We start from the raw sequence: 922746 nt of genomic DNA, 5'->3' as shown, positions 1-922746 counted from the left end.
ATTTATTTGTTTCGTAAGCTCTTTAAATTTCTTATCGAGTTCTGCGTACGCTTTATCCTTTGGAGTCATAAAGCTAAGCTTTCCTAAAACTTCTTGTCTTTCTGTTTCAAGCTTTAAACGCAATTCATCGAGGTTATCTCTTTTTGGAGACACTTCATTCAATTGCTTTTGTATGCTGTTATTCGAAATAACGAGTTTGCTGCTTGTCGTTGTTTCGAGAAAATATCGATCATGCGAAACGACGATTAGTGTTCCGTTATACTGCGCTAACGTATCTTCAAGTTGTTCACGTGAAGGTAAGTCAAGATGATTCGTCGGCTCATCTAAGATAAGCACATCTTTTTCTTCTAGTATATATGCCATCAACTTACACTTTACACGCTCACCCATACTCATATTCCTAATCGGTTCTGTCCAATGAGATGTCATAAATCCTAAATGCTTCATTAAAGTTTGGACTTTCCCTCTTGCCTCGAATGTTTCTTGAAAAAAAAGCTGCTCAGGTGTTTGTTCAAGCGGTAAGTCAAACACTTCTTGCGTTAAATAACCAACTTTTGCAGATGGTGAAATCCATACATCGCCCGCAAAAGCTTCCTGTCCAGTAATTACTTTCAATAATGTCGTCTTGCCACTACCATTTGGACCTATTACTGCAACCTTCTCACCATGCTGAATCGTAAAATTGACGTTTTTAAATAATGTTCGTCCGTCAAAGGACTTTGTTAACTTCTTAACTTCTAAAAATCGTTTTCCTACTTTGTTGTTTGCTTTCATTGAAAAACGTACCGTATATTCTGACTCAACAGGTTCAGCTTTTGCTTTTTCAAGCTCTTTTTCAAGACGCTTTTGTTTGGATTTGACTTGTGCATCCATACGCTTTGCTTTTACGCGATAGTATTCTTTAACTCCTTCCTTTTTCGTCGATTGTGCATGAGCTTTTTTCGACCAAGAAGTCAGTTCATTCATTTGTCCTTCAATCCGTTCAACCATCTTTTGCTGTTTTTCATATTCACGCTGCTGGGTAAGTCTTTTCTGTTTACGAACCTCCATATAACTAGAATAATTCCCCTTATGTTCAATCAGCTTTTTTCCTTCAATCGACCATATTTTTGTTGCAACGGCATCTAAAAAATAACGATCATGCGAAACAAAAATAATCGTACCTTTATAATTCTTCATTTGTCTATTAAGCATTTCTACACCTTGCTCATCGAGGTGATTCGTCGGTTCATCTAATAGTAAAACATCTGCATCTTTTGAAAAACCTTTTGCAAGGCGTGCTTTTAGTTTTTCTCCACCGCTCAATTGTGAAAAATCATGGGTTGGTACATGCCACTTCTCTAGTAATTTAACTTCAAAAGGAGTCTTGTCTTCAGAAGAATACGACTCGGTTTCTTGTTCAACCATAACCATTTTTAAGTCTTGTTGCAGCCATTGTATATGTCCTTGTTCCGGCACTAAGTCATCGTTAATTAATTGCAATAATGTAGATTTACCTGCACCATTCTTGCCAATAACACCGATGATATCTCCTTGCTGAACACTAGCATTTAGATCTTCAAAAACGTTAAGATCCATAACTGTATAGCTAATATTAGATAATTTCAATAGTTCTTTCATATAATCTATCCCTCTCTTTAAAGGGAGAATAAAAAAAATCCTCCCCATTCATTTGGAAGGATTAGCCGTACCTTTGCATAATCAAATAAGCTATTTTCATTAATAGCTCTACAATTTATAGAAAATGGGCAGACTAATCCTATTTGTTATGATTTGAAATATGCGATTTCAAATTTTAAAAATAAGATTAGTTAATCATCGTCCACCCATCATCCCTTCGAATATTATTAAAATTAGTATAGCACAAACTCATCTTTAAAAACAAAAGTAAATCCAGTTATATAGAATCTTTAAATCCTAACAACTCAATATGAAATCCATAATTTTTTCTCTAGACTAACGTTAATTATTTCTTCTCTTTTACTTCGTATTTCGCCTCTGTATAACCTGTGACAGAACCATTATTGGGATCATCGTTATTAAATTGAACGACTGATACTGTGTGTATTCCTGGCTTTAACATACTTTCCTGCAAATTCACTGATGTTTGTGTTAGTTCTCCAAACTGTTCTGTATTAGAAAACAGCTTATCCACATACACAAACGATTGTTTGCTTCCATCAAAGTTTTCAGCATCCATGCCAATTTGAATAAGGATATCCTCTTCAGAAACAAATAAAACTGGAGTATTTCCATTTTCAGATGTACCAGCAGCAGTACTTAACATAATTTTCCCATTCCCTTTAGCGGTTGTGTCATTTGGAAATGGATATTTACTCTTAGTAGTTTCTTCATCCTTCTTTGTCTCCTCTGTAGTTTGATTTTCATTAGTGTTATTATTTTCTTCATTATTACTGCAACCAAAGACAGACATAAGAAAAAATGATAAAGAAATAGTCATTAAAACTTTAGAAAAATACTTCAATTATTTCCCTCCTCTAAAATTCCCTTTTTATACACGTTAGCAATTTAAAACTAGAGTTCCCGATTAATGGATAAAATATGTTGTCAAGTCGAGACATTAAGAAAGACATAAAAAACAAGACTTCAAGAAATACCTGCATCGAAAATGGATGAAAAAAGAATCAGCCATTGACTGATTCTTTTAATCACCACTATTTGTTTTTTTACATTAACTGAGTTGGAACGTTATCTCCTCAGTGAACCGATGGATTTTCTTGAACCGTATTACAGTGCTGCGAGATTACTTTATCATCCATCTAAATCGACACACAGGATTATGAATAGAAATCTATTCACGTACAAAAGAAGGCTTAATCGGCAAAATAACATCTACCGTAGTTCCTTGATTAACGGTACTGTCTATACCCATTGTCCCTCCATGTTCTTGGACAATTTTTTGGCTAACCATTAGCCCCAGTCCTGTCCCTTTTTCTTTTGTACTGAAAAAAGGTTCGCCAATATTTTTAATCCGTTCTTTAGATATCCCCTGGCCCTGATCAATAAATCTAAACAAAATAGAGTCAGCACTGTGCCAAAGAACCTGAATTTTAATGACTCCTCCGTTCGGCATAGCTTCTACTGCATTTTGAAGAATGTTCATATACACCTGTTTCATTTGGTTTCCGTCACAATAGATAAGCGGTAAATTTTCACTATACTCTTGCACAATTTGAACATTTTTCAATAAAGCTTGTGTCTCAAATAAAAGTACCACTTGTTGTAAAAGAAGCCTTCCATCTATTTCTTTCATTTGCGGTGCTTGAGGCTTGGCAAGTGATAAAAAACCCTGAACGATATCTTCTAATCTATCAATTTCAGACAAGATAACATCCGTATACAAGGGGTTATTTGTTTCCTTTTGTAATAGCTGAATAAATCCCTTTATCGAAGTCAGTGGATTCCTTATTTCATGTGCTACTCCCGCAGCCAATTGTCCTGCAACGGAAAGTTTTTCTGATTTGCGTATTAGTTGATCTGCCTTTTTTCGTTCGGAAATATCACGAGCTACTATGACAAGATGTTCAACTTCATTATTTCCATCCAGTACAGGAGTTCCCCAAGCCTCTACATAGACCCAACCTCCACTAACATGTTTACATCGGAATTCAATATAGCAAGGTGTCTTCGATGAAATTGAGTTTTCATACTGAGTTTGCACATAAGAAATATCATCAGGATGGACTAAATCAAAAGCTCTATTCCCTTCATATACATCAGTTGGAAATCCTAATATAGTCTCATGAGAGGGCGATGCGTAGCGAACTATACACTTTGTATCCAACACGCCAATTAAATCTTGCATATTTTCTGCAATGAGGCGATATTTTTCTTCGCTTTGACGGAGAGCTTCCTCTACTTCTTTTCTTGCTGTAATGTCCCGGAACATTCCTTGAATAGCCGGCTCTCCATCATACATAATTCCAGTTGCTATACCTTCCACATAAAAGATTGTTCCATCAGGACGAATCATTCTATATTCCCAAAGTTCGACTTCACTCTCGTTTTCTTGTGCTAAACATTGTATCCGTTCAAACCCCATCTTTCGATCATCCGGATGAACAAAATCTAAAATAGGCTTCCCAAGTAATTCTTTAGGATGGGTAAACCCTAAAATTTTCACTCCTGCTTTGTTCATATATTTAATAATCCCCTGACTGTGTACGACAATCGGTTCTGGAGATAGATTTACTAACCTTCTATACCGTTCTTTACTTTCTTCAAGGTCTCGTGCCGCCTTTTTTCTATCGGTGATGTCACTATACATAGTTAGAATGGCCGAACTTCCACCATAAGGGATAGACACACTGCCGATTTCGACATCAATCACTTCTCCATCTTGTGCTATCAGCTTCATTTCTGTTATCGGCAGTTCTTCTCCCACTTCAGTTTGAGCTAGCCTCTTTTTAGAAAGTTCATAAGAATCTGGGTGAAGACAGATGGAGATTTCTTTCCCTACTACGTCCTCTTCCTTTATCGTTTTCAAAGCGCAGGGATTCGCATAAAGAAATTTTCCATCCCGATGAATGACAATCCCTTTAGGAGAATATTCAACTACTTTTTGATATCGCTCTTCACTTTCTTTTCTTTCGGTAATATCAATACAGGAACCAATAACTTCAACTACTTCTCCACCTCTTTGGACAGGACGCAAAGAGGCAAGATACCAAACGCCATTGACTTCCTCTTCGTAGGTAACATTCTCCTTGTTTTCCCAAGCTCTTCGATAATAATGAGCTTTTCTTTCTGCTAAATCATCAGGTAGAAAATCTCGTAGTCCCTTTCCTAAGATTTGTTCAGGTGTGAAATTCATTCGGTACAGCAATTCCCCATCACATAAGGTATGAATAAATTTTTTATTATATTCAATAAATTTAAACATCATCCCTTGTTGCTGCCTTAAGGTATCCCGCAATTCTTGACGTGCTTGTTCTAACTCTTCCTCTAACCATTTTTGTCTACTGAATTCTTGTGAAATCCCTTCTCGATGAACAATCTGTTCTATTTGATAAAACTGCTGTATCAATTGATCAGGAGGTAAAGGTTCACTAAATAGATAGCCTTGCCCCATATTACAAAGATTCTGTTGAAGGAAAATTAAATGTTCTTTCGTTTCAATCTCTTCAGCAATCACTTCCAGCTTTAATTGGTGAGCCATTGCAATAATAGCTTTTACAATTGTGGCATCCTTCTGATCTACTCTACAATTACAAATAAAAGATTGGTCTATTTTGATACTATCAATAGGAAATTCTTTTAAATAATGTAGAGGACTATAGCCTGTTCCAAAATCATCCAAACTAAGCCGGATACCGAGACGTTTTAATTCCTTTACGACAGGAAGAACATCCTGAACATTCATCATTATATTTTCTGTAATTTCAAGTTCCAAATATTCAGGAGCAAGTCCCGTTTCTTCTAAAATAAGCCGTACTCTCTCAACTAAATTCGGTTGATAAAGCTGACGAACGGACAAGTTAACAGCCATCACCATAGGGGATATACCGGCTTCCTGCCACGCTTTGTTTTGCTCACAAGCTGTGCGCAATACCCATTCACCTATTGGTATAATCAATCCTGTTTCTTCAGCAAGAGGAATAAAGTCTACTGGTAAGATTACCCCTTTTTCTGGATGTTCCCAGCGAATCAAGGCTTCTACTCCATTAATTTTCCCTGAATCCAAATGGAGTCTTGGTTGATAACAGAGACTAAACTCTTTCTTTTCAAGTGCAGTCCTAAGATCAGTTTCTAACATACATATTTGATTGGTATTTTTTGATTCCAGCATTGTAGCACCTCAAATTACAGATTTTGCGAAAAGAAAGCCCATTACGGTGCGCTGGCACCCCCTTTTTTAAGGATGGGATGAATGCTCGCTCAAATGCGGTGTGCAGATAAAATATCGAAAATACGTTCTGTACACCATACGTTAAAAATGGTATAATTTGGTATATAGGATATTCTTTGAAAACTGAACATAGGTGGTTGTGACAGGAAAAACGTCTGTCATGTAAAATGTTCAACGTTCTGCCGACCAACACTCTTCATAGAAAGAGTGCGGTATCGTAATCCTAGACAAGTATCGCCGATTGAACGGCGTAGTTGGCACCGACCTTGCCCTCTTGAAGGACTGTTTTTCTCTCAAGTGTTGCTCACCCAAGTCTCGCCTCTGTCTCTTCTTATGGAAGATGGTAAGTGGGATATTTGTGAGAAAGAACCCCAGCGGCTTTAGCCATGGGAGTGGTCAGCGAACCTCTATCCTTATAACGATTTAACTTAGACGTACGGCATTGCTTCTCTGTTTTTTTTATAAAATTACCTTTTTCGGTAAGTAGTTTTCACTTACATTGTAATCCATGAGTCAAGTTGTAACATTTCTCCTAAGACGCAATATCTAAATGATTACCAGTTCAATATAATTATATAATTTTTTCAGTGCTGTTTGATACTATTCACTATAAAAATAAATCAATTTTTCTTTTGCTTGATTTGTCAAACTTATATTGAATAAACATTAGTTCGTCTTCTTCAAATACAGTATCACAAATCAATGAAAAAAGGCTTGATTCTATTTTACTTCGTTAAACTCATATTGAGTATAATTTAAAATCTTGATAGCTTATTCTTTGTTCCTTTTCCAAAAAGCTCGGTTATAGGACGTTGTTGATTTTTGGTCCTACTCGTGTGAAACCTTGGTCTCACACACCTTTCAGCAAGACCCTCCTCAAAAATAACTATGAAATTTTAGTAAGTTAAGTTCAAAAAAAGAGACTGACTTTTTATAGTCAGTCTAAGGTGACGCAAGGTGCTTCCTTACGTCTTATATATATTATTCAAATAGTAAGACAAGTGTTCCCCATTTTAAATTCAGATAAAATAATAATAAAAATGATTAACTTGTCCAACTTAAAAGTCAACCACGTTAGTTCATTGAATATGCTTTAATGCCTCTATTGCTGTATATTGAGATTTTCGTTCAGTTACATTCCAAAGCGTAAGGATAATGTTCTCCACTTAGCCTATTCAACATTAGAATTTTTCGTATACAAATCCATCAACTTTTCAAATATAAGCATTCATCTAGCCCCTTCATTAACTAACAATAGGCCCTTCGATAATTACTAGCACTAAAATACCGCTTCGTATAATGTTCTCGAGAAGACAATTATGATAACATTATAGTCTAAATCACACGAGGAGTGAGCACAAATAAAACAGGTACAATTAATTAGAGACTTACCAGGAACAAACTTTATCAAAGGAACAACATTTTTCATAATCGCGGAATCAGAATTTTTAGGTATCAAAAATTTTGTTCTTCAAGCTGAAGGATTGCAAGGGAAAATGACCATTACCGAGGAAGAGCTGAAAAATAAATTTGTTTCTTCCAAACCATTTATCTAGCTTCTAAAAGAACATAATCCTTTTAGAAGCATATTTTATTTACAGACAAAATATCGATAACTTATCATGTGCTGTGACAGAGGATATATTTTCCTTTATAATACAAATTAGTAAATCATTAACTTGGAGGTTTTTATGAAAAACATCAAATGGAGTAGGCTTATTATTTGTTGGCTGATGATGTTTGCGTTGTTCGTTTCTTTTTCCCTGCCCTCTAATGACGCTTATGCTGCGTCCTCTACAAAGGCTAAGGTGATAACGAAAACATATAAGAGTAAACAGTTTTTAAAATACCCTCAAGTCTCTGGATTAAAGAGCACCTCCGCTCAAAAGAAAATTAACAGTGTTCTTTTAAAGCATATTCAAGGGTCCTATAAAAGCTATAATCAACTAAAAAAGGATATGGAAGAACTTCAAGGAGATCCGCTATGTAAAGAGTACCCGTATGCTTGTCAATATGATTACACAACAAGCTATAAAGTGAAATATAATAAAAACGGAAAAGTCAGTATTCTTATCTTTGACTGGATGTACGCAGGCGGTGCACACGGTTCCGGTTTAGTCACAAGCTATAATTTCAATTTAAAAACAGGAAAGCACTATACACTGAGTGATACTCTTACATCCAAGGCAAAGTATACAAAAGTCACAAAATATGTAAAGAGTTATATGTCGAAACATCCAGACATCTTTTTTGAGAGCTATATATTAGATGATTTTAAAGTCGATAAAAACACCCAATTTTATTATACAGATAAAGGGATTGCTTTAATTTTCCAAGAATATGAAGTAGCCCCTTACGCAGTAGGCAATCCAGTTATTCACGTACCAAGTACAGTTTATAAATAAGGCATATAAAAAAGGTGCAAATCCTAGGTTTGCACCTTTTTTATCGATTTATTCACTTAAAAACTATTACAGTGATTCATCGATGTAATTCTTGTAATTTATGCTCGATATTTTTAGCCCCATCTGATAAATAAGAAATTTCTTCATCTTGGTTTGAAACTAGTTCTAGTACATCGTGAAGGCTTTGCTTGTTTGTTTCTGTCATACTTACACTTTCTTTAGCTTTAGCTTCTACCTCCTGCATCATTCCTTGTACAGTCAAAATAAAGTCTTGAAGATTTTCTGTTTTTTCTATCAAATTATTCATGTATACATCCACATTATTAAAAATAGATCTAACTTCTTCCATACCTTCTCTATTTTTATCAATAGATTTTTGAGATTCAGCAATCGTATTGGATGCTAAAGAGACTCTTTCCTTGATGGACAAAAGAAGTTGTGAAATGGATTCAGAAGATTCTTTTGAAGATTCAGCAAGTTTTCTAACTTCATTAGCCACTACAGCAAAACCTTTTCCTGCATCACCAGCTCTCGCCGCTTCAATGGATGCATTTAAAGCTAATAGATTCGTTTGAGCGGAAATATCAAAAATGGTTTGAATAATTTTTTCGATATTTTCCGTTTCTAAGTGTAACTCCTGCATAAAGTGAATCGTTTTTTGAATGCTTCCATTAAAATTTTCCAGGTCACTTCCAAGATTATCGATTCTTTTTTCACTCTCTTTTGTTGCTTCTTGTGTGGAATCAAGATAATCATTCATTTCACTAATAGATTTCGTCATATCTTCTACTTGCAAGTTTGTTGAATTAGTTCCAGCTACTAATTCATTCGATTGTGCTGTTTGAACATCAAATGACTGAACAATTGTTTTAATAGATTCTATAATCTCCGTTGATTGTAAACTTGCTTGTTCTGTTGTTTTGTTTAAATCGTCTTGATAAGATTTCACGGAATCTAATGAACTACTAATTTTATTTAAAATATTTTCCGTAAATTCTTTGGCTTGAACCGCTTCTTCTCTTTGGAATTCTATCTCTTCCTGCATTTTATTATTAAACATAGAATGCATAAAAGAAGCGATAGATATAAAACAGAAAGTAAGAATATAATACAGTAAGTCTTGATAATTAGTTGAGTGAAATATGACCTCACCCTGTGTAACAAAATAATAGATTAAAATGCCTAATGTAAAAACAAGAGTAAGAATATTTATCAGTTTATCTTGATAAATCCCCATAACTGCTATAAAGAAAAACATAAACATAATATTAATCATGTGAGGGTCTAATGAAAGAATCGTAAACCAAAATACCCCGATAATAATAAGGTTAAAATATTTCATTGGGACAGCCAATTGCTCTTTAAATTTTGTCTTATTCGCTATAAAAGTAACAGGGGCCAGTATCCCTCCTAAAATTCCAATTACAGACATGACAAAACTTAAAGGTATTCCTAAGCTAAAATTCAATAACTGAAGAACAGCTATTGTCCCTCCAAAGACCAAAACTACCCAATTATTTCTTTTTTGTAATAACTCAGATTTGCTCATATAAATACACCTTTTCTCATTTCATTTGGTCTTGTAAACCATGAAAATTTTTCATCTTCTATATTGTCATAAGCCTCTTTAAGATGTAATAGTGCTGGAATAACCTCTGCACCTTTGTACCATATTTTCTCTTTTACTTGAATCGTTCTAATTTGATATGTATTGTTAAAAGAACGAAAAACAGCCGGATCACTAATACCAATAGCATGTGTATATCCATTTTTTTGAGCGTAATCAATCACTAAACACATAATTTGACGCCCAAGTTTCCCGCGATATTGGGGTAACACGGCAAAACTATCTATTTCCATAACTCTCATATCTTTTTGAATAACATCATTAAATAATTCCTTCATAATAGGTGCGGTGAATCTTGAATATGAAGTAAACTCGAATGTTCCACCCGGTACACCATCTTCTGCATAAATAAGATAAAGGTCTGAGCTTTCTTTCCCATATTCCATATCAAACCCTTTTTCATCCCAAACAGATTTCTTGATTTGATGAAATAGGTCTCGCTCCTTTTGACTCTTTACAAGTTTGTACATAAAAAACCTTCCCCCCCTTTTTAAGTTTTAACTTGTTGAATTTGCTATAAATCACCTAAAACCCCTCTTCATTTAACTATTTATGTATAATATATAGAAAAAAATAAAAGGCAATTTATACTCTATATAAAATCTATGCTAACTAAGTGTATATTCTTATTTCTTTACTCTTTTCAGAGTATAAACCTTATTTATTACTTTATAAACCTTATCAGAAGCTAATTTTTCATGACTTTTTACCCATTTTATTTATTTTCTTAAATAATTAAATTCTAATTCTATATTATTTAAGTACTAACAGGGTTCATTTGATGAAGCGAAATATTTCTATTTTTCCACTGACGATTTAAAGGCTTTCATAATAGGAATCCATTTTATTAATAAATAAAGCTATTGCCTAAAAATATGAAGAAGCTCTTATGCAACAGATAATTCAAGTACTAAGTAAAGTTTATCCATGCATAAAAAAGGTGCAAACCCGAGATTTGCACCTTCTTACATCTATACAATTAGGACATGTCACAGCAATTCAAGAAATTCATAAATATCCTCATATAATTGTTCACGTTCTGGGCCTAGCGTTATAATATGGCCAGATTCTTCGTACCACTTCAGCTCTTTTTCATATGAATTAACACCGTTATATATATTGTTTACACTCTCTAAATTAATAGTATGATCTAGACGTCCTTGAGCTACAAATAAAGGAGCAAACACTTGATCTAAGTTTTCTTGCACATCCAAAATAAAATCTCTAATTGTTAAAATATTATTCATAGGAACCTTTTGAAACTCCGCCATTTCAGCCTCAATAGTTTCCTCACTTTTCCCTTCAAACTTTTTATAATTAGAGGCGTAATCAATCACACGCTTTTGCATCGCTTCGTCTTTTTTCTGATACATAGGAGAGCACATCGTAACAACTCCACTTACTGAGAAATTATAAGCTAACTTTAATGAAAACACGCCACCTAAAGATAAACCAACTGCAGCTATTTGCTCATATCCTTGACTTTTTAAAAACTGATACCCTTCTACTACACTTTGCCACCAATCTTCAACATTTGTCTCAATGAGCTCTTCTGGAGTAAGACCGTGTCCCTTATAAAGTGGAGCATAGCATGTATATCCTCGATCATTTAAATATTTCCCTAGCCTCTTCACATCCACTGTATTTCCAGTAAAACCATGCAATAAAAGAACGGCTCTTTCTCCGCCCTTATACATAAATGACTTAGGTGTAACAACTTTCATATATAAACGTCCTTTCTTCTTACCCATTTTGCATATTCGATAAAAGCAGACGACTGCTAAATTACTTCTTTTTTATCATTTCCCAAGATATTATTTCGATATATTTTTTGATAACCCAATGTAAAATACTACATCCCATCATTACCTGTCAATATCTTTTTCCTTTAGTCTCGACAATTTAAACAATATTAAAAACAAGAAATGTAGAAACTAAAAATATTTGTTTTTATTTGTAGTATTACTTATAGCGTACACCTATAAACACGATTTGCACGCGGCTCCTTTATATTGGACACCAAATGTTTAAATAAAAATAGCCTCTAGGCATGACCTAGAAGCTATTTTTATTCACTTCTTATTTCCTAAAAAAGCACGTATCATTGTTCCTACAAACATAATACCTGCCCCACCTAATAAAAGAACTAAAAATGTGTTTTTTTCAATAACGTCTAGCGGGTAAAGCAAACTACTAAAAATCAGTAAAGCACCAAGCCCCGATATAATCCAGCCAAGTTTATTCAAGTTGTCTTCATCCTTTATCAAAAGTATTCATATCTATATATCTTACACCAAGTTTATAGAGTTTCAATCATTTCGTCCTCTTTTCGGTTTTAAAAGAAAGGCTATGTTTTAAAATATTGTTGAAAATTAAGCGATTTTAAGGAAAGCCCTTTGACTTCCCTTAATTCGCCCTTTAATAATAATGCATAAGCACTTAAAGGCCTTAATGAATGGTTACACATAAGCCGTATCAATTAACCATTCACTATTTCTGATTTTTATGCAATTGTAATTATAGTTCTTTTTGACATTTTACCATTATAAATTTAAATGGAGGTTTATTTTCCATATTCTTATGTGGCTCAACAACTTCCGAAAATTCTATCAGTCCATATTTTCCAAATTCTTGTTTTATCGAGTCAGAATCATAAAAAAACATTTTTACCCCTTCCATTATCTCGAAATAGTCTTTATCCAGTTGTTTTCCCTTTCCAAACATTGGGGCTTCTTTAGAAATAGTAGTAAAAACCATATATCCGTTTGGCTTTAATTGATCATAGCAATCTTTAATAAACTTATCTCTCTCACGATTATTCAATAAGTGAAGAAGTGCATAACAAAATATACCATCATAAAGTTTGTTATCAAAAGGCATATCGGTTACTGAACCATGAAAAATACTAATATTAAGTCCATTTTGCCTTGCCAATTCAATTGCTGTTTTTGAAATCTCAATACCTGTTACATGTATTCCGTTGTCAATAAAAACCTTTGCATTTCTACCGTATCCAATACCAGGAATCAATATATCCTTAACTTTCTTTTCAAGGAAAAAGTCCTTTGTCAAGATTGCGGAGTCTGAAGGCTCAAATCCCCACATCATTTGATTTTCTATAAAGCTTGATTCCCAAAATTCTGTCATACCTCAATCTCCTTTACAAATATTAGCTCTCTTTCTTTAAAATCTGCTGTTTTTGTATAAGCATAGGCTACATTACATTGAACCATAAAGTTCTTTACCTTTATTGCTTCTTTATCATTTTCAAACAGTTCAAGTCATTTGAATCAGTACATATAGTTACAGTTATAACACCATTAAACCTATTCATTATACCTCTCTTTTTAACCTGCTTACCTCTTTTACGAGATTTTCTTAGCCTTTTAGAAGGTTTTGTACCTTTAAAACTTTCAACAGAGCCTGTACCAAAAAATACTCTTATGCAGTCAAAAATTTTATGCCTCTATCTAAAAGAAACTTGTTGCTATGTTAATTTCACGAAATTATATCAAATTTCAACATTGATTTAAAACATAGATAAAAGAAAAAGAACAGGATGCTTAAAACCGCATAAGTAAGAAGTGAAATGGTCTGCTAATTCAAAAAACTGACCTGCTTATATAAGCCAGGTCAGTTTGATAATTTCTTCTTATCTCCACCACGTATCATATACATGAATCGGTTCATTTCGTTTATGTTCCGTCTTTGTGTACCAGTTTTCAATAATTTCCGCTGCTTCTATGCGAATGTCTTTGCCTTCTAAATAATCATCGATTTCCTCATAGGAAACACCTAATGCCGCTTCATCTGGTACTAACGGTTTGTCATCCTCAAGATCCGCTGTTGGTACTTTTAAATATAAACGTTCAGGAGCTTGTAAATATTTCAAAATTTCTCTACCTTGTCGTTTATTTAAACGGTAAAGTGGAACTAAATCAGCTGCTCCGTCACCAAACTTCGTAAAAAATCCAGTTACTGCTTCTGCGGCATGATCGGTCCCCAGTACAACGCCTTTATAAATACCTGCTAAATCGAATTGTACTTTCATTCGCTCACGTGCTTTTGTATTACCTTTTAAAAAGTTTGATAATTTCTGGCCAGAAGCTGTTTCAACCGCTTGTATTGAAGCGTCAACAGCCGCTTTAATATTTACCGTCACATTCACACTTGGCTTAATAAATTGTAAAGCCACCTGACGATCATCTTCATCTGCTTGTACACCATAAGGCAGACTCACTGCAATAAATTGATATTCATTTGTATTCTTTTCTTCATTTAATTCATTCACTGCTGTTTGAGCGATATAACCACATAAAGTGGAATCCTGTCCTCCAGAAATACCAAGTACAAAACTTTTGATAAATGAATATTTCTTTGCATAATCTTTCAGCAAATCCACACTTTTTCTGAATTCTACTTTAGGATCGATTGTAGGCTGAACTAACAGTTTTTTAATAATTTCTGACTGTAAAGGACGCATCTACTTACCCTCTTTCTGCATTATTTAGATACCATTTTGGCTTGTACTTCTGCGATGTTTCTCATTTTATTATCCCAACATTTCTGACTTAAATCGACTGGATACTCTTCCGGATTTAACGCGCGTAAGTATTCTGGCCAAAGTACTTGTAAATTCTGCTTACAAAAAGCTTTAATGTCCTCAATGGCTGGCAATTCATAAACTAATATACCATCCTCATAAATATCTTCATGCAAATCGACCGCATCAAAATCAGTCACAAATTTACTAAGGAATGTATGCACTGGATGAAACATCTTTAATTTCTCTTCTTCTTGCGGCTTTTCATCCTCCATCGTCAAGTAATCACCTTCAGCATGGTGGTTAATTTTATTAATAATTCGATAGATGCGCTTCAGCCCTGGTGTAGAGACCTTTTCTGGATTAGATGAAATTTTCATCGTATCCACCAGTTCACCATGTTCTTCTTCCATCGCCACCATTTTATAAACCGCTCCTAGCGCTGGTTGGTCATAAGCTGTAATAAGCTTCGTTCCGATTCCCCAAACATCAATACATGCACCCTGCTGTTTTAAATTGATAATAGTATATTCATCCAAATCATTAGAAGCGACAATCTTTGCTTCAGGAAAACCAGCTTCGTCTAACATTTTACGTGCTTCTTTTGATAAATAAGCAAGGTCGCCGCTATCTAAACGAATGCCAATAAAGTTAATTTGATCGCCTAATTCCTTAGCGACTCGAATCGCATTTGGAATACCCGAACGAAGGGTGTCGTATGTATCGACTAAGAACACACAATCTCTATGTGTTTTCGCGTATTTATGAAAGGCTATATATTCATCTTTATACGCTTGAATCATTGAATGAGCATGTGTCCCTGAAACAGGAATTCCAAATAACTTACCTGCACGAACATTGCTTGTTGAATCAAATCCAGCAATATATGCCGCTCGTGCTCCCCAAATAGCCGCATCCATTTCTTGAGCGCGACGTGAACCAAATTCAAGCGCTGGCTCATCCCCAAGCACTTGCTTAATACGTGATGCCTTCGTTGCAATAAGTGTGTGATAATTCACAATATTAAGCAGAGCAGTCTCAATAAGCTGAGCTTCTCCAAGCGGTGCCTCCACTCGTAACATCGGCTCATTCGCAAAAACAAGTTCTCCTTCTTTCATACAACGTAAGTTTCCTGAAAAACGCAGCCCGCTTAAGTACGTAAGAAATGCTTCATCGTACTCCAATGTTCGTAAATAATCGATATCACTTTCTGTAAAACTGAAATGTTCTAAAAAATGAACGATTTTCTCCAGCCCTGCAAAAATAGCATAGCCACTCTTAAAAGGTAATTTTCGAAAATAAACTTCAAATACGGCCTTTCGATTATGAATGTTATCTTCCCAGTAAGATTGAACCATATTAATCTGATAAAGATCAGTGTGTAATGTATAGCTGTCATCGGTATATTTCGTTGCCATTTGATAGTTCCTCCCAAAAGAAATGCAAGCCGCTCCTCTTTTTTCATGTTGCTATGTTTATAAACTGAAACTTCCATCAGTAAGGAGGCATTTAGCCTCCACTGATGGTTATTGAACCAATCAGACCTTTACCAGCAATTGTCTCCCACTTTCCTTCTTTATTCTCTCAAAATCTTGAAGTGGGAACTACTGCCCATTAAGTGTGAAATAAAATCGTTGCTCCAAACGTGCCTTTAAAATGTTCTAATGTCCTATAATGAACATTCGTATTATTTTTATCAGTTTCATATACCTTCTATAAAATGCGAATTGTGAACTTTCTTCAAGTAATGTTTATAAACATGAATGATTTCAAGCTTATTTCTTTTCATTAGTAACACTTTATTAGAAACGATTGAGCAATCGTAGTTACCATCCGTGATTGCATTCAAAAATAAACTATAAGTATAAATATGTAATTACACACTATCTTACTATATTTGCTTCTTATAATACAAGAAACCAAAAAAGTTTAATTGAATTCTTATCCTTTTCCATATAAAAAACCTACCAAAACTGGTAGGTTTTTTATAGATTCATAATTTAAACTGGATATACTCCATGTTTTCGATCAGTAAATGTTAACTGTTTGCTATTATAAGCTGCAAATCGACTTGTTAATTCTGCACGTAAATCATTTGGCGCAACAATTGCATCGACAATCATTTCAGATGCTAAACGGTAGATATCGATATCTTGATTATATTCTTCTCGTTTTTGCGCAATAAAAGCACCGCGTTCATTCGGTTCTAAAGCGTTTATTTTATTCGCATATACTGCATTCACTGCAGCTTCAGCTCCCATTACTGCAATAAAAGCAGATGGTAACGCAAGACAGCAATCTGGTTCAAAAGCAGGGCCGGCCATCGCATATAATCCAGCACCATATGCTTTTCGTACGACGACGGAAATTTTCGGTACAGTCGCTTCGCTCATCGCTGAAATCATTTTTGCACCATGACGAATAATACCTGCTTGTTCAACCTTTGTTCCAATCATAAATCCTGGAATATCAGCTAAGAATAGAAGCGGAATATGGAAAGCATCGCATAGCGTAATAAATTTAGCGGCTTTATCCGCTGAATCATGGAATAACACGCCACCCTTTACACGAGGTTGGTTAGCAATAATCCCGACCGGCTGCCCATCAATACGGGCTAACGTCGTAATCAATTCAGGCGCAAACAATTTCTTAATTTCGCAGACTGAATCTTCATCGACAATGCGATTGATTAGATCGTGCATATTAAATGGAGCATTCTGATTAGCTGGAATAATGTCTGCTAATGTTTTTTCAAAAGAAGCAGGTGCTTTGGCTTCTACTGGTGTCGGTTTTTGTTGATAATTCGTTGGGAAATAGCTTAAATAGCGGCGAGCAAATGCAATTGCTTCTTCTTCTGATTTAGCAAGCACATCTCCACATCCAGAAACTGAGCAATGCATTTTCGCTCCGCCCATTTCTTCTTCCGTTACCTTTTCACCAATAACCATTTCAGCCATTCGCGGAGAACCTAAATACATGGATGCATTGCCATCGACCATGACAACGATATCACAAAAAGCAGGGATATACGCACCACCAGCAGCGGAAGGACCGAACAATAAGCAAATTTGCGGTACTTTTCCAGATAGCTTCACTTGGTTATAAAAAATTCTTCCAGCACCACGGCGACCTGGGAACATTTCGATTTGATCCGTAATACGTGCTCCAGCAGAATCAACTAAATATAAAAGAGGAACTTGTAATTTTTCCGCTGTTTCCTGAATACGAATGATTTTTTCAACCGTTTTAGCTCCCCATGATCCTGCTTTTACAGTAGAATCATTAGCCATTACACAAACCGTTTGGCCGTTAATTTTCCCGATGCCTGTTACAACACCATCAGCTGGCAGCCCTTCACTTGTACAATTAGCAAAAAAGGCATCCTCTATTTCAATTCCTTCGTCAAATAATAACTCCAAGCGTTCACGAACAAATAGTTTACCTTTTTCTGCATTTTTTTCATGATATTTAGTAGAACCACCTTTTTTAATTGTTTCCACAATATCATTCAGTGTAGTTTTCGTTGATTGTGACATGCTAATCCCTCCGCTTTTTTAAAAGATAGGAAAATATAAAACTTTCAATTTGGTGTCTAGATTCAAGCGTTACCGACTCAAAGTCATAAGCTAACTTCTTCGAAAGACAACTTATGTATCTGTCAACGATTGCAGACGCCTTACGCTTTTCTTAATTCCCTGTAAAGACTGGCTTTCGCTTTTCTTTAAACGCGGCCAGACCCTCTAATCGGTCGTTAGAACGAATCGTCGTATTGTATTGAATTTTTTCAATAGCTAATCCTGCTTCTAATGAAACATCTAGTCCTTCATTAATAGCCGCTTTAGCTGCGCGTAAAGAAAGCGGAGCATTTTCAGCAATTTCCTGAGCGAGTCTTTTCGCTTCTTCTATTAGCTTACCTTGCGCCACCACTCGACTAACGATTCCAAGCGAATTGGCCGTATGTGCATCAATTCTACGCGCTGTATAGATTAATTCTTTTGCCGCAGCAACCCCGATAACACGTGGCAAGCGCTGTGTTCCACCTGCGCCAGGGATAATGCCCAGCGCCGTTTCCGTTAAGCCCATTTTCGCTGTTTCTGAAGCTAAGCGCAGATCACAAGCTAAAGCGAGCTCCAGCCCTCCTCCAAATGCAGCACCATTAATAGCGGCAATCACAGGAACCGGAAAGTTTGCTAGTTTTGTAATTGTGCTTCCAATCAGTTTGACTGTCTCTTTTACCTCGGCTTCTTCCATACCAGCACGTTCCTTCAAATCAGCACCCGCACAAAATGCCTTCTCTCCTGCTCCCGTTACAATGACAGCTCGTAACTGAGAGTCAGTTTGTAGTTCAGCGATTGCTTCATTTAACTCAAGAAGCAATGCTTTTGATAAAGCATTAGCTGCTTCAGAACGATTTAACGTAATAATCGCAACACCTTTTGTTTCACGGTTCATTTCTATCAGCTTCATAGCTTCACTCCTCACTTACTAGCATTAAATACGGCCATCTGATGACTTGGCAGCGGCGTTTGCAAACTATTTTGAATAAGCAAACTCGCCTGCATAAGTTTCTCAGCATCAATTCCCGTCTCAATTCCCATCTTATCTAGCATATGAACAAGATCATCTGTCGCAACATTTCCACTTGCACCTGGAGCGTACGGACAGCCTCCTAACCCACCTAATGAAGCATCGAAAGTAACAATCCCGTACTCTAGCGATTTCACAATATTCGCAAGCGCCATTCCTCTCGTATCATGGAAATGAAGTGCGACCTTGCTTTTGTCATATCGCTTAAGAGCTACTTCAAGAAACTGCTCCACTTGCATAGGAGAAGCTACACCAATCGTATCACCGAGAGAAAGTTCGTGAATGCCGTAATCAAATAACTGATCACAAACACGCAACGCTTGCTCGACTGGCACATCTCCTTCATATGGACAGCCAAAAACGGTTGATACATATCCTCTTACCGTCTTTCCGTTTCGAATCGCCTCCTCAATAACTTCACGCAAAACAGGATACGTATCCGCTATTGATTTATTAATATTATTCTGATTATGCGATTCACTGGCCGACATAAAAACAGAAACCTCGTCAATATTAGCTTCTAATGCAGCTTCTAAGCCTCTCTTATTTGGAACAAGCGCCGCATACGTTACATCCGGATTTCTCTTAATGCCCTTCACTACCTCCATTGCATCACCGAGCTGCGGGATCCATTTAGGATTAACGAAAGAGGTCGCTTCAATGTAAGAAAGCCCTGTGTTAGATAAAGCATTAATCCAGTCTATTTTAACGTCTGTTGGAACAATCCGCTTTTCATTTTGAAGACCGTCTCGTGGGCCTACTTCCTTAATAATGATTTTCTCCGGCCATTTCAATTACATCGCCTCCATTTTATCGCAAATGAGCAGATAGTAAGCCCCCACTTCACCATTAAGAGAAGCGGGAGACTTCAACCAACACTCAGTATCTCTTCCCTAAAAGAAAATCTACTAAATGAACTTTATTCAATGATTGCTAACACGTCACCTTCATTTACAAAATCCCCTTCATTCACTTTTAGTTCCTTCACAGAACCCGATTGCTCTGCCGCAATAGGAATCTCCATTTTCATCGATTCTAAAATCACGATATCTTGTCCGTCTGTTACCGTTTCCCCTTCTCCTACAACCACCTTCCATACGTTACCAGCCATACTCGCTTTTAATTCTGCCATTTAAAATCCCTCCCTTAAACTGTAATTTTTTTAATATATTTATCAATAAAGTCTGTTGTTGTATCTCCATTTTTAAATGCTTCGTGAGCAGCGATTTCTTCCAGCAATGGAATATTTGATTTAATTCCTTGTACTTTATAGTGAGCCAGCGCCTCTTTTAACCTCTCAATCGCTTCGTTTCTCGTTTCTCCCTTAACGACTAATTTTGCAATCATTGGATCATAAAAATGAGAAACAACGGATTGATTATGAACAGCTAGCTCATGACGAATCCCTTCTCCATTTGGCAACTGTAAATCCGTAATTTTTCCTGGAGCTGGATAAAACGTTTTTGGATCTTCAGCATACACTCGTACTTCAATGGCATGCCCTTCTAGCTTTACATCGTTTTGCGTAAAGGAAAGCTTCTCGCCACATGCAATACGAATTTGCTGTTCTACTAAATCTAAGCCTGTAATTTCTTCGGTAACAGGGTGCTCCACTTGCAAGCGTGTATTCATTTCTAAGAAGTAGAAGTTTTGCTCATGATCTACTAAAAACTCAAGTGTACCAGCATTATAATAGCCAATTGCCTGCACAGCTTTTACGGCTGCCTCACCCATCTTACGTCTCGTTTCTTCACTTAAGAATGAAGACGGTGCTTCTTCGACGACCTTTTGATGACGACGTTGCACAGAGCATTCTCGTTCCCATAAATACACCGCGTTGCCAAATGTATCTGCTAATATTTGAATCTCGATATGTCGCGGCTGTAAAATGCGTTTTTCGATGAACATATCGCCGTTCCCAAAAAACATTTGTGCTCGCTTTTGATTTCCTTCAAATGCTTTAATTAGCTCCGCTTCATTATCCACCGATTGCATCCCAATGCCACCGCCGCCGGCAGAAGCTTTCAGCATAATTGGATAGCCTATTTGCTTCGCCACTTGAACAGCTTCATCCGCATCAATAAGCGGGCGGGATAATCCAGGAACAAGTGGTAAACCAGCTTGCTCCATCGTTTTTCGGGCTTCAACTTTGCTACCCATTTGTTGCATCACATCAGGACTTGGTCCAATAAAAATCAGACCAGCGCTTTGACATGAACGAGCAAAATCTGCATTTTCACTTAAGAAGCCGTAGCCAGGATGAACAGCATCTACCTTTGCAAGACTTGCAATCTCTAAAATCTTTTGGACATTAAGATAGCTTTGCTGTACTTGTGGAGCACCTAATAGATAGGCTTCATCCGCTTCAGAAACAAACGGTGCATCCGCATCTGCTTCAGAATAAATAGCTACCGTTTGAATGTTTAACTTTTTACAAGTACGAATAATTCTTCGCGCAATTTCCCCTCGATTAGCAATCAATATTTTTTGGATCATCATATGCCCTCCTTATTTCGTAGATTCTGAGATTACATCTATTGATTGTTCTTTCAGTTTGAATTTCTGAATTTTTCCAGACGCCGTCATCGGGTACTCCTTCGTAAACTGGACATAGCGAGGAATTTTAAAGTGAGAAATTTGACCTTTACAATATTCCTTTACTTCTTCCTCTGTCAAAGTTTCGCCTTCTTTAAGAATAATCCATGCCATGACCACTTCTCCGTATTTTTTATCCGGAACGCCAATGACTTGTACATCAAGAATTGCTGGATGCTGATAAAGGAATTCTTCGACTTCACGAGGATATACATTTTCTCCTCCGCGAATAATCATATCTTTTAAACGTCCTGTAATTTTACAATATCCATTTCCATCCATAACCGCGAGGTCTCCCGTATGAAGCCAACCCTCATGGTCAATCGCTTCTTGTGTTGCTTCTGGATTTTTGTAATAGCCTTTCATCACGTGGTAGCCACGCGTACATAACTCGCCTTGTGTACCCGACGGCACTTCTTCACCCGTAGTTGGATCGACGATTTTCACTTCAACATTAGGCAGTGCTCTTCCTACTGATGAGACTCGTAACTCAATTGGATCGTCTGTTCGAGTCATCGTAATGCCAGGTGACGATTCCGTTTGTCCATATGTAATCGTAATTTCCGACATTCCAAGCTTTTCTACAACATTCTTCATCACTTCAATTGGACAATTCGATCCTGCCATAATTCCTGTTCGAAGCGTGCTTACATCATAGCTATCGAAATCATCTAAATTCAGTTCAGCAATAAACATCGTTGGTACACCATGAAGACCTGTACATTTTTCTGCAGCGACTGTTCTCAATACATCGCTTGGATTAAATTCTTCAATCGGAACCATTGTCGCTCCGACAGAAACACAAGCCATTGTCCCTAGTACACAACCGAAGCAATGGAAGAACGGCACAGGAATACATAAGCGATCCTCGTTTGTCAGCTTCATACAACCTGCAATATTTAGACCATTATTAACAAGATTAGAATGAGTCAACATCACACCTTTAGGGAAGCCAGTTGTTCCTGATGTATATTGCATGTTAATCACATCAGATGGACTTTGATTACTCATACGTTCATCTAACATTTCCTCAGTTACATCAGCTTTTCCTTTCAACACATCATCCCAAGAATACGTGCCCGGATATCGATTTTCACCAAGAACAATGACATTTTTTAATTTTGGCAACCTTTTTGATTGTAACTGCCCTGGTTTAGATTCTCGTAATTCAGGAACAACTTCATATAACGTCTCGATGAAGGAATGACCGCGATACTCTTCCATTAAAATAATCGTTGTCGCATCCGACTGTTGTAGCAAATATTCTAACTCACTTCTGCGATAATTCGTATTTACTGTTACAAGTACGCCTCCCATTTTCGCTGTTGAGAATTGGGAGATAAGCCATTCTGGTTTATTTGTAGCCCAAATAGCCATGTGATCCCCTTGTTCAATTCCAAGCGACATAAACCCGCGAGCTACTTCTCGACATAATTTCTCAAACTCCCGATACGTATAGCGAAGACCTAAATCATGGTATACAACTGCCTCTTTATCACCTGAAACACGAGCTGTTTGCTCTAGCAACTGACCAATCGTGACATGCAACAATTCAGTCATTAAAGTCCTCCTCATCAAGTTATATTTAAATTATCTTATTGGAAAGATTAACAACCTAGCTGTTTAGCAATAACCATTCGTTGTACTTCAGAGGTTCCTTCCCCAATCTCTAAAAGCTTCGCGTCACGGAAGAATCGCTCAACTTGATACTCCTTCATATAACCATAACCTCCATGGATTTGTACCGCTTGATCACATACTTTCATGCATATTTCCGAAGCATACAATTTAGCCATGGCTGCTTCCTTCTTAAATGCTCTTCCTTGATCTTTCAACCATGCTGCTTTATAAACCATGTTACGAGCTAATTCAATATTCATAGCCATGTCAGCCAGCTTGAATTGAATGGCTTGAAATGAAGATAAGCTGTTACCGAATTGTTTTCTTTCTTTTGCATACTGAAGCGATTTTTCATAAGCTCCTTGTGCAATTCCAACGGCCATCGCCCCGATTCCAATTCTTCCTCCATCAAGAGTAGCTAAAAACTGCTTAAACCCATTGCCTTCTTCACCAAGGAGATTCTCTCTAGCAACGCTTACATTTTCAAAAACTAACTCAGTTGTATTTGAAGAATGAAGTCCCATCTTTTCATAATTACTAATTACAGTAAATCCCGGCGCATCAGTAGGTACAATAAACGCACTAATTCCATTAATTCCTTTTGATCGATCTGTTACTGCAGTAATTGCAAGGTTTTTGGCGTAGCTTGCATTCGTAATAAAACATTTAGAACCAGAAAGCACCCACTGACCATCATTAAGAATCGCTGTTGATTGAGTTCCACCTGCATCAGAACCAGCATTAGGTTCAGTCAAACCAAAAGCACCCAAGTACTCCCCTGTACAAAGTGGTGTTAAATATTTCTCCTTTTGCTCATGGGTGCCAAATAAATGGATAGGAGCTCCCCCTAGTGAAATATGTGCAGAATAGGTAATACCTGTAGAGCCACATACTCGACTTAACTCTTCTACAGCAATGGCAAAGCTGATTGTATCACCACCACCACCACCATATTCCTCAGGAAAAGGAAGACCCATCATCCCTAGCTTCGCTAATTGATTGAATATTTCCTTTGGAAATTCACCAGTACGATCCCTTTGATCTGCACCTGGAGCAACCTCGGCTTCCGCAAAATCACGAATTAACTTACGTATCATGGCTTGTTCTTGTGTTAAATCAAAATCCATAGTCAAAAACCTCCCGTAATTTATATAAGACCGACTAGTTGGTCTTGTCACCCCGCATAAAAGCACATTCAATTAGAATACGAATCTAGCGGATCATTTAAAAAATAAGATTGAAAAGCTGCATCTTGTTTTGCTTGATCGGTTAATAACGAATGAAGAATCAAATCGACATAAATATCGGCAATTTCATCAATTGTTTTTTCTCCGTCCCGTTTATACCACTTGTAAGACCAGTTCACCATACCTAAAATCGACATACTGGTGATTTGAACAGGCAGTTCTGAGCGAAATTCTCCTTTATCAATTCCTTCTTGAATGATAAAAAACATCGCTTCTTTATATTGATTTCTTTTTTCCTTAATTGCTTGATCATAGGGTGGTTTTAAATAAATACTTTCTTGATAAAAAACAGAAATATGTGGCTTATAAAGGTCAAATGCTTTCACAAAGGATCGGATAATTCTTTGCATTTTGTCTGTGGGGCGTATACTTGATGACATCGCTTCCTGCGCTTTCGTCAACACATAGGAAACAAAATAATCGTGAATCACAAAAAGAAGTTCCTCTTTTGATTGAAAATGATGATAGAAACCGCCTTTGCTCGAACCGCTTTTCTTCACAATCTCTTGAACTGAGACACCATGAAAGCCATATCGTTCAAAGAGTCTTAACGACGTTTCGATAATTCGGTCCTTTAACTCCGTAAAGCAACCACTCCTTTTGAATTTTCTAGCATTCAATTATTTATAGTAATAACTGAACTTAAATATGATTTTAACATATTATGTAAAAATGTTGCAATATTTTTCTATATAAAAATTTGGAAATTTATTTATTTTATATAACATTGTTGATTTTTGGCTTATTTTAGCTAAGAAATCGCTTAACCACTAATAAGGTTAACTTAGCACAAACAAAAAACTCATCAAATAGACGAGCTTTCATCGATTCTTTATTTTCTTTAACGGTTTAACATTTGCTTTAATGAGTTTCCAAGCCCCATCCTGAAATGACCACACTGAAGAAATTGTCGCAATAGCCTCTTCTCCCTCAATTCCTTTTACTAATTGTTTTCCAGTCAAGCCCTTTCCACGTCCAAATTGAGAGCGTACTGTTAATTCGAAATAAGGATGAATAATTAACTCCGTAGCTTCATTTAATTTTCCATTTTGATAAATCCCTAACTCTTCATACACCTGTCTATGACTACTAATATCCACCCGAACTGGCTTTTGCCCCTCGACGGTAATGTCTGCCATATAATAGTCTTGAAATTGAGCTGTAACAGGAACAGAAGGCGGTACCTCTATATTTGCTACTTGTCCTTTGTCAAAGGAATAAATTTGATGAAATAATTCAGATTTATTCTGTTTTTGAAAGGAAACAAAGACGTCCTGTACACCATCTTTATTAAAATCAGCAAGAGCGAGCTTCGGTTTATATCCTGCTTCAAGGGGAATGGACGTCCTCTTGCAGTTGCTTTCCACTACGAGTTCCATTTTCGTTAAAAGGTGACGATTTTTCTCGCTTGGTGTACCTCTTAACTCAATAGTATCAATTTTTTTATCACCGGTAACATCGCGCTTCATTGCCTCATAAAACTCATTTGACTTAAACCCTTTATCATGTGCTTCAACAGCTTGATAGCTTAAACAAACAGAAATGACCAATACAGCATATTTTAATACATGTAAAAAATGACCTTTCATTCTCAACCGCTCCTTACGATTGTGAGATGTGTTTCTTTTTTATTTTTTTCATTGATCCTTCATAAAGATAGACCAGAAATAATAGAAACCCGGCACTAAAATCGCAAAGCCGACATACATACTGCTCGAAAAGAAGTAATGGATTTTTCAACATTTTAAAAGCTGCAATAACAAAAGTACCTGTCGCATATGCTGTTAATGCCGTATGTCCCGCTGTTACTAAAAAGATTGGATAAAAAAAGCCGCCCATGGGGCATTTTCAAAATGAAAAACAACTGGTGTACCTTCAAAAGCATAAACATTCGAAATTAATGCAAATGAGGTAAAGGCCCAAACCCAATGGTCGCGAAAATAATCTGAACAGCCATATTCGTTCTGAACATTGCCCCAGCAATTTATACATAATCCATTCTATTTATCTCGCCCTTTCCGTTTTAAATCCTTCATAGTATTTCCCGAGAAAAGGAAAATATTTAATGAGCTGCCAAGAGAATTTACACCAATAATTGGATAATTTATATTACTAACTATTTTTAATTAAGGTTTAATTAAAAATATTCTGACGAGGTTGATTTTTAAATACATAAATGCCGTTCTGCATCTAAGATTTTTAAATTTATATGCTAGCGAGTTCGTTCTTAAAATACTAAATGTACGGAAAGGAAAGGAAAACAAAGGAAATGGCAGGAATTTGGCGTCTGTGAGCAATGAGTGTTATACAGACGTATAGAAGCGCTAATCTCCTCTAATAGAGAACGAGAACCACTTTGTGACCTTTCTTAATCAATGATACGATTAATAGGGAAATTATTTCAGAAAGGATTGATTCTTTATCAAAACTCTCGCTTTACTGTACACGGCAGAAATGGAAAAGGCTATGTTTCAAGCTCATGGAATTGGCTATGCTGAATATAGCCGAAAGCTTGATGAGCGCTTGAAAGTTGAGGAAGCACGCGAACAGGATTATGCACAAAGCAGACGTATATTAAAGAAAATCCAATCGAATCTGTTTATAAAATAACATCAAACTTGACTCCAATGACCTATACTCATACCAATAACGCCCTCCTAGAATTCCTTTACATGTAGAGATTACTATACTACCGTTTTTATAAACGAGAAAAATCCGTTCACTTATGATGAACGGATTTTTCTCGTTTAATGTATACTTTTATCTACTTCCTCGGTTAAGTTTTTCCACATTTCCTTCGCTTGTCCACTTTCACTTTCGTCTAAAATAAATGAACCATTTGTATAACGATCGGAATATTTTAATGAAGCTACTTGGACCGTTTCAAGCTTTCCTTTCTCAGAAAGAATCGAAAGGCAATCTGATTTTGTCACCATTTCAAAGCCGATAACCCGATGCGGATGAGCCTTTAACTCTCTTAATACAACAACGCCTCGCTTTGCTCGCGATGTTTTTTCAAACTCAGACAGCTTCATCTGCTTCACTGATCCACGTTGTGTGACGATAGCAACGGCTTCTTCCGTATCCTTTCCTAACACTTTCATACCGACAACAAAATCCTCTTCTTTCAAGTTAATCCCTTTTACTCCTGCAGCTCGCGGACCAACAATGCTCACTTCTTCTTCATCATACCATAGCGCTAATCCATGATGAGTCATGAAGAATACATCCAAACTTCCATCCGTTAGATGGACATCGACAAGCTCGTCTTCTCCTTTTACATTCATCGCTACTAACGGTTTAGAGTAACGCTGCGCTTTAAAGGAAGCGAGCTCTGTTCTCTTCACCATACCGTTTCGAGTCGCAAGTAATAAAAAACGTGGCTCTTCAAAATCTTTAACTGGTATCGCTTTAATTACATGTTCATCACGATCAATCGGGATAATATTCGCTACATGCTGTCCTGTTTCCTTCCACCTTATATCAGGTAGTTGATGAACCGGGCAATACAGATAATTTCCTTTATTCGTAAACAACAGAACAACGTCTGTCGTATTCATTTCCAGCTTTTGCAGCAAGCGATCTGAATCTTTCATGCCAAAGTCTTGTCCACCTGATGCCGCATATGACCGTAGAGAAGTTCGCTTTACATACCCTTCTTTTGTAATAGTCACAACGACATCTTCACTAGCTATTAACACTTCAAGATTAATTTTAATTTCTTCAATCTCTTCTTCAATTTTCGATAGGCGTGTATCGTTATAATCTTTTTTAATTGCTTTCAGTTCTTTTTTCATCACTTGCATAAGCGCTTTTTCGCTCTCAAGAATTTTTGTAAGCTCAGCAATTTTTGCGTTAAGCTCGGCCGCCTCTTTTTCAAGTGCTGTAATATCAGTATTCGTTAATCGGTATAGTTGCAGGGAAACAATAGCTTCCGCTTGCGCTTCAGTAAAAGCAAATTTCGCAATGAGATTATCTTTTGCATCACGTTTATCTTTAGATGCACGGATGGTTGCGATTACTTCATCTAAAATAGATAAAGCTTTCATAAGGCCTTCGACAATATGAGCTCGATCATATGCTTTTTGCAATTCATAGCGAGAACGATTAATAATTACTTCCCGTCGATGCTCAATATAAGCATCAAGCAGCTTAGGCAGACTCATTAAAGTTGGTCTTTTTTTATAAATCGCTACCATATTAAAGTTATAAGCAATTTGTAAGTCAGAGTTCTTATATAAATAATTAAGCACACCGTGTGCATCGGCTTCTTTTTTTAACTCGATTACGATACGAAGTCCTGTACGGTCGGTTTCATCACGAACTTCCGCAATTCCTTCCACTTTTCGATCTAAACGAAATTCATCGATTTTCTTCACAAGATTGGCTTTATTCACATCATAAGGTATTTCCGTTATGACAATTTGCTCTTTGCCTCCTCGAATGCTTTCGATTTCGGCTTTACAGCGAATTATGATTTTTCCTTTACCAGTTTCATATGCTTTTTTAATGCCATCAATCCCTTGAATAATACCACCGGTTGGAAAATCTGGTCCTTTCAGCACCGTCATTAATTCAGAAACCGTTGCTTCTGGATGATCAATTCTCATAATCGTTGCATCAATAACCTCACCTAGTTGATGCGGTGGAATTTCCGTTGCATATCCAGCAGAGATTCCAGTCGAACCATTTACAAGCAAATTTGGAAACATCGCCGGTAGAACGACAGGCTCTTCTGATGTATCATCGAAATTTGGAACAAAATCAACGGTCCGCTTTTCAATATCACGGAGCAGCTCAGAAGCTATCGCAGATAATCTTGCTTCCGTATAACGCATCGCAGCTGGCGGGTCCCCGTCAATACTTCCGTTATTTCCATGCATTTGTACCATTACATTACGCAGCTTCCAGTCTTGACTCATTCTTACCATCGCTTCATAAACCGAGCTATCACCGTGCGGATGATAATTCCCGATTACATTTCCGACTGTTTTAGCTGCTTTACGATACGCCTTATCATGTACATTTCCTTCTACATGCATTGCATATAAAATCCGGCGCTGTACTGGCTTTAAACCATCGCGTGCATCTGGAAGCGCTCGATCTTGAATAATATATTTGCTGTACCGTCCGAAGCGGTCACCAATCACTTCTTCTAACGGTAAATCACGAAATCTCTCTTCTGATGCCATCTTTATTCAGCCTCCTCTGCAATCGACATATTTTCGTTATCTAATATATTCGATTCTTCTTCGAGACCAAAAGCAACATTCGACTCGATCCATTTTCGGCGCGGTTCTACTTTATCACCCATTAACGTCGTCACACGTCTTTCCGCCCGTGCACCATCATCAATTTTCACTCGGATTAACGTTCTCGTTTCTGGATTCATCGTCGTATCCCATAGTTGGTCGGCATTCATTTCACCGAGACCTTTGTAGCGTTGAATCGTATAGCCTTTTCCTACTTTTTGGATAGCGGCTTGCAATTCTTCGTCGCTCCACGCATATTCGAGGATTTCCTTTTTCCCGCTCCCTTTGCTCACCTTATAAAGGGGCGGCAAGGCAATAAATACTTTTCCCGCTTCAATAAGCGGTTTCATATACCGGTAGAAAAAAGTTAATAGCAACACTTGAATATGTGCTCCATCTGTATCGGCATCCGTCATGATAACTACTTTATCGTAATTCGTATCGCTCACATTAAATTCTGGCCCGACTCCTGCGCCAATCGCATGAATAATCGTATTAATTTCTTCATTTTTAAACACATCCGCAAGTTTCGCCTTTTCGGTATTAATCACTTTTCCTCTAAGCGGTAATACAGCTTGAAAACGACGATCCCGACCTTGCTTCGCTGAACCTCCAGCTGAATCCCCCTCGACAAGATATAATTCATTTTTATCTGGGTTTTTCGATTGAGCTGGCGTTAATTTACCAGATAAAATCGCATCTGATTTCTTTCGTTTCTTTCCGCTTCGAGCATCTTCCCGTGCCTTTCGCGCTGCTTCACGAGCTTGAAACGCTTTAATCGCTTTTTTAATGAGCAAGGTGCTTGTAGTCGGATCCTCTTCAAAAAAGTACGCTAAATGTTCAGACACAATCGCATCTACAGCTGAACGAGCCTCACTTGTACCAAGCTTACTCTTCGTTTGTCCTTCAAATTGCAGCAGCTCCTCGGGAATCCGAACGGAAATAATCGCTGATAAACCTTCTCGAATATCTGTACCTTCTAGATTTTTATCTTTTTCTTTTAATAGGCCTGCCTTACGCGCATAGTCATTAAAAGCACGAGTTATCGCAGTTTTGACACCGATTTCATGTGTACCGCCATCTTTTGTTCGAACATTGTTTACAAAGCTTAAAATATTTTCAGAATACCCATCATTAAACTGAAAAGCAAAATCTAATTCTATATCATGTTGCTTACCATCAAAACTAACAACCGTATGCAGCGAATCTTTTTCTTCATTTAGATAAGTTACAAACGCTTCGATGCCATTTTCGTAATGAAACAGCTCTTGCTGACCATGTCGTTCATCAATAAGCTCAATCTTCATTCCTTTTAATAGAAAAGCAGATTCTCGAAGTCGTTCGCTTAATGTTTGATAGTTAAAAGTTGTAACTGAAAAAATCGAAGCATCAGGTTTGAAATGTATTTTTGTCCCTGTTTGATTCGTTTTCCCAATTTTCTCTAACGTCGTCTCTGGTTTCCCGCCATCTACGAAACGCTGCTCATAAACATAGCCATCTCGCTTGATTGTAACGACAAGCCATTCTGACAAAGCATTGACAACTGAAGCACCTACACCATGCAGGCCACCGCTCGTTTTATACCCACCTTGACCAAATTTTCCACCAGCATGGAGAATCGTTAAAATAACTTCTGGGGTAGGTTTACCAAGCTTGTGCATTCCTGTAGGCATACCGCGTCCTTTATCTGTCACACTGATGCTGTTATCTTTATGTATTTTGACTATTATGTGATCTCCGAAACCTGCTAACGCCTCATCTACGGAGTTATCCACAATCTCGTATACTAAATGATGAAGTCCTCTTACATCTGTACTGCCGATATACATACCAGGACGTTTTCTAACCGCCTCTAATCCTTCCAGTACTTGAATTGCATCATCGTTATACTCAATTGTTTTGCTGTTCTTTGCCACAGAAATTCCCCTTTCTAAACAAAACCAATTTCCGGGCCAAATCATACTACCATGAAATGACTCTAAGCTTTAACAATCTAGTCTAGTTAAAGCTCCTGTGAATAAATTAAGTATAATACATTCTCCAAAAAGGAACAAGTGTTCTATTTTTGTCGTCCCTTGATTTAGCACCTTAACTATTCATTTTGATGCATACCAACTATTAATTGTAGATGGTATTTGTTTATTTAGCAAATCCGTTTTAAATAAGCAATATATTTAACTAACCATCAATGAGCATTCTCACTGATGGCAGCTTCATTTTATCTATTATTTTGTCATGGCATGTTCAACTTTAATACAACGATCCATAATAACGGTATAGCCTTTCTCTGTTAAATAATCATATGCCTCTTGATTCGCTACTCCTAATTGAGCCCAGAAAACATCCGCATCTATTTCAACAAATTCTTTGGCGATTTCCGGTAAAAATTCGGAACGTCGGAATACATTGACAATATCAACATGCCCCTCTATATCTTTTAATGAAGCAACAGCTTTCACCCCAAGTACCTCTTTTACCGTTGGGTTAACCGGAATAATTTCATAGCCACAGTTTTGCATCGCTTCTGTCACCATATACGAAGTTCGATCTGGATTATTAGACAAACCAATAACAGCAATTCGTTTTGCTTTTTTTAATATTTTTCCGATTTCTTCTCTGCTTGGATTTATAATTGTCATGTTTATCATTCCTTTTCAAAAGATAGTATACTTTTAAATCTTACCAACCATTTTACAAAGAATCTTCCTCGATTTCCATTAGCAAGGGAATCTTTTCTATACTTCACTCCGGTACAATATTCTAATACTTTATATACGATAAAATATATTCAGATCTTTTTCGTTTATCAGCTTTTCCGTTTCGTTTTAGAAATATGATGTTCTAATCATAATATAGAGAAGATTTTTTCTCAGGAAATTTATCACTTGGCCGTCCTTTTTAACGAGAAAGTGGTACAATAAAGTAGCCATTCGTTTATTTAACTTGCCATTTATTAAATTTTGTTATATGATGCTGTTGTTTTTGGCTTCTTTTGTGCGGGACCTCTTGCAGAAAACACGCTTTTCCTTTGTTTCATGGAGTGAGGCTAAAACAAACCAAACTTAATTGTAGCAAGAATATTGTTTAACATAGCCATTTATTAAAGAAAAAAACAAGAATTTTTTATTAGAAAGGGCCATTCGATGTTAATTATTATACTTTCTTTATTACTTGCCTACTTAATTGGATCCATTCCATCTGGATTAATTATTGGTAAAACCTTTTATAAAGTAGATATTCGTGAACATGGTAGTAAAAACCTTGGAGCAACGAATGCATTTCGAACACTTGGAATTAAACCTGGCATTGCTGTTACATTGATGGATATTTTAAAAGGTACGGCAGCGACCCTTATTCCTGGATTACTTGGAGCCGATATTCACCTGCTATTAGCCGGTGTGTTAGCAGCCATTGGACATATGTTTCCGATATTTGCTAGTTTTAAAGGCGGTAAAGCGGTTGCTACATCTGCAGGTGTCGTACTCGGATATGAGCCATTCTTATTTTTATTTTTACTCGTAGTCTTTTTCATTGCTTTATACATATCAAAATATGTTTCGTTATCATCCATGATTGCAGCTGTGGCTTCCTTAACGTATTGCTTTATCTTCCATTTGGACGATTGGCCACTAATTTTGGTCATCGCAGTCCTTACAATTTTTATTTTTTATCGCCATCGAGCCAATATTAAACGAATTATGAATAAAACTGAACCAAAAATTAAATGGTTATAATGAGCAAGTATATAGCTAGATGGGGATAGGCACGTTTCCCCTAAAATTAACGGCTATGCCGAAATAATATGTGCACTTATCATGAATTATTATTTGATATAGAATAAAAAAGCCCTTTGAATGGGGCTTTTTTTTTATAACTCTGCGGCTGTCTGATTCAATGTTTCCGCCTGAGATGCCACCTTTTCTGTTACACCTTTAATTTCATCAATAACCATCACAAATGAATGAATATTTTGCTTAATTTTATTCATTCCAACAACATCTTTCTCCACCGATTCAAGAATCTTATCGAAAGATTCGACCGTTACAGTAGATTCTCTTTCTCCCAATTCCATCACTTCTTTCACTTCTACAACAGATTGAAGCACACTTTGCATATAACCGTTTGATGTCTGAACAATAGCATCTATTTGCGCAATAGATTCTTTCGTTTGATCCGCTAATTTTCTTACCTCATTTGCTACAACGGCAAACCCTTTTCCATGTTCACCTGCACGAGCTGCTTCAATAGCTGAATTCAATGATAGTAAATTCGTTTGATTCGCAATAGATTGAACAATTTGAACAAACTCCGTAATTTGCTGCAAGGACGAATTCAACGAGTGAATATTTTGATCTACATGATTCATAAATACAACCAGTTCATATAATTTGGTTTTTAGTTGAAGCATGCACCTCTGCCCTTCTTCGGCACTCATTCTAGAATAAGTCGACTGTTCCGTTTGAATCCTAACAATGTCCTCTAACTCCTGACCGTTAAACCCTAGCGTCTTAATTGAAGTATGTGTTTCTTCACTTAATATGAGTAATTCCTCACTTATCCCTAAAATATGACGTTGTACATCTTTTTTGACTTTTTCATATTCTATTTCACGTGCTTTCAGATTTTCCATTTCATAAGCCTGAATAACTAATTGCCGTTCAAAGCTTAGTATTTTCGTAATAGCAAAGATTACAGCGCGTTGCTCTTCTTCATTATGTACGTATGTATAGATTAATGATAACATTGAATTTTGTAAGCTTTGGAACGCGGACAAATACCAACGCGATGCCAAACCAATCCGATAGTGGCTCTTAGCTACTTGCAGACGGGCTTCGACAAAAGAATCATCAATAACACCTTCAAATAATGTAACAATATGTGTATATAATGTAGAACGCAGGCGTTCTATTGTGCTATGCTTCGTAATAATTGACTTTAACCCTGGAACTTCCAATAACGCTTGATAAAAGCCATCCAAAAGTTCATCAATTTGGGCATAAATGACTTCTCCGAACGCAAAAATGATACGGAGGTCATTCTCTGTTAAATCAATCATTTTTAGCTGTTTTTTTATTTCTGAATCGCTTACCTTTATCTCCCCTGCTGCCGGATTTACTGTCAAAACTTTGTTCATTCGTTTCTTCAATTTGGATAGTACCTTCATCTACTTCCCTCCCGTGAAAGAATCACTGTTACATGCCTAGCGAAAAAATATAAAGCATTCAAAAAACGGCTGTACCTGTCGCCTATATATGTTAGTCTGTCTGCGCCGTTCACTACATACCCGAAAAATGAATTCAAAGACCTTTTCTTTCTCTAAAAAAACAAGTATTATGTATAAATTCATATGTTTCACCTACTTCTCAAGCATGCTTTTTGTCCACATTCATGCTACAATACAAGGAGTTTTATAGCCAAGCGGTTAGCTTATCCTTATTACCAAAACTACTGGCGCAGATTCAGTAATAATCGTTATAAGAATGGCTTGCTTCAATCTTTTTCTTTTATCTTAAGCTTTACTGATTCTATTTAGATTTAGTTGGAATGATTAAAGCGAACTTTTATTTTTTCTTGATATAGCTTTCAATAAATCTTACATAAATAGGTGTTAATACCTAGTACAAGATGGAGAAAAAGCGAGGAACGATATGAGGAAAGGGGCAATAACCTGCTGGGTAAAGTTTCACTTGTTTTCGTAATACATGTATTCTTCATCTATAAAATCTTGAAAAATAAGGAGCTTCTACTATGAAACCATTACAAATTTCACCTGAAACAGCCATCAAACTAGCAAAAGCGTTGAATGTTCCACTAGAACAAGTAATGCATATGCCCATGCCTATTCTTCTAAAAAAACTAGCAGAATTAGACGAAAACAAAAAATAGGTATTAAAACCTATTTATAGTCCTATAATACCACAAATAAACATGTTATATTTTATAAATATCACCTATATTTGTGAACTTTTTAGACACTTTTAGAAAATGATTTATATATGCAGAAATAATATTCTGCTTTTTTACAACTTATGTAACTTTTGCTCTATACAAAATCGAGGGTTCGACAGAAGGAGGAGACATAGTGAATATTAAAATTTCTAATGAAGCAGTAGATTGGTATAAAGAGGAACTAGCTTTATCTTCAGGTGCATATATTCGTTTTTTTGTAAGGTATGGCGGCCACAGCAGTATTCAAGCTGGCTTTTCTTTAGGTATTTCTCAGGAACGTCCGGTTCACCCGATTGTATTAACAGAGCAAGATGGAGTAACCTTCTTTATCGAAGAAAATGACCTTTGGTTTTTCGATGGTCATGACCTAATTATTCGCTTTAATAAAAAACTAGGTGAACCAGAATTTTCGTATGCAAAATAACAACAGCGGCTAAGTGCCGCTGTTGTTATTTTATCAGCTTTTCGTGAATTCCTTCTGCTGCTAAAATTTGTTTTTGCTTTTCCCCCAGTAAATCAAAATGAGAGTAGCCATCTTTTCTAAGATCAATCCATTCTCTCTTTAAACCATACTGTTGTCCCCATTTGGCTAAACGATCTAAATCTTTGCAGCCGACTTTGGTCACCGTTTTACAGCCTGGAAATCGATCATCCAACCAATAATGTGTTAAAAAAGCAATTTCCCCTGCATCAATTCGGTACTTCCATTCTTCTAGATCTTTACGCTTAATCCCGAAGGCCAAGGCTTTTTTCACCTCAACTTATGTAAATTATCGTTTTAAACTAGCTTCTTATTCTTCTCATAGGCCTCGTGCCACTCAGGAAAAAGCCGTTTAATAGAAATAGGACGAAAACTTTCTTTTTTTACACATACATGTGAGGACTGACCCGTTACAGCTAAGTCTTGATTTCCGTTGAAAATCTCATACCCATAAACGACTCGAATTCCATCATAGCTTTCAATCCATGTCTTAATTATTGCCACTTGTCCATAACGGACTGGCGTTTTATAAGAAACCTGAATATCAATCACAGGTGATAGGATACCATCAGCCTCCATTTGAGCATACTCAAAGCCTAATTCACGTATTAGCTGCGTGCGTCCCAGTTCCATCCATACTAAATAATTAGCATGATAGACTACGCCCATTTGATCGGTTTCTGCGTAACGCACTTCTATTTGATGTTCAGCAATATGCATAAGTCTCTCTCTCCTTTTACTAACGTGTCTCATCATCATCTTACCATAATTTCGATTGGAAAACTGAATATTCGAGTTGCCTTCACGTCAAAATAATTACTGTACCCATTGCTAATAGTTAAAAAAGACTATCCAAATAAAAAACTTTGGATAGCCTTTTTGCATTATTTATTGAAACTGATTACTGCTCTTATATCCGTTTTTTCGAGCTGCTTGCTCATCTTCAATTTCAGCTTCCATCGAGTTTATACTTTCCATTCTTCGCTCATTTTTAGCCTGAATTGCTTCCGTGTCAGCTGATGATGAACATTCGATTGCTTCATTTGCAGCCTGTATATTCTCTCGTGTATTTTCAATAGCTGTTTGCAGCTTTTCTACGTTATCGGCACGATTATCTGGATTTGGTTTAGTCATCATTTTTCCCCCTACCAACTTTTTTGTTTACATAACATAATTATAAGATACTTATTATGAATATAGATGTAACAGCTATTCCCCTTTTGTTTGAATCACTTGAGGAGTTGGACTTGTTTGATCTTGCATTTGCTTTCCTTTGTTTCCACCAAATGCTCTCTGTTTTGTCCCAACGTGATTAGGATTAAAGTGTTTGGAATCTTTTTTTGGGTTACTCATCAATATCGCCTCCTACTATTAATTTGCATCAAATAGCAGGAAATATAGCTACCAGTTTTTACTCGGCTTTTTGCATATGTCGTTTCTCAATTCTTTCTTCAATGATTTCAAGCATTTTATAATCTTCCAGCAGCTCTCTTTTATTATCCTGTATTAATTGTTCAAATGTTTTTTTGTGTCTTTTCATTTTATCACCTACTTCCATTTTTTATAGCAAATCCAGATTTCCAGTTCAAAAACAAGAAGAATCAGTTAAGCTTCAAGGAACGGATAACTATGTGCACAGGTCCCTTGATTTACTAATCGTAAAAGTTTGTATTTTTTATTATTTCCAAATTTACAAAAAATATAAAAAAGGAGCCTCTTTTAGCTCCTTATTCCATACTATTCATATTTCGTTCCATATCTTTCAACTGCATCTCACCAAAGAACTTATGTTGAATAATGCCATCACGATCAATAAAAAAAGTCGTAGGAATACTCATGATTTTATACTGTTCACTGATAAGACTTCCTGACTCTGGCTGATCTAGAACAATTGGAAAGGTTAATTCATAATTTAACGCAAATCCTTCTACATCATTTTCTGGATCCATATTCACAGCCAAAACAACTATATCCTCTCCTGCTTCTTCAGAAAATTGCTGCATAGCTGGCATTTCTTTTTTACATGGCGGACACCAGGTCGCCCAAAAGTTTAACATCACTTTTTTCCCCTTATAATCCGATAAAGAAACTTCTTTCCCTTCTAGCGTTTTTAACGTAAAATCTGGGGCCTCCCCACCAATCGTTAATCCGCCTAATTGATCTAACTCTTCTGTTTTCTTTTCTTTTTGCTGATCCATTGCTTGTACAATAGAGAAAGTGATCAGAGAAAGTAAAAAAATTGAAGCGATAACTTTTTTAATCATAAAACAGCCTCCCTATGTTGGCATTCTCGTTTACCCTATTAATCACACTCATTAATTAGTACAATTTTACATTTCTTCTTTAAATAGTATCAATAATGACGACACATGGAAAGTATTTCTCCAATAAAAAAACGGCAAACCTAAAATGTAGGTTTGCCGTTTTCCCAACTATAATTACGCTTGTAATTTTCCGCGTAATACCATTGGAAGAATACCACCGTGACGGTAGTAGTCGATTTCAACTTCAGAGTCGAAACGTACTAGTACTTCGAATTCTTTTACAGAACCATCTTTAGCAGTAGCTGTAACTTTTACTAGATCACGTGGTTTAACTGTTTCATCAACTTGAACAGCGATTGCTTCTTCACCAGTTAAGCCAAGTGTTTCAGCATTTTCTCCAGCTTTGAATTGAAGCGGAAGAACACCCATTAACACAAGGTTAGAACGGTGGATACGCTCGAAGCTTTCTGCGATAACTGTTTTAATGCCAAGAAGGTTTGTACCTTTAGCAGCCCAGTCACGAGAAGATCCCATACCGTAGTCTTTACCAGCTAAGATAGCAAGGCCAGTTCCGTCAGCTTTGTATTTCATACAAGCATCATAGATAGCCATTACATCGCCTGTTGGCCAGTAAGTAGTGAATCCACCTTCTGTACCTGGAGCGATTTGGTTACGGATACGGATGTTAGCGAATGTTCCGCGCATCATTACTTCGTGGTTACCACGACGAGATCCGTAAGAGTTGAAGTCGCGAATTGCAACACCATTTTCACGTAGGTAGATACCAGCTGGTGTATCTTTACCGATTGAACCTGCAGGAGAAATGTGGTCAGTTGTTACTGAGTCACCGAATTTACCAACTACGCGAAGACCGCTAAGTGGGTTAACTGTTCCTGGTTCAGCTGACATTCCTTCGAAGAATGGTGGGTTTTGAATGTACGTTGATTTTGTATCGAAAGTATAGATTTCGTCGTTGCTAGTTTCGATTTCGTTCCAACGTTGGTTATCCGTGAATACTGTTTCATATTCTTTACGGAATAATTCAGGAGTAACTGTTGCTTTAACAACTTCGTTAACTTCCTCGATTGATGGCCAGATGTCATTTAAGTATACATCGTTACCATCTTTGTCTTTACCTAAAGAATCTTTTTGTAGGTCGATATCTACAGTACCAGCAAGAGCGTAAGCTACAACTAGAGTTGGAGAAGCTAGGTAGTTACCTTTTACTAGTGGGTGAATACGTCCTTCAAAGTTACGGTTACCAGAAAGTACAGATGTGATTAATAGATCTGCTTCTGCAACAGCTGATTCGATTTCGTCCGCTAATGGACCTGAGTTACCGATACATGTTGTACATCCGTAACCAACTACGTTGAATCCTAATTGATCAAGGTATGGTTGTAGACCTGCATCACGAAGGTAACCTGTAACAACTTTAGAACCTGGTGCTAAAGAAGTTTTTACATAATCAGGAACAGTTAGGCCTTTTTCAACTGCTTTTTTCGCAATAAGACCTGCTCCAAGCATTACGTATGGGTTAGATGTATTTGTACAGCTAGTGATCGCAGCGATTGCAATAGCACCAGTTTTCATGTTTGTTTCTGTACCATCAGCAAATTTAACAGTGATTTCTTTATCCAATTCTTTCTCGCTTAAACCGAAACCTTGGTTACCCATTGGTGCATTGATTGCATCATGGAAAGATTGTTTCATTTGAGAAAGTGGAATCAAATCTTGTGGACGTTTTGGACCAGAAAGGTTTGGTTCAATGTCAGCAAGGTTGATTTCAACAACTTTAGTGTATGTTGGATCTTCTTTATCAGCTGTGTAGAATAATTCGTTGTTTTTGCAATATGCTTCAACAACTTTAATTTGTGTTTCATCACGGCCAGTTAAACGTAGGTAATCAAGTGCTTCATCGTCGATTGGGAAGAATCCGCAAGTTGCACCGTATTCAGGAGCCATGTTTGCAATTGTTGCACGGTCAGCAAGTGGTAGTAAACCTACACCAGGACCGAAGAACTCAACGAATTTACCTACAACGCCTTCTGCACGAAGAACTTGAGTTACTTTTAGTGCAAGGTCAGTTGCAGTTGTTCCTTGTGGAAGACGACCAGTTAATTTAACACCGATTACTTCTGGAACTGGGAAATATGAAGGTTGTCCAAGCATACCTGCTTCCGCTTCGATACCACCTACACCCCATCCAAGAACACCGATACCATTGATCATTGTTGTATGAGAGTCTGTACCGAATACTGAATCTGGGAATGCTTCAAATGTACCATCAACATTTTCGTTCGCGTGAACAACATTAGCAAGGTACTCAAGGTTAACTTGGTGAACGATACCAGTTGCTGGTGGAACCGCACGGTAGTTATTGAATGATTTTTGAGCCCAGCTTAAGAATTGGTAACGCTCAGTGTTACGTTCGAATTCAAGATCCATGTTAGCTGCAAGAGAGTCCGCTGTACCAGCTTTATCAACTTGTACAGAGTGGTCAATTACAAGATCAACTGGAATTTCTGGGTTGATTTTTTGTGGGTCTCCACCTACAGCAGCCATTGCTCCACGAAGAGATGCAAGGTCAACTACTGCTGGTACACCAGTGAAATCTTGTAGGATTACACGTGATGGTTTGAAAGGAACGTCGATTTCTTTTTGTTCGCTAGTTCCCCATTTTGCAAGGTTTTCAACGTGCTCTTTAGTAATTACTCGGCCATCTACTTGGCGAAGAACTGCTTCAAGAAGTACCTTGATTGAATAAGGTAATTTTGAAACTTGTCCTGCACCTGCTTGCTCAACAGCAGCAAGGCTGTAGTAGTTGTACTGTTTTCCTTCTACTTCAAAGGACTTACGTGCTTGATAAACATCATTTTTTGTCATCAGAATATTACCCCCTATTAAAACTCGCAGAAATTCTGCACAAAGAAGCAAAACGTGGTTTTTATTAAAACCATGTCTACACTACATATAAGTAAAAAAGCTAGTTTTATCGAAAACTCTGGTTTTTTCTCCCATCCTAACTTTTCCTTCGTTTCAATTTTAATATAAAAAATAGTATAAGTAAATAACAAGAAAGTTATTGTTTTTGATAAGTTTTTCTTATAAAAAAATGTATTTACTCTTAGATTTTCAGAAAGAATAGCTCTGTGTTGAGAATCATTTTCAACAACTCCCCTTACTTACATCCCATAATATTATACTAGGAAATCACCGCATACTTTAAACACTTTTTTTACATAAAAAATACTTAATATGGAAATCTATTATTGGAGGTGATTTTTATGTCGAAACAAAAAGCTGGTCATCCTGGGATGAACGGAACAGATGCTCAAAAAGGAGCTGCTTTTAATGCAGAACTTCCTGTCAACGAGCCTCTTACAGAAGCTCAAAAGCAAAATAATAAGAAACGGAAGAAGAATCAATAATCTATTTTAGATAAAGATCTTTCTTATGCATGAACAGCATAAGAAAGATCTTTATTATTGTTCTTCATTAACGGCTTGGATAATGCCTTGTAAATCTTTTTCAAATTGTTCTAATTGCACACGTTGGTGTTCAGAAGCTGTTGTCAAAGCGGTTTGAATTTGTTGATAGGCTTCATTCACCTCTTGCTTAACATGCTTTAGCTCACTTCCATACCCTGGACTGTTAGGCTCCATGCCTTGAAACGTATCTATTGCTTGTTTGTACTGATTTTGTGCTTCTTGAAAAGCACGTCGCTTATCATATTTATCTTGCACTTCACTTTCAACTCCTCACTTTAGTCTGCCTCCATAGCTTGTTACGCTTTTGGACAGAATATGTACAGAATAATTTTGTAAACACTGCTTATCTTAAAAAAAGGCACTGTTAAGCCACAGTTTCATACGAAAAATCGTATGAATCCATACTATTCATTCACTTAGCCTAAAAACAGGAGGGATTACGAATGACTAAAAAAGATGAGCAAAATAATAGTAATAAACAATCAGCGCGAAGAAATAATTCTGGACAACCCGCACCACTAAGCGGCTCCCATAAAGTAAAAAATCGAAACCATAGCCGTCAAAAACATAATAGTCATCATGATATGTAGTACAATGAAAAATTGCGGTGGCTACAACAGCCACTGCAATTTCATTCATTTTTCAAAAGGTGCTTCTAAATAACGTTTGTTCATTTGTGACTCAAAAATATTCCTTCACTTAACTTTTCAAAAATAAGTTTTTATCCCGTAACCTTTCTACAAACTCATGACATACAATAAAGTTAAAGGGTTTAAAAGGTGTTACGGGGGAATGAATATGCAAGAACCAGACAGCAAGAAACAACAGACAGAGGCCCAATTATTTGACGAATGGGTGAAGAAATTTTTTCTTGATCCTCATACTCAAATTTTAGATGCCGAAACATTTTTTATTGATATTTATGAAAGTGATGACGAATATTTTATTGAAGCAGCTTTAGAAAACTATAAAACAGAAGATCTTAGTGTGAGACTTCAACATGATGCACTTACCATTTCCGTGCACGATAAGTCTAGCTCAGCCAAACAAGGACACCCAAACATAATAGAACGGGTGATTCATTTCCCCTTTTCACTTTATCATCATCAAATACGTGCTGAGTATGCTTATTCACTATTAACTATTCGCATTCATAAATTTCATACTTGCCCTATACAAACAACTATTAAAATTGAATAGCTTCTAACTTGAGAAGCAAAATGCCGTTCGACTGCCTTTTTGAGTAGCCATTACTTCAAGCTGCGCATCAATTCTCTCCTTTAATTCTGGCACATGCGAAATAATTCCGACTAAGCGGCCGCTGCTTTGAATATCCATTAGTGCCTCAATGGCCTGATCTAAAGATTCCGGATCTAATGTCCCAAATCCTTCATCAATAAACATCGTTTCTAATGAGATTCCGCCTGCATGATTTTGAACAACATCTGCAAGCCCTAATGCAAGAGCAAGTGCTGCTTTAAAGCTTTCGCCACCTGACAATGTTTTCACATGACGTTCTTGACTTGTATATTGATCATATACGGATAGTTCTAACCCACTTTGAATATTTCTACGTGCCGGATCTAATTTACGTAACAATTGATAACGTCCGCTCGTCATTTTCAATAAACGTGTATTGGCCTCTTTTAAAATATCATCTAAAAAAGCTGCGAGTACATAGCGCTCAAACGTGATTCTAAATGGGTTTTGTCCTCTTGCCATTTCATATAAATGCCCGACGATACTATACCTTTCTTCCATTTCTTGTTGTTGCTCTTTCATTTCCATTAATGTTGCTTGAATCTGTTCGTTTTTTTGCTGCGCTATGGTTACTTCGTTTTGTTGATGGCGAAGCAATTCAAGTTCCTCATTAAGTCGTTTAAAAGTGGCTTGAAGACTAATTAAATCAGGGCGAGTAACTCCCATAAGTTTCAATTCAACATCATGATACAAACTCGTAATCGTTTGCCATTGCTGTTCGTACTGTTGAATTTCTTTTTCCATCCACTCTATTTCACTTTCAGTTCGTTTCGCAGCACCATACTCTTTGTAGGTGGCAAATCCTTGCTTTGTCATATCTGCACTAAATTTTGTTCGTTCCTCATCTAATTCTCGCTGTAAGGAGGTCACCTTTTTCTCTACTATTTCTTTTTTCGTACGAATAGCAGACTCCTGTTCCTTCGCTTTTTGTAAAGCCATTTGCGCATGCTCAAATGCTTCTTGCAATTTCTTTTGTGTGGCTATCGCTTCATTCAAGGTAAGTAAATAAGCTTGTTTTGTACGAATTTGTTCTGGAAGCGATTCTGTTAATCCTGTAAGCTTCGTTTTCTGTTCGATATAAGCCGTTTTAGCCTGATCCTCTATTTCTTTCCATTGTGTAAGACTTGCTTTTAGCTCCTGTACCTCTTCTTTTACTTGTAAGAGTTGTGCTTCTAAATGTTTTAGCGCTTGCTTCTTTTGAAGCAATTGAGTTAACTCTAAACGAAGTCTAGCAGCTTGTTCATGATAATCATGTTGATAAGAGGACAATTTATTACGCTCAAAAGTTGAAACAATTTCGATTAGTTCTTCTTCTTGTTCCTGAACCCGCTTTTGCAACGAATTAAATTGGGACTCTGCTTGAAAAAATTCACTCTCTTTTTTGCGTTTTTGCTCTTCCCTTTCTGTTAAACGTTGCTTTTGCTGCTTCATATCTGCTTCTGACGGCATTTCTTCAAGCAAATGGGCTGGGTTCGGATGATCCTCTGCACCACAAACTGGACAAGCATGCCCTGTTTGCAATGTTCTTGCTAATAAACCAGCCTGACTTGCTCTCCATTTTTCTTCAAGCTCCGCAAAACGCTGCTGCTCTTGAGCATGCAGCTCCATTTTATTCCTTAATTGCTGTAGTTGTTCATTTTTTTGTTGTTCTGCATTTTCCAGTGCAATTAGGCTGTCCGAGAGCTTATTTAACTTTGTTAACAATGCTTCATTCTTTTCCGCTTCCCGTTCTTTCTCAGCATAAAGCAATGTAGCTTGTTCAGCATCAGCTTTCGTTTGTAAAATTTGTTCAACTAATCGTTCTTTTTCCGCTAAAGTTTGCTCTGCTGCTTCTCGTTTTACAATACTTTGCTTCCACTTCTCTTCACTTTGTTGAACGTCTGTCTGAAGTTGAACAAATGAAAAAACAGACTCTTTTAGTTGCTGCAGCTGATGAACGGCACGCATCGCTTCTTCCCGTTCCCCTGCTTTTGAAAGCTCTGATTCATATACTTGTGCTAGTTGTTGATGTTGAACAGCTAGATGATCTGCTTGCACAGCTAACTTCTTTAGTTCTTCTTCATTATTTTGTTTTTCTCTACCGACACGCAAATAATACTGTTCCTGCTTCTCAAGCAGCGAAGCTTTCTGAGCTCTTTTCAAACTTTCTTTCCATTCTTCTATTTGAGTTCGCTTAGCTGCTAACTCTTCTTTCTCATGATGTCGCTTTTCCTTTTCAGCAAATAGTTGCAGTACTTGTTCAGCCTTTGTAATCTCTTGATGTAATAAATCCCGAGATTCTTGTTTCTCTTTTAGTTGACGGTTATATGCATCCCGCTGTTGGATGGAGGCTGTAATCTCGTCTGCTAATAAAGGAAGGATGAGCTGTTCATTCGGTTCAGCCGCCGCTATCGCTGTTTGCAATTCTTCATTATCAGAAACGATAATACTTTTTAACAAATCCATACGCGCTTGCAAATTTTTTTCACATTCTCTTTTTAAAGATAAGGCTTCTTCTTTCAGTTTCTCTTCAATTCGTTTATATTGTTCTGTATGAAATAACTTCTGAAGAATTTGTTCTTTCTCTTTACTCTCAGACGTTAATAGCTTTCGAAATTCCCCTTGTGGAATCATTAAGATTTGACGAAATTGATTAGCATCAATTCCGATAATGTGTTTAATGTTTTCATCTACTTCACGCACATTCGCTCCAAGTAATTTCTTATCACCATCTACAGATAATTCATAGAGCTCTGCTTTCGCCCCAATAGTCGTTGTGCCCTCTCCTGATTTCTTCTTTCGTTCTTGTTGCGGCGAGCGTTGGATAAAATAAGTTTTTCCACGTAGCCTAAATTCCAGTGACACACTTGTTATCATATGCTCTTCTGCAAATTGACTTCTTAAATCTGCACTATTTCGATCTTCACCACTCGCCTTTCCGTAAATCGCAAAACTAATCCCATCAAAAATGGTCGTTTTTCCAGCACCGGTTTTTCCAGAAATAACAAACATCGTGCGATTAGCAAGTTCAGTAAAATCAATCGTTTCACAATTGGCATATGGACCAAATGCCTGCATCGTTAATTTCAGCGGTTTCATTTTTCTCCCTCCTCTTGCTTCACCGAATCAATCACAGCAATCATGACATCTCGTTTCTTTTGATCGAATTCACGATTGGTCATTTCATTATAAAATGTTTCAAATAAATCTAGTTCCGATTTCCGTTCATCTTTAATAGAAGAAAAGGATTGCTTTCTTCGCAAATCCATAACATCCCATTTCCGCTCCAGGTGAAGCACATTAGGATACACTTGACGCAGTCTATTAATCGGATCTATCAAGGACCCTTCGTCTAATAGCGTAATTTTCAAGTAATCTTCTATTTGTTGATGTTGATAGAAGCTAGGGTCTAATAATTCTTCCATATACCCTGCGATTTCACGTACATCCCGCTTCGGTGTTAACGAACGATAGCGTAAATCAAAATCACCATTCTCCTTCATTTCAATAATTGACAACGACTTCTTCTGAGTCGCTTCTGAAAAAGAATATTTTAATAGTGAGCCTGAATAGTAAACCTTCGGATGGCGGATTGCATCAGGACTATGTAAATGTCCTAACGCTGTATAATCAAAGGCATCAAAAACATCAACGTGCACACACCCCGTCCCGCCAACTGATAGTACACGCTCTGAATCACTTTCCTTACCTCCTAATACGAAAGCATGACCGACTAACACATTCGCTTCATTTGGATTCAACGTTTCAGAAATCCGATCTGTAATTGCTTTCATTGCCTCTTGATGCGATTGAATATGAGGATCTCCGATAATTTGACGCACAACACCAGGTTCAGCATAAGGAACACTATAAAAATTCACACCATTAATCCGAGCAGGCTCAAAACTATTGACGATTCTCCCCTCTAAATAAAGCTGGCTTTGACGATACCAAGTCGAACCAAAAGATAGTCGTTCCGCCGAATCATGATTACCTGAGATGGCCACAATCGGTGTTTTCATTTCTACATTGATTTTATATAATGTTTGATCTAAAAGCTCCACTGCTTCGGTTGGTGGAACGGAGCGGTCATATAAATCACCGGCAATGACAACAGCATCCGGCTTTTCCTCTTCTACTACTTCTATAAACTGCTGCAGCGCAAATCGTTGGTCTTCCGTCATATGAACACCATGTACAACCTTTCCTAAATGCCAATCAGCGGTATGAATAAACTTCATCCCTCTCACGTCCTTTCTTTTTCTATTATTATAGCAAAATATCCATATTAAATTTAAAAGCGTACACACGTTCTTTTTTATTGTGTAATAAAAGACAAGCTCTTAAAGAACCTGTCCATTTTGTTGTTATGATTCAAACAAATGCTCATATAGGCTCATATTCACTTCCCGTTCAAGAAGTTTTTTCTTTAAAAACTTATGATCACGCTTCGGTGTTGCAATAATATATCCACGAATGATTAAATCCTCAGTAATTTCGTTCGCTTTCTCTTTCAATGCTAATTCACCAATTTTACCGGCAATTTTCTGACGAGCAACATCTCGAAATAATTCTGGAACAGGGTCAACTAAATCGTCTAATAACACTTTTTGATCGTGTGACCACAATTCCTTTGTTTGTTTCACGTAATATTCTTCCCAATCCATATCGGATTTTCCATCCTGCTTTGGTAACCGTTTTAAAAACTTTCGAAACATAAAGAAACCACCAATTCCCATTAGCAGCACTAACGTAAGGACCCAAAACAGAATAAACCATAGAAACCAACCTTCAAGCATGAATCTTCACCTCATATGTACAAGATTCTCTTAATTTATATTATAGATAACGTTCCTTTTTTTTACAACTTTATTTCAAAGATGTCATATTTCTGTTTAAAAAACAAAAAACACAATTCAACTTCTTAGTCGATTGTGTTTTTTGTTTATTTTAACACTAATGTAGCACTGTACTCTTTATCAAAAAAATTCTGATAATGCTCTGTACATAAATTACTTTCATTTTCTATTATTGCATGAGCTTCCTCATAAAAATAATACATATTACATTGCGTACAATAAGCGGCATCGTTTCGACATACACAGCATATTCCCTGCTCTATAATGGAATCAATATGTTGAAGATCTTGATAATTCTCATAGCTCTTTTGACATGATTCACAACAGTACACTTGCATCATATTTGTTCCCTCATTCTCCATAATAATATATTTAAGTTAATCACATTATAAAACAAAAGAACTATAAACCTTGATCATAAATCTTACATTTTTGTTAACAAAACCTTAACCAACTATTAATGAATTATTAATATTACTCTATATATAAATAATTGCTACATGCAACCTGAAAACGAAATTGCTCCTTTCCGATTCATAAGCAACAAAAAAAGCGAGCTACTATTGTGTAGTCTCACCTCTTTATTAACTATACTAAGCAATATGATTAATCAAGCCATTTTTCCGTTACCTAACTGCGACTCTTTTACTTTTTGATATTGGAAATACATTGCAATTCGCCAAGGAACAATCATTCCTAACGCGAGAATATAAAACATGCCAGCTAATACACCAAATTCTAGTGTATTTCCTAATATAATTTTAGCAACTAAGCGGATTAATAAAAGAGCAACCAAAATAAATACAAACGCTTTCGATCTCTGCATATAAATTTGATTGTCTCTCACTTCAAACTTGGATGTTTTAATTAATAAAATCGAAAATAACAGCCCTACTGTAAATGCTTCTATAAATTCATAACTGGTTATGCGAAACATCGGAAAAATAAACATTAAAGCCCCCGTACTCATAAATAGAGGCGGCAAAATAATCTTCTTCACATTCACGGGTCTTTCGGTTTCAGTCATCCTGAACTTATATACAGTAATCCCCATAATAATAGCAATTACCGCGGATATATAAATCACCATCGATCATTCCTTTAACTAAATTAGGTAACATTATATTACGAATAAAAGTATATATTACCTAATTCAGATAAGCAAGAAGACACACCTTAACTGAGAGTACGGTTTATAGCCTCAATCACTCGCCCCTCATCAAAAGGTTTCACAATAAAATCCTTGGCACCTGCTTCAATCGCTTCGACGACCATTTTCTGTTGCCCCATTGCAGAACACATGATCACTTTAGCTGTAGGAAATTCCTGTTTAATTCCTTTTACCGCATCTAACCCGCTCATAACCGGCATGGTAATATCCATTGTTACAAGGTCTGGATTTAAGTCTCGATATAGCTCAATCGCTTCCTGTCCATTTTCAGCTTCACCAACTACTTGATGATTAGCTTTTTTCAATATGTTAGAAAGGGTCATCCTCATAAACTTTGCATCATCTACTACTAATATTTTTGCCATGATTATTCCTCCTCATTTCATACAACGAAGCACTATCTTATTCTATATCTATACAAAAACTAGAAAGTATCTTTAGAATATAAGACTTAAGTCCTTTAATCAAGATATATTATGTTACAATTTGTTTAAAATTCCCATTAAAACCCTGTAAATCCTCCAAATAGACTAGATAAAACACTAATAATCTTGGTCATCCAATCAAAAAATAACACCACTCCCATTACAATCATTAAGTATCCACCGGCTTTTATCATGCTAGAACTATACTTTTTAATCCAGGACAATTTTCCAATAAAGAAGGATAGCATGAAAAACGGAATCGCAAAGCCTAAAATATAAGCAATCATATAATACATCGCAGAAGTCGGTTGAGATATCCCCATAGATATAACGGCACCAAGAATAGGTCCTGTGCAAGGTGTCCATCCTGCTGCAAACGCGAGACCAATAATCATAGAACCAAAATAACCAGTAGGTCGATTTTTAAATTCAATCCTCTTATCTTTCATTAAAAATTGTGGCTGAAACACTCCTAAAATAATTAAACCAAAAAGGATAATAAGAATGGCCCCAATTTGACGAATCAAATCAGAATAATCATAAAAAAAGGTCCCTAAAAAAGAGGTACTAAAACCAAGGGCAATAAATACAAGAGAAAAGCCTAATAAAAAGAAAAGCGTATGTAAGAAACTTCTTCTTTGGAGCATAACCGGTTCTGCTTTAATATCTCCTACACTCATCCCTGTTATATAAGAAAGAAAAGCTGGATATAATGGTAAACAACATGGTGAAATAAAACTCAGTACCCCTGCTCCAAAAGCTAAAAAGATATTCAAATCATCCAATACTTTCACCCCTAGATAAAAAGTATATGTCCATTGTAACAAAGCATTTCATAAAAATACATTTATTGGTTTCCAATTATACTCTTACGAAATATGATGAGGCATCTATAATAAGGAAGAAACTCGGCTTATCTTTGATTTGTTGTACGAATACTCCAACCTTCGTGAAATTAAAGGGAATCATGTAGTAAAGAAATAAAAAATTGTATGAGTAAAAACGCTGATTAAGTACATAATAAGAAACATCGAGCAATGATTACATTATTGCTTTATTATCTGCAAGCGTGTAGCTCAACTGGCTAGAGCGACTTGTTCACTTTATGCGATAGTGAATAATGTATTTTGCAGGTTCGAATCCTGCCACGCTTGACCTATTTTTAACTTTTAAGAATAATGAAAATTCTAATGAAAATTCCCTGTTTATCTCCCCTTCTTAACACCGCCTTTCTCTGTGAAAAGCTCCCGCTTCCCTGACAACCCATCAAAATTGATTTACTTTTTCTCTCTTTCATACTTTGACGCAGTCCTGTTATCTTCTTTTAATAAAAATAAGTTGTTATGTAACTATATAGAAAGGAAAATGCAAAGATAAATTGATAGACTTATAAGAAAAGCTTGTTGCTTAGTATACATAATGAAGTTGACTAAAGGGAGATGAACCATGGAGGCGCATGTAAAGAAGTCTTTAGAAGAGTGGAAAACAGAAATTTGTGAGTTATTACATGGAATAGATAAAGAGTATGAAGAAGTAAAACGTGAGCTTCAGGTTTATTCCTATAAATTCAGCATTACTAAACAGGTTGTACAATCTACAGTCAATGATGAGATTATCCGCAATATCCGTGAACTTTATCATAAACCGTTTGAACAAAGATTTAACCAGTTGAAAGAAGAAATAAGAGACCTGGAAGAAAAGAAAAAAGTGTTTCAAATGTTTGTAGATAAAATTGATAAAGTAAAAGATAAAGAGGAAGTAAAACCATATACATCTGCTCAATAATCCGAAGGTAAGCAGTGCAATAAAAAGTGAAGTTTATAGAACGGATAATAGATTAGCCTCCCTTTAGAACATGTTTCCTAAAGGGAGGCTTTTACATATAAAACCCATTTGAATTTAATGTTTTACAACTGTAGTAGTTGCCTTTGAACTAGTATTCCCCGCCTTATCCTTTGCAGTAATAGAAAGTATAGTTCCCTTTTTCTGTGCTTTTATCTTAACAGAGTAATTTCCGTTTGAACTAGCCTTGGCAGACCCAAGTTTCTTACTTCCTACTTTTACAGTCACAGTTGATGATGCTTCTGCTTTACCTTTTACAACTTTATCATTATCATCAACTTTTTTAACAGTTGGCTTAGATGGCTTAACATTGTCTATAAATATAGTTCCGATCGCATATAAGTCCTCTTCTGTATTATCGTCAATATAATACTCGTTATCTAGATCGAAAACACCCACATAGTATGTACCTGCTTTAGCTTGATAAGCTCGTACTTCAACACCATCCTCATACTCATTTCCTAAATATTCCAGCTTACTATTCTCAACAAAATCTTTTTGCGTTGCAAGAAATCCTAGATTAATAGCATATGAGTCAGTTACTCCTCCTACTAGTAAAAGTCCACTCCTAGGCATGACAACTTTATAAACATCTATATCACCAAAAGGAAGTAATTGACCGAACGTTGTTTTTTCAAATGATATTCTATTTGCTGAATCAAAATCGTCATTATACTCTTCTTCAATAGTATAATTATCATCACTGGAAGCACGACTCACAGTACCTATTTTATTGGAACTTTTTGCAGAGCCTTTTATTTCTACTTGGAGTTGATTCAATGTAGCCGAATCCACTAAACCTTTTGGAAGTGGCTTTTCTACTTGGCGTTCAATAGCTTTCCTTGCCAACTCGAACTCATTTCCTTCTGCCTTAACAGTGCCTACCGATAATGATAAAGCTAATACACCTATAGCTACTAATGACAAAATACCTCTATTGCGCATATTCTTCCCCCTACATTTGTTATGACGAACTATACACTATATTTATACTAATACATAAGAACTATCTTTACCATATTTTCACATAAAACAATTTAAAAATCCATCATCTAAGCCGAATCATCTTCCTTCTCAACTCTCCTATAAAATCTAGCAGTCTCTTACTAAAGCAGCTATAAACCTAGGAAGTATCGCTGCATTTATTCACAAATCAACCTTAATATAATTCAAGGAAGGCTAATTCAAAAAATCTGTTACCACACTATTAGAAGCTAACTAGAACATGTTGAAAGCCTTTTAAGACAACAAAAAGCGGGATACAAGTGTTGTTCCCCGCCTCGTACTTACCATATTACTTCTTTTTAAATTGATCAATGGACTTGAAGCAACCGCTTGATCAAGTAATACCTTTTCTTTTCTTTTCTTTGTAAAAATTTTTAATTGCTTCAACTTTTAACGTCTATTTATCATCATCTTGTCTATAAAGTTTTTCGCTTGGTAATGGTATAAATATTCATCTACAACACCCTCTAGCAACATGAAAAAACCACTCTTCTTTGGTTTAGTTTCCAATAGAAAAAGTGGTTTCGAATTAATAAATGAAAGATAAAGCAAAAATAAACAAGATTCATGATGATGGATTCAGTCTTTGTCCTTTTTCACGAACTGTTCATCCTATTTTATCAATTAAAGAATGCTAAAAACCTTATGTAGCAAGGTTTTATTTACCTTGTTGTTTATTCATTGCTTGCATCATTTGATTAATTTTCTTTTGCGATGGTTTTTGTCCCATTTGCATCATCATCATTTTTAACATTTGTTCATTAATTGGCGGATTTTTCTTCAAATAGTCCATCATGTACTTACGAGCGATGAAAAATCCTAGAGCAATACCAGCAAGCAATGCTAGAAAGCCAACTAGAATGTATAACCACATACTATTTCCTCCTTCTTGTTGTCTAACATCAGTGTACTAGACCAAAGGTTATTATACAATATTCCCTGCCGAAAAGTCCTCTATTTAGACAAATTTTCTTTCCTTAATCGGCTTGAGCCAGCCAAAACGCTCATGATCGAAATCAATAGCCAAGAAGCTAGGCCCACATTTACGAATGCATTCAAAAAAGGCCGTTTCTGCTACATAATCTCCGCTCGATTGAATCTCCACAAAATCTCGATGAATCCATAATGTTGCACAACTCCTGCCATTATTCTTTTCTAAGTAATATCCCCCATTTTGATAGCAAAAATTCTGCTTCTTTTGCTGTTCAATCACTTTCTTCACTTGCTCATTTGGAATTATTTTCGTTACATATTCAATTTGCTTGTGTAAAATATCTCGTAAAGATCCCGTTGTCTGAACATATTCCAAAAATAAATTGAAAAGTGACCTTTCTCTTCCAAAATAAAGCTGAGCAACTTCCTCTTCTATTAAATAGACTCGATAGGTTCTCATTCAGCCAACGCCTCCTCACACTTAATTTTTAATAACACATCATAGAAAAATCATATTTTTATATCCATCTAAAAATAGATTTATTTACCATATTAAAATTCACTTCCATTATATAGGATACACCTAAAAAGATATGTTGTTTATTGAAAAAAAAAATCAGAACTTTTGTCGAAAGAAATCTAGTTAATCCAAAAAGCATTCTAAAACTTCACTTACTTTCATACTTTTTGACTATAAAAAAAAACTGACATCACAAAATGCGATGTCAGTTTGACTTCTATTATTGTTGAATTAACGTTTTAACTCGAGAAACGATATTTTCAACTGTAAAACCAAATTCCTTCATAATTCTTCCGCCTGGTGCAGATGCTCCGAAGTGATTAATTGCTAAAATATCACCTTCATCGCCTGTATAGCGGTCCCAACCAAACGGTGAAGCTACTTCTAACGCTAGACGCTTTTTAATAGAAGGATTTAAAACACTTTGTTTGTATTCTTTCGTTTGAGCTTCAAAACGATCCCAAGATGGCATGCTGACAACGGCAACATCAATACCTTCTGATGCTAAAGCTTGTTGTGCTTCCACAGCTAAGCTCACTTCTGAACCAGTTGCAAGTAATAATGCATCAGCTTCTTGTTTTGTCGCTGGAGACACGATGTAAGCCCCTTTAGATACACCTTCTAAAGCTAGTTCAGCTGTATTTTTCAACGTTGGCAGACCTTGACGAGTTAATACAAGAGCTGTCGGTTTATCTTCTGATTCAAGAGCTAGCTTCCATGCTGCCGCTGTTTCATTTCCATCAGCTGGACGAATCACACCTAGGTTTGGCATCGCACGTAAAGAAGCTAATTGTTCGATTGGTTCATGAGTAGGACCATCTTCTCCTACTGCAATACTATCGTGAGTAAACACGTATGTGACTGGAAGCTTCATTAAAGCAGCTAGACGAATTGCTGGACGTAAGTAATCCGAGAATACGAAGAATGTTCCTCCAAATACTTTCACACCGCCATGTAACGCCATTCCATTTAAAGCAGCACCCATTGCGAATTCACGGACACCGAACCAGATATTACGACCGCTATATTCACCAGGGACAAGATCTGCTTCTCCTTTAATCGTCGTGTTGTTAGAACCAGCCAAGTCAGCTGAACCGCCGATAAAGCTTGGCACGTTTTTCGCAATTGCATTCAACACTTCACCACTTGATGCACGTGTTGCTAATGATTTACCTTCCTCATATACAGGAATGTTTTGATCCCAACCTGTAGGCAGCTCACCTTTAATAGCAACTTCTAATTGACTAGCAAGTTCTGGGTATGCTTCTTTATAATTTGCAAATAAGTCTGTCCACGCTTGCTCTTTTTGACTTCCTGCTTGTACACATGCTTCTGTAAAGTGGCTGTACACCTCATCAGGAACGTGGAAATCTTTTTCAAACGTCCATTTGTAAGCATCTTTTGTTAATTTTAATTCATCTGCACCTAGTGGAGCACCATGAACAGATGATTTACCAGAACGGTTTGGTGAACCATATCCAATGACTGTTTTCACTTCAATTAATGTCGGACGATTCTCATCCGCTTTCGCTTCTTCAATCGCTTTCGCAATTTCACCTAAATCATTGCCATCTTCGACACGTAAATACTGCCAACCATATGCATCGAAACGCTTCGCTACACTTTCACTAAATGATTTATCTAAATCACCATCTAATGAAATATCGTTTGAATCATATAACACGACTAAGCGACCTAATTTTAAGTGACCAGCTAGTGAAGCCGCTTCTGCTGAAACACCTTCCATTAAATCACCATCGCCGCAAATACTATATGTAAAATGGTCAACTACATTATAGCCATCTTGGTTATACGTTTCAGCTAAATGACGTTCTGCCATTGCCATCCCAACTGCCATCGCAATCCCTTGTCCAAGTGGACCTGTTGTCGCATCTACTCCAGCTGTATGACCGTATTCTGGATGTCCTGGTGTTTTACTTCCCCATTGACGGAAATTCTTTAAATCATCTAATGATAAATCATATCCAGATAAATGAAGTAAGCTATATAAAAGCATAGAACCATGACCTGCTGAAAGTACAAAGCGGTCTCTGTTAAACCAGTTTGGATTTTTTGGGTTATGGTTCATAAATTGAGTCCATAATGTATACGCCATTGGCGCTGCTCCCATTGGCATACCAGGATGACCTGAATTAGCTTTTTCAATTGCATCAATCGACAATGTTCGAATCGTATTGATGGCTAATGCATCGATTTTTTCTGACATTTTTAAAACTTCCTTTCCTTATATGTACTTCTTTATATTATAGTGACATTCCCAATATAACAACTAAAATCATGAGAACTTTACATAAAAAAAGAATACAACTAGTATGTATTCTTTTTTCTCTTTCACTTAATGTAACCTTCTTTTTGCTTTAATATCTTTAATTTTTTGTGGAGTTACGTCTTTTCCTTCTGGATCAATAACAGTCATATGCTCCAACGTATTAGACATAGATTGTCGAAACGTCTCTAAATATTCGCTCCGGAGCTTCGTTTGCTCCTTTGCCTCTTCCATTGTTAAGCCGACTTCTTTAGATTTTTTAGATAACTCATTAATACGAGCTAATTTTTCTTTTGATAGCATGCTCTCGCTCCTTCTATATATAACAGATACTCACATCGTATTAAAAAAGAAGCAAAATTACAAGTTCTCTGATTCATTGTCCTCACTTGTTTGCGCGTATTCAAGAAAACGCCGATGAACGGTTGCTTTTGACACGTTATAGCCAAATCCTCTTAATGTTGCAGCAATATCAGCAAAAGTAAGTCCATTGACCCGCAATCGAACAATCTCTTCAATCGGCACTTCTTTACGATCTCTTCCACCAGCCTGCCCTCGATTTGAAAGGTTTTTTTGCGGACGATACCCATTCTCCACCGCTCGAATCATACCACGCTTAATTTTTAAATTATGTAGTTTTCTTTGATACTCTTCTACAATGCTTACGATTTGAATGACCATAGCATCTGCATCTGACAATTCCATTTCACCATCATGTGTTAACGTATAAATCTTAATACCTTCCTTTAAAATCAGATGAAAAAGAGCGATTTTTGCATTTCCTCTGCCTAATCTTGTCTCATCTTGAATAAGTAAAGTATCTGCTTCTTGGTTTTTAAACCATTCTAGCATTTGAAAAATGCCATCACGATTCAGCTCATATCCACTAGCTTGCTCTTTCACAATATGAACAACTTCTATATTTAGTTTGTTGGCTAACTTGATAAGCTCTTCTTCTTGTCTAGTTAAAGAGGTTGTTTGAGATTCTTTTTCCGTACTGACTCGACAATAAATGACTGCTTTCATAACTTACCTACCTTTATTCAGCACTTGCCATACTTTGAATATGCTCATCCTGAGTAACAGGGATGATGATTGTTTCACCTGGCTGCAAAGCATCTGCACGTACTTCATTATATTCTTCTATCCAATCAATGAATTCCGCTTTTGTCAAATGACTTTCTTCATACCGATTAGCAATGCTCCATAATGTATCGCCTTCCTCTATGAGAATGGACTGGAAATGTGCTGAAGAGTCTTCCTGAATTGTAAGTGAGAATAAGATTGATAAAAGAAACACAGCACCTGCTACCACGATAGTATAAAAATACTTTTTATAAAAAGCCTTCAATGAAAACCCCTCCGCCACGAATGTTTGTTCTGTTAATTCGAATTATAAAGCGAACAAACATTCCTGTCAATATTTAATCTAGAACTTATGTTTGTACCCTATAACACATCATGGTATACTATAGAAAAAAGATGAGGAGAAGAGGTGTTTCAAATGACAAAGCTATCCAAACGTCAACAAGATATTCTTAATTTTATAAAAGAAGAAGTCCAAAAAAAGGGATATCCACCATCTGTAAGAGAAATCGGCGAAGCAGTTGGTCTTGCTTCTAGTTCAACCGTGCACGGACATTTATCACGCTTAGAAAGTAAAGGATTAATTAGACGTGATGCTACAAAACCACGAGCTATTGAAATCCTTGATCTAGATAAAGACAGTCAAATCCCACAAAGCAACGTTATTAATGTTCCACTTCTTGGAAAGGTTACAGCTGGCCTGCCTATTACCGCAATCGAAAATATTGAAGAATATTTTCCTCTGCCAGCGAATATGGCTCCTCATGATGAACAAGTATTTATGTTAGAAATTATGGGTGAAAGCATGATTGAAGCAGGTATTCTTGACGGAGATTATGTGATTGTTAAACAGCAAAAAACAGCTAATAATGGGGATATTGTCGTAGCCATGACAGAGGAAAATGAAGCTACGGTAAAGCGATTTTTTAAAGAGGAAAGCTACATCCGATTGCAACCTGAGAATTCCACTATGGAACCAATTCTTTTACATGATGTAACTATTCTCGGAAAAGTCATTGGATTATATCGTCATATTCAATAAAAGCGCAACTCGCGCTTTTTTTTATTTTAACCCTTTTTTCTCTAATTCTTCCTTTTGAATTCTTGCTTTTTTCGTCAACACATATGTGTTTTTATATACCGCATACATATTAACAACCAATGTGATAAATGCTGATAGCAGCCAAATAAATGCACTAATACTGTCCTCAGTAAACCAGTCCAATTTAATTCCAATCGTACTTAGGAAAAATAATAAAGCTGATAAAAAACCGGCCAGTAACGTTAAGAGGTCTTTAACCATTACATTCTCCCCTTAAATAAGCGATGTCAGATTAGCAATGATATCATACTTGTCCATTTTTAAAGTACGTCATCAACTCACCTCTTCTGCATCATTATTTTATGCACATTATGGAAGAAAGGTGATACAATCCCTAGCACTATTTTCCATCATCTCTCTATAATTATATAAACCCGAATGGATTTTCTGACATGATCCCATCTATTCGAAGCCAAAAATCAACAGAGAAACATTCTTATATCTACTTAGCAAGTTGAAGATATATTAGGATACTCACGCAAACACACCTTCTCAGCACTAGGTTCTCCAGAAATGCACTATAGAAAAACAGACCACAAAGTTCTAATCGTATGGATTTATAAAAGTAAAGCTTATTTATTCGTTACTTTAGGTGTTTGTCTGTCTTCTTTTATCATTGGAGGATTCTTTATTAATCACGCGTTTACCCTTGTACCTTTAGCAATCTCCTTAGTATATGCAATAAGCGTATTACAAGCTTTGAGGGAAATTAACAACAATTAATTACTTATAGTTTACTAACACGGCTTTAGCTAAGGTTATTATTAAATAGGCTTTGTTAAAATCGTATAAATCAACAATATTCATTAACAAAGCCCTTAAATAAAAGAATTAACGAGACGCTCCATATAATATAGCCTTTCTAAAGCAGACCCCTTTCTTATTAACTACATCTGTATTGCCCAACTTATCTATCGCTCGATGATGTTGAGCTGTTACGCATTGTTATTCTGCTTTAATTAAATTCCCCTACATGATATTTGTTCAATAAGCGCTCTTTAACATATTGCCTGCATTCAGGAGATAATAAAGACCTTTCAGGATGAATGATGTCTCCAAAAGGCTTATCATCCAAAAATTTAACTTCTCCTTCAAATTCTCTCTCTAAAATGGCATCATAACCCTTTATTTTCACAAAAGTAGTGTTAAATCCCGTTGTGACAAAATCTACTATATGTAAAACATGCTGACGTTTTTCAGACATTGTGTATACACTCCTCCATTTAATACATAATTACATCAAAATCTATTGAAGAGCATATGTCAATATATTTGATAAAAGATAAAGAAACGCTAACGCTTAAAGCTTCAACAGTTCGAATAATACAGGCCTCTATGTAGAAATACATCGATAACCCCCATTAACATAACACGAATCATTTACAAACATATAATTGGTAATGAAGATTATCATCATTCCATACAAATTTAAAAAAGTATAAAAAAAGACACCTCATTTAGGTGTTTTTCGTCATTGAATCTAATTATTGACAGACTTCTAAGCCTCTTACAAATCTGTTGTTTGCTCAAGCAGTTGATCAATATCTACTCTTTCTTGATTTACAAAACAAGTCTCACCGACTGCATTACCTGTATCCTCCAATAATTTATCAATGTCTATTTGTTCCATATAAAAAACTCCTTGAGGATATTTCCTAAAAAAAGACGGCCAGTACTAAAAAGAAACTGACCGTTTATGAAAAAAAAGAAAGCAATTAAAGTAATAACATTATTACTCTACTTATTATAAATTTTTTATCGATTTTTGCGACAAGTAAATTACGTCATAATATCAATAATTTCACAATACTTAAAAGACACGTGTGAGCCTTAGTACAAAAAGTTAACCTCTTTTCTTAGCTAGTCCTAATATTCCCTCTGTGCTTTCTCTCTCATTTTATAGAGCCAAGCAAATAAGTCCAAAATTGGCCTGCTGTCAGCAATATCATTTAACAAATCTGCCTTTATTCGCCATCCTTCTTCCTTATCACGACAATCCTATGTTTGATTTTCTGTACATACTCTTTTACTTAATAGGCAAAACAAAAGAGCGAGCACTTAATAAATTAAATGTTCACTCTTTTCATCCCTCAAAACATTCATTTTACGGTTGATGGCTATTTTGATATGCCGTTGCAATAGCTTGCGCCTGTTGAAATTCTTGTTGTGCCTGTTGAACATCTTGTTGTTCTTTTTTAAGTTGTTGCTGTGCTTGCTGTAAGTGCTGATTTTCAGTTTGTACCAATTGCTGCGCTTGAAGTAATTGCTGACTTTCTAGTTGTAACTTTTGATAAGCCTTTTGAACATCTTGCTGCAATTGTTCCAATTGTTGTTGTTCCTGAAGAGTAGAAGGTTGAATACTTTGTAATTGTTGATGCGCTTGTTGGACAGCTTGTTGTGCTTGTTGCATTTGCTGTTCGCTTGTGCTAGATTGCGCTTGTTTCACAGCTTGTTGAACAGATTGAGCCACTTCTGGCAATAACAACTGTTGATTTAGTTGTGTCATAAAACAAAAGCCTCCAATAATTATTATTTATTACTTAAAATGCTCTTTCATTATCGTACTCATAATAGCTGTTTCTATGCTATAACTCAGTTCAAGCGCATCAATATAATCTCATACCTTTAGTGCACAACTAATAAAAGATTCTTGCTTATCCTATACATCACTCGTATAAAAATGAGCATAAAAGGCAGCAACTTTGTCTACCTTTTTCTTCTGTTTTTGTCGATGTTTTTTATCAAACTAAAATAAGACTTTAAAAATAAAAAGACCGCCCAAAAGGGCAGCTTTTCATGTTTAACAGTATGCACCATATCCATGGGCTGGGGCAGCATATCCGCCACCAAATCCACCGCAGAAACTAGCTCCTACGATAATTAAGAGAATAAACAATACAACTAAAAAGGCAAATCCACCACCAAATCCACAGCCTCTGTCAAATCCATCACAACAATCGTCTCTACGAACACCAGACATACGATCACTCCTTATTTGTTTTAAGGAGGTACTTAAATGGGTTAATTTATTCTATGTTCCATATAGGTTAATGACACAATTTATTTTACTTCCGCTCCCACAAACATAATTCCGAAGGTGAATGGGTTCATTTCGTTAATTCTCTAATTTTCTGCCTTTACAATAAAACTGGTTAATAGCTCTTCATCAACAGAAACATCAATCTTCCAAAGTCCTGGTTTATCTAAGGAGAATTTCGCACCACTTTTGTTATTGTCAATCTCCCATTCATAAAGTTGAACAGTCTCTTTGGTTTTCTTATGAGTGGCTAACATTTTGTACTTCTTCACATTTAAATTAGTGGGATTATCAAAAAAGTAAACATCATAGTGTCTACCCTGCCTAACTGAAAATGCTGGTTCATCAGCTTCACCATTAACCTTAATATTTTAAAAGCAACAATTTTTACGAAAAAGACAAATAAAAAATTATTATGGTACCTCTTATAAAAAACTAAAAATCCCCTCTCCTATTATGGAGAAGGGGTCGCATCCGTCGCTAGAAAGAAGCTTCACTATTATAACAACTTGAACAGTTTTTATACAATTATTTAGAACAGCATGTCCCAAGTCTTGATACCGACAATGCCATCCACAACAAGTCCCTTACTCTCCTGATAAGCTTTCACGGCTTTTCTGTGCCGAACCATATTCTTCTCTGTCTACTTTCACACACAAGACACACTGGATACGTTCAACTTCTTCTCTTTTTTTGTTAAATATTGTTAATAACAGTCACTCCCATAGGCTAAACACTCTAAAAATTTTTCATCGTATCATTACATTTTTGTAATAATTAGTTTATAATGTTAAATATTTATTTAATTTTGGTTTTTAGTCACAAATCAGCAGGAGGTAAGTCATGAATACAAAAACTTTATCTCTTAAACATCTGGAAACCTCCATTTGTTATTTGAGAACTCATATGATTACTATTGGAATATCAAAAGGACTTACGCATTCTGATACGATTAAGTACAGTCAAAAGTTAGATATTTTATTGAATGAATACCAGAAAATTAAATCAAACTGATAGCACTTTTAAAAGTGCTTTACGACCTCTTAAATTCCCCTGTATCAAGTGAATCCAAAATACATACAGTAATACAGAGCAAGGCGTTTAGTCATCAAGATCAACACCAGTGAGCCTTGCTCTTTTGTTGTGCATTCTCTTCATACTGTTCATTAAGTTGCTTTCTTTATTTTCTCATTAACTGCTTACTCAATCCCTGTTCATTAACAAATGCCTTAGTTACTTCATACATTATTTAAAAAACGGGGTTGAACTTCATGGCGAGATGGATTGACGTATCAACATCACGACATCAATTAAAACTTTTTGATGGAAACAGACTTATAAAAACTTACCCAATTGCAGTTGGAAAAATATTATCACCAACACCTTCCGGGACATACACGATTATCAATAAACAGCCTAACCCTGGCGGACCATTTGGAGTGCTTTGGATGGGATTATCAAGGCCCCACTACGGTATACACGGAACAAATAATCCAGCTTCAATCGGTAAGAATGTCTCACATGGATGTATTAGAATGTTTAATCATGATGTTCTAGACTTATCATCTAGAGTTCCAATTGGTACTGGGGTTTCCATTCATAAATAAATCGGTTAACCTTGCTCCTTTGCTGCGTAGTTTTGGTCTACTCTCCGCTTTCAAACTTCAAGCAAGCATTCATAAACACTAGCACTTTTTATCCAGCAATCAATATATGAACGAATGACATATACTGAAACTAACCTACTTGATAAGGAGGGCATCCTTTTGGATACTGCACTTGCTGTTTTTAGAAATAAAGGAATTATGCGGGTGATTTGCTCGGTTGTTGTTTGTGTTTCCATATACGGATTCATATCATTCGACTCTTTTTTAAAGTAATCACTACATAACTGGTCTTCTTGTCCTTATAGATAAGGAGACTGGTTACTGATTAAAGAAGCAAACTATTAAATAAGTCACTAGATTTTCAAGAAGCCAGCCAAAATACAAGTAAAATATTTGGAGATATGAAACCTACAAAGGTAATAAAAAAAGCCCCGATACTAGTAGTATCAAGGCTTTCAGTTGATCAATACATTGTCATGTATTGATCGCGTTCCCATGGGTGTACTTGCGTACGGAACATATCCCACTCGATTTCTTTCGCTTCAACGAAGTGTTCTAAAAGATGTGCACCTAACGCGTCTTTAATAACTTCGTCAGATTGTAATACTTGTAATGCAGCTGCTAATGTAGCTGGCAGGTCAACAATACCTACTTCTTCACGCTCTTCTTTTGTCATAACATAGATGTTACGATCAACTGGAGCCGGAGGAGTTAGGTTATTTTTAATACCATCAAGACCTGCTTTAAGGATAACAGCTAGTGCCAAGTATGGGTTAGCCGCTGGGTCAACGCTACGTACTTCAACACGAGTTCCTAGACCACGTGAAGCTGGAATACGGATTAGCGGGCTGCGGTTTTGAGCAGACCATGCTACGTAACAAGGTGCTTCATAACCAGGTACTAGACGTTTGTAAGAGTTAACTGTTGGATTTGTCACAGCTGTGAAACCTGGAGCATGCTTGATTACACCAGCAATGAATTGTTCAGCTGTTTCACTAAGTTCTAACTTACCTTTTGTATCATAGAATGCATTTTCATTTCCTTTGAATAAAGAAACGTTACAGTGCATACCTGAACCATTTACACCGAATAATGGCTTTGGCATGAATGTTGCATGAAGACCATGCTTACGAGCAATTGTTTTAACTACTAATTTAAATGTTTGAATGTGATCACATGCTGTAATAGCATCTGCATATTTAAAATCGATTTCGTGTTGACCAGGAGCTACTTCATGGTGAGATGCTTCGATTTCAAAGCCCATTTCCTCTAGCTCAAGTACGATATCACGACGGCAGTTTTCCCCTAAATCTGTTGGTGCAAGGTCAAAGTACCCGCCTTTATCATTCAATTCTAGAGTTGGCTCACCTTTCTCATCTAATTTGAATAAGAAGAATTCTGGCTCTGGTCCAAGATTGAAGTTTGTGAAGCCCATTTCTCTTGCTTCAGCTAAAACGCGTTTTAAATTATTACGTGGGTCACCTTCGAATGGTGTTCCGTCTGTCTTGTAAATATCACAGATTAAACGAGCTACTTTTCCTTTTTCAGCTGTCCAAGGGAACACTACCCAAGTATCTAAATCTGGATATAAATACATATCAGATTCCTCGATACGTACAAACCCTTCGATAGAAGAACCGTCAAACATCATTTTATTATCTAATGCTTTCCCTAATTGACTTACTGGAATTTCTACGTTTTTAATAGTTCCTAAAATATCTGTAAATTGAAGACGAATGTATTTAACATTTTCTTCTTTTGCTAAACGAGTAATATCTTCACGTGTATACTTTGCCATGATCTATTCCTCCCCAAATATATAAAACTAATTATTTTTAATGGAAAAAGCGAGACATATCACCTTGTCGTAAAGATGTACGGTACTTACCGCCTTGCAATAATTCCGTTCGAAGAATTTTTCGCAACTCCACTTCACTTAGGTCTTGTCTAATCTTTTCCGCTTGCTCGCTGTCTTGTTCTTGAAGAGCCCCCTCATTTTTCACGGTAAAAATTTTTTTAATACCGGCTAGGTTCACTCCTTGCTCGATTAAATCCTTAATTTCGAGCAATCGATCGATATCATTTAATGAGAATAGACGACGATTGCCTTCCGTTCTCATCGGAGTAATTAATTGATGCTCTTCATAATAACGAATCTGGCGCGCAGACAACTCTGTCAATTGCATCACGATTCCTATAGAAAAAAGAGGCATCGAACGCCGAATGTTGTTGCCGCTCATTAAGCATCCTCCTTTTGTTTATCATAGTTTTATTTTATGCTATGTAATTTTATTTGTCAATGCAATGTTATATTTTATAACATAAAAATTTTTTACTTTGCTGAATTGCAAGTTAATTCAAAATAGAGAGCCAATAGGAAGTTGGCCACTCTAGTTATTCTATCATACTATTTATAATGTAATAAGCTTCTTAGATAATAAATTATCTACGGCTGTTAAAACTGCCATCTTCACATGAGCATACGTTAAGCCCCCTTGAACATAGGCAATAAAAGGAGCGCGAGTTGGACCATCTGCTGTCAATTCAATGCTCGCTCCTTGAATAAATGTTCCTGCTGCCATAATAACATCATCCTCATAGCCCGGCATATAAGCAGGATACGGAGTCACATGTGAATTGATTGGAGATGCAAACTGAATTGCTTGACAAAAAGCAACCATCTTATCTTTATCATCAAATTGAACAGATTGAATAAGATCGGTGCGTTTAGCATTCCATTTAGGCGATGTATTCATTCCAAGTCTCTCTAAAAAGGCTGCGGTAAACACCGCTCCCTTTAATGCTTGTCCTACAACATGCGGAGCAAGGAAAAACCCTTGGTACATTTCTTGTAAGCTATAAAGGGACGCCCCTGCTTCTGCTCCAATACCAGGTGATGTTAATCGATATGCACAAGCTTCTACCAGCTCTTTTTTACCGACGATATAGCCGCCTGTTTTCACTATACCACCGCCCGGGTTTTTAATGAGTGACCCCGCCATTAAGTCGGCTCCTACGTGGCATGGCTCCTTCGTTTCTACAAATTCACCGTAACAATTGTCAACGAACACAACAATATTCGGATTAATCTCTTTCACAAAAGCAATAGCTGCTTCGATTTCCTCAATCGTAAAAGATGGACGCGTTGCATATCCTTTTGAACGCTGAATTCCAATCATTTTTGTATTCGGTTTAATGGACTGTTTAACCGCCTCGAAATCAATAGCTCCTTCAGCGGTTAACGAAACCATATTATAGTCAATATGGAAATCTCGTAAAGAACCTACCCCTGTACCGCGAATTCCAACAATTTCTTCAAGTGTATCATACGGTTTTCCCGTAATATAAAGCAGTTCATCACCTGGACGAAGAATGCCAAACAATGCCGTTGAAATAGCATGTGTACCAGAAATAATTTGCGGGCGAACAAGACCCGCTTCTCCTCCAAATACATCTGCATAGATTAATTCCAGCGTATCTCTTCCGACATCATCATACCCATACCCTGTTGACGGGATAAAATGAGAATCACTGACCCGATGTGCTTGAAAGCTGCGAAGCAAACGAAATTGATTTTCTTCAATTCGCTCTTCTATTTTCTTATGTAATGGAGCAATCATTGCCTCTATTTCTCTTACAATCGGTTGCAAAATTTCCCCATTTGTTAAATATTGATACATGTTGTTTCCCCTTTATATTGTAAATTTCTCTAGTAAGCCTCTAATTGGGTGATTGGTTAAACAAAAACCCCTGCATTCATAACACTCACTTTCTTCATTAAAAGCGAGCGTCCGCAATATTGTTTCATTCTTCAACTGCGCAAGTAATCTTCCTTCCGTAGAAGGCAGTGAAACGTGGTAGCTTGCCATCTCACTTATCATACTTTGCTCAATTGTCTCTAAAATTGTTTCCACATCTCCTTGATCATAGGCACTAATCAGTAAAGATTGGTCTTTTGATGTCGGCAAAAATTCGGCATGCTTGCAATCCCTCTTATTATACAACGTAAGCATCGGAATGGAAGTAGCTTCTAAGTCTTGCAATAAATTTTCTACCGTCGTTTGATGATTAAAGTAATCAGGATTCGATGAATCGACGACGTGTAACAGTAAGTCAGCTTCCTTCACTTCCTCTAAGGTTGAGCGGAAAGCCGCAATAAGAGAAGTAGGTAAATCTTGAATAAATCCAACCGTATCTGTCATTAACACCGTAAAGCCGCTTGGCAATACAGCTTTACGAGTAAGAGGATCCAGCGTAGCAAATAGCAAATTCTCTTCAAATGCAGCTGCTTCCGTTAATCGGTTAAACAATGTTGACTTTCCTGCATTTGTATACCCTACAAGCGCTATTTGAAACGCCTTATTTCGCTTACGCCGCTCTCGGTACCGGTCACGATGATCAGCGATTACTCGCAACTGACTCTTAATTTCATCAATTTTACCTCGAATATGACGACGATCGCTTTCAAGCTTCGTTTCCCCAGGTCCTCTCGTTCCGATTCCACCACCAAGCCTAGATAAAGCCGTTCCTTGGCCAACTAGACGAGGAAGCATATATTGCAGCTGAGCAAGCTCAACCTGCAGCTGACCTTCTCTTGAACGAGCACGCTGAGCGAAAATATCTAAAATCAATTGCGTTCGATCAATGATTCGCGCTTCCAACTGGTTCGAAAGATTACGAATCTGACTTGGAGATAATTCATCATTAAAAATAATTAAATCCGGCTCTAATTCTGCTTCTAAATTTTGAAGTTCTTCAATCTTTCCTTTTCCTATGTATGTGGCCGGATGGACACGCTCCCGTTTTTGAGTAACCGTCAGCAACACTTCACCATTTGCTGTATGAGTTAATGATGCAAGTTCCTCTAATGAATAATGAAAGCGGGCATCATCTTCCACTGTTTGACATCCAATTAAAATCGCCGTTTCTTTTTCAGCATTTTGCAAATAGGGCACCATCCTTATCCAAAATCATTCAACTCATCATACCAAAAAAATAAATAAGATTAAAACTTTCACAAACTAAAATAGAGCATTTCCAAAAAGAAAAGAACATGATAGAATCAATTTTAGTTTGCGACAAGATTAATGAAAAATCCTCACTGTTTATACATTTCAAATAAAATTTAACTGATAGAGGGAATCCATATGACCTGGGAATTTTTAAGCATAATTGGAACAATTGCTTTTGCGATTAGTGGGGCAATCATTGCTATGGAAGAAGAATATGATTTATTGGGTGTATATATTTTAGGCATCGTAACCGCATTTGGCGGTGGAGCAATCAGAAATTTATTAATTGGTGTCCCTCCTTCAACACTATGGGACCAAGGTACGTTCTTTACAATTGCTTTAATATCGATTACTATCGTGTTCTTCTTTCCAAACAATTCATTAAAGCATTGGGACAAATGGGGAAATTTCACCGATGCAATCGGATTAGCTGCTTTTGCTATTCAAGGAGCACTATATGCAATTGAGCTCAATCTTCCAGTAAGCGCGGTTATTGTAGCAGCTGTTTTAACTGGCTGCGGAGGCGGAATTGTCCGCGATGTTCTCGCAGGACGTAAACCGCTCTTATTCCGTAAAGAAATCTATGCAGTTTGGGCAATTGTAGCAGGGATAATCTTAGGCTTAGAACTTGCCTCAGATACATGGGAATTATATGCTCTCTTCATTATTATTACAGCATTGCGTGTCCTTTCCTACACACGCAACTGGGAGCTGCCAAATAAAAAATTGCCTCAAAACATGTAAAAACGGCCTAAAGCCGTTTTTTTTGTTCCCTTATTCATTCTGTTCATTAAAAATAAAATCTTGACTTCGTAATGTCATTAAATCTGCCTTGTCATAACTATCTTCATGCAATAAGCGCATCGCTTGTGTTCGAATCGCTTTTTCAATGACATTACGAATATAGCGACCGTTCGAAAAGGAAACAGGACTTTGCAATGAGCGAAGTACAACTAGATGTTCGCGCAGCTTTCGCTCTGCATCACGACTAATGATATACTCCCGCTCTTCTAGCATCAGATCCGCTATCTCCATTAATTGATCGGTTGTATAATCAGGAAATTCAATAACAAGCGGAAATCGTGACAATAAACCAGGATTTAAGCTAAGAAAATAATCCATTTCACGTGAATAACCCGCTAGAATCAAAATAAACTCATGCTGCTTATCCTCCATATGCTTCACAAGCGTATCAATCGCTTCTTTCCCAAAGTCTTTTTCTCCTCCGCGTCCTAACGAATACGCTTCATCAATAAACAAAATTCCCCCGATTGCTTTCTTCACTAAATCTCGTGTTTTTTGAGCTGTATGACCAATATATTCACCAACTAAATCCGCACGCTCCGCTTCTATTAAATGTCCTTTTGTTAACACATTCATCTTATGAAATAATTTACCGATTAAGCGTGCAACCGTCGTTTTCCCAGTGCCAGGATTCCCTTTAAACATCATATGCAACGCTTGTCGCCCAGCCTTCAAACCACGTTCCTCACGCTTCTTATTGACATAGATCCATGCATAAATTTCTTTAATTAACTTTTTCATCTCTTCCATGCCAACTAATGTTTCAAGCTCCGCCTCGATTTCTTTCAAAGCAATATGCTGTTCAGAAAGGTCTCGATCATATAATTCCCTAATAGGCACATCCTTTTGTATCACGTTTCTTTTTTCTCCATTAAAGACAATATTAATTTGCCCATTATTTTTCATTCGGATTGGTTGCTCCACATCATCACCTCGCCATTCCCGACCCCTTATTCCTATAATTTATTAGGAAATTAACTCTTCTCAGCTAGCCTTCCGTCGAAAAATACGACGGAATCAGACAATTATTTTACTAAAAAAAGACACTTCAACATATTAACTATGTTTTTCGTCATTTCTTTTAAGAAAATGTCAGTTTCTGCGCTTTCCCAAGAAATAATCCACCTATCTATTATTCATCTATATTCAGAAAAGCAGGAAATCATTCTTTGACCATTCGAAAAGGATTCCGAACAAAAGTGTAAGTGCTAAAAAACAAAAGGCGGAAGTCACCCTACCTTTACTCTGCGAGGCAACCTACAAATCAATGAGCAGGAATGCTAGCACTTAACACAGCCCAGTGCCCAAAATCAACAACATCATAAAACAGAGCTTATACAATAAAAAAAACAGGCTCCATAAGCGCCTGTTTTTCTCTCATCTATTTATTCTTTCACTTCATATTCAATTTGAACATTTCGTTGTGGAGCAAAAGTAGAAATCGCATGTTTAAATACTAATTGTTGCTTCCCTTCAGATTCAAATAGCACGGTAAAATTGTCAAAGCCTTTAATTTGCCCACGAATTTGAAAACCGTTTAATAAAAATACTGTCACATAAGTATTGTCTTTTCTCAGTTGGTTTAAAAATTGGTCTTGAATATTTACCGATTGTTTCATCACTTCGTCCTCCTCTTTTCTCTCTACTTGTACTTATTCGCCTTTATCATGAGCTTTCCTGCAATAAATTCCGATATTTCGTTGATTTTTTTTGAAAATTCGGCAATATCAGTCATATCAAACCAAGAAACATCCATTTTATTGCGAAACCACGTAAGTTGACGTTTGGCATAACGGCGAGAGTTTTGTTTTAAAGCCTCAATTGCCTCTTTTTCACTCATTCGCCCTTCCAGATAATCATACAGTTCCTTATAACCAATCGCTTGAATTGATTGACAATGTTTTAAGCCTTGTTCAAAAAAACCTTGCACTTCCGAAACAAGCCCCTCTTCCACCATCATATCCACTCGATTGTTAATACGCGCATATAATAAATCGCGCTCCATCGTTAACCCGATAATACATGTATCATATTTCATTTCAGTCGGCTGTTCATTTAACTGCTCACTCATTGTATGTCCTGTGCAATGATAAATTTCAAGCGCACGAATCACACGCCTCACATTATTCGGATGGATACGCTCCGCACTTTCGGGATCAATCCTCTGTAGTTCCGCAAAAACAGCCTCTATTCCCGCCTCTTTCACGCGTTGTTCTAACTCCGCTCGATATAGCGGGTCGGATGGAGCTTCAGAGAATTGATAATCATAAATTACAGACTGTATGTATAATCCCGTTCCCCCCACTATAATTGGAAGCTTTCCTCGACTTTGAATATCGTCAATCATTACATTTGCTCTTTGTTGAAATTCAGCTGCACTAAACGGCTCATTCGGCTCTTTAATATCGAGCAAATAATGTGGAATACCTTCTTTTTCTTCCTCCTTTATTTTCGCTGTGCCAATATCCATTCCTTTATATACTTGCATGGAATCACCACTTATAATCTCACCATTAAATCGTTTTGCTAATTCAATACTTAACTTCGTCTTGCCCACAGCCGTTGGGCCAATAATAACAAGTAACTTTCCTTTTTGTTGTTCCAACATTCTTCACTGCCTTATATGATTTTTTCCTATCTTACCATAATTTCAGCGGAAGCTGTTAAACATCTAAACAGTATAGGTATCTCTCTACATTTTTATTCAGATAAAAATAGAAAAATAAATACATTTAAAAGGGCGAATGAAAGTGATTTCGACAACCAAAACTAATTTCTAGAAAAAAGAGGAGGAAAGATCAAATGGAAGAATTATTACACCCCATGCTGAGAACAGTTATTTCCTATATAATATTGCTTTTTGTTACTTACTTATTCGGAAAAAGAATGAATTCACAATTAAATTACCATAGCTTTGCTGTCGCTATTACAATCGGTTCATTCATCGCCAATATGGGATTTGATACCAATCTTAAATTTTGGCCAATACTTACTTCCTTTTTTATCTTAACGTTTGTTTTCTATCTTTCTTCTTATTTATCTTATCAAAATAAATTCTTGTACAAATACTTATCCGGACAACCCACTGCTATTATCGAAAAGGGAAAAATAAATGAGGTCAATATGAAAAAAGCAAAGTACTGCCTGTACGATTTACACCAACAATTAAGAGAAAACGGAGTATTCCAAATAGAAGAAATTGAAACGGCCTATCTTGAGGTAAGCGGTAAACTTTCTATTCAACTAAAAGAACAATACAAGCCTGCAACCAAACAATACATAGATCAGCTAAATATGAAACGACCGGTCGAATTAATCATAGACGGAAAGATATTAAAAGAAAAATATCAGCATTGAACAAGTTTCTTATGCAGTTGTAGGAACAAATGGTGTGTTTTATACCTTAACTTAATTGGTCCAGCCAAGAAATCACTTTCTCCGAAAATAAGTTCATGTTTTATACGCCATATATATACACCCAAATTAATTTTCCAACAGCATCCCATCTAGTTGGTGGAACGATTGGGGGCTCCTACTTGTTCTTTCTCCATGAAACGATGGAAAAAGCCCTCATGTATTGTAAGGGCTTTTTCCACGAATCTATTATTGTGTTACTAGACTTCTTTTATGACCATATAACCAATCCGTATAGCTAAAATCATTTGCTGGACGTTTTGTAAAAATATCGTTACGAAGTGCAATTGTAATTGGATCTACAGCATGAATGATTTCTCCCCATTGACGTGCCGTTGTTTGAACACGTGCAGTACGAGGAATACGTTCTTCTTGGAACTCTTTGAAAGCGGCTTCAAAATTATCACCATGAGTTGCTAATACATCAGCTAATTTTGCAGCATCTTCTAATGCTTGAACGCCACCTTGAGCTAAGTATTGTAACATTGGGTGAGCAGCGTCTCCCATAAGTGTTATATTCCCTTTTGTCCAGTTATCAATTGGCAGGCGATCATACATTGGCCAACGGATTTGTTTATTAATAAATGAAAGAGCTTTCTCAACTTTTGAATGACAGCCTTCAAATACTTGTGCCATTTCTTCTGGAGTTCCCCATTCAACAGATTCAGATGTATACGTTGGGCTTTTGAATACAACAACTTGATTATATAATTCTCCACGGCGTACTGGGTATTGAACTACATGAAGATTTGGACCAATCCACATAATTACATCGTCCATTTCAGCATCTTCAGAAATTTCTTCAATTGGAATCGTACCACGATAAGCAACATATGCAGAGTTTACCATATCATCTTGAGCGAATAATTTACGTACATTTGATTTAATTCCATCTGCCCCAATAACTGCCTTACCTTTGATTTTCTCATTATGTTGGTTTATAAGGAATACGCCATCTTCATTTTCTTCTGCAGCAGTAATTGTCGTATTCGTATGAAGAGAGATTAAAGGATTGCTTTCACATGCTTCTAACAGCGATCTGTGTAAATCAGAACGGTGCAATACCATATATGGGAATCCATATCTCTCTTTAAACTCATCTCCTAGGTCTAAAGCCGTTAGTTCTTCTCCCGTAAAAGCATCTTTTAACACAAGTCGTTTTGGAAATACGGCAAATTCAGCAATACGATCTGCTACTCCAAGGCGAGTTAAAACAGCCATTGCATTTGGAGCCATTTGAATTCCTGCACCAACTTCCCCGAATTGTGGTGCTTGTTCAAAAACGGATGAAGCGTGACCAGCTTGTGCTGCAGCAAGAGCTGTTGCTAATCCACCAATTCCGCCACCAGCGATTAAGACTCTGTTCTCTGTGTTTGTCATAGAAATTCCTCCTAGTTTCTCTTAATTTAGTTTTAAAGAAGTAATAAGTGATTAACTAAGGGCAGCCTAAGAAGCATATAATGTACCTATCTCTTAAGCTGCTTATTACTGCGATAATCTTTTTTTACTTTTACGGTAATATTGGTTTAAACTCAGAAGTCACTTCTTGCTGACCATTGTTTCGCTCATACACTTCTTGTTTTTCAATATCGAATTTTTCCATAATTGGAAGATCATTTGTTGTGAAGAAATACGTATCTTCTGCTGCAACATGTTCTACCCAAGCCCAGTTTGGAACGCAGAAGAAATCTCCTTCTTCCCAATCGAAGCGAACGCCGTTAATAATACTGTAGCCCGAACCTTTATACACTTGATGAATCGAAGCACTCGTATGACGCTGCGCTTTTGTGCGGAAACCTTTCGGAAATTTCTGAATCCAAGCAGCAATCGTTGGGTTCGCTGTTTTACCTGTAGAAGGGTTAATAAATTCTACCGCATATCCTTCAAATGGATCCGGCTCAAACTGACTTAATGATTCAATCGCCTTATACGTATGCTCCCATTTATACGAACCTAGTGGAGCTATGGAAGGATTACGATCAGAAACAGGACGTAGCATACCTGCTGCATAACGTTGTGAACCAAAGTTATCCGGTACTTTCGGCTGTTCAATTCTTTCTGGGTAATTCTCAAAGAATGTACCACCCAATGCATAAATCGTTGGAATGTCTAAAATATCTGTCCAAATCATCGGTTTTGTGCCTTCATGACCATGACCATGCCATAAATTTTTTGGCGTAATGAGGAAGTCTCCTTCTTCCATGAAAATTCTTTCCCCTTGGACGATACTGTATGCGCCTTCCCCTTTCGTAATAAAGCGAAGGGCATTTTGAGAGTGACGATGAGAAGGAGCTACTTCTCCTGGTTGTAACAATTGAACGGCTGCATACAGCGTTTGTGTCGTAGAAGCCCATCCCCAAGGTTGACGATAATCAAGACCTGGATTTTGCAAATAAATTGCCCGTCGTTCTCCCCCGCGATCCGGTGTGAAAATTTGAGCGGCTTCTAGTAATTTTTTCTCAAGCAGGCTGCCTTTCCAAAGATAAGCTTGTGCATGAGGCTCTGGAGATTTATGCATTAACGCTGGAATTGCTTCCCATAATGGTCCAAGATTATATTGACGAATATCAGCCGTAAAATCTTGTACAATTTTACTCTTCATAAACTCAGTTACTTCTGCCATGTTCCGAACCTCCTACTAGATTATTAATTTAATTTTGATAAATTGCGTTGAATTTGACCTTCATGTTTGTTCACGTGCTGATCAATTAAATGATCAATAATAAATGAAAGTGGTTTCGTACCAAAATTAGGATTTCTGCTTGGTGCCTCAGCAGCAAGCTGCTCCGCTGTCAAGTTCCCAATACCTGATTCTACTTTTTGTTTAACCTCTTCTAGCGCTTGTAACAGCTCCGCAACACTTATCGCATCCACCGTTGTAGAACTTACCGCTTGCAGTCGCCCTTCATGTAAATGATTTCTTCCCCATTCTTGACCAGGAGATTGAACAAGCTGTTCAATCTCTTCTACCCAATACGGTAATGCTTCGACGATATGAGCGACAATTTGCATAATAGACCATTCTTCCTCTGTTGGATACCAACGAATCGTTTCTTCCGATAACCCTTTCACCGTTTCGATAATACGATCAATCGATTCATTAACAGATGTAACTGCATTTTGTGTCACTGTCATTCTATTACTCTCCTTTTACAGCACGTACTGTATTTTCTAATACACCCACTTTTTCGATTTCGACACGAACGACATCTCCATCTTTCAACCATACTTGCGGTTCCATTGCTTGAATAACACCACCAGGAGTTCCTGTAATAACGATATCACCAGGCTCTAATGTAGCAATTGTAGATAAGAATGATACTAGATGTTTAACAGAGAATACTTGGTTCGCAGTATTGGTACGTTGACGCTCTTCACCGTTTACAGTTAAAACCATTTCTAGTGTTTGTGGATCTCGTAGCTCATCTGAAGTAACCATCCAAGGTCCCATTGGTAAGCTGCCATCTACTGTTTTACCTTGCAGCCATTGAAGAGTACGACGTTGGAAATCGCGATATGTTACATCGTTTGCTACTGCATAACCTGCTACATAATCAAGCGCTTCTTCTTCTGAAACATTTTTTGCACGTTTACCGATGACAAACGCAAATTCCGCTTCATAGTCTAATTGTTCTGAAATTGGATGAAATGGAATATCATCTTGTGGCCCAACAAGTGTGTTCGCAAATTTAGCGAATACAACAGGATATTTTGGAATTTCACGTCCCATTTCAAGAATATGTTCACGATAGTTATGACCTACAGCAAAGATTTTTCCTGGTTTTGGAACAGGAGCTTCCACTTTTACTTCACTTAGAGCATGAACTAGTTTTGAACCATCCACTACTCTATTCGTTAAAGCAAAGTCGATTGCTCCTTTCGCAAGCTCCATGCTTTCTTTTCCACCTTGTAAAAATCCTGTCATCTCAGATGGAATGAATGCATTTGCAATTTCTTGTGCACGTATTTTCCCCTCTGCTTCTAAAGATTTTTTATAAGCAAGATGTAAATCAACAACTTCCTCACTCACGATAGCTCCAATTGTTGTAATACCTTCACGGTTAAATGTTATAAGTTTCATACATATTCTCCTTTGTCTATACAATTTTATTTTGAGTTTTTCATTCCTGTAAGCGGATTCATTTCAATCACTTCTTAGAAGATATTTCGCTTGAATAATATAAGCACCTATATCTTCAAAACTGCTTATCAACAGGATCTTTGTACTTCTTTTTATTGATGTGAATAAGCTAACCCGTAATACAAGTTATAAAAGAAAGTGGATATCTTTTTCACTTTGAGTTAACTTCGTTCACTATTTATAAATAAAATTTAATCTATTCTGTAGCAAATGTCAATAATATTTTTTCTGAAAATTTACCTACTTCAAAATATTTTTTTGGATTCTATATATGAAATCTTTGTACAAAGCTTCACAGTTTGTTCTAAGAACACTTTGTAAATAAAGAAGTGTTTCTGTTATACTAATAAAAAATAATAGGAGAAATTAAAATGGAGAAAGAAAAAAATCCAGCTATGATTGGTTCGCTTCAAATAGGTTTGGGAATAGTTGATATCATTGCTTCCCAAGAACACCCTATGAAATTTACTGAAATTCAGGAAAAATCCAACATCACAAAAAGTAATCTATATAAATATTTGAATACTCTTACACACTTAGAGTTACTATATAGAGACAAACAACACGGTACCTATACACTGGGTTCTAAAATTATTTCCTATGGAATGGCTGCTATCGGTCAACAAGATCTCGTTACCAAAGTGACTCCTTTCCTACAAGAAATAAGTAGATTTACTTCTTTAACGGCTCTATTAGCTGTATGGACACATAGCGGTCCTGTAATCGCCAACATTTGGAACGCTAATAACGGCTTGAACATCGGTGCACAAATTGGGACGCACCTCCCTATCTTATCGTCGTCAGGAAAAGTTTTTTCTGCTTTTCATGAACCTTTACTCATTGAGGAATGGAAAAATACTGAAATGCAAAACTGGTCTGTAGAAGACAAACAATTATTCGAGGAAGAAACAGAAGTTATTAAAAAAGGCAAATTTCTTTTGCTAAAGAGCCACTCGTTCCTTATATATCTTCAGCATCTGTTCCATTATTTAACTATAATAATGATTTACTAGGTTGTTTGACACTTGTTGGATTTTCACAGATTGTCCCTCAAACATCTGAAGATGAATACGGTCAATATTTACTCAATATTTCAAAGGAAGCATCTGGTATATTTGGATATAAATGATGTAATTTAGAAGCATCCATTTAAAAAATGGCATGCTTCTTTTTTTTGTGAATTTTCATGATACTTTTAATAGCAACATTGTTATAATACACTTTTTACAAGTTTCCTATTTCACAATCTTTTACTTTTTTACAATTTTGTGAATTTCGAGTTGAAAAATTAAAAAACCGCCTATATAATCACTATAAAGCAACATAGTTTTCTATAAGTGAAATAATTTTCTTCTAGAAACCTATTTTCACAACTTTGAAAGCGCTTTATTGATGCTACAACACAAAAGGGGGAAAATATTTGTCTAGTTTAAACACGAACCGTATCATTGAAAATAGTAAATTTAACCGCTTTCACACTATGATACTCTTTTGGGGGACATTCATTATCATTTTAGATGGTTATGATCTTGCCGTTTATGGAGCCGTACTGCCAGTTCTGATTGAAGATTGGGGATTATCGAATGTTGAAGCTGGTGCCATGGGAAGTTATGGATTAATCGGTGTTATGATTGGGGCTTTTTTCTTCGGTCCCCTCGCTGACCGAGTTGGTAGAAAGAATGTTATCCTTATTTGTTTTGTCCTATTTAGTCTATTCACTGGACTATGTGGTCTAGCTGATTCACCTACTGCTTTTTCTACCTATCGATTTATTGCAGGACTCGGGCTTGGTGGAATTATGCCAAACGTAATTGCTTTAATGACAGACTACTCCCCTAAATCGATGCGTAGTTTAACTGTATCGATTATACTTTGCGGCTATTCCGTTGGGGGAATGCTAGCTCCTGCACTTTCAATCTATCTCATCCCAAGCTACGGATGGGAAATCGTCTATATGATTACTGCTGCACCTCTTTTACTTTTGCCTTTCATTTGGAAACATCTTCCTGATGCAACCGTTTTCTTAGCTGCAAAGGGACGTACAGAAGAATTACGCCAGATTATGAATAAAATCAACCCTGCCGGTAATTATACGGAAGAGGATCATTTTGAAAAAATAGATATAAAACAAGAAGCAGGTATTCCTGTTATTCAACTATTTAAAAATAACCGTGCTCTTAGTACAAGTATGTTTTGGATTGCGTACTTCATGTGCTTATTAGTCGTTTATGGATTAAGCACCTGGCTCCCAAAATTAATGATGCAAGCAGGCTATGGCTTAAATTCAAGTCTTTCGTTCTTAATCATTATGCACGCCGGAACAATTGTTGGGACACTTATAATTGCTAAACTTGCTGATCGATATGGTTCTAAAAAAATGCTTGTTCCAATGTACACAATCGGTGCGATTTGCTTATTTCTGATGAGCTTTAAAAGCGACCTATGGGTGATTTGTCTTCTTGTCGCTATTACTGGAGCTTGTACAGTAGGCGCACAAAATATCGCCAATGCCTATGTTTCTCAATATTATCCACCATTTTTACGTTCAACTGCCTTAGGGGTTGCTTCCGGTGTAGGAAGAATAGGGGCCATTCTCGGACCAACTATTGGCGGAATCTTACTTACGATGAATTTACCGATTCAAATTAATTTCCTTGCCTTTGCTATACCTGGTGTCATCGCTTCTATCGCTTTCTTCTTCATCCCTGTGAAACACGCGTATGATTATACAGAAAAAACCGAAGATTCAGATATAAATGAATCAGATACTAATTCTAAAGTCATTTAAAAAAGTCAACAATACTGACCAGCCAGAGTCAGTATTGTTGACTTTTTTATTACAGCTCTGTTAGATAACGGAACTAAAAAGGAATGCGGCCACTTCTAGAGTCGGCACTTATCAACGATGAATGAAAGTGCTGGCACTTTTGTTCTTTCAGTCACACATCACTTACATTGGTTGCATTCCATATTTCTCGCTCCAATTCCGCCTTATACTTCAATGTTTCTCTTTCACTCCAACCGAACACATCACACATATATCGACTAACTGCTTCCTTCCACCTATGTACCCAATCTATCTGAAACAAAAGGGCACTTGTTCGTCGTACAAAGAAATCAACGGGTGTTACAACATATTCTTCTTGTATCCCGTAAACTAATTTAGCGAATACTTCAGGAGTGAACTGATATTTTTCTATATCGTTTTTGCCATCTCTAATAATTTGATAAATCTTCGAGATATTAGACCCATATAATCTTGTGAGGTATCTTGCTTCACATTCTGTTAAACCTAGCTTTATCCCTTCTTTTGTATACTTAGAAATGTAGGCTTCAAAATAATGAGAGCCGCCTACGTCCCCTCCCGATATAGGAAGCTTTCTCGTGACACACTTACCAAATAATTTGTATTGTTCATCTTTGAATTGTCTCGCAAGCAGATTGACAATCGTTTCTGCCATTTTGCGATATCCTGTTAATTTTCCACCAGCAATCGTAATAAGGCCAGATTTTGAAACCCAAATTTCATCTTTTCGTGAAATTTCCGAAGGACCTTTTCCTTCTTCATGAATGAGCGGGCGAACACCAGCCCAACTTGATTCAATATCTTGGACACTTAAGGTTAGTTTTGGAAATATGAAATGAATCGCCTTTAATATATACATCCGATCCTCCTCAGTAATAAGCGGCCGAATCGGGTCTTTATCATAAAAAGTATCAGTTGTTCCCACATATACTTTTCCTTCTCTCGGAATCGCAAATACCATTCTACTATCTTCTGTATCAAAATAAATCGCTTGCTTTAAAGGAAAACGTGATTGATCAATAACCACATGGACTCCTTTTGTCAATTTCAATGTTTTTCCTTCGTTTGATCTATCTTTTTCTCTTAATGAATCGACCCATGCTCCAGTTGCATTGACTACTTTTTTTGCCCGAATATCATAGCAATTTCCTGTCTGAACATCTTCAACAACAACCCCTGCCACCTTCCTATCTTCATATAGAAAATCGATGACTTTCGTATAATTTAGCAAATCTGCACCAAATTCAGCGGCTCGTTTAATAACTTCAATTGTTAACCGTGCATCATCCGTCCGATATTCAACATAATAACCTCCCCCTTGCAAGCCTTGCCTTTTAAGTAGAGGCTCTTGCTTTACCACCTGTTCCTTAGATAACATCCTTCTTCGCTCCTGTTTCTTAACAGCAGCAAGAAAATCATAGACCTTTAACCCAATGGAAATACTACGCGGTCCAAGCTCCCCATCCGTATACACTGGAAGCAACATCCATTCTGGTTTCGTGACGTGCGGACCATTTTCGTAAACAATTGCTCGTTCTTTGCCCACTTCCGCCACCAACTTAACCTCCCCTTGCTTTAAATAGCGTAAACCGCCATGAATGAGTTTGGAGGAACGACTAGAAGTACCAGCAGCAAAATCTTGCATCTCAAAAAGACCAACTTCCATCCCTCGGGTCACAGCATCCAAGGCAATGCCTGCACCCGTAATACCCCCTCCAATGATTAATAGATCATATTGTTTTTCACTCATTTTCTGTAACAATTGCGATCGGTTCATATATGTTTGGGCCATGATTTTCCCTCCAATTATGAAAAAGACCACCAGATCACTCAATAAGTGTCTATGTGGCCCTCCCTTAAACAGCATGATGAATCGAAATCATCATACCATTATACACAATAAATGTTAAATTTTATTATATATATTTATGAAACAATGTAAGTCATCCAATGATTTTATCTGATTTTCAACTTCAAATTAACGATGTTCTATAAACCTATTATTTAAACATCATCGCAGCATGGACCGCTTTTTTCCATCCTTCATACAGTTGCTTTCGCTGTTCTTCATCCATAGTTGCGCTAAATTCCCGATCTAGTCTCCATTTCTCCCCAATGTCATCTTGACTTTCCCAAAACCCTATCGCCATTCCCGCTAAGTAAGCTGCACCTAATGCTGTCGTTTCATTAATTACTGGTCTATCAACAGGAACACCTAATAAATCGCTTTGAAAGCCCATTAAGAAATCGTTCTTTACCGCTCCTCCATCTACTCGAAGCTTTTTCAAAGAAATACCAGAATCCGCTTCCATCGCACTTAATACATCTTTCGTTTGATAGGCTAGAGATTCTAAAGTCGCTCGAATAAAATGCTCCTTTGACGTTCCGCGAGTTAAACCGAATACAGCACCGCGCACATCACTATCCCAATAAGGTGTACCTAATCCAACAAAAGCAGGAACAACATATACACCATCAGTCGATTGTACTTTCTTTGCATACGCTTCACTATCTTTGGCTTCTTTGAGCATCCTTAATCCGTCACGAAGCCACTGAATCGCAGAGCCCGCTACAAAAATACTGCCTTCTAACGCATATTCAACTTTTCCATTAATTCCCCAAGCAATCGTCGTTAACAAGCCATGTTGAGATTTTACCGCTCTCTCACCAGTGTTCATTAACATAAAGCAACCCGTACCATATGTGTTTTTCGCCATTCCATCCTCGAAACATGCCTGACCGAAAAGAGCAGCTTGCTGATCACCAGCCGCCCCCGCAATCGGAATATTATGCCCAAAGAAATGATGGCTGACCGTATGAGCATACACTTCTGAAGATGGCCTCACTTCAGGAAGCATGGAAGCCGGAATGGTTAAAATCTTAAGCAATTCATCGTCCCATTCCAAATCATAAATATTGTACATCAATGTTCGTGATGCATTTGAATAATCGGTTACATGAGCTCTCCCGCCAGATAGCTTCCAAATGAGCCATGTATCAATTGTTCCAAATAATAGCTCACCCTTCTCAGCTTTCTCTCTAGCCCCCTCCACATGATCCAAAATCCATTTCACTTTCGTTCCAGAAAAATACGCATCAATCAGTAAACCTGTTTTATCTCGAATGACCTTCTCATATCCCTGATCTTTTAATTGTTGACAGATATCCTGCGTTTGCCGTGACTGCCAAACAATCGCATGATAAACAGGCATTCCTGTCTGTTTATCCCAAACGACCGTCGTTTCACGCTGATTCGTAATTCCAATTCCAGCAATTTGCGCGGGAGTAATGCCAGACTCCGCTAAAGCGCTTGCAATAACTGCTAATACACTACCCCAAATTTCACTAGCATTATGTTCAACCCAGCCTGGCTTTGGAAAATACTGCGTAAACTCTCTTTGGAACATATGAACAATATCGCCAGCACGATTAAACAAAATCGCTCGCGAACTGGTTGTTCCTTGATCTAGTGAAAGAATATACTGTTCCATTCCTCTCCCCCCTTATGAAGAAATTATACAACAATGAATCCTATTCACTTCATAAAAAGATATTTTATGTAAAGCTTTTATTCTCTAATACTGTCACCTTTGTATGTGTAGATGCTCCTACTTCTTTTGTATATTGGACTAGGCGAAGGATATCATGACAGCATTGTTTGGCCCCTAGCACTAATAAAGGAACACCGATGAAATCAATTTTTAAGCGTCTAGAGAATAGCCCTCCCATTGTCATAGCGAATGGAACAGTCGGGGAAGTGTTTGAGAAAATAATTTTTTCTTCCTCCCGAAAATGATTTTGCAGCATGACACTTAAATTTTTTAAAGCCGGAACAACAAGCTTTGAATTTTTTCTTCCTATTGTATAAACAGAATGTCCCTCGTCATCTATTCCATGAAAAATAAGCCTTCCCATATCAGCGGGTGTTAATTGATTAAAATAATCAACATGCAAAATCTCTTCTTTTGTAAGTTTTCGATCCGTAGGCAACTTTTTTAAATGATAAGCTGCTGCTAGAGCCGTGCTATGTGTCCCCGCAAAATCATCATAAATATAAATCATGATGTCACCTTTCCCTATTATATTTACACCTATTATTAACAAACATTCACATAATATCCAAAACATCCAATAAAGGAACTCGAATAACTTTAGAGACAAATATAGATAGGTTTCTTTATTTGAGACTTTGACGTTGTTGACTTTGGACTCATAAAAAAAGAACCCAAGTTTAGAGCCTCGGTTCTTTAAATAACATATCTTCTTTTGGTTTCTTCTTCACTTAATTTGCTTGTTTAAAAGCAACTTCTTTTACTTCACGTTTTCTTCTAAACCAAGCAACGATAATCGCAATCATTATAATAAATCCTAAGTAACCCATCACTGGATATAAAGTTCCAACCAACGTTGTAAAACCAACAAAGCTTGCTATGAAGGCTACAATGCCGAAACTGATTGCAAATCCTTTAAATTTAGTAGGTTGTTCTGGATTAATCAGGCGTGCTGTAAATGCATAAAGCATGCCTACAGCTGTATTATAAATCATACCTAATAGAATAATAGACATAATCCAACCAATCGCTGGCGACATTTCACTGGCTAAAGATAGCATTGGCATGTCCACACCATCAATGACATTGACTTTTGTCAACATCGCCAGAATGATTAGAAGAATCAGTAGCCCTAACCCAATTCCACCAAGGATACCGCCCCTACCTGCTGTCTTTTCATCCGTAATCGTACCGCCCATAACCGCAAGCATCGCAGCCCCTGCTGCAATATTATAAGAAACATAGAGCAGCGCACCTAATGCCCAATTTGATACAGCACTATTTTGTGTTTCAGCAATTTTTTGAATCTCCACTGCATTTAAATCCATCGTCAAATATGAATAAATCGCAATAATTACGACAATCAACAGTAAAAACGGTGTAATCATTCCCATTAATGAAAGGACTTTTTGAATATTAAGACATACGGTTGCAATCGTTAATACAGCCATTACAACATTTCCGACAATACTTGGTAATCCAAACTGTTGTTCAAAGATAGATCCTGTCCCAGCAATCATGACTACCGCAACACCGAATAAGAAAAACGTGATAATCAAGTCAACAAATACCCCGACATATCGCCCACATAAATGATAAACAACTTGTTTATGAGAAATGGTTTGCAAGCGGCTACCTAACTGCGTTAAGCTCATGCCTAAAAAGGCAAAAAAGAATGCTGCTATAACCGCGCCTATTACACTGATCCAACCAAAACTGGCAAAAAACTGAAGAATTTCCTGTCCTGAAGCAAAACCTGCTCCAACAATAACACCAATATATGCACCTGCAATTTGAATACTCTTTTTCATAACTCCTCCTATTAATTAGAATTTTTAGATAATTTAACGTAAGAAAGACTAGGATCCAATCATCCTCTCTCTCTTTCTTCTATTAATTATACTTTTTTACTATCGTTGTAAATTTTTCAATCGTTTCAAGGTTTGGCTCATAGCCTATTCCTGCTTTTTCAGGAACAGTAATCATGCCATCATGAACCATCACTTCTGGCTCAATTACATCTTGATTCCAATAACGAGAAGAAGCAGCTGTATCACCAGGCATTACAAAGTTTGATAAGGTAGTCAATGCCACATTATGGGCTCTTCCAATTCCTGATTCTAACATACCACCACACCAAACCGGGATATTGTGCTGCTGACAATAATCATGAATGCGCTTTGACTCAGTTAATCCTCCAACACGTCCTACTTTAATATTGATGATTTTACAGCTGCCAAGCTCAACAGCTTTCCGAGCATCCTCATATGAATGAATACTTTCATCCAGACAAATCGGTGTTTTCAGTTCTTTTTGTAATGTCGCGTGATCAATAATATCATCGGATGCGAGCGGCTGTTCAATCATCATTAAGTTGAATTCATCTAGTTGCTTTAATAACTCTATATCTTCTAAACGATACGCGGAATTCGCATCAGCCATAAGCGGAACAGTTGGGAAATGTTTACGTATCTCACGCATGACCTCAACATCCCAGCCTGGTTTAATTTTGACTTTAATTCTTTTATAGCCTTCTTTTACATATTCATCGATTAGTCCAAGTAAATCATCGATCGATTTCTGAATACCGATACTAATGCCAACTTCGATTTCTTTTCTTTCTCCCCCTAACGCTTTTGCCAATGTTACTCCATTCTGCTTCGCATATAAATCCCAAACCGCTCCTTCAAGGGCAGCCTTTGCCATATTATTTTTGCGAATATAGGCGAACATTTCAGACACTTCATCCGGATGAGAAATTTCTTTATGTAAAATACCTGGGATTAAAAAGTCCTCAAGTATATGCCAGTTTGTTTTCACTGTTTCTTCATTATACCAAGGTGAATGAAAGGCAACTGATTCTCCCCAGCCACTATTTCCATGCTCGTCCTTCACTTCCAATAATAAAAAGTCCTTGTCTTGAAACGTACCAAAGCTTGTTGTAAACGGATTTAGCATACTCATCTTCAATTGTCTTAATATAATTTCTTTTACAATCATCATCATATTCCTCTCTACGTTTATTAGACTTCTAATGTATGTTTTTGCACTAATAAATACTGATGGACAGGTTTATCGTCACTTTTCACAATTGAAACAACGGCATACCCTTTTGCAAATAACGTTTGAAAGATTTCTCTTGTTTTATAACGCCAATCTAGTGCTAATTCATAGTTTTGACTTTTCAACTCTTGAAAATGAGCAGGTACTGGTACAAGGATAGGTTGTTCGTTATCTTGAATTCCTTGAAGAATCATTTCACTATTGATTAATTTTGGTAAACCTGTTTCTGTCAATTCATAAGAAAATATGGACTGTGCCTGCTCCTCATTCACAGATAGTTCTTTTTCGATATGTGAACTATTAATCCACCATTCTACTTTAAAACGATCGGATGGCATACCGCTGTTGAAGTTATCATCCATTTCTCCGTAGCAGTCCTCCACATAGGTCGAGCAGATCGCATGTAATTTAGATAAATTCAAATAGCCGTTACGTGTTTCTAATGGGTCAAACGTCCAAACAATCAAATCATAACCCATTTCACGAGCAAGCGCTTTCTGCTCATGCTTTAAGCTTGCTCCAATTCCTTTTCCCCGATATCCTGGGTCAATCCCCAGCATATGGGAGCATAAGTAAGCTTTTCCTTGATTAAAACCAGCAAATCCATAACTAAAGCCAACTAGCTCCTCATTAAAAAAAGCACCTAATACTAGCCCACCATTTTGACTCGCCGTAAGCGTTTGATGGAGAGGAATTGGCTCCATATTCCAAACATTTTGTTCAAGTTGTTGAACTAGCTTCATTTCACTATTTGTCATTAATCTTCTCGTTATCATAGTTGCATTCACCTTCATTCTCCTCTTTCATACGCTGCAAATGTATGTAGCAGCGTTCTTGCTAATATTTCAATACCTGCATAGATAGCATCATGATTAAATGTCATCTGTGGATGATGAAGACCTGGTTGTAAATCGCAACCTAATCCGAGCATCGTTGCCTTAAGATGAGGATTTTTCAACGTATAAAAATGAAAATCCTCTCCTCCTGAAGAAACAATAGGCTTTCTTAATTGTTCTGCTCCAATCGACTCAATAATCGCTTTTTCCATATAGCTTAGCGCTTCCTCATTAACCTGTGCTGCTGCGACATTTGCCTTCGTTTCTAAGCGAATGTCCACTCCATATAGGTTTGCAAGAGCATCGGCTATTTTTTCGACCTTTTCCGTCAGCTTATCCATAACCTCATTCGTTTGCGCGCGTAAATCGATGCTGAAAGAAGCTTTTCCGGGAATAAGGTTTCCCGTATCACCACCTGCAAGGAACTTCGTCATTTTTACCGTGTGAGGAACCATTGGATCTAAATGAATACTTTTCATTTCTTGGATAAGTGAAGCACCAATTTCAATCGCATTTTGTCCAAGATGTGGACGTGCACCGTGAGCATCTTCCCCAATAATTTCTCCTTCTAAAAATTTAGCGGCTCCATGATAAATCGCACCTGCAGCTTCTCCATCGCGCAGCTCTTGTATCGGTCTTAAGTGAACACCATAAAGAAAATCGACATCATCTACTACATGCTTTTCGATTAGCTTTAAAGCTCCTGTCCCTTTCTCTTCTGCAGGCTGAAAAACGAACTTAATTCTGCCATTTATCTGAGGATTCAGTTTTTTTAAAAGAAGCATAGCGCCAATCGTCATTGTCATATGTGAATCGTGTCCACAAGAATGATTGGCTTTAAATTGCCCATCCACTTCTTGCCAAAGTGCATCGATATCTGTACGTAAACCTATACAAAAGTTACCGCTGCCAATCTCAACAACCAAACCTGTACAATCATCAAAAGTTTGTACGTTAAACCCTTCTTCTTCAAGTAACTGCTTAATATACGCTGTTGTCTGATATTCTTTCCAACTCACTTCAGGGTGCTGATGTAAATGTTCAAATACAGTCTGAATCGTTGGCTTTAATTGTTCAATAAACAACTTCAATCTTTTCCTTCTCCTTTACTTATAAAAGTGAAGCTAGAGTCATTTCTATTAACTGAAATAATAATCTCCATTTAATTTTTCATATTCTGCTTTTCGTTTTTCAAATCGCTCCCGATCTTTAACAGATACACCTGCAACTAACGCATTTAAAAATGAAAACAAAGCTGGCCCCGCATCAATCGTCGACTTCCCGTTTGAATAAATTTGAAAAAGAAGATCTGAATAATCACGAATAGGTGCAAGCGGGGAATCAGAAATACCAATGATAAAAGCCCCTTGCTTCTTCGCTAACTCAGCAATCTTAATCGTTTCTTTTAAGTAACGGTGAAAAGAAATTGATATTAAAATAGATTGATGGTCCATTTCACTTAATGTATAAAGTAAATCATTCGTTTCCGGCCGTAGAATCTCCACATTTTTTCTCACTAACCCCAGTGTGAATGTAAGCCAATTCGCTGCTGAAAACGAACCTCGTAAACCCGATATATATATTCGCTTTGCATCAACGAGCTTTTGGACAGCTATATCAAAATCTTTTTCACTCATATGATTAATCGTTTCTTGAATACACTGACGATCCTGCTCCATCGCTTGCGCAAAGAAATTCGGTTGTTCAGCTAATTTCAGTTTTCCAGAAACATAGTTACCAAGACTACTTTCATTAAACAGCAGTTGTTCTCGAACCATTTTTTGCAACTCCGAAAAACCTGATAAACCGATTGAATAGCAGAACCTAATAACAGTTGTTTCACTTACTCCAACCGTAACACCAATCTCACTTGCAGAATTTACCGCAAAGTCTTTCGAATTTTCCAATAAATGAGCCGCTACTTTCTTTTGACCGTTAGAAAGCTCATTGTACTTCTCTTGAATCAATGCTTTTAGATTCATATATTCCTCCTAACTATCAAGCATATATGAAGTTTTAACACTACTTTCAAACAAGCGTGAAGTTTATACTTCAAAACTGCTTATTAACGATAACACAACAATTCAGGGAATACAATAATAATTCTGAAAATTTAATTATTGTTAGAACTTTTCGCCTAACATTAAGGATTGTTTAAGGTGAATCCAGGTGAGCCTTCGAGCATTTCATTCTATATAAGATGAATATAGAAAATAAGAAAGTGATAAAAATCGAGTTGCCGCATCTCAGTACGAAATAATTGCTACGAAAATAGCCTACAACTAATTGTGGGATATTTTTCTTTTCTAAACGTCCACTTTCCCTTCTATTGTTCTCTCCTCGAAACAAGCATTTCGGACTATTCGAAAATACCTAGTTCTAAAACGCGACATGGAACCACTCTTCTCAATTCCTATATTTATATCTTTAAGATTTATTTAAAAAATTCGAATAATTTTACGATATTTGTATTAATAACTGTCGAAAATTACCGATATTAAATAAAGAACTTTTTTATTTAAAACTTCACGAAGGAGCACGTATTATGAGGAAAAAATCCACATCTATTCGGACAAAATTAATTATGTTATGCGTAATCATTTTAATTGTCCCAACCACCATTCTAGGTATAAGTACTTACTCCAGTTCAAAAAACCAACTAAATGAAGCTGGACAAGATCGACTGAAAAGAAGTACCCAAATGGTTCTCGGAATGATTAGCCTATTAAATCAAGAAGTTCAGGCTAAAAACATGACATTAGAAGAAGCGCAAGAAAAACTTCGTGTGGAATTATACGGTGAAAAAGGCGCCGATAATACACGCACACTAAAAGAAAATTATACATTCGGAGCAGAAGGCTATATCTATGCAGCCGATAACGAGGCTACACTTGTCATGCACCCATTTACAGAAGGTCAGAACATTTATGATTCGAAATCAGAAGATGGCGTCATGGTAGGTCAAGAAATCGTTTCAATAGGGAAAGAGGGCGGTTTTCTTTACTATAAATGGTTGAACAAATCCACGAATAAAAACGAAGAAAAAGTTGCATATGTAGAACGCGACCCCTACTGGGGATGGACGATTGCTTCAAGCGCCTATCTTTCAGAATTTAATAGCAGCGCTTCTGAAATTGCTAACATTGTCTTAATTGTGGCAGCACTCGCAATTGTTCTCGGTAGTATTGTCGCTTACTATTTTTCTGTACGTTTTACGAAACCTATTATTCAAATTAGCGGTGAATTAAATCGTGCAGCTGAAGGTGATTTTTCAGGTGAAGATATAAAAGTAACGACAAAAGATGAAATGGGTGCCTTAACAGAAGATTTTAATAAAATGAGAGCGAACACAAAAGTACTACTGGCCCATGTTAACAATTCCACGGAGCACGTTGCGGCCTCTTCGGAACAATTGTCTGCGAGTGCAGAAGAAACAAGCAAAGCAACAGAAGAAATTACACATGCGATTCAACTGATTGCAACGGGTGCGGAAGATAGCACGAATAGCTTACAAGAAAGCTCACAATCTTTAGATGAAGTGACGATCGGTATTCAAAATTTAGCTGAAAACTCTGCTACTATTTCGGAAGCAGGAACAATGATTGCTGAGAAAGCACAGCAAGGAAATGTCTATGTTGAACAAACGGTAAAACAAATCAACTCGATCAACAACAAAGTAAACGAAAGTGGCCAAGTGCTGCAATTGCTCGATTCAAGTTCGAATGAAATCGGTGAAATTTCTAAAGTCATTACTGATATTGCTGATCAAACAAATCTATTAGCATTAAATGCTGCTATCGAAGCTGCACGTGCTGGCGAACACGGAAAAGGGTTTGCTGTTGTCGCAGAGGAAGTACGTAAACTCGCTGAACAATCGCAAAATTCTTCACATCAAATTTCTGATTTAATTAAGGATATTCAACTGAATATGGCTCGTTCAACAGAATCGATGAACCAAGTAAAAGTTGAAGTTCAAGACGGACTAGAAATCGTCGGCAAAACAGAAGTAAGCTTCCAAGAGATTGTTACTGCGATGGAACAGATGAAAAAGCAATTAACCGATATGGCTGCAACCGTACAGCAAATGTCGGCTGGTGCCCAAGAAGTTTCAGCCACTGTTACAAATAATACCCATACAATGAAAGAAGCATCTTACCAATCTCAGCAAGTAGCTGCAACGACGGAAGAACAGTTGGCCGCTATGCAAGAAGTTACGCATTCTGCTAATTCTTTATCTAAGCTTGCTGTAGAATTACAAGAAATCGTTAATAAATTTAAAATATAAGTAGAGTCATTCATTATACTAATCGGCTCATGATAAGAAAAATCCCTAAGGAAGCGCATCCTAGGGATTTTTTCTTGCATTACTGTTCCAGCAATCTTTTATGAATCCAAATTGCTGCTTGAGAGCCATCGCCCATTGCAATGGTTACTTGCTCAGAGTGTGCTGCTAAATCTCCGCCTGCCCACACACCCTTTATATTCGTTTCTTTTGTACGTGGGTTAACTAATACATGTTTATTTTCGGTCAACTCAACGCCTACTGTCTCGGCCAGTTCATAGTTGATTTTATTTCCACCAAACGCGACAAAACCACGTTCCGCCTCCATCACTTCACCATTTTTTAGTAAGATCCCAGCAAAATGCTGTTTTTCATCCAATATAATTTTTTCAATTTGTTCATAAACAATTTTGATACGATGCTTTTCTAACTCATCTAGCTTAGTTACGTCAACCGCCGACTGATTATGATTAATATAAATAATATTATTTGACCAGTAAGCTAATGTAACCGCCATATCAGCTCCTGTATTCCCAGCACCTAATACTACCGTTTTTTTGCCTGAAACTTCATACCCATCGCAATCGGGACATACATATATATCAGTACCAAGACAGGTTACTAAATTTTCTAATTTGGGAAGGTGGTCGACAAGACCTGTTGCCAAAAAAATTGTTTTTGCTTCGAATTTGGCATGCTGCTCTGTTTCTAAATAAAAATGATTGCTTTCTTTTTTTAACGTGGTTACTACATCATGTAGAAAATGAACGCCATATTTCTCTGCATGCAACTTACCTAGCTTCCTGATTTCTTGTCCACTTACACCGTCCGGCCACCCTAAAATATTATGGTAACACCTGCATATTGTTGATCTGCCTTGATTCGAATCAATCACTAGGACATCATGTTTATACCTTCCTAACTGAATCGCCGCCTGCAAACCTGCAATTCCACCACCGATTATCACACAATCCACTTGCTTCAAAAAACATCACCACCACTTTACTATTTACAAATATCCATAGTTTGTTTCTTATATGTAGCCATTATTCGTTTAACAAGAACAAAAAAAGAGAAACCACATATCGCGGCTTCCCCTTTTACAATAATGAAAATTAACTGTTAATCTTCAATGACTCACTTACAATAAAATCAGCTTCCGTTTTTTCTTTTACTTCTTCTAATGTAACGCCTTCTTGTAATTCCACTAATTCCATCTTGCCGTTAGTAAATTGGAAAACAGCAAGTTCCGTAATTAAACATTGCACAACGCCTTGACCTGTTAAAGGAAGCGTACACGTTTTCTTGACCTTGGATTCACCGTGTTTATTGACATGGTCCATAATGACAACGATTCGTTTAGCTCCTTGTACTAAATCCATCGCGCCTCCCATTCCTTTTACTAACTTCCCTGGAATCATCCAGTTTGCTAAATCACCATTTTGTGAAACTTCCATTCCACCAAGAATGGCCAAATCAATATGTCCGCCTCGAATCATCGCAAAGGATTCAGCACTATCAAAAAATGAAGCACCTACTCTTGCTGTTACTGTTTCTTTCCCTGCATTAATTAGATCTGGATCAACTTCTGACTCTTTCGGATATGCACCGATACCAAGTAATCCATTTTCCGATTGAAGCATAACATTGAAATCATCCGGTATCATATTGGCAATTAAAGTTGGCATACCAATTCCTAGGTTAACGCACATTCCATCTTGTATTTCTTTAACCGCACGTTTTAAAATTGCATTTCGATTTGTCATTATCGCTTCTCTCCTTTATGCATTAGCTGTCGTAAGCTTTTCGATTCGTTTTTCATAATTTTCCCCTACAAAAACTTTTTGAACGTACACGCCCGGTGTATGAATTTCATCTGGATCAAGTTCACCTATTCCAACTAACTCTTCTACTTCAGCAATTGTAATCTTTCCAGCTGTCGCTACGACTGGATTAAAATTTCGTGCTGTTTTTCGAAAGACAAGATTGCCAAAAGGATCTGCCTTCCATGCTTTAACAAATGCGAAATCACCTACGATTCCTTGTTCCATGATATAGGTCTTTCCATCAAACTCCTTATGCTCTTTTCCCTTTGCTACTTCAGTCCCAACCCCTGTTGCTGTATAAAAAGCCGGAATCCCTGCTCCCCCTGCTCTTAAACGCTCCGCCAATGTACCTTGTGGAATTAACTCGACCTCAAGTTCACCACTTAAAAATTGCTGTTCAAACAATTTGTTTTCTCCCACATACGAAGCCATCATTTTTTTAATTTGTTTATTTTCTAATAATAAACCTAAACCGCAATCGTCGATCCCACAGTTGTTACTAACGATTGTTAAGTCTTTAACCCCTTGATCACGTAAACTAAGAATCAGCTTTTCCGGAATTCCACATAACCCAAAGCCGCCAACAACAATCGTTGCTCCATCCTGAATCTGTTTAATTGCATCGTCTAATGATGATATAACTTTCCCCATTTTTCCATCTCCTCTTATACTATTAATCTTTGGATCAATTGAAACTAAAAATAGTGTGTATGTAGCAAATCTCTAACAGCAACCAAAATTATATGGCCATACACCATCGAAGCAATTGTATGTAAAACTTCTAAACTTATACGAGGTTTTTGCATATTCTGAAAAAATACATATGTTTATCTACCTTTTTGCAGAATTTTTACAGAAACCTACTATATTATTCCTCTTATATATAATTATGCAAAAATTATGATATTTTTGTCAAATGATTCTAGCTGGTAACTTGAAAATTTTCTAAAGTTGTTCATTTTTAAGACAATATTCTCTAAACTTCTTCCATACTGTACAGATTTCCTTACACAAAATACGCTACTTTACTTCCATTGTACGAAATATCTAACACATCTTTCTTTTCACTTATAAACTATGCCTTACCGGTGATATTCTCTTGATAAATAGCCAATAAAAAAGTTCCCTCTTACTCAAGAGGAAACCTTTTCTAAGGCAGCAAGCCATATTTATTCATTTTTTCATACAGCGTTGTGCGGCTAATCCCCAATTGTTTGGCTGCTTCCGATTTATTTCCTTGTGTAAGTCGTAAGCAGGCGATAATCGTCATTCGCTCCGTTTCTTCCATCACTTGAGCCAGCGGATGAATCGTAATGATATTTTGAACCCCCGTTATTTCTTCAGGTAAATGTTCAACTGTAATCATTTCCTCCTCTTCTACAATATTTAACGCACGTTCAATCACGTTTTCTAACTCCCGTATGTTTCCTGGCCAATAATAGGAAGAAAGCAAGCGGAGCGTGTCATCATCTATACCTTGAATAGATTTGTTCATGATACATTGGTATTTTTCAACAAAGTATCTTACTAAAATATTAATATCCTCTTTTCGCTCTTTTAACGAAGGTATGGTCAGTTCCATTACCTTTAGCCGATAATACAAATCAAGTCGAAATTCACCTTTTTCAACCATTTCGGCTAAATTTCGATTAGTCGCAGCAATGACCCTTACATCAACCGAGATACTACTTGGAGATCCAATACGCTCAATCTCCTTTTCTTGTAAAACCCGTAGTAATTTCACCTGCATATGCATCGGTAACTCACCGATCTCATCAAGAAAAATAGTCCCACCATCTGCAGCTTCGAATTTCCCTGCTTTTCCACCTTTTTTAGCACCGGTAAACGAACCGTCTTCATAGCCAAACAGCTCTGATTCTATAAGATCTGTCGGGATAGCAGCACAATTCACTTTCACAAAAAACCCCATAGAACGCAGGCTTTCATTATGAATAGAGTGGGCAAACAGCTCCTTTCCTGTACCACTTTCCCCTAGGAGCAATACATTTGAATCACTTTTTGCTACTCGTTTCGCCTGCTGTTTTACTGCCAAAAACACCTCGCTTTCACCAATCAACCCCTCAAATGTATAAGAAGCTGTATTGCCTTCACGAAACGCTCCTTTATACTTTTTCAGTTCCTTTTCAAGAGATTGGATTCGTTTGGACAAAGCTGTGAATTCTCCTACATTTTTAAATAAAATTTTCCCGACAGCCCCTACACTTTTTCCTTTCTTCAATATTGGTAATCTAGTTGCAATAATATAATTTTCTTTAATTCTTTGTAATGCGGCTCTCTCTTGCTTCCCTGTTTTAGCTACTACATGCATTCGAGTATTTTCAATAACTTCTGTTACATGCTTTCCTACTGCGTTTTCCCGACTAACGCCAAGAAAATCAGCATACGCTTGAGTTAGTATTTGAATATATCCCTCTGAATCAACCATAACGAAACCGTCGTAAGCGTACTCTAAAATATCTTCCCACGCAATTAACGAAACTTTCTGATTTTTACTAATGGTCATCTTCACTCTCCTTACCCCATGTCACCTTACAAATTATAACATGAAACAAGAAAATTTGACCATATTAGACAATTAATGTCGTTCTATCACTAGAGCTGATCCTTGCCCGCCGCCAATACATAAAGATGCAAGCCCTCTTTTCGCTTGACTGCGCTTCATTTCATACAGCAATGTAACTAAAATTCGAGCGCCAGATGCACCGATTGGATGACCTAAAGCAATAGCCCCACCATTAACATTCACTTTACGTGGATCTAACTCCAGGTCTTGAAGTACAGCAAGCGATTGGGCAGCAAATGCTTCATTCAATTCAACTACATCAATATCGTTCACTGTTAATCCTGCTTTTGTTAATGCTTTTTTCACTGCCGGTACTGGTGCATACCCCATAATAGCCGGATCAAGAGCCGCATTCGCATAAGATGTGATGGTTGCCAAAATATTAAGCCCTAACTGCTCAGCTTTTTCTTTTGCCATCAGCACAAGCATTGCCCCGCCATCATTAATACCAGATGCATTCCCTGCTGTAACAGTTCCATTTTCTTTAAAAGCTGGGCGCAATTTAGCAAGCTGCTCTATTGTCAAACCATGTCGTGGATATTCATCTTGGTTAACCACAATCGTTTTACCCTTCTTTTTGATTTCAACAGCAGCAATTTCCGCATCAAACCGACCAGCAATCTGGGCCTTTTCCGCTTTTTGTTGACTAAGTAAAGCAAATTCATCCTGTCTTTCACGGCTAATTTCCCACTTTTCAGCAATATTCTCAGCTGTTATCCCCATATGATATTGATTAAAAACGTCTGTTAAGCCATCGTAAATCATAGAATCAACCGCTTCTGCATGTCCTGCTCTCTGACCCCAGCGATAATTAGGAAGAATATACGGGGCATTGCTCATGCTCTCAATCCCCCCCGCAAGAATCACATCTGCATCACCGAGTGAAATAAACTGCGCTCCCATAATCACGGTTCGAAGGCCTGAGCCACATAGTTTGTTAACAGTTAAAGCAGGAGTCGTTTCCGGAATTCCAGCGTGAATCGCCACCTGCCGTGCTACATTTTGTCCTAAACCAGCTGATAAAATATTACCTATCAAGACTTCATCAATCATATCAGCTTGTATATTCGCACGTTTAATAGCTTCCTTCGCAGCCACAACGCCTAATTCGACTGCTGATACTCCGGCTAGACTACCTCCAAACGTACCAATCGGTGTTCTTGCAGCTCCAACAATAACTACTTCTCTCATGTGTTTCTCCTCCCTCTTTTTCATTCTTTCAAATCACATGCAGCAACCATTCTTTCTTCATTTAACAACACTACTTACTGATTATATTCAGCTTTTGTGTCATTGATTATATATGCAAGAATTGTGCCAAATCCAAAAGAATTCAAAAGAGGGACCTATCTAGAGCACACCTACTTATGATTAAACAAGTATAATGAAGCAAATAACAAAGCAATCGCAGCCACTTTTTGTATATTAATTGGGATACGCTGCCCGCCAAATAGACCAAAATGATCGACAATTGCTCCAATAATGATTTGTCCGGCAACAATTCCAATAAGAGCAGGAGCGACACCTATTTTCGGGACAACTAAAACGGTTACAATAACAAAAAATGCTCCAAGTAAGCCGCCAATCAATTGCCACTTTGGAACATCTGTAACAGACAATAGATTTCCCTTTCCCCAGAATAAAACAATAAATAATAAAGCAATTGTTCCCACTCCAAAGGAGATTAATGAAGCTTCTAACACACCTACTTTTTTTCCTAGCCCCCCGTTAATCTGACTCTGAATTGCTACAGCTGCTCCGCCAAGCAAAGCTAGCAACGGAAATAATAAATTCACTACTAACTCTCCCCTTATATCAAAATATTTGTATGTACCATCCTAATAATTGTATCATGAAACCATTTTTTCGATACGACTTTTTAAAACGCCAATAAGCAGATACACTTTTTTACATTATTTACCAACCATTCATGTAGGATGTACATAATTTTTTACAGTATTATCGAAAGCATTATCCAAGACTTATCTAAATATGCTAAAATGTTGTTAAAATAAATCTACCTGTTTTATTACAGAAAAGGATTTGATAGAGGTTTGTATAAAATCATTATTGATCGAGAAGATGATGTGTACATGGCTAGTACAATCGGGAAAAAAGTTGCAGAGAATTGCGGACTAAATAAAAGCGATCAAACCAAATTAGTTGTATCTATTATGGAATTAGCTCGCAATATTGTTTTTTATGCTGATAAAGGAGAAATCTTTATTAATCCGATGCCTCCTTATGAAATTGAAATTATTGCTATTGATCGAGGTCCCGGAATAGCGAATATTGATGATGCTTTAAATAATGTAGTTCCTTCCAAAAAAGGATTAGGCTTAGGTTTATCAGGAGTGAAACGCTTAATGGATGAATTTGATATTACTAGCACGGTCAATATAGGTACAAAAGTTAGGGCCGTAAAATGGCTAAATGAAAGGACGGTTAGATACTTTGACCACATCACTCGCCGCTCATGAAATTTCATATGGTCTAATTGAACTTCACCCTGATGGTACAATTCAAAGTGTTAATGATAAAGCAAAAAGGCTGTTATTATCAGATGAAAGTGACACAAACTATTTGTTTCATCAAATTAAAAACAAAGAAGTGAAAGCAAAGCTTCATGAATGTTTCATGGGTAAACATAATGAATTTATGGCAACAATCGATTCACAGCCTTACTTTTTTTTATTCCATAAAACGCCGGAAGATCAAAAGGGACAGAATATTTATCTTTACATATTTAACCTTCATTACCTGCAGCAGCATCATGATCATACAAATTTGAATAATCATTTACTATCGTCAATTGGAGAAATGGCAGCAGGAATTGCCCACGAAGTTCGCAATCCTTTAACAGCCGTAAAAGGATTTCTTCAATTAATTAGTCAAACTGATCAAAGTGAATATTCGCAAATTGCTTTAAGTGAGTTAGAACGAGCAATTCATATTTTAAATGATTTAATGAGCGTCTCTAAGCCTGAATTTACGCAAGAGGAATTAATAGATTTTAATATATGCACTGAAATAGAATCCATTTTGCTTTTATTTCAAAACCAGCTATATTCAATCCATGTCATTAAACAATTTGATAATGAAAATATCAGAATTATTGGTCAAAAAGATCAACTCAAAAAAGCTTTGTTCAATTTAATTAAAAATGCGATTGAAGCGATGCCTAAAGGCGGAACGCTCGTTATTGAACAAACTGAGGACTATGAAAATATTCATCTTAGCATCTCAGATTCTGGTGTTGGTATTCCAAAAGATAAATTGCGTTTACTCGGTACTCCGTTCTTTACAATGAAACAAGATGGAAAAGGAATGGGGCTTGCACAAGTTTTTAATGCGATTCAAAATAATCATGCCAAAATACGGGTAACAAGCGAGGAAGGACAAGGAACCACTTTCTTTCTATCATTCAAAAAAACACTTAAACATTCAGTTCCATTTACAGGGGGAGATTCTATGGTACAAACCATTGACACGAAACATAGTTTAGCAGAATTTCTAAGTAACAATATCCATTTTTACACAAGTGAATGGATGCAATACTTACAAGCAACTAAAAGCTATTTAATATCTCTTTTAAATGAAAATGGAGAGACGGAAAATTACAAAAAATTCGGTAATCCAATTATGCTGCTTGTGGCTCAAAATATTAGTGAATTAAAAACCGAACAAATTATGGATGTTGCTAAGGAAAGAGGCGTCCGCAGTGCTAAAACTGAATTTCCAATGCACTTAGCTTGGGAGCTTTTCCAATCATCTCGCGGCATCATTTGGAACTCTATCCGAGCTTTCTATAATGAATCTGAAAAGACGCTTGATATGGACCAATTTTTTGCTTTAGAGCGTCGTGTAAACGATATTATTGATTTATATATCGATTCTTATACAGCATATTTCGTCAGCTATAAAGAAGAATTACTAAAAAGCCATCGTGAAACGGTTGATGAATTATCCGTTCCGATTATTCCAATCGCTGATAAAGTATGCATACTCCCAATTGTGGGGAATGTCGATACATTCCGAGCACGAAAAATCCGTGAAAAAACACTCGTTCGTGTGAAAGAGCTAAAAGCGGAACAATTAATTATTGATATCTCAGGTGTTCCATTTGTCGATACAGCCGTTGTTAACCATTTATTTAAAATTGTCAAAGGTATTAAATTATTAGGATGTTCTACCATCTTAACAGGAATCAGCCCAGAAATTGCTGACACCATGATTGAACTCGGTATTGAAATTGACAATGAACTCAAAACAAGATCAGATTTGCAACAAGCATTACACGACATCCAGTTTGCTAGAAAAAATTAATAGACATCACCAAAACCTCGATAATTCTAAAAATTATCGAGGTTTTTTACACAAGATTGCAAGAACAATACTTCCTAAAACAGTATATCAACACAATAGCTCAGTCCTAAGACTGAGCATGATCTATCTGTAGAAATTGTTTTGAAATGCAATCCAATACACTAACTACTAACCTATTGTTTTCATTTATTAATTGATGATTACCATGTTTAATGATACGAATTTGACTTTTCGGGAACTTATGTCTTATAAAATTAAGATTATATTTCCAATCTACCGTTTTATCTCGATCACCTTGAATGACCAAAAGACTATCTTCTAATTTTGGATAATTTATTATTTTTTCATTCCATGCAGACAAGGCCTTTATCCACTTTACTGAAATTTTATTATGCTGTAATGGATCACTTTTAACAAACCTTAAATATTCTGAATTGGATGAGTTTACTTTAAATACTCTTTGTAACTCCTTAACAAATGGGGACATAATACTTAAACCAATTTTTGATAGATTCCATGCATAGGAACGAATAAGTGGAGCTAACAAAATGACATGATGAAAAATTGAAGAAGATCTCAGCAAATATTCAACTGAAATTGCTGCACCTGTACTATGAGCAATTAAGTACTTTGGAAGTGTAGTATATGGTTTGATGTAAGTTTCACAGACTTCCGTAAAGACATCCGCATACTGATCAAAACTTTCAATAAATGCCCTTTTTCCACTAGATAGCCCGTGTCCTTGCAAATCATAACTAATCACATGGTAATTATTTTTTATTAAAAAATTAATTAAATTACTCATCGAACCTGTATGATCCAAATAACCATGAAGAACTAAAACAATCGCACGAGGGTTTGTAGGTTTAAATGATTGAATAAAGATTTTCTCTTCACAACAATTCACAAAACCATATCTATAATCAATGGTACCAATTTCTAGTCCATAATATTTAAGGTAGATATCAATGGGAGAATGTTGTTTAAATCTTCCAATCTCAAAAGGAATATTACTATCTATTATACTTCTGATAGAATGATGAATTTTACTCATAACAGATCCTTTCATACCTAATTCCAAAGAAAAATTTACTGAATAAGGAAACTACATCTTTATTCTCCGTTTCTCCCTATCATATCATTTATTAAGGGTCATGCTAAATTGAAACTTTTAGGAAATAGATTATAAAAACACCCTTTTCCTAAGAAAAGGGCTTGCATGCAAAGAGTATTCTTATAGACTATCTCCAAAATCAGCTCTGAACTTCGCTGCTAATTCCATCTGCTAATCTGTAATTAAATTATTTTTCATATCTATTATTCAATTAAATCAACTAATGGATGTACATTGTACCTATTTCAAATTGAAAACACAATCATCATTTTCTTTTACTCGCGGGCATAACTTCTTCAGGGATTGGACATTTATAAACCTCACCGTTTAATCGTTCTTTTAGTTCCTGTTTAGCTTTTTCTAATAGTTTTGGATTTTTTATTACTTCCAATGCGGTCCCCGCTAAAACTTTTCCTGCTTGAAGCATTCCTTTATGACCAATGGATGTAGAACCGATGGTCACAACTTGCCAGGTGTGTGCAGGTGTCCCCAATACCCAGCATGCAGTACCTACCTGGGCAGTCGGTACGATCCAACTGACATCCCCAACATCTGTCGAGCCTCCGAGGGGTGCATCAGCTATATCATCAGCGTACGGATAAATAATATCGCAAATTACTTTGTCCTTTAGATCGCTCGCTACTGCTTTCGGTAATTTGTTGATTTCATTAACCTTATCTTCTACAGCTAATGTGGCATGCAACTGTTCTGCAAAATGAATTTCTTCTTCATTATAAGTCGGAGTACCAATCTCACTAAACACTTCAGCCATTGTAGCATTCAGCGTTACATTAGGAACCAAATTAGAACAAGCTTTATCAAAAACAATTTCAACTTCCGTACCTGTCATAAGTGCGGCCCCTCTTGCGATATCGCAAATTCTTTCATAAATTCCCTGAACTTCAGGCGTTTTAGGAGCACGAATTAAATAAAGCACTTCCCCTTCTGCTTGAACGACATTTGGCGAAAACCCTCCTGTGTTCGTAATGGCGTAATGAACTCTTGCTTCGGAAATGATATGTTCACGTAAGTAGTTGACGCCCACGTTCATTAGCTCCACAGCATCAAGCGCGCTTCTGCCCAAATGTGGCTGAACAGCTGCATGTGCACTTTTCCCTTTAAATTTGTAATAAACTTGGTAGTTGGCTAGTGAATTCCCTGGCAAGATTGTATTTGTTGTCCACGGATGCCAGCATAAAGCAAAGTCAACCTCATTAAAACAACCGGCTCGTGCCATATACGCTTTACCTGAACCGCCTTCTTCTGCTGGGCAACCGTAATACTTGATTGTTCCTTGCAGTCCTTCCTGCTCCATCATATCTTTAAGAGCGACCGCAGCAGCAAGCGAACCTGTACCTAACAGGTTATGACCACAGCCATGTCCGTTCCCACCCAATTCAACTGGCTCTGCAACGGAAATACCTCCTTTTTGGCTTAGCCCGGAAAGCGCATCATATTCACCAAGAATGGCCACAACCGGATTCCCAGTTCCAAAGCTGCCAACAAAAGCGGTAGGGATTCCTGCAATATCTTTTTCGACCGAAAACCCTTCCGATTCAAGGGTTTGACAGATGAGCTCAGCGGAGCGAAACTCTTCAAAACGCGTTTCTGCAAATTCCCAAATTTGATTGCTAACGCTGACCCATTTATCTTTTTTTTGTTCAATAAGCTCTATAATTTTTTGAATGTCACTCACGCTACTTCACTTCCTATTTCTTGTTTCGTTGAATTTAATTTCAAGAAAAGACTCGCTATAATTGGGATGAAAAGGGATCCTATTAATAATGTGAAAGCCCCGTTATAGGAACCATTAAATAATGTAATTGTATATCCCATTAAAGTTGGTGCAATTGTACCAGCCATTTGCCCTCCAAAATACATAATACCAACTGTCGAACCCATTGAATTTTGCGGGAAATATTTCAACGGAATAGCAAGAACAACAGAAAGAAGTCCTACTCCAAAATAGGCAAAACAAAGGAATGTAAGCGCCAATGTTACTGTTGATGCATTCATTGTGAAGTACAGTGCGATAATTCCAATAACTGCACCTGTAATAATGATAAACTTTTCTTTTCCTGCAGCCAGTTTATCTAATGCCCATGAGCTGAGTATGATTCCGAGGAGAGAACATGCTACTGGAAGCATAGAAATAAACCCTGTTTTGACCAACTCGAGCCCACGAACGTTTACCCAATAAGAAGGTAACCATGAGTTTAGTCCCCAATTTACCATGCTCATCCCAAAATAAATCAACATCAGCAGCCAAGCCGTTGGATTTTTCAGAACATTTCTATAAGACACTTTTTGTGTTTGAGTAGTTCCCTTTTGCTGCGCTCTTTCCGGCAAGTACTTCCAAAGTAAAAGAAGAAAAACAAATCCGAGCGCCCCAAAAATGAAGAACATCGTATTCCAGCCTACACTTTCAATTAGTACAGCAGCTAGCAAGACGGAGATGATTGAACCAATTTGAGTAGAGGCTGATAACAATCCCTTTGCTCGCCCACGCTGTTCTTTAGGAAAATTTTCTGCCAAGGCTACAGAACTAGCCGACGGAAAACTTCCTTCTCCAAGTCCAAATAAAAAGCGAATAATAATCAATGAAATAAATGACCAAGCAAATCCAGTAAAAATCGTAAAGACGGACCAAACAAACAATGAAATAAGAATAACTTTTTTCGCTCCGTATTTATCAGTCAGCCATCCACCAATTAATTGCATAATTGCGTAAGCAAGGAAGAAGCTACTAATAACCATCCCACCTTGAGTAGGAGTTAGGCTGAATTCTTTGGAAATGGTAATGACTGCTACGCTCATAGAGTTTTTGTCTAGATAATTAACGACCCATGTTAAAAAAAGCAGCGTTAAAACAGTCGTTTTTGTTTTATTGTTGTATACGTTTTCTTGCATACAAGTTCCCCTTTCATTCTTTATTTATAAATATCTACTAAATGAGCCTTTTTATTTGGACCTTGTTTATGACATTGTTGTTTTCGCAGCAATAATCTATAACAGAAGTTTTATTTTTAGACTTATTTAGGACATTTCTTAAAATGAATTTTAGCAACTATTTTTTAAAATTGCAAGAAAATTCGGACCGGAAATCATTAGAAACGAATATTAAAGATGAATTCAATTGGTAATATACGGTGATAGTTAGTATAATAAAATGGCAAACTTACGATCGGGGAAGGACGAAATATTATGATTAAAATCGGTGTCATCACTGCTCCTCATTCTATCGAGGAGATCAAACAAATTGAACCACTTATCCAAGATCAATGTGAATTAAGCTTTATCCCTTATCGTCAACTGAGTGAGATTAAAGAGCTTTATAATAGTCATCACCTGTTTTATGATGGCATTCTTTTTAGTGGGGAGTTAGGCTATAAAATTTGGCAGCAAGAAGGTACGGTCTTTCAAACCCCAACGTACTACCTACATATTCCAGAAGGGGATTTTTATAAACGCTTATTTGCTATCAGCAATGCCAATAAACATTTAAATTTTTCTCGAGTATATATTGATTCCATTTCTAAAGAGAACAATTATATGGGGCTTAAAGAAGTATTAAAGAAAGACGAATTCCCCTTTTCAAATGAGATAGAATATTCGGAATCCATTTATGAAAAAACATTCCAACAGCATCTATCATTATGGCAACAGGGAAAGATTGATTTATCAATTACTCGTGTGAGCAATATTGTGGAGCTTCTGAATCAAGCTGGCATTCCAAACATTTTTATATTTCCTTCTAAGGCATCCATTTTAGAGCAAATCCAGCAAATCATTAATGAATTGCAAATTTCTAATTTATTAGAAAATCAATGGACAATCGGGATCATTACGATTGAAAACCAGGACAACATATCTGATTTGGATTTTAAACAAATCCTGCTTCATAAAGCACTTTTGGAATTCAATGAAAAAGAGAAACCATTATCTGTTATTCAGAAGAAGCATGCAAATTTTGAAGTGATTACGTCGTATGCTGAGCTCAAGAATTTAACGAATGAATTTACGGAGTGTTCCCTCCTTCGGTATTTGAATCAAACGCTCCCCTTTCATGTACATATAGGATGGGGAATTGGAACTACACTCTATGCGGCTAAAACATCGGCCCAAACGGCAAACAAGCAAGCTGAATCAAACAACTTTCCATGTTCTTATGTCATTACTGCCAACGAAGAAGTAATTGGTCCACTAGGAGAAGAGACTTGTCTTCACTTTACCAATACAGTTGACCCTCAATTAGAACAACTAAGTGAAACGTTAGGTATTTCTAGCCTTCGTATCCAAAAAATAATGGCTGTGATTTCTAAATTACAAACAAATGAACTGACGGCAGAAGATTTAGCTTATCATTTAGGGTTGACGTTACGTCAAGCCAACTGAATTTTAAATACCCTAGAGGAAAAAGGAGCTGCCCATATTTCATACAGAAAACAAGAAAAACTTAGAGGCCGTCCTAAAAAAGTTTATAAGCTAGACTTTGAAAAACTAATAGATTAACAGGTGAAAATGTCAAAGTTCTTTCCATCCAGAAATCAAGAAACCGAACTCCTCTACTCTATTTTTTAGAAAACCCTTATAATATCAAGGGTTTTTCTTATTTTGTTACTTTAGTGATTCTTTACCCATAATAAAAAGAGGCCGACCATGAAGTCGACCTCTCAGACACAGTTATGTATGTTAATACCTATAACGTAATATTTAACACACGGCAATAACTGTTTTTGTTGTTAAATAAGCAGCTAATTCTTTACTTTGTTGCTTTCTTTCACGTCGCATTCTTGCGCGTGCTTCGCCTGTTTCATGTAATTTCCTTTCTTCTTCTGTTTCAGGAATTACTTTCGGAACAGCGGTAGGACGGTGAAACTTATCAAGGGCAACGAATGTTAATAGTGCCGTTGCCGCTATTCTACACTCCCCGCTTTTTAAATCTTCCGCAATAACTTTCACGAAAATTTCCATCGAAGATACACCTGTCCATGACACATACGACTCAAAGCTTACTGAATCAGTTGGTCGAACAGGGTGTAAGAAGTCGACAGAATCGGTTGAAGCTGTGACACATTCCGTTCGGCTATGACGCGCGGCAGAAATAGAGGCTACTTGATCTATATCACTCATCATTCGACCACCAAACAAGGTGTTATGATTATTTACATCATTCGGAAAGATACGACTTGTTCTAATTACTCTTGATTCCTTACAATATTTCGCTGACATGAGGACATCTCCCTAAAAATAAGTTCTGGTACTAAAATATTTACATCACGTTTTACTATTTCACTTCTTAGCGGAACCCTTTTCTACTAAGAAAATACTAAAAAATATAATTTATTAAGCTTACCTATGGAATTGATTTTAAGAGTAAGTTCATCAAAAGAACAATACATAAAATGAATCGCTAGATATAAATAATTTGAATATCCCTTATATCTTCAGTGATAAGAGTAGAAAAGCACCGTTCTTTATTTTTTCAAATCCATTTTAACTCTACATAAAACGCAGTATCGCGATATATCGCGATACTGCGTTTTAAACATTATTTTCTCCAAAATCAAACTCTCTTACAAATTCTACAAATGCTTTAACCGTATTTAATTCTAAAGATTCCGCGCTATAATACATCCATGTTTCTCTTATAATAGGCAATCCATTCTCATCCGTTATATTTGCCTTATGAAGATTATCTATTCCATTTAAAATCATGGAAGGTAACACGGCATAGCCTAACCCGCTTATCACCATATCCTTCGCTATATCCACTTGATCTACTTCCATTTTTATTAAAGGCGGCTTATGAAATGTATTTCTCCACCAATTATCAATCGCGATTTTCAAAAGAATATCTGTCGTATAATCCACTCTTGGCAGGATTGGTAGATCTTTAAGTGTAAACGCTTCTTTGGAGGCTACACATAATGTTTCTTGAAATAATAAATCCTTTTCATCACTCCAATTATAATCCCCTCGGACAAAGCCGATATGTACCTCATGATTATAAATTAATTGAAAGATATCCTTGCTCAATCCTGTAGTAATCTGAAATTCAATATTAGGAAATATTTCTTGAAAACGTTTCAGAACAGCAGGCAGTTTGTATCTTGTAAAAACATTAGAACTAGCTATTCTTAAAGTACCCGTTACATTTTGGTTCATATTCATAATGTTTTCTTTGATATTTTTATGCAAAGATATTACTTTATCCGCATTTTTAGCCAAATACTCACCTTCAGGTGTGAATTGAATCCCATTTCTTCCCCTAACAACGATCTTAGTACCAAACTCTTTTTCTATTTGTTTGAGACGATTTGATAAAGCTGGCTGGGAAATAAACAATTTCTCCGCCGTTTTTGTGATATTTTTATATTCATTTAACACTTGTAACATAACCCAATCCCTATAATCCACTAATCTTTCTCCTTTGGAACAATCTGTATATGATATTACGTATCATCATAGTATAAAAAAACAAAGATAACAATCGAAACTGTGAAAATCTGAAATACAGTTATTGGATGATTGGAAAGTACGGAAAGTTATAGGGTATGCCAGACGTTAAATCCCATACACTTACTGAACTCTCAATTAAAATTATTTAAGGAATTCTACTGACACTTTCGTCCATACTCTAAGTTGAAGTCTCACCTCCAAAAGAAGCACCTCTTACCTTTGATAAATGATTGTTAATAGACTATCCAGAAAAGGATAAATTTAACGCTCTAATTCAAGTAATTTTCATCTTCTAATTTGAATTCCACCACGGTGATTTCTCTTTTTTAAATTGATTTTTTTAAAATGTTTTTTTTGAATAATTTCAATAGGATAAAAGACTCATTTTCACAAAAATTAATCCACGATAATTCTATTCAATCATCCCAACCTAAAAAAACTGTCAACCCCCTGCTATATCAACATTTTCAGCAGATTAAAAAAGCGATAGTTATAGTCAAAACTCTACTAAAATCTTATTCATTCTGCGTGTACGTCATTTGATATGAATACTAGAAAACGATATAGTTAAAAAGTAAACACACGATTTAGCCCTTTAAAAAACTCTATATTTGATGTTGTTTTTCCCCTTTTTGGCTACATCCTCTTCATAAAAGAATCAAAGTCAAACGAGCAAACATCTCACTTTTAATTCCCAATTTTTTATGACATTTAGAATTAAAGTAGGTGGGATAAGAATCTAAAGAGCAAGTAAGTGAATGATTGAACAATATCCGCTTTATCATTTTTGAGGAGGCTTATATTCCTGAAAAATGTTTGCTCTACTATATCAGTTTTTCAGAAGAAAATTTAAGAACGAGGTGTTTAAATGAATCCATTTGTAGAAGTAAGAAACGTATCAAAAATTTTTGGTAAGTCTCCAAAAGCGGCACTGGAGCTTTTAGAACAAGGTCGTTCTAAGAAAGAAATTTTGAAAGAAACAGGACAAACAGTTGGTGTCAATAAAGTGGACTTCAACATCTACCCTGGAGAAATCTTTGTAATTATGGGGTTGTCTGGGAGCGGGAAATCAACGTTAATTCGGATGTTTAACAGACTGATCGCCCCTACGGTTGGTGAAATTTTAATTGACAATGAAGATATTGTAAAAATGGGTCCCGCTCGCCTAAGGGAAGTAAGACAAAAGAAAATAAGCATGGTGTTTCAAAACTTTGCTCTTTTTCCCCATAAAACAATTTTAGAAAATACCGAATTTGGACTTGAAATCCAAAAGACCTTTGTTGAAGAACGGCGTGAAAAGGCAATGAGCGCATTAGCTGTCGTTGGACTAAAAGGTTATGAGAATCAATTTCCATCCCAATTGAGCGGTGGTATGCAGCAAAGGGTAGGACTCGCCCGTGCACTTGCTAGCGACACGGATATCCTGTTAATGGACGAAGCGTTTAGTGCACTTGATCCACTGATTCGTAAAGATATGCAGGATGAATTACTAGAAATTCAGGAAAATTTCAAGAAAACAATTATTTTCATCACCCATGATTTAGATGAGGCACTGCGCATCGGTGATCGAATTGCTTTGATGAAGGATGGCAGTATTATTCAACTTGGAACACCGGAACAAATTATGATGAAGCCCGCAAACGAGTTTGTTGAGAAATTCGTTGAAGATGTCGATTTATCTAAAATATTAACGGCATCACACGTAATGAAACGACCAGAGAAAATCGGTGCAGACCGTGGTCCGAGGGTTGCGCTCGAAATTATGCGGAAACAAGGATATTCCAGTATATTTGTGGTGGACCGTAAGCAAAAGCTATTAGGGGCACTGACAGCTGAACAAGCACGTCTGGCCATTGATCAAAACCAATCTATTTCTGAAGTGATGACAACCGATATCCCAACTGTCGCAGAGGACGCGCTGCTTGTCGATCTTATGGATGCTATCGCAACCTCAAATCTGCCAATATCGGTTATAGATGAAGAGAAAAGAATCAAAGGAATTGTTATTCGCGGAGCCGTAATTGGTGCTTTAGCAGGGAATAAAGATTCTTTAAACGATTTGGAGAGTGAGTGATTAAATGAATATATCAAAAATTCCATTAGGAAATTGGGTAGATTCTTTCGTTGACTGGATTACCGTTGCATTTGCTGGATTATTTTCATTTTTTACAAATGTAATCGATGGGCTATTAAATTTTATTGTTGAAGTATTGAGTGTAGGACCTCCCATTCTACTAATCATTGTTTTAGCCCTGTTAGTTACCTATACTAGCAGATGGCCATTAGGCATCTTTACATTGCTTAGTTTACTATTGATTGATAATCTTGGTTATTGGGAATCAACTATTCAAACGCTTGCTATTGTTTTAGTATCCGGATTTTTTACGATACTAATCGGGATTCCAATTGGGATTTGGTGTGCTCAAAGCAAAACCGTACAAAAAATCGTTACCCCTATTTTAGATTTTATGCAAACAATGCCCGCATTTGTTTATTTAATTCCCTCCATTTTATTTTTCGGAATTGGTGTCGTGCCTGGGATTGTTGCTTCGTTTATTTTCGCGATTGCGCCAACAATTCGTATGACTAATCTTGGAATTCAAGAAGTGCCTAAAGAACTCATTGAAGCGTCAGACGCATTCGGTTCAACGGCTAGCCAAAAATTATTCAAAGTCCAATTGCCATTGGCCACTCCAACGATTTTGGCAGGGATAAACCAAAGTATCATGCTTGCTCTTTCTATGGTTGTTACGGCTTCATTAGTTGGCGCACCAGGACTTGGAGCAGATGTTTACCGAGCTGTCAGTCAAATTAACGTGGGACAAGGCTTTGAAGCTGGATTGTCGATTGTAATTATCGCAATCATCCTCGACCGTATTACGCAAAATATACGCAAGCCAGCGTACGAGCATCTTATTAGCCGGAAAATTATCCTTTCGATTGCAGCTGCGCTTATAGTAGTTTCTGCACTAGTTTTAGTGTTTGCAAAAGAAAATACAGTAAAAGAGAATGCTACTGGGATTGGAGCCCAAACCGATTATGAAGTTATTGGGATTGAACCTGGAGCAGGACTCATGAAGCAGGCTAATAAAGCCTTAAAAGATTACGAGTTAACTAATTGGACACTTGTTGAAGGTTCATCGGCAGCGATGGTTGCTGAATTGAAGAAAGCCTATGAAAATAAAGAACCAATTGTTGTAACAGGATGGTCACCCCATTGGATGTTCTCTTCGTTTGATTTAAAATATCTCGATGACCCGAATAATACCTTTGGTGGAGCTGAAGATATTAATACAATCGTCCGAAAAGGACTTGAAGAAGATGCTCCTGGTGCTTACACTATCCTTGATCAATTCTTCTGGAAACCAAGTGATATGGAAGATGTAATGGTTGACATTGCTAACGGAGTGGATCCAGCTAAAGCTGCTGAAAAATGGATTCAAGCAAATCCGGACAAAACAGCTAAATGGACAAAAGGAGCTCAAGCAGGAAATGGTGAAAGTATCAATCTTGTGTATGTTGCCTGGGATACTGAAATAGCTAGTACCAATGTTATTGGTAAAGTTCTTGAGCAGCACGGCTACAACGTGACTCTGAGTCAAGTTGAGGTTGGCCCAATGTTTGCAGGTATTGCCAATGGCAGTGCTGATGCAATGGTAGGTGCATGGCTGCCAAGTACACATCTTGATTATTATAATACCTATAAAAATGATTTCATTGATCTTGGACCAAATCTTACGGGAACGAAGAATGGACTAGTAGTACCTGAGTATATGGATATTGATTCAATTGAAGACTTGAAATGAATGCTCCCCCACTTAAGCCTGTCGGCTTTGAAGATGGGGGTTTCTGCCGTATCGATGTATTTAATTAAAGATTCTAAGTAAACCTGAACGATTAACGAGCAGTGGGGCTGTCACATCGGCGGTCTATTCACACCCAGCCCCTCTTTCCCATTGGTCTTGCCGTTGGGATTTCTTATTTTTAAGCAATAATGCTTTTTGGATTCCAAACACGAACGGCTTCGATATTGAAATCATCTGTTTCATTTAATTTCAGATACGTTTTCTTTAATATATTGGCACTGCCGTTTACGTCTGCATTGACTAAAAATCCATGTTTTGTTTTGTACAAACCTCGTTTAATACGTTTTCCGTTAAAGTGGTGTTTTCCATTTGAACCTTTTTCATAGGTAGGAATAAAGTCACCATCTACAAAACTTGCTTTCGAGGTGTAGGACTCTTCCACAACCAATACTTTAATACCATGCTGTTCTGCTTTGTATTTGATCATCTCAATAAACATACTGTGTGGAATATGAGCAAAAGATTGATTGTTTCGTTTTCCCATATTCATCTCTTTTTTCCAATCTTTGTTTTGACCGATCACAATGACATCTACTTTTTCCTGTAAAGCTAATACTTCAATATGATAACTTGCTTTGTGGAAGTAATCTTTAATCATTAAAAAACGTTTTTCATGAAGTTTTTCTAAACGTTTACTTGTAAATTGCCCTTCTTTTGGATTCATTCCTTGACGAAGAATCCCTAAATAGTGAGCTTTTTCTTTATTGTAGTATTGATTAATCGATTTAACAGGTGTGCCTTTGATAATAAGGGGTTCCATTCCTGTATTGGTTGTAATCGCCGCTAAGTTATCAATCCCCATATCAATCGACATCAACTTTTCGGTCTTTTTTGTGATTTCTACTTCATTTTTGGTTTTCATCACAAGTTCAATAACGTAATGACCATAACGAGGAATAATTCGAACTTCTTGAAGTTTTCCATCTAAGCAACCTAATTTTCCAATATTTAATCGTTCCTTTGTTTTAGGGAATTTTAAATATTTCCCTTCCTTAATCACACAATCTTGATTGGTGATTTTTACTTCTTTCTCCTTGGCACGACAATAACCAGGAATTCTTGGCTTACCTTTGTACTTTTCAGGATGTACTTTATAATCTTTATTTGATTCAAAAAATGATTTCCAATTATCAAATACTTGTTTCATCGCAGATTGACTGGATTGCACGGGTAATGATCGATAATCATGTTGATTCATGAGTTTAAATAGCGAATCAAGAAAATTGTAATCTACATGCGGATGTTCTTTGCATGGTTTTTCAAATAAATTGCATTTAACTTCTTTTTGCTTTTCCTTTGCCATTTCTTTCACTACATTTTTTTCATAGGCTAAAAGTTGGTTATTATTCATAGCCTCGAAATATTGATTAATATTCCCCAACACTTCTTCTTGCAATGGTTGCAACTTTTTGTCCTGCGTTAAAGACGTATACACTTGACGAATATAAAAATTGGTCGTATTTTGCATATTCTTTGAATTCTGACACATCATTTGACAATAACCAAACATACGATGACCATTTTTAATTAGAATTTGCTGTGTTCGATGCTCCATATTTTCACCTCCAAAAATGAGTAATCCCCCTTTTATTTTACCATATTAAGGGAATATAAACCAAACCCATCATACAAATGAAAAAATCTGTTTTTATTCTTTTTTGCCAAAAGTACTACCACCTACTCGCTACCACTCCTTGAGGTGGTGGTACTTTTGGCTCGTTGAATAAAAAAACGAGGCTGCCCAAAACTTTAGGTAGCCTCGTTTTTCCACATAGACAATCACAATAAAAACAACGCACGAAAACCTATTCTTGTCGAGATGTCGCGAAATCTTCGTGTGAGCATTCCCTATAATAATATGGATATTCCGGAAACAAACTCCTGATTTTCGTAGCTGCTTTACAAATAGACCTTACCATCCTCTACCTGCTCCACCGCCGCCAGAGGAACCGCCGCCACCTCCGCGTGAACCACCGTCTCCACCACCTCTGCCACCTCCACGGGACAAAATGGACAGGATGATTGAAGTAAGCGTTCCTCCAAAAAACTTAAAATCAATAAACACAGAAGCTACAATAAAAAGAATGATTAACCACGTGGGTATTCCTATCCCTTCTTCTTCAGTTGCTTGCTTCTCTGTAGTTTGTTGACCACCTTCTACGCCATATTCAGTCGCCACTTCTTGTGCCAATACTTCGTACGTTTCAATCACAGCTTTGTTTGGCTCATTATCATTCAAATAGGGAATCGCATGTTCGTCCAAAATCCTTCCTATCTTTCCATCTGGAAGTCGACCTTCTAACCCATATCCCACTTCAATTTGAACTTTGTGATCATCCATAGCAAGAACGAGTAAAACGCCATTGTCTTCCACTTCACTACCAATTCCATATTGCCTGAAAGCTTCATTCGCATATTCTGCAATCGGTGTGCCTTCAGTTGTTTCAACAGTAAGAACAGACACTTGTGCCGTTGTTTGATTTTCAAGACTGCGCCCTATACTTTTTAGTTGATTTTCTTCATTTTCTGTTAAAATATCGGCAAAATCTTGTACGTAAATGTCACCAACTGAATTTGGAATATCAGTATCCTTTGCAAATACTTGACCTGCTAAAACAAAAGAAGCGAGTAACACCAAAAGAAAATGCGGAACCCGCTTTCTAATCATTGACCATTGCCTCCAAAGTCAACATTAGGAGCTTTAGTTGCATTAGGATCCGCTTTAAAATATTCTTTTTCATCAAATCCAGCTATTCTTGCTACAATTGCTCCTGGCATTCTTTTTACCTTTTTGTTATAGACTGCAACTTGTTCATTGTAATCTTTGCGAGCTACGGCAATTCGATTTTCCGTGCCTGCAAGTTCATCCATTAATTGAGTAAACTGCTGATCGGCTTTTAAGTTAGGATAGTTCTCAACAACTACAAGCAAGCGACTTAACGCACCTGATAATTGTTCATTAGCTGTTGCTTGTTCTGCAGGAGTTTTTGCCCCAGCTAATTTGGCCCGTGCATCTGAGACTGATGCAATCACTTCTTTTTCATGTGAAGCATATCCCTTTACTGTATTCACAAGGTTTGGTATTAAATCAAGTCTTCGTTGCAGCTGATTTTCAATTTGTGCATAGGACTGATTCACATCCTCCTCCTTATTGACAAAGCCATTATAGCTACTCATCAACAAGATGACAAAAACGACTATAACTGCGAGAATAGCAATTATTGTACCTAACAACCCTTTTTTCAACACAACCACTCCCATATATATAAATTTTTATCTTAATTGTATTTATGTGGATAATGTATAAATAAGTATACAATCTACATTGTTGGTATACAAATGAACTATGAATGCGAGCATGTCTAGAGAAACAAAAAGTTTAAACACTTAAATTTACTGATTACGTATCTTCGCTTTACCAAACCCGTTGGAATATATCAATCACTGCAAAGAGGAAAAACGTACATATTATTCCCTCTTATAAACCATACAAAAAAGACAGAGAGCGACTAACACTCTCTGTCTTTTACTATCATTCACTTAAACTAAAATCACCCACAAAATCATACTCACCACAATTGTCACAAGGCCTTGCATTAACGTAGCCATCGTCTGTGCTTTATAAGCATCGGTCACTTTCATTCCACTAAATTGAGTAACTACCCAGAAGAAACTATCATTCACATGGCTCACTGTCATCGCACCTGCCCCAACAGCCATAACGACTAACGCTAAAGGTACAGCTCCTTCTATGCCAAGCGTTGGTAACATTGGGGCAATAAGTGAAGATGTAATAACAAGAGCTGCAGTTGATGAACCTTGTGCTGTCTTTAAAGCAGCGGCAATAAGGAAAGGAACAAGTAAGAATAAAGCACCACTAAACATATCCCCAAGATTCCAGCCTTGAATCATTTCAGCAATCCCTGTGTTCTTGATGACTGTACCAAAAGCACCGCCAGCTCCTGTAATTAATAAAATTGGGGCTGCATCTAACAATGCTTCACCAATCCAGTTTGTTAATGTTTCTTCATCATATTTTGGCAATAATGTAAGTGCCGCAACTACACCAGCAAGTAAAGCAATAACAGGCTGGCCTAAGAAATTAAGAAACGCTGCTGCATTTCCTTCTATTCCAGCAACAGATACAATGGATCCTGCTCCGATTAATACGATTGGTAACACAATTGGTAAAAACGCTTGAAACGTAGATGGCATTTTTCCAAATGAACGAACGATTTCCTCATAATCTAGTTCCTCACCATCATCTTCAACCTCGATTTTACTTGCCACTTTTGTTGCCCATAAATAACCGACAACAACCGCAGGAATAGCTGTAATTAATCCAATTAAAATAATTGTACCTAAGAAACCATCTGCTCCAATATTTCCAGCCGCTGCAATTGGACCTGGCGTTGGCGGCACAAGGGTATGTGTTGCATATAATCCAGTTGCCAACGCCACAGACATCGAAGCAAGAGCCACTTTCGCCCGCTTAGCCAATGCTTTTCGTAAGCTGTTCAAAATAACAAAACCAGAATCACAAAATACAGGAATCGAAACAATATAACCGATTAAACTCATCGCAAACTGCGGTCTTTTCGGCCCAACAATACGTAAAACCACTTCAGCCATACGTAGAGCCGCTCCAGCCTTTTCCAATATGGTCCCGATAATTGTTCCGAAGACGATAACAAGACCAATACCACCCATTAAGCCACCAAAACCACTATTTATATTTTCTACGATTTTAGCGAGAGGCATGCCAGAAGCAAATCCAACAAATAATGTACCTAATAATAATGATAAAAACGGATGCACTTTAAACTTTGTAGTAGCCACAACAATTAATAAAACACCAATAAGTAAGACAACAAATAACATACCTTTCTCCCCCCTATTTCTTCAATAATGCTAAGTACGTACGCATCACTTGCTCTGCGGTATCTTCTAGCAATACCGCTCCTCTTGTAATCGCCTCCTGCAGCGTCATAGGAGCGTTTACAATACTATGAACGCTAGTAATGCCATGTTCGTATAATACGTCAATGTCTTTACCAATCGAACCAGCAAGAACAAATACAGGAATTCCCTTCTTCTTTGCTTCCTCTGCAACACCCATCGGCGTCTTTCCAGAAGCTGTTTGAAAATCTATTTGTCCTTCCCCAGTAAAGGCACAATCCGCATTCGTTAATTTGTCGGCCAAACCCGTATATTCAATAACGATGTCGATTCCCCTTTTTGTTTTGGAAGGAAAAAAAGCTTGGAAAGCTCCACCGATTCCACCCGCTGCACCAGCACCTGGTTTATCATGTAAGCGAATGCCTGTTTTCTTTTCTACTAAATCTGCCCAATGTGATAAATTCTGGTCTAGTATTTCTACCATTTGAGGAGTAGCACCTTTTTGCGGCCCAAATACATACGAGGCCCCCTCCCTGCCAAGCAATGGATTTTGCACATCTGATGCAATTAAAAATTCACAACCAGCAATCCGAGAGTCAAAATCTTGATCATCGATTTGAACAATGCGAGAAAGCTCACCGCCACCGTAGCCAACGGACTCCCCGTCTGAATCCAACAACTGCATACCTAACGCTTGCAACATGCCGACACCGCCATCATTGGTAGCGCTTCCACCAATCGCTAAGATAAATTTCCGGCAGCCGTCATCTAATGCTTTTTTGATTAATTGTCCTGTACCAAATGTTGTAGTCAACAATGGATTCCGCTTAGTAGCATCGATGAGACATAAACCGGAAGCACTAGCCATTTCAATAACACAAGTTTGTCCATCTCCTAGAACTCCATAGGCTGCCTGAACGGAATCAAGCAGAGGTCCTTTCACAGACACTTCAATCGTTCGTCCATTAGTAGCAGCTACTAAACTATCCATTGTCCCCTCTCCGCCATCAGCAACAGGCACTAAAATGGTTTTTATGCTCTGTGATACCTTTTTTACCCCTCTTTCAATTGCCTGTGCGGCTTCTACTGCCGTCAAACTCCCTTTGAATGAGTCGGGCGCAATAACAATTTTCATATTATGTACCACCTTACTAAATTCTTAATCTTCAATAGATTAAACAATATTTTATGAACCTTATATAAGACTGTATAAAAAGCAAGCACATTGTTATACAACAACTCTCTTGTCTATTATTATAATATTCATAATTATTTTATTCATCGTACTGCACAAACAAAAAATAGTATGACTTTTCGCAGTTTTTTGTCTATAATAAACAAAAATTATAAACAAACAAGGATGACCTACATGTTAACACAAGAAATAGCAAAAGAAATTGTTGCTCAAACAATGATACGATTAAATAGAAATATCAATATAATGGATGAACAAGGAACCATTATTGCCTCTGGAAATGTAAAGCGAATTAATCAAGCTCATTTTGGAGCTAAAGAAGTTCTTCGAACGGGTAAACCTCTCATTATTTTGAAAGATGATTTACAGCAATGGGATGGAGCCCTTCCAGGCATTAATCTCCCTATTCAATTCCAAAACGACATTATCGGTGTCATCGGAATTACCGGAAACCCAGAAGAGATTATGGAGTTTGGAGAGTTAGTCAAAATGATTACCGAAATGATGATTCAACAATCCTTCCTCACCGAACAGATTGAATGGAAACAACGATTAATTGAATTAGTATTTGAAGACTTGCTTACAGATTTATCACAATATGAATCAATTAAACAAAGACTAAATCTAATTGGAGTAACATTAGAAGCACCCTATCAAGTAGGTGTAATAGAATTAGGATCCCACCATTTAAAAAAGAATGAGCTGCTTCAAATATTTAGAGATTCTTTCAATAAACAACAAACGCTTATCGGTTTTTTAAATGTAAATCGGTTATTTGTTCTTACCTCCCATCTACCTGAGGAGCGGTTAAAACAAAAAATGCTAAACGTTATAAACCTCTTAAAGTCGAAAGGTATATCACTGCGGGTGGGAACAGGCTCTACCGTATTTGTCCAAGCTCATATTCGTCACTCTTTTGAAGAAGCTTTAAGCGCTTTAAAATTCGGTAATCTCGAACAAACTTTTATTACTTATAATGAAATTGAAACGAAAGCCCTTTTAGATCAACTAGATGAACGAGCTAAACAGCAATTTTCTAAAAGAATTTTAAGCAACTTACCAGACAAACTAATTGATACGTTAGAACATTTTTTTGCTTGCAACCTAAATATAGGAGAATGCGCAAAGGAAATGTACATTCACCGTAATTCTCTTATCTATAGAATTAAAAAGGTAAAAGAAAAAACTGGATACGATCCACAAAATATACACGATGCTATGACATTACAGCTTGCGATTTGGATTTTACAGATGCTGCCTAAGGAATAAGTCAATTAAAATACTTATCTACAATTCAAGAACTTTATAATTTCCTAAACGATAAAAAAGGAGTAGTTAGCTCTCTAAGTGAACTAACTACTCCTTTTTTGTTTCTTGCCTTTAACAACAGCTACTAGCACCTAATAAAACTAATCCTGCCCCCTCTTCATTTTCTTCTTTATCTAATGTTAATTCATCCGTTCCTGCAATTTGTGAATCGAACGCTACTTTAATTCCGTTGATTATTTCAATTGTATCTGTTTCTATTGGTGCATCTAAAGAAATCGCAAATTGCGGCCCGCAACAGCCAGCAACAGAAGTTAGCCGAATTCCTTCTGCGCCCTTTTCATTTAAAAAATTTTCTAACAAGTGTTTAGCTCCATCTGTAATTTTCATTTATGTCTCCTCCTTAAATGAACTATCAAATTGTTATTCCCTACTTAATATAATCTTTTAGCTTGTCATAGCCAACTTTTTCTTCATGTAGCCAAGGAATAAGTGCACATTTCTCTGCCTTATTATCCTTTACTTCTTGAATCCATTCCTTTTCTGCTATCGCTTTACCTTTTAAAATAGGATCGTTCGTATTAGTGGCAGATAAACTTTGGTTAATGACCCACCACTGCGGATTAATACTAGCCCGTCTTAGATCGTCCTGTAATCTAGATGCCTCTAAAACAGGTGTTGCTTCCGCAAGTGTAACAATAACTACTGCTGTTTCTTTTGGATTTCGAATTTGAGGCAGTAATTTTTTTGCACTTTCTGATACTTCACCTGTTGACCTTTCAATTTCCTTACTATAAGACTCGGATGCATCTAATAATAGTAATGTATGTCCTGTCGGTGCTGTATCAATGACGACAATTTCATTTTCAGATTTAGCCACTACTTCAGCAAATGCTTGAAAAACAGCAATTTCTTCTGTACATGGTGATTCTAAATCCTCTTTTAAGTAAGCAAGACCAGCTTCATCTAAATTTTCACTTGATTTAGCTAGGACTTCAGCTTTATATTTTTCGACTTCTACTTTTGGATTAATGCTGCTAATTGTTAAATTTTGATTTAGATGATTACTTTGGAATTGATAGTCTAGGTGAGCAGCAGGATCGGTTGTTGTTAAATGGACTCGATGCCCTTTTTCAACTAGACCCACTGCAATAGCAGATGCAACGGTTGTTTTTCCTACGCCACCTTTCCCCATTGTGAAAATCAGCTTGGTTCTGTTATCTAAAAAATCATCAATAACCTCTTTTAATCCTGGAAGATTCATTGATTGATTTTCCAGGGTTAAATCAGGTATCGGAACTGCATCGTATAGCTTAAACAGATTTCGGAGATTTTCCACACCTGTTAAAGAATAAGAAACATACGGTAACGAGTATATGGTAGTCTCTTTTAGATTTTCTGGCATTTGCTTTAATGCATCGCGTTGTCTATGATAAAAAGCCGATGATACTTCATCCTCTTCATTGTGATGTTGAAGAAGACCATTTATAATGAGCATTTGATTTTTGATTCCAATCTCTTTAAGCTCCTTTGAAGCACGGTCTGCTTCCAAAATGGCTGAAACATCTGGTCGTGTTACGAGTATTAAAGTCGTTTTAGTTAAATCAGCAAGAGCAGCTACCGCGCTTGAATAAAGCTTTTTTTTATCCACTAACCCAGATAAAGGACCTAAACATGATGCACCGTGCGTACTTTCCTCTAAAAATCCATTCCAAGCCGTTGGAAGCTGTAAAAGTCGTAATGTATGCCCTGTTGGGGCAGTATCAAAGATAATATGGTCGTAAAGATTTCCGATTTCCCTATTTGTAAGAAAACCTGTAAATTCATCAAATGCAGCAATCTCGACTGTACACGCACCTGATAACTGCTCTTCCATTGTAGCGACTACTGCTTCTGGAAATATATCTCGATATGGACCAATAACACTCTCCCGATAGGCTTTTGCTGATGCTTCAGGATCTATATTACTCACATATAAATTGGCAACCGTCGGAACTGCTCTCGGTGTGCTAGTTAACTCGATGCCAAATACATCTTGTAGATTGGAGGCAGGATCTGTACTAATTAACAGCACTTTTTTTCCACTGTCGGCTAATGCGACTGCTGTTGCACAAGCTGTTGATGTTTTTCCTACGCCACCTTTTCCTGTTAAAAATAAAAATTGCGTCTGAACGTGATTTGGACTGAATGATGGATACATGCCTCTTCCTTCTTTCCAAATATTTATAGTTGATTTAAATTAATAGAAAGTCCAGATTTTGGTTTTTCATTTAACTCTTCAGCTTTTACTTCAAACCATTCTGCAAATTCTTCATTGGCTGGGTAACTTCCTACTTTGACAACTTGGTCATTAACTAAAACAACGGGTAAGGCATCGGGACCTTTTTCCATAAGAATACGATGTATTTCCTTGTTTTTTGCAAATTTATCAGGGTCATTTGTTAATTGGTATCGTGTAATATTAAAGCCTTTTTTCTCTAATGAATAAACAGCAGATGCTACTCTCGTTAACTCTGAATCCACACTAGGACCGCATACTCCAGTGGAACAACACATTGCAGGATCAAAAATCTCAACTTTATTCATGCTACAACCTCCAATATATTATTAAATAAGCATTTGCTTATTTTTATCTTTAAGAAATAACCAAGAGAATAAACTCTTGGTTATTTGATTGTATTATTCTCCTGTTTCGCTAAAACGTTTAATTCTGTCACCAATTTCATCACGAACACGCTGGAAGAACGCCCATTTTTCTTCGTCTGTTCCTTCCGCTTTTGCTGGATCATCAAATCCCCAGTGTTCACGTTTAACATGTGGTGGTGTCATTGGACATTTATCAGCTGCGTCTCCGCATAATGTAACGACTAAATCCGCACTATTTAAAATTTCAGGATCAATAATGTCAGAAGTTTGATTGGAAATATCCATACCCGCTTCATTCATTGCTTTTACTGCATTTGGATTCAATCCATGTGCCTCAATACCTGCGCTGCGAACTTCCCACTCTTCACCTAAATATTTTTTTGCCCATCCTTCTGCCATTTGGCTTCTGCAAGAATTTCCTGTACATAAGAAGTAAATTGATTTTTTAGACATGACGTATTTCTCCTTTTAGTTCATTAATAATGATACGTATAGACCTAATAACGTAATAAATAGAATTGGGATTGTTAACACAATACCTGTTTTAAAATAGGTTCCCCATGAGATTTTAACCCCTTTTTGAGATAAAACATGGAGCCACACTAAGGTTGCCAATGATCCAATTGGTGTAATTTTCGGACCTAAGTCAGACCCAATGACATTGGCATAAATAAGAGCTTCTCGAATCGTGCCAGAAGTATTGGTTTCGGCAATAGCTAATGCATCAATCATTACGGTCGGCATATTATTCATCAAGGATGATAAGAAAGCTGCAATAAAGCCCATTCCTATGGTGGCAACAAATAAACCTTGTTCAGCCGTTGCTTGGATGACACTCGCTAACGAATGAGTGAGCCATGCATTCCCTAACCCATATACGACAACGTACATGCCAATTGAGAAAAATACGACACTCCACGGTGCTCCTTTAACAACGGCTTTCGTATTAACGACGTTACTTCTTCTTGCCATCAATAGAAAGAAAATGGCTATTATTCCTGCAACAATCGAAACAGGAATTTTAATGAATTCACTAGCAAAGTAACCAACCAGTAAGATCCCAAGAACATACCATGAAAGACGAAACATTTTTTGGTCCTTAATCGCATCTACTGGGTTCTTTAATTTAGATAAATCATACGTTTGTGGAATGCTTTTTCTAAAATAAATCAATAATACCGTGATGGTTGCAATCAATGAAAAAAGATTCGGAATAATCATTCTCGAAGCATATTCTACGAATCCAATGTCAAAGAAATCGGCAGATACAATGTTAACCAAGTTACTCACGACGAATGGTAATGAAGTGGTATCCGCAATAAACCCACTCGCCATAATAAAGGGAAAGATCATCTTTTCTTTGAAATTCAAATTACGAACCATTGCTAATACGATTGGTGTCAATATTAAGGCAGCCCCATCATTAGCAAATAGTGCAGCGACAATTGCCCCTAAAATGCTCACATAAATGAACATTTTGATTCCATTGCCTTTAGCCGCCCTTGCCATATGTAATGCAGCCCATTCAAATAACCCAATCTCATCCAATATTAATGAAATGAGGATAATCGCTACAAACGATAATGTGGCATTCCATGTAATTCCTATTACCTCTACAACATCATTTAATCCAACTACTCCTACTAAGAGAGCTAAGATTGCTCCACCGCAGGCAGACCAGCCGATGTTCAAACCTTTAGGCTGCCATATGACGAAGATGAGTGTCACTAAAAAAATGCCAGATGCTAATATTGCAGTTATCAATGTACAAACCTCCATTAGTCACAAGAGATGCGTAATCCCTGTTCTTCTAGTTCTTGTAGTTTAAAATCTTGACTTGGAAGATGTTGAAGCAAACTGTCAACTAAAGGATAATAGTCGTTATCTTTATTGAGTGAATAAATAATCCATTGTCCTCTTCTTGTTTCTTGTACCAATCCAGCATCTTTCAACTTTCGAACATGTTGACTAATAGCAGGCTGACTCATTTTAAAAATTTGAACAAATTCACAAACACAATAATCATGTGTCTCTAACATTTTCATCATAGCTAGTCTTGTTTTATCACCTAATAGCTTTAAAATCGTTGCAGCTTTTTCGATTTCAACTGTTAATTCTTGCATGCAAACATCTCCTCCTCCCATTCAAATATTAATATATAACAATGTACTTATATATTCAACAACAAGTATAACTTTATTGTTTGCATCATACTACTAGTTATAACATTGCTTAAGTGCCAAATACAAAAAGCAGCGAACAGTGTCTATCACCGCTCGCTGCTTTTTGTATTTCTACTATTATCATGTTCAATAACTACATAATTGTTTTTGTTGTTAAATATGCCGCTAACTCTTTACTTTTTTGTTTTCTTTCACGTCGCATTTTTGCTCGTTCTTCGCCTGTTTCATGCAATTTCTTTTCTTCCTCTGTTTCGGGAATCACTTTTGGAACAGCGGTAGGACGTTGATTCTTATCAAGGGCAACGAATGTTAATAGAGCTGTTGCCGCTATTTTGCACTCTCCGCTTTTTAAATCCTCCGCAATAACCTTCACGAAAATCTCCATCGAAGATACGCCTGTCCATGAAACATACGATTCAAAACTCACTGAATCGGTCGGTCGAACTGGATGCAAGAAGTCGACAGAATCTGTTGAGGCCGTCACACATTCCGTTCGGCTATGACGCGCGGCAGAAATAGAAGCTACTTGGTCTATATCACTCATCATTCGACCGCCAAACAAGGTGTTATGATTATTTACATCATTTGGAAAAATTCGACTCATTCTAATTACTCGTGATTCTTTGCAGTATTTTGCTTTCATAAGAAGGGCCCCCTTAACAGTAAATTCTTCAAACTGAGTGTCTACATGATGTTCAGGTATTCTCTTTAGGCTAAATCTACTCTTTCTTAAGCTCTATTAACTGTATTTGAGTAGATTCGAAATGAATATGCATCGTTCACTACTATAGAGTTCTATATTACATCCTATTATATTGCTTTTTTCACCAAAAAACATTCGTCCAATCCTCATTATTTCATATTCAATCAGGTTCTTCTGGCTAAATCCGATAAAGATTGCCCTTAAATCTTTTCATGCTCCAGTAAATGACGAATATGATTTTTTAAATAAAACGCTTCAGGTAATTCCAATGGAGACTGTAGGATAGAAGAATCGCGATAAGATCGATAAGAGACACTAGGGTTACCTGCTATATGTATATCCAATTGTAAAATATGAGAGCCCTTCATTTCTACATAATAGTGAACGCCCTCTTTTTCTAAGCGGTAAAACGAAAACTTCAGTCCTAATAACTCCTTTGTCTCTTGTGCTGTCTCAACATGATTAGCAATATAATCCGCTATTTGCTGAACAGTTACGACATTCGTTGCCATAATCGTTGTCACTTTGTCTTTTACATACTCAACAGCCTGATTAATTTTCGTTTGTGCTTTTTGCGCCAAATGACTCAATAAATTATTCATTGTAACTCTCCTTTGTTTTTGCGTTTAAGCTTAGTATTACCAATTAATAGGCTAAGCGGTAAATCAAAAATCTCTCATAAGGATTACGCTCAGATAAACCTTGCAGCAAGATTTCTTTTTTAAATTGAAAGGCAGTTTGATTTTCTAGAAAAAAGATATAATCCTTGGAGCCATAATATAAAACTAACTCAATATCTCTCGGAAATTGTTCCACTGAACGCAATATATTCTGAATAATTTTCATGAAAATTTGTACGGAAAATGGATTAAAAAAATAAAATCGGTTGTCTAATGAATCAATCTTATACTTCTCCGCTAAACAACAGTGGAATTGAATACGGTGACCGCTCTTTTTCATTTTCTTCACATAACTATCTTGATTATCTATAGCTTCCTGATAAAAGGTTTTATTCATCTCAATTCCGATAACAGAAGCATTAAATAAATAATTGATATAAAAAATTAATCTTCCTTTTCCGCAGCCAAAATCTACGACTCGGTCACTACTCGTTAATTCATATTGCTTAAATAATTGTTCGAGCGCGCTATAGGGCGTTGGCTCATAGCGATGATAATGCAAGGAATTATTGAAAACCTTCTGTTCTCCTCCCGTTTTAATGTTCAGCAATTCATCATAGTACCGTTCTTTCATCGCTTTACCCCTATTCCATTCATATAGCTATAATGATATCGATTTTTTTATAAGAATAAAAGGAGAAATGTTTAATATCTAGTTTCTATTCATTATCGGTTATACTGGAGGTAATTATAATGTAAGAAGGATTAAAACATGAAAGAATTCATTTTAAATTGGTTTTCTCAAGCAGGACCCTTTTCAATTATTATTAGTATTTTCATTAATATTGTAATAAGTATATTCGGTGTCATACCTAGCGTTTTTTTGACCGCTCTTAATATCACTTTTTTTGGATTTGAAGCGGGCATGTTTATTTCTTATATCGGAGAATGTGCAGGCGCTGCAGTCAGCTTTCTCTTATATAGAAAAGGGATTCGACACGTGGAACAGTCCCTACCTGCCCAATCAAAATATTTAAATAAACTTACAGCTTCAACAGGAAAAGAGGCGTTTATATTCGTTCTAGCCTTTCGACTAGTACCTTTTATCCCGTCCGGATTGATTAACCTCGGTGCAGCCTTAAGCAAAATCAGCTTACTTCATTTTACATGGGCAAGCGCTATTGGAAAAATCCCTGCTATGCTTCTAGAAGCATACTCCGTTAACGAAGTATTGATGTGGGAGAAACAAGGGAAAGGGATTTTGTTTATTGTTTCATTCATTATATTGGTCATTTATTGGGCAGCGAAAAGGAAACGTGTTTAGTAAAAAAATATTCATCACTTTTCACTCCAACGTTTGAATAGTTAAACAAAGTTAGTCGATTAAACATAAAATAGTAAGAACCTATCTATTGAGGAGGTGAGTTCTTGGCTAATTTGGGGGGGTTTAGCAATAACCCATTAAACGTTATCAGTGATTCAGTGTCTTGTACGATTGAATTAGGAGATACTAATGGGGCAGCTACAACTATTTGGCAAGATGATACTCCTTTTGTTATAAACGGAACCATTGTAGTTGAAAATACTGGAACGACCGGTGTTTCACCAAAAGCTGCTCTTCATGTGAATGGAGCTGCAATTCGTGGATTTGTGGTCGCACCAGGTGAATGTCGGTCTATTACGGTAAATGATTTGCGTTCTATTAGTATCGTTGCATCAGGAACAGGCACTGCCAAAATCAAGATTTCTTTCTCCTTAAACTATAAGTTTTAACGTAGTTCTATCTATGTTGAAACAAAAAAATGATGCTCTACGTTAGCATCATTTTTACATAGCCTTTGTTAAATCATATTGTTCATAAAACTGAGCAGCCTCCTATAACAGAGCCTCTACATAAACAATATTAAGTCACATAACGAACCTTCATACTATAATGACCATTGGCCTTTTGGCCCGATCCTCCTCGACAAGAAATTTCCAGGTTTGAAATAGTCTTCAAAGTAACAGATTTCGTTTGATTTATTTCAGTCAATGTAAATAATGTCGTATCCGCCTTTCCATCACCATCTGTATCCGCTCTTACCTTCATAATACAGCCACAATTATTTTTTACAGTTAATGATCCTGATGGCAGAGAAGCCATTCCAATAGCTCTCCAATACTCTACATATTTCCCATCGCAATTTTGTACAATAACACCACCTATTTCATCTGCTACTAATTGTGGCTCTGGAAGATTTGATTTACGAGGAAAAAGAGATAGACTGCTTAATGGCGGGGGTGAAATATGAGAGTTACTTTGTACGTCCATAGCGGGTATTCCCTTTCTAATTATGGTAATTTATTGTATGGATTAATACATGAAATGGTGCCGTCAATCCACCACTCCCGAATCCAGCTCGACTAGGAGGAGGCGATTACCGTATGGCCGAGCGCACACAGAAAAACGCTGTCTCTCAATCAAGCAGCGTTTTTCATTTACCCTTTATTCTGTTTCATCCATTTCCTCATCTTTATTAAAATGCAAGAAATGGTTAATTATTCTTAAAACATATTACTTTCATCCTTCTTACGAGTCCACTTCATGACTGGCGAGTCTTCATTTTTCAGCTCAGTTTTATTTTCCCAATCGTCACTTTCTGAGCCATCCGCTTTTACTTCCTCCAAGTCAGCTATTAACCATTTTTTACTCTTTTCATCATACTTCATCTTATATGTTCGAATAGTTTTATAAGAAATATCTTCAAAACCTTTCATGTCTCGAACTTTCATTTTATTTTTGTAGGAAACAAGTGCTGTAACTTCTGCAAGCCACTCATCATTAAAACGATTAATATCTAAATCATCAAGGTTCACAACCGCTCCTAAATATTGCATCTGAATTTCATCAACATACTCTTTATAAAATTCAAAATCATATTTGGCAAATGCCGTAACCTCTCTTACTTCATCTGTGACATTTGTAAAATGTTTCGTTTCATAGTTGTTTGTCTGAAAAACGATTAAGTCATTATTAAATACATCTAGTGCGGCTAACACATTTTGTTGAACGCCTTTATCCTTTTGAGCCAAATCACTATCGTCTACAAGCAGGCTGACCTGCTTGCTGCCGCCCCACACTTCTACTTTTCTTTTCTCTAAAAAAGTGCCAAGTGTATTTTTTACAGTTAATCGTACATCATACGTACCTGGAAGAAGTGGACCGTACAATTCTTCTTCACTCTTCATAAGAGAGTTTTTCGTTTTATCGACGGAAAGAGTAACTTGATCTTCTTCACTTAGTCCAGTTACCTTTATATATCCCGTTTTTACCTTCAGTTTGTAGTCAGTAAATACTCCGAAGCGTTTTCCGTCTTCCACTAAACTAATCTGCTGATTTGTCATGCTGTACTCTTGCTTCTCCAATTGCTCCTCTAAGCTATCCTTAATTACTTGATAACTATTATAATTAGCATTTAGATAAGTAACGAATGCTTTAAGCGATGACTCATCTATTTCTGCCTTCTTATTATCTACTAAGAGTATATCCTTCAGCTGTTCCGGCTTCTTTTGATCAACCGCCTGCTCAAACGCTTCGACAACTTGTTTAGGTCGATTATTCTGCTGGATCAACACAACCGTAATAATGGTGAGCACAACCACCGCTGGTATAGCAAGTAACCATATTTTCTTCACATTATTCACGGCTCCTTAATAACTTGATCCTTTTACAAATACAGTGTCTAAACTTTCACCATACTTATCAACTGCTTCAATCGTCCATTTTCCATCCTTTTTCGTTAAGGACACTTCCACTGGGTCGCTAAGTTCGTTTACCTCAAGAGCATTTAAAATTTTAGGCAATTTTGAAAGTACATATTTATCAATTTCTTGTGAATCATAACTTCCTGTATTCTCTCTAAATTCACGCTCATACTCATAAACATCTTCATATAATGTTTTTAATGACGGTGTAGAAACCTCTACTTCAACGATTGCCTTATCATTAGCATTTGCAATAATAGTAGCATTCACTTCAGCCTTTTCCGCTAAGATATCACGGTATGTTGCATATAGCTTTTCAATGTCTGTGTCATCTAATTTCTTATCAAACACCTTGTTTATTTCCGTTTCAAATGCTTCTTGTGCTGATTCTTGCAATACTGGTTTATCAGCCGATACAAGTTGCTCATAATCTGGATTTTCCTTATTGTAATAGATTTGATCCACGTAAGCCTTCAATGCTTTCGCTGGATCTTGCAGCGTTTCATAGCTAGCGGCATACTTCTTCGTATCAAGCTTTAATACTAACTCTTCTGACTCCTCTTCCGGATTATCAAATAGTGGATTTAAGCCAATTTCATACTCTTTATCCTTTGTTACTTCAAATATCGCTAATACAGTTTTTGACTTTCCTGCACCAATACTCCCGCCTGTATCAATATCCAAGCCTATATCGCGATTATAAAGTTCTGGATTAATATTGATTTGCTGCTCACCATCATATAACTTAATCCCATCATACCCTGATAATCGCATTGGAGAATCTGATAAATTTTTAACTTTTAAATGAATAGCCATTATAGCTAAGTTCTCATTTTCAGAAACCCCATCATCACTCTCTGAAACAATATAACTAGCGCTTTCAATAGAAGCCTCCAACCCTTTACTCTTTTCAGTTGAAGCCTTTTCACCCGAATCTGAACATGCAGATAAAAGGAAAATAAATACTGATACAACGGAGAATAATACCCATTTTTTCAAAAAAAGAACCCCTTCCTAAACTAGACTATAATATGTATCATTTCTTCTCTCATATTAAATCTACCTAAATCCCCCCTTCCAAAACAGGATATTTATCCCTAATAAAAAGGAAAAATAAACCTATTGAGCTAGGCTTAATGATTCAAGGCCTTGATATACAAGGAATAGATAGCAAATATTTTTTTCTGGTTTATTATATAAATAAAGGAAAATAATTCATTTTTACTAGTTTTTGAATATACTTACATAAGCGCTATAACGTACCATTTTCTTATTTTTATTAATTATTATAAAAATAATAGAACTTTTGATTTAGCTCACCCTATATCTTCCATACACTGATTTTCATATATTAATCTTCCGAACATTCCCATACAAATAGAAACAAGCAGCGAAAACATTCACTGCTTGTTTCTATTTGTATATTTTTTCATACGGTCTATATATCTTTACTAGGATATTTGATACTCACTTTTTTGTTGTTATCAGCAAATAGACGAGGGTAAGCGGACCTACTTTACCAAATCCCCTAACTCCTACAATGATTCATTTTTCAACAATAGAGAAGTCAGCAATTATTCCTATAGACAGGTCTACTATGCCAAAAGCTGAAAGACGACTGTTCAGCCCCGACAAGCAGATGAAAGGCAGCATGACGCAGTTTGCCATAGAGCATGACCGCTTATGACCTCGAGGAGCTAAGAACCGCAGCTATTAATGAGGGAATTCCCTCATCTCTCTTTTTTCTTCTCGCAAGCTTGAGGTGGGGAGCTTACTTCCCATTAGGTGTGGGATAAAACGGTTTAATACAAGCGTTTCAGTAAGCATTCATTTCAAATGTATAGTGCTTGTTACACGCCTTGCGCCTCTAATTTTGCAATATCTTTGTTATGTCCAATCACAATTAATGTGTCTCCTTGGCAAATTTGTTCTTCAGCAAGCGGAGCCACATTAATGTCTTTTCCACGTTGAATCCCGATAATATTGCAGCGGTATTTTGCGCGAATATCTAAATCCATCAATGACTTTTTATCAATTTTATGCGACGCCACGATTTCGACAATACTATACTCCTCCGATAATTGAATATAATCAATAATTTTTTCGGATGCGATATGATGAGCAATTCGCTGCGCCATATCTCTTTCAGGATGAATCACTCGATCGACTCCAACCTTTTCTAACACTTTATGATGATACATATTTTGAGCTTTTGCCCAAACTTGAGGAACCCCCATTTCCTTCAAAAGTAAGCACGTTAAAATACTAGCTTCAATATCATCACCTAAAGAGACGAAAGCGACATCAAAATTTCTCACACCTAAAGATTTTAAACTCATCTCGTCTATGCCATTAGCTACGACAGCATAAGTAGCAAAGGCTGCATATTCATCTATTTTACTTTCATCTTTATCAATCGCCATCACTTCCACTCCAATTGAATGGAATTCCTTAACTAAGCTCCCTCCAAATCTACCTAACCCAAACACGACAAACTGTTTTTTCATCTCATTTTTCCCCTTCTATTACAATCTCTTTATATAGAACGCACCAAAAAGACCACAGAGGATTACCCCGTGGCCGAATCATTTTTTTCGATCACCAGTATCACTTCCTCTCTCTTCACGCTTCCGGAGTTAGCTGTCGGATTCGGACCATGAGAGTAGCCCTACCTTCTTCATAAAGGATTCACCCCAAGCGACGAAAACACCGCCACAAAATTGGTTCCCCCGTTCCATAAAGGATTCAGCGAATAAAGAAATATGGTTTTACATGAAAGTAATATTACTCCTTCAAAATTAAGTTGTAAAGAACATTTGAGAGCATTCACCTTATGAATACTCCCCCACTTACTCACTCTACCGAGCTTCCTTGAAGTGGGGGTTTCTTGTGTGTCGAACCTACTTACTGAACGCTTAACACAAGGGGAGTTGACACATTAACGGATTGGCTACCGTTCAACCCCTCTATTCCATTTGCAAACGCATTTGGAACTACTTTTCGAATCATGTTATAAGCCCCATTTACATCAGCATTCATCAAAATTCCTTTTGCACTCTTATATAGCCCACGTTTGATTCGTTTTCCACTGAATGAGTAGGTCTTTTCTTTCTCATAAGTGGGCAGAAAATCAAGGTCTAAAAAACTAGCCTTAGATGTATAGGATTCTTCCGTAATAACTACTTGAATCCCATGCTCTATCGCTTTATATTCAATCATTTGAATCAATAAACGATGTGGAATAAAACAAAACTGTTGATTATTTCGTTTTCCTATATTCGATTCTTGTTTCCACTGTTTGTTCTGTCCAATCACAATTATGTCTACCTGTTCTTGTAAGGCAAGATTCACAATATGACGACTCGCTTTGTGGAATAAATCTTTGATTTGCTTGTGACGGTTCAAATGCAATCGTTCTAATTTTTTTGACGTATGTTGCCCTTGATTGGATGACTTTCCGTGACAAAGGATACTCGTATAATAGGCTTTTTGCTTGTTGTAATACTGATTCATGGATTTGATACGTTTTCCTTTAATTAAAACTGGCTTCATTCCTGTATTAGCCACTACAGTCGCTAGATTATCAATTCCTAGATCAATTCCCATGAAATGAGTTGGCTCTTTTTCTGTTGGTTCAGGCAAAGAACACTCCCATACAACTTCTACCACAAACTGACCGTACTTGGGAAGGACACGAACTTGTTTAAGTTTCCCTTTTATTCTAGCCATTTTTCCAATATTGAGTTGTTCTTTTGTTTTAGGAAATTTTAAATAACGGTCATTCTTTATCACACAATCTTGATTAGTGAAAAATACTTCTTTCACTTTAGAGGAACTGTAATTAGGAATACGTGGTTTCCCTTTATATTTATGAGGATTTTTTCGATAATCGGATAAAGAAGCAAAAAACGATTTCCAGTTTTGAAACATAGTCTTCATGACGTGTTGACTACTTTGAATCGGTAATGAAAGATAATCGGATTGTTTACTAACCTTAAATAAACAATCTAAAAATGCATAGTTGATATACGGATGTTCGTTTGTCGGTTTCGTAAACAAATTCGCTTTCACTTCTTTTCGTTCGTCCACTGGTTTCATTTGTTCTTTCGCTACTCGCTTTTGGTAAGCTTGAAGTTGAATATCATTCATTCGACCTATATGTGTATGAATAACCTGTAACACTTCTTCTTGTAAAGGATGAAGAGGTTTATTGCTGGTAAGAGCGGTATATACTTGCCGATAGTAAAAATTACTCGTATTATATAAGTTTTTTGCATGTTCACACATCATTTGAAAATACGAAAATAAACGATGTCCTTTTTTAATCCATATTTGATACGTTTTATATGGCGTGTGTTCCATTGTTATCCCCTCCTTCCTATATATATTTAGTATATGTTTACAAATGATATATTTACAGTATACACCATTACGAACGTTCTATTATTTGGAAAACAAACTTAAATTAACCGAATTTCCAGTTGACCTAATTAAACAAATCAAAGCCTATCAACAAAAGAGTCTTATTTCTTCCTTTGTGGGAGCTGTGTACGAATTAATTCAAAAAGGATTAACATCTGCTTCGTAAAAGTTCCTATCCACCTTTTACTTTGCAAACTGAAATTCACCGCCCTTCACACTCCTTGAGGAAGGGGTACTCTTTCAGTGAAAATGATAGATTTTTCACTTTCCAAAAACCCGAAATGTAATATTTTATAACATGCAATTAGTGATAGTAACTAAAATATTCACTTCGATTTGTTTGTTTTTGCTAATGACAAATGAACTACAACACAATAAAATAAGTATTATATCACATACAATGTAATATAATATAACATTTATAAACATAAACAAATAATGTGATTTTTCAGGAGGGGAAAATATTGAGCACAAATCCAAACGAAGTCGTTTCATTCCAAGGTGTTAGTAAAGTGTACAATACGGGCACCATTGCATTAAGTCAATTTGACTTAACGATTACAGAAGGCGAGTTTATTAGTTTTTTAGGTCCATCGGGTTGCGGCAAGTCCACTGCGCTAAGGATGGTAGCTGGGTTGAGTGGAGCCACTAGCGGCCATGTCCAAGTTTTCGGTAAAATACCTAAGGAGATTATTCAAAAAACAAACGATATCGCCTTCGTTTTTCAAGATGCAAATTTACTTCCTTGGCGAACTGTGCTTGATAATGTATTATTGCCGCTTGAATTAAGAGGATCTACTAAGAAAAGCCATAAGGAGTACGCAATAGAGGTATTAGAGATGGTCGGTTTAAAAGATTACTTAGATGCCTATCCTAGAGAACTATCAGGCGGGATGAAAATGAGAGTTTCAATCGCCCGTGCTTTAGCAGCAAAACCAAAAATGTTATTAATGGATGAACCTTTTGCCGCTCTCGATGAAATCACACGTCAAACATTGCAGATTGATCTCCTTAATATATGGAAAAAAGAAAAAACTACTATTCTATTTGTTACCCACAACGTGTATGAAGCTGTATTTTTATCCTCACGAATCGCAGTCATGTCTTCTCGTCCCGGGAAATTATCATCCATTATTAACGTCAATCTCCCCTTTCCAAGAACACTCCAAGTAAGAACAGACAAAACATTCACAAACTATGTAGATATAGCTGCCCACAGTCTCGAAAATAGCTCAGTAAGAAGGGAGTTAGGATAAGATGTCCACACAATCAGTAGCAACGAAAAAGCCAAAAATGGTTTCGCATTTCCCTCAAAGTAATACAGGGAAAATTTGGACTAAAGTTAAAGGTGTTTATCTCGGTCCAATCATTGCTTTAATTGCCTTCCTCTCTTTATGGCAATTGATCCCTTCTTTATTGGGGATCAAACCATTTATTCTTCCGAAACCTACAGATGTCTTACACGCTGCACTAACGGATTGGCACTTATTATGGCCAGCCATTCAAATTACAGTTATTGAATCGATTATTGGATTTTTACTCAGTGCGACTATCGGTATTTTCGTTTCTATTTTATTAGCAAGCTCGAAAGTGTTAGAAATTAGCATCTATCCATACGCCATTATTTTGCAAACCATTCCTGTTGTTGCCGTTGCACCGATTATTGTTATTTGGTTTGGCGCCGGCTTCAATGCCATTGTAATCATTTCGTTTTTAATTGGTTTTTTCCCAGTTATTTCGAATACATTAATGGGGCTGAATTCAGTCGATAAAAATATGAGAGAACTCTTTACACTATATAATGCATCAAAATGGAAGAAAATGTGGAAACTCCGCATTCCATTTGCAATGCCTTATATTATGGCAGGATTAAAAGTATCTTGTACGTTATCGATTGTCGGAGCTATTGTTGGAGAATATGTAGCAGGAATCGGTGGAGGTAAAGGTGGTTTAGGCTATGCCATTACAGTAGCCGCCATCCAATTAAAAACTCCATATTTGTTTGCCTGCGGAATAGCCGCGGCATTATTAGGGATTGGTTTTTACCTTCTCGTTAGCCTAATAGCTCACTTAATGTTGCGATCTTGGCATGAGTCAGCGATGAAGGTTGAAAAATAAAGCGAAATTCATTACGAATTAAAGGAGGAAGAAAAGGTGAAAAAATTCAATCTACTATTTTTAGGAATTATCTTTCTAGTTTTCCTGACTGCCTGCAGCGGTGAGGAAGCTAGTACTAGTGAGGAAGAGAACAAAACGGATGATAAAGCTGTTGAACATGTTAAATTAGTATTAAACTGGTTTCCAAAGGCACAGCATGGCGGTGTATATGCCGCACAGGAAGACGGGATTTTTAAAGAAAATGGATTGAATGTAACCATTGAGCCAGGTGGTCCTCAAGTATCTTCTGTTCAAATGATTGCATCAGGCAGCGCGGAATTTGGTCTTGCACACGCGGATCAATTAGTTATTGCTAAAAATCAAGGAATTGATTTAGTCGCTGTAGCAGCTGCAATGCAGGGAAGTCCACAAGTATTTATGTTCCATAAAGGGCATGGAATTAAAGACTTCACAGACTTGAATGGAAGAAAAGTATATGTTCAACCTGGAATTACATATTGGGACTTTTTAAAATCTAAATACGATTTAAGTAAAGTAGAAGAGTTAGCGTACAACGGGCAGCATACGAACTTTGTAAATGAAAAAGATTCTGTTACCCAAGCATTTGCCACATCCGAGCCTTTCTTTTTAGAAAAAGAAGGAATCGAAACAGAAACAAAGCTAATTGCTGACGCGGGTTACGATCCTTATAATGTTGTATTATTTGTAACAAAAGAATATTTAGAGAAGAATGAAGAAACGGTTCAAAACTTTGTTACTTCATTTGTAAAAGGATGGAATTCTTATAAAACGTCTTCTGAGTCTATTAATAAAGTCATTCAGAATGATAATCCAGACATCGCCTTAGATGCTTTAGCCTTTGAAACCGAATCTCAAGAAGAATTTGTGTACGGCAAAGATGCGTCTGAACACGGTGTCGGCTATATGACAGAAGAAAGATGGGCTACACTTATTCAACAGCTGCATGATTTAGACTTATTGGAAAAGCCATTCGAAGCGAATGAAATCTTTACAACAAAATACTTGCCTGAAAAATAAATTTCTCATAAGTAAGACTAGAAAACCACGCCTCTGGATTGCTGTTTAGCCAGAGGCTTAGTTTTACTTTCATAAAACAGATTCTCATTCATTCAGAAATTTTGCAATGGACTGAAAAACTTGTTCATTAATCGGAATCGGCAATGTTAGAAAACCATGAACAAGTCCACTGTATCGGGTAAGCTGTACGGGAACTCCACTTTCCTGGAGTCGAGTAGCATAAGCCTCCCCTTCATCTCGGATAGGATCGTATTGCGCTGTAATCACAAAAGTTTTTGGTAAACCACTTAAATCTTGTGCTCGTATAGGAGAAGCATATATATTACTTGCATCCTCTTCCGTTTCAATATAGTGATCCCAAAAACTTTTTGTCACGCTGCTAGTCAATATAGGAGCGTGTGCATGTTCTCGAATTGACTCATAAGGAGAGTGTTCAATAGAGCGTAAAGCATCTGTTGCAGGGTATATTAATATTTGCCGCCAAATCGATGGTCCTCCGCAGTTTTTAAACAATAAGGTAACCGCTGCACTTAAGTTTCCTCCTGCACTATCTCCCCCAACAGCAATCCGATTCACATCTACCTGTAATTCCCCTGCATGATTAAACACCCATTGTACCGCTGCACTACAATCTTTTAGACCTTTTGGAAAACGATTCTCCGGTGCTAATCGATAATCGACAGCAATGACTTTACACCTCGAAGCATTTGCAAGTTGTCTACAAGCTACATCATGGCTTTCAAGATTCCCTAGCGTCCAGCCGCCACCATGGAAAAACACGATAGTAGGAAGACGCTCTTCCACACTTTTTGGTGTGTATATTCGAATGGGTATATCACCATTCGGACCAGGAATCAGACGATTCTCCACTGCATGAACGAACGGACGCTCCTCTATATCTAGAATCGTTTGAAGTCTAGCTTCACGGATTTTGACAATTAAATCTGGTGTTAATGTTTCAGGCAATTTAGGATAACTTTCTAGAATTTGTTGAAGTGCTGGATCCAATTGCATCTTAATCCCTCCCTTACAAATTAAAAATACCCCGATATACGACATAAATCGCAGGCATCAGTTGTATATGTTATAACCCTGTTAATCATTGAATCTCATATATTATTTTTCTATTAAAAGGTATTATAAATATTTTCACATGTTTCAGGCTGATAAAAACAATGACGCTTATAACGACCTACAAGAGGTTGATTGTACCATGTAGAAGGACAATCCCCTGGAGGTTTTACCATAAACTATACTTAGCAGGCCAGACTCTCTGGCCGTTTATTGCCCGACGTGCTAAACGTTTTTCACTTTCTCTCGCTCTTTGATAAAATATCCTTTCTGAGTAGCTTCAAAAGCATGGGGTTGATAAAGTGAAACTTCCATCAGTGGGGGTTTTCCTTCATCCCCACTGATGGTTAGTCACGTTCTACGGTCACTAAGATTTTCGCTTCGCTTCAATCAAGTGACCGTACGAACCTGATTGGTGAAAGCTTACCTTTGAAAACCGCAAAGGTAAGTTTCACTATATCTCACCAATCGGACCTTTACGGGCAGTTGTCCCCCACCTATCTTCTTTGTTTTCTCATAAGCTTGAGGTGGAGGTCTTACTGCCCGTTAAGTGTGGAATAAATCATTTGGGGAATGGTACGAAGCCCTTTAAAATCTGAACAATTAGCTCGTAATCGATTGATGCCTACATTCCCTACAAGCATCATGCCTTGGACTCCTTCTCCTTCCGCCTCTGCCCGAAGTAGCCTTTACAAAGGCCATATTTCCCCCTCCATCATATGAGCAAATTTAGCCTCATAATAATAATAATAATAATAATAATAATAATAATAATAATAATAATAATAATAATAATAATAATAATATGAAACCATTTATTCTCTCATTCCTCACTTTTTCATAGGTCTCATTATACAAATCAAGAAGCAGATACTTATTTATACCATGTACGGATGTATTAGTTCTCCTCCCAAGGTTTAAATGAAAATGGAATACCAATCATTTGTGCAGTCAAATCATCATAAGACACTAAATCTTTTTTTGATAACTCTTTTAAGGAGCGTTTCCCCATCGCTCTTAAAGCCATTTTCATTTCTTCTGTACTTGCTGTTAAAAATTTCTCTGCTGCTTGAACTCCATCTTTGATCTTAAATTGTTCCTTAAACTTTCCCTCATTCCAAACAACTTGTGTAGGTGGTTCAAATGGAACGGCATTCAATATTTGATTATGTGCGACAGTAAACAACATAGCAGAGCCTAAATATACAGCATCAGCACCGAGTGCAAGTACTTTTAAAAAGTGCCCGGGCACCAAAAGTCCACCTGAAACAATTAAACTAATTTGTCCTTTCATATTCCTCTTTTCTAAATGATTAGCCGCCCGAACTACTGCATGTAAGGTCGGAATCCCAAAGTCATCATATAAAATGGGTGGTGCTTCGTGCATGGCTGCTTGTCCTCCATCAATCGCAATATAATCAACACCCATTTCAATTAAATGATCAATATCTTCTTCAATTTTCCCACTCGCCCCAATTTTGACCCCAATTGGAACTCCACCTGTTAGAACCCGAAGTTCTTCGACAAGTTCTTTAAGATCCCCTAATGTTTGATCTTCAAAAAAATGTTCAAAAATCACTGCATTTTCATTTTCTTTAAGCCCCATTACTTCACGGGCACGACCGGTTAAGTCTTTTGGGGGGATTTTTTTTCCCATCCCGAATATAGCACCTTGCCCCAACTTAATTTCAATCATGTCAGCACGCTTCAAAACGTCTTCTTCCTTTGACCATTCTGTTTTGGAAAACTGTAATATATACTTTCCTGCCGTGTTTAATTCTTCGGGTAAAATTCCGCCTTCACCAGAGTTAATTGCAGTACCTACATTTTTAGCTGCTTCCGCCAAAGAAAGCCTCACTTGTTCACTAAGTGCGATCCCGTAGGCCATCCCGCTGATCATCAGCGGAATTTTTATTTTCATTGGTTTTTTCGCTTTTGGTCCAATGGTAACGGTAACATCTACTTCTTCTTCACCATCAATAGGAAACGGTGTCGTTTGTGCAGGGATAAATGTAATTTGGTCAAAATGCGGCCATTTTTTTGAAGAGCCGCCAAGTGGGCGATAAAGGACGTCGCCTTTTTCTGCACGCAAGCTATTTTCAAGCACATTTTGAATGCCCATATGCCTGAATCCTGGTATCATTTCGATAATATTTTCTTGGTAACTATCAGTAAAAATAATTTTTCCCATTTGCTTAACTATTCGTTTCATTAACCAACGCCAGCCAACAAGTATGAATACAGAAAGAGCAAATAAAGTTGCAATCATTGCAAAACTTAAATAGTATAAAATGTTCATCCTATTCACTTCTCCACTATCACATAAAATTGCTTTACTGCCCGCTCCCCTAATCCAACTGGTTGACACTTATTTCTCTTCTTGTTTGTCTTCCCAAGATTTAAATGTAAACGGAATGCCAATCATTCGTGCGGTCAATTCGTCATAAGACACTAAATCTTTTTTCGACAACTCTTGTAAAGAACGTTTCCCCATTGCTCTTAATGCCATTTTCATTTCTTCTGTACTGGCTGTTAAGAATTTCTCTGCTGCTTGTACTCCGTCTTCGACTTTAAACTTATCCTTAAATTTCCCTTGATTCCAAACAACTTGTGTAGGCGGTTCAAATGGAAGTGCATTTAATATTTGATTGTGTGAGACAGTAAACAACATAACAGATCCTAAATAAACAGCATCAGCACCAAGTGCAAGTACTTTCAAAAAGTGTCCAGGTGTAAAAAGTCCACCTGAAACAATTAAACTAATTTGTCCTTTCATATTCCTCTTTTCTAAATGATTAGCCGCCCGGACTACTGCATGCAAGGTTGGGATTCCAAAGTCATCGGCTAAAATGGGAGGTGCACCATGTGTCGCTGCTTGTCCGCCATCAATCGTAATAAAATCAACACCGAGGTCGATTAAACGATCCATGTCTTCTTCAATCTTTCCGCCAGCTCCCATTTTCACACCAATTGGAACACCGCCTGTTATATTCCGAAGTTCCTCCAAAAGTTCCTTAATATCTTTTAATGTTTGATTTTCAAAAAAATGTTCAAAAATCACAGCCTCCTCATTTTCTTTAAGCCCCATCATTTCGCGAGCACGACCTGTTAAATTTTTTGGAGAAATTTTCCCGCCCATCCCCATTAATGCGCCTTGGCCAAACTTAATTTCAATCATGTCAGCTCGCTTAATAAGGTCTTCTTCTTTTGACCACTCTGTTTTGGAAAACTGCAAAATATACTTTCCAGCCTGGTCTAATTCTTCAGGTAAGACGGCGCCCTCCCCAGAATTAATCGCTGTTCCTGTATTTTTAGCTGCTTGGGCCAGAGCGAATCTTACTTCTTCACTAAGCGCAATTCCATAAGCCATTCCACTGATCATAAGCGGAATCTTTATTTTCATTGGTTTTTTCGCTTTTGGTCCAATAGTTACTTGAACATCCACTTCTTCTTCACCATCAATCGGGAACGGTGACGTCTGTGCAGGGATAAATGTAATCGGATCGAGATGAGGCCACTTTTTTGAAGAACCAAGCGGACGATGAAGAACATCACCTGTTTCGGCACGCAAACTATTTTCAAGCACATTTTGAATGCCCATATGCCTGAACCCTGGTATCATTTCTATAATATTTTCTTGGTAACTATCAGTAAAAATAATTTTCCCCATTTGCTTCACCATTCGTTTCAGAAACCAACGCCAGCCAATAAGTATGAGTAAGAAAAGAATGAACAGTATGGTTATCATCATAAAAGTTACATAGTATAAAATATTAGGCATAGTCACTTCTCCACTACCTCATAATGAAATTACCTAGTTCTCTACCTTTACCTTTTACATAAAAAAGGAAAATATGTTATAAAATATAAAAAACATTAAAGATACAACTTATGTACTTCCCTACCCTAGACTGAATAGATAGAAAACCAAAGGAGATCACTTTCATGGACTTAATGAACGATAGCATTCACCGCCCTTGGCCATTCCCTTCGAAAAAGTGGATTATGCGACAAACTTGGAGCAATCTATTATTTGTTCATTGGCCTATTCCATCTGAAACACTGCGACCATATATTCCTCCTTCCTTACAAATTGACACCTTTGATCGACACGCTTGGTTGGGAATTGTTTCATTCGTTATGGAGGGCATATATCCTCGAGGAATGTCCTCCATATCACTTTCTCCAAAATTTCCAGAAGTTAATGTAAGGACATATGTTCAATGTAATGGTAAACTCGGTGTGTATTTCATGTCTCTTGACGTCAATGATTGGCTTTCCTATACAATCGCAAAGAGATGGTTACGTTTACCTTATCATCCTGCTGAAATTTCGATTCAACAAGAAGGACAAACTTTTAATTGCCAAAGTATTCGTAAAGGAAAAACAAATCCTCCGATAACATTCAAAGGAAAATATGCTCCCTTATCGGAAGTTTATTTTCCTAAAGAAGGAACGTTAGATCATTGGCTCACAGAACGATATTGCTTTTTTAGTGCCAATAACAGAGGAAACATCTATTGCGGGGAAATACATCATCGTCCTTGGCCTTTACAACATGCAGAGTCAGACATATGTATGAATACGCTTTTTTCTCCTTTCAATGTAGACCTTACTAAAACAAAACCAATTTCTCATTTCTCTAAAGGTGTAGATTCACTGATTTGGAATATTAAGAAGACACTATTCTAGTTTTTCAATCATTCTTTTTGCTTCCTAAGCGTTTTCTTTTCCTTGCAATAGCAATCATCAACAGAAACAGTGGAGTAATCGTTTGGATTAGTAGTCCATATAAGGGGAAAGTCTCGACATCAAAACGTCCAATTTCCATTGTGTTAGGAAATGACCAAAAGCCGAATTCTAGCATCAGAATCCCTAACGGCCATACAATGGGCCGGTAGTCTGAAAGATTCAGCCATTGTGCGGTACCTAAAGCAGTCGCATAATAAAATACAGAAATTTTGACAAACGCTCCTACTATCCAAACAGCCATTACAGCAGATTCCAAATGTTCAAAGAATTCAGCGATACTGACATATCGAGCTACGCTCATAAGGGGATATTCCTTAGAGGATGTCGCTGGTCCGAGTACAAAAAGAACAATAAGATTCACCGCAACTAACGTCATCATCACAGCAAATACACTTATCATTCCATATTTCATTCCTTTTTGCTTATCTTTTAAAAAAGGCAGGAAAAAAATAATGAGAAAAAATTCTGTGAACCACCCACCCGGCACAATTGCCCCCTTCATTGAGGGCATCATCCCATCCCCTAATATTGGAAATATATTCTTAAATTCCATATCAGGGCTCAATAAGATGATTGAAGTAAGGAATGGAACGATAAAAACAGGAAAAAATATTTGGGCAACTCTCCCCATTGTTTCTAAACCTCCATGTACCGTTAAGGCACAGAGGAATGCCATCGATGCCATAATCACACTAATTGGGGTATTAACTAGAAAAGAGTTGACAATAAATCCTGCGTAGCTTCTAATAAGTTCCCCAGTAATCTGAATGTAGAAAAATAGGAATAAAAAACCGAGAACTTTTCCCGCAAACCGACCAATGATGTGTTCACTGAATTGGATAACCGTTTGTTCCGGATATAGTTTATGTAGTTTATAAGTGATATACACCGTCACAAACCCGATGAAAGACGCTAAAATCGGTGACAGCCATAAATCAGCTTTGGCATATTTCGCCGTAATGCTCGGAACCCCAAGAATAGCCGTAGCCACAATCGCAGGATACATCATGATGGCCATCTGTAGAGATGAGATTTTGCCTTTCTCCATATTTTTTCTCCTTGTATATTAGTAATTAGAGTTCTTTCTAGAAGAATTTCCAATTGATTCAAATTCTCTAAAATTAGAAAGAATCGTTTATCCAAATATCATGCCTATTCGCTACCTTGGTGCTTTCTTTTCCTTATAACTGCAATCCCCAACAAAAACAGCGGAATAATCATTTGGATTAATAGTCCCAAAAGGGGAAAGGTCCCGAAACTATACTTGTGTAATTCCACTGTGCTAGGCAATGACCAAAAGCTGAATATAACGAGTAGAATCCCAAACGGCCATACGATGGGCCGGTAGTCCGAAAGATTCAGCCACTGTGCAGTGCCTAAAGCAATCCCATAATAAAACACAGAAATTTTGATAAACGCCCCTACTACCCAAATGGCCATGACTGCGGACTCTAAATGTTCAAAAAATCCGGCGAGACTGATATATCGGGCTACACTCATCAGTGGATAAAACTTAGTGGGTGTCGCTGGCCCTAGTATAAAAAGAACGATAAGATTCACCACAACTAATGTCATCATCACGACAAAAACAGTCATCATTCCGTATTTCATTCCTTTTTTCTGATCCGCTAAAAAAGGCAGGAGAAAAGTAATCAGAAAAAATTCTGTGAACCATCCACCAGGCACAATCGCACCCTTGATTGGAGGCATCATCCCCTCTCTCAATATCGGGAATATGTTCTTAAATTCAAAATCAGAGAACACTAAAATAATTAAGAGGAGGAGTGGAAGTGTAAAAATGGGGAAAAACAATTGGGCAGCTCTCCCTAATACTTCTAAACCTCCTCGTACAATAAAAGAACAGAGTAATGCCATCAATGCCATAATCAAGCTAATAGGGGTATTGACTAGAAAAGAGTCGACAATAAATTCTGCGTACTGTCTAAGCATATGTCCCGTAATCTGGATATAAAAAAACAAGAATAAGAAACCGATAATTTTACCCGCAAACCGACCTATAATCTGTTCACTGAATTGAATAACTGTTTGTTTCGGATACAATTGGTGCAGTTTATAAGCGATATACACTGTCATATACCCGATGAGGGACGCCAAAATGGGGGACAGCCATAAATCTGTTTTGGCATATTTCGCTGTAATACTTGGAACCGAAAGAATAGCAGTAGCCACAACCGCAGGATACATCATGATGGCCATTTGCAGGGATGAGATTTTGCCTTTCTCCATATTTTTCTCCTTGTATATTAGTAATTAGAGTTCTTTCCAGAAGAATTTCCAATTGATTCAGATCCTCTAGAATTAGAAAGAATCGTTTATCTACATATCCTATCTATTCGCTAGCTTGGCGTTTTCTTTTCCTTATAACTGCAATCATCAACAAAAACAAAGGGATAATCGTTTGTATCAATAGGGCAAATACCGGAAAGGTCCCAACCAGATAACGTTCCAATCCCATTGTATTAGGAAGTGACCAAAAGCTGAATTCTAGTATCAGAATCCCTACCGGCCATACAACAGGTCGATAATCTGAAAGATTCAGCCACTGCGCGGTACCTAAAGCAGCCGCATAATAAAACACAGACAATTTGATAAACGCCCCTACGATCCAAACAGCCATGATGAAGGACTCCAAATGTTCAAAAAAGTCGGCGAGACTGATGTATCGAGCTACACTCATCAGTGGATAAACCTTAAAGGATGTCGCTGGCCCTAGCACAAAAAGAACGATAAGATTGATCAAAACTAACGTCATCGTCACGACAAAAACAGTCATCATTCCGTATTTCATCCCTTTTTTCTGATCCACTAAAAAAGGCAGGAGAAAAGATATAAGAAAAATTTCTGTGAACCATCCACCAGGCACCATCGCACCCTTAATTGGAGGCATCATCCCATCCCCCAATATCGGGAATATATTCTTCCATTCAAAATCAGGGCCCAAAAAGATGAGAAAGAAGAGGATGGCCAATATAAAAATAGGGAAAAACAATTCGGCAGCTCTCCCTAATACTTCTAAACCTCCGTGTACGGTTAAGGCACAGAGGAATACCATCGATGCCATAATCACACTAATTGGGGTATTGACCAGAAAAGAGTCGACCACAAATTCCGCGTACTGTCTAACGATGAGTCCCGCGACCTGGATGTAAAAAAACAAGAATAGAAAACCGAGAATTTTTCCAGCGAACCGACCCATGATGTGTTCACTAAATTGAATAACTGTTTCTTTCGGATAATGTTTGTGCAGTTTATAAGCGATATACACCGTCACATATCCGATGAAGGATGCCAAAATGGGCGATAGCCATAAATCCGTTTTGGCATATTTCGCTGTAATACTTGGAACCCCAAGAATAGCGGTAGCCACAATCGCAGGATACAGCATGATTGCCATCTGAATGGATGAAATTCGACCTTTCTCCATCATCTCTCTCCTTTCTATGGTAATATGGAAAAACAAAATCGCGCCCCTGAGTCATTTATTTTTCCATAAACCGTCCAAACGGCCTGAAAAGAGTTTGAACCCATGCAGTGGGCCCCCCCATATGCGGGAGATCGAACATGGACAACACTAAGCCGATGAGGAGTAAAGTAAAAAAAGCCACCTTATCCTTTTTCGGGTTTTGTTTCATTTTCGGCCATTCATACAAAATGACCAAAGCCACGATTACCACAACACTAAAAAAAGCTCCCCACCTCACTGCTCCTTCACCTCTTTCTCAGGCAATCCTCCCGGTTTATTTATATAGCCCTGTCTGCGAATATGGGCCTCAACGTTGACTTCCACTTCCACCTCCGGGAACACCTCGCCCCAGCGATTTTCATTTTTTTTCCATTCTTCAGGATATTTCCGATAGAATTCTTCACCAAATTTTACAATGTCCGCTTTCACCTTATGCTGCGCTTGCTGGATAGCTAGCTCGATACGCTTTTGGATATCTTCTTGATACGCTTTTTCTACAGTCCGTAGTGATTTTGGACTTGTAAAAGCCAAATTCGTTCCATTTTGGATAACAGCCCCCTCTGTATTAATTTTCACGAGCATTTTCCATTTATCATTTCGTATTTGTGGAATCAGCTTGATACGTGCCGACACTGGATTTAAAGATACTTCCCCTTTAACGCCTTCAGGTTTTACGGTAACTGTGTAGGCTTCCATTTCATTTCTTAACCACAAGACTCCTCTTGTTGCCTTTTCTGACATCGTTCCAACCATTTTATCTTTTTTAAACACCGCAGTTCCGACAATGTACGGAATTCCCTGTAATTTCTTTTCCCCTTTACCTGGTGGTAAAATTTTAATAAATGGAAGTGCGCCAGCCTGAGCTACACCTATTAACCCTTCCTGTACATCCTGCATGGTAACCTGCATCCCAATATGTAAATCAGATAGTTCCCGAATCACTTCCCCCGAATAGCGTTCTAGAGGAGGAAGTGATTCAAGGGCATCCTTCGGGTTCCCTTTGCTAACATACAAATAAGCTCTCTCTCTTGGCTGCGGATGGCGAAGTAAGAAATCCATCTGCTCTTGTATTCCTTGCTTTGCTAACTTTTCGCCGAATATAAATACTTTACATTGTCCCCAAAAAACTTTGCGCGGAATCTTGCTTTGTAGCTTGGAAAGCGCATCTGAAATATTGGATCCTATTTGGGATCTCACCAATGTCACAGATCCTCCGCCGCCAGCAATTCCTGTTTGACCGCCCCCGCTCCCTAATGATTTAGGGATAAACACTTGGAGGGATAATTCAATTTGATCGTCATCCTTTATATCGATAGCTGCTGCTGTGACAATAGCCAAATCATTGATTTCCACCCGATCCCAACAGCCGCTTAAAAGAAGAATAGACCCGAAAATACATAGTATACGGAGAATGTTTTTCACTGCGTGTCACCCCCCTTTTTCGAATTCGGCGCCTGATTTGGAGACTGGCGATATTGGTTAAACTCCCCTGTAAGACGTGGCCGTGTATCCATCTTCCACACAGGCGATCTCCACAGCACATCCTTTAGCTCACGTCCTTTTAGCGGTGCCAGTGGCTGTAAGTAAGGGACACCGACGGAGCGCAAGCCGCACAAATGAATGACTATGGCGATGATTCCCATCATAATGCCGAGCAGTCCTAAGGTACCGGCAAGCAGCATGATAGGAAAACGCAACATCCGGAGAGCAATTCCAGCAATATAACGAGGGATCATAAAAGAAGAGATTCCCGTAATCGCCACCACAATGACCATTGGCGCGGAAACCAATCCTGCTTGAACGGCAGCTTGACCAATTACTAGCGCTCCAACAATACTAACAGCAGAGCCAATCTGCTTTGGCAATCGAACCCCTGCCTCCCTCAGCGCTTCGAACATAATTTCCATAAGTAGCGCCTCTACTACAGCAGGAAATGGGACCGCTTCCCGGGACGCTGACACACTCAACAGCAGTGCTGTTGGTATCGCCTCCTGATGAAACGTCAAAATAGCGACATAAAAGGAAGGCAGCAAGAGTGAGATACTAAGAAAACTATAACGTAACCAACGGATAAGTGTGCTAACCATAAAGCGTTGATAATAATCCTCATGTGATTGAAGCAAAGAAAAGAAGGAAATTGGAGCAATTAAACTAAATGGTGTTCCTTCTACTAAAATGACGGCTCGTCCCTCTAATAAACTAGAACAAGCTGTATCGGGTCGTTCTGTTGATAGTATTTGAGGAAAAGGGGAGTACGGGTTGTCCTCAATCATTTCCTCGATGTACTCGCTTTCTAAAATACCGTCTATCTCAATTCGCTTCAATCGATTCGTTATTTCTTCAATCAGTGTTTGATCTACAAGTCCATCAATATAGGCAATGGCAACAGTCGTCTGTGTATAACTTCCGATTTTCATCGATTGTATTTTAAGAGCAGGACTTTTAATAATGCGGCGTAATTGAGATGTACTTACCTCTAAAGATTCATTGAATCCCTCTCGCGGCCCCCTGATTCCTACCTCTGCCACAGGTTCTTCAATCCCGCGCTTTTCCCATTTGGCTAATCCTAAAGAAAAACCAGCACTTTCCCCTTCATAGAGAAGGATAGGATTTCCAGATGAAATGGATTCGATACACTCGGCAACTGTATGCATTCTTTTTACTTTAGAAATAGGCAATTTATTTTCAAAAAGTTCATTTAAGGGCTGAGTTTCGCTTGCTGTTTCCTTAATGAGCGGCGATAGAACGAACTCCTCCATCCCTTCGACGTTCGTAATACCCTCTATATAAATAATGGTCGCTCTCGTTTTTCCAAAAAGTAAAAACGTACGGAAAACAACATCTGAACAACGATCATAAACTAAACGAAAAGTTTCGATATTTTTATCGAAATTATCAGAAAGGAAATCTTCTGGCTTAGAATTCTGCTGTTCCTGTTCGTTTTGTAAATTATTCTTTTTGGGCTTGGGTTTCCTTAAAAGTTTATTTATATTTCGAATCAAGTTGCTTCCCCCATTTTTTTGCAGGTGACTATAAGCTCTCTTTTTCTATAGTTCTTCATTAAGGGTAATTTATACAAAACCATTAAGAAATTTCCTGATTCTCCACTGTACTAGTGATTTTCTTCATAAAGAACGGACAGGCGATTAGGGTGAATGAGAAAAGGCTCAGTCATAAGACTGAGCCTCTTCACTATATTAATTAACGACAGTTTTCTTCTCTAAACGAACATATACCTGATTCAAGATGAACGCACCAATCATTTGAACAATTGTTTTGACAATAATTTGCCCTACAATAGCAGCAGGTACAGCTTCCCAAGGTAAAATGTTTGCACCAAATGGGCTTAAACCAATCACAACGAAAATTACCGAATCGAGAAACCCGCCAACAATTCCGCTATAGAATACGCGCCAGCTCATCGGTAACTTCAAACGCGAGTAAATTTCTGTATCCGCAGATTCCGCAACGATAAATGAAAGTGCGGAGGCTGCAACAATTAATAATGTATCCCCTAATGTAAACGATACAGCTGCTGATAAAATGAGCGCTGTCACAATGAATCCATATGTCTTCGCTCGACCATATTTATTTTGAACAAGATCCCGAAAGATAAATGTTGCTCCAATTAACAAGGTTCCCATCGGTACGATAAATACACCAAATTGGAGCGGTGCAAAAGCCGCCGTTACCACGTTCGCAGTCACAATCGATAGTAAATAGAATAATATTCTCATATCTTTATACTCCTCGTTTATTGCCCCAAATATACGTATGCAACTGCGGGAGCACCTTCACATTTGTAACAGTCTGATCTTGCACAACTTTATCAATTAACCAATCATATTTTTGTAGAAGTCTACTAATCAATCTAGAATCGTCCGTCGTCGTACTATCATCATTTCCAACCTGAAAAAAGAACGGAATGTCCGGGTAGCGATGATGCATCGCTTTTCCATACTCATAATCTTCATCATTAAAAATCACAACCTTAAGCGAAACATGGTGTTGATTGTTTTGCAACTTAGTGAAGATTTCATCAAGTATCCCGAAATCTGTTTTCATTCCCGAGCTAGGCGGCTTAGGAGAAATCGTCAGCTCATTGATTTCATAAAACCAATCCTGCCATCTGCTTCCCTGTGTTTCCACGCCCATTTTTATCCCCTGTTCTTTTAAGAGCGCAACTAAACTGCCTAGATTTTTCAGTAAAGCTGGATTGCCGCCCGAAATCGTAACAAAGGAAAAACCATCTCCACCGATTCTTTTCAGTTCATCCCAGATTTCTTCCGCGGTCATCTGAGTAATGTATTCTTTCCCACTTCCATCCCATGTAAAAGCTGAATCACACCAGGAACAAGAATAATCACAGCCAGCTGTACGTACAAACATCGTTTTTTGTCCAATCATAGAACCTTCCCCTTGTATGGTAGGTCCAAAAATCTCCATAACGGGAATTTTACTCATCTTCCATCCACTCCCGTCTTGCTTCCGCATAGCTCGTTGGCGTTTCAAATAGTCGAACAAATTCTACCCGAGCTCCTTTATATTGAGGCTCTTCACGCAGGGCATCCGCCATTTTTTCATATATCCAAACGACCATATTCTCTGCCGTTGTATTCATCAATGGCAGCGTTTCATTTAAATAGCGGTGATCTAAATAAATTTCAATTTTATCTTTCCATATCTGTTTAATATCACCGAAATCCATCATCAAACCGCGGGCATCAGTAAATCCGCTTAAGCCAAAGACAACTCGATACGTATGACCATGCAAGTTTTTACATTTTCCTTCATAACAATGAAGATGGTGAGCGGCATCAAATGTGAATTCTTTACTTACAAGAACGCGCTTCTTATGATAGTTTAATTGATTTCTTTGTATATCTTGATCTAGTTTCTGGAGCTTATCAACAATTCGAAATCCATACATGCCTTTAAGACTCCTTCCGTTTACTTAAATAGTCTACAAGGCCTTTTTGTCTAAGCTTACAAGCCGGGCATTCCCCACATCCATCCGCAATGATTCCGTTATAACACGTTAATGTTTTTTCACGAACAAATTCAAATGCGCCTAACTGATCGGCAAGCTCCCAAGTTTCTTCTTTATTCAACCACATTAACGGTGTATCAATGACAAACGAATTGTCCATTGATAAATTCAATGTCACATTTAACGATTTAATAAACACATCGCGACAATCTGGATAGCCGCTGAAATCTGTTTCACATACACCAGTGACAATATGTTTCGCACCGATTTGGCTCGCAATCACACCGGCAAACGAAAGAAATAGTAAATTACGTCCTGGCACGAACGTCGAAGGTAATTCACCATCTTCACCATCCTTTACCTCAATATCATCACGAGTCAACGCATTTGGAGCGAGTTGATTTAACAAAGACATATCTAAAATATGATGCTTGATACCAAGCTCATTTGCAATATTTTGTGCACACTCAATTTCCAGTCGATGACGCTGATTATAATCAAATGTGACCGCCTCAACTTCAGCAAATCTTTCTAATGCCCAGAACAAACATGTCGTACTATCCTGACCACCACTAAATACAACCACTGCTTTTTCCTTTTTCATTCCTAAAAAACTCCTTTATAACGAAAAAACAGCACCCTAAGACAGAGTACTGTTTCTTCTTAGTTTTTTAAAGAGGGTAGCTAGAACCTCTTCTGCACATTAGCAGATTATTTTAATTCCTCACTTATAGTATAGCGAAACTGCAAGTAATGCAAGCGTTTTTTACCCTTGCGATAGCACCCTTTTCGCCTCTTCTTGAAGAGCTTCTAATCGTTTCTTATCTTCCACTCGCTGCAGCGACTGCTCTTCTTTTACTCTCTTATACTCTACAATTCCTTTTTCGATTGTCGTCCACATCGTCTCAATCGTTTCCATTTTTATGCTGGAGCTGCCTGTTCGCTGAGCAATTTCAACACTTTGATTCATGATATCTGAAGTTACTTCCGTTAACATTTGATTCGCTCTTTCTTCAAAAGCATTTAATGAATCAGAATGTAATTTTTGACGCTTCGCATACACCGTATTAATAATCCCCATTTTAAAAATCGGAATCACCGTTACAAAGTTACTATTGATTTTCGCCATTAAATCATTATTCCCACGCTGCATTGTCTTAATTTGTGGCGCAGCAACAACAGCAACCATTCTTGCTTTCTCTAAATCATCAATCTTCCGTTCTAATAATTCTTGAACTGTTCGTAATCCTTCTAATTCAATGCGCGCTAATTGATCTCCTGTATTCACACGTTCCTCATACTGCGGAATCAGTGTATCTCTTACCTCTTCCAGCTTCATTTCAGCTGCTACGACATATTTCTCTAATTCAAAGTAGTATTGAATATCTTCTTCATACAGTCCTTCTAAATCATTGTTTGCACGCTTTAGTTCGTCTTCCATAATCGCAAATTGGGCATTAATTTTATCTAGTTCACCGCCTAACGTTTGATATTTTTTAAACACATCTTCAATTGTCTTTTTCGCACGCTTGAATAATTTATCAAGAAACCCAGGCTCTTTCATAATTTCATTTCGATCAAAGCGCTTCATTAATTTTTCTAATTGGTTAAGTAAGTCGCTCGATTTCTCAATATTTGTTACCGTCATCGAATGTAAGATTCGATCTGCAAAACGAGATAAACTATCAGCTGGTTCTTTTCCAAGCGTTAATAATTGATGCTGATCTTTAATATCGAGCGATTGAACTAACTGCAACACTTGTGGTTCTTGGCGTAATTGAGCACGTAATTGCTGCGCTGTATTTGGATTTAACTCTTGTTTTTGAAGTTGTAAATCAGCTGTCATGGTATCCCACTCCTATACTTAAAATATTTTTTTAATAATCTTCTTAATAATCGATTCTTCTTTTTCTTGAAACTCCTGTTGAAATTCCACTTCTTCTAACCAATGAACATCATAAAATGATGGATTAATAAACTGTTCAATATCGTTATGTCCGGCTGGATTATACCAAATTACATCACAGCCAAATTCATTTAAAAACAAAAGAAGGGCAGCATCTTCCCTAGAAGGCTCTCCATTCTTCTCCATATTATAAAGAACCAGACGGGGAATTTCTTGAGCATAATCAAACTGTTGCAGCAATTGGAGAACTACTTCCGGCATCATATTAGCCTGTTTAAATAGAAATAACTGAAGATCATAATCGGATTCTCCTGCTATTTTATTTAATTTAGGATGTTCGCAGTACGCTTTAATCGTATGAGCAATTGCGTTTTGAAGTCCATTCGGCAAATGTTTATAGCGCCACCAATTGCTGTTGACCATCTTTTCTGGAGAAAGCGTCCCTTGTTCTAAAGACTTTTGATAATGAAAATGATAATTCGCTTTTGTCGCTTGAGAAAAAGGAAACTCGCGAATGCACAAAGCTAATGAATCATCGATAAGCTCCCTCATACGTTCCCAATATTGTTTCCGATCTTTCGAGACCCCTTGAATTTTGGCAAAAATCACAGGAATATGTACCCGATTATTTTCTAGCTTAAATTCTGGACGAATCATCGCCTTTTCCCTCGCATAAATAAACACATCATCATATGTCATACGTAAAGTAATGGAGGACGGGATATAATCTCTAAATTGCCATGGCTTATAAATGCCCGAGCCATGGTCATGCATCATAATTTCTAGTTGTTTATTAGCTCGATAGGCAACGGTTGTTTGGCGTTCTCTTTGATGTGTCGGGAAGGGCTCTAACTTTGCTGTATGACGATATTGATAAGGAATAGAGAGTGTATTATTTGGATCGATTTCCGCAAATAGATCCTTTCCTTCAGGATGAAAAAGTAACACATCACAGCCAAACTCCATCAATAACATTAGGAAATATTTTTGACTGCCATTCATGTCACCATACCAAACGACTTTCGGAAAATCCTCACCTATCGTGACAGTTTCAGCCCACTTCGCCCAATGGTTTTTTAACCATTTCACCACGTCAATAAGAAAGCGCCTAAACTCTTGCGTTAATAAGCCCGCAGAATGGTGCTGCTGAAAATGCTCTATCACTTTTATAACAGATAATTGAATATGCCGATTAAGCGATGGATCATGATGCTTTGGGATTAATTGCTTTCCATACATAAAAGCAATTAACCGATTGATAGAAAGGCCTTTTGGTTCTTGCTGATGCACGTCCAATATATCTTGAATCGATTTCATCATCTGATTATCAATCGTCTTATCCAACTCCTCGCTCAACACATGAACGGGAGAACTCTCTTGATTCATCTCGAATAAGGCATTATAATACTCATCTTGATCCAGAGGTGTACCCAATACACGAATGCCCACTCGTTGAAATCCATAAGTTGAATCGTTAATTAGATAGGAAGGTCTTTCTTTCACCGAAGCGAAAAATACTTTTAACCACTCCTCTGTCAATGTAAATAATACAGGTTCAATGTTTATATAATTCACCATAGCCACTCCTTCCCTCAAGATGTCCGGCTTTTTCTCTTATTTCTATTATATACGTATTCGTAAATACTTGCTTAATTTTAAGGAATAGCTACCCGGAAAATAAGCAGTATGCAGCTTTAAATAAAGCTATGTTAATGAATATTGTTGATGTATACGATTTTTAACAGAACCTGAAATAAAAGCAGAATATTTGTGGAACTTTAACAAGTGAATATTATTTAAAGTAGAAAGGGGTGTTTTTTTGAAAGCAGCTGAGCTTTTTGTAAAATGTTTAGAGAAACAAAATGTGGAATACATATTTGGAGTGCCTGGAGAAGAAAATATTGATTTAGTAGATGCACTAAATCAGTCATCCATCAAGTTTATCGTTTGCAGACATGAAACAGGGGCAGCGTTAATCGCTGGGATGATGGGCAAATTGACAGGAAAACCAGGCGTTTGCCTGTCAACGCTTGGACCTGGAGCTACCAATATGGTGACAGGTGTTGCCTGTGCTACCTTGGATAGAATGCCGTTAGTCGCCATTACAGCACAGACCGACCTCACGATGCAACATAAAAGTTCTCACCAATATTTAAATCTTATCGAGTTATACCGTCCGATTTCGAAATGGAATACATCTATTCACGATGGTTCCGTTATTCCCGAAGTTGTCGCTAAGGCATTTACATTAGCGACAAGTAATTTACCTGGAGCCATTCATATAGAACTCCCAAATAATATTGCCTCCACTCTCGTACAAGGGCAACCTTTACAAAACGAACTGGATAGCCAAAAAGTCATCGCGTCTAACCAATCCTTATCTGATGTCGCCATGGCCATTAATGAAGCAAAATTCCCGCTTGTTCTAATAGGAAATAATGCGATAGGCGAAGATGTTCCTACCGAAATTATAACGTTTATCGAAAAGCTTCAATCCCCCTTTACGGAAACGTTTATGGCAAAGGGCGTTGTTCCTGAAAATCACCCTCTTCATTTACAAACAATTGGGTTGCCTGAAGGGGATTTTGTTAATCAAGCTTTTTCCCGTGCTGATTTAGTCATTACCATCGGGTACGACCCTATCGAATACGGACCACAAAAGTGGAATAAATTACTGGCACCGATTATTCATATTGATGTAAATGGAGCTGAGACAGACAGCTTTTATCCCGTAAAAGCCTCTCTTGTTGGTGATTTATCCGCAAATCTTCAGAGTTTAACGGTTCAAATTCACCAAAGAAATGAGATGGATCCATTTTATCGTAATATAAAAGAAACAATAACGAATGATAAACTGATTAACACAACAAGTGACGCATGTCCGCTGAGCCCTCAACGTATCATTCAAGAAATTCAGGCAGTTCTATCAAGCGATGATATTGTACTATCAGATGTCGGAGCTCATAAGCTATGGATCGGTCGACAATATGAGGCATTAAAGCCCAATACATGTATCATTTCAAACGGGCTTGCATCAATGGGAATTGCATTGCCTGGAGCAATCGGTGCAAAACTTGCCTGTCCAGACAAAAAAGTCATCGCTGTATGTGGAGACGGAGCATTTGTCATGTCTGCAGCAGAATTTGCAACAGCAGTCCAATTAAAATTACCGATTGTTATTATGATTTGGCGTGATGGCAGATATGGAATGATTGAGTGGGAGCAAGAAAACAAGTTAAGCCATTCCTCCAATATCGAATTCGATAACCCTGATTTTGTTGCCCTGGCAAAATCATATGGTGCGAAAGGGTATAAAGTAACACAAGCGACTGAATTATCGGGAATTTTGCAACAAGCACTTTTAGAAAAAGGACCGGTTCTTATTGAATGTCCGGTCGATTATGAAGAAAATTTTCGGCTGAGTGAACGGTTGAAAAACTCTCACTAAATGTACTCATGATTCGTTTGCCCGTTTTGATCAACGGGCATTTTTTCATCAAAAAAATAGGCGAGAATACCCCTTCCTCAAGGAATGTGAAGGGTGATAGCCCAATGAGTAGGGAGGGGATGAATCGCCTTCTGATTAGTGACTATTTCACAAAAGGGGAACTTATGTTTTTATTCTCGGGTTTATATATGGTATAATAAGGTAAAAAGTGAAGGGGGTGCCCAACCATGTTCATCCACAAAGCCTTTAAGTTCCGCTTATACCCTAATCAGAAACAAATGGAACTCATCCATAAGACAATCGGTTGTTCAAGATTTGTCTTTAATCTCTTTCTTGGTAAACAGAAAGAAAAAGACGCTTACTGGTCTATCACAGAAGAAATGAAGCAGAATGGTCAACTTTCCTCAAATAATTGGAAAGGGGACTATTTGAATAAATATGAAACAATCAAAGAACTTCCAGAATTAAAGAAACAGTATTCCTTTTTGAAAGAAGTGGATAGTATCGCTTTGCAAAAATCGGTTGAAAATTTAGCGGATGCTTATAGTCGATATTACAAAAAACAGAATAAGCTACCACGTTTTAAATCCAAAAAGAATCCTGTCCAGTCTTACGTTACGAAGCATACGAATGGAAATATCGCTGTTATAGATGACCATATCAAGTTGCCAAAGCTAGGTCTTGTTCGTTTTGCCAAAAGTCGTGAAGTACACGGTCGTATTTTGAGTGCGACGATTAGACGGAATCCATCGGGGAAATATTTTGTTTCTCTAACGACCGAAGTAGAAGGAACAGAATTACCAAAAACAAATTCGGCTGTTGGCATCGATGTCGGCCTAAAAGATTTTGCGATTCTGTCAGATGGAACCATCTATTCAAACCCAAAGTTTTTCCGTTCTCTAGAGGGAAAATTGGTGAAAGCACAACGGATCTTATCGAGAAGACAAGAAAGAGCGCTTCAACAAAAGAAACCACTAAATGAAGCAAAAAATTATCAAAAACAACGAAAAAAAGTGGCGCGTATTCACGAAAAAATCGTGAATGCACGAACAGACTACCTTCAAAAAATATCTACCGAAATCATCAAAAACCACGATGTGATCGGAATAGAAGATTTAAAGGTAGCGAATATGAGGAAGAATCACAATCTGGCAAAAGCGATCAGTGAAGCATCTTGGTCACAATTCCGTACCATGCTCGAATATAAAGCGGAATGGTATGGGAAAACCGTCATCGCTGTCCATCCTACCCGTACCTCACAGCGTTGTCATGCTTGCGGCCATACAGAAAAAGCCAATCGTCCATCGCAAGCTGAATTTGTGTGTCAAAAATGCGGTCACACAGACAACGCGGATGTGAACGCATCTAAAAATATAAAAGAATTAGCGTTAGCTGTCTAACTAGATTCTTTTTTTGCAGGAGACTTGCTAGGTTAGTCGTTTGTACTGCTAACTGTCGGTGCGACAGGGATCGCCTACTCCATTAAGGTTCGATAGAATCTTGTACGTAGGAATCCCCCTCCTCAACGAAACGTAGTGGAGTAGGTGGGGGTAGTTCAAACTGACGAAAGGATAAGCCGAATATAGTATGCGTAACGAACGATTGAGGGAGGATTACATGTTTTTACTTCAACCGATTACGAAGCATGCGCAAAACATTTCCGATACGTTTCATAGAACAGCCTCTAGGTCAAAGAAAATCACAACCACTGCATTATTATGTACATTGTCAGCCATTCTCCAATCAGCCGGTGGATTTATTCCTGTAGTTGGTTTATTTATTAGTCCCTTTGCAACAGCACCCATGATTCTTAGTACGATTTTATCCGCTCGATACGGTTTTCTTGGCTATTTGTTAACTATATTTCTACTATTTCTCATTCAACCGAGTGAAATAATCATCTTTGCTTTTACCACTGGGTTTCTAGGCATTGGTATCAGTTTTGCCTTCCACTTATGGAAAAAGCGTCTTAGTATCATAATAGCAAGTGCAATCTTCTTGCTTAGCGGAATTCTTCTTCTATTATTCGTCTTTCAGTTTCCAGTGTTAGGGCCATCGATTCAGCCCTCTATAAGCCTATTATTCTTTCTTCCACTCGCCCTTTTTTCATTGTTGTATAGTTGGATCTGGATTGAACTCAGTGTATTTCTCTTTAAACGATGGGACAGGAAAATCCAGGTTACTATTCCAGATTGAATGATAGGAAGCTCATCCAGTGAGTGGGCAATTGGCCGGCCTCCTCGTTCATCAATACCATAATTGGTCGCGAACAAACGATTATGATAATTGTTCAGCCCTCTGCAATCAATGGTATAATTCACTAAAAGCTCCAATAAAAGGGGGAGGACAATGAGTTGGTTCTCTGCAATCAAAAAGCGATGGAAACAGAATAAACGAGAACGCTATCAAGAAGAATTCCGCCAAAACTTTGAAGATACATTAGCGATTCATGAATTAGAAACAGTCCATGTAAATTTGATTAAACACTTACATGTCGCTTTAAATCCAGAATATATGGAAGAGGTCAATACGGCGTTTCGCTTGAAATTTCCGCGCTATTCGCAACGACAAGTAAATGAGCTTTGGCGAGAGTTAAAGAGGTATTTCGTATTAGCCGCTATTTTTAAACAAGTAGAGATGTTTCATGATAAAGTCGATGAGCTTTGGCATCTCATGTTAGAGGATCCAAACAAATACAATCAGTTCTGCCAAACGTTTATCGGATACAAAATCGAGCATATCCCGCACAAACAGCCAACATGGAAACCGACAGAACGCACTTTATTTGATTTTTATTATGTACAGCTATTTACCGTAGACATGATTTCGCTTAAAATTTGGCGGAAATTTTTTAAAGAAGATAAAGGCATTTCTTTCTTGAATGAATTTACATCTCGTGAACTAACAAGTTTAAAGCAAACCTATATGCGCACGAACACGAGCCAAGAAGCGGAACAAACCTTTGAATTTTTCGCAGCAAGATTAAAAGACGCTCAAAAAGAGGGAAATCTTCACTGGAAGAAACAATATGAACAGACCGACAACGCGAGTCCAGCTTACTTTGCTTATGTCGAGGCTGATGAAGATGCGAAGCATGAATTTAAAGACATTTTTGGCAGCGACTCTACAGACTCTGGGAGTTCCAGCGATTCCGCTTCTAGCCATAACCATAACGACAGCGGATCAGATACATCGAGCTGTTCGTCTTGCAGCTCATGTTCGTCTTCATAAGAGAGAACGAAAAAAAAGAATGTACCAAGTCTATTCTGGTACATTCTCTTTCAAAATAGTAATCATTTTTTACGCATGTAAACGATCTCCCGTTTTTCCTTTTCAACGCCTTTCTTGGTCAACTTTAACTTTCCAAATCGATAATAAACAAAGATAGCAGCAATACAACCTATTACTGATAAAAGTGCATCGAATTTAACAAAACCTGAAGAAAAGGACTTGATTTAAAAAATTTGCCGATACATGTAGATTAATTTAGGGGGACATTTTGCAGGAAAATACAGGTTCTTTCTATAAAGTATTAAAAAGGACAAAACAATGTCCAACAAATCAGTGGGAAGGTGGTCGTTGTTTATGAGCCCGGATTTGACTATACAACAAATTGCCGAAACAATTCCAAAAGCCGTATTAAATGCATCGGATAAAGATTTAGAAAGCTTTCACAAAATTCTCGAAGAAACGATTAAACTACGAGAAGGACACAGAAACTTACAGCAATTAATTAAAAGCTTTTCTTCTTCTGTCATTCAACGCTCATGAAACATTTCCTATAGAGAAGCCTCGATTAATGGGTCTTTTTCAAAGAACCCACTATTCGAGGCCATTTTAAGTGCCTTTTCAAGTACACATTACGAGCTACTACATTCATTCATCACCAATTTTAAAGCTGATAAATTTTTGCTCCATCATTTCCTCCATTGCATATTTAACCCCTTCTCTACCAACGCCGCTATCCTTCCAGCCGCCATAAGGCATATTATCAATTCGATATGTTGGAATATCATTGACGACAACTCCACCCGTTTCAAGCCGTTCCGCTGCATAAAATGCTCGTTCAATACTTGGCGTCATCACCCCCGAGTTTAATCCGTAGCGAGAATCATTCGCATCCTTAATCGCCTCATCTAACGTAGCAAACGGAAAAACACAAACAATAGGGCCAAATACTTCAAAACGAAACACTTTGGAGTCTCGGTTTACATTCGTTAATACGGTTGGATATAATACATTTCCTTCTACATTCCCGCCGCATTCAATTGTAGCCCCTTCTTGTACGGCCTCATGCAGCCAACTTTGCAGACGGTCCAATGATCTTTTCGAAATGACCGCCGTAATATTCGTATCCTCATCAAGCGGTGAACCGACAACAAGTTGCTTCGTCCGGCTAACAAACCGTTCTAAAAATTGTTGATAAAGCGATTGATGAACATAAATTCGTTGAATGGAAATACACAATTGGCCATTATTGGAAAAAGAACCTAATACACTCCGTTCAATGACTTTATCAATGTTTACCCCTTCATCAATAATAAAAGGGGAATTGGAGCCGAGTTCAAGTGTCAATTTACGAAAACCTGCTTGCTGCTGAATCAGATGCCCCACCTCTACACTGCCTGTAAACGTCACTTTTTTCACATGCGGATGAGTCGTTAATGCTTCACTCAAAACATCGCCTTTCCCAGGAATAACATTCAATACCCCTTCTGGAAGCCCCGCCTCTTTAAAAATCTCAGCAAGGACGAGTGAACTAATCGGTGTTTGCTCAGCTGGTTTTAACACAATTGAATTTCCGGCCGCAATAGCTGGCCCCACTTTGTGCGCTACGAGATTGAATGGAAAATTAAACGGAGTAATCGCTGTCACCACACCGATTGGGGTCCGAGTTGTAAAACCAAAACGTTTTTCCCCGCCTTCTGCAGCATCCATTGGAATTTGTGTTCCATAATTACTTTTAGCCGCTTCTGCTGCGAAACGATACGTTTGAACGGTGCGATTAATTTCCTCACGGGCATTGCGAATCGTTTTGGCCGATTCTAAAGAAATGATTTTAGCATATTCTTCACTACGTTCTTCCATAATCGTGGCCGCTCTTGCTAAAATCTTAGCACGGCGATGTGCCGGATACTCCCGGAATTTCTGAAAAGCTGTATGCGCTTCAACAATCGCTTCTACGGCATCCGCAGGTTCAGCCTGTCCAATTTCAGTTAATTGTTCATTCGTATGTGGATTATATAAAGGCTCATAAGTTTTCGCCTCGCGCCATTTTCCACCAATCCATAATTGCCATTTTTGCCTCATCTTTCATCACACCTCATTCTTATAATTTACAAATATAATCGCCAAGTGTTTTGGATAATTTAACATTTTGGGAATAATCGACATCCACATCGATTAGAACAATATCTTGGCTCTGAATGGCCTCTTCTAATGCAGGAAGCAAGTCATCCGAATGCTTCACCTTAATTCCTTTCGCACCGAAACTTTCAGCGAACTCAATAAAATTCGGATCTTCAAATTGAATAGCATTGGATCGATTAAATTTATTCAGTTGTTTCCACTCGATTAGACCAAATTTAGAGTCATGAAAAATAATAATGACAATCGCAACACCTAAACGTTTCGCTGTGGCAAGTTCAACACCATTCATTAGAAAGCCGCCATCACCGGTAATCGCAATGACGGGTTTATCCGGCTGTGCTAATTTTGCAGCAATGGCGCCGGGAACAGCAATCCCCATTGAGGCAAATCCATTGGAAATAATGACATGATTCGGCTTTTCAGGCTGATACATACGAGCAATCCATAGTTTATGAGCGCCCACATCCGAAATGACAATCGCTTCTCCCTTTTCCGCCTTTTTTAAGTCAGCAAGAATTCTTTGTGGAATAATAGGACTGCCGGATACCTCATCAGACTCATGCAGTTTCTCAACCAACTGATTCTTTAGCCTTATTGCCTCTGACCAAAGTTCTTTTTCTTCAACATAGCTGTTTAAAGCTTGAATCGTTTCTTTAACATCACCGACTAATTCGGCTTGGAGCGGATAATACGCATCGACTTCAGCAGGCAAACTATCAATATGAACAATCGGGTTCATCGCTTCATCATTCCAATATTTCGGCAAATATTCGACAATGTCATAGCCTATCGTAATAATGACATCAGCAAGATCAAAGCCACAAAGCACATAATCCCTTGCTTGCATGCCAACTGTATATAGGGTCAATGGATGCTCGGAAGGCAGCACACCTTTTGCCATAAACGTATTAACCACCGGAATATTTTTCGCTTCGGCAAACTGGCGTAATGCGTCTGTTGCTCCATCACGAATAACCCCATTTCCAGCTAAAATAATCGGTCTTTTAGCACGGTTAATCAATTCTGCTGCCTTTTTGAGCTCTTCCTCAGCTGGACGGGAGATGGGTAGTCGTGTAACAGGAATTGGTTCTCCTTCTGTATCCATCATCGCCACATCTTCCGGAAGCTCAATATGAACAGCGCCTGGTTTATCAAGAAGGGCTGTTTTAAACGCTTTACGAATAATTTCTGGTATTGTGTGCGGCACGTGAATTTGTTGACTCCATTTCGTTGTTTCTTCAAAAACACCAATAATATCCACATATTGATGAGATTGCTTATGAATACGTTCAAGACCTGCCTGACCTGTAATGGCGACAACAGGTGAGTAATCTAAATAAGCATTGCCTACTCCTGTTAATAAATTGGTTGCACCCGGCCCAAGTGTAGCCAAACAGACACCCGGTTTTCCAGTCAAACGACCATACACGTCAGCCATAAAAGCTGCTGCTTGTTCATGATGAACTAAAATAAATTCAATTTCAGAGCCAATAAGAGAATCAACAAGATCCGTATTTTCCTCTCCAGGAATACCAAAAATATATTGAACTTCTTCATTTTCTAAACAGCGTACAAATAAATCCGAAGCTTTCAAAATCATTCCTCCATTATAAATTCGAAATATCTCCTTTTATGGTGGCTATTCAACTAAAAAATTATGTAGCTAAAATGTGAGAGTTCAACAATCTTCTTTAATTACGCATAAAAAACTCGTTAAAAAATAATTGGTTCTTTAAAGAGCTCCCACTGAATAATTACACTCATTTTGGAGCATATTAACACCAAATAGATTTAGCCAGTTCAGGAGGAAAAATATGATGAATCTCGCAAGCCTGCTCATTATCATCGGATTTGCATTAATTGCACTTATTTTTCTAGTGCTTGTTATTTTTCTAGTTTATTTAATCTTATTTGACCGCAACCAAAAACGACACGCTATTTTAAGGAATTATCCTGCACTTGGCCGGGTCCGCTATTTTTTTGAAAAGATTGGCCCAGAAATGCGACAATATTGGTTCAACAGTGATACGGAAGGCAGACCATTTTCACGAGATGACTACGAACATATTGTCAAAAGCGCCAAATATAATCGCGATGTTATCGGTTTTGGTTCAAAACGAGACTTTGACGAAGAAGGGTTTTTTGTTCGAAATGATATGTTTCCAAAATTATCGGAAGAAATAAAAATGGATAAGGAAACAAGAGTTTTAACGAAACGATATATTTTATTAAAAGATCCACTTCTTTCACAACGGGAAGAAAAATGGGAAGATGAGGAGTCATCTGCTCAGTTATTGCACGACGATGACGCAATCGTCATTGGGCCAAATACAAGACATCCATTTATTTTAAAGGGTCTCATTGGTATGTCTGCAATGAGTTACGGTTCATTAGGACATCATGCAATCACTGCCTTATCAGAAGGTTTAGGGCTAGCAAAAGGAACATGGATGAATACAGGAGAAGGCGGACTCTCGCCCTACCATTTAAAAGGTGGAGTGGATATCATCATGCAGATTGGTCCCGCTATGTTTGGTATACGTGATAAAAACGGGAACATAGATTGGGATGAATTAAAAAGAAAAAGTGAAATTCCACAAATAAAAGCATTTGAACTTAAACTAGCCCAAGGTGCTAAAACACGCGGCGGGCATATCGATGCTGAAAAAGTAACACCAGAAATTGCTGAGATTCGTAAAGTGGAGCCGTATAAATCAGTTGATAGCCCAAATCGCTTTCCTCAATTCGGAAATATAGCCTCCTTACTGGATTTCGTTGAAAAAATCCGGGAACATACAGGAAAGCCTGTTGGCATAAAGATTGTTGTCGGCGGAAATGATAGTGTGGAAGAACTAGCAAAGTATATGAAGGAAACCGGTAAAGGACCTGACTTTATTACAATTGATGGCGGTGAGGGCGGCACAGGCGCTTCTTATCAAGAACTAATTGATAGTGTAGGATTGCCAATTAAATCTGCTCTCCCTATCGTTGTATCTACTCTCGAAAAATACGGTGTACGTGATCGTGTAAAAATTATCGCCTCTGGTAAGCTATTTACTCCTGATCGAATCGCTATTGCTTTAGCGATGGGAGCAGACCTAGTAAATATTGCTCGCGGTTTTATGATTGCTGTTGGCTGTATTCAAACATTAAAATGTCAATCCAATGCCTGTCCTGTTGGAGTAGCAACGACTGATCCAGATTTGCAAAAAGCTCTTGTTATTGATGAGAAGAAGTATCGTGTAGTCAATTTTCTTGTTACATTAAGAAAAGGACTATTCCGTATTTCAGCAGCCGCTGGTTTAGATTCACCTGTTCATTTTCAGCCAAAACATATTATGTATAAAGATGATAAAGGAGTCGTTACTTCTTTAGAGCATATCCTTCATGATATCCAGCGTCAAATCGGCGCAAGTTAACAAGCTCAAAGCTTCAATCAGTCTATTATCTAGGACATCGCTGTTCTATGATTTTCAATAAAATGAAATACCACAGCTCACTGAGGCTGCGGTATTTCATTTTTGCTTTTATATTCCTCCATTTATATCACTAATCGTCTAACTTCATCGATTGATTTTGCCTTCTTTCCTGTTCTGCCATTATCTCGTTATCTTCAGCATTATCCCTCGTGACTTTTTGTGTCAAGATTGCACCTACTGCCACTAATATCATCACAGCAATATAATATCCTTTTTCATTCAACTGCAAACTGTCTTCATTATAAAGGCCGATACTGAATAAAAAGACCCCTGCAAAAAAAGTGAAATAAGCCAATACTGTAAAAGCTGTTGTATTCCTTCGTCTGTATCTCTGCACTTCCATTCCCCCTAAACAGTCATTCTTAACTAAATTACTACTCATTGCGCCTCAATTATTCATTAAATCTGGGGAATTTACCTAACAATCACTATAATAATTCTTGATGTACCATAGTATCAGATACGGAATTTCTTAATGCCTATTTAATACAGTCTAATTGGTTATTAGAAGTTTCTTTTCACCCTTAATTTTAGAAAATAGTTACAATATGGATTGGTTTATTCTCGATATAGTAGTATTTTTAATTGTATACTATTTTTCTATAATTAGAGGTGTCATACTGTATGAATCAGGAATTTCTATTTTTACTGCTATTAATCATGGTTGGCTATGTTTTCAAGCGATTAAATCTTTTAAAAGAGAAAGATGGAGAAGCAATGGGCAGGATTATTTTTAACATCACTCTCCCTGCTCTCATTATTGTTACTTTTGATACGGTGAAGATTGAGCCTTCCTTGCTGCTACTAACAGTCATTGTATTAATTTATGGAATAATCTCACTTTGTCTCGCCTGGTTTGTCTTCAGAAAAGAGGCAAAGGAACTAAAAGGGACTCTATTGATGCTTGCTCCTGGCTATAATGTTGGAATTTTTGCCTTTCCACTTGTTCAAACCATTTGGGGAGCAGAAGGATTAGCCTATTTTGGGATGTTCGATGCTGGAAATGCATTCATCCTGTTCGGAATCGTTTACATTATCGCAAGTTATTATTCAAAAGAGGGGCTAACGCTTAAGCCAAGGATCATCCTTAAAAAGTTTGGTACATCGATTCCACTAATGACTTATTTCATCGTTAGTATTTTAAACTACTGCCACCTGCATCTACCATCTGCAGTCATTGATTTTGCTACTATTCTATCTAAAGCGAATATGCCTTTGTCTTTCTTATTGCTAGGACTTTATTTAAATTTCAAGTTTGAAAAGCTATACATCAAACCTATGATAAAATTCCTACTTTTCCGGTATGGTACAGGTCTGCTTTTTGGGCTTATTCTCTATTTTCTGCTTCCATTCAATGAAATGTTTAAATATACTATTCTAATCGGTCTTCTATTACCTATTGGGGCATCCATTTTACCATTTGCCCTTGAATTTAAATATAGCACCACACGTTTTATTGGTACGCTCACAAATGTGACCATTATCATTAGTATGCTGATTTTATATCTCTTTGCAAATTTTATACTTTAATCCTTATACATACTATTTCACATAAAAATAATATCCTATTATGGTAGAATATAGTTTATGAGTAATAAAGATTAAGTAGATTGGAGAATCGGAGAATAATGAAACGATATTTATTAAAAGCAGGAGTACTTACTTGCTTAACGCTCGGCTTATTTTATGAAGAAGCCTCTGCGGAATCTACGCTAGCGTCTAAGTGTGAAGCGTACGGGGAAATCCAACCAAATCAAAACCCCTCTTTTCAACATGTCAATTGTTTGCTGACGAACGCAGCTTTAGAAGCCAATATTCCTCCCGAAGTTGTAAAAGCTGTCACTACACAAGAAAATGGAGGATGGAAACAATTTGATGCGAATGGCAAACCTATCATTTCTGATGATGACGGAATCGGTCTTATGCAAATCACGAATCAGCCGCAATATGATCAACAGAAGCTGCAAAATGACATATCGTACAATATCGAAGCGGGCATTGAAATCTTGAATGGTATGTATAAGCGTACAGATCTTCCTAAAATAAAAGGAGCAGACAAACAAGTTATTGAAAATTGGTATTTCCCTGTTATGGCTTACAACGGAAGCAAACCTGTAAACAGTCCGCTTGTGCAGCTTACTGGGGCAAAAAACAAGAATGCGTATCAAGAAAAAGTATTCCATCACATCGAAAACGACAGTTTCTTAGAGAATACATCATTAGGAAAATTCCCTTTTAAAACGGCTGACTTTGAATATGACCCTACTAGCAATAAAAATATTGCTTTCAGAACAATGAAATACAGCCTCACTGATCAAATCCATCCTTCTGCCTACTTTTTTAAAAAGGGAGATAAAGTTGTCGTAACAAAGAACAATGCTAACTTTCGGTTAAAACCTAGTACTCTCGCGAATTCACAAACAAAACTAAAGGAAAATACCACCTTAATCATTAACGGTACTTTCAAATATGATTTGTCCGCAACTAGTCAAAACCAATTTGTCTGGTATCCTGTTCAGACTGCAGACAAAAAATTAACCGGGTATATTCCATCTGCTTACATTACAAAAAAGATAGATAAACCTTCTGTCAATACGATTGATGATAATGACACATATCTTTCTGGTAAAGCAGCGGCCAATGCCATCATAGAGATAAAACGAAATAATAAAAAGTTTAAGAGCACAAAAGCTAATGCCAACGGAAACTTCAAAGTCAAAATTGGTGTTCAAAAGGCTGGTACAAGCTTGACCGTAACGTTCAAGAATGAATTTAATGCAACAAGTCCTGCAAAGACCGTCACAGTAGTGGATAAAACACCACCTGCAACGCCAACGATTAGTACAATCAAAAAAACAACGAAAACCGTCACAGGCAAAACTGAAGCGTATGCAACAATTCAGTTAAAAGTAAAACAGAAAGTCATCGGAAGCCGGAAAGCGGATAAGTCGGGGAAATATACAATCAAAATCACACCGCAAAAATCCGGAACAACAGTAACCGCAACAGCAACTGATAAAGCAGGAAACAAAAGTAAACCAGCTACCAGAACAGTACAGTAAACAAAAGAGAAACGACAGCAATTGTCGTTTCTCTTTTGTTTATTTTTTTAATAAAAAACGAAAACATATAATATTGACAGAATTTCAAATCTGTTATATATTATTAACAAATAAATATTGATTGTTATATAACAAAGGAGGAGAACAAAATGGAAATGTATCGCGAAGCATATGAATATTATAAAATGGCTTGTGAAAACTATGGAATGGAATCGGTGAATTTTCACCACTTTGTTAAGCATTTAACAACAGAACAACTAAATGAATACAATAAGAAAGCTTACTAATTAAAAAGGACGTGATGACTACGGATCTCCACATAGAAGTCAAATAGAAACCCTGCCCGTTATGTAGAAAAACAGGCAGGGTTTAATTATGTTTTAAACTAGTTTCTGTCTTTCACTAATCAAAACTTTAATCTGCAATAAAAAAAGACGATCAATTTCTTTTGAAGGGAATTGATCGTCTAAATGAGTAAAAAGAAAACAATCATCGCAACACGATTGCTTCCTATCTATACTATAAAGAGTTTGTCGTTTTTTGTCGATATGTAAATAATCATAGGAACTTAGTTGCGCACTCTCATTAAACTGTACAATAATGTTACTCTTCCCCTATTGAATAAAGGATAATTATAAAAATCATCGAATTATTTATATGTATATACTTTCGAAAGGGCTGTTGAATATGTACAAGTTTTTTGAATGTATAACATATATCTTTTTTGTTCTTTTAGGAATTATTACTCTACTGGAACTTACGTTTGACGTTAAGCTAATCGATAGCAATCAACCTCTATTCCTCCCTGTTCTAGCTATTTTTTCAATCCTATTTATCGTGACAGAAATTAATCGATTTACTGCGAAAAGAAATAATAAATTAGAATAGTATCCCTCTTAGATGCTTTAACCATTTTCTCTTCTCCTATTCTTAAAATTAGTATTTTTGTCACATTTATTTGTTTGAGCGTTGTTTTTATGTGTTATTATACCTATAAGGGCAAATTTTACGAAAGTAAAAGACGCAAAGCCACGGGCCTAAAGCAACAAATAGTTGTCATGGCAGCCGAGTTGCCAAGATATATTCTTGATTAAACTGAAGATTAAGAGTTTTTGGCTCCTTTTAAATTTGCCTAAATTTAGCAAACTAAGGAGAGAGTTATGTTTTATCCAACTATATTAATTAACGAAACAAATGAAAGACACATTGTGAAGGACAAAAACTATTGTGTATGCGGCGCAAAATATAATGGTTTTTTCATGTTCACAAGAATCGACCTTAGAAAAATTAGGTTTAAACAAGATCAAGAAATCACTTGTCCGACATGTAAATCACTCGTAAAACAGAAATGTTAGCTACATATTTCTAGTTCAGTTCATTTCTCCACGCATGTCTCTTTTGTAGCATTTGAATGCTCATTGATTTTTTATCGTATGAAGTTCTTGAAATCGTAAAGACTAACTTAAGTAAACGTGTCTTGCTTAAGTTATCGATGAAAGAATGGAGTGGCAAATATGGAGAAAAAGAAAAAGCCTGTTGTAAATGAAGCAGAATTAACGATTCGTGCGAATTTAAACAATTTAGAGCCTGGAGATTCTGTTAAAGAGCATCGTACAGTAGAAACAGGAAACTTAATTTTGGCTGAAAAGGAAATTGGGCAACAAAATAATAATCTATAAAATTTTCTTATCAACGAAGCTTCTCACGCTCTTCTCTTGAGCTAGGGGCTTCGTTTTTTTACAGTTTCACCGCTTAACAATAATAGAAAAAGCACCTTAATTTCGCTATTTGAAATTAAGGTGCTTTGAGTTTTTTGTTATAACTTTATATTTAGGGTAAAACTGAACTTCCCATCAAATAACGATCTACTTCACGTGCTACTTCACGACCTTCATTGATTGCCCAAACGATTAAGCTTTGACCTCGTCTTGCATCACCTGCAGCAAAAACACCATCAACGTTTGTTCTATACTCACCATAAGCAGCGGCAATTTTTTGATTGGTCGTTTCCACACCAAACTGCATAAGAAGTGGTTGTTCCGTTCCTTCAAAACCGATAGCAATGAAAACAAATTGTGCTGGCCATACTTTTTCAGTTCCCGGAATTTCCTTGAAAATATATCCGCCGTTTTCGCCTTTTACTTTTTCCATTTGAATCGTATGAAGCTCTTTCACGTTTCCATTGTCATCTGCAACAATTTTCTTCGTTTGAATCGAATATTCACGTGGATCATTTCCAAACTTCGCTTCTGCCTCTTCATATGCATATTCAAGCGTAAAAACATTTGGATAAGCAGGCCACATATTGTCAGATGTACGTGCTGTTGGCAATTTAGGATGTTTACCAAATTGAACCACACTGCGGCATTCTTGACGGAGAGCAGTAGCTACACAGTCAGCTCCTGTATCCCCTCCTCCAATTACAATAACATCTTGACCTTTTGTATCAATAAATTGGCCATCTGCAAAGTTAGAATCTAGTAAACTCTTCGTTGTTGTTGTTAAGTAATCCATTGCTAAATGAACACCTTTTGCTTCTCTACCTTCTATTACCAAATCACGCTGCTTTTGAGCACCAGTACAAAGAATTACGGCATCATACTGATCTTGAAGCTCTTTAGCTGTGATGTCTTTTCCAACTTCTGTGTTTGTAATAAAGTCGATACCTTCTTGATTTAATAAACGAACTCTACGTTCAACCACTTCTTTTTCTAACTTCATGTTTGGAATACCATATGTTAATAGCCCGCCAGCGCGATCTGAACGCTCATATACTGTTACTGTATGTCCGGCTTGATTTAATTGATCAGCACTTGCAAGCCCTGCAGGACCTGAACCGATAATCGCGATTTTTTTCCCTGTTCGTTTTGTTGGAATACGCGGGGTAATCCAACCATTTTCGAATCCTTTATCAATAATTGTTCGCTCAATGCTTTTAATCGTAACCGCTGGATCTGAAATACCAACTGTACAAGAGCCTTCACATGGAGCTGGACAAACACGACCTGTAAATTCAGGAAAATTATTCGTTTTTAGAAGACGATCTAACGCTTCCTTCCATCTTCCACGATACACTAAGTCGTTCCATTCAGGAATTAAATTATGAATAGGACAACCCGTTGTCACCCGATTGATTTCTGTTCCCATATGGCAGAAAGGAGTGGCGCAGTCCATGCACCGCGCTCCTTGCTGACTTAACATATCATCCGAAAAACAATTTGAATATTCTTTCCAATCATTTAACCGTGTGAGAGGATTTCGCTCTTTTGGTTTTTGACGAGTATATTCCATAAATCCTGTTGCTTTTCCCATGTTCCTCTCTCCTTTCCTATTGCATAACTGCTTCTAATTTTTTAACAGGTGCTTTTTTCTCTTGTGCAACATTCGCTTGAAACGCACTCATAACCGCTTGTTCATCTGTTAAGCCTGCTTGCTTTTGTTCTTCAATACTTTTCATCATGCGCTTATAGTCTTTCGGGATAATTTTGACAAACTTCTCTGCAAGCTCTTCCCAATTTTCAAGAACATAAGCTGCTTTTGCACTGCCTGTGTAAATATAATGACTTAGTACCATTTCCCATACTTCACCAATATCATTCTCTGTTTCAAGTGACTCAAATTCAATCATTTCTGTATTACATAAAGCTTTAAATGCCTCACGATCATCAGCTAGAACGTAAGCAATTCCACCAGACATACCTGCTCCAAAGTTTTTCCCTACTTCTCCTAAAATAACGACACGTCCACCAGTCATATACTCTAGACCATGATCTCCAATTCCTTCAACAACAACATTTACACCGCTGTTTCGAACAGCAAAACGCTCACCCGCACGCCCATTAATATAAGCTTCACCACTTGTTGCCCCAATTAAAGCAACATTTCCGGCAATAACATTATCAGACGCTTCAAATGAAGATTCAGCTGGTGCCTTAACAATTAACTTTCCACCAGATAATCCTTTTCCAAGATAGTCATTCACATCACCTGTTAAATGAAGCGACATACCATTCGGGATAAAAGCACCAAAGCTTTGACCAGCTGAACCCGTAAAACGAAGGGTAATTGTTTCTTCAGGTAAACCTTCTTCCCCGTAGCGTTTAGAAATTTCACTACCAACAATTGTTCCTACAACACGATTTACATTCGTAATCGGCAACGTAATATCAACTGGGATTTGATTATCTAAAGCCGGCTGTACTGCTGGCAAAATTTCTTTCATATCTAATGATTCATCAATTTTATGATTTTGAGGCGTTTGGAATGTACGAGCCCCTTCCGGTTGATATAAAAGAGTAGACAAATCTAGATGCTTCGCTTTCCAATGTGCTTTAGCACGTTCACTTACTTGTAAAACATCTGTACGTCCAACCATTTCCTCTACTGTTCTAAATCCTAGTTCCGCCATTAACTCACGTACTTCTTCTGCAACGAAGCGCATATAGTTAACAACATGATCTGCATTTCCTGTGAATTTCGCACGAAGCTCAGGATTTTGTGTTGCCACCCCAACAGGACATGTATCTTTATGACATACACGCATCATTACACAGCCTAAAACAACAAGCGGCGCTGTCGCAAAACCAAATTCTTCCGCTCCAAGAATAGCAGCCATAACAACATCTTTACCTGTCATCAGCTTTCCGTCCGTTTCTAATACAACACGGTCACGCAAGCCATTTAACATCAATGTTTGATGAGCTTCTGCAAGTCCAAGCTCCCAAGGTAACCCTGTATGCTTAATACTTGTTTTTGGCGATGCTCCTGTACCACCGTCATATCCACTAATAACAATTACATCTGCAGCACCTTTTGCAACACCCGCTGCAATCGTTCCTACACCTGCTTTTGATACAAGCTTAACGCTAATTCGTGCATCACGATTCGCATTTTTCAAATCATGAATTAATTGTGCTAAATCTTCAATCGAATAAATATCGTGATGCGGCGGTGGAGAAATCAATCCAACACCTGGTGTCGATCCACGTACTTCCGCTACCCATGGATATACTTTTTGTCCTGGAAGCTGTCCGCCTTCCCCTGGTTTTGCACCTTGTGCCATTTTAATTTGCAGCTCATCCGCATTTACTAAATAGTGGCTTTTTACACCAAAACGGCCTGAAGCAATTTGCTTAATTGCACTTCGACGATTGTCTCCATTCTTATCTAAAGCGTAACGTTTTGGATCTTCTCCGCCCTCACCGCAGTTGCTTCTTGCACCTAAACGATTCATCGCAATCGCTAATGTTTCATGTGCTTCCTGGCTTAGTGACCCAAATGACATGGCACCAGATTTAAAGCGGCGAACAATTGAATCCACAGACTCCACTTCTTCAAGCGCTAATTTCGGACGCGTTGAATCAAATGAGAATAGATTACGTAAGAATCCAATTCTTTCTTCATTCGCAGCATGAGAATATTTTTTATATAACGCATAATCATTATTGCGGCTTGCCCATTGAAGCGTATGAATCGTTTCTGGATTAAACGCATGATGCTCACCATGCTTTCTCCACTGAAATTCACTTCCAGTTTCTAACGTATCATCGTATGAATCAGCATAAGCTGCGTTATGACGAATTAATGCTTCTTCAGCAATTGTTTCTAATCCAATTCCATCGATTTGTGAAGCTGTTCCAGTGAAATAGCGCTCAATGACATTAGAGCCAATTCCAACTGCTTCAAAAATTTGAGCTCCACGATAACTTTGTACTGTCGAAATCCCCATTTTAGACATTACTTTTACAACGCCTTCAGTCACGCCGTAAACATATTTCTCAACTGCTTCTTCATAGCTAACCGTTAAGCTTCCATCTAAAGCAGCTTGTTTATATGTCGCATAAGCAAGGTATGGAACAATCGCATCCACCCCATAACCAATCAGTGCCGCAAAATGATGAACTTCTCTTGCTTCCCCTGTTTCGATAATGATGCTCGCTTTACTGCGATTTCCTTGACGAATTAACTCTTGATGCAGTGCGCTCACAGCAAGTAAAGCTGGAATAGCCGCTTCTTGTTTATTCGTATTACGGTCAGAAAGAATTAATAAACTTACTTCTTCTTCAATCGCTTGTTTAGCTTTTTGGAACATATTGTTTAAAGAAAATTCCAAATCTTCCGAAAATAATGTATCGATGATGATACTTTTAAATTCTGGATAAGCATTCTCTTTTAATTGTGTTAACTGACCATTTGTTAAAATAGGCGTTTCAAGTTGAATTCGATGACAGTTTTCCTCAGTCGGGTGAAGTAAATTCCCTTCCGCTCCTAAGAATGTCATAGTAGATGTCACAATTTGTTCACGAATCGAGTCAATTGGAGGATTCGTTACTTGAGCAAATGACTGTTTAAAGTAATTAAACAGAGATTGCGGACGATCTGATAAAACAGCAAGTGGCGTATCGTTCCCCATTGATCCCAGCGGGTCTTTTCCTTCTGTTATAAAAGGAAGCAAATATTTTTGAACATCTTCATATGTGTAGCCAAATGCTTTTTGACGAGCAACCAAATCTTCCATCGGCTCTTCTTCGCCCACTTCATTGTCCAGTTGTACAAGTTGTTCATCTAACCATTGTTGATAAGGATAAGCCGCTGCCATTTCGTTTTTAATCTCTTCATCTGAAATAATGCGTCCTTCGTCTAAATCAATTAATAGCATTTTCCCTGGACTTAAACGCTCTTTATATAGTACATTCTCAGGCTCAACGTCGATTACACCGACTTCTGAAGAGAAAATAATATAATCATCTTTTGTTACATAATAACGAGCTGGACGTAGACCATTTCGATCTAAAATCGCCCCAATTTGTTTCCCATCTGTAAAGGAAATCGCTGTTGGACCATCCCAAGGCTCCATCAGACAGCTATGATACTCATAAAAAGCTTTCTTTTCTTTTGGCATATGAGGGTTTTCTGACCAAGGCTCTGGAATTAACATCATAGCGGCATGTGCAGGTTTTCGACCAGCTAGGACAAAAAATTCTAAAGCATTATCTAGAATAGAAGAATCACTTCCATCTTTATTTAAAATCGGAAGTACTTTCGCTAAATCCTCACCAAAAACTTCTGACACAAACTGCTGCTCACGTGCTTTCATCCAGTTAATATTGCCTCGAAGCGTGTTGATTTCTCCATTATGAATTAGATAGCGATTTGGATGTGCTCTTTCCCAGCTTGGGAATGTATTTGTACTAAAACGAGAATGTACTAAAGCAAATGCTGAAACAAAAGACTCATCTTGTAAATCTAGATAAAACGCATCGACTTGCTCTGGTGTTAGTAGTCCTTTATAAACAATTGTTCTAGTGGAAAGACTTGCAAAGTAAAAACGTAGTTCACGTTCTTCCGCCCAATGTTCTGCTTGTTTACGAATGATATATAATTTACGTTCGAATGCTAATTCCTCTTCAATGTCTTTGCTTGCACCAATAAATATTTGACGAATAGTCGGACAAGTTGCTTTTCCACCTTCTCCAAGATGTTTAGGATCAACAGGCACCGTTCTCCATCCAAGAACCGTTTGTCCTTCTTGTTCAATTAATTGATTCACTTGATTTTCAATTTCTTTTTGTTCACCCTCATCGTTCGAGAAAAATAGCATTCCAACCCCGTAACGTCCTTTTTCAGGCAGGTTCATTTCTAGACATACTTGTCGGAAATAATGGTCTGGAATTTGTACCATTAATCCAGCTCCATCCCCTGTAAGTGGATCACTTCCTTGTCCACCTCGATGATCTAATTGGCAAAGCATATTCAGTCCTTTTTTCACAATTTCATGTGTTGCTTGTCCTTTTAAATGAGCGTATAAGCCGATTCCACATGCATCATGTTCAAATTCAGGACGGTAGAGACCTTGCGCTTTTGGTATTTGATTATAAGTCATGATTTATCTCCCCCGTTTCATTTTCTGATCTTAATTAATATTTTAAGTTTTCAAAACGATATAAACAATATATCATTTAGATAGAAACCATCTATTTTGTGAATGAATTAGCAAAAATATGTATATATCTTATCGTTTCCATACTCTAATTAGTTGAAATAAAGGGTTTTTATCCCTCTTTATCCATTTTAGAATGCGATATTGATATAAACGATCCACTAATGAGATTGTTTATATCTTATATAGATATAAAGGAAAAGTGAGGAAAATAATATGGAACTACGACAATTACGTTATTTTATAGAAGTTGCTGAACGAGAGCATGTTACATCCGCTGCAGAACATCTGCATGTAGCTCAATCAGCCATCAGTCTTCAGATTACGAAGCTCGAAGCAGAACTCGGTGTAACATTGTTTGAACGAGTTGGAAGAAATATTAAATTAACGGAAATCGGAAAGATTTTTTTAACGCATGCGAAATCAGCGATTAAAGCGATCGATTATGCTAAAGAAAAAATTGATGAATACTTATCTCCAGAAAGCGGAACCATTAAAATCGGCTATCCAACAAGCCTTGCTAATCACTTGCTGCCAACCGTTATTTCCGCTTTCAAAGCAAAACAACCAAACGTTTCTTACCATTTGCGACAAGGTTCTTATGCCTTTTTAATTGATTCTGTTAAAAATGGCGATATTGGTTTAGCACTTCTTGGACCTGTCCCAACAAACGAAATTGATTTGGAAACGCATATTTTATTCTCAGAGGGTATTTCCGCTTTAGTTCCTTCTAGCCATCCTTTGGCTGAAAGAGAAAGCCTAGTGCTTAGCGATTTACGAAATGATGACTTCGTATTATTCCCAAAAGGTTATGTTCTTCACCAGATTGCCTTTAATGCATGTGAACAAGCAGGCTTTATACCGCATATTACGGCGGAGGGAGAGGATATGGATGCGATAAAAGGGCTCGTTTCAGCCGGCATCGGCGTTAGCCTTTTACCTGATGGAACGCTTTATAATACAACTCCTCCCTCTACAGTAAAAATAAAAATCGATACACCGCAAGTAAAACGAACTGTTGGAATCATTACTTCTAAACATAGAGAACTAGCACCAACCGAAAAAGTATTTTATGAGTTTGTCAAAAAATTCTTCTCCATGCTGGAGCAGTATCAGTAATCGGAAATCAAAAAAAGAGATGCAAAAGTAATGGAACCTCATTACTTTTACATCTCTTGCTTTTTTAGCCTTTATTCAGCTTCCATCTCCTTGATTTCTCCATCTTCAACGACACCAAAGTGTAATTCATAATCAAATGAACCTGCTTCTGTAATCTTCGGAACAAGGTATGTTTTTCTTTCTTCTGGAATGGCATCCAATCCATCTTGGACATGTTCATATATTTTTTTCGAATCATCTACAGTTCCTGCTGCTTTCATTGCTTCAACAAATGCATGTAAACCTATATAATGAATACCTGCTTCTGATCCTGGATTTTCTTTATATTTAGCATTATATTTTTCTTTAAAACTTGGAACCCCGGGTGCTTTTGAATAAATAAGAGGCAATACGCCTACTGCACCTTCTAGTACTTCATAGGAACCCGTTATTTTTTTCATTTCATCTAGTTTTGCTTGATCCATGACGATGAATCCACCTTTAAAGCCAAGTTCTCGTGCTTGTTTAGCTACTTTGGCCGTTGGCTCGGACGCACCACCGATAAAAAGAACATCTGGTTTCTTCTTCAGCGCATTCGTAATCACTGTAAAGAAATCTGTATCTTTCGCAAAGTTAATCGAAGACTCATAGACAACCTCTCCACCTTGTTTCTTCCAATAAGGTAATAAGGTTTCTGTCCAATCTTTTCCGTACTGTGAACTAGTTGGCAATGCCGCGATTTTGTTACCAAATCGCTCCATCGCATAGTTTGTAAACGGCTCTACATATCCATCATATTTAGGGGGAATTTGTACCGTTAATTTGTTGCCTTCTTCTGTTACACTTGGTTCAGATGTATAAGCACCAATAATAAAGTTATCGACTTCATTAAATACTTGCAGGGCTAATACTCCACCGCTATGTGGTGTAAAAATAATCGGTGTCTTATGCTCTTGAACTAATCGTTTTGCATTGGAAGCCGTTTCATTAGGGAGATATTTATCATCTAATGGCACAAGATTAATCGTATATGTCTTCCCATTCACTTCAAATCCGCCTTCATCGTTAATTTCTTCAGCAGCCATTTTTAAACCATTTAATGTTCGTTCTCCATAAAAAGCGGCAGCCCCGCTAAGCGGACCACTATACCCAATATTGACGACCCCTTTTTCACCGTCTTTTCCAGATGAACCACCTGTTGTTGAGTCACTGCACGCGGTTACAAATACTAACATAACAATTACACTGAGTAAAAACAAACCTTTAAATCGTTTCATAAGCTTCTCCCTCCATAACGATTAGTTGATTGCGGACCAACAGAGATAAACATTCCCTACTGATAGAAACTCCACCTTATTAAGCACCGATGTAAGCTTTACGTATACGATCATTCGCAAGCAGCTGTTCTCGCGTTCCCTCTGTTACAATCGAACCATTTTCAAATACATAACCTTTTGAAGCGATTTTTAAAGCCGCATTCGCATTTTGTTCCGCAAGTAAAATCGTCATGCCTTCCTGATTGATTTGCTGAATAACAGCAAACATTTGCTCAACAATAAGCGGCGCTAATCCAACAGAAGGTTCATCCAGCATCATTAGCTTTGGCTTAGACATTAATGCACGTCCAATTGCGAGCATTTGTTGCTGGCCCCCACTTAATGATCCCGCTGCATCATGGCGCTTTTCATGAAGGATCGGAAATAATTCATATACATGTTCCAGCGACTGTTTAATTTGTTGTTTTTTTCTCCGATGAATATAGGCACCCATTTGCAAGTTTTCTTGTACACTCATCGCAGAAAATAAATTCCTTCCTTCCGAGCATTGAACGATACCAGCTTGTACAATTTTATCAGCAGAAAGTTTCAGGATAGAACAGCCTTGAAAAAGAATATCTCCTTGATGCGGTTTACTTAAGCCGCTTATCGCCCGAAATGACGTACTTTTTCCAGCTCCATTCGCTCCTAGCAAAACAACAATCTCACCGGACTTCACCTCGATATTCACATTTGAAATCGCTGTGAATTCGCCATGTTTAATCGAAACATCTTGTAGTCTAAGCAATCGCACTCCCTCCTAGATACGCTTTGATGACCGCTTCATTATTTTTAATCTCATCTGGCGTTCCTTCTGCAATTTTTTCACCATAATTCAATACCATAATCTTCTGAGCTAATTTCATCACCATTTGCATTTTATGTTCAATCAGACAAACAGTTAAACCATAATCGACCATCTTCTGCATTAACTCGGCTAGTCCCTCTGTTTCATCCGGATTCACTCCCGCTGCCGGTTCATCCAGAAAGATAATTTCCGGGTCTGTTGCGAGAGCTAAAGCAAAGGCCACTCTTTTTTTCTCTTCTTGCGAGATATTGGTAATCATTTTATGTGTAATATTTTGTAACCCAACAAAGGTGAGCACCTCCATCGCTTTTTCCCTGCATTGCTTCTCTTCGCGCTTCAAGCGCTTTGTTCTAAAAATGGCATCAAACAAATTCGACTCTGTTCGTAAGCGATGACCAACCATAACGTTATCTAAAACAGTTGCTTGTTCAAAAAGATTCGTTGTTTGAAACGTTCGTGATATCCCTAATTTAGCAATTTGATTAGCTGGCAGTGTCGTAATATCAGTCCCCTTAAATATTACTTGTCCAGATGTCGGAGGATGAAAACTACTAATCAAGTTAAAGAAAGTCGATTTCCCGGCTCCATTCGGACCAATAATCGCATTGATTTTCCCTTTTTCAATCGAAAAATCAACATGATTCACCGCTACTAACCCACCAAATCTCTTCGTTAACTGTTTTGTTTCTAAATACATAGCTCATCCCTCCTCTATTTGTTTTTTCGTTGGTGTCAATGACTCATTAACGATGGGAACTTTCCTCTTTTTTGCTTGCGCTCTAGTCTTTAGACTGATGAAAGCCCCCACAATGCCCCGTGGATAAAAAATAATAATGAGCGTTAAAAGAGGACCGAATATAAGCATGCGATATTCTTGTAAAAATTGTAGCTGTTGTGAAACCCAAACAATGACAATCGCTCCAACAGCCGGTCCGGAAATGGTACCAATCCCACCTACTAAAAGATACATAAGCAAATCAAACATTACAGACGTATAAGCAATTTCCGGACCAATAAACCGAATCACTGAGGCATACAAGGCCCCAGACATCCCTGCAAAAAAAGTAGACAATACAAACGCAAGCAATTTATTTTTCATCGTTGAAACCCCAATTGTTGTCGCTAACTGCTCACTATTTCGAATAGCAATAAATGTTCTTCCCGTTAAAGAATGAACAATTCGATAAATAATCAACAGAGAAAGAAGCATGAAAAACAACACTAAATAATATTGGGAATGTACACTATCAAAAGCAATCGGTCCTATATTCGCTGGTGTAGGGATGCCAATTAAGCCACGAACTCCCCCTGTTAGCCCTTCCCACTTATCAATGACCAAATAAATAATATAACCGACACATAATGTGTAAATAGCGAAAAAATGTTCCTTTGTTCGTAAAGCAATTAAGCCAACAAATAATCCAATCAGCGAAGTAATCCCTAATGTTAAAACAAAGGCGATCCAATAATTCATTTCAGCCTTAACGGTCAGCAGACCTAGAGAATAAGCTCCGATAGCAAAGAAACCAGCATGTGCTAACGATAAATAGCCTGTATAGCCAGCAAGTATATTTAAACCAGATACGGCAATAACCCATATAAAAGCCGTTGTCATTAAATATAGAAAATAGTCGTTTGGAACAACAGTTGGAAAGATAAGAGAAAGAAGGACAAAGAAAATGATACTGTTTCTTTTATTGAAGATTGAAGTCATGTATGTCCCCCCTTAACAAATAATCCCGTTGGTTTGATTGTTAAAATCAGCACGAGAAGTATGAAGGCAATAATATCTTTATAATCATTCGAAATATAGGTTGCACCTAAGCTTTCGCTAAATCCTAAAATATAACCACCTAGAATGGCTCCAGGAATACTGCCCATCCCACCCAAAATGATAATGACAAAAGCCTTTAGGATTACTAAGTGCCCCATACCTGGAAAAACAAGATTAATTGGTGAGGCCAGTGAGGAAGCAAGTGCTGCCAGCCCACCTGAGATAAGAAATGTCAGCATCGCCACTTTTGTTGTATTGATCCCAACTAAATTCGCTCCTTCTCGATTTTGCGACATTGCAATAATCGTTGCCCCTGTGAACGTCTTTTTTAAGAACAAATTTAGAGCAATCATAATAACGATTGCAGCGACAATAATTAACAAACGTTGCATTGTAAAGGTTAAGCCGAAAATCGAAACCACTTGGTTATATGGTGTAGGCATCGTTAAATAATCCCCACCCCATACTAATTGGGCAAAGGATTCAAGAAACAAGAGAATTCCAATTGCAGCGATTTTATCATGTAATGGAGGAGCGTTTCTTAGTGGATGAAACACAAACCGCTCCATTAACACACCAAGCAGACCTACAGCCACAACAGCAATGAGAATCGCTAGCCAATAATGAAAGCCGAACTTCGTCATCATCGTAAAGGTCATATACCCGCCCATCATATATAAGGCCCCATGTGCAAAATTAGGAATGTGCAAAATACCATATACTAACGTTAAGCCTAATGCGACCAAACTGTAAACGCTTCCAATGGTTAGCCCATTAAATAACTGTTGTATAAGAATATCCACTTGTTCTCCTCCTTTTCCACCCATCATCTCATTAGGCGTTTTCTAATTTGGACAACTCATCTTCTTGAAGCTTTCTCCAAAGAATTTTGCCGCTGCTTGTAGTCGGAAAACTTTGCTTGAACTCAATAATTCGAGGATATTTATACGCAGCCATATGCTCTTTTGCCCATTGTTTAATTTCACCCTCACTAATTCTACCAACATATTCATCTTGTAAGATGACGAAAGCCTTCACCGTTTCTCCTCTTCTTGCATCCGGGACACCGACAACACATGCTTGTTTAACAGCTGGATGTTTATAAAGAAACGATTCAATTTCGGTCGGCCATACTTTATAGCCGGACGCATTAATCATTCGTTTTACACGATCAACAATGAAAAAGTACCCTTCCTCATCATAACGACCGATATCCCCTGTTCTAAAAAAGGACTTGCCATCCAGCTCAATAAAAGCGTGTTTATTTTCTTCTTCACGGTTATAATAGCCAGTCATAATTTGTGGTCCATGTGTAACGATTTCTCCTACTTCATTTGCACCAAGCTCTTTCCCCGTCGCAGGATCGATAATTCTTGAATCCACATCGAAAGTTGGCACACCTAAACATTGGAGCTTTGGTCGATCTGGCGGATTAACATGTGTCTGGGCAATCGTTTCAGATAGTCCATACCCTTCTACAAATCGAATACCCGTTAACTCCAACAATTTTTGACCTATCGCTTCTGGTAAAGTTGCACCGCCGCCTGAAATGGAGAGGAAAGAAGCTACATCTTCGGCCCCCAAATTTGGATTCGATAAAAAATCGACTAACATCGTACTAATCGTCACCCAATGCGTACATTTATACAATCGAATGAATTCAAGCGCATGCTCACGATCCCATCTCGTCATAATGACAATCGTACTTCCCGTATAAATAGGCGTATGCATACTTTGAACCATTCCTGTGACGTGAAAGAGAGGAAGCGTCATTAAATGAATTGTATTGGGTGTTGGTCTGGAAAAATGAAATGAACCGAGAATATTGGCTTGAACCGTTTTATTCGGATGCATACACCCTTTTGGCAAACCTGTGGTGCCAGACGTATAAGGGATTACCGCTAAACTATTCGCATCTACTGTATGAGCAGTTGGTACATAATTAGCTGCAATGGCATCCTGCCAGTAAACATGCTGATTTCCCTCAAAACTTTTTCGCGGCTCTGCTACTTCTTTTGGCAAATGAATCACTTCGTTAGCCGTAAGATAATCTGAATAAGCTGCAATAACAAGATTGTTTAATGTTGTAGATTGTAATAAAGGAGCTACTTGATCATAGAGTTCTTGACCGATGATGGCCGTTTGAATCTCACAATCTTTTATATAAAATTCAAGCTCTGAAGCCGTTAACATAGGGTTAATCGGAACAACAACGGCATCTGCACGATTAATAGCATAGTACGCAGCAATAAACTGAGGAGAATTTTGCATAAATAGCAATACTTTCTCACCCTTTTGCACTTCAAATGCTTGTTGCAAAAAACCCGCTAGAGCAATTACTTCATCATGCAATGTTTTATAGGTTATGGTGGTTCCATAAAAAATTAACGCCGTTTTATCTGGATATCTTTTAGTAGTAACAGAGAGGTTATCGTACAGAGAAGTTTGTGGCAGAGTTAATGAGGTCGGAATTCTTGGCCAAAATTTGTAATGATTAGTAAGCATCTTCATCGCTCCCTTTTCATGAAATGATGCAGCAAATCTAAAAAAAGAATCTCTATATAGTCTATTCCATATTGTTACGTGCTCGGATTAATAAACTGATTATTGGATTCATATCGTTTAAGTCCCTCATATAACGCATCGGGTATGGCTACAGATTGTTTATTTTGATGATTAAAACAGACAACAACTGATTGTGCCTTCGCAACGAGACTTCGGGTCGCTCGATCAATCATTTGATGCTGCAGTGTATAGCTTTTCGTCCCAATTTTACTGACAGTTGTCTCAATCTGTAATGTTTGACCAAAGAATACCTCTTGTAAAAAATCACAATAACAAGAGGCTAAAACAAAGCTCATATTCTGTTCTTTACTGCCAAAACCTACCGCATGAAAAAACTGTGACCTTGCATCATCTAGGTAAATATAATAACTCGTATTACTCACATGTCCAGAAGCATTCGTCTCGGACATGCGAATATGAATATCAATGATATGTTGATCCACGAAAATCTCACCTCTTTACTAAACGAATCGATATTCACGATTTAATGCCATGTAAAATGAAATCTAAATATAGCCTAGTCAATTCCTCAACAGACATTTCACCTTCGGAACTATACCAATAATAACTCCAATTCGTAATTCCTAAAATACCTAGAGCGAGTATGTTTGGATGTGCATTCGCTTTAAATTCTCCATTTTTGATGCCATCCTCTAAAACTTTTTGATAATTCAGGCGAAATTGAGTGCGTATTTGTTTGATTTCTTCTATATGCTCTTCTTTGATATTTCTCATTTCTCGAAAAAAGATTCGCGCTTCATTTCGTTCTCTTTCAATTCGGTCGAGAAGCATATAGATAATATCATGTAATTTCTCTGTATTTGTTTTCGTTGGATGATGAATAATTTCTTCTTGATGCTGCACAAGATTTTCAATATAAGCTAAGCAAATAGCTTTTAATAATTCTTCTTTGCTGGAATAATAATAATAGAATGTTCCCTTCGTTACACCAAGTGAATCAACGATATCTTGAATAGAAGTTTCTCGATATCCTTTTTGGTCAAAAAGAGTGAGGCTTGTTTGAAGTATTTTATCTTTCATACGTATTTGTCCTCTCATTTAGCAGAATTTTTTACCATTATAACATACAAATATAAGGCTCTACTTTCTACTAAATAACGTACGAACTCACGCTATTCTCTTTCAATAATCGTCGCAATCCCCTGACCGCCGCCAATACATGCTGCAATTAATGCATATTTTCCTCGGCTTCTCCTTAATTCATAGATAGCCTTAGTTGCTAGAATAGCTCCTGTTGCTCCTAGTGGATGACCGTGAGCAATCGCTCCTCCATTGACATTGACTTTCTCCGGGTTCATCTGAAGCTCTCGATCGCAGGCAATAACTTGCGCTGCAAACGCCTCATTAATTTCGATTAAATCGATATCATCTAGTGCTAATTTTGATTTTTCAAGTACCTTTTGTGTAGCCGGAACAGGACCAATTCCCATAATATTCGGATCCACGCCTGCTACAGCATATTCACGAATCGTTGCAAGCGGGTTAAGACCTAACTGTTCAGCTTTTTCTCGAGACATGATAACAAGTGCTGAAGCCGCATCATTTAAACCCGAACTACTTCCGGCTGTGACCGAACCACCTTCAAGAAAAGCGGGAGGAAGTTTTGCTAAAGCGTCTAGTGTCGTTTGCGGTCTTGGATGTTCATCACGATTAAAAATAGTCAGCTCTCCCTTCCTATTCGGAATCTCAATGGCCACAATTTGCTCATCAAAGCGTCCTTCCTGCATAGCTGCTGACATTCGTTGCTGACTACGAAGAGAAAAGGCGTCTTGTTCTTCTCTCGTAATCTCGTATTTCTTCACAAGATTTTCAGCTGTAATGCCCATAGGCGGATCTCCTATCTCTTTCGGCGAAAGCTGCGATTTACGAAAAGCAGGCGGAGCAGCACTATAGGCCTTTGTTGGCCGATTCATCAAGTATGGAGCTTGACTCATGCTTTCTGTACCACCAGCGATATAAATATCTCCATCTCCTGCGCGAATCGCTTGCGCTGCCAAATTGATGGCATTAAGACCGGAACCACACTGACGATCAACTGTAATACCTGGTAGTTCAAGCGAAAGCCCAGCTTGCAAAGCCGTTAGTCGTGCAATATTCCCTCCACCGCTCAATACATTCCCAAAAATAACATCCTCAATCATGTCTGGTGTAATATTCGCTCGTTTAATTGCTTCCTTGATTACTTCTGCTCCAAAAACATGAGCTGGAACTGTTGCAAGCGCACTTCCTTGACGACCAATAGCTGTACGGACAGCTGACACAATAACTGCATCTCTCTTCATTTTTTTCTCCTCCTTTTATGTAGCGTTTGTACCGCCATCTACGACAAGAATTTCACCTGTAATAAAGTCAGAAGCTTTAGAAGCTAGAAATACAGCGGCTCCTTTTAAATCATTTTCTGTACCAAATTTTCGAAGTGGTGTTCCTTCTAAAAATTGTTCGGAGCCCTTTTCCATCGTTACTTTAGACATTTGCGTTGGAAAAAATCCTGGGGCAATAGCATTTACATAAATCCCGCGCGTTCCCCATTTCACTGCTAAATCTTTCGTAAATGTAACGACGGCACCTTTACTAGAATTATAGCCAATCGTATCCATCAACTTTGGATTGCTTCCTTTTAGTCCAGCTACAGAAGCGATATTAATAATCTTTCCATATTGCTGCTCTAACATCACTTTTCCAACAGCTTGTGACATTAAGAATGTTCCGGTAACATTTGTATTTATTACTTTTTGCCAAGCAGAAAGCGGCATTTCTTCCACAGGAGCTCCCCACGTTGCCCCGCTATTATTGACTAAAATGTCAATTCGTCCAAACTTCTCAAGCGTTTTTGCAACAAGATTTTCAATGTCTTCAGGATTCGTAATATCACATTTCAACGCCAGTGATTCTACCCCCATTTTTTTCAATTGTTCACTTACTTCCATACAGGCCGCTTCTTTTCGTGAACAAACAACGACATTTGCTCCTGCCTCAGCAAAACCTTCTGCTATTTGCTTTCCGAGTCCGCGACCACCACCAGTTACGACGGCTACTTGTCCTGTTAAATCAAACAATTCTTTTACATGCATTTTTCGTTCCTCCTTTATTTAACGGTATTTTTGCAGTTCATATTTAGCTATCGCTCTACGGTGAACTTCATCTGGACCATCTGCTAATCGTAATGTTCGAATATTGGCATAGCTTGCTGCTAAAGTGAAATCATCGCTTACACCAGCACCACCTAGTGCTTGAATCGCACGATCAATTACCTTTAAAGCCATATTGGGAGCAACGACTTTAATCATTGCAATTTCCGCCTTGGCCTCTTTATTTCCAACTGTATCCATCATATAAGCCGCTTTTAATGTAAGAAGTCTCGCTTGTTCAATTTCAATCCTGGATTCGGCAATCCACTCTTGAATAACACCTTGCTCAGCTAGTTTCTTACCGAAAGCCTGTCGATTTTCTACTCGTTTACATAGTTCTTCTAACGCTCTTTCCGCGGCACCAATTGTTCGCATACAATGATGAATCCGGCCAGGTCCTAATCGACCTTGAGCAATGGCAAATCCTTTCCCCTCATCCCAGATTATATTGGAGGCAGGCACCCTTACATTTTTATACTCGATTTCTGCATGACCATGTGGAGCATGATCATAACCGAAAACAGGTAACATTCGTTTAATCGTTACCCCTTCTGCATCTAAAGGGACAAGAATCATTGACTGCTGCTCATATTTATTCGCTTTCGTATCACTTTTTCCCATAACAATCGCAATTTTGCAGCGCGAATCTCCTGCACCTGATGACCACCATTTTGTTCCGTTAATGACATATTCATCACCCTCACGAACAATACTCGTACGAATATTCGTCGCATCTGAAGAAGCGACATCAGGCTCTGTCATCGAAAAACAAGAACGAATTTCCCCATTTAATAAGGGCTGGAGCCATTGTTGCTTCTGTTCTTCTGTCCCATAGCGGACGAGCACTTCCATATTTCCTGTATCAGGAGCCGCACAGTTAAACACTTCAGGCCCAATGCTAGAGCGACCCATTATTTCACAAAGAGGGGCATATTCCAAATTCGTTAATCCTGCCCCATATTCACTGTCAGGTAAAAATAAATTCCATAAGTCTTGATCTTTCGCTTTTTGTTTTAGCTCTTCCAAAATCGGGGGCGTTTTAGCAAAACGATTATGCGGATCTAATTGTTCCTTATATAATCGTTCATTGGGATACACATAATCGTCCATAAAACGCAATAGTTTTTGTTCGTATTGCTTCACCTTATCTGAATATGCAAAATTCATCATAAACACACCCTTTTATGATTTTTAATTAATACTAACTAGTCAGTATGTTAGTTCATGTTTTATTTCAATTGACTAGTCTTATGCTTATCTATCTGTCTATAATCTATTATGTAACTGTGATGGCTCTTTGTTAGAGAACCATCACTTTTGTATCTGTTTACAATTCATAAAGAGCATACATCACTTCTCCCGCTATCACATCTTCTCCACGTTGATTGACAGCTCTAACTTGAAACCGCAATGCTTGTGATGATTTTTCAGCTAACGTAGCCTGTATGCGAATCACATCATGTAGAAATACCATACCTTTAAATCGAATGGAGAAGGTTTCAATAAATCCTTCCTCATAATATGAGGTGAATAACTTGGATAAATTGCCCATGGTCCACATACCGTGAGCAATGACCCCTGGTAACCCCGTCGCTTTCGCTTCTTCATCAATCGTATGAATCGGATTGTAATCTCCAGAAGCTCCTGCATATTTAATTAAATCTAACCGTGATACAGGCTCTAATTGGATATCGGCTAACGTTTCCCCGACCTCTAATTGTTGAAGTAACATCATACAGAAATCTCCTTTCGAACCGTTTCTGTAATAATAACCACTTGCTTAGCTTTAAAGAGAAATTCACCATTACGGTCTTCACCGGTATTGTGTAACACTAAAAAGCCCATTTTTCCGTTTTTTCCAGATTTCTCGTAATAATCCATAATCTCTGTATAGCAATATACTTCTTCCTCTACTAATAACGGGCGTTTGAACGTATATATTTGTTCACCATGAATTAATCCTTTGGCTGGAAGGTTCAATCCATCAATCGTTCCATAGTCGAACACTCGTGAAAAAGTGGGCGGGGCAATATTTTGTTTGTACCGAGATTTTCTTCCTGTTTCCTCATCTATATAAATAGGATGAAGATCTCCAATCGCAGCAGCGAACTTCTTTACCGCTCCTCTTTCAACTCGATTTTTCACTTTATCCGAGCATGCACCAATAAATGATTGAAACATCTATATCCCTCCCTTATGTTTTTGGTCCCCCAGCTACATAAATCACTTGGCCATTTACAAAAGAGGATTTTTCATCTGCAAAGAAAGCGACAGCGTTAGCAATATCAGCTGGTCGGCCACTTCGACCAACCGGAATATTAGCCACACTTGCTGAAACGAGTTCATCAAAGGAAATACCAATCCGGCTTGCGGTTTCTTTTGTCATATCTGACTCAATGAAACCAGGTGCAACAGCATTAGCTGTAATCCCGAATTTACCTAATTCGATTGCTAACGTTTTCGTAAATCCTTGTAAACCCGCTTTTGCCGTTGCATAGTTTGCTTGTCCACGGTTACCAAGTGCAGAAGTAGAAGAGATATTAATAATTCGGCCATATTTATTTTGAACCATATACTCTTGAACAGCTTGGGTCGCATTAAATGCGCCTTTTAAATGAACATCCATAACGGTTTGCCAATCAGAATCAGTCATTTTAAATAATAGATTGTCGCGAATAACACCCGCATTATTCACTAAAATATCCACCGAACCATACAAGTCATATACTTCTTTGACAGCCGCTTTCACTTGCTCTGAATCTACGACATTCGCAACCTTCGCATAAATCGTATAGCCTTTTTCTTTAAACTCATTCGCAGTGGACATTAACGCCTCTTCATTCACATCAATGACAGCTACAATTGCTCCTTCTTCAGCAAATTGCTCAAGCACTGCTTTCCCAATTCCCCTGCTGCCTCCTGTAATAAAAGCGACCTTCCCTTCAAAACGTTTACTCATCTGAACTCTCCCCCTTTGTTTTAGACGTACTGACCTACTTTCACATGACCTTTTAATAAATTTCTTGAAATAACAAGACGTTGAATTTCATCTGTTCCGTCATATATTCTCCACAATCTCGCTTCACGGTACCAACGTTCAATTGGCAATTCCTTTGTATACCCCATGCCTCCATGAATTTGCAGTACGCGGTCGACGACTCGATTTCCCATATTCGCCCCATATAATTTGGCCATCGAAGCTAAATGACGATTATCCTCTCCTTGATCCAACGTAAACGCTGCATTTAAAACTAACCATTTAGCCGCTTCAATCTCAACTGCCGAATCAGCAATTTTCCATTGAATTGCTTGTCGATCAGCAATTGGTTTACCGAATGTATATCTTTCTTGTGAATAATCAATAGCCATTTGTAACAGTCTTTCTGCTGTTCCAACCGCACGAGCCCCTACAATCCAGCGGGCAAAACCAATCCACTCTAGACCTAAATTGTAGCCCCCATGCAATTCACCTAAAATATTTTCCTCCGGTACTCGTACATTATCAAATACTAAACCAGCAGGCCCCCAATCTCCCATCGTATGAATATATTCCGATTTCCAGCCCATATCGCGATCTACAATAAAGCAGGTTACTCCATCGCGTCCTGTTTTCGCATGTTTTTCTTTATCTGTAATCGCAATAACCATAACAAAATCCGCTTCATTCCCACCTGTGATAAACGTTTTTTCTCCGTTCAACACCCACTCATTTCCATCTTTAACAGCCGTCATCTTAATCCCTCTTGTATCGGATCCTGCATCTGGTTCTGTCATCGCAAAGCATGATTTTTTCTTTCCATTAATCGTTGGAAGTAAATACTTTTCCTTTTGTTCCTCGTTGGCATAATATAAAATATTATCCGCCGAACCTCCAAATGTGAAAGGGACAAATGTTTTCGATACTTCCATATAAACAAGCGCCATCATCATTTGTCCAAGATCCGCCCCGCCATATTCCTCGGGTGTATTAATTCCCCAAAAACCAGCTTCTTTCGCCTTTAATTGAAGCTCTTTTAATTTCTCAGGAGCTAAGGAAGGTTTCCCTTCTCTTTCATTTCGAAGTACATCATTTTCTAATGGAATAAGCTCCTTTTCAACAAATTTTCGAATCGTCTTTTGAACCATCTTTTGTTCATCTGATAAACGTAAATACATATGATCAGCTCCTATTTTTTATTTTTGTCAAGAGATAGGCTTACTTCACAATATGTTGTTCTTCTGCGATGACTCTAAAATTATTGGTAAGAACCGGAACAGTAGGGATTATTCCCTCGCTTGCCACAAAGTTCATTTCATCTTGCAGCCCGTATTGTTTCAACAGTTTTCCTACTCGAGATTGATTCAACAATGAGCCCCCATTCTTCGGTGAATGTGTATAAAAAGCTAAGGCAGCCTGTGCAGCATCGGAAAGCTCCCACTTCATTTGTTTTTGTTGAAGGAGCTCATATAGAAAATAACCAGCTCCATAAAAATCTTCTAAACAAAATTCATTTGATGAGCCAGAGCAGACGACAATAATTGTTTCATCATGTAACGCAGCAGCAAGTCTATTGGCGACGGCTTGCCCATTTAACAAAGAACAAATGTACACCTTTTTTGCTGATGAACTTTTTCGAATAGCAACGGTTCCATTTGTTGTTGATAGGATCAGCGACTTTTGAAAAAGTGACGATTGCAGCTGCAGAGGATGTGGACCTAGAAAACCGTCAATCACTTTCCCTTCATATTCCCCTGCTAAAATGCAGCTATCATCTTTTCGTTTATTTGCTTCAAATAGCGCCTGTTCCGCATTTAATACCGGAATCACTTCTTTTGCTCCATGGTAGAGGGCTGATGTAATCGTTGATGTAGCTAGCAGTACATCAAATACAACAGCAATTTTATTGTCAGCCATTTTCGCATAATCAATTTCTTCTTTTTTCATTAATAAGTGAATTTTTGTCAAACGTGCACCCCCTTATTCTTCAGTAGAAATATTAATGGCATGTTGAATAATACTGTTCACAGTTCGATGAAGATGCTCAAATCTCGGGTCATTCGTTTGTCCTTTATAGTAGCGATAAAAAATCTGCTGACAAATGACGGCTAATTTGAAATACGCAAATGTTAAGTAAAAATGAATATTGCTTACATCTCGTCCACTCTTCTTCGCATATAATTCGATAAATTCATGACGAGTGAGAAAACCATCTTGAACCGTAATCGGCGTTTTTCCCAATCCTTGAATTAATAAATCCGGATCATCTGCCTGTGTCCAATAGCTCATCGCTGCACTGAGATCCGCTAAAGGATCACCAACTGTGGACATTTCCCAATCAAACAAACCAATCATCGAAGTTAAATCTTCGGAAAACATCGCATTATTAAATTTATAATCGTAATGAATAATCGTAGCAGTAGAAGGGGTTGGAATTTCTTTAACAAGCCATTTTTGAAGCTGTTCAACTCCTTTAATATCATGAGTTTTAGCTCGTTCATATCGAGCAATCCAGCCATGTACTTGTCGTTCCATAAACCCATTAGGTCGGCTAATTTCAATAAGGTGTGTTGTTGTGTAATCAATATTGTGAAGGGTAACTAGTTGATCTACCATCATCTTGGATAGCGATTGACGTAGTTTGGGAGTAGGCTGAATATGTGACGGAAATTGTGAATCAATTACAATGCCTTTTTTTCGTTCCATAATAAAAAATGGGCTGCCGACAATTGAATCATCTACAGAAAAGAGGTAAGGTTTTGGAGCTAATGAATAAATCGGATGAATTTCAGACAAAATTCGAAATTCTCTCCCCATATCATGGGCCTTCGGAGCAACTGGACCTTTAGGCGGCCGACGTAAAACGGCTTCCCACTCTCCTATTTTTAAACAGTATGTAAGATTCGATAGTCCTGTTCCAAACTGTTCAATTATTAAAGTTTCATCCGGCAGTTTATCTAGATGTTTTCTCAAGAAGGTTTCCAGTACATGAGCATTTAATTCTTCGCCCTTTCGTACTGGCTTTGTATCGATGATTTTATGACTCATCCATTTTCCCTCCTATTCTATTTGAATCCGCTTTCATTAACTAACTAACCGGTTGGTATGTTATAGGTTTATTGTACAATAGATACGTAAAAAATTTCAAGTGTTTTCCATTTTTATTTTTTCGTACAATAAAAATGACTCAAAAGGAATACACCCCTTGAGTCATCGCTTTTTACATCTTTATGCCGCTTCCGAACTTTCAGGCTTTACAAGAGCATGCTTTTCCCAAGCGCGGCTCTTCCAGCGAAAAGACATAATAATAGCCCGCGTCCATTCATCCGCTGCAATTGCTAGCCAAATTCCTACTAATCCAAGATTCAACTGAAACACAAGAAAATACCCTAATGGCAGACTCATGCCGACCATTGAGATTAAACCAATATATACAGGATATTTTGCATCTCCAGCTGCTCTTAGCGAATTAATAATGACAATATTAAGAGTCCGTCCTGTTTCTAACAAAATGCTGAGAATTAAAACACTCGCTCCCATACGAATAATCTCAGGATCGTCTGAAAATAAACGCATAAATTGTTCACGAAACACAATAACGATGACTACCATGACAAGAGTTACCCCACTTGCCCATTTTGCACTTTTCCATACTCTAATGTACGCTTCATTCTGCCGATTTCCACCAACTAAATGACCGACAATAATCGCCGTTCCCATGCCAATAGCTAAAGCAAATAAATAGATAAACATCGATATGTTCATCGCATACTGTCTAGCCGCTAAGGAACTAGCTCCTAAATACGTTACATAATATAAAAACACAACTTGACAGCTCTGATACATAATTTGTTCAAAGGCAGAAGGTACACCGATTTTTAAGATTTTTCGAATATACTCCCAGGATAATGAAACATAATAAGCAAGCTTTACAGGTACTTCCATTACGCGATACAAAAGCCAGAAAAACACAAATATAGCAAGAAAACGACTCACGACAGAAGAAATCGCCGCTCCCTGAACGCCCCATTCAGGAAAACCAAATTTCCCAAATATCAGTACGTAATTACCGATAATATGAAAAATATTCATACCAAGCGATACAAACATCGCTTGTTTTGTAAAACCATGCACCCGAATAATAGAAGCTAAGGAATTAATTATTGCTTGAAGGAAAATCGCTCCGCCAACAATCGTTAAGTAACTTTCCGCATAATACAAAATGTCACCAGACAAATGCAATGCACGCATCATCCTGCCGCTGAAAAAAATAAATACAGCACTCAAACATAAACCAACAAGTAGATTAAGCACAATAGCTAAAGCAGAAATCTTGGCAACTTCCAGCATTCTACGCGAACCGATATACTGAGCAACAACAATCGCAGCCCCATTCCCAATCACTTCTAAAATTAAAATAGCAATATGCAAATATTGATTAGCTGCACCGACCCCAGACACCGCATTATCTGATATCGCACTCAACATGAACGTATCGACAATTCCCATTAACATAAATAGAAAGAGTTCTAAAAAGATAGGCCATGTAAGGAAAAACAAATGATATTCTTTAGAGGTTTGTTCCTCTTTTTTTGCGTCTATGGAGTTACCCATAAGCTGTCACCTTCTTACAATTACTTCTCTATTTTTAAGACAAATGGTATCATACCACAAATTTACACTCGTCATATGAATTTTTATTTAAATGAATTTTCCGAAAATAATTCATTAACAACTCTAAATCAATAAATGTAGAGATTAATCATGATTTATAGCACATATTAAAAAGCACCTTCTCTGCAAAAGAAAAGGTGCTTCCTATCTAATTAGCTTTCTTTCATATTCATTTATTGTCCATGAATCCGATTACATTTTCGCTTAATCATTATTGTGCTGTATATCCTCCATCTAGTACAACCGCTTGACCCGTAACCCCCTTCGCCTTATCACTTGCTAAAAACATGGCATAATCTGCTATCTCCTGAACCGATAGCAACCGTTTTTGAGGAATCAGTGGATATAAAACCTCTTCAATAGCTTTCTCTAATGAGACATTGCGATTATGAGCTAAATCTGTCAACTGATTTCGAACGAGCGGTGTATCCACATAACCAGGACATAAAGCGTTAACAGTAATACCGTAATTCGCCACTTCTAGCGCTGCAACTTTCGTTAATCCAATTACCCCATGCTTAGCACTATTATAGGCTGCTTTCCCAGCAAATCCGACAAGTCCATTAATCGATGCCATATTAATAATTCTTCCTGATTTCTGTTGTTTCATAATGGGAAATGCGTACTTCATTGCGATAAAAGGAGCCGTCAGCATCACTTGAACGAGCAATTCAAATTTTTCAGTAGGGAATTCTTCAATTAAATCAATATGTTGTAATCCAGCATTATTGATTAATACATCCAACTGTCCATACGTCTCAATTGTTTGATGAATGGCTTGCTGTAATTCCGTTTCCTTTGTCACATCACATTTTAATCCTAAACAATCATATCCTTCATCTACTAACGCTGCTATACTTTGCTTTACCTTTTTCTCATCTAAATCGGTAAATACCACTTTCGCGCCGCTTTTTGCAAATGCTGCGCCGATTTCATTCCCAATACCACTTGCTGCTCCAGTAATAAACACAACCTTACCTTCTACCATATTAGCTCCTCCCATAAAACAAATTTTTATTATTTTATGACATTTACCAGATTCCTAGAAGAAAAAATAGTCAAGCTTAACAATAACTAGATTATCTACATGTTCTACTCATTTATATTTCTTTCAATTCTGCTATTATTTCAATGGCTCCGTTAAATAATATTATTAATCAAACGTGTTATATAACAAAACCATTGAAATCAATCATCCTAATCTAAAACGTTAAAAAGCCAATATTAAGAATATTGGCTTTTTAACGTTTTAGAACTATACACTTCAATAAATAATACTTAATTAAACTGCTAATTATTTAGTTGTTGTATTACCTGTAGTGTTTGTTTTTTTATTTTCTTCTTTTGGAGTAGAAGCCTGTTCGGCTAAATCTTTTACTCGTTGGATTTCAGCCTTAGCTAAATTTTGAAGTTCTTTAGACTTTGCTGCTAATGCATCGAACTCAGCAGTATTTCCCTTATATTTTTTCTTATAAGAAGCTAACTGTTTATCAATAGCACGAAGTTTATTAATGTCTGCTTTTAGTTTCCCTTTATAACTATTGTACTTTTTAGATGCTGCTTTTTTGCTCAATTTTTTATCAACTATGGCATCTTCAGTAACACCAAAATATAAATTAATAGATTTAGTGATGTTTGTAATGGAAGACTCTACACTAGTTAGACGCTTTTCAACTGTTTTACCAACTTTAGATTTCACAACAATCTTTTGCTGTTTTTCCTTTTTCTTAGAAGACTGATTTTCTTTCTGAACTTTATTTGTTTGCTCTGTTTTTTTGCTGTCTGAACTCTGTGCATTTGCAAATGAAGCTGTGCTAAAAGCTAGAGAGACAACTAATGCGCTTGCTAAAACCTTTGAAGACCATTTTATTTTCATAATCTCTTCCTCCTATGTGTTAACACTATAGTCGCTTTAATTCTGTTCAATTAAATTTCTACAGCGTTTCCTTTTTGTTGTATAGCCTCCTTCAAAAGGAATCATCAACAACAATTACCTACAATATTAATTTTTTGGGATTTAAAATAAACGAGCAAAAAGACTTATTTGTAGAGGCTTGACGGTTTTTAAACCATAATGCCTACTATTAAACTTGCTGCACATTCTAGTTATGTAATGATGAATCTCATACACTTCATTTATGTAAATGGTCATCACCAACTGGATATTATTAGAACATTTGTAATTGTAATGAGCAGCAATCACCATTTTATTCCTGATTCTTGTCATGTCTATTTAACTAATCAAAACCTATACGGCTAGTTTATCAGTGTTAGCCCATTCATCAAAAAACACCGAAAGACCCTTATAAAGTAAGAAATCTTCAATTATTTTTTATCCACAATATTATTTAACACACCCTTTAATATAAACAAAGCATTTGACTCATACTACTAATGGTGATAAATATGTTATGTCAATCAAATGATGAATTAAAAGCCTTAGTAACAGAGGCGAAGACATGTACAAAAAACGGTAAGGTTGCAGATTATATTCCTGCTCTTGGAAAAGCAAATCCAAACGATTTATCCATTGCCATTCACTATCCTGACGGGCGATGTATCTCAGCAGGAGATATCGAAAAAAGGATTACCCTCCAAAGTATCTCAAAAGTGATTAGCTTGGCCCTCGTTTTGATGGACAGGGGATCGAACTATGTGTTTGAACGTGTTGGAATGGAGCCGACTGGAGACCCTTTCAATTCGATTGCTAAATTAGAAACAATGGCTCCCGGAAAACCGTTAAATCCTATGATCAATGCGGGAGCACTTGTCGTGACCCATATGATTAAAGGGAATACTGTTACAGAGAGATTCCAGCGACTCTTATCCTTTATTCAAGAAATGACAAATGATTCAACAATGAGTTATTGTGAGGAAGTTGCACGTTCCGAATTCGAAACGGCTCATTTAAACCGAGCGTTATGTTATTTTTTAAAACAGCATAACATTCTGGATGAAGATGTAGAACAACTAATGGATTTATATACGAAGCAATGTGCCATTGAAATGAACTGTTTGGATTTGGCCCGAATCGGAGTGGTGTTTGCGATGGATGGAGTCCATCCTCTAAGCGGTAAACAAATCATGCCTACAGATGTAGCTCGTATTTGTAAAACATTTATGGTCACATGCGGAATGTATAATGCTTCTGGAGAATTTGCCATCAAAATTGGGATTCCTTCGAAAAGTGGTGTATCCGGCGGAATAATGGGCGCTGTTCCAGGAAGGTTTGGCATTGGAATTTTCGGACCTGCTTTAGATGAAAAAGGAAACAGTATTGCAGGAATAAAATTATTGGAGCTGTTATCAAAGAACTATAGTTTGAGCATGTTTTAAAAGGAGTTTATATGGTCACCCTATTAAATCCATATATTTAGAGCTGCACATACTATTACCGACGTGCAGCTCTAAATATATGGATTAGGTAAATGATACAGCATTAAGAATAATTTATGTAACGACCGTCGTTTGCCAACAGGGAGTTTTATTGGGGTACGTAAATGAATTATGTAAGAAAGTAATGCTTCTCCTTTGTGTACATATTTATTTTGCTATATTTACAATTCCTTAATACCCACTTCATATATCAGTAGTAAACTTCTATTACACTCCCTTTAATAGGAGGGGCATTTCTTATCAGGTAATTCTGCTCAAAATTTTCTATTATAACGACTCCATGTATATCTCAAAATATTTTGAGGAGGAATGCGTCTATGGAAATTTTATTTAACACATTATTCGTAATGGGGATAATAACAGCATTTACCTTTATTTTTTATTCAACCTTCTTTAGTGTTAAGTAAGTGAGGGGGCTTTCTACCCTTTATAGTAACTCTCCATTCACTAATTGGATAAAATCTCCACCCGCAAATCTCCGGTCTATGTTTCCACTTAAATTCTGCTATCGGTGGAGCTCCCTTTATGTCGATGACTTCCATAGATTCATCCAAGTTATAGACCTCAAAACCTGCTACATACTCAATCTTGCGCAACGTTCCCCTACTCCATAAGAGTCGTAAGAGAGAAATTTTTCAAAAGCACTTCAAAAAGAAATCTCTAAGTAAGAAATGTGGTCAATCTACCAAAAAGCACTGAATAATCCTTATATAGCAAGGATTATTCAGTGCTAGAGATTACATCACCCGTTTAAACATCTTCTCCATGTCATATGACGAATAGTGAATAATAATCGGACGACCATGCGGGCATGTAAACGGGTCGGTCGTATGCCGTAATTCATCTAATAAGGCTTGGATCTCATCATTGCGCAAATGGCGGTTCGCTTTAATCGATGCCTTACAGCTCATTAAAATCGCCGCTTCTTCACGTAATTTTTTAATATCGACTTTTTTCATATGAAGCAATTGCTCAATCATTTCTTCCAAAATTTCTTGTTCAATACCTTTAGGGAACCATTGCGGATGAGAACGAACAATAAAGGCATTATGGCCGAATTCTTCAAGAAAGACACCGACTTTTTCAAGTTCATCTTTATATTCATTAATTCGGATATATTCGTCTGTTGAGAATTCTAGTGTGATTGGAACAAGCATCTCTTGCAATTCTTTTTCAACGCGACCAACTTTTTCTTTAAAATATTCATATTTAATCCGCTCTTGAGCGGCATGTTGGTCAATAATATACAACCCTTTATCGTTTTGCGCAAAAATATACGTACCATGCATTTGCCCAATCGGATACATCGGTGGTACGCGCGGTTGCTCCGATTGAACATAGGCCGGCTCTTCCCCTGTTTCAATCAAAATCTCCTCGATAGACTCTGACATGTCCAATGTACTTTCGCGAACTTCTTGAGGCTCGGTGCGTTCAAATGCAGGTACAAAGGTTTGGATTGGTTCGAAATTCATGTTCATACTCGGAGCTTCTTTTTTCGCTAATAAATCTTTTATAAGCACCGGTTCTGGTTTTGCTTCCATGACAGGTACAGGGTGCTTTGTTTCCACGATATGATCCAAATCAAGGATGGTTTGTTCACTTTTTGGCTGCTGTTTCACCTGTGGTGTAAAGCCGCTTGGAATAAGCGATAAACTTGTAAAAGCTGCTTTAATGGTCTCTGAAACAACCGTAAATAATTCCTGTTCTTTACTTAAGCGAACTTCCATTTTCGAAGGGTGAACATTTACATCGACTAAAATCGGATCCATCTCAACCGACAACAGCGCAATTGGGAATCGGCCAATTGGCAGCAACGTATGATACCCTTCTAAAATCGCCTTCACTAAACCATAGTTTTTGATAAAACGTCCATTAATCATCGTGGAAATATAATTCCTTGAAGCGCGCGTAATTTCCGGTAAAGCGATGTAGCCTGTCACTTTATAATCGAGTGTCTTTGCTTCAATCGGAATCATTTTTTTAGCGATATTCATTCCATAAATGGCAGCCAGCACTTGACGTACATCACCATTCCCGTTTGTATGCAGAATTTTTTTCTCGTTATGTGATAAACGAATCGACACTTCAGGATGCGCCAATGCCAGACGGTTCACAACATCAGTAATATTCCCAAGCTCCGTGTGAACCGTTTTCATATATTTCAGGCGAGCTGGTGTGTTGAAAAAAAGATCTGAAACGGTAATATCCGTTCCTTTACGGCTAGAGGTCACTTCAAGCTGCTTCACTACGCCACCTTCTAAGACAATCTTTGTCCCTGCCCCATCGCCCGTACTCGTTTTTAACGTAAATTGCGAAACGGAGGCAATACTCGGCATCGCCTCACCACGAAAACCGAGCGTGCGAATTCGAAATAAATCATTTTCATCTTTAATTTTACTTGTAGCATGTCTCTTAAACGCATTTTCTACATCTTCAGGAAGAATGCCATCTCCATTATCAATAAGACGAATCGATTCAAGCCCGGCCTCTTTTACTTCGATTTCGACAATGGTGCTGTTTGCATCGATGGCATTTTCAAGCAATTCCTTGACAACCGAGGCTGGGCGTTCTACAACTTCTCCTGCTGCAATTTTATTCGAAAGTGCCTCATCAAGCTGAACGATTTTCCCCATACATTTCGCCTCGTTTCTTTTACTTTAATTTCTTTTGCAATTTATATAAAACATTTAACGCTTCAAGTGGTGTCATATCAAGAATCTCAAGTTGTTGTAATTGTTCAAGCACTTTCTTTTCTTTCGTAGAAGGAACTTTTTTCTCGGAAGGTGCCGATTCTTCTCCAAAAAAAGAAAGTTGAGCAATATCAGCCTCCATCACAACGGATGGTGCTTCTTTTACGACGGCGGTTTGACTTCCTTCGCTTTCGAGTTGCGACAAAATCGCGGAAGCACGGTCAATGAGCGGCTGTGGGAGCTCAGCCAGCTTCGCCACATGAATCCCGTAACTTTTGTCCGCTGCGCCTTCCTTAATTTTATGCAAAAAGACTACATTTCCATTTTGTTCAATCGCACTTACATGAATATTTTGTAGTCGTGGCAGCTCTTCCGCTAATACCGTTAATTCGTGATAGTGAGTCGAAAATAACGTCTTTGCTCCGATTTTCTCATGAATATATTCAATAATTGCTTGGGCAAGCGCCATCCCATCATACGTAGATGTTCCACGCCCAATTTCATCGAATAAAATTAAACTGTTTTCGGTTGCATTCATAATAGCATTCCGCGCTTCTAACATTTCGACCATAAACGTACTTTGTCCAGAAATCAAATCATCGGCAGCACCAATTCGAGTAAACACTTTATCAAAAATCGGAAGCACTGCCTCACTTGCCGATACAAAACAGCCGATTTGCGCTAATATGGCGGTTAAAGCAACTTGCCGCATATACGTACTTTTCCCGGACATGTTCGGTCCCGTAATAAGGAGGAGCTCTCGTTCACCGTTCATATAACAATCATTCGGCACATATTCTTGGGCTTGTAATACTTTTTCTACGACAGGGTGACGCCCCTCTTGCAAATGGATCGTACGATCATTTGAAAAAACAGGCTTCACATAATGACGTTCTTCACTGATTGTCGCAAAGCATTGAAGCACATCTAACTCACTGACCGCTTTAGCTAACGCTTGTAAGCGAGGAATATACTCTTTCACTTGTTCACGAATGTGTAAGAACAGTTCATATTCAAGTCCAATAATTTTTTCCTCTGCTTGCAGAATTAATGCTTCTTTTTCCTTCAATTCTGGTGTAATAAAGCGTTCAGCATTTGTCAGCGTCTGCTTCCGCTCATAACGACCTTCCTCAAGCAAGTGCAAGTTCGCACGCGTTACTTCAATATAATATCCAAACACACGATTATAGCCAATTTTTAATGATTTAATGCTTGTACGTTCTCGTTCCTCACGCTCTAAATTCGCAATCCATGTTTTCCCGTTGCGACTAGCATCGCGATACATATCAAGCTCCGCATTATAGCCATCTTGAATAATATTGCCTTCTTTGATTGACAGCGGTGGATTTTCAACAATCGACATTTCTAGTAAATCAGTCACTTCCTCACACGGATCGATTCGTTCAGCTAGTGTTGAAATTTCAGGAGAATCTCCCAATGAACGAACAATTTCACGAATGATAGGCAACTGCTGAAGCGAACGCTTTAATTGCATCAAGTCACGCGCATTCACATTTCCAAAGGCTACTCGACCAGCTAAACGTTCCAAGTCGTATACTTCTTTAAAGCGTTCACGTAAATCTTGGCGTTCAAAGTATTGATTTTTTAAAGTTTCCACGATATGTTGACGGCGTTCAATTTGCTTTTGATTAATGAGCGGTCGGTCAATCCATTGCTTCAATAAACGCCCGCCCATCGCTGTCTTTGTTTCATCTAATAACCAAAGTAAAGAGCCTTTCTTCCCTGTCGATCGGATTGTTTCTGTTAACTCTAAATTCCGCTTTGAATAATAATCTATTTTCATATACTGCGACGTTTCATAAGCTTGTACAGACTGCAAATGATCGAGGGAACGTTTTTGTGTGCGATATAAGTAATTGAATAATCTTGTTACAGCCAACTTTTGTTTTTCCTGCTTTAAATCACGCAATAACGACGTAAACTGCTCCGTTTGTTCTGTATAGTCTTCAAGCGAAATTGCCTTTGCACCACGATCTTGCAACTTTTTCTTCCAATCTTCCGGAAAATCACTTGCCATCACAACTTCGTTCGCACCAAGAATCGCAAATTCGTTTAGCACTTCATCAAAGCTGCCTTCTATAAGGGTGACCTTATTTTCTCCAGTTGAAAGATCCGTATAGGCAAAGCCAAATGTTCCATCCGCAAAGTCTGTCACCGTCGCAATAAAGTTGTTTTCTTTCTCATTCAAGCCTTTTCCATCCATTTTTGTTCCAGGTGTAATAAGCTGAACAACTTCACGACGAACGACTCCTTTCGCTTGCTTCGGATCCTCCGTTTGCTCACAAATGGCTACTTTATAGCCACGCTCTACTAATATATCAATATAATTAGCCGCAGAATGATGAGGAATCCCGCACATCGGAATGCGATCGGTACTTCCGCCATCACGGCTCGTTAACGTAATTTCTAATTCCTGAGACGCTTTAATAGCATCGTCGAAAAACATTTCGTAAAAATCGCCTAATCGAAAAAATAAAAAGGCATCTTGATACTCTGCCTTAATTGTTAAATATTGTTGTACCATCGGCGTATATCCAGCCATTGTTTCAAAACCTTTCCAAACTGTAGTAAAATCGTACATACGTATCATCATTATAACACATCTCCATTTAGATTCAGGCATCTAGCGACATGAAAGGTTTACCGGTTCGCATGATTGCTCTAAAACAATGAATATTCCAAAACCCCTTCGATTCTCTTACTTTCCGGCCATATAAAACAAACCGGATGAAAAGAATGTCCATCCGGGTAAAGAATATCTTATTCGTCTTCGAACTCATCAAGAAAATCTGGATCTAAGTCTTCAAAATCATCGTCATCATCGATGTCCCACTCATCCTCACAGCGGCCATTCGGGCTTACAGCGACACAAATCTTTGTTTCACCGATCACTTCCACGAAAAATTCCCGTTCCACGTGAACAATAATTTTTTGTCCACCTGGAGCAATCGACGCTTCTAAACAGTTCGGCTGTTGAACCGCTGTTGCAACAATGTCTTGGTCACCGTAGCAATCTGGATCGCGGTATCTGATAGAAACAACGTCGGTATAACGTACTTTTTCTGTAACAACTTCTGTTTTCGTATTTTGATTGTGAGAATACCAAACATTAATTTCATAGCTGCCATGAATTTCTACTTTCTTGCCGACTTTTCTTGCTTCATATTTATGATTAATGATCCAACAACCTAGAATGCTAGTAGGATGATGAGCCGGGCTAATGGTGTGAGAGGACTTTGTAAATTTACGTCCCTTTGCCACCACCGCTTTTGTAATAATCTCTCTATATTGTGACATGCTAGCGAACCCTCCTCATACAGTTTCCATTCATCGTATGCGTGGTAAAAGTCTAGTGTGCAAATTAATTTATAACATGGAAAACTGCGTTTATTTTGTAAATCTAGGTTATTTTATGATAGCCGTATGGGATATGTGTCACGAATGGGCGGATGAGGAGTGCTTGAAAAAGCTGAAGCATAACACAAAGGCGGAGAGAGCGTCTCCCTGTTTCAAAGCAGAAGCTTGCCTATCTGGAAAAAAGTTACAGATTTCTGCAAAAAGAAAGCCCATTACGATGCGCTCACACCCCCTTTAGGGATGGGATGAATGTTCGCTCAAATGCGGTGTGCAGATAAAACACCGAAAATACGTTCTGTACACCATGCATTTAAAATGGTATCATTTGGTATATAGGATGTTCTTTGAAAACTGAACATAGGTAGTTGTGACAGGAAAAACGTCTGTCACGTAAAATGTTCAACGTTCTGCCGACCAACACTCTTCATAGAAAGAGTGCGGTATCGTAATCCTAGACAAGTATCGCCGGTTGGACGGCGTAGTTGGCACCGACCTTGCCCTCTTGAAGAACTGTTTTTCTTTCAAGTGTTGCTCACCCAAGTCTGACCTCTGCCTCTTCTTATGGAAGGTGGTAAGTGGGATATTTGTGAGAAAGAACCCCAGCGGCTTTAGCCATGGGAGTGGTCAGTTAGCTACTTGTTATCTACCCAATAAAAAAAGCGCATAGGTTTTTATGAAAAACCCATACGCTCTTTTATTTTTGAAGTAAAGATTAATGACTCATTAAGAACAACTTCCACCGCCGGCTTGAACTTGTGAACCTGTTTCACCCCGTAAGACATCCCCGTTTGTTGACTCAATAATCAAATCCGTCACTTTATTCGATACTTGAGATGCAACCATTTGCAGTAAATCGTTCACATCGACTTGAGATTGTTTAAATTGTTGGACAATCGGTAGCTCATCCAATTGCTTTTCTAACTCTTCAATTTTCGCTTGCACTTGGCTATAGGCTTTTTCTTTTCCATAATGCTGAAAATTCACTGCTTGTTTCTGCAAGCTTTTAATGCTTGCAATCATTTCACGAACCTTCTGATTTTCATTAATTTTTTCCTCAGCCTGCTTAAAGAAATCCACTTCTTCTGTCTTAGCAATCATCTCTGCTAGTTCAGCTGCTTTTGTTAAAATGTCGTCTTTTGTATATTTCGTCATTTTACTTCACCTCAATTGCTGCTCCTTCTTCAACCAACTCTCCATTTAATGACCATGTTCTCGTTTCAGTGATTTTCACCTTCACAATTTGGCCGACAATAGATTTCGGTCCTCTGAAGTTCACCAGCTTATTTTTAGTTGTATAACCAGCTAAAACATCAGGGTTATTCTTGCTTTCCCCTTCCACAAGCACTTCTACGACCTCGCCTTTATATGCATGCATTTTCTCTGCTGAAAATTCCTTCACAACTGCGTTTAATCGTTGTAGTCGGTCCTTCTTCACTTCCAGCGATACATTATCCGTCATTTTCGCAGCTGGAGTACCTTCTCGCGGTGAATAAATGTATGTGTAAGCAGCATCGAAGCCAACTTCACGATAAAGAGATAACGTTTCTTCAAACTGCTCTTCTGTTTCATTTGGGTAGCCAACGATTAAGTCTGTCGTTAAAGACGCAGTCGGAATCGCTTCTTTAATTTTTTTCACAAGCTCTAAATAGTGCTCACGTGTATATTTACGAGCCATAATTTTTAACACTTCATCACTGCCTGATTGAACAGGTAAATGAATATGATCCACCAAGTTTCCGCCTTTTGCAAGCACTTCGATTAAATGATCATCAAAATCACGTGGATGACTCGTTGTAAAGCGAATACGTGGAATATCAATTTTGCGAATTTCATCCATTAAATCACCGAAGCGATAGTCGATATCTGTAAAGTCTTTTCCATACGCATTTACATTTTGACCAAGCAGTGTAATCTCTTGATAACCTTGCGCCGCTAAATGACGTACTTCTTGAATAATGTCCTCAGGACGACGACTGCGCTCTTTACCGCGAGTATACGGCACGATGCAATACGTACAGAACTTATCGCAGCCGTACATAATATTAACCCATGCCTTAATTTTCCCTTTACGCACTTTCGGAAGATTTTCGATGACGTCGCCTTCTTTAGACCATACCTCAATGACCATTTCCTTTGAAAGATACGCTTCATTCAAAATTTCTGGAAGGCGGTGAATATTATGCGTACCGAAAATCATATCCACAAAATGATGCTTTTCTAAAATTCGCTTTACGACAGATTCTTCTTGAGACATACAGCCACAAACACCGAGCAATAAATCTGGTTTTTCAAGTTTTAATGCTTTCAAATGTCCAAGTTCACCGAACACCTTGTTTTCAGCATTTTCACGAATGGCGCATGTGTTTAACAAAATGACATTGGCATCCTCTACAGAGTTCGTCGCCTCATAGCCTAAAGCCATAAAAATCCCTGCCATCACTTCTGTATCGTGCTCATTCATTTGACAGCCGTATGTTCGGATGTAGAATTTCTTTCCTTCTCCCATACCACGGAATTGTTCTGAAATCTTAAAATCATCATGGTACTTCACTTCTTCTTTTCCGCGCTTTTTAGCATCTTTCAAGGAAGGTGGAATGTAAACGGCTTGAAAGTACTTGCTGTAGTCCTTTTCGGATTTTTTGTCCGCTGGTGTTTCAGCCTGTACTTGTTGTGATTCTAATCGTTGTTTCTCGTTCATAGTAATCCCCTTTCATTAAAGTTAGACTCCTCTGACTAACTATATTTCCCTATTTTTAGTTTCATATATTTTCTTGATTTTATCAAGGTTTTTGAACGTATGATGTGTGAAATATACACATTACCCTAGTATAAAGCTTTTATCTATAAGACACAATAGCTCGCACTTTGTATAGACATGTAAAAAGAGAAATCCACAAACTTCCCTAAATCGTGCTTTATTAGGTGTTTTATCCATTTTATCCCAAAATAGTCTGCTTCCCATACATTTTGTCCAGCCCTGCATATGATAAGGTGTACAACAAACAAAATACAAAATTTTAAGGAGTTGGCTAGTATGTGTTTTAGTAATTTTTTCTGCGGGTGTAACAGACATCGTCACCACGATTGTGACGACCATAGAAGAGGAGATAGAGACAGAGATAAAGATAGAGATGATGTATTTGGCATAAGAACTTTCGTTGACCAAGATGATTTTTGTCGTGCTGTACGCCGTTGTAACCGCCGTGATCGTGATCGTGATCGTGATCGCGATAGAGACAGAGATAGAGACAGAGACAGAGATGATGTATTTGGCATAAGAACTTTCGTTGACCAAGATGATTTTTGTCGTGCTGTACGCCGTTGTAACCGCCGTGATCGTGATCGTCATCATAACAGAAGACGTAATTGTTGGTAACAGACTATTTACACCATAACAACTGTGATTGCCAAACGCTATACTAATCTTCAACCATAAATAGTTACCAACAACAAAGGTTCACTCAAAAAATATGAGTGAACCTTTTTGGTAATATAAGAATATAACTTCTTTTCGACTAATCAAGCGCAAGCAGTACGGCACCTTAAGTAGAGGTCTGCCTGCCGAAAAAGACAAGGAATACCTAATCCGAAGAAATTCCAACACTTTTCTTTTTTACATAAATTCTGCTACTAATTTATCAAAATGAGCTTGATCTAATGTTAGATCTGCCTTCGTTAATGGTTCTTCTGCATAGCCAGGAACAAGCTCTTGGTATGAAGGGCGTGATGTATCTTGATAAATAATTCCTGTTACTAAGCTATCGTGCTGCATTAACGTTTGCATCGCTAATTCTTTATTAGAAGAATCATAGCCTTCAATTGTATTTAGTTTTGTTAAATGCTCTTTAAACCAATCATACGTATTGATTTTATTATATGTGACGCATGGACTAAATACGTTAATAAATGAAAATCCTTTATGATTCAGACCTGCTTCAATCATCGCTGTTAAATCTTTCAAATCCGTTGAAAAGCTTTGAGCAACGAATGTCGCACCAGCAGATAGCGCTAGTTCCATTGGTGATACAGCTTGTTCAATCGAACCTTCAGGCGTTGATTTTGTTTTAAATCCAGTGGCTGAACGCGGAGAAGTTTGTCCCTTCGTTAAACCATAGATTTGGTTATCCATAACAATATACGTAATATTAATATTACGACGAATCGCATGAATGGTATGACCCATTCCGATTGCAAAACCATCTCCATCTCCGCCTGAAGCAATTACGGTTAAATCACGGTTTGCCATTTTAACTCCTTGAGCAATTGGCAGTGAACGTCCATGAATCCCATGAAATCCATACGATTTAATATAACCGGAAATTCGACCAGAACAACCAATTCCTGAAATAACGGCCAAATTATCTGGTTCGAGACCAACGTTTGCTGAAGCACGTTGAATCGCTGCTTGAACAGAAAAATCACCGCATCCTGGACACCAATTCGGTTTTACATTATTTCGAAAGTCTTTAAATGTTGCCATATTAGAACAACTCCTTGCACTGTGTATGAATTTCATGCGGTAGGAATGGATTACCATCATATTTCAAGATACTTGAAATTTTATTTACATGGCCAACATTCATTTTCAAAATATTTGCCAATTGTCCTGTCGCATTATTTTCAATCACGACTACTTTTTTCGCTGTTTGTACTAAGGGAAGCACTTCATCTGTTGGGAATGGATGAATCAGACGAATTTGAGCATGATTCACTTTTATTCCATCCGCTTCTAACCGTTCAATCGCCTCTTCAATAGCTCCACGTGTTGAATTAAAACCAACAATTAACAAATCGCTTTCAGCATGCGGTACATTTTTATAGACTGGTGTATTAAAGCGGATATTTTCGATTTTACGCATACGTTTATCCATTTGGGCTTTTCGGTTTAATGGAGATTCAGACGGTTTACCTGTTTCATCATGTTCAACACCTGTTACATGGTGAACTCCATTTTTCATTCCTGGAATAACACGAGGAGAAACACCATCCGCTGTTACTTCATAACGCTTGAAGTATGCATGACCTTCCGTATCAGGAATATCATAATCTACTAATTTACCACGACGAATTTCCACCTTGCTATAATCAAGCGGTTGTACCGTTTGTTTTCCTAAAGAAAGCTGTAAATCTGATAAAACAATAACCGGGCACTGATATTCCTCTGCTAGATTGAAAGCTTCTGCCGTATCGTAGAATGCTTCTTCTACTGTACTTGGTGCCATTACAATCTTTGGAATTTCACCATGTGTCCCGTAAATCATCGCCATTAAATCCGATTGTTCTTGTTTCGTTGGCAAACCTGTAGACGGACCGCCACGTTGTGTATCGACAATAACAATCGGTGTTTCTGTGATACCAGCTAGGCCAATTGCTTCCATTTTCAAAGAAAGACCCGGACCAGCTGATGCTGTAAGCGTACGCACGCCACCGTAGTTTGCACCAATAGCCATTGTAGCTGCGGCGATTTCATCTTCGGTTTGAATAACAGTACCACCTAATGCAGGTAATTTTTTAATTAAATACTCCATAATTTCAGAAGCTGGAGTAATTGGATACGCAGCCATAAAACGGCATCCACCTGCAATCGCTCCAAGCGCAATCGCATCGTTGCCAATCATAAATAAACGCTTTTGGCCATCCGCTTCTTCAAGCTTCATAGCACCAAGTTGTTCACCAAGCTCGTCTTTCATATATTCATATCCAGCAGCAATCGCGTCCATATTCTTTTTCACGATTTCTTCGCCTTTACGACCAAAAATCTCTTCTACAACTTCACTAAATACAGAAATCTCCATACCGAGAATGGCACATGTTGCACCAATAGCCACCATATTTTTCATTAATGATGTGCCCAAGTCTGTCGCTATCTCTGTAAATGGAACAACGTATAGAGATGCTTCCGTGTCATCTGGCTTCACTGGTTTAAATTTTGCATCGGCGATAATAATACTACCGTCATGCATTTCACGGTAATTGACATCAATCGTTTCTTGGTCAAACGCAACTAGGATATCTAAATCATCCGAGATAGCGCGTGTCTCTTTTGTACTTACACGAATTTTATTATTCGTATGTCCTCCCTTAATCCGGGATGAGAAATGACGGTAACCATACAAGTAATAACCTAAACGGTTAAGAGCAATACAGAAAATTTCGCCTGTACTTTCAATACCCTCACCTTGCTGCCCGCCAACTTTCCATGAAAGTTGATTGATCATGACTTACACTCCTTTGAATACGTTCAAATAATTACAACTTAACGAAATTTGACTGTAACCCTCAACATTTATCTAATACATTGGAGAATCATTTATTATTATAACAGGAAACATGTATTAAACGTTTCAATTCTAGCGTTTTTATCTACTAAATTGCAAATTTTTTGCTTCCATTTTTTTATATTTTTTGAAAATTAAAATAACAATTCATTGTATAAGTCTTGTTTAGCCATTCCGCCGCCATAAAAGCTAATTAACATGGATAATTATTTACAAAATTGGTAAATAATAGACCATTAACAAAATCAGCTGAATACCGTTTCACTAACTCATTACATAAATCATTATATTGTCCATAGGTTGATAATCCTATGACGGTTTCATCGATTCCATCGAAATCAGAACCTAGCCCAATTTGACGCTCTCCCCCTAAGCTTGCAATATAATCAATATGCCGTAAAACATCAGCAATCGTCGCAGAGATCTGACTCGTTAAAAATTGTGGTACAAACGTCACCCCAATGACCGCTTGTTTCTGTAATAAAGCCCGAATTTGATCGTCCTTTAAATTACGCGGATGTGCACATAAATGATACACATTTGAATGAGACGCAATGGGATATGCAGCTCGTTGAATCGTATCCCAAAAAGCTGCTTCTGATAAGTGAGATACATCACACCAAACAGATTGTTCATTCAATAAAGCAATAACCTCTTCCCCAAAGCTGGATAAACCTGCCCCTCTCTTCTCTAACACTCCATCCGCCACGAAATTAGCATAATTCCATGTTAAACCAACTGAAGTAACACCTAAACGGAGCAATGTCTTTAACTTTAATATATCTTGCCCAATGCAATCGCATCCTTCTAACGTAAGGAGCGCACCAATTTCCCCTTCCTTTAAGGCATTAATATCTGCTTTTGAACACACGAGCTTCATTTCAGGTTCCGCTAAAATTTTTTCATAAAAAATATCAACCATACTAAGAGCAGCAGTAAATCTTCTGTTCGGAGGCACGCTTTCCGGAATATAGATTGCAAAACATTGTACCTTTCCATTCGCTTCGATTAATGCTCGCTTCGTTACATGCAATAGATGACTATCGTTAAAAGAAATCTCTGGATTAATAAACATTTTCATTAACACATCACAATGAGCATCAAAAATGGGCAAGCGAACCTCTCCTTTATTTAAACTTATTCATATGATAAGGAATTACGTGCTTATTTAGCATAACGGATTCAACAAAAAGAACCTGCTTGCCAGTTGACAAACAGGACATTTGCGTATAAAGCTATCTCGGTTCAATAATTAACTTAATGGCCGTTCTTTCCTCACCATCAATTTGAATATCTGTAAAAGCAGGAATACAAATTAAATCGACTCCACTAGGGGCAACAAACCCTCTTGCAATTGCTACTGCCTTGACGGCTTGGTTTAACGCACCTGCTCCAATTGCTTGAATTTCGGCAGCCCCTCGTTCTCGCAGAACTCCAGCTAGTGCGCCAGCTACAGAATTAGGATTAGATTTTGCTGAAACCTTTAATATTTCCATTCCTAGTCCTCCTCGTTTTCCCTTACCGATTGAAGCATGGTTCAACTGGTATGACTCTTTCCACTGCTACTATATTCAAGGGAACAAACTTGTATGACAAGAAATAAGGAGACAGCTCGTTTACTCTAAAGCCACAATTCAATAACTTTATGTAACAGAACTTAATGAAAAAACGGATGATCTTCATTAATTAAAATGCGATCAATCTTCTTTGTTTTTCCACTTTTTTCATCAATATCAATTAAAACAGCACTTAATAAAGTACGCCCTTCTTTCGGTACTTCAAAACGAACAGGTAAGCTTGTTAAAAATCGATGAATGACAGCGCTTCGTTCCATACCAAGAATTCCATCATATGGACCTGTCATCCCTACATCCGATATGTAAGCTGTTCCATTTGGCAAAATTCGATTGTCAGCTGTCTGAACGTGTGTATGAGTTCCAACAACTGCCGACACTTTTCCATCTAAATACCAGCCCATTGCTTGTTTTTCGCTTGTCGCTTCTCCGTGAAAATCAACGAAAATTATCGGTGTTCTTTTTTGCGCTTCTAAAATAAGCTCTTCCGCTTTTTGAAACGGACAATCTAGCGCTGGCATAAAGGTGCGGGCCTGAAGATTAATGACCGCAATTTCGAGCTCATTTAATTTTAAAAACTTTAAACCTTCTCCTGGCGTACCTTTAGGAAAGTTTGCAGGTCGTACAAGATATTTAGCTTCATCAATAAATTCAAAAATATCACGGTTATCCCATGTATGGTTGCCCATTGTAACAGCTTGTGCACCCCATTCAAGAAATTCACGGTATATTTTCTCTGTTATTCCACGTCCACCAGCCGCATTTTCACCATTAATAATTGTAATATGTGGACGATGCTTCTCTTTTAACTTTGGCAAGTATTCCTTGACCATATCTCTCCCTGGGGAGCCAACAACATCTCCAATAAACAGCAATTTCATACAAAAATCCTTTCTACTTAACGCATCATCATTATCATTTCTTCAGACAATATTGTAACATAGCCGAAAATAAAAACGAAGCGGTATAAAACCACTTCGTTTTATTTAGCATATTCAACAGCTCTTGTTTCTCGAATAACTGTTACTTTAATATGTCCAGGATAATCGAGTTCTTCTTCAATTCGCTTGCGAATATCACGTGCAAGTCGATGAGCAGCTAAATCATCAATCTGTTCAGGTTTCACAAGAATACGCACTTCGCGTCCAGCTTGAATCGCAAAAGATTTCTCAACACCATCATAGGATTCAGAAATTTCTTCTAATTTCTCCAGACGACGAATATAATTTTCAAGTGTTTCACTGCGAGCACCCGGTCTTGCTGCAGATAAAGCATCCGCTGCAGCCACAAGTACAGCAATAACTGAAGTCGGCTCTGTATCTCCATGATGAGAAGCGATGCTATTAATGACGACTGGATGTTCTTTATACTTCGTCCCTAATTCGACACCAATTTCGACATGACTACCTTCTACTTCATGATCAATAGCTTTACCAATATCATGAAGCAATCCAGCACGGCGAGCAAGCACCTCATCTTCCCCTAGCTCTGCGGCAAGTAAACCTGAAAGTTGTGCAACTTCAATCGAATGTTTTAACACGTTTTGTCCATAACTAGTACGGAATTTCAAACGACCTAGAATTTTAATAAGGTCTGGATGGAGCCCGTGAACGCCTACTTCAAAAGTAGTTTGTTCACCAATTTCGCGAATGTGTTCATCCACCTCACGTCTTGCTTTATCCACCATTTCCTCAATTCGAGCCGGATGAATTCGCCCATCTTGGACTAATTTCTCTAAAGCTAGGCGAGCTGTTTCTCGTCTAATTGGATCGAACCCTGATAAAATAACTGCCTCTGGGGTATCATCAATAATAAGATCAATTCCAGTTAGCGTTTCAAGTGTTCGGATATTTCGGCCTTCACGTCCGATAATCCGTCCCTTCATTTCATCATTTGGAAGAGTAACAACAGACACCGTTGTTTCAGCAACATGGTCAGCTGCACAACGTTGGATTGCTAAAGATAAAATATCTTTCGCTTTCTTGTCTGCTTCTTCTTTAGCTCGGGTTTCACTCTCTTTAACCATAAGCGCAATATCGTGAGCGAGCTCCTGCTCCATACGATCAATAATAATCGTTCTTGCTTCCTCACGAGTTAAGCTTGAAATGCGTTCAATCTCTGTTTGCTGCTTACGAACCATCTCGTCCACTTTGCTTTCCATCTCTTCAATATGCTGTTGTCTTTGGCTAAGAGAATCTTCTTTCTTCTCTAAAAGAACTTCACGTTTATCTAACGCTTCGTCTTTACGATCTAAATTCTCTTCTTTTTGCAATAATCGATTTTCTTGTTTTTGTAATTCGTTTCTTCTTTCACGTACTTCACGATCAGAATCAGTACGAATTTTATGAATTTCATCTTTTGCTTCCAATAAGGCTTCTTTCTTCAGAGCCTCTGCTTCCCGTTTTGCATCCTCTACAATCTGTTCAGCAGAGCCCCTTGCCCCTGCTATTTTGTTATCAAATTTTGACTTATGAACAAAATAGCCAACAACTGCACCGACGACTAGGCCAAGCAAAGTGAAGATGATTGTCATGGGTTCCATCATTTCACCTCCCCTTGCTACGAACTTTTTTCCTAATAAAGTTGAACTGTCGGCAAATACATTGTACATACGTTCAATATACAGCGCTTAATTTTCAAAATTTTAGTTTGAAAAAATGTAAAATATACATATTAATTGTATAGTTGTGGATTTTTATTGTCAAGTACCGTACCCTTATGCGAACGGATTATTCTTCAAAAATCCACTAAATAAAACATTCATACACCTATACCTTATGGATTAACTAAAACAGACCTTAGCCCAGGGGCTAAGATCTGTTTTTCGGTTCATTGATTAATCAAGAAGTTCAGGTAGCAGCTCCTCATCGTCTGCTCCTTCTGGCAGTACATGTTCTCCGTCTAAATTGTAATGATCGCGAATTTTTTGAGCAATTTCTTTTGCAACATCTTTATTTTCTTTTAAGAAAAGCTTCGCGTTTTCACGGCCTTGTCCAAGACGCTCATCATTATAAGAATACCATGAGCCACTTTTTTGCACGATATCCAAGTCAGATCCCATATCGATAATTTCACCTTCACGTGAAATCCCTTCTCCATACATAATGTCAACTTCCGCTTGACGGAATGGAGGAGCTACTTTATTTTTCACAACTTTTACTTTTGTTTTATTTCCGACTACGTCATTCCCTTGTTTTAATTGCTCAGCACGACGTACTTCCAGACGGACAGTTGAGTAAAACTTAAGCGCACGGCCTCCTGGAGTTGTTTCGGGGTTTCCGAACATAATACCGACTTTTTCACGGATTTGGTTAATAAAGATCGCAATCGTATTCGATTTATTAATCGCCCCAGATAATTTTCTAAGCGCTTGCGACATCAGACGCGCTTGAAGACCTACGTGAGAGTCACCCATTTCCCCTTCGATTTCTGCTTTTGGCACCAATGCAGCAACCGAATCAATAACAATAATATCGACTGCACCACTTCGTACTAATGCTTCCGCGATTTCAAGTCCTTGCTCCCCTGTATCTGGTTGAGATAACAGCAATTCATCAATATTTACACCAAGCTTCTGTGAATAGTCTGGATCGAGCGCATGTTCGGCATCAATAAACGCAGCTGTGCCTCCATTAGCTTGTACCTCTGCAATAGCATGAAGAGCCACTGTTGTTTTACCTGAACTTTCTGGTCCATAAATTTCAATAATTCTTCCACGGGGATACCCACCTACTCCAAGGGCTACATCCAAAGCAAGAGAACCACTTGAAATAGTAGAAATCTTTCGGTCTGTTTGTTCTCCCATCTTCATAATAGAACCTTTTCCGAATTGTTTTTCAATCTGCTTTAACGCCATTTCTAACGCCGCTTGACGATCACTCATTGTATTGCCTCCTTATATATTCAAATTAATCAATCTATGATTATCATTATTCTAAACGGTAACATAAAACGGTATGAAACTTGTCTCAAAACCTATCTCTACTATATACTGTTTTCGATCATTTGCCAAGTAAAAAGACGAACGTTTATTCGTTTTTTTACTTGGCCATTTTTCCAATAAAAACATCAAATCCATCTCGTAAATCTCTATTTAAAGCATAAATACATGTAAAAATCAAATTTCATCTAAAAAGAATGTTCAAAAAAGCTTCACATAATGAACCTTGGCCTGCATAGAAAAACAGAGCTTCAAAAGAAGCCCTGTTTCAACTACATTTGCTGTATATCTCTTAATAAATAATGACAGCCATATTTGACAGTCCGAATCCTATTTTGTGCCCTACTTCCAGAAAGGTTTAAAGATTGAACATGAGAACGACCATCTCGATACGAGATACCAATGAAAACTGTACCTGCTGGTTTACCCTCCTGTTCCTCTGGCCCTGCTACACCAGTGAAGCTAATTCCGACATCGCTCTCCAGCTCCGTACGTATATTAGCTGCCATTTCAAGGGCACATTGTTCGCTAACAACACCATAGTTTGCAATCGTCGCTTCACTTACATGAAGCATTTTTGCTTTTACTGCAGTTGCATAGCTAACAACGCCGCCTTTAAATATTGCGCTAACACCAGGAATGGTCGTTAATTGTTCTTGAAACATCCCACCTGTTAAGCTTTCGGCAACAGCAATGGTCATATCACGCTTTGTTAACTCTTTTACTAATTCTTGAATAAGCGACGTTTGATTGCTGCCATAATAAAATTGACCAACACGGCGGAGAATTTCAGCTTCTACTTGTGAAATAAGCGCTTCGCATTTTTCCTTTGATTCACCTTTAGCAGTAATCCGTAATGTTACTTCACCGTCTGCCGCTAACGGTGCAATCGTTGGATTTGTTTGATTCTCTAGCAAGTCCTCAATTTCTGTTTCTAATAACGCTTCTCCTATGCCGTAAAAGCGAAGAACCTTTGATTCAATTCGCTCCTTACTTTGAAGTCTATTTTGTAATTGTTGATAGCCGTAGCTTAAAAACATCGGTTCCATCTCTTTTGGAGGACCAGGTAATAACATGTATGTAATGCCCGCTTGAGTTAACACCATTCCTGGAGCCATTCCATGATCATTTCTTAGGACATGACAGCCTTCTAAAACAAGGGCTTGCTTTTTATTATTTTCTGTCATTATCCGACCCTTTTTACTGAAATAATCTTCAATAGAACGAAGAGCTTCTTCATCAAACACGAGCTGTTTCCCTAAATGACGGGCGATTGTTTCTTTCGTTAAATCATCTTTCGTCGGACCAAGCCCACCTGTAAATACAATTAAATCAGCACGGGACTCAGCTAATTCAATAGCTTGCTGCAAGCGACGATCATTATCGCCAACGACCGTATGATAAAAAACATTAATCCCCATTTCAGCAAACTGCTGTGATAAAAAACGACCATTTGTATTCACAATTTGCCCTAGTAATAGCTCGGAACCAACAGCAATAATTTCTGCATCCATTCCAATATCCTCTCCCCACTCTTATTACTTAGAGTTTACAAATACATCTTTATTTTTAGCAAAATAATCATAACCTGACCAAATTGTGAAAATTAAAGCAATCCATAGCGCAATATTAGCAAATGGAAGGGATATCATAGCAAAAGGCAAATTATGAAGTAATAATGCGGAAATAGCCACAATCTGTGCCCACGTTTTAATTTTCCCAAGCTGATTAGCTGCTACAACTTCACCTGTTCCTGCCAGCACGAGACGCAGTCCAGTGACCGCAAATTCGCGACTAATAATAACGATGGCAATCCAAGCCTGACCATACATTAAATCTAAATCAACTAACACAATTAAAGCAGCCGAAACTAATAGCTTATCCGCAAGTGGATCCAAAAACTTTCCTAAATTGGTAACCATATTATATTTCCGCGCATAGTACCCATCAATCCAATCTGTTGTCGAAGCAATAATAAACAATAACGCCCCAACAAAATGAGTAACAGGCAAAGAATAATCTCCAAATGAAAGATCTCCCCAAGAAAAAGGAACAAGCATAATAATTAAAAAAATAGGAATTAAAAAAATACGAGATAGTGTAATCTTATTAGGTAAATTCAATGTCAAACCTCCAAAATATGCGCTTTCCTACAGTTGTTCTTTTATAGTGCTCGTTATTGAGTAGATGACGAATCAGCTTTCGTAAATTGAATCGTAATCTTTTGACTGAGCACTTCTGTTGGAGAAATAGCATATTCTAGTTTCTCGTTATTCACATAAATTTCAACATCTTGTGCTCTTCCTAAGTTCAGGATAACAACAGACTCATCCTTCACATCTAATTCTTTCTCTTCATCTACTTTCAGTGTTCCTTGATATAAATAACCTCCATTACCGTTTGTTATACCGACCCAAGGTTCACCTGAGGAAACAAGCTTAACCGTAAATGCTTCTGTATTCTTTAATTCATATGTGCTATTTTTACCGCTAGAGTTAATAACATTTAATTCTTGCTCTACTTCCTCTGCTATAGGCTCATCTTTCTCTTCTTCATTCGGTTTTGCAGCTTCTTTATTCGTATCTGTCTCTTTTGGTTCTTTTTCTTTAGAGAATTCTTCACTTTCATTAAAACCAACGTTTTCCGATTGCTTAGTATCCTCCGCTTGTTCATTTTTGGAATCGCCCATAGCATTAGACATCCATACATAAATAAGCACAGCGACTCCAATCACTACTACACCGACCAAAATCTTTGGAATCATATCGATGATTTTAGACTGGCTTGCTGAAACCGTTTTTCGTGTTTGAACTCTCGAAAGCTCAGGTAATTCCTCTTGGTGTGTAACGGGAACATTACTTTTGTATTGTTCGAAAATTTCTTCTGAATCTAAGCCGACCGCTTCACAATATTGTTTAATAAAAGCGCGCACATAGAACTTGCCGGGCATCATTTCATAATTGCCTTCTTCTATTCCAACGAGATAGCGCTTTTGAATCTTCGTTACTTCTTGCAAGTCATCTAAGCTGAGCCCTTTAGCTTCTCTCGCTTCCTTCAATCTATTACCTAGTTCTGTCAACTAAAACACCTTCCATTTTAAAAATCAAAACCGCCAAATTCCGATGTCGAAAAATGGTCGTTTTGGTCAACTACATCATATTTAATTTCTTCTTCAGGATTATTTCGCAGTTCAATAATGTAGTCAAAATCTTCGAGCGTATACTCTGTATTTTGGACAAAAACATCTGGATGCTCAATCACTTTAACCGCATCCAATCTCATAATTTCACGTACGAGCTGCCAATGACGTTCATTCGCTCGGCGAGTAGATACAATTCCATCTAAAATAAATAAGTTGTCATTGTGGTATTCATCTTCAATTAATTGACTCCGAATGGTTTGTTTTAAAAGCGTCGATGACACAAATAACCACCGTTTATTGGCACAAACGCTCGCAGCCACAATGGATTCAGTTTTCCCTACACGCGGCATCCCTCGAATTCCTATCAGTTTATGACCTTCTTTTTTAAATAATTCTGCCATAAAATCGACAAGCAACCCTAACTCATCACGAACAAAACGAAAGGTGTTCTTCTCATCCGCATCACGTTGAATATATCTTCCATGGCGTACAGCGAGTCGATCACGCAATTTAGGTTCTCTTAACTTAATCAACTTTATCGTATCCATCGTCTGAAGGATTGATTCAAACCTCTCTATATTTCTGCGCTCCTTCGCTACAAGTAACATACCACGTTTGCCTTCATCAACGCCATTTATTGTAATAATGTTAATCGAAAGCATACCTAATAACGACGAAATATCTCCTAATAACCCTGGGCGGTTTTTTTGGATTTCGTATTCAAAGTACCATTCAGTTGTTTCCACGATACACTGCTACTAAAAGAATAGATAAACTCTCTTCGCTTACTTAAGCTGAGACATTGCTAAGCAGATTTCCTCCTGAATGTCCGGAAGTGTTATTCATCCATACTCCTATAGCAGGCTTCACCTCGCTTTTTGCTTTTTATTTTTATGAATATGGTATATGACGCTGTTGATGTTAACTAATAAAACTCTTTTAACAAATCTATTTGTATCAAAGGTTTCCGTACACTTTTGAATAATCATTGTTGTCCTGTTAAAAAAAGCTATGTTAATCAATAGTGTTGTTTCACACATCAAAAATCAACAACATTATTTAACAGAGCGTAAAAAATATTTAATCTTTACCTTTCTTTTTTCACCACTTATATGCGCACTTCTATTTATTTAAAACTTTTTCCAACGAACACCATCCTCTTTGTATACCTTCTATGATATAGCATTTCAATAGAAGTTGAAAGGGAAAACCTTGCAAAAGTCAACGTATTTTCTGAATCTAACTATCCTTCATTAAAGCATGCACTTTTTATTTAGCACACGTTTATAAAAATAGAAAAAACCCTGCTACATAAACAGGGTTTTTTCTATATGTTTTATTTTGATGTACCGTTGTTTTCAACGAGTTTAACCATTACACTTGCAATGGCATGTCTTTCTTCTTCACTAGCTACAGACCAAAGATCTGATAACACTCTTTCTTGCTCATTTTTTGGATCTACTTGTGTCGCTAAGTAATCTCCAATTTCGTAAGCTAAATTCGAAATTGCACCCTGTTCTAAACCTTGACTTTGTCCTTGATGTAATCGGTCCCCCAAGAAGTTTTTCCATTGATCCCAATTATCTAAAACAGACATTGAAAGTCACCCTCCTTCGTAATAGTACAATGATATTTTGCAACAAAGACGAAGGGTTTATACATCATTTACGAAAAATTATTACAGATTTCTGCGAAAAGAAAGCCCATTACGGTGCGCTCGCACTCCCTTTAGGGATCGGGTGAATGTTCGCTCAAATACGGTGTGCAGATAAACTATCGAAAATATGTTCTGTACACCATGCGTTCAGAATGGTATAATTTGGTATATGTGATGTTCTTTGAAAACTGAACATAGGTGGTTGTGACAGGAAAAACGTCTGTCACGTAAAATGTTCAACGTTCTGCCGACCAACACTCTTCCTAGAAAGAGTGCGGTATCGTAATCCTAGACAAGTATCGCCGGTTGAACGGCGTAGTTGGCACCGATTTTGCCCTCTTGAAAGACTGTTTTTCTCTCAAGTGTTGCTCACCCAAGTCTCGCCTCTGCCTCTTCTTATGGAAGGTGGTAAGTGGGATATTTGTGAGAAAGAACCCCAGCGGCTTTAGCCATGGGAGTGATCAAGTATACCAACCGCCATTTACTCCTAGAACTTGACCGGTAATATAAGCCGCTTTATCCGACAACAGAAACGCTACGGCTTCAGCAATTTCTTCTGGGTTCCCCATACGCCCCATCGGAATATCCCCTTTAATTAATTCAAGATCTTCGGCACTAAAAGATTGCAACATGGCTGTTGAAACCGCACCAGGAGCTACCGCGTTAACGCGAATATCATTTAATGCAACCTCTTTACTAAGCGCTTTAATAAACGCATTTTGCCCGCCTTTTAGCATCGAATATAACACTTCACAGGAAGCCCCTGTTTGTCCCCAAATCGACGTCACTGCAACAATTGCAGCTTTTTCTTGATACATGAGTTTTGGCAATAATTCTTTCGTTAATTGAAACGGACTTGTCACATGCAATTGAACCATCTCACTAACCACTTGCTCGTCCATATCAGAAATCAGTCCATAATAGCTGTTTCCACTATTTAATACAATAGCATGAAGAGCAAAAATATTTCGAACAAGCTGTTTATAGCCTTCCTTTGTTGAGAGATCTGCTTGAATCGGAATTACCTCAATATTAAATGGTTGAAGTTGTCCCATCAAGTTTTGAATCGCTTCTTCATTTGCATTGTAATGTAAATAAAGTGAATAGTTCTCCTCGGCGAGTTTTAAAGCAATTTGACTGCCAATTCCGCCGCTCGCTCCCGTAATAAGGGCAAAGCGTTTCTCCACAACTTGCGCCCCCTTTTTATTTCTTTTTACATCAGTTCGCCTTTTTGACGTGGTCGATTAGGAGCTCATTCCAAGCCTAAAGTTTCGCACAAAACGAGCCCTAATCGATGAATTACTAACCTAACTTTTTATCCCACCCTTAATGGGCAGTAAGACCCCCACCTCAAGATTCAGAGTGAACAAGGAAGATAGATGGGGGACAACTGCCCGTAAAGGTCCGATTGGTGAGATACAGTGAAAGTTACCTTTGCGATTTTCAAAGGTATAGTTGAACCAATCAGGTTCATACGGTCATTTGATTGAAGCGAAGCGGCAATCTTAGTGACCGTAGAACGTGACTAACCATCAGTGAGGGATGAAGAAAAACCCCCACTGATGGAAGTTTCACTTTATTTAGGAATGACTTGACATACCGTAATTCGATCATCTGTCACTAATTCATTAGCGATATGTTTAATGTCTGTGAAAGTTAGCTGCTCTAATTCACTTACAACATCAAACAAATTCATGTCATTAAACGCATACCTTGTAAATTGGTTGGCAATGTACTCCGGGGAATTCAGTGAACGTAGAAAAGAGCCAATTTTTTTCTTAACCGTTCGCTGCAAGCTCTCCTCTGTTAACCCTGTTCCTGTCTTCGATTGCTGTAAGATACGAAGCAGCTGCTCAGCTAATTCGTCCGGCTTCGCACTATCACCGCCAATTAAAGCAAAGCCAAAGCCTTGTTCTTGTGTATAATCATATGAAAAACTTTGATCGATATACCCTTTTGTGTACAAATTTTCATGAAGGGGAGAACTTTTCCCAAATAACATTTCTAAATAAATATTCGTTGCGAGCTCTCGCTTCAAAAGTTCCTTCCCGCTTTGCTGTACATTTGCAGCTTTAATGCCAAGCATCACTTTTGGTGTTTGTACATTCATGCTCAAACGTTCCATCTTCTTAGCAACGGAATCCGGCTCCGACTCAAAATTTCGTTCAATTTCTGCTCCAGCCTCGTACTTCTTACTGTTCTGATTTTGACGAATTTGCTCCATAATCGATTCCACTTCAACAGGACCAACAATAAACAATAGCATATTGCTTGGATGATAAAAAGTATGATAACACTCATATAACATATCTTTATCAATTTTCGCAATCGATTCAACCGTACCGGCAATATCAATTTTAACTGGATGATGGTGGTACATATTTGCAATTGTACCGAAATATAGTCGCCAATCTGGATTATCATCATACATATTAATTTCTTGACCAATAATTCCTTTTTCTTTTTCAACCGTTTTCTCAGAAAAATAGGGATCTTGAACAAAATCAATCAAGGTCGTTAAATTCGATTGAAATTCATCTGTGCTTGAGAAAAGATAAGCCGTTCTAGTAAAAGAGGTAAACGCATTGGCCGAAGCTCCCTGCTTACTAAATTGTTGAAAAACATCTCCATCTTCCTTCTCAAATAGCTTGTGCTCTAAAAAATGAGCAATGCCATCAGGCACTTGAACAAATTCCTGTTTCTGTAAAGATTTAAAATGGTTATCAACTGAGCCATACTTTGTCGTAAACGTCGCAAACGATTTATTAAACCCCTGTTTCGGTAAAATATACACATCTAAGCCATTCGTTAATTTTTCATAATACAACTCTTCTTGTAATTGATCAAAAAGAATCTTCTCCATCAGCGTTGCACCTCCGTTCCCGTTAAGAAATAAATCGTATCTAACTTCATCTGGTTAGCAACTTTAATAACTTCCTCTTTTGTAACTTGTTCCGTCTTTTCTATCCATTCATCGAGAGCAATAGACTGATTCGCCAGCACATTATGATATAAAAGCTCGACCAAACCTCGTGCAACATCCACCGTTTCTAATACTTGGTTTTTCACAACTGCCTTCGTTTGCAATAGTTCTTCTTCTGTAAAATCCCCTTGCTCCATCGCCTCAAACTGTTCTTTAATAATGTCAACAGCCTGCTTATAGTTCTCATTTTCAATTCCTGACATGACCATTAATAAGCCTTTATGACTTTCTACCCTAGACGCTGCATAATAAGCGAGACTGGCCTTTTCGCGCACATTGATAAATAATTTGGAGTGAGAAAAACCACCAAAAAGACCGTTAAATAGCTGCAAGGCAAAATACTGAGGGTCTCCATATAAAATATTCGTCCGATAACCGATATTTAATTTTCCTTGCTTTACATCGATTTTTTCAATTACTTCCTTTTCATCCTCAATCGAAGCATTAGCCTGTCTCGACAACACAACTGGTTTACGGTCAGAAAGCGAGATATACTGACTCGCTAATCCATCTACTTCGTCCTCTGAAAGATCACCTATTACATATAAGTCAATTTCATCTTCATTCAGCGCTTTTTGATAATAATCGTAAAGAGACATTGGCGTAATTTGCTCCAATTCTTCCAAACGGCCATTTGCTTCTAGCGCATAAGGTTCATTGGCACACATTTCTTCGACAAGACGCTTCGACGAGTAGCGCATTTTATCATCAAAAATGGATTGAATTCGTTGCTTTAATGCTCGTTTTTCATTTGTTACAGTTGCTGAATCAAAAGCCATCTCTTCAACTTTTGGCTGAAAAAGAACCTCAGACAAAAGCGAAAAAGCCTTCTCTAAAAGCGGCGTAGTATCGCTTAAAAACTTCTCATTTACAATATCAATGGTGAAACTAATAATGTGGTATTCTCCTTTTTTTGTCACATCCACATAAAGTCCAGCTCCGTACAAATCATCTAAATAAGATCGAAGCTCAGGTGTTGTCGGATATTTACTTGTATTACTTTGTAAAACATGCGGAAATAGCGCCCGATATGTCACCGTTTCTTTCGTTAGTGGCGCTTTCATTTTGAATACCAGTGTATTCGTTTTATATTTAGTAGTACGAACAATATGGAGCTTGTAACCGCTTTTGTGCTTGATTGTTTCAGAAGCAATCGCCATGATCATCCTCCTTAATATGTATAAAACCGATATACTTATTGTTTGTATGTTATAAGCCTTTTAAACATTTACTTCTACATTAAAATATACATGCGAAAAGAAAAATCATGCAAGTTCCAACTACTTTTTTAAGGCTTTGTAATAAGACACTGTTGTTTAACGGCGCCAATAGCAAAGAAACCAGCTAGCTCACACAGCTCGGCCGGTTTCTTGTTATCTGTTAGCGTTCCCCTTTAATATACGGTTGCCCAGCTGCTTTAGGCGCATCGGCACGACCAATGAATCCTGTCAGAGCAATAATGGTAAGCACGTAAGGAGCAATTAATAAATATACAGATGGAATATCTTTAAAAAGCGGTAGGCTTGACCCGACAATGCTTAAGCTTTGTGCCAACCCAAAAAATAAAGCTGCACCCATTGCCCCAACAGGATGCCACTTTCCAAAAATCATCGCAGCAATTGCCATGAAACCTTGACCGTTAATTGTCGCATGGCTAAAATCATTTGCAAAAATCGTCGCATGAATAGCACCGCCAACTCCAGCAAAAGCACCAGAAATTAACACTCCTGCGTAACGAATTTTGAATACATTAACGCCCATCGTATCAGCAGCCATTGGATGTTCACCAACTGCACGTATGCGTAGACCAAATGGAGTTTTGTATAAAATATACCAAACGATAAACGAAACTAAAATCGCAATATACGCAATATAATAACTATTAGAGAAGAAAACCGGTCCAATAAATGGAATATCACTTAATAATGGGATATCAATTCGGGCAAATGTTTCAGAAATAAAATCTGTTTGTCCTTTATCATAAATCTTTTTCACAAGAAATATCGTTAAACCGACAGATAACAAGTTTAATGCCACCCCGCTAACCGTTTGATCAGCCCGGAATGTAATGGTAGCTACAGCAAGGAGCAGTGAAAATAACACTCCTGCCACCATCGCAACAAGAACAGAAATCCAAGGTGTCCAGTTTCCAAATACATCTGCATATGTTAAGTTAAACACAATGCCTGTAAATGCTCCGATAACCATTAAACCTTCTAAACCAATATTAATAACACCAGAGCGCTCCGAGAATACCCCACCAAGTGCAGTGAAAATAAGCGGGGCAGCGTAGGCAATCATTGATGGGATAATGATTAATAACACTTGATAAAAGTCCACTTATTTCACTCCTTTCTTGTTAAAGCGTTGAGCAAGCCATCGAATGAAATAGCTAGCCGCCACGAAGAAAATAATTAACGCAATAATAATATCCACAATCTCACTTGGAATCCCGATTTGCAACGGCATATTTAACGCTCCCGCTTTCAAGCCGCCAAATAGTATCGCTGCTAAAGCAACACCAATCGCTGTATTTGCGCCAAGTAGTGCAACCGCAATTCCATCAAAGCCCATGCCTGTAAAACCACCTTTAATCGCTGCATAACCAAATGTACCCAATCCTTCCATGACACCTGCAAGACCTGCAAATACACCAGAAATCACCATAGAAAGAATAATATTCTTATTTACGCTCATCCCAGCATATTCAGAAGCATGTTGGTTGAAGCCAACCGCCTTTAATTCAAAACCCATTTTTGTTTTTTCAAGAATAAACCACATAATGATGATGCAAATGATAGCAATAACAATCCCCCAGTGCAATCGTGAATAGTCTGTAAGCGATTGTAAGAACGGAGAACTAAGTGAAGCGGAATCCGCAATTCTTTCTGTTCTATCCTTTTTATCAGTCAAAATATCGTTAATTAAATAGTTGGTCACATAAAGTGCAGTATAATTTAACATAATGGACACGATAACTTCATGTACTCTAAATTTTGCTTTTAAATACCCTGGAATAAACGCCCAAAGTGCTCCTGCTAACGCACCGGCTACAATTGCTAGCGGCAAATGAATGAACTTAGGTAATTCAAAAGCAACTCCGACCCAAACAGCGGCGAGCCAACCGACAATTAATTGCCCTTCTACTCCGATATTAAATAGTCCCGTTCGAAAGGCAAATGCTACCGCTAGACCGGCTAAAGCATACGTAATAATCGTTCGTAACGATTCACCGATATAGTATTGCTCGCCAATAATACCATCGAGCATCACCCCGTAGCCTGCGATTGGGTCATAACCGCTAATAAGCATGATGATGGAACCAGCAATTAATCCTAGCACGACTGCAAGTAGTGGAATGGTTAATTTGGACAAATATTTAGACATTCGATTTGTCACCTGCTTCCGCACGTTTACTTCCAGCCATTAATAACCCTAGTTCTTGCTCTGTCGCTTTTTTAGGGTCAACGATGGCCACGATTTCTCCTTCGTAAATGACTGCAATCTTGTCACTAACATTCATAATCTCATCTATTTCAAATGAAATTAAGAGGATTGCTTTACCAGTATCACGCTGTTCAATAAGACGCTTATGAATGAATTCAATCGCACCAACATCTAGTCCACGGGTTGGTTGAGCCGCTATAAGTAAATCCGGATTACGATCGACTTCACGACCGATAATTGCTTTTTGCTGATTTCCACCAGAAAGAGAGCGAGCTGGCGTATATTCACTCGGGGTCCGCACATCATATTCTTTAATAATTTTTCGTGCTTTTTCAAAAATTTTCTTCGAGTTTAATACGCCTTTTTTAGAGTAAGGCTCTTGATAATAAGTTTGCAAAACGATATTTTCCCCGATACTATAGTCCAGCACTAATCCGTGCTTATGACGATCTTCTGGGATATGCCCAACACCTGCTTCAGTTACCTTACGCGGCCTTTGATTTTGAATCTCTTTTCCGTTTAGCTTAATCGTACCAGCGCTTATCTTCTTCAAGCCTGTTAACGCTTCAATTAACTCTGACTGGCCATTACCATCGACCCCTGCAATTCCAATAATCTCGCCTGCTCGAACGGAAAGACTTAAATTCTTAACCGCTGAAATGCCACGAGAATCTTTCACTTCAATGTTCTTTACTTCTAAAACAATATCTGTTGGTTTCGCCTCTATTTTTTCTGTTTTGAAAACGACATCACGCCCCACCATAAGGCTCGCCAGTTCATTCGGATTGGTATCCCTTACATCCAACGTATCGATTCCTCGTCCTTTTCGAATAACCGTTACACGATCACAAACTTCCATAATTTCTTTAAGTTTATGTGTAATTAAAATAATAGATTTTCCCTCTTTAATTAGTGCTTTCATAATAGCGATTAATTCTTTGATCTCTTGCGGAGTTAATACAGCAGTTGGTTCATCAAAAATTAAAATATCGGCACCACGATATAGTGTTTTCAAAATCTCGACCCGTTGTTGCATCCCTACGGAAATATCAGCAATTTTCGCATCAGGGTCGACGCTTAAATGATACTTTACTGAAAGTTCACGCACCTTTTTACTAGCATCCTTTAAATTAATTTTTCCCGCGTTTGCTGGTTCCTTACCGAGAATAATATTTTCCGTTACAGTAAAAGGATCGACCAACATAAAATGCTGATGAACCATCCCGATTCCTAAATCGTTAGCGACATTTGGACTTGTAATATGAACAGGTTTTCCTTTGACCCGAATTTCTCCTTGCTCAGGCTGATATAAGCCAAACAGTACGTTCATTAATGTTGACTTTCCCGCACCATTTTCACCTAATAAGGCATGAATTTCCCCTTTTTTTAATTGCAGGGTGACATTATCATTTGCTACAATTCCAGGGAATTCTTTCCGGATATTAAGCATCTCAATTACATATTCCATGTACATTCACTCCTATTAAAAAATGAGATACAATTCTCCGATTAAGCGATTGTTGCTCCTCTCCTAATCGTCCCCATAGTAACCCTTTTATTGGTCGAAAGAACCAAATGGAAAACTATAATCCTCTACCATTCTCAATAGTATTTGATAGTATTTAAAGCTTGATTATAGCCTTTCATTCAGGTTTTCCATTTATGTATAAAATACTAATGAAGAAAAGTGCAAGGCGCCTGAAGCTAAACACTAAAGCAGGTCGAAAAAGTTATACCCTCTTATCTTGTCGCTGTGTTAGACAACCTTGTTGATATAGGTAGTTCATTTCATAGAGTCAGAGCTTAAAATAAGCCAAAAATCCACAGCGTTCTATAACATAACCTATCTTTTAAAGAAAGAAGGAAAGAGAAGGCAGATAATTGCCTTCTCACCTTCTCTCTCTATTAAAACTTCATTGCTTTTAATTCTTCATCCGTTGTCGGAACTTTTTGTTCACCAGACTTGATTTTCTCTGTCCACTTTTCAACTTCTTTAAGAGTTTCTTCGCTTATATTCTCTTTAGAGTCAGAAATTTTAATACCGTCTTCTTCCATACCATACTCGATAATTTGACCTCCTGGGAATTCACCAGCTTTAGCTTTTGTTGCAAGGTCTTTCACGGCTACGTCAACACGCTTAACCATAGAAGTTAAGGTTACATTGTATTCTTTTCCATCAACTGTTACAGCACCTTCCTCATGTTGATCACGATCGACACCAATTACATAAATTTCTTTTGACGGGTCTTTTTGCTTTAAATCCTTTGCTTCTGCAAATACACCGTTTCCTGTCCCGCCCGCAGCATGATAAATAATATCAGCGCCAGAAGCATACATGCTGCTTGCGATTGATTTACCTTTTGCAGCGTCACCGAAGCTACCTGCATATTTAGAAACAACTTCCGCTTTAGGATTAACAGATTTAACGCCTGCAATGAAACCTACTTCAAACTTCTTAATTAATTCACCTTCCACACCACCGACGAAACCAACTTTATTTGTTTTCGTTTGTAAGCCTGCAATCACACCTACTAAAAATGAGCCTTGGTGCTCTTTAAACGTAATACTTGCTACATTATCTTTCTCGACAACTGAATCAACAATAGCAAATTGAGCTTCTGGGCGTTGATCAGCTACATCTGCAACTGATTCCGCTAAAGCATAACCAATCGCAAAAATAACATTATAATCTTCACGAACAAGTGTATTTAGATTCGTTGTATAGTCAGCATCTGATTTTGATTGAAGATAGTTATATCCGTCTTTGCCTTTTTCCAAACCATTTTCTTCACCAAAACTTTGGAGACCTTCCCATGCTGATTGATTAAATGATTTGTCATCCACACCACCAATATCGGTAACCATCGCTACAGTAAAGTTTTCTTTTTTATCCGCTCCACCGTCTTTTGCATCATCTTTTTCTGCATTGCCACATGCACCTAACATTGTTCCCGCTGCTAAAATTAGTGAAAGAGCTAAACCAAATTTACGCTTTTTCAAACTTTCCCCCTCCTATATTTCTATAAGTTTTTAATAGGAATGTTCGATGATGCTCCTGTTTTCCATAGGGTAAAATTAGTGCGGTATTGAAGAAATGAAAAGTTGTACACATCACACATTATGTAAACTGAAGTCATATCATACAAACATTTCATTTTTCTCTTAAAGTGACTAATTACTCACACCCGCTCTTCAAAAGTAAGGACAGGAGTAGTATACATATAATGTAAATTAGTCCTATTATTGGATAATAATATACCATTTTTCTCAAAATAAATAAATAGCCTTTTACTTTATACGTTACTTTCTTTTCAATTCTTAGTTTTACGGTATAATAATACGTATCTATTTTGGAGGGATAAATATATGATTACCATTACAGAATATAGTGTCGAAAAATTAAAAGATCCATTTGGCATCTTAACAGGAGAACGCTTTGAATATGTCTTGGATATTGAAGTACCAGAAGATGATGAACTCTATACAGAGGGCGGTTTATCAATCCGCTTAATTTATGTTGTAGATGGAGAAGAACAAACGATTAAACAATACAACATCATCGCAAAAGCAAATGAAGAAGTTCTTGATTTTGATTTAGAAGAAGAGGAACTTCATATGTTACTCACCTTCTGTAAGGAACATATGGAAGAAGCAGAATAAAACGAAAAGACCGGGCAAAATGCCCGGTCTTTTCGTTTTATGATGAGTGTGCTTCATGATCGTCTTTGCCAATAAGAACAACTCGAGGTTTACTGCCTTCATATGGACCAACAATTCCTCTCGCTTCCATCTCATCAATAAGGCGTGCTGCCCGTGTATAACCAATGCGAAAACGGCGCTGTAACATCGATACAGAGGCTGTTTGCATTTCTATAATTAAAGAAACTGCTTCGTCATATAAATCATCGGCAACGTCGCCAGCACTCCGTTCAGGGAGGTCATCTGGAATCATTTCTTCGTTATATTGTGCTTTTTGCTGAGCAATTACGTAGTTAACCGTATCTTCCACCTCTTGATCAGAAAGGAACGCCCCTTGAACACGAACGGGCTTTGATGCCCCCACTGGTAAAAAGAGCATATCACCGCGACCTAATAGCTTTTCTGCCCCCCCCATATCTAAAATCGTACGCGAGTCGGTTGCTGAAGATACACTAAAAGCAATACGCGATGGAATATTTGCTTTAATAACACCCGTTATGACATCTACAGAAGGGCGCTGTGTCGCAATAATTAAATGAATCCCCGCTGCACGAGCCATTTGAGCGAGACGTGTAATCGCATCCTCGACATCATTAGACGCTACCATCATTAAGTCTGCAAGCTCATCGACAATGACGACGATAAATGGAAGCAGCGGCTGCTTGTCTTCTTCCTCGATATTATAGCGATTAACATAATCATTATATCCTTCAATATTACGCGTTCCTGTATGCGAAAATAGCTCATAACGCCGTTCCATTTCACTCACGACTTTTTGCAATGCCTGCGCGGCTTTTTTTGGATTCGTCACGACAGGTGCTAATAAATGCGGAATGCCATTATAAACGTTTAGCTCCACCATTTTCGGGTCAATCATCATCATTTTTACTTCATGTGGTTTAGCACGCATCAAAATGCTCGTAATAATTCCGTTAATACAAACCGATTTTCCGCTTCCTGTTGCCCCGGCCACAAGCAAATGCGGCATTTTATTTAATTCGGCTTTCACAGCTTCGCCGGAAATATTACGTCCTAACCCAATTTGCAGCTTAGAGTCAGGTTTATCAACTTCCTTTGCTTCTAATACTTCGCGAAGAGACACCATTGCAATTTCTGAATTAGGCACTTCAATCCCAATCGCCGACTTTCCTGGAATAGGCGCTTCAATTCGAATATCTTTGGCTGCTAATGCAAGCGCCAAATCATCCGATAAACTCACAATTTTACTTACTTTTACACCGACATCTGGATGTACTTCATATTTCGTTACAGCCGGCCCTAAATACACTTGTGTTACCCGGGCTTTCACACCAAAACTATCAAATGTTCGCTCTAGCTTCGCTGCATTTTCATGAATTAATTGATACTCACCGCTTTGATCCGTCTTTTTCGGTTGCTTCAATAAAGAAAGCGGTGGTAATACATATTCTTTATTCTCTACTTCAGTAAAGTTTATAGGTGGAACATCATCATCCGGCTCCGTTTCTTCTTCAACCTGCTCGGTTTTCTGTGCTACCTCCACTGAAATGGCCTCTTCTCGTTCGTATGCTGTATCTGTAAAGCTTGAAATAATCGGTTCAACTGGTTGTACAGACTCAACAACTAACGGTGACTCTACTTCAGGTTCCACTTCTTTTTCCTTTTTCTGTTTTGGTGGTGTCTTCTTTTTCTTTTCTTTTCTTTCATTTCCCCACGCTTTTAAATCCTCCGTAAAAGCCTTCCATTGTTTCACTAAAAAACTTGTAACGGCCGTAAAAAAAGTCCCGAGTGTATCTCCTAAAGTTTTTCCCGTTAGCAAAATCATTCCAATTACGATAAAGATAAAGGAAATAATTTTAGAACCTGCAGCATCAAAAAGAAAATAAGAAGTCGCAAATAATAAAGCACCAATCATACCACCGCCAAGTTCCTCTGTACTCGATGCCTTTGACACTTCCATCCAAAATAACTCCCAGGTATTCAAAATAACACTTGGCTTTTTAAATGGCCCGCCTTCTGCCAATAATTGAAATAATGTCACATGACTTAATAGTAAAATACTTGCAATAATAAAGTATAAACCAACAAGTTGTCGTTTGAAAAAATAAGGAATTTCTCGTTTAATCATCAAATAAAACCCAATAATAATACTTCCAATCAGCAATAGGATATACCACTCACCCATGAAAAAACGAACAAATGATACGATAGCGTGGCCTACTGCTCCAAGCTTAGCAATTGCAATCGCAGAGAGACCAAGTATAATCAAACCAATCAATTCATATTTCATCGTTGTTTTTAATTTCTCTGTCGTCTTCTTATTTCTGGTTTTTTTCTTTGCCATAATATCACCTATTTTTCCTAACAGATAGCTCCTTGAAAAAATAGAGCAGCCTACTTGGCTGCTCAGTTTCTTGTTTACTTTTAGTATATCATAATTTCGCTTTGTTGGTCATTATTTCTAATTGTTTAGCATTTCAAAAAGAGGGATAGACTGACCTGGTTGAACACTTTCTTGTAAAAAATGAGCAGGATCTGTACTTAAAATTCGATCAATTCGAAGCATTGTTCCTCCATCATGCTCCACCATCACGGGAATGCCATTGTACATGATTTCGAAATAGGCAGTCAATGCCTCATGCTGATGAGGATGAACGTGCTCATGAGGCATAATCGTATAAAGCGTCATTGTAAGAGTCCTTCCTCTCCACCTGATTCATGTTTGTTTGCGCTAATCAATTCGTTTAGTTTTCTCATCGCTTGACCAACACCGCCGACCTCATTAATCATCCCAATATTTACAGCTTCATTACCGATAACATTTGTCCCAATATCTCGCGTTAAATTTCCTTTGGCAAACATTAATTCTTTAAAGCTCTCTTCTGTCACTTTTGAATGCTTCGTAACAAAATTAATGACACGCTCTTGCATTTTGTCCAAATATTCAAAGGTTTGTGGTACACCAATAACAAGCCCCGTTAAGCGAATCGGATGAATCGTCATCGTAGCCGTTTCCGCAATATACGAGTAGTCACACGATACAGCAATTGGAACACCAATAGAATGCCCGCCGCCTAACACAATCGAGACGGTTGGCTTAGATAATGATGCAAGCATCTCAGCAATCGCTAATCCTGCCTCTACATCTCCGCCTACCGTATTTAAAATGACAAGCAAACCTTCAATATTCGGATTTTGTTCAATAGCCACAATTTGTGGAATGACATGCTCATATTTGGTTGTTTTATTTTGAGGTGACAGTTGCATATGCCCTTCGATTTGTCCAATAATGGTTAAACAGTGAATTTGGGAATCCTGCGACATTTGAGGCACATTTGTTGTACCTAACTGCTGGATTTTTTCCATTAAGGTCGAGTTCTTCCCTTCCTCACGTTCTTCTCCTTCATTCGGTAACGATGGATTATCCACTTTTCCCTACCCCTTTCTTCAAAAAACGTATACATGTAGTATGTCTCAGAAGTAAAACTTCATTCAAAAAGAGGTGCGCAGTTCTTAAAATATCCATTTATTTCGTCATCTTTTAACACACAAAACTCCCCTTAACTACAAGTCAAGGGGAGCATAAATTAAATTTCCATAATAATTGGTAAAATCATCGGACGTCTTTTCGTTTTTTCATAAAGATATTGATTTAAAGAATCACGCATTTCCTGCTTAAGCGTGGACCAATCGAAAGGCTGGCGTACTCCATTTTTTTGAACAATATCACGTACAATGGCCGTTGCTTCTTCCATTAGCTTCTCCGATTCTCGTACATAAACAAATCCTCTAGAAATAATCTCCGGACCTGCTGCGATACTTTTGTCTTGACGATTGAGCGTAACAACGACAATTAAGATTCCATCTTGTGATAACAAGCGACGATCACGCAGCACGATATTACCGACATCCCCAACGCCGCTTCCATCAATTAAAATATTCCCTGCTGAAACCTTGCCAGATAGACGAATCTTATCAGCTGTTACTTCTATGACATCACCTTTCTCGGCAATCATGATCTGCTCTGCTTCCATACCTGCTGCACGACCAATTTTCTCATGGGCATATAAGTGACGAAACTCACCGTGAACCGGAATGAGATATTTTGGCTGTATGAAGTTAATCATCATTTTTAACTCTTCTTGAGCACCGTGACCTGTGACATGCACTTGATAGCGATTGGATACGACACGCGCACCAACACGATATAGTAAATCAATCGTTTTCGCCAAAATAAGTTCTCCGCCTTTAAGCGGGGAAGCTGCGATTAACACAGTATCTCCTTCTTTAATCATGACTTGCTTATGTGTTTGCTTCGCCATTTTTTGTATAGCTGTAATCGGTTCTCCTTGATGACCTGTCACAAGTATAACAACTTCACGCTCTTCAAAATTTTGAACATCATTGACAGAAATAATCATTTCTTCATCCACTTGTAAATACCCAAGGTTCAAAGCAATGTCGTATACCTTTTGTAGGCTTTTTCCAACAAGCGCTACTTTTCGCCCGCTTGCAGCAGCTGCATTAAGCACATGTTGAATACGATTAATATTAGAAGCGAAGCAAGCCGCAATAATTCTGCCTTCTGCTGTGAGAAATGCTTCTGTCATATCTCTTGCTACAATTGCTTCTGATGTCGTATAACCAGGTTTCTCTGCCCCCGTACTATCAGATAATAAACATAAGACACCTTCTTCACCCAGGCTGACCATTTTGCCGATTTCCGGTTGATAAAAGCCCTTTGCAGCTTGATCAAACTTAAAGTCCCCTGTATACACGATAGCCCCTTCACGAGTATGAACGACAATACCAAGTGAATCAGGAATACTATGATTTGTACGGAAAAACGAAATCGCTGTTTCTGGGAAACTTAGCACCGAATCAGAATCAATTTCTATCAACTCTGCTCTACCGTTAAATCCATCTTCCTTCAGCTTCAATTTAACTAACGCAAGCGTCAGTTTCGTTCCATAAACGGGAACACGTATGTATTTTAATACATAGGAAAGAGCCCCAATATGATCTTCATGACCATGGCTAATAAATATACCTTGAATCCTTTCTTTGTTCTCTTGTAAATAAGAGATATCTGGAATAACCGCGTCAATCCCAAGCATTTCATCTTCAGGCAGCATTAATCCTGCATCTAGAATATACAAGTCCTCATTTACTTCAATTACGTACATATTTTTACCTAATTCCCCTTGTCCACCAAGAGAAATGATTTTAATTCCTTTATAATCTTTACCCAACAGAGTACCTCCTTAGCGTTGCACCGTTCATAAATCTATTACCTTCCATTATACCTGATGTCCAAAAAGCTTAACAACACATATCATTTTCTCAAACATATTCCTTTGTAAAAGCTTGTGCTATGTCTTATGCAGCCCGCATACCTGGACAGTAAAATCCCTTACTAAAAAATATTTTTTTAAATCGGATAAATCAACAATATTCATTAACAAACAGCCATACAAAATATTAGACACATAAATGAATGAAATAATAGTTATCCACAGCTATTTCATTGTAGAGCCTAAAAAATAAATCAGTCAAAAGAATCGGAGACAAGAGATGGCAATCTCTCCCCAGAAGTTTCACTTTATTTTAACGATTATGATTCTTTATTAAATCTTCTATTATGTAGGAAACAAACTTATAGATACGAGAATCTAATAATACCTTTGAATAAACACATATGTTCAAGTATAATCGTTATTTTATATTCAGGAAAGGAATTATTCACCTTTTTAAAAAAAATTTTCAAAATGATTATGTGATATAACTGCCTGAATCAACAATATCATGTAACATAACCATAAATAAAAAACAAGCCAATCTATAGATTGACTTGTTTTTTAGAATAGCGTAATTAGCTCGCTTATTACATACTAAGAATAGAAGATATACTTATTTACCTAAAAGATTCGCCAATACACTTCGTTCTTGTTCTGTTAGAGGAACAATTGGAAGACGGACTGAACCAACATCTATTCCTACTAGTTGTAAAGCTGTTTTAACCGGAGCTGGGCTAGGTGCAGAGAATAAGCCTTTAATAATTGGAAGAAGCTTTTGATGCAGCTTTGCTGCCTCTTGCAGATTACCTGTTAAGAAAGCATCAACCATTTGCTTCATCTCCTTACCAATTACATGAGCGGCAACGGAAACAACTCCCACTCCTCCAATTGAAAGAACCGGCAACGTTAATCCGTCATCTCCGCTGTACAACGCAAAATCCTCAGCTGTTTCCGCAATAATTTGCGTCATAGCATTTAAATCACCGCTCGCTTCTTTAACAGCTACAATGTTTGGAATTTCCGATAGACGAATAATCGTTTCTGGAGCAATATTGACAGCCGATCTTCCCGGAATATTATATAGCATCACTGGAAGTTTTGTACTCTCAGCAATTGCTTTAAAATGCTGATATAGCCCTTCTTGATTTGTTTTATTATAGTAGGGTGCTACAAGCATAATCGCATCTGCACCATTTTGTTCTGCTTTTTTGGTCAGTTCAATCGATGCATACGTATTATTGCTCCCTGTTCCTATAATAATTGGTACACGCTTATCAGCGACTTTTACAACATGACGTAACAATGCAATTTTCTCTTCAGAAGAAAGCGTTGGCGACTCACCTGTAGTCCCTGAAAGAACGAGCGCATCTGTACCATTATTAAGTAAGTAATTAACCAACGTAGTTGTTTTTTGAAAATCAACATTTCCTTTAATATCAAAAGGGGTGACCATTGCTGTTACTACTTTACCAAATACCATCTACTAACACCTCTCCGTTTATCCACACTTTTATCTTATATTGATTCAATTCCATCTAGATGCAATTGAAATGCATCATGGAGAGCGTTAACCGCTTCAACTAAATCCTCTTCTTTAACCAATACCCAGATTGTTGTGTGGCTATCTGCTGATTGAAGAATTCCAATCTCTTTACTAGATAAGGCTGTAACAATTTTCGCAGCGACTCCCGGTACACCATTAATCCCAGCACCAACAACTGATACTTTAGCACAATTTCTTTCCACAATTGGCTCATACCCTAATTCTTTTAAAATAGAAACAGCATGATTTGTTGTATCTTCTGTAATTGTATAAACGACACCGTTTGGTGAGATGTTAATAAAATCAACAGAAATTGACGCATTTGCCATTGCCTTAAAAACTTCGGCCTGCAGATTGTATTGATCCTTTTTGGCTTGAACTTTAATTTGGCTAATCTTCGCAACATGAGCAATTCCTGTAACAAGTCTCTCGCGAATATCGCTTCCCTCGTTTCCTTTGTTTACACTTGTCACAAGCGTTCCAAGTCCCTCGCTATATGTGGAACGAATACGGATTGGTACCTTGGCCTGCATAGCAATTTCCACTGCACGTGGATGAATAACTTTAGCACCTTGATACGCCATATTGCATACTTCTGTATACGATACGACCGATAACGGACGGGCACTTTCTGCAATACGAGGATCTGCTGTCATAATCCCTTCAACATCAGTAAAAATATCAATGAAATCGGCTTGTAAGGCCGCACCAAGCGCTGCTGCTGACGTATCACTTCCACCACGCCCAATTGTTGTTATATCTCCATTTTTAGCTGCACCTTGAAAACCAGCAACAACGACAACATCATTAAACTCTAGCTCTTTCAACAGCCTCTCACATTTCATCTCTATAATCTTCGCATTAGAGTGGTCATTATTTGTTATAAAGCCTGCCTGAGCCCCCGTATAAGCAATTGCTTTAATTCCACTTTCTAATAGCATATTGGTAAAAACGACAGATGAAATCGTTTCCCCTACTGACATAAGTAAATCTTGCTCTCTCTTTGACAGAGAACTATTTATACCATTGACAAGTGATAACAAAGTATCCGTAGCATACGGTTCGCCTTTTCTTCCCATTGCAGATACTACAACAACCACTTTGTAGCCTGCTTGCAGCGATTGCTCAATATGACGCTTCGCTTGTAATCGACTTTCTTCGTTCCGAACAGAAGTTCCACCGAATTTCTGTACGATGATTTTCATATCTACACACCTCAAATATAAGCCAGCTTTCCTAATCGGAAAGCTGACTAAAACTCTTATAACATCGAGTACCTATTATTTAACTGTTACTAGACCTAATTTTAAAAGACTTTCAGCAATTTGAACAGAGTTCCAAGCGGCACCCTTTAATAGGTTATCGGAAACAACCCATAAATGGAAGCCCTTATCTTCATCCAAATCTTTGCGGATACGACCAACAAAGACGTCATTTTTACCTACAGCAGCTGCTGGCATTGGGTAAATTTGTTCACTTGGGTTATCTTCTAATACAACACCTGGTGCTGAGCTCAATGAATCCTTAATTTGATCAACTGTTACACCGGCTTGATCTACTTCAATATAAACAGATTCAGAATGACCTGTTTCAACTGGAAGACGTACGCATGTAGCCGCTACAGCTAACTCTGGCATATGCATAATTTTCTTCGTTTCATTGATCATTTTCATTTCTTCAAATGTAAAACCATTATCTTGGAATTTATCAATTTGTGGAATAACGTTGAAAGCAATTTGATAATGCTTTTTATCTCCACCAACCGGTAAAATTTTCGGTTCGATTTCTTTATTATCTAACAAATCGCGAGCTTGATCTTTCATTTCCGCAATCGCAGCTGCACCTGCACCAGACACTGCTTGATATGTCGATACAAGAACTTTAGATAAGCCATATGCTTGACGAATTGGCTCAAGTGCTACGACCATTTGAATTGTCGAACAGTTCGGATTCGCAATAATCCCATTGTGTTTCTTTAAGTCTTCTTCATTAACTTCAGGTACGACTAGTGGCACATTCTCATCCATTCGAAAAGCACTCGTGTTGTCAACGACAATTGCACCGCGTTTAACAGCTTCTGGAGCAAGTTCCTTAGACACGCTACCGCCCGCGCTAAATAAAGCGATATCGATACCTTCAAAACTTTCTGGTTTTGCTTCTTGAACGATGACTTCCTCGCCTTTAAATGATAGTTTTGCACCAGCAGAACGAGCTGATGATAAGAAAATAATCTTCTTAATCGGCAAGTTTCTTTTTTCTAATGTTGAAATCATTTGCTGACCTACAGCTCCAGTCGCTCCTACAACTGCAATATGCAATCCTTGTGTCTCAGTCATTTATTAATACCCCTTTTCAAATCCATTAAAAATGATTGTTAGTTTTTTAATTACTTCTATTTTAGAATATCATCTATTTTAACATATGAACATTCCAAAGAAACAAACTTTTACAAAATATTCTGTCAAGAGGGGTGATTTTTTTTACGTTAAGTCTTTAAATCTTTCGACAATCACAGGCTGCAGTTGCTCACCCTTTAGGGCAGCAATAATTGTATCTCGAATCATACTCATTCGAGCGACCATCGAATTAGGCTTCTTGTATGGATCATCTTGACCATATGGAACAAAATACAAATCTTTCGCCGCCATCAATCTCATTAAATTAACCCCATTTAATCCTAACGCATCGTTCGTTGAAATTCCAACGACAACTGGACGATGATTGCGCATTGTTGCTTTCGCTGCCATTAATACCGGTGAATCGGTTAAAGCATTAGCAAGCTTACTCATCGAATTCCCGGTAAGCGGAGCAATCACCATACAATCGAGTGGCAATTTTGGTCCTAGCGGCTCCGCTTTGACGATTGTATCAACAACATGATGTCCCGTCAATTTTTCTATTCTTTCCACCCAATCTTCTCCACGGCCGAAGCGAGTTTCCGTCTGTTTCACAGTCGATGTAACAATCGGAATCACTTCCACTCCCTCATTGACTAATTTTTCAATTTCCGGAAATACACTATCATAGGTACAATGCGAACCAGTTAAACCAAAACCGATTCTCTTTCCTTGGAGACTCATCTATTTCTTCCCCTTTCGTTCTTTCAAATCTTCTTGAATTAATTGACCAAGTGCATTTGCCAATATTTGTCCTGCCGTTTTCGGTGCAACAATACCTGGTAAGCTAGGAGCGAGCAATGCTTTTATACCTCGTTTTTCAGCAAAACGAAAATCAGTTCCTCCTGGCTTAGAGGCAAGATCAATAATTAACGTATGCACGGGCATATTCGCAAGGACGTTAGCTGTAAGAATAGGGAATGGGATCGTATTAATGACGATATCCGCTGTTTTTATTTCCTCAGCAAGCTTGCTTAATTGAAACGGCTTTAATGCCATTTCTGTAATTCTCGCAAGATCCTCACTTTTTCTCGCACCAACCATCACTTTAGCCCCAAGTGCCTGAAAGGCTCTCGCTACGCTCATACCAACACGCCCAAGACCAAGTACTGCAACGGAAGACCCATGAATCGTAAAATCCGTATGTTGAATCGCCATCATAATCGTACCTTCAACTGTGGGAATGGAATTATAGATTGCTACATCATCTCTTTCAAATAAAGATACTTGCTTACGATTGGCTGCCTGCAAAATTCTATCTAAATAAGCGTTACTAATCCCTGTATAAAATGTGCAATGCGGGGGGGTCCTTTTTATGATTGCTTCCGTTAAAACCACGTCTTCGTTAGAGAAAATCGTCTCTACTTTTCCGTCTCCATCTGTTCCACGTACTGGTAGAATGACCGAATCTATTTCTCCAAAATTTACATCTTCCATTTTTTCTTTTACTGCACCTGTGAATGCGTGATCTAGCTGTTCAAATCCTACCAATAATAACTTTGCATCAAGCTCTGTCAGTTTTCGTACAACTTCAAGCTGACGCGCATCCCCACCAATCACAGCAATCTGCATACCTGTGAGCATTCAACCGTCACCTTCTTTTGTTCAAAACTTGCCAACTAGCGAGCTACCCGGCTGAGTTATTTATCAAAATACGTTTAATACTCTCCCATCTTATGTACCTCTGCCTAAAACGGTGAATGATTTTCGAAAAGTAAAATAGGCTCTTTCCTACACAGCAAAAAAACCGCGATTTTACGCGGTTTTTCATCATAACTAATGCTCAGGCATATTTTCTTGAAAATCAATAATAACCATATCCGCTCCAACCTTTTTAATATCAGACCATGGAACGCGAATCTCCTGTCCGCTTTTCATCAGCCCAAACCATTTAACGGAAGGGATAATCAAAGCCGTTATTTGTCCACTTTCATCAAATTCTAAATCCGTTTGTCCAAGAACGCCTAATCGTTCAGCCCGATTCACATCAACAATTTCTTTTCCCCCTAACTCACTTAACCTCATGCTACTCCCCCTTTTTGACGCGTATATTCATATATATCCTGCTTATCCAATCATTAGAAGCGCTTTTCTTTCCTACAGTCCTGTTAAATAACATAGTCTTCCTAAAAAAACTGCCTTTCTATGGAAGAAAGGCAGAGTAAGATTAATTTTTCCAATTTTCTAATGGACTTACTAAAGATAGCGAATGCTCTGTAAAAATACTGTTAGCTAATTCAAAGACACGTTCTTTTGTTACTTCATCAATTTTAACAATAATATCATCTAACGAACGATGTTTTCCTAACATCAATTCATTTTTACCATTGCGGCTCATTCGACTGTTCGTGCTCTCTAAACTTAACATTAAGCTTCCCTTTAACTGTTCTTTACTATTGTTTAATTCTTTATCTGTAATTCCATCGCGTTTTAATGTAGCGAGCGTTTGTTGAATCGTTTCATACAAACTATCTAACTGATTCGCTCCCGTACCGCCATAAATCGTCACAATTCCGCTATCTTGATAGCTAGAGTGATAAGAGTAAACAGAATAAGCTAAACCGCGCTCTTCACGTACGTCTTGGAATAAACGGCTGCTCATGCTACCGCCCAGAATATTATTTAAAATAGTCAGGTTATACATATCTTCATCACCAATTTTCAACCCGTTAAACCCGAGACATAAATGCGCTTGTTCTGTTTCTTTTTTACGAATCAATTGGTTTTGATGAAAATGCGGCTTCACGATTGCTGAATGCTCTTGTCCTCGTTCAAAAGAACCAAAATAGCTCTCTACTTCCTTAATAAACGTTTCATCTACATTCCCCGCAATAGAAATTACAACTTTATTTGGTGTATACATATCATGCACATATTGTTTAAGCGTTTCACTTGTAAAAGTAGAAAGCGTTTCTTCCGTACCTAGAATTGGAAAGCCTAATGAATGCTTTTCATATACCGCTTGACTTAATAGATCATGTACAATATCATCTGGTGCATCTTCATACATTTTAATTTCTTCGTACACAACATTTTTCTCTTTCTCTAACTCTTCAGAATCAAATGTAGAGTTAAAGAACATGTCAGAAAGTACTTCAAGAGCATGGCTTGCATGATTATCAAGTACCTTAGCATAGTAGCATGTATATTCTTTTGACGTAAATGCATTCACTTGCCCGCCGATGCTGTCAAATGATTCGGCAATTTCACGTGCACTTCTCGTCGTAGTTCCTTTAAAAAACATATGCTCAAGAAAATGCGAAATTCCATTCAGTTCCTTTGTTTCATTACGGGATCCTGTTTTCACCCAAACACCAATGGCCGCTGAACGAACTGTTGGTATTTGCTCTACAATAATTCTTACACCATTTTGACAAGTATATTTCTTTATCAACAAACATTCCTCCTAATCTATGCTGCCCATACGAATCACTTATAAGGAAGGATTCGTTTTTCATCGACCGCTTCTGAAACAGTCACAACATGTAAATCTTTCTTTTGAATATTCACAATTAATGTTTCCAATGATTTCGCTGTTGACTCTGTTGGATGCATTAAAATAAAGGCACCAGGATGAACCTTGGATAACACCCTTTGCTGCAGGACTTCCGGGCTAGGCTTCTGCCAATCAATCGTATCGACGCTCCACATAACTGTTCCCATGCCTAAATCTGCCGCGAGGCTAACCGTTTCATCGCGAAAGCTTCCACTTGGTGGCGCAAACCATGTACTTCGCACTCCTGTCACAGCTTCAATCACTTCACTCGTTTTTCGAATCTCTTCACGCGTTGCTTGAGTAGACAGAGTTTGCATATTGGGATGTGTATACGAATGATTTCCTATTTCATGTCCACCCTCTTTGATCATCTTCGCGAGTTCAGGATTGTTTTTTGTCCATCTTCCTTCTAGAAAGAAAGTAGCCTTGACATGATGCTCTTTTAAAACAGAAAGCATATCCTGTAAATATTCATTTCCCCAAGCCACATTAATTAAGAATGAAACAACCGGTTTATCTGGATGAGCTCTATAAAGCGGTGATGGCTTAAGTTCATGTAAATGCTTCTTTGGGGCTACTTGTCTATAAACAAGTTTACGTTCATCAAAGCTTCCCTTTTTCTTCATGGCTTCATAGGATGCTTGTACATCAATTTTCACCCCATTATATCCTGGTACAGCTTTCCAAACCGAATCGATTCGTGCATCTTGTGGCTCAATCTCGTACTTTTTAACCGACGATTTAATCGCAAACAAAAGCTCATCTTCCTGCATACTCGTTGCAATCGACTTATCTGTTAATCGAGTAAAATAATCATTTGTATATGGATTTTGCACTAATAACCATGATATACCTGCAATGGCACTTATCGCAACTATCTGCTTCCACTTATTATTCATTTTTTTGCCCCCTTCATACAAAAATGTATGAAAAAAGAAGACAAGGTATACCGAAAAGCGTTAGATGCCTTGGTCAGCTCGTGAAGAAAATAGGGAGTGACATGGAAGGCGCTCTTTGCCTATGCAAGGGCAATCATCTTTTTCACAGCGAGCTAGGCATCTAAGCTAGACAATACCGAAAAGCGTAGATACCTTAATCCGTCTGCTAAGAAAGCAGGGAAATTACTCTTGAAGTAAACATCCTTTATACATAGAGTGTTGTTAAATGTCATTGTTGATTAATATAGCCATAGACGGAAAAAAGGCATGTGCGTTCCAACCGAAACCACATGCCTTCGTTCTCGCTTAAGATTGAGCTGGATTCGCCGCTTCTTTTTGCTCTTTTAAAACCGCTTTTCGAGAAAGATTTACGCGGCCTTGCTTATCAATTTCAGTAACTTTCACTAAAATTTCATCGCCAATTTTCACCACATCTTCTACTTTGCCTACTCGTTCTTCAGCAAGCTCTGAAATGTGAACTAAACCATCTTTTCCATTAAAGATTTCAACAAACGCACCAAATTTCTCAATACGCTTTACTTTTCCTAGGTATTGTTCACCGACAGCCACTTCACGAACAATATCTTCAATAATTTTCTTCGCTTTTGAATTCATTTCTTGCTCTGTAGAGGAAATGAATACTGTACCATCTTGCTCAATATCAATCTTCACGCCTGTTTCTTCGATAATTTTATTGATTTGTTTTCCGCTTGGTCCAATGACATCGCGAATTTTATCTGGATTAATAGACATTGTTAAGATTTTTGGTGCATAGCGTGAAAGCTCAACGCGCGGTTCACTCAGTGTTGCTAGCATTGAATCAAGAATATGCATGCGGCCTCGTTTTGCTTGTTGCAAGGCTTCTTCTAAAATCTCACGAGATAAACCATCAATTTTAATATCCATTTGAAGTGCGGTAACACCCTTCGCTGTTCCTGCTACTTTAAAGTCCATGTCTCCTAGATGATCTTCCATCCCTTGAATGTCTGTTAAAATCGTATAGTACTCACCAGATTTAACAAGACCCATAGCGATACCAGCTACCGGTGCTTTAATTGGCACACCTGCATCCATCATCGCTAACGTACTTGCACAAATACTTGCTTGTGACGTTGAACCATTGGATTCAAGTACTTCTGATACAAGACGAACTGTGTATGGGAAATCTTTTTCACTTGGGATAATTGGCTCAAGTGCTCGTTCACCAAGTGCACCGTGACCGATTTCACGACGACCAGGAGCACGAATTGGTCCTGTTTCCCCTACGCTGAAATGAGGGAAGTTATAATGATGCATAAAACGTTTTGATTCTTCTGTCCCAAGACCATCTAAAATTTGCACATCTCCAAGCGCACCTAGTGTACAAATAGAAAGCGCTTGAGTTTGTCCGCGTGTAAAGAGACCGGATCCATGTGTACGCGCTAATAAGCCAACTTCTGAAGAAAGTGGTCGAATCTCATCTGGGTTACGGCCGTCAGGACGCACTTTTTCTTCTGTAATTAAACGACGTACTTCTGCTTTTACTAATTTATTTAAAATTTCTTTTACTTGCTTCACTTTCTCTTCATCTGCTTCTTGCTCTTCATACTGCGCAAGAACATGATTTTTCACTTCAGTAATTGCATCTTCACGAGCATGCTTTTCTTGTACTTGAACAGCTTTATTTAAATCCGCTAAGCACATTGTTTTTATTTCTGCTTCAAGCTCCTCATTCACTTGATACAGCGTTACTTCCATCTTTTCTTTACCAATTTCAGCAGCAATTTTTTCTTGGAAGGCAATTAATTTCTTAATTTCCTCATGACCAAACATAATCGCTTCTAACATTGTTTCTTCTGGTACTTCTTTAGCACCAGCTTCCACCATGTTAATGGCATCTTTATTACCTGCTACCGTTAAATCGATATCGCTTTGTTCCATTTGGGCAACGGTTGGATTCACAACGAATTGTCCATCAATGCGGCCAACAACAACACCAGCAATAGGACCGTTAAACGGAATGTCTGATACTGAAAGTGCAAGTGATGAACCGAACATCGCAGCCATTTCTGAAGAACAATCTTGCTCTACACTCATAACCATACTAATACATTGAACATCATTACGGAATCCATCTGGAAACATCGGACGGATTGGACGGTCAATAAGGCGGCTAGCTAAAATCGCTCTCTCACTTGGACGTCCTTCACGTTTAATAAAGCCACCGGGAATTTTCCCAACAGCATACAATTTCTCTTCATAGTTTACAGTCAACGGAAAAAAGTCGACATTTTTTGGTTCTTTAGAAGCAGTTACTGTACTTAATACTGCTGTATCGCCATAACGGACTAAAACAGCTCCGTTTGCTTGTTTAGCTAACTGACCGATTTCAACCGTTAAATTGCGACCGGCCCAGTCAAATGAATACGTATGTTTTTCCTGTCCCATCTTAAATTAAACCCCTCTCTAACTCTTCACTTAGAGGTCTAGTACACCTACCAAACCTGTATAAAACACATCATATATGTTAAAATTTCATAAATCATATTAGAACCAAACTATTCCTATTATGCACGAAAAAAACAAGCATTAACAGCAAAATCAACGAAATATTAAAAACATTGCAAGTAATATATGTATAAATTAAAAAAAAATCAAAATAGACGTCTGAAATCATACCGATTATTCCGATTGATTTACACCAAAAAAGCGGGAAATTTCCCGCTTTCTTACAAACAATTATCGACGTAAACCTAATTTGTTAATTAGAGTACGGTAACGAGTAACGTCTTTATTACGAAGGTAAGTTAAAAGGTTACGACGTCTACCTACCATTTTTAAAAGACCGCGACGTGAGTGGTGATCTTTCTTGTGAGTACGTAAGTGGTCATTCAAGTTGTTGATTTCCTCTGTAAGTACTGCGATTTGAACCTCTGGAGATCCAGTGTCAGTGTCGTGAGTTCTGAACTCAGCGATTAGTTCGTTTTTACGTTCTTGTGTAATAGCCATGTTTTTTTCCTCCTAAATTCTGTAGAATCACCAATTACCTAGTCTAGCGTCGGAGTGTCGCCTAGCCAAGCAATGGTTATTTTTCATACATTTAATAGAATACCGCTTTTTCAACTGAAATGCAAGTCAGGAAATTTAATTATTCATACTTTGAAAATATTTTTCAGCCTGTTGTTTATCGATTTCAATTTGGCTTACCAATTCTTCAAGCCCTGAAAACTTTTGCTCACTGCGCAATCTCTTATGCCATTCTACAACCACTGCAGACCCATAAATGTTTCGGTCAAAGCCCAGCACATGCACCTCAACAGATGGAAACTTTGGCTGTTGGTCATGAAAAGTTGGTTTATAGCCTACATTACAAACACCTTTATACCACTTGCCTTCAATTTGAATTCGCACTGCATATACGCCTGTAGCTGGGAATATATACACATCGCTTACTTCAATATTAGCTGTTGGAAACCCAAGCTTACGACCGCGCTTTTCACCATGAATAACATAACCCTTTGTTACATAATGACGACGAACAAGATGATAAAATTCTGTAAAATTTCCTTCAGCTAACATTGTGCGAATTCTTGATGAACTTACTTTCTCATCTTCAAGCGTTTGTTTTTCAACAACTGTTTGAGTAAAACGGCCTTTCGCATAAAGAGGTAATGTTTCCATATTGCCTTTACCAAAATGACCATAAGAATAATCAAATCCTGCCACTACATGCCCAACATGTAAACCAACTAAATATTGATCAACAAACTGTTCAGGCGACACAGCGGCAAATTCTTTACTAAAATGAACAATAAATAAATAATCAATCCCTAACGATTCAATAATCGCTATTTTATCCTCTAAAGGCGTAATATAACGAATTGTATCGGTTGTAGTTCCTAACACCGCGGACGGATGAGGATCGAATGTCATCACCGCCGATTTACGGTGTGTGCTGTCCGCTATTTCTTTTGCATTCTTAATCACAATTTGATGACCTTTATGTACCCCATCAAAAAATCCGAGTGCCATCACAAGCTCAGGAAAATGATCCTGGGTAAACTGATGAGGGTGCGTTATCGCAATCACTTTCACCTTTCAATCTCCTCTTTCCAACGGCAGAACGGTCTATAATTCTAGTGCCAAAACTTTAATAGGTTTAATGAGGTTTTCTTTTGTTGGATGAACCTGATAAATAGCTAGTGCCCTTCCATTTTGATCCATCATGACAAAAGGTTCACCCTTTTCTATAGCTAATTCTTCTGGCTGAGCTAACACAGCTCCATTTAATACTTTCTTTGATACTTTATCATTAATCTGAAATTTCGGCAAATGAAACAAACCTTGTTCAAGTGGTCGTAAAAACGCAGCTGATTGCCCCAATTCCATCAATTCTTGAATTTGCTCTAACGTCTTGCACTCTTCAAGTGTAAAGCCTGCTGACTCAATTCTGATTAAATCCGACATATGGGCCGGATACCCTAATCTCTCTCCAATCATGACAGCAAGTGTACGAATATACGTCCCTTTAGAGCACCTTACTCGGAAACGAAAAGAAATTGTCTCACCGATAAATTCTTTTCGATCGTCTAAAAGCTCCAACTCATAAATCGTTACATTTCTTGTTGGACGTTCTACTTCAATACCAGCTCGCGCATATTCATAAAGTTTTTTGCCGTTTACTTTTACAGCAGAAAACATTGGCGGCGTTTGTTGGATCACTCCGGTTAAAGATTGTAACACCTCCAAAATTTGCTCGCGAGTAAAAGTTTCCGTCACTGTTTTTTCAGTAACTCGGTCTCCGCTCGCATCTTCAGTTGTTGTTGAAAAGCCTAACGTAACTTCTCCCTCATAGGCCTTGCCCGCTTCCGTTAAGTACTCAGCCACCTTCGTCGCACGACCAATACAAATTGGGAGTACTCCTGTTACATCTGGGTCGAGTGTTCCGGTATGCCCAACCTTCTTCGTTTTCAAAATTTTTCTTAGTTTAAATACACAATCATGAGAAGTCAGCCCTTTTGGCTTGAACAATGGCAAAATCCCATCCATCTTTTCTGTCACCTCTTTTTTCCGCAATCTATGTTGAACCATTTTGTTATTGTTTTTCAGTAACACTGTTATTAAAAAAAGGCCGACTCCATCATGCATGAGTCGGCCTCGATTTCAACACTTGATTATTCCTCATCCCTTACAGCGGGTTTATTCTCGGCATTGATTTGTGAAATCAATGTTTCAATTCGATTTCCATAATCAATGGATTCATCGAATTCAAAGAACAACTCCGGTGTTTTGCGTAAACGAATTCTTTGACCTACTTCGGAACGCATAAATCCTTTTGCTTTTTCCAAGCCTTTAAGCGTATCTTCCCTTTGCTTTGCATCACCTAACACGGAAATATACACCGTTGCTTGTTGAAGATCGCCTGTAACAGCTACATCAGTCACTGTGACAAAACCAACTCTTGGGTCTTTCAATTTGCGACCGATAATATCACTTAGCTCTTTCTTCATTTGTTCACCGATACGATTTGAACGAAGACTCATTCTATTCACCTCGCTAGCTTAAAGCCATTCTATATCTGTTATTGTGCGCTCGATTTCAGGAAATGAATCAAGAAAGTGAAGCGCATTTTGCAATTCTCGTTCCGTCGCCTTTCTAGAAGACGATACGGTAACAATTGCTAGCTTCGTTCGTTGCCATAAATCTTGATAATCCGTTTCTGAAACGGAAATATTATATTTTTGTTTCAGCCGTGACATCACACGTTGAAGCACGGCTCGCTTTTCTTTCAAAGAATGGGCGTCGTAAATTATGCATTCACAAAGGACTGCACCAACGATCATTTACGTTCAATCTCTTCCATCACGTACGCTTCAATGATATCGCCTTCTTTAATGTCATTGTAGTTTTTAATCGTGATTCCACATTCATAGTTTGTTGCGACTTCTTTAACATCGTCTTTAAAACGTTTTAGCGCATCGATTTCGCCTTCGAAGACAACAACACCTTCACGAATTAAGCGCACACCGCTATCGCGAGTAATTTTTCCTTCGATAACGTACGAACCAGCGATTGTACCAATTTTCGATACTTTAAATGTCGTACGTACCTCCGCTTGACCGATAATTTTTTCTTCAAATTCAGGATCAAGCATCCCTTTCATCGCTGATTCGATTTCTTCGATTACTTTATAAATAATACGGTGCAGACGAACATCTACATTTTCTGATTCTGCTGCACGTTTTGCATTTACATCCGGACGTACGTTAAAACCAATTACGATAGCATTTGAAGCTGTCGCTAAAATAATATCAGATTCCGTAATTGCTCCAACACCAGAGTGAATGATTTTCACTTTTGCGCCCTCTACTTCAATTTTTTGAAGAGATGCTGCTAATGCTTCTGCAGAACCTTGCACGTCTGCTTTCAAAATAATATTTAATTCCTTAATGTCGCCTTGTTTCATTTGTTCAAATAATGTGTCTAGCGTTACGCGAGATCCTTCATTACGTTGTGAAACAAGCTGTCTTTGCGCACGAGTTTCCCCAACTTGACGAGCTGTTTTTTCATCTTCAAAGACGATAAAACGATCACCAGCTTGCGGTACTTCGTTTAACCCTGTAATTTCAACAGGTGTTGATGGACCTGCTTCTTTTACACGTCGACCAAGATCATTTACCATCGCACGAACACGACCGAATGTATTCCCAACAACGATTGGATCTCCGATTTTTAATGTTCCATTTTGAACAAGAAGAGTAGCTACAGATCCGCGACCTTTATCAAGTTGCGCCTCGATAACTGTTCCGTTTGCTCTACGTGTTGGATTTGCTTTATATTCTTCTACTTCACTTACTAAAAGAATCATTTCAAGCAAACTGTCAATTCCATCGCCTTGTTTCGCAGAAATTGGTACGAAAATCGTATCGCCGCCCCAATCTTCAGGCACTAAACCGTGCTCGGTTAATTCTTGCATAACACGATCAGGATTTGCAGCTGGTTTATCCATTTTATTCACAGCTACAATAATTGGTACTTCTGCTGCTTTAGCATGGCTAATCGCCTCAACTGTTTGTGGCATTACACCATCATCCGCTGCTACAACAATAATTGTAATATCGGTTACTTGAGCACCACGTGCACGCATTGTTGTGAAGGCTGCGTGACCAGGTGTATCAAGGAACGTGATTTTCTTATCGTTTACTTTCACTTGATAAGCACCGATATGCTGAGTAATTCCACCCGCTTCGCCTTCCGTTACTTTTGTTTTACGAATCGAATCAAGCAATGTTGTTTTACCGTGATCAACATGTCCCATGATTGTAACAACCGCTGGACGCTCTTGTAAATCTGCTTCCTCATCCTCTGTTACTAGTGACTCAAGATCTGTTAAATCCACACGAATTTCTTCTTCTACTTCAACACCGTATTCCGCTGCAATTAATTCGATTGCATCTTTATCTAATGTTTGGTTGATTGTTGCCATAACGCCAAGCATAAATAATTTTTTAATAATTTCAGATGGTTCGCGATGAAGTTTTTTCGCAAGCTCCTGTACCGTCAATGACTCATAAAACGTAATTTTAGATGGAAGCTCTTTTTCCTTACGCTTTGGAGCCGGCGCCTGTTGTGTTTGTTGCGGTCTTTGTTTATTTTTGTTTCGATTGTTTTTCCCTTTATTATTAAACTGTCCTTGACCAGGTTTTTTTGCTCCAGGCCCAGCAACAGGTTTTTTCTTTACTTTTTCTTTATTCACTGTGCTTTTCGCATCAGCTTCTGCTTCATACTGTTCAACAGTTGAGCTTGCTTTTGGTGCTTCTTGTTCTTGTTTTGATTGTAATGATTCATTTAATTTTTTTACAGTAGAATCGTCTAATGCTGTCATATGATTTGTTACCTCTATATTCATTTCTTTAAGTTTTTCAATGATATCTTTACTTGAAACATTTTTTTGCTTTGCATATTCATGTACACGCAATTTAGTCATACGTTCACCCCCGTAAAATTTAATCGAGCAGCGTTCGGAGTTTTTGTGCAAAACCTTCATCCAGTACCGCGACGACAACTCTCGCTTCTTTGCCAATCGCTTGACCAAGCAAAGACCTGTTCTCGACTCTTTTTAAAGGAACCTGATAATATGCGCACTTATCAGATATTTTTTTTTCTGTATTTTTAGAAGCATCACTTGCCAAAAGGACAAGCTTTGCTTTTCCGCTTCTAACCTCTTTGACGACTAATTCCTCACCAGAAATTAGTTTACGCGCTCGATTGGCCAAACCTAATAGAGACATCCATTGTTGTTGAGTCATGATGGTTAGTGTTTCTCCTTATCCACTAGTTCAAGCAATTGTTCATATAAAGAAGGATCAATTTGAACGCTGAATTGGTTAGCTAAGACGTTCTTCTTCTTAGCTAACTCAATAACATCACGATCAAGTGTTAAATAAGCACCACGACCTGATTGCTTACCAGTCAAATCAATACTTACTTCTCCTTCTTTTGAGCGAACGATTCGAATAAGCTCTTTTTTCGGCTTCATTTCGCCAGTTGCCACACATTTACGCATAGGAATTTTTTTTCGGGCTTTCAAATTCGCTCACCCCTTACTTACTCATTATCCTCAATAAAATCTTCTTCATCTTCCACATAGCTATCTCGGTTTAACAAAAATTCTTGCTCCTCAACCGGATAAATGCCAGCTTCGCGCGCTTCTGTTTCACTCTTAATATCAATTTTCCAGCCTGTTAGCTTTGCTGCTAAACGAGCATTTTGACCGCGTTTACCAATCGCAAGCGATAATTGATAGTCTGGTACAATAACAGTTGTCGCTTTCTCTTCTTCATTGACAATAACCTCAAGTACTTTAGAAGGACTTAACGCATTGGCAACGAAAACAACCGGATCTTCTGACCATTTAACAATATCAATTTTTTCACCTTTTAGTTCATTGACAATCGCTTGAACGCGTTGTCCCTTTTGACCAACACATGAACCAACTGGATCAACTTCTTCATTATCAGCATGCACAGAGATTTTCGAACGATCCCCCGCTTCACGAGCCACTGATTTAATTTCTACTGTTCCGTCAAAGATTTCAGGAACTTCGATTTCAAACAAGCGCTTTAACAGACCTGGATGTGAACGTGATACAAAGATTTGCGGTCCTTTTGATGTTTTTTCTACTTTTGTAATAAATACTTTAATACGATCATGCGGCTTGTATTGTTCGTTTGGCATTTGCTCATTGACCGGAAGCAATGCCTCAATCTTCCCAAGACTCACATAAATAAAACGAGAATCTTGACGCTGTACAATTCCCGTCATAATATCTTCTTCTCTATCAATAAATTCTGAATAGATGATGCCACGTTCTGCTTCACGTACTCTTTGTGTTACAACCTGCTTCGCTGTTTGAGCCGCAATACGTCCGAAGTCTTTCGGTGTGACTTCCATCTCTACTACATCTTCAAGTTGGTAATTTGGATTGATTTTTTTTGCTTCTTCTAAGGAAATTTCAAGACGTGAATCAAATACTTCATCCACTACGTCTTTACGCGCAAACACACGCATTGTTCCTTTTCCAAGATTTAAATCAATTCGCACATTTTGTGCCTGATTGAAATTGCGACGATATGCTGAAATTAGCGCTGCCTCAATAGCTTCAAGTAATACCTCTCTTGAGATGCCTTTTTCTTTTTCTAAAATATAGAGAGCATCCAGTAACTCACTGCTCATGGTTGGTCCCCCTTACGGATTTTTAATAATAAAATATACATATTAAGAGAAGCTAATGGCTAATCTTGCTTTAGCTACTTTGTCATATGAAATGACAACCGTTTTCTTTCTTGTCTTAATCTTGACTTCTAACGTAACTTCCTGACCGTCAAACGCCATAAGAGTGCCTTCAAATTCTTTTTCATTTAAAATAGGCTCATATGTTTTTATGTACACATTTTTCCCGATTGCTTTTTGAAAGTCTTTATCTTTCTTTAAAGGTCTTTCTGCGCCCGGTGATGAAACTTCGAGAAAATAATTTTGTGGAATAGGATCAACCTCATCAAGCTTTTCACTTAATTTTTCACTGACAGTTCCACAATCCTCAATATCTACGCCTGTTTCTTTATCAATGTAGACACGAAGGAACCAGCTTCCTTCCTTAACATACTCTACTTCGACTAATTCAAGTTGTAAATCCTCAAGAATTGGTGTGACAAGTTCTTCTACTACTTCGGTTACCTTTTTACTCAATTTGTTTCCTCCAAACATGTGGCTTACGCGCTTGGTAATGGATTATTCCAATAATGGGTCAATACAAACACGAAAGAGTGGGTTTCCCCACTCTTTCCATTGGTTCCTCTTAGTATTTCCACTAAAAATATACCACAATTCAGTAATTTATGCAAATTAACAAGTTTTTTAAAGCCTCTTACCAAGCTGTATCAAAACAATGATAACTGATTTTGGTCAGGCAGCGATTCTAAACAACCTTGTTTATCTAGATATTCAAGAATCGTTTTTGAAACTTTCCCTCGTTGTTGTAAATCTTCTTTTGAAAGGAATTCCCCTTCTTCACGAGCACGCACAATATTGATTGCCGCATTCGTTCCAAGACCTGGAATCGAGTTGAATGGCGGAATTAATGAATTGCCTTCAATAATAAATTCATCCGCACTCGATTTATATAAATCTACTTTAGCAAATGAAAAACCACGCTCACACATTTCGAGTGCTAATTCTAACACCGTCAACGTATTTTTTTCTTTTGTGGATGCATCCAGCCCTTTGTCGTTAATTTCTTCAATTTTTGAACGAATGGCTTGCGAACCACGTGTCATCGCTTCAATTTCAAAATCCTCAGCCCGAACCGTGAAATACGCAGCATAATAAAGCAGCGGCAAATGGACTTTAAAATAAGCAATCCGGACCGCCATTAATACATACGCCGCAGCATGGGCTTTAGGGAACATATACTTGATTTTTTTACAAGAATCAATATACCATTCCGGGACTTCGTTCTTACGCATTTCGGCTTCAAATTCCTCTGATAGCCCTTTCCCTTTCCTTACTGATTCCATAATTTTAAACGCAAGCGATGGGTCTAAGCCTTGATAAATTAAATACACCATAATATCATCACGACAACCAATTACTTCGCTTAGCGTACACGTTTTATTATGAATCAAGTCTTGCGCGTTGCCAAGATATACGTCTGTACCGTGCGACAATCCAGAGATTTGTACAAGTTCTGAGAAAGTCGTCGGCTTCGTATCTTCTAACATTTGACGCACGAACCTTGTTCCAAATTCTGGGATACCGAGCGTTCCTGTTTTACACATAATCTGTTCTTCTGTCACGCCTAATGACTCTGGACTACTAAAAATTTTCATTACAACCGGGTCATCCGTTGGAATGGTTTTTGGATCAATACCGCTTAAATCTTGCAGCATCCGAATGACAGTTGGGTCATCGTGTCCTAGTATATCAAGCTTTAAAATATTGTCATGAATTGAGTGGAAATCAAAATGCGTCGTTTTCCACTCAGAATTGCGATCATCCGCCGGAAATTGAATCGGTGTAAAATCGTAAACATCCATATAGTCCGGTACAACGATGATGCCTCCTGGATGCTGACCTGTTGTTCTTTTTACACCGGTACAGCCGGAAACGAGACGATCTACTTCCGCACCTCGATAATGGAGATTATGATCCGCCGCATATCCTTTCACATACCCATAAGCCGTTTTCTCTGCTACCGTACCAATCGTTCCGGCACGATACACATACTCCTCACCGAACAGTACTTTCGTATAGTTATGAGCACGCGGCTGATATTCACCGCTGAAATTCAAATCAATATCGGGAACCTTATCCCCTTTAAAACCAAGGAATGTCTCAAACGGAATATCATGTCCATCTTTTTTATATCGCGTGCCGCATGTTGGGCAATCTTTATCTGGTAAGTCAAAGCCTGAACCGACTGAACCATCATCAAAGAACTCTGATTTTTTACAATTTGGACATACATAATGCGGCGGCAATGGATTCACTTCTGTAATTTCTGTCATCGTCGCAACAAACGATGAACCAACGGAACCACGCGAACCAACTAAGTATCCATCATCGAGTGATTTTTTCACCAACTTATGCGAAATTAAATAAATAACCGCAAAGCCGTGTCCGATAATACTTTTCAATTCTTTTTCAAGTCGTGCCTCTACGATTTCAGGCAAATCTTCACCATAAATTTTCTTCGCCATGCCATAACTCATCTCGCGCATTTCTTCATCAGCGCCTTCAATCTTTGGCGTATACAAATCATCTTTAATCGGCTTTACTTCTTCAATCATATCAGCAATTTGATTCGTATTGGTCACAACAATTTCTTTTGCCTTCTCTTTACCTAAAAACTGAAATGCTTTAAGCATTTCATCTGTCGTACGAAAATGAACGTCTGGAAGTTTATGGCGATTCAATGGATTTGCTCCACCTTGTGAACCAATTAATATTTTGCGATAAATTTTATCATTTGGATTTAAGTAATGAACATTTCCCGTTGCAACAACAGGCTTATTTAGTTTTTCTCCTAGCTTCACAATATTAGAAATAATCGCCTCAAGTGATTTTTCATCACGTACATACTCCATCTCTAGTAAATGCTGATATACTTCCTTAGGATGTACTTCCAAATAATCGTAAAACTCGGCGAGCTCCTCAACTTCCTCAAAACCTTTTTGCATCATCCCTTCAAATACTTCACCTTTATCACAGCCGGATCCGACTAAAATACCTTCGCGATACTTTCGTAACTGCGAACGAGGAATACGCGGCACACGATAAAAATAATTTACATGCGAAAGGGAAATCAGCTTAAATAAGTTTTTCAAACCATCTTGTGTTTGAGCAAACAATGTACAATGATATGGGCGTGAACGTTGATAAGCATTTCCTTGTCCCATATTATCGTTGAACTGCTGATGATGAGTAATTCCTTTTTCAGCCGCATCTTTGAGCATTTTTAACAATAAATACCCTGTTGCCTCAGCATCATAAATCGCACGATGATGCTGGGTTAATTCGATATCAAACTTTTTACATAACGTATTCAAACGATGATTTTTAAATTCAGGATATAAAAAGCGACCAAGTTCCAGCGTATCAATAACTGGGTTACTCGCCTTCGGATGTCCCATTTGTTTGTAACCGATATTTAAAAAGCCCATATCAAAGGAGGCATTGTGCGCAACTAAAATACTATCGCCTGTCCACTCACGAAACTTTTCTAACACCTCTGGAACGTCAGGAGCATTTTCGACTAAATCATCGGTAATCCCCGTTAATTCAATTGTCGTTGCTGATAACGGGTGATGCGGGTTTGCAAAGGATTCAAATCGATCAATAATTTCTCCTTCTTTAATTTTCACTGCTGCAAGTTCGATAATCGTATCATAAACAGCGGAAAGCCCCGTCGTCTCTACGTCAAACACGACATACGTATCATCAGCTAACACTCGATTGGCTTCGTTATAGGCAATTGGCACACCATCATCAACCAGATTTGCTTCAACACCGTATAAAATTTTTATCCCATTCTTTTTGCCAGCACTATACGCTTCTGGGAAGGACTGAGCAACTGCATGGTCCGTAATAGCCACCGCCTTATGGCCCCACTTTGCTGCTTGAGCAACGAGTGCGGAAGTCGGAGTAACGGCATCCATTTGACTCATCGGTGTGTGCAAATGAAGCTCTACTCGTTTTTCTCCTTCTGGAGCTGTATCTTGACGACCTATTTTCGAAATTTCATTAATATCATTGGCAATCATTACGAGGTCACGAACGAATGTATCGTTCTGAATGCTTCCTTGAGCACGTACCCACATTCCCTTTTTTACACGAGAAAGCATAACCGCATCTTCTTTATCGCGCGAAAACACTTTAACAAGGATAGAACTTGTATAGTCCGTCACTTTAAACGTCAACAAACTACGACCACTGCGAAGCTCCTTCACTTCAGCATCAAACACAAATCCTTCAATTGCAATTCGGCGTTCTTCGTCAATAATTTCCTCAATGCGACGGAAATCTGCATCTTCCTTAATCGTATAACCGATTTTAACAGGTCCTTCATACACACTGTCATCCACTGCTTGTTCTGATGCTTTCTTCTGCATTTCAACGAGTGCAGCAAATGCTTTGGCTTCATCTTCTTTTTGCTTCTCTTCAAGAAACTGTTGATAATCTTCTCCGCTCTCTTCAGGCAGAACTTCTGCATCCAGTGATAGCGTCGGAAAACCGTAAGATTGATAAATATCTGAAATAAAACGCGAATATTTTTGCTTCAATTGTCCCGCTTCTGCCGCATTGCGGGCATTCACCATAAGACGATGACCAACAACCTTTGGCTCCTGTCCCTGTAAAAGAGATAATAATGCAGGAGACATGCCCTCAAGCTCCCCTAAACACTGCCTCCAGTAGTCCTTAACTAATTCTTCACTCATCTGTGGATTTACAACGTTAAGTGAAAAGGATACATTGGCAATCTGGGCAAAAGTACTCGTTAACTGTGTTCGAAGGCGCATATGCACGCTAGATGGTATTAGTTGTTGAAGCTTAAACAGAAAATGCCACGTTTTCGATTGTCGCTCAATCGATAACTTTTCAATTTCAGCCCCATTAAAAAATTGAACGAACGCATCGTCCGTTAAACCTAGTTGCTGGAGCAAGAGTTGAAATCTTTCTCGACCGCTATTTTGATCCATTCTCTCTCTCCTTATCTTAAATTTTTCTTAGAAATCCTTTTTGAACAGAGGTTATTATACCATACTCGAACACATTGTATGGATTAGAAACAGACAAACAAAAAACACCATTCATATGAATGATGTCTTTCGTGTCTATATGATTACATTAACCTAATAGCTCTCTAATTTTCGCCGCTAATTCAGAACGAGTAACTTCTACTACTTCGCCTGACTTACGAATTTTCACTTCCAAAATACCTTCTGCTGCTTTTTTACCAACCGTTACGCGAATTGGAAGTCCAATTAAATCAGAGTCAGCAAATTTTACACCAGCACGTTCTTGACGGTCGTCCATTAATACATCAAAACCTGCAGCTTTTAGTTCGCTATATAACTCTTCTCCAACAGTCGCTTGTGTTTCATCTTTCATATTCACTGGAATTAAATGAACTTGATACGGAGCAATATTCCCCGGCCAAACTAAGCCTTTCTCGTCGTTAAATTGTTCCGCAATCGCGGCAACCGTTCGAGATACTCCAATCCCGTAACAACCCATAATCATTGGTTGTGTACGTCCATTTTCATCAAGATATACAGCATTCATTGCTTCAGAGTATCGCGTACCAAGTTTAAAAACATGACCAACCTCAATTCCTTTGGCAAATTGAATGGTACCGTTTCCGTCTGGAGAAAGATCTCCTTCTTGAATAAAACGAAGGTCCACATAAGCCGTTACAGTAAAATCACGGCCTGGATTCACATTAATATAGTGATAATCCTCTTCGTTCGCACCTGTGACTCCATTAACAATTGTCTCCACAGCTGCATCCGCAATAACCTCTACACCATCGCTTACACCGATTGGACCAAGTGAACCAATTGCACAGCCGAGAATTTCTTTCGTAGCCTCTGGCTCAGCAAGCTCCACAACAGAAGCATTATAGTAATTTTTTAATTTAATATCATTGACTTCATGATCGCCGCGAACTAACACAACAACCTGTTTATCATCGACTTGGAACAGTAATGTTTTAATGCATTTCGCTGCGTCAGTATCTAAAAATGCCGATACTTCTTCAATGGATTTTTGTCCAGGTGTATGCACTTTCTCAAGCGCTGCTTCTGCTTCTTCAGATTTTTCATATCTCGTAATAACCGGCGCCATTTCTACATTGGCCGCATAATCAGAGCTATCTGAATAAGCAATCGTGTCTTCTCCAATGTCGGAAAGAACCATGAATTCATGAGTGTCTTTTCCTCCCATCGCGCCTGAATCCGCAATAACTGCACGGAAATTTAATCCGCAGCGAGCGAATACATTCGAATACGCTTGATATAATCGGCTATATACTTCATCCAAGCTTTCTTGACTTGCATGGAAAGAATACGCATCTTTCATAATAAATTCACGGCCACGCAATAATCCAAAACGAGGACGTTTTTCATCACGGAATTTCGTTTGAATTTGATATAAAGTCAATGGCAAACGTTTATATGATTTTACTTCATCACGAATTAAGCTCGTAATGACTTCTTCATGTGTCGCTCCTAATGCAAACTCACGATTATTTCGATCTTTTAAACGCATTAGCTCTGGCCCGTATGTATACCAACGACCAGACTCTTGCCAAAACTCAGCTTGTTGAAGGGCTGGCATTAATAGTTCAACTGCACCCGCATTATCCATTTCTTCACGAACAATCGCTTCTACTTTTTGTAATACTTTTTTCCCAAGCGGCATAAAGCTGTACACACCACTTGAATTTTGTCTCATATATCCTGCACGCAGTAACAACTGATGGCTCTTAATTTCGGCATCAGCAGGAACTTCTCTCAATGTAGGAATTAATGTCATACTTTGCTTCATCTTCGCACCTCTTCAAATACACATTTATACAAAACGAATATGGCGTTTTAAAGCCACCATTTATTTATGAAGGAATATATAGTAGAAGCATATTTCCACTCACCCAATAAGATTGCAGCACTTATTAAGTTTAGCGCAGCTCCACCCTTTTTCCTTCAACCAAACAAAGCGCTTCTTAAAATCGAGCGCTGAAAAGAAAACAGTTCTTATCATCAAATAAGATTATACCGTACGATTTAGGAGGAAAACAAACTATTTTTAGAAAAATACGACTTGTCGCTCCTAATGGAAAAGCCGATATCCATTCCTTATGCTTTACTTCTTTTAAGAAATTAAACTTTCTCTCCTACTTCACGATACGCCTCCCCCTGCTGATGAAGGCGAAATAACTGTAGTAAACTATTTTTTGATAAAACAATTCAGGGCCCATTTTGCTTGAAATCAAGGTTTCAGAAATCTTTCAGCCTAGTCATTACAATACAAAAAAATCAGCAGAAAATCTTCTGCTGATCTTTTTCATTAAAGGAAAAAGCGCTGAATGTCATTCCATGTTACAACAATCATTAACAGCATCAATAAAGCAAAACCGATAACATGTACAAGCCCTTCTTTTTGACGATCAACTGGTTTTCCTCGTAAAAACTCTACTAAGAAAAATAAAAGTCGTCCACCATCTAAAGCCGGCAATGGAAGAAGATTCATAATTCCAAGGTTAATACTAAGAAGTGCTGCCCATTTCATTAAAACAAATATTCCTTGTTGCGCCACTTCTTCTGTCGATTTATAAATGCCAACTGGACCAGACAAACTATCAATCGTAAAGCCGCCTGTTACAAGGTCACCAAGAATGATAAAAATTTGCTTTGTCCAAAAATATGTTTGTGTAAAGCCATATTGAATTGATTTTAAAATATCTTTTTCAACCGGCGGATACACACCAATAATACCAATCGTTTTACCTTCTCTTTCGATTTCTTTAGGTACAACCGGAACAGTTAATGTTTCACCATCACGAACGACAACAAATTCAATTTCTTTCCCAGGATTACTTTGAATATTTTCTTGCACATCTGTCCATGATGAAACCTCCGCCCCATTCACTGATTCAACGCGATCTCCTGTTTGCAAGCCTGATGTAAGGGCCGGTCCATCTTCCGTTAACTTACCAAGCTTAGCTTCATCCACTTCCACCCCTTGAAACAAGCCAATAATAAGGAAGATAAAAAATGCCAACACAAAGTTCATCATCGGCCCAGCAAAAATCGTCATAGCACGGTGGCCAAGTGATTTAGAAGGAAATTGACGATCATATGGTGCAATTTGATTTTCTACTCCATTTTCTACGATAACAGCCTGAGGATGAATCGAAAATGATTTAAGTGTCTCTTCATCTCCTTCCTCAAATCCCGTTAAAAACAGTTTATGGTCAAGATCCACTCGTTCTACTTCCACTAAACGAATATCTGGGTATTTATCTTTATTATTTAAAATAATTTTTATAACATTTTCTTCTTCATCCATTACTAATCCAACACGATAACCCGGCTTAAGGTCCACGTTATCCGCATCTTCACCAGCCATTCGAACATAGCCACCAAGCGGCAATAAACGAATAGTATATTGCGTTTCATTCTTTTTATACGTAAACACCTTTGGACCCATTCCAATGGCAAATTCACGACATAAAATACCAGCACGTTTAGCAAACACTAAATGCCCTAACTCATGAAAAAAAACAAGCGCTCCAAAGATAACGATAAACGCCAAAAGAGTTTCTACTGTTTGCAAAGTCCATCACCTCTTTTTCAATAATAATGTATGAATCAACTGTCTTGTTTCTTGATCGACTTCTTGAATCGTTGTTAAATCCGGATGAGCAATAACTTGATGACGATTCATCGCTTGTTCAATCAACATCTCAATATCTAAAAAGGATATCTGTCCAGCTAGAAAAACAGCTACAGCGGCTTCATTGGCTGCATTTAACACCGTTGGCATTGTGCCGCCCATTTTACCGGCGTCATAGGCATATCGCAAACAAGGATATCGATCAAAGTCCATTTCCGCAAAATTCAGCTTACTGAAATCGGCTAAATTTAATCGCTTCCTTCCAACAAGTGGCAATCGATCTGGGTATGTAAGCGCATATTGAATTGGAACACGCATATCTGGTGTACCGAGCTGTGCCATGACACTTGAATCATGAAATTCAACCATCGAATGAATCACACTTTCCCGGTGCAATAGTACATCAATTTGTTCATATGGTAGATTAAATAGCCAATGCGCTTCAATGACTTCTAGCCCTTTATTCATCATCGATGCCGAATCGATTGTAATCTTGGCTCCCATTGACCAATTCGGATGATTCAGCGCTTCTTCTACTGTTACCCCAACTAACTGTTCACGCGTCCGATCGCGAAAGCTGCCGCCAGAGGCTGTAATGACAAGACGCTCAATATTCTTCTCCTGCTCTCCTTGCAATGCTTGAAAAATAGCTGAATGCTCGCTATCTACCGGAAGCAGCTGTACGCCGGCTTGTCTGACAGCATTCATAACAAGATGCCCTGCTGTCACCAGTGTTTCTTTATTAGCGAGAGCAATGTCTTTACCCGCCTCAATCGCTTGAAGTGTTGGACCAAGGCCTACGCTGCCAATTACAGCATTCACCAAAATAGAAGCCTTCTCATAAATTGCTACGGCGACAAGTCCTTCTTCTCCATACATGAAAGTCATGTGTTCATGACCAAATTCACTCTTTAACGTATCACAGTCTTCTTTTGTGTGTACAGATACAAGCTCTGGCTTAAATTCGTTTATGTATGTTCTTACTAAATCTATGTTTCTTCCCGCTGATAACGCAACTAAACTAAATTGTTCGGGATGATTTCGTACAACATCGATTGTTTGTTGTCCAATCGATCCTGTTGCCCCTAACAAACTAATATACTTCAATTCCCATTCCACTCCTAACGACTACTAGACACACACTTATTTATATCTTTATTACCAAATATGAAATAAATGTAGAATTGGCAAAATAAATATTAAACTATCCATTCGGTCTAAAATTCCACCATGTCCTGGCAGCAGCTTCCCTGCATCCTTTACACCATAATGGCGCTTATAAGCGGATTGAACAAGATCGCCTAATTGACCAAATACAGATATCATGAGACTCATTAACAACACTTTAACTAATGAGTCCTCAAAAGATGTAAATAAATAAAAGCCTATCCCAATAATGAGACCGAACACCAAACCGCCGAAAAATCCTTCAATCGTCTTATTCGGACTGATTTCCGGCCACAACTTCCTCTTACCAATCGCTTTACCGACAAAGTAAGCACCTGAGTCTGTTGCCCAAATCGTGAACAACGCATAGAAGATGTATACTAACTTAGCTTCACGCGTCACATACATAAAATAAAAACCGATGCCCACGTATACGATCGCTAATAATAAAAATCCAGCCTCATCAAATGTAAAGCGATTTTTCGACACAACAGAAAAAATTAAAAATAATAGCCCACCGATTAGCATGATTTGAGTTTTATCATAGTCATTGTTTGTTAAAAAATTTGTATACTCTTGCGGCAATAATATAATCCACAATAATACATACGAGATAACTGACACAAAGGAAAGTTTGTGCAAGTTCTTCATTCTTAATAATTCATATAATCCAATTGTAGCCATTGCATACACTAACAGCAAAAATGGCAACTTCCCAACAATCACAAGCGGAACAAAAATGGCCGCTGCAATGATTGCTGTAATTATTCGTTGCTTCATACCTCTATTAATCCTCACCTTCTAGATTACACGCCACCGTATCTCCGCGCACGCTTTTGATACACTTCAATCGCTTCAAGCAAATGTGTTTCATTAAAATCCGGCCATAATACTTCAGTAAACCATAGTTCCGTATAAGCCAACTGCCATAACATAAAATTACTCAAACGAATTTCACCACTTGTCCGAATTAATAAATCCGGATCTGGCAAAGTGCCTGTCATTAAATAACGAGAAAAGACATCCTCTGAAATGTCACCCTTTAATATACCCTTTTGTGCATCTTTTAAGACATTATTCACGCCCTTTACAATTTCAGCGCGACTGCCATAATTTAAGGCAAAATTTAAAACTAAGCCATCGTTATCTTTCGTATCATCGATTGCCCTTTGAACCGCACGCTGAGTATGGGCCGGAAGAGTAGTGAAGTCACCAATCATTTCCACTCTTACATTTTCTCGAATTAACTCCGGCAAAAACGAACCTAGAAATTCTTCAGGCAATTTCATCAAGTACTCTACTTCGGTCTTTGGTCGTTTCCAATTCTCTGTAGAAAAAGCATAAACGGTTAACGCACTAACCCCCAATTGATTAGCCATTCTCGTAATCTTACGAACAACTTTCATTCCTTCATGATGACCGGCCACACGAGGAAGTGCTCTTTTTTTGGCCCAACGTCCGTTCCCATCCATAATAATTGCAATATGCTGAGGAACTCCAAACTCTCTTATACGCTGAATTCGATCTGTTAAATCGGAAGAAGCATCCTTCTTAACGAAACGCTTCCATATTGAATACATATTCTAGTCCCCCAATAAATACGCTTTATAACAGCAACATCTAGATTATTATACTAAACAAAACGTTAGTATGCGAAAAACATTCTTTTTAAAAAGCAAAAGAATTTACTTAATCATATCAAAAAAAGCAAAGAACTCCTATTATTATCACAAAAAAAGACTCGTTTCCTGATTAAAAAATAGGCCCATTACCTCTATTCTTTTCACTCGAAGTATGTAGCTCCTGCAAATAAAAAAGAGCCTTCTCCACCCTCATGTATGCAGCAACATTTCGCAAGATCATAAAAAAGGTTCTCAACCGCTGTTATTGCATAACATGTTTTATGGATTAGGCTCTTTTTCTCAATACACTTATCTAAAAATAAGCATCTAGCTCAATTATACAGCTAAAATTTCTTGTTCTTTATCTTTCGTAATATCATCAATTTTGCTAATATGTTGATCCGTCATTTTTTGGATATCATCTGCATACCCACGTAAATCGTCTTCCGTAATTTCACCGTTTTTCTCAAGCTTTTTCAGGTCATCATTTCCATCGCGACGAATGTTACGAATAGCAATTTTCGCTTCTTCCGCTTCTTTCTTCACAACTTTTACAAGCTCTTTACGGCGCTCCTCTGTTAAGGCAGGAATAGCAATCCGAATTAATGAACCATCATTTGTAGGATTTAATCCTAAATCTGATTTTAAAATCGCTTTTTCAATTTCACCCAAAATAGTTTTATCATACGGTTGAATAACTAAAAGCCTTGCTTCTGGAACTGAAATACCCGCCAATTGGTTAATTGGTGTCGGTGCACCATAATAATCAACGAAAACTTTGTCAAGTAAAGAAGCATTAGCACGGCCCGCACGAATTGTAGCTAATTCTCTTGTATATGCACTAATCGCTTTTTCCATTTTCGTTTTTGCATTTGAAATGACTTGTTTTGGCATCTTATTTCCCCCTTACGATTGTTCCTAAAGTTTCACCTAATACAGCGCGTTTAATATTACCTTTTTCCATGATTGAGAAGACAATTAATGGAATGTCGTTATCCATACAAAGCGATGATGCCGTTGAATCCATAACTTCTAAACCTTCTTTTAGCACATCTAAATAAGAAAGTTCATCATATTTCACAGCATTTGCATTTTTCACTGGGTCAGCATTGTAAACACCATCTACGTTATTCTTCGCCATTAAAATAACATCTGCTTCAATTTCAGCTGCTCTAAGTGCTGCCGTTGTATCAGTAGAGAAGTACGGATTTCCTGTACCTGCTGCAAAAATAACAACTCTTTTCTTTTCCAGATGACGAATCGCTTTTCTGCGAATATAAGGCTCGGCTACTTGTCTCATTTCAATAGACGTTTGGACGCGCGTCTCAATTCCAAGCTGCTCTAAACTGTCTTGTAAAGCTAACGAATTCATAACCGTTGCCAGCATCCCCATATAGTCGGCATTCGCACGGTCCATGCCCATTTCACTTCCGATTTTTCCACGCCAAATATTACCGCCTCCAACAACAACGGCTACTTCTACGTCTAAATCCGCTACTTCTTTTACTTGCTCAGCAATAGACTTAATCACTTTAGGATTAATACCAAAGCCATCTTCACCGGCTAATGCTTCACCACTTAACTTTAAAACGACACGTTCATATTTCGCGTTACTCATAAGAACCTCCAACTATGTAATCTTCTTTTGAAAAGCACAACCGGCCCGATTAAAACCAGCCGTTTACGCCTAACATCACGAAAGCATAATCAGCTTAATCATGACAGTTCAAAAATAGGGAACACCATAGTGTCCCCTATTCAATCATTTTTGTTACAATTAGTCTTTTTTCACTTGCGCCATTACTTCTTCAGCGAAGTTATCTTCGCGTTTTTCAATCCCTTCGCCTACTTCGAAACGAATGAATGATTGAATTTTTCCGCCTTTTGATTCAACAAATTGACCTACTTTAACATCTGGGTTTTTAACAAACGCTTGTTCATTTACACAGATTTCTTCGTAGAACTTGTTAATACGACCTTCTACCATTTTAGCAACGATTTTTTCTGGTTTACCTTCGTTAAGCGCTTGTTGTGTTAAAACTTCACGCTCACGTTCTAATTCGCTAGAATCCACTTGGTCGCGAGAAACATATTTAGGATTGATTGCTGCAATGTGCATAGACACGTCTTTCGCTGCTTCTTCATCAGTTGTTCCTTCAAGAACAGAAAGTACAGAGATACGTCCACCCATGTGAAGGTATGCACCAAAAGCATCGCTATCTGTTTTTGTTACTACTTCGAAACGACGTAAAGATAATTTTTCTCCGATTGTAGCAATTGCAGCATTGATATGATCTGCAACTTTTGCACCATTTTCCATTGTTTGCTCAAGTGCTGCTTCAACAGATTCAGGATTATTAACAAGAATGTGATTTGCAAGCTCTTTTACAAGCGTTTGGAACCCTTCGTTTTTCGCAACGAAGTCTGTTTCAGAGTTTACTTCAAGGATTACTGCTTTGTTTCCTTCAACAAGGATAGAAGTTAATCCTTCCGCTGCAATACGATCACCTTTTTTCGCTGCTTTCGCAATTCCTTTTTCGCGTAGGAAATCAATCGCTTTTTCCATATCTCCATCTGTTTCTACAAGTGCCTTTTTGCAGTCCATCATACCAGCGCCTGTTTTTTCGCGCAATTCTTTAACTAACTGTGCAGTGATTGCCATATTATTACTCCTCCTCAGTACGGATACATTTTATTCAATTTGTTATTATTTTGCCAAAAACTACATAATTTTATGTAGGTGATAATTTTGCAAAAAAAAGGGATAAAAGGCATTATCCTCTTATCACCTTTTTTGTGGCTCAATTAAGCAGTTGTAGTTTCTGTTTCTGTTTCAATTGCTGTCTCTTCGCCTTGCTTAGCTTCTAAAATAGCATCTGCCATTTTACCTGTTAATAACTTAACAGCGCGAATCGCATCGTCATTCGCAGGAATAACTACATCGATTTCGTCTGGATCACAGTTTGTATCAACAATACCAACAAGTGGAATGTTTAATTTATGTGCTTCAGCTACAGCAATACGCTCTTTACGTGGGTCGATAACAAAGATTGCGTCTGGAATAGATTTCATTTCTTTAATACCGCCTAAGAATTTTTCTAAGCGATCCCACTCTTTTTTAAGTTGAATAACTTCTTTTTTAGGAAGTACGTCGAAAACGCCATCTGCTTCCATTTTTTCGATGTCTTTAAGACGTTTAATACGCTTTTGAATTGTTTCAAAGTTTGTTAAAGTTCCACCTAACCAGCGTTGGTTTACATAGAATTGACCTGAACGAATCGCTTCTTCTTTAACTGATTCTTGAGCTTGTTTTTTCGTACCTACGAAAAGAACAGTTCCTCCGTTAGCTGCGATTTCTTTAACGAAGTTGTAAGCTTCTTCAACCTTTTTCACTGTTTTTTGTAAGTCGATGATGTAAATTCCGTTACGCTCCGTGAAGATATATTTCTTCATTTTTGGGTTCCAACGGCGTGTTTGGTGCCCGAAGTGTACACCAGCTTCAAGCAATTGTTTCATTGAAATAACTGACATTATAATTTCCTCCTAAATGGTTTTGTTTTTCCTCCGCTTCGGTCATTTTCCTACAGAAACTGTTATGAACAGCACCATCTGTTTGAATCGCAAAGCGTGTGTATTAACACCATTTCATAATATAGCATACATGTAAAACACAATCAAGTACTATCTATTCATTTAAGTTGAAACTTTAGTAAAAGTTCAATTTCAGTTGTTCCTCGCTTTAAGGATTTTGCAATTTCTTCAACTGATAAACCTTGTTCTAAAAGCACAAGCGCCTGTTCATGAAGAGTTGGTTCTAAGGGGAGAGCCTGCCCATTTAGCGACGTTTGTAACGTATCAGAAAAGCTTGGATGCATACTTTCGTTCCGCTTATCCATCTCCTTCTCTTTCGATTCAGTTGATAGCTCTAAACGATCATTCTTAGGAATCGGCAAATCGAATTCTCTATCCTCTTGTTTAAGTGATGGATTTGTATAAGCAGCTACTGCTTTATGCTTTATCGTATGTACCGCTGCCTCCTCAGACTTTTCAATGACAACGGCAGGTGCCGCATGAGACAACTCTATTGGTTGTTCTTTGTTTCCTTTAGCTTCTGTCAATCCCTTTTGCATAAGCTTCTCTAGCAAAGCTTCGTTTTCTTCTTTCATTTCTATAATATAACCTGTCATTAACTCTTCCATTTCTGCAATAACAGCCTTTTGATTTTTTTCCGCTTGATAAAAACGATTTTGACGTACAAATAAAACAATAATGGCAAATATCGTAAAAACATTCAAAAGAAAGAGTATAAACATGAATAATACTGACATAGAATCCCTCTTAACCAGAATCGTCCATCGCTTGCCCTTGGTAAGGATAAGGCCGACTTTGTCCGGTAGTTTTTTCTCTTTTTCTTTTTATTTTGCTTTAAAAACGGTCCTATTACTCGTGCTTTACACCTTGCATCACATTGCGCAATTTATAAATGGACCTTGAATGAATTTGTGAAATTCTTGAGGTGGATAACCCCATTACTTGGCCGATTTCGGTTAAAGTGAGTTCTTCTTTATAAAAAAGTTGTAGAACAAGCTGCTCCTTCGCATTTAATGTTTCAATCATCCTAGATAATTCTACATACAATTCTTCTTGTAACAAATATTCTTCAGGAAGCCTTGCATGCTCATCTTTTATATGAAAACTAGCACTTTCTTTTTCTTCTTGATCCTGTGGATGCTCATCTATAGACAACACATTAGCAAAGAAATTTTCATTTAATGCGGCATATACATCATTTTCTGAAATATTCAGCTCTGCAGCAACTTCTGCTGGCGTAACATTCCTCATTAGTTTTTGCTCTAGTTTTTCGATAGTCGCTTCAATTTTTTTTGATTTTTCCCTTGCACTGCGCGGAAGCCAGTCTTCTTTTCTTAAACCATCAAGAATAGCCCCTCGAACGCGAAAAGAAGCATATGTATCAAATTTAAAGTCTCGCTCTGGGTCAAAACGTTCTAACGCATCAAACAACCCCATCATCCCTAAACTTCTTATATCATCACGACTAACATTTTTTGGCAGATTAACAGAGATGCGCTGCACATGATAAGAAACAAGCGGAAGATATTTTTCCACTAATGTATTTCCCGCTTGTGGATCGCGACAGTCAATCCAATTTTTCCAACATAACTGCTCTTCTCCGATAGTCAGCTGAGACATGGGATTCCTCCTAACATCTTTTTAATATAAGGCCAGAGAAAGTTACTTTTTGAAGCTTTTTTCAACTAGCCCTTTACCTAATCCACTGAAAAGTGATTTAATCTATCATTATATATTTCTCATACCTTTATTAACGGTGCGAATAGTAAGTACACAAGTTTTGGGATTAAATTCAATCGTTCGTCCGCTATTCCCCCCAACATCTTCCGCTATAATTGGAATATTTAAATTAGCTAATCCCCTTCGAACAGCCTCTACATTTCTAGGCCCAATTCGCATCATATCTCCACCGGAGAAGAATTGAAACATTTGTGCACCGCCAGCCATTTTTGCTTTTAATACCGAAGCTCTCGCACCCTGGATTACAAGTCGATTAACTAACTCTTTAATCGCTGTGTCAGCAAACTTAGCCGTATTGATGCTGCCAGATTTAGCAAGAGATGAATCTGGCAGCATCACATGGGCTAGTCCAGCTAGTTCTTTCTTTTCATCATAAACAATAACGCCTACACATGAACCTAAACCTGATGTTCGTATCAATGATGGAGATTTAACAATATTCATATCCGCTATTCCAACTTTGACAATATGGGGATCTCTCAGCTCAACCATCTGTCGCCACTCCTAATGAGTTAAAAATAACTTCAAAAGAATCTGGATTAGGTAATAAAAAGAAATGTCCATTCATCGCACCTGATTCATCCCCTTCCTTCTCAAGAACCGTATCAATCACAATCGCATAATCACTTACTTGCGAAAGCTCCAATAACCCAAAGCTAATCGTTGCACCAACCATGTCAATCGTAAGCGATGGTACAGATGGATAGAGATGTAAATTAGTAAAGTCAGACAGCGAAGATAAATAAGAACCAGATAAAATATTTCCTAACTCCTGCAAACAAGACAATGACATTTCTGAGTGGGGGGACTCTGATTCAAAAACGAATGAATCATTCGCAATCATCCGTTGAATAAAATAAGTAGCAGCTGGCAGGGATAGAATAAAGAACATGCTTCCAGTCACATCCCCCTCAAGCCTTAAAAATACGCTCGCAACTACATTTTCCGGACCGCCTGCCAATTCCATCATTTGATTGAAAGAAACAATCCGTACATTAGGAACGCTCATCTCAATTTTTTGATTCAAGATTCTAGAAAGGGCGGTTGCTGCATGAGCTGCTCCAATATTCCCAATCTCTTTCAATACATCAAGATGCAAACTATTAATTTTCTCAATAAAAGACATGTTTTAGCCTTCTTTTCTCATAGATTCTTGAAGGGCATCTAATGAAAGGGTCTTCTCTAAGTTCACCAGGATTAATAACCGTTTATCAATTTTAGCAACACCACTAATATACTCATCTATACGATGGCCAACCACTTCAGGCTGAGGTTCAATACTAGCAACAGGAATATCCATTACATCATTAGCTGAATCCACGATTAATCCCACTTCCATCCCCTCAATCACTACAATGATAATTCTTGTAGATTCGTTATAAACAACTTCATCAAAACCAAAACGAATTCTTAAATCAATGATTGGCGTAATTACACCTCGTAAATTAATGACACCTTTAATAAATGGCAATGTTTTAGGTACTCTTGTAATATGTAGAAGCTTTTCAATCCCTCTTACACGCTCAACTGGCAAGGCATATTCTTTGTCTTTAATTTGGAATACAATAATCTTCACCTCTTGCTCCGTGGACACTGCTGTCATGCTCTTCTCCTCCTTTTCTTCTAAACTTATGTATGTTTGAACAACACTCCATCGCAGGAAATAAAGTTCAACTACTCGGACCTTTACGGACAGTTATCCCCCATCTTCTTTGTTCCCTCATACAGCTTAAAGTTGAGGTCTTACTGCCCGTTAAGTGTGAGAGAAACCTTTAGGCGTTAATTAATAAGCGCATTACAATCAATAATTAACGCAACTTGTCCATCCCCTAAAATCGTTGCTCCTGAAATCGCAAAAGCCGTGTTTAAATAATCTCCTAACGATTTTAAGACAACCTCAAGTTGGCCAATGAATGAATCTACGACTAAACCAGCCATCTTATCGCCTTTTCTAACAATAACAACCGATAAGAACTCGTCCTCTTTACCGAACTCAGGTACTTCAAAAATATCCTTCAAGAATAGAAGTGGAAGAACTTTCCCTCTAAAATCAATAACTTGCTGATTGTGCGCATTCATAATATCTTCTTTTTTAATAATGGCTGTCTCTATAATAGAAGAAAGTGGAATCGCATATTTTTCTTTTTGAATCTCAACAAGCATGACCGAAATAATGGAAAGTGTGAGCGGAAGCTGAATTAAAAAAACAGAACCTGCCCCTTCTGTAGAATCAATCGTCACATTTCCACCAAGAGACTCAATCGTATTTTTCACTACATCTAAACCAACACCGCGTCCAGATACATCAGAAATTTTTTCAGCAGTGGAGAAACCTGAAGCTAAAATTAATTCATACACTTGCTTATCTGTAAGAGTGGCTGCTGCTTCTTTTGAAAGAATTCCGTTTGCAATAGCTTTATTCAATACACGCTCTCTATTAATTCCTGCTCCATCATCTTCAATTTCGATGAAAACATGGTTTCCACTATGGTACGCTTTCAGAAGAATCTTCCCTTCCTCCGGCTTCCCATTTGCTAAACGCACTTCAGGTCTTTCAATTCCATGATCCATCGCATTTCTCAATAAATGCACGAGCGGATCACCAATTTCATCAATGACCGTACGATCCAACTCTGTTTCAGCACCAACAATCTGTAAATCTACTTGTTTATTTAAATCACGTGCTAACTGACGAACCATTTTTGGAAACCGGTTAAAAACCGTTTCAACTGGAACCATTCGCATATTTAACACAATGGTTTGCAAGTCACTTGTCACACGTGACATTCTTTCTACAGTTTCATGAAGCTCTTGATTATCTAAATCACGGGAGATTTGGTCTAATCTGCCTCGGTCAATGACTAATTCTTCAAATAAATTCATTAAAATATCTAAGCGTTCAATATTTACCCGAATCGTTTTACTTGAATTGGATTTAACAGGCGCTTGCTTTTTCTCTTCTTTTTTCGTTTGTTCTGTTGCAACTGTTGTCACAACTGACTCTTGTTCCTCTACAGGAACCGGCGTTCGCAAATGCTCGAAATCAATCGTATGTACTTGAACCCTATCTACTTCAGAAACTTTCATTACTTTCTTCTGAACATCCTCAACAGATTCCTTCGTTACAATTGTGACAGAAAAACTGTGATCGAATTGTTCTTCCTCTAGCTGCTCAACCGGTGGATTTGATTTAATAACCTCACCAATTTTCTCTAATACTTCAAACACCATAAACACACGCGCTGCTTTTAATAAACAATCTTCTCGTAAACTAATCTTTAATTCATAGCTATTAAAGCCTTGATCCTGAGACTGCTGCAAAACCGTTATTTCAAATTCATCGTATTCACTATTTACAATTTCCGGCTCAAGTAAAGCACTTGCTGCCGCAACTTCACTAACTGCTGTCAGAATAAGAGATTCGCCTTTTTCGATAAGAAGGAGTTTTTCCACAACATCCTTCACATCTCGCTTCCCTTCTCCACCTTCTGCAATGGAATAGACCATCGCTTCTAAATCATCAACGGCTAGAAATAACGTATCAAACGTTTCAGGCTGTAATGTAATCTGCTCATTGCGAATAGCATCTAACACATTTTCCATCTTATGTGTCAAATTAGCTAAGTCTTCATACCCCATTGTTGCAGACATCCCTTTTAATGTATGAGCTGCACGGAAAATATCATTTACAATGGATAAATCATCTGGATTTTTTTCAAGCTCTAATAACTGCTCACTACACATTTGAAGATGTTCTTTACTTTCCTCAATAAATACTTCTAAATACTGATTCATATCCATAAACTCTGCACCTCCTAAGACTCGCAATACTTTACAATTGTTTTGGCGATATTCTCTACATTCTCTACAGTGTCTATTAAATGAGTGGCTATAGCTGCCTTTGGCATGCCGAATACAATAGATGTTTCTTGGGACTCTGCAATAGCTTTCACTTGCCCTTTTCTCTTCAATTCAATTAAACCATTTGCCCCATCACTTCCCATGCCGGTCATAATGACAGTTGTTTTCGTAAAATCTATTAACTCATTCGCCACTGACTCAAACATAACATCTACAGAAGGACGATGACCGTTACGAGGTTCAGATTGTTCTAATATAATCGCTAAACCTGTACCAATCTTTCGCACTTTCAAATGGAACCCACCTGGAGCAATATACGCGGTTCCTTTTTGAATCAACTCACCATCTTCCGCTTCTTTCACATGAATATGACAAAGTGAATCTAAACGTTCTGCTAAAGATCTCGTAAACCCCGGCGGCATATGCTGAACAACTAAAATCGGTGCATTAATGGACTGTGGAAGATTAGTCAATACGGTTTGTAACGCTCTCGGTCCTCCAGTAGAAGTACCAATTAAAACAATTTTTTTACTCCTATAGTCCCTATCTGTCACAGCATAACTCGAAACAAAAGATACCACTGATTCTATTTTACTATATTTCTTACATCCAGATAGATTTCTTTGTATTTCTCCTGCATTTTTTTGTAATTTGTGAACATTTGCCCAGCTCGCAGCAACTACTTTATCTATGATTTCCTGCTTCACCTTATATAAGTCTAGTGAAATTGCCCCTGACGGCTTAGCGATAAAATCAAACGCTCCATTTTGCATGGCCATGAGTGTATTTTCCGCTCCTTCTTTCGTTGTACTCGACAACATGACAACAGGAGTTGGAAAATCCTTCATAATTTTCTCTAAAGCTTCCAGCCCATTCATAATAGGCATTTCTACATCCAACGTTACAACATCAGGTCTTAACGATTGAATTTTACTAATAGCATCCTGTCCATTCCTTGCACTTCCGACTACTTCCAACCTGCTATCTTCCGTTAGAAACTCCACAATTAACTTCCGCATGAATGCTGAATCATCTACAACCAAAACCTTTATTTTTTTCATATCAGCCGCCTACCTTCCAAGAAAATATCGCTTCATATTTTGAAGAAAGTTACTTTTGGGCAACGTCCACTCTTCGTTAAAAGAATGATTGTTATATCTGAAGACAAGATTCATTAAAGCTTTTGAAACATCGGATCCTGAATCGTACTCGATAAAAGGGACTTGCCTTGATACAGCATTTGATACCGTCCGATTCTCTGGGAGACATCCTAACACAATTGCTTCTTTTCGCAAAAACTTTCGCAGTGCATTTTGAATACGCGTAATCGTCTCCTGTCCCTCTTTTATCGTCAATACGCGATTGCAAACGAGCAGAAATGGCAGTTCTGGGTTAACAGAATGTAAATACTTCATAACGGAGTATGCATCCATAACCGCTGTCGGCTCTGGTGTACAAATGACGATTAACTCATCCACACATAAAAGAAACTTAACTGAGTCCTCCGTAATTCCAGCACCCATATCAAACAAAATGTAATCATACTGATTCAATAATTCATTAAATTCTTCCATAAACCTTGAAAAATTTACTTCACTAAGTGAAAATAAATTCGTTAAGCCTGTACCGCCTGTAATAATTGAGATTTGTTCCGGTCCCGCTGTCATAATATCGACTAGTGAAAGGCCTCGATCAAAAAAATCAACAATGCTGTATGTCGAATGCCTGCCAATTAAAATATCAATATTCCCCATACCAATGTCCATATCAAACAGAAGAACTCTTTTTCCCTTTTTCGCTAAAGCGATGGCGAAATTTAACGAAAAATTCGACTTCCCTACTCCGCCTTTTCCACTAATGACTGCTAGCGTCTTCGCCATAGATTTCTTTTGATAATCCTCTAATTGCTGACGTAAATTTTCAGCTTGATCTTTCATCATCTTTAACTCCAAATAGTAAGTTCAATATATTAACAGGGGTGGCCTTCATCAAATCATCCGGTACATTTTGCCCATTTGTAATATACGCAGGCGCTAATTGACATTGTTGCATCATATTAATCATTGCTCCATATGTCGCTGTTTCATCCGCTTTCGTAAAAATAATATGTTTCAATGGGATTGTAGAAAATTGACGATAAATATCTTCCATATCTCTTTGCTTAGACGTTAAGCTGAGCACAAGATACGTTTCCATCTCCTCTGTAAAATCAATAATGTCCCCTAAATCCTTTACATATTGAGCATTTCGAAAATTCCTTCCTGCCGTATCAATAAATACTAAATCATAGTGTGCAAAACGCTCGGCTGCTCGTTTAAAATCGTCTAAATTATAAGCCACCTCTATCGGCACATTTAAAATTTTTGCATAAGTTTTCAATTGATCAATCGCCGCAATTCGGTAGGTGTCCGTCGTAATAAAGGCCACCTTCTTACGCTCTTTTAATACCGTTTGAGCGGCAACTTTAGCAAGCGTTGTCGTCTTACCTACTCCGGTTGGACCGACAACATTAATATATTTCTTTTGAAAAGCTAGCTCTTCTTTGGAAATCCATTCAATTTGCTCAGCCAAAGCGGATTTTAGCCAATCCCGCACTTCTTCTTGTGTGACCTCATGTTTCACCGCACGCCACTTCGCAACTAAAACATCCATTACTTGTGTACGAATCGATGCAGCAATTTCTTGCTTCACTAAAACAGCATGAGCCGACTCTAACAACTCTGGATAATGAGTATCCGCCATTCCTGTAGAACGTAATCCCTCAATCATTCCTTTTAAATCAGCAATTTCTTTTAACAAATCAGAGGTCGGTGTTTCTAGGTCTTTCTTTATAGGTTCACTTGAAACTGGCTTCGGCAATTGCTCAAGTACAGATGACGGCTTTACTTTCTTTGGTTTTTGCTTGACAACCATCTGATTGGATTCTGCTGTTGAATCGATAGCCGCTACAACTTCAATACGCCGTTTTTTAAACAAACCTAAAAATCCGCCAATATATATCGGTTTCGAGCTTAAAATAACCGCATCTGTACCTAATTCTTCACGAACAAATTTCATCGCTTCCGTTACCGATTCCGCTGTATACTTCTTTACCTTCACGCTACATCCACCACCCCTACACTTTGTACTTCAACGCTAGCTTCCAACTCATTATAGGAAATAATCGGCACATTCGGGAAATAACGCTCTGTTAATTGGCGCACATACATCCGAACAGCTGGTGAACAAAGTACAATAGGTTGCTGCTCCATTAAAGCTAACTCTTCTAGTTTAGCTGCAAGCGTTTCTAAAATAAGTTGAGAGTTATTTGGGTCTAACGATAAATAGTTTCCATGCTCCGTTTGTTGAACAGCATCGGCAATGATTTTCTCTACCTTTCCAGATACAGTAATAACCTGAAGGCGCTGTTCTCCCCCAACTAACGTATTCGTAATCTGTCTTGCTAAGTTTTGACGTACATATTCGGTGAGCAGGTCCGTATCAGACGACATTTTCCCATAATCCGCAAGTGTTTCAAAGATAATAGGTAAATTTCGAATAGATACTTTTTCTTTTAATAATTTAGCTAACACTTTCTGAACCTCACCAATCGCCAGCGGACTTGGTGTCACTTCTTCGACGAGGATTGGTGCCGTTTCACGCAAATGCTCAATTAACTGTTTCGTCTCTTGACGGCCAAGTAACTCATGAGCATTAGCTTTAATAATTTCTGTTAAATGAGTGGATACAACGCTCGGTGGATCAACAACGGTATACCCCATCATTTCCGCATGTTCTTTCATGTCTTCCGCGATCCATTTAGCCGGCAACCCAAAGGAAGGTTCCACTGTATCAATCCCTTCAATCGAATCATCTTCAATCCCCGGGCTCATCGCTAAGTAATGATTTAACAGAAGCTCGCCCCTTGCCATCTCATTTCCTTTAATTTTCAAGCGATATTCATTTGGGTTTAATTGAATATTATCGCGAATCCGCACAACAGGAATGACAAGTCCCATTTCAATGGCAAGCTGCCGACGAATCATCACGACTCGATCTAATAAATCCCCACCTTGATTTGTATCGGCGAGCGGGATTAATCCATATCCAAATTCAAATTCGATTGGATCGACGCTTAATAAATTGACAACGCTCTCTGGACTTTTCATTTCATCGGTTTCTATTTCTTCTTCAAGCTCTTGTAAATCCTCTTTATCTTGTTTCGGCGCCTTTGCCATCATATAAGCTCCAATTGCTAGCGCAGCAGCAATTGGAATCGTAAACAGATTCGAAATAGGTGTAAATAAACCTAAACAAAACATAGTACCAGCTGTGACATACAACATTTTCGGATATTGAAACAACTGTGATGTGATATCGGTACTTAAATTACCATTAGACGCAGCCCGTGTCACAACAATCCCCGTTGCTGTTGAAATTAATAAAGCCGGAACTTGGCTAACAATTCCGTCCCCGATCGTTAACATTGAAAAATGTGCCGCTGCATCGCCAAACGAATACCCTAACTGCAACATCCCAATCATAATCCCAAAGATTAAGTTGATAATGACGATAATAATTCCAGCAATGGCATCTCCTTTAACGAATTTACTCGCACCGTCCATGGAACCATAAAAGTCTGCTTCACTACTAATTTTTTCACGTCTTACACGTGCTTCTGCTTCTGAAATCATTCCAGCATTTAAATCTGCATCAATTGACATTTGCTTACCAGGCATTGCATCCAATGTAAAGCGAGCAGCTACTTCTGAAACACGCTCCGAACCTTTTGTAATAACGATAAAGTTAATGATGACTAAAATAATAAAGACGACTAAACCGACAAGCACATTTCCACCCACAACGAACGATCCAAATGTTTCTACAACCCCACCTGCATCACCATGCGTTAAAATTGCACGAGTTGTAGAAACATTCAGTCCTAATCGAAACAACGTCAACAATAAAAGTAGAGTCGGAAAAACGGAAAACTCTAGCGGTTCTTTAATATTCATCGTAATAAGAAGAACCGACAACGCAAGAGAAATATTTATTAATAATAAAATACTTAACAACCATGTTGGTAAAGGAATAATTAACATGACTACAATCATGATAACCGATATAAGAACAACTAAATCTCGCGCTTTCATTTTCTTCTCTCCTAACTAGCTACTTTGAGGCATTATATTTTCCCCTTCGTTTTATAAACGAAGGCAAGTATTTCTGCTATTGCTTTAAAAAACTCTTCCGGTATCGCTTGTCCGACTTCTGTTTGATCATATAAGGCTCGCGCTAACGGGCGATTTTCAACCATTATGACATCATTTTCTTTTGCAATATATTTAATCTTCTGAGCGACAAAATCGACACCCTTTGCTACAACAAGAGGAGCATCTGATTTTTGTTCATCATATTTTAAAGCAATCGCAAAATGCGTGGGGTTCGTAATAACCACATCAGCATTTGGTACTTCTTGCATCATACGCTGCATCGCCATTTGCCGTTGCTTTTGCTTAATTTTAGACTTGATGAGCGGGTCCCCTTCAGAATTTTTATGTTCATCTTTAATATCCTGCTTGGACATTCTAATGTTTTTTTCAAAGTCATATTTCTGATATAAATAATCAAGAATTGCAATACAAAACAAGGCAACCGCGGCGTATAATCCCATTTTAATCGTAATATCCGCTAACAAAACAAGCGCATCACTAACGGGAATATGCGAAAGCACCATCACTTCATCCATACGGTTCCATAACACAAAAAAAGCGATAAAGCCGATAATCGAAATTTTTAAGATAGATTTTAATAACTCCACCATGGCTCGCATAGAGACGATTCGTTTAAATCCTTTAATCGGATCTAATTTTTCTAGTTTAAATTGAATCGTTTCTGTTGAGAACATAAACCCAACTTGCATGATATTCGCGAGCATCCCGGCAATCATAGCGGTAACAAAAACAGGCGCAAGGGTCAAGACCATCATCTTCAATATTTCGTACACCATCACCTGAATATTTTCTTCTGTCACGCTTTCTAACATCATATTTTGCAGAAACTCTCGCATAAGGCCGAAAATCTGTTCATACATGAATGGCCCCGTAATAACAAGCACTCCAAACACCGCGAGTAAATTTATGGCGGTATTTATATCTTGACTTTTAGCAACTTGCCCTTTTTTTCTAGAATCCTGCCTTTTTTTCGGTGTTGCTTTTTCTGTTTTTTCTCCTGCGAAAAATTGCAAGTCTAACCGAAGTTCGTTCACCTTATCTGCCTCCGATCAGTTCCATCAAATTTCGCATGGCAACAAGTATCAGTTCAAATAAATTAGTGACAACATGCATCATCGCTCCAATGACAACAAAAAGTACGACAAAACCCGCCACAATTTTGACTGGAATCCCGACAACAAATACATTAAGCTGTGGAACTGTACGTGCCAAAATTCCAAGTGCCACATCCACTAAAAAAACACTTCCTACAACAGGAATCGACATTTGCAAAGCAATAACAAAGGATTGGCTAAACGCCTTTGCTAAATATTCAATAATGGATTCATTTCCAAATGGTACATATACTTGATCAATCGGAATAAATTGATAGCTGTAAAAAATACCGTCAAGCAACAAATGATGACCATTCGTACTTAATAAAAACAATAAAGCAATGGTATATAAATATTGTCCCATTAGTGGACTTTGTGCTCCTGTTTGCGGGTCAATAACATTTGCCATCGCAAACCCCATTTGAAAGTCAATAAATCCCCCAGCAATTTGAATCGCTGACATCATCATATACGCGACAAAGCCAATAAACAACCCGACGAGCACTTCTTTCAAAATCAAAAAGTAATAAGTCAAATCTATCTCCAATACAGGAGCTTCAATCGTGTAATACATAATCCAAGCAAGGAAAAAACCAAATCCGATTCGATGCATCATCGGAAGCGATCGATGCGAGAAGATTGGCAGGACAACAAAAAAGGTAGTTACACGAACAAAAATTAATAAAAAGGCTGGAAAATAGGGTAGAATTTCTGCCATGCCCTAACCTACAAAACGATTCAAGTTTCCAAGTATTTCCGCAGTATATGAAATTAAATGGCTAATCATCCACGGTGCTAAAAAAACAATGCCGACAAGAACGGCAACAATCTTTGGAACAAAGGCAAGTGTTTGTTCTTGAATTTGCGTCGTCGCCTGAAAAATACTGATCGCTAAACCAACGCCTAGCGCAATTAATAACAATGGCCCCGATACAATCAAGATCGTATAAATTCCTCGTTCCGCTACATCAATAACAAAATCTGCACTCAACGTTCTTCACCTGCTTAAAAACTTTGTAATAAAGATTTGACTACTAAGTACCATCCATCTACTAGCACAAAGAGAAGAATCTTAAATGGTAATGAAATCATGACCGGCGGTAACATCATCATCCCCATCGACATTAAAACACTGGCAATAATCATATCGATTACAAGAAATGGTATAAAAATCATAAATCCAATTTGAAAAGCCGTCTTCATTTCACTAATCGCAAAAGCGGGTACTAGTGCTGTCAATGGAATATCTTGAATAGATTTTGGCGGGTCCATTTGTGCGTAATCAAGAAAAAGTGCAAGGTCCTTTTGTCTCGTATGCTCGCTCATAAATTCTTTAAATGGGATTGACGCTTTCTCATACGCTTCCTCTAACGTAATCTTTTCTTCAAATAGAGGGGTAAGTGCTTGTTTATTCACCTCTTGAAATGTCGGAGCCATAATAAAGAAAGACATAAACATGGCAAGACCAATCAACACTTGAGTTGGCGGCATTTGCTGTGTTGCAAGAGACGTTCGCACAAATCCCAGCACAATAATAATTCTTGTAAAACAAGTCATTAAAATTAAAATACTCGGAGCAAGAGATAAAACCGTCAGCATTAAAAGGAGCTTGACAGAAGTAGAGACATTAGCGGGATTACTAGTATTGAAAAACTCCATAAACTCACTCATTTATCGTCTCTTCCTTTCTGATCAAGCTTATCCATTAGCTGCTTTCGACTTTGTTTCATTTCATCTAACTGATTTTTTAATTCACTTGAAAATGACTCCCGGCTCACCGCTGATTTTGTCCATTTCTTTTTTAACTTCATTACAAAATCAGTGGGCTGCATCATTTGTTCATATTTTTGATTATAGGCTTCTAGTAATTGTCGACGTTCTTCTTCATCTTCAATTTCTGTTAACAGTTGAATATTTTCGCCGACTCCGACAAGGAGCACGCGCTCTCCCACTTTCACAATTTGAATAGAGCGATTATTGCCTAAGTTTGTTCCACCTAGATTTTCGATAAAATTGGCTTGTTGATACGTCTTTGACTTTTTACTAATGAACCGAAGAACAATATAAAGCAAAGCTACAACAAAAAGCATCGCAAATATCATCCGGAAAAAGTCCGAGAAAGAAAGCCCGACACCGCTAGAGGATGCAGCTTTCTCTTCGGTTGTTGAATCATCTTTCACAGCATTTTTTGCTTTGGATGATTCAGGCTGCTCATACATATCCTTCACTGATTGATCAAGGTTTTCTGCATGAACGGGCATTGTTTGAAAAAAACAAACAATGCCAAGGGCGAACAAAACTTGACATAATTTTTTTACAGAAAACAAGTGAATGACACCCTCTTACTTTATTAGCTTAATGCTTTATTAATGGCTTCTAACACGCGATCTGCCTGAAATGGCTTGACGATAAAATCTTTTGCCCCCGCTTGAATCGCATCAATAACCATCGCTTGCTGTCCCATTGCCGAACACATGATTACTTTGGCTTGCGGATTAACTTTTTTAATTTCTTTAAGCGCTGTAATACCATCCATTTCTGGCATTGTAATATCCATTGTTACTAAATCTGGCTGTGTGTCTTGAAACAGTTGTACCGCTTGTGCTCCATCAGCTGCTTCCCCAACAATTTCAAATCCATTTTTCACAAGAATATCCTTAATCATCATTCTCATAAATGCTGCATCATCAACAATTAAAATTTTATGTGCCATACCCTGTATACCCCCTGAAATTATCTTAGTTCTTGTAGTCGATCGTTTTGACTGACAATGTCTGTCACACGAACACCAAAGTTTTCATCAATAACAACCACTTCACCTTTCGCAATTAGGCGGCTGTTCACAAGAATATCAACCGGTTCCCCGGCTAATTTATCCAGCTCAATAATTGAACCAGATACTAATTCCAAAATGTCTTTAACCGATTGTTTAGTTCGACCTAATTCAACGGTTACTTGAAGCGGAATATCCATTAACATATTTAAATTTTTCGCTTCTGCCTCTTGAAGCTGATAGGGCTGAAAGCTTGTAAAGTTCGCCGGTTGAACATTCACTGGTTGACTTGGCACCGCTATACCCGCACCAAAATACTGCGGGGAATTCGCCATTTGTACTGGTTGCTGCATTTGATAAACTGGTTGAGCTTGCTGAACCTGTTGAATTGGTTGTTCATATACTGGCTGTTGCACTGCTGCTGCTTGTTCAGCCGCCTGAGCGGCTTGAACTTGCGGCGGCTCAACTTGAGCCGGTACTGGCAGATCAGCGTCTAAACCTGTCCCCCCATCAGTTCATCGACTAGCCCTTTTGCAAAAGGTAGCGGTAAAAGCTGCATAATATTAGAATCAATTAGCTCACCGACACGTAATCGGAACGAAATTTTGACGAGTGGATCTGTGTTCGGAATCGACTTTTCTCCTTCCCCATTGACCATATCAAGTAAGTCAATGCTTGGCGGTGAAATATCGACTCTCTTACTAAAAATGGTCGACATCGAAGTAGCTGCTGAGCCCATCATTTGGTTCATCGCCTCTTGTACAGCACTTAATTGAATTTCTCCAAGATCACCACTTGGGTTTAATCCATTACCACCCAGCATTAAATCTGCAATAATTGCAGCATCACTTTGTTTAATGACTAGAACATTAACCCCAGCAAATCCTTCCGTATACTCCACTTGAATCGTCACATATGGATGTGGAAACTCAGCCGCTAATTTACTTTTTTCAATTAATGCAACAGTGGGTGTTGTGATATCCACCTTTTGATTTAATAAAGTAGATAGAGCGGTTGCTGAACTTCCAAAAGAAATATTCCCAATTTCACCCAGTGTATCCTGTTCCATCGGCGATAAATAATCTTCTACGTTAAGGGGAGATCTCACCTCACTTACGTCATCCTCTGTATCACCTCTTAACAGAGCGTCAATCTCATCTTGAGAAAGCATCTCATCACTTACCATCTTCGTCTCCCCCCTTCAAAATATCAAGAATCTGAATGGCTAGCTTTTTGCCTACCTTACCTGGTTGTCCGTAGAATTTCGGAACATCCCCGATCTTCACAGTTAAAGGTGCCTCAATTAGTTGATTTAACTCAATCACATCGCCAACATCTAGTTGTAGAAAATCATGAATGGTAATGCTCGTTTCTCCTAATTCCGCAGCAACAATCATCTCCGAATGCGTAATTCTTTTTTCAAGCATCGCCATTTCTTCTGGACTTCGTTCTTTTTGTGAAGTCTGCATCCAATAATGCGCCGATAAATTCGGTATAATCGGCTCTAATACAACATGCGGAATACACATATTAATCATGCCCGTTGTATCCCCTACTTGAATATTTAACGAAATAACAATCACTGTATCATTAGGTGAGACAAGTTGTAAAAACTGAGGATTCACTTCAAAGTCTGTCATGATCGGATCAATATCAACGATTGTAGACCATGCTTCCTGCAAATTCTCAAATGCCTTTTCAAATAAACTCGTCATAATTTTCGTTTCAATTTCCGTTAAATTGTCGACCTTATTCACGCTTTCGCCTCGCCCGCCAAGCACGCGATCCATCATCGCATAAGCAATATTCGGGTTGACTTCCAGAATAATATGCCCGTCTAACGGCGGCACTTCATAGACATTTAAAATCGTCATTTTCGGAATCGAACGAACAAATTCTTCATAAGGGAGTTGGTCAACAGACGCCACTGCTATATGAATATACGTTCGAAGCTGTGCTGAAAAGTACGTCGTCAGTAATCGCGCGAAATTTTCATGAATTCGCGTTAAACTTCGAATTTGGTCTTTTGAGAAGCGAAGCGCTCGTTTAAAGTCGTACGCTTTCACTCTTTTCTCAACTTCTTCTTTTTTCAGCTCCTCAGCATCCATTTCTCCTGTAGAAAGCGCTGAAAGCAAAGCATCAATTTCACTTTGTGATAATATTTCACCAGACAATCGCCATCACCTCCAAAACTGCTCACTTGAGCGTTTGCCCAAAAGATTTCTTATTGAAGGATTGAGGAGGTGATATACACCTGTTCAACTTGTCCTTCTTGCATTAATTCATTTAACTCCTTCTTAATGACTTCCTGTAGCTTTTCTTTCCCTGCTTTCCCAGCTAGTTCACTTGTCTTTACTTCTGACAATTCCGTAATAATAATATTCTTCGCTTGGAAATTTCGCTTTTCTAACTCTTCTTTTGCTTTTTTTCCATCGGTTTGAATGGTAAACGAAATTTTAATATAGTCATTGCCAGCAAGATTTGTAGTAATCTCTGGAATTTCAACAGACGCCTCCACAATTTCATCAATGGATGGTTCTCCATTTGCGACACCCGTATCATTCATCTTATTAATCACCACAACTACCAATATACCTAACAGCGAAATAGCAACAAGCATAATCAGCATAATCGTTAACACTTTATTCTTCATAACCTATCCCTCCACGTCATGACGAAATCCGAGAACATTCACAGCACGGTAAAATTGAATAATAGCTTGTGTGATTTCTTCTTCCTTCTCGCGTACAACAATCTTCTTCCCCGTCGTAAACGTAATCGTCGTATCTGGCAACGATTCAATTGCTTCTATATATAAAGCGTTTACCGTAAAACTTTTACCATTCAATCGGGTTACTTTAATAATGATGATTGAGGTTGACCCATCAGCCAACCTCATCCCTCCCTTAACCTATCGTTTTAAATTAACAAGCTCTTGTAGGATTTCATCAGATGTTGTGATAACTTTTGTGTTTGATTGGAACGCACGCTGCGTTACGATCATTTCTGTGAATTCTTCTGATAAATCGACGTTCGACATTTCAAGAGAACCAGAACGAATCGTCCCGCGTCCATCTCCAGCAATACTAATATCCGCTGTACCCGAATTAATCGACTCTTGGAACGTATTTCCTGCTGTTTTCAATAACCCAGATGGATTACTGAATTTAGCAATCGCTAGTTGACCTAAAGTTACAACTAAACCATTTGAATACACTCCATTGATTTCCCCAGAAGAACCAAAGTTAAAACTTTCTAGTTTCCCTTGAGTGCTCCCGTTTGGATTGACTAGTGCCGTTGTCACGCCCGCTTTTTGGGTTAAATTAGTAAAGTCTAGATTGATTGCTCGTGATGTTGATATAATTGTTGGCGCTGGTGTTGGTGCCGGTGTGGTCGGATATGTTGTAGTTGTACTTACGACTCCATCAGACCAACGTCTAACAGTTAATGTCCCAGATGCGGCTGTTGAATTGATCGTACCATCTGCTTGAAAAGTAATATCTTTAATCTTGTAATTCGCTGCGCTTGGACCGCCAGTTACAGCATCCGAAGATTTACTAGGATCATTTAAGTAAACCCCCCAAGTATTAGCGGCGGTAGCACTTTTCATAAAGTAAACTGTTAAGTTCTCATATTCTCCTTGGTCATTCGTTACTTTAATTTGTTGCGTAAAAACTGATGCCGCACCCGACGTTGAATCAGCTGATAGATTATCTTTAAACGTGATTTTATCTGTAGCTACAGCCGGCATAAGTGCGTTCACATTCACCGATACATCACCATAATTGTTTGTGACATCTCCATCTGCATCCACTTTAAATGCTTGTACCTTTAATCCATCCGAAGTAACAAGGGTTCCCTTATCATCTAAATAGAAGTTTCCTGCACGTGTGTAGAACTCCGCTTCACCATTTTTGACAAGAAAATAGCCATCTCCTGAAATAGCGAGATCTTGATCACGACTCGTGTTTTGTAAACTTGATTGCGTATGAAGTGTATCAATTGATGCAATTGCAGAGCCTAAACCTATTTGTTTAGCGTTTGTTCCTCCTCTATTTTCTGTCGCTGCGCTAGCTCCTGCAATCGTTTGATTCATTGTATCACTAAACGTAACACGGCTTTTTTTGAACCCATATGTATTGACATTGGCAATATTATTCCCGATTACATCCAGTTTTGTTTGCATATTTTTTAATCCACTAATACCAGAGTACATTGAACGAAGCATCTTTTCATTTCCCCTTTTGATTATTGACTGCTTCTACCGCAATCATGGCTCTCTCTTAAAAGATTCGGCCTATTTATCTAACAAAATCTCACTCGTAATATTGGTAGAGATTATGTAGTGCTTGCTTAAAACCTTGCTTGTCCCACCTCTTTATTTACTCGCAATTTTAATCAATTGATCACTCGTAAGCTTTGTCCCTTTTTCATCATCTATTTCGTAGAGAAGCTTATTATTGCTCATTAAGACAGAACGAATTAACCCTGACAATTCATTTCCACCTTCATCCTGCCAGGTTACTTGTTTTCCAATTAATTCACTGCCTGTCACAAGGCTATTAGAAGGCATGCTATGTACTTCTGAAATATTCCCTGGCTCTAATTTCGTGCCATCTTCAAGCAAAAAGTATACGTTGTCTCCTTTATACTGCACAGATTGGATTACACCTGTTCCTTCCTTAATTATTGCTTCTTCACTATCTCCACTTTCTTCAACCGAGTGCCATTTGATTTCCTTACCAACAAATGTACTATAATTAAGCAAATCATTTTGTTTATTATTTTGAATGAGTGTATCAATTTTGGAACCGATATTAATCATTTGCTCCATAGTCGAGAAGGTGGCCATTTGTGCAATAAATTCACCGTTATCCATCGGACTGCTTGGATCTTGATTTTGCAGTTGAGTAATAAATAGCTTTAGGAAATCGTCTTTTCCTAAGGCATCTCCTACTTTTCTTTCTTGCACATTATTAGACAGTAAAAGCGATGTATCAATTGTCGTCATCATTCTTCACCTATACTTCTATATTTAATAAAGCTTCTGCAAAACTCTCAGTAAAATCCGTTTCTGAATCAGCTTCGCTTTCATTTTGCTGTGCTTGTTGCTGTCGTTGTTCATTCGCATCGTTATCACGCTGTGCGAAGCGCTCAGAGTTAAACGTGCTAATTTGCTGAGAAATTTCAATTTTCTCCACTTGAATGTTTTGGTTAGTAAAGGCTTGCTTTAAACTTTGCAACTGATGTTCAAGCAGTTCTTTTGCTTGTGCAGTCGTTGCTAAAATTTTGGCTACCATCGCACCTTCTTTTTGAATCAACTCAATTCGAAGTGAACCTAAATGCTCTGGGTTTAAGCGAATGAGCAATTTTTGGACGCCATTTGCTTTTGAGAAATTCGCTTTACTTAAAATAGTTTCAAACGATTTAACAAATTGCTTAGCATCGACAGTCTGATCATTTTTACCCGTATTTAACACAAATTGTTCAAGCTTCGTCATTTGAAATGGTAACGAAGAGCTTTGTATGTTTAGCTCTGCTGTTTTTAACGTTACATCGCTAGTCGTTTCTTCAGAGCTATCACTATTAGAAATCACGAATCGGGCATAGGCCTGTTTTACAACCTCTAAAGACTTATTTCTATCATTTTCTAATAAAGCAGCAACTAAGGTTTCTGTCACTACTTTTAGTGCATCCTTATTATTCAATCCTTTTTGCGGTTTTCCAACAATGAACTCTAGCAGGTTTTTGATTTCTTTTTGCAGTATAGCTTCATCTTCTGTTTCACCTTGCCGCGCGGTTAGTAACTCTTGCAGTTTAGCCAGTTGCAGCTCATTCGCTGTACTCGTTAAATCCCGCTTCGACCACTCTTTCACATCGAAAGCTTCCAATTGTTTTAATGCCGTATATAGCTCAGGTGATAGATTGTTAAGTACCTCTTTCACAGCTTCAAGCTCTGCTTCGTTACTCAGAATTTCTTTCGACAAGTCCACAGCACTATTCAAAAGCGTTTGATTCCTTTCCTGAGGTGCCATTTGACCATTAAACACTTCTTGTGAATGGTTATACGATTCAGTAGAAATACGTGTAAACAACGGTCTATCGTTTTCTAATAAGGGCGCAAAGGAGGTTTCTGTCGCCGCTTTTCGTGAATCTGTATTTACTCCTTTTTGCAGCTTTTCGGCAATCGATTCTAGCAAATTATTGATTTCTTTTTGCAACATAGCTTCATTTTCATCTTCTGTTACACCTTGCTGCGCGGTTAGTAACTCTTGCAGTTTGACCAGCTGCAACTCATTCGCCGTATCCGTTAAATCTAACCCCAACTGCTTTTTCACATCAAAAGCTTCCAATTGTTTTAATGTCATATATAGCTTAGGCGATATGTTATCCAGTACCTCTTTCACCACTTCAATCTTTGCTTCGCTGCTCTGAACTTCTTTTGAAAAGTCAACAGTACTGTGCGGAAACGTTTGAGTCCTTTCCTGAACTACCACTTGACCATTAAACGCTTCTTGTGAATGGTTAGAAATACTTCTAAATAACGGTCCGCCGTTTTTTTCTAATAAGGATGCAGAAGAGGTTTCCACCGCTGCCTTTCGTGAATCTGTATTTACCCCTTTTTGCAGCTTTTCGGCAATCGATTCTAACAGATTGTTGATTTCTTTTTGCAGCATAGCTTCATCTTCTGTTTCACCTTGCTGTACAGGGAGTACCTCTTGAATTTTAGCAAGCTTTAACACATTCGCTGTATCTGTTAAATCAAGCTTTGCCCACTCTTTCACATCTAAGGCTTCCAATTGTTTTAATGCCGTATATAGCTCGGGTGATAGATTGCGAAGTATCTCTGTAATCGCTTTAAGCTCTATTTGGCTGCTCGGAATTTCTTTCGAAAAGTCCACAGCACTATTCAGAAACATTGGAGTACTTTCCCGAGGCGCCACTTGACTATTATTCAATACTTCTTGTGAACTCTTAGACCATTCAGTGGAAATACTGGTGAATAACGGTCTATCGTTTGCAAGGGAGGTTTCTGCCACTGCTCTTCGTGACTCCTTATTTAACCCTTTTCGCAGTTTTTCAGCAATAGATTCTAGCAGACTTTTGATTTCTTTATGCACCACAACTTGATCTTCTGTTACATCTTGCTTTCCGGTTAGTAATTCTTGAAGTTTGGTTATGTGTAATACATTCACTGTCCCTGTTAAATCAAGCTTCGACCACTCTTTCATATCCAAAGCTTCCAATTGTTTTAATGCCGTATATAGCTCAGGTGAAATGACATTCAATACCTCTACAAAGTCTTCTAGCTCTAATTCACTACTCTCGACTTCTTTCAAACGTTCAATCGAATTGTTTGAAAACAGTTGATGGATACCTTGATTTTCTACTGAATCACTTTGTCTTTCTAGTGATTGTAATTCCTTAGAAATGCCGGTGAATAGTAATCTGTCGTTTTCCTCTTCGCTTGGCGGCATACTAACCTGTACAATACTCGCAAAAAATTCTGCTACCGCCATTTCATCTTCACCATTCAACTTTAACAACAATTGCAATAACGCATCCTGTTCAGTGAAACTTTCATTCAATAACAGTTCTTCTGCTACTATACTGCCGCCCTCTACTTCCGCTAAACTACCAATCTCTAAAAACTGAACTACATCTTCGATAACAGATATTTGAGCCTCCGAAAATACTTGTTGTTGTTTAAGCTGAGGTTCCTTCACTACCCCTTCCATTAACATTGCACTATCTAAAACAGCACCAAACTTTCCTGCTTCACTAGATGTAGACGCTTGAGAAGCTACTAGCGTTGAAGTTGAAGGACTGACAATTGGCAGCATCGCGAACATAGCTGGGTTCATTTCCTGTTTCACCTCCTTTGATTAAGACTGTGATTGTAATTTTTTTGTTAGGCGGGCAGCATCTTTAGGAGCCATTTGTTCTAGTACTTTAGCTAACGTAACTGGTTTCAAATTAGCTAGAATTCCAACCGCATCATCATCACTCATTTGTGTAATAATCGGTGCTGCCTTTTTAGCTGACATCATTTCATACGTTTTTACAATTTCTTTAATCTCTACATTACTCGTCATTTGAGCTTGCTTTAATTCATTAATTTCTTTTTGAAGTTGTTCTTGTTCAGCTTCCGCCTTTTGAAGATTTTTATCCCGACTATCAATGATGCTCTCTAGAGACTGAATTTCTGCCTCTTTGTCTTTAATCTCTGCTTCAAGGTCAACAATTTTTTGATTATAGTCTGTAGTTGTTTCTTCTTTTTGTTTTTCATCAGTTTGAAAAACTTGCATGGAAATCTTATCTGAAATCTCCTTCGTTTTTTCAAACACATTTACACCATAGTAAGTCATGACGATGATTGTAACCAAAATGGCAAAGATGACAGGAATGACGATAGCAAATAAAAACCATTGAATTTTCCCCGATTTCTGTTCTTCTATTGCAACGTCTTCATTGTTTTGTTTAGCTTTTCGAGCCATTTTAGTCCCCCCCTATCCCTTGCTTAAAAACTGCTGGATAGAAATCTCATCCATCTGTTTATTTTCAGCTTCCTTTACAACTTCTAGGAATTTTTGAAAATCTTTTTCTTTTATTTTTTCATATTTTTTCACTTCGATGTTTTTTTCCTTCAATCTTTCTTGTTGAAGATTCATCCTATAGCGTGCTTCAATAACATCTTTTTGACATTGCTCAATCAACTTCTCTAAATTCCCCATAAAAAGCTGGTTGTGACGAATTTCTTGGACAGAAAGACCTGAAGTCAACTTTACTTGCTGATAATCAAGCAGTTCTTCTTTTTTCTTCAACAATTTATAAAGCTTCTCAGCCACCTGTTCAAAGTTTTTCAGTGCTTCATTATATGCCGCACGCGCATCGCTTTTTTCCTTTTCTTTGATGGTTAATATCTTTTCAAATTTATATTGGTAGATCATTTTCATTCACCTTTTCCCATCAACTGTATAAGGTTGCCAATACTTTCTTCCTTTGTCGCTTTTTCATGCGTCCCTTGCTTTAAAAAAGATAAAATAGCAGGATAGCGTTTAATCGAATCATCAATTGTCTTCGAAGAACCTCGTTTATAGGCTCCAATATTAATTAAATCTTCTGATTCTAAATACGTTGCTAAAGTCGCTCGTAATTGCTCAGCTGCCTTCTTATGTTCGATACCAACGATATTATTCATAACGCGACTCACACTCTTCAATACGTTAAGCGCTGGAAACTGACCTTTGTTTGCTAGCTGTCTGTCCAATACAAAGTGCCCATCAAGTATCCCGCGCACGGCATCCGCAATCGGCTCATTCATGTCATCCCCATCAACAAGCACCGTATAAAAAGCAGTAATCGTTCCAAGTTGATTCGTACCCGTTCTCTCTAAAAGACGCGGCAGTATCGCAAAGACAGATGGCGTATATCCCTTTGTTGTCGGCGGTTCGCCCACGGCTAAGCCAATCTCACGCTGAGCCATTGCCACCCGAGTAACAGAGTCCATCATTAACATGACATCCAAGCCTTTATCGCGGAAATACTCCGCAATCGCTGTTGCAGCAAGTGCCCCCTTAATACGCATTAATGCGGGTTGATCACTTGTTGCTACAACAATGATAGACCGCGCTAAGCCTTCTGGGCCTAAGTCTTTTTCGATAAACTCACGCACCTCTCGACCACGCTCTCCAATTAACGCAATGACATTTAAATCAGCGGTGGTGTTTCTCGCTACCATCCCAAGAAGCGTACTTTTCCCAACACCGCTCCCTGCAAAGATTCCTACACGCTGCCCTTTCCCAACGGTTAGCAGACTATCAATCATACGAACCCCTACATCGATTGGCTCAGAGATAGGTGGACGCTTCATCGGGTTCGGTGGATCTTGATCAATCGCTATAGAAGCCAATCCTTTCGAAAGAATGGAGCTATCAATTGGCTGTCCAAGCGGATCCACAACTTTCCCGATTAGACCGCTGCCCACTTTAATTTCTAATGTACGGCCACATCCTTCTACAATTGCTCCTGGAGAAATATCATTGACGGCTGTAAACGGCATAAGAATGACCATTTCATCACGGAAACCGACAACTTCTGCTAAAATTCTTTTTTTATGTTGACGAACATCGGTATGAATGTAGCAAATATCCCCAATCGAACTTTCAGGACCTTGAGATTCAATCATTAACCCTACAACCCGTTTTACACGGCCATAGTGCTTAAAAGTATCAAGTTCATCAATTATCGGTATCAGGTCAATCGCTTTCATCATGATTCACCTGCTAATAATTCCATCAGTTTATCTTTCATTTCTCGAAGTTGACTATCGACACTTGCATCGATTCTTCCACTTTCAGATTCAATGATACAGCTGCTTTCTGCCAATTCATCATTCGGATAGACGTATAAATCTGTATTCTTCGGAAAGATTGCTTCAAGCTCCTCTTTATGAGAAAGAATGAACGGATACTGACTCGGATGTATATGAAGTTGTACTTCGCGATTCTCCCTCGCCTCTTTAATTGCCCGTTTCACCATCGAGAAAAAAGCCTCTTCATTCTCCTTTAATTCATATCCAATAATTTTACCGGCCACTTTCATCGCAAGTTCTAAAATAACAGGCTCGGCTGCTTCAATTTGTTTGCTGTATTCTTGTTTAGACAGCTCCACAATTCCCTTGGCATAAGCGATTGCTTCAGCCGTCTCCCTATATCCTTTTTGCACCCCGTCCTCTATTCCTTGCTGATAGCCCTCTTTTTGAGCTTGCTCCATGTACATCGGTCTTTCTTCTTGTTCCCAATAAACCCTTGCCTGCTCTATCTCGTTTTTAATCGTTGCTGCTTGTTCGTTTGCTTGTTGAACTAACCATTCAGCCTGTCGCTCAGCTTGTTCTAACAATTCATGCAGCGTTGTCTCATCGATTACCGCCGCCTGTTCTTCATGTTCTGAATGAATGACGGGAAACGGGCGGATTTTAATCGGTTTTCCAACTTGTTCTTTCGCTTGAGATGATTTAATAATCCTAGACAATAATATCATCCCCTCCGCCGCGAGCGATGACGACCTCACCTGCTTCTTCCAGGCGGCGGATAACAGCAACAATACGGGATTGTGCTTCTTCGACATCACGTAATCTTACAGGTCCCATATACTCCATTTCTTCCTGGAACGTTTCCACCATTCGTTTAGACATATTACGGAATACAATTTCTTTTACTTCTTCACTCGCCACTTTAAGAGCAAGCTTTAAATCTTCATTATCTGATTCACGAATAACACGTTGAATCGCTCTTCCATCCAACGTAACAATATCTTCGAAAACAAACATGCGTTTTTTAATTTCCTCAGCCAATTCAGGATCTTGAATTTCAAGTGCATCGAGAATCGTTCGTTCCGTAGAGCGGTCCACACCGTTTAAGACATCTACAACCGCTTCAACACCACCTGTTTGCGTATAATCTTGCGTCACAGTAGCTGATAGTTTTCTCTCCAGAATTTGCTCTACTTCATTAATAACCTCTGGTGATGTACTATCCATTAAAGCGATTCGTCTAGCAACATCTGCTTGCATCTCTTGTGGCAGCTCCGATAAGATTTGCCCCGCTTGTGTCGCTTCCAAATACGATAAAATCAAAGCAATTGTTTGTGGATGCTCGTTTTGAATAAAGTTTAAAATTTGCCCAGGTTCAGCTTTTCGAGCAAAATCAAACGGACGTACCTGCAGTGAAGAAGTAAGACGATTAATAATTGCTGCTGCTTGATCTTCCCCTAACGCTTTCTCAAGCACTTGTTTCGCATAACCAATTCCACCTTGAGAAATATAATCTTGCGCCAGCGCAATATTATGAAACTCTTCTAATACTTCTTCTTTTTCCTTTGAATCTACTTTTCTTACACTAGAGATTTCAAGAGTCAGCCTTTCAATTTCCTCTTCAGAAAGATGTTTATAGACCGATGCAGAAACATCCGGACCTAAGGAAATCAGGAGGATGGCTGCTTTTTGTCTCCCCGTTAATTCACCTTTTTTCTTTTTCCCTATCACCTGCATCGCCTCCTAGTCTTCCTCTATCCAGCTTCTTAATAATTTTGCAAAATCCTCTGGTTTTTCTTTTGCCATTTTCTCCAGCTGCTTGCGTTTGATAGAAGCTTCGGAATCTTGTTCTTCAGGTAAATCTGGTATTTCATAAACTGCTTCTTCCAACAATTCTTCTTCTTCCTCTGCTGCCTGTTGTTTTCTTGAACGAATATATAAAACAAGCAGAACGATAATAGCAAGCAATAACACTGTTCCAACAATATAAGCCCATAATGGTAACGCTGAACTTTCTTGAGTATTCGTTACGCCCACTTTTCCATTAAACGGTTGAACAGAAATGGCAATTTTCTCTTCAATTTCTGCATCTGTTAACGCTTCTCCATTCTCATCTTTAGCTACCGTTGTACGAATAATCGTTCCAAGAATTTTTGTAATATCATCGATGCTATCTTGTGAAAGAGAGGTTGGATCATCGGGTGTAGGCGGCTCTACCATCACTTGAATGCCTAGGTCCTGTACTTTATACGGGCTTTCTACTATTTCCTTTTTAATCCGGTTCACTTCATTATTAATCGTTTCCTCTACTTTCTCATAATCTCCATTCCCGCTTGTTCCACCTTGCACATAAGCGCCTAATGAATCCGCTGTATCTTCACCTTGAGGAATTCCACCTGTTGCTGAAGCTGCATCACCCGTATAGGTTTCATTGATTCTCTGGGCAGAGATTGCAATCCCTTCCATATTTTCCTCATCAACAGGAGCAACTAAGTTTTCTTCACGATTTTCTTGAGTAAAATCAATATCCGTGGAAACTGATACGACTACTTTATCTCTTCCCATTAATGTTCCAAGCATATTTTGCACTTGTCTTTGTACATCTCGTTCAATTTCTTTTTTGATTTCTTGTTGTGAAGCAAATTTAGTTCCTACAGAATTATTTTCATCTTCCAGGTCAAAATACTCAAAGTTTTGGTTCATAATGACGATATTATTAGTAGGAAGGTTTGGAACACTTTTTGACACTAAATGGTAGAGAGCATTAATTTGATTTTCTTCAAATTTATACCCTGGTTTTGTTGTTAACACAACAGATGCAGATGCCTCTTCATTCGTATCACTAACAAAAACGCCTTGTTCGGGCAACGTAATCATTACGCTAGCATCTTGAACACCATCGATTTTCTTAATAAGACCAGCAATTTCTGATTGCATCGCATCTAGCTTTACAACATTAAACTCATTTTCTGTCATTCCAATCCCAGCATTTTCACCAAAAAAAGAATAATCAATATTCCCTGAACTTGGAATGCCTTCAGCAGCTAATTCTACTTTTAAGGTATCTACACTTTCTTCTGGAACACTAATCGTTGTTCCATCGTTCGAAATTGCATTTTCAATACCTTTGCTATCTAAGTTCTCTTTAATTGAACCCGTCTCTGAAGGAGTCAAATTAGAATATAAAGGAACAAGAGTAGTGCGTGTAGCTAAAATCGAAGCAACGACGATGAGGATAACTAGCAAAACTGCTGCACTAATACCAATAATTTTTTGTTTTTTTGTGCGAGTACTCCAGTATCCCGTTATTTTCTCTTTTATTCTCACTAATGAATCATTCATTTTAATCCCCCGGTTAGTCTAATAAATTTATGAAAGGAGGTTTACATTTTCATTCCTCCTAGCACTATATTTTAAAATGAGGTTTTAAAATGAACGTTAAATATTCATTCTCATAATTTCCTGATATGCTTCAACGACTTTATTACGAATCTCTAATGTTGCTGATAATGAAATGCTTGCTTTTTGTGATGCAATCATTACGCTATGTAAGTCTACGTTTTCTCCATTCGCCATTTTATTCGTTAACGAATCAGAATAAAGTTGTGCTTCATTCACTTGATTGATTGATTCCTTCAACGCTGCTCCAAAAGATTGCTGTGCTTCAAATGGTGTTGTTTTCTTTGTATTAGTCATTTCTTGCAAATTGGCCACGTTATTGGCAGCAGAAAGAGTAAGTCCTGCCATTGTCTCATCCCCCTATTCTATTTATTTCCCTATTTCTAGTGCTTTCATCATCATCCCTTTTGAGGCGTTCAACACTGTTACATTCGCCTCATACGAGCGTGTAGCACTCATTAAATCTACCATTTCCCTAAGAGGGTCTACGTTTGGCATTTCAACATATCCTTCTGCATTTGCATCCGGGTGCTCTGGGTTATATACAAGTTTAAAAGGCGTTGTCTCATCCTCAACAATTTTAGTTACCTGTACACCAGCCCCCACACCTTTCGATTGTCCCATAGCTGTATGTAAAAAGTTTGAGAAGCTTTCATTCTCTTTACTTTGAAGAACTACCGCTTTTCTACTATATGGTTGCCATTCACCATCAACATACTGCGATCTAGTCGTTTCAGCATTCGCCATATTAGAAGAAATGACATCCATTCTCAAGCGCTGACTAGTAAGAGCAGAGGCTGTTGTGTTTATGCTGTGAAACATACTCATTATTTACCACCTCTGATTACATTTTGTAATGAACTAAATTTCCCGCTTAGTCGGTCTGTTACTGCATTATAATAAATTTGATTTGTCGCTAAGGCAGTCATTTCTTTATCAATATCAACACTGTTACCATTATTGTTATACGTTACATTTTGCTGTGTCACAATCGCTGATCCATTGTTTTTTGTACTAAACTCAAAATGCCTTTGATCCGTACGGTAGTTGTCCATAGAGGCCTGCAACGCTTCTTTAAAAGAACTGGTCGTCACATTCTTCGCCTTATAGTTAGGTGTATCTACATTAGCAATGTTTTGCGAAATAACTTTCTGCTTCATACTTGAATAATCTAAAGAATTCTCAAGATCCCTAAAGGTATTTGAAAATAATTCCATACTATTCCTCACCTCTTTCTTATGGCAATTGTATTTTATTTTTGTACTATATCGACCATCTTCTCAGTAATCATTGTAAGACTAATCCGTAAATAAATCATCGAATTTTCACAAAACTAAAGTACTATTTTGTCGATATTTTTTAACTAAAATACCAAAAAAATTATTTTTTATTACATATTTCGACAAATAATCCAGTTATTCCGAAAACACATCTCTAATAATAGAAGAAAATCACTCTACGCGCCTGTTACTTTAGAACTATTTTTTTCGTATAAGAATAATTATTTGTTCCCTTTCAACTCATTTCAAAATAACCTCTTTTTAAAAAAATAGTTAAAAATCTATAACTATTAACAATTATACCGTATATTGGAGTCAGAAATTATTAAGATTTTTCATACTTTTTAAACATTGATACCTATACCCACTAGAAATATTCACCTATTTTTGATAAAAATCGACAAATATATACATTTACCATGACCATCGACCGTCTGCTTCAATCTTACATATCCCGCGCACTATATAAAGCATTTCTACTATTGTAGTAGTTATAACAATATAATTAAAATGATAAAAATCACACTTATGTGACTTTCTTCTCTATTTTCCCAAAAAACTTCACACTAATGTAACAAAAAATGTTCTCCATTATAACTTTTCACCCAACACTTAACGAAAAATCAAGACTCCGGCCTCAAACTTATGAGGAAATAAGGAATATAGACAAGGGATAGATACTCTACTGCAGCTATAATCTTCTAGCCTCTCGGGGTCATATAAGCTGTCAAAGCTAGACCGCCGCTTTCGTAGGAAATATAACATCAAAAAGAGCCTTGTAATATCCTTTTACTTAGGACATTACAAGACCCTATTCTCTTGCTGTTCTTCTATTAACTATTTTTTAATTTCTCTAATTCAAGTAAAAATTTATCATTCAATACTTTAATATATGTCCCCTTCATACCTAAAGAGCGAGATTCAATAACCCCAGCGCTTTCTAACTTACGAAGAGCATTTACAATAACGGAACGTGTAATGCCGACACGGTCAGCAATTTTAGATGCTACTAACAGCCCTTCATTCCCTTTTAATTCTTCAAAAATATGCTCAATTGCTTCTAATTCACTATAGGATAATGAAGAGATTGCCATTTGTACAACAGCTTTACTGCGAGCCTCTTCTTCAATTTCTTCTGCTTTTTCACGCAAGATTTCCATTCCTACTACCGTTGCACCATATTCCGCTAAAATTAAATCATCATCTTCAAATTTTTCTTCTAAACGAGCCAGAACTAATGTACCTAAACGCTCACCACCACCGATAATTGGTACAATCGTTGTTAATCCATTAGCGAAGAGATCTTTATTTTCAATCGGGAAAACTGTATACTCACTATCCATAGTCAAATTAGGAGAAGTTTCTTGTATATTAAATAAATTCTTCGTATATTGTTCAGGGAATTGTCTCTCTTCATACATTTTTATTAAGCGTTCATTTTCAATTTTTTGACTAATAGAAATACCTAATAATTTTCCTCGACGACTTACAACGAATACATTCGCGTCAATCACTTCACTTAAACTGTCGGCCATTTCTTTAAAATTCACAGGTTTACCGGCTGCTTTTTGGAGCATTGCATTAATTTTTCTTGTTTTACTTAATAAGTTCATCTTTATTGTTCCTCCCAATAGTGCCTATCCATCTCAATCATTAATTATAAAATAAATTGACTTAAGTCTTTATTACGCGCAATAGAGCCTAACTTCTCTTCTACATATTGCGGTGTTATTGTAATCTTCTCAAGGGTAATCTCCGGTGCTTCAAACGACAAATCTTCTAATAAACGTTCCATGATTGTATGAAGACGTCTTGCCCCGATATTATCCGTATTTTGGTTGACTTCAAACGCTACTTCCGCAATCTTACCAATAGCATCGTCAGAAAATTCAATTTGTATACCTTCTGTTTCCAATAATGCTATATACTGTTTTAATAAAGCATTATCTGGCTCATGTAAAATCCGTACAAAATCATCAACCGTTAGTTTCTGTAACTCAACACGAATTGGAAATCTTCCTTGTAATTCCGGAATTAAATCAGAAGGTTTAGCCATATGAAACGCCCCAGCTGCAATAAATAACACATGATCTGTCTTAACAGATCCATATTTTGTTACAACGGTTGATCCTTCTACAATCGGTAAAATATCCCGTTGAACCCCTTCACGAGAAACATCAGCTGAAGACGAACCGGACTGTTTGCTTGCAATTTTATCAATTTCATCAATAAAAATAATTCCGGTTTGCTCCGCGCGCCTCACAGCATCTTGTGTCACTTCGTCCATATCGATAAGCTTCGCCGCTTCTTCATTCACTAAAACACCGCGCGCCTCACTTACCTTCAGCTTACGCTTTTTCTTCTTCTTCGGCATTAGTCCGCCTAGAACATCTTGCATATTCATACCCATCTGTTCCATGCCCGAACCTTGTAATAAATCAAACATCGATGCTTGTTGTTCTTCAACCTCTACCGTAATAATTTCGTTTTCTAGTTCACCTTTGGCTAAGCGGTCCGCAATCAGTTTGCGCTTTTGCTGCAAGCTTACATCCTCAGAATATGATTCAACCGTTTCTTCTTGCACTTGGCTTCCACCAAACAATGCTTCTAATGGATTTTTAAAATTGTTTTGCTTTTTTGTTGATGGAACAAGCAATTCAATTAAACGGCGATTGGCTTGTTCTTCTGCTCGTTCTTTAACGCTCACCATCTTTTCTTCTTTCACAAGACGGACTGATGTCTCCACTAAATCTCGAACCATTGACTCCACATCGCGGCCGACATAACCGACTTCTGTAAATTTCGTAGCCTCAATTTTAATAAAAGGAGCTCCAACAAGCTTCGCCATTCGGCGAGCAATTTCTGTTTTTCCAACACCAGTCGGTCCAATCATTAAAATATTTTTCGGAACGACTTCATCACGTAACTGATCGGATAAAAGACTTCTACGATAACGATTGCGAAGGGCAACAGCTACAGCACGCTTTGCCTCTTTTTGACCTACAATATATTGATCCAATTTCTCAACAATTTGTCTCGGTGTTAAAGCAGCTTTCTTTGCCATTTTTGCGCTCCTCCCTTACAGCTCTTCTACAATAATATTTGAATTCGTAAACACACAGATTTCAGCTGCAATGTTTAATGCAGACTCTGCAATGTCTCTCGCCGATAACTGCTCAGCGGAAAACCGCTTTAAAGCTCGCCCTGCAGCTAGAGCGTAATTACCGCCAGAACCAATCGCTAAAATTCCATCATCTGGCTCAATCACTTCCCCTGTACCTGAGACAAGTAACAAATGTTTCCGATCCATTACGACTAACATCGCTTCAAGCTTGCGCAAAATATTATCACTGCGCCATTGCTTTGCCATTTCGACAGCCGCCCGCTGAAGATTACCATTATATTCTTCAAGCTTCGCCTCAAACATTTCAAATAAAGTAAAAGCATCCGCTACAGATCCAGCAAATCCCGCCAGCACATTACCGTTAAAAATCTTTCTCACTTTTCTCGCTGTATGCTTCATCACGACTGAGTTTCCTAATGTCACTTGACCGTCGCCAGACATCGCACATTGTCCATTATGATGAACAGCAAAAATGGTTGTCATAAGAATACCCCTTTCGAAAAGCGTATTAAGCCCTTGGATGTGTTGAATTATATACTTTTCTAAGCTGCTCTTTTGTTACATGCGTATAAATTTGAGTAGATGAAATTTTGGAATGCCCTAAAAGCTCTTGAACCGTTCTTAAATCCGCTCCATTATTTAATAAATGCGTGGCAAACGAATGCCTTAACATATGAGGATGCAGCTTCCCATTTGCCGCAGCTTTTTTAATGCATTCATTTAACACATAATGAGCTCCTCTAACAGTTAATGGCTCTCCACGATAATTAATAAACAAATAGGAATGAGATGTTCGATAAGAAGACATCGTCTCGGTACGTGCTATATTTATGTAAGTCTGTAGAGCCTCTTTAGCACATTGACCAAATGGTACATATCGATCTTTTTTCCCTTTCCCATGCACTAAAATCGTTTCAAGAGAGAAGTCAATATCTTGTAATTGAATGTTGCAGCATTCACTAATTCGAGTCCCTGTTGCATAAAGGACCTCTAATAAAGCAGCATCCCGCAAGCCCATCGGTGTGTCTTTATTTAAAGCAGAAAACAGCTGATTGATCTCTTCCTCATAAAGAAAACGAGGCAGCTTTTGTTCTTTTTTAGGTAGAGCTAAGAGGGAAAATGGATTTTCCCCCACCGTCCCTTCTCGTACTAAAAATTTATAAAAGGTTCGTAAGCAAGATATCTTCCTTGCAACTGTCCGTTTAGATAAATCTCGTTCATATAAAGTTGTTAAAAATAGACGAGCATCAAAATATTCAACCAACGCTAATTGCTGAATGTTCTGTGTCTCTAAGAACAAAAAAAATTCGCCAAGATCTCGTTTGTAATTATCAATTGTATAAGGTGAACAGTTCTTCTCAATTTGTAAATATTCTATAAACAATTGTAACGCTTTTTTCGTATCCACCATACATACACCTCTCAAAGGCTACTAAATCGTATCACACTTACTGACTGCAAGCAAATATTTCACAAACTTTTCATAAAGTTCTGAATTGTTTGTAAAGCGCGATTAGCATGCATTTCATATCGTTCTTTCTTCGACTTAATTCTAACACCAAGGTCTGGGAATAATCCAAAATTAGCATTCATCGGTTGGAATGTTTTTGCATTTGTTGACGTAATATAGTGAGCCATACTTCCAATCGCTGTTTCTTGTGGGAATACAATTGGCTCTTGATCCATCATCATTCGAGCCGCATTCATTCCTGCAACTAATCCTGAAGCAGCCGATTCCACATACCCTTCTACACCCGTCATTTGACCTGCAAAGAAAAGATCATCACGATTTTTAAATTGATACGTTGATTTCAATACTTTTGGTGAATTAATAAACGTATTGCGATGCATAACCCCGTATCGAACAATTTCCACATTTTCAAGACCTGGAATTAATCGAAGGACTTCCTTCTGTGGCCCCCATTTCAAATGCGTTTGAAAGCCTACTAAGTTATATAACGTACCTGCTGCATCATCTTGGCGTAATTGAACAACAGCAAAAGGTCTTTTACCTGTTTTCGGATCTTCTAGTCCAACTGGTTTCATCGGCCCAAACAGCATAGTCTTCTTCCCGCGTGCCGCCATTACTTCAATTGGCATACATCCTTCAAAGAAGATTTCTTTCTCAAACTCTTTTAATGGAACAGTTTCCGCTGTGATTAACGCTTCATGGAAACGATCAAATTCCTCTTCCGTCATCGGACAGTTTAAGTAAGCGGCTTCTCCTTTATCATAACGGGATTTTAAGTACACTTTATTCATATCAATGCTATCTTTTTCAACGATTGGTGCAGCAGCATCATAAAAATATAAATACTCTTCCTCCATAATCTCCTTCAAACTATTCGATAATGCTTGGCTTGTAAGAGGTCCCGTCGCAATGACCGTTGGGCCTTCAGGAATCGTTGTTACCTCTTCATTTACAACGGTTACATTAGGATGATTTTTCACTAAATCTGTCACACGTGCTGCAAATTCATGTCGATCTACTGCAAGAGCTCCGCCAGCAGGAACTGCACACGCATCGGCTGCTGCGATAATAACTGAATTGAGCATGCGCATTTCTTCTTTCAAAACGCCTACCGCATTCGTTAACGCGTTGCCACGCAAAGAGTTAGAGCATACAAGCTCTGCGAACTTATCAGTATGATGAGCTGGTGTTTGCTTCACTGGACGCATTTCATACAAACGAACTTGAATTCCTCGATTAGCCAGTTGCCACGCAGCTTCACTTCCTGCAAGACCTGCTCCAATCACATTAACTTTTGCTTCTTTCATTTTACGAACCTCCATATAAAGATATGATAAGAAAAGCACAAGGCGCCTTAGTTAATTCCCAATACACGAGGAAACTGGACGCAAAAAACCGTTTGATTAACACTATGATTTAGTACAGCCTGCCTTTAAAAAACACAGCGAGTGCCTCTCTTCTAGACAGGTCATGTTCATTTTATAGTTCAAATAAAATTATGATTTTGATCTACCTTCTCATATATTCACTCACAAATTTTCATTCATTATTTTACGGGAAATAGTGACCTCTATGTGCTTAGATGCGCGACATCCTTTTTTATTCCTAGACCGCAATTAAACATTATATCGTTAAACAAAAGGAATTGTCCACTGCATTGTACATCACCTTCGCTAAATAAAAAAGTTTTTCGATCTATCACCGTATTTCCTCCAACAATGCTCTGTTACATAACCTTGTTGGTTTTTGATTCCTTTAAACCAAAAATCGTACGAAATAACAAGTTCATGCACATAGTCCCCAACCAAAAGAATCCCTTTATAATTTCCCTAAAAAAGCGAGTGCCTTCTCCATTATCAAACTAATATACACTCATTAGACACCTCTCTTTTTTTAGACAATAAAAGGCCGCAAGCTTACATGATTGCCCTTCTTCCATCCTCTTTTATCTATCCGACCTACACAAAGAAAAGGTGAGCCTGGGCTCACCTTTTCTAACCATTTAACTTTGTGGCTCTTCTTTGTAATCACACTCTATACATTGAACTTGCATTCCTTTTTTCAACTTCTTCTCCACTAATATGCCTTCGCATTTTGGACAGCTTCTTGGTAATGGCTTATCCCAGGAAATAAAATCACAGCTTGGATATGTATCACAACCGTAAAAGAGACGACGTTTTTTACTTTTTCGTTCAATGATGTCGCCTTCCTTACACTTCGGACACTTCACACCAATTTTCTTTACGATTGGCTTCGTATTGCGACAGTCTGGGAAATTGCTGCAAGCCATAAACTTTCCATAACGTCCCATTTTAAAGACCATCTCATGACCACATTCTTCGCAATCTTCGCCTGCTGGTTCATCTTTGATTTCGATTTTCTCCATTTCAGCTTCAGCTTTTGCTAAATCAATGGCAAAGTCTTGATAAAATTCATCAATTACTTTAATCCATTCTATCTGGCCTTCTTCGACACCATCAAATTGCTGCTCCATTTTGGCTGTAAATTCAACATCTAAAATATCTGGGAAAAACTCACGAATAAGCTCTAACACAATTTCTCCAAGCTCCGTTGGCACAAAACGTTTGTTATCGAGCGTTACGTATCCTCGTTTCTGAATCGTATCCAGGGTTGGCGCATACGTTGATGGTCGACCTATTCCAAGCTCCTCTAATGTACGGACAAGCCTTGCCTCTGTATAGCGTGGAGGCGGCTGCGTAAAATGCTGCTTCGGCTCTACATCTTTCGAAAAATAGATGTCGTCTTCCACTACATCTGGCAGTAAATTATTTTTCTCCTCAACGGAATCATCAGTTCCTTCCACGTACACTTTCATAAAACCTGGAAACTTAATTTTCGAGCCATTAGCACGGAATAAAACAGGACCATTTTGAAGATCAACGCTCATCGTATCCATAACCGCTGCAGCCATCTGACTAGCTACAAAACGTTCCCAAATCAATTTATATAAACGGAATTGATCACGAGAAAGAAATTCTTTTACCGAACTCGGTTCACGTAATGTACTCGTTGGTCGCACAGCTTCATGAGCATCTTGCGCATTGGTTTGTTTCTTTTCTTTCCTCTGCTCTGCTTGCATATATTCTTGCCCGTATGTGCTTTCAATATATGTATGCACTTCTTGCTTAGCCACGTCCGAAACTCGTGTAGAATCCGTTCTCATATAAGTAATTAACCCGATGGTTCCTTCTTTGCCAAGCTCAATTCCTTCATATAATTGTTGAGCGAGCATCATCGTTTTTTTAGCACGAAAATTTAATTTCCGCGCCGCTTCTTGCTGTAAAGAAGACGTTGTGAAAGGCGCTGCGGGATTACGCTTACGTTCTTTTTTAGTTACACCTGCAATCTTAAACTCACTGCCCTCTAAGTTAGCTAGTACTTTTTTCACATCTTCTTCACTTTTTAATTCCGTTCGCTCACCATTTAAGCTGAAAAAAGCACCTTCGAATTGTTCCTTTCCTTTAACAAAATCCGCTCTAATGCTCCAATATTCTTCCGGAACAAAATCTTTTATTTCTTTTTCGCGATCAATAATCATTCGAACGGCCACAGATTGAACGCGTCCTGCACTTAGTCCTTTTTTTACTTTTTTCCAAAGCAAAGGACTAATGTTATAGCCTACTAAGCGGTCTAGAACACGTCTCGCTTGTTGAGCATCGACTAGACTCATATTAATTGGTCTAGGTGATTTAAACGATTCTTTAATGGCATCCTTTGTAATTTCATTAAATACCACACGGCAATCTGAATGAATATCTACATTTAAACTATGAGCTAAATGCCAAGCAATCGCCTCCCCTTCTCTATCGGGGTCAGCTGCGAGGTAAATTTTCTTTGCTTTTTTAGCAGCGGTCTTTAATTCCTTTAATACAGGACCTTTTCCGCGAATTGTTATATATTTAGGCTCATAGTCCTGCTCAACATCTACCCCCATTTGACTTTTAGGTAAATCGCGAACATGTCCCATTGAAGCTTTAACTTTATATTTTTTTCCTAAGTAACGCTCTATCGTCTTCGCCTTCGCCGGCGATTCTACTATCACTAAGTAATCTGACATTCAACAAGTCCTCCTCAAAGAGGTAATATAAATCTTCACTATTATTAATCATTCAAAATTCATTTGTCAATATCTCTTTCCATTGTTAACCTCTATCTAGACAAAAAGGGGTTTTGCAAAATTTATAACAATTTTACAAAAATTTCAACCCTTTTTATAAAAATTCCCTGTATAAATTGTATTACTTTTGCACATTCCCCCTAAAATTCCCCCTATATAAAAGGCTGGATTACAAGATATTATGAACCGCCCTATTGTTTAACAAAGTCGTTTAAAAAAGATTTGCATACTCTTCCTCGATATCTGAAGCGGCTAGCACAAGCTTGGCTCCATCCTGAATTAATTGATTAGTACCTGTAGACTGAGGACTTAAAATATTCCCAGGCAAGGCATAGACATCTCTTCCTTGCTCAAGAGCAGCCTGTGCTGTAATAAGTGTACCACTTCTTTTTCTCGCCTCTATAACAAGCACTCCTCTTGATAAACCGCTAATAATTCGATTGCGCACGGGAAACATCCATGGTTCTGCCCGTCTCATCGGAGGTATTTCTGACAACAAGAGACCTTGTTTCATCATTGTCTCTGCCAATTGTACATTCCTTTTCGGATAAATGTGCAGCAGCCCCCCTCCTAAAACACCGATGGTTTTTCCTCCTTCATTAAGGGTAACCATATGAGCAGCAGCATCAATGCCTGCAGCGACTCCACTAATAATAGTAAAGTTCTTCTCAACTAACTTGGGAAGAATAGTCTTTAATGCCCCTAGGCCGTATGTTGTCGGCGTTCTCGTCCCGACGATAGCTAATGTGTTCTGTTCCTTTAATAATTCTTTTCTCCCTTTCATATAAAGCACCCAAGGGGGGTCAAAGATTTGTTGAAGCAAATAAGGATATTCTTCGTCAAACATCGTTAAACACTGAATATGGCACTCTTCGTATCTCCTTAGTTTCTCCATAATAGAAAGCGAATGTAAATCACGAAAGAACATTTGCAGCTTATTTGAAGGCAACGGCACGATATCCTTCCATTCAGCATATGACTTTGTAAAAAGAGAAGATAGTAATGGATCGACTTGAACAATAGCTTGAATCGTTTTCCAACCAGCGCCGCGACAATGATGAAGATGGATAAGCTTGTCTTTTGGATTCAAATGAGGACACTCCTTACGGGGGATTTTTGAAGAAAAGTCGACGGCAAAAGCATGCAGTACTTTGCCAAGTTGACTTTTTAGTACACTTACGATTTATACCTTAATACAACAACGCCTCTGACTTAAAATAAGCCAAAGGCGGTTTTCCTAATTATTTAACGCACTTTACTAGCTTCATAAAGATCGTTCTCTTTTAAAACGGAAATCAAAGTTTCTCCAATGACAGACGGTGTAGCTGCCACTCGAATCCCGCATTCATTCATTACACGAATTTTTTCATCCGCCGTTCCTTTTCCACCAGCAATAATTGCACCTGCATGCCCCATGCGTTTTCCCGGAGGTGCAGTACGACCACCGATAAAGCCAACAACAGGCTTCTTCATATTAGCCTTCACCCAGCGTGCCGCTTCCTCTTCAGCTGTTCCGCCGATTTCACCAATCATAATAACAGCATGTGTATCCGGATCTTCATTGAAGGCCTTTAATACATCAATAAAATCTGTACCATTGACCGGGTCACCGCCAATCCCAACAGCCGTACTTTGTCCAATGCCTGCATTCGTTAATTGATGCACGGCTTCATAGGTTAATGTACCTGAGCGAGAGACAACGCCTATATGCCCTTTTGTATGAATATAGCCCGGCATAATGCCGATTTTACATTCATCCGCTGTAATGACACCTGGACAGTTCGGTCCTATTAATCTCGTCTTTTTGCCTTGTAAATATCGTTTTACTTTTACCATATCTAACACCGGAATATGCTCAGTTATACAAATCACTAAGTCTAGCTCAGCATCAACTGCTTCTAGGATCGCATCTGCCGCAAACGGAGCTGGAACATAGATAACAGAAGCGGTTGCATTCGTTTTGCGCACAGCTTCTGCAACTGTATTATAAACAGGAACCCCTTCGATTTCTGTGCCGCCTTTCCCCGGTGTTACACCCGCTACAATTTTTGTACCATAATCAAGCATCTGACTCGTATGAAACGCGGCTGTTGAGCCTGTAATCCCTTGAACAATAACCTTTGTGTCTTTATTAACAAAAATCGCCATAACATTCCCTCCTCCATTCATTAACCAACTAATGAGACAATTTTTTGCGCACCATCTGCCATCGACTCTGCGGCTGTAATATTCAAGCCGGATTCTCGTAAAATTTGTTTACCTAATTCAACATTTGTACCTTCTAAACGAACAACAAGCGGCACATCGAGACCCAATTCCTTCGCTGCTGCTACTACTCCCGCAGCAATAATGTCACACTTCATAATTCCTCCAAAAATATTAACGAAAATTCCTCTAACCTGACTATCTGATAAAATAATTTTGAATGCTTCTTTTACCTTTTCTTCCGTCGCACCGCCCCCTACATCAAGGAAGTTAGCCGGGTCACCATTATAATGTTTAATAATGTCCATCGTTGCCATCGCAAGTCCTGCACCATTGACCATGCAACCGATATTTCCTTCTAATGAAATGTAACTTAACTGATATTTAGAGGCTTCAATTTCTTTTGCATCTTCTTCATCTAAATCCCGATAAGCCATAACCTCTTTTTGACGATATAAAGCATTGTCATCAAAATTAAACTTGGCATCTAACGCTAAAACCTGATTATCTCCCGTTACAACTAACGGATTAATTTCTACAATTGAACAGTCTTTTTCAATAAACACTCTATATAATCCAAGCATGAACGTTACAGCTTTATTAATCACTTGATCTGGTATATTTATTTGAAAAGCAATCTTTCGCGCCTGATAAGGTACTAATCCAACAACTGGATCGATATATTCTTTAAAAATCTTCTCTGGATTCTTTTCTGCTACTTCTTCGATGTCTGTGCCCCCTTCTTCAGAAGCCATAAGTACGATACAATCGGAATCACGATCCAAAACAAAACCGATATAATATTCCTTTTGAATATCGCATCCCTCTTCAATAAGCAATCGTTTTACTTCTTTGCCAGATGGTCCGGTTTGATGCGTTACAAGTGTTTTCCCAAGAAGTTCTTCGGCATATGTACGCACTTCTTTAAGATCTTTTGCTACCTTCACACCACCGGCTTTTCCACGTCCCCCGGCATGGATTTGAGCCTTGACAACAACGACATCTGTCCCTAGTTCTTTTGCTGCATCAACCGCTTCCTCAACCGTATACGCAACTCGTCCGTTCGGTACAGACACCCCATATTTCTTTAAAATCTCTTTGCCTTGATACTCATGGATATTCATGTTTCCATCCCCCTTATTTCGAGAAAATATTCTCCAACAAGTTCTTCTCGCACAGCTTCTATATCAGTATATAAATAGGCTAATGTATTTCCTTTATAAAACAAGGGATTTAATAGCACTTTTATCATATACTTCCAATTTATTGTATAAAATGTTAAAAATATTGTCTACTATATTCTCTTATTTGGACCAGATAATTAACTAAAATAAAGAAAAAAACATAGCCTAAGCTATGTTTTTACTAAATCAACATTATATTAAAATAGTTTTATCTATTACGCGATTCTGCATCTCGATCCATTTTATAAATAAAGGCAAATACCTCAGCCACCGCGCGGTACAATTCATCTGGTATGGTTTCATTAATATCCAATTTCCCTAGAAGCTCAGTTAGTGACGGATCCTTTTGGACAGGAATATTTAGCTCTTTTGCCTTTTCTAAAATGTTCTCTGCTACCTTCCCTTTTCCTTTAGCCAATACTTTGGGAGCCAAGTCTTTTTCAGAATCGTACTTCAAAGCAATAGCTTCTGCTCGTTTATCCTCTATCATATTCGAACATCCACTCCATTGTAGGAACCAGCCACTGGATACGAAGTCGACTGGTTCCTTTTTTCCTTCCCATGTTTCATAAGCGTATTTTCAAATAATACACCAGATAATTTATAATTTAATTGTTCAAGACTGCTTCGTAAGAGACCGATATAAGGACTTGCCATGTTTTCTAATGTCTCACTCTGTTCATTCATGACAGCGACTTTAATCACTCGATTTTGAACTTGCATATCAATAACCGTTTCCTTTAATTGTTCAAGATCTAAGTAAAATAAAATTCTACAATAATTTGGATCAATACCACCTTCTTGTGTTCGACGGCCGCTCCATTGTAAAGTAACATCGGTTTCATATTTCCCTATATTTAATGGTAACGTCAGCAAAACATTTTGAAGCGGCCCATTTTCTTGTGACATAATTTGCTGAGCGGTTAAACGATTCACAATCTGTTCCGCCAGCTCTTTAATAACAGCTGGATGCTGCTGTTCCTGAAGCAACTTAAGCAGCAGCGGCTTTAACGTCACAAGCTCTTCTTCTAAAGCAGTCGGATTCGCATTTTGTGCATGCGCCAGTACATGCTCGAATTGTAGCCCTAATATTTTGACGATGTCCTTCAAGTGAGAATATACGGCTGTTCCTGTCGTCAAATCTGTCATTTGAAACTCTGATGCTAGTACTTGTAAAACTGCTTTTTCATGTGGTAATACTGAGCTCTCAGAGGGATTTTGTGAAAATGATAACAATTGGTTCGTTAAAGCCTCCTTCGCACCATTTACCTGTGAACGATTTGGATTCAACAAATTTAAAAATGATGTTAGAACAGATTTGCTCTCACTTTCAGTAACTAGCATTTCCACTATGTCCATCGTCAACTTTGGTAAATCAGTTTGCTGAGGATTTATCTTTAAAAGCGCAGCTGAATTGGCAGGCTGCTGAGCAAAATCGGCTGAGCTTACACTCGTTGCCGCTAGCTGTTGTCCTTGTACCAAGCTTGTTAATGGAGCTTTTGGCACTCCTTGTTGCTCAGCCAACCAGTTTGTCACATTTTGAAGATATACAGTACGATGATCTCCATTTTGTAGCGCTGTTTTATAATCAGCAAGCAGCTGCATCCCTTGCTGCCACTTCATAGCAAGCTCTGTTTTAGCCTGAGGGACATCGCTTATTTGTGAATCTGTAACTAGTTTCGTTAAAAATTCTGCTTCCGAAAACGAAGGAGAAATCAAACCAACTTTCTGAAGTAAACTAAATGCTCCTGCTTTAAGGTCAGGAGCTGCATCTGGACTTGCCCATTGACTTACAAGCTTCAATAAGCCTGTTTCTTGTAGATGTCCTTGTTTCGATATAACAAGCGACTCTAGTACTTCTTTTAATTGATGTGTTGTCGCTGTGCCAGTAGATGCTGAAGTGAGCTTGCCAAGCAAATCGCCAAGCATATTATGTAGAGATTCTCCTTTAGACTGGGCTAATAGAGCTTTAAAAACATCCTCAACAAAAGGCAATTGTTGAACATACATCGTTTTAATCGTCGCTAAGCCAGATTGAGAAGAGTCTGTTAATTTCAGCCATTGCAGGGCCGTTTGGAACGAATCTTTAGTAATGGGAAACTGATTTCTCATAAGAAACTCAGCAAGTTCTGCTGCCTCCGCATTCGCAGTTATCCCAAGGTGCACAATCAATTGTTGAGCGGCTGCTTTCATATTCATCGTCTGGGCGGCATGCGGTGTATCTAATACCTTTAACACAGGCTTCCTCTCATTAGATTGAACTTGCAGCCAATAGCGTTCTCCTGCTTGCAAAGGAGCTTCTAAAGTAGCGATAAGTTTTTGATTGCCAATTCGCACTTCGGCTATTTGATTCGGGTAAATTTTATTTACTTTCCCGAAAAAGATTTGTCCAGCTTTAAATGCGAGACCGGAATCTACATTTGTAGATGTATGGACTTGGGCCCCCATCGTTACAAATTGCACACTTCTCATCTCCTTCCATACAATTACCCACGATGAATCATTTCTTTAATAGGCGAAAAGCTTTTTCTATGCCATGGTGTCAGTCCATATCGGGATAGCGCCTCTAAATGTACACTCGTCCCGTACCCCATATTATGTTCGAAACCATATTCGGGATATTGCTTTGCATATTCCTTCATCATGCGATCCCGCGTCACTTTTGCAATAATCGATGCTGCAGAAATAGAAATACTTTTAGCATCTCCTTTAATAATGGAATACTGCGGAATGTCCACTTCAAGCTCCATTGCATCAATTAAAAGATGATTCGGTTGCTCGCGTAATTCAGAAATCGCGGTAATCATCGCTTTCTTCGTTGCTTGATAAATATTAATCGCATCAATTTCTTCATTATCAACAATGCCTATTCCGACCGCAATCGCTTCTTGCATAATCGTTTCATAAAACAATTCACGCTTTATTTCGGGTATTTTTTTAGAATCATTGAGTCCCGGCAAATAAAACGTCTCTGGCAACATAACCGCGCTCGCCACAACAGGACCTGCAAGCGGACCTCTCCCTACCTCGTCAATTCCAGCAATAAGCGCAAACCCTTGCTTTCGCAACTCTCGTTCATATTGAGACATAGTGATAAAATGCTGCTTTAATTGCAGCTCTTTTTCAAACGAACGCTCCCATTTCTTCACTAAATTGATAACACCTTTGCGCTCATCATGCTGACATTGAATGAAAAAATCATCATTCGGATTCGTAATCTCTTGTAATTTCAATGCTATTTCTTTAATACTCATACGTGTGTCCATATTCTCACCTGTTATATTCATTATCGGCTATCCCACTGTCATTCTACAGCATCTAATTAGAAAAAACGCCGCCCGGCCCTTGATTGATAGATATTAAATTTGAATAGCTATTAGCTAAGGGGGTCAGGTATAAAATTAGACACCAACACTTATCAAAAATTGCATGCTGTCTTATTGCACAAAAATACGGAGCGAAAACATCCAGCTCCGTATCCATTAATTATTCTTCTATATCTTCTCGTTCTTCACCAGGTACTTCAAATGTAAGAGGCCCTAATTTTTCGGAACGAATCTCTCGAACAACTAATTCAGCCGTCTTATCATAATCGACAAGACCACCGCCAGCTAAACAGCCACGGAATTGACCAACCGCATCGAAAAGCTCCACGGTTTCTTCTGGAATCTGATCTAAGTTATAGCGCGATTGCAGCCGCTCTGGATATTCTCTTTCTAAAAAGCGAAGGCCGTAGAGCGATACCTCATGTAAATTTAAAATAGTATCTTTAATAGCTCCTGTTAATGCTAGCTTCAAGCCTACCTCTTGGTCCTCAAATTTCGGCCAAAGAATTCCCGGTGTATCGAGCAGCTCCATTTCCTTGCCTACTTTAATCCATTGCTGCGCTTTCGTCACACCTGGTGTATTCCCCGTTTTAGCAATATTTTTCTTCGCTAATCGATTGATCAGCGTCGATTTCCCCGCGTTTGGAATACCGACAATCATCGCCCGAATTGCTCGTGGCTGCTTAATACCTTTCGCTCTCATCCGCTCATGCTTTTCTTTTAACAGCTCTTTAGCAGCTGCTGTAATCTGATTCAAGCCATTACCCGCTTGCGAGTTAATCGCAATAGCTGTTTTTCCTTGTGCTTTAAAGTACTGGAGCCACTGCTTTGTTTTCACTGGATCAGCCATATCTGCCTTATTCAATAAAATAATTCTTGGCTTATGTTGAATAATCTCATCAATCATCGGATTTCTTGAAGATGCTGGAATTCTCGCATCTACCAATTCAAAGATAATATCAATTAATTTTAACTTTTCCGTTACTTCCCGTCTTGCTTTGGCCATATGGCCAGGGAACCACTGTATTGTCACTAAAAATCAACCTTCCTATTTCTAATGTTTCAACAATCTATTCGACTTTCCTTATATCTTTTATAGGCCAATACACCGTATTTGTCTTACCTAGTATTTTATCATACGAGATGACACCTATATGACGGCTATCCTTGCTTAAACGACGATTATCGCCCATAACGAATAAATAACCTTCTGGTACCGTTTCTTGATTAATTTCTTTAATATCCTTTAATGTAAAAGATTCTGTTAGAGGGCCGCCATCTACTAACTTTGCTTTATATTTATCTAAATAAGGCTCTTGATACGGTTTGCCGTTAATATAGAGCGTATCATGATCATACTCAACTTTGTCACCTGGCAAGCCAATTACACGTTTAATATAATCCTTGCCTTCTGGTGCCTCAAACACAATAATATCGAAGCGTTTCGGCTTGCCTATTACATAAGAAAATTTATTCGTAATGACTCGATCTGTATCCTTCAAAGTCGGCATCATCGAGTAACCATCCACAACAACCGGAGCAAAAAAGAATTGGCGAATGACCGTTGCGATAATAACAGCGACAATAATCGCTTTTATCCACTCTACTAGTTCATTTTTCCCTTTAGCCATGGTCACCATCCTCTTTAAATCAAGCATGTTCATCCATTCATCATTTTACCATCTTACTCATCTGATAGCGAGTAACTCCTGTTACCCAAGAATCTGTTTTTATTAACACATTCTTCTTTAGCCCAACGATGTTCACTAATGCTGGTGACTAGAAACATGAACATACATTAGGCACTAATCAATATATAAACACTTATACAAAAAAGGAGCCTGATAATCAAGCTCCTTTTTTGTATAATGCTATATAAGTTATAGCCTTTTGAAAACGGCAGTGCGTACACTCTTACTGAAATCGATAAATTAGCGACGAATTTCTTTAATACGTGCTTTTTTACCACGAAGTTCACGTAAGTAGTAAAGTTTCGCACGACGTACTTTACCGTGACGTACTACTTCTAATTTGGCGATTTTTGGTGTGTGAACAGGGAATGTACGTTCAACTCCAACACCGTAAGAAACTTTACGAACTGTGAAAGTTTCGCTCACTCCGCCACCACGACGTTTGATTACAACACCTTCAAATAACTGAATACGTTCGCGAGTTCCCTCAACAACTTTAACGTGTACACGTACTGTGTCACCAGGACGGAACGCAGGAAGATCAGTGCGAAGTTGTTCTTGTGTAATTTCTTGAATAAGTTTTTGCATTGATTTCATCTCCTCATGGATGCTCTTGCAAACCTAGCATGTCTACAGCGGAACATCGTTATAAGACTGGACATATTGCCCAAGTCACAAAAATTATTGTACCATATGATGAACCGGAATACAATAGATTCATTGTTCTTTCTGAATCTCAGCTAATAATTTTTTTTCAACTTCTGAAAGAGAATAAGAATCAAGTAAATCCGGGCGACGCATCCAAGTGCGACGCAACGATTCTTTCATTCTCCATTCTTCAATTTTTTTATGATTACCTGATAATAATGCATCCGGTACCTTCATACCGCGAAAATCAGCCGGTCTTGTATAATGTGGATGTTCAAGAAGTCCCGATGAATAGGAATCAAGCACAGGCGAGGCTTCATTCCCTAATACACCAGGTAAAAGACGGACTACGCTATCAATAATGACCATGGCCCCTAGCTCACCGCCTGTCAACACATAATCTCCAAGCGATATTTCATCTGTCACAACATGTTCTCTAATTCGTTCATCATAGCCTTCATAATGTCCGCAAACGAAAATAAGATGCTCTTCACGGGCTAGCTCTTCCGCTTTCTTTTGTGTATATCGTTCACCTTGCGGGCAAAGCAGAACTACACGCGGCTTCACCGTCGCCTCTCCTTGAAGAGCCTCCACTGCATCAAATATAGGCTGAGGCTTCAAGACCATCCCTGCACCGCCACCGTATGGATAATCGTCCACCGTATGATGCTTATTGTCAGCATAGTCGCGAAAATTAATCACTCGATAGCTGGCTGCTTGTTTCTCCGCCGCCTTTTTTAAAATCGACGATCCTAAAACCCCTTCAAACATTTCCGGAAAAAGAGAGAGCACATCAATCTTCATCAGTCTAATAATCCTTCCATCGGTGTAATAATGACCTTTTTATTTGTAATATCGACCTCTTTCACAATGTGCTCGATATAAGGAATTAATACATCTTTCCCTTTAGGACCTTTCACAACCCAAACATCGTTTGCACCCGGTGTTAAAATTTCACGAATGGCACCGACTTCTTCTCCGGTATCGGTATATACGGTACAACCGATAATTTCATGAAAGTAAAATTCCCCTTCATCTAAATCCGTTAACTGAGACTCATTAATCTTTAAAATTCCATCACGAAACGGTTCGACATCGTTTACATTATGATAGCCTTCAAATGTTAGTAAATTAAAATTTTTATGTGTGCGATGTGAAGCAATTGTCAGCTCTAACGGCTCCTTATGCTTCTCCCTAAATAAGTAAAGGGTATTCCCGACTTTATAACGCTCGTCTGCAAAATCCGTTTTCGAAATAACCCGAACTTCACCTCGTATACCATGCGTATTGACAATCTTTCCAACGTTAAACCATCTTTCCATGCTGTCACCTCTACCGAATTTCTGACACAATGCCATCTTTAATGACGATTGTTTTTGTTTTAGTTAGTTCTTCCCAATTCGCTCCAACTTGAACATCAACCAGACTTTGAACCTCGCGTTCTTTTAACTCGCTCCCAATCGGCAGAATTTCTAATTGCTCCATTTGAAATTCCACCAATTTAATTTTCTCCAAGCGATTGTTAATCTCTTTCTCAAAATGCGACTTAAGAGTTGCTGGTTGTGTATGACGCGTTTTCTCTAGTTTTTTCAATTCAAAGCGGAGTTGCTCACTTTCTTTTTGCAACTGCAAGCGCTTCGATTTGTACGCATCAAGGAGCTCATTCTTGCTGGATTCTGTCAACACTTGCGTAACGATAACATTTTGAAGAATTTTCATTCCAGCCCCCCCTATAGTATGTAGGATTTTTTCATACTTAAGCAATGATATGTATAAAAGAATATATGTATCTCGTGGTCGCAGCATTAACACTATAATCGTTTATCCTTCCAAATATTATCAAATTTCATTCTATAGTTAAGTATATCGCAAAATAAATGATCGTACAAAAAAAGGAGGGGTATTAGCCCTCCTTATTCGGAAATCTCCAAATAGATTTTCTTTTGCTGTGAGGATCCTGCTGCATAAACTACAGTCCGAATCGCTTTCGCAACACGCCCTTGCTTGCCAATCACTTTGCCCATGTCTTCCTTATGAACCGAAAGAACATAGACGATTCGATCAGCCTCTTCCTTCACCGTTACAACAACCGCATCAGGATGATCAACAAGCGCTGAGACAATCGTTTCAATTAGAGTTTTCATCAACTTAGTTGATTACTTGCTGAATTTTGCATTATGGAATTTTTCCATGATGCCTTGGTTAGAGAAAAGGTTACGAACTGTATCAGATGGTTTAGCACCGTCTTGTAACCATTTAAGAGCTAACTCTTCGTTGATTTCTACTTTAGCTGGTTCTGCAACTGGATTGTATGTTCCAATTACTTCGATGTAACGTCCATCACGTGGTGAACGAGAATCAGCTGCTACGATACGATAGAAAGGAGATTTTTTAGCTCCCATACGTTTTAAACGAATTTTTACTGCCATTTTAAATAAACACCTCCGAGTAGTTTCACACAAGATAATATGTTACCAAACACCTTGTATGTTTGTAAAGGTTTTTTTCTTAACAGATAGAAAAACATTGTAATATAGAGCGTTTCGCCCATTTTCTCTATCTAAAAACCATTACATAAATGGGAATTTAAATCCTTTTTTCTTCCCTTTTTGCATATTTGTCATTTGTTTCATCATTTTCTTCATATCTTCAAATTGTTTTAGAAGACGGTTGACTTCTTGAATTGATCTTCCGCTCCCTTTAGCAATTCGTTTACGACGTGAAGCATTAATGATTTCAGGTTGTTCTTTTTCTTGCTTTGTCATAGAACGGATAATTGCTTCGACATGGCCAATTTGCTTATCGTCCACTTGAACATTATCCAATCCTTTAATTTTATTGGCCCCTGGAATCATTTTCAATAAATCATCAAGAGGACCCATATTGCGTACCTGGCCAAGTTGATCAAGGAAATCATCAAAGGTAAAAGTAGCTGTTCGCATCTTCTTCTCTAATTCTTTCGCCTTCTCTTCATCCACATTTGCTTGTGCTTTTTCAATTAACGTTAACACATCGCCCATGCCGAGAATTCTTGAAGCCATTCTTTCTGGGTGAAACGTTTCAAGCGCATCCATTTTCTCGCCCATCCCGACAAACTTAATCGGTGTATTCGTTACAGAACGAATGGAAAGCGCAGCTCCACCTCGTGTATCACCATCGAGCTTCGTTAACACAACGCCCGTTAAACCGAGCTGTTCATTGAAGCTTTGTGCCACATTTACAGCATCTTGCCCTGTCATGGCATCAACAACAAGGAAAATTTCATCAGGCTTTGTGAGCTCTTTAATATCCTTCAGTTCGTCCATTAGCTTTTCATCAACATGAAGACGACCTGCCGTATCAAGTAGCACATAATCATGATGTTCTTCCTTTGCCTTAGCAATAGCCTGCTTCGCAATCTCCACTGGGCTTACTTGATCGCCTAATGAGAAAACAGGCATATCTAATTGCTTACCTAGTGTTTGAAGCTGCTTAATCGCTGCTGGACGATAAATATCTGCCGCAACAAGCAATGGTTGTCGGTTATATTTTTTGCGAAGAAGATTAGCAAGCTTCCCGGTTGTCGTCGTTTTACCTGCCCCTTGAAGACCTACCATCATAATGACAGTTGGGGGTTTTGTTGCAACAGCAATCTTGCTTTGTTCACCGCCCATAAGCTCTGTCAATTCTTCTTTCACTACTTTAATAACCTGTTGACCGGGGGTTAAGCTCTTTAGCACTTCCTGACCTACCGCACGTTCACTCACTCGCTTAATAAAATCCTTAACAACTTTAAAGTTAACATCGGCTTCAAGAAGAGCTAAGCGCACTTCGCGCATCATTTCCTTAACATCCGCCTCGTTTACTTTCCCTTTGCCGCGAATTTTTTGCATCGTGCTTTGCAGTCGGTCGGCCAATCCTTCAAATGCCATTATTGCCGCCTCCTAATCTAACTTCTCAAGCGCTGCAATGGCCTGAGCCAGCTCCTCTTTTGTCACAGATTCGTGCTCAATCAGAGCCTTAAACTCAGCAATCCACTTATTACGCTGTTGAAATTTTTGAAATAACAAAAGCTTTGCTTCATATTCTTCAAGCATCGCTTCTGTTCTTTTTATATTGTCATATACTGCTTGCCTACTGACTTCATATTCTTCAGCAATTTCCCCAAGAGAGTAATCATCTAGATAGTAGAGGGACATGTAGCTCTGTTGCTTTTCGGTTAACAACGATTGATAAAAATCATACAAATAATTAATACGCGTTGTTTTTTCAAGCATGTTAGTCACTCCCTGCTGTTAAGTGAAAACCCTTTACAAGTTTATAGTTTACCTATTGGCTACAGTAATGTCAAGCAATAATCCTTACCACTTTCTAATGTTTACGTCGCTTCGCCTCTAACAGTCGTTTCATTCGCTCTTCACGTTCTGACGAAGACAGCTTTTTATCCATTTGCTTTAGCTGTGATTTTCCGGTTGCTTGCTTATGTTCCTCTACTTGCATTGATTTATTAGGAGCTCTTTCAACCGTTTGTTTCGCCTGTTTCAAACGCTTCATAGTCGTTTCAGCTTTCGAACGTTCAATAGCTTGCTTTTTCCTCGTAAAGAAAGAACACAACCTTTGCCAACCAAAACGGCGAATGACAATTTCGACAAAGAACAGCAAAAAAGCTGCACACAATAACCATGCACTTATACTCTGTTTGTGCTGGGACATCTCTTTAAGATCTCGAAATGCCGATGCCTCTTTTTTCAATTCTTGCCCACCAGACGTCGCAAGCAGTTCATCTATATATCGTTGATTCAATCCTTGCTGTGCATACTCTTTTGAATACGGAATCGTAAAACCTGTTTGATAAAGGTTTGAAGCCCCCGTTTCATGACCCTGCTGTACACTTAAAAAGTATAAGCCGGATTGATTTGGAACCGTCATTTCGTACTTCCCTGGTGCAACTAATTTCGGATGACTGTCAATCCGGTCGCCTTTTTCAGACACAATACTTGCAGATAACGGGTGTAGATTATTCGTTGCCGCTTGAATAGATAATACGGTCTCATCACCGCTATGATCCATCGTAACCGTGTATGGCTCACTCTCATACTTCGGCAATGTTGTCGTAATCATCTGATTTAAAAAGTTCCCCCATTGGTTCCAACGCGGCCAATCACCAGACCATTTTCCCGTTACATCAGAAGTAAACGCAATCGTCGTTCCCATGCCATATTGCCACTCGGCAAGCACGGGGTCCTCTTTACCGCTAATAAGAGGCTCTTTTGCCCGTTCTTTCGCTGTTGTTGCAATGTAGGCATTCATTTGCGGCACTCCATCTGCAAAAAGACTGTTCCAACCAGTTCCCTGTTGTATCGTTGGATAAAACGGATTGTCTTCAATATACGTCTTCGTCGCCATCACCGTTTCACGTGAGAGAATACTTGGAATGACAGAAGAATCGACCACGTCGTAATAACGGCCAGCTCCCCATTGAGCTAACTCTTCTAGAAGCAGCTTATCGGCATCATTTCCAATTGACACAGTGGATAACGTAATATTTTGTTCTTTTCCTTCCTCAATCAACGCTTCATAATCATTTCCAGGTGACTGACCATCCGTTAATAAAATAATATGCTTTCTCTGCAGTTTCTTATCCTTCAGCTGCTCATAGGCAAGCTCCAATGAACGATAAATTTCGGTGCCGCCCCCAGATGCAACGGAACGAATTTGGTCCATCGCCGCTTCCTTATTCTTTAACGGCTCTGTTTCAACAATTTGCCACGGTCGATCATCAAAGGTGATAAAACCAAACGTGTCGCCTTCTTCTAATAACTCCACAGACCTGGCAGCTGCTTCTTTCGCAAGAGATAATTTATTCCCGCTCATACTGCCTGAACGGTCCATAACAATGACTAAGCCTAATGATGGCATTTCTTTTTTTCCTTTCACATCCATATCGACCGGGAGCAGCTTTTCAATGGGGGTTTTAAAATACCCGCCAAGTCCAAAGCTATTTTCGCCTCCTGTCATCACAAAACCATTGCCAAATTCCTTTACAGATTGCTCAATTAGTTGCATTTGGTTTTGCGAAATAGACGTGGCTGATACGTTGTTAAACACCACACTTTGATACTGTAAAAATCCCGATAACATTGTCGGCAATTTTTCTGGTACAATCGTTGCTACATCAAACCCATTCCCCGATAAAATGCTCGATAACAAACTTCGGTTTTCTTCAACAATCAACACTTTTGGCGTACCTTTAACATTTGTAATCGCATGCAGCGTGTTATTTTCAGCATAAGCATCTTCTTTCCCTGCAATTTCTGCTTTATACACATGCATGCCTGTTTCCGTTACAATATGCGAAAAGCCGAATACGTTATTCCCTTCCTTGACAGCAACAGATTTTTTGATGATTTCTTTATCATTTAACGAAATGCGAATCGTTGCCTCTTGAGCAATATCGCTTGCTATCGATACCGAAATATCTGCCTTTTCTCCCTGATACAGAGAAGGAGAAACGGATAAATCCGTTAAAGAAACATCTTTTTTGACTGGTACTTGAATCGGCACAACATCCAATTCAATCCCTTTATTATGGAGCAGTTTCACTGTTTCTGCTGCATGCCCCATCGTTTCATTTCCATCTGAAAACAACACAATTCGTCCGTTTTCATCATTCGAAATAAAAGAGGAAGCAAAGCGAATACCAGCTTCAATGGATGTCTCGGTTTCATCTACTTCACTACTAAACTGTGAAATTACAGTCTCTTTCTTCGTTACCCCTTGCTCAGCGGCCACATCGCCCCCAAACGAAGCAACAGCAAATGCATCATCAGCTGCTTTCTTATCAACACTCGCCTCAATCCAGGCAAGAATATCTTCTCCCTTATTATCTACACTCGCTGATTGATCCGCTAAAAAGACGACCGTTGTCCCTTTTACCGGCAGTAATAGCTGCGGAATTGTTAATGCAAAAATAAGAAGAAAAAAGACGAGTGAACGAAGCGTTATTATAATTACTTTTTCACTACGGTTCATTGTGAGGCGGCTGTTTTTCCAAAAAGAATACATAAGAAACACACATGGAAGGAGTAACAACAGCAAATAAGGATACGTTAGTTCAATACCCACGACGGTACACCTCCCACTCTGCCATCAACAAGAGTAATGCGATACAAGCCAGCCAAAACCACAAATGATCCTGAATATTCTCTGTCGTCTCTCTTGACTGAGCTTCTTTTGGATTCATTACAAAGGAAGGAGCCGCTTCTAAGCTTTTTTCCCGTTCATCCAATAACACAGAGAAATAATACGACTGTTCGTCGGCTATACCTTCGTATACCCCTGGTTTAACTGGAGCAATAAAACTTTCTTCGGCAAGATTGATTGTGTATAAATTGTCTCCGTCCTCTGTAAAAATACTTAAATCCATTTGTTTATTCCCTAAGTTCAACCATTTTTCTTCTCCTGGCTGATAATATCCGAGAAAATTCGTTTGATATGTCAACCATTGATAACTGTTATATAAAAAGAGCGGAAACCCAGGTTGCAGCGGCCAATCTGTGTCACTTAGTGCAAAATTGAGCGCAATAATCGGATAACCATGATGGGTTCCTTTTTGAATCAACGGCTGGTCTCCGCTTGCCAAAATCGTTTGCCATTCCTGATTAAGTGGACGAAAGGCAGAAGCGATATACACCTTTTTGCTATCAACATGCGTGAATAATGGATCATCCGCTGCTGTTAATGTTTCAGTTACTTTCTGTTTCTTCTTCGCTTCACTTTGAATAAAAAGAAGCGGATACTCGCCTAGCTGCGTAAGACTCACTCCTTCTGCAATGACCATGCCATCACGACCAATTTTAGCAACATCATCGACTTGAATCACTTCAAGACCAAGCGTTTGTAATCCTGCTAGATAAAAAGGATTCACATCACCAACGGCATACACCTTATCATAGGATGTCGTTGAAATAGCGGTTAGTTCATTATCCGCTTCATAATCATCAGGTGTACGGATTACAGCTTGATAATATGGATGTGCTGGTAATGTTGGCATATTAACAACCGCTTCCTGATTCGCTGCTACATGCATTTTTTTGGAAAAAAGAAGCGTTTCACCACTCATCACTTGAAAATCCACTTGTTCATTGGCATCTGTTTCATTCGCAATCACAGCCACAGCCGATACTTTCTCTCCCTCTGGTGCCGTACCAAACGAAAGCAATGAAAGATTATCATGTTGACTATTATAATTATGTACAAACACCGACTGATCCTCTGAAAAAGAAGCAACATCCTCTTCGACCACATGGTCTGAAAACAAATGCACAACCGAATCCTTCGTTGTCACTAACGATTCGGCAAGCTCAAGCGCTTGATCCATTGCATCATACTCATACGAAAGTTCGAGCTCTTGAATCGCTTTTCGAAGCGCACGCTGATCTTGTTCATGATTCGCAATAATCTTTGGCTTTTGCCCGGTGCTAATAATCGTCACCTCTTGTTGATCTATCTCATCAAGCAATTTAAAGATATCCTCTTTTGCTGTCGCAAATCGAGTTTTCTCTCCTTCCTTTGCACTCATCGTCGCTGATGTATCAACAACCAAAATGAAGTGATCACCTGCAGGCACTTTTCCATACCAATATGGACGGGTCAACGCCAGCATAATGAGCAACAGAATGAGCAACTGCAGCCAAAAAAGGAGATTATGCTGAAGCTTTTGCAGCCATGGTGATGCTTGCCGTTCATTTAACACTTGCTCCCAAAGCATATTCGATGAAACAGGTACCTGTTCATATTGCTTGCGAAAGAAATACAATAAAATGAAGGCCGCAATGAACAAACTAAATAGAAAAAAGAACGGACTTGCAACAGACATCTTCTCACCTCAATTCATAAACCCTTGTCTCGGTAAATCATGAAACAAAATCGTTTGAATGTCTTTCTCGCCGTTCATAAGGAAGTATCGACAACCGAGTGTACGACAAATCGCTTCGAGCTGCTGATTATGATCGTTCAAACGGCTTTGATAGTTTTCAATTAACAGAGGATTCATACTGACATTCACCGTTCCCGCTGATTCACTATCAATCAGCTTCACATCACCACTGTAGCTCGGTTTCATTTCTTCCTCAGCTAATAGCTGAAATAACCAAATCTCCTGCTTCACCGAGCGCAGCTTTTTTAACGCTGCTTCTATGACATCCAGCGGCTCTAATCCATCGGTAAGAAGAATCGCTAACTGTTGATTCTTCATTATTTGTTGACTTAATTGTGCAAAAAAAGCGGTCGTACTCTCCCTCTCTTCTAAACGTTGAATCTCATGAAAAACCTGTTTCCGATATACCGCTCCTTTACGGCGAATCGGCTGCATATTTGTTGAAGTGACTGGAATAAAAGAAAGTCGATCTTCACTAGATAGTACAATATGACTAAGCGCGGCGGCACATAAGCGAGCAAGCTCCCACTTCTCGCTATACGTGCGCATCGATGAACTCATATCAAGATAAATCGCAATCGCCACTTCCTGTTCATCCAAAAATCGTTTAATATAATGCTTTTGTGTTCTGCCGTACACATTCCAATCAATTTGACGCACATCATCCCCTGGCTGATAAACTCGAAAATCGGAAAACTCAAGCGATGAACCAAACGCGCTGGATTGCCTTGAACCTTTATGCATACCGCGCTTTCGTGTTTTCACAAGCAGCCGTTTCTTTTGCAGCCTTTCTAAAAAAGAAGACGCTATCATGATATAGAAGACCCTTTCCCTGCTGTATACGCCGCTTCCACAATTTCAGCAAGAACGTGATCTGCCTGAATGCCGCTTGCTTCTGCTTCAAAATTCAATAGCAAGCGGTGGCGTAACACCGGAATTGCCGTTTGCTTTACATCTCCCGCTGACACATGATACCGCCCCGCAAATAGCGCTCTTATTTTCGCCATTTTAAGTAAGCTTTGTAAGCCACGGGGACCGCTGCCATACTGCACATATTTCTGCACAATTTCTGGTACTGCTTCCGCGTCTGGATGCGTCATCGCTACAATATTAATTGCATAATCTAGCATTTCTTCCGATACAAGCACTTCTTTTGATAGACTTTGTAAAAATAATACATCCTCAATCGAAGCAATCTTTTCAATAGAAATGGACTCCGTACCAGTCGTACGCTTCATAATTTCTCTTAGTTCTTCCTTAGAAGGATATCCAACGAGAATTTTACACATAAAACGATCCATTTGCGCCTCAGGAAGTGGGTATGTTCCTTCTAAATCAATCGGATTTTGCGTCGCTAGTACAAAAAACGGCCGCTCAAGCTTTTTCGTTTCTCCCATCACCGTCACCGTTTGCTCTCCCATCGCTTCAAGCAGGGCACTTTGTGTTTTCGGTGTAGCTCGGTTAATTTCATCAGCTAGCACAATATGTGAAAACAAAGGCCCTTTATGAAATGTAAAGTGCTGTTTTCCATCCTCATCAGGCTGAAGCAGCATCGTTCCTGTAATATCTGCTGGCATTAAATCCGGGGTAAACTGAATGCGCGAAAAACTTAAATCCATACTTTCTGAAATGGTCCGAACGAGCATCGTTTTTCCAAGGCCTGGTAACCCTTCTAATAGCACATGCCCTCCTGCAAAAATACTCCAAAGTACTTGTTCGACAACCTCTTCCTGTCCAACAATAAAACGAGCAATCTCTTTTTTAACATCTTCCACGATTTGTTGTGCTTTCATAAACTGCATCTCTTTATCTGACATATATTCACTACCTTTCTGGATCGATTTGGTCATAATAATTTTTGACAATATCCGTTAAATCAGCAGGCAGCTTCAGGCGCTCCGTACTTTCTCGATACGACTCACCATATTGCTCATAGACCTCTTGATAATTACGCACATTCCCCTTTAAAACAGGGCCTTCATCGCTCTTTTGCTCTTGACCGCTTCCTTCCCCAAGTTCCCCGCTATCAGATTCGACATTTTGCTTTCCTTTTGTTTCTTCAGGAATTGTTAATAGTTCCCGTGATCCTTGTCCAAGTCCAGCGCCGCTTCCAGAACCACTGCCCGATCCTGAGCCTGAGCCTAAACCTGAGCCCGTACCGGAACCAGAACCAGTACCTGAGCCCGTACCACCGCTGCCGCTTCCAGAACCACTGCCGTTTTGATTATTACTAGTTTGATTGCTTTTTTGATTGCTTTTTTGATTGCCCGCTGAATGATTGGAAGAAGATGAAGCAGAGTTCTGATTATTTCCTGGGGTGCCGCTTCCTATTTGCGTTGGTGTCATTCCGCTATTTTTCATTTGTTGCTGCAAGTTTTGACTGACCTGTTGGACTTGCTGACTAGCATTCGCTAACTGTTTAGACAGCTGTCCAGATTGAAGCGCTTCTTTTAATTGTTCAGCGAGAGCTGTAAGCTGTTCTTCTGTTAACTTCTCGTTTTGATTCGTTACTTCACTTAATGCCTTTTGCTGTTCTTTCGTTAACTGCTCCCAGTTTTCATTCAACTTTTTCAACTCCTTTTCTAACTGCTCCAAATCCTTTTGTTCAAGAAACTGAGCTAAGTCCTTTAAACCAGCATCATCGGCTTGCTTTTTCCAATTATCTAACTGTTTCTGTGTTTCTTTTCGCTTCATCACTTGGAGGTCAAGTTGTTTGGATAACTTCTCTAATTCCTTTAGTGCCTCATTCGGCTCTTTTACTTCGGCTAGCTTCTTCTTTGCCTCTTCTAGCGCCTTTTTGGCAATCGGGTCCTTTGTTTCCTTCACTTTTTCCTCTACTTTCTTTTCAACCTCTTTCATTAATTTTGCAACTTTTTCCACTTCTTTTGCTTCGTTCATCCATTCATTGGGGAACAAGGCTGAAAGGGTCGCAACTCCTGCGAACAAGCAAGCTATCATCAACCATTTTGGGTACCATATTTTCTTTTTTCGCTTCAAAACGCTTGCTTCATTTACTTTCATTTGACGAAGTGCATCACGAAGCTGTAATCTTTCTAGTTCTCCTTCTTTATCTAAAAAAGAAAAAGCCGTTAACACGCGATCATCTGGCACATATTCATTAAAAAGAAGCGAAGCCGCCTTAAACGACGGCCTCTTCTTCCAAATGTGATAGATCAACACAATTCCGAGCACAAGCCACCCAATTGCTAAAAAACGCAGCATAAAGGGGAAAACAATGACTCTTGTAATAAGAAAAAGGAGAAACGCCCAAATGCTCGCTACAAGAAGAAACCATTGTACTTCTCTTCCAAGTAAAAGCCAAAAAAGCTGACGTTGCACAGGCTTCACAAGCTTTTCAAACTGCTTCTTTTCTTCCATCGCTTCGTTCCTCATTTCTTCGCTTTCATTTTTGGACGGAGCTTTCGAACACTAAGTACAATTGCCGTAATAAAAATAAGTGTATAAGAAATAAGATGAGCAATCCAAAGTGGAAAAGACACTCCCGACATTCGTGCGATTTCTTCAGCGATGCTCGGTTCAAACAGATTCACCAGTGTAATCGGTGCATTAAACATCGAAAAAAGATAGACGAGTATATTCGTAGTTGGCGTTCCTGTCTGACTCATTTGCGTAAAGCTTGTCGCAATTAGCGCCAAAAAGCCCGTTCCTCCAACAAGAAATAACATCACTCCATATGTTGTGACCATTGCTGCAATCGTTTTGCGAATAAACGTCGAAAACATAACACCTAAACTGCCAATGACAAAAACGGTAAAAACATTTAAAGCAAACACCGTTAGCAGCTCACGCGGTGAAATACCTCCATATAAAAAGACAATGCTATATAAAGGCAAACTTGCAATGATTAACAATAATAAAAAAGCGACTGATGACACGAGCTTTCCAATGATAATGCTGCTGGAGCTTTGCGATGTCGTTAATAAAATATTCAACGTTTGCCGCTCTCGCTCACTGCTAATGACACCTGCCGTTAAGCCTGGTGTAATAAAAATAATTAACGCAAACTGCAACACCGCTAAAATCATAAATAGCTCACGGCTTTGTTCTGGGTTCACCCCACCCATACTGCCCAACTGCTGTACGAAAATCATCCCAATCACGACGATGCCGATTGCTAGCACATAAAATAAAACACCAAGAAAACTTTTTAAAGAACGAAAGCGAAGCTTGAATTCTTTATTTAATACGGGATTCATCAGCCAGCTTTTCATGACTCCATCCCCCCATTCGTAATTTCCATAAACACATCTTCTAAATCGGTTTCGATTTCGGCGAAACTAACTAAGTCGAGCTCTTGCATAATGCAAGCCTTTAATAATTGCTGCTGCGCCTCCGCATTGCCTTTAAACAAAAACTGAATGCTCGCTCCATCCTCATGACGCTCGATTTCACTAATATCTGGATTGTCTTCAAAAAAGGTCAGCGCACGTTCAATATTACGATTCACCTTCACCATCATGCTCTTGGCACCTTGCAATTTCTCTTGGATTTCCGCAACAGAGCCTTGTGCCTTTAACTTCCCTTGATCAATAATGCCAATGACATCACACATTTCTGCGAGCTCCGGTAAAATATGTGACGAAATCAAAATCGTTTTGCCCATAGCTTTTAATTCTTTTAAAATCTCCCGCATTTCAATACGAGCGCGCGGATCTAAGCCAGACGCCGGCTCATCTAAAATAAGTACTTCTGGATCATGAATTAAACTGCGAGCTAAACAAAGACGCTGCTTCATCCCGCGTGATAATAAATCAACATACGAATCTCGTTTATCGGTTAAATTCACAAGCTCTAAAAGCTGGGGAATCAATTTCTTTCGTTCATTGATAGAGATACCATAGCTTGCCCCGTAAAAATCGAGATACTCTTCTGCCTTTAATTGATCGTATACGCCAAAGAAGTCGGGCATATAGCCAATTTGCTCTCGGACTTTTTTTGGTTCTTTTAAAATATTATAGCCATTGACAAAGGCTGTTCCCGAAGTCGGCGCAAGCAATGTCGCTAAAATAGAGAAGGTGGTAGACTTCCCCGCCCCATTTTGACCTACAAAACCAAATACGGTCCCCTCATCAATATGCAAATCTAAGTGATCAAGCGCCGTAAATTTCCCATATTGTTTTGTCAATCCGATAATTTCAATCACGGTGTAACCTCCCCATCAACAGTAATAATCGGTAAACGATTTTCAGCACCATTAGGATCTTGCTTCTTCATTAGCTTCACTTTCAATTCACCATCGGCAGAAAGATAAGCGTTAATCTTCTTGCTTCCTTCAAGCGTCAAAATCCGCTCATCTCCAGCAATCGGTTCATATTTGCCTGTTTTCACATTGTATAGTGCATACTGAAGCTTGGAATCCGTCCACTTAATCGTCAGTTTCGAAGCTTTAAAAGATGGATCTTTCATGATAGCTGGCATTTGAGCATATGCCTCATACTCTCCAACTTCCAGCCAATAAGAAGAAGGTGCGATACTCGTATTTACCTCATAATGACCATTGATTGTTTCAAGTCTCCATGGAAACATTTCTTTTGGCAAACTCACTTCTCCCGATAAAGTCGTGTCTGCTTCAAAGGTTTGGAAAATCAAGTTATTATTATGTTCTTTCATTTTTCCATTTTCTAATTTCAATCCCGTCACTTGATCTTTCGTCAAACCAATAATGACAGGTGCATTATCTGCTGTTTGTCCGTTAAAGAAATACTGACCGGCAAGATATAATAATTGGTCGTTCCGAACTTGATTCCAGTCCACTTTTTGTCCAGGGTTCCACGTATGCATGCTCGATGAAAAACTCATCGTAGGACGCATTAAGAAATCCGTTTTTAACTTTTGGTGAACAGTTAGCGTTTCTCCCTTTTTTAACGCCCCTAAGTCCCATTTCTGGTTACCTGACACAATCATGATTTCCTCAAAATCGTAGTTCAAATTGTTCACAATGGTTCCTGCTAGTTTTTTATTTTCCACTTTCAAATCGGTCTTAAATTCACCAGCTTGTTTTTGCGAAATGCGTCCCACTAGCGAACGTGTTGACCAATATTCGACGCCTGGAAATTCAATCGCTATTTCCTTCGCTTTTTCTTCGACAACTGGAGCACGAAGCGGGTTACCTGAAAAAGAATCCGGTGCAGATGGCAAAGCAAGCATTTCATCCTTTGCAAAAGATAGCTTATAGTCTCCGCTTGTATTCGAAAGTAACACATTAGATTGAATGCCCGTTACATGTTGATGATTCACTTGATAAATACCCAGCTGATTTAATTGAGGCTGAGCGATTCGATCTTTTGCTCCGAGCGCAAAAATGACGACTGAGCTAATAATCGCTACAACCGGAATGCTCCACCACGCATGCTCGCGTTTATCTAATTTCTTAAGGACCACATATAAGAGCGGGATTAAAATAAGTAAATAGACAATTAATAAGAGAATTAATTGACCAGTTGAAAAATTTGTATGATCAAACCATTTATTCGGTTCCGACAATTCCCACTCTAAATTATTCAAGAGATTATCCATTTGATTGTACGGATCATTCGTTGTTAATGTAAGCAAAGTCGCCTCAACCCAAGCCCCGTACTTATTCCAAGAAGCTAGCGGTTCATCTCCGAGTGAAAAACTTGTTTGGATAATCATCCCGCTTCCAAACTCTTTTTTTACAACAACTGGATGATTATCACTCTTCACCATAATACCTGCCTCTTTTTCAACTTCCCCAACAAAACTAGGAATCTGCTTAAAAGAAGGTGCTTGCTTACCACTTCCTAAAAAAGCACTACTAATCGTTACCTCTTTAGTCGGCTTCATCGGTAATAAATCATAAAGTGTATCGTATTGTTGACTGGCATTCGGTGTTGCACCAGCAATCAAAATCCCTCCGTTTTGAACCCATTCAGCAATGGCTTCCTGTTGCTCATGATCGAGTGTGCCCATGGAAAATTCATCGATAATTAAATATGTGAGCACATCGTATCCTCTCGCCTCATTTGGTAAATCTCCCTTTGTTAAATCGAATGTATTCGTTGGAGAGGAAGGCAGTACACGCCATTCTTTTAGACGATCATACTTTTCACTTAATATACCAATCTGTACTTCCCCCGAATCGACGAATTTAGGTGCAATTACTTTCGTCCCTTTAAACGCTACTTCCTTTCCTTTCTTCCAATCTCCTTCATATAAATGAATCGTTTGTTGAACTGCAGACGAAGAATAATTCTCATCTGTATACGCGGGCAAGGTAACCGAATATGTTTTTACACTTCCCTTTGGCAGTTCAACTTGGATGGCTTGTGAGCCTCCTAACTGATAGGTTGCTTGAAACTGAAGCAGCAACGTGCCACTAAACGCTTCTCCTTTATTCTCTATTTCAACTTTGACAGGCAGCGCCGCCGAACGCTTCGCATATCCACCTAGCCCTTCTTCAATTGAAATACTAATCTTCGGTTGTTCAGCAGCAGCCAGCAATGGAAAAATTGTAAAAACCATTAAAAACAACAAACCGGCTGCTACTTGACGTGCTATATTGGACAAACGAACTCCCCCTTTTTTTTCTCTCTATAAAATAGACGAGCGAGAAAATAAAAAAGTATACAAAAACTTTTTAGAATATGAAAAAAGCCAGAAAGGAAAAACCCTTCTGACTTTCGTTCACGTATTATCATTCTGCTTTTTCAATAATGTCTGCAAACAATCCGTACACATATTTCTCTGCATCGAACTCTTGCAAATCATCCATTTTCTCACCTAGTCCAACAAACTTAACCGGAATCGCTAATTCATTTCGAATCGCTAACACGATTCCCCCTTTTGCTGTTCCATCAAGCTTTGTTAGCACAATGCCTGATACATTTGTTGCCTCTTTAAAGGTTTTGGCTTGAATTAATGCATTTTGTCCTGTTGTTGCATCTAACACTAATAATACTTCATGCGGTGCACCAGGTACTTCACGCTCAATCACTCGTTTTACTTTTTCAAGCTCTTTCATCAAGTTCACTTTGTTTTGTAAACGGCCTGCCGTATCACAAATCAAAATATCCGCACCGCGTGCTTTTGCTGCTTGAATCGCATCAAACATAACCGCCGCCGGATCAGAGCCCTCTCCTTGTTTAATAACATCGACGCCAACACGCTCGCCCCATACTTCTAATTGATCAATCGCACCGGCACGGAACGTATCACCCGCTGCTAATACGACCGACTTGCCTTCCTCTTTAAACTTATGAGCCATTTTTCCGATTGTTGTCGTTTTCCCAACGCCATTCACACCAACGAATAAAATAACCGTTAAGCCATCTTTTTGAATGTTCAACTCAGATTGTTCTTCGTCTCCGCCTTGGTAAATGTCGACTAATTTCTCAGAAATAACATCTTGCACTTCTTTTGTATCCGAAATATTGCGGCGCTTCACTTCCATTTTTAGTTCATCGACAAGCTCCATCACCGTATCAAAGCCGACATCTGCTTGAATTAAAATTTCTTCAAGCTCTTCGAAGAATTCTTCATCCACTTTACGATAGCGTGCGACTAAATCATTAACTCGGCTTGTGAAGGCATTACGCGTCTTCGCTAAACCTTGTTTAAACTTCTCTCCAATCGAAATCTGCTCTTGCTTCTTTTCAATCTCTTCCTTCACGTCTGGCTGCTCGTTCAACGCTACTTGTTCGTTCAACTCCAACTGTTCATTCGCTTCCAGTTGTTCAGCAGGTTCTGGTGTTACATTTTCATTTTTCTCACCTACAAATTTCTCTTTCAGCTTCTTAAAAAAACTCATTGTGTCACTTCCTTCTGTTATACTCTTGCTACTTCTTCTGTCTCTTCCATTCGTACAGAAACAAGCCTTGAAACACCTGATTCCTGCATCGTAATGCCATATAACACATCCGCACCTTCCATCGTACCTTTGCGATGCGTAATGACGATAAATTGCGTTTCTTCGCTGAACTTGCGCAAAAATTGACTAAAACGCGTGATATTCGCTTCATCCAGCGCTGCTTCAACTTCATCAAGCACACAAAACGGCACCGGACGTACTTTTAAAATAGAAAACAGCAAGGCAATCGCAGTTAGTGCTCGTTCTCCACCTGATAATAAACTTAAATTTTGCAATTTCTTCCCAGGGGGCTGAGCGACAATCTCGACACCTGTTTGCAACAAATTCAGCGAATCCGTTAACTTTAATTCAGCACGGCCTCCGCCAAATAACGCTTTAAACACTTGTCCGAATTGATCACGAATCGCATAAAATGTCTCAGAAAAGCGCCGCGTCATCTCTTCATCCATTTCACAAATCACTTGAAGAAGGGTATCTTTCGCTTGCTGCAAGTCATCCTTTTGATTAAGTAAAAATTCATAGCGTTCTGATACACGCTCATACTCATCAATTGCCCCTAAGTTAACGTTTCCTAACTCGTCAATCGCCAATTTAATGAGCTTGACTCGTTTCTTCGCTTCTTCAACCGGCAATGTTAACGGATACTTCTCTTTTGCAGCCTCATAGCTTAAAAGATATTCCTCTCGTAGCTTAGAAAGTCGATTTTCAAGCTCTACATCAAGTCGATTCAACTTCACTTCTTCATCTTTGACGCTTTCTGCAATGCCTTTATATTGACGATTTTGCTCTTTTAAATCGAGCTCCATATCCTCAAGCTCCGTTTGCAAACTCTCTTTTTCTTGACGTGTAACCGAAATCTTTTCAATCGTTTCATTTTTCAGTGCAAACTGCTCTTTTGCGGCATCCTCTAATCGTTCTTCCCCGCTTGAACTATCACTCATTTCATTCGTTAAAAGCGACCAGTCATCCTCATATTCAGCAAGCTTCGTTTGTGTCATAAGCCAATCTTCCTCAAGACGAGCCATATTTTCCTTTTGGTTACGAAGCTGTTCTCGTTTGGAAGCAAGCGTTACTTTCAACTCACTCATCTCTTCTAGAAGGATTTCTTTTGAGGATTGCTGTGTTTCCTTTCGCTCCGTCAATTGAGCAATCGTTTCATCAAGTCGACTAAGCTCCTCTGCACACGATACGATAATGTTCTCCAACTCTTCAAGACGGGCCGTTCTTTGCTGCTCTTCTTCTATGAGTTGTGTTTTATCCAAATCATATAAATGAAGACGGTCATTAATATTCTTTTCTTGTAATTCAATTTCTCGAAATTTATTTTTCAGTAATTGCTCTTTTTCTCGCAATGACTCACCTGATTGTTTCATTTCTGCTAAACGTTCTTCTTGCTGTGTGATTTCAGCTTTTAGCTCCCGAACTTCACGTTCTAATTGATTTGTTTTCGCTTCCATATCGACAAGCTTATTTTTAAGTTCCTCTAATTCCGCTTTTCGCGATAATAAGGATGAGGACTTTTGCTTAAGTGCTCCCCCTGTCATCGAACCACCAGGATTTACAACATCCCCATCAAGCGTTACAAAACGATAACGATGACCGACTAATTTAGCCAGCTCATTTGCTCCTTTTAAATCACGTGTAATAACGACCGTTCCAAGTAAGTTCGTCACAATCTCTGCATATTTCGCTTCATAGTCTATTAATTGGGCAGCAGTACCAATAAAAGCTGGATGATTTTGAAGCAGTTTCAATTGAGACTGGGGCACTTCTCTACCTTTTATGACAGAGAGTGGTAAAAAAGTAGCCCGGCCATAACCATTTTTCTTTAAAAAGCTAATCGCCTGACGGGCATGTTCTTCTTCACGAACAACAACATGCTGCATCGCCGCGCCAAGCGCGATCTCAATCGCCGTTTGATAGCTTTTTGGCACTGTAATCAACTCCGCAACGGCACCTTCAATACCTTGCAAAGAAGCTTTTGCTTTTAATATTTCTTTTACACCTTGGAAGAACCCTGCATACTCTTCTTCCATTTCCTCTAACAACTCTTTACGCGCCTTCGCTTGCTGTAAAAATTGATACGCTTTATATAGTGTCGTTTCTTGCTTTTGATAGCGGTCCTTCGTTGCTTCTTGTTCCTTTTCCTGACTACGATAACGAGCCACATGCTTTTCTAACTCGAGCGTTATCTCGCGCAATTCCACTTCATGCTGCTGTTTTTGCTGCACGATTGACGTTCTTTCCGTTAAATACTTTGCATTATCATTATCCAGCCTCTCATTTTTATAAGCCTGCTGCTCCAGCTGCTGAGCTAAATATTGCTTTTCGTTTTTCGCTGTCGCTTGCTTATTTAGCCATTCAATATAGTCACTTTTATGAAGTTCAATCGTCCCCTCAATATCCGTTTGGAAGGAACCTAAGGTTTGTTGCTTTTCTTGCAAGAGCGACTGCAAGTTTTTTACTTCATTTTCTAATTCGCGAACCAAAATGATTTGAGCTTCTTTATCCACCTCTAAACGGGCGATAAACGCTTTAGCCTCTTCGATGGACTTTTCAAGTTGAACTTTATTTTGTGTCGCATTTTTCTTCCGTTCTTTTAATACTTCTTTTCTACCTTCTAACTTTTCTAGATCTTCACTTGATGTTAAAAGAATCGCTTGTAAATCATTCATCGTTGCATCTAAACTAGCTGTTTTCTGGCGCAGCGCCTGTAGGGCTGCTTCCTTTTGATGCAGTTCGCTTGCCATTTGCTCTTTTCTTAGCGTATGCTCTTCTAACTCATGAGATAGCTTTTCCCATTTTCGGTGAAGCTCTTCAATTTCATAAACTGTTAAGCTGACTTCAAATTGCTCTAGCTCTTCCTTTTTCGCCAAAAACTCTTTAGCAAGCGACGATTGAATTTTTAACGGCTCTACCTGACCTTCTAATTCATAAAGAATATCTTGAACACGATTTAAATTTTCCTGTGTTTCAGCAAGCTTTTGCTCGGCTTTCTTTTTACGCGTTTTATATTTTAAAACACCAGCTGCTTCTTCAAAAATAACGCGTCTTTCTTCCGCCTTACTGCTTAATATTTCTTCTACTTTCCCCTGGCTAATAATCGAAAAAGCTTCGCGGCCGAGGCCTGAATCCATAAATAAATCAACGATATCCTTTAAACGACAGGGCTGATTATTAATTAAAAATTCACTGTCACCCGATCTGTACACTCTTCTTGTAATACTGACTTCATGAAAATCAATGGGTAAAGAATTTGTTACGTTATCAAGGGTTAAAGATACCTCAGCAAAATTCAAAGGCTTTCTTGAATCGCTTCCGGAAAAGATAATATCCTCCATTTTCGCCCCGCGCAATGATTTGGCGGACTGTTCGCCAAGCACCCAACGAATCGCATCTGTTATATTACTTTTTCCACTTCCGTTCGGCCCTACGACTGCGGTTACACCTGGTACAAAGTCCATTGAAATTTTCTCTGCGAAAGACTTAAATCCTACAACGTCCAAGCGTTTGAGGAACATGCTCTCTCCCCCTTATCTTTCACAATCATTATGATCTTTTTTGTCTTAATACGTTTAAGGCACGCTCGGCAGCATGCTGCTCTGCTTCTTTTTTCGATTTACCAGAGCCGGACCCTAGTTTTTCTCCATTGAGTAAAACAATAGAAACAAATTCACGATTATGAGCCGGTCCTTTTTCCTGTAATATTTTATACTGAATGGTACCGCTGCTATCACGTTGAATCAATTCTTGAAGCTGGCTCTTGTAATCCATCACATGAGAAAAAGCACCCTCGTCTATTTTCGGGAAAACCACTTTTCTTAAAAACTCGACGACTTGTTCTAAACCACTATCTAAATACAATGCTCCAATGAAAGATTCAAAAACATCGGCAAGCATCGCTGGACGCTCTCTACCGCCTGTCATTTCTTCTCCTTTTCCGAGCAATACAAATTCACCAAACCCTAATTGATTGGCAAACATAACAAGTGACGGTTCACAAACAATAGCGGCTCTTAGCTTTGTTAGCTCCCCTTCGCTCATCATTGGATATTTTTTAAATAAATATTTAGATACCGTCAGTTCTAATACAGCGTCTCCTAAAAATTCAAGCCGTTCATTATCTTCGTAAAGCTTGCGGCGATGCTCATTCACATAAGATGAATGGGTAAATGCTTGTTTTAATAATTTGACCTGAGAAAACTGGATGCCTAAGCGATCCTGAAGTTGTTTAAATTTTTGCTCCTTGACTGATAGTTGATGATTATTTCCGTTCCTGCGCATTTAATAAAACCCTCCACAACGGTTAAAAAGCTTATTTCCCCGAAATTTATAATTGCCCCTCCCTACCATCATACCTAATTCTGGTCACAAGAGAAAGCTCCGTTTAAAAAACGGAGCTTTGATTTGAGAGCATTTCATTACAATACACTCTGTATGTAATTTACAGCATCTCCTACTGTAGCGATTTTTTCTGCATCATCGTCAGAAATCTCCATATCAAACTCGTCTTCAAGTTCCATTACAAGTTCTACTACATCTAGAGAATCTGCACCAAGATCTTCTTTGAATGAAGCCTCAAGTTTTACTTCTGATTCTTCAACATTCAAACGATCTACTACGATTTTTGTTACTCTTTCTAATACGTCTGCCACTGCATTCACCTCCCCTCAAGCTAAAAGCACCCATTTATCGGCTTTTAAAGCTAGACACTAGTACTCATCAAAAATGATTGCATCCTTATTTTCTGTAAAAACTCAAAGCCTAACTGTAACAGTGTATTACATGACCATGCCACCGTCAACATGAAGTGTTTGTCCAGTCATATAACGACTAGCATCCGACGCAAGAAAAGCCGCTACAGAAGCAATGTCCTTTGGATCCCCGAAACGAGCAAGAGGAATTTGCTGAAGCATAGCTTGTTGAATCTCCTCTGTTAACTCGTCTGTCATATCTGTTGAAATAAAGCCAGGTGCAATTGCATTGACCGTAATGCCGCGCGGCGCCAATTCTTTTGCTGATGTTTTTGTTAATCCAATTACACCAGCCTTTGCCGCTACATAGTTTGCTTGCCCGGCATTTCCGCTCACACCAACAATTGAAGCAATGTTAATAATTCGTCCGCTGCGCTGCTTCATCATTTGTCTTGTCACAGCTTTTGTACAAAGGAATACACCTTTTAAATTCGTATTGATAACATCATCCCACTCGGACTCTTTCATACGCATAAGCAAATTATCACGTGTAATGCCTGCGTTGTTGACTAAAATATCTAAACGACCAAACTGTTCAATCGTTGCTTTAACCATCTCAGCTACACTTTCACTATTCGCTACGTCACACTGAATCGCCATCGCTTCTCGTCCAAGCGCTTTAATTTCGTCCACTACTTCATTTGCTTTTGCTTCACTGCCCGCATAATTGACTGCTACATCGGCACCAAGACGCGCCAATTCTAACGCAATTTCACGTCCAATTCCACGTGAAGCACCAGTTACAAGAACTTTTTTACCTTCTAACATCATGCACGCTCCTCCTTTAAAGCTTCAATTGTTTTCGCTAACGTTTCTAGGCTGGAGACGGAATAAATATTTACAGAACGGTCGATTTTCTTAATAAGACCGCCCAATACTTTACCAGGTCCCACTTCAACAAATGTATCAACACCTAAATCTAGCAATTTCTTCACGCTATCCTCCCAAAGGACAGGAGAATAAAGCTGTTCGATTAATTTTTCTTGAATGTCAGCCGGTTCTGTAATCGGCTCCGCTGTCACATTCGAAATAACAGGAATATCCGCTTGAACAATACTAATCTTATTTAACACTTCGTTTAATTGTTCTGCTGCAGGCTTCATAAGCGCAGAGTGAAAAGGACCGCTTACATCTAATGGAAGAGCACGCTTCGCTCCTTTTTCCTTCACTTGTACCATTGCTGTCTCGACACCTTTTCGCGTACCTGAAATAACAATTTGACCTGGACAGTTAATATTCGCTAATTGAACCGTTTCTCCAGTCGTTTCTGTAATGTCTGCTGTAATGTCTGCTAATAGCTCTCGATCCATTCCTAAAATTGCCGCCATAGAGCCTTGCTTATTCGGAACAGCTTGTTCCATAAATTCACCGCGTTTACGAACCGTATAGACCGCATCTTCAAAGCTCATTGCACCAGCAGCTGCTAAGGCAGTATATTCGCCTAAGCTATGTCCAGCCGTATAATCTGGCGTAATGCCTGCTTCTGTTAACGCAGTAAAAAATGCATAGCTTGTCGTTAAAAGAGCTGGCTGAGCATTATATGTAATGGTTAATTCTTCTTGGGGACCATGAAAAATTAAATTTGATAAAGCAACGTCTAACTTTTGATCCGCTGTTTGAAACGTTTGTTGTGCTCGCTCATTTTCTTGATAGATATCTTGTCCCATTCCTACTGTTTGTGAACCTTGACCTGGAAAGACAAAAGCGATTTTTCTCATTGTCTACACTCCTTACTTACTGTTAATTTTTTCGATTGTTTTGGCAACCGTCTCTGTCACATCGTGTGCAACCATGTCTCTTGTTTGACGAATGGCATTATAAATAGCATTAGCATCCGACGATCCGTGCGCTTTAATAACAGGTGCTTTTAACCCAAATAACCCTGCTCCGCCATACTCTGAATAATCCATTTGGCTTTTAATCCCCATTAATTGAGGCTTTAAAAGTCCCGCGGCGATTTTACTTTTCAGATTGCTCATCATCGCGGCCTTCACCATTTTAAATACACTCATCGCCGTGCCTTCAATCGCTTTCAGCACCATGTTTCCTGTGAATCCATCTGTGACAACGACATCTGCTACACCATTGAGTAAATCACGCGATTCAACGTTACCGATAAAATGAATATCTTCAGATTGCTGTAATAAAGCAAACGCTTCTTTCGTTAGCTCATTTCCTTTTTTTTCTTCGGTGCCGATATTCAATAAGCCCACTCGTGGTTTTGCGACATTACGTACTTTTTGCGCATAAACAGAACCCATAATCGCAAATTGTAATAAGTGCTCTGCTTTAGCGTCTGAATTAGCCCCAACATCTAAAAACACAAACCCTTTACCATCAATCGTTGGCATTGTTGGTGTTAAAGCTGGGCGTTCAATTCCATCAATTCGGCCTACAACAAACAGCCCAGAAGCCATTAACGCACCTGTATTTCCAGATGAAATACAAGCATCCGCTTTTCCATCTGCTACTTGCTGTGCAGCAAGTACCATAGAAGCTGTCTTTTTACGTCTCACTGCTCGGACTGGCTCATCCGTGCTTAAAATCTCTTCTTCTGTATGTATGACTGTAATACGCTGATCATTCGTTAAAAATGGTCTGATTTTTGCTTCATTTCCCACTAACAATATTTCAACGTCTGCAAAGGCTTCAACCGCCTTCATCGCTCCTAGCACCTGTTCTTTTGGAGCATGATCTCCACCCATTGCATCTAACGCGATTTTCATATTTATTCATCCTCCCGCTCATTATGAGCGATACATTTCAAATTCACCTTTAAACACTAGTTCTGTTCCAACGAAGCTACGCACTTCCACAACGGTACGGTGGTCAGTAACGTGCTCAAAAGTTTTCACTCTTGCTTTTGCAATCACACGTTCATGTTCTTTTACAGAACGTGTAAAGGAAATAGACGCTTTCGCTGTCAGAGCTAGTTCATCATTAATAACTGCTACAGCAAGCGAGTTCGCTTGCGCAAACAAATGATGCCCTCTTGCAATTCCATTTCGGCTAAAAACATGTTCTTTTTTAATGTCTAATATCGAAATAGCGCTTTCATCTAAGTTAATATCGATTACTTCTCCAATGACTTCATCCAAAGGTAACGCTCGTACTTCATCCGTGAATCTTTTTTCAGCGACGTTTTTAATACGTTCACGAAGCTCTGGAATTGATAATTCAAGACGATCAAGCCGTATCGTTTGGACGCTCACAGAGAACTGATTAGCCAGCTCTTCATCCGTGATAAAAGGGTTTCCTTCTATCGTTTCGACTAATAATTGCTGGCGTTCCTTCTTGTTTCTTCTCATATCGAAGGTCACCATCCAAAGTATTAAGACTAGGTACTAATAGTAGTATATAAGTTAAACTAGCAGAATGCAAGAAAACTCGTAATCTGCTAGTTATTTTTTAAAATTAATCCAACTTCTCCCCATCTAACACACCTGTTTGTTCCAAATATGTGCGCAGCGGCAAATATTCCGGCATGTTCCAAAAGCTCTGTGAAGCTATTAATTTTGCCGCATCATCGCGCGCCACTTCGAGCGTACGATAATCATGAACCATATCCGCTACTTTAAATTCTGGTAACCCGCTTTGTTTTTTGCCAAAAAAGTCTCCAGGGCCGCGCAATTCTAAATCTTTTTCTGAAAGAACGAAACCATCATTTGTTTCGGTCATAATTTTCATCCGCTCTTTACCTACTTCTGTTTTCGGATCTGCTAGCAAAATACAATAAGACTGATCGCTTCCTCGTCCAACTCGACCTCTCAGCTGATGAAGCTGCGAAAGCCCGAAGCGCTCGGCATCATAAATGACCATAACCGTTGCATTCGGCACATTCACCCCAACCTCTACAACGGTAGTCGATACTAGAATTTGTGCCTCATTCATGCTAAATTGCCTCATGACTTCTTCTTTTTCATCCGCAGGCAAGCGTCCATGCATTAAGCCGACCTTATAGCGGCCTGAATAGTACTGCGAAAGCATCGCATGAACATCTAACACATTTTGCAGCGAATCTAATTTTTCTGACTCCTCCACTAATGGACAAATAACATACGCTTGACGTCCTTTACGCAGCTCTTTTTCAATAAACAAAAGAATACGATCCACCATTTGATGTTTAGCCCAATAGGTTTCAATCGTTTTTCGGCCGGCAGGAAGCTCATCAATGATCGACACATCCATTTCCCCAAAAACCGTAATCGCAAGCGTTCTTGGAATCGGTGTAGCTGTCATAAATAAAACGTCAGGATTCGCTCCTTTTTCCCGTAAAATACGACGTTGCTCCACTCCGAAGCGATGCTGCTCATCCGTAATCACTAAACCGAGCTTCCGAAAATTCACTTCATCTTGAATGAGAGCATGTGTCCCGATTAACACATCGATTTCCCCTTCTGCAAGCAGCTGCAATAGCTCTCGACGCTTCTTCCCTTTAACAGAACTCGTCAACAGAGCTGTTTCACTCCAACAGGTTCAAGCATGAGTGAAAGAGAATGAGCATGCTGTTCTGCCAATATTTCAGTCGGCACCATTAAAGCGCCTTGAAAGCCCGCAGAGACCGTGGCAAACAAACTAATAGCCGCAACAACCGTCTTCCCTGAACCAACATCCCCTTGAAGCAAACGATTCATCCGAAACGGCGACTTCATATCATCCAATATTTCGCAAACGACACGCTGCTGTGCATTTGTTAATGGAAACGGCAAAGTCCGAGTAAACTCCTCTACACTCTCTTTATTATAGGTTTGTCCAATCCCTTTTGATTGCTCTCGCTGGACTTTTCTGAGCGCTTGCATTTTCAATTGAAAAAATAAAAACTCTTCATAAACAAAGCGGCGGCGTGCCTGCTTCACAGTATTTGCGGATGGCGGAAAATGCATCGTTTGCAAAGCTTCTTTCCGCGTCATCAATTTATACCTAGTTAATAATTGGGGAGGTAAATTATCTTCAATAAAAGAACCATACTGTGCAAACGCATTCTTCATCAAACGCCGCATTCCCTTTACCGTTAAACTGCCTCGAACAGAATAAACAGGCTCAAATTCTTTCTCTAATTGATATGGACCAATATGGCATTCTGAACCTGTAATCGTTTGACGATGACGGTCCCATTTACCTGTAACCGTTACCGTTACACCCATTTCTAACTTGCTTTTTAAATAGGGCTGATTAAAAAAAATGACCGTAATTAAATAGCGGCCTGTTAGCACTTTAAGCGTTAGACGCGACTTCTTCTTTCCAAAATAACTAACGAGCGGCGCGCTATGAATTGTCCCCTCAATTGTCACCCGCTCATCATGTTCAACAGCTTCTAAATCCTTTAGTCGATAATCTTCATAGCGATAAGGTAAATGCTCTAATAGATCGATAACGGTATCAATCTCCATCTCATGTAACAAAGCGGCCGTATCCGTACCTATTCCCTTTATCGCAGTAACAGGCTGTAATAAATTGTTCATCGCTTCACTTGCAGCCTCCTGAAACATTCTCACTTCTCCTCTCCGCAACAACGATTGCTTGATTGTTTCTTTCATCCTCGAAAAATAAACTGCATAGCCTAATGACTTATGCAGTTTATTGCTGATTCACAGCTTATACACGACCAATCGAATCGATACATTCAATTGGATCTTTTTATTCAATTGAGAAAATAAACGCATATAAAGGTTGCTGTCCATTATGGACTTCTACTTCAACGTCTTCAAATGTTTCTTCACAAAAAGCAACAAGTGCTTCTACTTCTTCATTTGTCGCGTCTTCTCCATGAAGAATCGTTAAAATTTCCGAATCTTCATCAATCATCTCTGCTAACAAATCTTTTGCAACTTGAAGCTTTTCTTTTCCCTTGACTTTAATTTTCCCTTCGTCAAGACCCATGAAGTCGCCATTTTCAATCGTTAAGCCATCGATTTGCGTATCGCGAACAGCATAGGTAATCTGCCCTGTCTTCACATGAGAAAGGGCTTCTTTCATAACCGCTTCATTCTCTTCTGCAGAAAGAGCTGGATTAAACGTAAGTAACGCCGCCATTCCTTGCGGGACTGTTTTAGATGGGATAACAATAACTTGTTCCTCTAACACAGCCGCAGCTTGCTCAGCTGCCATAATAATATTTTTATTATTCGGCAAGATGATAATCGTTTCTGCATGAACAGCTTGTACCGCCTTAACGATATCCTCTGTGCTCGGATTCATTGTTTGGCCGCCCTCAATAACCTGCTTGGCACCAATGCTTTTAAATAATTCACTAATTCCGGCACCCATCGCAACCGATACAACACCATATTGTTCTTTTTCCTTTGGCGCTGTTTGTAACGGCGTTGTCGTTTCATTGACAATCGCTGTATGCTGTTCACGCATATTATCAATTTTCACCTTTATTAAGCTGCCGTACTGTTGACCATAGTTTAAGCAAGTTCCCGGTTGTTCCGAATGAATATGTACTTTCACAATTTCTTCATCAGAAATAACAAGTAAAGAATCTCCGTACTCACTTAAATCTTGACGAAAGGACTCTTCGTCAAAAGGATGATTGGCTACTTTTCCCGCCTCTAATCGCAGCATAAATTCTGTACAGTAACCAAATACGATATCCTCCGTATTCATGTGCCCTTGTACATTCATATGGTGCTCCGCATTTACCAGCTCATCCATACTTGGAATATTGGCCGAACGAGTTGGAAGAGCTTCTCCCTTTAACTCCGCAAGAAAGCCTTCATATACAAACACTAAACCTTGACCGCCGCTATCTACTACACCTACTTCTTTTAAAACCGGTAATAAATCTGGCGTACGATTTAGCGATGCATTTGCTTCTGCCACAACTTCTTCCATCACAAGAACGATATCACGATGCTTTTTAGCAGAAACAACCGCTTGCTTGGCTGCATCTTTAGCAACCGTTAAAATTGTTCCTTCAACAGGTTTCATGACCGCTTTGTATGCCGTTTGAACACCCGCTTCAAATGCTTGAGCAAATTCTTCGCTCGTAATCGCTGCTTTATGTTCAATCGCTTTTGAGAAGCCGCGGAATAACTGTGATAAAATAACACCGGAGTTCCCACGCGCTCCCATCAGCAAGCCTTTCGATAACGCAGCTCCTACTTTACCAATATGCTCTTGCACATTGTTCTGTACTTCCTTCGCTCCAGAAGTCATAGATAAATTCATATTCGTTCCTGTATCTCCATCTGGAACAGGGAAAACGTTTAATGCATCGACCATTTGAGCATGAGCTGCCAGCTGATTAGCCCCTTGAATGATCATTTCTGCAAAACGTTTTCCGTCTAAACTCGTAATTGACACAAAATTTCCTCCTATACTTAAGCGTTCGTTACACGAACTCCTTGCACAAAAATATTAACAGAATCAACAGCAAGTCCAACTGTTTGATCCAGAGTATATTTCACCTTCGATTGCACATTATGAGCAATTTCTGAAATTTTCGTTCCATAACTAACAATAATAAACATATCAATGTGAACTTCTTCGTTTTCTTGACGAACGATAACGCCTTTAGCGAAATTCTCTCTTCGTAAAATTTCAGCAATACCGTCTTTAAATTGTTTTTTGGAAGCCATCCCGACAATTCCGTAGCAATCAACAGCCGCTCCGCCAGCTACAGTAGCAATTACATCCATAGAGATATCAATTTGTCCATATTTCGTTTGTAATTCGATAGACATTTTCTTTACCCTCCCAAAAAATCGCATTAACTATTTAACATTCTACTATAATAGCCCTTGTTTTAAAAGTCATAGCCATCCTATTTTATTATAAATGATTCTTCTCAACTATATGTCAAGGTATTTTTCTTGAAAGTAATAAACTACAGTATTGCATTCTCACGGCATGTATGATAAATTATTAAGGTATTTCAAAAGACTTAAGATAGTTTTGAACTTAAGCAAGAGTAGTTAGGAGGGAATTAAACATGGCACGTCAATGTGTAATCACTGGAAGAAAAACTCGTTCTGGTAACAAACGCTCTCACGCAATGAACGCAAACAAGCGTACATGGGGCGCTAACCTTCAAAAAGTACGTATTTTAGTTGACGGTAAACCTAAACGTGTATACGTTTCTGCAAGAGCTCTTAAATCAGGCAAAGTAGAACGCGTATAATGTTAACGGCATCCTCCCCAGGGTGCCTTTTTATTTTGAAAAGCGAAACCGGCTTGATCAGCTCGTTATATAAAAAACAACACCCAATTGACTGGGTGTTATCATTTATTTGTTGTTTATCCTTTTTTAAGTGCTCCAAGCATCGCCTTCACTAAACCACCAAGGACCTTAGGCAATTTAATCGTATAAAATTTCATCATGCCCCTCCTCTTATATCTCCACACCTATTTCGTGGAATGTTCTATCACGAGATAAGCTTTTTAACAGATTATGCACAGAAGGTGAATTCTGAATCTGTCTTCAGCATAAATTTTAATCATTGCTTCTTACCATCATTATTATGCCTTTTTCAAATGAAACATTCCCATATTCAGAAATTAGTTCATTGCTAATACAAAGCGTGGACCCTCTCGTTAATCGTGCTTGATGTAGCGGATATTTAAATCCTGTTAGCGTAATACCTGTTACTTCCTTCGTCACAGACAAAAGAGAAAAATATTTCTTCTTTGAATCGTATTGAATATCGTATGTCCCAGGCTTTTTTATAGTAACACTGTTTTTCTCATCAATGATGTATATGTCCGTTTCATCTAAACATTGTAAAACAGTCTCTTGTTGAAGCAGTTGAATATTTCCAAGAAAATGGTCAATTCGCCCTCCCGTCGCCCCAAAAATATAAATATTCTTTGGTTTTTGACGAATGGCCCAGTTAAGCGCAAGCTCAAGATCCGTTTCATCTTTCTCCGAAGGAAACAGCGATACTTCTAGCAATTGAGCTTGCATCATTTGAAGCTCGTCTTTCGTCACCGAATCAAAATCTCCTACTGAAAGATGAGGAGTGATCCCCCGCTCTAATAACGCCAATACTCCGCGATCAACGCCGACCCACAGATTCGCTGTTTGTTTATACATCTGTAAGTTGGGCCAATACTGACTTGGCCCTCCAGCCATAATACAAATATTCATATAACTCCTCCATACCTCTACAGAAAAAAGCCGCTCAAGTATTGAGTCGGCTTCCTTCCATACAATTAATTATTACCGCGAATTTTTCTGATTGCCTCAGCTCGGTCTTCTTGGTTATAAATAGCAGAGCCTGCCACTAATACATTAGCACCTTGTTCTATGCATAGTTTGGCCGTTTCTTCATTTACACCACCATCAATTTCAATCTCCAAATCTGGATTGAATTGATCAGCTAATGCCTTTACTTCAGCGATTTTTGGTAACACAGAATGAATGAACTTCTGTCCCCCAAAGCCTGGATTTACTGTCATTAACAGCACCATGTCTACATCTTCAATAATATGTTGAATCTGAACAACAGGTGTCGCCGGGTTCAACACAACGCCTGCTTTCACACCGAAAGACTTAATTAATTGAATTGTACGATGTAAATGCGGGCATGCTTCGACGTGAACAGTAATATAATCTGCACCTGCTTTCGCAAATGCTTCAATATACTGATCAGGATTTTCAATCATTAAATGCACATCAAGCGGAAGCTTCGTAACTGGTCGAATTGCCTCTACAATCAACGGACCAATTGTAATATTAGGAACAAAATGTCCGTCCATAACATCGACATGAATATAATCCGCACCACCGCGTTCTACGTCTAAAACCTCTTCTCCTAATTTTGCAAAATTAGCTGACAATATAGATGGAGCAATTTTAACCATCGTTCAATACCTCGGCTTTCTCTCTCTAATTTCTTCTAAAAATTGTTTATAATGTTCATAACGGTAAACAGGAACTTCTCCTGCTTCGACCGCTGCTTTCACAGCACAGCGAGGCTCCTTATCATGCAAGCAACCTCGGAATTTGCAATTCTCACTTAACTCATAAAACTCAGGAAAACAATACGTAAGCCGTTCAGCTTCCATTTCGATAAAATCGAGCGAACTAAACCCTGGTGTATCCGCAACAAGACCCGAGCCAATATGAATAAGCTCAACATGTCTAGTTGTATGTTTGCCGCGACCTAAGTGAGATGAAATGTCATTCGTCTTTAAATCTAGTTTAGGGTTAATCGCATTTAATATTGAGGATTTACCGACACCCGATTGCCCGGCAAACACACTCGTTTTTCCATCCACAAATGGAAGGAGATCCTCGATTCCTACTTCAGTGACAGAAGACGTAATCATCACAGGATACCCTAATTTTTTATAATTGCTTACGTACTCATCCAACTGAGCTCGCTTCTCTTGAGGAACTAAGTCAATTTTACTCACAACAATAATCGGATCAATTTCATTATCCTCAATCAATACAAGGAAGCGATCTAACAGCGCTGGACTAAAATCTGGTTCCACTGCCGAAAAAACGAGAATCGCTTGATCCACATTCGCAATCGGCGGGCGAACCAATTCGTTTTTTCGCGGTTTTACTTCTAACACGTAGCCATCTGTTTTATTTTCGGCTTGATAGACGACATAATCGCCGACAAGGGGCGTGACTTTATTTTTGCGAAATACGCCTCTGCCGCGACATTGAATCACTTCTTCACCATCTAATACATAATAAAACCCGCTAAGTGCTTTAATAATTTTTCCTTCGGGCATAGCTCCACTCCTTCTGCTAAACTTTCTTAATCGGAATACTGTACCTCTTCATCTATAATTACTTGATCATCCCGCATAACTTTATACCTAGCAGGTTTATCGATTGAAACCGTTAAATCAATTGTTCGTTTCTTATTCTCTGTCATATAAAACGAGTCGAATGGTTCATTCATTGTTCGTGTTAAATCTTCAACATAAATTTGAACATACTGGGCCTTCCCCATAACATCAGGCTTATATTCAATCGTAATTTCTTTTGTAACTGTTTTTGGCGGTACTTCTTCTTTTCCTTTTGATAATACAACTTTGACTGTGCTTCCTTTATCAATCGAAGAATGAGCAGCAGGGGACTGCGAAATAACTTGTCCTTCCGGCACAGACTGATGATATTCTTCCTTCTCCACTTCTATTATCAAACCGCTATCTTGCGCATAGTCTTTTAGACCTGCCTCACTATAGCCTGTTAAATCTTTCAGTAAAATTTGTTCGCTTCCTTTACTAACAGTAAATTCAATAACTGTATCCTCAGGTAAAACTTCCGTATTGGCCACTGGATTTTGTGAAATAATCGTTCCAGAAGCAATATCAGCATGGTACTCCTCTGTCACGACGATATCTTTAAATTCCATTTTTTCTAATTGTTTTTCTATGTCTTCTATGTTTTCCCCTTCATAATTAGAAAGAACGATCGTTTCTTGACCGATACTTTGATAAATGTCAATTTTCGCGCCTTCTTTTACTTTCTTACCTTCCTTTGGATTCGTTTTAATAACATGATCTTCAGGAATTTCTGCATCTTCTAACTCAATAATTTTGCCTGGTACTAAACCTATATGCTGCAATTCCGTAATCGCATCCTCTAACTCTTTTCCTTGCAAGTCGGGAATCGCTACTTCCTTTGTTCCTAGCAAAGATGGGAACACTACAATAATCAAGATTGTCAAAAATAATAGCGTTAAAAAAGATGCCACTAAAATAACCGGCCCCTTTTTCCGCTTTATTTTTTCTTGTTCAGGCTGTTTAGCAGGCTTATTGTGGTTTGCTTTATCGCTGGCAATGGTCGGTTCATCAGGGTCAGAAACAGGCTTATTTTTCTCTGGTCCTCTAACAATTGTCTCATCGATGCTGTCTAGATAATCATTCGTAATAATCGGAATCGCCTTTGTAGCCTCTTCATCTTGCGGGATGAAAAAGGGAGCTTCATTCTCCCTGCCCGGATCAAGCGCTGTACGAATATCCTCCCCCATCGCTTCAACACTTTCATAACGATAATAGCTGTCTTTCGCTGTTGCCTTTAAAATAATATTTTCTACACTTTGCGGAATGTCGGCATTCCATCGCTTCGGTGACGGCGTTTCAGACTGTAAATGTTTCAGCGCGATAGAGACAGCGGATTCTCCTGAGAATGGCAATCTTCCTGTCAACAACTCAAACATCACAATGCCAAGCGAATAAATGTCCGATTTCTTATTGGCCATCCCCCCTCGTGCTTGTTCAGGGGATAAGTAATGAACAGAACCGAGCACCGCATTTGTTTGCGTAATATTTGTAGCACTTAATGCCATCGCAATGCCGAAATCCGTGATTTTAACAGTCCCTTCATGGTCAATGAGAATGTTTTGCGGTTTAATATCACGATGAATAATTCCGTTATGATGCGCGTGAGATATGGCAGCTGTAATTTGCTTCATAATATCTAAAGCTGTTTCAATAGGAATAGGAGAATTTTTTTGTATGTATTGTTTCAATGTCATTCCTTCGACATATTCCATTACGATATAATAGATATCGCCTTCTTCACCGACATCATAGATGCTGACAATATTAGAATGAGCAAGACTCGTTGCCGATTGTGCTTCACGATTAAAGCGCTTAATGAACTCTTCATCATTATTAAAATCCATGCGCAAGATTTTCAGCGCCACATCGCGATCTAAAATCATGTCCCGAGCCAAATACACATTTGCCATGCCGCCGCCGCCAACCATTTTTAGCAGCTTATAGCGGTCATTAATTCTTTTACCAACCAGCATCAGACTCACCTCACTACACTTTCATCATAAAATTGAACGAGTACGAGGGTAATATTATCTTCGCCGCCATACTGATTTGCTAAATCAATAAAGGCCGTTGCTTTTTCTTCTAGTGAATGTTCATTTTTCACAATATTGCACATTTCTTGTTCACTTACTTTATTAGACAAACCATCTGAACAAAGCAGAAGAATATCTTCTTCTTCAAACATGACCGTTACAATATCCATTTCTACTTTCAATTCCGTACCTAATGCCCGCAATAAAACATTTTTCCGTGGGTGGTGTTCGGCATCTTCCTTCGTAATTTGACCAGTACGAACGAGTTCATTGACGAGAGAATGATCTTCTGTTACTTGTTTAAACCCGCTTTCATTATGCAAATAACAGCGACTATCACCGATATTGGCAACCGATGCAAATTTGTCTGTACAGATAGCTGCAACAATAGTTGTTCCCATTCCTTGGCATTCGTTATTCTCCGCAGCATGTTGAAAAAGAACTTCATTTACCTTCGTAATATTTTCTCTCAGCCACTCTTCCGCTTCATTCGCTGTCTCGATAGCTCCTGCTTCATCCCAGCTTTTCTTTAACAAATCAACGGTCATCGTGCTTGCCACATCCCCAGCACGATGACCGCCCATGCCATCGGCTACGATGGCAAGGCGAATCCCTGTGGAATTGATAAAAACTCCACCATTATCTTCATTGTGTTGACGTACTTTACCGCGATCTGTTCTATAAATTGTCCGCATATCGAGTCACCTCGTCTCTTCTTTTCGCTCCTTGGCCCGAAGCTGACCACAAGCCGCATCAATGTCATGACCTTGCTCTCTTCGAATTGTTACATTAATACCACGTTTCTTCAACGTCTTTTCAAATGCAAAAATTTGTTCACGAGGTGTTCTCACATAGTTGCGTTCTGGTACGTAATTAACAGGAATTAAGTTTACATGGCACTTGATTCCTTTAATAAGTGCAGCGAGTTCTTCTGCATGCTCCACTGTATCGTTTTCTCCACCGAATAAACCGTATTCAAAGCTAACACGGCGCCCAGTCTTTTCTGTATAATACTTAATAGCCTCAATTAAGTCAGGCAGTTTATACGCACGGTTGATCGGCATTAATTTACTGCGAAGTTCCGTATTTGGCGCATGAAGCGAAACAGCAAAATTAATTTGTAGAGGTTCTTCAGCAAATTGATAAATTTTTGGGATAATGCCGCTTGTTGAAACCGTAATATGACGTGCTCCAATATTCAAGCCTTTTTCATGATTAATGTTTCGTAAAAAGGACATCATGTTGTCATAATTATCAAATGGTTCCCCGATTCCCATAATGACAAGGGAACTCACCCGCTCGTCAACTTCATCCAATGCTTGCTGTACTTTTACAACTTGAGCGACAATTTCTCCCGCCTCTAAGTTACGCTTTAACCCACCAAGTGTAGAAGCGCAAAACGTACAACCGATTCGGCATCCCACTTGTGTTGTAACACAAATAGAATTTCCGTAATCATGGCGCATTAGTACCGTTTCAATCGAATAGCCATCATGAAGCTCAAATAAAAACTTCATCGTCCCATCACTAGATGTTTGTTGAATTAATGTATTCAGCGTTGTAAATGTAAACTGTTCTTCTAATTTATCACGCAGCTGTTTTGATAGGTTTGTCATTTCAGCAAACCCTTTTACACGCTTTTTGTATAACCAATCATAAATTTGTTCACCACGAAAAGCTTTATCACCGTTCTCAACAGCCCATTCTTTCAGCTGCTGAATTTCTAACGAATAAATCGATGGCTTTTCTGGCTTCGTATCTTCTTTCACTCTTGTTGACTTTGTAATCTCTGTCATGCTTGTACCTTCTTTCTAAAGCTTGCAATAAAAAATCCATCGCTTTCAAAATATTGAGGGAATACTTGAAGTCTATGCCCCTCCACATAAGGCACAATCGCCTCAGGCATTCTTTCTTTTAAACTTAGATCGCTTTCAAATTCCGGATGACTCTCCAAAAAGGCAGCTGCCACTCGATCATTCTCCTCGCGATCGACCGTACATGTACTATAAATCAAGCGCCCACCTTGCTTCACTAAAGGTGCCGCTGCGTCTAACAACTTTTGTTGAATAGAAGAGAGCTTTATTATATCATCTTTTGTTTTCGTATACTTCACATCCGGTTTACGGCGCATGACGCCCAGGCCCGAACATGGTGCATCGACAAGAATACGATCAAATCCTTCTTTGTTAAATAAGTCTTGAACATGCCGGCTATCTGCAGCTTGTGTTTTAACATTTCGAAGCCCTAAACGCTCTGCTTGATCTTTAATCAGCTTTACTTTATGCTCATGCAAATCTAAAGCATACACTTGTCCAGTCGTTAACCCTTCGGCAATATGTGTTGTTTTTCCTCCAGGTGCTGCACAGCAATCGAGAACCGCATCATTTCCACTTGCTCCTAAAGCATGAGCAACGAGCATCGAGCTTTCATCTTGAATGGATAAGTATCCTAATTTATAGCTTTCAGAATGAGCTAAGTTCCCGCGATAACAAATAATCGCTTCGGGCAAAATATCGCTCGCTTCAACATCGTAGCCTTCTTCAATTAAAATACTCACAAGCTCACTGCGGGAAATTTTCTTTACATTCACCCGTACCGTTTGCAAAGGCGCTGTTAAATTGATTTCACACATATCCTCGGTTTTTTCAAAGCCAAATTGCTCAATCCAACGCTTCACAAGCCAGATGGGGTGACTCGTCCTAATCGCTAAACGCTCGCTTTCATCTTCAATTTCCTCAAAAGAAGCAACGCCATTTCGTTGAATATTGCGAAGTACACCATTGACCATCGATGTTGTTCCTTTATGGCCGCGTTTTTTTGCAATTTCTACTGCCTCGAACAAAATCGCATGATCCGGCACTTTATCTAAGTAAACCATTTGATAAACAGACATGCGGAGTAAATTGATTACCCAAGACTGTGTTTTTTTCGGGTTTTTAATATACGGTTTAAGAAAATAATCTAACGTCATCTTTCGTTGAATCGTTCCGTAACTAATTTCCGTTAACAACCCGCTATCTGCACTGGAAAGCTGGTATTTATTAATCACATTATTTAACATCAAGTTGCTATACGCTTGATTTTTCTCTACTGACTCGAGAATATCAAGGGCAATGTCTCGCACACCCTTTTTCGTTTGCTTCATTATTCTTCTCCTACCTTCATACCTGCTTTAATAAATGCCCCAGCACCGCGTAAATAATCTTTTGCCAGCATTTTTTTCTTACCTGAAGGCTGAAGCTCGGTAATGAGAATAGCGGTTTCGTTACCTGTTGCAACAACAACCCCTTCTTCACAAACATCGATGATGGTTCCCGGAGCGGATTCTTTCATGCCTGGAAGCTTTTTTGCTTGCCATACTTTTAAGACGTTGCCTTCCAATAGTGTATACGCTACAGGCCACGGATTTAAGCCGCGCACATGGTTATAAATTTCTTGTCCTGTTCTTGTCCAATCAATTCTTTCATCGGACCGTTTAATATTCGAAGCAAAAGTTGCTTTCGCTTCATCTTGCTTAATGGGAGTAAGTTCTCCGTTTATTAGTTTTGGCAAAGTTTCCGCTAATAAATCTGACCCCACTTGACTTAGCTTATCATGAAGTGTTCCAACATTATCTTCTTCTTCAATGACAACCTCTGCCTGTGTTAAAATATCTCCCGCATCCAGCTTTTCAGCCATATACATAATCGTAATACCTGTTTTTTCTTTTCCTTGCAAAATTGAATAATGAATCGGTGCCCCGCCGCGCAGCTCTGGTAAAAGGGAAGCATGGACATTAATACAGCCAAACTTTGGCGCTTCCAGCAGTTCATTCGGCAAAATCTGTCCAAAAGCCGCTGTCACAACTAAGTCAGGTTTTAGAGCCAAAATCTCAGCTAAATCTGCTTCATTGCGAATTTTTTCTGGTTGATATACTGGGATACCGTACTTCTCCGCCTCTACTTTTACAGGTGGAGGCGTTAATACTTTCTTCCGTCCAACCGGTCGATCTGGCTGCGTTACAACCGCTATTACTTCATAGCCTTCATCCATAATTCGCTTTAAAACAGGTACCGAAAAATCCGGCGTCCCCATAAAAATAATCTTTGTCATTGTTCCTCAAACCCTTCTAGCTCTTCTGCTGTTATATAGCGAGAAATTTTACTTGTAAATAAAACGCCGTGCAAATGATCAATTTCATGTTGAATGGCGCGCGCTAAAAAATCTTCCGCTTCAAGCTCATAATATTCTCCACGTCGATTTTGTGCCCGAATCTTTACACGATATGGACGTGTTACTTCGCCGTATACATCTGGAAAACTTAAGCACCCTTCAATCCCGGTTTGTTCTCCATCTGCTTCTAAAATTTCTGGATTGATCATTTCAATGACACCAGATTCCTCATCTATTTCCACGACAGCAATTTGTTTTTTCACACCAACTTGCGGAGCAGCGAGCCCTACTCCATCTGCTTCGACCATCGTTTCATACATATTATTTAACAGCTTAGCCAAATTTTTATCAAAACTTGTGACTTTTGCACATTTTTGTTTCAAAATTTTTTCCGGAAACATTACAATTGGTAAAATCGTCAAAAAATTAAACCTCCTATTAGAAAAGCGCAAGGCGCCTGCTTATCGGCGACAAGCATAAGACAAGCGCTGACAAAAGGCGTTCTTTGCCTTTCGAAGTGATTGGCTTATGGCCTCGAGCCGATGGCGCCTGGAGCTAGACACCAAAACATATTGAAAATTTTATACTGTCTTATTCTTTTTAGAAAAGCGCAAGGCACGCGAAGCGATATCCCCTTACTCGTTTTACAATCATTTTATTTAAAAACGCGAGCGCTACTAGCAGCTCGCGACTGGACTACATCATAATTTGTGGATTTAAATCAATCGAAATGGTCAAATGATGTTGTATAGATTCTTGTTGATAATGCTCTAAAATCGTATGTAAATGATGATGTAATTGCGGCTCCCGCTTGTATTTTATCAGACATTGATAGCGATATCTATTGTTGATTCGACTAAGCGGTGAAGCAACTGGGCCGAGAATAATAGAATGCGGACTTAACTGCATTCTTAAATAGTGTGTAATCTTTTCTGTCGTCGCCACCGTTTTCATAACATCTTCATGTGATACGGTAATAAGAACAAGATAGAAATAAGGCGGATAATGACTTTGCCTCCGGATCAACATCTCTCGTTCATAAAACGAATCATAATGTTGAAGAGCAGCCAGCTCAATACTATAATGCTCAGGTGTATATGTTTGAATCACTACTTCTCCAGGAAGATCGTGCCGTCCAGCTCGTCCGCTCACTTGCGTTAAAAGCTGAAACGTTTTCTCTGAAGAACGAAAGTCTGGTAAATGCAACATTGTATCTGCTGATAAAACTCCGACAAGCGTAATATTAGGAAAATCAAGACCTTTTGCGATCATTTGCGTACCAAGTAAAATATCAGCCTTGCCTTCTCCAAAAGCATTCAACAATCGTTCATGCGAGCCCTTCTTGCTTGTCGTATCCACATCCATACGAATAACGCGTGCTTCAGGGAGTATCTTCGCTAGTTCTTCCTCTACTTTTTGCGTTCCTGTTCCAAAAAAGCGAATATGTTCACTTTCACATTCTGAACAAACATTTGGCATGCCCTCTTCATGACCGCAATAATGACATTTCATTATATCATTAAAGCGATGATAGGTGAGAGAAATATCACAGTTTGGACAATGAATCACATAGCCGCAGCTGCGGCACATAACAAAGGATGAGTGTCCTCGTTTATTTAACATTAAAACAGTCTGTTCCCTTTTTTCAAGACGGTCTGTTAATTTCGTTAACAGCATTTCTGAAAACATCGAGCGATTTCCATTACGAAGTTCCTCGCGCATATCAATGATTTCAACAGCTGGAAGTGCACTTTCATTCATACGCCGACTCATCGTTAGTAACTTGTATACCCCTTTTTGAGCGCGGGCAAACGATTCTAATGTAGGTGTCGCACTGCCAAGAATAACCGGACAGCGATGTGATTTAGCTCGCTCAATCGCTACATCACGGGCATGATAGCGCGGTGTTTCTTCTTGTTTATAGCTTGCTTCATGTTCTTCATCGATAATAATTAAGCCAAGATGTTCAAAGGGCGCAAAGATGGCCGATCGTGCCCCAACGACAACCTTCACTTCTTTACGATGAATTTTGCGCCATTCATCATACTTCTCTCCGATTGACAAGCCGCTATGCATCACAGCGACCTGCTCACCAAATCGTTCTTTAAAGCGTTTGACCGTTTGCGGTGTTAATGAAATTTCTGGAACAAGCATAATTGCTTCCTCACCCTTTTCAATAACAGAAGCAATGGCTTGAAGATAGACCTCCGTTTTCCCGCTTCCTGTTACTCCATATAGAAGAAACACCTCATGTTCTTTGTTCCTAATATTTTCTTGAATCGGGTGCAGTGCTAAAGCTTGCTCAGTCGTTAACGACAGCGGCTCTGACCGTTCAAAGATTCGATTTTCATACGGATTACGATATACTTCCTGATTTTCTTCAGCGAGCAGCTGCTTCTTGACTAATGCTTTGACCGTCCCGTTCGATGCATGAGTTACTTCAAGCAACTCTTTTAACGAAATAGGTTCAGGGTGCGCACAGAAATATTGTAAAACCTCACGCTGCTTTTTCGCATTTCCGGTAAAAGTGAGTGCAATTTCCGAAAGCTTTTCCCCTGTATGTAATGGGCGAATCACTTTGATTGTTTTTTTATTTAATTTATTCTTCACATAATAAACAAGCTCAAGATGCCCCTGTTGTACTTCCTTTTGAAAAAGAGCCCCATGTTCTCCTTCAATGACTTCCTTCCAAGTGATGGAAGAACGATGTCCCATTGCAGCAAGAACAATAGGAGACAACTCACCCTTTTTTTCTTCGATTATATTAAGGACTTTTTCATATTTTGCTTTCATCGCTGCTGGGAGCATTGCTTGTAAAGCGGTGATTTTAAAACACATCGCTTCCCGTGTCATCCAATTGGCAAGCTGCAGCAATTCCTTATTTAAGACCGGTTCTAAATCCATTGGCTCTTTCATATTACGCAACTTATTCCACTCACTATGCTCTTTCAATCCGACCACAAATCCTTGTACCATTCTCGGGCCAAACGGGACAATTACGCGCATGCCCGGTTGAATGATGTTTGTCCATTTTTCGGGAATTCGATAATCAAATTCACGGTCGGTTTGCTTTGCGGGAACATCCACAATAACTGTTGCAATGTTCATACTTTCCATCAATCCTTTTGTAACATCGAAGCTGCTTCGGTTAAAATTCGTTTTGCTGTCTCTGTTTTTGTCAGCATTGGCAAGTTGATAGCACTGCCATCTCGTTTAAACATCGTTACAATATTCGTATCTGTTCCGAAGCCAGCTCCTGCTGTCGTTACATTATTGGCTACAATCATATCTGCATTCTTTTTCTCAAGCTTTCCACGTGCATATTCTTCTACTGCGTTCGTTTCAGCAGCAAACCCAATAATAAGTTGATGAGTTTTCTTCATTCCCAACTCTTGAAGAATATCTTTTGTTCGTTCTAACTCAATTACATTGTCTCCCGGTTGTTTTTTCATTTTATGTGTATGATAAACTTTTGGCTTATAATCCGCTACAGCAGCTGTACCAATAACAATATCCGCATCGTCATAAAATGGCCAGACCGCATCATACATCTCTGCTGCTGATTCAACTTGTACAACATGAGCTTTAGCAGGTGGTGTTAAATGGACTGGGCCTGAAATAAGCGTCACTTCCGCACCTAGTTTAATTGCTTCTTCTGCTAAAGCATACCCCATTTTCCCACTCGAATGATTCGTTAAAAAGCGAACGGGATCAATCGCTTCCCGCGTTGGTCCTGCCGTAATTAAACATTTCTTCCCACGAAGCGGTAATGGTTGATTCTTCTCATCAAAAAAACGCTGCAAATGCTGAACAATCGTCTCAGGTTCTTCAAGGCGCCCTTTACCAACATAACCACACGCTAAATAGCCTTCTCCTGGTTCAATAAACTGATAGCCGAAAGATCGTAATGTGTCCATATTTTTTTGGACAGCAGGATGGGCATACATATGTACATTCATCGCTGGAGCAACCCAAACTGGTGCTTCAGTAGCTAAAAGTGTTGTCGTAATCATATCATCAGCAATACCGTTAGCAAGCTTCCCAATCACATTTGCTGTCGCTGGAGCAAGGAGAATAAGATCCGGCCAGTCTGCTAAATCAATATGAGCAATAACAGCTGAATCCTTCTCATCAAACGTATCGGTATAGACATCATGTCGTGATAGCGCTTGAAATGTAAGCGGAGTCACAAATTGACGAGCTGAATCACTCATGATTACCTTCACCGAAGCTCCCGCTTGTGTCAATTTACTTGTTAAAGCCGCTGCCTTATATACAGCAATCCCACCTGTTACACAAAGAAGAATCTTTTTATCGATAAGCATAGAATTTCCCCCTAGCTTGAACATTGTTTATTTTATTATAATCCAAATGGATACAAAACGAATATGACTTTACCTTTTGAAACGACTATCATTCAAACATCTATTCCAATAGAATAAGATCATGCGGACATCCCCTTCTCCTGCACAAAAAGAAAAGGTCTGACAACGTTTGCAGAGCGAGATACGGCAGATAAACTACCGAGCCTCATTGCTTTACGGAGTCAGACCCGAAAAGGTCAAGCAAATGCAATTACTTACTTTTCTTCATATTGATTCGTATAAGTTAATTTCCCAGAATAAATTTCCTCTAGCGCACGACCAACAGATTTATGAGAAACAGGCTTTTCAATTTGGCAATCTTCCTTAATTTGCATTTCACGAGCACGCTTAGCGGCAACAGAAACAAGTGAGTATTTAGAATCAATTTTAAGTAATAAAGAATCAATTGGTGGATATAACATAATTTATTCAGCCTCCAGCATTTTTTTATAACGAGCTTCTACTCTTTCACGTCGACAATGTTCAGCAACAATAATGCAGTTTACTTTTTCACATGCTTTTTCTACAGAATCATTTTCAACGACATAATCATATAAGCTCATAAGTTCAATTTCCTCTTTTGCCACTTTCATTCGGCGTTGAATCACCTCTTCCGTGTCCGTTCCACGATTCACGATGCGGTTCTCAAGTTCTGAAAGACTTGGCGGCGCCAGAAAAATAAACAAGCCATCTGGGAATTTTTCCCGAACTTGCTTTGCTCCTTCTACTTCAATTTCTAGGAAAATATCCTTTCCTGCCTCAATTGTCTCTCGTACATAATCAACAGGTGTACCATAGTAGTTGCCTACAAACTCAGCATGCTCGAGCAATTTCCCTTGCTCAATGAGCGCTTCAAACTCTTCCCGCGTTTTAAAGAAATAATCAACCCCGTCAACTTCTCCTTCACGTGGAAGACGAGTCGTCATCGAAATAGAATACTCAAACGATTTATCAGGCTCTGAGAAAATAGCCTTTCGAACCGTTCCCTTTCCAACACCAGATGGCCCAGATAATACAATCAATAACCCTTTTTCTTTCATAATATATCCTTTACCCCTCTTCTACGCTGTCATCACGATCTTGAAGACGTGCAGCAACTGTTTCCGGCTGAACAGCTGATAAGATAACGTGATCACTATCTGTTATAATTACAGCTCTTGTTCTTCTTCCGTATGTAGCATCTATTAATGAACCGCGATCGCGGGCATCCTGAATAATTCTTTTAATTGGAGCCGATTCCGGACTCACGATTGAGACAATACGATTTGCAGAAACAATATTTCCAAAACCGATATTTATGAGCTTGATCGACATTATTGTCCTCCATCCCTTTCTATTGTCACCTTGAAGCTTTAATCATAAACAACCTATTCAATATTTTGAACTTGTTCTTTCATCTTTTCTAATAAGCTTTTCATTTCGACAACTTCTTTTGTAATAAGAGAGTCGTTTCCCTTTGAACCAATCGTGTTGACTTCTCGGTTCATCTCTTGTACAAGAAAATCAAGCTTACGACCAATCGGATCTTTTTGCTTTAATGTTTCTGCGAATTGCAATAAGTGGCTTTCTAATCTAGTTAACTCTTCGTTAATGTCACACTTATCCGCAAAAATGGCTGCTTCTGTAACAAGTCGACTTTCTTCAATCAACCCATCCGTTAACTCGTTTAACTTCATCGCTAGCCTGTCTTTATAAGTACGAACAACCGAAGGAGCATATTGTTTCACATGTTGTGCAATAGCTGCTACTTTTTCCTTATGTGTTTCTAAGTCATAAGCTAGCTCTTGGCCTTCTTGAATGCGCATACGTTTTACATCTTCTAACGCGCTCGTTAATGCTTGCAGTAGGAGCCATTCCACTTCATCATTTTCTGCGGGCACTTCTTCTACTGAAAAAACCGTTTCAAGTCTCAGTAAATCTTGTAACGTGACTTGTGATTTTAACTCATACTTTTCTTGTACTGTATCTATGAGTGAAACAAATTGATCCGCAATATCCCAATCGAACTTCAGCTCCTTAGCAACAAGACCTTCCCCTTCGACTGTAATAAAAATTTCTCCTCGTCCACGTCGAATATATTCATTTGCTTTCTTCTTTACTTTATCTTCTAAGAATAAAAGCTGTCGCGGCATTCGAATATTGTATTCACAAAAGCGATGATTCACCGTTTTAATTTCAACAGTTACCCTTACATGATCATTCTCTGCCTTACCTCGTCCATAGCCTGTCATACTAATAACCATGGTTTCACTTCCTATCAAACATAATGTACGGTCATTATATGTATTGGGAAAAAAATAAAAAGGTAATAGAGAACACTCTACTACCTTATGGATTATATCATATATTATTTTGATTTTCTTGCTAAAAAGCTGCCAGCCAGTAAAAAAGTTGGAATCGACGACATTCCGATAATTAACAGCCAATCACGAGCAGGAATCGCAACTGTATGGAAAATCATTTGCAATGGCTGATAATAAATGACCGCAATCATCAACAGTAAAGAAGACAATACGGCACCAACTAAATATTTATTTCCAAAAGGATTTCGTGAAAAGATGGAACGTTCGCTTCGGCAATCAAATACGTGAATCAGCTGCGTTAACACTAATGTAGCAAAAGCGACCGTTTGAGCGTATTCCAGATTGTCCGGATTCGCACGATAGACAATATAAAAAGCAATCAAGGTGGAAAGACCAATCAAAAAACCGCGAGAAATGATCTTCCACCCAAGTCCCCTTGCAAATACGCCTTCGTTTGGACTACGCGGCTTTTGCTTCATCACATCATCTTCTGGCGCATCTAGACCTAAAGCCATCGCGGGTAAACCATCTGTCACTAAATTGACGAATAAGATTTGAATAGGCACCATCGGCAACGGTAAGGCACAGAGCATAGCAAAAAACATCACCAAAATTTCTCCTACATTCGAAGCTAATAAATAACGAATAAACTTCCGAATGTTTTCATAAATATTCCGTCCCTCTTTAATCGCTGATTTAATCGTCGCAAAATTATCATCCACTAATATGAGAGAGGAGGCTTCTTTGGCCACATCCGTTCCTGTAATCCCCATCGCTACCCCAATATCCGCTGTTTTAATAGCTGGGGCATCATTCACTCCATCGCCGGTCATCGCTACGATATGCCCTTTATTTTGCAGAGCCTTTACAATTTGTAGTTTGTGCTCTGGTGACACACGAGCGAACACCGCAACATCTTCCACTATTTCTTCTAGCTCTTCAAACGACAAATCATTTAACTGCTTCCCTTCAACAACCTTCTCCTTGCCCTTTAAAATACCGAGCTGCGCAGCAATCGCTTTAGCGGTCGTCACATGGTCTCCCGTAATCATCACTGTTTTAATGCCTGCTTCTCGACATTCTTTAATAGCTTGCTTCACTTCAGGACGAGGAGGATCAATCATTCCTTGCAGCCCCATAAACGTTAAGTTCTTTTCAGCTTCCTCTTCATGTAACACGACATGTCCAGCCGCTAATGGCTTATAGCCTACCGCAATCATCCGAAGAGCAAGTGAAGCTAGTCCTTCCATTTCTCGATGAACACTTGCTTGATATTCTTTATTCAAAGGAGCCGTTTTCCCATCCCACAAAATCGATTCACAGCGAGCGAACAGGACATCTGGAGCTCCTTTCGTCACGACAAAATGCTTTCCTGCTTCATCTTTTATGATGACACTCATCATTTTTCGTGTCGAATCAAACGGAAATTCCTTCACAATTGTAAATTTCTCAAACAATTGCTCCCTCGTTAACCCTGCTTTTAATGCGGCAACAAACATTGCTCCTTCCGTTGGATCGCCGTCTAACGTAAACCGATCTCCTTTTCTCACTAAATCAGCTTTATTGCACAGCATACCGAATGTTAACAATTGAAGCAATGACTTTTCCCCTTGTAAAGAAACAGCTCGTTCACCGTCTAGAAATTCTCCTTCAGGAGCGTAGCCGGTCCCTGTAACATCCCATGTCTTTCCGCCGCTCCATAGCTTTGTCACTGTCATTTTGTTTTGTGTCATCGTTCCTGTTTTATCCGAACAAATAACCGATGCACAACCGAGCGTTTCAACAGCAGGAAGCTTACGAACAATCGCCCGCTGCTTAATCATACGTTGCACACCTAGCGACAAGGCGACCGTCACAATAGCCGGCAAGCCTTCAGGAATAGCTGCAACCGCAAGCGACACCCCTGCTAAAAACATCGTATACACGTCATGTCCTTGTAATACACCTGTCAGTACTACAATAACGGTTAACACGAGCGCCGTCGCAATTAAAATTTTACCAAGCTGCTCCAATCTACGTTGAAGCGGTGTAATCATCGTTTCAGCCGTTTGAAGCAAGTGGGCAATTTTCCCCATCGCTGTATCCATTCCAGTGGCGATGACAATCCCTTTACCGCTTCCTCTCGTTACCATCGTCCCCATAAACGCTTTATTCTCTTCATCACCAATACCATCCGCATCAAATAAAAGCTGCTCAGATGTTTTAACAGCCGGTTGTGATTCACCTGTTAAAGCAGATTCTTCAATTTCTAAACTGAATGATTCAACAATTCGCAAGTCTGCTCCGATTCGGTCACCGCTTGCAAATTTTAAAACATCCCCAACAACGACTTCCTTAGAGGGTACTTTTATCCATTTATTATCACGTAACACATAGACTTGCGGAGCAGACATCTCCTTTAAAGCATCTAAAGACTTCTCTGCTTTTCGTTCTTGAAAAAATCCAAGAATTCCGTTTAAAAACACAATTGCAATGATAGCAATCGCATCTACATATTCACCTAGTATCCCCGAGATAAGCGTTGCGACCAATAATACGAGCACCATGAAATCTTTAAACTGGGCAAAAAATAACAGTAACGCGGACTGTTTTTCGGCTTCTTGAAGTTCATTAAACCCATGTTTACGCTGCCTTTTCGTCACCTCATCTTCGCTCAATCCAAGCTTAATGCTTGTTTGAAGAGCATTCTCTATTTCTTGCGTCTTCATTTCCCGGAACTTCATCGAGCATCACACATCCTCTGCATAATAGTAGAAAAGTGGCGGCGGGATTATTTACAGAAACAGATAATGTGCACGATCTAAGCAGTACTCCCCCTCCTCTAACCTTGACAAGCTCCAACCATCTCTCCTCCCATACATATTCAGACTCGTCCAAAAAAATGCTATAATGATTATGAAAAGCAGTACAAGTCTCGATTGCTTACCATATAGTAGTTACTTCACTCAATATTTGAAAAAGGATGTAGAATATATGTCATTTGACGGATTATTTACAAAGGCGATGACAGAAGAAATCGCTTCTTTACTAAAAGGCGGCCGTATTAATAAAGTGCATCAGCCTTATAAAAACGAATTAATTTTAGTTGTTCGGGCAGGCAAGCAAAATTTTAAATTATTACTCTCTGCTCATCCAAGCTATGCAAGAGTTCAAATAACAGAAGAAGATTATGAGAATCCTAAAGAACCGCCCATGTTTTGCATGCTGCTCAGAAAGCATCTTGAAGGATTTACGATTGAGGATATTCGTCAACATGAATTAGACCGAATCATTATTTTGGATGTAAAAGGACGTAACGAACTCGGCGATTTATCTCAAAAACAATTAATGATTGAGATTATGGGTCGTCACAGCAACATTATTTTAGTCGATCAAGAACGAAATATGATTCTCGATAGTATTAAACATGTATCCTATGCAATAAATAGTCACCGTGCCATTTTGCCAGGTCAAGAGTATAAGCTCCCTCCTGCACAGCACAAACAAAACCCATTTACTGCTTCTACAGAAGATATCGTAAAACAACTAGATTTCAATGCAGGCAAATTAGATCGTCAGCTTGTGCAACAATTCGCTGGGGTCTCCCCTTTATTCGCTAAAGAAGCTGTTCATCTCGCTGGACTTGCTAATTCGGATACATTGCCAGGAGCTTTTCTTGCATTAATCCATACACTTTCTAAGCAAGAGTACATACCTACTATGATATCGGATGGAAAAAAAGACGTGTTTTATATGCTCCCTTTACATCATCTTTCCGGTGAGGCTAAATCTTTCTCATCGCTCAGCCAAATGCTGGATCGTTTTTATTTTGGTAAGGCTGAGCGTGATCGTGTTAAGCAGCAAGGGCATGACCTTGAACGATTTATCACAAACGAAGTGGAAAAAAACCGAAAAAAAATTGGAAAGCTTGAACGAACGTTACAAGAAACTGAACGCAGTGAGCAATATCAATTATATGGCGAATTATTGACCGTGAACTTATATCAAATGACAAAGGGACTAACGGAAATTGAAGTCGTCAATTATTATGATGAAAATGAAAGTACCGTCGTTATTCCACTTAATCCACAAAAAACACCGACAGAAAACGCCCAGCATTATTTTGCTAAATATCAAAAAGCGAAAAATGCAGTCGCTATTGTTCAAGAACAAATTGAAAAAACAAAAGAGGAATTACACTACTTTGAAACGTTGCAGCAGCAGCTACAATCCGCGTCACCAAAGGATGTAGAAGAAATTCGTGAAGAGTTGCAAGAAGAAGGCTACTTACGTCAAAAACAAAAAAAAGGCATGAAAAAACCTGCCAATGCCAAACCGCAGCTTGAAACATATCACTCTACAAACGGGGATATTATTTTCGTTGGAAAAAACAATAAACAAAACGATTACTTAACGAATAAATTTGCCCGTCGTGATGAAATATGGCTTCATACGAAAGACATTCCTGGCTCACATGTTGTCATTCGCAACGAAGTACCGAGTGAACAAACAATTACAGAAGCCGCTATTTTAGCCGCTTATTATAGTAAAGCCCGACAATCAAGCTCTGTACCCGTTGATTATACGAAGGTGCGTCATGTAAAAAAACCAAGCGGCGCAAAACCTGGCTTCGTCATTTATGAACAGCAGCAAACCCTGTTTGTTACACCAGACGAAGAAATTGTCATTCAATTAAAAAATAATGAATAGTACGTAAGAGGCTGTCAACACAGCCTCTTTTCTTTGAAATGGAATAATCCTGTCCAATTCACTATATTTAATTATTTGGCTATGTTAATGAATATCGTTAATTTATACGAACGTTGTTTAACCGAACCAATCATTTAAGCGCAATCCACGTTCGATCTTGCTCGTGTTGAACAGCAATCGGCTGCTTAAAAAAATCAGAAAGCATAGATTCTGTTAACTGTTCATTCGTTTGTCCAGAAGCAAATACTTCCCCCTCACGCATCAAAAGAGTATGTGTAAAGCATGGTAAAATTTCTTCAACATGATGCGTTACGTAAATAAGTGTTAGACCATTTGGCTCAGCCGCAACCTTTTCGATAAACTGAAGCAACTGTTCTCTTGCTAGTAAATCTAGTCCTGTGCATGGCTCATCTAAAATAAGAAGCTTAGGCGATGGCATAAGCGCTCGTGCAATAAGCACTCGTTGGCGCTCTCCTTGTGATAAAACGCCATAAGCTTGATTCTGTAAATGTTCACACTGTAATAGCTTCATTAATTCTTTTGCACGCTCAATATCACGTTCATCTACTTCATCATATAAGCCAATCGAAGCAAATTTTCCGCTTAAGATAATCCGAAACACTGTATCATGCTCTCGAAAGCGCTGTTGCAGTGATGAACTCACCCAGCCGATTTCTTTACGCAGCTCAGGTAAATTCGTTTGACCAAATGTATGTCCTAATACGTGAACTTTCCCCTCTGTCGGCCAAATATAGCCATTGATTATATTTAAAAGCGTTGTTTTCCCAGAACCATTTAGCCCTAATAGACACCAATGCTCTCCTTGTTGTACAGACCACGATACATCATGTAAAATATGCTTATTATTACGTCGAAATGAAACATTTTCTACAGTAATCAAGATGTGTCCTCTCCTTTATCTATAACGAATTTCTCTAATTAATGTACATAAATATTTTAACAGCAATAGACTGTTTACAACGTTCTTTCTCATTCAAACGTTGTAAAACAGCCTATACATTCTTTTATTCTCTAAACAAATTCAATGACTTCATGTGCAAAACAAATGCATGGTCCCTATCAGTCAAAATCCTTTTATACTTATCGTCCACGTTATACTCAGCAATTAACAGCGCCACCATCATTTGCTGATGAGTCACTCCGAATATGCCGCGTGAGAATAAGTATTTCAAAAATTTCTTAGTCTGCTTTCCATCAGAGTACTGTTTTTTCAAATTAAAGAGCGTGGCAAGCTTTATCACATCGACCTCTTCAGTAGTTAACATCGACCGACACGCAGCAAACACCTCGGTCAAACGTTGCTGATAGCACTCGGAAAGAGTATGCTCATTCAAAAGCTGTTCAATATCACGCTCTAAAATATTCTCACATACTTTTCCATGTAATAGATAATCCCACACAACGCCTTCTCTTAACCCATGCTTACTTAAAATAAGTTGTTTATTCTGTACATAATCCATAATCGTTACAACGAATAATAAAGCACTCGGAAAGATGGCTGCTCGCTTCTTAGGGAGCTCCTCTACCTCTAAACGTTCCTGTTCTGTTAACGTTCGCAGCTCTCCAAAAATAGCTTGAACGCGTTCAAAGGTTAACGAATAATTATGCTGAATCGGCAACGGATAATGTTTTTTCGCACGATCATACTTTCCAATGGTTCGCATCGTTCCGCCAACACCAATGACCGCATCAATTTCTATGTCCTTTAGCCATTCAACACAGTCCAGCATCGCTTTAAAAGATTGAGTCATTTCCATACCAAGCTGATCGTCAATTGTATTCGTAGATTGGAATCGGTCACAAATATTTAATGAACCAACCGGTAAGCTAATCGATTGTTTCATTTCTCGATCACTAACATACACAAGTTCTGTACTGCTCCCGCCAATATCAACCATTAAATAATTATCAAGTGCGAAACCATTAACAATGCTATAATACCCTAGATACGCTTCTTGTTGACCGGAAATCAACTCCACTTCAATTCCGATTTGTTCTTTTATTAATTGAATAATTTCCTGTCCATTAGCCGCACGACGTAAAGCCTCTGTTGCTACACAAAATACTTTGTCCACTTTGTTGCGAATCGCTACATGCTGAAATCTAGTTAAAACCGTCATAATTTCCTGAATCTTTTCTAGCTTTATGTAATCCCCTTGTTGTAAATTAGCCCCCAAACGAACATAGGCCTTATAATCGTTATCATTGACGATCTTAACGGGATTAAAATAGCTCCCACTGACTTCACAAATAATCATATGAAAGGAGTTCGAGCCTATATCAATGACCGCTATCCGTTCCATACCAATCCTCCTTAACCATTATTACAAATTAAGACAAATTCGCTTACGTTATTATACACTACTTCTCTTTCTCTTACGTTAGGCTAGCATTTCATTTTATTAAAAATTTCGTTAAGATTCTTAAAATGATGGCTATGTTAACGTGTTGATGTATACGATTTTTAACAGAACCAAAATAATAAAAAAACGCCCTACCGTTTTCAATACGGTAGGACATTCTTTTTCTTTTAAGCATCAATCCAAGAAGGATCTTCTGGATTTTCACGCCATTTCGTTAGCTTTTGCAGTTCGCCTTCATTAATATAGCCTTTTTCTTTCGCTACTTGTACAAGTGTCGAATAATCGCTGATCGAATGAGAAACTAACCCTTCAGCTGCTAGTTTTTCTTTTCCTTTTTCGAGCTCATATGTAAAGATCGAAACAATACCAAGTACATCACAGCCAGCTTCCCTTAGTGCTTGTGCAGCTGTAATCGCACTGCCGCCTGTCGAAATAAGATCTTCTACAACAACAACTTTTTGACCTGGCTTTGCGCTGCCTTCAATTTGATTCCCTTTGCCGTGCTCTTTTGCTTTCGAGCGAACATAGCACATTGGGAGATTCATTAAATCACTCACCCATGCTGCATGGGCAATTCCTGCTGTTGCTGTTCCGGCAACTAATTCCGTACCAGGAAAATGCTCTTCAATTAATTGCTGCAAGCCGCGAGCGATATCTTGACGAATAGTTGGATAAGAAAGCGTTAAGCGATTGTCGCAATAAATCGGTGCCTTCATTCCTGAAGACCATGTGAAAGGATCATTCGGCTGTAAGTACACCGCTTTAATTTCTAATAGATGTTGTGCAATAGTTTGTTTTAACATGAAATTCCCTCCCAAGCATTCTTCATCGATAAATAGGATTGTAACGGGTTATCAGCTTTCGTAATCGCTCGACCCACAACAATGAAATCTGAACCGAGCTCTCTTGCTAGTGCTGGTGTCGCAACGCGCGCTTGATCGTGCGTAGCTCCTGTTGCATTACGAATACCAGGCGTTACCGTTAAAAATTGTGAACCAATCGCTTCATGGATTCGTTTCACTTCATGAGTGGAACAAACCACACCATCCAGTCCTGCTGCATTTGTAAGAGACGCATAATGCAGGACAGCATCCTCAAGTGAACCAAGGATATTCTGTTCTTTATTCATTTGCTCTTCTGTTGTACTTGTTAATTGCGTAACCGCAATACATAGCGGTCGTTTTTGACCACCTGTAGTCCCAGCATCTAAACCTTCTAGTGCTGCTTCCATCATTTTTTGACCGCCAGCGGCATGAACATTGACCAAGTCCGCTCCTAAGCTAGCAAGACCTTTCATCGCCATTTTCACTGTATTCGGAATATCATGAAGCTTCAAGTCAAGAAACACATCATGTCCTTGCTCTTTTAAATATGAAACCATCGCTGGACCATTTTGATAAAAAAGCTCCATACCGACTTTCACGAACAATTTTTCGGAACCGAAAGGCTGTAAGAACTTTTTCGTTTCTTCTAGATTAGGAAAGTCAAGCGCAATAATCAGCGAGTTATTCATCTTATTTCCAGCTCCTTCCCGTACATTGTGAAATATGATCAAAGCCAAGCTCATCAAGGAGCGCTGGAAGCTCATCGATAATCGTTGGACAAACAAATGGATCAACAAAGTTTGCTGTACCAACTGCCACTGCACTTGCTCCCGCATAGAAAAACTCAATCACATCTTCAGCATTCGTAATGCCGCCCATACCAATAATCGGTAGAGAGGTTTGCTGACTTACTTCATAGATCATGCGAAGAGCAACTGGTTTAATAGCTGGGCCTGATAAGCCGCCTGTTCTATTCGCAATAATCGGTTTACCTGTTTTTAAGTGCAGACGCATGCCGACTAATGTATTAATCATCGTTAAACCATCAGCACCGCCCGCCTCGACTGCTTTCGCCATTTCAACGATATTCGTTACATTTGGAGATAGCTTCACGTACACCGGAACATTTGAAACGTCTTTCACCGCTTTTGTTACTTTTTTTGCTACTTCTGGATCCGTTCCGAAGGTAATCCCGCCTTCTTTTACGTTCGGGCAGGAAATATTTAATTCAAGTGCATGTACATTAGATGCTTGACTAATTTCACGCGCTACTTCCACATAATCTTCTATCTGTGAACCAGCAATATTCGCAATAATCGGCACATCATGGTTACTTAGCCATGTTAATTCCTCTGAAATGACTTTTTTCAGACCAGGATTTTGTAAACCGATTGCATTCAACATTCCAGCATCTGTTTCCGCAACCCGCGGCGTTGGATTACCGAATCTTGGCTCAGGTGTTGTCGCCTTAATCATGATTGCACCAAGCTTACTTAAATCGTAAAATTGGCTGTATTCACGGCCAAAACCAAAGCAGCCTGATGCTGGCATAATTGGATTTTTTAATGAAAGACCTGGTAATTCAATTGACAGTTTGCTCACAGTATCACCTCTCCAGCACGGAAAACCGGTCCGTCACTACATATTTTTTTATAAGAAGATCCTTCCCCACTGTGACAAACACAAGCAAAGCAAGCACCGACTCCGCAGCCCATTCTTTCTTCTAATGACAGATAGAGAGGCTTGTCCGAATATCCCGTTTCTAACGCTTTTAACATCGGTGTTGGACCGCAAGAGTAAATCGCTTTATAGGAATCAGCTAAATCTTTCATCACATCCGTTACAAACCCTTTTGTACCATGTGATCCATCGACTGTAGCAATATAGGTTTCCCCTAAAGCGGCAAACTCACGCTCATAAAACACGGCTGATTTTGTTTCAAAGCCAAGCACATGAATCACTTGAACACCTTTAGCTACAAGCATTTGCGAAAGCTGGTAGAGAGGAGGAACACCAATTCCTCCGCCTACTAACAGCGCTGTCTCACCGCTTTCTACTGCATCAACTGGGAAGCCATTTCCTAATGGTCCAAGTACATCCACTGTTTCAGCTTCTGTTTTTTTAGAAAGCAGCTTCGTACCCTTCCCTCCTGCACGATAAATCATCGTAAAGGACTGTTCATGTTGATTAAAGGAACAGATGGAGATCGGGCGTCTTAATAACGGATCCAGACCATCGCTCGTTTTTACATGGACAAATTGACCAGGTTGTTTCATTTCTTCGACTAATTGTCCTTGTAAAGTCAACTCAAAGATGGCTGGCGCCAATTCTTTATGTGACAAGACCTTCATCATTTCCTTTACGATCATGAAAAGCTCACCTCACGACTTTTTTCTGATTTCTCCATCGCTTCTGCAGAGAATGTCATCGATTCAATTACTCGTAGTATTGCTTCTGCCGTATCAAGTGACGTTAAGCAAGGTACACCATTTTCAACAGATTCACGGCGAATTTTAAAGCCATCTCGTTCTGGTTGTTTTCCTTTTGTTAACGTGTTGATCACAAATTGAGCTTCCCCATTACGAATTACATCGAGTAAATTTTTACCTTCTTCACCAATTTTACCAACCGTTGTAACCGGAATACCTGCTTCTGTAATAGATGCTGCTGTTCCGCTTGTTGCAATTAATTTGAAGCCAATATTGTGGAAGCGTCGCGCTAATTGCAGAGCTTCTTCTTTATCTTTATTAGAAACGGTTAAAAGTACGGAGCCGTGACCTTGAATTTTTATACCAGAAGCAACAAGGCCTTTGTATAATGCTTTTTCAAGTGTACGATCTTTCCCCATTACTTCACCCGTTGACTTCATTTCTGGTCCGAGCGTAATATCTACTCTTCTTAATTTCGCGAAAGAGAAGACTGGAACTTTTACATATACACCCGCTTTTTCTGCTACCAAGCCATTTTCATAGCCAAAGCTTTCTAATGAGTGTCCTAAAATAACTTTTGTCGCTAAGTTTGCCATTGGGACATTCGTAATCTTACTTAAGAATGGTACCGTACGGCTAGAACGTGGATTTACTTCGATCACGTACACTTCACCTTGGCTAATAACATATTGAATATTTAGTAAACCAATGATGTTTAAGCCTTTGGCTAAACGTATTGTATAATCAACAATCGTTTCTTTTTGCTGAGCTGTTAAGCTTTGTGTTGGGTAGACAGCAATGGAATCCCCAGAGTGAACACCCGCACGTTCAATATGCTCCATAATCCCTGGAATTACGACCGTTTTACCATCGCTAATCGCATCTACTTCAATCTCTTTTCCTGTTAAATAACGGTCAATAAGAACTGGATGTTCTGGATTAATTTTTACTGCATTTTTCATATAATGTAAAAGTTCTTCCTCGTAGTAAACGATTTCCATCGCACGACCACCTAATACGTAAGAAGGACGAACTAATACTGGATAGCCAATTTCTTTTGCAATCACAACGGCCTCTTCTACAGATGTTGCTGTTTTTCCTTTTGGTTGTGGAATATTAAGTTCGTGCAGAGCATGTTCAAACTTATCACGGTTTTCCGCTCGATCGATATCTTCTAATGATGTACCGAGAATTTTCACGCCTCGTTCCACTAATTGATCTGCCAAGTTAATCGCTGTTTGGCCACCGAATTGAACGACAACGCCTTCTGGTTGCTCAAGGTCAATGACATGCATTACGTCTTCAATTGTTAGCGGTTCAAAGTACAGTTTATCTGAAATACTGAAGTCCGTTGATACGGTCTCTGGATTGTTATTAATGATAATCGCTTCATAACCTGCTTCTTTAATTGCCCATACGGAATGAACCGTAGCATAGTCAAACTCGACACCTTGACCAATACGGATCGGACCTGATCCTAGAACAACAACGCTTTTCTTGTCTGTGACAATCGATTCATTTTCATCTTCATATGTGCCATAGAAGTAAGGCGTTTCTGATTCGAATTCCGCTGCACATGTATCAACCATTTTATAGACAGGAACAATGCCTAATTGTTTTCTTGTTTCATATACATGTAACTCTGTCACATCTGCTAATTGAGCAATCGTTTTATCAGAAAAACCAAACTCTTTTGCTTTTCTTAATACGTCTGGATTAAATGGATCTTCTTTCACTTGTTGTTCGAAGTTGATAATTTTGTTCAGCTTATGAAGGAAGAATAAATCAATTTGACTCCACTCATGAATCGTTTCAATCGTTACTCCACGGCGAAGTGCTTCACCGATATAGAATAGACGCTCATCACCTGCAATACGAATTCGCTTTTCGATTAAGCCGTCTTCTAGCTCTTCTACGTTTAATCCTAAGTGATATAGACCTGCTTCAAGTGAACGAACCGCTTTTAAAATCGATTCTTCAAATGTACGGCCAATCGCCATAACTTCTCCCGTTGCCTTCATTTGCGTACCAAGCGTACGGTTTGCACTTTCAAACTTATCAAATGGCCAGCGTGGAATTTTTGTCACGACATAGTCAAGCGCCGGTTCAAAACTTGCATACGTTTTACCGGTAACTGGATTCATCATTTCATCAAGTGTTAAGCCGACTGCGATTTTGGCTGCCAATTTTGCAATTGGATACCCTGTTGCTTTTGAAGCAAGTGCAGATGAGCGACTTACTCGCGGGTTTACTTCGATGACATAATATTGATAGCTATTTGGATCAAGCGCTAACTGAACATTACATCCACCTTCAATTTTCAAAGCACGAATAATTTTCAAAGAAGTATTTCGAAGCATTTGATACTCACGGTCACTTAACGTTTGACTCGGTGCAGCGACAATGGAATCCCCTGTATGAACACCAACTGGGTCGAAGTTTTCCATGTTACACACAACAATTGCGTTATCGTTTGCATCACGCATTACTTCATATTCAATTTCTTTAAAACCTGCGATACTTTTTTCAAGTAAGCATTGGTGTACAGGACTGCTTTTCAAACCGCCCTCTACGATTTCAATTAACTGTTCTTCGTTTTCACAAATTCCGCCGCCAGTTCCACCTAGCGTAAAAGCTGGGCGAACAATAACTGGGTATCCAATGCGTTCAACAAACGCGTACGCTTCTTCTAAAGAGTGAATGATGTCACTATCTGGTACAGGTTCACCTAAATCATTCATTAATGTACGGAATAAGTCACGATCCTCTGCTTGCTCAATCGCATCAAGCTTTGTGCCGAGAATTTGCACGTTGCATTCTTCTAAAATTCCTGCGTTTGCTAGTTCAACCGCCATGTTCAGTCCTGTTTGACCGCCAAGTGTTGGAAGAAGAGCATCTGGACGTTCTTTACGAATAATTTTGCTTACAAACTCAAGTGTAATCGGTTCAATATACACAGCATCTGCAATTTCACTGTCTGTCATAATCGTTGCCGGGTTCGAGTTAATAAGAATAACACGGTATCCTTCTTCTTTTAAAGCGATACACGCTTGTGTACCTGCATAATCAAATTCCGCTGCCTGGCCAATGATAATCGGGCCAGATCCAATCACTAAAATGCTTTTAATATCATTACGTTTCGGCATATTAAATCCCCACTTTCTTAGATGCTTCAATCATCTGCATAAATTCATCGAATAAGTAGTTTGCATCTTCTGGTCCTGGTGATGCTTCTGGATGGTACTGTACGGTAAACGCAGGATACTGTTTATGACGAAGCCCTTCAACCGTTCCATCATTTAACGCAACATGTGTAATTTCTAACTCTGTCTTCGCAACAGATTCTGTATCTACTGTGTAACCATGATTTTGAGATGTTAAGCTTACTTTCCCTGTGCGTAAGTCTTTAACTGGGTGATTCGATCCACGATGACCGAATTTTAATTTCTCTGTATCTGCACCATTCGCAAGAGCAAACAATTGATGGCCTAAACAAATTCCGAATAGTGGCACTTCCTTTTGAACTGTTTGAATCATCTCAAGCGTTTGTGTTACCGTTTTTGGATCTCCAGGTCCATTAGAAAGCATAATGCCATCCGGATGGAAGCTTAACACTTCTTCAGCTGTTACATTATAAGGTACAACAACCACATCGCAATTTCTGTTATTTAATTCACGTAAAATTCCGTGCTTCATGCCGTAATCAACAAGCACAACACGCGGTCCGCGACCTGGGCTAAAATAAGCTGATTTTGTTGACACACGTTTTACTTGATCAGCAGGTAGTACCGTTGCTTTTAGTTGCGAAATAATTTCTTCTGCATTTTTTTCAATGCTGCAAATCGCTCCTTTTAACGTACCGTGCTGACGGATAATTCTTGTTAGTTTTCGCGTATCGATTCCGCTGATTCCCGGAATACTTTTATTTTTCAAAAACTCATCTAATGATAATTGGTTACGCCAGTTAGATGGAAATTCAGCTGCTTCTTTCACGACAAAACCTGCAACTGCTGGAGAAACTGATTCAAAGTCATCACGATTGATTCCATAATTTCCGATTAGCGGATATGTTAATGTGACAATTTGTCCACAATAAGAAGGATCCGTTAAAATTTCTTGATATCCTGTCATCCCTGTATTAAATACAACTTCTCCAATTTTATCAATATCACTTCCAAATGCTTCACCAATAAACACTGTACCATCTTCTAAAATAAGTTGTCTTTTCATCACTGTCCACTTCCTTTTTGCCATGCTGTCTTACCTTCAGCTATTGTTAATACCGGCCATCCAAAACATTTCATGCCGTTAAATGGTGTATTTTTTCCTTTTGATGCAAATTCCTCTGCGTTAATTTCTTGCTCTGTTTCTAAATCGAGTAACACAATATCCGCTAGTGCGCCTTCTTTTAATTGCCCGTATGGAAGTGCAAAGTTCTCAGCTGGTTTTACTGTTAAGAAATCTACAAGCTGTTGTAATGTAAGTACGCCTTTTTTCACAAGATGTGTATAAAGGAGCGGGAATGCTGTTTCTAAACCAACGATTCCAAACGGTGCTTTTTGCATACCTTGTGCTTTTTCTTCTGCTGTATGCGGTGCATGATCCGTTGCAATAAAATCGATTGTTCCATCTAATAATCCTTCAATCAGTGCTGCTTGATCGTCAGCGCCTCTTAACGGAGGATTCATTTTATAATTTGTATCTAGCCCTGGAATGTCATCCTCACATAATAATAAGTGATGCGGTGTTACTTCAGCTGTCACACGAATGCCTGCACGTTTCGCATCGCGTACTGTACGTACAGATTCTTTCGTACTAATGTGACAAACATGGTAATGACATCCGGCTGCTTCAGCAAGCAACACGTCGCGAGCGATATGTACAGCTTCGCATACAGACGGAATGCCGTTAATGCCTTGTTGTGCGGAGAACTTTCCTTCATGAACAGAGCCGCCATTAATTAAACTATTATCTTCACAGTGTGCAACAACTGCCATATCAAGCGCGGCTGCCTGCTTCATCGCTTCAAGCATCATGCCTGCTTCTTGTACACCTACACCATCATCTGTGAAAGCAAATGCTCCGCTTAGTTTTAAGCTTGCGAAATCTGTAAGCTTTTCTCCTGCTTGATTAACGGTGATAGCCGTATACGGTAGTACGCGCACATGTCCTGTTTCTTCAATCTTTGTATTTAATGCTTCTAGTGTTTCAACAGAATCCGGAACTGGCTTCGTATTCGGCATAGCGGCTATTGTTGTAAAGCCTCCTCTTGCTGCGGCTAACGTTCCTGTAGCAATTGTTTCTTTATGCTCGCCACCCGGCTCACGTAAATGAACATGCAGATCAACAAATCCTGGAGCAACTAACAAGCCTTTTGCATCAATAACCTCCGAACCTTCCGTTGACAAGTTTTCTCCGATTTTTGTAATGCGTTTACCTTCTATTTCTATATCGACTTGCTTGAATTCATTATTATTGAGTAATACTCCATTTTTGATGACTGTTTTCATGTAAAGTTCCCCCTTCAAATTGTTCAAGTACATTTTTCAATACGGCCATTCTTACAAATACACCATTCTGCATTTGCTTAAAAATTCTTGAGCGGCTGCATTCTACTAATTCACTATCAATTTCTACACCTCGGTTGATTGGTGCTGGATGCATAATAATCGCGTGCGGCTTCATCATTTGCTCGCGCTCTTTTGTCAATCCATATTGCGTTAAGTAATCAGTGATTTCTGCGTTGGAATCATGTCTTTCGTGTTGAATTCTAAGCAACATCACTACATCGCTTGTCGCAATCGCTTGATCAATCGCTTCATACTCCCCAAGACCGCTGTTTTCATCAAACCATTCTGGTGGGCCTGAGAAAACAACCTTCGCTCCGAGACGCGTAAGCGCAATCGCATTAGATCGTGCCACTCGACTATGCGTTATATCACCAATTATCGCAATGTTCAATCCTTTGAATGTATTAAATTCCTGTTTAATGGTTAATAAATCGAGCAAAGATTGAGTTGGATGATGTCCGCAGCCATCCCCTGCATTAACAATTGGAATATTTAACTGCTTCCCAAGTAATTGCTCGAAATAATGATCTTGCTCATGTCGAATCACCAAAGCTTGAACACCGATAGACTCTAATGTTCTCGCTGTATCATAGAGTGTTTCTCCTTTCAGCACGCTTGAAGCACCTGCATCAAACGGAATCACTTCTAAACCTAGTTTGCGTTCAGCCATTTCAAAGCTTGACTTTGTACGTGTGCTCGGTTCAAAGAATAAATTAGCTACCATCGTTTGCTGCTGTGGTCTCCATACTGCGCCGTTGGCAAACTGCTCGGCTTCTGCAAGAATATGCTCCATTTCAGAAATCGTTAACTCGTTCATTGTTAATAATCTTTTCATTGATCCTGCTCCTCCCACAATTTTGTGAGGCAGGGGGTTTTATACAAAAAACACCCCGCCAGTTAAGGACAGGGTGTGGGCTAGAAAGACGTGGTAGAAAAAGTATCTACCTACTGTCTTTACTGCGAACACCCTTTTAAGCCTCTCTGGACTTCTTTTAAAAGGTGGTTAGTTATTTTATTACGTCTTATTATAGTATTACATTATTGTTCAAACATGTCACCATTATTTTTTTCACGACCTGGTAATACAAGGTTAAGGACTACTCCAACAATAGCCGATAAAGCCATACCCGATAATTGAACATTACCTGGTAAGTTAATGAAGGCGCCCCCGATTCCTAAAACAAGTACGACAGAAGCAATCATTAGGTTACGTTTTTGGTCAAAATCTACTTTATGATCAATCAGCATTCTTAATCCACTTGAAGCGATAATTCCAAATAACAGGATTGAAACTCCGCCCATAACAGCTCCTGGAATTGAACTAATAACCGCTGACACTTTACCAACAAAGCCGAATAATAAAGCAGTCACAGCTGCACCACCGATGATATACACACTAAATGCTCGTGTCATCGTTAGCACACCGATGTTTTCACCGTAAGATGTAAGCGGAGGCCCTCCGATAAATGATCCGATCATAATCCCTGCACCATCCCCTAAAATGGAACGATGTAAGCCTGGCTTTTCAAGGAAGTTTCTACCGACTACTTTACTTAATACCATTTGATGTCCGATATGCTCGGATAAAGTAACGATGACAACTGGAATCATAATGGCAATTACAGACCAAGAGAAAACCGGTGTGTATGTTACAAATGGAATTAAAAGATCGGGTGCTGCAATCCATTCCGCTTCTTTAATTCCAGTAAAATCAACGATTCCTGCATATACAGAGCAAGCATATCCAACAATAATCCCTACCAAAATCGGAATGATGCTAAGAAAACCTTTAAAAAATACGTTACAACAAATGATTGTGATTAGAGTAATAAGGGCAATCATAATATGAGTTGTACTGTAAACAAGTACTTCGGCACTTGAATCTTCGTACATCGCCATTTTTACGGCTGTACCTGCTAAACTTAAACCGATGACCATAATAACGGGTCCTACAACAACCGGCGGTAATAAGTTCATTAACCATCTAATACCCACTTTTTGTATAATTAAAGCAACAACTCCATACAATAGGCCGGCCACAAAGCAGCCAATCATCGCTGCCTCTGGTCCACCTAATGCTTTCGCTGCAAGAATTGGTGTAATAAAAGCAAATGAAGATCCGAGATAAGCAGGGATTTGTCCCCTTGTAATTAATAAGTACGCTAATGTTCCAAGACCGCTTGATATTAAAGCGACTGCTGGACTAAGACCTACTAGGACAGGCACTAAAACCGTTGCTCCAAACATCGCGAATAAATGTTGTAAACTTAATGTAATCCATTGTCCTGCTTTCGGGACATCCTCGACATCTAACAAGACATCTCTTTTTGTTTCTTTCATGATGTAATCCTCCTAGTATGCTGCAACAATCTCTGATGTCATAAAAAACCCTCTTTGCTTATTTACAAAGAGGGTTACCTAGAACGCGCAATCGCATGCACTGAGTACACATTCTAACCCCCTTTGTCAGCCTCTCTGGACTGCCTGTTAAAAGGGAATATTTTATTTTTCTAGTATACTTACTTGATCAATATCATCAATTTCTGTTAACGTAACAGAAATTTTCTCTGATTGAGATGTCGGTACGTTTTTCCCAACAAAATCGGCGCGAATCGGCAATTCGCGATGACCGCGATCAACAAGAACTGCGAGTTGAATTTGTGAAGGTCTGCCAATATCAACTAGAGCATCTAATGCCGCTCGCACTGTGCGACCCGTAAATAATACATCATCTACTAAAACAACGGTTTTATCTGTAATATTCATATCGATATTTGAACCTTTTACTAATGGCTCACCATCATTTGTCTTCTTCGACAAATCATCTCGATACATGGTAATATCAATTTCGCCAATTTGGATGGCTTTGCCTTCAATCTGCTGAATTCGTTCAGCAAGGCGGTTAGCCAAATAAATTCCACGTGTGCGAATGCCTATTAACACACAGTTTTCAATCCCTTTGTTTTTCTCAATAATTTGGTGAGCAATTCTCGTTAGCGCTCTGCGTATAGCTTGTTCGTCAAGGACGATTGCCTTTTCATTCAAACTAGCCACCTCCATCCATGTTATATGATGGACACTTTAACAAAAAAATTCTCATACCTTCAAAAGGCATGAGAATTTTGTAACATCCGTAATGGGCACTCCTGCTCCATTACTTATTCCGTTACCTTCTCAGCCTCTCTGGACTGTGTTAAAGGTTCATTAAGTTATTATTATAATAAAACGTTTACGTAGTATTGTCAATTACTTTTTCGTAAATAATCGAGTAATTCAACAAAATCTTGAGGAAGTGGTGCCTCGAATTCTAAATATTCTTGTGTACGAGGATGCACAAATCCAAGTAACCCTGCATGAAGCACTTGTCCATTGAATTTCAACGTTTTCTTCGGACCATATTTTGGATCACCCGCAAGCGGAAAACCAATATACTTCATATGTACACGAATTTGATGCGTTCTTCCTGTTTCAAGCTGACATTCTACTAATGTATGAGCTTTAAAACGCTCGATTACACGGAAATGAGTAACGGCATGCTTCGAATTCTCCTCTGTAACGGTCATACTTTGGCGATCTTTTTTATCACGACCAATTGGTGCGTCAATTGTTCCATAATCATGAGGAATAACCCCGTGAACAACCGCTTGATATTTACGCGTCACCGTTTTATCTACTAATTGCTGTACAAGGCTTTCATGAGCTACATCATTTTTGGCTACCATAAGTAAGCCGGATGTATCTTTATCAATTCTATGAACGATTCCAGGACGCATCACCCCATTAATACCAGATAAGTCTGTACAATGAGCCATTAAGCCATTTACAAGTGTACCAGAATGATGTCCAGGCGCTGGATGCACGACCATCCCTCTTGGCTTATTAACGACTAGTACATCCGCATCTTCATAATAGATATCTAAATCCATCGGTTCAGCAACAACATCTAGCTCCTCGAGTTCTGGAATTGTAATTTCAACGAGGTCTCCTGCACTGCATTTATAATTAGTTTTTACAACAGATCCATTTACGAGCACATGCTGCTCTTTAATCCACTGCTGAATTTGCGTGCGCGACCCTTCTTGATTTAACGTCGATAACGCTTTATCGATCCGTACTCCTTGTAGTGTTTCATCTATGCTGTATTGCAATTTATCCATTTTTTTTCTCCTTAGCGAGTTTTTCTTCTAATATCATGTAAATAATAAGTAGTCCGACTCCAATCGTTAACGCGGCATCTGCTACATTAAAGATTGGGAAGCTATAGGTAAAAATATACGTATGTACAAAATCAACCACCTCTTGACGAAATACGCGGTCGATAAAATTCCCAATGGCCCCGCCGAGCATAAAAGCTAATGAAACACCGATTAAGGCGCTTTGCTTCGCCATTTTCTGTATGTAATAAACAAGAGCAATTACAACACCAACTGTAATTATATAGAACAACCACATTTGTCCTTCTAGTATTCCCCATGCAGCCCCGCGATTTCGATGTGAAGTAATATACAAAAGATTTTCAATTACTTCAATGCTGTCACCATACTCCATCTTTTTCACAATCATCCATTTTGTCAGCTGATCCATTACAATTACAAAAAGGGCAATTACGTAATACCGCATCACACTTCCCCCAAACTAATTCAATCTTTACTTATGCATTGTAGCATAAACAACGATTTCATGGCGAATGTGAATGAGAAAAGCTCAAGACACTCTAGTCAGTCCCTCAAATCGCTTATCCTTTCTATCCACCAACAAAAAGACGTTGCAGATATGTCCTCTACAACGCCTTTCCGTATTACTCTACTTCACACTTAACAGGCAATAAGGCCCTCACTGATGGAAGTTTCACTTTATGTCACTGTGACTCTTGTGTTTTAATCAACTCATTATAAAAGGTAGCTGTTGATGTTGTAATATAAGGAATTAACCATAAAAATCCGATTCCAAATGTAATTACAGAGAGAATCCCCCATCCGATAAAACTTAAATGAAGCAAGAAATATTTCCACTTATATCCTTTCATTCGCACTTTACTTTCCGTAATGGCCTCTAAAATTGAATATTCCGGATGATCCTTTAACAAGAAAAATGTTTGGGAATAAGAAAATTGTTTAATAATACCTGGAATAATAAATAATAAGGTCCAAAGAAAAACAAAAATGCTCACTACAATCGACGTTCCGATTAATTTCAATGATTTTTTCCAATCAGCATAAATTGCAAACACTTGCGATAACCTAGCTCCTTCTAGACGAGCAATCGAAAGATAAAACCAATACACCGCAACCGATAATGGAATCAAAAGAAGGGACACAATAATATTTGCTATACTTCCTTGCCATGCTACCTCGGCTGACCCCTCACTTACCTCACTTAACTCCCATCCTCCACCAAATAGAAGGGATATAACATTTGGAACAATGGCAAAAATCAGGAATGTAAGAAAAGAAAGAAGAACACAAAGTCCCCAATTTCCTTGTAAAGCACCTCTCGCTTGTTGCTTAATAGCTGAAATTTTCATCTGTATTCGCCTCCTCGAAGTCTGTCTATAACAAAGTATGTAAAAAGGAGAAAAAAAAGAATAGAGCACGTTCAAAAATATTGTTTAATAAAAGCTAAAAAAAAGAACTAGACCCGATAGAAGGTCTAGTTCTCTAAAAAATTATTGATTGACATAATGTTCTTTTACAACTGTTGCACAGCGTGGACATAATGTTGCATGCTCTTCCACTTCACCAACCGCTTCAGACACATTCCAGCAACGCTCACATGTTTCACCGTTCGCTTTTGAAACAACAATTGCCGCATATTCTAGTGTAACTGCCTCTTGAGGAGCTTCAGATACATCACCTGCTACTTCGAATTGTGAAACGATGAATAATTGCTCCATGTTTTCTTCAATGCTGGCAAGCAGGTTTTTCACATCATCCTTCACATACACTGATACTTTCGCATTTAACGACTTACCGATTACTTTTTCATTACGCGCTTCTTCCAATGCTTTTAACACATCATTACGCAAGTTCATAAACATATTCCATTTTTCTTCAATCGCTTCTGCTCCATCGATTGAAAGCTCTTCAGGCATTAACGTCAATTGAACGCTTGCTTCTGTTACACCTGGAATAAACGCCCATACTTCATCCGCTGTATGAGAAAGAATTGGTGAAACAAGTTTCGTTAAGCTTACTAACGCTTCGTATAGTACCGTTTGAATCGCTAAACGATCTCGCCCATTCGGTGCTTCACAGTATAAAATATCTTTCGCATAATCAAGATAGAATGAACTTAAATCTTGTGTACAGAAGTTATTGATAAGATGATAAATTGTCGCGAATTCATAGTTGTCATATGCTTGTTTCGTATTTTTAATTAATTTATTTAATTTCACTAACATGTATTGATCGACTTCACGTAAGTCAGCGATCGCTACTTTATCTGTTTCTGGATTAAAACCGTCTAGGTTTCCTAATAAGAAACGGAATGTATTACGGATTTTACGGTATACTTCCGCCACTTGTTTCAAAATAGCATCCGATACACGAACATCTGCTTGATAATCTACAGATGCTACCCATAGACGTAAAATATCAGCACCTAATTGATTCATAACTTTTGCCGGGATAACGACATTTCCAACGGATTTACTCATTTTACGGCCTTCACCATCTAAAGCAAATCCATGACTTAATACGCCTTTATATGGTGCTTTGCCTGTCACTGCAACCCCTGTAGAAAGAGAAGAGTTAAACCAACCACGATATTGGTCAGAGCCTTCTAAATATAAATCTGCTGGACGTTGCAGCTCATCGCGCTCCTCTAAAACGGCTTGATGGGAAGAACCAGAGTCAAACCAAACATCCATAATATCTGTTTCTTTTGTAAACACGCCATTTGGGCTGCCTTCATGCGTAAACCCTTCAGGAAGAAGGTCTTTCGCTTCACGCTCAAACCACACGTTTGAACCATGTTCACGGAATAATTCTGATACATGATTAATCGTTTCGTCTGTGATAATCGGTTCACCATTTTCCGCATAAAACACCGGAATCGGAACACCCCATGCACGTTGACGAGAAATACACCAATCGCCACGATCACGAACCATATTATACAGACGCGTTTCTCCCCACGCTGGCACCCATTTCGTTTCAGCAATCGCTGTTAACAGGTCTTCACGGAAGTCTTTAATTGAGGCAAACCATTGAGCCGTTGCACGGAAAATTGTCGGTTTCTTTGTGCGCCAATCATGTGGATAAGAATGGGTGATAAAGCTTAAGTTTAACAACGCCCCTGCTTCTTTTAATTTTTCTGTAATTGGTTTATTTGCTTCATCATAGAATAATCCTGCAAATTCACCAGCTTCTTCTGTCATAACACCTTTTTCATCTACTGGACAAAGAACATCTAAACCATACTTTTGACCAACGATAAAGTCATCTTCCCCGTGTCCTGGTGCCGTATGAACACATCCTGTACCAGCATCTGTTGTAACGTGCTCACCTAGCATGACTAATGAATCGCGGTCATATAGTGGATGTTTCGCTACTACACGATCTAGCTCTGCACCTTTTACCGTTTGAATGACTTGTGGGTTTTCCCAACCGATCGCTGTCGTTACAGCTTCAAGTAATGCTTCGGCAACTAAATATTTCTCACCCGCAGCTTCTACAACCACATATTTCAATTGCGGATGAACAGAAATTCCTAAGTTAGCAGGCATTGTCCAAGGCGTTGTCGTCCAAATGACAATTTTGACCCCTTCTTCAAGAACCCCTTTTCCATCACGTACTTCAAATGCAACATAGATAGAAGCCGAACGTTTATCTTGATACTCAATCTCCGCTTCAGCAAGCGCTGATTCACTTGAAGGAGACCAATAAACAGGTTTTTTCCCCTTATAGATATAACCTTTTTTCGCCATATCACCGAACACTTTAATTTGTTGTGCTTCATATTCTGGCTTTAATGTAATATACGGGTTTTCCCAATCCCCACGAACACCTAAACGCTTAAATTGTTCACGTTGATTATTAATTTGCTCATAAGCGTACTCTTCACAAAGCTTGCGGAATTCAGCTACGCTCATTTCTTTACGTTTTACACCTTTTTTCGTTAATGCCGTTTCAATTGGTAAACCGTGCGTATCCCACCCTGGTACATAAGGGGCATGAAAACCGTTCATCGATTTAAAGCGAACGATAAAATCTTTTAAAATTTTATTCAACGCATGCCCCATATGAATATCGCCATTTGCATAAGGAGGACCATCATGCAAGATAAATAACGGGCGCCCTTCTGTATGCTGTTGCACTTGTTTGTAAATATTCACTTCTTCCCATTTTGCTTGAATTTCCGGTTCACGCTTCGGTAAATTCCCACGCATCGGAAATTCTGTTTTTGGCATCAATAACGTATCTTTATAATCCATGTATATATCCTCCATCTGTATTTAGACAATTTTCTGAAACAATGACAGGGCAAATAAAAAAGCCTCCTCATCCCTAGTAAAGGGACGAGAAAGCTTGAATTCCCGCGGTACCACCCTGGTTAGATTACTCTTCTAAAAAACAAGAGCCATCCTCTTTGAGCATTCATAACGTGAATGTAACGCCTTGTTTACTAGCAAAATTGCGTTCAACTTGGAACTCTAGGGTGATCTTCTATTCTTCTCTTATTTCCGGGCTCTCACCATCCCCGAATCGCTTAAATAAGATTTTGAAGAAATATACTGTCCCCGTCATCGTCTACTTAATTATCTAAATGGTTTTGTTAAAAAATTATATGCGAAATACGTACTACTCGTCAAGGAATCGTTTAATTTTCTTCCTTCATTCCATCATTTATTTCAATTTCAGTTGCATCTACTTCATATTCAAGAAGGTGATCCCAATCCTCATTATCTAATAAATCAAGCTGTGCTTCGACAAGCATTTTAAAGCGCATGCGGAACACTTTCGATTGCTTCTTGAGCTCTTCGATTTCAACTGCTATTTTACGCGCCTTAAGTAACGAATCGTTGACAATCCGATCCGCATTCTTTTCAGCTTCTTTAATAATCAATTTTGCTTCTTTTTGCGCATTACGCTTCACTTCTTCCGCTGCTTCTTGAGCAACCAGAATCGATTTATTAAGTGTACCTTCAATATTTGTAAAATGCCCTAGGCGTTCGTATGTTTCTTCTAATTTTTGTTCAATTTCTTTCTTTTCTCGTAAAACGAGCTCATAATCTTTAATAATTTGATCAAGAAATTCATTTACCTCATCTTCATCATACCCACGAAACACTTTACTAAACTCTTGATTATGTATATCCATCGGAGTTAAGGGCATTAAGGGCACCTCCACAACAAATTCTTCTCTCTATGATTCGACAAATATCTATAAAATCCCTTTCACTAAACGATTATTTCTTCTTACCGATTAGCACTTTCCACTTGTCTTTTTTTGTTTTCCCATCAATTGAAATCATTTTACATCGACCAAATCCTCTAACCGAAATCACATCTCCAACTTGGCAGTCCTCGGAAGTTTTTTCCGTTTGCTTAAAATTCAATTTCACTTTACCGGCCGCAATCAATGCCTGAGCCTTTTGTCGTGATAGATTCAAAGCCGTTGCAAGTACCGTATCAAGCCTTAAAGAGCTAACAGTTAAATAGTGCTCCACCCAATTCTCATCTACTTGAATAATGTGTGAAAATGGGCGTTTCTTAATCGTTATTGTTGCTTTTCCGACCTTTTCAAGATTAGCCATTAAATACGTATCGATTTCTTGGGCCGCAACAAACTGAACCTCGTCATCTTTTATGAGAATATCACCAAATTTTTCGCGCTTTAATCCGAGCGACATGAGCGTTCCAAGTACATGACGATGTTCAAGTGTAATAAATTTTTTAGGATAAGAGATTTCATAGAGACTGAGTTGAAAGTCGCTCAATTCCGGGGAAAAGTAGTCTGGAAATAATAACGCTCGTCGACGTTCTACCGTATCAGCACCACCATAAAATTGCAAATTAACATCCTCATCACGTCCTAACAAAGAAAGAACAATTTGCTGCTGACGCGGATCAAGAAAGTCTGTAAGCTTCGGTGCATAAGAGTTCTTCACTTGTTGAATCCAACTCGCAGCTCCATCGATAAACTCCTTTTCCTCCGGTCTAAAATGTTGATAAATACTCATGTACAACTCCCTATGTATGTTCATGATTGACAATGTAAAAATTGTATGCGTTTATTGCAGACTACGCACGTTTACTCTAAAGAGTACATCACTTGTCAGCTAATCCAATTAGCAAGTTGAAACACGCCTGATTTCGCAAGATTTAAAACAAGTATCGCCACGATTGGAGAAATATCAATCATTCCTAGCGGTGGAATAAATTTGCGGAACTGTTCTAAATACGGCTCACAAACTTTAGCAAAAAACTGACCGACAGCTGACTCTCTAGCATTCGGGAACCATGACATTAAAATATAAATAATTAATGCGATAGAATACACTTCAATAATTGTTACAAATAAACTTAAGATTAACCCCATAAAATACTACCACCTCGTTTCCTCATCTTCCTCATCGAATCCGAAACCAGTAATGTTTCCAGAAACATCGACGTTAGCAGGAGTACATAAAAAAATATCTGTTCCTATTTTTTGAATATCCCCATTAATTGCATAAACGGTACCACTTAGAAAATCAACGATACGCTTTCCTTGATCACGCTGAATTCGTTGTAAATTCACAACAACCGCTCGCTTATTATTTAAATGATCGGCTACTTCCTGTGCATCCGCATAAGCACGAGGTTCCAATAATACTACTTTAGAAGATTTTTGTACGCTTTGCAAACTTACGATATTATTATTCGATGTATTAACAGGAGCTGGCTTCGAGGTCTTAACCACTTTTGGCTCTTCAACCTCTTTCTCTACCACTTCTTCCTTATACTCATACTCATCATCTAACGCAAAATAAGATTTGAATTTTGATACAATCGACATTCGCGTACCTCCTTAAGATTCTTCGCCTACCAATGCAGTACCTATTCGAATCATCGTTGCTCCCTCTTCAATCGCAATGACAAAATCATTAGACATTCCCATTGATAACTCCGTACACGGTGCATAATCAATCTCAGCCCCCTGAATCTGCATTTGAAGTTCTTTAAGTCCTCGGAAGCATGTTCGCAATACTTGCTCATCATCTGTTAGCGGTGCCATTGTCATCAACCCGGCTACAATGATTTGATCATACTCCGCTAATTCTTGAATAAATGGGAGCACTTCACTCGGTTTAAGTCCATGTTTAGATTCTTCACCAGAAACATTTACCTGTACTAAACATTTTATCGGTTCATTTGCTCGTTTTTGAATCTCTGCTGCTAAAGAAATTCTATCCAATGAATGAATATAGGCAATTTTATCAATAACACTCTTCACTTTACGTGTTTGTAATGATCCTATATAGTGCCAATTAGGCCTGTCCTGTAATACTTCATATTTAGTTAAAAGCCCTTCGTCACGGTTTTCTCCTAAGTCCTCAATTCCCGCTTCGAGAGCTTCCTTTGCCCGCTCTGTTGTTACATATTTCGTAACAGCAATTAGCGTAACCTCCTCACGTTTCCTGTTGCTACGCGCGCATGCCTCTTGTATTTGTTCTTCGATGTGTACTAATTTATCTGCAACTTTCACAACTACGTTACTCCTCCTTCCAACCAATAAAGCTCATCAAACGACCTGTACGTCCTTTATCACGTCGATGTGAATAAAATAAATCATCATGACAGCTTGTACAATAGGTTGATATATCTATCTGATGTTTTGGAACTCCGGATTTTTCTAATATGATAGCGTTTAAATGCTTCAAATCTAATTGATACTGTCCTTCACTGATTAAATTATATGGCTTTTCGTCATATTCTTCCAGCAATTTTTGCACACGGTGGATAACTTTATCATCTACCATATAGCAATTTGAACAAATCGAAGGTCCCATCACAACAAAGATTTCGTTTGCTGATATGCCCTCTCCTTGCCAGGCTTTAATCATTTTACCGGCGATTTCACCAACCGTCCCTTTCCACCCAGCATGTGCCGCTCCGATAAAGCCTTGTTTCGGTGCATAAAACAATAATGGCACACAATCCGCATAACAGAGAGTCAGCAATATATTTTTCTCCGATGTATAAAAACCGTCTGTCCTTTTGAAGCTAGATTCATATTCGATCGCTCCTCTGCCTACATCTGAACGACCGATTCGTTGAATACAGGTTTCATGCGTTTGCTCTGCACCAACCCAACAATTCAATGAAAATGAAAGATCCTCTGCCAAAAGACGGCGATTGGCCTGCACATCTACGAGACGATCATCAACGTGAAAGCCAATATTTAGCGTTTGATACTCTTTTTGACTCACTCCGCCATTTTTCGTCGTAAACCCTGCAACAAGGTTAGAATCTTTTTTAGTCCATGAGTCAATAAGCAAATATCGATCTTTGATTAAAGTAAATGGTTCTCGCATATATTATTCCTCATTATTTTTTATTTAGTGTACCACATTTATCACGCAATCGCTCATGTTAATACTGATCATCGGGTATTTCTGTTTGAAACAATAACTGGTGCTCAACGAGAATAACATCCGTTCCAATTTTTTTAATTTTATGCCATGGAATGACGATTTCCTGATCCCGCCCAAATACTCCCATCCATCTGCTACTGTTAGAAACAACAATCGCTTCAATTTTACCAGTAGTTGTATTAATTTCTAAATCAGTCATATTTCCTAGCTTTTTTCCGTCTGCTATATTAACAATATCTTTAATCTGAAAATCAGAAATTCTTGTCAACGAACATCAGCTCCATTTCATTGATGTACCTGTTGATTTATATATATGATAAGACAAAGGCTCCCATGAAACATAATCGATGAAAAAGAAGAATATGTTCAATAATATGGTTCATTCAACTCAATCATGTCATATAAAGTGAAACTTCCATCAGTAGGGTCTTACTGCCCATTGAGTGTGAGATAAAGTGAGGGTTGGTGATTTTTTACTCCTATTCGCTCTGGTCCCATATATATAAATGAACCAAAATAAAAAGCCCGCTACATAGCTTGCTGAGCAAAGGGTAAAGAAGGGCTTCTTTACCCAGTTTGGCAAGCTTGTAACGCGCTTAATGTTGGATATTTTTATTCATTTGTTTAATGGCCGCTTTTTCTAACCGAGAAACTTGCGCCTGTGAAATGCCGATTTCCTCAGCTACCTCCATTTGCGTTTTTCCCTGGAAGAATCGTTTACGTAAAATCATTTTTTCGCGTTCATTTAAGCGGCGCATGCCTTCGTTCACAGCAATTTCATCAATCCACGTACTATCTTTGTTTTTCTCGTCACTTAACTGGTCGAGTACATAAATTGGATCCCCGCCGTCATTATAAATCGGTTCAAACAAAGAAACAGGATCTTGGATCGCATCTAGAGCAAAGACAATTTCCTCATGGGGTACCTCCAACACTTTTGCGATTTCTTCTGCTGTTGGCTCACGAAGCGTTTGGCTTATGAGCTTTTCTTTTACTTGCAAAGCTTTGTAGGCGATATCCCTTAACGAACGAGACACACGAATTGGATTATTATCACGCAAGTAACGTCTAATTTCACCAATAATCATGGGTACAGCGTACGTTGAAAATTTTACATTTTGACCGAGGTCAAAGTTATCAATGGACTTCATTAACCCTATACAGCCTACCTGAAATAGATCATCTACATATTCCCCGCGATTATTAAAGCGTTGAATGACGCTCAAAACGAGCCTAAGATTCCCATTTACCAGTTTCTCTCTTGCTGAAATATCGCCATCCTGCATTTCTTTAAAGAGTACTCTCATTTCATCATTCTTTAAAACCGGTAATTTCGATGTATCAACACCGCAGATTTCAACCTTATTACGAGACAAATTTATTCCCTCCTCACAGGAGCGCTGTACAAACATCAGTATCTCCGCGGGAGGGAAAAATATGCACTTGTTTGTCGTCGAAACATGTCAGTTTAGCTAAAGAATATTGATTACATCACTATTTATCAGCATTAGAAAAAATTTTTACACCATTTTATTAAACTCTTTTCGAAGCCGCTTAATAATTCGTTTTTCCAAACGGGAGATATAAGATTGAGAAATACCAAGCATATCTGCTACATCCTTTTGAGTCTTCTCCTCTTCACCTGCTAGTCCAAAGCGCAGCTCCATAATTTGCTTTTCACGGTCCGATAGTTGGGTTAATGCTTTCGTTAATAAATTTCGATCAACATTCGCTTCTAAATCTTTCGTAATAATATCTTCCTCTGTACCTAATACATCTGACAGCAGAAGCTCATTCCCATCCCAATCAATATTTAATGGTTCATCAAACGATACTTCCGAACGAATTTTATTGTTTCTTCGTAAATACATGAGAATTTCATTTTCAATACATCTCGATGCATAGGTGGCTAATTTAATTTTCTTCTCTGGGTTAAACGTATTAACCGCCTTAATTAACCCAATCGTTCCGATGCTGATAAGATCCTCAATATTAATGCCTGTGTTCTCAAATTTACGAGCAATATAGACCACAAGTCTTAAGTTACGTTCAATTAAGATGGAACGAGCCGCCTCATCTCCCTTTGGTAACTTATTAATCAAGATTTCTTCTTCTTCTTTTGATAGGGGCGGTGGCAGCGCTTCACTTCCGCCTATATAAAAAACCTCATCTGTTTTGAGCCCTAATTTAAATAATAATTTGTACCACAAGTACGTTATACGAAGAATAAATTTCCTCAAAATAATTCTCCCTTCTACACTTAGACTTTGTTATTGAACGCGAGTATGGTGTATTCCATATGTGGATGGATGAACAACTTTGTTACATGACACATCCATTAACGATCTTTTGTAATAAAAATGAGACTCATAGACTACCGCCCTATGAAGCATTCGGAACAGGAATGCCTGTCAACATTTTCGGATGCACAATACATTGATACGTATTCTCTGCCGAAAGCTGCTGCAAAGTGAACGACACAAGGCCACGTTCTACTTCGTATACTTTTTCATCATACTGAATGCGCAAAGAATCTGGTTTAATAGCGGTCAATAATTGATGACTCTGTCCAACTACTTTATAAGGAATCACGCGAATTCGTTCAGCCCAGGTGTAGTTCGTCATTTCACCTTCTTGCAGCATAGTATCAGGATTTTCAAAAAGCTCCAACATATCAGCCGGGATATGTGACTCCTGTCCAACAATTGACGCAATCATGACCGGGGAGCGACTAATCGGATCATACAGCTGATTCCCGCTATCAATGAGACCTTGAAATTCAGCTTTAAAGTCTGCTACCTCAACCGTTACCGTCACTATCTGGTCATAGTTGAGTTTCGTCATTTCCATTCCATCAAGCATTCGTTTCGAAAACTGCCACGCAAGTGGAAAACCAAGCGCTACAAACAGCCAGCTCATCGGATCACCGAAGCGATTCATACCCATTTGTGTACTAGTAGACATTTCTGCCACTTGAAACGAGAAGAAATAATGGAGCCCAAGTAAAATTCCTCCTGATAAAAAGGTCACAAAATACAGTGTCATAAGTGTCTTCAAAAAAAGTTTTAAACGAATAAAGCCAAATACAGTCAACACCATAAAGACGGAAAATAATAATTTCATATAGATGTTATCAGTCAAAGCAGAATATGAAGTGAATGCCAACGCGATAATGAAGGAACCGACTAAACCACCTGCTACTAGCCGCCATAACGGCACTCTTCGCTTTAAGATAATCGCAGTCCAATACAAAAGAAGACAGTCAAAAAGCCAATTTAATAGCCAAATGATATCTACGTATACTGTCAAGCCGTCCACTCCTTTCGAAGGAAAAGGGGCGGAACTCCGCATCTTTTTACATCACCTTCAAGTTAGGGGAACATTTGATGTATCCTAGGGCTTTTAGTGGTGCATGCTTACGTTCACGCCGCCTTTATTCTTCCACTTCATTTTTCATAATCATGTAGATCACCCTTGTTGATGGTCTATCGTTCTTGAAAAGAGTATAACGTACCTGCTTTGCGAAAGTGTGTCACTTTTTGTGCTGAAATTGTAAAAGTTTTTCAACCTTTTTGTTGAAAAAACACTATAAGTATTGATTCTTTTTTTCAAATAGAAGCATAGCCCCAAAAAAAGTCTAAAACTAAAGCATGAGGGACTAGAGAAAAATCGACAATACTTGTAGATAAACAAAAAAAGATTCAAAGGCTACATAAAATCGTAACCTTTGAATCTTTTTCAATCATTATTATTCCTTAACGACGTTTATTACGGTTGCGAAGGAATGTTGGAATATCTAATGTTTCTTCCGCTTGAGTATTTACACTGCGAACCGGTGGCTCATGTGTTTCTTCTCTTTTCACTTCACGCTTCATAGTCGGCTGTGATGGCTGTTGAGATTGTGGTTGTGGTTGTGTTCTCGGTTGCTGTTGTCCAAATGAAGGACGTGTAGGCTGACGTAATGGTTGCTCTACCTCATTGAAGCCTGTTGCAATAACCGTTACAACGATTTCATCTTTTAAATTCTCATTAATGACCGAACCAAAAATCATGTTTACCTCTTGATCAGATGCAGTCGCTACAATATCAGCTGCTTCCTGAACTTCAAATAAACTTAAATTCGTACCACCTGTAATATTCATAAGCACACCTTGTGCACCATCAATGGATTTTTCAAGCAATGGACTGGAGATTGCTTTTTTCGCAGCTTCTGTTGCACGATTTTCTCCAGAGGCAATTCCAATTCCCATAAGAGCAGAGCCTTTGTTTGACATAATCGTCTTCACATCGGCAAAATCGAGGTTAATCAAACCTGGTGTAGCAATCAAATCTGAAATACCTTGTACCCCTTGACGAAGAACATTATCCGCTTCACGGAATGCTTCAAGCATCGGTGTACTTTTATCAACAATTTCCAAAAGACGATCGTTTGGAATAACAATTAACGTGTCTACCGATTCCTTCATCGCTGAAATGCCGCCTTGGGCCTGTGTCGCACGCTTGCGTCCTTCGAATGTAAATGGACGAGTAACCACTCCAACCGTTAGAGCTCCTAAATCTCTTGCAATTTGCGCAATAACTGGAGCTGCACCAGTCCCTGTTCCGCCGCCCATACCAGCAGTAACAAACACCATATCTGCACCACGAAGAGCTTCTTCGATTTGTTCTTTACTTTCTTCGGCCGCTTTCTTCCCAACCTCTGGATTCGCACCGGCACCTAATCCACGTGTTAGTTTACCGCCGATTTGCATCTTTACTTCTGCTTTAGATAGATTAAGAGCTTGAGCATCGGTGTTCACAGCAATAAATTCTACACCTTGCACTCCATGCTCAATCATACGGTTCACAGCATTGTTTCCGCCGCCGCCAACACCTATAACTTTTATCATTGCTAATTGTTCTAAATTAGAATCAAACTCTAACATGACAAGCCTCCTATTTTGACGAAATTCCCTTTTTCTTTGTTTTATTCAAAAAAGTATCCTAGAATTTTTTTGAATTTAGATTCACCTTGTTTTTTAGCAGGGGCCTCTTGCGGCTGTTGTGTCTGCCTTGGTTTACGCGGCTCGTTTTGTTCTTGAGTCGGCATAGCAACATCAGGTGTCTTTGTAGCAGTGTTTTTCTGCATTCTCTCTTTTTTACATGCATGTTTAATCAAACCAACAGCTGTCGTATATTGTGGTTCACGAACTCCAATATAATTCGGCTCAGCCGTTCTGACTCGATTTTGGAAAATGTATTGTGCTAAATCTAGCACGCCAGGCATCTTCACACCACCGCCAGTTAGTACAAACCCTCCTGGTACATCTGAGAATCCAAGTCTATTTAATTCATCTTGGATCAACTCAAATATTTCAGTCATCCTTGCCTCAATTATATCTGCCAACATTAATTGATTACAAGGCTGTTGTTGGTCGCTGCCAATAATCGGAATTTGAAATACTTCCTCTTCAGAAGCATCATCATAAAAGGCATGTCCATGCTTAAGTTTAATCTTCTCTGCATCTTCTGTCGTCGTTCGAAGCACAATGGAAAGATCCTTCGTAATCGTTTCTCCACCAATTGGGATGACCAATGTATATTTCAAGTAACCCTGTTCAAAGATGGCTAATGTCGTAGAACCCCCGCCAATATCTACCAAGGCTACGCCAAGATCCTTTTCATCCCTCGATAACACAAGTGAGCCTGCTGCCAATGGTTGAAGGGCGATATCTATAATTTCTAATCCTGCTTTCTCTACACATCTTAACGAATTATGTAAAAGCGTGCGTAGACCTGTAATTAAAATACCACGCATTTCAAGCCGAACCCCAATCATACCTCTTGGGTCATTAATCTCGTCTAATTCATCCACTTTGTAATGAATCGGCACAGTATCAATAATTTCACGATCCGATGGTATTGTAATCAGCTCAGCTGCCTCTTTAACACGCAGCACATCATGTTCTGTAATTTCTTTGTTCTCGCTTGAAACAGCTACAACCCCATGACAAGGCTGAAGATCCACATGGTTACCGCTAATGCCGACAACTACTTTTCGTATCTCCATTCCAATCATTCTTTCCGCTTGTTCAACAGCTTTTTGAATAGATTGAACGGTTTCATCTATATCGACTATGGATCCCTTTTTAAGTCCCATTGATTTGACATTTCCCACACCAATAATGTTTAATGTATCATTAACCATTTCCCCAATGATTACTTTTACACTGGATGTACCGATGTCGAGACTAACGTAAAATTCATTGCTGTTCATTCCATGGCACCTCCTTCAGTATTATATATTTTTTTGGAATTACAACGTTAACGTTTATATAGTAAGAGCAATTAATTATAAGCAAAGTATTTTCGTTCTTAACTTATTTGACAACCTTACTTTCTGCCCCGGCAAAAGGATATCCATTTTCTAGCAATAATAGATATTTCCTTAATCTATTCGTCATTTATAGCTGTTTCCCTTTTAAAAACGAACGATTTTTTCGTTTTTTTATAAGAAGTCAACCATTTTATCCAACTCATCCGAACATGAACGTAAAATTTCAAAAAGTTTTTTTGTCAAACACAGCCTATACTCAATACAAGTCTACACTAAGATTCACGTCTAGAAAAGATAAACATACGGTTGACACACGATTATAATAAACCTGTATATATTCTGATATATAAACAGAATGTGACACCGTATGAACGAATCTTCCTACCTCATTTCCTTCTAATAGGTACCATTTAAAGGAAATTTCAACACAAATTATACAATATAAGATCAAACGATAATAATCGCTATATCTTATTTCGGAATCTCTTATTACTTTTTTAATATATAATTTAGAAATTTCCTAGATTGCATTGATATTAGAAAGATATCCTTCTATTCCTTAGTCTTCCTCTTTCCCTTCCTTTTGTTCAGGAGGCTGATAGGCTTTGAAAAATGAACCTACCTCTAAATCAATAATCCCTTTTACTTTAGGATCTAACTGATTTGCAATTGAGGGATAGTGCACCATTTTTTCAGAGAGAGTTTCGCTTGTCGCGCTTACTTCAAACCCGTCATTCATATACATTATAATATGATACGGATCCATTTTTGTTGGTTTATAATGAATTTCTGAAACCAAATTCTGGATTTCTTCTGGTAATTTTACCAATTCCTCCAACAAGCGATTCAAAGCTTTTCCTTCTTTGAAATCAATTAACACAGGAGCAAATACAGGGATTTCTCCTGACTCTAAACCATCTAATATCTCTCCATTTTCAAGAATAGGATAAAAATGCTTTCCTTTAAGCAAATAAGCCATTTTATTATGTTCTGATACTGTAATTTTAATCGAATTAGGAAACACAGGAACGACCTCAGCACTCTTAATTTCAGGATTTTCCTTTATATTAGCCGCAATTTGTGCTGTGTCGACCTTCCATATACTTTGATTTTTGTTTATATTACTCAGCTTTGCAATCTGCGCCTTAGACAAATATCGATTTCCCTCTACTTCAACCGATTTTACATGGCTTAATGGTGATAGAAAGTATAATACGCAACCAACCAGAATAAAAAAAAGAGAGAGCAAGAATATTAAACGACGATTTGTTTTTCTCTTTCTTATCTTTTTCAGTTTTGGAATGCGATCCTCAATTGAAATGACTTTCCCTTTCTCCACCCCTTTCACCTCTTCCTAAAAAGTAAAATCAAACACCAGAAAAGCGACTTCGTCTTATTCAATTTAATTAAGCTCTACACCATCATTTATTTACAAGAATAGTTATTCAAACTCGACGATTCTTCATTTTCCGCAATTTATTATATCACAGTACATAAGTATGTTTATAGATTGTTCCATTATTTTCGACCAATTATTTCAACTTCTGTCTCCATCATAATTCCATATTGTTTAAACACGGTGTCTTTTACATATTGAATTAAAGCTAACACATCTGCAGCCTTTCCATTTCCCGTATTTACAATGAAATTACCATGCATCGGTGAAATTTGTGCACCACCAATGGAATACCCTTTTAAACCAGCCTCTTGTACAAGCTGCCCTGCATAATGAGGAAGCGGATTCCTAAAAATGCTGCCTGCACAAGGAAGATTGTACGGCTGTGTCTCTTTCCGATAGTTTTTATTGCTCTGCATTTTAGCTACAATTTCTTCCCGATTACCAGGTGTTAACTGAAAGATAGCCTCTAACACAATTCCCGGGCGTTTTTTTTGTAAAATAGATGTTCGATAAGAGAATTCCATCTCTTCTTTAGAGAGCCACGCAAGCGTTCCATCAGCAAATAAAACATAAGCCTTCTCTAATATCTCGCTCATATCGGAACCATGGGCCCCTGCATTCATATACACAGAGCCTCCAACTGACCCTGGAATGCCACTGGCAAACTCCAGACCCGCTAACCCTTTTTTACTAATTTGCACAGAAAGACTAACAAGCGAATAGCCTGCTCCAACTCGGATTTCCGACTCATTTATCTCCAAATGATCTAATCCTTTGCCCAATTTAATAAGGGCTCCTTCGATGCCAGCATCACTTACAAGCAAATTAGATCCTCTTCCGATTGCACGCCAAGGCACATTATTCTCTCTAATAATCTTCATCGTTTTTTCCAAATTTTCAATCGAAGAAGGTTCAATAAATAAATCCGCAGGTCCTCCCATTTTCATCGTTGTATGATTTGCAAGCGGTTCATTCACAAGAACTTTACCAACCTGTAAATCTCTTAATTGTTGTACAATTGCCTCTATCATAAAAGTAAGCCTCCTCAATATTCCTTTTAGAAAAGCATCACTTGTCTCTCTAGTAAAGAAAGTCCATGTCTTTTCTTCCCCTTTAACTCTTTGGGGTAATTAAACGTTTTTAACGTATTAAAAGCGAAATGTTTCATCTACATTCCGACGTACAATTTGATTTAACACCATGACAGACGTATCACTATTTTACATCGTTTTAGCCTCTTATACTATAGTCTAAACAGGGCATTAATGCCAATAATTCTATACAAATTCTCCATAATCTATATTGGTAATTTTTCCCGAACCTCTGTTAATCAATGATGATTGATTTAGACAGCGGCTTATAAAAAAAAAGAAGCTCTATATGAACAGAGCTTCTCCTTAAAAGCGGGAATAACGACTAATATTCAACAACACACCGATGGCCATAAGCATCAACGTTAACGAAGATCCCCCGTAACTTAAAAGAGGCAAGGTAATTCCGGTAACCGGCATCAACCCGGTTACAACGCCAATATTAATCATAACTTGAATGGCTACCATTCCAATAATCCCAACAGCCACAAGACTGCCATAAAGGTCTGGAGCACCTAGGGCGATGCGAATTCCTCGCCAAAGCATTAGAGCAAATAAAAAGAGGACGAGCGAGCCTCCAATAAACCCTAATTCCTCCGATAAAATAGCAAAGATAAAATCCGTTTGCGGCTCCGGAAGATAAAAGAACTTTTGCCGACTTTGCCCTAATCCAAGACCAAACAAACCTCCTGGACCAATTGCATACAAAGATTGAATCATTTGGAATCCGCTTCCAAGAGGGTCTTCCCACGGATCCAAGAAAGACGTAATCCGCTTTATTCGATACGGAGCCGATAATACGAGGACTACGAAACCTGCAACCCCGATTAAACCTAGCCCAACAAAGTGGCTAATTCTTGCTCCAGCAATAAAAATCATGACCATACACGTACCAACCATAACTGTGCCCGTTCCTAAATCAGGCTGAAGCATAATTAGCCCAAAAGCTAAAAAGACAAGGCTTAAAGATGGCAGCATCCCTTTTTTAAATGATGTAATCAGCTTTTGCCGTTCAGAAAGAAACTTGGCTAAAAAAGCAATCATCGCCAGCTTCATAAATTCTGATGGTTGAACGGAAAAAGCTCCAACGCCAATCCAGCTTCGCGACCCATTACGTGCCATCCCAATTCCAGGCACAAGAACAGCTAATAGTAAAATAAAGCAAACAATAACCAGCAGTTTCGCCCATGTGCGCCACGTCCAATAATCAACATTCATAATAAAAAACATAGCGACAACGCCTAAACAGGCAAACAACAACTGACGCTTCGCAAAATAAAAAGAATCATCAAATTTATAATCTGCCCAAATAGCGCTGGCGCTGTATACCATAGTTAAACCGATGGCCAAAAGACTTAGTGTCACGATAATGAGAATTAAATCGGGATTAGATTTTTTTAATGGCACAGACAATCCACCTCTAAGAAGATTTTAGAGCCTTTTGCGAGCAACACCAGCTGAAGTTGTACATAGGCAGGCTATACTTTAGTCAAAAAAAAAGCGATAACCACCATTATCGCTTTTTTCTAAGATGTCGAAGTGAAAGCAATGCTGCTTTCTTCTGTAAAGCCCAAATACTTTCAATAAAAAGCTCTTACTTCAGCTTATGCACAGCCTCCATAAACATGTCCCCTCTTTGCTCAAATGTTTTATATTGGTCCCAGCTTGCACAAGCTGGAGAAAGGAGAATGCAGTCGCCTTCGTTTGATAATTCGAAAGCAACCGGAACAGCCGTTACTACATTATCGACACGTTTAATATTCGTTATTCCTATTTCTTTTGCTACACGTTCAATTTTCTCTGCTGTTTGTCCAAATGTCACAACAGCTTTCACGTTTTTCATACTCACCTTCAATTCGTCAAACTCATTGCCGCGATCCAGCCCGCCGGCTAGTAAAATCGTTGGTTCTGAGAAAGACGCAAGCGCCTTAGAAGCAGCCAAAATATTCGTCGCTTTTGAATCATTATAAAATTTACGATTCTCTATTGTGGCTACATATTGCAAACGGTGTTCTACCCCATGAAACGACGACAGTACCGATTGAATCGCTTCATTTGAAACACCTTTTAATTTCACAGCAGATATAGCGGCTAAAACATTTTCTAAATTATGTTTACCTGGCAGAGCAATATCCGCTGTATTCATCACTTTTTCACCGCGGAAATAAACAACACCTGCTTCTACATAGGCACCTTGCTCCTGCTTTGTCGTCGCTGAAAATGGAACTAACTCCGCCTGTGAGCCGGCAGCCATGCGTCTTACTTCTTCTTGGTCTGCATTGTAAACAAAGAAATCTGTCTTTTGTTGGTTTTTTGTGATCGCTGCTTTCGCCTCTGCATATTCTTGCTTCGAGCTATGATAATCGAGATGAGCATCATATAAATTTGTCACAAGCGCGATTTCTGGGCGAAACTCTTCAATCCCCATTAACTGAAACGATGATAGCTCAATGACGATTGTATCCTCTGCTTTTGCCTCTTTAGCCACACCGGAAGCAACTGTACCAATATTTCCAGCAATTAACGGCGACTTGTCCCCAGCCTTTAACATTTCAAAAATTAATGTGGTCGTCGTTGTTTTCCCATTTGTTCCAGTAATCCCAACAAACGGCGCCTCACTAATTTGATAAGCAAGCTCTACTTCCGTAATAACGGGAATCCCTTTTTCGAGAGCCCCTTTGATAAGCGGATTACGATAAGGAATTCCTGGATTTTTGACAATTAGCTCGAAGCCTTCATCTAACAGCTCAATAGGATGACTCCCGCATATCACTTTAATACCTTGCTCTAGCAGCCCTTGTGCCTCAGGATTCTCAGACAGCGGCTTCATATCATTCACCGTTACAAATGCTCCTAGCTTATGAAGAAGGGAAGCAGCCGTGACCCCGCTTTTCGCTAACCCTAATACCAATACTTTTTTTTGTGAATATTTTGCTGTTTCCTTCATTTTACACCCACACCTCTAAATAGATTCCGAGCACTGCACAAAGTAATCCTACCGTCCAAAACGTCACAACAACGCGCCACTCTGACCAGCCAGAAAGCTCATAATGATGGTGCAGCGGGCTCATTTTAAAAATTCTTTTTCCTCTTAATTTAAACGAACCAACTTGCAAAATAACCGACAATGTTTCAATAACAAAGACTCCACCAATAATAACAAGCATTAATTCTAAATTTGTTAACAGCGCAATCGAAGCGATGGCTCCACCTAAAGCGAGCGAGCCTGTGTCCCCCATAAATACCTTAGCCGGATGAGCATTAAAGACAAGAAAACCTAGTACCGCACCTACAACAGCTACAGAGAAAATCGCGACATCATATTGAGATTGATTCCAAGCAAGTACAGCAAATGCTCCAAAAGCAATGGCTGATGTCCCGGAAACAAGCCCATCTAAACCATCTGTTAAATTCACGGCATTCGAGAACCCAACAAGCCAGAAGATAACAATAAATACATAAAACCATCCAAAATCAATAGCAACATCCGTTCCTGGAATCGTTAAAGAAGGAACAAAATGATCGGCGCGTCGATAAATTAAATAAAAAATAACAGCAATAACGATTTGACCGAATAATTTTTGCTTCGATGTTAAACCGAGATTTCGCTTCATCACTACTTTAATAAAATCATCTAAAAAGCCTAATAAACCAAACCCTAATGTAACAAATAATAATAAATATGTTTCAAACGATGGTTCTGAAAATTTAAATGTCATCACGAGTGTCGCAATCGTAACCGCAAGCAAAATCATGATGCCGCCCATCGTTGGTGTTCCTGTTTTCTTTTGATGTGATTTTGGCCCTTCTTCCCGAATGCTTTGCCCAAATTTAAGCCTTCTTAAAAATGGAATAAAAATCGGGGAGAGCAGGACGGTAATTAAAAAAGCTACCAAAATCGTATAAAAAATCACTTGTTCCAACATTCCTTACTCCCTCATTCCTCATACAATAAAATCATTTATTTGTTTAAAATTGCTTTCTTTGCTTCTTCACGGTCATCAAAGTGCAACACTTGATCTCCTATTAGTTGATACGTTTCATGTCCTTTTCCGGCAATGAGAATTACATCACCAGCTTCAGCTTGTGAAACTGCATAGGCGATTGCCTCACGACGATCCTCTATTACTTTATACAGTTGGCCAGCAACGCCTGTTTCCATATCACGTAAAATTTGGCTTGGATTTTCGCTACGTGGGTTATCGGAAGTAAAAATTGGCAGCGTCGCAAATTGACAAGCAATTTTAGCCATCAGTGGACGTTTTGTTTTATCTCGGTCGCCTCCGCATCCAACAACGACAAAAATCTTTTTCTCCGCAAATTCTTGAACTGTTTTCAACACATTTTCTAAGCTGTCCGGTGTGTGAGCATAATCTACAATAACAGGAAAGGCTTGCCCTGCTGAAACAAGTTCAAAACGACCCGAAACACCTTTTACTTCCTCGATTGATTGAATGCTTGCATCTAAATCTACACCGGCACATAATGCTGCTGAAATTGCCGCTAGTACGTTATACACACTGAACTTACCCATAAGCTGCAGTTGCACTTGTCGCTCTTCATTCGCAAATACAAGCGTAAATGCGGTCCCTTTTGCCGAAATATGAATATCCTTAGCAACGACATCAGCTGGTTTGTCAATCCCATATGTCACAACCGTCGCTGCAGTTGCCTTAATGAAATCTTCTGCTGCTTCATCATCGGCATTTAACACAGCATATTTAGGACGGTTCTCTATATAAGTATTTCCAAGCTGAGAGAAAAGCAAAGATTTTGCTTGTTTATAATGTTCCATCGTTTTATGAAAATCTAGATGGTCTTGCGTTAAATTGGTAAAAACTGCAATATCATAATCACAGCCATGCACCCGCCCAAGCTCTAAAGCATGTGACGACACTTCCATAATAGCGGTATCTACGTTTGCTTCAATCATTTGATGAAACGCTTGCTGCAACGTCACACTATCGGGTGTTGTATTTTTCGTTTCATACGTTTGATCAGCGATTTTCGTATACATCGTGCCGATTAACCCGGTTGTTTGTTGTTGGTCACCAAAGATTTTCTCTAAAAGATGGCTCGTTGTTGTTTTACCATTTGTGCCAGTAATGCCAATTAAGCATAGCTTTTGTGTTGGATGACCGTAAAAAGCATCGGCCAGTACCGCCATTGCCCGCTTTGTATCTCGAACAACGATAACGGGTACCGGTAAATCAAGCGGTCGCTCAGCAAGAATGGCACTTGCTCCATTGTCTACAGCAGATTTCGCGAACTCATGGCCATCAACGGTGTACCCTTGAATACAAACAAATAAACTACCGTCCTTTACTTTACGGTTATCATTCTCTATCGAGGTAATGTCTGGATTATCCCCTTCATATTTAACTAAAGCGTGCAAATAAGATAGTAATGTATGTAGCTTCATTTTTCTCCATCCCTCTCAACTTTATCTGAGGATTTATTATAGGTGAATCATTACACCTTGTCGAGAAAAGCATGTATCATTGCTTTTCTATTGTAGACTCTTCAGCCTTCTTAACTGTTTCCTTTAACCATTTTATTTCTAAACAAAACCTCCACTCCCTAAACTGTATTATTCAGCTTAGGTTATCGTAAAACAAAGCGGCTGATGTTTCAGCCGCTTCCACTAACCATGTTTATTTTATACTTATTCTGTATTTTCGCCAAGATAAATTCGTATTGTGGCCCCTTCTTTTATTTTCACACCTGCTTCCGGTGCTTGTTTAATAACATAATCACCTTGTCCAGCAATATCGAGCTTTAAATCAAGCAGCTGCGTTTGTAATTCGTTTTTCGTCATTCCCACAACATTAGGTACTTCAATCATGACAGGGTCGTTCCATTTCCGCTCTTTTTCAATTTGATTTTTTCGCGGCTTCACATCAAGAGCATGAAGAGAGTCTTCCATGATTTTCCCAACGATCGGAGCGGCAACTACACCACCAAATTGTACAGTCCCTTTTGGATTATCTACAGCAACATAAATAACGACTTCTGGCTTGTCTGCCGGAGCAAATCCAATGAAGGAAACGATATGATTATTTTCCAAATAGCGGCCGTTTTCTGCTTTTTGAGCCGTTCCTGTTTTCCCGCCAACTCGGTAAGATTCTACAAAAGCACCGGCTCCGCTTCCTTTCGCTACAACCGATTCAAGGGCACGGCGCACTTCCTTCGATGTTTCCTCGGAAATAACGCGCCTCTTCGCTTTAGGTTTTTTCTCCATCACTACTTCCCCTGTTGTTGAGTCAATTAGTTCCTTCGCAATATAAGGTGTATACAGGATGCCGCCATTGACCGCTGCAGAAACAGCGGTTACCTGTTGAATCGGAGTCACAGATACCCCTTGCCCAAACGCTGTTGTAGCCTGCTCGACCGGGCCAACTCGGTCCATATTAAACATAATCCCTGTACCCTCTCCAGCTAAATCAATACCTGTTTTTGCTCCAAAGCCAAAATCTTTAATATATTGAAACAGCTTGTCTTTTCCGAGCCGTTCTCCTAATTGAACGAAGCCGGGGTTGCACGAATTTTCAACTACTTCTAAATAGGTTTGTGAGCCATGCCCGCCCCTTTTCCAACAACGTAAAGTTGCGCCTGCTACTTCGACATGTCCTGGGTCAAAAAACGTATCTCTATCTAAATTGACCTTGCCTTCTTCAAGAGCCGCTGCCAGTGTGATAATCTTAAATGTCGAACCTGGCTCGTAGGAACTCCATACTGGTAAATTTCGATTATACACTTCAGGTGGAACTTCTTGGAAGTTAGCTGGATCAAAAGATGGTCTACTCGACATCGCTAAAATTTCACCTGAATTCGGGTCCATCGCAATCGCAATGATGCCATCCGGATTATAGGTTGCCTCTGCATTATCAAGTTCCCGTTCAACAATCGTTTGAATTTTGCTATCAATCGTCAGCTTCACATCATTGCCATCAACAGGCGCTTTATAATCATCTGCCATATTTTCGAGTCTTTTCCCTTTAGCATCTGAGTAAAATTTCACATAGCCTTTTTCACCACTTAATTCCTTATCATACGTCAATTCAATACCCATTAAACCTTGATTATCCGAACCAGCAAATCCAAGTACATGTGATAAATAGGAACCAAATGGGTAATGCCGCTTTGAGTCTTCTGCAATATATACTCCCTTTAACCCTAATGCTTTTATTTTTTTCGCTTTTTCATGAGAAATCTTCCGTCCTTCTGGAATACGAACACTCATCGTCTTCTTTGTCACTAATTCGTAGGCTTTTTGTTTGTCCATATTTAATATAGAAGCAAGTTGTTCCGCCGCTTCGCCCGGGTTTTCGATTTGCCTTGGAATGACGTATACAGTCGGAGCTGAAATATTAGTCGCAAGCTCTACTCCATTACGATCCAAGATTTCACCGCGCTTTGGTTCGAACGGAATATTCCGGCTCCACAAATCTTCAGCTAAACTCGTTAACTCGTTGCCACGTAAAAATTGCACAATTCCTAGGCGAATATCGATAATAAAAAAAATGATAATCCCTGCTGCTAAAGCAATCGCCAGCCGTTTTCGCACCGTTACATTAGAAACTCGCAAAAACAGACACCTCCATTCACACTTGCTACAATATATGCTTGTCTTACAGACGGTAGACTAAGAAAAGCAAAGTCGAATGGATCACAACGAAAAAGCATCAGCTTACGCCAATGCTTTTTCGTTAAAACTTTTGTTTATATAGCTGTCTATATGAGTACGCATGCGTTAATCATGCACTTCTTCTTTATCTGGTTCCTTGTTCTCGACGATTTCATTCGGTTTTGTTAGTTCAACAATAAGATAATCGCCCTCTTTCATCGTCTTACCAGCTTTCATATTTTGTTTTGTCACATAACCAGTACCTGCTGTATTTAATTGTACACCGCTAATATTAGCAACCTTCATAACATCCCGCAGCGACCAGCCTTGCATATTAGGTGCCTTCATTTTCCCTTCCGTTCGGAAAATAATTTTCTCACCTGACAGTAAAGTAGACCCTGCTTTCGGAGCTTGATCGATGACTTTGCTTCCATCGCCAATTGTCACTACTTCATATCCTAATTGCTTAAGCTTTTTTGTAGCAGTTTGAAGCGATTGGTTCGTAAAATCTTCAAGCTCGGTCGCTGTTTGTTTTTTTATATTCGTTGGTTCAATATTTAAATATTGCAAACTATTTTGCATAACTGGCTTAAAAATCTCTGATACCGGATCCGCTCCTACATAAGAAGTACCCAAGTCCGGCTGCTTAACAGCCACATACATAACAAGTTGCGGATCATCCGCTGGTGCCATTCCTAAAAAGGAAAACACATAGTTATTCCGTCCAACCATATAACGTCCATCTGTTCCAGCAATTTCAGCAGTTCCTGTTTTCCCGGCCACATCATACCCTTCTAAAGCATATGGCTTACCCGTTCCTTTTTTAGCTGTCACAACGGTCTCTAAATAATCTCGAACTTCTTTCGCCGATTTTGCCGAAATAGGCTGACCAACTACTTTTGACTTTGTTGTTTTCAGCACTTTCCCATTGTCTTGATCAGAAATACTTTTAATGACATATGGTCTCATCATCTTGCCATTATTAGCAATTGCTGATGCAGCTTGAATTTGCTGAATTGGTGTGATTGTTGACCCTTGACCAAATGCCGTCGTAACTTTTTCAATTTTATATTTATATTGAATCTTTCCGATAATTTCATTTGGCAAGTCAATACCTGTTTTGTTATCAAAACCAAATTTCGTTAAATATTCACGGAACGTATCGGCACCGATTTTATCCATAGCAAGCGTTGAAAAGGCAACGTTAGAAGAGCGTTGAACTCCTTCTAGAAACGTCATCGTTTGTCCTGCCGGTATCCCACTGTGGTCTCTAGGTGATTTGGACCCGGGTACATTGTAGTTCCCAGATACATACGTCGCATTCGGATTAAATACTCCCTCTTCCACCGCGGCTGCCAATGTAAAAACTTTCATCGTTGATCCTGGCTCGAAGCTTTCTTCAATGGCTAAATTTCGCCAAGTATTTGTCAAACCTTCCTTCGTAACAGGATGAAAGCTTGGTCGTTGTCCCATTGCAACAATTTCACCTGTTTTTGGATTAGAAACAATCGCAATGATTTGACTAGGTTTATACTTTTCTTCAACCTTTGTTAAAGCGTCCTCTAATACAGTTTGTACCTTCTTATCAATCGTTAACGTAACATTCTTTCCATTTTGGGGAGCCGTCACCTTTTCTTGACTATCCGGCAATAACATGCCCCATGAATCACTATCAAAGGTAATCTTCCCATTCTTCTCTAATAAATCATCGTTCATATACCGCTCGATTCCAAATTTCCCCACGGTATCTCCTGTTTTTTCATCTTGTTCCACATAACCAATTAAATGAGAGGCAAACACACCATTTGGATAAAAGCGTCGGTTTTTCTTTTGGAACGTAATGCCAGGCATCTCCAGCTCTTCAATCTTCTGTTTCGTTTCGTGTGTTAAATCACGTCCTGCCTTCCCAAACTCCACTTGAAATAGACCTTTTTTAGTCAGACGTTCATAAATATCCGACTCATCCATTTCAATGAACTTAGCTAGCTGTTTTGCCGTCTCTTTCGGATTCTTAACATGCTCTTTCTCTTTTTCACTCAATATCGCGATTAAGGTGAAAGACGACGTATCCTCTGCAATGACTTCCCCATTTGTATCTAAAATATTTCCTCTTTTTGCTTCAAGCACTTGTTCTCTTTCATATTTCTTATCCAGCTTGGATGCCAGCACTTCTCCACCAGCGACACCTGTTGCCTGAATATAAATAAAACGAATCAGTAAGACAAAAAAGAGCAGGCCGAAAAAGAAAAATAACCCGGCTGCCCCTCGCTTCATATTTTTTTGTTTGAGCATTATTCCTGCACAACCTTCACGTTATTATCATTACGTTTAAGGCCAAGTTCTTCAGCCTTTTTCCATAATCTTTCATAACCACTTAATTCTTTAACCTGTATTTTTAAATCTTCATTCGCTTTTGTTTGCTTTTCAATAGAAACTTCTGCTTGCTGAATATCTTTATTTACTTTATAAATAGCAGCCTGATTAGAAATCATTTTGACACTAACAAATGCCACCATTGCAGCAAGGGCACATAGCAAAAATAGTTCACCAATTGAAATTTTGCTTTTCCGAACGACAACTGTCTGAACAGTTTGTCGCTGCTGTTCAGGTTGTTGCTCCTGAATTTTTTTAGCAAACGAGTTCATTCCACTCACTCCTATTGCGTATCATTTGTTTACTGCTTTTCTGCAATTCTTAACTTAGCTGACCGCGAACGATTATTTCCTTCTAATTCAGCTTCTGAAGGTAAAATCGGCTTTCTCGTAATCAACTTCAACGTTGGCTTAAACTCATCAGGAACAATAGGCAAACCAGGTGGAAGGTCAGGTAGGGAGCTAGCAGCTTTAAATACCTTTTTACAAATACGATCTTCTAATGAATGGAAGGTAATAACAGAGATTCTACCACGAGGGTTTAACATGGATATGGCTTGTTCTAATGAATCTTCAAAAACACCTAACTCATCATTTACTGCGATTCGAATTGCTTGAAACACCCGCTTAGCTGGATGTCCTCCTTTACGTCTTGCAGGGGCTGGAATCCCTTCTTTAATAAGGTCAACTAATTCAAATGTAGTCGTAATTGGTTGTTTGGCACGAGCAGCTTCAATCTTTCTTGCAATTTGTTTAGAAAATTTCTCTTCTCCATATTGGAAGAAAATGCGTACTAAATCCTCATATGACCATGTATTCACCACATCATAAGCAGAAATAGAAGCATTTTGATCCATTCGCATATCAAGTGGGGCATCATGCTGATAACTAAACCCTCGCTCTGGTGTATCTAATTGCGGCGAGGAGACACCTAAGTCATATAAAATACCATCTACTTTGTCCACTCCACGCGCCTGCAGTTCTTCTTGTAAATATTTAAAGTTATTTTGGATGAGCACGACGCGATCGTCATATGCACGTAATTTCTCTTTAGCATTTTGGATAGCGGTAATATCTTGATCAAAGGAGTATAGCTTTCCCTCACTAGATAACTGCGAAAGCAAGTATTCACTATGTCCCGCTCCTCCAAGTGTACAATCCACGTAAATTCCATCCGGTTTTATATTCAAACCATCAACCGTTTCTCTAAGTAGCACAGTCGTATGTTGAAACATTTTTTTCATCCTTCCAATCGATTAATTGAGTCCCATTCGGGTCGCCTTAAATATCAAAGCCGATCATACTCTCTGCTATTTCAGCAAAAGAGTCTTCTGATGTTGCAAAATAGTCTTCCCAAAGGGGCTTGCTCCAAATCTCAATTCGATTGGACACACCAAGAATTACACATTCTTTTTCCAATTGGCCATATGAAATAAGCGGCGCTGGAATATTAATTCGGCCTTGTTTATCTATGTCGCATTCTGTTGCAGCTGAGAAGAAAAAGCGAGTAAAAGAACGGGCATCTTTTTTCGTTAATGGCAACGCCTTTAACTTTTCTGTGAGAAGATTCCACTCCGCCATGGGATAACCAAACAAGCACTGATCAAGACCTCGTGTCAACACAAATTGTTCACCTAGGTTGTCCCGAAATTTCGCAGGAACAATCAACCGCCCTTTGGCATCAATGGTGTGATGGTATTCCCCCATAAACATACCCAATACCCCACTTTCTACTATCAATGTACCACATTTCTCCACTTATCTCCACTTGTTTTAAATTTAAATACTTTGGACCTATCATTTTCCATTAAATGTTTATTATAGGATAAACAAGCACTACTAATTACGCTTATATACTTAAACAATCCTCCGACATGCAAAAAGAGACAGGCTCAAAACCTGTCTCTTCCTATACATATATAAGTTTATGCTGATTATTAAAGCTATACGAAAGCTCCATCAAATCCTGCACAAAATCCGGCCCATATTTATTTAAATAATAAAAGATATTCCAAATTCGTTCCTGAGGAGAATGTAGTGGATACAAAGATTGAGCGATTCGATCGTATTTACGAACGACAACGGCATTCTTTTCTTTCGTGCTCGCTTCCATTTTTCCATAGATAAAGTCTAACTGCTGCTCAATAAAAAAGCGGTTTTTGTGCAACAAAGATTGAAGTCCTTTATCTAGTTCAACAGCATGCTCTGATAACTGTTGATGATTAACTTGTAAATCTCGCTTCATCTTGTCATACAACTGTTCAAGCAGCGGATCTTTAACAGATTCCAAATAACTTTCTTTTGCTTTGTCTGTTCCTTCTATTAAAACCGTTTCAAGCTCCAAGTCAACTTCCTGAAGGTCTGTTTCAATCCCGCGCTCTACTAGCGTAATATTAAGCCTTGGCACAATCGGCGGCATTTTCATCTCGAATAAATCGAAAGCCCGCTTTAATTCAGCCCAATAAGCAATTTCGCCTGGACCTGAAATAAAAGCTAGTACCGGAAAGAGCATCTCCTGCATTAACGGGCGTGTAACAACATTGTTGCTTAACCGCTCCGGACTATCTTTCGCCGTCTGTAAAAGTTCTTGTTTTGTAAAACGCAATTCACCATTTTTCCCAATAATTTGCCCATTATTTCTCTCTAACAAGCAACGGTCTTTCTTCTCTGGATTGTAATAGAATAAATTAACAGCGTTCGCATCCATTTCAATCATTCGTCGGTATCCTTGCTCTTGAATGAACGCTTGTTGCGCACATACGGCTGCTGTAATATCTTCATGACGCTCTACCATTTGCGTGAAAAATTGCGCCTCTAATTGTCGTAACCGCGGATCCGCTGCATCGATTAACAATAAACCATATTCATGAAACCATTCATGGATAAGTGCCGAAAAGAAATCAACAAATGTTTTCGAACGACACAAAATAGTCTTCATATTGGCAAGCAGCGCACTTGTATAATTTGTCTCACCGTACGTTTCGATAATCTCGTCAAACCACTGTTGCATAACCTGTGCGTCTAATTCAATATCAGAAACCATCGTTTTAAACGGCTGATAGGAAGGATATGTTTTCTTAGTCGGTTTCCCCTCTTTCATCACATAGACATGATTCACTTCTGCTACGTCATGGTCTTCCCCTGCAATCCAAAAGACGGGAATAACTCTTTTCTTAAGCACTTCTTCTTGCTCTTTGGCCAATTTAATAATCGAGATTACTTTATGAATCGTATATAATGGACCTGTTAATAAACCAGCTTGTTGTCCACCTATTACGACAACGGACCCCTCCTTACGCAAATCCGAAATACTCTTCATCACAGCTTCACTTTTTGGCAATCTTGCCATATAGTTCTCTATATAATCTGCCACCTCTTGGCGCAGAAACGTTCGATTCATTAATTCTTTATATCGATTATGGTACATGTCCTTACTAGACAAATCATAGTGGAAATAATCTTCAACTTCGAGATGCCCTTGTAAATAATCCGAAGCAAACCGATTTAAAGATGGTAACTCGAGATCTTTCATCTCCATTTATGTACTACTCCCTCTCTCTGCATCTTCAGTACTTTTGAGTATAGCACGCTATGTCAAAAAAATAAAAAAAGTTGCCTAACAGCCGAATTTTATGCAACATTGCTGAAAGCTTCACTAAATGATTCAACTAGGTTAGGTTATCCAAGAATTCATTGCTTGCCCTCATAACCTTACTTAACATTCGATAATATCCATCGTTAAGCTTTTGTTTAACATAGTTCAAGTCGTATGTACTAACAGGTTATGCAGCATTAGAAGATGAATACCCCTAGAATTCTAGTAAATAACCCATACAAGACAAGGGCACAATACGTACAAAAAAAGCATGCAAAGTTTAATCTCCAAAACCCTTTCAGAACCTTTGAAAAAACAATTTCCTGTTTTACCTTATAGTGAACAAGGACAACTGTACAGGCGATCGTTAAAACAATCAACATTAACACCCAAAAAAGCTGCTTATTCCAAATCACCGTAATCAAATAATTAACAGCAAAAATAAAAAATATAGTACTTAAATCCATTGCAATACGAACAGACCTGCGATGGTTTTTTGTCATTTGCTTTGCCACAGTAAAAAAAACGATATATCCGAGAATCGGTAATGTTACGAATGTTGCCACAAATGCGGATACAACAAACTCCACTACTATCAGCCTTCCTTCCGTTCTTTACCTTTAATCATCGTATAAAGAAAATCAATCAAACGATGTTCCTGTCCATTTTGTTTCGCTTGTGAAAGAACGTATCCTAAAATGGCTTCAATCTCTGTTTGACGTCCATGCTCTAAATCTTTCAGCATGGATGAACGATTTTCTGATGTTCCTCGACATACGGCCTTCACATGCTCTAATGTTTGTCCCGGATTGTCTATATGCAAAATCGACGCTAGTTCCTGAAAATAGGTGTCCATTAACTTGGCATATGCTGCATTCGTAACAAGCTCTCCATTTGGCACACCTAAAATAGCCGTCAACGGATTAATAACCGCATTGACAATTAACTTCTCAAGCAACATAGAATGATAATCCTTATACACTTCAAATGGAAAGAGCTCTATCGATTCATGTCTAAACGGCAATTCACTTTCATTCCCTCGAAAAATAGCAAGCTTTGTTTTACCTACCCCTGTATGTTCAACTGTATGTGAATCATGCTTTAAAGCTCCATGCTCAACGACCCCAACAAAAAGAGAAGGTGAAGCTAGCTTATTTAGAAATTCAATATGTCCATAACCATTTTGCAAAAATAACAGGGGCTGCTGACAATATTGAATCGACGAGTAAATGTCGGAAAGCTGATATTGCTTAACCGTGACAATCACCAATTGTGCATCTTCCACATTTTTTGCTAATTTTTTCGCGGTGATTGTTTTCGTTTGCACCTCTCCGTTCCTCATAAAATTTAATCCATCATGATTTAAACGCGCAGCCTGTTCTTCCGTTCTTGTATATACGGTTACGCTATGTAATTGACTCAAATAATTGGCAAACAATAAACCTATTGCTCCGCCTCCAATAATCGCTATTTTCATAAATTACCTCCATAATTATTCCTATTTTATCACATTTAACCTAATCACTTATAGTACAGAAGAAGATATAGGTTTGTAAGAATAAGAGAATTCCCTCTCAACAAGCAACCTATTTTAATTCTATGCTTTAAATAAGGAAGGATAAAATAGAATATGTTATACTATTAGTGAAGCGTTTTCTTTTTAGATATAGGTTTTGTTGAATAACGTTGTGGATTTGTGACTCATTTAACTTTCAGCAGAGCTGAAAGGCATGTGAAACCACGTTTTCACACCGAATAGGTCAAAAATTGTATAAATCAACCATATTCATGAACATAGCCTTGATATAAACATAAATAAAGAGCGCTTTATTCTTTACAACTAGATAACAAATGGGGTTTATGGAAGATATAAGGGGGAGCTTTAGATGGAATACAAAGTGGAACGCTTACTCGTGAATTTCAAAACGCTTGAAGAATTTAAGAAATTCAAAGAATACGGTATACAAGAATTATCTATGCTCGATGATTTAGAAGCAAATATCATTGAAAACGATAGTGAATCACCATTTTACGGCATTTATTTCGGAGATACACTTGTTGCCCGAATGAGCTTATATCAAAAAAGCGCGAAGTTCGATCATTACTTTGACCAGAAACAAGATTTTCTTGTGCTATGGAAATTAGAAGTACTTCCGAATTATCAAAAGAAAGGCTACGGAAAAGCTTTAGTAGATTATGCTAAAAGCTTTCATCTGCCAATTAAAACAAACCCGAGAGTTCAATCACAAGCTTTTTGGACAAAAATGGGCTTTGAACCAATTACTTATGATATGGATCGCGATCTTGGTGAAAATCCACTCGTATGGCGTCCATAATTGCGCAATCGTCTGCAAAATAAAACTCGTGGCTAAGAGGTTGCAAAAACTCCCCTTAGCCACGAGTTTATTTATTTACTCTCTCGAGGTTCCCGTTTTTATCCATTTGAAACTTCACTTTTGAACTTGCCGGATCATCTTCATGAATAATGAGTTTCCTAGCACGCTCCATAATATGCAAAAGCGCTCGATAATCTTCTTCCACAACAACAAGTTGACTTTGTAACACTTTAATTTCCTCACGTAATTGCTGATTTTCTCGCTGTAAGTCCCCAAACTCTTCAGCTCGTTGCTGCTTTTCCTGCTCATATAGTCGAACCGTTTCATCCATTTTCTTTAAATAGGAAACAATTTCTTGAAACGAAACCGAATCACTCATCTTATTCTCCTCAACAAATTCTACTTGTTGAGTACATTCATGCATATTCTCCACTTCTCGTTCTAGCTTTTCTTCTAATCGTGCATCCCTCTGACCTTTATTCTCTTTTCTCTGCTTCTTTGCGAGCTCGATTCCCGATTTATATTGCTTACGAACAAAAGAATTCCAACGAAAGCCACAAGCTGCAGGTGTTCTCGACAATTGTTTACCCACTTCTTCAAATGCTCGAAGTTGAGTGCTGCCTTCTCTAATATACCTTAAGACAACTTCAGCCAACAATAAATCTTCATCTTGACTCCATGCATCTTGTCTCGCAATTGACATCTCTCTACCTCCAAAGCAAGTTTTTTCTTCATATATATGTACTTACTAGAAAAGATAGAAGGGAAAAGAGTAAACTAAGTCAGATTATTTTGTTTTATTTAAAAATGAGTCAACTGCTTGATGATGAGCATCTGTTTCCCATAACTTTGCACATTGTCTACTTTCCATTTCCATACGCCCTTTTAAATCCGTCTCTTCCCATTTATTAATTAATAGATTTTTGTAAGCCATCAACACGCCTACCTCACGAGTCAGAATCGTATCGACAAAGCGCTCCCATTCTTCTAAATCTCCTTGAATCACTTCATCAATAAATCCTAATTCTTTCGCTGCCTCTGCTGTATAAATGGTTCCATTCAATAGTAGCTTCATAGCTGATTGATAAGGGATTTTCTCTAATAAAATCGAAGCGCCGCCCCATCCTGTTGTAATCCCTAACGATGCTTGAACAAAGCCTAACTTCACACCGCTTTTAGCAAGACGAAAATCACATGCTGAGGCAATCTCACAGCCCCCTCCAACTGCACTACCATTCAGCAAAGCAATAGTAGGCTTTTTGAATACAGCTAATTTATATAAAATCGCTCCCATTTTAGACAGCATTCCGTAAGATTCTTCCTCTGTATAAAGCGAATGGAATTCAGCTAAATCGCCACCCGAACAAAAAGCGCGATCACCATAGCCTGTTATCACAACTACTTTTACATCATTATCTTGGGCTGCTTGGTCAAGTGCAGCTTCAAATTCTTCCATCAATTGATAACTAACTGCATTTCTTTTTTCTGGTCGATGTAAAATAATTTTCATGTAACCGCGTTCATTTTTTTCCACTAAAACCGTCTGACTCATACCTTCACCATCCTAACTAATTAATCACTCTTCTATTTTACACCATTCATTGAACATTCTGTGAATTTTTATTTAACTTTTTCCATTTTAAAGTTATATTCTACTTTATATTAAACATAGCAAAAGCAAAAAAGCACAGAGGATATAATCCCTGTGCTTTCATTAGCATATTGCTCGATGTAATATAAAGAAATTATTTGTTAACAACTTCTTTTCCGTTGTATGTTCCACATTCTTTACAAACACGGTGTGAAAGTTTCATTTCACCGCAGCTTGGGCATTCTACCATACCAGGTACAGATAGTTTGAAGTGTGTACGACGTTTTCTTTTTACAGTTTTAGACGTTCTTCTAAAAGGTACAGCCATTATTCCCACCTCCTTAAAAAATATAAGAAATCCATAAAAATCAGATTAACTGACTTTTATACTTTCAATTAAGATTCTTTATTGTTTTCAAAAAAATCGGCAAGCTTTGCGAATCGAGGATCCACTTTCTGTTTGTTTTCTTCTTCAGAAATAACGGTCCAGTCATTTCCAGATTGAGGAGCAGCTTCTTCTGAGTTAACATCCTCACAAAAAACTTGCATCGGTATTTCTAGCAATAAATTTTCTTTAATGACTGGCAAAAGATCCACAACATCACCTTCTACAATTGTCACATCATCTCCATCATACTCGATGCCTGCTGTTTTGAATAGAAAAGTTTCTGTTGTTTCAATATCAATTGGGTAGTTGACATCTACCAGCGTTCGGGAACACGGTAAAATAAATTTACCCGATAGATGCAAGTGGAAAGTAACTTTCGTCGAACCAATATCTGCTCTTCCTGTTACTTTCATCGGTGAAACGTCGCGAATCTGCGGGTCTCTCTCCTTAATGTCTGTAACATCCACTATTTCATCAATTTGCAAATGTTTGTCCCGTATTTTTTGAAGTTGACTAATTGTCCATTTCAAATGAAATCACCTCAAGGCAACAAAAATAATTATAGCTTTCAATTATTCGTTTGTCAATATTTTTTCTTTACACTATAATGTAGTCATTCTAACGAATGTTGGAAGCTTTACGAATGATACTTATGATGTTGAATAAATACTTCAAACTATACTTGAATTTCTATTTTAGCATGTAAGAACCAAATTACAAACTTTTTCAGTGAGGTGACCTTTAATGAAGGCTGTTGGTGTAGTTGTCGAATACAATCCATTTCATAATGGACATGCCTTACATATTCAAGAAAGTAAGAAACAGACTGAAGCTGATGTAGTCATCGCTGTAATGAGTGGTTCATTTTTACAACGTGGTGAACCTGCACTCGTTAATAAATGGGCACGAACAGACATGGCCTTACGCGGCGGCGTAGACCTTGTTATCGAGCTTCCTTATCGTTTCGCAACAGCCAACGCTGAATTATTTGCTCGCGGCTCCATTAGTCTGCTTGAGGCTATGCAATGTGATGCGTTCTGCTTTGGCAGTGAAGACGGAAAGATTGCTCCGTTTCTCGATACCTATCATTTGCTTCAAGAAAAAGAAACAGAATACAAAAGTATGTTAAAAACGTTTTTAAAAGAAGGAAAGAGTTATCCAGCAGCTGCTTCCCTTGCTTTTCGCAGCCTTTCATCCAATGAAAGGGGACTAGATCTATCACAGCCAAACAACATTCTTGGCAAAGAATATGTGCACGCTGCTTTATCAAACAACTACAAAATAGAACCTTTTACAATCAAGCGGGTAGCAGCAGGCTATCACGAAACAACGCTTCACGATAAAGCGATTGCAAGCGCTACAGGCATTCGAAAAGCGATTATCGAACAGAAACAAAGCATGCAGACGATTTCCAGCTATGTACCACATTCAACCCTTGCTATTCTAGAAACATATATTACTTATTATCAAAGCTTTCATCATTGGGAATTGTACTGGCCACTTCTTAAATATCGAATTCTTACTTCTTCTGCCGCTGAATTAGCGTCCATCTATGAAGTAGAGGAAGGCATTGAACATCGATTATTAGATATAGCTAAACACTCTAGTACGTTCCAACAATTTGTGACACAAGTGAAAACAAAACGCTATACATGGACGCGTATCCAACGGATATGCACTCATATTTTGACGCATAGCTTGCAAGCCGAAATGGAGGCTTCGTCCTTTCCATCATACCTTCGTTTACTCGGAATGACGGAAAAGGGCCAACAGTATTTGCAATCGGTCAAAAAAGAGCTGCCTCTTCCTTTAATTTCGAAAATATCAGCCTACAACGATGCTGATATTACACCAGATTTACGTGCGACAAACGTATTTGCCCAAGGCTTACCAGAGCCTTATCAAACCGAATTAATAAAGCGGGAATTCGCCGCACCTATTCGACTCAAAGTTTAACAATTGTAAGAGAACACTATTGATGAACAATAAAAAAAATAAGAGACGGAAAGTCAAAGTCCGCCTCTTATTTTTTATCTTCTAATGTTTCTAAATAATGCAGGGCATCTGTAAAGTGATCAACTGGAATAATCTTCATCTTCGTATTAATATCTTTCGCTGCCACTAATGCCTCTCGATAATTGGAATGAGGAGCCCCTTCCTCATTAGGTGCAAAGAAAATATCAGCACCTGATTTATCAGCCGCGACAATTTTCTGTTGAATGCCTCCAATAGGCCCTACTTTTCCTTCTTCATCAATCGTACCTGTACCTGCAATTTGATAACCTTGCGTTAAATCCCCTTTGGTTAATTGATTATAAATTTCTAAAGAAAACATTAATCCTGCCGATGGTCCACCGATTTGCTCAGAATCAATAGACACTTTTGGAACGGTTATGACTCTCGTAGCATCATCAAGAGAGATACCTAACCCTACTTGATTCGGTTTATCTTTAAACGCTTGCAAGGTGATTGCTGCTTGTTTCTCCGTTTCTTCTCGCTTATAAACGATGTCAACGGTATCCCCTGCTTTTTTCGTAGCAATATAATCAATGAATTGTTGCGAGGACTCAAAACTTAAGCGATCGACTTGAATAATTTGATCACCCGCTTTTAAAACTCCAGCCGCTGGCATATCCTCGTGTACATCTAAGACAAACACACCCAGATACTGATAAGAAAACTCTTTCTCAGCGTGGTCATAAGCCACTTTAACGGCATGATTTTTCGAAGTATCCATTAAATGCAGCTGCCTTACATTATATTCTTCATCCGTTTCATCTTCGCCTCGAACGGATGCCTCTGGATAAATTTCTTGATAGTCACTCCATTTAGCAAGCAAATATGAATAAATATTTGCTCTTCCCATTCTAACCGTTGTGAGCATGAAACTCCCTTCTGCTCGATCACCGCCAGAAACTTCAATAATCGGTTCTAATTCTTTCGCCATACCAGGCTTTGTCACATAATACGGCAAATAATAAAATGCAGAGGCAAGAAGAAGCAAGGCAACCACTAAAGTAGTGTTGACATACGCTTTACGGCTCATTTTTGCAAGACTCCTTCCAAGATGCAACACATGATTTAATATAATCGACTTTCTGTCTAGCTGCTTCTTCTCCAATACTAATTATTTCAGATATATTTGTAAATGATTTCGAACTATACTTTTCCACTCGCGGACGAATCATGACATCGGAAGCAAACTCTCTATTCTCGACCAATTCCATTTGTAAAATATCAAGACTTTGCATAATCACATCATAAATAGACGTAATCTCTACCTCCTGATTAATATGCGAAACATCTACGCCAATAACGATATCTGCTCCCATTTGCTTTGCAACCGAGACAGGTACCCGATCAACGACACCTCCATCAACTAATAAATGATTATTAATTTTCTCCGGAACAAAAATACCAGGTATCGAAATACTTGCGCGAACAGCCGGAGCAATCGGCCCCTCCTGAAAAACAACCTTTTCTCCTGTTCGAATGTCAGTTGCTACAACCGCAACAGGGATATCTAATTCTTCCAACTTCTTTCCATATGTAAATACACGAATTAATTCTTTTACTCGCTTCCCTGCAACAAAACCCATTTTCGGAAACGTAAAATCTAAATAATACTTCCTTTTAAATACACGCGATAGTTTATAAAGCCGCTCAATATCTGAACCCGCTGCAAATAAAGCACCAACCATCGCTCCCATGCTGCTCCCTGCAATTAAGTCAATAGGAATGCCCTCTTCTTGTAATACCCGAATCACACCTAGGTGAGCAAAACCTCGCGCACCACCCGAACCAAGCGCTAATCCAATCTTCGGTTCTCGCAATGCTATTCCTCCTCAAATTGTCTCATTCAAAATTATTGTCTTAAAGCGGTTCATACAAGCATATTGTTTAAACAGGATAAAATGATTAGCTTCGATTTAGTAGATTATTTTTTATCTCAATTTTCCCACTTGTATAAAACTTCCTTTTATTTTATCACTCATATGCATAAAGTGCCTAGCAGATTCCTGATTAAGGAGGAGCAAGCTTTGTTGTTACCGAAACTTAAATCAATCACCTTAGCCCTATTCATTACGATTATGGCCATTGCATTAGTCGTTTTTCCTCAGGAGTCCTTTGATGCCTCTAAGAACGGCTTACATATGTGGTGGCAAATTGTCTTCCCATCTCTTTTGCCGTTTTTAATTATTTCTGAGCTATTAATTTGCTTTGGTGTTGTTAGCTTTCTAGGAGTCATGTTTGAACCATTAATGCGACCATTTTTTCGCGTTCCTGGTGTAGGTGGTTTTGTCTGGGCAATGGGGCTAGCTTCCGGCTTTCCTGCTGGAGCAAAGTTTACCGCTAGACTTCGACTGGAAAAACAACTAACTCGAATTGAAGGAGAACGTCTCGTTTCCTTTACAAACTCCTCCAATCCATTATTTATTTTCGTCGCCGTTTCCGTTGGCTTTTTTCAAAACCCAAAGCTCGGTATCCTTCTTGCAGCGGCTCATTATGGAGGAAATATGATTGTTGGCTTCATCATGCGGTTTTATGGACAAAAAGAGGAGCAAGCCATTCCAAATAGAACAATCAAACTTCCATCTGTAAAAGCGGCCCTCAAGCAGATGCATCGGACACGTTTAAAGGAAACTCGTCCATTTGGAAAAATGCTCGGTGACTCGGTAACCTCTTCCATTCATACATTATTAATGATTGGCGGGTTTATCATTCTATTTTCAGTCATCAACCAGCTATTATCTCAAATGAATGTAACAGCCTTGCTTGCAAAAGCCGTAGCTGGATGTTTACAAGTATTTTCACTGTCACCTTCCTTTAGCATTCCTTTTATTTCAGGACTGTTTGAAATGACGCTTGGCGCAAAAATGACAAGCTCTATTTCAAACACTGATTTATTACAGCAAGCGATGATTGCAAGCTTTATTCTAGCGTTTAGCGGCTTAAGCGTCCAAGCGCAAGTAGCAAGTATTTTGGCCGAAACAGATATCCGTTTCGTTCCCTTTTTCTTTGCCCGCGTCCTGCATGGCTTTATTGCCGCGATACTTGCTTATCTGCTTTGGAATTCACTTTATGTAGAGATTCCAGACTATGGACATGCCGCACTCGCTTTTCCGGTTAGTCAGATTATTGGAGATGAGGCAACAACATTATATGAACAAATGCTTCACTTAGGACCTCTGTTCACCATTATTAGTTTAAGTGTTTATACATGCATTATAGCCAAAAGAATAATTCGATTTTAATTCCACTAAAAGAGAGCGCGTCGAATGACACGCTCTCTTTTAGTAGAATATTCAGTCATATCAAATGGAATTTTTCTTTCATTGCCTGGATGACAACCTCAGGTACTAGCAAAGAAATATCTCCACCATATTTAGCCACTTCTTTCACAATGCTTGAACTTAAAAAGGAATACTGATTTTTTGTCATAATAAAGAATGTTTCTACTTGATTATTCAAAAGCCTGTTCATCGACGTTCCTTGCATTTCGTATTCAAAATCTGATACGGCACGAAGCCCTCTAATAATCGCATTAGCGGAAACGCTTTCAGCATAGTCAACAGTAAGACCTTGAAATGAATCAACTTTTACATTCGGAATATGAGCCGTCGCCCCACGAATTAAATCCATCCGCTCTTCGACTGTAAATAAAGACTTTTTAGCCGAATTATTTAAAACGACAACGTATACTTCATCAAATACATTGGCTCCCCTTTGAATAATATCAACATGACCAAATGTAATCGGGTCAAAACTTCCTGGACAAATCGCTATTTTTGACATGATTTATTCCCCCTGTTCGTCTTGAACATACCCCCATTGATAAATAGTAACGGCGATAATTCCATAGACTTCTTTTCTTTTTATAACTAAATCACCGACTTGCTCCGGTAAAGTAACATCATGGCTATGTTCACAAACGATGTACCCCTTATCATTTAACAGTCTAGCCTTTGATATTTCCTCTAGCAACTCGATAAGCTTTTGCTTCTTATAAGGTGGGTCGAGCATAATTAAATCAAACGTTAACTCCCGCTTAATAAGCGCCTTCAATGCTCGTTGTGAATCATTTTTATAAAGCTCTGCTTGATCCGTCAATTTACATAGCTCTAAGTTCGCTTTCACTGTTTGAAAAGCTGTATAGTCACGATCAACGAAAATAGCTTGATCCGCCCCTCGGCTTAACGCTTCTATACCAAGTCCCCCGCTGCCTGCAAATAAATCCAGCACAAGGCCGCCATCAAAATACGGGCCAATCATATTAAAAATCGATTCTTTTACTTTATCAGTTGTAGGACGGGTTCCTGTACCCGGTACAGCTTTCAATGGTCTTCCTTTACATGTTCCAGAAACGACCCTCATGTTCTCACCACATTTTTCTGACAAATTTCTGTTACTCAATTATCCTAACACATTCGAAATATCTCGCCAATAAAAAAAATAAGAACAATACAACTCGTTTCATGAATAATAAGGAGAATTTTGGTCATAATGTGAATAACAACATCACTATCGTAGATGTTGTTGCCAACCGCGGAGAAGGCTTACGTTTCCCCATAAGTTCTTCCTCCGGTTTCTCCTCTCCCTTTGCCTTCTAGTCCTTAATCAGACATAGAAGGACCCTGCAGAAGTCTGCAGGGCTTTTTTTATACCATAAGAGCGTAAAACTCTTTGATATGTGTTGTTTTCCAGCCGGCTCCGCTTTTCTTACTGTAACGTATTCAAATCCACCAATTCCAACTCATTGTTTTGTTCACGAACAAATACGTTAAATACCTTTAACATATAATCTTCGCTAATATAATACTGATTATTAAATTGTGTTAATAATGTCCCTTCTACACTATGCGCTTTTTCATTGTAGAGAAATACCGTTTTTCCTGGGTATAAACGAAATGTCTTTGAACCATTATTTAAATAAAAGTGCTGATTCACCCAATCTGAATGAAATCCTAGTTTTTCTGTTACCTGCTCTAATAAATAATAACGTTTCAAACGAACAGTCACAGATTTTACAACTGAATGCTCCCCATCTCGATTCAGCCATTTAGCATGATTGATAAAAATAAGCGGGCGAACTTTATGACTTTCCACTTTATTTAATTCAAAGTAATGGGTTACAAGTCCTGTAACATTTGATAATAATTCATCTAAATACTCAGCTGAAAATTCATGTCCCCGCTTCTTTTTCAATACAGAAACGAATGCTGCTTGTTGCTCTTTGGTCAACCCTTTAGCCAGTTCTTCATATAGTTGTTTCGCTTTACCTTTCGGCTTCTCATCCCGCACATAAGCGCCAATAACCGATTGTAGCCATTGCTCTTTTTTATTTGAGAATGGGTAATGGGTTTGGTAATAGCGCTTAGATAACACTTGGGCTAGCTTATCTACACTAGGGCCAATTAGCAAATGTTCTGAGGAAAAAGGAGAGACGGCTGTTGTAATAATCAATGTAATAGGTGCTGTTGCTTCATATTTTTGAACCGCTTGAACTAATCGATCAGAAGAGACACCATAAACCAGTACATCACTCGCTTCAAACTTCTTGCTCTTTTTTTGTTGATAGTATAAAGGGAATGTCCCTTCTCTTCCTTCAAACACGTAATAACTTATTTTCTCTTTCTCTGTTTCACCGATTAAACGAGCTCCAGCAGCCCAAATTCCCGACCGTTTAGAGTAATCGGTAATTTCCACACGTGTATTCCCTATCTTGACTTGTTCTAATTGAACGGCCCAGTTATTCAATACAAAAGCTTGTGATGTTGATTTTTTTAGCTTGTACGTAAAACGAAGCGTACCCCCATTTGTTTCTAGATTCTGCTTTTGATTACCCGATTGTTGACAACTTTTATCGTCTTCTTGACATACTGGTTTAATAGATTTTTGAAAGTTTAACTGATAATTCCCAGCCGGAAGGCCGAAAAATTCATGTTCAACTTCAATATAGCGACCTTTTACCTCCATATGTACCGTTTCATTTACCTGATAGGAAATATGTTTAGATTGGGCACTTTGCTTCTCTGAATAAACATTCCATTGCCAAAAAAGCACTCCGCCCGTTATAAGTAACAATAAAAAAAGAATGGTAAAAAATAAACGCTTCACAAACCAATTCCCCTTTCCGTCTATGATACCAAAGTACCAAAACACACTCGAAAAGTCACGGGAATATTCTATGAACTTATCCTTAATTTCTTTTTATAGTTCTATTGAACCCCTGTTCATTTTAGATAAAAAGAGAGATTCATGCATCTTTTATTTATCCCACACTTAACGGGCAGTAAGACCCCTACCTCAAGCTTATGAGGAATCAAAGAAGATAGGTGGGGGACAACTGCCCTCATCTAGTTGCGGCTCCTAGCCCCTCGAGGTCATAAGCTGTCATGCTCTGCGGCAAACTGCGCCACGCCGCATTTCATCTTATGCTTGTCGGGGCTGAACAGTCGCCTCGCTTTTGTAGTAAAGGTCCGATTGGTGAGGTACAGTGAAACTTACCTTTGCGGTTTTCAAAGGTAAGCTTTCACCAATCAGGTTCGTACGGTCACTTGATTGAAGCGAAGCGGAAATCTTAGTGACCGTAGAACGTGACTAACCATCAGTGGGGGATGAAGGAAAACCCCCACTGATGGAAGTTTCACTTTATTAGACACGTATGCAGCTGTATAACTTCTCTTTTGAACAGGAAAATGGTACAGTATGAAGGAATATGCACATAAGGAGAGATTGAATTGATTCAACGTTTTATTGAACTTGGACAAGGATATTCTGATTTATATGAATTACTAGAAATCGGAAAAAACAATAGACATCGAGTAGCTAGATTATTAGCCCTTCACACAACCTCAAACGATAAACAAGTAACATCTCTTGTTGTTGTGATGCACCCGACAACTGAAGGGGAGTTTCAGCCACTTTATATTTGTCGCGAAGGCATCCCTAACCCACAAATAACTCCAAATAAGCGATACGAGCTTTTTGAAGGATTGGCGAAGGAACTCGACAAGTCCATTATCGAATTAGAGATTAAGCCGTCTACGCTGTTTGCAGAACTAGATTTGTATTACCAGCATTTAATCGGCATTTTGCGTATGAACAAATATTTACCACCGATGAAAACAGGATTTTAAAAAAGCCGTATGATAATCATTCAATGCTAAGTAAACGATTGAATACTTATTGTAATAAAAGAACTGTTCCCACAGCTGTGAGAACAGTCCTTTTAAATACCCATCTTATAATCATATTCTTTCGCTTTATCTGGCTTGGAATTCTCGTATTCTACCTTGAGAAAAGGTTTATGAGAAAGATCGACTCTTTTCACGAAAGAATAGCCTCTTAGCTTTTCTACTAACGCCTCTACTTCATCCATATTCGTATACAGGACGACATACTTTAGCTTTTTAGATACATAATGAATATTTCCAAATTTTCTAAGCATTTTCGCTTGTTTTAATGTATGTAAATAGACAATAATTCCTTGCCTAGCTCCAATCATATTTTTATCTCCCTCATATTAAAGGTTTTTATTCAGTGTAGCATAGGAAAAACTTTGCTTTCAACTAAAAATTGGTGTAGAGATACTTAGTATCCTTACACCAATTTAATGCTTCGTTAAGAACAGCCACAGCTGCCGCCTGTCCCACAACCTCCAGAGCAGCCCGATCCTGAATCAAAGAAAGGATTGCCTGTTGGAACTTTTATTTGAGGGGAAACAGCTCGACCAATTTTCATGCTGATTTCATCTAATACCGTTTGCAAATCCATTTCAGCTCTTTTAAAATCAACAATCGTCGGATGCAAATCCATATCTCGTTTTGCGTCGCGAATATCCGTATTTACCCTTTTATATTCCGGATGATACTTTCCAAAACGTTGAACTTCTTCGTATAAATCTTTCAGCGCCACAAACTTTTTAATTTTTTGTTGCGCGAGTTGATCATTCTTTAGTTTATATAAATGAGCAAAATAATTTTCACCAATCTCAGATTGCATCACTAATTTAGCCAATGCTTCAGCTTTTTGAACGATTTCAATGGTTTCCATAGTAGCAAGCATTAATCGCTCACCTCCACCACCATTTTACCATTTTTCGAATCAAGAAGCGAGCTATTAGATAGTTGACTCAATATGTACCTCCACTTCTTTTGTTAGTCCTGTTTTTTCTCCATCTTCATTTAAAACTTCAAGCTTCATCCTATGTTTTCCATTCGGTACATCTCTTACAACAAAAGCCGCTGTCGTACGCTCACTATGCTTTTTTCCATCTATAGAAACGGTAACCGTTGCCAACTTTTTAGAATTCGTTTGTGAAAAGCTATACCCTTTTACATAACACTCCACATACACATTATCTTCTTTAACTATTGTTTTCACAAAAAAGTCCTCATTTATTGCCTTCCATGCAGATGCTTCTGCCCTAGTTTCAAAAAGACTATGAACATTCTCGATTATATCTTTAGGTTTAGGAATTTTCTGACCACAACCACTTATCATAAACAATAAAACAAATATAATAACTAATTTCTTCATGCTAAAAAACCTCCCTTCACCATTATTGTTGGCTAAAAGGAGTAAATTACTCATGAAAATTCACCGCTAACTACCTGAATTATTCATCGCTTGAAACATATGAAGCATCATCGAAGCTACTTGAACACCATCCGAAAATTTAGACACCCGATGAGGGATAGACTTTTTAAAAAAATATTTCGCTTCTGTTTCTAATTGATCCAAATGCTGTGGATTACGCATAAGCTTTTTATACCAAATCGGCTGAATCCGTAAATAATTGCGTACATCCTCATTCTCTTCAATAAAGGCATAAATATTTTGGCGCAATATAATCCCTTCCTTAATCTTTTCTAAATACAAAAGGGTTGCCACGTTTCTCTACTTCTTGCTTCGGTGGCTCTTCTTTCGTTGATCTATCTCCTTGAAACACTTCTAACAACCCTTGAATGGTTCCAATTGCTTGGTTGGCACTTCTAATATATTGTTGAATTTGATTAATATCCATACTTTTCAACGCTCCAAGCAGCATAGTAAGAAATTCTTGATTTTGCACAAGCTCCTTATCGTTTTGCTCCACTGCTTTTGGGTGCCCTTGCACAGTTTCTTGTTGCGCTCTTTCTTGTTCAACGTTCCAGCGTGGATGATCTGCCCCTAATAAATACCACTCTTCAAAGAGTTCCTGCCAAGTCGTCTCCTTACGCCTCACTTCATTGCGTAAATGAGGATGCCCCTTTACAAACTCACGAAATTGTTCAATCGACTGGCGTTTATTTTTGGCCATTATTCTCACCTCACTCAGACATTTACCTATTGTACAATATGCAAATCCCTCTAAAAGGTGCGCACCCTTTTCTATTCTTTAATACCACGCTGTTTATTTTGGGCTCCTGCTCGTGTGAGACCCTAGTTTCACACGAGCAGGAGCCCATATAAAAACGAGCCCCTATTCGGAACTCGTTTTTACGAATCATTATTTATCCCACACTTAACGGGCAGTAAGATCCCCACTGATGGAAGTTTCACTTTATTTAAGCTGATTATCTTTAGCTCTCACTTTCGTTCATCACGGTTTAATAAAATTTTGCGTGTAATATTTCTCATAAACTCCAACACCTAAATGGGTGAACTCTTTATTTAATAGCGTATCACGATGTCCTTTACTATTAAGCCACCCTTCCATAACAGCAATGGCATCTACATACTCCGCTGCGATATTTTCACCTGCTGAATGATACGTCACCTTTCCTTTTTCTAAACGGTCCTCTAAGTCGCCTTCTGTTTTAGAAACGTGAGAAAAATAATCGCTATCTGACATGTCATAACTATGAAGGTACGCAACCTCTGCAGTTTGTTCATCCCATTGTAATGCTGGAACATTAAAACGTTTACGCATAATATTTGAAATATCAAAAATTTGTCGTTCATTTCCTTCTTCGACTTGTGACCATTCGGCTTCTGATAATTCGTCCACCTTCATAAGCTCACCGCTATAGGTTAATTCATATGGTCTTTGTTTAAGCAAAGTCTCTTCATTTAAAAAACGCACACTCGAAAGCGTTCCTGTCATTTTATCCAAATACAATTGAGCATAAATATCTCCTATCTCAACAATCGGTCTCATATTCATATCTTCCTCCGATAATTCAAAGCGATAGGAGCTTCCATCCGTTTCGATATCAACGGACGGTTCCACGTAAACACTCGAATAGATTTCATCAATAGGCTGACCTACTTTAAACGGGGAAATATTCACTTTATCACCAATGCCATAAGCTGATACAACTTTCCCATTTTCCATCGCCAACTGAAAATAAGAATCTGCATTTTGATTATAAATCCACCAATCATAACCATAAGCGGACACGTCTACTCGATTTGGTTGCCCAAACTTCTTCTTAATCTCTGCTTCTTTCTCACCTATTGTAACAGCTAATCCACTCTCTGCTTCTCGAGTCGTTTCTTTTTTACTCAAAGTAGTAGACTCATTTATATCTTTATTTGAATTAATCCCTTTATTCCCATTTAAAATTGAATGAGAGTTATCATCTTCGTCAATATTCAGAAAAATACCGACAACAAAAAAGATTATAACTAGTACAACAATTTTTGCAAGTTTACGCAGAGGATCACTTCCTCTCTTTTCGTTTTACAGCTCACGCCCATTATATCATGTTTTCTTATAATAAATAAGTAGCTACTATGAAAGCCGTGCAAGAGAACTTTCTAAATTCACAAAATACTTACCAGTCGTTCGTTGCAACTTCAATCAATTCATACTATTATTAAACATAAGCACCGATTGTATATTTATGGAATTCACAAAAAGATTTTATCTCGAATTTTAATTGTAACGATTAGGAGGTACTATTTGTGAGACTTGAAAACTCTGGCTTACACCACATAACAGCTGATTTAAACCGTCTTGATGATTTAATGCCCCAGTACGGTCTAATCCGTGCAGAACAATGGGATTATGAACGCGTTAGTTACGATCGAAAATTCGAATTAACAGAAGGCGTTTATTATTTAAGAATTTTAGGCGAAGCTATTGAAGGTGATGTTGGCAGTCATAAAGCGATTATTAAATTACGCGTACCACTATTAGGGAAACATTACTATCCACACGGAGTGGAATATGGCGATGGAGAATACTTTCCTGCTCCATTAGTAAAACAATGCGAAAAAATCTTAGCGGACGTTCATAAAGAATTAGTAGAATTTAATGGTCTTTAATCAACCTCACAACGCATGTTAAAACATGCGTTGTTTCTATTTTACTCTTCTACCGCTCCCCTGCGGCTTGACTTCACCCACCCCTTCGCAAATCATCTTTAGCTATAACCATTTTGTCTCTATATAATAAATAAGCTCGTTCATAAAATGTTGCATCATCCTATAACATTACTTTTAATATAGAAAAGACCTGACTCTTGAAGAGAATCAGGCCTTTTCTATATTTTACGATCCTAAAATCGCTTTAATTAATGACGTTGTTTGTCCACCATGATAGATGACATATAGCAGGAAATAAACAGCTACACCCGTAATGGCTGTAAAGAACCAAATCACACTAGTTGCTGGACCAATTTTTTTATGAATACGGTAGTTTTTCTTGTACCCTGTTACTAACATGATAATCCCAAGAACCGCTCCTGTTGTTGCTAAAATAATATGAAAGATTAAAAAGATTGTATAGTAAATCTTAATATCATCTGGACCGCCAAAAGAGGTGTTCCCGACAAAAACGGTACGAGAAAGATAAATAGTAAAGAATATTACAGCAAATATAGCTGCCCACATCATTGTCTTTTGATGCGTTTCGATTTTACGCTGTTTAATTTGATACCAACCAATAGCTACAGTAATAGCACTTAGCACAATAAAGCTGGTACTGATTGTTGGAAGAATTGGTAAAGACATAAAAACTATAACGTCCTCTCTATATGTATTGTACGTTCATTGTATAAAAGGCCCTAGTAAAACACAATATAATCCCTTCATTATTAACAAAATGCTCACTTTCCTCTTCTATTCTTCCTCTAATTACAAACTATCATTTGCTTTTTTTAAAAAAACTTGTCCAAAAAATTATGGACAAGTTTCGCTTTATCGATAATCAGACGGAAGTGGATCGATTTTAGTTCCCCCACCGTTCTCTTTTTTAGCCCAAGCAAAGAAAATGACACCAAGTACATAACCTAATACAATTTCTTGAATAATCTTCATCAGAATCCCGCCAAGCTGTTGATCCTGAAGTGCTGGTAAGCCGCTAAACATTTCAGGGCCGTTTAAATTTAACCCAGCTAACATAGAAGATGGAACACACAGCCTCATTGCATTAGCCCATAACTCAGGATTAGAAAACGTGCTATACATCGGGGCATTAGCAAAAATAATTAACGCACAAGCCGGAGTCATTAAAATCCCGCTGCCGAAAATATAAGCAATCTTCTTTACGCCAGATAAGCTTTGTCTCTCAGGAAGCTTATTTACAAGCGGGAACCACATCATTACAGCTGTTATAAATAAAATCATAGTATATGCTGCATGTAACCATATATTCGTTTTAACTACATCAAATATAAGCGGCAGATGATATAACGAAAAGAAACTATTGAATACTAGCAAAGCGATTAATGGATTAGTGAAAAAAGAAAAAATCACCTTGCTTACTTTCCTATCAATCCACATCCGCCAAATCCAATTTGGTATGGCAATAATAAATAGCGGCGGAATTACTAAATAAAGTACAGCCATTTGGGTCATATGAGCGCTAAACATAATATGACTCATCAAATCAACAGGTGATCCTTTCACAACATACAACAAAAGCATCGCGAGTAAAAAGTACACCACTTGTCTATTTGTGAGTCCAGTATTCCCTACAACACGATGACGATATTTCGTCGCAAATAAAAAATAGCCAATGGTTATACAAATAAGTACCATCAAATAATATGGACTCCATAAAGCACGAAAACCAAAAATATCAATAGACATACACTCACCCCAAGAGTAGGTTTTCTTTACTTGTATTATAGCTATAAACGTAAAATATTTCAAAAGTTACCATTTATACCCATTAAATAAACTCATTTAGACAGCTTTTGCTAAACTAAAATAAGCCAAAATCTACACCCTTATTTAACAGAACCTTGTAAAGTGAAACTTGATCAGTGGGGCCTGTCCGTTACGTGTGGGATAAATAGAAAATCGGCTAACAAGTAGCCGATTTCTACATCATTTTACCACCAGACAATGGTTAAAAAAGTTAAAACAGTAAGCAAGCCGACTGCTAAACCTGAGAATAAAAATAACGCAATCGTACTATGCCCTTTATGTTTCATATGCATAAAATAATACAGTTGAAAAATCACTTGAACAACCGCAAGTAAAAGAATAACAGGTTTGACAAACCATTTACTAAAATCAAATCCTATGGCAGCAAAAGCAATTAACGTAAAGAAAATCATCATTGCAAAAGTGATTACTTGGTGCTTCATTTCTTCTGCATTTTTCTTACGGCGATATTTCAAATCAAGACTTGGGTTAGCTGAATTTAATCGTTCATTTACCATTCTTCTATCCCACCATTCCCATTAAATATACGACTGTAAAGATAAATACCCACACTACATCAATGAAATGCCAGTAAAGACTTGCTACATAAAACTTAGGTGCATTATACAAATTTAGCCCACGTCCTGCGTTGCGAAGCATTAAGGAGGTAATCCATAACAATCCAAAGGCAACGTGTGCTCCATGAAAACCAACAAGCGTATAAAAAGCTGAGCCAAATGCACTGCTCGTAAAGGTATGATGGAATTCATGCACGTAATGGTTAAACTCATAAATTTCTAAACCGAGGAAACCGGCGCCTAAGAGAACGGTCACTACTAACCACGCTTGCATACGTTTGAAATCGTGATTTTTCATATGATACATCGCATACACACTTGTTAACGAGCTCGTTAACAAGAGCATCGTAGCTACAAATGTAAGCGGCAAGTCAAAAATATCTTTTGCCAGAGCAGCATCTGCATTAGGTACTTTATCCTTTAGCGCAAGATAAGTGGCGAATAACGAAGCAAAAAGTACCGTTTCTCCACCAAGGAAAAGCCAGAAGCCTAAATATTTATTTTTCCCTTCTAACGTTGCTTTTTCAGGAGCTGCCGGCCATGTTGTATCAGTGAACTTTTGATTCATCTGCATTATGCCTTAACCCCCTTATCGTGATCATCTGTTAACTCTTCTTTATGAATATGATATCCATGATCGTCTTTAATCGAACGAATGAGCATTGATCCTAATGTAATCAACAGACCGATAATGATGACAGGTACTGTCCACGTTTTATCGTCATCCATATTGTAAAGAGCGCCGAACGCTGCAACAAACAAACCGAAAGAAGTGGTTAACGGCAAAATCGATGAATTAGGCATATGAATATCACCTAGAGGTTCCGCTGGGGTCATTTCCGTTTTCCCATCCATTTTTTCCACCCAATAAGCATCTAAACCGCGGACAAGCGGCAGCTGCTTGAAGTTATAATATGGCGGCGGAGAAGAAATAGCCCATTCAAGCGTCCGTCCGTCTCCCCATGGGTCATTCCCAACTTTTACGTTTTTCACAGATGTAATAATAATATTAATGACAAGTACAATGACTGCAAATGCCATAAAGAAGGCACCGACTGTACTAATCATATTTCCTGTATTTAACCCTTGATTGTCTAGGAATGTAAAAATACGACGCGGCATCCCCATGAGACCTAAGAAGTGTTGAATAAAGAAGGTTAAATGGAAACCAATTAAAAACGTCCAAAACGATATTTTTCCTAAAGTTTCATTAAGCATGGTACCAAACATTTTTGGCCAATAAAACGTAATCCCAGCTAAAAGCCCGAATACGACACCGCCTACAATAACATAATGAAAGTGAGCAACAACAAAATACGTATCATGAAAAATATAATCTGCCGGTGCTACAGCATTCATAATTCCCGTTACTCCCCCCATCGTAAATGAGGGAATAAAAGCAACTGCATATAGCATTGGGACGGTAAATTTGACACTGCCTCCCCACATCGTCAAGAGCCAGTTGAAAATTTTGATTCCCGTTGGTACCGCAATTGCCATTGTTGCAACAGCAAAAATCGCATTTGCAATCGGACCTAAACCGACTGTAAACATATGATGCGCCCAAACCATAAATCCTAAGAAACCAATTAACACCGTCGCGAATACCATCGAAGAGTACCCAAATAATCGTTTTCTTGAAAACGTGGCCAAAATCTCTGAGAAAATACCAAAAGCCGGTAATATTAATATATATACTTCCGGGTGACCGAAAATCCAGAATAAATGCTCCCAGATAATCGTATTCCCCCCGGCTGCTACATCAAAAAAGTTAGAACCGAACATACGGTCAAACATTAATAAAACTAAGCCAACTGTAAGCGGCGGGAAAGCAAATAAAATTAGCGCAGAAACAACGAAGGTTGACCAGCTGAACAGCGGCATCCTCATATACGTCATACCTGGTGTACGCATATTGATAATCGTTACGAGAAAGTTAATACCTGCTATTAATGTTCCTAGTCCTGATATTTGAAGACCTAATATATAGAAGTCGACCCCATGTCCTGGAGAGTGGAGAGATAAGGAAGCATACGATGTCCATCCAGCATCAGGAGCTCCTCCCATAAACCAAGAAAGATTTAAAAAGAGTCCCCCAAAGAAAAACAACCAGAATCCTAATGAATTTAAAAATGGGAAAGCAACATCACGTGCCCCAATCTGCAATGGTACAACAGCATTCATCATTGCAAAAATCAATGGCATCGCTGCTAAGAAAATCATCGTCGTCCCATGCATTGTTAAAATTTCATTATAAAACCCTGCACTGACAAAGTCGTTATTTGGAATGGCCAGCTGAATTCGAATAAACATCGCTTCTAAGCCGCCTAGGACGAAAAATAATCCGCCGGCAATAAGGTATAATATAGCGATTTTCTTATGATCTACCGTCGTTAGGTAATCCCATAGCGTTGCGCCAAATCCTTGTTTTTTAGCGTACGTACTCACAATTTAACCCCCTCATTACTGTGTCCTATTTTTCTTCCACTTTCAATTGCATTAAATAAGCTGTAAGAGCATTGATTTGTCCATCTGAAAGCTCCCCATACGTACCTGTCATCGTGTTACCCGGCTTATACACTTCAGGGTCTTCCAACCATTTTTTTAAGTTTTCTTCCGTATGGTCAAGGACTCCTGCTATTCTTTCACGTTCACCAAAAGTAGCTAGATTAGGAGCCTGACGGGCAGTTTCAGGTCTACTATCATTTGGAGTAACAGCATGACAGCCGATACAGCTTTGATTAAAAATCTCTTCCCCTTGTTTTGCCAGACTACCTTCCACTACTGGTTCAGAAGCGGCTTTCATGTCCTTCACCCATGTATTAAAGTCATCTTTTGATTTAGCTACAACTTTAAAATCCATCAATGCATGTGAAGGTCCACACAGCTCTGCACACTTTCCATAGAAAAGGTCGTCTGCTTCATTTGCTTTTTGACTATCAAACTCTAAATAAAACTGATTCGGATTATCCGTATTTGTGTCCATCTTACCGCCAGCAGCCGGAACCCAGAATGAATGTTTCACATCGGATGCAACCAAATTAAAGTACACCTTTTCATTAGTAGGAACGACTAAGTCTTGACTCGTAATAACCCCTAAATCAGGATATTCAAACTCCCACCAATAAAGATTTGCTCGAACATTTACAACAAGAGCATCCTTCGTTTTTCCTTCCTTATCTTTCTGATCCATTGCCTTTGTATCTGCTAAGTCAAATGTCACCTTAACAGTCGGAATAGTCAGAATTATCAGAAGAATAATTGGGATAACCGTCCAAATTACTTCAAGTTTGTGACTTCCTTCTACTTGCTTCGGTATGGTGTCATCGCCTTTTTTACGACGAAAACGAAAGATGACAATAAGAAATAGAATAGTAACTACGATAACAACCAAAACCATAATGATGGTACTCAGCATCATTAAATTATACTGAGTTTGGGCAACTTCACCTGCCGGACGTAATGCGGATAAAGAAGCCATTCCACAGCCTGAGAGGACAAACGTCAAAATGCCTAACAAAGGTAGCAAGCGCCATTTGTGCAGCTTTCTTTTCATCAATTAGAAACCCCTCTTTCGTAAAAATTTCTCACAACCTCATCTGTCATTACTTATGAAAATTCTCCCTATATATGAATTTCTATCAAAAAGAAAGAATTCCTATGATTAAATAAGAAATAAATACACTTGTGCAACCGCTTTTATAAAGAGCCCTATTATCCATCATTTATTATGTATAAGCGGCTAACGTAAACTTAATGATATTTAGCGACAGCCTGTTTAATTATAAAACAGGCTGTCCAAAAAATATCACGTTATATTAATGTCACAATGACCATCGCTACAAATAAAATGGTCATATAGTTTAAAGAATAAACAAACATAATGCGAGCCCATTTTAGGTCATCCTTCATTGTAAATCCTTTTAGTCCTAAAACAAACCATCCTATTCCAAGCAATGCAGCTAAAACGATCAGCGGAGTTCCCAGTGGTGTTAATAGAAAAGGAACAAACAGCAGAGCCGTCACCCATAGAACGATGGATACTTTTGTTCGCTTAAAGCCTTTTACAACTGGAAGCATCGGAACATTCGCAGCTCGATACTCCTCCACTCGCTTCATTGCCAATGCATAGAAATGTGGTGGTTGCCATAAGAACATAATGGCAAATAAAGCCCATGCTAATAAATCTAAATTAGGATCAACTGCCGCCCATCCAATAAGAGGAGGAACCGCTCCTGAAATACTTCCTATAATCGTATTCGATACATATCTACGTTTCGAAACCATTGTATACAAAACAATATAAGCGAAAACCCCAACGAATCCAATGACAGCTGTTGTTAGATTAGCAAAAGCTAATAAACCAAGACCGATGGCGATTAACAGAAAACTTAATGTTAACACCTTCGACGGACTGACTTTACCAGTAACAGTTGGTCGATTTTTTGTTCGTTCCATCAAATGATCAATATCTCGATCGTAATAGTTATTAAAGCTGCAAGAACCAGCAATAATAAAAACAGAACCTGCTAATGCAAAAAACACTAAATCTAGATTGCCTAAAAAGCTCATACCAGTAAAATGTAACGCTAACCAAAGGCCGGTAAATGTAGTAATCATATTAGAATTAACGATTCCTACTTTTATAAGAGCGAGAAAGTCTTTCCAAGCTGATGTTTCTTCTATATTTGTATGAATTGGCGACCCACCGTTCCCAGTGTCTGCCATAGCCCTTAGATTTGACATGATTCTTCCTCCTTAATAATTCCTAGAGCAAACATAATAAGCTACTTACTAGACATTATTTCATACTTTTGCATTTTTGTAACCATCGAAGCCTTCAAAAAAGTTAAATTTTACCAAAATAAAAGTGTGCATACAATATTAAAACAATGTTTTTCTCTCTATTCTTATACGTATTTACAGAAAATAACCTTAAAATACGTTTCCTCAATATATTAAATCATACCTATGAAATCTTTTGTGAATTTATTTTGTCTTTTTTATGACTTTATTGTGAATGCTATTTATCGCACTCCAGTTATAATCATCATTCCCTAGTTCTCTTCTTTTAGTCATATTCCCTGCCAAAAAAGGGAATCCATTTGTTAATTTCTACAAAAAAAGCCCCTTTACATTTCCTATGTGGACCTATTTAAAATAACTTCCTCATGCTCTATAGTACGAAATTAATTCACAGGATTGTCTACATTCAATCCTATTGTTGTTAAAACCATTTTAGGATTAACCTTTCTTACATAAAACTATAATTTTATACCTTTTTCAACTACTCTAAAAGGTACTGTCTGCTCCACAAATCTAAAAATTAAAATCGTTTTCAAGTTCATTCCCTAATCGAGACACTCGAATTATTACATAAATATATAAAAATTACAAAAACTTGTAAAAAGATACCATTTTGTGTAATATCAAGCATAGATAAGTGAAACTTCTAAACATCCAAAAATCTAAACATATTAAACTTAGATTAATAATCCTAATAGAGTTTTCAGCGATAAATCACCCATATAACCAGTAAAGAAGGTGAAAAGATACATGAAAGCATCTCTTAAATGGTTTGCAGTCTTAACGTCAATTGGTATGCTTCTAATTCTACTTGGAGGAGCATTGGTCACAAAAAAAGATGCAGGATTAGGATGCGGACGTTCTTGGCCCCTATGCAATGGCCAACTGATTCCTAATGAAATTACACTTGAACTCCTAATTGAGCTAGCCCATCGACTTGTTTCTGGCGGGGTTGGCATAATGGTACTTATTCTTTCCATTTGGACTTGGAGAAAAATCGGACATGTTCGTGAGGCAAAATTCCTGTCTATCCTTTCTTTCGGCTTTCTCGTCATTCAAGGATTGATTGGGGCGGCAGCTGTAAAATGGGCACAATCTGATTTTGTGTTAGCGCTTCATTTTGGCATTTCTCTTATTTCCTTTGCTGCTGTTTTCTTATTAACCTTGCTCATATTCGAAGTGGATAAAAAATTTGAAGCAGAGAAGCTCATCGTGGATCGTCGAATGAAATTCCACATACTAGGAATTACTATCTTCTGTTTCATTGTCGTATACACCGGGGCTCTTGTTCGACATACAGAATCCAGCCTTGTTTGTAAAGATTGGCCTTTTTGTGTGAATAGCCAAATCGGTCTTCCTGAAAATTTATATGAATGGATTCAAATGGGGCATCGGGCAATAGCTGGAATTATTTTTTTATGGGTCACCTACGCAATGATTATAGCCATCAAGCATTATAAGCATCAACAAGTAATTTATGGCGGTTGGATTTCTGCCTTCCTTCTCGTGTTTTTACAGGTAGCAGCTGGCGCCTTTGTCATCTTTTCTAGACAAAACTTATACATAGCATTGGCGCACTCTCTGTTTATCGCCTGCTTCTTCGGTATTATGAGCTATTTAGTACTCCTAACCTCTCGAAGTACTAAAAATGCTCTATTGTTACAAGAAGAAAGCTCTTTTATTCATAATTCCAATCAAGAACCCTCTTCATCAATTTCATTACATTAAAAATAATAGTCCACCATTCTATGGAATGATGGACTATTTATTATCTCTTACTTAGACAGTTCAATTAATAAATCACCTGTACTAATTGCTTCACCATCTTTTACATAGATATCTTGAATCGTCCCAGAGAATGGTGCTTGTACAGTCGTTTCCATCTTCATTGCTTCTGTAATGATTAAGTGATCCCCTTGCTTTACTTGATCTCCTTTTTCAACCACTACTTTGATTACAGTTCCAGGCATTGTTGCTCCAATTTGATTTTTATTTTTCGGATCAGCTTTTACTTTAGCTACAACCGATGATTTAATGTTTTCATCTTTTATAATGACTTCACGTGATTGACCATTTAATTCAAAATAAACAACACGTGTACCATCCGCTAATGGTTCTCCTAAAGAAACAAGTTTCACAATCAATGTTTTCCCGGTTTCAATCTCAACTTCTATTTCTTCTCCTAATCGCATTCCGTGCAGGAATGTAGGTGTATCAAGGTTTGAAACATCACCAAATTGCTCTATTGTTTTTACGTAATCGAGAAACACCTTTGGATATAGAGCATACGCAATGACATCCTTCTTAGACACTGAACGACCGATTTCTTTCGTCAACTCTACTTGTAACGCATCGAAATCTACAGGTTCTAGCAATTCACCCGGACGTACAGTAATAGGTTGCTTCCCTTTTAAAATCACTTCTTGCAGTTCTTTCGGGAATCCGCCAACTGGTTGGCCTAAATAGCCTTCAAATAATTCAATAACAGAGTCTGGAAAATCAATCGTTTTTCCTTTCGTTAACACATCTTCTTCTGATAAGTTATTTTGGACCATAAAGAGAGCCATGTCACCTACAACTTTAGAAGATGGGGTTACTTTTACGATATCACCGAACATGATATTGACACGCTGGTACATTTCCTTCACTTCATTCCAGCGGTCACCTAATCCAACAGCTTTTGCTTGTTGTTGCAGATTGCTGTACTGACCACCAGGCATTTCATGTTTATATACTTCTGCATGCGGTGCATTCATACCGCTTTCAAAGTCACGGTAATACTTACGAACATCTTCCCAATATTGTGATAATTGTTCAAGTGCATCAATATTAAGCTTCGGTTGTCGTGCTGTCCCCTCTAATGCGTAATGCAGCGTTTGGATACTTGGCTGTGATGTTAAACCTGCTAATGATCCAATTGCTGTATCCACAATATCTACTCCTGCCTCAATCGCTTTAGAGTACATAAAAATCCCATTACCGCTTGTATCGTGAGAATGCAAATGAATTGGAAGCGATACGCTATCTTTCAACTCCGAAATAAGACGATATGCTGCCTCTGGTCTCAATAAACCAGCCATATCTTTAATAGCTAAAATATGAGCACCCGTTTGTTCTAATTCTTTTGCCATATTTTTATAATAATCAATATTGTATTTCGCTCGACTCGGATCATTTAAGTCACCTGTATAACAGATAGTCGCCTCAGCAATCTTTCCTGATTGACGAACAGCATCAATCGCAACTTCCATGCTTTTCACCCAGTTTAAGCTATCGAAGATTCGGAATACATCAATACCTGTTTCAGCCGATTGTTGAACAAATTCACGAATAACATTATCTGGGTAATTTTTATACCCTACTGCATTCGATGCTCTAAGTAACATTTGGAACATCGTATTCGGCACTTTCTGTCTCAAATTTGCGAGTCGATCCCACGGATCTTCTTTCAAGAAGCGATACGCTACATCAAACGTCGCTCCTCCCCACATTTCTAAAGAGAACAAATCAGGCAATAACTTCGAAGTTGGTTCAGCAATATCTAATATATCCTTCGAACGAATTCTCGTTGCAAGCAATGATTGATGTGCATCACGGAACGTTGTATCGGTAATCAACACTTCCTTTTTCTCTTTAATCCACTTAACAAGTCCTTCTGCACCTTGTTCATTCAAAATATTCTTTGTGCCTGCTATAGTCGGTAAATCCTGAACAGCTGGAATAATCGGCTCATCAAAGACCGGCTTTTTATGTTTTTCAATACCTGGGAAGCCATTTACCGTCACATTTCCTATATAAGAAAGCATTTTTGTACCACGGTCTTTTCGAACAGGAAAATCAAAAAGTTCCGGCGTTGCATCAATAAACGATGTATCATATTGACCCGTTAAAAACTTTTCATGTTGGACAACATTTTCAAGGAATGGAATGTTTGTCTTAATCCCTCGAATTCGAAATTCTCTTAAATTTCGAACCATTTTCGACGCTGCTTTTTCAAAAGAAATGGCATGAGTTGATAGTTTGACAAGCAGTGAGTCGTAGTAAGGAGTAATAACCGCACCTTGGAAGGCATTTCCTGCATCCAAGCGGGCACCAAAACCGCCACCAGAACGATACACCATAATTCTTCCTGTATCCGGCATAAAGTTGTTTAAAGGATCTTCCGTTGTAACACGAGACTGAATTGCAAAACCATGTGTTGTAATCTCTGATTGAGCTGGAATACCAATGACATCGCTATGTAAGCTATGTCCTTCTGCAATTAAAATTTGTGACTGAACAATATCAATTCCAGTAATCATTTCTGTAATCGTATGCTCTACTTGAACACGAGGATTCACTTCAATGAAATAAAACTCATCGTTAGCCACAAGGAATTCTACTGTACCAGCATTGACATAGTTTACATTTTCCGATATTTTCACGGCCGCTTCACAAATGCGTTCTCTTAATTCCTTTGATAGTGAAACAGAAGGAGCTACTTCGACCACTTTTTGATGACGTCTTTGTACAGAGCAGTCACGCTCATATAAATGAACAATATTTCCTTGCGTATCAGCAAGAATTTGCACTTCAATATGCTTTGGATTTTGAATAAATCGTTCCACATATACTTCATCATTTCCGAATGCAGCTTTTGCTTCAGATTTTGCGCGTGTATACGCTTCCTCTACTTCGTCTACCTGATGAACAATCCTCATGCCTCGACCGCCGCCGCCAAGCGACGCTTTAATGATAATCGGAAAACCATACTGCTTACCAAAATCGACAACCTCTTCAACATTTGCAACAGGTCCATCACTACCAGGAATGACAGGAATACCGGCTAATTCCGCTTGTGTTCTAGCCTTTACCTTATCTCCAAACATATCTAGATGCTGGGTTTCTGGTCCAATAAAAATAATGCCTTCTTCTTCACATCTTTTTGCAAATTCAATATTTTCAGACAAAAATCCATAACCTGGATGAATGGCATCTACACCGCTCATTTTTGCGATTTCAATAATTCCCTCAATATCCAAATAAGCATCAATTGGTTTTTTCCCTTCGCCCACAAGATAAGCTTCATCCGCTTTATATCGGTGGTATGAGCCATAGTCTTCTTTTGAATAAATAGCTACTGTACGAATATTTAGTTCCGTACAAGCCCTAAAAATTCTAATCGCAATTTCTCCCCTATTTGCTGCGAGTACTTTCTCTATTTTTCTCCCCATTTGTTCCACCTGCTTCTATAATATTTTTTGCTTTATAGAAAAAAAGACGAGAGAGAACTCTCAACTTTTTATTCTTATAATTACTTTGTCAATATCATATTACCGGAAACCTAATGCCTAAAAGCAAAACACCAACCACTATGTCAATATATCATTTTTAAAAACCGATTGCAGTAAGCGCTTTCTTCTATATTACTGCATAAAAATGAATATGGTTCCATGCCTATTTTAGAATAAGAATTCTTTTGAATAACTAATCCTAAAAGGGCATTCATCTATTTTTCTTACATAATACTCTAACAATAATACTAATATGGTATGAATTCAAGATAAAAAATCAAAAAATTCTATTTTTTTGAATAAAAGTACAAAGATATCCAAGTATTCATGTACACAAAAATGAGCACAAACGGCCCTCTTATCTGCCATTTTATTAAAAAAGGCAGTTAATTTTGGCAACAATGTATTAAACAACACCTAAAATAAAAAACTCAAACAATCATCGAGATTTGTTTGAGTTTAGCATATATTTATTTCTTTGTAGACGCATCATGTAAAATGGACAGTTCTCTCTCCAATGCTTCTAATAGTGCTTTACCTTCTACTTCCTCTACTAACCCTAAACGGACCGCAAAATCAATTTCACGCGATAGGCCAAACATTTGAGTATCGAGCACCTCTTCATAAAGAGGACACTGAGGCATGGTAAGATTATCCATTTGTACTTTGATTAGTTTAAGTATCTTGTCAGCATCTGCTTTTAATAAAGCATAAGCTTTTTCTCGATGATTGATAAGCATTTCAGATGCCATATGAAATCCCCCCGCTCAAGAAGCGATTAAATCTTATCTTTAAATTTTACCTGTAGTTGACTAAAAAAGCAAGGACATCTACTCGTTCTCAAGGTGTGACATTTTCTTTATTTTTGATTATACTAAGTAATGTCATTAACAGAAGGGAATGAGAAATTTGGAATCAATCGTGTTTATTAACGGCAAGGTGAAATTTCCGATTACATTGGATCCAGGTGTTTGGATTTTCGACGATCGCAAAATTGAAATTGATACATATTTTGATAAAGATAATGTGGTAGTGGATGAATTAGAAGACTATACACAAAAAGCTGCTGAACACTGGCAAAAAGAAATCCGTGAAGGAGCAATTGTGCCTCCTACTTTGAAAACGGAACGAAAATTTGAAAAAATCAAACTTATGACAGGCACATTCGGCATTCCTTTTAAGCCATTTTTACAAAATGCTGTTCCTGAAGAAGGAGCAACCGAAATCATCGTGACAGCTGATGGAAAAGAATTAAGCTTTCCTATCGAAGTAGCAAACGAATTTTTCCTCGGTTTCTCTAAAGAAGGTAAACCGCTTCGTTTGGAAGAAGATGGAGGACCATTACATATCTATTTGGGAGATGGCTCTAATCGAGATAATCCCATTAAAAACGTTAAATCGTTTACAGTAAAGTAAAACTTTCATCAATGAGGTTCTCCTTGACCCCTACTGATGGTTAGTCACCAAGCGGACCTATACTACAAAAGTTCTCCTAAGCTTAAGGTGGATGTCTTACTGCCCGTTAAGCACGGAGAAAAAGAGCTTCACAAGAAACGGCAAGCTAATCAATCTTGCCGTTTTCTATTCGTTATAAGAGATTGGCAGCTAATTGTGCTAATCCTGAGCGCTCCCCTTTTACTAACTTTACATGTCCAGCAATCTTTTCTTGTTTAAATTTTTCAACTACATATGTCAAGCCATTGTTATACTCATCTAGGTAAGGATGATCAATCTGCTCTGGATCACCCATTAACACAATTTTACTGCGATCACCTACACGAGTTAAAATGGTTTTCACCTCATGCTTCGTTAAATTTTGAGCCTCATCAATGATAATAAATTGATCAGGGATACTTCTTCCACGGATATACGTTAATGCCTCTACCTCAATTGAACTCATACCGGCAAGAATCGCATCCAGTTCTCCTGGTTTCTTTGTATTAAATAAATATTCTAGATTATCAAAAATCGGTTGCATCCAAGGTCGTAGCTTCTCCTCTTTTTCTCCTGGTAAATATCCAATATCCTTGCCAACTGGTACAATCGGTCTGGCTACAAGCAATTTCTTATAAATCCCTTGATCTTCTGTTTGAAGCAGTCCTGCCGCTAAAGCAAGTAACGTTTTCCCCGTTCCTGCTTTACCAATTAACGTAACAAGAGGTAAATCCTTTCGAAGTAAAATATCCAACGCCATCGTTTGCTGCACATTCCGGGGCTTAATCCCCCAAATATGTTCACCTTCATAATGTAGTTTTTTTACCATTTTTTTGTGATCATCTACCATGCCTATAGCTGAAGCAGAACCACCAAGTTCATCCTTCATCAATAAAAATTGATTTGGAAAATAAGTCTCTTTTCTTAATTCCGATAGCAACAAATGCCCTTTCATATAAAATTGGTTTAATTTATCTACCGTGACATAGATTTCTTTAAACCCAGGATAAATATGATCCAATTCAACGACACGGTCATTTAAGAAATCTTCCGATTCAAGGCCAATAGCATCAGCCTTTACTCGAACAAGCGTGTCTTTACTAACTAAAATAACCGCTTTTCCGTCCGGCTTCGTTTCCTCCTCTAATGAAATATTTTTCGCTACAGCTAAAATGCGATTATCATTCGTTTTTTCCACAAAAATTTCTTGAAGCTCATGAAATGAACGATGATTCAGTTCAATTCTTAACTTCCCACCATTGTGAAGGGGAATCCCATCATGCAGTTTTCCTTTTTCTCGAAAACCGTCAATTAATTTCGATACTTGCCTTGCATTTCTACCAATTTCATCCATGTAGCGTTTTTTTGAATCCAATTCCTCTAAAACAACTGCTGGGATAACAACTTCATTCGCTTCAAAAGAAAAAATTGAATACGGGTCCTGCAACAGGACATTTGTATCTAATACATAGATTTTCCCCAAGATAATCCCCCTGCCTACTTTTGTCAGTATTGTCGTACTCTTTTGACTGCTTCCTGCATCTTATGTAGCGGACGAGACTGTTGATAAAATATATGTTTCATTGCATAAAGATAGAAGAACATTTACAGACTATAAACAAAATGTCGTAAATGGGGGTATATTATGCAAAAATTTTGTTGGATGATTCTTGCTATCATCATTGTTGGAGGATGTTCTCAGAACGAACAAGGCAGAGAAATAAATGACAATCAGCGACCTAACATCACAGAAGTGAAAAATACGAATATACAGGAGACAGATCGGAAGTCCGGAGCCGAAACTGCCAAAAGACTAACCGATTTAGCTGTTAAAGTGCCTCACGTCAATGATGCAACAGCCGTAGTCCTTGGAAAATATGCAATTGTCGGTATTGATATCGATCAAGATATCGAACGATCACAAGTCGGTACTATTAAGTATTCCGTTGGTGAAGCTTTGCAACAGGATCCATATGGTGCTTATGCAACAATTGTCGCTGACCCTGATTTAAATGAAAGAATTAGGGAAGTTGCTGCTGATATTGAAAATGGACAGCCTATCCGAGGTATATTAAATGAGCTTTCGGATATTACAAGCCGAATTATCCCAGAAGTTCCTGGTGATCTCGTAGAACAAACACCAAACAAGGTGATGAATGAACAAAAACAAACGATTGATAATGAGAAAGAACAAAAAATGTTGGAAGACAAACAAAATAAACAATCGAATGGTCATCTAGACTAAGGAAGCTTACGGCTGCTCTAAACTGAGCAGCCTCTTAATATTTAATAGGGGCTGTTAAATAATATTGTTGATAAAATGATTTTTGGCCCAGCGATTGTAAACATGGTATACTACTTATATCTGACATTAAAAGCGAGGGTCTAAAATGAAGGTCAAATGCGTTATATGCGATCAAATTGAAACACTTTCGGATGATGCTCCCGAGGCAAAAAAACTGCGCAATCGTCCTATACATACCTTTATGTGTCAAACATGCTATGCACGAATTGAGAAACGGACAAATGAACGAATGGCAACAGGAAAGTTCCACTTATACCGTACAGCTGTTCAAGAAGATGAGTGGTAAAAAATAATACCAGAAGGTAAACTTATACGGCTGCTAGAGGGGCCGGATGTTTACATTCAATATAGCTATACCTTTTTTATCGACAACTTCAAAACACTTTCAAATTCCTTTGAACTCCCTCACCTATTCATTGGACTGTTGCTCTTCACGTTCCTTGAAGCAGGCGGTATTCTCGCCTATTTCCTATAAAAAAAGCCGTGCAACATTTGCACGGCTTTTGCTTTTACTCATCAACATTCCGATATTTATCTGGTGTTAATTCAATTTGATTTAACATTACATCAATCATCTCGATCGGAAAACGCTTCTGCTGCTCGCTTCCATCTTTCCAAAACGTAATAAAATAAAATGGTGAATCTTTTATTACTGAAAGATGGCTAAGCTGATGATCCTCTTCTAACAGACGGCTAAAAAACTGTTCCGTTTGTTTAGCCGCTGTGTCATTCGGTCTTGCATCACAGACTACTTTAATCGTGAGCCAATTATAAAGTGCATCCTGTAATGATTTCATCTACAGCTTTACGCCCCTTCTTTTTTTGATTGTTTAAGACGCATACGATAAATACCAAGCACAATGGCTGCAATGACGAGCCCTTCCGCCATCGGAAGAAACACTCCAAGAAAACAAAGCATTGTACATCCAAACGCCATTACCGTATAGATCACTATATTTTTAAGCAAAGGCAATTTTTTGGCAAAACCTAACTGATATACAAGGATACATAATCCAAAAATCGTTAAATATAAATACCACATTCCTGCTTCAGGATTTTCATCGACCCGATATAGTGCTGCAAAAAACGATAATCGCTCTTGGATATCCATGCTTTATTCCTCCTAGCGCTTACTTTGTTTCCGCATATTTTTTCTTTTTCGCTGCTTTTTCACGTTCATTTTTCTCTAGAATTTTCTTACGAAGACGAATAGATTCTGGAGTCACTTCCAAGTATTCATCATCAGCCAAGTACTCTAACGCTTCTTCTAGAGACATGATTCTTGGCTTTTTCATAGAAGTTGTTTGGTCTTTATTCGCTGAACGCATGTTTGTCATTTGCTTTGCTTTTACAACGTTAACAGTCAAATCATTTTCGCGATTGTGTTCACCAACAATCATACCTTCGTATACTTCTGTACCTGGTTCAACGAAAATGACACCGCGATCTTCAACACCCATAATTCCGTATTGAGTTGCTTTACCATTTTCCATTGAAACAAGAACTCCTTGGCGACGTCCACCAACTTGACCTGATTGCATTGGTTGATAACTATCAAATGTATGGTTCATAATTCCATAACCACGAGTTAATGTTAAAAACTCAGTTGAGTAACCAATTAATCCACGTGCCGGTACGTTGAAAAGTAAACGAACTTGGCCGCCACCGTTATTAATCATATCAAGCATTTCACCTTTACGAGCACCAATCGATTCCATAATGGATCCCGTATGCTCCTCTGGCACATCAATTTGAACACGCTCTACAGGTTCACAACGTACACCATCGATTTCACGTACGATAACTTCCGGCTTTGATACTTGAAGTTCATACCCTTCACGACGCATATTTTCAATTAAAATAGATAAATGAAGCTCGCCTCGTCCAGATACAATCCAAACATCTGGTGAATCTGTATTCTCAACACGTAAGCTTACATCTGTTTGTAATTGAGTACGAAGGCGCTCTTCAATTTTACGAGCCGTAACAAATTTACCTTCACGACCTGCAAATGGACTATTATTCACAAGGAATGTCATTTGAAGAGTTGGTTCGTCAATACGTAGAACTGGCAGTGCTTCCGGATGTTCCGTTGGACAAACTGTTTCCCCTACATTGATATCTTCCATACCGGAAACAGCAATTAAGTCGCCAGGGAAAGCTTCTTCAATTTCTACCCTTTTCAAACCGATAAAACCAAAGATTTTTGTTACACGGAATGATTTCACTGTTCCATCAAGCTTCATAAGAGATACTTGTTGACCAACATGCATTTTCCCGCGGAATACACGACCAATTCCGATACGGCCTACATAGTCGTTATAGTCAAGTAACGCAACTTGGAATTGTAACGGTTCGTCACTGTTATCGACTGGAGCAGGAACCGTTTCAACAATTGTTTCAAATAATGGCACCATGTTTTCTTCTTGTTTTGATGGGTCAGTACTTGACGTACCTGCAATACCTGAAGCATAAATAACTGGGAATTCTAATTGATCTTCCTCAGCACCTAATTCGATAAATAAATCCAATACCTCATCAACAACTTCTTCTGGACGAGCTGAATCTTTATCGATTTTGTTTACAACAACGATTGGTGCAAGCTTTTGTTCTAATGCTTTTTTCAACACAAAGCGTGTTTGCGGCATACAGCCTTCATAAGCATCGACAACAAGGATAACACCATCCACCATTTTCATGATTCGTTCTACTTCACCACCGAAGTCGGCGTGTCCTGGTGTATCAAGAATATTGATACGTGTATCTTTATATTGAACAGCTGTAGTTTTCGCAAGAATAGTAATTCCACGTTCTCTTTCGATGTCATTTGAATCCATTGCACGTTCTTCTACATGTTCATTTTCACGAAATGTACCAGATTGCTTTAACAGCTGATCCACAAGTGTTGTTTTCCCATGGTCAACGTGGGCAATGATAGCTATATTTCGAATATCTTCTCTTAATTTCAAAAAATTCACTCCTAAAAAGTTGGTGTATTCGTATCTTTAATATTAGCTTACATATTATATCACAAACATAGTAGAAACAAATACAGAAATTATGTACAATATAACTATTAGGGGTGAAAATTATGAAAATCAAATGGCCATTTTTAATTTTAGCAATATTAGCCACAATCTGTATTGGTTCAATTGGTATATCCATTGCCGAAAAAAGCATATTAGGAATTGTAGTAGCAATCATTATCCTTTGTGGAATCATGGGATTTGGCTTTACCCAAAAGAAGAAATGGCGTGAAGCTGGTAAATTAGATTAACAACATCCTTTTAAAAAAATCGCCGAATGATACGGCGATTTTTTTATGGGTGTACCTCAAGTTTATCTGTTTAAAATATACTCTTCCAAAACAGATTCGTGAAAGCCGGGTTTTGCCACAAACAGTGAACCGCCTTTTATGTAATCTAAATTTTCTCCAAACAAATCGCTTACTTTTCCTCCTACCTCTTCAACAAGGATTGAACCTGCCGCAAAGTCCCAAGGTGATAAACGCATCGTAATATACGCATCAATTCTTCCCGCTGCAACAAAGGCAAGCTCTAAAGCTGCTGATCCATATGAGCGAGTGCCGCGAACATCATTGACTAAGGCAGCTAAGATAGCCGGATTAATTCGTTTATTCGTAACAATCCAGCTCGCATTGATGGACAAAATCGCTTCCCCTACACCTACCTCGGATAGCGGAGATAATGGATGATGATTCAAATAGGCGCCTTCTCCTTTTATAGCATGGTATAGTTCATCATGAACGACGTCATACACCATCCCTACTTTTCCGACCCCATCCTCATAAATGGCTAATGAAATGGCAAAATTGCGTTGTTGATGAATAAAATTCAGTGTCCCATCAATCGGATCAATAATCCAAACAGTTCCTTTTAAATCATTGATATCATGCCCCATTCCTTCTTCACCGAAAATACGATGCCCTGGAAAGGTTTCTTTAATTTTACTTACAAAAAACCGCTCTGTTTCCTTATCCATATTGGTTACTAAATCATTCGGGTTCGTTTTTATTTCAATATCCAATTCCATTGCAAAGGACTCTCTTAACTTTGCTCCGGCTTCTTTAATCCATTTTTTTGCATATTGATCCATTTCTTTAATTGATGCCACCTAAATCCCCACCCTTGTTTTCTGCAACTTACTTCTATTAATAAGTTCTTTATTCTTACATTGATTATTCACATTAAACCACTTCAATTTTTTAACAATTTATTTCTTAATTTTGCCACAACTTATCAGAAAAGCGCAAGCGCTTGGGCTCGCTCTTTTTTACAAGACTTCCCTAAAAATAAGCAGCGTTGAAAAACAATAGACAAAGCGCTTATTTTCATATCACATGATGGTGCAAATTTTTGCATAGCTGTCTGTTATAGAACGTTGTCGATTAACAGAGCCTTCTGGTTATAAAATATAAAAATGAAAGGCGGACACTTTTACTTTACGTACGAAGTGTCCGCCTAGCTTTTATATAAGGTTTTGCACGCAACATCGTTCATGTCAAATACCAATTTCTCCTTTATTCAGTTCACTTCGTATGCTACAATGCTTTTAGTTTTAATAATTCTAAGCGAATGCGCTCTAGTTTTTGCTTACATTGTGATTTTTTATTTTCATTTTTTTCTTCAAGTGCTTCAAAAAGGGTTGCTAATTCATAGTCCATTTCCATTCGTAAAACTGCAGCTCTATGTCTTTCAACTTCTTTAGCCTTTAACGCTTGGTTCACGACTTGTTTCATAATTAACATTCTCCCTTCCTTAATTAACGAAATTTTCAGATTTGTTTATATATTTATCTTATCATATGATGTCCGACAAAAAATAGCAACAAATTTATACGCTAATTCATCAATAATTTTTTATTTTTTTTTATTGGCTATGCTAAGATAAGCTGAGAAAGTTCAATAGGAGAGATGTTTAATGAATCAAGTACACTTTACAACAAGCGATTTCAACACATTTACGATCGATGGTCTCGAAGAACGCATGGACGCTTTAAAAGAAAGAATTCGCCCAAAGCTTCAGGACCTTGGTGACTACTTTGCCCAGCAATTATCCATTATGACAGGAGAAGAAATCTTTCCGCATGTCGCTAAGCATGCACGTAGAACCATTAATCCACCAAAGGATACATGGGTCGCTTTTGCGGCTAACCGCCGCGGCTATAAAATGATGCCGCATTTCCAAATCGGATTATGGGAAACCCATCTATTCGTTTGGTTTGCTGTTATTTACGAAGCTCCAAATAAAGCTGAATTTGGCAAAAAGCTTGAAGAAAATGCCGATTTATTAAAAAGCATCGTCCCAGAAAGCTTCGTCTGGTCTATCGATCATATGAAACCTGATGTTATTCCTCATAACGAATTGAATACGGAAGATTTACTTTCCATGTTTAAACGACTTCAAACCGTTAAAAAAGCAGAGATTCTCTGCGGTATTCAGATTCCACGTGAAGAAGCGGTTCAGTTAACGGATAAAGAGTTAATTGATACAATCCAATACACATTTGAAACGTTATTACCACTATATAAATTGTAATAAAGACAAACTAAGCATCATCGAAACGAATGATGCTTAGTTTATTTTAAATTAATAATACATCCTACTGTTGCACTTGCTTTTTACTCGCTTGAATTAACTCGATAATATCTTGTTTACGATTTTGCTCAAAGCTTTCGATAATTTTGCTGCCTACGATGACTCCATCACAATATTTTGTCGCACTGCGAACATGTTCTGGAGTAGAAATACCAAACCCTGCTAAGACTGGAACAGGACTAATTTCTTTTACTTGTTCTAGATAAGCTCCTACTTCACTACCGAATGCTTCACGTGCTCCTGTAATACCCGTGACCGTTACCGCATAAATAAATCCTTGTGCAGTCTCAGCAATTTCAGCCATTCTTTCTTTCGATGATGTTAAGGTAACTAAACGAATCAAATGGATTCCCGCCTCTTGAATCGGAGCGAATAACCCTTCTTCTTCTACAGGAACATCCGGAATAATGCAGCCGGCAATCCCAGCTTTTACGCAATCAGTCACAAACTGCCCGATGCCATAGGCTAAAATCGAGTTGCTATACCCCATGAAAATAAGCGGAATCGAAACATCTTCTCGGATATTCTCTAATTCCTCTAAAATTTTCTTTAATGTCGTGCCATTGTTAAGTGCGCGAATGCCTGCACGCTGGATAACTGGACCATCTGCTACTGGATCTGAAAAAGGAATCCCAAGCTCCACAGCAGTCGCTCCCTGCTGTTCAAAAAATAACAACTGCTCTTTTAAACTAGAAAGCTCGCCATCTCCCGCCATAATATAAGGAATGAATGCTTTTTCACCATTCTGCTCACAGCTTTTTAGTGCCGTAGCTAGTCGATTATTACTCATGTTCACTACCCCCTAATCTCGCTTGAACAGCTTCGACATCTTTATCTCCACGTCCTGAAAGACAGATGACGATCCCTTCCTCTTGTTTCATTTGCTTAGCTAATTTAAAACCGTAAGCAACCGCATGGGAGCTTTCAAGGGCTGGAATGATCCCTTCTTCCTTCGAAAGCATCTGAAGAGCCTCTAACGCCTCTTCATCCGTAACAGATGTATAGGTCACCCGGTTGATATCCTTTAAGTAACTATGCTCTGGGCCTACTCCAGGATAATCCAGTCCAGCTGAAATCGAATGAGCTTCTTGAATTTGTCCATCTTCATCTTGTAGTAAATACATATAAGCACCATGAAGCACACCGGGTTTTCCCTTTGTTAAGCTTGCTGCATGAAGTGCTGTGTCAAGTCCATGCCCGGCTGCTTCTACACCGTACATTTGAACAGACTCGTCTTCTACAAACGGATAAAACATGCCCATCGCATTACTGCCGCCGCCAATACATGCAACAACAGCGTGAGGTAAACGATCTTCTTCTTCAAGATACTGCTTTCTCGTTTCCTTTCCAATCACACTTTGGAAGTCCCTTACAATCACTGGAAATGGATGCGGCCCTAACACAGATCCCATAATATAGTGTGTATCTTCCACATGAGCCACCCAATAGCGAAGCGCTTCATTTACAGCATCTTTCAGCGTACCGCTGCCTTGAGAAACAGACACAACTTTCGCGCCTAATAGCTCCATCCGAAACACATTTAATTTTTGACGTCGAATATCTTCACTGCCCATGAAAATAATACATTCTAAGTTTAGAAGTGCACATACCGTAGCTGTTGCCACCCCATGTTGCCCTGCTCCTGTTTCGGCGATGACTTTTTTCTTCCCCATTCTTTTCGTTAACAACGCCTGACCAATTGTATTATTAATTTTGTGAGCACCTGTGTGATTTAAATCTTCACGCTTTAAATAAATTTTTGCTCCGCCAGCTAGCTTCGTTAAATTTTCAGCAAAATAAAGAGGTGTCTCGCGGCCGATATATTTTTCTAAATAATAGTCTAATTGTTTTTGAAATTCCGGGTCTTGTTTCGCTTGTTCGTATACGTCTTCTAATTCAGTAATGGCATGCATTAGTGTTTCTGGAACAAAACGACCACCGTAAACCCCAAAATGCCCTGTTTGATCTGGTTGTACGTATTTACTCATTATTCATTCCTCGTTTCTGTCGTGCTTTGCTTCGCCTGCAAAACGAAAGCCCGAATTTTTTGTTCATCCTTTACGCCGTCCGTTTCTACCCCGCTCGCTACATCCACACCAAACGGCTTTACGACCTGAATTGCTTCGGCTACATTATCGGCTGTAAGGCCGCCTGCTAAGATGATCTTTTCAAATGGTAAAGATGCATCAGCAAGAGCGTTCCAATCTAATGTTTTAGCTCTCTCGGCGGATTTTGGATTCTTTGGTAAATCAACTAAATAATAATCAGCTGGATAGTTTACTAGTTTCGTAAAATCAGCGCTCGACTCAATCGAGAATGCTTTAATTACAGGAAGAGGCATGCGGCTTGCAAACTCTGCTGATTCTTGACCATGCAATTGGATATAATCTAACCCTGCAAGAGCGGCTGTACGGATAATATCTGCTTCACTTTGATTGGAGAATACACCCACTTTTTTAATATGCTGCGGTAATTCTTTTGCAATAGCACAAGCCTCTTCTGGCTCAATTTTACGACTGCTCTCTGCAAAAATAAAACCGATAAAATCCGTCCCAGCGTCCGCTGCTATTTGCGCTGCTTCTACCGTTTTAACACCACAAATTTTTACAAACATGATGATCTCCTTATAACGTCAATTGAAACTGCTTTAATGTTTCCGGTAAATCAGCGGCTTGCATCAATGTTTCTCCAACAAGAATGCCTCTTGCACCCGCTTTCTTCACACGTTCTACATCCGCTACCGTTTTAATGCCACTTTCGCTAATGATAAGATGACGATTAGAATCCAAGCGACTTGCTAGTCTCTCCGTCACAGCTAAATCGACTTCAAATGTTTTCAAATTACGATTATTAATGCCAATAATTTCTGCATCTATCGCTAAAGCTCTCTCTAATTCTTCTTCATCATGTACTTCTGTCAAAACATCTAATCCTTTTTGTTTAGCATACGTATAAAGAGCTTGCAATCGCTCTTGCGATAGAGCGGCAACAATTAATAAAATAACCGTGGCCCCTGATTCATACGCGCGATCAATTTGAATTTCATCGACCATAAAATCTTTGCATAATCTCGGAATTGCTACATTTTGACTCACCTGTTGCAAGTCTTCAATACGCCCTTTAAAAAACTTTTCATCGGTTAAAACGGAAATAGCCGCCGCTCCATTTCGTTCATACGTTAATGCTTGCTCTACAGGATTTACATCTAAATTAATTTCTCCTTTGGATGGTGAAGCTCGTTTAATTTCAGCAATGACCGACATGGATGTGGCAGTTCGTAATTGTTCAACAAGCGAGGGTCGCTTCACTTGAAGTGCCTCACCCGTTAATCCGGTTTCCTTTAATCTTGCTACTTCTATTTCTTTCTCGTCAATGATTTTCGTTAGAATATTCCCCATTTATTGCACCACCTTATTTGATGTACTATGTGTAATAAGCGCTTCAAGCTTCCCAAGTGCGGCCCCACTATCAATACTTTCTTGCGCAATTGTAATTCCCTCTTGAATTGTTGCAGCTTTTCCGTAAGCATATAACCCTAAGCCTGCATTTAAAAGAACGGTATCGCGATACGCTCCTTTTTCACCTTTTAATAATCGCAAAAGAATATCCGCATTTTCTTTTGCATCTCCACCTTTAATAGCCTTATTATCATACACTGGCAAACCAACTTCATGAGGGTGAAGAGTAAAAGAAGTTACCTTTCCTTGATCAAGTAGTGCAAGGAAGTTTTCTCCTTGCAAACTCGCTTCATCCATAAAACCAGCGCCATTTACAACGACAGCACGCTCTCTGCCGATTTTATTTAACGAGCTCGCGATTGTCTCAAGCATATCACGACGATTGATCCCAAGTAACTGCGTATTTAATTTCACAGGATTTGTTAAAGGTCCGATAAGGTTAAAAATTGTTGGAATTTTCAATTCTTTTCTTACTTTCATAATTCTAACCGTTTTCGGATGAACAGATGGTGCGAACAAAAACGTAATCCCAATCTCCTCTAATAAAGATTCCATTTTTTCTTTTTCAAGATATAGATTAATGCCTAGTGCCTCCAGCACATCGGCACTGCCTGTTTTACTCGAAATGCTTCGATTGCCATGCTTAGCAACCTTTACTCCTGCTCCAGCCAACACGAAGGCCGATGTTGTACTAATATTAAAGCTTTGTGAGCCATCTCCGCCTGTTCCGCAGTTATCCATCACATTAATGCTGTTTGTCTCTACCGTTTTCGCTTGCTCACGCATTACTTTCGCTAAACTTGCAATCTCTTCCGCTGTCTCTCCCTTTGATTTTAAACCAATCATAAAGGCCGCAATTTCACTATCCGTGACCTCTTCACTAAATAACGTTTGGGTTGCTCTACTCATCTCTTCTGTCGTCAAATTTTGACGCTCTGCTAACTTTTCTAAGTATTGTTTCATCCTTAACTCCCCCATTCGCTTTCTTTACTTAAACAGATGTTTCAATTTGATAAAGAAGGGCTATTTTATAAAATTCATGCAATAACTCTTTTCCTATCTTGGTCCCAATTGATTCTGGATGGAATTGCAAACCGTATAGCGGATAACTCTGATGTTTCAACGCCATAATTTCTCCGTCATCTAAAGATGTTGCCGTCACTTCAAGCTCTTCTGGCAAACTTTCTCTTTCAACGACTAACGAGTGATAGCGCATAACCGGAAATTCTACTTCTTGTTTAGCAAATAAATCCGTTCCCGTACTTTTAATCACAGACGTTTTTCCATGCATAATATTTTTAGCGCCAATCACATTTGCTCCAAATGCTGAACCAATTGCTTGATGACCAAGGCAAATCCCTAAAATCGGCATCTTTTTGTAAAATGCTTGAATAACGTCAATGCTCACGCCCGCTTCCTCTGGTCGGCCCGGCCCTGGAGAAATCACAATCGCTGTCGGTTGTAGTGCTTCAATTTCAGCAATCGTAATCTCATCATTCCGTTTGACGAGAATTTCTTGTTCCACTTCGCCTAAATATTGATATAAGTTATATGTGAAAGAATCATAGTTATCGATTAATAAAATCATTTTTTATGCACCTCCATAAGGGCTCTAGCTTTATTTTGTGTTTCTTCATATTCTTTGGTTGGGTTAGAATCATATACAATCCCCGCCCCTGCTTGCACATATGCTTTCTGATTTTTAATGATCATCGTTCGAATCGCTAAGGCCATATCTAAATTTCCACCATAGCTAATATAACCAATCGAGCCAGCATACACACCGCGCTTAGTATTCTCTAATTTATTAATTAATTCCATTGCGCGAATTTTAGGCGCTCCTGAAACGGTACCAGCCGGCAGACAAACCGTTAACGCATCCAAACTTGTAAATCCATCACGCAGTTCCCCGGTAATTTTGGAAGCAAGATGCATCACATGCTGATAACGTTCAATTTTCATTTCTTCTGTTAAATGAATCGAACCAATCTCACATACACGCCCTAAATCATTTCTTCCTAAATCAACAAGCATACGATGCTCTGCTAATTCTTTCTCATCAATGAGTAAGCTTTCTTCTAAGCCTTTGTCCTCTTCCAGCGTCTTTCCTCTTGGGCGTGTACCAGCAATGGGATTAACATTTACCGTTTTTTCAGATACACTAATGAGACTTTCTGGAGAAGAACCTAGTACCGTATAATCTCCAAACTCTAAATAGAACATATACGGTGATGGATTCGCTAATCGTAAGCGGCGGTAGGCATCAAATGGCTTCCCGTTAAAAGGTGCTTGAAAGCGTTGCGACAGTACAATTTGGAATACCTCACCAGCTACAATCGCTTTTTTTGCGTCCACGACCATTTGTTCAAATTCCGTTTGACTAAAATTAGATGAGAACTGCAGCGGTTCTGCTAACAATTCCTCACTCGGAACATTCGGCTCTAAAATCATCTTTTTCATATTAGCAAGACTTGCTTCATAATCTTCTTCGCCTGTTAATAGATGAATTTTTTGTAATAAGTGATCAAACACAATTAATTGTTTAAAAAACAGAAAATGAGCATCTGGCATACCTAATTCGTCTTCTGGAATGTAACCGATATTTTCATATTGACGGATGACATCATACCCGATATACCCCATCGCTCCCCCGTTAAAAGGCGGCAATTCTACACCATCTGCTTCAACCTCAACAAGTAGCTCACGCTTTAAAAATTCGACGACTTTGATTTGTTCTTCGCTCGTTACTCCCGTTTCGTGATCAGTCACAACGACTTTATTTTCGATTGATTTCACTTCTAAATATGGGTCCGTACCAATATACGAATAGCGGCCATTATCTTGATGAGAATGAGAGCTTTCTAATAAAAATTTCTTCTCACCCTGCAACTTTTGAAAAATAGCAATTGGCGTATGGATATCTCCTTCGATTGTTTTTCCTTTAAACCGGATTTTTCTTTGTTGATTCACCTTATTCATCTTCTTATCCCCCTTATTAGAAAAGCGCAAGGCGCTATGTATTTTCCATATAAAAAATCGTCCTCTACAAACGTAATGTGTACGTTTGTAGAGGACGATTTAGACCGCGGTGCCACCTCAAATTGGAAAGGACTCTTTTTCTTTCCCTGCTCAATTCCGTTAACGGTGGAAATCCGGGTCCCTCTACTATCGTTCAAGACACCACTCATAAGTCCATTCATCTTTATATATCGTACCGGATTCCACCAACCCCGGCTCTCTGTAAACGCCTCTATAAAGATTACTACTCTTATTCATCGATTTGTTATATGAGAAAAGTGTAAGGCGTCTGGAGCCAGACACCAAAACATATCGGAAATTTTATCATTTCTACCTTTTAAAAAAATGCAAAAAGGGCCCTCATCCAAAGGACGAGGAACCCGTGGTACCACCTTTATTAGCTTCGAAAAGCTCACTTTATAGCATTCTCTATTAGAATGCTTATCTCAAGTAACGATGAGACACATCGCCAAAGCCTACTCCATACTGTTTCGGTTTGGGGCTCGGAAGTCCATTCTCTTAACTTTGCTCACTGGTTTGCACCAACCACCAGCTCTCTATAGAACAACTATTTAAGATACTACTCTTCGTCTTCGCCTGTATATTCATATAATTTATACTTGTTATGTTAGAACAATCCTTTAATAAAGTCAATAAATTTTCTAAAAATTTTCACAATAAAGTGAAACTTCCATCAGTGGGGGTTTTCCTTCATCCCCCACTGATGGTTAGTTGAACCAATCGGACCTTTACGGGCAGTTGTCCCCCACCTATCTTCTTTGTTTTCTCATAAGCTTGGAGCGGGGGTCCTACTGCCCGTTAAGTGTGGGATAAAATCATTTCATTTGAATCCAGCCATCATCGGCTGTTTCTTTTGCTTTTTTTATCACTTGATAAGCGGAATAACCACTGCTTTCTTGAAATTCATCGGTATAGTTTTTCTCATCCGCTTTTCCTGGCACAATTTCTTTGAAGCGTCGATACGCCTTCATCAGCTCTTCTTTTGAAACTTTACTTTCATACGCTTTTGCAATTGCTTCAAAAAAAGTAATTACATCTACAATTTCTTCTGTTGACCACGTATAGTCCATTGGATATTGATATTCCATTGTTTCGCACCTCTTTATTATATGTTTCTCTCTTGCTGTTCGGCACTTTCGTTTATTTTGCCCATTTATTTCGAATTTCTTCTGCTTGACCAATAATACGATCAAATAGCTCAGCTGTTGATGGAACGTCATGAATTAATCCCATCACTTGTCCAGCCCAGCCGAACCCTTCCTCTTCAACACCATCGTAAATATAGCGTTGATTCGCTTGCCCGCTTATGTAATCTTTCAATTGCTCGTATCCACCGCTTTCTTTCTCAATTTCTAAAATTTTATCTGTCCAATTGTTTGCAATCGCTCGGGCTGGTGCTCCAATGGAACGTTTAATAACAACCGTATCATTTTCCGTCCCAGCTACTAAAGCGTTTTTATACAGTTCATGAGCATGAACACATTCCTTAACTGCAATAAATCGTGTCCCCATCTCAATTCCTTCTGCGCCTAATGCTAATGCCGCCATTAAACCTCGACCATCCCCAAAGCCGCCTGAAGCAATAACAGGAATCTTAACAGAATCAATAACTTGAGGAATTAATACCGATGTTCCGATATCATCACGTCCTAAATGACCGCCTCCTTCTTGTCCAACAACCATGACCGCATCTGCACCTAATTGCTCGGCTTTCATCGCTTGTCGTCTTGCTGCAACAAGAACAAGTTTTTTAACAGGCGTACCTTTGACAAAATCTAAAAAAGGAGCCGGGTTTCCTCCTGTAACAGAAACAACCTTCACTTCTTCTTTCAAAGCTACTTCAAGAAAATGCTCATACGGACGCCCATGATTACCAATGGCAAAATTAACACCAAATGGTTGGTCCGTCAAAGATTTTGTTTTTCGAATTTCTTCTTGAAGTTCTTCAGGTGTACGTAAAGACATCGCTGTTACTTGTCCAAGACCGCCCGCATTGGAAACCGCTGCAGCTAAATCAGCATATGCTAAATAGGCTAACCCCCCTTGAACAATTGGATATTTAATGCCTAACAATTCTGTAACACGCGTACTCCATTTCATTATAAGTCTCCCCCTTTTATTTGTGTTGTTAAATGACGTTATTACTACCTGAATGAACATAGCCTATCATTTACATGATTCCCCTGATACCATCCATTCTGGTATTTATTTATATTATTACAAATATTTACTAACCCTTCAATTTTCCGAGCTTATTTTTCGGAAATTTTCCTATGCAACGACATTTATACATGCTATAATTTCTTTTGTTTTATGCGAAATTTACATTGATTAAGAAATGGGGTCAAAAAGAATTGTCACAATATGAAACTCCTTTATATACTGGCTTAATCGATCATGCAAAAAAAAATCCGATTCAATTTCATATTCCTGGACATAAGAAAGGAAATGGAATGGATCCGGAATTTCGCGAATTTATTGGCGAAAACGCATTATCTATCGATTTAATTAATATCGCTCCGCTAGATGACCTTCATCGACCTAAAGGCATTATTAAACAAGCGCAGGATTTAGCAGCTGAAGCATTCGGAGCTGATCATACATTTTTCTCAGTTCAAGGAACAAGCGGTGCAATTATGACAATGGTTATGACAGTTTGTGGACCTGGAGATAAAATTATCGTCCCTCGAAATGTTCATAAATCGGTTATGTCAGCGATTGTATTCTCTGGAGCTGTACCTATTTTCATAAATCCAGAAATTGACAAAAACTTAGGGATTTCTCACGGTATTACAATAGATCAAGTGGAAAAAACATTACAGGAGCATCCTGATGCAAAAGGGTTACTTGTCATCAACCCAACCTATTTCGGCATTGCCGCGGATTTAAAGAGAATTGTCGAGACAGCTCATTCCTATAATGTACCTGTCCTCGTTGACGAAGCACACGGTGTTCATATTCATTTTCACGATGAATTACCTCTCTCAGCGATGCAGGCAGGCGCAGATATGGCCGCAACAAGCGTTCATAAGCTCGGCGGTTCTATGACGCAAAGCTCGATTTTAAATGTGAAAGAAGGGCTCATTCCCGTTAACCGTGTGCAGTCTATTCTTAGTATGTTAACAACAACCTCTACATCTTATATTTTACTAGCTTCCCTTGATACTGCTAGAAAACAATTGGCAACAAGAGGAAGAGAAATGATTGATGAAACGATTAAACTAGCCAATTATACACGCGATGCCATTAATGAAATTTCTTTTTTATATTGTGTAGGAAAAGAAATTTTAGGCAAGAAAGCCACATACAATTACGATCCAACTAAATTGATTATTTCAATCAAGGACTTAGGAATTACAGGGTATGATGTTGAAAAGTGGCTTCGTGAAAAGCATAACATCGAGGTAGAATTATCGGACTTATATAATATCCTTTGTTTAGTTACACCAGGAGATACGAAAGCGGACGCTGATTCCCTTATTTTTGCTTTACAAGACTTAGCTGAGCAATTTAAAGGTGAAGCAAACGAGAATGATCCCGTTCGCGTTATACTGCCAAATACACCGAATCTTGCTTGCACGCCTAGAGACGCCTTCTATGCGGAAACAGAAGTTGTACCGATTGAAGAATCTATTAATCGCATTAGCGCTGAATTCATTATGGTATATCCACCTGGCATCCCAATCTTCATTCCAGGGGAAATGATTACGGTTGAAAACATCACATATATTCAAAAAAATATAGAAGCAGGACTGCCTGTACAAGGACCTGAAGATCCTGAAATTAAATTTTTACGAGTAATTAAGAAACAACAACCTAGAAAAAGCTGGCTCACTTGAGTCAGCTTTTTCTAGGTACACTATTGATAAAATAAAGTGAAACTTCCATCAGTGGGGGTTTTCCTTCCCCCCCACTGATGGTTAGTCACGTTCTACGGTCACTAAGATCTCCACTTCGCTTCAATCAAGTGACCGTACGAACCTGATTGGTGAAAGCTTACCTTTGAAAATCGCAAAGGTAAGTTTCACTGTATCTCACCAATCGGACCTTTACTACAAAAGCGAGGCGACTGTTCAGCCCCCGACAAGCATAAGATGAATGCGGCGTGGCGCAGTTTGCCACAGAGCATGACAGCTTATGACCTCGAGGGGCTAGGAGCCGCAACTAGATGAGGGCAGTTGTCCCCCACCTATCTTCTTTGTTTTCTCATAAGCTTGAGGTGAGGATCTTACTGCCCGTTAAGTGTGGGATAAATAATCGTTCATACAATCCCCTATAAACAGAGCCTAAAACACAAAAAAGGTACCTCCCAAATCGAAAAGCACCCGAACTTCTACATCATTATTTATTTTTTAATTTTCCTCAGCAGCAGTTGTATTACAGCTAGGGCACTTTTGACTATGTGAATAAAGAATACTTACTTTTTCATCTTCAAAATGAGCGATTGTACTATCACAGCTTTGGCAAATGATCGTTCCCATTCCGACAACTCCCTTCTAATATATTAGATGTTATATAATCGAATTGTAACCGCTTTACATTCATAATAATATAACACATTTAAAATTTCAAGCAAAAAAGTATAACATATATTTCGTATTTTCATCATTTTTTTTACTTAAACTCTCTTATAGCGTTATAAACGAAATTTATCTTCTTTTTAACAATACCAATCATACAAATAATGGTAAAGTATAATGAGGTAAATTAGAGTTAAGGAGGATGAACATGACTGAACATGCATATATTAAACTCGTTCCACATCCAGAACAAACGACAGTTACGATTGACACGATTAAAGAATTATTATATGACTATCAAAACATAACCTCAAAAACAGGCAGGCAGGTAAATTGGAATTACCATGAAGCAGCCTTTCCTTATGAAATAAAAGAGCCGGCACCTCCTACAAACAATATGATATACCTTCAATCCCTAACAGACGGTTACCATCTTATCTTAATCGGAATGGATCAAGAACAAATTCATGAGGAAGAAAACGAACGTATCCAAACGTATATTCAGATAACGCTCGCTGAACATTCTACGTTTGGGGATAAAGGCAAAGCTAATGAACTATGTAAATTTCTCGCCAAACAATTAAAAGGGGAACTTCACTTGTTCAATAAGCGTATCATGTACTTTTATCCTCGTAAGTAAAGAAATTCTTTTAATGAATAGGAATAATCACTTCCAAACAAATTTGCAAGACCGCATAACAAAACAAACTCATCACCGTTACTAGCAGCGTCTGTTTAGTCGATTGTAAAATAAGCTTTCCAATATAGATAGCGAAATAGGAAAACAGAAGAAACATTAGTGATTTATAGAAGAAGCGATCATTCATCGACAACCATTCCGCAAGCGTATAGCTGCTCCAAATGATTAGTTGAAAAAGAAAAACACAATATTTTTTCACATTAGTCACTCCATTCATCTCTAAATCTATGGGCATCCATTAAAACTTCTATAGTTTCATCTTATGTAACGCTTCTGCTATCCATTTCCATTGATCAAAATTTTATAGACAAACCATTCCTTTATAAAGTGAAACTCCCATCAGTGAGGGTTTCCCTTCATCCCTCACTGATGATTAGTCACGTTCTACGGTCACTAACATCTCCGCCACTTCAATCAAGTGACCGTATGAACCCGATTGGTAAAAGTTTACCAATAGGACTTTTACTACAAAAGCGAGGCTAGGAGTCGCAACTAGATGAGGGTAGTTCCCACCTATCTCTTTGTTTCCTCATAAGCCTGAGGTAGGAGTCTTACCTCCCGTTAAGTGCCGGAATAGCACAAAAAGCACACTGCTAAAAAGCAGTGTGCTAAAAACATCACGTTATTATTTAATAATATGGATAGGAGTACCTAGAGCTACTTCAGCAGCTTCCATTGTAATTTCTCCTAATGATGGATGTGCATGGATAGTCATCGCAATATCTTCGGCTGTCATACCTGCTTCAATAGCAAGTCCTAGTTCAGCAATGATATCAGATGCATTTGCACCAGCGATTTGCGCACCGATTACTAATCCATCTTCTTTACGAGTCACAAGTTTCACAAAACCGTCTGTCGCATTTAAAGAAAGCGCACGGCCGTTTGCACCGTATGGGAATTTAGAACCGATTGCTTCAATTCCTGCTTCCTTCGCTTGTGCTTCAGTAAATCCTACAGTCGCTAATTCTGGCTCAGAGAATACAACAGCTGGGATTCCTAAATAATCGATTTCAGAAGGGTGTCCAGCAATTGCTTCAGCTGCAATTTTACCTTCATAAGATGCTTTGTGTGCTAATTGTGGACCAGAAACAACGTCACCAATAGCAAAGATGTTTGGTACATTTGTGCGACCTTGTTGATCTGTTTCAATTAAGCCTCTATCAGTTAGGTTAACCCCAACTTGCTCAAGACCGATATCAGAAGTATTTGGACGACGACCAACTGTAACAAGTAAGTAATCAGCTTCGATTTTCTTCTCTTCACCTTTTACTTCATACGTTACAATAACGCCGTTTTCTGTTTCCTCTACACCTTTCGCAAGTGCTTTTGTAACAACTTCTACACCTTTGCTTTTTAGGTTTTTCTTCACTAGAGTTGTCATTTGTTTTTCGTAAGCACCTGAGAAGATATCATCTGATCCTTCAAGAATTGTTAATTTCGTACCCATGTTTGCATAAGCGCTACCAAGTTCAACCCCGATAACTCCTCCACCGATTACGACTAAAGAAGATGGGACTTCTTCAAGAGAAAGAGCTCCTGTAGAGTTAATAACACGTTTAGAATATTTGAAAGCTGGGATTTCAACCGGTGTAGATCCGGTTGCGATAATCGCATGCTTAAATGTATAAGTTTGAGCTGAGTTTTCAGTCATCACACGTACATTGTTAGCATCTACAAAATATGCTTCACCAGCAACAACTTCAATGTTATTTCCTTTTAATAGACCGCTTACGCCGCCTGTTAATTTATTAACAACCGATTCTTTCCATGCTTGTACTTTTGAAAAATCAATTTTTACGTTTTCTGCAGTAATACCGATGTTTTCTGAATGTTGTGCATTATGGAAACGATGTCCTGCTTCAATTAATGCTTTAGATGGGATACATCCTACGTTTAAGCAAACCCCACCAATTGCACCTTTTTCAACAACTGTTACTTTTTGACCAAGCTGTGCTGCACGAATTGCTGCTACATACCCTCCTGGGCCAGATCCGATGACTAAAGTATCTGTTTCAATTGGAAAATCTCCTACTACCATGATGATTACGCCTCCATTAACAATAATTCTGGATCATTCAGTAACTTTTTAATATGATTTAAGGCATTTTGACCTGTCGCACCATCAATGATACGGTGATCAAAGCTTAAAGACAGTGCCAAGACTGGAGCTGCAATAATTTCTCCATCACGAACAATGGCTTTTTCAGCTATACGCCCAATCCCGAGAATAGCAACTTCTGGATGGTTAATGATTGGAGTAAACCATTGACCTCCTGCAGAACCGATATTCGTAATCGTACAGGAAGCCCCTTTCATTTCTCCAGGAGTCAATTTACCTTCACGAGCTTTATCAGCTAACTCATTAATCTCTTTTGAAATAGCAAAAGGCGATTTGCGATCTGCATCTTTTACAACGGGAACGAGTAAACCTTTATCTGTATCGGCAGCAATTCCAATATTAAAATAATGCTTATGGATAATTTCACTCGTCTCATCATCAAAGGATGTATTAAGTATAGGATACTCACGTAATGCACTTGTTAACGCTTTAACAACATAAGGCAAGAAAGTTAACTTAATTCCTTTAGCAGCAGCAATCTCTTTGAACTTTTTACGATGAGCAACAAGTTGCGTAACATCGACTTCATCCATTAACGTAACGTGCGGAGCTGTTTGTTTAGATTTCACCATTGCTTTGGCAATCGCTTTTCTCATTGGGCTTACTTTCTCACGCGTTTCCAGATATTGCCCTTCAGGAATCACAACTGTTTCAGCAACTGTTGTTCCCGTTTCTTGTTGTTGCGAAGCTTCAGCTTGTCCAGTTTCTTCTTGTGGAGCTGTTTGACCATTTATGTAAGCCATAATATCTTCCTTCATAATGCGCCCATTATCTCCCGAACCTGTAACTAAGCGAATATTTACCCCTTGTTCTCGTGCATACTTTCTCACAGAAGGCATCGCAATAATACGACGACTTGAATCAACATCCGCTGCTGGAGCAGGAGATGACTCTTGAGCAACCTCAGTTGTTGTCTGAGTTTCAGCTTCCGTCTTACTAACGTCTTCTGTTTTTTCCTCTTCATGATCCCCTTTGAACTTAAGATGTTCATACCCAGGAGCGTCAAATGTAACAAGAACATCACCAACAACGGCAACCGTTCCTTCTTCTACAAGAATGTCTTCCACCGTTCCTTCAACAGGTGATGGAATTTCTACGACAGCTTTATCATTTTGAACTTCACAAAGGACGTCGTCTTCCTGGACTTTGTCTCCTGGCTTTACAAACCACTTTACTATTTCACCTTCATGTATACCTTCTCCGATATCAGGGAGTCTAAATTGAAATGCCACTGAATTCAACCTCCTATATTAAATCATACTTAGTGCTACGAATAAAGTCATTTGTCACGAATTTCTGATTATCCTTGTCAAAGTATCTGACAATCACTTTACCGTTTCTTCAAAAAGTAGGATTAAAATTTCAATACTTTTGTTGCCGTTTCAATAATATCTTTATAATTCGGTAACCATACTTGTTCAGCTTGTGAGAACGGATATACTGTATCTGGTGCAGCAACACGTAACACAGGAGCATCTAAACTTAAAATGGCACGTTCTGTAATTTCTGATACAACATTAGCCGCGATTCCCGCTTGTTTTTGTGCTTCTTGAACAACAATTGCTCGTCCTGTTTTTTCAACAGAAGCAATAATTGTTTCAATATCTAATGGAGAAATGGTACGTAAATCAACCACTTCAACAGAATGACCTTCTTTCGCTAATTCTTCGGCCGCTTTAATAGATTCCTGAACCATCGCTCCATACGTAATAATGGAAAGATCAGTACCTTCACGTTTTACGTCCGCTTTTCCTAGAGGAATGCTATACTCTTCTTCCGGTACTTCTTGGCGGAACGAACGATATAATTTCATATGTTCAAGGAAAATAACTGGATCATTATCACGAATAGCTGAAATTAATAACCCTTTTGCATCATAAGGTGTAGAAGGAATGACGACTTTTAATCCCGGTTGTTGCGCCATTAGTCCCTCTAAACTATCCGCATGTAATTCCGGTGTATGCACACCGCCGCCAAATGGTGAACGAATCGTTACCGGTGCGTTATAGCGCCCGCCTGAACGATAGCGCATCCGTGCCAATTGACCACTAATTGAATCGATGACTTCATAAACAAACCCAAAGAATTGAATTTCAGGAACTGGACGGAAACCTTGTAGAGATAACCCTACCGCTAAACCACCAATTCCAGATTCAGCAAGTGGTGTATCAAAGACACGCTCTTCACCAAATTCTTTTTGCAGATTTTCCGTTGCACGGAAAACTCCACCGTTTACTCCAACATCCTCTCCAAAAACCAATACATTTTCATCATTACGTAACTCTGTACGTAATGCATCTGTAATCGCTTGAATCATCGTCATTTGAGCCATGGCTTACTTCGACTCCTTTTCTTTATAAATTTCAAATTGCTCTTTTAAGTTAAATGGCATCTCATCATGCATAATTGAAATTAAATCTGTTACTTTTTGCTTCGGCTCTGCGTCCGCTACTTTAATAGCTTCTTTAATATCTTCTTTCGCTTGTTCAATCGTTTCATTTTCTAATTCTTCATTCCACAAACCTTTATTTTCTAAAAACTTACGGAAGCGAACAAGTGGATCTTTCAATTCCCACTCATTATCCAATTCCTCTGTACGGTAACGTGTTGGGTCATCACCAGCCATCGTATGTGGTCCATAACGATATGTTAACGTTTCAATTAAGGTTGGGCCTTCTCCATTAACAGCGCGTTCACGAGCTTCCTTCGTTGCCACATAAACGGCTAACGCATCCATTCCATCAACTTGAATACCAGGAATTCCTGCCGCTACCGCTTTTTGCGCTAAAGTTTCTGCAGCCGTTTGTGCCTCTACAGGAGTAGAAATCGCAAAGTGGTTATTTTGAACGACGAAAATAGCTGGGGCTTTAAACGCACCCGCAAAGTTGATTCCTTCATAGAAATCACCTTGAGACGTTCCACCATCTCCGGTATATGTGATGGCTACTGATTTTTTACCACGCTTCTTCATGCCGAGCGCTACTCCAGCTGCTTGAACATATTGAGCTCCAATAATAATTTGTGGAGAAATTACATTCACGCCTTCCGGAATTTGATTTCCTTTGAAATGTCCGCGGGAAAATAAGAAAGCTTGTGAAAGCGGCAATCCGTGCCAAACAATTTGTGGGACATCACGATATCCTGGTAAAATAAAATCTTCTTTTTCTAAAGCAAAGTGCGAAGCAATTTGCGACGCCTCTTGTCCAGCAGTAGGAGCGTAAAAACCTAGTCTGCCTTGACGGTTTAAAGAAATGGAACGTTGATCTAAAATTCTTGTATATACCATACGTCTCATTAATTCTTGCAACTCTTCATCTCGTAAATCCGGCATAGCTGCCTCATTTACTACTTCGCCTTCCTCATTCAATATTTGAAAAGTCTGGAACTGCCCTGCTACCGCTCGAAACTGTTCCTCTACATCCAATTGAAATTGTTTCGTTTTTGAAGCCATTCTGTATCATCCTTTCATTAAAAGGTTATTCATTATTATTGTATAAATCTTAAACTGTAACGCATCTCTAACAATTTATGTTTCCCTTAAGCTTTCGTTTGCAAACCTAATTACATAATTTACATTGCACATTTTACCGCTGTATCAATAAAATCTTCAAAAAAAGTAATACAACTTATTTTCTTATCCACAGTTTACAAGATGAATCACCCTAAAGTCAACCCCTTTAATAGCGTTAAATCAACTTATTTTTAGGATTACTCATTTATTTATAGTAATAATCAAAAAAGAGTCTGTTATAGTATAAAAAGAAATCTGTATTACAAAATCATTTTCCCTCTCCCTCTCTCTTATTGATTTAAAATAACGTTTCTCTTTAGAGAATTGATACATCACCGTGAATTATGCTATACATGAAGCTATTTACCATATCACCATTACTATTCCACAAAAATATTCAAACGCTTACATTTCCATTTTTTATAGTACAGTTCCTCTCCCGAACAAAAAAACTGGCCAATCAGCCAGTTTTCATTCTCTATCATTTTCCAGTTCGTTTTTTCGATAAAAATCTGATTTTTGTTGCATAAATGTTTCCGTTAATTCATTAAATTGTTCATAATAACGCAGTACTTTTTCATAACTTTTATTTATTTTTTCAATTTGTTCTTGCAGCTGATCCATTTTCAAAGTTTCATTCGTAAACATTTCATATAATTCTCGATCATAAACTAAACTTTGCCTATATGCTTCATATAACTTCTCATACGTTTCGTAACGTTTGTTCATCGTTTTATGGAGAGTTATGACTTGTTTCTTTATTTCTTCTCGTTCGATTTTATCAATTTGATTTTCCATTTTCATGGATGTTTTTTGAGAAGCTTGAATTTTTTTATGTTCCGTGGCAAGAATTTTTTCTCTTTCCCCAATATTGTCCAACGCCTCTTCCGCTAAAGTTCTAATAGAACCTGATTGCCGCCAACCTAATTCAATAATGTCTTGATATATTTTCTTTTCTTCCTTTTCTAGCTGTGTAATTCGTTCGTGCTGTTCTTCAAATTCATATTCTTTCTTTACTGACTCTTCTAGTATTCGATACACTTTTTCCTCTGGAGAGACACTGGCCCAACACCCTGATAACACAATAGTCGAGCATAATATAATAGCTAGTATACTCCAATGTTTATTCATCCACCATTTACCTCCCCTTCATAATTTTATTGATGAATTTATTTATGAACAGGGCCCCCGCCTACACGATTTGCTTCGTTATGCATAGGCTATAGTAATCGTTTGGGAAACCAAAATGATCATGTTTCAAAATATTATATATGGAGGTATCACATATGTTCTACGGAGGCTACAATCAAGCTTGTTGTTATCCTGTTGCTCCTGCCTACGGTTACGGTGGTGGCCATGGCGGCTGCGGTGCAGTAGGAGGATTTGCGTTAATCGTTGTCCTATTCATTTTGCTTATTATCGTTGGCGCTTGTCTATGTTTTTAATATGACTATATGGTGAAATTGGGGAGTTCTTGCTCCCCGCTTCATTTTTATCCTATTTTGTGTATCTATTTAACAATTTCTTGTTCATTTTGTTAAAATGATAACATACATAAAAAAATTGGGGTGCAAAACATGTTAACAACAAAAGATATTATTAAAGAAGGAGAACCTACCTTAAGAAAAGTAGCTGAGGCAGTTCCTCTTCCTCCGTCAGAAGAAGATCAACAAATTTTAGCCCGCCTAATGGAATATGTGCAAAATAGTCAAAATCCAGAACTAGTTCAACAATACAATCTACGTCCCGGAATCGGACTCGCCGCTCCACAAATTAATGTATCAAAACGAATGATTGCCGTCCATTTAACAGATGGCGAGGGTAAATTATATAGTTACGCCCTCTTCAATCCAAAAATTATTAGTCATTCTGTGGAAAAGGCTTATTTAATAGCTGGTGAAGGCTGCCTCTCTGTGGATCGCGTTGTACCTGGTTATGTTCCTCGACATGCTAGAATTACCGTAACTGGAACGACACTTGAAGGGGAAGAAGTCAAACTTAGACTAAAAGGACTTGCCGCTATTTGCTTTCAACATGAAATCGACCATCTAAACGGAATTATGTTTTATGATCATATTAATAAAGAAGACCCTTTTAGTATTCCACCCAACTCAATCGCCATCGAAAGGTAGAATGAAACTTCAGCTTCAAGAACTTGACTGGTTAGTAAACTCCGAGAAGCCTCCCTTGCGCTATGCAAGAGAGGCTCTTTTTACATGACACTGTTGATTTTTGGCTCATGTGTGTTACACACAATATTATGTACAAAATATTCAAATAAGCTGCAGTTTCTTTAATCCATGATAAATTCCTTCTTCTCCCACATCTTTTGTTACATAGTCCGCATGTTCCTTTACAGTTGAAGCAGCATTCCCCATCGCTATACCATGACCAACGGCTTCTAACATCTCAATATCATTTAGTCCATCCCCAAATGCATAAACATCTTCTAACTGAAACCCAACATGTTCCATAAGAATTTTAATTCCTTCTGCCTTTGAACTATCACTCGGCAGAACATCTGTAGAATATTGATGCCAACGAATAAAACGGAAGGATTCACAGTGATTGCTAAATCGCTCCTCTTCCTCTTCTGTACAAAATAACAACGCTTGATATATATCATTCTGTTCATAGAAATCCACTTCTACATCAGGATACGGGAATCGCAGACTTCCTAATGCTTTTTCCACTCGTTCATGATTGGCCACACTAGATTTCATTGTTGCTTCATCCATAAAAACAATCGGAGTATGATTATATTTCTCTGCCGTTTCATGCAGCTTTTTCAGCTCACTAATCTTTAATGGATTTCGATAGACGACTTCTTTTTCAAACACCACATATTGCCCATTAAAGCTCACAAATGTATCAATATTTAATTCTTCTCGCAACGACTCGAACATAAATGGCGAACGCCCTGTTGCAATGGCCACAAAAACCCCATTATCCTGCAATTGTTTAATCGCCTTTTTCGTCGAGATTGGTAATTTCTTATCATGATCAAGCAACGTGCCATCTATATCAAAGAATACAATTTTCATTCTACCTTCACTTCCTATCCTTTGTTTTCATTATGTAATAAAGTGAAACTTCCATCAGTGGGGGTTTTACTCCATCCCCCACTGATGGTTAGTCACGTTCTACAGTCACTAAGATTTCCGCTTCGCTTCAATCAAGTGACCGTACGAACCTGATTGGTGAAAGCTTACCTTTGAAAATCACAAAGGTAAGTTTCACTATATCTCACCAATCGGACCTTTACGGACAGTTGTCCCCCACCTATCTTCCTTGTTCACCCTGAATCTTGAGGTGGGGGTCTTACTGCCCGTTAAGAGTGGGATAATTTTCCCTATTTATCGGTCAAGCTGCCATTTCTTTTCTACTTCATTCAAATTCCCATATTTATCAACGTAATTTATTACCAAAATGACATATGATAATGATGAATAAACCAATCTTATATTTCAAATGGTTACTATGTCGGCTACCGCTTTTTAGAAAAATACGGCAAGTACTACAAAGAAATATTTACATTATTAAATATTGCTATACAATAATATCAAGGGAGCGTGATCACCATGTTAAAAAAGCTACGTAAAAAGCTGCTTAAACAATGGAATGATCTTCTTAGAAAAAAATCCATCGCCTAAAGTACCTCTATGAATTTGTGTCAACTTAGTCTACTGGTACATTACCTATTTGCGATATTTTTTTAAAACGGTCCTTCTAAAACTTGCGAAGGGCTTCTTCCTTATTGTAAAGTTTTATTTAAGTGTACTTTCTGATGGATTACATATATAAGCGTTTCCAACGATACATATATGTTACACTATTTACGTACAGTTTTATTGATTAATTAGCTTTAATTAACAATAGTCTATCATATCACTCATTATTTAAATAAAGTTTTATATGACTAATATGATGTTTAACACGCAGTACAATTAGCTTTCTATTGGTATGATGTTGTAAAACATGAAAAATTTGTTGTTTTTATATATAATGAAACAAGCAATGTAATTAAACGAGGAGAGATTATTATGATTTTTAAGGTATACTATCAAGTAAATATAGCAGAGGTTCCAATTAGAGAAAACACGCAAATTCTTTATGTAGAAGGAAAATCTGTTCGCGACGTCCGTCACAAGTTAAAACAAAAACCCTTTAACGTAGAATACGTGGAAGTTGTTGAAGGAGCTTATTTAGATTATGAAAAACAGCACGAAGATTATAAAGTATTGGAGCTAGGATAATTTATGAAATTTGTCAAAAACGATCAAACAGCCGTTTTCGCATTGGGCGGTCTAGGCGAAATCGGTAAAAATACTTATGCTGTTCAATTTCAGGACGAAATTGTCATTATTGATGCCGGAATTAAATTTCCAGAAGACGAACTTCTTGGTATCGATTATGTCATTCCTGATTACAGCTACTTAGAAAAAAATGTAGATAAAATTAAGGGAGTATTTATTACGCACGGGCATGAAGACCATATCGGCGGAATTCCTTACCTTCTTCGAAAAGTAAACATTCCTGTATACGGTGGTAAACTTGCACTTGGACTGCTTCGTAATAAATTAGAAGAGCACGGTCTATTACGTCAGACAAAATTAATTGAAATTACAGAGGATGAAGTTATTAAATTCCGAAAAACATCTGTTTCTTTCTTCCGTACAACTCACAGTATTCCAGATTCATATGGAATCGTTGTCAAAACACCACCTGGACAAATCGTCCATACAGGAGACTTTAAATTCGACTTTACTCCTGTCGGTGAGCCAGCTAACTTAACAAAGATGGCTGAGATTGGAAAAGAAGGCGTACTGTGCTTATTGTCAGATAGTACAAACAGTGAAGTACCTAACTTCACGATGTCAGAACGTCGCGTTGGCGATACGATTCATGATGTGTTCCGTAAAGTAGATGGGCGAATTATTTTCGCTACGTTCGCTTCAAATATTCACCGCCTTCAACAAGTTGTCGAAGCAGCAGTGGCAAACGGACGTAAAATCGCTGTCTTTGGACGCAGTATGGAAGCAGCTATTACCATTGGACAAGATCTAGGCTATATTACTGCACCAAAAGATACTTTTATGGATGCACAAAGCATCAATAGAATACCAGCTAACCGCGTGACAATTCTATGTACAGGTAGCCAAGGTGAACCGATGGCCGCCCTTTCTCGTATTGCGAACGGAACGCATCGTCAAATTCAAATTATCCCTGGGGATACCGTTGTCTTTTCTTCATCTCCTATTCCAGGGAACACGGTCAGCGTATCTAGAACAATCAATCAGTTATATCGAGCTGGTGCAGATGTCATCTCTGGACCATTAAGTGATATTCACACATCTGGTCATGGCGGTCAGCAAGAACAAAAGCTAATGCTTCGTCTAATTAAACCGAAGTTCTTTATGCCGATTCACGGAGAATATCGCATGCAAAAATTGCACGCTCAACATGCTATCGATTGTGGTGTACCTGAAGAAAACTGCTTTATCATGGATAACGGCGAGGTACTTGCGTTAAGCGAAAACACAGCGCAAGTAGCTGGAAAAATCCCTTCTGGATCCGTTTATATCGATGGAAACGGAATTGGCGACATCGGAAATATCGTTCTACGTGACCGTCGCATCCTTTCAGAGGAAGGATTGGTTGTTGTCGTTGTCAGCATTAATATGAAAGAGTTTAAAATCTCAGCAGGACCAGACATTATTTCTCGTGGATTTGTTTACATGAGAGAATCTGGTGACTTAATCAACGATGCTCAAGCATTAATTTCTAAACACTTAAACAAAGTCATGGAGCGTAAAACAACACAATGGTCAGAAATTAAAAATGAAATTACTGACACACTAGCTCCATTCCTATATGAAAAAACAAAACGCCGTCCAATGATTTTACCAATCATTATGGAAGTGTAATAAAAACCAAAGCCTCTAGCACATTTTAGCTAAAGGCTTTGGTTTTTTGTTATTCTAATCGTTATATATATATCGTGAAAAGCATAAAAAAAGCAAGCATCGACTCATAAGCTTGCTTTTTTTATGCTTTTAGACACCACACACTTTTCTTTCAAAACGGCTAATATCTGTATCTGCGCCGACTACAATGAGAATATCACCTGCGTTAATGGCATCGTGAGCCTGTGGAGAAACATTAATGTTAGTTCCCCTTTTAATAGCCACAATATTAAGTCCATAACGAGCTCGAATATCAAGATCAAAAATAGACTTCCCATTCATTTTCTCACTTGCAACAATCTCGACAATTGAATGATCCTCAGAAAGCTCCAAGTAATCTAATATATTATTGGAAACGATATTATAAGCAATTCTACGCCCCATATCCCGTTCTGGATGAACAACTGTGTCAGCCCCAATTTTACGCAAAACTTTCTCATGATAATCATTTTGCGCTTTCACCGTTACATGGTCTACACCTAATTCTTTTAACATCAGTGTCGTTAATATACTAGCTTGGATATTTTCACCGATTGCGACGATGACATGATCAAAATTACTAATGCCAATACTTTTAAGTACATTTTCATCTGTCGTATCCCCTACGATGGTATGTGAAGCAATTTTAGCAAATTCATTTACGCGATCCTCATCTGCATCGATTGCTAAAACTTCCATCCCTTCTTGAGCAAGCGTTCTAACAATACTGCCGCCAAAACGACCTAGACCAATTACCGCAAACGCTTTTTTCACTGCCACCCCTCCAAACATCCCTTAGTCGCATTTATTCATATGTTACCATGTTACATCTTAAAAGGTATAAACGAACTGTTATAGCATGACTAAGGACTTCTAAGGGCTTATTCAGCTTGTTCGTTTTCAGCAAGAACACGGTTTACACGTTTCTCAAGCATTTTCATTCCACTTCCACCTGCTTGGAAATGGCGAAGCTTTCCTTCTTTATCAAATACATAATAAGCTGGAACATATTGATTCTCAAAAGCATCATTCAATTTCAATTCACTGTCTACATAAATTGATTGAGTAATATCATGTTCTGCTGCAATTTGTTTAATTTCATCTAAATTTAAATCTTTCTCAGAGCGTGGCATATGTACAGCCACTACATTTAATTTATCTTTATAATTATCTCTAAACTCATTAATTTGCGGCATAGCTTCCTTACAAAGATGACAACTGATTGACCAAAAATGAATTAACGTTGGTTTTTCACCAATCAATTCTGCTTTCGTTACTTCTCCATTTAACCATTCTGTCGCACCATTTAACTCTGGCATTTGATCACGTAATTTCATCGTAAACCCCTCCATCATATACATATTATTTATTGTTTAAAGCGTATATGTTCATCGTTTTTGTTACTCGAACTTGATACACCTATCTTTAAAAAAAGACCTAACTTATAAGTTAGGTCTTACTATTAATAGTCAGTAAATGAAACTTAAAGTGTTTTTTGACCAGGTCTCCAGTTCGCTGGGCAAAGACCACCAGTTTGAAGTGCTTGTAGTACACGTAATGTTTCATCAACATCGCGACCAATATTGTTATGATTTACTACTTGATATTGAAGTTCGCCTTCTGGGTTGATGATGAATAGACCGCGAAGAGCAACACCTTCTTCTTCAATTAATACACCATACTCACGAGATACAACATGATTTGTATCAGCAGCAAGCGGGTACTTTAACTCACCAAGACCATTGTCTGTACGATCTGTGTTAATCCAAGCTAAGTGAGTGTGAATTGTATCTGTTGATACACCGATTACTTGTGCATCAAGATCTTCAAACTCATCATAACGATCAGATAATGCTGTAATTTCTGTTGGACATACAAAAGTGAAGTCCATTGGATAGAAGAATAAAACTGTCCATTTGTCATTTTTAATGTTTTCTTCAAGACTTACTTTTCCGAATTCTTTGTTTGGTAATACTGCTTCCATTTCGAAGCGTGGTGCTTGTTTTCCTACAAAACGTTCTGCCATTTAAATTCCCTCCAATATGTATTCAATTGAGAATGTGAATTAATATTCTCAGTTATTTTTTACCACTGTAGTCTATTGTAGAACCAAATGATGGCAAGGTCAAGAATTTAGCTTATTTTGTCGAATATGCTTCACTTTTTAACAATTATAATTTCATAATTATTACGAATTACCTTTAAATGTAAAGTAATTCACTAGATGGGTAATCGCTAAATCAATCGCTCGTTCATTTGGATTCAGCTTTGCGTGATGCAGTCCATACTCCGATTGGACTCCTAACCAAAACATAAAACCAGGAATCTCTTTTAACATATAACCAAAGTCTTCCCCCGTCATGGCCTCTTTACAATGATAGAAATCTACATCTGCTGCTTCATCAGTAAATTTCATAAACTCTCGTGTTAATTGTTCCTCATTATCCACTTGATAATACATTGAACCATAATCAATTTCCGCTTCACATTCAAAGCCTGCTTTTATTCCCTCTACAAGCGCTCCAATTCGAGCTTTCACCTTGTTCATTGACTCTGCGTTCAACGTTCGAATAGTCCCTTCTAAACGAGCTTCTTCGGCAATAATATTTTGAACGGTTCCTCCCGTAATCTTCCCAATCGTAATAACAGCTGAATCAAGCGGATTCACATTACGAGATACAATAGATTGTAATTGTCCAACTAATTGACAAGCAGCAATTACCATATCATTTGTTTCATGAGGGTATGCGGCATGTCCGCCTTTACCTTTCAGATCGATGAACAATTCAGATGTATTCGCAAATAATAATCCTTCTTTTACAGCAATAGTTCCTACTGGATATTCAGGAGCCACATGCAGCGCAACAATCATATCCGGCTTCCATTTCTGCATCGTCTCTGATTTCATCATAGGTTCTGCCCCGCCAGGTCCTTCTTCAGCAGGTTGAAAAATAAATAACAAATTATCTTCAATAGCATGCTTAGCAAAATGAGTCAGTACACCTAGCCCAATACTCATATGAAAATCGTGTCCACACGCATGCATATAATCTTCATGCTGAGAAGCAAACGCTAATTCAGTTTGTTCTTTAATCGGTAAACCATCAATGTCTGCTCGGTATCCTATCGTTTTTCGTGGATTCGTTCCAGCAATTCTCACAAAAATGCCTGTTCGCCACGTTTCAATTTCCATTCGATCATTTTGAATACTTTGCAAATAGTTTAATAAATAGGCTTGTGTTTTAAATTCTTGAAAGCCAATCTCTGGAATTTGATGCAAGTCTCGACGAATAGCAACAAATGGACTTAACTGCGACATGATTCTACTCCCTTTCTATTAAGAAAAGCGCGGATAAAAAATATCCACGCTCTCCCCTGTTTATTGTACGTAAAAATTAAAGTTGACGAAGCTCTTGCAAAATCTCTGTTTTTGATTTTGTTTTTTCATCGATTTCTTTAATAACTCGTGCAGGTACACCTGTTGCTACAGAGTAAGGTGGGATATCTTTCGTTACGACAGCACCAGCTCCAACAACAGAACCTTTACCAATCGTTACACCTTCTAGTACAACAACGTTTGCCCCAATCATAACATCATCTTCTACAACAACTGGTTTTGCAGAAGGCGGCTCAATTACACCTGCTAATACGCTTCCAGCACCAATGTGAGCGTTTTTCCCAACGATTGCACGTCCACCAAGTGTAGCGTTCATATCGATCATTGTACCTTCACCGATTACAGCACCAATATTGATTGTCGCCCCCATCATAATAACCGCATTGTCGCCAATTTCCACTTGATCGCGAATTGTAACACCTGGCTCAATACGAGCTTTGATTCCTTTTAAATCTAATAAAGGAATTGCTGAGTTGCGACGATCGTTTTCAATTACATAATCTTCAATTTTGCTTCCAGCAGCAGTAAGAGCCGCTTCAATATCCGTCCACTCACCGAAAACAACCCCTGTGTTTCCAGTGATAAATGTTTTAGATTCCGCTCCAAAATCTACACCTTCTAAATCACCTTTAACATAAACCTTCACAGGTGTTGATTTTTTGCTATTTGCAATAAATGAAATAATTTCGCGTGCATCCATTTTGCTTAACCCCCTAGTTATGTATCCTTACTCGTTTTTAATTTATCAGACAACCGCTCGTAAAACAAGCTGAATCTCTCGAAAAACATAACCTACATATTTTATCCATCAAGAAAACCCTTTATTTGACAGAAAACGAACGAATAAAGCGATTTTGACCCTCTTAATCTTTCTTATATCATCCCTTGCTCGAGAATATGCTCTTTGACTACTTCTGTAAAAGCTTGCACTTGTTTAAGCTGAAACGCCGATTCATAGCCGCATAGCCACGTATCACGCTCAATCGAATGATTCTGACTATCAAAAAGAGGTATCTTAAAAATATTCGTATCTTTATCATGAAGTGTAATGGCTGGTAAAATCGCATAGCCAATCCCATTAAACACCATTTGTTTACACGTCTCAATTTGATCAACGACAATCGTATTTTTAGGCGTTGTTTGAAATTGTCTATGCCACCAATCTTGAATTTCTTGATAATAATTCGAATCGCTCTTAAACTGAATAAACGGTCGATCTGTCTCAAGCACTTGATCTAGCTCTTTCATTTCCGTGTCCACTAAATACAGCATATCTGTAAATAAATGCTGTTTAACCCCTTTCCAATCAGGGGCTCCACGTATAATCCCCACATGAACTTGCCCTTCATAGAGCGATTTTAAAATCTCACTGCTCCAACCCGTTATGAGGGAGATTTTTGCATGCGGATATTTTTGGACAAACTTCTTTAACACTTGAGGCAACCAATTTTGCCCGACAATCGTTGCACAGGCAATTTTCAACGTTCCATAAACCTCATGATCCATCGCTTGAATACTTTCGCGCACCTTTTCTTCCTTCTCCCGTACTTCGTTGGCAAATCGAATGACGGCCTCGCCTGCAGGTGTTAGCGACAGTCCCTTTTGTGAACGTAAAAATAATTTGGTTCCCCAATCTTTCTCTATCGTTTGCAGTCGCTGTGACAGTGCTGGTTGTGATACAAATAATCGTTCTGCAGCTTTCCGCATATTCATTTCCTCAGCTAGAACAGATAATAAATGAAATTCAGAAAATGACATTAAACATCCACCTTGATAATTTTCTCTTATGGTTTTATTTAAATTTATCCCACGTTTCATTATCAACAAAGTCGCTTTATAATACAAGCAAAAAGCGTAAGTATAAGATAAACGGCTAGCAGATACGTTCTTTGCCTTTCGAAGCGATTAGTGCTGGCTTAGAGCTATACACCAAAACATGTCGAAAATGTGATACGTTCTTAACCTTTAAAAAACATAAACAGCCTTTCCTAATCAAGAAAAGGCCGTACATTCTATTATTTCTTTTTTCGTACAAATAGTAACAAGAGAAAACTAATGATACTTAGCAGCAGGACAATAATATAGACCGTATGTAAAGAAAGGGTCAAACCAGTCTGAAGTACCTCAACAATGTGTTCTGGCAGCTTTGCGCGCGCCTCACTATCGAGCAATTGATTAGCCGTATCTAAAGTCACGTTCTCTTCTGGTTTCGTATGCTCTGTTAAATAAGCTTGAAAGCGGCTATTCAAAACGCCACCAAGCAAAGCAGCTCCAACCGTATTCCCAACGTTTCGCATAAACATATTTGAGGCGGTTGCAATCCCTCGCTGCTCCCAACTTACTTTATTTTGAATCAATACAATAAATGAGGTAGAGGTTAAGCCCATTCCAACTCCGATAAAAAAGGATCCCATTGCAGCGACAAAAGGCCCTGATTCCGGCTTCATAAAAACGAGTACAATACTTCCGACGATTAAGGATACACCGCCAAGTAACGACGTTTCCTTAAAGCCAATCCTCAGCATCAACCGTCCCGCAAATGCGGACGCAATCGGCCAACCAATCGACATGGCTGTTAATGTAAAGCCAGCAACTGTCGGTGAACGCTCCATAACTCCTTGAACAAATGTCGGGAGAAAGCTGGACAAACCAATCATCATAATGCCTGTTGTTAAAGAAACAATATTAGCAATTAAAATCGCCCGCTCTTGCCAAATATTAAACGGCATCATGGGCTCAGGTGCTTTTTTCTCCTCTCGTACGAAAAAGAAAAAGGCACTAAGAGCAGTGATTGCAAGTATAAGGATAGGCCATGAAATCCATGTCCATCTTACGCCGCCTTCAACGAGAATAATCATAAATGTAGAAATCCCAAGTGTGAGCAGAACAGCACCTTTATAGTCAATATTATGCTTTTTCTTTTCAATATTCTCATGCAGGAAAAACCAAATCCCTATAATTGATAAAATACCTAACGGCACATTTATCCAAAATATTAAACGCCATGTGAGAGATTCAACAATTAAACCACCGAGAGCCGGCCCCATTACAGCAGAAATCCCCCATACGCTAGACAAGTACCCTTGAATCCGCGCGCGCTCTCGCTTATCATAAATGTCGCCGACAATCGTAGTCGCAACAGGTGCTACAGCTCCAGCTCCAAAACCTTGAATAAACCTGTAAATAATCAACTCTGTCATCGTATTGGCGAAGCCGCATAAAATCGAACCGAATAAAAAAAGAATCATACCAAATAAAAAAACCGGTTTCCGTCCAAATAAATCGGACAATTTCCCATAAATCAATACCGTAACTGCATTCATTAATAAGTAGCCAGAGAAAACCCAACTGTATTGGGCAAATCCGCCTAATTCATTCACAATGGCCGGCATAGCCGTCGATACAATCGTTCCTTCAATAGCATTTAAAAACATTGCTAACATAATAGCCGCAAGAATTAACGGTCGCTTTAATGACTTATTTTTCTGTAGTGTATGTTCATCTCGAATCATACCAACACCCTTTCCGGTACAGCTTTACTTACGCTACACAATATGTAGAAAAAACTCTGCTCTAAAGTAAAACTTGCATCAGTGGAAGGCCTTCATCCTTCACTGATGGTTAGCCACCAATCGGACCTTTACTATAAAAGCGAGGCGACTGTTTAGCCCCGACAAGCATAAGGTGAAATGCGGCGTGGCGCAGTTTACCACAGAGCATGACAGCTTATTGACCTCGAGGGGCTAGGAGCTACAGCTAGATGAGGGCAGTTTTCTCCCCACCTATTTTCTTTGTTTCCGCATAAGCTTGAGATGAGAGTCTTACTACCTTTAAGTGTGGGATAAAATGGATTCACCATCTTATTTGAGCCTAAAAAGAAAACTAGCCTCCATTGCGGAGGCCAATTTTCATTATCCCTTAAGAGTCCAGCTCTTCTTCATATACATGCTGTAATAATACTTTCCTTGTTATAATACCTTCAAAAACCCCTTCGTCTGTTTCAACACATACAAACGGATGGTCAATTAATAACTCTAACCCCTTCATCACTGAATCCTCTACATGAAGGCGAGGGATATCTCGAATCATAACTTCGGAAACCTTTTTATTTTCAAGATTATCAAATTCAATCCGTTCGAGTCCCAATATGGATTCAAGAATCACAGGTGTACTAATTAATCCATGCAGTTTATACATTGGGTCTAATACCGGAATCGCCGTATAACCACTTTTTGTTAATACTAAAAGCGCATGTTCAAGATTGTTGGCTACTTGCACGTGGGCGACCCGTTCTGAAGATATCATCAAGTCTTTCACGCTTGAATCCAATAAATTCCCATCATGAGTACCAATCATGTAAAAACTCCTTACCATATGTTATTAAAATTCTCTCTTATTTCTAGTGTAACATAGGTAAGGAGAAATCGCTTCACCAAATATCCTTGATTTCAAATAAATGTAAACGCATTCATCATCCCTTACTTGTTTGTATATTTTTCGCGACATATCGACAATTCGGGCACTCATAAATGACATTTTGATTGGATTGAGCGGTTAACACAGATTCGATATTCCTTTCATCTAAACAACTCGGACACCTTACTATTATTTTATTCATATGACCCCTCCACGTATAGCATTCCTCGATGTTTAATGATTTATGAATAGGCTAAAACAATGGAGAGAAGCACTGCCTTTGAACCGGCGGAGCCTAAAGCTAAAATACTCTCACAAGCAATAGCGACATACACATAGCCTCATAGAAAAAAGCCAACCCTAAAATTAAATCAGGTTGGCTCTTTTAGCATGTACTATTAAGATTGAAGTAAATCAAAGATTTCGATTGTAATCATATCAACATTATCAAATTGATATTTCGAAGACTTCCCTTTTTCGCTGTATACTTCCAGCTCAAACATGTCCGTTTTGCTGAAATATGTAACTTGGCAGATTTTCACTCCATCTATTTCAAAAAAACGTTGAGCAGACTCGGTTTCCTTTGCTTGCTCTTGAAGATTTTTCAATCTGGTAAGAATGCCCTGCAATTGAGACATACTACCACTCCTTTCTAATATAAAACCTTTTCGATAGGTTTCACTATATCATACTTTTCTATCCAATAACCACGACCAAATAAATTCAGAATACTTAAATATTCATTCTTTACATGGCACTATTAACAGAATAAAATAAGGACAAGCATTTGTACATAATAAATTATTATGGAGGCGGCCTAAATGGACACAATTTCTGAACTTGGATTTCGAATTTCGTTAATCGATGGATTCGATTTAAATCGCGAACATCGGACAGGTACATATGTTATACACGATACACCTTTAACAATTGTAGAAACATCAGCAAGTCCTTCTATTCCTCATCTCTTAAAGGGGTTAGCCGAATTAAATATTGATCCTGCAGATATCGCCTATATCATCTTAACCCACATTCATCTAGATCACGCTGGCGGCACTGGATTATTTTTATCACATTGCCCGAATGCCAAAGTTATTGTTCATCCTAAAGGAGCTAGACATCTCGAAGATCCTTCCCGTTTAATTGCAGGTGCCAAAGCTGTCTATGGCAATAAATTCGATGAATTATTCAACCCTATTTTACCTATACCGAAAGACAGGCTCATCATTAAGCACAATCAAGACACACTTCAATTTACTAATCAAGCTTCTCTCACTTTTTACGATACGCCAGGACATGCCAACCATCATCTCAGCATCTTTGATTCCACTTCTAAAGGAATGTTCTCAGGAGATACAATCGGTGTCTATTATCGCGACCTAGATGAGGCAGGAATTGAATGGTACATGCCATCTACTTCACCGAATCAATTTAATCCAACAGCGATGTTAGCCGCCATTGATTTATATCGAAGCATCGGGGTTGAACGCATTTATTTTGGTCATTACGGTGTATCTGACAACCCTGAAGAAGTCTACCATCAAATCCAAACATGGCTCCCTATTTATATAGAAGCAGCTGAGAGCGCCTTCCATTCATGTTCAAGTTTTGATGAACAAGTGTCAATGACTCAGAAAACGCTGTATGACAAAACACGTGATTTACTAGCAAAACAAGGAATTCCTGCTGACCATCCCGTTTTTGAGATTATAGCGCTCGATTTAGAGGTCTGCTCAATGGGGCTCATCGATTATTTAATGAGAAAACAAAAAGAAGAAAAGATAAGCAAACCGCTTTAAAAGAATAGTTACTTTCTCTATAATAAGAATACGAAATCGAACTGCATATTGGAGGAAGAAAATGAAAGACGTAACTCTTTATACACAACCGGACTGCCCTCCGTGTCAAATTATGAAATTGTTTTTTAACGACAACAACATATCCTATAAGGAAAAAAATATCAAAACAGATAAAACTGCACTTCAAGAGTTAACAAAAAAATACGGATCTTATTCAACACCTACTGTTGTCATAGATGGAAAAGCCATTATCGGCTTTGAACTCGAAGAAATCAAAAAAGAACTACAATTAGATTAGCAAAATTCAAGGCAATCCATACGTATAAAGTGAAACTTCCATCAGTGGGGGTTTTTCTTCATCCCCCACTGATGATTAATCACGTTCTACGGTCACTAAGATTTCAAGCTTCGCTTTCAATCAAGTGACCGTATGAACCTGATTGGTGAAAGCTTACCTTTGAAAACCACAAAGGTAAGTTTCACTGTATTTTACCAATCGGACCTTTACTACAAAAGCGAGGCGACTGTTCAGCCCCGACAAGCATAAGATGAAATGTGGCGTGGCGCAGTTTGCCACAGAGCATTACAGCTTATGACCTCGAGGGGGCTAGGAGCCGCAACTAAATGAGGGCAGTTGTCCCCTATCTATCTTCCTTGTTCACTCTGAATCTTGAGGTGGGGGTCTTACTGCCCGTTAAGAGTGGGATAAACGAAAAAAATTGAGCCTAAAGTTGTTCATAAACAACCTTTAGAGCTCAACTTTTTTTGTCAACTCTTATAATAAAGCATCATTTTCGTACAAATAACTATAAGATAAATCAAGGAAAACATATTCCTTATTATTAATCGGATAAGAGAACGTTCGAATTGTTTCACCTGTTTCAATATCACTATACAAATCTGATAAAATCCCCGTCTTTTCATTCCTCATTTTAATAATATTTTCTAGGAAATACGGTCTCCAGCTCCAATTGCTATTTAAATAACTCTTTTGAATGAGCCATTCACCATCTTTGTAAAGAATATTGGGTGACGTTTGATATCCTTGGTCATCACATACATACAATCGAAAACAAACTTTTTCTAATTTATCGGCTAGCACTTTTAGCATTTCTTCATGTGATTCATAACGCTTCTGTACTTTCAAAAACATGTTTATCTCTTCATTGAACCGTTGCGTTTTTTCATAAACAGCTTCTAATTTCTTCGTTTCATATGAGATAAAATTTTGACATTCTTGCTGAAACTTTTCACGTAATTTATGTTTGTCAATAAATAACAAATCGGGCTTTGATAAAAAGTATCCTTGATAATAGCGCCCTCCATTTTTCCAAGCAAATCGAAGCTGGTATTCTGTTTCGATATTTTCAAATAATAAGCTCGCTCCAATTTTTCTAGCTAACATACTAAGGGAAAATAAAACGACTTGATAAGCATCTCCGCCAGATATACGCATTTGTTCTACATTAACCTTTAGAATATTAGGTGACAGTTGTGCAATCTTATCAAGCTGGCTATGATCCCCTAAATGATCGAAAGCAACCTTAATACCGTACGTTTTATAGTACGCAAGCACGTGCTGCAATGGCTCAAAATTATCGATATCAATAGTGTCAGATAGCTCCAGCACAACACGTGAAAGCTCGTCTAATTCTAAATGTTGTTTCAACGTTTCCATAAATTGCTCGCCATGATCAAACATCAGTAAATTTGGGTCACGGTTAATAAAAATAAGAAATTCTTCTCCGTAATCCTTAATACGTTCTAGTGCTACTTCCAGTAAATAATTATCTACTTCAATTCTATACTCTTCTGGAATGGTCACATCTTGAAAAAAAGGTCCTAAACTCTTATATTCAGAGTTCTCTTCAAAACGCCCTAATATTTCGTAACCAATAACCTGATGTTGATCCGCACTAAAAATTGGTTGAAAAAACGGAACAACTCGGTCAAGATTCGCCAATATGTTATCTGCATCCATGATGTATTCCCCCTAATCACGAAACATCAATATGCACAAATTATACCATTAGTTTCTATTCTTGATAATACGAAATTTCTTAAAACCCATTAAGTAACCTATTATCTTTAAAATGGAAAGAACAATGGGATTGTTAAAACTAAGACAATTCCAACAAAAATTTGCAATAAAATTCCCATTAACACGAAATCTTTTGACTGATATTCACCAGCGGTCATTACAAGGGTATTGCTAGACGTAGCTTTAGGTGAAGATAATGCAACACTTGCAGCAATAGCAATTCCCATTAATATTGGAATTGGACTTATTCCTAATGTATTAGAACATAATAAGGCAATCGGAGCCATCACAATCGCAGTTACCCCATAAGGAATAAACGGACTTAAGAGCATCGTTAATAAATAAAAGCCAGCTAGCAAACCATACGGACCTGTATAATCAAAGAATATAGCAAACCAATCACTAATTAATCGTACACCGCCTGTATTCTCTAACGCCCGCACAATGCCCATCATCGCCGCAATTAATAAAACAGGTTCCCAATTAATCTTCTGATAAGCTTCCTCCATCGAACGTACACAACCGGTTACTACCATCAGCAGTGCGGCGATTACAACAGATAAGACAAATGGTATCGCGCCAATGGATAAGAGAATAGTCATCAAGGCTGTAATGGCAGCAGCTATAATCGGCGCCTTCGACTGAGTACGCTCCCGTTGCTCGACAACTTCTTCAGAGGCGCTTCCAATGACAATCATGTCTTCAAGATCCGCTGAAATACGCTCAATGTTTTTCCACTCTCCATGAATAAGAAGAGCATCACCTTGCTTTAGTCTTTCTGTCCCAACTTCTGTTTGAATATATTCGCCATTACGATTAATCGCTAATACGTTACAACGATATTTTTCACGAAACTGCATATCCATCAGTGTTTGATTTTCATAATTAGAGTTAGGCATAATTAAGATTTCCGTTAAACCAAATTTACTGCTCACGAAGTGCTTTTTAATTTGTTCTGGATTAAAGTGTTTATACTCTAATTCATAATCGACGGCTAACCGCTCTACATTCTCGACTTCCCCAAACACTAAAATAATATCATCTGGATGCAGTACTTCATCTGCTTTAGCGGAAATAACCGATTGCTTTGAAAGCAAAGGCAATTGCTTCTCTTTCGCTTTACGCTTAATTTCAATCAACGTAATTTCATACTGAAACGGAAGATGTAAATTAGCTAGTCTTTCTCCAACAATATCCGAGTTACCCGGTATGTGTAAATAATGCAGACGATCATATACTTTATACATGCCGGCTAATTCCCTAGCCGATAACTCCTTCACGCTGTTCCTCGCTGCTAATGGTTCTTCGGGCAGCAGCTTTCGCCCTAGTGTCAGCATAAATACTACACCTGCTGCAAAGGCCACAAGTCCGATAGGTGTAAAATCAAAAAAGTTCAACTTTACGATGCCTTCGCTTTGTAAAATATAACTAATCAAGATATTCGGCGCTGTCCCAATTAAGGTAAGAACGGCACCTAAACTACTCGCATAAGCGAGCGGTAATAAATAGCGGGACGGGCTCATTTTTTTCTTCAAAGCCATGCTTACGACAATCGGAATTAAAATGACGACAATACCCGTTCCACTAAAAAAAGCACTAAGTAAGCCACCCGTTATCATCACAATAAGCAGCAGCTTTAATTCTGAACCTACACCGAATTTCAATAAATAATTTCCAACTTCGTCAACAAGCCCGCTATTAAAAATACCTGCACTTACGATAAATAAGGCAGCAATCGTGATGACGACCGGATTCGCAAATCCCGCTAAAAGTTCCTCTAAAGATAAAATTCCAGTTAAACCCAGTACAACTAAGCCAACTAATGCAATCAAATCTGCTCTAAATTTTCCATATATAATACAAGCGATTGTACATACAAGTATGAGAACTGTTATAAACAAAGGCTGAGTCATCAAGCACCTCCGTATAGGCACAAACAATATGTCCTATCCGTTTCCGTTTCTTTAATATAGTGTAACAAAAGAATATATCGCTTCTTTTTCTACCTTTTATTTGCTAATATGAGGAAGTATCATTTATTAGATAGGTTGATTAACATGAATAAAACTATTTCACGCAGAACATTTCTAAAAAAAAGTATTGCCTCTTTATTAACCATCACTGGTTTAGGAATTGGCGGAAAATACTACATCCATAATATTGAACCGCATTGGTTAAAAACCAACCATATTCCAATCAGTCACTCCTTCATTCCAAAAGGATTTCACGGGTTAAAAATGGTTCAGTTTAGCGACACACATTTAGGATTTCAGTTTCAATTAAAAGACTTACAAACACTTATCCAAAAAATAAATGCCCTGCAAGCGGATGTCATTATCTTTACAGGAGATTTAATGGACAAACCGGATAAATATAGGAATTATAAAGAAATTATTCCTGTGTTACAAAAGCTTCATGCTCCGTTAGGGAAATTCTGTGTATATGGAAACCACGATCACGGTGGTTATGGTTCTGAAATATACAAATCCATTATGGAAATGTGTGAATTTACGCTTCTACAAAACGCAAACATAGAGCTCTCTCTTTTATCAAAGGAATCTATTTATCTCACAGGTATTGACGACGCGATGCTCGGTCAGCCAGACTTTCCAGAAGCACTTTCTGGTATTCCTGAAAGTAAGTATACCATTCTATTATCTCATGCACCTGATTTAGCAGATACGGCAAAGAATTATCCAATTCACCTGCAAATAAGCGGCCATAGTCACGGTGGACAAGTGCAAATTCCGTTTTTTGGAGCACTTGTCACTCCTCCTTTTGCCGAGAGATATCCGGAAGGCTTGTACAACATCGACTCCCTCACTTTATATGTGAATAGAGGAATCGGTACAACCCGCCTTCCTTATCGTTTTTTGTCGCGTCCAGAAATTACAGTGTATGAATTACAATCTCCACACATCTAAACTGATTCCTGCATGAATAATGACAAAATGCTGTACTAGCCAAAAAAATGCTGTAGAAGAAATGACATAATCCATGTCATTTTTTCTGTTGCTTTACAAATTTATTTTCTTATTTATAATAACGACATCGCTACAATATTGCCAATAAAAAATACAAATATACAGCCTATAATCGAACCTGTTATATATAAAAAGGCTTTCATATACTGCTGTTTCCCAAGCAAAAATAGGCTTTCTGAGCTAAATGTTGAAAACGTTGTGAAAGCTCCTAAAAAACCTGTCATACTAAACAATTGCCACGATAGATTTAACTCATTTCCCGCTGAAATACACATGCCTAATCCAAAAGAGCCCGCCAAATTAATAATCAAAATACTTAGTGGAATCGTACTTTCCGGTAAAATCCTCTTCAAATACGTTTGCACGCTATATCTTGCAATAGCTCCGATCATTCCGCCAATCCATACAAGAACAGCATTCATCCTCGTTCTCCACTTCTCCTACCTAGAAATACATGTTGCCCAATGAAATAAGCGGTCAGTCCGCCTAACACCGTACACTCGATATATAATCCGCTAAGTAGTATCGACTCTCTCATTAAAGCCACCGCTTCAGCAGAGAACGTCGACATCGTCGTAAACCCTCCGCACAAACCGGTACCTAAAGCTAACTGAAGAATCTCTCCTCGATTTCGATTCATCAAATAACTCGTGACTCCCCCTAGCAAAAAACTACCAGCAATATTAATCAACAGGGTGCTCCATGGAAAAATGGGTGACGGCAGTACTTCTTGAATCATATAGCGCAATACAGCACCAGATCCACCACCAATCCCAATAGCTAGTATTCGAATTAACATGTATACTCACCTCAAACTTCGCAATAAAGGGAAACTTCCATCCGTGTGGGGTTTCCTTCATCCCCCCACGCCTACAGATGTTTATTCACATTCTACGGTCACTAAAATCTCCACCTCAATCAAGTGACCGTACGAACCTGATTGGTGAAAGCTGACCTTTGAAAACCACAAAGTTACGTTTCCTTGTATCTCGCTAATCAGACCTTTACTACAAATGCGAGGCAGCTGTTCGGCCCGCGATAAGCATAAGATAAAATACGGCGTTGGTCCAGTTTGCCACAGAGCCTTTCATCTTATGACTTCAAGTGGCTAGATGAGAGCAGTTATCCCCACTCACCTTCGTTGCTTCTTTCTAAGCTTGAGGCGAGGTCTTATTGCCTGTTAAGTGCGGGATAAATATCATCATTATAACAGAATGGAGTGAAACAGGCTCTTTTCGGGGCAAATCCCATACACTATATAGAAAAGCATAAGCATGTAGATAGATTATTTGATAGGCTTTTCTAGCAACTTTCAATTAATGATAACCTATCTCTTCGCTCCTGCCATTCTACAAGGTGCGAAACTATATAGTTTTTCAAAAAGGAGGTTTTTATATGCAAACATATCCATACGCTTACCCTTCCTACTCTTATCTTCCTTACCCTTATTCTACTTATTCATCCTACCCGATTGATCGACACGCCCCTGAACAACATCACTATGGCGACGAAAGGTTTTTTCCTCTTGGGCTCGGCCTTGCCATACCAGCTGCGTTCATTGCAGGTTTAGCTGTTCCACTTCTCTGGAACCGTCCATTCTACCCGCCTTATCCTGGTTATTATGGCGGATTTGGTGCCCCAGGATTTGGTGGCCCGGGATTTGGTGGTTATTACGGTGGATTCGGGGGGCAAGGAGTTCCTGCCTATCCGCCGCAAGTGACTGCACAAGCAGCAACATCAGATACTATAAATATTTATAATCGAACCCCCTAGCCTGTAACAAACGGTATGTCTCTACCTCATTATATCTTTCAATCATACCTCACTTCTAGATTAGAAGTGAGGACTTTCATGATTTTTTGAAAAAGGTCGTAAAACTAAAACATTTCTTTTATAAATCTCAGAATGACTTTCTTAAATATTGGAAAGTGGTATAATGATGATGCATAGATATGTAAATGACTTACAAACTACATAGATTATCGAACTAACAATGCTATCAAAAAGAGCATAAAGCTCATGAAGAAAAGGAGTTCCTGTAATGAAAGATATGAAAGGACAGTCTGAAATGGCAGATACCTCAACCGACTCCCTTGCGCAAGCAGTATTTATTGTCAACAAGCATGCAAAAACAGCTTTGGAGCCAAAGTATTTGTATGACTTAAAACGCCTCGCTTTAAATAAATTGTTGAAAGAAGGTAAAGCAAAGAAAATAGGTCTCCATTTCTCTGATAACCCTCGTTTTGCTGCACAACAATCCGACGTAATCGTTACATGCGGTGCATATGTCTTTCACCTTCCACCTACAAAGGAAGATTTAAAAATTTTACCCCATCTCGGTAACCGCTCAGCATCCATTCGGAACCCTAAAGCTGTTATGTCATTATCGAAAGCAAAACAAATACTACAATCTTATACTGGACAAGCAAAGGATCTACAATCTAAACCAGATATGAAGAAAAAGCAGAACAAAATGAACCAACCTAACCAGCGATACCACAACCCCTTTCCTTCATCTTTTTTAGGTAAAGGATCGAAATACTAGTTGGAAATCTAATGAATTTTTACTTCTTTAACATCATTGAACTGAGCTAAAGGTCACGATAAATCCCAATCGCCAATCCTAAAAAAACGAGTTTAAGACTACACGTCTCAAACTCGTTTTTTTATGTAGATTTATTCCACGCTTAACGGGCAGTAAGCCCCCCACCTCAAGCTTATGAGGAAATAAAGAAGAGAGGGCCCGTAAAGGTCCGATTGGTAAAATACAGTGAAACCTACCTTTGTGGTTTTCAAAGGTAAGTTTCACCAATCAGGTTCATACGGTCACTTAATTGAAAGCGAAGCTTGAAATCTTAGTGACCGTAGAACGTGACTAACCATCAGTGGGGAATGAAAGAGCCGCCACTGATGGAAGTTTCACTTTATAAACTATATTCATCAATTAATTTAATTAAAGCAGTAATCTCAGGTTTACTAATTTGAGCATCCGCCCCAACAATTTGTCCTTTATGGCGAAGACTATCAGTAATTAATGAAGAGAAGATGATAACCGGCAGCTTGGATAATTCAGGATGCTGCTTAATTCTCTTCGTTAAATGATGTCCATCCATTTGCGGCATTTCAATATCTGTAATAACTAAATGCACTTCATCCGCCAGCGTTTTCCCTGATTCCACTATGCTTTCTAAATAATCTAATGCATCTTGTCCATTTTCAAAAAACTCCAAGTACTCAAAACCAGCTTCTGTTAACGTATCATGAAGTAATTTACGCAATAGCGGGGAATCCTCAGCCACAACCAATCTTGTTTGCGAATTCGAGCGTTTCCCAAGCTTTTTCACTTGCTGGATACTAATTCCTGTTTCTGGATTAATTTCAACGACAATTTTCTCAAAATCTAAAAGCAGAATCATGTCACCATTTAATTTAATGACCCCAATAATTTGGCCTTCAAGGCCTTGGTACATATCAGAAGGTTTTTCAATTTGCGTCCAAGAAATACGGTGTATTTGTGTAACCGAATGAACATGAAATACGACTTTTTGTTGATTAAACTCGGCCACAATAAACTTATCTTGTTTTGGATTTTCTGAAGCGGGGAAACCTAATGCGTCTGCTACATTCACAACAGGCAAAACTTCACCACGCAATTCAATAATTCCTTCTACATTAGGATGTGCGTGGGGCACAATAGTAATCGGAACAGGATTAATAATTTCTTTCACTTTAATGACATTAATCCCAAATTTATTTTTTCCAATACCAAATTCCACAATTTCTAATTCATTTGTCCCACTTTCTAACAAAATCCCTTTGTTCTCTTTCATATCCCTCGTCCTTCCTATTCAATTCCCATTTACTACATTTAATATACCATGTTTTGTCGCTATCAAATCAGACACTTTAGTGAAAATGACCTATTTTACACAGAGAAACTTCACATATTGGAGATAGATTCCTTATTTCCGTTCACTCCCCTGTTCTAACAATTCCCTTATACTACATAATTCGGATTCCAACACTAAATCGTTAATAGTAAATGCCAAAATATTTTTGTAATTGACTCTTATTCATCATTTTACTAATTATCAATGTTAGCAGTTAACATATTCATTAAACTAAAGGGGAAAATTAGTTATAAAACATAACATATAAATCATTATTGAAGGAATGATTAGAAGGTGTTAATATGATAAGCTTTATCGGGATTACTGATAAAAATAAGTTAGAAAAACATGTGTTTATAGATGATTTGAATTTCTCTAAATATAAATGGTTTTGGGTGGATTTTAATGAGCCTACTAAAGAAGAGCTAACACATTTAGAGAAAACTTTCCACTTCCATCCACTCGCTATTGAAGATTGTATACATACACTTCAAAGACCAAAATTAGATTATTATTATGATTATACTTTTTATACTACACATCTCGTTCGAGAAGAAGAAAGAGATATCTTAAAAGAGGAGTTAGATTTTTTTGTAGGAGAAAACTTTATAGTAACTTTCCACCTTAATCCAGCAATAGAAGTTTCTCAAGTATGGGACAGATTACTATCTCAAAAAAATGTTGAGAAATGGGACACCTTCTATGTGTTTTATCAAATTTTAGACAAAATCGTGGATAATTACTTCCCATTAATTTATAAAATAGAAGAAAAATTAAATAAAATTGAAGATAATATACAAAATAAATCAATGAGTCATTTAATGAATGAACTGTTTGATACAAGATATATGTTGTTAAATCTACTGCATACCATTCATCCAATGCGTGATTTACTTTATCGTATGCTAAACTCTCACCATTTGAGCGGTGTAAAAAAAAGAAAAGAATACTTCTCTGATATTTACGACCACCTTTTGAAATTATCAGAAATGGTCATGACGGATAGGGAAGTAACTGCAGACATAAGAGATAGTTATCTCTCATTAAACTCTCACCAAACAAATAATGTGATGAAAGTTCTTACTATTATAACTTCTATATTTGCCCCTTTAACACTGATTGCAGGGATTTTCGGGATGAATTTTGAATATATGCCCGAATTAACATGGAAATATGGTTATTTCTTTTCTCTTGGATTAATGGGAGTTATTGGAGTATCCATGTACTTTTGGTTTAAGAGGAAGGGGTGGTTTTAGGCTAGAGCGCCTTCCCCCCAGCATATTAAACCGAAAGTCTGGCACCATAGCCTCAAATGTATATACGGTTTAAAGGAGAGTTTTCCAAGTTTACAGCACTTTTGATTTTCGCTCTCTTTTTCTTTTTTGCTTGCTATTATTCAGCCAGCCTTTTTTCACAAAATACCAGAACATAAGCAGCGCGATTCCTCCCATCATAGCTAGTACAACAAAATAGCCATAGCGCCAATTTAGCTCCGGCATAAAAGAAAAGTTCATACCATATACGCCAGCAATAAAAGTAAGAGGCATAAAAATCGTTGTAATAACCATTAATGTCATCATCGTTTTATTCATATTATTCGAGTTAACGGATAAATAATTATCACGGATATCTGAAGAAAAATCACGATACGCTTCTAACATTTCCGCTAACTTCAATAAATGATCATATACATCATTAAAATAGGAATGCTGTTCTTGTAAATAACTAATCCGATCCGAGGAAGTCATTCGATACAATAAATCACGCATCGGCATAATTGTACGCCGTAACTTTGACAAGTCAGACCGTAGATCAAATAGCTGATCAATTAACTCTGCAATCGTCTCATTTTCTGTATTATCCTCGATCTGATTTAACTGATTTTCTATGCTGTACACCGTCGGATAATATTCATCGACAATATAATCAATCAACCCATGCATAAGAAAAAACGGACCTTTTTTCATGGAGATATCTTTTTTTAACCGCTCCCATACAACTGTTATCTCCTCCAATTCTTCATTATGAAACGTAACAAGCCATCGATTTCCAACAAACAAATCTAATTCAACTGGTCGCAAATCTGCTTTTTTTAGCACATGCAGGATAATAAATTGATACGTTTCATAATAGTCAATTTTAGGACGTTGAATGAAGTCATCTAAACAATCTTCAATGGCCAATGGATGAAATTGAAAAAAACGAGCCAACTCCTCCTGTTCCTCTTCATTTGGTTGAAAAAAATCAACCCAATACCAGTCTATATGTTGCTCATGAACATCTTCTAAAGATAAATTAGAAACAAACTCATGATTCTTTGTTATTGCACAAATGTGTATCACATAACCAACCCTTTTGAATAATTTAACAATTAACCTTTATTATACTCTTCCATCTTGCTAATAGAAAAACAATTAAAAATAATGAAGATTTATTTTCTTTATTCCGTCATGAAATGATAAAATATATGCATATTCAAAGGAGGAATAAAATCAGATGGATCATATACTTAATCCTCTTGTTAAATCAGTGGAAATATCGGGAATACGCAAATTCTATAATATGGTAGCCGATATTGAAGGGACTATTTCGTTAACGATTGGACAACCAGATTTCCCGACACCACTTCATATAAAAGAGGCAGCTAAACAAGCAATTGACGAAAATTATACCGTGTATACACATAATGCTGGCTATTTAGAATTAAGAGAAGCAGCTCGTGAATATGTAAAGAAGAAATATGCTCTTTCCTATCGAGCAGAAGATGAAATTATCGTGACAACTGGGGCAAGTGAGGCCATTGATATCGCATTTAGAACTATTCTATTGCCTTGCACGGAAGTCATTCTGCCTGGACCTGTTTACCCTGGCTATGAACCGATTATAAAAATGTGTGGTGCGGTTCCAGTATATGCAGATACAACGCAAAACAATTTTCGGATGACAGCTGATGTGATCGAGCCCTACATAACAGAAGCTACTCGTTGTATTGTATTACCTTATCCATCTAATCCAACAGGCGTTACATTAACGAGCGCCGAATTAGAAGCTATCGCCGATCTTGTTCGCGGCAAAGATATTATGATTTTAGCGGATGAAATTTATAGTGAATTAGTATACGACCAAGAACATGTTTCGATTGCTAGCTTCTTAAAAGAACAAACAATCGTGTTAAATGGCTTATCTAAATCTCATTCAATGACAGGATGGAGAATTGGCTTTTTATTTGCCCCGGCAAATATTTGTCAACATATTTTAAAAGTACATCAATACAACGTGACGTGCGCTTCATCGATTTCTCAGCGAGCAGCTCTAGCTGCGCTCACTACAGGATTTAATGACGCACTGCCAATGAAAGAGGAATATGCCAAACGAAGAGACTATGTATATAATCGCCTTCAGGCAATGCAGTTAGACGTCGTTAAACCAAACGGTGCATTCTACTTTTTTGTTAAACTGCCAAAAGGATATACCTCTTCTCTAGATTTTTGCCTGAAGCTTGTTCAACAAACAAAGGTCGCTGTCGTTCCTGGTGAAGCTTTCTCTTCACTCGGCGATGACTATTTCCGTATTTCTTATGCTTACTCTATGGAAACATTGAAAGAAGCACTCGATCGAATCGAAGCATTTTTACGATAAGAAAGCCAATGAGAAAGAAATAAGTATGCAGTCCATCACAGACTGCATGCTTATTTACGTTTCACTTGTAATATTTATACAATGCTTGTGTACCGCTGTTTTCCTCACCTGCTTCTGCAAGTTGGACATACAATGATTTACTTAAGGCAAGCCCTGGTGTATCCATCCCCATTTTATCGGCCTCTTCAAGCGCAATCGTCATATCTTTAATAAAGTGTTTAATATAAAACCCTGGTTCAAAATCCTCTTTCACCATCCGTGGCACAAGATTCGTTAACGACCAGCTGCTAGCCGCTCCAGTAGAAATACTTTGCAGCACACGGTCTGGATCTAATCCTGCTTTTTTCGCATACACAATCGCTTCTGTTACACCAATCATCGTTGAAGCAATCGTAATTTGGTTACACATTTTCGTATGTTGCCCAGCCCCTGCTTTCCCTTGGTAAATAATATTATTTCCCATAACTTCTAAAATCGGTTGAACCGTCTTAAAATCTTCTTCTTCACCGCCGACCATAATCGCAAGCTTGGCATCTCGCGCTCCAATATCCCCTCCTGACACAGGTGCATCAAGAGCTGCCATTCCTTTTTTCTTAGCCTCGCTCGCAATTCGCTCAGCTAAAGAGGGGGTAGACGTTGTCATATCAATCATATATGTACCAGGTTTACCGTTTACAATAAGTCCTTGCTCACCAAGATAAATATCCTCTACATCTTTCGGATAGCCAATCATCGTAATAATTACATTCGCATGCTGTGCTAGTTCTTTCGGTGTATCCGCCCATTTTGCCCCTTGAATCAGCAGCTCTTCTGCTTTTTCCTTTGTTCTCGTATACACATAAAGCTCATATCCCGCTTTTAATAAATGATGGGCCATACTTTTTCCCATAACACCTGTACCAATAAAACCAATGATTGCATTCTCCTTCATTAGTACCAATCCCCTCACTCCCAACACGTTTGTTTAAATTGATTTAACCATACCGCCATCTACTAAATAAGACTGTCCTGTTAGATACGTATTCGCTCCTGAAACGAGGAACGTCACAAACTTAGCAAACTCCTCAGGTTCTCCATATCGGCCAAGAGGAATATTTTTCAGTAATTGCTGAGATAATTGCTCCTGTGTAATTCCTTTTTTCTCAGCTGTTACTTCATCTAAATATTGAATACGCTCCGTTGCAATTCGTCCTGGTCCAACTGTATTAATTAAAATATTGTCAGGACCTAATTCAACAGACAATGTTTTAGCTAACCCAACAATGGCTGTTCGAAACGTATTGGATAAAATCAACCCTTGAATCGGTTCTTTAATCGAAGAAGAAGCAATATTCACAATTCTTCCTCCCTTTTGCTTTAAATAAGGCAAGCTTTCACGAATCGTACGAATATAACTAAGTAAATTCAGCTCAAAAGATTGCTGCCAATGCTCATCACTCATATCCACAAACGTCCCAGCAGGCGGTCCTCCTGCATTATTGATTAAAATATCAATACTTCCAAACTCGTCTACCGTCTTTTTGACAAGGGCTTGGATATCTTCTAATTTCGAAAGATCTGTTACTGTATAAACAACTTTCCCTAATCCTAGCTTTTGCAGTTCTTCTTGAGCGTTAACAAGCTTCTCCTCATAACGGCCAACAAGCATCACATTACTTCCCTCTTTTACAAGCTCTGCTGCAATCGCCTTCCCTAACCCTTGACTTGATGCTAAAATCAGTGCATTTTTATTCTCTAATTGAAAATCCATTGTCATCCTCCTAATGTTATCAATTTACTTCTATGACTACTATTATAGCTGTCTATTAGGAAAAATAGAGAAATAAACGCTCAAATTTTTCATTTATATACATGAAAAATAGCCGAATGGCTTTGTCCATTCGACATCAAAATCATAGCAGAGATTCCCTAACATACATCATTCAGTGCTTGCTGAATAAATTGTTGGACATCCTCCGCTGTTTCCATATGTAATATAGTCTCTGCCAGCTTTCTCATTTCTGCTTGTGAAAGCTGATGAATATAAGAACGAACTTGTAAGATGGAAGCAGCATTCATGGAAAACTCCTCTACACCCAGCCCTAATAAAATAGGGATTGCTATTGGATCTGCTGCCATCTCCCCACATAAACCTACCCATTTACCTTGATTATGAGCGGCATCAATCACCATTTTAATTAAGCGAAAAATAGCTGGATTGTATGGTTGATATAAATAAGCTACTCGTTCATTTAGACGATCCGCTGCCATCGTATACTGAATAAGGTCATTTGTACCGATACTAAAGAAATCAACTTCCTTCGCAAACACATCCGCCATAATTGCCGTCGCCGGTACCTCTACCATCATCCCAATCTTAATGTTCTCGTTTACCTGCGTTCCGGCATCCAGCAGCTCTTGCTTCACTTTATTCAAGAGCATTTTAGCTGTACGTAGCTCTGTTAAAGTCGTAACCATTGGGAACATAATTTTTAAATGACCAAAGACGCTCGCACGAAGCAATGCCCGTAATTGCCTCTCAAATTGAACAGGCTCTTTTAACGAGTAACGAATCGCTCTATATCCTAAAAAAGGATTACTTTCATAAGGGAGATGTAAGTGCGGAACGTCTTTATCCCCCCAACATCTAATGTGCGAATGACAACTGGTTTTCCTTGCATGCCTACTAAAATCGCCTTATACGTTTGAAACTGTTTTTCTTCACTCGGTAACTCATTTCTCCCCATAAATAAAAATTCCGTACGAAATAATCCTACACCTTCCGCACCATTGAAGAGAACGCTGCTTCCCTCTTTCTCTGAAACGATGTTCGCTGCTAAAGTTACTTGATGCCCGTCTTTAGTTACAGTTGGTTGATGAACAAAATGATCCCATTTGCTTGTTATAGCTTGTTCCGCAATTTGTTCCGACTCATAGCGCTTCATCAATTCAGAGGTTGGATTAATATGGACCTGCCCTCTAAATCCATCAATAATCACCATATCACCATGATTAATAGAAGCTAGCCCTTCTTTTACTCCTACAATCGCTGGAATATTAAGAGAGCGGGCAATGATAGCGGAATGCGATGAACTGGCTCCGCGTTCCGTGGCGAAGCCTTTTACATAGAGAGGATTTAATCGAGCAGTATCTGACGGTTTCAAGTCATTTGCAATAATGATGACGTCTTCCGCTATTAAACTTGGATTAGGCAGATGAACACCAAGAAGATGAGCTAACAACCGCATTTTCACATCATAAAGATCAATTGCGCGTTCCCTAATCAATAGATTATCATTCTCCTCAAACATCATCATAAACATATCGACCGTTTCCTGCATCGCAAACTCAGCATTGATTTGTTCTGTTTGAATTTTATGTTGAATAGAAAGCAAAAATTCTGGATCTTCTAGTATAAGTAAATGAGCATCAAAGATGGCTGCGTGATCATCACCAACATGCTGTTCTGCTTTCGCCCGTATCATCTTGAGCTCAGCTCGTGACTTATGTATCATTTCTTGAAAACGGACAATTTCCGCAGCACTGTTTTCAATCGTTCTTCTTTCGACAAACAATATAGGTTCGTCGAGTCGATACGCTTTTGCAATGGCTATTCCAGCAGAAGCGGCGACTCCACTTAATAGAGTGGACATATTAATGAGCTAAACCTTCTTTATCCAGTGTCTCCGTAAGCGTTTTAATCGCATCATTTTCATCGCTGCCGGTAGCTGTAATCGTGATATCCGCATTTTTACCAACACCTAAAGACATTACACCCATAATAGACTTAAGGTTCACCGTTCTCCCTTTATATTCCAATGTAATTTCTGAATCGAATTTACCAGCCGCCTGTACTAATAACGTTGCTGGACGCGCATGAATGCCTGTTTCCGCAACTACTTTAAACTTTTTTTCTATCATATCAATCTAACCCCTTTATTAAGATGATCAACAAATTAGGAAAGCCTTTTCTTTTAAATGAACAAGGAACAATCCTTCATTCTTCAGAATAGCATTACTACTTGTTACAAACAAACGAAAATCCAAACAAATAGTAAAAAATCAAGAAATTCTTATTAAAATCCATTTAAAAATCTCGTTTATAAATAATTTGTTTATAAATCTAATTGTGCATTCTTCGTAAAAAACACTTTATAGCTAAGCAGAATAAAGATAATAACGGTTAACGAGACACCGCCAAGCCCGCCTAAAATAACTGCAATTTGATATTCAATGGCCACTGTGGGACTAATTCCTGCAAGAATTTGGCCTGTCATCATACCGGGTAAAAAAACAATCCCCATCCCTAACATATTATTAATCGTCGGCAGCACAGCAGAATCAAAGGCTTGATCGACATATTTCTTAACCGCTTTTGTAGGAGCAGCCCCCAGCATAAGCATCGCCTCAATTTTATCCCGGTTACTAGTCATTCCTTCATATAAATTTTTTAAAGCAAGCGTTAATCCCGTCATCGCACTACCTATAATCATCCCTGCGATTGGGATAACATAGCGCGGTTCGTACCATGGTGTAAAATGAATGACGATGCCATTAAAGAATAATAAAGTAATAATCGGCCCTGTCATCATGCTGCACGCAATACACCACTTGATTTGTCGCTTAAGTGAAAACTTCATTTGTTTAAAAATATTCATAATGGAAAAGATGGACATAGCTCCTAACATGGTAATTGTAATAACTGGATGTGGATCATTGAACATATACGTTAACACATATCCTGCTATAAACAGTTGAATAGTCATACGAAAAGTCGCAATAATAATTTCCCTTTCACGAGAAATCCCCCGCCTTTTCACGATTACTAGTAAGATCACCACAAACACATATGCTGCACAAAGGCGCCAAAATTGAATATCAATGATACCGTTACTCTCCATACTTTCTTCACGCCCTTATTGTTTTTTCAGCATAATCGTTCGATCTGCACACTGCTCAACCAACTTTTTCGAATGCGTAATCATAATAACGCTCCCACCCGCCTCCTTAACCTTTGCAAGAAAGCGCGTCATCACCTTTAATTCCGTTTCTTCATCTAAAGCAGCAGTCGGTTCATCCAGCAGATACACTTCAGGTTGTAAAAGAAGAAGTCTTGCCAGTGCCACCCTTTGCTTTTCTCCACCAGAAAGTGTTTCGGCATCTTCCGATAACCCTTTCTGTAACTGTACAATCTCTAATACTTCTTCTAATTCGGCCAATGAGCAAGCAGGTCTTCCGGTGAGCTCTAACCCTACTTGAAGATTATGCTCAATCGTTCCTGGGAAAATCAAAGCTGTTTGTGACAGCATCGTTACCTTTCTGCGATAGGCAATGGGATTAAACTGTTCAATTGGTGTATCACGATACAAGATTTTTCCGCTATCAATATCTTTCATACGATTCAACAGTCGTAGCAACGTCGTTTTTCCTGCCCCGCTTTCTCCTACAAGACAAGTGACAACGCCCGACTTCACTTCAAGATAATCGAGATTAATAATCCCTTTATAAACGACCTTTTCTAAAACAAACATCTCTCCATATGCCCCTTTACTTTTCCCCTTCATTTAACTACACTATAACTTTAGTAAAAATATACGTTTTCTTTCTGTATCTTAATTCAATCATCGGAAATGTACAACCAATATAAATGGAGGTCCCTTATGCTACAATCCTATTTAAAATATATCCTACTTGCATGTATGAGTATCCTTTTACTAACCGCTTGTAGTGAAACAGAAACAATAGAAAACAAAACAGAGAACGCAACAGCACAACAAACTAACTCTACTAATAAGGAAGAAACCGTTCAAGAAAAGAAAGGAAGCACCTTCACCGCAGAAATTGTTAAAGTCGTCGATGGAGATACCGTGAAAATTAAGCTGCCAAACGGCAACGAAGAAACGGTCCGCTTACTTCTTATCGATACACCGGAAACCGTTCATCCATCCAAAGGTGTTCAACCCTTTGGACCAGAAGCAAGTCAATTTTCAAAAGAATTAATGCCTCCTGGTTCTAAAGTGGAAGTCGAAACCGGCATTAGCGAACGAGATAAATACGGACGCTTGCTTGCCTACTTTTATGTAGATGGCAAAATGGTCAACAAAATGCTGCTTGAAAGAGGACTTGCACGAGTAGCCTATGTGTATGCTCCCAACACAAAATATTTAGATGAACTAGAAGCAGTACAGAAAGAAGCCCAAAAGAAAGCCATTGGCATTTGGTCCATCGAAAATTATGTAACATCAAAAGGATTTAATGATTCAGTTGCAGATACAAAAGACAAAACGCAAAAAGAGCCTACTGTTAATGAACAAACTTGCGCAAACCCAACTATTAAAGGAAATATTAATTCAAAAGGAGATAAAATCTATCATCTTCCTTCCGGTGCACACTACGATGTAACAAAAGCAGAAGAAATGTTTTGTACCGAAGAAGAAGCAAAAGCCTCTGGGTTCCGTCCATCACAACGCTAAAACAGAAGCTAAAAAACAAAATAAACGGCCAGCTCTCTATAAGCCGGCCGTTTACCTTAACTACGCGCTTCATCTAAATATGTATACACGACTTCCCCATTATGCTTCGCTTCTCCACGAAAATGTTTAAAATCTTCTCGCTTCACAAGCTGTTGTCGAAACGTCATAAAATGCTCCTTTGTTACTTTATACTCCTGAATATCCCGATTCGCTAATTGATTAAGAATTGTTTGTACGTCTTGTTCGTTCATTGTATATACCACCATTCCTTTATCCTTTTCTTCTAGGTTCTGTTCAATAACATTGTTCTAAAAACCTTTCTCATTGTAGCACATGTCCACTTCCTAAAGTTTTTTTGAATTTTTTGTAATTTTTTCTACTATTTTCTTTACGAACCGTAAAAAATAGTGCAAACTGTATAGTAAACTATTTATCTTCGTCAAATGAATAGTATTTTTAATCCACCTCGCAATCGACTCTTAAATAATTTTGTAGTCGACAGACCAAAACAGCATATACATAGTTTAACCCTCTTTTTTGGTCCATTAATCTGAACTATGAAAGGATGATCGCAATGAAAAAAGCAGAAGTAGGTAATATTATTGAATTTCGCGAAGGTTTACAAGGAATCGTTGAGAAAGTAAATGAAAACTCTGTCATTGTCGATGTGACCTATATGGACAATTATCGCGATTTAGAGCTTGAACAAAAAACAGTTGTCAACCATAAAAACTACACAATCATTAAATAATTTCCCAGTATACAACACAACAGTTGTACATCCCTCAACTCTGTAGACAAAAATGCCTAATTTGTGACATTTGTGCTTATATTTACACATTCCTATAACTCCTTTCTAAAAGAAACAGCTATAATAGAAGGGACCTGTCGTAAATATTCTTGCTCATAAACACAAGAGACATTTCAGAAAGTTGAGGGAAAACAGTATGACAAAATGGACATCAATCTTATCAGGAGTTGCTGTGGCAACATTAGTATTAACAGGATGCGGCACAGCAGATAAAGAAGAAGTAAAAGAACCAACAAACGAAGAAGTAAATGAAAAGCAAAATGATTCATCACAAACTGAAGAAACGAATGAAAACCAAAATGGCTCTTCAGAAAATAAGAAGACAAATGAAGAACAATCCAACGAAGTACGCATCATGGAAACAAATTTAAAGTATACGTTAAACAAAGAAAGCAAAGAAGAAACAGCTTTCTTAAAAACAAGCGACAACCAACCATTTAATATGTACGTACTTCCGGAATTTGAATTAAGCGCTGAAGAACCCGGCAAAGATCTCGTTTTTTTATCTGAAAATGATGCCATTTCGATGCGTATTGAGCTATTACCAGAAGGTACAGATTTAGTAGAAACAGAAAAATATATGAAAACGTTCCTTAGCAGTATTTCAGAATCGATTTCTGATCCGAAGCTCCAGATTGAAAATGGTGTCAGTTATGAAGTAGTAACACCAGACAATGAAGTTGTTACCTCCGTTTTACTCAAAAACGAAAAGGCTCCTGTTCTTCTTACAATGTTTACAACAAAAGAAGCAGATTATCGAGGTGCCTTTTTAGAAATGGCAAAAACGATTCTTGCAAAAAAATAAAACGACGACAAGAGAAAGGCGCAAATAGCTCCTTTCTCTTGTCTATTCATTCAACCTTACTTCGCCAAACAAGCACTAAAAAAAGTAAACTGATGTACCCAAACAATGGATATAAATAGCCAATTAATCTCCCATAGCCTACCTCACTAATAAAAAAGGCAATCATAAACAAGAGGAGAATAATACAAATACTTGGCACTTTCCAAAATCCACTAATTTGTCGTTCTAAACCAAATATATTCCCAATAACTGACGTAAAGATTTCCCCATAGATTACAAGAATAAATACCCAATATAAAGTCTCTCCTGCTGATTTCATAATAATAGCGGAAGGAATTTCATAATCTGCTATATTAGGCAAAGTCATTAAGGCAAAATGACCCGATAACAAAATGATAGTGAGAAAGATTCCTCCAAGCATGCCGCCGCGCTTAATGGTTTCCTGATCTTGAACTTCATAGGCAATCGGCACAAGTACCGCTTGCGCCAGCGCTAAATTGAAAGCCGTATACGAAAAAGGAGAGAATAACACTTTTACCGTAATTCCTGTTTCTGGTATGTGTAATAACGATTCCAAAAAACCCCCGTTTCCAATCGTTAACACACATAAAAGTACACTAAAACTAATCATGATTGGCACAACAAATGAATTAATCGCGAATAATCCCCGCGTTCCAAATATTAGAACTGCGATTGCGAGCACAATCGTTAACCAAACACCAATATGTTTAGACATTCCTAACTGTTCCTCAAAGACAGCTCCTGCTCCGGAAAGCATCACGGCACTAACCCCTACCAGCATCGCTAAAAATAGCAAATTAATAATAGAAGCAATCTTTTTACCAAATAAATATTCATTAAACTCCTCATAAGAAGCCGCATGAATTCGGGAAGAAATAAGCATCATTTTTGTTCCTATAAAGATAAATAAATAACCTGCTATTAAAATCCCTAAAAAGCCGTATAGGCCGTATTGGGTAAAAAATTCAACAATTTCCTTTCCAGTTGCAAAACCGGCACCTACAATGGTTCCAACATAAACCGCCGCAATCTGAAAAACTCCTGCCCACCGTGACAACATCCCTTCGCCTCCTTATTATCCCATCTATATGTGTAGAGAAGGCGTTTTAGACAAGCTTATTACGGATTTTGCGAAAAGAAAGCCCATTACGGTGCGCTGGCCCCCCTTTAGAGATGGGAGTGGTCAGATATCATTATATATTTAAGACTCTATTATCAAACTCTGTTGGTTAGCATAAAGTGAAACTTCCATCAATAAAAAAAGCTAATCGCGTAGATTAGCTTTTCCCTGCTTATAGAGCCTGATCGTCAACGGTCGCTAACCAAGCATCAATAGTAGCAACAACCTCTTGAACGGTTCCATCTTCAAACGGTGATTTTAAGTTAGCTGCCTCAACAAGACCGAGAAATGAGCGACTGCCACCTAAATCGCATAAATGTAAATAATCGTCCCAAGCCGTACGATCTCCTTCTATAGCTCGTTTCCAAAATTGAAACGCACAAATTTGCGCCAGCGTATAGTCAATATAATAGAAAGGAGAATTATAAATATGTGCTTGACGTTGCCAAAAGCCACCCTTTTCTAAAAAAGGATTGCCATCATAATCACGGTGCGGCAAATATTTTTTCTCAATCTGTCTCCATGCTTGCTTTCTTTCATCTGGTGTTGCCTCAGGGTTCTCATATACAAAATGCTGAAACTCATCGACAGCTACACCGTATGGCAAAAACACTAACGCAGAGCTTAAATGAGAAAACTTATATTTATCGGTATCTTCCTTAAAGAATAATTCCATCCACGGCCAAGTCAAAAATTCCATACTCATTGAATGAATTTCACATGCCTCATAAGTAGGCCAATAATATTCAGGAATATCTTGCAAGCGACTTCGATAGACTTGGAAGGCATGCCCTGCTTCATGCGTTAATACATCGATATCCCCAGATGTACCATTGAAATTCGAGAAAATATACGGAGCTTTGTAATCTTCAATAAATGTACAATACCCACCGCTTTCTTTTCCTTTTTTCGCAACTAAATCCATCAACTCATTGTCTACCATAAAGTCAAAAAACTCTTTCGTTTCTGCAGAAAGCTCACTATACATTTTTTTACCGTTCGCAATAATCCAATAAGCATTTCCCTTTGGCGTTGCGTTTCCTGTTTTAAATTCAAAGTTTTCATCAAAAAACTTTAAAGTCTCAACACCGATACGCTCTTGTTGACGTTTCTTTAAACGGCTCACAAGGGGTACGATAACTTCCTCCACTTGCTTCCGAAACTTAGCAACCATTTCCGCGTTGTAATCTGTTCGGGCCATGCGGTAATATCCAAGCTCCACAAAGTTCTTATACCCAAGCTTCGTCGCTATTTCATGACGTACTTTTACGAGCTCATCAAAAATTTGATCGAGCTTTGCTTCATTGGATGCCAAAAACTGATAGTACGCATCACTTGCGCTCTTCCGTAGCTCGCGATTCGGCGACTCCATAAATGGCTGTAATTGAGCAAGTGTACGCTCCTCTCCTTCAAATTCGATTTTCGCTGAAGCAATAAGTTGTGAATATTCACTAGACAGCTTATTTTCCTTTTGCAATAACGGAATAACCGTTGGTGAAAATGTTTTTAACTGAGCTTCTGCTAGTTTAAACAGCTGAGGTCCCCACTTAGCTTCAAGCTCTTCCCTAAATGGAGAACGTACCAGCTCTTCATAAAACAACGATGTTACTTCTTCCATCTCTGGAGCGAACTCATCTAAATAGTCATTTTCCACTTTGTAAAATTCATCGTGTGTATTAATGGAATGACGAATGTGAGCAATATTAAACATTGTGCTCACAGAATTGCGCATTTGATTAATGTCTTGTACGGCTTCCATTTGTTCATCCGCATTCTTTGCTTCTTTAAACCTCTCCATAGTGGAAGAAAATAGCTCTTTCACTTCCTCTATTTGTGGACGCGTATACTCATATTCCATAAATGTCATGCTCGCACTCCCTTTTCTTTCATAATGTATAACCCTAGTGTATAACCTCCCTGTAAGCATAGCATATTATCCGACATTGGAAATCTTTTCTCCTATCATTCAAAAAAATATTGCAGATCCTCCATGTAAGATAAAGGATTTGTTCAACAAACATGTTTAATCCATTAAAAAGAACACCTCATCTATAAGGTGTTCTTCAGTCCATCTATTTATTATGATTGCACGCCATAACCAATCTTCTTAATTAATTCAATCGCTGTTTCTTTCTCTTCTGGAGTCAACGCACTCATAATATCATCAATTCTTTTTTCATGTTCAGGGAACATCCCCTCGATAAAGGATTTTCCTTTTTCCGTAATTTGCGCAAACGTAACACGACGATCATCTTTACATGCCACACGGATTAAATATTCTTTTTGCTCTAATTTATCCACAACATATGTGATACTACCGCTCGCAAGCAAAATCTTTCCTCCTATTTGCTGCAACGGTTGATCTCCTTTATGATAAAGCAATTCTAACACAGCAAATTCAGTAGGATTTAGCCCATGTTCAGCGATGTGTTTATTTACGATATCATTGATAGAGCGATGCGCTCGCGATAACACAATAAACAGTTTTAAAGAACGCTGAATACTATCTTTCTCCATTACTTCACAACCTTTAAATATTTTCAATTAAAATATCTCGAATTTAAATGATTGTAATATATTTATCTTTTCTTGTCAAATTTGCCTATTAAGCACTAGGCTATTGTTTCTTTATACAGTTTGATATACTAAGAAACAGCACAGTAAATTCATACCAATAAATATTCACGCGCTTCCCATGATTCAGCATAAGCCTTTATATCATCCATCTCCCTTTATTAAAAGGAAGGAAAAATACATAAATGAAGGAGCTAGAAGTATCATGAACACGGCGACAACTAGTCAAAAAACAACCAAACAAAGTCAAGAAATGACATTACGTGTGTTACTCATCATTGGCTTATGCCATTTATTAAATGATTCACTACAAGCTGTTGTTCCAGCTATGTTTCCGATTTTAGAAAAGACGATGTCTCTTAGTTATACCCAACTAGGTATGATTGCGTTCACTTTAAACATCGTGTCTTCTCTCTTACAACCTGCCGTCGGTTTTTATACAGATAAAAAACCGATTCCTTATGCCCTTCCCATTGGACTGACAAGTACGTTAATAGGGGTTACATTGCTAGCCATTGCACCTACTTATTCTATCATTTTATGTGCGGTACTGCTAATGGGATTTGGCTCTGCTATTTTTCATCCAGAAGGCTCACGCGTTGCTTTTATGGCAGGGGGGCAAAGACGCGGACTTGCTCAGTCCATTTATCAAGTAGGAGGCAACAGCGGTCAAGCATTAGCTCCACTTATTACAGCCCTTATACTTGTTCCATTCGGACAAAAAGGAGCTCTTTCGTTTACACCTATTGCTTTTCTTGCTGTCATGCTATTACTGTATATTGCGAATTGGTATGCACGTAAACTAGTAGAATTTAAACCGAAGACAAAAGCAGTACAGACGCGCAACAAAGCATTAACGAAAAAAGTGTCCATCGCATTAAGTATCGTATTATTTATCATTTTTGCTCGTTCTTGGTATATTTCTTGTATGACCAACTTTTATAGTTTTTATTTAATTGAGCAATATGGATTTCCTATTAAGACAGCACAGCTTTTTCTTTTTGCCTTTTTAGCAGCTGGAGCCATCGGTACGTTTTTTGGTGGACCATTCGCTGACCGTTTCGGCCGAAAAAATGTTATTCTTTATTCCTTTATTTTGAGCGCGCCATTAACGATTCTATTACCATTTGTATCATCTACTATAGCCTTTATCTTGTTATTAATCATCGGCTTTATTATTATGACAAGTTTTTCTGTAACGGTGATTTTCGCACAAGAATTATTTCCTGGAAAAGTTGGCACAATGGCTGGTCTAACCGTTGGATTTGCTTTTGGAATGGGCGCTGTCGGCTCTGTTGCTTTAGGAGCAATCGCAGACGTAGTGGGGATTATTACGATGATTAAAATCGTTAGTCTCCTGCCGATTTTAGGTGTTATAGCAATCATTCTTCCTTCAGATAACCTATTAAAAAAATGGTATGCATAACCTTTTTCTAACATTTTGTATACTTCCAATAGATTATCTAAATGGAGTAAGGAGCACGTTATGAGTGAAGTATTAATAGGCAGTATTTTATCTGCCCTTTCAACCGGAGTCGGCGCTTTACCGATTCTATTTCTTAAAAACACAATCAGCCATCGCTTTCGGGATACATTGCTTGCCTTTACAGCGGGCATTATGATGGCTGCTTCCATTATGAGTTTAATTCCTGAATCATTAGCAAATGGAAACTACATTCAGCTTGTTATTGGCATTTTCCTTGGCGTGCTAACATTAACATTACTTGAAAAAAACATTCCACATATGGATCTAGATCATAACAAGAGCGGAATTGAATTCGATGAGAAAGCATTGCTAATCGTTACAGCCATTACCCTTCATAACATCCCAGAAGGTTTATCAGTAGGTGTAAGCTATGCTTCGGATTCAGCTTCGGAAACAGGGAATTTAATTGCTTTTGCAATTGGCTTACAAAATGCCCCTGAAGGCTTATTAGTTGCCTTATTTCTATTTAATCAAAAAATTAGTAAGCTAAAAGCATTCATTATCGCAACCTTAACAGGATCGATTGAAATTGTTACTTCTTTATTAGGATATTATTTAACCTCTTACATTACTTTTTTAGTGCCATACGGCTTAGCATTCGCAGCAGGAGCTATGTTATTTATTATCTATAAAGAATTAATTCCTGAAAGTCACGGTGACGGGAATGAACAATCCTCAACATATTCCTTTATTATTGGATTACTTTTTATGATTCTTCTACTAGAAATCTAAACAAAATAAATGGCTGACTCAATGATTATAGGGGTCAGCCTTCTTTAGCAGCGTCTATACGTCTTCTAACTTTGTAAGTTGCTGTTTTAAAATATATCGTCGAATCGGAAATAAAGTCCCTTCCCTACTATTAATAAACTGACATCCATAACGAAAACCCTCTTCGGTTTCTTGCACATGTTGAATCATTACTTCCAGATGATTCATAGTCTCTTCCATCATAAACGATATTTTATATGGTCTATGCGCTGAAAGCTTACGCGCACAAAAAAAGCCTAGTCCCGTAATACTTACATCCAAAACAGTAACAGGTATTTCTTTTTGCTCTGATTGTATATAAGCACGTATTTCACAACAGGTACGAACGGCTTTTCTACGTTCCCTTAAATTTAACTGATCAAACCAAGGGATATATAAGTATAAATTATGTTGTTGTCTTTTTATAATTTTTGTATCAAACTTCTGATTATTAACTACACAAGCAACAGAATCTCCAGCATGAAACTCTTTTGAATCCTTAATGATTACATTCATTAGCTCCCCTTCAACTGAGAAAAGAGCGGCTTGCGTAACTTCTTGATTCTTCAATAATTGTATAAACTCCATACCATCTTCCTTTGTTCCATCGTGATGCTTTTTATTATACCAAACAATGCAACCTTTTTTGAGAAAAATTAACCAAAAGATATTTCTAATTTTGCCTACCTGTTATACTCCTTGTATACAGGTCAGTTTACCCACAATCATGCCCAATAACCAAACTCTCTTTCACTTTTACTTTCACTTTCACAGCTAAATGATGCTGTAAAATCAAATATTCATTAATTAATAAATCCAATTCTTGACTTGAACGAACGGTCGGCTCACCATTCATTCCATACACTCGGGCTAATTCCATCATCTCTATTCTCTTTATATTTATTTCAGCCGAGACTTCTCTCGGGCTCCTTAATTTTTTCAACTTCATAGTAATTGGCCTTATCCCCCTAATTAATTATAGTCTTTATAATTAACTAGTATTACAAATTAAACAATATATGTAAATAGATTCGCAAAATAAGACAAAACTTTTCATTTTATGCTGTACAAACGAACAAAGAAAGAAATAATTTTTGACATTTTCTACAGGTTTTCATATAAATTAAAAGGAACCAATAAACTAGATTCTGTCAATTAGTAGAATCCCTTTAATCTGTAATATAAGCCAGATTACCATCATTATGTCCGATTTTCTTATACTAGCACTACATGAAAGAATTCCTAGTTGCATCATCATATCGATAGAGCTATGATTATTTAATGAAAAACTAGATTATAAATACAATAATTACCAATATGGTTCTATTACACTTTTAAGGAGGGGCTATGCGACATCGCGATACTTATTTTGATAATGCAAAATTTATTTTGATAGCTTTTGTTGTTTTTGGACATTTGCTTAATTCGTATATTTATGAAAGCGAGATTATTCAAGCTTTATATAAAACAATCTATTCTTTTCATATGCCGGCCTTCATCCTTGTATCAGGATTATTTGCTAAAGGCTTTTATGAAAAAGGATATATCCTAAAAATCACCAAAAAATTAATTCTACCTTATATTATCTTTCAAGTGATTTATACGATTTACTATTATTATTTATATCAGCGCTCATCATTATCGGTTGACTTACTTGACCCGCAATGGTCTTTATGGTTTTTAATCAGCTTATTTTGCTGGAACATTATGTTACTCGGTTTTGCAAAACTTTCCCCTTTTATAGGCATTAGTTTATCGATTATTATTGCCTTATTAGTCGGGTATATTGATTCGGTTTCCAATTATTTAAGTTTATCGAGAACGTTTGTGTTCTTCCCATTATTCTTAATTGGCTATCATATTAGTAAAGAGAACTTAAAGCAGCTAACGAAACCAAGTATTCGAATGACATCGTTTTTCATCATGCTGCTTGTTTTCATCGGTTTCTATGTATATCCTGATATTAATTACAAATGGCTGCTCGGTTCTAAGCCTTATTCAGAACTTGAAGAAGCAACGATTATTTCCATGTTTAAGCGGCTTGGTTTTTATGGTTTAAGTTTAATTATGGTATTTAGTTTCTTATCATTAATTCCGCGTGGACAATACTTTTTCACAAACTGGGGAAAACAAACTCTCTATGTATATTTGCTTCACGGTTTCTTTATTAAATTCTTCCGCGAAAGTGAATTTCATAATTACTTTAATAACATGGAGTACTTCATCATACTCGTTGCCATTTCGTTTGTATTAACGACTATTCTTTCAAGTAACCTTGTAGGATCATTTGCTCAACCGATGATTGAATTAAAGCTATCTCGGTTTAAACAATTCAAGCAAAATCTCAAAGCTGGACGAACAAAACAGCATGAATCAACAACGCATTAAGCATCTCTACGGAGGTGCTTTTATACTAGGCTATGTTAATAGACATTGATTCGATTTTCCGCTTAAAGGATCCAAAAATAAACAACGTTATTTAATAAATTCTAATCATAAAATTTCACATAACTATTCGTTGTCCAGTGTACGATGCAAGATTCATTTTTCAATCTCGCGTCACTATGTTAAAATAAATGATTAGTGACTTAATTTATACAAGTGATTGTTTACGAAGGAGGCATTGCGTGTACACGCATTGTAATTATGAATACAATTATTACGACATTAAATGCAAAATATATCCATACATCTCTATCCATTCGCTATTTAAAAGCTTATGCAGCACCCGACTTTTCTGTTCAATTAGCTGAATATACGATTAAAGATCCTATCATGAACATTGTTGGTGACTTATATGCGAAGAAGCCAGATATCATTGGCTTCAGCTGCTATATTTGGAATATTGAAGAAACGATGAAAGTCGTAGCGATGTTGAAGAAAATCAATCCCAATTTATGTATCGTTCTCGGTGGACCTGAAGTAACGTACGATGTTAGCGAATGGCTCGATCTCATTCCCGATGCAGACTTCATCGTTATTGGTGAAGGAGAAGTAACCTTTAAGGAATTATTAACAGAGCTAAGCGGTGAAAGAAACTTCAAAAGAATTGGTGGAATTGCCTACCGTCAAGATGGAAAGAAAATCATACAGCCACAGATTGGAAAAATCGATTTAAAGACGTTACCATCACCGTATCGTTTTGAAGAAGATCGAGAGGCGCTTTCTAAACGTGTCGTCTATATTGAAACGAGCCGCGGCTGTCCGTTTAACTGTCAATTCTGTTTATCTTCTATTGAAGTAGGCGTCCGCTATTTTGATCGCGAAAAAATCAAAGCAGATATTCGCTACTTAATGGAGCACGGTGCCAAAACGATTAAGTTTGTCGACAGAACCTTTAATATTAGCCGAAGCTATGCAATGGAAATGTTCCAATTCTTAATAGACGAGCATCGACCAGGAACGGTTTTTCAGTTTGAAATCACGGCTGATATTATGAGACCGGAAGTGATTCAGTTTTTAAATGACCATGCACCAGCAGGTCTTTTCCGCTTTGAAATTGGTGTACAATCCACCAATGATCAAACAAATGATCTTGTCCAACGAAGACAAAATTTCGAAAAGCTGACAAGAACCGTGACAATGGTGAAGGAAGGACAAAAGATTGATCAGCATCTCGATTTAATTGCTGGTTTACCTGAAGAGGATTATTACTCTTTCCAAAAAACCTTTGATGACGTATTTGCACTAAGACCAGAAGAACTACAACTAGGCTTTTTAAAAATGCTGCGTGGAACAGGGCTGCGCATTCGCGCTAACGAACACGATTATATATACAGCGACCATGCCCCTTACGAAATTCTTGGTAATAATGTGCTATCGTTTGATGATATTGTACGCATTAAACAAGTGGAAGATGTATTAGAAAAATATTGGAATGATCACCGGATGGACTATACGATTGAGTATTTAATTCAGAACGCATTCCCCTCTCCATTCGATTTCTTCCAACAGTTCGGGACGTATTGGGATGAAAAAGGATGGTCTCGAATCGGACATCAGTTGGAAGACTTATTCCGTCGCTTACAGCAATTTTTAGCGACGAAAGACGAGATTGAAACAGATTTTGTTACCGGATTAATGAAATATGACTATTTAAACAGCCAGAAGTATAAACCGCGAAAAACTTGGTGGGAACCTTCTCAAAAGCAAGAACGTAACTGGATATACGAAGAAATCCTAGCAGATTCAACAAAGTTGGGTAAACACTTTGCTTCCCTGCAATTAAATGAAAAAGATTTGCGTAAGCATACAATGATTGAAGAACTTCCATTTGATTTAAATACGTATTTAAGGACAGGTAAAATGGTGCGCCAATCCTCTGTTATGGTTGCTTATTTTGATCCTAGCGGAAAAGGCTCCACCATCTATTCATATACAACTAAATGATAAACAAAACCCCTTTTCATCCAGGCTGATGAAAAGGGGTTTCCTTACTTATCCTGTAATCACTCGTTCTTTTGGATAATGATAATTTTCCGTTACTTCTTTACGCCCCACACTGAATAATAAAGACGTAATCCCTACTCTACCAATAAACATCAAAATCATCAGAAGGCCTTTCCCAAATTCACTTAATTCAGGCGTAATTCCTAAAGACAAACCGACTGTTCCAAAAGCAGAGCATACTTCAAAAATAATCGCAGTTAACGTAAAATCTTCCGTAATCATTAAAATAAAAATGCTGCTGATGCTGAGAAGTAAACCAACAATGAGTACAGCCATCGCTTTAAAAATATCATCAGGATGAATTTCTCTCTCAAACACTTTAATCGAACGTCGACCTCGCGCAAAGTTCCACACAAATAAAAGAAGAATAGCAACAGTCGTCGTCCGAATCCCGCCTCCAACAGAACTAGGAGAAGCCCCAATAAACATCAGTAAACTGAGGAGCAATAAGGTAGGCTCTGAAAAAGCTGTGATATCCATCGTAGTAAGACCTGCACTTCTCGTTGTAGTAGACATAAATAAGGAATAAAATAAAGACTCATGCCAACTTTTATCTTGCAAGAAACCATTCCATTCCATTAATAAAATAAACAAAGTACCTGCGACTACTAGTCCAAAAAACGTAATGGAAGTTAACTTTGTAAACAAAGAAAATCGAAACTTAAATGTGCGTTTTCTTGACGTAAAAAATTCTCTTAATTCCATTAAAACAGGAAAACCAATCGCTCCTAGAATCAATAAAATCATGACGACTATTTGAACAAAATAATCATGTTGATACGGAACCATAGAAATGCCCGTAATATCAAAACCGGCATTTGTCGTTGCACTAATAGACATAAACAAGCCATTTAGCATCGCGCTTCCTAAGTCTGGCTCATATTTAAGAAACCATATTCCAAGAATAAGTGCGCCTATAAATTCAATCACCAAAAAGATTTCAATAATTTGTTTCAATAATTTAACAGCACCTGATAATTGCATCTGATTTTGATCGGCCATAATTAATTGACGTTCTTTTAAACCGATTTTCTTGCCTACGATAAGCCAGAAGAAGGTTCCTAACGTCATAATCCCAATTCCACCAAATTGGAGAACAAACATCAAAATAAAATAACCCGGAACCGTAAGCACTTCCGATACGTTAACAACCGATAATCCGGTTACACTAACGGCACTCACTGCCGTAAATAAGGCATCACTAAAGCTATATTCCACTTCTGGCTGAATCGCAATTGGAAGGCTAAGCAAGCCTGTAGAAATACTAACTGCAATAAAGTAATACCCAATAATAAGCTGAGCAGGAGAAAGCCTAGCCAATATTTTTTTAAACATAGTCATCTACACGTTCCCGTTCCTCTCGTTCTGTTGAAATTCTCTTCAAACGTATGTAAAATACAGCCCCACTCAGTTAGCATCCTCTTTATAGGATGCTGAGCGCGGATTGAAATTATCAATTCTTGTCAAGCAATGAGTCTTTCGCGCCATTAACTTATTGAATTAAAATAATTTCTTAACCTAGTGTACCCGTTTTTCAACCATTTTCCAATCCTTCTCGACTTATTCCATTCCTTCAACTATAAGGTGCTCTTGCCAATAGAAAAGCAACCGCAACGCAACTAAAAAAAATTAATCTACTTATACTATGACTACAGCGGCAAATGCCACTGTATAACATATAAACTAAAGGAGATTATAACATGGCTAATAATAATAGCAGTAATAAATTACTTGTTCCTGGAATTGAACAAGCTTTAGAACAAATTAAATATGAAATCGCTTCTGAGTTTGGCGTTCAATTAGGATCTGATACGTCAGCACGTGCAAATGGATCTGTAGGCGGAGAAATTACAAAACGATTAGTGCAACAAGCTCAGTCTCAGCTTAGCGGTAAATTTTAATACAATAGAATAACATGGCTAAAGCCCGGTGTTTGACCGGGCTCTTTCATTAATCATCCTGACGCTGCTTCTCTCTATCGTTATTTTCTTTTTTATGATTACCTGCATTACCTGGATGAGGTTTCTCTTCTTTCTTTACTGGTTTATACAGTTGTTCTTTGCGTTGTTCCTTCTCTTTCTCTCGTTGCGCTTTTTGCCATTCTTTCTCTCTCTCTCGTTGTACTTTTTGCCACTTTTTCTCTTTCTCTTGTTGCGTTTTTTTCCATTTTTTCTCTTTCTCTTGTTGCGCTTTTTGCTGTTCTTTCTCTTTCTTTCGTTGTTCTTGTTGCTGTTCTCTTTCTTTAACTACATGTTCTTTTTTTGATGAAGATGGCTTTTCTTTGTTAGACTTCTTCGTTTCTACTGACTTTTGATTATCCTTCAACACCGACTGACTAGAAGATTTCTCATTTGTTGCTTTTTTTGTTTCCTGATTCGTTTGTAAAGGCTGAGCTGTCTTCTTCTCTTCAGTCTTCTGAACAGGAGTATTCGTTATTTGACTTTTCTCTTGTGATTGATTGTCTTGATTCGTTTGAATCTTCTTTCGCTGACTCTCCCGTTTTTGTTCAACATATTTCCCTGTTGAGAGCCCCTGTCTTTTAGCTTCATTACGCTCTTCTTTTGTCGCTTGAATAACTTGTACTTTTGTACGATTTACCGGCCATTGCTGGGACATATGCTGCAGCTCTTTATTTAACTGCTGATTGACTTTCTTATTCTTTTCGACCATGGTTGTGGAGACGACAATCTTCCGTGTAGAACCCTTCAAATATCCTAGTTCCTTTGTCTTGGCAACAATGTTTTCAGTCACTGTCGAAAGCTCTTTATTTTCCCATACACCCAATTCCTTCACGACACGCTTTCCTTCATCATTCAATCCCTTTAGTTCAATCACATCTAAATCATCATCTACACCTATTTCAACACTAGGATTTACATCAATCGTCATGTAAGCAGATACATGAGTGGAGGGTTGAACAGCAATAATTGAGAAAAATAGAAGACAAGCAGAGGCAAACGTGCCAATAACAGCTATTTCTTAGAAGAAATGGGAAACGTTCGTTCTACTGGGATAATCGTTACTTCATCACCAATTTCATACACTCCGTTATCCCGGTTTCTTCTGACAAACTCACCTTCTGGGGTCAACAACGTAATATGTCGTTTAGTCACTGATAGAACTATACCCTTTTTCACTGCTGAGTCACCCCTTCTATGTAATGCGATAAGTACACAAACTCTTCATTTAAAATGATACACATCGCAATAATATATTTACGATGTCGTTCAATCGTTTTTCTACTCACTCGTACTTTTTCCTCTAATTGTTTAATCGGAAGCCGTTTCTTCATGAACAAAAGGTCTCTTAGCTCCCCATCATCCATTAATGTCTTCGCAATAGAAATTGCTCCTAAACGAGCATCTATATGCTTTGGTGAATGATGAACTAATTCTTGAAAAGATAAGCCAAATTCCTGTAAACGACGATTATAAAGAAGAATTTCCTCTCTTCTTTTTAACGTTTCTTGCTCCTGTTCAAATGCCTGAATAGAATTTTGATCATCGAGAAATGAATCATCGCCCCCCTCTTCATTCCAAGCAGACTCCAAAATCACTTCCTTATTTCTTGACTGACTTCTTAAATAATCAATAACTCGGCGCTTAATAATAACCTCAGCAAACGCAAGCAAAGACTTTCCTTTTTTACATGAATATTTATCAATTGCTTCATTGAAAGCAATCAGACCAATACTGTATTCATCATCTGATTCATGAATATATCGATTACAAACGCTTGAAACTGTTTTAGCAATAAAAGGCTTATAAGAATGGATCGTATCATTTCGAAGCTTCGTGTCACCTTGTTGAATTTTGATGACGCAATCTTCTAATGAACGTTTTTTCTTCAATGCTGTAAATAAAAAACCTATCATGCGTACATCTCACTCCTTTTGACCATTAAACATAAGGTCAATATATTAATCTTAAGCGGAGCAGATGTGAATCACAGTTTCAAAAGTCCTATTTTCAAAACAAATTCATATTTCCGTTATGAAACATAAGAAAGAATGCCCATTTTTCATATTGGGTGTTTCCTCTTTATCCGAACTCCCTATAATAATACGAGATAGAAGATTTTTTTATGGGGATAATCGATTCATAAAAAAATCCAGGCGCCATATCAGACACCTGAATTGTTATTTAGACTTCTTGTATTTGTTTGTCTTGTTTGTCTTGTTTGTCTTGTTTGTCTTTTTTGTCCTGTTTGTCTTTTTTTCCCGATAATAGAAAAGCTCCAACTGCAATTCCAAGTAACACAGTCCAGAAAATTGACTTCCATACAATGGATTCTGGGAAGTGTTCATTAATGACCCCTAATGACGGATGAGCAAGTGTATGAACGGCCAGCTTTACGCCAACCCAACCTACAATCAAAAAGGCTGCTGTTTCAAGGGATGGTCGTTGATGTAATACTTTCACGAACGCATTAGCTGCAAATCGCATAATAACTAAGCCAATGATTCCACCTAAGAACATCACCGAAAACTGTCCGCCATCAATACCGCCCACTTTGAACCATCCTGTTTCAGGAAGGGTTACGGCTAATGCTACAGCTGCAAGCATAGAGTCAATCGCAAAGGCAATATCTGCGAGCTCTACTTTTAAAACAGTCATCCAGAAGCCAGAAGTGGCTTTCGCTTTCGGCGCAACATCCAACTCATTCCCATAATACTTTTTATAAATATTATGACAAGCAATAAATAGTAAGTATAAGGCACCAATCGCTTGAATTTGCCATATATTAACCAAATATGTGATAAGAAACAAGCTGGCAAAGCGGAATACAAACGCTCCAAATAACCCATAGAATAACGCTTTTCGTTGTTGATCTTTTGGTAGGTGTTTAACCATGACGGCCATAACAACTGCATTGTCTGCGGCAAGAAGTCCTTCAAGGGCAATTAATACGAGAAGAACCCAGCCGTATTCCAATAATAGTGATGCATCCATTTACTTTTCCCTCCAATAGTTAGTATGTCTTTCCCCCTATCGGCATTCGGCAAAACAAAAAGACCTCTGCCGTAATAGGCAAAGGTCTTGCTGAACATGAAGTCATGTCAACAAAGCCGATGAATGTCTCCATTCATGTAATGACGACTTTGTTTTAGGGCGAACCCTAACGCTACTCCCCTTTGATTAAGGAAAAATCATATTTAATATATTAGTAGTATATGATATACCTTTCTATAACACAAGTATTTTTTAAACGATTGTGAAAAAATAGGGCAATTTTCCTTATTTATCCTTAAAATTCGATAATTTAAGTAATTGTCGATAGCTCTTTATAAAAGAAACCCAACTGATTTTCCTAGCGAAATACTGTTGAAAAAGCGAAAGAAAATGGGTATATTTCCCTTCATACGGGTACCATTGAATTTCAGCGGACTTTTTCCCTGAATCATGTACAATTGCTTTTTCATGACAAAAAATACGAAGGCCACCTTCACCATGATAGCTGCCAATCCCACTCTGTTTCGCACCGCCAAACGGTAAATGAGGATTAGCGACTGAAACAAGCACATCATTAATATTAACAGCCCCTGTCACTAATTGCGCTGCAACCCGCTTTGCTCTATGTTCATCAGAGGTCCAAACGCTTGAATTTAAACCGTATGCACTATCATTTGCAAGTTGAACCGCCTCTGCTTCTGTATCAAAAGGAATAACAGGCAGCAGGGGACCAAAAGATTCTTCATTAATCACTTTCATTGTATGATTCACATTTGATAAAAGTGAAGGTTGGATAAAACACGTACCTTGCTCCCATTCGTCAGGTGTGGTCCCTATTTCAAGCGTTGCTCCTTTATCAAGAGCATCCCGAATATGATCGGCTACAATATCCAATTGAGCAGGGAATGTCATCGAACCAACATCATCATGCAGCGAATCTCCCTGTTTTAAGGAAGCTACTTTCTTCTTCAATAGCGTCAGAAATTGTTCATAAATTGGACGCTCTATATAAAGTCGTTCAACGCTCATACATACTTGACCGCTGTTTGTAAATGCTCCCCATAAAGCTGCATTTACCGCCCTCTCTATGTTAACATCTTGAAAAACAATCATCGGGTCTTTCCCGCCTAGCTCAAGTGTTGTCGGAATCAATTGTTTTGCCGCCACTTCTGCGATAATCTTTCCTGTTCGCACGGAACCTGTAAAGAAAATATAATCTGGCTTTTGTTCAGTAAGTACTGCTCCTAACTCTTTTCCACCATGAGCAAATTGAACAACTCCTTCTGGAAAACCAGCTTCTACAAATAATTCTTCTATCATTTTACCAACTAGAGGAGTTACTTCGGAAGGCTTCGCAATAACTGTATTCCCCCCAACAAGGGCTGAAATTATAGGCGTTACCGCTAGTTGAAAAGGATAGTTCCATGGAGATATCACAAGTACAGTCCCCCTTGGCATATACTCCACATATGATGTTTTCCCGATTAATAATAAAGGTGTTTTCATTTTTTGTCGTTTCAATAACTTTTCAGCATGCTTTTCAACATACAGCATGGCATCAAGCGTTGGCATTAAATCTGCCACAAGCGCTTCTGTTTTGACCTTTCCTGTATCTTTCGAGATGATGTCAGCAAGCTTATCCATCTTGTCCACAATTAAAAGCCTTAGCTGCCGAATGTACTCGATTCTCTTCGAAATAGAAAGTGCTGACCACATATCAAAGGCCTTATGTGATTGTTCATATAGCTTAGGAATGGAGTCAAGCGACGTTTCCTCCAGCTCAGCAATCTTCTCACCAGTTGCTGGAGCATATACATTCCACTTCATTTGTTGCTGCACCATGTATCCCTCATCCTCATCTGTCATCATTCATTTTAGCTCCATTATATAACGTTGTTCATATTATTTAAAAAATCAGCTATATCCGCTACTGAGCTTATTGTATACAACATTTCACCATCACGCTATTTCAAAGAAAAAAGGCTTAAATTTCATTTTCCAAAGGAAGTTTGCCCCTTCTTGGCGAAAATATGATTTTAGACGAATTTTTTTTTCCATTACAGGCAGTTTTCCGTTACTATAGAGAAGGGCGATTTGGTCGCCCATATGTAAAATAGAGGTGAACGCACAGGTGAAAAGAATAATTAAAGCCTACGACTATCCAATTTTTATCGCTATTGTGCTACTCTGCTTATTCGGACTCGTTATGGTGTACAGTTCTAGCATGATTACAGCTGTAGGACGTTACAACTACCCAATGGATTACTTTTATGAGAAACAAAAGATAGCACTAATCATCTCTTTTGTAGCTATGATTGCGGCGATGATTTTTCCTTATAAAGCTTATCAAAATAAAAAGTTTCTCATGTTTATCATGTTTGGTATTGCAGGCTCATTAATCGTCGTCGATTTATTCGGTCATGCTTCAAGCGGGGCTCAAAGTTGGATTAAAATAGGATCTAGCTCGTTTCAACCAGCGGAATTCGCGAAGCTGGCGATGATTATTTATCTTGCCGCTATGTACGGAAAAAGACAGGATCGTATTAACAATATTGATAAAGCAGTCATCCCACCGATTTTGTTTCTCATCGGGATTTGTTATTTAATTGCTACTCAGCCCGATTACGGATCAGCAGCCATTATCTTTCTCATCTCCTGTACGATCATTGTCTCTTCTGGCATGACGTTAAAAAGTTTAAGTAAACTTTTGATTATCTTCGTAAGCCTTGCAGGGATTTTCGCTCTAGGTGTACTTCTTACAGGAAATTTATCGAGTGTATTTTCCGATAATAAGGTGGCTCGTTTCACAGGGTTTATGGACCCTTTTGGTACAGCAGGTGATGATGGATATCAGCTTGTTAACTCACTTCTGGCCATTGGATCGGGAGGATTAACAGGGGTAGGGCTAGGCGATAGTGTGCAGAAATATGGATATCTTCCAGAAGCACATACCGATTTTATTTTGGCAATTATTTCTGAAGAATTAGGGGTTTTTGGAGTAGGATTTGTATTGCTTACTCTCGGATTTATCGTGCTGCGTGGATTTATATTGTCCGCTAAATGTAAGGACCCTTTTGGAAGTCTATTATTAATTGGAATTTCTTCGATGATTGGTATTCAAGTATTTATTAATGTGGGTGGTGTAACAGGCTTAATTCCCATTACAGGAATCACTTTGCCCTTTATTAGTTATGGAGGAACTTCATTACTGCTCATGATGATTTCAATGGGAATCTTTCAAAATATCATTATGCGTATGAATCTACTCGAAGAAAAAGAGAATAGCACTCCAAAGATTATAGAGGAGATACATAACAGCCAGTAAACACTTACTGGCTGTTACTTTTTATGACAGATTACTAGCACAACCTGTAGCTTCAACCGAGAAAAGAATTGTTCTCTAAATAACTATATTATACACTCGCTAATAATTTCGGTTTTTTTGCTGGTTTTCCAAGATAATAGCCTTGAGCAAGTTCAATACCAATAGCACGACAAAATTCAAGCTCTTCTTTTCGCTCAACCCCTTCAGCAAGCGATGTAACCCCAAGCTCTTTGGAAATATTAACTAGTTCAATCAATTCCTTTTGTTTCGTTACGTCTTGATCGCAATTCATAATATGTGCTCGATCAATCTTCACATAATCAGGAACAAGCTGCACCAGCACTTCTAATGTCGAATGACCGCTTCCGAAATCATCCAGCGCTACTTTAATCCCTTCCTGCTTATATACACTAAAAATTGTTTTTAAATGATCTATATCTACGATTTCCTCTGTTTCAACAACCTCAAATACGATATCCTCTGGTCGTACATGATGGCGCTCAATATGTTGGATAATACTTTTTACACTGAACGCTGGATCATAAATGGTTGAAGGTAAGAAATTGATAAAACTTTTAATTCCATGAGGTATAACACCCATTCGAGATTGGATGGCTGTTTGCCTTGCTTTCATATCTAATAGATAATGCAAACCTGTAGCTTGGGCAGCTTCAAACAACCGACCAGGTGAAACTCTAGCTAAAGGATCTCGTAGTAAAGCTTCAAAGGCAATGATTTCATTACTGTGCAACGAAACAATAGGCTGAAAGAAGCTGATAAATTCCGTCTGACGAATAATTTGAATCATGTCATGTTCTTTTATATTCTGTAATAATTGATGAAGCGAGTACATAATAGACGGCCGACATATTGCTTGAACTAAATTTCCTTCTATGTGATCGTATCTATCTAATTTTGAAAGGATTATTTGTACTTGTTCCATCACTTCTTCTTTAGAACGATAAGGGAGATACAATTCGCCATTTGCCTTAATAACTTCTGGATACATACTTTCCAGGTCATCCATCCCATGAAGAAATAGATATCCACTCTCTCTAAAAACAAACATTAAGTCACATGAACTACAACACATCTTGTCCATTATAAAGGCCCCGTATATAACTGCTCTATCTGTTATTAATTGTACATGCAGAAGCGTATAAAAACCACAAAACCATGACTTTATGACTATTTTCTCACAAATAATTAACCATAATATGGCCCTAGCTATGATTTTAGACCTAAATAAATGAAAAATCAATAGCATTTGTAATCAACGCCAACAAAAAATAGCTCATGCAAACTACTATGCATGAGCTTTAGATTAAACACTTATTTTATCCCACTCTTAACGGGGAGGAAGAAACCCACACTGATGGAAGTTTCACTTTATATCCATTGGATTATACAGTTCTATATCTGGATTTTTATCATTGAACCAACGTAGGGCAAATTCATTTTCGAACAGGAACACATACTTCTCATACCGATCCTTCACAAGAATGCTTCGTGAGCTATGTAGATTTTCATCTACTTTATCCGCCTCTACCCAACGAGTCACTTTACTGCCGATTCGCTCCATCAAAACTTCGACGTTATATTCATTTCTCATCCGATGCTCAAATACTTCAAATTGAAGCTGTCCGACTGCACCTAATAAATATTCTTCCATTCGTACGGTCTTAAACAACTGAATAGCCCCTTCTTGAACAAGCTGATGAATGCCTTTATGAAAATGCTTTTGCTTCATGACATTTTTAGCCGTAACCCGAACAAATAGCTCTGGTGTAAATTGAGGCAAACGTTCAAACTGATACATATCTTTGCTCGTTGTAATCGTATCCCCAATTTGATAGTTCCCTGTATCATACAGCCCGATAATATCTCCGCTAACCGCTTCATTTACCGTATTTCGGTCATCAGCTAAAAATTGTGTAGAAGAAGACAGATTAATTGGTTTACCCGTACGACTTAAGTTTACACTCATGCCACGCTCAAATTTCCCAGAGCAAATACGTAAAAAGGCAATTCGATCTCGGTGCTTTGGATTCATATTCGCTTGAATTTTAAAGATAAAACCCGAGAAATCTTGGCTTTCTGGATCCACTTCCCCACTCGTTGACGTTCTCGCTTGCGGCGCTGGAGCGAACTGTAAATACGCATCCAAAAACGTTTGTACACCAAATGTTGTTAACGCACTTCCGAAGAACACAGGACTCAACGTACCATTGGCGATTTTCTCCTCTGAGAATTGATTTCCCGCTTCACTTAACAACATAATTTCCTCTAATGTTTGTTCATAAAGAGGAGATTCCTGTAATTCATGTTCGATTTCTAACTCGCCTTCTTTATTCAAAGAAAGGAAACGATTATTTTCATCTTCACTTTTAAATTGCTCAATCCGATTGTTAAATCGATCGTAGATACCTACAAAATCTTTCCCCATCCCAATCGGCCAATTCATTGGATAGGTTTCAATGCCTAGTACTTCCTCTAGCTCTGCAAGTAATTCCAGAGGTTCCTTTCCTTGACGGTCCATTTTGTTAATGAAGGTAAAGATCGGAATTCCGCGCATTCGGCAAACTTTAAATAGCTTCATCGTTTGGTCCTCAATCCCTTTTGCTGAATCGACAACCATGACTGCACTATCTACAGCCATCAATGTACGGTACGTATCTTCACTGAAATCTTGGTGACCAGGTGTGTCCAAGATGTTCACCCGAAAATCATTGTAATCAAATTGCATAACCGACGATGTAACGGAAATTCCACGCTGCTTTTCAATCTCCATCCAGTCACTTGTCGCATACTTTCCTGTTTTTCGTGCTTTAACAGTACCAGCGTCACGAATCGCACCACCGAATAATAGTAATTTTTCTGTTAATGTCGTTTTCCCGGCATCCGGGTGAGAAATAATAGCAAAGGTTCTTCTTGATTGAACCTGATCATGTAAAGTTGGCATAATTTTTTCCTTTCGTTCATCAAAGTTTTACATTTCATGTATAGTATGATGTTACATTTTATCTCTAATAAAGCCTTAAAATCACAGGATAAACAATTGATTTTTAGACTTTTATCTTGACTATGCACAATAGCCTGTTCAACCTTTCCATTTTAACATGAGCGAAAAAAAGATGTACACCTAAAATGCATTTTGCCAAAAAAAGAGTTTCAAATATCGACAAGCACATATTTTTCAATCCTGTATACAATAAAAGAAAAATTTCTTCTACTTATATATTAAAGTCTTACTTTTCACTAAATTGAAAATAAATGGAATTTTCTAGATATTATATCGTTTATTTGTTGTTATTTCGAATATTTTAGTTTATAATCAAATATAATAGGTTTTACCATTTAATCAAAAAATTCACATATTATCAAACATCTTCCGAAAGAAGAGTGAAGGTTTTTGCTAATGTGTGAATGCCTATTTTTCTACAATTAAGAAAAAAAGTGTCACCATTAATCTTTTGTTAATGTTTAGGAGGATTTATCGTATGACAGTATCAGGTAAAGTAAAATGGTTTAACAGCGAAAAAGGATTTGGATTTATCGAAGTGCCAGGCGAAAACGATGTATTCGTACACTTCTCTGCTATTCAAGGTGAAGGCTTCAAAACATTAGATGAAGGCCAAGAAGTTGAATTCGAAATCGAAGAAGGCAACCGCGGACCTCAAGCTAAAAACGTTGTAAAATTATAATTTAAATTAAACATTATATGAAACAAACACTTAAAGAGGGATACAGCTCTATATGAGCCGTATCCCTCTTCTTGCTTTATGCCGTTAATGCTCGTCTCAACTGCTTTCGAGCTCGATATAAGTTCACTTTTACCGTCGTCGGCTTCATATGCAAAACGTTCGCTATCTCGGTTTCCTTCAACCCGCCATTCACCTTCAATAATAATACTTCACGTTGCTTATCGGCCAATTTCATTACTTGCCTGCATAAATCTTCCTTTAAACAACTTAATTCCATTTCACATTCAACAATGGTATGGCAGCCCATTCCCTCGATTAATTCTTGTTGAAAGACCTGACAAATCCGCTTTTGTTTCCGGCAAAAATCAATCGCTGTTCTTGTCGCCACCGTCGATAACCAAGCACCAACCTTATCCATATCGACAATAGTATCTTTTTTATAATAAGCCTTAATAAACGTCTCCTGCGTAATATCATGAGCTAAATGAGGGCATTTAATAATCGCTAAAGCAAGGTAATAGAGCCGCTTATAAAACTTTTTGTAGGTGGAAGTAAAACTACATTTCTCCGATACTTTCCCCTTGCTCATTCTCTCTCCCCCTCATTGGTTAAAATGCTCTTTAATAAAAGCAGGTGCGTATTCATTCGATAGTCCCTTAATATCTATTTCACTGCTTTCTTTATAATAAACGGCAACAATATAGCTTCCACCTATATTGGACACTAGCGTATTTAATACTGCTTCCTTTTGATTGCCATTTGTTATTTTTAATGCATTCTTATCTGGTACAAACCTCTCGCTATAGTAATCTACATGCGAATCATATGGCTGCACGAGCATATAATCGATTTCCTCTGGAAGAATCCGTACGTCATTGTCTTTCCCTGTTTTCTTCATCCATTCCGTAAAATGTTGCATAGAAGCTTTCCATGATAGATGAATAAAGCGATTTTTTTCCAACACAATCGAAATATCTGCATACTCACCAGTTGGATTTAACATATCTTCATAGCTCTGATAGGAAAGATCCGTTTGTATCGCTTGAATCGCTTCTGTAATTTCCTTTGAATCACGCAGCTCAATTGATTTATTCAAATAGCTATTAGCCGAAATAGAAATTCGATACACATCCTTTGGAGATGTCGTTAATAAGGAATAAGCTTTTTTCTTGTATTCCTCAGATTCATAGATGTTTTTTAAATAAGAAGAGAAAGCATTATAATTTTGTAAATAATATTCACGCACTACTTTTTTTCCATTCGTTAACTCGTACTTTAAAGAAATAGATTGGTAATGACGATCCGGTGCTAACATTTCGCTCTTGCCATGTTCGAGAATTTGCTCATGTAAATTTCGTAACACCTTCATACTACGCTCTTCTTTTAAGGCGACGTATGCACTATTCATCTCATCACTATAACTCCCTAGTTCCTTTCGGATATAGACTTTTTCAACCTGTGCTAAATCAGGAATATTCGTTTCAAAGCCCAGCGGATCAAGCTTGATTAAGCCGACACCTATACATACTGCTACCGCAAAGTATCCGAATCCTTTAAATGCGAGTTGAATTCGCCACGTTTTCTGCAGTACCATTTCTGCCACCACATAGCCAGTCAACGCACCGATTATCAAACCACCTAAAAGCCATCCTATACGTTCCGTCGTACCATGAAAGTACAAACTGCTTAATAGCATCGCACATGTTGTTAGCCCATATTTAAACACCGGTTTCATAATCGGAAACACAAAAGCATGTGACACATACTCAAGCTTTCTTTTTTGATATAAAAGCAGTGAAACAAAAAACAAAATACTAGCCACAAGGATATATATATAAATATCGATTGAATGCAACTTCTCCCTACTTAAATCAGCCGCTTTAACGAGCGGTGATAATCGCCGAACAACCGAGTTCGTATAATAACTTTCCGAAAATCCAAATAATAAAAATTGAATATTAGCACCTAAGAGAATAACTAAGCCAACAGGAAGAAGTAACGTAATATACGTTAATACAGCCTGCAAAGCCGATAATCCCGTAATCATCCCAATAAAAACAGCGGCTGAAAAAATGAGCACTTCAATCGAAAAAGTGACAGCTGCCCATACTCCGATATCCTTTAACGTAAATAGCCCGCTTACATCTATCGCCCAATAAAAAACAAATAAAATAAATGCAGTTACTATAATCGGGACGAGTAGAAAAACAAGACCAGCAGCAAGATGATGACCATAAATTTGCTTTCTTGATACAGGCAAGCTATGAATAAAGTCGGACATTTGTTTCACTTGTAAAAAGCGAAACAAAAAGACAGCAACTAACACAGGAGTAACGATCATTAACGCATATTGAATCGTACTATGAATAGCAAATAAATTTTTTACTTGTCCATAATAATCCGTTCTTTCTTCTACGATTGAGATAAAAAGCTCAAGCGGCAAAGCAAACAGTAACCCTAGTATAGATAGAATGGAAATCCAGCCGGAGCTTCTAAACATATACTTCCACAGTTCTTGATTAATCGAGGACGTTTTGGATGGCATACCCAACATCCCCCATTTCATAGATAAAGATTTCTTCTAACGTCAGCGGCAGCATATCGAAAATATCCGGCTGATACAAATGAAAATGATCCGCAATTCCTTCTCCATTTCCTTTTATAATACAAATCACGACGCTGCCTCGTTTTTCTTTATGTAAAATGTGCAAGCCGCGATACAACCCGGTTGGAATTTTATCTTTAAAAGCAAATTGAACTTTATGTACATCGGCTTTCAAATCATCCAATTCTTTCTCAAGAATAATTCTCCCTTGATGTAAAATCGCCACATGGTCCGCTAAATCTTCAATTTCACGTAAATTATGCGAAGAGATGATAATCGTCATTTCACGTTCCGCTACATCTTGAATCAAAAGCTGTCTAACATTTTGACGCATAACCGGATCTAACCCATCAAATGGTTCATCTAAAATTAACACATCCGGCATTGTTGATAACGCTAACCAAAAAGCGACTTGCCTTTGCATCCCTTTTGACAGACGATGGGTTTTACTATGTATAGGAAGTTGAAACACTTCTTGCAATTGAGTAAAACGCTCTTCGTTCCAGTTACTGTACATCCGGCTATAAAATTGAGCCATCTGTAAAATCGTATAATTAGAAAGAAAATAAGGTGTATCAGGGATAAACACACATCGATTCTTTAATCGTTTGTTTTCAAACACAGGCTGCTGATCAATCTGAATATCTCCTGCATCCTGCTCCAGAATACCCGCTAGCATTTTTAAGAGCGTTGTTTTTCCAGCCCCGTTTGAACCAAGCAATCCAAAAATTGACCCTGCTGCAATCGCTATATTTAAGTCATGAACCGCTTCCTTCTTTTCATACAACTTCGTTACTTGTTTACATTCAATCATGATGATCCCCCCTTATTCCAGCCCGTGTTTGTTCAATAATTTGATAAATTTCTTCGACATCGATACCTAAATAAAGAGCCTCACTCACAATCTTAGCAAGCTCTGCCTTAAGCTTCTGTTCCTTTGCTGTATCTCTCACCCTATTCGCTGGTGAAACAAAGCTCCCCTTCCCTGGAAGCGTATAAATGAACCCCTCCATTTCCAACTGTCTAAATGCCTTTTGAATCGTATTGGGATTGATTGTTAATTGTTGAGCTAACGTTCTAACTGAAGGCAACCGTTCATTTTCCTTCAGCACTTCTGTGATGATTAGCTCTTTTAACTTATCCATCAACTGTTCGTAAATTGGCTTTCTGCTGCGAACATCTAACTCAAACATCATCCCCCTCCTCACTGTACCAAGTGTACTACTTAACATAGTACACCTTGATTATAAACAGCCTTTTCCAGTAAATCAACCTCCTTTTATGGAAACAGCTGTTAAAAAACTATCCTTAAACATCAAAAAAGCAATCTGCCCCTTATCTAGGGGAGATCGCTTTTTAAATTTAATAACATTGAAAAGAACGAATTTCATCGGCATCAATACCGAAATACGACCAACGTTGACTACTTTCTCTCCAGCGATATCCTGCAACAGAATTTCTGCCAACATATGTTGGATAAAACCAGAACGAGCGTCTATTCCTCAGCCAGACATACGTATATCGGTACAAACAACCACGCATAGAAGGAGCATCTATAGCCTGCGTTGACACTTGTGAAAGCTGCGGCACAAATGCAGGCGGAGGAGCTGTTGGCGGTCCGCCGTCTTGTGCAGGACCACCATATTGGCCGCCTCCGTATGGTGGAGGGCCTGATGGTGGCGGTGGTGGACCATATCCTCCTTGGGGTGGTCGTGGTGGTGGGTTTGGCGGACGGAATGAATCCTCTGCTATAGGTTGATTATATGGATTATACTCATACGATGTTGATGGATACATATAAAACTCTTGCCCATAATATGGATTATATGGATACATTTCTTTCACCTCATTATTCAACTTCCTTTTATCCATATGTATTTCCCTACATATAGTGCCTGCCTTCATTCATTCATCAGCAAAAGTTAGATATTTATATACATTTGACTACTTCCAGACAATTCGTTATAGTACCTCTATAACATGTAATCGAAAAATGAGGGATTCCTATGCTGGAATTATTAATAGGATTTGATTATCAAACGATTCAACAGGCTTTATGGGCCGGCTATATTATGACATTAGTCTTTCCTCTTGCTGCTGTTTATTTTTTAAATACACAGAGCACAAAATTAAATCATAAACATCAAGCTTTGATTCAAGCCAAACATGCTCGAATCCCGATTAATTTTGATAGATATTTTGACTACCGTATGTTGCAAGGCTTTTTTACAAAAGTTCGGCAAAGAAGTGCACCGGATGATTCAGATAAAGCAAACCTCCTTGACATTGTTTAATAAAAAAAAACAATCTGAGGAGGAAAACAATTGAAAAAAATTATGGTAGCTGTAATCTTTACATCACTGCTTTCAGGATGCTCACTCACTGACAATGATGCCGGAATGTTTCATACATTCTTGGTGAATCCAATCATATCTCTTTTAGATTTTAACGCGACTTTATTTCATGGTAACTACGGGTGGAGCATTGTGCTCATGACGGTAATCATTCGTCTCTTAATTATGCCGCTTACCGCGAAACAGTATAAAACACAACAGGTGATGAAAAGTAAGATGGACGCCCTAAAACCTGAGATGACGACGCTTCAAGAGAAGATAAAATCAACAACAGATGCGACAAAAAAAGCAGAACTACAACGAGAAATGATGCAGCTCTATCAAAAACACGGCGTAAATCCTTTAAATATGGGATGCTTGCCGATGCTTATTCAAATGCCGATTCTAATGGGCGTTTATTACGCGATTAAAAGCTCTCACGAAATCGCGACACATAGCTTTCTTTGGTTTAACCTTGGTCAAGCTAATATTGTTATGGCCCTTATTGCGGGGGTTATTTATTACTTGCAATTCAAATTTTCTTTACATCAAATGCCTACAGAACAGCAGCAACAAATGAAATTCATGGGACTGCTTTCTCCCATTATGATTCTATTTATTTCATTCTCTGCTCCAGCCGCTCTCCCTCTATACTGGTCAGTCGGCGGACTTTTCTTAATTGGGCAATCTATGTTGTTCAATCGAATCTATAAAAAACAGCCTGCAAACCAATCGACTGAAACAACATTGGAAAAAAGCTAAATAATGTAAAAAAGATGATTCCTATATGGAGTCATCTTTTTTACATTTCACTGATAATGGTTGTAATAAGTTATATAACTTATTAATTCTCACTTTATCATTTTAAGCGAGAAGACTCCCACTTCAAACTTTCGTTAGAAAATTAAGTGGTGAGTAGTTCAAAAATCAACAAGCTAAACTATTTCGTTGCAATTACCGTTCAATTTCAAACATAAATTCCCTCTCCTTATATTCTCTCTCCTTAAACATTCGTTCTACAAATCGAACATTCTTATCAGTCATAAACAAAACAGTAGATGACCTTGTTCCATAATCCGGAGTTTGAATAAATAGCGGAGAAAGCTTTCGTTCCCATTCTAAAGAAACACCCGTATTTGGCAATTCTTCATCTGGGGCAGGGTCCGCATATTGCAAGCTCGAGAATAAGCAGTCTTTCAATGTTTCAGTTGAACCTTTCAAACATCTTTCCAAGCCTTCTTTTCCTTTACGTACTTTTGGCCACGGCGTATCCAACAAATGATTGCTCAGTCCATACAGTCCAGGTTTTAACAAGCGAATTTCATTTTCTATGTTCGAATAATAGTAAAGGGAACTTCCATCCCCCACTATTAGGTTAAATCCAGGATATTGATTTCGATGCTGTTGAATCATTTGCAAATACTGTTGAGGCTGATTGTCCCCTATTAAGAATTGACCAACTAATTCTCCACGAGAACACATATTGCCACTTTCATTATCTGGGTCACGATAATTGGTAAGGGCCGCAAAACGACCTTGTTTAGTGACTCCCATCCATGTTCCCATTTTTTCTAAATCCCTGCCTGCCAACACATGCGATGCATCTTCCCAAAAAGACGCCTGTGCGGTCGGTCTTTCATAAAATTCATCCCGATTGGCAGCAACAACTAAGTCATACCGTGAATCCATTTTATAAGCGAAATTTATCAAACACATATCTGTCACTCCCTTCTACATATCGTTTCTGTTACAAAAAACTATTTGCTTTAAAATAATCGAGATATCGAATTAAATAACCAAATCCGACTGTAAATAATGCGCAAGTAAATGGGCTGTATGCTTTAACGAAGAAGTATGTGTCCGCTCAAATGCATGAGACGCATCAATTCCAGGACCAATTAATCCATGTACAATATCATGTCCGGCTCGAATCGCTGCGGACGCATCAGAACCATAATACGGGTAAATATCGACTCGATAATCAATCGCATGAGCCTTCGCTAAAGATACAAGATGTTGACGCAGCTTATAATGATACGGTCCTGATGAATCTTTGGCACAAATGGAGACGCTATACTCATCCGTCGCTTGCCCGTCTCCAATTGCTCCCATATCAACCGCTATGTATTCAACGACTTCAGCTGGAATATTCGAATTTCCTCCATACCCAATCTCTTCATTATTTGAAATGAGAAAATGCGTCGTATGTGATAAAGAAATGGCTCCCGTTTGAATGCGCTCCATGATATGAAGCAAAATGCCGACACTTGCTTTGTCATCTAAATGACGAGATTTAATAAAACCGCTCTCTGTTACTTCTACACGCGGTTCAAATGAAACAAAATCTCCAACAGAAATACCGAGGGCTTCTGTTTCAGCTTGGGATTTCACGACTTCATCAATCCGTACCTCGATGGCTTCTTCATCACGCTTCACCTCTCCTGCATTTTTATACACATGAACAGATGTCTGATGAATTAAAATCGTTCCTGTATACGCCTTCCCTTCTGTGGTGTGGATTGTACAATATTCCCCTTCAACGGAATTCCAGCGAAATCCTCCAATCATCGCTAATTTCAAGCGGCCATTCGGTTTGATTTCTTTTACCATCGCACCTAATGTATCCACATGGGCCGTCAACAAACGATGTCTATTCTGGTCCTTCCCTTGTATCGTCGCCAGCAAAGCCCCTTTATTCGTTAGCTGATACGAAACATGATTTCTTTTCATAAACGCAGCAACATAAGCGATTGCCTCCTCTGTATACCCCGATGGACTTGGAATAGTAACTAATTCTTTTATGTAGGAAACAATTTCGTTTTCATCAATTATGGAAACCAAGATCAACACTCCCTTTCTTCGTACACTAAGTATACCGTTTTTTACTTAGAGGAAAAAGCAGCGCTCCATAGCAAATGGCCGATTCAGCAAACGAACCGGCTTTTTGTTGATTATTTAATTGGTTTTTCAGCTGTTACTGCTACCTTCGACCAATCTACATGGACACTGCCTGCTTCAAGCTCCAAATCTCGCACCCGTTCGTTTACTCCTAAAAATCCATAGCGAAATAAAGTAGGAATAAGCGGTGCTTCTTCTTTAATCAATGCTTGCCATTCTTTATAAACCTCTGCACGATACTCGTTATTAAACGCCTCTACTGAAACTCCTTTTTGCAAAAGCTCATCATTCTTTTCATTCACCCACCGGGTATAATTGAAAGCGGCGTCTCTTGCCCACAGGCCGGATGGATCAGGATCCGAACCAACACCAAAAGCGGCTTGATATAAATCAATCTTTTGATCATCTTTTTTCAAGCGATCATAAAAAGAGTTAAACTCATGAAGCCTTCCTTCTAACAATTGGACATGTAGACCCATATCCCGCCATTGCTGAATATAGTACCGAGCTAATGGCTCAGCTGCGTCTCCACCAGCCATTGAGGCAAAATTAAGTACAAATTCCTTTCCTTTTGGATCCTCCCGAAAGCCGTCACCATTTCGATCCACATAACCTGCTTCATCTAATAACTTCTTTGCTTTTTCAGGATTATACGTATACCCTGCAAGACTTGTATCATAATAATTAGGCTGTGTAGGCGGAATCACCGTATTCGCTTGAAAACGAAGTCCTTTATATAAAAATCGTCCGACTTCATCATTATTAATCGCATAACCGATTGCCTGGCGAACACGTTTATCTGACAACTTCGTTCCGCCCATTACATTTTCTTTCTTATCTAAATCATAATGACCTAGCTTAAAACCGATATACGTATAGGTTGATTCCATTTGTCCAAGAAGATTGACATTCGTTAACTTCTTTGCTCCCTCATACAAGTCAGCCGAAATCTTAGCAACATCAATTTTTCCAGCCTGCAACGCTTTAACGGCTGTGGTTGAGTTCACAACAGATAGAGAAATACGATCAAGCTTCGGCTTTCCTTTCCAATAATCATCAAAAGCTTCAAACTCAATCGCTTCCCCCTGAACAATTTTCTTTACTTTAAATGGTCCAAAACCGATTGGATGTTGACGGATTTTCGCAGAAGCGGACATTTGTGCGACTGGAATATCCCCTAGATACTTTTTATGAAGCGGATACGTCCACACCCCTGTTAAAATCGATGGATTGGCTTCTTTAAAGGTTAACGAAACCCGATTTCCAGCCACTTTAATACCAGAGATACGCTCTGCTTTTCCTGCGTGATAGTCATCCATTCCAACAATATTTTGAAAAGTTGTATCATAGCGCGATCCGTTATAATCAGGGTGACCAATTGTTAAATAAGCAAACTCTAAATCTTCCCCTGTTACAGGGTTGCCATCATGCCACTTAACACCGGCTCGAATCGTAATCGTCATCGTTTTATAGTCTTTAGACATTTCATATGTCGCGGCACCCTCTTGAGTAAATTGCGAATTCTCATCTGTCGCGAGCAACGCTTCATCAAAAAATTGCAAGATTTCCGCGTCATACGCATTTTCAAAAAAAACTCCATTTAATATTCCTTCGAACGGACTGTCTGCGACTAAACCATAATTCAAATGACCACCTTCAAGTGCATTGGCTGTGTTCGTTGTTTTTGTTAAAAACGTCTGACTCGTTCTAACACCTGCCACTTCTTGATGGACTTCCTCCATCTTTTGTCCCGATTGACAAGCTGCTACTAATATGAAGCTTATGAATGTACATAATACTTGATAGCCTTTAGCGTTCATAAAAAACCTTCCTCTTGTTGTTCGTTATCTTCTTTGTCTAGCGTCCGTCGCACGTTTAATCGCTTGACCGACAAAATTGATACTTAACATCATCACAAGAATCATGACGGAAGCTGGCAGCCATACCCACCATTTATGCTCTAACACATCCGGATTTCTTGCATAGCTAATGAGAGTTCCAAGACTCGGTGTACTTTCTGGCAACCCAAATCCTAAATACGTTAAAGCTGATTCAAGCCCAATATTCCCTGCTAAATTCAAAATAAAATTCACGATGATAATCGAACTTACATTAGGAAAAATTTGAAAGAACATAATCTTCCAATGCGGGGTTCCTAACGTTTGTGAAGCTTGAACATAATCTAATTCTCGCTCCGCTAACACTTTGGAACGAATCAATCGAGCCTTGCCTGTCCAATAAAATAAAGTCATCACTAGAATAAACGACCATATTGTAAATTCGGGAATAATCGTCACTAACACAATAATAAACATCGTCGTCGGTAAAGAGATGATAAAGTCAATAATGCGCATGACAACATGGTCAGTCACCCCGCCGAAATAACCAGCCACAAGTCCCGTTGTTAACCCAATCAAAGCGGTTAACAATGTGATACAAAAGCTAATCGTAAACGAATTACGCGTTCCAATAATTAATTGACCAAATACATCTCGTCCTCCATAATCCGTCCCTAACCAATGCTCCAGAGAAGGAGGTTGATGAAGAGCTCGTAAGTTAATTCGGGCAATTTCTTCTGCATCCATAACAAAAGCTGCGCTGTACACAAAGAGCAGGATGGAAACTAAGAAAATGAACGAACCCATCGCTAGACGGTCTTTTTTCATTTGCTGCCAAATTAGCTGTCTTCCAGAAGGAGTTATTTGTATAGATTGTCCATGTTTTTCTGTATTTACGTTCAATTCCATTACTCGCTTCACCTCTCCTTAGTCAATCCGTATACGCGGATCGACTATACTTAGAATAATATCGGACAGAAGAGTCCCCAATAGGGTAGCAAAGCCAGTCATCATGACAACTGCGGTAACAACACTAAAATCACGGGCATGAACAGAGCTCAGAAATAATTGACCGATGCCTGGATAATTAAAAATCGTCTCAATAATTACCGCTCCACCCACTAAGCCCGTAATTTCATAGCCTAAAAAAGCCGCAATCGGTAAAAAAGAGTTTCGTAATACATGATGAGTATAAATATTTGTTTCTGGTACGCCTTTCGCTTTTGCTGTTCGAACAAAATCCTTCATTTTATTATCAATGACTTCATTCCTCAAATATTGAATGATAACCGTTGTAGAAACAATTGCCGTACTAAACGCTGGTAAAATCATATGATTAATTTTACTTAGTACATAGGCAAACGTCCCTTCTTCCACTGTAGGATTAACGCTTCCCCCCGTCGGAAATAAATCAAGGGAAAAACCGAATACAAAGAGCATAATAATCGCAAAGATAAACATAGGAGTCGCAAAGCCTATATACGTATAACCTGTAATCACTTTATCAATCCATGAATCGCTGTACCGTCCACTTATTAACCCAAGTGGTATAGCGATTAAATACGTAAAAATTAAAGTCAAGAGAGCCAAATTCACTGTATTCCAGATTCGGTCTTCAATCACATCCGTTACTTGTACTTTATGTGTGTACGATACTCCCCAATCTCCCTTTGAAACATTGCTCACCCATCGAATATATTGTTCATACCAAGGATCATTTAATCCCATCTTTTCTCGCTGTGCTTCAATCACATCTGGATTAGCTCGCGGATCAATTTCTCTTCCTCCTAAAGCATCACCCGGCATTGCTTTAGCCATCATAAATACAAGAACACTTAAAATAAATAACTGCGGAATCATCATCAATAACCGGCGTACAATAAATTTCCACATAGGTTTCCTCTCACCTCCTATGGCAATGCTACTTTATGTGTGGCACTAATCGGCTTTAAATCATACGCTCGTCCATTTTCATCGAAGAAGGTAGAATACAATTGCTTGTATTCTTCAGCTACCTGTTTTCGAAGCCTTATTTTTTGCCCGCGAGCATCAGGTGATAAATCGGGAATCGCGGCCATTAACCGTTTCGTATAAATATGCTGTGGATTTTTGTAAATATCTTGACTCGTTCCTTCCTCCACTAACCGCCCGCGATACATCACACCAATGCGGTCACACATATGCCGAATGACACCAAGATCATGCCCTACAAATAAATAAGTTAACTGAAATTCTTTTTGCAAATCTTGAAGAAAGTTCAATACTTGTGCTTGGACGGATACATCCAAGGCTGACACAGGTTCATCCGCAATAATCAATTTAGGTTTCAACGTTAAAGAACGAGCGATACCAATCCGCTGACGCTGTCCACCCGAAAATTCATGTGGATATTTATAAATAGAATCTGGATTTAGCCCCACTCTTTCTAAATACTGTTGCACGATTTTTCTCTCTTCCGTTGCCGATACACGTTCAAAATTTCGAATCGGCTCCGCAATGATATCCAGCACGCGCTTTTTCGGATTTAAAGAGGAATATGGATCTTGAAATATCATTTGAATATCTTTACGAAAAGGCTTCATTTCTCCTCTGCTCAAATACGTAAGATCTTTGCCTTGAAACGTAATGGTTCCAGCAGTCACCTGATGCAGCTTTACAATAGCCTTTCCTGTTGTAGATTTGCCGCTTCCCGACTCGCCAACAAGTCCGTACGTTTCTCCTTGCTGTAATTCAAAAGAAACACCATCCACCGCCCGAACATGGTCTACTACTGTATGAAATAAACCGCCTCGAATTGGAAAATAAACTTTGATATCTTCTACTTTTAGCAACGTCATCGAATCGCTGTACCTCCTTCTTCCGGAAAGTGAAACTGTTTATAACAAGTGCAGCGAACAAAATGACCTGGTTCCACTTCATGCAGCCTCGGAAATTGCGCATGCGATTGCACAGAAATCCATGGAATCCTCTCTTTAAACCGACAGCCGCTTCTGTTAATTTTCGCAATAGGCGGCACCATCCCTTGAATGACATGCAATCGACTCTTTTCTTTCGTCACAGTAGGGATAGAGTAAAGCAAAGACTTCGTATAGGGATGAAGCGGCCTCTCCAATATTGTTTTTACACTTCCTTTTTCAACAATTTGTCCCGCATACATAACAATCACTTGATCGGCAATCTCTGCGACAACGCCTAAATCATGGGTAATAAAAATAATACCCATCTTTGTTTTTTGTTGAATGTCTTTTAATAAATCTAGAATTTGTGCTTGGATGGTTACATCTAGTGCAGTGGTTGGTTCATCGGCAATAACAAGGGAAGGAGAACAAGCTACGGCAATTGCAATCATCACTCTTTGTCGCATTCCTCCTGACAATTCATGAGGATATTGCTTATAGGTGCGTTTTGGATACGGAATCCCGACTTGTTCAAGCAGAGTAAACGTTTTAGCTTTTTGCTGTTTCTTTGATAAATCTGTATGATAATGAAGACTTTCTTCTATTTGTTTACCAACTGTCATAAGGGGATTTAATGCCGTTAACGGCTCTTGAAAAATCATGCTAATATGTCGACCGCGAACTTTATTTAACTTCGATTCTGCTGCATTCAATAAGTTTGTCCCTTTATATATAATAGAACCTTCTGATTTTGTTCGCTTTTTATCGTGCAATTGCATAATAGACAAAGCAAGTGCACTCTTACCGCAGCCGGACTCTCCTACAATGGCAACAATTTCATTTTCATGAACGGTAAAAGATAAATCGTCAACAGCTGCATAATATTGATCATCAATACAAAATGAGGTTGTTAGGTTTTCTACTCGCAGGAGTTCCTTTTCCATGCCTATCCCCCTAACCGTTTTTATAACATTACTCAACTTTTAACACTTTTTGGTTATTTTCTCAAATAATTACTGTTATTTTTAATCATTTTTATTTTTTTATACCTTTTGAACAACAAAAAAATCGAGTATTTACTCGATTTTTCATAAAGACCAAACAAGGTCGTTTCCAATAGTATCGGCAATATATTGTGTATCTGTTCTCCGCTTCTTTCTCGCTTGTGCTCGTTCTTTCGCTGATTCATATAGCGCTTTCTCCGTTTCTGTTTCTGAAATTAAACGAGGAACAGAAATAGGTTTTCCCTTTTCATCAATCGCTACAAAAGTTAAAAAAGAAAGAGCGCATAAATTTTGAACACCGCTTTGCAAATCTTCAGCTACTACTTTTACCACCACTTCCATGGAGGTGCGGCCCGTATAAGTAACAAAGCTTTCTAAACAAACCGCATTGCCTTCAGAAATTGGATGCAGAAAATCCACCGAATCCGTTGAAGCCGTTACAACATGCGACCGAGCATGGCGCATTGCTGAAATAGCTGCTATGTCATCAATTTGCGCCATTAATTTCCCTCCAAACATCGTACCAATATTATTCGTGTCTGGAGGAAGAACGATACTTGTTTTAACAACTAGAGAGTCCCGGCATTTTTTTGTTTTTTCCATGATGACACACCCCTTTTTGTCGACCTGTAGTATCACTCAATCTCCCCCCCTTAAGGGATTCTAATTGTGAATGAACGGCAGTCATCTCCTAAAGGCTTTCTTAAATATCGCTTTAGATTCACAAGCTTATTATAGCCAACATAAAAGAAAGCTATTGCTCATTTTTTAGCAATAGCTTTCTTGAATTTTTTCAAATATCTGTTTGAAAAGGAAGTGTGTAACTATTTGTCTCTAGTTGCAGCCGCATTTAAAAGAGAATCGAGCTCTTGACTTGCTTGAACCGCCAGCTGACTTGTAAAACCAAAATCTATAGCTAATCTAATCATTTCTTGTCTTTTTTCCTCAATTTTTTCATTAATTAGTTCAGCATATAGTTTCTTCATCGTCCATTTCCCACTTTTCAATATATTTACAAAAATATCATAATAGATAATTAGTCCCAAATCAATCTAATTTATCCCTTCTAATTGTGATAAATTTGTAAACATCCTCAAATATGAATACATTTCTTGAATATTTTGTGACAATCCGAACATAACTTCCAATTTTCATGTTTATGTAAACAAATCAATCTTCACTATGTCATCCATGAGGAAGAGGAGTGTTGATCGGGTTTATTAACAACAAGCTTATATTCATCTTCTAATACTTTTAATGGAACATCATATAAATGCCGCTCGTCTTTTGTTTTGTATACACCTTTTGCTAATAATTTATCAATTAACAGCGCTTTTCTCTCTTCAATCTTTTTAAATAATTCCATATGTATAACCCCTTTCTATTCTGTTTATGTGATACCTGAACCTCTTATATCATTCCATATTCCAGCTACATTCAGCGCATATTTAAAAAGCCTCTTCTTATCCAAGAAGAGGCTACTGTATTCATTCGACTCTTCTTATCTTCCAAGCATCTGCTTGTTGGATGTGGCACAGTTCCTATAACAGGTCTGTTGCCGAGGCTTCAAAGGGCCAAATCCCTCCACCTCTCTGGATAAGAATTAAAAAGTAATATGAAAGTATATAAATACTATATGATTAGTAAATAAATGTCAATATCAACATAGGAAATCGTTTGCTCAACTATGCTAGCATAACCTAAATGAAAAAAGAGTGCAAGTGCACCCCTTTCTCAAATTTCTATTCTAATACTGTATTTTTTGTTTCTTTACCAAAAGCCACCGCGATGGCACCGATTAGTATGGCAACGGTAAAAATCGTAAAAATTGCGCTAATCGATGTATTGGCAGCTACTAAGTACCCGACTAATAACGGCCCTAAAATTCCTCCGATACGTCCAATAGCCGCTGCCATCCCTGCTCCTGTTCCCCGAATCACTGTTGGGTATTGCTCTGGAGTATAAGCGTATAAAGCCCCCCATGCACCTAAGTTAAAGAAAGAAAGAAGAATTCCTGATGTAATTAACAACGGCAGCTCTTCAGCTGTTCCAAAGAAATAAGCGCTCACTGCTGTACCAATTAAATAAGTAATTAACACAAATTTACGACCCATTTTTTCAATAAACCAAGCAGCTGTAAAATAACCTGGAAGCTGTGCAAGCGTCATAATTAACACATATTCAAAGCTTTTAATTAAGCTGAACCCTTTCATCAGCATCACACTTGGTAACCATAGAAACATGCCGTAGTAAGAGAATACAACACAGAACCAAAGCACCCATAAAATAAGAGTTTGTTTGGAATACTCTTTCGCCCACACTTTTTTCATATTTTGAAGCATCGATTGTTTTTCCTTCGGCTTCAACTCTTCATACTTCGGTGAGTCTGGTAAACTAAAACGTAGGTATACCGCATAAAAAGCTGGTAACGCACTTAAGATTAAAGCAATTCTCCAGCCGTATGTCGGAATGATAAAATAAGAAATAAGAGCCGATAAAATCCAACCTAACGCCCAAAAACTTTCTAATAAGACAACGACTCGTCCACGTTTGCTCGGTGCTACACTTTCACTTACAAGTGTAGATGCGACAGGAAGCTCTCCTCCCAGCCCCATGCCGATGAAAAAGCGTAAAATTAAAAATAAACTAATCGTCCCTACTAATGCTGATAACCCGCTTCCGATAGAAAAAAGTAAAAGCGTAATAATTAAAATATTTTTACGGCCTACTTTATCCGCCATTGCTCCAAACAGTAAAGCCCCAACAGCCATCCCAATCGATTGCGTACTTCCAATCCATCCAGCTTGCACATCAGTCAGGTTCCATCCTTCTTCCATTTTCAAAGCCGCAATAATAAAGGAGAGCATCCCCACATCGAGAGCATCAAACATCCAGGCTGCCCCAGCAATCCCTAACAGCTTGCGATCTGCTATCCGTTTTGTTTTTTTATCCATGATAATTCCTCCTGATGAACTTCCGTAACACTTAAAAAATTCCTACTATATATATTTTTATCCCATTTCTATTTTATCTATTATTTTTGTTCACGACTATAGTAAATACAACTGTCATGACAAAAATATAGACATTTTTTAAAATCTATCCTAGAATGCTGATGATTTTTGACTTTTTTCGCGCCAAACTGCAGTTTGGCACACCTTTCAAAGAGAAATTTCCACCTATAAAAAAATATTAAAATTAACACTATTTAACATTTGAGTATAATCATTACATTTGTTAAGATGTATTAGTGAGTATCGTAAATGCTCTCACCTATTTATCCCTCACCATGATTTGCACAATACCATTTTATGTATATTTTAGGAGGTATTTATGTCAAATCTTACTTTGCAAGTTAGTGAAAAGCTTCAAAAGTTTTTACAAGGACCAAAAAAGCTGTATATTAATGGACAATTCGTTGAAAGTGTCTCTAAGAAAACATTTTCCACTCCAAATCCAGCAACAGGTAAAAAACTTGTTGAAGTATATGAAGGTGATAAAGAGGATATCAATTTAGCCGTCAAGGCAGCTCGTAAAGCATTTGATGAAGGCCCATGGTCAAGATTAAGTGCAGCAGAGCGCAGTCGTTTAATGTACAAGCTCGCTGACTTAATGGAAGAAAACAAAACAGAGCTTGCTCAACTTGAAACATTAGATAACGGTAAACCAATTAGAGAAACAACTAATGCAGATATTCCATTAGCGATTGAACATATTCGATATTATGCAGGCTGGTCAACGAAAATCGTTGGACAAACTATCCCTGTAAGCGGCAACTATTTTAACTATACAAGACATGAAGCCGTTGGCGTTGTCGGGCAAATCATCCCATGGAACTTCCCGCTCTTAATGGCCATGTGGAAGCTTGGGGCCGCCCTTGCCACCGGCTGTACAATTGTTCTAAAACCAGCAGAGCAAACGCCTCTGTCTGCTCTCTACCTTGCTGAATTAATTTCTGAAGCAGGATTCCCAGACGGGGTTATCAACATCATTCCTGGCTTTGGAGAAACAGCAGGCCAATCTTTAGTCGATCACCCTGAAGTAGATAAAATTGCCTTCACTGGCTCAACAGAAGTCGGCAAACGCATCATGCGTTCTGCTTCCTATTCACTAAAACGTGTGACGCTTGAACTTGGTGGAAAATCACCAAACATCATCCTGCCTGATGCTGATTTCTCTAAAGCGATTCCTGGCGCGTTAAACGGTGTTATGTTTAACCAAGGACAAGTTTGTTGCGCCGGCTCTCGGGTCTTTATTCAAAAGAAGCATTACGATAACGTTGTAGCTGACATGGCAAGTCATGCTAAATCCATTAAGCAAGGAGCAGGCCTTGACCCAAATACTCAAATTGGACCGCTTGTTTCCGAAGAACAACAAAAGCGCGTACTTGGTTATATTGCTAAAGGGATTACAGAAGGTGCGGAAGTGCTAGCTGGCGGAGCTCCTCCTAGCGAAGAAGGTTACTTTGTTGCACCTACTATTTTTGCTAACGTCGAAGATAACATGACGATTGCGAAAGAGGAAATCTTCGGTCCTGTTATTTCAGCTTTACCATATGAGGACTTAGATGATGTCATCAAACGAGCAAATGCAAGTGAATATGGCCTTGCTGCTGGTGTTTGGACAAGCGACATTGCCAATGCTCATTATATTGCTAACAAGCTGCGTGCTGGTACGGTTTGGGTCAACTGCTACAATGCATTTGATGCCGCTTCTCCATTTGGCGGATACAAACAATCCGGTATCGGCCGTGAAATGGGCTCCTATGCTCTAAACAACTACACAGAAGTGAAGAGCGTTTGGATTAATTTAAATAGGTAATGTCAAAGAAAGGGGGCTATTCCATAAGTGCGAATAGCCCCTTTCCTTTAACCAATTCATATTGAATACTCACTATTTTCATGCAATACAGTCTCAATCATTAGCGTCCTTCCTCCCTCATTTGTTAGAATAAAAACGAGTATAAAAAAGGAGGTTTTTTCCTATGTATGAAATAGCAATTATTGGAGCTGGAGCGGCTGGAGGCAGTGCTGCCATCTTTACCGCGAAAGCAGGAAAACAAACAGTTATTCTAGACAGCAGCCAAAGCGGCACAAAAAGAGCTTGGTTGGATAACCATTACGGTACAGCTGGAATTGCTGGACCTGATTTATTAGCAACAGGTCTAGCCCAAGCGAAAAAATTTGGTGCAGAGCTAATTGAAACAAAAGTAACGGGAATTAATAAAACGACTGAAGGATTTCAAATCCAAACAGAAAACGGATCTGTTGAAGCGAAACAAATCATTTTAGCAACAGGCGGGCTAACAAGCTTAGCTGAAGAAGCAGGTATCACAACAAAAGCTGGTACAGAGCCAAGATCAAAGAAAGTGTTTGATGTAGATGCTTCTGGAAAAACAAACGTAGAAGGCATTTGGGCTGCCGGAGCATGTGCAGGAACAAGCGCACATACGATTGTGACGGCTGGAGACGGTGCAAGAGTCGCAATCAACTTGATTAGCGAAATAAACGGAGAACGTTATGTTGATCACGATGTATTAAAATAAGAATGAAAAACAACAAACTGCAGGTCCAGTTTGTTGTTTTTCATTTTTTACGGATGCTATAAGTTTCTTTTTTCTTTCTCTATTAGTACAATATAAGTTGTAGATTTTGGAAAAGGAGGAATCATAATGAGTGATTTCCAAGCAAATTTAGAAAAATATGCAGAGCTAGCTGTAAAAGTCGGTGTTAACATCCAACAAGGACAAACGCTTGTTGTCAATACGACATTAGAAGGCGCAGAGCTCGTACGTTTAATTGTCAAAAAGGCTTATGAAGCTGGCGCATATAATGTAATTGTCAATTGGAACGACGACACTGTGAATCGCACAAAATATGAATTAGCACCAGATGAAGTCTTTCATGAATACCCTGAATGGCGTGCAAAAGAAACCATTGAACTAGCTGAAAAAGGGGCAGCCTTTCTATCGGTGATTTCCTCCAGTCCTGATTTATTAAAAGGCGTAGATCCAAAGCGAATTGCAAACTTCCAAAAAGCATCAGGTACCGCTTTAAAACCGTGGCGCCAAGCAATGCAATCCGATAAAGTAAGCTGGTCCATTGTAGCCGTTCCGTCCCAAAGCTGGGCAGACAAAGTATTCCCTGAAGAACCGGCTGAAAACCGTGTACATAAACTATGGGAGGCTATCTTTAAAGCGGTTCGTGTCGATACAGAAAACCCTGTTGAAGCATGGAAAACACACGATGACACCTTGCATGAAAAAGTAGATTATTTGAATGACAAGCACTACAAAAAACTTCATTACACAGCTCCAGGAACCGACTTAACAATTGAGCTTCCTGAAAAACATCTATGGTGCGGCGCCGGCAGCATCAACCAGCACGGACATCATTTTATGGCCAACATGCCGACAGAAGAAGTGTTTACGGTCCCATTAAAAACAGGTGTTAACGGAACAGTAAAAAGCACAAAACCACTTAGCTATGGCGGAAATATTATCAATAACTTCTCTGTTACGTTTAAAGATGGACGCATTATCGAGGTACAAGCAGAAGAAGGCGAAGAAATTTTAAAACAATTAGTGGAGACAGACGAAGGCTCTCATTACTTAGGAGAAGTCGCACTCGTGCCATTCAACTCCCCTATTTCACAATCTAATGTGTTATTCTTTAACACACTGTTTGACGAAAATGCATCCAATCACTTAGCTATCGGCAGTGCATATGCCTTCTGTCTTGAAGGTGGAAAAGATATGACACCGGAACAGCTAGCTGAACATGGCCTAAACGAAAGCTTAACTCACGTTGACTTCATGATTGGCTCTGACAAAATGAACATCGACGGCATTCTAGCTGACGGAACTGCTGAACCTGTCTTCCGTAATGGAGATTGGGCGTTTTAATTAAAACGTTGATATAGAGGCGTTTGGAACGTCTACAGCCTCGAGTGGTCACAGAAATGGTCACATTTCTTTAGCTTTGAACAAATTATCAAGTTCATCAGCTACGTGCTTCTGCATACTTGGAAGCACGTGGCTATATTTATCTAATGTAATTTGGATTGAGGTATGTCCAACCCGCTCCGAGATGACCTTTACATTCACATTTTGTTTGATTAACATGGTTACATGTGTATGTCTTAAATCATGAAAACGGATTGTAGGTAACCCTAGCTTTATAGCCTGAGCTTTAAGCCGTTTGGAAAGAGTAGCTGAGTCGAGCGGATTACCATAACGTGTACAAACAACTAAATCATAATCGTTGAAGTTTTGACCTTGCTTCAACTTATGTCCTACAACAATGATTCTCTCCTTTTTCAGTTGTTCTATTAACACGTCAGGGATATGAATTGAACGGACACCAGCACTTGTTTTAGCACCGACTTTGACCTGCTTTGCGTTGATATCATATATTTGTCTGATATAAATGATTTTTTGTTCAAAATCAATATCCTTCCAACGCAAACCTAATATTTCACCTTTCCTCATCCCTGTTAATAGAGCGATTAGATAGACTGTATAAAATCGATGTTTCTTTGAATGTTGCATAAAATGTTCGACCTGTTCCGTCTCCCAAGCAGTCATTTCATTATCGCTTCGCTTTGGCAATGTAACATTTAAAACTGGATTTTCTTTTACAAGTTTTAAACTCACAGTCTTTTTAAAAATCACCTTTAACATATCAATGATTTTCTTTATCGTATTAGGACTTAAAACCGTTTCTTCAACCAAATCATAAATAAATCTTTGGACTATCAAAGGCTCAATTTTTTGTATTCTAAAATGACCTAGTCTTGGATTGATATGACACTTAAAAAAACTAATATAGTTTTGATAGGTACTAACCGCTACATTCAATTTCATTTCCTTTAACCAGTCTTGAATAAAAGCACCTAATGTAATTTTATCTGGTTCAATATAATTCCCCAACCTAACATCATTTAGAAATTCACTAAGAGCATGCTCCGCTTCCTTCTTAGTATTGAAGCCTCTTTTCTTTTTTTGTGTTCGTTTCCCTGTTAATTGGTCAATACCCATATCGATTACATAAAAATACTTACCTGTTTTCTTATCTTTCTTGATACTACCTTTCACTGTTAAGAACCTCCTAGTTTCCTAACAGAAAATAAGTCCCTTAAATATATTGTATCAAATACTCATCAACAATAAATAAATTGCGACTATATTAAAGTTCTACACAAACAAAAATATTAAAACTCAAAAAGGAAACGCTCGTATATAAGCATTTCCTTTTAAAATTTATTGAGGAACATGATTTTGAGTCGTGTCGATTCCTAAATGTTCATAAACCCTTATTATATCAATGTTTTGAAACATAATAATCAATATGAAATATGTTGTTGTCCATACAATTATTAAACACCTTTAATTAGAAAAATACCCCAATAAATAAATTTGTCAATTGTTAAAGTACAACTCTTTAAAACAAGAAAGACACCCTTTGTAAGTACATACAATACCTTGTTTTAAATTTAAGTATTCATTATAAAATAAAGTTCTCATTAAAAGTTTTCTATAATGTTTACTCTTTTCTCCAAATTCTTTTGTAAAATATCTAAATAATTTCCTTATGCTATAATATTTTCTTTATACCATCTTTATTTAAGAAATACTTTATATGATATAGGTACGATTCCCCAATCATTTGAATTTATTTTTTTATATGGATTTTGTATGAATTGGATTTTTGGGTTTTTACTTAAACAATTAGTGACAAAATATATATAAAATCTTTCCCCTAATTTTTCTGAGGTCTGTAACTCATTATTCGTAATAATAAATTCACTAAACTTACTAGTAGTTGTTCCTTTTACCTCAATATATATTTCTATCCCTTCATGATTCTGGCAACATATATCATAACCTGGTTTTTCACCTTCACTTGCAACCCACCTAATGTTACTCATATTTTCTTTCCTTAGATATTTTAATACTACTTCCTCTGCTCTGTCTCCTATTTTCTTAGCATTATTTGAGTATCGGTTACCCTTTGTATCTTTTTTGCGTGTATTATTTACATCCTTATTATTTATTGCTTTTTCCTCTAATAAATTATGGGCTAGTTCTGGATTTACAGACTCCAAGTTCGGTAAACTCTCTTCATTAATAATCACTTCAACATCTTTATTAAATGAACACTTAATATCAAAGCTAGCTAGTTGAACTATTTTTATATATGTATTTTCTGTTATTTCTCTAACGCCATCTCTCCAATGATTACTTCTAGTAACTTCTTCAAGATAATTATTATTGTTGTCCTTAAACTCTATAGGCCCTATAAAAGGTATATAATCCTCTATTTCCGCAAAATACTGATTTTTATTATCTTCATCTGGAAAAATATCACCTATCTGAGCTATTCCAAAATAATGCGGTTTTTTTGATAATCGCTTAGATAGATATTTTTTATCAGTCATCGTTCCTTTGTAATATATTACTTTTGTGCCTGTTTTCAGCTTATTTTTATACCTAGCTGGAAAATGATACAATATTCCTGTTTGGTCATCCCATTTTGATTCATCATTTTCAGTTATTACCGCGTAATTCATATTATTTCCTCCAAATTAGATGATCATATTATTGTAACAATTTCATATTAATTTTAGAAGATTGTAACAATAATACTAAGCATGCTCCAGGTGTAATACTCAGAAAGGACTATTAAAGAAATACTTAGGTAAAGTATTTCAATATGAAGGATATTCCTTTTTTTAAAAAAATGATAAAATTAACTAAGTATTTAAAAAGGAGACATTATAATGACTAAAGAAAGAATCGAAGAATTAGCCATGGAAGTAGTTACAGAAGCTTTACCAGATTTAGAAAGCAACAATCAATCTTATTTCTATGGCATAGTTAAAAAATTGTCCAATACTATAATAGATGATTATGCACTTGACGTACTTCGAACAGAGGAGCATGTTAAAGCTTTAATGAGGATAGATTTAGAGGAGTTGCAAAAGTCTTTATAATATCTCCGTCTATTATTCTTTCTAAAATTATTTCTAGTTTCTAATAGTAATCCGAGCACATTATCAAAACGCTTCAAAAATGATTTAATGTATTTGATAAATAAAAAAAGATAGTCATTTTCAGATACTTTCTAACTCATCCGCTATCATCTATGCAAATATTTTTATATGGATAGCGGATGCGAACCTTTTAATGAAGTTTGTTTCTATACAACAAAAACACCATTCTATAGTGAATGGTACGAGTTCAAATTTATAAAATTTTATGCCAAATGAAAAAGACTAATTTCGGATTATCGATAAAAACCTAGCTATGTTTAGCGATACGGTCTGTACGATACATAGAACTTTTATAAAAACATGATTAAATCAACATTTATTGATTTTTTCTTCCTATTATAAATGTGGTTGTATTGCTTACTTCATACATTGCGATTATTATTAGTTCAAGCTTTGTATGAAGTAACTTAATTATATCATAACCCTTATAACAATTGTTATAATAATCCAATTTCCAACTTAGAATACGGAAACAGATGTGCATACACTCTATTTACTTTTACAATTGACACAAACGGTTATATGTAACCCCACTCTTTTTAGGTGAAAAGCCAATACCTTTCCCCTTATTACAGCTCAATCTCATGATATTTATCAAATAAATTAGCTAATACATCAGGAGACGGTTTTACATAACGAACATTAATTCTTCTCCTTTTTAAATCTTGCAACCAATTGTATGTGATTCCATGAGATTCACCTAGTTCCTTTGCCAAATCCATTAATGTCATATTTAAAATCTTAGGTTCTATTAATTTATCAATAATATATTTGATAGACCCTTCTTTAATTTCATTATCAGTCAGTTTCCCTATATCAAACCTCTTTAAAATCTCAGCTAAATTAGTTGGTTTTATGAGATTAATGTTTTGATATTTATCTTTTTTTATCCCTGAAACAACAGCAGTTGATTCTTCATAGAAATCTGCTATTTCTCGTTGATTTGTTTTTATCACGTTTTTCTCCAGTAAATTCAACACGTACTTAATGTTTCCAAATTTAATATCCCTATCTGATAATTTATCTGCATTATACTCTTCAAGAATATAATCGATATTATCAGGACATTTGGCTAATACTTTATTATATTTATTACTTGTATCAGATTCATTTAAATTGAATAAACTATTTACCAAGACTTGATATGTTTCTGATTCAAGTGCTATTGCTTCTTGGGACATTTTTATTAATCCTGCGTTAACTAATAAGATTAGATATTTAATCTGTGAAATCGCTTCAATATCAACTCCTGCAATATTTCCGCTTAACTTATTGGTTAGAATCATACCATCTTCTTTATATTTATTAATTAATTCTTTTTCAAATTGCAAAGCTTCTTCCTCTGATAATCCATCTTTAACAATACGATATCCAAAGCCTACTACCTTTTTAAAGTGTTCGCACTTCATATTTCGTATTCCTGTTGACACCCTCTTACCAATACCTTTACCAATATAATAAACATCACCCTTATTAATGTCGAAGCTTTCTCCATTAAACTGAGTAACTCCATCATGCAGGGCATAGTATTCATAAACATAGTAATTTTTATCTTCCATATTTACCATAACTCCCGATATAATTTATTATACTTTTCCATTTCATTAATCTATATTTCTCATTTCTTTGACTGACCTATAAAGAGTAGCCCTGCTTATCCTAGTTATATCTGCGATTTCATTAACTGTCAGCTTATTTGTGTTTCTATTATTAAATAACTCCATTGCATGTTGTAATCCTTTATTCTTCTCTGTGTACTTCTTAGGTCTTCCTTTATAAACACCTCTTTGTTTGGCTTCTTCAATACCTTCCAATTTTCTTTCTTTAATCATGTCTGCTTCAAATTCGGCTATACCAGATAGGACAGTAATCATTAACTTACCAATCGCTGTCCCTGTATCAATCTTATCTCCACCCATGTTCAAGACAATAAGGGAAACACCTAAACTATTTAAATATTCAATGGTGTTTAGAGCATCCTTTGTGCTTCTAGCAAACCTGTCTAACTTCGTAACAACAATGGTATCACCTTCACGGACTGTTTCAAGGAGTAAGTTAAATTGCCCCCTGTTTTCTTTCTTTCTTCCACTGACCTTCTCTTTAAAGATGGTGTCACACCCCGCTTCTTGTAGTTGTTTAATTTGAGCAGTTAAATTTTGACCTGCTGACGAAACACGTCCATAACCATATTTTATATCAATCCCACCCTTATTTTTTGATACATGTATACGATACATCCATAACCTAAGTATACCAATCATCTCAAAACGTATCAATAGAGTGTACTCAAATGATACAATCATAAGCCTATCCCAAACACATTCACAAATTAAAAGAAAAACCTCATCTATTTTTAGCGATGAAGTTTCTGATGTTCATAACAATAGATATTTCCTTTAAACTGCTCCTTATTTGATAAACAGAAGAACTTAACCTTTTCTGATACCACTTTTCCACAAATCCTACAGGTTGCTACTTTAGTTTGACCTCCATTAGAGGTTTCAATATTTATCTTCCCTTTTAATAACTCAACATGTTTTTTCCTTATACCTTCGTCTGTTATGTTATTTTTCTCTAGTGCATTATACATATGTAAAATATCATCATCTGAAAATGTCAGTGATTGCTTCTGTAGCTTTAAGACATTGAGCTTCCTTGTTATGTATTCCGATAATTCCGTATCATACACAATCAAATCATTAGATTGTATTTTTCTTAGTTCCTCATTGACTTTAAATGTGCATCTTTTAGTAAAAGACACCATTGAAACAAATTGTGACATTTCAACCGTTTTAAGAACTGACTGCAAAGCTTGTATGTGACCATAATTCTGATTAAATGGATTCATCATTGGAAATTTCCCATTAATGCTCCACTTTGCTCTACTTCTATCACCATATATAGTTCCAGTGTAATTTTTAGTCTCCACAACAAAAATCGCATAAGGAGTAAAGATGACGTGGTCAATCTGGGAATAACCAGACTTAGCATGAGTATTAGGAATTAATACATCACTAAGATATTTAATATTATTAGGTAGTTGGTCAAGCTGTATATTTATTTTATATTCACCCAGTTCACCAATTCTTGCAGGAGTGATATTAGATTTTTTCTTTATGATTTCATTATTCGAAGCAACTGAGACCTGTTCCGTTGAATTTTCTTTTAAAAAATTTTTAAGAATTTTTGATAGCATTAGAGATGCCTTCTCTCTTTTATGTATAGACAATTATTCTATTCTTTTGCAAAGTCTAAAATAGTACACATTTCTAATATAATGTTTATAGAAAACTATGATAAGTACAAACTCATCGGGGCTGTCCAATAAGTTGATTTTCCAGCTATTGGATGCCCCTTTTCATGTTTAAGAATGTAGCTATATCAACATTCTTAATTTTCGAAATTCAATGGATTTGCCCTTTTCGGACAGCACCAGCTTAAGTTATTATATCTTCATACCTTTATAAGATGAACTCTTCATAAACTCTTCAGGATTTTCCTGAATCTTTGCTATTAATTTATCTTTTTCAGATTGACTCATCTTTTGACGCCCCTCTTCAAACTTTCTTAATGTAAAGTTTATATCTTCGTCTAAGAGGCTATTTTTAATCAGTTGTGTAGAGTGAATTTTTCCACCTTTTAAATTCACTTTAGTATTCTTCCATCTTCCTTTATCAGCATTCTTAATAATTGTTACTATAAGAATACCATCTAGAATATGAAAAACATGTAATGCTCCGTCTTTGCTACCAACTAAGTGCCCTGTGATACAGTTAGAGAAAAGATTATAAGGAATATTTCTACCGTTAAAATCATTAGATTCACACAAAAAGAAAATATGATTTTCAATGTTTCCAGCTTTTTTAGCTTTTCCTAATAAAAATTTTCTCATATTACTTTCTGCATCAAGTAGTGCCTGGAAACTACTCTCTGGAAATCCGTTTCCAATAAATACTTCTTTAGATTTTGTATCTTCATACAAGGAACGCCAGCTAACAGAGGTAATGAAATAATACAACCATTCCTGATACTCTACATCATCTAATGCCCGTTCTGAATTTCTATACGGTAAAAGTATTTTTTGGTTAAATAAATTTTCCCTCTTGCTAAAGCGTTGCTCACATTCACCACAAAGCATATATTCTTTATGAATATCTTGTACAGCTCTATCAGGCTCATAAGCATTACGTAATTTTTTAGTGTATGATTTCTTCTTAACTGCCCTAGATACAAACTTAGGAATAATATGACTCGCTTTCAATTCAGCTTCTTTTTTACATAAAGCACAAATGCCAAATTTTTCTCCTTTCATAATTATCACCTCCTTTAAAAGCTCTATTTTCACTTTTACACTTTCATAAAAGATTCCTGTCTAGTCAAATTATACTATATAAATCTATTTTTTTCTTTTCTACTAAAATATTCGTTTCCATAATAAAAACCTTGCTTTAATCAACTCAGCAAGGTTTTCATAGAATCTCATTGTTATTTTTATTATCTGTTATCTCATCCTTTAATTTATCCCATGCTTCTTGTGGAGTAATAGGAAGATTTAAGGAATGATGCACTTGTTCACATTGATACATAAATAACTCTTTTATTTTTTCACTATCTATGGGATGCTTGCTAGTTCGTATGAAATTAACACGCTTTAATATAGCAGGTGCAACAAAAGTATTACCTTTGTCTTTAGGATTGAACGGCATAAAATTAGCCCTTACTTCAAATTCATATCGACCATTTATTTTTCCAGCATTATTCGGACCGTTCACATCAATGTATAATACTTCCAAATACATTATAAAAGCTAATTCATACTTTTTTAACTTATATAAATGTTCTGCCATACTTAAAGTAGTATTTCTATATAAACCCCATTGTTGATTATTATAATGTTCAATTCTTTTATTTATCATTAAATGCCAATTAATATCACTTTCACTTGGCTCGTTTCCCCAAGCTCGATACAGTTCTTGTTTCATCTGCTCGTATTGTTTTCTTTCTTTCATCATGTCATTATAAGTACCATTAATCTTTGCCCAAGTAATATCAATCTTATCAGCTTTTTCTTCTGTTACTAAAACTCGTATTTTATCCTTTTCATCAATATAAGGTAACGTTCTAACATACATATCATTTTTACATGAAAGGCATTTCCTTTTACGAGAAGGAGGCTTTTCTAATTGATGCTGACAATAAGGACATTTAGCTTCCTCTAACCGTAAAATCCCCTCTTCAAGATTAATTTTGTTTTGATTAAATACTTGTTTATTCATAGTAGGAGTTTGAGTAGATACTTTAATCATATCTCCATTTTTACTTGCAGAGTGGCTGTTACTATCAGAAGTAAATACAGCTTTTAGTTTTTGAAAAAAACCCATATTCCCTCTCCTCTCATTTAATACTCTACTATATTTTAAAGTTTTTATAATTGAATACTCATATTATCCAATGCTTTTTTGAAAGCTTTTTAATATCTTCTTCTAACTCTAATTGATGAATTTTTCTGTGGCAGTTCGGACAGAGTGCCACTACATTATCAATAGTATCACTTCCACCTTTGGATAAGTAATGAATATGATGAACTTCTAAAAATGGATTTCCCTGTTTATCCAAAAATGGTGCTTCTTTGTCACATAACTGACAAACCCCATTTGCTACCCGTTTTGCAAACTCTTTAATGTATACGCTCCTATTAAAAACAGATATTTGTGCTATCTTCCGAGTATTCTTCCCTGTCGCCTGCTGTTCTAGCAAGGTCTGCTTCAATTGTTTTAACGAGATACTCTCAAAATATTGAATTTTCATTTTACAAAATTGTTCATAAATTTCAGTAAATCGATTATCTTTATCAGACCTTCTAGTTTTTTTCCATTCTATCTGTTCAATCTTTATACTATCGAGAGAATCAAATCTATTAACCCACCTTTCCGACACTTCTACACCATATTCTTTTGCTTCATTCTGTATGTTTGTTGCTTCCTCTTTGGATTTACACAGCATAATTTGATGTCTGAATATAATACCTATATCTTCTTTTCTTGTTCTTCTTTTGTCTCTATTGGGCAGAATCATGTTCTTTAAGGTAACACAATCTTCATAATCCTCGATAAAGTGTATTAAGACCTCAGTATAAAATTTTTTAGGTACTTTTAACTTAAGTTCTTCTAATTTATTTTTAAACTCTTTTATTTGGTCGTAATCTTCAAGGAAGTATACCATCAGATTCAATTCATCTAGCGAAGTTTTTTTCTTTTCTTTTTTCATTAGTTCTAAGTACAAGAAAATTTCAGATAAATCCATCGTAATATTCAAAACCCAACCTCCTAAATCATACTTTTATACCAATTATATCAAAATGTTTTATAACATTGTGATTATTGCCAACCCCAAGTATCACTAATTACACTAGCTTTTGTTAGCAAACATTTCTTTTCCATTCCTATTACTACAACTCATAAAAACTTGCGTTGACATGAGCAAATGCTTTATCTTTATTTGCCCACGCCCACTAAAATAAAACTGCTTTCTCTAATTGAGAATGCAGTTTTATTTAATGAATCATATAATTAATGGTACATTTCGATTAACTGTTCAAACTCTAAACTAATGTTACATTTGTTTAACCTGCCACTTCTTTTTGAATATAACTCTCGAATTATTGGCTCTATTTCTTTTGTTGTGGCATGATGTACTGTTTTATGACAAAGAGGACATAATGAAATAATATTAGCTTCAACATCTAAACTATTCTCAAATCGTTCTTGGAACTCTATAGGAATTAAATGATGAGCTTCAACATAATTTTCTCCTGTTGTGGATGATTTAAAAAACAAATGTGAATTATCATATTCACACTTATATTCGGCAAACACTATAGCCTTTTTAGACACAAGAGCATTTCTTTTCCATTTATTTTTTTGTGTTATTCCCTGGGTGCCTTTTATTATTTCTTTAGGCTCATCCACTACTCTCTCTGAACCATCCGTATTTATATACTCAATTTGTTTTTGAAAAAATTCCTCATCTGTATCCCCATCAAGTACATATCTAATATTTTTCCTTAATAAGAGTTGATATAATAATTCATATTGTTTTACATCTAATTTTTGTAAAGATTGATTAAACCCTTTGAATTGAGTCCAAATATTTCTCATTTCCTCAGGAGTAATAGGGCTAAAAACAGCTATAGATGAAGGAGTAAAATAATACGCTCCTCTGTATCCCCCTTCATTACCTTCTGTATACATTATCTTTTCTTCAAGAATAGCAGAAGCAATAACATGCCCTTTATATTGAAATAAAACTAGTGTTCCAGACTCCGCATTCATTCCTTTTTTAAAATTATATTCTCTATTAGGTAGTTCATTTACAAACCATTCTTGTAAACTTTCTATAGTTTGCTCTGCAAACTCTGGGTCAGTTTCTGACATTGGTAGCAGTCTAATAGCAGGCACAGTTGCTGTAGAGGTAGTAACCATACCCTCTTCTACTATTTCATTTTTAATTTCAAATCCATATTCTTTTAATCTATCTAATACAGCCTGTCTTTCTTCTTCACTAAAAAGTGATTGATATGCTTCCTCAAGAACTAATGCTTCCACTGTTAAATCTAATCTCCCCAATAGCAATAAGCTTGTAAATCCATCAGAGGGACTGTTGCTACTAATGAACTTCTTAGCAACATTTAGTCCACCTTGATTAGCAACCATTTGCTTAAACCTTGAAGCATTATAACCTATCTTTCTTGCGTTCTCATAAATATTTAACATATCCTTATGAAATTGAATTTCTAACTGTCTTTGATTGGCAGTTGCCATGCTGATACCTCCATTTAAAACTGGATATTAAATGATTTCTCCTTATTTAAAATAGTAACAATTACCTATTAAAAATAATAGGTATTTTATAACAAAAAAAGATTATATTTTAATCGCAAGAACTAGGGCAAACATAAAAAGCACCATTCTAGATTGAATGGTGCAAACACATTATAAGATTTCAGGTAAATCGAAAATACTAAATAGCCAAGTCCTCATTGCTGAGAACATGTGGTTGTATTAAGTGATACGGTCTGTACGTGACATAGAATTTCATCAAAAACATGATTAAATCAACGTTTATCATTTTTTCTTCCTATTATATATAAGTGTATTGCTTAGTTCGTACATAGCTATTATGAATACTTTAAACTATGTACGAATTAATTCAATTATATTATAACCAAGAATGAGTTAATAAAGTTTATTAATCAAATTAGATTGCAGGAGCAAGAGTGCTATTACACACTTCATTGTACTGGTTGATATTTTTGATGGATTCGCCCCCCTTTTTATTTGCTCCCAAGCAGAAACAGGTACATAAAAGTAGAACTTTTAGGCTTATTTTCTCGGATTCCAGTAGTATGGTAGTCTAAACGATTTTGATACTCCATCTCCAGAAGCTAAGAAATTAATCTCAATGTCTGTATACAATAATAAAGATACGTTATTCGACGGGAAAATTACTTCTGCTTCATTTTCATTAATCAGAATCTCTGGTTGTGGCTTATAAATTTCATCTGGGAAAAATAAATTAGGTAGAGCCTTTACCGTCTTAATTATATCGAAATTTTCCTCTGAATTTTCAAAAGCAACATTATTTGTATCAATTTGTAGATTATGTTTATCTTTAATTATCCTATTGATTAGAACCTTAAGATGATGACAAATAAAGTAAAAGTTCACCAAATGGAACTTCAAATCTCTATTTAACGAAAAGGCAGTTTCTTGATTTCTGAACTGCTTGTGTATTTCCCTATCTGGTCCTAAACTTCCTTTTGAATCCACACCTTCAACATAATAACCTCCTATTTGACCAAGCTCAGTTTTAAACAAAATACTATTCAACCTAGCATGGTTGTGTTTTATTTTATTTACAATTGGTGCAAGTATATCTCTGTATTCTTTTAATTTATTCTTGTAATCAATAATTAATCTCTTCTCAACGCTTTCCATCCACTTATCAGCAAAACGAATATCTTTTTTAACTGAGTTTGCAGGATAGAAACATTTTAGAATATGGTATGTATCGTCAATAAATGACATCAAAGAATCAAGTAATTCTTTAACTGAATCTAATGTTTTCTTGTTTTCCGTAGCTTTTTGTTTTGATATTTGCTTAAGTTCCTCTTTAAGTTCTTCAATTCTTTTCTCAACAAACTGTTTTTCTTCATTTACTACACTCGGTAATTTTCCCTGTAGTTTTTCAATATCATCATTTTTTTCTCTTATCTCATCATTGAAATCTTTCCTTGTATCTATGGAATTAAATACACCTTTAAAACCAGACATTACCCTATTAAAAGAAATATTGTATATACCTAAAGGATGACGCAAACCATGCTCTTGGTGATACAAAATATTATCTGGTAAATTTTTTAGTAATGCATACAAATCTGTATTTAAATTATCATTCATTATTTTAATTTTTTTCTTCATTTATTCTATACCCTTTCAAAAGATTATCCATTCTAAGCTGTCTTTGATAATTACAGTTCATATATATTCCCCCTTCAACTATACTAAGTAAATTTTACCATAACATAGGTATATTGGATTGTTATTTATAACTTATCTCTGAAGTCCTAAACGAAAATACAAGAATTGCAAAATAAAAGGATAGCAAAAATATTCTTAATTAACCTAAATATTGATAAAAGCATATCGGGATTTTCTTTATTTTGATTATCAATCACCCTATAATGTATCAATAAGGTGCACTCAAATGATACATCTAATGAAAGATACATAACAATCTACCTTAATAAACGGAAAAAAGGACTGTTTTTTCACAGTCCCAGAAGCATACCTATACAAACACTTTTGTTCTACAATTTCTAAATACTCTATGTAAATCTACAGATAAATAGCATTCTCTATTAATTATAGGGAATGTTATTTTAAACAATTGATATTTGTTGTTTTCAACATCTCATATTCAGGATTTTAATTTCTATTTGCTATCACCAAATGTTATAGGACATTCATCTATAATCCACTTGAATATTGCTGAACCCTGACCAAAATTCTTTTCTACCTGTTCTAATACTTCTTTTTTCTTTAAACAGTAGTGAAGGAGTTTTGCACGTCAAGAAGGCTTCTCACTTGGACTTAATTTAAAAAAGTTAAATGTGTCATCCTCAGAACAATGTAACCTCCATGTACCTATACCATCTTCTATATACAACTCAAGTGTAAAGTATGCATGGTTAAAGTCCTTTTGTCCTTTATTTTTAAACATCCCTTCAACACGAATTAAATAAGGTTTTGAATAAAAATATTCTTGGTTTTGTTTTGTTATACGGTTGTTTTATAAACAAAAATTTATGTTTTATTTTTCATCTCAACTAATTCTACTAAAGTATGCACTTCCATAAAACTCCCCCTTCACTAACTCTATAGCTCAAATTTTACAGTATAGAACATTAGCTGAAGATGAAAATATTTGCTTTTACATTAACCATTTTAACAATAGAACCAAGGAACTCTTCTATCCCTCTCCTTTGGATTTTCAGCTATCAAATTAGTATATATACCATTATAATCTATAATTCTTAACATGCTTAGTTCCAAATAATTTATACCTAAATTCAATACTCCAACCATTTTGTTAATATCTTTTAAAAATGTATCATTCTTTTTCTTTTTCGGATGAACTATATTATTTCTGCACTCTGTAAATAAGTATGTTCCATCCTCATATTTCTTGTCCAATCCTTGCATAATATTATTAGGTGTTTTTCTTGGAATCTCGAGTTCATATAAAAACATTCTTAGTTTATCCGACGCTCTTAATTTATTATTAAAAATATTCCCATCCATTATTTCTTTTTCTTCCACAATATAAGTCCAAGCAAGCGTCTCAAGGGCAATTTGTATTGACACAATTTTATTTTCAACTATTATGGAACTCCTACTATCTAAATACCATGATAAGACAACAGGTAATACATCTCCCCACAATTCATCATTTAACTTTTCTACCAGATTAGGGAATACGTCTTCTAAAGCATCATTTGTAGGATAATTCTTAGGATACCAAGTAACAACAGTAGATTTATTGCTGTCAACCCAAGGTCTCAAATATTTTTCTAATACTTTCTTTGTTCCTTGGTAACCACACAATGAACATACACCTACACGTTGACCATTCGCAAAAGACATTAGCCATTCCACAGCTTCAATTAATTTCATACCATCTTCTTCACTAAAATCCAATCCGTCATTACGTAATATTTGTGCATGGTGTGTAATAGAATAACCCCCTATTTGCTTTAGTTCATCAAATATCTCTTTATAATTATGAACCTTATCAATTATTATTCTATAACCCATGTAAGAAAAATTTATTCTACCTGCATACCTATGAGTTTCTGACTTTATCCATTCTCCAAAATTGTCAAAACCATTGATTAAAGTAAATTCTAGAACATTCATCTTTCTTTTGTCATCTTTCAAAGAAAAACCTCTTGTAAATATCCCTGATACCTCTATAGCCATAATATCTGTTTTTGTAAACAATACTTCCTCTTCTATATCATCTTTTAATTTGAATTTTACCTTTTCATTAAAGTTTATTCGTGTTCTCTCTTGGAACACTGCATCAAACTTTATATAAGGTCTCGGTAACCATTCAATATATATCTTACAATGACTTTTCACTTCTCTATCTTCAAAACGAAAAATTGCTTTACCTTCATAAAGATTAATTCTTTCATTAACACTATTCATATTAATTACAGACACAAGGCTATTTGATAAATTCAATTCATCTTCTATCAATGCACAACGCCCTTTCTAAACCGCTTATAATATTATATCTTTATAAACCATTCTCTTAAATGAGTGTTTAGTTATTAACCAATACCAATTATTAAGAAGATTTTCATCTCCTTCACACGGAGCATATTTTTAACTATTGTACGTGGCTACTACACTTCTAAAATAGAGTAGTTAAAACCTTATCCTTAAGGATGAGGTTTTGTAAGGTTTCGGTAAGTTTATATAACCATTTCTTATTCTTTCTCAACTGATACAAGTAAAGTTCCTACACTGCCTTCACCATGTTCGTATTCAGCTAAGTAAGTAATACCATTATGAGAATAAGAAAGGCTTTTTTCGTATAATATTACTCCGTCACCAAGTCCTAGATACTCTAAAGCAATTTGTTTTCTTTTTTCAAGAGTAAGGGAGGGGTCGGTAATTTTTATTAAGTTTGTAGAAGCTAATAGAACTAACCCATTTATATCCGTATTGTTTTCTACTATAGCTCCTATTACTACTGCGTACACTATTTTATCAGTATTCTCATCTGTATTTGCACTAATAAATAAAGACTTCCTAAGCTGTCCATCATGACGAATATTAAAACCACTTTGCTCTTCTTCCAAATCTCTAATAACACTTATGTTTCCGTCTACACTATTCATTGAATTGTACCAATTACTCTTAAATGTTTCCCAATCATTATCAAATATAGTTTGATTTTTTTCAGTTACTTCACTTATTTTCTCAGCTTCCTCTGCTTTCTTCTTTGCTTCCGCTTCTTTCTTGGCTTCCTCTGCTTTCTTCTTCGCTTCCGCTTCTTTCTTAGCTTCCTCTGCTTTCTTCTTCGCTTCCGCTTCTTTCTTAGCTTCTTCTGCCTTCTTCGCTTCCGCTTCTTTCTTAGCTTCCTCTGCTTTCTTCTTCGCTTCCGCTTCTTTCTTAGCTTCTTCTGCCTTCTTCGCTTCCGCTTCTTTCTTAGCTTCTTCTGCCTTCTTCGCTTCCGCTTCTTTCTTAGCTTCTTCTGCTTTCACATCTTGATTTGGCTCTTCCTTTTGAGTAGTGTTTGAAGCTGTTTGAGTTGCAGTATTGTCAGCAAATGCGATTGTAAGAATAAAACTCACAATAGTTACCGCAAAAACAATACCCGATGTCTTAAACACTTTCTTGGCTTTTCCATTTTTCATAAAAAGATAAACAATCCCAACAATCAGTAAAATAACAGTAGCAAGGAACGCTAAAATAAAAGTAGAATACCAAAAGCCATTATCACCAGATAAAATAAGGCTTCCAATGGCTACTGCAAAAACAATACCTAATAATTTAAAAATCTTGTTTGCTTTTCCGTTTTTCATAAAAAGAAACACGATTCCAATAATTAGTAAAACCAATGTGATAAGAAATGCTAAAATAGAAATACCATCCCAAAAGCTCATAATATCCTCCCTATATCTTTCTAAATGTAAATTATTGTTGTTTAAACTCCTTACTCTTTACTCCCTTGAGCTAACGGTAAAGCTATCCCTATTCTCCCTTGAATTATATTTATTTCTTTTTATTATATAAATTTTACCATTAAATCCTTTAATATAGTAAGCGATGAAAATAGAAATAATTAAAAAACACACGTTAAAAGTATGTCAATAGACAATATTTTTAGTCTTTTCACACGGTTGCAAACTGAACATGATTGGGTCTTTCATATACTACTAAAAATATTGTTTATTAAGATTTCTCAGTAACTAGCAAATACCTAAAAAACGGAATTTTATGTTAATATTATTTGCATAACTATTAAAAATAAAAAGCTCTATCCTAAGGGGGAGAGAAATTGCACATTTTATCTGAAAAAGAATTTGAGGATATTTTAGTCCTCCATCCCGAATTAATCGAAGACAACTTGACACTAATTAAACGACAAGGACAACTACAAGAAAAAAGAACCGATTTAATGTTCAAAGACAAATTAAATAACTTATTATTAGTAGAATTAAAAAGGGACAGAATTGAAGAGGAAAATATACATCAAATAATGGGGTACATTAGGCGACTAAAAGCATTAAATCACCTAAATGTTCGAGGAATGTTAATTGGACAATCTGTTCCACTCGAGATACAAGAAATTTGTAGAAAATTTAATATCGAATGGAAAGAAATTAAAAATAAACAACTCTATGACTATCTGTCAACGAATAATATAGAGATGTATAATAATATCTTTATTAAAGAGAAAATACACTTGGAAGCGAAAAAAGTTAAAACGCTAAGTTTTCAAGACTATTTAGATGAAACATCTCCATTACGTGTTCCATATTCTAGTTATCAATTTTTCCTCCCTCAAGATGCAAGTCCTGAATTAAGCAAAGATAATCATAAGAATCAGCTTATAGCAGATGAATTTATTAAGTTAATTCAATCATCTGTTTTTCATAGAACCCTTTTTAATGGTGCAATCGTGTTAAAAAGATTAGAAACTAAACCAAGGTGGGTGGAGAAGAATAAGGGAGATTGGAAAGGTTACATCTTCGATTATATTCTTCATTCAGAAGATTATTCAAAAGGAATACCATGTGAACTTTATTTAGGACAAGCTGGTTATCGTGGGAATAAACCAACTTATGCTGATGGAAGGTCACGTTTCATGGCAATAGACATTGGTAATTCTAAAAATAAAGCATCTACACAATATGGTTTCCATAAGTATTTAAGAGTTGATAACCGAGCTTTGTTACCTTTCTATGAACTAAAGTTCTCTGCTGGAGGATTACCAAAACAGTATTGGGATGAAATATATAAGCAACTTGATAAATTCAGCTACAAGATACAAGATAGTCCAAATAGTAATAAAATAAAGTGTGTTTATATTGGAGATATAAAGCTTGAAAGTGAAAATATTTTAGAGGAGATTGATAACCTTATTGAAGTGATTTTTGCAGTAACTATAGTTAAAGCTCACTACAAAAAAAACGGGTTTCCTTTCTCTATCTTCATCTAAAGTAAAAATAAGAACCAAAAATACAATTAGTTGTTCTTTGTACTGGATTAAATAGTTATTAAATTGATTTATCAATATTTCATTCCTTAATCTGTAGTCAAATTACTTGATAAAAACCGAATTGTATACAGATTCCCTTATATTGTTTCAGAAATATATGGAAGGAAAGTAAAATAAATATTTTAAATTAGGAAAGTCTCCCTACCAAACAAAAGATTCGGTAATGGAGACTCTGACTATACAATCTAAAATTGTTATCCTCTTAGACCATAATTTTCAAACAAATAGTCAGCTAGCTTACACCATTGTTCTTGATTATTTTTATCTTTTAACTCATTTTTTGAACCTGAAAAATTATTTAAATGAACATTTACCAATAAAGTAAACAAATTATTGACTACAGGCAATCTCTCATACTTTTCTTTTCCATGAACTGATGAAAGTAAAATGTAGGCATACTTAAATTCTTTTGAGACCTCTAAAGGTACAGGCTTCTTATAGTTGAAAGGTGTATATTGTAATTGACATAAATCATTTTGATAGATTGTTTTTACTTTTTCTCTAACATTCACAATCCAGTTATCTTTTGAATAGTAAGGTAAATATACGCTTTTAAAATGTTCATTTCTAGTTTGACCCTCATTCTTTTTAGGAATAAGATTACTTGGTTCATCATTTGCAATATCAATTTTCACTTCAAATAATCCTTCGATAATATGTGTTCCCTTTTTTAACACAATAATATCAGGATAAATTTGTTTAAATCTCTGATTTGCCATTTTATATGAAATTGGGTAGTCTACAATAAACTCGTAATTATCGTTTAAACATCTCTCCAAAAAAATTGCAAACTGTTCTTCAAAATCATTAGATGTAGGACTTATTCGACCCCTTGTTATACTCTTGCTAATACGTTTCTGTTGATGTTTGCTTTTAAATATTTTGTCCATTTTTAGAAATAACCTATATATATTTTTGACTATTCTAGATTTAATCTTTATCACTCCAATCCAAATATTCCAAATTATATAATTACATAATTATTAAGAACCTATTAACTAATTCAATCTAAAATCCTTTTATACGGAAACCCCAAATAAAAATGGGGTTATTTCATCATATTTCCAATTGAGTTCTAGTCCTCTTGTACACATGTACACAGTTTAATTAAGTCTATATCTTAATTCTTTTCTTTCTCTCGACTTGCTAATGGACGACCAAACACTTCATCAAATGCCACCTCAGCTTGTTCTCTTATTAACAAACTACTGTTAGGCATAGAGATAGTGATTATATACCATTCGTATTGACTGTATCTAGGTTCATCAATATTTATGCCAGAAAATCCTGTTTCTATTTGCATACAAACGTCATAAGTCGTACCATCTCTATCTAGATTATAACGCTTATTAAACATATGACTTTCTATTCTTTTTTTTACTCTACTACCATGACCTCTATATATGGCTTTATATTTATTTTTATAACTCAATTTACAAGGATTATTGTCAAATTCACAATTAGTGACTATTATGTAAAAACCATTTCCATACAATAAGCTCTCTATATCATTATGCGACTTTAATTTTGTTACTTTTATCGTTTTGACATTACTCTTTAGACTTCCTTTTGGAAAATTATCACTTTCAAATAACACAATGAATTTCTCACGAATTTTATCTTTCATTTTTTTAATAATATTATTCATTTCTGTAACAAACTCAAGCTTTATATTATTTATTATTTTATATTTAGGAAAAGTTTTTTTACAATAAGCTACTGCTTCTCTATATTCATCAAAACTAAACCATCCCCCATCTCTTTTTAGTTCATTTCTACCTTTAAATTCAGTATTACGAATATATTTCTCTTCACAATTATGAATTGTACATTTCTTTTTTCGTATATCTATATTTACCCAATAGCTCATATCCTTTTGTTCCTACCTCTCCAACTCCATAAACACCGTTCCGTTAATATCTGAAATTGTAGCTTTTGACTTTTCACAAGTCGGCTCTATTTTAATGAGTAAGCATGAACCTTAATAAAATAATTTTTATCATCATTAGAGGTGCTTGTTTTAAAGTTTTGTAAATTTACTCTTCTTTTAAAAATAGAAAAATCCAAAGAAAATCGAATATTTCATTTTAAAATAATGAAATACTCGATTTCTGTAATCCTAATTTCCTCTAAATGTTCCTTTATCAAAATATTCTTCCTATAGTTTTACTCTCTCATTAATAAAGGAGTTTCCCTTTTCTTCTCAAAAGTATTTTTCTAAGGGTTTCTAATTCTTGATGCGAGTATGCAGAAAAATTTGTTTTTATCCCTGTCGATTCCAAAAATTTTGATAACTCTTCTTTTTTGTTCCACTGACTAGCTTTACTTTTAATATCCTGAGTATATTTTTGATAAAGATTAATAGAATTGTGAGTATCAAATAAACCACTGTTTATATTTAAACTGCTACATAATTTTCTACCCACTTTCCATGCATTTAATTCCATAATAAATGTTGCAACAAAAAATTTAACTATATCTTTTTTATCTTGTATTTCATCTTCAAGCATTAAAATATTATCTAAATCCTTATCTAAAATATGTCCCCATTCATGCATTATTACCAATGTAGTAAATGTCTCTTCAGTAGTTTCAAAGTCAAAATGTAAAAAATCATCCATACACATTTTTATATTTTGAGCATTAAATATAATTTTTTTACATTTTGATATGTATTGAGCCACATACTGAAACGATGGGTCTTCTTTTATACCTAAACCAAGTTTTTTTTTACTTTCTATTAAATTATGTGAATTGATAGCCGTATTTTTAATTAATTCATTCTTCATTATTAAACCATCCCTTTTCCTATTAAACTCTTGCCTAAATATCTATTCTCACTTAATACTTAAATTAAATTTTATAGATTAATCATGGGGTTTATTTACGATTCTTTAATAAATCAAAATAATAACTACAATATTTTCAATATCGTTGACCTTTTTTAAAATTAATATCCAAAATTGTACCTTATTCTTATGAGTAGCATCTCCCTTTTATTTTATAGGTAATTCATAACATTAGCTCTCAATAAATAGAGGGTTCAGCATATTGTTACCAAGCACAAGGTTGAATTTGAATATAAAATTTATATTACAGCTTAAACAAAGGTATGGGATTAAGTATAACCATACCTTTGTTTAATATGTTAAAGATTTATTTGATATTGTATTCTTTTATTTTTAATAATATCATTCAATTCACTTAACGCTAAAAGCTTATATGAAGGGCAGTTTGGATGTAAACAAACAAAACAAAATTTATACTGATTACCTAATAACTTTGCTAATTCAAATTCGTTTTCAGTAGCTCCAAAAAAGAAACCTGAGGGATTATTATGCAACTCCTTTTGAGTAGTTTTTAGTTCTATTAAAGTGATTTCTGATGGATTATCAATGACCTCTCCATTTTGCATCTTAATATTTTCTACAAAGATTAAATCAAAGGTTCTATAATATTTTTTAGGAACGTTTAATTTTTCTAATATCACTTTACGCATCTCTTTATCGGGATTAATGAAACGTCCGTCTTGAGATTGCAAATAACTTATACCAACTTTTTCAGTTTCATTATTGCTCTTTGTTATAGTAAAGGAATGTTGATTAGACATATCTTCATTAATCTCCTTGTAATTGCAAATTTTTATGCATAGCTAGTAACAAGTATATTACTTGTTTCTTATAAATCAATTCCTATAACATAGATTAGAAATAAACAGCTTTTTGCGATTAATATTGACTATTTTCACATTAAATTATTTAACATGTTGCGGGAGCAGAACACTGCTATTAATAATCATCTCTAAAATCGACTCTAGTTCATCAAATTGTTGATATTTAATTCTTGTTAAAGGTATTTCTTTTCGCTTTGCATAGTCATCTTTTGTAGTGTCATAAAGCTGTCTCTCTAGAAACTTCTCTTCGCCCCCAAAGAAATCGATAGCCTTCTCATGTTGTTCACCATCGACTTCAACCAAGTGCTTTAGATTCAAATCGTTATCAAAAATTGCAAAATCAAAAGGCAACGGATTTCTTTTTCCTCTACAATCTTTAAATCTATAATTGTGTATATAATTAACATTATTTTTCTCAAGAAATACCCTTGTCCTTCTTTCACCCTTTTTCTCATTACAACGAGGACATCTTTGCTCACCTTGAATGAAGTTATTTAATCTCATTGGAAATTCGTGAAAATTACAAGATTTATTATTATGTCTAAACATAATGTCTGTCGTGGTATTCTTATATTTAATTCTATCTAAGAGTACTTCATACTCGTCAGATACTAAATCGTAAACCTCTTTTAGTATCTGACTCACTTCTTTTCTTTTCTTCTCCGCCCTCATTGCATCTGCACATTTTGGACATCTTCCATTTTGACTAGTAAATACTTTAGGTTTCATTAGAAACTCATGGAATCCACAAGTCTCATTTCTATGTTTGAACCAAACATTAGTGTCTGCATTTTTATACTTGACTCTATCACGCAACAACTCATATTCATCGCCTACTATCTCAAATACTTCTTTGTCAAGCTTGTCATAGCCTTTCCTAAGTTTATTATTTTGAAATCTTTTAGAGCATAAAGGGCATTTAATCTTTCTGCTCTTTTTCATGAAGTTGTCAGGTGTGGCAGGAAATACGTGAAAATCACACGATTCTTCCATATGCTTAAACCACACATCGATTCTAGCAGTCTTGTATTTTACTTCGTCAAGGACGATGTACTCTCCATTACACAAGTTATTAACTTTTTCGACAAATTCTTCATGTGTTCTTCTTTTAGTCATCGTAGTAATTCCCCTTTTAGAAAAGTAACCAGAAGCTATTTACCACATGGTTAATTACTTATAATAATTTAATAAAATTTCCTCTGTAATATTAATTCTACATCTCTTTAGTCTTGCTTTCCTATTATTATAAAGTTGTTTTAGGATATGTTCTTTTTCTTCAAATATTGCATGATGTAATTTCTTATGACAGGACACACATAAGCTTACTATATTTGCTTCAACATCAATGCTATAATCGAAACTATCTTGATATTCCATAGGTATTAGATGATGTGCTTCAACATAGTTCCTACCTGTAACGTTAGAAGTGAAGTCTTTGTGATTATCATCAACCTCACAAAGGAAATCAGCATACACTATCGCAATTTTACCTATTTGCCCATTTCTCTTATACGTTTCAGAGGTTGTTTTATCACTCCTTAATGGTTTTTCTACTGGTACATCAACAATTTCTCCTCTTTTGCCCCATCCTACTGATTCTTGCACTTCTTTTTGATAAAGATAATCTTCCATCTCCTCTTGTAAATGGACATCCTTATTTGTTTCCGCAATTAGGAGTGTAGTATCATCTAAATTTTCTATTCTATATTCTAAGCTATTTAACTCATATACTTTGTAAGCTTCTTCTAGAAAATAACTGAAGTAATCTTGCGATGGATTAAAAGTTAATATCTCCTTGTTCATAACCCATAAGTTTAATATTTTACCATGGCACACTTTATACTCTATATTCTTATTATTGGTAGGAAACCCCCATTTATCTGCAAATTTCTTTTTGTTATTACTCCTTCCACCCAACCATTCGAAACATTTACATTTAATTTGTATTAGTAACCCTTCAGAACCATCCTTTTTATATGTTGTATGAATATTAATCCATACTCTAGGGTCATCTTTCCAATTGACATCTCTATTTCTTTCTGCACCTTTTCCATGAATCTTTTTGTACGTGCTTTTAAATCTCTTCGAAATAACATATTTCGTTTGATATTGATTATTAGTTCCGCTTACATAAGTAACTGAAAAAATGCTATTTAAAGAATTTAATACTTCCTGCTTTTTATCTTCAATTAAGTCTTCATTTACTTTTTTAGCACACATTTAGATTCATCTCCTCAATCTATATAAACAATTTGTTATTAACACGGTTTAGAAGGTTCTAAAGCATTTAAGTTGTTGTGTGTGGTCATAACATTTCTAATATCTATCTTTAGACTAACCTTGTATTGTTTATAATTGGTTTAATAAAACCTCTCTTTTATACACTAAAACCCCCAACTATAATGGGGGTTCTGCTTATAGAAATTGTTTATTGGTCAAAATCACATCCAACTATAAAAACAAAATTATATTTTGTAGGTGGAGTATACATTGTTCCTTCTATTCCCTGATACACTGTAAAAGGATTTCTTTTTTAACCCTCTCAAATTCACTAATTCAAATCTAATAATCTCGTTACTTTTCCAACCTAGATATTTGCTCTTTAACTTTTTCTCTTTATTCTTTCTTGTAGGAGTGGTTAGTGCATTTTCGATACTCCATCCAGAGTTAATTCTTCGTGTCAAAGTTTGCTGGGATATTCCAAGCTCTTCTGCCCACATGCTTATTGACATAGTTACTCCATCGTAAGTTAGTTTTTTTGTTCTTCTTGTATTATTCATCTGCACTTTTTGAGTAACCCATTGACAGTTAGAAGATTCATAGTTCCCATTGACATCAATTCTATCTATTGATAAATCATCCTTATAACCATTGTCCAAAGCCCATTTCATGAAATTTTCAAATTTTTTCCACTCATCACACAGTTTGATACCACGACCACCATAATGGTGATAGTTAGTGTTATTAGGATTGGTGCATCTGCTTTTCATAGCAACCCAAATATCATATAATCTTGTCTTAGACATCCCATGAGTCATCCTTGCCTCCCTTATTCTTTGAATACTCGTACAACCACAACTTTTTTGCCCCTTTTCACTCATTAAATCTTGGGCTAATATGTATCTGATATTTCCACATTCACACTGACACTTCCACTTCTTCTTTCCATTCTTATCTTTCTCATTACTAAGTTCTAAAACTGTAAACATCTTAATTTTTTGACCTGTTAAGTCATATTTTCTTTTTGCCATAACTAACACTCCTATATACATTCTAAAAAGGATAATAAATCCGCTCTAATCCTCTTTGATTTTTTTAAAATTAATAAATACACTTTAAGCCTCTTAAATTCCTAGGCTCAGATTAAGCTGGATTTCTGTAAATCCTTCACGTTTGAAATACTCGATTAACATTATGTTTTCCCACTTTAGGGTTTGTGTTATATAGCTTCACCTAAGGTTAATCGAAAATTCCATGGTTTTCGTAACTTTCTGGTGTATCAATCATTATTTCTTCGATATATTCTCTACGTTTTATTATAAATCCGTAACCCTTACCTTCTATTTTTAATTTTTCTTTCAACTCTTTGGTTAGCCTGACTCTTTCGAGGTCATAACCATCTAGTAATTCGCCAAAACAGATTTTAAATTGGTTTTGTTTGAATGTTTTTTGACCTTTAAAATACAGCGTTACATTTTCTAATACCTCTTGTTCTGTTGTCCATCCATAGTATTCTATAAACTCCAATGTTGTTTTATGTATCCTATGTACAATCTCTTTATTGAGTGATGGGATTACTTTTCCCTTATCTTGAGGAAAAACCCTATCGGCTTCAACTCTTCCAAAATTCCTTAAAATCCCCTCGTAATTCATTGTTTTTGTTGTACACCCTTTTTCTATCCACAATGCACACATGTCATCAATTCTATTAAAAAATTCATAACCATAAATTTTCAATTCGTAGGTAGAATTTAAATACTTATGACCTTTTTTTCTTTTTGATTTCAACTGAGAATCATAAAGTTCCTTTGGAATTTCGTTAGTATTTAATTTCGAAATCAATTCAAAAAAGGTAAGAAAATTCATTCTGGTATGCGTAATACTTTTACTCTTATTGAATCTTTTAGAAAGGGTATCTAATGAATGGTAAAATAATAATCTTGGGTCTTCACCTGATGGTAAATATTCTTTAACCAAATCCAACAACACATACATGTCTTGCAAATAATTATACCTATTAAACACTTTATAAAAATTAGGATACAACTCTTCTAAATCATCAGATTGAAGAAGCTCCTTATATATATCAATGACTAACTTCAATTCTTTTTGTTGCTCACTCTCTTTTATTTCCACTTGATATAACTCCATTAGAAATGCTTTCACTTCCAATATGGAGCATTCTAATAAACGCTCAGTTACTTGGATAATCGTTCCAACAAAAGGGTGACTTGTTGAAAAACATTTATATAATTGGTGTTCATTACCCTTATTGGATTGATATATTGAAGCACTAGGATTACTTTCTTCATGAAAAATGTCTAGAAAATTTTGTTTATGTTGAATTCCTAAATATGCACGTAAATCCTGTTGTTTTAGGTAATTGAAAAGCTCGAAATTATTGTATACAATCTTCGGTTTGGTTCTTATCTTCGCTCGCAACTCCTTGATATTTCTTTGTTGTATTAATTCTATGTTATCAGCTGTTTCTTTGCCTTGTTTGCATTCATTGGTTTGTATCTGTTTGGTGTTTTTGGCAGGATATATTACTAGATTCTTCTTTGTCCCACCAGAATCATTGGGATTGTTTTTCACATAATCGTTTACCACTAATCTATTATTATAGTTCAGTAGAATTATTTCCTTTCCCCCATAGAATAATCTAGTACAGTCTGTACAGTGCTTATCTGCTTGTGGATATTTAGTTATCAGACCACTAATAATTTCATCAAACTCTTCAATCTTATGTATTATTCTGTCTAGCATAAAGACCACTCTAAATTTATGTTTTTCTTCTGTATGAGAGAATGTAGTATATATAAAACAGGCTGTATTTGAAAATTCTTTGACTGCTTCATCCAAGGTCATTCCATCATCAAAGTCCAATGCTATAATTTCTTGAGAATGCCAATATTCTTTATTCCTTTTTATTATCCCTTCCTTTTCCCTAAAATAAGCAGGTATAAAAGTTTTACCTTTAACAAGGTTCTTAGCCAATTCTTCTATACTAATATCTACAGGGTTTTTAATTATTCTATTGCTTATACTCCCTGCCCTTTTACCCACTGGTTTGCTTCGATATTCAATTGTATCCAACATTAATTTCAAATTTTCTCCTCTATCCTTTGTTTTTTATTTTGTGCTTTTTAAGTAATTCTAAAAAGTCCCTATATCACATTACTACGATTCTCTAGTATCTTTTCAAAATAAGCATATTCACCAATTTTCCCTAACCATGTCAACATGATAAGCTTTCTTTATTTCAATATTAATTTCTATACATGCTATAAAAAACTTAAGCTACTCATGTTCCTTCACCTCCTTTCTGTCGGCTTATAAATACATTGTAGCATGAAAGTAGCATAAAGTAAAGTTTATATGCTACATAAAATTGAAATAATACTACTTATATGCTACAATATTAATAAATAACACAATTGGAGTGTGCAAGATGAAGATAACTAGTTTTGGCGAGGAATTAAAAAGTTTAAGAAAACATGTAGGTATTCCATCTAAGGTTTTATCACAAAAGGTTGGAAAAGCCGTAACTTACGTTTCTCAGTTAGAAAGGAACATAATAAAAAACCCTTCTTATTCAACTTGTCTACAGATATTAATGGAACTGGGTCTTACTGAAGAAGATGCAAAAAAAATGCTCAATTATTATGATATTAGGTCAAAGGAAGAAAAGCAGGCTGATTTAGAATTAGGTATACAGCTAGATAAAGAACTTTCATTGAAAATCAATTCTAATTATTACAGTAAAAAGTTTGAAGAAGTCGAAAGAAAAAAGCAGTTATTTCTACAATTAGCTGATAAACAATTAGAAACTCTTGGTCAATTTGATTATTCACGGGCAGATATTATTATTAGTAATTTTATAGAGCTATTTCAAAGTGAAGAAAAGTCTGACTTTCTCTTTTCGCTTTTTGAAAACAATTTTTCTAAATTAGATTATTCAGAAATGCAATTAATACTTTCAACAGTCGATAAAGATTACAAAAAAATAATGAATAAAAAATTTATTAAAGCGATGGAAGAAGAGAAATAAAAAAAGAGAGTAAATCACATGGAATAAATTAGAAGAAAATCAGTAAATGAAAAATATGAATTACAAAAAATGCTTGTTGCTTGAGTATTTGAGAAAGTTATTTCCAGCTTTTTATAGTTTTTTGGGAGGATATAAAAAGATAATACTTATATATCCGCTCAAAAACCCTTTTTCAAAGAAAAAGGGTTTTACAATAAGTCTGGTTTGCATAATAGTAGCCCTACCACGTTAGGAAAAAGGGGCATACTATTATTTCATTTTTAAATTGTTATCAGAGTGGGAGTGGGAATATTGAGTAACAACTGCAAGCGAATAAAACTCTAATGATAAAACAAGGTTAGATTACGGGGATTACAGTGCTACTAGCTTTACTGAATCACCTTTCCCTTGAAATGGTCATAAGCACCCGCCCATAAAGAAACACACCCATTTTATAGTGAGTGTTCCTTTTGAAAATCAAAAGTGTACTGTTCAATTTTCTTCTCTCCTATTAGCTATAAATACAAATAAATCTCCCTTCCTAATTCAGGGAGACTCATTGTAAGGGAACTTTATTAACTGTTTAGGCTAATTATAACTGTATTTTCTTTGGTCACGCAGTGGTCACAAAAATGGTCACATATGGTTACAAAAAAGCAGTTTCTCTAGCGTTTATCCATTTTTATCCTTCTATTCAAAAATCACAAAACCCTTATATATCAACGTTTTCAGCCAACATCGATGGCATTCTAGCTGACGGCACCGCTGAACCTGTCTTCCGTAATGGAGATTGGGCGTTTTAACATTAAACATATCATTAAATTCATCAGCCCCATGTTTCTATATACTAGGAAACATGGGGCTGTTTCTTTTGCCATATTCTTCATTCAATAGATAATCGATATGCCTTTACAATAATTCCGTCATCAGCGGGTTGAAAGTCAAATTGCGGCATTCGTACAAAGCCCATACGTTCATACAATCGCATAGCAGATTTCATAAAGTCTGCCGTATGTAAACCGATGAACTGTAAGCCTTTTGCTTTTGTTCGACGAATACATTCTTTTATTAATGCCTCAGCAACACCTCTTCCTCTTGACTGTGGTGTGACTGCCAGCATTCTTATTTCAGGGTAATCTAACATATCAACAAGTCCTTTATAGGCATCTGATTTCGCAGGAAACAGAGCAACACTGCCTACCACTGCCCCATCTAATTCAGCAACTAGAAGTTCAACATCCTTCTGTTCATCGGCATTTGACGCGATAGATTTCTTTAGAGCCTCCCAATGTCCTTCTGGGATGCTCTGTGCATGTTCTTCATATGCCTCTATTCTTTGCTGTCGAATCATTTCTACTTCATCACTGAAAGCCTTACGAATTTTTACCATGTAAATTCCCCCTCTTGTTCTACACAAATATGTTGCGAATCAATTCTGCAAGCTCTTTTTTAATCTTCCTCCATAAACAGCTCCATCAGCATTTTCTCCCGATGCTGTAAAAAATACTTCGTTATCTGATAATGCTCCGTACTCTCATAATCTACTTCTTTAATTTTCCCATGATCAAAGCTCAGAATTTGCGCATCCGGATAGCCGAGTAAAATAGGAGAATGCGTGGCAATAATAAATTGAACATTCCCTTTCGTCATTAAATCGTGCATAACGCGAAGAAGAGCTAGCTGTCTTGCTGGTGATAATGCCGCCTCTGGTTCATCTAAAAAATAAATCGCATTTTCATTAAATCGATTTGTAAATAAAGATAGAAACGATTCGCCATGTGATTGCTTATGCAAAGATTGTCCCCCGTAGCTCTGATAAATACTAGAATGCTCCTTTGCTAATTCATCAATATGAGAAGCAAATTGGTAGAATGATTCCGCTCGCAGGAAAAAGCCATTCGTGATTTTCGGCAGCCACGAAAGCCGAATATAATCTCGCAAGTCAGCTTGTGCTGCGTGTACATCGTATGTATTATTCCGTCCGCCGCCAGCAGCATGAAAACCAGCGTTAACCGCAATTGCTTCTAATAAAGTGGATTTTCCCGAGCCATTCTCGCCAACAAAAAAAGTGACCGGCTTCTTGATTTCTAATTCAGATAATGACTGAATCGCTGGAATTGAAAATGGATACTGATCCCCATCCACTTTCTCTTGAAGCATAGTGATTTTCTTTAAAAACATCAGCCATTCTCCTTCATCATATTCTCGTTATATAGTATTTCGTAATCGCTAAATATTCTCTCACATACGATTTTACAAGAACTATTTCAGGTGTTTTTGCCGGTATTCCCGTGACCTGTAACTCTTCTCTTTTTGCTATCATACTCGCGCGATACAAATGAAAGTCATTCGAGACAATGAGACCTGTTTCACTTCCGCTTGGAATCAATTTCTTTGAAAAAGTAATATTTTCATAAGTAGAAGTCGACTGGTCTTCTAAAATAATTCTTGATTCCTCCACGCCTTTTCTAACAAGTTCTCGTCGCATCGCTTCCGCTTCAGAAATGTCTTCCCCTTCACCTTGCCCACCAGAAACAATCGCAATCGTCTTTTTGTTTTCTAATAAGTAAGCAGCAGCCGCATCAATTCGGTATTGTAAGGACAATGACGGTACCGTTCCTTTTACCCTCGCTCCAAGCACAATTACATAATCGACATTTTTCGGAATTTCTTGATGACTATGTTGATAGATTTTCAGCTGCAAAAAAGCCACATACAAAACCCCTAATCCGACTATACTTAAAACACTAACTGTAATCTTCTTTCTCATCCTTTCACTCTTTCTATTATTTTTAAGACCGTCCTAAGTTTAAATCTTAGGACGGTCTCTCTTCATTCCAATATAAAGTTAAGAACTTACCATCTCATCATAAATCAATTTACCAATCTTACTAATAATCTGACGGCTTTCCTCTTCTGACGCCATATCTTCCGTTAAAACAGACGCGTAAACCGTTTCTGTTTCAGAGCGAATAATAGCCGCATCATGCATGACTCCACGAAGGCTGCCAGTTTTATTCCCAACTTTCACACCTTTTCCCATCATAGCAGGAAGACGTTCCTTAAATTGCTGCTGTTCAAAGATGTCTAGAATCCTTTCTTGACTGGCTTTTGTTAAAAAATTACCCGTATGTATCGCCTTTAAACAAAGTACAGTATCAGCGGCTGACATCGTATTGTCGCGCCCTTCCTTTAACGCCTTAAAATCAAACATTCTTCGTTCTAGAACGGTATTTTCCAATCCTAGCTCTTGAATACATTGATTAATCTTTTCAAAAGTAAGCAACGTCATCATCATATTCGTAGAGGTGTTATCCGAAATCGTAATCATGAGCGTTAATAAATCTTCAACTGTTAAAAATACCTTATCTGACAAAGTATGGAGTACACCAGACCCGCGAGTGACCTCATTGCGTGGAATCGTTAACGGCTGATTTAAATAAATATCTTGGTTCTCAGCTTGACGATACCCTTCAATAATCATCGGGATTTTAATTAAGCTTGCGGATTGAAACGCTTCATGTTCGTGATAAGAAATAGACTCTCCGCGATCGTTTTCAATTTTGTACGCGATTCGCCCATCAAATGTTTCAATAAGCTCTAAAATTTTTGGTTCAATTGATTGTAAAGTCATACAAATCCCCCTTTTTTCCCATTATCGAGGTGAACCCCTACTCACCTCTTCTCCTTATTCTATCACGGAAAGAGTGAGAACTTATAGACCTATCCATTCATAGCGGTTCAAGATATGGAGAACTTGTTGAATAATTAACCGTATTATATATAGCAATATGAAAAATAAATAAAAGCACCACCCTATACTTTGTGATGCTTTAGTTTCCCATTGATTTATTCTATTTCGCTTTGGCAGTATGACTTTTTAAAAGTGGAAACCGCTTCTTTTCCGTTGTATCGACCTGTGTGATTTCGCCGTTATGTACCGTAATAACTACTGAACCATACTGGATATTTTGCAAACTGGATAAAATATATTGTAATTGCTGCTCTTCTAACTTGCTCATACGAAGCCCCCCCTATAATCATGAATTCACACCTGCTTCTTGTATTCTGCTGTTTCACTTATAGACATTATCAATTTATCAAAATAGTACAACAATTTCCATAGTTATCACATTAAACATATTAAAAAACTATGAATTAAATATAATACAGCAAGATAAATTTGTCAATTCACTTTTAAGACTTTTCCATCATTCCTAATTTCCTCCATTAGAATGAGGTATGTAAACAAAAAGGATGCACCCATCAAAATAGGTACATCCTTTTCTTCAGTTAATAACAGCTATAATTCCTTCTTCATCATTAAGCACTAACTCAATTCCGGCATAAGGATCTCGGTTTAAAAATTCATCAAGCCATAAACGAAGTGCTTCGATTAAGTTCACTGTAATTAGAACTTGCTTGCGCCCTTCCCAATACACTTCAGCAGAAAATCCATACTCATCATCATACATCAATTCTACTTCAACATCTTGAGGTTGAATTTGTTTTTTACGAGAAATATACACACATAGTGCATTAATAATATCTTGTTCTGGAATAATTAATTTCTCCACGGATTAGTATCCTCTTTTTTCTTTTTATCCTTGAAGTAAACGAAGATTTTACGAATGATGACAATGATAGCTACGATTGCAATTACATTAATTAAGAAGCCAAGAATTGATCCTAATACACCCATATTCGCAAATAGGCTGCCAAATAATAATCCAGCAAGTCCACCTAACATAAGACCTTTCATAAGTCCGCCAGACATAAAGCCGCCTTTATTAGTAGTGTTCGTCTTTGCTTTATTCGTTGTTGTCGTATCAGATTTGTTTATATTATTATTTTGGATATTGCTGTTTCTATTAGTATTAAAGCTTTTCTTTCCTGATTTGTAAGATTTCGCATCAACCGTTGTTGCGCTCTCTTGGAATACAAAGCTTCCAACAGGTGCTAACACCAGAATTGCAGTTAATACAGCTGCCAATAATTTTTTCATGTAAGTAAGTTCCTCCTTGATATATGTTTCATTTTTTAGTAAATGTACCTTATTGTCCTATACGAATTTTCCCAGCACCTTTCATCTTATACTTTATAGTATTTACGATATAGAACAAAATAAGTTTCATTTTTTTCTTTTATTTTTTCAAAAATAGTTTTGTTGAAAATATTACCAAAATAGCATTTCATAGAAAAATAAGCAGAGAATGTCCCCTCTGCTTATTCCCTCTATACTTATTAGTTTACACGTACAACATATCCCTTGAATGTGTCAGCCCAGTAACCGCTGCTCATATTCGCAATAGCTACACCTGTAGAGCTTTGAGAACCGATGAATTTACCGCCGCCTACATAAATACCAACATGTCCATTTCTTTTATACGTATCAAAGAATACTAAATCTCCAGGTTGCATTTGGCTTGCTGAAATTTTTGTTCCAGACGCCGCTAAAGCATCTGTATGTGCTGGAAGGCTCACACCAGCTTGACGATATGCCCAAGATACGAAAGCAGAACAATCGAATAAACCGTTCGCAATATCTGATGCCGTTCTACCGCCGCCAAATTTATAAGTAGAGTTCCCAATATACTTGTATCCTGCTGTAATCGCTGAACCTGTGTTAGCACTGCTTGGTTTAGGTGCAGCAGCTTTTGGTTCAGCTGATTCAGTTGATTTCGATTTATCAGACGTATCAGATTTACTGTTTGCCGATGATGTTGAAGAGCTATTGTTAGATGTTGATGATTGTGTTGATTGTTGCGCTTCTCTTGCTGCTTGTTGTAAAGTTTGTTCTTCTGCTGCTTTACGTTTTGCTTCTTGTCTTCTTTCTTCAAGAATAGAAGCAATTTGCGATGCAAGATTAGCATCCTTTTTCTCTAGGCTTTCTTGAAGCTGTTTCGTTGTTGCTTCTTTTGCCTCTAACTTCGCCATGGCTCCTTCACTTTGTTTCTTCTGAGATTCAATTTGAACCTGCATTCCTTCTAACTCAACCTTCATGCTTTTTAAGTTAGATAATTTCTTCTCAACTGCTGCTTTCTTCTCTTCTAATTCAGCTTTATCCGCTTCTTGTTGAGCTAAAATATCACGGTCTGCTTGAGCCATTGTCGCTACCGCTTGAACACGGCCTACGAAATCACTGAAGTCTGTTGCCCCAAATAATACTTCCACATAATTGACATCGCCGCCGCTTTCTTGGAATGAAAGAGCACGTTCTTTAAGAACTTCTTCACGATTTGCAATTCGTTCTTCCAATGCTGCAATCGATTTTTTCAGCGCATCTACGTCTGCTTGTGTTTCTTTAATTTGCTCTTTCGTTTTTGTAATCTTTGCGTTGTTTTCTTTAATAGCTTGTTCAACTTGTTCAATTTGTTTTGTTAGCTTTGCTTGCTCTGCATTTAATTCTTTAATAAGTTTCTGTGCTTCAGCAATTTCTTCTTGAATCCCCGTACGTTTAGACTCAATATTTGAAATGCTTTCTGCTTGTACTGCTGGAATTGAAAATAAACTTCCTAGTCCAATCATAATAGATGTATTTAATGCGATAAATTTCTTCTTCAAAATTGTTCCCCTGCTTTCTTCCCTAGCTATCTAGTAACAGATCCTTGGCGTTCTATGAATCTTATTTATTATAAATAGCCTAGAAATTTTTATATGTTCTTAATGTATTAGTCTCATATGTAAGTTTGTAATGGATTAATATACATAATAAAATAACTTTTTCCTACATTGAAGTATAACATCATAATTTATCAAAGTCGTGTTATTCATATTACATTTACATTTCATTTTAAACATAAAATCCTATTTTTCGACTTATTTCTTCGTCTTAGGTAGCTAGAAAATCCTATATTATGACAAAACCTATACAAACATAAGCCTAAGTTAACGATGAAAACGAACTAAAAACCCTCAATTACCATTAAATAGATCTAATATTACAATAACATTACAAACAAAATAATACGCCATTTATTTCCTGTTGAACTATAGAAAAAAGACTAGGTGATACGACACTGTTGAATTTTGTCTTATTTTATGGGAAACAGCGCTTTCTAAAAAAATAAGACTCTCACCGATATGGCAAGAGTCTTATCTCGTATTTCCCTTACTTTTGCAGCATGCGGAATACTTGCTCCACGTCTTTATCACCACGACCTGATAACGTTACGACAATCACATCATCACTTGACAATTCTTTCGCTAATTTAATCGCATGAGCAATAGCATGAGAACTTTCTAACGCTGGAATAATTCCCTCCGTTTTAGAAAGAAGCTGGAATGCATCTAATGCTTCCTGCCCTGTAACCGTTACATATTCCCTCGACCGCTTACTTTTAAATAACTATGTTCTGGACCTACACCCGGATAATCTAATCCTGCTGCAATCGAGAAAGTAGGCTTCGGATTTCCTTCTTCATCTAACAACGTTAAACATTTAAAACCATGTATAACCGCTGGAACACCTTCTGAAATACTTGGTGCTTCTGCTGGTTCACAACCGATTAAACGAACGTTTGGTTCATCAATATAATGAGCGAATGAACCAATGGCATTGCTTCCTCCGCCTGCACATGCTACGATAGCTGTCGGTAGCTTTCCTTCTTTTTCAAGAATTTGACGTTTAGACTCTTCACTAATGACTGCTTGGAAATGCTTCACCATCGTTGGATATGGATGAGGTCCTACAGCTGATCCTAATAAATAAAACGTATTTTCGTAGTTTTGAACTAAATCATTTAACGCTTCATCGACCGCTTCTTTCAAGCGACCTTGTCCCTTATCGACTGCTACAACTTTAGCACCTAGTAATTCCATTCGAAATACATTTAGTGCTTGTCGTTCCGTATCGACTTTTCCCATATAAATGACACATTCCAAGCCAAACATCGCACAAGCGGTAGCGGTAGCCACTCCGTGTTGACCTGCACCTGTCTCAGCGATCACACGTTTAGCTCCCATCTTTTTCGCTAATAAAATTTGGCCGATTGCATTATTAATCTTATGAGCACCTGTATGATTTAAATCTTCACGTTTTAAATAGATTTTCGCCCCGCCAATTTGTTCGGTTAAGTTTTTCGCATATGTTAATGGATTTTCACGACCGATATATTCTTTTAAATAATATTGATATTCAGCCAAAAACTGTGGGTCATCCTTATATTTCAAAAATTGTTCTTCTATTACATCCATTACTTTTTGAAGATTTTCTGGTATATAGCTGCCGCCAAACTCTCCAAAGTATCCTTTACTTTCTACACTATTACTCGTCATTCTAAACTCTACTCCTTTATCATACGTTTCATCTATTATAACAAGTGTCCATTAATATTGAAATATTGAAATATTGAAATAATTCTCTCGTGAAAATAGAACAGAAAAACCTAAACGCCTATTTCACGTTTAGGTTTCTCCCGTCATTCAATCCATCCACTGTGTCACTTCAGAAAAGTGCTTTCTCTTCCCTTTTAATTCCTTCTGTATATCGGAATAGCCAATATACAGAAAGCCAACGACTTCTGATTTTCCTGTAAGTCCAAAAAACTCCTTCACTTCCGGTGCATAACAAATATCGCCTGTTCTCCAAACCGCTCCTAATCCTAAAGAGTGTGCAGTTAGCAGCATATTTTGCACAGCCGCATGCACCGCAGCAAATTCCTCTTGAAGAAGCACTTTACTCTGATCTGAAGGTTCGACCGCTACTGTAATAATCACAGGTGCTCGTAACGGCTTATTTTTCTCACGTTCTAATCTTTTTTGGTCTTCCTCACTCAGAGGTTCCTCCATTTTTGCTTGTGTCATTTGAGCGAAAAGGTTTCCTAAACGATTTCGACCATCACCTGTTAAAACGAAAAAACGCCACGGTTCTGTTCGATGATGACAAGGGGCCCATGTTCCTGCTTCTAAAATAGCTTCAATTAATTCTTTTGGTACTGGATCTGGCTTCACAACCCCGATACTTCTTCTTGTTTTAATCGCTGTAATAACATCCATTTTTCAACACTCCTTATAAAGTAACCATACAAACCTGATTGGTGAAAGCTTACCTATCTTCCTTGTCCCCCCATAAATTTGAGGCGGGAGGCTTACTGCCCGTTAAATGTCGGATAAACATAATGAAGATGTAAAACTAACTGCTTCAAAATAAATATTACCAAACAAATATATGATTTCCAATTCACACGCTATAATTAGTGAGATTGAGCGACCTTATCATCTGATTCATTCAGCAGAAAATCATGCAGCGCTTGACGATTGACTGCTTCATCGATTTGCAGCACAAGCTGACTATGACCGCCATTTTTCCCCTCAACTCGTTCATCGGTGTACGAACCCTGAACTGGAATCGTTAAAGTGTCTACAGATTCAGGCCGGTTAGATAACACTTCTTTAATTAAACTTAAGCTATCCACACTGCTGATATTAGTAGAAATATACGGTTGGACGGCCCCTAGTAATCTTGGAGCATTTGAGATTCCGTTTGTACTCACGACTTCATCCAATAATACTTTTATCACTTGTTGCTGACGTCTCGTTCTGCCAAAATCTGATTCGCTATCCTGTCTATAACGAGCATATCCAAGCAGTTCTTTTCCATTTAATTTCTGTGTTCCTTCGACTAAACTAACTCCAATCCCCTTACTCATGGACTTTTCTACATCAATCTCTATGCCATCGGGGTTTAATGTATCGATAATCGTTTCAAATCCCTTAAAATCAACCATCACAAAATACTCTGTATCAATTCCAAAGTTTTCTTTGATCGTTTTTCTAACTAACTCAGGACCGCCTAAGAAATTAGCTGCATTGATTTTATAGGAATCGCTATAACCTGGAATTGGAACATACATGTCTCTCATTAATGTAGCTAGTTTAACTTTTTGATTTTTCGGATCAAACTGAGCAATCATAATCGTATCCGAATTGGATTGCACTTGTCCTTTTCTTTTATCCACTCCGATTAATAAAATATGAACTTTATCTTGTTCATGTTTCTCGCCATTAAATTCTATTTCTTCTTTTTTATGAGCAGAACCGAGTGCACTTTCCGCTTTTGTTTTCGCATCATAATACTGAAAATACCCATAACCAAGCAGTCCTAAAGGAATCAGTAATATAACTAATACAAAAAGCTTAAGTTTTCTAAATTTTTTCGTTCTTTTCTTGTTAGAACGCTTCACCGTCTCTTCCATATACGCTCCTTCTTCTATGTATAACTTTTATTTCTCTATATTATCGAATAAAAAGAAAATTTCGTCACTATAACTTTAAAAACTTTAGAAACTCTTAACATTTTGTCCCACACTTAACGGGCAGTAAGACCCCCACCTCAAGTTATGGAAGTTTCACTTTATAATTCTATAAAAAAAGTTTGTAGAGACAAATTTCTCTACAAACTTTTTTACCTGCTTTACATATCAACACGTTCTTCAGCAAAGACTTTCGCTTTCCTTCTTTGTTTTTTCGACTTTTTAAAATACAACAATTCATATATACATGGGATAACAATGAGCGTGAGCAATGTAGAAACAGCTAAACCGCCAATAACAACGATGGCTAAGCTTTGGGAAACTAAGCTTCCTGTTTCCGCTTTTTTGTATAAAAGAGGTAGCATCGCACAAATCGTGGCTACAGCTGTCATCACAATTGGACGGAATCTTGTTGCTGACGCTTCAACAATCGCATCACGAATAATCATATGTTGTTCATTTTGTTTCACTCGGTCTAACAAGACAATTGCATTTGTCACGACAATACCAATTAACATAAGCGCCCCTAAAAGTGCTGTCATATCGACCGGAATACGGCTAATTAACAGCCCTAAGACGGCACCAATCGCAGCGAACGGCAATGAAAATAGAATCGCAATCGGCGCTCTCATGGACTTAAATGTAATTACCATAATCAGAAAAACAATACCAATCGAAATGAACATCGTAACAAACAAATCAGTAAAATCATCGGCTTGCTGTACGCTTGCTCCCCCAACATACACCTCTACATCTTTCGGAATATCGAGACCTTTATTCTCTTTATCTCCAAATATCTCAAGATTTACTTTGCTTGCAATATCAGAGAGTTTAGCTGGATCAACTGTTGCTGTTACTTGAAGATATGTTTCACCGTCTTTATGAAACAGATTCGTTGTACTTTCTTCACTCTTTAATGAAGCAACTTTTGATACAGGTACTAAACCAGACGCTGTCATAACCGGAATATCCTTTAAATCCTCTGGTGTTTTCGGATTTAAGATTGGTTCAAGGTACACAGGTGTTAACTGTTCCTCTAGCGTAATATGGCCGATAGGCGTTCTATTCAGCATTACACCGAGTTGTTGAGCAATTTGCTCTGTATTTCCTCTAGATGAATTGACCTTGAATGAGTAGATGGTTTTCTTTTCATCTTGATTCGTTGTAACTTCTTCTACACCTTCAATATCTTGAATTTGATCTTTAATTTGATTAGCTGTTCCTTCGAGCTCTTCCACATTATTCCCGATTACATCAATCGTAATATTCGTTTGTCCTGCTCCCATCATAAAGGAAGCGGCACTCGCTTCAAGCTTCGCATCAGGATAATGCTCTTTTTGCTGCTCGATTTTTTCTAAGATTGTATCAATCTGCTCTTTATCTTTTACTAAAATACCAAAAGTCGCTTCTGTAGGTGATGTCACCGCACCATATTGAGCGGCTTCAGCAGAGACTCCTAATTGCATAAACACATCATCGACTTCATTCATATCTTGAATCGTTTCTTCGAGTTCAATCGCTTTATCTTTTACTTCATCAAATGGCTGATCACTTGGATAAGCGAGCGTCGCTGACACATAATCAGCTGTCGAATTGTCCACAGCTCCTTTAGGCATCGCAAAGTATGTAGCAATAGAACTGATAAACAATAAGAAGGAAATCAGAAGGACAACCCATTTATGATTCAATGACCACGTCACAACCTTTGTAAAACGCTTGGCCGGTCGGTGTTTAGGAAGCTTCGTTTTCCTTAGCAGTCCTGCACTCATAAGCGGAACAACCGTTAACGCGACAAGTAACGAAGCAAGTAAAGAATACGTAACCGTTAAAGCAAAAGGCAGCAGGAACTCTTGAAGCCCTCCATTCAATAAAGCAACCGGCAAGAAAACAGCGACAGTTGTAAGAGTGGAAGCTGTAATCGCCACACCTACTTCTTTCGTAGCATCCATCACTAATTGAAGCGAAAACTTCTCCTGTTGCATTTTTCGGAAAATATTCTCAATCACAACAATGCTATCATCCACTAAGCGACCAATTGCTACAGCGACACCGCCCAGTGTTAAAATATTTAAGGTTACACCCGATAAGGATAACAAGAAGAGGGTTAAACCAAGGGACAGCGGAATCGAAACGATTGTAATAAAAGTTGAGCGTACATTTCGTAAAAAGACCATAATCACAATCGTAGCAAACAATGCACCAAGCAATACTTCTTTCACCATCGTCTGAACAGACGTTTCTACCATATCAGCTGTAGATAGATAAATCGTCGATTGCTGATCAGGATACTTGTCATTAATTTCTTTTGTGATCTTTTCTACTTCACGGCTAATGGTTACAGCATTTGACTGACTGTCCTTAACAATGCTCATATCAATGCTGTCTTCTCCATTAAATCGACTAATAAGATTGTCGTTTTTTACTTCTTCAACCTTCGCCACTTGACCGAGCGTAACCCTTGGTTTGACCCTTAGTGCTTTTAGCTTGGCAACGCTTGTTACATCTCCAATTACTTTAATATTACTTGTCTTCCCGTCAATGACGTTTTCTCCAACAGCTAGAGCCGTATTTTGCCCGTTCAGAACTCCCATAATCTGTTCAATCGATACGTTCTTTTTCGCTAATTGTTTATTGTTCACTTTAACGGAAAGAACGGACTCCGCAGCACCAAATGTTTGAACATCGGAAACTCCTTTAATATCTTTATATAAAGGCTCGAGCTCCTCCTGAACAAAATCTAAGTTTTCCGCTGTTAATCCATCTTTAAATGTTACAGCGATAAATGAAATTGGAATCATCGATGTATTAAGCTGGGTAACTGTAGGCTTTGACATCTGTTGAGGCAGAGCTACATTCCCTAAAGCTTCTTGGACATCCAGCTTTGCTTGTTTCATATCCGATCCTGCTTCAAAGAATAAATCAACTTTTGAAAAGCCGTCCCCCGTCACAGAATAGACAGAGGTCTTTCCTTTTAATCCTGTAACAGCCCTTTCAATCGGATCTGTTACGGTCGTTTCCATTGTTTTTGCATCCGTCCCCTGACCCATTGTGACAATCGTCACTTGTGGATTATCAGCCGAAGGTAAAAATTCCATAGGCAATTTGAAATAGCTGAACATCCCAATTAATAGAATAAAAACAGTTACTAACGAAACAGCAGCTTTATTCTTAAACGCCCACTTTGTGAAGAATTCCACATACACATCCCCTATCATTGGAAAATTAATAAAATAATCCCATATTAAATATTACCATAAACGGTCGACTAAAATGTGTAAAGAAGTATAAATTCTATGTAAACACAAAAAAAACACTTCATTCTTTGGTATAGTCAGATTATCAATCCCTACCAAACAAAAAAAGTGTATGCCGCATCTTTTTCCCCTATTCATGCATTCATTACCCCAACATACTATGCCCGCCATTTACCGATATGACCTGGCCGGTAATCCAATCCGCTGATTCCGATAATAAAAATAAAATAATTCCCGTTACATCATCGACTTGTCCAAGTCTTTTGAGCGGATACTGCTTGACCACCTTCGCGAGTGTTGCTTCATTAAAATTCAATTCACCTTGGTCAATGAGTCCAAGTGAAACCGTGTTACATTGCACGTTGTTTCGACCTGCTTCGATTGCTAGTGACTTTAAAAAACTGATTGCTCCCCCTCTAGCAGCTGCTGAAACAATTAAATTTCGATCCCCTGTTCTTGCAGAATCCCCGACAATATTAATAAACTTCCCCTGATTGTTCTCCATCATCGCAGGCATAAACGTATGTACTAAATTCAATACACCATAAAAACAAATATCTACTTCACGTTTCCATTCTTCTGGCTCATATTGAAAGAACGATTTTACTTGCGCCCAGCCAGCGTTGTTAACAATACAATCCACATGGCCAAACTTCTCATCAAGCGTTTCTTTGATTCTCTTAATATCTTCTAAACGTGCAAGATCACCTTGTACGAGAGTTACTTTTCCCCCAAGTTCTTCGATTTCTTTCGCTGTTTTCATAGCTTCTGCTTCAGATCCACGGTAATGTAACGCAATATTCGCCCCTTCACTAGCAGCCGCTAACGCAATTCCTCGACCAATTCCTTTTGCAGCACCGGTAATTAAGACATTTTTTCCTTGTAAACTACTATTCATCGAATAACCTCCTTCTAAAAATAGAACGAGGCTGTCTTAAAAGTAGAATCATGCGAATTTAGCTTATAATCGTGCTAAATTCATGAGAAATCATGCCAATTTGACTTATAATCCTGCCAAATCTACAGAAAATCATGCCAATCTCCTATTTTTAATTCAGCCTCATTCCTATGAAATTCTTACACCATTGTTAATCCGCCGCTCACTGAAAGTGTTTGACCCGTAATATATTCTGCTTCATCAGAGGCCAAGAACGCCACAGCATTAGCAATATCACTAGGTTGAGCTAAACGTCTGAATGGAATAGCTTTTTCTAAAGACGCTACAAGCTTTTCATTCGTTTCGCCAATTTCCCTAAATAGCGGTGTGTCAGCTGGTCCTGGTGCAATACAATTGACATTTAGTTTATGTCTTGCCATTTCTCTAGCCAATGTTTTCGTAAAGGCCACGATTCCACCTTTTGCAGCCGAGTAAACGGCTTCTCCACTTGAACCAACTCTCGCTGAATCTGAAGAAATATTAATGACTTTTCCGTAACCGTTTTCAACCATGACTGGCAAGATTTCCTTACATGTATGAATTTGCCCCATTAAATTAATGTCAATAATTGCTTTCCATGTACTTGGTTCACTTTTTAAAAACGGTTCCACTTTATCCCATCCTGCATTATTGACCAATACATCAATCTTTTCAAAATGAGTAAGTGCTGTTGCGACCGCTTCCTGAACACTTTCTAGCTTCGTTACATCGCAATACACGGCAACCGCTTCTGCCCCTTCTTCTTTTAAAATAGAAACCGTTTCTTGTGCGTTTTCTAAATTTACATCTGTAACAACAATATTCATAGATTTAGAAGCTAGCGTTCTAGCAATCTCTCTTCCCATTCCTCTGCCTGCTCCTGTTATAAAAGCAACTCGTTTACTCATAACTTCCCCTCCACTTAATCTATTTTTTCGATTTACTTTTTACACTTGGCCACTAATCTGTTCACTAATCATTTCTCTTAGACGGAATTTTTTAATTTTTCCGCTTGGTGTTCGTGGAAATTCATCAATAACTTCTACATGTTCTGGCCAATACTGCTTGGCTATCCCTTTTTGCTCAAGGAATTCACGCATAGTTTGTAAAGTTAATGGCGTTTTGCCTTGCTTCATGCTAATGAATGCGCAAGCCTTCTCTTGAAGTCTTCGATCAGGCATTGCAATAATTTGCACGATAGAAATATCCGGATGTTCATAAAGAACATTTTCCACATAGGCAACAGGGATATTCTCACCGCCTCGGATGATTACATCTTTATTACGACCAGATATACGAATATATCCATCTTCATCCATCACAGCACGATCCCCTGTAATAAACCAGCCATCCTGATGCTCAGCAAGTGTGTCATCCATCCGTTTTAAATAGCCAACGAACTGCGCAGGCCCCCTCGATAGTAAAGCTCCCTCTTGATGCGGCGGACATATTTCACCATTCATATCCACCACTTTGACTTCCATTCCTGAAAAAGGAACACCATCTGTACCCGTTAGTTTTTCCTCTGAATCATCAAGCTTCGTCAAGGTCACAAGACCGTTTTCCGTCTGCCCCCAACCAGCTAAAATTTCACATGGTACCTTTTCATTTGCCTCTTTAACTAGCTGCCTTGGAATCGGGGCCCCTAGCGCAACAAATGCACGCAATGTGCTAAGATTATATTCCCCGATATTTTCTAATCGAATCGTATCTTCAAGAAATGGTGTTGCACCTGCAGTGAATGTAATTCCCTCTTTCTCTATCAACTCTAAAAATTCGTTTGGATTCCAAACATCCTGATAAACAGCCGTTCCTGCATAATGAGTCGGTAGTCGTACCCCATAGCCAAATCCAGTTTGATGTGCAAAAGTAGAAGCCATATGCATCACATCATCAGAGGTTAAACGTAAACGTTCAATCCAATAATTCGTTGAAACACAAAGTGTATTGTGTGTGTGCATAACCCCTTTCGGATTTCCAGTTGTTCCGGAAGTGAAAATAATTTCTGTCACATCATTCGGATTATGCTCGGTTTCATCTAACACTTTTACATCCATACGCTCTTCCCACGGTTCTTCAAACAGCGTAGCTAAAGATTTCATTCCGCTTGGAATATTCTCTCCTTGCACGTAGACATGTTCCATTGCCGGCCATTGGTGGCTAAGCCTTTCTATCATGGCTGGGTAATCGAAGCCTCGGAATTTATCTGGAACAACTATCATTTTCGATTCAACCATACCTACCATATAGCCAATTTCACGATCACGATAAATTGGAATAAGGGGGTTTGTAATAGCTCCTATTCGAGTAGCCGCATAATGAAGGATGACGAATTCATTCCAGTTAGGCAATTGAATCGAAATAACATCTCCCTTTCCCAAACCTATTTTCAGCAAACCTAAGGCAACTCGATCCACTAGCTTTCCAACTTCTCTATACGTATAGCGGCTCTTCTTATCAATAATTGCCACCTTGTCCGGATGATTTGCGATTGCCTCATTTAAGTAATCTAAGATTGTTCGATTCGGCCAAATAGACTGGTACTTCTCCACATATTCCTGATTCAACAGCGTATCTAGTTTCACTAAATTCCATCCCCCTTTTTACTGTCTAAATTTTTTGAAATCTACTGGCCGTTTTTCAAGAAAAGCATTCTTTCCTTCTTCCGATTCTGGTGTGTTGTAAAACATAGCCAGGCTACCCATTGATAACTGCGAAATTCCTTGGATGTTTGCGCTATCTGCATTAAAGGAATATTTAAGCATTTTCAGCGCTGTTGGACTCTTTTCAAGAATCTTTTCAGCCCACTCTTCTGCTGCTTGCTGCAGTTGCTCTGCAGGAACAATTTTGTTCACAAGACCCATTTCTTTTGCTTCTTGTGCAGAATATTGTTCACATAAATACCAAATTTCTCGCGCTTTCTTTTCCCCAACAACTCTAGCTAAATAAGCTGAGCCAAACCCGGCATCATAGCTTCCTACCTTAGGTCCGCTTTGACCAAATTTTGCTGTTTCCGCCGCAATCGTTAAATCACAAATGACATGAAGCACATGTCCTCCGCCAATCGCGAATCCATTTACCGCTGCAATAACTGGTTTCGGAATATTTCGAATGGTTTGATGCAAATTCTCCACCTCTAGACCGATACCACCTCCTAAACCGCCGGAATAATCATATCCACCTTCATCGCCTTTTTCTTTTTGATCTCCACCGACACAGAATGCCTTTTCGCCTGCTCCTGTTAAAATAACAACCCCAACGCGGTTATCATCCCATGCGTCACGGAAAGACCAAATTAATTCCTGGATTGTTCTTGCTCGAAAAGCATTATAAACCTGCGGACGGTTAATTGTAATTTTGGCAATCCCATTCGTTTTTTCATATAAGATATCTGTTAATTCCATATTATTGACCTCCATCGCTATAATAGTTTTAGACTCATTTGTCCTTTAATTACTTCCATCATCGTAAACGTGCTTTGAATTCTCGCAATGTAACCGATAAAATAGCAATCTATATTTTTATACAATACAGCTCTCTAGTTTAATAAGAACGGAACTCTTTCCCAATAATATCTTTGGCGATAACCATCATATTCGCTTGAGCTGTTCCATCTCCAATCTCTAATCCAATTACATCGCGCAAACGCTGCTCATGCGGCATTTCCTTCGTATAACCATAGTGACCGTTAAATAATAAACATTCATGAATAGCCTCTACACTATATTTCGGACCTAGCCATTTAACAGAAGAGGACTCTTTACTATGCTTTAATCCTTGATCACGAAGCCAAAGTCCGCGATATGCCTGCCATTTAATAAGCTCTAATTGCGTATAATGAGTCACAAGTGGAAACTGAATACCTTGGTAGGTTGCAAGCGGCTTACCAAAGGACTGTCTAGCTTTTACATGTTCAATCGTCTCATCAATACTTTGAGAAGCAGCCCCCACACACTGTAGTCCTATTAACAAACGACTTAAATCAAATCCATTCATAACTTGGGAAAAACCTTTATTTTCAAGACCAATTAAGTATTCCTCTGGAACCTCTACATCGTTTAAGTAAATCGAGCCCCTGCCAACTGGAATATTCCCCATATCTTCATACCCTTTGCATTCCACTCCAGGTAAATCAGCCGGTACAATAAAAGCACTAATCCCACGGTTGCCTAACTCAGGGTCTGTTTTAGCGAAGATAATAAACGCATCTCCACACGTTGCTACGCTAATTCCTGACTTTTCTCCATTTAGGACATATACATTTCCTTTATGTACGGCCGTTGTTTTAATTCCACCAGCATCTGTTCCTGCAGCTGGCTCCGTGATTGCAATCCCCACAATCTTTTCACCGCTAGCAATTTGTGGAAGCCATTCTCGTTTTAACTCCTCGCGAGCATGGTTATTAATAATTTCTCCAATCAGCGCATTTAGCATAACCGCATATGTTAGATTGAAATCCCCTCTGCCAATTTCCTCTGCAGCAATTCCTGTCGTAACGCAGTCAGCACCGCTCCCCCCATACTCCACAGGAATTCGGAGACCATTTACACCTAACTCCCCTAGCTTCTTCCACAAATGCCTTGGAGTAATTCCTTCTCGGTCCCACTTTGTGTAATGAGGCAACAGCTCCTCCTTCGCAAATTCTTGCAGCATCTTGCGAAAATATTCTTGCTCTTCTGTAAATGAAAAATTCAACATTGCTAATCCCTCCCTTTGCCTATATTAATTATGCAAATATCGTGCCAACTGGAATTTACTAGTAAAAGCACATATCTCGTCACATTCATTCGCAAAAATGAGATAGTTTCGCAATATTGCGAATCACATTTGCAAAAACCCCTCCATTTGCTCGCCTATAAAAAATGAGGCTGTCCCAAAAGTCACCAAAATGACTTTCAGGGCAGTCCCCCATTTAGTTGAACAATTATTCTCCTCAGATCATTTGTGTTAAAAGACAAAATCGAGGAATCCAGCCAGGGAAATGTCCTTCAGCAGGGGCATGAAGGACAAAATCCAGCAAAAAAAGAGTGGGGCTGTCCGTTTTTAGACAGCCCCACGTTCTAAATTCTATTATTTTAAATTATATTTTGATAGTTTTCGGTAAAGGCTAGCGACATGTATGTGTAACTTTTGAGCAGCTATAGTCCGGTCGCCTTTCGCTTCTTGAAGAGCACGTTGAATCGCATCGATTTCTGCATTCGCTATCGCTTCTTCTAAACTGAGAAGAGGAGCTGATTCCCTTTCCCGTTGAGGAGTCGATTCACTTGGTGAAAAATATAAAGCTTCCATCGTGATTGTATCGCCTTCAACAATATTCATTCCCCGTTCTATATACGCTTTTAATTCTCGTACATTCCCTGGCCACTCATAATTTACTAGCCATTCCTGAAGCTTGACATCAATAAATTTCACTTGACGCCCTAGCATCTCATTAAAATAATTGATGAAATAATAAGCTAACGGAAGAATGTCTTCCTTCCTTTGACGAAGAGAAGGGATTTTCAATTCAAAAATGTACAATCGATAAAATAAATCCTGTCTAAACTTCCCTTCTTGAACGAGCGTTTTCAAATCCCGATTCGTCGCAGCAATAATTCGGATATCGACATTTTTATTAGCGGTTCCTCCTAATCGTTCTACTTCTCTTTCCTGCAATACACGCAATAACTTTCCTTGCGCTTGGTAAGGAAGCTCTGATATTTCATCCAAAAAAAGAGTGCCTTGATGGGCTAATTCTATTTTTCCAGGCTTTCCTTCCTTTTTAGCACCGCTAAACGCCCCTGCTTCATATCCAAATACCTCTGATTCGAACAATTCATCTGGAATCGCCGCACAGTTTACAGCAACGAAAGGGTTGTTCTTTCTCGAGCTTAATCCATGAATAGCTTGGGCAAATAATTCTTTTCCCGTTCCGCTTTCTCCCGTTAATAATACGGTTGAATTACTTGTCGCAACCCGAGCCGATAATTCTTTAATTTGCTCAATCGCGGGACTTTCTCCCATAATCTCCTCAAAGCTATATCGATTTTGAAAAGAGGATTTTTTCTTCATTTTAGAAGAATCCATTGAATTCATAAATGAAATCATTTCAACATGGTCAATATCATCTTGCCGCACGATGACTCGGTAAAGCTGATACTCATTGACTTTAGAAACTTTAATTAAACAAGAATATCCAAAAATAACACCAAATAGTACTTTCGTACGCTTTCTACTAAATATACCTTGAATGATTTCATTAATTGATGCTCCGATCCAATCCTGTTTGTTTATCGAAAAGTTCTCACAAAACTCTGCGCTAATGTCAATCAAACGACCATTAGCGTCCACTTTCATGGAACCCCATTCATCAATTGGGTCGATTAAATTAAGTGTTTTCTTCATGGTTATCACCTGTTAATTCTTATTGGATACTAAAAAAATGACGACTTGTCCCTTAATCACTTCATTTCCAACCTCATTGTAACAAGTAACTTTTTGAGTGACCCAATTCCGTTCTATATTAATATCAATAATTTCTAATTCAGCGGTAATCACGTCTCCAACAAATACAGGATGATAAAAAACCAATTCCTTTTGCAGTAAAATACAAGCACTTCCAGGCAGTTTATCGCTAATTACTTGGTTAATTAACCCTTCTGTTAACAAACCAGGAACAATGGGTTGATGATAATAATTTTCCCAGTTCTCTTCACTCGGTCTGTATACTGGACTATAATCTTTCGTTAACTCATTGCATGCTCTTACGTCGGCTTCAGAAAATGTTCGTTGCAAACGGGCAATCTGTCCGATAAACAATTCCTCAATTGTATAGACCATCGAACCCTTCCTTTCTATCGTTGTGAATATTTCTAATATTTAGTATATATTCTACTATCATAAATGGGAAGAAAACACTTCTACAAGAACAAAAAAGCTCTCTTTACGTTAGCGAATGCTTTAGTAAAGAAAGCTTTGATATCCTCTTATTAGGTTTACCTCTTATCAAATTTCATGATTTTCAGTTGCCAGCCATTCAAACTGAGCGTGCAGCAATGTGTAATCACTGTCAATCGGCTTCGAAATCTTAATATAATCAAAAAAGCATGCATTAACAACTACTATACACAAATTAAATGATATTTTTCATTTCAATATTTTTTGCACCTTATCAACCATCGGCAGCAGAAAGTCAGACGGATTTTTCAAATCAGGGTAAAACAAAAAGATTAGAGAAAATAGCCATTCAAAAGTGACCAATACAATAAAAACCTTTTTTTCCTTTTTCTGATCCTGTTTCATTTTTGGCCATTCGTACACAATCATGCATGCTACTAAAAAAGTAATTCCTAGTGCAAATAGCCATTTCAATATTTCTCACCTCGCTTCTGTTGCCGTTCCTGCACCCATTCTTAAAATAGTTGTCTCAATGTCATATTTGACCTCTACTTGTGGATAGATGTCATCCCATTTGTCTTTCGCTTCTCGCCATTCCTTCGGATACTTCCGTTCAAAAGCTTCTCCAAATCCCAAAATATCAGCTTTTTGTTCTTTTTGTACTTTTTTTACCGCTCTCTTTAAACGTCCTTCCAATTGTTTAACTAGTTGTTTTTCTAAAGAATTTATCTCTTTTGGTGACTTAACTTGTATATTCGTTTCATTTAAGACAATCTCTTCTGTTGTTCTAGTCTTAATCGTTATTTCCCACTTATCTCCTTTTATTTTAGGGACAAGCTTTACGTCTGCCTCACGGAGAGTCATGGATATATATCCTTGTGCGCCTTCTGGCAATAACGTAATCTGAGAGTCTTTCACGTCATTTTGGATCCATTTCACACCTCGTGTCAACTCATCATCAATAGAACCAATCATTTTGTCCTTTTTAAAAATGGCGGTGCGGTAAATATAAGCAATCGTTTCATTTGATTTCTTCCCTTTTGGTGGTGGTAATTTATGCACCATTGGAATGAATACATCGCCGCTTACAAGCCTTTGAAGTAAATCAACTAAAGTCACATGCATCAAAGTCTGTGATTCAGCCATATCCCAAAGTACTTCAGAAGGACTATATAATTGCGTTTTAAGAGAAAGTATCTCTTTGGCACTCTCTTTCGCCACAAACACATACGACCGAATACGTGGCCTTGGATCACGTATAAAATAATCAATGGAGTCACGAATGCCTTCCTTCGCTAACTTTTCATTTATAATAATGACTTCTGAATGTCCCCAAAATATTTTCCTTGGCAATTGTTCCTGAAGTTTCTCTAACGCTTCAGGAACTGTCTTCCCCTTGCCAGATCTAGCTGCTACTTGTGTTAACCCACCGCCTCCTTGACCTTGACCTTGGCCTCCACCTTGACCCAGCGCTTGTGGAACTGATATTTCAACCGTTACTTCAATTGTGTTATCGTCTATTCGATCAACGCCAACACCTTTGATTAAAGCCACATCATTCACCTCGGCTCGATCCCAACATCCTGTTAGTAGAAACGTACAGGTTAACCCTATAAGATATAACATCATTCTCATTGCTGCTGTTCCACCTGTTTTTCTTGCTTCTTGTTTTTCCGTAAGAAAGCAATCAGCAAAAGGAAGAGAGGAATCATTGTAAATAAAATAGGTCCTACTGCAGAGTTTATTGTTTGGCTATACACGAAGAAAGCCGACACATTCGGTACTTGCCAGACGGCTAAGACCACCGATAGAAAAACGATTGGAAGCACAAGCGGACGATAATCAGAAAGGTTAAACCACTGTGCCGTGCCTAATGCCAACACATAATAAAATACATACATTTTAACGAAGGCACCCGTAATCCAAAAAGCCATCACAGTTGCTTCAAGATGGGATAGAAACTCAGCTATACTAATATACTGAACAGCATTCATTAATGGGGCATTAAAGCTTCCTGTTGCACTTCCTAATACTAAAAGAGAAATCAAATTCGTACTGACCACTATTACTAACAATAACAATACGGAAACAATCCCCCATTTCCTACCTTTTTCCGGGTCTTTTAAAAAAGGAAGAAAGAAAGTGATGAATAGGGACTCACAAAACCAAAAGTTAGAAAAATAAGCTCCCTTCAAAACCGGAGTAACCCCATTTCCCAAAATAGGATGCATATGCTTTACTTGTGCATCCGGAAGAAGAAGGATAATAATTGTCAAAAACATAAGAAGCAAGACAGGAGTAAGTAAATCTGACAGTCTTCCCATCACTTCCACCCCTCCATATACAGCTAAACTACTGACAAAGGCCATCGTGCCAAGTAAAACGACTTGCGGCGTCTGCGGAAGAAAATAGCTGCTGACAAACTCCCCATACTGCCAAAGCGCTTGGTTGGATATAAATAAAATAAAAAGCAAAATAATTGCCCCAATCAGTTTTCCACCAATCTTCCCAACAATGGAACAACTGTATTGGATAATACTATCTCCTGGGTAAAGACGATGTAATTGATATACGACATATACCGGAATACAACCTAAAATGGCAGATAAGATAGGAGACAACCACAAATCTTTTCCTGCATAGTCATAGATAGAAGCTGGCAAATAAAGAATGGCTGTTGTGACAATGGCCGAGTAGATCATCATTCCCATTTGTACTGCCGATATTTTCCCATGTTCCAGCACGTCACTCTCCTCCCTTTCTAGGGCCAGGTTTTTGATTAGGGCCTTGGCGATATTCATTAAACTCTCCAGTTAAATGAGGACGCTTGGATAATTGCCACCAAGGAGCTCGTATGAGGAAATCTTTCATATCACTCTTATTCCATGGGGCCATTGGTGAAAGGTAAGGAACACCAAAAGAACGCAACGTACATAAGTGTGTAAGAATTATAAGAAGTCCTAACATCACACCTAAAATGCCCAATGTACCAGCAAGGAACATCATCGGAAAGCGCAATATCCTTAAGGTAGCTCCTAAGTTGTATCGGGGGATTGTAAAAGAGGCAATCCCTGTTAAAGCTACGACCATGACCATCGGAGGTGACACAATCCCAGCCTGAATCGCCGCTTGTCCGATAACTAAAGCACCGACAATACTAACAGCCGAACCAATTTGCTTCGGCAACCTTACCCCTGCTTCTCGTAATGCCTCGAACGTAATTTCCATAATTAACGCTTCCACAATGGCAGGAAAAGGAACATTTTCTCGTGTTGTCGCTATACTCATCAGAAGCTTTGTTGGTATCATTTCCTGATGAAAACTTAGCACAGCCACATATAGAGACGGTAGTAACAAAGATAATAGGACATAACCATAACGCAGCCATCTAATCGCTGTACTTAGCACAAAGCGTTGATAGTAATCTTCACTAGCTTGCAATAAGGACAAAAGTGTTGTAGGAGCGATCATCGCAAAAGGAGTACCATCTACAAGAATTACGACTTTCCCTTCCAATAAACTAGCAGCACACGCGTCGGGCCGTTCTGTGCTTAAAATCTGCGGAAAGGGAGAAGAGGGATGATCCTCTATTAATTCCTCGATATATTGGCTTTCTAATACGCCATCAATATCAATTCTCTGTAATCGATTATTCACTTCTTCAAGCAATGTTTCATTCGCGAGCCCCTTCATATACACGATAGCCACTTCCGTTTGGCTTCTACGTCCAATCTTCATTGATTTCATTTTTAATTGCGGATCTTTGAGTCTTCTTCGGATTAATGATATATTTACACTAATTGTTTCAACAAAACCTTCACGTGAGCCTTTCACAACGGATTCAGAAGCTGGTTCTTCAACTGCACGTTTTTCCGATCGAGCCAGCCCTAAAGCGAGTCCTTTACTTTCATGTTCAACTAGTAGAATGGGGTTGCCCATTAAAGTGTGTTCAATACATTCCTCCACTGTTTCTACTTCTGTTATCTTGGCAACCGATAGTTTCTCTTCCATCCAGTTAGACAAGTTACTTCGTTTCTCCTCCATCTTCTTCATTAAAGGGGAAAGAACACTTGTATCCATCTCTTCCATGTTCGATAATCCATCAATGTAGATTAATTCTGCTTTTACTTTGCCGCCAATTAAAAAAGAACGAAAGACGACATCCGAACAATCTTCGTATAGTAAACGAATCTTTTCGATATTTTTGTTCAAATCGGAGGATAATGGACTTTTCTCTTCCTCCATTTGTTGATGTTTATTTATTTTTTTCCGTTTAGAACGTCGAAAAAGCATACCTTCTCCCCCTTTCAAACGAAACATTACAACCTATAACGTCCAAATGATGTCAAAGTCATTTTCTCCATTATGGAAAGGGATTATGTAAAAAGCAGGGACAATTATGAAATAGATAGAAATTCGAGAAATATGTATAAGAAGCTACTTCTGCATTGACTTCTTTCAGATGCTTACCATAATATTTACATTAAGGAAGAAATGGACTTATACATATTTTCATTGAAGGAGAGGGAAAATCGTTGGCTATAAACGATACAGAATTAGAAAAATATTTAGTAGAATTCAAACGTGACCTTCATATGAATCCAGAGTTATCAAATGAAGAATACGAAACGACTCAAAAAATTAAAGAAGCACTAAAGTCCCAAAATATTACCATTCTGGATTTACCACTGAAAACTGGAGTCGTTGCCGAAATTAAAGGCAGCAAACCCGGCCCAACTATTGCGCTTCGTGCTGATATTGACGCACTCCCGATTTTAGAACAGGCGGATGTGGCGTTCCCATCTACCAACAAGGGAGTCATGCATGCATGTGGACATGATTTTCATACGTCTGTTATATTAGGAGCCGCTTTTTTATTAAAGCAAGCAGAAGAAAAGTTAGCAGGAACCATCCGCTTCATCTTCCAGCCAGCAGAAGAAACATCTCATGGTGCGAAAGCAATTTTAGAAACAGGGGCATTGGATGATGTCGATGCGATATTCGGACTTCATAATGATCCAACTTTACAAGTAGGCGAGCTAGGGACAAAACATGGGGTATTAACAGCTGCTGTGGACCGTTTTGAAATACGGGTAACAGCAACGGGTGCACATGCAGCAAAACCAGAAGAAGGAAATGACCCGATTATTATTACGAGTCACATCATTTCGGCGCTTCAAACGATTATTAGCCGAAACGTTGCACCGCGAGAAGCGGCTGTGCTCAGTATTACGCAAATACATAGCGGAAATACATGGAATGTGATCCCGGATTCCGCTTATTTAGAAGGAACGGTTCGTACATTTAGTAGAACGGAACGAGCATTTATTGAACAACGTATGCGGCAAGTGTTACATGGTATTGGTGTCACATTTGATGCAAAGGTTGAATTCTTTTGGCATTCAGGACCGCCATCCGTTGATAATACACCAGAATGGGCCGATTTCGCCCTTGAAATAGGAGATAAAACGGGCTATACCACAAAAACGCTCGAAGCTAGCTCTATTGGCGAAGACTTCGCTTTATACCAAGAAAAAATTCCAGGTGCCTTCGTCATGATTGGCTCAGGCGGACCATATGACTTACACCATCCAAAATTCAAAATAGATGATACAGCACTCTTCCCAGCTTCACAATATTTCTATGAATTAGCTGTTGGAGTACTGGAGAAATCGAATCTAAAATAAAAAAGGAAACCCATAAGTGCTGTCTTATGGGTTTCCTTTTTTATAGTTTGTTTTGGATTCCCACCAATTTGTGCCGAGTTCACGCCGAATTCCGGTCAATTCTAAAAGAACTCCTCTTTTCTTGGTATCTTTGAAAAACGGCGATTGTAATCGCAAGCCAGCATCCGCTCGCCAAGTATCCAGCGATAATATCACTAGGATAATGCACACCTAGATAGATTCGACTGATTCCAATCGTAACAATCATGGCCATGCTAAAGATAATCAACAAGCTTCGTCCCCATCTAGTAGGAATATGACGCCATAGTAAAAAAGCAAGAATCCCATACATAGACGCCGCATTCATCGCATGTCCACTCGGAAAGCTGTATCCTCCAATTTCAATCAACCGATGCAAATCCGGGCGGGCTCGTTGAAAAAACTCTTTTAAGAGACGGTTTAAAATAGGCGTACCAACAAGCACGGCAATAAATAAAATAAGCTCTATTCGATGCTTCAATACTGCATATAAAAGTGCCATCGTGAACAGAGAAATAACAATAATTGCCTTGAATGATCCAATAAACGTAAAAAATTTCATAACCGCTGTTAAATATGGCGATTCCAGCCCTTGAACAAAGGCAATGATTGCACGATCAAATGCCGTAACTTCATTTTGACTAAATAACAATGCCATCATACTAAATCCAATCAAGAATACAATGCTTAAAATAAAAATCCACGATAATTGAAATTTATTATTCACAAGAAATACTCACCTCAACACATAAGGAATAGGAGAACTATGTAGCCTTACTCATTATTTTTAATCATCTCATCATTCCCTACTCTTACTTAACTTCTTTTCCTCCAATAATTTCATCAACTAATTTTTCTGCCGTTCTTCGATATACATTGCTCATCTGAACAAGTGAAGCAATCAATAAAACCTGCTCCAAATAGGAACGATCACTATCTTCTAGAGCTTGCATTTCCTCTTTTACATCCTGGATATGCTCCTTTATCTCTTCATAAAAATTCTCAACATTTTTCGTATTCACAGTAAGAACACTATTATAAAATTCATCTAACCGGAACTCTTCCTCCACAACCTTCCGATTTAAGCCTTCAAGCAGCTCTTTAATATCATTAATAGATAGAGCTCCTTTCAATTGATAAATAAGACTGATTAAAATCAGATGCTCTTTAGAATACTTTTTATTTTTAATTGAAAAAAACAATTTCCCTTTTGCATAGTTGTTAACCATTGTTTTTGTCAGAACTTTTTCTTCTTCATTTCTTTTTGACCCATTAAATTTATTCTCAAATAATTGAATCACTTGGTCCATATATAAATCAATTTCTGGAATGTCATTTAAAGAAATATGACTTTCCAATTCTAGCTGATTTAAAATATCCTGTATGTTTTTCATCCAAAAACCACCTATATTTATTGTATAGCTATTATTTTATCCCATAAAAAACACTTCGTAAACCTTGACTACATATCGATATACATATAATATAATAAGTAGTTTTAAAAACTATATAGAGGAGCATCCATATTATGAATCAGTATATCCGAGAACCTATTAATGGATTTACCCATTTAGCTGGAGCAATTTTAGCTTTTATTGGCTTGCTGGCACTAGTCATCAAAGCAGCCTCTACAGGAGGATCTCCCCTGACAATTACCGCTGTCATCCTATTTGGCTTAAGCATGATTCTTCTGTATTCTGCATCCGCTGCGTATCACATGGTTATTGCGAAAGACAGAGTGATTGCTTTTTTAAGAAAACTAGATCATTCCATGATTTTTATTTTAATTGCTGGAACATATATTCCGTTTTGCTTAATCAGTTTGCGCGGAGTAACAGGATGGGCATTATTTTTCATTATCTCTTCCATTGCCCTATGCGGAATTTCTTTTAAAATGATTTGGTTTAATTGCCCTCGTTGGCTCTCTACTGCCCTATATATTGCCATGGGTTGGATGATTATTTTTGTCATCGCCCCATTATCTTCGGTCTTAAGCTTTCAAGGAGTGCTTCTATTAATAATCGGAGGGTGTATTTATACGATAGGGGGCTTGATTTATGCGCTTAAGCCAAAATGGCTTACTTTTAAAAACTGGGGGTTTCATGAGATTTTTCATATTTTTATTCTGTTAGGAAGCTTAGCCCACTTTATGAGCGTGTACTTTTTTGTACTGTAACATCTCATACATCATCAAAAAACTCCGATACATAATCGTATCGGAGTTCACTTTTTATTATTTTATTCCTTCAAGAACTGTAAGGTCAATCAAGCCTTTAATATCATTGCTTGGGATATAGTTTGCTTCTTTGCTAATATCCGCCATTTCTTGAATTACTTTTTCATTCACATCTGTCGTTACTTCTAAGCGGGAGAACGCCGCTTCTACTTCTTCTTTCTTCAACTCTTTACCTGTTAAATCTTTCAAATGCTTAATAACAACTTCTTGGCTTTCTTCAGGGTTGTTTTGAATAAATTCTACCGCTTTTTTATGAGCTTTCAAATAAGAAGCAGCAAGACCGTCTTTCTCTAAAAACTCCTTACTAGCAGCTACTACTGTATTCGTAGAGTCTTTGCCCCATGCGAATTCATCCCAATCTAAAAGCAGCTTACCACCTGCCTGATTTTCTAACACATAGCCCCATGGTTCCTGAGTAGCTGCCGCATCCACTGATTTTTGAACGAAAAGAGAAACCGTATCTGCAGGAGCTGACGCAAATAATTCTACTGAACCACCATTAGTTGTTGGTTTTAAATCCACCTCTTGAAGCGCTTTTCTAAGCATTACATCTTGCGTACTCCCAATAACCGGAATAGCTACTTTTTTGCCGTCTAAATCTTTTAGATCTTTAATATTACTTGCTTCACTTGTAACAAGTACAGCCCCGCCATTGACTGCTCCAGAAATCAAATGATAGTTTGGATTTTTCACATAGAAGTTAAGCAGCGGTCCAGGACCAACTGTACCAACATCGATTGCTTTTGTAGCCATCGCTTCCATAAATAATCCGCCATTGCTAACGGTTTTTGTTTCAATTTTCACATCTTTACCGAATTCTTCCTCAAAATAGCCTTTTTCAAGCGCCACAATTGTCGCGATATGCGTTAAGTTTGGGAAGTAACCAATTTTAACCGTTTTTTCATCAGAACCAGTTTCTGCTTTTTCTTCTTTTTGATCAGATTGTGCACAACCGCTTAATATACCAATAAATAGTATAGAAGCAATGAGTGTAAACAATAACTTTTTCATCTTCTTTTCTCCTTTTTTTAAATAAGTAACTTCTACAAACTAGCGTGAACTAACTCCCCACTTTAATTGAACATTGCGTTCTAAGCGAGAAAATACAACATTATCTACAATTGTTCCAATAATAGCAATAATAATCATAACCGAAATAACTAAATCCATTTGACCAAGTGATCGACCCATTTCTAATAGTTGACCAAGACCGCCGCCTCCGCCAAGCAGCTCCCCTGCCATTAAGGCGCGCCAAGAAAACGCCCAAGCAATACGTAAACCAGAAATGATTTGCGGTACGGAAGCCGGTAAAATGACCGTACGTAAAAAATGAAAACCACTTGATCCATAGGTTTTAGCAACTCGTTGATACAGCTGCGGAACATTTTTGAAGCCGCTCGTAGCATTGACCGTCATCGTCCAAGTAGCCCCAATCGTTACGATAAAAAGAATGGAAAAATCATTTAATCCAAACCAAATAATCGCAAGCGGAAACCAAACAATACTTGGAATGGACTGCAGAGCTGTTACAACAAAGCCGAGCGTATCTTCCACAAGCTTGTAGCGCCAAATAAAATAACCTAGAATAAGACCGATAACAATAGCTATCGTAAACCCAAGTAAAATCCGTCCTATACTTTTTAAAATAGCTTCCGTAATTTGTCCGCTTATTATACCGTTAACCAATGTATCTAATACCTGAAGAAGGCCTGGAAACATAAAATCAGGAAGGCTTGAAAGTCTAGATGTGACTTCCCATATCACCGCTATCATTGCGATGAACAGGACCCGTCTTAAAGCTGTAGTCATCTCCCATTTCCTCCTTCAATACTTTTTCGATTTCCTCCTGTAAAATACTCAAAACTTTCTGCTCCGTATGTAATGTAACACTATCGGGCATGACTCCGTCTTTCATCGATGGAACCGAAATAATGTCTTTGATTTTCCCTGGACGAGTAGCAAAGACAACGACCTTTTCTGAAAGCTGAACAGCTTCTCGAATATTATGAGTAATAAAGAAAATCGTTACTTTTGTTTTTCTCCAAATTTCTATAAGTTCTTTATGTAACACCATTCTCGTCTGTTCATCTAGTGCTGAGAACGGCTCATCCATTAATAAAATATCTGGTTCCATGACTAAAGCTCTTGCAATAGCAACCCTTTGCTTCATGCCTCCGGATAACTGATGAGGATACGAATCTACATAACGGCTAAGGTGAACCATCTTTAATACTTCTAATGCTTTTGCCTCAGCTTCTGCTTTTGACATTTTCTTCAGCTTCAAACCATATGTAACATTCTCTAATACGGTTAGCCATGGAAACAATCCCGCCTCTTGGAAGACAACAACCCGCTCTGGCCCAGGCTTCTTCACCTTTTGGCCTGCCACTCGTATATCTCCAGCATCCGGCTGATCAAGTCCTGCAATTAAATATAGCAGTGTTGATTTCCCACAGCCCGATGGTCCAACAATCGAAACAAAGCTTCCTTTTTCGGCTTCAATATTAATATTATCGAGTACTTTCACTCGTTCTTTCTTCTCATTAATAAAGCTTTTTTCAACCCCATTAATTGTTAAATACATGCAACACACCTCACTTTAAATCTAAGTTGTCTAATTCAATATTGTCCCTAAATCATAATTAATCCTATGAATTTCGTCAAGATTGTTAAGAGATAATTTTATATTCTTTGCATATTTCTTTAAAGGTTGGCTATATTCGATAGTTTTAGTCAAATATTCTACTATTATTTAGTGGAATTCACTGTATTAACATGAGGGTATTTGCAATGGATATCGAAATTCCCCAACAGAAACTCAAGAATTTTATGATTTATCAAACAATAAGAAAGACCATTCCCTATTATAACGGAATGGTCTTTTTATTTCATTACTTCGATAGAAATACAGGCTTTCTTTTTTCAATAAAGGCCGCTGTTCCTTCTGTTTTATCTTCTGTAGAGAAGAGAACCGCTTGAGCAAGGCGCTCAATCATTAATCCCGTTTTCATATCGACATCTGAGCCTAAATGAATCGCAATCTTCGCAAGCTTAACCGCAAGAGGCCCTTTAGCTAAAATTTGTTTCGCTGTTTCTTCTACTTTGGCTTTTAAATCAGCAAGCGGAACGACTTCAGACACTAAACCAATCTGTTTCGCTTCCTCTGCTGAAATAAATTTCCCTAGTAAAATCATTTCGATTGCTTTTCCTTTCCCAACTAGTCGTGTAAGTCGTTGGGTTCCACCAGCACTCGGAATAATCGATAAATTTAATTCTGGCAATCCCATTTTCGCATGATCTGCAATTAGGCGAATATCACAAGCCATCGCTAATTCACAGCCGCCGCCTAGCGCAACCCCATTAATCATCGCAATTGTCGGTTTTTCATACGATTCAATATAATCATAGACTTCTTGCATTCCTCCGGCTTGTAACATATCCAATGATTGACGCGCATTCAACTGGTTAATATCAGCACCCGCTGCAAAAGCTTTGTCTCCTTGTCCACAGAACACGACACAACCGACTTCGCGATCGTTCTTTAGTTCTTCTAGTGCTTCTACAATCTCCGCTAACGTTTCCTTACTTAATCGATTTCTTACTTCTGGTAGATTAATAATGATATAAGCTAGATTTTCCTCTCGTTCAACTACAATCGTTTCATAAATCGTCATTCCGATTCCCCCTTTCTCATCATGAATTAGTTTGTAAGTTTTCAATAAGAATCGCCATACCTTGTCCGCCGCCTATACAAAGAGCTGCAACTCCATAACGTCCGCCTCTTCGTTTTAATTCATGCATTAATGTCACGACAATACGTGCACCTGTTGCACCTAGTGGATGTCCCAGTGCAATTGCTCCACCATTTACATTGCATTTCTCAGGATCAATTCCTAGCTCTCGCTGAACAGCTAGCGCTTGTGAAGCAAAGGCTTCATTGATTTCAAATAAATCAATATCGTTAATTGTTAACTCAGTACGTTCTAATAATTTTTGAACAGCTGGTACAGGCCCAATTCCCATAATTTCTGGTGGTACACCAACTGCTGCCCAATCTACGATAGCCGCATATGGTTGAAGATTTTGAGCAACTGCTTCTTCTTCTGACATAAGTAAGACCGCTGCTGCTCCGTCGTTACGGCCGCATGCATTTCCTGCTGTAACCGAACCATCTGGTTTGAAAGCAGGTTTCAGTGTTCCTAGTTTCTCTAATGTCGTTTCTGGACGTGGATGTTCATCTGTGTCCACAACAATCGTTGAGCGCTTCACTTGAACGGTTACTGGAGCGATTTCCTCACGAAATACATCTTGTTTAATTGCTCGATCCGCACGCTGTTGGCTTTCATAAGCAAACTTATCTTGATCTTCTCGTGAAACGTTATATTTCTCAGCAACATTTTCTGCTGTTATCCCCATACCTAATTGATAGCCGTACGTTTCTTGAGGTTGTTGTCCATTTTCTTTATTGGAATCAACTAGCTGAGTCTGATCGCCGCCAAAGCGTGAACCGCGAATGAAAATCGGTGCATTACTCATACTTTCCGTCCCGCCCGCAATGACAACTTTCGCCTGGCCTGATTGAATTTGTTGAACACCTGAAGCAATAGCCTGCATACCAGATGCACAAAGACGGTTAACGGTGAAAGCTGGTGTACTTGAAGGAATACCTGCTCGCAGTGCAGCAACACGAGCAACATTGGAAGCTTCTGACGTTTGACGAACTTCTCCTAAGATTACTTCATCCACAATTGTTGGAGACACATTCGCTTTTTCTAGTACACTTTCAATTACTCTTGAAGCTAAGAATCCCGATTTTACATCTTTTAATCCCCCGCCATAACGCCCAATTGGTGTACGTACTCCATCAACAATAACAATTCGATTCTTTTCCATTTTTTCTTCCCCCTTAGTTATATTCTTTATTTAATTGACCGATAATAATATTTTTTTGAATTTCTGAAGTTCCTTCATAAATGCGGGTAATACGAGCATCACGATAAAAACGTTCAATTGGGTAGTCGGCAATATAACCGATGCCGCCATGTATTTGTACCGCTTTATCGGCAACACGATTGTATACTTCTGAACCAAATAATTTTAACATCGCTGCTTCTTTAATAACTTTCTTCCCTTCATCGACCATCTGGGCGACGCGATATGTAAAGGATCTTAGAGCCTCAATATCAACAGCCATTTCCGCTAACATATGAGCAACAGCTTGATGCTCAATAATTGGCACATTAAATTGAATACGCTCTTTTGCATACATCATCGATAAGTCAAGTAATTTTTGAGCAGAACCTAAATTTCGAGCGGCTAAACCTGCACGGCCATTGGCTAAAATTTTAAGTGCATTGACATACCCTTGTCCTTCTTCACTTAACACATTTTCAACAGGTACTTCGCAATCTTCCATAATGATTTCTGCGGAGTGAGATCCACGCAGACCCATTTTTCGCTCGACAGCTCCTACATGAAAACCTGGAAAATCTTTTTCAATAATGAAAGAAGTAATTCCTTTCGCACCTTTTGACGGATCCGTTACAGCCATCACTGTGAATATATCCGCTTCGGTAGCATTCGTAATATAATGTTTCAAGCCGTTTAAAATATATTTATCACCTTTTCTAACAGCCGTTGTTTTCAAATTCGTCGCATTCGATCCTGCTTGCGGTTCTGTTAAGGCAAAGGCACCAATTCGATTCCCTGCAGCCATATCGGGCAAGTATTTTCTCTTTTGCGCTTCATTGCCCATCTCGACAATTCCAACCGTACCAATTCCCGTATGTGCACCAATCAAAGTCGTATAGCCGTTATGTGTAGCACCGATTTCTTCGTACAGCGCACATTTCCCAACCATACCAAGTCCTAGCCCGCCATACTCTTCCGGGATGCTTAGTCCAAACAACCCCATCTCTCTAGATAGTTGAACAATTCTCTCAGGAATACGGTTTTCTTCTTCAATTTGCATCGCAACCGCTTCTACCTCTGTTTGAATAAAATCACGAACATTCTTTTTTAGTAATTGAATATCTTCACTGATTGCTAGACTCATAATTTATTGCCCTCCTCATCATATCTGTAAAATCCACGACCAGCTTTTTTGCCAATCCAGCCTGCTTTAACATATTTTTTGAGAATTGGACAAGGACGATATTTCTCTCCTAATGTTTCATATAAATATTCCATATTACGTAACCGTGTATCAAGGCCGACTAAATCAGCCAGTTCAAGCGGGCCCATCGGATGATTCAAGCCTAACTTCATCGCTTTGTCGATATCTTCAATAGACCCTACACCTTCCATAACCATATTCATCGCTTCATTCCCAATTAAGCAATTCATTCGGCCAGCAGCAAAACCAGGAAATTCATTGATTTTCACACACTCTTTGCCTAGACTTTGCCCAAACTCCATACTCGTTTGGATCGTCTCTTCACTTGTTTCAAGCCCACAAATGACTTCAATGAGTTTCATCTTATGAACAGGGTTAAAGAAATGAAGAGCGATACATTGACCCGGCCTAGATGTTTGTGAAGCAATTTCTGTAGGACTCATTGTTGATGTATTCGTAGCGAGTATAGCGTGTGGAGGAGCAAATGTATCAAGTGCTTTAAAAATCTCCACTTTTAGATCCATCAGTTCTAGTACAGCTTCAATCACTAAATCAGCAGATTTTACCGCTTGTTGTAAATCTGTTTCAAACTGAATGGACACAGAATCTGTAAATTTGCGAATATACGTTTCACATCTCTGTAAAGATTCTTCACTTACATCTTGTACGACAACATCATACCCTGCCTGTACACAAGCAAGAGCAATTCCTCTCCCCATCGTGCCTGCACCAATTACTGTAATGTTCTTCATTTCTCTCTCCCCAATCACTTAGACTCTTTGTTCAATTCGTTTTCCGTTCTCATCGTATTCATAGAAACCTTTACCCGTTTTCTTGCCTAGCTCCCCTTTTTCTACTTTCGCCGCTACAACAGCCGCTGGTCGGTCTTTCTCATCACCACTTTCTGAGTAGCGTTGCATCCGTACAAAGTAATTCACATCAATGCCCGTTAAATCCATAAGAGCAAACGGTCCAATTGGATGATTTAACGCCTTCGTCACAACAAGGTCGATTTCTTCATGTGAGGCATAGCCATTTTCATATAAGAAAACCGCTTCATCCATTAACTTTCCAAGAATACGATTCGCAATAAAGCCCGAAATCTCTTTCTTTAATAAGACTGGTATCTTACCAATCGATTTAATAAAATCGACGCTCTTTTCCGCTGTTTGATCAGATGTATGCGGTCCTTTTACGACCTCAACTAGATCCATGACGAGCACAGGGTTAAAGAAATGAATATTACATACTTTTTCAGCACGACGAACGGAATCAGCTAGCTTAGAACTTACGATAGTCGAGCTGTTCGTTGCCAAGATCGTATGCTCTGGCACGATACGATCTAGCTGCTGGAACAACGATTGTTTCGCTTCTAACTTTTCAACAATCGCCTCAATAACTAAATCACTAGTTTGCAAGTCTGTTAGTTCCGTTGTAAACGTAAGCCTAGCGAATGCGCTTTCAACCTGCTCTTCAGTAAACTTCCCTTTTTTCACACGTCTTGCCATTTGTTCTCTTAGAAAAGCTTCGGCCTTTTGTAAACTTTCCGTTGCAATATCTTGTAAAATGACTGGATACCCACCAAGGGCGGTAACCATTGCAATTTGCGATCCCATCGCTCCAGCTCCGACTACTCCTACTCGTTTAATCTCTTGATTTCCCACTATTATTCTCCTCCTTTTTCTAATTCTTCTTTGATTAATAGACGCTTTAGTAATTTCCCTACACCATTTCGCGGTAATTGATCTCTTACTTCAATCATTTTCGGAACTTTGTATGGCGTTAATTTTGTATAGCAATACCCTCGAATTTCATCAAGATCGAGTGTACAGCCATTTTTCGGCACAACATAAGCTTTCACCATTTCGCCATTGTCTCGATCAGGTATTCCGACAACGGCCGCTTCCTGAATATCTGGATGTTCATACAAGACTCCTTCTACTTCCTGAGGATAAATATTAAATCCACCTAAAATAATCATTTCCTTCTTTCTTCCAACAATATAAAAGTAACCTTCCTCATCCATCGTAGCGAGGTCTCCTGTGTACAACCAGCCATTTTGCAACGCTTGGGCACTTTCAGACACATTATTCCAATACCCCTTCGTCACTTGAGGTCCTTTAATCAAAAGTTCGCCTACCATATTGGCACCAAGCTCTTTGTTATCTTCATCCACAATCTTACAATCCGTTTCAGGTACAGGAATACCGATACTCCCAACCTTGTGTTCTCCATTGATTGGTGTACGGTGTGTAGTTGGTGATGTTTCTGACATACCGAACCCTTCCAAAATTGAGGCGCCTGTCAACTCTTTAAACCTATGAATAATCTCTACAGGTAAAGGAGCCGATCCTGACGAACAAACTTTTAATGATTCTAACCCCGAAGTAGCCGCATTCGGATGATTAACAAACGAGATATACATTTTAGGCACACCTGGAAACATCGTTGGTCGATGTTTTTTTACTTGTTGAAGAACGTGATCTACATTAAACTTCTCAATGACTAATAACCTAGCACCTAAATAGATCCCTAGATTCATAGCAGCTGTCATCGCATACACATGATAGAGAGGAGTTACAGTTAGAACCGTTTCTTGCCCAAATTCCACTCGTTGACGATATAAAACAAAGCTTTGGTAGACATTTGCAACTAAGTTATAGTGCGTTAACATCGCACCCTTCACTTTCCCTGTCGTTCCCCCTGTATACTGAATAATTGCAACATCTTCCACAGGGTTAATCGATGCAGCGTGTTGAAGCGGAGAAGTTGACTCGATTAATTCTTTCATCGAGTCTCCCCATTCAACTTCATGAGTACTTACGGTTGTCGATAACATTACATGCTTAAAAGAAAAGACTTCACGAATCGTATCAACCGTTGCAACAGAACGAGCATCTACCACGATATAAGCAACATGAGAATCTTGGACAATTTGTAGCAATTCTCTCGGCGTATAAGCAGGGTTAATTTGAACAACAATCGCACCGATTGCCTGAGCAGCATAATAAGAAACGATATAATCTGGATGATTGGCAACCATAACGCCGATTCGCTCGCCCTGCTGAACCCCCTTATTTATCCATGCCTGAGCTAAACAATCCACTCTTCGTTTAAGTTCTTTATACGTAATTTCTTGATCTTCAAAAATAATGGCCGGCTGTTCTCCAAATCGCTGAACTGAAGTCTCGAACATGGCATACAATGAAATCTTCGGAATATGAAACGTATCTTTTATTTCTTCATAATATTTGTTCCACGGCTTTACTTGTTCCGTTTCCAAGATTACTTCACCCTCCTTTTATGATCCAACCTGTTCCGATAATTCTGATTCGTCTGATTGAACTTGCTCAGTAGGTCTGACAAAAATCATAAACAACGCGGAGAAAATAAGAACAAGCACAGCCATAAAGGCAATGGACAGGTTATATCCAAATATTTTTGTAGCTGCTAAATTCACAATAAAACCTGTTAAAACAGGGGCAACGATACCAGCCAGGTTACCGGAAGAAGTTAGAATACTTGTCATAAGCCCACGGCGTTCCGGCATTTCATTAATCATAATCGTTGGACCAATCGGCAGAATCGCATACGTAAGTCCTTTCGCTAAACACATCGCGGTAATGACCCAAATCGGATTATCGAACACTAGAATGGATAACATACCCAACGCGCCAATAAACATCGCGCCACCCGTCACATATACACGTGACACTTTCCAATTTTGGGTTTTCTTAAATACAAAATCAGATAATATAGACACTCCCACATAAAGTGCAACAGACACAATACCGATGGCCGCTACTGCAAAGCCCATTTGTCCATTACTCATTCCTGTTACTTCAACAAGGTAAAGCGGTAACCATGTCGCCAACCAGACAACGATGAAATACGTTGAAAAATAAGCAAATGTCGTAAATAAAGCGACGCGTGATGTAAGGATATACTTGAGATCTTTTAATTTAAATTTTTCTGGGGCAGCCTTCTTCTTAGCTTTTTCATACGCTTCCACTGGTGATTCTTTCGTTAAGAATTGGAAGGCTACAGCCCAAACCAGACTTGCAAGACCTAGTGCAGCAAAAGCATATTTCCAGCCCCACGCTGTAATCATTGCCACAAGAAGAGGGGCAACAATCATCGCGCCAACTGTCGCTCCAGATACAACAACAGAGTTCGCAAATCCACGTTGCTTTGGAGGAAACCATTTATCTGCATGACTATAAGCGACAGGACTGAACGGTCCTTCAAAAGCTCCTAATAAGAGGCGATATACAATCAATAATGGAAGGGCTGTAATGGCGATTACTCCGAACTGAAGGACAGCCCATGTTAACATTAGAAACCCTAATACTTTTTTGGCCCCTACTTTATCCGCCCATGCTGCACCAAAAATTCCAGTAACAGGATATAACCAATAATAAGCGCTTCCAACAAGTCCCCACTCTGCATAGGATAGCTTGAAATCTTCCATAATTGGAACCGCTGCCAATCCAATGATTGATTTATCTGCGAAGTTAACAATCATACCCAAAAACAATAAAAAGAGAACTATCCAACGCATACCTTCGCCTCACTCTCTAGTGATTAATTTTCGTCAAGCACGTTTCTAGAAATAATCAATCTTTGGATTTCATTTGTACCTTCATAAATTTGAGTAATGCGGGCATCACGATAAAAACGCTCTACTGGATAATCGGATACATAACCCATACCACCATGAATTTGAACTGCCTTATCTGCCACTCGATTAAAGACATCCGATGCAAACAATTTAGCCATAGACGACTCTTTCACTACTTTTTTCCCTTCATCGACCATATGTGCCGCTTTTAGCATTAAAGTTTTCGCTGCTTCTGTTTCCGTCGCCATATCCGCTAGCATCCATTGAATCGCTTGGTTCGAAGCAATCGGTTTTCCAAATTGAATTCTTTCCTTCGCATATGCAGCTGATAATTCAATTAATTTTTGAGAAGATCCAACTGCTCGTGCAGCCAACCCAATGCGGCCTTCGCTAAGAATTTTTAAAGCGGCCATATACCCCATTCCGACTTCACCGATAACGTTTTCCTCCGGAACTTCACAGTTTTCGAAAATTAATTGTGCGGTATACGAACCACGCAGCCCCATTTTTTTGTCTTTTTTACCAATTGTAAAACCAGGAAAATCTTTTTCTACTAGAAAAGCCGTAATTCCACCTTTTGCTCTTTTATCTTTATCTGTCAGTGCAAAAACCGTAAAGACATCTGCAATCGGTGCATTTGTAATAAAATGCTTTGTTCCGTTTAGAATCCATTTATTCCCTACCTTTTCTGCTCTTGTCGACAAGTTCGTTGCGTCTGATCCTGCACCTGGCTCAGATAAAGCAAATGCCGCTGTCTTTCTGCCTGTCGCAAGCTCCGGTAAATATTTATCCTTTAGGAATGGAGAAGCTAAACGAACTAGTCCTGTACTTCCAATACCTGTATGAGCACTAATCAACGTAGCAAATCCATTATGCGTTCTTCCTAACTGCTCCAAAACCGCAGCCTTTCCAACCATTCCTAATCCAATTCCACCGTATTCTTCAGGGATACTCATTCCGAATAATCCAAGTTCTTTTGCTTGCGCGATTAGATGCTCAGGAATTCTATCCTCTTCTTCAATTTGCTGCGCAAACGGCTCTACTTCATTTTCTACAAAGTTCCTTACCATTTGTCTAATTTGCTCAATTTCTGGGTTTACTGTCGTAAACATGTCAATCCCTCCTAATAATTTGGAATACTATATACATAATGCAAGAAGTGTGCCAAAAGGAAATCTCCTTAATTCCCTCATTTTCCCTAATCTACTATTATTTGTCGATTTATATTTGAATCAAAAACATAGAGTACTAGCAGATTCTCTCGATTCAAAAATGAATCGACATTTCATTTTTGAATCACACAATAATTGTTGAAAAAACAAGTTTCTGCTCATATTCGCTCAGCTCCATAAAAACGTGATTTTGCACGATTAATCTAAAAATCAACAACTTCCTGCACAACAGCCTTAAATTAAACAAAAAAAGCCTATCTGATAGGCTCCATTTCAAATAAAAATATTATCTTTTCCAGCCACAGCAGGTTGACTCTATATATGTTCAACTTGTTAAAACGACATAAGAATGTTTAATTTGAATACGCTGTTGGTCTCGACAAGTGCACAGTGATCATCAATCCGTACAAAAACATCCCTGTTCAGTATAGAAATATCCTTACTTCATTCCAGCAGCATCAGCTAAATATTCAATAAGATGAAGAGCTTTGACAGATGAAGATAAATTTTCTCGCTCAATTCCTAATTTCATTTGAAGGAGACAGCCAGGATTTGTTGTAATAATGACAGTCGCTTTTGTTTCTTTCATATGCTTCATTTTTTCATCTAGTATTTTCATAGATTCATCGTAATTCACCATATTATAGATTCCTGCTGAACCGCAGCACATATTTGCTTCCTTCATTTCAACAAACTGTATACCAGGTATTCCTTTTAACAGCTGAACAGGTTCCGCCGTTACTTTTTGAACATTCGTCATATGACAAGACCTTTGATAAGTGACTCGCTCATTCTCTCTTATTTTTAAGTCTGGAACTCCTCCGCAAGAGATGAGAATTTGACTAATATCTTTTGATTTAGCAGAAAAGACAGACGCTCGCTCCTTCCATTTCGGTTCTTCCTTAAGAAGATGAGCATATTCATAAAGCATCGCTCCGCATCCGCCAGCATTATTCACAATATAATCCGCTTCTATTTCTTCAAAAGCGATAATATTTCTTTTAGCCAGCTCCTTAGCATCATTCATTTCGCCTGAATGAGCATGTAAAGCACCACAGCATGTTTGCTTATCCACTACATAGACATCACAGCCGGCTTCAGCCAATAATCGAATGGATAAATCATTAATTTTATGAAACATCGCATCCATAATGCAGCCTGTAAAAAAAGCAACCGTATATTTACGCTCTCCTTTTGCTTTTACATATGAATAAGAGTGAGCACGTTGTTTCGGTGATGCAGCTTTTGGCATAATCGCTTCAAATTCGCCTAAATGATGAGGAAGCTTATGCAAAAGTTTGGACTTTCTCATCAGCTTTTGTACTCCTGTTTTTTCATAAAGCCAAAAAGAATGACCCGTAAAGTTCATTAAGCTTTTGCTCGGAAAGACTTTTTTAAACATCATTTTTCTTACTAGACGAGTTGGAAAAGAAAAGGTTTTTCTCTTAACCAAGGCCGCCCTTGCAGATTCTAAAATACTTCCATACTCTACACCTGTTGGACAGGCTGTTTCACATGCTCTGCAGCCTAGACATAGACTAAGAGGCTCCTCCAAGACAGATAAATCTGTGATTCTTCCTTCTCCAACCATCTTTACGAGATTAATTCTGCCGCGTGGAGAATGAGTCTCCTTCCCCATACTCATATATGTAGGACAGACAGGGAGACAGTAGCCACATTGAACACATTGGTTTGTCTTGTCATATTGAAACTCCTGACGTAATTGCTCCATTGTTTCATTCATCTACTTCAACTCCAATTTTTGTCCTGGTTCAGGAAAAATCTTCCCCGGATTCATGATATTATTAGGATCCCACGCCTTTTTAATCCTCTTCATCATATCTAACCCTACTGTTCCAAGCTCCATTTCCATAAAAGGGGCCTTCATATTACCAATTCCATGCTCACCCGATAAGGTACCTCCAAGCTCCACTGCTGCCGTGAAGATTTCAGCTACCGCCTTCTCTACCCTCTCCATCTCCTCTGCATCACTTTTATCACAAATAATATTAGGATGCAGATTTCCATCTCCGGCATGACCAAACAGCACTAAGTGAACTTGATAGCGTCTCTTAATCTCTTGAAGCCGCTCACACATTTCAGGAATCTTACTTCGCGGAACGGTAGCATCCTCAGAAATTTTCGTTGGCTTGATTCTCACAATCGCAGGCGATACAAGCTTTCTTGCTCTCCAGATTTCCTCCTTTTCCATATCGTTTTTCGGAATTTTAACCTGACTCGCACCAACGACATAGCATAATCGCTCTGCTTGGATAATTTCATCTTGTAACGCTAAAGGATGACCATCTAATTCTAATAAAATAATCGCTTCCGCATCCTTTGGAAGTCCCATCGGTTGATAATTTTCAACAGCAATAATCGAAGCTTGATCCATCAATTCCATCTTAGACGGCAAAATACCTGAAGAGAGAATGTTAGAAATAGCTCTCCCTGCATCTACTAAGTTGGAGAAGATAGCCATTAGAGTAGCAGTAGCTGGAGGTTTCGGAATAAGCCGAAGAATAGCTTTCGTAATAATGCCAAGCGTCCCCTCTGAACCTACGATAAGCTTCGTCAAGTCATAACCCGTTACATTTTTCACTGTTCTTCCGCCAGTTTGAATAATCTCCCCTTCAGGTGTAATGACTTCAAGACCAATCACATAATCTTTTGTGACCCCATACTTTAATCCTCTTGGACCTCCTGAATTCTCCGCCATATTCCCTCCGATAGTAGACACATGCGAACTGCTTGGATCAGGCGGATACATTAATCCCTTCTCCTCTGCCGCCTTATGGATGGCTGACGTTAATACACCTGGTGAAACAACTGCGACAAGATCTTCTTCATCAATGTCCAAGATATCATTCATCACCGATAGATCAATGACAATTCCTCCTTGTACCGGAAGCGGTCCACCGCTTAATGAAGTAGATTGGCCACGCGGATAAATCGGAATGCCTTCCTGATTAGCAAATTTCACAAGCTCCGCAAGTTCTTCCACATGTTTTGTTTGAACGACGGCATCCGGAAGATACGTACCAAAGGAAGCATCGAACGAATAACTATACCGGTCATGTTCATCCAGTAACACTCTGCCAATTTGTACAATATGATTAATCTCCATAATCTGATTGGATGTAAGCATTTTCAATTCTCCTCATCTTCCTCTAAATAAAGTCCTTTATAAAAAGGCCCAGTTTTTTCTCTGCATTCCTTAAATGGATGGAACATTGAACACGTGCAAGTTCCGGTTCTTCAAGTTCAATCGCTTCAACAATACGTTGATGTTCCCTAAATACATTTCTTCTTTTATGCGCTAACTCTGTATTAGGCTGAAGGGTAATACTCAACACTTTTTCATATAATACCGAAAGATTTTCAATGGTCTGTATCATAATGGGATTATGAGTAGCACGGACAATAGAACGATGAAAATCAATATCTGCCTCTATGCCACTTTTTCCTTCTTCTACAGATTCTTTTTCAAGCTGGTGTAAAATCAACTTCATTTCCTCTAGTTCTTCCGGTGTTCTTCTTATCGCAGCAAGATAAGCTGCTTCTGGCTCAACTGCTTTCCTCATTTCAAATAGGAATTTAATACTTTGAACATCATTACTTTCAACTTTAATTCCTTGCAGCAAAGCTGTATTCGTCGATTCTTCAACATAACTCCCTCCCCCTTGCCTAGAAGTTATGACCCCAGAAGCACGTAGAACACTTAAAGCTTCTCGAATTGGCACTCGACTTACTCCAAATTGACTTGCTAATTCCATTTCAGTTGGTAGCTTTTCCCCGGGTAAATATTTTCCTTTCTCTATCATTTGCAATAATTCTCTCGAAATAATCTGCGAAATCTTTTCTTTTGGAGACATCATTTTTTACCTTTCCCGCTTTATGGTTGTGGATAATTTTGTAATAATTATATAAATTTGTCATACAAGTTTCCAGTTTTATTTTAAAATTTTTACATAAATATTTATATAAGTTACAAAAAACCAATAAAAACTCTATCATCCCTGGATAATTTGTCATACAAATTCTAAGATAATCAGGAAAGTGAGACTATATAAATCCAAATTGATTTTCCCACATCATTACATCCTATCTAGCTGGCGGAGCAATTTCTGCAGATTAAAAATAGTTTTTACAATATCATGTACGAACTAAAGGCTGAAACCCTTAATAAATTAAGAATTTCAGCCTTTTTAATTGAATGACATATAAGCAAACAAAATCAACTCTCGCCTTGCAAAGAAAGATTATATTTCTTTAACTTTCTAACAACAGTAGGTTGGCTCGTATCTAGTCGCTGTGCCAACTCATACGTTGTCGTACAATGCTCCATAGCACATACAATCGCTTGTTTTTCAGCTCGCTCAATTGCTTCTTTTAAAGTTACAGAATCTAAAGATATAGATGAAGATGATAAAAAATCCGTTTGATATTCTGGAGGTAAATGTTTAATCATGATGACATTATCTTGTGTTAGCAATACAAGTCTTTCAACTAAATTAGATAGCTCTCGTATATTTCCCGGCCAATGATATTGATAAAGAAAAGACCTAAGCTCTTCACTTATACTTTTATTCAGTTCATATCTCTCATTCATACTTTGTAAAAAATACGAAACTAACGGTACAATATCTTCTCGTCGTTCAGCTAAAGGGGGAATCGAGATGGGAATCACATTTAAGCGATAAAATAAATCTTCTCGGAAAGTTCCATCCGCTACCATTCCACGCAAATCCCGGTTTGTCGCTGCAATAATTCGAACGTTGATTTTCTTTGACTTAACTGCACCAATTCTTTGTACTTCACGTTCTTGAATGACCCGAAGCAGTTTAACTTGCAGATTCAGCGGCAATTCACCTACTTCATCCAAAAATAGAACCCCCATATCCGCTAATTCAAACAATCCAGGTTTCCCTTGTTTATTAGCTCCCGTAAACGCACCGCCTTCATAGCCAAACAGCTCTGATTCCAGTAAATCAGGGGGAATCGCCCCACAGTTTACCTTAATAAATTTACCTTGCATCCTCCGATTGCTTTGATTGTAAATAAACTTCGCTAAAACATCCTTTCCGACCCCGGTTTGTCCTAAAATTAAGATGGTTGTATCGACATTTAATACACGTTCAGCAACCTCATACAGCTGTCTCATCTTTTCACTATTAATCACGATTTGAGAAAAGGCGTTTTCTTGATTTCCTTTTAATCGTTCAATTTCTTTTTGATAGCTTTTGTTTAACTCATTAGCTTTTCGAAGGGCTGTTTGCAGTTCCATTAGTTCTGATAGGTCCCTTATATTCGTGACAACTGCTTCCACTTCTCCATCATCGTTAAAAATCGGGCTACCTGTTAATAACGTTTCTTTCCCTGCTCGATTTGGCTGAACAAGGGAAACACTTTTTTTCTGTTCAAGTACCCTCTGACTAACCGATGATTCTAAAATCCCTCGTTTAATTAAATCATCGACATTCTTTCCTATGTAATAATGTTTTGGAATACCTGTTATTCTCTCAATAGCAGAGTTTGTCTTAATCGTTTTCCCTTCGCGATCCGTGATATAAATACCATCATAAGAATTTTCAATAACCGCATCTAAATGTCGATTCATTTTTTGAAGGACATCTATCTCGTTTAATATATAATCAATTTCTTGTGAAAAAACTCCAGCACACATGTATCGGTCTTCACTAAGCCTTTGTATGATGAATACACAAGAGAACTCTCTCATTTTTCCCAGTGCCAAACATCGATCCTTAGAGACGCTCCATTCAGAAAATACATCGCTCACATGTTTATCACAAACCTCTATACCTAATTGCTGCTTCATCACTTCATTTACTTCAAGAATTCCCCCTGATTTGTTCGTTATAAACGTTGGGAAAGCTACATCTATTTCCACTATGTTCATGCGCGCACCCCCTTCCATAAATTGTAACACAAATATTTTTCCAAATACTACAAATCTATTATTTTAGTAAAATTGCATCGTATACGATAAAGTAAAACTATATAAGAGATAAAATCGTCAATAAAAAACCCCTAACTTAACATTAGGGGAGAACAAAACGGATATACTGATTACTTTTTATAAATCACTTTCCAAAACTCGTTTGCTATTACTTTATATCCGGATTTACTTAAATGAATATTATTAGGGTTGGGAAGATACGTTTTAGCCTTCTTTTGAATGACTGCATCCGTCGCTACATATGTATCTTTATTCTTTTGCGCAACAGACTTAATTTGAGCATTCAGATTAGTTAACAGCGGTAACATGGCCTCTTGCTGCTCTTGTGGATAATAAACGAAAGGATTGTAATATCCCATAACATACACTTTAACCTTTGGGTTCAATTGATCAATCGTACTAAGAATAATCTGCAAATTAGCACTCACTTCAGGAATTGCCTCCACAGCGGTGGCTGGATCTGTTTTAAGCTTAGCTAAAAGATCATTGGCTCCAATGTCAATTGTAATATGAGTAGCTGCTTTTATTTCTTTTCTAATCTTACTGCTTTTCAAAACATCATTTTTTAGCTGAACAGATGTATACCCTGAAACACCAAAATTATCGTAATCCACTAACTTATATAATTTACTACTCTCAAACTTTGAAGCTACATAATCGGTATAACTATAGTCCAGAATTCCATCCGGTGTTATTCCTGCTGCTAATGAATCGCCTAGCGCTACATAATCTACCGTTTTAACTTTTGTTGTAGTCTTTGTAGCGTTAACAGGAAAGGATACACCAACAACTAATGTAATCGCTAATAATACACCTATCACTTTCTTTAAATGATTCATAAACGCCTCCTACATTATTATGTTTAACAATATATATTTCGCTTTTTCTCGTCCAAATCCTACTCAACCAAAAATTTTTTTACTAAACCAAGAAAAGACACTACCCAAGTATCTCCCATCTCACGATAAGGAAACTACATGGATAATGTCTTGATCCATTATAAATTAAAACTTTACTGCTGCCGATTAAAGTCTAGAAACATCTAATCGCCATTATGAAGTCTTTCTTGAAGTCTTTCCTACCGGTTGTTCATTAACTACTTGTTGCTTCATTTGGAATTTCTTAATGTCCATTTTAAGCCAAATTGAAATGATAAAAGCAACCGTAATTAATCCAAAGAACGTATAGAAAACAGGAACATAACTGCCTGTACTTCCTTTAATAGCGTTTACTAATATCGGTCCAAACACTCCACCTAATGACCAAGTTGTTAATAGATAACCATGGATTGCACCAACTTCTTTTGTTCCGAATAAATCTCCAGCGAAAGCAGGAAGATTAGAGAATCCTCCACCATAACAACTAACAACTAATAAAATCAATGCTTGGAATATTAAAACGTTTGTTGTAATTGGTAGTAATAAGAACGCTACGATTTGAATAACAAAGAAGACAATGAAAACATTTTGTCGACCAAGATAATCAGAAGCTGCTGCCCAACCAAGTCGACCGCCGCCATTAAAGATTCCCATGATCCCTACTAGAGCAGCGGCACCAGCAACTGATAAGCCAACTACCTCTTGAGCCATTGGAGAAGCGACCGAAATCATCATAATCCCTGCACTCGTATTAATAAGTTTCATTGCCCATAGCATCCAGAAATGCTTTGTTTTCACTGCTTCTTTTGCTGTTAATTGTCGTAAATCTTTCTTTACTTCTTTTTTACCAGTGTCAATAGCTTGTTTCATTCCCTCTGGCATATAATTCGCTGGAGGCGGTGTGATGTAAGAAGCACCTAAAAACATTAGTATAAAATAGCCTGCACCTAAAATATAATACGTAGATGAAATACCTACAGTTTGCATAAGGTTAGCGGCTACTGGAGCTGTAATAAGAGCCCCTGCACCAAAACCAAGTACAGCCATACCTGTTGCTAATCCTCGACGATCTGGGAACCATTTAATCAGTGTTGATACTGGTGAGATATATCCAATCCCCATTCCAAGACCACTTAATAATCCATAAGTTAACCAGTAAAGTGTTACTGAATCCATCATGACAGCTAGTCCTGAACCAGCTTGTCCTGCACCGAAAAGAATCGCGGCTACCATAGCTGATTTTCGCGGACCATTCTTTTCAACAAATTTTCCAAAAAAGGCGGCAGACGTTCCTGCAAGCGCCATCATTATTGTAAATGCTACAGTTACTTGTGTGGCTGTCCATCCCATCGTTTCAACTAATGGTAGCTTGTATACACTGTAAGCGTATGCACCACCAATTGAGAGATGAATCGCAATAGCCGATAAAGCAATTAACCATCTGTTTTTCATTATAGTTCCCCCTTGTTCCCATGTATCATTTTCTATTTCCCCAAAAATAGAAAATATAGAAAATACTGAAAATTACGAACAACTTCTATTTTCCCCAAAATAGAAAAATTCCTAAATCCAGCGATTCCCATTTCCCCCAAAATAGAAAAACTCTTGAATTCATTTCAATATTTCCTTGAAATAAAACATAACATCTTTCCCATAAAAAAATCAATAAAAAACTTTACCAGTATTATTACTTTTTTAGAATCGGCCCCCAAAAAGTGATTGCTCGTACCGTTCAAACTACTTTTTCGCAATACTTTAAATACAGTGTTTCAAATGAAAAAGGGATAGACCTTCTCCGCATTTTTTAAAACAAGTTTATAACGTTTCATATCAAAAACCATTCTGTTTTATTGCATACACAGCCTTATCAATAAGCTCAACAACCATGATAACTCTTTATTTTCCTCTACATCTTCTCATACACAAAAAACGGTGTAACAAAGTTTTTGTGTAGATTTATTACAGAAGATCTCTTTACTACTGTGATATGAGTAAGTTTGAACAAATAACTATTCATTCCCTCCCTACATATTTTCTGAAAAAGAAAATGAAATTATACACCTTGTTATATATCAGTATAATAATCATTACGACAAGGTAAGATAATAAATTTTCAAATAACGATTTTATCCAACTTCGCTTGTCAAATTAATCACTGTAGTAATACAAAAAAATAGTCGTATATTCCACGACTTCTATAATCAATACTAACAATTGATATTTAAAATTATATTAGAAAATTATGTAATTTATAAAAAATATTACAAAAAAAGTTCTATTTATCATTTCAACAGACAATTCATTCATATAAAGAAGAAATAAAACTGTTGATATATCAGGCATTTTATTCCTTTATATTAAATCCCCCGTATTCTTTCCTTATTTATGAACACAAATATTAATTAGAAATCTAATCTAAAATTAGTATTTTACTAACGTAAATTTTTAATTTAAACTTATAGTTGTAAAATATCCTATTAAAAATAAAATGTGTAACACGTTACATAATACACCAAACAAAAGAACGGAGAGAATCTTAATGTTTTTTGAAGAATTTAAACTTGGTCAACGTTTTCAATGCGAACCTATTTTAATGACATCAGAAGAAATTGCCGATTTTGCAACGAAATACGATCCTCAACCAATCCATGTTGATCAAGAATATGCTGAAAATAGCATGTTTAACGGAATCATCAGCTCTGGCTTTCTAACTCTTGGTAAGATGTGGGGACAATGGATTCGCTTAAATAAATTAGGTGAGGAATTCATCGTTGGAAAAGGTCTTGACTATGTTAAATTTACAGCACCTGTTAGAAAGAATGATGTGTTATATACAGAAGTAGAAGTTGTCAATTCAACACCAACATCAAATCCCGGCCGCGGCAAAGTCACCCTCAAATTTACTATGACGAATCAATATGAAGAAGTCGTACTATTAACAGAAATCACTGTATTATTAAAAACAAAAGAATCAAGTGACACTAAACAACTCGTAACCGTGTAAAAAGAGGTTGTCCCGAAATGAAAAGGGGCAGTCTTTTTCCTTATATATCTCCTCCCTAATCATAAAGTCAACGGATTAGGGTATTTTTTTTAACTACAGCTGAAATATGTTTCAATTTATATAAAATTCAATTAAAATTTGAAAAGGAAGCTAGTCCATTTATTTTACTTAACGGAGGAACAGACATGAAAGAAATTATTCAAGAGTGCTTTATTGACGCATTAGGAATGCCGCCAACAGACGAGCAAGTAGACAAAGTAATCGAGCAGCTGCCAGCTGAAATTGTAGCTCTTTCAGAACAACACGGAGCAAATGATGCAGACGTAAGAGAAAAAATCTATGTTTGGGTGAACGAAAACATTAATGACTTTCTATAAGCATTAAAATAGGCTGTTGAGGAACCTCTCAGCAGCCTGTAAAGAATCTAGACTCATTAAGGGTTTAGATTCTTTTATTTTCAAATTTAATTCGGATAAGTTTCTTGTAGAAATCTTATAGATTGCTGAATTAACGCTTTTAACACATCCACATCAATATCTTCCACTTTATTAATGTATACACACGCTTTTCCTGTCGTATGTTTGCCAAAATCCTTTAACAATTCTTCTCGTGTCGTGTCACCCGTCGCAAAATACAAACTGATTTTTGCTTTTCGAGGTGAAAAGCCGACTAGCGGTGCATCTCCTTCATGACCGGACTTATATGTATAATGATAAGAACCAAATCCAATAATACTTGGTCCCCACATTTTCGCTTGAAAACCTGTCGTTTCTGTAAAAATATCTAACAATTTATAGGCTTCTTCACGCTTTTTAGGACTTTCAACCGTTTCGATAAACTCTATAACATTGTTATCATTTTCCTTTGTTTTTAGTTCATACATAACTTAGAATCACCCCTTTTCTTAAGAATTCTCTCCATTTCCAATCGCCTTGATGACGCATTATCTCTATTTTTGATGCAGTGCTTGATTAAACTTTTTTAACAGTCGGCCAAATACTTCGCATTCTTCATCTGACCATTCCTTCACTAACTCCCCAATTCTCTCCATTCTCATTTGTTTGTATGTTAATAATTCTGTTTTTCCCAGTTCAGTAATTTGGTAAAAGGATGCCCGACCATCTAGGGGTCAGGAATTTTATTCACATACCCTTTATGCTCTAATGTAGCAGCTTGTCTGCTTACTGTAGACATATCCAATTGTAATTCATTCGCCAATACTTTTACTCCAATAGAACCTTGAACGAATAACTTAAGCAATAGAAGATATGTAGCTCGGTCTAGATTCGTTTGAGCTTTATTCGGTGTAACAGATGTAAGACGCCGACCGAGTATTGCCATTTCTAGTTCGATTGTTTCCAGTAAATCTTCCTTCATCATCTTTCCACCTCATCAAATATTCTCTATAAATTATGATAACTCACTACAAACGTTTGTCAATTCATGACTAATCACGCTAGAAAATTGTATTGACATATCAAATAGTTGCATCATACAATTAAAATAGTTGTATGATGCAACTTCAGGAATATTGTTACATTTCATTGTTGTGCCTATTCGGATTTATTAGTAAAAAAAACTATGAGGAGTTTTCCCTTATAGATAGTTGAAAACAGTTAGGAGAGGAGAAAGGTATGTCAGCTACATCAAAAGTAAAAACAAAAGTAGCAATACCATCCACACAATCTGAATTGTCAAAAGGGCAAGGGGGTCTTTTTCATCAACCGATAGCTGTATGGGCGATTTTTTTCGCCAGTATTACAGCCTTTATGGGAATGGGGCTTGTAAACCCTGTTTTACCAACCATTGCTGAAAAATTGCATGCCACACCTAGTGAAGTAACTTTACTTTACACGAGTTATAATGCTGTCATGGCATTTGCAATGCTTATTACTGGTACGCTTTCTTCAAGACTTGGACATAAATGGACGTTGCTTTTAGGAATTATCATCATTGCGATTGTTTCAGGACTTGGTGGCGGAATCGCCAACAATATATGGACATTGGTTGGATTGCGGGCTGGTTGGGGTCTTGGTAATGCCTTATTTGTTGCAACTGCTTTAGCCGCAATCGTTTCGCTTTCTAATAGTGGAACGGCCAAAGCGATTATTCTATATGAAATGGCGGTTGGACTTGGTATATCAGTTGGACCACTACTTGGTGGAACATTAGGTTCTTTATCATGGAGAGCACCGTTTCTTGGTGTCGCAACATTGATGGTCCTTGCCTTTATTATTCTATCTAAATTAATGCCCGCATCGAACACAAAAACAGTTACTAAAACCAAAACTTCCTTATTAGATCCGTTCCGTGCGATGAAGCATCGTTCACTGTTCACATTAGGGATAGTTGCTGCCTTGTACAATATCGGATTCTTTACAATTATGGCGTATGCGCCATTCATCATGGGGCTAGATCCAAAAGGATTAGGCTATGTATTTTTAGGTTGGGGAATCTTACTTGCCATTACTTCCGTTTTTATGGCGCCAAAACTTCAACAACGCTTCGGAGCCATTAAGTCAATGGTCATGATGTTATTTTTATTTGCTCTTACCCTGCTCATAATGGGGATTTGGACAGCAAACTCCGTTGTCGTAATCGCTGCTGTTATTATTGCAGGTGCTCTATTAGGAAATAATAATACATTGATTACAACAGCTGTGATGGATGCAGCACCTGTTGAACGCTCTACAGCATCTGCTGCATACAGCTTCCTACGTTTCATCGGAGCTGCAATCTCACCTTTTATGGCAGCTAAACTTGCCGAGATTTACAACTCACATGTTCCGTTTCTTGTAGGTGCAGGATTTGTTGTCCTTTCTGTATTATTCATCTTGTTCAATTATAAGCATATCAAACATATTGATCAGACTAAATCGGCTCATTAATTAGAAACAAGGCTGTCTCAGGGCGAGACAGCCTTGTTCATTGAATATGAAATCTATGTTCATTTCGCTTCTTCGGTTTCAGGCTTAATAGCGATAAACGTAGCAATAGCTGCAATCACACTTAAACCGCCTAATATATAAAAAAGAGAGTTTTCAGCATGTTTCATCATAATCGCCATAATAGGTGGTCCAGCAGCTACCCCAATAAAACGCATCGAGCTATAAATAGAAGAAACAGTCCCACGTTCTTGCTTTTCAATTCCTGATGTAATAAATGCATCGAGGCATGGCAGCCCTACTCCAATTCCAATACCGCTTAATAAAAATAAAGTAATCATAAACCACATAGCTTTAGAAAAGCTTAGCGTTACAATCGATACAACTAATAAAACAATTCCTCCAAAGGTAAGCCATTTCATAAGAACTTTATTTTCTTTAATTAATTTCCCTGTAATATAAGAAGCAATGCATAGCCCTCCTAATGGAATAGCTAATAACAACCCTTTTTTTACGTCTTTCACATCGTATACTTTTTCCAATGTATCGGACAAATAAAATAAAACAGCGAATAACACAAACATTAAAATAATTCCAATAATAAACACAGCATAAAGCCATTTCCCATTGTTTTTGAACGTATCCTTTATGTTGTGTATAAATTGTTTAAAGGGAAGCGGTTTCTCTCTCTTATTAGGGCTTTTAACTAAGAAAACCATAAGTAAAATTGATATTAAACAAAAAATTGGGATAGAAAAGAATGGGATAAACCAAAAGAATCCTGCCAAAAAGGCTCCCAAAATAGGGCTCAGTACTTTACCAAGCGTATTGGATGTTTCAATTAACCCTAACGAGCTGCTCACTTCTTCGTCCGTCTTAAACATATCACCGACAAGCGGTAGGACAATTGGAAAAGCTCCAGCCGCTCCAATTCCTTGTAAAGCCCGTCCAATTAAAATGATCCAATATGGATTATCTATTTTCCATCCTGCCCATGCAGAAATCAGCCCCCCAATTGCCGCAATTGCTAGACTTGGAATAATGACTTTCTTCCTGCCTATGTGATCGGATAAAAACCCTGCAATAGGAATAAAAATGATAGCTAAAATCGAGTAGACAGTAATAATCATACTAGATTGAAACGGTGATATCCCTATACTCTTTTCCATAGCTGGAAGAACTGGAATAAGCATTGAATTTCCTAATGTCATCACAAGCGGAATCGATGAAATGGATAGTACAGCCCACTTTTGATTATTAGGCTTGTTTTTGGATGTACTCTTTGATTTCTTGTTAGCCTTTACAGATTGAATATTTTCTACATGTTCCATCGGTGACACGCCTTTTTTTATTATTTTCTGAAACAGTTACAGCTGTTTCAGAAATTGCACTAACTACTGTTAATATGGACTGCTAGATAGCATATTATCCTTGACAAAAAATGATAGCCTCATTCAGAGCATCCATTCACCACACTCTCCCCTCACTTTGATGAATTATCCCACTGTAATACTTGGATATTTTTAGGACGAGGATTCATAGCTCTATCTTTTTATACATAGAATGTACAAGTTATTATTTAATATCGAGTGGAGTGGTTATGTTTGAGCTTGAGCATTTTATTAAGCTATATTTTGTTAGGATTTACGTTAGCAGCTCCCATCGGCCCCGTTAATTCAGCCCGTTTAGATAAAGGAATTAAAAACGGGTTTTGGCATGCATGGATTGTTGGAGTTGGCTCCATGATAGCAGATGGGGTATTTATGCTAATGGTTTATTTAGGAATGGTCCATTTTTTGGAAGTGTTTATCATCCAAGTATTCCTTTGGTTATTTGGAGCCTTTATACTTATTTATTCAGGAGTGGAAAGTATATTTAGTGCTAATTCACTTGCTCTTGCTGATAGCCGCGGAAGAGATTCATTATTCAAATGTTTTCTTACAGGCTTCATCATGTCTATTACAAGTCCCTTATCGATTCTTTTCTGGTTAGGAATCTACGGTTCTGTTTTAGCAAAAACGGCCCAAGTAAACGGAACAGAATCCCTGCTCGTTTATAGCAGTATGATCTTTCTTGGTTTAATGTTGTGGGACCTTGTCGTTGCTGGGCTAACAACCGGATTCCGAAAATTTTTAAGTCTTAACAGCTTAAGAGGTATATCCATCCTATCCGGATTAACGCTCATTGGATTTGGTTTATATTTTGGCTATCAAGGAATTACAGCTCTTCTTTAAATCATGATGCTGAGCTCTCTTCCAATCAGAATAAGGACTTTACTCCTAAAAGTAATGCCCCGTGTTCGTTTATTATAAATGGTTCGCTTACTCTTTTTTCTTATCCTTATCGTTGTTATCTTTTTTCTTCTCACTCATTCGTCGATAGAACTGTGTATGCATGCTCCCTTGTACAATGTTTTCCAGAAAAAAATCTCCAATCAGTTTCAAGTACTCTTCATCCTCAAACATTTTTTTATTTTGTAATTCCATCTCTGCTAGTCCTTCATATGTTGAAAAAAGCACATATGTATAATCTTTTCCTGTAATAGGTGTTAATATTTCCACCTTATGATTATAATTTTCATTTCGATACTTAGCCATTTCCTGTAAGTTTTCAATTCCCTCTTTAAATTTTTCCTGCTTCAACTCAAATGTTTGGTAAACAAACACAGACATGTACCTTACCTCCGAAAGTTAATGAATTGTATGTTTAGTATTTTCCTCTCCTCTCTGATTTATGCTTAATGATGTTTATAGATAAGATGACCCTCCGCTATTGTTAGCTCCATGCATAATAAAACTCCGCCATACTAAGCGGAGTTTTATTATGCTTTGTATCATGCCCTTTTCATGACCCATTCTTTAGATTTTTTAGTACCATCGGCATTTTCTTATCTTCCTTACTCTTACTTTTTCTTTGCTTATTACCATTTCGATAAGGTGATTGAAATCTCGCTTCATCCATTCCATCTATAATATTCGTCAAATGATGTCCCCTCTTTTCCATGTTAAATCTAAATCGTCACACTACCGACCTAGTCAGATAAATAACAGCTCGTACACTTCGTTTAATTGATGAGCTCTTTCAGCGTCCTGTTCCTGATTTGCGTATTTAATTGCATCAACCAATACACGATTAAGATAATTGTTTTCCACTTGCGTTAAGTCCTCAACAAACTGCCCTTCTGTTACGTAATTACGATTTGAAATTTTATCAAAAATTCTCTTTCCCATTGCATCATTTTCCGTATAACCAGCCAATATTTCTCGTAAATAACCTAATGATTGATCCATTTTCCACACTCCTTGTTAGAAATGCTTAAGACACCGTTGATTTTGCTTACTAAAGATGTGTAACAGCGTCTACATATAAAATTATTTTCTACAGAAAAGCCCACTTAATACATGCTACCGATTCTCGCTGAATCGTAAAGACCCTAAAAGTAAATGTATGTTATCTAAAAAAGTGGTACAAACCTCTTTATCTGAATACATTGGTACAAGCAGGAAGGTACTAAACGGTGAGGTGAAAATGGATTGGGTATTTTTTTTAGTTATATTTTATTAGGCTTGTCATTAGCTGCACCAATTGGTCCTATTAATGCCGCTCAATTAGACAAAGGCATCCAGAAAGGATTTTGGCACGCCTGGATATTAGGTTTGGGGGCTATATTAGCTGATGCAGTTTATATGGCTCTCGTTTATTTGGGAGTCGTTCACTTTTTGGAAATGGATTTTATGAAAACGTTTTTGTGGCTCTTTGGATTTTTTGTCCTCACTTATACAGGAATTGAAACTGTACTTAATGCAGGAAAATTGGCTATAGACAAGCGAGAGACAAACGACTCCCATTTTTCCTCTTTTTTATCAGGGTTCCTGATGTCGATTTCTAATCCTTTGACGATTTTGTTTTGGCTTGGCATTTATGGATCCGTTTTAGCTAATGCCGCCGACAAATATGATATTCAGCATTTAATTCTATACAGCTCTGCTATCTTCCTTGGTATTTTATGCTGGGATATTACGATGGCTCTCGTCTCGAGCAGCTTTCGAAGGTTTTTAACACCGTCTATCTTAGTCCTCATCTCTGCATTATCCGGATTATCTCTTATCTGTTTTGGCATGTATTTCGCTATCCAAGCGGCTAAGATTTTATTTTAAAAAATACATACATATATAATAGGAAGTTTCTGATTTCAGGCGTGTAGCACTAAATGTGCACACGCCTCTTTTTTATTTAATTCGTACGCATACAACATCTCATGAAAAACACGAATAATCCCTCTCCTAAATACGCACAATATGTATTGAAAGGAGACGATAAAATGAAACATGTAAGAGCCCTAGCGATAAAATTTATTTCTAGTCTAGTTCTTTTATATATGATACTTGGAGTAGCATTCGACATGTCTTTTTGGAATGTATTTCTAATCAGCTTAGTCTTAGGAGTTGTTTCTTATTTAATTGGCGACTTATTTATTTTGCCTAAAACAAATAATACAATTGCAACAATTGCTGATTTCGGATTAGCCTTTTTATTAATTTGGTTGATAGGCGACAGCGTAACCTATGGAGATGATATAGTAACGGCTGCTTTCGCTTCAGCAGTAGGTGTAGCTCTATTTGAGTACTTCTTCCATAAATATATGGACAATCAGATTCTCATAAAAGAGGACGACAACCGAATTTCTACTTTACGATATCAAACAGAAGCTTCAGAAGAACTTACCCCAAGAATTCCAACTCGTAAATACGAGGATGAGGATGAGCTATAAAACAGAGGTACGACACTTGATCCATCCTACTTTTTCAAGTGTCTCCTCTTTTTTATTAGCTTTTTTAAACAATAGCCTTGATTAAATGGTTTTTGGCTCATTTTAACCTTCGTCCCATGAAGCGAGCCAAAAACCAACGATGTTCTATAACATAGCTTTTTTATTAAGCAGCCCATTTATTTCGTTTAACTAAACTAATTTAAACTGAGAGGAATAAGCCGATTGCTTCCTCTAAGAACTGTTGGTAGCGTATCATGGATATATGGAGGTGCAGGTTTTAGTTTGGGCCTGTTGGCACAAGGAGCTGGATTCTCTACATAATTGAAAACTCCCATTCCATTCATACTAGGTCCCTGATCCCAACGCCCGGTTACACTTTCATTTCCTCTAGAAAAATTGAAAAGGGTATACGAAACCTCTTATTTTTCCAGCTCCTTAGGAAACGTACTTGGCATAACCACACTCTCTTTAGCTTCGAGTTCTTTAATAGCCGCAATCCATTGGTTCTGATGCATCGTGTCACGAGCAATCAGCCAGGATAGCATGTCCTTAACTCCACAATCATTTGTTGCCTCATACAATCTGACCGCTTGTAAACGTCCTTGAGATTCGGCATTAAGACTCGCTCTAAAATCCGCCAATAAATTACCACTCGCAATAATATAATCTGTTGTCCACCTGTTTCCTACACTATCCGCAGGCATGGCCCCTAACCCAGTGTATGTCCTTTTATTAATCCATACGGGTTATAAAAAATAAAAAATCATCCTTCTTTATATAAATTGATAGGCACAACTGTGAAATTTATTCATAAAGTAATTTAGTTCATTACCTTAGTGAATTAAATTACTGAGGTGAAAACGTAAGGATAAAGGAAATATATAACTGAGAGGATGATAAAAATGGATCAAACCTTGGTTATCCCCAATGGATATAAATCTAAACTTAATTTAATGCATACAGAAATTGCAATAAATGAATTAAAAAGTCATTTTGAAGATCATTTTGCAAGAGCACTCAACGTAATAAAGGTATCAGCCCCTTTACTAGTAAATGAAGGCACGGGAATAAATGATAACTTAAATGGAATAGAACGAACCGTTTCCTTTCAGGCCTTAGATATTAACAATTCACAAATTGAAGTCGTTCAATCTTTAGCAAAGTGGAAAAGGATAGCTCTTGCTAGATATGGATTTGCCTCTGGTGAAGGACTTTATACGAATATGAATGCCATTAGAAGAGACGAAATATTAGACAATCTCCACTCCCTATACGTCGATCAATGGGACTGGGAGAAAGTTATTTTAAAGGAAGAGCGCAACCTCCATACACTAAAAACAGAAGTTAAACAAATCTATAAAGCAATGAAAGCAACAGAAAACTATATGCACGAATTCCACCCCGCTCTCCAGCCAATCTTACCCGATGACATTTATTTTATTACCACTCAAGAACTTGAGGACTTGTACCCTTCACTCACTCCAAAGCAAAGAGAAGATGCAATCACTAAAGAACATAAAGCTGTTTTTGTTATGCAAATTGGCGGCGCCTTGCGCTCTGGAGAAAAACACGATGGACGTTCCCCGGATTACGATGACTGGGCATTAAACGGGGATATCTTATTCTGGAATCCACTATTTGAGAGAGCTTTTGAAGTGTCTTCCATGGGCATTCGGGTAGATAAAAAAAACCTATTAAAACAATTAAAATTGGCTAATAATGAGGAACGAAGAGTGCTAGCCTATCATCAAGCTATCTTAAGTGAAAATCTGCCTTATACAATAGGCGGCGGCATTGGTCAGTCTAGATTATGCATGTTCTTTCTGAAGAAAGCCCATATTGGTGAAGTTCAAGCCTCCATATGGAATCATCAAATTCTAAAAGAGTGTGAAGAAAACAACATCACCCTTTTATAGTATATATATCCTAGTAAATACCCATAGAACTGTTCGCTATGGGTATTTTTCAGGAACATTTTATTGTAACATTATGTAATTAGTTCTATTATAAGAATGATATTTATTTTTACTAAAAACATCTATAAATAGAAATTATACGAAAGTGAGGAAAAAGAATGAAGAAAAGTATACAACTTAAAATGATTTTCATATTTTCTACCATTGTGTTGTTATCATGTTTGGTGACTGCTTATGTTAGTTATCATTCCTCTGTTCAGTTAGTGAAAGATTCTTTGAGTCAAGTAGCAACAAATATCACTAAGCAGGCCGTTAATATCATTGATATAGACAAGTACGAACAAGAAATCACATTGGATGCAGGGGAAAACGATTATTACATAGAATTACGTACAGAATTGAATGATTTAAGAGAAAAAACAGGATTAACCTATTTATATACGATGTCTCGTCACAAAACGGAAAATGGTTATGATTATTTTTATATGGTAGACGGTATGCCTATAGGCGATGAAAACGCATCACAACTAGGAGATAAAGAAGATCCTACTACTTATCCGAATATAGTGAAAGCTTTTGAAACAGGAGATTTACAAATTGAAATGTCCAATACAAAGGAGTATGGAGGTCTTATTACTACTTACCTCCCGCTCAAGTCTAGTTCCGGTGAAGTAATCGGTATAGTAGGTGCCGATTTAAATGCAACCGAATTCTATACTTCAATCGCTTCTTATAAGAACAAAATGATTACATTAACACTCATTATTTTATTAGTCAGTGTAACCATTGTTTATCTATTTACCCATTACCTTATTAAACCGTTAAAGAACTTAACTAATCAAGCTGCAAAAGTAGGCGATGGAGACCTTTCTATTATTCTAGAGACTAAAAGAACCGATGAAATTGGTATATTAACAACTGCCTTTCAACAAATGCTGAATGATTTAAAACAAATTATTCAAGGGATAAACCATAATTCTATTCAGTTAGTCGATGCATCTAATGAGCTAGTTCACCATGCAAATGAAGTAAAAGAAGGAAATCAACAGATCGCCATCACGATGAATGAATTATCAAATGGAGCAGATAAACAGGCCGGTTCTGCCAATCAGGTTTCTCAAACGATGCAGCATTTTACTAGTCAACTTCAGGAAGCAAGTAATAAAGGGGATGAACTAAGCCAGTCTTCAAATAAGATTATAGACTTAACAACTAACGGCTCTGACCTAATGAAAGAATCAGAGAAACAAATGGATATGATTCACCAAGAAGTAATAAAGTCTATTGAAAAAGTTAAAAAATTAGATTTGCAGTCAAAAGAAATTTCAAAGCTCGTTCAAGTAATTCTAGAAATCTCTAACCAAACAAATTTACTAGCATTAAATGCTGCAATCGAAGCAGCAAGAGCAGGAGAACACGGGAAAGGCTTTGCGGTCGTTGCTGAAGAAGTTCGTAAATTAGCGGAACAAGCATCAGGATCCGTCGGAAGTATTGTAAACATTGTTGAAGGTGTTCAAACTGAATCAACAGAAACGGTAACTGCCCTGCAACATAGCTTTACACAAGTTGAAAGAGGAACAGAGCAGATTAAAATAACGAGAGAAACATTTAATAAAATTAATACATTTATACTGAACATACAAATGCAGATACAAGATATATCAACAAATATCCATACTCTTTCCAAACAAAGTGAAGAAATCAATTATTCGCTCGAAAATAGCGCTTCAATAATAGAAGAGTCCACCGCAGGAATTGAGCAAACTTCAGCTTCCATTCAGCAATCAGCTAGTGCAATGAATGAGATTGTAAGCAGTTCCGAATCTATTGCAAAATTGGCGGAAGAATTAAATGATTCTGTTGATCATTTTAAATTACATTAAGTCACTGAAAGACGGTACCTTTAATTATCTAAAAGATATCCTTAACTACCAATAGCGAACCTTTTGCTGTTCGCTATTGGTTCTTTACCAGATCCAAGTCCGATAAACCCAAGCTGTCAGCGTTAAAATAATGCTTAATGAAAGATGGGTCCAACCTAGTATGAGCGTAACTTTTCTTTCTTTTTTTAAACCTGCATTTTTATAGGCTTTTACATCTGTCAGCAAAAGCAAAAGCCCTGTCACCAACAAAATGCTAATCAAATAGTTAATTGAACGGATATCGTCCATAAACACTGCTTCCTTTCATAGCACGTTATTTATCTTTCATGCCGCTGTGACGAATATAAGTATCTACTTCTACATCATAGGAAAGATTCTCATAAATATTCCGCCAATCTTCTTCTGTTTTAACGTTCTGTTTCCAATATTCAGGAAACTTCCCTCGGAAATACTCGCCAAACCCAAAAATATCAGACTTTGCTTTTTGTGTTTTAGCAATTAAATCACTCAATGACTTTTGCGAAGTATTTGAAAACCCTCTTTCAAGAGCTCGAATATCTTCCTCTTTTTTTATCTTAACATTCGGGCTTTCCTTTTCCGAAACTTTACCTTCGTAGCGAACTTTCACCAAAATATGGGGCTTACCATTTTTTAAACTTGCTTTTATTTTTGTTTTTCGTTTGACTGCTTGGACTAATGCTATTTCTTTGTTACCGGGAATGTCAGTAAAAATGGGGTACCCTCCCTTTTCTGCACCTATTCCAGCCATAAATGAGCCAATCTCCTGCGGTCTTGTCTTTCCCACCATTTTATCCCCTTGAAAGTACGCTAGACCATTAATTTGTATGGTTTTTTTTTCCTTAATTTGAAAATATGGAAGGTATCCATCCTGCCCTTTACTCGAGAAAGTGCTCCAAAATTTACCAATGAAACTTTCAGGAAATTTCCCTAAGTCAACTAAACTGTCAACCATTTCTGCCAAGTAAAGTGAGGGAACACGTTCTAGCTCTGGACTTACCTCCATATACTTTGAAGCTTTTTCTTTTGACACAACAATGGAAGCTGTTCTTCGAATTTCCGGATTGCGTCTCAAGTAATCATTAAAACGTTTCACTCCTTCTTTTGCCACTTCCTCGCTCAATACAATCAATCTTAAGTGTCCTAAAAATATTTCATCCGCTATTTCTTGTTGAAGATTGTATATGGCATCTTCAATTGTATGTCCAACAACAGACACGACCAATACCGGTTTTTTTTCTCCAGCACCTACTTGTGGTCCCAATGGAATCCGCCCAGGTATCGCTATTTGAACGGTAATTTCTATCATATGCTCTTCTGGTATCGATATATCTCCTTTCCTGTGACTTACTTCTGCTTCCCGTTCTTCTGCACCTGGACCAGCTTTATCTATGCCGATTGCTAATATGGTAGACCTCTGCTCAATTTCTCTACTATCCCAACAACCAGTAAGAAGGGGAACTAAGAAAATCAAAAGGAATATTTGCTTCGCTTTATATCTGTTTTGACTCACTATGTTTCCTCCTCTTACTTTTTAATACATCAAGAATAAATAAAAACAGTGGATAAAGAATCGTAATACTAAGTCCGATTCTTCCTACGTATCGAATAATTTCATACATTTGAAAAATACCTTCTGGCAGCATAGCCAATATATAGACAAATGGAAGAATAAAGTAGGACAGCATCTTATGATCCTGTAAACGAAAAAACTGCTTAATCGAATAAATCGTCAAATAATAACTCGCAAATATAGTTGTAAATACAGCCGTAACCCATACAGATAAAAAAACAACATCTAAACGTTGTAAAATATTCCCTGGGAGGGAAGTTGTTCTCGCAAGTTCTAATGTGGGCCAAAAAAGTTGTTTAATTTCTTCCGTACCAAAGACTGCCACAGTTGCGATAACAAGCAGTAAATATAAGCCTCCAGATATAAGGATTGCCCATATACTTGCCTTCATCGCTTTTTTCGGCTGCTTCATAGCTGGAATAATCAATGTCATAACGAATGAACCTTGAAACAAAGCAGCAACGGTTAATGCTCCAAAAAACATCTCATTAAAACCACTCCCAACGAGGGGACGCAAATAAAGAATATTAGCATTTTTTAAAGAAACGGCCACAACGATTAAAACCGGAGCCAATATTATAGGAAGGTAGAAATTGTGTATATAGGCAAACACATTTATATTATTTCGTGCACTAATTGCCGCTAATACAAGCATAACAATGACCGTTACATCTAGCGGTGTTTCAATCAATACACTCGTCGTGACAACCGTACCAAATTCACGTGCAGTGAGAGCTGTTAAAATAGTAAAAAAGATAATAACGAATATACTACAAAATTTCCCCAGCCATTTTCCAAGAATCTCTTCACTGTAAGTAATAATGGTTTTATTAGGATGACGAATACCCAGCTTTGTAATAATAAATAGTCCAATTGCTGCTATCCCAGTACCGAACAGCGTAACAAGCGGAGCTCCTGTTTCCCCTGCCCTTACAGCAAACAGCGGCAAAGGTAAAACTCCAACCCCAATAATCGTACTAATTAAGATTGTCGCTGCTTGAAGAGTTGTGATTTCTCTTGGGTCCTCCACTTGTACCTTCCTCCCGCTGATCGTTTCCGACTTTATTATGCTCTAATGCTTTGTTCCTTTCCTCCCTTAATCTAGCAACATTTTCTTGATGGAGAAAAGTCGGTCTTTTCGGCATCCACCATAGTGGACTTCTAATTACGACATCTTTCATTCCTTGGTAGTTTTCAGGAGAAACAGGGGCCATATACGGAACTCCGAATGATTTTAACGAAAGCATATGGTTGAATATAAAAATAATCCCTATAACAACTCCGTACAAACCGAAGATTCCTGCTAATATGATAATGGGAAATCGGAGCATTCTGAGTGCAAAAGCAGCCACATAAGCCGGAGTTGCAAAAGAACCAATGGTTGTTAATGCAATCACCACAACTGTAATCGGACTTGCCAAGCCTGCATTCACAGCTGCTTCACCAATGACAAGTACCCCAACAATCGATAAGGCGCCCCCTACTTGTTTCGGCAGTCGAACGGTTGCTTCGCGCAGTACTTCCATAGCTACTTCTATGACTAATACTTCAACCACAGCTGGAAAAGGAATACCAGCTCGTCCTCCTGCAACAGCAACGGCAAACTCTGTTGGCAGCAGTTCAGGATTAAAAGAAATGAACGAAACGTAAAGGGAGGGAAAAACAAGTGAAAATACGAGTGCCAGCATACGCGAAAGTCTCACAAAACTCCCCATTAAAAATCTAGTTGAATAGTCTTCCACCGTTTGATAAAACTGGCTGAAAACCACGGGGACCATTAAAGCAAACGGAGAACCGTCCACTAAAATAGCGACTCTTCCTTCTGCTAAGTTAGCAACTGCTTTGTCTGGTCTTTCTGTGCTGTGAACTTGCGGGAACGGAGAAAATGGATTATCTTCAATGAATTGTTCTAAGTAACCTGCATCCATAATGACGTCAATATCAATTTCAGAAAGTCGTTTCTCCACTTCGTTGATGACCTTGTTGTCCGCAATTCCTTTTATATAACAGATAGCAACTTTTGATTTGGTAAGGCGTCCTATCTCCATTTTTTTCACGCAAAAGTCGGGGGTGGGAAGTCGATAGCGCAATAAAGCAAGATTAGTTGCAATATTTTCAATAAATCCTTCACGCGGCCCCATAATCGCCTGCTCGGTTTCAGGTTGATTAACTGCCCGTTTTTCTAGTTTACGGGTTCCAATATGAATCCCTTCTGCTATGCCCTCAATTGCAATAACGGTTTCCCCGCGTAAAACAAAATCAACTAAACGATTAAGACAGTCATTGAGCTTAGCTTGACTGTGATAAAGCGTTTCGTTAATAATGACATCTTTTAAATCATTCAGGACAATTTTCCTTTGCAGCAAGTGATTAGGTATATACATTAACGGTTTTAATATATCGTTATTAATTACAGTTTGATCCGTTAAGTCTGAAAAATAAAACATCACCGCGCGAAATTGACCAAATACCTTAAAATGCTTTATCACAAAATCATTGCTATCTCCAAGTAGTCCTTTCATAAAATGAACGGTTTCATCAAGAGAACTAGAAATTTTATTTTTAGAGTGTTCTTCTACTATTGAACTGGGAGTCTTTTTGGAGATGATTTGACCATTCTTTTTCTTTTGCTTAAAAAATAAAACCACGGTACCACCACCTTTTTTTACTTTGTCCATGTAAAAGTAAATTATTCCTTTATTCACGTATGATGAAGTTGGTAACCGCTCTTAATCTAATAAGTTACATTTGAATCCTACAAATAATGAATGATTTCTAGTTTCAATAGCTCAGCATACACAGACCAGAACTTCAATCAGACACACGGTAGCGCAAGAGGAAGCATTAAGGATGTTTCATTCGTAGCTATTTATATAAAATTACTAGTACTCCACCAATTAATTATTTCAAATAGTATACATATTCAGCTTCCTAATTTTCGGCATAGAAAAAGTCCTTTATCATGGATAAAGGACTTTCCTATGGAGAAGATTACATAAAAAACTTTACAAACTAGCCCTTATTTAAGGGCTACATTTTAGAAACCAACGTTATATCTGGCTCCGGAAAATTGAAAGAAAAGCCGTTCCTTAACAAACAAATTGTTGTCGTCTCCTAGATCTAATGATAAATAAAGCCCAACTAGATAAAGCCACCTATGATTAGGTATTGAACTTTTGTCCCTAAACAGACTGACTAATTAAACGGAAAACTGTGGAACTATTTATGCAACACTAATAAAGGAACATTTTTTTCTTTAAGCCTCTGTCATATTATATGGTTGATTGTAAAGAATAATTAAAAATGAGGTTAAACTATTTTTGGAGGCAACTAATTATGACTGAACATCATGCTCGACTAACCTCGGCTGAAATCGCTTGTATTTGGACTGCATACATGAACGATAGTATGTCCAAATGTATTTTAGGTTATTTTCTAAAAGATGTAGAGGATCAAGAAATCCGTTCTATTATCCAATTTGCTTATGACCTTTCATCTTCCCATATCGAAAAACTTACCCACTTGTATCAAGAAGAACAACTGCCATTACCGACAGGATTTACAAGTGAGGATATAAATATGGATGCCCCTCGTCTATATACTGATTCATTTATGCTGGATTTTATCGGTCATTTATCCAGATTAAGCTTAGTTACATACGGTGGCTTTGTTTCAATGAGTGCTAGAAAAGATATAAGAGCATATTTTCTGGAATGCCTTACGCAAGCATCTAACTTATACGATATGGGTGCGGATGTATCCCTTTCAAAAGGATTGTTTGTTAGACCACCCTATATTGCTTATCCAACTAAATCAGACTTTGTAGACAGCAAAAAATATTTAAGCGGATTAAATCCGTTTACTGACAAAAGACCGCTGAATGCAGTAGAAATAGCTTATTTATATATGAATATTAAAACCAACCTCATGGGATCAAAAATTGCGTTAAGTTTTGCCCAAACATCATCAAGAGAAAATATTCAAAAATGGATGTTAAGAGGAAAAGATATTTCAAACAAACACGTTCAAATCTTTACAAAAGCATTAATAAATAACGATATACAATCACCCATGCCGTCAGACTTATCTATTACCGATTCAACAACGCCGCCTTTTTCAGATAAATTAACAATGTTTCTTATGTCATTCTTGAGTGCAGCTGGTATAGGAAACTATGCAACAGCAGCTGCTGCAAGTCAGCGAAGCGATTTAGCCATGAATTATGAACGTTTATCACTTGAAATCGGTCAATATGCGAAAGATGGCGCTGACATAATGATTAGTAACGAATGGCTCGAACAGCCACCTGGAACGCTGGATAAAGAACAACTTGCAAAAAATAAGAACCAACATAGTTAAAATTTATTGATTGGTTAACCAATAGGAAGTGAAGGAATGTCAATGGAAGAACGAATTGAGAAAGTTCTTTGGAGTATTGCATTACCTGGATTTGGACAAATTTTAAACGGAAAGTTTTTCAAAGGACTACTTTTTATCATATTAGAAGTTTTAATTAACCTACAATCAAATTTGAACCAAGTGATTATTTATAGCTTTCAAGGTGATATTCAATCAGCTATTGAGCAAACTAATTATCAATGGTTGATGTTTTATCCATGTATTTATATGTTTGCCATATGGGATGCTTATCGGGATGCTGGAGGTGGGAAATCCCCTTATTCTTTTCTCCCACTTGTTTTTAGTGCTTATTTCATGACTATAGGATTAATCTATTCCTCGAGTTTAAAAATATTTGGGGTTTTATTAGGTCCTCTTTTTTTATCTATCTTATCTGTGATTCCTGGTATAGGCGTTGGCTTATTTATAAAAATTATATTAGGAAATTTAAAAACGAAAAAATAACTGAAAAATTAGGATTAATATACTGAAATCCCATAATTTTACTGAAATATATTAAGTATGAATTGAAATGTTCCTTAACCTTCTTCTTATCCACAACAAAAGAAATATAAGAATCTGATATAGTACCTTAATCTATTTTAGAGATACTCTTTTATGTACATAATTAAAAAGCCTAAATCCCTTGTACTACAAAGAGTTTAGGCTTTTTAATATAAATACTCCGTGAGAATCTTTACTTCAGCACACTATTTAAGAGATGAAGTCTATCCTTCGCATTCCCTTTTGTGATAATATCTACGCCACTATCAAGGAAGTGATTGACCCGTTCCCCCTTTGTTACTTTTAATGCGGTTTGGACGCTTATATACCCCATATCATAAGGGTTTTGCGCTACTGCACTAGACAATGTTCCTCCTTCTACTAACTTAAGCATCTCAGGAATTCCGCTTGCTCCTATAACAGGCATTTGCATTCCCTTTTCCTGAAGTACCTTTAACACAGGAAGTGCAATATAATCCGTTGAGGCAACTACACCTTTAAGGTCGGGATGCTCTCGTAAAATACTTTCTATTTCCTCTCTAACTACTTTAGGATTATCATCTGGTAATCCTTTTTTTTCTGTCACAATTTCGAGCTTCACAGCCTCTAAACTATCTTTAGCTCCTCTTATCCGTTCCCCTTCAACAATCCGTTGTTTTCCACCAAGAAGAGCCACCTTATCTCCAGGCTGCAGCTGTGAGGCCAGTAATATTCCGGCTTTTTCTCCTAAAGAAAAGTTATTCGTACCGATATAAGCCGTCTTATGTTCCCAAGTATCATCCGCATATATGAATAATACAGGGATATCCTTTTTGACGAACTTTTCTAATTCCGAATTAATACTATCAGCTGAATAAACCGGAGAAACAATCAATACATCTGGATTTTCTTTAAGAACACTCTTTAACATCTCTCTCTGAGCTTCAACAGTCTCAGTTTCAGGTGCAACCACTTTACCGTTTATGCCCAGGTCTTCAAATCCCTTTTCTGCCCCTGCCTTAATAAATTCCCAGTAATCAAGGTCTAAATTCTGTAAAACTACCACTACTTCCGGCTTTTCTTCTTCGAATTGTTTATATATAAAAACAATTGCAATCACAGAAATCACCAAAATCGGAAGAAGAAATCGTTTATGCCTATTAAACATGTAATCCCCCTTTCTTCTTCCTAAATGAAAATATGCTCCTGACATAAACATTTATCAATGATTTGCTTTAAATCGGATGGAAAACGTCGTCCCCTTATCTCCTGTTTCGATATCAATCTCTGCTTGATGTCGCTCGGCTACACTATAACAAATGGCTAAGCCTAACCCTGTTCCCTTCTCCTTCGTAGTAAAGAAAGGAGTCCCTATTTTTTCTAATATTTCCGGACTTATGCCCGCTCCTTGATCTTTTATTTCTAAAATGACTGCCTGTTCTTCTGCATACGTTTTTATCGTAAGTTTCCCTCCAGAAGACATAGCATCCAGCCCATTCAAAGCCATATTTAATATAAATTGACGAATTTCCTTTTCATCAATTGATATGTCCGGACATTCACTTAAATCAAGGTCTACTTGTTTACTAGCACGCATTGCTTCTGCTTGAATAAGTGGAAATAAAGCTTTAATAATCGTATTTAAATTTTTCATTTGTTTATCACTAACTTTATTTTTAGCTAAATTTAGAAATTCAGTAATAATAGAGTTAGCTCGATTTAATTCATCTAACATGAGATCAATAACCTCTTTTGATACCTCTCTGCCCCTTGCTACTTGTAAAAACCCGTAAACTGTAGTCATTGGATTTCGAATTTCGTGAGCAATTCCCGCTGCCATCTCTCCAATTAAATTCAAATGGTCTAATCGAGCCATCTCCTTCTCTAAAAGAACCCTTTCCGTAATATCTGTCAATACAAAAAGAATACAAGGCTCCGGTTCGATATGAATCATTTCTGATGATAATAATCCGGCACGCATTTCCCCCCTGTTTGTCTTATATTGAATTTTCATGTTACGAATAGGTTGCTCTAAATCGATGGAATGACCACCCGCTTCTTCAATAAAATCTTGTAAATTAATTTTTTGATTTTGTAACTCCTCATAGCTATAACCAGTGAATGTTACCCAACTTGCATTTACATCCATATAGGTTCCATTTTCTTGTGAAATAATCGCCATTAAGTTAGGGCTAGACTCAAATATTTTCCGAAACCGTTCTTGTGAAACAAAAAGGTTGTCCGCAATCTTTTTTCTCTCCTCAATTTCTTGTTGCAGCTTTTCATTAGCTAATAGAAGTTCAATTGTACGTTTTTCTACAATATGTTCGAGATTAGCAAACTGTTGCTTTTTAACTTCCTCTATCTGTTTTCTTTCCGTAACATCACGGATAGCGCAAACGAATATGTGCCTGCCCTCTATTTCAGTCTCTCCAATTTGGATATCTACAGGAAAATCACTTTTATCCTTACGTAAAGCAACTGATTCGATTACTTTTCCAACCCCTTGTTTAATTAAAGACAAGAAATCCGAGGACCTCTCTCCATTCTTTCCTATCATTTGTAGAAAGAGCTTGGAAACATTCTGTTCTATTAATTCCTCAGGCTGATAGCCAAACATCCTTTTTACAGCAGGATTCACTGATAATATACGCTCTTGATCATCAAAGGTAACAATCGTATCAATTAGCGTTTCACCAATTACTTTCGTTAATGCTTCTGTTCGGCGCAAATCCAAAGTTGTCCGATTTAATCTTTGGTTAACTTCCTTTAGTTCGACTGAACGTTGCCATTCACTCTTACTAATCTCTTCTTCATATTTTTCGTGCATTTCAACAAATTTTTCTATTTTTGATTTTAATATTTCAGGCTGAAATGGCTTAAAAATATAATCAATAGCTCCAACGGAATAACCACGTTCAACATGTTCACGATCTTGACTAATCGCTGTAATAAAAATAATCGGAGTTTGTTTGGTTTTTGCTCTCGCACGTATTAGCTTAGCTGTTTCAAATCCATTTAATCCAGGCATCTGTACATTGTACATCTAGTAAAATCACTGCAAACTCTTGTTTTAGCAAACATTTCAACGCTTCTTTCCCTGATGTCGCACAAACTAAGTTATAATTCGGAGACGAGAGTACAGCTTCCAATGCTAGTAGATTTTCAGGATGATCGTCTACCATTAATATATTCACTTTTTGGGAAGCAGCATTATTTATATTTACGGTATAGTTTTTCTGTTGAGTCGATTTCTTCATAGCAGTTTCCATGACGTGTAAATCTAATCCCCTCTCTTTTGCCCAACCCGATAAAACCTGATAAACTTAGACTTTCATAAAAAAGCTGATGGACATCATTTTGTAAACTCTTATTAAAATAGATAAGAACATTTCGACAAATAATAATATCAAACTCATTAAATGAAGAATCTGTTACTAAGTTATGCTCTGCAAACATAATATTTTTTTGCAGAAAGGGGTGGAAAACAACTTGTTCACCTACGACCTTATAATATTCTGAAAAAGCCCTTATTCCGCCAGCTTCCATATAATTTTTTGTATATATCTGCATATTTGCTAAAGAAAAAGTACCTTTCTTTGCTTGCTCTAAAATTTTTGGATTAATATCGGTTGCCCAAATCTTAGCTTTTTCATAGATCCCTTCTTCATGTAACAGAATAGCCATTGAATAAACTTCCTCACCAGTCGAGCAGCCTACATGCCAAATTCGAATATCTGGATAATCTTTTACAAAAGGAACAATATTTTTTCGAAAAGACTGGAAAAATGCCGGATCACGAAACATCTCTGTAACATTTATCGAAAGGTCAGAAAATAATCTCTTCATTACCTCAGGATCACGAAGCAGCTTTTCCTGCAATGCTGAAACACTTGTCAGATTTTCATTGCGAACACGTTGCAAAATCCTCCTTTGCAGGAAGGACTGTGCATAATTTCTAAAATCATAACCATAATAGCGGTAAATGGCTTCTAGAAGTAACTCGATTTCAATTCGCTCTATCTCTTGATCTTGTACTGGATCTTGTATGATTTTATTTTTCATTCTTAATTGATTATCCTTCCTTTCTATATAACCATACATGCATAAGCGAAAATAATTGATCTACATCAATCGGCTTACTAATATAATCCGTTGCTCCTGCAGCTAAACATTCTTCGCGACTCTGTTTCATAGCCTTCGCCGTCAGCGCAATAATCGGTAATGTTTCATACCTTGGTAGTTGTCTGATTCTACGCATCGCCTCAAAACCATCCATTTCAGGCATCATAATGTCCATTAAAACAATATCGGTATCTGGATTACCTTGTAACATTTCAATCCCTTCACGGCCATTTTCAGCTACAATGATATCCATTTCATATTTTTCAAGTGCAATTGTTAATGCATAAACATTTCGTATATCATCATCCACAATGAGTACTTTTTTATGTTTGAGCGAAGATTTGCCCTCTTCGTTTATACTGCTGCCTTCTTCATTCAGTGAATAATCCTCATATTCAAGCCCTGCTGCAGCTTCCTCTATATAGGAGTTTGCCTCTAGTATCTCGCTTGATTGCAGGATTGGTAAATATAGTGTAAAGTTGCTTCCCTTTCCAACTTCACTTGTTAACTCGATAAAGCCGCCTAATACAGAAGCCATTTCACGACTTATGGATAACCCTAAACCTGTCCCGCCATACTTTCGACTTGTCGTTCCATCAGCCTGTTTAAAGGCATCAAATATCACTCTTTGTTTTTCTCTAGGTACCCCGATGCCCGTATCAATAACCGAAAAAGCTAGCATATACTCTGCCTGAGCACTCACAGGCATTTGTTTCTCAATATATTCCGTCCGTACCTTTCGAACTTGCAGCGATACACTACCGCTTTCAGTAAATTTAAAGGCATTGGACAGCAGATTTTTTAATATTTGTTTTAGACATTGTTCATCTGTATATAAATAGTTTGATACAGTAGGTTCCAATTGAACGTTAAACTGAATATCTTTCTGACTAGCAATAGGTGAGAATTGCTTACTCAAATAATCTTGTACATCGTATAGATTGACTTCCTTGGAAATCACTTCTAATTTACCCGACTCTATTTTGGCCAAATCTAAAATATCATTTATCAAAAAGAGTAAATCATTACCCGAAGTATAGATGGTCCGAGTGTATTCCTCTTGTTTCTTTGAAAGATTGCCCTCTTCGTTTTCAGAAAGAATCCGTGCCAAAATGAGTAAACTATTCAGTGGTGTCCTAAGCTCATGAGACATGTTAGCAAGAAACTCCGATTTATATTGTGAGCTAATCTCTAATTGTTGAGCTTTTTCTTCAAGAGCCTCCCTTACTTTTTCTAACTCTTTTTTCTTCTGCTCGGAGGCTGTATACTGCTCCTCAAGTTTCTCATTTGTCGTCCTTAATTCCTCTTGCTGTAATTGTAATTCTTCAGATTGGACTTGAAGTTCTTCTGTTAAAGCTTGTGATTCTTGCAACAATCGTTCTGCTCTCATATGATTTAACATACTATTGATGGCCATTCCTAACGTACTATTGATTTCTTCAAGAAGCTTAACTTGACTAGAGGTAAAGGCGTGGAAGGAGGCAATTTCGATTACCGCAAGCACCTCTCCTTCAAGTTGCACAGGTAAGATAATAATATTTCTTGGTGAACCTTCCCCTGTACCGGAACGTATGCTTATATAATCTTCTGGTACTTGTGTAAGCAGGATGGCCTGTTTTTCAAGCGCACATTGTCCAACAAGCCCTTCTCCAATATAAAAACCTTCAGATGCCTTAAACTGATTTGAAAAAGCATACGCTGCTATCTTTTTAAGATACGGCTGAGCTCCATTTTCACTCTTCAAATATAAAACACCGAAACTCGCATCTACTATAGGAACAAGCTTAGAAATGAATGACTCACCCAGCATCTGTATATCTTTAGCCTCCGGGTACATCGTTGCTATTTCAGCAATTTTCGTTTTAAGCCAGCCATGTTCTTCAGCTTCCTCTAATAAGTGTTTTTCTAACTTACTATGTGCCTCAAGCTCCGAAACCATTGTGTTAAAAGCAGCTGCAATTGAACCAATCTCATCTTTGGAAACGATTTCAATACGAGGTAAATCATCCCCATTACTATTGCTAACACTGTCCATAACAGTCGTTACCTTATTGAGGTTCTTAGTCATACTTCTAATAATCCAAATAATCAGTCCTATTCCTAAGCTCAAGCTGATAGCTAAATAGATATATATCGATGTGACAGCCCAATTATAAGTGTCTCGAGATCTTAAAAGTTCATTCTTCATCTCTTGTTCTTGTAATCCAAGAAGGAGTTGAGAAGTTTGAAGCATTCTTTCCCGAGTAAGTTTGATTTCATCCACCATTGCCGCTTGACTACCAACCTCAATATCTACTTTTTTCCATACTATGACTTGCTGTACCATATCTTGATATGAATCATGCAGTGTTGTATATTGTTCCATTAAATCAAGTGATTTTTCTTGCGTATCCAGTTCTTTAAGTGACTCAATTCCTTGTTTGATCCTCAAGTTTGATTCTTCCCAAGCATTCAAGGCTTCTCTATTGTTCCCATTTACCGAAGTTGCTGTAGCCTCCCTGAACGCTCTTCCAATATTGGCAGTTTCATATTTTATCTCTGAAGCAATGTCAATTCGTTCATATAGTTCATTCACCACGACGTTCATCTTAATTATAGACTGTTCAAGCATGCTCATTAAAATAACGACGCTAATAGAAATTAATAGTAAAATGAAGCCGATGCTCGTATAGAGCTTTGTTGTAAATTTCATACTTCCTCCCCGCCCCGTTATTTTTTTATCCATTATTTTATATGAAAGTGAAGCTTACCAATAAGTAATAAGGCCCTAACTTGCATATATACTTTTTTGAACATTTCGATATTTTTTGACATATATTTATCTATTCGAAAGAGACTCCCTTCACTTTTCATATTACAAATCAACCTAAAAATGTTATTTCATCACAAATTATATCATATTTTATCGAACTTCATTCACAGTAAATTATTTTTATATGACTCTGTTGATTTTTGTCATGCGCCCCCTATTCATTAATAAAGAGACACTTAGTTTAACAAAAGAAGCCCAGTCCAAAGACTGAGCTGAATGTTTATTTATCCATAATGAACTACATAGCCCCTTAGCAATATAGTCCTCATTGTTCTTTATTTCTTTTGAAACACCAATTCTCACGATGCCTCTAACTCCATAGGAATTCTGATTGATCATAATTCCGATCCTTTTTTATAATACTCATTCATTATTTCTTTAGGAACCATACTTCCACCGGTAGCCCACATGAGATGTACAGCATTTTTCATTTTATCTTTTAAGTTATGATTTTTTATATACTCCTTACCTTGTTTTTCGTTCCATAACTTTACGGGTCCTATTACACCGGCTAATGCAGAAGGCTCCAGGTGAATATTTTCTGTATCAGCCAATGTGCTTAATAGTTTAAATAATTCATTGTCACTTACCGTATAACTTCCGCTTAATAAAGGTTCAATAGTTGGACCAACGAACCCTGATGGTCGTCCGACCGCAAGACCATCTGCTGATGTGATGTTGTCAATTCCAAAATCTTGTACAGACACCTTATCATGCAACCCTGTTACCAGTCCAAGTAACATACACGGAGAATGTGTAGGTTCTGCAAAAAAGCAATGTACGTGATCTTGATATAGTAGTTTCAAACCAAAAGCCACTCCCCCGGGTCCACCGCCCACTCCGCATGGAAGGTAAACAAATAGCGGATGGTTTTCATCTACTGTTACATTTAAATCCTCTAATTGTTTTTTTAATCTGCTTGCTGCTACTGCATATCCTAAAAATAAATCACGAGAGTTTTCGTCATCAATAAAGTAACAATTCGCTTCACTATGCGCCTGCTTTCGCCCTTCTTTGACGGCTTTGCTATAATCTTCCTTATATTCGATAACTGTTACTCCTTTGCTTTTCAGAAGATTTTTTTTCCATTCCTTCGCATCAGCAGACATATGAACTGTTACTTTGAAGCCCAATTTGGCACTCATAATGCCTATACTCAACCCTAAGTTGCCCGTAGATCCTACCGCAATGGAGTATTGTGAAAAAAAGTTTCTAAATTTTTCACTATCAAAGATAGAATAATCATCCTCTACCGTCAATAAACCATGTTCAAGAGCTAATGCTTCTCCGTGTTTTAACACTTCGTAAATACCCCCGCGTGCTTTAATGGAACCTGAAATAGGGAGATGGCTATCACATTTCAACAAAAATGTCCCATCTAACGGCTGCTCATACATATGTGATAACTGTTGATGCATCGCCGGAATGGGTACAATAGGGGATTCTATGATTCCTTTAAGTTTTCTTGTTTCTGGAAAAGCTTTAGCGATGTAAGGAGCAAAACGCTTTAACCTTTCCACGGCATCTTTTACATCAGTATCATTAAGCGGGAGATTTTCCAACACAGTTTGAAATGGTTTATATTTAGGATTTGACCAAAACACTTCCTCTGTAGCCACTAACTCGTTTATTAAAGGATATTCTTCTATCCAATCTTGAACATTTTTCATTTCTCTTCTCCTCCATAGGGATTGTACTTTTTCTATATTAGCTGCTACTTAAACATCCAATCTTAATGTCCAGAAGTCATCTTAATACCTATAGCGCCTATAACAATACACATAATTAATAGGATGGATCTTAAACTTCTAGGTTCATTAAAGAAAATCATGCCTGCTAAAACACTTCCAACAGAGCCAATACCGGTCCATATTGCATAAGCAGTTCCTACCGGAAGAGAGGTTAATGACAAAGAAAGAAAATAAAAGCTTAAACTCCCAAAAAATAGACAAGCTAAAGAGGGTAATAATTTTTTAAACCCATCTGCGCGTTTTAGACATATGACACTGCCAATCTCTGCGAAACCGGCAATCAGAAGAAAAAATAAGCCATCGAATCATCTCCTCCTATTCTTGTGTAAATCATTTCATTTCCTTTGCTGTTTTAGACTGTGTCGGGCTGTTTTTTATTCCAACTATACCTAGAATCATTAAAGCTACAAAAAATGCTTTCAGTAGATTAATAGGCTCTCCCCAAAAAAGCATACCAGCTACTACTGTCCCCACCGTTCCCAATCCAGTGAAAATGGCGTAACCAGTTCCTAAGGGAATGGAATGTAAAGCTTTTGAAAGTAAAAAAAAACTAAAAATTATAATACCTGCTGTTAGTACACTAGGTATAAGCTGGGTAAAGCCTTGTGAATATTTAAGACCAATCACCCAAACAACCTCCAAAAACCCTGCCATTATGATATATATCCATGCCATTTTATTACTCTCTCCTTCAACAGCAGCACTTACTTTTGAATCACGAAGTTATCCATATATCGGTAAATAGCCTGAGCTACCCCATTTTCATTGTTTTTAAGGGTTGTCGTTGTACAGGCAGCTTTTATCACATCTTTCGCATTTCCCATCGCTACACTGTATGTAACTTTCTGGAACATAGATAAATCATTATTGCTGTCTCCAATTGCCATAGCCTGATCTAAAGATTTATTCATCAAGCAAGCTAATTTTTCAAGGGCCATTCCTTTTGAAGCTCTTTTACTAGTAATCTCAATATTATGATCGGCAGATGAAACAACCATCAACTCATCAAACTTTTTGAATTGACTCCGTGCTTCCTCTAACTCCTTTTTATCAAAAGAACAAACTAAAATATTGTAAAACTCCTCCTCCTGTTTTAATATGTCATAATAGTTTTCAACTAACACATACCCAAACTGATCAAATTGTCTTTCCGCTACTTCAACTAACTCTTTCATATCTGCATCTAAATCTGCCCTTTTCAAACGTTGAATCTCATTATAAAAATGTTCTCTTCCTTTCTTAAGAGTATAAATAGCCTTATCAGTAAACACTTCATAATAATAATTTCGTTCATCTAACCATTGAATAATAGTTTCAACACAATCTTTAGTTAAAGTAACAGAAGAAACACATGTCTTATTTTTTGAATGAATGGTTGCTCCATTTGTACCGATTACAAATGGAGCAATCCCTGCTTTTTCACAAATTGCTTGAACATCAAAATAAGCCCGACCTGTTGAAATCACCACTTCAAAACCTCTATCTTCGGCATATTGAATTGCTTTTATATTTTCTTCACTAATTTCATTCTGGTCATTCAATAATGTTCCATCTAAATCTATTGCAATAAAACTCATATTATATAGCCCCTTTTCTCAGTCTATCTATTACGTTTTTCTTTCTAATTTTTAAAAAAGGCAATCAAAAGAAGAGGGAAACCCTTCTTCCATCTCTATCTCTATCTCTATGCGCCCTTTTATAGATTCACTATGCCTGAATCCAATTGATTTCCTCTAGCTTCGAATAACTCTTCCATTCCTCTGGAAATGGTTGCTCACAGACAATCACATCGAATTTTTCTAGAGGCCACACTTTACAAAATGTATCGACACCTATTTTAGAGTAATCCGTTAACATGATAACTTGCTTGGATACTTCGGCCATCTTTCGCGAAACTAATGCTTCATGTAGATGATAATTACTAACCCCACTTTGAATAGAAACACCACCAGCTGAAATGAACGCTTTATCAACATTAAACTGATTTAACATTTGTTCCGTGAGACTGCCAGTTATAGATTGATGCTTTGGATCAATTTGTCCGCCTAGCAATAGAACTTGGCCTGTAAACTTATTTTGATTGAGCGATTCAGTCAACACGGATGATACAGGAAGAGAATTGGTTAAAATCGTGATATCCTTTTTGTTTTCAATACACTGCGCAAATTCAAGCATAGTTGTCCCTACATCAATGGCAATTACATCTCCGTTAGAAATAAGTTCTACCGCTTTTTTACCCACCTTAACTTTCGCTTGTTGATTCACCGTTGTACGTTGCGTAAATGGAGGTTCCTCAAACTGAAAGACTGTTTTAATTGCTCCACCGTAAACCCTCTTTAAAAGCCCCTTTTCCTCTAATATCATCAAATCGCGTCGAATCGTTTCCTCTGAAACATTAAATTGATCAACTAATTCCATGACTTTTACTTTTCCCGTTTTGTTCAGTTCTTTTAGAATTTCATTCTTTCTTTCTTCTGGTAAAACTGACATATTTCTCTCCTTGTTATTATTAATAATTTATAAGATAATGCACTCTTTCTTCGGCAAAAACATTTGAACACATGTTCCTCGTTCAAACATTGTCCCTTGGTGGTGAAGATAGTCTACATGGAAAGAGGACTCCTCTGTTTCTACTTCATATCTTAAAACATTGCCCGTCATAGAAACGTCTTTAATAACCCCTTTAATTCGCCAATTCTCTTGTAGATCCAATCCCTCCTCACCAACAGGAGCTAACTGTAAAACTTCCGGACGAATAGCAACGTCATTTCCTCTTAATTCTGTGCTATGAATGAGTTTTCTAAAAATCTCCATATTACAAACGTTATAATTTCCAATGAATTTTGCAACAAATGTATTCACTGGTGAGGTATAAATTTCTGATGGAGAACCGGACTGTACCACATTTCCTTTATTCATCACAAAAATTCGATCAGACATCGTCATGGCTTCTTCCTGATCATGTGTAACAAAAATCGTTGTAATATCTAATTCTTTTTGTATTCTTCTTAATTCTTTTTGCAGATTTTTTCTGATTTTAGCATCCAATGCGCTTAACGGTTCATCTAAAAGTAGAACTTTAGGCTCCATAACAAGCGCACGGGCCAGAGCAACCCTCTGTTGTTGCCCACCAGATAATTGATGAGGATAAGATTCTTCTTTTCCTGTTAAATCAACCATATCAATCATCTTTGTTACTCTTGATTTAATATTTTTTACTTTTTTCATTCTAAGGCCATAAGAGATATTATCAAAAACGCTCATATTAGGGAAAAGTGCATAAGACTGAAACACCATGCCGACTTCGCGCTGACGCGGAGATAAATTAGTAATATCTTTTCCATCTATTAAAATTCTCCCTGAATCAACGCCCTCAAGTCCCGCAATTGAACGTAGTAATGTACTTTTCCCACATCCGCTTTGCCCAAGAAGTGTAGCAAACTCTCCTTTTTTTAATGTTAAAGAAATATTATTCAAAACAACTTGGTTTTCATATCCCTTAGTCACTTGATCGATAGTTACATAACTCATTAGTTTTCACCTTCTAACACAGTTTTTTTATGGCGAGTTTGTTTTTTAAAAAATGAAAGAATTCGCTTCTTATTTGGCACGACAGAATTTTTTTCATTTTTAAACGTCAGTTTCAATACAGTCCCTGTTAAAAGTAAAATCACCGAGTAATACGTAATAACAATTGCACTTGTTAAGTGACCGCTACTGTTTAGTTTGTCCGCAAGATAAATTTGAAGGGTTTCAAATCGGCCCCCAACAAGCAAATTAGCTAAAGCGAACTCACTAAATAAAAGTGCAACTGACAATAAGGTAGACACTAAAATACCTGATAGAATGTTTGGAAATACTACAGTGCGAAATGCCTGGAATTTTGTAGCACCTAGTAACTCAGCTGCATCAACAAGCTGCACAGCATTAAGCATGCGAAGGCTGTTACGAATACCTTGATACATGAACGGCAGAATAGTTATGAAATAAGCACCAATTAAAATCCAAGGGGTTCCGGCAATTTGAATGGGTCCATCCGAATATACCTTGATTAATCCAACAGCCCCCACAATAGGAGGAATTCCATAAGGAAGCATAGCCGCTGCTTGAAGCATTCCTTCCCATTTACTAAAATATACTGTGATGATAAAAATAGTCGGAAGCATAATAACTACACTGAGGCCTACAGACATAAAAATTAAAAACAGGGTTCGTTGAAAAGCATCGTAAAACCGCTCATCCTGAAATAGTTCAATATACCATCTCATCGTATAACTCTCAGGTAAAATGGTATGATCCCATTTACCGGCAATCGAGAATAAAAATGTCCCTACAAGCGGAATTAACAAATATATAACTAGCAAACCAATAATCACTTTGTGAAAAGTCAATGAAGATTTCATCGTAAATCCCTCCTAATGCGACGCATCATCCGTTCATTGAACCACATCGCCCCTATCATAGTTGCTGCCAGAATCACGCCCATCGCACTGCCTAGTTGAGGCTTTAATGCAACATCACTGGCAACCAGAGAAGCAATTTGCAGTGACAATAAGTTATAATTGCTTCCAACCAATGCATAAGCTGTAGCGTAAGCCCCCATCGCATTAGCAAACAAAATGCTGAATGTACCTACAATGCTAGGTAAAAGAACTGGAATTCCAATATGAAGCCAAAATGATAGTGTTGATCCCCCTAATAATGAAGAGGCTTCTTTCCATTGTTGCTTGATTCCTTGATAAGACGGGTAGATAAGCATAACCGCGAGCGGAATTTGAAAATAAATATAAACAAGAATGAGGCCTGTCCAAGAATATAAATTAAAATCCTCAAACACATTCCAACCAATCTTGGCAAAAAGCAACGTAAACAACCCATTGTTTCCTAGCAAAATAATATAGGAAAATGAAAGGGGAATCCCTTCAAAGTTCGACGTCATATTGGTAATCATCAGCAGGCGATTTTGTATTTTTTGTGAGAACTTTGTAATTGAATAGGCGGCGATGACTGCTATAATGACAGAAGTTACAGCAGAAAACAAAGAAATAATAAGACTATTTTGAATAGCTTGTAAATAAAATTTACTTTTAAATATAGTTATATATTGATCAATCGTAACTCGGATTCCATCGTCTGCATAAAAACTATTCTTAATCATTGCTACTAATGGCCCTATTTCAAATCCGATTACAAACAGAATAAAAGGCAATAAAAGAGCTAATAAGTAAACTTTTTGTTTTTTTATTTTTCTCAAGACGTCTCGCTCCTCGATATTCATTAACAATTTGGGAATTGGTTTAACAGTTCGTTAAACCAATTCCAGTCAATCTTCATTTTAATGTTGTAGAAGCATCTCTTTTAAAGAGTGATTTTTCTTTTCAAACCTGGCAATTGATATGAAATCATTTTATCGGACGGCTTAATATTTAAAAGTTCACAAACGAGTGGAGCAAGAGCTAATTGCGGAACCGTCTCACTGTAAATGCCAGGCTCAACTTTTGGACTAATAATAAAGAGTGGTACGTCACGCTCACCATCAGTTATGCCGCCATGATTGCCATATTCACTCATACCATGATCAGATGTAATTAAAATGTGGTAACCTTCTGCAATCCAAATTGGTAAAAGTTGTGCCAACAAGCTTCCCATTTTTAAGATTTGCTCACGATATTCTTTCGATTCAGAACCAAAAGCTTCTCCTTTTACATCTACACCGAGCGGATGGATATATAAAAAGTGCGGGTCATGCTTCCTACGCAAAACTTCTGCATCCATTAACACATGACTGTCTGGATAGTCATCGTCCCAATAAAATTTTCCATATTGAATAGGCTTAGACGTATCCTCCTGCTCACGATCTTCAATAAAATGAAACGGCGCGCGATTATAAAGTTCGCTTATCCAGTAATAGGATACTGTTCCGTTTCTTAAACCGTTTTCTTTCGTAAGATGAAAGAGACTCTTCTCAGTAGATAGACGAACGGTTTGATTGGACGTAATTCCGTTTACTGATGCTGGTGTACCTGTCAGTAATACTTCATATAAGGGACGGGAAAGACTCGGAAGTTCCGACTTTACTTTATAAAGTGCTGCCTGATTTGTTTCAACTAGATGTTGAATAAATCCGAGCGCCTCACACGCTTTATCATATCTCATACCATCAACAACAATCGTTATCACTTTATTTGACATGGACTAACACCTCTTCTTGCCAAAGCTGTGGTAACGTTTTAGACGTTTCTTCCCAAGCTTTGTAATCTTCAATTGGTTTTGCATTTTTATACTGTTCTTCTGGAACCATTTTTTCAGCTACCTCTTTCGGAAGTTCTACATCGCGAATTGGACGGGCAAATCCTTTAGCCAAGTTAATTTGTCCTTCATCGCTTAAAATGTATTCTCTAGTTGCCATCGCAGCATGTGGATGCTTTGCATATTTGTTAATAATCGTTGCGTAGCCGCTCACAACTGAACCTTCACTAGGAATGGTCACTTCAAATTGGTTACGGTTGATTTGTTCAGCGTAACCAAGTGCATTAAAGTCCCAAACAATGGCAACTTCCACTTCCCCTTTTTCGATATTAGCCGGCTTGGCATCCGTTAAACTTAGTCGGCCTTGCTTAGCGAGCTTAACAAAATAGGCAATCCCTGGTTGGAGATTTGTTTCATCACCGCCGTTAGCGATAGCAGCGGCAAGAACAGCCATCTGGTTCTGTGTACCACGCTGAACATCTCCAACTGTTACTTTATAATCTCCTTTTAATATGTCATCCCAGGATTTTGGCGGATTATCCACCAATTCTTTATTAGTAAGGAAGGCAATCGTTCCCTGGTAACCAGCCACCCAATCTCCGTTGTCATCCTTTGCCCAATCAGGTACCTCGTCCCAATAAGAGGTCTTATATGGCATCGTTAATTTTTTCTGTTCCGCAATTGGCCCAAACGAAATCCCTACATCACCGATATCAGCTGTTGCATTCTTTCCTTCAGATTCCATTTTGGAAATCTCTTCCGCACTGGACAAATCCGTATCATTGTGTTCCAGTTCATATTTTTTCGTCACTTCACCCCATGTTTCTCCCCAGTTAGCCCATGAATCAGGCATACCGACACTATTAATTGCTCCCTCTTCTTTTGCCTTGGTTTGGATTTCTTTCAAGGTTAATGAATTCGGATCACTAACAACTGGAGTAGCCGACTCTTTAGTATCTCCACAAGCAGCTAATCCCACTACACTCATTCCTAACACCGCAGCTTGAATAGACTTGTAAACTTTCTTCTTAAATATCAAATTCATAAAAAGTGCCTCCGTTTGTGTGGTTTGTTTAACGTTTGTTAATGATTATTACGGATTAATCATAATCTGACAGTGTTAACACCACATTAATCCTATATTAAGACTTTGTAAATCCGCTTTTTATTTCAATCAATGGCTTTTAATCCTGTGTAAACGTCAAAGTTTTTTCCTCTTTTCTTCTCTTCTTTAACCGAGAATCTTCATTAAAAAAGCTGGGGTGATTGGCATGTAAATACTGCCTCTCCCCAGCTTTTCAAGTAAAAATCCTTCACATACAAAACTGCCACTTAGACAATAAATCTAAAACTTTTCTGTATAGAAATCATAATGTCGTTTAATTTTGATGTGAAAAACTAAGAGCAATACTACAATTTGTATGTAGTATTGCTCTTTAAAGTTGTTTAATTCAGGTGTCAAATCTTCGATCAACCTTTTTAAGGATTTCTTTATTAATGAAAGACAGTTTTCATTATTTTGATGTCACTCGTACCCTTTTACAGATTAGATAATATTCACTTTACTCGTTTAATAAATATCTTTAACATGTTCTTCATCCTATCTTAAAAGAATTATTCTATAGTGGAATTGTGTAAACCATTACTTAATCATAAGGAGGATATAGATGTACCTAAAAAAGCTAACGGAAAATAGACCTATTACGATTGATTATTGTACAAACGGAGCCTTACAAACCTTCAAAGGACGTGTTTATGACCTGAACCTTATTGAACAAAGGCTGTCCTTAAAGGATGAAAAACAAAAGCCCTTTTCCATCCGCTTATCCAGTATCAAACATATTTATTAATCAAACAAGTTAAATAAAGAAACTTCTTAACTTAGACCAAATGGATCTAGGTTTTTTATTTATCTTTAACTAAGCCTTTCATTTATATAAATAAGACCCATGATTATCCTTTTCTAATAGCAACTCTAACTCCTCCCGACGACATACTATTTTGTCACCTGTCAATCATAAATTTTTCCCAAATCATTTAATCATTTATGTTATTATGGTTGAATAGTATAGCTTTTTATAATTAGAAAACTTTAAACTAGCATATTAGAAAATGTTAATCGACTTAAAATGACAAACAACAAAAGGAGTATGTATGAAGGAGTTTTATCCTCAAATGAATAAGAAACTATATTATGCGGTAGTGCTCATCTGGACAGCTGTAATGATCATGGGTTTATTATTGGATAATCCACGCTTGGGTGGATTTGATTTAGGTTACATCTTACATAGTGTTCTTGCTATCATTCTATTTACATGTTTATGGCTTTATCCGAAGTATAGAAATCATAGTTTTAGAATTGTTATTATTATCATGGCATCCACTTTCCTGTATACCGTTTTCTTTTTATATCCAGGCGCTTGGTCTACTTTTATTTTCCTATGCCTTATTCCTGCTATTTCTATTTTATTTTTTGATTCAAAGTTGTTTCATTTTTCCTTAATCTTAAACGCACTCTTAATAATAGGTACATTTAGTTATATTATAGGAATGGATCAAAGCAATCAGTTTTCTCATATAAAAGGGGATTTAGCAGGTGATGCTGTCAACTTTATAGGAAGTCAAGTCATTATCTATCTCATTTATCATGTATCGTACGAACGTATAAAAAAACAGCAATTATATTATGAACAATTACAACATTCAGAACGATTAAAGACAACAGGACAATTAGCAGCGGCTGTTGCACACGAAATTAGAAATCCTTTGACAGTTGTTAAAGGGTTTTTGCAGCTCTACAGTGAAAAAGATTGTCCAGTTAATAAGGATATAAGAGAAACGTTTACTCTAATGATTGACGAATTAAATACGGCCGAAGAAGTTATTTCTCAATTTTTAACGATTGCAAAGCCAGATAAAGATAAAAAACTGGAAATCGTAAATGTTCATAACGTTCTTCAAAGTGTAACAGATTTACTTAAATCATATGGGCTTTTACGTGATAATAAGATTGATTTACAAGTAGATGAAGATTGTTATATCTGCGCTAACAACATAGAGTATAAACAATTAATGATCAATATCATTAAAAATGCCCTTGAGGCTTCCAAAATTGGGGATTCCGTTATTGTTAAGGCAAAAAGTAAAAATCAATTCGTAGAAATGAAAGTAATCGATTATGGTGACGGAATGTCAGAAGAGGAAATAAAGCCTCTTGGCACTCCTTTTTATTCTTTAAAAAGCAATGGGACAGGATTAGGTTTAATGATTTGCTACCATATAATAGAGAAATATAATGGAAGCATTGATTTCCAAAGCTCAAAAGGGCAAGGGACAACCGTTACAATCTGCTTTCCCTCAAAAAATTGTGAGCTTATCCAGATTGACTAATAATGAATAAAGGAGAGGAGGCTTATTTTAGAAAAATAAGCCTCCTCTCCTTTATTTTTATCCAAAAAAACTTAGTGCTATATAAACGGCCGCTTAATGTTGAATAGATTCTTCACTTTTTACTGCTCGCATTTGTTTATCATTCATTTTTACTTCGTACATACTCGAATCCGCTTTAACGATTAACTCTTTTAAATGATCAGCATCTGAGGGATAGCTAGCTTTATCAACGGAAACAGATACATCACCTTTATGCGGCCAATTTTCCCTTTTCATTTGATCTTTAAAATGATTGATTTTATTGTTAAGAACGGCAGCCATACAGCTTATACTGATAACTCTTCCTCTATACCCTAATGCGCTACCAGCTTTTAGTCTCACTTATGTAGTCTCCCTTCTTAATTATAAGGCTCTGTTATAGGGTGCTGTTGACTTTTGACTTACTCTCGTAAAACAGCGTTTATACTGTAACCAAGAAAAATTATATTAGAAAAGTAGAAAATGGTCTATATGGGTTGAATATCCCTTAGTTGTAATTTTATACATAAAAACCATTTAAATCCATTATTGAGCACCCCGTAATGTTCTCGTAATATTTGAAATGTATTTTTATTTAAATTGTCATGTTCTTTTTTTTGTTATCTCTCTATAATTAAATTGAAATTGAAATTTAATCTTTATGATTATTCGGGAGGAAGCTTTCTTTATGAAGAAGTTAAAAAAATCTTTTATTGTCGCAGGAACTATTATTGGTACCCTAGTTGCCAGTACTTCTGCTTATGCTAATACATACCAAGTAAAATCAGGTGACACTTTATATAAAATTGCTAAAGTACATAATACAACTGTTCAACAATTAAAAACTAAAAACAATTTAACTAGTAATCTTATTAGACCTGGACAAGTTTTACAGATTAATGAATCTACTAGTAATAAGAGTACAACCTCAACAAAAAAACATGTGGTCAAACTAGGAGATTCACTTAGTGGCATCGCTGCACGATATAATACCTCTCTTAGCAAGTTACTTGCATTAAATCCTGAGATTTCTAATCCAAACCGTATCTATGTTGGTCAATCCATTCGTGTATCTGGACAAGCCTCTGCAGCTAAGGCTACTACGGCGTCTGTAAGCAGCAGTTCAAGTAATACATATAAAGTTAAATCAGGCGATACTCTCTCCAAAATCGCTAAAACACATAATACAACCGTAAAAGCTTTACTTTCTTTAAACCCAAGCATTTCAAATGCAAATGCCATTCGCGTTGGTCAATCTATTAAACTTTCTGGAAAAGCTTCATCAGCAGTAGCTAAACCACAGTCTACTTCAACTGCTACAACTGCTGCCGCTGAAGCAAATCAAGTATTAGCTGCTGGTGCAAAATATTTAGGGGCGAAGTATGTGTACGGTGCCAGCACCTCACGTACTGATGCTTTCGATTGTTCTTCATTCACATGGAGAGCATTCCAAGCTGTAGGTGTTACCTTACCTCGAACTTCATCAGCTCAAGCTCAAGTTGGGACACCTGTATCAAAAAGCACCTTACAAAAAGGAGATTTAGTATTTTTTGATACCGACTATGATGGTTCTATTAATCACGTAGGAATTTATGCCGGTAACGGACAGATGCTGAATGCTTCTACATCTAAAGGTGTATCTTATGCAAACATTAACAGTTCTTACTGGGAACCTCGTTTTGTAAAAGCTGTTCGTGTTCTTAAATAAAAACAGCATATAATCATTAAAACCTCCCTTTTTATTTGAAGGGAGGCTTTTTTATATAGATAGTTTCTTCATTCATTTTCTAGATCCCTAATTAAGATTTATGCAATGAATCTACTGGAACACCCTCTTCATGTTCCGGAACTGACCACTCGATTTCGCCCGCCTTTTTTAGCACGATACAGAGCTTCATCTGCTCTTCTGTACAAACTATAGAATGATTCAAATTCCCTTCTTTGGGCAACTCCAAAACTAGCTGTGAGTTTGCCAGCAATTGAATGCCCGCTATCTTCTATCACTGTCCGAATCTTTTCTGCCACAACAACGGCATCATCAATGGTACTTCGCCGCATCAATATGACAAACTCTTCACCACCGAGTCTAGCCAAAATATCGGATTTACGTATAATACTGCGTGTTATTTCAGCAATATGTTTCAATACCTCATCTCCAACAGGATGTCCCCAAGTATCATTTACACGCTTAAAATGATCCAAGTCGAAAATGATTATAGAAACCGCCTCATGACTAGCATCTGCATGCTCAAACTTCTCTTTTATTCTCTGTTCAATAAAATGCCGGTTATATAAGCCTGTTAACTCATCCGTAATAGCAAGATTCTTTAATACTTTATTTTTCTTCTGCAATGTTTTATTCAGTTGAATCAAATTCTTTTCTGCTACGCGTTTTTCTGTAATATCTCTTGCAGAAGCATAGATATATTTACCGTTAGGCTGGGAGCGCCAATCAATATATTTGTATGAACCATCCTTGCAGCGAACCCTATTTACAAAACTCAATATTTCTTTCTGATCTTCTAAGTCCTTCATTGCAGCTAAAGTCGAAGGTACATCATCCGTATGTACGAGAGAAACAAAGCTTTCACCTAGCATTTCCTCAAATGTATATCCTAGCACATGTTCAAATTGTTTATTAATTTTCAGAAACTGTCCATCTGTAGTGGCAACGCAAAGCATATCCAGATTTACTTTTAGAAAGCCTTCGATTTCCTTATCCAACATATATTCCTTCGTAACATCGACATATATGCAGCCAAAAATATGCTCATGCAGCGGAAATACCTTAACTCGAATCCACTTTTGAATCGAATAATGATTCATATCAAACTGCGTTGCTTTTTGACTCATAATTGCATTATTAAAGGTTTCCTTCCATTGGGACTCGCCTTCCCAGCCTTCCGGGAACGCTTCATAAAAGCTTTTACCAATAACATCTGAAGCTTTTACCCCCATCAGAGTTTCATATGTCTGATTTACTGCTAAAAATTCATAGTCACAAGGAATCCCCCGTTCATCCATGATAGCCCTGTGATATGAATAAGCTGTTGGTGATTTTTCAAAGAACTCCTTAAGGTACTGTTCTTTCATATGCTTTACCCCACTTACATAGTTTCCCTTATCGTAAACTTTATTAATATGATACTACTAGTTATCCACACACTTCTCTTCAATCATATATAAAGCAAGATTTTTCCTATCTCTGTATTTTACTATATATTTCGCTTCGCAATAACGAATGTAAACATACTTGTTCCCTTCAAAGCACAAACATTGAACTTTATTTATATCGGAAAAATATCTTTCTGTTTAATATTTAGCGTTTGGCTGTCAATATACCATTTATTTTAACTTTGGCTCTTTTAAATGACACTGTTAATTGTTGGACTATCTAAATCAGTAATCACAACTTTAAGAACGAGGAACAGCTTGAATGAACAAAGCCCCTCTCAACATCGATAAAACCAACAATGTCAAGAAGAGCTAATGCAATTAGCTACGAGGAGCATGAATTCCATAATCATCAATTTAAGTATTGCACGCTCCTCTCAATCAAACTTATAGATGTGGTGACATTCCACCGGCAACTGCTAGGATTTGTCCAGTCACATACCTTGATTCATCGCTGCTTAAAAATAGAGCTGCATTTGCTACATCGATTGGTTCCCCCAATCGATCAAGGATAATTTGATTTTTATACGCTTGTATGTCTTCTTCATTCATTCTCTCCACCGCTGATGTTTGAATAACACCAGGAGCAATACAATTAACATTTATATAAGGCCCTAACTTCATTGCAGCCGTTTTCGTTAGAGAGGCTACACCTGCTTTAGCAGCTCCATAATCAGAAAACCCTTTTGCTCCAGCTAGATGAATAGAGGAAATATTTACGATTTTCCCATATTTTTTAGCCATCATCTGATTAGCTACTAACTGAATACAATTGACAGTTCCCTTTAAATTTAGTTTCCACGTATCATCCCATCGGTTTACGTCCATTTCCATAATTGACTGATTCATCTATGCTCCTCGAACGCCGCCGACCACGTTGATTAAAATATCTATTGATTGAAAACGATCTTGACCTGCTTGAACAACCTCTTGAATCTCAGAAAGATTTAATACGTTAGAGCGTATAGCAACTACTTCTGTTAGACTAGCTACTTTTTCTTCTGTTTGTTTTAACCTATTTTCCGATATATCCGTTAATACAAGTGCTGCTCCTTCTTCCGCAAACCGTAAAGCAATAGCTTGCCCCATAGCCCCCCCTGCACCTGTAATCATTGCAACTCGATCTTTAAGACGCATGCTTCTCCCCCTTATCATTATTAAGAAATGGATATAAACACCGCTACAATCAAAACTACTCTTTTAAATTCTAAGCAGATTCACAAAATACCTTTTTCACAATTTCAAACAAAATTGATTATTCATTTAAGATTCATCTATAGAATTCATAAATCCGTCGATATTACATATGAACCTAGCGAGCAGTAAGAATTAATACTTTTTTGAACAATTTTATGATAAAAAAATTGATACGGGTGTCAGATATGTTCAATAATATAGGCAACGCCTTGCCGTCTTTTATACAATAGAAATGCCCCGCTCTTTAGATGAGATTTTATAGTACATTTTTTCATAAAGGATAAATCGTCGTGATTGGAAGTGAGAAAGATATGAGTGATAATACGGAACTTGGCAAGCTAGATGAAACGATTATGAACGCTAATTATACGACCCAAATGGTGCAGGAGCGATTACGTGAGCTAAATCATATCTTTAAAGAAGATGCGAATGAAGAGTGTTTGAAAAAAGGAGAAGATCTTTTAGCCAAGGCGAGCCGTAACGAATACGCTATTGGTTTTTGCGGCCATTTTTCAGCCGGAAAGTCCACTTTAATTAATGAATTATTAGGAGAAACCATTTTACCATCTCACCCTATTCCTACTAGTGCCAACATTGTTAAAATTCATCATGGTCCTCCATTTGTAAAGGTACTATTTAAAGAAAAGGGCTTGCTTACGCTAGAAAACCCGAACGATTTAACACAAATTCAAAGCTACTGCCGTGACGGAGATTCAGTGACAGAAATAGAAATTAGCAATCCAAATGCAAATTTACCAGAAGGTGTTGCCTTTATCGATACTCCAGGAATCGACTCTACAGATGATGCTCATCGTGTCGCAACGGAATCAAGTCTTCATTTAGTTGATTCTATTGTCTATATGATGGATTATCATCATGTTCAATCGGAGGTTAACTTTTCCTTTTTAAAACAAATAACAACAAGTAATAAAGATTGTATAATCGTTGTTAATCAAATTGATAAACATTTGGAAACAGAAATTCCATTTTCTTTGTTTCGCGAGCAAGTCCATCAATCGTTAGTAGACCATAATATAAGCTTCAATGAATTATTATTTGTTTCCGGAAAAGTACATAACGCGCGTTTCAATGAGCTTGATCAATTAAAGTCATGCTTAGAAACGTATATCACCTCGAAAGAAAAAAGAGTTTTACTAAATATCGTAAAAGAAGGATTTATGTTAATCGAACAACATAAAAAGTGGTTAAAAAAACAATACAATAAAGAGTTAACGGAGTATGGCGAAATATTGACCCCTCATCAATTAGAGGATGAGGCAGAGCTAAGAAAGAGCTTGAAAGCAACTAAAGAAAAGCTCATTCCTTTAGATGACTTGCAAGAACACTTTGAAATTGAATTTGAAGAAAAACTTAAAACCGTATTACAAAACGCAAATTTAATGCCCTATCACACAAGAAATCTAGCAAGAGACTTTCTTGAATCCGAACAGCTTAGTTTTAAATTAAATGGTTTGTTTTCTAGAAAAAAAACTAGAGCAGAAAAGGAAAAAAGAAAAACTGAATTTTTCAACGAAGTGAAAGAAAATGCAAGAACTTATTTAGATATTCACATTAAAGATTTACTCTTTAAACATATGGAAGCCTATGAAATTGATGATGAGGCAGTTCAGTTATCCATACATCGGTTTGAAGGAAACCTTGAGCCAGATATCATTACAAATTTGTTAAAGCGAGGCGCTTTGTTTTCACATGAGTATGTTCTTAACTACTGTCAATCCGTTATAGAATCCGTACATGCGCATTACAAAAAAGCAGCGAGAGTCCAATTAGAAGAAGCAATAAAGGCTTTACGAAAACGAGAAGGTTCACAACAAAAAAATCAAATTAGAAAACGGGATGAATTGGAAAGAAAGTTAGCCGCCATTTCAGGAATTAAGAATATCCATAACAAAGTTGAAACGAGGGTTAACTCCTTACGAGAACTGTTACGTCATAACACATCTCAAACCATTATGGAGAACGAAAGCCACCCTTTACAATCTTCATCATCATTTACATTTACTAAAGGAAGAGCAGTTTCTGTTCGGCCGAAGAAATGGACCGTTAATATTGGGGAATTATTTACAAACGAAAAAAAAGAAAAACAAGTCGATCTCAACCATCTCAATGAAAAGCGTCAGCAAACAGCAGACAGTCTCATAGAAATAGCCGCTCAAATTGAGAAATATAAAGGATTGCATTCATATAGTCTAGACTTAGGAGAACGAGCGGACAGGCTGAGAAATCAAAGGTTTATCGTGACGTTATTTGGAGCTTTTAGTGCGGGGAAGTCCTCTTTCGCCAATGCTTTAATAGGAGAGAATATATTACCCGTCTCGCCAAGCCCAACAACTGCAGCTATCAATCAAATCTTGCCGCCAACTCAGGAGTACCCTCACGAAACGGTCATTGTGAACTTTAAACAAGAACAAGATTTATTAAAGGATATTAACGATGCCCTTTCCCCTTCTGAAACTTCAGTTGAAAGTATTTCAGAGCTCTTTCAATTGTTATCAAAACGGGAAGAAATTCTTAAAGAAATAGCCGAAAAAGAACAGGTTGATAACGATAACACCGATTCCAATGAGCAGAAAAAAGAAGAAAAGCGAGACCCTCTAGAATTGTTGGATAAAGGACAAATTGCCTTATTAAAAGCCATTCAATTAGGATATGACGAAATGAATGCTTTAATTAACCAAGAAAAGAAGGTCTCCATCACTGAATTTCAAAGACTTGTTGCTACAGAACAACACGCTTGTTTTATTGAGAAGATCAACTTGTATTATGACTGCCCAATCACACGACAAGGCATCATTCTCGTCGATACTCCAGGCGCTGATTCGATTCACCGTCGTCATACTGAACTCGCTTTTAATTATATTAAAGAATCGGATGCTGTTCTTTTTGTTACATATTACAATCACGCTTTTTCAAAAGCGGACCGGGAGTTTCTTATCCAGCTTGGTCGTATTAAGGACTGTTTTACCAATGATAAAATGTTCTTTATTGTAAATGCAGCCGATTTAGCGGAAAATGCAGAAGAAGTACAACATGTTTTAACTCATGTGGAAAAAGAACTTCTTCGTTGCGGAATTCGTTACCCGTCTATCTTCCCTGTATCCAGTCAGCTGGCCATGTATGCGAAGATATATATAAGAGGGGCCTGTACACAAGAGCAAAAGCAACTTTATGAATCAAAAATCCCGGAGCCATCACGAAAGAATGGAGTGAGCTATTCAGGTTTAGCTGTCTTTGAGGAAGCACTTCACCGTTTTACATTAAATGATTTAACGGAGCTTTCTATTCAATCATCCATCCATGACCTTTCAATGATTACTGGGATTATGGATAGCTGGCTGCATGCAGCAGATATAGATGAATCAGAAAGAGTAAAACGATTAAACGAAGCCTTTATAAAAAAAGAGCAAGCCGTTGAAACGATTCGCACAAGTCAGGATGATATTGAAGAAAAGTTAGTGCTGCAAGAAATTCACGAACTTCTTTATTATGTAAAACAGCGTGTGTTTTATCGTTATTTTGATGAATTTAAAGATATTTTTACGTTTAGTCGTTTTCGGGAAGGAGACTTTCATACCACATTAAGGAAATGTCTGAGTGAAATTATACAATTTATTGCCTATGATCTCACGCAAGAAATGAGAGCCACTTCTTTTCGCATTGAAGTATTTCTAAAAAAGCAGCTGAAAGAGAAACATCGACGTTTAACGGGGACGATTGAAAAGGATGTCCATCACACATTTTTTATGCCGTATAGTGAGCCAACTATCGATTTGCTTTCTTTTTCAGAAGAGATGCATGATTTTTCATTTGGACAATATGAACAATTGCTAGAGCGTTATCAAAATATGAAAGATTCCTTTATAGTAAAAGGCAACCGCGTATTACGGGACGAGCTTGAAGAAAAGCTAAGAGGACCTGTAGATAAGTATATAAAAAACCAGCGCGAAAAGATTGAATTGCACTATTACTCCCTTTTCCAAAAAGAGATGATGAAATTAAAGGAATCCTTACTTATACAGGCAGAAGATTTTTTCAAAGGAGAAATTACAGCTTTATCTGTAGAGATAGATAACAATGACTTAAAGAACACACATGCATTTATTCACAGGAAACTACAGGAATTAAAAAGTCACGTATATTGAAAGAGCTGAGGTGCTGTCTAAAAAGCGAAGGACATTTCCTGTCTAGATTTCTGAATTTTGTCCTTCATGACTCGAATGAAGGACATTTTCTTTGGCTGATTGCCGAATTTTGTCCTTCATGTCCCTTATGAAGGATTTCCATTCATTGTCCTCCTTATCAGCTTCCTAAATTCACGTTGCAAGAGTAAGCTTAGTTTCAAATTATTGTATCCTAAAAATAAAAAAGCTAATGGTCATGTTTTAAGAACCAATAGCTCGACTTTCTAACATTCATTTGTCTAACCTTACACTATGTAAAACTTATTCTGCTCGCGGAGCACTATTGAATTCAATTTTTTTATGCGTTCCATCACAAAAGGGTTGTTTCCCGGATTGGCCGCATCGGCAAAGAGAAAAAGTATTTCCCACACTATATGCATCTCCATTACCGTCCACTAATTCAACGTTCCCATTAACGCGAATAGAACCATTATCGTTAATTTTAATAACTACTTTTTCTTGTTCCAAACGAAAGACACCTCTTTTCTATTCATTACACTTGATTACGAACTAATCTAGACAAGCATTGCACTATTTAGTAATGTGTCAAAAAGAGTAGATTTATTCCATGTATGCGCTTGAAAACATCATAATTTTATACATTATACAAAAAACTCACCAATAAATTAAAGGGTTGTGATTTTTTCATTTGATTCATAACCAATAACGTTACTACTTAATTAATCAAAAGCTGCAGTAACTTCATGCCATTCCCCATATCCTACATAATCAGCATTCTCTCCATACATAACACATTCCTCTGTTCATGAAGATTTGTTACTATAAGCGGCTTATTTTGCCAAAGCTGCTTGCACATAAAACAAAAGCCCTTATCAAAGGATAATACTTGATATGCGAGGAGGTATGGCATTGGATTTTTTTATTCCTAGTGGTCAAAGTAAGGGTAACAAAGGTAATAAAGAAGGAAATTTAAAATGGTGGCAATTGTCCTTAATAGGAGTTGGCTGTACGATTGGTACAGGTTTTTTTCTCGGATCAGCCATTGGTATAGAAATAACAGGTCCCTCTATTGTCTTTTCCTTTTTATTAGCAGCCATTGGAACCTATATTGTATACAACTTATTAGCTAAAATGACGGCTGAGGATCCTCAAGATGGATCGTTTTGCTACTATGCAAACAAAGCTTATGGGCGTTGGGCTGGATTTAGCTGCGGCTGGGGATATTGGAGTTCAAATATCCTCATTATGGGCAGCCAATTAACAGCTCTATCCATCTTATCAAGATTTTGGTTCCCCCATGTTCCCCTTTGGCTGTTTGCAACTGGATACGCCATTCTCTCTATTATTGTCGTGTTAACCGGTAACAAAGGTTTTGATAAAGTAGAGAATGTATTGGCCGTTATCAAAACAGCCGCTATTGTTATGTTTATTATTCTTGCCGCTGCTGCCATATTCGGGTGGATTGGTGGGGATGTAAAACATGCTGGGTTTCCGAATTCAACGAAGGAACTATTTCCTGAAGGATGGAAAGGTTTTTGGTCTTCTTTAATCTATGCTTTTTACGCTTATGGAGGAATAGAAGTCATTGGACTAATGGCCATGAGATTAAAAAAGAAAGAAGACGCCCCAAAAGCGGGAATTATTATGTTAATCGTACTAGCTATCATTTATATTATTTCGCTTGGACTTGCCGTCTATATGGCTGCGCATGGAGCGTTTAATTCAAAGGAAAGTCCTTTTGTAACAGCACTCGATAAATATCATTTTAATTTTTTTCCGCATGTATTTAATGCAGCAATCATTATGGCTGGTTTTTCAACAATGACCGCTTCATTATTCGGGGTAACAACACTTCTTGTCACGCTAGCAGATGGCGGCGATGCTCCAGCTGTGTTTTCTAAAAAGATTAAAAAGTGGAAGGACCTCCCTTTCCCTTCTTTATTACTCGCAACGATTGGATTAATCGCATCCATCGTTACCGCTCTATTGTTACCTGGTAAAATTTATGAGTACATTACGACAGCTGCAGGGATTTTGATTTTATTCAATTGGTCTTTCATTATTATTTCTGCTCTTCGTATTTTAGAAATGAAAGTATGGGGGAAGTTGTTAGCTTTTATCGGGATTGCCCTCATCCTTGCAGCAGTAAGCGGAACATTGATGGAGAAAAGCATTCGCATGGGCTTTTTTGTTAGTTTGTTATTTGTCGCTATTATAGGCCTAGTTGCACTTATTATGCAAAAAAAGGTCTGGAATGCGGAGTAAACCTAAGGTGAATCCACCTATACCTGCATGTTTAACAGCAAAAGTCGCATTGTTTTTTCATAAGAATCTGTTATCAACAATACTGTTTAAACTTCAATCCTTTAAAGAAAAGGTAAGTTTTCTACAAATAATTGAACAGGCCGGGGTTATTCGCCCCAGCCTGCAGTATTTTATCATTCTCTCTCATCCAAAAAATTACGTACACTACTTGATTTTCACTTTAAAAATCTGTCCTCCCCTGCTTGCAACAACGATAGAGTCATTAAAAATAGCAGGTGATGCTTCAATGTTGGACCCTAGATTTATCTTATTTATGACTTCTCCTGTTTTTCCATTTAACAAATACATCGTACCAATTGAATCACATTGAATCAGATAAGCTTGTCCATTTTTATCGTATACCGCCACTGGGGATGACCACGTATAACTTGGCATTTCCCATCTCCATACCTCTTCCCCAGTCGTTTTATTAACAGCGACCATAAGCCCTGCATTCATCGTCTTGTGCCGTGCAATGGTGAAAATCGCTAAATCTTTCATTTCATTTTTTCCAATAACAGGTGTAGACAGCATGCCTCCATTGACACTTTCGTTATACATCGCGTCATACTTTTTCGTCCAAACGACTTCACCTGTTACACCATTTATTTTACGTATAAGGGAATGGCTATCACTTCCTCTTAATTTATCTACTTCTGTTCCTGTATATAGGAAAGGAATATTTTCTTCTTCCTCAATTACAATCGACGCATCTGTATCATCAGTCCCTGACAATGCCCAGATTGGTTTCATTGTCATTAAATTAATCCCTTGAATGCTGCCTCCATTATCCGCGAAAAAGGCAAGGTTTTTATAGACAGCTACAGAGTTCTCAATCCCTTGATAATCATTCCCCTTTACTTTGTAGCGATATTTAACTTGTTCTGGAGCAACCCTAATATTTTTCTCTTCCTTATTAAAAACAGTATTTAATTTAATATTGTAGAATAATCCATTTTCTCCGCCGAGAATAAGAGTATCTGTTTCTCTATTCACAAGAGCAGAACCATCAAAAGCTCCCCAAGGACGATAAGCATCCGCTTCAATCCCTGGAATGAAGTGCAGCATCTCTCCATCTATTAAACTGAAAATACGAAAACCAATATCTCCTTGCTGAGGTATTCCTTGACCGGTATAAAGTAACGGATAGCCGCGCGGATCAATGGATATACTTCCTTTAATAGGATTTCTTGATTCTTTACCAGATTCAAGATCAAAGAAATAGATTTTTCCATCAAGACTCGCATAAATCACCTCGATGAAATTTTCCTTATGTTTAAATTCTTCCTTAAGGTTCATCATTTCTCTAATGTCTGAATCCCATTTTATAACGGCCGGCTGCCCTGTCCAACCAGCCCCACCTCCCCATTTAGGGCTTGAACCTGTAACAAATGACCATGTTTTCTCTAAAGAAACCGGATTCATTTTCACTTCACCATAACTAGAGGAGTTTCTCAAATTATTTCCACGGAAAGTTAATACACCTTCTACTTCCGTATACACCTCGGAAAACGTATATACAGATTTTAATTCATGCAATTTGTCTTTTGGAATGGTTTCGTAGAGGATCTCTGGAGTTTCTTTTGGATGAATTTCAAGGAATGTTTCCTCCGTTTCATTCACTTGCTTGATTGTTTGAGTTTTTTCTTGCGGTTCTGAAGATACAATCGGTTCATCCATTTGATTGTCTTTCGTTCTTTCACTTGTTTCAATACTTGTATTTGCTTCTTTCGTTACACAAGCTGTCGTTAGAGCTAAACTGGAACAAAACAAAGATAATAATATGAATCTATTTGCTTTCAACAAGGACACCACCATTATGTTATCAATCATCTACATCTTTCTGATTAAATGTCGGAACATGTGCTACTTTTCTATAAGTAAGTTAACTTACAATATTTACCTTACTTATACCATACCAACAATGTCGCATGCCTTGTTATTTTGTCGAAAAATTCAAAATATTTTTTATTTATTAAGCAGTAAGAACCCTACCTCAAAATTTTAAAATACTTTATTATAGAACCTGCCCATAATCATATAAATAACTTATAGGACAGGCCCTTAAAAAAATCAAAGTTCTTATGTCACAAATTAAGGAGCTGCACAAGTAAAGTTTGCAGCCGAGTTTACATTCCCTTTTCCTTTGTACTTTGGATAAGTTGGATATTCACATAGCGGACGGGTACGACCAAAAGTATCAGCGTTTTGATCTTGTGCAACGAGATTCACGGGTCTCTTTCCATCCACTACCCATGTATCTAGTGCACCGAGTAAATCTGCTCTCATTGTGAAGGCTTCTGATCTTCTATGACCATAGCCAGGAACCAAGTAGAACTGAACAAATTGATCAAGCGAACTTTTTCCAAACTTATCGACAAGCTTGTTATAATAATCAACCGAACTGTACGGAGTAACAATCTGGTCTGCTGTTCCGTGAAGCAAGATTAATTTCCCTCCACTGTCCTTAAATTTAGAGAGATTAGGATCAGTCGCATCAAGTAATTGTGAGGCTTTCACAACTTGACCCCTCCATTGATCTGGATTGAAATGGACAGGATTAAAATCTTTATCTCGAACAACCATATACTTAATGACTCCATCTCCTAATCTTGAGACAAAGTTCTTTCTTTTTAACGGCGATGTTCCATATTGAGAAAGTCTACTCTCACTAATGTTTGCACCCTGCAATTGAGAATATCCCGGCGTGACCGTCAATCCATTTGCAAGCGGATAGTTAAAGCGCAATGGTGAATTGAAAAGTTTGATGATATCTACCTTTTCCTTAGAAAGATGTTTGCTTAAGAAGGTTAGAATGTGATTTGTTTTTTTTGCACAAGCTGTTATATGACTTACAATACCGTCCGCAACACCGTCCAAGGAATCACAAGCGTTAAGAACCGTTTCATTAATGAGCTTGTTTTCCGTCGGGCTAATCCATCCAGCTCCATTATTAGCGTACAATGCGTTAGCATTTTGGTTGTCCTTAATCGCCTTGGATACCCAGTTTAATGCCGGGTATAATACGATGACGCCATCATATTCTGTAGGAAAGCGTTGAACAACTTTTAATGCTTCACGCCCTCCATTCGATCTGCCAAAAAAGTAGACCTGAGATGGTTTACTGCGGTAACGTGCATCCACTAGCTCAAGAGCAACATCTTTTGTTTTTTTCAATTGATCGGAAGCAAAGTTAGCCAAGGCTTCGTCATTCAAGGCAAAGCTTCCGTCTAAGCTCTTGCCTTGATGGCCCGAGTCACTGCCAAACGTCACGTAGCCTTTCGACAAGGCATCTGGACTTGCCAAAGGCTTTCCAATGTTAGCTCCTAGACCTGTTACTAACACACCATCAAAAGCACCGCCGCCCACTTGCAATAGTTTATGGTTCCAATTCGTGGGAAGATTGACTTGAAAATGAATATCCGGAGCGTTCTTATCTACTGGGTGAATCGCTCCTAGCACCTTACAAAATCCTCTATTTTTATAGTACTTTCCAGTTTTCCATACGAACGTCGCAGACTGAACGGTAGCACCATTTGTCGGCAAACCGATTTGGGATGCTGGTATGCTCATGCCCTTCAGATTTGAACAGACAGATGCTCGATCTTGCGTATAAACCTCATTATTATCCAAGCTACATACTAATAAAAAGACAAATGAAAGCAAAGGAAATAAAATCAAAGTTTTCAATTTACCTTTCATATTCTTCCTCCCGTACCTTTCAGATTGTAAACCAATGTTAATATGTACCGTAAACAATCTCCTTAGCCTTAAATGAGAGAGGAATTTTCAAAAACGGGAAAAATTAAAAACCTGCCTCGTTCACACAAGACAACAAGCGATTACCCGTTTAAACAATCCTTTATCCATTCTCTTAACTCCATACTAGCGACAGTCTATTCGCAAGGTATAGTACGTATCTATACAAGTAGTCATTTCAGGAAAATAGCCCTATATTAATCAATGGATTATATATTGACACAAACTAACTATCCATGGTATTATATAAAATTTGATTAAATATCGATTATATGCTACCATAATAAATGTAGATATATATGGAGGTGTATGATTTGGTTCAAATTGGCGACAAAGTTTTTTATCCAATGCATGGGGCAGGTATCATTAAAGCCATTGAAGAAAGAAAAATCCTAGGGAAAACAGAGGAATATTGTGTGATTAACATTCCGATTTGTAAAATGGACGTTATGATCCCGATGAACAAGATACACACATCAGGTATTCGTTCACTCGTTGACCGGAAGACGATGAAGGAAATATTGTTAGATTTCCATCACGAAAAACCGCATAATTCACTTTCATGGAAAGAAAGATATATCTCAAATCTAGAAAAAATGAAGACAGGCGATGTGCATGATTCTGTTGAAATAGTTCGCAATCTCTTGTTTCAGAGTAAGGAAAAATCGCTTAATTCAAGTGAAAGACACATGTTAAATCAAGCGCGAAGAAATTTAATTAGCGAGCTCGTTTTAATTACTGATCTCACAGAAAATCAAGCAGCTAACTTGTTGAAACTATCCAGTTAAAAACCTCTCCACCGTACATCATTTACTTGGTGTTTTTTTATTTAAAAACACTTACTCTAACCCTCAAAAAAAGGACAGGCAGATACGACACTAACCAATGAATTTTAATATGATTAATCGTATCTCTCCCCTTAGTACGGGGACACTTCATCTTCTACTCCTCTTAGTCGCAGCTGTAAAGTATCGATTCCGACCCAACCTAAACAAGCTAAAACCCTCGATATAACAAGGATTCCAGCCTTTTCAATAAGATACGTCCTATGAACTTTCCTTTACGCAACTTTCTCTCTTTGTCTTACAGCCGCTTTTTTGCCGTGCACTACATAATAAATTAAAATGCCAAGAAAGACGATAACAGCCATACCTACATATAATTCACGAAACCCTGTAAGAGGTAAAATAAATCCTAATAAGAACGGGCCAACGCCAATCCCAAAATCATAGAACACAAAAAAGGTAGAGGTTGCTAACCCCATTCTGTGACTCGCCGCTTCATTAATAGCAACGGTTTGAGCACTTGATTGAAATGTACCAAAGCCAATTCCAATTACTGCTCCAGCTATAAGTAAACTAATTCCATGATGGGCCTGACTCAGGATTATCAAGCCTACCCCAAATAAAACTAGCGATGGGTAAATGACAGCATTTTCACCTTTTACATCAAATAATCTGCCTGTTACTGGTCTAGACAGTAACAGAAAAAACGCATACATCACAAAGAAAAAACTAGCAGCATCTACTAAGTCAATTTCTATTGCATACGCAGTCAAGAAAGATAAAATACTTGAGTAAACAAAACCACAAATCACAACAAGAATCGCAATAGGAAAGGTGCTTTTTTCAAAGAAATCACTAAAGCGTAAGCCACTCTTCATTTGAATGTTCCTTGCGGCCTTCTCTTCTTTTGGTACATGTAAAAATATAGTGGATACTAAAGCAATGACTGAAAAAGTAGTAGTTGCCACAAAAATCATAAAATCATCGAACTTCTGGCTGATTACTAATCCTAAAAAGGGACCGATTGCCATAGCCAAGTTCATACTTGTCGCAAAATACCCCATTCCTTCTCCACGTCGTACCACTGGGATAATATTGGCCGCAATCGTCCCAGTAGCTGTTGTACTAATCCCAAAAGCAAAACCATGAATGAATCTAATTAATAATAAAAGCGGTAAACTATTTACTAGAAAATACAATAGCATCATGATTAGAAATAAAACTAAACCAAAAAGCAGTAAATTCTTTTTTCCAACTGTTTCAATCACTTTCCCAGCAATAGGTCTAACAATGACTGCCCCAAGAACAAAAATACTAGAAGCAAGCCCTGCTTCACTTTGAGAAGCATGGAACTCCTTAATCGAATAAATCGCTAATGTTACCATTAACATATAAAATGATATAAATAACAGAAAATTTGAAGTTGAAACCATTAAAAAGTCTTTCGTCCATAATTTAGGTTTGTGATTCATGATAACTCCTCTTTCTTTATTTAAACTTTTCCTTTAAACATTGAGGATTTGTAATAAGGTCTGCTTCACATACTCCTTCCATCCAATTTTGTTCACATTCATCAACTACACTTTTAGCTCCCTAATATACTTGAATCCTCCTTTCCCGCTAATCTTTACTAAAATTTTTCCAATACATTGTCGCTTCTCTAACCGATGTACAGCACGGAATCAAATAGGCTTCTCTCCACCCATATTACTAACCTGCACATTTGGTCAAAAAAATGATTGTGATAAATCCCTCTTTTAACAATATAGTTACCTAGGTAACTATATACCTTTTATTTATAAATGTCCAATAAACCATATGACATTCAACCATTTCCATTGAACACATACTAGATTAAAAATGAACGCGCTCCGTTTATAAAAGAAAAAATGACGTATAAGCTGCACACGTCATTTTTCTTTTAAGTTGTATGGGCCTTCTACAACTTATTCAATTTTTTCCGTAACGATTATAGTCCACTTGGCTTTCCGTTTTCATAAGGTTTCAATATACCATACAGCGTTTCAATAACAGGAAGAACTACATCATGTTTAGCAGCCAAACGCAGTGCTCCTCCATGTAAATGCTCGACCTCTAAAGGAAGTCCTTTTCTCATATCCTGGTGCATGGAAGAGGTTGCTTCTTCTCGGAAACCTTTTAATCTAGTTGCCATCGTTTCTACTTCTTGCTCTGTTAAAACAATTCCCTCTTTCTCAGCGAGCATGCTCATTTCCAAGATTACCTTTCTAGCAACAGCAAATGACGCTTCCGTACTTGTAATAAAACCTGCTGGCAGCTGCATCGCTGACGTAATTCCTGAAAACGACGTAATAAATATGTACTTTTTCCACATATGCTTTAAAATATTTTCTTCCCTTAAAATATTCGTTTTTACATCATTATGTACCGCTTCTAATTGCGCACATATTTCTGTTTGCTCGTTATGAAGAGCTCCAAATTTCACAGCACCGCTTCCACTAGTATGCTCTACGTGACCTTGTTCATTTAACGTTGCAATGATAGAGGCGAATCCTCCTAGCACTTTTTCTTTTCCAATGGCTTGCTGCAATGTTTCTAAATGCTCTATACCATTTAACAAAGGAAGCACAAACGCTCCTGTCTGCTCCACAATTGTTTGAACTTGCGGGATGGCTTGGCCAAGATGATATCCTTTTACAGCCAGTATAATTAAATCGATATTTTCAACTTGTTCAGCCTCTGTATAAATCGTTGCATCTCTTGCTTCAAAGTTTCCTTCAGGGCTGTATATTTTCAATCCTTCTTTCGCTAATTGCGCTGCCCTTCTTTCCCTCACAAAAAACGAAACGTTTAAACCCGCTTCTAACAATCTCCCACCAAAATAAGCACCTAAAGCTCCTGCACCTTGCACCAAAATATTCATCGTAGCCCCAACCTTTCTTATCTCTTTTTTATCTATGTTATCACGGAAAAGAGGCAATACTCTAGTCACAAACTATTGAAAGCCGTATTATTCAACTTCTCAGCGATATCAGTTCCCTTATTCAAACACCGCATAGTCTTTTTCTTGAACCGCTATCCATTTGTTCTCTAAGTCATTTAGATTACTCTTTGTGATTTTCGGATACGAATATAAGAAAAAGCATCCCCTTGCCGCTTAGGCAATGAGATGCTCCTTGAACAAGATCCATTATTTTATAGTATGGATTTTATTACCATTTAAATCATTAGGAACATTCGACTGACCGACTACGATGCTATAATCACATATCGCTTCAACATCCTTTCGATCATGTGTGACCATAATACAAGTCATGTCGGCCTTCTTTAAAATTATTCCTAGTTCTTCTCGAATCGATTCTTTTAAATCCGCATCTAAGTTACTAAAAGGCTCATCCATCAATAATATATTTGGCTTTGGCGCAAGCGCTCTAGCAAGCGCAATCCGTTGCTGCTGGCCGCCGCTTAATTCATGTGGATACCTTTTCTCAAAACTCTCCATTTGAACAAGCTCCAACATCTCATCCACACGCGATTTTCGTTGCTTTCTAGGCAGACGTGATAAGCCAAACAGAATATTATCCTTCACTGTCATATGGGGAAACAGAGCATAGTCTTGAAAAACCATCCCGACTCCTCTTTCCTCCGGATGAATAAATACCCCTTCGCTGACAACGGTCGTACCAGCAATTTTAATCGTTCCTTTCATCGGCATTTCCAAGCCTGATATCAAACGGAGCAACGTACTTTTCCCACTGCCGCTTTGACCTAGAATCCCGACAATTTCTCCTTTTTCCATAGAAAAGGAGAAACCATTAATAATCGGAGCCTCTTTGCGAGAAAATGAAAAAGTAAGACCTTCAATTTCGACAATACTCATTGTTTCCCCCTCTTACCTATCATTTGAAAAATGATTACAGATAAAATACTAATTGCAATTATTAAAAGCGATGAAATAGAAGCCTCATGTATTTGCTCATCATTTGCATACTGATAGGTCTTTGTTGCCAGCGTTTCAAAATTGAAAGGTCTCAACAACAAAGCCAACGGCAGTTCCTTGCAGATTTCCACAAACGTTACAATAAATCCACTAATAAGCGACCCTTTAATTAAAGGAAGGTCCACTTTAAAGAACGTTTTTGTCACACCTAATCCAAGTATTCTTGAAGCTTCCGTATATTTCGTTCCAACCTTCTCAAAGCCCACTTCAATAGCGTTAAATCCAGTAGCCATAAAACGAATGAAATAGCCAACGATTAACATCACTAAAGATAAACTTAAAATGAGCGGTGCTTCACCGAGTCCCATAGAAGAGTAGATCGGAGCGAGCCATTTATCAAGCGAGATAAAAACAGCTAGTACACCAATTGCGATAATCGGACCAGGAATCGAGTAACCAAGAGTTACACATTTCGATATAATGAACGAAAATGAAGAATGAGAGCGACAAACATTTGCAACAACAACGGAAAGAATAAGAATAAGCAATGTAGATGCTAATGCTACATAGACGGTTTGATAAAACAATGTAAAGAATGAAGCATCCCACACTTTATGAAACGTCAGTTTTGCCCAAGCAATCAACTGAACAAATGGAATGAGAAATCCTAATAGAAACACAATTCCACAATATAGAAAGGCTGCTATTCCAGCCATCCCTCTCAGCTTCACAGGTACAAGCGGCCTTGATTTATTGCTTAAATGATAACGTCGCCGCTGTCTAAGCAGTTTTTCTAAAAAGAATACCCCGGCAATGATTACCATTAACCAAGCAGCCAGTCTCATCGCAGAATTTACATCGTACATTCTGAACCACGTTTGAAAAATAGCTGTTGAAATAGTATGAATACCTAAATAGCTAGTAACTCCATAGTCCCCCAGCACTTCATAGATAACTAAAACAGTACCTCCAACAATAGCAGGCCTTGAAAGAGGAAGAACTACTTTATAAAAGACAGCTAACGGTTTTCGTCCTAACAGCCTTGCATTCTCGATATATGATGTACTTTGACTTTCAAGAAATGCTCTCGTTATCATGTACACATAAGGGAATAAAAACAGAGTAAAAATAAAAACGGCTCCACTTATTCCCGAAACGGTTAACCATTCTGCCTTCAATTGATAGTCAAAATGGTTCCTTAACGTAGTTTGAACGACCCCGGTATAACCCAGCATCGTCCGATAAGTATATACCGCTATAAAAGTCGGGATTGCAAGCGGCAGCATTAGTCCCCAACGAAAAAAACGCTTTAAGGGAAAATCATAGGCTGCGACCAACCACGCCAATGTTACACCTAAAAAGGATGTAAATACACCAGTCAAAACGACAAGGATAATCGTGTTTGCAACATAATTCCCCAATAAATACTGACGAATATGAAACCAGTTTTCATTTGGTTCTTGAAATATCGAGGAGAAAATAAAAAGGATGGGCAGTAGAATAACTACCGCCCCAACTAAACTAATGGTCCACCAACCATTAAATTCTTTTTTCACCTTACGTTTGAGCAATTCGGCCTTCATGATTATTTCCAGCCTGTTTTATTAAAGATCTCAATTGCTTTTTGATTATGCTCCCCTAAAGTATCAAAGTTTAGCTCTTGCATTTTGAACTCTCCCCAGCTCTCTAGCAATTCTGGCTTAGCTGCATTAGGATTTACTGGGAATTCATAGTTATTAGCTGCTAAAAATTCTTGAGCTTCAACGTCCGTCATATATTCAATAAGCTTAACTGCATTTTCTTCATTTTCACTGTACTTTGTTAAACCAATTCCGCTGATATTCACATGAGTACCATTTGTTTCTTGGTTCGGGAAAAAGACTCCGATACTGTCAGCAACTTTTACTTCCTCTGGGTCTTCTGAGTTTGCAAGCAGACCAACATAATATGTGTTCATAATCGCAACATCACCAGTGCCTGCAGCAATCGCTTTAGCTTGGTCACGGTCACCGCCATCTGGCTGACGAGCAAAATTGTTCACGATTCCTTTTGCCCATTGCTCTGCTTTTTCTTCACCGTTTAACTCAATGAAAGAGGCAAGCAATGATTGGTTATATAAACTTGTTGAAGAACGAACTAACAATTTCCCATTCCATTTCTCGCTTGTTAAATCCTCATATGTAGACAATTCTTCCGGTGAAACTCTATCTTTTGCATAAGCAATAATACGTGCTCTTGTCGCCAACCCAATCCAGTTATTATCCGCATCGCGAAGGTTTTCAGGTACGTTTTTATTAATAACATCTGAAGTCACAGGTTGCAAAATATCATTTTGCTTTGCGTTAGCAAGGACTCCGCCATCTACTGTTACAAATAAATCAGCTTCTGTACTTTCGCCTTCACGCTTTATTCTCTCAATCAGCTCTTCTGCTTCTCCTTTTATCACATTCACTTCAATGCCTGTTTCTTCTGTGAATTTCTTGTAAATCTCATCATCAGCTTCGTAATGTCTTGCCGTATAGATATTTACTTCTTGATTTTCCGTTGTTTTAGATTTTGTTTCTTCGTCTTTGGATTTACTTTCATCTGTACCACCGCAACCAGCTAGACCGACTGTTAGTGCAGCACTAACTAGCAAAGGCTTAAATAACTTTGATAACTTCATGATTGATATCCACCTTTTCTGTTAATTTATTAATAATGATATTGAGAATCGATTTCATTTATTCCATTTCATTTTACTTACGATTATCTATACCGTCAACTAATTTTCCGAATTTTTAAATACTTTTTTATTATTCAATATATAATTATTTTTTCCTATTAATTGTATATACCAGCAACTTGTACGCTATAATCGAATCCCTTTAAAATATATAATCATTAGGTTATAAGAATAAATACACAAAATAATTTTATCGTTTGCTATGGATATTTTTAGAATATACTATTAACTCTATCTCAATAGTATCAATCTTTTATAAAGATTTCGAAATGAAACATTTCACCGTCTATTCGCAAAAAGGTTTTATGAAAAAATATACTAATAAAACATAACTTCTTCAAATCATTACATAGAATGGATAGAAATCTAAAAGTTATTCAAAAATGTAAGATAGAATAATTTTTACTATGTAAAATGTATCCATCCTATAGCAGAATCCTGTATTTAACAATCCCATCCTGTTACGAAAATGCGGTTCATTTAATGCGCCTCCAACTCCTTAAAACAAAAGGATTTAAAGCTTATTTACGTAAAACTTATTGATGAATTAAGATTCTATTATTTTCAAAATAGAATCGGTTGTACCGGATATATGGAACGGAGCTGCAAGAGGTAATACATTGTTTGCGTTAAAAAGAAAGCGATAAACCTTAGGGCACTTATTCCTTTATTTATTTTTCTACCCAAGCATTTAAGTTTGTTTCCACTGTTCTAATTGTTACTATAATAGTGACACTTGCATGAAGAAAGGATACATTTACATGTCAAATATACAAATACCTGTATCAGTCTTAAACTTAGCTCCTATTCGTGAAGGACAAAGTGCGAAAGAAGCTATCGAGGCAATGGTCGATTTAGCGCAAGCGACTGAGAAGATGGGCTATACAAGATATTGGATTGCTGAGCATCATAACACACCAACATTAGTGAGTTCAGCGACTTCTATTTTAATTAAACACACTTTAGAGCATACAGAACATATACGTGTTGGGTCTGGAGGAATTATGCTGCCTAACCACTCCCCTTTAGTTGTTGCGGAACAATTCGGAACGATGGCAACCATCTATCCTAATCGATTGGACTTAGGTCTTGGCCGAGCTCCGGGCACGGATATGATGACCGCAAATGCACTAAGACGAGCTCAAAAGGATTCTGTCTATACATTTCCGAACGATGTTCAGGCATTACTTACGTATTTCGGACCTGAAGAGCTTCAAAGTTATGTAAAAGCTTATCCAGGTGTTGGAACAAATATCCCAATCTATATCCTCGGTTCTTCGACGGATTCTGCCGTTCTAGCAGCTAAATTAGGCTTGCCCTATGTATTCGCTTCTCACTTCGCACCAAGATATATGGAGGAAGCTATTTCTATTTATCGCGACCGATTCCAGCCATCTCCATACTTAGACTCTCCATATATGATGGTCTGCTTGAATGTGATTGCCGCTGAAAGCGACGAAGAAGCTACATTCGAATCAACCACCATGCAGCAGTTTTTCCTAAATGTTGTTCGCGGATCTCAAACACCGTTACAACCTCCTGTTGAAAATATGGATCACATTTGGAGTCAGCCTGAAAAAGCAATGGCTGCATCAATGTCCAGTGTGACTCTGTTAGGAAATAAAGATTCGATTCGAAAACAGTTGACGAGTTTTCAAGAGAAGTATAACGTCGATGAAATTATGGCTGTATCATATATTTATGATGGTAACAAACAAAAACGGTCTTATGAGATTCTAAAAGAAATCGTGGATGGCAAATAAAGATATGCATTTGAACACGCTGTGATTTTTGGATCCTATGCGTGTGAGAATAGATTACTTGAACTTAACAATACAACAAATATACCTGTATTGAGATGATGTGCCCCTCAATACAGGTATATTAAAATAAACTATTCTTTTAATACTGATGTTTAATAATTATCAATTTGAGCTCTTTGTAGTTTACCGCTGTAATCGACATAAATAGATTTCCATTCAGTGTATACATCTAAGGATGCTTCACCAGAATCTCGATGACCATTACCAGTCCCTTTCGTTCCGCCAAATGGAAGATGAATCTCAGCCCCTGATGTTCCTGCATTCACATAGACAATTCCTGTATCCAAATCTCTCATAGCTTGGAAGGCTCGGTTAACGTCAGCAGTGAAAATCGCACTGGATAGACCAAATTCCACATCATTATTTACTTCAATAGCTTCTTCTAAACTACTAAAGGTATCATAATGGGTAAAAATCTCCCTAGAATACTATTTAATTTTTCAAACATCCTTCTTCATCTCGATCATCCATCCCTTTAGTAGACTAGCTTGTTATAGCACTTTACTTCTAGATTACCAATAAACTCCGGCTCTTTCGCCCACGTGCTGTATTAATAATCAGTCACCTCCATCTCAAGCCCCAGTTTTAGACACTTTACGACTTCTTGAGCAATCTTACTATTCCCTTACTTTACATTTATCCATTTAAACTATTATAAGACTATATATCATTTTTACAAAAAGTGGAATGTTTTCGTTTGAAAAACTGTTCCCATACACTTTTCTTTTCATAATGGAAATTAACACTTTTACTAACACTTAGTCATTTGTCAATGAAGCAACTAACTGCAGTTGTATACACTTCGTCTATACTTTTTCACTAATTTTAATATAGATTTTGTAAAAGCAGCCGTTAATATAGGACACGCTAATCGTGAAATTAATCGAAAATACCTAAAAGCACTAAAAACGAAAAAAAGCTGAAATCCTGAACATCCAAGAATCCCCGCCTAGCCAATTTTCTAAACTATTTTTCTATTAAATAAAAAGAAGCAAAACACCAACTCCAAATTCGGCAGCATGACATTCAATATTTACTGTCGTCCCTTTCACAGACTTCATGATTAAAGTGGAGAGCCAAGTAGTCTCTCCACTGATTAATGAGGATTCTATTCATTAAATGAAACGGGCGAGCCAGTTGAAGTATGTTGATTCACCCAGTCAAGCGATACTTTGGAAACATCTTGCCAGTCAGGTATTTCTGATTTATGCTGTTCTACCCAACTCATACAATATTGCGGGTCAATATTATTTTCCTGGCATTGTTCTAAGAACGACTGAATGTTTGAATCTGTACAATTTTCCCATGTGCCACAAGTAGTTGTAAAAAGAGTCTCCATTTTCGTTTGTATATCAAGTTCCTTATCATTAACCATGATTGACTCCTCCTTTTATTAAAAATAAGATAAGCATGTTGGCATTAACAACATTAAGTATGTTCAAAGGATTATTTATGCCGTTGGCTGCTGTATTAATTATTATCCCAATGATTGTCGCCATTATAACTGTACACAGAAAAAATGGTTTGTTTTCAGATAAGGGTGGAATAGAATATAATCTGGTATTAATCGCTATCGCATCGGGCATCACTTTAACTGGTTCTTTATCTTTAGATGCACTCTATGATATCGATTTTTTGGTCCGTTTAATGTTTTCACATTGAAGAAACCTTTAACCACAAAATAAAACCAGCACAAATGACTATGCTGGTTTGCTACACAATATTCATTTAGAAGTTTCCTGCAACCTTTTCTAAACCAGTTTCAATGATTTCTTCTGCTCGGTCAGGATACTAATAACAACTGTTTCTGAATCTGTGGTTCCCCAAGCTTGAACATACTTAACAGCCAATAGATTATCCTTGTGGATTAATGTTATGGTTATGACGGAATCTATTACTTGGATCGTACGTTTTCTTTACCTCTACTAAGCGCTCGTAGTTTTCTTGAAATGCATTAGTCGTTACATCGTCGCTTACACCGACTCCATTAAGATATGAGGCATTTTTGTAGGAAAATGGGAGCAGTCCTCCATATACGGAATCTATCCATTGTTTACATACAGCATCGTCTCCAGCCATAGCCATTACATCAACCAACAGGACAAACTTTGCATTTCGGATGGCAAATGGAGTTGCATGAACAGGTACTCGATTCATTTTTCCGCCAAGTGCCCATAGCTGAACAAGGATGCTTGGAGCCGGCGCATTGTCTATTTTATAGAGGAGCTGCTCAATGACTGTATCATCCAATTCATCAAAGAAAAGAGAGCTTCCATAAACAGGTACGGTTTTTGGCACCATTGGGTCTAGCTTCTTTTGGAACGCTACAAATGGCACTACTCCTGTTTGATCAACAATTGGTTCTGCTAACTCGCGAAGCGGTTGAATAACTGTTTGGCCTTCTTTCGCATCACCTGCATAGATTCCTAAAAGCATGATTACCTTTTTATGATGTAAAAATTCAGGTAAAAACGGGGCAGGCGGCAGAACAGCAGCTGTTATATTAAGAGAAACTGCTTCATCAGGAGCTTGAGCCAAAAATTGTTGAGCTTTGTTTAAGATGTCTTTTGCATCCTTAAAATCGTACATCACATCCAAAGCCAACACTTCTGGACCTACGGCATGCAAGGCAAACTCAAATCTAGTGACGACCCCAAAATTTCCGCCGCCTCCGCGAATTGCCCAAAATAAATCTTGATGATTCTTTTCATTAACCTCAAGCACAACACCGTCCGCTGTTACGACTCTTGCACCAACAAGATTGTCACAAGTTAACCCATACTTCCCTCTTAAATAACCAATACCGCCATTTAGAGCTAACCCGGCAACACCTGTTTCGGAAACCGTCCCAGTAGGAACTGCCAGTCCATACTTTTGAGTTTCAAGATCTATATCTCCAAGAGTAGCTCCACCTTCTACAACAGCCACTTGTCTCTTTTCATCTACTGTTACTTTTCTCATGTGTGATAAGTCGATCATTACCCCATCATCACAAACAGCAAGGCCGGCTACATGGTGTCCTCCACCGCGAATCGAAATAGATAATTCATTTTCCTTCGCAAACTGTACAGCTGCAATCACATCATTTTCTGACTCACAAACTACTATTGCGGCTGGTTTTCTATCAATTACAGCATTCCAAACCCTTCTTACTTCATCATAACGCGCATCATTTGGACGTATTAATCGGCTGCCTACATGCTTCTCAAGGGTACTATACATCATGTAATCACTCCTATCTTTTATATTTGAACACTAGTTCATTGTTACCATATAATAGTACCATTATTTGGTTGTTTTTCCACAAAATTCTGTAATCATAATTACACCAATAGTCATATTCTCAAACTAGTTGACATAGATTCTTCAAAAAGTAAAAGGGACAAACACTAACTTTTCATTGCAATCAAGTAAAAAAACTGGTATCATCTAACATAATTAAATATTCACTTATTTCAATATTCTTTTGAAGTAAGGATAGAGGAGCAAAGACCATAAGTACGCACTGGGAGGATGATGAGATCCAATGACGATTGCGAAAAGGGGAATTTGCCGAAGTGGAAAGAATCTCATATTTCTTGAAGCTGGTTCTGTTATTGAATAAATACAGAACTGTCATATAGGAAACTATATGGAGGGCTATCTTACGCACAGAAATAATTTTTGTTACATATTGTTTCTACTGCAGCAGCGAAGCCCCGTTGTTGCTTTTTCGCGTTTATCGTTAATCGCCCTTCTCCCTCTATATAAAAATCATTAAAGGACGTGGAGAAGTAATGAATTTCGGACAAATTTTAACTGCAATGGTAACCCCATTTGATCACAATGGTGAGATTGATTTTAATGCTGCAAAAAACTTAATCAATTATTTAATTGACAATGGTACAGACGGTTTAGTAGTTGCGGGTACAACTGGAGAATCCCCTACATTAACGACGGAAGAAAAAGTCGAATTATTCAAATTTGTCGTTGAAGTTGTGAATGGAAGAATTCCTGTTATTGCTGGTACTGGCTCTTATAACACTAAAGCCTCTATCGATTTAACGAAGCTTGCAGAACAAGCAGGGGTCGATGGAATTATGCTTGTTGCTCCATACTACAATAAACCTTCTCAAGAGGGATTATATCAACACTTTAAAGCAATTGCTGAGTCAACGTCATTACCGGTTATGCTGTATAATATACCAGGACGCAGCGTTGTCAATATTTCTGTTGAAACTGTCGTTCGCCTTGCACAGATTCCAAATATTGTTTCCATTAAAGATGCAAGCGGCAACTTAGATGCGATGACTGCAATTATTAGCCAAACACCGGAAGATTTTTCATTGTACAGCGGTGATGATGGTTTAACTTTGCCGGTATTATCGATTGGCGGCACGGGAGTAATCTCAGTTGCTTCTCACATTATAGGCAATGAAATGCAAGCAATGATTGAAAATTTCAAAAATGGGAAGCTTCAAGAAGCTGCTCTAGCTCACCGCAAACTTCTCCCAATTATAAAAGCACTATTTGCTGCACCAAATCCATCACCGGTAAAAGCAGCATTAAATCTAAAAGGGACCAATGTTGGCGGCGTTCGCTTACCAATCATTCCTCTAAACGATGAAGAAACAAGTGCCTTAAAACAAGCACTGCAAGTACTGAATGTAAAAGAAGAAACGATTTCTTAAAAAAGTTTTTTAATAAATGAAAGTTTTGAATCATCTATGCGAAATCCAAAAAGGGACTGACCTCCCATATCACATTACTGTCTGGGAGATTAGCACTCGTATCTTACTTTATTTATTAAATGAAAGTAAAAAATGACGTGTAAAATGGTACACGTCATTTTTATACTGGTTACTTTTTCACCTTGTCGCACTTCCAGTATTTAAAAAAGTAAGAGTTGCAGTTATTTCATGTACACCATTGACTAAAATCATAATCCTATTGGTTCCTGAATTTAGATTCGTATTTGAAATGGGTCTAGGAAAATCAAACTCTATCGGAACGCCTTGTACAAAGGTTCTTACAGTATCAGACCTATATAACGAACCAAACGTTGTTGTTGCACCCATTGCTCATGTTGCTCCTGTTGAACCCGTTTCTCCTTTAAATATATTTACCTCAACTTCTTGTTCAACTATTAATTTTTTATTATCTTCTATGACTTTTTGTTTCTTCTTAACTTTAACGCAATTACATTTCCTCCCGCCACATTTAGAACAGTGTACTTTAACTTCTTGCTCTATTTTATTTTTTCTATTATTATCCAAACGTTTCACATCTTTCCCAAATTATTACTCACACACTATGTAACTGTCATTAAATTTGATTAGACAAATATCTATAAAAAATCGTAAACCCAAGTTTTTTATACAATTATCGAACTTCTTTAGAAACAAAAAGCATTTATTACTTGTACCCATGCTAAACGTATCAAAAAAGGACGTCGGTTTAAATTCATCAACGTCCTTAACTAAAACTCTATAACTTTCTTGTAACTTGAATATCTTAAAGAACTTTTATTTAAAAAGGTTTTATTATTCTAAGTACAATTTTCTAAAATAAACCTTTTAACCTTATCGTATAAAGTACTTTACTTAAACTAATCTACTAATCTTTACATTAAGCAGCTTTTGTAATTCTGCGGTTAATCGCTGCTCCGCTTCAGCCTCAATACGGAAACCGCCTGTTGCTAAACGTTCAATTTGCTGATCAATAACATAGACCGGATTTAAAATTTCAGTTGCACCTAGTACCGATAATACTGGCTTTAATGCATATTCAATGGCTAAAAGATGACCAAACGAGCCACCTACTGCCAAAGGTACAACGATTTTTCCCTCTAATGCTTTTTGCGGCAATAAATCTAAATATGTCTTTAAAATACCTGTAAAAGAAGCTTTATAAATAGGCGTTAAAATGACAACAATGTCTGCTTCTGCTACTTGCTGATTAGCACGCTGAATGTCCTCGCTTGCAAAGTTTGCTGTAATTAAATCCGTTGCTGGCAGCTCATGTACATAAAGCGAATGGAAGTTGATTTCCTCTTGCTCAAAAAATCTTTCCACCTTTTGTTGAATAGCTGTTAAACGAGATTTCTTTGTATTGCCTCCATTAATAATCACTGCTTTAGTCATTTGCATTCTCTCCTTTACTTACCTGTTATTTGTGCCGTTTTTTTAGATGGATGTACAGGTACTGAAAGTCCTAAATTTCCACGTAATGTATCGCTCTCATATTCAGTGCGGAATAAACCTCGACGCTGTAGTTCCGGGATTACGAGTTCAACAATATCGTTCAAGCCATCCGGGAAAGTTGGTGGCATAATGTTAAAGCCATCTGCGCCTTCATTTAAGAACCACTCCTCTAATTGATCTGCAATCTGTTCAGGTGTTCCAACGATTTCCCGGTGACCGCGTGCCCCCGCAATACGCTCATAAATTTCACGGATTGTTTGTAAATTTTCCCGTTTTGCAATGTCACGAATGATATTGTAGCGAATGCGCGGATTCGTTTCATCTTCAATTGTGCTAAACTCCGGCAGCGGAGCATCCACATCATATCCTGATAAATCAATATTGGTGAAATTCGATAAATAGGCTAGACCTACTTCTGGTAAAATACGGCTATTCAGCTGTCGCTGTTTGGCAAGTGCCTCTTCCTCCGTTTTAGCCACTGTAATAAATACACCAGGCATAATTTTTAAATCCTCAGGCTTACGGCCATATTTAGCTAGGCGCCCTTTTACATCACGATAGAAAGTCTGAGCCTCTTCAAGTGTTTGCCATGCTGTAAAAATAACTTCCGCCGTTTTTGCCGCAAGCTCTTTTCCAACTTCGGACGATCCAGCCTGCACAATGACCGGATGGCCTTGCGGTGTCGATGGCGAATCCAGCGTCCCTTGTACCTTAAACCATTCCCCCTCATGATTAACCGGGTGCACCTTGTCTATATCTAAAAACCGACCTTGTTCCTTGTCGATAACAAGTGTCTCGTCTTCAATCGAAAACCATAGCTTCTTGACAACATCCACAAATTCCTCTGCACGTTCATAGCGGAGCGCGTGCTGTAAATGTTTTTCTTTACCAAAAAGGAGTGATTCACTGTCGTTTGCTGAAGTGACTACATTCCAAGCCGCCCGGCCTTTTGATAGATGATCAATAGCACCAAATTTACGCGCTACATGGAACGGTTCGTTGTATGTAGTTGTCAATGTAGCGGTTAATCCAATATTTTTCGTAACTGCTGCAAGCGCTGAAATAATAATGACTGGATCGAGCTTCAATCCCGATGATGAATTTTCTAAAATAGATTGACCAAATACATCCGCAAAAAACACCATATCGAATTTACCGCGCTCAGCCGTTTGGGCTAATTCAATTAAATAATCTAAATCCAATGTTCGATCCGCTCCTGAAGAAGGGTGACGCCAGCTCGCAACATGATGTCCAGGCAAATTGAAAAACGCCCCTAATTTCATTTGTTTTTTCGTCATAACAACAACTCCTATTTGTCATATTCATTTAATCGGAATTTTACAAAAAAATTATTTAGCAAACGGGTTATATTCGTTTGTATATAAATCTTCCGCCTTCACTTGACCTTCTTTTAGTTCACCATTTCTGACAAGCCAATCAATCCAAACATCATACTCGGATGGTGTAATGACACCGCCTGTTTCCGCAATTCCTGTACTCTTCCAATATTTAAGGTTATCAGTCGTTTCTTTTCGCCCGCGCTCATTGATAATTTTCTCAAAGCGTGCAATGACTTCTTCCCTAGGTGTTGTTTGTGCCCATTCAATAGCCTTGGCAACCCCTTCCGTAAATTGCTGTACAGTATTTGGGTTATCCTTGATATACTGCTCTGTAAAGAAATAATCACCTGCCGTAAACTCCGAGCCAAACACATCAATGTCTTTAAATAATTCTACAATTCCTCCCGCTTCTAGAGCTCGATCTCTTGCAATACTTGCAGTACCACCAAATACAGCCGCATCTAGTTGTTTATTTCGCAGCGCTTGTTCTGCATTCGACATCGGAATGGTTACTAGTGTCACTTGTTCAATTTCTTTTTCAGTTAAGCCGCTTTGACGTAAATAATCTTTGATAACAAACTCCGCATGAGCCCCTAAAATATTCACGCCCACTTTTTTACCAATTAAATCTTTCCCCGATTTAATCGGACTCCCCTCAAGTACATAAGCACCCATATACGTATTTTCATCACTGCCATAAGAACCAACGACGGACTTTAATTTTACATTTTTTGAATAAGATTTAATAATAGCTCCATTAAATGCGGCCCCAAAATCTATTTGTTTTGTCGACGTTAATTGAATGCTTTCCGGTCCACCAGTGCTATCACCTATATAATCCAACTTTAAATCTCCTAAATAGCCTAAATCCTCTGCTAGTTCAGGAAAGCCCACGATACCTGGCGACCCTTGATATTGCAGTACTGTATCTTCTTTAGAATCAGCAGCTGTCTTATTATCTGAACAGCCTGTTAAAATACTGCCGATTACACCGGTTGCTAAAATAAATGAAGCTAATTTTTTCATAATTGCTCTCCCCACTTCAATTCAATAAGTCGCCTATTTTTTCAGCGCTAAATTCTGCTCTATTTTCCAGCTCTTTGTATCTGCTTTTTAGACGGACTTACAGGTACTGAAAGTCCTAAATTCCCACGCAGTGTATTGCTTTCATATTCTGTACGGAATAAACCGCGTCTCTGTAATTCTGGAATGACCAGTTCCACAATATCATGAAGACCATCCGGGAAAGTTGGTGACATCACATTAAAGCCATCCGCACCTTCATTTAAGAACCATTCCTCTAATTGATCAGCAATTTGTGCCGGTGTACCAACAATTTCTCGATGACCGCGTCCCCCCGCAATATGCTCGTATACTTCGCGTAATGTTTTTAAATTTTTACGTTCCGCAAGAGTGCGAATAATCGTATAACGGATTTGTGGATTCGTCTTATCGTTAAACTCTACACTTTCAGGAAGTGGTGCCTCTGCATCGTATCCTGTTAAATCTACACCAAAGAAATTTGATAAGTATTCAAGACCTATCTCAGGTGAAATGTAGCTATTTAATTCTTTTCGTTTAGCAATCGCTTCTTCCTCTGTTTTCGCTACTGTAATGAAAACACCCGGCATAATTTTTAAATCTTCAGGTTTGCGACCATATTTTGCAAGGCGTCCCTTCACATCACGATAGAAAGCTTGTGCCTCTTCAAGTGTCTGCCAGGCTGTGAAAATAACCTCAGCCGTTTTTGCCGCAAGTTCCTTCCCTGCTTCTGAAGAGCCTGCCTGCACAATTACTGGATGGCCTTGCGGTGTCGCTGGCGAATCCAACGTTCCTTGCACTTTGAACCATTCGCCCTCATAATTGACTGGATGAACCTTCTCTAAGTCTAAGAACTTCCCTTTCTCCTTATCGATGACAAGTGCCTCTTCTTCAACGGAAAACCATAACTTCTTGACAACATCTACAAATTCCTCAGCTCTTTCATAACGCTGTGCATGCTCTAGATGCTTTGCTTTACCGAATAATAATGACTCTCTTTCATTGGAAGATGTCACTACATTCCAAGCTGCCCGCCCTTTTGACAGATGATCAATGGCACTAAATTTACGTGCTACTTGAAACGGTTCATTATAAGTTGTTGTTAACGTTGCCGTTAAACCAATATTTTTTGTCACTGCTGCAAGTGCTGAAAGAATAATAAGTGGATCCAGTTTTAAGACCTCAGTGGCTAGCCTTTCTGAAGGTGTTTGACCAAATGTATCCGCAAAGAAAATCATATCGAATTTTCCACGCTCGGCTGTTTGCGCTAATTCCGTTAAATAATCTAGATCGAATATACGATTTGCCGCTGTTGAAGGATAACGCCAGCTCGCTACATGATGCCCAGGCAAGTGGAAAAATGCACCTAATTTCATTCGTTTTTTTGTCATATTACCAACTCCTATTTATCTTATTGTTTTAGTTAGAATTAATGTAAAAAAATAATAGAATCACTTACAAATCATAGATTTACTGGCTGCTTCCATTTTGAAAATTTACGCTCAAGCATGCTTAAGCCTTGATTGATGAGTAAGCCTAACAAAGCAATCGTTAAAATACCTGCGTACATTTCAGGAATTTGGAAGTTGTATTGTGAATACGTAATTAAATAACCTAACCCTTCTTTTGCTCCGACCATTTCTGCTGCGATTAACACTAAAATCGCTCCTGTTCCTGCCATACGAATCCCTGTAAAAATAGTTGGAACGGATGCTGGTAAAATCACTTTAAGAAATAGTTGATAAGAAGAGAGATTCATCGAACGCGCTGATTTAATTAATAATGGATCTACGTTTCCTACAGCAGCAATGGTGTTTAAGAGAATCGGCCATGTGCAGGCGAATAATACAATAGCAATTTTGGACGTTTCACCGATTCCTAGCAGCAACATAAATACCGGAAGCAAAGCTAATGCCGCTGTATTTCTGAACAATTCTAACACTGGATTTAATAATTCTCTTGCTAATGGATACCAACCAATCATCAACCCTAATGGAATGGCAATCAGCAATGCTAACCCAAACCCACTCACTGAACGGGTGATACTCGCCATAAAATGAGCAAAAAGCTCACCTGATATAACCATATTCCACCAAGAGATCACTACACTAGAAAATGTCGGAAAGAATGCCGGATCTACTAAGCCAATTCGTGGTGAGATTTCCCATAGTAAAAATAATGCCACTAATACAATAGACTGTTTGAAAACCTTTTGTAGGCTGGAAAACACAAACAGTTTTGGTTTTCTCGGCTCTACAGCTGACTGTATAGATTTTATTGTCTCCATAAGTATGACTCCTCTCTATTCTAGTTAAATATGAGCACCTTGGTATTCATGTTCATGCAGTAAACTCCAAACTTCATGACGCGCTTTCACAAAATCAGGATGGGAACGAATATCCGCATCCTCTAAACGTGACTTAAGCGGAATATCCACAATCGTTTTCACCGTACCAGGCCCTGGTGTCAACACGACGACACGTTCGCCTAAATAGACTGCCTCATCGATACCATGTGTAATAAAAATAATCGTTTTCTTCGTTTTCTCCCAAATACGCAAAAGTTCACTTTGCAGGGATTCACGTGTTTGGGCATCAAGTGCTGCAAAGGGTTCATCCATCAGTAAGACATCTGGATTAAAAGCTAGACTTCTAGCAATCGCTACACGCTGCTTCATTCCCCCGGATAGTTCATGTGGATAACGATCCGCAAAATGACTAAGTCCAACTAAAGCAAGAAAATGCTCGGCTCGTTCTCTTCGTTCGTACTTTGGAACACCCTTTGCCTCTAAGCCAAATTCAATATTGCCGCGTGCTGTCTTCCATGGAAATAGGGCATATTGCTGAAAGACAATACCGCGATCCAGCCCTGGGCCTGTAATTTTTTCACCATCAATTAAAATGCGTCCGCGTGTTGGCATTGATAAGCCGCCTAGTAAATCAAGCAAAGTTGATTTGCCGCAGCCACTTGGACCTACTAATGTTAAAAACTCGCCTTCTTTTACCGTAAAACTTAAATCCTTTACTGCTGTAAATTCTTGCATTACACCCTTTTGTTTCGTATCACGAACCGTAAAAGTTTTTGTGACACGTTCAAATCTAATTTTCTCAGTACCTGTCAATGAGCTCACCCCACCCTTTTTATAATTAAACACATAAGAATAGTAGGTTTATAGTTATAGCAATCCTTCTAATTAGTTACCTTAGCTTAGATTACTAGTGGAAGCCGACTCGTTTAAGCAAAAAAGGCTCAGGTGACAACGACTATCGTTTATCATCTGAGCCTCCGGTTAACCAGTCAGCATCTGCTATGTATTTAACTTTGTCCTACTCAATCGATCCTATTTTAACGATACACTTAAAAGTAGGAGTTTTTTGTAGGTTTAATACCAACTAAACTTATAAACTTAATTTATCACATAAAAATAGAATGTCAATGATATTTTTAAAAAATTTCGCCATATTCACTTAAAAATGGAAAACGAGATTTTCGACCTACTTCCTGTTTTTATGCAATAAAATGACCCAAGCCTATATAGACTGAGGCCATTTTAAATTAAACAAACTGAGAACTTATTCCTTCCCTTCGCTCTCCCTTTCCCATCTTGATACCTCTTCGCGAACTTTAGGTGCCACTTCTTTACCTAACAGCTCAATCGCCCTCATGACATCTTCATGAGGCATTGTGCCAACTGGTACATGCAGCATAAAACGGGTGATACCTACATTCTTTCGCAAATAAATAATTTTATCAGCAACAGTCTGTGGATCCCCGACATACAGGGCACCTTCCAAGCTGCGAGCAGCATCGAAAGTAGCCCGGGTATACGGTCCCCATCCACGCTCTCGTCCTAATACGTTCATCGCTTGCTGGGTCGAAGGGAAAAATTTGTCCGCTGCCACTTCCGTGTTCTCCGCAACAAAACCATGTGAATGCGAGGCGACGGAAAGCTTTGATACATCATGACCAGCGCGTGCTGCGGCCTTTTTATAAAGTCGGACAAGCGGTTCAAATTGAATCGGACGGCCGCCAATAATCGCTAGAACGAGCGGCAATCCTAGTAAACCTGCACGAACAACCGACTCAGAATTCCCGCCGCTGCCAATCCAGACCGGCAATGGATTCTGGACTGGACGCGGATACACACCAAGATTTTGAATCGCTGGTCGATGCCCCCCTCTCCAAGTCACTTTTTCAGATTCTCGAATTTTTAACAATAGCTCCAGCTTCTCTTCAAACAGCTCATTATAATCTTTTAAGTCATAGCCAAACAGTGGAAATGATTCAATAAAAGAGCCCCGGCCTGCCATGATTTCTGCACGACCATTTGAAATCGCATCCACTGTTGCAAAATCCTGAAACACTCGCACCGGGTCTGCAGAAGAAAGCACCGTAACCGCACTTGTTAATCGAATTCGCTTCGTTTGCGACGCAGCTGCAGCCAGCACAACGGCTGGAGAAGATGCCGCATAATCTTTGCGATGATGTTCACCTACACCAAACACATCCAAGCCTACTTTATCGGCTAGTACAATTTCTTCAACTACTTCACGTATACGCTGTGTATGACTGATTACTTCGCCCGTTTTGACATCTGGTGTTGTCTCTACAAACGTGCTTATACCTATCTCCATTTTATTCCCCTCCTGCTCCTAGAGAACAAATCGTATGATTCTCTATAGCTCTTATGTAAGCTTATTTTTCAGAGTACCCGAATCCCTTACGACATTAAAGGTTGCGCTCAACTTCTTCTTCACATCATAATTCCTTTACCATTAAAACATGCGGAATACCTTCTTCCATAAATACATCGGATGACGCCTGATAACCAAGCTTTTCATAAAAACCTTCTGCTTGTGTTTGTCCATGTAATTTCACTCGAGATATTCCTTTTTCTTTTGCTATTTCTTCTAATGCTTTAATAATTACTTTCCCAAGACCAAATTTACGGTACGGAGCTAAAATACAAATTCTCTCCAATTTCCCTACGCCATCAACAACTCTTACTCTTCCCGTTCCGACAGGTTGTTCCTCGTAATAAACTAAAGTGTGTTCACATTGTCCATTTAGTGTGTCAAATTCATCAAATTCTGCCTCTACTGGCACACCTTGTTCTTCAACAAATACTTCTTTTCTAATCTGAAATGCTTTTTTCAAATCATTATCGACTGTTATTCTTTTTAACTCCACTTACCTTCAGCCCTTTCTGGATGTATGATTCAAGCACTTTACTTTCTTATTCCTCATAAATCATTTTCCTTGTCATTCCACCATCTACGACGAGGTTAATGCCTGTAACAAAATCATTTTCTTTAGCTGTTAAATATAGACAAGCTCGTGCAATATCATCTGGTTTTCCTACGCGCTTGGATAGATGCTGTTCATGGTCGATTTGACTTAATTTTGCATAATCTCCTGTTTCAATCCAACCTGGAGAAATAGCATTTACTGTAATCCTGTCTTCACCTAATGAGGCCGCTAGCGCATGTGTGACGGCGACGATTCCACCTTTTGTGGCCGCATAAGATTCCGAATTTGGCTCAGACATAACAGCCCTTGTGGAGGCAATATTGACAATCGATCCGCCATCCTTATTATGACGCATATATTTTGCCGCTTCACGTGAGCCTAAGAACACACTTCTTAAGTTTGTATTAATCACATCGTCCCACTCTTCTATCGATAGATCATAAGGAGACCTGAATAACGCTTTTCCTGCATTATTAATTAAAATATCGATTTGACCATATGTTTGATTAGCTGCCTCCATTAATCGAATGATATCTGCTTCCACTCTTACATCTGTTTGTACGAAAAGTGCTTCTCCACCCTGTTCATTTATCCTAGTAACCGTTTGTATACCTGCTGTTTCATCTATATCTGCTAAAACGACATTAGCCCCTTTTTCTGCATAAGATAGAGCAACGCCTTGTCCAATGCCATTTCCTGCTCCTGTTATCACGACTGTTTTATTAGAGAAATCCATAATCTGTACACATCCTTTTTACTCTCAATATTTTTTAAGATAACACAAAAGAACAATAGAGAGAAAACCTGTCTCTATAACAGATTAAAAAGAAAGATTTGCTGGAATTTTGTGCTTCATGACTCTGATGAAGGACATTTCCTGACTCGAGTTCTGGAACTTTGTCCTTAAACACACTTTTTGAGGACGGTAGAAAAGGAACAATCTGAGGAGAATGATTGTTCAACTAAACGGGAAGGCTGCCCCGAAAGCCATTTTCATGACTTTTAGGACAGCCTCTCGCTTCGTTATATAAAACAGACAAGGATTGTGTCAATCTATTTCACATCATGTTTTTAAAATCTAGATGAAAAACTTATGATTTAAGCTGTTACTGCTGATAATTCTTTTGCTACAGCTTTAACTTTTTCTAAACCTTCAGCAATAATCGTTTCAGCTTGATCTGACGCTGCATTATGGCCTTCAATAATGACTTCGTTTACGATTTCCATACCGAATACGCCGCCAACAACGTTTTTAATATAAGTAGCAGCCATTTCCATTGGCGCTGCTTCTGGTGTTGAGTAAACACCGCCACGTGCACTTAAAATAATCGCTTTTTTATCAGTCATTAAGCTTACTAATTGACCATTTTCGTTATATTTGAATGTGAAACCTGCTTGGTACACATAGTCGATAAATGTTTGTAATTTAGCTGGGATTGTTAAGTTCCATAATGGGAACGCGAATACTACTACGTCTGCTGCTGTTAAAGCATCCATTGCTTTTTGTTTAGCAGCTAAAATACGTTGTTCTACGTCTGTCATTTCTTCGCCTGATTCTAATTTACCAAAAGCGTTGAATAAATCTTGACCAAAGTAAGGCATATCTTCTGCAAATACATCATAAGTTGTTACATTTACACCTTCTACGTTCTCCATAAAAGTTTCATACATTTTACTTGATACTGCTTCGGAAGCTGGACGGTTATTTGCTTTTACAACTAATACGTTCATGATTGTTAGTCTCCTTTAAATTATCATTAATAAAGATATCTCGAATTCATAATATATAAGTAAAATATAATTGTCAACAAAATAGATTTCAAGCACTTAACATTGTTAGTGAACTCATAAACACGGTAATCGTTCAATACTCTCTAATTAACTATATTTTAGAATAAAAATGCGTCTACAGCGTATTGCCCAGGACCTATTAGCGCTATACCAATAGCCACTGCAAGCAGGGTAAGGTTATATTCATATCCATTTGATGTTGCCCATAATCCACTTGGACCATGTACCTTCACAATAGCCATTACCATCGTTCCTGCAATGATTACTCCTGCAAGCGGGGTTAAAAATCCTAAAACAAATAAAATTCCTCCAATAAGTTCTGCCAATCCTGCGAAAAGAGCCATTGTTACTCCTGGCTTCATGCCAATAGATTCAAACCATCCTCCAGTACCTTTTAATCCATAACCTCCAAACGAACCAAATAGTTTTTGAGCACCGTGACCAATGAATAAAACACCTACTACCAAACGAATGATTAATAATCCAATACTTATCATCAAAAAACCCTCCTAAAAATCACCCTGTATTTTATCTCGAATTCGAGATAAATGATTAAAAAAATTTAACTTCCTACTCTTTCATTTACCTTTTTGAATCATTATTCCTATCTCAACACGATTTAATGATTCAAATATATAATCAACTAGCTTCTACGGCATGAAGGTCAACTGTTGCCTACTCCCACCTCATTCGCTCCCGTAATGCTTTAGTTGTTTACATTCATAACAGATTCGGCAAATCCGTACATTTTCTTTTTTTCACCCCCGGAAATTATCTTCAATAAATATATCTCGAACATGAGATAATGATAATACTTAAAAAATTTTATGTCAATAATCTTTTTTTATTTTTCCGATTTGCAGACTGTAACGGAGTGTATAGTATAATCAGTCTTGTATCGGCACCTAATTATTTCAAAAAAGGATATGATCATTTTGGCAAAAACAATCATTTTAAATAACTACTCTATTTCAGTGAAAGAGTATGGGGAAAAAAAGACGAAGGATGGCGATCTCATTTCCGTTACGTTTGATGTGACAAGTGAAGATTACCATGATGTGACAACATTACTATACAAAAGAGCATTTGATGTAAAAATCCCCGAAAGAAATCGAGAATTTAAAGGGACCATTCAACAGTATTCAACTTCCATTACAAATCTTTATGAAAAAGGCAACGTAGGAGAATTTAAACTGTGTTTACTTGAAAAAAGTTAAGAAAAGAACTCTTTCAAACCAGTTCCCTCTATACAAAAGGCCATTCATCTCCCACTCTTTGTTAGACTACGCTCTGCACAAACTTAAAGTGGGAGTCTTCTCGCCTAAACCTAAAATGATAAATCATCTCTTACCTTCTTCTCCTCACCCCGATTATTTAATCTTAACTAAATAAATTGGGTCAATAGCTGGTTAAACTTGTCACGTTCTTCCCAGAACGGACCATGGCCGCTATATTGAAACGGTACAAGCTGTGAATTTCTTATTTTTTGATGTAGTTCTTGAGCTTGCGCAAATGGAATAACTTTGTCATGGATGCCGTGAATAATTAAAGTGGGGGCACTTATTTTTAGAATATCTTCATGGAGCTTCTCATCTCTTAATAAAACAATGATTGCCGCGGTTGACCACCCTGCAGCCTGTAATCCCATTTGGAAAAACCAGTCGGAGAATGAGCTGGTTATATACTGAAAGAAAAAGTATCCGTTACTCCCTGCATCATCTTGGGGCGGTCATTTAACGTTTCCTTAAGAAGTTTATTAGCCGTTTCTGTTGAAAAGCCTGTCGGAGCTGCAGCGTCAACGAGGACAAGTTTGGATACTCCGTAACCATTGTGTCGAGACATATATCGAATTGCGATCCCTCCACCCGTAGAGTGGCCCACGAGCGTAACATTGTCTAATTGAAGGGTAGCCATTACCATGCGGATATCATCTGCCAGTCTGTTATAAGTGTAGCCGTTCATTGGTTTATCCGAATTCCCAAAGCCCCTCCAGTCTATGCCGATACAGCGGTAACCCAATGCAGGAAGAACATCAAACTGATATTCAAACTGTTTATGACTCAACGGCCAACCATGTATAAACACTATAGTCTTGTTACCGCCTGGGTTAATATCTTCCACATATAGATTCACATCCGGTTCTACATTCACAAAGTATCCCATGCCCATTCCTCCATAATTAAGATGGTTTTAACAACAGGATATTCATTTCAGTAAACATAGGTGAGTACCTAGATTGTAAGGTGGAGAAGCGAAAAAGGATGGAGTTCCATGAACTATCTTGTGCGTTACAGATTTCTGCGAAAAGAAAGCCCATTACGGTGCGCTTGCACCCCCTTTAGGGATGGAATGAACGTTCGCTCCAATGCGTTGTGCAGACAAAATATCGAAAATACGTTCTGTACACCATGCGTTTAAAATGGTACCATTTGGTATATAGGATGTTCTTTGAAAACTGAACATAGGTGGTTGTGGCAGGAAAAACGTCTGTCACGTAAAATGTTCAACGTTCTGCCGACCAACACTCTTCATAGAAAGAGTGCGGTATCGTAATCCTAGACAAGTATCGCCGGTTGGACGGCGTAGTTGGCACCGACCTTGCCCTCTTGAAAGACTGTTTTTCTCTCAAGTGTTGCTCACCCAAGTCTCGCCTCTGCCTCTTCTTATGGAAGGTGGTAAGTGGGATATTTGTGAGAAAGAACCCCAGCGGCTTTAGCCATGGGAGTGGTCAGGATAGCCCATGAATTCCTTAATTTTTTTCTCCATGGAGTTTAATTTGTGATCAATATGATTGAATTGTTTTTTTCTGTTTTTTGAAGAGCGCCAAGACAATGATAGGATTACGATAAAAATGATTGGAACTGCTAAAGCGATTAATTGAAAAATAAGACCCGAGATATCTACTTCCTGCATTCATTTTCTCTCCTTTTTTCATATTGTCCTCTCTCCATTTTACCATTTTTATACAAAAACACTATGATTTCAGCTTACATACAACACTTCACAATCATTCATCATATCTAGAGGAGAACGCGCTTCGCTACGGAATTCTATCTGCCCAAGCCTATTTGCTTTTCGGTGCTTTGTGCAGTTTCTGTGCTATGTATAAACACATAGAGATTATTGATATGAATAATCGCTGTCAAGAAAGTATCATTTAAAACCAAACTTACATAATATAGAATTCAATTCAATAGTTGAAGTTGGTAATTTTTTTTTTATTTTACCTATTGATATTTTTATTGTATGTTGATAATCTAAAGAAGCGTTAATTGGAAAGCTAATATTCAAAACCTCGAGTCTTTCCAAGCAGATAATTTTTTGACCACTTCTTTAAGAAGTCAAGGCCATACGGACAGCCGGGTCAAATGCCGATTGGCAACTTTAGTTGCCTTATTGATTGAGTTAAAAGCTCAAATTTTATAAGTTGGTTACTTTACAACCAGTGCATGTGCACATCAACTTGTGAAACGGTCAATAAGAGTGGAAAAAGTAATTATTTGCTATATAGACTCTGATCATATTACGATATATTTTGAATATTAAAGAGCTTTCTACCCTATATCTTAGATTTTTATGGTAGACGTATGCACGTGACTTTGTCATGGATATACCGATGCTTTTTAAATATTGATAATTATATCTAAAGCAAGTGTTGTGCGCGATTATGCGTTTTGCACTTGCTTTTTTATTGTTTAAAAATTTCTTAATGGGTTATTCCTAAAGACATACTAAGTAGTTGATGTACGGCTAATTAGGTTGTTATGGAATTGCTCTTTGCTTTGAAAAATCTATTTAGGTTAGGAGATAAGAGAAATGGGAAAAGCACTTATTATTGGTTGTGGTGGAGTCGCTTCAGTTGCTATTCACAAATGTGTTCAAAATAGCGAAGTATTTGAGGAAATTTGTATCGCAAGTCGTACAAAATCTAAATGCGATGCTTTAAAAGAAAAACTAGATGGTGGAAAAACAAAAATTACAACTGCACAAGTTGATGCCGATAACGTGGATGAGTTAATTGCGTTAATTGAAGAAGTAAAACCAGACATCGTGATGAATCTAGCTTTACCTTATCAAGATTTAACAATCATGGATGCTTGTCTTGCAACAAAAACACACTATATGGATACAGCAAACTATGAGCCGGAAGATACAGCAAAATTTGAATACAAATGGCAATGGGAATATCGCGAACGTTTTGAAAAGGCTGGTATTACAGCTCTTTTAGGAAGCGGCTTCGATCCTGGTGTTACAGGTGTATTTTCTGCCTATGCATTGAAACATCACTTTGATGAAATTGAATATATCGATATTCTTGACTGCAATGCTGGAGATCATGGATATCCGTTTGCAACAAATTTCAATCCTGAAATCAATATCCGTGAAGTTTCTGCCAACGGAAGATATTGGGAAAATGGTGAATGGATCGAAACGAAACCAATGGAAATTAAACGCGTGTATAACTTCCCTGAAGTTGGCGAAAAAGATATGTATTTGTTATACCATGAAGAGCTTGAATCTCTTGCGGTAAACATCCCTGGACTTAAGCGTATCCGTTTCTTCATGACATTTGGCCAAAGTTACCTTACTCACCTAAAATGCCTTGAAAATGTAGGAATGACTTCTATTGAGCCAATTGAATTCGAAGGAAAACAAATTATTCCACTTCAGTTCTTGAAAGCTGTATTACCGGATCCTGCTTCACTTGGACCTCGCACTAAGGGTAAAACGAACATTGGCTGTATCTTTAAAGGGAAAAAGGACGGAAAAGAGAAAACATATTATGTGTACAATGTTTGTGACCATGAAGAATGCTATAAAGAAGTAGGTTCTCAAGCAGTGTCTTATACAACAGGCGTGCCTGCAATGATTGGTGCGGCAATGATCATGACTGGAAAATGGAATAAACCAGGCGTGTACAATATTGAAGAATTTGATCCAGATCCATTCATGGATGCATTAAACAAATGGGGACTTCCATGGAAAGAAAGCTTTGATCCAGAGCTTGTCGATTCTGAGCCAGTAAAATCAGTAGAACCGGAGCTAGCTCGTTAATATGCGATTTGAAGAATTACCAACACCATGCTATGTAGTCGATGAAGATCTTGTAGAAAAAAACCTAAAAATCCTGAACGGAGTCATGGAACGTACAGGATGTAAAATTGTTTTAGCACAAAAAGCATTTTCTATGACAACAATGTATCCCCTCATTGGAAAATATTTAAGTGGTGCAACAGCAAGCGGTTTATTCGAAGCACGTCTAGGTTACGAGGAAATGGGCAAAGAAAATCATGTCTTTGCCCCTGCCTATCGTGAAGATGAAATCGACGAAATTATATCTATTTGCGATCATATTATCTTTAATTCCTTCTCACAGTTGGAAAAGTTTAAAGATAAGGCTCTTCAAGCTGGCAGAAAAGTCGGCTTACGCATCAATCCTGAATGTTCTACACAAGTTGGCCATGAGATCTATGACCCATGTTCAACAGGTTCTAGATTCGGTGTAAAACAGGAAGATTTTTGTCCCGATTTGCTTGAAGGTGTTTCAGGACTTCACTTCCACACTCTTTGTCAGCAAAACTCTGACGATTTAGAGACAACTCTAAATGCAGTGGAAGAAAAGTTCGGACAATGGCTGCCACAGATGGAATGGATTAACTTTGGCGGCGGTCACCATATCACAAGAGAAGATTATGATATTCCAAGATTAGAAGCTTGCATTAAGAGAATGCAGGAGAAATACGGTTTAGAAGTCTATCTTGAGCCAGGTGAAGCCGTTGCGCTCAATGCCGGCTATCTAATCACATCTGTACTTGATCTCCATAAAAATGGAATCGATATTGCTATTCTTGACACTTCAGCAACTTGTCATATGCCTGATGTATTAGAAATGCCATATCGTCCTCCTCTTTTCGGATCAGGAGACGCAGGCGAGAAGCCATTTACGTATCGACTTGGCGGACAAACTTGTCTTACAGGCGATGTGATCGGCGATTATTCTTTTGATCAACCATTAAAAAGCGGCGACAGATTAGTTTTTGGTGATATGGCGATTTACTCCATGGTAAAGACCACAACATTTAACGGCATGCCATTACCAGCCATCGCTGTTAAAGATAAAGATGGAGATTGTCGCGTCGTGCGCCAATTTGGCTATCAAGATTTTAAAATGAGGCTTGCATAAACCTCCAGAAAAAATAGCTATTCTTTTCGCAATTATTTAAAACGAAAAATAGAATAGTTAGATTTCGAGGATTTATTTAGTAGTAAGGAGTTTAAAATAACGGTTCATTCTTCTAAGAAACCATTATTTTATGACCTAAATTATCCGTCCAGCAGCTATGTGCTGCTGGATTTTTTTTGAGCTTTCCTAGTTCTGATTCCCCGTAAAGAAAGATACAAAACATTAAAATCTTGCCGTTTGTAGTACAACGGAGAAAACTTTTATGCCTCCCCTACCCTCTAACAATCATTCCATCAACTAGATGGGATGTTATATAGATTCACCGTCTATTCAAGTTGAAAACAGTCATTTTTCATTCTTCCATCCATCTCAGTTTCACAGATATTATACATATCCTAAATACCCATTAATTGAGAAATATTAATAGTAGTTGAAAATTTATATTTTACTATCAAAATCAATTTACCCCTCTTTCTCAATGGCTAAGTACTCCATAATTACAACATCCATCAGCATTGATTAGCAATAACTATTAAAATAAATCATGATAAAGTTAAGTATTATTCTTGACAAAACATTAATATTTATATAATAATAAGTTTTGAATTAGAATTATTATAGTTAACTAATAATGATTAAAAGAAATTAAGATTATCATTGGTTTTAAAGTTTTGACTATATGTTCTAAACTATCTATTTATCAATTCTTAAAAAACACACTCTAGGAGGAATTTTAATCATGTCTCTAATTGGAAAAGAAGTAAAACCATTCACAGCATCAGCTTATCATAACGGTGAGTTTATCCAAGTTACTGAAGAAAACCTAAAAGGAAAATGGAGCGTAGTTTGCTTTTATCCAGCAGACTTTACATTCGTATGCCCTACTGAACTTGAGGACCTTCAAAACGAATATGCTACTCTAAAAGAACTTGGAGTTGAAGTGTATTCTGTTTCAACAGATACTCATTTCACACATAAAGCATGGCACGATCACTCAGAAGCTATTGGCAAAATCGAATATGTTATGATCGGTGACCCTTCACAAAAAATCTCTCGTAACTTCGATGTACTAAACGAAGAAGAAGGTCTTGCTGACCGCGGTACTTTCATCATCGATCCAGATGGTATTGTCCAAGCAGTCGAAGTCAATGCTGACGGTATCGGCCGTGATGCAAGCACTCTTGTTAACAAAATTAAAGCAGCACAATATGTTCGCAACAATCCGGGTGAAGTTTGTCCTGCAAAATGGCAAGAAGGTTCTGCAACACTTAAACCAAGCCTTGATCTTGTAGGAAAGATTTAAGGAGTACAATTAAATGTTACTAGATGCAGATATAAAAGCACAGTTAGCCCAATATCTTCAACTAATGGAGGGCGATGTGCTGCTCAAAGTTAGCGCAGAATCTGATGACGTATCTCGAGACATGTTGGCTTTAGTAGATGAATTAGCCACTATGTCATCCAATATTAAAGTAGAAAAAACACCATTACAGAGAACGCCGAGCTTTAGTGTGAATCGTATCGGTGAGGACACTGGGGTAACTTTTGCTGGTATCCCTCTTGGACATGAATTTACTTCATTAGTATTAGCTCTCTTGCAGGTGAGCGGAAGAGCTCCGAAGGTTGATCAGAAAGTCATTGATCAAGTTAAAAGCATTAAAGGTGAATATCACTTTGAATCTTACATTAGCTTGAGTTGTCACAACTGTCCTGATGTTGTACAAGCACTGAACTTGATGAGTATTCTTAACCCTGGCATTACACATACCATGATTGATGGTGCAGCGTTTAAAGAAGAAGTGGAAAGCAAAAACATCATGGCCGTACCAACGGTGTTCCTAAATGGGGAATCATTCGGCAGCGGTCGTATGACGCTTGAAGAAATCCTTGCCAAAATGGGAAGTACTCCTGACGCATCAGAATTCGCCGATAAGGATCCATTCGATGTGCTTGTTGTCGGAGGCGGGCCAGCTGGTGCAAGCGCAGCTGTCTATGCAGCACGTAAAGGCATTCGCACAGGCATTGTTGCTGAACGCTTTGGCGGTCAGATTATGGACACTATGGGCATTGAGAACTTTATTAGTGTGAACTATACGGAAGGCCCTAAGCTCGCAGCAAGTCTTGAAGAACATGTGAAAGAGTACGACATTGATGTCATGAATTTACAACGTGCCAAGCGTTTAGAAAAGAAAGACTTCATTGAACTTGAGCTTGAAAACGGTGCTGTTTTAAAGAGTAAAACCGTCATCCTTTCAACAGGTGCTCGTTGGCGTAATGTTGGTGTACCAGGTGAAGCGGAGTTCAAAAACAAAGGTGTAGCATACTGCCCTCACTGTGATGGTCCATTATTTGCTGGAAAACACGTAGCTGTAATTGGCGGCGGTAATTCGGGTGTTGAGGCAGCAATTGATCTGGCAGGTATTGTGAAACATGTAACAGTTCTTGAGTATAATTCAGAGCTAAAAGCTGATGTTGTACTCCAAGAACGCCTTTATAGTCTGCCTAATGTAACGGTCCTAAAAAATGCTCAAACAAAAGAAATTACTGGTACTGACAAAGTTAACGGTATTTCTTACATGGATCGCGAGACTGAAGAAGTTCATCATATTGAATTGCAGGGTGTATTCGTTCAAATCGGCCTTGTACCTAATACCGACTGGTTAGGTGAAGCGATTGAACGTACTCGCATGGGTGAGATTGTAGTCGATAAACACGGTGCAACAAACATCCCTGGCGTATTTGCTGCAGGTGACTGTACAGATAGCGCATATAAACAAATTATTATTTCTATGGGATCAGGTGCAACTGCGGCCTTAGGTGCTTTCGATTATCTAATCCGCAATTAATAAAGTGAAACTTCCATCAGTGGGGGTTTTACTTCATCCCCCACTGATGGTTAGTTGAACCAATCGGACCTTTACGGGCAGTTGTCCCCCACCTAGCTTCCTTGTTCACTCTGAACCTTGAGGTGGGGGTCTTACTGCCCGTTAAGAGTGGGATAAATAATCTGATATGTATACTTTTTGAAAGTCCCTTTACTATCAAACTGATAGTAAAGGGACTTTCTTTTATTGTTTGAAACTTTATCAAAGAATCCATTTATAACCTTACGTTTAGTTCTTCGCATCTAAAATTAATTTTATCTCTTTTATTTGTTCTATGTGTCTTTGTTCGTGCAAATATATCATTTCTATCCATTGATCAAGCGGTAATTCACCAAAGGCCGGATGCTTCACTGATTTTCCCTTCAATATGGATGTATCTTCTACAGTACTAAGAAAAGTCATCAATTCTTTTCTCGAATCGCTTAACAAATCAATTATTTGCTGAACCTCAAATGGTTCTATATCTGGTTCAACAATTTTTGGAGCTTTAATCTTTTTCGTTCTATCCAATATGAGGTGAATTTTTTTACGTTCTTTTTGAGTACTATCAATCTCTTTTAATCCCCATGCAATAGCCTTAGTAGATGCCTTTTCCACTAAAACTAAATGATGACAAACTTGTGCTATACTCCACTTATTCATATCAGGCCTCATATTAAATTGATCATAGCTTAATAAAGTAATTTCTTTTACTAAATGATTTCTTGTTTCATACAGATTTTCATTTACTGACTTACTCATGAAATTTCTCCCTTCACCAGAAAGTGAGTACTCAGAGTTCTATTTTGTATATATTCTCGACGCTGAAAAGTATTCTTTGATTTTCATTTCACTATTCTGCGCCGCTAGCGAACATTCACGAGTAATATGGATCTATCCGAGGGAGTTTAAGTAGCAACCTTCATCCTCTCAATTTTTCAAACACTCTTTAATAAGTATAAGCAATGAAGGACATTTGCGCACACTGCATTATATTCGGTCTAAAAATCAATCTTTTCCAAGTACAACCCGGCTGCATCTGCCATACGGCCTGTTTGGATTCTTTCTTTTGAATCTAAAATACTTGGGATGTTTTCAGCATCTATTTCACCCAAGCCAACTTCTATCAACGTTCCGACAATCTTTCTAACCATATTATAAAGAAATCCATCTCCCCGCACTCTAATTTGGATGAAGCCATCAGTTTCTTCTATATTAATAGAATATATTTCACGCACCATGGATTTTTTCTTAGACTTTGCATTTGAAAAAGCAGTAAAGTCATGCTTACCTATAAAATATTGACAAGCTCTTCTCATTCTTGCGATATCTAGCTCCTGCTCCACATGCATACTGTACTTTCGCATGAAAGGATGGGTGTAGTGTTCATTCCAAATCTTATACAAATACGTTTTATCTTTAGCATTATAACGCGCATGAAAACGTTCAGGAACGAGCGTAACCTCCACAACGCTGATATCTTGCGGTAAATATCTATTTAAATAATTCATGACTTCCGATTCAGTCAGATTTTTATCCGTCTTAAAATTAGCTATTTGAGCAAGAGCATGTACACCGGCATCGGTTCTGCTGCACCCAATGATTTCAACATTTTCTCCTACCAGTTCGGTTAACACATTTTCTATTTTTCCTTGAATGGTATTGTCACTATTACCAAGACGTTGCCAGCCCTTATAGCGCCCGCCATCATATTGAATGGTCATTTTATAATTATTCATGGCTTCCTCCTTATTCTATCTCCCACATAACTCCTGCTATATGAGAAACCATATCAAACTGTTAAGTTATTAGTGCACTGTGTATGTAATATGTTTTCAAAGTTTCCCCGCTCCCCATTTTCAGGTTTCATTCGGGGCACCTCACTGCTTACAAGAACTTTACTATATGATTTGTGGATACATCCTAACAATCAGTGTAAAAAGCACTTCTGCATAGTGTACCAAAGAGGCCGATGTCATGCAACGAAGGAAACATTCAAAAGATTTTCATTCTATCTTCAGTAAACGTTTAATGAAATCACCGAACCCTAAAACAAAAAAGTTGGCCCCTACCATTTATAGAGAACCAACTAACATTCATTACTATATCATGTAATGAATCAAAGAACTTGTCCGTGAAACCTATTAAAGTGTCTCCGATTCCAGTCGAAATCCTTCCACAATTACATCTTCATCGATTTCCACCAGTAGGCACCGTTTTCCTTGATACATAATATATTTTATATTTTTTAGGTCTTTCGGGCTTACGGATACATCTGCCACCTTCGTATTGATTTTAATCAATTTAGGAAGTAAACTGCTTGCCTTGAATTCATGTTTTTCGTCATCCACTACAGCTTTGAAGGCATGTTCCACTTTTGCAGTGTCCACATTTTCGACCCCGCTCACCTCTAAAATGCGTTCAATGTCCCGATAATCCAATGTAGGAGGTTCACTTTCTTCATTTTCTTTATTCTCCTGTACCACCTTATCGATTTCCTCATAGACATTGGAAATGACTCTGGAATCCACTTCGTCTCCGATCACATTTTTTAAGATTTGTTCAAAGCCGTCCTTATCTTCAGCGGCAGTAATAATGTCTTCACAATTGAGAACCTCTGCAATAAATCGTTCATCTGGTTGATTCACTTTCCCTGCACAATATAGAATATGATTTACATCTGCAGCATTGTCATTAAAAGCAGGAAATAGAAAGCCTGATAATGGAGACTCTAAATTAACAATTGGATCAAATAGATTATTCGGTTTGAATTCTCTCTCTATATAATCAAACACCAAGGTTTTTTTCGGCTGATCGGTTTTATTGAGACTGCAAAGGATAAACTCGTTGGAATAGACTGCATCATCCCCGCCTTCTCCAGATTCCAAATCCCGTTTCCGAGTCGGCTTTCGATATTCCCCTCGAATAAACGTCACGACCGTATCAAATTCATAAGCAGCATGAGCAAACATTTTCCCGACAATTTGCAGCATGTTCTCTTTCCAATCTTCTGTTGTGTCCGCCTGTAATCCTTCGAAGAGAATCATTTGTGTGCTGCCTTCCACATCTCGTTGAAATTTCAGCTCAAACAGTTTGGCATCAAGCTGACCCGTTAAAACCTTTTTAAAGTTGGCCAAAAATAATTCTTGTGCTTCCTGTTCTAACATTTGAAATGGTTGACTGACATGATGGTAAATCTCACCTGATTCTTTCCTAACATACACATTAAAGATTTCACGAATATTCATAAGATGGTCGTTATCTACTTTAAATTGCTTTCTAATATTAGCAATGTCTTTTTTATTCATATATCTCAACTCCTATTCCTGATTATACTGTTCAGACAGGAAAATAGGAAAGCTAGACAACTCCTACTCTCTATTTCTATTTTTTCAATTAAGCTTTTTCGGAAGTAAAGACGATACAAAATTAATTACCGGAAATAAGAGAAAACAGTAAGGAAGGTACTTGAACCTGGAAAACTCAATTCCATGGTTAATTTTTTACATCTTGTTCTATAAACATTAAACACCTTCCGTTGCAAGTTCGGAAGGTGTTTAATGTAAATAATCACTTATTAGCGGTGATTCTTCTTAAGTTGAAAGATTTACTTCACTTCGTTTGAATGAACCTGTGATGTTGTAAATTGTGTTTTTTCCTTATCAATTATATTAGATGACACATTGTTCACCATATTTTCAAGAGCTTGGCCAACTGTGTGTGTAACATTTAGTTTATGTTCCGGGATTCGCTGACTTTTCATAAAATAATCATCCTCCTTTTCATTTTGTTTCGATTATGGTATACCTTTTACAAGTATCCTAAATCAAATCTCCTTTATCTGTCCTGTGCATTTTCGACCGCAATCTGGTATGCATCCAAAATCGCTTCACTTTCTAAAGGATCCGATATACCTAATAAATATTGGTTCCCCTCTTCTCCCTCGACTTTCATGACAATCGTCTCTTCTTCTCCTTTTAGGAGAGCATAAGATTCTTCCTTCATATCAAATAATGCCTCAATCGCATAATCTTTACGGTTACCTTTCTCATCCTCAACGGTTATATAATCTCTATGGTCATCACGCACGAACATCTCACCTCAATAAAATTCTTAAAAGAACAGTTATTAAATGAAAATTCGAAAAGACTGTAATTACACTCCTAATTATTGACTAAAAATGGGTATTCCCCCGACAAAAATCCCTATAAATTAATGTCTCTGTCATAGCCTGTTAAACATTCAGTTTTTATATACATTTTTAGGGAGCAAAATGGATAAAGTAAAAATACCCAAAGACGCATAAAAGAGATGTTCGGAATGAACTTTCGATCTCGTGATATTTAAAAGGAGGAAATTTTATGCCGGAAGTTAACAATGACAATAAAATAACGAAATCTCAAGGCCAATTGAATGATAGTATGGATGAAGGATCAATCGATAATAACTTAAACAGCGATAACGCATTTAGTGATAATGGTTTAGAAAACGCTGCATTACTTGACAAAGCAATGAGGAAAGGAAAATCCAAATAACCGCAAAAGCCCGTAACTTAGGAGTCAGTCGCACCTAACAGGGGGTTATTTAACTATTTAAAGCCACTCCCAAATAGATATTACAAGCTCTCTTTCTATATTTAGATTGACTGCTATCCATCACATTAGGGAGCCTTTGTCTTTCTTTAACTACACAGAAAAAAGTTATCCCGTAAGGAATAACTTTTTTCTGTTAAGCTTTTACCTTCAAGTTAATTGGGCTTTTTCATGAATAGCGACAATACAAAATTAATGACCGCTAATATTAAACCGATTGTAAACACAAATGATGATCCCGCTGCGGCTGCTTGCGGTAATTCATTCGCAGTTGTTGCTAGGTAACTCGTTTGTTTAGCTGATAAAACCGATACCATTACTGCAATACCAACAGCACCAGCTACTTGTTGAATCGTTTGAGTTATCGCGATTCCATCTGGATAATACTGTCTCGGAAGAGAATTCAGCGTATTTGTTTGTGTTGCAGCAAGCACCGCTCCAATCCCTAACATCATGACAATATGAGTAACTACAACCATCCATAACGCCGTTTCTGTACCAAATTGTGAATAGATGCCATAAGCGATGGCTACTAGAATGGTTCCAGGCGTGATTACTGCTTTTGGTCCATATTTATCAAATAAACGACCAATGGTTGGAGCTAATACACAGTTCAGTAGGCTGCCTGGCAAAAGGATAAGACCTGTTGTAAATGCGGCGATTAATAAGGCAAGTTGCATATACATTGGTAAAATAACAAGCATAGACAACATATTGAAGAATGTTATAAAGCTCATAAACACTCCAAGAACGAACATTGGATATTTAAATGCTCTTAAATTCATCATAGGAGTCTTCATTTTCATTTGACGAACCGCAAAAAGAATGACTGCGATGAGTCCAATAATGATGGAACCAAGAACCGTTGAACTCGTCCAACCGTTAACACCAGATACACTAAATCCGTAAACAATACCGCCAAATCCAATCGTCGAAAGAATAACAGATAATGCATCAATTGAAACTTTGCGTACTTCATTAACATTCGGTAAATACATGAATCCGAAAATAAGAGAAAACAGTAAGAAAGGTACTTGAACCCAGAAAATCCAGCTCCATGATAATGTATCTAAAATAAGTCCTGCTATTGTTGGGCCTAATGCTGGACCAGCTAACATAACTAAGCCCATAACTCCCATAGCGCCGCCTCGTTTATGCGGTGGATATATCGCAAAAATAACATTTTGTGTTAGAGGTAAATTGATCGCTAATCCCGCCGCTTGAATAATACGTCCCGCTAATAAAACTCCAAATGAGGGCGCTGTTGCTGCGAGAACTGTACCGATAATAGTTAGCATGATAGAAGTCAAAAACATTTGTCTTGTTGTGAATTTTTGCATCAAAATACCTGTTACTGGTATTAAAATCCCTAATGTTAAAAAGTACCCTGTTGCTAGCCATTGGATGGTTGTAGGGTCCACTTGGAATAATTGACCTAATTGTCCTAAGGCAATATTTAAGGCTGTTTCACTAAAAAGTCCGACAAAACCTGCCACTAAAAGAGCAGCCATAATTGGTCCTGTTTTAAATTGTTGTTTCGTTTCCGACTCTGTTTTCGTTTGTTGCTCCGTTATCGAGTCGGCCTTGAGTTGTTGTTTCATTTATCCATTCTCCTTCAATAAATTGGGTAATACATGAGAAATAATTTTGAGAGGTTCACTTGATTTTTGTGTTAAACAAAGCATCATTCCACCTTCAATAGAAGCCGTCATCATAAGGGCAATCGAATGAGCCGCTTCTGTTGAAAACCCATCTGCTACTAACTTGTTCGAATAAATCCCTTGAATCCTTGTGTAAAGGCCCAAACAAGCATTTCGGACTGGTTCATTTAGTGATGCCATCTCACTGACCATGCTGCTAAATGTATAACCAGTAAGCGTGCTTTCTCGATCAAAGTTAGTTACTAATTTCTCAATCATTGCCTGTATGGCTTCTTGAGTACTTTGATTTCGTTTGAAAATATCCTCAATGTCTGTAGTAATTACTTCTTCCATTGACTGAAGACAAGCAATGAGTAATTCTTCTTTTCCATTCGGAAAATGATGATAGAGCGAACCTTTTGTAATATTACATACTTTTAAGATTTCATTTAATCCTGTGCCCTTATATCCTTTTTGCTGAAAAAGAGTTGTCGCGATGTCGATTATCAGCGATTTTGTATCCATTTCCGTCGTACACCTCCACCATACCGACCGGTCTGTTTTACTATAACAAAATTTTTTTCTATGATGTAAGCTTTTTTTTTATAAATTTTTTATTAACTAAAAAGTTCAACATGAATTTTGATTAAAACACGTTCTTAGTATATTCAAACTAATTAGTATTATTGGTAAGTCTACACTACTCATTTATCATATCGTTAACCTGCTCCAATATTTCTTCAACAGAAGTATCCAAACACGCTGATATCTCTTTAAATAATAATTTTTGAATGGTATGTAAAAGCTTGCGATCTTGATCATAAAGTTTCTGTTTTTTCAGGCTGAGTTCACGTTCTTTCCGCATCAACGTATTAGCTATTTGAGCAATCTCCTTGCGATTCCCTGTGTTCACCATACTTCGATAGTTCTTATTACGTTTTTTAACATCTTCTATCCAGCTCGTCCCCGGAAGTTTAAAGGATTGTAGAAGTTCTTCCGCTTCTTCACGGCTCAACAACTTAAGCATAACTACTTTATCATTATCGACGGGGGTACTTATTGTTAAACTTGATTCTGCAAGAGGACGCAAAACATAATAGGTTCTAGTTACATTAGAAAAAGTCTTTTCACATATATCATCAATTTGACTTAATCCATGTGTTGAATAGATAATCATATCTCCAATATTAAACATCATCATTACTCCTATCTTTATAATTGTCAACATGGTTTACAAAATAGTTTATTATACTCCTTACAAATCGTCAACCTTGTTGACAATATAAAAAGACCTTCGTATAATAACTGAAGAAAATAAATGGGGTGAAGTAGTTGGATTTAGAATTGCAAAACTTAGATTTCATTGACTCATTAAGCGAGCGGCATGTTCAACTTCGAAGTATTACTGAGAAATTGTGGAATGATACTAGTGACATATATATATCGAATTCTGAATGGTTTATTATGGCAAGAATTTATAAAAAGCGGCCAACTATTTCGTATGTCACAAAACATGTTGACATTTCTCGGCAAGCAACACATAAATTCATAAAAAGACTTGAATCAAAGGGATTAGTCACAGTTAGCAGCTTAGAAAACAACAAAAAAGATAAGTGTATACAGTTAACTCAACTAGGCGAAGAATGTTATGAGAAAAATGAAGCCTTAAAGGCAAATCTCGAAAAAAAAATCATCGATAAAATTGGGTTTGAGAAATTTCAAATTCTTAACGATATTTTAAAGCTAGACTGGGGGTTATAGTCGAGGTTGACCCCGATAACATCACTCTATAAAATGAGTACATACTAAATTGGAGGTTTTTGTTTGTTAAACTTATGTTTAGAGCTGGGGGAGTAAACTTTCTTAATGACTTCGTGCATTAAGGAAGTGCCATTTATAGATATAAAAAAGGTGTCATTCACCAAAAAGAATAGGGGACTATAAATGGATATCTTAATTAGACAAGAACTCACTGAAGAATATAATACGACTGAAGAAATTGTTAAAAAAGCCTTTTTACATGAAGAATATAGCGACAAGAAAGAACACGTACTTGTAAATCGGATTAGAAAATCAGATGCATTTATTCCTGAACTTTCATTAGTCGCATTAAATCAAGAAAAAGACATTGTAGGTCATATTCTTTTATCTAAAATAAAAATTGTAGATAGTAATAACGCTGTCGATTCTTTGGCACTTGCTCCAGTTTCTGTTGCGCCTGATTATCAGAAAAAAGGAATTGGGAGTCAATTAATTCATGCTGCATTAAAGAACGCAAAAGAGCACGGGTTTAGTTCAGTAATTGTCTTAGGACATAAAGACTATTATCCAAAGTTTGGTTTTAAACCGGCGAGCTTCTGGAATATACAAGCTCCATTTGAGGTTCCTGATGAAGTATTTATGGCTCTAGAATTAACAAAGAATTCTCTTGAAAATGTACAAGGTGTCGTTCAGTATTCAAAATCTTTTTCAGAATAAAACCTAGATGAATGATTAGGCATTAATTAAAAAAGGTTGTCCCGAGGACAGCCTTTTTTAATTAACGTATAATCAACTAAACATATATACTTTTCTCATTGAACTGTGACGTTCCATGAAAAAGTGCGTTCATCCTACTTAAATCAACGCACCCGATAGACACCTATAAGCCACAAAAATCCGCTTTCCCAAGAGCGGCGAAAAAAGTACCAGTGTTTAACGGAAACCTCATATAGGCTTATACGCATGAATTCTTTGTCACCTTTTAGGATTTACCGACTTATTGCCCGGTGCAAACCAACCGATTAGAGCAATACCAACTAATACTCCATAGAAAATCAGAGTCCAAGCGGTACTGTGAGGAAAATGATGATCTAAGATACCAATATCCTCATGGGCAAGAGTAATGACAGCAAGTTTGACACCGACCCAGGCAACAATTGCATATGCTGTCGTTTCCAATGCTGGACGTTTATCGAGAAGTTGCACAAACCAGGTTGCTGCATACTTAATCAAGATAAGACCAGCAAGCCCTCCAAGAACAACAACAATAAACTGTCCTCCATCCATGCCGCCAAAGTCATCAAGCGGTGAATCTGGAAGACCAAGGGCAAGAGCAACCGCAGCTAGAATCGAATCAATCGCAAAAGCGAGATCAGCTACAGCAATCTTCCCTACTGTGGGCCAAAAACCTTTCCCGGCGGATTCCTTTTCATCGTCCTTATGAATATTCTCATTTTCTTTCCCGAACCGGGCCTGAATGATATGCTTTAAACCTAAGTAAAGAAGATAAGCTGCTCCTATCGCCTGAACCTGCCAGACGTTTGCGATAAAAGAAATGGCAAAAAGTGCAGCAAATCGGAAAACGAAGGCCATAATAATTCCGTAATTTATAGCTTTTTTTTTCTGACTTTCAGGTAAATGCTTGGCTATAACCGCTAGTACAAGGGCATTGTCAGCCGATAACAATCCTTCTAATCCAATTAGAATTAACAATGTCCACGCATACTCTAGCCAGATTGATTCCATCCACCTCTCTCCTTTCTAAATATGTTGAAAGTTTCACTAACAATAGAATGCCCTTATAAGCTACAGGTAACCCTAAAGAATATGGCTTTATTATGTATCCATATTCTTCTCTGTACGCTATTTGTTATCATTTCAACAAAAAACAAATACTGCAAATATCATATGTTTCGGGTGGTTCTTCGGCTATTCTGCGCCCTTTTGTTTAATAAGCAAAAAAAGCTGCTACATAGCAGCTCCAAGCATTTGTTAAATTTACGGTTCACAAACTTGTTAAGGTAATGAGTAGTACAAATGATGAAAACGTTAATGTGTAATGTATTCATAGAGGAAGGATTGGCCGTTTCGGTAGAATCTCGGATCATAAATTCCGAGTTGTTTATCATCATCAATGATGACTACAAATGGTGACCATTGGTAGAGAGTCTTGGCTTTTGGGCTTTTTGAGAATAAATAATCCAGGTCTGCATCCTCTTTAGATTCAAGTACATATTGGATTTCTTTACGTTGGAAGATTCCATCCTGAAAGATGGTTACGACTCCTTCTTGTTTAGTAATGACCTGAAAGGTAGTAGGGATAAAACCGGCTGATAAAGCAATTTGCTCACAATCTTGATTGTACTTTTGATAGTAATAATACCCTTGTACACTTTGCAGGCTAACATGAAGAACTATTAAGAACCAAGCTGCGCGAAAATAATAAGGTTTCTTCAGAATCGTCGTCTTCTTTGATAAAAAATAAGCACTGCCAATGATAACCCAGAAAACAAAATCAATAATCGGGATGGTTCCAAATGTAATTCTTGTTTGAGAAAATGGTTCAAGATACCCCGTCCCCCAAGCATTAAACAAATCACTGGTATTATGAATAACTACCGCAAGCCATCCCAGAAAAAATAACCGCTTATCCTTCACTTTAAAGAAAAGCAGACATAGGACATAGAATAATAAAGCCCATATCGGTGTAAGAAAAATAGAGTGAGTAATGCCGCGATGCCACATTTGATAAAGCCCTTCTGTATCCCATAGTTGAGAAATCACATCGCTATCAGGAATTTGACTCGCTCCAACAGAAGTGAATAAATAAGCCATTTTTGTCCTTCTATCCATCTTATCTTTCTGAATTGAACCGTATAATGAAAGTCCAAAAAGTGTGTGTGTAATAGTATCCAAAGCTATTTCCTCCACAAACAATGATGTTTTGCAAAATCTTCTGCATCACCCTTAATTCGACATAATAGAACCATTTCCTTCTTCAACTACCCTGCACCCATTAGCACAAGAAGCGATTGCTCTAATTGAACAACCACTTCCCGTTACTTTAAGTATAATATTTCACAATCTTAAGAGAAATCTAATGATTTTTTGGCCAATCTTTATGAACTTGGGCAAGTGTAATATATTTTCCTGGAATAAGTAACAATTTTCCCTAATAGAACCACATTTCAATAAATTTAGATTCCCACTTTCATGTAACCATCCCTTGCTGATCCTGCTTTTCGAACAACCACTCCTAGCTTGCCTGCTAAAAAATACTATCGAAATCGGAACAGGTCTAATTCATTTCTCTATATAGATTAATGACATCCTTTAATGTTGCCGCTGCTGCTCCTCTTGGGTGGGATGCTCCTCCAGTTGCACAAACGGCCCCCATTTCGATTGTTTCAAAGACGATACCTTTATTTGTTCCATTGACATGAGCTAAAGGATGCTCACTTTCGAGCTGACATGGTTTTACTTCTACGATTACATTCCCAGCTTCTTTGTAAGCACTAGCTAGAAGCTTAAGTGTACGGCCATTTTGTTTAGCTTCCTGAATGTCTTCCTTAGTGACTTGTTCAATGCCTTTAATTTTTACATCGTCCATCAATAAGCTGCTTCCGAAAAATCCATTAGCGAGGAGGAGAATTTTGCAAGCCGTATCAAATCCTTGCACATCTAGAGCAGGGTTTGCTTCCGCAATTCCTTTTTCCTGTGCAATTTTTAGCGCTTCTTCAAAAGATAAATTGTTCTCGCTCATGCTTGCTAAAATGAAATTGGAGGTTCCATTTAAAATGCCTTCAATACGAGTAATCGTGCATCCTGCTAAACTATATTCTCCTATATCAAGCGTTGGTAAGGCTGCGGCGGTTGCGCCGCTGTATTTTAATCGGCTACCATACTTGGCTGCTTGTGTTTTAATTTCATTGAATGACTTTACAAGTGCTCCTTTTGAAACAGAGACAATATCCATCCCATTCACGATAGATTTCTGAATATAGCCAAGTGCTGGTTCTCCCGTTTCTATATTTGTCGGAGAGCACTCGATCAAGACATCTCCTTGAAAAATTGGTTCAGTAAAAGGGAGCTTGAAATATTCCGAATATCTCAAAAGTGCTTCCGAACCCGTTCCGAAATCCATCAAGCTCTCAAGCTTGATTCCTTTTTCTTCGTAAATCATTCCTTTACTGCCAACGATTCCAGTTACGAGTAAGTCAAATCCGTATTTTTCTTTCATCGAAGCTCCATTGTGAATAATCAGTTTGATTAGCTCTTTTGCAACGGTGCCATACCCAGTTAATATGATTTTCTTCTGCATAGAAATCTCCTTTTATTTTTTAAAAAAATATATAATTCTCCCCTAAACTTTTAAAGTATCGGGTACCATTAGCAAAACGCAGGTTAACAACGTTAAGGATACCTCTGAATTAAAATCCACCCAATTCTTCAGTAATGTAAAAAGAAATATCTTATTGAAGATCAGCATCCTTCAATGGAATAACTATAAGAAGTTCTCCAACCTACAATCACTTAATTCTGCTTTAACTAATGCTCCCCGTACTTTAAGTGTATTCCAAATCTAATAAAAGCTACATTACTTGAAATACCATTTGAAAGCATTCGTATACAGGATTTTATCCGTAGCTTGTTCATCAAATAACTGTTGAATCAATTCAATATCTCCATACTCAAAAGGTCTTTTTGCTCTTGTGGATGGTAAATCTGTTCCAAACATAAGAGCATCTGGATTTGTCTCATATATGGATTTTAAAGCATTTTCAACATTTAGTTCCACACGTCCAAATCCTGTTGCTTTTACGTGTATGCCTTTATCAACTAATTTTAATAAATGCGGTAATCCTTCTTCTGATAATCCTAAATGGTCGATTGATATAGCCGGTAATTTTTCAATAGTAGATGCAATTTCGGGTAACTCTTTTGCATCAATATAAAGCTCACTATGCCATCCTACTAAATCATGAACTCTTCTAGCAAAGTAATCCAGCTTCGATAAATCTTCTGAACCACCTCTTTTAATATTAAAGCGTAATGCTTTTACCCCATTCTCATTTAAATGTAGTATTTCTTCGTCCGTCACTGTAAAAGGTAATTGTGTTACGCCACAAAATGTTGAGCCCAGTTGTTTTAGTGCCTTTAATAAATATTCTTGATCAAACCCTTGGAATGACCCTGATACAATAGCTCCACCTAATACATTTAAATCAGCAGTTTCATTTTGATAATCTTCTACAACATAACTAGGCGGCAAATATCCTTGGTTTTCGATAATTGGAAAATCAAAATCAATAATATGAAAATGTGCATCAAAAATTCTCATTGTCATTCCCCTTTCTTTTCTTTAACATATCAGCTCCAGTACATAAAGAAAATTATAGGTTATTTATAAAAATTCATAACTTTACCTTATTGAACTAAACTAACAAGGCTGAAAAAAGGTACAACTTTAAGCCGTACCTTTATATCGTACTTTATAATGTTTTAATTTTTACAAATTTGCGTTTCCCAACTTGTATGATTAGTCCATCGGTAATCGAAACTTGCAGCCTCGTATCTTCTACCTTATTTCCGTTTATTTTTACCCCTCTGTTTTCAATCATTCTTCTGGCTTCGCTTTTGGAGCTTAATAATTGCAATTCAACAAGTACATCTATGACAGGGACTTCTGTGTTTCCATCCCATACTACTGCTGGAATCTCATCAGGTAATAACCCTTGTTGGAAAACTGAGATAAAATGCTGTTCTGCTTTTTCAGCTGCTTCTACTCCGTGGTACATTCTAACGATTGTCTTACCAAGTAACATTTTTGCATCTCTTGGGTGCAATTGACCTGTTTCAATTTGACCTTTCACGGACTGAATTTGCTCAGGAGTAAAATCTGTTACTAATTCGAAGTATTTATTCATTAATTCATCTGGGATGGACATCGCTTTTCCGTACATTTCTTGTGGACTCTCATCAATACCGATGTAGTTTTTCTTTGATTTAGACATCTTCTCGACACCATCAAGCCCTTCTAATAATGGCATTAACAAGGCTACTTGCTTCTCTTTTCCGAACTTCTCCTGAAAATGTCTACCCATCAAAATGTTGAAATGCTGGTCTGTTCCACCAAGTTCTATATCACATTCTAATATCACGGAATCATATCCTTGCATTAATGGGTAAAAGAATTCATGCAGAGAAATTGGTTTCCCAAAGGCAATTCGTTCTTCAAAATCATCTCTCTCTAAAAGCCTTGCTACGGTTATTTTTCCTGCAAGTTGAATGACATCTTCAAAGTTTAATTGAGATAACCATTTAGAGTTGTAATGCAGCTCAACTTTTTCCATATCTATAACCTTTGCAAATTGTTCGAAGTATGTTTTGGCATTATGCTTCACTTCTTCATCCGTTAATTGTTTTCTAGCCACTGATTTTCCTGTTGGATCTCCAATCTTCCCAGTAAAGTCACCAATAATAAGCTGGATAATATGACCATTTTCTTGAAACTGCCTCATCTTGTTAAGTACCACAGTATGTCCAAGATGCACATCTGGAGCAGAAGGGTCTAAGCCTAATTTTATTTTTAATGGTTTATTCTCTAAAATGGACTTTGCAATTTTATTTTCTAACTCTTCATTTGGAATAATATCTTGTACGCCTTGGCTGTAAATAGCCATTTGTCTCTTTACTTCTATTCGTTGTTCCTCGTTTAATTGTGCTAGTACATTACTCATCTTCGTTCCTCCTAAAATAAATATAAAAAAACCACATCCCAAAAAAGGGACGTGGTTTAACTTTGCACGCGGTACCACCCTTATTGAAGGATATAATCCTTCCACTCTAACGTATAACGGTTTCATCCGTTCTTTGCTACTGTCTGTTTCACAAAGAAAGCTCAAGGAATGTAATTCGTGTTATCTTTGTGTCGATTTACACCAACCATCGACTCTCTATATAACAGGGAGATAACTACTACTGGATTTCCCGTCATTGCTTTTTCAATATTTTATTGTCGATCATCAAAAATGATTTTCTCGAATGACTTTTCTAAGCAGGTTTGTCACACTCTTTTGTTCATCGACAGACAAACCCGAAACAATCTCTACTTCGCCTTTATGGAACCTTGGGTAAAGATCCTCCATCACTTGCTTTCCCTTATCTGTTAACACAAGATAAGTTATTCTTCTGTCCCTGTTGTCACTTTTTCTATAACATAGGTCTTTCCGTTCGAGTGTTTTGGTAATATTGCTAACTGTAGCTTTTGAAACACCTGCTGACTCGGCTAATTTTTTGGTCTCGATTGATTCCCAAATCCATAAATCATATAGCATAGAAAATGCCGTCCATGATAATCCATATTCAGATAAAACTTCCTGTTCCATCTTATTTCTTAATCCTTGAGCAATCCGATAGATATTTGTAACCACAGCAATCGCGTCTAAATTTAACGAATCAATAGGGATTTTAGTTAACCGATTAATCGTATCTATTTCTTCAGGAAGCAGTTCCCCATCCTCATTAAATAAATGAATAATGACTCACCTCTTTAAATTTTCATAATCGTTAGCTATGAAACGATATTAACAAAAAAAATAAAAGAATGCAACATAGTCATTCATACAAATATATCCCCAATTCATTTTGAAGGATTAAACCACCTTCTCTTAACTTGTTTGATTACTTGAATAAAGAAAAAGGCTGGACTTTCAACTATTCTTTCTCCAGGGCAACTCAAAACTTTTGTTACTTCTGATTCAGCGTACTCTTCCTCTTCTCCTTTGCCCACCAGTAAATCTATGTCTAAAAAGCCTTGATGCACAAGGGATAATTTATGACATTGATAATGAACTTTCACATAAATATTTCTACAATAATAACAAATAGCCCCCATTGAGGAAATTAAATATTCCATAATGGGGCTATTTTTATTTTCTTTATTCAGAGGAAATCCTCTTACTTCTCACTCCCATCACAGTAAGAAGCTACAACAGCAGCCATAGCTTTAGCACTAATGATAAGGCTTTTTTCATTGATATCAAATTTAGGATGATGATGCGGATAGGCTTCACCTGACTCAGGACAAGCACCGACATAGAAGAAACATCCTGGTATTTTTTCAAGATAGTAAGCAAAATCTTCTGAAGGCGGCTGTGGCGGTGTCTCCAAAACCGCTTCTACTTCTGGAATGGAAGCTTGTTCTAGAGCTTGATGTACATGCTCCGTTACGTCAGGATCATTATATAGAACAGGATAATCATTGTTATATTCAAGAGTAGATTTTACTCCATATGATTTTTCTAATCCTTCCGCAAACGCACGCACCCCGGTTTCTACAATTTCCCGAGTTTCGGGAGACATTGTTCGAACATCTCCTTCAATTGTAACGGCATCTTTGATTACGTTAAATGTACCTTTTCCATCAAAATTACCAATGGTAACGGAAGCTGTATCAAATGGATTGATTCGACGACTGACTATTGTTTGTAAATTCATGACGAATGAGCTTGCTGCAACAATAGCATCATTGGCTAGATGAGGTGATGATCCATGTCCACCTCTCCCTTGAACAACTAATTTAAAATAGGATCTTCCTGTTTGGGTGTTCCCGCTTCTGTAATAAATATGACCTGTTTTCATGTTGCTCATTACATGAATTCCAATGATTGCATCTACACCATCAAGGACACCCGCTTTAATCATACCGATCGCACCGCCTGGAGGAGCTTCTTCTGCTGGTTGATGAATAACTCGAATCGTACCTTTTAGTTGATCTTTAAACTCAGCTAATGTCTCAGCTAACACCAACATGTATGCTGTATGACCATCATGACCACAAGCATGCATAACCCCTTCGTTTTTGGATGCAAAAGGCAGCCCCGTTTCTTCCTTGATTGGTAAGGCGTCGAAATCAGCACGAATAGCAATGGTTTTTCCAGGCTTGGAACCTTTAATGGTTACAACGACACCACGCTCACCACCGAAGTTTGTTTCAACTGAATCCACTGGCACGTCCGTATAAAAATCGCTGATATATTTAGCCGTTTCTTCTTCTTGGAAAGAAAGTTCTGGATGTTCATGTAGATAACGGCGAATCTCAATGATACGATCCTTTTTTTCATCTAATTTTTTCATTAGTTCATCTAATAACATTCAATAATCCCCTCTAACTGTTCGAAATGAATACTCCGAATTCTTTAATGAATTGGATTTGGTTGACTAGGATTTGGCTTTCTTATTTGTTTAGATGATTTTTCGATTGCTTTTTTTCCAGTATCTCCAGGAACCATAAACATAATGGAAAGAATAGAAAGTACACCGAATATTACGTTTACGATAATCCCTGCAGTAGCTGCGATTTCAAGACTACCAACCGCTGCAATTGAACTATAAACAGTTGCTGAAATCGCCACACCGAACGCTCCGCCAAGTGAGCTTGCCATTTTGTAGATTCCGGCAGCTTCACCGACTTTGTTTGAAGGTGCGTTAGATACAGATGTGTCTGTTGATGGAGTCGCATAAATCCCTAATCCAAGTCCAAACAAAGCAAATCCAATAAAGACAACCACTGTATATATAACATCAGATAAAAAAGTTAATCCCATAATAGCTACACCAACTGTTGTAATGAGAGCCCCCCAAATCATTGGTGATTTTGCGCCTGCTCTTTGTAAAATTTTCTCTCCGACACGAATCATTGCTAACACTGCTACTAAATACCCTAATGATAGCATTCCTGATTGAAAGGCACTAAATCCTCTACCTACTTGCACATAAGTGTTTGCTACAACAAGAGTTCCAGCAATCGCATTTAACAAGAAATTAGAGAAAGTTGCACCAGAATATGGTTTATTTTTAAATAAAGAAAAGTCAATGAGTACTATATTTTTACTTTTTTCAACTTTGAAGAAAACAATTGCTCCAATGATTGTAACAATGACAAGACCGATTGTACGCAGGCTTGTCCAGCCTAAATCTGCACCAAAAGTAATCAAAATATTTAGAGCAAGCATTGTGATGATAAAAATGACTAATCCAGTGTAATCAAATTTAAAAGCACCTGTTGATTCACCTTTGCTTTCTGGAGTATCTTTAATCAGCCACATACCGAGTAAAGAGAATATGATAGAAAAGATGAAAATCCATTTCCAGCCCATATAAGTTGCAATTGCACCACCGGCGAAAGAAGCAATTCCTGATCCGCCCCAAGATCCGATGGACCAGAAACTAAGAGCACGCTGACGTTCTGCCCCTTCAAAATAAGCTTTCATTAACGCAATTGTTGCAGGCATAATACATGCCGCTGAAAGTCCTTGAATGACACGACCAATGATCAATAAAACAGATCCCTGTGCTAATACAAGGCACAACGAGCCGATAACGCTTAGGATTAACCCGATATACGTCATTTTCTTTCGACCAATTTTATCTGCTAACCCACCAGCAGCAACAATAAACATTCCCGAGAATAAAGCCGTTAAACTGATTGCAATATTTAATGTGCCAAGTGAAATGCCTAAATCTTTCTGCACGGCCGGAACAACATTGACCATTGCCTGAGCAAAGAGCCAAAAAGTGATAACCCCAAACACAATACCAATAATCATTTTATTTGTGCCTTTATAACTTGCTGTTTCCATAGGTGAACCTCCATTATTCATTTAGGTAAAGGGAGTTATTTATTTTATTTATCATTTGCAGATTACTTTCAAGATAATCTCAAAAAATAAATCAAATAAATCTTCAACTATACTAAAGTGAAAATTCCCTTTTTCCGCAAACCCACTGGCTTTATTCTTATAAAAAGAAGACGCCTCCTTACTTAAGAAGTGCGCCTGTTTGCGGAAGATTAAATGAAGTTGGTTCACTTACTATACTAAAATTAGATCCTGGTCAGGAACTTCATAATCAATTCGATTTACTAGGTACATTATGAGTTTTTAGACTTTTTATCAAAATGGACAAACACCCAGCCTCTGAACAAACGTGACTTTACTTAATTATATAACTGTTTCGTCGCGAGTCCCCTCATGAGCTTCGCTTGAAAGATTCTTTTTCGTGATAAGCCCCGCTGCCGCAAAGATACCTAAAACAGCACAGGCAATGATATACATGAATGCGGATACATATAATCCATTAAAAACTTCAATTAAATAGCCCATAACCATTGGTGCAAGGAATGCCCCAATCATCCCGCCAAGATTAATCATCCCAAATGTAGACCCAATAACGTTCTTTGAGAACATTTTATGCGGAAGGCTAAATATGATAGCCACAATTGGGCCATGAAAAAACATACATATAGCTTGATACGTAATAACTAGTGAAACAGACGGTGCGTTGAATAACAAATAAAGAGATACAATCATGATGATAAAGCTTACAATTGCAAGATATTTTTCTTTGCCGCTTAATAAAGACTTAATAAGTTGTCCGCCAATAATAACACCGACAGCCCCAGCAAGTGCAGGAATTGACGTCAGCATCCCCATAGACATCAAATCAAGACCTCTCACATTTACAAGATAAGGAGGCATCCATGAAATAAGGCCCCATACGACTGTACTTACTCCAAACCACATAATGGCCAACTGCCAGCTTGTCCGAATTTTTAAAACATCTTTAAAAGAAGCTTTTTGAACCGTTTCTTCCTCAACTGTTTCGACCTGCATATTTTTCGGACTTAAATAATACCAAAGTAAAGCTGCAACAAAAACACCTAATATACCTATGGTGATAAAGAGGTTATGCCAACCAATCCACACAAGTAACGGCGTAGCAATTAAAGGAGCAATCACTCCACCAAGTGAATTGGAGGACATCATAATTGTCTGAGCACTAGTTCGCTCTGCTTTAGGAAAAACATCAGCGATTGCTTTGGAGCTTGCTGCAGGATATGCTCCTTCTCCGAGACCGAACATAAACCGAATCATAATCATAGACATAAGAGACCAAGCCATTCCTGTCAAAACGGTAAATATTGACCAAAACAAAATAGCAATAGCAATTACTTTTCTGGATCCGAATTTATCAGCAAGCCAGCCTCCAGGCAATTGCATTAAAGCGTAGCCAGCAAAAAAACTACTCAGCACAACCCCCATAACAGAAGGGCTAAGATTAAAATCTTTTGCAATTTCCACAATCCCAACATTCATTGCCATCCTATCAAGATAAGACAAGCACCATCCTAAAAATAGCAGTGCAAGAATCACATGCCTCTTTTTATTATTAATTTGGTTGTTTTGCACATTAATGTCCTCCTCCTAAAGTTAACTATTAATCTTAACTAAAATCAAACAGTCTAATTTCCCCTTACAATATGTTAATATTAGTTAATTCCTATAATCTTTTCACCAATGCGTGTAACGCAAAGTGCTACTTTACTTTACTAAATATGCTGCTCCAAGCAGTGCAGCCGAGAGAACAGTCTTTTTATCCCGAATTGGCAATGCTTCAAAATCAGCGCTGTACGCAACCGTTTTCTCCAGTTTCGCTCCTTTTAACCAAGCAGCGGCGCCTCATCTAGTAGTAAAAGAGATCTTCAATTTTATTTTCTAATTCCTTGTAAGTTTTTCCACCAAACTTCATTCCCATTTAGTGGAAAGCGCTTTCAAAAAAGTGATTTTTGTCACTTTTGGTTATTTACTAAATATTATATAATTTCATACATATCGGTCAATGTGTAATCAAACAATGATAGTGCACATCAATTGTTTATATCAACAATGGAGGGCAAGAATATGGAAAGAAAAGAAGCACTTATTCAACAATTAAGTCTAGAAAATCAAAAGGCGCAGTATCACGTAATGAATTTAATGGAAAGCTTCCAAGCAATGAACTCAACTCTCGAATTGGATGAAGTACTAAAAAAAATCATGCATTTTGCCTTAAAAATAGTCGAAACAGCAGAGGCAGGCTATATACAAATGTATGATGAGCATTCGAATAAACTGATTATAAAGACCTATGTTGGCTTTAACGAGAACATCAGCTTCCTTAAAATAAATATCGGTGAGTCTATTACAGGGAAAGTTTTCAGAGACGGCTGTGTAAGGCTAATTACTACAAGTGAAAAGATTTATAATAGCATGAGCGATTTAAGCAAAGAAAATCTTGATATCCTTAATAAGGCACACCCTAATAGCCAAAATATTAAGTCTATCTTAGCCGTCCCCGTTTCATTTGGAACAAAACGGATTGGCGTTATGACATTTCATTGCTTTGATATAGAAGATGGTCTCAGCGAAACGGATCTCCTTCTCTTACAAAGCTTCGCTTCCCAAGCAGCTATCGCACTTCATAATGCCCAACTTCACACAGAAGTGCAGAAAAACCTAGATGAAGTCACCCATTTATCACAAAGGCTCCAAGAAACGAATGCGCTGTTAGAAAAGCGAACAGAAATCCACAATCACCTTACGAAGTTATCCGTTCAGAACAAAGGATTAAAAGCTATTATCATAGAAATGAATAAACTGATGGAAAGAAATCTTGTCTATGCGGATTATCTCGAAGGCAATTACATTCCACAACACATTAAACATTTCGCTGAAAGAATAGATGATATTTTCTTTTTCTTTACTAATAAAATTGAGCCAGCTTATGTATCAATCTGTGACACCATTCATATTGATTGCTATATTTATCCGATTAGATCAGGCTCCGTTTTCTTAGGTTGTCTGATAGTAGAAGGAAGCGCCCCTCTATCACAACTCGACAAACTTATCATCGAACAAGGAGCACCTATTCTTTCTCTTGAAATTATGAAACTTAGATCACAGACTGAAATCATGTATAAGAAAACCTACGAAACATATCAACAGTTTCTAAAAATAAAAAATCCTCAGCAGGCTGAGATTGCTGCAAAGGAATTAGGAATTGATAATCATTATTTTCTTCAAACAGCTTTAATTGAATTAGATGGAAACGTCGATCTGCGCTCTCTTGAAAACGATGCATTGCTTCTTCTAACACATTTGAAAGAGAAAATAACTTTAGAAAACAGTCTTCTTTTTAGCTACAATAATAAAATCACCTTTTTTTCTTCTGCCCGGGATGCTGTCGGCGAAGCATATATTACAAAAATAATCGAAAGCAGCATAAAGTGGTGGAACGAACGGTTTACGGTAGTAGCTCGAGCAGGAATTAGCACAGGACATTACTATCCTGGACAAGCCGAAGAAAATCATGTAAAAGCAGAAAAAGCCCTTCTTCACTTGAAAAACCAAAAGAAAAAAGGCGTTCTTCATTATAGGGATATTGGAATTAGCATCCTTTTTTTGCACCATCCCCCTGAAGAAATCCATTCATTTCTGCGTGAGACGTTTTCCCTATTATGGACAAGTCAGGAGAAAAAGGACGAACTTCTGCATACACTTTTCACATATATACAAAATAACCGTTCCATGACTTCTACCGCTAAGGAACTTCATATCCATACAAATACGCTCTATCACCGCATTAAGAAAATTGAGGATATTCTAGATATGGACTTTAGCCATTACGAGGATTACCTAAAAGTACAGCTGGCGGTCTATCTTTATAAAACCTTTTTTGGTTCATTAACAGAGCCGGGAAACTTAATGTAGAAATTCGATAAAAAAGAAAATCCAAATCATCAGTATCACTTAAATCTTTTATATAATAGATAATTCACCCATTGCAGTTGGCAGGCTTGAGCCTGCTTTTTTTTGTTGTGTAAACACACTAGAATTCAAGCCGCAAAATTCGAATTTCAGAGTAACGACTGGTTTATCTTTCATTTCTGTAAAGCTTATATTATGAATTTGTACTCTGGGATACGGTACCTGTCCCCGTCTCACTATAACATTATAGCACTGAGGGACAGACACCTTAACATTCCTAATCATAATAAGAAACGAATCGGGAGGAATTCTCTTGAAGTTTGAAAATTTTCCTGCTATTCTAAGTCCATTGTTAACTGAGTACCATCGTTAGATGAGGCTCCTGTGCTAGAGATACGCTGTTACCTAGAACAATGCATTTTTTAGAAATAATTATAAAAATTCTAATTCATTCCAAAAAACAGCATGTTCAAATTTTATACACTGGGTTCCATCTCGATAGTTGGAGGGTTTTTTTTGAATGTTATAGTAAACAAATTTAAAGAAATGACTTACAAACAAATTTTTTTGTATATCATAATAGGACTTTGTTTTGCCGCCTCTGTTTTTTTTGTTAATCACAATTATTCATTCTATGAACGTCCGATAGCCAAAGTCATCAAAACCACTTTGGAAGATAAAACTGAAATGATTGATATACATGATAATAAAGATTATCTATTCAATCAACTTATAATAGCCGAGCTAAAAAATGGAGAAGAAAAAGGACGGCTTATCCATTTAACCAATGAGTATTCATCATCCGGAGCTTATGATCAAGAATACCATGTTGGAGATGAATTGTTTGTTTCAATTGACACAAACAAAGAAGAAAATACGGATTTAACTGGAACCATAAAAGATGTAAAACGTGATAAACACGTTGTAATCATAGCATGGATTTTTATCTTTACTCTACTTATGGTTGGAAAAAAACAAGGGCTGTTTTCTATTATAAGTTTGGCAGCCAATGCTGTTTTGTTGTCATATGCATTGGATGTTTATCTGAGTACATCAAACATGAGTTTAGTAGTGATATGCAGTGTAAGTACTATTTTATTTACTGTCATTTCTTTATTACTCGTTAACGGTTTTAATGAAAAAACATATGCAGCCATTGTTGCGACCCTGCTAGGAACTTTTATTTCGCTGTTAATTACCTATCTTGTCATGTGGCTAACTTCCGAAAATGGCCTTCGATATGAAGAAATGCAATTTCTAACGCATCCTTATCGAATGGTGTTTATGGCCGGGTTAATCGTCGGATCTTTAGGAGCCGTAATGGATGTAGCCATTACAATGTCTTCTTCTATCTTTGGATTGTATGAAAAGAATAACAACATACCAGTAAAAGCACTTAAAACTTCAGGAATGGAGATTGGAAAAGATATTATGGGAACCATGACAAATATTTTGTTTTTTGCATATATAAGCGGTTCCATTCCATTGCTTATTTTATATTTCAAGAATGCTTCTGCATTGGGGTTTACCCTTTCCATGAACCTTTCATTAGAATTGGCTCGAGCCCTAGCTGGCGGTATTGGAATAGTGTTAACTATTCCAATAGGTCTATATACTTCTATTTTTTTCATTAATCGAAAGAGGGCAAAATTATGAATGTATTAGTGTGGCTGGCAGCCATTTTATTTATACTCATGATACTTATTGGTGGAAAAAAAGGAGCACGGTCTTTTTTTTCTTTATTCCTAAACTTTGTTGTTCTACTTCTTACCATACTTTTTATGACAGATCCAAATGCTGATCCGATTATCTTAACATTGATTGCATGTGCAGTGATTAGTTTTATTAACCTATTTTATATTAATGAAATGAACAGTAAAACAATAACAGCATTCATTTCTACTATTATCACAATTGTCATTTTGCTTTTTTTTATTGACATGGTGACACGAAATGCTATGATTCAGGGGTTTGGTGAAGAAGAAATAGAGGAGCTTAGCATATTTTCCCTTTATATCGGGGTAGATTTTGTTAAAATTGGAGCTTCTGTGATTATTATGAGTACAATAGGTGCCATTACTGATGTTGCCATTTCCATTACATCTCCTATGCGTGAAATATTTAATCATAATCCATTAATTAGCAGGAAAGATTTATTCACATCTGGATTAAGTATCGGGAAGGATATCTTAGGAACAAATACGAATACGTTATTTTTTGCCTTCTTTGGAGGATATCTAGGATTGCTTATATGGTTTAAACATTTATCTTATTCTGTTGGAGAAATCGTAAATTCAAAAGTATTTAGTGCTGAGATGATATCTATATTTTGTGCCGGAATTGGTATAGCTCTGATTATTCCAATCGCTTCCTGGATTAATGCCTATTTTTTAGTAAAAACAAGAGAAAATAACAAGATATTTAAATAAGCTTCATGAGAGGAAAGCTCAAACAATTTGTATTTGTAATTTTGATTTAGACTGAATAATTATGTGCATCTCGATGTTAATTAAGCAACACTTAAGTGTATAACATTTGAATTTAGTCGCATTGCGCGAGTGTTGACGTTCAACGCGCGAGTTGGAATGATTAAAAATCATCCCCTGTTTCCGCAAGTGTGCTGGCATAGGGGATGATTTTTATTTTACTAATAATTTGCAGCGTTTTTTCCACCCTCAAAATCGAAAAAGGACTTCCCACAAAAGTGAGAAGTCTTTTTTAACGGAATAGCAGAACACCTATTCTATATCTTTAAGTCATTACATTTTGAGTTGCAGTTTCAAAAAATTCACAACTACTTATGATACGCTTTGACCTGATTTTTGTAACGATTTTTCGCTTAGACCAAGCGCCTCAGATGTTGAATTATGAAGTTCTTGGAAAAGCTCTGGGTTTTCCGCTAGCTTCATACCATAAGAAGGAATCATCTCTTTAAGTTTCGGTTCCCACTCGTTCATATGTTGCGGGAAGCATTTTTTGATTATATCAAGCATAACGTGAACAGCAGTAGAAGCACCTGGAGAAGCCCCTAGTAATGCAGCAACCGAACCGTTAGCGCCAGTAATAACTTCCGTACCAAATTGAAGCGTACCTTTACCCGCAGCAGTATCTTTAATAACTTGTACACGTTGACCTGCTACTACGATATCCCAATCTTCGCTTTTAGCGTTCGGAACAAACTCGCGTAATTCTTCAATACGTTGCTCTTTCGATAACATAACTTGTTGAATTAGGTATTTTGTCAACGCCATGTTTTTTGCACCTGCTGATAACATAGTCAAGACATTATTCGGCTTTACAGAACCTAATAAATCCATATTTGAACCAGTTTTTAAGAATTTTGGCGAGAAGCCGGCAAACGGTCCAAATAGCAATGATTTTTTGTTATCGATATATCGTGTATCCAGATGCGGAACAGACATTGGAGGAGCACCAACTTTAGCTTTTCCGTATACTTTTGCATGATGCTGCTCGACAACTTTCGGGTTATTACATACTAAGAATAGTCCGCTTACTGGGAATCCGCCAACATGTTTACTTTCAGGAATACCTGTTTTTTGTAATAAAGGTAAGCTTCCGCCGCCGCCGCCGATAAAGACGAATTTTGCCGTATGGCGTTCAACTTGACCGTTAGCATTACGCACTTTCAATTCCCATGAACCGTCGCTAGTACGTTTAAGATCATTAACTTGATGGTTGTAGTTAACTTCAACGTTTTGTTTCTTTAAGTAATCAATTAACATGCGTGTTAAAGCACCAAAGTTAACATCTGTTCCAGAGTCAATCTTTGTTGCTGCAACCGGTTCCTTTGATGTACGGCCATCCATAATAACTGGAATCCATTCTTTCAGTTTTTTTGGATCATCCGAAAATTCCATACCTTGGAATAAAGGATTATTTGAAAGCGCTTCAAAACGCTTTTTCAAGAACGTTACATTTTTTTCCCCTTCTACTAGACTCATGTGAGGCAATGGCATGATAAAGTCCTGTGGGTTACGGATTAAATCGTTATTTACAAGATGAGCCCAAAACTGTCTTGAAACTTGAAACTGTTCATTGACGTTGATAGCTTTAGTAATATCTATAGAGCCGTCCGATTTTTGAGGAGTATAGTTAAGCTCGCACAGTGCTGCATGCCCTGTTCCCGCATTATTCCATTCGTTAGAGCTTTCCTCTCCTGCTTTGTCAAGCTTCTCAAACACTGTAATTTTCCAATCTGGTACTAATTCTTTTAGGAGTGTCCCTAAAGTTGCACTCATAATTCCGGCACCAATTAAGATAACATCTGTTTTATTTTCTCTATTACTCATTTTTACCATCCTTATACCCTAAGATTTGCAGAAAGGATGTAGGCGCGTCAAAACAAGACAAGGCGCAACCTAGTCACACACCTTTTCTGTATCAAATTATTAATTTAATTATATTAATTATAGTGTATCACATTTATTTATAGATTAAAATATCTACTATTATATTACAGACATAAACTATCCGGACTCTGGTAAAAGCAGAAATTTCATCCATAAAGCCCTAGAAACATGGCTTTTTATACTAATTACATATAATAATGTATCACATTTATTTAGAGATGAAAATAGTTACTATTATATTACAGTTATAGGGATTTTATGGTAATAAAAGGAATTATAATTCTACACACACCTAGTACCTAATATTGATAATGCTGTTTAGGATTCATGTTAGCCAATTTTAAAAAGAGCCAAAATCACTCGAACACATGCAATACGTAAAAAGAACGAACCCCTTCATGCATCAAAAATTCCAGACTTTCCAGTAAGATAACCTGCACGGAAAAATCTATATAGATTTTCCATTTGTTATAAGTCCCCGACTACTTTCCTGGACTGCTGTTTAAGGAGTTGTAGATACTATTACCTTAACCTATTGATGTCGTCTTATACTTGACCTGCATTACCAAATTATATCAACAAATTTTTAAAAATTAAGGAAAGACTAATGTGGAGTCATTTACGGCACATGAAAATGGAAGAAACGCACTCGTTCAGCTTAATAAGAGTGGTAATATCCTGACAACATAATTCTATAAGATGAGTACATACTAAATTGGAGGTTTTTGTTTGTTAAACTTATGTTTAAAGCTGTGTGAGGAAATTTCTTAATTCAAAATCTTTTTCGGAATAAGAGCTAGGTGAATGATTAGGTATTAATTAAAGAAAGAGGTTGCCCTAAAAAATCATCTTATAACATTTTCTATAGACAGCCTCTTCAACCACTTTTAAAGCCTAAGCATAATCTTTCAGCGGATAAATATATTAGACAGATCTGTTAAACAGTTTATTAAAAAGGACAGCTGGTGGACAATATGTTAAAGTATTTTTCATTCAAAATCATCCGGGTTCTTTTCATCCAAGATTCCGCGTTTAGAGTCGAGAGATGCTGGCCTTTCTTTCGAGTTTGACGCCGGTGATAAAACATTTCCATCAGCGTCATACTTTATTTTATTTTTTTCATCCTTCATTTGGTAACCCCCTTTGGCAATCCTTTTTAGTTTGCCCCACGTCTAAAATCTTAAACGAACATTTTTGAATGTTAATTCAACTAAACTCACCCGATAAAAAAGTTTTTCCACTTATTGGACAAATACTACCCAATCCGTTTAAGTACATTCGTTCACAATGGGAACATGCTAAGGATTTAAAAAAATAGCCAATTCATTTTTTTAATATGCCAACATCAATCCCAGACATGATATAAGGAATTGCTGATTTGATAAATTCTTCCGGCGACAGCTCCTTACTATCTCTTCTCCATTCTACAGAAGCACCGTAAATTCCCCAGCTTAATATGACAGCTGTAATTTTTAAAGATTTACCCTCTTCAGTTGTACTTTGTTTTAACAACATTTTATAAAAAATGATTTCAAGCTGTTCCCTAATAATACGTGCAATGGTATCTTCGTATCCTCTATGACAACGATTAGATAATGACGTTTGAAAATTTGTTATAGCAATGAAGATACTAACGAGCGCTTCTTCATTTAGTTCGTCATTCTGGTAGGCATCAGAATTCAAATTAACTAACAATACTTCTGATAATACCTTCTCTAATAAGTCATATATATCCTTAAAATGATAATAGAATGTTGCACGGTTAATCATGGCTTCTGCAGTTATATCTTTTATGGTAATCTCTTTGAATTCTTTTTTACCTGAAAGTTCAATGAATGAATCCATGATTAATTTGCGAGTACGTAGAATTCGGGGATCTGTCTTTGATTGAGTCATATCATCGTCCCTCCTACTTTTTAAACAATTTTTTCAATGTGTTGTATAAACGACAAATCCAATTAACTATTGGTTTATTGATGGTTTTATTATGGCTTAAAATAGAATTGCAAAGCAAACTATAAGGCACGGAATAATAAGCAGCTGGAATTGTCAGCTACGGTTCTTCCCTTAAGTTACAGCAGCTAACAATTTGCGTTTGATTCTAACCGTATCAAAAGTTTCAACAGTAGGAACTCAGCCAGCACTAAGTCTTTTTACTAATTTTACAGAGATGGGGGAAAATGAATTGAAAAACAATAATATGATTTGTGATTTAGAAACAGGTGTATGCGGAGCAGCTGGAGAGGAAGAAATGGAAGTTATTGATTTTAATCAACCAAAGAAATCGATTAATCTCTATTATGTAACTGATCCAATTTGCTCTCATTGCTGGGCGATTGAACCCACTCTTCGTCGTTTTAAAGAACAATACGGACACTATTTTAACTTTCATACAGTTATGGGAGGACTACTGGAAAAATGGCATGACGGACCAATTGATCCTGCGAACGGAATTTACAAACCCGCAGACGTTGCTGGTCACTGGAGGGAAGTTGGAGAATATTCACGTATGCCAATTGATGGGTCACTCATGATTGACAATCCAGTTCAATCATCCTACCCGCCCTCACGTGTATTTAAAGTAATTCAAAAAAATCATACTGATGCATTAGCCTATGATTATTTACGACGTGCAAGAGAAGAGCTTTTCGCATTTAATCAAAATATTTCAGATAAATCCGTTTTGATTGAAATGGTAAATAAACTTGGACTTGATGGAAAAGCACTTGTAAATGAAGCTGAACAACCATCTGGACAACAATTGTTAAATGAAGATTTTGGTCTTGCAAGAAGTCTAGGTGCTAGAGGATTTCCTACCATTATCATGATCAATGAGGAAAATAAGGGCGTAAAAATTGTCGGTGGTCGCTCGTTTGAATACTATGTTGACGGATTAAAGCAAGTTCTAAATGTGGAAGAACTACAACCAACCCAACAACCCTCCCTTTCAAACTTGCTTGAAAAAGAGAAACTTTTATTTTCGAAAGAGATTGAAGTCATGTACGATGTTGAACAATCCGATATTGAAGCATTTGTTGAAACGGAATTAACACCGGGTACTTATGAAACGAAAGAAGTTCTCGGTGAAATATACTTTGTAAGAAAATAATGATTTAAAACACTTCCCATATCATAATTACAATTCTTCACAGGCATCATAAACAGGGATTGCCGCAGCACTCCCTGTTTAACTCTTACATCCGTTCATTCCATTTGTTTAACCTCAAACAAAAAGACTGTCTTAATAACGATTAATTTTAGAATCCCTCAAAAACATCAAGTTAAATTTTGAAGGGCAGTTAGAGCGTCCTTATTTTTTTGAGCTTTTAATGCTAATTTTGTAAGTCCATCATTTGGAATTTCCACATCTGTTTTAGATGAAGCAGTCTTATTTTTCATTTGCTTATTTTTAAACATGTTTTCACCATCCTTGTAGTTCGATTTAGTTATTGCCCTTAGATACCAACCATTATAAATACACTGCACAAAGAGATCAGCGTATTATTTTTTTGTTATTGGCATCCGCTATTTTAGTTTGCTTTCTTTTTTGAAGGCTATGCTATTTGATTTTCTTCTTCAACTTTCAATTTCAAGAATAGCCTCAATTTCTTCTTGAATCTCTCTATTCACCGAAAGAGAACGTTTTTTTCTCAATTCAAGATCCGTCTCCTTGTCAATGAAATTATTGGTATGCTTATCAAAACAATCAAAACAAATAGAGTAAAAATCTTTTTTCTCTTTCTTCAAAACATCAAATTCCCACGTTTCAAGTTCTAAATAACTTACTTTATCTTTTGTTTCTTTTCCACATAATTCGCAAGTTGCTTTCATTATAAAAACCCTTTCATACATCTACTTTTTATTTTTTTGCTAGATGGCGATCTTTAATTCTTTTTAAACGCCCATGATATTTCAATATATTTGCTTGCGATTGTTTGGCTTCTTCGCTAGTGGGTTGTAAGTTAGCAATATCCCAATAAGTCACGACTACGTCTAATACTTGGTCAAAGTATTGTAGTGGGCCATAATTCGCATCTATTGCAATGGTTTTCATTCTCTCGTTAAAGTCTGGCATAACGGCGCCTGGCATAGAGAAATTAATAATGACATCCTCAAAATAAACAATGAAATTCGGATCAAGTTCAAGATGTGCTTTCACTGTGTCACGATAGAATGCATAATGAAGTGCTTCGTCTTTCGCTAAACGTCGAAGTAATGTTGCTAAATCTTTATCATACGGACCCGCTATTTTAGCTACATTATTATAAAAAACGAGTGTAGCTAACTCTTGCAATGAAGTATAGGCCATTGTTGCTAGAGGGTTAGTGAAGTCTGGAAACCAACCGCTTTCAACTACTCGTCTTCTTAATTCATGCAATCTTGTGGGATTTACATTTCGTGTCACCAATAAATACGTTTCAAGTAAGTTAGAGTGCTGGTCTTCTTCAGCCGTCCAAGTGCGTACGAAATCATTGATTACTTCCATTGAATTTTTAAATGTATAATCCAAATGCGAAGTATACCAAGGTAAATTTACTTCTGTAAGTAATGCTGTTTCTATCGCTACAATTACACCTTCTGGAAGAGTTACTTGACTCTCATCCCAAGGAACTCGTTTAAAGGACATGGCCTTGTCCCATGGAATAAATTCGTGATAGCTCCAGTCAATATTGGCAGAACGTTCTTTATGTAATCGATATAACTCTTTAATGCGAGGTTCTAAGCGTATATCCAAATCTGAATTTAACATGATTTTTTCTCCTTAAAGTGTTTTTGCTGTCTAACTTTAAATCATTTGAATTTTCTTAACAATTATAATTTAAATCATAAAAGGAATACAAGATAAGATACCCATCCCCCGGCTGTTTAGTCATGAGGGACAGGTACAATCAGTAAAAATATATTTAGATAAAAAAATAAAAGCCTCCTAATTCGGAGGCTTTCTTATTAATCCTTGCTACCGCACATGAGCTGTGGATAAAAACGGATGAATAGTAACTTGTACATTTTGAGATTGCTGACGTGGAGGTGACTTAGGCTCAATAAATATAGTTGAGTAGCAGGACTCCACAATGGTAACAAAGTAGACTAAAAATAATATTTTTTTCAGTCAATGATCCAAAATAACTTCTTTTCTCCTTCTTGCAAGTAAATTCGGTGAATCATCACCATAATTGCAATACTATCATACATAAATCTTACACTATTACTATCCTTTAGTAAAGCTGCCCTCACTATTATCTCTAGCTAATTCTTATCATAAAATAGGCATAATCTAGTTGTATTAGCTATCAGGAAGTTCCGGGGAAGTACAGAAATAATAGAATTGTTTTCTTGTTATTATTATTTTATTAACACATTGTCCAATCTCTTTCAATATACCAGAATAGTATATAACATCACTAAAACTAAGAAGGGATAATTATGAAGGTTTTAAATAGTTTCTTTAAAATAGGAGTTGTTTCTAATCTTGTTGTATTTCTTGCGATGATGCTCCTCCCGGCTTTCATTATTACAGATCAATTGGATGTTTTTGAAAGAATCATTTTCTATATTTTCAAAAAATAAGTTTAATGTGCCTGTCCCCCAATCGTTAAACGATCGGGGGACAGGCACACTAGCCTCATGTTTCCTTTAATCTCCGACTCTTTCGCCATTAATATAATAAGCAGGTTCAGAGAAAGGAATAAACACGACCTCTACCTCATCAACACCTGTTGACATGATATATTTAGTAACAGATTGAGCGAAGCGATCGCGAGTTTCTTGCCCGCGTTCAAACCATTTTACTTCAATAAGCGGGAAAGCCGGAATTTCTTCCCCGTCAAATACAAACGTGGAATGAGGTACCTCGAACGTAAAATTATCTGTCCCGCATTCACAAATTTCTGCAAGCTCCCCTACTAATGGCTTGCTGATTCTTTTCATCTCTTCAATCGATACTCCTCGAATCACTAAGTGTGGCAATTGTATTCCCTCCATTATGTATCACATCATTTGTTAGCTTTCTACTAGAAATTTTATATCAAGTCTCTTGATAAACAAAGTCTTTCCTTCTTTTCCATGTTACACGTATAAACCGAAGTAATCGGTTAGGTAGGACTCTATTAATCACTTCTTTAAGCGACATTATTCAACGAACGATTCTTCCACTAAACTGTGACCTTAGTACAAATCGAGTAGAGGGAAATTAATTTAACTATTTTCGCCCCTCTCACACCACCGTACGTACGGTTCCGTATACGGCGGTTCAATTTATATTACAGTGTGTACTTTTAGATAATGTTCTAAAGCAGAGGGAAGCCCCCTCTGCTTTAGTCTTTTGTTTGAGATTGCTCTTTGAACAACTTTTGATAGTCCGATGTACCGATAACCTTTTCGACAGAAAGTTAATCCTTTCGCCTCTTCCTCTGGAATCCCTAATTGGACAAGCGATTTGATTTGTTTCTTCGCTACCTTCCATTGCTTCCAGATGATCACTCTAATTCTGGAGCGAAGCTTCTTATCTATCTCAGTCATCGCTTTTTTCATATTCGAGATTCTAAAGTAATTAACCCACCCAAGTATGACTTGTTTTAGTTTTAGAATTCGGTAGTCCAGCGGAACACTCCAATTTCGCTTTGTTAATTTTCGAAGCTTCCTTTGAAGTTTTTGTATGGATGTGAGATGGGGTTTTACTTGATATTTCTCATTCTTAAAATCGTAATAAAATCCAAATCCTAAGAATTTCAAATCTTTTGGACGGGAGATTTTACTCTTTTCTACATTGACTATCAACCCTAATTTCTTTTCTATAAATCCCACGATTGATTCCATCACTCTATTGGCCGCTTTCTCACTTTTCACAAAGATGAGAGCGTCATCTGCGTATCTTACGAATCGAAGTCCTCTATTCTCAAGTTCCTTATCGAGTTCATTTAACATAATATTGCTCAATAACGGACTGAGGTTTCCTCCTTGCGGAGTTCCAATTGGTGTTTCTTCATATTTTCCATTCACCATAACTCCACCGACTAAGTATTTCCTTATTAGAGAAATGACATCTCCATCATCAATTGTATTAGATATGATTCGCATGAGCTTATCGTGGTGGACTGTATCGAAGAATCTTTCCAGGTCAATGTCCACAACCCAGTCATGTCCATCGTTCAGAAATTCCAAACTTTTTATAATAGCCATCTCACAACTTCTTTTCGGTCTAAAGCCGTAACTGAATTCACTGAATTGCTTTTCAAATATCGGACTGAGTACTTGATGAATGGCTTGTTGAACGACCCTATCCACTACTGTTGGTATTCCCAATTTGCGCATCTTTCCATTTTCTTTTGGGATCTCCACTCGTAAGGCAGCTTGTGGTTGGTATTTTCTTGTTCTGATGCGCTGGCGCAAGTTCATCCTTGTTCTCTTTCAGATATTGCTTTAGTTCATCAACTGTTACTCCATCGACACCACTTGCACCCTTATTTTTATAAACACGCAAGTAAGCTTCATTCATGTTTTGATTACTTAGAATCTGTTCTAAAAGTTCCACACTCGTTTCTCCTTCCTTCTCACGTAGTAAGTGATAGCCCCATTTTGGTTATTCTTTGAGATACGCTCATACTTTCACCATTAACACATTCGGAGTACGTCACTTACGCATTCGTGGCGTTGAAACACTATAAATTGTTCAGCCCTTCATGAATGGTTTCATTACTATGGCTTCTGCTGACTTCTTGCGGCTAACCTTTTTCGACTGTACTCCTGTACATCCGCAAGACCTCCCAGGGTAAGACAACTATCTTTCCTCTTTTACTCGCCTGATTTACTCTACAAAGTTACGCACACCTTTTGGACTTTGACTTGCTTTGGAGTCTCATCCCTTTATAGAGCCTTAGTATCAGATTTCTGTTCGTCGAGCCAAGATTTTATTCCACGCTTCCTCCAGCCCTTACCTCACGATAAGTACCTTGCGCTTCCTTAGTGGTTGGTCGATGTGTACCCCCACAGTGGACTTTCACCACCTAGATAGTTGCCATGCCTGGCACACAAAGAAAAGGATTGCCGCAGCAACCCCTGTTTAACTTTGACATCCGTTCATTCCATTTGTTTCACCTAAAAGAGTAGTTCAAATAAAATCATTTCTAAACTTTATTATTCAATCTTTAAGGTAATTTTCCCAAAGTTAACCGCATTTTCCATATAAATCAACGCTTCTATTGCTTCTTTAAGAGGATAACATTTATCAACATATGGAGAAATTTTATGTTCTTCAAAAAATTGGAGCATCTCTTTAAAATCTTCTGGGCTTCCCATTGTAGACCCTTTTATATCCAATTGTTTAAAAAATATTCGTGGAAGAAGTAGTTCTTTAACTGTTCCGCTTGTAGCACCGAAATTAACGATACGTCCACCTGGTTTAGCTAAATTAATCAAATGATTGAAGTTTTCTCCACCAACGCTATCGATGATGAGGTCCGCACCATCCATTAGCTTTTTCATTTCTTTTACCCAGTTTTCCGAGCGATAATTCACCCCGCCTTTTGCCCCAAGCTGCTTTGCTCTTTCAAGTTTCTCATCGCTACTAGATGTAACAAATACATTTGCCCCATGTGCTACAGCAATCTGTAGGGCAAGTAGGGCAACACCACTCCCAATTCCAGGAATAAGAACGTTTTCTCCCTTTTTAAGGTTGCCCCTGTACATAAGGGAACGAAAAGCTGTTACACCTGCTAATGGTAAGGCAGCCGCTTCTTCCCAAGAAAGATATGTTGGTTTTGTAAAAACATTCTCTGCTGGAACAACTACATATTCAGCATATGTACCATCGGATGGCATTCCTAATATACGGTGATCCGGTCCATGGAAAGCTCGGCTTTCTCCCCAATTCAAAGCGGGGTTAATAACAACAGCACTTCCTACTTTAATTTCAGAAACTTGCTCTCCAACAGCAGCGACCTCACCTGCTCCATCTGCTCCTAAAATAGATGGCAGTTCCATCCCTGGATACTGTCCATAAGTAATCCATAGGTCTCTTCGATTTAATGATGCATATTTAAGTTTTACTAAAACTTCATTTGCTTTTGGCGTCGGAACTTCCACATCTTCATATCTTAATTGAGTAGGTCCGCCTAATTCTCGCAAAACAATGGCTTTCATCTATTTTCCCCCTAAAAGTATAGATTGAACGAGCGTTCACTCGAATCAAATGTTAAAATATCCCTAATATTCAGTATATTGTAACATTTAAACGATTACAAACGATTTACCTCATACTGAATACACAAAAGAACGTCATTTAACAGACTTAGTTAAGGTGCCTGTCCCCCAGCTGTTTAGGTTGATTACTTATTACAAATAACTTCACTCCATGTTTCCTTTTTCTAGAATTCACCTAATAAATTCGCTGTTGCAGAAACAGACCTTATAGTTCAATAAGCTTCTATAAAGTATAATTAGACAATATCAATATGCTAATAGAAATAGGGGGATTATTATGCCATTATCCAATATACATTTATATACTTGGAAGTCCTTTTCAACATCACCGCCGCCACCGTTTACTTCAGCTGTTAAATCAGCACTGAATAAGCTTATATTAAAAACAGATTAAGAATCTGCGAAATATAAGCTGTTTCGCAGATTCGAAGGAGTAGACGATGAAATCTAACATTCAGTTCCTATTATCAATGATCATCTTTGGTACGATTGGTGTATTTGTAAGATACATTGATTTATCTTCGAGTGAAATAGCTTTATTACGTGGTTTAGTTGGTAGTTTCTTTTTAATGACAGTCATGTTCATGATGAAGAAAAAATTTTCATGGGCATTGGTTAAAGCAAATGCTTTGGTTTTATTACTTTCGAGTATTGCATTAGGTGGAAATTGGATTTTCCTTTTCCAAGCGTACAAGCATACAACCATTTCTAATGCAGCACTAAGTTATTATTTTGCACCTGTCTTTGTCCTGATTCTTTCGCCGCTGGTACTTAAGGAGAAATTATCTGCAAAGAAAATAATCTGCATTGGTATAGCCATGCTAGGTATGTTATTGATTGTTGGCAATAGTGGTGTAAGTACATCTGGATTAGATCATTTACTTGGCATTGGCTATGGATTAATGGCAGCTATATTCTACGCTTCATTAATGCTATTCAACAAGTTCATCAAAAACATGAACGGGCTCGAAATTACATTCATTCAGCTTGGAACTTCGACCTTGCTTCTCATGCCATATGTATTCTTTACTGAAGGATTTGGCATTTTTGAAGCATCAAGTTCTTCCATTCCATTTATTTTAATCTTAGGGATTGTACACACAGGTATTGGATTTTTGTTATTCTTCTCAGGTATGCAGAAATTAAAAGGGCAAAGCATCGCTGCATTAAGTTATGCAGACCCCATCACATCATTAGTGATTTCTGCTGTAATCTTGCAAGAACAAATGACAGTTGTTCAAATGCTTGGTGGTGCATTGCTGTTAGGCTCAACATTCGTTAGCGAAAATCAATCAATGAAATTTTCAAAGCGATTAAAGATAAAATCAGCTAAATAATGTACAAAACAGCGGGAAGCATTCATTTCCCGCTGTTTTTTTATGTTAGAGTATTTTTGTTTTTCTTGATAATCTATCAGCTGGTTTAGCTCAATAAGCTCTCTACTTCAACCATTCATTAAAAACCGCATACTTTATTTTAATTTGAGAAAAATATAAGAAAATAAAATTAGGGGGTAACCGTAACAATGAAAAAAATATTTGCAATATGTCTACTATCTCTTTTATTTATCTCCTCAACAGCTCTAGAGACAGAAGCTTTAACGTTTGATAAATTACCGGCCGAACAAACAACGAAACAATGGTCAGTTAAATTAGACAAAGCTAAACTAGGTGGTACAGGGCTAGTAAAATCAAAGGAAGGAAACTTCCATAGGTATTCTTTAAAGGTTGATAACATTGGTGAAGACGTGTTATCTGCAGAAATCCATCTGTTTAGAAACCAACCGAATTCTAAAACAAAATATGCACTATTTGGCTGTCCTGATCAAACTGATTGTAATAAAAACCGCTTTGAACAATCCGTTTCTTTAGCAGAACAATTGAATGAGAAAATCCCCTATCAATTTCATAGTTTTCTTTTAGCTGAAGAAGCGTCCGAATTAGAAGTAGAAATTGTTTGGACTCAAAAAGGAAGTGAAGGCACGCCATTAAAAGAAAGATTTATATTCACTTCTAAATAATACACAGGTGCCTGTCTCTCACACTGCTTTACAACGTTAAGCGATTTGGGGACAGGCACCTGCCTATTTGTTTTTAATCAGTATAATATTCCAATCTGGTGCCGCTTACTTCACAATTATCACAAATATAAAGTTGGATAATATAATCCTCTTCAAATACTTCTTCTTCGATATAAATGTTTGTTGAGTCACAACCATAACATTTTTTACTCATACTAAACACTCCTTATTTCTACTAGTTGTATTCATTATTCCAATAATCAGCCAAAAATAAACAACAAGCCGTAGAACTTCTCAACTTGTTCGCTACATCCTCCAACAAACAAAAAAGAAGTTCTTTTTTCATCAGAACTTCTAATCAGCATTATGAAAATACAATAAATAAACTTTTAATAAAGTTTTTTATATATTGTTAATTCTACACTATTCCCCTTTACCTATCCTGCTCCGTTTAAGTACAAATCTTCACAACCTGTATGCTATAATTTGGAGGGTAAAATAAAAATAGAGGTGACCATTCTTGGCAATACATGTTGTACTATATCAACCAGAAATTCCGGCTAATACCGCAAATATTGCACTTACTTGTGCCGCAACGGATACAGCCTTACACTTAATCCGACCTCTTGGCTTTTCAACAGATGAAAAAATGATCAAACAAGCAGGTTTAGATTTCTGGCAGCTTATAAACATAACGTATTATGATTCATTGGATGACTTTTTCTCAAAAAATCAAGGTGCGTTTTACTATATTGAGACGTTTGGTGAAAAAACACATTCAGCCTTTGACTTCAGTGATGTATCAAAAGAACATTATTTTATGTTTGGAAAAGAAACAACCGGTTTACCAAAAGATTTACTAGAAAAAAATGAAGATCACTTTTTAAGAATACCAATGAGTAATCATGTTCGTTCACTGAACCTTTCGAATACAGCTGCTATATTAGTATATGAGGCCCTGCGCCAGCAAGGATATCCCCATTTAAAATAAACAAAATCTTCCGTCTCGGAAGATTTTGTTTACCAATAAAGTCATTAAGAGCCACGTTACTTCACCATAAAGTTACTTCTGCACGATTTGAATAAGATTGCCGCATGTATCGTCGAAGACAGCTATTGTGACTTCGCCCATTTTTGTCGGTTCCATAGTAAACTTCACGCCTTTTTCCATTAATCGTTCGTATTCTTTGCGAATGTCTGCGACGCCAAACATTGTTGCTGGGATACCCTCGTCAAATATCTTCTTTTGGTATTCCTTTGCGGCAGGATGGACATTCGGTTCGAGTAAAAGCTCAGTACCGTCTTGATCATCTGGAGAAACAAGCGTTATCCACCTAAATTCTCCGGCAGGAACGTCCTCCTTTTTTACAAACCCTAGTTTTTCTGAATAAAACTCCAGTGCCTTTTCTTGATCTTGTACAAATATACTGGTAACAACGATTCTCATACTGTCTTTTCCTCCTTTGATATTTATGACACAGTGCTGTGCTGACAATCTGGCTGCAAGCAAAACAACCCATTAGTTCAATTTATAAGCACCTTGTATGTCTTTTATTTTTAACACGTTTCCTCATTATAAAATCAATTACTAAACTCCTACTTGAATCTTACCAACAATAGGAATTTTGTAAAGTTGTTACATTTATTCTTCCGAAAGTATCAACTCCCTTAACTCCTTCGTCATTTGTGGAGAAGTCAGATAAATAGTGTCATTAGTAATATACATAAACGTACTCTTTTCATTTTCCTTCCCTAACCATAAATGAATTCCATGTGTAGGTAGTCCTTCTCCGTCTGATTTGTATTCCACCATAACATCGTAATTAGGTTCAGTTATATCAACCTTACCTGGTTGTTTAACAGCAGTCGTAATCGCCTTCTTAAAAATATCAATGGATTTCTTATCTTTGAATGACAAAACGAAATCTTCATTCATCCCACCAAAACCTTTTGATTTTGAAATTTTAACCTCTGAAATTTTTTCATCTAAGAGAACCATTGTTTCTGCTTGTTGTGATTGACAACCTGTTAAAATCAGAAAACAAACAACCAGAAATATTGAAAAAATAGTTTTCAAGATCCCCCATCCTCTATATAACTTTAAATTGTTTTATCTTTTCTACTAAAATAAGGACCACACCAGTCTGTTTCATGGGTTCTCACATAAGTCCAGTTGAATTCCTTATCTACTACATACACATCTTCTTCATTTAGAAAATCATCTGCATTTAAAGACGAAGCCTTTTCAAGAATTAACGCATCATTAGAATGCTGATAAAAAACATAACAAGATTTCTTTGATTCTTTGTTAAATGCCCAATCAGCTTGTTCTTCTTTTAAGCACTGCTTTTTTTCCCAGCTAAATACATGCCATAGGTAGCCACAGCAGCCATCTTCATCATAAAAGTAAATAGAATTCTTTTCTTTGTCACTAAGATGATTGGCAAAGTTATCTTCCCATTGTTTTCTTAAATACGTTCCCCACTTAGGTATTTCAGTTACCTTTATTTTTTTCTTCTCAAGCAAGGATACTAAATCCATCACATATTCCAAAACGACACCTACTCTACATAAATTCACTTAATCCCTTACTTTCAATCTATCCCCTTGTCTAAAATTACAGCGTATGATATGAAATGTAAATAAATAAAATCTTCTCAAAATCCCCTAAGTTTAATCAAAATAAAAAAAGACCTATTCAGTCCCCAATTCTGAATATGCCTTTTTTATTGATTGACTTGAATAACTATATCTACATAGTTGAATTCAGCTAAATATAATATAGAGTGTCAAGTTCACTCAACGCTAATCAAAATCTATTAACTTTAAATTATTTTTATGATAAGTAAAATAAATTTCGCTTTACAGTAAAATTGGCTCAGTATACGATTATAAAAATGGTATAAATAGCATGAATTGGAGTTGATTGAGAATGGAATGGGAAAAAGCACAGGTATTGCGTTCAATCGCTAAAGAATTAATGAAGAATAATGTTACGCATTTAGTAGATGAACTAGCAAAATACGACCATAAAGTAGCTCAAGTGTTACATGCTGAAATTCGAGATGCTGAGCTACGGGACAAGGGGTTGTGAATTTTTTTCATATTTAAGAACTCAAGCGTACCAATGAATTCCCAAGGTCATTTGAAATTGACTTAGGATTCATCAAGGAGGAAGCACAAATGATAAGAGACGTCGATATCTTAAACAAGGAAACAATCAAAACAGATTTAGCATTAATTAGGTCATGCTTAAAATTGATTAACGCAAGCATATCCTATTCGAAATCACACGGAGAAGATTTCTCTGCTTCGGAAAATGAAGAACTACATATGCTAGTTTCCAAGATTGACAGGAGTTTAAATAAAATCAAAGGACACATACAATATGAAACAAACAATTAAGAACCGCACCAAAACCATTTGCTTGGTCACTGATATGTTCCATAATACTTTATTTGTTCCTGTCTACCACGTTTCCTAGCGCTCCCGAGGATGACAAAATGGCTGAAGAAATGAATACGGACGAATGAAGGTGTGTCGAAAATTCGACATATCTTTTTTATTTGTTCAAAGGATCTTAATGGAGCATTATTCCAAATGGTTTTTATTGGCTCGAAGTTCTTCCGTAACAGAATTTTTATCAATTGCCCCTTTTTGTAGCCATTAACAAGCCTTAAGGGAGCCTTTCGGTGCCCCCTTAAACAGATACTGCTCAAAATTCAAGCCCATTCGTTAAACTTAAAAACGCCACCTTATTTTTTCCAGGCAGATAATTTTATACTTTTTTCCTTTTTTCTACGATTTGAATACAGAGTAAATAATAGAATAAACCAAATCGGTGTTAACAACAGGGCCGGACGTGTTTCTTCAGCAACCAGCATAATGATGAGAATCACGGCAAACAACGTTAGGACAGCGTAATTAATAAATGGTGTGAATGGTGCTTTAAATTTGGATCTTGCCTGCAATTGCGGGCGTGTTTTCTTGTACCTCAAATGACAAATGAGAATGACACCCCAAACCCAAATAAAACAAATCGCACTAATGGTTGTCACGATTCCAAAAGCTTGTTCCGGTATAAGTTTGCTCAAAAGAGCTCCCACTAATAGGACAAGCACAGATATCCATAACGCACTACTTGGTACGTGATTCTTATTCAGTTTTGCAAAATGCAATGGCGCTTGGTCATTTTTGCTTAAATTAAACAGGATTCGGCTTGTTGAAAACATCCCGCTGTTACAGGCAGAAGCAGCTGAAGTTAATACGACAAAATTAATAATTCCTGCGGCAATTGGAATCCCTACTAGACTAAACGTTTTTACAAAAGGACTTTCTGCTGCATTTAGTTCTGTCCATGGGTTAACACACAATAGGATAACAATTGCGCCAACGTAGAAAAATAGGATCCTTAAAGGAATTTTATTAATCGCCGATGGGATATTTTTTTCTGGATTGGATGTTTCCGCTGCCGATACACCCACTAATTCCACACCTACATAGGCAAAGACAACCATCTGGAATGAAAGTAAGAAGCCTGATATTCCGTTTGGAAAAAGCCCTCCATGTTCCCAAAGATTTTGAATCGTAACCGTTCCTGCATCTGTCTTGAATCCCATCACCAGCAAAATAACCCCAATGCCTATTAATGCGAGAATCGTGATGACCTTTATTAATGCAAACCAAAACTCCAATTCTCCAAAAAGCTTTACGGTTAATAGATTAAGTCCTAATAAAATGATCAAGCAGATAATGGCAGGTATCCATTGTGGGATATCAAACCAATATTGTACATATACCCCAACAGCAATCACATCAGCCATAGCTGTCATAATCCAACAAAACCAATATGTCCACCCGGTTACAAATGCTGCCCGAGGTCCAAGATAGTCTTCGGCAATGTCTGTAAACGATTGATAACCTGCTTTAGACAGCAAAAGTTCTCCTAACGCCCTCATCACAAAAAAAATAGCAAGACCTACGATCAAATAGGCAAAGATGATGGACGGACCTGCTAGTTGTATCGCTTTGCCGGATCCTAAGAATAACCCAGTACCAATAGTGCCTCCAATCGCGATAAGTTGAACATGCCGATTTGATAAACCCCTCTTTAATTCATGTTGTGCCATAATGGCGCCTCCTTAATAAAAACTTACATGTGAAACGAAAGCAATAAAAAAAGAGATTGGATGTCCTCCAATCTCTAAGGTATAAAAATAAGAATAATAAATAAGTACTTGTTATGCTAAAACGATCAGCACAACAAATATATATTCAATACTCTTCTGTCCTTTTGCCTGAGATTGTGAACCCTTCGGCGCCGTGGAATTCCCACGGTCTCTCCAGAAGCTGCTCCTGCTATAGTGTGATCCATAGCAATCATAGCTTGCTTATTATTTAAAAATATTATTTCTGAATATTTTCCATTTTAGTAGTAGATTAATATTTTGTCAATATAGTGGATAGGGCATATCTCTCATCATCTTTAATTTCATTTAGGGTACAGTTCGAAGGAATTCATCTATAAATTCTATAATTAGCTTGTACACAATAAGGCTTATCGCAATAAGTTTACAATTAAAGCAAAAATTCTTTGCTGAACATTGAAATAATACTTAAAGGGATGCCGTACTCTTTCATCTAATTCAGGTCCATATTGATGAACCCAACGCGTAATCGTTGTATGAGCGATTGACAAACCTCGCTCCTCCATCATTTCCACCAAATCACGAAAACTGAGGTTGGAGATTACTTGCAAGTGTCTTGAAATTTTTGCACCAGAATCTGCAACATGATGCTTCTAATCGTTTTGATCAAACGATTTTTGGTGAATCTGATTAATTGTTGCCACGAATCAAGTCCAATAAAAAATACCACTTCACGAAAAGTGGCATAATCCTTAGAAACCCTTACATACCAAGGGTTTCAGCGCTATTTAAATGATGACCTGTGAGGGACTTGAACCCCGACCCCCACCCTGTCAAAGCGAAATCTACTAGTTTATTAATTTCAAATATGACAGGTAAGACCTTATTTAAATGAAATTCATTGATTTATCAAGGTTCTGGTGTTTTCGAAATATGATAGGTTATACCTGCTATATCCGATACCACCATTTTGGGCACCAATATTGGCACCACAATAAAAGTCCTCTAAAGGTTGATATGACAAGCTTCTACGCATTCAATAAACGTTGAATGGCAACCATTTTATTGGAGGATTGATTATGGCCAACATTAAAGTTCAAAACAGGATTTCAACGTTGATAGAAAAAGCTTTGGTGGCAGACTGATCATGCTTCCACTTGAACGTATTTTTCGCTTCCATATCAATCACATCCTTTTTTAGAATAGTAATATCAGTATATCCAAGAGTTTGAGATTACTGCAATTAACTTGGAGTTTCGCACTAGAACCCTGTTAGAGATTATGTGAGACGAAATAATGCCCATTATGAATAGGTAAAACACCTTCTTCAAACAACCCGTAAGGATATTAAGGAGGGACATTCACGATTCTTGTTTATGATGAAAAATTTTCTTATTCAGTCTAGAGATATACATAACTAGAAAGCCAGATCTCCCCATACTAAAAACAATAAAGGCTAGCCATAAGCCATGATTGTCCAAGATGGGAGTTGCAGTGACTTGCACAATAATATACGCGATCAACGCGTATATCATAGAGTTTCGAACCGGTGCAATTTCAGTGGCCCCCGTAAAAACACCGTAAATGACGAGTCCGAAACAAGCTACAAATGGGAAAATAATAAGCCAAACTCCATATGTATTCGAAAGCTCAATTACTCTCGGCAAATTCGTGAAGAGTCCAATAATCTGTTCTTGAAATAGTCCATAGATGCAAGCAATGAAGAAAGCAGATAGAATTGACCATTGCCAAGATAAGGTGAGCGTTTTTTTATATAATTTTTCATCATTTGAACCAATTGCTTTACCTACGAAAATGCTAGATGCATTCGCAAACCCATCAAAGAAATAAGCCATAATATAATGAATTTGGATTAACACAGCATTAGCGGCTAATAGTTCTGTACCAAAGGAAGCACCTTTTGCTGTAAACAAGTTAAAAACGGCTAATAAACAAATCGTTCGAATAAATAAATCCCGGTTAACGATAAACATCTTTTTCATAGAATGTGAATCTATAAGTGTTCCTACAGGTGGAATTTTCCATTGAATTGGTGATGCCTTCATTAAAAGAAGTAATCCAATTAGACATGCTGTGATTTCTGCGATTAAAGTTGCCATCGCGACCCCTTTTACAGCTAAAGAAAAAACATGAACAAACAAAATGGCAAGACCCATATTTAGAACATTCATGAACACTTGTAAAAATAAAGATATTTTAATTTTCGACATGCCCATCAACCACCCAAGAATGACATAGTTCATCAAAGTGAAAGGAGCTCCCCAAATTCGAATTCGAAAATATTCCATTGCAAATTTGCTAACATCGGCCTCAGGGGCAATTAGTGTCAAAGCGGCATATTCAATTGGCCATTGCAAGAGGATAAAACAAAGACCTACAATGACAGCTAATAAAAAAGGGCGAAATAAAGCGAGTGTTCCTTGAGCTTGATCGTTTGCCCCATTAGCTTGAGCGGCAAACGCAGATGTGCTAACTCGTAAAAAACCAAATAACCAATATAAAGTATTAAAAATAATGCTCCCTACTGCAACTCCTCCAATATACGCTGGATCTGGAAGCTGACCAACAACTGCTGTATCTACAGCTCCTAATAAAGGGGTTGTCATCGTTGAAATCGTTAAGGGGATGGCTAGAGCAAGGTATGCTCGATGATTCATCGGATTCTCCTCCAATATATTCTTCAAAAAATAGAAACAAGAGCCTCGATTTTCAAACTGAAATCGAGGCCTTCTTATCAATCAACATATATGGTCTTACTAATCCTTGTTGGAAGAGAACGAAAGCGTGGATGCTCAGCAAGGATAGCACCTCTCATCTGTTTAACGACAGGATGTTCTGACGAAAAAAACTGGTTTTTAGAATCGTAAAGCTCGATTAATTCCCCTTGTTCTAGTACACCTAATGTATCAGCGATTGCATAGGCTGCTTTAATATCATGAGTGATAAACAGATATGATAGTCCAAAATCCTCTTTGAGTTCGCTTAGTAAATTTAATATAAGAGTTTGGTTGACCATATCAAGGCTACTGACAGATTCATCTAAGACAATTAGTTTGGGCTTTAGGGAGATGGCTCTAGCGATATTGATTCTTTGTAATTGTCCTCCGCTAAATTGATGAGGGTATTTAGTTAAATCTTTTTCACTGAGACCAACTCTTTCTAGCAATTCAATAATGGTTCGTTTTTGTTCAGATATCGTTAGCTTTTCATAGTTTTCTAACGGTTCAGCAATAATTCGTTCAGCTGTTAGTCTAGGATTGACGGCTGAATAGGAATCTTGAAAAACAACCTGTAAATCGCGGCGGATTTTTTGGCGAGTCAATTTATCCGCTGTATAAATATTATGTCCTTGAAATAGAACTTGTCCTTGTTGAGGTTGTTCTAAACCAAGAATGATTTTGCCTAATGTGCTTTTTCCAGCGCCACTCGTACCTAGTAACCCCAAGCATGTTCCTTCTTCAATAGAGAGAGAAATGTTTTTGAGTACTTGTTTTGGACTATCTTTCCACTTGAATAATTTATGAGAGCCGTAACTATGAGTTACTTCTTTTACTTGTAATAAACTCATGTGTATTCTCCTTTGAAATTATCCTATATATTCTTCTACATGCAATGTTGGTCGAGCATGGAGAAGCTTTTTCGTATATTCGTGCTGCGGATGATCAAATAGTTGAAATACGTCCGCTTTTTCAACGATACGACCGTGCTGCATCACGATGACATCATCAGCCATTTCTGAAATGACACCAAGATCATGAGAAATTAATAAAATGGCTGAACCATAATCTGTACGAATTTGATTCAAATGATGCAGCACTTGAAGTTGGTTATTAACATCAAGTGCAGTTGTTGGTTCATCTGCAATAATAACAGCAGGATGCAAGCATGCGGCCATCGCAATCATGACCCGTTGAAGCATTCCGCCACTTAATTGAAAAGGGTAGGATGTTAATAATTCCTTAGGATTAGGTAGATTCACATGCTGCATTGCTTCAATAGCAATCTCTGTTGCTTGTTTTTTATTCATTTTCGTATGAGAGCGAATGGTTTCAATGAATTGATTACCAATCGTATATACAGGTGTAAAAGCATTCATCGGGTTTTGCATAATAAAAGCAATGTCTTTGCCACGAATATTGCGCATGGCTTTCTTATCTAATCCATTCAACTCGCGTCCTTGCAGTTTTATACTACCTTCAATCGTTGTTGTTTTTTGATCAAGAAGTTGCAAAATAGCCATACTTGTGACCGTTTTACCGCTCCCGCTTTCTCCGACAATACCGAGTACTTTTCCACGGTGTAATTCAAACTGAATGTCTTGTACGAGGGTGGAGGTATTATCCTTTGTTTGCATGTGTACAGATAGATTGTTGACTTGCAATACATTCGACTGTTCTGTTTTCAATTTCTTCATTCCTTTTTAAAAACGACGTTTAACTCCAAAGCGTTCAGATAAAGCTTCGCCTAAAACATTGAAGGTTACGACAACGAGCATAATCATTAAACCTGGATAGAGCATTAATTCTGGATTCGTTCGAATGTAAGATTTTCCTTCAAGAATCATCGCTCCCCATTCTGGAGTAGGAGGCTGCACGCCTAAGCCGAGAAATGACATCGCAGATAGATCCATAATAGCCCAGCCCATTTCTAGGGTACCCATGACAGCAAGTGGAGGAAGAATATTAGGTACGATATGTTTCTTCATAACTTTCCAAGAAGACGAGCCGCTTATTTTTGCGGCTGCAATATAGTTTTGCTCCTTCACACTGAGGACCATTCCTCGAAATATTCTCGCATAATAAACCCATTGCACAAGGATTAAGGCTAAAACGACTTGGGAAAGTCCAGGTCCAAATACCCCAACTAATCCAATAACAAGTAACAGATTAGGAAATGCCATAACCGTATCGCATATTCTCATTAAGATATAATCCAACCAACCACCTGTATAGCCAGCAAGTGTTCCGATAATTAAGCCGATGACTAAAGATGAAAGAAAAATAAGTGAAGCAAAGCCTAATGAGATGCGAGCTCCTATTAAGAGACGCGATAAGTTACAACGACCTAAATGATCGGTTCCTAATGGATAATTCCAAGAAGGAGGTTGAAGTTTTAGCGCTAAATTCACTGCAACTGGGTCGTTAGGTGCAAGCCAAGGAGCGAAAATAGCTAGAAAGAATAGGATACTTAGTATGATAATACAAATACCCAACGCTTTTTGACTTCGCAATTGAGAACGTATAGTAGCAATCATTGGCTGTGCCCTCCTTTTCTGGAGATGCGTGGGTCAATGTACATTTGAATCAAATCTACAATTAAATTACTGATAAGAAACAGTCCAGCTGCTAGTAGCACATAGCACTGGATAACAGGAATATCTCGATTAAAAATGGCTTCAATAAAGTAACGTCCAAATCCTGGCCATGAAAACACAGCCTCAACAATAATGGTCCCTGTGAGTAGTTTACCTAGATTCATTCCAAGTCCAGTAATCATAGGGGAGATGGCTATGCGTAAAACATGTTTACCCATAATGATGCTCTCCTTTATCCCTCTTGTACGGGCAAATAAGACATATGGTTCTTGTAAATTTTCCAAAACACTAGCACGTAATAAGCGTGTATACAACGCAATTAAGGGCACTGCCAATGTAATCGAAGGTAAAACAAGATGTTGTACCGTACCAATTCCTTCTACTGGAAATAAATTGAGCTTCACAGAAAAGAAAAAGATTAATAAGTATCCTAACCAGAAAGATGGAATGGATGCCCCGAAAAAAGCAAGAAATCGACTAAAATAATCAATTCCACTGTTTTTCTTGATTCCAGCTAAGAAACCAAGGGGGACACTAACCAATATAGCTAGTAGAATACTGCCTAGAGCTAACTGAATCGTGGCTGGCATTCGATATGTAACCTCGTCCCAAACAGGCTTATTAGAAATATAAGATATGCCAAAATCCAATTGGCATATCTTAATAATAGAGTTTACATATTGAACGAGGATAGGTTGATCCAGGCCAAATTCATGTCTTTTCTGCTCCAACATTTCCTCTGTTGGTTGGATATGGGCAGCTGCTAAATAAGCTTCAGCCGGGTCGACTGGTGAAAGCCGCATCATTCCAAACGTAAACAGTGTAGCAAGAAGAAAGATTGGGATAATAGCCATCATGCGTTTCACGATATAAGTGCCCATGAAAACCCTCCTGTTGCTAACTATTCAATGCTAATACCAGTGAAGGGATGTTCGTCACGATTAGCAGGGAAAGTAAAATTAGATACATCTTTTTGATAAACTGCGACTTTCTTAACATAAGAGATTGGAACAATTGATCCCTGCTCTTGTAGTGATGTTAAAATAGAAGAGTATAGTTTTTGACGTTCTTTTTCATCTGTTGATTTTAAAACGTCAGTAATTTGTTGTAGTAACTCTTCTTTCTTTGGATATGATGAAATGGCTTCCTTAAAGCCGAATCCTTCTGAACCAACGACGTTTACGAATATATGTGGGTCATACGGTGCACCATAATTACTAAAGAAATTTAAGTCAAAATCGTTTCCTTTAAATCGTTGAACTTGCACAGGCAATTCTACTCCAACGATGTTTAATTTCACACCAAGTGCTGCCCACTCAGCTTGTAATGTTTCTGCCATCGCTTTTTGAATCGATTCCGCAGAGTCGTACATTAATTCTACTTCAAGTAGTTTACCATCTTTTTCACGAACATTTTTTCCTTTTGGAAGTTTCCAACCTGCTTCATCTAATAATGCTTTTGCTTTTTCTACATTGTAATCAATCGGTTGTGCATCGATATTTGACGTGTAAGGAAAGTTTGTTGGTAAAATATAATCTGCTTTGTCTTCTACTCCTGAAGTGATACCATCGACCATAGCTTGTTTATTAAATCCATACTGTAACGCTTGGCGAACACGTACATCCGAAAGTTGTTCTTTCTTCGTATTCATGACGAGTTGACGGGTTGCAACTGGTTCAGACACACTAGTTTCGTAGTTTCCAGTTGATTCTAATTGTTTGAATGTATCTAAACTGATTACTCCTTCACCATAAATAAGGTCCAAATCTCCTTTTTCAAATGCAAGGACTCTTGTCTCAGCGTCAGGAATGATTTTTACTTTGATTTTTTTCACTTTAGGGAGTTCGCCCCAATAATTTTCATTGCGTTTAAAAGTCGCATATTCATCGGCTTTATATTCATCTAATACCCAAGGACCTGTTCCGACCGATTTTTCAATCCCTTTTGATGTGTCACCATTTTTCGGGAAGCCTGCTTCACCTAAGAAACGGACCGGACGAACAACCGCTAATTCTTGAATCGTAGCATAATAAGGTTCTGTTAACGTCAATTGGAACGTATGTTCGTCAATTACTTTCGTTTGATCAATCTTGGGAATAAATCCTAACCAACTATGTAAAGCAACATTTTTCAAAATGGCATCAAAGTTCTTTTTCACGATGTCAGCATTAAAGCTTGTTCCATCTGAAAATTTTACTCCTTGACGAAGGTGAAATGTGTATGCTTTCCCGTCTTTTGAAATATCCCAAGATTCCGCTAATTGTGGTTTTAATTCTCCACCATCTTGATAGCTAACTAAAGATTCATACACCATAGATTGTGCAAATAATTGAGAAGGGTTATAGACATGTGGATTCATTTCACCTATATCCCGCGGCCAAGCAATAGTAAGCATGTTTTTACTCTCTTTGTTTGAAGCTGAATCTTCTTTTGATTCATTTGTACATCCAAGTAAAAGCGTTGATAAAATGAGAACGATTGCAAATATAAATAAAACTTGTGTACTAGTTCGTCGTTTCGACATAAAATTGGTGCCTCCTACACATTATTGAAAATCATTATCAATTCTAAAGAGCATACATACAATTGTCAACATAATTTTGAATACTCTCCAAGGGTAAATTACACTATTAAAACACACCAATAGGCAAACGGTTGCGGTACGGTGCATCAGTTCTCCCTCAAGCACACCACGCACCACTCTAAAATTAAAGAAAGGAGAACAAGGCTAAGCATTTTTCATAAAAGACAGCAAGTACAACTTATTTGCAGGAGTATAACATTGCTGTAATAATACCCTTGGTAAGTATCATTAATTACATTATATAATCAGATAATAAATTAACGACTAATTCTTCCACAATCTGGCCCTAATATGTAAAATGAGCGCCAATTCCTCAAGAATGGCACCCGATTGTTGAAAATCAAAAAATTAAAAAGAACTTCAAAAATTGATTTTTAGTTATTGTGCTAACGCACCCCGTTACTTGAATAAAAAATTTTATTAGTTACGCATAGATTCAGTTTGTATTTTTGATTTAAAAAACCATTTCATCATTGGAGGAGTCACAATAGTTGTTACAAGAACCACCACAACAATTACAGCGAACATGTCTTGGCTCAGTAACTTTGTTTCTAAGCCGATTGTTGCCATGATTAGAGCAACTTCACCACGAGATACCATTGCCGCACCAATCCCTAATGAACTATTCCACCCAAATCCAGCCACTTTAGCACCAACTGCTGATCCAACTAACTTCGTAAGAATAGCTAAAACACTTAAAATAATAATAAGACCTAAGTTTTCACTTATTCCTGAAAACTCAGCAGTAATTCCGATAGAGGTAAAGAATACAGGGACAAAAATTGAATAACTAATTGTTTCCACTTTCTCAAAAATTTCATGTTTGTAGTTGGTTACACTTATAGCTACACCTGCAATATAAGCTCCAATTATGGCAGCAACCCCTGTGTATTCAGCTAGGTACGCATAAGTAAAACATATAATTAGAGCAGATGAAATGACTGTTTCCGTTACTTTTAAAGATGTAAACTTATTTAAGAACCAAGGAACTACCTTCCAACCAACAAGAATAGATCCTGCGAAGAATAATATTTTCTTTAAAATAACCGTTGTTAGATTAACATCTCCACCAGCAAAACTCATTAAGAATGCCAAGGCAATTATAACTGCCACATCATCGATAACGGCTGCTCCTAATATAGTGGTTCCTTCACGGGTTTTTAATTGATTCATTTCTTTAAGGGCTTGAACAGAGATGCTCACACTTGTAGCAGAAAGCAATAGCCCTAAAAATAAGGATTCCATTGTAGTTAGATTTAATACGACACCTGCAAAATATCCTAAAACAAGTGGAACAATACTTCCACCAAACCCCACCAATGTAGAGGCTTTACCAGTTCGTTTGAATTCATCAACGTCTGTTTCCAACCCCGCAATAAACATTAGCAGTATGACACCGATTTGACTAAACTCTGCCAAGGTTTCGTTCTCATTTACGAGTCCTAAAACCGATGGTCCAAGTACAATTCCAATTAAAAGTTTACCAAGAACTGAAGGTTGTCCCAACCTCACACTTAAACTTCCAGCTATTTTGGAAGCAACTAAAATAATCACTAATTGAAGGATTAACAACATTTGACTCCACCTTTCTTTGTTTATAATTTGTTTAAATCTGTAAAAAACACAAAAAGAGCCTGTCACCAAGGGCATAATAATCCCTTGGTGACAGGCTCCTCCGAGTATACTTAATATTTTATTATGTTCTATACTATCATATTTGAGTCTTAAAAAGGGTATCTTTTATGATTTCTTTATACGATGTTCTTAAACTATTCTGTCAAGTTAGTTGAACAAGAACCATTTCATAAGACTATCATAAACCAACATAAATGATAGCAGCCGTTCTCTCATGTTGAACATCTTAGTTGGTGCTACTTTGCCCAATGGGATATCGCGCACTTTAGTTCAGTAGGGATCTAAAGTGCGCGACGATAGAGTGTGCCACTTAAAAGCATTAAAAAAAGACCGTCTATGGACAATCCTGTTCTTGAAGTAAAGCCCCCGTTAGCACAATAAAAATTAATGCCAGTTATTCTTCTTTTTTGGCTTTTTGTAATACATTCTGGATAAAAGGATCTTTATTTTCAGTATAAGAAACTCTATCAAAACGAAACTTTTTTGCCAAATCAACCTTTAATTGGTGATATTCTTTTAAAACATCAGGATTATTTCTTAAATAATTTCTGAACAAAATTTGATTGTTCCAATGTTCTCCTTCAAATTGATAAAAATGCAAATGATGTGTACCAGCTCTCCATTGTCCCTTTCTGAAGAAACGTCTTTCAGGAAGTTCTTTATGATAAACAAATTCATATCCTATTTGTTTTAAAGGCTCAATGAATTCGCCAACTACCTCTAAATCATTTACTCCGATAGCAATATCTAAAATAGGTTTAGCACCTAACCCTTCAACAGATGTACTTCCTATGTGTTCAATAGATATAGCCTTGTCAGCTAAAATTTCCTTTAGTTTAACTTTTTCTTCTTTAAATTGTTTGGACCAATTTGAGTTGTAGTCTTCAATTGTTATTTCCTTATCCATTCTTTTCCCCCTACCTCAATTAGAAAAAACTCTCCTTGTTCAACTCTACTGCCCATTCGTATTATAAGGTCAGCCAGTTATTTCTGGTTGACCATTTTTCATATGGTTTTATCCTATCAGTAGCCAAGGTAGAACGTAACTGCCCGTGGGGCTTTGACCCCGTCAGCTAAACCGTTCGCCCCCTACTTGTAGAAACATGATTGAGGCTGGTTGGGACGTAGATCTCGTATAACAAGCGAAGCTGTGACACTGCATGGAGGATTAGGGGTTACTGGCAAATCACTAGATTAGGAGGAGATGTAGAATGAATTCAGTCGTTGGTCTGGATGTTTCAAAAGGGGAAAGCCAAGTTCAGGCATTTTTAGATAAGGGCAAACCATATCGTAAGAGCTTTAAAGTCCCTCATACTGTTGAGGGACTTAGTTACCTTGTAACGTTTCTAGAGGATGTGAAAAAAGAGGCTGGTAAGAAACCTTCAATAGTTTTAGAGGCTACTGGGCATTACCAAGCTCCTGTCGTTCATTACTTGGAAGAACGAGGATATTTATTGATTATTATTAATCCATTAATTTCATACAAAGCAAGAAGTTCAAGTTTAAGAAAAGTAAAGACAGATGCCATAGATGCCTATCTTCTCTGTGAGTTGTTCTATAAAGAGGAGTTAGAGCCATATAAAAAGCGTGGTATTCAGTTATTGAACCTTCGAAATCTTACACGACAACATGAAAATATAACTGGCGTAATGATCCAAACAAAGCTGCAATTTCAGACAGTGTTTGAACAAGTGTTTCCTGAATATAAAGGGGTTTTTGGAGATTTATATTCTGTGGTGTCACTCTTAACTCTTTCAGAGTTTCCTTCTTCAGAAGACATTCTGAAGGCAAGTGAAGAAGCCATTACAGACAAGATATTTGAGTTATGTAAGAGTAGATCCATCAAATGGGCAAATGAAAAAGCCATTCAGCTTAAAGCTGCGGCAGCCCGTAACCCTTTTGAAAAGACCGTTTATCAGAGTCATATTTTAAGCCTAGGTATGTATATAAATATTCTTCTTCAGTACAAAGAGCATCTATCAAAGTTAGAGACAGAGATAGACGCTCTCGCTAAAGAAATTGAAGAATATACTATTATCAAATCTATCCCAGGCATTGGAGAAAAGATCGCGGCAACGATTATTTCTGAAGTTGGGGAGATAGATCGATTTAATAATCCTAAAAAGCTTGTGGCTTTCGCTGGAGTGGATCCTAGTGTATTCGAATCCGGTAAGTTTACAGCCACCAAAAATCGAATCACAAAACGAGGATCTAGTAGGCTTTGCCATGCATTATATATGGCAGTTCGTTGTGCCATTCGTGATTGTCGCAAGAAGAAAACGACTGATGAAATCATCCCTCGCAACAAAAAAATGCGTGAGTATTACGATAAAAAGCGTGAAGAAGGAAAACCTTTTAAAGTGGCTATTATTGCTTGTGTAAATAAGCTCTTACATTGGATTTATGCCCTATTAAAAAATAAAACAACTTTCCAAGATATAGCTTAAAAACTATGTCTAACTAAATAACTCAAAACTTTCCATTCGAGAGAAAACGGAAGGTTATTTAGTATACACTTTTTTAGTATATCATCTATGATTTTAATTTTTTATTGAAAAATATTGACAAACTATTAGCTGGTTTAGCACAAGAAGCGATTGCTCTAATTGAACAATCGCGCCCGTTTGTTGAAAATCGTTATCACAATAAAACAACCCGTTTGTTCATCAAATCTACTTATTTTTATTATACAGTTCAAATGACTCTTCAAATTCGTCCCATTTTACATTTACTTGTATAACTTCATCTTCATTTACTTTTGCCCCACCTTCTGAACTTCCTTTAGAAGTAAATATTAATTCTTTAGGAGGGTCAGTAAATTCCTCTGTTGCTTCCCCACTACTTGTAAGTGTTTTAAAAGAGTATTCAAGTTTTTGCATGGAAGATAACTCTTCTAAAGAACCCTTGTATTTTAATATAAATTCATAACTGTCCTTATTAGAGTAAGTCTTTGTTCCGTCATTATTCCCCCATGTTTCTGTTCCTTTATAAGAATATTCAGCCTTCCAATGTTCACTTTCTCCAATAAATTTATAATTGTTGTTAGTAACTTTATCTTTATTAATCTCTTCTTTAGTAATTTCATTTTTAGTGACTTCCGTACAAGCCGTTAAAACTAATATTGTAAATAATAGCGTGAGTATTTTTTTCATTTTACCTCCCCCTTTATCATTCTATTTTACCATGATACCCCAATTAATTTCTTAAACTATGCTGCCCGTTAGTTTAAGTGAATTCCTTCACAATTTTCACTATACAATTTAACATGTTATTCAACAATCTGGCCCTTTTGTTGAATAGAATGAATCACATTTTTTTAAACAGTTTTATTATCTCTGTACAAAACTAGTGATATAAATATTAATATGTAAACAAATTTAAAGAGCATGTTTTGAAAAGGCTATGTTCTAAAAGATTGTTGCTATATATTTTAAAGGAAGAGGACTTTAAGAATAGGTCCTCTTCTAACAAACATAGTTTACAATTAATATATTAATGTGAGATAAAAGGTGCTTTATGTATGTACTTTGGGTTATCTATATGGTCAATAATAAAGGTAGCTATATCTTGATTGGTGATTTTTGTACCAGGCATATCAGTAAGGCTTTCCTTTATATAATTTGATTTTAAGCTGTCTTTTACAAATGGCAATCTAATTAGTGTCCAGTGGATATGTTTATTATTGAACAAAATTTCCCATTCTAATTTTTTATCTACCATCATTTTTGGAAACGAAAGTTCAAACATCTTTGCTCCAAAACGATTTAAAAAGCTCTTTTTATCATCATTAATAGTTAGAGAACCACCAGAAACCCCTATATAACGACTAATGTTTAAATCTTTCATCACTTCAAGAATATTTTTAGTTACTTTGCTATACATAGGTTCCTCTTTGGTTGGTTGACCAAACGTATTAATAACTATTTTACAATCTTTAAGTAGTTCTCGAATATTTTCTATATCTTGTATTTGTCCTTCCACTATTTCGATTTTGTCATTCTTACACAATAACTTTTCTGGATTCCTAACAAGCATACGAACTTTATATCCTTTCTGTATTGCATTAGTTGCAATATGACGTCCTACTTTCCCTGTTCCTCCAATTATACCTATCTTATAAGGGTTATCCATTATACACCTCCAACTAAATATGATAATAGATATACGTACAATTCTATAAAGAGGTTTCTTATTTTTATATTTTTAACTAAATTTACATAATAACGGAATTCTATTTATGTCATTAGTTGAAATTTCTAATATCCATTACAGTTATAAAATTTGTTTTTTTACAGATACCTAACAACATTTCATTTGTATTCTCTTTATAAGGTAATTTCTTATTTAATTCTAAGAAACGATGCCATACTAAATAGCTATTCATATATTTTGTCGCTACCCCATTGAATCTTTCCATCCAGTCTTTTAATCTTCGGTGATAACTGTTTACGTGTTGGATGTGATAGATTTGTTGACGAACATATTCTTTGTTACGTGCATTAATAGCTTCGTGTTTTAACCCCTTTATAGCAGCAAATTTTTGTAGTTTGTCGCTGTATCCGTACATAACAAAGCAGACTCATCTAAATAATCACCCAGTACAGCATCAATTTCAAGAGCTGTTATACGCCCTTTACCAGCACTTCTGAAAGAATTTGACCATTTCTATCGTGAGCAACGACCACACATATTTGTTCTTTAGATATACCTCTTTTCGAAGCTGAACCTCCTCTTTTTCGAGGTTTTCGGTACGTAATATTTTCTTACCTTCAATTGTATACTCAAAAGTTAAACGAGGAATTGGCCAATGCGACTGTAAAGAAAATACACAATCTTTTATCTAAAGCCTTGCAGAAGGCTGTGAAGTGGGGATTAATCAAGAATAATCCGGCTAAAGATGCTTCCCCTCCCTCTATCCATAAAACGCCTAAGCAAATATGGACATTAGAAGAAGCCAGGGCTTTTCTAGAAGTTTGTGAGCAAGAAAACGAGCTTGTCCCTTTCCTATTAGCTATCTTTACAGGCATGAGGCGAGGAGAAATTCTCGCTTTAAGATGGAAAAACGTCGACTTAGACAAAGGAGTTATACACGTAGAAGAATCCTTAGCCCGTACAAAAGCAAAAGGTTTATTCGTAAAAGAAGTAAAAACTTCTCATTCACGGCGTGACGTGTATTTATCAGCTAGCGTACAAGGGGCTTTGGTTAGATATAGAGAGAAACAAGCACTCAATAAACTAGGTTTAGTCATTGCATCAAAAGCTGGCGGTTATCTTGAACCACGAAATCTCATTCGTAAGTTTAAAGCTCTTACGAAGAAAGCAAACGTTCCTGATATTCCTTTTCACAATTTGAGACATACTCATGCTACGATTTTGATGCGAATAGGCGAAAACCCCAAAGTGGTGAGCGAACGTTTAGGACATGCCAGAGTAGGAATTACACTTGATATCTACTCGCATACAAATGAAGAAATGCAAAAGAAAACAGCCAATCGATTTGAGGATCGCTTCTGGACATAACGGACAAAAAAGCACATAAAAATAAACAATGGAATCCTTATGACTGTAAAACAAAGTGACAGCCTCGTGCAGTTTCTGTGCAGTATTTGTGCAATGTATAAAAATGCAGGGATAAAATGGATATATCAGTAAACAAAGAAAAAGCCCAAACCCTTGATACAAAAGGATTTGAGCCTTGTTTAAATGATGACCTGTGAGGGACTTGAACCCCCGACCCCCACCCTGTCAAGGTGATGCTCTCCCAACTGAGCTAACAGATCGTATGTATACTATCTATCTTCTATTATATAAACAATTAATCAAAAGTCAACTAAATGAACTCTACCTATTGGCTTAAATAGTGGATTGGCAAGATTAGTGGTCACTATAAAAAGTAAAGCTGTCTAAAAGTAGAACTTTCAAACAGCTTCTTCCCTCTATCCGATTAATTCCTTTTCTGTACTAACCGCTTTCTCACCTTTCAATATGCCATCTTCCTCATCTCTAATGCGGTGAGCGAGTCTAGAGGCAGCGTTAGCAGCAATGCTCCCGATTAAATCATCTAAGAACGTATGGACCTTACCTTCCGCTTTCGTATCGAGTTCTTTAATAAGGCCTAATTTCTTTTTGTCTAAATGGCCAAATGTTGTCACGGCAATACTCCCGTACGAAAGTGCTGCTCCAAAGGCAAGCGTTTCATCCACTCCGAATAATCCTTCATCCGATTCAATAATCGATTGCAGCGGCTCCGATAATTTCTTTTGTTCTGCCAGTCGATCCAGCTCAATGCCAACGAGAATGGCATGCTGCATTTCTCTTTTTAAAAGCACGCGTTCCACGCTATCTATACAATCTGCTAATGTTAAATCATGGTTATAGGGTATCTGCATTTCGTAGACAATTTCAGCAATCGCCTCAATGCTTACCCCTCGTTCTAATAACGCCTCTCTTGCTGCTTTCGTTACTTCTCTACTATGTACGCGTTTTGCTGTCATGTTATTCCGCTCCCAACTTGAGTTATGCCTTCCATTATATCACTATATGGAGAGCTGCCTTACTTTTTCTGAGCATGGTTCTTAATCATTTAACGAGAAATGACAAGCTCTTTTATGCTAAAATAACCACGTACATTGGTCGATTATTTTTTATTATAGGAGTGCTGATACATGAGTACACAGCGAGGAACGATTAAAGAATATAGATTCAAAAGCGAGGCATTATCGGAAGAAATCGAACTGCTCGTCTACTTGCCTTTCAATTTCTCTCCATTATATAAGTATACGCTCGTTATCGCACAGGACGGACGCGATTATTTTCAAATGGGGAAAATTGGACGCGTAGCCGATGAGCTTTTATCCAATGATGAGATTGAACAGATTATTATTGTTGGAATCCCTTATCAAGATCGCTTTGACCGCAGACGTAAATATCATCCAGATGGAGAGCAGCATGAGGCATATGTTCGCTTCTTAGCACATGAACTTGTTCCATTTTTAGATGCAGAGTTTCCTACTTATCAAATGGGATACGGTCGCGCGCTTATCGGTGATTCACTTGGGGGAACGGTTTCTTTATTAACAGCATTGAAGTATCCACATACGTTTGGCAAAGTCATTATGCAGTCGCCCCTTGTCGACGAAACGGTTATGAAAGCTGTACAAAATTTCGAGGAGCCTCATCTGTTAGAGCTGTATCATGTAATTGGGACAGAAGAAACCGATGTGCCAACGACAGATGGAAAGCGTGCGAATTTTATTGAACCGAATCGAGAGCTGCATCAATTATTGAATCAAAAAGGCTTTCCTTATTTTTATGAAGAATTTAAAGGCACACACACTTGGAAGTATTGGCAAGCAGATTTAAAAAGAGCATTATTGGAAATGTTTTAATAATTCATGTAAAATAAATCCAAACGCCTTTTTACCATTCATCATCAGTCTTAAAAATAATATATTGGAGGTTACGATTTATGAAATATGGTGTTGTTATTTTCCCTTCGAAAAAATTACAGGATATCGCAAACTCCTATCGTAAACGTTACGATACGAAATATTCCTTTATTCCTCCGCATATTACACTCAAGAGCTCATTTGAAGCGACTGAGGAAGAACTGACAACGATTGTAGGTCGTGTACGACAAGCCGCAAGTAAAGTGCAGCCATTTTTAATTAACGTAACAAAAGCAAAATCGTTTCAACCAGCTAACAATACGATTTATCTAAAAGTAGAGGCTGCACCAGAACTAGATACGCTCTATCAAGCGCTTCATGGTGAAGGCACTCATAAAACAGATGTGGAGTATGCATTCAGTCCGCATGTTACGATTGCTCAAGAATTATCCAATGATGAACATTTAGATGTCATGGGGCAGCTAACTAATTTAAATGTAGAACACCAAGAAAAAGTAGATCGTATTCACCTGCTGTATCAATTAGAGGACGGTGTTTGGACCGTATACGAAACTTTCCGATTAGGAGCTGAATAAGTAAGTGTTTGTAAAAATTGCAAAAACACCCGAAGAACGTAACGATGCCTACTATGTCAGAAGAACGGTATTCGTTGACGAACAACATGTACCGGCAGAAGCTGAAATCGATCAATTCGAGGAAGATGCCGCTCATTTCGTACTATACAATGAGCAAGAACAACCAATCGGGGCTGGCCGCTATCGTATCGTCGATGGGATAGCGAAAGCGGAACGTATTTGTGTGCTTGCGAATGGACGCGGCAAAGGTTCAGGAGCTCTTATTATGAAAGCGATTGAACAGGATGCTGCCGAGCGTCATATATCGCAAATCAAGCTATCGTCCCAAGTTCACGCGATTCCCTTTTATGAAAAGCTCGGTTATCATACGATTTCTGAAGAATATATGGATCAAAATATTCCTCATAAAACGATGATAAAAGATCTATCCCACACTTAACAGGCAGTAAGCCCCCACCTCAAGCTTACGAGGAAACAAAGAAGATAGGTGGGGAACAACTGCCTGTAAAGGTCCGATTGGTTCAACTAACCATCAGTGGGATGAAGCCCCCCACTGATGGAAGTTTCACTTTATAACACTCTCACCCGCTGAATCATCAGCGGGTTTTTTCTTTGCTTTACAAAGGTGTTAGCACACACCTCTCAGCTCTGCTAACCATTCATAACGTTATTTAACAAAATCCCTCTAAAAAATCCACGTCTGTCTGAAACCAATCTCCGCCAATGTACATAGTCTACTTAAGAACCATAAGTAAGGAGGGAAAGATCCAATGAATGATGACTTCAATTTGGATGAATCACAAAAGAGATTGATGGAGCTTCTCGTTTCTAGAACATTAAACAAATACGGAGTAAAGCGTGGCAGCCAGAATTTATCAGAAAGAGAAAAAGAAAATTTAAAAGCAACCATCCAAAGTTTACAAAAACAGGCTGACCTTCTTATCAACAGTCAAAAGAGCGTCACTGAAAAGGATGTAAACCCAGTCACAAACACATACGAAATAAAGGATAAAAAATAGCTAAATAAATCGTGGCTTTCGTCCAACCAGATTGACTAGTAACGCATATTTTAGTAAGGAATAAAACCTAAGGAGGAAAAACTATATGAACCAAAATGTATTTCGCAGCAGCTGTCAAGATCATAATGATCATTGTGACGACAGAAGATGGTCTGCATTAGATCGTGATACACGTCATCCACTTGATTGCCATAATGATGACAATGTGATTGAACAAGAAGCGGCACAACTAAATTCTCAAGTTCAAGTTTCTGAAGAGCTTATCTATATTAAAGATTCTTGCGATGTAAACGTAACTTCAACAGATGTAAAGGCTGCTCTTTCCCTTCAAGCTGCACTACAAGCTGCAATTGCTGTTGTCGTAAGCATCTCTATTGCTGACAGCAGCGACGCAAACCGCATCACACAGGACTTAATCCAATCTTCTCGCACAAGACAAATCACTCGCCAAAAAACAATCGTTGAAAATAGCCGTGACATCGATATCACAACAACAGACGCTCAAGTTGCTCTAAACATTCAACTACTTCTTCAATTATTGCTAGCTCTTATCGTAGAACTAGATATTCTATAAACTGCTCCACAAAAAAGGACACATCATGTGTCCTTTTTCCTTGCTTCTAAATTAATTCATTAATATACAGCCCTTTACCAGTAATTCTCGCTTTCGTATTCTCAATCATTTTTGGATGGACTCTATTTACATACAGAGAATTTTCGTACTTTTGACGACGGTCATGCTGCTGACGATTCCATTGGTGCTTCATAAAGTGCTCTCCTTCTATTTCTTCGCGTACATAAGGCTTTATCGGCGGAGCGGCCATAGTACGATTCACCACTTTATCTCTTCGAACGGTTCCAAAAGTACGATTCGCATATTGAATATAGTCATATGGTGTGACAGGTGCAATATATCCCATTTCCCTCCACCTCTTCCTTTCATTATTTTTAATATATTCACCGATATAAAAATGTTGATTTTTGGCTCCTACTAGATGAAATGCGCCGATGTCAGAACATCCTTTTGAATTTATCTAGTCTTTTTGTTTCTAGTATGTTTTGCTATGATGAGATATACGGATATTTTTAAAAGATTTGAGGTTTATATAGAATGAAGCTAGCAAAATCAGGAGATGAACTCATTAACCTACAATATATTTCAGCAAGTCAGCTGCAAACCTTATTTGATCAAGGAAAGCGTAATGAACTTATTTGTCCAGCCTGCCTTGAACAAGTGAAACTTTACTTAGGTGTCCATGAACCGCCTTATTTTTATCACCAACGAACAACAAATCCCTGTCCAGGAGCGGTAGTTGAGGCCAAAAGTGTTCCCAAAACGGAAAGTAGTATGGAGCTGAATGGTTTTAAGCTTCCAACATCAAGAACAATTACAGAAGAAAAAGTGGAGCCTGCTCCTTTTCTAAAAGCTCGGCCGATTTCAAAAAATCCCGCTTTTGTGGAAACGCCTTCCGTGCCATCAACCATTACTAGTACGTACTTGAATGCTTTACAAACAATAGGTATACAGCTCGATCAAGAACAATTGCTGGCTGCTACAACTGTGGATGGACCCGTTCTCGTCTTATCTGGTGCCGGCAGTGGGAAAACCCGCGTTTTAACAGTGCGTACAGCTTATATGCTAATGGAGCAGCAAATTGACCCAAGATCGATTATGCTCGTTACGTTTACAGCAAAGTCAGCGAAAGAAATGCAACAGCGTTTACTTACCTATCCAAACATGAGTCCTTCCCTCGTCTCCCAAATCGTGAGTGGCACCTTTCATAGTATTTTTTATAAAATTCTACTGTTTCATGAACCTCAAAAATGGCGACGAGATTTACTGCTTAAATGGGACTGGGAGAAAGAAAAGATTTTGAAGCAAGCAGGTCGAGAACTTGAGTTAGATGAGAAAGAGTTCGCCTATGACCAAGCGCTCGGTCAAATTGGCTTATGGAAAAACTCACTCGTTTTCCCTCGTGACGTGAGAGCCGAAGATGATTGGGAGAAATCTTGCTTATTTTTATATCAAAAATATGAGGAATATAAAGCGCAAAACGGATACTATGATTTCGATGATATGCTTGTCGGCTGCTATCAATTCCTTCAAAATCATCCTGACTTACTTTTGAAATATCAACAACGATTTCGCTATTTTCTTATTGATGAATTTCAAGATATTAATAAAATTCAATATGAATTAATTAAAATCCTTTCTGTTTTGGAAAAAAATGTTTTCGTCGTCGGCGATGATGATCAAGCGATTTATTCCTTCCGCGGAAGTGATCCGAAATATATTTTAAACTTCGCCCACGATTTCCCGGGAACAAAAACGATTAAATTAACCGAAAACTACCGCTCTTCGCACGAAATTGTTTCGACTGCGAATCGAATTATTAGTCGTAATCAGAAGCGCCTTAGTAAAACGATGCATGCCCAGCATAATAACGGTGCAGCTCCCATTTTATTTTATCCATATGATGAAGAAGCAGAAGCGACGATGATTTTAACGGATATCCAAGAAAAGCTCGCAAATGGAGCAAGGCCTAGCGACTTCGCCATTCTGTATCGCACGCATTCAATGTCACGTGCTATTTTTGAACGGCTCGCTGCTTCAAACATCCCCTTCATCATTGAAAAAGACGCAGAATCCTTTTATCAACGACGAGTGATTCGCGGGATTTTAGCGTTTTTACGTTTAAGTGTAAATCCAGATGATACAAAAGCAGCAGGCGATGTACTGTCTGCGCTCTTTTTAAAGCAAAGTGTGCTGCAGGAATTAAAAGCTCAAACCATTCTTCAAGACTGCGATTATATTGATGCTTTTGGCTTTGTCAAAACAAAACATGCTTTTCAACAACGCAAATTAAAAAAGATTCCAGCTCAAATTCGCAGTTTAAAGAACTTATCTCCGCTTGCTGCCTTAGAAATCATCGAAAAGGACTTAGGCTATCAAGATTTCATTAAGAAGCGCGGGAATGAAGCGGGCATTGAGAAGGGCTCTGATGATATTCGAGATTTACGCGTTGCCGCTAAACGCTTCGATACGGTGGAAGCGTTACTAGAACATGTCGACCATATGACAGCGATGATTCAAGAAGTGAAGCAATGGTCGAGGCAAGATATCGATGCAATCCAATTAACGACCATTCATCGTGCGAAAGGGCTCGAATATGAATCGGTGTATTTATTAGCCGCTGTGGACGGCAGCTTACCGCATGACTTCTCCCTTGAAGCCTATCGCAAAGGAGAGCTTGCTCCATTAGAGGAAGAACGAAGGTTGCTATATGTTGCCGCAACTCGGGCGAAACAACAGTTATCCATCTCCGTTCCCCAAACTCGGCGCGGTAAAACAGCCTATCCTTCGCGCTTTTTAAAAATTTAACCCGTCTACTGTACATTCAAAATAATAAAAAGGTGCGCCTAAAAGTTAGTTATCCTGACTTTTGGACGCACCTTTCTTTGCTTGTTTCCTGGTTTTTGTTCTTCAAAGCTCTGATGACGGACATTTTCCTGGGCTGTTTCCCTCATTTTGTCCTTCAGCGCCCTTTAACAACAGCAAAAAAATAATTGTTCAACTGAACGGAGGGCTGCCCCGAACGTCATTTTTCATAAATTTTGAGGTAGCCCCGTTTTATGAAAGAACGATAAAATTTGCGATATATTTTACCGCTGATAAAAAGAAGCCCTCCGCTTTTCTTGTTGGCTAGCTCACTGTGAAAAAGATAAGAGTCCCCAAAAGGCAAAGAGCGCCTTTTTTGGCCTCTTCCTATTTTCTACGTGATCTAAACGAGCCGGCTCCGCTTTTCTTATTTTTTATTAATCATTTGCGAAATCGTGCTGAAATCCAGTTGTTTTCCGTCTGCGATAATAGATTGAACAATTTTGTCTTCCATTTCTTGATTAACCGGTTTATTCGCTATTTGAGAAACACGTTTAATGACATTTCGTACCGTTGCTTCATCCTTAAAATTTGCACCTTGAAGAGAGCTGGCTAATTCAAAGATATCCTTCATGTTCACACCCGTTTTGCTTTCAATGTTCTTAAAGAGATTTTGATCCATTCTTTAAGACCTCCTTTTCTGTACCTATCCTATGACATTCAGAAAAAAAGGTGCTTGAACTTCTTATGTAATCACAAAAAGGGAATAGGCTATCTACCTATTCCTTTTTTGTGTTAACAAAATGATGCACCAACAATGATTAAAAGGATAAACAACACAACGATTAAAACAAATGTAGAGCCCCCGCTGAAGCCGCCATATCCATAACCTTGGCATCCATATCCAGCACCGCCAAAACCGTAACCGAACATATTCATTCACCTCGCTTCTCGCGTAGCTTACTCATAACATATGAGGAGAATAAAAGTATGTATGGGCTTAGTCACTAATGAAGCAGGCCTATTTCGCTTCACCCTTTTGGTCTAAACAATAATGCGCCAATAAAACCAAAAACAATGGCCGCTGAGATTCCTGAACTTGTTACTTCAAACATACCTGTTAATACGCCGATAAGCCCATGCTGCTCCGCCTCTTGCAGCGCTCCATGTACGAGAGAGTTACCGAACGAGGTAATCGGAATCGTTGCACCAGCTCCGGCAAAATCAATGAATGGTTCATATAAACCGACTCCATCTAATATAGCCCCGATAACAACGAACAAACTTAAAGTATGGGCAGGCGTTAACTTGGCTACATCAAAAAGCAATTGCCCAATAACACAAATAAGTCCACCAACAACAAATGCCCAAAAAAACATTGCTAGCATCTATGTAGCTCCTTTCGTTTAACAAACTGTTCCATATTCAATGGCGACTGCATGCGCAATGCACGGAATGCTATCTTTTTGCTGAACGGACAGCGGCGATAAAAGCGCTCCCGTAGCAACAACCAGTATTTTCCGATACTTGCCTTTTTTCATCTCATTCAAAAGATGACCATATAAAACAACAGCAGAGCAGCCAGCACCGCTTCCACCGGCTAACACAGGCTGATCAGGCTTAAAAATAAGCAATCCACAATCTTGAAACTTTTCCTTATCCATCTGACATCCTCTTTGCTGCAATAAGTCATAAGCTGTCTCTCTTCCTACTTCCCCTAAATCTCCCGTTACAATTAAATCGTAATCGTCCGGTGTTAGACCTGTATCCTCAAAATGAGCCAAGATTGTATCCACAGCAGCTGGAGCCATTGCTCCCCCCATATTAAAGGGATCCTTCAACCCCATGTCGATGACTTTTCCAATCGTCGCTGATACGGCATAGGGAAACTGACCGGTAAGCCCCTCTGAACGAGTAACAAGCGCAACTCCCGCTCCTGTAATCGTCCATTGAGCTGTTGGCGGCTTTTGCCCTCCATATTCAGTCGGATAACGAAACTGCCTTTCAGCCGCTGCATTATGACTGGATGCACCTGTTAATAGATAATGGGCTCCTCCATAATTAACAATAAACGATGCTAGTGCCAGCCCTTCCATCGACGTTGAACAAGCTCCATATAATCCGAAATACGGAATCGCATTCGTTCTTGCCGCAAAGCTTGTCGGTGTAATTTGATTCGTTAAATCACCCGCAAGAAAGAATTGGATATCTTCTTTTTGTACGTTTCCTTTTTGCAAAGCAATCTCGACTGCCTTTTCCATTAAGAGCCGATGTGCTTTCTCATAAGACTCTTGCTCCATCCATAAATCATCATATAAAAGATCGAAATCTTCAGGAAGGGCACCATTGGATTCAAACGGTCCCCCCGTCACGCCTGTTTCAAGAATAACGGGTTTATTCTGAAACGCCCATGACTGCTTTCCAATTAGCATCGTTTACCCTCCAACTATATTTAGATAAATCGTTTTAATAAGCGCAACGACAAAGGCTGAAAAAACCCCAAATAAAATAACGGAGCCCGCTAATTTAAACATATTCCCCCCAACGCCTAATACAAAGCCCTCGGTACGATGCTCAATTGCAGCTGATATAACAGCATTTCCAAATCCTATAACCGGAACAGCACTGCCTGCACCACCAAATTGACCAATACGGTCATATACACCAAATCCTGTTAATAAAAGAGAAAGGAAGATCATCGTAGCAACAGTAGGATTTCCAGCTGTCTGCTCGGTAAAATCAAAATAGTAAATATAGAAATACGTAATCGCTTGTCCAATTATACAAAATATCCCACCTACTAGAAACGCCTTCACACAGTTTTTAAAAACAGGCCGCTTCAGCTCATGCTTGCTTTGCAATTGTTGATAGGCTTCCTGTTTAGCTGTTTGATCTTTTGACACAGTAACGCCTTCCTTCTCACACTTATGTTAATTCCTCATGCAAGCTAATAATTTCTTCATATTTTTTCTTTGCTTTTTTCTCAGGAACATCTTTCGCTTTCAACATTTCATTTAAACGAAATAATTCTAAGAAGATTTTATAGTCACTAGACACAATAAAATGAAAATCTGGATACTTATCCTTTAACTGTTTTTTCACTTTCTTTTCAATCTTTTTCATATGAAATCGTTTCATATGCTTCACTTTATACGCTACTAAAATGTCTTTGTCCTTTTTCACAACAATTACATCATAGATTTCTTCATGCTTTGCTACGGTCTTCTTAACATCGGTAATTAGCCCTTCATTGGGATTTTCTTTCCCATAGTCGTCGTGGTCCATCCCATAAATAACATCCATCGGCTTTGGATTTGTTCGCTCCATTAAGACTAAATCGTCCTTCTTTCCTCCCTCCTTATTGGCACATCCCGTTATCATTAATAAAACAGCTATCCAAACCATGACTATCTTCTTCATCCTGTCACTTCCTAAATCATCATTCTATCTATTATTTTCTTGTTTATAGCACATTTTATGAATGGTAGGATTCGGTAATTAGAACAGACTAGCAGAAGCATGGAGCAAATGAGGAGAACTGCTTGCGAGACAAAGAATTTTGTTACCAATCATACCTGATAAAAATAAAGGCTGTGTTAAACAATATTGTTGATAAAACGATTGGGGGCTCCTACTCGTGTGAGACCAAATAAAAAAGTTGTTCCAAAATTTATTCTTTGGAACAACCTTTTATCATTTAAGATGTTTGGTTTTGATTTTGGCTTTTATTTTTATTACATCCGCAACCTTTCTTGATCTTTGTCGGTTCTGCTTTTTTTACTGGTTTTGCATAGGTCCATACTTCCGGTCTATTCGTGTTCAACAACAACGCCTCCTTTTCTTTACCTATACCTTCATATTATGAAAAGGGAGACAAGTTGGTCTCGTCAATCACCCAGCCATTTCGTAACAAGAACTTCGAGAATTGAAGCAATGGCAGCTATGGCTAGAATTAAAATGATAAATTCCCCGGCCGGCCACTTACTCATATACAAGCCAAATAACAATAAGCTCATCCATACACCTGTGCACCAATAGCAAGCTAATAATTCACCTATCCAGCCTCGAATTCCCCGCTCTTTAGGAACTAAATAAACGGTAACGTTCCCTCCTTCATCTTTTTCCTCCACTTCATTAAAGAAAGGGCGCCGCATAGGCTCTGTGATTTTGTCAAACACAATTAATCGCGTTAATCGAAATGCTGCTAACCCTAATATAAGAAGAACTGTAATCCCTATTTCATGCAAAAGCATTCCTTCACCTCTTCATGACTTTGACTGTTTCCAGATCCGATAGCCTAATAATGCGCACGCGGCGACCGATTCTAATTTTGACCATTTCTCCGCGTATCCCTAATACTTCAAACTCTCTTTCTTCACCGAATAAATGAGCCACGCACGTCGGCCTTGGTTCTTCCCTTGAATGAGCCAGCCGAGTAATCGTCTCAACGACCGACTCTTGTTTTTGTTTTTGTTTTGGTCTTCTCTTCTTCTTTTTAATTACTACTTCTTCTACAACAGGCTGTTCTTCCTGTATCACCTGTGGCTCGGGTCTTTTTTGTTCACGATAAGGTTCGATCCATTGTGAAGCGGTGTGAATTTCCCTTTCTATTTCCGCCATCGCTTCATATACACCGAATTCACGTTTAACTTTTTCGAGTTTTTCCTCTTTATTTAACGTCTGCTCTTGCTCACTCTCTTCTCGTTGTTCTTGCTCCTGCAAACGATTGTCTTGATTTGAAAATACTTGTTTTGTACTCTCTGGCTGCACATCATAAATAAGCGGCTTCGCCTGATTATTACCTTTCTCGTTATTTAACATATGACCAACCCCTATAAATGTAGAATATCAATTGCCTGTAGGTTCTCCATCTTATATGGTATGGCCTTTTTCCCAAAACGGTGTTTAATAAAAATGGTTGATTGCTGCTTATGAACAAGCCTGCCAACTAGCACTTGACCTTCAATCGTGAATTTACATACCGGTTGTCGTGCATATTTCGATAGTCGTAGTAACAACTCAATCATCTCTTCATTACTAAAGCGCTGCTGTTTCGTATTGACTGTTTGCACTCCATCGGTAACAGAAGAACTTTCCTTATTACCGTCCATGATGTCCCTCCTCAGATGATGTGAAATCAAGTCAGAAGCAAACAGATTTCTTATTTCTCTATACTATGTATCAAATGTATGCTCCATTTCTTTCCTTCATGACAAAATTGGATAATCATACTCGCTTTGGATAGGCTAGAAAATAATGATGAACAAGGGAGTATTTTAGCAATGAAAAGATATGATACCATTTCAATCCTCCAAGTTTCTTTTTTATTTATGACCGCTATTGGTTTAAAAAACCATGTGACCGTCATCCCCCATTTAGTAAGTGCAGGTAAAAGAGACGCTTGGATGTCTGTCGTATTCTCTGTCCTATGTATCCTTATTTGGGGATTTCTACTCAGATATATTTATAAAGCAACCGCACCACAGAACATTTTTGAGTGGATTGGAGAACAGACCAATAAAAAAGTTGGCAGGGTAATATCTATACTCACTAGCCTTTTCTGTATTTTCTTAGCTACTATATCTTTGAAAGAACTAGTTTCATGGACAGCTGTTACCTATCTCCCTTTTACACCTAGTTTTGCTCTCATCACTTCACTCGTTGTTCTATGTTTATTTCTCGCTTTGACGAGTTTACAAACAATCGTCATGGTGAATACGCTTGTTCTTATGGCTGTCATCGTCTTTGGTTTCTTTGTAGGCTTTGCAAACTTGCAACACAAAGATTTCACCCTTTTAAAACCTATTCTGGAACATGGGCTTGAACCCGTTATACACGGGATGATTTTTCCATTATCTGGCCTCGTTGAATTAATTGCGTTCCTATTTCTTCAACATAAACTTCATGGAAAAGTAACATATAAAACATTTGCGATTAATGTTTTCATTCTTGCTTGGTTAATCCTTGGTCCACTAGTAGGCGCAATCATTGAGTTTGGGCCATTAGAAGCGGCACGGCAAAAATATCCTGCCTTTGAGGAATGGGGACTTGTCTCCCTTGGAAGATTTATTGAGCATGTTGACTTTTTATCCATCTATCAATGGATTACCGGTTCCTTCATTCGAATTACGTTCTTTTTATTTCTTGCAATAGAAGTTCTAGCATTAAAAGATGCTAGAAAAAGGAAATGGGTCATGCTTATTTATTCAGTGATCATCATTACTGGTAATTTAATTCCAACTAATGATATTGTGCTTCGTCATCTTATTGGGAGGGTTTTCATGCCAGTAACCTTTTATTTCCTCTTCGCTTTATCCATTCTTATCGGTTTGTTCGTCTTCATAAAAAATCGAACAAAAAGGAGGATGAATTATGTACAAGATCAAGAAAAAACAACCACTTAAACTGAAAGAAATAAAGAAAAAAGAAACCGAGAAAACTAAAGAGACAAAGAAAACAAATTCATCCAACTTTTCAATAACAGAAGAGGAGTTGCGAAAAACCTTTGAACAAACAGAAGATGTGTTTTTAAACCCTAACACCTATCGTCCTACAGCGCCGATTAAAATCACTTTAATTGGCTGTGAGGGAATGGTCGATAGCACATTATTAAATGCTTTAGTATTTGAACGTTTAAACTTATTTTTCGATAAACACCCAACAGAAAATTTAACAAAAGACATGATTTGTGAATCTCTTTACTTGCCACAGCTCATGGAAGTTAAAGATAAAGAAATGATGTTTGCTGATATTTATTCCGGTCGATTACTCATTTTCTTTCACGAGTATCAGTTTTTGTACTCCATAAATATCGCCAAGCGTCCACAACGAAACCCAGAAGAAACAGCAACAGAGGTAACCGTTAAAGGTCCTAGAGATAATTTTATTGAAGATGCATCGGTTAATATTGCGTTAATTAGAAAACGATTACGTACCAATTCATTACATATCAAAAATTTTGAAGTAGGGAAGCGGACTTTAACAAGAGTTTCCGTCCTCTATATGGATGAGATCGCGAATATGGATATGGTAGCTTCTCTTATAAAAGAAATTAAGGCAATCGATGTAGATGGAATTTATTCCGGCAATCAATTAATGGAATTGATTGAGAAAACGTCTCCTTTCGTGCCGCGTCATCATTACACAGGAAGACCTGACTTTGCTGTTCAATGTTTACTAAAAGGGCGAATCATAATCATTATTGATGGAGTCGCTTATGCAAATATTACACCGATTAACATCTTGTTTCTTCTTAAAACCAGTGAAGATGTAGAATATGCAAATGCGTTTACTTCTTTTGAAAGATTAATTCGTCTAACAGGGATTTTAATGGCTACTTTATTACCAGGTTTTTGGGTTGCCATTACAACGTTTCATCAAGACCAGCTTCCTTTAATTTTACTAGCAACAGTCGTTGAAGCAAGGCGCGGGCTCCCCTTGCCTACCGCATTAGAAGCGATTATTATGCTTCTGCTCTTTGAACTGTTTAAGGAAGCCGGAATGAGAATGCCTTCAGCGATTGGGACAACGCTAAGTGTTTTAGGAGGACTCATTATCGGGGATGCGGCCATTCGTTCAGGCTTAACAAGCCCTGCGATGCTTGTCGTCATTGCCGGATCTTCCATTGCCACCTTTACACTAGTTAATCAATCATTAATCGGAGTCATCAGCCTTTTCCGACTTGGCTGTATTCTATTATCATCTTTTTTCGGTTTATTTGGATTTCTCTATGCGCTCCATTTTTATATCACATTTATTGCCAATATCCGTATTCTTGGGACGCCATTTTTAGACATAACAGCGAACTTAAATATTAAAACGATTTTCAAAGGGCTGCTTCGAATACCTAGTAAACTTGACACAACAAGGGCTCGAACTTTTTTTTCAAAAGATTCAACTAAACAAAGGAATGATGGACAACAATGAAAAAAAAGAAACTATGTTTGCTTTTGATTGTATGTAGCTTATTGTTATCGGGCTGTTGGGATGCCAATGAACCAGAGCGGCTTGTCTATGCCAATGGATTTGGGGTGGATTATAAAGATGGAAAAGTGATTGTCTATGTACAAATCATCAATTTAGGCAGCCTTGCCAAAGCAGAAAGTGGTGCAGGCGGTTCAACGAGTAAAGCAGATGTTGGGAGAGCTGAAGGACATACATTTGAAGAAGCGATATTTAATTTATATCACACATCGGATCGTCGAATGTATTTAGGTCATCTTTCCTTTGTTGTTTTCTCTGAACAGGCCATAAAAGCAGGCATGCTTGAACATATAGCCGATTTTCTCGATCGTTATCGTGAAACCCGATATCGAATGTATTTCTTTGCAACAAAGGATTCGATTAAAGATATTATGTTAGTAAGTCCGATTGAAAATATTCCACTCGCATTTTCTAGGTTAAGTGACCCGCATGACAATTATCGTCAAAGCTCCTTTATCCCACCGATTGACTTAAGAGAGCTTATTATTAATTTTGATGAACCTCCTCATCAAGCGCAGATACCTTTTCTTCAAATTTCAAAAAAGTGGACCGCTCAAGATGGACCGAAAAAGGAGCTGCTCATTGAAAAGGCTGCCATCATCTCAAGTAATAAGTTAATAAGCATCTTACCTAAGGAGATTATGAACGGAGCAAGACTCACTAATGAAGAATTTGTTCGTGATAGTGTATACCTGTCTAAGAGAAGGAACGCCGACGTCTCTGTTCTTGTTTATGATAAAAAATTAAAAATCAAACCTGTAGTGGATAAAGACGGAAAGGTACGTTTTGATATAAAATTGAAAATTAACGCGAATATTCAAATGCTGAAAGAACAAGAAACAGTAAACGCATTGAAAAAAGAAATTAACCAAGCAATGCGTGCTGAAGTCTATAGAACCTATCATTTTACACGCAAACAAAAAATTGACATATTTAGGCTGTCTGAAACCCTTTATCGGGATGACAATAAAACATGGAAAAAGGTGCAGAAAAACGGACTTATTCCTTTAGAGGCAGATACAATTAAATCACTTTCCATAAACGTTCAATTGAAAAATTCCGGTAAAATGGAATTATCTCCAATAATCGGAGAGAAAAAAGGTCGATGAGATCAAAAATAAAAGAAGAGATCCGAATCTCCCGCTCTTTTTAAAAGCTCTTTTAATGGAATAAGGGACATTGTTTAAGTTAGCATTGAAATAAGATTGAACGTAAGGGAGAAATTAGCTTATGAAAGAAAAAACAGCACTTATTGCAGGAGCCAGTGGATTAATCGGAAATGGGCTCCTTCATTTACTCCTGAAGGAACGGGAATGTTACATAAGTGAAAAGAAAAAGGACCCCTTTGGCCCTTTTTTCTTTTCACTACTATCTTTATTACCCCAGAATATGATAACCAGAATCAACGTGAATGTTTTCGCCTGTAATTCCACGTGATAATTCACTAAATAAAAATAGCGCTGTATCGCCTACTTCTTCTGGTGTTGTCGTTCTTCTTAGCGGTGCTTCTTCTTCAATTTTCTTCAGGATTGTATTGAAGTCGCGAATCCCTTTAGCTGATAAAGTACGAATTGGACCAGCTGAAATTGCATTCACACGAATGTTATGCTTACCAAGAGAGCTAGCTAAATAGCGAACGCTCGCTTCAAGAGAAGCTTTTGCAACACCCATGATATTATAATTCGGCAGCACTCGCTCACCGCCTAAGTAGGTCATCGTAACAATGCTTCCGCCTTCTGTCATCATATCTTGAGCAGCCTTAGCAACCGCTGTTAAAGAATAAGAGCTAATATTATGGGCAAGCAAGAACCCTTCACGGCTTGTATCAACAAACTCTCCATCAAGTTCTTCTCTGTTCGCAAAGGCTACACTGTGCGCAATTCCGTGAATGACACCATATTGTTCTTTAATCGTTTGGAAGCAATGAGCAATGCTTTCATCCTGTGTAACATCACATTGTAAAATTAAAGGCTCTGCTCCTTCAAGAGTTGCTGCTAATTCTCGCACGCTTTTTTCTGTACGCTCTTGGCCATAAGTAAAAATCAATTGTGCACCGGCATTATGTAAAGAGCGTGCCACTCCCCAAGCAATGCTTCGCTTATTTGCAACGCCCATTACGATATATGTTTTTCCTTTTAATGAAAAAGTCATTAATTGATGACCTCCTATATTCTAATACAAGTTATTAGTACCTGATACTAAACTCAGTATAACAAATGCCGCGCTAGAAACAAACTATTTTATGTATTTTAGCTTTGTAATAACACGCCAAACAGACCTACCTTCTCTTCTGGGGTAAGCCTGCTGCGTTCTTTCATCGCTATAATAAATAATGCATAAACGTTGTCGCTAGTCCGAAGTAAATTAAAATGCTAATAATATCATTAATCGTCGTAATAAAAGGCCCTGAGGCTACGGCTGGATCAATCTTCATTTTATGCATGAATAAAGGAACGAGCGAACCTGCCAGTGTCGCGACAATTAATGTAATAAAAATAGAAGCCCCTACTAATGCCCCAAGCAGCAAATCTTGTTGCCACACATAGACAATGCCCGTTACGACCACACCACAAATAGCACCTGTAATCAGCCCTGTTCCTGCTTCACGCATAACTAGTTTCCACTTGCTTTCATGGATTAAATCACCTGTCGCAATCCCGCGAACCGCAACAGCCAAGGCTTGTGTACCCGTATTTCCTGCCATCCCACCAATTAACGGAATAAACACGGCTAAAATCGCTTTTTGACTGAGCGCTTCTTCAAACTGACCGATTAAGCTTGCAGTCATCATCCCGAGAAATAGCAAAATAATAAGCCAAGGCAGCCTTTTTTTCGCTGCAGAAAGCGGACTTTTATCGACACTATCTAAATCGCTCACACCCGCTAATTTAGAATAATCATCCGATGCTTCTTCATCCATTACATCAATAATATCATCGACTGTAATAATACCGAGCAAATGATGTTTTTCATCGACAACAGGAACAGCAAGAAGATTATAATCTCGCATCTTATGAGCGACTTCTTCCTGATCTTCTGTTACTAGAACCGATACAACCCGATCATCCATTAAGTCTTCAATTACGGCATCATCAGGAGCAACGATAAGGGTACGAAGAGATAGTACGCCTAGTAACTTCTTGTTAGTATCTGTTACAAATACATAGTAAATCGTCTCTGCATTTGGAGCTTCCTGCTTTAAGGTTTTCATCGCAAATAATACGGTATCATTCGCTTCAACAGAGATAAACTCTGGTGTCATCAAACTACCAGCTGTATACTCCTTGTAACCAAGCAGCTCTTGAACCTCTTGAGCCGCATCATCGTCCATCATCGTTAAATAATTACTAGCCTGTTCTTCATTAAGCTCATGCAGAACATCAGCCGCATCATCCGCATACATATGCGAGAGCATATCCGCTACATAGACAGGATCCATCTCGGCTAAAAACTTTTCATAATCTTCTTCATCAATCTCAATATTCTCAAATAACTCGGCCATTTCCTTCGGTGCAACATAGCGATATAAAACAGCACGTAATTCTTCAGAAATATGCGTATAAAACTGGGCTTGATCATATGGATGAAGCTCGGTAAACTCCGCTCGAAATTGATCGAGATTTTCCGTTTTTAAAGCCTCTATTAATAAACCTACGTTAATTAATGTCGCTTCTTTCTCCTCTAACTCCACTAGCATGCCTTGCCCTCCTTTCATGCTGTAAAAATCAATCTATGTTTTATATTCATGAAAAAACACTATACTAATACCATATACATTATACAAATGAAACAAAGGATGTGAATTATGAAAATTGATATAATTGGTGACATTCATGGCTGTTTTACAGAACTTCAACAATTAACGAAAGAATTAGGGTATTCTTGGGAAAGTGGTGTACCGATTCATCCGGATGGTCGAATTCTAGGGTTTGTCGGTGATTTAACAGACCGAGGCCCCGATTCGCTAAAAGTAATTGACGTTATTCATCAGTTAGTCGTCGTTCAACAAGCAGCCTTATATGCTCCTGGAAATCATTGCAATAAACTATATCGATATTTCTTAGGAAATAAAGTAACCATTTCTCACGGCCTAGAAACGACCGTTGCAGAATATGAAGCTTTATCCACTCGGGAACAAAAAAAGATTCGCAAAAAGTTTATGGATTTATATGAACACGCTCCCCTCTATCAAGTGATTGATGGAGGAAAACTTGTCATTGCCCATGCAGGCATTCGTAAAGATTATATCGGACAGACTCATCATAAAGTAAAAACTTTTGTTCTTTACGGCGATATATCTGGAGCTAAGCATCCGGATGGCTCTCCTGTTAGACGGGACTGGGCAAAGCAGTATAACGGAGACGCATGGATTATCTATGGTCATACACCTGTTCCAGAACCTCGTCAAGTGAATCATACGTATAATATTGATACAGGATGTGTCTTTGGCGGTAAATTAACAGCCCTTCGCTATCCAGAGTTTCAGTTATTTTCCGTGCCATCCACCATGCCTTATGTACCGGAAAAATTCAGAACATCCTTTGATTGAGAGTCTCTGTTAGTATAGGAATTTCCCATGACTATCAATCGCCGTTCAACATAAAAAACTCGCACAAGCGAGTTTTTATGTTGAACTTATTTCTGTACTACTAAAGTTTTCATATCTTCTGGAAGGTCTTCAGTGAAGCTCATCGTACGCCTTGTTACTGGATGTGTAAACATTAAGGCATAGCAATGCAGCGCTTGACGAGAGATTTTATCCCGCGTCCCGCCGTATAAATCATCCCCTGCCAGCGGATGACCGATATATGCCATATGAACACGGATTTGATGTGTTCGGCCAGTGAGCAGCTGAAGTTCTACAAATGTGTAATTAGGCAATCGTTCTAAAACACGATACAACGTACACGCATATTGTCCATCTTCGCGCACTTCTCGTTCCATAATGCTCGTTGTTTTCCGGCCAATTGGTTCCTCAATTTTCCCTTGGTCAAGAGCAAGTGTCCCTTCCGCAACAGCTTGATAACGTCGTTTAACATCCCCTTGCTTCTGTTGTTTACTTAACAAGTGATGAATGTGACGATGTTTAGCAATTAGAACTAAACCTGATGTATCACGGTCCAGACGCGTTGCGATATGAATCGTTGCCGCTATATTTTGTTCTTTATAATAGCCTGCTAAAGCATTTGCTAGACTTCCATATGGATGTTCTCTTGAAGGAATCGTATTCATGCCAGCTGGTTTTTTCACAACTAAAAGATACTCATCCTCATAAATTATATCGAGCGGCAGTGATTCGGCACGCAAGCCTGAACTCGGTTCTTCTTTCGGAAACGTGACAACGACTTGATCGCCCGCTTTAAGCTTTTCTCTTACCGTCACTTCTATCCCGTTTACCTCGATTCTACCGCCCTTAAATTTAATATCCGTTAAAGCCGCTTTTGAAATCTCCTGCTTCATCAAAAACTCTCGTAATAGACTTGCTGCTTCTTCTTCTGTGACCGTCCAGCTTAAGGAGAAGCATGGTTGACTAGACATCAGTTGACTGAACTCCTTTAGTTTGCAATAAATGAATCATGTACCCTTTTCCAAAACGGAAATGGTCTAAATCTTGCAAAACGAATTTTTTCATCCGCTACGCGACATTGAATCGATTTAACATCTTCCTGAAGCAATGTTAAATGGTCGACCGTAATTTGGAAATTCACATCATTGACCGGACGCAGCGTACATGTATGATGTGCAGGAAGCAATAATGGGGAACCGATCGTTCTAAACACCCGATTGTTAATCGAGGCGAGTTCCGTTACTTGAATGGCATCAATAGAAGGGTGGATAATAGCCCCTCCTAATGCCTTGTTATACGCCGTACTTCCCGAAGGCGTTGCAATACATAAGCCATCGCCGCGGAATCTTTCGAAATGCTGACCGCGAATTTCTACATCCATAACAAGCGTCCCTTCCACGCTCTTTACCGTTGATTCATTTAAAGCAAGAAATCTTGCTTCACGTCCGCCATGCTGATAACGCACAATCGTTTCAAGCAATGGATATTCAACAACTTGAAATGGTGTTTTTGCCAAGGCAATCACTAATTTTTCAATCTCATCAGGAGTCCAGTCCGCATAGAATCCAAGATGACCTGTATGAACACCGACAAAAGCCGTTTTATCCAGACGGTTTTTATAGCGATGAAACGCATATAATAATGTCCCATCCCCTCCAACGGATATCACGATGTCTGGTTGATCTTCATCATATTTCAAATTAAAATCTTGAAGATACGTTCTCATCCGTTGCATTAAATTATTCGATTTTGTATCTCCTTTTGAAGTAATTGCAAATTTCATACACCCACACCCTACTAGTTATATTTGTTTAACTAAACTATCAATGGTCCTTTGAGTCTTTTTTTCTAGAAAAAAGCCGTTGTGCTTCTTGAATTTCTAATCGAATTTGAGACATTTCCTCATCTAATAAAAAGGCCGCTTCTGCTGCGCGCTTCAAACGAATTTGAATGTCTTTCGGGAAATCGCCTTTATATTTATAATTTAAAGAATGTTCAATCGTTGCCCAGAAATTCATAGCTAATGTCCGAATTTGAATCTCTGCTAAGATTTTTTTCTCTCCATTAATCGTTTGAACTGGATAACAAATGACAACATGATATGAACGATAGCCGCTATTTTTTTGATGCGAAATATAATCTCGCTCTTCTATAATCTCAAAATCATTTCTATTTCTCAGCAACTCGACAACTTGCTTAATATCATCAACAAACTGGCACATCATTCTAATGCCTGCAATATCTTGTATTTCTGTATCTAACTTATCGAGTGGAATATTTTTTTGACTAGCCTTATCTAATATACTAGAAATTGGCTTAACCCGACCTGTCACAAATTCAATTGGAGAATGAACTTGTGCACGTTCAAATTGTACTCTCAATCCCTTTAATTTAACCTTCAGTTCCTCAACAGCCTGTTTATAAGGCGCCAAAAAATCATCCCATTGTTCCATTGCTGCACCACCTAATTCCCTCTAAACAAAATCTACTATTTGTTATAGCAGTTTCCCCTATCATTCGCTCACAAACAGCCTAATACTTTTAAGCCTGCAAATATATATGTATATTTATCCTTCTTTTCTAGAATCCTTTCGGGAGAACATAATTCTGCATAATCTTAGACATTATTTCTCCACTTAACGATTATATTTTATCATATCCTGCAGGCCATGCCTAAATATTGAAAAATTATCTGGAAAAATAATTGAAGAACATTTGACAGAAAAGTTCGTTCTTATATCATTAAAATAAAAAGGCTCAAAGAAAGGAATTACAGATGGACCAGCATATTGAAATTGAATTTAAAAACCTGCTCTCTAAAGAAGCATTTGAGAGGCTCGTACGCTATTTCCAAATCACACCTGATTCTTTTATCACGCAACAAAACCATTACTTCGATACGAAAGATTTTGATTTAAAAAAACAATATTCCGCTCTACGGATTCGCGAGAAAAACGAAGCATATGAGCTCACTTTAAAACAGCCGGCAAAAGAAGGCTTATTAGAATCTAACCAAGCATTATCTAAACAAGAAGCCGAAGCTTTTCTACATAATGGACTATTCCCTGAAGGTCCTATACAAGCTCTTCTTATTCAAGCTAAGCTGAACCCGTCGGATTTCATATGCTTCGGTTCATTGCGGACAGATCGGGCTGAGCTCCCCTTTCAAGATGGATTGCTCGTCGTTGACCATAGCTTTTATGCTGGGAAAGAAGATTATGAACTGGAATATGAAGTGCAAGATGCAGAAAGTGGAGAAAAGATTTTCGGGGAACTGCTGGAAACACTTCAAATTCCGCTTCAAGAAACCGAAAATAAAGTTAAGCGCTTTTACGAAGCAACTTTTGGCGAATAATTTCGCTTCATAAATGGAGGTGAAATGGATGAATGTCCATACTATTAAAACGCTTATTGAGCTACAAGCTCTTCAATCACTTTCAAGCACGAATTCTACAAGCAGTCATTCTAATTCCCTTTTTCAAGATATGCTGACAGAAGTGCTGTCAAGTGACACACTAGGAGACAAGACCGCTCAATCATTAGGTTCTGTATGGAGCACGCTTTCTAACAATATACGCATGCCGTCACAATCTCACGCAATCCCTCAAGCGAGTTCAACTTCAGACAAAAAAACAGATTATGATGCGATTATTACAGAAGCTGCTGCTTTATATAAACTGCCTGAGAAATTAATTAAATCTGTGATTCAACAAGAGTCTAATTTTAATTCAGATGCCAAAAGCTATGCAGGTGCTAGTGGATTAATGCAATTAATGCCTGCCACAGCGAGAAGTTTAGGGGTGCAAAACATTTTTGACCCCGCAGAGAATATTATGGGAGGCAGTAAATATTTAAGCAATATGCTCACTAAGTATGATGGGGACCTTGAAAAAGCTTTAGCAGCCTACAATGCTGGCCCTGGAAATGTTGATAAATACGGTGGCATCCCTCCTTTTAAAGAAACGCAAAATTATGTAGCTAAAATCATGGATACATATTTAAGCTAAGCTTTTACAGTCGACTATGAGATGAGTCGACTTTTTTATCGTTATTCCTGTTAAATTCTGTTATTGATTTCAGGCTCATTCATATGAAATAATCTTATAAACTTATGGTCGTTTGAATTGAATCGATCACACGAAATCTGATTTCAAACATGTCTGTATAAAATTTTCATCAAGCTAGAAATTTGTGATATTAAGTGTCCATTGTTAAAATAATGATTAAATATCCGGCTAAACTAAAACAACGTCGGATTATCTTTTCATAAAAGGAGTAATCAGCATGACGCAAGGGAACCCTACACCATATGAAGCCATTGGAGAAGGGCAATTACACAGGTTAATTGATGCATTTTACTCCAAAGTTCAAAAGCATCCCGATTTGCATCCAATCTTTCCTGATGACTTAACTGAAACCATTCGAAAACAAAAACAATTTATGACTCAATACTTGGGAGGTCCTTCCCTTTATACAGATGAACATGGTCATCCAATGCTAAGAGCTCGACATCTTCCATTTGAAATTACACCAGAACGAGCAAAAGCATGGCTTTTCTGTATGTATGAAGCCATGGATGAAATCGGTCTTGAAGGTGAAATTCGTGACTTTTTCTATCATCGCCTCTTTTTGACAGCACAACATATGGTTAATACAGCTTCCACTGATGGGAAAGGAGAAGACAGTTGAGCGTTCATAAATCCGTTTTCAACATTTCCGATTGGAGTAAACGACAACATTGTTATGATATTGGAAAAAAGCCAATTGAGATTTATGTCTTTATTGACCCTCTTTGTCCTGAATGCTGGGGATTGGAACCAGTTATTCGAAAACTGCAAATTGAATACGGTCAATTATTTAGCTTACGACATGTAGTAAGCGGAAAACTAGCCTCTCTTAATATCGGGAAAAATAAAAGTTTTGAACAGATTGCTCAAGCTTGGGAAAAAACAGCGAGCCGTTCCGGTATGTCTTGTGATGGTGATTTATGGTTGGAAGATCCTATCACCTCCCCGCATATCGTATCCATCGCGATAAAAGCAGCCGAACTTCAAGGAAGAAAATTGGCTATTCATTTTTTAAGAAAATTACAGGAATACATTTTTATTCAAAAGAAGAATATATCCAATATCGATGTGTTAACGGAGTGTGCCAAAAGCGTGGGACTAGATGTCGATGAATTCATGCATGATATCACTTCATCAAGCGCTTCGAAAGGATTTCAATGCGATCTAAAAATCACAACAGAAATGGATGTTCAAGAAATTCCATCATTAGTCTTCTTCAACCAAAATATCGAAGAAGAAGGCATTAAGCTATCGGGCGTGTATCCTTATGAAGTATATGTTCAAATTTTGGATGACATGTTAAAAGGTCTGCCCGAACCGAGTGCTCCCCCTTCTCTTGAACAATTTATGAGTTGCTTTACATTGGTCGCTACAAAAGAAATTGAAGCTGTCTATAATATGAATAAAAGTACAGTCGAACGAGAAATGAAAAAACTTGTTCTCAAACAAGTCGTAAAAAAAATCCCCGCTAAATACGGAACGTTTTGGAAATATACAAAAAAGCAGTCAGCTGAATGACTGCTTTTTTTCACAAATAAAGAGCCATACATCTTATATGCATGGCCATTGTATAGAAAATAAGGGGTAGGAGAAATCTTTCACAATTAAACAAAAAGGTATGAGTTTGTTTGAGATTCATTTCACAATAAATATAACAGAAAACAAGACCGTTTATCAAGTAGTTTGTGTGTAATTTCACAAAAAATATACAAAACGTTCACTTATTATATTTATATATTGTATAACAGTAATCCCCCCTTCTCTATTTCCTATTTTACAAACGCTGTATCTAACGAAAAAGCCATGTAAATCTATGATTTACATGGCTTTTTATCTATTCATACGAACAAAGGGGATGGGAGAAATTTCACATGCAAACAAAGGGGTATAAGTTTGTAGTGATTTATTTCATATCTGTACTATATCGGATAAATACTGTTTTTTCAATAAGTATGTGCGAGACTTCACATATTTGTCATAATCATATTCTTTTACAATCAACATACACTGTAAAATAAAACTATATTTCACCATTATTTAACCATACATGAACATAAAGTTAAATATTATTTTAATATGACAAAGGAGAGAAATACAATGTTTAAGTTTATTATTTTACTTGCCCTTCTATTCCTCTCTATTTTTTTCCAACTGCTAGGATTTATGAAATTAATGCCTTTATATATTACCTCCCCTATTTTATTTTTTGTTCTGTTTCTCTTTTTACATAGTGCGAACGAACGTAAGCGTTTTAAAGGGTTTTAACTAAAATAAGCGAAGCCCTCCTTTTGTTCTGGAGGGCCTCGCTTTATGTTTTTACTTTAATAGAAGTGACTCTAATTCATTTAATTTCTCTTCAAACACTTTTAATGCTTCACGAACTGGCTCGGCTTGCGTCATATCGACTCCAGCTTTTTTCAATACTTCAATCGGATAATCAGAGCTGCCTGATTTTAAGAATTCAATATATCTGTTAACCGCTGGCTCTCCTTCTTCAAGAATTTGTTTACTTAATGCTGTAGCTGCGCTAATACCTGTCGCATATTGATACACATAATAATTGTAGTAGAAATGCGGAATTCTCGCCCACTCTAAGCCGATTTCTTCATCAATCACCATGTTATCGCCAAAATACTTCTTATTTAACGCATAGTACTCTTCCGTAAGCATATCCGCTGTTAATGCCTCACCATTTTGAGCTTTTACGTGAATTGTATGCTCAAACTCTGCAAACATCGTTTGACGGAATAATGTGCCTCGGAAGCCTTCTAAATAATGATTTAATAAATAAATTCGCTTCTTCTCGTCCTCAATTGTATTTAATAAATAATCATTTAATAAGTTCTCATTACATGTCGAAGCTACTTCCGCTACGAAAATCGAGTAGTTTCCATACGGATATGGCTGATATTTACGCGTGTAGTAACTATGAACAGAATGACCGAATTCATGAATAAGCGTAAATAAGTTGTTCACGTTATTTTGCCAGTTCATTAAAATATATGGATTTGTGCCATATGTACCTGAAGAATACGCACCGCTGCGTTTTCCTTTATTCTCATGCACATCGACCCAACGATTTTCAAATCCTTCTTTTAGAACTTGTAAATAATCTTCACCAAGCGGCGCAAGACCTTTTAAAACATAGTCTTTCGCTTCTTCATACGTTACTTCCATCTTCACTTCTTGTACAAGCGGTGTAAATAAATCGTACATATGAAGTTCATCAAGCTTTAGAACTTTCTTGCGTAAATCTAAATAGCGGTGTAGTAAAGGAAGATGCTCATTCACTGTTTCCACTAAATTATCATACACCGCTTCTGGAATATTATTATTGCTTAGAGCAGCTTGACGAGCATTGTCATATTTACGGACAGATGCATTAAAGTTTTGGCTCTTCACTTGTCCGGCTAGCGTGCTCGCAAATGTATTACGGAACTTGCCATACGTACTATATACTCCTTCAAAAGCTTCCTGACGAACACGACAATCCGTACTTTCTAAAAAACGAATATAGCGGCCATGCGTAATCTCTGCATCATTGCCGTCTTCATCTTTAATCGTTGGGAATTTCAAATCCGCATTATTTAACATTCCAAACGTATTACTAGAGGCATCAAACACTTCTGAAGCTTGAGCTAACAATGCCTCTTCTGTCGCAGATAATACATGCGGACGCTGTAAATTAATTTCTTCAATCGCATGTTCATATAATTTCAATTCACTCTTTTCAGCCGTAAACTGAGAAATTGTGCTTTCCTCAATGCTTAACAGTTCAGGCACAATATAAGCAAATGCACTGGATGCTTGTGCATATAAATTTTTCGCTCGGTCATCGAACCCTTGATAAAGAGAGTTCGTTGTATCTTGATCATAACGCATATGAGAGTACGCATAGACTTTCCCTAACTTCTCTAACACATTATCTTGAAATTGCAGCGCATTATATAATTGATCTGCACTCTCTCCTAACTTGCCTTGGAATTGATTCGCTTTCTTTAACTCTTCTTTTACTTCCTTGTAAGCCGCTTCCCAAGCCTCATCTGATGCAAAAATATCCTCAAGTCTCCATGTATCCTCAACCGTAATATCTTGGCGTGATGGTAATGTATTCACCGATGTTTCCTTTGTCATTTCACATTCCTCCATTCAAAAGTACTTCCTCGATATGGATCCTTGATCATGTATAGCTTCTCCATACTAACTATTTCTTCATTCACTAGGAAACTCCTGCTCTTATTCCCCTATGACACGAAGTAGATCAAGCTTTTTCATTATAAATGATATTGTTCTTCTCAAGCATCCATTTATACTCATGGTAGAACATCTTTTCCAGTTCTTCCTGTTCCATCATCGTTTTGGGAATGGTGATTGCTTTCGTTAGCTTATAACAGCCTGCTGTCGTCTCTATTAAATAACCTGCTTGTACTAAAAAGGAGATGTATTCATAAACAGGATGAAACGCATCACGCTTTACTAGCGGTAACGTCCTTAATGTAATCACACCTTTAGCGACTCTTTTTTGAAAAGACTGCAGAAACGTTCGTAATTGCACGAATTGCCCTAGCTCTCTTTTATGTAAAACATCTAAATAGAGCCAGGCTTGCCACTCAATCGCAGCCGTCTTAATCAGCGTCATGCCTTTGACTGGAATTCCGACTTCAATAGGCAATGTCGCTGCGGTTAAACGATGTCTATATAAAGCGAGAAAAAATGGGTTATGTAGATTAGCTGTTTTCACACGATGAAGGCACCAGCTTTTCCGTTTATAACGCCATAGTGTAATAAATGGGAACTGTTCATGGATTCGAGGAATAAGGTGTTTAGGTGAAAGAAGCTGTAATGAAGCAGCGGTCCTTTCGGCAAACACGGTTGCAGGAGAAAAAGGCGTAATGCCTTTAAGGGAAAATACTTGATTGCGCTCTGGACAATACGTCCATAAAAAAGGATAGGCACTGACCCCTGTTACAAACAGCCATTGAAAAGCGGATAGTCTAAACTCTTGAGCATCCACTCTTTTTATATTTTTCTCAGCTAAAATCCAAATTGGTGTAATATCGAGGCTTTTATAGGATTCTGTTCGTTCGATAAATACGGCTTCACTAATAGTCGAGCACTGAAATTCAAAGGCGTATGTTTTTTCTTCACTCTTTACTAGAATATCCGCCCTCTTCTTAATAACTGGTAAATAAGCTTCTAATTCTGCTTGATAACCATGATCCTTCAACCAAGAAAAAAGTTGTCGTTTCGCAAGTAAATGATAAGGTGACTCAGGTTCTGACGAGGCATGACAAGAGGTATTACTTTTGTGGGCAAAATGAGGAATTTTCATAGCTCCTGCTTTAATAACAAGCTCCGTTGCACAGCAAGGACAATAATAGGGAGCAGACGCTTTAATCAAAGCGAGCATGTTTGCTGTAAGTATTTCCGGCAAAGTGATCAACGTCCCATCACGGCTTTTGGCAGTTAGCATACCTTCACTCCTTATATAGAATGATATATATACTATAACATATGTTATCCACTATTTTCCTAAAGATATGTTCTGCTACATAACGTTCAAAAAGCTGTTGAATATTGCTGCGAAAAACCCATTTATCAAGTAAGGAAATGGCTATATGCCTCTCGGGTTCGGTTTTGAAGTACAAAATTCGAATTAACGGTGCCTTTCGCATAAAAATTAGCAAGCAATTGGGAAAGTAGATCAGCAAAGAAAAATGCTTGGAGCATATAGCTCTAAGCATTATATATATCAATCTTTATTGAAGATAAGCATCCGTTAAAGAAGAACAGTCTATTTGCTATGAAGAAATGCTATTCTTCTTATTTTGTATAAAACAAACAATAATACAAATTTATTTTACATAATGTTTTTTAAAATCTGGGTGAATGGAAAATTTACGGCGTAAATTCACGAGGTTTTCCCCAAAACTTTCCTCTAAAAGGTCTCTATGTCTCTCCATAACTTCCATGAGATACAAATCATGAATCATAACTTCTGTAATTGGCATTACTAAACCTACATGCCTTGTCCATGCTGCACGGCTATCTTTCCCCAGTGAGACAATACCTGCTACTACTTCTGAATCATCTGCACTAATAACAATCCATCTTCCACCATACTCTTCTGTAATTTCATGACCCATATAATGAAGGTAAACATTCGCAAAATCAGATTCGATTTCCCCATAAGCAATAATTGTTACGTTGACTCCTCTTTTTTCTGCCTGTCTTAGTTCAGACTCCAATTCCTCGAATTCTTCTTTCCAGACCTCTAAGAGAATTCTTTTTTTTGCAGATAATATACACTCTTTTACCTTATCGAGTATTTCATTGCGTCCCGTGATATTCCAGATATTTTCACGGTCATTTGCAGAACGTTCGAACTCCGCTAATGATTTTTCTGCCAGTTCAAAATTCTCTTCCGCTTCCCTTCGGCGGTTTTTAATTAGCTCCTTTGCAGGAACAGGGGTATACTGTGGCGTGTTTCCAGGACTAACCAAAATATCTCCTCGTACGGTGAGACTATCTAAAACTTCATATATTTTTGAACGTGGTACACCAGAATTTTTCGCTACTGCATATCCAGTTAATGGAGATTCCTCCAATAAGGTAAGATATGCTTTCGCTTCATATTCGGTAAAATTTAGCTTCTTTAATGTTTCGAAAATGACTTCTTTCATAAACCCTCCAACATAATATTAGTCGCTACCTTAGTAACTGATATTTTATCAAAATTTGTTGATTGTTTCCAAATGATTCTGATATACTCACATAAGTAGTTACTTCGGTAGTCACTATCAGAGGAAGAAGGGAGAAGCAACATGGATAGCTTACTAACATACATTTCAATTGCTGCAATGATGGTTGTTATACCAGGGGCAGATACTATGCTCTTGGTGAAAAACACACTCCGCTATGGTCCAAAAGCTGGACGTTATACGGTTCTCGGAATGGCAACAGGACTTTCTTTTTGGACACTTATTGCTATTCTTGGATTATCTGTTGTCATTGCAAAGTCTGTAATTCTTTTTAGTACAATCAAATATTTGGGAGCTGCTTACTTAATTTATTTGGGTATAAAAAGTTTTTTTGCTAAAAGTGTGTTTTCTTTAGAGGAAATTCAAGCACAAGCGAATGCACCTACTAATTCTTCAGGTCGGCATAATACAGAGTCCTTTATGCAAGCATTACTTAGTAATGTTCTTAATCCAAAAACTGTTTTGGTTTATATAACTGTCATGCCTCAATTTATCGATTTGAACGGAAATGTAAATCAGCAATTGATTGTGTTAGCATCAATCCTTACTTTACTTGCTGTATTGTGGTTTCTAATCCTTGTTTATGTAATTGATTACGCAAAAAAATGGTTGAATAACTCCAAATTCCAGAAAGTATTCCAAAAATCAACTGGCTTAATTTTAGTAGGTTTTGGTGTTAAAACAGGGATTTAAATTTCGTTTATTAGCACTCCTAATTCAACTTTTCCGTTCAGACAACTGAACGGTTTTTCTCTTTTGTCCTCATTTGCTTCAAACGTATAACTAACTTCATTGTTCAACTAACCTGTGACGTTAGTTGAATACACCTTCTTTTTTAACATAACTATCCAATAAACCTTTTTAAAATTAGAACCGTAATTCACATCACAATTAACATACGAATTCCCATATTGACAATAACTTCTGTCCACCTGTCAAAAGGATTGCGAATTCGAGTGGTAATTCGTATGCTATGTGGTTAAAAACCTTTTTCTATCAATAAAAAGAAGCAGTCCAATTCTGATACGAACTGGACCGCTAATTAGTGTGTTAATTTAGTTTTGTACTCGAAAATCGAACCCGTTACATATATAATGGGTTCTCTTTATGTTCATATATCTGTTCAACTTATTAAATCGACATAAGAATGTGTACTTGAATACGATGTGAGTTTTGCCTCCTAGATGGGATAAATATAATCTCCCAACCCTGCACTCTATCATTTTTTAAACGGTTCTATCGATATACTCTGTATAGCTCATTTCACCATCGTAACCTTCCCCATTGTCGATTACCCCTAGTTCCTTTACAAAAAAGTAAATAATAACGATAAACTCTTTGAGACTTGAAGCAAACACTTCCCTCTCTTCGTATTCGTGGTCTACCCAAATGATTTGTCCATATGTTCCATGCAAATCAGGATCTAAGTCAATAGCAAAAAAATTACCTCCACCATCGTGATAAATAGGAATTTTTTTATGTAGCATAGGATTTGTTTTTACTTTGCCTGCTGGGATAGACTTGATACTCTCATCTGGTTTTTCCCAATTTAAATTCCCTTTAACCTCCTGCTCAATCTCTTCAATACTCATCAGTGGATTGCCAAAAATATGTGCATAAGCAACACCGGTTTCCTCTATTTTATCAATCCATTCGTCTGTATCGTTTCCATCACAAATCGTGTATAATTCAAGAAAATCATCCGGAATTTTCAACTGTAACTGCTTGACCGCATTTTCGATTCTTTCTCTAGAATTGCCTGGTTTTAATGAAACTAGATTATCCTTATATTTACTCTCCATAAAAGAAGCATACTCATCCCATATTTCCTTAAAGCTTAGTACATTATATTTCTCTATAAACGTCTCTAACCCTTCTACTCTTCTAAATATCCCCATCTTCTCGGATACTGCAGCGGATGTTGGCTTAATGTGTTTTAGTGTTTGTGTAATGTCAGATTCCTCTACTGTCTGTTCATTACCAGGTTCCTTGAATGTTGGTATGACTGTTTCAATAGACTTAGGTTCCTTTTTGGCCCATATGCAATAAATCGTATTATACACTTCTGCTTCCGCATAATACACGACAAATTTTTCAGTTTCAATTTTATAATTTTGAAACCACTTTTCAGCACCATAATTAGGTTCAATTAGTTTAATAGAACCTTCAAATGTCCCTCTCCTGCCGCTTTTAAATATATTAAATCCATCGATAATCACATCTGTATCTCCATTATAAGCCTTCAGTAAGTCACCCATAAAAACAACTTCCCAGCCGTTATACTCAGTTATCATACTATTCGCTCCTTTATTGTGTTTTTTCAAAACTACTTATGAAATCCTCCAACAACGATTAGCTTTATATTTCTCTCTATCTGTTCTTTACTAGAAGTTTCACTAAGCATATCAAATGACATGATAAAGTCCAAAATATAGCATCTCCTTAGTTTATCTATGCTGTTGTTATGTACGGACCTGGTTCAGCAGCTTACAATGCAGTGTCTTGGAACATCAGAAGAAATGGTAAGGATTGTACCATCCATGGTTTCAGACGGTTCATTCTTTATGACAGGTAATACGTTAACAGTGGACGACGGCTATGCAGCACAATAAGTTAAAATCATAAACTCAAAGAGCAGGAAGATATTTTCCTGCATTAGGGGTTATAATGTTTAGCATCTCCTTTTTCTTTTCAGATGAGTTCTCACTCTTTTCAAGTTCTACTAAAGCACCATCCAAATTCTTGGTTTCTTCCCCTTTTTCATTTAGTTAGATGCCTGACATGGACAATCCCATTACAATAGGCGGTGCATCTTTCTTTCCTCGTAATACGGTGTAAACACTAAAAATGTTACAAAACTTCACATAAACATTCAACCCTTTACAGCATTCACAAAAATAATTTCTAGCGATGACTCTTCATTTAACAATAAAAATCCCTGTAACACCGCCGTTTTAGTAATTCCACATGTATTAAACGTTTCAATGGTCTTACGTAATTTTTCTTCACCGCAACTTATTTTAACATTTTCTTCCTTTAATTGTGATATAATGTAACGTATAATTATCTTACTATTCATTTCATTAGTCTAAAAAACAGTAGAAAGGATTTATCCCCAAGTTAATAAAGAGCACTCGAAAACAGCAATATCTTTTCACAGATCAAACATTACTTACAAAATAAACCGTGTTATAATAAATGTTAATTTTTAGTTCTAAACCATTATATTAACATAATCGCATAAACCAAAGGGGGAGAAACAACAATGGAGAACTTTTTCTATGTACAACCTGTCCCGATCGATTTCGGAGTAGGCAAACTAAACACATTACCTGATATCTTAAAAGACTCTAACCTAAAAAACGGCATATTAATCAGCGCCCCTTCCATGGTTCGAAATGGAATCGCGCAAAAGATTATCGATCAATCAGAAGGAAGAATTACTACCCTCTTTTCTGATATTCAACCAAATCCAACCGTTCACAATACGGATGCCTGCGCAGATATGATTCGTGAACATCAATGTGAATTTGCTATTGCGCTTGGAGGCGGCAGCATTATAGATTGCGCGAAGGTAGCTTGTTTTGTTGCTAAAACACCGTACCCAACAGCTGATTTCTTCTCTAGGAAACGTCCCATTAGCAAGCCAGGTATTCCGATGATCGCCATTCCAACAACATCAGGAACAGCTAGCGAAATCACTACTGTTTCGGTGTTAACGGATACTGAAAATGATATAAAAGCACCAATCGGCAGTGATTACTTCTATCCCATGTACGCACTCGTAGACCCTGAGTTGACAGTCACTTGCCCACCAGCCGTTACAGCAGCAAGCGGCCTTGATGTCCTAGCTCATTCGCTTGAAGCATACTACGGCAAGAAACATCAGCCGCTTACAGATTTAGCAGCAGAAAGAGCGGCCTCTCTCGTGTTCGAGCACTTACTAACAGCGTATCACGAACCGGATAATTTGGAAGCAAGAGCAAAAATGAGTGAAGCATCTGTTACAGCTGGTATGGCGTTTAATCTCACTCAAACAGCAGCAGCTCATGCTTGTTCTTATCCATTAACACAAGATTTCGATATTCCACACGGCGAAGCTTGCGCCTTTACGCTTCCTTCGTTTTGGAAATTAAATAGCCAATCCGGACCTGAAGCAGAACGTCTACACGCTTTTAGTCAGCGTCTAGGATTTAAAGATGCGGAAGAATTAGCCGACCGCATTGACGAAATGAAAAAGGAAATGGGATTACGAACAACACTAGAAGAAGTCGGTGTCAAAACAGAGGACGATTTAGACCATCTTGTTGCCAATAGCTTCGCACCTAATATGATGAATAACCCTGTTATGATCACGAAAGAATCGCTGAAAGCTTTGTACAGCGGGTTAAAATAAGAAAAGCACCCAATTGGGTGCTTTTTTCTATGTACCAAAAAACCGATTTCTATTTGAAATCGGCATAATTTTATGAAAAATAATTGGAGACTGTTTCAAACACATTGCCGTCAATCACCAGTTTGCCATACTCTTCAAGAACATGAACCGTTACCGGAGATTCATGACTGTACTCCAACAGCACACTCAATACATTATCGATATCTTCTTCTTCAATACTATCTTCAGCAAATTCAATATATAGAAAATATTTCCCCTCATACGCATACAGTTTAGTCGTCCATTGATCTAAGCCGGAACGCTTACTGAGAGAAATTACATCCTCGAAGTCAGGGAACTCCGTAATAAATTCAATCATACCGTCTTCAAAGGCCACGCCGCTATAGTCTTCTTTTCCTTGGAAATGCTCTTCAAGGAGACTTTCGACTTTATCATCCATCTGGAAGTTTTTCAGTTTTTCATCTGAAAAAGCTAAATCCAGCTTTTGTCCATCTTTCCCTAATTGTGCTCGCGTCACAAGAATTTCTAGACCTTTTTCAAGAGCTTGAACTTGAATCCATAATGGACCTTCAATAACAAATTCCTCTTCTTGATGAACTTCATCCATCATTTCCCAAAAAAGTTCTTCACTTCGTTCACGACTATACCAAATTTCTTCGCGATCGAAACCTCGTTCCTCAATATCTATATAGGAAATATAAAATTTCACTGTATCATCATTAATACGTTCAATTTCCATAAATCTCCTCTCCCTTCCTTTCACATTTTGAAGGGATAAAAAACCCCCAAGCAAAAATTACTCTAAAACCAGCTTTAGTTAATGAGGACTTGATAGGAATATAAGTGTTACTCTATTTTATGATAAAAACTACAAGAAGGGAAATAAAAAACTTCATTAATTAAAAAACAATTGTTTGCCTAATATGCCATTTATTTTATAGAAAAATTCCTCATTCTGCAACTTTATGACATGTTCGACGACAAATATTTTAGCCAAATATTTAAATTCATTATCTATTATATACTCAAAATTTCCCTTACCCATACATTGTACTCTTAAAAAAATAAAGATTCTCAAAACTAAGTAAAGAAAAAGCTCTGCAGACAATCTCCAGCAGAGCAATCAAATACATTATTAATTAACTAATCGTTGTGCTTCTCGAAGATGGAACGTACGAACTTTACGCGGTAAGAAACGACGAATCTCATCTTCATTGTACCCAACTTGAAGTCGTTTTTCATCAAGAATAATAGGTCTTCTTAATAATCCAGGATTTTCTTTAATTAATTTATACAACTCTTGAAGAGGTAATGTTTCTAGATTCACATTCAGCTTTTGGAATGTTTTCGATCTAGTTGAGATGACCTCATCCGTACCATCTTCTGTCATACGCAGAATTTCCTTAATCTCTTCAATTGTAAGCGGTTCCGAGAAAATGTTCCGCTCTTTATATGAAATTTCATGTTCTTCTAACCATGCTTTTGCTTTTCTACATGAAGTACAACTTGGTGATGTATATAATGTTACCATATTCACTCACACTCCCTAGGTATAGAATCGGCGATCTATGATGGGACTAATATATTTTCATATTTACCATTCTAATTTGAAATAACTTTAATTAAATAATTCTTATTTTAAATTATACACTAATTACTTAAAAATGAACACCCTTTTTAAAAATTGCAAAAATCCTTTTATTACGTTGGTTTTTCTGTACTATAGTACAATTTCATGTTCTTTAAATACACTACGACAGACTTCTACTAATTGAAAAAATGCATTCATATTCTCAATTAACTCTTATGTAATTGCAATTATGTTGGAATGAATATAATAAGTTTTTAAAAAATACATCTACCTAAACTTTCAAGGTAAACAGCTGCTTATCTTGTACTATACATATTCTTCAAAAAAATGGGAAATCCTTTTGTTTTTATAAAATATGTTCTTTTATTACCTATATAATATAACCCGAACATATAATGAACTAATTGAACGAAATCACCATATAAGGAGTTGTTTAAATGGCTCTTTTTTTCATCGATTTCCTTATTGTCGCTAGTTTAATTATTGGGATTACAGCTGTAAATGGTGTACTGACAAACGGCATTGCGGAGAAACTATTTGGAGGCAAACGTCATGCAGATATTTATCAGCATTCCCAAAAGATTCAAACAAATTGGAATCAAGTAGGCGGAAATACAGAGAAAACTTCCTGATACAAGGCTCTCTTATAGGACTCTGCTGATTTTTGCCCCCTGCCCGCGGCTGTCTAAAAAGTCCCGAGATAAAAGCAGCAACGAAAATCTAATGGACAGCCCCATTCTTGCTGAACTCCTGGATCTTGTCCTTCATAACCCGGATGAAGGACTTTTCCCTTTCTAGATTTCTGGACTTTGTCCTTCATGACCCGGATGAAGAACTTTTTCCTTCCTGGATTCCTGGATTTTGTCCTTCATGACCCGAATGAAGGACTTTTCCCTGCCTGGATTTTATCCTTTAACACACTTTGAGGAAGGCAAAAAAGTAATAATCCGAGAAGAATAATTGTTAAACAAAGCCTATACTAAGAAACTGAATAGCCCTTCTCTTATTAAGCAAACGTTTTTTTCGCAAAAAGCTGGATTCATCAGCCATTTATCTCTACAATAATAAAGTAGAAGCAGAATTTATTATTGACGTTTAATTAGAGGAGTGACTAGTACTTGAAAAGGATTTTCTCCGGCATTCAGCCATCTGGCTCTGTGACACTAGGAAATTATCTCGGAGCAATGAAGCAATTTGTAGAATTACAAAATGAATACGACTGTTTTTTCTGTATTGTTGACCAACACGCTATTACCGTTCCCCAAGATCGTTTAGAGTTACGAAAAAACATTAAAACACTTGCGGCACTATACTTAGCGGTCGGTTTGGATCCAGAAAAAGCGACGATTTTCATTCAATCTGAAGTTCCTGCTCACGCACAAGCAGGATGGATTTTCCAATGCGTTTCAACAATTGGAGAATTAGAAAGAATGACACAATTTAAAGACAAATCACAAGGAAAAGAAAGCGTTTTAGCTGCCCTTCTTACTTACCCGCCATTAATGGTTGGTGACATTCTTCTGTACAATACAGACCTTGTTCCTGTAGGTGAGGACCAGAAGCAGCATATTGAGTTAACTCGTGATTTAGCTGAACGATTTAATAAAAAATATAATGACATCTTCAAAATTCCTGAAATCAGCTTACCAAAGGCAGGAGCACGTATTATGTCGCTTCAAGAGCCGACTAAGAAAATGAGTAAGTCGGATCCGAATAAAAAGTCGACGATTGCCATCTTAGACGATCCAAAGCAAATCGAGAAGAATATTAAAAGCGCTGTCACTGATTCTGAAGGAATTGTTCGCTATGATAAAGAGAATAAGCCAGGTGTCTCTAACTTAATGGCGATTTACTCTATCTTCAGCGGCAAGAGTTACGATGAAATTGAAGCGATGTACGAAGGCAGAGGCTACGGCGACTTCAAAAGCGATTTAGCTCAAGTTGTTCTTGCTGAACTTGTTCCGATTCAAGAACGTTTCTACAACTTAATTGACTCAGAAGAGCTGGATGAAATTCTGGATCGCGGTGCTGAGAAAGCAAACAGAGAAGCAAATAAAATGCTTAAGAAAATGTATAACGGCATGGGACTTGGTCGAAAAAGAAAATAAGACAAGCCTCGTTGCATGCAGAAAACCCACGAAAAAATTATTCGTGGGTTTTTTAATACTAAGGAAAGGTTTCACTTAGGTCTTGTAGGTCTTATTTTTGGAAGTTCACCAAGCTCCCGAGCGAACTCTTCGTCCACACAGTCCGGCGCTATTTTTAAGTTCTTCGGAGTTTGAGGTAATGAACGTTTCTTACTGGATGTTGCTGGAGTATCTGCTCTTCCCATACTATTGCCTCCTAACGGAATTTTAATCTTTCTTAGTATGGCTAGGAATCACGTTTCTATCTCCTTTACACGAGCAGTTTTTATAGAAAATCCTTTCCATTCAGCATAAAAAACAGCGCCAGACTGACCTGGCACTGTTTTTTATAACATCGATGGACTGTCTCCAACTTCCATTTCCCATAACTTCTCGAAGAACGGCTGTCCTTTTACTAAGTTTTCACAAAGCTGCAAATGTTTATCGGACCATCCTTCTTTAATTTCTTCATACAGCTGAAGCCATGCTAAATCAAAGTTTAATTCTTGAATCATCGCATACTTTTCTGGAGCCCACTCCGTATACCAATAACGAATTTCAGCTACATTCTTCGCATTAAATAATTGATCCATTGCCATGAACAATAATTGTTTTAATTGACGCTCTTTTCGCGTTAACCCATTCATAAATGAAGGAGCTGGCGACAAAATATGATATTCCTTCTCAGATGTCGGTTTTTCAGTAAATGTATAGTCGGACGCTTCATGGTTTTCAACCATCTCATAGACAATTTGTTCTTGGCGTGGAATCAGGCGACTTTTACGAATCGGAATATGATACCCAATCGTATCGACTGCTAATATTCCGTCGCCGTCTGTCACAACAAAGCAGTATTCTAATTGAATTCGTTCATGATTTTTTCTAGCATATGCTTTTTGATATACATCATCGAGCAAAGATTTCGGTAAATCTGATAAGTCATTTTCTATGTAATGAAACATAGAGGAGGAGACTTTCAAAAGCGGAACTTGATCTAACAGCTCAATTCCATCGTCTTTTCTCCATTCATGAAAATGACAAACATTATAGCCATTTTCTTCTCCTTCAAACCAATTCACCCATACATCATGAAGATATAGCATATTCTATCCCTCACTTACAAAATTCTGTTTGTCCATCAGTATAGGCAAAATGCATGAAATTTATTCCTATTTGTAATCAGGAATTTTCCAAAACTGGATGAGGAAACTAGGCTATAGCACTTGTTTCTTTAAAATATCTTCTGCAGAAATAACGAGCGATTGGCGAACGGACAATGGAGAAGCATGTTTAACAAGCTGATATCCAGTCCAATACCCAATCATCTGCGGATACCCCTTTTTTCCAAGCATAATCGAATCGTGCAGAGGATTGGAACGATTAATGTTCAACTTCCCTTCTATATACCGATTCCATAATCGTTTATAGTCGGACTGAGGATATAACGCAGTCCAATGGGCTAAATATTTACTTCCTAAATATTTGGCGACCGTTCTTTCTGCTAACCCCTCCATAACCAGTGCATCTAACAGCGTATAGTCCTTCGCTTCTTTCTTAGTACGATGCAAGCGGCAAACATGATGATATTCATGAATCAACACCGCTTCTAGCTCTTGATTGGTAATATGACTATCTAAAAAAAGAAATACGGCATGTTGAAACGCAAGGCCGGACTTCGCTTCCTTTGCCTTTTGCAAAAAACCCGGTGCCTGCAGCGGAAAAATATAAACGGGAACATCAGGACCGGCCCACAACTCATGATACGTAGTAAATAACTGCCTAGCTTTTGTCCAGACATCCTGCTTCACTAAATGATGATAGACTTTTCTCGCTTTCTCATTTGGTGTGTACATTCCATTTGCTTGTAAATGACGATACAGTTGTTCCGGTTTGACATCGATGATATCTAGGTTATTCATCATCGTTAACGGGCGGTCAAACTCCGAAGCCATCCATTCATCTGTTTGAATGATTCCCATATCCTTCACCTCATACATTTAGGTATGTCATTTTATGCGTGTGGCTGCTAGTAAGTGACTTGGCATGATTTTTTAATGAATCCGCATGATTTTCTACAAATTTGGCACGATTCTTCAACAAATTGGCATGATTCCTCATCGCTAAAGCAAAAGAAGAGGCTGTTCGAGACAGCCTCTTCTATCAGTTATTGATATTTCTTAAATAAAATCGTTGCGTTATGTCCGCCAAAGCCTAATGAGTTACTGATAGCAGCTTGAATATCTGCCTTACGCGCCTCATTTGGTACATAGTCTAAATCACATTCTGGATCTTGTGTTTCAATATGAATCGTTGGCGGGATAATTCCCTCTTGAATCGCTTGAACCGTGAAAATCGCTTCAATTCCACCTGCTGCGCCTAGTAAATGGCCAGTCATCGACTTTGTTGAACTAACCGCTAGTTTATATGCATGGTCGCCGAATACTTCTCTAATAGCCATCGTTTCATATTTATCGTTATATGGCGTACTTGTTCCGTGTGCGTTGATATATTGAATATCTTCAGGCTGCAGTCCTGCATCTGCAATCGCAGCCTTCATCGCACGCGCTCCGCCTTCACCGCCAGGAGCTGGAGCTGTAATATGATAAGCATCACCTGTTGCACCATATCCAGCAATTTCAGCGTAAATTTTCGCACCACGTTTTAGAGCATGCTCTAATTCTTCTAAAACAACAATTCCTGCTCCTTCACCGATAACAAAACCATCGCGATTAACATCAAATGGTCTGCTTGCTGTATTTGGATCTGGATTTGTTGAAAGCGCTGTATTCGCACAGAATCCTGCAACGGACATTTTCGTAATCGGTGCTTCTGCTCCACCTGAAATCATGACATCCGCATCGCCGCGCTGAATAACTTTAAACGCATCCCCAATTGAATTCGTACCTGTCGCACAAGCTGTTACCGTACAAGAGTTAACTCCTTTTGCACCTAATAAAATCGATACTTGACCTGTAGCCATATCAGGAATCATCATCGGTACGAAGAATGGACTTACTCGTTTATAGCCTCGTTTTAAAAACGTTTCATGTTGAATCTCTAACGTTTCAAGACCGCCAATTCCAGAACCAACCCAAACACCAACACGTTCAGCATTTGATTCATTAATATCAAGATTAGCATCCTTAACAGCCATAGCCGAAGCGGCAACTGCATAATGTGTGAAGCGATCCATTTTTCGTGCTTCTTTTCGATCTACGTATGTTTCAATATCAAAATCTTTAATTTCTGCAGCAACTTTTACCGGAAATTCATCAGCATTTAAGCGAGTTAACGGACCTACACCCGACTTACCTGCTTTAATATTTTCCCATGCTGTATGTGCATCATTTCCTACTGAAGATAAAGAACCAATCCCAGTTACAACTACTCGACGATTTGTCATACTCAACCTTAACTCCTTTCAAGCTTCGCGATACCTACATGTTATTTGTTTTATTTACCCCATCTCATGGCAATGGCTCCCCATGTTAAGCCGCCGCCAAATCCGACCATGACTAATACATCATCATCTTTAATTCGACCTGCTTCTAACTCCTCTACAATCGCAATTGGAATAGATGAAGCCGAAGTATTTCCATATTTATGAATCGTTTTTGTCATCTTTTCCACAGGTAGATTCAAGCGTTCACGAGCGGACTCCATAATGCGAATATTCGCTTGATGCGGGATTAGTAAATCAACATCTTCACGAGTTAAACCAGCCTTTGTTAGTACATTTAAGCTGGACTCTCCCATTTGACGAACCGCAAACTTAAACACTTCGCGACCATTCATCGCAATAAAATCGCCTTCTTGTAATAAGTACTTGCCGCCTGAACCATCAGCACCTAGCTCAAAGGATAAAATCCCTCTACCTTCTGATACAGGACCTAAAACAACCGCTCCGGCCCCATCGCCAAATAAAACAGCTGTATTTCGATCTTCCCAGTTGGTGATTTTCGATAACTTTTCAACACCGACAATAAGGACGTGTTTATACACACCATTTTTAATAAATTGTTCTCCCGTTACCACCCCATACATAAACCCAGCACAAGCCGCGCTAAGATCCATCGCAGCTGCTTTTTTTGCACCTAACTGCTCTTGAATCATGCAGGCAACGGATGGGAAAGATTGATCTGGTGTTACCGTTGAAACGAGAATTAAATCAATATCTTCTGCTGTAAGGCCAGCGTTTTCAATTGCTTTTGCAGCTGCTCTATATGCCATGTCCGACGTATTCACATCATCACTTGCTACTCTTCTTGCTTCAATTCCTGTTCGTGTTCGAATCCACTCATCAGAAGTATCCATTAGTTTTTCCAAATCACTGTTCGTTACTATTTTTTCAGGTAAATAACGACCAATTCCTATAATTCCAGCATTCATTATGCCAACCCCTTATTAATTTTAAAAAAATTAATATCAAATATTATTACCTGGTACTAATTTTATATAAAAAATGCCCGATATGCAACAATAAAAGCAAAAGGTATCTAAAGATTACTATAAAAACCATCTTGAGCATATGATATGTATCTAAAAAAGCTGTCCCTTTTAGAACAGCTCTTCATTCTCTTACTGCTGAGCGTCGCTTTTTCCTAGCTCATATGCTTCTTGCATGACTTTTTTAAATAAATCCATAAACGGAGCCGCCATTTCCATTGAAAAAGGAATGCCGTTTGCCTCTAACTGCGCTTTTGCTTCTGGGAAGTACTTCATCGCAATCGCCATAAATTCAAGCGTTTTATCTTCACTCATCTCAATTCCTCCTACTCATTTGACACTTTTCTTTCATTATCCATTTTAGCCGTTCTATATTTGAAAGAAAAGAGCTATTCAAGCTCTCGCCATTTTTTCAACAACTGCCAGCGCCGAAAATGCTTTTGCTGCATATCTATTCCATCAGCTGGGGCTGTTTTGTTTTGTATCGTATAAACCATTCCTCGCTGCTTCCTTAAGCATTCCTTATATATGCCCGTATATTCGTCTTCTAATACTAATTGAGCACACTCTAACCACTGATTGCTTGCTTCACTTTGCACTTGAATGTTCTTTTCATCTCGAGTCGCGAGTTCGACTAACACTTTTGGAAGATCGGCAACAAACAGAGCATCCAATCGATCCTCCGCTTCAATCGCCTTCTTTACTTCCGACGGAGCTTTCTTGCGAATCGCTGCTTCAAAGCTCATTGTTTCTGGCTGCCAAGGTCCATAAACAGTCGGTAGAAACACTACTTTGACTGTACTCATTTCCTCCGCTTTTTGCAAAAGAGCTTGATACATCGAACGCTCTTCTTCAATTGGCATAAGCATAATGATGTGTGACTCTTTATTCAGGTGTAAGTCTTTCAAAAAAGCCGCAATCACCTCAATAATTTCAGCTTGATTGTCTCGTTTGCTTTTACTTAAATCATAACAAGACACATAAATGGTCTTTTGCTTTTCCAGCGATAAATACTTTAGCTTATGTATCGGTATATATAAGAAGTTACTATTTCTCCCTATTTCCATTTCCTTGTCTTCTATACTTTCTCTGGACACGTCTTCCCAATCTACACCAAGTACTTCCTCTCCTTGGTCAAGCAAGTACTTGGCAAGATGAAACCCAACAAACTGATAAGCCCCAATCACAACGAATGTTTGCATATTTCAACTCCTCCCCGCCTGCCCTCATGTATCCTATATCGTATGCGGCAAACAGAGAGAATATTTTCATATTATAAATATGTTTCATGTTCTTTATAAAACTTATTTATAATATACGGAATTTTATAGCGTTTCTCCGGAAGCAAATAGGCTAACTGCACATTTTTATTATATCGCTGCAATCGACGATAAAGAGCAGATTGACCTTTTTGAAAACTATTTAACACATGAATAATCTGTACAGGTGTATCTGTTAAACTCGGTATTGCTTCTGAATGGTTTATAAAGGATTCACTTTCTGTATAATCAATTTCAAACGCTTCTGCCACTTCATATAATACTTTCTTATAAAACAATTTGTTTTCTTTTTCTTTTTTCAGCTGCCATTTTAATGATAAACATGGGTTCTTCAACACAACCGAACGAATTTTCGAACCAAGTTTTTTCATTAATTCAAAAGCAACAAGCGCTCCTGTCCCTTCGGCTAATATGTGTATTTTATCGTTGGCAATCTCACTTTTCATAAACGTATCATACAGCTTCGCCGCAAGTTCAACCGACTTTATACTTCCCCAATTAGCTCCGTAAAAATTCGATGAAAATAATGTATACCCATAGCCTTTCAAATGTTCCAAAATACGTAACCTCCCGGGGTGCTGGAGCCAAAAGCTGCTTCCTTGTTCAACAAAATGACCACGGTCACCAATCACAAGTACAGCAAAACCACTCGGCTGTTCAGGGTAATGAATCATGCACCACTGGTCATCAATTTGAAAAGTTCGCTGTTCCATTTTGTCTACTCCTTTGCAGGAAAATTACTACTATTAATGTATGTGAACATATAAGAAATGTAAGGGGGGGTGCCTATTTACATGAAATTTATATTAGAATACATTCGATTTTTATCCCCCATCTCCCTCCATACACGCAACTTTTTAACAGTCTTATAAAAAACTCGTTTTAACTGTATATTAATTATGATAAGATGAAAATGATTGTACTAGAGTGAGGTGAAATTCAATGAGTTATACGTGGACATTCTTTTGGTCGTTTTTGTTAATTCATATGACTACATATGTAGTTTCTTCTATGTCAGGAGTTGCGTACGATTTTACTGTTGCAACGATTTTAAGCGTAATTGTTACAGTTCTTGTTATCATCGTAGCAAGCATCCTTCCAAACGACCCTGTGGAAAAGAGTCATCATTAAGAGCACAAAAAGGTATCCATGTTATATTCGGATACCTTTTTTGTATAGTTAGGACCGTAACGTAAATTGTTGATTAACGAAATCAATCGTAATTGTTGATTGACCAGCTAGTGTACCCGCAATAATTTCACGAGCAATTTTCGTTTCGATATGTTTTTGAATGAATCGTTTTAATGGTCTTGCTCCGTATACTGGATCATAGCCTTGTTCAGCAAGCTGTTCTTTCGCAGTCTCTGTTAATTGTAAAGCAAAGCCTTGCTCCGCTAATCGACTTTGTAATTGCTTCATCATTTTCTCTACAATTTTCACAAGGTCTGCTTTTGTTAATGGTTTAAAGAGAACAATATCATCGACTCGGTTTAAAAATTCCGGACGGAAATGACCGCGCAGTTCTGCAAATACTTGGTCTTTGATCTCCTCTTCTAATCCTCCATCTGCTGCCGCTGATTGCAATAAAAAATGAGAGCCGATATTCGATGTCATAATAATGACGGTATTTTTACAGTTAATCGTTCTCCCTTGTGAATCAGTAATGCGGCCATCATCCAACATTTGCAGTAAAATATTAAACACTTCAGGATGAGCTTTTTCAATTTCATCTAATAGAACAACGGAATACGGGTTTCGGCGAATCGCTTCTGTTAATTGTCCGCCTTCCTCAAAACCGACATATCCTGGAGGTGCTCCAATTAGGCGAGAAACCGCATGCTTTTCCATATACTCCGACATATCAATGCGAATCATATGCTCTTCACTATCAAATAATGTTTCTGCTAATGCTTTTACAAGCTCGGTTTTCCCTACCCCTGTTGGCCCAAGGAAAATGAACGAACCAATTGGTCGGTTTGGGTCTTTAATACCTGCTCTAGCTCGTAATACTGCATCCGATACTAGGTCGACTGCTTCTTCTTGTCCAACAACGCGCTCGTGAAGAATTTGTGATAAGCGCAGTAATTTCTCCCGTTCTCCTTCGACAAGCTTGCTGACTGGGATACCTGTCCAACGAGCGACGATGCTTGCGATTTCTTCCTCTGTTACTTCTTCACGAAGAAGCCTTGACTCCTGTTTTTCTTTTACAACATCATCTTCAAGCTGGGCCAGTTCCTTCTCAAGCTCAGGAATTTTGCCATGACGTAATTCAGCAGCACGATTTAAGTCATAGTCATTTTCCGCTTGCTCTAATTCACGGCGAAGCTTCTCCAGCTGTTCGCGCATATCCTGTACTTGTTGCAGCGAAGCTTTTTCCATTTGCCATTTCGCTTTCATACTATTCGCTTTATCTTGCAGTTCAGACAGCTCTTTTTGCAGCGCTTCAAGACGTGCTTGACTTTGCTCATCTGACTCATTTTTTAACGCCGCTTCTTCAATTTCTAACTGCATCACTTTTCGTGTAATTTCATCAAGCTCTGATGGCATAGAGTCAATTTCCATTCGAATCATCGCACAGGCTTCATCGACTAGATCAATTGCCTTATCCGGTAAAAAACGCTCGGTAATATAACGATTAGACAGAACAGAAGCAGCTACAAGCGCTCGGTCATGAATGCGCACACCATGATGGACTTCAAAACGTTCCTTCAATCCTCGTAAAATAGAAATCGTATCTTCTACATCTGGCTCAGGCACAAGCACTTGTTGAAAACGTCGCTCAAGCGCTGGGTCTTTCTCAATATATTGACGGTACTCATCTAATGTTGTGGCACCAATACAATGCAGCTCTCCGCGCGCAAGCATAGGCTTTAACATATTTCCTGCGTCAAGAGCCCCGTCCGTACGTCCTGCTCCAACAATCGTATGCAGTTCATCAATAAATAAGAGAATATTTCCTTCGCTTTTTTTCACTTCGTTTAATACGGCTTTTAAGCGCTCTTCAAACTCACCGCGGAATTTTGCACCTGCTACAAGCGCACTCATATCAAGAGCAAACACAATTTTGTCTTTTAACCCTTCTGGAACATCTTTACGCACAATTCGTTGGGCAAGCCCTTCAACAATGGCTGTTTTCCCAACACCCGGTTCTCCAATTAACACAGGGTTATTTTTCGTTTTTCGAGACAAAATACGAATCACATTCCGAATTTCAGCGTCACGACCAATAACAGGATCCATTTTGCCATTTCGTACTTCCGCAACGAGATCGCGGCCGTATTTCTTTAATACTTCATATGTGCTCTCAGGATTTTGACTTGTCACGCGCTGGTTCCCCCTTATTCCTTGAATGATTTCCTTTGCTTGACGATACTCTATTTGAAAGGCGTTAAACAACCGCTTCACATTTGGTTTATTTTCTTTCAACATCGCTAACACTAAATGCTCAACCGAAAGATATTCATCTTTCCATGCAGCCATTTCTTGCTCGGCCGCTGTTAAGATTTGCTGCAGAGAGGCCGACATATAGACTTGACTCACAGTCCCGCCCACTTCAGGCAGCCCATTCAATTCCTTCGCTAACGCTGACTCAAATGTAGAGAAAGGCTCATTGGACTCCGATAATATGCGCAGCAGCATGCTTTCATCTTGCTCAGCTAAAGCGTGCAGCACATGCAATTCTGTTAATTCAGGATTACGGCGCTTTTTCGCTAACTCCTGACCTTGTATTAACGCTTGCTGTGTTCTTTCCGTCATCTTATTTAGATCCATCTTAATCCCTCCCAAATAAGAATTTGACCATCTTTGACCTTTATATTTTTATTATACTCGCTTTATGGATTATGTAAAGTTTGGAATTATTATTTTTCGCGATTTATCGACGACTTTTTCGTTTTATTAACGAAATTAGCGATTTATTAATTTTGACATAAAAACAGGGCACGAAATCATCATGATTTCACACCCTATTCTCTACTCACGGCTTACGTTTATATGTCCACACTCGATTATGATTAGAGTTTTCAGGAAAATGATCTCCAGCCTCTAATTTAATTTGCTTTGGGTTATTCACTGTGCTTCCTGTTTCACCAATCTCGACATAAAATCCATTATTAGGCGCTTTTTGCCCTGGTTTAAATTGACGATTTTGTCCCATCCGTAACCCCTCTTTCTTTAATATGTTGCATTTTTATTATTTCCGATAATCGACTCATCATGTCTTTTAATTTTAGGAGTTTAACCCAATATCGAAGCTAATTGCTGATAAAGAGCATCTTGGTCAATAAACCAGCGATCTGTTACGCCTTCTCTTCGAATAATAAAGTGAATCGTATCTTTTACCTTGCCCCTCTTCTCCGTATAAATAGCCACCTGAGTTGGTATATCAATGAGCAATAACTCATCTTCACCTTCACGACGCTCCTTCGAAAGGTTCAAGTATGTAATATCTTTAACAATACTATTCAAATATTTCATACGATGCGCATTTGATACCGTCTGTGCTAATATTGTGGAATCTCCTTGATTGACGGCCATAGCAAATATATCAATTAATTCGGAAGGACTAACCGTCGCTGCATAGTCATCCAGCTTACCGGCTGCTTTCAAAATCATTAATTTATGAGCAAGGTCTTCATTTCTCAAACGATGTGTAATACTTCCTGAGAAATGAACACAAAAGTGACCGGAAAAGCCATTATCAAGAGCCCCAGCACCATGCGGCATGCCATGCATCGAAGCCGCAATCACTTGATCTTTCATGACAATCACAATCGCTCTTCTTTTCCAACTCCATTGATTATGATAAATTTCCTTCATAATCCGAGTATCTTTCCTCGTTAATGGCTGTACATCGGCATGCTGGCTCCCTGCTCTTCGCTGAACATTAAATTTTTGTCCTGTTTCAACATCGATAATTGTAAATTTCGTTTTATTAGGGATTAGTTTATTCACTTCTTCCCAAGGCAGCATTTCAATTTTAAAGCTAATTGGAGTATCTTCGTCTTCCCATTTCATCGCATAAACGGAGGGAGTACACGCGAAAGTTAACATGAAAACAATCAATAACAGTAGGTAATTTTTCTGGCTGCTCATTTCACTTCTCCTATGTTTTTCCTTATTATTTCAAGATATGATGAATTGAATAGCCTTTAATATTTGGAAACTGCTTCCCCGTTACTTCTTTTGTTTCAAATACAGTTCCATTTGCATCAAATCTTCAGGAGTATCCACATCTCTCCCCCACATAGAGTGATTGAAAGAAACGATTTTCATTCGATCCTGATGTGCTTGAATAATTGGTTTCCCCCCTTGATCTCCCTCTATAGAATCGAATGCTGAAAATAATTCAGCGTCAAACAAAATTGGATGACCTACTCCCCCTTCATAAGCAGGGCGTATAATCCGAATTCCTTCTTTTCTCGTTTTCTTATGTTGTTTGATTAACGTTTGAACAACCTCAGCCGGAACAAAAGGCTGATCCGCTAAAAAAATAATCGCCGCATCGACGCGGCCTTTCATCGCTTCCATCCCTAGTTTTAAAGAAGAAGCCATTCCCGTTGCGTAGTTTAGATTGTATAGGACTTCAATTTGACTGAGTTCGTGAGGCAGCTTACGCATTTCCTCTATATATGGGCCTGCAATTAAAACGATTGGATCTAGGGAATGATAAATAGACGCTTTAAGCACATAATGAAAAAGAGGTGTACCGTGCAATGGCAATAAAAGTTTAGGCTTGCCCATTCGTTTGGACATACCAGCAGCGAGGATAACAGCTCCAATCTTACTCATGAATTTTCGCCTTTCCGTGGAGCGGCCTTGGATTTCGCCCGCTTCTTACAGCCATTAATTCAGAAACAATACTAACGGCCACTTCCTCCATCGTTTCCGCTCCTAAGTCTAAGCCTAATGGGGAACGAATCGGACCACTGGAAAAATTCCGTCCAATGTTGGAAAGCATCTCTTCCGTTCGAGACATCGGTCCAAGCACACCGACAAAGCGCGGATGACTGTTAAGCGCAAGCTGTAAGGCATCTTCATCATGCTGCTGATGATGATTCATAATGACCCACCAACAATCCATCATTTCATTGGAGGAGAGTGCTGTAGAATGTTTAACGATATGATGTGCAGCACTAGGAAAAAAGCGAGGATTATTCAACTCTTCACGCGGGTCTAATACCGTCACCGCAAAGCCTGCTTTAGTCGCAAGCTCCACAACCGGAATCGAATCTCGTCCAGCACCCGCGACGATGAGCGATTCACTAGGTTTTACAGCATCAATCCAATATGGATGGCCTTTATACACAAATACTTCAGCACGCGTTTGCTTCTCCATGACGCTTCTCGCACGTTCAACTACTTCATTTGGCACACTTGCCGTATCCCCTAGCCTCTTTCCATCTTTTTGAACGATTAACCGTCTTCCAGTCGGAATCTCCAGCACAAGTGAGAAAGCTTGATTCCTTTCGAGAACTTCATTTATTTTCAGCCAAAATTCATCCTTACGTTCAATCGGCAATATGAGTATGTTCAGTACTCCTTTACAACCGATTCCTAGTCCCCAAATGTCCTGCTCGCTTAAATTGTACGTTTGCACATGTGGGGTTTTCCGGTCCACCGCCTGTTCAGCCCATCGGTATAAATCACTTTCCAAACAGCCACCGCTGATGGTGCCAAACATCTCTCCAGCTCTTGTCATCATCATTTTCGCCCCCGGAAGTCTATAAGCAGAACCGTTCGCACTAATCAGCATCACGAGAGCGGCCTGCTCATTCCGTTCCCATGCTTGTTTCATTTGTTGAAACAACTCCTTGAACTCTTGTAACCGTGACATACTTCCCCTCCTAATTGACTATGTTGTTACATAGTTATTCAAAAACTATATAAACATGTATAAATTCAATTTTTTAGTCATAACAAAAGGAGGATTCTCATATAATGTTAAATTATGTAAAATAAATTCAATAATCTATAAGGAGGCACTAATGAAGACAAACAAACTAGTAAAATGGCTGATCGCATTCGCCCTCATCTTTACAGTCTGTATCCCACTATCCAAACAAGCAGAAGCGGCACAAACACTGACTGCAACAGTTAATATTAAATCTGGTACATTAAATGTTCGGGAAAAACCATCAACCTCATCCAAAAAGGTCGGTTCCCTGAAAAAAGGAGCCAAAGTGACCGTTTATGCCAAAACGAAAAGCGGCTGGTCTGAAATTCGCTACAATAAGAAAAAAGCGTTTGTGGCGACTAAGTATTTAACATTCATCTCCACGCAAGCTAGTTATCAACAAGATCCAAATAAAATTTATGTGTATAAGTATGAAGATGGATTGTACACCGAAAAAAGCAACGGAAAGAAATATACTCACGAATACTTCGGAAAAGGCTGGTTGCTCTGGACAACGACAATGCCTGACAAAACAACATATCAATGGTATTTAAGGGAAACAAAAGATGGACTATATACCGTTCATCCCGATGATCCACACACTCATAACGCGCTCATTAAATATCCGGTCAAAGTAGGTTACTCTTGGAAAATCATCTATGAAGGCGACGTACTAAACACGTATAAAATTACGGCCGTGAATAAAACGGTTAAAACGCATGCCGGTACGTTCAAACAAGTAGTCGAAGTAACGGCTGAAGAAGGCGTGAAAATGTATTACGCTAAAAACGTCGGACTAATCAAAACGACTTACAAAGGAGAAACGACTGGTGAGTTGTATCAGTTGAAGAAAAAGTAAAGGAATTTAGCAGAACTTTATGCTGATTAAAGAGAGCGTGATTCAAAGAGACACATGTATGTCTTTTTGAATCACGCTCCTTTATTACTTAAGATAATCATAAACATTTTTGGCTAACAATAAAAAAGTTACTACGATAAACAGTGCACGTACATAGCTGCTTCCTCGTTTAATCGCAAATTTTGAACCGCAGATCGCTCCAGCAATTTGCGCAAGCCCCATCACTAAACCATAGGCATAATTGATTTGTCCTAAATACATAAACATTAACAAGGCCGCAATATTACTGCCAAAGTTTAAAAACTTCGCATTCCCTGCCGCCTTTAAAAAATCAAAGCCCATCATTAAAAAAGCAAAGATTAAAAATGAACCTGTTCCAGGACCTAGAAATCCATCGTAGAAACCGATAGCGGCGAGCAAAATCATAAAAATAATAAAGTCGCGAATGGATAATTTTTTATAGGTAGAATTATTGCCCCAATCTTTCTTGAAAATCGTATAAATTGCAACATCTGCAAGCATGACAAGCATCAATGGCTTTAGTACTTCAGGGTTCATCAAATGAACCGTCCAAGCTCCAATCATCGAACCAATAAAAACAAGCGGAAAGAACTTATAAACCGATTTTAAATCAAGCTTCCCTGAACGATAAAACATAATGGTACTTGTTAAAGAACCTATTGTCCCTGCTAATTTATTCGTTGCTACAGCGCCCGCTGGTGTCAAACCGGTAAATAACAATGCAGGTAAGGCAATTAGCCCGCCCCCGCCGACAACTGAATCAATAAATGCGGCTAAAAAACCAAAGACAAGCAAAATTATTAATAACGATGGATCCAATTCAAATAGCATCTAACTCAACCCTCTTCTTAGTTACTACTATAATAGTAACTAATATATTTATTATTGTAAATAGCTATATTTTGATATGATAAAGATAAATAACTATTGGAGGAAAAGAAGTGGAAAACATAGTACAGCAGCTAAAAAAACTAGGCTTTAACGAATATGAAGCTAAATCCTATGTTTCTCTTGTTAAACAAGGAACGGTTACCGCCTATCAAGTTAGCAAAGATTCGGGCATTCCACGCGCACGAGTGTATGACGTCTTAGGCAGTCTTGTTGAAAAGGGAATTGTCTTGAAGGAAGAAATAAATAATAATACGCAATATTCACCGCTGCCTGTTGAGATCTTTTTAAAGAAGGCTCAATCAGACTGGCAATCTAATTATGAAATTGTCAGCGATTCATTGAAGCAACTGGAACTAACAGACAAAAAGCCCGACAATCGTGTCATGACGTTAAAAGATCGTGAAACGATTATTAGCTACTGTCAGGTATTGCTCAAAAAAGCAGAAAAACGCGTTGTTATTTCAATGTGGGACGATATGTACGATGTGTTAAAGGAGGATTTGAAAGAGGCGGCTGCTCGAGTTACCGTGCAAGGCATCACCCTGCATGTTGAAAATCCCGTTAAACATGTAGACGTTCATCGCATTACCCCTTTTACGGAAGCCACTTCTAGTGAGCACTGGTTTATTCTTTCGATAGATGCGAAAGAAATGATTTATGGGCCTTCCTTTAAAGAGCGCAGTATGGCCTTTTATACAGATGACCCGATTCACATTTATTTATTAGAGGATTATGTATGGCATGATGTATTAGTCAATCGACTCGTCCAACGCAGTCAGGACGATTTACAGCAATGGATTACTACAGAGAGAAAAGCTTTTTTTATGGAAAACTAAAAGCTGTATAAGACAACTTCCTTGTACAGCTGCCTCTTCAAGAAATAGTTTAAAAGATAAACGGAGCAGGTTGAAGAAGGTTCAGTTCGATTAAATGATTCCACAAAATAAAAAGAGTGAACTATGATCAAATTCACTCTTGAAAAAGTTATTTATCTTTTTATTGGACGTTCAAGCGTTAATAGTTCATCTTCAAGTGAAGAAATTTGCTGTTCAACTACTTGTTTAGCATCTAGCACAGCAGCGTTATAGAAATGAGGAGCAAGGGACTCCTTAACGAAGTCTAATACTCTTTCTGCAGCAAATTCAGTTATTTCTTCGTCTCTTTCTTGTGAAAAGAAATATTGAATGTCAGAAATCATTAATTGTTGCTGCTCTTTTGTAAGCTTAAAAAACAAATGAAACACTCCCTTTAAAAATATAATACCGTAACTATACAAGCAAAATTTAGAAAATTACAGGCTATATTTCGATGAATTTTTATGTACATACAAGAGTAGTACACCCTTCTTAATTAAGGTTATTAGTAGCAAAATAATTGCATAGTTCAAAGATAATATGCAATAAAAGCGTATTTGCCTATTCAACGATTGAGTGCTTTTCTTCAATAAGATCCACTTAATTGTTCAAATTCCTGAATCTAATAAAACGTCAAAAATCCCTGCTTTCTTATGGAAAGTTGGGTTTTTTCTTCATACATAATTTTGATATTTTAAATGAAAGCACTAGACTATATTAAATAAGGATAGTATGTTTATGAATTTAAACATCAACAAGAAAGGAGACTGTTTTTTCAACACTCTCCCCTATTTCTATTTAATCAGTTGTTTTTCGAGATTGCGTTAGCTTTGTGTCTTTAAGAAGTCCTCTGTCGAAACAACATTTGCATACATTCCATTGAGTGCACTGACAAACGCATAATGAACCTGCTCAGCTGGGATGACCTTATCTTGATAAGATAATTCTCTTGTCGTACATGCATCTTCGATAAGTGTGGTTTCAAAGCCTAGATCGACTGCAGCTCTAACTGTAGCATCAATACACATATGTGTCATCATACCTACAACCACTACCTTGGTTACTCCTGTTTCTTTTAATTCGCTTTCTAATTCAGTCTTTAAAAAGCTGTTAGGAAAGTGTTTTTTGATAATGCTTTCGTGTTCTAATGGTAGAACAGCCTCATTTAGTTTAACTCCTTCCGTATCCGGTAGAAAGAAGCCTAGCCCTGGATCACTTGCGATATGCTGAACATGAAAAATATAATCTTTGTTATTCTGTCTAAACCATTCAAGAACTTTAGCAGCATTAGCGGCTGCTTTTACAGGATTGCTTAATTCCATCTTTCCATTTGGAAAATAGTCATTTTGAATATCAACTAAAATCAACGCTGTGCTCATTTTTTCCCACCTCATCAAAAGTAATTTATAATAAAATCATAGATTATATCTTGTATTTAATCGATACGTTGATGAAATTGTTTTATATCAAATCATTTCATGGTGAAAGGAGTTTATATGAAACTTGATCAAACTGATTTTCAAATCCTCCAATATCTAATGGGAAACTCACGCATTCAATGGAAAGACTTAGGTGAACAAATTCATATGACTGGACAAGCAGTAGGAAATCGCATTAAAAAACTTGAGGAAAATGGTGTAATTAAAGCCTACTCTTTAATCATCGATGAAATGAAATTAGGGCTGACCTTTACAGCGTTTATCATTGTTTATATGAAAACAGCAAATCACGATTCGTTTATCCACTTTATTAATAATCGAAATGAGGTAGTTGAAGCTCACCGGATATCTGGACAAGGATGTTACCATTTAAAAATAAAAGTTAAATCCCAAGAGCAATTGAATCTTTTTCTTAATAAACTTCTCGAACATGGAAATTATAATGTAAATCTATCCATACAAGAGATCAAACAACATAATCCGTTAACTGCGACATTGCAATAGATGATTGTTTTCCTAGAAGGATAGCAATGGAATGAATGTGATACATGAAAGTCCGGCTGTTATCGTTAAGACAGCCTTTTCTTGTTGAACTAGCAGGCGCTTTCCTTCAAGATACAGCTTCCATTTCAGAAGGCTTTTTTTTAATGCACTAATGGGGAAATTAATAAGAATTGCAAAATTGGGCCACTATTAAGATGTCACATATCTTAAAGGCGGTGCTTTTATGAAAGAAATTATTTTAAGTATTGTAGCCGGTTTAGCAGTGGGTATTCTGTTTAAATGTTTAAAACTTCCGATTCCAGCTCCGCCCGTTTTAGCAGGAGTGTTAGGTATCGTCGGGGTCTACCTTGGCGGGTTAGTTGGAGAATGGATCATGAGCTATTTTAAATAATTAAAAAGGACTTCAAAAATTGAGCTTTAGTTATTGTGCTAATGCCCCCCTTGCTTTAAGTCAAATTCGCTCAAATCCTCGGGATATACCGAGTGTTTTTTTGTAAATAATAAGATTGTTAAACAAGAAATTGAGGAGGATTTGTATGCAACAGAATCAACAAGCAAAAGAGAATTTGGGTTCTATTATGAAACCAGAATTTGCCGGAACAGATGCACAAAAAGTAAAACAACAAATTCAAAAAGATGTAAGTGAAGGACAAGGTGCAATGACTTCCCGAGAGGCAGGAGCAATGCACGATTAAAAAACCACTCTGAGTGGTTTTTATTTTTCTGCTTTAAAATTATCTCTCATTTCGATTTGATGGAGATGTTGCAAATTTAATGATTAAGAACGTAGCTCAAGCCATTGAACGTGAATATTTACTAAAGAAAAAAAATAATAAATATAGCAGACGGTACGCTACATTACTTGAGCAATCCTTATTTTATTGAGCTAACCGCGTAGTGAAAAAAGCGTTCCTGCTTTGATATGCTCCCGTTTGTTGAAGTACATTTTTTCGCATACTTAATAAAAAGAGTCGTTTTCTTATAAAAGAAACGACTCTTTTGGTAAACATGGCAACAAATGGTCCAATGTTATCTCCATGTAATTACTTTTTACTTGTTTAGAGAATCGGATGCTGCTCCCTTCACTCTATTACGTTTTAAAGCGGTACCCAGTATGACCATCATGCTTACTAATCCAATCCAAACAAGGACAGAAACAGGAGTGTTCCAGGTTAATCCTTCCCCAAAGAAGAATAATTCTCGAAGACCTTCCACCATGAATCGCATCGGCAACCAAGAGTAAATCCAATCTCGGTAAAATGGAGACAGCATTTCTGGAGCGACTGCAAGCAATGGTGCACCAAAGAAAAGCATTAAAACAAAAATAGGTATACCTTTAAAACCTAATAATGAAAGCACAGCTAATATCATTAGGAAAAAGCTAAAAGAAGTAATCGTCAGGAACAAAGCCGTATCTATAAATTGTGGGATATTGAATCCTACCAATCCATCTGCCAACCACGTTAATCCAAATCCGATGAAAAGAGCAACAATTGCTCCCATTAAAATTTGTACAAATTTTGCAGCAAGGTTCTCTTTTCGATTAGTAATTGATAGTTTGCTAACAGCAACGAAGATAATAGCTGCACTTGCTAAGCTTGCCATCCATAGTGGCTGGAATAAGGAAACAGGAGAATTGCCGTTTGCACTATTAGAACCAATTTCATTTACATTAGTAACTGTTTTTGTAATAGGAGTCACTAAGCTTGCAGCTTGTTTTGTCGTTAAAGTTGCTCCTTGTTTTTCAAAACCATCAAGGAGTTGTTTACGGACATTGTTGTTCATATTGTCAACTATCCCATTCAATACCTGTCCTGCCATTGTTGAAGCTGCTGTATTCATTCCCTGATTGATATATATTTGAACTTCAGGTGAAGAAGGTGCCGGTGTCCTTAATGATGCCTGTTTAGCACTGAAATCTTTCGGAATGACCAATGTTGCATAATATTTTCGGTTATCCATTCCTTTTTGTGCATCTTCTGCTGTTTTTACTTTAATCCATTTCACAGCAGGCTCTTCATCTGTTGTTGCTTTTGAATCTTTTTGCATCATTTCAACAATTGTTTGCCCCATATTCAACTTTGGTTGATTAGGAATTTCCACTCCCTCATCCTCATTTACGATTGCAATAGGCAGATTTTTCGGTTGTGGTTGAACCGATGGAAATAATGTTAGTGAAAAGATAAAAATAACTGCTAATGCGATGATCGGTGATAACAATACGAGTTTGTTTTTAAACATATTTTATCCTCCTTGATTTTGAGTTATAATAACGAACAACCTGTTGTTTATTTCATTTCAAATTATAAAATTGAATCCTTTTCTGTTCAATAATCAAAAATCGTAGATGTGTCGGTTATAAGACACCTTTTACAAATGTGTTGGATAATAATAAGGGGGGAGTAACTTGCGAGATAGTAATACGGATTTAAGGGTCATTCGGACAAGACAATCAATCCGTGATGCACTAGTAGAATTAATAGAAGAAAAAGGTTTTGAAGCAATATCCGTTAAAGATATAACGACCAGAGCGAAAATTAATCGAGGAACATTTTATGCACATTATCAGGATAAATTTGATTTAATGACTAAATGCGAAGAAGAAGTTATGTTGGAAATGTCCAGAATTGCAAAACAGAACTTCCCGAGTGTTATTGCCGCACTTGAAACGAACTCACCGACTGTAACACCATTTCCTCTTGTAATTTTAATATTTGAGTATCTAAATGAAAATAGTGGATTTATGAAAGCTGTGCTAGGTCCCAAAGGAGATTTATCATTTCAAACAAGACTGAAAGATTTTATGTGGAAAACACTGTTTGGAAATAATTCAGAGGCACTTGTTAAGGAGGAAAATTTACTTGTTCCAGGACAATATTTAGCTTCTTATGTTGCATCGGCACATATAGGGGTAATTCAACAATGGTTGAATAGCGGCAGGAAAGAATCCCCTCAAGAAATGGCTCGTATCCTATCAACCATTACAGCTAATGGTCCCTTCTTTGCAGCTGGTTTAAAAAAGTAAATCCGACTTTTTATTTTGATTAAGCTCCTTCTTAAATGTTTGAAAGACGGAGAAGAGTTCTCCCTAGAACGGAAGATAAGGTTTTGCTTTATATAAGTTAACAATCTTCCTTAAATCGTTTTGTATGTCATCTATCCTTTCTATATGCTGTCCCATATTTGAAGGAATGGAGGATATTAAGAATTCGAAAAGAAAGTACTGCTAACAGTAAGAAAAGGAGACTACATATTGTTTATATGTAATCTCCTTGTTGATAACATTATGATCGCTTGCTTTATTTCCCTTTCTTCACTTCATGCAGTCTGTCTGGGAAATTCGTAAACATTCCCGTTACTCCCCAATCAATAAGCTGCTTCATTCTGTCCTTATCATTCACAGTGTATGGATGGAGTTCAAGGCCGCTGTTAACGACTTTTTGTACATATTCTTCGTTCAAATATGTATGATTAGGCCCAACTCCCATCGCATATTCTTTAATCGCTGCAAGTTCATCATCTGTAATGACCGCATAATTTTTATACGAGATTAATTGAACAAGCTTAACGGATGGATCTAATTCATTCATGATTTTTAAGCTCTGAGGGCTAAAAGACTGAATAAGAAGGCTCTTTTTATTAATGTCATATTTATCGATTAAGCGTAAAAGTTCTTTTTCCATGCCTGGATATGTTTCTGGTGATTTTGTTTCAATATAGTAGCTAGCATTTTTTCCGAACTTTTTAAACACTTCTTCAAGCGTTGGTACTTGCAACCCTTCATAATTCGGATTAGCACTCTCTGGATATTTTTTATTAAACCAGCTGCCTGCATCAAGTTGTTTAATTTCCGCTAATGTATAATCTTTAACAAGGCCTGTCCCATTTGTCGTCCGGTCCAATTTCTCATCATGCATTGCGATTAACTGTCCGTCCTTTGTCATTTGCAAATCTATTTCAATATAGTCGCCATGCATTTTTTCTCCCATTTGATAGGATACAAGAGTATGTTCCGGTGCATAGCCTGAAGCACCTCGATGGGAAACATTTACGATATCTTTATGTTTTTCCTTAGCCAAAGCCTCTCCTCCTCCTGTCGTCACACCAATTGCCATTACAAGAGCACCACAAGCTGCTAACCATTTTCTTTTCACTCTACACATCTCCTATCTCTTTGTCTAATAGATTACTTCTTAAAAATACCAGTAAACTATTAATTTTCATTTAGGAGAACGTGAAGATTGATAAAGAATATATTAAGGATTGTAAAATAGTGGTATATATGTCCTACTGACCATTCACTTATTCACCAAATGAGGCGGAGTTCTCCCCTCCAAAGCTTCAATTAGATTTCGTGCTGCCAGTTCCCACATTTTCGTTCTTGTTTGCACACTTGCACTGCCGATATGCGGAAGAGCCACTACATTTGGTGCTGTTAATAATGGATGGTCCACTGGAATCGGCTCCTCTGCAAATACATCTAAGCCAGCCCCCCAAATGATTCCTTCTGTTAAGGCCGTGACCAAATCATCCTCATTTACAATGCCGCCTCTTGCTGTATTAATCAGGATGGCCGTTTTCTTCATCATGTTTAACTCTTTTAACGTAATCAAATTCTCGGTGTCTTTCGTATACGGAGTTAATAGGCAAACAAAATCAGACCTTCTAAGCAACTCTTCTTGAGAAACATATTGGATGCCTAATTCTTGTTCTAATGCAGACTTCTGCGTACGACTGTAATACAATAACTCCATTCCAAAGCCTTTTGCTCTCCTAGCAACTGCCGCTCCAATTTCCCCTAAACCGATAATGCCAATTGTCGCTCCATACACATCCATTCCCGTTAAAAACATCGGTGACCATGTTTTCCATTTCCCTTCTCTTAGCACATCGGAAGCTTCTACTAATCTTCTAGAAGTCGCCATTAACAGAGCAAAGGTTAGATCAGCCGTCGTCTCCGTTAAGACACCTGGCGTGTTCGTCACCATCATTCCCTTTGACGAAGCATATTCCACATTAATATTGTTATAGCCGACAGCTAAATTGCTAATGACCTTTAACCCTTTTCCTTTGTTGATCACTTCTTCGTCGATATGTTCCGTTAACAGACAAAGAACTCCATCTACTTCTGCAATCTGTTCTAACAAAAATCCACGCGGAATCTGTTCTTCCTCACAATCCCAAAGCGTTACTTCAAAACGATCATTCAGTAATTGAAAAATATGCTCTGGCGGTTTTCTCGTAACCAACACTTTTTGTTTCATGGAAATCTCCCTCTCTTTACTTGGAGCAAGGCTCTATTCATTACTCATAATTCGAATTTTGGGATTCAACTTTTGCAATTCTTTTATAAATCGTTCTTGGTTAATAGGAGAAATGGAAATGGTCTTATACTTCCAATAATTAATTTCAATTCTGTACATTGAAAGTGCTGGAGCTGTAAATGGATTGACTGTTAAACGAATCGATTGAATGTCTTCAATAGTAATACTCTTTTTTATCGGTCCACAGGAAATTTTCAATATGCCTTGTTCAATTTTGTAGTGTGTACAAAACCAAATCGATAGCAACAGCCCAACCATTATTGTCATCACAATGATTCCTGCAAGATTAAATTCAATAAATGTTGATTCATAGAAAATCCAAATAAACACTCCGATTAAAGCCCAAATAATCAGTCCCATCCACATATCTCTTTTTGATGAAAATTCCATAGCCTCACCTCTACACTGCCTATATAGATTTTTCAAATCCTTTATAAGCTTAACAAAAAAGAGCCTTTCAGCTCCCTCAAACATATTAGCGTTCTATTTCCAATCTTTCCGCCAGCTTTTGATAAACTTATTCATATCATTATATCTTTTAACAAGCAATTGAGTTTCCGTTAATTTCCCACTTGATAGATTCAATTTGTAATCTCTCGTATACCATTTTCCATTCGCATTATTATAACCTGTTATCCTAAAGCTGTTTTTGCCAATGTTTTGCGGTCTCAATGTATAATCAAAACCAGATTTAGCTATTTTGAGCTTTCCTTTATATACATAATGAATCATCCCATATTCATAATTTGAGGATTCTGTCTCTGCAACAATCAGCAAATCGGGCTGGCCTTTATACTTTGAAGGAATCGAATAGATCATTTTTCGCGACGCATTGTACGTATAATCCTTCAATTGAATACCTGTATAGACAACACTTTTAGACCCTGACTTTTTAAGATATAGCTTGTAATCCCCTTTATACAGCGTGTCACCTGGATTAGCACCTGCCCACACAAATGACCAGCCATCATTAGAATCATAAGAAGCCTTTGCTTTCTTTTCACTAGTTGGAATCACATAAACCGTATATTTCTTTCCTGCTGAGTCCTTCAATATATAGGTTACTCGGCTTTTCTTCGTGTTTACGGATGAAGCATCTGCTGAATCAATACTTACTGGAATGAGCATGAATATAAATACAATCGATACTAGTAAAACTTTTAATAATTTGCTATTCAACTATATCCCCTCCAACCTCATTATAAATTATACCTAATTGTACAAATACAGGAAATAATTATTCACGAACTGCACATACTATCTTTAATTGACCTGTACTAAAATAAGGTATAAAATTTATCTCGAATTAAAGATACTTAAATAAAATATAAAAGGAAGTTTTACGATGCTAAGAAAACTAGACCACAACAATATGGGCAAAAGCAATCTCGGTTGGCTGCAAAGCTTATTCCACTTCTCTTTTGCCGAGTACTATAATCCAGAAAACATCCACTTCGGCGCTTTGCGAGTGATTAACGACGATTTAATCGCTGCTCAAACAGGATTCAACATGCATCCTCATCAAGATATGGAGATTATTTCTTATGTTGTAGATGGCGGGCTGACTCACCAAGACAGCATGGGCAATAAAAGTACGATTACTCGCGGACAAGTTCAATATATGAGTGCTGGAACAGGCGTGTATCATAGCGAGCATAATATGGGTGACAACACATTAAGAATGCTGCAAATTTGGATTATTCCCGATCACTCGGGCCATACTCCTCACTATGGCGATTTTCGTTTTGATATGGAAGCCCGACATAACAAGTGGCTTCATATGGTATCGAGTAAAGAAGGTTCTGCACCGATTCAAATTAATCAAGACGCTAACCTTTACGCTCTAGAACTCGATCCAGGTAAAGAAATCAGCTTCCCTGTCAAAGAAGGCAGACAAGCATATCTCGTTCAAATTGAAGGAAGTTCAACTATTAATGAGCTAACGTTAAATGCTAGAGATGCTTTAGAAATCGTTGAAGAAGATATTCACATTAAAGCAAATGACACTTCACATGTATTAGTTATTGAAATGGTAAAACTATAGTTGTAATGAAAAAGTTATTTAATTTTTAAAATCAAATAAGCATACCCCCTCTCTAAATGTAGAAAGGGGGTATGCTTATTTAATCTTTGATGTAAGATACTCCTCTATTCCCGCATGCTTTTATTTTACCTATTCCCCTTGGAACACGGGCTTTCTTTTCTCAGCAAAGGCTTGCATCCCTTCCTGGACATCTTTGGTTCCAAAACATTGTTTAATAAATGCATACTCTTGTTTAAGAATCGTTGTAAGATCCGTGTCAGGGCTTGCAGCAAGCAATCTTTTAGAAAGCGTCATCGCTACCGGCGGTCCTGCGGCTAATTCCCGTGCAAAGTTCATTACCTGTTCCTGCAATTCTTCATCAGAGAATATCCGGTTCACCAACCCAATTCGTTCTGCTTCCTCAGGGTAAATGTCCCTACCCGTTAAAATCAATTCGGCGGCCCTTGTCTGCCCGACCAACCGCGGTAAAAAATAACTCATTCCCGCATCAGGACTGAGACCACGGCGAATGTATCCAGTCGTTACCCTTGCATCAGCAGACATGAAGCGGATGTCGCAAGCCAGAGCTAATGCGAGTCCTGCACCAGCCGCAATCCCATTGATTGCAGCAATAACTGGCTTATCACAATGAACAATCCCCAATGCTTGATGACCAACCCAACCCAATTCATCTAATTTTTGATGACGGGATTGAGCGTCTGGATTTCTCTTCGCACGATCGGTCAAATCAAGACCTGCACAGAATCCTCGTCCACTGCCGGTAATAACAATGACACGGACTTCATCGTCAGCAGAAGCCTCTGAAATTGCCTGGATAATCTCATTACTAAGTGTATCATTTACAGCATTAAGACGTTCAGGTCTGTTTAGTGTCAGTTTACGGACCCCATCTTTCGTTTCGACAATAATATGTTCCATCTTTTATCTCTCCTAAATAATTTGATTTTGAATTCGGGTACCTTCTTTCGCTGTCTTTGTATTATGTATGTGCTTACTTGTGTTTTATTGGTTTTGTACCATGCCGGGTTCTGGCATGATACAAAACCCTCACATACGAAACGTGCAGGGGTTTCTAAGCATAGTAAAAACCCCTCCTTAGTATCAATAAGTACGAATTCAATTTACCCTTTACAAAGCCTAGTTAGAAAAAAATGAATACAGATATCGGATTTCCCCATGAATCATCCTCTATTAAATATCCTTATTTTACCAATTATTCAGATTTTAATCTATTAAATATGTTTTTTGACTGCTCCCACAGCTGAAGCAGTGGGATTCCCACCCCAAAGCTTGTTAAATAGATTTTTCTTTCACAGAATCTATTTGCCGTGAGTTTTCCTATGTCATACGAACCTCCGGTTCGCAAAAAAGTTCTAATCTCTAGCGAACTTCATTAGGCTATCCCCGTGTGCCCCACGGTTAAGAAATGAATCAAACAGCTTCGTCCATTTCTGAAAGGATTCTCAGCCCTTCGGCCAAAATATTTTTAGCAGCATTGTGATCCCTGTCGTGTGTTGTACGGCAATTTGGACATTCCCATTCACGAACAGCTAAATCTTTTACTGCTTTGTTTTTATACTTACACTTATTGCATAGCTGAGAAGAAGCATAATTAGAACCTACAACTACAAGTGTTTTGCCATACCATTTGCATTTATAGGTTACCATTCTCCTAAACTCAGACCACGAAACATCGGAAATCGCTTTTGCCAAATTCCCATTCTTTAATAGATTTTTTACGCGAATATCTTCAATGCTAATTACTTGGTTTTCGTGAACCAGCATTGTTGATAGTTTTTGCAAAAAATCTTCTCTGGCGTTTGCAATTTTTTCGTGAACTTTAGCTACTTTTCTCTTTTGTTTGTGCCAATTTTGGCTACCCACTATTCTTCTAGAAAGAATACGTTGTTCTTTTTTTAGTTTTTCTTCTAAGCTATAGAAATGTTTAGGATTATGTATCACAGTACCATCGGAAAGAGTGGCAAAGTCTTTTAAGCCAACATCAATTCCAGTCTCAAACATACTCAATTGAGTAAACTCTTTTTTGACTTCGCATAAAACAGAAACAAAATACTTCCCAGAAGGTGTTCTTCGGACGGTTGCATTAATAATTTTGCCATCAATTTCTTTTGATTTAGCAAAACGAACTTTTCCCACTTTTGGTAGGATGATATAATTTTCGTCTACAATGCGTATGGTCCCTACACCTTTGTTGTAGTTACACTTTGATGTATAGGACTGGATAGCATTCTTTTTGGATTTGAATTTAGGTCTGCCTTTTTCTTTTTTATAATACGAATCATAGGCTTCTCCCAAGTACTGAATAGCGTTTTGGATAGCTGTAGAATCCACTTCTTTTAGCCACGGAGTAGTTTTCTTAAATTGAGTATTATCTTTCATAGAAGCGTTGGCACTAAATCTCGGGCCTTTCCATTCGTTCGAAAGAAGTTGACCATTTTGAAACATTTCCTCCGTGATCCACCATAGAAAGTCTTTCTCTTTTTGTTTTTTTAATGCCAAATTAAACGAATACCGGCAGCATCCAATCGTTTTATTAAATTGAATAGTTTGTTCGTTTGTTGGGTATAAACGAAATTTAAAACCTTTATGGTAGGTATCGCTTTTCTCTTTTATATCATCCACTTTACCCGCCTTCTTCCCGAACGTCAGTTTCCATAATTATACAATAGTGAAAAATAAAAAAACAAGAGAAAACTCTTGTCTAGGCTTTATTCATTTCAGATACTTGAAGTACCACAAATCTTCGATTTTTTGTGGCACTCCGTATCTGACCTCACTTTCATCCCATCCCTAAAGGGGGTGCTAACGCACCGTAATGGGCTTTCTCGTTCGGAAAATTCTGTAATGGTCTCACCTATGACATATACGTCAGCACCCAAATGCATTAAGCGCATCGCAAAGGATTTCGCCATGAATCCCGAACGTTCCTCACCGACAACAAAAATCCGTCGCCCTTCCTGTAAGATCAGGGATAACGCTTCAATGTCCTGAACGTTTATTCTTTTCATAACAACCGAAATCTCCGATAGTATCGTATCGTTTCTAATTGATTCATCGCTTTTCTACCTCCCTTATCCGATTATTTCTCTAAATGCTGCTGCTATCTTTTCGGGATGATCTGCTTTCGTAATGGCTAATCCGATAATGACAATATGAGGACGCGATTCCATTAGGTGCTTAATTGAATCTATCGTAATGCCGCCTGCCACAGCCCATTTCAGCGAAGGAACAAAGCTTACCTTATTCATGTTGCTTTTCCCTGCCATTCCTTGTTCCTCTTTGCTGATATGCTCACAAAAAATTGCCTCTTTATATTTGCTTTTTTATTTAGGGGCTTACAGCGTGAAAACTCATTAAATATACGGTTTTTTTCTAAAATATTCATTTTGCACAACAAAATGATTCCACTCTGCTTCACATACTAAATTAGGAATACGGTTTATAGCATGTTGGTTATAAAAAAGAATGAATTAAAAATAGAATTGCAAAAGCAACACCAGACCGCAAATGCCATTTCCGGTCCATCCTCTGATATCGAAATAGTCCTGAGATAGGAACTGGAAGCAAGACCATCAAGGAAAGCAATCCACTTATATTATCAAAATCAAATTTGAAGCCGTACATGAAGACAGCTACCGCATGTAGGATAATAAAAGCGATGGCAATAATCGCTGCCGGAGTATGCCATCTTCGGGCAAAACGCAGCAAAGTGGACAACCATTGTTTCACCTTGCCTTGACCTTTCAGCATACGAAGCCTAATAACACGAAGAAGCACATAATAAGCAAGTACAAAGAATAAGACAATTCTTGCAATGGAGCCAAAACTTTCAAATGTATGTTCGAACTGCTCGCTGTGCGGAGTGGTTAATGAAAGCTGTAATAGTCCCTTAAGTTCCCAAAGCATTATCAAAGCAGCGATAATGATCGCCACGATTAACCATATTCGTTCCTTTTTAGGAATCCATCCTTGTTTTTGGACCTTGTTTTCCCGTGCATTCATTGGTTTGTCCTCCTATAAACAAGAGTAGTTTATATACTTTCTGTATTTTTAAATTCAAAAATAACTTTTAGATTCTTAACTTGGTCATTGTCATCGAACCCTCATCTTCTATTTAAGTAACCGATTAAAGAAAATACTTCACATCGTTTAAATTAATTCTATAAGAACCCCACATTCGGTTTCATTACTACGTTGTTCAATTGAACTAAATATGCGATATAGATACCTCCATTTGTCCAATACAGTGTTTACAGCGTGAAAACAGGCTAAATCGAAAGCTTTTAGTGAAAAACTCACTTTTTAACGCGAAATACGCTCGTTTTCAGCTTAAAAGGCTCTTTGAATCGCTGTTTTTCATCTGATACTTTTTACTTAACGACGGGCCAGATTAACCCGCTCGACAGGTCAAAAGGAATCTTTCAAATATAAATGGAGGCAGACATGATGAAGAACCTAGTAAATGAGAAAAAGATGGTCATTTTATATCCAAGATTAGCGGCGAAAATCGGGGTAAACCAAGCGATTATGCTGCAGCATATCCATTATTGGCTAAAAGAAAGCAAGCATGATCGAGATGGACGACCGTGGGTGTACAATACATATCAAAGCTGGCAGGAGCAATTGCCCTTTTGGTCTGTTGAAACGATTAAGCGAATTATTAGAAGTTTAGAAAAAGACGGATACTTACTCTCTGCGAATTATAATCGACTCAAAATAGATAAAACGAAATGGTACACCATTAATTATAAAAAAGTCGCCGAACTCCAAGCGATTGAGACCCCTTCGAAAGGTCAAGATGACCCTTCCACCCATACAGCTTACCCTGCTGGAGAAGCTACATTTGCCCAAGCAATACCAGAAAGTACTTCAAATAATCCTACAAAGAATACTTCAAAAACAGAAATCCATCATCATCCACCCAACGAAGAACCTGCTTCCTTAACAAAGACTACTGACACATCTAAAACAGATGAGATTGACTCTATCATTCGTGACGTATTTCCTTATGAATTAAAACAAGATCGAAAAGAAAGTATTCATACCGTTTATCAATCCTATTGTGAAGAACTCTCTTTACCCGCCTATAAACGCGTTTTAAAAAATATAAGTGAACATGCCGCTCGAATTACACGATTTGAAAAGTACTTAGAACAAGCGGTGAAAAACGAATTATCTCCTGCACCAATGACTACGAAAGAATCTCCTTTGCCTAAAAAGACAGCAAGTAAAGAAATCGTACCGCATTGGCTGAAGGAAGACTACGTTGATCCCTATCAAAACCTCTCTCCTGTTCCAGAGGAAGAGCGCGGTCCTAGATACTTCGAATTGATGAAGCTGATTAATTCATCGAGCGGGAAAGAATCTAACTGTTCTTAGGGATGAAACAAGAATCATTAACGTAATTCATCCCTAAACAAATCAATATATAAATTCCCTTTAGTCCCTACAACCGCATACGAAATGTCAACAATAGCGAGATTTCTTTTTTTAAGCTCCGCCATTAACCAGTCTTCGTCGTAGGTGTTTTTTGATAAGTTTTCATATAAGATTTTCCCATTATAGACGAGCTCTACCGGTATGGTTTCTGCTGAGGGAGATAAATTTAAATCCTGCTTGGTTGTATGTTGGTACTGAGGTTTTTTTAATACAGAGAGTGCGCCACTTGTCTCTAAAATGGCGCACTCTACCTCTTCTATGTTGAAGATATCTTTAGCCCGCAAAGCCTGTTTCAGAGAATCTATTGAATACCCCATTCGTTTCATTGATTGTTCGAGAATTTGTCCCTTTTCAATTAAAGTAGTAGGTTTTCCTGCAATCCATTTCCGGAATCGCGCATTTCGAACCGCAACAAAATTCAGTATAAACACGATAATCCCCATAATCATGAATGCGACGATAAAATACGGGAATTCAATTCTAATATTGAATGCTAGATTTCCTGCAATGGTCCCCATCGTGATTGAAGCTATATAAAGGTGATAGGACCTTTGAGTAATCGTCTGTTTACCGAGCAAATGAACAAATATCCATAACAAAATAAAGGCGGTAAAGGTTCGAAAGATGATTTCAACAGATAGCTGCATCGCGATTTCCCCCTTACAACAATCCAGACAGTTCGTTTGTGATAGTATGTTCTTGTAGAAAGCTCTTTATTCCGCAAAAAAAATAACGAATAGTGCCAGGCACTGTTCGCTATTCTTTGTAAATTGTTTTATAAAAAAATCTTGAAATAAATGTCATTGGCAAGTATCGAAAGCAAGTAACCAAAAATCGGTTGATATTCACTTTTAAAATACCCATTTTCACCAAAGTTATATCAATAATAATATGGCTTAATGGTAGTGGCATCCTATAAAACAACCCAGCCTTTGAAGACGTAATGGCAGCGATAAAAGAGAGTATTAAACTGTATAAAGGTACTATTTTAAAATGTTCAGTCCACGTATGGAAATATCCACGCCCAAATCGAATATAACGTTTCACTGCAGAAACATACAATAAAGTACTCCAAACTACTTGAATAGCCAAGTAATGAGCAATGACCATTGCCCATCGTTTTTGGGTTGAAAGCGCCTTATAAAACGCATCACTAATATTAAAATATACATTTAATAAGACCACAGTGTATATAGGCCTCCACCAATATACTTTATAAATATTTAGTCGTAAAAATAAGTTCTCAATACAATAATAAAAAAGGCTGAAACTAATTTTCCACTTCCAGTTTTTGTTCAGTAAGGTTAGAAAAGTAGCTGTAATTGGTACATAAATCGCTTGAGAGAAGATTGCTCCTAAGACTGAATCAAAAGCACGCTTTTTCATAATTGACGGTTTGTATCTATAACCATGAAATAAGTTGAGAACCAGATACTCAAATAAATAAGCAAAACCCATATTTGATAATAGTAAAATCCACGTATCCTTTTGTTTTTTACGTTTTAACACTAGCAAAAACATACCTAAGTGAATAACTGCTAACAACCAAAAAGGGATTGAGTTCTTATTGAAACATTTTTTCTTTTTTCCCATTCTTTACACCGTTTTACTTTTTGACATTTATTTTTATTATTGTTCATTTGAAGGAAAATATTTATCAAAGGATGCTATTGTGGAAAAGAAATAAAGCGAACAGTGCCAGGCACTGTTCGCTTATTGTCCTATATTCGCAAATTTAGCAATATCCTCTTTCTTCCCAATCATCACTAATAAATCTTCCTTGTGAATAATACGATCTGGAGAAGGAGAAATAATAATATCTCCTTCTCTAACGATAGCAATAACACTGACATTATATTGGGCACGAATGTCAAGGTCACGCAGACTTTTTTCAGCCATTTTTAAAGGAATCATAATCTCCTCTATACTGTGTTCTTTTGATAACTCAATATAGTTCAACATATTTGGTGATAGGAGCTGATTGGCCACACGTTCTCCCATGTCTCTCTCAGGATAGATAATCCAATCAGCCCCTACTTTCTCTAAAACCTGCCCATGTCGCTTTCCAAGAGCCTTTGCAATGACTTTTTTAACCCCTAGCTCTTTAAGTAGTGAAACAGTTAAAATGCTAGATTGCATATCATTTCCAATGGCTACGATTACACAATCAAAATTGCTTATCCCAATCGCTCTAAGTGCCTTCGTTTCTGTCGCATCAGCCACTACTGCATGAGTGACGAATAATTCAGCATCCTCGACTTTTTCCTCATTTGCATCAATTCCTAGCACCTCTTGTCCAGCCTCATATAGTCTTCGAGCTACACTTGTTCCAAATCTCCCTAAACCAATTACAGCATATTGTTTTATAGCCATTTCCATCTACACTCCCTGAATTTAATTAACCAATCATTATATTTCCTTTAATATGACGGAAAGTATCTGATTTACGTCTCTTTGTAATAGCAAAAGCAACTGTTAAAGGACCTAATCTTCCTGCAAACATCGTGAAAATGATAAGTATACGACCAATAGAAGATAGCTCTGGAGTTAATCCCATGGACAGTCCCACTGTACCAAACGCAGAAGTAGCTTCAAATAAATACATCATAAAATCGTGACCGGGTTCTGTAATGCTAAGCGCCATAGTCATGAATACAACAATGCTCAATCCGCACAAAGCAACTGTCAGTGCTTTTAATATCGTTTCAGTCACAATTCTGCGCCTAAATAAGACAACATCTTCTTTTCCTTTAATTTGAGACCATACGGTAGCTACTAAAACAGCAAAGGTCGTTATTTTAATTCCTCCAGCTGTGGATCCTGAACCTGCTCCAATAAACATAAGAAAAGTGATTAAGAACAAAGTAGAATGTGTTAAATCTCCAATTGGTAATGTATTAGAACCTGCCGTCCTTGGAGTCACTGCTTGAAACAATGAACCTAATACTTTTCCAGTTTCGGATAAAGGCCCTAATGTCTTAGCATTTCCATATTCAAATATGAAGATTAACAAGGTTGCCCCTACTGTTAGAATAACGGTTGCTAGTAATACTACCTTCGTATGCACAGATAAGCGGCGAGTATTACGGTATTCATAAAGTTCGTTCATCACAATAAATCCTAATCCACCGAGTGTGATGAGAGCGCATACGGTTAAGACGACAATAGGATCATCTACATAAGGAGTTAAACTCCGAAATTCTCCCATTAAATCAAAACCGGCATTATTGAAATTGGATATAGTATGGAAAAATCCAAAATAGATGGCTTTACCTAATGGCATATCGTAAGAAAAACGAATCGATAAAATGATCCCACCGACAAGTTCAATCACTGCGGTGAATATCAATATTCTTTTTACTAATCTTACAAGCCCCGTAATGGATACGTTATTGAAAGCCTCCTTCAATAGCAGCCTTTCTTTTAAAGAGATTTTTTTACCTAACAGCAAAAATAAAAAAGTTGCAAATGTCATAAATCCTAATCCACCGATTTGAATGAGTGTTAAAATGACCAATTCACCAAACATAGAAAATGTATCCCCAGTATCTACGACGACAAGCCCTGTTACACATGTAGCAGATGTAGCAGTAAATAAAGCATTTAAAAATGAGAGACCCTTTCCATCCTCAGTGGCAATGGGAAGAGTCAATAAAAAGGCTCCGATAAGGATGACAGTTGCAAAACCTAATACAAGGACTTTTGGAGGGTTAACCTCTTTTATTTTTTTCATCGTTATCTCCTAACTGACCTCATAAAAAAATTTAGTATCCAGTTTACTTTTTCCATTACTGTATCTAAATATTTGTCCCACAGTTATTAAGATAAAGATGGGCTGAACATGGAAAAAGACCGATGTATACTTTCTCTGAGGTGAACAATACGATTCACTTATTGAATAAGCTTTTAAGTACTCGTTACTCTATTTAACGCCTAGTAAGCTATACAGCTTTCTTTGCTATATGTTTTCAAAGCAGCCTCTAATTATAGGCATAATAAAAAGACCTACAAATATATCAGGCTGCCATTTTGTTTTAAACACAACAAAAAAGCCTCCTGAATTAAGGCGGTCTTATACCCCCTTTCGCTTTAACCGACGAAGTTAGCTGACGGGTAGGATGGCGAAAGAGTTTCTCATCCCTTCTACAATGGCAGAATTAACCCCAAAATAATGGGTCCTCCGTTCTCAGATGATTCTGAGATTAGGCCGATATGAAATTTTTGATTTAATGCGATCATTCTACGCCTGCCATATATGCATTGTAAATCCCTTAAATATACAAAAAATGGCCAAAATAAACCATATACGTTCATTATTGGCCAAAAACAACACTAAAACACTGTTTCTCATGATATTTCTAGATGTTTTGAGATATTCAATAGTTTGTAAGAAGGTTATATTAGTAGATTTAAGATAAAGTTTGATCATTTGCAATAAAAATAGAACCGATACCGATCACCTGAAATTGAACTTTCGTTATGGTGTATGACGACATGTTGAATTTTATAAGTCATATAATTTCGTGAAAGCATCGAAATTTTCGCTAAATGTTTAAAAGATGGTCTTACGACCGAATTTGTCAGGTAGGCTGATTGAGTACTCCCTGGCATTCTCGCTTTATTTAGCGCTTGAATCATTTGTTCAGCAGTCCCTATTCCTACTCCATGTGCAAAATAGGCACCATCTTCGAGAACAACCGCATTTTCTCCTCTCCACCAAGGGGTTTCTGGATGAAATTCCGGATTATTAAAATAAACAACATCTCCGGGTAAGAAATAATCCGTATTAATCAGTTGTATGCCGAGTTCAGGATCAGCATGCCAACTGTATAAATAGAGGTCTTGGAATATCCGATTAAATACATATTCGCCCAGACTGTTTAAAACGGCATGATAATAGATAATCACTTTTGCCGTGGCACATTCAAACGCATACAGTACACTGTTGTTGTAAATGTCTTGAATCGCATCAGATGGCCTTACACCATGCTTCAGTTGGAATCCGCCGACATTTGTCAAATACCAGTATTCGGGATTACAACGAGACTTGGAAAAGGGTTCGAACTGAGCATAACCTTGATTCATGGCTCTTGCACTTGCTATGATGTTTTTGCGTAATTTCAGTTCAAACGATAACTCATCGAGGGACTGATACGAATAAACGACCGGATGTTCATGCATTTGTTGAACAATTACACTTTCCATACTACCAGAAGGCCACATGCTACTTTGTTGAAAATTCATCCCCGATATTTGTATCATACTATCCCTCATTCCAATCTTAAGTATCATTCTTATTATTTAGTGTATTGAGGATTCGTTTTAATGTGTATCACCTAGGGTAAGAATCCTAATCTAAATTTCCGATAATCTCTATCCGCCGACACAAGGATTTTCAGTCCTTTGCTCTACCGACTGAGCTACTGAGCCAAATGATTTTTAAAAAGTAATATGGCGGTCCGGACGGGACTCGAAATAATTTCAAAAATCTCTGTAGTTGGCATGTAAAGTATGGTTGCTCACTACAGACTTTCCTCTAAGCTACTAACAAATTAAATGGTATGATAGTAATGTCATTAACACTATACAGGAGGATTCCATGAAAAAAGCCGTCAAAGTAGTAGCTGCTATTATTGAAAATAAGGAAAATGAAATTCTTTGTGCATTAAGATCGCCCAATATGAGCCTTCCTAACATGTGGGAGTTTCCAGGAGGAAAAGTCGAGCAAGGAGAAGACCTTCCCTCTGCTATCGAAAGAGAAATAGCCGAAGAACTAGGGTGCAAAATTAAAGCGAATGATGTGTTTAATGAAAACACGCATGAATATGATACGTTTATCATTACTTTAATTTGCATGAAATGTACAATTGTAGAAGGCACACCTATTCCAAAAGAGCATTCCAAACTGATTTGGTTGAAACGTGAAAATTTAAGTTCACTTAAGTGGGCTCCTGCGGATGTTCCGGCGGTGGAGGAATTAATAATAAAAAAATAGTCCTCTCTTCTGAGAAGACTATTTTCCCCTTAAATTTATTTAACATCTATAATATAATCCTCTTCGGCACCCAAATATCCGTAAAACCATTATTAATCGAATATTTATAAAGATCTTCCAACTTCTTTTCACTATACACCCGCATATCCTCTCTTTGAAAGAGATCGGACTGCATCAAAAATTCTTCATTTCGATCGATTAAAGCTTCCAAGAAGTAGTCAGAGGCTAACTTATCATTTTTCGAGAGATTACACGTGCTACAGGCAATGACTAAATTCCATAACTGATCGTTCTGCACAAAACTCCACGGAATGAAGTGATCCACATGCGCTGCTGCTTTTTTCTTAATTACTTTTCCACAATAAAAACATTTCCCATCATAAAACGATTCCAACACTTGATAAAATTGATCTAAGGAAGACCTTTTGGAAACATTCTCTACTTTCAATAGCAAATTCGTTGTATCTCCTTCGTTATTAAATTTCTCCAAGAAAAGAGCAAGCTGATAATTCGTTAAATAGTGAAGTATTCTCTGAAATCGTTGCATAAATGAATAATAAGAAGGATTGATTCGTATATATTCCTTTTTATTATTAAAATCATAAAGAGTAGAATCCGTATCACCGTATAATGCACCCATCACATTGATTTTGCACTTTCGTTTCACTTTAATAATGACCTGCACTTGAATTTCTGAAGAAAGCTTATCAAAAACTAATGTATTAGGAATTTGATAACAAGATTGAATGGCCCCAAGCACATTTTGAACTTCCGCTTTCTTTCCTATCATATTAATTTGATTAAGATTATGATGAATAACCAAGTTCCAATAAATTTTTGAAAAACTGCTAAATAAGATATCATAAGACAGCTCTAGCTTTTCGTTTACGTTATACAAATTTTCAAGCAACGACTTGATTAACACAAACTTATATGTAGTCGAATTTTTTGATTTACTAGAGAAGATAAAATTAAAATGACTCCAAATATCTTGATCAGTTAAATATTCAGTTTTCATTTCTCCTACTTGCAGTTTATGGCTCATGGCACTTCACCTTATCTAATGATTTAAAAAACTGATTTATTCAATCAATGTCCCCATTCTTGATATAATGATAAAGCTTACTATCAACGCTTTGCTCCATAACCATGTTCATATGGACAACTGGAATTTCTTTCTCGTTCTTATCTTTCATTACAGTTTGTCGAACTGTATTTTCATCTGGGCTAGCCTTACCTAAGTAGTAAAAGTCGCTTCCTTCATCATCATCCTTTTTTACAAAGATATGAACATCAATATTATTTTCTTTTGCTTCAATAATTTTTTTAACTTCTTCGGATTGCAGTGTTCGATTACTTCTTGTATACCATTTTAGAACGTCTTGATTTAGAAACTCATCTCCATAGGCCACACTAGACTCTACCTCATCATTTTTATGGTATGTAATAAAGATTGGGCACGTATGGTGTTTTGTTTTGTAGCCATAAATCGTTGAGCTTTCATCATTCTTCCAATTCAAGAGCCTGCAGGCATCTTTTCTTGTATATTTTTCATACAACATAAGAGGCCTATTACATGAATATCGTTTGTTCTTTTCTTTCGCACTTTGAATAATGTCGATCATCATCTTTTTAAAGTAATGATTTGAATGCAGACTCTCTCTAATCGCTTCATTAAAGTTAAAATATTGATCTTCATGCAAAGTGATAATTGATTTTTCTCCATATTTGACTCTCTGTGTTTGTGTGAAAAATGACAAATCCAAAATGTGCTGCACTGAAGCTATTGTTGCGTCATCTACTTGACAATTGGCTTCGTTTAACAGGTTGAGATATTCGTTATATTCAACTTTTTTTTCGTATAACAATATATCCAACAAAATAATTTCATGTTTACGTTTGCCATTCAATATTTCTAATGACAACATTGTCAAAACTTTATTCTCATAATCTGTTAATGTAGGAACCACTTCTTTCACTTTCAATAAGAATTGGTGGTAGTTTGAATATTTATTTACAATAACAATGGGGTCAATGGAATGATTGGTTACAAAATCATATAAATAGGGGATCCTCCCTATTCTATTTTTCAACTCAACAAAGGCTTCTTTTAAGATTTTCATTTCCGTTAAATTACTGTTATTAATCGCCTTAAAGATTTGTCTTTTTGCTACTTCTTCAAAGTTAACCGTTGAGATACCTTTAATATAACTTGTATCCTTCATATTTCTGCGTATATTGTCTTTGTTTTGCGATTTATCCCCAGATAGAGCAATTGGAATTAAATAGTTATTTTTATAATTGCCGATAAAATCTATAATCGTAACGAAATCTTTCGATTCATGCTTACGAAGTCCCCGCCCAAGCTGCTGGATAAAAATAATGCTCGATTGAGTCTGTCTTAACATAACAACTTGATTAACGCTTGGGATATCGATCCCCTCATTAAAAATATCTACCGTTAAAATATAATCAAGCATTCCGTTTTCTAATTGATTTACCCGAAGTTCTCTTTCCTCTTGCGAATCGTCGCCAGTTAATGCAACCGTACGAAAACCTTTTGCATTCAATAAAGGAACTAGTTCTTCCGCTTCTTTTTTTCGACTGCAAAATATTAACCCTCTTACTTTGTCACCAGAAAAACCATAGTATAAAATCTTTTCAATTATATGACTTACACGTTCTTCATCAACAAGCCTCGATAAAACTGTAGTATCATCTATTGTCTCTCCATTATATTCAAAGTCTGTTACCCCAAAATAGTGAAAAGGACAAAGCATATCTTCTTCAAGTGCTTCTTGTAATCGAATTTCATAAGCAATATTGTAATCGAATAATTCATATATATTAAAATCATCTGTTCGCTCAGGTGTAGCCGTCATCCCCATAAAAAACTTAGGTTTAAAATAATCAATCACTTTATGATACGATCTAGCACCTGCTTTATGAACTTCATCTATTAAGATATAATCAAATGCTTCATGGGCAAATTGCTTTAGTGTTTCTTCTTTTGAAATAGTCTGAACCGTAGCAAATAAGTACTTAGCATCTACTTGCTTATTAGAACCTGATAAAATTCCAAAGTCTTGATCAGGCCCACCAAGAACTCTCTTAAAGTCTGATTTTGCTTTCTGTAATATTTGCTCTCGATGAACAATAAATAACATGCGTTTAGGAGCAAAACGTCTCACATCAAATGCTGCTAGATAGGTTTTACCCGTTCCTGTCGCTGAAATGATTAATCCTTTATCTTTACCAGCGTCACGAATAGCCTGAATTTCTTGTAATGCTGCTTGTTGCATTTTATTTGGCACAATTTTCAGAGCATCTACAATAGAATTGCTCTGGTATTGGGCTGGTAATTCTACTATCCGATCCATTACCTTACTGTCTATAACTTGTGTGTATGTTTGTTCATAACTTTCGATCCATTCTTCAGTCAATAGTTGAGCATCTTTCCACACTTCTTCAAACTGATTTTTGAAATGATGAACAATTTCTCCATTTTCATGCGAGGTCAGTTTCACATTCCACTCATAATTTACTTTCAACGCATGTGCAGTTAAATTGGAGCTCCCAACAATTAATGAATAATGCGTTTTGTGGTTAAATATGTAGCCCTTCGAATGAAAACCCTTTACATTTGTCAATCTCACTTCTACATTTTTAATCTTCATTAGTTCCCTAAAAACTTTAGGTTGATTAAAATATAAAAATGTCGATGTTAAAATACGTCCTTTAATCCCCTTTTGCTTTAAATCTAGAAAATGAGATTTAAGCGTAGCAAGACCACTTTCCGTAATAAATGCGACTGAAAAAATAAAAGACTCGCTATTATCAAGCTCTTCTAGCAATGAAGTTAAGACGGTTTCATTTTGTTCCACATTATTAACTAATAGCCTAGGCCTATAACTTCCCGCTGTATGATACTGTTGGTCGATAAATCCCTTATATATAGATGCTTCTAAATTTCGAATAAAACTTTCCATAATCTCACCATTCATTTACAGTTATTTATGTTAAAATAATACTCACAATATTGGAAACCAAATGTTTTTCAGTGGAACTTGTACAAGTTCTTCTATTTTTTAACTACCTCTTTTTCATTTTAATGATAATTAACAAAAAAATAATCATTCAAGCTTCACTATTATTCCTCAACTAACTTCTATCATAACTCATATTAATATACTGCTTGGCTTTTTCTAAATGTTCATCTGAATAAATATTTATTTCTAAATCACCTGTACCATAATGACCAATGTTTCGTACATCACGACTGAAGCCTTCTTCTATAATAATTTCATCAGGATCAACTTTTAGATAAAGAAGAATTTTACCTATTTGAGGATGAATTTCTACACAGGCAAAGTTTTTAATTCGCTTAAAAGCTATGTAATGCTTCAATACCTTCATTTGTACATCATCGCCTAATGCCATTAGATAAGCTTTTAGCATTTCAAATCGATCAGTTATGTTGGTATTAGCTTGCTCTAAATAATCGGATACTGTTTTTACCTTTGTGTTATTGATATTAGTGCTGGTTACAGTTTCATTACTATATTGGATTGTTTGCGCGGCAGTAGCATTAACTAAATCAAGTAACAGCATGCCATCTTCATAATGCTTATATTGGTATAATTCAATATTTCTATTTATTTGCTGTACGGCGTGCTCATCGTATTTTGTAAAGCCACCTGCAATACAAAGTAAACGCGGGCTACTCCAATCTATCACGTCTGAAACTTCATTTCCGTACTTACGCATAACCATTAATTCAAATTCAGCTTTATGGTCAAGTAGCCAATCTAAATAAAACAACCCTTGATTTATTACATTCTCGTTAAGTGAACGTTTATATTCAATAATTGTAGGAGAATTATTTTCATCTATACCCAGAGTATCAATTCTACCTCCATGCGTTTTTCCCGTAACATATTCAGACGCTAAAAAACGCACCCCTAAAAACGTTTCTAAATGACGTTCAATTATCGTTTGTAAGGATTTTTCTAATGCAACAGATTGACCTGTCAATTCTTCCACGTTATTACCATTTAGACGAAAAAGTTTGATATCACCCATAGAACCATCCTTCTATTCATTTGATTTTTACCATTATTTCACCTTCAGTTAAAATACATATACGATCCCCTACACTACACCGTACACAAAACTAACTACTCACCTAACATTTGTGTAATATATAATTACCTACTACCTCTAATTGATTTTGTTTATCCATAAATTCTTTTTGTTCCATTTGAACCTCTTTCCCCTATATCAATAATTATTCTACAATCAGGCGCTTACTCGATGTTCATATTAGGACCCATCACAATGTTTCCGAAATCACTTTATTCTTATCTGCGTCTTCTTTTCTCTGTACCAAAATACCATCAAAATATTTCGTAAATTCTGATTCCCCACTATAAGACAAACAGAGATATTCCTTCGCACGAGTCATCCCAATGTAAAGCAGGGATACTTCGCGTTCCTTATCTTCTTCTAACAGAAATGGCATATTGTCAATATTCACAATAAAAACCGCTTGAAAATCCAGTCCCTTACTGCTATCAATTGTACTTATTTTTACTTTGCCATCATCTTTATTAAAATTTCGTTTGGTATCGTTACTTTCCGTCATCCAATAATAATCAATACCTTCTGCTCCCAACGCTCTTTTTAATATATCAACATAATTTATTTGGTACGTCCGCTTTACTCGGTATAAGATAAGCACTTCTGATAATGGAACCTTTTTTTGTTCATGCAGCTTTTTAATTTGTTTAGCAACAATTTTTGCTTCTTTGAAAAAGTTATCAACCTTCACAATTGCTGGTTCTACACCTTTTCTTCTTGTGCTTTGCGGTGCAATAATCTCACCTTCATGTTCACGAGTAATAACTTTATTTTTCAAAAAAGAATGAGTTTGATAAAAATCCCATGCAAACTTGACAATCTGAGCTGTATTTCGATAATTGATGCTCAACATTTTTGAACGACCTTTAAAACTTAGCCCTGTGTCTTGAACATAACTTCGCTTTCGTTTATAAATCGTTTGTGCACGATCTTCAACGAGTAGTAACGACTTTGTTTCTGGATTAAGTAACTGACTGACAAGACTAAACCAATCAGACTCAAAGTCCTGTCCTTCATCAATCATAATCGCATCATATGTAGGAAGAATCGCTTCACCATTTTTTAATTTTTCGATCATGGTAGATATGTTTTTCTCCGATATTTTTAAATCATTTTTCAGCCATGAATGAAAATTTCGAACCGTAATATGATGAGACTCCGTTTTTACTTCAGAACCCTTCTCAGAAAAATCAAAATCAAAAAGGCTGTCTGGTTCATTCATCATATGATGAATCATTTGATCAATATTTCGGGCAAGAGAGATATTATAACAAAGAATGAGAATCTTCCAATCTGGATGCTCTTTCGTCAAAATTTTAGCCCGGCTTGCCAAAATCAACGTTTTTCCACTACCAGCCACACCTCTTATTAACCGATTTTTATCACCAATCTGTTTAGCCAAATTCTCTTGATGTAAATCCATCGATTTAATATCGTGAAGAGAAAGCAGTAACTGATCTTGATAAGGGACAGGCTGCTTATATTCTGCGCTAATACGTACCTCAGGAAAAAGGTGATATCGAATCGCATCCATATCCTCCTTTGTTAATGGCTCTCTAAGACGATAAGGAACAGTAAACATATTCGTAATTTTTTCAAACAAATTTTCTTCAGAAAACGCCTCTTTCTCTGGGTCAATCTCATCTCTTGTCAAACAAAGATTAGGTTCAATCACAGAGTATAAACCATTTTCAATAAAATCCTTCTGGTAAAGTCGAGTAAATACTGTCCCAAACCCATAAGGAAACTTCAACTGGAATTTATATTTTCCCTCCAATTGAACTAAACTCTTATCTTTCTTTAAATAATCAACAAGATGAAACACATTTTCCCTCGCCTGTTTTAGCGGACTCTTTGTCTGCGTCTGTTCTCCTCCAGATGTTACTAACGTCCACTCATCCTGATTCAACTGAAACAATGTATTCTTTGTATAATCCTTTACCTCAAGCACTAATATCCCCAGATCAGGACCTATTACAACAAAATCCGGTCTCCTGCCATGGATTTCTGGCTCATAATACACAATATAATCATCGGGTAAATACTCCTTTAGCGTCCGAAAAAGCAACCTTTCCCCAGCTGTAGCCGTACTCCGAATCGTCTCAGGTATCGTATACGCCAACCTTCCACTCCACCTTTTATAGTTTTATTCTATTATAATATAAAATTAGTGAATTCACGGTTATTATTAGGTATTTAGTCACACAAAACCTATATGTACTAAGTTTTCTCCAATGAAGCAAATGGACTCTTAAAAAATCATTTATCCATAAATATTAAAAATGTCATTTCTGAAGTAATATTTTACTTAAGAAATGACATTCATTATGAACAGCGCCAAGCACTATTCGCATTACAAAATATATTAACCACCATACCCATTAGAAGTTTGAAGAAAATAAAAAACCCTGCCACAAAAGCAACAGGGAAAGGAGTAACAATGTTAACCAAGCAAATGATGTTTTACCACTTCATATGCCTGACAAATATCGGCAAACATTTTACCATCATTGTGGCTAATCAAATCCGTAGCAATATCGTACAAGTCTAGTTCATTATCTGTAAAGATGTCTGACATAAGAGTAGCTTCTATTTGTTCAACAAAATATTCAATTTGAGCATTCATTATGATCATCTCCAATAATGATATTTGTTGAGGCAATCATACACCCGCTCATCAAAGTCATCAACAGAGAATCGACATATGACACAAGTTATTCAAAGCTTTTTGACAAGAACATGAACATCTATTTTCTTTTCTGCATATATCCATTTATACGGTTGGGATATCGCCTATTTCTTTATAAATTAGCGAGATCTCCTTTTTATACTCACGAACAAATAGAGCAATTTAGCGAACAGTTCCTGGCACTGTTCGCTAAAAAATTCACTGATTTTTGTTTAGCTGTCTGAAGCTTGGACAGTTCCTGTCTCACCTTGAAATAACAAGTTAGATGCCGGCATTTGTACACCATGATCATAAAACAAAGACATCATTTCAAATCTAACTTTTCGTGAAATTTCGAAGTATTCTTCAGGCTTTACAAGACCCACCACACAAAATTCATATCCAACGTATTTAAAATTCGGATTCAAATCCGTAATGCCGACATATTGAAATGCTTCTTCGGGTGTTCCGTCTTCCAGCAGCAATAAACTTTCGCTATATTTTTCATTACAAACTTTACATACTGCTTCTAACAATTCCTTAATCCGGCGTGGATCTTCTTGATAGCCGACTGTAATTCGCTCAATTACACGCATTCTTCCTTTGTTAAAATTCTGAATGGTCCTAATTTCTCCATGGGGAATAGTCAGCAATTTACCTGACCATTCCCTAATTTGCATAAAGCGAATGCCGATTTCCTCAATTGTCCCTGAACTAGTTCCGTTAAATGTTACAAAGTTGCCAACACGAAATTCATTATCCGTTAACCGAACGGTGCCCAATAAAATATCTTTTAACAGCTGCTGTGCTGCAAATCCGATGACGACCCCTAGAATTCCTGCTCCAGCAAGTATCGCTTTGATATCAATAAATTGCCCGATTAAATATAGAACAAGGAGTGTTATAGACATATACTTTAAAGAAGAACGTATTACCCCTTGAATAGTTTTCTCTACTTCTTCATCCCAAAAATGAAATTTTCGAAAAAACAAATCTACAGTTTTATTTATGATGTAAGAAATCACCAAAAAAATAAATGCTAAGATGATGATTCTTACAAGTAAAAATTCGTTGATGTATTCTAAAATATTTTCGCTAAACGTTAAAAAATTCACAAATTCACCTCATTCTTCTGTCCTCTGACTTTTTATAGTATTAGAGTACTTTGGGGACGGAACCTCAGTTAACCAATTACTAAAGTTTTTGACTCATATTTCACATTTGGTATACTTAACATCCCCCCTATTCCTCCAAAATCAAACCAATACCTAAATGGAATTATATATTTAATTTAACCTTCGCACCTAAAAAAGATAAACAAAATCCACTATTCAAAGAGAAATCAAGCTTCCAATGAATATAAACATGCCGGAAACTAAGAAGTGATACCTTATCTGTTATATAAAGGTTAATTAGTTTAGAAAATAGACTAGTTCAAATTCTTCAAAAAAAAGCGCATTTCCAAGTAAATTAATTTACTCAAAAATACACTTTTTCACATACTGTCTAGTAATCAATCGATACTAACTTACCATTTGAAAAATATAAATACTGTGCATCATATTCACCGTAGTAGTAAATCCACTGTTCCCATGTGCCCCAACTATCAATCGTGATATTTTTATCGTCTGGCGCTCCCCATTGTGTGTTTAACACTTCTTTCTTCGTCATACCAATTTCAACATATTTGGTTGTGTACACTCTTGTAGAATCAGTATCTAGAACATTGCCAACGCTATCGATGACTCGGACTTTTACTGTAGTATTCGCTTTTTGTTTAGGGATGGTCACAGAGTAGGAACCGCCCGACTTTATGCTGCCTTTGTATGTCTTTTTGCCAATTAGGACAATTACTTTATCGCCTTTTTCCCACTTCTTTACGGTTCCAGTTACTTTAGTCGATTTCGTTGTTACATCTTTCATACTAATTATTGTACCTGATTTTAGCTTGACGGTAATTGTCTTCGTTTGCTTATTTCCAAGTTTATCGGCAGCTGTAATTAAGATTTTCGTTCCGACTTTTTGTTTCGAAATCGTAAATTGATATTGACCATTTTTCAAGTCTTTTCCTTTATACGTCTTCTTGCCAATTTTTAAAGAAACCGTGCTGTTTTTCTCTGAGGTTACTTTGAAAGTTGTTGTTCGATTAGTGATAGATGGTACAGATATTTTTGGCGGCGTCTTATCAACTACAGTTACCGTTTTTAAATACCATTCCCTATAATTTTGATCCACATAATATAATTCTACCTTTGTTCCCGCCTTGAAAGGTTCATAAAATATAATTAACCCTGTTTTTTTATCTATGTAGCTTTCAAAAGTTTCTCCTTTAACCTTTGCAATTAATCCACCATTTAAGAAACGCTCATTGTAGTTTGTAATTGTGTACTCTAAATAATCATTTTTATTAGAAACTGTGGATAAAGATAACTTTGGAAGTAGTGGATCTACTACTGTTGCACTTTGAAGTAGCGTCTCTTCTTCACTCTCATCTATGTAAGAAATATTGATTTGGTCTCCTTTTTTCAACTCAGGAACGTGGAAAGAAACTGTATCACTAATCCACCATTGATCCCTATAGTCACCTATTTCAATAACTAAATCTCCGTCCATGTCGGTGTTAAAATTAGTAACCTCTACGTCTACCTGCGTTTCTCCTGCTTCAACAGGGGAAGTAATTTTTATAGTTGGTACAATTGTTGCTGCGTTTGTCGTTGACACATTCGCTAAAAAGAATAAACCTAATAGTAATATAAAAATATATTTCTTCATTTTGTCCTCCTTAATCTCTTACACTATTTAAATATTGCAATTGTAGGCAATAGTGGATAAACATGTGAGCTTATTATAACAAAAGATTTCTCATAAAACTGTTGTATTAATCATTCAACGATATGAAATAAATGGTTACTTTTCAAAAAATAGAGAACAGAATCATAATTGGCGAGATTATGAATCAATTCGGATAGATTCTCTATGAATTGGGATAAATTATCACATCATTTGGCGAAATTCTTCTTAGTAAACAAAAAAGATATAACTGTAATTAGCGAACAGTAGGAACTGTTCGCCACAATCAAGCTCGATCTGTCGGTATACGATAATCCGGATTATCTTGATTCCATCCTCCACCTTGTTCAACTGTACGGTCTACACTTGTATCGCCGTCACCGTCTACCCAGATTGTTTCTCCACTTTCTAATGTGCGCCAATGTGGTTCTACAGAATGCTCATTCGGATTTTCTACTGTTATGTATTCCTGTTCAGTTACAGTGTTTAGATCACTAGCAGCCGTTTGAACTTGCGGAGACTCAGGCTGCTGCTCCATCGACACGTTTCCATTGCTATCATTACTTTCCGCACCGCCTTCATTACCATTAACATCCACTACATCAGCTATATCTAACACAGAGACACCGAGAGCTCCAACTGCAACAGTTTTGCCTACATCGCGTAACCCCTGTTTCCATCGTTCTTCATCACCATTCATAAGTCCTCCAGCAACATCACCTACGTTCTGAACAGTCGTTGAAATGCCTTGGCCCACTGCCTTAGCCGTGCTAGCTACACCTTCTCCTACATCCTCAAAGCCTTGATCTATTTTTTGATCGTCTTTCGTGACCAAACCACTCCCAACATTCCAAACACCTTCCGCTACATTTCCCAATTGTTTACCTACAAATTCTGTAGAGTTTTTCACCCCGTCTCCAACTTCTTGTATGAATGTTGATCCTGTCGCTTCACCAATCCCCTTTATAAGACCACCTGTTACTCCGCCTACTAACGATCCTGCACCTTTCCCTAGTTCTTTTAAAAATCCCATAATCATCATCTCCCTCACTTCTCTTAGTCCTATTTTATTATAAAAACAAATTAAAAATATATCCTTTATTAAATCTCCAAACAGGTATTAAGGTTCACGAAACCGAATGTTCTAAATTTTCCTCATTGAAGTAATAGAATTAAAAGCAGAAAAAAAGACTCAGGATCCAACTGATCTCAAGCCTTTTTGACTGCCTGCCCATTAGTAAAACAACATCTTCTACTGCAAAATGAATTTCTGCAAACAGTATCTAGCAACATTCGCTATAATCTCGTTTCTTGCATACTTCAAACTTATCATTATTCCACTCTATTAACCAGATATACAATTCCAATATACTCAAATTATTCTCTCCATACGGGTACTCCTGTATCAAAAAGGAAGGCAAGACGTTTATCTAATTGCGGAAAAAAGGAAGTTGGAACAAAGGAGTTGTAAGGATGGGCGGCCCCACCCTTAATGAACGAGCTGTTTACAAGTTGGACAAGTTATCTCGTTATCTGGTTTAAATGTGATTTGTTTTAGGTCATATCTTGTGAAAGTGACGTAAACGTGATATTTTTCTCCACATTCACAATAATTTTTATCTTTTACAATATGCCTTACATTGGATCCTTTTAATAATATAGTAGGAAAAAACATGTACATCCCCTCTTTTAATAGGCTTTTCTTCTACGATGTCATCAAAATAGTAGCATAAAAAAACTTTAAAGGAGGGAATTAACAGAAACTATATATTTTCTTAATAGGAGAATAATATTCCTCCTTATCATGGATGTGAGAAAGTCATCTTGCACTTTTCTATAGAGATTAAGCAACTGCGTTGTTTTTTATCTAAAATTGACTACTTTTGCCGAAAACATTGACTTTCATGGCTTCTGGATTATAATAATATTATTAATTTAATGTAAAGTTTATGTAAATTTCACATTAAGCCATTGACAAAAGAGGGGGTATATATTATGACAGTGAACGAATATTGCGGTAGCATGGAATCCTCCATTCTGGATTTTATCTTTTCCCTAACAGATGACATTCTTGAGAAAATTCAATACAGAAAGTTATTTTACCAAGAACAAATTGCACGTTATGTACAAAAACAAATCGACTTCTTCTTCAACACCTATAATTTAAAAACGGCTCTTTTATACAGCTATAAGCACGAGGCTTATAACACGATTATGTTTAAATTAAAAAATCATTTAAAGGAGCATAATATCCTCCAATGTGTATAAATAAAGGAATTATATAAGAAGAGAACTTTCCTTTCTACTAATCAAAAGTAAAAAGAAAAGTTCTCTTTCGTATTTTATCCCGCTTTTCTACATGCGCTCTCCCCGTCGTCATTAGAAAAACAACAACATTCTTTTGTCTAAGCTTTCACTGCTAAAACTTTTACAGATTTTCTGAACGAGAAAGCCCATTACGGTGTGATTCACACCCCCTTTAGGGATGGGATGAAAGTGAGGTGGAACCGGGCGTGTTGGATGACACGTCAAAGGTTCGATTTTTTATAGGATATACTCTTGCATTAAGAACGAATGTTCTATTATAATGAGTGTAAGTCGAAGAGAAAGGAGGCAAATCGATTTGTTTGTGACTCATTCCTTTCAAATACCCTATGATTCCAGCTTATACGAAGAATTAAGAACGATGCAACGAGAAGCGGCCTCCGTTTGGAATGATATCGTGAGGGAAGCTACTTCCTATTATTTTGCTTGTAAAAAGTGGTTAAGTAAAACCGAGATTCAAGCCATTCGAAAACAAACCTACAACCTTCATTCGCAAACAGTTCAGGCCATCGCGGATAAATATGCGGCCAACCGTGAAACGATTCGACAGCTAAGAAAAACGGATTCAAAAGCTAAGTATCCGTGGCGAAGAAAATATTATTATTGCATCCCCTTGAAAAAAGCCTCTATGGACATTTCAACTGACACCATCACGATTAAAAAAGTAGACTACAGATTCTCCCTTCCTAACCTTTTAACTAAGAAGAAAAAGAAAAACTGGAACGAAAAGTTTCCAAAGCACAATCAATCGGTCGTCATTCCCAATCGATCAGAAGAAAACTTAGACGCGTGTAACTATGCAGAAATTGTCTGGCGGAACGGAGCATATTGGTTTTGTTATACGGTTCAAGTTCCTGAACAAGATCTGTCCGCGTATGAGAAGAAGGTGGCAGGTGGGGACCTAGGAGAAATTCATGCGGTTGCTGCGGTGGCCACCGAAGATAGAGCCCTTGTCCTGTCAGGACGTGCGATGCGCAGCATCTCCCAATTTCGTTCCAAAGCCTTAGCGGACTTAAGTAAGAAAATGTCCCGTTGTAAAAAAGGGTCTCGTCAATGGAAAAAGTACAAATGTGCCAGAAATCGCCTACACCAAACAAGTAAAAATCAACTCGAAGCCTTGGAACATAAAACGACGAAAGAGATTGTCGCCTTTTTGGAAGCAGAAAAAGTGACGCGTTTGGTCATCGGAAACGTATCAGGCATCGAAAAAGGGACCAAGAAGAACGAACAAAAGAAACGAAAACAGAACCAAGTAAGAAGACAACAACTGTCCCTGTGGAATCAAGGGAAAATCAAACAAAAACTCACCTATAAAGCGAAAATCAAAGGCATCCATGTGACAGAAACCGAGGAAAGCTATACATCTCAAGATTGTCCGTTTTGCGGAGGCAGACATCGGGCAAAGGGAAGAACGTTTATTTGTTCTGTTCACAAAACAGAAATCCATCGGGATGTAAATGGTGCTCAAAATATTGCGCGCAAACAACATCAGATGGCCGTCCAACCACTTGTTTCTGTGGTGTTTAAACAGCCTGTTTGGTATCGGCGTTTTTTGTCCAAAAAACAAGGAGATTCCTCTCTTAAGGACAAGCCCCCAACAGGAAAAAGTATCGCCGGTCGAACGGCGTAGTCGGCACAGACCTTGCCCACTTGAAAGACTGTTTTTCTCTCAAGTGTTGCTCACCTAAGTTTCACCTCTGTCTCTTCTTACAGAAAATGGTAAGTGGGATATTTGTGAGAAAGAACCCCTTGGCTTTAGCCATGGGAGTGGTCAGCACTCTCTATTCGGATACATTTGATGCCACTGTTCCCAAGGTACAGATGTAGAAGGCGATTGACCAGGTTGCATTAAATTCACCTCTTCTTCCCATTTATTCTTTACAGCTTATGGAAATTAGTTTTCAAAGAGCTTATCTATATTAAATACGGGCTTATACTAGTTAATTTTGCTGAATTAAACTTCGAAATTAGGTAAGGGTCTATACCTCTAAAGTGTGAATACATACATTGCTTTATATGGTTTGGGTTTTTAGGAGGATGGATTATTCTTTTTTAATTCAGCTAATTGGCGAAATTGCCCTCCCTTCCAACCTGACTTACTAATAAAGATGAGGAGATGTATTTTATATGGAAAGTTCCGGAATGAATCCATCTGATCTTTGTGAAGAATTCGCGGAGATTCTCGATTCAACCGCTAGTGTTGTTAATGGTGTTTGTTTAGCGACTCGTTCAAGAACGAATATTCATCCAGTAGTATTAGGTAGAAAAGCCGAATCCTTTATGTTCATTCCACAAGCTTTTTCATTTGAAAACATGGATAGAGATGGAAGGGCCTTATGTTTAGGCGAGACTGTCATATTAGAAGAAGAAATTAATCCGTTCCTGAGTAAGCTTCGAAAGCATGGAATTATTGTGACTGCTGTGCATAATCACTGGCTTTTTGATAAACCGCGTCTGATGTATATGCACTTTGAATCGATCGATCGTCCGCTCTCGTTTGCTAAAAAAGTTCGAGATGCTATGGAGGTATTGATTACACATCCTGTAGGGGTTAGTTCTAGAGCAAACAATCCTAATATCCCTATAGATAATCTATGTGATGATTTTAATGACATCCTCGGAGGAACGATGCATACAGCTGAAAATGGAGTTTGTATGGTGATGAAATCTCGCACCAATATCAAACCTGTCGTTCGCGGCAGGAGCGGAAGGTCTTTTCTGCTTATTCCACAAATGTTTACATTTGAATCCATGACAAGAGATGGTTTAGCCCTTTGTACCGGTGAAACAGTTATTCTCCAGTCCGAAATAAACCGCTTTATTAGTAAACTTCGTGAACATGATATTATCGTTACGGCCGTTCATAACCACTGGTTATTTGATAAACCTAGGCTTATGTTCATGCACTTTGAATCGATTGATGAGCCAATCCTCTTTGCAAAAAAAGTTCGAGACGCTTTACGTGTCTTGACTACTAAAGAAGTTCGGCCGAAAAGGTAGAGACTTGCGAACAGTGCCAGGCACTGTTCGCATTAGTTCGTTCTATAAATTTCAATATAAAACCAATTTCTCATTAAATACATAACAACATCTAGTATTATCTATAGTGATATAGAGGAAAAATTTTCATCATAGAAAAAGGGGAAATGAGTAAGTTGAAGGTTTTTAGCAGCATCTTTCATTTTATCGAAAAAATGTATCATGCCATTCGTGAACTGTTTTGGTTATTTTTTGTATTTATCCTTTTCCCATTAGTTACGATAGTAATGTTTATCAGCGGTCGGGATTATATGAATGAAGGAGCAACGTTAACAGGAATTGGTTTATATAGTGCAGGGGTGGTATTTGCTTTACTTACTGTTGGATTTGTATACGGTACAGTTTCAGAGTATATCGACAAATTAAAACAGCGAAACAAGTAAATTAAAGAGACAACGTTGAACGTTGTCTCTTTAGCCTGCTTCCCTTTTATTATGTTTAACATCAAGTTAGCCTGTTTCTGAGATTCATATGGTACTTTCCACAAGTATGACTTCGGCCGCCTTGATACATCACTGATTACCAGTTTCTATTCTTCTTTCTCTTTCTTCTTCTCTGCTTTCTCCTCTTCCTTCTCTCTCTTCTTCTCTGCCTTTTCTTCTTCCTTCTCTTTCTTCTTCTCCGCTTTCTCCTCTTCCTTCTCTCTCTTCTCCTGTTCTGCTTCTTTCTTCTTCTCTTCTTTCTTCTTCTCTTCTTGCTCTTTCTTCTTCTCTTCTGCCTCTTTCTTCTCTTCTGCCTCTTTCTTCTCCTCTTCTGCTTCTTTCTTCTTCTCTTCCTCTTTCTTCCGCTGTTCACTAAGCTGTTTTTCTATCGCTGCTAAACCAAATTCTTTTTGGGAAAATTCCGTAGTAGACTTAGAGAGAATTTCTTTGAAAACTTTTGTGACAGTCGCGCCGCTTGATTCTAGCAAATAATGATTTTCATCCGTTTTATCATATCCCATCCAAACTGCTCCAACAATTTGTGGAGTATATCCTACAAACCAATGATCTTTTGATCCGCCTGAATTAGCAAAAGGAAGCTCCGTTGTCCCCGTTTTACCGGCTACTTCCCAGCCTTCCACTTGCGCCTTTACTCCTGTGCCTTCTTCCACAACCCCTTTGAGCATATAGGTTATTTTCTGAGCAACTGAAGGATCTGTAACTTTTGTAGCATTACTGCTCCATTTTCCAATGACCTCTCCATCTGCATCTTCAATTTTTTGAATAGAATGTGCTTCTACCCTGACACCATTATTAGGAAAAGCAGAAAACGCTTGAGCCATCAATAAAGGAGATACCCCTTCGCTCATCCCTCCAAGTGCGATACCTGGAGTATAATCCTCTTCTTTTAATGGAATACCAAAACGCTCCAATGCATTCGTACCATATTTCAATCCCATTCTCTCCAATAACCATACAGGTGGGATGTTATAGGAATGTACCAACGCTTCATACATGGTCACTTCTCCATGGAATTGTTTATCAGCGTTCATTGGTTGATAGCCATCGATATTAATAGGTGAATCTTGTAATCTATCAAAGATTTCGTATCCTTGTTCTAAAGCAGGAGTATAGGCAGCCAGTGGTTTCATCGTAGACCCAGGTTGTCGTTTTAATTGAGTAGCATGATTAAACCCTCGAAAAGTATGTTCCCCTCTCCCTCCAACAAGTGCGTTAATTCCGCCAGTTGAGGGGTTGATGAAGATAGCTCCACTTTGAATCAGCTGGTCTGATTGGCTTTCAGGAAACATCTTTTCATCCTTATACACCTGTTCAGCTGCACTTTGTATCGTAGGATTTAATTCTGTAAAAATATGTAGTCCACCCGAAAGAACCTCATTTTCTGTAAGATCATATTTTTTTATAGCTTCCTCAATAATATGGTCTACATAATAAGGATATTTCCCCTTATAGTCATCAATCTTTTTGCCCTCTAAGACAATAGGCTTTGCCTTTGCCTTTTCCACATCGTTTTGACTGATATACCCTTCCTTTTCCATTAATGATAATACAAGATTTCTCCGTTCAACGGACCTATCCATGTCTTTAAATGGAGATAAAATAGAAGGTGCCTTAATCAACCCTGCGAGCATAGCCGACTCGCCTAACGTTAATTCACTAACGTCCTTGCCAAAGTATGTTTGTGCAGCACGCTGAATGCCCCACGCTCCTTCACCAAAATAAATCTGATTTAAGTACCGTTCCATAATTTGATCTTTAGAGTATGTTCGTTCAATTTTTTTCGTAAAAATAAGTTCTTTAAACTTTCGTGTATACGTACGTTCTTGTGTTAAAAAAGCATTTTTGGCTAACTGCTGAGTTATCGTACTTCCACCCGCCACAATTTCACCGCTTAATGTGTTTCGAGTCAATGCCCGAACAATTGCTATATAATTAATTCCATCATGCTTGTAAAAACGCTGGTCCTCTGTTGCAATAACAGCATGAATAACGTCTTTTGGAATCTGTTTTATACTAACTCCTTCAATATTTGAAACAGCAATTTTACTAGCCACATCTCCATTTTGATCATAAATAATAGTTGGCTGCGGGGCCGGGTTCTCTAGTTTACTAACATCACTTCTCCAAATAAACATATTCAGTACGAGAAAACAACATAAGGCCATTGTTAAACCTGCTATTACAATCTTCACCTTCATACTTTTAGAATTCAGCTTACTCCAAATCCTATTAGATGATTTTCCTTGCTTCCTTCTTTCCATTCTTCCCACGTTTTATTCCTACCTTCTAGTCTGATGATGTTGCTGCATAAAGGTTATTGTTAAATATGAAAGATATGTAGGTCAATAGGGAATAAGTAATCTAATTTCTCCCCCTAAAATGTAAAATATATATCAAAAGTTATATAAGAATTTTTATAGGGGATACCAAACATAACACCTAACCATTCAATTATTCTCAAGACCTAGATTAAAAAAATCAATAAACAAAAGGACATTACATATTTTATCTGACTAATATGTGATGCCCTTTCTTGTTCAACAAAGGCCCGCATCTTTACTTCACTCTTTTGAATTACCTTCATTTATGAACAAAATGAACTAAATAACAAAATTGTTATTATTTAGTATAAAATATATGTGCAACAATACACATTCCTTACATAACTATATTTTTTAAAAATAAATGGGAGGTAAGTTACAAAGGTGAATGTTTTATCCCTTCAAGAGCTAGAGTATAAAATTGACGTTTTAAGAACCCATATGATTGCTATAGGAAAATCAAAAGGACTTAACCATCCTAATACAATTAAATTCAGTCAAGAGTTAGATAGTTTATTAAACGTATATCAAAAAAAACAAATTGAAATAATCCATTCTTCTGTGCAATCGTTTTTTCAATTGTGACATAGAAGAAAGATAGAGTTCATCCCCTCTTATTCCACTAAACTTCCTTGTTTGAATGCCTTTAATAACTATAATGTGAATTGGCGAGATTTTTTAGGGATTTGGCGAGATTATCACTCTATTTGGCGAGACTCCTCCCCCTATTAAATTAAGCTATCGTTATATATGAACACCTCTGCTTCGTTTAAATAAAAATCTTCACAACATCTAAACAAAAGTTACAGACTGAATAATACGAAGACTTTCTAGAGATAATAGGTGATGAAAAATGGACATTAGGAGGCTAACCTAGGTGAAGTCAAACAAAAACCAGCAAAATAATAAAATAAACAGTAAGGAACAGGTTGTACAAAATAAAACTGACCAGTTGCAGATAAAAGAGAGTGTCTCTGCCTCGAAAGATGGATTTCGTTATGATTACGATGATTCTTCAGACTTTTAAAGCAGACCTACGTTATTTATACCTTGGGACTGTCCCAAAAGTCATGGAAGTGGCTTTCGGGGCAGCCCTCTCGTTTAATTGAACAATCATTCTCCTCAGGATCATTACTTTTTTATCATCCTCAAAAAGTGTGTTTACGGACGAAATTCTAGAAATCTAGCCAGGGAATGTCCTTCATCAGAGTCATGAGGGACAAAGTTTAGAAATCCACTCAGGAAAATGTCCTTCAGCAAAGTCATGAAGGACAAAATCCAGAAATCCAGCCAGGAAAATGTCCTTCAGCAAAGGAATGAGGCTGTCCATTGGATTTTGGTTGATACTTTTTATTTGCCGGACTTTTTAGACAGTCTCATTCATACATTTAAGCCCCCTGTTAGTTCAACAAGAACACTCTCTTCTATTGCATATAGCCTTCGTACTGCGCAATAAGCTTTCTCAACTATCACATTAGTATTTCTTTTTGCATTTTCACCCATACTTATTAAGAGGTGATTTGTATGCAACTTTTGTTGGGCATGTTTAAAAATCCAATATTTTATATAATCCTGGTTATTTTGCTATCCCTTGTAGTACAAGCTTTTTTGCTTTATAAATCTCATAAAGCGAAAGGATCTGGACTTATATGGCTGGTCGGAATTTACGTCATTATTTTCATGATGTTTTACTGTTGTAACTTGGTAATCAATTTCTTTCATTAAACTGGCTGACGCACTTACAGAAGGCCTTATAAAGCAATTCCCAAAGCAGTTTAAAGAAATGGATGATTTATTGCCGCTTTCAATCGTACCATGATTACCTAAACCTCTCTTCTACGATTCAGGAAATTCATCCAAACCTATGTCGTCTTCCCAAATCGTCAAACCAGTTAAAAATGATTCGAAATTAGGAGCCAACTCAAAAATCTGTTCACCATCACCATCAATAAATATGATAGGAGGTTCTACCTTTGTTTTTCTATAATCAAAAGCAATCCAACTATGTCCATCCCCAGAGATGAGAACGACATTACTCGGTAAATCCCATTCCTCAATTAAATATTGACTCTCTAATATACCATCTTCCTCTCCTATACCAAATATATAATCTACCTGAACATGATCGTCCGCCCAAGAATTTGGAGTATCAGAAGGATGTGAATCAAACTTTATATATCCTCCGTTTTGTTCTTTAAGAATCTGTATGTATAACTCTGGCAATTTTACTTCGAGTTCTTCTTCTGCTTGTTTAACCATCTCAGATGTTAACGGCTCTAGCTTATATTCGTCCGTATCATCTCTCCATATATTCCTCTCCATTAAGTTCACCCCTATTAAAATTAATATCTTCTTCATTTTATTATAGATTTTTTAAAATTTTAAAATAAGTGTATCTATTATTAAATCAACTAATCAAAAATCATACATTTCCATCATTATCACATCAACTTAATTTTGGCAGGATACTTACGATTATTATCATCATAACCAATCTCAAGCTTATACGCTTCTTTTTTCATGACGATATTGTAAACAAAAGTTGATATTAAATTTATGTTCATTCAGTATCATGGCAATTGAATACTTTAAGGAGGTTTCATTGTGAAAAAACTGCTATATCCAATTACAGACTGGGTTTCAACAAAGCGTGGAATGTGGATTACGATCATTGTCTGGCTTCTCCTGATGATTGGCTTAAGTGCCGGTCCAAAGCTTGGCGACTATAAAGTAACCAATTTCCAGGCGCTTCCCGATGAGGCGAAATCTATAATAGCTGAACAAAAAACGGAAGAATTATTCCCAAATGATCAAGGCACGCCCGGAATCCTTGTGTTCCATAATGAAAATGGCGATGTCAATATCGAAGAGGCTAAACAGATATTAGACGGAATTCTGGCTGAAGATATTAAAGGAATTGAATCAATCGTCAATATCAGTAAATTGCCCCCGCAAGCGCTAGAGGGCTTTATCTCTGAAGACGGAACAACAATGATTGTGCCGATGGAACTGGAAAACGGACTTGGCAATAGCCAATATGCCAAAATAAATGACCAGGCTTCCGAAATTGGTAATGAGATTGCCGAAACGCTCGATAGCACTAATTTTTATATAACTGGCCCGGCAGGAATTGCGGGAGATACTGTCAAACTGTTTGAACAAGCGGACTTTGTTCTGTTGCTTGCAACAGTTGTCATTATTTTAGTATTACTTATCACCATCTACCGCTCACCATTACTTGCCTTCATACCACTGCTTGCAACGGTTATCGTTTACCAAGTTGTGAATCAAAGTGTGGCTTTAATGGGTGCCGGCGGACTTGAGATTAATAACTCAACAACCTCAATTATGAGCATCCTATTGTTCGCAGCCGTGATTGATTACTCATTGTTTGTTTTCTCCCGCTACCGCGAGGAACTTAACCATTATGAAAGCAAATACGAAGCGATGAAGCATGCAATGCGCTCCACTGGAGAACCTGTATTGTTTGCAGGAGGAACTGTGCTGGCTGCGATGCTTATCTTATTCTTCGCTGATTTTCGTGAGTATCAAAACTTTGCGCCAATCTTTGGAACAGCCATGTTCTTTATCATGCTAGCCTCCATCACGTTGGTACCTGCATTATTTACGCTGTTCGGTCGAAAAGCATTCTGGCCTAAAGTGCCGAAGTACGGACAGGAAAAAGAAGTCAAACATAGTGTATGGGGACGGATTGCCAAGCTCGTTGTTAACAAGCCCGGCCTATCAGGTGGAATCGTTGCAATCTTCATGGCGATAACCGCTTTTAATGTTCTGAACCTTGATTATGAATTCGATACAGTGAAAAAATTCCCTGAAGACCTGCCATCTCGTGTAGGCTATGAAATTGTCGAAGCTGGATATGACAAAGGGGAGCTTGCACCATCTACCCTGCTCATCGTCAGCGATAAACCTATGACGGAAGACGATACAGTAACGGTGATTGAAAAACTGCAAGGCTTTGATGAAATTGCATCTGTCCGCATGACAGCAAAATCTGAGGACTCAAAGGCAGCGAAAATGAGCGTAGCCTTAACAATGAATCCATATTCTACAGAAGCAATCGACTTCATGCAGGAATTGCGTGAAAAAACGCCAGAGATGCTAGAAGAGCTTTCAATAGATGGAGAAGCTTATTACAGCGGGGTCACTGTAAAGTTAGTAGACGAGCGTGAGGTAAATAACGGCGATATCGTTACGATTGTACTATTGGAAACCCTTCTGATTTTGGTGCTGTTATTCGCTCTTACCCGCTCATTTAAGATGCCGATTTATATGATGGCGACAATTTTACTTTCCTATGTATCTGCCTTAGGTCTTGGGATTTTTCTCGTCGACGTCTTGTTTGGCTATGATGCAATCAGTACCCGTGTGCCAGTCTACGCCTTCATCTTCCTTGTGGCATTGGGCATTGATTATAACATTATCCTGGTTTCACGCTTCATTGAGGAGAGGAAAAAACATAAGGTCAAGGAAGCTCTTGAAATTGCAATCCGCAATACCGGCGGAGTCATTTCATCGGCTGGTGTCATTTTGGCCGCTACATTTGCAGCTTTGACAACGATGCCAATTGCCGACCTGTTTGTCTTTGGATTCATGGTAGCTGTAGGCATCCTGATTGATACATTCCTTGTTCGCGGAATGCTTCTTCCTTCATTAATATTGTTATTTGAAAAAGCTAAGGAGACCTCTCATAATAGTCTATAGAAATACAGAGGGGTCTCCCCTCTGTATTTCTACTTGTGAGGAGGTCCGTTGATGAAAATACTCGTTGTAGATGATGATGTCTACATTCAGCAGCTTATATTCATTCATTTAAGTCGTGAAGGCTATCAAGTATACCGCGCTAATAATGCCGAAGAAGCATTAGCCTTTTTAGAAGAGCAAACCGTTCATTTAGCCATTGTCGATGTGATGATGCCTGGGATGGATGGATTTGAGTTGACCAGAATATTGTCAAATGACTTCCAAATACCCGTCATTCTGCTTACCGCCAAAGGACAGCTTGACGATAAAGAACGAGGCTTTTTATCTGGTTCGGAAGACTATATTGTAAAACCGTTCGAAGTGAAAGAACTGCTATTCCGTGTAGCCGTCGTTTTAAGACGTGTTGAACGAGCAATAGATACCGTAATCAAAGTTGGAAATCTTATGATTGACCGTAAAAGCTTTGAAGTAATGATTAATCAGGAAACCATCCTTCTCCCCCTAAAAGAGTTCGAACTGCTAAGCCTTCTTGCTTCACGTGTGAATAAAATTACACCTCGTGCTGCATTGGTTGAGCAAGCATGGGGAGTCGATTATGAAGGCGGCGAACAAACGCTTAATACACATATCAACCGCGTCCGGGAACGCTTAAAAAAATATAAAGCAACGGTAGAAATTCAAACTATACGCGGAATCGGCTATAAGCTCGAGGAAATGAAATGAAGACTCTTTATCGGAAATTCATCGTTGCAACACTTGTCATTTTAGTTATCAGCAGCACCATTGGTTTTACATTAGCTAATTTCGTCTACGCGACTTTTACAAAGGAAAAAATTGATCGGCAAAATGTAGCGATTGCCCAGGAAATCGCCTCAGGTCTTGAGAAGATGCATTCATCTAGTTCTTCTTTTAATTCCTATTTGAAATCCATGGGCAATCTTGGCTATCAAATTTATCTGGTAAATGAATCGGGTGAAGAAGCTTATTTCGGCCAGCCTTTTACTAAAAAAGAGCTTCCAAAAGAAGCAATGAAGGTGCTTGAAGAAAAAGAAATCTATCATGGAATGAATAATTTTTCCGATGAGCTTCTGTTGATGGGACATTTCTCAAACGACTTAAAAAATACTGTCGGCGTTCCAATCACCATGAATGGACAGCAATACGGCCTGTTCCTGCGTCCAAATAACAAACTGCTTTTTTCAGATATGCATATGATTCTCTTAGGGTTTCTTGTCGCAATTACCGCTGTCAGCATCAGCGGAGTAATCTTGTTTGCCAAACACCTCATCCGGCCGATTACAAAGTTAACGGAAGCGACCAAAGAGATTACGCGCGAGAACTTTAATTACCCTTTAAAAATCGAGCGCAAGGATGAGATTGGCCAGCTGGTAGAAAGCTTCAACACGATGCAAAGACAATTACAGCATAATGACGAAGCCCGCAAATCCTTCATCAGCAATGTATCTCATGACTTTCAGTCGCCGCTGATGAATATTCAAGGATATGCCGAACTTCTAAAGATACAAGAATTACCCGAAAAGGAACGCAGCGAATATGTACAAATTATCGACCATGAATCAAAGCGACTTTCAAATCTTACGAAACAGCTCTTGCTCTTAACGTCTCTTGACCAAAAAGCCTATCCAATGAAGCTTTCGGACGTCAAAATGGATGAACAAATCAAAGAAACGATACGCAGGTATCAATGGCGGCTGGAGGAAAAGGAAATCGAGGTCTCCTATAAACTTCCCCCTGTCCGTTTCAAGGCTGATCCTGAGCTTATGGTTAACGTCTGGGACAATTTGCTGACAAATGCGATAAAATATAACTCTTATAGGGGCAGCATTTGGATTAGTATAGCCCAAACTGAATCTGGCATTAAGCTTATTTTTAAAGATACCGGAATTGGGATAACCGAGGAGGCCCTCCCTCAGATTTTCGATCGATTTTACCGTGTCGACTCGGCCCGAAAAAAAGACGGAACAGGGCTTGGCTTGGCCATCGTTAAGCAAATTATCACCTTGCACGGAGGAGAAATCACAGTTGACAGCAAGGTTGGCGAAGGAACGACGTTTACGATTTTGCTCCCTTACATAAAAATGGAAAAGCAAACAAAACAGTAATTAGTACATCAATTAGCAGTCTGATTCGCAACAGAATTGGACTGCTTCTTTTTATTGATGTGACGGGATTTATAGACAAAATAGAAACCCAATACGCACATATGTTAGCAAGGTGACAAAAGTTATTGTCAGTGTATGAATTTGTATGTTAAAACGGGGGCTAATTGCATTATAACTTCCAAATTTAAAAAGAAGGTTGTTTGGATATTTATGTTAATATCAAAAAAGGGAAATTATTCAACTAGCTAGTATATTGAATATGGCTGTTAGGATTTATAGCGAATTAATATAATAGGAAGGTTGTTTAGTGATTAACGTGGAAAGGAGGAATTTTTTATGCTAATTGTTATTGCGGCTTTGTTTTTTTTAGGGATTACTTCTATTTCCTATCAACAAGGAGTTTTTTCTTCTTTTGTATTTATGGGATTAGCAATTTTGTTATTTCTCAATAAAGAAAAGCGATTCATTACATCGTTGCTGTTATCGTTTCTAATTGGTTTTGTGATATTTATGGTTTCTAACAATCTCATTGGAACGATGACCATTTCAAAGGAAATAAAAATTATTCTTAATCGTCTCTCTCTTGTTTTTATCATTATAGGACTTGTTTTCAACTATCTTTTCTTTAATAAGAAGGTTTTTTGGTACAATAAAAAACCTGATTGGAAAAACCCTATCGTCTTACCTTTTCATAAAATTAATACATTTTGGTTTTGGATGATTGGAATAGTCATTAATGCAATTATATATTTGTTTTTTATTGTTCAAAAAGATGTAGAGTATATCCAATCACTATTATTGTTTTGTTTATTTTTTTCACTAATTAATGCAGTTTTTGAAGAAGTTATTTGGAGAGGGATACTGCTTTCTGCTCTTAAGGAATTCACATCCACAGGATATGCTATTATCGTGACAAGCGTTGGCTTCGGACTTCTTCATCTCGCAATTGGTTTTTCTATTTTTCTCAGTTTGTTGATTTCAGTTGCAGGGGTAATATACGCATTAATTACACTTAAAACAAACAGCATCTATCCTAGTATTGTTTTTCATATTGTAATTAATATTGGAATGGTATACAGCGGATTTATAATCTAACAAAAGCGTGGTGATTCACCTGCTAAACTGCTGGTGAATGTGTTTTTGTAATTCAAAACTGAGCCGTTAAAATTTATTTAGGGCGCTTTTCAGTACGTTCTAAGCAAAATAGCATGTAACAAATCGGATAAGCGACAAGCCTTTTATTATCTTAAAAACACAAATATAGTTTATACTTATTATGGAAATTACTATTTCAAATACAGGAGGCTATTCGAAATGATGAAAACGCATGCATTATTCACTTTCTCTAGCCAGCAAGATGGACGTATGCAACATGGATAACAGCACACGTCCCTATTATGGTTGGTATATTGTTTTATCTGCTTCAGTCATTGTTTTGCTGACGATGGGAATGCGGATGGGAATTGGACCTTTTATGGAGCCAGTTATGGTTGATTTAGGGTTATCTCGAACCACTCTTTCCATCATTGTTGCCATTGGAATGATTGTTTATGGAATCGGGATGCCCCTAGCAGGAATGCTTTTGAAAACCTTTAGTACCCGTTTCGTAATGTTAACAGGATTAACCGTCGTATGTTTATCCATTGTGTGGACGGTTAATTCAACAGGGAGCGTCTCTTTTCTGCTTTCTTTTGGTGTTTTCCTCTCACTTGGGCTTGCTTTTTTAAGCAATATATCCTTATCGCCTATCGTCAGTAAGTGGTTTGTTCGCCAAAGGGGGAAAGCGCTTTTTTATTTAACGACAGGCGGAATGGCTGGCATCGCGATTATGACCCCTGTTGAAACGTGGTTAATCCACCTTGTCGGCTGGCAGCAAACTCTCCTTATATTAGGTGGAGTGTTCATTTGTATCGTTCTTCCTTCAGCAATCTTTATTATGCGAGAAGATGTTCCTAAAGAGGCGGATGGTGCAGGAGCTGCCGGTAATAAAGGAAGGCAGGAGGCCCTCCAAATATTACATGGAAAGATGCGGTGAAGACACGGGCTTATTGGCAAATCGCACTCGGATTATTCGCCTGTGGATTCGGAATGAATCTCTTAGGTTCCCACGGAGTTCCTATGTTGATGGATCATCATTATGAACCAATGGTTGCTTCATTTGGTGTTGGGATGATTGGAATTGTCGCAATATTCAGTTCCCTATTTTTAGCACAGCTTGCTGACCGTTTCCCTCGGAAAAACATTTTGTTTTTAGTCTATTTTGTGCGTGGACTAGGGTTCCTCGGTTTAGTTTTGGCAGCTACAAACTGGCAGCTCTTTTTTGTCGCCATTACTGGCGGATTAGTATGGGCGGGGTCCATTGCCATGTCGACAGCCATTTTAAGTGATTTATATGGAGTTCGTTTACTTGGAATCTTAAATGGTTGGGCTTTTTTTATCGGACATCAAATTGGAGCAGCATTAGGTTCATTCCTTGGCGGCTGGGGATATGAAGTGTTCGGTACTCATTTATTTTCATTTGGCATTGCTGGACTGCTTGGGATTATTGCCAGCTTCGCATCCATTACACTGCCTCAACATCTATCCTTCCCTAAGCAACTGGAGCTGGATAAACAGCGTGCTTTAACCAAATAACCAGTAAGCTGACAATCATTTGTATAGCGATTGTCAGCTTTTTTAGTTGGGGATTAACTGTCGAGCTATTGTTAAGATTTCTCAGGTCCCTTTTCCTTATCGGAATCCGTATTGGACCTTTCTACTATTTGATTCAATTCCCCTGTATCCCCTTTTGCATTAATGATTTCAAATAGTTGATTTAATCCCTCGCTAGTTTGTTCATCATTATCTTTCATCACGCAACCTCCCTCTTGTCATTACTATTATCATTTTCCAATTCATCAGTAATATTCTAAGATTGCTCTAGACCAATCCTAGAGCTGCAAGTCATATATGACATCGAGAAAAACTTAACATAGAAAATTGAGCTTTTTAGCTGTTAATTATTGGGTAAAGTTGTATAATCAATGATTGAATACGTTTGAAAGGTTGTTTGTAATGAGCTATTCAAAAATCTACCTAATGCTTATTGGAATCATGGTTTCTTGGGGTCTAAATGTATCTATTCTGAAAGTTTTAGTAGCGCATACTGATCCTGTGACCATGACTTCCTTAAGAATCTTTACAGCTTCCTTGGTCGTTTTTCTTGTCCTTTACTTCCTTCGTCGCATTCGCCTCCCGAAAAAATCTGAATTTTTCTACGTTTTCGGAGGAGCTCTTTTGAACGTCGTTTTACACCATTACTTTTTGGCGGAAGGATTAACGAAAACTTCAGCTACGAATACCGGATTGATTTTAGGTATGGGACCCCTTTTGACAGTTATTCTATCTATGTTATTTTTTCGTAAAAAGCCGTCATTCATTCGTTTGCTTGGTTTTATTTGTGGTGGTGTAGGCGTTAGTTTCACAGTTCTAGGTGGAGGCAATGGGGTTCATTCTATTAATCTAGGAGATGTGGAGATTCTACTCTGTATTCTTTCACAGGCGTTAAGTTTTATTTTGATTAATAAAGCGGCCCAAACGATGGATCCACGCCTTTTGACAGGCTATATGATGCTAATTGGAGCGTTTCTCCTTTTTGTCATCAGTTTATGGAAAGAACCAGAAGGCTTAGCATCACTCGCTTCTGCTCCGCCTGTTTTCTGGGCAGGATTCTTCTTCTCAGCTGTGATTGCCACCGGAATGGGACATCTGATTTATAATTACTCCATCGGCCAAGTTGGAGCGGCAGAAGCCTCTATATTTTTGAATTTAAATACCTTTTTTTCCTTAGTTGGAGCAGCTGTTTTTCTTAATGAAACGATTGTACCAGCACATTTCATCGGTCTATTCTTCATTGTTGCAGGAGTATTACTTGGCTCAGGGACATTAGAAATGTGGATGCTTCAGAGGAAAAATAAAAATTTATCGGCCTAATAAAAAAGCCCCCGAATTGTTAGATCCACCTAACAATTCGGGGGCATCAACATCGCCGCTAAGAGTACGGTTCACTTCTTCAAACTCTTTATCCCCGTTCGATTTGTTTAATGATTTTTGCAGGATTTCCACCTGCTATCACATTATCTGGCACATCTTTTGTTATGACTGCACCAGAAGCGATAACGACATTATTCCCTATTTTAACTCCAGGATTGATAACAGCTCTTCCGCCAATCCAGACATTATGGCCAATATGTACGGGAAGTCCGTATTCTGCACCTGATATTCTTTCAGTTGGATCTAGCGGATGCGTCGCTGTATATATGTGTACACCTGGTGCAATCATACAGTTATCGCCTATCCGAATTTCACAAACATCCAAAAAGACGCAATCAAAATTAGCATAGAAATTCTCTCCAACATGGATGTTGTAACCATAGTCACATCGAAATGTTGGTTCTATATATAGATTTTCCCCAGTTGAACCAAACAGTTCTTTTAATAGTTTCGTTCTTTTATTGTCATCCGTTTCGATTGTTTGATTGTATAATCTAGTTAACCTTCGAGCATTGAGTCTTTCTTGTAGTAATTCTGGATCGGCTGCATGATAAAGTTCACCATTCAACATTTTCTCTTTTTCCGTTTTCATTATTTTAGAACCTCCTTATCAAATTGTGCAGATCGAATTTTGAATTAACCAATCAATTCTAAAAAGTTCTTTCCAAGTATATATTCCTTTTCGTTATCAGAAATTTGAAGTGAAGTAATCCAAGCTTTCTTTGCCGAATAGTCGTATTCATTAAATGCTTTCATTCCATATGGCCCGTCGCAGCCATAAAGAACTTTACGATATCCTAAAGATTCCACAGCTTTCTTTACAAGAGATGAATTAAGATAATCACTAGATGTATCGACAAATACATTGGGTTGATCCTTAACGTATTTCCATAGTTTTTTCCAAAAGGGAAGACCAGCGTGAGCATAAATTAATTTAAGTTTAGGATAATGTTCAGGTAAATATTTATAAGAGTCTCGTTCTGAAGATAGATGAATAATCATGGGGAGGCCTGTTGATTCACACATAGCCGCAATTGGATCAAGTGCCTTAATACTATATTGATGCATGAACGGATGAGCTTTCACTCCAATAAAATTAGGTTTATGAAGGTATAATTCTACTTCTTCCATGGATACGGGAATCATGGGGTTTACTGTTACCCAGCCTAGAAATCGATCTGGAAATCGATCAATTGCAGCAGCAACAAGGTCATTATTCGGCTTAGTGAAAATCTTGTATGAACTTCCATAAAGGTTCAAATAGCCATCCTTTACTAAACCGTCATAAATTTTGAGTCCAATTTGAGGTGCATGTAGTATGAGAGAACGGAATAATTGTTGTATATTATGTTGAAAAGTGCTATTTACTTCAAACATGGTTTCGTTCATGGGGGCAATTAGCGCTGTTTTAGCTACATTATTTTTATCCATACCCTCTATCATTTTCTCTAGAGTCAACATCGTTTCATCTACATGAAAATGGCAATCCACAATCATTTTAATCCGCTCCTTCGAATTCCTTTATCCGCGTGATTTCGTGAATGCACCGTCTTTAGCTCTTCCTTCTTCACTTGGCGGGATCCCAAACGATTAGTCAGATGCATGAACTAAAGGCCATATACGAACCTCTATCTTTTTTGAAAAATGCAAGATAGGCTGGTCACTTTCAACCTGAATCCCCTGCTTGGATAGCATCGTATTCTGACTAAATTCCGCCTCTGCGTGCTGCAGTAACCAAGGCTGATGCAGAATATCGCAACGAAGCGGTACACCCTTTTTGTTTAGGGTATAAAGGCAATAGCGCTCAGACATCCACTCATCGAAAGAGCCTTTAGCTGCGTGATAGGGCTCTGAGATTGGTCTATAGCTACATACAAATTGTACATCATCGCCACTTCGCCTCTTGCTTTCATAGCCTATGCTAGCCCCGTTACGCTTCACTGTCATATCAGCATACACATATGGCAAGTGGTAGAACGCTTTTGCTCCCCACACCGCAAGCTGGTTGGCAGCATCCAGACTAAAGAAGTACACCCCAGGCTTGCCATCAAGTGTTACATACGTTCGAACGTTGAGCTCAGGAAATCGATCCGTTCCAGGAACAGGCGGCAAGCCTCGCATTCGAATACCCGTCATATGAAACGGAACAACACCAATCCAACCCATACCGTTAAAAGAATCCAAAGGCAGCACATTAGGCACTAGCGCTTGTAAAACTTCAAGTTTAATTGGATAATGAGCAAACAAAAGATCGTTCCATGTCTGCTTCATAACCCAAGGCAAATTAGGAAGCGGCCATAGACGATGCCCGTCGTCCCATGAAGCTTTTTTCATGTGTTCTTCCATGACTTTGCTACCTCCATATTTTTAATTACATTTTTTCCCTTAAGTATACCATGGGTGCTAGTATAGTTTTCTTTCCTTTGTACAATAATTGTTATGAAAAATAGAAATTCTTCTGAATCCCAATAAAACTCAGTATTTTAAATAAAATAAAGCATAATGGCGTTAATATTTAAACTTTTCATTACTTAATTTCGATAACAATGTTACAGTTAGAAAGAAACTTTAAAAGTGAGCAGGTGAAATACATGATTGAAGTAAAAACCTCTCCACTAAGTGATGGAGAATTGAATAGAGGGGTATTCGCTACACGTGATATAAAAAAAGGCGAGCTTATACATGAAGCACCGGTCCTTCCTTACCCTAACGACCAGCATGAACACGTCGAGCAAACACTGCTCGCTGATTACGTTTTTGAGTATGGGATCAATCATACTGCGATTCTTCTTGGCTATGGAATGCTTTTTAACCATTCGTATGAACCGAATGCAACGTATGAGATTAATTTTGACAATCACACGTTTGACTACTATGCATTCACAGATATAAAAGCAGGGGATGAAATTCTCATTAATTATAATGGGGATGTCGATAACAAAGATCCCCTATGGTTTAATGAAGAACAAGATTGAACATCAGGCGCCTTCTCTCGTGAAAAAGAGAAGGCGCCTGATTTGTTAATCTAATTTTATTAAAGGACGCCTCCGAATAAGAAAATCCGAGAAATAATTGGTATTTGAAGGGAAAACATCCTTTATGTCGAAATTAATTAAATAAAGGGGATGAACCCAAATGAATAAAGTTGATTTATTAAAAGCTTTACGTAATTCCAGTCGAGGTAATTTTTTTGCAACAGAGATTCCAAAGGCTACAAAAGAAGATGAAAAAAAGATTGAAGAATTGCTTGGGGAATTAGCAAGCGAGGGAAAAATCAAGTTAAGAGAATGTATACAGCGAGAATACTCCGTTTATTTACATGGCATAATTAAGTATGCATCCGAATAATCGGTTACTTTTTACGACATGTGAGTTCCTTCATCTTTAACAAATAAGAAAGGCTGTTACAACAGCCTTTCATCCTAATATGATCACTTGCAATTTATAACAAAACATTACAAACAATAGATTGTTTATAGTTTTCCCATAACAAAATCATGTTGTAAACGTTCCTCTAATTTTTCTAAGTTCCCCCCATTTTCTATAAAATTATTGAATTTATCAGCTATTAACTTTCCAGAGTTTTTGTTAATGTGTTTAACTTTGAGCAGAGTATTCACCTTCACAATATCAGGAGTTACATCCCTACGGTGTAATTTACCTGGAACTTTCACCCACAATCTTTCCCAATCATCCAATAAATCAACTTCTTCAAAATAATGTTTTTGCAAACCGCATAACCATGCGATACAAGAAATGTTCCGCTTCTGACAACCTTCCCCATCCTTTAAAAATTCACATCCCCGACAGCAGGAATTTCCACTTCTAATACAGACGCTGCAAATTTCATTAGCTCCAATTTCTTCAAACACTTTTAACCCGTACTGGATGAGATGCTCTTTTTTCATTTCAATACTCATTATTTTCTCCCACTTTACTTCGTTGATAAAGAGATTTAATATTTAGTATCTGTCAACTTCCCCTTTATATTAGTTTGACACTAAATTTAACAATCCCACCCTCTTAACCTAATTTAAAGCCATTAATTTCCTACGTTTTTAAAGTTACTTACACAGGTTGTTATTTAGTTATATTTGTTGTGAATTTCTTTCTAATACTTGAGCATATTAAAAACGATATTATTTGAAAGTGAGATGAAATAAGCAATGTCTAAACAACAAGGTGTGCAAAATAGCAATCAAACGAGAGAGCAAATCGAAAAACATGATAAAAGAAATGATGTTGAACTAGGCAGTGAATATCAAATTGGAAACACAAGTTCACAAAGTCAGAAAAAAAGCGGACGTCAAGCAAATAAAAAATAACCTCATCTTCGAGGTTATTTTTTTAATATATCGAATAATACCTTCAACCGCTCTCATTTAACCAACTTAATTACAATCTCCTTATAAAAAAGATAATCTGAATATACATATCGGCCATTTCCTCAGGCGATTCGGCTAAGTTATTATGAAGCCATTGCTCAATCAATCCTAAAAAAGCTGAGGTAGCAAATGAAGACAAATACTCATTTGGAATAGCCAAGTCCCGGAAAAACGCCTCGTTTTGCATCATTTTTTCACCAAAGTGATGAACGAAAAATTGTTTAAGCCTTTTATGAAAGCCAAAGTGATTATTTTCCCCTAAAAACACTTGAAAAAGTTCTACATTAATTTGAATATAGCGGAATACTTCAACAGCAAGCATAGAAATTTGTCCTTTTTCTGCTTGTTGCAGCAAGATATCTGGTTTTAGACGCTGTAAATGTAATTCAAGTCCCCCTAGTAAGTTTTCCTCCATTTGGTTAAGAAGATCATATTTGTCCTGATAATGTAAGTAAAAAGTTCCCCTGTTAATCGCTGCAGCTGTTGTAATGTCTCGAACAGATACTTTCATGAAATGCTTTTCCTTTAGTAACTGCAAAAAGCTTTTTTGAATTTTCTCTTTCGTCTTTTCAATCATTTCATCGTAAATTGACTTCATGCTACTTCCTCCGTACTAATGAACAGTTACACATTTTTTGTTTATTGCCTTCATTCTATCAATAAAATAAACTAAAAGCATAGCATTCAACACTGTGTTGAATGGCGTACAATCAAACGGAAGGTGATTCAAATGAAAAAGTCGAATATGATTATGATGATAACGTTTTTAATCGCTGTTGGAATGATTGCCAAAACGTTTATACTAAATGAAGATGTTAAAGTGTTTTTACTAATCTTCTTTGCAGTTGGTACAGGTTTAGGATTGTTACGTTTGTTCGTTAACAGCTCAATTAAAAAGATGAAAGGGAAAGGCTGGAAGACTAAAGTATTGTTCTTTAGTGTTTTACTTGGCTTAGGGCTGCCGTTCCAATCTTGGTTTAGAAACGACGTTTTATTAAGTATGAATCCGTCTTATTTAACGAGCAGCTTAATTATTATGGTTGTAGGCGTCCTATTTATGACAACTTTCTTCGGATATATAACAAAGAAAATAAATGTAAGGAGCATATCAGAGTAATTGGCGAGATTATTGCATGAATTGGCCAGATTATCACCAAATTTGGCGAGATTCCGTCGCACAAAAAGAAGCTGCTCCGAATGAGCAGCTTCTACTTTATTTAGACATTAAATCAACAAGTACCGCTTTTTGTGCATGAAGTCGGTTTCCAGCTTGGTGGAAGATAACAGAGTTTGGTCCATCAATCACCTCTGTTGTTACTTCTTCCTCGCGGTGTGCCGGTAAGCAGTGCATGAATAAGTAATCTGGTTTTGCATGTTTCACTAATTCTGCATTAATTTGATAGTCTTTGAATGCTTCTAAGCGAATGCTGTTTTCTTTTTCTTGCCCCATAGAAGTCCAAACATCAGAGTAGATAATATCTGCATCTTGGATTGCTTCTTCCGCTGAGCTTGTCACAACGATTTGACAGCCATTAGCTGCTGCTTCTTTTTGAGCAAGAGCGACAATTTTCTCATCTGGTTTATAGCCGTCTGGACAGCCGATTGAGAAATCCATGCCCATTTTTGCACAAGCAACCATTAAGGAATGGGCCATATTGTTTCCGTCCCCAATATAGCTCATTTTTAAGCCTTTTAACTCACCTTTAAGTTCTACAATCGTTAACAAGTCAGCAAGCACTTGGCATGGATGAGCCAAATCTGTAAGACCGTTAATAACCGGAATTGTAGCTGCCCCAGCTAGCTCTTCGATTTTCTCATGTTCAAATGTACGAATCATGATGCCATCTACATATTGTGAAAGAACTTTTGCTGTATCAGAAATCGTTTCACCACGGCCAATTTGAATGTCATTGCTGCTTAAGAATAGAGCATGACCGCCTAATTGCAACATCCCTACTTCGAAAGAAACCCGTGTACGCGTGGAAGATTTCTCGAAGATCATACCAAGTGTTTTCCCTTTTAATGGCGCGTATTCTTCACCAGCTTGTAATTTCGCCTTAATGTCTTGTGCTAATTGTAATAGCCCAGAAATTGTTGATGAAGATACATCAGCAATCGCTAAAAAATCTTTGCCATCAATAATTTTTGCTTCTTTATTAATTTCTAGCGTGTTCATACGTGTGATACCCCTTCCTTTTTCAGCCATTCTTGAAGTGGTGTAACATCAAAGTCTAAATTCGTTAATGATTGAAGATACGCTTTGTATGTTTCTTCTTGAGTAAAAGCAAGCAAGCGATATTTCGCTGCCATTAATCGCATCTTTTTATCTTCTTCTGTTGATCCGTATGCTAATACGACTCCAGCTTCGTCCTCTTTGATCCATGCTTCAAAGTCTGCATCGGTAATCTTAAGACCAGCTTTTACCGTCGCATCAATTAGCTCTTGGCTTAATTGTGCCGATGCTGCTTGGAATACACCTGTTTTATGCTTCGCCTTTTGAGCGTGGAATACTTTCGTTAAAGATTCTGGCATCGAGCTTGCAATCGCGATTCCTTCACCAGTGGACTTCATTTCTGGTCCTACTTTTGAATCTAAGCCGCTTAAAGCAAACGTTGAGAATACTGGATATTTCACAACAGAATACGGAATGTCTTCCATTAATCCTGTTTTCTCAAATACATCTGAAAGCTTATACGTACCAAGCAATACTTTCGTTGCTACTTGAACTAATGAAACACCTGTCACTTTGCTGATGATTGGAATAGTCCGGCTTGCACGTGGATTTACTTCCAGTACGTATACCTTCTCCCCATCAATCACAAACTGAATGTTCATTAACCCATTATAGCTAAGCTCATTCACGATACGCTTTGCATAATCGACCATTTTTTCTTTCGTAGCTTGTGATAATGTTTGAGCTGGTAAGAACGCCATACTGTCTCCTGAATGGACACCGGCTTTTTCTACATGCTCCGCAACGATTGGCACATAAATATCAGATCCATCTGCAATTAAATCAATTTCCGCTTCTTTCGCAGGAATATAAGAATCAATTAACACAGGATAAACAAGAGCCACACCGTTCTCAATGCGATTCAATAAGCTTTCTTTTGAACGAATGATTTCCATTCCTTGACCACCGATTACGTAAGATGGTCTTAATAAAACTGGGAAACCAATTTCTAGAGCGCTTTCGATTAATTCATCAACGTTGTTGGCCATCGTACCAGGAACGTGAGGAATATCTAGCTTTTGAAGCAATTGATAGAAACGATCGCGGTCTTCTAATTGATCCAACGTATCAAACGATGTACCAAGCAGGTTCACGCCGTATTCTTCAAGCCCTTGAGCTAAATTAATCGCAGTTTGACCGCCGAATTGAACAATAACATCCTCAATACCTTCTGCTTCAATGACATTCATGACATATTCCAGCGTTAAAGGCTCAAAGTATAAACGATCTGCTGTAGCAAAGTCCGTACTTACTGTTTCAGGGTTATTATTAATCATAATTGTTTCAACATCTTCACTTTGAAGTGCATATACCCCATGAACCGAACAATAATCGAATTCAATTCCTTGCCCAATACGAATTGGACCGCTGCCGATCATTAACACTTTTTTCTTATCCGTTTTCACCTGTTCATTTTCACCGAAATAAGTAGAATAATGATAATTGGTATGTGATTCAAATTCCGCTGCACATGTATCAACTGTTTTATAAACGGCTGTTACACCAAGTTCTTTACGATACGCTCTCACTTCTTGTTCGGACATATTCCATACAGAGGCAAGGTAACGGTCAGAGAACCCTTTTTCTTTATACACTTGCATCTCAGCCTTCGTCACATCTTGCAGTGACTGAGCGCTAATTTGTTTTTCAGTTGCAATTAACGATGCAAAGGAGTGTAAGAAGAAATAATCAATCTTCGTTGCTTCATGAATTTCTTCCATTGTGACACCTTTTCTAAGCATCTCAAAAATAACAAAAATTCGTTCGTCTGATTTCTCAGCGAGTTTTTCCCATAGCTCTGATACTGGTACATCAGCAAGGGATTTCAGTTGTAGACCTAATGTTTTTAACTCTAGAGAATCAACTGCCTTTTGAACGCCGCCTTCAAAGTTACGATGCAATGCCATAACTTCTCCAGTTGCTTTCATTTGAGTACCTAGTTTACGCTCCGCTGTTACAAATTTATCAAACGGCCAGCGCGGGAATTTCACAGCGACATAATCAAGAGCCGGCTCAAAGCTTGAGTACGTGCTCTTTGTAACTGGGTTGATTAGCTCATTTAAGTTATAGCCTACCGCAAGTTTTGCTGCGATTCTAGCAATTGGATAGCCTGTCGCTTTAGAAGCAAGTGCTGACGAACGGCTAACTCGTGGATTCACTTCGATTAAATAATATTGTTTGCTGTTTGGATCAAGCGCAAACTGAATGTTACAGCCGCCGATAATCCCAAGAGCCGAAATAATTTTAATAGAAGCCAATCGCAACATTTGAAACTCATCATCCGAAAGAGTTTGTGAAGGTGCCACAACAATCGAATCTCCTGTATGAATGCCGACAGGGTCGATGTTTTCCATATTACAAATTGTAATACATGTATTGTTTCCATCACGCATTACTTCATATTCTACTTCTTTATATCCAGCAATGCTTTTTTCAATTAAACATTGCGTAATTGGGCTTTCTTGTAAACCGCCGCGAACAAGCTCTTTAAATGCATCCATATTATCGGAAATTCCGCCGCCTGACCCGCCAAGTGTATAAGCAGGACGAACAATAATCGGAAAACCAATTTCTTCAGCAAAAGCAATCGCTTCTTCCATCGTGTGAACAATGGTGCTATCTGGAACAGGCTCATTGATTTCAAACATCAATTGACGGAATAATTCACGGTCTTCCCCTTTTTTGATAGAATCAATCGGCGTTCCAAGTAATCTCACATTATATTTTTCTAAAATGCCCGCTTCATCTAATTGATAAGCTAAATTCAAACCTGTTTGACCACCGAGTGTGGCAAGCAGACCGTCCGGCTTTTCCTTTGCGATAATCTTCTCTAATGTGTCAACTGTCAGTGGTTCAAAATAAACAGCATCTGCATTAATTTCATCTGTCATAATTGTTGCTGGATTATTATTAACAAGAATAACTTTGTATCCTTCTTCTTTCAGGGCTAGACAAGCTTGAGTACCTGCATAATCAAATTCTGCAGCTTGCCCAATGACAATTGGCCCTGAACCGATGACTAAAATCGTTTGTATCGTGTTGTCTTTAGGCATATACTTTCTCTCTCCCGCTATATTCATTGATTAGTTGCAAAAATTCATTAAAATGTACAGAGCTTTCAGCCGGTCCTGGGTTTGCTTCTGGATGGAATTGAGTCGTAAAGATTGGAAGTTCTTTATGCATAACGCCTTCTACCGTTCCGTCGTTTACATTTTTAAAACGAACTTGCAGCGATGTTTCTTCAAGGCTCACTTCATCCACTTCATAGCTATGATTTTGTGAACTCATATACACTCGGTTCGTTTGTAAATCTACAACCGGTTGATTCGCACCACGATGTCCGAATAGCATTTTCTTTGTATCTCCGCCAAAAGCTAAGGATGTTAATTGATGACCGAGACAAATTCCCAATGTTGGATAGCTCGAAATCACTTTCTTAATATTCCCTAGTAAGTGAGTTAACTGTTTCGGATTTCCAGGACCATTCGATAATAAAATACCGTCTGGGTTTAACCCTTTTACTTGTTCATATGTTGTATCAAACGGAACAACTGTCACGCGGCAGCCTTGATTAAGTAATGAATCTAAAATCGATTTTTTATAGCCGAAGTCCATCATGACCACATGCTTTTCGCCATTTCCATAGCTAACGATTTCTTTTGTTGATACTTCTGCTACATATGCATCAAGATTTGTTGTACATGACTCAAATGTATACTCTGCTTCAGAGGTGATGGCTGCTTCCATCGATCCTTCTTTACGAATATTTTTAACGACCGCTCTTGTATCCACATGACTTAGAAGTGGAATATTCCATTTATCTAAGTACTCTTTCAATGAATACTCCGCTTGATAATGAGAGTAATGCATATTGCCTTCATATACAATAACTCCTGCCACATGCGGCTTTTTGCTTTCAAAATCATATTTATTAATCCCATAGTTTCCGACTAATGGGTACGTAAATACAATAATTTGGTCCTTATAAGAAGGATCGGTTAATACTTCTTGATAACCTGTCATACCTGTAAAAAAGACAATCTCACCTGTGATTGCTTTTGTATTAGATTTTGTTAGTAGCTCACCTTCAAAGGTGGAGCCATTTGCTAAATGAAGATAGTTTTTCATCTTTTCACCTCTATAGATGATGCATATTTATATACAGAATAGCATTTTTATTCATTTTTATCTATAAAAATTCATATAATTTCGAATGTTTCTTATACTGACAATACTTTGCTGATTTTCTCTACAGCTAAGTCGATCTCTTCTTTGCTTACTGTTAAAGCTGGCAATAAGCGAAGAACATTAGGTCCCGCAGTCAACACAAGCAATCCGTCTTGCTGCAATGCTTCTAACGTAGACTGTGCTTCGTGTGTTAGCTCAATGCCGATCAGCATTCCAAGTCCGCGTACTTCCACAACTTGCTTGTTGCCTTGCAGTCCTTTTGTTAACTCACTCATTAAATAGTGTGCTTTCTCATTCGTCTCTTGTAAAAATTCTAGTGTGAAAATTTCATTTACTACAGCTTCCGCAGCAGCGATACAAACTGGATTTCCACCAAATGTAGAACCGTGACTACCTGGTCCAAAGTATTCCGCCAACTCTTCTTTTCCGATTACCGCTCCAATTGGGAGACCATTTCCTAGTCCTTTTGCTGCTGTGATAATATCAGGCTTCACATCGAAATGCTGGAATGCAAACGGTTTTCCAGTTCGGCCAATTCCTGTTTGAATTTCATCAATAATGAGAAGGGCTCCATGCTTTTCACATTGTTCTTTAATAGCATCTAAAAATGCTTGCTCTACAACGTGGATACCACCTTCACCTTGAACGACTTCAAGCATAACAGCCGCTGTTTCACTGTCCACAGCCTTCGCTAATGCTTCGCAATCATTGTAAGGAACATAATCAAATGTTGATAACATTTCACCAAAACCTACTCGAACCTTCTCCTGTCCTGTCGCAGCCATTGTGGCAAAGGTGCGTCCGTGGAAAGACTGCAAGCAAGTGACTACTTTTGATTTGCCTGTCGCTTTACGAGCTAGTTTAATCGCTCCTTCATTTGCTTCTGCTCCGCTGTTTGAAAAGAATACACGTCCAAGTCCCGTTACATCTGTTAACACTTTTGCTGTACGTTCTTGTGCAGAGCTTTTAAACATATTGGAAACATGCCAATATTTCTCCAATTGATTCGCTACAGCACTTTTTACTTTTTCATGACCATGGCCAAGGTTTAAAACGGCGATTCCAGATGTAAAATCTAAATATTGTGTTCCTTCTGTACTGATCAACCAAGAACCTTTTGCCTTTTCTGGTTCAATCCCCCATCTTGCATAAGTTGGAAATAATGAGCTCACTTTTGTACCCTCTCTTTTTGACTAAATTTCGTTCCAATGAATTGATTGTGTTCATAGAAAGCTTCTTTTCCGCTCACAATCATCACTTCTTTAATTCCTTTATTTAAAACCGATAATGCTGTATTTACTTTCGGAATCATCCCGCCATAAATACTTCCATCCTCGATTAAAGCATTCGTTTCATCTTCTGTTAACTCTTCAATAACTTGCCCGTCTTTCAGAACACCTTTTACGTCTGTTACGAATAAACACATCTCAGCATTTAATGCCTTAGCTACTGCACCAGCGGCCATATCTGCATTGACATTTAGTTTTTGTCCGCTTGTTGTTGTTGAAATCGGTGTTACGACTGGGCAAAACCCTTTTTCAAATAGCATTTCCATTAATTCTGGATTTACGTGTTCAATTTCTCCTACAGCGCCTAGAGCGGCTTGATCAATAAAGTTGCCAGTCAGCATTCCTGAATCAGAACCATTTAAGCCGACCGCCTTAATTCCATGCTGTTCAAGTTTATGAACTAGTATTCTATTAGACTTACCAGCTAGCATAAGCTCAACGATTTCTAATACTTCATCAGTTGTTTTTCGCAAGCCTTTTTCGAAAACTGGTTCAATCTCACACTTTTCAAGCATCGAATTAATATCTGGTCCACCACCATGAACAAAGACAATTTGATACCCTTCACTTTGTAGTTTTTTTACACTTGTAAAAAAAGATTCCGATAACTCATCAATAATGCTTCCGCCGCATTTTATGACCAACACGCTCATTCTTCAGACACTCCTTATGATCGATAACTTCCATTAATTTTCACATATTCATATGTTAAGTCACAGCCCCATGCCGTTCCTGATGCTGTTCCTTCTTTTAAATACACATTAATCGTAAAACTATCTTGCTCTAGATACACTTTTGCCTCTTCTTCTGAAAATGCAACTGGTTCCCCGTCTTTTAGCACAACAATGTCACCAAAAGCAATCGTTGCTTCACTTGGATTAAATGTCACACCGCTGCGTCCCATAGCCGCAATAATTCGGCCCCAGTTTGCATCAGCACCGTAAGCAGCCGTCTTCACTAAATTCGAACCAACAATCGTTTTTCCCATCATTTGTGCTTCCGGTTTCGTTTTCATTCCATGAACGTTTACTTCGATTAACTTTGTCGCACCTTCACCGTCTTTAGCAATCTTCTTCGCTAATGTTTCCGCCGTTTGTTTTAACATTTCGATAAATACAGGCCATTCAGGATGTGTGCTCGATAATGGCTCATTTCCAGCCTCTCCATTAGCTAAAACAAGAACCATATCATTTGTTGAACAATCGCCATCTACTGTAATTTGATTGAATGTATCATTCGTTACTTCTCGTAACGCTGCATGTAAATCTGCTGATTCAATCACCGCATCCGTTGTAATGAACCCTAGCATTGTAGCCATATTCGGATGAATCATTCCCGATCCTTTAGCCGCTCCGCCCATCGATACTTTTTTGCCATCAATGATTGCCTCATATCCGCAATGCTTCGATACTAAGTCCGTTGTTAAAATAGCTGTTTCAAAGCTCTCTGCTGATACGCGCTCCGTTGTTGGATTCAACGCTTGAATGCCATTCGCTATTTTTTCCATATCTAATAATTCACCAATAACTCCAGTTGAAGCAACTGCAAATAAATGCTCAGATACACCAAATTTTTCAGCTGCAAGCTTTCTCATTTCATAAGCATCCTTTAACCCTTGCTCTCCAGTACAAGCATTGGCACAAGCACTGTTTACGATAATTCCATGAAGCTTTCCTTCTTGAGAAATACTATCTTTCGTTACCGCAATTGGAGCTGCTTGAACAATATTTTTTGTGTACACAGCTGCGCTTGAGGCTGGTGTTTCTGTATAAATCACACCGACATCCTTCTTCTCATAACGTAATCCCGCATGAGCACCGTCCGCTTTAAACCCTTTAGGCGTTAAAATATTTCCTTCATTTACTTGTTTTACTACTTCAACTGGTTGTAATGTTTTCATTGTTTTCCTCCGAAATTATTACGGATATAATGGAGCACTCCATAATCCCGCTGTTTCTTTTAATCCCATTAAAATATTTGCATTTTGAATGGCCTGACCTGCAGCACCTTTTACTAAATTATCGATTACAGAGACAATCGTCACTCTGCCGGTTCTCTCATCATAATCGACACCAATATCACAGAAATTAGAACCGTATACTTGTTTCGTTGAAGGGAATTGACCTAACGGCTGGATTCGTACAAATGGATGATTTGCATACACCGTTTCAAATAGGTCTCTCACTTCTGCTTTCGTTGTTTGTCGATTCACTTTCACATACATCGTTGCCATAATTCCTCGCGTCATTGGCACAAGATGCGTATTAAATGTAATCGGCTTTATATCCGCAAACCAACGCCCAAGCTGCTGCTCGACTTCCGGAATATGCTGATGTTGATTTACTTTATAAATTTTAAAATTCTCATTCATTTCGCTGTAATGTGTTACCGCTGTTGGCGACTTCCCAGCACCAGATACGCCGGACTTAGCATCAACAATTACATCTTCACCCGTCGCCCAGCCTTCTGTGAATAAAGGAGCTAAGCCTAAAAGCGTCGCTGTTGGATAACAACCTGGATTCGCAATGATATCTGCCTGCTCGATTTGTTCTTTATTCCATTCAGCCAAACCGTATACTGATTTTTCAATTATATGCTGTGGTGCCGGTTCTTTCTTGTACCATTGTGCATATTCTCCTGGTGTTTGTAACCTCAAATCACCGGATAAATCGATTACTTTTATATCCAAATCGCAAAATTCGGAAATTAATTTAGACGATACACCAGAAGGAGTTGCTAAAAATACAATATCCGATTTTTTAGCAATCGCTTCGGCATCAATCTCTTCTAATTTATAATCCATATGCATTAAATGTGCATTCTCTTCATATATATTTCGGCCAAACTGGGAAGAAGTATGCAATGAAGCAATTTCCAGATGAGGGTGGTTCCCTAAAAACCGGATTAACTCTAGACCACCGTATCCAGTGGCGCCTACTATTGACACGTTCAAAAAGATCAACTCCTATACTCATAAATCCCTGTCATTCTTTGATTCTATTATTATATGACTGAATAAAAATAAAATCAAATGTATTTTTATAAAATTGTATAAATGATTTCGAATACATAAATTTAATGAAGAAATTATAACAGGTAGTTGACTATGTATCTTTTTTCCGCTTAAATCAATGGTAGGAATAGTAAAGAAGGCAGTATAAAGGTGGTTTAACATGGAATATTCTTCCTTGCCCCAAAAATTAAACGAACTTGTTCTTGAAAATTATCCTGTAAAATATATAGAAAGAGGACGCTATCTTTTTCAAGAAAGTACGCCCTCAAGTGAATTATTTTATATTTTAAATGGGAAAGTTCAAATTAGCAAAATCGTCCCTGATGGACGTGAACTAACATTGCGACTATGCTCGGGTAATGAATTAATTGGTGAAACAATCCTTTTCTCTGAATTACCTAAACATATGATGAATGCTAAGATGATTGAAGGTGGAGAAGTAATCTTCATTAATAAAGAACAGTTCGAACAACAAATTTATAAAGATAGTCAACTCGCTATTGATTGTCTCTCCTGGTTATCCGCTCAACACCGCAAAACTCAAACGATGTTTCGAGACTTACTCTTGCATGGCAAAAAAGGAGCTTTATACTCCACGTTAATTCGAATCATGAATAGCTACGGCGTTGAAACAGAGAATGGCACGATCATTACAATGGCCTTTACCAATCAAGAACTTGCAAATTTTTGCGGCACATCCCGTGAGGTCATTAATCGGATGTTAGCGGATTTACGCAAACAGAATGTAATCTCACTGGACAAAGGATTTATTACAATTCACAATGTAGACTTTTTACGTACTGAAATTGACTGTGAAAACTGTCCAATTGATATTTGTAGAATTGATTAAAGTCGGTTTAAATAACCGACTTTTTTCATGGATATCGGATTAAAGTATATACGCAGTTTCGAGAAGAACTACATCCATAATCTCATGGTTACCATCCATTCAACCTACCCCCCAGTAAGTGAATCGATGTATAAACTATTCAACCCAAGCTTCTTTTGTAACAATCCCATCCCCTTGGAATCCCTTATAGCAGCAAAAACAAACAGGTGAATAGATGGAGACATATTCATTCATCTCGACTGCATTCATACATATAGAATCTTAACCCCTCTGCCACATTATCAAATCGAGAGATATTCAGCGGTGACTTTTCTCACATCTTTTTTGAACTTTTTCTTAATTAATAAATCTATAATTTGATAAGTTGTTCAAATTATTTTCACATTTCCCTCAACATTCTTTCTTTACCAACATAATTATTAATAGGAAGGGTATGTTTCATACGCCTTCTTAGCATACCCAAATAAAAAAGGCCAAATCATCATGATCTGACCTTTTCTCCATTATTTAATGCCAAGTGCAATTTTTGCATATCGAGACATTTTATCTTTCGTCCATGCTGGCGTCCAAACAATGTTCACTTCTGTTTCTTTTACTTCTGGCAGATCTTCAAGTGCATATTTCACTTGATCCACAATAACTCCAGCAAGCGGACAGCCCATAGCCGTTAGCGTCATTGTAATCGTTGTATAGCCTTCTTCATCCATATCAACATCATATACAAGCCCTAGATTCACAATATCTACCCCTAATTCTGGGTCGATTACGCGCTCTAACGCTCCCATAATACTATCTTTTACATCTTGATCCACGTTGTTCACTCCTTTTTCATATGGAAAAATTATCTCCACATGAGCATCATAACAGATTTACACTAAATTCTTAAACTTTTTGTATCGTTGGCTGCAAGTGCTTATCGAACCATTCCACTGTTTGTAATACTCCTGATCGTGACACTTTATGTCCAGCCTTTTCATCTAAAATAAACATCAAATGATTCGGCTTGCTGTCATAATTCGATTTAATATGCTGATAAAGATCATAAGCAAACTTATAAGGCACGACTTGATCTTTTACTCCATGCCAAAACATAAGCGGTCTGTTTTGCAGCTTATCTGGATTTAAGCTTAAATCATAAGGCTTTAACAATTCCAATTGTTCTTGAACATCCTTTTCCTTTAAATCCAATTCTGGTAGTATCTTTTTCATTTGCTCTACTTGATACTCAGCAAACCTAACATAGGCGGGGTTGCCCATCAAACTCACAGCTGCAGAAATCCAGTCATATGCAGCAAGTGCCCCATTCGTGACAATGCCCCCCATTGAGGTTCCGACAACTCCAATTTTGTCCGCTTGAACTAAATGTCTAGACACAAGTTCTTCCTTTAGTATGTTCAATTCATGAATCGTCTGAACAATCATTTTCCAAAAGCGGGACGATAATTCTTTTTCACTGTATCCCGATTCTCTTTCACCATGATGAATCACATCCGGTAAAATAACGCGAAACCCCTTTTCCGCTAGCAAGTATGCATAATGTAGATTATGTTCCTTTGCACTCATAAAACCATGAATAAAGAAAATAAGCGGCTGCTTTTTTTCAAACAACTCTTCCTTGCTCATATGTAAAACTGGGATATTGTCAACTTTTTCATTCTTGATAGTAATCAATTTGAAACGCCTCCATGTATGGAAATTAATAAACTCCAATCGGTTTCATCATACATCAATGCAAATTCAATGAAAAAGATTTGAATTTGCATTACAATAAACTTTACAAATATTTGCATAAACTTCATAGTAATTCGGTTATCGTACAGTATACTGAAAGTACAAAAAATACAAAACAGAAACGAAGGTGCTCATTGATGGCTGATAAACATTTAATCGTGTTAGATCTTGACGGAACATTACTGAATAATGACAAACAAATTTCGTCTCGTACAAAGCAAGTTTTAACAAAGCTCAAAGAAGATGGTCATCAAATCATGATTGCCACTGGAAGACCATATCGTGCCAGCGAATTGTATTATCGTCAACTCGGATTAACAACACCAATCGTCAATTTTAATGGCGCTTTCGTGCATCATCCATTACAAACAAGCTGGGGAATGTACCATTCACCATTAGATATCAACGTGGCAAAGGATATCGTCGAAGCATGTGACGAATTCGACTATCATAATATTATCGCTGAAGTTCGCGATGACGTATATTTTCATTATCATGATGAAAAGCTCATTGACCTTTTGAAAATGGGTAATCCAAAAGTAACAACAGGCGATTTACGTAACTTCTTAGAACAATCTCCCACAAGTATGCTCATTCATGCTGAAGAACACCAAGTTACGGAAATTCGTGAGCATTTAACATCTGTTCATGCCGAAGTGATTGATCACCGCAGTTGGGCTGCTCCTTTTCATGTTATTGAAATTGTGAAAAGCGGGTTGAATAAAGCAGTCGGTATTCAAAAAGTTTCAAATTATTTAGATATACCAAAAGAACGAATTATCGCTTTTGGCGATGAAGATAATGACTTAGAAATGATTGATTATGCAGGCACTGGTGTCGCAATGGGCAATGCCATCTCCGAGCTTAAGTCATTAGCAAACATAACTACCTTAACAAATGAAGAAGACGGTATTGCGGTATTCCTGGAAGATAAATTCAATATTAAACTTGCCTAAATACCCTTTATTTCCTCTATAAAATCCACCGAAACGGTCAAACTATATTTGACACCGTAACTTTTGTGTCAAACGCTCACAATCGGAGGAGATAAGCATGGGTAAACGCAGTAAATCGAAACGATTTGTTCAGCAGGGTAAAGACTCGGTTGCCTTGCATGCTCAAAAGATTCCTTATCATTCTACGTTTGAAGAAGCCGAACAACGTCAAAAGTCAAACCAATTTTATGGAGGCTTGTAATGGCAAATAGACTATTTCAAGAAGCGCGTGAGTTTGTTGAGAATGTTCTGCAGTCTGAGCGTCATGAAAGTCATGAAAATGCGGTGGACGTAGCCAAGAATGCACTTTCTTCAGCCTTTGCTAATTCAACAGAGGCTGAAAAAGAACAGCTTCGGGAGCTGCAACAGAGATTAGAAGATCACCTAAAATAAGCCTCTACCCTAAGCAAAGGCCGGACTTTTATAAGTCTGGCCTTTGGATTTTCTGTTATTATGTAATGGATAAGTAAGTCCTCTCTAAAGAAAAAGTAAGTATACATTATGCTTGTCCTTCGACAAAGCAAGCCTTCTTTCTACTCAAAATAGCAATGCGTTTTGACGTTTTTTTCTACTGGATAGCTTCACTAAATCGCCTAATGTCGTCATTCCTTTTTCCTCGAAACGCTTTAATAGTTCCACAAATAAATATGCCGTTGTTAATGCATCCCCGAGAGCTCTGTGACGTGTAAATACCTTCGTACCAAACGAAGCAGCATACTCCTCAAGATCGCGCATATCCCAGGAAGGAAATAAACGATGAATTAAGTCAATCGTATCAAGCGCTAGTGGTTGTTGAAACGTATATTTCATACGATTCAATTCTTTTTTTATAACCATTACATCGAAGCTAATACAGTGCCCCACCCATCCCTTACTATCATGATTCTCCATAAAACGGAAGTATTGTTCAATCACTTCAAGAGCTAAAGGTGCTTCATTCACTTGTTGTTGTTCAATGGATGTTAATTCTATAATATGAACTGGAATTTTCCGCATCGGATTAACAAAAGATTGAAACGTCTTGTCTGTTACTTCCATATTAGCTACTTGGACAGCTCCTATTTCAATGACTCGATCTTTGGCACCAATCGAAAAACCCGTCGTTTCTGTATCAAAAACAGTAAATGATAGATCGCGAAATGGTGTGTCCAAATATAGTGATTGATCCAAACAGTGGTTGAATCGCTTTTTCCCCCAGAACATTCTCCTTCACCCCTTATTTTAAATTCACAATTTCGAGAGGAGATAAAACTGCAGTGACCTGACTGTTTTTAACATCGTAATTAATTCATCTTTTTCCCAAGTGCGAATGGAAGACAGTTTAATTTCCGTTGTAATTTCTTCATTACGAAGATGTTTTCTCCACGACATTTGAATGCGTGTTCGGAGCGCTACTTCGTATGCATGGTGTAAATCATCTGCAAACCCTTCCGATAGTTCTCCTTTTTTCACCAATTCATTCAACAGTTCGATTGTAGTCCCTTCAATCAAGCCATTATGTACCCCTAAAATTTGCAGACAGTGATGAAGGGGAAATAATGCATGCTTTTTTATGTCAATAACTTGCCTTTTCCCTTTGAAGAGAATGCCAAAAGGCTGGTCAAACTGTGGTACTAGCTTTTCCCGCTCCTGCTGTGCCATGTAATAGATGAACGTGCGCGACTTTTCCAATTGACCTTGAACGAGATCCACAAATTGTCCATTCAATGAATGATTTCCGTATAAAAACCGAAACGACAAAAAATTATGGCCCAATAAAATATGCTCATCCTTTAACTTTAGTGCCCAAAGATGAAGACGCCGCTTCCATTCCAAAAGCGAACCGCGCCAAACTTGCTCGCTTGACATCATCTTTCCTTTACATAATGCATACCCTGCCTGTTCAAGATGATGAACAATCTCTTGACCGAGCAATGAGAAATATTGTTTTATCTCCCCTTTGTTATTTTTCTCACTATCAGCATAAACGAGGAAATGATCTTGATCCGTTAACATAAACTGTTCTCCACGTGCACCACTGCCCATTTGATATAAACAAAACGGAACAGGCGGTGTGCCTTTTCCTTTCTGTTCCAACGATTTAACGGCTAGATTAACACAATGATAGGCAAGTCGGTCATATAATTTAGTAATAATTCCCAAAGTTTGAATCGTTGAGATTTCATCATGAATTAAACTGGATAACACGTCATAGATTGCATGTTTCACCTGTGGTAAATTTTCAAATGAAGAGTCTTCAATCTTCTTGATGACTCCCATTGCACCTCTATTTCTTTTCGCAATCAAATTAGAAAGCGTCACAATCCCTACTACTTTCTCCCCTTCAACAACGGGTAAATTCTTCACTCCAGTTGTATAAAACATTGATAGTACTTCGTAATAGTAATCATGACGGGAAACCGTATGTACCTTGTTTGTCATAATATCTTTTGCTTTTGGAGGGATTGTAAAGGTTCCCGCTACAACTCGCTCAACAATATCTTTTTCCGTAACAATCCCGAGTAAATGCTCCTTTTTATCCACAACAAGCATCGTACCAATGGAGTGATTCACCATTTTCCGTGCGATATTTTGCACTGTTTCATCTTCATCTACTGTAAAAGCAGGTGCTTGCATCAAGTCTTGTGCTCGGCGAACAAACGGCTCACTTTCTCCCCATTCCCCTGCCAACTTTACCTGTTCCGCAAGTGATGAATAAATTTCTCGCAGTCGGAGAGCTACTTGTCTTAGCATATAATCACGTACAAACTCATCTTCCCATCTTCGCCTAATGACCGAATAAGGAATTTGCAGACAGTATGAATGGTTTACCGCTTCTACTTCAACTTCATGTTGACCAACGGGCTCATCAGGCTCACCTAAGAAATAAGCGAGGGTGGAAAAGCCAAAGAGTTCCCCTTCCTGAAGCACTTCGAGAACTTCCCATCTCCCATTTTCCGCTTCAACCAATACTTCAGCAGAACCTTTCAAGATGAGAAGTAAACCTTCATGCGGATGTTTAGAGTAAGGGATTTTTTCAGATTTCCGATAATACTGCAGCTCACAATCGTCCATAAGCTGTAAAAACGTTTCATTCGATACACCTTTAAATAAAGGCTGATTGTGAACTTTCTCCATCAGCTCTTTTTGTTCATGAACGTTCATCTCTCCTACCCCACGATCCCTATTATTTGCTTATAAGAAAAATCCCCCGTCTTTTAAGGACGGGGGATGACGGTTTGAAAAGATTATTCAATCAAGCGGCGCTTTCTACCGTTTCTTGACGTATCCCTAAACTAAGGATTAATGCGCATGTGGATTATAGCCACCGTCAGTTCCAGTGTCTTCAAGTCCTCTATAACCTGTTTCAGCTTGGAATTTAACTTCAGCGTAACTCTTCTCACCTTCGCTCTTAGATGATAAAAGGCTTCCTATAATAGCTGCAAGGAATCCAGCTGGAACGGAAATAATTGCAGGATTTGTCCACGGGAATAGTGGCTCGCCAACGAAAAATGCTTTTCCTTCAACAGGATTAATAACGTTAGGACCGAGAATTACTAGAACAACCGCTACAATTAATCCAGTCAACATCGAAGCAACTGCACCTGTCGTATTAAATCGTTTCCAATAGATTGTAAAAAGAAGCGTCGGTACGTTCGCAGATGCCGCAATACAAAAGGCAATCGAAACAAGGAACGCAACATTCAACTTTTCTGAACCAAGTGCAAGAAGGATAGAGAATACAGCAACACCAAGAGCGGCCCAACGTGCAGCAGCTACTTGCTGCTTTTCTGTTACTTTACCTTTTTTAATAATTTGTCCGTAAAGATCATGTGCAAGAGCTGAAGCTCCAGATAGTACAAGACCAGCAACAACCGCTAGAATCGTCGCAAATGCAACTGCTGCTACGAATGATTCTAGTGCATTTCCACCTAGTATACCGGCAAGCATCGGAGCAGCCATATTACCAGCCGCATTTTCAGCTACAATCGCATCAGTACCAACGAAGGCCGCTGCACCGAAACCTAGGAAGATTGTTAAAACATAGAAAATACCAATAATCCAAACTGCGTAAATAACAGAGGAGCGAGCTGTTTTCGCATCTTTTACTGTAAAGAAGCGCATTAAGATATGTGGAAGACCAGCAGTACCTAATAAAAGCGCAATCAGAACGGAAATTAATTCTAATGGGTTTTTATAAACGGTACCTGAAAGTAAGAAGCTTTCACCATGAGCAGTAGCTGTCGATACCTTCTCAAACATGGCGACCATGCTAAAATCAAATTTTAAAAGGACAAGGAAAGAAATAACGACTGTTCCTGCCATAAGAAGGCCGGCTTTGATGATTTGTACCCAACTTGTAGCTCCCATTCCTCCGAATAATACATAAATCGACATCATAATCCCAACAAGAATTACGGCCATCCAGTACTCAAGTCCAAAAAGTAACTTAATAAGTGCTCCTGCCCCAACAAGCTGAGCAATCATATAGAAAATAACGATTGTAATTGTATTTAAAGCTGCTGCACCGCGAACTTTTGTCGCTGAAAAGCGGGCACCAATCATATCAGCCATCGTATATTTTCCAAGATTACGAAGTGGTTCTGCGATTAAGAATAAAACGACTAGGTATGCCACAAGCCACCCTACACTATAATAAAAACCGTCAAAACCATTTAATGAAATGGCCCCGGCAATTCCTAGGAAAGAAGCAGCAGATAAGTAATCCCCCGCAATCGCAAGTCCATTTTGCCAACCGGTCAACGAGCCGCCAGCTGTATAAAATTCACTTGCTGTAGACGTACGCTTTGCTGCCAAATATGTAACATAAAGCGTGATCCCTATTACTCCAAAAAAGATGATTAATGTGATCGCATTCAAACCAAAGACCTCCCCCTACTTCAAAATGTGTTTTTCAATAATCTCTTCTGCTTCCTTATCAAAGCTAGAAGCTTTTTTCGTATAAATTGTTGAAAAAACCCATGTCAATACGAACATGCTAAAAGCGTATATCCAAGTCCAGTTAATCAACCCAATCGCATTTGAATTAAGGACCTTTGTATATCCTGTTAGAATAGGCAGCATAAAAAAGGCTACTAAGAACACAATAATATAAGGCGTCATAAACTTAGTTTTTCGGCTAGTCAAAGCTTTAAATTCCGGTGTTTCAATAATTTTTTCAAAATCTACAGCCTGAACTTCTTGGCTATTTTGTGCATTGTTATCCATCATTTCAACTCCTTTGTTCTTCTTTTTGAAAATACAGAGTTTTCAGTCTTTGGTTCGCACGTGATTCCCTTCACTTCAGCACGTTTGCTCCTCTTATCCCCCCTAACCAGTGTAACCGCTTTCATACCCTTTAAAAAAACATATCTACCATTCTTACAATCTCCCTTATTCCTATCACTTTATACCTATTCTTTCATTCTCTTCCCGAGTAAAAGAAAGTTCAAAGCGTCTTCCTAAGTATGCAGACAGAATTCAAGACTGTTTGGTAGATATAGGTTTATTATTTCAAATTTTTACAATTTATTCAATAGTTTTCTAAATTTTTCTCATAGATTAACATTTAAATCTTCCATATCAATATTAGCATTTTATACCAGGGAATAAGCGGTTGAACTCCCCCCACTAGAATTCATTAATTCCTCTATTCCCTACTGCTTTCTCAAAAAAATTACAATATCGGATAAGTTGGGACGAGCAGAATAGATGGTTTTTTTCGCTTATCATGCTACACTAAACATAATTAAATAATGAAGAAAGCAGGTGTAAGCGTGGCTATCACAATTTTAGCAGACAGTGCATGTGATTTGCCATTGTCTTTCTACACAGAAAACAATGTCTCATTTATTCCTCTTCAAGTACATCTTGAAGGGAAAAATTACACAGACCTACAAACTATCGATCCGAAAGAAGTTTATCAAGCGATGCGTGAAGGGAAAGCTCCTAAAACATCTCAATCTTCTCCGGAATACTTAATAGAGCTATTTACACAATTTGCGAAAGAGAAACAACGAGGTATCTATATTGCTTTCTCCTCTCAATTGTCTGGAACCTATCAAACGGCCGTTATGTGCCGTAATCAAGTAAAAGAGCAATATCCAGAATTAGACCTTGAAATCATTGATACGAAGTGTGCCTCCCTTGGTGCGGGACTCGTTGTAAAAAGCGCCGCCCAATTAGCAGCAAAAGGCGCTTCTAAAGAAGAGATTCTTGAAGACATTCAGTTCCATATTCGTCATATGGAACACCTCTTTACCGTTGACGATCTTGAATATTTAGCTCGCGGCGGACGAATTTCTAAAGCTTCAGCCTTTGTCGGCGGTTTATTAAACATTAAGCCCTTACTACATGTTGAAGATGGAAAACTAATTCCGCTTGAAAAAGTACGCGGCAAAAAGAAATTAATGAAACGGATTCTGGAATTAATGCATGAACGTGGACAAAATTTGCATGAGCAATCGATTGCAATCAGTCATGGCGATGATGAAGAAGCAGCTTTAGAATATAAAGCGGCCATTCAAGCAGAGTTCGGTACAAAAGATGTTTTCATTAATACGGTTGGTGCAACAATTGGTGCGCACTCTGGTCCAGGTACGATTGCCATTTTCTTCTTAAATAAAACGAAATAAAACGAATACATACTCCCTTTCATTTGCGTCAACACTAAGAACTGACCATAAACGAAAGGGAGTTTTATTATGTCTACAACAAAAGATAATGATAAAAAAGCAAAAGATAATCAAGCTTACAATGCCGAAAAAAATGTGCAATATACAGAAAACCTTAGAGCGGGTAAACACTCATATTCCAAACAAACTGACCATAAATAGAATCCGATTAGTTGTCTTCCCTCCTATCATTCCATATAATAAAGGAAATAAATCTTGCTGGAGGTAAGACATGGCAAAAGAAAGTTCATTTGATATTGTATCAAAAGTAGAGTTTCCAGAAGTAACAAATGCTGTCACAATGGCGATGAAAGAAATTGCAACCCGCTATGATTTCAAAGGAAGCAAAAGTAACATTACGCTAGAAAAAGAAGAGCTTATACTCGTTTCCGACGATGAATATAAGCTGGACCAATTAAAGGATGTACTTCTTAGTAAACTTGTAAAACGTAACGTGCCCATTAAAAACTTGGAGTATGGAAAAATCGAAGGTGCTTCAGGCGGAAATGTACGCCAACGTGCAAAGCTTATTCAAGGGATTGATAAAGAGCAAGCAAAGAAAATTAATACGATTATTAAAAATAGCGGCTTAAAAGTAAAAAGCCAAATCCAAGATGATCAAATCCGCGTAACAGGAAAAAGCCGTGATGATTTACAAGCGATTATCAATGCTATTCGTAATGCAGATTTATCAATCGATGTACAATTTTTAAATTACCGCTAACACAAAAAACTCGCCAATTTTGGCGAGTTTTTTAACATTCTTTAACTAATTTTAGCCTTACGAAAACCGTCAAATACAACAATTGCGGCAGATATAATAAATATACCAATTACTCCGCCAACCACCCACGTTTCTAATTGTTTAAAATCTGCTATATAGGCAAGGAATTTGGGGTGAAGCAAGTTGGGATTGCTGGATATGACAATAAATACAACTGTGCCTACAACCTGAACAACCATATTAAAAATAGCTATGCTCTTCGTCCATTGCCCCTTCATTAATTTATAAAGAGATAGTGCGATTTCACACCCGATAATCACAATCACAATTGGCCAATAGCGAAGTAACACTTCATGGTTTAAAACGGGGACCACGAATTCAAGACCTGTTTCGCTACCTCTATATACCCCTACAAGATGCTCGGCATAAAAATAAAGGGTTGCCCAAATCGCTGTCCACATTAACCCCCCAAACACTTCGCACTTCGTAATCGCTTTTTTCTTAGGAATATACGAAATGTTTTTTAAATCATCCGGTGTCCATTTGCTAAAACTTGTTGTTAGTGGATCCTGATCTTTTCCTTTATCCGTTCGTTCGATAATGGCGAAAACAAGCGTCACCCAAAAGAATACTTGCATGCTTACTTCGATGATTTTCCATATTCCTTCCCCCATAATATGGAGCACAACATTAATAACCGCTTCTTCTCCACCATAATTCATAAAATATGTGGCAATCATCGAGATTAACGAAATGACCGCGGCAATTGGTAAAATCATCTTTAATAACGTGACATATACATCAAAATAGCGCGGACCAATTAGGTGCATGGGCTGATCTCGATAACCGCTAGCTAATGTTGCTGGATTACCCAGTTTTTCAAGGACTTCCTTCACCTCTTCCTCGTTGTAATCATCAGACAGCATATCCTCAATCGTCGACCGTAATTCGAGGGCAATATCCTCACGACTTTTTTCAGGCAGTCTCCGCGTGACTTCTTGTATATAAATATCAATTAGATTCATCGTCTTCCCCCTTTGTTAATAGCCCATATAGTTGTTTGGAATTCTTCATCCATTCCTCTTTTAACTGCAAAAAGATTTCTACACCATATTCACTTAACACATAGTACTTACGGGGTCTACTCTCAGATGTGTCCCAACTGCTTGTCACTAACTCCTGCTTTTCTAAACGGCGAAGCAACGGATATAAGGTACTTTGATCAATATTAATACTTGATTCCTCCAATAATTGAACAAGTGAATATCCGTACTGGGGTGTTCGCAATTGACTTAAAACCGCTAATGTCAACGTTCCTCTTCTAAGCTCTGTCGTTAATGAATTTAGTAAAGTACTCATTCACCCACCTCAATTTTTTAATTAATATATGTTATACACTATATGATTTATACTATTCATCATACAGTATTGTTGTTACAACATCATTCTAGATTTTACTAATTTGTTTAAATTAGGTAAAAAGAAAAAACGAATTATGCCATTCATACATCGTTTTTTTTTTTTACACCTCCTAATATTTCCCACGTTTTATTAGTCCTTCACTTGCAAATAAGAAGAAGTAGAGATGAAAAGCAGGAGGGATTTTATGAGTCCATCAAATAATAATCAAACGAAGCAAACCTTTCCGCCGCAGCATCAAACACACCAGCCGGGTGTAGAAACAAAGATGACACCTAACCCAAAATCCGTAAATGAAAACTATAAAGGAAGCGGTAAATTAGCTGGTAAAACAGCGATTATTACCGGTGGCGATAGCGGAATTGGTAAGTCTGTAAGCATTTATTTTGCTAAAGAAGGCGCGAACGTGGCGATTGTCTATTTAGATGAAGTTGAGGATGCAAAAACAACGAAGCAGTTAGTAGAGAAAGAAGGCCAAAAATGCCTGCTCCTACAGGGGGATATCGGCAATGAATCTTTTTGCCAAAGTATCGTTGCACAAACAATGGAAGCATTTGGGGGACTTGATATTTTAGTCAACAATGCGGCTGAACAGCATGTGCAAACGAACTTTCTAGATATTACAGCCGAGCAGCTAGAAAAAACGTTCCGCACCAATATTTTTTCGATGTTCTATTTAACACAAGCCGCTCTTCCTCACTTAAAACAAGGAAGCAGCATTATCAACACCGCTTCTATTACAGCCTATAAAGGCCATCCTAAATTAATCGATTATTCAGCTACAAAGGGAGCCATCGTTTCCTTTACACGAGCACTCTCCAATTCGATTATTACAGATGGTATTCGTGTGAATGCTGTAGCACCTGGCCCTATTTGGACACCGCTCATTCCCGCTTCGTTCAATGAACAAGATGTCTCCAAGTTTGGCAGCGATACGCCAATCGGGCGCGCTGGACAACCAGAGGAACTCGCTCCTGCTTATGTATATTTAGCGAGCGAAGATTCCTCCTATATGAGCGGACAAGTACTCCATATCAATGGCGGTACGGTTGTAAATGGATAATACGATAAAGGCTTCCTTTCCAATAAGAGCGGGAAGCCTTTCGTTTTATACTAAACTAACACGGCTGTTTGCACTCGTTGACACGAGTCGCGCTCGACAAAATGATGCGGGATAATAGCACCTTGTATTCGTTCTTCTGGCGACGCTAGCTTTTGAACTAAGCATCTTGTTGCTTGATATCCGATATCATACATATTTGTATCAATGGAAGTGAATGAAGAAAGTGAAATTTCTGAAAATAAAGTATTGTTCAAGCTCACAATAGACATATGCTCTGGAGTAAAGCATCCTAAAGACCTTAAACTATTCATAATACTCAGTGCCATTAAATCATCGTGGACGATTAAAGCGGTAGGTACTTCTGATAAAGCTAAAAGGTTTTGCATCACTTCTTGCATCTCTTCTCGTAATGCCTCTTCATAAAAAATATAGTCGTTTCTAGGTACGATTCCATGTTCCTTCAAAGCACCTTCGTACCCTAATAAACGCTCATGCGTCATAACAAGTTTGGAATGGCCCCCAATGAATCCAACCTTCTTATGTCCTAACTCTAATAAATAATTCGTTGCTTCCTTCGCTGCTAAATAATTATCGTTATCGACATATGTAATTTCTTCAGCAAATTCATACGGTTTTCCAATCAAAACAAAAGGAAAATTGCGTGATTGCAAATAGGTAATCGTGTGATCATTCATACGCGAATACATCAGAACAATCCCGTCTACCATACCTCCCTGCACCATTTCAACGACTCCCTCAAAAATTTCCTCATCGGAATTCCCCGTATTCATGAGCAATGAATATTTTCTTTCTCGAGCACATTCACTTAAACCACGTAATATCGTAGCGAATGTCGGACTATTAAAAAACGTTTCTGATGAACTGGGCAGTACTAAACCCAAAATCTGTGTTGATTGATTGGCTAAACTACGTGCAATAAAGTTTGGATGATACCCTAACTTTTCCATCGCCTCACGAACACGTACCTTTGTTTTTTCACTAATTCTAGGATTATTTGCAATAACTCGTGAAACCGTCGAAGGAGCAACGTTTGCCAATTGTGCCACGTCTTTTATCGTAACGGCCATTACTTTTTCCCTCTCCCCTCTGTAGACATTAAGCCCTTTATATATTTTAAAAAGATGCAAAGGATAATCCAAAGCCTCTTAATTTTTTAGATATATCTTTTATCATACACTTATTATACAATTCCTTTCTCTCTATTTGTGTCTAAATTCAAAATTTTTAAGCAATTAACGCGTTAAAACGTTAATTCTCCCTAAAATTCTGTTAAATAATAGAAAATTTGCGACTTTCTTATGACAAGTTTTTACAAAAAAATTAATATGTATGAAATAAACTCTGTTGTTTAAAAATAAGTAACCCCTTTTTCGTGCTAGAAACAGTTTGCTCGTATATATCAAATAAAATGATAGGTAGAGAGTATGAGCCTTGGAATTATTCGTGATTTCACCCCTAAAACACCTCACATATTATATAAATAATGCATTCAAACTAGTGGAACACGCAAGGAGTAACATACCTTTATTACATACTTGAGGAGACTTTCAGCATAGCTAAAAAGGTGTGTGAAACCGAAGTTTCACACACCTTAGCCAAAAATCGTATAATCAGCCATACTGTTTAATACATCCAAGTGAAAACAGTTTTTCCTCCGACTTATTTATCTTCCCTTAATAAATACTCATTTCCATCTTGATCTTTAAATGAGAACATTGTTCCAAACGGCATTCTTAACATGTCCCCTACTTCTACTCCATTTTGTTTCATCTTCTCATAAGCTGATTCAATATCCGTTGTGCTAAAAAGAATCGATGGATGGGCAACTTTAGCAGGTTGATGTTGTTCCATTGCAGATTTAGAATACAGAACTAAGGTAGTAAATTCGTCTTCACTAGGTCCAACTTCTATCCAGGACATGTTTGGTCCCATCGGTTGTTCAAATTTCAATACAAAGCCCACTTTATTTAACCAAAAGTCCTTTGCCTGTTCTTGATCTTGTACATACACAGTAATTTTGCCAATTTTATTAATCATCATAAATCTCCTTAGGATCGTTTAATCATCTAACATCATTCTATCAATCAAAAAAAACAAAAGCAATTTCGTTCATTGACCTACTTTACTAACTTAGTTTATAGAAGATATACAAGGACTTCATAAGGTCTTAGAGTGGTATTCTTCTCTAGACTTACAAAAGCATCCTTATAATTCGCTAACAGAAGCTGCGTTGGTTCCGTACGCCATGAAGATAAATCAATAGACTGCTTCTGTTTACTAAAATTACAAACAACTAGAGCCGCTTGACCTTCACTTCTTCGAATATAAGCATAAATCTGTGGATCGTCCTCTAACACTAATTCATAGGCACCATAAATAAATACTTCATATTGCTTGCGCAGCTCAATCAGCTTCTTATAAAAAGTATAGATAGAATGACCATCCGTTATTTGATTGGCAACATTAATAGACGGATAGTTTTTATTCACCTTCATCCACGGTGTTCCCTTGGTAAATCCTGCATTTGCGCTGCTATCCCATTGCATCGGCGTTCGCGAGTTATCTCTTCCGCTTTTCCAAATAATCTGCATCATTTCCTCATGAGGCCGGCCTTTTGCTGTCTCAATGCGATAATAATTTTTCATCCCAACATCATCATAATCATCAATCGAAGCAAACTGAACATTGGTCATCCCGATTTCCTGCCCTTGATAAATAAACGGTGTCCCCTGCATTAGAAAGTATAAAGCACCAATCATTTTCGCACTTTCCAGCCAGTATTGTGTATCATCGCCCCATGTAGAAACAATTCTAGGCTGATCGTGATTTTCAAAAAATAAAGCATTCCAGCCTTTATTATGCAAGCCATATTGCCACTTTGACAGCGTCTGTTTTAAAGCCGGGACATCCACCGTTTCGTGATGACCTCGATTCCACAGTCCTAAATGTTCGAATTGAAAAATCATATTAAACTTTCCATTCTCTGCCCCGACCCAGTCATCGGCTTGTTCAATTCGAACACCATTTGCTTCACCCACTGTCATAATATCATGGTTAGCAAACGTTTCTGTCTTTAATTCTTCCAAATAATCGAGGATTCCATCCTGATTTGTATGCATATCAAAAGCTGGAACGTACTCTTTTCCATCTGGATTCGGCATATTCGGCAAGCCGTCTCGCTTATAAATATGTGTAATCGCATCCACTCGGAAACCATCGATTCCTTTTTCAAGCCACCAATTAACCATGTCATATAATGCACTACGCATATTGGCATTTTTCCAGTTTAAATCGGGTTGTTTTTCAGCAAACAGATGCAAGTAATATTGCTTCGTCTGTTCATCGTATGTCCACGCACTTCCTGAGAAAATACTTTCCCAATTGTTCGGCTCTTTTCCATTCTTACCATCGCGCCAAATATACCAATCTCGCTTTGGATGATCTTGTGAAGAACGAGAATCAATAAACCATGGATGTTCATCGCTTGTGTGATTCAGCACAAGATCCAAGATAATTTTCATACCGCGCCGATGCACTTCTTCTACTAACACTTCTAGATCGTCCATCGTCCCAAATTCTTGAGCAACTGCTTGATAATCACTAATATCATATCCATTATCAGCATTAGGCGATTGAAAAAAAGGACAAATCCAAAGAACATCGATGCCTAGTTCATGGAGATAATCGAGACGAGAAATGACACCTTGCAAATCACCGATTCCATCCCCATTGCTGTCTTGAAAGCTTCTAGGATAAATTTGATAACAAACCGCTTCTTTCCACCATCTTTTTTTCATCTCATACCCTCCCGATTATCTATCTCTATTCATCCATATCCGACAACGAACCAGCATCTAGACAGTAACTTGTACACAGAATAATCGAGAGGTATGCCATTAATCTATTGAATTTCTTTTCGAACGTTTCATGACTAAAGCAATAAACAGAGCGAATAAAGCAAGTACCGCAAATAATACAGCAAAGTAAGGAATGTTAATAACCGACTTATGAACAAGCTTATACACTTCTGCTAGCTCTCGGTCAATAACGATAGAATACGTGCCATCTTGACTACGAACGAGATCGCCGTTCAATAACCCTCTCAATTCCTTATTCTCCTCTAGCTGGGATTGATTCAATACAATCTTTTGTGTTTTCGACGTATTATTAATGACCACAACATTCGTTTCTTCAGCCAACGTCCGCTTGTACACAACGACACCGTCTTTTTCATATAAAACATCTAATTTTCCTCGCGATAAAGCAGGATGTGCGGCACGAATTTCGGCAAGATCCGTTATATAGTCCACTAAATCTTGTTCGGTTTTAAAATTCATCAGCTGGTGATTTTCAGGGGCTTCATTACCGTTTAACGCAATTTCGGAGCCATAGAAAATAACAGGCACACCGGGTGTCGTATACAAATAGGATAGAGCTATTTTCCAGCGTGTACCCGGATGCTGATTATGATTAGCCGCATCAAACGTAAAGCGTGATGATTGACTCGTATCCATAAAGTTCACAAGCTGTGTGTCAGCCTTAAGTAAGTCCTCGTTTTTTCTCTTAACGGAAAAAAGGTTTGTTAAGCTTTCATCTGGAGCAGCAAAGGCCTGGCGTAATGCTTCATTTTTAGTGTAATCCATAAAAGCATCCATCCCAGTCTCTTCATAGCTGGAAATCGTTTTTGGAGTCCCCTCTAAAACATCACCAATCAGACAGAAATCAGATTTTTCTGATTTAACAACCCGCACAAAATCCTTCCAAAAATCTCGGTTTACATACTCAACTTGATGAAGACGATAGCCATCAATATTCGTTTCTTCAATCCACCATTTAGCTACATCTAATAAATAATCTTTCACCTCAGGATTTTCTTGATTTAAATCCGGCAGACCATCAATCCAGATTTTTTCCAGCTGTTCATCAGCGCTGTCCTTTTTATGAAACCAATCTTCTTTCATTGGATCCTGTAACCATGGATGATTAGGACCGACAGAATTAGCCACAAAGTCTACCATCACTTTTATGTCTCGACTATGGGCCTCCTGTACTAATGTTTTCAATTCATCTAGTGTGCCAAAGTGCGAATCTGTATTGTAAAAGTCCTCCACCCAATATCCATGATACCCCTCTTTATCATTCGTAAAAACAGGAGAGAGTAAAATGGTTGTGAACCCCATCTCTTTTAAATAATCTAGTTTTTTTGTCACACCGGCAAAATCGCCGCCATTAAACGTATTCGGATTCGTAACATCCGCATCTCCATTATTTTCTGGATTTCCATCAAAAAACCTGTCAATCATGATAGAATAAATGATTTCATCTTCCAACGTTCGTTCTTCTTTTTCAGCTGCTCCTACTGGAATGGCGTAAAAAAGAAGAAACGGAAGTAAAACGAGTGATAACACTCTGCGCATATTCCGCTCCTCCTCCCTAAACATCCTTACGCCTTTAAGATTAGCTTCTTATTCTTCCAAGGTCAAACTTAAATACCAAAATATTCTAATTAATTAGTAAACAAGTCATTTGGCATGATTACGCAGACTTTTCGCTCGATTCTCTCCGAATTTGGCATGATTTTATACTGAATTCGCCCGATTATCCCCGAGTTGCGCATGATTTTATACCGAATCCTCTCGATTACCTTATTCAATCTACAATCTCAATCTTATAATCGTTAAACCATACATGCATTTGTGCTAAATGAGCCAGCAATTGCGGACCGGACATCAATTGCCCAAACCAAGGCACTCTAAATGCCTCTCCCTTCGATTCGACAAGCTCATTCAGCTTCTGTTTGTCAAAAAATTCATAGAGCATCGAACTCGAATCCTCTAAAATCTCTTTTAACCAGCTTTGTACACGCTCTGTGTAAACTGGATTATGCGTTTTCGGATAAGGACTTTTCTTGCGATAAAGCACTTCCGTTGGCAGTAATCCTTCAAGGGCTTTACGTAAAATCCCTTTTTCACGATTGCCCGTCATTTTCATTTCCCAAGGAATATTCCATACATATTCGACAAGGCGATGATCCGCAAAAGGAACCCGTACTTCAAGACTAGCGCCCATACTCATTCGGTCCTTTCGATCTAACAGCGTCGTCATAAACCAAAGAATATTTAAATAAAACAGTTCTCTTCGCTTGGCTGCTATACCTGTTTCACCAGGAAGCTTTGGCATTTCACGAATCGTCGTTAAATAGGCTTCCTCCGCATATTCCTCCAACTTCAACTTGTCACGCCATCCCTGTTTCAATAAAGACACTCGCTCTTCCGTTGAACGCATCCATGGAAAACCAGAACGATTCAAGTCATCTTCCCGATGGAACCATGGATATCCACCAAAAATTTCATCCGCACATTCTCCAGACAAGCCGACCACAAAGTCTTGCTTAATCTCTTTACAAAACCAGAGTAAAGATGAATCTACATCCGCCATTCCCGGTAAATCGCGAACATGAACGGCTTCCGTTAAGTAGTCTGTCAACAGCTCTTGTGTAATGACGGACGAATGATGCCTCGTCTGGAATGCATTCGACATTTTTTCAATCCATGGACCGTCCGCATTTGGTTGAAAATCATTTGCTTTAAAAAACTTCGCGTTATCTTCATAATCGATGGAATACGTATGAAGCGGTCCTTTCCCTTCACGGCGATAGGCATTCGCTGCAATTGCGGTAATCGCACTTGAATCAACACCGCCTGATAAAAATGTACAAAGCGGCACATCCGAAACCAACTGACGAGTTACGGCATCTTCAACAAGGAAACGAACTTGATCTACCGTTTCTTCTAGGCTATCCGTATGCTCTTCACTTTTCACATTCCAATAACGCCAAATCTTTAGTCCGTTACGTGTCAATGTCATCGCATGAGCCGGACGCAGCTCTTGAATATGATGAAACACTCCTGAACCCGGCTTACGTGAAGGCCCTACTCCAAATACTTCCGCTAATCCCTCATAGCTGATTTCTGCTTTAACATCTGGATGAGCAAGCAGCGCTTTTAATTCCGATCCGAATAAAAGTCCGCCATTTCTTTCCGCATAAAACAGCGGCTTTACGCCTAAACGATCACGTCCAACAAATAGTTTTTGCTCCGCACTATCCCAAATCGCAAACGCAAAAATTCCATTAAACAAATCCACACATTTTTCTTTCCATTCTATATAAGAAGTTAGCAAAACTTCTGTATCAGAATGACCTTTAAAAGAATATCCTTTTAATAATAGCTCTTTACGTAAATCTTCTGTATTATACAACTCACCGTTATAACAAAGTGTATAAACTCCACTTTCATGAGCCTTCGTCATCGGTTGTTTTCCTCCGACAGGGTCTACAACTGTTAAACGACGATGGCCAAATACAACATGGGTATCGCTCCACACATTTTCATCATCTGGTCCGCGTTTCGCTAACGTACTTGTCATTTTGGCTACAATATCCGTTTCCGTGCGTAAATCTTTTTGAAAATGTACCCATCCAGTTATCCCACACATAATTCTTCATCCTTTCTAACTCGAACAATACTCTTTAGGAGATTAGGAAGTTGTGAGCAAAGTCGTAAGTGTATAACATAGCCTATGCAAAAATAAAAAGATGGTTATTTGTCCAGTTACGATTATATTTTCAACGAATTTTGTCAAAAAAGTAGGTGAGGCATCCCAAATTGGAGGTAATTGTAAATGAGGCAGCAACAACGAGTAAAATTAATTAAACAGCAAACGAGAGCATTTACAGAAGGAAAAGTAGAATATATTAATTTTCAATGGATTTTCTTTGATGACGAAACAGATGAGGCCTCCTCCATTGAAGACTATATGCACAACGAAGTAGAGGTATACCGGTCAGGCCGTTGGAGACAAGGAATCATCTTAGAAGAAGGAGCCATTCAGCTTACTAATCATGAAATCGTCTTCCTCAAACAAAATGAAACCATTCATATCCGGAAGAAGTTAATCTACTCGTTTGAAGAATTATTAGAGAAACTAACCGATGATTCCTTTTTTCAATTTGTGACAACATTGAATTCTCTCGGTTTCTCCGCATATGATTGCATTTATAGCTATAATCAGCTTACCTTTTTAGAAAATACAAGTACCCAGTCAGGTGTGAATTTTTTCACTTTCGATAACAATTTAGAAATCTGTTCCGTTCAGCATCATTTCTCTTATGGAGAAAATAAAAATGACCGATTTGAATTTACGATTAACACGGGAAAAAGAATCATCATTGAAAAGGTAAACTCTAAATAAAAGAAGCGGACGCTCTTAGCGTCCGCTTCTTTATTACTTATTAAAAAATAGTGATTCCTAACGGTAAAGAGAAACCTAAATATAGTACAAAGAGTAAACTTAATATAAATAATGTCCACATAACTCCTGTACTTTTTCTTTTAGCCGTACGTACTAATACCATTTCCATAAAAGCAATGACTAATAAGCCGACAATCATCTTCGTTGCATATACGCCGAAATCAGAGATCAGCATACCGCCTGAAAGGAAAATAAGAATGTAAAACAAGCGGGTAATCATATGCATCATTTTCGCTTTAGGATTTCCACCTTTTAACATCGAATACGTTACGAAAAAGAGGATAAGACCAATCACCCAAGTTGTGATGTGTAAATGCGTTGTATCCATCATAAGTTTAATGCCCCCTAGTACAAATTCTCCTACATCATATCACAGACAAGAGTTAAAAAACAAAATTAAGCATTCTGTCCTTATTTCCCCTTTGCATGAAGAAATAAGCATGTACCTATCCCTTTTCGCTCTGCCTTTTCATTGCAGATTGTTTGCCATACGTAAACCATCTCCATACATATTCCATCGGCCCAAAGCGATAGTGTTTCAGCCAAATATAGCTTGCTAACAATTGCACGCCATAAATAACAAAGATTAGAATAAAGCTTGTTGTATACGAAACTTCCCCATATAAACCGAAGCCATAGGAGTAAAACAGTAAGGTGCACACAATCGATTGAAACAAATAATTGCTCATGGACATTTTCCCAATATAGGAGAGTGGATGTAATAATCGACGTACGCTGTCCTTTTGCACAAGCAAGGTAATACCTGTTATATAAGCAAAAGTAAGCAGCGGACCACCTAGTTCATCTTGAATGAGAGTCGTTCCGGTATGATAGATCGTTACATACGGAAGCCATTTAATAGCTAAACCGACAATGAAGCAGACAATCGCGATAACGACAAGCTTTCGTTTATGAAGAGACGGCTCATGCAGCCAACGCAGCTTAGCAAAACCCGCTCCAAGTAAAAAGAAAGGAAAAACGAAAAAGAGATACATGACGAATCCTACTATATTATTCACATAATACCAATCTTGCATTCTTTGCTTCGTAACCTCGATAAATGAACCATGTTGATAAACGTCCTGCGATTGTTCCGCTAATTCATAACTAGCTGTCGCTTCTGTTGCTAATTCTTCAGAAAAAAACAAGCTCGTAAACACCATAAGCAAACTTAGAATCATGGCTGGAATCATATACAGCAGCGAGCCGACAATTAATAATGTCTTGCCTTTCAATTTATAAAACAATAAAAATACAAATCCTAGTACCGCATATGTAATCAAAATATCGCCATGCCAAATAAAAAAAGCATGAATACAACCAATAAAGAGTAAGAAAAGCATTCTGCGACTAAAAAGAACAGGAAATGACTTCCCCTTTTCCGCACTTCGTTCATAAAGAATAATAGCCCCAAATCCAAACAAAAAAGCAAACAATGGATAAAAACTTGTTTGTGCAAAAATATCACTAAACATATACAGCAAGCGGTCCGACCCTGTCGTCCAAACATCATATCCATCGATATATAAAATGGGCATATGAAAAGACGACATGTTAACTAAAAAGATTCCTAGAATAGCTATTCCCCTTAAAATATCAACATGAACAAGACGCTTTTTCTCCTCAATCGGATTTATCAATTCCTTCACGCTCTCACTCCTTTTATTAGTATGATAGGACAGATTCAGATCATCTATATATTTTCCTTATTGCATAAGTATCCTACTCACATTAATCGTTCACATACATACTATAGCATCGAGTAGTCTTCTGCCTAGTGATCTAACATTTAATAAATAAGTCAAAGGATGGATGATATGCCTGCAATCGTCGGAGTCATTCAAGTCATTAATGTGTCTAGCAGCGGCATTGTTCATATTGGCGATGTTTTTAAAATTTCTCCTTATTCGACTGCAAAAACATTTGCAGGTGCAGGTTCGTTTAACACCGGACAGTCGATTTCTCTTTATAACCAATATAGCGCAACGAATATAAACGATCCTGATCTAATCGATGAACCTGTTGCATTTAACGTCTAAACTGAAGGCTATGCTATAGAAATCCGTTTATCCACGAGATTGTTTAACATAGCCTATCAGAAAGGAGCTTACAATGATTTTTCATATCCAACAAACGATTCAAATCAATATGATTAAAATTGGCGGTATAAGTAACTCTTCTGTTTTTCAAATCGGTAGTGCCGGCATTATTAAACCATACTCTTCATTAGCCAATACAGGCGGTTTCACAGAGCCCGCACCACAATTACAACCTAGTGGTGAAATTAGCTTAGTTCCACTTTAATAGTAAAATGTTCTAGATTTCTTCTAGGCGTTCACCTATATCAAACTTTTGCATATATTATCAAATGATTAAAATCTTCAGTGAAAGTTTGAGGTGACTAACTCTTGAACAATGATTTATATACCTATTCTAAACAAATGCAACATTACTTAGAAGCTCAAGAGAAACGAATACTGCAACTTGAGCAAGAGGTAAAACGCCTAACTGAAGAAATATCCGTTCTAAAGAATAAGCCACCGATTCATGTCGATCGAATCGAATACAAATTCGATCAATTAAAAGTGGAATCTCTTGATGGAACATTAAATATAGGATTAAATCCGAGTGACTTAAATAATATCGATGAATTTGCCGTTAATAATCAGCCTGTATCACCAGCATCTTTTCCATTTCCAAAAAGGGAGCAGATTGTTAAAGAAATGACTATAGAATTGATGTCACAATTAGATGAAATGATTCAAGCTACAGAATCTCAAGTTGGCATTACACTTGATCCTACGTATCATGATTTCATCAAAAATGATGTCGAACGTCAACTCGAACAACGAATTCATATGTATTTTGACCATAGTTTACCAACTGAACGCGCCCCGCATCAATTTGAACATTTAAAAGAAAAAGTGTTCGAAAAGGTAAAATCAGATATTCAAGTGGCTCTCATGAATTTTATTACCCATTCAAAAGGACAGACAGGAGGAAATCAACCTAATGGAGTTTAATGTGGTTAATCATCAATTATGTGTAGACAATATTAATATTAATGGGGTAGCAGCTTCTTCCTTATTTCTTATTGGGGATGTACAAACCGTTCAACTATCTTCCGCTTTCGATACACCACCAGAATCCCTTATTATAAAACCGCTCGCCCTAATACCAAAGGCATAATTGATATGTTTCAACGAATTTCCAAATCCAGATCATTGGAGGCTACTTCTATTATTTTGGGTTCCACTCTACAAATTGGTGACTGCTCTTATATCGACGGGACAGTCCACGCACTTGCTGTTCAGCGAAGAAGCGAGATTCTCTATGAACGCGACGATGATTTTAGTGATTACAAAATTTTTTCGCGCCCCTTGACTCTCCCGATCATCACCGAACCTATTCAAATGCGATTTAATCATCTTTGTCCATTTATTGAAACAGGTAATATTTATATAAACGCTATTTCGACCAGCTCCGTCGCTGGTCTTGGAAACGTAGGACATATACGAATGAAATCAAAAATTCATCATACTCGACAACTTAGTGACACTGAAATGAAAAATAAGCCAGGTTCAACAAAGAAAGCAGAATAAAAACTAGAAAAAAGGGGATGTTTATTATGCCTGCAATTACAGGTCCTATTCAAATTTCTCATATGGGCTCAGGAACTCTGCAATTTGGAGACGCCGCAGTAATTTCTCCAAAATCGGCCTCTAAAACAATAACCGGCTCTGGTGCCTCTAATACTGGAGCAATCATTGCCACAGTTAGCGCGATTAACGGAACCAACGTTCTCGATGTTAACGGTGTTGACCAACCAATTGCCGGAAATAATTAAAAAATTTTAACTAACTCATATTGATAATACGTAAAAACGCTTGGTTCACCTAATTAACCAAGCGTTTTTACAATGTGTTAATGTGTCCCTTCCAGCCTTGCTTTTATCCCACACTTAACGGGCAGTAAGACAATAAGACCCCCCACTGATGGAAGTTTCACTTTATATCTGTTTCTATCCCTGCTAAACGTTTATGAAACGTCTTTCTCCAGCTGTCGGAAAGTGCCTCAACCGCTAAAATTTGTTGGATCGCTTCTTTATTGCTTTTATCATGGTGCATAATGTTATTAGCAAACTGAATCGATATTTGATTACCATCTTTCTCGATTAATTCAACTTCGGAATTTGGTTGAACCCATCCTTCTTGTAACACTCTAAAGTAATAGCCTGTGTAACCCGTATTTTGAACTTGTAGAGCTAAATCAGACACCCCATGTTTCTTCGCGACTTTAAAGCAAGGTTCTCTCGGCTGACTCACCTGAACAACTGCTTCTCCTACTTGATAAATATCTCCTATATGTATATCCCGTTCTAACATCCCTTGCAGCGTAAGGTTTTCTCCAAACGCGCTACTTCCCAGGTCCTTGTTTATTGTTTGTTCCCAATAAGCATAATGCTCGTACGGATAAGCACAAACAGCTTTATCCTCTCCGCCGTGATTCACCAAATCAGCCTGTCCATCTCCTTCAAAATTGAGCTTCCTAAGAAAAACTGGTTCAAGGCTTGGCGTTTTAAATATGCCTGTTGTTAATGCTTTCCCGTTATATTCTACCGTTATTGGTTTCCCAATATTGAGTGCAACAACTTTCATCGATATCCAAATCCCTCCTTATTTAACTCTTAGCACAAGTACAAAGCAATTGAAGCACTCTCCTTCAATTGCTTTGTTTACGTCCTTTTTTATAAGCTATAAGCCGTTCATTAATGCAAGTTTCTTTTTATTTTACCAGAACATCTTCTGCTTCAGAACACTCACTCTTCCATCTCTAATAAATGTGCACCATCAAAGAAAAATAAATAACACTTTGTTACTTTTTTATGCAAAATTCCTTCGACTGCCCTTTTATATAATTGAAGCTGTGTTTGATAGCGTTCGGCAAGAATGTCTTTAGCTCCCTCAAATCCATTTGAAAAACGGCCGGTAATGGCATCTGTTTTATAATCTAACAGCACAAGCCCTTGTTCATCTTCAAATAAACAATCAATGACACCTTGGACGAGTACCTCTTCTTCTCCTTCATCCCAATCAGGATACGCAATATGAGCAGGTAACGACATCATAAAAGGCACTTCTCGACGTACAGTAGCCGCCTTTTTCAATCGCTGACCAATTTCCGTTTGAAAGAACTGAATAATAATGTGTGAATCGACCGCCACTCGCTGTTCTTCGGTTAACAGCTCACGCTGAATTAAATCCGTCAATAATTGTTCAATATAGTCGACGGTTATGTCAGCTGTTATATCGAGATGCTGCATGACTAAATGAACAATCGTTCCTTTTTCAGCTGGTGTTAATGACTTTTCTTGCATAAAAGCCGGCCGCTTTGTAATCGGTCGACTAAACGACTTAATCAACTCTGTCGCACTATGATCATCAGCTAATTCAAATCTGCGTTTCAATTCCGAAACAGATTGCTTAGAGCGATGAGTGGCTGCATTTATTTGCGGATAGCTCCAATGTAGATTGTCCTCAATCAATCTCGTATATTCCGACGTACTATCTACTTTCTTAGATTGCTTCACTTGTTCTAGCCATGAATCTTCCGCTAGCTCCTCTTCGTCCACTCCCATCAGTTCTTCACTTCGAACGATGGAGATCATCCATTGAGACGCATGAAAAGTAATCTCTTCATTCAAACGGTTAGGAACATGATCCTCCATTAATCTTTGACCATCTTGATGGCGAATGAGAGCTGGTCCAATCCAATCGAGATAGCTTTTCGCCCCTGCGCGAGTATAATCCTTTAAAAGCCAGTCAGCATGAGAGGCATTGCTCCCCCAACTGTTCAAGCTCTTCTCTGCATTATTGACGCTTGCAATTAAATACAGCTTCTCCTTTGCCCTTGTTAAAGCCACATACAAGACGCGCATTTCCTCGGCAATCAGCTCTAATTGTTTTTTCTTCTTGAAAGCAAGCTGCGGTAACGATGGATACGTAATTCGAAGCTCTGGATTTACATATTTCGCTGCAAACCCGAACTCCTTATCCAACAAGTAGGATTTGCGTAAGTCCATCATATTAAATTGCTTCGAAAGACCAGCAATAAACACAACAGGGAACTCTAAACCTTTTGAAGAATGAATCGTCATCAGTCGAACGACATCCTCTTGTTCTCCAAGTGCCCTGGCAGCTCCTAAATCATCACCGCGCTCTTGCATTCTTTCAATAAAACGTAAAAAACGGAATAAACCACGGAATGAACTGGACTCATATTGTCTAGCGCGATCATAAAAGGCTCTCAAATTCGCTTGACGCTGCTTTCCACCTGGCATGCCCCCAACAAAATCATAAAATCTCGTTTCGCGATATAATAGCCAAATTAAATCTGACAATGATTCTTGCTTGGCAAGCTTTCTCCACTTCACAAGCTTCTGATAAAAGGCAGCCACTTGTTCATATAAGCCTGTCTGTTCATTCACATCGCCTTGACGATAAAAAGCAGCTAGTGCTTCATAATAACTTCCTGAATGGAACGTGCGGATTTTGGCCATTTGCTCTTCATCTAGTCCAACAATCGGTGAACGCAATACAGAAGCGAGCGGAATATCTTGCTGCGGATTATCAATCACTTTTAATAACGAAAGCATAATCGCCACTTCTGTCGCCTCAAAATAGCCGGTCGATAAATTCGCATAAACCGGAATTCCCTGCTTCTTAAATTCCTCCATAATTTGCGGGGCCCATGGCATAGAGCGCAGCAAAATGACAATATCTCGATATTGTATCGCACGATGCTGCTTCGTTTTCGGATCATAGATTGATTGTTTTTCATTGATAGCTTGTTTAATCAACTTTGCCATCATACGTGCTTCTAATTGCGCCTTTTCTAATTCTTCCGACTCGAATTCAGCTGTTGACTCAGAAGAATCTGATAAACTCTCGTCCTCACTTGGCGCGCCATCTACGACATATAACTCAATAGGAAACGATTGATCCTCAGGATATGGTGCTCCTTTTTTCAATTGTGCGTCTTCATCATACTCAATCTCTCCGACCTTGATTCCCATCAACTGTTGAAATAAAAAGTTTGTCCCATCTAATACTTCCGTACGACTGCGGAAATTCTGATTTAAATCAATCCGCAGTCCTGACTCTTGACCATCATGAGTAAAGCGAGTGTATTTGCCGAGAAATAGATTTGGTTCGGCTAATCGAAAACGATAGATAGATTGCTTAACATCACCCACCATGAACATATTTCCACTGTGCTCGCCGTCCGCTGTCACTAACGATAAAATCGATTCTTGAACGAGGTTGACATCTTGGTACTCATCCACAAGCACTTCTTTAAATTGCTTACGATAAGCTAACGCAACGTCTGATGGTTTTCTTTCACCATGTTCAAGCTCTTTCGTTAAAATCTCTAAACAAAAATGCTCTAAATCGGAGAAATCCACCAGATTTTTTTCCGTTTTCGCTGCAAAAAAACCAGCATCAAACTGCTTAACCAGTAACACTAATGTTTCGACATAGCTCTTCAGTTCTCGTATATCACGAAGATAACTTTCCGGTTTTCGAACAAACAATTCTTCTTGTAATGTTTTCACGATTTTTTTCGCTTTATCACGATGCTTCGTCGCTTCATCGACAATTTCTTTTATAAAGTCCGCTCCTGAACAGCGCTTAGCCGTTGTAAAAGAAACGTTTTGAATCGCCTCATGCAATGTATACCACGATGTTTCATTCGCCTGAGATAACGCTGCAATCATTTCTAAATCTGCTCGATAATTTTCCACGCGTGGTGCCGGACCCCCTGGCACCTTTGTTAAATCTAACGCTCTTTCCAATAAATCTTTCGCTTTATCCAATTGTAACGCGATATCAAATCGTAACGCATGGATAAATGGTAAATCTTCAATTGTCGCATCATCTGAAAGGTCATACATCTCAGCCGCTTCATCCAGCCATTGATTTGGATTCGGATGCGAACGGGAGAAATCATGTAAAGAGCGTACAATTTGTTGCAAATCCGCATCGCTTCGGTCGCTCGTAAACGCATCCACTAATCGGAAAAATTCCTCATTATCACTGCGACCATAATGCTCTTCAAATAGCTCTTCCATCACTTCATCCCGAAGCAATTCTATCTCTGTAGAATCAGCAATCCGGAACCCTGGGTCAATATCAATTTCGTAATAATATTGACGAATCACTTCTAAACAAAAGGAATGTAGTGTAGAAATAGACGCTCGATTGATTAAGCTTAGCTGTTTACGAAGGTGCTGTGAACTAGGATTTTGAGCAATGGCTTGTTCAAGCGCTTCACTAATACGATGACGCATTTCAGCAGCGGACGCATTCGTAAATGTCACGACTAGTAATTCATCCACATCCATTGGATCGTCTTCAGAAAGGATTTTTTGGATAATCCGATTGACTAGTACAGCTGTTTTCCCGGACCCAGCCGCAGCCGCGACTAATATGTCCTGATCTTTCGCCCAAATCGCCTTCCATTGATCGTCTGTCCACGTCACCTCCACTGGCTTCTCAGGAATGATTGTTTTACTCACACCTCTACCCCCTCTCTCAGCAACGCTAAGACATCTTTTTGCTTCTTATCTGTTAACGTTCGGTATTCATTGTCTTCTAATGATGAATCAAACTGACAAACTGTTTTAAATGAACAATATTTACATGGTGTACGGTCTTTCAATTTATAAGGAGCGATTCCGACATCTCCGTTTACCATTTTATTACCCGCATTTTCATAAATGTGACGAACATGCTTTTGCAGGAGAGAAAATTCATCACGACTTGCAATTTTGGACGTAGCGGACACCGTTCCATCCTTTTTAAGGCTAGCTGGAATAATATGAGATTTACTAGATGCCCCTACTTCAAGGGATTGGTCCATTAGTTGAATTACATTGGTATCTCCTAAAATAAGACCTTTCATTTTAAAGCTTTTAAACATTTCTTCTTCTATTTGATCAAGACTTAACATTCCTTTAGATTTAATGACCGGATTATGCATATGGAAATACAGAACCCCAGCAGGAAGCGCTTCTGTTCCAATTAGAGAACTGGAATGCGTGACAACGATATCAAGGTAAGTTAACATTTGCAACGCTAAGCCGTAATACACTTCCGTTAAGCTCAAATCTTTCTCACTAGACTTATAATCCAATACACGTAAGAAAATACCGTTGCTCTCCTCGGCTTTATCCACGCGGTCAATTCGGCCAATCAATTCCATCTGTGTCCCGTTCTGTAATGAAAATGAAAGGGGCGGCAACGTTTCATTTTTTCCAAATCCTAGCTCTAAACCAATTGGAGCAAAGCCGCTTAATTTCGCTTGTTCACTTAACACAATGGAAGCTCGGCCAATAACCTGTTCTAATTTTCGTTTTAAATAATGATGACGATTAGAACTAAGCAAAATTTGATTTTGCAATTTAGGAGCGAGCGTCTCCACCGCTTTTCTCGCTAGCGTTAAACATTGATCTTTCGTCAATGCTGCCCATGAAATAGCATGTTCATATAGATAATCAGAAATGATCTTCAACGCTCCATGGAACATTTCCCCAATATCAGGTGCGTCCAGTCTAAAAACTTGCCGCTCACGCAGCTTTAATCCATGTGCCGCAAAATGAGAAAATGGACAGCTATTAAACATCTCCATTCGAGAAACACTCGTCATAATACTTTCGCCATATAATTGTTTCGTTGTTTCTGACGATAGCTTCTTAGCTTGATTTTCATAGAAGATACTCGATAGGACACGCGATGTCTCGTTTTTCATATATTCATCATCCATCAATGCATTATAAACATCCCACCATAGCGGGTGCATCGGATAATTCCGTTTCTTAAGCTGTAATTGTGACGTTAGATGAGATAAAGCAACTTCCATATTCACAATAAAATCAGCTTGCTCAGTTGGAGATCCATCAAAAGGATCGTTGCTGTACAAGTTAGCATGAATATGCGGAATAACATCAGAAATACGCTTTATATAAGAAGACGGTAATAATGCTTTCCCTTCCTCATCCGCTAACGGATAAGATACGTAAAGCAAATGAGAAGGGGTACTAAAAGCCTTATACGCAATAAACTCCTCATCTAATAACCGAATCTTTGAGCTTGGCGCCACTTCCAGACCGTTTGCAAGCAGCGTCTCTCTGTCTTGATCTGAAAAAATCCCTTCAGCAGGTGCCTTCCCTGGTAACACTCCATCATTTAATCCAATAATAAAGGCTGCTTTTACATCATCCAAACGAGATAAATCTAAGTTGGCGATAATCACTTGATCCATCGCCTGCGGAACTAATGAAAAATTCAATGAATCAAGCCCTGCTTCAATAATGAGGGCAAATGCTTTTAATGACATCTGCTCTTCACTTAACAGCTCTACAAATTGATCGAGTAAATCGATGACCGCATTCCATGCTTGTTCATGTTCTCGTGCTGCGACTAAATCGCCAGCTTCTTCAGCTGCTTGTCTTAATTTTTCTAATTGCTCTGCGGCACGGATATCTTCTAAATATAAATAGAGCGCTTCGGATAATTCTTTTGCAGTTTCCGCTCGATTTATCCTGCGTGATAACGTTAGAATCGGTGCGGTAAACCATTGCTTCAGCTCATTTAGTTCTTCTTCTATTTGCCTTTCTTTATCCGTCTGAGATCGTTCCTCAAGCTCTAAGCCACGAAAACGACGATAGGTCCATCTCTCTTTTGATGTCCATTTCTCCCCTTTAATCCCTCGGGATAACACATAATTCTCCAGACGATCGACCTGTTCACGCATCAAGTCGCTATTCTTCTCTAATGGAAAAAGCAATTCCGTCTTAATCGCCTGAAATACCGGTTCATAACGCCAGTTGCTTGTCAAAATGTCTAATGTCGAACGAATGAGTTCAATAAGAGGGTGATGTAACATCTTGCGTTTAGAATCTATAAAAAGCGGAATCTCATAGTCTCGAAAAACGGTTTGAATAATATCTCGGTAAGCCTCGCCATTTCGCATTAAAACGGCGATATCTCTAAAGCGATACTCCTC

The 922746-nt window shown here is 37.7% G+C and carries 864 protein-coding genes, 2 tRNA genes, 14 pseudogenes, 8 riboswitches and 4 other annotated features (2 of these 892 running past the window's edge); of the genes and pseudogenes, 192 read left to right on the top strand and 688 right to left on the bottom strand.

Features of this window, described 5'->3' with window-relative positions; genetic code table 11:
• The 3 genes from abc-f to BAOM_RS09120 form a co-directional block, all read right to left on the bottom strand.
• Window positions 1-1620 carry the 5' portion of a ribosomal protection-like ABC-F family protein gene (abc-f, locus tag BAOM_RS09130; protein WP_127760006.1) on the bottom strand. It extends 12 nt beyond the left edge of the window, so the window shows 1620 of its 1632 coding nt (coding positions 1-1620); the start codon lies at window positions 1618-1620; its stop codon lies off the left edge, out of view.
• A gap of 346 nt (window positions 1621-1966) precedes the next feature.
• Window positions 1967-2485 (bottom strand): hypothetical protein, encoded by a 519-nt coding sequence (locus tag BAOM_RS09125; protein ID WP_127760005.1) that lies wholly within the window; start codon window positions 2483-2485, stop codon window positions 1967-1969.
• A 327-nt stretch (window positions 2486-2812) separates the two neighbouring features.
• Entirely contained in the window at window positions 2813-5809 is a 2997-nt protein-coding gene (locus BAOM_RS09120) for a PAS domain S-box protein (RefSeq protein WP_127760004.1), read from the bottom strand.
• Between the two features lie 1751 nt (window positions 5810-7560).
• Between BAOM_RS09120 and BAOM_RS09115 the strand changes: the two genes are divergently transcribed.
• Window positions 7561-8274 (top strand): DUF3298 and DUF4163 domain-containing protein, encoded by a 714-nt coding sequence (locus BAOM_RS09115; RefSeq protein WP_127760003.1) that lies wholly within the window; start codon window positions 7561-7563, stop codon window positions 8272-8274.
• A gap of 76 nt (window positions 8275-8350) precedes the next feature.
• Here BAOM_RS09115 and BAOM_RS09110 read toward each other — a convergent pair whose 3' ends face one another.
• The 18 genes and pseudogenes from BAOM_RS09110 to BAOM_RS24925 form a co-directional block, all read right to left on the bottom strand.
• Complete coding sequence (locus BAOM_RS09110) at window positions 8351-9823, bottom strand: methyl-accepting chemotaxis protein (protein WP_127760002.1); 1473 nt, start codon at window positions 9821-9823, stop codon at window positions 8351-8353.
• The gene (locus BAOM_RS09105; RefSeq protein ID WP_127760001.1) at window positions 9820-10371 is read right to left on the bottom strand and encodes a GNAT family N-acetyltransferase; all 552 of its coding nucleotides are present in this window, start codon (window positions 10369-10371) and stop codon (window positions 9820-9822) included. Before BAOM_RS09105 ends, BAOM_RS09110 begins: the two co-directional genes overlap by 4 nt.
• A gap of 519 nt (window positions 10372-10890) precedes the next feature.
• The gene (locus tag BAOM_RS09100) at window positions 10891-11625 is read right to left on the bottom strand and encodes an alpha/beta hydrolase (protein WP_127760000.1); all 735 of its coding nucleotides are present in this window, start codon (window positions 11623-11625) and stop codon (window positions 10891-10893) included.
• A gap of 348 nt (window positions 11626-11973) precedes the next feature.
• A complete protein-coding gene (locus BAOM_RS24300; protein WP_164853172.1) occupies window positions 11974-12147 on the bottom strand; it encodes a hypothetical protein in 174 nt (57 codons plus the stop codon).
• A 271-nt stretch (window positions 12148-12418) separates the two neighbouring features.
• Window positions 12419-13048 carry a class I SAM-dependent methyltransferase gene (locus BAOM_RS09095; RefSeq protein ID WP_127759999.1) on the bottom strand — a complete coding sequence of 210 codons (630 nt, stop codon included), beginning with the start codon at window positions 13046-13048 and terminating at the stop codon, window positions 12419-12421.
• Window positions 13045-13367: pseudogene (locus BAOM_RS09090) on the bottom strand (hypothetical protein); the annotation flags it as partial. The pseudogene BAOM_RS09090 and the gene BAOM_RS09095, both read right to left, overlap by 4 nt.
• Window positions 13368-13553: 186 nt before the next feature.
• A complete protein-coding gene (gene nadE / locus BAOM_RS09085; RefSeq protein ID WP_127759998.1) occupies window positions 13554-14384 on the bottom strand; it encodes an ammonia-dependent NAD(+) synthetase in 831 nt (276 codons plus the stop codon).
• A 20-nt stretch (window positions 14385-14404) separates the two neighbouring features.
• Window positions 14405-15862, bottom strand: coding sequence for a nicotinate phosphoribosyltransferase (locus tag BAOM_RS09080; RefSeq protein ID WP_127759997.1), 1458 nt, complete (start codon window positions 15860-15862; stop codon window positions 14405-14407).
• A gap of 582 nt (window positions 15863-16444) precedes the next feature.
• A complete protein-coding gene (locus BAOM_RS09075) occupies window positions 16445-17980 on the bottom strand; it encodes an acyl-CoA carboxylase subunit beta (RefSeq protein ID WP_127759996.1) in 1536 nt (511 codons plus the stop codon).
• Between the two features lie 151 nt (window positions 17981-18131).
• Complete coding sequence (locus BAOM_RS09070; protein WP_127759995.1) at window positions 18132-18911, bottom strand: enoyl-CoA hydratase; 780 nt, start codon at window positions 18909-18911, stop codon at window positions 18132-18134.
• Between the two features lie 11 nt (window positions 18912-18922).
• Window positions 18923-19825 (bottom strand): hydroxymethylglutaryl-CoA lyase, encoded by a 903-nt coding sequence (locus BAOM_RS09065; RefSeq protein WP_127759994.1) that lies wholly within the window; start codon window positions 19823-19825, stop codon window positions 18923-18925.
• Between the two features lie 125 nt (window positions 19826-19950).
• A complete protein-coding gene (locus tag BAOM_RS09060; protein ID WP_119118397.1) occupies window positions 19951-20163 on the bottom strand; it encodes an acetyl-CoA carboxylase biotin carboxyl carrier protein subunit in 213 nt (70 codons plus the stop codon).
• Window positions 20164-20177: 14 nt separating this feature from the next.
• On the bottom strand, window positions 20178-21527 hold the full coding sequence (locus BAOM_RS09055; protein ID WP_127762511.1) for an acetyl-CoA carboxylase biotin carboxylase subunit: 1350 nt from the start codon (window positions 21525-21527) through the stop codon (window positions 20178-20180).
• Window positions 21528-21539: 12 nt separating this feature from the next.
• Window positions 21540-23186, bottom strand: coding sequence for an AMP-binding protein (locus tag BAOM_RS09050; RefSeq protein WP_127759993.1), 1647 nt, complete (start codon window positions 23184-23186; stop codon window positions 21540-21542).
• Window positions 23187-23233: 47 nt separating this feature from the next.
• The gene (locus BAOM_RS09045) at window positions 23234-24373 is read right to left on the bottom strand and encodes an acyl-CoA dehydrogenase (RefSeq protein WP_127759992.1); all 1140 of its coding nucleotides are present in this window, start codon (window positions 24371-24373) and stop codon (window positions 23234-23236) included.
• Between the two features lie 68 nt (window positions 24374-24441).
• Window positions 24442-25113: a TetR/AcrR family transcriptional regulator gene (locus tag BAOM_RS09040; RefSeq protein ID WP_127759991.1), complete on the bottom strand. Its 672-nt coding sequence runs from the start codon at window positions 25111-25113 to the stop codon at window positions 24442-24444.
• A gap of 201 nt (window positions 25114-25314) precedes the next feature.
• Window positions 25315-26082 (bottom strand): hypothetical protein, encoded by a 768-nt coding sequence (locus tag BAOM_RS09035; RefSeq protein ID WP_127759990.1) that lies wholly within the window; start codon window positions 26080-26082, stop codon window positions 25315-25317.
• Window positions 26083-26227: 145 nt separating this feature from the next.
• Window positions 26228-26418: pseudogene (locus BAOM_RS24925) on the bottom strand (cytochrome ubiquinol oxidase subunit I); the annotation flags it as partial.
• Between the two features lie 541 nt (window positions 26419-26959).
• Between BAOM_RS24925 and BAOM_RS24295 the strand changes: the two are divergent.
• Window positions 26960-27103, top strand: coding sequence for a YuzK family famiily protein (locus tag BAOM_RS24295; protein WP_164853105.1), 144 nt, complete (start codon window positions 26960-26962; stop codon window positions 27101-27103).
• Window positions 27104-27240: 137 nt separating this feature from the next.
• Here the strand turns inward: BAOM_RS24295 and parC are convergent, their stop codons facing one another.
• The 3 genes from parC to BAOM_RS09020 form a co-directional block, all read right to left on the bottom strand.
• Entirely contained in the window at window positions 27241-29685 is a 2445-nt protein-coding gene (parC, locus tag BAOM_RS09030) for a DNA topoisomerase IV subunit A (protein WP_127759989.1), read from the bottom strand.
• Window positions 29686-29687: 2 nt separating this feature from the next.
• Window positions 29688-31661, bottom strand: a complete 1974-nt coding sequence (gene parE / locus BAOM_RS09025) for a DNA topoisomerase IV subunit B (protein ID WP_127759988.1) — start codon at window positions 31659-31661, stop codon at window positions 29688-29690.
• Window positions 31662-31970: 309 nt separating this feature from the next.
• Entirely contained in the window at window positions 31971-32384 is a 414-nt protein-coding gene (locus BAOM_RS09020; protein WP_127759987.1) for a CoA-binding protein, read from the bottom strand.
• Between the two features lie 504 nt (window positions 32385-32888).
• Between BAOM_RS09020 and plsY the strand changes: the two genes are divergently transcribed.
• Window positions 32889-33479 (top strand): glycerol-3-phosphate 1-O-acyltransferase PlsY, encoded by a 591-nt coding sequence (gene plsY / locus BAOM_RS09015; RefSeq protein WP_127759986.1) that lies wholly within the window; start codon window positions 32889-32891, stop codon window positions 33477-33479.
• Between the two features lie 134 nt (window positions 33480-33613).
• On the opposite strand, the gene BAOM_RS09010 is transcribed toward plsY, so the two are convergent.
• Complete coding sequence (locus BAOM_RS09010) at window positions 33614-34909, bottom strand: globin-coupled sensor protein (protein WP_127759985.1); 1296 nt, start codon at window positions 34907-34909, stop codon at window positions 33614-33616.
• Between the two features lie 584 nt (window positions 34910-35493).
• Between BAOM_RS09010 and BAOM_RS09005 the strand changes: the two genes are divergently transcribed.
• Together BAOM_RS09005 and BAOM_RS09000 are read left to right on the top strand one after the other, a co-directional pair.
• Window positions 35494-35631 (top strand): YycC family protein, encoded by a 138-nt coding sequence (locus BAOM_RS09005; protein WP_127759984.1) that lies wholly within the window; start codon window positions 35494-35496, stop codon window positions 35629-35631.
• 196 nt (window positions 35632-35827) lie between these two features.
• Window positions 35828-36118, top strand: coding sequence for a HesB/YadR/YfhF family protein (locus BAOM_RS09000; protein ID WP_127759983.1), 291 nt, complete (start codon window positions 35828-35830; stop codon window positions 36116-36118).
• A gap of 25 nt (window positions 36119-36143) precedes the next feature.
• Here the strand turns inward: BAOM_RS09000 and BAOM_RS08995 are convergent, their stop codons facing one another.
• From BAOM_RS08995 to acnA, 7 genes are all read right to left on the bottom strand, one after another.
• Window positions 36144-36437, bottom strand: coding sequence for a hypothetical protein (locus BAOM_RS08995; protein ID WP_127759982.1), 294 nt, complete (start codon window positions 36435-36437; stop codon window positions 36144-36146).
• Window positions 36438-36472: 35 nt separating this feature from the next.
• Window positions 36473-36895 (bottom strand): acyl-CoA thioesterase, encoded by a 423-nt coding sequence (locus BAOM_RS08990; protein ID WP_127759981.1) that lies wholly within the window; start codon window positions 36893-36895, stop codon window positions 36473-36475.
• Window positions 36896-37063: 168 nt separating this feature from the next.
• A complete protein-coding gene (gene tlp, locus BAOM_RS08985; protein WP_127762510.1) occupies window positions 37064-37309 on the bottom strand; it encodes a small acid-soluble spore protein Tlp in 246 nt (81 codons plus the stop codon).
• Window positions 37310-37384: 75 nt separating this feature from the next.
• Complete coding sequence (locus BAOM_RS08980) at window positions 37385-37528, bottom strand: acid-soluble spore protein N (protein WP_127759980.1); 144 nt, start codon at window positions 37526-37528, stop codon at window positions 37385-37387.
• A gap of 58 nt (window positions 37529-37586) precedes the next feature.
• On the bottom strand, window positions 37587-37715 hold the full coding sequence (locus tag BAOM_RS08975) for an FbpB family small basic protein (protein WP_119118380.1): 129 nt from the start codon (window positions 37713-37715) through the stop codon (window positions 37587-37589).
• Between the two features lie 187 nt (window positions 37716-37902).
• Window positions 37903-38439, bottom strand: a complete 537-nt coding sequence (locus BAOM_RS08970) for a peroxiredoxin family protein (protein WP_127759979.1) — start codon at window positions 38437-38439, stop codon at window positions 37903-37905.
• Window positions 38440-38613: 174 nt separating this feature from the next.
• The gene (gene acnA, locus BAOM_RS08965) at window positions 38614-41325 is read right to left on the bottom strand and encodes an aconitate hydratase AcnA (protein WP_127759978.1); all 2712 of its coding nucleotides are present in this window, start codon (window positions 41323-41325) and stop codon (window positions 38614-38616) included.
• Window positions 41326-41726: 401 nt separating this feature from the next.
• Between acnA and sspO the strand changes: the two genes are divergently transcribed.
• The gene (sspO, locus tag BAOM_RS08960; RefSeq protein WP_119118377.1) at window positions 41727-41870 is read left to right on the top strand and encodes a small acid-soluble spore protein SspO; all 144 of its coding nucleotides are present in this window, start codon (window positions 41727-41729) and stop codon (window positions 41868-41870) included.
• A 54-nt stretch (window positions 41871-41924) separates the two neighbouring features.
• Here the strand turns inward: sspO and BAOM_RS08955 are convergent, their stop codons facing one another.
• Entirely contained in the window at window positions 41925-42185 is a 261-nt protein-coding gene (locus tag BAOM_RS08955) for a hypothetical protein (protein ID WP_127759977.1), read from the bottom strand.
• Between the two features lie 188 nt (window positions 42186-42373).
• Between BAOM_RS08955 and BAOM_RS08950 the strand changes: the two genes are divergently transcribed.
• Both BAOM_RS08950 and BAOM_RS08945 read left to right on the top strand, forming a co-directional pair.
• Complete coding sequence (locus BAOM_RS08950) at window positions 42374-42520, top strand: small acid-soluble spore protein P (RefSeq protein WP_127759976.1); 147 nt, start codon at window positions 42374-42376, stop codon at window positions 42518-42520.
• A gap of 202 nt (window positions 42521-42722) precedes the next feature.
• Complete coding sequence (locus BAOM_RS08945) at window positions 42723-43130, top strand: Hsp20/alpha crystallin family protein (RefSeq protein WP_164853170.1); 408 nt, start codon at window positions 42723-42725, stop codon at window positions 43128-43130.
• Between the two features lie 3 nt (window positions 43131-43133).
• Here the strand turns inward: BAOM_RS08945 and BAOM_RS08940 are convergent, their stop codons facing one another.
• The 7 genes from BAOM_RS08940 to BAOM_RS08910 all read right to left on the bottom strand — a co-directional run bounded on the left by BAOM_RS08940 (window position 43134) and on the right by BAOM_RS08910 (window position 50409).
• A complete protein-coding gene (locus BAOM_RS08940) occupies window positions 43134-46268 on the bottom strand; it encodes an AAA family ATPase (RefSeq protein ID WP_127759974.1) in 3135 nt (1044 codons plus the stop codon).
• Window positions 46265-47410, bottom strand: a complete 1146-nt coding sequence (locus BAOM_RS08935; RefSeq protein WP_127759973.1) for an exonuclease SbcCD subunit D — start codon at window positions 47408-47410, stop codon at window positions 46265-46267. The genes BAOM_RS08940 and BAOM_RS08935 overlap by 4 nt, the downstream gene beginning before the upstream one ends.
• 126 nt (window positions 47411-47536) lie before the next feature.
• Complete coding sequence (locus BAOM_RS08930; protein WP_127759972.1) at window positions 47537-47968, bottom strand: DUF2621 family protein; 432 nt, start codon at window positions 47966-47968, stop codon at window positions 47537-47539.
• Between the two features lie 146 nt (window positions 47969-48114).
• On the bottom strand, window positions 48115-48369 hold the full coding sequence (locus BAOM_RS08925) for a hypothetical protein (protein WP_127759971.1): 255 nt from the start codon (window positions 48367-48369) through the stop codon (window positions 48115-48117).
• Window positions 48370-48638: 269 nt separating this feature from the next.
• On the bottom strand, window positions 48639-49118 hold the full coding sequence (locus BAOM_RS08920) for a CcdC family protein (protein ID WP_127759970.1): 480 nt from the start codon (window positions 49116-49118) through the stop codon (window positions 48639-48641).
• A gap of 86 nt (window positions 49119-49204) precedes the next feature.
• On the bottom strand, window positions 49205-49564 hold the full coding sequence (locus BAOM_RS08915; RefSeq protein ID WP_127759969.1) for a response regulator: 360 nt from the start codon (window positions 49562-49564) through the stop codon (window positions 49205-49207).
• Between the two features lie 137 nt (window positions 49565-49701).
• Window positions 49702-50409, bottom strand: a complete 708-nt coding sequence (locus BAOM_RS08910) for a cytochrome c biogenesis protein CcdA (RefSeq protein ID WP_127759968.1) — start codon at window positions 50407-50409, stop codon at window positions 49702-49704.
• 280 nt (window positions 50410-50689) lie between these two features.
• Between BAOM_RS08910 and BAOM_RS08905 the strand changes: the two genes are divergently transcribed.
• Window positions 50690-50778: transfer RNA gene (locus BAOM_RS08905), tRNA-OTHER, on the top strand.
• A gap of 292 nt (window positions 50779-51070) precedes the next feature.
• Complete coding sequence (locus tag BAOM_RS08900; protein WP_127759967.1) at window positions 51071-51409, top strand: hypothetical protein; 339 nt, start codon at window positions 51071-51073, stop codon at window positions 51407-51409.
• A gap of 114 nt (window positions 51410-51523) precedes the next feature.
• Here the strand turns inward: BAOM_RS08900 and BAOM_RS08895 are convergent, their stop codons facing one another.
• The 7 genes from BAOM_RS08895 to yneA all read right to left on the bottom strand — a co-directional run bounded on the left by BAOM_RS08895 (window position 51524) and on the right by yneA (window position 57562).
• A complete protein-coding gene (locus tag BAOM_RS08895; RefSeq protein ID WP_127759966.1) occupies window positions 51524-52411 on the bottom strand; it encodes an Ig-like domain-containing protein in 888 nt (295 codons plus the stop codon).
• A 718-nt stretch (window positions 52412-53129) separates the two neighbouring features.
• Window positions 53130-53345, bottom strand: a complete 216-nt coding sequence (locus BAOM_RS08890; protein WP_127759965.1) for a YneF family protein — start codon at window positions 53343-53345, stop codon at window positions 53130-53132.
• Between the two features lie 84 nt (window positions 53346-53429).
• Complete coding sequence (gene sirA / locus BAOM_RS08885) at window positions 53430-53864, bottom strand: sporulation inhibitor of replication protein SirA (protein ID WP_127759964.1); 435 nt, start codon at window positions 53862-53864, stop codon at window positions 53430-53432.
• 280 nt (window positions 53865-54144) lie between these two features.
• Entirely contained in the window at window positions 54145-56151 is a 2007-nt protein-coding gene (gene tkt / locus BAOM_RS08880; protein ID WP_127759963.1) for a transketolase, read from the bottom strand.
• Between the two features lie 129 nt (window positions 56152-56280).
• Window positions 56281-56514, bottom strand: a complete 234-nt coding sequence (locus BAOM_RS08875; RefSeq protein WP_119116317.1) for a DUF896 domain-containing protein — start codon at window positions 56512-56514, stop codon at window positions 56281-56283.
• Window positions 56515-56571: 57 nt separating this feature from the next.
• A complete protein-coding gene (locus BAOM_RS08870; RefSeq protein WP_127759962.1) occupies window positions 56572-57237 on the bottom strand; it encodes a YneB family resolvase-like protein in 666 nt (221 codons plus the stop codon).
• Between the two features lie 13 nt (window positions 57238-57250).
• Window positions 57251-57562, bottom strand: a complete 312-nt coding sequence (gene yneA, locus BAOM_RS08865; protein ID WP_164853169.1) for a cell division suppressor protein YneA — start codon at window positions 57560-57562, stop codon at window positions 57251-57253.
• Window positions 57563-57715: 153 nt separating this feature from the next.
• Here yneA and lexA point away from each other — a divergent pair, with 153 nt between their 5' ends.
• Complete coding sequence (gene lexA / locus BAOM_RS08860) at window positions 57716-58339, top strand: transcriptional repressor LexA (protein WP_127759960.1); 624 nt, start codon at window positions 57716-57718, stop codon at window positions 58337-58339.
• A gap of 21 nt (window positions 58340-58360) precedes the next feature.
• Here the strand turns inward: lexA and BAOM_RS08855 are convergent, their stop codons facing one another.
• Window positions 58361-58600: a phage holin gene (locus tag BAOM_RS08855; protein ID WP_127759959.1), complete on the bottom strand. Its 240-nt coding sequence runs from the start codon at window positions 58598-58600 to the stop codon at window positions 58361-58363.
• A gap of 312 nt (window positions 58601-58912) precedes the next feature.
• On the opposite strand from BAOM_RS08855, the gene BAOM_RS25470 reads away from it, so the two are divergent.
• Window positions 58913-59122 carry a DUF7010 family protein gene (locus tag BAOM_RS25470; RefSeq protein WP_127759958.1) on the top strand — a complete coding sequence of 70 codons (210 nt, stop codon included), beginning with the start codon at window positions 58913-58915 and terminating at the stop codon, window positions 59120-59122.
• A gap of 232 nt (window positions 59123-59354) precedes the next feature.
• Here the strand turns inward: BAOM_RS25470 and BAOM_RS08845 are convergent, their stop codons facing one another.
• The 6 genes from BAOM_RS08845 to BAOM_RS25465 form a co-directional block, all read right to left on the bottom strand.
• Window positions 59355-59603, bottom strand: a complete 249-nt coding sequence (locus BAOM_RS08845) for a hypothetical protein (RefSeq protein WP_127759957.1) — start codon at window positions 59601-59603, stop codon at window positions 59355-59357.
• Between the two features lie 303 nt (window positions 59604-59906).
• Entirely contained in the window at window positions 59907-60029 is a 123-nt protein-coding gene (locus tag BAOM_RS24920) for a hypothetical protein (RefSeq protein WP_257467677.1), read from the bottom strand.
• A gap of 474 nt (window positions 60030-60503) precedes the next feature.
• Window positions 60504-60905: a hypothetical protein gene (locus BAOM_RS08840; protein WP_127759956.1), complete on the bottom strand. Its 402-nt coding sequence runs from the start codon at window positions 60903-60905 to the stop codon at window positions 60504-60506.
• Window positions 60906-61199: 294 nt separating this feature from the next.
• Window positions 61200-61379 carry a YjcZ family sporulation protein gene (locus BAOM_RS25350; RefSeq protein WP_127759955.1) on the bottom strand — a complete coding sequence of 60 codons (180 nt, stop codon included), beginning with the start codon at window positions 61377-61379 and terminating at the stop codon, window positions 61200-61202.
• Between the two features lie 143 nt (window positions 61380-61522).
• Entirely contained in the window at window positions 61523-61693 is a 171-nt protein-coding gene (locus BAOM_RS24290; RefSeq protein WP_164853168.1) for a hypothetical protein, read from the bottom strand.
• A gap of 275 nt (window positions 61694-61968) precedes the next feature.
• The gene (locus tag BAOM_RS25465; protein WP_127759954.1) at window positions 61969-62067 is read right to left on the bottom strand and encodes a peptidoglycan-binding domain-containing protein; all 99 of its coding nucleotides are present in this window, start codon (window positions 62065-62067) and stop codon (window positions 61969-61971) included.
• A 212-nt stretch (window positions 62068-62279) separates the two neighbouring features.
• Between BAOM_RS25465 and BAOM_RS08825 the strand changes: the two genes are divergently transcribed.
• Window positions 62280-62450, top strand: coding sequence for an aspartyl-phosphate phosphatase Spo0E family protein (locus tag BAOM_RS08825; protein WP_127759953.1), 171 nt, complete (start codon window positions 62280-62282; stop codon window positions 62448-62450).
• A 257-nt stretch (window positions 62451-62707) separates the two neighbouring features.
• Window positions 62708-63043 carry a L,D-transpeptidase gene (locus tag BAOM_RS08820; RefSeq protein WP_127759952.1) on the top strand — a complete coding sequence of 112 codons (336 nt, stop codon included), beginning with the start codon at window positions 62708-62710 and terminating at the stop codon, window positions 63041-63043.
• A gap of 463 nt (window positions 63044-63506) precedes the next feature.
• Here the strand turns inward: BAOM_RS08820 and glnA are convergent, their stop codons facing one another.
• The 4 genes from glnA to hflX all read right to left on the bottom strand — a co-directional run bounded on the left by glnA (window position 63507) and on the right by hflX (window position 67989).
• Complete coding sequence (gene glnA, locus BAOM_RS08815) at window positions 63507-64841, bottom strand: type I glutamate--ammonia ligase (RefSeq protein ID WP_127759951.1); 1335 nt, start codon at window positions 64839-64841, stop codon at window positions 63507-63509.
• Between the two features lie 37 nt (window positions 64842-64878).
• Window positions 64879-65283, bottom strand: coding sequence for a MerR family transcriptional regulator (locus BAOM_RS08810; protein ID WP_119116327.1), 405 nt, complete (start codon window positions 65281-65283; stop codon window positions 64879-64881).
• Between the two features lie 171 nt (window positions 65284-65454).
• The gene (locus BAOM_RS08805) at window positions 65455-66723 is read right to left on the bottom strand and encodes a methionine gamma-lyase family protein (protein WP_127759950.1); all 1269 of its coding nucleotides are present in this window, start codon (window positions 66721-66723) and stop codon (window positions 65455-65457) included.
• 12 nt (window positions 66724-66735) lie between these two features.
• Window positions 66736-67989, bottom strand: a complete 1254-nt coding sequence (gene hflX, locus BAOM_RS08800) for a GTPase HflX (RefSeq protein WP_252283320.1) — start codon at window positions 67987-67989, stop codon at window positions 66736-66738.
• Between the two features lie 201 nt (window positions 67990-68190).
• Between hflX and BAOM_RS08795 the strand changes: the two genes are divergently transcribed.
• Window positions 68191-68799, top strand: coding sequence for a trimeric intracellular cation channel family protein (locus tag BAOM_RS08795; protein WP_127759948.1), 609 nt, complete (start codon window positions 68191-68193; stop codon window positions 68797-68799).
• 30 nt (window positions 68800-68829) lie between these two features.
• Here the strand turns inward: BAOM_RS08795 and spoVK are convergent, their stop codons facing one another.
• The 3 genes from spoVK to miaA form a co-directional block, all read right to left on the bottom strand.
• Window positions 68830-69783 (bottom strand): stage V sporulation protein K, encoded by a 954-nt coding sequence (spoVK, locus tag BAOM_RS08790; protein ID WP_127759947.1) that lies wholly within the window; start codon window positions 69781-69783, stop codon window positions 68830-68832.
• Window positions 69784-70244: 461 nt separating this feature from the next.
• The gene (hfq, locus tag BAOM_RS08785; RefSeq protein WP_119116332.1) at window positions 70245-70478 is read right to left on the bottom strand and encodes an RNA chaperone Hfq; all 234 of its coding nucleotides are present in this window, start codon (window positions 70476-70478) and stop codon (window positions 70245-70247) included.
• Window positions 70479-70501: 23 nt separating this feature from the next.
• The gene (gene miaA / locus BAOM_RS08780) at window positions 70502-71467 is read right to left on the bottom strand and encodes a tRNA (adenosine(37)-N6)-dimethylallyltransferase MiaA (RefSeq protein ID WP_127759946.1); all 966 of its coding nucleotides are present in this window, start codon (window positions 71465-71467) and stop codon (window positions 70502-70504) included.
• Between the two features lie 194 nt (window positions 71468-71661).
• On the opposite strand from miaA, the gene BAOM_RS08775 reads away from it, so the two are divergent.
• Window positions 71662-72216 carry a DUF421 domain-containing protein gene (locus tag BAOM_RS08775; RefSeq protein ID WP_252283319.1) on the top strand — a complete coding sequence of 185 codons (555 nt, stop codon included), beginning with the start codon at window positions 71662-71664 and terminating at the stop codon, window positions 72214-72216.
• A gap of 246 nt (window positions 72217-72462) precedes the next feature.
• Here BAOM_RS08775 and BAOM_RS08770 read toward each other — a convergent pair whose 3' ends face one another.
• The 4 genes from BAOM_RS08770 to BAOM_RS08755 form a co-directional block, all read right to left on the bottom strand.
• Window positions 72463-73653 (bottom strand): FAD-dependent monooxygenase, encoded by a 1191-nt coding sequence (locus BAOM_RS08770; RefSeq protein WP_127759945.1) that lies wholly within the window; start codon window positions 73651-73653, stop codon window positions 72463-72465.
• 130 nt (window positions 73654-73783) lie between these two features.
• Complete coding sequence (locus BAOM_RS08765; RefSeq protein ID WP_127759944.1) at window positions 73784-74896, bottom strand: cupin domain-containing protein; 1113 nt, start codon at window positions 74894-74896, stop codon at window positions 73784-73786.
• 23 nt (window positions 74897-74919) lie between these two features.
• Entirely contained in the window at window positions 74920-75408 is a 489-nt protein-coding gene (locus BAOM_RS08760) for a DinB family protein (RefSeq protein WP_164853167.1), read from the bottom strand.
• A gap of 4 nt (window positions 75409-75412) precedes the next feature.
• Window positions 75413-76354 (bottom strand): fumarylacetoacetate hydrolase family protein, encoded by a 942-nt coding sequence (locus BAOM_RS08755; RefSeq protein WP_127759943.1) that lies wholly within the window; start codon window positions 76352-76354, stop codon window positions 75413-75415.
• Between the two features lie 431 nt (window positions 76355-76785).
• Between BAOM_RS08755 and BAOM_RS08750 the strand changes: the two genes are divergently transcribed.
• Both BAOM_RS08750 and BAOM_RS08745 read left to right on the top strand, forming a co-directional pair.
• Complete coding sequence (locus BAOM_RS08750) at window positions 76786-77427, top strand: IclR family transcriptional regulator (protein ID WP_257467676.1); 642 nt, start codon at window positions 76786-76788, stop codon at window positions 77425-77427.
• 407 nt (window positions 77428-77834) lie between these two features.
• Entirely contained in the window at window positions 77835-79202 is a 1368-nt protein-coding gene (locus tag BAOM_RS08745; RefSeq protein WP_127759942.1) for an MFS transporter, read from the top strand.
• A 151-nt stretch (window positions 79203-79353) separates the two neighbouring features.
• Here the strand turns inward: BAOM_RS08745 and BAOM_RS08740 are convergent, their stop codons facing one another.
• The 8 genes from BAOM_RS08740 to BAOM_RS08705 form a co-directional block, all read right to left on the bottom strand.
• Window positions 79354-81012, bottom strand: coding sequence for a glycerol-3-phosphate dehydrogenase/oxidase (locus BAOM_RS08740; protein WP_127759941.1), 1659 nt, complete (start codon window positions 81010-81012; stop codon window positions 79354-79356).
• A 208-nt stretch (window positions 81013-81220) separates the two neighbouring features.
• Window positions 81221-82711, bottom strand: coding sequence for a glycerol kinase GlpK (gene glpK, locus BAOM_RS08735; RefSeq protein ID WP_127759940.1), 1491 nt, complete (start codon window positions 82709-82711; stop codon window positions 81221-81223).
• A 64-nt stretch (window positions 82712-82775) separates the two neighbouring features.
• On the bottom strand, window positions 82776-83282 hold the full coding sequence (locus BAOM_RS08730) for a DUF3189 family protein (protein WP_127759939.1): 507 nt from the start codon (window positions 83280-83282) through the stop codon (window positions 82776-82778).
• Between the two features lie 220 nt (window positions 83283-83502).
• Window positions 83503-84582, bottom strand: a complete 1080-nt coding sequence (locus BAOM_RS08725; RefSeq protein ID WP_127759938.1) for a YkvI family membrane protein — start codon at window positions 84580-84582, stop codon at window positions 83503-83505.
• Window positions 84583-84664: 82 nt separating this feature from the next.
• Complete coding sequence (menC, locus tag BAOM_RS08720) at window positions 84665-85771, bottom strand: o-succinylbenzoate synthase (RefSeq protein ID WP_127762508.1); 1107 nt, start codon at window positions 85769-85771, stop codon at window positions 84665-84667.
• A 23-nt stretch (window positions 85772-85794) separates the two neighbouring features.
• Window positions 85795-86622 (bottom strand): GNAT family N-acetyltransferase, encoded by an 828-nt coding sequence (locus tag BAOM_RS08715; RefSeq protein WP_373995323.1) that lies wholly within the window; start codon window positions 86620-86622, stop codon window positions 85795-85797.
• A gap of 2 nt (window positions 86623-86624) precedes the next feature.
• Complete coding sequence (locus BAOM_RS08710) at window positions 86625-87761, bottom strand: M20 peptidase aminoacylase family protein (protein WP_127759937.1); 1137 nt, start codon at window positions 87759-87761, stop codon at window positions 86625-86627.
• A gap of 48 nt (window positions 87762-87809) precedes the next feature.
• A complete protein-coding gene (locus tag BAOM_RS08705; RefSeq protein WP_127759936.1) occupies window positions 87810-88652 on the bottom strand; it encodes a MurR/RpiR family transcriptional regulator in 843 nt (280 codons plus the stop codon).
• A gap of 563 nt (window positions 88653-89215) precedes the next feature.
• Between BAOM_RS08705 and BAOM_RS08700 the strand changes: the two genes are divergently transcribed.
• On the top strand, window positions 89216-90955 hold the full coding sequence (locus BAOM_RS08700) for a methyl-accepting chemotaxis protein (RefSeq protein ID WP_127759935.1): 1740 nt from the start codon (window positions 89216-89218) through the stop codon (window positions 90953-90955).
• A gap of 79 nt (window positions 90956-91034) precedes the next feature.
• Here the strand turns inward: BAOM_RS08700 and BAOM_RS08695 are convergent, their stop codons facing one another.
• The 6 genes from BAOM_RS08695 to BAOM_RS08670 form a co-directional block, all read right to left on the bottom strand.
• Window positions 91035-91937: an NAD(P)/FAD-dependent oxidoreductase gene (locus tag BAOM_RS08695; RefSeq protein WP_127759934.1), complete on the bottom strand. Its 903-nt coding sequence runs from the start codon at window positions 91935-91937 to the stop codon at window positions 91035-91037.
• Between the two features lie 130 nt (window positions 91938-92067).
• Window positions 92068-92718 (bottom strand): 3-oxoacid CoA-transferase subunit B, encoded by a 651-nt coding sequence (locus tag BAOM_RS08690; protein ID WP_127759933.1) that lies wholly within the window; start codon window positions 92716-92718, stop codon window positions 92068-92070.
• Window positions 92719-92733: 15 nt separating this feature from the next.
• Window positions 92734-93429 (bottom strand): CoA transferase subunit A, encoded by a 696-nt coding sequence (locus tag BAOM_RS08685; protein ID WP_127759932.1) that lies wholly within the window; start codon window positions 93427-93429, stop codon window positions 92734-92736.
• A 499-nt stretch (window positions 93430-93928) separates the two neighbouring features.
• Window positions 93929-95302 carry a sigma-54 interaction domain-containing protein gene (locus tag BAOM_RS08680; RefSeq protein WP_127759931.1) on the bottom strand — a complete coding sequence of 458 codons (1374 nt, stop codon included), beginning with the start codon at window positions 95300-95302 and terminating at the stop codon, window positions 93929-93931.
• Window positions 95303-95374: 72 nt separating this feature from the next.
• Window positions 95375-96553, bottom strand: a complete 1179-nt coding sequence (locus tag BAOM_RS08675; RefSeq protein WP_127759930.1) for an acetyl-CoA C-acetyltransferase — start codon at window positions 96551-96553, stop codon at window positions 95375-95377.
• Window positions 96554-96723: 170 nt separating this feature from the next.
• Window positions 96724-97158 carry a DMT family transporter gene (locus BAOM_RS08670; RefSeq protein WP_127759929.1) on the bottom strand — a complete coding sequence of 145 codons (435 nt, stop codon included), beginning with the start codon at window positions 97156-97158 and terminating at the stop codon, window positions 96724-96726.
• A 258-nt stretch (window positions 97159-97416) separates the two neighbouring features.
• Here BAOM_RS08670 and BAOM_RS08665 point away from each other — a divergent pair, with 258 nt between their 5' ends.
• Together BAOM_RS08665 and BAOM_RS08660 are read left to right on the top strand one after the other, a co-directional pair.
• On the top strand, window positions 97417-97842 hold the full coding sequence (locus BAOM_RS08665; protein ID WP_127759928.1) for an anti-sigma regulatory factor: 426 nt from the start codon (window positions 97417-97419) through the stop codon (window positions 97840-97842).
• Window positions 97817-99688: an ATP-binding protein gene (locus BAOM_RS08660; protein WP_252283314.1), complete on the top strand. Its 1872-nt coding sequence runs from the start codon at window positions 97817-97819 to the stop codon at window positions 99686-99688. Before BAOM_RS08665 ends, BAOM_RS08660 begins: the two co-directional genes overlap by 26 nt.
• 106 nt (window positions 99689-99794) lie before the next feature.
• Here BAOM_RS08660 and BAOM_RS08655 read toward each other — a convergent pair whose 3' ends face one another.
• From BAOM_RS08655 to BAOM_RS08645, 3 genes are all read right to left on the bottom strand, one after another.
• Window positions 99795-100742 (bottom strand): alpha/beta fold hydrolase, encoded by a 948-nt coding sequence (locus BAOM_RS08655; RefSeq protein WP_164853166.1) that lies wholly within the window; start codon window positions 100740-100742, stop codon window positions 99795-99797.
• Window positions 100743-101067: 325 nt separating this feature from the next.
• Entirely contained in the window at window positions 101068-102498 is a 1431-nt protein-coding gene (locus BAOM_RS08650) for a M20 family metallopeptidase (RefSeq protein ID WP_127759925.1), read from the bottom strand.
• Window positions 102495-103712, bottom strand: coding sequence for an MFS transporter (locus tag BAOM_RS08645; RefSeq protein ID WP_127759924.1), 1218 nt, complete (start codon window positions 103710-103712; stop codon window positions 102495-102497). Before BAOM_RS08645 ends, BAOM_RS08650 begins: the two co-directional genes overlap by 4 nt.
• A 294-nt stretch (window positions 103713-104006) precedes the next feature.
• On the opposite strand from BAOM_RS08645, the gene BAOM_RS08640 reads away from it, so the two are divergent.
• Window positions 104007-105197 carry a transcriptional regulator gene (locus BAOM_RS08640; protein ID WP_127759923.1) on the top strand — a complete coding sequence of 397 codons (1191 nt, stop codon included), beginning with the start codon at window positions 104007-104009 and terminating at the stop codon, window positions 105195-105197.
• A gap of 318 nt (window positions 105198-105515) precedes the next feature.
• On the opposite strand, the gene BAOM_RS08635 is transcribed toward BAOM_RS08640, so the two are convergent.
• The gene (locus BAOM_RS08635) at window positions 105516-106034 is read right to left on the bottom strand and encodes an acyl-CoA thioesterase (protein WP_127759922.1); all 519 of its coding nucleotides are present in this window, start codon (window positions 106032-106034) and stop codon (window positions 105516-105518) included.
• Window positions 106035-106346: 312 nt separating this feature from the next.
• Window positions 106347-107201 (bottom strand): LysR family transcriptional regulator, encoded by an 855-nt coding sequence (locus tag BAOM_RS08630; RefSeq protein WP_306821301.1) that lies wholly within the window; start codon window positions 107199-107201, stop codon window positions 106347-106349.
• A gap of 931 nt (window positions 107202-108132) precedes the next feature.
• Here BAOM_RS08630 and BAOM_RS08625 point away from each other — a divergent pair.
• Window positions 108133-109338, top strand: coding sequence for a quaternary amine ABC transporter ATP-binding protein (locus tag BAOM_RS08625; protein ID WP_127759920.1), 1206 nt, complete (start codon window positions 108133-108135; stop codon window positions 109336-109338).
• A 4-nt stretch (window positions 109339-109342) separates the two neighbouring features.
• Window positions 109343-111070: a glycine betaine ABC transporter substrate-binding protein gene (locus BAOM_RS25345; protein ID WP_127759919.1), complete on the top strand. Its 1728-nt coding sequence runs from the start codon at window positions 109343-109345 to the stop codon at window positions 111068-111070.
• A gap of 178 nt (window positions 111071-111248) precedes the next feature.
• Here BAOM_RS25345 and BAOM_RS08615 read toward each other — a convergent pair whose 3' ends face one another.
• The 5 genes from BAOM_RS08615 to BAOM_RS08595 all read right to left on the bottom strand — a co-directional run bounded on the left by BAOM_RS08615 (window position 111249) and on the right by BAOM_RS08595 (window position 117164).
• Window positions 111249-112685, bottom strand: coding sequence for an RNA-guided endonuclease InsQ/TnpB family protein (locus tag BAOM_RS08615; protein ID WP_127759918.1), 1437 nt, complete (start codon window positions 112683-112685; stop codon window positions 111249-111251).
• A 357-nt stretch (window positions 112686-113042) separates the two neighbouring features.
• Entirely contained in the window at window positions 113043-113798 is a 756-nt protein-coding gene (locus BAOM_RS08610; protein WP_127759917.1) for a TPM domain-containing protein, read from the bottom strand.
• A complete protein-coding gene (locus tag BAOM_RS08605) occupies window positions 113795-114376 on the bottom strand; it encodes a LemA family protein (protein WP_127759916.1) in 582 nt (193 codons plus the stop codon). The genes BAOM_RS08610 and BAOM_RS08605 overlap by 4 nt, the downstream gene beginning before the upstream one ends.
• 294 nt (window positions 114377-114670) lie before the next feature.
• Window positions 114671-116011, bottom strand: a complete 1341-nt coding sequence (locus BAOM_RS08600) for a GntP family permease (protein WP_127759915.1) — start codon at window positions 116009-116011, stop codon at window positions 114671-114673.
• Window positions 116012-116024: 13 nt separating this feature from the next.
• Complete coding sequence (locus tag BAOM_RS08595) at window positions 116025-117164, bottom strand: glycerate kinase (protein ID WP_127759914.1); 1140 nt, start codon at window positions 117162-117164, stop codon at window positions 116025-116027.
• A gap of 234 nt (window positions 117165-117398) precedes the next feature.
• On the opposite strand from BAOM_RS08595, the gene BAOM_RS08590 reads away from it, so the two are divergent.
• On the top strand, window positions 117399-118493 hold the full coding sequence (locus BAOM_RS08590) for a CdaR family transcriptional regulator (protein ID WP_164853165.1): 1095 nt from the start codon (window positions 117399-117401) through the stop codon (window positions 118491-118493).
• Window positions 118494-118604: 111 nt separating this feature from the next.
• Here the strand turns inward: BAOM_RS08590 and BAOM_RS08585 are convergent, their stop codons facing one another.
• From BAOM_RS08585 to BAOM_RS08545, 9 genes are all read right to left on the bottom strand, one after another.
• Window positions 118605-118880 carry an adhesin gene (locus BAOM_RS08585; protein ID WP_127759912.1) on the bottom strand — a complete coding sequence of 92 codons (276 nt, stop codon included), beginning with the start codon at window positions 118878-118880 and terminating at the stop codon, window positions 118605-118607.
• Window positions 118881-118920: 40 nt separating this feature from the next.
• A complete protein-coding gene (gene arsA, locus BAOM_RS08580; protein ID WP_127759911.1) occupies window positions 118921-120690 on the bottom strand; it encodes an arsenical pump-driving ATPase in 1770 nt (589 codons plus the stop codon).
• A gap of 23 nt (window positions 120691-120713) precedes the next feature.
• A complete protein-coding gene (gene arsD, locus BAOM_RS08575; protein WP_127759910.1) occupies window positions 120714-121076 on the bottom strand; it encodes an arsenite efflux transporter metallochaperone ArsD in 363 nt (120 codons plus the stop codon).
• Between the two features lie 93 nt (window positions 121077-121169).
• A complete protein-coding gene (gene arsC / locus BAOM_RS08570) occupies window positions 121170-121589 on the bottom strand; it encodes an arsenate reductase (thioredoxin) (RefSeq protein ID WP_127759909.1) in 420 nt (139 codons plus the stop codon).
• A gap of 15 nt (window positions 121590-121604) precedes the next feature.
• The gene (locus tag BAOM_RS08565; RefSeq protein ID WP_127759908.1) at window positions 121605-122900 is read right to left on the bottom strand and encodes an arsenic transporter; all 1296 of its coding nucleotides are present in this window, start codon (window positions 122898-122900) and stop codon (window positions 121605-121607) included.
• A gap of 14 nt (window positions 122901-122914) precedes the next feature.
• A complete protein-coding gene (locus tag BAOM_RS08560; protein ID WP_127759907.1) occupies window positions 122915-123259 on the bottom strand; it encodes an ArsR/SmtB family transcription factor in 345 nt (114 codons plus the stop codon).
• A 193-nt stretch (window positions 123260-123452) separates the two neighbouring features.
• On the bottom strand, window positions 123453-123962 hold the full coding sequence (locus BAOM_RS08555) for an acyl-CoA thioesterase (RefSeq protein WP_127759906.1): 510 nt from the start codon (window positions 123960-123962) through the stop codon (window positions 123453-123455).
• A gap of 260 nt (window positions 123963-124222) precedes the next feature.
• Window positions 124223-124624 (bottom strand): hypothetical protein, encoded by a 402-nt coding sequence (locus BAOM_RS08550; protein WP_127759905.1) that lies wholly within the window; start codon window positions 124622-124624, stop codon window positions 124223-124225.
• 43 nt (window positions 124625-124667) lie between these two features.
• A complete protein-coding gene (locus BAOM_RS08545; protein ID WP_127759904.1) occupies window positions 124668-125276 on the bottom strand; it encodes a class I SAM-dependent methyltransferase in 609 nt (202 codons plus the stop codon).
• A gap of 138 nt (window positions 125277-125414) precedes the next feature.
• Here BAOM_RS08545 and BAOM_RS08540 point away from each other — a divergent pair, with 138 nt between their 5' ends.
• The gene (locus tag BAOM_RS08540; protein ID WP_127759903.1) at window positions 125415-125966 is read left to right on the top strand and encodes a TVP38/TMEM64 family protein; all 552 of its coding nucleotides are present in this window, start codon (window positions 125415-125417) and stop codon (window positions 125964-125966) included.
• A gap of 104 nt (window positions 125967-126070) precedes the next feature.
• Window positions 126071-126415 carry a DUF3992 domain-containing protein gene (locus tag BAOM_RS08535; RefSeq protein WP_127759902.1) on the top strand — a complete coding sequence of 115 codons (345 nt, stop codon included), beginning with the start codon at window positions 126071-126073 and terminating at the stop codon, window positions 126413-126415.
• A gap of 130 nt (window positions 126416-126545) precedes the next feature.
• On the opposite strand, the gene BAOM_RS08530 is transcribed toward BAOM_RS08535, so the two are convergent.
• The 5 genes from BAOM_RS08530 to BAOM_RS08510 all read right to left on the bottom strand — a co-directional run bounded on the left by BAOM_RS08530 (window position 126546) and on the right by BAOM_RS08510 (window position 132748).
• The gene (locus BAOM_RS08530; protein WP_127759901.1) at window positions 126546-126953 is read right to left on the bottom strand and encodes an S-Ena type endospore appendage; all 408 of its coding nucleotides are present in this window, start codon (window positions 126951-126953) and stop codon (window positions 126546-126548) included.
• A gap of 233 nt (window positions 126954-127186) precedes the next feature.
• Complete coding sequence (locus BAOM_RS24900; RefSeq protein ID WP_257467675.1) at window positions 127187-128317, bottom strand: TcaA second domain-containing protein; 1131 nt, start codon at window positions 128315-128317, stop codon at window positions 127187-127189.
• Between the two features lie 15 nt (window positions 128318-128332).
• Window positions 128333-129385, bottom strand: coding sequence for a DUF5105 domain-containing protein (locus tag BAOM_RS08520; RefSeq protein ID WP_127759900.1), 1053 nt, complete (start codon window positions 129383-129385; stop codon window positions 128333-128335).
• A gap of 851 nt (window positions 129386-130236) precedes the next feature.
• Window positions 130237-130893: a potassium channel family protein gene (locus BAOM_RS08515; RefSeq protein ID WP_127759899.1), complete on the bottom strand. Its 657-nt coding sequence runs from the start codon at window positions 130891-130893 to the stop codon at window positions 130237-130239.
• Window positions 130894-130995: 102 nt separating this feature from the next.
• Window positions 130996-131147: riboswitch (cyclic di-AMP (ydaO/yuaA leader) on the bottom strand.
• 143 nt (window positions 131148-131290) lie between these two features.
• Entirely contained in the window at window positions 131291-132748 is a 1458-nt protein-coding gene (locus tag BAOM_RS08510) for an RNA-guided endonuclease InsQ/TnpB family protein (protein WP_373995322.1), read from the bottom strand.
• A 524-nt stretch (window positions 132749-133272) separates the two neighbouring features.
• Between BAOM_RS08510 and BAOM_RS08500 the strand changes: the two genes are divergently transcribed.
• From BAOM_RS08500 to BAOM_RS08490, 3 genes are read left to right on the top strand one after another with little or no spacing between them, the layout of a single operon-like run.
• A complete protein-coding gene (locus tag BAOM_RS08500) occupies window positions 133273-134064 on the top strand; it encodes an ABC transporter ATP-binding protein (RefSeq protein WP_127759896.1) in 792 nt (263 codons plus the stop codon).
• Window position 134065: 1 nt separating this feature from the next.
• Window positions 134066-134926 (top strand): ABC transporter permease, encoded by an 861-nt coding sequence (locus BAOM_RS08495; protein ID WP_127759895.1) that lies wholly within the window; start codon window positions 134066-134068, stop codon window positions 134924-134926.
• A 36-nt stretch (window positions 134927-134962) separates the two neighbouring features.
• Complete coding sequence (locus BAOM_RS08490; RefSeq protein ID WP_127759894.1) at window positions 134963-135964, top strand: ABC transporter substrate-binding protein; 1002 nt, start codon at window positions 134963-134965, stop codon at window positions 135962-135964.
• A gap of 84 nt (window positions 135965-136048) precedes the next feature.
• Here BAOM_RS08490 and BAOM_RS08485 read toward each other — a convergent pair whose 3' ends face one another.
• The 4 genes and pseudogenes from BAOM_RS08485 to BAOM_RS08465 all read right to left on the bottom strand — a co-directional run bounded on the left by BAOM_RS08485 (window position 136049) and on the right by BAOM_RS08465 (window position 140816).
• Entirely contained in the window at window positions 136049-136978 is a 930-nt protein-coding gene (locus BAOM_RS08485) for an alpha/beta hydrolase (protein WP_164853164.1), read from the bottom strand.
• 113 nt (window positions 136979-137091) lie between these two features.
• A pseudogene (locus BAOM_RS24895) lies at window positions 137092-137338 on the bottom strand (cell wall hydrolase); the annotation flags it as partial.
• A gap of 595 nt (window positions 137339-137933) precedes the next feature.
• Window positions 137934-139334, bottom strand: coding sequence for an FMN-binding glutamate synthase family protein (locus BAOM_RS08470; RefSeq protein WP_127762505.1), 1401 nt, complete (start codon window positions 139332-139334; stop codon window positions 137934-137936).
• Window positions 139335-139403: 69 nt separating this feature from the next.
• Window positions 139404-140816: an FMN-binding glutamate synthase family protein gene (locus BAOM_RS08465; protein WP_127759892.1), complete on the bottom strand. Its 1413-nt coding sequence runs from the start codon at window positions 140814-140816 to the stop codon at window positions 139404-139406.
• 164 nt (window positions 140817-140980) lie between these two features.
• On the opposite strand from BAOM_RS08465, the gene BAOM_RS08460 reads away from it, so the two are divergent.
• Complete coding sequence (locus BAOM_RS08460; RefSeq protein WP_127759891.1) at window positions 140981-141727, top strand: YqjF family protein; 747 nt, start codon at window positions 140981-140983, stop codon at window positions 141725-141727.
• Window positions 141728-141731: 4 nt separating this feature from the next.
• On the opposite strand, the gene BAOM_RS08455 is transcribed toward BAOM_RS08460, so the two are convergent.
• The 11 genes from BAOM_RS08455 to BAOM_RS08400 all read right to left on the bottom strand — a co-directional run bounded on the left by BAOM_RS08455 (window position 141732) and on the right by BAOM_RS08400 (window position 153745).
• Entirely contained in the window at window positions 141732-142835 is a 1104-nt protein-coding gene (locus tag BAOM_RS08455; RefSeq protein ID WP_127759890.1) for a GerAB/ArcD/ProY family transporter, read from the bottom strand.
• Window positions 142836-142939: 104 nt separating this feature from the next.
• Window positions 142940-144034, bottom strand: coding sequence for a GerAB/ArcD/ProY family transporter (locus BAOM_RS08450; RefSeq protein ID WP_127759889.1), 1095 nt, complete (start codon window positions 144032-144034; stop codon window positions 142940-142942).
• A 103-nt stretch (window positions 144035-144137) separates the two neighbouring features.
• Window positions 144138-145235: a GerAB/ArcD/ProY family transporter gene (locus tag BAOM_RS08445; protein WP_257467674.1), complete on the bottom strand. Its 1098-nt coding sequence runs from the start codon at window positions 145233-145235 to the stop codon at window positions 144138-144140.
• Between the two features lie 270 nt (window positions 145236-145505).
• Window positions 145506-146693, bottom strand: coding sequence for a Ger(x)C family spore germination protein (locus tag BAOM_RS08435; protein ID WP_252283302.1), 1188 nt, complete (start codon window positions 146691-146693; stop codon window positions 145506-145508).
• On the bottom strand, window positions 146690-148273 hold the full coding sequence (locus BAOM_RS08430; RefSeq protein ID WP_127759888.1) for a spore germination protein: 1584 nt from the start codon (window positions 148271-148273) through the stop codon (window positions 146690-146692). Before BAOM_RS08430 ends, BAOM_RS08435 begins: the two co-directional genes overlap by 4 nt.
• Before the next feature lie 195 nt (window positions 148274-148468).
• Window positions 148469-149008 (bottom strand): VUT family protein, encoded by a 540-nt coding sequence (locus BAOM_RS08425; protein ID WP_127759887.1) that lies wholly within the window; start codon window positions 149006-149008, stop codon window positions 148469-148471.
• Window positions 149009-149012: 4 nt separating this feature from the next.
• Window positions 149013-149735: a 7-carboxy-7-deazaguanine synthase QueE gene (gene queE / locus BAOM_RS08420; RefSeq protein ID WP_127759886.1), complete on the bottom strand. Its 723-nt coding sequence runs from the start codon at window positions 149733-149735 to the stop codon at window positions 149013-149015.
• The gene (queD, locus tag BAOM_RS08415) at window positions 149728-150201 is read right to left on the bottom strand and encodes a 6-carboxytetrahydropterin synthase QueD (protein WP_127759885.1); all 474 of its coding nucleotides are present in this window, start codon (window positions 150199-150201) and stop codon (window positions 149728-149730) included. Before queD ends, queE begins: the two co-directional genes overlap by 8 nt.
• A gap of 4 nt (window positions 150202-150205) precedes the next feature.
• Entirely contained in the window at window positions 150206-150865 is a 660-nt protein-coding gene (gene queC / locus BAOM_RS08410; RefSeq protein ID WP_127759884.1) for a 7-cyano-7-deazaguanine synthase QueC, read from the bottom strand.
• A 53-nt stretch (window positions 150866-150918) separates the two neighbouring features.
• A riboswitch (PreQ1 riboswitch) is annotated at window positions 150919-150961 on the bottom strand.
• A gap of 66 nt (window positions 150962-151027) precedes the next feature.
• Complete coding sequence (locus BAOM_RS08405) at window positions 151028-152107, bottom strand: toxic anion resistance protein (RefSeq protein ID WP_127759883.1); 1080 nt, start codon at window positions 152105-152107, stop codon at window positions 151028-151030.
• Window positions 152108-152125: 18 nt separating this feature from the next.
• Window positions 152126-153745, bottom strand: coding sequence for a YceG family protein (locus tag BAOM_RS08400; protein WP_127759882.1), 1620 nt, complete (start codon window positions 153743-153745; stop codon window positions 152126-152128).
• 241 nt (window positions 153746-153986) lie between these two features.
• Between BAOM_RS08400 and BAOM_RS08395 the strand changes: the two genes are divergently transcribed.
• The 5 genes from BAOM_RS08395 to BAOM_RS08375 all read left to right on the top strand — a co-directional run bounded on the left by BAOM_RS08395 (window position 153987) and on the right by BAOM_RS08375 (window position 159386).
• The gene (locus BAOM_RS08395; protein WP_127759881.1) at window positions 153987-155615 is read left to right on the top strand and encodes an acetolactate synthase large subunit; all 1629 of its coding nucleotides are present in this window, start codon (window positions 153987-153989) and stop codon (window positions 155613-155615) included.
• Window positions 155616-155842: 227 nt separating this feature from the next.
• Window positions 155843-157015: an IS200/IS605 family element RNA-guided endonuclease TnpB gene (gene tnpB / locus BAOM_RS08390; protein WP_127759880.1), complete on the top strand. Its 1173-nt coding sequence runs from the start codon at window positions 155843-155845 to the stop codon at window positions 157013-157015.
• A 217-nt stretch (window positions 157016-157232) separates the two neighbouring features.
• Window positions 157233-157811 (top strand): hypothetical protein, encoded by a 579-nt coding sequence (locus BAOM_RS08385; protein ID WP_127759879.1) that lies wholly within the window; start codon window positions 157233-157235, stop codon window positions 157809-157811.
• Between the two features lie 153 nt (window positions 157812-157964).
• On the top strand, window positions 157965-158846 hold the full coding sequence (locus tag BAOM_RS08380) for a glycine-rich domain-containing protein (protein WP_127759878.1): 882 nt from the start codon (window positions 157965-157967) through the stop codon (window positions 158844-158846).
• Window positions 158847-159200: 354 nt separating this feature from the next.
• Complete coding sequence (locus BAOM_RS08375; protein WP_127759877.1) at window positions 159201-159386, top strand: hypothetical protein; 186 nt, start codon at window positions 159201-159203, stop codon at window positions 159384-159386.
• A gap of 105 nt (window positions 159387-159491) precedes the next feature.
• Here BAOM_RS08375 and BAOM_RS08370 read toward each other — a convergent pair whose 3' ends face one another.
• A complete protein-coding gene (locus BAOM_RS08370; protein ID WP_127759876.1) occupies window positions 159492-160925 on the bottom strand; it encodes an aldehyde dehydrogenase family protein in 1434 nt (477 codons plus the stop codon).
• A 19-nt stretch (window positions 160926-160944) separates the two neighbouring features.
• Complete coding sequence (locus tag BAOM_RS08365; protein WP_127759875.1) at window positions 160945-162579, bottom strand: acetolactate synthase large subunit; 1635 nt, start codon at window positions 162577-162579, stop codon at window positions 160945-160947.
• A 223-nt stretch (window positions 162580-162802) separates the two neighbouring features.
• Here BAOM_RS08365 and BAOM_RS08360 point away from each other — a divergent pair, with 223 nt between their 5' ends.
• A complete protein-coding gene (locus BAOM_RS08360) occupies window positions 162803-164404 on the top strand; it encodes an FMN-binding glutamate synthase family protein (RefSeq protein ID WP_127762501.1) in 1602 nt (533 codons plus the stop codon).
• A 130-nt stretch (window positions 164405-164534) separates the two neighbouring features.
• Here BAOM_RS08360 and BAOM_RS08355 read toward each other — a convergent pair whose 3' ends face one another.
• On the bottom strand, window positions 164535-164801 hold the full coding sequence (locus tag BAOM_RS08355; RefSeq protein ID WP_119116400.1) for a YiaA/YiaB family inner membrane protein: 267 nt from the start codon (window positions 164799-164801) through the stop codon (window positions 164535-164537).
• 287 nt (window positions 164802-165088) lie between these two features.
• Between BAOM_RS08355 and BAOM_RS08350 the strand changes: the two genes are divergently transcribed.
• From BAOM_RS08350 to BAOM_RS24280, 4 genes are all read left to right on the top strand, one after another.
• Window positions 165089-165994, top strand: a complete 906-nt coding sequence (locus BAOM_RS08350) for an AEC family transporter (protein WP_127759874.1) — start codon at window positions 165089-165091, stop codon at window positions 165992-165994.
• A 98-nt stretch (window positions 165995-166092) separates the two neighbouring features.
• Window positions 166093-167526, top strand: a complete 1434-nt coding sequence (locus BAOM_RS08345) for an Ig-like domain-containing protein (RefSeq protein WP_127759873.1) — start codon at window positions 166093-166095, stop codon at window positions 167524-167526.
• Window positions 167527-167675: 149 nt separating this feature from the next.
• Entirely contained in the window at window positions 167676-167813 is a 138-nt protein-coding gene (locus BAOM_RS24285; RefSeq protein WP_164853163.1) for a hypothetical protein, read from the top strand.
• A gap of 701 nt (window positions 167814-168514) precedes the next feature.
• Window positions 168515-168604, top strand: a riboswitch (cyclic di-GMP riboswitch).
• A gap of 436 nt (window positions 168605-169040) precedes the next feature.
• Window positions 169041-169205 (top strand): hypothetical protein, encoded by a 165-nt coding sequence (locus BAOM_RS24280; protein ID WP_164853104.1) that lies wholly within the window; start codon window positions 169041-169043, stop codon window positions 169203-169205.
• 151 nt (window positions 169206-169356) lie between these two features.
• Here the strand turns inward: BAOM_RS24280 and gltD are convergent, their stop codons facing one another.
• Both gltD and gltB read right to left on the bottom strand, forming a co-directional pair.
• Window positions 169357-170838, bottom strand: a complete 1482-nt coding sequence (gene gltD, locus BAOM_RS08340; protein WP_127759872.1) for a glutamate synthase small subunit — start codon at window positions 170836-170838, stop codon at window positions 169357-169359.
• A gap of 16 nt (window positions 170839-170854) precedes the next feature.
• Window positions 170855-175408 (bottom strand): glutamate synthase large subunit, encoded by a 4554-nt coding sequence (gltB, locus tag BAOM_RS08335; protein ID WP_127759871.1) that lies wholly within the window; start codon window positions 175406-175408, stop codon window positions 170855-170857.
• 273 nt (window positions 175409-175681) lie between these two features.
• Here gltB and BAOM_RS08330 point away from each other — a divergent pair, with 273 nt between their 5' ends.
• On the top strand, window positions 175682-176584 hold the full coding sequence (locus BAOM_RS08330; RefSeq protein ID WP_127759870.1) for a glutamate biosynthesis transcriptional regulator GltC: 903 nt from the start codon (window positions 175682-175684) through the stop codon (window positions 176582-176584).
• A 71-nt stretch (window positions 176585-176655) separates the two neighbouring features.
• Here the strand turns inward: BAOM_RS08330 and BAOM_RS08325 are convergent, their stop codons facing one another.
• The 20 genes from BAOM_RS08325 to BAOM_RS08230 all read right to left on the bottom strand — a co-directional run bounded on the left by BAOM_RS08325 (window position 176656) and on the right by BAOM_RS08230 (window position 195702).
• Window positions 176656-177840, bottom strand: coding sequence for an ABC transporter substrate-binding protein (locus tag BAOM_RS08325; RefSeq protein ID WP_127759869.1), 1185 nt, complete (start codon window positions 177838-177840; stop codon window positions 176656-176658).
• 79 nt (window positions 177841-177919) lie between these two features.
• Window positions 177920-178627 (bottom strand): ABC transporter ATP-binding protein, encoded by a 708-nt coding sequence (locus BAOM_RS08320; RefSeq protein WP_127759868.1) that lies wholly within the window; start codon window positions 178625-178627, stop codon window positions 177920-177922.
• Window positions 178620-179384, bottom strand: a complete 765-nt coding sequence (locus BAOM_RS08315; protein WP_127759867.1) for an ABC transporter ATP-binding protein — start codon at window positions 179382-179384, stop codon at window positions 178620-178622. The genes BAOM_RS08320 and BAOM_RS08315 overlap by 8 nt, the downstream gene beginning before the upstream one ends.
• 3 nt (window positions 179385-179387) lie before the next feature.
• Complete coding sequence (locus BAOM_RS08310; RefSeq protein ID WP_127759866.1) at window positions 179388-180401, bottom strand: branched-chain amino acid ABC transporter permease; 1014 nt, start codon at window positions 180399-180401, stop codon at window positions 179388-179390.
• A complete protein-coding gene (locus tag BAOM_RS08305; protein WP_127759865.1) occupies window positions 180398-181264 on the bottom strand; it encodes a branched-chain amino acid ABC transporter permease in 867 nt (288 codons plus the stop codon). The genes BAOM_RS08310 and BAOM_RS08305 overlap by 4 nt, the downstream gene beginning before the upstream one ends.
• Window positions 181265-181295: 31 nt before the next feature.
• Window positions 181296-182966 carry a long-chain fatty acid--CoA ligase gene (locus BAOM_RS08300; RefSeq protein WP_127759864.1) on the bottom strand — a complete coding sequence of 557 codons (1671 nt, stop codon included), beginning with the start codon at window positions 182964-182966 and terminating at the stop codon, window positions 181296-181298.
• Between the two features lie 74 nt (window positions 182967-183040).
• Window positions 183041-183469, bottom strand: coding sequence for an acyl-CoA thioesterase (locus BAOM_RS08295; RefSeq protein WP_257467673.1), 429 nt, complete (start codon window positions 183467-183469; stop codon window positions 183041-183043).
• A gap of 34 nt (window positions 183470-183503) precedes the next feature.
• Window positions 183504-184067 (bottom strand): TetR/AcrR family transcriptional regulator, encoded by a 564-nt coding sequence (locus BAOM_RS08290; protein WP_127759863.1) that lies wholly within the window; start codon window positions 184065-184067, stop codon window positions 183504-183506.
• A gap of 92 nt (window positions 184068-184159) precedes the next feature.
• Window positions 184160-185329, bottom strand: coding sequence for a thiolase family protein (locus BAOM_RS08285; protein WP_127759862.1), 1170 nt, complete (start codon window positions 185327-185329; stop codon window positions 184160-184162).
• Window positions 185330-185344: 15 nt separating this feature from the next.
• Window positions 185345-186118, bottom strand: coding sequence for an SDR family oxidoreductase (locus BAOM_RS08280; RefSeq protein ID WP_127759861.1), 774 nt, complete (start codon window positions 186116-186118; stop codon window positions 185345-185347).
• Between the two features lie 18 nt (window positions 186119-186136).
• Window positions 186137-187342, bottom strand: a complete 1206-nt coding sequence (locus BAOM_RS08275) for an acyl-CoA dehydrogenase family protein (RefSeq protein ID WP_127762499.1) — start codon at window positions 187340-187342, stop codon at window positions 186137-186139.
• 160 nt (window positions 187343-187502) lie between these two features.
• Entirely contained in the window at window positions 187503-187910 is a 408-nt protein-coding gene (locus tag BAOM_RS08270; RefSeq protein WP_127759860.1) for a MaoC/PaaZ C-terminal domain-containing protein, read from the bottom strand.
• Entirely contained in the window at window positions 187907-188356 is a 450-nt protein-coding gene (locus BAOM_RS08265; RefSeq protein WP_127759859.1) for a MaoC family dehydratase N-terminal domain-containing protein, read from the bottom strand. The genes BAOM_RS08270 and BAOM_RS08265 overlap by 4 nt, the downstream gene beginning before the upstream one ends.
• Window positions 188357-188369: 13 nt before the next feature.
• Window positions 188370-189134: a 3-oxoacyl-ACP reductase FabG gene (gene fabG / locus BAOM_RS08260; RefSeq protein ID WP_127759858.1), complete on the bottom strand. Its 765-nt coding sequence runs from the start codon at window positions 189132-189134 to the stop codon at window positions 188370-188372.
• A 20-nt stretch (window positions 189135-189154) separates the two neighbouring features.
• Window positions 189155-190330, bottom strand: a complete 1176-nt coding sequence (locus BAOM_RS08255; protein ID WP_127759857.1) for an acyl-CoA dehydrogenase family protein — start codon at window positions 190328-190330, stop codon at window positions 189155-189157.
• 40 nt (window positions 190331-190370) lie between these two features.
• Window positions 190371-191120 carry a 2-phosphosulfolactate phosphatase gene (locus BAOM_RS08250; protein ID WP_127759856.1) on the bottom strand — a complete coding sequence of 250 codons (750 nt, stop codon included), beginning with the start codon at window positions 191118-191120 and terminating at the stop codon, window positions 190371-190373.
• Between the two features lie 12 nt (window positions 191121-191132).
• Complete coding sequence (locus tag BAOM_RS08245) at window positions 191133-192200, bottom strand: phosphotransferase family protein (protein ID WP_127759855.1); 1068 nt, start codon at window positions 192198-192200, stop codon at window positions 191133-191135.
• A gap of 180 nt (window positions 192201-192380) precedes the next feature.
• Entirely contained in the window at window positions 192381-193766 is a 1386-nt protein-coding gene (locus BAOM_RS08240; RefSeq protein WP_127759854.1) for an MATE family efflux transporter, read from the bottom strand.
• 271 nt (window positions 193767-194037) lie between these two features.
• Window positions 194038-194814, bottom strand: a complete 777-nt coding sequence (locus BAOM_RS08235) for a 3-hydroxybutyrate dehydrogenase (RefSeq protein ID WP_127759853.1) — start codon at window positions 194812-194814, stop codon at window positions 194038-194040.
• 306 nt (window positions 194815-195120) lie between these two features.
• Window positions 195121-195702, bottom strand: coding sequence for a hypothetical protein (locus tag BAOM_RS08230; protein ID WP_127759852.1), 582 nt, complete (start codon window positions 195700-195702; stop codon window positions 195121-195123).
• A 530-nt stretch (window positions 195703-196232) separates the two neighbouring features.
• Between BAOM_RS08230 and glsA the strand changes: the two genes are divergently transcribed.
• A complete protein-coding gene (gene glsA, locus BAOM_RS08225; RefSeq protein ID WP_127759851.1) occupies window positions 196233-197162 on the top strand; it encodes a glutaminase A in 930 nt (309 codons plus the stop codon).
• Between the two features lie 443 nt (window positions 197163-197605).
• Here glsA and BAOM_RS25460 read toward each other — a convergent pair whose 3' ends face one another.
• The 6 genes from BAOM_RS25460 to miaB all read right to left on the bottom strand — a co-directional run bounded on the left by BAOM_RS25460 (window position 197606) and on the right by miaB (window position 205988).
• A complete protein-coding gene (locus tag BAOM_RS25460; RefSeq protein ID WP_252283295.1) occupies window positions 197606-197818 on the bottom strand; it encodes a DUF1064 domain-containing protein in 213 nt (70 codons plus the stop codon).
• 141 nt (window positions 197819-197959) lie between these two features.
• Window positions 197960-199855, bottom strand: coding sequence for a DNA mismatch repair endonuclease MutL (gene mutL, locus BAOM_RS08215; protein WP_127759850.1), 1896 nt, complete (start codon window positions 199853-199855; stop codon window positions 197960-197962).
• A gap of 19 nt (window positions 199856-199874) precedes the next feature.
• Entirely contained in the window at window positions 199875-202475 is a 2601-nt protein-coding gene (gene mutS / locus BAOM_RS08210) for a DNA mismatch repair protein MutS (RefSeq protein WP_127762497.1), read from the bottom strand.
• 218 nt (window positions 202476-202693) lie between these two features.
• On the bottom strand, window positions 202694-203230 hold the full coding sequence (locus tag BAOM_RS08205) for an outer spore coat protein CotE (protein WP_127759849.1): 537 nt from the start codon (window positions 203228-203230) through the stop codon (window positions 202694-202696).
• Between the two features lie 783 nt (window positions 203231-204013).
• Entirely contained in the window at window positions 204014-204442 is a 429-nt protein-coding gene (locus BAOM_RS08200; protein ID WP_127759848.1) for a YlbF/YmcA family competence regulator, read from the bottom strand.
• 1 nt (window position 204443) lies between these two features.
• The gene (miaB, locus tag BAOM_RS08195; protein ID WP_127759847.1) at window positions 204444-205988 is read right to left on the bottom strand and encodes a tRNA (N6-isopentenyl adenosine(37)-C2)-methylthiotransferase MiaB; all 1545 of its coding nucleotides are present in this window, start codon (window positions 205986-205988) and stop codon (window positions 204444-204446) included.
• Window positions 205989-206324: 336 nt separating this feature from the next.
• On the opposite strand from miaB, the gene BAOM_RS24715 reads away from it, so the two are divergent.
• A complete protein-coding gene (locus BAOM_RS24715; protein WP_180319829.1) occupies window positions 206325-206666 on the top strand; it encodes a hypothetical protein in 342 nt (113 codons plus the stop codon).
• A gap of 237 nt (window positions 206667-206903) precedes the next feature.
• Here BAOM_RS24715 and BAOM_RS08185 read toward each other — a convergent pair whose 3' ends face one another.
• The 19 genes from BAOM_RS08185 to BAOM_RS08095 all read right to left on the bottom strand — a co-directional run bounded on the left by BAOM_RS08185 (window position 206904) and on the right by BAOM_RS08095 (window position 229311).
• Entirely contained in the window at window positions 206904-207770 is an 867-nt protein-coding gene (locus BAOM_RS08185) for a 2-oxoacid:ferredoxin oxidoreductase subunit beta (RefSeq protein ID WP_127759846.1), read from the bottom strand.
• A 1-nt stretch (window position 207771) separates the two neighbouring features.
• Entirely contained in the window at window positions 207772-209508 is a 1737-nt protein-coding gene (locus tag BAOM_RS08180; RefSeq protein WP_127759845.1) for a 2-oxoacid:acceptor oxidoreductase subunit alpha, read from the bottom strand.
• A 253-nt stretch (window positions 209509-209761) separates the two neighbouring features.
• Window positions 209762-210682: a dipeptidase gene (locus tag BAOM_RS08175; RefSeq protein ID WP_127759844.1), complete on the bottom strand. Its 921-nt coding sequence runs from the start codon at window positions 210680-210682 to the stop codon at window positions 209762-209764.
• Window positions 210683-210803: 121 nt separating this feature from the next.
• Entirely contained in the window at window positions 210804-211064 is a 261-nt protein-coding gene (gene spoVS, locus BAOM_RS08170; RefSeq protein WP_119116493.1) for a stage V sporulation protein SpoVS, read from the bottom strand.
• A 161-nt stretch (window positions 211065-211225) separates the two neighbouring features.
• Complete coding sequence (locus BAOM_RS08165; RefSeq protein WP_127759843.1) at window positions 211226-212023, bottom strand: TIGR00282 family metallophosphoesterase; 798 nt, start codon at window positions 212021-212023, stop codon at window positions 211226-211228.
• Window positions 212024-212124: 101 nt separating this feature from the next.
• Window positions 212125-213684 (bottom strand): ribonuclease Y, encoded by a 1560-nt coding sequence (gene rny / locus BAOM_RS08160; protein ID WP_127762496.1) that lies wholly within the window; start codon window positions 213682-213684, stop codon window positions 212125-212127.
• A 294-nt stretch (window positions 213685-213978) separates the two neighbouring features.
• Window positions 213979-215025, bottom strand: coding sequence for a recombinase RecA (gene recA / locus BAOM_RS08155; protein WP_127759842.1), 1047 nt, complete (start codon window positions 215023-215025; stop codon window positions 213979-213981).
• A 329-nt stretch (window positions 215026-215354) separates the two neighbouring features.
• Complete coding sequence (locus BAOM_RS08150) at window positions 215355-216596, bottom strand: competence/damage-inducible protein A (protein ID WP_127759841.1); 1242 nt, start codon at window positions 216594-216596, stop codon at window positions 215355-215357.
• 24 nt (window positions 216597-216620) lie between these two features.
• Window positions 216621-217205: a CDP-diacylglycerol--glycerol-3-phosphate 3-phosphatidyltransferase gene (gene pgsA, locus BAOM_RS08145; protein ID WP_127759840.1), complete on the bottom strand. Its 585-nt coding sequence runs from the start codon at window positions 217203-217205 to the stop codon at window positions 216621-216623.
• Between the two features lie 53 nt (window positions 217206-217258).
• Entirely contained in the window at window positions 217259-218161 is a 903-nt protein-coding gene (locus BAOM_RS08140) for a helix-turn-helix domain-containing protein (protein ID WP_127759839.1), read from the bottom strand.
• Between the two features lie 17 nt (window positions 218162-218178).
• Complete coding sequence (locus tag BAOM_RS08135) at window positions 218179-218970, bottom strand: DUF3388 domain-containing protein (RefSeq protein WP_119116500.1); 792 nt, start codon at window positions 218968-218970, stop codon at window positions 218179-218181.
• Window positions 218971-219560: 590 nt separating this feature from the next.
• Window positions 219561-219821 (bottom strand): DUF3243 domain-containing protein, encoded by a 261-nt coding sequence (locus tag BAOM_RS08130; protein ID WP_127759838.1) that lies wholly within the window; start codon window positions 219819-219821, stop codon window positions 219561-219563.
• Window positions 219822-220342: 521 nt separating this feature from the next.
• Complete coding sequence (ymfI, locus tag BAOM_RS08125) at window positions 220343-221068, bottom strand: elongation factor P 5-aminopentanone reductase (protein WP_127759837.1); 726 nt, start codon at window positions 221066-221068, stop codon at window positions 220343-220345.
• A 389-nt stretch (window positions 221069-221457) separates the two neighbouring features.
• Window positions 221458-222744 carry an EF-P 5-aminopentanol modification-associated protein YfmH gene (gene yfmH, locus BAOM_RS08120; RefSeq protein ID WP_127759836.1) on the bottom strand — a complete coding sequence of 429 codons (1287 nt, stop codon included), beginning with the start codon at window positions 222742-222744 and terminating at the stop codon, window positions 221458-221460.
• Window positions 222744-224024: an EF-P 5-aminopentanol modification-associated protein YfmF gene (gene yfmF, locus BAOM_RS08115; RefSeq protein ID WP_127759835.1), complete on the bottom strand. Its 1281-nt coding sequence runs from the start codon at window positions 224022-224024 to the stop codon at window positions 222744-222746. The genes yfmH and yfmF overlap by 1 nt, the downstream gene beginning before the upstream one ends.
• A gap of 220 nt (window positions 224025-224244) precedes the next feature.
• Window positions 224245-225204: an ABC transporter permease gene (locus BAOM_RS08110; RefSeq protein ID WP_180319828.1), complete on the bottom strand. Its 960-nt coding sequence runs from the start codon at window positions 225202-225204 to the stop codon at window positions 224245-224247.
• Window positions 225205-226251, bottom strand: a complete 1047-nt coding sequence (locus BAOM_RS08105; protein WP_127759834.1) for an ABC transporter permease — start codon at window positions 226249-226251, stop codon at window positions 225205-225207.
• Window positions 226244-227779 (bottom strand): ABC transporter ATP-binding protein, encoded by a 1536-nt coding sequence (locus BAOM_RS08100; RefSeq protein WP_127759833.1) that lies wholly within the window; start codon window positions 227777-227779, stop codon window positions 226244-226246. Before BAOM_RS08100 ends, BAOM_RS08105 begins: the two co-directional genes overlap by 8 nt.
• Window positions 227780-228216: 437 nt before the next feature.
• On the bottom strand, window positions 228217-229311 hold the full coding sequence (locus BAOM_RS08095) for a BMP family lipoprotein (RefSeq protein WP_180319827.1): 1095 nt from the start codon (window positions 229309-229311) through the stop codon (window positions 228217-228219).
• A 366-nt stretch (window positions 229312-229677) separates the two neighbouring features.
• Between BAOM_RS08095 and BAOM_RS08090 the strand changes: the two genes are divergently transcribed.
• On the top strand, window positions 229678-229971 hold the full coding sequence (locus BAOM_RS08090) for a DUF6509 family protein (protein WP_127759832.1): 294 nt from the start codon (window positions 229678-229680) through the stop codon (window positions 229969-229971).
• A 37-nt stretch (window positions 229972-230008) separates the two neighbouring features.
• Here BAOM_RS08090 and BAOM_RS08085 read toward each other — a convergent pair whose 3' ends face one another.
• The 106 genes and pseudogenes from BAOM_RS08085 to BAOM_RS07555 all read right to left on the bottom strand — a co-directional run bounded on the left by BAOM_RS08085 (window position 230009) and on the right by BAOM_RS07555 (window position 346140).
• Window positions 230009-232333 carry a DNA translocase FtsK gene (locus tag BAOM_RS08085; protein ID WP_127759831.1) on the bottom strand — a complete coding sequence of 775 codons (2325 nt, stop codon included), beginning with the start codon at window positions 232331-232333 and terminating at the stop codon, window positions 230009-230011.
• Between the two features lie 117 nt (window positions 232334-232450).
• Window positions 232451-232678: a YlzJ-like family protein gene (locus tag BAOM_RS08080; RefSeq protein WP_127759830.1), complete on the bottom strand. Its 228-nt coding sequence runs from the start codon at window positions 232676-232678 to the stop codon at window positions 232451-232453.
• Window positions 232675-233355 carry a ClpP family protease gene (locus BAOM_RS08075; protein ID WP_127762493.1) on the bottom strand — a complete coding sequence of 227 codons (681 nt, stop codon included), beginning with the start codon at window positions 233353-233355 and terminating at the stop codon, window positions 232675-232677. Before BAOM_RS08075 ends, BAOM_RS08080 begins: the two co-directional genes overlap by 4 nt.
• Window positions 233356-233576: 221 nt before the next feature.
• Complete coding sequence (locus BAOM_RS08070) at window positions 233577-235244, bottom strand: ribonuclease J (RefSeq protein ID WP_218973858.1); 1668 nt, start codon at window positions 235242-235244, stop codon at window positions 233577-233579.
• A gap of 655 nt (window positions 235245-235899) precedes the next feature.
• Window positions 235900-236766, bottom strand: coding sequence for a 4-hydroxy-tetrahydrodipicolinate synthase (dapA, locus tag BAOM_RS08065; RefSeq protein WP_127759829.1), 867 nt, complete (start codon window positions 236764-236766; stop codon window positions 235900-235902).
• A gap of 35 nt (window positions 236767-236801) precedes the next feature.
• Window positions 236802-238034, bottom strand: coding sequence for an aspartate kinase (gene dapG, locus BAOM_RS08060; protein ID WP_127759828.1), 1233 nt, complete (start codon window positions 238032-238034; stop codon window positions 236802-236804).
• 75 nt (window positions 238035-238109) lie between these two features.
• Window positions 238110-239165 carry an aspartate-semialdehyde dehydrogenase gene (gene asd, locus BAOM_RS08055; protein WP_127759827.1) on the bottom strand — a complete coding sequence of 352 codons (1056 nt, stop codon included), beginning with the start codon at window positions 239163-239165 and terminating at the stop codon, window positions 238110-238112.
• Window positions 239166-239309: 144 nt separating this feature from the next.
• A complete protein-coding gene (locus BAOM_RS08050; protein ID WP_119116513.1) occupies window positions 239310-239909 on the bottom strand; it encodes a dipicolinate synthase subunit B in 600 nt (199 codons plus the stop codon).
• A complete protein-coding gene (dpaA, locus tag BAOM_RS08045) occupies window positions 239910-240809 on the bottom strand; it encodes a dipicolinic acid synthetase subunit A (RefSeq protein ID WP_127759826.1) in 900 nt (299 codons plus the stop codon).
• 192 nt (window positions 240810-241001) lie between these two features.
• A complete protein-coding gene (locus BAOM_RS08040) occupies window positions 241002-241250 on the bottom strand; it encodes a YlmC/YmxH family sporulation protein (protein ID WP_119116515.1) in 249 nt (82 codons plus the stop codon).
• 142 nt (window positions 241251-241392) lie between these two features.
• A complete protein-coding gene (locus tag BAOM_RS08035; RefSeq protein WP_127759825.1) occupies window positions 241393-242619 on the bottom strand; it encodes a M16 family metallopeptidase in 1227 nt (408 codons plus the stop codon).
• 35 nt (window positions 242620-242654) lie between these two features.
• A complete protein-coding gene (locus tag BAOM_RS08030) occupies window positions 242655-243620 on the bottom strand; it encodes a polysaccharide deacetylase family protein (protein ID WP_127759824.1) in 966 nt (321 codons plus the stop codon).
• 345 nt (window positions 243621-243965) lie between these two features.
• The gene (gene pnp, locus BAOM_RS08025) at window positions 243966-246086 is read right to left on the bottom strand and encodes a polyribonucleotide nucleotidyltransferase (RefSeq protein WP_127759823.1); all 2121 of its coding nucleotides are present in this window, start codon (window positions 246084-246086) and stop codon (window positions 243966-243968) included.
• Window positions 246087-246377: 291 nt separating this feature from the next.
• The gene (rpsO, locus tag BAOM_RS08020; RefSeq protein ID WP_119116519.1) at window positions 246378-246647 is read right to left on the bottom strand and encodes a 30S ribosomal protein S15; all 270 of its coding nucleotides are present in this window, start codon (window positions 246645-246647) and stop codon (window positions 246378-246380) included.
• 135 nt (window positions 246648-246782) lie between these two features.
• Window positions 246783-247733 carry a bifunctional riboflavin kinase/FAD synthetase gene (gene ribF / locus BAOM_RS08015; RefSeq protein ID WP_127759822.1) on the bottom strand — a complete coding sequence of 317 codons (951 nt, stop codon included), beginning with the start codon at window positions 247731-247733 and terminating at the stop codon, window positions 246783-246785.
• A gap of 33 nt (window positions 247734-247766) precedes the next feature.
• Window positions 247767-248687, bottom strand: coding sequence for a tRNA pseudouridine(55) synthase TruB (gene truB, locus BAOM_RS08010; protein WP_127762491.1), 921 nt, complete (start codon window positions 248685-248687; stop codon window positions 247767-247769).
• A 125-nt stretch (window positions 248688-248812) separates the two neighbouring features.
• A complete protein-coding gene (rbfA, locus tag BAOM_RS08005; protein ID WP_127759821.1) occupies window positions 248813-249181 on the bottom strand; it encodes a 30S ribosome-binding factor RbfA in 369 nt (122 codons plus the stop codon).
• Window positions 249182-249199: 18 nt separating this feature from the next.
• Window positions 249200-249481 (bottom strand): DUF503 domain-containing protein, encoded by a 282-nt coding sequence (locus BAOM_RS08000; RefSeq protein WP_119116523.1) that lies wholly within the window; start codon window positions 249479-249481, stop codon window positions 249200-249202.
• Window positions 249478-251625 carry a translation initiation factor IF-2 gene (gene infB / locus BAOM_RS07995; RefSeq protein ID WP_127759820.1) on the bottom strand — a complete coding sequence of 716 codons (2148 nt, stop codon included), beginning with the start codon at window positions 251623-251625 and terminating at the stop codon, window positions 249478-249480. The genes BAOM_RS08000 and infB overlap by 4 nt, the downstream gene beginning before the upstream one ends.
• A 19-nt stretch (window positions 251626-251644) precedes the next feature.
• Window positions 251645-251947: a YlxQ family RNA-binding protein gene (locus tag BAOM_RS07990; RefSeq protein WP_127759819.1), complete on the bottom strand. Its 303-nt coding sequence runs from the start codon at window positions 251945-251947 to the stop codon at window positions 251645-251647.
• 5 nt (window positions 251948-251952) lie between these two features.
• On the bottom strand, window positions 251953-252228 hold the full coding sequence (rnpM, locus tag BAOM_RS07985; RefSeq protein WP_164853160.1) for an RNase P modulator RnpM: 276 nt from the start codon (window positions 252226-252228) through the stop codon (window positions 251953-251955).
• Window positions 252229-252245: 17 nt separating this feature from the next.
• Window positions 252246-253373: a transcription termination factor NusA gene (gene nusA / locus BAOM_RS07980; RefSeq protein ID WP_127759818.1), complete on the bottom strand. Its 1128-nt coding sequence runs from the start codon at window positions 253371-253373 to the stop codon at window positions 252246-252248.
• A 42-nt stretch (window positions 253374-253415) separates the two neighbouring features.
• Entirely contained in the window at window positions 253416-253886 is a 471-nt protein-coding gene (gene rimP, locus BAOM_RS07975; RefSeq protein WP_127759817.1) for a ribosome maturation factor RimP, read from the bottom strand.
• Window positions 253887-254077: 191 nt separating this feature from the next.
• Complete coding sequence (locus BAOM_RS07970) at window positions 254078-258394, bottom strand: PolC-type DNA polymerase III (RefSeq protein ID WP_127759816.1); 4317 nt, start codon at window positions 258392-258394, stop codon at window positions 254078-254080.
• A gap of 148 nt (window positions 258395-258542) precedes the next feature.
• Window positions 258543-260243, bottom strand: coding sequence for a proline--tRNA ligase (locus BAOM_RS07960; RefSeq protein ID WP_127759814.1), 1701 nt, complete (start codon window positions 260241-260243; stop codon window positions 258543-258545).
• Window positions 260244-260762: 519 nt separating this feature from the next.
• Window positions 260763-262031, bottom strand: a complete 1269-nt coding sequence (gene rseP / locus BAOM_RS07955; protein ID WP_127759813.1) for an RIP metalloprotease RseP — start codon at window positions 262029-262031, stop codon at window positions 260763-260765.
• A gap of 6 nt (window positions 262032-262037) precedes the next feature.
• Window positions 262038-263198: a 1-deoxy-D-xylulose-5-phosphate reductoisomerase gene (dxr, locus tag BAOM_RS07950; RefSeq protein WP_127759812.1), complete on the bottom strand. Its 1161-nt coding sequence runs from the start codon at window positions 263196-263198 to the stop codon at window positions 262038-262040.
• A 51-nt stretch (window positions 263199-263249) separates the two neighbouring features.
• Window positions 263250-264038, bottom strand: coding sequence for a phosphatidate cytidylyltransferase (locus BAOM_RS07945; RefSeq protein ID WP_127759811.1), 789 nt, complete (start codon window positions 264036-264038; stop codon window positions 263250-263252).
• A 26-nt stretch (window positions 264039-264064) separates the two neighbouring features.
• The gene (locus BAOM_RS07940) at window positions 264065-264838 is read right to left on the bottom strand and encodes an undecaprenyl pyrophosphate synthase (RefSeq protein WP_127759810.1); all 774 of its coding nucleotides are present in this window, start codon (window positions 264836-264838) and stop codon (window positions 264065-264067) included.
• Window positions 264839-265216: 378 nt separating this feature from the next.
• Window positions 265217-265774 carry a ribosome recycling factor gene (gene frr / locus BAOM_RS07935; protein WP_127759809.1) on the bottom strand — a complete coding sequence of 186 codons (558 nt, stop codon included), beginning with the start codon at window positions 265772-265774 and terminating at the stop codon, window positions 265217-265219.
• Between the two features lies 1 nt (window position 265775).
• The gene (gene pyrH / locus BAOM_RS07930) at window positions 265776-266498 is read right to left on the bottom strand and encodes a UMP kinase (RefSeq protein ID WP_119116535.1); all 723 of its coding nucleotides are present in this window, start codon (window positions 266496-266498) and stop codon (window positions 265776-265778) included.
• Window positions 266499-266657: 159 nt separating this feature from the next.
• Entirely contained in the window at window positions 266658-267542 is an 885-nt protein-coding gene (gene tsf, locus BAOM_RS07925; protein ID WP_127759808.1) for a translation elongation factor Ts, read from the bottom strand.
• Between the two features lie 143 nt (window positions 267543-267685).
• Window positions 267686-268411: a 30S ribosomal protein S2 gene (gene rpsB, locus BAOM_RS07920; RefSeq protein ID WP_119116537.1), complete on the bottom strand. Its 726-nt coding sequence runs from the start codon at window positions 268409-268411 to the stop codon at window positions 267686-267688.
• A gap of 158 nt (window positions 268412-268569) precedes the next feature.
• A complete protein-coding gene (locus BAOM_RS07915) occupies window positions 268570-269208 on the bottom strand; it encodes a hypothetical protein (RefSeq protein WP_127759807.1) in 639 nt (212 codons plus the stop codon).
• A gap of 112 nt (window positions 269209-269320) precedes the next feature.
• Window positions 269321-270091, bottom strand: coding sequence for a FliA/WhiG family RNA polymerase sigma factor (locus tag BAOM_RS07910; RefSeq protein WP_127759806.1), 771 nt, complete (start codon window positions 270089-270091; stop codon window positions 269321-269323).
• A gap of 108 nt (window positions 270092-270199) precedes the next feature.
• On the bottom strand, window positions 270200-270703 hold the full coding sequence (locus tag BAOM_RS07905; protein ID WP_127759805.1) for a chemotaxis protein CheD: 504 nt from the start codon (window positions 270701-270703) through the stop codon (window positions 270200-270202).
• A complete protein-coding gene (locus tag BAOM_RS07900; protein WP_127759804.1) occupies window positions 270696-271337 on the bottom strand; it encodes a chemotaxis protein CheC in 642 nt (213 codons plus the stop codon). The genes BAOM_RS07905 and BAOM_RS07900 overlap by 8 nt, the downstream gene beginning before the upstream one ends.
• Before the next feature lie 3 nt (window positions 271338-271340).
• Window positions 271341-271814: a chemotaxis protein CheW gene (locus BAOM_RS07895; RefSeq protein ID WP_127759803.1), complete on the bottom strand. Its 474-nt coding sequence runs from the start codon at window positions 271812-271814 to the stop codon at window positions 271341-271343.
• A gap of 176 nt (window positions 271815-271990) precedes the next feature.
• Window positions 271991-274012 carry a chemotaxis protein CheA gene (locus BAOM_RS07890; protein WP_127759802.1) on the bottom strand — a complete coding sequence of 674 codons (2022 nt, stop codon included), beginning with the start codon at window positions 274010-274012 and terminating at the stop codon, window positions 271991-271993.
• A 14-nt stretch (window positions 274013-274026) separates the two neighbouring features.
• Window positions 274027-275133 carry a protein-glutamate methylesterase/protein-glutamine glutaminase gene (locus BAOM_RS07885; RefSeq protein WP_127759801.1) on the bottom strand — a complete coding sequence of 369 codons (1107 nt, stop codon included), beginning with the start codon at window positions 275131-275133 and terminating at the stop codon, window positions 274027-274029.
• A 9-nt stretch (window positions 275134-275142) separates the two neighbouring features.
• Entirely contained in the window at window positions 275143-276012 is an 870-nt protein-coding gene (locus BAOM_RS07880) for a MinD/ParA family protein (RefSeq protein ID WP_252283287.1), read from the bottom strand.
• Complete coding sequence (flhF, locus tag BAOM_RS07875) at window positions 275993-277171, bottom strand: flagellar biosynthesis GTPase FlhF (RefSeq protein WP_127759800.1); 1179 nt, start codon at window positions 277169-277171, stop codon at window positions 275993-275995. The genes BAOM_RS07880 and flhF overlap by 20 nt, the downstream gene beginning before the upstream one ends.
• The gene (flhA, locus tag BAOM_RS07870) at window positions 277168-279204 is read right to left on the bottom strand and encodes a flagellar biosynthesis protein FlhA (protein WP_127759799.1); all 2037 of its coding nucleotides are present in this window, start codon (window positions 279202-279204) and stop codon (window positions 277168-277170) included. Before flhA ends, flhF begins: the two co-directional genes overlap by 4 nt.
• A gap of 32 nt (window positions 279205-279236) precedes the next feature.
• Window positions 279237-280319 carry a flagellar biosynthesis protein FlhB gene (gene flhB, locus BAOM_RS07865; protein ID WP_119116548.1) on the bottom strand — a complete coding sequence of 361 codons (1083 nt, stop codon included), beginning with the start codon at window positions 280317-280319 and terminating at the stop codon, window positions 279237-279239.
• A 1-nt stretch (window position 280320) separates the two neighbouring features.
• Entirely contained in the window at window positions 280321-281097 is a 777-nt protein-coding gene (gene fliR / locus BAOM_RS07860; protein ID WP_127759798.1) for a flagellar biosynthetic protein FliR, read from the bottom strand.
• Window positions 281098-281100: 3 nt separating this feature from the next.
• Window positions 281101-281370 (bottom strand): flagellar biosynthesis protein FliQ, encoded by a 270-nt coding sequence (fliQ, locus tag BAOM_RS07855; RefSeq protein WP_127759797.1) that lies wholly within the window; start codon window positions 281368-281370, stop codon window positions 281101-281103.
• A gap of 14 nt (window positions 281371-281384) precedes the next feature.
• Window positions 281385-282050, bottom strand: a complete 666-nt coding sequence (gene fliP / locus BAOM_RS07850; protein WP_127759796.1) for a flagellar type III secretion system pore protein FliP — start codon at window positions 282048-282050, stop codon at window positions 281385-281387.
• Window positions 282047-282706, bottom strand: a complete 660-nt coding sequence (gene fliO / locus BAOM_RS07845; RefSeq protein WP_127759795.1) for a flagellar biosynthetic protein FliO — start codon at window positions 282704-282706, stop codon at window positions 282047-282049. Before fliO ends, fliP begins: the two co-directional genes overlap by 4 nt.
• A gap of 23 nt (window positions 282707-282729) precedes the next feature.
• Window positions 282730-283092: a response regulator gene (locus tag BAOM_RS07840; protein WP_119116553.1), complete on the bottom strand. Its 363-nt coding sequence runs from the start codon at window positions 283090-283092 to the stop codon at window positions 282730-282732.
• 20 nt (window positions 283093-283112) lie between these two features.
• A pseudogene (gene fliY, locus BAOM_RS24890) lies at window positions 283113-284338 on the bottom strand (flagellar motor switch phosphatase FliY).
• Entirely contained in the window at window positions 284328-285326 is a 999-nt protein-coding gene (gene fliM / locus BAOM_RS07830; RefSeq protein WP_127759794.1) for a flagellar motor switch protein FliM, read from the bottom strand. Before fliM ends, fliY begins: the two are co-directional and overlap by 11 nt.
• A gap of 50 nt (window positions 285327-285376) precedes the next feature.
• Window positions 285377-285805: a flagellar basal body-associated protein FliL gene (gene fliL / locus BAOM_RS07825; protein WP_127759793.1), complete on the bottom strand. Its 429-nt coding sequence runs from the start codon at window positions 285803-285805 to the stop codon at window positions 285377-285379.
• A 3-nt stretch (window positions 285806-285808) separates the two neighbouring features.
• Window positions 285809-286045 carry a flagellar FlbD family protein gene (locus BAOM_RS07820; protein ID WP_373995321.1) on the bottom strand — a complete coding sequence of 79 codons (237 nt, stop codon included), beginning with the start codon at window positions 286043-286045 and terminating at the stop codon, window positions 285809-285811.
• A gap of 18 nt (window positions 286046-286063) precedes the next feature.
• A complete protein-coding gene (locus BAOM_RS07815) occupies window positions 286064-287380 on the bottom strand; it encodes a flagellar hook protein FlgE (protein ID WP_127759792.1) in 1317 nt (438 codons plus the stop codon).
• Window positions 287381-287530: 150 nt separating this feature from the next.
• Window positions 287531-288166 carry a flagellar hook assembly protein FlgD gene (gene flgD / locus BAOM_RS07810; protein ID WP_127759791.1) on the bottom strand — a complete coding sequence of 212 codons (636 nt, stop codon included), beginning with the start codon at window positions 288164-288166 and terminating at the stop codon, window positions 287531-287533.
• 7 nt (window positions 288167-288173) lie between these two features.
• A complete protein-coding gene (locus tag BAOM_RS07805) occupies window positions 288174-291017 on the bottom strand; it encodes a flagellar hook-length control protein FliK (RefSeq protein WP_127759790.1) in 2844 nt (947 codons plus the stop codon).
• Between the two features lie 21 nt (window positions 291018-291038).
• Window positions 291039-291650, bottom strand: coding sequence for a MotE family protein (locus tag BAOM_RS07800; RefSeq protein WP_127759789.1), 612 nt, complete (start codon window positions 291648-291650; stop codon window positions 291039-291041).
• A gap of 12 nt (window positions 291651-291662) precedes the next feature.
• Window positions 291663-292103 (bottom strand): flagellar export protein FliJ, encoded by a 441-nt coding sequence (gene fliJ, locus BAOM_RS07795; RefSeq protein WP_127762487.1) that lies wholly within the window; start codon window positions 292101-292103, stop codon window positions 291663-291665.
• Between the two features lie 2 nt (window positions 292104-292105).
• Window positions 292106-293425 (bottom strand): flagellar protein export ATPase FliI, encoded by a 1320-nt coding sequence (gene fliI, locus BAOM_RS07790; RefSeq protein WP_127762486.1) that lies wholly within the window; start codon window positions 293423-293425, stop codon window positions 292106-292108.
• Complete coding sequence (gene fliH, locus BAOM_RS07785) at window positions 293425-294186, bottom strand: flagellar assembly protein FliH (RefSeq protein WP_164853158.1); 762 nt, start codon at window positions 294184-294186, stop codon at window positions 293425-293427. The genes fliI and fliH overlap by 1 nt, the downstream gene beginning before the upstream one ends.
• Window positions 294179-295195: a flagellar motor switch protein FliG gene (gene fliG / locus BAOM_RS07780; protein WP_164853334.1), complete on the bottom strand. Its 1017-nt coding sequence runs from the start codon at window positions 295193-295195 to the stop codon at window positions 294179-294181. Before fliG ends, fliH begins: the two co-directional genes overlap by 8 nt.
• A gap of 15 nt (window positions 295196-295210) precedes the next feature.
• Window positions 295211-296809, bottom strand: a complete 1599-nt coding sequence (fliF, locus tag BAOM_RS07775) for a flagellar basal-body MS-ring/collar protein FliF (protein WP_127759786.1) — start codon at window positions 296807-296809, stop codon at window positions 295211-295213.
• A 96-nt stretch (window positions 296810-296905) separates the two neighbouring features.
• The gene (fliE, locus tag BAOM_RS07770) at window positions 296906-297214 is read right to left on the bottom strand and encodes a flagellar hook-basal body complex protein FliE (RefSeq protein ID WP_127759785.1); all 309 of its coding nucleotides are present in this window, start codon (window positions 297212-297214) and stop codon (window positions 296906-296908) included.
• A gap of 21 nt (window positions 297215-297235) precedes the next feature.
• Complete coding sequence (flgC, locus tag BAOM_RS07765; protein ID WP_127759784.1) at window positions 297236-297694, bottom strand: flagellar basal body rod protein FlgC; 459 nt, start codon at window positions 297692-297694, stop codon at window positions 297236-297238.
• Entirely contained in the window at window positions 297694-298083 is a 390-nt protein-coding gene (flgB, locus tag BAOM_RS07760; protein WP_127759783.1) for a flagellar basal body rod protein FlgB, read from the bottom strand. Before flgB ends, flgC begins: the two co-directional genes overlap by 1 nt.
• Before the next feature lie 896 nt (window positions 298084-298979).
• Window positions 298980-299759, bottom strand: coding sequence for a GTP-sensing pleiotropic transcriptional regulator CodY (codY, locus tag BAOM_RS07755; protein ID WP_127759782.1), 780 nt, complete (start codon window positions 299757-299759; stop codon window positions 298980-298982).
• 44 nt (window positions 299760-299803) lie between these two features.
• Window positions 299804-301210 (bottom strand): ATP-dependent protease ATPase subunit HslU, encoded by a 1407-nt coding sequence (hslU, locus tag BAOM_RS07750; protein WP_127759781.1) that lies wholly within the window; start codon window positions 301208-301210, stop codon window positions 299804-299806.
• A gap of 15 nt (window positions 301211-301225) precedes the next feature.
• Window positions 301226-301753 (bottom strand): HslVU peptidase proteolytic subunit, encoded by a 528-nt coding sequence (gene hslV, locus BAOM_RS07745; RefSeq protein ID WP_119116571.1) that lies wholly within the window; start codon window positions 301751-301753, stop codon window positions 301226-301228.
• A gap of 25 nt (window positions 301754-301778) precedes the next feature.
• On the bottom strand, window positions 301779-302681 hold the full coding sequence (gene xerC, locus BAOM_RS07740) for a tyrosine recombinase XerC (RefSeq protein WP_127759780.1): 903 nt from the start codon (window positions 302679-302681) through the stop codon (window positions 301779-301781).
• 59 nt (window positions 302682-302740) lie between these two features.
• Window positions 302741-304048 (bottom strand): FADH(2)-oxidizing methylenetetrahydrofolate--tRNA-(uracil(54)-C(5))-methyltransferase TrmFO, encoded by a 1308-nt coding sequence (trmFO, locus tag BAOM_RS07735; protein WP_119116573.1) that lies wholly within the window; start codon window positions 304046-304048, stop codon window positions 302741-302743.
• A gap of 695 nt (window positions 304049-304743) precedes the next feature.
• The gene (topA, locus tag BAOM_RS07730) at window positions 304744-306819 is read right to left on the bottom strand and encodes a type I DNA topoisomerase (protein WP_127759779.1); all 2076 of its coding nucleotides are present in this window, start codon (window positions 306817-306819) and stop codon (window positions 304744-304746) included.
• Window positions 306820-307090: 271 nt separating this feature from the next.
• The gene (dprA, locus tag BAOM_RS07725) at window positions 307091-307969 is read right to left on the bottom strand and encodes a DNA-processing protein DprA (RefSeq protein ID WP_127759778.1); all 879 of its coding nucleotides are present in this window, start codon (window positions 307967-307969) and stop codon (window positions 307091-307093) included.
• A 155-nt stretch (window positions 307970-308124) separates the two neighbouring features.
• Complete coding sequence (sucD, locus tag BAOM_RS07720) at window positions 308125-309027, bottom strand: succinate--CoA ligase subunit alpha (RefSeq protein WP_127759777.1); 903 nt, start codon at window positions 309025-309027, stop codon at window positions 308125-308127.
• Window positions 309028-309047: 20 nt separating this feature from the next.
• Entirely contained in the window at window positions 309048-310208 is a 1161-nt protein-coding gene (sucC, locus tag BAOM_RS07715) for an ADP-forming succinate--CoA ligase subunit beta (RefSeq protein ID WP_127759776.1), read from the bottom strand.
• A 268-nt stretch (window positions 310209-310476) separates the two neighbouring features.
• Window positions 310477-310758, bottom strand: a complete 282-nt coding sequence (locus tag BAOM_RS07710; RefSeq protein ID WP_127759775.1) for an EscU/YscU/HrcU family type III secretion system export apparatus switch protein — start codon at window positions 310756-310758, stop codon at window positions 310477-310479.
• On the bottom strand, window positions 310755-312731 hold the full coding sequence (locus BAOM_RS07705) for a hypothetical protein (protein ID WP_127759774.1): 1977 nt from the start codon (window positions 312729-312731) through the stop codon (window positions 310755-310757). Before BAOM_RS07705 ends, BAOM_RS07710 begins: the two co-directional genes overlap by 4 nt.
• Before the next feature lie 23 nt (window positions 312732-312754).
• A complete protein-coding gene (locus BAOM_RS07700; RefSeq protein ID WP_373995320.1) occupies window positions 312755-313555 on the bottom strand; it encodes a ribonuclease HII in 801 nt (266 codons plus the stop codon).
• A 199-nt stretch (window positions 313556-313754) separates the two neighbouring features.
• Entirely contained in the window at window positions 313755-314627 is an 873-nt protein-coding gene (gene ylqF, locus BAOM_RS07695; protein WP_127759773.1) for a ribosome biogenesis GTPase YlqF, read from the bottom strand.
• A gap of 37 nt (window positions 314628-314664) precedes the next feature.
• Window positions 314665-315225, bottom strand: a complete 561-nt coding sequence (gene lepB / locus BAOM_RS07690; RefSeq protein WP_127759772.1) for a signal peptidase I — start codon at window positions 315223-315225, stop codon at window positions 314665-314667.
• Between the two features lie 300 nt (window positions 315226-315525).
• Window positions 315526-315873 carry a 50S ribosomal protein L19 gene (gene rplS / locus BAOM_RS07685; protein ID WP_127759771.1) on the bottom strand — a complete coding sequence of 116 codons (348 nt, stop codon included), beginning with the start codon at window positions 315871-315873 and terminating at the stop codon, window positions 315526-315528.
• A 129-nt stretch (window positions 315874-316002) separates the two neighbouring features.
• Window positions 316003-316737, bottom strand: coding sequence for a tRNA (guanosine(37)-N1)-methyltransferase TrmD (gene trmD / locus BAOM_RS07680; protein ID WP_127759770.1), 735 nt, complete (start codon window positions 316735-316737; stop codon window positions 316003-316005).
• Window positions 316737-317255, bottom strand: coding sequence for a ribosome maturation factor RimM (gene rimM, locus BAOM_RS07675; RefSeq protein WP_127759769.1), 519 nt, complete (start codon window positions 317253-317255; stop codon window positions 316737-316739). The genes trmD and rimM overlap by 1 nt, the downstream gene beginning before the upstream one ends.
• 10 nt (window positions 317256-317265) lie before the next feature.
• Window positions 317266-317652, bottom strand: a complete 387-nt coding sequence (locus tag BAOM_RS07670; RefSeq protein ID WP_127759768.1) for a YlqD family protein — start codon at window positions 317650-317652, stop codon at window positions 317266-317268.
• A gap of 194 nt (window positions 317653-317846) precedes the next feature.
• Window positions 317847-318077 (bottom strand): KH domain-containing protein, encoded by a 231-nt coding sequence (locus BAOM_RS07665; RefSeq protein WP_119116682.1) that lies wholly within the window; start codon window positions 318075-318077, stop codon window positions 317847-317849.
• A gap of 12 nt (window positions 318078-318089) precedes the next feature.
• Window positions 318090-318362, bottom strand: coding sequence for a 30S ribosomal protein S16 (rpsP, locus tag BAOM_RS07660; RefSeq protein ID WP_119116586.1), 273 nt, complete (start codon window positions 318360-318362; stop codon window positions 318090-318092).
• A 141-nt stretch (window positions 318363-318503) separates the two neighbouring features.
• Complete coding sequence (gene ffh, locus BAOM_RS07655) at window positions 318504-319844, bottom strand: signal recognition particle protein (RefSeq protein WP_119116587.1); 1341 nt, start codon at window positions 319842-319844, stop codon at window positions 318504-318506.
• A 12-nt stretch (window positions 319845-319856) separates the two neighbouring features.
• Window positions 319857-320189, bottom strand: a complete 333-nt coding sequence (locus BAOM_RS07650; RefSeq protein ID WP_127759767.1) for a putative DNA-binding protein — start codon at window positions 320187-320189, stop codon at window positions 319857-319859.
• A gap of 94 nt (window positions 320190-320283) precedes the next feature.
• Window positions 320284-323037, bottom strand: a complete 2754-nt coding sequence (locus BAOM_RS07645) for a VWA domain-containing protein (RefSeq protein ID WP_127759766.1) — start codon at window positions 323035-323037, stop codon at window positions 320284-320286.
• Entirely contained in the window at window positions 323027-324790 is a 1764-nt protein-coding gene (locus BAOM_RS07640; RefSeq protein WP_127759765.1) for a vWA domain-containing protein, read from the bottom strand. The genes BAOM_RS07645 and BAOM_RS07640 overlap by 11 nt, the downstream gene beginning before the upstream one ends.
• Window positions 324791-324799: 9 nt before the next feature.
• Window positions 324800-325663: a DUF58 domain-containing protein gene (locus tag BAOM_RS07635; RefSeq protein WP_127759764.1), complete on the bottom strand. Its 864-nt coding sequence runs from the start codon at window positions 325661-325663 to the stop codon at window positions 324800-324802.
• Window positions 325660-326667: an AAA family ATPase gene (locus BAOM_RS07630; protein ID WP_127759763.1), complete on the bottom strand. Its 1008-nt coding sequence runs from the start codon at window positions 326665-326667 to the stop codon at window positions 325660-325662. Before BAOM_RS07630 ends, BAOM_RS07635 begins: the two co-directional genes overlap by 4 nt.
• A 7-nt stretch (window positions 326668-326674) precedes the next feature.
• Window positions 326675-328228, bottom strand: coding sequence for a hypothetical protein (locus BAOM_RS24265; RefSeq protein WP_164853157.1), 1554 nt, complete (start codon window positions 328226-328228; stop codon window positions 326675-326677).
• An 11-nt stretch (window positions 328229-328239) separates the two neighbouring features.
• Entirely contained in the window at window positions 328240-329082 is an 843-nt protein-coding gene (locus BAOM_RS07620; protein WP_127759762.1) for an ABC transporter permease, read from the bottom strand.
• Window positions 329079-330014, bottom strand: coding sequence for an ABC transporter ATP-binding protein (locus tag BAOM_RS07615; RefSeq protein WP_127759761.1), 936 nt, complete (start codon window positions 330012-330014; stop codon window positions 329079-329081). The genes BAOM_RS07620 and BAOM_RS07615 overlap by 4 nt, the downstream gene beginning before the upstream one ends.
• On the bottom strand, window positions 330011-332398 hold the full coding sequence (locus tag BAOM_RS07610; RefSeq protein WP_127759760.1) for a hypothetical protein: 2388 nt from the start codon (window positions 332396-332398) through the stop codon (window positions 330011-330013). Before BAOM_RS07610 ends, BAOM_RS07615 begins: the two co-directional genes overlap by 4 nt.
• 127 nt (window positions 332399-332525) lie before the next feature.
• Window positions 332526-333638 (bottom strand): signal recognition particle-docking protein FtsY, encoded by a 1113-nt coding sequence (gene ftsY / locus BAOM_RS07605; protein ID WP_127759759.1) that lies wholly within the window; start codon window positions 333636-333638, stop codon window positions 332526-332528.
• Between the two features lie 17 nt (window positions 333639-333655).
• Window positions 333656-337219: a chromosome segregation protein SMC gene (smc, locus tag BAOM_RS07600; protein WP_127759758.1), complete on the bottom strand. Its 3564-nt coding sequence runs from the start codon at window positions 337217-337219 to the stop codon at window positions 333656-333658.
• 28 nt (window positions 337220-337247) lie between these two features.
• Window positions 337248-337982 (bottom strand): ribonuclease III, encoded by a 735-nt coding sequence (gene rnc / locus BAOM_RS07595; RefSeq protein ID WP_127759757.1) that lies wholly within the window; start codon window positions 337980-337982, stop codon window positions 337248-337250.
• A gap of 137 nt (window positions 337983-338119) precedes the next feature.
• The gene (acpP, locus tag BAOM_RS07590) at window positions 338120-338353 is read right to left on the bottom strand and encodes an acyl carrier protein (RefSeq protein WP_127759756.1); all 234 of its coding nucleotides are present in this window, start codon (window positions 338351-338353) and stop codon (window positions 338120-338122) included.
• Between the two features lie 126 nt (window positions 338354-338479).
• A complete protein-coding gene (fabG, locus tag BAOM_RS07585) occupies window positions 338480-339223 on the bottom strand; it encodes a 3-oxoacyl-[acyl-carrier-protein] reductase (RefSeq protein ID WP_127759755.1) in 744 nt (247 codons plus the stop codon).
• The gene (fabD, locus tag BAOM_RS07580) at window positions 339220-340170 is read right to left on the bottom strand and encodes an ACP S-malonyltransferase (protein ID WP_127759754.1); all 951 of its coding nucleotides are present in this window, start codon (window positions 340168-340170) and stop codon (window positions 339220-339222) included. Before fabD ends, fabG (BAOM_RS07585) begins: the two co-directional genes overlap by 4 nt.
• 12 nt (window positions 340171-340182) lie before the next feature.
• On the bottom strand, window positions 340183-341178 hold the full coding sequence (gene plsX, locus BAOM_RS07575; RefSeq protein WP_127759753.1) for a phosphate acyltransferase PlsX: 996 nt from the start codon (window positions 341176-341178) through the stop codon (window positions 340183-340185).
• A gap of 21 nt (window positions 341179-341199) precedes the next feature.
• Entirely contained in the window at window positions 341200-341760 is a 561-nt protein-coding gene (fapR, locus tag BAOM_RS07570; protein WP_127759752.1) for a transcription factor FapR, read from the bottom strand.
• Window positions 341761-341866: 106 nt separating this feature from the next.
• Window positions 341867-343914, bottom strand: a pseudogene (recG, locus tag BAOM_RS07565) (ATP-dependent DNA helicase RecG).
• Between the two features lie 175 nt (window positions 343915-344089).
• Complete coding sequence (locus BAOM_RS07560; RefSeq protein ID WP_127759751.1) at window positions 344090-345760, bottom strand: DAK2 domain-containing protein; 1671 nt, start codon at window positions 345758-345760, stop codon at window positions 344090-344092.
• A 17-nt stretch (window positions 345761-345777) separates the two neighbouring features.
• The gene (locus tag BAOM_RS07555; RefSeq protein WP_127759750.1) at window positions 345778-346140 is read right to left on the bottom strand and encodes an Asp23/Gls24 family envelope stress response protein; all 363 of its coding nucleotides are present in this window, start codon (window positions 346138-346140) and stop codon (window positions 345778-345780) included.
• 248 nt (window positions 346141-346388) lie between these two features.
• Here BAOM_RS07555 and rpmB point away from each other — a divergent pair, with 248 nt between their 5' ends.
• Window positions 346389-346577: a 50S ribosomal protein L28 gene (gene rpmB, locus BAOM_RS07550; protein ID WP_028392895.1), complete on the top strand. Its 189-nt coding sequence runs from the start codon at window positions 346389-346391 to the stop codon at window positions 346575-346577.
• 116 nt (window positions 346578-346693) lie between these two features.
• Here rpmB and spoVM read toward each other — a convergent pair whose 3' ends face one another.
• From spoVM to BAOM_RS07465, 17 genes are all read right to left on the bottom strand, one after another.
• A complete protein-coding gene (spoVM, locus tag BAOM_RS07545) occupies window positions 346694-346774 on the bottom strand; it encodes a stage V sporulation protein SpoVM (RefSeq protein ID WP_119116607.1) in 81 nt (26 codons plus the stop codon).
• Window positions 346775-346889: 115 nt separating this feature from the next.
• Window positions 346890-347543 carry a thiamine diphosphokinase gene (locus tag BAOM_RS07540; protein WP_127759749.1) on the bottom strand — a complete coding sequence of 218 codons (654 nt, stop codon included), beginning with the start codon at window positions 347541-347543 and terminating at the stop codon, window positions 346890-346892.
• Window positions 347544-347608: 65 nt separating this feature from the next.
• A complete protein-coding gene (rpe, locus tag BAOM_RS07535) occupies window positions 347609-348259 on the bottom strand; it encodes a ribulose-phosphate 3-epimerase (RefSeq protein WP_127759748.1) in 651 nt (216 codons plus the stop codon).
• 3 nt (window positions 348260-348262) lie between these two features.
• The gene (gene rsgA / locus BAOM_RS07530) at window positions 348263-349144 is read right to left on the bottom strand and encodes a ribosome small subunit-dependent GTPase A (protein ID WP_127759747.1); all 882 of its coding nucleotides are present in this window, start codon (window positions 349142-349144) and stop codon (window positions 348263-348265) included.
• Window positions 349145-349170: 26 nt separating this feature from the next.
• A complete protein-coding gene (pknB, locus tag BAOM_RS07525; protein ID WP_127759746.1) occupies window positions 349171-351177 on the bottom strand; it encodes a Stk1 family PASTA domain-containing Ser/Thr kinase in 2007 nt (668 codons plus the stop codon).
• Window positions 351178-351182: 5 nt separating this feature from the next.
• Window positions 351183-351932 carry a Stp1/IreP family PP2C-type Ser/Thr phosphatase gene (locus BAOM_RS07520; RefSeq protein WP_127759745.1) on the bottom strand — a complete coding sequence of 250 codons (750 nt, stop codon included), beginning with the start codon at window positions 351930-351932 and terminating at the stop codon, window positions 351183-351185.
• Window positions 351933-351938: 6 nt separating this feature from the next.
• The gene (gene rlmN, locus BAOM_RS07515; RefSeq protein ID WP_127759744.1) at window positions 351939-353033 is read right to left on the bottom strand and encodes a dual-specificity RNA methyltransferase RlmN; all 1095 of its coding nucleotides are present in this window, start codon (window positions 353031-353033) and stop codon (window positions 351939-351941) included.
• Window positions 353030-354382: a 16S rRNA (cytosine(967)-C(5))-methyltransferase RsmB gene (gene rsmB / locus BAOM_RS07510; protein WP_127759743.1), complete on the bottom strand. Its 1353-nt coding sequence runs from the start codon at window positions 354380-354382 to the stop codon at window positions 353030-353032. Before rsmB ends, rlmN begins: the two co-directional genes overlap by 4 nt.
• The gene (gene fmt, locus BAOM_RS07505) at window positions 354382-355329 is read right to left on the bottom strand and encodes a methionyl-tRNA formyltransferase (protein ID WP_127759742.1); all 948 of its coding nucleotides are present in this window, start codon (window positions 355327-355329) and stop codon (window positions 354382-354384) included. Before fmt ends, rsmB begins: the two co-directional genes overlap by 1 nt.
• Window positions 355326-355811, bottom strand: coding sequence for a peptide deformylase (def, locus tag BAOM_RS07500; protein WP_127759741.1), 486 nt, complete (start codon window positions 355809-355811; stop codon window positions 355326-355328). The genes fmt and def (BAOM_RS07500) overlap by 4 nt, the downstream gene beginning before the upstream one ends.
• 274 nt (window positions 355812-356085) lie before the next feature.
• Window positions 356086-358497, bottom strand: a complete 2412-nt coding sequence (priA, locus tag BAOM_RS07495; protein WP_127759740.1) for a primosomal protein N' — start codon at window positions 358495-358497, stop codon at window positions 356086-356088.
• 8 nt (window positions 358498-358505) lie between these two features.
• A complete protein-coding gene (gene coaBC / locus BAOM_RS07490) occupies window positions 358506-359714 on the bottom strand; it encodes a bifunctional phosphopantothenoylcysteine decarboxylase/phosphopantothenate--cysteine ligase CoaBC (protein WP_127759739.1) in 1209 nt (402 codons plus the stop codon).
• 254 nt (window positions 359715-359968) lie between these two features.
• The gene (rpoZ, locus tag BAOM_RS07485; RefSeq protein ID WP_127759738.1) at window positions 359969-360175 is read right to left on the bottom strand and encodes a DNA-directed RNA polymerase subunit omega; all 207 of its coding nucleotides are present in this window, start codon (window positions 360173-360175) and stop codon (window positions 359969-359971) included.
• A gap of 3 nt (window positions 360176-360178) precedes the next feature.
• Window positions 360179-360793, bottom strand: coding sequence for a guanylate kinase (gmk, locus tag BAOM_RS07480; RefSeq protein ID WP_127759737.1), 615 nt, complete (start codon window positions 360791-360793; stop codon window positions 360179-360181).
• A 10-nt stretch (window positions 360794-360803) separates the two neighbouring features.
• Window positions 360804-361067, bottom strand: coding sequence for an extracellular matrix/biofilm regulator RemA (gene remA / locus BAOM_RS07475; RefSeq protein ID WP_034313813.1), 264 nt, complete (start codon window positions 361065-361067; stop codon window positions 360804-360806).
• A 53-nt stretch (window positions 361068-361120) separates the two neighbouring features.
• Window positions 361121-361996, bottom strand: a complete 876-nt coding sequence (locus BAOM_RS07470) for a YicC/YloC family endoribonuclease (RefSeq protein WP_127759736.1) — start codon at window positions 361994-361996, stop codon at window positions 361121-361123.
• Between the two features lie 104 nt (window positions 361997-362100).
• The gene (locus BAOM_RS07465) at window positions 362101-364779 is read right to left on the bottom strand and encodes a cation-translocating P-type ATPase (protein ID WP_127759735.1); all 2679 of its coding nucleotides are present in this window, start codon (window positions 364777-364779) and stop codon (window positions 362101-362103) included.
• Window positions 364780-365029: 250 nt separating this feature from the next.
• Here BAOM_RS07465 and BAOM_RS07460 point away from each other — a divergent pair, with 250 nt between their 5' ends.
• On the top strand, window positions 365030-366745 hold the full coding sequence (locus BAOM_RS07460) for an Rqc2 family fibronectin-binding protein (RefSeq protein WP_127759734.1): 1716 nt from the start codon (window positions 365030-365032) through the stop codon (window positions 366743-366745).
• 130 nt (window positions 366746-366875) lie between these two features.
• On the opposite strand, the gene BAOM_RS07455 is transcribed toward BAOM_RS07460, so the two are convergent.
• From BAOM_RS07455 to BAOM_RS07250, 42 genes are all read right to left on the bottom strand, one after another.
• Window positions 366876-367646 (bottom strand): ABC transporter ATP-binding protein, encoded by a 771-nt coding sequence (locus tag BAOM_RS07455; RefSeq protein WP_127759733.1) that lies wholly within the window; start codon window positions 367644-367646, stop codon window positions 366876-366878.
• A gap of 124 nt (window positions 367647-367770) precedes the next feature.
• Window positions 367771-369069: a Ppx/GppA family phosphatase gene (locus BAOM_RS07450; RefSeq protein ID WP_127759732.1), complete on the bottom strand. Its 1299-nt coding sequence runs from the start codon at window positions 369067-369069 to the stop codon at window positions 367771-367773.
• Between the two features lie 227 nt (window positions 369070-369296).
• On the bottom strand, window positions 369297-369932 hold the full coding sequence (gene pyrE, locus BAOM_RS07445; RefSeq protein WP_127759731.1) for an orotate phosphoribosyltransferase: 636 nt from the start codon (window positions 369930-369932) through the stop codon (window positions 369297-369299).
• The gene (gene pyrF, locus BAOM_RS07440) at window positions 369926-370642 is read right to left on the bottom strand and encodes an orotidine-5'-phosphate decarboxylase (RefSeq protein WP_127759730.1); all 717 of its coding nucleotides are present in this window, start codon (window positions 370640-370642) and stop codon (window positions 369926-369928) included. The genes pyrE and pyrF overlap by 7 nt, the downstream gene beginning before the upstream one ends.
• 1 nt (window position 370643) lies before the next feature.
• The gene (locus tag BAOM_RS07435; RefSeq protein ID WP_373995338.1) at window positions 370644-371546 is read right to left on the bottom strand and encodes a dihydroorotate dehydrogenase; all 903 of its coding nucleotides are present in this window, start codon (window positions 371544-371546) and stop codon (window positions 370644-370646) included.
• 5 nt (window positions 371547-371551) lie between these two features.
• Window positions 371552-372322 carry a dihydroorotate dehydrogenase electron transfer subunit gene (locus BAOM_RS07430; protein ID WP_127759728.1) on the bottom strand — a complete coding sequence of 257 codons (771 nt, stop codon included), beginning with the start codon at window positions 372320-372322 and terminating at the stop codon, window positions 371552-371554.
• Window positions 372319-375528 carry a carbamoyl-phosphate synthase large subunit gene (gene carB / locus BAOM_RS07425; protein WP_127759727.1) on the bottom strand — a complete coding sequence of 1070 codons (3210 nt, stop codon included), beginning with the start codon at window positions 375526-375528 and terminating at the stop codon, window positions 372319-372321. Before carB ends, BAOM_RS07430 begins: the two co-directional genes overlap by 4 nt.
• Window position 375529: 1 nt before the next feature.
• Window positions 375530-376612, bottom strand: coding sequence for a carbamoyl phosphate synthase small subunit (locus BAOM_RS07420; protein WP_127762484.1), 1083 nt, complete (start codon window positions 376610-376612; stop codon window positions 375530-375532).
• Window positions 376612-377892, bottom strand: a complete 1281-nt coding sequence (locus BAOM_RS07415; RefSeq protein WP_127759726.1) for a dihydroorotase — start codon at window positions 377890-377892, stop codon at window positions 376612-376614. Before BAOM_RS07415 ends, BAOM_RS07420 begins: the two co-directional genes overlap by 1 nt.
• Entirely contained in the window at window positions 377855-378787 is a 933-nt protein-coding gene (locus tag BAOM_RS07410) for an aspartate carbamoyltransferase catalytic subunit (RefSeq protein WP_127759725.1), read from the bottom strand. Before BAOM_RS07410 ends, BAOM_RS07415 begins: the two co-directional genes overlap by 38 nt.
• A gap of 203 nt (window positions 378788-378990) precedes the next feature.
• On the bottom strand, window positions 378991-380292 hold the full coding sequence (locus BAOM_RS07405; protein ID WP_127759724.1) for a solute carrier family 23 protein: 1302 nt from the start codon (window positions 380290-380292) through the stop codon (window positions 378991-378993).
• 162 nt (window positions 380293-380454) lie between these two features.
• On the bottom strand, window positions 380455-381012 hold the full coding sequence (gene pyrR, locus BAOM_RS07400) for a bifunctional pyr operon transcriptional regulator/uracil phosphoribosyltransferase PyrR (RefSeq protein ID WP_127759723.1): 558 nt from the start codon (window positions 381010-381012) through the stop codon (window positions 380455-380457).
• A gap of 182 nt (window positions 381013-381194) precedes the next feature.
• On the bottom strand, window positions 381195-382109 hold the full coding sequence (locus tag BAOM_RS07395) for an RluA family pseudouridine synthase (protein WP_127759722.1): 915 nt from the start codon (window positions 382107-382109) through the stop codon (window positions 381195-381197).
• Window positions 382102-382572 carry a signal peptidase II gene (gene lspA, locus BAOM_RS07390; protein ID WP_127759721.1) on the bottom strand — a complete coding sequence of 157 codons (471 nt, stop codon included), beginning with the start codon at window positions 382570-382572 and terminating at the stop codon, window positions 382102-382104. The genes BAOM_RS07395 and lspA overlap by 8 nt, the downstream gene beginning before the upstream one ends.
• A gap of 238 nt (window positions 382573-382810) precedes the next feature.
• Window positions 382811-383476 carry a DUF975 family protein gene (locus BAOM_RS07385; protein ID WP_127759720.1) on the bottom strand — a complete coding sequence of 222 codons (666 nt, stop codon included), beginning with the start codon at window positions 383474-383476 and terminating at the stop codon, window positions 382811-382813.
• A gap of 141 nt (window positions 383477-383617) precedes the next feature.
• Window positions 383618-386386 (bottom strand): isoleucine--tRNA ligase, encoded by a 2769-nt coding sequence (gene ileS, locus BAOM_RS07380; RefSeq protein ID WP_127759719.1) that lies wholly within the window; start codon window positions 386384-386386, stop codon window positions 383618-383620.
• 77 nt (window positions 386387-386463) lie between these two features.
• Window positions 386464-386708, bottom strand: a binding site (T-box leader).
• A gap of 64 nt (window positions 386709-386772) precedes the next feature.
• Window positions 386773-387288, bottom strand: coding sequence for a DivIVA domain-containing protein (locus BAOM_RS07375; RefSeq protein ID WP_127759718.1), 516 nt, complete (start codon window positions 387286-387288; stop codon window positions 386773-386775).
• A 73-nt stretch (window positions 387289-387361) separates the two neighbouring features.
• Window positions 387362-388135, bottom strand: a complete 774-nt coding sequence (locus BAOM_RS07370) for a YlmH family RNA-binding protein (protein WP_127759717.1) — start codon at window positions 388133-388135, stop codon at window positions 387362-387364.
• A 95-nt stretch (window positions 388136-388230) separates the two neighbouring features.
• A complete protein-coding gene (locus BAOM_RS07365) occupies window positions 388231-388494 on the bottom strand; it encodes a YggT family protein (protein ID WP_127759716.1) in 264 nt (87 codons plus the stop codon).
• A gap of 6 nt (window positions 388495-388500) precedes the next feature.
• Entirely contained in the window at window positions 388501-388953 is a 453-nt protein-coding gene (locus BAOM_RS07360; protein ID WP_119116642.1) for a cell division protein SepF, read from the bottom strand.
• A 12-nt stretch (window positions 388954-388965) separates the two neighbouring features.
• The gene (locus BAOM_RS07355) at window positions 388966-389643 is read right to left on the bottom strand and encodes a YggS family pyridoxal phosphate-dependent enzyme (protein WP_127759715.1); all 678 of its coding nucleotides are present in this window, start codon (window positions 389641-389643) and stop codon (window positions 388966-388968) included.
• Between the two features lie 7 nt (window positions 389644-389650).
• The gene (pgeF, locus tag BAOM_RS07350) at window positions 389651-390472 is read right to left on the bottom strand and encodes a peptidoglycan editing factor PgeF (RefSeq protein ID WP_127759714.1); all 822 of its coding nucleotides are present in this window, start codon (window positions 390470-390472) and stop codon (window positions 389651-389653) included.
• Between the two features lie 58 nt (window positions 390473-390530).
• Window positions 390531-390800, bottom strand: coding sequence for a YlmC/YmxH family sporulation protein (locus BAOM_RS07345; RefSeq protein ID WP_127759713.1), 270 nt, complete (start codon window positions 390798-390800; stop codon window positions 390531-390533).
• 328 nt (window positions 390801-391128) lie between these two features.
• Window positions 391129-391908: an RNA polymerase sporulation sigma factor SigG gene (gene sigG / locus BAOM_RS07340; protein WP_119116646.1), complete on the bottom strand. Its 780-nt coding sequence runs from the start codon at window positions 391906-391908 to the stop codon at window positions 391129-391131.
• A gap of 144 nt (window positions 391909-392052) precedes the next feature.
• Window positions 392053-392772, bottom strand: coding sequence for an RNA polymerase sporulation sigma factor SigE (sigE, locus tag BAOM_RS07335; protein ID WP_119116647.1), 720 nt, complete (start codon window positions 392770-392772; stop codon window positions 392053-392055).
• A 142-nt stretch (window positions 392773-392914) separates the two neighbouring features.
• On the bottom strand, window positions 392915-393841 hold the full coding sequence (spoIIGA, locus tag BAOM_RS07330) for a sigma-E processing peptidase SpoIIGA (protein WP_127759712.1): 927 nt from the start codon (window positions 393839-393841) through the stop codon (window positions 392915-392917).
• A 446-nt stretch (window positions 393842-394287) separates the two neighbouring features.
• Window positions 394288-395457, bottom strand: a complete 1170-nt coding sequence (ftsZ, locus tag BAOM_RS07325) for a cell division protein FtsZ (RefSeq protein WP_127759711.1) — start codon at window positions 395455-395457, stop codon at window positions 394288-394290.
• 41 nt (window positions 395458-395498) lie between these two features.
• On the bottom strand, window positions 395499-396788 hold the full coding sequence (gene ftsA / locus BAOM_RS07320) for a cell division protein FtsA (protein ID WP_127759710.1): 1290 nt from the start codon (window positions 396786-396788) through the stop codon (window positions 395499-395501).
• A gap of 619 nt (window positions 396789-397407) precedes the next feature.
• Window positions 397408-398187: a cell division protein FtsQ/DivIB gene (locus BAOM_RS07315; protein ID WP_127759709.1), complete on the bottom strand. Its 780-nt coding sequence runs from the start codon at window positions 398185-398187 to the stop codon at window positions 397408-397410.
• Between the two features lie 179 nt (window positions 398188-398366).
• On the bottom strand, window positions 398367-399278 hold the full coding sequence (gene murB, locus BAOM_RS07310) for a UDP-N-acetylmuramate dehydrogenase (protein WP_373995319.1): 912 nt from the start codon (window positions 399276-399278) through the stop codon (window positions 398367-398369).
• Between the two features lie 366 nt (window positions 399279-399644).
• Entirely contained in the window at window positions 399645-400745 is a 1101-nt protein-coding gene (spoVE, locus tag BAOM_RS07305) for a stage V sporulation protein E (RefSeq protein ID WP_127759708.1), read from the bottom strand.
• 187 nt (window positions 400746-400932) lie between these two features.
• Window positions 400933-402285: a UDP-N-acetylmuramoyl-L-alanine--D-glutamate ligase gene (gene murD / locus BAOM_RS07300; RefSeq protein WP_127759707.1), complete on the bottom strand. Its 1353-nt coding sequence runs from the start codon at window positions 402283-402285 to the stop codon at window positions 400933-400935.
• Window position 402286: 1 nt separating this feature from the next.
• Window positions 402287-403264, bottom strand: coding sequence for a phospho-N-acetylmuramoyl-pentapeptide-transferase (mraY, locus tag BAOM_RS07295; RefSeq protein ID WP_127759706.1), 978 nt, complete (start codon window positions 403262-403264; stop codon window positions 402287-402289).
• A gap of 35 nt (window positions 403265-403299) precedes the next feature.
• Entirely contained in the window at window positions 403300-404760 is a 1461-nt protein-coding gene (locus tag BAOM_RS07290; RefSeq protein WP_127759705.1) for a UDP-N-acetylmuramoyl-L-alanyl-D-glutamate--2,6-diaminopimelate ligase, read from the bottom strand.
• A gap of 243 nt (window positions 404761-405003) precedes the next feature.
• Complete coding sequence (locus BAOM_RS07285; protein WP_127759704.1) at window positions 405004-406926, bottom strand: stage V sporulation protein D; 1923 nt, start codon at window positions 406924-406926, stop codon at window positions 405004-405006.
• Between the two features lie 165 nt (window positions 406927-407091).
• Entirely contained in the window at window positions 407092-409257 is a 2166-nt protein-coding gene (locus BAOM_RS07280; protein WP_252283259.1) for a penicillin-binding protein, read from the bottom strand.
• On the bottom strand, window positions 409257-409610 hold the full coding sequence (gene ftsL / locus BAOM_RS07275) for a cell division protein FtsL (RefSeq protein ID WP_119116657.1): 354 nt from the start codon (window positions 409608-409610) through the stop codon (window positions 409257-409259). Before ftsL ends, BAOM_RS07280 begins: the two co-directional genes overlap by 1 nt.
• A gap of 29 nt (window positions 409611-409639) precedes the next feature.
• Complete coding sequence (gene rsmH / locus BAOM_RS07270; protein ID WP_127759702.1) at window positions 409640-410572, bottom strand: 16S rRNA (cytosine(1402)-N(4))-methyltransferase RsmH; 933 nt, start codon at window positions 410570-410572, stop codon at window positions 409640-409642.
• Window positions 410573-410618: 46 nt separating this feature from the next.
• Entirely contained in the window at window positions 410619-411050 is a 432-nt protein-coding gene (mraZ, locus tag BAOM_RS07265) for a division/cell wall cluster transcriptional repressor MraZ (protein WP_127762482.1), read from the bottom strand.
• A 196-nt stretch (window positions 411051-411246) separates the two neighbouring features.
• Window positions 411247-412875, bottom strand: a complete 1629-nt coding sequence (gene bshC, locus BAOM_RS07260) for a bacillithiol biosynthesis cysteine-adding enzyme BshC (RefSeq protein ID WP_127759701.1) — start codon at window positions 412873-412875, stop codon at window positions 411247-411249.
• Window positions 412876-413129: 254 nt separating this feature from the next.
• Window positions 413130-413522 (bottom strand): DUF3397 domain-containing protein, encoded by a 393-nt coding sequence (locus tag BAOM_RS07255; protein ID WP_127759700.1) that lies wholly within the window; start codon window positions 413520-413522, stop codon window positions 413130-413132.
• Between the two features lie 5 nt (window positions 413523-413527).
• Complete coding sequence (locus BAOM_RS07250) at window positions 413528-414409, bottom strand: 2-dehydropantoate 2-reductase (protein WP_127759699.1); 882 nt, start codon at window positions 414407-414409, stop codon at window positions 413528-413530.
• 409 nt (window positions 414410-414818) lie between these two features.
• Between BAOM_RS07250 and BAOM_RS07245 the strand changes: the two genes are divergently transcribed.
• Window positions 414819-415268 (top strand): N-acetyltransferase, encoded by a 450-nt coding sequence (locus tag BAOM_RS07245; RefSeq protein WP_119116203.1) that lies wholly within the window; start codon window positions 414819-414821, stop codon window positions 415266-415268.
• A gap of 67 nt (window positions 415269-415335) precedes the next feature.
• On the opposite strand, the gene BAOM_RS07240 is transcribed toward BAOM_RS07245, so the two are convergent.
• From BAOM_RS07240 to BAOM_RS07225, 4 genes are all read right to left on the bottom strand, one after another.
• Entirely contained in the window at window positions 415336-415971 is a 636-nt protein-coding gene (locus BAOM_RS07240; RefSeq protein ID WP_127759698.1) for an RsfA family transcriptional regulator, read from the bottom strand.
• 84 nt (window positions 415972-416055) lie between these two features.
• Entirely contained in the window at window positions 416056-416820 is a 765-nt protein-coding gene (locus BAOM_RS07235; RefSeq protein WP_127759697.1) for an enoyl-CoA hydratase/isomerase family protein, read from the bottom strand.
• A 193-nt stretch (window positions 416821-417013) separates the two neighbouring features.
• On the bottom strand, window positions 417014-417187 hold the full coding sequence (rpmF, locus tag BAOM_RS07230; RefSeq protein WP_119116200.1) for a 50S ribosomal protein L32: 174 nt from the start codon (window positions 417185-417187) through the stop codon (window positions 417014-417016).
• A gap of 68 nt (window positions 417188-417255) precedes the next feature.
• Window positions 417256-417777 carry a YceD family protein gene (locus BAOM_RS07225; protein WP_127759696.1) on the bottom strand — a complete coding sequence of 174 codons (522 nt, stop codon included), beginning with the start codon at window positions 417775-417777 and terminating at the stop codon, window positions 417256-417258.
• A 214-nt stretch (window positions 417778-417991) separates the two neighbouring features.
• Here BAOM_RS07225 and BAOM_RS07220 point away from each other — a divergent pair, with 214 nt between their 5' ends.
• Entirely contained in the window at window positions 417992-419203 is a 1212-nt protein-coding gene (locus BAOM_RS07220; protein ID WP_127759695.1) for a nucleotidyltransferase, read from the top strand.
• A 67-nt stretch (window positions 419204-419270) separates the two neighbouring features.
• Here the strand turns inward: BAOM_RS07220 and BAOM_RS07215 are convergent, their stop codons facing one another.
• Together BAOM_RS07215 and BAOM_RS07210 are read right to left on the bottom strand one after the other, a co-directional pair.
• Complete coding sequence (locus tag BAOM_RS07215; RefSeq protein WP_127759694.1) at window positions 419271-420293, bottom strand: SepM family pheromone-processing serine protease; 1023 nt, start codon at window positions 420291-420293, stop codon at window positions 419271-419273.
• Window positions 420283-421080: a patatin-like phospholipase family protein gene (locus BAOM_RS07210; RefSeq protein WP_127759693.1), complete on the bottom strand. Its 798-nt coding sequence runs from the start codon at window positions 421078-421080 to the stop codon at window positions 420283-420285. Before BAOM_RS07210 ends, BAOM_RS07215 begins: the two co-directional genes overlap by 11 nt.
• Before the next feature lie 207 nt (window positions 421081-421287).
• On the opposite strand from BAOM_RS07210, the gene ylbJ reads away from it, so the two are divergent.
• Window positions 421288-422502 (top strand): sporulation integral membrane protein YlbJ, encoded by a 1215-nt coding sequence (ylbJ, locus tag BAOM_RS07205; RefSeq protein WP_127759692.1) that lies wholly within the window; start codon window positions 421288-421290, stop codon window positions 422500-422502.
• A gap of 55 nt (window positions 422503-422557) precedes the next feature.
• Here the strand turns inward: ylbJ and coaD are convergent, their stop codons facing one another.
• The 3 genes from coaD to BAOM_RS07190 form a co-directional block, all read right to left on the bottom strand.
• Entirely contained in the window at window positions 422558-423043 is a 486-nt protein-coding gene (gene coaD, locus BAOM_RS07200) for a pantetheine-phosphate adenylyltransferase (RefSeq protein WP_127759691.1), read from the bottom strand.
• 3 nt (window positions 423044-423046) lie between these two features.
• Window positions 423047-423622 (bottom strand): 16S rRNA (guanine(966)-N(2))-methyltransferase RsmD, encoded by a 576-nt coding sequence (gene rsmD, locus BAOM_RS07195; protein WP_127759690.1) that lies wholly within the window; start codon window positions 423620-423622, stop codon window positions 423047-423049.
• A gap of 345 nt (window positions 423623-423967) precedes the next feature.
• The gene (locus tag BAOM_RS07190; RefSeq protein WP_127759689.1) at window positions 423968-425365 is read right to left on the bottom strand and encodes a hypothetical protein; all 1398 of its coding nucleotides are present in this window, start codon (window positions 425363-425365) and stop codon (window positions 423968-423970) included.
• 623 nt (window positions 425366-425988) lie between these two features.
• Between BAOM_RS07190 and BAOM_RS07185 the strand changes: the two genes are divergently transcribed.
• Window positions 425989-426387, top strand: coding sequence for a DUF7147 family protein (locus tag BAOM_RS07185; protein WP_127759688.1), 399 nt, complete (start codon window positions 425989-425991; stop codon window positions 426385-426387).
• Between the two features lie 92 nt (window positions 426388-426479).
• Here the strand turns inward: BAOM_RS07185 and BAOM_RS07180 are convergent, their stop codons facing one another.
• From BAOM_RS07180 to BAOM_RS07155, 6 genes are all read right to left on the bottom strand, one after another.
• Window positions 426480-426755: a YlbG family protein gene (locus BAOM_RS07180; protein WP_127759687.1), complete on the bottom strand. Its 276-nt coding sequence runs from the start codon at window positions 426753-426755 to the stop codon at window positions 426480-426482.
• Between the two features lie 116 nt (window positions 426756-426871).
• Entirely contained in the window at window positions 426872-427315 is a 444-nt protein-coding gene (locus BAOM_RS07175; RefSeq protein WP_127759686.1) for a YlbF/YmcA family competence regulator, read from the bottom strand.
• Window positions 427316-427369: 54 nt separating this feature from the next.
• Window positions 427370-427789 carry a hypothetical protein gene (locus BAOM_RS07170; RefSeq protein ID WP_127759685.1) on the bottom strand — a complete coding sequence of 140 codons (420 nt, stop codon included), beginning with the start codon at window positions 427787-427789 and terminating at the stop codon, window positions 427370-427372.
• 66 nt (window positions 427790-427855) lie between these two features.
• The gene (locus tag BAOM_RS07165) at window positions 427856-428098 is read right to left on the bottom strand and encodes a YlbE-like family protein (RefSeq protein ID WP_127759684.1); all 243 of its coding nucleotides are present in this window, start codon (window positions 428096-428098) and stop codon (window positions 427856-427858) included.
• Between the two features lie 13 nt (window positions 428099-428111).
• Window positions 428112-428552 carry a spore coat protein YlbD gene (gene ylbD, locus BAOM_RS07160; RefSeq protein ID WP_127759683.1) on the bottom strand — a complete coding sequence of 147 codons (441 nt, stop codon included), beginning with the start codon at window positions 428550-428552 and terminating at the stop codon, window positions 428112-428114.
• 282 nt (window positions 428553-428834) lie between these two features.
• Window positions 428835-429743 (bottom strand): CAP domain-containing protein, encoded by a 909-nt coding sequence (locus tag BAOM_RS07155; protein WP_252283255.1) that lies wholly within the window; start codon window positions 429741-429743, stop codon window positions 428835-428837.
• Window positions 429744-430141: 398 nt separating this feature from the next.
• On the opposite strand from BAOM_RS07155, the gene BAOM_RS07150 reads away from it, so the two are divergent.
• Entirely contained in the window at window positions 430142-430504 is a 363-nt protein-coding gene (locus tag BAOM_RS07150) for a YugN family protein (RefSeq protein ID WP_119116184.1), read from the top strand.
• Window positions 430505-430729: 225 nt separating this feature from the next.
• Here the strand turns inward: BAOM_RS07150 and BAOM_RS07145 are convergent, their stop codons facing one another.
• From BAOM_RS07145 to cyoE, 7 genes are all read right to left on the bottom strand, one after another.
• Window positions 430730-431191, bottom strand: a complete 462-nt coding sequence (locus BAOM_RS07145) for a DUF420 domain-containing protein (RefSeq protein ID WP_127759681.1) — start codon at window positions 431189-431191, stop codon at window positions 430730-430732.
• 186 nt (window positions 431192-431377) lie between these two features.
• Window positions 431378-432271 (bottom strand): cytochrome c oxidase assembly factor CtaG, encoded by an 894-nt coding sequence (ctaG, locus tag BAOM_RS07140; protein ID WP_127759680.1) that lies wholly within the window; start codon window positions 432269-432271, stop codon window positions 431378-431380.
• 245 nt (window positions 432272-432516) lie between these two features.
• Entirely contained in the window at window positions 432517-432849 is a 333-nt protein-coding gene (gene ctaF / locus BAOM_RS07135; protein ID WP_127759679.1) for a cytochrome c oxidase subunit IVB, read from the bottom strand.
• Window positions 432850-432853: 4 nt separating this feature from the next.
• Window positions 432854-433483: a cytochrome (ubi)quinol oxidase subunit III gene (locus BAOM_RS07130; RefSeq protein ID WP_127759678.1), complete on the bottom strand. Its 630-nt coding sequence runs from the start codon at window positions 433481-433483 to the stop codon at window positions 432854-432856.
• Window positions 433483-435357: a cytochrome c oxidase subunit I gene (ctaD, locus tag BAOM_RS07125; protein WP_127759677.1), complete on the bottom strand. Its 1875-nt coding sequence runs from the start codon at window positions 435355-435357 to the stop codon at window positions 433483-433485. The genes BAOM_RS07130 and ctaD overlap by 1 nt, the downstream gene beginning before the upstream one ends.
• Window positions 435358-435382: 25 nt before the next feature.
• A complete protein-coding gene (gene coxB, locus BAOM_RS07120) occupies window positions 435383-436465 on the bottom strand; it encodes a cytochrome c oxidase subunit II (RefSeq protein ID WP_127759676.1) in 1083 nt (360 codons plus the stop codon).
• A gap of 257 nt (window positions 436466-436722) precedes the next feature.
• Window positions 436723-437655, bottom strand: coding sequence for a heme o synthase (gene cyoE / locus BAOM_RS07115; protein ID WP_127759675.1), 933 nt, complete (start codon window positions 437653-437655; stop codon window positions 436723-436725).
• Window positions 437656-438465: 810 nt separating this feature from the next.
• Here cyoE and BAOM_RS07110 point away from each other — a divergent pair.
• Window positions 438466-439443: a COX15/CtaA family protein gene (locus BAOM_RS07110; protein WP_127759674.1), complete on the top strand. Its 978-nt coding sequence runs from the start codon at window positions 438466-438468 to the stop codon at window positions 439441-439443.
• Between the two features lie 47 nt (window positions 439444-439490).
• Here the strand turns inward: BAOM_RS07110 and pyc are convergent, their stop codons facing one another.
• Together pyc and BAOM_RS07100 are read right to left on the bottom strand one after the other, a co-directional pair.
• A complete protein-coding gene (gene pyc / locus BAOM_RS07105; RefSeq protein WP_127759673.1) occupies window positions 439491-442928 on the bottom strand; it encodes a pyruvate carboxylase in 3438 nt (1145 codons plus the stop codon).
• Window positions 442929-443458: 530 nt separating this feature from the next.
• The gene (locus BAOM_RS07100) at window positions 443459-443740 is read right to left on the bottom strand and encodes an Fpa/YlaN family protein (protein WP_127759672.1); all 282 of its coding nucleotides are present in this window, start codon (window positions 443738-443740) and stop codon (window positions 443459-443461) included.
• Between the two features lie 157 nt (window positions 443741-443897).
• On the opposite strand from BAOM_RS07100, the gene BAOM_RS07095 reads away from it, so the two are divergent.
• Window positions 443898-444404: a peptidyl-prolyl cis-trans isomerase gene (locus BAOM_RS07095; protein WP_127759671.1), complete on the top strand. Its 507-nt coding sequence runs from the start codon at window positions 443898-443900 to the stop codon at window positions 444402-444404.
• 172 nt (window positions 444405-444576) lie between these two features.
• On the opposite strand, the gene BAOM_RS07090 is transcribed toward BAOM_RS07095, so the two are convergent.
• On the bottom strand, window positions 444577-445905 hold the full coding sequence (locus tag BAOM_RS07090) for a PhoH family protein (protein WP_127759670.1): 1329 nt from the start codon (window positions 445903-445905) through the stop codon (window positions 444577-444579).
• A gap of 162 nt (window positions 445906-446067) precedes the next feature.
• Here BAOM_RS07090 and BAOM_RS07085 point away from each other — a divergent pair, with 162 nt between their 5' ends.
• On the top strand, window positions 446068-446667 hold the full coding sequence (locus BAOM_RS07085) for a YhcN/YlaJ family sporulation lipoprotein (RefSeq protein ID WP_127759669.1): 600 nt from the start codon (window positions 446068-446070) through the stop codon (window positions 446665-446667).
• 145 nt (window positions 446668-446812) lie between these two features.
• Window positions 446813-447013 (top strand): YlaI family protein, encoded by a 201-nt coding sequence (locus tag BAOM_RS07080; protein WP_119116170.1) that lies wholly within the window; start codon window positions 446813-446815, stop codon window positions 447011-447013.
• Between the two features lie 223 nt (window positions 447014-447236).
• On the opposite strand, the gene BAOM_RS07075 is transcribed toward BAOM_RS07080, so the two are convergent.
• From BAOM_RS07075 to typA, 3 genes are read right to left on the bottom strand one after another with little or no spacing between them, the layout of a single operon-like run.
• Window positions 447237-447524 (bottom strand): hypothetical protein, encoded by a 288-nt coding sequence (locus BAOM_RS07075; RefSeq protein WP_127759668.1) that lies wholly within the window; start codon window positions 447522-447524, stop codon window positions 447237-447239.
• A gap of 8 nt (window positions 447525-447532) precedes the next feature.
• On the bottom strand, window positions 447533-447838 hold the full coding sequence (locus BAOM_RS07070; protein ID WP_119116168.1) for a YlaH-like family protein: 306 nt from the start codon (window positions 447836-447838) through the stop codon (window positions 447533-447535).
• Between the two features lie 19 nt (window positions 447839-447857).
• On the bottom strand, window positions 447858-449696 hold the full coding sequence (typA, locus tag BAOM_RS07065) for a translational GTPase TypA (RefSeq protein ID WP_127759667.1): 1839 nt from the start codon (window positions 449694-449696) through the stop codon (window positions 447858-447860).
• Between the two features lie 122 nt (window positions 449697-449818).
• Between typA and BAOM_RS07060 the strand changes: the two genes are divergently transcribed.
• Complete coding sequence (locus BAOM_RS07060) at window positions 449819-450004, top strand: DUF5325 family protein (RefSeq protein WP_373995318.1); 186 nt, start codon at window positions 449819-449821, stop codon at window positions 450002-450004.
• Between the two features lie 62 nt (window positions 450005-450066).
• On the opposite strand, the gene BAOM_RS07055 is transcribed toward BAOM_RS07060, so the two are convergent.
• Together BAOM_RS07055 and BAOM_RS07050 are read right to left on the bottom strand one after the other, a co-directional pair.
• Window positions 450067-450861, bottom strand: coding sequence for an inositol monophosphatase family protein (locus BAOM_RS07055; RefSeq protein ID WP_218973852.1), 795 nt, complete (start codon window positions 450859-450861; stop codon window positions 450067-450069).
• Window positions 450862-451288: 427 nt separating this feature from the next.
• On the bottom strand, window positions 451289-451486 hold the full coding sequence (locus BAOM_RS07050) for a hypothetical protein (RefSeq protein WP_127759666.1): 198 nt from the start codon (window positions 451484-451486) through the stop codon (window positions 451289-451291).
• Window positions 451487-451667: 181 nt separating this feature from the next.
• Here BAOM_RS07050 and BAOM_RS07045 point away from each other — a divergent pair, with 181 nt between their 5' ends.
• Window positions 451668-452285 (top strand): YktB family protein, encoded by a 618-nt coding sequence (locus tag BAOM_RS07045; RefSeq protein WP_127759665.1) that lies wholly within the window; start codon window positions 451668-451670, stop codon window positions 452283-452285.
• Between the two features lie 64 nt (window positions 452286-452349).
• Here the strand turns inward: BAOM_RS07045 and trpA are convergent, their stop codons facing one another.
• From trpA to BAOM_RS07000, 9 genes are all read right to left on the bottom strand, one after another.
• On the bottom strand, window positions 452350-453135 hold the full coding sequence (gene trpA / locus BAOM_RS07040) for a tryptophan synthase subunit alpha (RefSeq protein WP_127759664.1): 786 nt from the start codon (window positions 453133-453135) through the stop codon (window positions 452350-452352).
• The gene (gene trpB, locus BAOM_RS07035; RefSeq protein ID WP_127759663.1) at window positions 453128-454333 is read right to left on the bottom strand and encodes a tryptophan synthase subunit beta; all 1206 of its coding nucleotides are present in this window, start codon (window positions 454331-454333) and stop codon (window positions 453128-453130) included. The genes trpA and trpB (BAOM_RS07035) overlap by 8 nt, the downstream gene beginning before the upstream one ends.
• A complete protein-coding gene (locus BAOM_RS07030; RefSeq protein WP_127759662.1) occupies window positions 454333-454959 on the bottom strand; it encodes a phosphoribosylanthranilate isomerase in 627 nt (208 codons plus the stop codon). Before BAOM_RS07030 ends, trpB (BAOM_RS07035) begins: the two co-directional genes overlap by 1 nt.
• 10 nt (window positions 454960-454969) lie before the next feature.
• Window positions 454970-455743, bottom strand: coding sequence for an indole-3-glycerol phosphate synthase TrpC (gene trpC, locus BAOM_RS07025; protein WP_127759661.1), 774 nt, complete (start codon window positions 455741-455743; stop codon window positions 454970-454972).
• Complete coding sequence (trpD, locus tag BAOM_RS07020) at window positions 455744-456766, bottom strand: anthranilate phosphoribosyltransferase (RefSeq protein ID WP_127759660.1); 1023 nt, start codon at window positions 456764-456766, stop codon at window positions 455744-455746.
• 28 nt (window positions 456767-456794) lie between these two features.
• A complete protein-coding gene (locus BAOM_RS07015) occupies window positions 456795-457391 on the bottom strand; it encodes an anthranilate synthase component II (protein WP_127759659.1) in 597 nt (198 codons plus the stop codon).
• Window positions 457388-458782 (bottom strand): anthranilate synthase component I, encoded by a 1395-nt coding sequence (gene trpE, locus BAOM_RS07010; protein WP_252283254.1) that lies wholly within the window; start codon window positions 458780-458782, stop codon window positions 457388-457390. The genes BAOM_RS07015 and trpE overlap by 4 nt, the downstream gene beginning before the upstream one ends.
• An 87-nt stretch (window positions 458783-458869) precedes the next feature.
• Window positions 458870-459088 (bottom strand) — a binding site (T-box leader).
• 97 nt (window positions 459089-459185) lie between these two features.
• Window positions 459186-459424: a binding site (T-box leader), on the bottom strand.
• Window positions 459425-459657: 233 nt separating this feature from the next.
• Window positions 459658-459930 carry a UPF0223 family protein gene (locus BAOM_RS07005; RefSeq protein WP_119116158.1) on the bottom strand — a complete coding sequence of 91 codons (273 nt, stop codon included), beginning with the start codon at window positions 459928-459930 and terminating at the stop codon, window positions 459658-459660.
• Window positions 459931-459982: 52 nt separating this feature from the next.
• On the bottom strand, window positions 459983-460942 hold the full coding sequence (locus BAOM_RS07000; RefSeq protein WP_127759657.1) for an NAD(P)H-dependent flavin oxidoreductase: 960 nt from the start codon (window positions 460940-460942) through the stop codon (window positions 459983-459985).
• A 254-nt stretch (window positions 460943-461196) separates the two neighbouring features.
• Between BAOM_RS07000 and BAOM_RS06995 the strand changes: the two genes are divergently transcribed.
• The gene (locus BAOM_RS06995; protein WP_127762479.1) at window positions 461197-462681 is read left to right on the top strand and encodes an aminotransferase class I/II-fold pyridoxal phosphate-dependent enzyme; all 1485 of its coding nucleotides are present in this window, start codon (window positions 461197-461199) and stop codon (window positions 462679-462681) included.
• A gap of 513 nt (window positions 462682-463194) precedes the next feature.
• On the opposite strand, the gene BAOM_RS06990 is transcribed toward BAOM_RS06995, so the two are convergent.
• Window positions 463195-463323 carry a GapA-binding peptide SR1P gene (locus tag BAOM_RS06990; RefSeq protein ID WP_127759656.1) on the bottom strand — a complete coding sequence of 43 codons (129 nt, stop codon included), beginning with the start codon at window positions 463321-463323 and terminating at the stop codon, window positions 463195-463197.
• 247 nt (window positions 463324-463570) lie between these two features.
• On the opposite strand from BAOM_RS06990, the gene BAOM_RS06985 reads away from it, so the two are divergent.
• Window positions 463571-464002: a DUF1885 family protein gene (locus BAOM_RS06985; RefSeq protein WP_127759655.1), complete on the top strand. Its 432-nt coding sequence runs from the start codon at window positions 463571-463573 to the stop codon at window positions 464000-464002.
• 10 nt (window positions 464003-464012) lie between these two features.
• On the opposite strand, the gene BAOM_RS06980 is transcribed toward BAOM_RS06985, so the two are convergent.
• From BAOM_RS06980 to BAOM_RS06955, 6 genes are all read right to left on the bottom strand, one after another.
• On the bottom strand, window positions 464013-464261 hold the full coding sequence (locus BAOM_RS06980) for a hypothetical protein (RefSeq protein ID WP_180319826.1): 249 nt from the start codon (window positions 464259-464261) through the stop codon (window positions 464013-464015).
• A 426-nt stretch (window positions 464262-464687) separates the two neighbouring features.
• Window positions 464688-466100, bottom strand: a complete 1413-nt coding sequence (gene lpdA / locus BAOM_RS06975) for a dihydrolipoyl dehydrogenase (RefSeq protein ID WP_127759654.1) — start codon at window positions 466098-466100, stop codon at window positions 464688-464690.
• Window positions 466101-466105: 5 nt separating this feature from the next.
• Complete coding sequence (locus BAOM_RS06970; RefSeq protein WP_127759653.1) at window positions 466106-467413, bottom strand: dihydrolipoamide acetyltransferase family protein; 1308 nt, start codon at window positions 467411-467413, stop codon at window positions 466106-466108.
• 122 nt (window positions 467414-467535) lie between these two features.
• Window positions 467536-468513, bottom strand: a complete 978-nt coding sequence (locus BAOM_RS06965; protein ID WP_119116151.1) for an alpha-ketoacid dehydrogenase subunit beta — start codon at window positions 468511-468513, stop codon at window positions 467536-467538.
• 3 nt (window positions 468514-468516) lie between these two features.
• Window positions 468517-469632, bottom strand: coding sequence for a pyruvate dehydrogenase (acetyl-transferring) E1 component subunit alpha (gene pdhA, locus BAOM_RS06960; protein ID WP_127759652.1), 1116 nt, complete (start codon window positions 469630-469632; stop codon window positions 468517-468519).
• Window positions 469633-470163: 531 nt separating this feature from the next.
• Complete coding sequence (locus BAOM_RS06955; RefSeq protein WP_127759651.1) at window positions 470164-470823, bottom strand: YkyA family protein; 660 nt, start codon at window positions 470821-470823, stop codon at window positions 470164-470166.
• A gap of 155 nt (window positions 470824-470978) precedes the next feature.
• On the opposite strand from BAOM_RS06955, the gene BAOM_RS06950 reads away from it, so the two are divergent.
• Together BAOM_RS06950 and def (BAOM_RS06945) are read left to right on the top strand one after the other, a co-directional pair.
• The gene (locus tag BAOM_RS06950) at window positions 470979-471137 is read left to right on the top strand and encodes a YjcZ family sporulation protein (RefSeq protein WP_127759650.1); all 159 of its coding nucleotides are present in this window, start codon (window positions 470979-470981) and stop codon (window positions 471135-471137) included.
• Between the two features lie 132 nt (window positions 471138-471269).
• Entirely contained in the window at window positions 471270-471824 is a 555-nt protein-coding gene (gene def, locus BAOM_RS06945; RefSeq protein ID WP_127759649.1) for a peptide deformylase, read from the top strand.
• A 141-nt stretch (window positions 471825-471965) separates the two neighbouring features.
• On the opposite strand, the gene BAOM_RS06940 is transcribed toward def (BAOM_RS06945), so the two are convergent.
• Entirely contained in the window at window positions 471966-472736 is a 771-nt protein-coding gene (locus BAOM_RS06940; protein ID WP_127759648.1) for a Cof-type HAD-IIB family hydrolase, read from the bottom strand.
• 999 nt (window positions 472737-473735) lie between these two features.
• On the opposite strand from BAOM_RS06940, the gene BAOM_RS06935 reads away from it, so the two are divergent.
• Both BAOM_RS06935 and rnjA read left to right on the top strand, forming a co-directional pair.
• A complete protein-coding gene (locus tag BAOM_RS06935; RefSeq protein WP_127759647.1) occupies window positions 473736-473948 on the top strand; it encodes a DNA-dependent RNA polymerase subunit epsilon in 213 nt (70 codons plus the stop codon).
• Between the two features lie 3 nt (window positions 473949-473951).
• Complete coding sequence (rnjA, locus tag BAOM_RS06930; protein WP_127759646.1) at window positions 473952-475619, top strand: ribonuclease J1; 1668 nt, start codon at window positions 473952-473954, stop codon at window positions 475617-475619.
• Window positions 475620-475748: 129 nt separating this feature from the next.
• On the opposite strand, the gene BAOM_RS06925 is transcribed toward rnjA, so the two are convergent.
• The 10 genes from BAOM_RS06925 to BAOM_RS06885 form a co-directional block, all read right to left on the bottom strand.
• On the bottom strand, window positions 475749-476411 hold the full coding sequence (locus BAOM_RS06925; protein WP_127759645.1) for a potassium channel family protein: 663 nt from the start codon (window positions 476409-476411) through the stop codon (window positions 475749-475751).
• Window positions 476412-476518: 107 nt separating this feature from the next.
• Window positions 476519-476974, bottom strand: coding sequence for a TlpA family protein disulfide reductase (locus BAOM_RS06920; RefSeq protein WP_127759644.1), 456 nt, complete (start codon window positions 476972-476974; stop codon window positions 476519-476521).
• 146 nt (window positions 476975-477120) lie between these two features.
• Window positions 477121-477663, bottom strand: a complete 543-nt coding sequence (locus tag BAOM_RS06915) for a peroxiredoxin (RefSeq protein ID WP_127759643.1) — start codon at window positions 477661-477663, stop codon at window positions 477121-477123.
• Window positions 477664-477825: 162 nt separating this feature from the next.
• Window positions 477826-478956, bottom strand: coding sequence for an N-acetyldiaminopimelate deacetylase (locus BAOM_RS06910; protein WP_127759642.1), 1131 nt, complete (start codon window positions 478954-478956; stop codon window positions 477826-477828).
• A gap of 76 nt (window positions 478957-479032) precedes the next feature.
• Window positions 479033-479734 (bottom strand): 2,3,4,5-tetrahydropyridine-2,6-dicarboxylate N-acetyltransferase, encoded by a 702-nt coding sequence (dapD, locus tag BAOM_RS06905; protein ID WP_127759641.1) that lies wholly within the window; start codon window positions 479732-479734, stop codon window positions 479033-479035.
• 173 nt (window positions 479735-479907) lie between these two features.
• A complete protein-coding gene (locus BAOM_RS06900) occupies window positions 479908-480792 on the bottom strand; it encodes a transcriptional regulator CcpC (protein ID WP_127759640.1) in 885 nt (294 codons plus the stop codon).
• Between the two features lie 257 nt (window positions 480793-481049).
• Window positions 481050-482546, bottom strand: coding sequence for an MDR family MFS transporter (locus tag BAOM_RS06895; RefSeq protein WP_127759639.1), 1497 nt, complete (start codon window positions 482544-482546; stop codon window positions 481050-481052).
• A gap of 406 nt (window positions 482547-482952) precedes the next feature.
• On the bottom strand, window positions 482953-483390 hold the full coding sequence (gene cbpB / locus BAOM_RS06890) for a cyclic-di-AMP-binding protein CbpB (RefSeq protein WP_119116136.1): 438 nt from the start codon (window positions 483388-483390) through the stop codon (window positions 482953-482955).
• A 115-nt stretch (window positions 483391-483505) separates the two neighbouring features.
• Window positions 483506-483652, bottom strand: coding sequence for a hypothetical protein (locus BAOM_RS24260; protein ID WP_164853156.1), 147 nt, complete (start codon window positions 483650-483652; stop codon window positions 483506-483508).
• Window positions 483653-483848: 196 nt separating this feature from the next.
• Window positions 483849-484088 carry a DUF1797 family protein gene (locus BAOM_RS06885; protein WP_119116135.1) on the bottom strand — a complete coding sequence of 80 codons (240 nt, stop codon included), beginning with the start codon at window positions 484086-484088 and terminating at the stop codon, window positions 483849-483851.
• Between the two features lie 183 nt (window positions 484089-484271).
• On the opposite strand from BAOM_RS06885, the gene BAOM_RS06880 reads away from it, so the two are divergent.
• Both BAOM_RS06880 and BAOM_RS06875 read left to right on the top strand, forming a co-directional pair.
• Complete coding sequence (locus BAOM_RS06880) at window positions 484272-485249, top strand: MBL fold metallo-hydrolase (protein WP_127759638.1); 978 nt, start codon at window positions 484272-484274, stop codon at window positions 485247-485249.
• 61 nt (window positions 485250-485310) lie between these two features.
• The gene (locus tag BAOM_RS06875) at window positions 485311-485547 is read left to right on the top strand and encodes a glutaredoxin family protein (protein ID WP_119116133.1); all 237 of its coding nucleotides are present in this window, start codon (window positions 485311-485313) and stop codon (window positions 485545-485547) included.
• 477 nt (window positions 485548-486024) lie between these two features.
• Here BAOM_RS06875 and BAOM_RS06870 read toward each other — a convergent pair whose 3' ends face one another.
• Together BAOM_RS06870 and BAOM_RS06865 are read right to left on the bottom strand one after the other, a co-directional pair.
• On the bottom strand, window positions 486025-487230 hold the full coding sequence (locus tag BAOM_RS06870; protein WP_127759637.1) for an EAL domain-containing protein: 1206 nt from the start codon (window positions 487228-487230) through the stop codon (window positions 486025-486027).
• A 107-nt stretch (window positions 487231-487337) separates the two neighbouring features.
• A complete protein-coding gene (locus BAOM_RS06865) occupies window positions 487338-489203 on the bottom strand; it encodes an SLC13 family permease (RefSeq protein ID WP_127759636.1) in 1866 nt (621 codons plus the stop codon).
• 144 nt (window positions 489204-489347) lie between these two features.
• Between BAOM_RS06865 and BAOM_RS06860 the strand changes: the two genes are divergently transcribed.
• Window positions 489348-490214 carry a metallophosphoesterase gene (locus BAOM_RS06860; protein WP_127759635.1) on the top strand — a complete coding sequence of 289 codons (867 nt, stop codon included), beginning with the start codon at window positions 489348-489350 and terminating at the stop codon, window positions 490212-490214.
• Window positions 490215-490327: 113 nt separating this feature from the next.
• Here BAOM_RS06860 and crcB read toward each other — a convergent pair whose 3' ends face one another.
• Together crcB and BAOM_RS06850 are read right to left on the bottom strand one after the other, a co-directional pair.
• Entirely contained in the window at window positions 490328-490696 is a 369-nt protein-coding gene (gene crcB / locus BAOM_RS06855; RefSeq protein ID WP_127759634.1) for a fluoride efflux transporter CrcB, read from the bottom strand.
• A complete protein-coding gene (locus BAOM_RS06850; RefSeq protein ID WP_127759633.1) occupies window positions 490693-491073 on the bottom strand; it encodes a fluoride efflux transporter FluC in 381 nt (126 codons plus the stop codon). The genes crcB and BAOM_RS06850 overlap by 4 nt, the downstream gene beginning before the upstream one ends.
• 596 nt (window positions 491074-491669) lie before the next feature.
• Here BAOM_RS06850 and BAOM_RS24710 point away from each other — a divergent pair.
• Both BAOM_RS24710 and BAOM_RS06840 read left to right on the top strand, forming a co-directional pair.
• Window positions 491670-492047, top strand: coding sequence for a hypothetical protein (locus BAOM_RS24710; protein ID WP_180319825.1), 378 nt, complete (start codon window positions 491670-491672; stop codon window positions 492045-492047).
• 277 nt (window positions 492048-492324) lie between these two features.
• Complete coding sequence (locus tag BAOM_RS06840) at window positions 492325-492819, top strand: YkyB family protein (protein ID WP_127762477.1); 495 nt, start codon at window positions 492325-492327, stop codon at window positions 492817-492819.
• Window positions 492820-493198: 379 nt separating this feature from the next.
• Here the strand turns inward: BAOM_RS06840 and BAOM_RS06835 are convergent, their stop codons facing one another.
• Complete coding sequence (locus BAOM_RS06835) at window positions 493199-494104, bottom strand: chemotaxis protein (RefSeq protein ID WP_127759632.1); 906 nt, start codon at window positions 494102-494104, stop codon at window positions 493199-493201.
• Between the two features lie 362 nt (window positions 494105-494466).
• Between BAOM_RS06835 and corA (BAOM_RS06830) the strand changes: the two genes are divergently transcribed.
• Entirely contained in the window at window positions 494467-495420 is a 954-nt protein-coding gene (corA, locus tag BAOM_RS06830) for a magnesium/cobalt transporter CorA (RefSeq protein ID WP_127759631.1), read from the top strand.
• Between the two features lie 90 nt (window positions 495421-495510).
• On the opposite strand, the gene corA (BAOM_RS06825) is transcribed toward corA (BAOM_RS06830), so the two are convergent.
• On the bottom strand, window positions 495511-496506 hold the full coding sequence (gene corA, locus BAOM_RS06825) for a magnesium/cobalt transporter CorA (RefSeq protein ID WP_127759630.1): 996 nt from the start codon (window positions 496504-496506) through the stop codon (window positions 495511-495513).
• 154 nt (window positions 496507-496660) lie between these two features.
• On the opposite strand from corA (BAOM_RS06825), the gene BAOM_RS06820 reads away from it, so the two are divergent.
• Entirely contained in the window at window positions 496661-497803 is a 1143-nt protein-coding gene (locus tag BAOM_RS06820) for an aminotransferase A (RefSeq protein WP_127759629.1), read from the top strand.
• A 61-nt stretch (window positions 497804-497864) separates the two neighbouring features.
• On the opposite strand, the gene BAOM_RS06815 is transcribed toward BAOM_RS06820, so the two are convergent.
• The 6 genes and pseudogenes from BAOM_RS06815 to BAOM_RS06790 all read right to left on the bottom strand — a co-directional run bounded on the left by BAOM_RS06815 (window position 497865) and on the right by BAOM_RS06790 (window position 503313).
• Window positions 497865-498734: an NAD(P)-dependent oxidoreductase gene (locus tag BAOM_RS06815; RefSeq protein WP_127759628.1), complete on the bottom strand. Its 870-nt coding sequence runs from the start codon at window positions 498732-498734 to the stop codon at window positions 497865-497867.
• Between the two features lie 33 nt (window positions 498735-498767).
• Window positions 498768-499553 carry an SDR family oxidoreductase gene (locus BAOM_RS06810; RefSeq protein WP_127759627.1) on the bottom strand — a complete coding sequence of 262 codons (786 nt, stop codon included), beginning with the start codon at window positions 499551-499553 and terminating at the stop codon, window positions 498768-498770.
• Between the two features lie 158 nt (window positions 499554-499711).
• Window positions 499712-501435 (bottom strand): annotated as a pseudogene (gene ptsP, locus BAOM_RS06805) (phosphoenolpyruvate--protein phosphotransferase).
• A 1-nt stretch (window position 501436) separates the two neighbouring features.
• Window positions 501437-501703: a phosphocarrier protein HPr gene (locus BAOM_RS06800; RefSeq protein ID WP_119116119.1), complete on the bottom strand. Its 267-nt coding sequence runs from the start codon at window positions 501701-501703 to the stop codon at window positions 501437-501439.
• A gap of 194 nt (window positions 501704-501897) precedes the next feature.
• The gene (locus BAOM_RS06795; protein ID WP_127759626.1) at window positions 501898-502683 is read right to left on the bottom strand and encodes an ABC transporter permease; all 786 of its coding nucleotides are present in this window, start codon (window positions 502681-502683) and stop codon (window positions 501898-501900) included.
• Window positions 502684-502698: 15 nt separating this feature from the next.
• Complete coding sequence (locus BAOM_RS06790) at window positions 502699-503313, bottom strand: ABC transporter ATP-binding protein (RefSeq protein WP_127759625.1); 615 nt, start codon at window positions 503311-503313, stop codon at window positions 502699-502701.
• Window positions 503314-503442: 129 nt separating this feature from the next.
• On the opposite strand from BAOM_RS06790, the gene BAOM_RS06785 reads away from it, so the two are divergent.
• Window positions 503443-504255 carry a thermonuclease family protein gene (locus BAOM_RS06785; protein ID WP_127759624.1) on the top strand — a complete coding sequence of 271 codons (813 nt, stop codon included), beginning with the start codon at window positions 503443-503445 and terminating at the stop codon, window positions 504253-504255.
• A gap of 56 nt (window positions 504256-504311) precedes the next feature.
• Here the strand turns inward: BAOM_RS06785 and BAOM_RS06780 are convergent, their stop codons facing one another.
• Window positions 504312-504506, bottom strand: coding sequence for an abortive phage infection protein (locus BAOM_RS06780; protein WP_127759623.1), 195 nt, complete (start codon window positions 504504-504506; stop codon window positions 504312-504314).
• Window positions 504507-504829: 323 nt separating this feature from the next.
• Between BAOM_RS06780 and BAOM_RS06775 the strand changes: the two genes are divergently transcribed.
• Entirely contained in the window at window positions 504830-505006 is a 177-nt protein-coding gene (locus BAOM_RS06775; protein ID WP_127759622.1) for a YkvS family protein, read from the top strand.
• Window positions 505007-505202: 196 nt separating this feature from the next.
• Complete coding sequence (locus tag BAOM_RS06770; RefSeq protein WP_127759621.1) at window positions 505203-505871, top strand: hypothetical protein; 669 nt, start codon at window positions 505203-505205, stop codon at window positions 505869-505871.
• 46 nt (window positions 505872-505917) lie between these two features.
• On the opposite strand, the gene BAOM_RS06765 is transcribed toward BAOM_RS06770, so the two are convergent.
• The 3 genes from BAOM_RS06765 to BAOM_RS06755 form a co-directional block, all read right to left on the bottom strand.
• Window positions 505918-506952, bottom strand: a complete 1035-nt coding sequence (locus BAOM_RS06765) for a YkvI family membrane protein (protein WP_127759620.1) — start codon at window positions 506950-506952, stop codon at window positions 505918-505920.
• A gap of 232 nt (window positions 506953-507184) precedes the next feature.
• Complete coding sequence (locus BAOM_RS06760) at window positions 507185-508879, bottom strand: M3 family oligoendopeptidase (protein WP_127759619.1); 1695 nt, start codon at window positions 508877-508879, stop codon at window positions 507185-507187.
• A 212-nt stretch (window positions 508880-509091) separates the two neighbouring features.
• Window positions 509092-509529: a MarR family winged helix-turn-helix transcriptional regulator gene (locus BAOM_RS06755; RefSeq protein WP_127759618.1), complete on the bottom strand. Its 438-nt coding sequence runs from the start codon at window positions 509527-509529 to the stop codon at window positions 509092-509094.
• Between the two features lie 262 nt (window positions 509530-509791).
• Between BAOM_RS06755 and BAOM_RS06750 the strand changes: the two genes are divergently transcribed.
• Together BAOM_RS06750 and BAOM_RS06745 are read left to right on the top strand one after the other, a co-directional pair.
• On the top strand, window positions 509792-511012 hold the full coding sequence (locus tag BAOM_RS06750; protein ID WP_127759617.1) for an MFS transporter: 1221 nt from the start codon (window positions 509792-509794) through the stop codon (window positions 511010-511012).
• A gap of 60 nt (window positions 511013-511072) precedes the next feature.
• The gene (locus BAOM_RS06745) at window positions 511073-511804 is read left to right on the top strand and encodes a ZIP family metal transporter (RefSeq protein ID WP_127759616.1); all 732 of its coding nucleotides are present in this window, start codon (window positions 511073-511075) and stop codon (window positions 511802-511804) included.
• Between the two features lie 54 nt (window positions 511805-511858).
• Here the strand turns inward: BAOM_RS06745 and BAOM_RS06740 are convergent, their stop codons facing one another.
• Both BAOM_RS06740 and BAOM_RS06735 read right to left on the bottom strand, forming a co-directional pair.
• Window positions 511859-512410 (bottom strand): PilZ domain-containing protein, encoded by a 552-nt coding sequence (locus BAOM_RS06740; RefSeq protein ID WP_127759615.1) that lies wholly within the window; start codon window positions 512408-512410, stop codon window positions 511859-511861.
• A gap of 127 nt (window positions 512411-512537) precedes the next feature.
• Window positions 512538-512771 (bottom strand): aspartyl-phosphate phosphatase Spo0E family protein, encoded by a 234-nt coding sequence (locus tag BAOM_RS06735; protein WP_119116107.1) that lies wholly within the window; start codon window positions 512769-512771, stop codon window positions 512538-512540.
• Between the two features lie 398 nt (window positions 512772-513169).
• On the opposite strand from BAOM_RS06735, the gene BAOM_RS06730 reads away from it, so the two are divergent.
• Window positions 513170-514210, top strand: a complete 1041-nt coding sequence (locus BAOM_RS06730; protein ID WP_127759614.1) for an acyltransferase family protein — start codon at window positions 513170-513172, stop codon at window positions 514208-514210.
• 258 nt (window positions 514211-514468) lie between these two features.
• Window positions 514469-516211, top strand: coding sequence for a B12-binding domain-containing radical SAM protein (locus BAOM_RS06725; protein WP_127759613.1), 1743 nt, complete (start codon window positions 514469-514471; stop codon window positions 516209-516211).
• A gap of 48 nt (window positions 516212-516259) precedes the next feature.
• Here the strand turns inward: BAOM_RS06725 and BAOM_RS06720 are convergent, their stop codons facing one another.
• Window positions 516260-517606 (bottom strand): TrkH family potassium uptake protein, encoded by a 1347-nt coding sequence (locus tag BAOM_RS06720; RefSeq protein ID WP_127762476.1) that lies wholly within the window; start codon window positions 517604-517606, stop codon window positions 516260-516262.
• A gap of 365 nt (window positions 517607-517971) precedes the next feature.
• Here BAOM_RS06720 and BAOM_RS06715 point away from each other — a divergent pair, with 365 nt between their 5' ends.
• The gene (locus BAOM_RS06715; protein WP_119116104.1) at window positions 517972-518172 is read left to right on the top strand and encodes an alpha/beta-type small acid-soluble spore protein; all 201 of its coding nucleotides are present in this window, start codon (window positions 517972-517974) and stop codon (window positions 518170-518172) included.
• Between the two features lie 49 nt (window positions 518173-518221).
• On the opposite strand, the gene BAOM_RS06710 is transcribed toward BAOM_RS06715, so the two are convergent.
• The 5 genes from BAOM_RS06710 to BAOM_RS06690 form a co-directional block, all read right to left on the bottom strand.
• A complete protein-coding gene (locus tag BAOM_RS06710; protein ID WP_127759612.1) occupies window positions 518222-519160 on the bottom strand; it encodes an anti-sigma-I factor RsgI family protein in 939 nt (312 codons plus the stop codon).
• Between the two features lie 83 nt (window positions 519161-519243).
• A complete protein-coding gene (locus BAOM_RS06705; RefSeq protein ID WP_164853155.1) occupies window positions 519244-519408 on the bottom strand; it encodes an anti-sigma factor domain-containing protein in 165 nt (54 codons plus the stop codon).
• Window positions 519405-520145, bottom strand: a complete 741-nt coding sequence (gene sigI / locus BAOM_RS06700) for an RNA polymerase sigma factor SigI (RefSeq protein ID WP_127759610.1) — start codon at window positions 520143-520145, stop codon at window positions 519405-519407. Before sigI ends, BAOM_RS06705 begins: the two co-directional genes overlap by 4 nt.
• A gap of 268 nt (window positions 520146-520413) precedes the next feature.
• On the bottom strand, window positions 520414-521223 hold the full coding sequence (locus tag BAOM_RS06695) for a TerC family protein (protein ID WP_127759609.1): 810 nt from the start codon (window positions 521221-521223) through the stop codon (window positions 520414-520416).
• A gap of 92 nt (window positions 521224-521315) precedes the next feature.
• A riboswitch (yybP-ykoY riboswitch) is annotated at window positions 521316-521416 on the bottom strand.
• Window positions 521417-521508: 92 nt separating this feature from the next.
• On the bottom strand, window positions 521509-523092 hold the full coding sequence (locus BAOM_RS06690; RefSeq protein WP_252283245.1) for an aldehyde dehydrogenase family protein: 1584 nt from the start codon (window positions 523090-523092) through the stop codon (window positions 521509-521511).
• A gap of 262 nt (window positions 523093-523354) precedes the next feature.
• On the opposite strand from BAOM_RS06690, the gene BAOM_RS06685 reads away from it, so the two are divergent.
• Entirely contained in the window at window positions 523355-524548 is a 1194-nt protein-coding gene (locus BAOM_RS06685) for an FtsW/RodA/SpoVE family cell cycle protein (protein ID WP_252283244.1), read from the top strand.
• A gap of 88 nt (window positions 524549-524636) precedes the next feature.
• On the opposite strand, the gene BAOM_RS06680 is transcribed toward BAOM_RS06685, so the two are convergent.
• Entirely contained in the window at window positions 524637-525650 is a 1014-nt protein-coding gene (locus BAOM_RS06680; protein ID WP_164853154.1) for an EAL domain-containing protein, read from the bottom strand.
• A gap of 282 nt (window positions 525651-525932) precedes the next feature.
• Window positions 525933-527510 (bottom strand): peptide chain release factor 3, encoded by a 1578-nt coding sequence (locus BAOM_RS06675; protein ID WP_127759607.1) that lies wholly within the window; start codon window positions 527508-527510, stop codon window positions 525933-525935.
• A 538-nt stretch (window positions 527511-528048) separates the two neighbouring features.
• Between BAOM_RS06675 and BAOM_RS06670 the strand changes: the two genes are divergently transcribed.
• The gene (locus tag BAOM_RS06670; protein WP_119116098.1) at window positions 528049-528252 is read left to right on the top strand and encodes a cold-shock protein; all 204 of its coding nucleotides are present in this window, start codon (window positions 528049-528051) and stop codon (window positions 528250-528252) included.
• A 76-nt stretch (window positions 528253-528328) separates the two neighbouring features.
• Here BAOM_RS06670 and BAOM_RS06665 read toward each other — a convergent pair whose 3' ends face one another.
• The 5 genes from BAOM_RS06665 to BAOM_RS06645 all read right to left on the bottom strand — a co-directional run bounded on the left by BAOM_RS06665 (window position 528329) and on the right by BAOM_RS06645 (window position 532729).
• Window positions 528329-528841, bottom strand: coding sequence for an RNA polymerase sigma factor (locus tag BAOM_RS06665; protein WP_127759606.1), 513 nt, complete (start codon window positions 528839-528841; stop codon window positions 528329-528331).
• Window positions 528842-528853: 12 nt separating this feature from the next.
• Window positions 528854-530797 (bottom strand): DUF6449 domain-containing protein, encoded by a 1944-nt coding sequence (locus tag BAOM_RS06660; RefSeq protein ID WP_127759605.1) that lies wholly within the window; start codon window positions 530795-530797, stop codon window positions 528854-528856.
• Window positions 530772-531671 (bottom strand): ABC transporter ATP-binding protein, encoded by a 900-nt coding sequence (locus tag BAOM_RS06655; RefSeq protein ID WP_127759604.1) that lies wholly within the window; start codon window positions 531669-531671, stop codon window positions 530772-530774. The genes BAOM_RS06660 and BAOM_RS06655 overlap by 26 nt, the downstream gene beginning before the upstream one ends.
• Window positions 531664-532050, bottom strand: coding sequence for a GntR family transcriptional regulator (locus BAOM_RS06650; RefSeq protein WP_127762473.1), 387 nt, complete (start codon window positions 532048-532050; stop codon window positions 531664-531666). Before BAOM_RS06650 ends, BAOM_RS06655 begins: the two co-directional genes overlap by 8 nt.
• A 169-nt stretch (window positions 532051-532219) precedes the next feature.
• A complete protein-coding gene (locus BAOM_RS06645; RefSeq protein ID WP_127759603.1) occupies window positions 532220-532729 on the bottom strand; it encodes a hypothetical protein in 510 nt (169 codons plus the stop codon).
• Window positions 532730-532863: 134 nt separating this feature from the next.
• Between BAOM_RS06645 and BAOM_RS06640 the strand changes: the two genes are divergently transcribed.
• Together BAOM_RS06640 and yidC are read left to right on the top strand one after the other, a co-directional pair.
• Window positions 532864-533151, top strand: a complete 288-nt coding sequence (locus tag BAOM_RS06640; protein ID WP_127759602.1) for a hypothetical protein — start codon at window positions 532864-532866, stop codon at window positions 533149-533151.
• A 42-nt stretch (window positions 533152-533193) separates the two neighbouring features.
• Window positions 533194-533952 carry a membrane protein insertase YidC gene (gene yidC, locus BAOM_RS06635; RefSeq protein ID WP_164853329.1) on the top strand — a complete coding sequence of 253 codons (759 nt, stop codon included), beginning with the start codon at window positions 533194-533196 and terminating at the stop codon, window positions 533950-533952.
• Between the two features lie 192 nt (window positions 533953-534144).
• Here yidC and BAOM_RS06630 read toward each other — a convergent pair whose 3' ends face one another.
• The 11 genes from BAOM_RS06630 to BAOM_RS06580 all read right to left on the bottom strand — a co-directional run bounded on the left by BAOM_RS06630 (window position 534145) and on the right by BAOM_RS06580 (window position 544781).
• Entirely contained in the window at window positions 534145-534906 is a 762-nt protein-coding gene (locus BAOM_RS06630) for an NRDE family protein (protein ID WP_127759601.1), read from the bottom strand.
• 72 nt (window positions 534907-534978) lie between these two features.
• A complete protein-coding gene (locus tag BAOM_RS06625) occupies window positions 534979-536022 on the bottom strand; it encodes a M42 family metallopeptidase (RefSeq protein WP_252283485.1) in 1044 nt (347 codons plus the stop codon).
• Window positions 536023-536141: 119 nt separating this feature from the next.
• Complete coding sequence (opp4A, locus tag BAOM_RS06620) at window positions 536142-537908, bottom strand: oligopeptide ABC transporter substrate-binding protein (RefSeq protein ID WP_127759600.1); 1767 nt, start codon at window positions 537906-537908, stop codon at window positions 536142-536144.
• 24 nt (window positions 537909-537932) lie between these two features.
• A complete protein-coding gene (locus BAOM_RS06615) occupies window positions 537933-538829 on the bottom strand; it encodes an ABC transporter permease (RefSeq protein WP_373995337.1) in 897 nt (298 codons plus the stop codon).
• A 24-nt stretch (window positions 538830-538853) separates the two neighbouring features.
• Window positions 538854-539819 (bottom strand): oligopeptide ABC transporter permease, encoded by a 966-nt coding sequence (gene opp4B, locus BAOM_RS06610; RefSeq protein WP_127759598.1) that lies wholly within the window; start codon window positions 539817-539819, stop codon window positions 538854-538856.
• 17 nt (window positions 539820-539836) lie between these two features.
• A complete protein-coding gene (locus tag BAOM_RS06605; RefSeq protein ID WP_127759597.1) occupies window positions 539837-540763 on the bottom strand; it encodes an ABC transporter ATP-binding protein in 927 nt (308 codons plus the stop codon).
• Window positions 540760-541767 carry an ABC transporter ATP-binding protein gene (locus tag BAOM_RS06600; RefSeq protein WP_127759596.1) on the bottom strand — a complete coding sequence of 336 codons (1008 nt, stop codon included), beginning with the start codon at window positions 541765-541767 and terminating at the stop codon, window positions 540760-540762. The genes BAOM_RS06605 and BAOM_RS06600 overlap by 4 nt, the downstream gene beginning before the upstream one ends.
• A 144-nt stretch (window positions 541768-541911) precedes the next feature.
• The gene (locus BAOM_RS06595; protein WP_127759595.1) at window positions 541912-542430 is read right to left on the bottom strand and encodes an acyl-CoA thioesterase; all 519 of its coding nucleotides are present in this window, start codon (window positions 542428-542430) and stop codon (window positions 541912-541914) included.
• A 221-nt stretch (window positions 542431-542651) separates the two neighbouring features.
• On the bottom strand, window positions 542652-542873 hold the full coding sequence (locus tag BAOM_RS24885; protein ID WP_257467671.1) for an aspartyl-phosphate phosphatase Spo0E family protein: 222 nt from the start codon (window positions 542871-542873) through the stop codon (window positions 542652-542654).
• 134 nt (window positions 542874-543007) lie between these two features.
• A complete protein-coding gene (locus BAOM_RS06585; protein WP_127759594.1) occupies window positions 543008-543193 on the bottom strand; it encodes a Fur-regulated basic protein FbpA in 186 nt (61 codons plus the stop codon).
• 132 nt (window positions 543194-543325) lie between these two features.
• Window positions 543326-543430, bottom strand: a riboswitch (SAM riboswitch).
• Between the two features lie 139 nt (window positions 543431-543569).
• Window positions 543570-544781, bottom strand: coding sequence for an MFS transporter (locus BAOM_RS06580; protein WP_127759593.1), 1212 nt, complete (start codon window positions 544779-544781; stop codon window positions 543570-543572).
• 379 nt (window positions 544782-545160) lie between these two features.
• On the opposite strand from BAOM_RS06580, the gene BAOM_RS06575 reads away from it, so the two are divergent.
• From BAOM_RS06575 to BAOM_RS06565, 3 genes are all read left to right on the top strand, one after another.
• The gene (locus BAOM_RS06575) at window positions 545161-546648 is read left to right on the top strand and encodes an aldehyde dehydrogenase family protein (protein WP_127759592.1); all 1488 of its coding nucleotides are present in this window, start codon (window positions 545161-545163) and stop codon (window positions 546646-546648) included.
• A gap of 163 nt (window positions 546649-546811) precedes the next feature.
• Window positions 546812-547372 carry an FAD-dependent oxidoreductase gene (locus BAOM_RS06570; protein WP_127759591.1) on the top strand — a complete coding sequence of 187 codons (561 nt, stop codon included), beginning with the start codon at window positions 546812-546814 and terminating at the stop codon, window positions 547370-547372.
• Window positions 547373-547498: 126 nt separating this feature from the next.
• Window positions 547499-548731 (top strand): aminopeptidase, encoded by a 1233-nt coding sequence (locus tag BAOM_RS06565; protein ID WP_127759590.1) that lies wholly within the window; start codon window positions 547499-547501, stop codon window positions 548729-548731.
• Window positions 548732-548791: 60 nt separating this feature from the next.
• On the opposite strand, the gene BAOM_RS06560 is transcribed toward BAOM_RS06565, so the two are convergent.
• Together BAOM_RS06560 and BAOM_RS06555 are read right to left on the bottom strand one after the other, a co-directional pair.
• On the bottom strand, window positions 548792-549922 hold the full coding sequence (locus BAOM_RS06560; RefSeq protein ID WP_127759589.1) for a site-specific integrase: 1131 nt from the start codon (window positions 549920-549922) through the stop codon (window positions 548792-548794).
• A 524-nt stretch (window positions 549923-550446) separates the two neighbouring features.
• The gene (locus BAOM_RS06555) at window positions 550447-551397 is read right to left on the bottom strand and encodes a protein NO VEIN domain-containing protein (protein WP_127759588.1); all 951 of its coding nucleotides are present in this window, start codon (window positions 551395-551397) and stop codon (window positions 550447-550449) included.
• A gap of 210 nt (window positions 551398-551607) precedes the next feature.
• On the opposite strand from BAOM_RS06555, the gene BAOM_RS06550 reads away from it, so the two are divergent.
• Complete coding sequence (locus tag BAOM_RS06550) at window positions 551608-551820, top strand: hypothetical protein (RefSeq protein ID WP_127759587.1); 213 nt, start codon at window positions 551608-551610, stop codon at window positions 551818-551820.
• A 629-nt stretch (window positions 551821-552449) separates the two neighbouring features.
• Here BAOM_RS06550 and BAOM_RS06545 read toward each other — a convergent pair.
• The 10 genes from BAOM_RS06545 to BAOM_RS06500 form a co-directional block, all read right to left on the bottom strand.
• Window positions 552450-553439, bottom strand: coding sequence for a GIY-YIG nuclease family protein (locus tag BAOM_RS06545; RefSeq protein WP_127759586.1), 990 nt, complete (start codon window positions 553437-553439; stop codon window positions 552450-552452).
• Window positions 553440-553484: 45 nt separating this feature from the next.
• Entirely contained in the window at window positions 553485-554075 is a 591-nt protein-coding gene (locus BAOM_RS06540) for a recombinase family protein (RefSeq protein ID WP_127762469.1), read from the bottom strand.
• Window positions 554076-554233: 158 nt separating this feature from the next.
• A complete protein-coding gene (locus BAOM_RS06535; RefSeq protein WP_127759585.1) occupies window positions 554234-555076 on the bottom strand; it encodes a nuclease-related domain-containing protein in 843 nt (280 codons plus the stop codon).
• 249 nt (window positions 555077-555325) lie between these two features.
• A complete protein-coding gene (locus BAOM_RS06530; protein WP_127759584.1) occupies window positions 555326-556192 on the bottom strand; it encodes a hypothetical protein in 867 nt (288 codons plus the stop codon).
• 157 nt (window positions 556193-556349) lie between these two features.
• Window positions 556350-557261 (bottom strand): hypothetical protein, encoded by a 912-nt coding sequence (locus BAOM_RS06525; protein WP_127759583.1) that lies wholly within the window; start codon window positions 557259-557261, stop codon window positions 556350-556352.
• A 58-nt stretch (window positions 557262-557319) separates the two neighbouring features.
• A complete protein-coding gene (locus tag BAOM_RS06520) occupies window positions 557320-558195 on the bottom strand; it encodes an HNH endonuclease (protein WP_257467670.1) in 876 nt (291 codons plus the stop codon).
• Window positions 558196-558449: 254 nt separating this feature from the next.
• Complete coding sequence (locus BAOM_RS06515; protein WP_127759582.1) at window positions 558450-559700, bottom strand: HNH endonuclease; 1251 nt, start codon at window positions 559698-559700, stop codon at window positions 558450-558452.
• 561 nt (window positions 559701-560261) lie between these two features.
• Complete coding sequence (locus BAOM_RS06510; protein ID WP_127759581.1) at window positions 560262-561359, bottom strand: mediator of RNA polymerase II transcription subunit 21; 1098 nt, start codon at window positions 561357-561359, stop codon at window positions 560262-560264.
• A 1026-nt stretch (window positions 561360-562385) separates the two neighbouring features.
• Window positions 562386-563702 (bottom strand): YopA family protein, encoded by a 1317-nt coding sequence (locus tag BAOM_RS06505; protein WP_127759580.1) that lies wholly within the window; start codon window positions 563700-563702, stop codon window positions 562386-562388.
• Between the two features lie 233 nt (window positions 563703-563935).
• A complete protein-coding gene (locus BAOM_RS06500; RefSeq protein WP_127759579.1) occupies window positions 563936-565117 on the bottom strand; it encodes a mitofilin family membrane protein in 1182 nt (393 codons plus the stop codon).
• 395 nt (window positions 565118-565512) lie between these two features.
• Here BAOM_RS06500 and BAOM_RS06495 point away from each other — a divergent pair, with 395 nt between their 5' ends.
• Complete coding sequence (locus tag BAOM_RS06495) at window positions 565513-566676, top strand: endonuclease NucS domain-containing protein (protein ID WP_127759578.1); 1164 nt, start codon at window positions 565513-565515, stop codon at window positions 566674-566676.
• A gap of 254 nt (window positions 566677-566930) precedes the next feature.
• Here BAOM_RS06495 and BAOM_RS06490 read toward each other — a convergent pair whose 3' ends face one another.
• The 8 genes from BAOM_RS06490 to BAOM_RS06455 form a co-directional block, all read right to left on the bottom strand.
• Window positions 566931-567626: a hypothetical protein gene (locus tag BAOM_RS06490; RefSeq protein ID WP_127759577.1), complete on the bottom strand. Its 696-nt coding sequence runs from the start codon at window positions 567624-567626 to the stop codon at window positions 566931-566933.
• A 230-nt stretch (window positions 567627-567856) separates the two neighbouring features.
• Window positions 567857-568606, bottom strand: coding sequence for a hypothetical protein (locus BAOM_RS06485; protein WP_127759576.1), 750 nt, complete (start codon window positions 568604-568606; stop codon window positions 567857-567859).
• A 307-nt stretch (window positions 568607-568913) separates the two neighbouring features.
• Window positions 568914-569525, bottom strand: a complete 612-nt coding sequence (locus tag BAOM_RS06480) for a hypothetical protein (protein ID WP_127759575.1) — start codon at window positions 569523-569525, stop codon at window positions 568914-568916.
• A gap of 359 nt (window positions 569526-569884) precedes the next feature.
• Window positions 569885-570346: a hypothetical protein gene (locus BAOM_RS24255; protein ID WP_164853153.1), complete on the bottom strand. Its 462-nt coding sequence runs from the start codon at window positions 570344-570346 to the stop codon at window positions 569885-569887.
• A gap of 144 nt (window positions 570347-570490) precedes the next feature.
• Window positions 570491-571525: a hypothetical protein gene (locus BAOM_RS06470; RefSeq protein ID WP_127759574.1), complete on the bottom strand. Its 1035-nt coding sequence runs from the start codon at window positions 571523-571525 to the stop codon at window positions 570491-570493.
• Window positions 571526-571579: 54 nt separating this feature from the next.
• A complete protein-coding gene (locus tag BAOM_RS06465) occupies window positions 571580-572629 on the bottom strand; it encodes an HNH endonuclease (RefSeq protein ID WP_127759573.1) in 1050 nt (349 codons plus the stop codon).
• 245 nt (window positions 572630-572874) lie between these two features.
• On the bottom strand, window positions 572875-573660 hold the full coding sequence (locus BAOM_RS06460; protein WP_127759572.1) for a hypothetical protein: 786 nt from the start codon (window positions 573658-573660) through the stop codon (window positions 572875-572877).
• A 208-nt stretch (window positions 573661-573868) separates the two neighbouring features.
• Window positions 573869-575737, bottom strand: a complete 1869-nt coding sequence (locus tag BAOM_RS06455; protein WP_127759571.1) for a hypothetical protein — start codon at window positions 575735-575737, stop codon at window positions 573869-573871.
• A 343-nt stretch (window positions 575738-576080) separates the two neighbouring features.
• Here BAOM_RS06455 and BAOM_RS06450 point away from each other — a divergent pair, with 343 nt between their 5' ends.
• Complete coding sequence (locus BAOM_RS06450) at window positions 576081-576680, top strand: helix-turn-helix domain-containing protein (protein WP_127759570.1); 600 nt, start codon at window positions 576081-576083, stop codon at window positions 576678-576680.
• 611 nt (window positions 576681-577291) lie between these two features.
• The gene (locus tag BAOM_RS24705) at window positions 577292-577462 is read left to right on the top strand and encodes a hypothetical protein (protein WP_180319823.1); all 171 of its coding nucleotides are present in this window, start codon (window positions 577292-577294) and stop codon (window positions 577460-577462) included.
• 80 nt (window positions 577463-577542) lie between these two features.
• On the opposite strand, the gene BAOM_RS06445 is transcribed toward BAOM_RS24705, so the two are convergent.
• The 23 genes and pseudogenes from BAOM_RS06445 to BAOM_RS06335 all read right to left on the bottom strand — a co-directional run bounded on the left by BAOM_RS06445 (window position 577543) and on the right by BAOM_RS06335 (window position 602251).
• Complete coding sequence (locus tag BAOM_RS06445) at window positions 577543-578049, bottom strand: GNAT family N-acetyltransferase (RefSeq protein WP_127759569.1); 507 nt, start codon at window positions 578047-578049, stop codon at window positions 577543-577545.
• A gap of 59 nt (window positions 578050-578108) precedes the next feature.
• Complete coding sequence (locus BAOM_RS06440; RefSeq protein WP_127759568.1) at window positions 578109-578840, bottom strand: AAA family ATPase; 732 nt, start codon at window positions 578838-578840, stop codon at window positions 578109-578111.
• A gap of 16 nt (window positions 578841-578856) precedes the next feature.
• On the bottom strand, window positions 578857-579429 hold the full coding sequence (locus BAOM_RS06435) for a YdcF family protein (protein ID WP_127759567.1): 573 nt from the start codon (window positions 579427-579429) through the stop codon (window positions 578857-578859).
• A 78-nt stretch (window positions 579430-579507) separates the two neighbouring features.
• Window positions 579508-580293: a serine hydrolase gene (locus tag BAOM_RS06430; RefSeq protein ID WP_127759566.1), complete on the bottom strand. Its 786-nt coding sequence runs from the start codon at window positions 580291-580293 to the stop codon at window positions 579508-579510.
• Window positions 580294-580513: 220 nt separating this feature from the next.
• The gene (locus BAOM_RS06425; protein WP_127759565.1) at window positions 580514-580681 is read right to left on the bottom strand and encodes a YezD family protein; all 168 of its coding nucleotides are present in this window, start codon (window positions 580679-580681) and stop codon (window positions 580514-580516) included.
• A 267-nt stretch (window positions 580682-580948) separates the two neighbouring features.
• The gene (locus BAOM_RS06420; protein ID WP_127759564.1) at window positions 580949-581236 is read right to left on the bottom strand and encodes a YxcD family protein; all 288 of its coding nucleotides are present in this window, start codon (window positions 581234-581236) and stop codon (window positions 580949-580951) included.
• Window positions 581224-581664, bottom strand: a complete 441-nt coding sequence (locus BAOM_RS06415) for a preprotein translocase subunit Tim44 (RefSeq protein WP_127759563.1) — start codon at window positions 581662-581664, stop codon at window positions 581224-581226. Before BAOM_RS06415 ends, BAOM_RS06420 begins: the two co-directional genes overlap by 13 nt.
• A 239-nt stretch (window positions 581665-581903) precedes the next feature.
• A complete protein-coding gene (locus tag BAOM_RS06410) occupies window positions 581904-583223 on the bottom strand; it encodes a C40 family peptidase (RefSeq protein WP_306821300.1) in 1320 nt (439 codons plus the stop codon).
• Between the two features lie 547 nt (window positions 583224-583770).
• Window positions 583771-584936, bottom strand: a pseudogene (gene trpB, locus BAOM_RS06405) (tryptophan synthase subunit beta).
• A 147-nt stretch (window positions 584937-585083) separates the two neighbouring features.
• Window positions 585084-585656: a nitroreductase family protein gene (locus BAOM_RS06400; protein WP_127759562.1), complete on the bottom strand. Its 573-nt coding sequence runs from the start codon at window positions 585654-585656 to the stop codon at window positions 585084-585086.
• A gap of 197 nt (window positions 585657-585853) precedes the next feature.
• Window positions 585854-586855: an LCP family protein gene (locus BAOM_RS06395; RefSeq protein ID WP_127759561.1), complete on the bottom strand. Its 1002-nt coding sequence runs from the start codon at window positions 586853-586855 to the stop codon at window positions 585854-585856.
• 218 nt (window positions 586856-587073) lie between these two features.
• A complete protein-coding gene (locus BAOM_RS06390; protein ID WP_127759560.1) occupies window positions 587074-590109 on the bottom strand; it encodes an efflux RND transporter permease subunit in 3036 nt (1011 codons plus the stop codon).
• Between the two features lie 202 nt (window positions 590110-590311).
• Complete coding sequence (locus tag BAOM_RS06385) at window positions 590312-591064, bottom strand: SDR family NAD(P)-dependent oxidoreductase (protein ID WP_127759559.1); 753 nt, start codon at window positions 591062-591064, stop codon at window positions 590312-590314.
• Window positions 591065-591243: 179 nt separating this feature from the next.
• Window positions 591244-591990, bottom strand: coding sequence for an SDR family NAD(P)-dependent oxidoreductase (locus tag BAOM_RS06380; RefSeq protein WP_127759558.1), 747 nt, complete (start codon window positions 591988-591990; stop codon window positions 591244-591246).
• A 39-nt stretch (window positions 591991-592029) separates the two neighbouring features.
• Complete coding sequence (locus tag BAOM_RS06375; RefSeq protein WP_127759557.1) at window positions 592030-593667, bottom strand: AMP-binding protein; 1638 nt, start codon at window positions 593665-593667, stop codon at window positions 592030-592032.
• 18 nt (window positions 593668-593685) lie between these two features.
• Window positions 593686-594486 (bottom strand): 1,4-dihydroxy-2-naphthoyl-CoA synthase, encoded by an 801-nt coding sequence (menB, locus tag BAOM_RS06370; RefSeq protein WP_119118765.1) that lies wholly within the window; start codon window positions 594484-594486, stop codon window positions 593686-593688.
• A 139-nt stretch (window positions 594487-594625) separates the two neighbouring features.
• A complete protein-coding gene (locus BAOM_RS06365; protein WP_180319822.1) occupies window positions 594626-595780 on the bottom strand; it encodes an acyl-CoA dehydrogenase family protein in 1155 nt (384 codons plus the stop codon).
• A 372-nt stretch (window positions 595781-596152) separates the two neighbouring features.
• A complete protein-coding gene (locus BAOM_RS06360) occupies window positions 596153-597466 on the bottom strand; it encodes a sigma-54 interaction domain-containing protein (RefSeq protein WP_127759556.1) in 1314 nt (437 codons plus the stop codon).
• Between the two features lie 12 nt (window positions 597467-597478).
• Window positions 597479-597901, bottom strand: coding sequence for a hotdog family protein (locus BAOM_RS06355; RefSeq protein WP_127759555.1), 423 nt, complete (start codon window positions 597899-597901; stop codon window positions 597479-597481).
• A gap of 306 nt (window positions 597902-598207) precedes the next feature.
• Window positions 598208-598432 (bottom strand): hypothetical protein, encoded by a 225-nt coding sequence (locus BAOM_RS06350; RefSeq protein WP_127759554.1) that lies wholly within the window; start codon window positions 598430-598432, stop codon window positions 598208-598210.
• A 6-nt stretch (window positions 598433-598438) separates the two neighbouring features.
• Entirely contained in the window at window positions 598439-599593 is a 1155-nt protein-coding gene (locus tag BAOM_RS06345) for a Ger(x)C family spore germination protein (RefSeq protein ID WP_127759553.1), read from the bottom strand.
• Window positions 599590-600702, bottom strand: a complete 1113-nt coding sequence (locus tag BAOM_RS06340) for a GerAB/ArcD/ProY family transporter (RefSeq protein ID WP_164853152.1) — start codon at window positions 600700-600702, stop codon at window positions 599590-599592. Before BAOM_RS06340 ends, BAOM_RS06345 begins: the two co-directional genes overlap by 4 nt.
• A 1-nt stretch (window position 600703) precedes the next feature.
• Entirely contained in the window at window positions 600704-602251 is a 1548-nt protein-coding gene (locus BAOM_RS06335) for a spore germination protein (RefSeq protein WP_127759551.1), read from the bottom strand.
• A gap of 242 nt (window positions 602252-602493) precedes the next feature.
• Between BAOM_RS06335 and BAOM_RS06330 the strand changes: the two genes are divergently transcribed.
• Window positions 602494-603645 (top strand): amidohydrolase, encoded by a 1152-nt coding sequence (locus BAOM_RS06330; protein WP_286676303.1) that lies wholly within the window; start codon window positions 602494-602496, stop codon window positions 603643-603645.
• Window positions 603646-603724: 79 nt separating this feature from the next.
• On the opposite strand, the gene BAOM_RS06325 is transcribed toward BAOM_RS06330, so the two are convergent.
• Window positions 603725-604390 (bottom strand): phosphatase PAP2 family protein, encoded by a 666-nt coding sequence (locus BAOM_RS06325; RefSeq protein ID WP_257467669.1) that lies wholly within the window; start codon window positions 604388-604390, stop codon window positions 603725-603727.
• An 85-nt stretch (window positions 604391-604475) separates the two neighbouring features.
• Window positions 604476-605057, bottom strand: coding sequence for a DUF1836 domain-containing protein (locus tag BAOM_RS06320; RefSeq protein WP_127759550.1), 582 nt, complete (start codon window positions 605055-605057; stop codon window positions 604476-604478).
• A gap of 134 nt (window positions 605058-605191) precedes the next feature.
• Between BAOM_RS06320 and trhA the strand changes: the two genes are divergently transcribed.
• Window positions 605192-605839 carry a PAQR family membrane homeostasis protein TrhA gene (trhA, locus tag BAOM_RS06315; RefSeq protein WP_127759549.1) on the top strand — a complete coding sequence of 216 codons (648 nt, stop codon included), beginning with the start codon at window positions 605192-605194 and terminating at the stop codon, window positions 605837-605839.
• A 57-nt stretch (window positions 605840-605896) separates the two neighbouring features.
• On the opposite strand, the gene BAOM_RS06310 is transcribed toward trhA, so the two are convergent.
• From BAOM_RS06310 to BAOM_RS06230, 17 genes are all read right to left on the bottom strand, one after another.
• Window positions 605897-606910 (bottom strand): aliphatic sulfonate ABC transporter substrate-binding protein, encoded by a 1014-nt coding sequence (locus BAOM_RS06310; RefSeq protein ID WP_127759548.1) that lies wholly within the window; start codon window positions 606908-606910, stop codon window positions 605897-605899.
• A gap of 39 nt (window positions 606911-606949) precedes the next feature.
• Window positions 606950-607708, bottom strand: coding sequence for an ABC transporter permease (locus tag BAOM_RS06305; RefSeq protein WP_119118754.1), 759 nt, complete (start codon window positions 607706-607708; stop codon window positions 606950-606952).
• Window positions 607641-608483: an ABC transporter ATP-binding protein gene (locus tag BAOM_RS06300; RefSeq protein ID WP_127759547.1), complete on the bottom strand. Its 843-nt coding sequence runs from the start codon at window positions 608481-608483 to the stop codon at window positions 607641-607643. Before BAOM_RS06300 ends, BAOM_RS06305 begins: the two co-directional genes overlap by 68 nt.
• A gap of 307 nt (window positions 608484-608790) precedes the next feature.
• Window positions 608791-609573: an enoyl-CoA hydratase/isomerase family protein gene (locus BAOM_RS06295; RefSeq protein WP_127759546.1), complete on the bottom strand. Its 783-nt coding sequence runs from the start codon at window positions 609571-609573 to the stop codon at window positions 608791-608793.
• Between the two features lie 19 nt (window positions 609574-609592).
• On the bottom strand, window positions 609593-610792 hold the full coding sequence (locus tag BAOM_RS06290; RefSeq protein ID WP_127759545.1) for a thiolase family protein: 1200 nt from the start codon (window positions 610790-610792) through the stop codon (window positions 609593-609595).
• Between the two features lie 13 nt (window positions 610793-610805).
• Window positions 610806-611954 carry an acyl-CoA dehydrogenase family protein gene (locus BAOM_RS06285; RefSeq protein WP_127759544.1) on the bottom strand — a complete coding sequence of 383 codons (1149 nt, stop codon included), beginning with the start codon at window positions 611952-611954 and terminating at the stop codon, window positions 610806-610808.
• The gene (locus tag BAOM_RS06280) at window positions 611951-612766 is read right to left on the bottom strand and encodes a 3-hydroxyacyl-CoA dehydrogenase family protein (RefSeq protein ID WP_127759543.1); all 816 of its coding nucleotides are present in this window, start codon (window positions 612764-612766) and stop codon (window positions 611951-611953) included. The genes BAOM_RS06285 and BAOM_RS06280 overlap by 4 nt, the downstream gene beginning before the upstream one ends.
• A gap of 18 nt (window positions 612767-612784) precedes the next feature.
• Entirely contained in the window at window positions 612785-613678 is an 894-nt protein-coding gene (locus BAOM_RS06275; RefSeq protein ID WP_127759542.1) for a 3-hydroxyacyl-CoA dehydrogenase family protein, read from the bottom strand.
• Window positions 613679-613680: 2 nt separating this feature from the next.
• Window positions 613681-615297: a long-chain-fatty-acid--CoA ligase gene (locus BAOM_RS06270; protein ID WP_127759541.1), complete on the bottom strand. Its 1617-nt coding sequence runs from the start codon at window positions 615295-615297 to the stop codon at window positions 613681-613683.
• 18 nt (window positions 615298-615315) lie between these two features.
• Window positions 615316-616575: an MFS transporter gene (locus tag BAOM_RS06265; RefSeq protein ID WP_127759540.1), complete on the bottom strand. Its 1260-nt coding sequence runs from the start codon at window positions 616573-616575 to the stop codon at window positions 615316-615318.
• A gap of 23 nt (window positions 616576-616598) precedes the next feature.
• Window positions 616599-617747 (bottom strand): acyl-CoA dehydrogenase family protein, encoded by a 1149-nt coding sequence (locus tag BAOM_RS06260; protein WP_127759539.1) that lies wholly within the window; start codon window positions 617745-617747, stop codon window positions 616599-616601.
• A gap of 499 nt (window positions 617748-618246) precedes the next feature.
• Complete coding sequence (locus tag BAOM_RS06255; protein ID WP_127759538.1) at window positions 618247-619551, bottom strand: (Fe-S)-binding protein; 1305 nt, start codon at window positions 619549-619551, stop codon at window positions 618247-618249.
• The gene (locus tag BAOM_RS06250; protein ID WP_127759537.1) at window positions 619552-620955 is read right to left on the bottom strand and encodes an FAD-binding oxidoreductase; all 1404 of its coding nucleotides are present in this window, start codon (window positions 620953-620955) and stop codon (window positions 619552-619554) included. It lies immediately after the preceding gene.
• A gap of 22 nt (window positions 620956-620977) precedes the next feature.
• Window positions 620978-621685 carry a FadR/GntR family transcriptional regulator gene (locus BAOM_RS06245; RefSeq protein WP_252283234.1) on the bottom strand — a complete coding sequence of 236 codons (708 nt, stop codon included), beginning with the start codon at window positions 621683-621685 and terminating at the stop codon, window positions 620978-620980.
• Between the two features lie 359 nt (window positions 621686-622044).
• Window positions 622045-623727 (bottom strand): sigma-54 interaction domain-containing protein, encoded by a 1683-nt coding sequence (locus tag BAOM_RS06240; RefSeq protein ID WP_127759536.1) that lies wholly within the window; start codon window positions 623725-623727, stop codon window positions 622045-622047.
• Window positions 623728-623897: 170 nt separating this feature from the next.
• On the bottom strand, window positions 623898-624626 hold the full coding sequence (locus tag BAOM_RS06235; RefSeq protein WP_127759535.1) for an SGNH/GDSL hydrolase family protein: 729 nt from the start codon (window positions 624624-624626) through the stop codon (window positions 623898-623900).
• Between the two features lie 213 nt (window positions 624627-624839).
• Window positions 624840-626117, bottom strand: a complete 1278-nt coding sequence (locus BAOM_RS06230; RefSeq protein WP_180319821.1) for an L-lactate MFS transporter — start codon at window positions 626115-626117, stop codon at window positions 624840-624842.
• 1087 nt (window positions 626118-627204) lie between these two features.
• On the opposite strand from BAOM_RS06230, the gene BAOM_RS06225 reads away from it, so the two are divergent.
• Together BAOM_RS06225 and BAOM_RS06220 are read left to right on the top strand one after the other, a co-directional pair.
• Window positions 627205-627669: a MaoC/PaaZ C-terminal domain-containing protein gene (locus BAOM_RS06225; protein WP_164853151.1), complete on the top strand. Its 465-nt coding sequence runs from the start codon at window positions 627205-627207 to the stop codon at window positions 627667-627669.
• A gap of 185 nt (window positions 627670-627854) precedes the next feature.
• Entirely contained in the window at window positions 627855-628046 is a 192-nt protein-coding gene (locus BAOM_RS06220) for a hypothetical protein (RefSeq protein WP_119118094.1), read from the top strand.
• An 86-nt stretch (window positions 628047-628132) separates the two neighbouring features.
• Here the strand turns inward: BAOM_RS06220 and BAOM_RS06215 are convergent, their stop codons facing one another.
• Both BAOM_RS06215 and BAOM_RS25335 read right to left on the bottom strand, forming a co-directional pair.
• Window positions 628133-628552: a DUF1801 domain-containing protein gene (locus BAOM_RS06215; RefSeq protein ID WP_127759532.1), complete on the bottom strand. Its 420-nt coding sequence runs from the start codon at window positions 628550-628552 to the stop codon at window positions 628133-628135.
• Between the two features lie 239 nt (window positions 628553-628791).
• Window positions 628792-629049 (bottom strand): MarR family transcriptional regulator, encoded by a 258-nt coding sequence (locus BAOM_RS25335; RefSeq protein WP_306821299.1) that lies wholly within the window; start codon window positions 629047-629049, stop codon window positions 628792-628794.
• 254 nt (window positions 629050-629303) lie between these two features.
• Here BAOM_RS25335 and BAOM_RS06205 point away from each other — a divergent pair, with 254 nt between their 5' ends.
• The gene (locus BAOM_RS06205) at window positions 629304-630557 is read left to right on the top strand and encodes an MFS transporter (RefSeq protein WP_127759531.1); all 1254 of its coding nucleotides are present in this window, start codon (window positions 629304-629306) and stop codon (window positions 630555-630557) included.
• 59 nt (window positions 630558-630616) lie between these two features.
• Here the strand turns inward: BAOM_RS06205 and BAOM_RS06200 are convergent, their stop codons facing one another.
• Window positions 630617-631885 (bottom strand): bacillibactin exporter BcbE, encoded by a 1269-nt coding sequence (locus BAOM_RS06200; protein WP_127759530.1) that lies wholly within the window; start codon window positions 631883-631885, stop codon window positions 630617-630619.
• 273 nt (window positions 631886-632158) lie between these two features.
• Between BAOM_RS06200 and BAOM_RS06195 the strand changes: the two genes are divergently transcribed.
• On the top strand, window positions 632159-632788 hold the full coding sequence (locus BAOM_RS06195) for a LysE family transporter (protein WP_127759529.1): 630 nt from the start codon (window positions 632159-632161) through the stop codon (window positions 632786-632788).
• 87 nt (window positions 632789-632875) lie between these two features.
• Here BAOM_RS06195 and BAOM_RS06190 read toward each other — a convergent pair whose 3' ends face one another.
• From BAOM_RS06190 to BAOM_RS06185, 3 genes are all read right to left on the bottom strand, one after another.
• Window positions 632876-633226 carry a hypothetical protein gene (locus tag BAOM_RS06190; RefSeq protein WP_127759528.1) on the bottom strand — a complete coding sequence of 117 codons (351 nt, stop codon included), beginning with the start codon at window positions 633224-633226 and terminating at the stop codon, window positions 632876-632878.
• Between the two features lie 172 nt (window positions 633227-633398).
• On the bottom strand, window positions 633399-633536 hold the full coding sequence (locus BAOM_RS24245) for a hypothetical protein (protein ID WP_164853150.1): 138 nt from the start codon (window positions 633534-633536) through the stop codon (window positions 633399-633401).
• Window positions 633537-633589: 53 nt separating this feature from the next.
• Window positions 633590-633844, bottom strand: a complete 255-nt coding sequence (locus tag BAOM_RS06185) for a sigma-G-dependent sporulation-specific acid-soluble spore protein CsgA (RefSeq protein WP_127759527.1) — start codon at window positions 633842-633844, stop codon at window positions 633590-633592.
• A 243-nt stretch (window positions 633845-634087) separates the two neighbouring features.
• On the opposite strand from BAOM_RS06185, the gene BAOM_RS06180 reads away from it, so the two are divergent.
• Window positions 634088-634711 carry a LysE family transporter gene (locus BAOM_RS06180; RefSeq protein ID WP_127759526.1) on the top strand — a complete coding sequence of 208 codons (624 nt, stop codon included), beginning with the start codon at window positions 634088-634090 and terminating at the stop codon, window positions 634709-634711.
• A 164-nt stretch (window positions 634712-634875) separates the two neighbouring features.
• The gene (locus BAOM_RS06175; protein WP_127759525.1) at window positions 634876-635325 is read left to right on the top strand and encodes a YndM family protein; all 450 of its coding nucleotides are present in this window, start codon (window positions 634876-634878) and stop codon (window positions 635323-635325) included.
• A 194-nt stretch (window positions 635326-635519) separates the two neighbouring features.
• Here BAOM_RS06175 and BAOM_RS06170 read toward each other — a convergent pair.
• Window positions 635520-636044, bottom strand: a pseudogene (locus BAOM_RS06170) (manganese catalase family protein); the annotation flags it as partial.
• 183 nt (window positions 636045-636227) lie between these two features.
• Here BAOM_RS06170 and asnA point away from each other — a divergent pair.
• Window positions 636228-637241 (top strand): aspartate--ammonia ligase, encoded by a 1014-nt coding sequence (gene asnA / locus BAOM_RS06165; RefSeq protein ID WP_252283481.1) that lies wholly within the window; start codon window positions 636228-636230, stop codon window positions 637239-637241.
• Between the two features lie 158 nt (window positions 637242-637399).
• Window positions 637400-639124, top strand: a complete 1725-nt coding sequence (locus BAOM_RS06160) for a methyl-accepting chemotaxis protein (RefSeq protein WP_127759523.1) — start codon at window positions 637400-637402, stop codon at window positions 639122-639124.
• An 84-nt stretch (window positions 639125-639208) separates the two neighbouring features.
• Here the strand turns inward: BAOM_RS06160 and BAOM_RS06155 are convergent, their stop codons facing one another.
• From BAOM_RS06155 to BAOM_RS06140, 4 genes are read right to left on the bottom strand one after another with little or no spacing between them, the layout of a single operon-like run.
• Complete coding sequence (locus tag BAOM_RS06155; protein WP_127759522.1) at window positions 639209-639412, bottom strand: CLC_0170 family protein; 204 nt, start codon at window positions 639410-639412, stop codon at window positions 639209-639211.
• Between the two features lie 25 nt (window positions 639413-639437).
• A complete protein-coding gene (locus BAOM_RS06150; RefSeq protein WP_164853149.1) occupies window positions 639438-640655 on the bottom strand; it encodes a Ger(x)C family spore germination protein in 1218 nt (405 codons plus the stop codon).
• Window positions 640636-641745 carry a GerAB/ArcD/ProY family transporter gene (locus BAOM_RS06145; protein ID WP_127759520.1) on the bottom strand — a complete coding sequence of 370 codons (1110 nt, stop codon included), beginning with the start codon at window positions 641743-641745 and terminating at the stop codon, window positions 640636-640638. Before BAOM_RS06145 ends, BAOM_RS06150 begins: the two co-directional genes overlap by 20 nt.
• A complete protein-coding gene (locus BAOM_RS06140; protein WP_127759519.1) occupies window positions 641693-643393 on the bottom strand; it encodes a spore germination protein in 1701 nt (566 codons plus the stop codon). The genes BAOM_RS06145 and BAOM_RS06140 overlap by 53 nt, the downstream gene beginning before the upstream one ends.
• Window positions 643394-644051: 658 nt before the next feature.
• Here BAOM_RS06140 and BAOM_RS06135 point away from each other — a divergent pair.
• Window positions 644052-645074, top strand: coding sequence for a DUF3231 family protein (locus BAOM_RS06135; RefSeq protein ID WP_127759518.1), 1023 nt, complete (start codon window positions 644052-644054; stop codon window positions 645072-645074).
• Between the two features lie 42 nt (window positions 645075-645116).
• A complete protein-coding gene (locus BAOM_RS06130; protein ID WP_127762461.1) occupies window positions 645117-645578 on the top strand; it encodes a hypothetical protein in 462 nt (153 codons plus the stop codon).
• Between the two features lie 232 nt (window positions 645579-645810).
• Here the strand turns inward: BAOM_RS06130 and BAOM_RS06125 are convergent, their stop codons facing one another.
• From BAOM_RS06125 to BAOM_RS06060, 14 genes and pseudogenes are all read right to left on the bottom strand, one after another.
• Window positions 645811-646764, bottom strand: a complete 954-nt coding sequence (locus BAOM_RS06125; RefSeq protein WP_164853148.1) for a sugar ABC transporter substrate-binding protein — start codon at window positions 646762-646764, stop codon at window positions 645811-645813.
• A 54-nt stretch (window positions 646765-646818) separates the two neighbouring features.
• Window positions 646819-648781, bottom strand: a pseudogene (locus tag BAOM_RS06120) (PAS domain S-box protein).
• 28 nt (window positions 648782-648809) lie between these two features.
• Window positions 648810-649661: a CheR family methyltransferase gene (locus tag BAOM_RS06115; RefSeq protein ID WP_127759516.1), complete on the bottom strand. Its 852-nt coding sequence runs from the start codon at window positions 649659-649661 to the stop codon at window positions 648810-648812.
• Between the two features lie 10 nt (window positions 649662-649671).
• Window positions 649672-652413 carry a response regulator gene (locus BAOM_RS06110; RefSeq protein WP_164853147.1) on the bottom strand — a complete coding sequence of 914 codons (2742 nt, stop codon included), beginning with the start codon at window positions 652411-652413 and terminating at the stop codon, window positions 649672-649674.
• 455 nt (window positions 652414-652868) lie between these two features.
• The gene (locus tag BAOM_RS06105) at window positions 652869-654203 is read right to left on the bottom strand and encodes a D-serine ammonia-lyase (RefSeq protein WP_127759514.1); all 1335 of its coding nucleotides are present in this window, start codon (window positions 654201-654203) and stop codon (window positions 652869-652871) included.
• A 62-nt stretch (window positions 654204-654265) separates the two neighbouring features.
• Window positions 654266-654565, bottom strand: coding sequence for a DMT family transporter (locus tag BAOM_RS06100; RefSeq protein WP_306821308.1), 300 nt, complete (start codon window positions 654563-654565; stop codon window positions 654266-654268).
• Between the two features lie 49 nt (window positions 654566-654614).
• A complete protein-coding gene (locus BAOM_RS06095) occupies window positions 654615-654959 on the bottom strand; it encodes a DMT family transporter (protein ID WP_127759513.1) in 345 nt (114 codons plus the stop codon).
• Between the two features lie 29 nt (window positions 654960-654988).
• The gene (locus BAOM_RS06090; RefSeq protein ID WP_127759512.1) at window positions 654989-655861 is read right to left on the bottom strand and encodes an HAD family hydrolase; all 873 of its coding nucleotides are present in this window, start codon (window positions 655859-655861) and stop codon (window positions 654989-654991) included.
• A 130-nt stretch (window positions 655862-655991) separates the two neighbouring features.
• Window positions 655992-656774: a DeoR/GlpR family DNA-binding transcription regulator gene (locus tag BAOM_RS06085; protein ID WP_127759511.1), complete on the bottom strand. Its 783-nt coding sequence runs from the start codon at window positions 656772-656774 to the stop codon at window positions 655992-655994.
• Window positions 656775-656801: 27 nt separating this feature from the next.
• Window positions 656802-657815 carry an ABC transporter ATP-binding protein gene (locus BAOM_RS06080; RefSeq protein ID WP_127759510.1) on the bottom strand — a complete coding sequence of 338 codons (1014 nt, stop codon included), beginning with the start codon at window positions 657813-657815 and terminating at the stop codon, window positions 656802-656804.
• Window positions 657815-658687 carry an ABC transporter permease gene (locus tag BAOM_RS06075; protein ID WP_127759509.1) on the bottom strand — a complete coding sequence of 291 codons (873 nt, stop codon included), beginning with the start codon at window positions 658685-658687 and terminating at the stop codon, window positions 657815-657817. The genes BAOM_RS06080 and BAOM_RS06075 overlap by 1 nt, the downstream gene beginning before the upstream one ends.
• Window positions 658684-659442 (bottom strand): ABC transporter permease, encoded by a 759-nt coding sequence (locus tag BAOM_RS06070; protein WP_373995336.1) that lies wholly within the window; start codon window positions 659440-659442, stop codon window positions 658684-658686. The genes BAOM_RS06075 and BAOM_RS06070 overlap by 4 nt, the downstream gene beginning before the upstream one ends.
• A 200-nt stretch (window positions 659443-659642) precedes the next feature.
• Window positions 659643-660476 carry an alkaline phosphatase family protein gene (locus BAOM_RS06065; protein ID WP_127759507.1) on the bottom strand — a complete coding sequence of 278 codons (834 nt, stop codon included), beginning with the start codon at window positions 660474-660476 and terminating at the stop codon, window positions 659643-659645.
• Window positions 660466-661578: an ABC transporter substrate-binding protein gene (locus tag BAOM_RS06060; protein ID WP_127759506.1), complete on the bottom strand. Its 1113-nt coding sequence runs from the start codon at window positions 661576-661578 to the stop codon at window positions 660466-660468. The genes BAOM_RS06065 and BAOM_RS06060 overlap by 11 nt, the downstream gene beginning before the upstream one ends.
• Before the next feature lie 622 nt (window positions 661579-662200).
• On the opposite strand from BAOM_RS06060, the gene BAOM_RS06055 reads away from it, so the two are divergent.
• Both BAOM_RS06055 and BAOM_RS06050 read left to right on the top strand, forming a co-directional pair.
• On the top strand, window positions 662201-662383 hold the full coding sequence (locus BAOM_RS06055; RefSeq protein ID WP_127759505.1) for a YolD-like family protein: 183 nt from the start codon (window positions 662201-662203) through the stop codon (window positions 662381-662383).
• A 325-nt stretch (window positions 662384-662708) separates the two neighbouring features.
• Window positions 662709-663923, top strand: a complete 1215-nt coding sequence (locus BAOM_RS06050; protein ID WP_252283229.1) for a sensor histidine kinase — start codon at window positions 662709-662711, stop codon at window positions 663921-663923.
• Between the two features lie 93 nt (window positions 663924-664016).
• Here the strand turns inward: BAOM_RS06050 and BAOM_RS06045 are convergent, their stop codons facing one another.
• Window positions 664017-664304 (bottom strand): nucleotidyl cyclase domain-containing protein, encoded by a 288-nt coding sequence (locus tag BAOM_RS06045; RefSeq protein WP_127759503.1) that lies wholly within the window; start codon window positions 664302-664304, stop codon window positions 664017-664019.
• A gap of 325 nt (window positions 664305-664629) precedes the next feature.
• Between BAOM_RS06045 and BAOM_RS06040 the strand changes: the two genes are divergently transcribed.
• Complete coding sequence (locus tag BAOM_RS06040; RefSeq protein ID WP_127759502.1) at window positions 664630-665649, top strand: C40 family peptidase; 1020 nt, start codon at window positions 664630-664632, stop codon at window positions 665647-665649.
• A gap of 128 nt (window positions 665650-665777) precedes the next feature.
• Here the strand turns inward: BAOM_RS06040 and BAOM_RS06035 are convergent, their stop codons facing one another.
• Both BAOM_RS06035 and BAOM_RS24880 read right to left on the bottom strand, forming a co-directional pair.
• Window positions 665778-667034, bottom strand: a complete 1257-nt coding sequence (locus BAOM_RS06035; protein WP_127759501.1) for a sensor domain-containing diguanylate cyclase — start codon at window positions 667032-667034, stop codon at window positions 665778-665780.
• Between the two features lie 468 nt (window positions 667035-667502).
• A pseudogene (locus BAOM_RS24880) lies at window positions 667503-668228 on the bottom strand (SDR family NAD(P)-dependent oxidoreductase).
• A 374-nt stretch (window positions 668229-668602) separates the two neighbouring features.
• Between BAOM_RS24880 and BAOM_RS06020 the strand changes: the two are divergent.
• On the top strand, window positions 668603-672475 hold the full coding sequence (locus tag BAOM_RS06020) for a dynamin family protein (RefSeq protein ID WP_127759498.1): 3873 nt from the start codon (window positions 668603-668605) through the stop codon (window positions 672473-672475).
• Window positions 672476-672775: 300 nt separating this feature from the next.
• Here BAOM_RS06020 and BAOM_RS06015 read toward each other — a convergent pair whose 3' ends face one another.
• Entirely contained in the window at window positions 672776-672982 is a 207-nt protein-coding gene (locus BAOM_RS06015) for a CDGSH iron-sulfur domain-containing protein (protein WP_127759497.1), read from the bottom strand.
• Between the two features lie 396 nt (window positions 672983-673378).
• Here BAOM_RS06015 and BAOM_RS06010 point away from each other — a divergent pair, with 396 nt between their 5' ends.
• Window positions 673379-674740: an amino acid permease gene (locus BAOM_RS06010; protein WP_180319820.1), complete on the top strand. Its 1362-nt coding sequence runs from the start codon at window positions 673379-673381 to the stop codon at window positions 674738-674740.
• 204 nt (window positions 674741-674944) lie between these two features.
• On the opposite strand, the gene BAOM_RS06005 is transcribed toward BAOM_RS06010, so the two are convergent.
• Both BAOM_RS06005 and BAOM_RS06000 read right to left on the bottom strand, forming a co-directional pair.
• Complete coding sequence (locus tag BAOM_RS06005; RefSeq protein WP_127759495.1) at window positions 674945-676582, bottom strand: outer membrane protein assembly factor BamB family protein; 1638 nt, start codon at window positions 676580-676582, stop codon at window positions 674945-674947.
• A 291-nt stretch (window positions 676583-676873) separates the two neighbouring features.
• Complete coding sequence (locus tag BAOM_RS06000; protein WP_127759494.1) at window positions 676874-678481, bottom strand: tannase/feruloyl esterase family alpha/beta hydrolase; 1608 nt, start codon at window positions 678479-678481, stop codon at window positions 676874-676876.
• Window positions 678482-678837: 356 nt separating this feature from the next.
• On the opposite strand from BAOM_RS06000, the gene BAOM_RS05995 reads away from it, so the two are divergent.
• The gene (locus BAOM_RS05995; protein WP_180319819.1) at window positions 678838-679326 is read left to right on the top strand and encodes a CarD family transcriptional regulator; all 489 of its coding nucleotides are present in this window, start codon (window positions 678838-678840) and stop codon (window positions 679324-679326) included.
• 272 nt (window positions 679327-679598) lie between these two features.
• Here the strand turns inward: BAOM_RS05995 and BAOM_RS05990 are convergent, their stop codons facing one another.
• The 5 genes from BAOM_RS05990 to BAOM_RS05970 form a co-directional block, all read right to left on the bottom strand.
• Entirely contained in the window at window positions 679599-680795 is a 1197-nt protein-coding gene (locus tag BAOM_RS05990; protein ID WP_127759492.1) for an MFS transporter, read from the bottom strand.
• 497 nt (window positions 680796-681292) lie between these two features.
• Window positions 681293-682225, bottom strand: coding sequence for a ketopantoate reductase family protein (locus BAOM_RS05985; protein WP_127759491.1), 933 nt, complete (start codon window positions 682223-682225; stop codon window positions 681293-681295).
• Window positions 682226-682492: 267 nt separating this feature from the next.
• Window positions 682493-683182 carry an ABC transporter ATP-binding protein gene (locus BAOM_RS05980; RefSeq protein ID WP_127759490.1) on the bottom strand — a complete coding sequence of 230 codons (690 nt, stop codon included), beginning with the start codon at window positions 683180-683182 and terminating at the stop codon, window positions 682493-682495.
• Window positions 683179-684825, bottom strand: coding sequence for an ABC transporter permease (locus BAOM_RS05975; protein ID WP_127759489.1), 1647 nt, complete (start codon window positions 684823-684825; stop codon window positions 683179-683181). Before BAOM_RS05975 ends, BAOM_RS05980 begins: the two co-directional genes overlap by 4 nt.
• Window positions 684826-684827: 2 nt before the next feature.
• On the bottom strand, window positions 684828-685907 hold the full coding sequence (locus BAOM_RS05970) for a Fe(3+) ABC transporter substrate-binding protein (RefSeq protein WP_127759488.1): 1080 nt from the start codon (window positions 685905-685907) through the stop codon (window positions 684828-684830).
• Window positions 685908-686728: 821 nt separating this feature from the next.
• Between BAOM_RS05970 and BAOM_RS05965 the strand changes: the two genes are divergently transcribed.
• On the top strand, window positions 686729-687730 hold the full coding sequence (locus tag BAOM_RS05965; RefSeq protein WP_127759487.1) for an LLM class flavin-dependent oxidoreductase: 1002 nt from the start codon (window positions 686729-686731) through the stop codon (window positions 687728-687730).
• Between the two features lie 152 nt (window positions 687731-687882).
• Here the strand turns inward: BAOM_RS05965 and BAOM_RS05960 are convergent.
• Together BAOM_RS05960 and BAOM_RS05955 are read right to left on the bottom strand one after the other, a co-directional pair.
• Window positions 687883-688182 (bottom strand): annotated as a pseudogene (locus BAOM_RS05960) (aldehyde dehydrogenase family protein); the annotation flags it as partial.
• Window positions 688183-688898: 716 nt separating this feature from the next.
• Complete coding sequence (locus tag BAOM_RS05955; protein WP_127759486.1) at window positions 688899-689165, bottom strand: hypothetical protein; 267 nt, start codon at window positions 689163-689165, stop codon at window positions 688899-688901.
• An 83-nt stretch (window positions 689166-689248) separates the two neighbouring features.
• Here BAOM_RS05955 and BAOM_RS05950 point away from each other — a divergent pair, with 83 nt between their 5' ends.
• Window positions 689249-689452 (top strand): hypothetical protein, encoded by a 204-nt coding sequence (locus BAOM_RS05950; protein WP_127759485.1) that lies wholly within the window; start codon window positions 689249-689251, stop codon window positions 689450-689452.
• Window positions 689453-689644: 192 nt separating this feature from the next.
• On the opposite strand, the gene BAOM_RS05945 is transcribed toward BAOM_RS05950, so the two are convergent.
• Window positions 689645-691015, bottom strand: a complete 1371-nt coding sequence (locus tag BAOM_RS05945; protein ID WP_252283222.1) for an FAD-binding oxidoreductase — start codon at window positions 691013-691015, stop codon at window positions 689645-689647.
• A gap of 245 nt (window positions 691016-691260) precedes the next feature.
• A riboswitch (Lysine riboswitch) is annotated at window positions 691261-691440 on the top strand.
• 126 nt (window positions 691441-691566) lie between these two features.
• On the opposite strand from BAOM_RS05945, the gene dapA (BAOM_RS05940) reads away from it, so the two are divergent.
• Window positions 691567-692460: a 4-hydroxy-tetrahydrodipicolinate synthase gene (gene dapA / locus BAOM_RS05940; protein ID WP_127759484.1), complete on the top strand. Its 894-nt coding sequence runs from the start codon at window positions 691567-691569 to the stop codon at window positions 692458-692460.
• A gap of 177 nt (window positions 692461-692637) precedes the next feature.
• Here dapA (BAOM_RS05940) and BAOM_RS05935 read toward each other — a convergent pair whose 3' ends face one another.
• The 13 genes from BAOM_RS05935 to BAOM_RS05875 all read right to left on the bottom strand — a co-directional run bounded on the left by BAOM_RS05935 (window position 692638) and on the right by BAOM_RS05875 (window position 703891).
• Window positions 692638-692847 carry a hypothetical protein gene (locus tag BAOM_RS05935; protein WP_127759483.1) on the bottom strand — a complete coding sequence of 70 codons (210 nt, stop codon included), beginning with the start codon at window positions 692845-692847 and terminating at the stop codon, window positions 692638-692640.
• Window positions 692848-692850: 3 nt separating this feature from the next.
• Complete coding sequence (locus tag BAOM_RS05930) at window positions 692851-693045, bottom strand: hypothetical protein (protein WP_127759482.1); 195 nt, start codon at window positions 693043-693045, stop codon at window positions 692851-692853.
• Between the two features lie 327 nt (window positions 693046-693372).
• Complete coding sequence (gene ssuE / locus BAOM_RS05925; RefSeq protein WP_127759481.1) at window positions 693373-693912, bottom strand: NADPH-dependent FMN reductase; 540 nt, start codon at window positions 693910-693912, stop codon at window positions 693373-693375.
• Window positions 693913-693926: 14 nt separating this feature from the next.
• Entirely contained in the window at window positions 693927-695270 is a 1344-nt protein-coding gene (locus BAOM_RS05920) for an LLM class flavin-dependent oxidoreductase (RefSeq protein ID WP_127759480.1), read from the bottom strand.
• A 51-nt stretch (window positions 695271-695321) separates the two neighbouring features.
• Window positions 695322-696338, bottom strand: coding sequence for an ABC transporter substrate-binding protein (locus BAOM_RS05915; RefSeq protein WP_127759479.1), 1017 nt, complete (start codon window positions 696336-696338; stop codon window positions 695322-695324).
• A 59-nt stretch (window positions 696339-696397) separates the two neighbouring features.
• Window positions 696398-697744, bottom strand: a complete 1347-nt coding sequence (locus BAOM_RS05910; RefSeq protein ID WP_127759478.1) for an LLM class flavin-dependent oxidoreductase — start codon at window positions 697742-697744, stop codon at window positions 696398-696400.
• 71 nt (window positions 697745-697815) lie between these two features.
• Window positions 697816-698640: an ABC transporter permease gene (locus BAOM_RS05905; RefSeq protein ID WP_127759477.1), complete on the bottom strand. Its 825-nt coding sequence runs from the start codon at window positions 698638-698640 to the stop codon at window positions 697816-697818.
• A 24-nt stretch (window positions 698641-698664) separates the two neighbouring features.
• The gene (locus tag BAOM_RS05900) at window positions 698665-699474 is read right to left on the bottom strand and encodes an ABC transporter ATP-binding protein (RefSeq protein ID WP_127759476.1); all 810 of its coding nucleotides are present in this window, start codon (window positions 699472-699474) and stop codon (window positions 698665-698667) included.
• Between the two features lie 451 nt (window positions 699475-699925).
• Window positions 699926-700987 carry an LLM class flavin-dependent oxidoreductase gene (locus BAOM_RS05895; protein ID WP_127759475.1) on the bottom strand — a complete coding sequence of 354 codons (1062 nt, stop codon included), beginning with the start codon at window positions 700985-700987 and terminating at the stop codon, window positions 699926-699928.
• A 124-nt stretch (window positions 700988-701111) separates the two neighbouring features.
• A complete protein-coding gene (locus BAOM_RS05890) occupies window positions 701112-701543 on the bottom strand; it encodes a GNAT family N-acetyltransferase (protein ID WP_127759474.1) in 432 nt (143 codons plus the stop codon).
• Between the two features lie 46 nt (window positions 701544-701589).
• The gene (locus BAOM_RS05885; protein WP_127759473.1) at window positions 701590-702339 is read right to left on the bottom strand and encodes an SDR family NAD(P)-dependent oxidoreductase; all 750 of its coding nucleotides are present in this window, start codon (window positions 702337-702339) and stop codon (window positions 701590-701592) included.
• A 362-nt stretch (window positions 702340-702701) separates the two neighbouring features.
• Window positions 702702-703334 (bottom strand): FMN-dependent NADH-azoreductase, encoded by a 633-nt coding sequence (locus BAOM_RS05880; protein WP_127759472.1) that lies wholly within the window; start codon window positions 703332-703334, stop codon window positions 702702-702704.
• 158 nt (window positions 703335-703492) lie between these two features.
• The gene (locus BAOM_RS05875) at window positions 703493-703891 is read right to left on the bottom strand and encodes a DoxX family protein (protein WP_127759471.1); all 399 of its coding nucleotides are present in this window, start codon (window positions 703889-703891) and stop codon (window positions 703493-703495) included.
• A 438-nt stretch (window positions 703892-704329) separates the two neighbouring features.
• On the opposite strand from BAOM_RS05875, the gene BAOM_RS05870 reads away from it, so the two are divergent.
• Entirely contained in the window at window positions 704330-704611 is a 282-nt protein-coding gene (locus BAOM_RS05870) for a DUF3219 family protein (protein ID WP_252283218.1), read from the top strand.
• 167 nt (window positions 704612-704778) lie between these two features.
• Here BAOM_RS05870 and BAOM_RS05865 read toward each other — a convergent pair.
• Both BAOM_RS05865 and BAOM_RS05860 read right to left on the bottom strand, forming a co-directional pair.
• Window positions 704779-705557: pseudogene (locus BAOM_RS05865) on the bottom strand (alpha/beta fold hydrolase).
• Between the two features lie 549 nt (window positions 705558-706106).
• Window positions 706107-706307 carry a hypothetical protein gene (locus BAOM_RS05860; protein ID WP_127759469.1) on the bottom strand — a complete coding sequence of 67 codons (201 nt, stop codon included), beginning with the start codon at window positions 706305-706307 and terminating at the stop codon, window positions 706107-706109.
• A 903-nt stretch (window positions 706308-707210) separates the two neighbouring features.
• On the opposite strand from BAOM_RS05860, the gene BAOM_RS05855 reads away from it, so the two are divergent.
• The 4 genes from BAOM_RS05855 (at window position 707211) to ahpF (ending at window position 712424) form a co-directional block, all read left to right on the top strand.
• Entirely contained in the window at window positions 707211-708449 is a 1239-nt protein-coding gene (locus tag BAOM_RS05855) for a saccharopine dehydrogenase family protein (RefSeq protein ID WP_119118043.1), read from the top strand.
• 1 nt (window position 708450) lies between these two features.
• On the top strand, window positions 708451-709578 hold the full coding sequence (gene nspC, locus BAOM_RS05850; protein ID WP_127759468.1) for a carboxynorspermidine decarboxylase: 1128 nt from the start codon (window positions 708451-708453) through the stop codon (window positions 709576-709578).
• Between the two features lie 739 nt (window positions 709579-710317).
• The gene (gene ahpC / locus BAOM_RS05845) at window positions 710318-710881 is read left to right on the top strand and encodes an alkyl hydroperoxide reductase subunit C (RefSeq protein WP_127759467.1); all 564 of its coding nucleotides are present in this window, start codon (window positions 710318-710320) and stop codon (window positions 710879-710881) included.
• A 13-nt stretch (window positions 710882-710894) separates the two neighbouring features.
• Entirely contained in the window at window positions 710895-712424 is a 1530-nt protein-coding gene (gene ahpF / locus BAOM_RS05840; protein WP_127759466.1) for an alkyl hydroperoxide reductase subunit F, read from the top strand.
• A 267-nt stretch (window positions 712425-712691) separates the two neighbouring features.
• Here ahpF and BAOM_RS05835 read toward each other — a convergent pair whose 3' ends face one another.
• The 5 genes from BAOM_RS05835 to BAOM_RS05820 all read right to left on the bottom strand — a co-directional run bounded on the left by BAOM_RS05835 (window position 712692) and on the right by BAOM_RS05820 (window position 716531).
• A complete protein-coding gene (locus BAOM_RS05835; protein ID WP_127759465.1) occupies window positions 712692-713204 on the bottom strand; it encodes a DinB family protein in 513 nt (170 codons plus the stop codon).
• A gap of 239 nt (window positions 713205-713443) precedes the next feature.
• A complete protein-coding gene (gene truA, locus BAOM_RS05830; RefSeq protein WP_119118039.1) occupies window positions 713444-714181 on the bottom strand; it encodes a tRNA pseudouridine(38-40) synthase TruA in 738 nt (245 codons plus the stop codon).
• 405 nt (window positions 714182-714586) lie between these two features.
• Window positions 714587-715750, bottom strand: coding sequence for a DUF4317 domain-containing protein (locus tag BAOM_RS05825; RefSeq protein WP_127759464.1), 1164 nt, complete (start codon window positions 715748-715750; stop codon window positions 714587-714589).
• A 299-nt stretch (window positions 715751-716049) separates the two neighbouring features.
• Complete coding sequence (locus tag BAOM_RS24240; RefSeq protein WP_164853145.1) at window positions 716050-716205, bottom strand: hypothetical protein; 156 nt, start codon at window positions 716203-716205, stop codon at window positions 716050-716052.
• Window positions 716206-716279: 74 nt separating this feature from the next.
• Window positions 716280-716531: a DUF1292 domain-containing protein gene (locus BAOM_RS05820; RefSeq protein WP_252283212.1), complete on the bottom strand. Its 252-nt coding sequence runs from the start codon at window positions 716529-716531 to the stop codon at window positions 716280-716282.
• Window positions 716532-716803: 272 nt separating this feature from the next.
• Here BAOM_RS05820 and BAOM_RS24235 point away from each other — a divergent pair, with 272 nt between their 5' ends.
• Window positions 716804-716977, top strand: a complete 174-nt coding sequence (locus BAOM_RS24235; protein WP_164853144.1) for a hypothetical protein — start codon at window positions 716804-716806, stop codon at window positions 716975-716977.
• Between the two features lie 212 nt (window positions 716978-717189).
• Here BAOM_RS24235 and BAOM_RS05815 read toward each other — a convergent pair whose 3' ends face one another.
• From BAOM_RS05815 to BAOM_RS05805, 3 genes are all read right to left on the bottom strand, one after another.
• Window positions 717190-718635 (bottom strand): DHA2 family efflux MFS transporter permease subunit, encoded by a 1446-nt coding sequence (locus BAOM_RS05815; protein WP_127759462.1) that lies wholly within the window; start codon window positions 718633-718635, stop codon window positions 717190-717192.
• Window positions 718636-719199, bottom strand: coding sequence for a TetR/AcrR family transcriptional regulator (locus tag BAOM_RS05810; protein WP_127759461.1), 564 nt, complete (start codon window positions 719197-719199; stop codon window positions 718636-718638).
• A gap of 175 nt (window positions 719200-719374) precedes the next feature.
• Complete coding sequence (locus tag BAOM_RS05805) at window positions 719375-719875, bottom strand: CarD family transcriptional regulator (protein ID WP_306821296.1); 501 nt, start codon at window positions 719873-719875, stop codon at window positions 719375-719377.
• A gap of 131 nt (window positions 719876-720006) precedes the next feature.
• Here BAOM_RS05805 and BAOM_RS05800 point away from each other — a divergent pair, with 131 nt between their 5' ends.
• Together BAOM_RS05800 and BAOM_RS05795 are read left to right on the top strand one after the other, a co-directional pair.
• On the top strand, window positions 720007-720435 hold the full coding sequence (locus BAOM_RS05800) for a MarR family transcriptional regulator (RefSeq protein WP_127759460.1): 429 nt from the start codon (window positions 720007-720009) through the stop codon (window positions 720433-720435).
• A gap of 183 nt (window positions 720436-720618) precedes the next feature.
• Entirely contained in the window at window positions 720619-721152 is a 534-nt protein-coding gene (locus tag BAOM_RS05795) for a GNAT family N-acetyltransferase (protein ID WP_127759459.1), read from the top strand.
• A 258-nt stretch (window positions 721153-721410) separates the two neighbouring features.
• On the opposite strand, the gene BAOM_RS05790 is transcribed toward BAOM_RS05795, so the two are convergent.
• From BAOM_RS05790 to BAOM_RS05745, 10 genes are all read right to left on the bottom strand, one after another.
• Window positions 721411-722181 (bottom strand): TerC family protein, encoded by a 771-nt coding sequence (locus BAOM_RS05790; protein WP_127759458.1) that lies wholly within the window; start codon window positions 722179-722181, stop codon window positions 721411-721413.
• Between the two features lie 303 nt (window positions 722182-722484).
• Window positions 722485-723351 (bottom strand): metal-dependent hydrolase, encoded by an 867-nt coding sequence (locus tag BAOM_RS05785; RefSeq protein WP_127759457.1) that lies wholly within the window; start codon window positions 723349-723351, stop codon window positions 722485-722487.
• A 382-nt stretch (window positions 723352-723733) separates the two neighbouring features.
• Window positions 723734-724756 (bottom strand): homoserine dehydrogenase, encoded by a 1023-nt coding sequence (locus tag BAOM_RS05780; RefSeq protein WP_127759456.1) that lies wholly within the window; start codon window positions 724754-724756, stop codon window positions 723734-723736.
• Window positions 724757-725032: 276 nt separating this feature from the next.
• Window positions 725033-725776: an amidohydrolase family protein gene (locus BAOM_RS05775; protein ID WP_127759455.1), complete on the bottom strand. Its 744-nt coding sequence runs from the start codon at window positions 725774-725776 to the stop codon at window positions 725033-725035.
• 151 nt (window positions 725777-725927) lie between these two features.
• The gene (gene tyrS, locus BAOM_RS05770; protein ID WP_127759454.1) at window positions 725928-727175 is read right to left on the bottom strand and encodes a tyrosine--tRNA ligase; all 1248 of its coding nucleotides are present in this window, start codon (window positions 727173-727175) and stop codon (window positions 725928-725930) included.
• Window positions 727176-727217: 42 nt separating this feature from the next.
• Window positions 727218-727441: a binding site (T-box leader), on the bottom strand.
• A 19-nt stretch (window positions 727442-727460) separates the two neighbouring features.
• The gene (locus BAOM_RS05765; RefSeq protein ID WP_127759453.1) at window positions 727461-727973 is read right to left on the bottom strand and encodes a MarR family transcriptional regulator; all 513 of its coding nucleotides are present in this window, start codon (window positions 727971-727973) and stop codon (window positions 727461-727463) included.
• A 104-nt stretch (window positions 727974-728077) separates the two neighbouring features.
• The gene (locus tag BAOM_RS05760) at window positions 728078-728353 is read right to left on the bottom strand and encodes a hypothetical protein (protein WP_127759452.1); all 276 of its coding nucleotides are present in this window, start codon (window positions 728351-728353) and stop codon (window positions 728078-728080) included.
• 41 nt (window positions 728354-728394) lie between these two features.
• Window positions 728395-729591 (bottom strand): M20 family metallopeptidase, encoded by a 1197-nt coding sequence (locus BAOM_RS05755; protein ID WP_127759451.1) that lies wholly within the window; start codon window positions 729589-729591, stop codon window positions 728395-728397.
• Window positions 729592-729635: 44 nt separating this feature from the next.
• Window positions 729636-731078 (bottom strand): MFS transporter, encoded by a 1443-nt coding sequence (locus tag BAOM_RS05750; RefSeq protein ID WP_127759450.1) that lies wholly within the window; start codon window positions 731076-731078, stop codon window positions 729636-729638.
• Window positions 731079-731438: 360 nt separating this feature from the next.
• A complete protein-coding gene (locus tag BAOM_RS05745) occupies window positions 731439-732686 on the bottom strand; it encodes an MFS transporter (protein ID WP_127759449.1) in 1248 nt (415 codons plus the stop codon).
• 492 nt (window positions 732687-733178) lie between these two features.
• Here BAOM_RS05745 and BAOM_RS05740 point away from each other — a divergent pair, with 492 nt between their 5' ends.
• The 3 genes from BAOM_RS05740 to BAOM_RS05730 all read left to right on the top strand — a co-directional run bounded on the left by BAOM_RS05740 (window position 733179) and on the right by BAOM_RS05730 (window position 737452).
• Window positions 733179-735026 carry a helix-turn-helix domain-containing protein gene (locus BAOM_RS05740; protein ID WP_127759448.1) on the top strand — a complete coding sequence of 616 codons (1848 nt, stop codon included), beginning with the start codon at window positions 733179-733181 and terminating at the stop codon, window positions 735024-735026.
• 513 nt (window positions 735027-735539) lie between these two features.
• On the top strand, window positions 735540-736679 hold the full coding sequence (locus BAOM_RS05735; RefSeq protein WP_373995317.1) for a YibE/F family protein: 1140 nt from the start codon (window positions 735540-735542) through the stop codon (window positions 736677-736679).
• Window positions 736676-737452 (top strand): YibE/F family protein, encoded by a 777-nt coding sequence (locus tag BAOM_RS05730; RefSeq protein ID WP_127759447.1) that lies wholly within the window; start codon window positions 736676-736678, stop codon window positions 737450-737452. The genes BAOM_RS05735 and BAOM_RS05730 overlap by 4 nt, the downstream gene beginning before the upstream one ends.
• Before the next feature lie 369 nt (window positions 737453-737821).
• On the opposite strand, the gene BAOM_RS05725 is transcribed toward BAOM_RS05730, so the two are convergent.
• The 3 genes from BAOM_RS05725 to BAOM_RS05720 all read right to left on the bottom strand — a co-directional run bounded on the left by BAOM_RS05725 (window position 737822) and on the right by BAOM_RS05720 (window position 741289).
• A complete protein-coding gene (locus BAOM_RS05725) occupies window positions 737822-739333 on the bottom strand; it encodes a malate:quinone oxidoreductase (RefSeq protein WP_127759446.1) in 1512 nt (503 codons plus the stop codon).
• Between the two features lie 1049 nt (window positions 739334-740382).
• The gene (locus BAOM_RS24230; protein WP_164853143.1) at window positions 740383-740523 is read right to left on the bottom strand and encodes a hypothetical protein; all 141 of its coding nucleotides are present in this window, start codon (window positions 740521-740523) and stop codon (window positions 740383-740385) included.
• Between the two features lie 193 nt (window positions 740524-740716).
• Window positions 740717-741289 carry a TetR/AcrR family transcriptional regulator gene (locus BAOM_RS05720; protein ID WP_127759445.1) on the bottom strand — a complete coding sequence of 191 codons (573 nt, stop codon included), beginning with the start codon at window positions 741287-741289 and terminating at the stop codon, window positions 740717-740719.
• A 289-nt stretch (window positions 741290-741578) separates the two neighbouring features.
• Between BAOM_RS05720 and BAOM_RS05715 the strand changes: the two genes are divergently transcribed.
• On the top strand, window positions 741579-742502 hold the full coding sequence (locus BAOM_RS05715; RefSeq protein ID WP_127759444.1) for a DsbA family protein: 924 nt from the start codon (window positions 741579-741581) through the stop codon (window positions 742500-742502).
• Window positions 742503-742669: 167 nt separating this feature from the next.
• Here BAOM_RS05715 and BAOM_RS24225 read toward each other — a convergent pair whose 3' ends face one another.
• The 3 genes from BAOM_RS24225 to BAOM_RS05705 all read right to left on the bottom strand — a co-directional run bounded on the left by BAOM_RS24225 (window position 742670) and on the right by BAOM_RS05705 (window position 744143).
• Window positions 742670-742810, bottom strand: coding sequence for a hypothetical protein (locus BAOM_RS24225; protein WP_164853142.1), 141 nt, complete (start codon window positions 742808-742810; stop codon window positions 742670-742672).
• A gap of 159 nt (window positions 742811-742969) precedes the next feature.
• A complete protein-coding gene (locus tag BAOM_RS05710; RefSeq protein WP_127759443.1) occupies window positions 742970-743224 on the bottom strand; it encodes a hypothetical protein in 255 nt (84 codons plus the stop codon).
• 28 nt (window positions 743225-743252) lie between these two features.
• The gene (locus tag BAOM_RS05705; protein ID WP_127759442.1) at window positions 743253-744143 is read right to left on the bottom strand and encodes an acyl-ACP desaturase; all 891 of its coding nucleotides are present in this window, start codon (window positions 744141-744143) and stop codon (window positions 743253-743255) included.
• A gap of 674 nt (window positions 744144-744817) precedes the next feature.
• Between BAOM_RS05705 and BAOM_RS24220 the strand changes: the two genes are divergently transcribed.
• Window positions 744818-744961, top strand: a complete 144-nt coding sequence (locus BAOM_RS24220; RefSeq protein WP_164853141.1) for a hypothetical protein — start codon at window positions 744818-744820, stop codon at window positions 744959-744961.
• 66 nt (window positions 744962-745027) lie between these two features.
• Here the strand turns inward: BAOM_RS24220 and BAOM_RS05700 are convergent, their stop codons facing one another.
• The 4 genes from BAOM_RS05700 to BAOM_RS05690 form a co-directional block, all read right to left on the bottom strand.
• Window positions 745028-745360, bottom strand: coding sequence for a DUF1904 family protein (locus tag BAOM_RS05700; protein ID WP_119118027.1), 333 nt, complete (start codon window positions 745358-745360; stop codon window positions 745028-745030).
• Between the two features lie 288 nt (window positions 745361-745648).
• A complete protein-coding gene (gene ltrA / locus BAOM_RS05695; protein WP_445081488.1) occupies window positions 745649-746788 on the bottom strand; it encodes a group II intron reverse transcriptase/maturase in 1140 nt (379 codons plus the stop codon).
• Window positions 746670-746924 carry a hypothetical protein gene (locus BAOM_RS25610; RefSeq protein ID WP_445081491.1) on the bottom strand — a complete coding sequence of 85 codons (255 nt, stop codon included), beginning with the start codon at window positions 746922-746924 and terminating at the stop codon, window positions 746670-746672. The genes ltrA and BAOM_RS25610 overlap by 119 nt, the downstream gene beginning before the upstream one ends.
• 602 nt (window positions 746925-747526) lie before the next feature.
• Entirely contained in the window at window positions 747527-748531 is a 1005-nt protein-coding gene (locus BAOM_RS05690) for a quinone oxidoreductase family protein (RefSeq protein ID WP_127759441.1), read from the bottom strand.
• Window positions 748532-749031: 500 nt separating this feature from the next.
• Here BAOM_RS05690 and BAOM_RS05685 point away from each other — a divergent pair, with 500 nt between their 5' ends.
• Both BAOM_RS05685 and BAOM_RS05680 read left to right on the top strand, forming a co-directional pair.
• Window positions 749032-749928 carry a DMT family transporter gene (locus BAOM_RS05685; RefSeq protein WP_127759440.1) on the top strand — a complete coding sequence of 299 codons (897 nt, stop codon included), beginning with the start codon at window positions 749032-749034 and terminating at the stop codon, window positions 749926-749928.
• A gap of 188 nt (window positions 749929-750116) precedes the next feature.
• The gene (locus BAOM_RS05680; RefSeq protein WP_127759439.1) at window positions 750117-750611 is read left to right on the top strand and encodes a hypothetical protein; all 495 of its coding nucleotides are present in this window, start codon (window positions 750117-750119) and stop codon (window positions 750609-750611) included.
• Window positions 750612-750684: 73 nt separating this feature from the next.
• Here the strand turns inward: BAOM_RS05680 and BAOM_RS24215 are convergent, their stop codons facing one another.
• The gene (locus BAOM_RS24215; protein WP_164853140.1) at window positions 750685-750825 is read right to left on the bottom strand and encodes a hypothetical protein; all 141 of its coding nucleotides are present in this window, start codon (window positions 750823-750825) and stop codon (window positions 750685-750687) included.
• A 306-nt stretch (window positions 750826-751131) separates the two neighbouring features.
• Between BAOM_RS24215 and trmL the strand changes: the two genes are divergently transcribed.
• The gene (gene trmL, locus BAOM_RS05675; protein ID WP_127759438.1) at window positions 751132-751602 is read left to right on the top strand and encodes a tRNA (uridine(34)/cytosine(34)/5-carboxymethylaminomethyluridine(34)-2'-O)-methyltransferase TrmL; all 471 of its coding nucleotides are present in this window, start codon (window positions 751132-751134) and stop codon (window positions 751600-751602) included.
• A gap of 72 nt (window positions 751603-751674) precedes the next feature.
• On the opposite strand, the gene BAOM_RS05670 is transcribed toward trmL, so the two are convergent.
• The 3 genes from BAOM_RS05670 to BAOM_RS05660 all read right to left on the bottom strand — a co-directional run bounded on the left by BAOM_RS05670 (window position 751675) and on the right by BAOM_RS05660 (window position 753152).
• Window positions 751675-752058 (bottom strand): VOC family protein, encoded by a 384-nt coding sequence (locus tag BAOM_RS05670; RefSeq protein WP_127759437.1) that lies wholly within the window; start codon window positions 752056-752058, stop codon window positions 751675-751677.
• A gap of 195 nt (window positions 752059-752253) precedes the next feature.
• Window positions 752254-752688, bottom strand: a complete 435-nt coding sequence (locus tag BAOM_RS05665) for a YhfM domain-containing protein (RefSeq protein WP_127759436.1) — start codon at window positions 752686-752688, stop codon at window positions 752254-752256.
• 23 nt (window positions 752689-752711) lie between these two features.
• A complete protein-coding gene (locus BAOM_RS05660) occupies window positions 752712-753152 on the bottom strand; it encodes a DUF4275 family protein (protein ID WP_127762456.1) in 441 nt (146 codons plus the stop codon).
• A 391-nt stretch (window positions 753153-753543) separates the two neighbouring features.
• Between BAOM_RS05660 and BAOM_RS24210 the strand changes: the two genes are divergently transcribed.
• Both BAOM_RS24210 and BAOM_RS05655 read left to right on the top strand, forming a co-directional pair.
• A complete protein-coding gene (locus tag BAOM_RS24210) occupies window positions 753544-753705 on the top strand; it encodes a hypothetical protein (RefSeq protein ID WP_218973851.1) in 162 nt (53 codons plus the stop codon).
• Between the two features lie 89 nt (window positions 753706-753794).
• Window positions 753795-754016, top strand: coding sequence for a phosphoglycerate mutase (locus BAOM_RS05655; RefSeq protein WP_252283202.1), 222 nt, complete (start codon window positions 753795-753797; stop codon window positions 754014-754016).
• Window positions 754017-754366: 350 nt separating this feature from the next.
• Here the strand turns inward: BAOM_RS05655 and BAOM_RS05650 are convergent, their stop codons facing one another.
• From BAOM_RS05650 to BAOM_RS05605, 10 genes and pseudogenes are all read right to left on the bottom strand, one after another.
• Window positions 754367-755740 carry an amino acid permease gene (locus BAOM_RS05650; RefSeq protein ID WP_127759435.1) on the bottom strand — a complete coding sequence of 458 codons (1374 nt, stop codon included), beginning with the start codon at window positions 755738-755740 and terminating at the stop codon, window positions 754367-754369.
• Window positions 755741-755886: 146 nt separating this feature from the next.
• A riboswitch (glycine riboswitch) is annotated at window positions 755887-755967 on the bottom strand.
• A 258-nt stretch (window positions 755968-756225) separates the two neighbouring features.
• Window positions 756226-756354: pseudogene (locus BAOM_RS25455) on the bottom strand (IS6 family transposase); the annotation flags it as partial.
• A gap of 765 nt (window positions 756355-757119) precedes the next feature.
• The gene (locus BAOM_RS05640; protein ID WP_127759434.1) at window positions 757120-758436 is read right to left on the bottom strand and encodes an MATE family efflux transporter; all 1317 of its coding nucleotides are present in this window, start codon (window positions 758434-758436) and stop codon (window positions 757120-757122) included.
• A 77-nt stretch (window positions 758437-758513) separates the two neighbouring features.
• Window positions 758514-759347, bottom strand: coding sequence for a nickel import ATP-binding protein NikE (gene nikE / locus BAOM_RS05635; RefSeq protein WP_127759433.1), 834 nt, complete (start codon window positions 759345-759347; stop codon window positions 758514-758516).
• An 18-nt stretch (window positions 759348-759365) separates the two neighbouring features.
• Window positions 759366-760133, bottom strand: coding sequence for a nickel import ATP-binding protein NikD (nikD, locus tag BAOM_RS05630; protein ID WP_373995335.1), 768 nt, complete (start codon window positions 760131-760133; stop codon window positions 759366-759368).
• A 66-nt stretch (window positions 760134-760199) separates the two neighbouring features.
• A complete protein-coding gene (gene nikC, locus BAOM_RS05625; RefSeq protein ID WP_127759431.1) occupies window positions 760200-761033 on the bottom strand; it encodes a nickel ABC transporter permease subunit NikC in 834 nt (277 codons plus the stop codon).
• On the bottom strand, window positions 761030-761974 hold the full coding sequence (nikB, locus tag BAOM_RS05620; protein ID WP_127759430.1) for a nickel ABC transporter permease subunit NikB: 945 nt from the start codon (window positions 761972-761974) through the stop codon (window positions 761030-761032). The genes nikC and nikB overlap by 4 nt, the downstream gene beginning before the upstream one ends.
• Before the next feature lie 20 nt (window positions 761975-761994).
• The gene (gene nikA / locus BAOM_RS05615; protein WP_127759429.1) at window positions 761995-763617 is read right to left on the bottom strand and encodes a nickel ABC transporter substrate-binding protein; all 1623 of its coding nucleotides are present in this window, start codon (window positions 763615-763617) and stop codon (window positions 761995-761997) included.
• Between the two features lie 480 nt (window positions 763618-764097).
• The gene (locus tag BAOM_RS05610; RefSeq protein WP_127762454.1) at window positions 764098-765249 is read right to left on the bottom strand and encodes a cation:proton antiporter; all 1152 of its coding nucleotides are present in this window, start codon (window positions 765247-765249) and stop codon (window positions 764098-764100) included.
• A 457-nt stretch (window positions 765250-765706) separates the two neighbouring features.
• Window positions 765707-766219 carry a GrpB family protein gene (locus BAOM_RS05605; protein WP_127759428.1) on the bottom strand — a complete coding sequence of 171 codons (513 nt, stop codon included), beginning with the start codon at window positions 766217-766219 and terminating at the stop codon, window positions 765707-765709.
• Window positions 766220-766523: 304 nt separating this feature from the next.
• Here BAOM_RS05605 and BAOM_RS05600 point away from each other — a divergent pair, with 304 nt between their 5' ends.
• Complete coding sequence (locus tag BAOM_RS05600; protein ID WP_127759427.1) at window positions 766524-767759, top strand: IS110 family RNA-guided transposase; 1236 nt, start codon at window positions 766524-766526, stop codon at window positions 767757-767759.
• A 225-nt stretch (window positions 767760-767984) separates the two neighbouring features.
• Here BAOM_RS05600 and BAOM_RS05595 read toward each other — a convergent pair whose 3' ends face one another.
• The 3 genes and pseudogenes from BAOM_RS05595 to BAOM_RS05585 form a co-directional block, all read right to left on the bottom strand.
• Window positions 767985-768464 carry a membrane lipoprotein lipid attachment site-containing protein gene (locus BAOM_RS05595; RefSeq protein ID WP_127759426.1) on the bottom strand — a complete coding sequence of 160 codons (480 nt, stop codon included), beginning with the start codon at window positions 768462-768464 and terminating at the stop codon, window positions 767985-767987.
• Between the two features lie 340 nt (window positions 768465-768804).
• Window positions 768805-769443 carry an NAD(P)H-binding protein gene (locus BAOM_RS05590; RefSeq protein ID WP_127759425.1) on the bottom strand — a complete coding sequence of 213 codons (639 nt, stop codon included), beginning with the start codon at window positions 769441-769443 and terminating at the stop codon, window positions 768805-768807.
• 112 nt (window positions 769444-769555) lie between these two features.
• Window positions 769556-770069 (bottom strand): annotated as a pseudogene (locus BAOM_RS05585) (IS1595 family transposase); the annotation flags it as partial.
• Window positions 770070-770112: 43 nt separating this feature from the next.
• On the opposite strand from BAOM_RS05585, the gene BAOM_RS05580 reads away from it, so the two are divergent.
• On the top strand, window positions 770113-770832 hold the full coding sequence (locus BAOM_RS05580) for a tyrosine-type recombinase/integrase (RefSeq protein WP_164853138.1): 720 nt from the start codon (window positions 770113-770115) through the stop codon (window positions 770830-770832).
• A 187-nt stretch (window positions 770833-771019) separates the two neighbouring features.
• On the opposite strand, the gene BAOM_RS05575 is transcribed toward BAOM_RS05580, so the two are convergent.
• Both BAOM_RS05575 and BAOM_RS05570 read right to left on the bottom strand, forming a co-directional pair.
• Window positions 771020-771092: transfer RNA gene (locus BAOM_RS05575), tRNA-Val, on the bottom strand.
• Window positions 771093-771248: 156 nt separating this feature from the next.
• Window positions 771249-771806, bottom strand: coding sequence for a phosphatidylglycerophosphatase A family protein (locus BAOM_RS05570; protein ID WP_127759423.1), 558 nt, complete (start codon window positions 771804-771806; stop codon window positions 771249-771251).
• A gap of 171 nt (window positions 771807-771977) precedes the next feature.
• Between BAOM_RS05570 and BAOM_RS05565 the strand changes: the two genes are divergently transcribed.
• From BAOM_RS05565 to BAOM_RS05545, 5 genes are all read left to right on the top strand, one after another.
• Window positions 771978-772700, top strand: coding sequence for an alpha/beta hydrolase (locus BAOM_RS05565; protein ID WP_127759422.1), 723 nt, complete (start codon window positions 771978-771980; stop codon window positions 772698-772700).
• Window positions 772701-772780: 80 nt separating this feature from the next.
• On the top strand, window positions 772781-773296 hold the full coding sequence (locus BAOM_RS05560) for a 2'-5' RNA ligase family protein (RefSeq protein WP_127759421.1): 516 nt from the start codon (window positions 772781-772783) through the stop codon (window positions 773294-773296).
• Between the two features lie 4 nt (window positions 773297-773300).
• Window positions 773301-773735: a GNAT family N-acetyltransferase gene (locus BAOM_RS05555; RefSeq protein WP_127759420.1), complete on the top strand. Its 435-nt coding sequence runs from the start codon at window positions 773301-773303 to the stop codon at window positions 773733-773735.
• Between the two features lie 331 nt (window positions 773736-774066).
• Window positions 774067-774315 (top strand): hypothetical protein, encoded by a 249-nt coding sequence (locus BAOM_RS05550; RefSeq protein WP_127759419.1) that lies wholly within the window; start codon window positions 774067-774069, stop codon window positions 774313-774315.
• Between the two features lie 85 nt (window positions 774316-774400).
• Entirely contained in the window at window positions 774401-774889 is a 489-nt protein-coding gene (locus BAOM_RS05545; RefSeq protein WP_127759418.1) for a spore coat protein, read from the top strand.
• Between the two features lie 46 nt (window positions 774890-774935).
• Here the strand turns inward: BAOM_RS05545 and BAOM_RS05540 are convergent, their stop codons facing one another.
• Complete coding sequence (locus tag BAOM_RS05540; protein ID WP_127759417.1) at window positions 774936-775235, bottom strand: hypothetical protein; 300 nt, start codon at window positions 775233-775235, stop codon at window positions 774936-774938.
• Between the two features lie 191 nt (window positions 775236-775426).
• Here BAOM_RS05540 and BAOM_RS05535 point away from each other — a divergent pair, with 191 nt between their 5' ends.
• Complete coding sequence (locus tag BAOM_RS05535; protein WP_127759416.1) at window positions 775427-777697, top strand: UvrD-helicase domain-containing protein; 2271 nt, start codon at window positions 775427-775429, stop codon at window positions 777695-777697.
• 424 nt (window positions 777698-778121) lie between these two features.
• Here BAOM_RS05535 and BAOM_RS05530 read toward each other — a convergent pair whose 3' ends face one another.
• The 10 genes from BAOM_RS05530 to BAOM_RS05490 all read right to left on the bottom strand — a co-directional run bounded on the left by BAOM_RS05530 (window position 778122) and on the right by BAOM_RS05490 (window position 782805).
• Window positions 778122-778376 (bottom strand): sporulation-specific transcription regulator SpoVIF, encoded by a 255-nt coding sequence (locus BAOM_RS05530; RefSeq protein ID WP_119118179.1) that lies wholly within the window; start codon window positions 778374-778376, stop codon window positions 778122-778124.
• Window positions 778377-778489: 113 nt separating this feature from the next.
• Window positions 778490-778627 carry a YjcZ family sporulation protein gene (locus tag BAOM_RS05525; RefSeq protein ID WP_127762453.1) on the bottom strand — a complete coding sequence of 46 codons (138 nt, stop codon included), beginning with the start codon at window positions 778625-778627 and terminating at the stop codon, window positions 778490-778492.
• Window positions 778628-778725: 98 nt separating this feature from the next.
• The gene (spoVAE, locus tag BAOM_RS05520) at window positions 778726-779082 is read right to left on the bottom strand and encodes a stage V sporulation protein AE (protein WP_127759415.1); all 357 of its coding nucleotides are present in this window, start codon (window positions 779080-779082) and stop codon (window positions 778726-778728) included.
• Window positions 779083-779100: 18 nt separating this feature from the next.
• Window positions 779101-780126: a stage V sporulation protein AD gene (spoVAD, locus tag BAOM_RS05515; protein WP_127759414.1), complete on the bottom strand. Its 1026-nt coding sequence runs from the start codon at window positions 780124-780126 to the stop codon at window positions 779101-779103.
• Between the two features lie 3 nt (window positions 780127-780129).
• Window positions 780130-780597 (bottom strand): stage V sporulation protein AC, encoded by a 468-nt coding sequence (spoVAC, locus tag BAOM_RS05510; protein ID WP_127759413.1) that lies wholly within the window; start codon window positions 780595-780597, stop codon window positions 780130-780132.
• Between the two features lie 22 nt (window positions 780598-780619).
• Window positions 780620-781114 carry a YhcN/YlaJ family sporulation lipoprotein gene (locus tag BAOM_RS05505; RefSeq protein ID WP_127759412.1) on the bottom strand — a complete coding sequence of 165 codons (495 nt, stop codon included), beginning with the start codon at window positions 781112-781114 and terminating at the stop codon, window positions 780620-780622.
• Between the two features lie 277 nt (window positions 781115-781391).
• On the bottom strand, window positions 781392-781517 hold the full coding sequence (locus BAOM_RS24870) for a hypothetical protein (RefSeq protein WP_257467659.1): 126 nt from the start codon (window positions 781515-781517) through the stop codon (window positions 781392-781394).
• Between the two features lie 64 nt (window positions 781518-781581).
• On the bottom strand, window positions 781582-781947 hold the full coding sequence (locus tag BAOM_RS05500) for a DUF1360 domain-containing protein (protein WP_127759411.1): 366 nt from the start codon (window positions 781945-781947) through the stop codon (window positions 781582-781584).
• A gap of 4 nt (window positions 781948-781951) precedes the next feature.
• Window positions 781952-782515, bottom strand: coding sequence for a hypothetical protein (locus BAOM_RS05495; protein WP_127759410.1), 564 nt, complete (start codon window positions 782513-782515; stop codon window positions 781952-781954).
• A gap of 11 nt (window positions 782516-782526) precedes the next feature.
• A complete protein-coding gene (locus BAOM_RS05490) occupies window positions 782527-782805 on the bottom strand; it encodes a hypothetical protein (RefSeq protein WP_127759409.1) in 279 nt (92 codons plus the stop codon).
• 171 nt (window positions 782806-782976) lie between these two features.
• Here BAOM_RS05490 and BAOM_RS05485 point away from each other — a divergent pair, with 171 nt between their 5' ends.
• The 3 genes from BAOM_RS05485 to BAOM_RS05475 are packed head-to-tail and all read left to right on the top strand — an operon-like array spanning window position 782977 to window position 786786.
• Entirely contained in the window at window positions 782977-784098 is a 1122-nt protein-coding gene (locus BAOM_RS05485) for a GerAB/ArcD/ProY family transporter (protein ID WP_127759408.1), read from the top strand.
• A complete protein-coding gene (locus tag BAOM_RS05480) occupies window positions 784067-785620 on the top strand; it encodes a spore germination protein (RefSeq protein WP_127759407.1) in 1554 nt (517 codons plus the stop codon). The genes BAOM_RS05485 and BAOM_RS05480 overlap by 32 nt, the downstream gene beginning before the upstream one ends.
• Window positions 785617-786786: a Ger(x)C family spore germination protein gene (locus tag BAOM_RS05475; protein ID WP_127759406.1), complete on the top strand. Its 1170-nt coding sequence runs from the start codon at window positions 785617-785619 to the stop codon at window positions 786784-786786. The genes BAOM_RS05480 and BAOM_RS05475 overlap by 4 nt, the downstream gene beginning before the upstream one ends.
• A gap of 268 nt (window positions 786787-787054) precedes the next feature.
• On the opposite strand, the gene fabI is transcribed toward BAOM_RS05475, so the two are convergent.
• Together fabI and mgtE are read right to left on the bottom strand one after the other, a co-directional pair.
• Window positions 787055-787828 (bottom strand): enoyl-ACP reductase FabI, encoded by a 774-nt coding sequence (gene fabI, locus BAOM_RS05465; RefSeq protein ID WP_127759405.1) that lies wholly within the window; start codon window positions 787826-787828, stop codon window positions 787055-787057.
• 169 nt (window positions 787829-787997) lie between these two features.
• The gene (gene mgtE, locus BAOM_RS05460; protein WP_127759404.1) at window positions 787998-789374 is read right to left on the bottom strand and encodes a magnesium transporter; all 1377 of its coding nucleotides are present in this window, start codon (window positions 789372-789374) and stop codon (window positions 787998-788000) included.
• Window positions 789375-789482: 108 nt separating this feature from the next.
• Between mgtE and prpE the strand changes: the two genes are divergently transcribed.
• Window positions 789483-790226, top strand: coding sequence for a bis(5'-nucleosyl)-tetraphosphatase PrpE (gene prpE / locus BAOM_RS05455; protein ID WP_127759403.1), 744 nt, complete (start codon window positions 789483-789485; stop codon window positions 790224-790226).
• Between the two features lie 86 nt (window positions 790227-790312).
• Here prpE and BAOM_RS05450 read toward each other — a convergent pair whose 3' ends face one another.
• From BAOM_RS05450 to BAOM_RS05440, 3 genes are read right to left on the bottom strand one after another with little or no spacing between them, the layout of a single operon-like run.
• A complete protein-coding gene (locus BAOM_RS05450; protein WP_127759402.1) occupies window positions 790313-791215 on the bottom strand; it encodes an RluA family pseudouridine synthase in 903 nt (300 codons plus the stop codon).
• Window positions 791216-791232: 17 nt separating this feature from the next.
• A complete protein-coding gene (locus BAOM_RS05445; protein ID WP_127759401.1) occupies window positions 791233-792027 on the bottom strand; it encodes an NAD kinase in 795 nt (264 codons plus the stop codon).
• Between the two features lie 40 nt (window positions 792028-792067).
• Window positions 792068-792697: a GTP diphosphokinase gene (locus BAOM_RS05440; protein ID WP_127759400.1), complete on the bottom strand. Its 630-nt coding sequence runs from the start codon at window positions 792695-792697 to the stop codon at window positions 792068-792070.
• A gap of 323 nt (window positions 792698-793020) precedes the next feature.
• Here BAOM_RS05440 and BAOM_RS05435 point away from each other — a divergent pair, with 323 nt between their 5' ends.
• The 5 genes from BAOM_RS05435 (at window position 793021) to BAOM_RS24205 (ending at window position 796576) form a co-directional block, all read left to right on the top strand.
• On the top strand, window positions 793021-793599 hold the full coding sequence (locus tag BAOM_RS05435) for a CYTH domain-containing protein (protein ID WP_127759399.1): 579 nt from the start codon (window positions 793021-793023) through the stop codon (window positions 793597-793599).
• 28 nt (window positions 793600-793627) lie between these two features.
• Entirely contained in the window at window positions 793628-794251 is a 624-nt protein-coding gene (locus tag BAOM_RS05430) for a lytic transglycosylase domain-containing protein (protein ID WP_127759398.1), read from the top strand.
• Window positions 794252-794528: 277 nt separating this feature from the next.
• Window positions 794529-794933, top strand: a complete 405-nt coding sequence (locus tag BAOM_RS05425; protein ID WP_127759397.1) for a globin domain-containing protein — start codon at window positions 794529-794531, stop codon at window positions 794931-794933.
• Window positions 794930-795829 (top strand): ClpXP adapter SpxH family protein, encoded by a 900-nt coding sequence (locus tag BAOM_RS05420; RefSeq protein ID WP_127759396.1) that lies wholly within the window; start codon window positions 794930-794932, stop codon window positions 795827-795829. The genes BAOM_RS05425 and BAOM_RS05420 overlap by 4 nt, the downstream gene beginning before the upstream one ends.
• Window positions 795830-796408: 579 nt before the next feature.
• Window positions 796409-796576 (top strand): hypothetical protein, encoded by a 168-nt coding sequence (locus BAOM_RS24205; RefSeq protein WP_164853137.1) that lies wholly within the window; start codon window positions 796409-796411, stop codon window positions 796574-796576.
• Between the two features lie 51 nt (window positions 796577-796627).
• Here the strand turns inward: BAOM_RS24205 and pepF are convergent, their stop codons facing one another.
• The 3 genes from pepF to BAOM_RS05405 all read right to left on the bottom strand — a co-directional run bounded on the left by pepF (window position 796628) and on the right by BAOM_RS05405 (window position 800994).
• The gene (pepF, locus tag BAOM_RS05415; RefSeq protein WP_127759395.1) at window positions 796628-798445 is read right to left on the bottom strand and encodes an oligoendopeptidase F; all 1818 of its coding nucleotides are present in this window, start codon (window positions 798443-798445) and stop codon (window positions 796628-796630) included.
• Between the two features lie 127 nt (window positions 798446-798572).
• Window positions 798573-799784, bottom strand: coding sequence for a competence protein CoiA (locus BAOM_RS05410; protein ID WP_127759394.1), 1212 nt, complete (start codon window positions 799782-799784; stop codon window positions 798573-798575).
• A gap of 382 nt (window positions 799785-800166) precedes the next feature.
• Entirely contained in the window at window positions 800167-800994 is an 828-nt protein-coding gene (locus BAOM_RS05405; RefSeq protein WP_127759393.1) for a TrmB family transcriptional regulator, read from the bottom strand.
• A gap of 141 nt (window positions 800995-801135) precedes the next feature.
• Between BAOM_RS05405 and BAOM_RS05400 the strand changes: the two genes are divergently transcribed.
• Window positions 801136-801765, top strand: a complete 630-nt coding sequence (locus BAOM_RS05400; RefSeq protein WP_127759392.1) for a homoserine/threonine efflux transporter — start codon at window positions 801136-801138, stop codon at window positions 801763-801765.
• A gap of 533 nt (window positions 801766-802298) precedes the next feature.
• Here the strand turns inward: BAOM_RS05400 and BAOM_RS05395 are convergent.
• Entirely contained in the window at window positions 802299-803366 is a 1068-nt protein-coding gene (locus BAOM_RS05395) for an SMI1/KNR4 family protein (protein WP_127759391.1), read from the bottom strand.
• A 971-nt stretch (window positions 803367-804337) separates the two neighbouring features.
• On the opposite strand from BAOM_RS05395, the gene BAOM_RS05390 reads away from it, so the two are divergent.
• The gene (locus BAOM_RS05390; protein ID WP_127759390.1) at window positions 804338-805468 is read left to right on the top strand and encodes an iron-containing alcohol dehydrogenase family protein; all 1131 of its coding nucleotides are present in this window, start codon (window positions 804338-804340) and stop codon (window positions 805466-805468) included.
• A gap of 70 nt (window positions 805469-805538) precedes the next feature.
• Here the strand turns inward: BAOM_RS05390 and mecA are convergent, their stop codons facing one another.
• On the bottom strand, window positions 805539-806207 hold the full coding sequence (gene mecA, locus BAOM_RS05385) for an adaptor protein MecA (protein WP_119118145.1): 669 nt from the start codon (window positions 806205-806207) through the stop codon (window positions 805539-805541).
• Between the two features lie 396 nt (window positions 806208-806603).
• Window positions 806604-806999 carry a transcriptional regulator SpxA gene (gene spxA / locus BAOM_RS05380; RefSeq protein WP_119118144.1) on the bottom strand — a complete coding sequence of 132 codons (396 nt, stop codon included), beginning with the start codon at window positions 806997-806999 and terminating at the stop codon, window positions 806604-806606.
• Window positions 807000-807496: 497 nt separating this feature from the next.
• Between spxA and BAOM_RS05375 the strand changes: the two genes are divergently transcribed.
• The gene (locus BAOM_RS05375; protein ID WP_127759389.1) at window positions 807497-807691 is read left to right on the top strand and encodes a hypothetical protein; all 195 of its coding nucleotides are present in this window, start codon (window positions 807497-807499) and stop codon (window positions 807689-807691) included.
• Window positions 807692-808177: 486 nt separating this feature from the next.
• A complete protein-coding gene (trpS, locus tag BAOM_RS05370; protein WP_127759388.1) occupies window positions 808178-809167 on the top strand; it encodes a tryptophan--tRNA ligase in 990 nt (329 codons plus the stop codon).
• Between the two features lie 71 nt (window positions 809168-809238).
• Here the strand turns inward: trpS and BAOM_RS24200 are convergent, their stop codons facing one another.
• From BAOM_RS24200 to BAOM_RS05335, 8 genes are all read right to left on the bottom strand, one after another.
• A complete protein-coding gene (locus BAOM_RS24200; RefSeq protein WP_164853136.1) occupies window positions 809239-809391 on the bottom strand; it encodes a YfhD family protein in 153 nt (50 codons plus the stop codon).
• Window positions 809392-809532: 141 nt separating this feature from the next.
• Complete coding sequence (locus BAOM_RS05365; RefSeq protein ID WP_127759387.1) at window positions 809533-810288, bottom strand: YjbA family protein; 756 nt, start codon at window positions 810286-810288, stop codon at window positions 809533-809535.
• 111 nt (window positions 810289-810399) lie between these two features.
• The gene (locus BAOM_RS05360) at window positions 810400-811164 is read right to left on the bottom strand and encodes a DUF2268 domain-containing putative Zn-dependent protease (RefSeq protein WP_164853135.1); all 765 of its coding nucleotides are present in this window, start codon (window positions 811162-811164) and stop codon (window positions 810400-810402) included.
• 185 nt (window positions 811165-811349) lie between these two features.
• A complete protein-coding gene (fabF, locus tag BAOM_RS05355) occupies window positions 811350-812588 on the bottom strand; it encodes a beta-ketoacyl-ACP synthase II (protein WP_127759385.1) in 1239 nt (412 codons plus the stop codon).
• A gap of 50 nt (window positions 812589-812638) precedes the next feature.
• Window positions 812639-813574, bottom strand: coding sequence for a beta-ketoacyl-ACP synthase III (locus BAOM_RS05350; RefSeq protein WP_127759384.1), 936 nt, complete (start codon window positions 813572-813574; stop codon window positions 812639-812641).
• A 189-nt stretch (window positions 813575-813763) separates the two neighbouring features.
• The gene (locus tag BAOM_RS05345; RefSeq protein WP_119118137.1) at window positions 813764-813946 is read right to left on the bottom strand and encodes a ComZ family protein; all 183 of its coding nucleotides are present in this window, start codon (window positions 813944-813946) and stop codon (window positions 813764-813766) included.
• Between the two features lie 74 nt (window positions 813947-814020).
• On the bottom strand, window positions 814021-814833 hold the full coding sequence (locus BAOM_RS05340; RefSeq protein WP_127759383.1) for a Rossmann-fold NAD(P)-binding domain-containing protein: 813 nt from the start codon (window positions 814831-814833) through the stop codon (window positions 814021-814023).
• A gap of 71 nt (window positions 814834-814904) precedes the next feature.
• The gene (locus BAOM_RS05335) at window positions 814905-815624 is read right to left on the bottom strand and encodes a hydrolase (RefSeq protein ID WP_127759382.1); all 720 of its coding nucleotides are present in this window, start codon (window positions 815622-815624) and stop codon (window positions 814905-814907) included.
• A 229-nt stretch (window positions 815625-815853) separates the two neighbouring features.
• Between BAOM_RS05335 and BAOM_RS05330 the strand changes: the two genes are divergently transcribed.
• Window positions 815854-816042 (top strand): YjzD family protein, encoded by a 189-nt coding sequence (locus tag BAOM_RS05330; RefSeq protein WP_127759381.1) that lies wholly within the window; start codon window positions 815854-815856, stop codon window positions 816040-816042.
• A 48-nt stretch (window positions 816043-816090) separates the two neighbouring features.
• Here BAOM_RS05330 and clpB read toward each other — a convergent pair whose 3' ends face one another.
• The 5 genes from clpB to BAOM_RS05305 all read right to left on the bottom strand — a co-directional run bounded on the left by clpB (window position 816091) and on the right by BAOM_RS05305 (window position 821746).
• Window positions 816091-818682: an ATP-dependent chaperone ClpB gene (gene clpB, locus BAOM_RS05325; protein WP_127759380.1), complete on the bottom strand. Its 2592-nt coding sequence runs from the start codon at window positions 818680-818682 to the stop codon at window positions 816091-816093.
• Between the two features lie 205 nt (window positions 818683-818887).
• Window positions 818888-819067 carry a YjzC family protein gene (locus tag BAOM_RS05320; protein WP_127759379.1) on the bottom strand — a complete coding sequence of 60 codons (180 nt, stop codon included), beginning with the start codon at window positions 819065-819067 and terminating at the stop codon, window positions 818888-818890.
• 80 nt (window positions 819068-819147) lie between these two features.
• Complete coding sequence (locus tag BAOM_RS05315; RefSeq protein ID WP_127759378.1) at window positions 819148-820005, bottom strand: hypothetical protein; 858 nt, start codon at window positions 820003-820005, stop codon at window positions 819148-819150.
• An 81-nt stretch (window positions 820006-820086) separates the two neighbouring features.
• Entirely contained in the window at window positions 820087-820701 is a 615-nt protein-coding gene (locus BAOM_RS05310) for a nucleotidyltransferase family protein (protein WP_127759377.1), read from the bottom strand.
• The gene (locus tag BAOM_RS05305) at window positions 820694-821746 is read right to left on the bottom strand and encodes an XdhC family protein (RefSeq protein ID WP_127759376.1); all 1053 of its coding nucleotides are present in this window, start codon (window positions 821744-821746) and stop codon (window positions 820694-820696) included. The genes BAOM_RS05310 and BAOM_RS05305 overlap by 8 nt, the downstream gene beginning before the upstream one ends.
• A 151-nt stretch (window positions 821747-821897) precedes the next feature.
• Here BAOM_RS05305 and BAOM_RS05300 point away from each other — a divergent pair, with 151 nt between their 5' ends.
• Window positions 821898-822665 (top strand): SH3 domain-containing protein, encoded by a 768-nt coding sequence (locus tag BAOM_RS05300; RefSeq protein WP_164853134.1) that lies wholly within the window; start codon window positions 821898-821900, stop codon window positions 822663-822665.
• An 84-nt stretch (window positions 822666-822749) separates the two neighbouring features.
• Here the strand turns inward: BAOM_RS05300 and BAOM_RS05295 are convergent, their stop codons facing one another.
• Complete coding sequence (locus tag BAOM_RS05295; protein ID WP_127759374.1) at window positions 822750-823517, bottom strand: TSUP family transporter; 768 nt, start codon at window positions 823515-823517, stop codon at window positions 822750-822752.
• Window positions 823518-823627: 110 nt separating this feature from the next.
• Here BAOM_RS05295 and BAOM_RS05290 point away from each other — a divergent pair, with 110 nt between their 5' ends.
• Window positions 823628-824413 (top strand): TrmB family transcriptional regulator, encoded by a 786-nt coding sequence (locus BAOM_RS05290; protein WP_127759373.1) that lies wholly within the window; start codon window positions 823628-823630, stop codon window positions 824411-824413.
• 152 nt (window positions 824414-824565) lie between these two features.
• On the opposite strand, the gene BAOM_RS05285 is transcribed toward BAOM_RS05290, so the two are convergent.
• Together BAOM_RS05285 and BAOM_RS05280 are read right to left on the bottom strand one after the other, a co-directional pair.
• On the bottom strand, window positions 824566-824811 hold the full coding sequence (locus BAOM_RS05285) for a DUF2164 domain-containing protein (protein ID WP_127759372.1): 246 nt from the start codon (window positions 824809-824811) through the stop codon (window positions 824566-824568).
• Window positions 824812-825255: 444 nt separating this feature from the next.
• Window positions 825256-825810, bottom strand: coding sequence for a cysteine hydrolase family protein (locus tag BAOM_RS05280; RefSeq protein WP_127759371.1), 555 nt, complete (start codon window positions 825808-825810; stop codon window positions 825256-825258).
• Between the two features lie 117 nt (window positions 825811-825927).
• Between BAOM_RS05280 and BAOM_RS05275 the strand changes: the two genes are divergently transcribed.
• The 3 genes from BAOM_RS05275 (at window position 825928) to BAOM_RS24195 (ending at window position 827069) form a co-directional block, all read left to right on the top strand.
• Window positions 825928-826374, top strand: coding sequence for an Lrp/AsnC family transcriptional regulator (locus tag BAOM_RS05275; RefSeq protein WP_127759370.1), 447 nt, complete (start codon window positions 825928-825930; stop codon window positions 826372-826374).
• Window positions 826375-826597: 223 nt separating this feature from the next.
• A complete protein-coding gene (locus tag BAOM_RS05270; RefSeq protein ID WP_127759369.1) occupies window positions 826598-826765 on the top strand; it encodes a XapX domain-containing protein in 168 nt (55 codons plus the stop codon).
• A 145-nt stretch (window positions 826766-826910) separates the two neighbouring features.
• Window positions 826911-827069, top strand: a complete 159-nt coding sequence (locus BAOM_RS24195) for a hypothetical protein (protein ID WP_164853133.1) — start codon at window positions 826911-826913, stop codon at window positions 827067-827069.
• A 355-nt stretch (window positions 827070-827424) separates the two neighbouring features.
• On the opposite strand, the gene BAOM_RS05265 is transcribed toward BAOM_RS24195, so the two are convergent.
• Entirely contained in the window at window positions 827425-828615 is a 1191-nt protein-coding gene (locus BAOM_RS05265) for a YhgE/Pip domain-containing protein (RefSeq protein WP_127759368.1), read from the bottom strand.
• 166 nt (window positions 828616-828781) lie between these two features.
• On the opposite strand from BAOM_RS05265, the gene BAOM_RS05260 reads away from it, so the two are divergent.
• Window positions 828782-829399, top strand: a complete 618-nt coding sequence (locus BAOM_RS05260) for a TetR/AcrR family transcriptional regulator (protein ID WP_127759367.1) — start codon at window positions 828782-828784, stop codon at window positions 829397-829399.
• A gap of 274 nt (window positions 829400-829673) precedes the next feature.
• Here the strand turns inward: BAOM_RS05260 and BAOM_RS05255 are convergent, their stop codons facing one another.
• The 4 genes from BAOM_RS05255 to BAOM_RS05240 all read right to left on the bottom strand — a co-directional run bounded on the left by BAOM_RS05255 (window position 829674) and on the right by BAOM_RS05240 (window position 832877).
• Window positions 829674-830489, bottom strand: coding sequence for a glycerophosphodiester phosphodiesterase (locus BAOM_RS05255; protein WP_373995334.1), 816 nt, complete (start codon window positions 830487-830489; stop codon window positions 829674-829676).
• Between the two features lie 183 nt (window positions 830490-830672).
• Window positions 830673-831638, bottom strand: coding sequence for a 2-hydroxyacid dehydrogenase (locus BAOM_RS05250; protein WP_127759365.1), 966 nt, complete (start codon window positions 831636-831638; stop codon window positions 830673-830675).
• A gap of 33 nt (window positions 831639-831671) precedes the next feature.
• Window positions 831672-832088 carry a PH domain-containing protein gene (locus BAOM_RS05245; RefSeq protein ID WP_164853132.1) on the bottom strand — a complete coding sequence of 139 codons (417 nt, stop codon included), beginning with the start codon at window positions 832086-832088 and terminating at the stop codon, window positions 831672-831674.
• 93 nt (window positions 832089-832181) lie between these two features.
• Window positions 832182-832877, bottom strand: a complete 696-nt coding sequence (locus BAOM_RS05240; RefSeq protein ID WP_127759363.1) for a hypothetical protein — start codon at window positions 832875-832877, stop codon at window positions 832182-832184.
• A 166-nt stretch (window positions 832878-833043) separates the two neighbouring features.
• On the opposite strand from BAOM_RS05240, the gene BAOM_RS05235 reads away from it, so the two are divergent.
• Complete coding sequence (locus BAOM_RS05235) at window positions 833044-833742, top strand: pirin family protein (protein WP_127759362.1); 699 nt, start codon at window positions 833044-833046, stop codon at window positions 833740-833742.
• Between the two features lie 129 nt (window positions 833743-833871).
• On the opposite strand, the gene BAOM_RS05230 is transcribed toward BAOM_RS05235, so the two are convergent.
• The 4 genes from BAOM_RS05230 to BAOM_RS05215 all read right to left on the bottom strand — a co-directional run bounded on the left by BAOM_RS05230 (window position 833872) and on the right by BAOM_RS05215 (window position 837765).
• Window positions 833872-834660: an enoyl-CoA hydratase/isomerase family protein gene (locus BAOM_RS05230; protein ID WP_127759361.1), complete on the bottom strand. Its 789-nt coding sequence runs from the start codon at window positions 834658-834660 to the stop codon at window positions 833872-833874.
• Between the two features lie 513 nt (window positions 834661-835173).
• The gene (gene tnpB / locus BAOM_RS05225) at window positions 835174-836385 is read right to left on the bottom strand and encodes an IS200/IS605 family element RNA-guided endonuclease TnpB (RefSeq protein WP_257467650.1); all 1212 of its coding nucleotides are present in this window, start codon (window positions 836383-836385) and stop codon (window positions 835174-835176) included.
• Between the two features lie 449 nt (window positions 836386-836834).
• Entirely contained in the window at window positions 836835-837029 is a 195-nt protein-coding gene (locus BAOM_RS05220) for a hypothetical protein (protein ID WP_127759360.1), read from the bottom strand.
• Window positions 837030-837216: 187 nt separating this feature from the next.
• Window positions 837217-837765, bottom strand: a complete 549-nt coding sequence (locus tag BAOM_RS05215) for a hypothetical protein (RefSeq protein ID WP_127759359.1) — start codon at window positions 837763-837765, stop codon at window positions 837217-837219.
• 441 nt (window positions 837766-838206) lie between these two features.
• On the opposite strand from BAOM_RS05215, the gene BAOM_RS05210 reads away from it, so the two are divergent.
• Window positions 838207-839142 (top strand): hypothetical protein, encoded by a 936-nt coding sequence (locus BAOM_RS05210; RefSeq protein ID WP_127759358.1) that lies wholly within the window; start codon window positions 838207-838209, stop codon window positions 839140-839142.
• Window positions 839143-839159: 17 nt separating this feature from the next.
• Here the strand turns inward: BAOM_RS05210 and BAOM_RS05205 are convergent, their stop codons facing one another.
• From BAOM_RS05205 to BAOM_RS05185, 5 genes are all read right to left on the bottom strand, one after another.
• Complete coding sequence (locus tag BAOM_RS05205; protein ID WP_127759357.1) at window positions 839160-839849, bottom strand: DUF421 domain-containing protein; 690 nt, start codon at window positions 839847-839849, stop codon at window positions 839160-839162.
• 109 nt (window positions 839850-839958) lie between these two features.
• Window positions 839959-840795 (bottom strand): hypothetical protein, encoded by an 837-nt coding sequence (locus tag BAOM_RS05200; protein WP_127759356.1) that lies wholly within the window; start codon window positions 840793-840795, stop codon window positions 839959-839961.
• Window positions 840796-840915: 120 nt separating this feature from the next.
• Window positions 840916-841575, bottom strand: a complete 660-nt coding sequence (locus BAOM_RS05195; RefSeq protein ID WP_127759355.1) for a potassium channel family protein — start codon at window positions 841573-841575, stop codon at window positions 840916-840918.
• Between the two features lie 25 nt (window positions 841576-841600).
• The gene (locus BAOM_RS05190) at window positions 841601-842935 is read right to left on the bottom strand and encodes a TrkH family potassium uptake protein (protein WP_127759354.1); all 1335 of its coding nucleotides are present in this window, start codon (window positions 842933-842935) and stop codon (window positions 841601-841603) included.
• A 343-nt stretch (window positions 842936-843278) separates the two neighbouring features.
• Window positions 843279-843421, bottom strand: a riboswitch (cyclic di-AMP (ydaO/yuaA leader).
• Window positions 843422-843627: 206 nt separating this feature from the next.
• A complete protein-coding gene (locus BAOM_RS05185; protein WP_127759353.1) occupies window positions 843628-844464 on the bottom strand; it encodes a protein-glutamine gamma-glutamyltransferase in 837 nt (278 codons plus the stop codon).
• Between the two features lie 337 nt (window positions 844465-844801).
• On the opposite strand from BAOM_RS05185, the gene BAOM_RS05180 reads away from it, so the two are divergent.
• Window positions 844802-845197 (top strand): (deoxy)nucleoside triphosphate pyrophosphohydrolase, encoded by a 396-nt coding sequence (locus tag BAOM_RS05180; RefSeq protein WP_127759352.1) that lies wholly within the window; start codon window positions 844802-844804, stop codon window positions 845195-845197.
• Between the two features lie 46 nt (window positions 845198-845243).
• On the opposite strand, the gene BAOM_RS05175 is transcribed toward BAOM_RS05180, so the two are convergent.
• From BAOM_RS05175 to BAOM_RS05140, 8 genes are all read right to left on the bottom strand, one after another.
• Window positions 845244-846242, bottom strand: a complete 999-nt coding sequence (locus BAOM_RS05175) for an HNH endonuclease (RefSeq protein ID WP_127759351.1) — start codon at window positions 846240-846242, stop codon at window positions 845244-845246.
• A 40-nt stretch (window positions 846243-846282) separates the two neighbouring features.
• The gene (locus BAOM_RS05170) at window positions 846283-849186 is read right to left on the bottom strand and encodes a DEAD/DEAH box helicase (RefSeq protein ID WP_127759350.1); all 2904 of its coding nucleotides are present in this window, start codon (window positions 849184-849186) and stop codon (window positions 846283-846285) included.
• Window positions 849187-849358: 172 nt separating this feature from the next.
• Complete coding sequence (locus BAOM_RS05165) at window positions 849359-850279, bottom strand: DUF5655 domain-containing protein (protein ID WP_127759349.1); 921 nt, start codon at window positions 850277-850279, stop codon at window positions 849359-849361.
• Window positions 850280-850529: 250 nt separating this feature from the next.
• Window positions 850530-852458, bottom strand: a complete 1929-nt coding sequence (locus BAOM_RS05160; RefSeq protein WP_127759348.1) for a 3'-5' exonuclease — start codon at window positions 852456-852458, stop codon at window positions 850530-850532.
• A gap of 321 nt (window positions 852459-852779) precedes the next feature.
• Complete coding sequence (locus BAOM_RS05155; protein WP_127759347.1) at window positions 852780-852962, bottom strand: hypothetical protein; 183 nt, start codon at window positions 852960-852962, stop codon at window positions 852780-852782.
• A gap of 275 nt (window positions 852963-853237) precedes the next feature.
• Window positions 853238-854119 carry a mechanosensitive ion channel family protein gene (locus BAOM_RS05150; RefSeq protein WP_127759346.1) on the bottom strand — a complete coding sequence of 294 codons (882 nt, stop codon included), beginning with the start codon at window positions 854117-854119 and terminating at the stop codon, window positions 853238-853240.
• 391 nt (window positions 854120-854510) lie between these two features.
• Entirely contained in the window at window positions 854511-855776 is a 1266-nt protein-coding gene (locus BAOM_RS05145) for a hypothetical protein (protein WP_127759345.1), read from the bottom strand.
• A gap of 304 nt (window positions 855777-856080) precedes the next feature.
• Window positions 856081-856827, bottom strand: coding sequence for a hypothetical protein (locus tag BAOM_RS05140; protein ID WP_127759344.1), 747 nt, complete (start codon window positions 856825-856827; stop codon window positions 856081-856083).
• 962 nt (window positions 856828-857789) lie between these two features.
• On the opposite strand from BAOM_RS05140, the gene BAOM_RS05135 reads away from it, so the two are divergent.
• From BAOM_RS05135 to BAOM_RS05120, 4 genes are all read left to right on the top strand, one after another.
• Complete coding sequence (locus BAOM_RS05135) at window positions 857790-858062, top strand: hypothetical protein (protein ID WP_127759343.1); 273 nt, start codon at window positions 857790-857792, stop codon at window positions 858060-858062.
• Between the two features lie 361 nt (window positions 858063-858423).
• Window positions 858424-859749, top strand: coding sequence for an RNA-guided endonuclease InsQ/TnpB family protein (locus tag BAOM_RS05130; protein WP_257467696.1), 1326 nt, complete (start codon window positions 858424-858426; stop codon window positions 859747-859749).
• Window positions 859750-860246: 497 nt separating this feature from the next.
• Window positions 860247-861119, top strand: a complete 873-nt coding sequence (locus BAOM_RS05125) for a DUF1259 domain-containing protein (RefSeq protein ID WP_127759341.1) — start codon at window positions 860247-860249, stop codon at window positions 861117-861119.
• Window positions 861120-861265: 146 nt separating this feature from the next.
• Window positions 861266-861541, top strand: coding sequence for a hypothetical protein (locus tag BAOM_RS05120; protein ID WP_127759340.1), 276 nt, complete (start codon window positions 861266-861268; stop codon window positions 861539-861541).
• 146 nt (window positions 861542-861687) lie between these two features.
• Here the strand turns inward: BAOM_RS05120 and BAOM_RS05115 are convergent, their stop codons facing one another.
• Window positions 861688-863862 (bottom strand): transglycosylase domain-containing protein, encoded by a 2175-nt coding sequence (locus BAOM_RS05115; RefSeq protein ID WP_218973856.1) that lies wholly within the window; start codon window positions 863860-863862, stop codon window positions 861688-861690.
• Between the two features lie 444 nt (window positions 863863-864306).
• Between BAOM_RS05115 and BAOM_RS05110 the strand changes: the two genes are divergently transcribed.
• Window positions 864307-864507, top strand: a complete 201-nt coding sequence (locus tag BAOM_RS05110) for an aspartyl-phosphate phosphatase Spo0E family protein (RefSeq protein WP_127759338.1) — start codon at window positions 864307-864309, stop codon at window positions 864505-864507.
• A 292-nt stretch (window positions 864508-864799) separates the two neighbouring features.
• A complete protein-coding gene (locus tag BAOM_RS24190) occupies window positions 864800-864949 on the top strand; it encodes a hypothetical protein (RefSeq protein WP_164853131.1) in 150 nt (49 codons plus the stop codon).
• Between the two features lie 809 nt (window positions 864950-865758).
• Here the strand turns inward: BAOM_RS24190 and BAOM_RS05105 are convergent.
• Window positions 865759-866244, bottom strand: a complete 486-nt coding sequence (locus tag BAOM_RS05105; RefSeq protein ID WP_127759337.1) for an SMI1/KNR4 family protein — start codon at window positions 866242-866244, stop codon at window positions 865759-865761.
• Between the two features lie 282 nt (window positions 866245-866526).
• Here BAOM_RS05105 and BAOM_RS05100 point away from each other — a divergent pair, with 282 nt between their 5' ends.
• The 6 genes from BAOM_RS05100 (at window position 866527) to BAOM_RS24860 (ending at window position 873404) form a co-directional block, all read left to right on the top strand.
• Complete coding sequence (locus BAOM_RS05100; RefSeq protein WP_127759336.1) at window positions 866527-868647, top strand: MMPL family transporter; 2121 nt, start codon at window positions 866527-866529, stop codon at window positions 868645-868647.
• Window positions 868648-868698: 51 nt separating this feature from the next.
• Window positions 868699-869370, top strand: a complete 672-nt coding sequence (locus BAOM_RS05095; protein ID WP_127759335.1) for a response regulator transcription factor — start codon at window positions 868699-868701, stop codon at window positions 869368-869370.
• Window positions 869367-870770 (top strand): sensor histidine kinase, encoded by a 1404-nt coding sequence (locus tag BAOM_RS05090; protein ID WP_127759334.1) that lies wholly within the window; start codon window positions 869367-869369, stop codon window positions 870768-870770. Before BAOM_RS05095 ends, BAOM_RS05090 begins: the two co-directional genes overlap by 4 nt.
• A 336-nt stretch (window positions 870771-871106) precedes the next feature.
• Window positions 871107-871865, top strand: a complete 759-nt coding sequence (locus tag BAOM_RS05085; protein ID WP_127759333.1) for a CPBP family intramembrane glutamic endopeptidase — start codon at window positions 871107-871109, stop codon at window positions 871863-871865.
• A 277-nt stretch (window positions 871866-872142) separates the two neighbouring features.
• Complete coding sequence (locus BAOM_RS24865; RefSeq protein WP_257467642.1) at window positions 872143-872805, top strand: MFS transporter; 663 nt, start codon at window positions 872143-872145, stop codon at window positions 872803-872805.
• Window positions 872802-873404 (top strand): MFS transporter, encoded by a 603-nt coding sequence (locus BAOM_RS24860; protein WP_257467641.1) that lies wholly within the window; start codon window positions 872802-872804, stop codon window positions 873402-873404. The genes BAOM_RS24865 and BAOM_RS24860 overlap by 4 nt, the downstream gene beginning before the upstream one ends.
• A gap of 71 nt (window positions 873405-873475) precedes the next feature.
• On the opposite strand, the gene BAOM_RS24185 is transcribed toward BAOM_RS24860, so the two are convergent.
• The gene (locus tag BAOM_RS24185) at window positions 873476-873622 is read right to left on the bottom strand and encodes a hypothetical protein (RefSeq protein WP_164853130.1); all 147 of its coding nucleotides are present in this window, start codon (window positions 873620-873622) and stop codon (window positions 873476-873478) included.
• A 202-nt stretch (window positions 873623-873824) separates the two neighbouring features.
• Between BAOM_RS24185 and BAOM_RS05075 the strand changes: the two genes are divergently transcribed.
• The gene (locus BAOM_RS05075; protein WP_127759332.1) at window positions 873825-874742 is read left to right on the top strand and encodes a DMT family transporter; all 918 of its coding nucleotides are present in this window, start codon (window positions 873825-873827) and stop codon (window positions 874740-874742) included.
• An 88-nt stretch (window positions 874743-874830) separates the two neighbouring features.
• On the opposite strand, the gene BAOM_RS05070 is transcribed toward BAOM_RS05075, so the two are convergent.
• The 3 genes from BAOM_RS05070 to BAOM_RS05060 all read right to left on the bottom strand — a co-directional run bounded on the left by BAOM_RS05070 (window position 874831) and on the right by BAOM_RS05060 (window position 877148).
• Window positions 874831-875394, bottom strand: a complete 564-nt coding sequence (locus BAOM_RS05070; RefSeq protein WP_127759331.1) for a sugar O-acetyltransferase — start codon at window positions 875392-875394, stop codon at window positions 874831-874833.
• 44 nt (window positions 875395-875438) lie between these two features.
• Window positions 875439-876299 carry an amidohydrolase family protein gene (locus tag BAOM_RS05065; RefSeq protein ID WP_127759330.1) on the bottom strand — a complete coding sequence of 287 codons (861 nt, stop codon included), beginning with the start codon at window positions 876297-876299 and terminating at the stop codon, window positions 875439-875441.
• Window positions 876300-876392: 93 nt separating this feature from the next.
• Window positions 876393-877148 carry a YqjF family protein gene (locus BAOM_RS05060; protein WP_127759329.1) on the bottom strand — a complete coding sequence of 252 codons (756 nt, stop codon included), beginning with the start codon at window positions 877146-877148 and terminating at the stop codon, window positions 876393-876395.
• A 245-nt stretch (window positions 877149-877393) separates the two neighbouring features.
• On the opposite strand from BAOM_RS05060, the gene BAOM_RS05055 reads away from it, so the two are divergent.
• The gene (locus BAOM_RS05055; protein WP_127759328.1) at window positions 877394-877777 is read left to right on the top strand and encodes an SET domain-containing protein; all 384 of its coding nucleotides are present in this window, start codon (window positions 877394-877396) and stop codon (window positions 877775-877777) included.
• Between the two features lie 160 nt (window positions 877778-877937).
• Window positions 877938-878150, top strand: coding sequence for a hypothetical protein (locus BAOM_RS05050; protein WP_127759327.1), 213 nt, complete (start codon window positions 877938-877940; stop codon window positions 878148-878150).
• A 125-nt stretch (window positions 878151-878275) separates the two neighbouring features.
• Here BAOM_RS05050 and BAOM_RS05045 read toward each other — a convergent pair whose 3' ends face one another.
• Window positions 878276-878722 carry a DNA mismatch repair protein gene (locus BAOM_RS05045; protein WP_127759326.1) on the bottom strand — a complete coding sequence of 149 codons (447 nt, stop codon included), beginning with the start codon at window positions 878720-878722 and terminating at the stop codon, window positions 878276-878278.
• A 246-nt stretch (window positions 878723-878968) separates the two neighbouring features.
• Between BAOM_RS05045 and BAOM_RS24180 the strand changes: the two genes are divergently transcribed.
• Entirely contained in the window at window positions 878969-879127 is a 159-nt protein-coding gene (locus tag BAOM_RS24180; protein ID WP_164853129.1) for a hypothetical protein, read from the top strand.
• 70 nt (window positions 879128-879197) lie between these two features.
• On the opposite strand, the gene BAOM_RS05040 is transcribed toward BAOM_RS24180, so the two are convergent.
• Window positions 879198-879785, bottom strand: a complete 588-nt coding sequence (locus tag BAOM_RS05040) for a TetR/AcrR family transcriptional regulator (RefSeq protein WP_127759325.1) — start codon at window positions 879783-879785, stop codon at window positions 879198-879200.
• A gap of 132 nt (window positions 879786-879917) precedes the next feature.
• Between BAOM_RS05040 and BAOM_RS05035 the strand changes: the two genes are divergently transcribed.
• On the top strand, window positions 879918-880304 hold the full coding sequence (locus BAOM_RS05035; RefSeq protein ID WP_127759324.1) for an MFS transporter permease: 387 nt from the start codon (window positions 879918-879920) through the stop codon (window positions 880302-880304).
• Window positions 880305-880400: 96 nt separating this feature from the next.
• On the opposite strand, the gene argF is transcribed toward BAOM_RS05035, so the two are convergent.
• From argF to argC, 7 genes are all read right to left on the bottom strand, one after another.
• Window positions 880401-881363, bottom strand: a complete 963-nt coding sequence (argF, locus tag BAOM_RS05030) for an ornithine carbamoyltransferase (RefSeq protein ID WP_127759323.1) — start codon at window positions 881361-881363, stop codon at window positions 880401-880403.
• Window positions 881360-884473 carry a carbamoyl-phosphate synthase (glutamine-hydrolyzing) large subunit gene (locus tag BAOM_RS05025; protein ID WP_127759322.1) on the bottom strand — a complete coding sequence of 1038 codons (3114 nt, stop codon included), beginning with the start codon at window positions 884471-884473 and terminating at the stop codon, window positions 881360-881362. The genes argF and BAOM_RS05025 overlap by 4 nt, the downstream gene beginning before the upstream one ends.
• A complete protein-coding gene (locus BAOM_RS05020) occupies window positions 884466-885548 on the bottom strand; it encodes a carbamoyl phosphate synthase small subunit (RefSeq protein WP_127759321.1) in 1083 nt (360 codons plus the stop codon). The genes BAOM_RS05025 and BAOM_RS05020 overlap by 8 nt, the downstream gene beginning before the upstream one ends.
• Before the next feature lie 92 nt (window positions 885549-885640).
• Window positions 885641-886780 carry an acetylornithine transaminase gene (locus tag BAOM_RS05015; protein WP_127759320.1) on the bottom strand — a complete coding sequence of 380 codons (1140 nt, stop codon included), beginning with the start codon at window positions 886778-886780 and terminating at the stop codon, window positions 885641-885643.
• Entirely contained in the window at window positions 886777-887550 is a 774-nt protein-coding gene (gene argB, locus BAOM_RS05010) for an acetylglutamate kinase (RefSeq protein ID WP_127759319.1), read from the bottom strand. The genes BAOM_RS05015 and argB overlap by 4 nt, the downstream gene beginning before the upstream one ends.
• Before the next feature lie 14 nt (window positions 887551-887564).
• A complete protein-coding gene (gene argJ, locus BAOM_RS05005) occupies window positions 887565-888797 on the bottom strand; it encodes a bifunctional ornithine acetyltransferase/N-acetylglutamate synthase (RefSeq protein WP_127759318.1) in 1233 nt (410 codons plus the stop codon).
• A gap of 18 nt (window positions 888798-888815) precedes the next feature.
• Complete coding sequence (gene argC / locus BAOM_RS05000; RefSeq protein WP_127759317.1) at window positions 888816-889850, bottom strand: N-acetyl-gamma-glutamyl-phosphate reductase; 1035 nt, start codon at window positions 889848-889850, stop codon at window positions 888816-888818.
• A gap of 220 nt (window positions 889851-890070) precedes the next feature.
• On the opposite strand from argC, the gene BAOM_RS04995 reads away from it, so the two are divergent.
• Window positions 890071-890760 carry a Crp/Fnr family transcriptional regulator gene (locus tag BAOM_RS04995; RefSeq protein WP_127759316.1) on the top strand — a complete coding sequence of 230 codons (690 nt, stop codon included), beginning with the start codon at window positions 890071-890073 and terminating at the stop codon, window positions 890758-890760.
• A 503-nt stretch (window positions 890761-891263) separates the two neighbouring features.
• On the opposite strand, the gene BAOM_RS04990 is transcribed toward BAOM_RS04995, so the two are convergent.
• Complete coding sequence (locus BAOM_RS04990) at window positions 891264-891545, bottom strand: metal-sulfur cluster assembly factor (protein WP_373995333.1); 282 nt, start codon at window positions 891543-891545, stop codon at window positions 891264-891266.
• Between the two features lie 97 nt (window positions 891546-891642).
• A complete protein-coding gene (locus BAOM_RS04985; RefSeq protein ID WP_127759315.1) occupies window positions 891643-892431 on the bottom strand; it encodes an alpha/beta fold hydrolase in 789 nt (262 codons plus the stop codon).
• A gap of 197 nt (window positions 892432-892628) precedes the next feature.
• Here BAOM_RS04985 and BAOM_RS04980 point away from each other — a divergent pair, with 197 nt between their 5' ends.
• The 3 genes from BAOM_RS04980 to BAOM_RS04975 all read left to right on the top strand — a co-directional run bounded on the left by BAOM_RS04980 (window position 892629) and on the right by BAOM_RS04975 (window position 893879).
• On the top strand, window positions 892629-893447 hold the full coding sequence (locus tag BAOM_RS04980; protein ID WP_127759314.1) for a Cof-type HAD-IIB family hydrolase: 819 nt from the start codon (window positions 892629-892631) through the stop codon (window positions 893445-893447).
• Between the two features lie 97 nt (window positions 893448-893544).
• Window positions 893545-893688, top strand: a complete 144-nt coding sequence (locus tag BAOM_RS24175) for a hypothetical protein (RefSeq protein WP_164853128.1) — start codon at window positions 893545-893547, stop codon at window positions 893686-893688.
• Window positions 893688-893879, top strand: a complete 192-nt coding sequence (locus tag BAOM_RS04975) for a DUF3813 domain-containing protein (protein WP_127759313.1) — start codon at window positions 893688-893690, stop codon at window positions 893877-893879. Before BAOM_RS24175 ends, BAOM_RS04975 begins: the two co-directional genes overlap by 1 nt.
• A gap of 144 nt (window positions 893880-894023) precedes the next feature.
• Here the strand turns inward: BAOM_RS04975 and BAOM_RS04970 are convergent, their stop codons facing one another.
• The 4 genes from BAOM_RS04970 to BAOM_RS04955 all read right to left on the bottom strand — a co-directional run bounded on the left by BAOM_RS04970 (window position 894024) and on the right by BAOM_RS04955 (window position 898697).
• Complete coding sequence (locus BAOM_RS04970; protein WP_127759312.1) at window positions 894024-894689, bottom strand: 3'-5' exonuclease; 666 nt, start codon at window positions 894687-894689, stop codon at window positions 894024-894026.
• 24 nt (window positions 894690-894713) lie between these two features.
• Window positions 894714-896630, bottom strand: a complete 1917-nt coding sequence (locus BAOM_RS04965) for a DUF294 nucleotidyltransferase-like domain-containing protein (protein WP_127759311.1) — start codon at window positions 896628-896630, stop codon at window positions 894714-894716.
• Window positions 896631-896768: 138 nt separating this feature from the next.
• Window positions 896769-898346: a solute symporter family protein gene (locus BAOM_RS04960; protein WP_127759310.1), complete on the bottom strand. Its 1578-nt coding sequence runs from the start codon at window positions 898344-898346 to the stop codon at window positions 896769-896771.
• A gap of 15 nt (window positions 898347-898361) precedes the next feature.
• A complete protein-coding gene (locus BAOM_RS04955) occupies window positions 898362-898697 on the bottom strand; it encodes a DUF485 domain-containing protein (RefSeq protein ID WP_252283096.1) in 336 nt (111 codons plus the stop codon).
• A 545-nt stretch (window positions 898698-899242) separates the two neighbouring features.
• Here BAOM_RS04955 and BAOM_RS04950 point away from each other — a divergent pair.
• From BAOM_RS04950 to BAOM_RS04940, 3 genes are all read left to right on the top strand, one after another.
• Entirely contained in the window at window positions 899243-900100 is an 858-nt protein-coding gene (locus tag BAOM_RS04950) for a DegV family protein (RefSeq protein WP_127759309.1), read from the top strand.
• 69 nt (window positions 900101-900169) lie between these two features.
• Window positions 900170-900301 (top strand): DUF3941 domain-containing protein, encoded by a 132-nt coding sequence (locus BAOM_RS04945; RefSeq protein WP_127759308.1) that lies wholly within the window; start codon window positions 900170-900172, stop codon window positions 900299-900301.
• Window positions 900302-900371: 70 nt separating this feature from the next.
• On the top strand, window positions 900372-900863 hold the full coding sequence (locus BAOM_RS04940; RefSeq protein ID WP_127759307.1) for a YajQ family cyclic di-GMP-binding protein: 492 nt from the start codon (window positions 900372-900374) through the stop codon (window positions 900861-900863).
• A 41-nt stretch (window positions 900864-900904) separates the two neighbouring features.
• Here BAOM_RS04940 and BAOM_RS04935 read toward each other — a convergent pair whose 3' ends face one another.
• Window positions 900905-901888 carry an HAAS signaling domain-containing protein gene (locus BAOM_RS04935; RefSeq protein ID WP_127759306.1) on the bottom strand — a complete coding sequence of 328 codons (984 nt, stop codon included), beginning with the start codon at window positions 901886-901888 and terminating at the stop codon, window positions 900905-900907.
• Window positions 901875-902222, bottom strand: a complete 348-nt coding sequence (locus BAOM_RS04930) for a PadR family transcriptional regulator (RefSeq protein ID WP_127759305.1) — start codon at window positions 902220-902222, stop codon at window positions 901875-901877. The genes BAOM_RS04935 and BAOM_RS04930 overlap by 14 nt, the downstream gene beginning before the upstream one ends.
• A 247-nt stretch (window positions 902223-902469) precedes the next feature.
• Here BAOM_RS04930 and BAOM_RS04925 point away from each other — a divergent pair, with 247 nt between their 5' ends.
• A complete protein-coding gene (locus BAOM_RS04925) occupies window positions 902470-903345 on the top strand; it encodes an SDR family oxidoreductase (protein ID WP_127759304.1) in 876 nt (291 codons plus the stop codon).
• A 50-nt stretch (window positions 903346-903395) separates the two neighbouring features.
• Here the strand turns inward: BAOM_RS04925 and BAOM_RS04920 are convergent, their stop codons facing one another.
• From BAOM_RS04920 to asnB, 5 genes are all read right to left on the bottom strand, one after another.
• Window positions 903396-904433, bottom strand: a complete 1038-nt coding sequence (locus BAOM_RS04920; RefSeq protein WP_127759303.1) for a LacI family DNA-binding transcriptional regulator — start codon at window positions 904431-904433, stop codon at window positions 903396-903398.
• 592 nt (window positions 904434-905025) lie between these two features.
• Window positions 905026-905403 (bottom strand): VOC family protein, encoded by a 378-nt coding sequence (locus tag BAOM_RS04915; RefSeq protein WP_127762450.1) that lies wholly within the window; start codon window positions 905401-905403, stop codon window positions 905026-905028.
• A 98-nt stretch (window positions 905404-905501) separates the two neighbouring features.
• The gene (locus BAOM_RS04910) at window positions 905502-907163 is read right to left on the bottom strand and encodes a glycoside hydrolase family 13 protein (protein ID WP_127759302.1); all 1662 of its coding nucleotides are present in this window, start codon (window positions 907161-907163) and stop codon (window positions 905502-905504) included.
• 99 nt (window positions 907164-907262) lie between these two features.
• Entirely contained in the window at window positions 907263-908783 is a 1521-nt protein-coding gene (locus tag BAOM_RS04905) for an alpha-amylase family glycosyl hydrolase (protein ID WP_127759301.1), read from the bottom strand.
• Window positions 908784-909015: 232 nt separating this feature from the next.
• Entirely contained in the window at window positions 909016-910863 is a 1848-nt protein-coding gene (gene asnB / locus BAOM_RS04900; RefSeq protein WP_127759300.1) for an asparagine synthase (glutamine-hydrolyzing), read from the bottom strand.
• Window positions 910864-911049: 186 nt separating this feature from the next.
• Between asnB and BAOM_RS04895 the strand changes: the two genes are divergently transcribed.
• A complete protein-coding gene (locus tag BAOM_RS04895; protein WP_127759299.1) occupies window positions 911050-911619 on the top strand; it encodes a DUF2777 domain-containing protein in 570 nt (189 codons plus the stop codon).
• Window positions 911620-911659: 40 nt separating this feature from the next.
• On the opposite strand, the gene BAOM_RS04890 is transcribed toward BAOM_RS04895, so the two are convergent.
• Window positions 911660-912010 carry a YisL family protein gene (locus BAOM_RS04890; RefSeq protein ID WP_127759298.1) on the bottom strand — a complete coding sequence of 117 codons (351 nt, stop codon included), beginning with the start codon at window positions 912008-912010 and terminating at the stop codon, window positions 911660-911662.
• A gap of 115 nt (window positions 912011-912125) precedes the next feature.
• Window positions 912126-913328, bottom strand: coding sequence for a DUF418 domain-containing protein (locus tag BAOM_RS04885; protein ID WP_127759297.1), 1203 nt, complete (start codon window positions 913326-913328; stop codon window positions 912126-912128).
• Window positions 913329-913496: 168 nt separating this feature from the next.
• On the opposite strand from BAOM_RS04885, the gene BAOM_RS04880 reads away from it, so the two are divergent.
• From BAOM_RS04880 to BAOM_RS04855, 6 genes are all read left to right on the top strand, one after another.
• Entirely contained in the window at window positions 913497-913718 is a 222-nt protein-coding gene (locus BAOM_RS04880) for a spore germination protein (RefSeq protein ID WP_127759296.1), read from the top strand.
• Between the two features lie 73 nt (window positions 913719-913791).
• On the top strand, window positions 913792-913983 hold the full coding sequence (locus BAOM_RS04875; RefSeq protein ID WP_127759295.1) for a spore germination protein GerPB: 192 nt from the start codon (window positions 913792-913794) through the stop codon (window positions 913981-913983).
• A 104-nt stretch (window positions 913984-914087) separates the two neighbouring features.
• Window positions 914088-914702 (top strand): spore germination protein GerPC, encoded by a 615-nt coding sequence (gerPC, locus tag BAOM_RS04870; protein ID WP_127759294.1) that lies wholly within the window; start codon window positions 914088-914090, stop codon window positions 914700-914702.
• The gene (locus BAOM_RS04865; RefSeq protein WP_127759293.1) at window positions 914692-914868 is read left to right on the top strand and encodes a spore gernimation protein GerPD; all 177 of its coding nucleotides are present in this window, start codon (window positions 914692-914694) and stop codon (window positions 914866-914868) included. The genes gerPC and BAOM_RS04865 overlap by 11 nt, the downstream gene beginning before the upstream one ends.
• A gap of 5 nt (window positions 914869-914873) precedes the next feature.
• On the top strand, window positions 914874-915281 hold the full coding sequence (locus BAOM_RS04860; protein ID WP_127759292.1) for a spore germination protein GerPE: 408 nt from the start codon (window positions 914874-914876) through the stop codon (window positions 915279-915281).
• Between the two features lie 26 nt (window positions 915282-915307).
• Window positions 915308-915526, top strand: a complete 219-nt coding sequence (locus BAOM_RS04855) for a spore germination protein (protein ID WP_127759291.1) — start codon at window positions 915308-915310, stop codon at window positions 915524-915526.
• 157 nt (window positions 915527-915683) lie between these two features.
• Here BAOM_RS04855 and BAOM_RS04850 read toward each other — a convergent pair whose 3' ends face one another.
• The 3 genes from BAOM_RS04850 to addB all read right to left on the bottom strand — a co-directional run.
• Entirely contained in the window at window positions 915684-916337 is a 654-nt protein-coding gene (locus BAOM_RS04850) for an MOSC domain-containing protein (protein ID WP_127759290.1), read from the bottom strand.
• Window positions 916338-916498: 161 nt separating this feature from the next.
• Window positions 916499-920257 carry a helicase-exonuclease AddAB subunit AddA gene (addA, locus tag BAOM_RS04845; protein ID WP_127759289.1) on the bottom strand — a complete coding sequence of 1253 codons (3759 nt, stop codon included), beginning with the start codon at window positions 920255-920257 and terminating at the stop codon, window positions 916499-916501.
• A protein-coding gene (gene addB / locus BAOM_RS04840; protein ID WP_127759288.1) for a helicase-exonuclease AddAB subunit AddB crosses the window boundary here: on the bottom strand, window positions 920254-922746 show its 3' portion. It continues 999 nt past the right edge of the window; 2493 of the gene's 3492 nt are visible here — the last part of the coding sequence; the start codon falls outside the window, past its right edge; it ends in the stop codon at window positions 920254-920256. Before addB ends, addA begins: the two co-directional genes overlap by 4 nt.

Origin of the sequence: Peribacillus asahii (assembly GCF_004006295.1) — a bacterium.
Classification (GTDB): Bacteria; Bacillota; Bacilli; order Bacillales; family DSM-1321; genus Peribacillus; species Peribacillus asahii_A.
Note: the sequence above shows the minus strand (reverse complement) of the source record. Positions and strands in the feature narration are given on the sequence as shown.

Coding starts and splice junctions, on each gene's coding strand:
- BAOM_RS09120 (WP_127760004.1), bottom strand. CDS start 5,809: ATGCTGGAATCAAAAAATACCAATCAAATATGTATGTTAGAAACTGAT.
- BAOM_RS09115 (WP_127760003.1), top strand. CDS start 7,561: ATGAAAAACATCAAATGGAGTAGGCTTATTATTTGTTGGCTGATGATG.
- BAOM_RS09110 (WP_127760002.1), bottom strand. CDS start 9,823: ATGAGCAAATCTGAGTTATTACAAAAAAGAAATAATTGGGTAGTTTTG.
- BAOM_RS09105 (WP_127760001.1), bottom strand. CDS start 10,371: ATGTACAAACTTGTAAAGAGTCAAAAGGAGCGAGACCTATTTCATCAA.
- BAOM_RS09100 (WP_127760000.1), bottom strand. CDS start 11,625: ATGAAAGTTGTTACACCTAAGTCATTTATGTATAAGGGCGGAGAAAGA.
- BAOM_RS09095 (WP_127759999.1), bottom strand. CDS start 13,048: ATGACAGAATTTTGGGAATCAAGCTTTATAGAAAATCAAATGATGTGG.
- nadE (WP_127759998.1), bottom strand. CDS start 14,384: ATGCGTCCTTTACAGTCAGAAATTATTAAAAAACTGTTAGTTCAGCCT.
- BAOM_RS09080 (WP_127759997.1), bottom strand. CDS start 15,862: ATGGCAACGAAATATACCGATGACAGCTATACATTACACACTGATCTT.
- BAOM_RS09075 (WP_127759996.1), bottom strand. CDS start 17,980: ATGTCACAATCAACGAAAACTACACTGAATGATATTGTGGAAACAATT.
- BAOM_RS09070 (WP_127759995.1), bottom strand. CDS start 18,911: ATGAAGCTGATAGAAATGAACCGTGAAACAAAAGGTGTTGCGATTATT.
- BAOM_RS09060 (WP_119118397.1), bottom strand. CDS start 20,163: ATGGCAGAATTAAAAGCGAGTATGGCTGGTAACGTATGGAAGGTGGTT.
- BAOM_RS09055 (WP_127762511.1), bottom strand. CDS start 21,527: ATGATCCAAAAAATATTGATTGCTAATCGAGGGGAAATTGCGCGAAGA.
- BAOM_RS09050 (WP_127759993.1), bottom strand. CDS start 23,186: ATGACTGAATTGTTGCATGTCACGATTGGTCAGTTGCTAGAGCAAACA.
- BAOM_RS09045 (WP_127759992.1), bottom strand. CDS start 24,373: ATGGATTTTGATTTAACACAAGAACAAGCCATGATACGTAAGTTAATT.
- BAOM_RS09035 (WP_127759990.1), bottom strand. CDS start 26,082: ATGAAAGGTCATTTTTTACATGTATTAAAATATGCTGTATTGGTCATT.
- BAOM_RS24295 (WP_164853105.1), top strand. CDS start 26,960: ATGTTTCAAGCTCATGGAATTGGCTATGCTGAATATAGCCGAAAGCTT.
- parC (WP_127759989.1), bottom strand. CDS start 29,685: ATGGCATCAGAAGAGAGATTTCGTGATTTACCGTTAGAAGAAGTGATT.
- BAOM_RS09020 (WP_127759987.1), bottom strand. CDS start 32,384: ATGACAATTATAAATCCAAGCAGAGAAGAAATCGGAAAAATATTAAAA.
- plsY (WP_127759986.1), top strand. CDS start 32,889: ATGTTAATTATTATACTTTCTTTATTACTTGCCTACTTAATTGGATCC.
- BAOM_RS09010 (WP_127759985.1), bottom strand. CDS start 34,909: ATGAAGGTACTATCCAAATTGAAGAAACGAATGAACAAAGTTTTGACA.
- BAOM_RS09005 (WP_127759984.1), top strand. CDS start 35,494: ATGAAACCATTACAAATTTCACCTGAAACAGCCATCAAACTAGCAAAA.
- BAOM_RS08990 (WP_127759981.1), bottom strand. CDS start 36,895: ATGCATATTGCTGAACATCAAATAGAAGTGCGTTACGCAGAAACCGAT.
- tlp (WP_127762510.1), bottom strand. CDS start 37,309: ATGACTAAACCAAATCCAGATAATCGTGCCGATAACGTAGAAAAGCTG.
- BAOM_RS08980 (WP_127759980.1), bottom strand. CDS start 37,528: ATGAGTAACCCAAAAAAAGATTCCAAACACTTTAATCCTAATCACGTT.
- BAOM_RS08975 (WP_119118380.1), bottom strand. CDS start 37,715: ATGAAAAGACACAAAAAAACATTTGAACAATTAATACAGGATAATAAA.
- BAOM_RS08970 (WP_127759979.1), bottom strand. CDS start 38,439: ATGATTAAAAAAGTTATCGCTTCAATTTTTTTACTTTCTCTGATCACT.
- acnA (WP_127759978.1), bottom strand. CDS start 41,325: ATGACAAAAAATGATGTTTATCAAGCACGTAAGTCCTTTGAAGTAGAA.
- sspO (WP_119118377.1), top strand. CDS start 41,727: ATGTCGAAACAAAAAGCTGGTCATCCTGGGATGAACGGAACAGATGCT.
- BAOM_RS08950 (WP_127759976.1), top strand. CDS start 42,374: ATGACTAAAAAAGATGAGCAAAATAATAGTAATAAACAATCAGCGCGA.
- BAOM_RS08945 (WP_164853170.1), top strand. CDS start 42,723: ATGAATATGCAAGAACCAGACAGCAAGAAACAACAGACAGAGGCCCAA.
- BAOM_RS08940 (WP_127759974.1), bottom strand. CDS start 46,268: ATGAAACCGCTGAAATTAACGATGCAGGCATTTGGTCCATATGCCAAT.
- BAOM_RS08935 (WP_127759973.1), bottom strand. CDS start 47,410: ATGAAGTTTATTCATACCGCTGATTGGCATTTAGGAAAGGTTGTACAT.
- BAOM_RS08930 (WP_127759972.1), bottom strand. CDS start 47,968: ATGCTTGAAGGTTGGTTTCTATGGTTTATTCTGTTTTGGGTCCTTACG.
- BAOM_RS08925 (WP_127759971.1), bottom strand. CDS start 48,369: ATGATGCAAGTGTACTGTTGTGAATCATGTCAAAAGAGCTATGAGAAT.
- BAOM_RS08920 (WP_127759970.1), bottom strand. CDS start 49,118: ATGGTGATTTATATATCCGCGGTAATTGCTATTATTATGGGGATTACT.
- BAOM_RS08915 (WP_127759969.1), bottom strand. CDS start 49,564: ATGGCAAAAATATTAGTAGTAGATGATGCAAAGTTTATGAGGATGACC.
- BAOM_RS08900 (WP_127759967.1), top strand. CDS start 51,071: ATGGAGGCGCATGTAAAGAAGTCTTTAGAAGAGTGGAAAACAGAAATT.
- BAOM_RS08895 (WP_127759966.1), bottom strand. CDS start 52,411: ATGCGCAATAGAGGTATTTTGTCATTAGTAGCTATAGGTGTATTAGCT.
- BAOM_RS08890 (WP_127759965.1), bottom strand. CDS start 53,345: ATGTGGTTATACATTCTAGTTGGCTTTCTAGCATTGCTTGCTGGTATT.
- sirA (WP_127759964.1), bottom strand. CDS start 53,864: ATGAGAACCTATCGAGTCTATTTAATAGAAGAGGAAGTTGCTCAGCTT.
- tkt (WP_127759963.1), bottom strand. CDS start 56,151: ATGTCAGAAAAAATCGATGCATTAGCCATCAATACGATTCGAACATTG.
- BAOM_RS08875 (WP_119116317.1), bottom strand. CDS start 56,514: ATGCTATCAAAAGAAAAATTAGCTCGTATTAATGAGTTATCTAAAAAA.
- BAOM_RS08870 (WP_127759962.1), bottom strand. CDS start 57,237: ATGAAAGCAGTCATTTATTGTCGAGTCAGTACGGAAAAAGAATCTCAA.
- lexA (WP_127759960.1), top strand. CDS start 57,716: ATGACAAAGCTATCCAAACGTCAACAAGATATTCTTAATTTTATAAAA.
- BAOM_RS08855 (WP_127759959.1), bottom strand. CDS start 58,600: ATGGTTAAAGACCTCTTAACGTTACTGGCCGGTTTTTTATCAGCTTTA.
- BAOM_RS25470 (WP_127759958.1), top strand. CDS start 58,913: ATGCACTATAGAAAAACAGACCACAAAGTTCTAATCGTATGGATTTAT.
- BAOM_RS08845 (WP_127759957.1), bottom strand. CDS start 59,603: ATGTCTGAAAAACGTCAGCATGTTTTACATATAGTAGATTTTGTCACA.
- BAOM_RS24920 (WP_257467677.1), bottom strand. CDS start 60,029: ATGGAACAAATAGACATTGATAAATTATTGGAGGATACAGGTAATGCA.
- BAOM_RS08840 (WP_127759956.1), bottom strand. CDS start 60,905: ATGACACAACTAAATCAACAGTTGTTATTGCCAGAAGTGGCTCAATCT.
- BAOM_RS25350 (WP_127759955.1), bottom strand. CDS start 61,379: ATGTCTGGTGTTCGTAGAGACGATTGTTGTGATGGATTTGACAGAGGC.
- BAOM_RS24290 (WP_164853168.1), bottom strand. CDS start 61,693: ATGTTAGCCACTCATAAGAAAACCAAAGAGACTGTTCAACTTTATGAA.
- BAOM_RS25465 (WP_127759954.1), bottom strand. CDS start 62,067: ATGGTTCGGCACAGAAAAGCCGTGAAAGCTTATCAGGAGAGTAAGGGA.
- BAOM_RS08825 (WP_127759953.1), top strand. CDS start 62,280: ATGAATACAAAAACTTTATCTCTTAAACATCTGGAAACCTCCATTTGT.
- BAOM_RS08820 (WP_127759952.1), top strand. CDS start 62,708: ATGGCGAGATGGATTGACGTATCAACATCACGACATCAATTAAAACTT.
- glnA (WP_127759951.1), bottom strand. CDS start 64,841: ATGGCAAAGTATACACGTGAAGATATTACTCGTTTAGCAAAAGAAGAA.
- BAOM_RS08810 (WP_119116327.1), bottom strand. CDS start 65,283: ATGAGCGGCAACAACATTCGGCGTTCGATGCCTCTTTTTTCTATAGGA.
- BAOM_RS08805 (WP_127759950.1), bottom strand. CDS start 66,723: ATGTATCAATATTTAACAAATGGGGAAATTTTGCAACCGATTGTAAGA.
- BAOM_RS08795 (WP_127759948.1), top strand. CDS start 68,191: ATGACCTGGGAATTTTTAAGCATAATTGGAACAATTGCTTTTGCGATT.
- hfq (WP_119116332.1), bottom strand. CDS start 70,478: ATGAAACAATCGGTAAATATTCAAGACCAATTTTTAAACCAACTGAGA.
- miaA (WP_127759946.1), bottom strand. CDS start 71,467: ATGTTGGAACAACAAAAAGGAAAGTTACTTGTTATTATTGGCCCAACG.
- BAOM_RS08775 (WP_252283319.1), top strand. CDS start 71,662: ATGGAAGAATTATTACACCCCATGCTGAGAACAGTTATTTCCTATATA.
- BAOM_RS08770 (WP_127759945.1), bottom strand. CDS start 73,653: ATGACAAACACAGAGAACAGAGTCTTAATCGCTGGTGGCGGAATTGGT.
- BAOM_RS08765 (WP_127759944.1), bottom strand. CDS start 74,896: ATGGCAGAAGTAACTGAGTTTATGAAGAGTAAAATTGTACAAGATTTT.
- BAOM_RS08760 (WP_164853167.1), bottom strand. CDS start 75,408: ATGACAGTGACACAAAATGCAGTTACATCTGTTAATGAATCGATTGAT.
- BAOM_RS08755 (WP_127759943.1), bottom strand. CDS start 76,354: ATGAAACTTATAACATTTAACCGTGAAGGTATTACAACAATTGGAGCT.
- BAOM_RS08750 (WP_257467676.1), top strand. CDS start 76,786: ATGGAGAAAGAAAAAAATCCAGCTATGATTGGTTCGCTTCAAATAGGT.
- BAOM_RS08740 (WP_127759941.1), bottom strand. CDS start 81,012: ATGGCCCAAACATATATGAACCGATCGCAATTGTTACAGAAAATGAGT.
- glpK (WP_127759940.1), bottom strand. CDS start 82,711: ATGGAACAGTATATTCTTTCACTAGATCAAGGAACAACCAGTTCGCGA.
- BAOM_RS08730 (WP_127759939.1), bottom strand. CDS start 83,282: ATGATTTATATTTATGATGATTTTGCGGGGACACATAGCACGGCTCTA.
- BAOM_RS08725 (WP_127759938.1), bottom strand. CDS start 84,582: ATGAAAAAGAGTATTCAAATTGCAGGTGCATATATTGGTGTTATTGTT.
- menC (WP_127762508.1), bottom strand. CDS start 85,771: ATGATTGTAAAAGAAATTATATTAAGACAATTGAAGATGAGTATGCTA.
- BAOM_RS08705 (WP_127759936.1), bottom strand. CDS start 88,652: ATGAATCTAAAAGCATTGATTCAAGAGAAGTACAATGAGCTTTCTAAC.
- BAOM_RS08700 (WP_127759935.1), top strand. CDS start 89,216: ATGAGGAAAAAATCCACATCTATTCGGACAAAATTAATTATGTTATGC.
- BAOM_RS08690 (WP_127759933.1), bottom strand. CDS start 92,718: ATGACAAATCGAAATGCAATTTTAAAACGTGCGGTTAAAGAAATACAA.
- BAOM_RS08685 (WP_127759932.1), bottom strand. CDS start 93,429: ATGGGGAAAGTTATATCATCATTAGACGATGCAATTAAACAGATTCAG.
- BAOM_RS08680 (WP_127759931.1), bottom strand. CDS start 95,302: ATGACCATTAGTAAAAATCAGAAAGTTTCGTTAATTGCGTGGGAAGAT.
- BAOM_RS08675 (WP_127759930.1), bottom strand. CDS start 96,553: ATGAGAGAAGTAGTTATTGTTGGAGCTGCAAGAACACCGATTGGTACG.
- BAOM_RS08655 (WP_164853166.1), bottom strand. CDS start 100,742: ATGAGTAAAATTCATCATTCTATCAGAAGTATAATAGATAGTAATATT.
- BAOM_RS08645 (WP_127759924.1), bottom strand. CDS start 103,712: ATGCAAGAAAACGTATACAACAATAAAACAAAAACGACTGTTTTAACG.
- BAOM_RS08640 (WP_127759923.1), top strand. CDS start 104,007: ATGATTAAAATCGGTGTCATCACTGCTCCTCATTCTATCGAGGAGATC.
- BAOM_RS08635 (WP_127759922.1), bottom strand. CDS start 106,034: ATGTCAGCGAAATATTGTAAGGAATCAAGAGTAATTAGAACAAGTCGT.
- BAOM_RS08630 (WP_306821301.1), bottom strand. CDS start 107,201: ATGTTACAAGTGTTAAATGAATATAAAAATATCACAAAAACGGCGGAG.
- BAOM_RS08625 (WP_127759920.1), top strand. CDS start 108,133: ATGAATCCATTTGTAGAAGTAAGAAACGTATCAAAAATTTTTGGTAAG.
- BAOM_RS25345 (WP_127759919.1), top strand. CDS start 109,343: ATGAATATATCAAAAATTCCATTAGGAAATTGGGTAGATTCTTTCGTT.
- BAOM_RS08615 (WP_127759918.1), bottom strand. CDS start 112,685: ATGGAGCATCGAACACAGCAAATTCTAATTAAAAATGGTCATCGTATG.
- BAOM_RS08610 (WP_127759917.1), bottom strand. CDS start 113,798: ATGATTAGAAAGCGGGTTCCGCATTTTCTTTTGGTGTTACTCGCTTCT.
- BAOM_RS08600 (WP_127759915.1), bottom strand. CDS start 116,011: ATGTTATTTGTTGTCTTACTTATTGGTGTTTTATTAATTGTTGTGGCT.
- BAOM_RS08595 (WP_127759914.1), bottom strand. CDS start 117,164: ATGAAAATTGTTATTGCGCCCGACTCATTCAAAGGGAGTTTGACGGCA.
- BAOM_RS08590 (WP_164853165.1), top strand. CDS start 117,399: ATGTTAACACAAGAAATAGCAAAAGAAATTGTTGCTCAAACAATGATA.
- BAOM_RS08585 (WP_127759912.1), bottom strand. CDS start 118,880: ATGAAAATTACAGATGGAGCTAAACACTTGTTAGAAAATTTTTTAAAT.
- arsA (WP_127759911.1), bottom strand. CDS start 120,690: ATGTATCCATCATTCAGTCCAAATCACGTTCAGACGCAATTTTTATTT.
- arsD (WP_127759910.1), bottom strand. CDS start 121,076: ATGAATAAAGTTGAGATTTTTGATCCTGCAATGTGTTGTTCCACTGGA.
- arsC (WP_127759909.1), bottom strand. CDS start 121,589: ATGTCTAAAAAATCAATTTACTTCTTATGTACAGGAAATTCTTGCAGA.
- BAOM_RS08560 (WP_127759907.1), bottom strand. CDS start 123,259: ATGCAAGAATTAACAGTTGAAATCGAAAAAGCTGCAACGATTTTAAAG.
- BAOM_RS08555 (WP_127759906.1), bottom strand. CDS start 123,962: ATGAAAGCAAAATACTGCAAAGAATCACGAGTAATTAGAATGAGTCGA.
- BAOM_RS08550 (WP_127759905.1), bottom strand. CDS start 124,624: ATGAATAATTTATTGAGTCATTTGGCGCAAAAAGCACAAACGAAAATT.
- BAOM_RS08545 (WP_127759904.1), bottom strand. CDS start 125,276: ATGAAAGAACGGTACTATGATGAATTGCTGAACATTAAAACGGGAGGA.
- BAOM_RS08540 (WP_127759903.1), top strand. CDS start 125,415: ATGAAAGAATTCATTTTAAATTGGTTTTCTCAAGCAGGACCCTTTTCA.
- BAOM_RS08530 (WP_127759901.1), bottom strand. CDS start 126,953: ATGGACGTACAAAGTAACTCTCATATTTCACCCCCGCCATTAAGCAGT.
- BAOM_RS08515 (WP_127759899.1), bottom strand. CDS start 130,893: ATGAAAAAACAGTTTGTCGTGTTTGGGTTAGGTAGATTTGGAGGGAGC.
- BAOM_RS08510 (WP_373995322.1), bottom strand. CDS start 132,748: ATGGAACACACGCCATATAAAACGTATCAAATATGGATTAAAAAAGGA.
- BAOM_RS08495 (WP_127759895.1), top strand. CDS start 134,066: ATGTCCACACAATCAGTAGCAACGAAAAAGCCAAAAATGGTTTCGCAT.
- BAOM_RS08485 (WP_164853164.1), bottom strand. CDS start 136,978: ATGCAATTGGATCCAGCACTTCAACAAATTCTAGAAAGTTATCCTAAA.
- BAOM_RS08470 (WP_127762505.1), bottom strand. CDS start 139,334: ATGAACATTTTATACTATTTAAGTTTTGCAATGATTGCAACTTTATTT.
- BAOM_RS08465 (WP_127759892.1), bottom strand. CDS start 140,816: ATGCCTAATATTTTATACTATGTAACTTTTATGATGATAACCATACTG.
- BAOM_RS08460 (WP_127759891.1), top strand. CDS start 140,981: ATGGACTTAATGAACGATAGCATTCACCGCCCTTGGCCATTCCCTTCG.
- BAOM_RS08455 (WP_127759890.1), bottom strand. CDS start 142,835: ATGGAGAAAGGCAAAATCTCATCTCTACAGATGGCCATCATGATGTAT.
- BAOM_RS08450 (WP_127759889.1), bottom strand. CDS start 144,034: ATGGAGAAAGGCAAAATCTCATCCCTGCAAATGGCCATCATGATGTAT.
- BAOM_RS08445 (WP_257467674.1), bottom strand. CDS start 145,235: ATGATGGAGAAAGGTCGAATTTCATCCATTCAGATGGCAATCATGCTG.
- BAOM_RS08425 (WP_127759887.1), bottom strand. CDS start 149,008: ATGAGAATATTATTCTATTTACTATCGATTGTGACTGCGAACGTGGTA.
- queE (WP_127759886.1), bottom strand. CDS start 149,735: ATGAGTAAAATTCCCGTTATGGAGATTTTTGGACCTACCATACAAGGG.
- queD (WP_127759885.1), bottom strand. CDS start 150,201: ATGTATGGATTTCGAATTGTTGATAAGCTCCAGAAACTAGATCAAGAT.
- queC (WP_127759884.1), bottom strand. CDS start 150,865: ATGAAAAAGGAAAAAGCAGTGGTTGTATTTAGTGGTGGTCAGGATAGT.
- BAOM_RS08405 (WP_127759883.1), bottom strand. CDS start 152,107: ATGACAGCTGATTTACAACTTCAAAAACAAGAGTTAAATCCAAATACA.
- BAOM_RS08400 (WP_127759882.1), bottom strand. CDS start 153,745: ATGGTGAATTATATAAACATTGAACCTGTATTATTTACATTGACAGAG.
- tnpB (WP_127759880.1), top strand. CDS start 155,843: ATGTTCATCCACAAAGCCTTTAAGTTCCGCTTATACCCTAATCAGAAA.
- BAOM_RS08385 (WP_127759879.1), top strand. CDS start 157,233: ATGTTTTTACTTCAACCGATTACGAAGCATGCGCAAAACATTTCCGAT.
- BAOM_RS08380 (WP_127759878.1), top strand. CDS start 157,965: ATGAGTTGGTTCTCTGCAATCAAAAAGCGATGGAAACAGAATAAACGA.
- BAOM_RS08375 (WP_127759877.1), top strand. CDS start 159,201: ATGAGCCCGGATTTGACTATACAACAAATTGCCGAAACAATTCCAAAA.
- BAOM_RS08370 (WP_127759876.1), bottom strand. CDS start 160,925: ATGAGGCAAAAATGGCAATTATGGATTGGTGGAAAATGGCGCGAGGCG.
- BAOM_RS08360 (WP_127762501.1), top strand. CDS start 162,803: ATGAATCTCGCAAGCCTGCTCATTATCATCGGATTTGCATTAATTGCA.
- BAOM_RS08350 (WP_127759874.1), top strand. CDS start 165,089: ATGAATCAGGAATTTCTATTTTTACTGCTATTAATCATGGTTGGCTAT.
- BAOM_RS08345 (WP_127759873.1), top strand. CDS start 166,093: ATGAAACGATATTTATTAAAAGCAGGAGTACTTACTTGCTTAACGCTC.
- BAOM_RS24285 (WP_164853163.1), top strand. CDS start 167,676: ATGGAAATGTATCGCGAAGCATATGAATATTATAAAATGGCTTGTGAA.
- BAOM_RS24280 (WP_164853104.1), top strand. CDS start 169,041: ATGGAGAAAAAGAAAAAGCCTGTTGTAAATGAAGCAGAATTAACGATT.
- gltD (WP_127759872.1), bottom strand. CDS start 170,838: ATGGGAAAAGCAACAGGATTTATGGAATATACTCGTCAAAAACCAAAA.
- gltB (WP_127759871.1), bottom strand. CDS start 175,408: ATGACTTATAATCAAATACCAAAAGCGCAAGGTCTCTACCGTCCTGAA.
- BAOM_RS08330 (WP_127759870.1), top strand. CDS start 175,682: ATGGAACTACGACAATTACGTTATTTTATAGAAGTTGCTGAACGAGAG.
- BAOM_RS08325 (WP_127759869.1), bottom strand. CDS start 177,840: ATGAAACGATTTAAAGGTTTGTTTTTACTCAGTGTAATTGTTATGTTA.
- BAOM_RS08315 (WP_127759867.1), bottom strand. CDS start 179,384: ATGTATTTAGAAACAAAACAGTTAACGAAGAGATTTGGTGGGTTAGTA.
- BAOM_RS08310 (WP_127759866.1), bottom strand. CDS start 180,401: ATGACTTCAATCTTCAATAAAAGAAACAGTATCATTTTCTTTGTCCTT.
- BAOM_RS08300 (WP_127759864.1), bottom strand. CDS start 182,966: ATGCTTACTAATCATTACAAATTTTGGCCAAGAATTCCGACCTCATTA.
- BAOM_RS08290 (WP_127759863.1), bottom strand. CDS start 184,067: ATGAAAGATAAAATACTTCAAACAAGCCTCACTCTTTTTGACCAAAAA.
- BAOM_RS08285 (WP_127759862.1), bottom strand. CDS start 185,329: ATGAAGAGAGATGCAGTTATTGTGTCAGCTGTCCGTACAGCTATTGGT.
- BAOM_RS08280 (WP_127759861.1), bottom strand. CDS start 186,118: ATGCATGTAAAAGAATTGTTTGATTTAACAGGACAAGTAGCCGTCGTA.
- BAOM_RS08275 (WP_127762499.1), bottom strand. CDS start 187,342: ATGAATTTTGCATATTCAGATAAGGTGAAGCAATACGAACAAAAACTA.
- BAOM_RS08270 (WP_127759860.1), bottom strand. CDS start 187,910: ATGATGTTACTTCAACAATTAGAGGTCGGGGAAACGTTAGCCGATATC.
- BAOM_RS08265 (WP_127759859.1), bottom strand. CDS start 188,356: ATGTTTCAATCATTTATTGGTGCATGCTCGGATAAAGTGAAAAATCGA.
- fabG (WP_127759858.1), bottom strand. CDS start 189,134: ATGAGTAAACGTTTTGAAGGGAAGGTCGCTTTTATTACAGGAGGCAGC.
- BAOM_RS08255 (WP_127759857.1), bottom strand. CDS start 190,330: ATGTATTTACGTTTATCAGATGAACAAAAGATGGTTCAAAAGACGATT.
- BAOM_RS08245 (WP_127759855.1), bottom strand. CDS start 192,200: ATGAGTCATAAAATCATCGATACAAAGCCAGTACGAAAGGGCGAAGAA.
- BAOM_RS08240 (WP_127759854.1), bottom strand. CDS start 193,766: ATGGGTAACTCCATAGACGCAAAAAAAGAGGAACAAACCTCTAAAGAA.
- BAOM_RS08235 (WP_127759853.1), bottom strand. CDS start 194,814: ATGGTAGAAGGTAAGGTTGTGTTTATTACTGGAGCAGCAAGTGGTATT.
- BAOM_RS08230 (WP_127759852.1), bottom strand. CDS start 195,702: ATGAAAATAAAATGGTCTTCAAAGGTTTTAGCAAGCGCATTAGTTGTC.
- glsA (WP_127759851.1), top strand. CDS start 196,233: ATGTTATGTCAATCAAATGATGAATTAAAAGCCTTAGTAACAGAGGCG.
- mutL (WP_127759850.1), bottom strand. CDS start 199,855: ATGGGGAAAATCGTTCAGCTTGATGAGGCACTTTCGAATAAAATTGCA.
- mutS (WP_127762497.1), bottom strand. CDS start 202,475: ATGGCTGGATATACGCCGATGGTACAACAATATTTAACAATTAAGGCA.
- BAOM_RS08205 (WP_127759849.1), bottom strand. CDS start 203,230: ATGTCACAATATAGAGAGATTATTACAAAAGCGGTGGTGGCAAAGGGA.
- BAOM_RS08200 (WP_127759848.1), bottom strand. CDS start 204,442: ATGACGAAATATACAAAAGACGACATTTTAACAAAAGCAGCTGAACTA.
- miaB (WP_127759847.1), bottom strand. CDS start 205,988: ATGAACGAGAAACAACGATTAGAATCACAACAAGTACAGGCTGAAACA.
- BAOM_RS24715 (WP_180319829.1), top strand. CDS start 206,325: ATGTGTTTTAGTAATTTTTTCTGCGGGTGTAACAGACATCGTCACCAC.
- BAOM_RS08185 (WP_127759846.1), bottom strand. CDS start 207,770: ATGGCAACATTTAAAGACTTTCGAAATAATGTAAAACCGAATTGGTGT.
- BAOM_RS08180 (WP_127759845.1), bottom strand. CDS start 209,508: ATGATCAATCAACTTTCATGGAAAGTTGGCGGGCAGCAAGGTGAGGGT.
- spoVS (WP_119116493.1), bottom strand. CDS start 211,064: ATGGAAATATTAAAGGTTTCAGCAAAATCTAATCCTAATTCTGTAGCT.
- BAOM_RS08165 (WP_127759843.1), bottom strand. CDS start 212,023: ATGAAATTGCTGTTTATTGGAGATGTTGTTGGCTCCCCAGGGAGAGAT.
- rny (WP_127762496.1), bottom strand. CDS start 213,684: ATGGAACCCATGACAATCATCTTCACTTTGCTTGGCCTAGTCGTCGGT.
- recA (WP_127759842.1), bottom strand. CDS start 215,025: ATGAGTGATCGTCAAGCGGCGTTAGAAATGGCGTTAAAGCAGATTGAA.
- BAOM_RS08150 (WP_127759841.1), bottom strand. CDS start 216,596: ATGGATGCAGAAATTATTGCTGTTGGTTCCGAGCTATTACTAGGGCAA.
- BAOM_RS08130 (WP_127759838.1), bottom strand. CDS start 219,821: ATGTCTGTTTTAGATAATTGGGATCAATGGAAAAACTTCTTGGGGGAC.
- yfmH (WP_127759836.1), bottom strand. CDS start 222,744: ATGGAGAAGATTCTTTTTGATCAATTACAAGAAGAGTTGTATTATGAA.
- yfmF (WP_127759835.1), bottom strand. CDS start 224,024: ATGGCGATTGCTTCTGAAACAATCAAGCACAAAAGCGGTTACAAGCTC.
- BAOM_RS08105 (WP_127759834.1), bottom strand. CDS start 226,251: ATGTCTAAATATTTGTCCAAATTAACCATTCCACTACTTGCAGTCGTG.
- BAOM_RS08100 (WP_127759833.1), bottom strand. CDS start 227,779: ATGGAATATGTAATTGAGATGCTTAATATCCGGAAAGAATTCCCTGGA.
- BAOM_RS08090 (WP_127759832.1), top strand. CDS start 229,678: ATGATTACCATTACAGAATATAGTGTCGAAAAATTAAAAGATCCATTT.
- BAOM_RS08085 (WP_127759831.1), bottom strand. CDS start 232,333: ATGGCAAAGAAAAAAACCAGAAATAAGAAGACGACAGAGAAATTAAAA.
- BAOM_RS08080 (WP_127759830.1), bottom strand. CDS start 232,678: ATGACGCTTTATACGATTATGCCTCATGAGCACGTTCATCCTCATCAG.
- BAOM_RS08075 (WP_127762493.1), bottom strand. CDS start 233,355: ATGGAAAAAATCCAGCAGTTAGGTACAACAAATGTGCCTCAAATGTCG.
- dapA (WP_127759829.1), bottom strand. CDS start 236,766: ATGGTATTTGGTAAAGTAGTAACAGCAATGGTCACCCCTTTTGATATT.
- dapG (WP_127759828.1), bottom strand. CDS start 238,034: ATGAAAATCATCGTACAGAAATTCGGTGGAACTTCTGTTCGGAACGAA.
- asd (WP_127759827.1), bottom strand. CDS start 239,165: ATGACTGAGACACAAGGATTGCATATTGCAGTTGTAGGAGCGACTGGA.
- BAOM_RS08050 (WP_119116513.1), bottom strand. CDS start 239,909: ATGAGTCTCCAAGGAAAGAGAATCGGTTTTGGTTTAACTGGTTCGCAT.
- dpaA (WP_127759826.1), bottom strand. CDS start 240,809: ATGCTCACAGGTATGCAGATTGCTGTGATTGGTGGGGATGCGCGTCAG.
- BAOM_RS08040 (WP_119116515.1), bottom strand. CDS start 241,250: ATGAGGTTAAGTGAGTTAGGGGGAAAAGAAATTGTTGATGTGAATCGG.
- BAOM_RS08030 (WP_127759824.1), bottom strand. CDS start 243,620: ATGAATAATAAGTGGAAGCAGATAGTTGCGATAAGTGCCATTGCAGGT.
- pnp (WP_127759823.1), bottom strand. CDS start 246,086: ATGGGACAGGAAAAACATACGTATTCATTTGACTGGGCCGGTCGCAAT.
- rpsO (WP_119116519.1), bottom strand. CDS start 246,647: ATGGCTATTACACAAGAACGTAAAAACGAACTAATCGCTGAGTTCAGA.
- truB (WP_127762491.1), bottom strand. CDS start 248,687: ATGGATGGGATTTTGCCATTGTTCAAGCCAAAAGGGCTGACTTCTCAT.
- rbfA (WP_127759821.1), bottom strand. CDS start 249,181: ATGAGTCTTCGTTCAAATCGTATCGGTGAACAAATGAAGAAAGAGCTA.
- BAOM_RS08000 (WP_119116523.1), bottom strand. CDS start 249,481: ATGATCGTTGGTGCAGTCCTTTGTGAATGCATAATTTACGACGCCCAT.
- infB (WP_127759820.1), bottom strand. CDS start 251,625: ATGACTAAATTGCGTGTACATGAATATGCAAAGCAAAAAAATGTTTCA.
- BAOM_RS07990 (WP_127759819.1), bottom strand. CDS start 251,947: ATGACTCAACAACAATGGATGTCTCTATTAGGTTTGGCCAATCGAGCG.
- nusA (WP_127759818.1), bottom strand. CDS start 253,373: ATGAGCAGTGAGTTACTGGATGCTCTCTATATTTTAGAAAAAGAAAAA.
- BAOM_RS07970 (WP_127759816.1), bottom strand. CDS start 258,394: ATGGATCAAAATAGCGGTCGAGAAAGATTTCAACTCTTGCTCCAGCAA.
- BAOM_RS07960 (WP_127759814.1), bottom strand. CDS start 260,243: ATGAAGCAAAGTATGACATTAATTCCTACATTGAGAGAAGTTCCTGCT.
- BAOM_RS07945 (WP_127759811.1), bottom strand. CDS start 264,038: ATGAAGCAACGAATAATTACAGCAATCATTGCAGCGGCCATTTTTGTT.
- BAOM_RS07940 (WP_127759810.1), bottom strand. CDS start 264,838: ATGTATTCAATATGGAAGCGTTTCGTTAAGAAGGATGCTTCTTCCGAT.
- frr (WP_127759809.1), bottom strand. CDS start 265,774: ATGCCAAAACAAGTCATTTCAAATGCAAAAACGAAAATGGAAAAAGCG.
- pyrH (WP_119116535.1), bottom strand. CDS start 266,498: ATGAGTAACGCGAAATATGAACGTGTCGTTTTAAAGTTAAGTGGTGAA.
- tsf (WP_127759808.1), bottom strand. CDS start 267,542: ATGGCAATCACTGCACAGTTAGTTAAAGAATTGCGCGAAAAAACAGGC.
- rpsB (WP_119116537.1), bottom strand. CDS start 268,411: ATGTCAGTTATTTCAATGAAACAATTGCTTGAAGCTGGTGTACACTTC.
- BAOM_RS07915 (WP_127759807.1), bottom strand. CDS start 269,208: ATGTCAGTATTATTCATGTTTATACTCTTTCTTTTGAATGTTTTTACG.
- BAOM_RS07910 (WP_127759806.1), bottom strand. CDS start 270,091: ATGTCTCAGCTGACTATCGGAGAAGAGCAGTTATGTTGGAAAAATTGG.
- BAOM_RS07905 (WP_127759805.1), bottom strand. CDS start 270,703: ATGGTTGAGCTGAGAGATCCCCATATTGTCAAAGTTGGAATAGCGGAT.
- BAOM_RS07900 (WP_127759804.1), bottom strand. CDS start 271,337: ATGTCTTTTATTGAGAAAATTAATAGTTTGCATCTTGATGTATTGAAA.
- BAOM_RS07895 (WP_127759803.1), bottom strand. CDS start 271,814: ATGACAGCAGTGTCCACGGAGCAAGAGGTGAAGATTATTGTATTCCAA.
- BAOM_RS07890 (WP_127759802.1), bottom strand. CDS start 274,012: ATGGATATGAATCAGTATTTAGAAGTATTTATTGAGGAAAGTAAAGAA.
- BAOM_RS07885 (WP_127759801.1), bottom strand. CDS start 275,133: ATGAAAAAAATAAAGGTTTTGGTTGTAGATGATTCAGCATTCATGCGG.
- BAOM_RS07880 (WP_252283287.1), bottom strand. CDS start 276,012: ATGATGAAAGATCAAGCTGAAAATTTACGTCAGCAATTAGAGGATTAT.
- flhA (WP_127759799.1), bottom strand. CDS start 279,204: ATGAAAGCGCGAGATTTAGTTGTTCTTATATCGGTTATCATGATTGTA.
- fliR (WP_127759798.1), bottom strand. CDS start 281,097: ATGGCAGAAATTCTACCCTATTTTCCAGCCTTTTTATTAATTTTTGTT.
- fliP (WP_127759796.1), bottom strand. CDS start 282,050: ATGAGTGAGTTTATGGAGTTTTTCAATACTAGTAATCCCGCTAATGTC.
- BAOM_RS07840 (WP_119116553.1), bottom strand. CDS start 283,092: ATGGCACATAAAATTTTAATTGTTGATGATGCAGCATTTATGAGAATG.
- fliL (WP_127759793.1), bottom strand. CDS start 285,805: ATGAAGAATAAAGTGTTAACGATTATGCTGATTATGCTTGTTGCTATT.
- BAOM_RS07815 (WP_127759792.1), bottom strand. CDS start 287,380: ATGCTTCGTTCAATGTACTCTGGTATTAGTGGATTAAAAAATATGCAA.
- flgD (WP_127759791.1), bottom strand. CDS start 288,166: ATGATGACGACAATTGATACATCGCTTTTACTGTCTAATAATGTGCAA.
- BAOM_RS07805 (WP_127759790.1), bottom strand. CDS start 291,017: ATGAACCCAGCTATGTTCGCGATGCTGCCAATTGTCAGTCCTTCAACT.
- BAOM_RS07800 (WP_127759789.1), bottom strand. CDS start 291,650: ATGGCTCGAAAAGCTAAACAAAACAATGAAGACGTTGCAATAGAAGAA.
- fliJ (WP_127762487.1), bottom strand. CDS start 292,103: ATGATCTACCAATATAAATTTGAAAAGATATTAACCATCAAAGAAAAG.
- fliI (WP_127762486.1), bottom strand. CDS start 293,425: ATGAAAGCGATTGACCTGATACCGATAATTGATGAACTTGATACTTTT.
- fliF (WP_127759786.1), bottom strand. CDS start 296,809: ATGAATGATTCATTAGTGAGAATAAAAGAGAAAATAACGGGATACTGG.
- fliE (WP_127759785.1), bottom strand. CDS start 297,214: ATGGCAGGACTTACTCTTTCTGCTGCCAATAACGTGGCCAATTTGCAA.
- flgC (WP_127759784.1), bottom strand. CDS start 297,694: ATGAGTATGTTTCACAGCATAAACACAACAGCCTCTGCTCTTACTAGT.
- flgB (WP_127759783.1), bottom strand. CDS start 298,083: ATGGAATTATTTTCAAATACCTTTAGGGATCTTGAGAATTCTTTAGAT.
- codY (WP_127759782.1), bottom strand. CDS start 299,759: ATGAACTTATTAAGTAAAACAAGAAAAATTAATGCAATGCTCCAAAAA.
- hslU (WP_127759781.1), bottom strand. CDS start 301,210: ATGGCAAAGAAAGCTGCTTTAACACCGAGACAAATTGTTGAGAAATTG.
- hslV (WP_119116571.1), bottom strand. CDS start 301,753: ATGACAACCATTTTTGCTGTTCATCATAATGGACAATGTGCGATGTCT.
- xerC (WP_127759780.1), bottom strand. CDS start 302,681: ATGGTGGATACGAAAAAAGCGTTACAATTGTTTATAGAATATTTACAA.
- trmFO (WP_119116573.1), bottom strand. CDS start 304,048: ATGAAAGAAGCAAAAGTTAATGTGATTGGAGCAGGTCTTGCAGGAAGT.
- topA (WP_127759779.1), bottom strand. CDS start 306,819: ATGTCAGATTACTTAGTGATAGTAGAATCGCCGGCGAAGGCGAAGACG.
- sucD (WP_127759777.1), bottom strand. CDS start 309,027: ATGGCGATTTTTGTTAATAAAGACACAAAGGTTATTGTTCAAGGGATT.
- sucC (WP_127759776.1), bottom strand. CDS start 310,208: ATGAATATCCATGAGTATCAAGGCAAAGAGATTTTAAAGAAATATGGG.
- BAOM_RS07710 (WP_127759775.1), bottom strand. CDS start 310,758: ATGATAGAGGATAAACGAGCAGAAGCTATTGCTTTGAAGTACGATTCT.
- BAOM_RS07700 (WP_373995320.1), bottom strand. CDS start 313,555: ATGAATATAACAGGTGAGAATATGGACACACGTATGAGTATTAAAGAA.
- lepB (WP_127759772.1), bottom strand. CDS start 315,225: ATGGCTAAAGGGAAAAATGAACTAGTAGAGTGGATAAAAGCGATTATT.
- rplS (WP_127759771.1), bottom strand. CDS start 315,873: ATGCAAAAACTTATTCAAGAAATTACACAAGAACAACTTCGCACTGAT.
- trmD (WP_127759770.1), bottom strand. CDS start 316,737: ATGAAGATTGATGTGCTCTCTCTTTTTCCGGAAATGTTTGAAGGGGTT.
- rimM (WP_127759769.1), bottom strand. CDS start 317,255: ATGGAAAGATGGTTTAACGTTGGAAAGATTGTCAATACGCATGGTATA.
- BAOM_RS07670 (WP_127759768.1), bottom strand. CDS start 317,652: ATGAAAATTCTTCAAAATGTTATCGTTACGCAAGTGTTGACAGAATCC.
- BAOM_RS07665 (WP_119116682.1), bottom strand. CDS start 318,077: ATGAAAACTCTAATTGAAACGATTGTCTCAGCGCTTGTTGATCATCCT.
- rpsP (WP_119116586.1), bottom strand. CDS start 318,362: ATGGCAGTAAAAATTCGTTTAAAACGTATGGGAGCTAAAAAATCTCCT.
- ffh (WP_119116587.1), bottom strand. CDS start 319,844: ATGGCATTTGAAGGATTGGCCGACCGACTGCAAAGCACGATGCAAAAA.
- BAOM_RS07650 (WP_127759767.1), bottom strand. CDS start 320,189: ATGCTTGAAAAAACAACGCGTATTAATTATTTGTATGATTTTTATCAA.
- BAOM_RS07640 (WP_127759765.1), bottom strand. CDS start 324,790: ATGTCTGTTGCAAGTCCGTTCTTTTTTCTATTTAGTTTGTTCATTGCG.
- BAOM_RS07635 (WP_127759764.1), bottom strand. CDS start 325,663: ATGATAGCGTCTTCTTTTTTAGAAAGGCTGCAAAAGAAACGGCTGCTT.
- BAOM_RS07630 (WP_127759763.1), bottom strand. CDS start 326,667: ATGTCAGATAAAGAGATGCAGTTTATGAAAGCACAACAAATCGTGGAA.
- BAOM_RS24265 (WP_164853157.1), bottom strand. CDS start 328,228: ATGGAAGAAAAGAAGCAGTTTGAAAAGCTTGTGAAGCCTGTGCAACGT.
- BAOM_RS07620 (WP_127759762.1), bottom strand. CDS start 329,082: ATGAAAAGCTGGCTGATGAATCCCGTATTAAATAAAGAATTCAAGCTT.
- ftsY (WP_127759759.1), bottom strand. CDS start 333,638: ATGAGTTTTTTTAAGAAGCTGAAAGAGAAATTTGTAGGTGAGAAAAAT.
- smc (WP_127759758.1), bottom strand. CDS start 337,219: ATGTTCCTCAAACGCTTGGACGTTGTAGGATTTAAGTCTTTCGCAGAG.
- rnc (WP_127759757.1), bottom strand. CDS start 337,982: ATGCGCAGGAACGGAAATAATCATCAACTATCAGTCAAGGAGCAAAAA.
- fabG (WP_127759755.1), bottom strand. CDS start 339,223: ATGATGTTAGAAGGTAAAAAAGTTCTTGTAACTGGTGCTTCACGTGGA.
- fabD (WP_127759754.1), bottom strand. CDS start 340,170: ATGAGAAAAATCGCTTTTGTCTTTCCAGGTCAAGGTTCACAAACAGTA.
- plsX (WP_127759753.1), bottom strand. CDS start 341,178: ATGAAAATCGCGTTAGATGCAATGGGTGGAGATCATGCTCCAAAAGAA.
- fapR (WP_127759752.1), bottom strand. CDS start 341,760: ATGAGAAGAAACAAGAAGGAACGCCAGCAATTATTAGTCGAAACGATA.
- BAOM_RS07555 (WP_127759750.1), bottom strand. CDS start 346,140: ATGTCTATCGAATTACAAACGAAATATGGACAAATTGATATCTCTATG.
- rpmB (WP_028392895.1), top strand. CDS start 346,389: ATGGCACGTCAATGTGTAATCACTGGAAGAAAAACTCGTTCTGGTAAC.
- spoVM (WP_119116607.1), bottom strand. CDS start 346,774: ATGAAATTTTATACGATTAAATTGCCTAAGGTCCTTGGTGGTTTAGTG.
- BAOM_RS07540 (WP_127759749.1), bottom strand. CDS start 347,543: ATGAATATTTGTATTATGGCTGGAGGGCCAAGTCAGTATTGGCCCAAC.
- rpe (WP_127759748.1), bottom strand. CDS start 348,259: ATGGTTAAAATTGCTCCATCTATATTGTCAGCTAATTTTGCAAAATTA.
- rsgA (WP_127759747.1), bottom strand. CDS start 349,144: ATGCCCGAAGGAAAAATTATTAAAGCACTTAGCGGGTTTTATTATGTA.
- pknB (WP_127759746.1), bottom strand. CDS start 351,177: ATGCTGGTTGGTAAAAGAATTAATGACCGCTATAAGCTGCTAAAAATG.
- BAOM_RS07520 (WP_127759745.1), bottom strand. CDS start 351,932: ATGCGGACAATTTATAGAACAGATCGCGGTAAAGTACGTCAACACAAT.
- rlmN (WP_127759744.1), bottom strand. CDS start 353,033: ATGACAGAGATTACAAAGTCAACAAGAGTGAAAGAAGATACGAAGCCA.
- rsmB (WP_127759743.1), bottom strand. CDS start 354,382: ATGAAGCAAACGAAAAAGGGTGTGCGAGACATTGCCCTTGATATTCTC.
- fmt (WP_127759742.1), bottom strand. CDS start 355,329: ATGACAAAGATTATTTTTATGGGGACGCCGGATTTTTCGGTACCTGTT.
- priA (WP_127759740.1), bottom strand. CDS start 358,497: ATGAACATTGCAACAGTTATTGTGGATGTTCCCGCAAAGCAAACCGAC.
- coaBC (WP_127759739.1), bottom strand. CDS start 359,714: ATGCTTATCGATAAAAAGATTCTTCTTTGTGTAACAGGTGGGATTGCT.
- rpoZ (WP_127759738.1), bottom strand. CDS start 360,175: ATGTTATATCCACCAATTGATTCTTTATTACTTAAAATTGATTCTAAA.
- gmk (WP_127759737.1), bottom strand. CDS start 360,793: ATGAAAGAAAAAGGGTTATTGATTGTATTATCTGGGCCATCTGGTGTT.
- remA (WP_034313813.1), bottom strand. CDS start 361,067: ATGTCGATCAAGCTCATAAATATCGGTTTTGGAAATATTGTTTCTGCA.
- BAOM_RS07470 (WP_127759736.1), bottom strand. CDS start 361,996: ATGGTTATTAGTATGACAGGCTATGGACGAGGTAAGGCAGAGAATGAT.
- BAOM_RS07465 (WP_127759735.1), bottom strand. CDS start 364,779: ATGAAGTTCCGGGAAATGAAGACGCAAGAAATAGAGAATGCTCTTCAA.
- BAOM_RS07460 (WP_127759734.1), top strand. CDS start 365,030: ATGTCATTTGACGGATTATTTACAAAGGCGATGACAGAAGAAATCGCT.
- BAOM_RS07450 (WP_127759732.1), bottom strand. CDS start 369,069: ATGGAACGGATAGCGGTCATTGATATAGGCTCGAACTCCTTTCATATG.
- pyrE (WP_127759731.1), bottom strand. CDS start 369,932: ATGTTAAAACAAACTATTGCACAACATCTATTAGAAATTAAAGCGGTG.
- pyrF (WP_127759730.1), bottom strand. CDS start 370,642: ATGAATAACTCGCTGATTATTGCGCTTGACTTTCCTAATCTAGAAGAA.
- BAOM_RS07430 (WP_127759728.1), bottom strand. CDS start 372,322: ATGATCGTAAAGGAAATGATGAAGGTCTTGTCACATAAAGAATTGGCG.
- carB (WP_127759727.1), bottom strand. CDS start 375,528: ATGCCGAAACGTAATGATATTAAAAGCATTTTAGTGATTGGATCTGGC.
- BAOM_RS07420 (WP_127762484.1), bottom strand. CDS start 376,612: ATGAAAAGACAACTTATTTTAGAAGATGGTACAGTGTTTATTGGTGAA.
- BAOM_RS07415 (WP_127759726.1), bottom strand. CDS start 377,892: ATGAAAACAGTCATCAAAAATGGAGTATTACTCAATAATAATGAATTC.
- BAOM_RS07410 (WP_127759725.1), bottom strand. CDS start 378,787: ATGAAAAGATTATTAACAATGAACGAGTTAACGATTTCTGAAATGGAG.
- BAOM_RS07405 (WP_127759724.1), bottom strand. CDS start 380,292: ATGAAAGAAACAAAAAGAGATGTCTTGTTAGATGTCGAGGATGTCCCG.
- pyrR (WP_127759723.1), bottom strand. CDS start 381,012: ATGGAGGTGGCTAGTTTGAATGAAAAGGCAATCGTCCTTGACGAACAA.
- BAOM_RS07395 (WP_127759722.1), bottom strand. CDS start 382,109: ATGGATAAATTGCAATACAGCATAGATGAAACACTACAAGGAGTACGG.
- lspA (WP_127759721.1), bottom strand. CDS start 382,572: ATGCGGTATTACGTAATTGCCCTTTTTGTAATTGTAATGGATCAGCTG.
- BAOM_RS07385 (WP_127759720.1), bottom strand. CDS start 383,476: ATGAAAATTTCAGCTATTAAGCAACAAGCGAGAGGTGCTTTACAAGGA.
- ileS (WP_127759719.1), bottom strand. CDS start 386,386: ATGGATTATAAAGATACGTTATTGATGCCAAAAACAGAATTTCCGATG.
- BAOM_RS07375 (WP_127759718.1), bottom strand. CDS start 387,288: ATGCCCTTAACTCCGATGGATATACATAATCAAGAGTTTAGTAAAGTG.
- BAOM_RS07370 (WP_127759717.1), bottom strand. CDS start 388,135: ATGAGTATTTATCAACATTTTAGACCGGAGGAAAAGGAGTTTATCGAT.
- BAOM_RS07365 (WP_127759716.1), bottom strand. CDS start 388,494: ATGGGGTTAATCTTAAGTTTATTTGTAACAATTATTGAAGTGTATTCT.
- BAOM_RS07360 (WP_119116642.1), bottom strand. CDS start 388,953: ATGTCGATTGTATCAAAATTCAAATCTTATTTTGCGTTAGATGATGAG.
- pgeF (WP_127759714.1), bottom strand. CDS start 390,472: ATGCGAGAACCATTTACTTTAATCAAAGATCGATATTTGCTTATTGAC.
- ftsZ (WP_127759711.1), bottom strand. CDS start 395,457: ATGTTAGAGTTTGATTCTAATTTAGAACAATTAGCAATGATAAAAGTT.
- ftsA (WP_127759710.1), bottom strand. CDS start 396,788: ATGAACAGCAATGAATTTTACGTTAGTCTCGACATCGGTACATCCAGT.
- murB (WP_373995319.1), bottom strand. CDS start 399,278: ATGATAGAGGCAATTGTACAACAATTAAGAGATTTACAGGTTGGTAAA.
- murD (WP_127759707.1), bottom strand. CDS start 402,285: ATGAAGGAAACAGCAAAATATTCACAAAAAAAAGTATTGGTATTAGGG.
- mraY (WP_127759706.1), bottom strand. CDS start 403,264: ATGTTGGAACAAGTGATTTTTTATACGATTTTGGTAGCTTTTTTAATT.
- BAOM_RS07290 (WP_127759705.1), bottom strand. CDS start 404,760: ATGAAGCTACATACATTACTATCTTATTTGCACGCTTTAGTTAAATAT.
- BAOM_RS07280 (WP_252283259.1), bottom strand. CDS start 409,257: ATGCTCAAACAAAAAAATATGAAGCGAGGGGCAGCCGGGTTATTTTTC.
- ftsL (WP_119116657.1), bottom strand. CDS start 409,610: ATGAACTCGTTTGCTAAAAAAATTCAGGAGCAACAACCTGAACAGCAG.
- rsmH (WP_127759702.1), bottom strand. CDS start 410,572: ATGTTTCAACATACGACTGTGCTACTTAGAGAAACGGTTGATGGTTTG.
- mraZ (WP_127762482.1), bottom strand. CDS start 411,050: ATGTTTATGGGGGAATACCATCACACCATTGATGCCAAAGGGCGGTTG.
- bshC (WP_127759701.1), bottom strand. CDS start 412,875: ATGGAGATGAAAGATCTCGAGTTACCATCTTTAAATCGGTTTGCTTCG.
- BAOM_RS07250 (WP_127759699.1), bottom strand. CDS start 414,409: ATGAAAATAGCGATTATTGGAGGCGGAGCAATAGGTTTATTGTTTGCC.
- BAOM_RS07245 (WP_119116203.1), top strand. CDS start 414,819: ATGGAATACAAAGTGGAACGCTTACTCGTGAATTTCAAAACGCTTGAA.
- BAOM_RS07240 (WP_127759698.1), bottom strand. CDS start 415,971: ATGTCAATTGCGAGACAAGATGCATGGAGTCAAGATGAAGATTTATTG.
- BAOM_RS07235 (WP_127759697.1), bottom strand. CDS start 416,820: ATGAGTCAGACGGTTTTAGTGGAAAAAAATGAACGCGGTTACATGAAA.
- rpmF (WP_119116200.1), bottom strand. CDS start 417,187: ATGGCTGTACCTTTTAGAAGAACGTCTAAAACTGTAAAAAGAAAACGT.
- BAOM_RS07220 (WP_127759695.1), top strand. CDS start 417,992: ATGAAGGCTGTTGGTGTAGTTGTCGAATACAATCCATTTCATAATGGA.
- BAOM_RS07215 (WP_127759694.1), bottom strand. CDS start 420,293: ATGAGCCGTAAAGCGTATGTCAACACTACTTTAGTGGTTGCCTTGCTT.
- coaD (WP_127759691.1), bottom strand. CDS start 423,043: ATGTCAAAAATAGCGATTTGTCCAGGAAGTTTTGACCCGATTACATTT.
- rsmD (WP_127759690.1), bottom strand. CDS start 423,622: ATGAGGGTCGTTTCTGGAACATGTAAAGGAAGACCATTGAAAGCTGTA.
- BAOM_RS07180 (WP_127759687.1), bottom strand. CDS start 426,755: ATGATTGGAGCTAGGCAAGGAATTATTGTCTATTTACATACATTAAAA.
- BAOM_RS07175 (WP_127759686.1), bottom strand. CDS start 427,315: ATGCTTGCTACTATGGAAACCATTGAAATCGTTCAAAAAGCTGAAGCA.
- BAOM_RS07170 (WP_127759685.1), bottom strand. CDS start 427,789: ATGAAGAAATTAGTTATTATATTTGTTTTATTGTTTATGATAAGTGGT.
- ylbD (WP_127759683.1), bottom strand. CDS start 428,552: ATGGCCAAAAATAAACGCCAGTCGATTGAACAATTTCGTGAGTTTGTA.
- BAOM_RS07145 (WP_127759681.1), bottom strand. CDS start 431,191: ATGTCTTTACCAATTCTTCCAACAATCAGTACCAGCTTTATTGTGCTA.
- ctaG (WP_127759680.1), bottom strand. CDS start 432,271: ATGTCTATTGATATTTTTGGTTTTCGTGCTTTATGGAGTCCATATTAT.
- ctaF (WP_127759679.1), bottom strand. CDS start 432,849: ATGGTAAATGAACGATTAAATTCAGCTAACCCAAGTCTTGATTTGAAA.
- BAOM_RS07130 (WP_127759678.1), bottom strand. CDS start 433,483: ATGCAGATGAATCAAAAGTTCACTGATACAACATGGCCGGCAGCTCCT.
- coxB (WP_127759676.1), bottom strand. CDS start 436,465: ATGAAAAGAAAGCTGCACAAATGGCGCTTGCTACCTTTGTTAGGCATT.
- cyoE (WP_127759675.1), bottom strand. CDS start 437,655: ATGTCAAATCTAAGGGCTATGGCAGACACTGGGAACGGTGGGTCGCCA.
- BAOM_RS07110 (WP_127759674.1), top strand. CDS start 438,466: ATGAAAGCATCTCTTAAATGGTTTGCAGTCTTAACGTCAATTGGTATG.
- pyc (WP_127759673.1), bottom strand. CDS start 442,928: ATGGGGAGAAAAATAGAGAAAGTACTCGCAGCAAATAGGGGAGAAATT.
- BAOM_RS07100 (WP_127759672.1), bottom strand. CDS start 443,740: ATGGCATCTGAAATGCTTATCAATCATCGAGAAAAAGCTTATGCTTTA.
- BAOM_RS07085 (WP_127759669.1), top strand. CDS start 446,068: ATGCAAAAATTTTGTTGGATGATTCTTGCTATCATCATTGTTGGAGGA.
- BAOM_RS07080 (WP_119116170.1), top strand. CDS start 446,813: ATGAAGGTCAAATGCGTTATATGCGATCAAATTGAAACACTTTCGGAT.
- BAOM_RS07075 (WP_127759668.1), bottom strand. CDS start 447,524: ATGAAATCATTACAGGATGCACTTTATAATTGGCTCACGATTAAAGTA.
- BAOM_RS07070 (WP_119116168.1), bottom strand. CDS start 447,838: ATGGATATCCAAGAGCGATTATCGTTTTTTGCAGCACTATATCGGGTC.
- BAOM_RS07060 (WP_373995318.1), top strand. CDS start 449,819: ATGAAAATCAAATGGCCATTTTTAATTTTAGCAATATTAGCCACAATC.
- BAOM_RS07050 (WP_127759666.1), bottom strand. CDS start 451,486: ATGAAACAAGTCGTGAACCAAGCGTTAAAGGCTAAAGAAGTTGAAAGA.
- BAOM_RS07045 (WP_127759665.1), top strand. CDS start 451,668: ATGAATCAAGTACACTTTACAACAAGCGATTTCAACACATTTACGATC.
- trpA (WP_127759664.1), bottom strand. CDS start 453,135: ATGAGTAATAATCGACTAGCTACGGCACTAAAAAGCTGTGAGCAGAAT.
- trpB (WP_127759663.1), bottom strand. CDS start 454,333: ATGAGTAAATACGTACAACCAGATCAAACAGGGCATTTTGGGGTTTAC.
- BAOM_RS07030 (WP_127759662.1), bottom strand. CDS start 454,959: ATGTTTGTAAAAATTTGTGGTGTTAAAACGGTAGAAGCAGCGCAAATA.
- trpC (WP_127759661.1), bottom strand. CDS start 455,743: ATGGGGAATATTCTAACGAAAATCATTGACGAGAAAGAAATAGAAGTA.
- trpD (WP_127759660.1), bottom strand. CDS start 456,766: ATGAAACAATACTTAGAAAAGTTAGCAGAGCGTCAAAATTTGACGACA.
- BAOM_RS07015 (WP_127759659.1), bottom strand. CDS start 457,391: ATGATTTTATTAATCGATAACTATGATTCTTTCACATATAACTTATAT.
- trpE (WP_252283254.1), bottom strand. CDS start 458,782: ATGAATAAGGTGAATCAACAAAGAAAAATCCGGTTTAAAGGAAAAACA.
- BAOM_RS07005 (WP_119116158.1), bottom strand. CDS start 459,930: ATGGAATATCAATATCCAATGGACTATACGTGGTCAACAGAAGAAATT.
- BAOM_RS07000 (WP_127759657.1), bottom strand. CDS start 460,942: ATGAAATGGAGTACGCGTGTTACAGAATTGTTAGGCATTAAATATCCA.
- BAOM_RS06990 (WP_127759656.1), bottom strand. CDS start 463,323: ATGGGAACGATCATTTGCCAAAGCTGTGATAGTACAATCGCTCATTTT.
- BAOM_RS06985 (WP_127759655.1), top strand. CDS start 463,571: ATGACTGAACATGCATATATTAAACTCGTTCCACATCCAGAACAAACG.
- lpdA (WP_127759654.1), bottom strand. CDS start 466,100: ATGGTAGTAGGAGATTTTCCAATTGAAACAGATACTTTAGTCATCGGA.
- BAOM_RS06965 (WP_119116151.1), bottom strand. CDS start 468,513: ATGGCTCAAATGACGATGATTCAAGCGATTACAGATGCATTACGTACA.
- pdhA (WP_127759652.1), bottom strand. CDS start 469,632: ATGGCTTCAAAAACGAAACAATTTCAATTGGATGTAGAGGAACAGTTT.
- BAOM_RS06955 (WP_127759651.1), bottom strand. CDS start 470,823: ATGAATAAACATTGGAGTATACTAGCTATTATATTATGCTCGACTATT.
- BAOM_RS06950 (WP_127759650.1), top strand. CDS start 470,979: ATGTTCTACGGAGGCTACAATCAAGCTTGTTGTTATCCTGTTGCTCCT.
- def (WP_127759649.1), top strand. CDS start 471,270: ATGTTAACAACAAAAGATATTATTAAAGAAGGAGAACCTACCTTAAGA.
- BAOM_RS06940 (WP_127759648.1), bottom strand. CDS start 472,736: ATGAAAATTGTATTCTTTGATATAGATGGCACGTTGCTTGATCATGAT.
- BAOM_RS06935 (WP_127759647.1), top strand. CDS start 473,736: ATGATTTTTAAGGTATACTATCAAGTAAATATAGCAGAGGTTCCAATT.
- rnjA (WP_127759646.1), top strand. CDS start 473,952: ATGAAATTTGTCAAAAACGATCAAACAGCCGTTTTCGCATTGGGCGGT.
- BAOM_RS06920 (WP_127759644.1), bottom strand. CDS start 476,974: ATGAAATTACGTGATCAAATGCCAGAGTTAAATGGTGCGACAGAATGG.
- BAOM_RS06915 (WP_127759643.1), bottom strand. CDS start 477,663: ATGGCAGAACGTTTTGTAGGAAAACAAGCACCACGCTTCGAAATGGAA.
- BAOM_RS06910 (WP_127759642.1), bottom strand. CDS start 478,956: ATGTCGCAGTTAAGTCCATTTGTTGCTATTCGTCGAGACTTGCATCAA.
- dapD (WP_127759641.1), bottom strand. CDS start 479,734: ATGGATGCACGCGAAATTATTTCATTTATTGCAAATAGCAAAAAATCA.
- BAOM_RS06900 (WP_127759640.1), bottom strand. CDS start 480,792: ATGTCATTTTCTGAATTTCATTTATTATCTGTTCTAGCTGAGGAAATG.
- BAOM_RS06895 (WP_127759639.1), bottom strand. CDS start 482,546: ATGATTCGAGATGAACATACACTACAGAAAAATAAGTCATTAAAGCGA.
- cbpB (WP_119116136.1), bottom strand. CDS start 483,390: ATGATTGGTACTCATGATGGGAATTTATTGGATTCAAGCGTGAAAGAC.
- BAOM_RS24260 (WP_164853156.1), bottom strand. CDS start 483,652: ATGAATAAAATAATAGTAAGGTGTCCGAGTTGTTTAGATGAAAGGAAT.
- BAOM_RS06885 (WP_119116135.1), bottom strand. CDS start 484,088: ATGTCTCAATTGCAGGGCATTCTTACCAGATTGAAAAATCTTCAAGAG.
- BAOM_RS06880 (WP_127759638.1), top strand. CDS start 484,272: ATGGACACAATTTCTGAACTTGGATTTCGAATTTCGTTAATCGATGGA.
- BAOM_RS06875 (WP_119116133.1), top strand. CDS start 485,311: ATGAAAGACGTAACTCTTTATACACAACCGGACTGCCCTCCGTGTCAA.
- BAOM_RS06870 (WP_127759637.1), bottom strand. CDS start 487,230: ATGGATGCAGATAACATATTGGCGAATCTTGACCGAGTTGTTCCGTTT.
- BAOM_RS06865 (WP_127759636.1), bottom strand. CDS start 489,203: ATGACTCAGCCTTTGTTTATAACAGTTCTCATACTTGTATGTACAATC.
- BAOM_RS06860 (WP_127759635.1), top strand. CDS start 489,348: ATGAATAAAACTATTTCACGCAGAACATTTCTAAAAAAAAGTATTGCC.
- crcB (WP_127759634.1), bottom strand. CDS start 490,696: ATGAATGCTGTTCTTGTATGGATTGGCGGAATGATCGGAGCTATTGCA.
- BAOM_RS06850 (WP_127759633.1), bottom strand. CDS start 491,073: ATGTTAATTCGAATACTAGCTATTGGGATTGGTGGTGGATCTGGTGCT.
- BAOM_RS24710 (WP_180319825.1), top strand. CDS start 491,670: ATGCAAACATATCCATACGCTTACCCTTCCTACTCTTATCTTCCTTAC.
- BAOM_RS06840 (WP_127762477.1), top strand. CDS start 492,325: ATGAAAGGACAGTCTGAAATGGCAGATACCTCAACCGACTCCCTTGCG.
- BAOM_RS06835 (WP_127759632.1), bottom strand. CDS start 494,104: ATGAAAGAGAACAAAGGGATTTTGTTAGAAAGTGGGACAAATGAATTA.
- corA (WP_127759631.1), top strand. CDS start 494,467: ATGATAAGCTTTATCGGGATTACTGATAAAAATAAGTTAGAAAAACAT.
- BAOM_RS06820 (WP_127759629.1), top strand. CDS start 496,661: ATGGATCATATACTTAATCCTCTTGTTAAATCAGTGGAAATATCGGGA.
- BAOM_RS06815 (WP_127759628.1), bottom strand. CDS start 498,734: ATGAAGGAGAATGCAATCATTGGTTTTATTGGTACAGGTGTTATGGGA.
- BAOM_RS06810 (WP_127759627.1), bottom strand. CDS start 499,553: ATGGATTTTCAATTAGAGAATAAAAATGCACTGATTTTAGCATCAAGT.
- BAOM_RS06800 (WP_119116119.1), bottom strand. CDS start 501,703: ATGATAGAAAAAAAGTTTAAAGTAGTTGCGGAAACAGGCATTCATGCG.
- BAOM_RS06795 (WP_127759626.1), bottom strand. CDS start 502,683: ATGGAGAGTAACGGTATCATTGATATTCAATTTTGGCGCCTTTGTGCA.
- BAOM_RS06790 (WP_127759625.1), bottom strand. CDS start 503,313: ATGTTTGTTTTAGAAAAGGTCGTTTATAAAGGGATTATTAATCTCGAT.
- BAOM_RS06785 (WP_127759624.1), top strand. CDS start 503,443: ATGCTACAATCCTATTTAAAATATATCCTACTTGCATGTATGAGTATC.
- BAOM_RS06780 (WP_127759623.1), bottom strand. CDS start 504,506: ATGAACGAACAAGACGTACAAACAATTCTTAATCAATTAGCGAATCGG.
- BAOM_RS06775 (WP_127759622.1), top strand. CDS start 504,830: ATGAAAAAAGCAGAAGTAGGTAATATTATTGAATTTCGCGAAGGTTTA.
- BAOM_RS06770 (WP_127759621.1), top strand. CDS start 505,203: ATGACAAAATGGACATCAATCTTATCAGGAGTTGCTGTGGCAACATTA.
- BAOM_RS06765 (WP_127759620.1), bottom strand. CDS start 506,952: ATGTTGTCACGGTGGGCAGGAGTTTTTCAGATTGCGGCGGTTTATGTT.
- BAOM_RS06760 (WP_127759619.1), bottom strand. CDS start 508,879: ATGACATTTATGGAATATGAGTATACGCGTCCACAAATAGAGGAAGTG.
- BAOM_RS06755 (WP_127759618.1), bottom strand. CDS start 509,529: ATGGAGAAAGATAGTATTCAGCGTTCTTTAAAACTGTTTATTGTGTTA.
- BAOM_RS06750 (WP_127759617.1), top strand. CDS start 509,792: ATGAACACGGCGACAACTAGTCAAAAAACAACCAAACAAAGTCAAGAA.
- BAOM_RS06745 (WP_127759616.1), top strand. CDS start 511,073: ATGAGTGAAGTATTAATAGGCAGTATTTTATCTGCCCTTTCAACCGGA.
- BAOM_RS06740 (WP_127759615.1), bottom strand. CDS start 512,410: ATGGAGTTTATACAATTATTGAAGAATCAAGAAGTTACGCAAGCCGCT.
- BAOM_RS06735 (WP_119116107.1), bottom strand. CDS start 512,771: ATGAAGTTGAAAAAATTAAGGAGCCCGAGAGAAGTCTCGGCTGAAATA.
- BAOM_RS06730 (WP_127759614.1), top strand. CDS start 513,170: ATGCGACATCGCGATACTTATTTTGATAATGCAAAATTTATTTTGATA.
- BAOM_RS06725 (WP_127759613.1), top strand. CDS start 514,469: ATGAATACAATTATTACGACATTAAATGCAAAATATATCCATACATCT.
- BAOM_RS06720 (WP_127762476.1), bottom strand. CDS start 517,606: ATGTTTAAAAAAATATTGGCTAGGCTTTCTCCTGCTCAGCTTATTATT.
- BAOM_RS06715 (WP_119116104.1), top strand. CDS start 517,972: ATGGCTAATAATAATAGCAGTAATAAATTACTTGTTCCTGGAATTGAA.
- BAOM_RS06710 (WP_127759612.1), bottom strand. CDS start 519,160: ATGACGATTGATGTAAATCCTAGTGTTGAAATAGGTGTAGATGATGAT.
- sigI (WP_127759610.1), bottom strand. CDS start 520,145: ATGATAGGTTTTTTATTTACAGCATTGAAGAAAAAACGTTCATTAGAA.
- BAOM_RS06695 (WP_127759609.1), bottom strand. CDS start 521,223: ATGGATGCATCACTATTATTGGAATACGGCTGGGTTCTTCTCGTATTA.
- BAOM_RS06690 (WP_252283245.1), bottom strand. CDS start 523,092: ATGATGACAGATGAGGATGAGGGATACATGGTGCAGCAACAAATGAAG.
- BAOM_RS06680 (WP_164853154.1), bottom strand. CDS start 525,650: ATGGACAAGATGTGTTGTAGTTCATGTGACTTAATGTTTGTTTTTAGA.
- BAOM_RS06675 (WP_127759607.1), bottom strand. CDS start 527,510: ATGCCAACTTTACATGATCAGGTTCAATCAAGAAGAACCTTTGCTATT.
- BAOM_RS06670 (WP_119116098.1), top strand. CDS start 528,049: ATGACAGTATCAGGTAAAGTAAAATGGTTTAACAGCGAAAAAGGATTT.
- BAOM_RS06665 (WP_127759606.1), bottom strand. CDS start 528,841: ATGAGCAAGGGGAAAGTATCGGAGAAATGTAGTTTTACTTCCACCTAC.
- BAOM_RS06660 (WP_127759605.1), bottom strand. CDS start 530,797: ATGCCATCCAAAACGTCCTCGATTAATCAAGAACTGTGGAAGTATATG.
- BAOM_RS06655 (WP_127759604.1), bottom strand. CDS start 531,671: ATGATTGAATGTAAACAAGTAACGAAGTTGTATGAAAAGAAGGAAGCG.
- BAOM_RS06650 (WP_127762473.1), bottom strand. CDS start 532,050: ATGTTTGAGTTAGATGTTCGCAGCAGAAAGCCAATTTACGAACAGTTG.
- BAOM_RS06645 (WP_127759603.1), bottom strand. CDS start 532,729: ATGGATAAAAGGAAGTTGAATAATGAGGTGAAAGAAATGTATCCATAT.
- BAOM_RS06640 (WP_127759602.1), top strand. CDS start 532,864: ATGCTGGAATTATTAATAGGATTTGATTATCAAACGATTCAACAGGCT.
- yidC (WP_164853329.1), top strand. CDS start 533,194: ATGGTAGCTGTAATCTTTACATCACTGCTTTCAGGATGCTCACTCACT.
- BAOM_RS06630 (WP_127759601.1), bottom strand. CDS start 534,906: ATGTGTTTGATAAATTTCGCTTATAAAATGGATTCACGGTATGACTTA.
- opp4A (WP_127759600.1), bottom strand. CDS start 537,908: ATGAACGCTAAAGGCTATCAAGTATTATGTACATTCATAAGCTTCATA.
- opp4B (WP_127759598.1), bottom strand. CDS start 539,819: ATGTGGAAATTTATTGTACGCCGGTTATTGATGATGATTCCGCAGTTA.
- BAOM_RS06605 (WP_127759597.1), bottom strand. CDS start 540,763: ATGACGTTGCTAAAAGTAGAAGATATCAAAGTTTATTTTCCAATTCGA.
- BAOM_RS06600 (WP_127759596.1), bottom strand. CDS start 541,767: ATGGAAAAGGAACTCCTGCGAGTAGAAAACCTAACAACCTCATTTTGT.
- BAOM_RS06595 (WP_127759595.1), bottom strand. CDS start 542,430: ATGGAAAAAACAAAAAAATGCCGGGACTCTCTAGTTGTTAAAACAAGT.
- BAOM_RS06585 (WP_127759594.1), bottom strand. CDS start 543,193: ATGGAATTATTTAAAAAGATTGAAGAGAGAAAAGCGCTGTTAATTGAT.
- BAOM_RS06580 (WP_127759593.1), bottom strand. CDS start 544,781: ATGGATAAAAAAACAAAACGGATAGCAGATCGCAAGCTGTTAGGGATT.
- BAOM_RS06575 (WP_127759592.1), top strand. CDS start 545,161: ATGTCAAATCTTACTTTGCAAGTTAGTGAAAAGCTTCAAAAGTTTTTA.
- BAOM_RS06570 (WP_127759591.1), top strand. CDS start 546,812: ATGTATGAAATAGCAATTATTGGAGCTGGAGCGGCTGGAGGCAGTGCT.
- BAOM_RS06565 (WP_127759590.1), top strand. CDS start 547,499: ATGAGTGATTTCCAAGCAAATTTAGAAAAATATGCAGAGCTAGCTGTA.
- BAOM_RS06555 (WP_127759588.1), bottom strand. CDS start 551,397: ATGAATTACGCGGTAATAACTGAAAATGATGAATCAAAATGGGATGAC.
- BAOM_RS06550 (WP_127759587.1), top strand. CDS start 551,608: ATGACTAAAGAAAGAATCGAAGAATTAGCCATGGAAGTAGTTACAGAA.
- BAOM_RS06545 (WP_127759586.1), bottom strand. CDS start 553,439: ATGGAAGATAAAAATTACTATGTTTATGAATACTATGCCCTGCATGAT.
- BAOM_RS06535 (WP_127759585.1), bottom strand. CDS start 555,076: ATGCTATCAAAAATTCTTAAAAATTTTTTAAAAGAAAATTCAACGGAA.
- BAOM_RS06530 (WP_127759584.1), bottom strand. CDS start 556,192: ATGAAAGGAGAAAAATTTGGCATTTGTGCTTTATGTAAAAAAGAAGCT.
- BAOM_RS06525 (WP_127759583.1), bottom strand. CDS start 557,261: ATGGGTTTTTTTCAAAAACTAAAAGCTGTATTTACTTCTGATAGTAAC.
- BAOM_RS06515 (WP_127759582.1), bottom strand. CDS start 559,700: ATGGCAACTGCCAATCAAAGACAGTTAGAAATTCAATTTCATAAGGAT.
- BAOM_RS06510 (WP_127759581.1), bottom strand. CDS start 561,359: ATGAAGAAAAAAATTAAAATAATGAATGATAATTTAAATACAGATTTG.
- BAOM_RS06500 (WP_127759579.1), bottom strand. CDS start 565,117: ATGAGCTTTTGGGATGGTATTTCTATTTTAGCATTTCTTATCACATTG.
- BAOM_RS06490 (WP_127759577.1), bottom strand. CDS start 567,626: ATGGACAAAATATTTAAAAGCAAACATCAACAGAAACGTATTAGCAAG.
- BAOM_RS06485 (WP_127759576.1), bottom strand. CDS start 568,606: ATGAGCTATTGGGTAAATATAGATATACGAAAAAAGAAATGTACAATT.
- BAOM_RS06480 (WP_127759575.1), bottom strand. CDS start 569,525: ATGAAGAATGAATTAATTAAAAATACGGCTATCAATTCACATAATTTA.
- BAOM_RS24255 (WP_164853153.1), bottom strand. CDS start 570,346: ATGTCTAATCAACATTCCTTTACTATAACAAAGAGCAATAATGAAACT.
- BAOM_RS06470 (WP_127759574.1), bottom strand. CDS start 571,525: ATGACTAAAAGAAGAACACATGAAGAATTTGTCGAAAAAGTTAATAAC.
- BAOM_RS06465 (WP_127759573.1), bottom strand. CDS start 572,629: ATGTGTGCTAAAAAAGTAAATGAAGACTTAATTGAAGATAAAAAGCAG.
- BAOM_RS06460 (WP_127759572.1), bottom strand. CDS start 573,660: ATGGCAAAAAGAAAATATGACTTAACAGGTCAAAAAATTAAGATGTTT.
- BAOM_RS06450 (WP_127759570.1), top strand. CDS start 576,081: ATGAAGATAACTAGTTTTGGCGAGGAATTAAAAAGTTTAAGAAAACAT.
- BAOM_RS24705 (WP_180319823.1), top strand. CDS start 577,292: ATGGTCACATATGGTTACAAAAAAGCAGTTTCTCTAGCGTTTATCCAT.
- BAOM_RS06445 (WP_127759569.1), bottom strand. CDS start 578,049: ATGGTAAAAATTCGTAAGGCTTTCAGTGATGAAGTAGAAATGATTCGA.
- BAOM_RS06440 (WP_127759568.1), bottom strand. CDS start 578,840: ATGTTTTTAAAGAAAATCACTATGCTTCAAGAGAAAGTGGATGGGGAT.
- BAOM_RS06435 (WP_127759567.1), bottom strand. CDS start 579,429: ATGAGAAAGAAGATTACAGTTAGTGTTTTAAGTATAGTCGGATTAGGG.
- BAOM_RS06430 (WP_127759566.1), bottom strand. CDS start 580,293: ATGACTTTACAATCAATTGAACCAAAAATTTTAGAGCTTATTGAAACA.
- BAOM_RS06425 (WP_127759565.1), bottom strand. CDS start 580,681: ATGAGCAAGTTAGAAGAGCAGCAATTACAATATATTTTATCCAGTTTG.
- BAOM_RS06415 (WP_127759563.1), bottom strand. CDS start 581,664: ATGAAAAAATTATTGGCAGCTGTATTAACTGCAATTCTGGTGTTAGCA.
- BAOM_RS06400 (WP_127759562.1), bottom strand. CDS start 585,656: ATGGATGTTATTACAGCGATTAAAACAAGAAGAAGTATCGGGGTTGTG.
- BAOM_RS06395 (WP_127759561.1), bottom strand. CDS start 586,855: ATGGAAGAGACGGTGAAGCGTTCTAACAAGAAAAGAACGAAAAAATTT.
- BAOM_RS06385 (WP_127759559.1), bottom strand. CDS start 591,064: ATGAATAGTAGTTTACAAGGAAAAAATGTCTTAATTACCGGTGCTGCA.
- BAOM_RS06380 (WP_127759558.1), bottom strand. CDS start 591,990: ATGAGTAAACGAGTTGCTTTTATAACAGGAGCAGGCAGAGGAATGGGA.
- menB (WP_119118765.1), bottom strand. CDS start 594,486: ATGGAATTAACAGATATCTTATATGAAAAAACGAATGGGATTGCCAAA.
- BAOM_RS06365 (WP_180319822.1), bottom strand. CDS start 595,780: ATGTTGAATTTTTCATTTACAGAAGAGCAAGAATATTTTCGCAAGATG.
- BAOM_RS06360 (WP_127759556.1), bottom strand. CDS start 597,466: ATGAAGAAAACACTTAATTTAATCGACCCAATTGATGAATGGGGTTCC.
- BAOM_RS06355 (WP_127759555.1), bottom strand. CDS start 597,901: ATGGTCTATACAATTGAGGAATTGTTTATCGGACAGATTGCCCGTTTG.
- BAOM_RS06345 (WP_127759553.1), bottom strand. CDS start 599,593: ATGAGAATGATGTTATATCTTATAGGGTTAACCTGTACGTTTCTACTA.
- BAOM_RS06335 (WP_127759551.1), bottom strand. CDS start 602,251: ATGCTTTTTCGACGTTCTAAACGGAAAAAAATAAATAAACATCAACAA.
- BAOM_RS06320 (WP_127759550.1), bottom strand. CDS start 605,057: ATGAAAAACATACAGGATATTTTAAATCAGCTAGAATTGGAAAGTCAT.
- trhA (WP_127759549.1), top strand. CDS start 605,192: ATGAATCAGTATATCCGAGAACCTATTAATGGATTTACCCATTTAGCT.
- BAOM_RS06310 (WP_127759548.1), bottom strand. CDS start 606,910: ATGAAAAAGTTATTGTTTACACTCATTGCTTCTATACTATTTATTGGT.
- BAOM_RS06305 (WP_119118754.1), bottom strand. CDS start 607,708: ATGACTACAGCTTTAAGACGGGTCCTGTTCATCGCAATGATAGCGGTG.
- BAOM_RS06300 (WP_127759547.1), bottom strand. CDS start 608,483: ATGTATTTAACAATTAATGGGGTTGAAAAAAGCTTTATTAATGAGAAG.
- BAOM_RS06295 (WP_127759546.1), bottom strand. CDS start 609,573: ATGACGATTTATGAAACGATTGTAGTTGAACGAGAGGAAAATCTAGCT.
- BAOM_RS06290 (WP_127759545.1), bottom strand. CDS start 610,792: ATGGAAAAGAATCGAATTGTTATTGTTGATGGAGTACGTACACCAATT.
- BAOM_RS06285 (WP_127759544.1), bottom strand. CDS start 611,954: ATGAGTCTAGCAATCAGTGAAGATATTCAATTACTAAAAAAGAATGTT.
- BAOM_RS06280 (WP_127759543.1), bottom strand. CDS start 612,766: ATGAAGAACATTACAGTAATTGGTGCAGGCACGATGGGGAGAGGAATT.
- BAOM_RS06265 (WP_127759540.1), bottom strand. CDS start 616,575: ATGCGTTGGATAGTTCTCTTTTTATTGTTTTTGGGTATGATTGTTAAC.
- BAOM_RS06260 (WP_127759539.1), bottom strand. CDS start 617,747: ATGTTTACGACAGTAAACCCAGAAATTGAGCAAATTAGACAAATGGTA.
- BAOM_RS06255 (WP_127759538.1), bottom strand. CDS start 619,551: ATGAATGAAACAATGGAGCAATTACGTCAGGAGTTTCAATATGACAAG.
- BAOM_RS06250 (WP_127759537.1), bottom strand. CDS start 620,955: ATGCTTACATCCAATCAGATTATGGAGATTAATCATATTGTACAAATT.
- BAOM_RS06245 (WP_252283234.1), bottom strand. CDS start 621,685: ATGATGTCTCCAAAAGAAAAGATTTCGCAGATTATTTCGAGAGAATTA.
- BAOM_RS06240 (WP_127759536.1), bottom strand. CDS start 623,727: ATGAACATAGTGGAAATAGATGTAGCTTTCCCAACGTTTATAACGAAC.
- BAOM_RS06235 (WP_127759535.1), bottom strand. CDS start 624,626: ATGAATCATTTAAAGAAAGTGATAGGTGTATTATTAGCGATTACATTA.
- BAOM_RS06230 (WP_180319821.1), bottom strand. CDS start 626,117: ATGAAAAACAGATGGTTAATTGCTTTATCGGCTATTGCGATTCATCTC.
- BAOM_RS06225 (WP_164853151.1), top strand. CDS start 627,205: ATGTTTTTTGAAGAATTTAAACTTGGTCAACGTTTTCAATGCGAACCT.
- BAOM_RS06220 (WP_119118094.1), top strand. CDS start 627,855: ATGAAAGAAATTATTCAAGAGTGCTTTATTGACGCATTAGGAATGCCG.
- BAOM_RS06215 (WP_127759532.1), bottom strand. CDS start 628,552: ATGTATGAACTAAAAACAAAGGAAAATGATAACAATGTTATAGAGTTT.
- BAOM_RS25335 (WP_306821299.1), bottom strand. CDS start 629,049: ATGATGAAGGAAGATTTACTGGAAACAATCGAACTAGAAATGGCAATA.
- BAOM_RS06205 (WP_127759531.1), top strand. CDS start 629,304: ATGTCAGCTACATCAAAAGTAAAAACAAAAGTAGCAATACCATCCACA.
- BAOM_RS06200 (WP_127759530.1), bottom strand. CDS start 631,885: ATGGAACATGTAGAAAATATTCAATCTGTAAAGGCTAACAAGAAATCA.
- BAOM_RS06190 (WP_127759528.1), bottom strand. CDS start 633,226: ATGTCTGTGTTTGTTTACCAAACATTTGAGTTGAAGCAGGAAAAATTT.
- BAOM_RS06185 (WP_127759527.1), bottom strand. CDS start 633,844: ATGGATCAATCATTAGGTTATTTACGAGAAATATTGGCTGGTTATACG.
- BAOM_RS06175 (WP_127759525.1), top strand. CDS start 634,876: ATGAAACATGTAAGAGCCCTAGCGATAAAATTTATTTCTAGTCTAGTT.
- asnA (WP_252283481.1), top strand. CDS start 636,228: ATGGATCAAACCTTGGTTATCCCCAATGGATATAAATCTAAACTTAAT.
- BAOM_RS06160 (WP_127759523.1), top strand. CDS start 637,400: ATGAAGAAAAGTATACAACTTAAAATGATTTTCATATTTTCTACCATT.
- BAOM_RS06155 (WP_127759522.1), bottom strand. CDS start 639,412: ATGGACGATATCCGTTCAATTAACTATTTGATTAGCATTTTGTTGGTG.
- BAOM_RS06140 (WP_127759519.1), bottom strand. CDS start 643,393: ATGGACAAAGTAAAAAAAGGTGGTGGTACCGTGGTTTTATTTTTTAAG.
- BAOM_RS06135 (WP_127759518.1), top strand. CDS start 644,052: ATGACTGAACATCATGCTCGACTAACCTCGGCTGAAATCGCTTGTATT.
- BAOM_RS06130 (WP_127762461.1), top strand. CDS start 645,117: ATGGAAGAACGAATTGAGAAAGTTCTTTGGAGTATTGCATTACCTGGA.
- BAOM_RS06125 (WP_164853148.1), bottom strand. CDS start 646,764: ATGTTTAATAGGCATAAACGATTTCTTCTTCCGATTTTGGTGATTTCT.
- BAOM_RS06115 (WP_127759516.1), bottom strand. CDS start 649,661: ATGAAAAATAAAATCATACAAGATCCAGTACAAGATCAAGAGATAGAG.
- BAOM_RS06110 (WP_164853147.1), bottom strand. CDS start 652,413: ATGAAATTTACAACAAAGCTCTATACGAGCATCGGCTTCATTTTACTA.
- BAOM_RS06105 (WP_127759514.1), bottom strand. CDS start 654,203: ATGAAAAATGTTCAAGATTGGATAGAAGAATATCCTTTAATAAACGAG.
- BAOM_RS06095 (WP_127759513.1), bottom strand. CDS start 654,959: ATGGCATGGATATATATCATAATGGCAGGGTTTTTGGAGGTTGTTTGG.
- BAOM_RS06090 (WP_127759512.1), bottom strand. CDS start 655,861: ATGAGTTTTATTGCAATAGATTTAGATGGAACATTATTGAATGACCAG.
- BAOM_RS06085 (WP_127759511.1), bottom strand. CDS start 656,774: ATGTCAGTTTTACCAGAAGAAAGAAAGAATGAAATTCTAAAAGAACTG.
- BAOM_RS06080 (WP_127759510.1), bottom strand. CDS start 657,815: ATGAGTTATGTAACTATCGATCAAGTGACTAAGGGATATGAAAACCAA.
- BAOM_RS06075 (WP_127759509.1), bottom strand. CDS start 658,687: ATGAAATCTTCATTGACTTTTCACAAAGTGATTATTGGTTTGCTAGTT.
- BAOM_RS06070 (WP_373995336.1), bottom strand. CDS start 659,442: ATGATTAAGAATAGTTTTTATGCAGACGATGGAATCCGAGTTACGATT.
- BAOM_RS06065 (WP_127759507.1), bottom strand. CDS start 660,476: ATGTCAAATAAAGTGATAACGATTGTTGTTGATGGTATGAGATATGAT.
- BAOM_RS06060 (WP_127759506.1), bottom strand. CDS start 661,578: ATGAATTTGATATTTAAGAAGAAAGTTTACAAGTCTATTCAAGCTGCG.
- BAOM_RS06055 (WP_127759505.1), top strand. CDS start 662,201: ATGTACCTAAAAAAGCTAACGGAAAATAGACCTATTACGATTGATTAT.
- BAOM_RS06050 (WP_252283229.1), top strand. CDS start 662,709: ATGAATAAGAAACTATATTATGCGGTAGTGCTCATCTGGACAGCTGTA.
- BAOM_RS06040 (WP_127759502.1), top strand. CDS start 664,630: ATGAAGAAGTTAAAAAAATCTTTTATTGTCGCAGGAACTATTATTGGT.
- BAOM_RS06035 (WP_127759501.1), bottom strand. CDS start 667,034: ATGAAAGAACAGTACCTTAAGGAGTTCTTTGAAAAATCACCAACAGCT.
- BAOM_RS06010 (WP_180319820.1), top strand. CDS start 673,379: ATGGCATTGGATTTTTTTATTCCTAGTGGTCAAAGTAAGGGTAACAAA.
- BAOM_RS06000 (WP_127759494.1), bottom strand. CDS start 678,481: ATGAAAGGTAAATTGAAAACTTTGATTTTATTTCCTTTGCTTTCATTT.
- BAOM_RS05995 (WP_180319819.1), top strand. CDS start 678,838: ATGGAGGTGTATGATTTGGTTCAAATTGGCGACAAAGTTTTTTATCCA.
- BAOM_RS05990 (WP_127759492.1), bottom strand. CDS start 680,795: ATGAATCACAAACCTAAATTATGGACGAAAGACTTTTTAATGGTTTCA.
- BAOM_RS05985 (WP_127759491.1), bottom strand. CDS start 682,225: ATGAATATTTTGGTGCAAGGTGCAGGAGCTTTAGGTGCTTATTTTGGT.
- BAOM_RS05980 (WP_127759490.1), bottom strand. CDS start 683,182: ATGAGTATTGTCGAAATTGAAGGTCTTACTTTTTCATTTTCTCGCAAA.
- BAOM_RS05975 (WP_127759489.1), bottom strand. CDS start 684,825: ATGAAGGCCGAATTGCTCAAACGTAAGGTGAAAAAAGAATTTAATGGT.
- BAOM_RS05970 (WP_127759488.1), bottom strand. CDS start 685,907: ATGAAGTTATCAAAGTTATTTAAGCCTTTGCTAGTTAGTGCTGCACTA.
- BAOM_RS05965 (WP_127759487.1), top strand. CDS start 686,729: ATGTCAAATATACAAATACCTGTATCAGTCTTAAACTTAGCTCCTATT.
- BAOM_RS05955 (WP_127759486.1), bottom strand. CDS start 689,165: ATGGTTAATGATAAGGAACTTGATATACAAACGAAAATGGAGACTCTT.
- BAOM_RS05945 (WP_252283222.1), bottom strand. CDS start 691,015: ATGATGTATAGTACCCTTGAGAAGCATGTAGGCAGCCGATTAATACGT.
- dapA (WP_127759484.1), top strand. CDS start 691,567: ATGAATTTCGGACAAATTTTAACTGCAATGGTAACCCCATTTGATCAC.
- BAOM_RS05935 (WP_127759483.1), bottom strand. CDS start 692,847: ATGGGTGCAACAACAACGTTTGGTTCGTTATATAGGTCTGATACTGTA.
- ssuE (WP_127759481.1), bottom strand. CDS start 693,912: ATGACTAAAGCAGTGATTATTAATGGAGGCAATACAAAGAAATCTCGT.
- BAOM_RS05920 (WP_127759480.1), bottom strand. CDS start 695,270: ATGACGAAAAAACAAATGAAATTAGGGGCGTTTTTCAATTTGCCTGGA.
- BAOM_RS05915 (WP_127759479.1), bottom strand. CDS start 696,338: ATGAAAAAATTAGCTTCATTTATTTTAGCAACCGGTGTAATCGGCAGT.
- BAOM_RS05910 (WP_127759478.1), bottom strand. CDS start 697,744: ATGACAAAAAAACGAATGAAATTAGGTGCATTTTTCCACTTGCCTGGG.
- BAOM_RS05905 (WP_127759477.1), bottom strand. CDS start 698,640: ATGGAGACAATAAAATCTATACAGTCAGCTGTAGAGCCGAGAAAACCA.
- BAOM_RS05895 (WP_127759475.1), bottom strand. CDS start 700,987: ATGGAGATAGGTATAAGCACGTTTGTAGAGACAACACCAGATGTCAAA.
- BAOM_RS05885 (WP_127759473.1), bottom strand. CDS start 702,339: ATGGATTTCTCTAATAAAACAGTCGTGATAACAGGAGCAGGAAATGGC.
- BAOM_RS05880 (WP_127759472.1), bottom strand. CDS start 703,334: ATGAACGTATTAGTTGTAAAAGCAAATAACCGTCCAGCTTCCGAAGCA.
- BAOM_RS05875 (WP_127759471.1), bottom strand. CDS start 703,891: ATGATAAGTATTGGATTATTAATCATTCGTTTGGTAGTAGGTGTTTTA.
- BAOM_RS05860 (WP_127759469.1), bottom strand. CDS start 706,307: ATGCAGGAAGTAGATATCTCGGGTCTTATTTTTCAATTAATCGCTTTA.
- BAOM_RS05855 (WP_119118043.1), top strand. CDS start 707,211: ATGGGAAAAGCACTTATTATTGGTTGTGGTGGAGTCGCTTCAGTTGCT.
- nspC (WP_127759468.1), top strand. CDS start 708,451: ATGCGATTTGAAGAATTACCAACACCATGCTATGTAGTCGATGAAGAT.
- ahpC (WP_127759467.1), top strand. CDS start 710,318: ATGTCTCTAATTGGAAAAGAAGTAAAACCATTCACAGCATCAGCTTAT.
- ahpF (WP_127759466.1), top strand. CDS start 710,895: ATGTTACTAGATGCAGATATAAAAGCACAGTTAGCCCAATATCTTCAA.
- BAOM_RS05835 (WP_127759465.1), bottom strand. CDS start 713,204: ATGAGTAAGTCAGTAAATGAAAATCTGTATGAAACAAGAAATCATTTA.
- truA (WP_119118039.1), bottom strand. CDS start 714,181: ATGAATAATTATAAAATGACCATTCAATATGATGGCGGGCGCTATAAG.
- BAOM_RS05825 (WP_127759464.1), bottom strand. CDS start 715,750: ATGAATAAAAAAGACATTGCTAATATTAGAAAGCAATTTAAAGTAGAT.
- BAOM_RS24240 (WP_164853145.1), bottom strand. CDS start 716,205: ATGAAAAGTCAGCGAATCCCGGAACATAAACTAAATGTTACACACACA.
- BAOM_RS24235 (WP_164853144.1), top strand. CDS start 716,804: ATGCCGGAAGTTAACAATGACAATAAAATAACGAAATCTCAAGGCCAA.
- BAOM_RS05815 (WP_127759462.1), bottom strand. CDS start 718,635: ATGAAACAACAACTCAAGGCCGACTCGATAACGGAGCAACAAACGAAA.
- BAOM_RS05810 (WP_127759461.1), bottom strand. CDS start 719,199: ATGGATACAAAATCGCTGATAATCGACATCGCGACAACTCTTTTTCAG.
- BAOM_RS05805 (WP_306821296.1), bottom strand. CDS start 719,875: ATGATGATGTTTAATATTGGAGATATGATTATCTATTCAACACATGGA.
- BAOM_RS05795 (WP_127759459.1), top strand. CDS start 720,619: ATGGATATCTTAATTAGACAAGAACTCACTGAAGAATATAATACGACT.
- BAOM_RS05790 (WP_127759458.1), bottom strand. CDS start 722,181: ATGGAATCAATCTGGCTAGAGTATGCGTGGACATTGTTAATTCTAATT.
- BAOM_RS05780 (WP_127759456.1), bottom strand. CDS start 724,756: ATGCAGAAGAAAATCATATTAACTGGGTATGGCACCGTTGCAAAAGAG.
- BAOM_RS05775 (WP_127759455.1), bottom strand. CDS start 725,776: ATGAGAATTTTTGATGCACATTTTCATATTATTGATTTTGATTTTCCA.
- tyrS (WP_127759454.1), bottom strand. CDS start 727,175: ATGAGTAATGTACTAGCACAATTAAACGAGGAACAACGAATAGAAGTA.
- BAOM_RS05760 (WP_127759452.1), bottom strand. CDS start 728,353: ATGGAATATTTAATTTCCTCAATGGGGGCTATTTGTTATTATTGTAGA.
- BAOM_RS05755 (WP_127759451.1), bottom strand. CDS start 729,591: ATGTTATTAGATGAACTAATGAAAAAATTAGATGAAAAAAAGGATCGT.
- BAOM_RS05750 (WP_127759450.1), bottom strand. CDS start 731,078: ATGGAAACAGCAAGTTATAAAGGCACAAATAAAATGATTATTGGTATT.
- BAOM_RS05740 (WP_127759448.1), top strand. CDS start 733,179: ATGGAAAGAAAAGAAGCACTTATTCAACAATTAAGTCTAGAAAATCAA.
- BAOM_RS05730 (WP_127759447.1), top strand. CDS start 736,676: ATGAATGTATTAGTGTGGCTGGCAGCCATTTTATTTATACTCATGATA.
- BAOM_RS05725 (WP_127759446.1), bottom strand. CDS start 739,333: ATGAGTAATAGAGAAAATAAAACAGATGTTATCTTAATTGGTGCCGGA.
- BAOM_RS24230 (WP_164853143.1), bottom strand. CDS start 740,523: ATGAAGGATGAAAAAAATAAAATAAAGTATGACGCTGATGGAAATGTT.
- BAOM_RS05720 (WP_127759445.1), bottom strand. CDS start 741,289: ATGACTCAATCAAAGACAGATCCCCGAATTCTACGTACTCGCAAATTA.
- BAOM_RS24225 (WP_164853142.1), bottom strand. CDS start 742,810: ATGTTTAAAAATAAGCAAATGAAAAATAAGACTGCTTCATCTAAAACA.
- BAOM_RS05710 (WP_127759443.1), bottom strand. CDS start 743,224: ATGAAAGCAACTTGCGAATTATGTGGAAAAGAAACAAAAGATAAAGTA.
- BAOM_RS05705 (WP_127759442.1), bottom strand. CDS start 744,143: ATGTTAAATTCAGATTTGGATATACGCTTAGAACCTCGCATTAAAGAG.
- BAOM_RS24220 (WP_164853141.1), top strand. CDS start 744,818: ATGAAGGTTTTAAATAGTTTCTTTAAAATAGGAGTTGTTTCTAATCTT.
- ltrA (WP_445081488.1), bottom strand. CDS start 746,788: ATGAACTTGCGCCAGCGCATCAGAACAAGAAAATACCAACCACAAGCT.
- BAOM_RS05690 (WP_127759441.1), bottom strand. CDS start 748,531: ATGAAAGCCATTGTTTTGCGAGAATTAGGCGGACCTACTCAATTAAGA.
- BAOM_RS05685 (WP_127759440.1), top strand. CDS start 749,032: ATGAAATCTAACATTCAGTTCCTATTATCAATGATCATCTTTGGTACG.
- BAOM_RS05680 (WP_127759439.1), top strand. CDS start 750,117: ATGAAAAAAATATTTGCAATATGTCTACTATCTCTTTTATTTATCTCC.
- BAOM_RS24215 (WP_164853140.1), bottom strand. CDS start 750,825: ATGAGTAAAAAATGTTATGGTTGTGACTCAACAAACATTTATATCGAA.
- BAOM_RS05670 (WP_127759437.1), bottom strand. CDS start 752,058: ATGAGAATCGTTGTTACCAGTATATTTGTACAAGATCAAGAAAAGGCA.
- BAOM_RS05660 (WP_127762456.1), bottom strand. CDS start 753,152: ATGGATTTAGTATCCTTGCTTGAGAAGAAAAAAATAAAGGTAACTGAA.
- BAOM_RS24210 (WP_218973851.1), top strand. CDS start 753,544: ATGGAATGGGAAAAAGCACAGGTATTGCGTTCAATCGCTAAAGAATTA.
- BAOM_RS05655 (WP_252283202.1), top strand. CDS start 753,795: ATGATAAGAGACGTCGATATCTTAAACAAGGAAACAATCAAAACAGAT.
- BAOM_RS05650 (WP_127759435.1), bottom strand. CDS start 755,740: ATGGCACAACATGAATTAAAGAGGGGTTTATCAAATCGGCATGTTCAA.
- BAOM_RS05640 (WP_127759434.1), bottom strand. CDS start 758,436: ATGAATCATCGAGCATACCTTGCTCTAGCCATCCCCTTAACGATTTCA.
- nikE (WP_127759433.1), bottom strand. CDS start 759,347: ATGAGTTTATTACAAGTAAAAGAAGTAACTCATAGTTACGGCTCTCAT.
- nikD (WP_373995335.1), bottom strand. CDS start 760,133: ATGCAAACAAAGGATAATACCTCCACCCTCGTACAAGACATTCAGTTT.
- nikC (WP_127759431.1), bottom strand. CDS start 761,033: ATGATTGCTACTATACGTTCTCAATTGCGAAGTCAAAAAGCGTTGGGT.
- nikB (WP_127759430.1), bottom strand. CDS start 761,974: ATGGGCACTTATATCGTGAAACGCATGATGGCTATTATCCCAATCTTT.
- nikA (WP_127759429.1), bottom strand. CDS start 763,617: ATGTCGAAACGACGAACTAGTACACAAGTTTTATTTATATTTGCAATC.
- BAOM_RS05605 (WP_127759428.1), bottom strand. CDS start 766,219: ATGGATAAGGAAATAACAATTGAAGACTACAACTCAAATTGGTCCAAA.
- BAOM_RS05600 (WP_127759427.1), top strand. CDS start 766,524: ATGAATTCAGTCGTTGGTCTGGATGTTTCAAAAGGGGAAAGCCAAGTT.
- BAOM_RS05595 (WP_127759426.1), bottom strand. CDS start 768,464: ATGAAAAAAATACTCACGCTATTATTTACAATATTAGTTTTAACGGCT.
- BAOM_RS05590 (WP_127759425.1), bottom strand. CDS start 769,443: ATGGATAACCCTTATAAGATAGGTATAATTGGAGGAACAGGGAAAGTA.
- BAOM_RS05570 (WP_127759423.1), bottom strand. CDS start 771,806: ATGACAGCAAAACGCGTACATAGTAGAGAAGTAACGAAAGCAGCAAGA.
- BAOM_RS05565 (WP_127759422.1), top strand. CDS start 771,978: ATGAGTACACAGCGAGGAACGATTAAAGAATATAGATTCAAAAGCGAG.
- BAOM_RS05560 (WP_127759421.1), top strand. CDS start 772,781: ATGAAATATGGTGTTGTTATTTTCCCTTCGAAAAAATTACAGGATATC.
- BAOM_RS05550 (WP_127759419.1), top strand. CDS start 774,067: ATGAATGATGACTTCAATTTGGATGAATCACAAAAGAGATTGATGGAG.
- BAOM_RS05545 (WP_127759418.1), top strand. CDS start 774,401: ATGAACCAAAATGTATTTCGCAGCAGCTGTCAAGATCATAATGATCAT.
- BAOM_RS05540 (WP_127759417.1), bottom strand. CDS start 775,235: ATGGGATATATTGCACCTGTCACACCATATGACTATATTCAATATGCG.
- BAOM_RS05535 (WP_127759416.1), top strand. CDS start 775,427: ATGAAGCTAGCAAAATCAGGAGATGAACTCATTAACCTACAATATATT.
- BAOM_RS05530 (WP_119118179.1), bottom strand. CDS start 778,376: ATGGATCAAAATCTCTTTAAGAACATTGAAAGCAAAACGGGTGTGAAC.
- BAOM_RS05525 (WP_127762453.1), bottom strand. CDS start 778,627: ATGTTCGGTTACGGTTTTGGCGGTGCTGGATATGGATGCCAAGGTTAT.
- spoVAE (WP_127759415.1), bottom strand. CDS start 779,082: ATGCTAGCAATGTTTTTTTGGGCATTTGTTGTTGGTGGACTTATTTGT.
- spoVAD (WP_127759414.1), bottom strand. CDS start 780,126: ATGCTAATTGGAAAGCAGTCATGGGCGTTTCAGAATAAACCCGTTATT.
- BAOM_RS05505 (WP_127759412.1), bottom strand. CDS start 781,114: ATGAAGAAGATAGTCATGGTTTGGATAGCTGTTTTATTAATGATAACG.
- BAOM_RS05500 (WP_127759411.1), bottom strand. CDS start 781,947: ATGCTTTTGCATGAAATAGGGATTACAGTTCTTCTTATATTAGGGTTA.
- BAOM_RS05495 (WP_127759410.1), bottom strand. CDS start 782,515: ATGTTAAATAACGAGAAAGGTAATAATCAGGCGAAGCCGCTTATTTAT.
- BAOM_RS05490 (WP_127759409.1), bottom strand. CDS start 782,805: ATGGACGGTAATAAGGAAAGTTCTTCTGTTACCGATGGAGTGCAAACA.
- BAOM_RS05485 (WP_127759408.1), top strand. CDS start 782,977: ATGAAAAGATATGATACCATTTCAATCCTCCAAGTTTCTTTTTTATTT.
- BAOM_RS05480 (WP_127759407.1), top strand. CDS start 784,067: ATGTACAAGATCAAGAAAAAACAACCACTTAAACTGAAAGAAATAAAG.
- BAOM_RS05475 (WP_127759406.1), top strand. CDS start 785,617: ATGAAAAAAAAGAAACTATGTTTGCTTTTGATTGTATGTAGCTTATTG.
- fabI (WP_127759405.1), bottom strand. CDS start 787,828: ATGACTTTTTCATTAAAAGGAAAAACATATATCGTAATGGGCGTTGCA.
- mgtE (WP_127759404.1), bottom strand. CDS start 789,374: ATGCTAGTGGAGTTAGAGGAGAAAGAAGCGACATTAATTAACGTAGGT.
- prpE (WP_127759403.1), top strand. CDS start 789,483: ATGAAAATTGATATAATTGGTGACATTCATGGCTGTTTTACAGAACTT.
- BAOM_RS05450 (WP_127759402.1), bottom strand. CDS start 791,215: ATGTCTAGTCAACCATGCTTCTCCTTAAGCTGGACGGTCACAGAAGAA.
- BAOM_RS05445 (WP_127759401.1), bottom strand. CDS start 792,027: ATGAAATTTGCAATTACTTCAAAAGGAGATACAAAATCGAATAATTTA.
- BAOM_RS05440 (WP_127759400.1), bottom strand. CDS start 792,697: ATGGAACAATGGGATGATTTTTTGGCGCCTTATAAACAGGCTGTTGAG.
- BAOM_RS05435 (WP_127759399.1), top strand. CDS start 793,021: ATGGACCAGCATATTGAAATTGAATTTAAAAACCTGCTCTCTAAAGAA.
- BAOM_RS05430 (WP_127759398.1), top strand. CDS start 793,628: ATGAATGTCCATACTATTAAAACGCTTATTGAGCTACAAGCTCTTCAA.
- BAOM_RS05425 (WP_127759397.1), top strand. CDS start 794,529: ATGACGCAAGGGAACCCTACACCATATGAAGCCATTGGAGAAGGGCAA.
- BAOM_RS24205 (WP_164853137.1), top strand. CDS start 796,409: ATGTTTAAGTTTATTATTTTACTTGCCCTTCTATTCCTCTCTATTTTT.
- pepF (WP_127759395.1), bottom strand. CDS start 798,445: ATGACAAAGGAAACATCGGTGAATACATTACCATCACGCCAAGATATT.
- BAOM_RS05410 (WP_127759394.1), bottom strand. CDS start 799,784: ATGCTAACTGCCAAAAGCCGTGATGGGACGTTGATCACTTTGCCGGAA.
- BAOM_RS05405 (WP_127759393.1), bottom strand. CDS start 800,994: ATGAAAGAAGTCATTTTCGAAACATTAAAGAAGCTAAATTTTACCGAA.
- BAOM_RS05400 (WP_127759392.1), top strand. CDS start 801,136: ATGGATAGCTTACTAACATACATTTCAATTGCTGCAATGATGGTTGTT.
- BAOM_RS05395 (WP_127759391.1), bottom strand. CDS start 803,366: ATGATAACTGAGTATAACGGCTGGGAAGTTGTTTTTATGGGTGACTTA.
- BAOM_RS05390 (WP_127759390.1), top strand. CDS start 804,338: ATGGAGAACTTTTTCTATGTACAACCTGTCCCGATCGATTTCGGAGTA.
- mecA (WP_119118145.1), bottom strand. CDS start 806,207: ATGGAAATTGAACGTATTAATGATGATACAGTGAAATTTTATATTTCC.
- spxA (WP_119118144.1), bottom strand. CDS start 806,999: ATGGTAACATTATATACATCACCAAGTTGTACTTCATGTAGAAAAGCA.
- BAOM_RS05375 (WP_127759389.1), top strand. CDS start 807,497: ATGGCTCTTTTTTTCATCGATTTCCTTATTGTCGCTAGTTTAATTATT.
- BAOM_RS24200 (WP_164853136.1), bottom strand. CDS start 809,391: ATGGGAAGAGCAGATACTCCAGCAACATCCAGTAAGAAACGTTCATTA.
- BAOM_RS05365 (WP_127759387.1), bottom strand. CDS start 810,288: ATGCTATATCTTCATGATGTATGGGTGAATTGGTTTGAAGGAGAAGAA.
- BAOM_RS05360 (WP_164853135.1), bottom strand. CDS start 811,164: ATGGGAATCATTCAAACAGATGAATGGATGGCTTCGGAGTTTGACCGC.
- fabF (WP_127759385.1), bottom strand. CDS start 812,588: ATGACAAATCGTCGAGTAGTTGTAACTGGGATTGGTTCTTTATCTTCA.
- BAOM_RS05350 (WP_127759384.1), bottom strand. CDS start 813,574: ATGAATGCTGGAATTATAGGAATTGGTCGTTATTTACCTGAAAAAATA.
- BAOM_RS05345 (WP_119118137.1), bottom strand. CDS start 813,946: ATGAGTGAAGATAAAACGCTTGAATTTATGGCGATTGCGATGAAGTAC.
- BAOM_RS05340 (WP_127759383.1), bottom strand. CDS start 814,833: ATGCAAACATTCGTTGTGATTGGGGCTTATCAGTTTGTTGGGTTTCAT.
- BAOM_RS05335 (WP_127759382.1), bottom strand. CDS start 815,624: ATGGAACAGCGAACTTTTCAAATTGATGACCAGTGGTGCATGATTCAT.
- BAOM_RS05330 (WP_127759381.1), top strand. CDS start 815,854: ATGAGTTATACGTGGACATTCTTTTGGTCGTTTTTGTTAATTCATATG.
- clpB (WP_127759380.1), bottom strand. CDS start 818,682: ATGGATCTAAATAAGATGACGGAAAGAACACAGCAAGCGTTAATACAA.
- BAOM_RS05320 (WP_127759379.1), bottom strand. CDS start 819,067: ATGGGACAAAATCGTCAATTTAAACCAGGGCAAAAAGCGCCTAATAAT.
- BAOM_RS05315 (WP_127759378.1), bottom strand. CDS start 820,005: ATGAGCAGCCAGAAAAATTACCTACTGTTATTGATTGTTTTCATGTTA.
- BAOM_RS05310 (WP_127759377.1), bottom strand. CDS start 820,701: ATGAGTAAGATTGGAGCTGTTATCCTCGCTGCTGGTATGTCCAAACGA.
- BAOM_RS05305 (WP_127759376.1), bottom strand. CDS start 821,746: ATGTCACGGTTACAAGAGTTCAAGGAGTTGTTTCAACAAATGAAACAA.
- BAOM_RS05300 (WP_164853134.1), top strand. CDS start 821,898: ATGAAGACAAACAAACTAGTAAAATGGCTGATCGCATTCGCCCTCATC.
- BAOM_RS05295 (WP_127759374.1), bottom strand. CDS start 823,517: ATGCTATTTGAATTGGATCCATCGTTATTAATAATTTTGCTTGTCTTT.
- BAOM_RS05280 (WP_127759371.1), bottom strand. CDS start 825,810: ATGAGCACAGCGTTGATTTTAGTTGATATTCAAAATGACTATTTTCCA.
- BAOM_RS05275 (WP_127759370.1), top strand. CDS start 825,928: ATGAAACTTGATCAAACTGATTTTCAAATCCTCCAATATCTAATGGGA.
- BAOM_RS05270 (WP_127759369.1), top strand. CDS start 826,598: ATGAAAGAAATTATTTTAAGTATTGTAGCCGGTTTAGCAGTGGGTATT.
- BAOM_RS24195 (WP_164853133.1), top strand. CDS start 826,911: ATGCAACAGAATCAACAAGCAAAAGAGAATTTGGGTTCTATTATGAAA.
- BAOM_RS05265 (WP_127759368.1), bottom strand. CDS start 828,615: ATGTTTAAAAACAAACTCGTATTGTTATCACCGATCATCGCATTAGCA.
- BAOM_RS05255 (WP_373995334.1), bottom strand. CDS start 830,489: ATGGCAATTGGTGTGACGACAGGAGGAGGAGAGGCTTTGGCTAAGGAA.
- BAOM_RS05250 (WP_127759365.1), bottom strand. CDS start 831,638: ATGAAACAAAAAGTGTTGGTTACGAGAAAACCGCCAGAGCATATTTTT.
- BAOM_RS05245 (WP_164853132.1), bottom strand. CDS start 832,088: ATGGAATTTTCATCAAAAAGAGATATGTGGATGGGACTGATTATTTGG.
- BAOM_RS05235 (WP_127759362.1), top strand. CDS start 833,044: ATGCTAAGAAAACTAGACCACAACAATATGGGCAAAAGCAATCTCGGT.
- BAOM_RS05230 (WP_127759361.1), bottom strand. CDS start 834,660: ATGGAACATATTATTGTCGAAACGAAAGATGGGGTCCGTAAACTGACA.
- BAOM_RS05220 (WP_127759360.1), bottom strand. CDS start 837,029: ATGGCAGGGAAAAGCAACATGAATAAGGTAAGCTTTGTTCCTTCGCTG.
- BAOM_RS05215 (WP_127759359.1), bottom strand. CDS start 837,765: ATGAATGCACGGGAAAACAAGGTCCAAAAACAAGGATGGATTCCTAAA.
- BAOM_RS05210 (WP_127759358.1), top strand. CDS start 838,207: ATGATGAAGAACCTAGTAAATGAGAAAAAGATGGTCATTTTATATCCA.
- BAOM_RS05205 (WP_127759357.1), bottom strand. CDS start 839,849: ATGCAGCTATCTGTTGAAATCATCTTTCGAACCTTTACCGCCTTTATT.
- BAOM_RS05200 (WP_127759356.1), bottom strand. CDS start 840,795: ATGGGAAAAAAGAAAAAATGTTTCAATAAGAACTCAATCCCTTTTTGG.
- BAOM_RS05195 (WP_127759355.1), bottom strand. CDS start 841,575: ATGGCTATAAAACAATATGCTGTAATTGGTTTAGGGAGATTTGGAACA.
- BAOM_RS05190 (WP_127759354.1), bottom strand. CDS start 842,935: ATGAAAAAAATAAAAGAGGTTAACCCTCCAAAAGTCCTTGTATTAGGT.
- BAOM_RS05185 (WP_127759353.1), bottom strand. CDS start 844,464: ATGATACAAATATCGGGGATGAATTTTCAACAAAGTAGCATGTGGCCT.
- BAOM_RS05180 (WP_127759352.1), top strand. CDS start 844,802: ATGAAAAAAGCCGTCAAAGTAGTAGCTGCTATTATTGAAAATAAGGAA.
- BAOM_RS05175 (WP_127759351.1), bottom strand. CDS start 846,242: ATGAGCCATAAACTGCAAGTAGGAGAAATGAAAACTGAATATTTAACT.
- BAOM_RS05170 (WP_127759350.1), bottom strand. CDS start 849,186: ATGGAAAGTTTTATTCGAAATTTAGAAGCATCTATATATAAGGGATTT.
- BAOM_RS05165 (WP_127759349.1), bottom strand. CDS start 850,279: ATGGGTGATATCAAACTTTTTCGTCTAAATGGTAATAACGTGGAAGAA.
- BAOM_RS05155 (WP_127759347.1), bottom strand. CDS start 852,962: ATGAATGCTCAAATTGAATATTTTGTTGAACAAATAGAAGCTACTCTT.
- BAOM_RS05145 (WP_127759345.1), bottom strand. CDS start 855,776: ATGAAGAAATATATTTTTATATTACTATTAGGTTTATTCTTTTTAGCG.
- BAOM_RS05140 (WP_127759344.1), bottom strand. CDS start 856,827: ATGGGATTTTTAAAAGAACTAGGGAAAGGTGCAGGATCGTTAGTAGGC.
- BAOM_RS05135 (WP_127759343.1), top strand. CDS start 857,790: ATGACAGTGAACGAATATTGCGGTAGCATGGAATCCTCCATTCTGGAT.
- BAOM_RS05125 (WP_127759341.1), top strand. CDS start 860,247: ATGGAAAGTTCCGGAATGAATCCATCTGATCTTTGTGAAGAATTCGCG.
- BAOM_RS05120 (WP_127759340.1), top strand. CDS start 861,266: ATGAGTAAGTTGAAGGTTTTTAGCAGCATCTTTCATTTTATCGAAAAA.
- BAOM_RS05115 (WP_218973856.1), bottom strand. CDS start 863,862: ATGGAAAGAAGGAAGCAAGGAAAATCATCTAATAGGATTTGGAGTAAG.
- BAOM_RS05105 (WP_127759337.1), bottom strand. CDS start 866,244: ATGGAGAGGAATATATGGAGAGATGATACGGACGAATATAAGCTAGAG.
- BAOM_RS05095 (WP_127759335.1), top strand. CDS start 868,699: ATGAAAATACTCGTTGTAGATGATGATGTCTACATTCAGCAGCTTATA.
- BAOM_RS05090 (WP_127759334.1), top strand. CDS start 869,367: ATGAAGACTCTTTATCGGAAATTCATCGTTGCAACACTTGTCATTTTA.
- BAOM_RS05085 (WP_127759333.1), top strand. CDS start 871,107: ATGCTAATTGTTATTGCGGCTTTGTTTTTTTTAGGGATTACTTCTATT.
- BAOM_RS24865 (WP_257467642.1), top strand. CDS start 872,143: ATGGATAACAGCACACGTCCCTATTATGGTTGGTATATTGTTTTATCT.
- BAOM_RS24185 (WP_164853130.1), bottom strand. CDS start 873,622: ATGAAAGATAATGATGAACAAACTAGCGAGGGATTAAATCAACTATTT.
- BAOM_RS05075 (WP_127759332.1), top strand. CDS start 873,825: ATGAGCTATTCAAAAATCTACCTAATGCTTATTGGAATCATGGTTTCT.
- BAOM_RS05070 (WP_127759331.1), bottom strand. CDS start 875,394: ATGAAAACGGAAAAAGAGAAAATGTTGAATGGTGAACTTTATCATGCA.
- BAOM_RS05065 (WP_127759330.1), bottom strand. CDS start 876,299: ATGATTGTGGATTGCCATTTTCATGTAGATGAAACGATGTTGACTCTA.
- BAOM_RS05060 (WP_127759329.1), bottom strand. CDS start 877,148: ATGGAAGAACACATGAAAAAAGCTTCATGGGACGACGGGCATCGTCTA.
- BAOM_RS05055 (WP_127759328.1), top strand. CDS start 877,394: ATGATTGAAGTAAAAACCTCTCCACTAAGTGATGGAGAATTGAATAGA.
- BAOM_RS05050 (WP_127759327.1), top strand. CDS start 877,938: ATGAATAAAGTTGATTTATTAAAAGCTTTACGTAATTCCAGTCGAGGT.
- BAOM_RS05045 (WP_127759326.1), bottom strand. CDS start 878,722: ATGAGTATTGAAATGAAAAAAGAGCATCTCATCCAGTACGGGTTAAAA.
- BAOM_RS24180 (WP_164853129.1), top strand. CDS start 878,969: ATGTCTAAACAACAAGGTGTGCAAAATAGCAATCAAACGAGAGAGCAA.
- BAOM_RS05040 (WP_127759325.1), bottom strand. CDS start 879,785: ATGAAGTCAATTTACGATGAAATGATTGAAAAGACGAAAGAGAAAATT.
- BAOM_RS05035 (WP_127759324.1), top strand. CDS start 879,918: ATGAAAAAGTCGAATATGATTATGATGATAACGTTTTTAATCGCTGTT.
- argF (WP_127759323.1), bottom strand. CDS start 881,363: ATGAACACGCTAGAAATTAATAAAGAAGCAAAAATTATTGATGGCAAA.
- BAOM_RS05025 (WP_127759322.1), bottom strand. CDS start 884,473: ATGCCTAAAGACAACACGATACAAACGATTTTAGTCATCGGTTCAGGG.
- BAOM_RS05020 (WP_127759321.1), bottom strand. CDS start 885,548: ATGAAAAACTATCTTCATTTAGCAAATGGCTCCACCTTTGAAGGTGAG.
- argB (WP_127759319.1), bottom strand. CDS start 887,550: ATGAGCGTGTTGGTCATAAAATGCGGCGGAAGCATTATTGATGAGTTA.
- argJ (WP_127759318.1), bottom strand. CDS start 888,797: ATGAAAACATTACAACCAGTTGAAGTAGTAAAACAAGTAAATGAAGGA.
- BAOM_RS04995 (WP_127759316.1), top strand. CDS start 890,071: ATGGAATATTCTTCCTTGCCCCAAAAATTAAACGAACTTGTTCTTGAA.
- BAOM_RS04990 (WP_373995333.1), bottom strand. CDS start 891,545: ATGGGAGCGTTAGAGCGCGTAATCGACCCAGAATTAGGGGTAGATATT.
- BAOM_RS04980 (WP_127759314.1), top strand. CDS start 892,629: ATGGCTGATAAACATTTAATCGTGTTAGATCTTGACGGAACATTACTG.
- BAOM_RS24175 (WP_164853128.1), top strand. CDS start 893,545: ATGGGTAAACGCAGTAAATCGAAACGATTTGTTCAGCAGGGTAAAGAC.
- BAOM_RS04975 (WP_127759313.1), top strand. CDS start 893,688: ATGGCAAATAGACTATTTCAAGAAGCGCGTGAGTTTGTTGAGAATGTT.
- BAOM_RS04970 (WP_127759312.1), bottom strand. CDS start 894,689: ATGTTCTGGGGGAAAAAGCGATTCAACCACTGTTTGGATCAATCACTA.
- BAOM_RS04965 (WP_127759311.1), bottom strand. CDS start 896,630: ATGAACGTTCATGAACAAAAAGAGCTGATGGAGAAAGTTCACAATCAG.
- BAOM_RS04955 (WP_252283096.1), bottom strand. CDS start 898,697: ATGATGGATAACAATGCACAAAATAGCCAAGAAGTTCAGGCTGTAGAT.
- BAOM_RS04945 (WP_127759308.1), top strand. CDS start 900,170: ATGTCTACAACAAAAGATAATGATAAAAAAGCAAAAGATAATCAAGCT.
- BAOM_RS04940 (WP_127759307.1), top strand. CDS start 900,372: ATGGCAAAAGAAAGTTCATTTGATATTGTATCAAAAGTAGAGTTTCCA.
- BAOM_RS04935 (WP_127759306.1), bottom strand. CDS start 901,888: ATGAATCTAATTGATATTTATATACAAGAAGTCACGCGGAGACTGCCT.
- BAOM_RS04930 (WP_127759305.1), bottom strand. CDS start 902,222: ATGAGTACTTTACTAAATTCATTAACGACAGAGCTTAGAAGAGGAACG.
- BAOM_RS04925 (WP_127759304.1), top strand. CDS start 902,470: ATGAGTCCATCAAATAATAATCAAACGAAGCAAACCTTTCCGCCGCAG.
- BAOM_RS04920 (WP_127759303.1), bottom strand. CDS start 904,433: ATGGCCGTTACGATAAAAGACGTGGCACAATTGGCAAACGTTGCTCCT.
- BAOM_RS04915 (WP_127762450.1), bottom strand. CDS start 905,403: ATGATTAATAAAATTGGCAAAATTACTGTGTATGTACAAGATCAAGAA.
- BAOM_RS04910 (WP_127759302.1), bottom strand. CDS start 907,163: ATGAAAAAAAGATGGTGGAAAGAAGCGGTTTGTTATCAAATTTATCCT.
- BAOM_RS04905 (WP_127759301.1), bottom strand. CDS start 908,783: ATGCGCAGAGTGTTATCACTCGTTTTACTTCCGTTTCTTCTTTTTTAC.
- asnB (WP_127759300.1), bottom strand. CDS start 910,863: ATGTGTGGGATAACTGGATGGGTACATTTTCAAAAAGATTTACGCACG.
- BAOM_RS04895 (WP_127759299.1), top strand. CDS start 911,050: ATGAGGCAGCAACAACGAGTAAAATTAATTAAACAGCAAACGAGAGCA.
- BAOM_RS04890 (WP_127759298.1), bottom strand. CDS start 912,010: ATGATGGATACAACGCATTTACACATCACAACTTGGGTGATTGGTCTT.
- BAOM_RS04880 (WP_127759296.1), top strand. CDS start 913,497: ATGCCTGCAATCGTCGGAGTCATTCAAGTCATTAATGTGTCTAGCAGC.
- BAOM_RS04875 (WP_127759295.1), top strand. CDS start 913,792: ATGATTTTTCATATCCAACAAACGATTCAAATCAATATGATTAAAATT.
- BAOM_RS04865 (WP_127759293.1), top strand. CDS start 914,692: ATGGAGTTTAATGTGGTTAATCATCAATTATGTGTAGACAATATTAAT.
- BAOM_RS04860 (WP_127759292.1), top strand. CDS start 914,874: ATGTTTCAACGAATTTCCAAATCCAGATCATTGGAGGCTACTTCTATT.
- BAOM_RS04855 (WP_127759291.1), top strand. CDS start 915,308: ATGCCTGCAATTACAGGTCCTATTCAAATTTCTCATATGGGCTCAGGA.
- BAOM_RS04850 (WP_127759290.1), bottom strand. CDS start 916,337: ATGAAAGTTGTTGCACTCAATATTGGGAAACCAATAACGGTAGAATAT.